The organism is Acetobacterium sp. KB-1 (genome assembly GCF_003260995.1).
GTDB classification, from domain to species: domain Bacteria; phylum Bacillota; class Clostridia; order Eubacteriales; family Eubacteriaceae; genus Acetobacterium; species Acetobacterium carbinolicum.
This window is the reverse complement of the sequence record NZ_CP030040.1, coordinates 2,560,858-3,448,956: the sequence shown is the minus strand read 5'-3', so window position 1 is coordinate 3,448,956 and position 888,099 is coordinate 2,560,858. Positions and strand designations below refer to the sequence as shown.

Annotated in this window: 801 protein-coding genes, 6 tRNA genes, 7 rRNA genes, 1 other RNA gene, 10 pseudogenes, 8 riboswitches and 1 other annotated feature (1 of these 834 only partly in view); of the genes and pseudogenes, 276 read left to right on the top strand and 549 right to left on the bottom strand. The window is 42.9% G+C overall.

The window, feature by feature from the left end:
• Window positions 1–241: 241 nt before the first annotated feature.
• The 45 genes from DOZ58_RS15900 to mraZ all read right to left on the bottom strand — a co-directional run bounded on the left by DOZ58_RS15900 (window position 242) and on the right by mraZ (window position 42,043).
• Window positions 242–484, bottom strand: coding sequence for an accessory gene regulator B family protein (locus DOZ58_RS15900; RefSeq protein WP_111889198.1), 243 nt, complete (start codon window positions 482–484; stop codon window positions 242–244).
• Window positions 484–627 carry a cyclic lactone autoinducer peptide gene (locus tag DOZ58_RS19135; RefSeq protein ID WP_111889197.1) on the bottom strand — a complete coding sequence of 48 codons (144 nt, stop codon included), beginning with the start codon at window positions 625–627 and terminating at the stop codon, window positions 484–486. Before DOZ58_RS19135 ends, DOZ58_RS15900 begins: the two co-directional genes overlap by 1 nt.
• A 163-nt stretch (window positions 628–790) precedes the next feature.
• Window positions 791–2,068 carry a sensor histidine kinase gene (locus DOZ58_RS15890; protein ID WP_111889196.1) on the bottom strand — a complete coding sequence of 426 codons (1,278 nt, stop codon included), beginning with the start codon at window positions 2,066–2,068 and terminating at the stop codon, window positions 791–793.
• Window positions 2,068–2,790: a LytTR family DNA-binding domain-containing protein gene (locus DOZ58_RS15885; protein WP_111889195.1), complete on the bottom strand. Its 723-nt coding sequence runs from the start codon at window positions 2,788–2,790 to the stop codon at window positions 2,068–2,070. Before DOZ58_RS15885 ends, DOZ58_RS15890 begins: the two co-directional genes overlap by 1 nt.
• Before the next feature lie 174 nt (window positions 2,791–2,964).
• Window positions 2,965–3,366, bottom strand: a complete 402-nt coding sequence (locus tag DOZ58_RS15880; protein WP_111889194.1) for a hypothetical protein — start codon at window positions 3,364–3,366, stop codon at window positions 2,965–2,967.
• A 65-nt stretch (window positions 3,367–3,431) separates the two neighbouring features.
• On the bottom strand, window positions 3,432–4,655 hold the full coding sequence (locus tag DOZ58_RS15875) for a U32 family peptidase (protein WP_111889193.1): 1,224 nt from the start codon (window positions 4,653–4,655) through the stop codon (window positions 3,432–3,434).
• Window positions 4,656–4,698: 43 nt separating this feature from the next.
• On the bottom strand, window positions 4,699–5,379 hold the full coding sequence (locus DOZ58_RS15870) for an O-methyltransferase (RefSeq protein ID WP_242988523.1): 681 nt from the start codon (window positions 5,377–5,379) through the stop codon (window positions 4,699–4,701).
• Window positions 5,380–5,414: 35 nt separating this feature from the next.
• Window positions 5,415–6,491 carry an endolytic transglycosylase MltG gene (gene mltG, locus DOZ58_RS15865; protein ID WP_111889191.1) on the bottom strand — a complete coding sequence of 359 codons (1,077 nt, stop codon included), beginning with the start codon at window positions 6,489–6,491 and terminating at the stop codon, window positions 5,415–5,417.
• Between the two features lie 97 nt (window positions 6,492–6,588).
• Window positions 6,589–6,957, bottom strand: coding sequence for a YlbF family regulator (locus DOZ58_RS15860; protein WP_111889190.1), 369 nt, complete (start codon window positions 6,955–6,957; stop codon window positions 6,589–6,591).
• A 72-nt stretch (window positions 6,958–7,029) separates the two neighbouring features.
• Window positions 7,030–8,727 (bottom strand): ribonuclease J, encoded by a 1,698-nt coding sequence (locus DOZ58_RS15855; RefSeq protein WP_111889799.1) that lies wholly within the window; start codon window positions 8,725–8,727, stop codon window positions 7,030–7,032.
• Window positions 8,728–8,761: 34 nt separating this feature from the next.
• A complete protein-coding gene (locus DOZ58_RS15850) occupies window positions 8,762–9,220 on the bottom strand; it encodes a Fur family transcriptional regulator (protein WP_111889189.1) in 459 nt (152 codons plus the stop codon).
• 388 nt (window positions 9,221–9,608) lie between these two features.
• Window positions 9,609–9,890, bottom strand: coding sequence for a DUF1292 domain-containing protein (locus tag DOZ58_RS15845; RefSeq protein ID WP_111889188.1), 282 nt, complete (start codon window positions 9,888–9,890; stop codon window positions 9,609–9,611).
• An 82-nt stretch (window positions 9,891–9,972) separates the two neighbouring features.
• On the bottom strand, window positions 9,973–10,389 hold the full coding sequence (ruvX, locus tag DOZ58_RS15840; RefSeq protein ID WP_111889187.1) for a Holliday junction resolvase RuvX: 417 nt from the start codon (window positions 10,387–10,389) through the stop codon (window positions 9,973–9,975).
• Between the two features lie 30 nt (window positions 10,390–10,419).
• Window positions 10,420–11,364 carry an aldo/keto reductase gene (locus DOZ58_RS15835; protein WP_111889186.1) on the bottom strand — a complete coding sequence of 315 codons (945 nt, stop codon included), beginning with the start codon at window positions 11,362–11,364 and terminating at the stop codon, window positions 10,420–10,422.
• A gap of 163 nt (window positions 11,365–11,527) precedes the next feature.
• Window positions 11,528–11,779, bottom strand: coding sequence for an IreB family regulatory phosphoprotein (locus DOZ58_RS15830; RefSeq protein ID WP_026396169.1), 252 nt, complete (start codon window positions 11,777–11,779; stop codon window positions 11,528–11,530).
• 112 nt (window positions 11,780–11,891) lie between these two features.
• Complete coding sequence (gene alaS, locus DOZ58_RS15825; RefSeq protein ID WP_111889185.1) at window positions 11,892–14,531, bottom strand: alanine--tRNA ligase; 2,640 nt, start codon at window positions 14,529–14,531, stop codon at window positions 11,892–11,894.
• A 355-nt stretch (window positions 14,532–14,886) separates the two neighbouring features.
• Window positions 14,887–15,966 (bottom strand): AI-2E family transporter, encoded by a 1,080-nt coding sequence (locus tag DOZ58_RS15820; RefSeq protein WP_111889184.1) that lies wholly within the window; start codon window positions 15,964–15,966, stop codon window positions 14,887–14,889.
• On the bottom strand, window positions 15,967–16,494 hold the full coding sequence (locus DOZ58_RS15815; protein WP_111889183.1) for a hypothetical protein: 528 nt from the start codon (window positions 16,492–16,494) through the stop codon (window positions 15,967–15,969).
• A gap of 149 nt (window positions 16,495–16,643) precedes the next feature.
• Window positions 16,644–17,021: an iron-sulfur cluster assembly scaffold protein gene (locus DOZ58_RS15810; protein ID WP_111889182.1), complete on the bottom strand. Its 378-nt coding sequence runs from the start codon at window positions 17,019–17,021 to the stop codon at window positions 16,644–16,646.
• 32 nt (window positions 17,022–17,053) lie between these two features.
• Window positions 17,054–18,262: a cysteine desulfurase NifS gene (gene nifS, locus DOZ58_RS15805; RefSeq protein ID WP_111889181.1), complete on the bottom strand. Its 1,209-nt coding sequence runs from the start codon at window positions 18,260–18,262 to the stop codon at window positions 17,054–17,056.
• A 19-nt stretch (window positions 18,263–18,281) separates the two neighbouring features.
• The gene (locus DOZ58_RS15800; RefSeq protein WP_162624550.1) at window positions 18,282–18,689 is read right to left on the bottom strand and encodes an Rrf2 family transcriptional regulator; all 408 of its coding nucleotides are present in this window, start codon (window positions 18,687–18,689) and stop codon (window positions 18,282–18,284) included.
• Window positions 18,690–18,852: 163 nt separating this feature from the next.
• Window positions 18,853–21,111, bottom strand: coding sequence for a bifunctional 4-hydroxy-3-methylbut-2-enyl diphosphate reductase/30S ribosomal protein S1 (locus tag DOZ58_RS15795; protein ID WP_111889179.1), 2,259 nt, complete (start codon window positions 21,109–21,111; stop codon window positions 18,853–18,855).
• Window positions 21,112–21,118: 7 nt separating this feature from the next.
• The gene (locus tag DOZ58_RS15790; protein WP_111889178.1) at window positions 21,119–21,700 is read right to left on the bottom strand and encodes a 1-acyl-sn-glycerol-3-phosphate acyltransferase; all 582 of its coding nucleotides are present in this window, start codon (window positions 21,698–21,700) and stop codon (window positions 21,119–21,121) included.
• On the bottom strand, window positions 21,697–22,350 hold the full coding sequence (gene cmk, locus DOZ58_RS15785) for a (d)CMP kinase (protein WP_111889177.1): 654 nt from the start codon (window positions 22,348–22,350) through the stop codon (window positions 21,697–21,699). Before cmk ends, DOZ58_RS15790 begins: the two co-directional genes overlap by 4 nt.
• A 31-nt stretch (window positions 22,351–22,381) precedes the next feature.
• Window positions 22,382–23,617 (bottom strand): NAD(P)/FAD-dependent oxidoreductase, encoded by a 1,236-nt coding sequence (locus DOZ58_RS15780; protein WP_111889176.1) that lies wholly within the window; start codon window positions 23,615–23,617, stop codon window positions 22,382–22,384.
• A gap of 26 nt (window positions 23,618–23,643) precedes the next feature.
• On the bottom strand, window positions 23,644–24,552 hold the full coding sequence (locus DOZ58_RS15775; RefSeq protein WP_111889175.1) for a MurR/RpiR family transcriptional regulator: 909 nt from the start codon (window positions 24,550–24,552) through the stop codon (window positions 23,644–23,646).
• 2 nt (window positions 24,553–24,554) lie between these two features.
• A complete protein-coding gene (locus tag DOZ58_RS15770) occupies window positions 24,555–25,136 on the bottom strand; it encodes a class I SAM-dependent methyltransferase (protein WP_162624549.1) in 582 nt (193 codons plus the stop codon).
• Window positions 25,126–25,524 carry a hypothetical protein gene (locus DOZ58_RS15765; RefSeq protein ID WP_111889173.1) on the bottom strand — a complete coding sequence of 133 codons (399 nt, stop codon included), beginning with the start codon at window positions 25,522–25,524 and terminating at the stop codon, window positions 25,126–25,128. The genes DOZ58_RS15770 and DOZ58_RS15765 overlap by 11 nt, the downstream gene beginning before the upstream one ends.
• Window positions 25,518–26,210, bottom strand: coding sequence for a pseudouridine synthase (locus tag DOZ58_RS15760; protein ID WP_371414213.1), 693 nt, complete (start codon window positions 26,208–26,210; stop codon window positions 25,518–25,520). The genes DOZ58_RS15765 and DOZ58_RS15760 overlap by 7 nt, the downstream gene beginning before the upstream one ends.
• Window positions 26,211–26,224: 14 nt before the next feature.
• Window positions 26,225–26,875 (bottom strand): SMC-Scp complex subunit ScpB, encoded by a 651-nt coding sequence (gene scpB, locus DOZ58_RS15755; RefSeq protein WP_111889171.1) that lies wholly within the window; start codon window positions 26,873–26,875, stop codon window positions 26,225–26,227.
• Window positions 26,865–27,602: a ScpA family protein gene (locus DOZ58_RS15750; RefSeq protein ID WP_111889170.1), complete on the bottom strand. Its 738-nt coding sequence runs from the start codon at window positions 27,600–27,602 to the stop codon at window positions 26,865–26,867. Before DOZ58_RS15750 ends, scpB begins: the two co-directional genes overlap by 11 nt.
• Window positions 27,603–27,605: 3 nt before the next feature.
• Window positions 27,606–28,247 (bottom strand): site-2 protease family protein, encoded by a 642-nt coding sequence (locus DOZ58_RS15745; RefSeq protein ID WP_111889169.1) that lies wholly within the window; start codon window positions 28,245–28,247, stop codon window positions 27,606–27,608.
• A 198-nt stretch (window positions 28,248–28,445) separates the two neighbouring features.
• Window positions 28,446–28,994, bottom strand: coding sequence for an NUDIX hydrolase (locus DOZ58_RS15740; protein WP_111889168.1), 549 nt, complete (start codon window positions 28,992–28,994; stop codon window positions 28,446–28,448).
• Window positions 28,981–29,463 carry a transcriptional regulator NrdR gene (gene nrdR, locus DOZ58_RS15735; RefSeq protein WP_111889167.1) on the bottom strand — a complete coding sequence of 161 codons (483 nt, stop codon included), beginning with the start codon at window positions 29,461–29,463 and terminating at the stop codon, window positions 28,981–28,983. Before nrdR ends, DOZ58_RS15740 begins: the two co-directional genes overlap by 14 nt.
• 5 nt (window positions 29,464–29,468) lie before the next feature.
• Window positions 29,469–30,521 (bottom strand): cell division protein FtsZ, encoded by a 1,053-nt coding sequence (gene ftsZ, locus DOZ58_RS15730; protein ID WP_111889166.1) that lies wholly within the window; start codon window positions 30,519–30,521, stop codon window positions 29,469–29,471.
• A 273-nt stretch (window positions 30,522–30,794) separates the two neighbouring features.
• Window positions 30,795–31,640, bottom strand: a complete 846-nt coding sequence (locus tag DOZ58_RS15725) for a cell division protein FtsQ/DivIB (protein WP_111889165.1) — start codon at window positions 31,638–31,640, stop codon at window positions 30,795–30,797.
• A complete protein-coding gene (murG, locus tag DOZ58_RS15720; RefSeq protein ID WP_111889164.1) occupies window positions 31,637–32,743 on the bottom strand; it encodes an undecaprenyldiphospho-muramoylpentapeptide beta-N-acetylglucosaminyltransferase in 1,107 nt (368 codons plus the stop codon). Before murG ends, DOZ58_RS15725 begins: the two co-directional genes overlap by 4 nt.
• 3 nt (window positions 32,744–32,746) lie before the next feature.
• A complete protein-coding gene (ftsW, locus tag DOZ58_RS15715) occupies window positions 32,747–33,886 on the bottom strand; it encodes a putative lipid II flippase FtsW (RefSeq protein ID WP_111889163.1) in 1,140 nt (379 codons plus the stop codon).
• 18 nt (window positions 33,887–33,904) lie between these two features.
• A complete protein-coding gene (gene murD / locus DOZ58_RS15710) occupies window positions 33,905–35,266 on the bottom strand; it encodes a UDP-N-acetylmuramoyl-L-alanine--D-glutamate ligase (protein WP_111889162.1) in 1,362 nt (453 codons plus the stop codon).
• A gap of 12 nt (window positions 35,267–35,278) precedes the next feature.
• Window positions 35,279–36,253 (bottom strand): phospho-N-acetylmuramoyl-pentapeptide-transferase, encoded by a 975-nt coding sequence (mraY, locus tag DOZ58_RS15705; protein WP_111889161.1) that lies wholly within the window; start codon window positions 36,251–36,253, stop codon window positions 35,279–35,281.
• Entirely contained in the window at window positions 36,253–37,626 is a 1,374-nt protein-coding gene (gene murF, locus DOZ58_RS15700) for a UDP-N-acetylmuramoyl-tripeptide--D-alanyl-D-alanine ligase (protein WP_111889160.1), read from the bottom strand. Before murF ends, mraY begins: the two co-directional genes overlap by 1 nt.
• A gap of 159 nt (window positions 37,627–37,785) precedes the next feature.
• Window positions 37,786–40,194: a penicillin-binding transpeptidase domain-containing protein gene (locus DOZ58_RS15695; RefSeq protein ID WP_111889159.1), complete on the bottom strand. Its 2,409-nt coding sequence runs from the start codon at window positions 40,192–40,194 to the stop codon at window positions 37,786–37,788.
• A gap of 61 nt (window positions 40,195–40,255) precedes the next feature.
• Window positions 40,256–40,639: a hypothetical protein gene (locus DOZ58_RS15690; RefSeq protein ID WP_111889158.1), complete on the bottom strand. Its 384-nt coding sequence runs from the start codon at window positions 40,637–40,639 to the stop codon at window positions 40,256–40,258.
• A gap of 15 nt (window positions 40,640–40,654) precedes the next feature.
• On the bottom strand, window positions 40,655–41,611 hold the full coding sequence (gene rsmH, locus DOZ58_RS15685) for a 16S rRNA (cytosine(1402)-N(4))-methyltransferase RsmH (RefSeq protein WP_111889157.1): 957 nt from the start codon (window positions 41,609–41,611) through the stop codon (window positions 40,655–40,657).
• Complete coding sequence (gene mraZ / locus DOZ58_RS15680; RefSeq protein ID WP_111889156.1) at window positions 41,612–42,043, bottom strand: division/cell wall cluster transcriptional repressor MraZ; 432 nt, start codon at window positions 42,041–42,043, stop codon at window positions 41,612–41,614.
• Between the two features lie 270 nt (window positions 42,044–42,313).
• Between mraZ and DOZ58_RS15675 the strand changes: the two genes are divergently transcribed.
• The 4 genes from DOZ58_RS15675 (at window position 42,314) to DOZ58_RS15660 (ending at window position 45,672) form a co-directional block, all read left to right on the top strand.
• Complete coding sequence (locus tag DOZ58_RS15675) at window positions 42,314–42,583, top strand: ACT domain-containing protein (protein WP_111889155.1); 270 nt, start codon at window positions 42,314–42,316, stop codon at window positions 42,581–42,583.
• Between the two features lie 12 nt (window positions 42,584–42,595).
• Entirely contained in the window at window positions 42,596–43,954 is a 1,359-nt protein-coding gene (locus tag DOZ58_RS15670; protein ID WP_111889154.1) for a PFL family protein, read from the top strand.
• 69 nt (window positions 43,955–44,023) lie between these two features.
• Window positions 44,024–44,431 (top strand): formylmethanofuran dehydrogenase subunit E family protein, encoded by a 408-nt coding sequence (locus tag DOZ58_RS15665; RefSeq protein ID WP_111889153.1) that lies wholly within the window; start codon window positions 44,024–44,026, stop codon window positions 44,429–44,431.
• Window positions 44,432–44,586: 155 nt separating this feature from the next.
• The gene (locus DOZ58_RS15660; RefSeq protein WP_111889152.1) at window positions 44,587–45,672 is read left to right on the top strand and encodes a hypothetical protein; all 1,086 of its coding nucleotides are present in this window, start codon (window positions 44,587–44,589) and stop codon (window positions 45,670–45,672) included.
• A 62-nt stretch (window positions 45,673–45,734) separates the two neighbouring features.
• On the opposite strand, the gene DOZ58_RS15655 is transcribed toward DOZ58_RS15660, so the two are convergent.
• From DOZ58_RS15655 to DOZ58_RS15525, 27 genes and pseudogenes are all read right to left on the bottom strand, one after another.
• Window positions 45,735–46,676, bottom strand: a complete 942-nt coding sequence (locus DOZ58_RS15655) for a hypothetical protein (RefSeq protein ID WP_111889151.1) — start codon at window positions 46,674–46,676, stop codon at window positions 45,735–45,737.
• A gap of 448 nt (window positions 46,677–47,124) precedes the next feature.
• Window positions 47,125–48,363, bottom strand: a complete 1,239-nt coding sequence (locus DOZ58_RS15650) for a CdaR family transcriptional regulator (RefSeq protein ID WP_111889150.1) — start codon at window positions 48,361–48,363, stop codon at window positions 47,125–47,127.
• A gap of 9 nt (window positions 48,364–48,372) precedes the next feature.
• Window positions 48,373–49,175: pseudogene (locus DOZ58_RS15645) on the bottom strand (NAD-dependent protein deacylase).
• Between the two features lie 14 nt (window positions 49,176–49,189).
• Complete coding sequence (locus tag DOZ58_RS15640) at window positions 49,190–49,807, bottom strand: dienelactone hydrolase family protein (protein WP_111889149.1); 618 nt, start codon at window positions 49,805–49,807, stop codon at window positions 49,190–49,192.
• 68 nt (window positions 49,808–49,875) lie between these two features.
• Window positions 49,876–50,226 (bottom strand): hypothetical protein, encoded by a 351-nt coding sequence (locus DOZ58_RS15635; protein ID WP_111889148.1) that lies wholly within the window; start codon window positions 50,224–50,226, stop codon window positions 49,876–49,878.
• A gap of 508 nt (window positions 50,227–50,734) precedes the next feature.
• Window positions 50,735–50,851 (bottom strand): 5S ribosomal RNA (gene rrf, locus DOZ58_RS15630).
• 102 nt (window positions 50,852–50,953) lie between these two features.
• Window positions 50,954–53,814 (bottom strand): 23S ribosomal RNA (locus DOZ58_RS15625).
• A 372-nt stretch (window positions 53,815–54,186) separates the two neighbouring features.
• A tRNA-Ile gene (locus DOZ58_RS15620) sits at window positions 54,187–54,263 on the bottom strand.
• A gap of 19 nt (window positions 54,264–54,282) precedes the next feature.
• Window positions 54,283–54,358 (bottom strand) — tRNA-Ala (locus tag DOZ58_RS15615).
• 101 nt (window positions 54,359–54,459) lie between these two features.
• Window positions 54,460–55,978 (bottom strand): 16S ribosomal RNA (locus DOZ58_RS15610).
• Window positions 55,979–56,571: 593 nt separating this feature from the next.
• Entirely contained in the window at window positions 56,572–58,038 is a 1,467-nt protein-coding gene (gene lysS / locus DOZ58_RS15605; protein WP_111889147.1) for a lysine--tRNA ligase, read from the bottom strand.
• Window positions 58,039–58,049: 11 nt separating this feature from the next.
• Window positions 58,050–58,532 carry a transcription elongation factor GreA gene (gene greA, locus DOZ58_RS15600; RefSeq protein ID WP_111889146.1) on the bottom strand — a complete coding sequence of 161 codons (483 nt, stop codon included), beginning with the start codon at window positions 58,530–58,532 and terminating at the stop codon, window positions 58,050–58,052.
• A 106-nt stretch (window positions 58,533–58,638) separates the two neighbouring features.
• Window positions 58,639–59,910 (bottom strand): serine--tRNA ligase, encoded by a 1,272-nt coding sequence (serS, locus tag DOZ58_RS15595; protein WP_111889145.1) that lies wholly within the window; start codon window positions 59,908–59,910, stop codon window positions 58,639–58,641.
• A gap of 37 nt (window positions 59,911–59,947) precedes the next feature.
• On the bottom strand, window positions 59,948–62,692 hold the full coding sequence (locus DOZ58_RS15590; RefSeq protein ID WP_111889144.1) for a UPF0182 family protein: 2,745 nt from the start codon (window positions 62,690–62,692) through the stop codon (window positions 59,948–59,950).
• 161 nt (window positions 62,693–62,853) lie between these two features.
• On the bottom strand, window positions 62,854–63,486 hold the full coding sequence (locus tag DOZ58_RS15585) for a M15 family metallopeptidase (RefSeq protein WP_111889143.1): 633 nt from the start codon (window positions 63,484–63,486) through the stop codon (window positions 62,854–62,856).
• Window positions 63,487–63,653: 167 nt separating this feature from the next.
• Window positions 63,654–64,343 (bottom strand): ABC transporter ATP-binding protein, encoded by a 690-nt coding sequence (locus tag DOZ58_RS15580; RefSeq protein WP_111889142.1) that lies wholly within the window; start codon window positions 64,341–64,343, stop codon window positions 63,654–63,656.
• Window positions 64,336–65,499 carry an ABC transporter permease gene (locus tag DOZ58_RS15575; RefSeq protein ID WP_111889141.1) on the bottom strand — a complete coding sequence of 388 codons (1,164 nt, stop codon included), beginning with the start codon at window positions 65,497–65,499 and terminating at the stop codon, window positions 64,336–64,338. Before DOZ58_RS15575 ends, DOZ58_RS15580 begins: the two co-directional genes overlap by 8 nt.
• Window positions 65,483–66,148, bottom strand: coding sequence for a B12-binding domain-containing protein (locus tag DOZ58_RS15570; protein ID WP_111889140.1), 666 nt, complete (start codon window positions 66,146–66,148; stop codon window positions 65,483–65,485). The genes DOZ58_RS15575 and DOZ58_RS15570 overlap by 17 nt, the downstream gene beginning before the upstream one ends.
• Before the next feature lie 137 nt (window positions 66,149–66,285).
• Window positions 66,286–67,143 (bottom strand): amidohydrolase family protein, encoded by an 858-nt coding sequence (locus tag DOZ58_RS15565; RefSeq protein ID WP_111889139.1) that lies wholly within the window; start codon window positions 67,141–67,143, stop codon window positions 66,286–66,288.
• A 24-nt stretch (window positions 67,144–67,167) separates the two neighbouring features.
• Entirely contained in the window at window positions 67,168–68,070 is a 903-nt protein-coding gene (locus DOZ58_RS15560; RefSeq protein ID WP_111889138.1) for a methylenetetrahydrofolate reductase, read from the bottom strand.
• A gap of 21 nt (window positions 68,071–68,091) precedes the next feature.
• Window positions 68,092–68,712: a methylenetetrahydrofolate reductase C-terminal domain-containing protein gene (locus DOZ58_RS15555; RefSeq protein WP_111889137.1), complete on the bottom strand. Its 621-nt coding sequence runs from the start codon at window positions 68,710–68,712 to the stop codon at window positions 68,092–68,094.
• A gap of 1 nt (window position 68,713) precedes the next feature.
• On the bottom strand, window positions 68,714–70,678 hold the full coding sequence (gene rsxC / locus DOZ58_RS15550) for an electron transport complex subunit RsxC (RefSeq protein WP_111889136.1): 1,965 nt from the start codon (window positions 70,676–70,678) through the stop codon (window positions 68,714–68,716).
• Window positions 70,679–70,706: 28 nt separating this feature from the next.
• The gene (locus tag DOZ58_RS15545) at window positions 70,707–71,612 is read right to left on the bottom strand and encodes a bifunctional 5,10-methylenetetrahydrofolate dehydrogenase/5,10-methenyltetrahydrofolate cyclohydrolase (protein ID WP_111889135.1); all 906 of its coding nucleotides are present in this window, start codon (window positions 71,610–71,612) and stop codon (window positions 70,707–70,709) included.
• A gap of 44 nt (window positions 71,613–71,656) precedes the next feature.
• Window positions 71,657–72,316: a cyclodeaminase/cyclohydrolase family protein gene (locus DOZ58_RS15540; RefSeq protein WP_111889134.1), complete on the bottom strand. Its 660-nt coding sequence runs from the start codon at window positions 72,314–72,316 to the stop codon at window positions 71,657–71,659.
• Window positions 72,317–72,409: 93 nt separating this feature from the next.
• Window positions 72,410–72,487, bottom strand: a complete 78-nt coding sequence (locus DOZ58_RS19305; protein ID WP_371414212.1) for a hypothetical protein — start codon at window positions 72,485–72,487, stop codon at window positions 72,410–72,412.
• A 17-nt stretch (window positions 72,488–72,504) separates the two neighbouring features.
• Window positions 72,505–72,576, bottom strand: coding sequence for a hypothetical protein (locus DOZ58_RS19300; protein WP_371414211.1), 72 nt, complete (start codon window positions 72,574–72,576; stop codon window positions 72,505–72,507).
• Window positions 72,577–72,593: 17 nt separating this feature from the next.
• The gene (locus tag DOZ58_RS15525; RefSeq protein ID WP_111889132.1) at window positions 72,594–74,252 is read right to left on the bottom strand and encodes a formate--tetrahydrofolate ligase; all 1,659 of its coding nucleotides are present in this window, start codon (window positions 74,250–74,252) and stop codon (window positions 72,594–72,596) included.
• A gap of 1,235 nt (window positions 74,253–75,487) precedes the next feature.
• Between DOZ58_RS15525 and DOZ58_RS15510 the strand changes: the two genes are divergently transcribed.
• From DOZ58_RS15510 to DOZ58_RS15480, 7 genes are all read left to right on the top strand, one after another.
• Complete coding sequence (locus tag DOZ58_RS15510; protein WP_111889129.1) at window positions 75,488–77,284, top strand: ASKHA domain-containing protein; 1,797 nt, start codon at window positions 75,488–75,490, stop codon at window positions 77,282–77,284.
• 130 nt (window positions 77,285–77,414) lie between these two features.
• A complete protein-coding gene (locus DOZ58_RS15505; protein ID WP_162624548.1) occupies window positions 77,415–78,149 on the top strand; it encodes an asparaginase in 735 nt (244 codons plus the stop codon).
• Window positions 78,150–78,154: 5 nt separating this feature from the next.
• Window positions 78,155–78,535 (top strand): hypothetical protein, encoded by a 381-nt coding sequence (locus DOZ58_RS15500; protein WP_111889127.1) that lies wholly within the window; start codon window positions 78,155–78,157, stop codon window positions 78,533–78,535.
• 53 nt (window positions 78,536–78,588) lie between these two features.
• The gene (locus tag DOZ58_RS15495; RefSeq protein WP_111889126.1) at window positions 78,589–80,049 is read left to right on the top strand and encodes an NAD(P)/FAD-dependent oxidoreductase; all 1,461 of its coding nucleotides are present in this window, start codon (window positions 78,589–78,591) and stop codon (window positions 80,047–80,049) included.
• 419 nt (window positions 80,050–80,468) lie between these two features.
• A complete protein-coding gene (locus DOZ58_RS15490; protein ID WP_111889125.1) occupies window positions 80,469–81,449 on the top strand; it encodes a uroporphyrinogen decarboxylase family protein in 981 nt (326 codons plus the stop codon).
• 63 nt (window positions 81,450–81,512) lie between these two features.
• Window positions 81,513–82,316: a methyltetrahydrofolate cobalamin methyltransferase gene (locus DOZ58_RS15485; protein WP_111887483.1), complete on the top strand. Its 804-nt coding sequence runs from the start codon at window positions 81,513–81,515 to the stop codon at window positions 82,314–82,316.
• A 124-nt stretch (window positions 82,317–82,440) separates the two neighbouring features.
• The gene (locus DOZ58_RS15480; RefSeq protein WP_111887482.1) at window positions 82,441–83,067 is read left to right on the top strand and encodes a corrinoid protein; all 627 of its coding nucleotides are present in this window, start codon (window positions 82,441–82,443) and stop codon (window positions 83,065–83,067) included.
• A 349-nt stretch (window positions 83,068–83,416) separates the two neighbouring features.
• Here the strand turns inward: DOZ58_RS15480 and DOZ58_RS15475 are convergent, their stop codons facing one another.
• The gene (locus DOZ58_RS15475) at window positions 83,417–84,811 is read right to left on the bottom strand and encodes an SLC13 family permease (protein ID WP_111889124.1); all 1,395 of its coding nucleotides are present in this window, start codon (window positions 84,809–84,811) and stop codon (window positions 83,417–83,419) included.
• A gap of 153 nt (window positions 84,812–84,964) precedes the next feature.
• A complete protein-coding gene (locus DOZ58_RS15470) occupies window positions 84,965–86,359 on the bottom strand; it encodes an MFS transporter (protein WP_111889123.1) in 1,395 nt (464 codons plus the stop codon).
• A gap of 284 nt (window positions 86,360–86,643) precedes the next feature.
• Between DOZ58_RS15470 and DOZ58_RS15465 the strand changes: the two genes are divergently transcribed.
• Window positions 86,644–87,300: a TetR/AcrR family transcriptional regulator gene (locus tag DOZ58_RS15465; RefSeq protein WP_111889122.1), complete on the top strand. Its 657-nt coding sequence runs from the start codon at window positions 86,644–86,646 to the stop codon at window positions 87,298–87,300.
• 44 nt (window positions 87,301–87,344) lie between these two features.
• On the opposite strand, the gene DOZ58_RS15460 is transcribed toward DOZ58_RS15465, so the two are convergent.
• The 15 genes from DOZ58_RS15460 to DOZ58_RS15390 form a co-directional block, all read right to left on the bottom strand.
• Entirely contained in the window at window positions 87,345–87,602 is a 258-nt protein-coding gene (locus DOZ58_RS15460) for a hypothetical protein (RefSeq protein ID WP_111889121.1), read from the bottom strand.
• Between the two features lie 218 nt (window positions 87,603–87,820).
• Window positions 87,821–89,014 carry an elongation factor Tu gene (gene tuf, locus DOZ58_RS15455; RefSeq protein ID WP_111889120.1) on the bottom strand — a complete coding sequence of 398 codons (1,194 nt, stop codon included), beginning with the start codon at window positions 89,012–89,014 and terminating at the stop codon, window positions 87,821–87,823.
• Window positions 89,015–89,052: 38 nt separating this feature from the next.
• Window positions 89,053–91,125, bottom strand: a complete 2,073-nt coding sequence (gene fusA / locus DOZ58_RS15450; protein WP_111889119.1) for an elongation factor G — start codon at window positions 91,123–91,125, stop codon at window positions 89,053–89,055.
• 32 nt (window positions 91,126–91,157) lie between these two features.
• Window positions 91,158–91,628 carry a 30S ribosomal protein S7 gene (rpsG, locus tag DOZ58_RS15445; protein WP_111889118.1) on the bottom strand — a complete coding sequence of 157 codons (471 nt, stop codon included), beginning with the start codon at window positions 91,626–91,628 and terminating at the stop codon, window positions 91,158–91,160.
• Between the two features lie 140 nt (window positions 91,629–91,768).
• Window positions 91,769–92,143 (bottom strand): 30S ribosomal protein S12, encoded by a 375-nt coding sequence (gene rpsL / locus DOZ58_RS15440; protein WP_111889117.1) that lies wholly within the window; start codon window positions 92,141–92,143, stop codon window positions 91,769–91,771.
• Window positions 92,144–92,246: 103 nt separating this feature from the next.
• Window positions 92,247–92,486 (bottom strand): ribosomal L7Ae/L30e/S12e/Gadd45 family protein, encoded by a 240-nt coding sequence (locus DOZ58_RS15435; protein WP_111889116.1) that lies wholly within the window; start codon window positions 92,484–92,486, stop codon window positions 92,247–92,249.
• A gap of 81 nt (window positions 92,487–92,567) precedes the next feature.
• Window positions 92,568–96,242 carry a DNA-directed RNA polymerase subunit beta' gene (gene rpoC, locus DOZ58_RS15430; RefSeq protein WP_111889115.1) on the bottom strand — a complete coding sequence of 1,225 codons (3,675 nt, stop codon included), beginning with the start codon at window positions 96,240–96,242 and terminating at the stop codon, window positions 92,568–92,570.
• 33 nt (window positions 96,243–96,275) lie between these two features.
• Window positions 96,276–99,938, bottom strand: a complete 3,663-nt coding sequence (locus DOZ58_RS15425) for a DNA-directed RNA polymerase subunit beta (RefSeq protein WP_111889797.1) — start codon at window positions 99,936–99,938, stop codon at window positions 96,276–96,278.
• Between the two features lie 391 nt (window positions 99,939–100,329).
• Complete coding sequence (locus DOZ58_RS15420) at window positions 100,330–101,124, bottom strand: amino acid ABC transporter ATP-binding protein (protein ID WP_111889114.1); 795 nt, start codon at window positions 101,122–101,124, stop codon at window positions 100,330–100,332.
• A gap of 9 nt (window positions 101,125–101,133) precedes the next feature.
• Entirely contained in the window at window positions 101,134–101,796 is a 663-nt protein-coding gene (locus tag DOZ58_RS15415; protein ID WP_111889113.1) for an amino acid ABC transporter permease, read from the bottom strand.
• Between the two features lie 97 nt (window positions 101,797–101,893).
• A complete protein-coding gene (locus tag DOZ58_RS15410; protein ID WP_111889112.1) occupies window positions 101,894–102,697 on the bottom strand; it encodes an amino acid ABC transporter substrate-binding protein in 804 nt (267 codons plus the stop codon).
• A 247-nt stretch (window positions 102,698–102,944) separates the two neighbouring features.
• Window positions 102,945–103,586 (bottom strand): dihydroxyacetone kinase subunit DhaL, encoded by a 642-nt coding sequence (gene dhaL, locus DOZ58_RS15405; protein WP_111889111.1) that lies wholly within the window; start codon window positions 103,584–103,586, stop codon window positions 102,945–102,947.
• 87 nt (window positions 103,587–103,673) lie between these two features.
• A complete protein-coding gene (locus DOZ58_RS15400) occupies window positions 103,674–104,681 on the bottom strand; it encodes a dihydroxyacetone kinase subunit DhaK (RefSeq protein WP_111889110.1) in 1,008 nt (335 codons plus the stop codon).
• A gap of 152 nt (window positions 104,682–104,833) precedes the next feature.
• Window positions 104,834–105,232 carry a dihydroxyacetone kinase phosphoryl donor subunit DhaM gene (gene dhaM / locus DOZ58_RS15395; protein WP_111889109.1) on the bottom strand — a complete coding sequence of 133 codons (399 nt, stop codon included), beginning with the start codon at window positions 105,230–105,232 and terminating at the stop codon, window positions 104,834–104,836.
• Between the two features lie 79 nt (window positions 105,233–105,311).
• Complete coding sequence (locus DOZ58_RS15390; RefSeq protein WP_111889108.1) at window positions 105,312–107,336, bottom strand: sigma 54-interacting transcriptional regulator; 2,025 nt, start codon at window positions 107,334–107,336, stop codon at window positions 105,312–105,314.
• Window positions 107,337–107,547: 211 nt separating this feature from the next.
• On the opposite strand from DOZ58_RS15390, the gene DOZ58_RS15385 reads away from it, so the two are divergent.
• Both DOZ58_RS15385 and DOZ58_RS15380 read left to right on the top strand, forming a co-directional pair.
• Window positions 107,548–107,997 carry an RpiB/LacA/LacB family sugar-phosphate isomerase gene (locus tag DOZ58_RS15385; protein ID WP_111889107.1) on the top strand — a complete coding sequence of 150 codons (450 nt, stop codon included), beginning with the start codon at window positions 107,548–107,550 and terminating at the stop codon, window positions 107,995–107,997.
• A gap of 7 nt (window positions 107,998–108,004) precedes the next feature.
• Window positions 108,005–108,778, top strand: a complete 774-nt coding sequence (locus DOZ58_RS15380) for a triose-phosphate isomerase (RefSeq protein ID WP_111889106.1) — start codon at window positions 108,005–108,007, stop codon at window positions 108,776–108,778.
• Between the two features lie 77 nt (window positions 108,779–108,855).
• On the opposite strand, the gene DOZ58_RS15375 is transcribed toward DOZ58_RS15380, so the two are convergent.
• Window positions 108,856–110,385, bottom strand: coding sequence for a cellulase family glycosylhydrolase (locus DOZ58_RS15375; protein WP_162624547.1), 1,530 nt, complete (start codon window positions 110,383–110,385; stop codon window positions 108,856–108,858).
• A gap of 61 nt (window positions 110,386–110,446) precedes the next feature.
• Window positions 110,447–111,424, bottom strand: coding sequence for a DUF523 and DUF1722 domain-containing protein (locus tag DOZ58_RS15370; RefSeq protein WP_111889104.1), 978 nt, complete (start codon window positions 111,422–111,424; stop codon window positions 110,447–110,449).
• Window positions 111,425–111,842: 418 nt separating this feature from the next.
• Between DOZ58_RS15370 and DOZ58_RS15365 the strand changes: the two genes are divergently transcribed.
• Window positions 111,843–112,223, top strand: a complete 381-nt coding sequence (locus DOZ58_RS15365) for a hypothetical protein (RefSeq protein ID WP_111889103.1) — start codon at window positions 111,843–111,845, stop codon at window positions 112,221–112,223.
• 53 nt (window positions 112,224–112,276) lie between these two features.
• On the opposite strand, the gene DOZ58_RS15360 is transcribed toward DOZ58_RS15365, so the two are convergent.
• On the bottom strand, window positions 112,277–113,362 hold the full coding sequence (locus tag DOZ58_RS15360; protein ID WP_111887543.1) for an IS3 family transposase: 1,086 nt from the start codon (window positions 113,360–113,362) through the stop codon (window positions 112,277–112,279).
• Window positions 113,359–113,856, bottom strand: a complete 498-nt coding sequence (locus tag DOZ58_RS15355) for a transposase (RefSeq protein WP_111887542.1) — start codon at window positions 113,854–113,856, stop codon at window positions 113,359–113,361. The genes DOZ58_RS15360 and DOZ58_RS15355 overlap by 4 nt, the downstream gene beginning before the upstream one ends.
• Before the next feature lie 114 nt (window positions 113,857–113,970).
• Here DOZ58_RS15355 and tnpB (DOZ58_RS15350) point away from each other — a divergent pair, with 114 nt between their 5' ends.
• The 3 genes from tnpB (DOZ58_RS15350) to DOZ58_RS15340 all read left to right on the top strand — a co-directional run bounded on the left by tnpB (DOZ58_RS15350) (window position 113,971) and on the right by DOZ58_RS15340 (window position 116,547).
• A complete protein-coding gene (gene tnpB / locus DOZ58_RS15350) occupies window positions 113,971–114,273 on the top strand; it encodes an IS66 family insertion sequence element accessory protein TnpB (RefSeq protein WP_371414210.1) in 303 nt (100 codons plus the stop codon).
• A gap of 66 nt (window positions 114,274–114,339) precedes the next feature.
• A complete protein-coding gene (locus tag DOZ58_RS15345; RefSeq protein ID WP_111889101.1) occupies window positions 114,340–115,938 on the top strand; it encodes an IS66 family transposase in 1,599 nt (532 codons plus the stop codon).
• Between the two features lie 129 nt (window positions 115,939–116,067).
• The gene (locus DOZ58_RS15340) at window positions 116,068–116,547 is read left to right on the top strand and encodes a hypothetical protein (RefSeq protein ID WP_111889100.1); all 480 of its coding nucleotides are present in this window, start codon (window positions 116,068–116,070) and stop codon (window positions 116,545–116,547) included.
• 78 nt (window positions 116,548–116,625) lie between these two features.
• Here the strand turns inward: DOZ58_RS15340 and DOZ58_RS15335 are convergent, their stop codons facing one another.
• Together DOZ58_RS15335 and DOZ58_RS19000 are read right to left on the bottom strand one after the other, a co-directional pair.
• Window positions 116,626–117,495, bottom strand: a complete 870-nt coding sequence (locus tag DOZ58_RS15335) for a PhzF family phenazine biosynthesis protein (RefSeq protein ID WP_111889099.1) — start codon at window positions 117,493–117,495, stop codon at window positions 116,626–116,628.
• Between the two features lie 57 nt (window positions 117,496–117,552).
• Window positions 117,553–118,506 (bottom strand): annotated as a pseudogene (locus tag DOZ58_RS19000) (sugar-binding transcriptional regulator).
• Between the two features lie 213 nt (window positions 118,507–118,719).
• On the opposite strand from DOZ58_RS19000, the gene DOZ58_RS15320 reads away from it, so the two are divergent.
• From DOZ58_RS15320 to DOZ58_RS15300, 5 genes are read left to right on the top strand one after another with little or no spacing between them, the layout of a single operon-like run.
• The gene (locus tag DOZ58_RS15320; protein ID WP_111889096.1) at window positions 118,720–119,553 is read left to right on the top strand and encodes a phosphotransferase; all 834 of its coding nucleotides are present in this window, start codon (window positions 118,720–118,722) and stop codon (window positions 119,551–119,553) included.
• A complete protein-coding gene (locus DOZ58_RS15315; protein WP_111889095.1) occupies window positions 119,546–120,787 on the top strand; it encodes a class II aldolase/adducin family protein in 1,242 nt (413 codons plus the stop codon). Before DOZ58_RS15320 ends, DOZ58_RS15315 begins: the two co-directional genes overlap by 8 nt.
• Window positions 120,788–120,807: 20 nt before the next feature.
• A complete protein-coding gene (locus DOZ58_RS15310) occupies window positions 120,808–122,604 on the top strand; it encodes an FAD-dependent oxidoreductase (RefSeq protein ID WP_204355423.1) in 1,797 nt (598 codons plus the stop codon).
• Window positions 122,601–123,848 carry an NAD(P)/FAD-dependent oxidoreductase gene (locus DOZ58_RS15305; RefSeq protein WP_111889093.1) on the top strand — a complete coding sequence of 416 codons (1,248 nt, stop codon included), beginning with the start codon at window positions 122,601–122,603 and terminating at the stop codon, window positions 123,846–123,848. The genes DOZ58_RS15310 and DOZ58_RS15305 overlap by 4 nt, the downstream gene beginning before the upstream one ends.
• Before the next feature lies 1 nt (window position 123,849).
• Window positions 123,850–124,209 carry a DUF1667 domain-containing protein gene (locus DOZ58_RS15300; protein ID WP_111889092.1) on the top strand — a complete coding sequence of 120 codons (360 nt, stop codon included), beginning with the start codon at window positions 123,850–123,852 and terminating at the stop codon, window positions 124,207–124,209.
• A 9-nt stretch (window positions 124,210–124,218) separates the two neighbouring features.
• On the opposite strand, the gene DOZ58_RS15295 is transcribed toward DOZ58_RS15300, so the two are convergent.
• The 7 genes from DOZ58_RS15295 to DOZ58_RS15265 form a co-directional block, all read right to left on the bottom strand.
• Window positions 124,219–125,382 carry an aldo/keto reductase gene (locus DOZ58_RS15295; protein ID WP_111889796.1) on the bottom strand — a complete coding sequence of 388 codons (1,164 nt, stop codon included), beginning with the start codon at window positions 125,380–125,382 and terminating at the stop codon, window positions 124,219–124,221.
• Window positions 125,383–125,567: 185 nt separating this feature from the next.
• Window positions 125,568–126,128: a TetR/AcrR family transcriptional regulator gene (locus DOZ58_RS15290; RefSeq protein WP_111889091.1), complete on the bottom strand. Its 561-nt coding sequence runs from the start codon at window positions 126,126–126,128 to the stop codon at window positions 125,568–125,570.
• A gap of 134 nt (window positions 126,129–126,262) precedes the next feature.
• Window positions 126,263–128,848 (bottom strand): LuxR C-terminal-related transcriptional regulator, encoded by a 2,586-nt coding sequence (locus DOZ58_RS15285; RefSeq protein WP_111889090.1) that lies wholly within the window; start codon window positions 128,846–128,848, stop codon window positions 126,263–126,265.
• A gap of 253 nt (window positions 128,849–129,101) precedes the next feature.
• Window positions 129,102–130,091, bottom strand: a complete 990-nt coding sequence (locus tag DOZ58_RS15280) for an ABC transporter permease (protein WP_111889089.1) — start codon at window positions 130,089–130,091, stop codon at window positions 129,102–129,104.
• Window positions 130,085–130,840: an ABC transporter permease gene (locus DOZ58_RS15275; RefSeq protein WP_111889088.1), complete on the bottom strand. Its 756-nt coding sequence runs from the start codon at window positions 130,838–130,840 to the stop codon at window positions 130,085–130,087. Before DOZ58_RS15275 ends, DOZ58_RS15280 begins: the two co-directional genes overlap by 7 nt.
• Window positions 130,841–130,852: 12 nt before the next feature.
• Window positions 130,853–131,791 (bottom strand): ABC transporter ATP-binding protein, encoded by a 939-nt coding sequence (locus tag DOZ58_RS15270; protein ID WP_111889087.1) that lies wholly within the window; start codon window positions 131,789–131,791, stop codon window positions 130,853–130,855.
• 561 nt (window positions 131,792–132,352) lie between these two features.
• A protein-coding gene (locus DOZ58_RS15265) for an IS3 family transposase (protein WP_111886419.1) occupies window positions 132,353–133,479 on the bottom strand; the annotation gives its coding sequence in 2 pieces (ribosomal slippage) (window positions 132,353–133,230 and window positions 133,230–133,479; 1,128 coding nt in all).
• 115 nt (window positions 133,480–133,594) lie between these two features.
• Between DOZ58_RS15265 and DOZ58_RS15260 the strand changes: the two genes are divergently transcribed.
• Entirely contained in the window at window positions 133,595–134,026 is a 432-nt protein-coding gene (locus tag DOZ58_RS15260; protein ID WP_111889086.1) for a pyridoxamine 5'-phosphate oxidase family protein, read from the top strand.
• On the opposite strand, the gene DOZ58_RS15255 is transcribed toward DOZ58_RS15260, so the two are convergent.
• Window positions 134,021–134,350 (bottom strand): hypothetical protein, encoded by a 330-nt coding sequence (locus tag DOZ58_RS15255; RefSeq protein WP_111889085.1) that lies wholly within the window; start codon window positions 134,348–134,350, stop codon window positions 134,021–134,023. The two genes, DOZ58_RS15260 and DOZ58_RS15255, sit on opposite strands and share 6 nt — an antisense overlap.
• A gap of 232 nt (window positions 134,351–134,582) precedes the next feature.
• Here DOZ58_RS15255 and DOZ58_RS15250 point away from each other — a divergent pair, with 232 nt between their 5' ends.
• The gene (locus tag DOZ58_RS15250; RefSeq protein WP_111889084.1) at window positions 134,583–134,918 is read left to right on the top strand and encodes a PadR family transcriptional regulator; all 336 of its coding nucleotides are present in this window, start codon (window positions 134,583–134,585) and stop codon (window positions 134,916–134,918) included.
• The gene (locus DOZ58_RS15245) at window positions 134,911–135,582 is read left to right on the top strand and encodes a hypothetical protein (RefSeq protein WP_111889083.1); all 672 of its coding nucleotides are present in this window, start codon (window positions 134,911–134,913) and stop codon (window positions 135,580–135,582) included. Before DOZ58_RS15250 ends, DOZ58_RS15245 begins: the two co-directional genes overlap by 8 nt.
• Before the next feature lie 220 nt (window positions 135,583–135,802).
• Here the strand turns inward: DOZ58_RS15245 and DOZ58_RS15240 are convergent, their stop codons facing one another.
• The 6 genes from DOZ58_RS15240 to lctB all read right to left on the bottom strand — a co-directional run bounded on the left by DOZ58_RS15240 (window position 135,803) and on the right by lctB (window position 143,243).
• Window positions 135,803–136,360 carry a hypothetical protein gene (locus DOZ58_RS15240; RefSeq protein ID WP_111889082.1) on the bottom strand — a complete coding sequence of 186 codons (558 nt, stop codon included), beginning with the start codon at window positions 136,358–136,360 and terminating at the stop codon, window positions 135,803–135,805.
• Window positions 136,361–136,820: 460 nt separating this feature from the next.
• Window positions 136,821–138,092 (bottom strand): nickel-dependent lactate racemase, encoded by a 1,272-nt coding sequence (larA, locus tag DOZ58_RS15235; protein ID WP_111889081.1) that lies wholly within the window; start codon window positions 138,090–138,092, stop codon window positions 136,821–136,823.
• 121 nt (window positions 138,093–138,213) lie between these two features.
• A complete protein-coding gene (locus DOZ58_RS15230) occupies window positions 138,214–139,755 on the bottom strand; it encodes an L-lactate permease (protein WP_111889080.1) in 1,542 nt (513 codons plus the stop codon).
• 7 nt (window positions 139,756–139,762) lie between these two features.
• A complete protein-coding gene (gene lctD, locus DOZ58_RS15225; protein ID WP_111889079.1) occupies window positions 139,763–141,163 on the bottom strand; it encodes a lactate dehydrogenase subunit LctD in 1,401 nt (466 codons plus the stop codon).
• Between the two features lies 1 nt (window position 141,164).
• Window positions 141,165–142,421, bottom strand: coding sequence for a lactate dehydrogenase subunit LctC (gene lctC / locus DOZ58_RS15220; protein ID WP_111889078.1), 1,257 nt, complete (start codon window positions 142,419–142,421; stop codon window positions 141,165–141,167).
• Between the two features lie 18 nt (window positions 142,422–142,439).
• A complete protein-coding gene (gene lctB / locus DOZ58_RS15215) occupies window positions 142,440–143,243 on the bottom strand; it encodes a lactate dehydrogenase subunit LctB (RefSeq protein WP_111889077.1) in 804 nt (267 codons plus the stop codon).
• A gap of 439 nt (window positions 143,244–143,682) precedes the next feature.
• Here lctB and DOZ58_RS15210 point away from each other — a divergent pair, with 439 nt between their 5' ends.
• Window positions 143,683–144,393 (top strand): FadR/GntR family transcriptional regulator, encoded by a 711-nt coding sequence (locus DOZ58_RS15210; protein WP_111889076.1) that lies wholly within the window; start codon window positions 143,683–143,685, stop codon window positions 144,391–144,393.
• A gap of 343 nt (window positions 144,394–144,736) precedes the next feature.
• Here DOZ58_RS15210 and DOZ58_RS15205 read toward each other — a convergent pair whose 3' ends face one another.
• From DOZ58_RS15205 to DOZ58_RS15195, 3 genes are all read right to left on the bottom strand, one after another.
• Window positions 144,737–146,467, bottom strand: a complete 1,731-nt coding sequence (locus DOZ58_RS15205; RefSeq protein ID WP_111889075.1) for an ABC transporter ATP-binding protein — start codon at window positions 146,465–146,467, stop codon at window positions 144,737–144,739.
• A complete protein-coding gene (locus DOZ58_RS15200; protein WP_111889074.1) occupies window positions 146,445–148,265 on the bottom strand; it encodes an ABC transporter ATP-binding protein in 1,821 nt (606 codons plus the stop codon). Before DOZ58_RS15200 ends, DOZ58_RS15205 begins: the two co-directional genes overlap by 23 nt.
• An 85-nt stretch (window positions 148,266–148,350) precedes the next feature.
• Complete coding sequence (locus tag DOZ58_RS15195; RefSeq protein WP_111889073.1) at window positions 148,351–149,337, bottom strand: AraC family transcriptional regulator; 987 nt, start codon at window positions 149,335–149,337, stop codon at window positions 148,351–148,353.
• Window positions 149,338–149,611: 274 nt separating this feature from the next.
• On the opposite strand from DOZ58_RS15195, the gene DOZ58_RS15190 reads away from it, so the two are divergent.
• From DOZ58_RS15190 to DOZ58_RS15175, 5 genes are all read left to right on the top strand, one after another.
• On the top strand, window positions 149,612–150,193 hold the full coding sequence (locus tag DOZ58_RS15190; RefSeq protein WP_111889072.1) for an MptD family putative ECF transporter S component: 582 nt from the start codon (window positions 149,612–149,614) through the stop codon (window positions 150,191–150,193).
• A complete protein-coding gene (locus tag DOZ58_RS18995; RefSeq protein ID WP_242988522.1) occupies window positions 150,193–150,372 on the top strand; it encodes a hypothetical protein in 180 nt (59 codons plus the stop codon). Before DOZ58_RS15190 ends, DOZ58_RS18995 begins: the two co-directional genes overlap by 1 nt.
• Window positions 150,344–150,916, top strand: coding sequence for an energy-coupling factor transporter transmembrane component T (locus DOZ58_RS15185; RefSeq protein WP_242988521.1), 573 nt, complete (start codon window positions 150,344–150,346; stop codon window positions 150,914–150,916). Before DOZ58_RS18995 ends, DOZ58_RS15185 begins: the two co-directional genes overlap by 29 nt.
• Window positions 150,917–150,927: 11 nt before the next feature.
• Window positions 150,928–152,589, top strand: a complete 1,662-nt coding sequence (locus DOZ58_RS15180) for an ABC transporter ATP-binding protein (RefSeq protein WP_111889071.1) — start codon at window positions 150,928–150,930, stop codon at window positions 152,587–152,589.
• A gap of 209 nt (window positions 152,590–152,798) precedes the next feature.
• Window positions 152,799–153,845, top strand: coding sequence for an Ig domain-containing protein (locus DOZ58_RS15175; RefSeq protein WP_111889070.1), 1,047 nt, complete (start codon window positions 152,799–152,801; stop codon window positions 153,843–153,845).
• Window positions 153,846–153,987: 142 nt separating this feature from the next.
• Here the strand turns inward: DOZ58_RS15175 and DOZ58_RS15170 are convergent, their stop codons facing one another.
• From DOZ58_RS15170 to DOZ58_RS15160, 3 genes are all read right to left on the bottom strand, one after another.
• Window positions 153,988–155,472, bottom strand: coding sequence for a phosphomannomutase/phosphoglucomutase (locus DOZ58_RS15170; protein WP_111889069.1), 1,485 nt, complete (start codon window positions 155,470–155,472; stop codon window positions 153,988–153,990).
• A gap of 172 nt (window positions 155,473–155,644) precedes the next feature.
• A complete protein-coding gene (argF, locus tag DOZ58_RS15165) occupies window positions 155,645–156,628 on the bottom strand; it encodes an ornithine carbamoyltransferase (protein ID WP_111889068.1) in 984 nt (327 codons plus the stop codon).
• Window positions 156,629–156,750: 122 nt separating this feature from the next.
• Window positions 156,751–157,980: an arginine deiminase gene (locus DOZ58_RS15160; protein ID WP_111889067.1), complete on the bottom strand. Its 1,230-nt coding sequence runs from the start codon at window positions 157,978–157,980 to the stop codon at window positions 156,751–156,753.
• A 172-nt stretch (window positions 157,981–158,152) separates the two neighbouring features.
• Between DOZ58_RS15160 and DOZ58_RS15155 the strand changes: the two genes are divergently transcribed.
• Both DOZ58_RS15155 and DOZ58_RS15150 read left to right on the top strand, forming a co-directional pair.
• On the top strand, window positions 158,153–158,770 hold the full coding sequence (locus tag DOZ58_RS15155) for a TetR/AcrR family transcriptional regulator (RefSeq protein ID WP_111889066.1): 618 nt from the start codon (window positions 158,153–158,155) through the stop codon (window positions 158,768–158,770).
• A 70-nt stretch (window positions 158,771–158,840) separates the two neighbouring features.
• The gene (locus tag DOZ58_RS15150; protein ID WP_111889065.1) at window positions 158,841–160,229 is read left to right on the top strand and encodes an MATE family efflux transporter; all 1,389 of its coding nucleotides are present in this window, start codon (window positions 158,841–158,843) and stop codon (window positions 160,227–160,229) included.
• A gap of 126 nt (window positions 160,230–160,355) precedes the next feature.
• Here DOZ58_RS15150 and DOZ58_RS15145 read toward each other — a convergent pair whose 3' ends face one another.
• Both DOZ58_RS15145 and DOZ58_RS15140 read right to left on the bottom strand, forming a co-directional pair.
• A complete protein-coding gene (locus DOZ58_RS15145) occupies window positions 160,356–160,628 on the bottom strand; it encodes a Veg family protein (RefSeq protein WP_111889064.1) in 273 nt (90 codons plus the stop codon).
• A 189-nt stretch (window positions 160,629–160,817) separates the two neighbouring features.
• Window positions 160,818–161,552, bottom strand: coding sequence for an HAD family hydrolase (locus DOZ58_RS15140; protein WP_111889063.1), 735 nt, complete (start codon window positions 161,550–161,552; stop codon window positions 160,818–160,820).
• Window positions 161,553–161,671: 119 nt separating this feature from the next.
• On the opposite strand from DOZ58_RS15140, the gene DOZ58_RS15135 reads away from it, so the two are divergent.
• The gene (locus DOZ58_RS15135) at window positions 161,672–162,307 is read left to right on the top strand and encodes a lactate utilization protein (RefSeq protein ID WP_111889062.1); all 636 of its coding nucleotides are present in this window, start codon (window positions 161,672–161,674) and stop codon (window positions 162,305–162,307) included.
• Window positions 162,297–163,205 carry a prephenate dehydratase gene (gene pheA / locus DOZ58_RS15130; protein ID WP_111889061.1) on the top strand — a complete coding sequence of 303 codons (909 nt, stop codon included), beginning with the start codon at window positions 162,297–162,299 and terminating at the stop codon, window positions 163,203–163,205. Before DOZ58_RS15135 ends, pheA begins: the two co-directional genes overlap by 11 nt.
• 80 nt (window positions 163,206–163,285) lie before the next feature.
• Here pheA and DOZ58_RS15125 read toward each other — a convergent pair whose 3' ends face one another.
• The 3 genes from DOZ58_RS15125 to ileS form a co-directional block, all read right to left on the bottom strand.
• Window positions 163,286–163,606, bottom strand: coding sequence for a hypothetical protein (locus DOZ58_RS15125; protein WP_111889060.1), 321 nt, complete (start codon window positions 163,604–163,606; stop codon window positions 163,286–163,288).
• 36 nt (window positions 163,607–163,642) lie between these two features.
• Complete coding sequence (locus DOZ58_RS15120; RefSeq protein ID WP_162624545.1) at window positions 163,643–165,403, bottom strand: flagellinolysin; 1,761 nt, start codon at window positions 165,401–165,403, stop codon at window positions 163,643–163,645.
• Window positions 165,404–165,655: 252 nt separating this feature from the next.
• The gene (gene ileS / locus DOZ58_RS15115) at window positions 165,656–168,754 is read right to left on the bottom strand and encodes an isoleucine--tRNA ligase (RefSeq protein WP_111889059.1); all 3,099 of its coding nucleotides are present in this window, start codon (window positions 168,752–168,754) and stop codon (window positions 165,656–165,658) included.
• Window positions 168,755–168,940: 186 nt separating this feature from the next.
• Window positions 168,941–169,166: a binding site (T-box leader), on the bottom strand.
• A 226-nt stretch (window positions 169,167–169,392) separates the two neighbouring features.
• On the opposite strand from ileS, the gene DOZ58_RS15110 reads away from it, so the two are divergent.
• Window positions 169,393–169,977 (top strand): hypothetical protein, encoded by a 585-nt coding sequence (locus DOZ58_RS15110; RefSeq protein WP_111889058.1) that lies wholly within the window; start codon window positions 169,393–169,395, stop codon window positions 169,975–169,977.
• A 129-nt stretch (window positions 169,978–170,106) separates the two neighbouring features.
• Complete coding sequence (locus tag DOZ58_RS15105; RefSeq protein WP_111889057.1) at window positions 170,107–170,601, top strand: ECF transporter S component; 495 nt, start codon at window positions 170,107–170,109, stop codon at window positions 170,599–170,601.
• Window positions 170,602–170,810: 209 nt separating this feature from the next.
• On the opposite strand, the gene DOZ58_RS15100 is transcribed toward DOZ58_RS15105, so the two are convergent.
• A complete protein-coding gene (locus tag DOZ58_RS15100; RefSeq protein ID WP_111889056.1) occupies window positions 170,811–171,284 on the bottom strand; it encodes a gamma carbonic anhydrase family protein in 474 nt (157 codons plus the stop codon).
• 126 nt (window positions 171,285–171,410) lie between these two features.
• Here DOZ58_RS15100 and DOZ58_RS15095 point away from each other — a divergent pair, with 126 nt between their 5' ends.
• Window positions 171,411–173,315, top strand: a complete 1,905-nt coding sequence (locus tag DOZ58_RS15095) for an ABC-F family ATP-binding cassette domain-containing protein (RefSeq protein ID WP_111889055.1) — start codon at window positions 171,411–171,413, stop codon at window positions 173,313–173,315.
• Between the two features lie 66 nt (window positions 173,316–173,381).
• Window positions 173,382–174,143: an exodeoxyribonuclease III gene (locus DOZ58_RS15090; protein WP_111889054.1), complete on the top strand. Its 762-nt coding sequence runs from the start codon at window positions 173,382–173,384 to the stop codon at window positions 174,141–174,143.
• A 183-nt stretch (window positions 174,144–174,326) separates the two neighbouring features.
• Here the strand turns inward: DOZ58_RS15090 and DOZ58_RS15085 are convergent, their stop codons facing one another.
• The 9 genes from DOZ58_RS15085 to DOZ58_RS15045 all read right to left on the bottom strand — a co-directional run bounded on the left by DOZ58_RS15085 (window position 174,327) and on the right by DOZ58_RS15045 (window position 185,853).
• The gene (locus DOZ58_RS15085) at window positions 174,327–175,808 is read right to left on the bottom strand and encodes a UDP-N-acetylmuramoyl-L-alanyl-D-glutamate--2,6-diaminopimelate ligase (RefSeq protein ID WP_111889053.1); all 1,482 of its coding nucleotides are present in this window, start codon (window positions 175,806–175,808) and stop codon (window positions 174,327–174,329) included.
• A 181-nt stretch (window positions 175,809–175,989) separates the two neighbouring features.
• A complete protein-coding gene (locus DOZ58_RS15080) occupies window positions 175,990–176,685 on the bottom strand; it encodes a DUF1638 domain-containing protein (RefSeq protein WP_111889052.1) in 696 nt (231 codons plus the stop codon).
• Between the two features lie 22 nt (window positions 176,686–176,707).
• Window positions 176,708–177,412, bottom strand: coding sequence for a GntR family transcriptional regulator (locus DOZ58_RS15075; RefSeq protein ID WP_111889051.1), 705 nt, complete (start codon window positions 177,410–177,412; stop codon window positions 176,708–176,710).
• Window positions 177,413–177,439: 27 nt separating this feature from the next.
• Window positions 177,440–178,090, bottom strand: a complete 651-nt coding sequence (locus DOZ58_RS15070) for a B12-binding domain-containing protein (RefSeq protein WP_111889050.1) — start codon at window positions 178,088–178,090, stop codon at window positions 177,440–177,442.
• Window positions 178,091–178,662: 572 nt separating this feature from the next.
• Entirely contained in the window at window positions 178,663–179,292 is a 630-nt protein-coding gene (locus tag DOZ58_RS15065) for a B12-binding domain-containing protein (RefSeq protein WP_111889049.1), read from the bottom strand.
• 198 nt (window positions 179,293–179,490) lie between these two features.
• Window positions 179,491–180,111 carry a molybdenum cofactor guanylyltransferase gene (locus tag DOZ58_RS15060; RefSeq protein ID WP_162624544.1) on the bottom strand — a complete coding sequence of 207 codons (621 nt, stop codon included), beginning with the start codon at window positions 180,109–180,111 and terminating at the stop codon, window positions 179,491–179,493.
• Between the two features lie 140 nt (window positions 180,112–180,251).
• Window positions 180,252–182,927, bottom strand: a complete 2,676-nt coding sequence (gene fdhF / locus DOZ58_RS15055) for a formate dehydrogenase subunit alpha (protein ID WP_111889047.1) — start codon at window positions 182,925–182,927, stop codon at window positions 180,252–180,254.
• A gap of 373 nt (window positions 182,928–183,300) precedes the next feature.
• Window positions 183,301–185,517: a heavy metal translocating P-type ATPase gene (locus DOZ58_RS15050; protein ID WP_111889046.1), complete on the bottom strand. Its 2,217-nt coding sequence runs from the start codon at window positions 185,515–185,517 to the stop codon at window positions 183,301–183,303.
• Window positions 185,518–185,541: 24 nt separating this feature from the next.
• Window positions 185,542–185,853 carry a metalloregulator ArsR/SmtB family transcription factor gene (locus tag DOZ58_RS15045; protein ID WP_111889045.1) on the bottom strand — a complete coding sequence of 104 codons (312 nt, stop codon included), beginning with the start codon at window positions 185,851–185,853 and terminating at the stop codon, window positions 185,542–185,544.
• Window positions 185,854–186,032: 179 nt separating this feature from the next.
• On the opposite strand from DOZ58_RS15045, the gene DOZ58_RS15040 reads away from it, so the two are divergent.
• Window positions 186,033–187,190 (top strand): uroporphyrinogen decarboxylase family protein, encoded by a 1,158-nt coding sequence (locus DOZ58_RS15040; protein WP_111889044.1) that lies wholly within the window; start codon window positions 186,033–186,035, stop codon window positions 187,188–187,190.
• A gap of 12 nt (window positions 187,191–187,202) precedes the next feature.
• Entirely contained in the window at window positions 187,203–187,355 is a 153-nt protein-coding gene (locus tag DOZ58_RS18585; protein WP_162624543.1) for a hypothetical protein, read from the top strand.
• A gap of 94 nt (window positions 187,356–187,449) precedes the next feature.
• On the opposite strand, the gene DOZ58_RS15035 is transcribed toward DOZ58_RS18585, so the two are convergent.
• Window positions 187,450–188,277 (bottom strand): deoxyribonuclease IV, encoded by an 828-nt coding sequence (locus tag DOZ58_RS15035; RefSeq protein WP_111889043.1) that lies wholly within the window; start codon window positions 188,275–188,277, stop codon window positions 187,450–187,452.
• A gap of 181 nt (window positions 188,278–188,458) precedes the next feature.
• On the opposite strand from DOZ58_RS15035, the gene DOZ58_RS15030 reads away from it, so the two are divergent.
• Window positions 188,459–188,986 carry an HdeD family acid-resistance protein gene (locus DOZ58_RS15030; RefSeq protein WP_111889042.1) on the top strand — a complete coding sequence of 176 codons (528 nt, stop codon included), beginning with the start codon at window positions 188,459–188,461 and terminating at the stop codon, window positions 188,984–188,986.
• 36 nt (window positions 188,987–189,022) lie between these two features.
• On the opposite strand, the gene DOZ58_RS15025 is transcribed toward DOZ58_RS15030, so the two are convergent.
• Window positions 189,023–189,826: a ZIP family metal transporter gene (locus tag DOZ58_RS15025; protein WP_111889041.1), complete on the bottom strand. Its 804-nt coding sequence runs from the start codon at window positions 189,824–189,826 to the stop codon at window positions 189,023–189,025.
• A 222-nt stretch (window positions 189,827–190,048) separates the two neighbouring features.
• Here DOZ58_RS15025 and DOZ58_RS15020 point away from each other — a divergent pair, with 222 nt between their 5' ends.
• The 5 genes from DOZ58_RS15020 (at window position 190,049) to DOZ58_RS18725 (ending at window position 193,187) form a co-directional block, all read left to right on the top strand.
• The gene (locus tag DOZ58_RS15020) at window positions 190,049–190,333 is read left to right on the top strand and encodes a hypothetical protein (RefSeq protein ID WP_111889040.1); all 285 of its coding nucleotides are present in this window, start codon (window positions 190,049–190,051) and stop codon (window positions 190,331–190,333) included.
• A gap of 415 nt (window positions 190,334–190,748) precedes the next feature.
• Window positions 190,749–191,507: a hypothetical protein gene (locus tag DOZ58_RS15015; protein WP_111889039.1), complete on the top strand. Its 759-nt coding sequence runs from the start codon at window positions 190,749–190,751 to the stop codon at window positions 191,505–191,507.
• Window positions 191,508–191,721: 214 nt separating this feature from the next.
• Window positions 191,722–192,543 carry an ion transporter gene (locus tag DOZ58_RS15010; RefSeq protein ID WP_111889038.1) on the top strand — a complete coding sequence of 274 codons (822 nt, stop codon included), beginning with the start codon at window positions 191,722–191,724 and terminating at the stop codon, window positions 192,541–192,543.
• 224 nt (window positions 192,544–192,767) lie between these two features.
• Complete coding sequence (locus DOZ58_RS18580) at window positions 192,768–192,932, top strand: hypothetical protein (RefSeq protein ID WP_162624542.1); 165 nt, start codon at window positions 192,768–192,770, stop codon at window positions 192,930–192,932.
• 111 nt (window positions 192,933–193,043) lie between these two features.
• A complete protein-coding gene (locus tag DOZ58_RS18725) occupies window positions 193,044–193,187 on the top strand; it encodes a hypothetical protein (RefSeq protein WP_204355422.1) in 144 nt (47 codons plus the stop codon).
• On the opposite strand, the gene DOZ58_RS15005 is transcribed toward DOZ58_RS18725, so the two are convergent.
• The 5 genes from DOZ58_RS15005 to DOZ58_RS14985 all read right to left on the bottom strand — a co-directional run bounded on the left by DOZ58_RS15005 (window position 193,188) and on the right by DOZ58_RS14985 (window position 195,448).
• Entirely contained in the window at window positions 193,188–193,439 is a 252-nt protein-coding gene (locus DOZ58_RS15005) for a Txe/YoeB family addiction module toxin (protein ID WP_204355421.1), read from the bottom strand. It lies immediately after the preceding gene.
• Window positions 193,440–193,453: 14 nt separating this feature from the next.
• Window positions 193,454–193,693, bottom strand: a complete 240-nt coding sequence (locus DOZ58_RS15000) for a type II toxin-antitoxin system Phd/YefM family antitoxin (RefSeq protein WP_111889036.1) — start codon at window positions 193,691–193,693, stop codon at window positions 193,454–193,456.
• 278 nt (window positions 193,694–193,971) lie between these two features.
• A tRNA-Val gene (locus DOZ58_RS14995) sits at window positions 193,972–194,047 on the bottom strand.
• A 53-nt stretch (window positions 194,048–194,100) separates the two neighbouring features.
• Entirely contained in the window at window positions 194,101–194,805 is a 705-nt protein-coding gene (locus DOZ58_RS14990; RefSeq protein ID WP_111889035.1) for a GntR family transcriptional regulator, read from the bottom strand.
• A gap of 13 nt (window positions 194,806–194,818) precedes the next feature.
• Window positions 194,819–195,448, bottom strand: a complete 630-nt coding sequence (locus tag DOZ58_RS14985) for a B12-binding domain-containing protein (protein WP_111889034.1) — start codon at window positions 195,446–195,448, stop codon at window positions 194,819–194,821.
• Between the two features lie 217 nt (window positions 195,449–195,665).
• Here DOZ58_RS14985 and DOZ58_RS14980 point away from each other — a divergent pair, with 217 nt between their 5' ends.
• Window positions 195,666–197,660, top strand: a complete 1,995-nt coding sequence (locus DOZ58_RS14980; protein WP_111889033.1) for a fructose-1,6-bisphosphatase — start codon at window positions 195,666–195,668, stop codon at window positions 197,658–197,660.
• A gap of 60 nt (window positions 197,661–197,720) precedes the next feature.
• Here DOZ58_RS14980 and DOZ58_RS14975 read toward each other — a convergent pair whose 3' ends face one another.
• The 5 genes from DOZ58_RS14975 to DOZ58_RS14955 form a co-directional block, all read right to left on the bottom strand.
• The gene (locus DOZ58_RS14975; RefSeq protein WP_111889032.1) at window positions 197,721–198,497 is read right to left on the bottom strand and encodes a formate/nitrite transporter family protein; all 777 of its coding nucleotides are present in this window, start codon (window positions 198,495–198,497) and stop codon (window positions 197,721–197,723) included.
• A gap of 133 nt (window positions 198,498–198,630) precedes the next feature.
• Complete coding sequence (locus DOZ58_RS14970) at window positions 198,631–200,307, bottom strand: formate--tetrahydrofolate ligase (RefSeq protein ID WP_111889031.1); 1,677 nt, start codon at window positions 200,305–200,307, stop codon at window positions 198,631–198,633.
• 996 nt (window positions 200,308–201,303) lie between these two features.
• The gene (locus DOZ58_RS14965) at window positions 201,304–202,032 is read right to left on the bottom strand and encodes an acyl-[acyl-carrier-protein] thioesterase (RefSeq protein WP_111889030.1); all 729 of its coding nucleotides are present in this window, start codon (window positions 202,030–202,032) and stop codon (window positions 201,304–201,306) included.
• Window positions 202,033–202,043: 11 nt separating this feature from the next.
• Entirely contained in the window at window positions 202,044–202,991 is a 948-nt protein-coding gene (locus DOZ58_RS14960) for a 3'-5' exoribonuclease YhaM family protein (protein WP_111889029.1), read from the bottom strand.
• 21 nt (window positions 202,992–203,012) lie between these two features.
• Window positions 203,013–204,221 (bottom strand): pyridoxal phosphate-dependent aminotransferase, encoded by a 1,209-nt coding sequence (locus DOZ58_RS14955; protein ID WP_111889028.1) that lies wholly within the window; start codon window positions 204,219–204,221, stop codon window positions 203,013–203,015.
• 152 nt (window positions 204,222–204,373) lie between these two features.
• Here DOZ58_RS14955 and DOZ58_RS14950 point away from each other — a divergent pair, with 152 nt between their 5' ends.
• From DOZ58_RS14950 to DOZ58_RS14875, 16 genes are all read left to right on the top strand, one after another.
• Window positions 204,374–205,018 (top strand): pentapeptide repeat-containing protein, encoded by a 645-nt coding sequence (locus DOZ58_RS14950; protein WP_111889027.1) that lies wholly within the window; start codon window positions 204,374–204,376, stop codon window positions 205,016–205,018.
• A 25-nt stretch (window positions 205,019–205,043) separates the two neighbouring features.
• Window positions 205,044–205,928, top strand: a complete 885-nt coding sequence (locus tag DOZ58_RS14945; protein ID WP_111889026.1) for a radical SAM protein — start codon at window positions 205,044–205,046, stop codon at window positions 205,926–205,928.
• A gap of 226 nt (window positions 205,929–206,154) precedes the next feature.
• Window positions 206,155–206,379, top strand: coding sequence for a helix-turn-helix transcriptional regulator (locus DOZ58_RS14940; RefSeq protein ID WP_111889025.1), 225 nt, complete (start codon window positions 206,155–206,157; stop codon window positions 206,377–206,379).
• Window positions 206,354–206,836, top strand: a complete 483-nt coding sequence (locus DOZ58_RS14935; RefSeq protein ID WP_111889024.1) for a DUF6773 family protein — start codon at window positions 206,354–206,356, stop codon at window positions 206,834–206,836. The genes DOZ58_RS14940 and DOZ58_RS14935 overlap by 26 nt, the downstream gene beginning before the upstream one ends.
• A 244-nt stretch (window positions 206,837–207,080) precedes the next feature.
• Window positions 207,081–207,719, top strand: a complete 639-nt coding sequence (locus tag DOZ58_RS14930; RefSeq protein WP_111889023.1) for a Fe-only nitrogenase accessory AnfO family protein — start codon at window positions 207,081–207,083, stop codon at window positions 207,717–207,719.
• 12 nt (window positions 207,720–207,731) lie between these two features.
• Complete coding sequence (locus DOZ58_RS14925) at window positions 207,732–208,682, top strand: hypothetical protein (protein ID WP_111889022.1); 951 nt, start codon at window positions 207,732–207,734, stop codon at window positions 208,680–208,682.
• A 570-nt stretch (window positions 208,683–209,252) separates the two neighbouring features.
• Window positions 209,253–210,074 carry a nitrogenase iron protein gene (gene nifH, locus DOZ58_RS14920; RefSeq protein ID WP_111889021.1) on the top strand — a complete coding sequence of 274 codons (822 nt, stop codon included), beginning with the start codon at window positions 209,253–209,255 and terminating at the stop codon, window positions 210,072–210,074.
• A 28-nt stretch (window positions 210,075–210,102) separates the two neighbouring features.
• A complete protein-coding gene (locus DOZ58_RS14915) occupies window positions 210,103–210,429 on the top strand; it encodes a P-II family nitrogen regulator (protein ID WP_111889020.1) in 327 nt (108 codons plus the stop codon).
• A gap of 14 nt (window positions 210,430–210,443) precedes the next feature.
• On the top strand, window positions 210,444–210,827 hold the full coding sequence (locus DOZ58_RS14910) for a P-II family nitrogen regulator (protein WP_111889019.1): 384 nt from the start codon (window positions 210,444–210,446) through the stop codon (window positions 210,825–210,827).
• 15 nt (window positions 210,828–210,842) lie between these two features.
• On the top strand, window positions 210,843–212,429 hold the full coding sequence (locus DOZ58_RS14905; RefSeq protein WP_111889018.1) for a nitrogenase component I subunit alpha: 1,587 nt from the start codon (window positions 210,843–210,845) through the stop codon (window positions 212,427–212,429).
• Entirely contained in the window at window positions 212,429–213,793 is a 1,365-nt protein-coding gene (nifK, locus tag DOZ58_RS14900) for a nitrogenase molybdenum-iron protein subunit beta (RefSeq protein ID WP_111889017.1), read from the top strand. The genes DOZ58_RS14905 and nifK overlap by 1 nt, the downstream gene beginning before the upstream one ends.
• Window positions 213,794–213,842: 49 nt before the next feature.
• Window positions 213,843–215,192: a nitrogenase iron-molybdenum cofactor biosynthesis protein NifE gene (gene nifE, locus DOZ58_RS14895; RefSeq protein ID WP_111889016.1), complete on the top strand. Its 1,350-nt coding sequence runs from the start codon at window positions 213,843–213,845 to the stop codon at window positions 215,190–215,192.
• Window positions 215,185–217,899 carry a nitrogenase cofactor biosynthesis protein NifB gene (gene nifB, locus DOZ58_RS14890; RefSeq protein WP_111889015.1) on the top strand — a complete coding sequence of 905 codons (2,715 nt, stop codon included), beginning with the start codon at window positions 215,185–215,187 and terminating at the stop codon, window positions 217,897–217,899. Before nifE ends, nifB begins: the two co-directional genes overlap by 8 nt.
• Before the next feature lie 296 nt (window positions 217,900–218,195).
• A complete protein-coding gene (locus tag DOZ58_RS14885) occupies window positions 218,196–218,504 on the top strand; it encodes a 2Fe-2S ferredoxin (RefSeq protein ID WP_111889014.1) in 309 nt (102 codons plus the stop codon).
• A 222-nt stretch (window positions 218,505–218,726) separates the two neighbouring features.
• On the top strand, window positions 218,727–219,710 hold the full coding sequence (locus DOZ58_RS14880; RefSeq protein WP_111889013.1) for a hypothetical protein: 984 nt from the start codon (window positions 218,727–218,729) through the stop codon (window positions 219,708–219,710).
• Window positions 219,682–220,497: a homocitrate synthase gene (locus DOZ58_RS14875; protein WP_111889012.1), complete on the top strand. Its 816-nt coding sequence runs from the start codon at window positions 219,682–219,684 to the stop codon at window positions 220,495–220,497. Before DOZ58_RS14880 ends, DOZ58_RS14875 begins: the two co-directional genes overlap by 29 nt.
• Window positions 220,498–220,549: 52 nt before the next feature.
• Here DOZ58_RS14875 and DOZ58_RS14870 read toward each other — a convergent pair whose 3' ends face one another.
• From DOZ58_RS14870 to DOZ58_RS14805, 13 genes are all read right to left on the bottom strand, one after another.
• Window positions 220,550–220,852, bottom strand: coding sequence for an HPr family phosphocarrier protein (locus DOZ58_RS14870; RefSeq protein WP_371414177.1), 303 nt, complete (start codon window positions 220,850–220,852; stop codon window positions 220,550–220,552).
• 21 nt (window positions 220,853–220,873) lie between these two features.
• Complete coding sequence (locus DOZ58_RS14865) at window positions 220,874–221,230, bottom strand: PTS glucitol/sorbitol transporter subunit IIA (protein ID WP_111889010.1); 357 nt, start codon at window positions 221,228–221,230, stop codon at window positions 220,874–220,876.
• Between the two features lie 34 nt (window positions 221,231–221,264).
• Window positions 221,265–222,239: a PTS glucitol/sorbitol transporter subunit IIB gene (locus DOZ58_RS14860; protein ID WP_111889009.1), complete on the bottom strand. Its 975-nt coding sequence runs from the start codon at window positions 222,237–222,239 to the stop codon at window positions 221,265–221,267.
• A gap of 2 nt (window positions 222,240–222,241) precedes the next feature.
• Complete coding sequence (locus DOZ58_RS14855; RefSeq protein ID WP_111889008.1) at window positions 222,242–222,784, bottom strand: PTS glucitol/sorbitol transporter subunit IIC; 543 nt, start codon at window positions 222,782–222,784, stop codon at window positions 222,242–222,244.
• Window positions 222,785–222,953: 169 nt separating this feature from the next.
• Window positions 222,954–223,466 carry a transcriptional regulator GutM gene (locus DOZ58_RS14850; protein ID WP_111889007.1) on the bottom strand — a complete coding sequence of 171 codons (513 nt, stop codon included), beginning with the start codon at window positions 223,464–223,466 and terminating at the stop codon, window positions 222,954–222,956.
• Between the two features lie 13 nt (window positions 223,467–223,479).
• The gene (locus DOZ58_RS14845) at window positions 223,480–224,268 is read right to left on the bottom strand and encodes an HAD-IIA family hydrolase (protein WP_371414176.1); all 789 of its coding nucleotides are present in this window, start codon (window positions 224,266–224,268) and stop codon (window positions 223,480–223,482) included.
• Between the two features lie 2 nt (window positions 224,269–224,270).
• Entirely contained in the window at window positions 224,271–225,452 is a 1,182-nt protein-coding gene (locus tag DOZ58_RS14840) for a sn-glycerol-1-phosphate dehydrogenase (protein WP_111889006.1), read from the bottom strand.
• 19 nt (window positions 225,453–225,471) lie between these two features.
• Window positions 225,472–226,440, bottom strand: a complete 969-nt coding sequence (locus DOZ58_RS14835) for a sugar-binding transcriptional regulator (protein WP_111889005.1) — start codon at window positions 226,438–226,440, stop codon at window positions 225,472–225,474.
• A gap of 204 nt (window positions 226,441–226,644) precedes the next feature.
• Window positions 226,645–226,983 (bottom strand): P-II family nitrogen regulator, encoded by a 339-nt coding sequence (locus DOZ58_RS14825; RefSeq protein WP_111889003.1) that lies wholly within the window; start codon window positions 226,981–226,983, stop codon window positions 226,645–226,647.
• Window positions 226,984–227,053: 70 nt separating this feature from the next.
• Complete coding sequence (locus tag DOZ58_RS14820; protein WP_111889002.1) at window positions 227,054–228,307, bottom strand: ammonium transporter; 1,254 nt, start codon at window positions 228,305–228,307, stop codon at window positions 227,054–227,056.
• Window positions 228,308–228,802: 495 nt separating this feature from the next.
• Window positions 228,803–229,906: a S1C family serine protease gene (locus tag DOZ58_RS14815; RefSeq protein ID WP_111889001.1), complete on the bottom strand. Its 1,104-nt coding sequence runs from the start codon at window positions 229,904–229,906 to the stop codon at window positions 228,803–228,805.
• Between the two features lie 28 nt (window positions 229,907–229,934).
• Window positions 229,935–230,723: an MBL fold metallo-hydrolase gene (locus DOZ58_RS14810; RefSeq protein ID WP_111889000.1), complete on the bottom strand. Its 789-nt coding sequence runs from the start codon at window positions 230,721–230,723 to the stop codon at window positions 229,935–229,937.
• Between the two features lie 175 nt (window positions 230,724–230,898).
• Window positions 230,899–232,176, bottom strand: a complete 1,278-nt coding sequence (locus DOZ58_RS14805; RefSeq protein WP_111888999.1) for a UDP-N-acetylglucosamine 1-carboxyvinyltransferase — start codon at window positions 232,174–232,176, stop codon at window positions 230,899–230,901.
• A 270-nt stretch (window positions 232,177–232,446) separates the two neighbouring features.
• Between DOZ58_RS14805 and DOZ58_RS14800 the strand changes: the two genes are divergently transcribed.
• Window positions 232,447–233,475 (top strand): DnaD domain protein, encoded by a 1,029-nt coding sequence (locus DOZ58_RS14800; RefSeq protein ID WP_111888998.1) that lies wholly within the window; start codon window positions 232,447–232,449, stop codon window positions 233,473–233,475.
• Window positions 233,462–234,427, top strand: coding sequence for an ATP-binding protein (locus tag DOZ58_RS14795; RefSeq protein WP_111888997.1), 966 nt, complete (start codon window positions 233,462–233,464; stop codon window positions 234,425–234,427). Before DOZ58_RS14800 ends, DOZ58_RS14795 begins: the two co-directional genes overlap by 14 nt.
• Before the next feature lie 52 nt (window positions 234,428–234,479).
• Here DOZ58_RS14795 and DOZ58_RS14790 read toward each other — a convergent pair whose 3' ends face one another.
• Entirely contained in the window at window positions 234,480–235,235 is a 756-nt protein-coding gene (locus tag DOZ58_RS14790; protein WP_111888996.1) for a tRNA1(Val) (adenine(37)-N6)-methyltransferase, read from the bottom strand.
• Between the two features lie 521 nt (window positions 235,236–235,756).
• On the opposite strand from DOZ58_RS14790, the gene DOZ58_RS14785 reads away from it, so the two are divergent.
• The gene (locus DOZ58_RS14785) at window positions 235,757–237,349 is read left to right on the top strand and encodes a hypothetical protein (protein WP_111888995.1); all 1,593 of its coding nucleotides are present in this window, start codon (window positions 235,757–235,759) and stop codon (window positions 237,347–237,349) included.
• 106 nt (window positions 237,350–237,455) lie between these two features.
• Here the strand turns inward: DOZ58_RS14785 and DOZ58_RS19180 are convergent, their stop codons facing one another.
• Window positions 237,456–238,589, bottom strand: coding sequence for a 3D domain-containing protein (locus DOZ58_RS19180; protein WP_111888994.1), 1,134 nt, complete (start codon window positions 238,587–238,589; stop codon window positions 237,456–237,458).
• Between the two features lie 476 nt (window positions 238,590–239,065).
• Here DOZ58_RS19180 and DOZ58_RS14775 point away from each other — a divergent pair, with 476 nt between their 5' ends.
• Complete coding sequence (locus tag DOZ58_RS14775) at window positions 239,066–240,439, top strand: TrpB-like pyridoxal phosphate-dependent enzyme (protein WP_111888993.1); 1,374 nt, start codon at window positions 239,066–239,068, stop codon at window positions 240,437–240,439.
• Window positions 240,440–240,508: 69 nt separating this feature from the next.
• Here DOZ58_RS14775 and DOZ58_RS14770 read toward each other — a convergent pair whose 3' ends face one another.
• Together DOZ58_RS14770 and DOZ58_RS14765 are read right to left on the bottom strand one after the other, a co-directional pair.
• A complete protein-coding gene (locus DOZ58_RS14770) occupies window positions 240,509–242,068 on the bottom strand; it encodes an ASKHA domain-containing protein (protein WP_111888992.1) in 1,560 nt (519 codons plus the stop codon).
• An 18-nt stretch (window positions 242,069–242,086) separates the two neighbouring features.
• The gene (locus DOZ58_RS14765) at window positions 242,087–242,437 is read right to left on the bottom strand and encodes a rhodanese-like domain-containing protein (protein ID WP_111888991.1); all 351 of its coding nucleotides are present in this window, start codon (window positions 242,435–242,437) and stop codon (window positions 242,087–242,089) included.
• A gap of 217 nt (window positions 242,438–242,654) precedes the next feature.
• On the opposite strand from DOZ58_RS14765, the gene DOZ58_RS14760 reads away from it, so the two are divergent.
• The 6 genes from DOZ58_RS14760 to DOZ58_RS18720 all read left to right on the top strand — a co-directional run bounded on the left by DOZ58_RS14760 (window position 242,655) and on the right by DOZ58_RS18720 (window position 249,984).
• Window positions 242,655–243,326: a response regulator transcription factor gene (locus DOZ58_RS14760; protein WP_111888990.1), complete on the top strand. Its 672-nt coding sequence runs from the start codon at window positions 242,655–242,657 to the stop codon at window positions 243,324–243,326.
• Between the two features lie 4 nt (window positions 243,327–243,330).
• Entirely contained in the window at window positions 243,331–244,851 is a 1,521-nt protein-coding gene (locus DOZ58_RS14755) for a cell wall metabolism sensor histidine kinase WalK (protein WP_111888989.1), read from the top strand.
• A gap of 365 nt (window positions 244,852–245,216) precedes the next feature.
• Window positions 245,217–246,008 (top strand): polyphosphate polymerase domain-containing protein, encoded by a 792-nt coding sequence (locus tag DOZ58_RS14750; protein WP_111888988.1) that lies wholly within the window; start codon window positions 245,217–245,219, stop codon window positions 246,006–246,008.
• Window positions 246,009–246,020: 12 nt separating this feature from the next.
• Window positions 246,021–246,710 (top strand): DUF4956 domain-containing protein, encoded by a 690-nt coding sequence (locus DOZ58_RS14745; RefSeq protein WP_111888987.1) that lies wholly within the window; start codon window positions 246,021–246,023, stop codon window positions 246,708–246,710.
• Window positions 246,711–247,022: 312 nt separating this feature from the next.
• Window positions 247,023–248,615, top strand: a complete 1,593-nt coding sequence (locus DOZ58_RS14740; protein WP_111888986.1) for an FMN-binding glutamate synthase family protein — start codon at window positions 247,023–247,025, stop codon at window positions 248,613–248,615.
• Window positions 248,616–248,763: 148 nt separating this feature from the next.
• The gene (locus DOZ58_RS18720) at window positions 248,764–249,984 is read left to right on the top strand and encodes an SHOCT domain-containing protein (RefSeq protein WP_204355419.1); all 1,221 of its coding nucleotides are present in this window, start codon (window positions 248,764–248,766) and stop codon (window positions 249,982–249,984) included.
• A 192-nt stretch (window positions 249,985–250,176) separates the two neighbouring features.
• On the opposite strand, the gene DOZ58_RS14730 is transcribed toward DOZ58_RS18720, so the two are convergent.
• The 6 genes and pseudogenes from DOZ58_RS14730 to DOZ58_RS14705 all read right to left on the bottom strand — a co-directional run bounded on the left by DOZ58_RS14730 (window position 250,177) and on the right by DOZ58_RS14705 (window position 259,690).
• Entirely contained in the window at window positions 250,177–253,077 is a 2,901-nt protein-coding gene (locus DOZ58_RS14730; protein WP_242988520.1) for a methyl-accepting chemotaxis protein, read from the bottom strand.
• A gap of 382 nt (window positions 253,078–253,459) precedes the next feature.
• The gene (locus DOZ58_RS14725; protein ID WP_305781825.1) at window positions 253,460–254,920 is read right to left on the bottom strand and encodes a BCCT family transporter; all 1,461 of its coding nucleotides are present in this window, start codon (window positions 254,918–254,920) and stop codon (window positions 253,460–253,462) included.
• 103 nt (window positions 254,921–255,023) lie between these two features.
• A complete protein-coding gene (locus DOZ58_RS14720; protein ID WP_111888985.1) occupies window positions 255,024–255,671 on the bottom strand; it encodes a B12-binding domain-containing protein in 648 nt (215 codons plus the stop codon).
• A 30-nt stretch (window positions 255,672–255,701) separates the two neighbouring features.
• A pseudogene (locus tag DOZ58_RS14715) lies at window positions 255,702–257,144 on the bottom strand (trimethylamine methyltransferase family protein); the annotation flags it as partial.
• Between the two features lie 14 nt (window positions 257,145–257,158).
• Complete coding sequence (locus DOZ58_RS14710; protein WP_242988519.1) at window positions 257,159–258,727, bottom strand: BCCT family transporter; 1,569 nt, start codon at window positions 258,725–258,727, stop codon at window positions 257,159–257,161.
• Between the two features lie 42 nt (window positions 258,728–258,769).
• Window positions 258,770–259,690, bottom strand: a complete 921-nt coding sequence (locus DOZ58_RS14705; RefSeq protein WP_111888983.1) for a tetrahydromethanopterin S-methyltransferase subunit H — start codon at window positions 259,688–259,690, stop codon at window positions 258,770–258,772.
• A gap of 468 nt (window positions 259,691–260,158) precedes the next feature.
• Here DOZ58_RS14705 and DOZ58_RS14700 point away from each other — a divergent pair, with 468 nt between their 5' ends.
• Complete coding sequence (locus DOZ58_RS14700; protein ID WP_111888982.1) at window positions 260,159–261,577, top strand: sigma-54-dependent Fis family transcriptional regulator; 1,419 nt, start codon at window positions 260,159–260,161, stop codon at window positions 261,575–261,577.
• A 95-nt stretch (window positions 261,578–261,672) separates the two neighbouring features.
• On the opposite strand, the gene DOZ58_RS14695 is transcribed toward DOZ58_RS14700, so the two are convergent.
• The 6 genes from DOZ58_RS14695 to DOZ58_RS14670 all read right to left on the bottom strand — a co-directional run bounded on the left by DOZ58_RS14695 (window position 261,673) and on the right by DOZ58_RS14670 (window position 267,704).
• A complete protein-coding gene (locus DOZ58_RS14695; protein WP_111888981.1) occupies window positions 261,673–261,930 on the bottom strand; it encodes a hypothetical protein in 258 nt (85 codons plus the stop codon).
• A gap of 106 nt (window positions 261,931–262,036) precedes the next feature.
• Window positions 262,037–263,854, bottom strand: coding sequence for a S8 family serine peptidase (locus tag DOZ58_RS14690; protein WP_242988518.1), 1,818 nt, complete (start codon window positions 263,852–263,854; stop codon window positions 262,037–262,039).
• 185 nt (window positions 263,855–264,039) lie between these two features.
• The gene (locus DOZ58_RS14685) at window positions 264,040–264,663 is read right to left on the bottom strand and encodes a DUF47 domain-containing protein (RefSeq protein ID WP_111888980.1); all 624 of its coding nucleotides are present in this window, start codon (window positions 264,661–264,663) and stop codon (window positions 264,040–264,042) included.
• 15 nt (window positions 264,664–264,678) lie between these two features.
• Window positions 264,679–265,725 carry an inorganic phosphate transporter gene (locus tag DOZ58_RS14680; RefSeq protein WP_111888979.1) on the bottom strand — a complete coding sequence of 349 codons (1,047 nt, stop codon included), beginning with the start codon at window positions 265,723–265,725 and terminating at the stop codon, window positions 264,679–264,681.
• A gap of 146 nt (window positions 265,726–265,871) precedes the next feature.
• Window positions 265,872–266,441: a hypothetical protein gene (locus DOZ58_RS14675; protein WP_111888978.1), complete on the bottom strand. Its 570-nt coding sequence runs from the start codon at window positions 266,439–266,441 to the stop codon at window positions 265,872–265,874.
• 109 nt (window positions 266,442–266,550) lie between these two features.
• Window positions 266,551–267,704 (bottom strand): IS3 family transposase gene (locus DOZ58_RS14670; protein ID WP_256372196.1). Its coding sequence is split into 2 segments (ribosomal slippage): window positions 266,551–267,422 and window positions 267,422–267,704, totalling 1,155 coding nucleotides; the frame shifts between segments, so codons are not numbered across the junction.
• Between the two features lie 285 nt (window positions 267,705–267,989).
• On the opposite strand from DOZ58_RS14670, the gene DOZ58_RS14665 reads away from it, so the two are divergent.
• From DOZ58_RS14665 to DOZ58_RS14645, 5 genes are all read left to right on the top strand, one after another.
• Window positions 267,990–268,682 (top strand): TetR/AcrR family transcriptional regulator, encoded by a 693-nt coding sequence (locus tag DOZ58_RS14665; RefSeq protein WP_111888977.1) that lies wholly within the window; start codon window positions 267,990–267,992, stop codon window positions 268,680–268,682.
• Window positions 268,683–269,044: 362 nt separating this feature from the next.
• Window positions 269,045–269,674, top strand: coding sequence for a corrinoid protein (locus DOZ58_RS14660; RefSeq protein ID WP_111888976.1), 630 nt, complete (start codon window positions 269,045–269,047; stop codon window positions 269,672–269,674).
• An 81-nt stretch (window positions 269,675–269,755) separates the two neighbouring features.
• The gene (locus DOZ58_RS14655; RefSeq protein ID WP_111888975.1) at window positions 269,756–270,739 is read left to right on the top strand and encodes a uroporphyrinogen decarboxylase family protein; all 984 of its coding nucleotides are present in this window, start codon (window positions 269,756–269,758) and stop codon (window positions 270,737–270,739) included.
• Between the two features lie 580 nt (window positions 270,740–271,319).
• On the top strand, window positions 271,320–275,903 hold the full coding sequence (gene gltB / locus DOZ58_RS14650; RefSeq protein ID WP_204355522.1) for a glutamate synthase large subunit: 4,584 nt from the start codon (window positions 271,320–271,322) through the stop codon (window positions 275,901–275,903).
• A 17-nt stretch (window positions 275,904–275,920) separates the two neighbouring features.
• On the top strand, window positions 275,921–277,396 hold the full coding sequence (locus tag DOZ58_RS14645; protein WP_111888973.1) for a glutamate synthase subunit beta: 1,476 nt from the start codon (window positions 275,921–275,923) through the stop codon (window positions 277,394–277,396).
• A gap of 134 nt (window positions 277,397–277,530) precedes the next feature.
• Here the strand turns inward: DOZ58_RS14645 and DOZ58_RS14640 are convergent, their stop codons facing one another.
• A complete protein-coding gene (locus tag DOZ58_RS14640; protein ID WP_204355418.1) occupies window positions 277,531–278,577 on the bottom strand; it encodes a DUF389 domain-containing protein in 1,047 nt (348 codons plus the stop codon).
• 1,052 nt (window positions 278,578–279,629) lie between these two features.
• Here DOZ58_RS14640 and DOZ58_RS14635 point away from each other — a divergent pair.
• On the top strand, window positions 279,630–280,415 hold the full coding sequence (locus tag DOZ58_RS14635; RefSeq protein WP_111888972.1) for an alpha/beta fold hydrolase: 786 nt from the start codon (window positions 279,630–279,632) through the stop codon (window positions 280,413–280,415).
• Window positions 280,416–280,535: 120 nt separating this feature from the next.
• On the opposite strand, the gene DOZ58_RS14630 is transcribed toward DOZ58_RS14635, so the two are convergent.
• The 4 genes from DOZ58_RS14630 to DOZ58_RS14615 all read right to left on the bottom strand — a co-directional run bounded on the left by DOZ58_RS14630 (window position 280,536) and on the right by DOZ58_RS14615 (window position 285,730).
• A complete protein-coding gene (locus tag DOZ58_RS14630) occupies window positions 280,536–282,191 on the bottom strand; it encodes an HD domain-containing phosphohydrolase (protein ID WP_162624541.1) in 1,656 nt (551 codons plus the stop codon).
• Window positions 282,192–282,456: 265 nt separating this feature from the next.
• On the bottom strand, window positions 282,457–283,485 hold the full coding sequence (locus tag DOZ58_RS14625) for a 3-deoxy-7-phosphoheptulonate synthase (protein ID WP_111888970.1): 1,029 nt from the start codon (window positions 283,483–283,485) through the stop codon (window positions 282,457–282,459).
• Window positions 283,486–283,623: 138 nt separating this feature from the next.
• On the bottom strand, window positions 283,624–285,009 hold the full coding sequence (locus DOZ58_RS14620; protein ID WP_111888969.1) for a sensor histidine kinase: 1,386 nt from the start codon (window positions 285,007–285,009) through the stop codon (window positions 283,624–283,626).
• On the bottom strand, window positions 284,999–285,730 hold the full coding sequence (locus DOZ58_RS14615) for a LytTR family DNA-binding domain-containing protein (protein WP_162624540.1): 732 nt from the start codon (window positions 285,728–285,730) through the stop codon (window positions 284,999–285,001). The genes DOZ58_RS14620 and DOZ58_RS14615 overlap by 11 nt, the downstream gene beginning before the upstream one ends.
• Before the next feature lie 189 nt (window positions 285,731–285,919).
• Here DOZ58_RS14615 and DOZ58_RS14610 point away from each other — a divergent pair, with 189 nt between their 5' ends.
• Entirely contained in the window at window positions 285,920–286,330 is a 411-nt protein-coding gene (locus tag DOZ58_RS14610) for a hypothetical protein (protein ID WP_111888967.1), read from the top strand.
• Window positions 286,331–286,418: 88 nt separating this feature from the next.
• On the opposite strand, the gene DOZ58_RS14605 is transcribed toward DOZ58_RS14610, so the two are convergent.
• The 4 genes from DOZ58_RS14605 to DOZ58_RS14590 all read right to left on the bottom strand — a co-directional run bounded on the left by DOZ58_RS14605 (window position 286,419) and on the right by DOZ58_RS14590 (window position 290,183).
• Entirely contained in the window at window positions 286,419–287,396 is a 978-nt protein-coding gene (locus tag DOZ58_RS14605) for a uroporphyrinogen decarboxylase family protein (RefSeq protein WP_111888966.1), read from the bottom strand.
• Window positions 287,397–287,463: 67 nt separating this feature from the next.
• Window positions 287,464–288,093 carry a corrinoid protein gene (locus DOZ58_RS14600; protein ID WP_111888965.1) on the bottom strand — a complete coding sequence of 210 codons (630 nt, stop codon included), beginning with the start codon at window positions 288,091–288,093 and terminating at the stop codon, window positions 287,464–287,466.
• 462 nt (window positions 288,094–288,555) lie between these two features.
• Window positions 288,556–289,092, bottom strand: coding sequence for a DUF2284 domain-containing protein (locus DOZ58_RS14595; protein ID WP_111888964.1), 537 nt, complete (start codon window positions 289,090–289,092; stop codon window positions 288,556–288,558).
• A gap of 173 nt (window positions 289,093–289,265) precedes the next feature.
• Window positions 289,266–290,183, bottom strand: a complete 918-nt coding sequence (locus DOZ58_RS14590; RefSeq protein ID WP_111888963.1) for an AEC family transporter — start codon at window positions 290,181–290,183, stop codon at window positions 289,266–289,268.
• A gap of 291 nt (window positions 290,184–290,474) precedes the next feature.
• Between DOZ58_RS14590 and DOZ58_RS14585 the strand changes: the two genes are divergently transcribed.
• The gene (locus DOZ58_RS14585) at window positions 290,475–291,401 is read left to right on the top strand and encodes a polysaccharide deacetylase family protein (protein WP_111888962.1); all 927 of its coding nucleotides are present in this window, start codon (window positions 290,475–290,477) and stop codon (window positions 291,399–291,401) included.
• Between the two features lie 79 nt (window positions 291,402–291,480).
• On the opposite strand, the gene DOZ58_RS14580 is transcribed toward DOZ58_RS14585, so the two are convergent.
• The 16 genes from DOZ58_RS14580 to cls form a co-directional block, all read right to left on the bottom strand.
• Window positions 291,481–293,280: a PocR ligand-binding domain-containing protein gene (locus DOZ58_RS14580; protein WP_111888961.1), complete on the bottom strand. Its 1,800-nt coding sequence runs from the start codon at window positions 293,278–293,280 to the stop codon at window positions 291,481–291,483.
• Between the two features lie 379 nt (window positions 293,281–293,659).
• A complete protein-coding gene (locus DOZ58_RS18715; RefSeq protein ID WP_204355417.1) occupies window positions 293,660–294,910 on the bottom strand; it encodes a hypothetical protein in 1,251 nt (416 codons plus the stop codon).
• Window positions 294,911–295,051: 141 nt separating this feature from the next.
• Window positions 295,052–295,969 carry a gamma-glutamylcyclotransferase family protein gene (locus DOZ58_RS14570; protein WP_111888960.1) on the bottom strand — a complete coding sequence of 306 codons (918 nt, stop codon included), beginning with the start codon at window positions 295,967–295,969 and terminating at the stop codon, window positions 295,052–295,054.
• 151 nt (window positions 295,970–296,120) lie between these two features.
• A complete protein-coding gene (locus DOZ58_RS14565; protein ID WP_111888959.1) occupies window positions 296,121–296,522 on the bottom strand; it encodes a Rid family hydrolase in 402 nt (133 codons plus the stop codon).
• A 10-nt stretch (window positions 296,523–296,532) separates the two neighbouring features.
• Window positions 296,533–297,657 carry an FAD-binding oxidoreductase gene (locus DOZ58_RS14560; protein WP_111888958.1) on the bottom strand — a complete coding sequence of 375 codons (1,125 nt, stop codon included), beginning with the start codon at window positions 297,655–297,657 and terminating at the stop codon, window positions 296,533–296,535.
• Complete coding sequence (locus DOZ58_RS14555) at window positions 297,650–298,006, bottom strand: (2Fe-2S)-binding protein (protein WP_111888957.1); 357 nt, start codon at window positions 298,004–298,006, stop codon at window positions 297,650–297,652. The genes DOZ58_RS14560 and DOZ58_RS14555 overlap by 8 nt, the downstream gene beginning before the upstream one ends.
• Before the next feature lie 5 nt (window positions 298,007–298,011).
• Window positions 298,012–299,598 carry an FAD-dependent oxidoreductase gene (locus tag DOZ58_RS14550; protein WP_111888956.1) on the bottom strand — a complete coding sequence of 529 codons (1,587 nt, stop codon included), beginning with the start codon at window positions 299,596–299,598 and terminating at the stop codon, window positions 298,012–298,014.
• A gap of 12 nt (window positions 299,599–299,610) precedes the next feature.
• A complete protein-coding gene (locus DOZ58_RS14545) occupies window positions 299,611–299,925 on the bottom strand; it encodes a (2Fe-2S)-binding protein (RefSeq protein WP_111888955.1) in 315 nt (104 codons plus the stop codon).
• A gap of 24 nt (window positions 299,926–299,949) precedes the next feature.
• Complete coding sequence (locus DOZ58_RS14540) at window positions 299,950–301,254, bottom strand: FMN-binding glutamate synthase family protein (protein WP_111888954.1); 1,305 nt, start codon at window positions 301,252–301,254, stop codon at window positions 299,950–299,952.
• A gap of 5 nt (window positions 301,255–301,259) precedes the next feature.
• The gene (locus DOZ58_RS14535; RefSeq protein ID WP_111888953.1) at window positions 301,260–301,982 is read right to left on the bottom strand and encodes a glutamate synthase; all 723 of its coding nucleotides are present in this window, start codon (window positions 301,980–301,982) and stop codon (window positions 301,260–301,262) included.
• Window positions 301,970–302,866, bottom strand: coding sequence for a glutamine amidotransferase (locus DOZ58_RS14530; protein ID WP_111888952.1), 897 nt, complete (start codon window positions 302,864–302,866; stop codon window positions 301,970–301,972). The genes DOZ58_RS14535 and DOZ58_RS14530 overlap by 13 nt, the downstream gene beginning before the upstream one ends.
• Window positions 302,867–302,928: 62 nt before the next feature.
• Window positions 302,929–304,293, bottom strand: coding sequence for a glutamine synthetase family protein (locus DOZ58_RS14525; RefSeq protein ID WP_111888951.1), 1,365 nt, complete (start codon window positions 304,291–304,293; stop codon window positions 302,929–302,931).
• 19 nt (window positions 304,294–304,312) lie between these two features.
• Window positions 304,313–305,728, bottom strand: a complete 1,416-nt coding sequence (locus DOZ58_RS14520) for an APC family permease (protein ID WP_111888950.1) — start codon at window positions 305,726–305,728, stop codon at window positions 304,313–304,315.
• Between the two features lie 275 nt (window positions 305,729–306,003).
• Entirely contained in the window at window positions 306,004–307,473 is a 1,470-nt protein-coding gene (locus DOZ58_RS14515; protein WP_111888949.1) for a helix-turn-helix transcriptional regulator, read from the bottom strand.
• Window positions 307,474–307,599: 126 nt separating this feature from the next.
• Window positions 307,600–308,388, bottom strand: coding sequence for a carbon-nitrogen family hydrolase (locus DOZ58_RS14510; RefSeq protein WP_111888948.1), 789 nt, complete (start codon window positions 308,386–308,388; stop codon window positions 307,600–307,602).
• 23 nt (window positions 308,389–308,411) lie between these two features.
• Window positions 308,412–309,980: a cardiolipin synthase gene (cls, locus tag DOZ58_RS14505; RefSeq protein ID WP_111888947.1), complete on the bottom strand. Its 1,569-nt coding sequence runs from the start codon at window positions 309,978–309,980 to the stop codon at window positions 308,412–308,414.
• A 337-nt stretch (window positions 309,981–310,317) separates the two neighbouring features.
• Here cls and DOZ58_RS14500 point away from each other — a divergent pair, with 337 nt between their 5' ends.
• From DOZ58_RS14500 to DOZ58_RS14490, 3 genes are read left to right on the top strand one after another with little or no spacing between them, the layout of a single operon-like run.
• Window positions 310,318–311,334: a uroporphyrinogen decarboxylase family protein gene (locus tag DOZ58_RS14500; protein WP_111888946.1), complete on the top strand. Its 1,017-nt coding sequence runs from the start codon at window positions 310,318–310,320 to the stop codon at window positions 311,332–311,334.
• Window position 311,335: 1 nt separating this feature from the next.
• Complete coding sequence (locus tag DOZ58_RS14495; protein WP_111888945.1) at window positions 311,336–311,953, top strand: GTP-binding protein; 618 nt, start codon at window positions 311,336–311,338, stop codon at window positions 311,951–311,953.
• On the top strand, window positions 311,953–312,426 hold the full coding sequence (locus DOZ58_RS14490) for a hypothetical protein (protein ID WP_111888944.1): 474 nt from the start codon (window positions 311,953–311,955) through the stop codon (window positions 312,424–312,426). The genes DOZ58_RS14495 and DOZ58_RS14490 overlap by 1 nt, the downstream gene beginning before the upstream one ends.
• Before the next feature lie 103 nt (window positions 312,427–312,529).
• Here DOZ58_RS14490 and DOZ58_RS14485 read toward each other — a convergent pair whose 3' ends face one another.
• Both DOZ58_RS14485 and DOZ58_RS14480 read right to left on the bottom strand, forming a co-directional pair.
• Window positions 312,530–313,150 carry a response regulator transcription factor gene (locus tag DOZ58_RS14485; protein ID WP_111888943.1) on the bottom strand — a complete coding sequence of 207 codons (621 nt, stop codon included), beginning with the start codon at window positions 313,148–313,150 and terminating at the stop codon, window positions 312,530–312,532.
• Window positions 313,151–313,257: 107 nt separating this feature from the next.
• Window positions 313,258–314,325, bottom strand: coding sequence for a sensor histidine kinase (locus DOZ58_RS14480; RefSeq protein WP_242988517.1), 1,068 nt, complete (start codon window positions 314,323–314,325; stop codon window positions 313,258–313,260).
• Between the two features lie 213 nt (window positions 314,326–314,538).
• Here DOZ58_RS14480 and DOZ58_RS14475 point away from each other — a divergent pair, with 213 nt between their 5' ends.
• The 6 genes from DOZ58_RS14475 to DOZ58_RS19110 all read left to right on the top strand — a co-directional run bounded on the left by DOZ58_RS14475 (window position 314,539) and on the right by DOZ58_RS19110 (window position 319,555).
• On the top strand, window positions 314,539–315,471 hold the full coding sequence (locus tag DOZ58_RS14475; protein WP_111888942.1) for an ABC transporter ATP-binding protein: 933 nt from the start codon (window positions 314,539–314,541) through the stop codon (window positions 315,469–315,471).
• Window positions 315,472–315,480: 9 nt separating this feature from the next.
• Window positions 315,481–316,608 (top strand): ABC transporter permease, encoded by a 1,128-nt coding sequence (locus DOZ58_RS14470; protein ID WP_111888941.1) that lies wholly within the window; start codon window positions 315,481–315,483, stop codon window positions 316,606–316,608.
• Window positions 316,595–317,761 carry an ABC transporter permease gene (locus tag DOZ58_RS14465; protein ID WP_111888940.1) on the top strand — a complete coding sequence of 389 codons (1,167 nt, stop codon included), beginning with the start codon at window positions 316,595–316,597 and terminating at the stop codon, window positions 317,759–317,761. Before DOZ58_RS14470 ends, DOZ58_RS14465 begins: the two co-directional genes overlap by 14 nt.
• Window positions 317,762–318,038: 277 nt before the next feature.
• A complete protein-coding gene (locus DOZ58_RS14460; protein ID WP_111888939.1) occupies window positions 318,039–318,653 on the top strand; it encodes a DUF6088 family protein in 615 nt (204 codons plus the stop codon).
• Window positions 318,640–319,056 carry a nucleotidyl transferase AbiEii/AbiGii toxin family protein gene (locus tag DOZ58_RS19115; RefSeq protein ID WP_111888938.1) on the top strand — a complete coding sequence of 139 codons (417 nt, stop codon included), beginning with the start codon at window positions 318,640–318,642 and terminating at the stop codon, window positions 319,054–319,056. Before DOZ58_RS14460 ends, DOZ58_RS19115 begins: the two co-directional genes overlap by 14 nt.
• Window positions 319,034–319,555: a nucleotidyl transferase AbiEii/AbiGii toxin family protein gene (locus tag DOZ58_RS19110; RefSeq protein WP_162624538.1), complete on the top strand. Its 522-nt coding sequence runs from the start codon at window positions 319,034–319,036 to the stop codon at window positions 319,553–319,555. Before DOZ58_RS19115 ends, DOZ58_RS19110 begins: the two co-directional genes overlap by 23 nt.
• Window positions 319,556–319,600: 45 nt before the next feature.
• On the opposite strand, the gene DOZ58_RS14445 is transcribed toward DOZ58_RS19110, so the two are convergent.
• The 23 genes from DOZ58_RS14445 to DOZ58_RS14340 form a co-directional block, all read right to left on the bottom strand.
• The gene (locus DOZ58_RS14445) at window positions 319,601–320,767 is read right to left on the bottom strand and encodes a GTPase domain-containing protein (RefSeq protein ID WP_111888936.1); all 1,167 of its coding nucleotides are present in this window, start codon (window positions 320,765–320,767) and stop codon (window positions 319,601–319,603) included.
• Between the two features lie 48 nt (window positions 320,768–320,815).
• Window positions 320,816–321,118: a hypothetical protein gene (locus DOZ58_RS14440; protein WP_111888935.1), complete on the bottom strand. Its 303-nt coding sequence runs from the start codon at window positions 321,116–321,118 to the stop codon at window positions 320,816–320,818.
• Between the two features lie 246 nt (window positions 321,119–321,364).
• The gene (locus DOZ58_RS14435) at window positions 321,365–321,772 is read right to left on the bottom strand and encodes an SMI1/KNR4 family protein (RefSeq protein ID WP_111888934.1); all 408 of its coding nucleotides are present in this window, start codon (window positions 321,770–321,772) and stop codon (window positions 321,365–321,367) included.
• An 11-nt stretch (window positions 321,773–321,783) separates the two neighbouring features.
• Window positions 321,784–322,386 carry an HNH endonuclease gene (locus tag DOZ58_RS14430; protein ID WP_162624537.1) on the bottom strand — a complete coding sequence of 201 codons (603 nt, stop codon included), beginning with the start codon at window positions 322,384–322,386 and terminating at the stop codon, window positions 321,784–321,786.
• Entirely contained in the window at window positions 322,383–325,520 is a 3,138-nt protein-coding gene (locus DOZ58_RS14425; protein WP_111888932.1) for a helicase HerA domain-containing protein, read from the bottom strand. Before DOZ58_RS14425 ends, DOZ58_RS14430 begins: the two co-directional genes overlap by 4 nt.
• Before the next feature lie 109 nt (window positions 325,521–325,629).
• Window positions 325,630–326,184 carry a hypothetical protein gene (locus DOZ58_RS14420; protein WP_111888931.1) on the bottom strand — a complete coding sequence of 185 codons (555 nt, stop codon included), beginning with the start codon at window positions 326,182–326,184 and terminating at the stop codon, window positions 325,630–325,632.
• A gap of 10 nt (window positions 326,185–326,194) precedes the next feature.
• The gene (locus DOZ58_RS14415; RefSeq protein WP_111888930.1) at window positions 326,195–328,528 is read right to left on the bottom strand and encodes a dynamin family protein; all 2,334 of its coding nucleotides are present in this window, start codon (window positions 328,526–328,528) and stop codon (window positions 326,195–326,197) included.
• Window positions 328,529–328,558: 30 nt separating this feature from the next.
• Window positions 328,559–330,559 (bottom strand): dynamin family protein, encoded by a 2,001-nt coding sequence (locus tag DOZ58_RS14410; RefSeq protein ID WP_111888929.1) that lies wholly within the window; start codon window positions 330,557–330,559, stop codon window positions 328,559–328,561.
• A gap of 27 nt (window positions 330,560–330,586) precedes the next feature.
• Entirely contained in the window at window positions 330,587–331,564 is a 978-nt protein-coding gene (locus tag DOZ58_RS14405) for a YafY family protein (RefSeq protein WP_111888928.1), read from the bottom strand.
• A gap of 30 nt (window positions 331,565–331,594) precedes the next feature.
• Window positions 331,595–331,744 (bottom strand): hypothetical protein, encoded by a 150-nt coding sequence (locus DOZ58_RS18575; RefSeq protein WP_162624536.1) that lies wholly within the window; start codon window positions 331,742–331,744, stop codon window positions 331,595–331,597.
• A 536-nt stretch (window positions 331,745–332,280) separates the two neighbouring features.
• Entirely contained in the window at window positions 332,281–332,490 is a 210-nt protein-coding gene (locus DOZ58_RS14400; RefSeq protein WP_111888927.1) for a molybdopterin-binding protein, read from the bottom strand.
• Between the two features lie 74 nt (window positions 332,491–332,564).
• Window positions 332,565–332,864: a cupin domain-containing protein gene (locus DOZ58_RS14395; RefSeq protein ID WP_111888926.1), complete on the bottom strand. Its 300-nt coding sequence runs from the start codon at window positions 332,862–332,864 to the stop codon at window positions 332,565–332,567.
• A gap of 5 nt (window positions 332,865–332,869) precedes the next feature.
• Entirely contained in the window at window positions 332,870–333,631 is a 762-nt protein-coding gene (locus DOZ58_RS14390) for an ABC transporter ATP-binding protein (RefSeq protein ID WP_111888925.1), read from the bottom strand.
• Window positions 333,624–334,523 (bottom strand): ABC transporter permease, encoded by a 900-nt coding sequence (locus tag DOZ58_RS14385; RefSeq protein ID WP_111888924.1) that lies wholly within the window; start codon window positions 334,521–334,523, stop codon window positions 333,624–333,626. The genes DOZ58_RS14390 and DOZ58_RS14385 overlap by 8 nt, the downstream gene beginning before the upstream one ends.
• Window positions 334,524–334,558: 35 nt before the next feature.
• On the bottom strand, window positions 334,559–335,554 hold the full coding sequence (locus DOZ58_RS14380) for an ABC transporter substrate-binding protein (protein ID WP_111889787.1): 996 nt from the start codon (window positions 335,552–335,554) through the stop codon (window positions 334,559–334,561).
• Between the two features lie 22 nt (window positions 335,555–335,576).
• Window positions 335,577–336,674, bottom strand: a complete 1,098-nt coding sequence (locus DOZ58_RS14375) for an iron-containing alcohol dehydrogenase family protein (protein WP_111888923.1) — start codon at window positions 336,672–336,674, stop codon at window positions 335,577–335,579.
• Between the two features lie 374 nt (window positions 336,675–337,048).
• Window positions 337,049–337,963 carry a glycine betaine ABC transporter substrate-binding protein gene (locus DOZ58_RS14370; protein ID WP_111888922.1) on the bottom strand — a complete coding sequence of 305 codons (915 nt, stop codon included), beginning with the start codon at window positions 337,961–337,963 and terminating at the stop codon, window positions 337,049–337,051.
• 79 nt (window positions 337,964–338,042) lie between these two features.
• Window positions 338,043–338,648 (bottom strand): ABC transporter permease, encoded by a 606-nt coding sequence (locus DOZ58_RS14365; protein ID WP_111888921.1) that lies wholly within the window; start codon window positions 338,646–338,648, stop codon window positions 338,043–338,045.
• Window positions 338,648–339,280 carry an ABC transporter permease gene (locus DOZ58_RS14360; RefSeq protein WP_111888920.1) on the bottom strand — a complete coding sequence of 211 codons (633 nt, stop codon included), beginning with the start codon at window positions 339,278–339,280 and terminating at the stop codon, window positions 338,648–338,650. Before DOZ58_RS14360 ends, DOZ58_RS14365 begins: the two co-directional genes overlap by 1 nt.
• Window positions 339,277–340,398 (bottom strand): ABC transporter ATP-binding protein, encoded by a 1,122-nt coding sequence (locus DOZ58_RS14355; RefSeq protein ID WP_111888919.1) that lies wholly within the window; start codon window positions 340,396–340,398, stop codon window positions 339,277–339,279. The genes DOZ58_RS14360 and DOZ58_RS14355 overlap by 4 nt, the downstream gene beginning before the upstream one ends.
• Window positions 340,399–340,890: 492 nt before the next feature.
• Entirely contained in the window at window positions 340,891–342,846 is a 1,956-nt protein-coding gene (locus DOZ58_RS14350) for an FAD-dependent oxidoreductase (RefSeq protein WP_111888918.1), read from the bottom strand.
• A 127-nt stretch (window positions 342,847–342,973) separates the two neighbouring features.
• Window positions 342,974–343,459 carry a hypothetical protein gene (locus tag DOZ58_RS14345; RefSeq protein WP_111888917.1) on the bottom strand — a complete coding sequence of 162 codons (486 nt, stop codon included), beginning with the start codon at window positions 343,457–343,459 and terminating at the stop codon, window positions 342,974–342,976.
• An 85-nt stretch (window positions 343,460–343,544) separates the two neighbouring features.
• Complete coding sequence (locus DOZ58_RS14340; RefSeq protein WP_111888916.1) at window positions 343,545–344,075, bottom strand: DUF2284 domain-containing protein; 531 nt, start codon at window positions 344,073–344,075, stop codon at window positions 343,545–343,547.
• A gap of 433 nt (window positions 344,076–344,508) precedes the next feature.
• On the opposite strand from DOZ58_RS14340, the gene DOZ58_RS19105 reads away from it, so the two are divergent.
• Both DOZ58_RS19105 and DOZ58_RS19295 read left to right on the top strand, forming a co-directional pair.
• Window positions 344,509–345,255, top strand: coding sequence for a 7TM diverse intracellular signaling domain-containing protein (locus tag DOZ58_RS19105; RefSeq protein ID WP_162624535.1), 747 nt, complete (start codon window positions 344,509–344,511; stop codon window positions 345,253–345,255).
• A 19-nt stretch (window positions 345,256–345,274) separates the two neighbouring features.
• Window positions 345,275–346,423: a diguanylate cyclase gene (locus DOZ58_RS19295; RefSeq protein WP_111888914.1), complete on the top strand. Its 1,149-nt coding sequence runs from the start codon at window positions 345,275–345,277 to the stop codon at window positions 346,421–346,423.
• 74 nt (window positions 346,424–346,497) lie between these two features.
• Here DOZ58_RS19295 and DOZ58_RS14325 read toward each other — a convergent pair whose 3' ends face one another.
• On the bottom strand, window positions 346,498–348,333 hold the full coding sequence (locus DOZ58_RS14325; protein ID WP_162624534.1) for an alkaline phosphatase: 1,836 nt from the start codon (window positions 348,331–348,333) through the stop codon (window positions 346,498–346,500).
• 428 nt (window positions 348,334–348,761) lie between these two features.
• On the opposite strand from DOZ58_RS14325, the gene DOZ58_RS14320 reads away from it, so the two are divergent.
• Together DOZ58_RS14320 and DOZ58_RS14315 are read left to right on the top strand one after the other, a co-directional pair.
• Window positions 348,762–348,902, top strand: coding sequence for a lmo0937 family membrane protein (locus DOZ58_RS14320; RefSeq protein WP_111888912.1), 141 nt, complete (start codon window positions 348,762–348,764; stop codon window positions 348,900–348,902).
• A 46-nt stretch (window positions 348,903–348,948) separates the two neighbouring features.
• Entirely contained in the window at window positions 348,949–349,188 is a 240-nt protein-coding gene (locus DOZ58_RS14315; RefSeq protein ID WP_111888911.1) for a CsbD family protein, read from the top strand.
• Window positions 349,189–349,266: 78 nt separating this feature from the next.
• Here the strand turns inward: DOZ58_RS14315 and DOZ58_RS14310 are convergent, their stop codons facing one another.
• The 4 genes from DOZ58_RS14310 to DOZ58_RS18570 all read right to left on the bottom strand — a co-directional run bounded on the left by DOZ58_RS14310 (window position 349,267) and on the right by DOZ58_RS18570 (window position 354,688).
• Window positions 349,267–350,733: an alpha-amylase gene (locus DOZ58_RS14310; RefSeq protein ID WP_111888910.1), complete on the bottom strand. Its 1,467-nt coding sequence runs from the start codon at window positions 350,731–350,733 to the stop codon at window positions 349,267–349,269.
• A gap of 182 nt (window positions 350,734–350,915) precedes the next feature.
• On the bottom strand, window positions 350,916–352,325 hold the full coding sequence (locus DOZ58_RS14305) for a glutamate decarboxylase (RefSeq protein ID WP_111888909.1): 1,410 nt from the start codon (window positions 352,323–352,325) through the stop codon (window positions 350,916–350,918).
• 271 nt (window positions 352,326–352,596) lie between these two features.
• Complete coding sequence (locus tag DOZ58_RS14300; RefSeq protein ID WP_111888908.1) at window positions 352,597–354,069, bottom strand: ice-binding family protein; 1,473 nt, start codon at window positions 354,067–354,069, stop codon at window positions 352,597–352,599.
• A gap of 445 nt (window positions 354,070–354,514) precedes the next feature.
• Complete coding sequence (locus DOZ58_RS18570; protein ID WP_204355415.1) at window positions 354,515–354,688, bottom strand: hypothetical protein; 174 nt, start codon at window positions 354,686–354,688, stop codon at window positions 354,515–354,517.
• 138 nt (window positions 354,689–354,826) lie between these two features.
• Between DOZ58_RS18570 and DOZ58_RS14295 the strand changes: the two genes are divergently transcribed.
• Together DOZ58_RS14295 and DOZ58_RS14290 are read left to right on the top strand one after the other, a co-directional pair.
• Window positions 354,827–355,240 (top strand): hypothetical protein, encoded by a 414-nt coding sequence (locus DOZ58_RS14295; protein WP_162624533.1) that lies wholly within the window; start codon window positions 354,827–354,829, stop codon window positions 355,238–355,240.
• A gap of 278 nt (window positions 355,241–355,518) precedes the next feature.
• On the top strand, window positions 355,519–356,517 hold the full coding sequence (locus DOZ58_RS14290; protein WP_111888906.1) for a hypothetical protein: 999 nt from the start codon (window positions 355,519–355,521) through the stop codon (window positions 356,515–356,517).
• A gap of 338 nt (window positions 356,518–356,855) precedes the next feature.
• On the opposite strand, the gene DOZ58_RS14285 is transcribed toward DOZ58_RS14290, so the two are convergent.
• The 9 genes from DOZ58_RS14285 to DOZ58_RS14245 all read right to left on the bottom strand — a co-directional run bounded on the left by DOZ58_RS14285 (window position 356,856) and on the right by DOZ58_RS14245 (window position 366,915).
• Window positions 356,856–358,142: an ATP-binding protein gene (locus DOZ58_RS14285; protein ID WP_111888905.1), complete on the bottom strand. Its 1,287-nt coding sequence runs from the start codon at window positions 358,140–358,142 to the stop codon at window positions 356,856–356,858.
• Window positions 358,143–358,344: 202 nt separating this feature from the next.
• The gene (locus tag DOZ58_RS14280; protein ID WP_111888904.1) at window positions 358,345–358,920 is read right to left on the bottom strand and encodes a hypothetical protein; all 576 of its coding nucleotides are present in this window, start codon (window positions 358,918–358,920) and stop codon (window positions 358,345–358,347) included.
• Between the two features lie 281 nt (window positions 358,921–359,201).
• Window positions 359,202–359,783 carry a hypothetical protein gene (locus DOZ58_RS14275; RefSeq protein WP_111888903.1) on the bottom strand — a complete coding sequence of 194 codons (582 nt, stop codon included), beginning with the start codon at window positions 359,781–359,783 and terminating at the stop codon, window positions 359,202–359,204.
• 616 nt (window positions 359,784–360,399) lie between these two features.
• Complete coding sequence (locus DOZ58_RS14270) at window positions 360,400–361,962, bottom strand: hypothetical protein (protein WP_111888902.1); 1,563 nt, start codon at window positions 361,960–361,962, stop codon at window positions 360,400–360,402.
• A gap of 55 nt (window positions 361,963–362,017) precedes the next feature.
• Window positions 362,018–363,697, bottom strand: coding sequence for a hypothetical protein (locus DOZ58_RS14265; protein ID WP_111888901.1), 1,680 nt, complete (start codon window positions 363,695–363,697; stop codon window positions 362,018–362,020).
• Between the two features lie 513 nt (window positions 363,698–364,210).
• Window positions 364,211–364,302, bottom strand: a tRNA-Ser gene (locus DOZ58_RS14260).
• Between the two features lie 45 nt (window positions 364,303–364,347).
• Window positions 364,348–364,436 (bottom strand) — tRNA-Ser (locus DOZ58_RS14255).
• A 73-nt stretch (window positions 364,437–364,509) separates the two neighbouring features.
• Window positions 364,510–365,571, bottom strand: a complete 1,062-nt coding sequence (locus DOZ58_RS14250; protein WP_111888900.1) for a branched-chain amino acid aminotransferase — start codon at window positions 365,569–365,571, stop codon at window positions 364,510–364,512.
• 267 nt (window positions 365,572–365,838) lie between these two features.
• Window positions 365,839–366,915: a 3D domain-containing protein gene (locus tag DOZ58_RS14245; protein ID WP_111888899.1), complete on the bottom strand. Its 1,077-nt coding sequence runs from the start codon at window positions 366,913–366,915 to the stop codon at window positions 365,839–365,841.
• Window positions 366,916–367,215: 300 nt separating this feature from the next.
• Between DOZ58_RS14245 and mutY the strand changes: the two genes are divergently transcribed.
• Window positions 367,216–368,325, top strand: a complete 1,110-nt coding sequence (gene mutY, locus DOZ58_RS14240) for an A/G-specific adenine glycosylase (protein WP_111888898.1) — start codon at window positions 367,216–367,218, stop codon at window positions 368,323–368,325.
• A 26-nt stretch (window positions 368,326–368,351) separates the two neighbouring features.
• On the opposite strand, the gene amrA is transcribed toward mutY, so the two are convergent.
• The 7 genes from amrA to DOZ58_RS14205 all read right to left on the bottom strand — a co-directional run bounded on the left by amrA (window position 368,352) and on the right by DOZ58_RS14205 (window position 379,704).
• Window positions 368,352–369,785: an AmmeMemoRadiSam system protein A gene (gene amrA / locus DOZ58_RS14235; protein ID WP_111888897.1), complete on the bottom strand. Its 1,434-nt coding sequence runs from the start codon at window positions 369,783–369,785 to the stop codon at window positions 368,352–368,354.
• 60 nt (window positions 369,786–369,845) lie between these two features.
• A complete protein-coding gene (gene eno, locus DOZ58_RS14230; RefSeq protein ID WP_111888896.1) occupies window positions 369,846–371,132 on the bottom strand; it encodes a phosphopyruvate hydratase in 1,287 nt (428 codons plus the stop codon).
• A gap of 152 nt (window positions 371,133–371,284) precedes the next feature.
• The gene (locus tag DOZ58_RS14225) at window positions 371,285–371,479 is read right to left on the bottom strand and encodes a DUF6440 family protein (RefSeq protein ID WP_111888895.1); all 195 of its coding nucleotides are present in this window, start codon (window positions 371,477–371,479) and stop codon (window positions 371,285–371,287) included.
• 133 nt (window positions 371,480–371,612) lie between these two features.
• The gene (locus DOZ58_RS14220; RefSeq protein WP_111888894.1) at window positions 371,613–372,881 is read right to left on the bottom strand and encodes a phenylacetate--CoA ligase family protein; all 1,269 of its coding nucleotides are present in this window, start codon (window positions 372,879–372,881) and stop codon (window positions 371,613–371,615) included.
• A 426-nt stretch (window positions 372,882–373,307) separates the two neighbouring features.
• The gene (gene adhE / locus DOZ58_RS14215; protein ID WP_111888893.1) at window positions 373,308–375,932 is read right to left on the bottom strand and encodes a bifunctional acetaldehyde-CoA/alcohol dehydrogenase; all 2,625 of its coding nucleotides are present in this window, start codon (window positions 375,930–375,932) and stop codon (window positions 373,308–373,310) included.
• Between the two features lie 514 nt (window positions 375,933–376,446).
• Window positions 376,447–377,382, bottom strand: a complete 936-nt coding sequence (locus DOZ58_RS14210; RefSeq protein ID WP_111888892.1) for a LysR family transcriptional regulator — start codon at window positions 377,380–377,382, stop codon at window positions 376,447–376,449.
• A 168-nt stretch (window positions 377,383–377,550) separates the two neighbouring features.
• A complete protein-coding gene (locus DOZ58_RS14205; RefSeq protein ID WP_111888891.1) occupies window positions 377,551–379,704 on the bottom strand; it encodes an ATP-dependent helicase in 2,154 nt (717 codons plus the stop codon).
• A gap of 93 nt (window positions 379,705–379,797) precedes the next feature.
• Between DOZ58_RS14205 and DOZ58_RS14200 the strand changes: the two genes are divergently transcribed.
• Window positions 379,798–380,112, top strand: a complete 315-nt coding sequence (locus DOZ58_RS14200; RefSeq protein WP_111888890.1) for a hypothetical protein — start codon at window positions 379,798–379,800, stop codon at window positions 380,110–380,112.
• Window positions 380,113–380,248: 136 nt separating this feature from the next.
• Here DOZ58_RS14200 and DOZ58_RS14195 read toward each other — a convergent pair whose 3' ends face one another.
• Complete coding sequence (locus DOZ58_RS14195; protein WP_111888889.1) at window positions 380,249–381,388, bottom strand: 1-propanol dehydrogenase PduQ; 1,140 nt, start codon at window positions 381,386–381,388, stop codon at window positions 380,249–380,251.
• 223 nt (window positions 381,389–381,611) lie between these two features.
• Window positions 381,612–381,877, bottom strand: an RNA gene (gene ffs, locus DOZ58_RS14190) — signal recognition particle sRNA large type.
• 142 nt (window positions 381,878–382,019) lie between these two features.
• Between ffs and DOZ58_RS14185 the strand changes: the two genes are divergently transcribed.
• The 7 genes from DOZ58_RS14185 (at window position 382,020) to DOZ58_RS14155 (ending at window position 389,369) form a co-directional block, all read left to right on the top strand.
• The gene (locus DOZ58_RS14185) at window positions 382,020–383,696 is read left to right on the top strand and encodes a 2-oxoacid:acceptor oxidoreductase subunit alpha (protein ID WP_111888888.1); all 1,677 of its coding nucleotides are present in this window, start codon (window positions 382,020–382,022) and stop codon (window positions 383,694–383,696) included.
• A gap of 1 nt (window position 383,697) precedes the next feature.
• Complete coding sequence (locus tag DOZ58_RS14180; RefSeq protein WP_111888887.1) at window positions 383,698–384,549, top strand: 2-oxoacid:ferredoxin oxidoreductase subunit beta; 852 nt, start codon at window positions 383,698–383,700, stop codon at window positions 384,547–384,549.
• A 294-nt stretch (window positions 384,550–384,843) separates the two neighbouring features.
• Window positions 384,844–385,611, top strand: a complete 768-nt coding sequence (locus DOZ58_RS14175) for a tetratricopeptide repeat protein (protein WP_111888886.1) — start codon at window positions 384,844–384,846, stop codon at window positions 385,609–385,611.
• 70 nt (window positions 385,612–385,681) lie between these two features.
• A complete protein-coding gene (locus DOZ58_RS14170) occupies window positions 385,682–386,917 on the top strand; it encodes an iron-containing alcohol dehydrogenase (protein WP_111888885.1) in 1,236 nt (411 codons plus the stop codon).
• Between the two features lie 6 nt (window positions 386,918–386,923).
• A complete protein-coding gene (locus DOZ58_RS14165; RefSeq protein ID WP_162624532.1) occupies window positions 386,924–387,151 on the top strand; it encodes a MoaD/ThiS family protein in 228 nt (75 codons plus the stop codon).
• A gap of 12 nt (window positions 387,152–387,163) precedes the next feature.
• Window positions 387,164–389,164 (top strand): aldehyde ferredoxin oxidoreductase family protein, encoded by a 2,001-nt coding sequence (locus DOZ58_RS14160; RefSeq protein WP_111888883.1) that lies wholly within the window; start codon window positions 387,164–387,166, stop codon window positions 389,162–389,164.
• Window positions 389,130–389,369 (top strand): 4Fe-4S binding protein, encoded by a 240-nt coding sequence (locus DOZ58_RS14155; protein ID WP_162624531.1) that lies wholly within the window; start codon window positions 389,130–389,132, stop codon window positions 389,367–389,369. The genes DOZ58_RS14160 and DOZ58_RS14155 overlap by 35 nt, the downstream gene beginning before the upstream one ends.
• A gap of 56 nt (window positions 389,370–389,425) precedes the next feature.
• Here the strand turns inward: DOZ58_RS14155 and DOZ58_RS14150 are convergent, their stop codons facing one another.
• The 14 genes from DOZ58_RS14150 to DOZ58_RS14085 form a co-directional block, all read right to left on the bottom strand.
• On the bottom strand, window positions 389,426–389,929 hold the full coding sequence (locus DOZ58_RS14150) for a GNAT family N-acetyltransferase (protein ID WP_111888881.1): 504 nt from the start codon (window positions 389,927–389,929) through the stop codon (window positions 389,426–389,428).
• A 162-nt stretch (window positions 389,930–390,091) separates the two neighbouring features.
• Window positions 390,092–392,317 (bottom strand): PTS transporter subunit IIABC, encoded by a 2,226-nt coding sequence (locus DOZ58_RS14145; protein WP_111888880.1) that lies wholly within the window; start codon window positions 392,315–392,317, stop codon window positions 390,092–390,094.
• Between the two features lie 253 nt (window positions 392,318–392,570).
• Window positions 392,571–393,479 carry an FMN-binding protein gene (locus DOZ58_RS14140; RefSeq protein WP_111888879.1) on the bottom strand — a complete coding sequence of 303 codons (909 nt, stop codon included), beginning with the start codon at window positions 393,477–393,479 and terminating at the stop codon, window positions 392,571–392,573.
• A gap of 203 nt (window positions 393,480–393,682) precedes the next feature.
• Window positions 393,683–394,264, bottom strand: coding sequence for a chromate transporter (locus tag DOZ58_RS14135; RefSeq protein WP_322519107.1), 582 nt, complete (start codon window positions 394,262–394,264; stop codon window positions 393,683–393,685).
• Window positions 394,264–394,884 carry a chromate transporter gene (locus DOZ58_RS14130; RefSeq protein ID WP_111888877.1) on the bottom strand — a complete coding sequence of 207 codons (621 nt, stop codon included), beginning with the start codon at window positions 394,882–394,884 and terminating at the stop codon, window positions 394,264–394,266. Before DOZ58_RS14130 ends, DOZ58_RS14135 begins: the two co-directional genes overlap by 1 nt.
• Window positions 394,869–395,555, bottom strand: coding sequence for a 4'-phosphopantetheinyl transferase superfamily protein (locus tag DOZ58_RS14125; RefSeq protein ID WP_162624530.1), 687 nt, complete (start codon window positions 395,553–395,555; stop codon window positions 394,869–394,871). Before DOZ58_RS14125 ends, DOZ58_RS14130 begins: the two co-directional genes overlap by 16 nt.
• Window positions 395,556–395,742: 187 nt before the next feature.
• Window positions 395,743–395,952 carry a (Fe-S)-binding protein gene (locus DOZ58_RS14120; protein ID WP_111888875.1) on the bottom strand — a complete coding sequence of 70 codons (210 nt, stop codon included), beginning with the start codon at window positions 395,950–395,952 and terminating at the stop codon, window positions 395,743–395,745.
• Window positions 395,953–396,057: 105 nt separating this feature from the next.
• Window positions 396,058–396,132 (bottom strand) — tRNA-Gln (locus DOZ58_RS14115).
• 96 nt (window positions 396,133–396,228) lie between these two features.
• Window positions 396,229–397,011, bottom strand: coding sequence for a TatD family hydrolase (locus DOZ58_RS14110; RefSeq protein ID WP_111888874.1), 783 nt, complete (start codon window positions 397,009–397,011; stop codon window positions 396,229–396,231).
• A complete protein-coding gene (locus tag DOZ58_RS14105; protein WP_162624529.1) occupies window positions 397,005–398,366 on the bottom strand; it encodes a CCA tRNA nucleotidyltransferase in 1,362 nt (453 codons plus the stop codon). Before DOZ58_RS14105 ends, DOZ58_RS14110 begins: the two co-directional genes overlap by 7 nt.
• Window positions 398,329–398,907, bottom strand: a complete 579-nt coding sequence (locus DOZ58_RS14100) for an HDIG domain-containing metalloprotein (RefSeq protein ID WP_111888872.1) — start codon at window positions 398,905–398,907, stop codon at window positions 398,329–398,331. Before DOZ58_RS14100 ends, DOZ58_RS14105 begins: the two co-directional genes overlap by 38 nt.
• 175 nt (window positions 398,908–399,082) lie before the next feature.
• The gene (locus tag DOZ58_RS14095; RefSeq protein ID WP_111888871.1) at window positions 399,083–399,895 is read right to left on the bottom strand and encodes an aminotransferase class IV; all 813 of its coding nucleotides are present in this window, start codon (window positions 399,893–399,895) and stop codon (window positions 399,083–399,085) included.
• A 23-nt stretch (window positions 399,896–399,918) separates the two neighbouring features.
• On the bottom strand, window positions 399,919–401,289 hold the full coding sequence (pabB, locus tag DOZ58_RS14090; RefSeq protein ID WP_111888870.1) for an aminodeoxychorismate synthase component I: 1,371 nt from the start codon (window positions 401,287–401,289) through the stop codon (window positions 399,919–399,921).
• Window positions 401,283–401,870, bottom strand: coding sequence for an aminodeoxychorismate/anthranilate synthase component II (locus DOZ58_RS14085; protein WP_162624528.1), 588 nt, complete (start codon window positions 401,868–401,870; stop codon window positions 401,283–401,285). The genes pabB and DOZ58_RS14085 overlap by 7 nt, the downstream gene beginning before the upstream one ends.
• A gap of 248 nt (window positions 401,871–402,118) precedes the next feature.
• A riboswitch (cobalamin riboswitch) is annotated at window positions 402,119–402,287 on the top strand.
• A gap of 119 nt (window positions 402,288–402,406) precedes the next feature.
• On the opposite strand from DOZ58_RS14085, the gene DOZ58_RS14080 reads away from it, so the two are divergent.
• Together DOZ58_RS14080 and DOZ58_RS14075 are read left to right on the top strand one after the other, a co-directional pair.
• On the top strand, window positions 402,407–402,940 hold the full coding sequence (locus tag DOZ58_RS14080) for an ECF transporter S component (RefSeq protein ID WP_111888869.1): 534 nt from the start codon (window positions 402,407–402,409) through the stop codon (window positions 402,938–402,940).
• Between the two features lie 97 nt (window positions 402,941–403,037).
• Window positions 403,038–403,769, top strand: a complete 732-nt coding sequence (locus DOZ58_RS14075) for an alpha-ribazole-5-phosphate synthase (RefSeq protein WP_111888868.1) — start codon at window positions 403,038–403,040, stop codon at window positions 403,767–403,769.
• Between the two features lie 120 nt (window positions 403,770–403,889).
• On the opposite strand, the gene DOZ58_RS14070 is transcribed toward DOZ58_RS14075, so the two are convergent.
• From DOZ58_RS14070 to aroF, 3 genes are all read right to left on the bottom strand, one after another.
• Complete coding sequence (locus DOZ58_RS14070) at window positions 403,890–404,501, bottom strand: aromatic acid exporter family protein (RefSeq protein ID WP_111888867.1); 612 nt, start codon at window positions 404,499–404,501, stop codon at window positions 403,890–403,892.
• 175 nt (window positions 404,502–404,676) lie between these two features.
• Window positions 404,677–405,570 (bottom strand): prephenate dehydrogenase, encoded by an 894-nt coding sequence (locus tag DOZ58_RS14065; protein WP_111888866.1) that lies wholly within the window; start codon window positions 405,568–405,570, stop codon window positions 404,677–404,679.
• The gene (gene aroF, locus DOZ58_RS14060; protein ID WP_111888865.1) at window positions 405,570–406,580 is read right to left on the bottom strand and encodes a 3-deoxy-7-phosphoheptulonate synthase; all 1,011 of its coding nucleotides are present in this window, start codon (window positions 406,578–406,580) and stop codon (window positions 405,570–405,572) included. The genes DOZ58_RS14065 and aroF overlap by 1 nt, the downstream gene beginning before the upstream one ends.
• A 590-nt stretch (window positions 406,581–407,170) precedes the next feature.
• On the opposite strand from aroF, the gene DOZ58_RS14055 reads away from it, so the two are divergent.
• Both DOZ58_RS14055 and metA read left to right on the top strand, forming a co-directional pair.
• Window positions 407,171–408,451: an O-acetylhomoserine aminocarboxypropyltransferase/cysteine synthase family protein gene (locus DOZ58_RS14055; RefSeq protein ID WP_111888864.1), complete on the top strand. Its 1,281-nt coding sequence runs from the start codon at window positions 407,171–407,173 to the stop codon at window positions 408,449–408,451.
• A 26-nt stretch (window positions 408,452–408,477) separates the two neighbouring features.
• Window positions 408,478–409,398: a homoserine O-succinyltransferase gene (gene metA, locus DOZ58_RS14050; RefSeq protein WP_111888863.1), complete on the top strand. Its 921-nt coding sequence runs from the start codon at window positions 408,478–408,480 to the stop codon at window positions 409,396–409,398.
• A gap of 38 nt (window positions 409,399–409,436) precedes the next feature.
• On the opposite strand, the gene DOZ58_RS14045 is transcribed toward metA, so the two are convergent.
• The 18 genes from DOZ58_RS14045 to DOZ58_RS13960 all read right to left on the bottom strand — a co-directional run bounded on the left by DOZ58_RS14045 (window position 409,437) and on the right by DOZ58_RS13960 (window position 432,683).
• A complete protein-coding gene (locus tag DOZ58_RS14045; protein ID WP_111888862.1) occupies window positions 409,437–409,856 on the bottom strand; it encodes a hypothetical protein in 420 nt (139 codons plus the stop codon).
• Between the two features lie 303 nt (window positions 409,857–410,159).
• Window positions 410,160–411,434: an S-methyl-5-thioribose kinase gene (mtnK, locus tag DOZ58_RS14040; protein ID WP_111888861.1), complete on the bottom strand. Its 1,275-nt coding sequence runs from the start codon at window positions 411,432–411,434 to the stop codon at window positions 410,160–410,162.
• Window positions 411,435–411,543: 109 nt separating this feature from the next.
• Complete coding sequence (locus tag DOZ58_RS14035; RefSeq protein ID WP_111888860.1) at window positions 411,544–412,317, bottom strand: ABC transporter permease; 774 nt, start codon at window positions 412,315–412,317, stop codon at window positions 411,544–411,546.
• Window positions 412,317–412,937, bottom strand: a complete 621-nt coding sequence (locus DOZ58_RS14030) for an ATP-binding cassette domain-containing protein (RefSeq protein ID WP_111888859.1) — start codon at window positions 412,935–412,937, stop codon at window positions 412,317–412,319. Before DOZ58_RS14030 ends, DOZ58_RS14035 begins: the two co-directional genes overlap by 1 nt.
• A gap of 44 nt (window positions 412,938–412,981) precedes the next feature.
• A complete protein-coding gene (locus tag DOZ58_RS14025) occupies window positions 412,982–413,803 on the bottom strand; it encodes a nitroreductase family protein (RefSeq protein ID WP_111888858.1) in 822 nt (273 codons plus the stop codon).
• Window positions 413,804–413,843: 40 nt separating this feature from the next.
• Complete coding sequence (locus DOZ58_RS14020) at window positions 413,844–414,674, bottom strand: undecaprenyl-diphosphate phosphatase (protein WP_111888857.1); 831 nt, start codon at window positions 414,672–414,674, stop codon at window positions 413,844–413,846.
• 235 nt (window positions 414,675–414,909) lie between these two features.
• A complete protein-coding gene (locus DOZ58_RS14015) occupies window positions 414,910–416,157 on the bottom strand; it encodes a serpin family protein (RefSeq protein WP_111888856.1) in 1,248 nt (415 codons plus the stop codon).
• 66 nt (window positions 416,158–416,223) lie between these two features.
• Window positions 416,224–416,793 (bottom strand): carbonic anhydrase, encoded by a 570-nt coding sequence (locus DOZ58_RS14010; protein WP_111888855.1) that lies wholly within the window; start codon window positions 416,791–416,793, stop codon window positions 416,224–416,226.
• A gap of 24 nt (window positions 416,794–416,817) precedes the next feature.
• Entirely contained in the window at window positions 416,818–418,716 is a 1,899-nt protein-coding gene (locus DOZ58_RS14005; RefSeq protein ID WP_111888854.1) for an HD domain-containing protein, read from the bottom strand.
• The gene (locus DOZ58_RS14000) at window positions 418,706–421,693 is read right to left on the bottom strand and encodes a response regulator (protein WP_111888853.1); all 2,988 of its coding nucleotides are present in this window, start codon (window positions 421,691–421,693) and stop codon (window positions 418,706–418,708) included. Before DOZ58_RS14000 ends, DOZ58_RS14005 begins: the two co-directional genes overlap by 11 nt.
• A gap of 15 nt (window positions 421,694–421,708) precedes the next feature.
• Window positions 421,709–422,551, bottom strand: a complete 843-nt coding sequence (locus tag DOZ58_RS13995; protein ID WP_111888852.1) for a protein-glutamate O-methyltransferase CheR — start codon at window positions 422,549–422,551, stop codon at window positions 421,709–421,711.
• Between the two features lie 50 nt (window positions 422,552–422,601).
• Window positions 422,602–424,533, bottom strand: coding sequence for an HD domain-containing protein (locus DOZ58_RS13990; RefSeq protein WP_111888851.1), 1,932 nt, complete (start codon window positions 424,531–424,533; stop codon window positions 422,602–422,604).
• A 42-nt stretch (window positions 424,534–424,575) separates the two neighbouring features.
• Complete coding sequence (locus DOZ58_RS13985) at window positions 424,576–425,577, bottom strand: sensor domain-containing diguanylate cyclase (protein ID WP_111888850.1); 1,002 nt, start codon at window positions 425,575–425,577, stop codon at window positions 424,576–424,578.
• 67 nt (window positions 425,578–425,644) lie between these two features.
• Window positions 425,645–426,904, bottom strand: a complete 1,260-nt coding sequence (uvsE, locus tag DOZ58_RS13980; protein ID WP_111888849.1) for a UV DNA damage repair endonuclease UvsE — start codon at window positions 426,902–426,904, stop codon at window positions 425,645–425,647.
• Between the two features lie 312 nt (window positions 426,905–427,216).
• Entirely contained in the window at window positions 427,217–429,622 is a 2,406-nt protein-coding gene (locus DOZ58_RS13975) for an HD domain-containing phosphohydrolase (RefSeq protein WP_242988515.1), read from the bottom strand.
• A gap of 166 nt (window positions 429,623–429,788) precedes the next feature.
• A complete protein-coding gene (locus DOZ58_RS13970) occupies window positions 429,789–430,460 on the bottom strand; it encodes a CDGSH iron-sulfur domain-containing protein (protein WP_204355414.1) in 672 nt (223 codons plus the stop codon).
• A 74-nt stretch (window positions 430,461–430,534) separates the two neighbouring features.
• On the bottom strand, window positions 430,535–430,834 hold the full coding sequence (locus DOZ58_RS13965) for a cupin domain-containing protein (RefSeq protein ID WP_111888846.1): 300 nt from the start codon (window positions 430,832–430,834) through the stop codon (window positions 430,535–430,537).
• 91 nt (window positions 430,835–430,925) lie between these two features.
• Window positions 430,926–432,683, bottom strand: a complete 1,758-nt coding sequence (locus tag DOZ58_RS13960) for a GGDEF domain-containing protein (RefSeq protein ID WP_111888845.1) — start codon at window positions 432,681–432,683, stop codon at window positions 430,926–430,928.
• 227 nt (window positions 432,684–432,910) lie between these two features.
• Between DOZ58_RS13960 and DOZ58_RS13955 the strand changes: the two genes are divergently transcribed.
• Complete coding sequence (locus tag DOZ58_RS13955) at window positions 432,911–434,080, top strand: iron-containing alcohol dehydrogenase (RefSeq protein ID WP_111888844.1); 1,170 nt, start codon at window positions 432,911–432,913, stop codon at window positions 434,078–434,080.
• The gene (locus DOZ58_RS13950) at window positions 434,058–435,554 is read left to right on the top strand and encodes an HD-GYP domain-containing protein (protein ID WP_111888843.1); all 1,497 of its coding nucleotides are present in this window, start codon (window positions 434,058–434,060) and stop codon (window positions 435,552–435,554) included. The genes DOZ58_RS13955 and DOZ58_RS13950 overlap by 23 nt, the downstream gene beginning before the upstream one ends.
• A 35-nt stretch (window positions 435,555–435,589) precedes the next feature.
• Here the strand turns inward: DOZ58_RS13950 and DOZ58_RS13945 are convergent, their stop codons facing one another.
• From DOZ58_RS13945 to DOZ58_RS13915, 8 genes are all read right to left on the bottom strand, one after another.
• On the bottom strand, window positions 435,590–437,473 hold the full coding sequence (locus DOZ58_RS13945; RefSeq protein WP_111888842.1) for a diguanylate cyclase: 1,884 nt from the start codon (window positions 437,471–437,473) through the stop codon (window positions 435,590–435,592).
• Between the two features lie 219 nt (window positions 437,474–437,692).
• A complete protein-coding gene (locus tag DOZ58_RS13940; protein WP_111888841.1) occupies window positions 437,693–438,400 on the bottom strand; it encodes a response regulator in 708 nt (235 codons plus the stop codon).
• Window positions 438,393–441,098, bottom strand: a complete 2,706-nt coding sequence (locus tag DOZ58_RS13935; RefSeq protein ID WP_111888840.1) for a sensor histidine kinase KdpD — start codon at window positions 441,096–441,098, stop codon at window positions 438,393–438,395. Before DOZ58_RS13935 ends, DOZ58_RS13940 begins: the two co-directional genes overlap by 8 nt.
• A gap of 95 nt (window positions 441,099–441,193) precedes the next feature.
• Window positions 441,194–441,769, bottom strand: a complete 576-nt coding sequence (gene kdpC, locus DOZ58_RS13930; protein ID WP_111888839.1) for a potassium-transporting ATPase subunit KdpC — start codon at window positions 441,767–441,769, stop codon at window positions 441,194–441,196.
• 10 nt (window positions 441,770–441,779) lie between these two features.
• A complete protein-coding gene (gene kdpB / locus DOZ58_RS13925) occupies window positions 441,780–443,837 on the bottom strand; it encodes a potassium-transporting ATPase subunit KdpB (RefSeq protein WP_111889785.1) in 2,058 nt (685 codons plus the stop codon).
• A 21-nt stretch (window positions 443,838–443,858) separates the two neighbouring features.
• Window positions 443,859–445,547 carry a potassium-transporting ATPase subunit KdpA gene (gene kdpA / locus DOZ58_RS13920; protein ID WP_111888838.1) on the bottom strand — a complete coding sequence of 563 codons (1,689 nt, stop codon included), beginning with the start codon at window positions 445,545–445,547 and terminating at the stop codon, window positions 443,859–443,861.
• Window positions 445,544–445,633 carry a potassium-transporting ATPase subunit F gene (locus DOZ58_RS19290; protein ID WP_371414175.1) on the bottom strand — a complete coding sequence of 30 codons (90 nt, stop codon included), beginning with the start codon at window positions 445,631–445,633 and terminating at the stop codon, window positions 445,544–445,546. Before DOZ58_RS19290 ends, kdpA begins: the two co-directional genes overlap by 4 nt.
• Before the next feature lie 5 nt (window positions 445,634–445,638).
• Entirely contained in the window at window positions 445,639–446,037 is a 399-nt protein-coding gene (locus tag DOZ58_RS13915; protein ID WP_111888837.1) for a tetratricopeptide repeat protein, read from the bottom strand.
• Window positions 446,038–446,402: 365 nt separating this feature from the next.
• Here DOZ58_RS13915 and DOZ58_RS13910 point away from each other — a divergent pair, with 365 nt between their 5' ends.
• Together DOZ58_RS13910 and DOZ58_RS13905 are read left to right on the top strand one after the other, a co-directional pair.
• Complete coding sequence (locus tag DOZ58_RS13910) at window positions 446,403–446,900, top strand: DUF6323 family protein (protein WP_111888836.1); 498 nt, start codon at window positions 446,403–446,405, stop codon at window positions 446,898–446,900.
• Complete coding sequence (locus tag DOZ58_RS13905; RefSeq protein ID WP_204355413.1) at window positions 446,857–448,254, top strand: DUF6179 domain-containing protein; 1,398 nt, start codon at window positions 446,857–446,859, stop codon at window positions 448,252–448,254. The genes DOZ58_RS13910 and DOZ58_RS13905 overlap by 44 nt, the downstream gene beginning before the upstream one ends.
• A 2-nt stretch (window positions 448,255–448,256) precedes the next feature.
• Here DOZ58_RS13905 and DOZ58_RS13900 read toward each other — a convergent pair whose 3' ends face one another.
• Window positions 448,257–448,967, bottom strand: coding sequence for a flavodoxin family protein (locus tag DOZ58_RS13900; RefSeq protein WP_162624526.1), 711 nt, complete (start codon window positions 448,965–448,967; stop codon window positions 448,257–448,259).
• A gap of 207 nt (window positions 448,968–449,174) precedes the next feature.
• On the opposite strand from DOZ58_RS13900, the gene DOZ58_RS13895 reads away from it, so the two are divergent.
• The 4 genes from DOZ58_RS13895 to DOZ58_RS13880 all read left to right on the top strand — a co-directional run bounded on the left by DOZ58_RS13895 (window position 449,175) and on the right by DOZ58_RS13880 (window position 452,615).
• Complete coding sequence (locus tag DOZ58_RS13895) at window positions 449,175–449,828, top strand: TrkA family potassium uptake protein (RefSeq protein WP_111888833.1); 654 nt, start codon at window positions 449,175–449,177, stop codon at window positions 449,826–449,828.
• Window positions 449,825–450,490: a TrkA family potassium uptake protein gene (locus DOZ58_RS13890; RefSeq protein WP_111888832.1), complete on the top strand. Its 666-nt coding sequence runs from the start codon at window positions 449,825–449,827 to the stop codon at window positions 450,488–450,490. The genes DOZ58_RS13895 and DOZ58_RS13890 overlap by 4 nt, the downstream gene beginning before the upstream one ends.
• Window positions 450,491–450,600: 110 nt before the next feature.
• Entirely contained in the window at window positions 450,601–452,127 is a 1,527-nt protein-coding gene (locus tag DOZ58_RS13885; protein WP_111888831.1) for a TrkH family potassium uptake protein, read from the top strand.
• A complete protein-coding gene (locus DOZ58_RS13880) occupies window positions 452,112–452,615 on the top strand; it encodes a DNA-binding protein (protein WP_111888830.1) in 504 nt (167 codons plus the stop codon). The genes DOZ58_RS13885 and DOZ58_RS13880 overlap by 16 nt, the downstream gene beginning before the upstream one ends.
• Before the next feature lie 62 nt (window positions 452,616–452,677).
• Here the strand turns inward: DOZ58_RS13880 and DOZ58_RS13875 are convergent, their stop codons facing one another.
• The 14 genes from DOZ58_RS13875 to DOZ58_RS13810 all read right to left on the bottom strand — a co-directional run bounded on the left by DOZ58_RS13875 (window position 452,678) and on the right by DOZ58_RS13810 (window position 470,121).
• On the bottom strand, window positions 452,678–453,067 hold the full coding sequence (locus DOZ58_RS13875; RefSeq protein WP_111888829.1) for a PaaI family thioesterase: 390 nt from the start codon (window positions 453,065–453,067) through the stop codon (window positions 452,678–452,680).
• A gap of 19 nt (window positions 453,068–453,086) precedes the next feature.
• The gene (locus tag DOZ58_RS13870; RefSeq protein WP_242988513.1) at window positions 453,087–453,665 is read right to left on the bottom strand and encodes a class I SAM-dependent methyltransferase; all 579 of its coding nucleotides are present in this window, start codon (window positions 453,663–453,665) and stop codon (window positions 453,087–453,089) included.
• 111 nt (window positions 453,666–453,776) lie between these two features.
• Entirely contained in the window at window positions 453,777–454,913 is a 1,137-nt protein-coding gene (gene nspC / locus DOZ58_RS13865) for a carboxynorspermidine decarboxylase (RefSeq protein WP_111889784.1), read from the bottom strand.
• A gap of 16 nt (window positions 454,914–454,929) precedes the next feature.
• Window positions 454,930–456,129 carry a saccharopine dehydrogenase family protein gene (locus DOZ58_RS13860; RefSeq protein ID WP_111888827.1) on the bottom strand — a complete coding sequence of 400 codons (1,200 nt, stop codon included), beginning with the start codon at window positions 456,127–456,129 and terminating at the stop codon, window positions 454,930–454,932.
• 139 nt (window positions 456,130–456,268) lie between these two features.
• Window positions 456,269–457,117 carry an agmatinase gene (gene speB / locus DOZ58_RS13855; protein WP_204355412.1) on the bottom strand — a complete coding sequence of 283 codons (849 nt, stop codon included), beginning with the start codon at window positions 457,115–457,117 and terminating at the stop codon, window positions 456,269–456,271.
• The gene (gene speE / locus DOZ58_RS13850; protein ID WP_111888826.1) at window positions 457,107–457,958 is read right to left on the bottom strand and encodes a polyamine aminopropyltransferase; all 852 of its coding nucleotides are present in this window, start codon (window positions 457,956–457,958) and stop codon (window positions 457,107–457,109) included. Before speE ends, speB begins: the two co-directional genes overlap by 11 nt.
• Window positions 457,959–459,389: an aminotransferase class I/II-fold pyridoxal phosphate-dependent enzyme gene (locus DOZ58_RS13845; RefSeq protein ID WP_111889782.1), complete on the bottom strand. Its 1,431-nt coding sequence runs from the start codon at window positions 459,387–459,389 to the stop codon at window positions 457,959–457,961.
• A gap of 203 nt (window positions 459,390–459,592) precedes the next feature.
• A complete protein-coding gene (speD, locus tag DOZ58_RS13840; RefSeq protein WP_111888825.1) occupies window positions 459,593–460,387 on the bottom strand; it encodes an adenosylmethionine decarboxylase in 795 nt (264 codons plus the stop codon).
• A 637-nt stretch (window positions 460,388–461,024) separates the two neighbouring features.
• Window positions 461,025–464,699, bottom strand: coding sequence for a response regulator (locus tag DOZ58_RS13835; RefSeq protein ID WP_242988712.1), 3,675 nt, complete (start codon window positions 464,697–464,699; stop codon window positions 461,025–461,027).
• Between the two features lie 37 nt (window positions 464,700–464,736).
• Window positions 464,737–465,852, bottom strand: coding sequence for an HD-GYP domain-containing protein (locus tag DOZ58_RS13830; protein ID WP_111888823.1), 1,116 nt, complete (start codon window positions 465,850–465,852; stop codon window positions 464,737–464,739).
• A 237-nt stretch (window positions 465,853–466,089) separates the two neighbouring features.
• Window positions 466,090–467,067 (bottom strand): uroporphyrinogen decarboxylase family protein, encoded by a 978-nt coding sequence (locus DOZ58_RS13825; RefSeq protein ID WP_111888822.1) that lies wholly within the window; start codon window positions 467,065–467,067, stop codon window positions 466,090–466,092.
• A gap of 46 nt (window positions 467,068–467,113) precedes the next feature.
• A complete protein-coding gene (locus tag DOZ58_RS13820; RefSeq protein WP_111888821.1) occupies window positions 467,114–467,743 on the bottom strand; it encodes a corrinoid protein in 630 nt (209 codons plus the stop codon).
• 156 nt (window positions 467,744–467,899) lie between these two features.
• Window positions 467,900–468,697 (bottom strand): methyltetrahydrofolate cobalamin methyltransferase, encoded by a 798-nt coding sequence (locus DOZ58_RS13815; RefSeq protein WP_111888820.1) that lies wholly within the window; start codon window positions 468,695–468,697, stop codon window positions 467,900–467,902.
• 377 nt (window positions 468,698–469,074) lie between these two features.
• Complete coding sequence (locus DOZ58_RS13810; RefSeq protein ID WP_111888819.1) at window positions 469,075–470,121, bottom strand: DMT family transporter; 1,047 nt, start codon at window positions 470,119–470,121, stop codon at window positions 469,075–469,077.
• A gap of 180 nt (window positions 470,122–470,301) precedes the next feature.
• Between DOZ58_RS13810 and DOZ58_RS13805 the strand changes: the two genes are divergently transcribed.
• Complete coding sequence (locus DOZ58_RS13805) at window positions 470,302–472,755, top strand: HD domain-containing phosphohydrolase (protein ID WP_111888818.1); 2,454 nt, start codon at window positions 470,302–470,304, stop codon at window positions 472,753–472,755.
• A gap of 65 nt (window positions 472,756–472,820) precedes the next feature.
• Here DOZ58_RS13805 and thiD read toward each other — a convergent pair whose 3' ends face one another.
• From thiD to thiM, 4 genes are read right to left on the bottom strand one after another with little or no spacing between them, the layout of a single operon-like run.
• Window positions 472,821–473,627: a bifunctional hydroxymethylpyrimidine kinase/phosphomethylpyrimidine kinase gene (thiD, locus tag DOZ58_RS13800; protein ID WP_111888817.1), complete on the bottom strand. Its 807-nt coding sequence runs from the start codon at window positions 473,625–473,627 to the stop codon at window positions 472,821–472,823.
• Entirely contained in the window at window positions 473,624–474,280 is a 657-nt protein-coding gene (locus DOZ58_RS13795) for an HAD family phosphatase (RefSeq protein ID WP_111888816.1), read from the bottom strand. The genes thiD and DOZ58_RS13795 overlap by 4 nt, the downstream gene beginning before the upstream one ends.
• Window positions 474,277–474,915 (bottom strand): thiamine phosphate synthase, encoded by a 639-nt coding sequence (gene thiE / locus DOZ58_RS13790; protein WP_111888815.1) that lies wholly within the window; start codon window positions 474,913–474,915, stop codon window positions 474,277–474,279. Before thiE ends, DOZ58_RS13795 begins: the two co-directional genes overlap by 4 nt.
• Complete coding sequence (thiM, locus tag DOZ58_RS13785) at window positions 474,902–475,726, bottom strand: hydroxyethylthiazole kinase (RefSeq protein ID WP_111888814.1); 825 nt, start codon at window positions 475,724–475,726, stop codon at window positions 474,902–474,904. Before thiM ends, thiE begins: the two co-directional genes overlap by 14 nt.
• Before the next feature lie 110 nt (window positions 475,727–475,836).
• A riboswitch (TPP riboswitch) is annotated at window positions 475,837–475,948 on the bottom strand.
• 371 nt (window positions 475,949–476,319) lie between these two features.
• On the opposite strand from thiM, the gene DOZ58_RS13780 reads away from it, so the two are divergent.
• The 4 genes from DOZ58_RS13780 to DOZ58_RS13765 are packed head-to-tail and all read left to right on the top strand — an operon-like array spanning window position 476,320 to window position 478,003.
• Window positions 476,320–476,556, top strand: coding sequence for a 4Fe-4S binding protein (locus DOZ58_RS13780; RefSeq protein ID WP_111888813.1), 237 nt, complete (start codon window positions 476,320–476,322; stop codon window positions 476,554–476,556).
• Window positions 476,557–476,580: 24 nt separating this feature from the next.
• Window positions 476,581–477,252: a cytochrome c biogenesis CcdA family protein gene (locus DOZ58_RS13775; protein ID WP_111888812.1), complete on the top strand. Its 672-nt coding sequence runs from the start codon at window positions 476,581–476,583 to the stop codon at window positions 477,250–477,252.
• A 10-nt stretch (window positions 477,253–477,262) separates the two neighbouring features.
• On the top strand, window positions 477,263–477,829 hold the full coding sequence (locus DOZ58_RS13770; protein WP_111888811.1) for a TlpA disulfide reductase family protein: 567 nt from the start codon (window positions 477,263–477,265) through the stop codon (window positions 477,827–477,829).
• 9 nt (window positions 477,830–477,838) lie between these two features.
• The gene (locus DOZ58_RS13765) at window positions 477,839–478,003 is read left to right on the top strand and encodes a DUF6132 family protein (RefSeq protein WP_111888810.1); all 165 of its coding nucleotides are present in this window, start codon (window positions 477,839–477,841) and stop codon (window positions 478,001–478,003) included.
• Window positions 478,004–478,048: 45 nt separating this feature from the next.
• Here the strand turns inward: DOZ58_RS13765 and eis are convergent, their stop codons facing one another.
• A complete protein-coding gene (gene eis / locus DOZ58_RS13760) occupies window positions 478,049–479,266 on the bottom strand; it encodes an enhanced intracellular survival protein Eis (RefSeq protein WP_111888809.1) in 1,218 nt (405 codons plus the stop codon).
• A gap of 112 nt (window positions 479,267–479,378) precedes the next feature.
• Between eis and DOZ58_RS13755 the strand changes: the two genes are divergently transcribed.
• Window positions 479,379–480,053, top strand: coding sequence for a Crp/Fnr family transcriptional regulator (locus DOZ58_RS13755; protein WP_111888808.1), 675 nt, complete (start codon window positions 479,379–479,381; stop codon window positions 480,051–480,053).
• 71 nt (window positions 480,054–480,124) lie between these two features.
• Here DOZ58_RS13755 and DOZ58_RS13750 read toward each other — a convergent pair whose 3' ends face one another.
• From DOZ58_RS13750 to DOZ58_RS13730, 5 genes are all read right to left on the bottom strand, one after another.
• Window positions 480,125–481,618 carry a serine hydrolase gene (locus DOZ58_RS13750; RefSeq protein WP_162624525.1) on the bottom strand — a complete coding sequence of 498 codons (1,494 nt, stop codon included), beginning with the start codon at window positions 481,616–481,618 and terminating at the stop codon, window positions 480,125–480,127.
• Window positions 481,605–482,039, bottom strand: a complete 435-nt coding sequence (locus DOZ58_RS13745) for a hypothetical protein (RefSeq protein WP_111888806.1) — start codon at window positions 482,037–482,039, stop codon at window positions 481,605–481,607. The genes DOZ58_RS13750 and DOZ58_RS13745 overlap by 14 nt, the downstream gene beginning before the upstream one ends.
• Complete coding sequence (locus tag DOZ58_RS13740; protein ID WP_111888805.1) at window positions 482,036–482,485, bottom strand: LytTR family DNA-binding domain-containing protein; 450 nt, start codon at window positions 482,483–482,485, stop codon at window positions 482,036–482,038. Before DOZ58_RS13740 ends, DOZ58_RS13745 begins: the two co-directional genes overlap by 4 nt.
• A 200-nt stretch (window positions 482,486–482,685) precedes the next feature.
• Window positions 482,686–482,997: a thioredoxin gene (gene trxA / locus DOZ58_RS13735; protein WP_111888804.1), complete on the bottom strand. Its 312-nt coding sequence runs from the start codon at window positions 482,995–482,997 to the stop codon at window positions 482,686–482,688.
• 122 nt (window positions 482,998–483,119) lie between these two features.
• Window positions 483,120–483,539 carry a YjdF family protein gene (locus tag DOZ58_RS13730; RefSeq protein WP_111888803.1) on the bottom strand — a complete coding sequence of 140 codons (420 nt, stop codon included), beginning with the start codon at window positions 483,537–483,539 and terminating at the stop codon, window positions 483,120–483,122.
• A 281-nt stretch (window positions 483,540–483,820) separates the two neighbouring features.
• Here DOZ58_RS13730 and DOZ58_RS13725 point away from each other — a divergent pair, with 281 nt between their 5' ends.
• On the top strand, window positions 483,821–485,569 hold the full coding sequence (locus DOZ58_RS13725) for an IS1182 family transposase (RefSeq protein ID WP_111887160.1): 1,749 nt from the start codon (window positions 483,821–483,823) through the stop codon (window positions 485,567–485,569).
• A 196-nt stretch (window positions 485,570–485,765) separates the two neighbouring features.
• On the opposite strand, the gene DOZ58_RS13720 is transcribed toward DOZ58_RS13725, so the two are convergent.
• From DOZ58_RS13720 to DOZ58_RS13575, 30 genes are all read right to left on the bottom strand, one after another.
• Window positions 485,766–486,860: an iron ABC transporter substrate-binding protein gene (locus tag DOZ58_RS13720; RefSeq protein ID WP_111888802.1), complete on the bottom strand. Its 1,095-nt coding sequence runs from the start codon at window positions 486,858–486,860 to the stop codon at window positions 485,766–485,768.
• A gap of 18 nt (window positions 486,861–486,878) precedes the next feature.
• On the bottom strand, window positions 486,879–487,631 hold the full coding sequence (locus tag DOZ58_RS13715) for an ABC transporter ATP-binding protein (RefSeq protein ID WP_111888801.1): 753 nt from the start codon (window positions 487,629–487,631) through the stop codon (window positions 486,879–486,881).
• Window positions 487,628–488,719, bottom strand: coding sequence for an iron ABC transporter permease (locus DOZ58_RS13710; protein WP_204355411.1), 1,092 nt, complete (start codon window positions 488,717–488,719; stop codon window positions 487,628–487,630). Before DOZ58_RS13710 ends, DOZ58_RS13715 begins: the two co-directional genes overlap by 4 nt.
• A 2-nt stretch (window positions 488,720–488,721) precedes the next feature.
• Entirely contained in the window at window positions 488,722–489,546 is an 825-nt protein-coding gene (locus DOZ58_RS13705; RefSeq protein WP_111888800.1) for a bifunctional 2-polyprenyl-6-hydroxyphenol methylase/3-demethylubiquinol 3-O-methyltransferase UbiG, read from the bottom strand.
• Window positions 489,547–489,697: 151 nt separating this feature from the next.
• Window positions 489,698–489,876, bottom strand: a riboswitch (cobalamin riboswitch).
• Window positions 489,877–490,034: 158 nt separating this feature from the next.
• A complete protein-coding gene (locus DOZ58_RS13700) occupies window positions 490,035–490,529 on the bottom strand; it encodes a flavin reductase family protein (RefSeq protein WP_371414174.1) in 495 nt (164 codons plus the stop codon).
• 23 nt (window positions 490,530–490,552) lie between these two features.
• Complete coding sequence (locus DOZ58_RS13695; protein ID WP_111889780.1) at window positions 490,553–491,374, bottom strand: MBL fold metallo-hydrolase; 822 nt, start codon at window positions 491,372–491,374, stop codon at window positions 490,553–490,555.
• A 48-nt stretch (window positions 491,375–491,422) separates the two neighbouring features.
• Entirely contained in the window at window positions 491,423–491,638 is a 216-nt protein-coding gene (locus DOZ58_RS13690; protein ID WP_162624524.1) for a DUF5320 domain-containing protein, read from the bottom strand.
• Window positions 491,639–491,866: 228 nt separating this feature from the next.
• Window positions 491,867–492,733, bottom strand: a complete 867-nt coding sequence (locus tag DOZ58_RS13685) for a methyltransferase domain-containing protein (RefSeq protein WP_111888797.1) — start codon at window positions 492,731–492,733, stop codon at window positions 491,867–491,869.
• Between the two features lie 46 nt (window positions 492,734–492,779).
• Entirely contained in the window at window positions 492,780–494,441 is a 1,662-nt protein-coding gene (locus tag DOZ58_RS13680; protein ID WP_111889779.1) for an ABC transporter ATP-binding protein, read from the bottom strand.
• 81 nt (window positions 494,442–494,522) lie between these two features.
• On the bottom strand, window positions 494,523–495,395 hold the full coding sequence (locus tag DOZ58_RS13675) for an ABC transporter permease (RefSeq protein WP_111888796.1): 873 nt from the start codon (window positions 495,393–495,395) through the stop codon (window positions 494,523–494,525).
• Entirely contained in the window at window positions 495,395–496,399 is a 1,005-nt protein-coding gene (locus DOZ58_RS13670; protein WP_111888795.1) for an ABC transporter permease, read from the bottom strand. The genes DOZ58_RS13675 and DOZ58_RS13670 overlap by 1 nt, the downstream gene beginning before the upstream one ends.
• A 76-nt stretch (window positions 496,400–496,475) precedes the next feature.
• Window positions 496,476–498,083 carry an ABC transporter substrate-binding protein gene (locus tag DOZ58_RS13665; protein ID WP_111888794.1) on the bottom strand — a complete coding sequence of 536 codons (1,608 nt, stop codon included), beginning with the start codon at window positions 498,081–498,083 and terminating at the stop codon, window positions 496,476–496,478.
• A gap of 76 nt (window positions 498,084–498,159) precedes the next feature.
• Window positions 498,160–498,663 (bottom strand): flavodoxin family protein, encoded by a 504-nt coding sequence (locus DOZ58_RS13660; RefSeq protein WP_111888793.1) that lies wholly within the window; start codon window positions 498,661–498,663, stop codon window positions 498,160–498,162.
• Window positions 498,664–498,682: 19 nt separating this feature from the next.
• Entirely contained in the window at window positions 498,683–500,221 is a 1,539-nt protein-coding gene (locus DOZ58_RS13655) for an ABC transporter substrate-binding protein (RefSeq protein ID WP_204355409.1), read from the bottom strand.
• Between the two features lie 111 nt (window positions 500,222–500,332).
• Window positions 500,333–501,268, bottom strand: coding sequence for an ABC transporter ATP-binding protein (locus tag DOZ58_RS13650; protein WP_111888792.1), 936 nt, complete (start codon window positions 501,266–501,268; stop codon window positions 500,333–500,335).
• Complete coding sequence (locus tag DOZ58_RS13645) at window positions 501,258–502,202, bottom strand: ABC transporter ATP-binding protein (protein WP_111888791.1); 945 nt, start codon at window positions 502,200–502,202, stop codon at window positions 501,258–501,260. Before DOZ58_RS13645 ends, DOZ58_RS13650 begins: the two co-directional genes overlap by 11 nt.
• A gap of 5 nt (window positions 502,203–502,207) precedes the next feature.
• Window positions 502,208–503,044, bottom strand: a complete 837-nt coding sequence (gene nikC / locus DOZ58_RS13640) for a nickel transporter permease (RefSeq protein ID WP_111888790.1) — start codon at window positions 503,042–503,044, stop codon at window positions 502,208–502,210.
• A complete protein-coding gene (nikB, locus tag DOZ58_RS13635; RefSeq protein ID WP_111888789.1) occupies window positions 503,044–503,985 on the bottom strand; it encodes a nickel ABC transporter permease in 942 nt (313 codons plus the stop codon). Before nikB (DOZ58_RS13635) ends, nikC (DOZ58_RS13640) begins: the two co-directional genes overlap by 1 nt.
• 3 nt (window positions 503,986–503,988) lie before the next feature.
• Window positions 503,989–505,110 carry a methyltransferase gene (locus DOZ58_RS13630; RefSeq protein ID WP_111888788.1) on the bottom strand — a complete coding sequence of 374 codons (1,122 nt, stop codon included), beginning with the start codon at window positions 505,108–505,110 and terminating at the stop codon, window positions 503,989–503,991.
• Window positions 505,111–505,243: 133 nt separating this feature from the next.
• Window positions 505,244–505,831 (bottom strand): class I SAM-dependent methyltransferase, encoded by a 588-nt coding sequence (locus DOZ58_RS13625; protein WP_111889777.1) that lies wholly within the window; start codon window positions 505,829–505,831, stop codon window positions 505,244–505,246.
• Window positions 505,832–506,035: 204 nt separating this feature from the next.
• The gene (locus DOZ58_RS13620) at window positions 506,036–508,777 is read right to left on the bottom strand and encodes a methyl-accepting chemotaxis protein (RefSeq protein ID WP_111888787.1); all 2,742 of its coding nucleotides are present in this window, start codon (window positions 508,775–508,777) and stop codon (window positions 506,036–506,038) included.
• Between the two features lie 274 nt (window positions 508,778–509,051).
• The gene (locus DOZ58_RS13615) at window positions 509,052–510,818 is read right to left on the bottom strand and encodes an ABC transporter ATP-binding protein (RefSeq protein WP_111888786.1); all 1,767 of its coding nucleotides are present in this window, start codon (window positions 510,816–510,818) and stop codon (window positions 509,052–509,054) included.
• A 1-nt stretch (window position 510,819) separates the two neighbouring features.
• Window positions 510,820–512,541: an ABC transporter ATP-binding protein gene (locus tag DOZ58_RS13610; protein WP_111888785.1), complete on the bottom strand. Its 1,722-nt coding sequence runs from the start codon at window positions 512,539–512,541 to the stop codon at window positions 510,820–510,822.
• A 161-nt stretch (window positions 512,542–512,702) separates the two neighbouring features.
• On the bottom strand, window positions 512,703–514,028 hold the full coding sequence (locus DOZ58_RS13605; protein WP_371414173.1) for an alkaline phosphatase family protein: 1,326 nt from the start codon (window positions 514,026–514,028) through the stop codon (window positions 512,703–512,705).
• Window positions 514,025–515,275: an MFS transporter gene (locus tag DOZ58_RS13600; RefSeq protein WP_111889776.1), complete on the bottom strand. Its 1,251-nt coding sequence runs from the start codon at window positions 515,273–515,275 to the stop codon at window positions 514,025–514,027. Before DOZ58_RS13600 ends, DOZ58_RS13605 begins: the two co-directional genes overlap by 4 nt.
• 124 nt (window positions 515,276–515,399) lie before the next feature.
• A complete protein-coding gene (locus tag DOZ58_RS13595) occupies window positions 515,400–515,861 on the bottom strand; it encodes a methylated-DNA--[protein]-cysteine S-methyltransferase (RefSeq protein ID WP_111888783.1) in 462 nt (153 codons plus the stop codon).
• Window positions 515,862–515,957: 96 nt separating this feature from the next.
• Window positions 515,958–516,941, bottom strand: coding sequence for a linear amide C-N hydrolase (locus DOZ58_RS13590; RefSeq protein WP_111888782.1), 984 nt, complete (start codon window positions 516,939–516,941; stop codon window positions 515,958–515,960).
• A gap of 210 nt (window positions 516,942–517,151) precedes the next feature.
• On the bottom strand, window positions 517,152–518,504 hold the full coding sequence (locus DOZ58_RS13585; RefSeq protein ID WP_111888781.1) for a sodium-dependent transporter: 1,353 nt from the start codon (window positions 518,502–518,504) through the stop codon (window positions 517,152–517,154).
• 323 nt (window positions 518,505–518,827) lie between these two features.
• Window positions 518,828–519,334: an anaerobic ribonucleoside-triphosphate reductase activating protein gene (gene nrdG / locus DOZ58_RS13580; protein ID WP_111888780.1), complete on the bottom strand. Its 507-nt coding sequence runs from the start codon at window positions 519,332–519,334 to the stop codon at window positions 518,828–518,830.
• Window positions 519,331–521,691 (bottom strand): anaerobic ribonucleoside triphosphate reductase, encoded by a 2,361-nt coding sequence (locus DOZ58_RS13575; protein WP_111889775.1) that lies wholly within the window; start codon window positions 521,689–521,691, stop codon window positions 519,331–519,333. The genes nrdG and DOZ58_RS13575 overlap by 4 nt, the downstream gene beginning before the upstream one ends.
• 117 nt (window positions 521,692–521,808) lie before the next feature.
• A riboswitch (cobalamin riboswitch) is annotated at window positions 521,809–521,988 on the bottom strand.
• Between the two features lie 295 nt (window positions 521,989–522,283).
• Between DOZ58_RS13575 and DOZ58_RS13570 the strand changes: the two genes are divergently transcribed.
• From DOZ58_RS13570 to DOZ58_RS13560, 3 genes are read left to right on the top strand one after another with little or no spacing between them, the layout of a single operon-like run.
• Window positions 522,284–522,748, top strand: a complete 465-nt coding sequence (locus DOZ58_RS13570) for a MarR family winged helix-turn-helix transcriptional regulator (RefSeq protein ID WP_111888779.1) — start codon at window positions 522,284–522,286, stop codon at window positions 522,746–522,748.
• Between the two features lie 14 nt (window positions 522,749–522,762).
• Complete coding sequence (locus tag DOZ58_RS13565) at window positions 522,763–523,140, top strand: FMN-binding protein (RefSeq protein ID WP_111888778.1); 378 nt, start codon at window positions 522,763–522,765, stop codon at window positions 523,138–523,140.
• Window positions 523,141–523,162: 22 nt separating this feature from the next.
• A complete protein-coding gene (locus DOZ58_RS13560; RefSeq protein ID WP_162624523.1) occupies window positions 523,163–523,654 on the top strand; it encodes a flavodoxin domain-containing protein in 492 nt (163 codons plus the stop codon).
• On the opposite strand, the gene DOZ58_RS13555 is transcribed toward DOZ58_RS13560, so the two are convergent.
• The 5 genes from DOZ58_RS13555 to DOZ58_RS13535 form a co-directional block, all read right to left on the bottom strand.
• On the bottom strand, window positions 523,645–526,584 hold the full coding sequence (locus DOZ58_RS13555; RefSeq protein WP_242988511.1) for a response regulator: 2,940 nt from the start codon (window positions 526,582–526,584) through the stop codon (window positions 523,645–523,647). The two genes, DOZ58_RS13560 and DOZ58_RS13555, sit on opposite strands and share 10 nt — an antisense overlap.
• Window positions 526,584–527,681: an HD domain-containing phosphohydrolase gene (locus tag DOZ58_RS13550; protein ID WP_111888775.1), complete on the bottom strand. Its 1,098-nt coding sequence runs from the start codon at window positions 527,679–527,681 to the stop codon at window positions 526,584–526,586. The genes DOZ58_RS13555 and DOZ58_RS13550 overlap by 1 nt, the downstream gene beginning before the upstream one ends.
• A 248-nt stretch (window positions 527,682–527,929) precedes the next feature.
• A complete protein-coding gene (locus DOZ58_RS13545) occupies window positions 527,930–528,874 on the bottom strand; it encodes a serine O-acetyltransferase (RefSeq protein ID WP_111888774.1) in 945 nt (314 codons plus the stop codon).
• Between the two features lie 180 nt (window positions 528,875–529,054).
• Window positions 529,055–530,191, bottom strand: a complete 1,137-nt coding sequence (locus tag DOZ58_RS13540) for a hypothetical protein (protein WP_111888773.1) — start codon at window positions 530,189–530,191, stop codon at window positions 529,055–529,057.
• Window positions 530,192–530,457: 266 nt separating this feature from the next.
• A complete protein-coding gene (locus DOZ58_RS13535) occupies window positions 530,458–531,258 on the bottom strand; it encodes a chemotaxis protein CheW (RefSeq protein WP_111888772.1) in 801 nt (266 codons plus the stop codon).
• A gap of 400 nt (window positions 531,259–531,658) precedes the next feature.
• On the opposite strand from DOZ58_RS13535, the gene DOZ58_RS13530 reads away from it, so the two are divergent.
• The gene (locus DOZ58_RS13530; RefSeq protein WP_111888771.1) at window positions 531,659–533,053 is read left to right on the top strand and encodes an aspartate ammonia-lyase; all 1,395 of its coding nucleotides are present in this window, start codon (window positions 531,659–531,661) and stop codon (window positions 533,051–533,053) included.
• A gap of 20 nt (window positions 533,054–533,073) precedes the next feature.
• Complete coding sequence (gene hydF / locus DOZ58_RS13525) at window positions 533,074–534,324, top strand: [FeFe] hydrogenase H-cluster maturation GTPase HydF (protein ID WP_204355408.1); 1,251 nt, start codon at window positions 533,074–533,076, stop codon at window positions 534,322–534,324.
• 25 nt (window positions 534,325–534,349) lie between these two features.
• Here the strand turns inward: hydF and DOZ58_RS19285 are convergent, their stop codons facing one another.
• Together DOZ58_RS19285 and DOZ58_RS19280 are read right to left on the bottom strand one after the other, a co-directional pair.
• Complete coding sequence (locus DOZ58_RS19285) at window positions 534,350–536,422, bottom strand: putative bifunctional diguanylate cyclase/phosphodiesterase (protein WP_371414209.1); 2,073 nt, start codon at window positions 536,420–536,422, stop codon at window positions 534,350–534,352.
• 390 nt (window positions 536,423–536,812) lie between these two features.
• Window positions 536,813–537,316, bottom strand: a pseudogene (locus tag DOZ58_RS19280) (histidine kinase N-terminal 7TM domain-containing protein); the annotation flags it as partial.
• Window positions 537,317–537,644: 328 nt separating this feature from the next.
• Here DOZ58_RS19280 and DOZ58_RS13515 point away from each other — a divergent pair.
• Window positions 537,645–539,015, top strand: a complete 1,371-nt coding sequence (locus tag DOZ58_RS13515; RefSeq protein ID WP_111888769.1) for a PhoH family protein — start codon at window positions 537,645–537,647, stop codon at window positions 539,013–539,015.
• A 93-nt stretch (window positions 539,016–539,108) separates the two neighbouring features.
• On the opposite strand, the gene DOZ58_RS13510 is transcribed toward DOZ58_RS13515, so the two are convergent.
• The 5 genes from DOZ58_RS13510 to DOZ58_RS13490 all read right to left on the bottom strand — a co-directional run bounded on the left by DOZ58_RS13510 (window position 539,109) and on the right by DOZ58_RS13490 (window position 545,141).
• Complete coding sequence (locus tag DOZ58_RS13510) at window positions 539,109–540,740, bottom strand: D-alanyl-D-alanine carboxypeptidase family protein (protein WP_111888768.1); 1,632 nt, start codon at window positions 540,738–540,740, stop codon at window positions 539,109–539,111.
• 129 nt (window positions 540,741–540,869) lie between these two features.
• The gene (locus DOZ58_RS13505) at window positions 540,870–541,790 is read right to left on the bottom strand and encodes a DMT family transporter (protein ID WP_111888767.1); all 921 of its coding nucleotides are present in this window, start codon (window positions 541,788–541,790) and stop codon (window positions 540,870–540,872) included.
• On the bottom strand, window positions 541,783–542,673 hold the full coding sequence (locus tag DOZ58_RS13500; protein WP_111888766.1) for an AraC family transcriptional regulator: 891 nt from the start codon (window positions 542,671–542,673) through the stop codon (window positions 541,783–541,785). The genes DOZ58_RS13505 and DOZ58_RS13500 overlap by 8 nt, the downstream gene beginning before the upstream one ends.
• 86 nt (window positions 542,674–542,759) lie before the next feature.
• The gene (fdhD, locus tag DOZ58_RS13495) at window positions 542,760–543,566 is read right to left on the bottom strand and encodes a formate dehydrogenase accessory sulfurtransferase FdhD (RefSeq protein WP_111888765.1); all 807 of its coding nucleotides are present in this window, start codon (window positions 543,564–543,566) and stop codon (window positions 542,760–542,762) included.
• Window positions 543,567–543,590: 24 nt separating this feature from the next.
• Entirely contained in the window at window positions 543,591–545,141 is a 1,551-nt protein-coding gene (locus tag DOZ58_RS13490; protein WP_111888764.1) for a CdaR family transcriptional regulator, read from the bottom strand.
• A 303-nt stretch (window positions 545,142–545,444) separates the two neighbouring features.
• Here DOZ58_RS13490 and DOZ58_RS13485 point away from each other — a divergent pair, with 303 nt between their 5' ends.
• Window positions 545,445–546,605: an iron-containing alcohol dehydrogenase gene (locus DOZ58_RS13485; protein WP_111888763.1), complete on the top strand. Its 1,161-nt coding sequence runs from the start codon at window positions 545,445–545,447 to the stop codon at window positions 546,603–546,605.
• A gap of 36 nt (window positions 546,606–546,641) precedes the next feature.
• Entirely contained in the window at window positions 546,642–548,618 is a 1,977-nt protein-coding gene (locus DOZ58_RS13480; RefSeq protein ID WP_111888762.1) for an FAD-dependent oxidoreductase, read from the top strand.
• Between the two features lie 77 nt (window positions 548,619–548,695).
• Here the strand turns inward: DOZ58_RS13480 and DOZ58_RS13475 are convergent, their stop codons facing one another.
• Both DOZ58_RS13475 and DOZ58_RS13470 read right to left on the bottom strand, forming a co-directional pair.
• Window positions 548,696–550,162: a histidine kinase N-terminal 7TM domain-containing protein gene (locus DOZ58_RS13475; RefSeq protein ID WP_111888761.1), complete on the bottom strand. Its 1,467-nt coding sequence runs from the start codon at window positions 550,160–550,162 to the stop codon at window positions 548,696–548,698.
• A 176-nt stretch (window positions 550,163–550,338) separates the two neighbouring features.
• Window positions 550,339–552,342: a serine hydrolase gene (locus tag DOZ58_RS13470; RefSeq protein WP_162624522.1), complete on the bottom strand. Its 2,004-nt coding sequence runs from the start codon at window positions 552,340–552,342 to the stop codon at window positions 550,339–550,341.
• Between the two features lie 389 nt (window positions 552,343–552,731).
• Between DOZ58_RS13470 and DOZ58_RS13465 the strand changes: the two genes are divergently transcribed.
• Window positions 552,732–553,613, top strand: a complete 882-nt coding sequence (locus tag DOZ58_RS13465; protein ID WP_111888759.1) for a diguanylate cyclase — start codon at window positions 552,732–552,734, stop codon at window positions 553,611–553,613.
• 80 nt (window positions 553,614–553,693) lie between these two features.
• Here DOZ58_RS13465 and DOZ58_RS13460 read toward each other — a convergent pair whose 3' ends face one another.
• Window positions 553,694–553,942 (bottom strand): GlsB/YeaQ/YmgE family stress response membrane protein, encoded by a 249-nt coding sequence (locus tag DOZ58_RS13460; protein WP_111888758.1) that lies wholly within the window; start codon window positions 553,940–553,942, stop codon window positions 553,694–553,696.
• Window positions 553,943–554,314: 372 nt separating this feature from the next.
• On the opposite strand from DOZ58_RS13460, the gene DOZ58_RS13455 reads away from it, so the two are divergent.
• Both DOZ58_RS13455 and DOZ58_RS13450 read left to right on the top strand, forming a co-directional pair.
• On the top strand, window positions 554,315–554,983 hold the full coding sequence (locus DOZ58_RS13455; RefSeq protein WP_111888757.1) for a GTP pyrophosphokinase family protein: 669 nt from the start codon (window positions 554,315–554,317) through the stop codon (window positions 554,981–554,983).
• 213 nt (window positions 554,984–555,196) lie between these two features.
• Window positions 555,197–555,685: a rubrerythrin family protein gene (locus DOZ58_RS13450; protein ID WP_111888756.1), complete on the top strand. Its 489-nt coding sequence runs from the start codon at window positions 555,197–555,199 to the stop codon at window positions 555,683–555,685.
• 95 nt (window positions 555,686–555,780) lie between these two features.
• Here DOZ58_RS13450 and DOZ58_RS13445 read toward each other — a convergent pair whose 3' ends face one another.
• The 20 genes from DOZ58_RS13445 to DOZ58_RS13350 all read right to left on the bottom strand — a co-directional run bounded on the left by DOZ58_RS13445 (window position 555,781) and on the right by DOZ58_RS13350 (window position 580,592).
• Window positions 555,781–557,925: an NHLP bacteriocin export ABC transporter permease/ATPase subunit gene (locus tag DOZ58_RS13445; RefSeq protein ID WP_111888755.1), complete on the bottom strand. Its 2,145-nt coding sequence runs from the start codon at window positions 557,923–557,925 to the stop codon at window positions 555,781–555,783.
• A 3-nt stretch (window positions 557,926–557,928) separates the two neighbouring features.
• The gene (locus DOZ58_RS13440; protein WP_111888754.1) at window positions 557,929–560,130 is read right to left on the bottom strand and encodes an NHLP family bacteriocin export ABC transporter peptidase/permease/ATPase subunit; all 2,202 of its coding nucleotides are present in this window, start codon (window positions 560,128–560,130) and stop codon (window positions 557,929–557,931) included.
• A 16-nt stretch (window positions 560,131–560,146) separates the two neighbouring features.
• The gene (locus tag DOZ58_RS13435) at window positions 560,147–560,971 is read right to left on the bottom strand and encodes a biotin/lipoyl-binding protein (protein ID WP_111888753.1); all 825 of its coding nucleotides are present in this window, start codon (window positions 560,969–560,971) and stop codon (window positions 560,147–560,149) included.
• A complete protein-coding gene (locus DOZ58_RS13430; RefSeq protein ID WP_111888752.1) occupies window positions 560,964–562,115 on the bottom strand; it encodes an ABC transporter substrate-binding protein in 1,152 nt (383 codons plus the stop codon). The genes DOZ58_RS13435 and DOZ58_RS13430 overlap by 8 nt, the downstream gene beginning before the upstream one ends.
• A gap of 93 nt (window positions 562,116–562,208) precedes the next feature.
• Window positions 562,209–563,912 (bottom strand): radical SAM protein, encoded by a 1,704-nt coding sequence (locus DOZ58_RS13425; RefSeq protein WP_111888751.1) that lies wholly within the window; start codon window positions 563,910–563,912, stop codon window positions 562,209–562,211.
• Complete coding sequence (locus DOZ58_RS13420; protein ID WP_111888750.1) at window positions 563,888–565,639, bottom strand: B12-binding domain-containing radical SAM protein; 1,752 nt, start codon at window positions 565,637–565,639, stop codon at window positions 563,888–563,890. The genes DOZ58_RS13425 and DOZ58_RS13420 overlap by 25 nt, the downstream gene beginning before the upstream one ends.
• An 82-nt stretch (window positions 565,640–565,721) precedes the next feature.
• Window positions 565,722–565,994: a Nif11-like leader peptide family natural product precursor gene (locus DOZ58_RS13415; protein ID WP_111888749.1), complete on the bottom strand. Its 273-nt coding sequence runs from the start codon at window positions 565,992–565,994 to the stop codon at window positions 565,722–565,724.
• 24 nt (window positions 565,995–566,018) lie between these two features.
• Window positions 566,019–567,743: a B12-binding domain-containing radical SAM protein gene (locus DOZ58_RS13410; protein WP_111888748.1), complete on the bottom strand. Its 1,725-nt coding sequence runs from the start codon at window positions 567,741–567,743 to the stop codon at window positions 566,019–566,021.
• A gap of 3 nt (window positions 567,744–567,746) precedes the next feature.
• Window positions 567,747–571,349, bottom strand: a complete 3,603-nt coding sequence (locus DOZ58_RS13405; RefSeq protein ID WP_111888747.1) for a radical SAM protein — start codon at window positions 571,347–571,349, stop codon at window positions 567,747–567,749.
• Window positions 571,350–571,557: 208 nt separating this feature from the next.
• A complete protein-coding gene (locus tag DOZ58_RS13400) occupies window positions 571,558–572,109 on the bottom strand; it encodes a GNAT family N-acetyltransferase (protein ID WP_111888746.1) in 552 nt (183 codons plus the stop codon).
• A 122-nt stretch (window positions 572,110–572,231) separates the two neighbouring features.
• A complete protein-coding gene (locus tag DOZ58_RS13395) occupies window positions 572,232–572,699 on the bottom strand; it encodes a VOC family protein (RefSeq protein WP_111888745.1) in 468 nt (155 codons plus the stop codon).
• A 72-nt stretch (window positions 572,700–572,771) separates the two neighbouring features.
• Complete coding sequence (locus DOZ58_RS13390) at window positions 572,772–573,674, bottom strand: YafY family protein (RefSeq protein WP_111888744.1); 903 nt, start codon at window positions 573,672–573,674, stop codon at window positions 572,772–572,774.
• 38 nt (window positions 573,675–573,712) lie between these two features.
• Window positions 573,713–574,168, bottom strand: a complete 456-nt coding sequence (def, locus tag DOZ58_RS13385; RefSeq protein ID WP_111888743.1) for a peptide deformylase — start codon at window positions 574,166–574,168, stop codon at window positions 573,713–573,715.
• A gap of 174 nt (window positions 574,169–574,342) precedes the next feature.
• Window positions 574,343–575,158 carry a glycerophosphodiester phosphodiesterase family protein gene (locus DOZ58_RS13380; RefSeq protein WP_111888742.1) on the bottom strand — a complete coding sequence of 272 codons (816 nt, stop codon included), beginning with the start codon at window positions 575,156–575,158 and terminating at the stop codon, window positions 574,343–574,345.
• A gap of 228 nt (window positions 575,159–575,386) precedes the next feature.
• The gene (locus tag DOZ58_RS13375) at window positions 575,387–576,205 is read right to left on the bottom strand and encodes a glycerophosphodiester phosphodiesterase family protein (protein ID WP_111888741.1); all 819 of its coding nucleotides are present in this window, start codon (window positions 576,203–576,205) and stop codon (window positions 575,387–575,389) included.
• Window positions 576,206–576,232: 27 nt separating this feature from the next.
• The gene (locus tag DOZ58_RS13370) at window positions 576,233–577,528 is read right to left on the bottom strand and encodes an MFS transporter (RefSeq protein WP_111888740.1); all 1,296 of its coding nucleotides are present in this window, start codon (window positions 577,526–577,528) and stop codon (window positions 576,233–576,235) included.
• A 92-nt stretch (window positions 577,529–577,620) separates the two neighbouring features.
• A complete protein-coding gene (locus DOZ58_RS13365; RefSeq protein ID WP_111888739.1) occupies window positions 577,621–578,079 on the bottom strand; it encodes a Fur family transcriptional regulator in 459 nt (152 codons plus the stop codon).
• Window positions 578,076–578,936 (bottom strand): metal ABC transporter permease, encoded by an 861-nt coding sequence (locus tag DOZ58_RS13360; protein WP_111888738.1) that lies wholly within the window; start codon window positions 578,934–578,936, stop codon window positions 578,076–578,078. Before DOZ58_RS13360 ends, DOZ58_RS13365 begins: the two co-directional genes overlap by 4 nt.
• Window position 578,937: 1 nt before the next feature.
• Complete coding sequence (locus DOZ58_RS13355) at window positions 578,938–579,705, bottom strand: metal ABC transporter ATP-binding protein (RefSeq protein ID WP_111888737.1); 768 nt, start codon at window positions 579,703–579,705, stop codon at window positions 578,938–578,940.
• The gene (locus DOZ58_RS13350) at window positions 579,702–580,592 is read right to left on the bottom strand and encodes a metal ABC transporter solute-binding protein, Zn/Mn family (protein WP_111888736.1); all 891 of its coding nucleotides are present in this window, start codon (window positions 580,590–580,592) and stop codon (window positions 579,702–579,704) included. Before DOZ58_RS13350 ends, DOZ58_RS13355 begins: the two co-directional genes overlap by 4 nt.
• Window positions 580,593–580,856: 264 nt before the next feature.
• Between DOZ58_RS13350 and DOZ58_RS13345 the strand changes: the two genes are divergently transcribed.
• The gene (locus tag DOZ58_RS13345) at window positions 580,857–581,450 is read left to right on the top strand and encodes a TIGR00730 family Rossman fold protein (RefSeq protein ID WP_111888735.1); all 594 of its coding nucleotides are present in this window, start codon (window positions 580,857–580,859) and stop codon (window positions 581,448–581,450) included.
• Between the two features lie 110 nt (window positions 581,451–581,560).
• Here the strand turns inward: DOZ58_RS13345 and DOZ58_RS13340 are convergent, their stop codons facing one another.
• The 11 genes from DOZ58_RS13340 to DOZ58_RS13290 all read right to left on the bottom strand — a co-directional run bounded on the left by DOZ58_RS13340 (window position 581,561) and on the right by DOZ58_RS13290 (window position 593,068).
• The gene (locus tag DOZ58_RS13340; protein WP_111888734.1) at window positions 581,561–584,302 is read right to left on the bottom strand and encodes an HAD-IC family P-type ATPase; all 2,742 of its coding nucleotides are present in this window, start codon (window positions 584,300–584,302) and stop codon (window positions 581,561–581,563) included.
• A gap of 94 nt (window positions 584,303–584,396) precedes the next feature.
• Window positions 584,397–585,026 (bottom strand): response regulator transcription factor, encoded by a 630-nt coding sequence (locus DOZ58_RS13335; RefSeq protein WP_111888733.1) that lies wholly within the window; start codon window positions 585,024–585,026, stop codon window positions 584,397–584,399.
• Window positions 585,027–585,040: 14 nt separating this feature from the next.
• Window positions 585,041–586,180 (bottom strand): sensor histidine kinase, encoded by a 1,140-nt coding sequence (locus DOZ58_RS13330; protein ID WP_111888732.1) that lies wholly within the window; start codon window positions 586,178–586,180, stop codon window positions 585,041–585,043.
• 74 nt (window positions 586,181–586,254) lie between these two features.
• Window positions 586,255–587,514 carry an ABC transporter permease gene (locus tag DOZ58_RS13325; protein WP_111888731.1) on the bottom strand — a complete coding sequence of 420 codons (1,260 nt, stop codon included), beginning with the start codon at window positions 587,512–587,514 and terminating at the stop codon, window positions 586,255–586,257.
• 1 nt (window position 587,515) lies between these two features.
• The gene (locus DOZ58_RS13320) at window positions 587,516–588,628 is read right to left on the bottom strand and encodes an ABC transporter permease (protein WP_162624520.1); all 1,113 of its coding nucleotides are present in this window, start codon (window positions 588,626–588,628) and stop codon (window positions 587,516–587,518) included.
• Between the two features lies 1 nt (window position 588,629).
• Window positions 588,630–589,403, bottom strand: coding sequence for an ABC transporter ATP-binding protein (locus DOZ58_RS13315; protein ID WP_111888729.1), 774 nt, complete (start codon window positions 589,401–589,403; stop codon window positions 588,630–588,632).
• Between the two features lie 248 nt (window positions 589,404–589,651).
• Window positions 589,652–590,692, bottom strand: coding sequence for a helix-turn-helix domain-containing protein (locus tag DOZ58_RS13310; RefSeq protein ID WP_111888728.1), 1,041 nt, complete (start codon window positions 590,690–590,692; stop codon window positions 589,652–589,654).
• Window positions 590,693–591,011: 319 nt separating this feature from the next.
• Entirely contained in the window at window positions 591,012–591,899 is an 888-nt protein-coding gene (locus DOZ58_RS13305; RefSeq protein WP_242988510.1) for a M23 family metallopeptidase, read from the bottom strand.
• Window positions 591,896–592,105 (bottom strand): helix-turn-helix transcriptional regulator, encoded by a 210-nt coding sequence (locus DOZ58_RS13300; RefSeq protein WP_111889773.1) that lies wholly within the window; start codon window positions 592,103–592,105, stop codon window positions 591,896–591,898. The genes DOZ58_RS13305 and DOZ58_RS13300 overlap by 4 nt, the downstream gene beginning before the upstream one ends.
• 2 nt (window positions 592,106–592,107) lie before the next feature.
• Window positions 592,108–592,449: a DUF3796 domain-containing protein gene (locus DOZ58_RS13295; protein ID WP_111888726.1), complete on the bottom strand. Its 342-nt coding sequence runs from the start codon at window positions 592,447–592,449 to the stop codon at window positions 592,108–592,110.
• Between the two features lie 139 nt (window positions 592,450–592,588).
• Entirely contained in the window at window positions 592,589–593,068 is a 480-nt protein-coding gene (locus DOZ58_RS13290) for a CatA-like O-acetyltransferase (protein WP_111888725.1), read from the bottom strand.
• A 35-nt stretch (window positions 593,069–593,103) separates the two neighbouring features.
• Between DOZ58_RS13290 and DOZ58_RS13285 the strand changes: the two genes are divergently transcribed.
• The gene (locus DOZ58_RS13285) at window positions 593,104–594,678 is read left to right on the top strand and encodes an IS3 family transposase (RefSeq protein ID WP_111888724.1); all 1,575 of its coding nucleotides are present in this window, start codon (window positions 593,104–593,106) and stop codon (window positions 594,676–594,678) included.
• On the opposite strand, the gene DOZ58_RS13280 is transcribed toward DOZ58_RS13285, so the two are convergent.
• The 11 genes and pseudogenes from DOZ58_RS13280 to DOZ58_RS13230 all read right to left on the bottom strand — a co-directional run bounded on the left by DOZ58_RS13280 (window position 594,643) and on the right by DOZ58_RS13230 (window position 608,633).
• A complete protein-coding gene (locus DOZ58_RS13280; RefSeq protein ID WP_111888723.1) occupies window positions 594,643–594,906 on the bottom strand; it encodes a CatA-like O-acetyltransferase in 264 nt (87 codons plus the stop codon). The two genes, DOZ58_RS13285 and DOZ58_RS13280, sit on opposite strands and share 36 nt — an antisense overlap.
• The gene (locus tag DOZ58_RS13275) at window positions 594,881–595,240 is read right to left on the bottom strand and encodes a GIY-YIG nuclease family protein (protein WP_111888722.1); all 360 of its coding nucleotides are present in this window, start codon (window positions 595,238–595,240) and stop codon (window positions 594,881–594,883) included. Before DOZ58_RS13275 ends, DOZ58_RS13280 begins: the two co-directional genes overlap by 26 nt.
• Before the next feature lie 37 nt (window positions 595,241–595,277).
• Window positions 595,278–595,880, bottom strand: a complete 603-nt coding sequence (locus DOZ58_RS13270) for a helix-turn-helix domain-containing protein (protein ID WP_111888721.1) — start codon at window positions 595,878–595,880, stop codon at window positions 595,278–595,280.
• 217 nt (window positions 595,881–596,097) lie between these two features.
• Entirely contained in the window at window positions 596,098–600,186 is a 4,089-nt protein-coding gene (locus DOZ58_RS13265; protein WP_111888720.1) for a PEP/pyruvate-binding domain-containing protein, read from the bottom strand.
• Between the two features lie 394 nt (window positions 600,187–600,580).
• Window positions 600,581–601,297, bottom strand: a pseudogene (locus DOZ58_RS13260) (amino acid ABC transporter ATP-binding protein); the annotation flags it as partial.
• On the bottom strand, window positions 601,294–603,582 hold the full coding sequence (locus DOZ58_RS13255; RefSeq protein ID WP_162624519.1) for an ABC transporter permease subunit: 2,289 nt from the start codon (window positions 603,580–603,582) through the stop codon (window positions 601,294–601,296). The pseudogene DOZ58_RS13260 and the gene DOZ58_RS13255, both read right to left, overlap by 4 nt.
• A gap of 121 nt (window positions 603,583–603,703) precedes the next feature.
• Window positions 603,704–604,114, bottom strand: a complete 411-nt coding sequence (locus tag DOZ58_RS13250) for an ATP-binding protein (RefSeq protein ID WP_111888717.1) — start codon at window positions 604,112–604,114, stop codon at window positions 603,704–603,706.
• Window positions 604,111–604,674 carry a GNAT family N-acetyltransferase gene (locus tag DOZ58_RS13245; RefSeq protein ID WP_204355407.1) on the bottom strand — a complete coding sequence of 188 codons (564 nt, stop codon included), beginning with the start codon at window positions 604,672–604,674 and terminating at the stop codon, window positions 604,111–604,113. Before DOZ58_RS13245 ends, DOZ58_RS13250 begins: the two co-directional genes overlap by 4 nt.
• Window positions 604,675–604,709: 35 nt before the next feature.
• Complete coding sequence (locus DOZ58_RS13240; protein WP_111888715.1) at window positions 604,710–605,264, bottom strand: hypothetical protein; 555 nt, start codon at window positions 605,262–605,264, stop codon at window positions 604,710–604,712.
• 4 nt (window positions 605,265–605,268) lie between these two features.
• Window positions 605,269–606,891, bottom strand: coding sequence for a SpoIIE family protein phosphatase (locus DOZ58_RS13235; RefSeq protein WP_111888714.1), 1,623 nt, complete (start codon window positions 606,889–606,891; stop codon window positions 605,269–605,271).
• Between the two features lie 14 nt (window positions 606,892–606,905).
• The gene (locus tag DOZ58_RS13230; RefSeq protein ID WP_111888713.1) at window positions 606,906–608,633 is read right to left on the bottom strand and encodes an MATE family efflux transporter; all 1,728 of its coding nucleotides are present in this window, start codon (window positions 608,631–608,633) and stop codon (window positions 606,906–606,908) included.
• Window positions 608,634–609,455: 822 nt separating this feature from the next.
• On the opposite strand from DOZ58_RS13230, the gene DOZ58_RS13225 reads away from it, so the two are divergent.
• The 3 genes from DOZ58_RS13225 (at window position 609,456) to DOZ58_RS13215 (ending at window position 612,026) form a co-directional block, all read left to right on the top strand.
• Window positions 609,456–610,049: an MBL fold metallo-hydrolase gene (locus DOZ58_RS13225; RefSeq protein ID WP_111888712.1), complete on the top strand. Its 594-nt coding sequence runs from the start codon at window positions 609,456–609,458 to the stop codon at window positions 610,047–610,049.
• A gap of 54 nt (window positions 610,050–610,103) precedes the next feature.
• The gene (locus DOZ58_RS13220; RefSeq protein WP_111888711.1) at window positions 610,104–611,441 is read left to right on the top strand and encodes an MATE family efflux transporter; all 1,338 of its coding nucleotides are present in this window, start codon (window positions 610,104–610,106) and stop codon (window positions 611,439–611,441) included.
• 159 nt (window positions 611,442–611,600) lie between these two features.
• Window positions 611,601–612,026 (top strand): hypothetical protein, encoded by a 426-nt coding sequence (locus tag DOZ58_RS13215; protein ID WP_111888710.1) that lies wholly within the window; start codon window positions 611,601–611,603, stop codon window positions 612,024–612,026.
• A 108-nt stretch (window positions 612,027–612,134) separates the two neighbouring features.
• On the opposite strand, the gene DOZ58_RS13210 is transcribed toward DOZ58_RS13215, so the two are convergent.
• The 4 genes from DOZ58_RS13210 to DOZ58_RS18565 all read right to left on the bottom strand — a co-directional run bounded on the left by DOZ58_RS13210 (window position 612,135) and on the right by DOZ58_RS18565 (window position 614,799).
• Window positions 612,135–612,563, bottom strand: coding sequence for a flavodoxin (locus DOZ58_RS13210; protein WP_111888709.1), 429 nt, complete (start codon window positions 612,561–612,563; stop codon window positions 612,135–612,137).
• A 257-nt stretch (window positions 612,564–612,820) separates the two neighbouring features.
• On the bottom strand, window positions 612,821–613,972 hold the full coding sequence (locus tag DOZ58_RS13205) for an aldo/keto reductase (protein WP_111888708.1): 1,152 nt from the start codon (window positions 613,970–613,972) through the stop codon (window positions 612,821–612,823).
• 301 nt (window positions 613,973–614,273) lie between these two features.
• Window positions 614,274–614,615: a zinc ribbon domain-containing protein YjdM gene (locus DOZ58_RS13200; RefSeq protein WP_111888707.1), complete on the bottom strand. Its 342-nt coding sequence runs from the start codon at window positions 614,613–614,615 to the stop codon at window positions 614,274–614,276.
• A gap of 46 nt (window positions 614,616–614,661) precedes the next feature.
• Window positions 614,662–614,799 carry a hypothetical protein gene (locus DOZ58_RS18565; protein WP_162624518.1) on the bottom strand — a complete coding sequence of 46 codons (138 nt, stop codon included), beginning with the start codon at window positions 614,797–614,799 and terminating at the stop codon, window positions 614,662–614,664.
• A 175-nt stretch (window positions 614,800–614,974) separates the two neighbouring features.
• Here DOZ58_RS18565 and DOZ58_RS13195 point away from each other — a divergent pair, with 175 nt between their 5' ends.
• The 4 genes from DOZ58_RS13195 to DOZ58_RS13180 all read left to right on the top strand — a co-directional run bounded on the left by DOZ58_RS13195 (window position 614,975) and on the right by DOZ58_RS13180 (window position 619,963).
• A complete protein-coding gene (locus DOZ58_RS13195) occupies window positions 614,975–615,553 on the top strand; it encodes a TetR/AcrR family transcriptional regulator (protein WP_111888706.1) in 579 nt (192 codons plus the stop codon).
• Window positions 615,554–615,684: 131 nt separating this feature from the next.
• Entirely contained in the window at window positions 615,685–617,460 is a 1,776-nt protein-coding gene (locus DOZ58_RS13190; protein WP_111888705.1) for an oleate hydratase, read from the top strand.
• A 339-nt stretch (window positions 617,461–617,799) separates the two neighbouring features.
• A complete protein-coding gene (locus DOZ58_RS13185; protein ID WP_111889772.1) occupies window positions 617,800–619,293 on the top strand; it encodes a DUF1538 domain-containing protein in 1,494 nt (497 codons plus the stop codon).
• Window positions 619,280–619,963 carry a P-II family nitrogen regulator gene (locus DOZ58_RS13180; RefSeq protein ID WP_111888704.1) on the top strand — a complete coding sequence of 228 codons (684 nt, stop codon included), beginning with the start codon at window positions 619,280–619,282 and terminating at the stop codon, window positions 619,961–619,963. Before DOZ58_RS13185 ends, DOZ58_RS13180 begins: the two co-directional genes overlap by 14 nt.
• A 125-nt stretch (window positions 619,964–620,088) precedes the next feature.
• Here DOZ58_RS13180 and DOZ58_RS13175 read toward each other — a convergent pair whose 3' ends face one another.
• The 7 genes from DOZ58_RS13175 to DOZ58_RS13145 all read right to left on the bottom strand — a co-directional run bounded on the left by DOZ58_RS13175 (window position 620,089) and on the right by DOZ58_RS13145 (window position 628,420).
• A complete protein-coding gene (locus DOZ58_RS13175; protein ID WP_111888703.1) occupies window positions 620,089–621,162 on the bottom strand; it encodes a radical SAM/SPASM domain-containing protein in 1,074 nt (357 codons plus the stop codon).
• Window positions 621,162–621,797, bottom strand: a complete 636-nt coding sequence (locus DOZ58_RS13170; protein WP_111888702.1) for a TetR/AcrR family transcriptional regulator — start codon at window positions 621,795–621,797, stop codon at window positions 621,162–621,164. Before DOZ58_RS13170 ends, DOZ58_RS13175 begins: the two co-directional genes overlap by 1 nt.
• A 109-nt stretch (window positions 621,798–621,906) precedes the next feature.
• Window positions 621,907–622,986, bottom strand: a complete 1,080-nt coding sequence (locus DOZ58_RS13165) for a uroporphyrinogen decarboxylase family protein (protein WP_111888701.1) — start codon at window positions 622,984–622,986, stop codon at window positions 621,907–621,909.
• Between the two features lie 182 nt (window positions 622,987–623,168).
• Entirely contained in the window at window positions 623,169–625,160 is a 1,992-nt protein-coding gene (locus DOZ58_RS13160) for an FAD-dependent oxidoreductase (protein WP_111888700.1), read from the bottom strand.
• A 225-nt stretch (window positions 625,161–625,385) separates the two neighbouring features.
• A complete protein-coding gene (locus DOZ58_RS13155; protein ID WP_111888699.1) occupies window positions 625,386–626,054 on the bottom strand; it encodes a TetR/AcrR family transcriptional regulator in 669 nt (222 codons plus the stop codon).
• Between the two features lie 357 nt (window positions 626,055–626,411).
• Window positions 626,412–627,779, bottom strand: a complete 1,368-nt coding sequence (locus DOZ58_RS13150) for a phenylacetate--CoA ligase family protein (protein WP_111888698.1) — start codon at window positions 627,777–627,779, stop codon at window positions 626,412–626,414.
• Window positions 627,776–628,420 carry a TetR/AcrR family transcriptional regulator gene (locus DOZ58_RS13145; RefSeq protein WP_111888697.1) on the bottom strand — a complete coding sequence of 215 codons (645 nt, stop codon included), beginning with the start codon at window positions 628,418–628,420 and terminating at the stop codon, window positions 627,776–627,778. The genes DOZ58_RS13150 and DOZ58_RS13145 overlap by 4 nt, the downstream gene beginning before the upstream one ends.
• 457 nt (window positions 628,421–628,877) lie before the next feature.
• Here DOZ58_RS13145 and DOZ58_RS13135 point away from each other — a divergent pair.
• Window positions 628,878–630,031 (top strand): IS3 family transposase gene (locus tag DOZ58_RS13135; RefSeq protein WP_256372196.1). Its coding sequence is split into 2 segments (ribosomal slippage): window positions 628,878–629,160 and window positions 629,160–630,031, totalling 1,155 coding nucleotides; the frame shifts between segments, so codons are not numbered across the junction.
• A gap of 33 nt (window positions 630,032–630,064) precedes the next feature.
• Here the strand turns inward: DOZ58_RS13135 and DOZ58_RS13130 are convergent.
• From DOZ58_RS13130 to DOZ58_RS13095, 8 genes are all read right to left on the bottom strand, one after another.
• Window positions 630,065–630,280, bottom strand: coding sequence for a hypothetical protein (locus DOZ58_RS13130; RefSeq protein WP_204355406.1), 216 nt, complete (start codon window positions 630,278–630,280; stop codon window positions 630,065–630,067).
• Entirely contained in the window at window positions 630,264–630,479 is a 216-nt protein-coding gene (locus tag DOZ58_RS13125; protein ID WP_111888696.1) for a helix-turn-helix transcriptional regulator, read from the bottom strand. The genes DOZ58_RS13130 and DOZ58_RS13125 overlap by 17 nt, the downstream gene beginning before the upstream one ends.
• A 300-nt stretch (window positions 630,480–630,779) precedes the next feature.
• A complete protein-coding gene (locus DOZ58_RS13120; RefSeq protein ID WP_014357582.1) occupies window positions 630,780–630,974 on the bottom strand; it encodes a helix-turn-helix transcriptional regulator in 195 nt (64 codons plus the stop codon).
• Between the two features lie 4 nt (window positions 630,975–630,978).
• On the bottom strand, window positions 630,979–631,299 hold the full coding sequence (locus DOZ58_RS13115; protein WP_111888695.1) for a hypothetical protein: 321 nt from the start codon (window positions 631,297–631,299) through the stop codon (window positions 630,979–630,981).
• A 174-nt stretch (window positions 631,300–631,473) separates the two neighbouring features.
• Window positions 631,474–632,451: a DUF3089 domain-containing protein gene (locus DOZ58_RS13110; protein WP_204355405.1), complete on the bottom strand. Its 978-nt coding sequence runs from the start codon at window positions 632,449–632,451 to the stop codon at window positions 631,474–631,476.
• A 219-nt stretch (window positions 632,452–632,670) separates the two neighbouring features.
• Entirely contained in the window at window positions 632,671–634,476 is a 1,806-nt protein-coding gene (locus tag DOZ58_RS13105; protein ID WP_111888693.1) for a sensor histidine kinase, read from the bottom strand.
• Window positions 634,476–635,165, bottom strand: coding sequence for a response regulator transcription factor (locus DOZ58_RS13100; RefSeq protein ID WP_111888692.1), 690 nt, complete (start codon window positions 635,163–635,165; stop codon window positions 634,476–634,478). Before DOZ58_RS13100 ends, DOZ58_RS13105 begins: the two co-directional genes overlap by 1 nt.
• 118 nt (window positions 635,166–635,283) lie before the next feature.
• Complete coding sequence (locus tag DOZ58_RS13095; RefSeq protein WP_111888691.1) at window positions 635,284–636,594, bottom strand: hypothetical protein; 1,311 nt, start codon at window positions 636,592–636,594, stop codon at window positions 635,284–635,286.
• A 153-nt stretch (window positions 636,595–636,747) separates the two neighbouring features.
• Here DOZ58_RS13095 and DOZ58_RS13090 point away from each other — a divergent pair, with 153 nt between their 5' ends.
• Window positions 636,748–637,467, top strand: a complete 720-nt coding sequence (locus DOZ58_RS13090) for a MerR family transcriptional regulator (RefSeq protein ID WP_111888690.1) — start codon at window positions 636,748–636,750, stop codon at window positions 637,465–637,467.
• Between the two features lie 94 nt (window positions 637,468–637,561).
• On the opposite strand, the gene DOZ58_RS13085 is transcribed toward DOZ58_RS13090, so the two are convergent.
• The 12 genes from DOZ58_RS13085 to DOZ58_RS13035 all read right to left on the bottom strand — a co-directional run bounded on the left by DOZ58_RS13085 (window position 637,562) and on the right by DOZ58_RS13035 (window position 648,017).
• On the bottom strand, window positions 637,562–638,428 hold the full coding sequence (locus tag DOZ58_RS13085; protein ID WP_242988509.1) for a helix-turn-helix domain-containing protein: 867 nt from the start codon (window positions 638,426–638,428) through the stop codon (window positions 637,562–637,564).
• A gap of 280 nt (window positions 638,429–638,708) precedes the next feature.
• Window positions 638,709–638,954 carry a hypothetical protein gene (locus tag DOZ58_RS18560; protein WP_162624517.1) on the bottom strand — a complete coding sequence of 82 codons (246 nt, stop codon included), beginning with the start codon at window positions 638,952–638,954 and terminating at the stop codon, window positions 638,709–638,711.
• A complete protein-coding gene (locus tag DOZ58_RS13080) occupies window positions 638,914–639,345 on the bottom strand; it encodes a hypothetical protein (RefSeq protein ID WP_111888688.1) in 432 nt (143 codons plus the stop codon). The genes DOZ58_RS18560 and DOZ58_RS13080 overlap by 41 nt, the downstream gene beginning before the upstream one ends.
• Complete coding sequence (locus tag DOZ58_RS13075; RefSeq protein ID WP_111888687.1) at window positions 639,329–639,544, bottom strand: helix-turn-helix transcriptional regulator; 216 nt, start codon at window positions 639,542–639,544, stop codon at window positions 639,329–639,331. Before DOZ58_RS13075 ends, DOZ58_RS13080 begins: the two co-directional genes overlap by 17 nt.
• A 423-nt stretch (window positions 639,545–639,967) precedes the next feature.
• The gene (locus DOZ58_RS13070; protein WP_111888686.1) at window positions 639,968–640,711 is read right to left on the bottom strand and encodes an ABC transporter ATP-binding protein; all 744 of its coding nucleotides are present in this window, start codon (window positions 640,709–640,711) and stop codon (window positions 639,968–639,970) included.
• 11 nt (window positions 640,712–640,722) lie between these two features.
• Entirely contained in the window at window positions 640,723–643,053 is a 2,331-nt protein-coding gene (locus tag DOZ58_RS13065; protein ID WP_111888685.1) for an ABC transporter permease, read from the bottom strand.
• Complete coding sequence (locus DOZ58_RS13060) at window positions 643,016–644,368, bottom strand: MFS transporter (protein WP_111888684.1); 1,353 nt, start codon at window positions 644,366–644,368, stop codon at window positions 643,016–643,018. The genes DOZ58_RS13065 and DOZ58_RS13060 overlap by 38 nt, the downstream gene beginning before the upstream one ends.
• Before the next feature lie 83 nt (window positions 644,369–644,451).
• Window positions 644,452–645,075 (bottom strand): TetR/AcrR family transcriptional regulator, encoded by a 624-nt coding sequence (locus DOZ58_RS13055; protein WP_111888683.1) that lies wholly within the window; start codon window positions 645,073–645,075, stop codon window positions 644,452–644,454.
• A 203-nt stretch (window positions 645,076–645,278) separates the two neighbouring features.
• Window positions 645,279–645,761: a flavodoxin gene (locus DOZ58_RS13050; RefSeq protein ID WP_111888682.1), complete on the bottom strand. Its 483-nt coding sequence runs from the start codon at window positions 645,759–645,761 to the stop codon at window positions 645,279–645,281.
• A gap of 141 nt (window positions 645,762–645,902) precedes the next feature.
• Complete coding sequence (locus tag DOZ58_RS13045) at window positions 645,903–646,451, bottom strand: DUF6144 family protein (protein WP_111888681.1); 549 nt, start codon at window positions 646,449–646,451, stop codon at window positions 645,903–645,905.
• Between the two features lie 189 nt (window positions 646,452–646,640).
• On the bottom strand, window positions 646,641–647,474 hold the full coding sequence (locus tag DOZ58_RS13040; RefSeq protein WP_111888680.1) for a GyrI-like domain-containing protein: 834 nt from the start codon (window positions 647,472–647,474) through the stop codon (window positions 646,641–646,643).
• 90 nt (window positions 647,475–647,564) lie between these two features.
• Window positions 647,565–648,017, bottom strand: coding sequence for a DUF3795 domain-containing protein (locus DOZ58_RS13035; RefSeq protein WP_111888679.1), 453 nt, complete (start codon window positions 648,015–648,017; stop codon window positions 647,565–647,567).
• A gap of 231 nt (window positions 648,018–648,248) precedes the next feature.
• Here DOZ58_RS13035 and DOZ58_RS13030 point away from each other — a divergent pair, with 231 nt between their 5' ends.
• Together DOZ58_RS13030 and DOZ58_RS13025 are read left to right on the top strand one after the other, a co-directional pair.
• Window positions 648,249–648,830: a TetR/AcrR family transcriptional regulator gene (locus DOZ58_RS13030; protein ID WP_111888678.1), complete on the top strand. Its 582-nt coding sequence runs from the start codon at window positions 648,249–648,251 to the stop codon at window positions 648,828–648,830.
• Window positions 648,831–648,850: 20 nt separating this feature from the next.
• The gene (locus DOZ58_RS13025) at window positions 648,851–649,612 is read left to right on the top strand and encodes an alpha/beta fold hydrolase (protein WP_242988508.1); all 762 of its coding nucleotides are present in this window, start codon (window positions 648,851–648,853) and stop codon (window positions 649,610–649,612) included.
• A 68-nt stretch (window positions 649,613–649,680) separates the two neighbouring features.
• On the opposite strand, the gene DOZ58_RS13020 is transcribed toward DOZ58_RS13025, so the two are convergent.
• The 5 genes from DOZ58_RS13020 to DOZ58_RS13000 form a co-directional block, all read right to left on the bottom strand.
• Window positions 649,681–651,054 (bottom strand): aldehyde dehydrogenase, encoded by a 1,374-nt coding sequence (locus tag DOZ58_RS13020; RefSeq protein ID WP_111888676.1) that lies wholly within the window; start codon window positions 651,052–651,054, stop codon window positions 649,681–649,683.
• Between the two features lie 8 nt (window positions 651,055–651,062).
• Entirely contained in the window at window positions 651,063–652,799 is a 1,737-nt protein-coding gene (locus tag DOZ58_RS13015) for a GGDEF domain-containing protein (protein ID WP_111888675.1), read from the bottom strand.
• 166 nt (window positions 652,800–652,965) lie between these two features.
• The gene (locus DOZ58_RS13010; RefSeq protein ID WP_111888674.1) at window positions 652,966–654,906 is read right to left on the bottom strand and encodes an ATP-binding protein; all 1,941 of its coding nucleotides are present in this window, start codon (window positions 654,904–654,906) and stop codon (window positions 652,966–652,968) included.
• 34 nt (window positions 654,907–654,940) lie between these two features.
• Window positions 654,941–655,300 (bottom strand): response regulator, encoded by a 360-nt coding sequence (locus DOZ58_RS13005; protein ID WP_111888673.1) that lies wholly within the window; start codon window positions 655,298–655,300, stop codon window positions 654,941–654,943.
• Window positions 655,301–655,343: 43 nt separating this feature from the next.
• On the bottom strand, window positions 655,344–656,252 hold the full coding sequence (locus tag DOZ58_RS13000; RefSeq protein ID WP_111888672.1) for a hypothetical protein: 909 nt from the start codon (window positions 656,250–656,252) through the stop codon (window positions 655,344–655,346).
• Window positions 656,253–656,686: 434 nt separating this feature from the next.
• Here DOZ58_RS13000 and DOZ58_RS12995 point away from each other — a divergent pair, with 434 nt between their 5' ends.
• The 5 genes from DOZ58_RS12995 (at window position 656,687) to DOZ58_RS12975 (ending at window position 661,383) form a co-directional block, all read left to right on the top strand.
• Entirely contained in the window at window positions 656,687–657,790 is a 1,104-nt protein-coding gene (locus DOZ58_RS12995; RefSeq protein ID WP_371414172.1) for an ABC transporter substrate-binding protein, read from the top strand.
• Between the two features lie 125 nt (window positions 657,791–657,915).
• Complete coding sequence (locus tag DOZ58_RS12990; RefSeq protein ID WP_111888671.1) at window positions 657,916–658,743, top strand: alkaline phosphatase family protein; 828 nt, start codon at window positions 657,916–657,918, stop codon at window positions 658,741–658,743.
• Window positions 658,724–659,581, top strand: coding sequence for an ABC transporter permease subunit (locus tag DOZ58_RS12985; RefSeq protein ID WP_242988507.1), 858 nt, complete (start codon window positions 658,724–658,726; stop codon window positions 659,579–659,581). The genes DOZ58_RS12990 and DOZ58_RS12985 overlap by 20 nt, the downstream gene beginning before the upstream one ends.
• Complete coding sequence (locus DOZ58_RS12980) at window positions 659,578–660,369, top strand: ABC transporter permease (RefSeq protein ID WP_111888670.1); 792 nt, start codon at window positions 659,578–659,580, stop codon at window positions 660,367–660,369. The genes DOZ58_RS12985 and DOZ58_RS12980 overlap by 4 nt, the downstream gene beginning before the upstream one ends.
• Window positions 660,370–661,383: an ABC transporter ATP-binding protein gene (locus tag DOZ58_RS12975; RefSeq protein ID WP_111888669.1), complete on the top strand. Its 1,014-nt coding sequence runs from the start codon at window positions 660,370–660,372 to the stop codon at window positions 661,381–661,383.
• A 190-nt stretch (window positions 661,384–661,573) separates the two neighbouring features.
• On the opposite strand, the gene DOZ58_RS12970 is transcribed toward DOZ58_RS12975, so the two are convergent.
• On the bottom strand, window positions 661,574–662,182 hold the full coding sequence (locus DOZ58_RS12970) for a TetR/AcrR family transcriptional regulator (protein ID WP_111888668.1): 609 nt from the start codon (window positions 662,180–662,182) through the stop codon (window positions 661,574–661,576).
• Between the two features lie 181 nt (window positions 662,183–662,363).
• Between DOZ58_RS12970 and DOZ58_RS12965 the strand changes: the two genes are divergently transcribed.
• Window positions 662,364–663,629 (top strand): MFS transporter, encoded by a 1,266-nt coding sequence (locus tag DOZ58_RS12965; protein ID WP_111888667.1) that lies wholly within the window; start codon window positions 662,364–662,366, stop codon window positions 663,627–663,629.
• Window positions 663,630–663,738: 109 nt separating this feature from the next.
• Here the strand turns inward: DOZ58_RS12965 and DOZ58_RS12960 are convergent, their stop codons facing one another.
• Complete coding sequence (locus DOZ58_RS12960) at window positions 663,739–664,269, bottom strand: hypothetical protein (protein ID WP_111888666.1); 531 nt, start codon at window positions 664,267–664,269, stop codon at window positions 663,739–663,741.
• A 105-nt stretch (window positions 664,270–664,374) separates the two neighbouring features.
• Window positions 664,375–666,048, bottom strand: a complete 1,674-nt coding sequence (locus DOZ58_RS12955; RefSeq protein ID WP_111888665.1) for a hypothetical protein — start codon at window positions 666,046–666,048, stop codon at window positions 664,375–664,377.
• A 304-nt stretch (window positions 666,049–666,352) separates the two neighbouring features.
• Here DOZ58_RS12955 and DOZ58_RS12950 point away from each other — a divergent pair, with 304 nt between their 5' ends.
• Window positions 666,353–667,582 carry a multidrug effflux MFS transporter gene (locus DOZ58_RS12950; RefSeq protein WP_111888664.1) on the top strand — a complete coding sequence of 410 codons (1,230 nt, stop codon included), beginning with the start codon at window positions 666,353–666,355 and terminating at the stop codon, window positions 667,580–667,582.
• Window positions 667,583–667,653: 71 nt separating this feature from the next.
• On the opposite strand, the gene DOZ58_RS12945 is transcribed toward DOZ58_RS12950, so the two are convergent.
• From DOZ58_RS12945 to DOZ58_RS12930, 4 genes are all read right to left on the bottom strand, one after another.
• Complete coding sequence (locus DOZ58_RS12945) at window positions 667,654–670,596, bottom strand: bifunctional diguanylate cyclase/phosphodiesterase (protein WP_111888663.1); 2,943 nt, start codon at window positions 670,594–670,596, stop codon at window positions 667,654–667,656.
• Between the two features lie 31 nt (window positions 670,597–670,627).
• Window positions 670,628–672,088: an extracellular solute-binding protein gene (locus tag DOZ58_RS12940; protein WP_111888662.1), complete on the bottom strand. Its 1,461-nt coding sequence runs from the start codon at window positions 672,086–672,088 to the stop codon at window positions 670,628–670,630.
• A 355-nt stretch (window positions 672,089–672,443) separates the two neighbouring features.
• Window positions 672,444–672,893, bottom strand: coding sequence for a chemotaxis protein CheX (locus DOZ58_RS12935; RefSeq protein WP_111888661.1), 450 nt, complete (start codon window positions 672,891–672,893; stop codon window positions 672,444–672,446).
• Window positions 672,893–673,312, bottom strand: a complete 420-nt coding sequence (locus tag DOZ58_RS12930; protein ID WP_111888660.1) for a bacteriohemerythrin — start codon at window positions 673,310–673,312, stop codon at window positions 672,893–672,895. Before DOZ58_RS12930 ends, DOZ58_RS12935 begins: the two co-directional genes overlap by 1 nt.
• A gap of 170 nt (window positions 673,313–673,482) precedes the next feature.
• Here DOZ58_RS12930 and DOZ58_RS12925 point away from each other — a divergent pair, with 170 nt between their 5' ends.
• From DOZ58_RS12925 to DOZ58_RS12915, 3 genes are read left to right on the top strand one after another with little or no spacing between them, the layout of a single operon-like run.
• Window positions 673,483–674,202, top strand: a complete 720-nt coding sequence (locus DOZ58_RS12925) for an ABC transporter ATP-binding protein (RefSeq protein ID WP_111888659.1) — start codon at window positions 673,483–673,485, stop codon at window positions 674,200–674,202.
• Window positions 674,202–674,942 carry an ABC transporter permease gene (locus DOZ58_RS12920; RefSeq protein WP_111888658.1) on the top strand — a complete coding sequence of 247 codons (741 nt, stop codon included), beginning with the start codon at window positions 674,202–674,204 and terminating at the stop codon, window positions 674,940–674,942. Before DOZ58_RS12925 ends, DOZ58_RS12920 begins: the two co-directional genes overlap by 1 nt.
• A gap of 13 nt (window positions 674,943–674,955) precedes the next feature.
• Window positions 674,956–675,804: a MerR family transcriptional regulator gene (locus DOZ58_RS12915; RefSeq protein WP_111888657.1), complete on the top strand. Its 849-nt coding sequence runs from the start codon at window positions 674,956–674,958 to the stop codon at window positions 675,802–675,804.
• A gap of 95 nt (window positions 675,805–675,899) precedes the next feature.
• Here the strand turns inward: DOZ58_RS12915 and DOZ58_RS12910 are convergent, their stop codons facing one another.
• Window positions 675,900–676,841: an alpha/beta hydrolase gene (locus tag DOZ58_RS12910; protein WP_242988506.1), complete on the bottom strand. Its 942-nt coding sequence runs from the start codon at window positions 676,839–676,841 to the stop codon at window positions 675,900–675,902.
• Between the two features lie 364 nt (window positions 676,842–677,205).
• On the opposite strand from DOZ58_RS12910, the gene DOZ58_RS12905 reads away from it, so the two are divergent.
• The 8 genes from DOZ58_RS12905 (at window position 677,206) to DOZ58_RS12870 (ending at window position 685,283) form a co-directional block, all read left to right on the top strand.
• Window positions 677,206–677,880: a response regulator transcription factor gene (locus tag DOZ58_RS12905; RefSeq protein WP_111888655.1), complete on the top strand. Its 675-nt coding sequence runs from the start codon at window positions 677,206–677,208 to the stop codon at window positions 677,878–677,880.
• Window positions 677,868–679,046, top strand: a complete 1,179-nt coding sequence (locus DOZ58_RS12900) for a HAMP domain-containing sensor histidine kinase (protein WP_111888654.1) — start codon at window positions 677,868–677,870, stop codon at window positions 679,044–679,046. The genes DOZ58_RS12905 and DOZ58_RS12900 overlap by 13 nt, the downstream gene beginning before the upstream one ends.
• Before the next feature lie 85 nt (window positions 679,047–679,131).
• Window positions 679,132–680,007, top strand: a complete 876-nt coding sequence (locus DOZ58_RS12895; RefSeq protein ID WP_111888653.1) for an ABC transporter ATP-binding protein — start codon at window positions 679,132–679,134, stop codon at window positions 680,005–680,007.
• On the top strand, window positions 680,004–681,080 hold the full coding sequence (locus tag DOZ58_RS12890) for an ABC transporter permease (protein WP_111888652.1): 1,077 nt from the start codon (window positions 680,004–680,006) through the stop codon (window positions 681,078–681,080). Before DOZ58_RS12895 ends, DOZ58_RS12890 begins: the two co-directional genes overlap by 4 nt.
• A gap of 142 nt (window positions 681,081–681,222) precedes the next feature.
• On the top strand, window positions 681,223–681,918 hold the full coding sequence (gene vanR / locus DOZ58_RS12885) for a VanR-ABDEGLN family response regulator transcription factor (RefSeq protein ID WP_111888651.1): 696 nt from the start codon (window positions 681,223–681,225) through the stop codon (window positions 681,916–681,918).
• Window positions 681,919–681,952: 34 nt separating this feature from the next.
• Window positions 681,953–683,014: a sensor histidine kinase KdpD gene (locus DOZ58_RS12880; RefSeq protein WP_111888650.1), complete on the top strand. Its 1,062-nt coding sequence runs from the start codon at window positions 681,953–681,955 to the stop codon at window positions 683,012–683,014.
• 136 nt (window positions 683,015–683,150) lie between these two features.
• Window positions 683,151–684,038, top strand: coding sequence for an ABC transporter ATP-binding protein (locus tag DOZ58_RS12875; protein WP_111888649.1), 888 nt, complete (start codon window positions 683,151–683,153; stop codon window positions 684,036–684,038).
• Entirely contained in the window at window positions 684,039–685,283 is a 1,245-nt protein-coding gene (locus DOZ58_RS12870) for an ABC transporter permease (protein ID WP_371414171.1), read from the top strand.
• A gap of 236 nt (window positions 685,284–685,519) precedes the next feature.
• Here DOZ58_RS12870 and DOZ58_RS12865 read toward each other — a convergent pair whose 3' ends face one another.
• From DOZ58_RS12865 to DOZ58_RS12845, 5 genes are all read right to left on the bottom strand, one after another.
• Window positions 685,520–686,407, bottom strand: coding sequence for a fructose bisphosphate aldolase (locus DOZ58_RS12865; protein ID WP_111888648.1), 888 nt, complete (start codon window positions 686,405–686,407; stop codon window positions 685,520–685,522).
• A gap of 120 nt (window positions 686,408–686,527) precedes the next feature.
• Entirely contained in the window at window positions 686,528–687,292 is a 765-nt protein-coding gene (locus DOZ58_RS12860) for a bifunctional 2-polyprenyl-6-hydroxyphenol methylase/3-demethylubiquinol 3-O-methyltransferase UbiG (protein ID WP_111888647.1), read from the bottom strand.
• Between the two features lie 162 nt (window positions 687,293–687,454).
• Window positions 687,455–688,087: a manganese efflux pump MntP family protein gene (locus DOZ58_RS12855; protein ID WP_111888646.1), complete on the bottom strand. Its 633-nt coding sequence runs from the start codon at window positions 688,085–688,087 to the stop codon at window positions 687,455–687,457.
• A gap of 310 nt (window positions 688,088–688,397) precedes the next feature.
• Window positions 688,398–689,165, bottom strand: a complete 768-nt coding sequence (locus DOZ58_RS12850; RefSeq protein ID WP_111888645.1) for an EFR1 family ferrodoxin — start codon at window positions 689,163–689,165, stop codon at window positions 688,398–688,400.
• A 58-nt stretch (window positions 689,166–689,223) separates the two neighbouring features.
• Window positions 689,224–690,051 carry a pentapeptide repeat-containing protein gene (locus DOZ58_RS12845; RefSeq protein WP_111888644.1) on the bottom strand — a complete coding sequence of 276 codons (828 nt, stop codon included), beginning with the start codon at window positions 690,049–690,051 and terminating at the stop codon, window positions 689,224–689,226.
• Window positions 690,052–690,691: 640 nt separating this feature from the next.
• On the opposite strand from DOZ58_RS12845, the gene DOZ58_RS12840 reads away from it, so the two are divergent.
• Window positions 690,692–691,540: an AraC family transcriptional regulator gene (locus DOZ58_RS12840; RefSeq protein WP_111888643.1), complete on the top strand. Its 849-nt coding sequence runs from the start codon at window positions 690,692–690,694 to the stop codon at window positions 691,538–691,540.
• 147 nt (window positions 691,541–691,687) lie between these two features.
• On the opposite strand, the gene DOZ58_RS12835 is transcribed toward DOZ58_RS12840, so the two are convergent.
• The 12 genes from DOZ58_RS12835 to DOZ58_RS12780 form a co-directional block, all read right to left on the bottom strand.
• Entirely contained in the window at window positions 691,688–692,194 is a 507-nt protein-coding gene (locus DOZ58_RS12835) for an ABC-2 transporter permease (protein WP_242988505.1), read from the bottom strand.
• Entirely contained in the window at window positions 692,169–692,333 is a 165-nt protein-coding gene (locus DOZ58_RS18955; protein WP_242988504.1) for a hypothetical protein, read from the bottom strand. The genes DOZ58_RS12835 and DOZ58_RS18955 overlap by 26 nt, the downstream gene beginning before the upstream one ends.
• 7 nt (window positions 692,334–692,340) lie before the next feature.
• A complete protein-coding gene (locus tag DOZ58_RS12830; protein ID WP_111888642.1) occupies window positions 692,341–693,177 on the bottom strand; it encodes an ABC transporter ATP-binding protein in 837 nt (278 codons plus the stop codon).
• On the bottom strand, window positions 693,174–693,407 hold the full coding sequence (locus DOZ58_RS12825) for an AbrB/MazE/SpoVT family DNA-binding domain-containing protein (protein ID WP_111888641.1): 234 nt from the start codon (window positions 693,405–693,407) through the stop codon (window positions 693,174–693,176). The genes DOZ58_RS12830 and DOZ58_RS12825 overlap by 4 nt, the downstream gene beginning before the upstream one ends.
• A 423-nt stretch (window positions 693,408–693,830) precedes the next feature.
• Window positions 693,831–694,577: an AAA family ATPase gene (locus DOZ58_RS12815; protein WP_111888639.1), complete on the bottom strand. Its 747-nt coding sequence runs from the start codon at window positions 694,575–694,577 to the stop codon at window positions 693,831–693,833.
• Window positions 694,578–694,610: 33 nt separating this feature from the next.
• A complete protein-coding gene (locus tag DOZ58_RS12810) occupies window positions 694,611–695,318 on the bottom strand; it encodes a carboxylesterase (protein ID WP_111888638.1) in 708 nt (235 codons plus the stop codon).
• Window positions 695,319–695,356: 38 nt separating this feature from the next.
• Window positions 695,357–695,803 (bottom strand): DUF6194 family protein, encoded by a 447-nt coding sequence (locus tag DOZ58_RS12805; protein WP_111888637.1) that lies wholly within the window; start codon window positions 695,801–695,803, stop codon window positions 695,357–695,359.
• Between the two features lie 129 nt (window positions 695,804–695,932).
• Window positions 695,933–696,499, bottom strand: coding sequence for a DUF4256 domain-containing protein (locus DOZ58_RS12800; RefSeq protein WP_111888636.1), 567 nt, complete (start codon window positions 696,497–696,499; stop codon window positions 695,933–695,935).
• A 257-nt stretch (window positions 696,500–696,756) separates the two neighbouring features.
• On the bottom strand, window positions 696,757–697,428 hold the full coding sequence (locus DOZ58_RS12795; RefSeq protein WP_111888635.1) for an epoxyqueuosine reductase: 672 nt from the start codon (window positions 697,426–697,428) through the stop codon (window positions 696,757–696,759).
• A 77-nt stretch (window positions 697,429–697,505) separates the two neighbouring features.
• On the bottom strand, window positions 697,506–698,042 hold the full coding sequence (locus DOZ58_RS12790) for a nitroreductase family protein (protein WP_111888634.1): 537 nt from the start codon (window positions 698,040–698,042) through the stop codon (window positions 697,506–697,508).
• A gap of 46 nt (window positions 698,043–698,088) precedes the next feature.
• Window positions 698,089–698,607, bottom strand: a complete 519-nt coding sequence (locus tag DOZ58_RS12785; RefSeq protein WP_111888633.1) for a GNAT family N-acetyltransferase — start codon at window positions 698,605–698,607, stop codon at window positions 698,089–698,091.
• 147 nt (window positions 698,608–698,754) lie between these two features.
• A complete protein-coding gene (locus tag DOZ58_RS12780; RefSeq protein ID WP_111888632.1) occupies window positions 698,755–699,342 on the bottom strand; it encodes a GrpB family protein in 588 nt (195 codons plus the stop codon).
• Window positions 699,343–699,477: 135 nt separating this feature from the next.
• On the opposite strand from DOZ58_RS12780, the gene DOZ58_RS12775 reads away from it, so the two are divergent.
• From DOZ58_RS12775 to DOZ58_RS12765, 3 genes are read left to right on the top strand one after another with little or no spacing between them, the layout of a single operon-like run.
• Window positions 699,478–700,038, top strand: a complete 561-nt coding sequence (locus DOZ58_RS12775) for a PadR family transcriptional regulator (protein ID WP_111888631.1) — start codon at window positions 699,478–699,480, stop codon at window positions 700,036–700,038.
• The gene (locus DOZ58_RS12770; protein WP_242988502.1) at window positions 700,016–700,666 is read left to right on the top strand and encodes a class I SAM-dependent methyltransferase; all 651 of its coding nucleotides are present in this window, start codon (window positions 700,016–700,018) and stop codon (window positions 700,664–700,666) included. The genes DOZ58_RS12775 and DOZ58_RS12770 overlap by 23 nt, the downstream gene beginning before the upstream one ends.
• Window positions 700,663–701,010 carry a hypothetical protein gene (locus DOZ58_RS12765; RefSeq protein WP_162624516.1) on the top strand — a complete coding sequence of 116 codons (348 nt, stop codon included), beginning with the start codon at window positions 700,663–700,665 and terminating at the stop codon, window positions 701,008–701,010. Before DOZ58_RS12770 ends, DOZ58_RS12765 begins: the two co-directional genes overlap by 4 nt.
• 53 nt (window positions 701,011–701,063) lie before the next feature.
• Here DOZ58_RS12765 and DOZ58_RS12760 read toward each other — a convergent pair whose 3' ends face one another.
• From DOZ58_RS12760 to istA, 5 genes are all read right to left on the bottom strand, one after another.
• Window positions 701,064–701,423 carry a DUF4180 domain-containing protein gene (locus tag DOZ58_RS12760; protein WP_111888629.1) on the bottom strand — a complete coding sequence of 120 codons (360 nt, stop codon included), beginning with the start codon at window positions 701,421–701,423 and terminating at the stop codon, window positions 701,064–701,066.
• A 155-nt stretch (window positions 701,424–701,578) separates the two neighbouring features.
• Window positions 701,579–702,580, bottom strand: a complete 1,002-nt coding sequence (locus DOZ58_RS12755) for a hypothetical protein (RefSeq protein ID WP_162624515.1) — start codon at window positions 702,578–702,580, stop codon at window positions 701,579–701,581.
• 5 nt (window positions 702,581–702,585) lie between these two features.
• A complete protein-coding gene (locus DOZ58_RS12750; RefSeq protein WP_111888627.1) occupies window positions 702,586–703,002 on the bottom strand; it encodes a hypothetical protein in 417 nt (138 codons plus the stop codon).
• Between the two features lie 232 nt (window positions 703,003–703,234).
• Window positions 703,235–703,996, bottom strand: coding sequence for an IS21-like element helper ATPase IstB (gene istB, locus DOZ58_RS12745; protein WP_111887148.1), 762 nt, complete (start codon window positions 703,994–703,996; stop codon window positions 703,235–703,237).
• Window positions 703,974–705,503 carry an IS21 family transposase gene (istA, locus tag DOZ58_RS12740; RefSeq protein WP_111888626.1) on the bottom strand — a complete coding sequence of 510 codons (1,530 nt, stop codon included), beginning with the start codon at window positions 705,501–705,503 and terminating at the stop codon, window positions 703,974–703,976. Before istA ends, istB begins: the two co-directional genes overlap by 23 nt.
• A 151-nt stretch (window positions 705,504–705,654) precedes the next feature.
• Between istA and DOZ58_RS12735 the strand changes: the two genes are divergently transcribed.
• Together DOZ58_RS12735 and DOZ58_RS12730 are read left to right on the top strand one after the other, a co-directional pair.
• Complete coding sequence (locus DOZ58_RS12735; protein ID WP_242988501.1) at window positions 705,655–707,418, top strand: transposase; 1,764 nt, start codon at window positions 705,655–705,657, stop codon at window positions 707,416–707,418.
• A complete protein-coding gene (locus DOZ58_RS12730; RefSeq protein WP_162624376.1) occupies window positions 707,387–707,599 on the top strand; it encodes a DUF4315 family protein in 213 nt (70 codons plus the stop codon). Before DOZ58_RS12735 ends, DOZ58_RS12730 begins: the two co-directional genes overlap by 32 nt.
• A 58-nt stretch (window positions 707,600–707,657) precedes the next feature.
• Here the strand turns inward: DOZ58_RS12730 and DOZ58_RS12725 are convergent, their stop codons facing one another.
• The 5 genes from DOZ58_RS12725 to DOZ58_RS12705 all read right to left on the bottom strand — a co-directional run bounded on the left by DOZ58_RS12725 (window position 707,658) and on the right by DOZ58_RS12705 (window position 710,923).
• Entirely contained in the window at window positions 707,658–708,035 is a 378-nt protein-coding gene (locus tag DOZ58_RS12725; RefSeq protein ID WP_111888625.1) for a hypothetical protein, read from the bottom strand.
• 451 nt (window positions 708,036–708,486) lie between these two features.
• Window positions 708,487–709,113, bottom strand: coding sequence for a CatB-related O-acetyltransferase (locus tag DOZ58_RS12720; protein ID WP_111888624.1), 627 nt, complete (start codon window positions 709,111–709,113; stop codon window positions 708,487–708,489).
• 309 nt (window positions 709,114–709,422) lie between these two features.
• The gene (locus DOZ58_RS12715) at window positions 709,423–710,049 is read right to left on the bottom strand and encodes a type 1 glutamine amidotransferase family protein (RefSeq protein WP_111888623.1); all 627 of its coding nucleotides are present in this window, start codon (window positions 710,047–710,049) and stop codon (window positions 709,423–709,425) included.
• A 57-nt stretch (window positions 710,050–710,106) separates the two neighbouring features.
• Window positions 710,107–710,691: a GNAT family N-acetyltransferase gene (locus DOZ58_RS12710; RefSeq protein ID WP_111888622.1), complete on the bottom strand. Its 585-nt coding sequence runs from the start codon at window positions 710,689–710,691 to the stop codon at window positions 710,107–710,109.
• Between the two features lie 103 nt (window positions 710,692–710,794).
• Window positions 710,795–710,923 carry a hypothetical protein gene (locus DOZ58_RS12705; protein ID WP_322520056.1) on the bottom strand — a complete coding sequence of 43 codons (129 nt, stop codon included), beginning with the start codon at window positions 710,921–710,923 and terminating at the stop codon, window positions 710,795–710,797.
• Window positions 710,924–711,043: 120 nt separating this feature from the next.
• On the opposite strand from DOZ58_RS12705, the gene DOZ58_RS12700 reads away from it, so the two are divergent.
• Together DOZ58_RS12700 and DOZ58_RS12695 are read left to right on the top strand one after the other, a co-directional pair.
• Window positions 711,044–711,976: a YafY family protein gene (locus DOZ58_RS12700; protein ID WP_111888621.1), complete on the top strand. Its 933-nt coding sequence runs from the start codon at window positions 711,044–711,046 to the stop codon at window positions 711,974–711,976.
• A 399-nt stretch (window positions 711,977–712,375) separates the two neighbouring features.
• On the top strand, window positions 712,376–713,209 hold the full coding sequence (locus tag DOZ58_RS12695; RefSeq protein ID WP_111888620.1) for a class I SAM-dependent methyltransferase: 834 nt from the start codon (window positions 712,376–712,378) through the stop codon (window positions 713,207–713,209).
• A gap of 120 nt (window positions 713,210–713,329) precedes the next feature.
• Here DOZ58_RS12695 and DOZ58_RS12690 read toward each other — a convergent pair whose 3' ends face one another.
• The 7 genes from DOZ58_RS12690 to DOZ58_RS12660 all read right to left on the bottom strand — a co-directional run bounded on the left by DOZ58_RS12690 (window position 713,330) and on the right by DOZ58_RS12660 (window position 722,158).
• Window positions 713,330–715,603: an FtsX-like permease family protein gene (locus DOZ58_RS12690; protein ID WP_242988500.1), complete on the bottom strand. Its 2,274-nt coding sequence runs from the start codon at window positions 715,601–715,603 to the stop codon at window positions 713,330–713,332.
• Window positions 715,604–715,738: 135 nt separating this feature from the next.
• Window positions 715,739–716,407, bottom strand: a complete 669-nt coding sequence (locus DOZ58_RS12685; protein ID WP_111888618.1) for an ABC transporter ATP-binding protein — start codon at window positions 716,405–716,407, stop codon at window positions 715,739–715,741.
• Between the two features lie 142 nt (window positions 716,408–716,549).
• On the bottom strand, window positions 716,550–717,563 hold the full coding sequence (locus tag DOZ58_RS12680; protein ID WP_242988499.1) for a sensor histidine kinase KdpD: 1,014 nt from the start codon (window positions 717,561–717,563) through the stop codon (window positions 716,550–716,552).
• Window positions 717,553–718,236 carry a response regulator transcription factor gene (locus tag DOZ58_RS12675; RefSeq protein ID WP_111889767.1) on the bottom strand — a complete coding sequence of 228 codons (684 nt, stop codon included), beginning with the start codon at window positions 718,234–718,236 and terminating at the stop codon, window positions 717,553–717,555. The genes DOZ58_RS12680 and DOZ58_RS12675 overlap by 11 nt, the downstream gene beginning before the upstream one ends.
• Window positions 718,237–718,391: 155 nt before the next feature.
• Window positions 718,392–720,482 carry an ATP-binding domain-containing protein gene (locus DOZ58_RS12670; RefSeq protein WP_111888616.1) on the bottom strand — a complete coding sequence of 697 codons (2,091 nt, stop codon included), beginning with the start codon at window positions 720,480–720,482 and terminating at the stop codon, window positions 718,392–718,394.
• A complete protein-coding gene (locus DOZ58_RS12665; protein ID WP_111888615.1) occupies window positions 720,472–721,326 on the bottom strand; it encodes an AraC family transcriptional regulator in 855 nt (284 codons plus the stop codon). The genes DOZ58_RS12670 and DOZ58_RS12665 overlap by 11 nt, the downstream gene beginning before the upstream one ends.
• A 124-nt stretch (window positions 721,327–721,450) precedes the next feature.
• Window positions 721,451–722,158: a transglutaminase family protein gene (locus DOZ58_RS12660; RefSeq protein ID WP_111888614.1), complete on the bottom strand. Its 708-nt coding sequence runs from the start codon at window positions 722,156–722,158 to the stop codon at window positions 721,451–721,453.
• Window positions 722,159–722,546: 388 nt separating this feature from the next.
• Here DOZ58_RS12660 and DOZ58_RS12655 point away from each other — a divergent pair, with 388 nt between their 5' ends.
• Together DOZ58_RS12655 and DOZ58_RS12650 are read left to right on the top strand one after the other, a co-directional pair.
• Window positions 722,547–723,020: a helix-turn-helix domain-containing protein gene (locus DOZ58_RS12655; RefSeq protein ID WP_111888613.1), complete on the top strand. Its 474-nt coding sequence runs from the start codon at window positions 722,547–722,549 to the stop codon at window positions 723,018–723,020.
• Window positions 723,004–724,095, top strand: a complete 1,092-nt coding sequence (locus DOZ58_RS12650; protein WP_242988498.1) for an alpha/beta fold hydrolase — start codon at window positions 723,004–723,006, stop codon at window positions 724,093–724,095. Before DOZ58_RS12655 ends, DOZ58_RS12650 begins: the two co-directional genes overlap by 17 nt.
• Window positions 724,096–724,232: 137 nt before the next feature.
• Here DOZ58_RS12650 and DOZ58_RS12640 read toward each other — a convergent pair whose 3' ends face one another.
• The 3 genes from DOZ58_RS12640 to DOZ58_RS12630 all read right to left on the bottom strand — a co-directional run bounded on the left by DOZ58_RS12640 (window position 724,233) and on the right by DOZ58_RS12630 (window position 728,222).
• Entirely contained in the window at window positions 724,233–725,474 is a 1,242-nt protein-coding gene (locus DOZ58_RS12640; protein ID WP_111888611.1) for an MFS transporter, read from the bottom strand.
• Between the two features lie 119 nt (window positions 725,475–725,593).
• Window positions 725,594–727,003 (bottom strand): amidohydrolase, encoded by a 1,410-nt coding sequence (locus tag DOZ58_RS12635; RefSeq protein ID WP_111888610.1) that lies wholly within the window; start codon window positions 727,001–727,003, stop codon window positions 725,594–725,596.
• Between the two features lie 340 nt (window positions 727,004–727,343).
• On the bottom strand, window positions 727,344–728,222 hold the full coding sequence (locus DOZ58_RS12630) for a LysR family transcriptional regulator (protein ID WP_111888609.1): 879 nt from the start codon (window positions 728,220–728,222) through the stop codon (window positions 727,344–727,346).
• A 182-nt stretch (window positions 728,223–728,404) separates the two neighbouring features.
• Between DOZ58_RS12630 and DOZ58_RS12625 the strand changes: the two genes are divergently transcribed.
• The 6 genes from DOZ58_RS12625 to DOZ58_RS12600 all read left to right on the top strand — a co-directional run bounded on the left by DOZ58_RS12625 (window position 728,405) and on the right by DOZ58_RS12600 (window position 732,222).
• Entirely contained in the window at window positions 728,405–728,689 is a 285-nt protein-coding gene (locus DOZ58_RS12625) for a transposase (RefSeq protein WP_242988497.1), read from the top strand.
• A gap of 32 nt (window positions 728,690–728,721) precedes the next feature.
• The gene (locus DOZ58_RS18710; RefSeq protein WP_111888608.1) at window positions 728,722–729,006 is read left to right on the top strand and encodes an IS3 family transposase; all 285 of its coding nucleotides are present in this window, start codon (window positions 728,722–728,724) and stop codon (window positions 729,004–729,006) included.
• 83 nt (window positions 729,007–729,089) lie between these two features.
• The gene (locus DOZ58_RS12615) at window positions 729,090–729,419 is read left to right on the top strand and encodes a hypothetical protein (protein ID WP_111887798.1); all 330 of its coding nucleotides are present in this window, start codon (window positions 729,090–729,092) and stop codon (window positions 729,417–729,419) included.
• A complete protein-coding gene (gene tnpB, locus DOZ58_RS12610) occupies window positions 729,416–729,790 on the top strand; it encodes an IS66 family insertion sequence element accessory protein TnpB (RefSeq protein WP_111887999.1) in 375 nt (124 codons plus the stop codon). Before DOZ58_RS12615 ends, tnpB (DOZ58_RS12610) begins: the two co-directional genes overlap by 4 nt.
• Window positions 729,791–729,929: 139 nt before the next feature.
• Entirely contained in the window at window positions 729,930–731,552 is a 1,623-nt protein-coding gene (locus DOZ58_RS12605; RefSeq protein WP_111888001.1) for an IS66 family transposase, read from the top strand.
• Entirely contained in the window at window positions 731,446–732,222 is a 777-nt protein-coding gene (locus tag DOZ58_RS12600) for an IS3 family transposase (protein WP_242988496.1), read from the top strand. The genes DOZ58_RS12605 and DOZ58_RS12600 overlap by 107 nt, the downstream gene beginning before the upstream one ends.
• A 226-nt stretch (window positions 732,223–732,448) precedes the next feature.
• Here DOZ58_RS12600 and DOZ58_RS12590 read toward each other — a convergent pair whose 3' ends face one another.
• The 8 genes from DOZ58_RS12590 to DOZ58_RS12555 all read right to left on the bottom strand — a co-directional run bounded on the left by DOZ58_RS12590 (window position 732,449) and on the right by DOZ58_RS12555 (window position 740,504).
• Window positions 732,449–733,072, bottom strand: coding sequence for a class I SAM-dependent methyltransferase (locus DOZ58_RS12590; protein WP_162624514.1), 624 nt, complete (start codon window positions 733,070–733,072; stop codon window positions 732,449–732,451).
• Between the two features lie 26 nt (window positions 733,073–733,098).
• The gene (locus tag DOZ58_RS12585) at window positions 733,099–733,926 is read right to left on the bottom strand and encodes an undecaprenyl-diphosphate phosphatase (protein WP_204355404.1); all 828 of its coding nucleotides are present in this window, start codon (window positions 733,924–733,926) and stop codon (window positions 733,099–733,101) included.
• Between the two features lie 74 nt (window positions 733,927–734,000).
• Complete coding sequence (locus DOZ58_RS12580) at window positions 734,001–734,702, bottom strand: TVP38/TMEM64 family protein (RefSeq protein ID WP_111888604.1); 702 nt, start codon at window positions 734,700–734,702, stop codon at window positions 734,001–734,003.
• Between the two features lie 58 nt (window positions 734,703–734,760).
• Window positions 734,761–736,098, bottom strand: coding sequence for a cell wall metabolism sensor histidine kinase WalK (locus tag DOZ58_RS12575; RefSeq protein ID WP_242988711.1), 1,338 nt, complete (start codon window positions 736,096–736,098; stop codon window positions 734,761–734,763).
• A gap of 5 nt (window positions 736,099–736,103) precedes the next feature.
• Window positions 736,104–736,850: a response regulator transcription factor gene (locus DOZ58_RS12570; protein WP_371414170.1), complete on the bottom strand. Its 747-nt coding sequence runs from the start codon at window positions 736,848–736,850 to the stop codon at window positions 736,104–736,106.
• Window positions 736,825–737,562, bottom strand: coding sequence for a protein kinase family protein (locus DOZ58_RS12565; protein ID WP_111888602.1), 738 nt, complete (start codon window positions 737,560–737,562; stop codon window positions 736,825–736,827). The genes DOZ58_RS12570 and DOZ58_RS12565 overlap by 26 nt, the downstream gene beginning before the upstream one ends.
• Window positions 737,555–737,917, bottom strand: a complete 363-nt coding sequence (locus DOZ58_RS12560; RefSeq protein ID WP_111888601.1) for a zinc ribbon domain-containing protein — start codon at window positions 737,915–737,917, stop codon at window positions 737,555–737,557. Before DOZ58_RS12560 ends, DOZ58_RS12565 begins: the two co-directional genes overlap by 8 nt.
• 49 nt (window positions 737,918–737,966) lie before the next feature.
• The gene (locus tag DOZ58_RS12555; RefSeq protein WP_111888600.1) at window positions 737,967–740,504 is read right to left on the bottom strand and encodes a cation-translocating P-type ATPase; all 2,538 of its coding nucleotides are present in this window, start codon (window positions 740,502–740,504) and stop codon (window positions 737,967–737,969) included.
• A 101-nt stretch (window positions 740,505–740,605) separates the two neighbouring features.
• A riboswitch (NiCo riboswitch) is annotated at window positions 740,606–740,697 on the bottom strand.
• Window positions 740,698–740,907: 210 nt separating this feature from the next.
• Between DOZ58_RS12555 and DOZ58_RS12550 the strand changes: the two genes are divergently transcribed.
• Window positions 740,908–741,309: a hypothetical protein gene (locus DOZ58_RS12550; protein ID WP_111888599.1), complete on the top strand. Its 402-nt coding sequence runs from the start codon at window positions 740,908–740,910 to the stop codon at window positions 741,307–741,309.
• A 37-nt stretch (window positions 741,310–741,346) separates the two neighbouring features.
• Here the strand turns inward: DOZ58_RS12550 and DOZ58_RS12545 are convergent, their stop codons facing one another.
• From DOZ58_RS12545 to DOZ58_RS18940, 23 genes and pseudogenes are all read right to left on the bottom strand, one after another.
• A complete protein-coding gene (locus DOZ58_RS12545) occupies window positions 741,347–741,610 on the bottom strand; it encodes a resolvase (RefSeq protein WP_242988495.1) in 264 nt (87 codons plus the stop codon).
• Window positions 741,606–741,845: pseudogene (locus DOZ58_RS12540) on the bottom strand (pilus assembly protein CpaB); the annotation flags it as partial. The gene DOZ58_RS12545 and the pseudogene DOZ58_RS12540, both read right to left, overlap by 5 nt.
• A 39-nt stretch (window positions 741,846–741,884) precedes the next feature.
• Entirely contained in the window at window positions 741,885–742,088 is a 204-nt protein-coding gene (locus tag DOZ58_RS12535; RefSeq protein ID WP_111888597.1) for a hypothetical protein, read from the bottom strand.
• 14 nt (window positions 742,089–742,102) lie between these two features.
• Window positions 742,103–742,525, bottom strand: coding sequence for a prepilin peptidase (locus DOZ58_RS12530; RefSeq protein WP_162624513.1), 423 nt, complete (start codon window positions 742,523–742,525; stop codon window positions 742,103–742,105).
• A pseudogene (locus tag DOZ58_RS18950) lies at window positions 742,515–742,658 on the bottom strand (DUF6133 family protein); the annotation flags it as partial. The pseudogene DOZ58_RS18950 and the gene DOZ58_RS12530, both read right to left, overlap by 11 nt.
• Window positions 742,657–743,241 (bottom strand): annotated as a pseudogene (locus tag DOZ58_RS12525) (DNA adenine methylase); the annotation flags it as partial. The pseudogenes DOZ58_RS12525 and DOZ58_RS18950, both read right to left, overlap by 2 nt.
• A 15-nt stretch (window positions 743,242–743,256) precedes the next feature.
• The gene (locus DOZ58_RS12520) at window positions 743,257–743,613 is read right to left on the bottom strand and encodes a hypothetical protein (protein WP_111888595.1); all 357 of its coding nucleotides are present in this window, start codon (window positions 743,611–743,613) and stop codon (window positions 743,257–743,259) included.
• 180 nt (window positions 743,614–743,793) lie between these two features.
• Window positions 743,794–744,171, bottom strand: coding sequence for a DUF4314 domain-containing protein (locus DOZ58_RS12515; protein WP_242988494.1), 378 nt, complete (start codon window positions 744,169–744,171; stop codon window positions 743,794–743,796).
• Between the two features lie 35 nt (window positions 744,172–744,206).
• Entirely contained in the window at window positions 744,207–744,896 is a 690-nt protein-coding gene (locus DOZ58_RS12510; protein WP_162624512.1) for a hypothetical protein, read from the bottom strand.
• A gap of 172 nt (window positions 744,897–745,068) precedes the next feature.
• A complete protein-coding gene (locus DOZ58_RS12505; protein ID WP_111888592.1) occupies window positions 745,069–745,674 on the bottom strand; it encodes a hypothetical protein in 606 nt (201 codons plus the stop codon).
• A 261-nt stretch (window positions 745,675–745,935) separates the two neighbouring features.
• Window positions 745,936–747,306 carry a 23S rRNA (uracil(1939)-C(5))-methyltransferase RlmD gene (gene rlmD, locus DOZ58_RS12500; protein ID WP_111888591.1) on the bottom strand — a complete coding sequence of 457 codons (1,371 nt, stop codon included), beginning with the start codon at window positions 747,304–747,306 and terminating at the stop codon, window positions 745,936–745,938.
• 61 nt (window positions 747,307–747,367) lie between these two features.
• Window positions 747,368–747,967, bottom strand: a complete 600-nt coding sequence (locus DOZ58_RS12495) for a TetR/AcrR family transcriptional regulator C-terminal domain-containing protein (protein ID WP_162624511.1) — start codon at window positions 747,965–747,967, stop codon at window positions 747,368–747,370.
• A gap of 246 nt (window positions 747,968–748,213) precedes the next feature.
• Entirely contained in the window at window positions 748,214–750,325 is a 2,112-nt protein-coding gene (locus DOZ58_RS12490) for a YhgE/Pip domain-containing protein (protein WP_162624510.1), read from the bottom strand.
• A 209-nt stretch (window positions 750,326–750,534) separates the two neighbouring features.
• On the bottom strand, window positions 750,535–750,855 hold the full coding sequence (gene trxA, locus DOZ58_RS12485) for a thioredoxin (RefSeq protein WP_111888588.1): 321 nt from the start codon (window positions 750,853–750,855) through the stop codon (window positions 750,535–750,537).
• Window positions 750,856–750,881: 26 nt separating this feature from the next.
• A complete protein-coding gene (locus DOZ58_RS12480) occupies window positions 750,882–751,448 on the bottom strand; it encodes a flavodoxin family protein (protein ID WP_111888587.1) in 567 nt (188 codons plus the stop codon).
• Between the two features lie 235 nt (window positions 751,449–751,683).
• Window positions 751,684–752,175, bottom strand: coding sequence for a hypothetical protein (locus DOZ58_RS12475; protein ID WP_111888586.1), 492 nt, complete (start codon window positions 752,173–752,175; stop codon window positions 751,684–751,686).
• 88 nt (window positions 752,176–752,263) lie between these two features.
• The gene (gene rd / locus DOZ58_RS12470; RefSeq protein ID WP_111888585.1) at window positions 752,264–752,425 is read right to left on the bottom strand and encodes a rubredoxin; all 162 of its coding nucleotides are present in this window, start codon (window positions 752,423–752,425) and stop codon (window positions 752,264–752,266) included.
• Window positions 752,426–752,589: 164 nt separating this feature from the next.
• Window positions 752,590–752,757 (bottom strand): 4Fe-4S binding protein, encoded by a 168-nt coding sequence (locus DOZ58_RS12465; RefSeq protein WP_070370676.1) that lies wholly within the window; start codon window positions 752,755–752,757, stop codon window positions 752,590–752,592.
• A 68-nt stretch (window positions 752,758–752,825) separates the two neighbouring features.
• The gene (locus DOZ58_RS12460) at window positions 752,826–753,665 is read right to left on the bottom strand and encodes a stage 0 sporulation family protein (RefSeq protein ID WP_111888584.1); all 840 of its coding nucleotides are present in this window, start codon (window positions 753,663–753,665) and stop codon (window positions 752,826–752,828) included.
• A 5-nt stretch (window positions 753,666–753,670) separates the two neighbouring features.
• On the bottom strand, window positions 753,671–754,657 hold the full coding sequence (gene holB / locus DOZ58_RS12455; RefSeq protein ID WP_111888583.1) for a DNA polymerase III subunit delta': 987 nt from the start codon (window positions 754,655–754,657) through the stop codon (window positions 753,671–753,673).
• Between the two features lie 23 nt (window positions 754,658–754,680).
• A complete protein-coding gene (locus DOZ58_RS12450; protein WP_111888582.1) occupies window positions 754,681–755,004 on the bottom strand; it encodes a DUF2007 domain-containing protein in 324 nt (107 codons plus the stop codon).
• Window positions 754,997–755,692 carry a thymidylate kinase gene (locus DOZ58_RS18945; protein ID WP_242988710.1) on the bottom strand — a complete coding sequence of 232 codons (696 nt, stop codon included), beginning with the start codon at window positions 755,690–755,692 and terminating at the stop codon, window positions 754,997–754,999. The genes DOZ58_RS12450 and DOZ58_RS18945 overlap by 8 nt, the downstream gene beginning before the upstream one ends.
• A gap of 81 nt (window positions 755,693–755,773) precedes the next feature.
• Window positions 755,774–757,129, bottom strand: a pseudogene (locus tag DOZ58_RS18940) (aminotransferase class I/II-fold pyridoxal phosphate-dependent enzyme); the annotation flags it as partial.
• A 146-nt stretch (window positions 757,130–757,275) separates the two neighbouring features.
• Between DOZ58_RS18940 and trxA (DOZ58_RS12440) the strand changes: the two are divergent.
• A complete protein-coding gene (gene trxA, locus DOZ58_RS12440; RefSeq protein ID WP_111888580.1) occupies window positions 757,276–757,602 on the top strand; it encodes a thioredoxin in 327 nt (108 codons plus the stop codon).
• Window positions 757,603–757,839: 237 nt separating this feature from the next.
• Window positions 757,840–759,273: a serine hydrolase gene (locus DOZ58_RS12435; RefSeq protein WP_111888579.1), complete on the top strand. Its 1,434-nt coding sequence runs from the start codon at window positions 757,840–757,842 to the stop codon at window positions 759,271–759,273.
• Window positions 759,274–759,331: 58 nt separating this feature from the next.
• On the opposite strand, the gene metG is transcribed toward DOZ58_RS12435, so the two are convergent.
• From metG to rpmH, 25 genes are all read right to left on the bottom strand, one after another.
• The gene (metG, locus tag DOZ58_RS12430) at window positions 759,332–761,269 is read right to left on the bottom strand and encodes a methionine--tRNA ligase (protein WP_111888578.1); all 1,938 of its coding nucleotides are present in this window, start codon (window positions 761,267–761,269) and stop codon (window positions 759,332–759,334) included.
• A gap of 351 nt (window positions 761,270–761,620) precedes the next feature.
• Entirely contained in the window at window positions 761,621–762,463 is an 843-nt protein-coding gene (gene rsmI / locus DOZ58_RS12425; protein WP_111888577.1) for a 16S rRNA (cytidine(1402)-2'-O)-methyltransferase, read from the bottom strand.
• Window positions 762,464–763,852, bottom strand: a complete 1,389-nt coding sequence (locus tag DOZ58_RS12420) for an NAD(P)/FAD-dependent oxidoreductase (protein ID WP_111888576.1) — start codon at window positions 763,850–763,852, stop codon at window positions 762,464–762,466.
• A gap of 12 nt (window positions 763,853–763,864) precedes the next feature.
• Window positions 763,865–765,220, bottom strand: a complete 1,356-nt coding sequence (gene dnaB, locus DOZ58_RS12415; RefSeq protein ID WP_111888575.1) for a replicative DNA helicase — start codon at window positions 765,218–765,220, stop codon at window positions 763,865–763,867.
• A gap of 11 nt (window positions 765,221–765,231) precedes the next feature.
• Window positions 765,232–765,681 (bottom strand): 50S ribosomal protein L9, encoded by a 450-nt coding sequence (gene rplI / locus DOZ58_RS12410; RefSeq protein WP_111888574.1) that lies wholly within the window; start codon window positions 765,679–765,681, stop codon window positions 765,232–765,234.
• Window positions 765,678–767,651: a DHH family phosphoesterase gene (locus DOZ58_RS12405; RefSeq protein WP_111888573.1), complete on the bottom strand. Its 1,974-nt coding sequence runs from the start codon at window positions 767,649–767,651 to the stop codon at window positions 765,678–765,680. The genes rplI and DOZ58_RS12405 overlap by 4 nt, the downstream gene beginning before the upstream one ends.
• Complete coding sequence (locus DOZ58_RS12400; RefSeq protein ID WP_111888572.1) at window positions 767,648–768,601, bottom strand: YybS family protein; 954 nt, start codon at window positions 768,599–768,601, stop codon at window positions 767,648–767,650. Before DOZ58_RS12400 ends, DOZ58_RS12405 begins: the two co-directional genes overlap by 4 nt.
• Before the next feature lie 279 nt (window positions 768,602–768,880).
• Window positions 768,881–769,108, bottom strand: a complete 228-nt coding sequence (gene rpsR / locus DOZ58_RS12395; RefSeq protein WP_026394929.1) for a 30S ribosomal protein S18 — start codon at window positions 769,106–769,108, stop codon at window positions 768,881–768,883.
• Window positions 769,109–769,126: 18 nt separating this feature from the next.
• Window positions 769,127–769,576, bottom strand: a complete 450-nt coding sequence (locus tag DOZ58_RS12390; protein ID WP_111888571.1) for a single-stranded DNA-binding protein — start codon at window positions 769,574–769,576, stop codon at window positions 769,127–769,129.
• Window positions 769,577–769,587: 11 nt separating this feature from the next.
• The gene (gene rpsF, locus DOZ58_RS12385) at window positions 769,588–769,875 is read right to left on the bottom strand and encodes a 30S ribosomal protein S6 (protein WP_111888570.1); all 288 of its coding nucleotides are present in this window, start codon (window positions 769,873–769,875) and stop codon (window positions 769,588–769,590) included.
• 112 nt (window positions 769,876–769,987) lie between these two features.
• The gene (locus DOZ58_RS12380; protein ID WP_111888569.1) at window positions 769,988–770,620 is read right to left on the bottom strand and encodes a stage II sporulation protein M; all 633 of its coding nucleotides are present in this window, start codon (window positions 770,618–770,620) and stop codon (window positions 769,988–769,990) included.
• On the bottom strand, window positions 770,617–770,823 hold the full coding sequence (locus DOZ58_RS12375; RefSeq protein ID WP_111888568.1) for a DUF951 domain-containing protein: 207 nt from the start codon (window positions 770,821–770,823) through the stop codon (window positions 770,617–770,619). Before DOZ58_RS12375 ends, DOZ58_RS12380 begins: the two co-directional genes overlap by 4 nt.
• Window positions 770,824–770,831: 8 nt before the next feature.
• On the bottom strand, window positions 770,832–771,707 hold the full coding sequence (locus tag DOZ58_RS12370; RefSeq protein ID WP_111888567.1) for a mechanosensitive ion channel family protein: 876 nt from the start codon (window positions 771,705–771,707) through the stop codon (window positions 770,832–770,834).
• Between the two features lie 9 nt (window positions 771,708–771,716).
• Window positions 771,717–772,370, bottom strand: a complete 654-nt coding sequence (locus DOZ58_RS12365; protein ID WP_111888566.1) for a CvpA family protein — start codon at window positions 772,368–772,370, stop codon at window positions 771,717–771,719.
• Window positions 772,367–773,449: a hypothetical protein gene (locus DOZ58_RS12360; RefSeq protein WP_111888565.1), complete on the bottom strand. Its 1,083-nt coding sequence runs from the start codon at window positions 773,447–773,449 to the stop codon at window positions 772,367–772,369. Before DOZ58_RS12360 ends, DOZ58_RS12365 begins: the two co-directional genes overlap by 4 nt.
• Before the next feature lie 44 nt (window positions 773,450–773,493).
• Window positions 773,494–774,390: a ParB/RepB/Spo0J family partition protein gene (locus DOZ58_RS12355; protein WP_111888564.1), complete on the bottom strand. Its 897-nt coding sequence runs from the start codon at window positions 774,388–774,390 to the stop codon at window positions 773,494–773,496.
• A 2-nt stretch (window positions 774,391–774,392) separates the two neighbouring features.
• Complete coding sequence (locus DOZ58_RS12350) at window positions 774,393–775,157, bottom strand: ParA family protein (RefSeq protein ID WP_111888563.1); 765 nt, start codon at window positions 775,155–775,157, stop codon at window positions 774,393–774,395.
• A 233-nt stretch (window positions 775,158–775,390) separates the two neighbouring features.
• Window positions 775,391–776,113 (bottom strand): 16S rRNA (guanine(527)-N(7))-methyltransferase RsmG, encoded by a 723-nt coding sequence (gene rsmG, locus DOZ58_RS12345; protein ID WP_111888562.1) that lies wholly within the window; start codon window positions 776,111–776,113, stop codon window positions 775,391–775,393.
• Window positions 776,106–778,007 carry a tRNA uridine-5-carboxymethylaminomethyl(34) synthesis enzyme MnmG gene (gene mnmG / locus DOZ58_RS12340; protein ID WP_111888561.1) on the bottom strand — a complete coding sequence of 634 codons (1,902 nt, stop codon included), beginning with the start codon at window positions 778,005–778,007 and terminating at the stop codon, window positions 776,106–776,108. Before mnmG ends, rsmG begins: the two co-directional genes overlap by 8 nt.
• Before the next feature lie 10 nt (window positions 778,008–778,017).
• Window positions 778,018–779,397, bottom strand: coding sequence for a tRNA uridine-5-carboxymethylaminomethyl(34) synthesis GTPase MnmE (gene mnmE / locus DOZ58_RS12335; protein WP_111888560.1), 1,380 nt, complete (start codon window positions 779,395–779,397; stop codon window positions 778,018–778,020).
• A 146-nt stretch (window positions 779,398–779,543) separates the two neighbouring features.
• Entirely contained in the window at window positions 779,544–780,173 is a 630-nt protein-coding gene (jag, locus tag DOZ58_RS12330) for an RNA-binding cell elongation regulator Jag/EloR (protein ID WP_111888559.1), read from the bottom strand.
• A 30-nt stretch (window positions 780,174–780,203) separates the two neighbouring features.
• Window positions 780,204–781,166 carry a YidC/Oxa1 family membrane protein insertase gene (locus DOZ58_RS12325; protein ID WP_111888558.1) on the bottom strand — a complete coding sequence of 321 codons (963 nt, stop codon included), beginning with the start codon at window positions 781,164–781,166 and terminating at the stop codon, window positions 780,204–780,206.
• A gap of 34 nt (window positions 781,167–781,200) precedes the next feature.
• Window positions 781,201–781,413 (bottom strand): membrane protein insertion efficiency factor YidD, encoded by a 213-nt coding sequence (yidD, locus tag DOZ58_RS12320; RefSeq protein ID WP_111888557.1) that lies wholly within the window; start codon window positions 781,411–781,413, stop codon window positions 781,201–781,203.
• 1 nt (window position 781,414) lies between these two features.
• Complete coding sequence (gene rnpA / locus DOZ58_RS12315) at window positions 781,415–781,753, bottom strand: ribonuclease P protein component (RefSeq protein ID WP_111889764.1); 339 nt, start codon at window positions 781,751–781,753, stop codon at window positions 781,415–781,417.
• 63 nt (window positions 781,754–781,816) lie between these two features.
• Window positions 781,817–781,951: a 50S ribosomal protein L34 gene (rpmH, locus tag DOZ58_RS12310; RefSeq protein WP_041669680.1), complete on the bottom strand. Its 135-nt coding sequence runs from the start codon at window positions 781,949–781,951 to the stop codon at window positions 781,817–781,819.
• A 462-nt stretch (window positions 781,952–782,413) separates the two neighbouring features.
• On the opposite strand from rpmH, the gene dnaA reads away from it, so the two are divergent.
• From dnaA to DOZ58_RS12160, 30 genes are all read left to right on the top strand, one after another.
• A complete protein-coding gene (dnaA, locus tag DOZ58_RS12305; protein WP_111888556.1) occupies window positions 782,414–783,769 on the top strand; it encodes a chromosomal replication initiator protein DnaA in 1,356 nt (451 codons plus the stop codon).
• A gap of 195 nt (window positions 783,770–783,964) precedes the next feature.
• Complete coding sequence (gene dnaN, locus DOZ58_RS12300; RefSeq protein WP_111888555.1) at window positions 783,965–785,077, top strand: DNA polymerase III subunit beta; 1,113 nt, start codon at window positions 783,965–783,967, stop codon at window positions 785,075–785,077.
• A gap of 235 nt (window positions 785,078–785,312) precedes the next feature.
• Complete coding sequence (locus DOZ58_RS12295) at window positions 785,313–785,552, top strand: RNA-binding S4 domain-containing protein (RefSeq protein WP_111888554.1); 240 nt, start codon at window positions 785,313–785,315, stop codon at window positions 785,550–785,552.
• A complete protein-coding gene (gene recF, locus DOZ58_RS12290) occupies window positions 785,534–786,646 on the top strand; it encodes a DNA replication/repair protein RecF (RefSeq protein WP_111888553.1) in 1,113 nt (370 codons plus the stop codon). Before DOZ58_RS12295 ends, recF begins: the two co-directional genes overlap by 19 nt.
• A 16-nt stretch (window positions 786,647–786,662) precedes the next feature.
• The gene (gene gyrB, locus DOZ58_RS12285; protein ID WP_111888552.1) at window positions 786,663–788,579 is read left to right on the top strand and encodes a DNA topoisomerase (ATP-hydrolyzing) subunit B; all 1,917 of its coding nucleotides are present in this window, start codon (window positions 786,663–786,665) and stop codon (window positions 788,577–788,579) included.
• Window positions 788,580–788,599: 20 nt separating this feature from the next.
• Window positions 788,600–791,104, top strand: coding sequence for a DNA gyrase subunit A (gene gyrA / locus DOZ58_RS12280; protein WP_111888551.1), 2,505 nt, complete (start codon window positions 788,600–788,602; stop codon window positions 791,102–791,104).
• Window positions 791,104–791,556 (top strand): PTS sugar transporter subunit IIA, encoded by a 453-nt coding sequence (locus tag DOZ58_RS12275; RefSeq protein WP_111888550.1) that lies wholly within the window; start codon window positions 791,104–791,106, stop codon window positions 791,554–791,556. The genes gyrA and DOZ58_RS12275 overlap by 1 nt, the downstream gene beginning before the upstream one ends.
• Window positions 791,557–791,592: 36 nt before the next feature.
• On the top strand, window positions 791,593–792,243 hold the full coding sequence (gene rpe, locus DOZ58_RS12270) for a ribulose-phosphate 3-epimerase (RefSeq protein ID WP_111888549.1): 651 nt from the start codon (window positions 791,593–791,595) through the stop codon (window positions 792,241–792,243).
• Window positions 792,244–792,280: 37 nt separating this feature from the next.
• Complete coding sequence (locus tag DOZ58_RS12265; protein ID WP_111888548.1) at window positions 792,281–792,565, top strand: PTS sugar transporter subunit IIB; 285 nt, start codon at window positions 792,281–792,283, stop codon at window positions 792,563–792,565.
• A gap of 236 nt (window positions 792,566–792,801) precedes the next feature.
• A riboswitch (cobalamin riboswitch) is annotated at window positions 792,802–792,990 on the top strand.
• Between the two features lie 155 nt (window positions 792,991–793,145).
• Window positions 793,146–794,084 (top strand): nickel ABC transporter permease, encoded by a 939-nt coding sequence (nikB, locus tag DOZ58_RS12260; RefSeq protein WP_111888547.1) that lies wholly within the window; start codon window positions 793,146–793,148, stop codon window positions 794,082–794,084.
• Between the two features lies 1 nt (window position 794,085).
• Window positions 794,086–794,922, top strand: coding sequence for a nickel transporter permease (nikC, locus tag DOZ58_RS12255; protein WP_111888546.1), 837 nt, complete (start codon window positions 794,086–794,088; stop codon window positions 794,920–794,922).
• Between the two features lie 41 nt (window positions 794,923–794,963).
• Window positions 794,964–796,481: an ABC transporter substrate-binding protein gene (locus tag DOZ58_RS12250; RefSeq protein ID WP_111888545.1), complete on the top strand. Its 1,518-nt coding sequence runs from the start codon at window positions 794,964–794,966 to the stop codon at window positions 796,479–796,481.
• Window positions 796,482–796,598: 117 nt separating this feature from the next.
• Entirely contained in the window at window positions 796,599–797,549 is a 951-nt protein-coding gene (locus DOZ58_RS12245) for an ABC transporter ATP-binding protein (RefSeq protein WP_111888544.1), read from the top strand.
• Window positions 797,550–797,554: 5 nt separating this feature from the next.
• Complete coding sequence (locus tag DOZ58_RS12240) at window positions 797,555–798,322, top strand: ABC transporter ATP-binding protein (RefSeq protein ID WP_111888543.1); 768 nt, start codon at window positions 797,555–797,557, stop codon at window positions 798,320–798,322.
• 94 nt (window positions 798,323–798,416) lie between these two features.
• Entirely contained in the window at window positions 798,417–799,778 is a 1,362-nt protein-coding gene (locus DOZ58_RS12235) for an MATE family efflux transporter (RefSeq protein ID WP_111888542.1), read from the top strand.
• Between the two features lie 223 nt (window positions 799,779–800,001).
• Window positions 800,002–800,763 (top strand): methyltransferase domain-containing protein, encoded by a 762-nt coding sequence (locus tag DOZ58_RS12230; protein WP_322519602.1) that lies wholly within the window; start codon window positions 800,002–800,004, stop codon window positions 800,761–800,763.
• 131 nt (window positions 800,764–800,894) lie between these two features.
• Window positions 800,895–802,259, top strand: coding sequence for a hypothetical protein (locus DOZ58_RS12225; protein ID WP_111888541.1), 1,365 nt, complete (start codon window positions 800,895–800,897; stop codon window positions 802,257–802,259).
• Window positions 802,260–802,527: 268 nt separating this feature from the next.
• Window positions 802,528–802,821 (top strand): metal-sensing transcriptional repressor, encoded by a 294-nt coding sequence (locus DOZ58_RS12220; RefSeq protein WP_242988709.1) that lies wholly within the window; start codon window positions 802,528–802,530, stop codon window positions 802,819–802,821.
• A gap of 31 nt (window positions 802,822–802,852) precedes the next feature.
• On the top strand, window positions 802,853–803,809 hold the full coding sequence (locus DOZ58_RS12215) for a M14 family metallopeptidase (protein ID WP_111888540.1): 957 nt from the start codon (window positions 802,853–802,855) through the stop codon (window positions 803,807–803,809).
• 116 nt (window positions 803,810–803,925) lie between these two features.
• Window positions 803,926–804,873, top strand: coding sequence for a LysR family transcriptional regulator (locus DOZ58_RS12210; RefSeq protein WP_111888539.1), 948 nt, complete (start codon window positions 803,926–803,928; stop codon window positions 804,871–804,873).
• A gap of 141 nt (window positions 804,874–805,014) precedes the next feature.
• Window positions 805,015–805,953 carry a nickel ABC transporter permease gene (nikB, locus tag DOZ58_RS12205; protein WP_111888538.1) on the top strand — a complete coding sequence of 313 codons (939 nt, stop codon included), beginning with the start codon at window positions 805,015–805,017 and terminating at the stop codon, window positions 805,951–805,953.
• Window positions 805,954–805,956: 3 nt separating this feature from the next.
• Window positions 805,957–806,844 (top strand): nickel transporter permease, encoded by an 888-nt coding sequence (gene nikC / locus DOZ58_RS12200; protein WP_111888537.1) that lies wholly within the window; start codon window positions 805,957–805,959, stop codon window positions 806,842–806,844.
• Window positions 806,841–808,397 (top strand): ABC transporter substrate-binding protein, encoded by a 1,557-nt coding sequence (locus tag DOZ58_RS12195; RefSeq protein WP_111888536.1) that lies wholly within the window; start codon window positions 806,841–806,843, stop codon window positions 808,395–808,397. Before nikC (DOZ58_RS12200) ends, DOZ58_RS12195 begins: the two co-directional genes overlap by 4 nt.
• Window positions 808,398–808,466: 69 nt before the next feature.
• Complete coding sequence (locus tag DOZ58_RS12190) at window positions 808,467–809,252, top strand: ABC transporter ATP-binding protein (protein ID WP_111888535.1); 786 nt, start codon at window positions 808,467–808,469, stop codon at window positions 809,250–809,252.
• Between the two features lie 3 nt (window positions 809,253–809,255).
• Entirely contained in the window at window positions 809,256–810,011 is a 756-nt protein-coding gene (locus DOZ58_RS12185) for an ABC transporter ATP-binding protein (RefSeq protein WP_111888534.1), read from the top strand.
• Between the two features lie 177 nt (window positions 810,012–810,188).
• A riboswitch (cobalamin riboswitch) is annotated at window positions 810,189–810,384 on the top strand.
• Window positions 810,385–810,596: 212 nt separating this feature from the next.
• Window positions 810,597–812,192, top strand: a complete 1,596-nt coding sequence (gene nikA / locus DOZ58_RS12180) for a nickel ABC transporter substrate-binding protein (RefSeq protein WP_111888533.1) — start codon at window positions 810,597–810,599, stop codon at window positions 812,190–812,192.
• A gap of 40 nt (window positions 812,193–812,232) precedes the next feature.
• Window positions 812,233–813,159 (top strand): nickel/cobalt ABC transporter permease, encoded by a 927-nt coding sequence (opp1B, locus tag DOZ58_RS12175; protein WP_111888532.1) that lies wholly within the window; start codon window positions 812,233–812,235, stop codon window positions 813,157–813,159.
• 1 nt (window position 813,160) lies between these two features.
• Entirely contained in the window at window positions 813,161–814,057 is an 897-nt protein-coding gene (gene opp1C, locus DOZ58_RS12170; RefSeq protein WP_111888531.1) for a nickel/cobalt ABC transporter permease, read from the top strand.
• Window positions 814,054–814,887, top strand: coding sequence for an ABC transporter ATP-binding protein (locus DOZ58_RS12165; RefSeq protein ID WP_111888530.1), 834 nt, complete (start codon window positions 814,054–814,056; stop codon window positions 814,885–814,887). The genes opp1C and DOZ58_RS12165 overlap by 4 nt, the downstream gene beginning before the upstream one ends.
• Entirely contained in the window at window positions 814,880–815,644 is a 765-nt protein-coding gene (locus DOZ58_RS12160) for an ABC transporter ATP-binding protein (protein ID WP_111888529.1), read from the top strand. The genes DOZ58_RS12165 and DOZ58_RS12160 overlap by 8 nt, the downstream gene beginning before the upstream one ends.
• A gap of 60 nt (window positions 815,645–815,704) precedes the next feature.
• On the opposite strand, the gene DOZ58_RS12155 is transcribed toward DOZ58_RS12160, so the two are convergent.
• Window positions 815,705–816,508: an HAD-IIA family hydrolase gene (locus tag DOZ58_RS12155; protein WP_111888528.1), complete on the bottom strand. Its 804-nt coding sequence runs from the start codon at window positions 816,506–816,508 to the stop codon at window positions 815,705–815,707.
• Window positions 816,509–816,728: 220 nt separating this feature from the next.
• Between DOZ58_RS12155 and DOZ58_RS12150 the strand changes: the two genes are divergently transcribed.
• The 5 genes from DOZ58_RS12150 (at window position 816,729) to DOZ58_RS12130 (ending at window position 820,025) form a co-directional block, all read left to right on the top strand.
• Window positions 816,729–817,013, top strand: a complete 285-nt coding sequence (locus tag DOZ58_RS12150; protein WP_111888527.1) for a hypothetical protein — start codon at window positions 816,729–816,731, stop codon at window positions 817,011–817,013.
• A 158-nt stretch (window positions 817,014–817,171) separates the two neighbouring features.
• A complete protein-coding gene (gene thiS, locus DOZ58_RS12145; protein ID WP_111888526.1) occupies window positions 817,172–817,366 on the top strand; it encodes a sulfur carrier protein ThiS in 195 nt (64 codons plus the stop codon).
• Window positions 817,367–817,447: 81 nt separating this feature from the next.
• Complete coding sequence (locus DOZ58_RS12140) at window positions 817,448–818,212, top strand: thiazole synthase (RefSeq protein WP_111888525.1); 765 nt, start codon at window positions 817,448–817,450, stop codon at window positions 818,210–818,212.
• Window position 818,213: 1 nt separating this feature from the next.
• Complete coding sequence (gene thiH, locus DOZ58_RS12135) at window positions 818,214–819,368, top strand: 2-iminoacetate synthase ThiH (RefSeq protein WP_111888524.1); 1,155 nt, start codon at window positions 818,214–818,216, stop codon at window positions 819,366–819,368.
• 72 nt (window positions 819,369–819,440) lie between these two features.
• Entirely contained in the window at window positions 819,441–820,025 is a 585-nt protein-coding gene (locus DOZ58_RS12130) for a thiamine phosphate synthase (RefSeq protein WP_111888523.1), read from the top strand.
• Between the two features lie 65 nt (window positions 820,026–820,090).
• Here DOZ58_RS12130 and DOZ58_RS12125 read toward each other — a convergent pair whose 3' ends face one another.
• The 3 genes from DOZ58_RS12125 to DOZ58_RS12115 form a co-directional block, all read right to left on the bottom strand.
• Window positions 820,091–821,833 carry a bifunctional diguanylate cyclase/phosphodiesterase gene (locus tag DOZ58_RS12125; protein WP_111888522.1) on the bottom strand — a complete coding sequence of 581 codons (1,743 nt, stop codon included), beginning with the start codon at window positions 821,831–821,833 and terminating at the stop codon, window positions 820,091–820,093.
• Between the two features lie 9 nt (window positions 821,834–821,842).
• A complete protein-coding gene (locus DOZ58_RS12120; RefSeq protein ID WP_111888521.1) occupies window positions 821,843–822,160 on the bottom strand; it encodes a hypothetical protein in 318 nt (105 codons plus the stop codon).
• 123 nt (window positions 822,161–822,283) lie between these two features.
• The gene (locus tag DOZ58_RS12115; RefSeq protein ID WP_162624509.1) at window positions 822,284–822,928 is read right to left on the bottom strand and encodes a cache domain-containing protein; all 645 of its coding nucleotides are present in this window, start codon (window positions 822,926–822,928) and stop codon (window positions 822,284–822,286) included.
• A gap of 159 nt (window positions 822,929–823,087) precedes the next feature.
• Window positions 823,088–823,203, top strand: a riboswitch (FMN riboswitch).
• Window positions 823,204–823,355: 152 nt separating this feature from the next.
• Here DOZ58_RS12115 and ribD point away from each other — a divergent pair.
• The 4 genes from ribD to ribE all read left to right on the top strand — a co-directional run bounded on the left by ribD (window position 823,356) and on the right by ribE (window position 826,979).
• On the top strand, window positions 823,356–824,444 hold the full coding sequence (gene ribD / locus DOZ58_RS12110) for a bifunctional diaminohydroxyphosphoribosylaminopyrimidine deaminase/5-amino-6-(5-phosphoribosylamino)uracil reductase RibD (RefSeq protein ID WP_111888519.1): 1,089 nt from the start codon (window positions 823,356–823,358) through the stop codon (window positions 824,442–824,444).
• Window positions 824,445–824,448: 4 nt separating this feature from the next.
• Complete coding sequence (locus DOZ58_RS12105; RefSeq protein WP_111888518.1) at window positions 824,449–825,111, top strand: riboflavin synthase; 663 nt, start codon at window positions 824,449–824,451, stop codon at window positions 825,109–825,111.
• Window positions 825,112–825,137: 26 nt separating this feature from the next.
• Complete coding sequence (locus DOZ58_RS12100) at window positions 825,138–826,340, top strand: bifunctional 3,4-dihydroxy-2-butanone-4-phosphate synthase/GTP cyclohydrolase II (protein ID WP_111888517.1); 1,203 nt, start codon at window positions 825,138–825,140, stop codon at window positions 826,338–826,340.
• A 171-nt stretch (window positions 826,341–826,511) separates the two neighbouring features.
• The gene (gene ribE / locus DOZ58_RS12095; protein ID WP_111888516.1) at window positions 826,512–826,979 is read left to right on the top strand and encodes a 6,7-dimethyl-8-ribityllumazine synthase; all 468 of its coding nucleotides are present in this window, start codon (window positions 826,512–826,514) and stop codon (window positions 826,977–826,979) included.
• 45 nt (window positions 826,980–827,024) lie between these two features.
• On the opposite strand, the gene DOZ58_RS12090 is transcribed toward ribE, so the two are convergent.
• Window positions 827,025–827,654, bottom strand: coding sequence for a DUF975 family protein (locus DOZ58_RS12090; protein WP_111888515.1), 630 nt, complete (start codon window positions 827,652–827,654; stop codon window positions 827,025–827,027).
• Between the two features lie 83 nt (window positions 827,655–827,737).
• Window positions 827,738–828,112 carry a hypothetical protein gene (locus tag DOZ58_RS12085; RefSeq protein WP_111888514.1) on the bottom strand — a complete coding sequence of 125 codons (375 nt, stop codon included), beginning with the start codon at window positions 828,110–828,112 and terminating at the stop codon, window positions 827,738–827,740.
• Between the two features lie 109 nt (window positions 828,113–828,221).
• On the opposite strand from DOZ58_RS12085, the gene DOZ58_RS12080 reads away from it, so the two are divergent.
• From DOZ58_RS12080 to DOZ58_RS12020, 13 genes are all read left to right on the top strand, one after another.
• A complete protein-coding gene (locus tag DOZ58_RS12080; protein ID WP_242988493.1) occupies window positions 828,222–828,482 on the top strand; it encodes a DUF1653 domain-containing protein in 261 nt (86 codons plus the stop codon).
• The gene (locus DOZ58_RS12075) at window positions 828,472–829,737 is read left to right on the top strand and encodes a Sapep family Mn(2+)-dependent dipeptidase (RefSeq protein ID WP_111888513.1); all 1,266 of its coding nucleotides are present in this window, start codon (window positions 828,472–828,474) and stop codon (window positions 829,735–829,737) included. Before DOZ58_RS12080 ends, DOZ58_RS12075 begins: the two co-directional genes overlap by 11 nt.
• Before the next feature lie 55 nt (window positions 829,738–829,792).
• Window positions 829,793–831,058, top strand: a complete 1,266-nt coding sequence (locus DOZ58_RS12070) for a Sapep family Mn(2+)-dependent dipeptidase (RefSeq protein ID WP_111888512.1) — start codon at window positions 829,793–829,795, stop codon at window positions 831,056–831,058.
• Window positions 831,059–831,374: 316 nt separating this feature from the next.
• Entirely contained in the window at window positions 831,375–832,061 is a 687-nt protein-coding gene (locus tag DOZ58_RS12065) for a class I SAM-dependent methyltransferase (protein WP_111888511.1), read from the top strand.
• A gap of 37 nt (window positions 832,062–832,098) precedes the next feature.
• Entirely contained in the window at window positions 832,099–833,118 is a 1,020-nt protein-coding gene (locus tag DOZ58_RS12060; RefSeq protein ID WP_111888510.1) for an ABC transporter permease, read from the top strand.
• Window positions 833,085–833,990 (top strand): ABC transporter permease, encoded by a 906-nt coding sequence (locus DOZ58_RS12055; RefSeq protein WP_111888509.1) that lies wholly within the window; start codon window positions 833,085–833,087, stop codon window positions 833,988–833,990. The genes DOZ58_RS12060 and DOZ58_RS12055 overlap by 34 nt, the downstream gene beginning before the upstream one ends.
• A gap of 42 nt (window positions 833,991–834,032) precedes the next feature.
• On the top strand, window positions 834,033–835,619 hold the full coding sequence (locus DOZ58_RS12050) for an ABC transporter substrate-binding protein (RefSeq protein WP_111888508.1): 1,587 nt from the start codon (window positions 834,033–834,035) through the stop codon (window positions 835,617–835,619).
• Window positions 835,620–835,712: 93 nt separating this feature from the next.
• Window positions 835,713–836,732, top strand: coding sequence for an ABC transporter ATP-binding protein (locus tag DOZ58_RS12045; protein ID WP_111888507.1), 1,020 nt, complete (start codon window positions 835,713–835,715; stop codon window positions 836,730–836,732).
• Entirely contained in the window at window positions 836,729–837,652 is a 924-nt protein-coding gene (locus DOZ58_RS12040) for an ATP-binding cassette domain-containing protein (RefSeq protein ID WP_242988492.1), read from the top strand. The genes DOZ58_RS12045 and DOZ58_RS12040 overlap by 4 nt, the downstream gene beginning before the upstream one ends.
• Before the next feature lie 309 nt (window positions 837,653–837,961).
• The gene (locus DOZ58_RS12035; protein WP_204355402.1) at window positions 837,962–838,900 is read left to right on the top strand and encodes a glycosyltransferase family 2 protein; all 939 of its coding nucleotides are present in this window, start codon (window positions 837,962–837,964) and stop codon (window positions 838,898–838,900) included.
• A complete protein-coding gene (locus DOZ58_RS12030) occupies window positions 838,901–840,388 on the top strand; it encodes a hypothetical protein (protein ID WP_111888506.1) in 1,488 nt (495 codons plus the stop codon).
• 104 nt (window positions 840,389–840,492) lie between these two features.
• Window positions 840,493–841,470: a biotin--[acetyl-CoA-carboxylase] ligase gene (locus tag DOZ58_RS12025; protein WP_111888505.1), complete on the top strand. Its 978-nt coding sequence runs from the start codon at window positions 840,493–840,495 to the stop codon at window positions 841,468–841,470.
• Window positions 841,471–841,556: 86 nt separating this feature from the next.
• On the top strand, window positions 841,557–842,141 hold the full coding sequence (locus tag DOZ58_RS12020) for a biotin transporter BioY (RefSeq protein ID WP_242988491.1): 585 nt from the start codon (window positions 841,557–841,559) through the stop codon (window positions 842,139–842,141).
• Between the two features lie 72 nt (window positions 842,142–842,213).
• Here DOZ58_RS12020 and DOZ58_RS12015 read toward each other — a convergent pair whose 3' ends face one another.
• Both DOZ58_RS12015 and DOZ58_RS12010 read right to left on the bottom strand, forming a co-directional pair.
• Window positions 842,214–843,572, bottom strand: a complete 1,359-nt coding sequence (locus DOZ58_RS12015; RefSeq protein WP_111888504.1) for a sensor histidine kinase KdpD — start codon at window positions 843,570–843,572, stop codon at window positions 842,214–842,216.
• Window positions 843,569–844,288, bottom strand: a complete 720-nt coding sequence (locus tag DOZ58_RS12010) for a response regulator transcription factor (protein ID WP_111888503.1) — start codon at window positions 844,286–844,288, stop codon at window positions 843,569–843,571. The genes DOZ58_RS12015 and DOZ58_RS12010 overlap by 4 nt, the downstream gene beginning before the upstream one ends.
• Before the next feature lie 148 nt (window positions 844,289–844,436).
• Between DOZ58_RS12010 and DOZ58_RS12005 the strand changes: the two genes are divergently transcribed.
• From DOZ58_RS12005 to DOZ58_RS11995, 3 genes are read left to right on the top strand one after another with little or no spacing between them, the layout of a single operon-like run.
• A complete protein-coding gene (locus DOZ58_RS12005; RefSeq protein ID WP_111888502.1) occupies window positions 844,437–845,351 on the top strand; it encodes an ABC transporter ATP-binding protein in 915 nt (304 codons plus the stop codon).
• Window positions 845,348–846,100: an ABC transporter permease gene (locus DOZ58_RS12000; RefSeq protein ID WP_111888501.1), complete on the top strand. Its 753-nt coding sequence runs from the start codon at window positions 845,348–845,350 to the stop codon at window positions 846,098–846,100. Before DOZ58_RS12005 ends, DOZ58_RS12000 begins: the two co-directional genes overlap by 4 nt.
• Window positions 846,101–846,103: 3 nt before the next feature.
• Window positions 846,104–846,838, top strand: coding sequence for an ABC transporter permease (locus DOZ58_RS11995; RefSeq protein WP_111889757.1), 735 nt, complete (start codon window positions 846,104–846,106; stop codon window positions 846,836–846,838).
• A gap of 127 nt (window positions 846,839–846,965) precedes the next feature.
• Here the strand turns inward: DOZ58_RS11995 and DOZ58_RS11990 are convergent, their stop codons facing one another.
• Complete coding sequence (locus DOZ58_RS11990; RefSeq protein WP_111888500.1) at window positions 846,966–848,057, bottom strand: ComEC/Rec2 family competence protein; 1,092 nt, start codon at window positions 848,055–848,057, stop codon at window positions 846,966–846,968.
• Between the two features lie 213 nt (window positions 848,058–848,270).
• Here DOZ58_RS11990 and DOZ58_RS11985 point away from each other — a divergent pair, with 213 nt between their 5' ends.
• The 21 genes and pseudogenes from DOZ58_RS11985 (at window position 848,271) to DOZ58_RS11885 (ending at window position 868,574) form a co-directional block, all read left to right on the top strand.
• Window positions 848,271–849,251 carry a lipoate--protein ligase gene (locus tag DOZ58_RS11985; protein ID WP_111888499.1) on the top strand — a complete coding sequence of 327 codons (981 nt, stop codon included), beginning with the start codon at window positions 848,271–848,273 and terminating at the stop codon, window positions 849,249–849,251.
• Between the two features lie 26 nt (window positions 849,252–849,277).
• Window positions 849,278–849,517 (top strand): biotin/lipoyl-containing protein, encoded by a 240-nt coding sequence (locus DOZ58_RS11980; RefSeq protein WP_111888498.1) that lies wholly within the window; start codon window positions 849,278–849,280, stop codon window positions 849,515–849,517.
• A 13-nt stretch (window positions 849,518–849,530) separates the two neighbouring features.
• Window positions 849,531–850,385, top strand: coding sequence for a lipoyl synthase (gene lipA / locus DOZ58_RS11975; protein ID WP_242988490.1), 855 nt, complete (start codon window positions 849,531–849,533; stop codon window positions 850,383–850,385).
• Window positions 850,385–851,365, top strand: a complete 981-nt coding sequence (locus DOZ58_RS11970) for a lipoate--protein ligase (RefSeq protein WP_111888497.1) — start codon at window positions 850,385–850,387, stop codon at window positions 851,363–851,365. Before lipA ends, DOZ58_RS11970 begins: the two co-directional genes overlap by 1 nt.
• Before the next feature lie 255 nt (window positions 851,366–851,620).
• Complete coding sequence (locus tag DOZ58_RS11965) at window positions 851,621–853,120, top strand: arylsulfotransferase family protein (protein ID WP_111888496.1); 1,500 nt, start codon at window positions 851,621–851,623, stop codon at window positions 853,118–853,120.
• A gap of 14 nt (window positions 853,121–853,134) precedes the next feature.
• Complete coding sequence (locus DOZ58_RS11960; protein WP_111888495.1) at window positions 853,135–853,506, top strand: arsenate reductase family protein; 372 nt, start codon at window positions 853,135–853,137, stop codon at window positions 853,504–853,506.
• A gap of 104 nt (window positions 853,507–853,610) precedes the next feature.
• Window positions 853,611–853,811 (top strand): hypothetical protein, encoded by a 201-nt coding sequence (locus DOZ58_RS11955; protein ID WP_111888494.1) that lies wholly within the window; start codon window positions 853,611–853,613, stop codon window positions 853,809–853,811.
• Between the two features lie 326 nt (window positions 853,812–854,137).
• Complete coding sequence (locus tag DOZ58_RS11950; RefSeq protein WP_111888493.1) at window positions 854,138–854,731, top strand: TatD family nuclease-associated radical SAM protein; 594 nt, start codon at window positions 854,138–854,140, stop codon at window positions 854,729–854,731.
• 32 nt (window positions 854,732–854,763) lie between these two features.
• Window positions 854,764–855,483 (top strand): UPF0489 family protein, encoded by a 720-nt coding sequence (locus DOZ58_RS11945; RefSeq protein WP_111888492.1) that lies wholly within the window; start codon window positions 854,764–854,766, stop codon window positions 855,481–855,483.
• A 57-nt stretch (window positions 855,484–855,540) separates the two neighbouring features.
• Entirely contained in the window at window positions 855,541–856,329 is a 789-nt protein-coding gene (locus tag DOZ58_RS11940) for a hypothetical protein (RefSeq protein ID WP_111888491.1), read from the top strand.
• Window positions 856,330–856,570: 241 nt separating this feature from the next.
• Window positions 856,571–856,687: ribosomal RNA gene (gene rrf, locus DOZ58_RS11935) — 5S ribosomal RNA — on the top strand.
• A 599-nt stretch (window positions 856,688–857,286) separates the two neighbouring features.
• On the top strand, window positions 857,287–858,129 hold the full coding sequence (locus DOZ58_RS11930) for a pirin family protein (protein WP_111888490.1): 843 nt from the start codon (window positions 857,287–857,289) through the stop codon (window positions 858,127–858,129).
• Between the two features lie 669 nt (window positions 858,130–858,798).
• Window positions 858,799–860,317, top strand: a 16S ribosomal RNA gene (locus DOZ58_RS11925).
• 213 nt (window positions 860,318–860,530) lie between these two features.
• A 23S ribosomal RNA gene (locus DOZ58_RS11920) occupies window positions 860,531–863,391 on the top strand.
• Between the two features lie 102 nt (window positions 863,392–863,493).
• A 5S ribosomal RNA gene (gene rrf, locus DOZ58_RS11915) occupies window positions 863,494–863,610 on the top strand.
• Between the two features lie 475 nt (window positions 863,611–864,085).
• Window positions 864,086–864,781: a response regulator transcription factor gene (locus DOZ58_RS11910; protein ID WP_111888489.1), complete on the top strand. Its 696-nt coding sequence runs from the start codon at window positions 864,086–864,088 to the stop codon at window positions 864,779–864,781.
• A 57-nt stretch (window positions 864,782–864,838) separates the two neighbouring features.
• Window positions 864,839–865,708, top strand: coding sequence for a sensor histidine kinase KdpD (locus DOZ58_RS11905; protein ID WP_204355401.1), 870 nt, complete (start codon window positions 864,839–864,841; stop codon window positions 865,706–865,708).
• A gap of 122 nt (window positions 865,709–865,830) precedes the next feature.
• Window positions 865,831–866,755, top strand: a pseudogene (locus DOZ58_RS11900) (ABC transporter ATP-binding protein).
• Window positions 866,739–867,521, top strand: coding sequence for an ABC transporter permease (locus tag DOZ58_RS11895; protein ID WP_242988489.1), 783 nt, complete (start codon window positions 866,739–866,741; stop codon window positions 867,519–867,521). The pseudogene DOZ58_RS11900 and the gene DOZ58_RS11895 overlap by 17 nt, the downstream one beginning before the upstream one ends.
• An 18-nt stretch (window positions 867,522–867,539) precedes the next feature.
• The gene (locus DOZ58_RS11890) at window positions 867,540–868,352 is read left to right on the top strand and encodes an ABC transporter permease (protein ID WP_111888486.1); all 813 of its coding nucleotides are present in this window, start codon (window positions 867,540–867,542) and stop codon (window positions 868,350–868,352) included.
• Between the two features lie 24 nt (window positions 868,353–868,376).
• The gene (locus tag DOZ58_RS11885; RefSeq protein WP_111888485.1) at window positions 868,377–868,574 is read left to right on the top strand and encodes a hypothetical protein; all 198 of its coding nucleotides are present in this window, start codon (window positions 868,377–868,379) and stop codon (window positions 868,572–868,574) included.
• Here the strand turns inward: DOZ58_RS11885 and DOZ58_RS11880 are convergent.
• Window positions 868,543–871,002, bottom strand: coding sequence for a pyruvate formate lyase family protein (locus tag DOZ58_RS11880; RefSeq protein ID WP_111888484.1), 2,460 nt, complete (start codon window positions 871,000–871,002; stop codon window positions 868,543–868,545). The two genes, DOZ58_RS11885 and DOZ58_RS11880, sit on opposite strands and share 32 nt — an antisense overlap.
• A 69-nt stretch (window positions 871,003–871,071) precedes the next feature.
• The gene (locus DOZ58_RS11875; RefSeq protein ID WP_111888483.1) at window positions 871,072–872,028 is read right to left on the bottom strand and encodes a glycyl-radical enzyme activating protein; all 957 of its coding nucleotides are present in this window, start codon (window positions 872,026–872,028) and stop codon (window positions 871,072–871,074) included.
• Between the two features lie 512 nt (window positions 872,029–872,540).
• Here DOZ58_RS11875 and DOZ58_RS11870 point away from each other — a divergent pair.
• The 12 genes from DOZ58_RS11870 (at window position 872,541) to DOZ58_RS11820 (ending at window position 886,460) form a co-directional block, all read left to right on the top strand.
• Window positions 872,541–873,953 (top strand): MFS transporter, encoded by a 1,413-nt coding sequence (locus tag DOZ58_RS11870; RefSeq protein WP_111888482.1) that lies wholly within the window; start codon window positions 872,541–872,543, stop codon window positions 873,951–873,953.
• A 143-nt stretch (window positions 873,954–874,096) separates the two neighbouring features.
• Window positions 874,097–874,951, top strand: a complete 855-nt coding sequence (locus tag DOZ58_RS11865) for a 3-hydroxyacyl-CoA dehydrogenase family protein (RefSeq protein ID WP_111888481.1) — start codon at window positions 874,097–874,099, stop codon at window positions 874,949–874,951.
• 21 nt (window positions 874,952–874,972) lie between these two features.
• Window positions 874,973–876,553, top strand: a complete 1,581-nt coding sequence (locus DOZ58_RS11860) for an acyl CoA:acetate/3-ketoacid CoA transferase (protein WP_111888480.1) — start codon at window positions 874,973–874,975, stop codon at window positions 876,551–876,553.
• A 12-nt stretch (window positions 876,554–876,565) separates the two neighbouring features.
• A complete protein-coding gene (gene fabG, locus DOZ58_RS11855; protein WP_111888479.1) occupies window positions 876,566–877,306 on the top strand; it encodes a 3-oxoacyl-[acyl-carrier-protein] reductase in 741 nt (246 codons plus the stop codon).
• A gap of 30 nt (window positions 877,307–877,336) precedes the next feature.
• A complete protein-coding gene (locus tag DOZ58_RS11850; protein WP_111888478.1) occupies window positions 877,337–878,500 on the top strand; it encodes a uroporphyrinogen decarboxylase family protein in 1,164 nt (387 codons plus the stop codon).
• A 10-nt stretch (window positions 878,501–878,510) separates the two neighbouring features.
• Window positions 878,511–878,666 carry a hypothetical protein gene (locus DOZ58_RS18705; protein ID WP_204355400.1) on the top strand — a complete coding sequence of 52 codons (156 nt, stop codon included), beginning with the start codon at window positions 878,511–878,513 and terminating at the stop codon, window positions 878,664–878,666.
• A gap of 100 nt (window positions 878,667–878,766) precedes the next feature.
• Window positions 878,767–881,214: a pyruvate formate lyase family protein gene (locus DOZ58_RS11845; RefSeq protein ID WP_111888477.1), complete on the top strand. Its 2,448-nt coding sequence runs from the start codon at window positions 878,767–878,769 to the stop codon at window positions 881,212–881,214.
• A 179-nt stretch (window positions 881,215–881,393) separates the two neighbouring features.
• On the top strand, window positions 881,394–882,575 hold the full coding sequence (locus DOZ58_RS11840) for a thiolase family protein (protein ID WP_111888476.1): 1,182 nt from the start codon (window positions 881,394–881,396) through the stop codon (window positions 882,573–882,575).
• Window positions 882,576–882,725: 150 nt separating this feature from the next.
• On the top strand, window positions 882,726–883,652 hold the full coding sequence (locus DOZ58_RS11835; protein WP_111888475.1) for an AraC family transcriptional regulator: 927 nt from the start codon (window positions 882,726–882,728) through the stop codon (window positions 883,650–883,652).
• A 2-nt stretch (window positions 883,653–883,654) separates the two neighbouring features.
• Window positions 883,655–885,355, top strand: coding sequence for an aldehyde ferredoxin oxidoreductase C-terminal domain-containing protein (locus DOZ58_RS11830; protein ID WP_111888474.1), 1,701 nt, complete (start codon window positions 883,655–883,657; stop codon window positions 885,353–885,355).
• Window positions 885,352–885,561 (top strand): hypothetical protein, encoded by a 210-nt coding sequence (locus tag DOZ58_RS11825; protein ID WP_111888473.1) that lies wholly within the window; start codon window positions 885,352–885,354, stop codon window positions 885,559–885,561. Before DOZ58_RS11830 ends, DOZ58_RS11825 begins: the two co-directional genes overlap by 4 nt.
• 92 nt (window positions 885,562–885,653) lie before the next feature.
• Window positions 885,654–886,460 (top strand): methyltetrahydrofolate cobalamin methyltransferase, encoded by an 807-nt coding sequence (locus DOZ58_RS11820; protein WP_111888472.1) that lies wholly within the window; start codon window positions 885,654–885,656, stop codon window positions 886,458–886,460.
• A 235-nt stretch (window positions 886,461–886,695) separates the two neighbouring features.
• Here the strand turns inward: DOZ58_RS11820 and DOZ58_RS11815 are convergent, their stop codons facing one another.
• Window positions 886,696–887,190, bottom strand: coding sequence for a QueT transporter family protein (locus tag DOZ58_RS11815; protein WP_111888471.1), 495 nt, complete (start codon window positions 887,188–887,190; stop codon window positions 886,696–886,698).
• Between the two features lie 160 nt (window positions 887,191–887,350).
• Window positions 887,351–888,099, bottom strand: the 3' portion of a protein-coding gene (locus tag DOZ58_RS11810; RefSeq protein ID WP_111888470.1) for a DUF2252 domain-containing protein. It continues 613 nt past the right edge of the window; the window shows 749 of its 1,362 coding nt (coding positions 614–1,362); its start codon lies beyond the right edge, outside the window — the gene reads right to left on this strand; its stop codon occupies window positions 887,351–887,353.

The window sequence follows — 888,099 nt, the reverse complement described above, 5'->3', positions numbered from 1 at the left end:
TATAGAGAGACCAATTAATTTTTATATTGTTATAATATAAAGAAGAAAATCTATAAAGACTATAATTTACAGTTGATCCAATCGAAGGACCCGCAATTGCAGCTAATGATCCAAAACTCATTGAAGCAATTACTCCAGCTGGTCCTATATATGGCATAACTGCTGCAATAACGCCAGCAAGTATAGAAACAGAAACACCTTCTGTAAATGTTATATAACGCTACTCATATCAAGAGGATAACTAACGTTTATATTTATCTATAGCGCTATCCGCTATTCCCCGAAGTGGAACATATGTTAAGAGGAAAATAATACTTTCCCAAACCATATTTAACACAATCCCGATTCCCAGAATCGTAGCAATGTTGAGGATCATCAACAGTCCTTGCTGTAATCCATAGGTATACAAATTTCTGTTCTCCTCTATAATAATTTCATGGCTTACAAGGATATCTGTAATTCTCTCAGTTATTGCGATTCTCATTAGAACTTCCTGAGTTTATCTGCACCCTCAGGTAATTTGGGCTGGTGCATAATAAAAAAACAAGCCGTATTAACGTTTAACGTTGTTACCATCAACGCCATAGCCGCAATAACCCGATAGCACTTTAATGATAGATTTTTCAAAACAACCTCCTCTTTTTATCTTTTATGTCCTAAATCTACCATATATTTTTATTTGTGCGATATTATGTTGAAATTACTATATTTTTTTGTAGTGAACTAAGATTTTTTATTTTATTCAAATAAAAACGAGCAATCTTAATAAAAGAATGCTCGCAACAAGGCTCTATACAAACAACAGCAGGGAAACCGAAAAGATATTACTCCGCTGGGTAATATCCATCGTCCCATCGTATTTTTGTAAAACACTTTTTACATTTTCCAGGCCTAAACCATGTTGGCTTGGCTCTTTATTGGTTGTAAGATATCGATTGCCGACTTTTACACGTTCACCCAGATATGGATTCTCCACCAGAATAATTAAACGCCCTTTGTCATAGTTTATGTTTGTTTTTATCTGTCTTTCTTTTTCCATCTCAGCAACGGCCTCAATGGCGTTATCCAGCAGGTTTCCTAAAATTATCGCCAAATCAAATGATGCAATACTCATTTTTTCGGGAATACTCAGATCAAGCGCTATTTTTATATTTTGTTGCGCTGCTTCCTGAATTTTAAAATTCAAAATACTGTCAATATCAATGTTTTCGGTACACGCGTATTGTTTCTTATCGTCATAAACATCAGTCATCTTTGTTAGATGTTTTAAAGCAGCGTCTCTTTCCCCTTTTTCAACCAATGCATAGATAACCGCTAAGTGATTTCGCAGATCATGCCGCATTGCTTTCGTTGTTTTTAATGATGACTCCATTAGTTCGAATTGTTTTTGGTAGTATTTATTTTGCTGATCAACCATGATTTTATCCATTTTATCGACCATGAAAGCTGAAATGACATCATACAAATAAAAGATTGTGAAATTGACAAGTAGTATCAATACTACTCCGATTAGAACTTGCTTCCAGGACAAACCTATTGCTTGAAATAAGGTTAAAATGATATATAAGGATGAAATCGGGATCAAAATAATTGCGATCCAATTGGCCAGCGGGATTGTTTCTCCTAGTCTGATATTTTTGTAATTATTGAAAACTCGAACGACAAAATACAATATGATTTGAACTATAATCAGCCCATATTCTGAGGAATAATTGTTAGTGGACATCAAAGGAAAATTAAAATATCCTGAAAGCAATCCAACAATCAGTTCGACACACATTACAATCAAATAAATCAAAAATACTGATAGAAGCCGTTTTTTAATTCCTACTTTATAGTTTAATGACAGACCTAAAAAAGCAAGAATATTACTGATTATCATAATTGCCGGTATATTAATCGTCAAATATACCAGCGCAATAAATATGTAATATCCCACATAGGATAAGAGTTCTATCTTATGATTGGCTTCTTTGGTCTCAAAGAATACATGCATAAATTTATAAACGATATATGTTCCAAAAATATTAGCTATCAGATATACCACTTCATAGGTACTTAGCTCCATTATTCCAACCTTTCGAGTTCATATCGCATTTGCAAACCCCTGATTTCTTTCCGCTTTAGCTGACTAATTGGCAGACAGTCCGAATTGGACATCCTGACCTCGTCATACTTGAATTTTACTACATGCTCATAGTTAACTAGATAGGATTTATGAATTTTCATGAATTGATCACCTTCTAGCTGGGGGGTGACATCTCGTAGCTTCCCATAAAACAAATCTTCCCCTGTTGTCGTGGTAATCTTAATCTCCCGATTCACGCTTTGAAAGTAGAGAATGTCTTTGATGGGAATCTTATATGTTACGGCTCCCTTTCGATAACAGAAAACGCCACCTAGGCAGCCGCTTAATTTCATTGCCAGGTTAATGTCTTTTATCAGTATTGCTGGTTCAATGGGCTTTGAAAGAAAATGCATGGGTCGCACCTCAAAAAGATCCTTATAATAATTTTCTTTCCCAGACACATAGACAATCTGCATCGTTTGATTATCCATCTCTTCACGAATTTTCCGGCCTAAATCAAGGCCGTTTAGCCCTTCCATTTCGATGTCCAGAAAAATCAAATCGAAATCATGTTCATGTTTTATAAACTCTGCCAGTCTTTCACCGGAATAAAACACATCGATTTCGACTTCCTCCGCAAACATATTTCGATGGTCCAAAATAATCCCTTCCATTTGAGAACAGATGGCTCTTTGATCATCGCAAATTCCTATTCTAAACATTTTCTCACCTCTTTTATAGACACTAAATTCATTTTACCTGAAAATAAAACAACTGTCCACCTTGCCAATAAAATAATTTAAATTTGTGTTTATCAATCAAAAAAAACAGTATTAATAAACAGCAAGCTGTTTATTGATACTGTTAAAATCTTTTTCTACTAAACTATCGATTTATTAACTGATGGCATCCACGGCGGCCATCAACTCCGAAATAGAACTGTACCAGTTTTTAATCATATGGCGCATCAGCCCGACCTGTTCGGCCTTGGCCAGTAGACCAAAAACCGGAATTTTGGAGCCATAAGCCGCGCCGATCTCAGCCCAGGCATCACAACCGGAGGGACCAATATAAATAATCAGATCGGCACTGGTAACCGAACTGATACAAAAATCAAAAACGCGTTCTCCTTCAGCAGACTCAATAAAATGGGTGAGCTCTTTTTGTGAAAGAAAGGCTTCTTCCGGTCGTCCCTCGCGGATCCATGACAAAATGGTATGGCCCCGAGTTTCCAACAAATCCGTCAGCATTTCAACGGCATGCTGATGCTTCCATGAAGCGGCAATATATATTCTCATGATTCCTCCAATTGGGGTGTTATTTTGTTTGCGGCTCGGTGTTTAAAAGAGTCTTTTTACCAAAGCTAATCCCGTTTTCTGATGATATCCATCGGTTTAACCGGTGTACACATTTGTAAATAGTAATGCATTTTGGGATGCGGTGCCGACTCGATTGCCTGACCGGATACGTCCGTCATTACCTTAATCGCTTGCGTAACGAACCCGTCTCCCGGAATCATGATCTCGATCTCATCACCTAATACAACCTTGTTACGCTGCTCAATTAAAGCCATCCCGGTATTCTCGTCGTATTCCAGAACCAGACCGACAAAGTCATAATGCCGGGTATAACTGCTGGTGCCGTAATTTTGATCCTCTGATGTTGTTTTGCCGCTATAAAACCCTTTGGTGTAATTGCGGTGACTGACCTTTGTCAGTTCATCATAATAGCCCTTATCAAGCTTTTTTACCGCGGGATTATCATAGGCATAATCAATGGCACTGCGATAAGCGGATACCACGGTGGCCACATAATAGAGGCTTTTCATCCGACCTTCAATTTTAAAGCTGTCTACTCCTGATGCCATCAAGGCGGGAATTTCATCGATCAGGCAAAGATCCTTGGAGTTAAAAATAAAGGAACCGGTGGCATCCTCTTCAATGGTAAAGGCTTCATCGGGCCGGGTTTCTTCAATCAGGTGATACTTCCACCGGCAAGGATGGGCGCAATCTCCCTGATTTGAATTTCGACCGGTCATATAATGGCTTAACAGACATCGTCCCGAATAGGAAATGCACATGGCACCGTGAACAAAGATCTCAATCTCCATTTCCGGAGCCACTTTTTCCCGGATCTCCTGAATTTCAATAAGTCCCAGTTCCCGGGCCAGTACAATCCGCCTGGCACCCTGGGCATGCCAGAATGCCACACTGCGCCAATTGGTATTATTGGCCTGAGTACTGACGGATATTTTTAAGTCAGGAGCTACTTCCTGGACGACAGAAAAAACCCCGGGATCGGCTACAATCACACCGTCAATTCCCAGGTCTTTTAGTTCGCTTACATATTCAGGCAGACCGTCTAAATCTGCATTGTGGGGAATCATATTGAGTGTGACGTAAATCTTTTTATCGCGTTCATGGACATACTTAACCGCCTCGGCCAGAGCGGTCTGATCAAAATTATCGGCCTTTGCTCTGAGCCCAAATTTCTTACCGGCACAATAGACCGCATCAGCCCCATAATGAAGGGCATACCTTAGTTTTTCAAAATTTCCTGCCGGTGCCAAAAGTTCCGGTTTTTTCATGCTGTTTCTCCGTTCTTTTCTTTCCTTGCGCTGCTCTTCGTACTTAATCGTCTTTTTTTAAGCTGATCGCCAAACCGTCACCCAGTGGCAGAATACTGGTAACCAATTGGGGATGGTTGGCGATAGTTTCCAGATACATCCGCATCCGCTTGACAATGGTTATTTTGCGACGAATAACCAGTTCATTACTGGCGATCATGCCTTTGAACAATACATTATCAGAAATCAATAGTCCTCCGGGCTTTAAACACCGCAGACAATCGCCCAGCAAATGGATATAGTGGCCTTTGGCCCCATCCAAAAAAATTAAATCATAGCTTTTATCCAGTACTGCCAGTTTTTCCTGGGCATCCCCAACCATCAGATTAATCTGATGGCTAAGTCCCAGGCTGGCAATATTTTCTTCTGCCTGAACCACCATTTTAAAATTGCGTTCAATGGTATCCACCTGCCCCTGAGGGCCCATCGCTTCGGCAAAGATAGACGCCGAAAAGCCTACAGCTGTGCCAACTTCCAGAACAGTCCTGGTTTTTTTTGCGGCGATTAATAATTCAATGTGTTTTTGAACTTCTTGATGGATAATCGGAATATTATCATCCATAGCTCTTTTTCTGAATGCTTCTATTTGGGGACGATTAGCCGGAATTAATCCTCTAATATAATCCTCGATGTAATCTTTAACAATCTCACTCACTGTCTGGCCTTCATTCTTTTTTATTGGCAACTTCTTTATAGCGCTGGCATATTTCGTTGTCTTAATTAGTTTCCCATATATTTTTCTACGTCTTCTAAATGCTCATCATAGGTTTCATTGAAATAGATCTTTCCCGAATCCATATCGGCAACAAAATATAAATAGTTTGTTTGCGCCGGATTTAAAGCCGCTTCTAAGGAAGTTTCACCAAAGGAGCAAATCGGCCCAAAGGGTAATCCGGTATTGATATAGGTATTATAAGGTGATGAAAACTGCGTTTGCTCGGTTGTTAATACGGCCGTTTTTTCACCCCGGGCATAGTCCACGGTGATATCCGATTGAAGCGGCATGTTCTCGGCAATCCGATTGTAAAACACACTGGCCGCATTGGCCTTATCCTCAACTAATTTTGTTTCTAATTCCACAATAGAAGCCATAATCACAATTTCATCCACGGTTTTATCCATTTTTTTGGTTTGTTTTTGCAGATCCTGATCATAGACCTCCACAAACCGATCCAGCATGGCGGTGACCACTTCTGATGGGTCCGTATTTGGAGAAAAACTGTAGGTATCGGGAAAGAGGTAGCCCTCCAGAGTTCGACTCATCCCGTCTTTTTCAGTCAGGGGAATGCTTCTAAGAAGGGAATATTCTTCCTGATATTCTGCTACTTTTTTTGTTTCTTCGATAAATGCATCCGCATCACATATATTTTTCTCTTCAAATATTTTAGCGAACTCTGAAATATTACGTCCTTCAGGAATCGTCACGGTGGCATCAGCTACGTCCCCTGCTACCAGACGATCAAGTATCTGCTGGGCCGATTCTGCCGGGCTAAAAGCATAGTAGCCGGACTGGATCTGGTGAGCGGTATTCTCTTTTTTGGCCAACATTTCAAAGGCAAAAACATCCCGAATTAAATTATTTTCAGCCAGTAACTCTGCCACATCACTGATAACGGCACCTTGTTCTATTTGAACATAAACAAGCTCTCCGGCTCCCACTGGTTCTAACATTTGTCCGATAAAGTAATTAAAGCTGAACACACCAGTCGCACCAAAGACGACTAATAATAAAAGAATAATGGCAATCAGTTTTCCCGTTTTTTTTCGAGGCGGCTGTCGATTTGTTCCGTTACTCATCCGTTCACCTTCCTTTCCTAAACTGTAAAAAAGAATATAGGACCGCTAGAGGTTGGCACCTATATTCTTTTTAAATCGTTTCTATTTCAATCGTTGTTTAAGCGCCACAGCCTTCATCTTCTGAATCAAACAGTCCCATATCCAAATCAACTGCTTTTGCCATGATATCGGTAATGTCCTGAAAGACTACTGAAAAATACATCTGGGCCTGAAAAAATTCAGCGATTTCAGGGATGCCCATTATGGTATTCGCAATGGCATTATAAGAAGTAATCTGATCTTCTGTCAGTTCATTTCCCAACATTTGGAAGGATTGAATTTCCATTTGCTTACGCATATAATCCTTGGCCATTTCATACTTTTCGGGATCTTGTTCCAGCTTTTCTTTCGCGGCTAAAAAATTCTTATATTCTGTGGATTCCTTGAGTGCTCGTGCCAAATTATTGGCTTCATCATAGACGTTCATCTGTTACTCCTACTTTTAAAATTTTATCGACAACTGCTAACGATATGTATTTCACCAATTGCCATATTAAATTTATACTTCCATCAATATGGGTAGTATCATTGGTTTTCTCTGAGTTTTTGCATAAAGGTATTTAAACAGGCTCTCCCGAATGACATTTTTAATGGAATTCCAGTCAATAATACCCTTTTCTTCACAAGATAGCAAGGCTTTCTTGACTTCTTCGCGGGCGTTATTAATGAGTTCTTCAGATTCTCTTACATAAACAAAGCCGCGAGAGATAATATCTGGTCCCGATACCGCTTTGCCCTTGTGCATGGTACAAACCACAATAAAGAGCCCGTCTTCTGAAAGACGTTTTCGGTCATTGAGAACAATGTTACCAATATCACCGACTCCCAGCCCATCAACCAGAACCGGTTCAGCTTGAGTTTTACCAACAATCTGAACACTGCGTTTATCAATTTCCAGGATATTTCCATTTTCAGCAATCAGAGTTCTTTCCTTTTTAATCCCAACACTTTGTGCTAACTCCACATGCTTCATTAGCATCCGACTTTCCCCATGTACAGGAAGAAAATGTTTGGGACGGACTAGCGTAATCATCAGTTTTAGCTCTTCTTGTCTGGCGTGACCAGAGACATGAATTTCAGCAAATCCGCCATAAACAACATCCGAACCTAATTCCACGAGTTTATTAATAACCTCTGAGACCATTTTTTCATTTCCCGGCACTGCGGAAGCCGAAATGACGACGAGATCTTCTTTTTTTATGGTCAGGTGACGGTGCTCACCCAGTGCCATTCGTCCCAAGGCAGCCATCGGTTCGCCCTGGCTGCCGGTGGTTATGATTACTAATTCTTTGTCTTTGTATTTATTAATGTCTCGCAACTGAACCTGTACATTGGGGGGCATTTTCATGTAACCCAAATCCATGGCCACTTCGCTGACATTTTCCATGCTTCGCCCACAGATAATAACCTTACGGTTATACTCTACCGCAGCATCAATCACTTGTTGGAGGCGATGCACATTAGAGGCAAAAGTCGTAACGATGATTCGTCCTTTAGCGTTTCTGAACAAGTTGAAAAGTGTTGGTCCAACCGTGCTCTCAGATTGGGTAAATCCAGTCCCTTCAACATTGGTACTATCAGACATCAGCAGGTCTACACCTTGTGATCCAATTTTGGCGAATCGCTGCAAGTCGATTACTTCACCACCAATTGGATGATAGTCAATTTTAAAATCCCCGGTGTGGACAACCGTTGCCGCCGCACACTTGATACACAATCCCACGGCATCCGCGATGCTATGATTAACGCGAATAAATTCTACGTTGAACTCACCAATGTCAATCCGATCTTTCGGCTTAACAATAATTCGGGTGGTTTTGGTTAGTAAGCCATGCTCTTTGAGCTTTTTATCAATCAGGCCCATGGTAAATTTCGTGGCATAAATGGGAATGTTAATCTTTCTGAGCAGATAAACAAGTCCGCCAATGTGATCCTCATGCCCATGGGTTATGACAACGCCCTTGACCTTATCCTGATTCTCCAGAATATAATTATAATCCGGCAGCACAATGTCAATTCCGAACATATCGTCATCTGGAAATTTCAGCCCGCAATCCACAAGAATGATGTCATCCTTGTATTCAAATACGTTCAGGTTTTTCCCGATTTCACCTAAGCCCCCCAATGGTACTAATCTCAGTTTATCTTTGTTTTTCTGAGGTTGAGGCTTTCGTCTCGATCGTGAACGGCCCTCCACGCGTTGGGTTTCCGTCGTTATTAAGTTTTTATTTTCAGTCAAATTTAACTCCTTTCGTTATTGCATAACAATCCGAACAGTATCCGTACACCTTAAGTTCGTGATTGATAATCATAAAATCCTTCTTTTCTTCTATTTCTTTTTCCAGAGCTTCCAGGAAATCGTCTTGCATTTCGATTACCTTTCCACATTTTAAGCAGATTAAGTGATGATGCCAGTGTTTTTCATCCAACTCACAGAGTTCGTACCGAGCAAAGCCATCATCAAAATTACGTTTGGTAATGAGTCCCATTTCTTCTAATATTTGCACCGTTCGATAAATGGTCGACATTCCCACATCAGGATTGCGCTGTTTGACACCCAGAAATAACTCTTCAACACTAAAATGCTGCTGCCTAAAGGTCAACAGAACCTCAATGGTAACCAGACGTTGAGGGGTTACTTTGTTCCCTCTTTTTCTGAGTGCATCCACAATTTGTTTTTTGTTATTCATAGTGGTCACACCTCTTTTTAAGTCTTTTCTTAAATAAAACAGTGACAGGCAATGCTCCGATAATTTCTATATTTACTCCATCAATATCACAGGAAAGCGCACGGATCTCTATTCCCAGACTATGACATTGATCCAATAAACGTGAAAATATCGGATCTTTTACTTTGTTTGGTAAAACGCTTTGGCATCATTGCGTTGCATAACAAAAATAACCCCTGTATGGTGCCCTTCCTGATAAGCCCTGATTAAATTCAGCGAGGTGTTTGAAACAAGAAGCTCACTCATGTGACCGCTTGGGCACATGAGCAGCTATCTTTTTTTCCAGGCGTTAATCATTTACTTTGATAAAACGATTCGATCAGCTAAGAAAGCCCGCTAGCAAGGGGCGTTACTCAACTTCACCTTCATCTTCGTCTTCTTCTAAATCATCATATTCTTCGTCCATGATGCGATCGTATTCTGCTTCAATTAAAGCGAATTCTGCTTCATCCTCTACGGGTACCAGAATTTCACCCTCTTCGTCTTCATCGATAAAGAACGCAAATACATCGTCACTTTCTTCGCCTTCTGTTAAAAGCACATATGTCTTTTCACCCAGAGGAAAGGAGACTTCTAAATCAAACTCTCGTGCAACGCCATTTTCATCTTCTAAAATTATTTTTTCTTCCATATCAACTTCACTTTCAATTTTATTTTTCGCTCATAATCTTTAAATTATACCTTTTTATGCTTAAAGAATCCATTATTATGAATTATTTAACGGCCCGGTCCATGTAAGACTGGAGAATGATCTGAGCTGCCAGCATATCAATATAATCTTTGCGGTTCTCCCGGGAAACATTTCCTTCGATCAACACTTTTTCCGACCAGGATGAGGTTAAACGCTCATCAATATAGATGATTTCGATATTTAGCCGTTTTTTTATAAATTGACAAAAATTCACTGTTTTCCGGGTCTGAGCGGATTCTGAACCGTCCATGTTCAGTGGCAGACCAGCTACCACCTTTTTAATCTCATATTTTGCAATGAGATTCCGAAATGCTTCTAAATCATCATCCCGGGTCTTTCGTTTGAGGGTCATGACCCCCTGGGCCGTAATCTGCAACGGGTCCGTTACAGCAACCCCAATCCGTTTGTCACCAACATCAATTCCTAAAATTCTTTCCATTCATTATCCCATCTTATTGTTATGACTGTATTAAATTACTTTGATGCAAAAGTCTTTACAGACGGAACCACAGTAGCCGCAAAGCACACAGTTTTCCTGTAAAACGGTGGCTTTTCCGTTAACTAAGGTTAACGCCTTGTGGTTGCAGCGTTTGAGACATTCTCCACAGCCGGTGCACCAGTCACTGATATGTAGTCTCTTTGGAGCACTGGAAACAGCCACTTCCAAAGCGTCTGGTATGGTCTCGCCGTTAAATTTTTTGACATTATACCGCACTTCATTAATCGATTGAACCCCAATCGCAATGGCGTCCAGATCTGCCAGGTTCAAGACATACTCAAAACTGGCCTGTTTCTGAGAGAGCAGATTACCACCGCCTAGCGGCTTCATGCCGTAAACGCCCTTCCCAGACCTTTTTGCCTGGTGGATGGCCGCCGCCATTTCTTCGGTAGTTCCATCTTCAATACCAATGCCGGTTAAATTAATCAGCGGATGAATCACATCCAGCTCAGAAAACAGATTTGCCCCATAAACACCTTCTATCCGATGAGTGGAAATGCCGATGGCTCTTACTTTTCCCGCTTTTTTTGCGGCAATCAGCGCTTCAATGGCTTCCCAGTGGCCTTCAATGGTTTTTTTGCTTTCCTGTTCGTGGAGCAGGTAAAGATCAACATAATCCCGCCCCAGTTCCGAAAGGGCCCGATGCAAGCTGCTCAGAACACCCGCTGCTGTATAATCATAGGATTTTGTCGCAATCACCACATCCTGTTGCATCTGGATCGCCGCACGCAGATGATCGTAATTATTGTACAGATCCGCCGTATCAAAAAAATTAACACCACAATCCAAAGCCGCCGCGATAATTTCCCGACTTTCTAAAAGAGTTTTGTTTTTCTGGAGCGGCCCAATCGTCAAACTGCCAAAGCACATCCGCGAGACCTTGATTCCAGTATTACCCAGGGTATTTAATATCATCTTCTAATCATTTCCTAACCACAAGCGTTATGTGTACAGATTAACAATTGATCGGTACGGTGACTAAACACCAACTTCTACAATCAAAACTCCATCTGCCCGTCGCCATACCAAAACTAAAATAGGACTGCCTCGGTTGAGACAGCCCCAAATTATCAGCCTACTAAATACTTTTTAAGTAACGTCGAACAAGTTCCTCGAGCAACTCATCCCGTTCAATTTTCTGTATGGCGTTTCGCGCTTCTCTGTGACTTGTGATATAGGTCGGATCTCCTGACATGACATAACCTACAATTTGATTGACAGGGTTATACCCTTTTTCAACTAGAGCCTTATGTACATTGCGCATCACTTCGTCGATCTTCTGAGACTTTTCGCTATCGACCTCAAACATAATGGTTCCTCGATCAATCACCGTATTTTCTCCCATTGTCATCTGACCTCCTTCACAATCAATTTATATCATTTTAACCCAAAGATAAAGAAAAGACAAGTCAAATGATGTAATTTTTCATTTTATTAATCAATTAATTCAACTGCTCCCGAATGCATGCCTCTCCCTTTGACAGTGATTCAGCCAATTTTTCCGGAAGTTTCCCCCCAGCCTGCGCCATATCCGGGCGTCCACCACCGCCTCCGCCAGCTATTGTCGCCACTTCTTTAATGACTTTACCCGCATGGAAGCCGCGTTTAACGATATCCGGAGTCGCTGTTGCAACAAAATTAACCTTGCCATCTAAGGCACTCCCCAACAGTACAATTCCCGATCCCATTCGGTCTTTTAGTAAGTCTCCAATGGTTCTAAGCTCTTCCATCGGCATTTTCTCAACGTCAGCAATGGTAACCTGAACGCCACTGATGATCACCATTTTCTGATGGATATCCATTATCGCATTTCCGGCCGACTTCTGTTTTAGTTCAGCGATGGTGCGTTCTTTTTGTTTGTTGATTTCAGCTAATTCCATTACTTTTTCAAGCAATTGATCCGGATTTGTTTTCATCAAATTGGACACTTCAACCAGAGTATCATCCATTTTTTCCACCAGATGCCAGGCATTAAAACCGGTTGCCGCTTCAATTCGTCGAACCCCAGCAGCAACACCACCTTCACTGATAATTTTAAAGAGACCGACTTTAGCAGAATTGCTGATATGACAGCCACCGCAAAGCTCGGTACTAAAGTCACCAACTTTGACAACACGGACAATTTCACCGTACTTCTCGCCAAATAAAGCGGTCGCTCCCAATTCTTTGGCTTGATCAATGTTGGTCTCAAAAATAGATACATCATAGGCCGCTAAAATCGCTGCGTTGACAATGTCTTCCACCTGTCGTTTTTCCTCCCGGGTCATGGCCTGGAAATGGTTAAAGTCAAAACGCAACCGGTCGGGAGATACAAATGACCCCGCCTGCTCCACATGGTCGCCTAAAACCTGTTTCAGGGCTTTTTGCAATAAGTGAGTCGACGTATGGTTCCGCTGAACGGCATCCCGTAAGTCTTTGTTGACTTCTGTAATGACACTCTCCCCTACCTTAAAGGTTCCTGACTTCACGATACCCGAATGAATATGTCGGCTTAGGCTGCCTTTTTTACAATCCCTGATTTCAATTAAGCCATCGCCTTTTTGAATGATCCCATGATCCCCGGTTTGGCCTCCACTTTCGGCATAGAACGAGGTCTGATCCAACAGTACCAGTACCTCATCGCCAGCTTTTGCTTCGTCCACCAAGGCTTCATTCACATAGAGCCCTAAGATGGTGCCTTCCGCTTCCAGATTGTCATAGCCGACAAAGGTATTGACGGCATCCGGTCCCAAAGGATTAAAGGGATCATCAGCCCATACTGCTAAATCGCTATTGAGGCGATCCTGTCGGGCTCGGTCCCGCTGTGCCTGCATTTCTTTTTCGAAGTCTTCCGCGATAATGGTCAGGCCCCGTTCTTCAACAATTTCTCTGGTTAAGTCATAAGGGAATCCATAGGTGTCGTAGAGTTTAAATGCCCCACCGCCCGGGAATACTGTTTCTTCCATTTCGATAATTTTATCCAGTTCTTTATTTAACAGTGCCAAACCTTGATCGATGGTTTCTTTAAAACGTATTTCTTCAATGCGGATCAGTTTTTGAATGAATTCCTGTTTTTCGCGTAGTTCAGGATAAGCCCCTTCAGAAACCCGGATGGCTTCTTTAGCGACATCATAAAGGAAAAGATCCTTGATACCCAATAATTTTCCATGCCGAACGGCCCGGCGAAGCAATCGTCGCAACACGTAACCGCGGCCTTCATTTCCTGGCATCACGCCATCAGCAATCATAAAGGTGACACTGCGGATATGGTCTGTAATAACTCGGATCGAAATATCGTCCTGAGGATCATCGCCATAATTTACCCCCGCTTTTTTACAGATATAGTTGAGTACATGGCCAACCGTATCAATCTCAAAGATGGTACCCACACCCTGCATCACAACAGCCAGACGTTCTAATCCCATACCGGTATCAATATTGGGTTTTGGTAAGGGGTTATAGTTACCCGCTTCATCTTTATCAAACTGGGTGAAAACCAAATTCCAGAATTCAACATAACGGTCACAGTCGCAACCAACACTACAGGTGGGGCTGTCACAGCCGTATTCTTCACCCCGGTCGAAATAAAGCTCGGAACAGGGGCCACAGGGGCCCAATCCATGCTCCCAGAAATTGTCTTCTTTTCCCAGTCTCACAATTTTTTCTTTGGGTATTCCCACGTCTTCATTCCAGATTTGAAAGGCTTCGTCATCATCCAGATAGATCGTGATCCAGATTCTATCTTCCGGTATTTCCATCACTTTGGTACAGAATTCCCAGGCCCAGGGAATGGCTTCTTTTTTGAAGTAATCACCAAAGGAAAAGTTACCCAGCATTTCAAAAAATGTGCCGTGTCTGGCTGTTTTCCCGACATTTTCAATATCCGGGGTACGAATACACTTCTGACAGGTGGTGATCCGATTTCTTGGCGGTATTTCATCACCGGTAAAATAAGCTTTTAGCGGTGCCATCCCCGAGTTAATCAATAACAGGCTCTTGTCGTTAATCGGCACGAGTGGAAAGCTGTTTAATCGCAGATGTCCTTTTTCTTCAAAAAACGCTAAATATTTCTCTCTGATTTCATTTAATCCTAATGGTTTCATTTTTTCTCCTTATTGCATTTTTAATTTTTAGTTGTGCGTACTTGATACTTCTCGGTGTCTATAAAAAACAAAAAATCCCCTGCAAGTCTGCAAGGGACGGTTTAATCCGCGGTACCACCCAAATTAGCTGCAATATAATTGGCAACTCACTTTATTAATAACGGTTTCCCGACTGAAAATACTCAATGAACCTCTCATTTAATCTTTCTTCCCAGCTGCTCGAACGGGGCAACCCTAAACTAACTTTAAAAGACTCTCAGCCGTGTCTCTCTCTCTGTGATTGTTATTTTTAGAGCCTTCGTTCTCAATGCATTTTTATATTAACCTATGATAGATGATTATATTAATTCCATATTTAAATGTCAATCCTTTTTTGGTCAGTAGCGTCTTTTGATGCAAAGATGGAAATAATATACCCGGCAATTACCTTAATGGTTCCCGCCATCGGCACCGCCATAATCATTCCCACGCCTCCAAACATAGCCCCAAAAAAGAAGATCGAAAAGATAATAAACACCGGATGAAGACCGACATTTCCGGACATCAGTGCCGGTGCCAGAAAATTACCACAGATCACCTGAACCACCCCAATAACGATTAGCATCGGAATAATCAGTAGTGGATTAATAAACAGTACCAGTACTACAATCACAAAACTACCTACCGCTGGTCCAAAATAAGGAACCATGGTTGTGACCCCGGCAATAACACCAATAATACTTGCGTAAGGCAAATCCAGAGCAAAGGCTCCAATCCCGGTTGCAATCCCAGCGATCAGGGATGTCAGACCTTGACCCTTGATAAAACCACCAATAACCAGATCGATGTCACAGCACATTTTAAGCATGCTGTTGCGATAATATAGTGGCACCAGATACATGATCCCCTTGATAAAGAGTTCCTTATCCATCAGCAGAAAAATAGTGACTAATGGCACGATAATGATATTCATCACCTGGCCGCTATTTTGTAGAATGGCATTTGATATCCCCTGGAGTGCCGTTGCAAACCCCTGGATTACATTTCCCAGAACCTGTTCCAGGTTAAAAAACTGGGTAATGTCATATCCGGTAAAATTCGAAATATAGTCCGACAAATTAGTGATATAGGTCTGGGTTTGTGTCACAAAGTTTGGAATGCTTCTGATCATACTGGCAATATTGGTAATCAAACTGGGAACAAAGCTCATAAAGGCGCCAATCACCAGTGCCAATACCGAAAAGAAAACAATTAGAACCGCCGCCCCCCGATCTAAACCTTTATCTTCAAGATTTCTAACCAGCGGGTTAAGCAAATAAGCCAGGACAATGGCAAAGAAAAATGGTGCAAACATGCCCGAAAGCGTTGGCCAGATAAAAAAGCAAACCGCACCAATTAAAACAACGACGATGAGATTGAGAACTAGTAGTCTTTTTTTGTTTGAAGAATTGTCCATCTATTTTACCCCCAGAAGTTTATTGGCAATTCCGGTGCCCTGTTCTTTAAATCCCAAATCGTACATATCTTTTTCATAATAAAGCACCTGATCTTTATACGTAAGTTCTTCGGCTGGAATAATCGCAAAGCCGTGATCGATATCATCAAAAAAGCTTCTGGAAATTTCGTATTCTGTAATGGCAAATGTTCCTTCTTCAATGGTCGCATTAACAACATGACCAAATGACTCCTTATTTTTATCCACCACCGGATAATCCATCAGTGGAAACGCCTCATCGAGATAGTCTTTCACTTTTTGGCCTTTTGCTTTAATAATGACTTTTTCACTCTCGATTACCAAACGCTTATAATTAACATCCAAAATATTTTCCGGTTTAAAAAACTGAGCCTTTGAGAAAACCCCACCGGGATTGATCACCAAGTATCTAATGACATGATTCACCACTACCAGACTCTTGACCAATCCATGCCGTCGCCCATTCTTTTTCGAAACGACTTCTACATTGAGCAAAATATTCGCCTTCATTTCGTGTTCCTTTCATTTTCTGTCATATCCATATCTTACCCTATTCTTTTTTTTATAGCAACGTTGTTTTTTATTTGTAGTGTCAAAAAAACGCGGTTTCCCGTTAACAGAAACTGCGTTTTTTAATTTATTATGCTTGATACTATTTTTTATTGTGCTTTTTTATTGTGATAGTCCTCAATCGCCGCTTGAATGGCCTCAGCGGCCAAGACCGAACAATGTATTTTTTCGGCTGGCAATCCCCCCAAAGCGTCAACCACATCCGAATTTTTGAATTTTCCGGCTTCTTCAATGGTCTTGCCGATAATCATATCGGTTGCCATACTGCTACTGGCAACGGCTGCACCGCATCCAAAGGTTTTAAAAGACGCATCTTCAATGACGCCGTCATCATTAATTTTCAGGAAGATTTTCATGATATCGCCGCAAGCCGGGCTGCCAACCTGACCAATACCATTTGCACCTTCAATCTCGCCCACATGTTTAGGACAGGTAAAGTTCTCCATTACTACATCTGTATAGTCCATCTTAATTTCTCCTTAGTTATATTTTTTTATACTTAATGGTGGTGATGATCGGCTTTATCAAAAACAGCATCATCAATCGGACAATCAGCATTAATCGGTGACATTTTGCGCAACCGTTCAATAATCTGGATTAGATTGTCAACCACATAATTGATATCCTCAATCGTTGTTTGCTTCCCAATAGTGAGTCGCAACGATCCATGGGCGATTCCCGCCGGCAAACCAATCGCCAGTAACACATGCGATGGATCCAGGGAACCCGATGTACAGGCCGAACCGCTAGAACCTGCTACGCCAATAATGTCCAAACTGAGCAGGATCGATTCTCCTTCGATGTAATCAAAACAGAAATTCGCATTTCCTGGCAGCCGCTTTTCCGGATGTCCGTTTAAACGAACCTGTGGGATATTGTCCATCACGCCTTTAATTAAAAGATCTCTTAATTTTTTCATATGGGCGGCATTTTCTACCAGATGTTCTGTTGCCATCTCGGCCGCTTTTCCAAAAGCTACAATTTCGGCCGTATTTTCTGTTCCGGCTCGTTTTTTTCGTTCCTGAGCACCGCCGTGGATTAAATTGTCAATCGGTACTCCTTTTCTAATAAAAAGAGCGCCAATCCCTTTAGGACCATATATTTTATGAGCCGATATGGACAGTAAATCGACATTTAAATCCTTAACATCAACGGGAATATTGCCCAGTGCCTGAACCGCATCGGTATGAAAAATAATCCCTTTTTCCTTAACAATTTCACCGATTTCTTTGATCGGTTCAACGGTTCCAATCTCATTGTTGGCAAACATAATGGTGACTAAAATAGTATCTTCACGGATCGCATTTCGCAAATCATCCAGTGATATCAGCCCATCTTGATCGACCGGCAGATAGGTTACTTCAAATCCCTGTTTTTCCAGGTATTCACAGGTATGAAGCACCGCATGATGCTCAATGGTTGAGGTAATAATGTGTTTCCCCTTGGCCTGATTTTTCATGGCTATGCCTTTTATCGCCCAGTTGTCCGCCTCTGATCCGCTTCCGGTAAAATAAATTTCCCGAGGATCAGCATTAATGGCATTGGCAATCTGGATTCTGGCGGCCTCAATGCTTTTCTTTACCCCTCTCCCTTCGGCGTACACTGAAGAAGGATTCCCAAAATATTCGGTGAAAAATGGTAGCATGGTTTCAACAACTGCTGGATCAACCGCTGTTGTTGCTGCATGATCTAAATAGATTCGTTTCATAAGTTATACCTCTTTCTCTTTATTTGCTTAGTAAGTCCTGTAATGATCGATTATCGATAATATTGCTGATACTATCACTAATATCTTTCCATAACCCTCTGGTTACACACTCCGGCGATTTTGCACAAACCTGTCTGCCACCGCCATCAATGCATTCCGCCAATTCAATGGGCCCTTCAAGGGCTCTGATGATTTCACCAACGGTAATAGCGCTGGGATCCCGAGCTAAAACATAACCACCCCGGGCACCTCTGATACTTTTTACCAAGCCGGCATTTTTCAGGCTGGAAAAAAGCTGTTCCATATATGAATCTGAAAAACTCTGTTTTTCGGCAATTTCTTTAATTGAAACCGGACCATCTCCGTATTGAAGCGCCAGTTCTACCATGGCCAATACACCATATCGTCCTTTTGTTGAAAGTCTCAAGTGTTTAACCCTCCCTGGATTATTTCCGAGTATTCCACCGGGATTTAATGTCATTATAGCACGAAATCAGAATTTTTCAATAGGTAAACTTAAAAAATTTCTAATTAAAAAAATCCCAACCTCCAGAAATAATCCGGAGATTGGGATTTTAAAAAGTCAATTCTTATTTTTCGTCGTTGTTGTCTCCGAAAAGACCATCGAACAAGTTACCGAATGAATCCCCAAGGGTTACATTGGCGGTTTCTTCGTAAACTGTTTTATTTCGATTGTTATTGCTATTATGACTTTGTTGCGGTCTGCGGTTTCGATCGCCACCACCATAATTGCTAGTTCTATCACGATCGCCAGATCCAGCATTGCTACTATTGCTGCTTCTTGGTGTTGGAGCAGGACGAGCCGGTGCTTCTTCGGTTGCTTTTTTACTTAAGCTGATTTTTTCTTTTTCAGCGTTAATTCCGATGATTTTTACCGTTAAGACATCACCGGTGTTTAAAACTGCAGCAACAGACTCAACCCGGTTGTAGCTAATTTCAGAAACATGAATCAAGCCTTCAACGCCTGGAATCACTTGAGCAAAGGCACCAAAATCTAAAATATTAGTGATCGTCACTTCAACTTCATCATCAACATTGTATTTAGCAATGAAATCATCCCAAGGGCGATCCAATAATGCCTTAACACTTAATTTGATTTTTTTGTCTTCTTCATTTTTAGCGATAACCTTGGCTTCAATTTCCTGGCCTTTTTCAATGATGTCTTTCGGCTCATTGATTTTTTCCCAGGTCAGATCTGATCGATGGACAAAGCCATCAATGCCTTCAAGATCGACAAAGATTCCGAAATTAGTAATGGTTTTAACCACACCTTTAACAATATCATCGACGTTTAATTCTTCAAAGCGCTTTTCTTTCATTTCTTTTACTTGTTCCCGACGTTCTTTCATATCTTTTTCAAGAATAATTTTCTGGGAAAGAATCGCACGACGTCGTTTTGGGTTGTAATCAATAATGATGCCCTTAACTTTTTCGCCAATTAAGGTGTTTAAGTCTTTAACGTAACGCACATGATATTGTGAAGCAGGCATATAAATATCTGTAAATCCAATATCGACAATTAAACCATTTCCAGAAATATCTTTGATTGTTCCTTCTAAGACTGTTTTATTATCAAAGGCGTCACTTAACTGTTTTTGTACGAGACGGTTATCATATTTGATTTTTGAAAGTTTTACATTTCCTGAACCTTCATTTAAATCAGTAACGATACACCAAACTTTGTCTCCTAATTGTACAAGTTCAGATAATACCTCATCGCTTTTCCATGTGAAATCATTCTTTTTGATGATACCATCTGCTTTGTAGCCAATGTTTAAGATCACTTCATCTTCAGCGATGTGAATCACTTCGCCTTCAATTTCAGCACCTCGACGAATTGTTTTTAATGATTCTTCAATTTCTGCTGCGAAATCAAAATTAGCATCATCATATTCGTCTTTTTCAATGGTTTCCACCACTTCCTCAACTACAACAGTTGGCTGTTCTTCAGTCGCCACTTCCGCGACCACGTTTTCCTCAGCAATTTTGTTTTGCTCTTCCATACCTTCCAATACCTCCTTAACGATCCAATCCGGTGTTGATGCCCCTGCGGTAATACCAATCTTCTGATAGTTTCTTACTTCAGCGAGATCTAAGTCCCGGATGGTTTCTATGTGACAAGTTTTTGCGCAATGGGATTTACAGATATCCGCCAGTTTTTGCGTATTCGAACTGTGGTATCCACCAATTACGATCATATATTCTACTTCTTTTGCAGTTTTCGCTGCCGCTGCTTGTCTTTCAGCGGTGGCACTGCAAATAGTATTAAATATAACTACTTCATTGACTCTTGACCTGATCGCATCACAAATTTCATTGAATTTGGATTCGATGATGGTGGTCTGAGCCACGATACATATTCTATCATAACTTTCAATATTTTCCAACTGATTTATATCATTAATTATTAAAGCTTTATTTTGACACCAGCCATTTGCTCCAATCACCTCCGGATGATTTTTATTTCCCACAATAACAATCTGATAACCGGCAACATCATAACTTTCAACCTTTTTCTGAACTGCCCGGACAAAGGGACAGGTGGCATTGATGATTGGGAGTCCCTTTTTTTTAATCGCTTCAATGGTTTTCTTGCCAACCCCATGGGAGCGAAGGATGATACAGCCGGTTTCTAAATTATCAACATCGTCGTCTTCAATTATTACCACGCCCTGATTCGTTAGACGTCTGGTTTCCTGGGTGTTGTGGCTAATCGGCCCTAAGGTATAAATGTTTTGTTGGCCCGATTCGATGGTATCCTGGACCATTTTCATGGCATTTTCGATTCCAAAGCAGTAGCCAGACTTATCGGCAATGATTACTTCCATTTTAACCTCACGTCAATTCTAAAGCATAGACCGTATCCATGATCTTTTCGCTTAACTGCCTAGTTTCTTCTTCAGACAGTTTTTTGCCATAGTATTCTTCCAGATAAACAGGCTTGCCAATAATAATCTCTATTTTACTTCTGAATCGGTATTTTCCTTTAATGTGCACCGGAACAATCGGTGCTTTCGTCTTAATGGCAAAGACGACAAAGCCGCTGGCGGGAGGTGTCCGATCTTCCGGATTGACGCGATGTCCTTCCGGAAAAATACCCAGCAGCTTGTCTTCCTTGAGAATTTTCAAGGAAGTCTTAATCGTCTCCACAGCTACCTTTTCGCGATTAACCGGAAAGGCGTTCACTTTTTTGAAAAACCATCGCAGAAGCGGATTCTTAAACAATTCCGCCTTGGCCATATAATGAATATCCCGCGGTGTTGCAAATGCAATCACCACCGGGTCAATATTACTGATGTGATTGGGACAGATCAGAGCTCCGCCGGTTTCCGGGATGTTTTCCCTACCGGTAATTGTGATCCGAAAGAGAATTAAACTAATGAGATAAGCTATGAAACGACCAATTTTATAAATCATCGACAAGCCTCGTCAATATGAATTTTCATTTCTTCATATACTTCTTCAATGCTCTTCCCCGTTGTGTCAATGACAATCGCGTCCGCGACCTGCACCAATGGACCTTCTAACCGATTTTTGTCATTACTATCGCGGTCTTCAATTTCATTTTTTATCTCTTCCAAGGCTTTCCCATTGCCCTTTTCGTCCAATTCTTTTTTTCGTCGCTGTGCCCGTTCCAAAACGTCAGCATCCAGAAAAAACTTAAGGTCAGCCTCCGGCAATACCACCGAACCGATGTCTCTTCCATCCATAACCACCCCATGGTCTTTTGCGTATTCCCGCTGCTGAGCGACCAGCAGATCCCGGACCTCTTTAATCCTGGCCACATCGGAGGTATGGCGGGAAACCAGAGGCGTCCGGATCTCCCAGGTAACATCTTTATCATTACAGAACACCTGATTGCCTTCAAACCGGATCACGGTTCCCCGGGCAATTTTTACAATATCGGCCGCGTTATCAAAGCGGTCACCCATCTGATTTAACACACAATGGGCAATGCAGCGATACATGGCGCCCGTATCCAGATAGGTCATCTGATAGGCTGCTGCTATTTTTTTTGCTATGGTACTTTTTCCTGCTCCGGCAGGACCATCAATGGCAATTTGCATCTTACTCTCCCTCATCCAACTTTACAAACACTTATTCAACGGCGTTTCCGGCCAGCCAGCCCGTGGAAACAGCAATTTGGATATTGTAGCCACCGGTCAGCGCGTCCACATCCAGCATCTCTCCTGCAATATAGAGATTTTTAACCCGTTTTGATTCCATCGTTCCTGGGTCTACTTCTTTTACATTCACACCGCCAACGGTGATGATGGCTTCGTTAAAATCCCGCAGCCCGGCAATGCCAATCTTTAACTGTTTAAAACACGCTACCAACTTATTCCGCTGTTCTTTGGTAATTTGGTTAACCTTTGCTACCGGATCAATCCCGGACAGATCTACCATGACCGGAATCATTTTTGCTGGTAATAGGTCACCCAGGGCATTTCCGAAATCCTTATTCTGATATTTAAGAAAGTCCCGCTGAATCCGGGCATCCATTTGTTCCATACTTAAAGCCGGTTTTAAGTCCAATTCCAGACTGTAATCTTTTATGTCGCCGCTCATATCAGAGCTAAGTGATAAAACTAGCGGTCCGGATATGCCAAAATGGGTGAACAACATCTCACCTAACATTGATTTGACCTTCTTTTGGCCCTTGGGTGTTTTTTTAGACAGGGTTAAGGTCACATTTTTGAGTGACAACCCCTGGAGATCGCGGGGCCAGTCTTCTTTGGTATTAATGGGGACCAGACCGGGAGCCAGAGATGTGATTTCATGACCATATTTCTTTAAGATCTTAAACACATTGCCATCTGAACCGGTGGACGGATAACTCTTTCCACCCGTCGCCAGAATCACCGCATCGTAATTTCTTTTTTCTCCATTTTCGAGGAGGATCCCGTTAATGTTATTATTCTCAATTAAAAGGCCGGTTATTTTCGTATTTAAATGAACCTGGCAGCGATTGTGTTTCAATGCCATTTTAAAGGCTCCAATCACATCGCTAGATTTATCCGAAACCGGAAACACCCGATCCCCCCGTTCTATTTTTAAGGGCACCCCATTTTTTTCCAGGAAGGCCATAAAATCGGTATTAGTATAGGAATAAAGAGCACTATACAAAAAACTGTGGTTATGGACGATGTTGTCAAAATAATCGCTGATATCAACCGCATTGGTCAGATTACAGCGACCCTTTCCGGTGATATATAGTTTTTTTCCCAGCTTTTCATTGCTGTCGAACAAATCAACCCGATGTCCTTTTTCTGCCGCTGCCACCGCTGCCATCATGCCGCCGGGGCCGCCTCCAATTACTGCTATCCTACTCATTGATTACGCTTTTGTCCTTTCATGAACTAATTTTCCAATTCATCATCATCGCCAGTATAGATATAATGTTCTCGCCATATTTCTTCAAGTTCATTAAAGGTCTCTTTTGTTTTTCCGATATTCCTCAAACCCACTGAAATCACCAGCGCGTTGATCAGCGAAAGCGGGGCCACCAGGGAATCCACAAAGGAGTAAACATTGCTTTTGGCAATCAACCGATGTTTTGTAAACACATTGATGGGGGCATTTTCATTATCCGAGATTGTAATAATTTTTACCCCTTTGTCCTTTAAAAATTCAACCGCTTCATAAGTTTTTTGGGCATAACGCGGAAAACTGATGGCAATGACCACATCTTCTTCAGTGACGCGAATCAAATGCTCATAGATATCGGAAACCCCATAATTGACAACCCGGACATTATCCAGGATCAGATTAAGATAATAACCCAAATGCTCCGTTAACAAGGTGGTGGTCCGAAAACCAATGATAACAACCTTGCGGGCATCTAAAATCAAGTCGATGCAAGATTTAAAAATCTCATAGTCAAACTCCTCAAAAGTCGCATTGATATTTGACAAATCTGATTTTAAGACATTATGAACGGTTTCCTGTAGGGCCTTTTCTTTTTGTTCGTTTTTCAAGGTCATGTCAATGCGTTCAATGGTCGTCAGCTTGCTGTTAATTTCATTTCGTATTGCCCGCCGGAATTCCGGATACCCTTCATAACCGAGTGTAACCGAAAAACGAACGACGGTCGCTTCGCTGACCCCAACACTTTTAGCCACTGTCGCCGCCGACATTTCTGAAACACTTTCATAGTGACTCAGCATAAAGTCGGCAATCAATTTATGAGATTTACTCAGCTTTGCATAACACTTCTTAATTGCTGAAAAAATATCGCGGCTTTCTTTTACACTTGAAACGTCTTTCATCTTTACCTCGTTCTCTGGATAATAATCAATGTGGGCGGGGATTCCCGGTTTAGCGTGTGAAAATGATGAGCAGCAAAAGGCGCTTCCAACGTCTCACACCACCTGATTACCGCCTGAGATTCCAGCATTCCCTCGGGGTGACCCGGATAAAGGCAGAGGGTCATTCGTCCACCAGAAGTCAGTAAAGACAAGGCTCCCTGAAGCGCTGCCAGAGTTGATTCAACCTGGGTAGTAATTGTCTGATCACCGCTGGGCAAATAGCCAAGGTTAAACATGATCGCCTTGACCGTTTGTTCCCCAACAGCCGCCGCTTTTAATGTCGTTACCATCAATTCGTGACTTTGATGAATCAGGGTAACCTGATCGTCGCAGCCGTTTTTTTTAAGGATATCTCGGGTTTGTTGCAAAGCTGCCAGCTGAATATCAAAGGCAAAAACCCGTCCGGTTTCGCCGACACATTGGCAAAGAAAGAGGGTATCCTGACCCGTTCCAGCAGTCGCATCAACGACACGATCACCCCGGTTAATGATCGGTCTTAAAAATTCGCGGGCCAGGTCGGTAACCCGCAACGGTTTATTTTTCACTGCAGCCTGCACAAGGCTTGAAAAATTCGCCGCTGAAGGCTTTATGAATCAAGACATCCCCTGATTCGATAAATTCATGTTCTTTGAAGTAGCTTGCAAATTCACCGGTGGCACCTGCTACAGTTATCGATATACATCCATCTTCAGCCATTTTATAAAGCAGCGTTCTGATTATTCCATCAAAAATAGCCATGCCCTGATCGCCCTTCACGGTCATGATCATCTCGTAAATATCAACCTGTTCTGCCCCATAAAAAAAACGCACCGCACCCAGAATTTCAGATTTGGCTGTATCCTCGGCCACAATGTACAAGTCCCGTTCTTTTTCTTTTTCTGGGAACAATGCCTGAATTTGACTAAAATCTTTTGGAAATCCTATCTTTACCATTTCTTTTCTCCTTTTAAATAAATAATTTCGTCATTATTTAAATACCGCCATTCACCCGGCTTTAAACGCCCCAAGGTCAGATTTCCCATGGCTACCCGCTTTAAATCAATAATCGGGTGGCCCATTGCGGCACACATTTTACGAATCTGTCTTTTCTTGCCTTCGTGAATCCGCATTTCCAGCAAACTGGTATCCCGATCCATTTTTAAAATCTTAATAGCTGCCGGGGCGCTGCGGTAATCCTCGATCACCATACCATGGCGGAAAGATTCCAGACTGTTTTCATCCGGACAACCTTTAACCCGACCCACATAGGTCTTTTCAAACTCATGACTGGGGTGAGTCAAATAGAAGGTCAGGTCACCGTCATTTGTCAGTAACAGTAGCCCTTCCGTATCCATATCCAATCGTCCAACGCTATAAAGCCGCTCGTTTATCGGTACCAGATCCAGTACCCGCTGGCGACCATGGGTATCTTCAGAAGTTGATACAACCCCTTTGGGTTTATTAACCATGATATATACTTTTACGGCTTCGTTTAATTTTTTCCCCGAGACGATAATTTGATCTTTTTTAGGATCAACCGGAAAACCCGGTTCGTAAATGGTAACACCGTTGATCCTAACCACTCCCGCCTTAATCAGTTCTTCCGATTTTCGCCGCGATGCGACCCCGCATTGAGCCATATATTTTTGAATTCTCACTGGGCGGCCTCCAATATTTGGGCCTCTCCCATGGTTTTTTTTAGCATCTCGGCCAATTGTTCTTCATTGGCGGTGTCTTTGTTTTCTGATTGATGATTGAGCAACTCCAGATTAAAACTTTCCTGTTTGCCCTGCGAAAAAACCTCAAATTCCGGTATCTCTTTGAGACTTGTGAAGCCCATGGTTTTTAAAAAGGCATTGGTTGTTTTATAGAGAATCGGCCGTCCCGGGGCTTCCAGACGACCACTGTCACAAATCAGTCCCCGATCCAGCAAGCGCTGAATGGCACTGCTGGAACTTACTCCTCTGAGTTCATCAACGGCCAACCGGGTAACGGGCTGGCGATAGGCAATAATCGCCAGGGTTTCGAGTGCCGCCCGGGATAAACCGGTTTTTTCCTGATGCCTGGTAATTTCTTTGATATACCCGTAATAGTCGGGTTTTGTGGAAAGCTGATAGGTATCCTTAATCTGAACCAGACGAATACCACGTGCTTTTGATTGATAATCCTGTTTAAGTATTTCCATCGCGAACTGCACTTCCGATACCGGTTTATCCAGGCATCGACACAGTTCGGTCATGGAAACCCCTTCTCCAGCCCCAAAAAGAATGCCTTCGATGATCCCAGCCAGTTCATCACTGTTCATTGTTGTCCACCTCCTGTTGAATCTGAAAATCTATAAATACCCGATTTTGAAGCAGCCGCAAACCACTGGTCTTAACCATTTCCAAAAGTGATAGCAGGGTTACCACCACCTCTTCCCGGGATATATCCGGCCGGAGCAGCTCTGAAAAGCTGACCCCGGCGGTTCCGGCTTGAACCAGAACCGCGGTTATTTCAGCGATTTTTTCTTCAATGCTGAACAATTCCCGAATAATCTTCTGCGGTGGCGCGATTGCCTCCAATTCTTCCTCTTTCTGAAACAACAGCCGTTTAAAGCATTGTTCAAGCGAATAGGGATCGATGACCAGAGGCACTTCTTCGGTATTCTGAGGGATGTACTCCGGATCTCTATAGATGGCGCAGCGCTCAACCTGTTCCCGGGTTTGAAAATATCGACTGATCTCTTTAAAAATCTTATACTCAACCAATTGACGAATCAGTTTTGCCTTAAGATCTTCTGGGTCTTCCTGCTCATCTTCATTTTTAGGTAGCAATGCTCTGGCCTTAATTTCGAGCAGTCTGGCGGCCATCACAATAAATTCACTGGCGACATCCATATCCATATCCTGCCAGGTTCTAATCTGCATTAGATAGTGATTCGTAATCGTTGCAATGGGAATATCGTAAATATCGATCTTGCTTTTCTGGATTAAATTGATTAATAGGTCGAGCGGCCCTTCATAGCCATCCAGACTCACTGCATATGCCATAAGCTAAGACCAGATCAGATTAAAAATTGGCAGTAGTATTGCTGAAAACAAATTCACAATGCCATTAATTGCAGGATTGATAATAATTCCCAACAAACCGGTAAAAGCCAAAATAAAGATCGCAATCATACCGTAGCGCTGATACTTATAGTAGGTCATCAGTGCTTTAGGCGGTAAAAACAAGACCAGAATCTGAGATCCATCCAAAGGCGGAATCGGAATGATGTTAAAAACAGCAAACATAATGTTATAAATGTAAACATATTGCAAGACCGTCATCAACACTTCATTGTTTAGCGGTACCACTGCCAAATAAGCTGCCATTCCAAAAAAAGCCAACAATAGATTCGTAAGAACCCCTGCCAATGCAACCACAATCATCCCTTTTTTACGTTCTTTAAAATTTCCAGGATTCACGGGCACTGGCTTTGCCCAGCCAAAGCGGAATAACAGCATCGAAATAAACCCCAAAGGATCGATGTGTTTAAGGGGATTCAGGGTTAACCGTCCGGCATTTTTGGGAGTAGGATCCCCCATTGAATCAGCGGCATAACCATGGGCCATTTCATGAAAACTAATGGCAATCAGTATCCCCGGAAGGCTTAATATTAAACTATAAAAATAGTCCGGTGTAAAATTAAACATTATCTTTTACCTCTTTTTCAGTGTTGCACACCTGATTTTACCAGACCGAAAGTTTGATTCGGTAACTGGCTTCAAACCAATTCATTTTTGTCGTTTTCGTTTATCTAATGCATCACGCTTTAACACATAATACAAAATAGATGATTTATTCTAATGCTCTGCATCAAATAAACCATCTATCCTCATTGAACATTATTTCTATTCTGCTATCGACCTTCTTGCGGCAATGGAAAAATAATAACCCAGCGCTGCGACGGTTTTGCCATCAATGAACTGTCCGTTAATAAACAGCGTTCGGGCTGTCCTTACTGGTATTTTAACAACTCGGATAAATTCATCCGGGTCCTCTTTCAAAGGGTCCCACATAAATTCTGTGGCGCTAAACAAAGCGATTTTTTCTGAGCAATAACCCGGGGTGGGGATAAAGTCTCCCAGCTTAAAAAGATTAACCGGTCGATAACCGATTTCTTCCCGGCATTCCCTGATCGCTGCAGCTTCAGGATCTTCCCCAAGTTCCAGCAGACCAGCCGGAATTTCAGTCAGCAGCTGCCGACTGGCAATCCGGTATTGCTTCACAAAGATCATCTGTCCATCTTTAACAGCTAAAACGGCGACTGCCCCCTGATGTTCGATAATTTCCCGTTTGGAAAAACTGCCATTTGGTAGTTTTACCTCATCAACGCGCAGTTTGACAATCCGTCCATCATAGATGACTTCACTTTTCACGGTTTTTTCATACTGTTTCATGGGAACCCTCGGCCTGTTTTTCTGAAATTAATCGTTCCAACTCATCCATAAACGAAGCGACATCTTTAAATTGTCGGTAGACGGAAGCAAAACGCACATAAGCGACCTGATCCATGGTCTTTAAGGCTGCCATTACCTGCTCACCAATTAGCGAAGATGGTACCTCTTTCATTTCGCCTTGATATAAGCGTCGTTCCAGATCATCCACCACCGTTTTAATGGCATCAATGGAAACTGGTCGTTTTTCACAGGCCTTAATCATTCCATTGAATATTTTATTTTTATCAAAGGCTGTTCGCTGGCCACCTTTTTTAACCACAATCAGGGGTATATTTTCAACCCGTTCGTAGGTCGTGAAACGTTTATTGCACTTATTACACTCCCTGCGTCTGCGGATCATTGTTCCTTCTTCGGATGGCCGCGAATCAACAACCTTGCTGTCATCAAATGCACAATACGGACACTTCATCGGTATTATTCTTGAGTCAAGAAATCTGGAATTGAAAATTCACCAACTGAATCACTGGCACTCTTGACAACTTTTTTAATAACAGCTTTCTTTTCTTTTTCACCACCGGACAAAAATCCTGTCGCAATAACGGTAATTTTGATTTCATCTCCTAAAGATTCATCAATGGTCGCACCAAAAATAACGTTGGCATCGGGATCTGACGCTTCTCTGGCAATGCTGGCAGCTTTATCGACTTCAAATAATGAAAGATCTTCGCCAGCCGTAATATTAAGTAATACCCCGGTTGCTCCGTCGATCTGGGTTTCCAGCAACGGACTAAGAATTGCCTGTTTGGCGGCTTCTTCGGCACGGTTATCTCCACTTGCTTGACCAACACCCATGTGAGCCAGTCCGGTATCTTTCATAATCGTTTTAACATCGGCAAAGTCAAGGCTAATCAGTCCTGGCATGGCGATTAGATCTGAGATACTTTTCACACCCTGGAGCAACACATCATCAGCTAACCTGAAGGCGTCTTTCAGAGAGGTTGATTTATCAGCCATTCTTAGCAGTCGGTCATTGGGGATTGTTACCAGAGAGTCAACATTTTCCTGTAAAAACTCACTGGCAATCTGGGCATTACGCATCCGTACCCGTCCTTCAAAAGAGAACGGTTTGGTGACGACACCAATGGTTAAAATTCCCAGGTCTTTAGCGATTTTTGCAATAATCGGAGCCGCTCCGGAACCGGTTCCGCCACCCATACCAGCTGTTAAAAACAACAGATCGGTATCTTTAATCATGTCAGCAATGGCGTCTTTGCTTTCCTCGGCCGCTTTCTGACCAATCTCGGGATTCCCCCCGGAACCAAGTCCCTGGGTAATTTTTTCCCCGATTTGAAGTTTTTTTTCAGATAAAGCCAAGGCAAGAGCTTGTTTATCGGTATTAATAGCAATAAAATCCACACCCTTCATCCCGGCTTCAATCATTCGATTAATGGCATTGTTTCCACCACCACCGACACCGATAACACGAATTTTTGCAAAATTATCGTAATTCCCATCTAATTCAAACACTTTTATTCCTCCTCTTACTAAACAGCTTTCTCGTTAAAATTGATCGTTTGTATCTTTTTTCCTGAACATTGGATTCGTTTCAGTTGTTTTTTCATCGTTAATAACACTTCTTCCCCCTATTTGTAAGTTAAAGAAATGTTCACCCCTTTCTTTCTTTATATTAACCTTTATTTACAAATTTTTCAACTATTGAATAATAAATTAAGTAAAATAACGCTCAATATTTTAGAATCAGACCAAATGTTTTATGAATCGCTCACTCATTCTTTATTTTTAGCGCGGTTTGATGACTGGCTTTGTTCCCACTGCCAGATTAATAATCATATTACTGGTATTTTTATCCAGATTATTTTGGATATAGGCCTTGTTGTCAATATAATTATTATAATCCCATAGAATAAAAACGGTGCCGTTTTTTGTCACAATTTCATAGGTGTTTACTTCTGTCATCCGTACCTCGGATATTTTTTCCAGGTTGCTATCTTTTTTCAAATCTCTAAGAATATTCATAATCGTGTCAAAACGCCAATAGGGTTCAACCACTACTTCTTTACCAATTTCTGTTATGGTAACCTCATCACTTCCAAAAATCAGCGGTATATCTGTTTTTCTCAGGTATTCGCCGTCTTCAATCAGCGTTTTGTCTTCCGACAGATAGTAGACTTTGTTATCATAATTCACCGCACAAATTGGTGCTGATTCGACCATTCGGATGAGAATTTTGTTTGGCATAATCTTAGAAATTTCCAGTTCATCCAAATTCATCAAGGCATTGATATTATAATTTGCCTGATTGACATCGATCAAAAAAATACTCTCCCCAACGTTAATTCCTGAGGCCTCAACGACCGTCTGCGCATCAACAATTTCATTCCCAACCACTTCAATTTCAGTCACGTTAAATATACCCAAATTAACCGCCTGGTAAACACCGAAACCAATAGCCCCGATTATTCCCAGAATGATCAACATGGTTACTAAGCCTTTCATGATGCGTTTGCGCTTGTTTGCTTTTCGCTGTCGTCGACGCTGTTCCCTGAGCTCTTGCTTTGTCGGCTCGAGGTTTTGAAGTTTCCTTATCTTCTTTTCGCTGGAGTTTTTTTTCTTTGATCGTTTCATTCATTCTCCATTAATTTTTTTATTTGTGCATAAATCCGATCTCCGGCATTAATGATGCTTTGTTTTTTAGTGATCTGGCTCATCATCTGACATTTTTTCTCATCTTCTAATAGCGACTCAACAGTTTGAATCAGTCGCGCCCCCGTCAGTTCTTTGTCTTTAATGAGAACACCACCGCCCGGATCGGTAATCACCCGGGCATTGAATTCCTGATGATTGCCGGCTGCCAGCGGGTAGGGAACCAGAATTGAAGGTACACCCACCGCCTGGATTTCCGCCACTGACATTGCTCCGGAACGGCTAATTACCAGATCAGCAGCTCCTAAAAGGCGGTGCACCTCATTGCTGTAAGCATCAACAAAAACATGACCAGATGGTGAAAGCCCCAGGTGATCGACTTCTTTTTTAATCGATTCATATTGATCTTTTCCGGTTAAATGATAAATAACCCGATCGTCTTGGTCTTTATAGGACGCAATCAGAGACAGGGCACTCTGATTGATGGAACCAGCGCCCTGGCTTCCGCCCATAATTAAAATCATTTTCTGGGTGTCAGACAGATTCAGGTTTTTTCGCAATTCACTTCGGTCAATCTGATGGTAGTCCGATCGCACCGGGTTTCCCGCCAGAAAAGTCCGTTCCTGGGGGAAATATTTTTCGGCCTCTTTAAAACTGATGGCAATCCGATTTACCCGGGTCCCCAACATCAGATTTGTTTTCCCGGGATAAGCATTTTGTTCATGAATCATTGTTTTTATTTTTCGTCGGCTGGCAATTAAGAGGAGCGGTCCCGCGGTAAACCCTCCGGTTCCAATCACCAGATCCGGTTGATGCTTTTTAATTAATTTTTTGGCATCGCTAAGCCCGTCAAAAATCCCCTTAATTGCTGCCAGTGTTTCTAATGAGGCCTTTCGCTCAAATCCCCGGACCCGGATATACTCAATCGGATAGCCATACTGAGGAATGATGTTTTTTTCCATCCCCACCATCGATCCAATAAAGACAATTTCAGCCCCGGGATTTTCAGTTTTTATTTTTTCAGCAATCGCTAATCCCGGATAAATATGCCCTCCGGTTCCACCTGCTGCAATGAGTATTTTCACAATCTACCTCACAATCTTTTTCTTGTTATGCATGGTTTTCTTGTTTGGTTCCAGTTTCTTGCCAAGGTCTACAGTTCGGGAGATATTTAGAATTGGGCCCATCATCGCAAACAAAATAACCATCGAGGAACCACCCGCGCTGATAAAGGGCAAGGCCATCCCAGTTACCGGGATGATCGCTGATGCAACGCCAATGTTCACCAATACCTGAAATGCCAGCAATAACATCACACCACTGGTATACAGATAGGCAAAGGTATCCTGAGATTTCTGGGCAATTTGAAATCCCCGCCAGATTACATAAGCAAACAGTCCTAAAACAAGTAAACATCCCACGAAGCCAAATTCCTCGGCGATATTGGCAAAGATAAAGTCATTCTGCAGTTCCGGCAAAAACAGATATTTCTGTTTTCCATTACCCAGACCTCTGCCAAACATCCCACCGGTACCAATTGCCAGGAGAGATTGGGATATCTGATAATCATACCCACCTTTTCCTAAAAAAACATTAAAACGATCCAGTCGCCAGGGTTCGGCGATCATTAAACCAGCCACTGCCAATACCCCAAATCCCAGATAAGGATAAAAGAGTTTAAATTCAACGCCCCCAAAATAAAGGACCCCACAAGCGGCCAGGGCGATGGCCATAGCTGCACTCAAAGATGGTTCAATAGCGGTCAGGCCGCAGATGAGCCCCAGGGGCAACATACAATTTAACAAAAACGGCATATTCTCTTTGATAATGCCGGGTTTCCTAGAAATAACGGTGCTAAAATAAAGAATCACGGCAACCTTTGCTAATTCAGAAGGCTGAAAGGTGGTGACTTTTAAATCAATCCACCGTCTGGCATCATTAACCTTTAAGCCAATACCGGGGATTAAAACGATAATCAAAAGAAAAATAGAAATCACAATGCCCACAAGATAATATTTTTTGTAAACCCGGTAATCAATCTTACTCATGATTCCCATTACTGTCACACCCAGAATAACAAATACTAATTGTTTTAAAAACAGGGAATAACCTTTTTCCCCACTAATGGTGGATGAGTACATGCTGGCACTGAATACCATAATTACCCCAATGCCCGCCAACAACAGGAGGGCAATTAAAAAAGGTCGATCTATTTTTCCATTTTTCATGGTTCACTCCTCGAATTTTTATTGATTTTCGGTCACCAATCGCTTGAAAACTCGACCTCGGATCTCATAATTATCAAACATATCCCAACTGGCACAGGCTGGCGATAACAAAACAGTGTCACCCGATACGGCCACCGCTTTTGCGTGGGCAACCGCTTCCTCGTAGGTGTCAACTTTGGTGATGGTCGTAAAGCCCTTGGCCGTAGCGGCTTTGATTAGATCATCCGCAGTTACGCCTAAAACGATCAGCTGCTTGACCCGCTTTGCCACCAGTGCCATCAGCTCGGAATAGTCTTCTTTTTTATCATAGCCTCCGGCCAGCAGAATAATCGGTTCTGTTACCGCATTGACAGCCGTAATAGTGGCGTTGGTGTTGGTTCCTTTCGAATCGTTGATGTAGGTCACCCCGTCAAAACAGCCCACCAACTCCAGACGATGTTCCACTCCCGCAAAGGTTTTAAGAACCCGGACGATGACTTCCAGTTCAACCCCTGAAAAATATGCCAGGGTCAGAGCCGCCAGAGCATTCATGGTATTATGAGGACCGATAATACCCAGTTCATCTTCCCGACAAACCAAGATGCTTTCTTGACCATTATTAATATAGATTTCGCCCGCTAAACACCAGGCACCATAATCAACGGTTTTTTTATAACTAAAAAGGGCTTTTCTTGAAACCGCCTTTTCACCCAATTCACCGACTAAAGGGTCATCCCCGTTTAATACCAGCAGGTCTTCGACTCGTTGATTTTCAAATATCCGGCCTTTGGCATGCACATAATTTTCCATGCTCAGGTGACGGTCCAGATGATCCGGCGTCAGATTGAGAATCGCCGCCGCCTGAGGTCGAAAAGTATGGATCGTCTCCAATTGGAAACTGCTGATCTCGGTTATAAAAACCTCATCTGCGGTCGCGCTATCGACATAGTTGGTAATGGGGTCGCCAATGTTTCCGACCACATAAGTTCCCCGACCTGAGGCTTTGAATATTTCCCCCAGCAGGGTGGTGGTGGTGGTTTTCCCATTGGTCCCAGTAATCGCAATAAAAGGTGTTTGTGTCAATCGATAGGCCGCTTCGACCTCACCTGTGACTGGAATACCCTGCGCGTAAGCCGCTTGAATAATGGGAATACTCAGCGGCACCCCCGGGCTTATGACCACCTCATCAATCACCGTTAAAATCTCCAGACTCGGCTGAACACCAAAAATCGATTCAAACTCCGGGTTTTTTTCAAAATCCAGAATCTGGGGAAACTCTTTTAAGACGATGCCCGATGATCGGGTGTCCGTTAATAACACGGCTTCGCCATGGCTTAGTAATAGTTCTGTGACCGCAACCCCACTTCGGGCCGCTCCGACTACCAGAGTCCTTTTTATCATAATGCGCTTCTCCTATCCTAAACAAATAAATGCAATGACTACCGAAATCGCTGTAACCACCCAGAAAACAGTGACGACCCGGGTTTCACTCCAACCCGACAATTCAAAGTGATGATGAATGGGGGCCATCTTAAAAAAGCGCTTTCCCCCGGTAGATTTAAAGTAGCTCACTTGAATCACTACCGATAAAGCTTCAAGGACAAACAAAGCGCCAGCAATGAGCAGAAAAATCTGTAGCTGAGTAATGATCGCCATGACTACAACCGCTCCGCCCAACGCCATCGAACCGGTATCACCCATAAAGATATCAGCTGGATTTGAATTATGCCTTAAGAAACCCAAACATCCGCCAATAATGGCACCAGTAAAAATGCTGGTATTAGCTTGGGGCAGGGCCAGAGAGCCGACAAAAAAGAATATTGCAACAATTAAGGTAACGCCGGATGCCAATCCATCGAGTCCATCGGTTAAATTAACCGCATTGACAATCGATACTACCGCAATAAAGGTAAATGGTACATACCAGAATCCAAAATCGACAGTCTGATCCATTAATGGCACCACCATTTCAGAACCAATGGCTGGCGCATAATAAGCATAGAGGGCAATGGCCAGCGCACCAATACATTGGAGCACCATTTTCTGCCAGGCCCGCAGACCCAGATTGTGTTTTTTTGCTACCTTAATATAATCATCAATCAAACCCACAGCACCGAAGTAGAGCATTACCAGAATTGGAAAGAAATCCCAGTTTCCGACTAGCACTGACAAGATCGCAAAAGCCACCAATACCCCCAATTGAATCACCAGCCCGCCCATGGTTGGCGTTCCTGATTTTTCCAAATGGCTTTGCGGGCCTTCTTCTCTAATGGCCTGACCAAATTTTAGCCGTTTGAGCATGGGGATAAATCGCGGTGTCACAAAATAGACAACCAGGAAGGAAATCAGCAGACCAATCAGCCCGGTTTGTAAAACGGTCAGTTCCATTAGCAGCCACCTTCCTTAATAAAATCAATCACCCGTTCCAAACCCATGCCCCGGGATGCTTTAATCAGAATGATATCTTCGGGCCGGACAATCTCTTTTAAACAGGCACCGGCCGAGCGTGCATCAGGAACCTGGTAGACCGGTCCGGCATTGTCATAACCCTGACAAATTAACTGCCCCAATGGACCAACACCGATTAGAATATCCGCTTTACCCTTTGCGTAGTTGCCAACTTCAAGGTGTGCGGCTGGCCCGAAGTCGCCCATTTCTAACATATCGCCGAGAATTGCAATTTTTCGCTTGTTGTCACGGCCCAGGGTATCCAATACATCCAGGGAAGCCCGCATCGCATCAGGATTAGCATTATATGAGTCATTAATCACCTTGATTTCGCCAATCGTGAAAATATCCATCCGATTGCCGCTGGGCACAAAAGCATTAAGCCCTTGTTGAATCTCCGATTGAGTCAAGTCATAGAAATACCCTAAGCCAATAGCCACCAGACAATTATAGATATTATGTTCCCCGGGATAATTAAACGTGAAAACTTCGTTTCGATGTTCCCATTTTACCTGCATTTCAAGACCCGCTTGACTTGTACTATAATTAAAGGCTGTTACAGAATGCTCCCCATCCAAGCCAAAGGTTTTAACCTGGTAGTGATTCTTTTCATTATTTATTTTTTTTAAAAACGCATCATCACCATTAACATAGGCAATGCCATCGCTTGTTAAACGCTGCAAAATTTCTTTTTTGGCCCGATAAATATTCTCCTGGCTTTTCAGGCGTTCAATATGACTAAGTCCGACATTGGTGATTACACTGATATCGGGATCAACCAGTGCGATTGATTTTGAAATATCCCCAAGATGGTCCATTCCCATTTCGATGACGGCCATTTGATGGTCTGCTTCTAAATTAAATAAGGTCTGGGGAATCCCGTATTCATTATTAAAGTTACCCTCGGTTTTTAAGGTATGATACCGTTGTGACAGAACGGATGCCACCAGGTCCTTGGTGGTGGTTTTTCCGCTGCTGCCAGTAATGGCAATCACCGGAATGCTGTAACGATGACGATTAAAACCGGCCAACGCTTTCATCGCCGCTAATGTTGAAGCCACCTGGATGACCGTCATCTCCGCCGGAAAGGAGTGATTTCTTTCCTCGGTCAGACAAGCTCTACTGCCATTTAAAAAGGCCTGACTGATGTAATTGTGGCCATTATTCGTTTCCCCGATAATGGGCACATATAAGTCATTACCTGTTGTTTTTCGACTATCAATCGCAACATTTGCAATTGCCATTAAGCGATTTCCCTGGAGCAATTCCCCCTGGGTAATGTGAAGTATTTCATCAATACTGATACTTTCCATTTATCTTACCTGAACTTTCTTCTTTATTTTCGGTCAATCATAATCAATTCTATATTTAATTTTCAGCCTCGTCCACTGTCCAAAAAGACCATGACATTATATCAAACTTTAAACATAAAGAAAAGCAAGGATTCCTCCCCTTGCTTTTCTTTTAATTTTTTATGGGGCAAATGTTACGTTAACGTCACTGCCCCTCTCCACAACCGTTGTGGCTGCCGGCGTTTGACTTGAAGCAAAACCATTCCCTGTGATTTTAAGATTGAGTCCCAATCCCGTCAGAATTTCATTGGCACTCTGAATCGATAGTCCCTTTAGATCCGGCACAATAACCGTTCCAACCGCCTGACTATCGGTTTCTCCTAAAGCAAGGATCAATTCCGAATTTGGATCATAAACCGAATTGGTGGGAAGGCTTTGATTTACAACCGTGGTCCCACTGGTGGCTGGATCAACAACATATTTTATCCCCTTCTCATTGAGAATGCTGGCTGCAAAATCAATGTTCTGACCTACCAGATCAGGAACAGTGATGGTTCCCTTTTGAATTTCTTCCGTTACAGCACCACCAAGGGTGGTATCAGCAGTGTTATAATTCAAAGCTTGTTTTATTAAACTAATGGCGGTAGGTGCCGCACTGGTACTCCCATAAGCACCTGCTGCCGGTTCATCCAACACGACGTAAACCGAATATTTGGGGTCTTCCACTGGGGCAAAGCAGTAAAAGGAGGTCACATATTTGGAACTGGAATATTCACCATTGATAAACTTCTCGGCCGTCCCTGTTTTTCCGCCAATGCTGTATCCTTCAGAAAGATTGGTCATATCGGAATCATAGCCAACTACCTTACGCATGATTTCTCGGGTTGCTGCCGATGTTTCTTTCGAAATAATCTGTTTTTGGGATTCAATCGCTTTCCCCGTGGTTTCGCTGGAGATAATCGTCGGTTTAACATAGTAGCCATCATTGACGACACTATTTAGCGCACTGACGATTTGAATGGGCGTGACTGCCAACCCCTGTCCAAATGAAAAGGTCGCATAATCTACTTCATTGATCCCGCCATTGGCGGTAGATAGTCGATTAATAATTCCAGCTTCTTCGCCATCTAGCTCAATCCCGGTGGTTTCTCCTAAGCCAAAATTATACACATACTGATAGAAAACATCCGGATTCAATGTTTCAATAATCTGAACCAACCCCGGATTACAGGAATGGGCGATGGCATCCGAAACCGTAATGCTGCCATGTGGTCCGGTGGCGCAATTAATCACCGCATCACCGATCTGGATGGACCCATCACAATACACAATTGTATCTGGCGTTACTACCCCTTCTTCCAGGGCCGCTGCGCCAGTTAGTGCTTTAAAGGTGGAACCCGGTTCATAAATAAAACTAACGGCCTGATTCTTATACATCTCTGCCAGTTGTTCTTGTTCTGTTTTACCAACCAGATCTTCTGCATGTGTCGCGACGAAGTTAGCATCCAGAGTAAAAGGATCATTAAGATTGTAATCCGGCGTGGTCGCCATTGCCACTACTTCGCCAGTTTTGGTTTCCATCACAATCGCAGTTACACTTTTTGTTTTCCAGGTTGTCGCTGCTTCCTCAACCGCTTTTTCGGCCATCAATTGAATATTGCTATCAATCGTTAAAACAATATCTTCTCCCTGAACAGGTTCTTTTAATATTTTTGTTTGCGAAGGAATCTGGTTTCCGTTGGCATCTTTTTGGAAGTAAACAACCCCATCCTCGCCGCTTAAGACGTCTTCATAGGTGGATTCCACCCCATAGAGACCACTGTAGTCCCGCCCGGTAAACCCCAGAATATAGGAAGCAAAATTTCCATTGGTATAATAACGCCGATAATCATCCAGCAATTCGATGCCATTATAACTTTCTATGTTGCCGTCTTCGTCTTTGATTGCTTCCGATTGCTTAATTTCCAGAGCCAGGGCATTATCGACTTTCCCCAAAATTAGCACCGGCTGGTTTTCTTTACGGGTCGCACGATCGTAAAGGGACTCATAATTATAATCCAAATCTTTGGAAATGGCCGCAGCCACCGCAGCCGGATCTTTAATGCTAATCGGTTTAAAATAAAGGGTTCCGTCCTCAATACTGACACCATCAAAATTATGACTCAGTACAATAACCGCAGCGCCCTGACTGATACCGGTTTTTACTTCAACAATATCATTTTCCAGAACGATGATCTTTTTCATAATATCTTCAACTTTTAAACCCAGCTTGCTACTTAATGTTTGGGCCAGGCGATCGGGGTCTTCGACCTCATAGGGGATCACATTAACCGCTGTCGCTGAGGAATCTTTAGCCAGAACATTTTTGTTCCGATCGTAGATATCACCTCGTGATGCTTTAATGGCCACCTCTTCAACAAGTTGATCGACCTGGCGCTCATACTTCCCGGTTGAATTTACAATTTGCAGGGAAAATAATCTCCCAATAACAACAATTAAGCACAATGAAAGTACAACCATGGCAATCATGATGCGATTTTGTTTGCCGATCGGTCCAATCTCTCGTTGTGCCTTCTTTTTTATATTCACATTTTTTCTCCAAATTTTTATTCAATTAAGCTTACCTGATCTAGCTTAAATAAACCCTAACCTAAAACAAATTCTCAAACCAACTTCTCACAATTTGTGAATCCGTCATCAGTGACTCTTCTTTTTTCTCCGTCACCAGTTCGCGTCGATATTGTTCCTGGACCGGTTCGGTCATCCCATAACCTCTGGCTTGAGCCTCAATCGATTGAAGATTCATATTTGTTACTAATTGACCTTCTTTACTGTCGTTAACCTGTACGGCGTCTTCCAGGGTTTTCTGAAGGTCTCTGATCTGCGTATTTTTTTCGGTGATCACAGCGTGCTGAAATAAGATCCCAACCATTGCCGCAAACGCAATCAACCCTATAATCATAACATAGGAACTTGTTGTCATGCGCTTTTCTTTTTGTTTGGGCATTTTTACTCTTTTTTTTGTGGTCGCCATGGAACGCTCCTTTTTTTAACTTTCTGTTCCCAGCTTTTCTACAATCCGTAGTTTCGCACTTCGCGAACGCCGATTTTCTTCAAGTTCATCAACACCTGAAACAATCGGTTTTCTTGAAATAAGCTTTACTTCCGGTAATTTCCCACAAACACATTGGGGAAAATCCGGCGGGCAAGTGCAGGGATTGGCTTTCTCTTTAAAGAGATGCTTAACAACCCGATCTTCCAGCGAATGAAAGGTAATGACACACATTCTTCCGCCTGGCTTCAAGGCTTCAAGACCCTGGGTTAAAGCATCTTCTAATATTTTTAATTCCCCATTGACTTCCAGTCGAATGGCTTGAAATGTTTTTCTTGAGGGATGTTTCTCTTTAAAACGTTCCTTGGGAGGATACGCCTTCTTGATTATTTCACTTAACTCTAAAGTGGTCGTAATTCGCGCAAGCGTTCTGGCACGAACGATTGATTTGACGATTTGACTGGCAAACTTTTCTTCTCCATAAAGAAAAAGTATTTTTTTTAGTTCCCCGGGGGCATAGTCGTTGACCACCATTTCGGCGGTTAACTCTGCTGACTGGTTCATTCGCATATCCAGCGGACCATCGTTATGATAAGAAAAGCCTCGGGTATCGTCATCCAGTTGAAATGACGAAACCCCGAGGTCATATAGAATACCGTCGATTCCAAAGAGATGGAGGCCCTTTAGAACCTTGGCTAAACTGGCAAAATTACTTTTTACAAAATGACGCTGACAGGTAAAACCCGCCAGACGATTTTGGGCATACTCTAAAGCGTAATCATCCTGATCGATGCCAACCAAAATGCCGCTTTCATCCAATGATTCACAAATCCATTGGGAATGCCCACCCCCACCCAGGGTGCAATCCACGTAGATACCATTTGGTTTGATGTCCAGACCGTCAATGGATTCCCGTAGTAATACGGTGGTATGTGAAAATGTTTGTGGCTTCATTTATATTCCCAGCATTGCCATATTATTGGCAATGTCCTCATAATTTAAATCTTCATTGTCGTTATAGTTTTCCCATAATTGACTGTCCCAAATTTCTAATCGATTTGAAACCCCGATAATGGTCACCTCTTTTGTTATTTTTGCATATTTGCGGAGCGAAAGTGGAACACTCGCCCGGCCCTGTCGATCCAGCTCGCAATCGGCGGCACCGGCGAAGAAAAATCGGGTAAACGCTCGCGCATCCTTATCCGATACCGGTAGAGATTTTAGTTTACTTTCAAAATTCTCCCACTCTTCCATGGAAAAAACAAACAGGCAACAATCCAGTCCTTTTGTTAAGACAAATTGTCCACCCAGAGATTCTCTGAATTTTGAAGGAATGATCAATCGTCCCTTGTCGTCGATATTATGTTCATACTCTCCAAAAAACATCCAGATCTACCTCCTTCATACTTTGTTCTTCCATTTTCTTCCACATTATACCACACTCCACCACCCTTCACAAGTTACGAAACCGGCTATTAAGCAAAAAACAAAGTTTTATTTTGTTAAAATTTCCCATCAATTGTATTAATTTTATATCAAAAAACTTAAAAATAAATTCACAAAACGTCTTTCCTCCTAAAATCAACATTATAACTTGTGATTGTACGCATTTTGGTTTAAACTAATAAAATAATGAAAATTAAGGAGTAATTTAGAATGAGAGCAGTAGTTACGGTTATTGGAAATGACCGCACCGGAATAATTTATAATGTATCTAAAATTTTGGCTGAAAATGATGTCAATATTGAAGATATCAGCCAGACCGTTATGCATGATTTTTTCACCATGATCATGTTGGTGGACATGACAAACATGTCTGTTGAGTTTAATGTCCTGAAGGCCGCTCTTGAAGAAGTCGGACAAACCATCGGCATGTCCATCCGTATTCAGCATGAAGATCTTTTCAATGCTATGCACACGATTTAGGCGGCCACGATTATGGCAATGTTTAAAGACGTCCTCGAGACGGTTAGAATGATTGAAAAAGAACGGCTGGATATCCGGACCATCACCATGGGAATTTCATTGCTGGACTGCATTGATTCCTCCGGATTAAAAAGTCGCCAGAAAATCTATGAAAAAATCACCCGTTTGGCTGAAAATTTAGTCAAAGAAGGGGAACGCATTGAAAATGAACTGGGCATCCCGATTGTCAATAAGCGGATCTCGGTAACACCGATTTCACTCATCGCCGGTAGCAGTGATGACAAAAACTATGTGGAATATGCAAAAATTCTTGATGCCGCCGCCGCAACGGTCGGCATTAACTTTATCGGCGGTTTTTCCGCCCTTGTCCCCAAAGGGTTTACAAAAGGCGATCGGATTCTCATCGACTCCATACCAGAAGCCCTGGCAACAACCAATTGCGTGTGTTCATCCGTTAATCTTGGTTCCTCGAAAGCCGGTATTAACATGGACGCTGTTAAACGGCTGGGAGAAGTGATTAAAGAAACCGCCTACCTGACTCGGGAGGTGGATTCCATCGGCTGTGCCAAGTTTGTCGCCTTTGCCAACGCAGTTGAAGACAATCCCTTTATGGCAGGCGCCTTCCACGGCGTCGGCGAAGCCGAATCGGTTCTCAATGTTGGGGTCAGTGGTCCCGGAGTTGTCAAACGGGCGCTGGAAAAAGCCCAGGACGCTTCCTTTGGGGAAATGGCCGAAATCATCAAGAAGACAGCCTTCAAAATTACCCGGGCTGGCCACCTGGTCGGTACCACCGTGGCTGAGCGTCTGAATGTCCCTTTTGGTATTTTAGACTTGTCCCTGGCTCCAACCCCGGAAATTGGTGACAGTGTTGCCCGCATCCTTGAGGAAATGGGTCTGGAACACTGTGGCACCCATGGTACCACAGCAGCCCTTGCAATGCTCAATGATGCCGTTAAAAAAGGCGGTATTATGGCCTCCACCTCGGTGGGTGGCTTTAGCGGTGCCTTTATCCCGGTCAGTGAAGATGAAGGAATGATTGAAGCCGTGGAATGTGGCGCCCTGACCTTTGACAAACTGGAAGCCATGACCAGTGTTTGCTCGGTTGGTATCGATATGGTCGCCATCCCTGGCGATACCCCAGCTTCCACCATTTCTGGGATCTTAGCGGATGAAGCCGCTATTGGCGTCATCAACAATAAAACCACCGGTGTTCGCATTATCCCTGTTTATGGAAAAGACGTTGGCGATACCGCCGAATTTGGTGGACTGCTGGGCCGAGCACCGATTATGCCGGTGAATAAAAACGATTGCTCAGTTTTTGTAAATCGTGGCGGACAGATCCCCGCCCCTATTCACAGCTTTAAAAACTAGCGCAATCGGACTGGCAACTTGGGGGACCCACAACTGTGGGTCTCCTGTTTTATCGAAAGGAGCTAATAAATGAATGTCGAATTATGGGAAAAATGTGTAACCTTTCACGGACATCACTGCCCCGGCCTGGCCATTGGTGTCCGCGCTTCTCTGGAAGCCATCAAAACGCTTTCCCTTGATCTGGACGGAGATGATAAGATTGTCTGCGTTGCTGAAAATGAGTCCTGTAGTGTTGACGGCATCCGGGCGGTGCTGGATTGCACTGGCGAAAAGGGCAACTTATTTTTTATAAAAGGCGGGAAACAGGCTTTTTCTGTTTTTAATCAAACCACCGGTGCGAGTATCCGTTTGATTTTAAAAGAACTTCCGCCAATGGAACGTGATGAAATGGAAGCCTTCCTGCTTAACGAACCCGACGCGACAAAACTTTTCGATTTCGAAAAACCCCATTTCGAATTACCTGAAAAGCTTAACTGAGTTTTAAAAACACCACCATGATTAATCCGGAACGATTAATCATGGTGGTGTTTTTTTATTCACTCAGCCATTATCACTTGCGGTGCCAGCGATAACTTTGATATGGTATAATAAACAGAATAATTTACTATAAAATCTTATATCGAGGTGCTCATATGTTTACTTTGCCCGTTTATACAGCTCCTGATTTTACCGAAACCTTTTTTGTCAAAGCCCCCAGTGTCCGAACGATGCCAGCTCCTATGGATGGTGTGGTTCCGGAGAACTTTTATGCCACGACCATCTTTCCCGAGTATTTTAAAATCCATGATACCTGGCAGCTGATGGCTGAAAGTCGGATGGACTGCGTGGTTGTCATTGCCAATGATCGACCCCATGCCATCGAATTCAGAAATGTCAAGAAAGGCGATGCCGTTGTCGTCGGACGTCATGAAGATGGCGGAAACGGTGTTTATGTCGATCATTTTGCCTTCAGTAAAAAACATCCAGATGGTGATAATTTTTCGTTTCGTACCTCCAATTCCCGGGAAACCGCCTACTCCCGGGACTACGACCGACTCTATCAACTCTTGGAATTCGAACGGGATAACGGCTATATTCTATGGGTTCTCGGCCCGGCGGTAACCTTTGACCAGGACTCCCGAAATGCCATGACCCATCTGGTGGAAATGGGCTATGTGGATGCCCTCTTTGCCGGAAATGCCCTAGCCACCCACGACTTGGAGTCCCACTTTTTTAACACCGCCTTGGGTCAGGACATCTATTCCAAAGAAAATAAATCACTGGGTCACTATCACCATATCGAAACCATCAATCGGGCTCGGGGCTGCGGTTCCCTGGAAAATTTAATTGAAAAATATAAAATCGAAGATGGTATTGTCAATTCCTGTATTAAAAATGACATCCCCATGGTTTTAGCCGGTTCAATTCGCGACGATGGGCCTTTACCTGGCGTCTATGCTGATGTTTACAGCGCCCAGGATGCTCTGCGGGTGCACACCAAAAAAGCCACTACGATCATCTGTCTGGCAACTCAGCTCCACACCATTGCCACCGGCAACATGACCCCTTCCTACCAGGTGGTTGATGGTCTGATTCGGCCGGTTTATTTTTATACCGTCGACATCTCCGAATTTGTGGTCAATAAACTAAAGGACCGGGGCAGCCTCAGTTCCCGGTCGATCATCACCAATATCCAGGATTTTGTAGTCAATTTACAGCGAAATTTATCATTGAAGTAATTATCATTAAATAGAAAAAGGACTTTTGCCAAAGCAAAAGTCCTCACCACTCGATGATTGAATTACATAATAGAAGGTAAAATTAAAGGTAGTACTGAAAAATTAAGCAATTGTAAAACCCAAATTGTACAGGCCGGGGGGTCGATGTGGCTGTCTGCGTAACTGTTAAAGGCTAAGCCCGCAAACTCTCCGATTATCGCTGCCAGGATACCCGTGATGGCGGCAGCTACAATGGCGGCCACTGGGCTTAATGTTCCTGAAAAAACAACGATAGCGGTTGAAGCAGCTGGCAATACAATATGATGGCAGCCATAGAAAGGCAGTCCCATACTGGCAAAGATCAGTCCAAAGGCGGCGATACCAAAGGCAAAACTACCCATCTGCGAGAATAGATATCCAGCTTCACCTGATCCGGCTAAAGCCATACTGCCGAAAGCCGCCGCAATACCACCAACCAGAATACCAAAACCGGCACCCAGAACGATAGTGAACATCAAATCAGAGCCCTGAGGCAGATAATGTCGTGTTACACCAGCGGGAGTTTTACCTGTTAAACCGGAGTCGGTAAAAATCAAACGTACTAAAATGGCAGAAATAACAACACTTAAAGCAACTGTGTCGGTCCATGCTGCGGAACCAAGTACATTTGCGCCAATTACTGTGCCGATAACAAAGTTTAATAAGTAACCAATAATACCAAAAATTCCGCCGACCAGTAATACGGATGCGTCTTTTAATCCTGCTAGTGGGGTGATAATATCCCCGCCAACTTCCAACTTTCCAATTTTTTTAGCATAAGCAGAAGCGGCAACCGCACCAGCAAACGCAACACATGGTGAGAACCATGATCCAAAGCTGACGATTCCAATGGCTGGGGCTCCAAAATCTCCGGCAAGAATTGCGGCAATGACTGTTAACCCAGTAAAAATAAATGATGGCACACCACCGATAGCGGCTGCAAATAACCCGCCGCCAAAAGCAGCAATTAATAATGTAAAATCCATCTCTTTTTCTCCTTTTAAATAAAATTTGATTGTTGTAAACATAAAAACGCCATCGAGTGGTTCTGATAATGTTTACATGCTCAGTTTAACAAGAAGGTCAAATTTTTACTATGGTCATCATCGCCAAAATATCTGTCCTCCGTTGTGCACCATTTACAAGGGTTGCTATCAAAACCGTGTACACCATCACTTATGATTCTACACATTTATTATTTTTTTCAAAAAAACAAAAAAAGAGCCGGAGCTCTCTTAGATTAAGGGGTCTAGTATGGACTTTACATCATCCCAGTAAGGGGTCACAATCCCTCTTAGTTAGAATAAACGATGGGTCGAAAAAAAACATCCGCATTGATTAACAAAATGATGCTATTAATCTGTGCGTGGTGCACAGTATTTACAAAAATTTCTCTCTGTGATTATTTACTAAGCCCAACCCTGATGCGAAAAGCTACTGATGTTTTAAAAACTCTAAAATTCGAAACGAGTACGCCAAGTCAAACTGTACCTTCGGTGCCGTTAACTCCAGCTGAGTAAGCGATTTGATTCGATCGATGCGATAACTGAGAGTATTTCGGTGAATATGGAGGGCTTCACAGGTTTCTTTATAATTGCACCCATAATCGATAAGTGTGTTTAACGTATAGAACAACTCAGATTGATGTCGTCGGTCATATTTCTCAAGTTTCAGCAAACCAGTTTGAACAAAATCCCTGAGATTATTTCCAGCTTCACCGGTTACCTTCTCAAGCAGATGAAAAAACTTATAATCATCATAATTAAAAAGGCGCTCTTTCTCATGAATCGTTAAGCCAATGCGAATGGCTGCCTTCGCATGAAAATAATGGCATTGAAAATTCTCAATCCCCTGAAAAAATTCGCTGATGCCAATTCGCAATCCATGTTTTTCCATAAATATTTTTAACCGACTGATCCCCTTATCCGTTTTTTCTGTTTCCAGATCCGTACATAAAACAACCATCTGATTACCGTAAAAAATTGTATGAGATTTAGGAACGACGTGATACAAATCATCTCGTAGTGAGTCTTTAATGACCTCCTGATTAAGATTGGCATCATCTTGTTCAGAAACCAGGACACACAGATTATTACTGGTATTAAGCTCTGACTCCAGGACCCAGGCTTTGAAATCTTCATTTTCCTTGTCTCTACCTTCAATCAGATCCTTTAGAATCCCCTCATTCATATTGCCGCGGATATACTTATACATGGGAATCTTTATAATAATTTCTGTCAATACTTCATTCGCCAGCAGCAATAACTCTAAATATCCATTCGTCACTTCAGTTTTTTTAAAAAACATCACCATCGCACCGGCGTATTTCCCCCGAATGATCACAGGCGATACCAAGGCCTTTGTCTCACTTTCCAGCCCGACCACATAGGGCGTTCGTTCCTTGGGAAAGCGCTTGACCTCTTCAATATTAACGAGTTCAAAAATGAATTCGTGGCTGCAGAATCCTTTAGAAATGGCAAACTGCCATGAGCGATCTGTGATCTCAGAAGTTCGACTCATTCCACGAATCGAGAAGTTTATGTCAATAAATATAACTGGTTTTTCCGCCAAATAACTAATGGTTTCCACTACCTCTTCCACAGTATGGTTGCCCAAAAGTAATCTTAATAAGCGATTGCTTTGTCTGTATCTCAGTTCTGTTTGACTATCCATAGCGACTCTTTATTTTTTGCTCCATTTCAGTTGTTTAAATATTTCCCCGATACTTCCCTTAATAATAAGATTTGCCCGGGAATCCATCGGCGTTGAGGATTTATTTACCAATACCAGATTCCTGCCACGATAATAATCGATCAGTCCTGCCGCCGGGTAAACACCCAAAGAGGTTCCCCCAATTATCAGAACCTCTGCTTTTGTGATGGCCCCAACTGACTGGTTTATGACATCGCTGTTCAGCCCCTCACCATACAATACTACATCTGGCTTGATCGTCCCGCCACAGCCGCATTCCGGCACTCCCTGACTTTCCTTAATCGTTTGAACCGGATAAAACTGATGACAGTGCATACAGTAATTACGATAAATCGATCCATGCAGTTCCAGCACCTTTTTACTCCCCGCCAATTGATGAAGTCCATCAATATTCTGAGTAATTACCGCCTTCAGTTTATCCTCGGTTTCCAGCTCTGCCAACTTTATATGGGCAAAGTTTGGCTTTGCTTCCAGATGCAGTATTTTATTACGATAAAAATGATAGAATTCTTCGGTATTATTCATAAAAAATTCATGCGAAAGAATTGTTTCTGGTGGATATTTGTAGCTTTGGCTGTACAACCCATCGACACTCCTGAAATCAGCTTTGGCTGTACAACCCATCGACACTCCTGAAATCAGCTTTGGCTGTACAACCCATCGACACTCCTGAAATCCGGAATGCCACTTTCAGTGGAAACACCGGCCCCGCCAAAGAAAACAATATTTCCTGATTCTGCTACCAATCCTTTTAAGTTTTCAATATCGGTCATCTTATCCTCTTTTCTCAAATCTTTTCTGATTGTTCAATTTCTTTTAAAAAGTATTTTACCATATCTAACGCTTTTTTGCCTGACTGCTCGTTAAAATCATATCCATAAGGATCAGCAAAGCCATGTTTACCTGGGAAAACGAATAGTTCAACTTTTTCTTTCTGGTCAAGCTTTGGAATAATCGACTGAATATCAAAGGATTCTTCCTGTTCCGGAAATACCAGTAGACAGGGACAAACCGGGTTGACTTCCAGATAGTCCCGGATTCGTGATCCGTAAAAGCCAATCATCCCATCACAACATCGGTTCTCAGTCAATCGCCAGGCGATGGTGGCTCCGACACTTGATCCAAAAACGATGATTTTTTTATAACTATTTTTTAGCTCCTCAATACTGAGCGCTATCTCTACGTATCGATCAAAGCCCACTTCCACCTTAAAATCACGATATGCTTCATTACTTTCGGAGTATCTATAAACATGGTCTCGCCTGCTCAGATTCATACAAAAGCTATCATAACCGTGACCAATGAAAAATTCTGCCCAGTCTTTTATGTATTGGTTAATTCCATAAATTTCCGGGATAATCACAACCGCTTTTGCTGATCCTATTTTTTGTTTAGTCTTCTGCAATTACACTCAATCCTTCCTTCATACTTGAACATCCGATTTCGTCGATTTGCGGTTTAAAAGATAAGCATTTATTCCTTATTCTCGTCATTCGTTTTTCTTTTTTTTAGTAAGCTGCCTAGATACATACCCAATAACGCAACTGCCCCATAAATACCCCCGTATATCAACGCTCTTATCTCAACAATCAAAAATATTGGTGGGAAAAAAATAAAACCCATAAAAATTGGATAAAGCCAGACATTTCCGTTTTTCAGTCCATATATAAAAGCAGAAATGAAACAATAAGTGGGAATAATCAGCAGCATAATGGATGTGAAAAATTTTGAATTTGCATCCATCGTGGGTAATATAAAAAAGATCAAAGAGGTCATGATCAGATACGGCAACACGGGAATTAGTAAGGGTAAGTTTTTTTTCATAATCGGCTCCTATTTGCAAAATCAACTGAAGTTATATCAGTTTTTATGCATTTATTATAGCATGAAAGTATCATCTTATGAGCTAATTTTTAAGAATATGGCTATTAGAAGAGCTTTTAGAACTAACTTCTGTTTAACCTTCACAACTGCGTCACAGCTCTCGCTACGCCTGCGTTTGGGGCTTTGGCCCATAAAAAAATAGCGATGAATATTGATTTTTAAGTGAACTTGAATCAACGCTTCACTTTACTGCCGTTTTACTCGCTCATGCGGCACTTCGGCTACGCTGCGCCTCAGTCGCCAGATGGCTCCTTCCTAAAAATATAAAAAGAGCGGTGATTAAACCTTACTGCCGTCTAATGATTCCGTGCAACTCCGTCTCCGCTGCGCTACGCCTCCGTTTGGGGCTTCGCCCCATAAAAAAATACAGATATAAATATTGATTTTCAAGCTCACTTGAATCAATATTCATATCTGTATTTTTTTGCACGGCTTCATTTAAATAAAAGTCCCGCAATGTCCTATCCTCCCAGGCAGTTGCCCACCAAGTACTTTCGGCGCTGGAAGACTTTACTTCTGTGTTCGGTATGGGAACAGGTGTRGCCCTTCCGCCATCATTACGGAACTAGTTAGACTAGTTWAAANCTATTTAATTATAATTGCATTTATMNNAATTKYTTTYYRGTGATCRTNNCGATCACTSGAAACAGCAYAGTGTATAAAATCTTGGATCAAGACCTCGGTCGATTAGTACTGGTCAGCTCCATATGTTGCCATACTTCCACATCCAGCCTATCTACCTGATCGTCTATCAGGGACCTTAACCTTTCGGTGAGATATCTTATCTTGAAGGGGGCTTCGTGCTTAGATGCCTTCAGCACTTATCCTTTCCAAACTTAGCTACCCAGCTATGCTCCTGGCGGAACAACTGGTGCACCAGTGGTTTGTCCGTTCCGGTCCTCTCGTACTAGGAACAGCTCTTCTCAAATATCTAACGCCCACGACGGATAGGGACCGAACTGTCTCACGACGTTCTGAACCCAGCTCGCGTGCCTCTTTAATGGGCGAACAGCCCAACCCTTGGGACCTGCTTCAGCCCCAGGATGAGACGAGCCGACATCGAGGTGCCAAACCTCCCCGTCGATGTGGACTCTTGGGGGAGATAAGCCTGTTATCCCCGAGGTAGCTTTTATCCGTTGAGCGATGGCCCTTCCACTCGGAACCACCGGATCACTAAGCCCGACTTTCGTCTCTGCTCGAGATGTCTCTCTCGCAGTCAATCACCTTTTTGCCTTTGCACTCTAAGAGATGGTTTCCAACCATCCTGAAGGTAACTTTGGGCGCCTCCGATACTTTTTAGGAGGCGACCGCCCCAGTCAAACTGCCCGTCTGACACTGTCCGATGACCGGATTACGGCCACTCGTTAGAATTCCAATCGTACAAGGGTGGTATCCCAAGGGCAACTCCTTCGAAACTAGCGTCCCAAATTCTTTGTCTCCCACCTATCCTGTACGTGCACGATCAAAACTCAATGCCAGATTGCAGTAAAGCTCTACGGGGTCTTTCCGTCCTGTCGCGGGTAACTCGCATCTTCACGAGTACTACAATTTCACCGGGTGTGTTGTCGAGACAGCGCTCAAATCGTTACGCCTTTCGTGCGGGTCAGAACTTACCTGACAAGGAATTTCGCTACCTTAGGACCGTTATAGTTACGGCCGCCGTTTACTGGGGCTTAAATTTGCACCTTCGCTTGCGCTAAGCACTCCTCTTAACCTTCCAGCACCGGGCAGGCGTCAGCCCCTATACATCATCTTTCGATTTAGCAGAGACCTATGTTTTTGCTAAACAGTCGCTTGAGCCTCTTCTCTGCGGCCCCCATAAGGGGGCACTCCTTCTCCCGAAGTTACGGAGTCATTTTGCCGAGTTCCTTAACAACACTTCTCCCGCTCATCTTAGGATTCTCTCCTCGCCTACCTGTGTCGGTTTACGGTACGGGCACCTTCTCTCTCAATAGAAGCTTTTCTTGACAGCGTGAAATCAGCGACTTCCCTACTTATTTTTCGTTCCCCGTCACGCCTTGGCCTTATGAGTAAGGGGATTTGCCTCCCTACTCAGCCTTGACGCTTGGCCCAGCTTTTCCAACCGCTGGGTTCGCTTATCCTTCTGTGTCACTCCATCTCTCAAACAATTAAAGGTGGTACAGGAATTTCAACCTGTTGTCCATCGCCTACGCTGCTCGCCTCGGCTTAGGCCCCGACTTACCCTGAGCGGACGAACCTTCCTCAGGAAACCTTGGGCTTTCGATGGTGAAGATTCTCACTTCACTTTCGCTACTCATGCCAACATTCTCTCTTGTCTTGTGTCCACCAAACCTTACAGTTTCGCTTCGCCCTCAAGACATTGCTCCCCTACCACTATGGTAGTACCATAATCCATCGCTTCGGTGCCAGATTTTAGCCCCGTTCATCTTCGGCGCACAACCACTCGACCAGTGAGCTATTACGCACTCTTTAAATGTGTGGCTGCTTCTAAGCCAACATCCTGGTTGTTTGTGCAGTTGCACATCCTTTCCCACTTAATCTGGACTTGGGGACCTTAGCGGATGGTCTGGGCTGTTTCCCTTTTGACTATGAGACTTATCTCACACAGTCTGACTGCCGTATATAAGTGBATGGCATTCGGAGTTTGATAAGGTTCAGTAAKCTTTACGMCCCCTAGCCTATTCAGTGCTCTACCTCCATCACTCTCTCTACAACGCTAGCCCTAAAGCTATTTCGGGGAGAACCAGCTATCTCCGTGTTCGATTGGAATTTCACCCCTATCCACAACTCATCCAAGCCTTTTTCAACAGACACTGGTTCGGACCTCCACTTGGTTTTACCCAAGCTTCATCCTGGTCATGGATAGATCACACGGTTTCGGGTCTACAGCATGCAACTAGTCGCCCTATTCAGACTCGGTTTCCCTACGGCTCCGTACCTGAAGTACTTAACCTTGCTACATACCGTAACTCGTTGGCCCGTTCTACAAAAAGCACGCAGTCACGTTAGCTCCTGCTGCTTGTAAGCACAGGGTTTCAGTTTCTATTTCACTCCCCTTCCGGGGTTCTTTTCACCTTTCCCTCACGGTACTTTCCGCTATCGGTCAATCAGTAGTATTTAGCCTTGGGGGGTGGGCCCCCCATCTTCCCACAGGGTTACACGTGTCCCGTGGTACTCGTCGATTACCCGTCCATACTATTTTCGTCTACGGGGATCTCACCCTCTGCGTCCGACCTTCCCATGTCGTTCAACTAATAATACAGCCTTGATGTAATCAGGGCTCTTCCTCGTTCGCTCGCCGCTACTAAAGGAATCGATGTTTCTTTCTTTTCCTCTGGGTACTAAGATGTTTCAGTTCCCCAGGTTCCCTCCATAACGCTATGTATTCACGTCACAGTGACTGGTCTTCTACCAGCCGGGTTTCCCCATTCGGATATCTACGCTTTATCGGTTATGTGCACCTACACGTAGCTTTTCGCAGCTTGTCGCGTCCTTCTTCGGCTCTGATTGCCAAGGCATTCACCCTGTGCTCTTTTCTTCTTGATCCTRAMRTTYKTWYCYAAWKTTGTTAAAATTTGGTAAGTCACTAAGCGTTAGCGTGTGACTGATGTAAAAACTAACGCATTTTTCGGCAAAATTCTTCCTTAACTGAATAAGGAATATTGGCGAAAAATACGATCCTAAAATTACGTTTTCGTGTTAAGAAATTGTATTTCAAAWTTTTWTTTATACACTATGCTGTTTTCAATGATCGACGYWTTTRYCCRAATTKRATSAAWYYKGKCMAGTYRCYAWGYRTTWGCRTGKGRCTGGTRYAAWYRCTAACGCATTTTTCGACAAAATTCTTCCTTAAATAAATAAGGAATTCTGATGAAAAATACGATCCTTTTGTTTTATGAACTTGCGTTCARTTTKTKATGGTGGGCTTGGGAGGACTTGAACCTCCGACCTCACRYTTATCAGSCRTGCGMTMWAWMYACCTGAGCTACAAGCCCATGCGTTTGTTYTAAAAATTGGTGGAGATGARRAGACWTGAACTYCYGAYCCCCTGCTTGCAAGGCAGGTGYTCTYCCAACTGAGCTACACCCCCCNAACATTAAAACGTATTMAGTTTATGCTGATTGCTTSTGTYTTGTATRACYMAATGGTCATACAAAAGAAAATAGTACCATGACTTCCTGTATTCCCTAGAAAGGAGGTGATCCAGCCGCACCTTCCGATACGGCTACCTTGTTACGACTTCACCCCAATTACTGACCCCACCTTCGGCAGCTGGTTCCTTACGGTTACCTCACTGACTTCGGGTGTTGCCAACTCTCGTGGTGTGACGGGCGGTGTGTACAAGACCCGGGAACGCATTCACCGCAGCATTCTGATCTGCGATTACTAGCAACTCCAACTTCATGCAGGCGAGTTGCAGCCTGCAATCCGAACTGAGATCTGTTTTAAGGGATTAGCTTCACCTCGCGGTTTCGCAGCCCTCTGTTCAGACCATTGTAGCACGTGTGTAGCCCAGGTCATAAGGGGCATGATGATTTGACGTCGTCCCCACCTTCCTCCGTGTTATCCACGGCAGTCTGCTTAGAGTGCCCAACTAAATGATGGCAACTAACCACAGGGGTTGCGCTCGTTGCGGGACTTAACCCAACATCTCACGACACGAGCTGACGACAACCATGCACCACCTGTCTCTCTGTYCCCGAAGGRAAAGYCYRATCTCTYRGRTKGTCAGAGGATGTCAAGACCTGGTAAGGTTCTTCGCGTTGCTTCGAATTAAACCACATGCTCCGCTGCTTGTGCGGGTCCCCGTCAATTCCTTTGAGTTTCAACCTTGCGGTCGTACTCCCCAGGCGGAGTGCTTATTGCGTTAGCTGCGGCACTGAGTCTCCCCAACACCTAGCACTCATCGTTTACGGCGTGGACTACCAGGGTATCTAATCCTGTTTGCTCCCCACGCTTTCGCACCTCAGCGTCAGTATTTGTCCAGCAAGCCGCCTTCGCCACCGGTGTTCCTCCTAATATCTACGCATTTCACCGCTACACTAGGAATTCCACTTGCCTCTCCAATACTCAAGTCTTTCAGTTTCAAATGCATGTCACCGGTTGAGCCGGTACCTTTCACATCTGACTTAAAAAACCGCCTGCGTGCCCTTTACGCCCAGTAAATCCGGACAACGCTTGTCCCCTACGTATTACCGCGGCTGCTGGCACGTAGTTAGCCGGGACTTTCTTCTTGGGTACCGTCTTTTTTTCTTCCCCAATAACAGAGCTTTACGATCCGAAAACCTTCTTCACTCACGCGGTATTGCTGCGTCAGGGTTTCCCCCATTGCGCAATATTCCCCACTGCTGCCTCCCGTAGGAGTCTGGACCGTGTCTCAGTTCCAGTGTGACCGTTCGCCCTCTCAGACCGGTTACCCATCGTCGCCTTGGTGAGCTGTTATCTCACCAACTAGCTAATGGGACGCGGGTCCATCCTATGGCACCGGAGCGTTTAATACATCTGCCATGCGACAAATATATCTTATAAGGCATTACTCCCAGTTTCCCGAGGCTATTCCTTTCCATAGGGTAGGTTACCCACGCGTTACTCACCCGTTCGCCACTTTCTAAAAGATCCGTGCAAGCACTTCTCTTTTGTCTCGTTCGACTTGCATGTGTTAAGCATACCGCCAGCGTTCGTCCTGAGCCAGGATCAAACTCTCAATAAAAGTTTGTATTTAAAGCCGTTAGGCCTTTAAATGCTGTCTCATTTGAATAACTGTAGTTTATCCTCTACCGAGTTAATGTTTTTAAGAGTGCATCTCTCTGTTTCTATTTTAGCCGCCTTCATCCTTGCGGATGTTTTGGCTGTTTTACAGGTTTTATGGTACTATTCTCTTTTCTATGACCGCCGTTCTGCAATCGTTTCCGACCGAAGAAGCTTTTCTATTATATCGTCATTTCCCGATGTTGTCAAGCTGTTTTTTGAAATTCTTTTGCGTTAATTCCAAGCTAATTTCAATGTGTCAGCCCAATGTCCGCCGCCTCTGTTACGAGACAACTTCATTAGTATACGCTCTTTGTTCCTTCTTGTCAATGCTTTTTTAAAAGTTTTTTTGTTTTTCTTTTGTTTTAGTCAAAAGACCCTGGTATCTGTTAATTGTTTGGTTTCAAGGACAAAATTTAACTATTATTCCGAGAGGTTTTAATTATATCCCCTTATAATTACTGTTTAAACATTTTATTTTGAAAACCAATCTTTTTCTTATGAATTAAAGGAGCTCAGAATTTTAAAATTCTGAGCTCCTTGTCCATTAATTTATTAGTCGATGGGTTTCATTGTCGGGAAAAGAATAACGTCTCTAATACTATGCTGATTGGTGAATAGCATCACCAGTCGATCAATTCCGATTCCTAAACCACCAGTAGGTGGCAAACCCACTTCCAGGGCATTGATAAAGTCGGCATCGAATGGATGGGCTTCATCATCACCATCTGTTTTCTTCTGTACCTGAGACATAAACCGCTCTTTCTGATCAATGGGATCATTGAGTTCGGAGAAGGCGTTAGCACATTCAGCACCGTTTATATAAAGTTCAAATCGCTCCGTGTAGCGTGGGTCTTTGGGATCTTTCTTGGCCAATGGTGAAATTTCAACTGGATGCATGGTCACAAAGGTTGGTTGGATCAGTTTATCTTCAACAAATTCGTCAAAGACTTCGGCCATAATTTCACCGATACTGTTTTTCCCGTCCACATCCACATGCAGTTCTTTTGCAGCAGCCCGGGCAACATCGAGATCTGTCATCACATCAAAATCCACATTGGTATGTTCTTTAACCAAATCAACCATTCTGGCCCGTTTAAATGGTGCTGCCAGACTGATTTCCTTATCGCCGTAAATAACGATTTCTGATTTATTGACTTCCTCGGCCAGATAACTATAGAGCTCTTCGATCATTTTCATCAGATCGTCATAGTTCGCATATGCCTCGTAGGATTCTAACAATGTGAATTCAGGGTTATGGGTAGCGTCCATGCCTTCGTTTCTGAACACACGACTCATTTCATAAACCTTATCAAACCCACCAACAATTAATCGTTTAAGCGGCAGTTCCAGGGCAATTCGACAGTATAGCGTGATATCCAGAGCATTATGGTGAGTCATAAAAGGTCTGGCATTGGCACCGCCAGCCAAATTTGAAAGAACTGGCGTTTCTACTTCGATAAAATCACGCGAATCATAAAACTCCCGTATCTTTCGCATAATCAGCGATCGTTTTTGAAAAACATCCTTTACTTCGGGATTTACAATCAAATCAACATAACGCTGCCGATAACGCAATTCCATATCTTTTAGACCATGATATTTTTCCGGCAGAATTTGTAAAGATTTGCTCAGCAGTGTCAGTTCCGAAACTCTGACCGAGATCTGACCCATTTTTGTTTTGAAAATTTCCCCTTTAACGCCAACGATATCCCCGATGTCATAGGTTTTAATTTCGTCATACATATCAACCAGGGCGTCTTTTTTCAGGAATAACTGAATTCTTCCAGTAGAATCCTGAAGATCGTAAAAAGAAACTTTTCCCTGCCCTCGTTTAGACATGATCCGTCCTGCCATGGTCACTTCTTTTTCTTCATATTCATCGAAAGATGCTTCAACTTTTTTTGCGTGAACGCTGACACTATAACTGGTATTTTCAAAGGGATTCTTCCCTGCGTCTTGTAATTTTTTTAATTTATCTCTTCTAATCTCTAGAAGTTCACTAAGGTTTTCTGTTGTCAATGTCTGCTCCCCTATCTACGTATTTCTAAAATTTGATATGCTGCTTCACCGTCAGGAATTTGAACCTTTACCGTATCGCCTACCTTGGCTCCAAGCAGCGCAGACCCAATCGGAGACTCATTGGAAATGCGGTTATTCTTGGGATCAGATTCAGCCGATCCAACAATTTTATATTCGGCTTCAAAGTCCAATAATGGGTTTTTAATTTTAACGATACTGCCAACGCCAACGTCTTCCGTATGGATATCTTTGTCAACAATAACAACTGCTATTTTCAGCTTGTGTTCCAACTCCGAAATTCGGCCTTCAACAAACCCCTGTTCATTTTTAGCTTCATCATATTCGGCATTTTCACTTAAATCACCAAATTCCCGGGCGGTCTTAATGCGATCCGCAACCTCGTGGCGCTTAACTGTTTTCAAATACTCCAGTTCCTTTTTTATGGCATTAAAGCCATCCTCAGTTATCACTAATTCTTTTCCGTTTATTCCCATTTTATTCCTCCATCTGACACGATACTCATTCTTAATCACAGGTGTCATTAATTATTTTTTAACTTTTTTTCTATAACTTTTTTTCTATAGACATTATTTGCTTGGTTTACTTGCCAATAACAGTTTTTCCCCACATGTAATGAACCAACTTTTCAGGAACCAAAACTGAACCATCCGCTTGTTGGTAATTTTCTAAAATTGCAGCAAAGGTCCTACCCACCGCCAGTCCTGATCCATTGAGGGTATGCAAGAACCGGGTTTTTTTGGTTTCACCGTCTCTAAAGCGGATGTTAGCCCGTCGGGCCTGGTAGTCTTCAAAATTTGAACAGGAACTGATTTCTACATAGCGGTTGTAGCTAGGCATCCATACTTCAATATCGTAGGTTTTCGCCGAACTAAAGCCCAGATCTCCCGTGCATAATTCAACTACCCGATAAGGAATCCCCAGTAGTTTTAAAATTTGTTCGGCATTGTTTGTTAAAGCTTCAAGTTCTTCATAAGATCGATCGGGATGAACAAATTTAACCATTTCCACCTTGTCGAACTGATGATTACGAATTAATCCTCGGGTATCACGACCTGCCGAACCCGCTTCTTGTCTGAAACAAGGCGTATAGGCGGTAAAGTATTTTGGCAGTTCTTCTTCTGCTAATATTTCGTCGCGATAGATATTGGTTACCGGCACCTCTGCAGTTGGCACCAGAAAAAAGTCCTTGCTGGGCAAATGAAAGGCATCATCTTCAAATTTAGGTAATTGCCCGGTGCCAGTCATACTTTCCCGATTCACCATAAATGGTGGAGAGATTTCAGTGTACTGATGCTCCACGCAATGGGTGTAGAGCATAAAGTTAATCAAAGCCCGCTGCAAACGGGCTCCTTCGCCTTTAAACATACTAAATCGAGCGCCGGTTATTTTGACGGCCCGTTCAAAATCCAGGATGTCCAGATCTACCCCAATATCCCAATGGGCTTTAATCTCAAAATCAAAGTTTCTGGGTTCGCCCCATTTTCTGACTTCCAGATTGTCAGTATCGTCTTTCCCAACCTTAACTTGAGGATTGGGAATATTCGGAAAATTCAGCAATAAAACTTTGATCTCATCATCGATTGCTTTAACTGCCGTATCCAACTCCTTGATCTTGTTTGACAATTCCTTCATTTCTGCAAATATCTCGGAGCAATCCTTGTTTTCTTTTTTCAAAACCGGAATTTGTTTTGACACCAGATTTTGACGGCTCTTCATTTCTTCAACTTGAACCAATGTTTCCCGGCGTTTTTCATCTAAAGCGGTAATTGCGCTTAAATCGTATTGACCGCGTTTGTCCAAGCCAGCCTGAACTTCTTCTTTATTTTCTCTTATGCGCTTTATATCGAGCATTTTATCCTCCTGCTTTTATAACTTATGATCTTATCTCCTATTGAGTTACGCCAGAAAGTTGCGTAAGCTGAGCCAGAACCTGTTCCAACTCATTTATTTTCTGACCGTATCCTGCCCAGTTACCGGCTTTTTGGGCTTCTTGAGCTTCTTTAAATAGGCTATTAGCCTTAACCACTAATTCTGCATTAGTGGATGTGCTACCACCAGTGCTTTGAGGTACTGCGTTGTCATCTAGTATTTCCTGAATGTCAAAAACCTGTGCCAATGCCAGTTCCAGAGAGTCAGCCATGACAATTTCGTTCTGGTAACAAACCACCACTTTTTTTAATTCCGGCAGATTGTTGTCACCACCAGATGCTTGAATGTAGATTGGTTCCACATAAATAATCGCATTTTCGATCGGTATCGACATCAGATTCCCGCGCAGAACCCGAGAGCCCTGCTGACCTAAAAGCGTCAACTGTGGTGAAATAATCGTATCCTGATCAATCCGCTGTTCAATCTGCATCGGTCCATAAACCAATTGCTGTTTAGGGAACTCATACAGGATCAACTGCCCATAACCAGCACCATCCGACACGCCTGCCAACCAGGCAATCATATTATCTTTATCTTTAGGGGTAAACGGTACCGTCAGCATGAATTCTGCTTCCCGATCCGGCAACTTCATAATCGTATAAGCTGACCCTACAGGTACTTCCGACTTTTCTGATTCATAAAACTGGGTCGCGGTTTCCCACTGATCTTCTTTATTATAAAAGACCCGGGCATTTGACATATGATAGGTTTTATAAATATCCGATTGAATATCAAACATGGTTTTTGAATACCGCAGATGTGCTCTGATTCCTTCCGGCATTTCAGAGAGATCTTTTAAAAATCCCGGGAATATTTTGCTGTAGGTTTCCAGTACCGGTTCGTCATCAACCTTATAAAAGGTCACGTCGCCATTATAGGCATCAACAACCACCTTGACTGAATTGCGGACATAATTATTGCCGGCATTATCAAAGGGTTGTGAATAAGGGTAGCGATCACTGGTAGTGAAAGCATCAACAATCCAATACAGACGACCTTCTGAGATCACCATGTAAGGATCGCTCTCATAGCTTAAAAATGGCGCAATCGTTGAGACCCGTTCTGAAATATTCCGATGGATCAGCATTCTGCTCTCATCGGTAATTTCATTTGCCAAAAGCAGTTCTGATGACCCATGGTAGAGCGCAAATGCCAATTTATTAATAAAGGACATCTCTATTCCCGCTGTTCCCGTGTAGGTCACCTCCTGGTTATCATTCCCCTGAGGGTAATCAAACTCTGCTGTGGTACAGTTTGTAACCACATAGTCATAATCATTTTCGCCAAAGTATATCCGGGGTTCGTCAATAATCAGCTCACTCACATCCGTAACTGGCGGAATATCTTTGACAATTAGATCTGGTTGTCCGACATTATTGGTTTTATTTACCGGAGACACCGCCACGCCAAAGCCATGGGTATACTTCAAATGCTGATTAACCCAGGTTTTTGCTTCATCGGGCAGTAAGTTATTGTTCATTTCCCGGGTACCCAGAAAGACCTGGGTATAGACACCATTAACAAAATAGCGATCCACATCGACATCATAGAATTGATAGTAGTTACGAATCCCCTGCAGGGAATTATACATTTCCTGAGTTGGGATTTGATCATTAATGGGTATATTATCGATCGTAATCTGATTTTCTTTAATATCCTGAGCCGTTATTTCCTGAGTCCCTGAAAACTCTTTCGTTTCCACATTCGCCAAATCATAGGCGTGTTGCGTAAAATCGATATTATTGGCAATATACTGCTCTTCTTTTGTAAATTGGTTGGGGATAACAACCAGAGATTCGTAGATGCCCTGGGCAGCTCCACCCAGAATTACCACAACAATTAGTAGGACCGGACCAGCCCCCATTAATAAATACTTTTTCCGATAACCCGCAACGATCGATATGACCGCCAGAACCAAACATAAGACACCTTTAACGATGATGACCTTTAGTCCGATATCAATGTCTGCTGCACCGGCGCCATAGACAATTCCCGACGTCGAATACAACAACTGAAAAGCTTCCATAAAGCTTCCCAATGACAGGATTAAAAAAAGCACGCCTAAAAAGATACCAATCTGCTTGGATGCGATCTCAAGATAGGATTTGAATATCCCCTTGGCATTGTCTTTAATGGAATCCAGATCTTGTTCCCGGCTGAATTCGATTTTCTTTCCCTGATAAAGAATATATGCTGTATATAAAAACGTCAGCACCACAATGGTTGCGAAAAATCCAATAAATATTGAAAAAATTTCCTGGTATAATGGCAAACCAAAAAAATAAAGAGCCAGATCCTGGTTGAATATCGGATCTGTCAGATTAAATTGAGTCTGATTGACAAATTCCAGTATTTGGTACCAAAGCTGGTCGGCAATCATAATGGTAAGAAAAAATGCGACCAAACCACTCACTGCAATAGCAATGATATTTTGCTTTTTTGTCGCTTTCTGAACACTCCCAATATACTTTGATGAAATGCGATTAAGCAATTTTAAATAAAAAAACAAAATAAGTATCAATCCGATAAAGATCGGAATACCTATTTGTGTTTTTGTCACCAATTCTTTAAAGAAAATTTGCGTATATCCCATTTCCACAAACCAAAGATAATCAACATAAAATCGGTTCAGTGATAACAGAATGGCAAAAATCACGAATAACACACCTAATCCAATTAAGAGTGTTTTATTTCTCTTTCTCATTTTCTTCACTTCTTTCCTAATAATATCGTATTTTTCTCTAATTTTATCATTATATCACATTTTTTTGACAATTCATTAATAAAATGTAATATTTCCGATTAAAAGAGGATCATTTAGAAATTGAATCCCTTCTTTTGCCAGCCGATAAAAACAAAGACCACTCAGACTTGAATTGGAAAGTCAAAATAGGTTTCGGGATAAGGCTCTTCCGTGAGGGTAAAATGCCACCATTCCTGCTGTAGCGGTTCAAACCCCTCCGAACGCATCAGATAACGCAACAAAACCCGGTTTTTACTCTGTTCCAGGGTAAGATGGTCGTAATCGCTGTAGGAGATCTCTGAGAAAAAATCAAAAATACCACCCATGTCAATTTCAATCCCGGTTTTTATGTTTACCACTGTCAGATCCACCGTGCTACCCCGAGTGTGGGAAGATTCCGGGGCAATAAAGCCCCCTTCGAAAACTTCTTGTCGCGTCTTATCTGGATAGTAGATGCTTTTGGTCTTCCCATCTTCTTGCTGATTACCCCATCGCACGAAATGATCGACTGCCCGCTTGGGTCGATACCCATCAAAAACCTTTAATCCAAATCCGTCTCCCATAAGTTGCTTTTGCACACGTTCCAATGCGATTGTTGCTTTTTCAGTTAATAAAATCCTGGGCGTTTCATAACCATCGATTCGTTCACCGACAAAGTTATCCCCTGTAAAGTATTTCACATCCGTAATGATTCCCGGAATTTCCAGGGAAATATCAACAAAATCATTGGGACGTACAATCATAATTTTTTTCATTGATTATCCCCTAGTTTTATGCATGATCATTATCTATTTCCCTATTTTATACGATGATTGATCTGATTACCAGCAATAATTATCAAAATCAATAAAAGTAGCGATAATCCACCTTAATTATTGGATAACAAATGATTAAGTCGCCTATTTGGTACTAAATTTATCCATTATTTTACGATATCCAGCGAAATTCGACCATCCAAAATTTCGATGATCCGATCCGCTTTTTCGGCAACACGCCGATCATGGGTGATAATTACAAAGGTGGTTCCCAACTCCTGGTTGATTCTACGGAAGAGTTGATAGATACTGTCGGTAGTCTGAGAATCCAAATTGCCGGTGGGTTCGTCAGCAAGAATAATTTTCGGCTGATTCATCAGTGCTCTGGCAATGGCGGTCCGTTGCTGTTGCCCTCCCGACATATTTGTCGCTAAATTGTTCTCGACCTTTTCTAGTCCTACCAGGCTTAGTATTTCCTTTGCCCTTTCCTGACTTTTTTTATCTGCTTTACCCTTGGCGATCCGATAGGGCATCAACACATTTTCCAGGGCAGTAAACTCCGGCAGCAGATAGTGAAACTGAAAAACAAAACCCAATGTTTCGTTTCGCAAATCATCCAAACGTCCTTTTGACATATTTTTGGTGGATACCCCGTTAATAATCACGTCCCCTTTAGTCGGACGATCCAAGGTTCCCATAATATTGAGAAGGGTACTTTTGCCACTGCCGGACTCACCAATAATGGCATTAAACGAACCTGTTTTAAATCCAAGATCAAGTTTATCCAGTGCAACTGTCTTGATCGTTTTACCGTAGACCTTTGATACCCCTTTTACTTCAACCACACAATTATCCATTTTTAATTACCTCCATGGGGTCCAACTTGGACACTCGAATGGCCGGTATTAAGGCCGCCAGTGTCGAAGCTGCAATGGCAATTCCCGCTGAAATACCGATAAAATGCCAATCAATATAGAAAGGAACCAGAGAAGATCCATCCGGGTTGGTGACAAAGGTGGCAAATGACCAGCTTAGTCCGATTCCCAGTCCGATACCGACAAAAGCCCCTAAAATACCCAACAAAAATCCCTGAGACAAAAAAACCAGACTGGCTTTGAGATTATGCATTCCCATGGCTTTTAATATCCCGATCTGTCGCGATTTTTGTACCACACTGATCGCCAATACACTGGCAATACCCAAAACCACTGATATCAGCACAAAAACCTGAATCATCAGGCTTGAGGCGGTTTGACCTGAGAGTCCCGATAACAAGGCCTCATTCTCTGCTTTCCAATTGGATACAACTAAGGTGTTGTCTTTCAAACGCTGCTCCACCAACATTGCCACTTCATCGGCAGCAAAAACATCACTTACCTGCATTTCGATCTGCGACACGCCTTCTCCGGTTTCCAGGAATGCCTGTGCGGTACCGGCATTTGTCAGAATCCAAGATTCATTTAGCGATTTTACCTGTAGATCAAAAAAACCGGTCACCAGAAAATTTCCTGTCTTTCCTGAGGGGGTGAGCATCTCAATTGTATCTCCGATCTTCACACCCAGGTTTTCGGAAAGATCTTCACCTAAAATGACGTCATTTTCATTCGTTCCCAGCTTTCCTTTGACAAGCCGATCAGTTAATTTATAAATTCCCTGGGCTGCATCCCAATCAAAGCCTCTCATCACAATTGTTGTCGACTGATCGGCTGTTTTTACAATTGCCGGACCCTGAATAACCGCCACCGGGTGTATGATCTCATCTGGACTCGCAGCTTTAATTGTTTTGATTTTTGCCTGGGGGGCTAGAATATAATTACCATCTTCTTTGGGAGAGACCGTAATCTGAGCGGCACTTCCGACAGTTTTATCAACCAGGCTTTTTTGAAGCCCTGTGATTAACGACCCAATAAAGATCTGTACCGATACCCCAATGGCGATCCCCAACACAATGAGGGCTGTTTGTGCCTTGCTTGATTTTAAAAAACGAAGGGCGATATCAAATGCCAGTTTCATCTATTTCCCACCCTTCCGTTATTCTTGCCACTGCATTGTAGCTGTCCACATAAAAATCACCGCCGATTTCTTTGACCACCGCCAGATTTTCTTTAAAAGCGGCTCCGCCTAAAACGATGCTGGTATCCTTGCCCAGAATTTTTCTGACATCTTCTATTGTTCTCTTGGCCACAACCAGATTAAAGTAATTACTGACCCCCATGGCAATGACCGCTGGCTGTAACCTGACCATCGCTTGTAAAAGGGCTTCCGGTGGCGTGTTGGCACCTAAAAAATAGACCTGATGACCACATAAGGTAAAAAAATCAGCGATCATCCGGGCACCAACATCATGATATTCTTCAGCTGGACAAAAAATCAGGATTTTCTTTCGCCCCTTTTTATCACTGTTTTGTAAGCCATCATTGACCACCCGGGGATAGCAGTATTCAATGACGGTCCGAACTACGGAAGTTCTAAAATGTTCTTTCCAGATTGCCACTGATTCTCTTCTTTCTTCCAGCTCCATTTTATTTTGGGCCGGCGTTAACCATTCAGTGTATAGCTCCACCAGTCCAACCTTCCCAGTTTCCAGTGCATCCAAAGCAATTCGCACCGCATTGGGTTTATCATCATTTTCCAGGCATTCTACGAATTTTTCATATAGCATATGTACACCATCCAATTAATATTACTTATTACTATTTTACCCCGGGGTCTTAAAAACAAACAGATTTATATATCAATTTAAAAGGAAGAATCCCTGTAATTTAAAAATTACAGGGATTCTTTTAAGCTTAAGCACGATTAGAGGTCGATAACCCATTTTCCAATGCTTTCCAGTTTTTCTTTTGTCAATCCACAGTCGAGTAAATAACCAAGCTCATCCAAAGTGCCTTGTCCCAGGGGAACCATCGTCGCGCCTGAGTCACTTCCCAATGCAATGTTCACACCCATTGCATCTGCTTTTTTTACCATCGACTGATGTTGTCTAAAATAAGCTTCCGATACTTTCTGATATTTTTTTAGTGGGTTCCCGTCATCACATCTGGCAATATTGGCAAACGGTGCCAGGGTCGGCACCCAAACAACGCGACTCTCACGCATCGCCTGGAGACAGTCATCATTTATCCCATAACCGTGTTCAATGGTATCTGCTCCGGATCTCAAAGCGATCATAATACCCTCTGGTGTATTGGCGTGAACCATGACTGATAACCCTTTTTGATGGGCATGATCAATCATCTTCGAACATTCACTTTTAGAGAAACCCACCGGTCCCGAAGCACCAAATGCGGTAAAACTCATGATACCGGTAAGAATAATCTTGATAAAGTCCGGCTTTTGTTTGATGAGTTGATTCATCTTTTTAATGCCATCCTCTAGATTATCTACGGAGTCCCCTAAAAAATCACCGTAATGACCTTTCTTATATAAAGCTCGGATGGGTGTCTTAACTAAAAGATTGGAATCTTTTGAAATATCTCTGAGAATTATTCCAATTCCTGAACCATCCCCACCATCACGGATTGCCTGTACCCCTATATTTTGATAGCTTTGGATATGTTTTTTCATCGTCTCTACTGCTAAATCATCGGCAATATCAGACCTACGCAATCCTTTGAACTGACCCAAACCACAATGAACATGACAGTCGATTAACATCTTTTTATTTACGCAAACGTCTTATTATACTTGTGGCGTTATTGGTGCAATTCCAGCCATATCAAGAATTTCTGGGATTCTATTTTCCCAGCCTAATGACATAATATGAACGCCCTGGGCATATTCTTTACACTCTCTGATCAGACGTGCACAAATTTCTACGCCAGTATCGCCTGCTTTTGTTTTTTCCTTATCCGCTTTCAATTCTTCAATCATGTCATCGGGAACATGAACACCAGCTACGTTGGCATTCATATAGCGGCACATGCCGACATTTTTGGGGATGATCAGTCCAAGTTGAACGGGAACACCAAATTGTTTTGCCTGTTCCATAAATTTAATGAATTTTTCTGGCTCATAAACGCCCTGAGTCTGGAAATATTCGCATCCGGCTTTTACCTTTGCTTCCATTTTGGCCAATTGAACATCGACAGAGTCACTACATGGTGACACAACAGCACCCTTAGCAAACTTTGGCGGCGCGCCATCAATGGCGTTGCCAGCAATGTCGAAGCCTTCTTCTATCCGTTTTACCGCATGAGTCAATGACACCGAATCCAGATCGAAAACAGGTTTTGCTTGTGGGTGATCTCCCAATGTGGTGTAATCACCGGTTAATAATAATAAATTCTCAATGCCTAGTAATGCCGCACTTAATACATCAGACTGTAAGGCAATACGATTTCGGTCACGGCAGGTAATTTGAAAGATTGGAAGCAGTCCCTCATCTTTTAAAACCTTACAGGTTGCCAGCGAACCGGTCCGCATGACTGAGGACTGATTGTCCGTTACATTCAATGCATGAACTCGGGTCTTTAAAAACTCATGGGCGTCTTTAATCAGGTGGTCAAGTTCAATCCCTTTTGGAGGTCCTACTTCTGCAGTTAATACAAACTCACCACGTTGAAACAACTCAGTTATTCTCATTTATAATTACTCCTAATCTTCTTAAATTATTGGTTCTTCTGCGTTTGGATTGCAATAGTTGCGCACTTTTGGGGTGTCATATTTCATGTTATCCAGCTTATTCAGTTTTTCCAATTTTCGGTAAATTCGTTCCCATCCGCATTCCATTTCTTTATCAACTTCACACATGCCTTCTTTGGCGCCGCCACATTGGCCGTTGAGCAGACTTTTCGAACACGCGGTAATTGGGCAAATCCCGCCCGTACCATTAAGGTAGCATTCGCCACACTGTCCACAATCAACATTGAGTGGTGTGACTCCCTGGAATCCCGGTAATGGATAGGTATCGCAACAGGAATAGACTCTTTTGCCCTCAAATAAAGCGGCAACAGTCTGAACCCCAACGCCACAGGAAAACACCAGAACGGTATCGGCCGCATTAATGACATCGGTATGTTTCTGTAATTGTAATTTTAGATTATCCGGGTTACAGATGTAATCCGTTGTGATAATCTGAGTCACGCCGCTTAGGTCTTTTTGTAGTTCATCCGCTTCATGTTCAGCGAAATATACTTCTTTGCAACCATGACAGTTAATGATTACTGTTTTTCCTTTTGCCAGTGCTTCGATTGTTTCTTTTGATTTTAGTTGGGTAATCAGCATTTTATTTACCCTCCCTTATGGCAGTTTTTCCAATTTTAATTCGCTCAACAATTGGAATTTTTGATGAGCAGATATATTCACAACATCCACATTCAATACAATCCATGGCATTTTGTGTTTTCATACCTTCCCAGTCTTCTGAAAGTGCGTATTTAGTGAAATACAGTGGTCGCAATTCCATTGGACAAACGTCAACACAACGTCCACACTTGATACATTCGACCGCCTCTTTAACCGTCGTTTCAACAGCAATAATCCCATTGGAACACTTCAACATCGGAACATTAAGGTTTTCCTGGGCAAATCCCATCATTGGACCACCGATTTTAATCGTAACATCGTCGCCGACTACATCGCCGCAATGATTGACAATTTCTTTAATAGAGGTCCCAATTTTGACTAAGTAATTGCCGGGTTTATTCATCCGATTTCCGCTGACAGTCATCACGCGCTCAACCAGCGGCATGCCTAACTGGATTGCATCTGATACCGCTTTGGCAGTGCTGACGTTACATACGATTGCGCCAACATCCATTGGTAAACCGCCACTTGGCACGGTCTTACCCATAACCCGTTTGATAAGCATTTTTTCAGCCCCTTGGGGGTATTTGGTTTTGGCAACCACGATTTCGATGTTATCAATATCCGCTGTTTTTGCCTGCAGTAATTCAACTGCATCAAGCTTATTGTCTTCAATGGCAATCACACCTTTTGGTGCGCCGGATGCTTTCATCATGGCTTTTAAACCATAGATCACTTCATCAGCATACGCCAATAGCACCTGATGATCGGCTGTCAAAATTGGTTCACATTCACAGCCATTAAGTAATACCAGTTCGATTGGTTTAGGTGATTTAAGTTTAACGGCCGTTGGGAATCCAGCCCCACCCATACCGACAACACCTTTTTCACGGACAATTTCAATAATTTCATCAGCAGAAAGTTTATCAAGTTCTCCAGCCGGTTTTACCGACTCGTCGAGGGTGTTCTTACCGTCTGATTGAATGACAACGGCTAAGCTGTCAAGACCGCTAATTGGATGTCGTCGCGGTTCAACGGCAACAACGGTACCGCTGACACTGGCATGAATACCACTACTGATAAGGCCTACTGCTTGAGCAATTTTCTGACCCATTTTTACCTGTTGTCCAACTTTTACAATCGGTTCAGCGGGCGCACCGGCATGTTGCGACATTGGAATTACGACATTTACCGGTTCCGGGAAACGTACCAATGAGCAGTGTTCACTTAACTCTTTCCACTCAGTTGGGTGGATTCCGCCATAGTAACCTTCATATCGTTCTTCCCGAACAGATTTCACGTATTCGTCGATAAATTTGTAGTTGACTTTGGAATAATCCCGAAGTTCCACTGGCTGGTCCAATAATTCTTGCAAACGTCCTTGTTTCTTTAGCCGATCATAGATAAGCTGCCATCCGCAATCCATTTCTTTATCTACTTCACATTTGCCATTTTTGGCGCCGCCGCATTGGCCGTTTAACAAACTCTTTGAACAATCAACGATTGGGCAGATCCCGCCGGTCAAGTTCAAGTAACACTGTCCACATGCATCGCATAAGGTCGTTGTTAATGCCATTCCATGATGGCCATCAGCAATAACGGAATCGCTGCCAGCATATACTGGGATTTCAGCCAATCCTGCAATTGTCTGAATACCCAGACCACATGAAATAACAAACACATTTTTAGCTTCTTTCGGAAGAAGCTCTTCAAAGCTTTTCGATGTCAACGGTTCGTTGCACAGAAAATCGATTTGAGCTGAGCCGACGATCGTCTTGCCTTGTTCTTTGGCAATCGCTTCAAACAAACCGCACTCCGGCTCGTCAAAGCTATCGAGTTCTTTAAAGCATTTGTTACAAGCGATAACAAACAAATCATCTTTGTCGGTTAGAACTGCCTCAAGCTCTTCCTTTCTCTTTAGTTTAAACTTCGTGTAATCCTCCAATTGTATACCTCCTTTGATTTTTGGGAATTTATAGTAATCCGCTTTGCATTTTACAAGCTTTAATGACATGAGCTGCCAGTAATGCTGTTGTGATTGGGCCAGTTCCGCCGCCGCATCCCGGTGTTGCCGAAGTAATCATTGCAACCTTGTCTAAACAGTCTACATGCGCATCTCCTGCACGGATTTTTTTGCCTTCTGCATTTAAAACAAATTCTTTATTTTCGTCTTTCATCTGAGACATTGCCACATCGATTAAAATACAATCTTCACTTAACATTTCTGGTTTAACTAAACCATAAATACCACAAGCGGTGACAACAATATCTGCTTTTTTAGTGAAGGAAGCGGTATCTTTTGTATGAACGTGACACATCGTTACGGTCGCAAATTCATTTGTTAACATAATTGTCAGCGGTTTTCCCAATACGTTAGAGTTATTAATAACAACAACGTCTTTACCTTTAACATCAATGTTATAGAATTTGAACATTTCCATAACGCCTTCAGCAGTACATGGGAAGAATCCTCTTTCATCGGCGATCATCAACTTACCCAGATTAGTCGGGTTAAGGGCATCAGGATCTTTTTCAGGGCTTAACATATATTTGATTTTATCAGCATCAATTTGATCTGGAAGCGGTTGGAAGATTAAAACAGAATGAATGTTTTTATCTGCATTGATTGCTTCAAGCTTCGCAATGAAGTCAGCTTCTGTTACATCAATTGGGAATTGAACAGATTCAACTTCGATATTTGATTTTCCCATTCGGGTAATAATGCTTTTTTCGTAAGAAATAGAACCGGCGTCTTCGCCAACTCGCATAATCGCCATTTTTACCTGAATGCCTTTGCCTTTTAATTCATTAGCATCCTTTAGTACTTGAGCCAATACTGATTCGCTTACTTCTTTTCCACTTAATAATTTTGCTGCCATAATTATAATACTCCTCTTGATTCAAAATTTTTGGACTTAACTCTTTATGAAAGTTGTTTTTCAACTTGCGCATAAACGCGATCACAGATTTTTATACCTTTTTCTAACATTGGCTTGATTCTATTATTAACGTCTGCGACATAGTCTTGATCTTTTATTGTTTTAATGTTAATTAAAACATTTACCCAGCCGCTGATCATCGCTGCTCTTAAACATTGCACCCCACAGGCGACATCACTAATCGCTAAGGCAGAACCTTTTCCCACTAATTCTTCCTGGATTAAAACAGCTTTGTAACATACCTCAACAATTTCTAGCGGGATGCTACACGCTACCTTTGTACATTCTTCTAAAGTTTTTTCTTTAAAAGCTTTTTCTTCTTCAGTTTCTTTGGGAAGGCCATAAGCTTTGGACAACGGCAAAAAGTTTTTTGCGTCTTCATCGATCATTGCTAATAAACGATCTTGAAGAATCAACGATTCTTTTAAAATACGCTGAATATCGTCTTCATATTCCGCATATTTCTTCTTGCCAGTCGTTAGATTACCAACCATTCCGGCTAATGCCGTTCCGATTGCTCCAACTAAAGCAGCTGCACCACCACCGCCCGGAACAGCTGCTTTACTGTATAGGGCTTCAACAAATTCTGTACATTTTTTTTCTGATATCGAACTCAGATTGGTTCCTACTGCATCAAATTCCATTTGCTAACTCCACTTCAATCTTTTGTATATTATTTAGTCGTTCTTATTGAACCGACAAGGGTTCTGACAGAATCCTTGTCGGCATCATTTTTTCTAGAATAAACCAGCAATTACGCCGTTTTCATCAACATCAATTTTTTCTGCGGCAGGTACTTTTGGTAACCCGGGCATTTTCATGATTTCGCCGGTCAGGGCGCAATTACGCCGTTTTCATCAACATCAATTTTTTCTGCGGCAGGTACTTTTGGTAACCCGGGCATTTTCATGATTTCGCCGGTCAGGGCGCAATTACGCCGTTTTCATCAACATCAATTTTTTCTGCGGCAGGTACTTTTGGTAACCCGGGCATTTTCATGATTTCGCCGGTCAGGGCAATAATGAATCCCGCTCCGGCGGAAATATTAACCTGTCGAACCGTTACTCTAAATCCGGTTGGACGGCCCAGTTTGGTGGCGTCATCGGTTAAGGAGTACTGGGTTTTCGCCATACAGATTGGCACCTTGTCAAAGCCGAGAGCCGTTAAGCGTTCCATTTCTTTGGTCGCGATTGGGGTAAAGTCTACACCATCGGCACCATAAATACGGGTCGCAATCGCTTCAATTTTTTCTTTGATTGGCATATCCAGTTCGTAGCAGTATTCGAAGGTGCCTTCGCTTTCGTCAATGAGACGAACAACTTCCCGGGCCAGCTCTTCGCCGCCCTCGCCACCTTTTGCCCATACCTGGGAAATCGCCACGTTAACGCCAAGTTTCTGGCATTCGTCTTTTACTAAGGCTAACTCGGCTGGGGTATCCAGTGGGAATTCGTTGATCGCAACCACGGCTGGCAATTTAAAGACCTGGGTGATGTTTTCAACATGTTTTAATAAATTTGGCAGACCGGCTTTTAAAGCCTCCAGGTTTTCGTTATTTAAATCGGCTTTGGGTACTCCACCATTGTATTTAAGAGCTCGAACTGTGGCTACAATAATAACCGCATCTGGTTTTAAGTTGGCCATCCGGCATTTGATATCGAGGAATTTTTCAGCCCCAAGGTCAGCGCCGAAGCCACCTTCGGTAACCACATAATCAGCAAAATGCATCGCCATACGAGTGGCAATCACGGAGTTACAACCGTGGGCGATATTGGCAAATGGTCCCCCATGAATAAAGGCCGGTGTGCCTTCTAATGTTTGTACCAGGTTTGGTTTTAAGGCATCTTTTAACAAGGCTGCCATCGCACCATTCGCTTTTAATTGACTTGCCGTAATGGGATCTCCAGCAAAGCTGTAGCCAACAATAATGCGGCCGAGTCGTTCTTTTAAATCAGAAATATCACTTGCTAAACAAAAGGCCGCCATAACTTCAGAGGCAACGGTAATATCAAATCCATCTTCACGGACAACACCGTCTCCCGATCCACCTAAACCATCAACGATGTTTCGCAGCTGACGGTCATTCATGTCAACACAACGTCGCCAGGTAATTTTTTTAGCATCAATTTTCAGTTCATTGCCTTGTTTGATGTGATTATCAAGCATTGCGGCCAATAAGTTATTCGCTGCTCCGATCGCATGGAAGTCTCCGGTAAAATGAAGGTTGATATCTTCCATCGGGACAACTTGGGCATATCCACCGCCGGCAGCTCCGCCTTTAACACCGAATACGGGTCCTAATGATGGCTCTCTCAAAGCCACCAGGGTGTTCTTGCCAATTCGTGATAAACCATCGGCAACCCCGATTGTGGTGGTCGTTTTTCCTTCACCGGCTGGTGTTGGATTAATGGCGGTAGTTAAGATCAACCGTGCTTTTTTGCCCGTTGATTTCTTTAACAGGTTATAGTCAACCTTTGCTTTATACTTACCGTATAAATCCAGATCATCTTCCGTTAAACCCAATTTCTTTGCTATCTCACGGATGTCCTGTGGGGTAGCCTCTTGTGCAATCTCAATCCGTATAAATCCAGATCATCTTCCGTTAAACCCAATTTCTTTGCTATCTCACGGATGTCCTGTGGGGTAGCCTCTTGTGCAATCTCAATCCGTATAAATCCAGATCATCTTCCGTTAAACCCAATTTCTTTGCTATCTCACGGATGTCCTGTGGGGTAGCCTCTTGTGCAATCTCAATATCTGATTTAAATCCCATTTTTTTCCTCCAATACTTTGATAAATTTTTAACATCTGCATTTATGATATATGATTTCAAACTAAAAATCAAATAATAAATGTGACAATTTTTTACTGAAAAAAAGCGAATAACGTTTACATTTACGGGGTTTACATCAATATTTAGAACAATATTTTACTCTGCAACATAAAGCAACACTTTATTTCGCCAAGTCAAAGCATTTTGTCTCTATCATAATTCCCGTACTTCAATTATATTGATTCTTCAGGATTAACAAACCCTTAATTTGATCAAATTTCCAATTTTAGTAATTAAAAACTATTTTACGCTTTTTCATTTAATCCTCAAATTGATTCAATCCGATAAAACTACCTTTGTCTTTTGATCATTTACTGCGTTCACCTCCGGAGCTCTTTTTTGAATTTTCAACCGTCCAAACTGATGCTATTTCATTTGTCCTTCTTTTTTTGACCTACAAATAGGGAAGGGCAGCTAGTCCACTATTTACTTGTATATACAATTTAAGTTCAGATTATCATTATTTAAATGAAATGTCAATATTTTTCTAATTTAAGTCATTTTTTTCTCTTTCATTGTTTGTTATTTCTCAAACAATCCATCTTCAAGTAATATATCTCCATAATTCGACCTCATCAAACTTCTCAACCTAACTATTCCAGTCAATATTTTACACGCATTTTCCCTGACTAGAATAGCAATATTCTTTTTTTTGTTAATACTCAGGCAAAAAATAACAAGAATGCCGTGCTGATACCGCATTCTTGTTATTCATATCAACTCTTTAGCAGTCTGATACCCCGGATAACCGTTAAGTTCTTTCTTCACAGCATTGTCCCATTATTTTCACGTTTAAATTATAATCCTCCTCATCTGTCTTGACTGATGTCGCATTTATCTTGCCTGTATCTGCTGACCATTTCTGATTTTCCCTGTCGATATTTTTCTATTTTGTTGAAAATCTAATTTTAAATGGTTATAATGAGTATAGTCTAGATAATATTTTATAGTTTGCCCAAATTTATGATTAAGGAAGGATAAATTTATGTCATCTTTGAATACTATTCGTGTTTTTTTTCCGTTGTTGGATAAAAACGTTATGGTTGAAGCCGGAAAAACAGTTGCCCAAGCTTGCGCTTTAGTTGGTTTTCCACAAAACCTGGTCTGTGGAGGCAAAGGAACGTGCAAAAAATGTCTTGTTACTATTCGTGAAAACGATTTAGTTTCTGAAGTCCTGAGTTGTCAACATCTCGTTTCTCAGGACATGGCCATTTTTATTTCAAAAGAGGCGGCGCTATCCCAAATACTGGAAACAACCAGCAATGGAGAGTTGAGTTTTAATCCCAAAACCAGAGTGGCTACCGTTCCAATCACGGCATTAAAAACCGAGATGTGCTCCTATGATCTTGAAACGATCCGAGCCGCCCTTGAAATGCCGGTTAAGATGCCTTCTATTAAAGTATTGCGAAAATCATCTGATATTTTTCATCAAAAGAACCTTCCACTGATGAATTTCATACTATACGATGATGAAGTCATCGATCTGATCCCGGCCACTGAGGCAATAAATGCTTACGGAATCGCCTTTGACATTGGTACCACCTCTGTTGTCGGTTACCTTTATGACTTGACAAACGGGGTTCTAATCCACCAATATTCTTCCCTGAATAAGCAAATTTCTTTTGGCGGAGACGTGATTAGTCGTATTGATTATGCTTCTACGTCTTCAGAAAACCTGATGAATATCCAACACGCCATCATTGAAACGGTTAACACGATTTTATCGAACCTTTTTTATGAATCCAAAATACCATCTGAAGCAGTTTACGAATGTGTCTTCTGTGGCAACAGTACCATGGCACATCTTTTTCTGGGTTTAAACCCCCTGCATTTAGGTCTTTCTCCTTTTACCGGCATTACTCGGGACATGGTTGTCCTGAAGGCCGAAGAACTTAATATCAACATAAATCCTAGTGGAAAAATAACCTTTCTGCCTTTATTGGGCGGGTTTGTCGGCGCCGATACTACCGCTGTTCTATTGGGGCTGCCAAAAGATGACGCCTATCGTCTCATGATTGATTTAGGAACAAACGGAGAAATTGCCGTAGGCAACGGTAGCCGATACTTTGTCGCTTCAACTGCCTGTGGGCCGGCCTTAGAAGGCGCCGGCATCCATATGGGGATGAGGGGCACCACTGGCGCGATTGAAAAAATTAATCTGGTTGACAATGAAATTAAATGCCATGTCATCGGCAACGTGGCTCCCCTTGGTTTTTGCGGTTCAGGTATCATCGATGCCATCGCCTTCCTCTATCGGGAAAAACTAATCTACAACCGCGGAAATTTTATTAAAGGTGAGGATCTTGATAATCATCCATTAAAGGATCGTTTTAAGATAGATGAAAACAATCAACGCTATTTTATTTTTGTTCGTCATGAGGATAACCCCAACGGCAAAGAGATGATTATTACCCAAAAGGATGTCCGGGCTGTACAATTGGCCAAGGCCGCCATTTTTACAGGTTGCTGTCTATTGACCGAAAAATACGGTATCAAAGCAGAAGATCTCAAGGAAATAACCCTGGCCGGTGCTTTTGGAAATTATATTGATATCGAAAATGCCCAATTTATCGGTTTGCTTCCGGAAATTGCCGGTGTTCCCATTCGTTCCATCGGCAATGGTGCCGGGACCGGTTCCCAGCTTTTCTTGCTTTCTCAGGATGAAGCCAAACGCTGTGAGCATATCCCGACGATAACCACCCATATTGAGCTCGCAACAGATCCGAATTTTTCCAACCTTTATATGCAAAACACCACCCTTGGTCAAAACGAAATGAAGTAACGCGCTCGTTTTAAATAAAGCTGACAACCATTTTAAAAAAGCAAACACGCATCTGATGTTTGCTTTTTTTATTCCCCTGACCATCATTAGATGCTATAATTATTCTAAATTACCGAAAGGATACTCAACTATGGAAAATACACCCAAGATCTTATTATTATTAACGGGGGGGACCATCGGCAGCGCTGTCAACGACCACTGTATCAATGTGGATTCCAGCCGCGGTGACGACTTGCTGTCTTATTATCGAGAACATCATAGCCGCGCCGTCGAATTCGACGTCGTCCGTCCCTTTAATATTCTTAGCGAAAACGCCGAACCAAAGCACTGGCTGAAGATCATCGAAACCTTACAATCCTATCGACTCAGCGATTATGATGGTGTCATCATTGCACATGGTTCGGATACCCTTCCCTATACCGCTGCCGCTCTTTCTTATGGCCTTGACTGTCCGTTAATTCCCATTGTTTTGGTGGCTGCCAATTACGCCATCGGTGAACGGGGTAGCAATGCCATTGCTAATTTTTCGGCAGTAGTAGAATTTATCAGTAATATGAAGCTGCCCGGTTTTTATGTCATTTATAAAAACAGTGACCACGTTATTTATGTCCATCTGGCAACCCGACTCCAGGAAGCCGATTGGCTCAAGGATGACTTTACCAGTTTTGGCGGTCCATTAGGGGTGTTTGATCATCGTGGTTTGTGTTGTGTCCCCACGGCTAAAAATCCAACCATGATGAAACTTTACAACCCCTCCCCGGATGATATCCCTGTAGTTAAAGAATTTCGCAACGAAGTCCTGGCACTGCGGGCCTATCCCGGTTTAAACTATGAGGTAATTGACCTCCAAAAATTTAAACTATGAGGTAATTGACCTCCAAAAATTTAAACTATGAGGTAATTGACCTCCAAAAACGTCCCATCCGAGCCATACTTCACTCTTTATACCATTGCGGCAGTGGAAATGTCGCTGGAGAAAACGGAACTTCCCTCTTAGCATTTATAAAGAACAACCCCCATGTGGATCATTATATGATCTCCTACAAAAATATTCATGGTGATCTTTACGCCTCCTGTAAGGAGCTCATTGCCGCTGGTGCAATTCCCCTGGAGAACATCTCCTTTGAAGCGGCGGTAACCAAACTGAATTTTGCCTATAATCAACAAGAATTCCTGCCACTTAACTATATGAAAAGAGAATTTTTCTATGAGTTCCTGAGAGAAGCACAGGAAAATGGGTATGTAATATAATAATTTTAGCAAGTTTAAGTACTTAAAATTTAGCATTAACAAAGGAGACTACTATGCATGATGTGGCTATTATCGGAGCCGGCATAATCGGAACATCGATCGCCCGGGCTCTTGGTCGTTACAAACTATCTGTTGTCATTTTTGATAAAGAAAATGATGTGTCCATGGGAGCAACAAAAGCCAATTCGGCCATTGTCCATGGGGGCTTTGCCGAATCCCACACCAAAGTAAAAGGGGGCTTATGCTACAAAGGCCGAAAACAATTTGACCAATTGGACAAGGAATTAAACTTTGGTTTTGAAAAAGTCGGTTCGCTGGTACTGGCCTTTGAAGAAGATCAGCTGGAAAAACTTAAATCCTTATACGAAAACGGTCTGGCCAATGGTCTGGATGATTTAGAAATCCTTGACCACGATCAGATCATGGCAATGGAACCGAACGTCAATCCAGATGTCAAATATGCCTTGTATTGTAAAGGCGCGGGCATTTGTTCGCCCTACGAAATGGCCATCGCAATGGCCGAAAACGCAGTTGCCAATGGCGTTGAGCTATTATTAAATACTGAAATTACAGCGATTGAAAAAACTGCTGATGGCTTTAATCTAACGGATCACAGCGGCAAAAATTATCAGTCCCGGTTCGTGATCAATGCTGGCGGAGTTTCCTCTGACACGATTTCACAAATGGTTGGCCTTGATTATTTCTCCATTACCCCCCGCACCGGAGAATATCTTCTTATGGTTCGCGGTTCTTCGAGCATTATTAATACCGTCCTGTTCCAGATGCCCACAAAAATGGGCAAGGGCATTCTGGTGGCGCCCACCTATTTCGGAAACCTGATCATTGGGCCAGACGCGGTCAATGAAGACACGGTTGATAAATCCACCCATTCCGAACGGTTGCTTAAAATTTTCAACGAGGCCAAACATACCACTGATAAATTAAATATTAAACAGTTTGTCCGCAGCTTCACTGGTGTCCGGGCGGTTAGCTCCACCGATGACTTTATCATTGAAGCCACTCCCGTTACCGGCTTTATTAATTGTGCCGGGATCCAATCACCGGGACTTACTTCTTCTCCGGCAATTACCGAGATGGTTCTGGACTTTTTAAAGAATCAAAACTGTCCCTTTGAAGAAGACCCCAGCTTCAATCCTTATCGGGCACCGATTATTACCCGGTCAGAATTAAAACCACTTAAAGAAATAACGCCTTTCGTGGATATTGATTCTAGCCCCGAGAAAATAATTTGTCGCTGTGAACAGGTGAGTGAAGCCACCATTATTGATGCTATGAATCGGGGTATTACCGTGACTACCGTCGATGGGATAAAAAGGCGCACCCGCGCTGGATTCGGTTGGTGCCAGGGAACCTTCTGCCGTCCCAGGGTTGCTGAAGTGATGGAACGCGTCCTCGGCCATGAAATTGATTCCGGTTTTGATGTCGAACACAGCGGTGTTAACCGGGTGGGAAAAAACGAAATCGTCGATTATATTTCAAAGCATACCGACTAGTCTTTCGTTCTCCTCAAAAAATTAGTCTCGCCAAATAAACGCTTCTCACTATCAACAGTGGCTCAAATTAAAATAACTGTGAGCCACTGTCTTTTTATTGCCTCAGAAAAACGGCTCGGACTCAAATTTATAATTCTGATGTTTTACTTGTTTTCTTTAAGAAAAAAACATAAATCCTACACATTTACTAAAATAGTCATTGACAAAAATGCTGCAACCGTTTATAATTGCAGTAAAGATAAGTGCATTTACTAAAATAACAGTAAATAAAATACTTAATACTAATATTAGTTTTTAATTTGTTCGCGACCAATCAGGCTTTTTATTATTACCCCGTCACTATTGCACTGATTATCCGCAACTTTGCCAGGAACTGATCAATTACTCATTCTATGTAAATTTTAAGGAGGCTACACACGATGTTAACTGTAAAAGAAAATTTGAAAGAAGTCCTCACAGGGGGGAATCCGGATCGTTTTGTTAAACAATTTGAATTTATGCAAATGATCATGAGCGTGCCATCTTGCCGAATCAAACCAGCAATGGGCGAAGAAGTTGTCAATGAATGGGGTGTCACCATTCGCTGGCCTGAAGGTCAACTTGGTTCTTTTCCTGTCCACGATGCCGATCACATTCTATTAAAAGATGTAACGGAATGGCGAGATTATGTCAAAGCGCCAAATGTTGTTTTCCCTGCTGAAGCCTGGGAAAAAGCCATTGCCGACGCCAAAGCTGTTGATCATGACAATAAGTACGTTACCGCATTTATTGCTCCCGGAGTTTTTGAACTGACTCACTACCTAATGGGTATGGAAAATGCTTTAATGAGTTTTTATGAAGAGCCTGAAGCTATGGTCGAACTAATTGACTATATTACTGAGTTTGAATTGGCCTATGCTAAAGAATTAGTGACTCACCTTAAACCAGAAGTCATTTTCCACCATGACGATTGGGGCAGTCAAATTTCCACATTCTTATCTCCAGCCATGTTTGAAGAGTTTTTCTTACCAGCCTATAAGAAAATTTACGGATTCTATAAAGAAAACGGCGTGGAACTGATTGTTCACCATAGCGACAGCTACGCAGCAACCTTAGTCCCTTATATGATCGAAATGGGTATTGATATCTGGCAGGGTGTTATGACAACCAACGATATGCCTAAAATGATCAAAGAGTACGGCGGAAAAATCACCTTTATGGGTGGGGTTCACAGTGGTGTAATCGATCATCCGGCATGGACTAAAGAGCAAGTTGAAGAAGAATTTACTCGCGCATGCCACGAATGCGGAAAGCTTTATTTCATTCCTGGTGCCTGCCAGGGTATGGGCGTCAGCTCTTTCCCCGGCGTATATGAAGCAAGTGATGTCGCCATCGATAAAATGAGCAAGGAAATGTTCTAAATACATCCTTCCCCAAGGAATTAAATTTTTATAAAACTAATATTACCAGGAGGTAAGAGTAAAATGATTATTATCGGAGAAAAAATTAACGGTGCCATTCCGTCTACCGCAAAAGCCATTGCCGCAAAAGATGGAGAATTCATCAAGAATCTGGCCAAGATTCAAACCGAAGCCGGTGTGGATTACATTGATGTTTGCGCATCAGTTGATGATGATATCGAACTGGAAACCATGAAATGGTTAATTGATCTGGTTCAGGAAGTCACAGATACCCCCATTGCGGTGGACAGCCCCAATGTGTATACCTGTATTGAGTCCATGAAATACTGTAACAAACCCGGTTTATTTAATTCCGTTTCATTAGAAGGCGACAAAATTGACGCTGCTTTTAAAGCGATCGCTGATACTAAATGGGACTGTGTGGCACTGCTTAACAGTGACAAAGGGATTCCTAAAACAGCCAAAGACCGTCTGGATGTATTTGCCGATTTAATGGTTAAAGTTAAAGAATATGGCATTGATCCTTCCCGGATGCACATTGATCCATTAGTTGAAATGCTGTGTACCTCAGAAGACGGGATTGCCATGGTCGTCGAAGTGATTCGCAGTATTAAAGAACAATACCCGACCATTCATGTCACTGGCGCCGTCAGTAATATTTCCTTCAACCTGCCCGCCCGAAAAATGGTCAACATGGGCTTTACCGTCCTGGCTATGAACGCCGGTCTGGACAGTGCCATTCTTGACCCAACGAATGGTGACTTAATGGGCATTATCTTTGCCACCGAAGCTTTACTCGGCGAAGATGACTACTGCATGGAATACATTGGTGCTTATCGCGAAGGGATCTTCGGTCAGAAGAAATAGTTGGTCTTAATATAATGACACACTAATTTAATAATTCTGCTACAAATCCGGTCATCTGATCACACAATCGGTTGCCCGGTTATATATACCATTTAAAAATAAATGACTGAACAGGAGAAAAAAGATGTCAAAAATTGAAGAAGTAAAAGCAAAAGTAGAAATTGGTAAAACAAAACTGATTCCCGGATTAGTTCAGGAAGCCTTAGACGAAGGCAGTCCAGCAAGCGAAATCCTGCAAGCAATGGTTGATTCCATGAGCGTTGTTGGCGAAAAGTTCTCTTCCGGAGAAATCTTCGTTCCTGAAATGTTAATCGCTGCTAAAGCGATGGCTAAAGGCGTTGATGTGTTGCGTCCACTGTTAGCCGGAGACACTTCCGCCTCCCTGGGCACCTGTATCATTGGAACCGTTGCCGGCGATTTACATGATATTGGCAAAAACCTGGTTTCGATGATGATCGAAAGCGCCGGATTCACCATGGTTGACCTGGGTGTTGATGTACCCGCAGAACGCTTTGTAGAAGCCATCAAAGAGAACGAAAACGTCACCCTGGTTGCTTGTTCCGGTTTGTTAACGACAACCATGCCGGCACTTAAAGAAGCGGTCGAAACGATCAAAGCCAGCGGTCTGGATGTAAAAGTTATTGTTGGTGGCGCACCTGTAACCCCAGAATATGCAGCTGAAATCGGCGCTGACGGATTTGCTCCTGATGCTGGTAGCGCGGCTGTTAAAGCCAAAGAAATGGTTGCCTAACACTTATTACAAATGCCTTTCCTTGATATTAAAATGATGTTAAAAAAAAGAAAACGCTAGACTAGCGTTTTCTTTTTTTATCGCTCATATTATTCCACGATTTTTCCTGTCACTGCAGCTCGCCGAACTTCAATTACAAAAGCTTTATATACCTGCTTATTCCCCGATCGATATATAATCGCCCCTGTTACTACATTAACTGAACATTAATTTTATTTTAACACAATGCATTGGAACCTTGTCTTACAATTACTTTAATCTAACCTTTGACCATTCATCCGGTTCATTATAATGGTCTTAACAATTAAAAAACAGACAGAAATCTGACCAGCCATGATACAGATTATTTTTATACCAGTCCAATCAGATTTCCGACAATCGGCAGCCAGAGTGTGGCTAATCCGATAAAAGCCAATTGGAGCCAGACAGTAGCCTTTGGCATATCGGTCATCTTATAATGGCCAGCTGTATAGGTAATCAAAGGAATCGTGTCAATCGGGAATAAATAACAGTTACCGGCACATAGTCCCAAGGTAATGATCAGCAGCGCCGGATTGATACCGGTGGTTGCTGCCAGGCTGATAATGACCGGCGTCAAAACGCCGATCAAGGCGGGTGCCACAGGAACAATCAGCATAATAACAAAACTCAGTACTGCTACAAAAAATACCCCTTCTATAATTGAAAATGATAACGATGATGGCAGGATATAGGTTACAAACCAATCGCTGACACCGTTTGCAACAATTGTGTTGGCAATACATAAAACCGTCCCAATCAAGATAAAGGAAGTCCAGCTCACTGCTTTCATGTATCGCTCCCAGGTGAGAATCTTTATGCCCGGTAAAAAGAAGCAGACACAACCAAATAAGGCTACTACAGTCACTTCAATAGCCGGAAAGAATGAGCTGAGCAGCCAGAACGTAATCATGCCTAATCCGATAAAAATAACTTTAAGCTCTCTGCTGCTGACTTTCTCCTTCACTTCAATTGTCGTCATGTATGCTTGAATCTCAGTCTGTTCAATTTCTGCTGGCGGAAATATTTTTGTCAGAACAAACCAGGCCAGCAGTACCATTACCATCACAATGGGAATGCTGCAAACCATCCACTGGATAAAGGTAATCTGGATTCCCGCCAGATTTTGCAGTAGTCCAATGGTTAATATGTTAATGCCGCTGCCAGCTGGCGTCATCAGTCCCCCCAGCATCACCGCTATCGGAATTCCTATCATTAATGATTTTGCTGTTTGCTGACGATCTGCTTTATTGACGAAAAGCTTGAGAAAACTGGCTCCGATACCCATAAAAACGACTACTGATGGTACATCCGTGACAATCGAAGATACGATAGCTCCAGCAACCATGATCGCCAGGACACAGGTTTTAACATCCTTACCAAATTTTTTAAGCAGAGCATGCAAGATCCGTTGGACAATCGGCGTTGAGGCCACCGCCTCCGCGAGTCCAAATGAAGCCAGGACAAAAAATAAGATCGTGTTGGTAAATCCACTTAGTCCGGCGGTCAGATTTTTTGTGACCCCCAGCATTGGTAATAGCGCCAGACATAGGAAACAAATAACTCCAACTGGCAGCGCCTCAGTAATCAACATGATTAAAAAGAACAGCAGCAGGCCAATGGTTATCAGTCCCTTATCGGTCAGACCCATTGGTATGGGTAGAAAAAAAGCGGCCATCAGCACAGCAATGCTAATAATCAATCCGATGATCTGTTTTTTATTCATAATCCACCTCAATCATAGTTTAAAGATAATAGTTTTTTTTAGCCAACAGTATCGCTATTCATCTCATGAAATAAATAAGAAGCCTATCAATTGATTTGAATATGGCTTCTTATTTGTTATGTAATTATTTTAATGTCATCTTCTTTACGTCTACTATTCTGTTATTTTTTTCCTTGCGTCTATTTCATTCTGATATTGTAACACTTTTTCTGTCGTTAAGCGGTATCCAAAGGTTAACAGAACCGCACCAGCAAGGACCGTACAACCTGGGATTGTACAGAATAAAGTCGTAATACCAGCTTTTAATTCCGGTGTAGCAGTAGCCGGATCCATTTGTGCAACGAATCCTGCGGCAGCCAGCATTGCCGGTATGATTAAACCTTTGATGAAGATAGCGAGTTTCAATGGTAAATTCGATAATCCCATAACCCAGCTTGATGCTGCTTTTCCTGTTTTCCATTCACTGTATATCGATGCATCGCCGTATAAAGCAACCATCAATGCGTAAAGGAATCCTAAGAAGAACTGAGCACATGAAAGGATGATTAGAACGAGCATGATATTACCAACTACGAATTGACAGCCGATCAAGAATACCCCTAGACCGTAGCAACCAATCAGTGCCGCAGTTCGTGTTGACAGTTTTGCGGCAACATATTTACTTAAATATGAGCCAATTACCGCCATAATATTTGCAACCAACAAATATATACTAAACATTGCAGCATCGTTTGCGACATAGGTAAAGAAGTATACTGCCGAGCCGGCACAGACAAAGTTAACTGTCCAACGTGCGACATCTGCTAAAAGTAACACTAACAAATGTGGATTCTGAACCAATGATCTAGCCATATCGCCCATGGATATTTTTTCTTTTTTTGGAGTATTCGCATTTGCAGCAGCATTTTCATATGTTACTTCATATCCACTAGTCAGTTTGAAGTGAATGAAATAGCCTAACCAGTAAACACATGCCATTGCGAATGCCGAAATAGTGAACCCAAGTATTGGGTTTTTGACTAATTCACCAACCCATAAAATAGTGGCTAAGCCCATTGCTGAGAAAATAATTTTCCCAACATTTGCATAAGCACCTCGTGTTGCAGATAATTGTGTTCGATCTTCTGGTGTTGTTGATATTGTTGGAATTAGTGCTATATTAGCAACGTACGAGAAGTTCCAAGCCACATGTGAAGTAATGAAAGCGACACAAATGATAACCATTGGTACGATTCCAGTGCCAATAACCGTAAACATCATTGTATAGAGAACGACAACAATTGGTGGTATTACCAACAACCACGATCTGTATTTTCCCCATTTCATTGGTTTAAGAGCATCAATAAATCCACCATAAAAAGGTGACAATACCATATCTACTGTACTTGTTAAGGTCATAATTATTGCAGTAGTTCCCAAATCAAATTTTGCAATGTTTGTTAAAAAATATGCAAAATAAAATACTTCAACATTCGACATCAGTGTAAAACCAAGATCCCCAATACCAAATAATTTCTTAAGCCCTGAACTTAAGGGTTTTTTTTCCATAATAAGAGCCTCCTCAAAATTTTAAATTTTAACTAAAGTAAAATTTCCGGACTTTTACCTTAATTGTATCGTTCATTCAGTAATATTACGAAGACTTACTAAAATAGTAACCCTTTACAACGATTTTGTCAAGCATTTTTTATTAAACAAAGTTTGTTTTACTGTTTTTGTAGTAATATTGCTTTATTTTTTTTTTCTATTTAAATCTTTTGGATTTTTCCTTGTTTATTTTCTCACTTAATGCTAAAATTGCTATGCTACATATGCTTTTAAGGAGATTACTTATGCGAAAAATGACTAAGGGTGAGATGACCAAGGAACGTATCTATCAGAGCGCCAAAGAACTTTTTTACTCTCAGGGTTACAATGCCACTACGATTCAACAAATTGCTGATCGTTCTGATACAACTTTAGGTTCCATGACCTATCATTTTGCAACAAAGGACACCTTTATTGCAAAAATATTTGATGATTATCTCATTTCCATCCACGAGGCACTAAAAGAAAAATTGATCGGATATAAGCCCATTAATGCCTTTGAAAAGCATTTCTATTTAACCATGGTCTGGTATCATCATCTACTCAGTGATCCACACGTCAATAATTTTTATTATGAGATTTCTAAAAACGACTCACTTTATCCTTTTCTTCATGGAAAAATGGGTGAAATCTATCATGACTTTGTTAACGATTATAATTTACGTATTCGTCCCATTGAATTTGATGCCCTGCTAATTGCAGATTTTGGCGCTCGTCGCGAACTCACACGAGCTTTTTGTGAAGCCCGGATAAAAATGCCGGTGGAAGATTTTTCGATTCTTATTATCACCAATACTGCCCGCTGTTTGGGTGTTCCACAGAAGTCAATCTATCGTGTCAGCTATGAAGCATTACTGTTCTTTCGCGAACACGATTTTTCAGAAATCAAATTGCTGATCTAAAAAAGGTCTATTCAGAAATACTCTGAATAGACCTTTTCTAATGATTACTTTGCTCTAAACGTGATAATCACACCTTCTGTAACACTGTTTGCCCAACTACCATCACTGGAAAAAACGATATGCTGCCCTTGAACAATGGGCACAATTGAGAAAAGATCATAGCCTTTTTCATCATAGTCGTTACAGACGACATCAATTTCCTGGGCCAATTCTTCTGCTCTACATTTCCGAAAACCTTTATTATAGTCATTTCCGGTTGATTCCACCTTATCACGAATGGCTACACTGATGTACTTCTTCATTTACTTTTTTCCCCCAACTAAATTTATTCTTCTATTGTATCATAATTACAAAACAACTTCGAACAGAGTTTTCTTATGCCCATAAAAAAACCGCCTCTACTGGAGAGGCGGGGAAAAATAACGACTATTTGTATTTACCTTACGCTGTCGAACTGATCAAACAGCATCGCTCAAATATTGTTTTTTTCATACTTTATAATGTATCTTACGCGGCGAGATTAATCAGCCAGCATTTTAGCTACAACACCAGAACCAACGGTACGGCCGCCTTCACGAATCGCAAAACGTAAACCTTCTTCGATGGCGATTGGGGTAATCAGGGTGATTTCCATTTGCACGTTATCCCCTGGCATAACCATTTCAACGCCTTCTGGTAATTTGATAACACCCGTTACATCCGTTGTTCTAAAGTAGAACTGTGGTCGATAGCCATCAAAGAATGGGGTATGACGTCCGCCTTCTTCTTTGGTTAAGACATACACTTCTGACATATAGTGGGTATGTGGTTTGATGGAACCGGGCTTAGCCAGTACCTGTCCACGTTCGATTTGAGTTCGGTCAACACCACGCAGTAATGCCCCAACGTTATCCCCTGATCGTCCTTCGTCCAGTAATTTACGGAACATTTCGATTCCGGTTACGACTGTTTTGCGAACATCGTGAATACCGACAATTTCAACTTCTTCRCCRACTTTAACAATCCCACGTTCGATCCGTCCAGTTGCGACGGTACCACGGCCGGTGATTGAGAAAACATCTTCGACTGGCATCAGGAATGGTTTTTCAGTATCACGAACAGGATCAGGAATCCATTCGTCAACAGCAGTCATCAGTTCAACAATCTTGTCWCCCCATGGGCCATCGGGATCTTCCAGACCTTTTAARGCMGATCCGGCAATGATTGGTGTATCGTCGCCTGGGAATTCATATTCGTCAAGMAGTTCACGCACTTCCATTTCAACTAATTCCAGTAATTCTTCGTCATCGACCATATCGACTTTGTTTAAGAAAACAACGATGTATGGTACGCCTACCTGACGGCTTAACAGGATATGTTCACGGGTCTGTGGCATTGGACCATCGGCAGCGCTAACAACCAGGATCGCGCCGTCCATTTGAGCAGCACCGGTAATCATGTTCTTAACATAATCGGCATGGCCCGGGCAGTCAACGTGAGCATAGTGACGTACTGCTGTTTCATATTCTACGTGAGCGGTTGAAATCGTGATCCCACGTTCTCTTTCTTCTGGGGCTTTATCGATGTTTTCAAATGCAACGGCTTCCCCTGTTCCAAATCGCTTATTAAGTACAGATGTGATTGCCGCTGTTAATGTTGTTTTACCATGATCGACGTGACCAATTGTTCCAACATTTACATGGGGCTTATTTCTTTCAAATTTTGACTTTGCCATTTGTTCTTCTCCTTAAAATTTATTTTATAGCTTTGCTATTATTTACGTCCTTCAATTATTTCTTCTGAAATAAATTTAGGAACTGCTTCATAGTGTGAGAACTGCATGGTGTAAACACCACGGCCCTGAGTTTTACTTCTTAGTGTTGTTGCATATCCAAACATTTCTGACAGTGGCACCATCCCTTTAATGATCTGTGCACCACCACGCATTTCCATACCCTCAACACGACCACGTCGCGAGCTGATATCGCCCATGACATCGCCCATGTATTCTTCTGGAATGACGACTTCAAGTTTAAATACTGGTTCTAAGATAACCGGATCGGCTTTTCTCATACCGTTTTTAAACGCCATCGACCCGGCAACCTTAAAGGCCATTTCTGATGAATCCACATCATGGTAAGAACCATCATATACGATAACCTTAAGATCGAGTACAGGATATCCAGCTAAAACACCATTACGCATGGCTTCTTCAATCCCCTGATTAATTGGGTTGATGAATTCTTTTGGAATCGATCCTCCAACGGTCTTGTTTTCGAAGATATATCCGGTTCCCGGTTCAACTGGTTCCATCCGGATAAGACAGTGACCATATTGACCACGACCACCCGATTGACGGGCAAATTTACCCTCAGCATCAACTGCTTTGGTAATGGATTCTTTGTAGGCCACCTGAGGTGCCCCAACATTGGCTTCCACTTTAAATTCACGAAGCATTCGGTCAACGATAATGTCAAGGTGAAGCTCACCCATTCCTGAGATAATGGTTTGACCCGTTTCTTCATCGGTACGCGTTCTGAACGTAGGATCTTCTTCAGCCAGTTTTGCTAAAGCGGTACTCATTTTTTCCTGGCCGGCCTTTGTTTTTGGTTCTATGGCGACATGGATTACCGGTTCCGGGAATTCCATCGACTCAAGAATAATGGGCGCCTTGTCTGAACACAAGGTATCCCCTGTTGAAGTATCTTTTAAACCAACCGCGGCAGCGATATCACCGGTATAAACAGTGGTAATCTCTTCACGGTGGTTAGCATGCATTTGCAGAATTCGGCCAAGACGTTCTCTTTTTCCCTTAGAGGAGTTGAAAACATAAGAACCAGATTCGATACTTCCGGAATATACACGGAAGAATGCCAGCTTTCCAACAAATGGATCGGTCATGATTTTAAAAGCGAGTGCTGAAAATGGTTCATCATCGCTTGCTTTTCGGCTGTCTTCTTCTTCGGTATCTGGATTGATCCCAGTGATCGCCGGAACATCCAATGGGCAAGGCATGTAGTCAACAATTGCATCCAACACTAATTGAACACCTTTGTTTTTATAAGATGAACCACAAACAACGGGAATAATATCAACATTCAAAGTCGCCAGTCGAATCGCTGCTTTTAATTCATCAAGACCAACTTCTTCGCCTTCAAGGAATTTTTCCATGATGCTTTCGTCATAATCAGAGATCGACTCAATTATTTTTTCACGATACTCGTCAGCCAGCTCACGCATGTCTTCAGGAATATCGATGATTTCAATTTCTTCGCCCAAATCATCTTTATAAATTATGGCTTTCATAATCAGGAGATCGATGATCCCCACAAAGTCACTTTCTTTGCCAATAGGTAATTGAATTGGAACAGGATTCGTGCTTAAACGATCCTCCATCATCTTCAGTACATTATAAAAGTCCGCTCCGGTAATGTCCATTTTATTGATATAAGCCATTCTGGGAACATGATATTTATCGGCTTGTCGCCAAACTGTTTCTGATTGAGGCTCAACGCCACCTTTTGCACAAAATACAGCAACCGCTCCATCAAGAACTCTCAAAGATCGCTCAACTTCTACGGTAAAATCAACGTGGCCTGGTGTATCAATGATATTGATACGGTTGTTATTCCAAAAACACGTGGTTGCTGCCGAGGTAATGGTAATACCTCTTTCTTGTTCTTGTTCCATCCAGTCCATTTGGGAAACCCCATCATGGGTTTCTCCAATTTTATGGATTTTCCCGGAATAGAACAGAATTCTTTCGGTGGTAGTCGTTTTTCCTGCATCAATATGTGCCATAATACCTATATTTCTTGTTTTATCTAAACTATATTCTCTTGACACAGATGCTTTCCTCTCTTATTTCTATACATGGATTACCAACGATAATGTGCAAAAGCTTTATTGGCTTCAGCCATAGCGTGGGTATCATCTTTTTTCTTAACGGCGGCACCACTGTTATTGAGTGCATCCATAATTTCTCCAGCTAAACGATCTTTCATGGTTTTTTCAGATCTTTTTCTGGAATAAGTAACTAACCAACGAAGCCCTAAAGCTTGTTTACGTTCAGTTCTGATTTCCATTGGTACCTGGTAGGTTGCACCACCAACTCGGCGTGCTTTAACTTCCAGTACAGGTGTGATATTAGCTAAAGCTTCCTGGAATGCTTCCAGGGCATCTTTGCCAGTTTTTTCATTAACTTTTTCAAATGCATCGTAAACGATTTTTTGGGCAACACCTTTTTTCCCATCTAACATGATATTGTTGACTAACTTCGTTACAACAATATCTCCGTAAATAGGATCAGGTAAAACTTCTCTTTTTGGAACAGGTCCTTTTCTAGGCACTTTACTTCCCTCCTTAACATTTTTTTATGTTCATCGGTACTCGACATCCAACATTTCGTTGTTGTGCGTATAGCGTCTCTAACATATATTTGGTCTCGATCGATTTATACGAGCGCTTGAATATGCAGCACTATGCACTACTACTTTTTAGGCTTTTTGGCCCCATATTTGGATCGAGCTTGTCTACGAGCATCAACACCAGCGGTATCAAGCGCACCACGGATAATTTTATAACGTACCCCTGGTAAATCCTTGACACGTCCACCCTTAATAAGAACAATACTATGTTCTTGTAAGTTGTGGCCAACACCGGGAATATAGGCTGTTACTTCCATTCCGTTAACGAGACGAACTCTGGCGATTTTTCTAAGCGCTGAGTTTGGTTTCTTTGGTGTGGATGTTCTAACTGCTGTACATACGCCTCTTTTTTGAGGGTTTGCTTTCAACGCTGGGGTTTTTGTTTTTTCTTCCATGCGTTTTCTTCCATTTTTTACAAGCTGATTAATTGTAGGCATTTAGTCCTGCACCTCCTTTTAATAAAAATATATCAATAATCGAAACGACTATTAATGACTTTTGATGGAACCAGGGCTGCGTTAAAGGCAACCCCGATTCGTTTTATTTGATAATGGCAATCACGGCTGCTGCCCGATCAATCCCACCGGCTTTTCCGAGTCCAACCTTGGTTTCAACCCGTTCGAGTGCGATCTGATACTGATCACAGCATTCTACAATGCTTTTTTTGATCTTTTCATCGGTATCTTCTGCCAAAATAACTTTGATTGCGTTGCCTTCTTTCACAGCCTTAAGAGTTTGCTTCATTCCAATCACTTTTGAAACATCAACAAATTGATTCATCGGATCCTCCTTCTTGCTGTTTGTGGTTTTTCTCTAAACACACCTAATAACTATACATGTTTGTGTCTTAAATGTCAAGAATTATTCTTTCGTTAAGAAATCCAGGTCAAAGATGTCCAAATCAGTAATGATCGCATCTTCTGTTTCTTCCTGTTCTTCTTCAACATAGGCGTTTAAAATATCATCATCAAAGACAATATCCAGTGATTCAGTGACGGTCTCTTCTTCGATCATATCTTCATATACATCTTCTTCTTCCCGTTCATAGACCAAATCAATGTCACCATACATCTTCACGCCGGTACCAGCAGGCACCAATTGTCCGATAATAACATTTTCTTTGAGTCCAATCAGTGGATCAACCTTGCCTTTAATGGCGGCGTCGGTAAGAACGCGGGTGGTTTCCTGGAAGGATGCTGCGGATAAGAACGAGTCAGTCGCCAAAGAAGCTTTGGTGATTCCCAGCAGTTCCCGACTGGCGGTAGCTTCTTCTGCTCCAGCTTCCCGGGCAGCCGTGTTTTCATCTTCAAAATTAAAAATATCAACCAGGCTGCCGGCCAATAATGCCGTATCACCAGGGTTTTCGATTTTAACTTTTCTAAGCATTTGACGGATAATGACCTCCAAATGCTTATCGCCAATGTGCACCCCTTGCATTCGGTAAACTTTCTGTACTTCCTGAAGCAAGTATTGTTGAACATGGTCAATGCCCTGAATCCTTAAAATATCACTGGGGTTAATGGAACCTTCGGTTATTTCATCCCCGGCAATAACCTGATCGCCGGTATGAACCCGAAGTCGTGAGCCATAAGGAATGAGATAGACCTTCATATCACCATCAGCGCCGGTAACTACTGCTTCAGTTTTTTTCTGGGTATCCTGTATTTCCACACGACCGTCGATTTCTGAAATAATCGCCTGGCCTTTTGGTTTTCGGGCTTCAAAAAGCTCTTCAATACGGGGAAGACCCTGAGTGATATCGTCAGCCGAGGCCACCCCACCAGTATGGAAGGTACGCATGGTCAGCTGGGTACCCGGTTCACCGATGGACTGGGCCGCAATAATACCAACCGCTTCACCGATTTCAACCGGTCGCCAGGTGGTTAAATCCACTCCATAACAGGTCTTACAGACACCATATTTTGATTGACAATTAAAGGCCGCCCGAATGAGTACTTTTTCAATTCCGGCTTTATCAATCGCCTGAGCCATTTCCGTTGAAATGATCTCACCACCGGGAGCTAATACTTCACCAGTCTTCGGATCGATCACATCTTCAAAGGCATAGCGACCAACCAGTCGTTCCTGCAGGGTCTCAATAATTTCGCCGTGATCATTTATGGTAGATACTTCATAACCCCGCGTGGTGCCGCAATCATCTTCTCGGACAATCACATCCTGGCTGACATCAACCAGACGCCGTGTCAAGTAACCCGAGTCGGCGGTACGCAGAGCGGTATCCGCCAACCCTTTTCGGGCCCCATGAGTGGAGGAGAAGAACTCCAGTACATTTAGTCCTTCACGGAAGTTTGATCGGATCGGCAATTCGATGATGCGACCACTTGGGTTGGCCATCAGACCACGCATCCCAGCTAACTGCCGAATCTGGTTCTTACTACCTCGGGCCCCGGAATCCGCCATCATGTTAATCGGATTGAGCGCTTCAAGGTGATTAAGCAGAGCATCGGTAACCTCGTCAGTCGCTTTGTTCCAGATCTCAACAACGTTATTGTAACGTTCTTCATCACTGATAAAACCTTGCCGATAAAGCGTCATGTTTTCGGTAATCTTGTCGTCGGCCCGGGATAGGATTTCCTCTTTGTTCTTTGGAACTTCCATATCGCTGACTCCAACGGTAATGGCGCCTCTGGTCGAAAATTTAAAACCTAAGCGCTTGATTTCGTCGAGTACTTCAGATGTTTTAGTGGGCCCATAGGTTTTATAGCAGCGTTCAACAATTTCCGATAACACTTTCTTATTAACCTGCCGGTCAACTTCTAAGGCAAATTTTTCTTCAATGGTTTCCCGTTTAACAAAACCTAAATTTTGGGGAATAATGGTATTGAAAATAAATCGTCCAACGGTGCCATCAACCAGACGGGTCATCATTTCACCGTCAATTTCTTTAACTATCCGAACCTTAACCAGGGAATGAAGATCAACATCCTTGTTAAAGTAAGCCATTTCCATTTCATCCAGATCTCTAAAGACACTACCCGTTCCTTTACCATCTGTTTTATAAATGGTCATATAGTAGGTCCCTAAAATCATATCCTGGGTGGGCGCAACAACCGCTGTACCATCCTGTGGTTTAAGGATATTATTGGAAGCCAGCATCAGGAAACGCGCTTCCGCCTGAGCTTCAACCGACAAAGGCACATGGACAGCCATCTGATCGCCATCAAAGTCGGCATTGTAAGCCGTACAAACCAGAGGATGGAGCTTAATCGCCTTACCTTCAACCAGAATCGGCTCAAAAGCCTGAATACCCAGTCGATGAAGGGTCGGAGCACGGTTTAACAGCACCGGATGTTCCTGAATAACATCTTCCAGCACATCCCAAACCATGGGATCCAGTTTTTCGACCATCTTTTTGGCACTTTTAATATTTTGGGACAGATTTCGTCCCACCAATTCACGCATCACAAAGGGCTTAAAGAGTTCAATCGCCATCTCTTTCGGGAGTCCACATTGATACATTTTCAGTTCTGGTCCGACAACGATAACCGAACGGCCAGAGTAGTCAACCCGTTTTCCTAAAAGGTTCTGACGGAAGCGTCCCTGTTTACCTTTTAACATATCACTCAGGGATTTAAAGGGGCGGTTACCCGGCCCGGTAACGGCGCGGCCGCGTCGACCATTGTCAATCAAGGCATCAACCGCTTCCTGAAGCATCCGTTTTTCATTTTGAACGATGATATCGGGTGCATCCAGTTCCAGCAATTTAAGCAAACGGTTATTTCGATTAATCACCCGTCGATATAAATCATTTAAATCTGAGGTGGCAAAACGTCCCCCATCGAGCTGTACCATTGGCCGCAATTCTGGCGGAATAACCGGAATCGTTTCTAAAATCATCCATTCTGGACGATTGGTGGAATTTCTGAATGCTTCTACCGCTTCTAGTCGTCGGGCTATCCGGATTTTTTTCTGACCCGAACTGCCTTTGAGTTCTTCTTTGAGCACTGCTGATTCCTGATCCAGGTCAACCAATTTTAACAGTTCCTGAATCGCTTCAGCACCAATGCTGGCGGTAAATTTATTGCCAAATTGACCTTTTGCTTCTTTATATTCGGCCTCAGTCAGGATTTGTTTGAAATCAAAATTGCTCTCGCCCGGATCAGTGACCACATAAGCGGCAAAGTAAATTATTTTTTCCAGATTTCTCGGCGACATTTCAAGGATCAGCCCCATTCGACTGGGGATTCCTTTAAAATACCAGATATGCGAAACCGGAGAGGCCAATTCAATATGCCCCATCCGCTCACGTCTAACCTTAGCCTTGGTTACTTCAACCCCACAGTTTTCACAGACAATGCCCTTATGGCGAATACGCTTGTATTTACCACAATTACATTCCCAGTCTTTCTGAGGTCCGAAAATCTTTTCACAAAACAGACCCTCTTTTTCTGGTTTCAGGGTTCTATAATTAATCGTTTCCGGTTTTTTAACTTCTCCACGTGACCACTCTCTGATTTTTTCAGGTGAGGCCAATCCGATTTGTAAGGATTTGAAGGTGAATTCCTCGTTTAACAAATGGCTTCGCTCCCTTCTTTTATAAATTTATTGTTACTGAAATAAGTCGTCGTCTTCGTCATCATCAATGCTCTTAATCTGGAAGCTATCTTCCAATTTCACGTCATCTCCAGCTTCGGAAATTTCGGTGCTGCCAATTTCAATGGCCAATTCTTCCAGGGGATCCCGCTCATCCATCTCATCATCAAGAACCTTAATCATTTCCTGATCATTTAAGATGTTCACATCCAGACCTAAACTCTGGAATTCTTTCATCAGAACCTTAAACGATTCCGGTATCCCCGGCTTGGGAATATTCTCGCCTTTAACAATCGATTCGTAGGCTTTAACCCGGCCGACCACGTCATCTGACTTGATCGTCAAAATTTCCTGCAGGGTATGGGCGGCACCGTAGGCTTCTAAGGCCCAAACTTCCATTTCTCCGAAACGCTGGCCACCAAATTGAGCTTTACCACCCAACGGCTGCTGCGTCACTAAGGAGTATGGCCCGGTTGAACGAGCATGCATTTTATCATCAACCAAATGGTGAAGTTTAAGAATATACATATAACCAACGGTGACCTTATTATCAAAGGGCTCGCCGCTGCGTCCGTCATAAAGTTGAATCTTACCATCTTCCGGCAAACCCGCCTGACCCAGTAATTCCATGATGTCATCTTCATTGGCGGGATCAAAAACCGGGGTCGCAATATGCCAGCCAATGGTTCGCATCGCCAGTCCCAGATGGACTTCTAAAACCTGACCAATGTTCATTCGCGAAGGAACCCCCAAAGGATTAAGTACAATCTGAAGGGCCGTTCCATCCGGCATAAAGGGCATATCTTCTTCGGGAAGGATTCGGGAAATTACCCCTTTATTTCCATGACGACCAGCCATTTTATCGCCGACGGAGATCTTACGTTTAACTGCAATCAGAACCCGCACCAGAGTATTAACCCCCGGTTTTAAATCTTCATCTTTATTTTCCCGCGAGAAGACCTTAACATCCAGGACAATTCCGGATTCTCCATGGGGAACTTTTAGGGATGTATCCCGGATTTCCCGGGCTTTTTCACCAAAAATGGCACGCAGCAGTTTTTCTTCTGCCGATAGATCCGTTTCACCCTTAGGTGTGACTTTTCCAACCAGGATATCATCGGATTTAACCTCAGCACCGACAAAGATAATCCCGCGTTCGTCCAGGTTCTTCAACGCATCTTCACTGACATTGGGAATATCCCGAGTGATTTCTTCCGGTCCCAGATTGGTTTCTCGGGCTTCGGCTTCAAATTCTTCAATATGAATCGATGTGAAAACATCTTCTTTAAGTAATTTTTCATTAATCAGGATCGCATCCTCGTAGTTGTAACCTTCCCAGGTCATAAAACCCATCAGAATGTTACGACCCAGAGCCAGTTCGCCCATTTCAGTGGACGGACCATCGGCAATGATTTCTCCCGCCTGTACGTATTGCCCTTTGTTGACCAAAGGTTTATGATTCATACAGGTGCCCTGATTGGAGCGTTTGAATTTTAGCAGGGTATATTTATCCAACTCGCCGTTATCGGTACGAATATGGACTGCCGCAGCTTCCACCCGTTCTACCGTTCCAGCATTTCTGGCAATGACACAGACTCCGGAATCCTTGGCCGCCTTATGCTCCATTCCCGTACCGATTACCGGCGCTTTGGGAATCAGCAGTGGTACCGCCTGACGTTGCATGTTGGCGCCCATCAGGGCCCGGTTAGCATCATCATTTTCAAGGAAGGGAATCAGCGATGTCGCCACCGAAACGATTTGCTTTGGTGAAATATCCATGTAGTCAACCCGATCCGGTGGAATTAATACAAAATCACGTTTGCTGCCGGCTCGACCGGTAACTTGTTTACGAGCAAAACGATTATTGTCATCCAGCGGCTCATTGGCCTGGGCAATGGTATAGCGACCTTCTTCATCCGCCGCCAGATAATGAATTTCTTCCGAAACAACGCCATTATGTACTTTCCGGTAGGGTGCTTCAATAAAGCCATACTCATTAACCCGGGCATAGGTACTAAGCGAACCGATTAGTCCGATGTTCGGACCTTCCGGGGTCTCAATTGGACACATCCGGCCGTAATGGCTATGATGAACATCGCGAACCTCAAACCCGGCTCGCTCACGGCTTAATCCGCCGGGTCCCAATGCTGATAAACGTCGTTTATGGGTTAATTCAGCCAACGGATTGGTCTGATCCATAAATTGTGACAATTGCGAGCTACCAAAGAATTCTTTTAAGGCAGCATTGACCGGGCGGGTGTTAATTAAGCCCTGAGGGGTTAATATTTCGTCGTCCTGAACCGACATTCGTTCTCGAACAACCCGTTCCATTCGCGATAACCCGATGCGGAACTGATTTTGCAACAGTTCGCCAACCGAACGCAGACGACGATTGCCTAAATGGTCAATATCATCAATGGCGCCGATATCATAGTCCAGACCAATAATATAAGAGATGGAGGCGTGAAGATCTGAAATCAGTACATGCTTCGGTACCAGCTCATCCATTCGCTTTTTAATCGATTTTTTCTTTTCCTCGTCGGTTGCATCCGATTCTAAGATCTCTTTTAGCACTTCGTAGCAGACATTTTCGGTGATATCCAAATCACTGATGTCAAAAGCCAGATCCTGGGCACTAATGTCGACAAAACCGTTTCCGATGACACGGACAATTTTGTCTTCCACTTTTACGTCAACGACGTTGATCCCGGTGTTCTGAATATCAATGGCGACATCGTTTGTGATGATTTCGCCTTCTTCAACATAGACTTCACCGGTTTCCGGGTTTACCACAGTATTCGCCGCTCGCTGGCCGGCAATCCGGGTTGACAGTGATAGTTTTTTATTGTATTTATGACGGCCGACCTTGGCCAGGTCATAGCGACGATCGTCAAAAAACATCGAATTAAGCAGGGATTGAGCACTTTCCACAGTTGGTGGTTCGCCCGGACGCAATCGTTTATAAATCTCGATTAGACCATCCCGGGTCGATTTCATATTATTATTTTCATCTTTTTTAATGGTTTCGATGAGTCGGTAATCATCACCGTAAAAATCAAGAATTTCCTGATTGGTTCCCAGACCCAGTGCGCGAATCAGCGCTGTGATCGGTAATTTACGGGTCCGGTCAATTTTAACGTACATGATGTCATTGGAATCCGTTTCGTATTCCAACCAGGCACCACGGTTAGGAATAACCTGGGCTGAAAATAATTTCTTACCCAGTTTATCACGACTCAAGGAAAAATATGCCCCTGGTGACCTGACCAGCTGGCTGACAATAACCCGTTCCGCTCCATTGACAATGAAGGTTCCGGTGTCGGTCATTTTATGCAAATCGGCCATATAGACCTTTTGCTCTTTAACTTCATTTTTTTCCTTATTTATTAAACGAACTGTTACTTTTAACGGTATAAAGTAGGTTTGATCCCTCTCTTTACACTCCTCCACTGAATACTTCGGTTTTCCCTCTATGGAATAATCCACAAATTCTAAAACCAGATTTCCAGTGTAGTCTTCGATTTTATCAATATCGTCAAAAACCTCTTGGAGTCCTTTTTCAATAAACCAGTTGTATGAATCTTTCTGAACCTCAATCAGGTTCGGCATTTCAATAACTTCTTTGATTTTAGAAAAGCTTTGGCGTGTTCTTAAACCATCTTTTTCAGGATGCAACATTACCATCCAATATCACCCCTCGCAAAAATACTCAGCAACGGACTATCCATATCGACTTGTATCGCCTAGGAGTACCCCAAATTTGCCTGTTGTGTTTCATCTCACCTTGTGTTATTATTAGACCGTAATCAATTTCATATTTACCGACTCTAATCGGTTTCCCCTTTGATCAGTTTAACATGACCGAGTCGCAAATGATTCGTTGATCGCCCAAAAATTGACGTCAAGGATGCATTATAATCTTGTTTTTAAAGATACCAATGCAATTTTAAATACTATCATAAAATTTCCAACTTGTCAAGCCTATTTTGTATCTTAAAAGCCTTCCCAGATCATCTGGGAAGGCTTTCTTTATCTTTGATAAATTATTCTTTCGCCCTGCGGTTTTTACTCAGCAATACTTTTTTAGCCGGTATTTTTTAGGAACCTTCTTTTTCTGATCTCTCAAAACGCTACTTAAAAATTCTTGCGTTCTTTTTTCTTTAGGGTGGATGAAGATGTCTTCCGGCGAGCCTTCTTCAAGGATCGTTCCCGAGTCCATAAAGACAACCTTGTTGGCAACTTCCCGGGCAAAACTCATCTCGTGGGTTACCACCACCATGGTCATGTGCTCATTGGCTAGGCTTTGCATGACACTCAGCACCTCACCAGTCAGTTCCGGATCGAGCGCTGATGTGGGCTCATCAAAGAGCAAAATATCGGGATTCATCATTAGCGCCCGGGCAATGGCCACCCGTTGCTTTTCGCCCCCGGACAAAGTCGATGGCATGGCATCAATCCGTTCCAGCAAGCCGACCTTATTTAGATAAGCTTCACAGCGCTGGTTCATTGCTACTGCTTCTTCTTTTTTGACCACCTTGGGCGCCAACTCCAGATTTTGACGAACGGTGAGATGAGGAAACAGATTAAAATGCTGAAAAACCATTCCCATTTTCATGATAATCGCCCGAATCTCTGGGGGGCTGGGGTAAACGCCATCCTTTAACAACGGTTTACCTTCCATAATGATATCACCGCTGTCAGCCTTTTCTAAATCGATCAGGCACCGGAGCAGGGTCGATTTCCCCGATCCCGATGATCCGATGATGGCCATCACATCGCCCTTCTTCACTTCAAACGAGATATCTTTTAAGACATGATTGTCTCCAAAACTTTTATTAAGTTGATTGACTTTTATAATTTCCATATGCTTCCTCTAAAACTCATATTTGGTTTCAAGCCGTTTAAATACCAATGTAATCACAAAATTAATCAACAGGTATAAAACCGCTGCTACAAAAAAGGCAAAGGTATCGCTGTCGCGATTAACGGCCGTTTTGGCATAATGCAAAATCTCCGCCACCCCGATAACGGTGACCAGCGCCGTATCTTTTACCAGGGTTATGGTTTCATTACTAACCGCTGGCAAACAGACCCGAATCATCTGGGGAATCACCACCCGGATCATGGTTTCTATTTTTGTGAGGCCTAAGACTTTGGCCGCTTCATACTGACCTTTGTCAATAGCCAGTAAACCACCCCGGAATATTTCGGCAAAATAAGCCGCATAATTCATGCAAAAGGCAATACAAGCTGCCATAAAGCGACCAAAAACAAGATGCTTCCCCACCACCGGTAGTAGCGGCAGACCAAAATAAACAAACATGATTTGTAGCAACAAAGGGGTTCCGCGGACCACATAAATATAACCCTTCGCAAATGACTTAACCAATTTCACCTTGCTGCGTGCCAATAAGGTAAACAAAAAACCCAGTGGGATCGAACAGACAATGGTGACAGCAAAAACACTGAGGGTAATCACCATCCCCTGCAACATCGGTATGGTAATATTTGATAAATAGATAAAAAATTCTGGCATTTTAATCTCCTGAGGAATGAAATGATATTAATCGTAAAAGTCATAAAAAAATCGGATAGAAACTATCCGATTTCTAGAAACTGGTTGTTTTCTTAAGTTATGGTTTGTAAATGATGTCTTCACCAAACCATTTCGTTGAGATGGTAGCTGCCGTTCCGTCGGCAACCATCGCATCCATGGCATCCTGGATCTGGGTCAATAATTCGGTATTGCCTTTTTTGATCCCAACACCATATAGTTCTGGCGATAAGCTTTCGCTTAAAATAACAAATTCCGCACTTTCAGAGGTAATGTAGTAGCGGGCCACAATCGAGTCAACAATGACTGCATCCACACGGCCGATTGACAAATCGCTGAGGGCGGATACATTTTCAGGATATTCATTTAAGGCTGCGGCCTCCTTGCTGATTGGGTCAGCAGTGAAAGCATCATAGGCTGAAGAACCTTTTTGGACGCCGATGTTTTTTCCAGCCAGATCAGCTTTGGTCTTAATTGCCGAGTCTTTTTTCACCACAATAACCTGATCGTTTTCCAGGTAGGGGACGGTAAAGTCCATGGCATTTTTTCGTTCATCGGTTATGGTTAAACCGTTCCAGATCACATCGATATTACCGGAATCCAGTTCCAGCTCTTTTGTGTCCCAGTTAATCGGTTGAAGTTCTACTTCCATTCCCATCCGTTTTCCAACTTCTTTGGCTAAATCCACATCAAAACCAACAATTTCGTTCTTATCATCTCTAAAACCCATTGGTGGAAAGGAATCATCCAAACCAACAACAAAGGTTTTATCGTCATTATTGGCGTTGGTTTCTGTTTTTGCAGTGTTACTGCTGCATCCTGCGAATAAACCAGCGACCAGAACAACAACAAGCATCAGACCAAATATACTTCTTTTTTTCATTCCTTTTTGTCCTCTTTTCCTAATATAATCTGAGCCTATTATACACTTTATCACTGTGCATTGCTAGTCCTTTGCATCATTTTATACCAAAATTTATGCTCTCCCGTCTGTCACGACGACTTTATTCCAACCCTTATATCGCCTAAAAAAAGTCCGCACCTTCAAGCTATAACTACCGGAAACCCCGGTGTGACATGCTCGCTGTCATGTGCGGACATCATTTTGTCGCTTTATCGCAATTCTTTAGTTACGGCATCCGTTTATAGAAAATCTCAAGAATAGCGGCACTGGAGGCTGATCCTGGATCACGATGACCGATAGCCCGTTCGCCTAAACGCATCGCCCGACCTTTTTTGGCAATGATCGGGATCGTTGAATCGGAGCCGGCAGAACCCACTTCCAGGGCTTTTTTCATGGCATCTTTAGGTGCCATTTTTTCTTCAACGTACGCGACTCTTAGTGCATTTACCGCTGGCCTCAAGGTGTCAACCATGGTTTTGTCGCCAACGACTGCTTTTCCCCGTTTTTCGATAATGGCAACCCCAGCCTCCATCATTTCGATGAATTCGTCAAAGTTCACTTCTTCTTTGCCCTTGGCCGGCACGCCAAATTTTGAAAAAAAGCCACCATAAAGCGGACCCGATGCTCCACCAACCTTATCCAACAAGGCCGTCCCCACATTTTTGAAAAGCGTGTTGATGTCTTCGCCTTTCCAGGAGTCCAAATTTTTACTGACTTCCCGAAAACCGATACTCATATTCATACCATGGTCGCCGTCGCCGATGGCTGAATCTAACTCCGAAAAATAATCCTTCTTTTCTTCCGCCAAAACAATGAGGTCATCGATCACCTCAATAAAATAGTCTTTATTTAAAATATAATCGCTCATAACGTTTCTCCTGACAATGAATTAAAGGGCTGATGGTTTCCCATCAACCCGATTAGTTTTTGCTATCTTTGTTATTTTCTTTGGTAACTAAAACTGTTTAAAATAAGGGGTATCACAGGGATAATCGAGGAGCTCTTTCATTTCGTCGTCCAATTTTACCAGGGTCACCGACATACCCGCCATATCCATCGATGAGGCAAAGGAACCAATTAGTGATTTATAAACCGTAATGCCTTTTTCTGCCAAAATCTCGGCAACCCGACGGAAACAGATATGTAAATCCATCAGTGGTGTCGCACCCAGGCTGTTGACCAGAACATAAACTTCATCACCGCTTTCGTAGGGAAGATCCGCAAGAATCGGTGCCATGATCTGGTCGATGACCTTGTCCGCAGGCTCAATTTTGCCACGTCGTACCCCTGGTTCGCCATGAATACCCATACCGATTTCCATATCGCCATCTTCCATTTCAAAAATAGGACCGCCTTTTGACGGCAGCGTCGCTGAGGACATGGCCACACCCATGGTCCGGGTGACATCGTTGCATTTTTTTGCCGCTGCCACAACTGCATCCAAATCGCCGCCCATTTCAGCTTTTGCTCCGGCAGCTTTAAAAACGAAGAAATCTCCAGCGATCCCGCGACGATCTTCAATATTTTCAGAAGAAATGACATCATCGGTAACAAGCACGGTTTCGACTCGGATGCTGTCTTCTTCGTCAGCTTTCTCAGCACCCATATCAAAATTCATCACATCGCCGGCATAGTTTCCATAAAGATAGATGCAACCTTTGCCAGTATCCACTGCTTTTACCGAAGCATAACAGGGGTCTGGAGATGGTGAGGTATTAATATTTCCTATAACTGCCGCATCTGCAAATCCTTTTCCCACATATCCCAGGAATAAGGGTTCATGTCCAGATCCGCCGCCGATGATCACCCCAACCTTGTCTTTTTGTTTCGCTGTTTTGCTGACAACTACCCGACCCTGGGCTTCAGATGCCGGATCCAGAACCACATGATCTTTGTGGGCAGCCACATAGCCTTCCAACATTTCTTCAACTACATCATAGGGATCATTGATTAATCGTTTCATTTCTTCCTCCTGAAATTATTTTTGTATACGTTTACCTAACGCAAGAACCATGCCAGAGTGAAATCCACTCATAAAGCCAATTACAAATTACTTTTTCTATATAATGGGTATTTTTTCCCCGTTTGGGGAAAATTTCCCAATCAATAGGCCTGTTAATGAACCTTTTTCAGGCTTGCACCTTCTTTGGCGGTAGCAATAATTTTTTCCAGATCATTGCAAATGGTGGCCTGAATCACCCCACCGATAACCCCTTCAACCAACGGTGCATCGACAATGTGCACCTTTTTCTCAAGTTCTTCATCCTCCAATAATTCAATGGCGGTTTCACTACAGATCACGGCCGATCCCAAATCCACAAAAATCAGGATCTGGTCCCGTTTGGCCAGGGCTTCGATGGCATTTTTTATCTTTGTTGTATTGGTACCAATCCGACCATCGTCAGCTCCACCGGCAGCTATTACTTCGACACTGCCATCGTTCATTTCCATAACGATGTCTCTTAGTCCCTCGGCCAACTTCTCACTGTGCGATACGATAATTACACCTGTCATTCGCTTCCTCCCACTCTTTTCTGTGTTACCTGATCTTATATGATCGCAATATTCGTGCCAACTGTCAAGACGTTAAAGACTAATCGAGTTGATATTTCCGGACTTTGGCTGAAATGGTCTTATGATCCAGTCCCAATGCCAAACCAGCCTGACGATAACTGCCGTGTTTCTCCAGGGCTCTGGCAATCAACTCCCGCTCCATCTCGGCAAATGTGGGGAGATTATCCCCATCCCATGATTGTATGGTTTTTAGTGCCGCCACCGAACCCATTTCATCGCATAAATAACCCGGCAAATCATCCAGGGTAATCCAATCCGTATTTGACAGGGTCATTCCACCCTCTATCATATTTTCCAATTCCCGAACATTTCCCGGAAAATGATACTGTTCCAAAGCGCTTAAAGCCGTTTTGGTAATGGCACAATTAGGCAAATCATATTTTTTACTGATTTTTTCAGTAAAGCATTCCACCAGCAAAGGAATATCGCCTTTACGCTGGCGTAGTGGCGGCAGCATCACGGTAATGACATTTAGCCGGTAATAAAGATCCCGCCGGAAACTGCCCTCTTTCATCATCTCTTCTAATGGACTGTTGGTCGCGGCAATCACCCGCACATCAATTTTTATCGGATGGGCCCCACCGATACGTTCAATCTCCTGTTCCTGAAGCACCCGCAGCAGTTTGGCCTGCATCGCTTTGTCCATGTCGCCGATTTCATCAAGAAAAATAGTTCCGCCGCTGGCAATTTCAAATTTCCCTCTTTTTTCCTTGTAAGCACCGGTAAAGGCTCCTTTTTCATAACCAAAGAGTTCACTTTCCAGTAAGTTTGAGGGGATAGCAGCGCAATTCATCCCCACAAAGGGCTTTTTGCTTCGAGACCCCGCCCGGTGAATAGCCCGGGCCACCAGTTCTTTGCCGGTGCCGCTTTCCCCTCGAATCAGTACTGTTGCATCGGTTCTAGCCGCCTTAGATGCCACCGTCAAGCTTTCAATCAAGGCCCCACTTTTGCCAATAATATTGTCAAAAGAAGAATTCAATGCTTCTTTTTTGGCCAGTTCATCCTGAAGAAATCGGGTTTTTTCAGAGAGTAGCTCAATTCGGTCAGCCAGCTTGGCAATCTCAGTCAGCTCTCTGGCCACAATCACATTGCCACGAAACTTGTTCTCAATAATAATTGGCCGGGCGGTCATAATAAATTCGCGGTTGTCTTTATTGGTGATAATCAACTCGCCCTTCCCTGAAAAAAAAGTCTCGCCGAATTTTTCTTTGGGAAACAGATCCTGTATTTTCCGGGATAAAACCTGGGTTCCTTCTTTTCTAAACATCTTCACAAAGGGATGATTGACATAAGTCACTTCGCGAAGATGATTAATCATGCAGATCCCATCATCCACGGTTTCAAGGATATTATTGAGCTTTTCTTTTAATTCTTTAACAGAATGAAGCTCCCAGGATAACTCTTCAATCTGGGAGATGTCCTGAAAAACGACAACGCCACCCATGACCTCGTCATCCACAATAATAGGACTCTTATTTGTGATTACCCACTTTTTACCAATTTTATGCTTTAAACCAAGATTTTCTCTTTTTGAAGCGAGTAAATTGTTCAAATTAAAATCTGGCACCCATTCATCGGCTTTTTTCCCAATAATATCCGCGGCTTTGATGCCAGTAATTTCTTCTGCTGCGCGGTTGAAGATGTTAATGATCCCGTTGCTGTCCATGGCGATAAGGCCATTATTAATGCTCTCAAAAATCTTCTCACTGGCCAGGGTATTCTCCTGCAGGATGCTGTCAATGGCTTCCGTATCCGGCACTTCCAACTCCGCCGTCTGGCTTAAAAAAGACCCCAGTTTAAAAACAGCCTCCTCACTTCCCGAACTCGAACTATAAACTTCAACCATTTCACCGTTCTTTACTTTCAGGGATACCAAAGGCAATACCGAATTACATGGCACGCCATCAATCGCATTAACCCGTCTCAGATATAACTGACAGTCCCAGATCTTTTCGATTTTTTGAGACTGTCTGGCGACCATGGCAGCCACTCGAGTATGAAGACCATTTTTATTCTTGATAATAATTCTTTGCGCTTTTTCCATAACCTCTCCTCATTGTGTTTATCTCTCATGGCAACATCTCTCCAAACTATTTTTACTTAATTTCTTCGTGGAGCGGATGAATATATACTTTACAAACCCGAAAACCTGTGTAATAATGATACCGTATACATTACCAGAATACCTTAAAAAAACTTATTTTTACACAATTAAAAATAAATATCCAAAATTAAATATCCAGGAGGATCATGCCATGAAAATTGCTGTTGACTGTGACGATGCTGCCATTGACTTTAAAGACGAGATTTATAATTATTTAAAGAAAGCCGGTTACGACATCACTGATTTGACGTATTCTGCAACCCACGATTGCGATTATCCGGAAATTGCCTTTAACCTGGCCGAAACAATTAAAAACAAGGAATATGACCGGGGTTTTATCTTTTGCGGCACCGGACTTGGCGTTGCCATGATGGCCAATAAGGTACCCGGAGTTTTTGCCGGTACCTGCCACGATGTTTATTCAGCCGAACGACTGGCTAAAAGCAACGATGCCAACGTGTTAACGATGGGGGCCCGGGTAATTGGCACCGAGCTGGCTAAAATGGTAGCCGAGGCATGGCTTAAAAGTGATTTTCAGGGCGGCGGATCGACTAAAAAAGTTGAAACGATGCGTAGCCTTGAAAAAACTTATCTGAAGTAGGTCACTTATGAATAAGTTTTTGCTGGGAACGAATTGGAAGATGAACAAAACCCTGACTGAAAGCATTCAATACACCAATAATCTAATGCCAATCATTGAGAAGTATCCACAGTTTGAGTTTTTTATCATCCCTTCCTATACCCACCTCTGGAAAATTAAAGAGACTATTGATGCCCAAAAAAGCCCCCTGAAGCTGGGCGCCCAAAACATGCATCAAGAAGACTTTGGCCAATTTACGGGCGAGATTTCCCCGGTGATGCTAAAAGAAATCGGTTTGGATGTGATTGAGCTGGGTCATAGTGAACGACGACAATATTTCAACGAAACCGATGAAGCCGTCAACCAGAAAGCCCTGGCCGCATTAAAACACGGCTTCATCCCACTGATTTGCATTGGCGAACAGCTGGCAGATAAAAACTATGGGGTATCTAAGGAAATGCTGGCTAAACAATTAAAAATCGCCTTAAAGGATATGCCCGCTAATGCTATTTCTAATTTCTGGATTGCTTATGAACCGGTCTGGGCCATTGGTGTCAATGGGATCCCGGCGGAAACGTCCTATGTTGAAGAAATCCATAATTACTTAAGAACCGTTCTGATTGACCTGTACGGCACCATCGGTCAAGAGATTCCGCTTCTATTTGGCGGTAGCGTCAATAAAAACAATGCCGGCGACTACGCTCGTCTTGAAAATGTCGATGGCTTATTCATTGGCCGCAGCGCCTGGGAGCCCGATCTATTTGAAGAGCTTATGGTTTTGGTTGGTAACGTGGTAAAATAATCACATCTGAATAACCGGAAGCTTAGGAGAGATCTCACGAGAGTGAGCTCTCTCTTTTTTGATTCCGTTAACTGCTTTTATTGCGTTTTTTCGAGCATTTTTACCAGCCATTGTCCTGAGATCGAAAGTTCAGATTCCAGCCAACTGCCAGTTTTATTGATATCGCTGCGGATCAGTGCCGAGGTTTCGTTTTTATTAGATAAATTCCAGGCGATATGACTAACACCATACTGGTTTAATCGATCCATCCACAGATTGGCTTCACCTTCGTTGATTGGGCCACTTCCCGAGGAATCACAAATACCGTATTCGCTGACAAAGATGGGGAGTCCCTTGTCAATAGCGGCACTCATCTTATTGCGAAGACTGTCCCGATGGGTGTCTGCATAAAAATGGAGGGCGTACATCAGATTGGAATAGCCCAAAATAGGGTTGGCAGCAGCCTGATCCACATCCTGGGACCAGGTTGGTGTGCCGACAATCACAATCGCGTCCTGATTATGCGATTTGATCACCGGAATCACCGTTTCAGCGTATTGTTTGATCTGACTCCATGTAGTTCCACCATTCGGTTCGTTGCAGATTTCATAAATTACGTTGTTATTATTTTTAAATTGCGCTGCCATCTCGTCAAAAAAAGCGATCGCCTCAGCCTGATGGGTTAGCGGATTTCCGTCACTGAGAATATGCCAATCGATGATTACGTATAAGCCTAAATCCGTCGCCAGATTAACGCCATTGATCACCCGTTCTTTTAGCAGCGCCCGATTATTGTCATCCCCCACACAATAGCCATTGTAGCCTTCGGTATACATGGCCAGTCGAACTGCATTAATGCCCCAATCGTCGCGCATGGTTTGGAAGGCATCGGCATTAACATATTCCGGAAACCAGGAAAGACCATGGGTTGAAACCCCTTTTATCTGAAAAGGAAGACCGCTTTCGTCGGTGAGCTGTGTTCCGACCACTGATAATTTGCCATGCTCATCAACCGGTGTTCCGGTCGACGCACCTTCACGTTCAATTTTAATGCGAATCGATTCCAACCGTTTTGACTGACCCGTGACCCCGGCAACTTCGCCGTCTTTTTTCCAACCTTGGGACCACCCATAATCCTGTCCGTGAACACTGTAACTGACCGTATAACCGGGTAATTGCTTACCATCTTCGCCCACCAGGATAATTTGAATGGCTTCAACCCGTTGGCCTTTTCCCTGTGATCCAGCAAAGCCGCCGTCTCCAATCCAATTGATGGCGGTGTCTAAACCGGTGTCTGAGAGCCAGCCCTGGTTTTGCACATGGACATTGTATCGAATACTGGCACCAGCAGGCAATTGATCAGTTCCGACCAGCTTGATCCAAAACCCTTCAATCCGTTTGCCTTCACCGGTGGTCCCCAGATTTTTTGCTTCACTCACCCAGGTTCCGTCCGTGGGATAGTCCCCATAATCTTCTACATGCCCACGATAAGCCACCCCAAGCGCTGATGCCTCATCTGAACCAGCACCAAAAACAGAGGCCGGCATTAAAATGGCGATCAATGCAAAAATCAGACTAACTAAAAATATCCTTCTCATGGTTTTACCTTGTTTTTCGCTTATCATCATTTTTTTCTCCTTTTTTACGCGTCCTTCCATGACGCGGGGACGTTTCATATCGTTCGGCTGGTCAAGGGCCTACCAGGTCCTCCATTTTTCCTGAATCAGTGATATCCATCAGTTCTTCTGGAAAGGGCGCCCAAATGGTCTGATCCAGCAGATAACCGTCATTATAGCGAATTACATAAGTTTTAAGCACATTAAGGGGAACACTTAAAGGAATTTTACCGCTACGGTATTTGTCAAAACTGTCCAGAATAAAGGTCTTTTCGCCGCTTGAAAGGGAGTCCGAAAAATAGCCAAAGATGTGCATCATCACATTGATGTAATTCCGATACCGGGGAATCCTAAAAAAGGCTCTGGCTAAGCCCTCTTTATAACTGCCAATCACCAGATTCGTCGCTAATTTTTCGTGGTTTGCCACAATCCGCCCTAACACTTTTTGCTCTTTTTGACTATAAGCCATCAGCAAATATTTATTATTGGCCTGAAATTCAACCAAAGCCGCCATGGTTCCGATTTTTTGCACCTGACGAAAGCTGCACATGGTATACAATTTCGTCAGAAAATGCTCCCGTATTCTGAAATTTGTCAAGCGCCCCTCTTCTTCAATGGCCCCATGGGGATAGTGTTTAAAGGCCTGGGCCGCAAAGATGCCCTGTCCTTTAACCGAACCGGCGACCTTGGTTTTGCCCAGATAGACCTTAACATCCTTGGTACCACAGGAAGGCGATCGCCCTTTTAAGATAAAACCATCCACTTCCGGAATCTTATCAAAATAAGACTCACTGAAATCAATCATCTCCTGGGTATATTCGGTATCGGTAGCGGGCTGATATAAAACCGTCTCGCCCTCTTCTAACACCAGCCGAATCGGATTTCGGGGAACCCCCAAGCCAATTTCCACCTCTGCACAGACCGGGTAATACTCCACATAGTCTTTGAGTTTTTCAACAAACTTATCCGGAAGAGTCTGCCCGTTATAACGACAGGCATCAAAACCGATACATTTACTGACAATCACCCGGGGCTTTAAATTTTTATCCATTTCGGCCTCCTCATTTTATTGATCATACATTGTTACTACCCCGTTGTGACGACGTTCAATCATAATACCGCGGTTTACTGTGTGCTTTCCCAGGCAATGCCTTGATTTCTTCTCATCATTACTCAACTTTAATGTTGAAATTCTATCATTTAATGAAGTATAATAGTTTAAAACTAATCATGCAAAGTTTAAAAACACCTTGTTGCTCCCGATTGGAATCAGGTCAAACGTGAATCGACTGATCACAATGCGACATTGGATTATTCAGGGCCGTAATTAAGAACATTTTAATCTTTTTATAAACTGGGGATCGATCCCACTGATCCCTTAATCGTAAGCGTCAAGTACAACCCACCTACCCAAACAGAATAAATTCTGCTAAAATCACCTTATCACAAAACTGGAGGTGATTTTTTTTATGTTAAATAGCGACAAAGAAATGAACCGTGAAAAATGGTCCAGGTGTATAGAAGTTCAAGAGCATAGTGGTATATCACAGAAAAAATGGTGTGAAGCGAATCAGGTCAATCATCATAACTTCCGTTACTGGAGACAACGTCTAAAGAATGAAGATTCGGATATCAATCAAGCGGTCGTGAGCGAGCCAGCTGAAAGCAGCGAGATCTTTGAATTCACCCGAGTTCTGATCCAACCGGAAGAAAGGGACGGCGATATCGCTTTGGCTAGCGGGATGAAGGCAACGGTTACTCTGGCAATCAGAGGAATGGTTTTAACCATTCCTGCAACCTATGATGAAACGTTTCTCCTCCGTCTGATCCGGACGCTTAACCGGTTATGATGTCACAACTGAGCATCCGGTAGTTGTCAAGATAGTTGGCGGTTTTTCTTGAATTAACCGACTGACTTATTGGTTTCATTGGTTTCATTTGTTTCATTTGATTCATCTTTTTCAGGATTTAACCATACTTCGTTTTCCAGAGCCCACTTGCGAATATTTTTAGTCCAGCGGTTTGGATTATTCTGCCGTGCGGCCTCATAAACAGCTGTGCGGTTTGAAAAAATCTCTTTATCCATTCCGGTATGCCGCTGATTTGGGGTCAGGAAATTAAGCCCACTGTGGCAGTGTTCAAAATTATAGTAATGCGTAAATTCCAGAACCCATTGTCTTGCTTCCGGGATTGATTTAAAGCCCTTGTAAGGGTAATCAGGGCGATATTTGCAGGTTTTGAAGATGGATTCGGCATAGGGATTGTCATTACTGACTCTCGGTCTGCTTTTGGATGAAACAATTCCCAGTTTCTGAAGGGTTTCCATCAACGAAGCTCCTTTCATCGGACTACCGTTATCGGAATGCAGAACCAGCGGCTGTTTAGCGGTTGAAATCGTTTCTGAAAGCGCTGCTTTTCGAACAAGTATGCTGGCATTTTGTGCGGATTCTTCCGGCCAGATTTCCCAGCCAACGATCTTTCGACTGTAAAGATCCAGAATCAGATAAAGATAATAGTGAAAACCCTTTACCGGACCCGGCAGCCACGTGATATCCCACATCCAGACCTGATTCGGCCCTGTTGCTTTGTGGCTTGTGATCGTGCGCTTCTGAGGTTTTGATGAACGACCCCGATGATTATTCATGCCGGCTTCTTTCATCACACGGTATATGGAAGATTCGGATGCAATATAGCGCCCCTCCTCATCTGCCAGACGGGGAACAATCTGACTGGGTGGCAGACTCTGATATTTTTTCGAATTCACGACTTTTATTATCTCTTTCCGTTCTGCTGGTGTCAGTTTATTGGAGGGAGTTGGCCGAATCGCAACGGGACGCTGATCTTCCAGCGGTGTTGCCGGATTTTTCCAGCGTGAAAAAGTACGTTCGCTGATATTCAGCTCACGGCATGCCATAAATTGGCGGGCTCCGTTTTGAATGGCTTCTTCGATTAAAGCAGCAGCGATTTTGCGATCTGAGGTTGGGATCATTCGTCCTCGGGCTCCCCCCAGATCGCTTGTGCCTTTTTTCTGAGCACCAGTAATGCTGCTGTTTCAGCCAATGCTGCTTCCTTTCGCTTCAGTTCGCGATTGAGTTGGGTCACCTGTTTTTTTGATTCGCTTAGATCTTTTTTAAGTCTCTTTGATTCATTGGCAACACTCCCATTGGCATTGATGCAGGCATCACGCCAGGCTTCGATTTGTTCAACATAAAGGCCTTTTTCACGGCTATATTCAGCCAGCTCAGCCTGATTCATACGGGCTGTTTCCAGGACGATCAGAAATTTATCCTCACTGGACCAGTCTTCTGAAGTTCCTGTTCCCGATGGTGCTGCCATTCCGGACGCTTTTGCCTGCTTCTTCCACTTGAAAAGTGTCTGCTCTGAAACACCGGTTTCATTATGCAGCTGACGAACTGATTTGCTGATCGGCGGCAACATCTGCTGTATAATATGTTCTTTGAATTCATCGCTATATTGTGTCATGTGATACTCCTATCCTTTTATATATTTACTATAATATAGTAAATTCAATCACCTGACAACTATCTTAACACATAGTGCATCCAACAGGTCCATCTGGCACTGGGTGCCACCGATCTGCGAAAAAGCATTGATGGTCTGGCACTGATTGTTTCCCATGTGCTGCAAATGGATCCATTTTCAACCCATCTCTTTGCCTTCTGCAATAAACGCAGGAACCTGATTAAGATTCTGGTCTGGGATCACAATGGCTTCTGGATTCATTACAAACGGTTGGAGAAAGGATCTTTTCAATGGCCGGAAAACGGCCATTGTGGGGCTCTTTCGATCTCAGAGCGCTCTTTTCGATGGTTACTCGATGGCATGTCCGTCGAGCAGAAAACGGCCCACACCGAAGCCACCGGACGGATTATGATCTGAGAAAAAAGACCTGGGATTGGCTAAATAAAGCTTTTTTTGTCGGATTTCGCATGGTATAATAAGGGCATGAAAGAAGTCGTGGAAACAACTCAGAAAAAACAGAATAGTGACACCGTAGATGATCTGAAAAATGAAAATGCCAAACTGGCCCATGAACTGGAGATTGCCCAGACCAAATTGAAATGGTATGAAGAACAGTTTCGCCTCAATGCGGCCAGACGCTTTGGGAAATCCAGTGAGACGGTGTCCGATGATCAGTTGTCTTTTTTCAACGAAGCTGAAATCACCGCTCGACCGGAGCAGGTCGAGCCGGTTCTTGAGACCATCGTCGTTAAACGGAAACAGAAACGGGGTCTGAATAAAGAGAGCTTTTCGGATCTGCCAGTGGAACGCATTGTCTATCAATTGTCTGAAGATGAGCAAATCTGTGAAGTCTGTCAATCACCGCTACATGAAATGACCGAAGAAATCCGCAAAGAACTCAAAGTCATCCCGGCTCAGGTCGTTGTTGTGGAACATGTGCGCAAAGTCTATGCCTGCCGTAACTGTGAGCAGAACGCCGACAAAACCCCCATCATTACGGCACCCATGCCGGCTCCGGTGATTCCCGGGAGTTTTGCATCGCCAAGCCTGATTGCCTATCTGATGTATCAGAAGTATTCAGCCGCCCTGCCCCTTACCCGACAGGAACGGATCTTTGGTGATTTCGGGATTGAACTGTCAAAACAGAACATGGCCAACTGGATCATTAAAGCCAGTGAGTGGTGGCTTGAGCCCCTGTATGAAGTCATGAAAAAAAGGCTGATGGAAGAAACCTTCATCATCGCCGATGAAAGTCCCATGCAGGTGCTGACCAAAGATGGGAAACCCTGTGACAGCAAAGCCTATATGTGGGTATATCGCAGCGGCAAGCATGGAAAAGTCATTGTCCTGTATGAATACCAGCCCTCCCGCGCTGGTCGACATGCCGCTGAATTCCTCAAGGATTTTAGCGGATTTTTGCAGACGGATGATTTTGGTGGGTACAACAAGGTGAACAACGTAACCCGGGTCGGTTGCCTCGCTCATGCCAGGCGCTATTATACCGATGCAATCAAGGCGTTGCCCAAAGAAGCCCAAATTGAATCCACCCATGCCCATGACGCCCTGATTTTTTTCAGACAGATGTTTCGTCTGGAAAAGCAATGGGCAGAAGATGAGCTTACGCCCGAAGAACGACACGAAAAACGCATCCTTGAACTGAAGCCGGTCATGGAGGCTTATTTATCATGGCTCAAAACCATGGAGCCGCAGGTGGTACCTAAAAGCAAACTGGGAAAAGCCATTGCCTACAGCCTGTCCAACTGGGAACTGCTGACCAATATTCTTCACGATGGTCAATGTGAACTCTCAAGCAATCTGGCTGAACAGGCGATCAAACATTTTGTCGTTGGTCGTAAAAACTTTCTCTTCTGCAAAACACCCCATGGTGCCAAAGCCAGTGCAACGCTCTACAGTATCGTTGTGACTGCCAAACTCAACGGTTTGAATCCCTTCTACTATCTCGATTACCTGCTTACGCAATTGCCCAATACCGCAATCACCGGTGACCAATCCCTTGATCATTTGTTGCCCTGGTCTGAGACACTGCCGGAAGAATGCCGGTCAACTATCAATAAAGAATAACCGCTATAAAAAAGCAGTCCTTTTGTGAGAACATTATCTCATCAATTGGACTGCTTTTCAATGTGGGCTGTATTTGACGCTTACCCTTAATCAACCTAATTCACTATCGAATAATTGGAGGTATTGGTGATGAAATTTAATAGAAATTACCTCAGTGAGTATAAAGAACTTATCAAAACCACTGATTTACAAAAAGGATATCAGGAATTTATAAAGCTTTTTCGATTTTTGCGCACTGAGCTTAAGAAAGCCCTACCGGAGTATGATTTTTCCGGTCATATTGTTGAAAATAATATGGATTTTGCCTATTTTCAGCTTAGCGATGACGAATTGAGAGCGAGCGGTTTGAAAATTCAGGTCATTTTCATTCACAAGGATTTTCGCTTTGAGGTGTGGGTATCAGGCTATAACCGTAAAATACAATGTGCGTATTACGAAAAACTAAGAGCCAAGACAATACCTTACGCACTAAATAATAATCCTAACCAAGTAGACTACATTATCAAAACACCGCTAAATGAAAACCTTGATTTAGGTAATGGTTTTGGTGTACTTGAAGAAATAAAAGCAGGTGTTTTAGAATGCGTTAAGTATATAAAAACCGTATAACTACGGGTTATCTATGTGCTATCAATACAACCGTCTCCACATGCCATGAACAAATAAAAGATACCCTTAGTTATGTTTTTATATCTCAACTTCTGATAAAGTTAAATTTTTTGCACTCCCGCCCACCTTAACTTCGAGAATTTCCTTATTCTTAACGGTTAACGAGACCAGTATTTCAGATGGTTTTTTCATCGAATATCCTTGCTCAAACACAATGTTCGATGCCTGCTCGTTGTTTATTTTTCCATAATGATACAGGTAGCACCCAAGTGCACCATTTGAGGTTCCGGTTGCTGATTCTTCTGGAATATCATAAAGCGGAGCAAAGTTTCTGCAACTTGCGTAAGCGCCATGTAAGGATTCCAAGGTAAAAACATGATACCCAACGGCATTGTATTTTTGGCTAATTGCCTTAATTTTCCCCATATCCGGTTTTATTTCGTTTAAAATCTTAAGACTTTTTATGGGGACCATAATATCCCGAAGTCCTGTTGATACGACTTGGGCTGACAAATCTTCTGGCATTTGTGAAGCTTTGATATTCAATGAATCGGCAATTTCATCTTTATCGATGATCTCCGAAAACACGGGAATCGGTTGACTCATCATAACAGTTTTATCTTCTTTAATTTCGATGCCCAGGATTCCGGCTTTAGTCTCCTGTTTATACCTGCCTGGTTTTAACAATCCCAGACTCGCCATTGTATAGAAGGTGGCAATCGTTGCGTGACCGCATAAGTCAACCTCGTCACTTGGTGTAAAGAATCTCACTTTAAAATCTGCTACGTCTGATCCCAATATAAAAGCGGTTTCGCTAAATCCCAGAATTGCAGCAATTTTTCTCATTTCCTTCTCCGATAATGTATCGGCATTTTTCACAACACCGGCTGCATTGCCACCTTCTCTTGTTTTAGCAAAGGCGTTTATTTTATAGACGGCTACTTTCATAATCAATTCTCCTTAGTTATTTTAAATACATTATGTGACTACACCACCATCTCAGTCTTAATGTAATTTCTGAATGAGTGCTTTGGCCGTCGCTTCATCCGTGATCAAAACCTTGATATAATGCTGTCTGGCGGCACTGATAATCGGATCTAGCTTCTCTTTGCCATGGGCAATGCAGATGACATTCTTGGTTTGTTCCAGTACTGATAAATCCATACTTGTCATAAAATAATCTTCCGGTAATTGGAGTGATTCATGGTTTTCGTACATGACATGTCCCAAAAGATTGGCATGGGATCTGAATAAGGCCTGAGTAATGTCAAATTTTTTTCGAAACAATGAAAATTCGTCAAAATACGGATAATTGATATTCATCGGGCCCGCAATTGATAAAACAACCGTATCCAGTTTTTCATAAGCTTGTTTCAGTTCGTCAAAGCGTTTCAAATCGTATGATGACATCATACTTCGCTTTTGACAAATGGTAAAGGTGTTGTAATGACAGCTGCCACCAAAATGCCTGGCGAAATTATCCAAAATGACACTGGGCTGCAAATAGGGGTTATTGGTGCCGGATGATCCCACCACCGAGAAAAACTTAAGCGGTTAATCCACCCGTTTTTTGGTAAGTTGAGCCGCCACATGGTACAGCGTTTTACCTAAGCCAATGCCGATATTTTTACACTCCGGCAGGATCTCTTCGAGTTGGCGAGCTGCAAAAAAGTATAACGCCTCAGATTGATCTGGCTGTTTCGATAACGAAGGTGCTACAAAAACATCCTTTAGCCCCAACATTTCGCGGATCTGACTGCCTAATCCATCAGCCGTACAGCTTTCCGGGGTGCTGACGCGAATTTTAACGTATCCCAGTTCCCGTGCCAATTTAAGGATACGTGAAATTTGAGAACGGTGAATATTTTCTTTTTGGGCTATTTCCTGTTGACTTAAGCCATCAAGATAATAGTATTTTGCGATACGCAAAATCAGCAACTGATCATCGTTAAGTTTCATTTATTTCCTCTTACTCTTATTCGCTAGGTATTGCGTTGTTCCCATAATATAACCGCACCTGTGATTTGTCAAGTATTCACATTTGTGCTTCTTGTTCCACCTTCATTGACATTTCCTATTCTAGAAAGATATAATGAAAACTAATAAAACACCTCCGCATTCACATTTGTGATATTTAAGGTGTTTTATAATCCATTAAAGGAGAGCGAAGCTATGCGTGTTGTCAACTATCCCCCAGAGCGACTTGATTCCCCGCTGTTCACTAGTCGATCCTCAGAGATCTATGCCTGGGAAGGCTCACAGTTATTGAAACTTTTTAACGCCGAAGTCGATCCATTCCTCATTGAAAACGAAAAAATTAATACCATCGAAGCCTATGAAAAAGGTGTCACCAAGGTAAAATGCTATGGGTTGATTCAAATAAAAAACCGAACTGGGATGATCATTGAAAGTGTTAGTGGCAAACCCTTAATCAGCCTCGCGGGATCCTATCCCACAACTGCTTTTGGAGTCCCCAAACTGATGGTAGAATTGCAAACTCAGTTGCACAATACCCAAACCAATATTATCCGTAGTTATAATGAAATGGTTATCACTACCCTCGATTCCCAACCCCTTTCTTTCTTAACCAAAACGGAAAAAGACAACATTTTAGTAAAACTTGCGAAACTCCCTGATGGAAATTCCATCTTGCATCTTGATTATCATCCGGACAATATCATGTCAGATCGTCAGTCTGCTACGATCATCGACTGGATGACGGCTGCTCGTGGCGTCCCGGCGGCAGATGTAGCGGCTACCCTCTATCTCTTAAACGAAGGTGAAATGATTCCTGGTCTTAATAAGGCGGTAGCAATGGCTCTGGAAACCGTTCGAAAATTTCTTTGTAAACGATATCTAAAAGAATATCAAAAAACAACCGGAATGACTGACTCAGAAATTGCACCCTGGCGGTTACCGTTTTTAATTGTGCGACTTGGGGTTTGGAACATTGACAGCGAGGTGCTGATCCTTCAAGAGAAAATAAGAGCGGCCCTCAATGAGTAACGAAAAGAACGCCCGAAAGGTTCTTCATTCCTGTATCAGCCAATTAAAATCAGCAAACATTGAACTGGGCAATGCCTTTCTGGCTCTGCGAATTTCTGATGATGCCTTTCTTGCGACGGTACCCGCTGTTTATTCAAATGATTGTGATGATCACCATTTTAGATTAATCAATCAGGATGAATTGATCACCCATAATCAACTGGCTTATTCAATTTTTCTTGCCGACCGCAAAATAAACGCCATTATTCTAACCCATTCACGGTTTTGTTCACTAGCGGCTAAAATGGGGCAGGATATTCCTGCTGCACTTGATGATATGGCTCAAATTATTGGCCTGACGATGAAAACTTGTGCCTTAGATGAATTAAAAAAAATAAACCGTATTTTAAAGAAAAATCGCTGTTGTCTGATAAAAAGCAATGATCCCGACGAGCAGGGTGCTATCGCCGTGGGGAAAAATCTTAATGAAGCCTTGATCGTCACCTTATTGATGGAAAAAGCGGCTCAGGTTCATTTGCAGGCCATTATGTTAGGTGGTGCCAAAACATTAAAACCGCTTGAGGCACAGATCATGCACCTGGGCTATGAGCTCTCCTATTCAAAAATTTCGGGATCGCTTTCCCATCAGACGCCTTCTGATCTTTCGCGGAGCCTATCAAATCATGAGCTGACCCTCAGGAATCAACTGGTTGATCTGGGGCAGTTGCTTTCCCGGGAAAATCTGGTTCAGGGGACCTGGGGTAATATCTCCATTCGACTGGATCAACAGTACATGCTGTGCACGCCATCCGGAATGGACTATTTAACGCTCACACCTTATGACATGGTACGGGTTGAAATGAACACCTTAAAATACGAAGGAAAGATCAAACCGACCGGTGAAAAGGCCCTTCATGCAGCCCTTTATGCAGGCCATCCGGATGTCCACTGCGTCATCCATACCCACCCCGTTTATTGCAGCGTTTTTGCCGCCGCCCATCAAAAAATAGTGCCCCCAAACCCGGAACTGGCCAAATGCCTGGGCGGCGATGTGGAACTAGCCGAATATGCCTTCCCCACTTCCAAACAACTGTCGGTAAATGTTGTCAAGGCGATCAAAGACAACCGCGCCTGTGTGATGGAAAATCATGGCATGGTGGTTTGCGGTGCCACCCCTGACGAAGCCCATGCACGGTGCCGGGCCGCCGAAAAAAGTGCCCGGTTAATTCTGGAAGCGCTCTACCAAAGCAGATGATCGCTACCACAAAACCAACCATGTTAAGCAAAGGAGTTGTAAAAATGCGCCATTTTAATAAAATCTGCAAGCAGATTAGAGCTCTCTCCCCCCGGATCACAGTTTCGGAAGAACGGGGCTGTATTGTGCTAAGAGGGGTCGTTGATGACTGGAACACTGTCGTCAAGGCTGGTCAGCTGGCCGTTGATAAAAAAAACTATTTGGGTGTTATCAATGACATCCGTCTAAAGGGATTCAAACAAAATAAAACGCTTCCCACAGTTCAGGATCAAAGTTTAAATGGCGAAAAGCCGGATGTGCTGATCATTGGTGGCGGAATCGTGGGCTGCGCCATCGCCCGGGAACTATCCCGCTACCAGCTGGATATATTACTGGTAGAGAGAAAAGCCGATGTCGCCCTCGGTGCCACCGGAGCCAACGGCGGCGTTGTTCATGTAGGTGTCAATTTTTCTAAAAAATCTCAGAAGCACCGCTATAATCTCCGCGGAAACCAGATCTATCCAGCGCTTTCCAAGCAACTGTCGGTGCCCTTTGAGCAAAAGGGTCAGGTCATGCTTTGCGTGAAAAACTGGGAACGTATATTAGTCTGGATTCTTAAATTAAAAGCAAGGGCCATGGGGATTTCCGGGGTGACCTATTTAAAACGGGATGCCCTCCGGCAGCATGAACCCCACCTGCCGGACTTTGTGATCGGCGGAATGTACATGCCCACTGGCGGTATTACCAGTCCTTATGAAATGACCATTGCTCTGGCTGAAAATGCCGTTGCCAACAAAGCCCGAATCAGCCTGAATACCCAGGTTACCAGTATGGAAACAAGCAATCGTCAGATTATCCATGTGGATACCAACAAGGGCCGCCTTTATCCGCAGATCGTTATCAATGCGGCTGGCGTCTATGCCGATGAAATTGCTGAGATGGGCGGTGACCGTACCTTTACCATCCATCCCCGCCGTGGAACCGATATCATTACCGACAAAAAATCCGGCTATATGGTTCGGTCCAGCATGGGCATCTCCCCGTTTGCGATCCTGCCGCACCAGCTCTCTGCCTTACCCAAAAATCCCATTAAGCGGATGATTAACGGGTTTACCGGCAAAAGCCATACCAAAGGGGTTGGACTGATTCACTCGATCCATGGCAACATGTTAATTGGCCCCAATGCCATTGAAACCCCCGACCGGGAAGATACCGCAACCCATGGTGACGAGGTTAACAGCATTCTGGAGATGCAAAAGCAAATTGCCACGGAGCTTAAATCCAGTGATGTGATCGCCTACTTTACCGGAGTTCGGGCGGCCACCTATGAAGAAGACTTTGTCGTGCGCAAAGGCCTCTTTACCGACAACATCATTCATGCCGGCGGGATTCAATCCCCCGGTGTCACCGCGGCCCCTGCCATCGCTGAGGAGATTGCCGGTTGGTGTATCCAGATGCTTGGTCAGTCGATGAAGGTGGTGGTGAATCCGGATTTTAATCCGCTTCGGATTGCTCCTCCACGGCTTAATACCCTGGAGGATTCAAAGCGAAATGGCTTAATTCGTGAAAACCCCGACTATGGGATGATCGTATGTCGCTGCGAAGAGATCAGCAAAGGTGAAATCATCGATGCCCTTAACAGCAGTCTGACCGTACCAACGCTGGACGGCATCAAACGACGGTTGCGCCCTGGGATGGGGCGTTGCCAGGGTGGCTTCTGTGGCCCCCTGGTCACTCGCATCATTGCCGATCATTTTAATATCCCGCTATCCGCCGTAAAAAAAAGCGGTGAAAATTCTGTGATCCTCTATCATCAAACGAAAAGAGCACCCCAATGAAACAGACTGATGTGATCGTCATCGGCGGCGGCCCAGCCGGTCTTTCCGCCGCTTTAGCCGCCCATCGAGCCGGTGCCCAAACCCTACTGATTGAACGTGAACCCCGTCTGGGTGGGATTCTTAAACAATGCATTCATGATGGCTTCGGTCTGGTTCGCTTTTCTGAAGCATTAACCGGCCCGGAATATGCCGACCGCGATATAAACGCCTTTAAGCAAACCGGGATTGAAGCTTTGACCACTACCTTTGTCAGCCGCATTAAAAAAACAGCTGATGGCTTTACGCTAACGGCGGTCAATGAAACCGGCGTGATCACCATCGCGGCCCGATCTCTGGTGCTTGCTACCGGCTGCCGGGAACGCACCGCCCGGCAGGTCTTCATTCATGGCACCCGCCCGGCCGGGATATTCACGGCCGGAACGGCCCAGCATTACATTAATCTTTTAGGCCAGATGCCGACCAAAAAATGTGTAATCCTGGGCAGCGGCGATATCGGCTTAATTATGGCCCGTCGTTTGACCCTGGAAGGCGCCACCGTATTAGGGGTTTACGAAGCCAAACCGACGCCTTCGGGACTAACCCGAAACATTTATCAGTGCCTCCATGATTTTGATATTCCCCTGCATCTTTCTAAAACGGTTACCCGGGTTTATGGCGAAGAACGGTTGACCGCTGTTGAAGTCTGTGCCGTCGACGAAAACATGCAACCGATCAGCGGCACCAGTGAAATAATTGCGTGCGATGGTCTGATTCTTTCTGTTGGTCTGATTCCCGAAAATGAATTGGCTGAAAGCCTGGGAGTTGCACTGGATCCTCGCACCAAGGGGCCTATTTGCAATACTGCACTGATGACCTCAGTTGATGGTGTCTTTTCTTGCGGCAATGCTCTTCATGTCAACGATCTGGTCGACTTTGTCTCCGAAAGCGGTGACCTGGCCGGAACATTCGCGGCCAACTATCGCCCCAAACCGCGTTCTGAAATCGCCTTAAAGACAGATGCCAATTTTGCTTACCTGGTGCCGCAACGACTGAATCTAGACGATGATCTAAAAACCATTGTCTATTTCCGAAGTCAGCGGGTTTTACATCACTGTGCTGTTATTGTAAGAGTCAATGAACAAGAAGTCTTTAGAAAAAGCTACTCCCATTTGCGTCCGCCGGAAATGGAACGTCTGGAAGTCGACTTTTCCAAGCTCAACCTTACTTCAAACACAATCCTATCTTTTGAAATGGAGGTAAGCTGACATGAAAGAGTTGATCTGTTTTCTTTGCCCCAATGGCTGTACCTTGTCAGTCACCCAGGAGCAATCTGAATTTAGTGTCACTGGTCAAAAATGCAAACGGGGCCAGGAATTTGCCATTAACGAAGCGACCAACCCCACCCGAACCTTATGCACAACGGTGAAGACAAACTTTGCCGAAATGCCGGTGCTACCGGTGCGAAGTGCCCGAGCTATTCCCAAAAACCATATTTTTAGTGTTATGGCGGCCATTAATCAAGTGGTGGTAACAGAAGTTCTTTGTTGTGGCGCACCCGTGATTACCAATGTTTTAGACCTGGGGATTGATATCATCGCAACCGCCTCCATGGAAGCTACTCGGTAAGGCGGTGGTCTAAAGTCGCATAAAGCGCTTAATCAAAAATCGGGTTGGCTTATAATAAAAACCTTCCATCGCTTTGGTGACGGTCGTTAATTCGTCTCTGATTTTTATATTCTGGGGGCAATGACTCTCGCATTTGCCACATTTCGTACAGCGGGAAGCATTACTCGTCTGGCTTTTTACACTGGTTTGCATAATATATTTGCTAAGTGCCGCTGTTTTGCCTTCAATCTCACGGTCATTATAGGTTGAAAAACAGGTCGGGATGTCAACCCCCATAGGACATGGCATACAATAATTGCAGCCGGTACAGGAGATTTTAATCTTTTGATTTAAGATGTCAGTAACCTGGTTAAACAAATCAAAGTCGGCCTCGGTAAAGGCGTTCGCTTCTGCCTGAGAAGCCACGTTGATATTTTCTTCAACCATTGCCTGAGAATTCATTCCCGATAAAACCACCGTGACTTCCGGGTGATTCCAGATCCAGCGAAAGGCCCACTCCGCCGGTGATCGCTTCACATCAGCCTTGTCCCAAACCTTATAAACCTCCTTGGGCAGATTAGTGACCAGTTTCCCGCCTCTTAAAGGTTCCATAATCATCACCGGCAGCCCTTTGGCCGCCGCATATTTAAGCCCTTCTTTGCCTGCTTGCCTGTTTTCGTCAAGGAAGTTAAACTGGATCATGCAGAATTCCCAGTCGTAGATATCGATCAGCTTTTTGAATTCGTCCCGGCCGCCGTGGTATGAAAAGCCAATATTAATAATCTGACCCGCCTGTTTCTTTTCCTCAATCCATTTAAGGATGCCCAGATTAACCAGTCGTGTCCAGATATTAACATCCGTCAGCATATGCAAAAAATAATAATCGATATGATTGGTTTGCAAGCGCTCCAGTTCGGTCTCAAAAAGCTTATCCAAATCTTCATATTTTTTTACTAAGTATGGGGGCATTTTGGTTGCAATCTTCACCCGATCACGATAGCCCTTTGCCAGCACCCGTCCCAATATTGCTTCGCTTTTGGGATAAATATAAGCGGTATCAAAATAATTGACCCCGTGCTCAATGGCATAAATAATCTGCCTTTCCACTTCTTGTTCATCTTTGGCAAAGCGCATACAGCCAAATCCCAGGGCTGAAAGCTTGTCGCCATTTTTAGGGTTGATCCGATATTTCATTTTCGTAGCTCCTTCATTCATTTTATTTATAATTGAATAATTTATAATCGTACTATTTGTGATCATTTTATTGTGTTCGTCACCAATCATTTCTCTCTTAATCTCAGTGATTTTTGTTTGATTCACTCTTTAAAAAGCCAAAACAGCCAGTAAAATGACTGATTAGTCATTCATTTTTAAAAAAATTACTTTTTAATACTGTCCCACAAAAAATTAAACGAGGCTTCTAAAAACTCGTCTTCGGCCACCAAATTGGGATTATTAATAAAATAATAGCTGTTCGCATTGAGAATCCCCATCAGCAGATTGCTCATGTATTCCAGATTGACATTTTTAATAATTTCCTGCTCAATCCCTTCAGAAACCAACGCTATAATGTTATTGAACTTACTTAATCCTTCTTTTCGGGTAGTTTCGCCGATGCAAGAAGCATTGCAGAACTGCTGAAAAAACAGGAACTCATTGGTATGATCAAGGCTCCAACCGATGTAATTTATATAAATCCGTTTAAGCTTGCTTCGATAGGTGGTCTCCTGATCAAGCCCATAGGATAAGCGTCGGTTCAAGGATTCTTTGCAGGTTAAATAAAGAAAATTAATCAGTTCTTCCTTGCTTTTAAAATAATTAAACAATGTTCCCGTGGCGACTCCTGCCTCTTTGGTAATTCGTGCCGTGGGGGTATTATCGAAGCCATATTGGTTGAAAAGTTTTAATGCGGCTTTTAATATTCTTTCCCGTTTATCCATTTTTGCCTCCTGAGCTTGCTGATGCGATTATACAATAAAATGACTAACTAGTCAATGGGTGTTTTTAATTTCTGATATTTGGGCTTTATTGATATCTGCTTTCTAAAACTACGAATTTTTATCAATTCGCAGTTTTAAATCGCTTTTGATTTATTCACTGCCGCCACCCGGTTATTGACCTCCAGCTTGCCGTAAATATTATTGATATGAGTTTTAACAGTGGCCAGCGATACACACAGTTTTTCTGCAATCTGTAAATTGGTACAACCCTCTGCCAGTTCCGCCAGCACTTCTTTTTCCCGCTGAGTCAATGCGTCGATCTGCTTTTTTGCTGGGCCTTTCGTTTTTTCTGAAAGGCCGCACTTGGGATCAGCTGTCAGCACCCTGACGATAAAACTATAAGCTTCTTTAGAGAACTCATTCTTAAATACTGTCTGCCCTTCCTTAAAAACAGCCATCACCGATTGGTATTCAAACCAGAAAGGATTAGCGATGCAGTTTTCGGTGGCATAGGAGACCGCCTCAATAAAGAGATTCTGGATAACCCGCTGATCGCCATTGGTCGTAACCAGTAGTCGCAGTTTTAGTAAATCTCCCTCCACAATTTTTAGCTTATTCTGCATTTTTCGGGCTTTAGCGATCAGGTTTTCAACCAACCAAAACGCCTGTTCCCGCTTCCCCTGTTCAAACAAAATACTGATATAAAGCAGCTCACAGTCCATGTTCTCCACGAAATCCTTGGAGTTTTCATAGATTTCGACAAACTTTCGGGCCAGTTCCGGATGCTGCCCCCGATAGATGGGATAGCGCAATAAGCGGGCTGAAAAATAACTGTTTTCAAAGGCTTCCTGACCAATGACTGCCAGTAGCAACTTTTCGGTCTTATTATCTTCTCCAATGATATAATAATATTCGGCCAGCGTATACTGATAGGCTCGGAGGATGTTGGTCGGCAGATTAGCCATCATTTTTCGGGTGTTTTCCAGCATTTCAAAGGCCTGTTCCAGAGCCAACTGACGGATATAAACCCCGGCAATGCCAATATAGTAAGAACAGCACAAGGATTTTACCTGGCCGATCATTTTTTCAACTTCCCGATAAAGCTCCTGACAACGATTAAACTCTCCCAGGTCTTCATAGATCTGTGCCTTTTCCGTACGCACAAAAAAACCGATATAGATGTTGCCGGTTTTCTGATAAACTTCTTCGGCCACCTCCAGGTAGACAATGGCCTCGTGAAACTGGGAATTGGCATACAGAAAATAAGCTTCTTTAATCAGCAGAAAAGCAATCGTAATCGGATTAAGCGGCAGCTTCCTGATCTCTTCCAGGGACAAAATTTCAGCGGCCCGGAAATCCCACTCACTGCTGTAAAAGAGATTGGATCGCCGGAAGGCCGCAAAAGACTTCTCGGTTTTCAGATTTGTTTTAATAAAAGTGTAAATCTCTTTGCAGGCTTCTTCGTCCACACTGGCATAATAATAGAAAAAATACTGATAGGCAAAATCCGGATTTTTGCCAATTTCCGCCATCGGCACCTTCATCAGATAAGAGAAAGTCAAGGCGGTCTGCGGCATTTTGAGAATCAAAGCCATGATCTTTTCATAGGCTTTGATTTCAAACAGATGATGGAGGCATTCTTCATGATCCCCGAGATTTTCATAAATAGTTGCGGCCAATTGATGGAGTTCGTACTTAGTGGCCTCCGCCTGTTTTTCAAACAAGCTTTTCAGGTATTCCGCCAGAATGGCGTGATAACGATAGATCCCGGCAACTTCGTCAATATTGATAACAAAAAGATTTTTCCCCAGGATGGCTTCCATCATCGGGATAAATGAGGTTTGCGGCAGGTACAGTTTGCAGATGTTGCCATTGAAATAGCGGAGTATCGCGGTTTTGACAAGAAATTGTTGTTGATCTTCAGACAAATAACCAAAAATCTCTTTGGTTATATATTCATTTAAAACCCGATCCGACAGTTTCATACTCCCGATGGTGGGAAAGCTTCCATATTTTTCAGAAATGGCCAGCAATTGCAGGCCGCCGATCCACCCTTCGGAGAGTTGAATCATTGCAGAAATCGTATCTTCATCTTTTTTAAGTTGTAAGGTCTCCACCAGAAAGTCTCGACTTTCTTTTTCAGTGAGACGGATATCGTCCTCTTCGATCAACAACAGCTTGTTCTCAATCGCCAGTTGGCCCAGATAAAGGGGTGGCATTTCTCGGGTCAGCAACACCAGATGCAGCTGATCCGGCATATTTTCAATGAAATAGTCAATGGTAGATACTAAAAAATGATCCGCCACGATTTGAAACTCATCCAGCACCAGCACAATTTCTTCATCGGTCTTCAAGCGACTCAGAAAATATGGGATTATCTGATAAAGCATCTCCTTTTGCATATTGCTGTCAAGGAGATTCTGGCAATCGGTTTGTTCATCCATCAAGTCGCTGAGAGCATTAATCAGATAATTCCAGAATACAAAGACCTGATTGGCATGTTCATCCAACGTGACCCACTTCAGGTTTTTAATTTCCCGTTCAATAGCAAAGCTTGACAACAGGGTGGTTTTCCCGCAGCCGGCTCCGGCTTTGACAATGGCCACCTGGTAATCGGACAACTGTTCGAGTTGCCTGAACAACTGAACTCTGATCAGATAATTCTTTCGTGGTGCCGGCATTTTATGTTTGATGGAACTAAACGGCTGGGCATAATCCAATGGGTTTCACCTCCATGGTGTCATTTGCTTGCTAGTTCAAAAGCATTTTTTCTTTCCATATAATCGCGCAATTTATCACTTGCTCTATGTTTGATTAAAGAATTTTGCAAATTGAACTGGAAATTGTGCACTGTGCGGACGAGGGTCTGACCCCTTGGTCGTTAATAATCGCCCCTACATAAATGTTAATTCAACTTATATATCATTTTACTTTTTAATAACCCCACCGTCAAGACCGCTTCAGAGCTACCGATTAACTGTAACGATAATCTTTGCGGGTGTTGACTATGGCAATGGCCAGAAAGACTCCCGATAAAACCACCACATAAACCAGTTGGTAATAGGTGCTCTGACTGAGGTCGCTTTTTTCCAGCGCATTGACAAAATTGATAAAGTCTTTTTGTGGTAGCAGGTGCAGCAATTTGTCAAACAAGGTGGCCTCTTTTGACAGCGAATAAAAAGAACCGGCCAGGATGGAAGTCAGGATGATGATGGCGGAGCCCAACATGTTGGCGGTATCGGCGACATCAAAGAAGGAATTCAGAAATAGCGCAAAGGCCGTGGAAAGCAATGCCAGAATGCCAATGAGCCCGGCATAAAGTGGCAGTGAAAAACCTATCTCGATCCCGATCAGGGCTGCTGCCCCCAAAACCAGAAAACTGGGTACGGCAATCATGAAAAAGATGAACATCCCCTGCCCGAGGATATAGTGAATAAACGGAATTGGCGACATGGCAATGCGCCTGATAAGATGCTTTTCCTTGTCCTCGGCAAAAAACCGGGCATAGAGCACTCCCTGAATGAGCAGAAACATCATCATAAAACCCAGAATATTGGTTCCGGTCTGTCGGGCCTGACTGGTGTCCGGGACAAAACCAGTCGGGTTCGCAAGCGCTGTTTCAACCATCGTTTTGAAAGCCGGATTTTTGATGGTGGTGATCGCATCGGTGCCATCTGCTGTGATCGTAATGACGGCATCATAGCGACTTTGCACCAATGCTGAAGTTGTCGGTGCCACGTCCAGAACCGTCACATTAAAATAAGGGTTCGCCATCAAGGCCGACTCGTGCTCCGATAATACCTGCTGATTGGGTACCACCAGGGCGATATTACCCTTTGTTTCGATGCGGGTTGTCAGCAGAATCGCGGCTGATATGGCCGCGATCATTAAAATCAACGAGATCACCAGATACATTTTTTCTTCCCAGAGTCGGTTACAATTGTTTTTAAATACTGCTAGCATATGCAATCCTCTTTTCTGAATGTTTTTGCACAAATAGTGAAAACGACAATGGTGGCCACAACCAGCCCCATTACCGTGGGATAGAACCAGGCATAATTGTGATCATAGATCATCGCAAAACTGGTATTGGCCAACCACTTAGCTGGTGACAGATAAGAAAGACTTCGCACCACCGCTCCGTAGCCATCCATGGGAAATAAAAGCCCTCCCAGAATGGCAAAGATATTGATAACAATACTGAGGATCTGATTTGCTGTGGCTTCGGTTTTAAAAATACAGCAAAACATCACGCCCAGACTCACCGAGAAGAGCTCCGTCAAAACCAAAAGAATTAACAATTGGGGAACGGCATCCACCTGGATCTTAAAAATCGTAAACGTCAATACCGCAACCGCAAGATGACAAAGCAAACAGAATAAAAATGATGAAAAGATCTTGGACAGGTAGATCAATCGTTCATTTCCCGGAGCGTAAATAATCCGCATGTTGGGTTTGCGGATCGTCACTTCCATAAAGGCATTGGCCGAGGTCATCCCGCTGGAAATAACCGTATAGATCATCAGGGTAATACCATAGTAATCAAAGGCGCTCACCGCCCCGCCGTAGCTGTCTTTTTGCAGGAAGCCCAACACGACAATCAGTAAAAATGGAAAAGCCAGATTGTAAAAAAGCCACATCGGATTTTTAAACAGGTTTTTGAAATCTTCCCGGCTGATTAAATAAAGGTTTCTTAAATTGATCGCAGTCATTATTTTTACCCCCTAATCTCTTAGACTTTTTCCGGTTAAACGGAGAAAGACATTTTCCAGACTGGCGGTTCGGCAGAACAGATTGCGGATTTTTGTCTTGCTGGTGATCACCAGCGCAATGATCTTATCCAGGTTTTCAATGTTCTTCAGGGTCGTAATGGTTAACGTTTGAGCCTGTTTTTCGACTTTCTTGATGCCTTCAATTTTATAGAATTCATCCACATTCAAGTCATGGTCTTCTTCAATTTCCATAATAAACTGCCGTTCATCAAAGATATCCTCTTTCAGACTTTCCTTGGTGCCTTCGGCAATGATCGTGCCACTGTCCATAATCAGAATTCGGGTGGAGATTTCTTCGACCTCTTCCATATAATGGGTAGTATAGAGAATGGTCATCCCATGCTGACTCAACTTTTTGATGGAGCTGAGGATATGATTCCGGGACTGGGGATCAATTCCTACTGTCGGCTCGTCCATGATCAACAGCTCCGGCTCATGGGCGATGGCACAGGCAATATTCAGCCGCCGTTTCATCCCGCCGGAAAAAGTTTTGGCCTTGTCTTTTCGGCTTTCCAGCAGACCCGAAAAATCCAACGCTTTAGTGATCTTTTCGTCAAGCTCACGACCTTTTAAGCCATAAAGGGATGCAAAAAAGCGAACATTCTGCTCGGCACTGAGATCCTCATAAATAGCCAGATCCTGGGGCACGACCCCCAGATTTCGCTTGAATTGGTTCAGACAACCGCTAATGTTTTTCCCCTGGTAGCACATCTCGCCACCATCATGGCCCAAAATACCGCATAGTATGTTGATGATTGTGCTTTTCCCGGCCCCATTGGGCCCCAGCAGACACAGAATCTCCCCCTTTTGGACTTCAAATGATATCTCCTTGACAACCTGCTTTTGATCATAGCTTTTTTTTAGTTTATTTACGGATACAATCGCGTTCATTTCTTTTTTTCCTTTCCTGTCATGTTCTTGTCTTTATTCTATCGGAAAACAAAAAAAAGAAAATCAACCGAAAGGTTGATTCTCAGGGTTGATTTGCGGGGGTTAGTTTCTCTTCCTCAGTGTGATCCTGAGTGACACTTTTGAAGTCGTTAATATAGCGTTTCACTTTCCCTCACCTTTAAAATAGTATGAAAAAGTTGTATTTCCGTGAGTTCAGTCAGTTTTGGCAAGAATTAATCTGTGTAGTCGACACCATTACCAAACGGATGATTAACTGCCCTCAGACTGTTAACACAAGCTTTCGGGCACCAACGTCAATCATCAGGTGTTGTTCTCCATGAGAAAGCAGCTAAAAATTGGAAACCGCCATCTCCTAGTGCACCGTGAACGAGAAAATAATAGCATTTTCGTATTAACCTTATAAATAACAGAATTCGACAGAAAAATGCGTCCGATATCTGATATAATAAGATGTAAGGTTGAGTTTCCCAAACATTTTAATCAACTAGTTGAAATTTGTTTAATCAGTTAAAAGGAAGGGTTTGGATTGTCAACACTTTTTCAGACAACTTTTTTAAGGTCTGCTGTTTTGAATTCAATCGGCGTCATATAATCAAGAGACGAATGAATTCGGATGTGATTATACCAATGAATATAATCAAACAATTCCAGTTTTAGCTGTTCCAGGGAGTCAAACGTATTCGGATACACAAATTCAGTTTTAAAAACTTTAAAGGTAGCTTCAGCAACGGCATTGTCATACGGACAACCTTTTTGACTCAATGAACGTCTGATATTAAACGTATCGATGATCCCATCAATAATATTGTTTTTAAATTCATTTCCACGATCCGTATGGAAGATTGATATCTTATCCAGTCTGTATTTGACCGTTGCAAAAGCCTGATAAACAAGCATGGCATCTTTTTGCGCGCCTGCGCTGTAACCAATAATTTCGCGATTGTATAAATCCAGAAGAATACATACATAATTCCATTTTCCGGCAACACGAACATAGGTAAGATCACTGACAACTACTTCCAGCTGCTCTCTGTCATCAAACTGGCGATTAACTTCGTTTTGGATTTTATCATTGTTTACCGGTGTTTTATGAACTTTGAATTGAGCGATTGTATAGGTCGATACCAGGCCCAGTTCTTTCATTATTCGGCCAATCCGTCGGCGTGATACAATCTGTTTTTTCTTTTCCAGTTCTTTTTTGATTTTACGCGTGCCATAATTACGCCTGCTAGCCTTGAAAATGTCGGTAATATCCTGTTTCAGTTTTTTTTCATCTTCTGATTTTCGGGTTTTAGACTCATAATAATAGGTGCTTCGTGTTATTTTTAGGACTTTACACATTGCTGATACCGAGTATCTGTCTTGATTCGCTTGGATGACTTCTACTTTCGTCCTATGATCAGCGCTGCTTGCTTTAGGATGTCGTTTTCCATTTTTAATTGTTGGACTTCTTTGCGCAATTTGATTAACTCGTTTTCTTCATCACTGCGGTTGTCTTTTTCTTTAAATGATCCGGAGTTTTGATGCTGTTTCACCCAACGATCAAAGGCTGAAGCTGACAATTCATACTCCTTAATAATTTCATGTCTGGGTTTTCCGTTTAAATATAATTGGACGACCTGATTTTTAAATTCATCTGTAAAAATTCGGCGTTCTCTTCTGGTCATATTGGTTCTCCTTCATTTTATGGATTTAGTTTATATGACCTTAGTAAATCTGTCCAGTTAAGTATAGCCTATCCAGTTACCTGTTACTTCCTTCGAGCTGAAGAAAGGCGCTAAAATGTTAGCAAAACTAAAAAGTATTCTCCACGAAAACTCTCTTTGTGTTTTATGTACTGAAGCAGATGGAAAACCCTATTGCTCATTGATGACCTATCTCCTGATGGAGGATCTTAGTGTTCTTTATCTAGTTTCCACCCGGGAATCCCGGAAGTATCAGAATCTTCTGACTAATCCCCGGGTTAGTGTCTTAGTTGATACCCGTCAGAAACTCGGCACTTCCGCTACAGAAAAGATCATCTCGATTACTTTTGAAGGATTATTCCAACCCCTGGCAAATTCTGAAGCCCAAAATATCAAGGCGAATTTAGTCAAGGATCATGGGGAACTAACAGAAATTTTCAATCATCCAGACGCTGTTGTCTTTGCTATAAAATTAAAGTCATTTTTACTTTTAGATGGACCAGTCGATTCCTACAAGGGGAGTTTATAAGACCTTTTTAGTTTTTTTACCTCGATCTTTAGTATACATTACTAAAGTAATCCCATTTAATAAAATCGTTACCACAAGTAGCACTCCGGCTACAAAATTTACAGCGCCAGCGGTATCCATTAACGCCGACCAATCCTCAATCTTAACCAAATAATGATTGTAAATCACCTGAAAATAAATCGCAATCCCACAAGCACTAAGACTCAAAATAGAGCGCATCGGCCAACTATTTTGAGTCTTATTTCTATATTTCAATAGGTTAATAATCGGCAGAACCCAAGCCACCAACCCTAATACCAGACTACCTATATTGAATAAACCCATTAATACGACACCTCCGTCTTTGATGCTACAACTTCACTATTGTCATTATACTTCATTTTCCAATGATTTTATAAATATTTTCACAGCTGAGTAGAAATTCTACTCTCCAGCCGCTATCTATCGAACATCTCATTTTCAAACTGTATTCTTTCTTGACAATTCAGCTATTATGTATTACCATGTAGATAGTAACTTGTAATGCATAATAGCATCGAAAGGGGGGGGAACCGGTATGATCCCATCGCAAATGCTTAAGGGTACCCTAGAGGGTTGCATTCTCAAAGTGATCAGTTATCAAGAAACTTATGGCTACGAGATTTCTCAAGCCCTCCAAGAATATGGCTTTCAGGACATTTCTGAAGGAACGATCTATCCCCTGTTGTTAAGATTGGAAAAGAACGGACTGGTAACAACCCAATACCGGGCATCTTCTCTGGGACCAAAGCGAAAGTATTTTCAAATTTCTTCTGAAGGAGAAATTGCCCTGACATCTTTTTTTGCAAATTGGAAAGAGCTGGAAAATGCGGTTAATCAGCTTTTTCAAAATGGAGGACAAAAACATGAATAAACGCACACACGAACTGAATCGTATTAACAATGACTTGGATAAACTGCTTGATCCCGAAAACGAACCCGCCATGACGGATATTGTCTGCTATCTGCGTGGTGCCGGTATCTCTTTATATAATCAGGAAATCATTCGACAGGATCTACTCGAAATGGTCTTATCCGCACAGGAACGAGGCGAAAATATTCAAACTGTCATCGGAACGGATTACAAAACCTTCTGCGATGAGATCATCGCCAGTTTTCCTCCAAAAAGCAACAAGGAAAAAGTGATCGATTTTTTTGACACTGTTTTCCTTAGTCTTTCCATTTTTTGTGCCATCAATATTATAATGGCAAACGAAACCCTTGTTTTGATCCACAATCTCATCGTTGGCGAACCGCTCAATTTTAACATCTCCATTACGTCTGGTTTAATCGTTTCGTTGCTGATTGCTTTAGTTGCAGCCTTCGCAATTGTAAACTTTATTATGAAAAATTCTTTCACCATCGGAAACCTTTTTCACAATAATCGGCCGACTGTTTTACTCGTTTTGGGATCTTTCCCAGTATTCCTGATAATTGCGTGGTTCGGACGAAACACCGTTTTTACTGTCAATATCTTTATTGCCTTACTCTTTTCACTCGGTCTCTATTTAGCCCATTGCGTTTTGTCCCGTCTCTGATAGTCATCACCAAAAATACTGGTAGTCCTGACATTTATGGATCCCTTCGATGACAAGTATTTCATCGGAACCAACTTACAGTTGCCTTGTTCGGGCGAAACGACGGCCGATTTTGAATCAGATGCGTTTCTCGCATAGCCATACCTTTTTTCGCTTTAATTAATACTATATTATTGCGTATCTTCATATCAGAAATTGGTTTGAGTGTTTTCTTGCTTGTTTATATCCTCGCCAAGGCGTACTTGCTCATTTCATGGTTAAGCAACTTCATAATCGTCAACTCGTCGATCGCATCCGTTAAAGCGTTGTGCAACTCGCAGTATTCTGACTTCGCACTTAACATCCGGTATACGCTCTCCACGCCGTAGCCGCGCTTCAATCTGCCGGTGCCATAGCATTCGGCACAATCAGGAATGCTGGGATTGTGTTGTCGATATGCCGCCACCTTCATAATGTCATACCAGGCAAGATGTTTTAATTCTGGCAGATGACGATGGTCAAACGTGGCATTGTAAGCAAACATCGCCGTGGCTTGATGATCTGAAAGAAAATACCGCAATTCGGCCATTGCCTTTTCCCGTGAACACTCAAGGTCAGGTTTGATGCCGTTGGCATACAGTGCGTATGTGTACATCCCGCCGTGATCTTTAAACGGTGTGAGGATGTAATATCGTTTGTCGACCAACTCAAAGGTTACAGTATCGGCGATAACAATCCCAACCGACATAACTGCATCACCCCAAGTCGTCTCTGTATCAATGACAGCGAATTTACTCATTGTTTTCTCCTTTTTTTGCAATGCTCGCACTACTTTCCGTCAGCTTTGACACTATTTTATAATTATACGCCTCAACTACTTAATTGGCTAGCAGAAATCACTTTTTTCGCCACGCTGCTTACGTCTATCCACTTTATTATTTCCCATGATAAAAGCTAAAAGCACACCCAACAGGATATGCTCTTAAAGTTGTTCTCATACTCAAAACTATTATACAGCTTTTGCAAATCATCTACAGCACCAACAAGATCCGCGGCCATTTCTCCGAGACCTACAATTGTTCATCTTTCGAATCATAAACATTGATCGTAATCGATAGCTGCATGCCAATCCAATTTATAAGGCCCTGGCATTCTGTAGCAAGATAGTGCATTAATTAGCATATCCAGCTAAAACCCTAAAAAAGATGACACCGAAATGTCATCTTTTTTTTATTATTGTTTTCTTAGTTTGCTTTTCGTTATTCCACAATAACCGCCACCCCATCCGGGATCACTGTAACTGTTGCTTCTTCATTTTTTAAGTAATCTCTGGCCAGCGCCAAAGCCTCATTGACATCCTTAGCCGGAGTCATTTGAAACGCTTTAATCATTGTTTCCGGTGCTGCTGAGATATAAATCACCTTGGCTTTTAATAAAATCCGGGCCAGAATCTGAGCCTCCCACTGATCGGGGATGGTTTCGTCTCGGGGGGTATTGACAAAGCCATTAAGCATCTTCTTAAGGTCTTTCTCATCTCTAAAGGTGTTAAAGAAAGCTTCTCCGCCATGGCCATCGTTGGACTTAGCCAACATGATGATCACCCCGTCTTGCTTGACAGCGGCTTCGGCAGCAGTCATGCCTTTTACCGCCTGATAGATGTTCTGATCCAGAGGATAACCACCGTTGCTGGTGATGACAATATCGCTGGGGGTGGCCTGAACCTTGCAGAGCTTTTCCAGAAACTCCCGGCCCTTGATATGGGCGGCATCACAATCCCCAGCTACGGCATGAATCACTTCTTTTTCAGAATTGATCACCACATTGACGACAAAGGCCAGCTTGGCCGTTCTGGCGGCATAGAGCATATCAATATGGAGAGGGTTTCCCTCAATGACGCCGGTGCGGGCTTTGGGGTGGGCAATAAATTCGCCGCAATGATTGGCCAACACACTGACCCGACTGGCAATTCCCGGCAGCACGCTTTTTCGTCCGCCCGAAAAGCCGGCAAAAAAATGAGGTTCAATAAAACCTTCAGAAACCAGCAGATCGGCTTCGGCGGCCAACTTGTTGATAATCAGCTCGCCACCGGAAGGCAGCGTGCCAATTTTTACCAGGCTGCTTTCATCGCCTGAATCATGGACCACAATCTTCTCTGTATCAACGATCGTCTCGCCAAATTTACCCACCAGTTCTTCACGAGTGGTCAGCCGATGAAACCCGGTGGCAATCAAAATGGTAATCTCGGCCTCGGGATTTCCTTTACGAATTTCACTAAGCATCAGCGGCATAATAATTTTACTGGGTACCGGCCGGGTATGGTCACTGGCAATAATGACAACCTTTTTTTTGTCAATCGACAATTGGCGTAGCTTTTGCAAATCAACGGGATTTTGAATCGCCGCTGCCACCAGCTCGGTTTGGGATTGTTCGGGATGGTAGTCTTCAATTTTGGATACGAGAATGTCGTTGAGACAGGACTTATCCAGCTTTACAATCTGTTTTGCTTTTCCATATGGTAATCCAATTTCCATGGTCTTATCCTTTCTGATTAGGCGAAAGACACTAGAGAGGGTTACTCCCCCTAGTGTCTCAACTTCCAAGTTTGTCAATAAAGACAACTTATACTAACGATCTTTATTAAGTTTCTTACCTTTACCCAAAGGTGCTTAGTAACCCTTCAATTAGTGGGGCGCCGAAATAAACCACCAGTCCGATGATTAAAACGTAGATGGCACAGACCTTCAGGGTTGCCTGAAGAATCTTTCCTTCGCTGCCGATGATGCCGGTAGCCGCAGTCGCGACAGCAATACTCTGAGGCGAGATCATCTTACCCGCGGTGGCACCAGCGGTATTGGCCGCGGCCAACCAGTAAGGACTCATGCCAATGGCGTTGGCGGCCTCGACCTGAAGCCCACCGAAAAGCACATTGGCTGAGGTATCGCTACCGGTAACAAAGGTTCCCAGGGCACCGATGAGTGGGGCAATCAGAGGATAAAAATCGCCGGTAACCAGTACTAGAATCTGGGCAATAACCCCGATCATACCACTGTAACCCATCACCTTGGCCAGGGCCACAATTGACATGATGGTAATCGCCGATTTAAACATTTGTTTAACCGTTTTTCCTAGAATCGTACTGATCTCTCCGAATTTAACACCTTGAATCAGTCCGCCCAAATAGGTGGCGATAATAATCAAGGTTCCCGGGGTGGCCAACCAGTAGAAGGTCATCGGCTTGCCGTGGGCTCCGGTATAGATCTGAACCGTCGTACTGACTTGTTTTAACAACCCGTTTATCATCGGGAACAGGGATGAACAGAGAATGATAATGGCAAATACCAGAATAAATGGCAGCCAGGCCATGACGGCCGTTTTTACGGCGATTTTTTCTGCATCTTTAGCCGCGGTATCCTTATAAAAGACCTTAGCCATCAAAATCATCACACCCATGCAGATTACCGATCCGACAATCGCCGGCAATTCAGCACCTAAGTACTTGGCCACAAAGATCTGCGGTAAACCAAAAGATAATCCGGCCATTAGGGTAATAAAGAAAACTCCTTTTAAAGCTTTCACGCTTTTCCCGGTAATCATAACCAGGATAAAAGGGATAACCACAATCATAACAAAAAGCTGGATCGCGATGGTAAAAGACAAATCGTTTACATTAAGCCCCGTAACTGATGCCAGGGTGCTCACCGGCAAACCGATGGCGCCAAAGGCAGTGGGAGTTGTATTGGCAATCAGACAAATAATGGCGGCGAACACGGGGTTAAAACCCAGGGCCGCTAGAATGCTGGCGGGAATGGCGACGGCGGTGCCAAATCCGGCAATCGCTTCTAAGAAACCACCAAAACCCCAGGCCAGAATTAATACCAGAATCCGCTGGTCTGTAGAAACCGAGCTCATCATTTTTTTAATCGTTTCCATACCACCGGTATGGGTCACCAGGTTATAGGTGAAAACAGCAGCGACTATGACCAGAAAGATTGGCCAGAGGGCCATGGCGGCCCCTTCAAGGGCGCCAGTGAGACTGTCGATGACTGGCATCTGCCAGACAAGAATACTTAAAACAACGGTAATTGCCAGAGCAATGGGACAGGCCTTTTGCCCGGGGATCTTTAAGACCCCCAGGGAAACAATTAGCCAGGCCACCGGGATCAGTGCAACAAAGAATAGTAACAAGTTATCCATGATTCACCTACATCTGACAGACTTTTTTAGGATTCAGCAGATTCTTGGGATCAAAGGTTTGCTTGATCCCGGCCATCAAGGCCAGATGTTCAGTTCCGAAATCATTAAGCAAATATTTTCGTTTGGCATAGCCGATGCCGTGTTCACCAGAAACCAGTCCGCTAAACGTCAGGGCCTTGGCGTACATCCGATCCATCGCTTCTTCGAGTGTAGCTTCCCATTCTTTTTGACCCAGCTTGTCCCGGCATACATAGATATGCAGGTTGCCATCACCGGCATGACCAAAGCTGGGGATCCGAACATCCATTTCCCGAGCCAGATCATGGGTAAATTCAATAAACTCGGCAATCCGGTTTCGGGGTACGACTACGTCGCACTCATCCATTTCGGTGGTGGATGCCTTAATGGCTTCGAGGAAGGCACCCCGTGCCGACCAGACTGATTCTTTACGTTCAGCCGTATCGACAATATAAACATCTTTGGCCCCTTCAGACAAACAGAGGTTAGCGACTACTTCATATTCGGCTTCGACCTGTTCCTTGGTGTTGCCATCAAAGGTTAGTAAAATATAAGCATTACTGCTGGAATCCGGAAATTTTTTCCCCAAGAAATCTTCGGCAAAAAGAATCGTTTGGCGTTCCATAAATTCAATCGCGGTGGGTATTGCCTTGGATTTGATAATCTTGGGGACAATCCCGGCAGCGTCGCTGATATTATCAAAGGGAATCAGCAGGCTTAAGGTCATCTTGGGCAGGGGCAACAATTTAAGGATCGCTTTGGTGATCACACAAAGGGTTCCTTCGGAGCCGACTACCAAGTCTTTTAAGCTGTAACCCGAGCTGTTTTTAACAATTTTTCCTCCTAATTCGATGATCTCACCGTTAGACAGCACGACCGTCAGGCCTCTTACATAATCCCGGGTAACACCGTATTTCACGGCCCGCATACCACCGGCGTTGGTGCTGATATTGCCAGCAATGGTGGCGGATTTTTCACCGGGATCGGGAGGATAAAAGAGATCACTTTCTTCTACAAATTTGGACAGTTCCATTAGCAATACCCCGGGTTCAACCGTCACGGTCAGGTTTTCGGTATCCAGCTCGAGAATATTGTTCATTAGCGTGGTTTCAAGCATAATCCCGCCAAACAGCGGTACACATGCCCCGACCAGCCCGGTGCCGGAGCCCCGGACCACCACGGGAATATTATTTTCATAGGAATATTTCATGATTTTTGATACTTCTTCGGTTGAGGTTACCTTGATTAGCACCTCCGGATAGGAATGGATGCTGCCCAGCTCATCATGGCTAAAATCTTCGCCGATTTCATCACCCACAAAGATCCGTTCGGCGGGAATCAGATCCTTTAAAAAAGCAATATGCGCTGCTTCTACTTTTTTATAATTCATTTTAGATAACCATCCTTTCTGGTGTTTCTATGGCTTCAGGCATTGCCAGGGTTTTCCCTGCTTCCATGCTTTCGGGTTCGTCAATCATTTTTAGAAGTTCTGGCAGGACCTCATATAAATCCCCCACCATGCCACAATGGGCAATGTTAAAGATTGGTGCCTTGGGATCGTTATTTATAGCAATGATATATTCCGAATTCTGCATCCCGGCAGCAAACTGAACGGCACCAGAAATACCCAGGGCGATGATCAGTTTGGGTTTAACGGTTCGGCCACTGAGGCCAATCTGCAACCTGGCATCAAACCATCCGGATTCGATTCCGGGACGGGTGCAGGCCACGGTAGCGCCGATTTTTTGTGCAAACTCACGGATCATCTCCAGATCTTTTTCACATTTCACACCCCGACCAACGGCGACAATGGTTTCTGCTTCAGACAGGTCGACACCCTTTTCTTTTTTAATTACTTCCAGTACTTCGATGGCTGAGATCAGTTTGTCTTTTCCTATTTCCATCACTTCAATACTTCCCCATGGTTCTTTGACTAATTCTGGCGCAGTAAAGACTTTATAACGAACGGTACAGAACTGCGGTCTGGTGTTTTCAGTAACAATCTGGGCCATGATATTACCACCAAAGGCTGGCCGGATCTGAACCAGATCGGTATTCTCTTTCATTTCTAAAATGGTACAGTCGGCGGTGAGGCCAGTCCAGTAGCGGGCCGCCACGCGTGGCGCTAATGACCGTCCCACGTTAGTGGCACCGACTAAGATAGAAGACGGTTTAACTTTTTCAATAAAGTCTTCCAATACATTAGCATAAGGTTCAATAACAAAATCTTTGAGCTCCGGTTGGTCATAAACAAACACCTTATCGACCCCGTAATTTAATAGTTCATTGGCTTTTTCTTCAATATTAGTGCCCATAAATAGGGCGTACACTGGATGCCCGATAACTGCTGCCAATTCCCGAGCTTTACCAATCAACTCAAAAGTAACCGGATGAATCTTGCCTTCAATGTGATCCACATAGACGGTAATACCGCGGTACAGGCTTTTGTCAATGGCAACTTTTTGATCTTCTTCCAGTACTAGCACGCCGGCTGGTCCGTTTTTTAAACACATCTTGCACATCTTACAAGCGGCGGTAACTTCTAATTTAGCGTTTTCATATGAGAAGGCATCAAAGGGACAAATTTCTGCCAGTGCCTCAAAGGTTTCGCGATCGACATTTTCTTTGATTATTTTAATTCCTGCCATGATTTTTTCCTTTCTATCCTAACTATTTTTTCCTAAATATTTTTTTTCGGTTAAAATTCCCATCAGTGCCTCTGCCAGAACCTTGCCATCACCGGAAAAGCTTGTTTTTTGCACGTTGCTTTCTGGTGGGAAGATCCGTTCTACCTGGGTAGGAGAGCCGCTGAGTCCATATTTTTTTTCGTCGTTATCGTACATATCTTTTAGCGTTAACACCTTAATTTCGGGATTTTCGGAGATTTCCAGTTTGCGTTTATAAGAAGGTAATCGCGGGGTATAAATATCCTTATCAACGGTGATCAGGCAAGGGTATGGTACCCGCTGGATTTCCAGGGATTCTTCCATATTCATTTGCAGGGTCAGTCCCTTTTCATCGGCAACTAGAATTTTGATCACATTAGTAACGTGGGGAACTCCCAGAAATTCGGCCATTTCCGGGCCAACTTGGGCAGTATCACCATCGGTGGTCTGCTTGCCACAGATGATCAGATCAAAATCGCCCAGTTTTTTAGCACCTTGGGCTAATGTATAGCTCGTCGCTACTACATCGGCACCACCGAATTTTCGGTCTGATAATAAACATCCCTCATCGGCACCCATGTAAAACGATTCAAAAAGCACCGCTTTGCTTTGCATCGGCCCCATTGACAAGGTCGTAATCGTACCGCCTAATTCTTCTTTTAAACGAAATGCCGTTTCCAAGCCATATAAATCATAGGGGTTCAGCTTTGATTCAACCCCATCCCGAATCAGGACCCCTGTTTCCGGATCCACTTCCACATTGGACGTTCCAGGAACCTGTTTGATACATACCAGTATTTTCATACTCACCCTCCATAAAATAAATTAAATTGACATTTGTAAGTGACTCATGAGCTTTGTGTTCCGTTTTGCAAATGCCTAATTATGCACATCATTATCCATGCGAAATTTTTTTGCTGCCGTTTTTTTTGCAAGCGGCAGCAAGACACTGATCGCTCATTATAAATTTCGCTGTTACCTGTTAAACCCTCTTAAACCCATTCATAAACCGCTTGACAAAAATTCTGATAAAATTTGATAAAATTCTACTATCATTGGTCTAGTGGTCAGACCACTAACCTGTTGCCATTATATGCGTTTCGTAAATCCTTGTCAAGTGTTAAAATAACGTTTTCAAAAAAAACTTTACGTTCCGTTTTTTTATCCTTTTGAATTTTAAAACCGGCTATGGTATAATAATGTATTATGACTTTTATAAAATTGAATGAAAAGAAGTGTTTAGATGTTTAAAGAAATTGCACACACCAAAATATATTTGCAGATTTACGAGCAAATTAAAGAAAATATTGTCAAAGGTAATTTAAAAAGCGGTGACCGACTGCCCTCTGAACGGCAATGGGCCGAGCAATTAGGCGTATCCCGGGCCACCATCCGTGAAGCCATTCGCGCATTGGAGATGATTGGTCTGGTGGTCTGTCAGCAGGGTGAAGGCAATTTTATTGCTGAGGATTTTGAAGATACCCTGACCCAGCCCCTGACCATTATGTTCTGGCTGAGCAATGGTCAGCTCAGAGAGGTCCAGGAGCTCCGCCGGGCGCTGGAAACCGAGGCGGCCAAACTGGCGGCAAAAAAAATGACCCCTGAACGTTTTGCCAGTCTTGAAAAACTCTGCGATGCCATTGAAACTGAAACCGATGAAGCTATTCGGGCAGAACTGGACAAGCGCTTTCACTATGAGATTGCCATGGCCTCGGAAAACAAGATGATTCATAACGTTTTATTATCGTCGGCAACACTGATTGAAGCGTTGATCAAAGATATTCGAATTGCCATCTTAACAGATGAGGAACGCGGCCCGGTGATTGATTTGCAACACCGTAAAATCCTCAATGCCCTAAAAGCTAAAGAACCCCTTAATGCGGCCTTTGCCATGTCTCAGCATATGGATCTGATCGACGGATTTGTGGCCGGATTAGAGATTGATAAAAATTGAGAAACGTGCGGCATGAATTCGCTCATGTTGCACGCTTTTTATTTTTTGAACGAGTGCTATTGGCGTCTTTTCCCAACCTGAACGCGTGATAAACCGATCGTCTTGCGGCGATCCGGCACCAACTATAAAAGTTACCGACTATTTTTAAAAAAGTCTTGAGGTAAGCAAATGAAAAAGGCTTTGTATCTGTTACTGGGGTGTATCAGTCTGGTACTTAGGGTTTTTCTTTGGTATTAAAACCATTGCTGTAGAAGATTCCTCCACCGATATAGAATAGCCGTAAAAAAAGCACTGCATTGTACAATGCAGCGCTTTTTTTTGATTCTTATTTTGTATTAAACAACTATCGCTCATATTGGGCCGTCAGCATGGTTGCAAAGATGCCCTTTTTCTCTTTAAGTACCTGAGGACTTCCAGTTTCAGCAATCATGCCATCCTTGATGACCACAATTTTATCGGCCCCTAAAACAGTTCGCATGCGATGGGCAATAATCAGCACGGTCTTGTTTTTTACCAGCTCGCCCAGGGCACTTTGAATCTTGCTTTCATTTTCAGCGTCCAGGGACGCGGTTGCCTCATCGAGCAGAATAATCGGTGCATCTTTTAAAATCGCCCGGGCAATCGAGATTCGCTGGCGTTCGCCGCCGGACAATTTTTCGCCATTTTCCCCGATCCAGGTATCATAACCCTGAGGCAGTTGCTTGACAAACTCGTCGCATTGGGCCAGTTGGGCTGCTTTAAAAACTTCCACATCAGAGGCATCTTTTTTTCCCAGGCGAATGTTCTCCAGAACACTGGAATTAAACAGGGTAACATCCTGAAAAACGATCGAATAATGATTAAGCAGGGCCTCCGGGTCAACCTGGGAAATGTCATTGCCACCCAGGGTAATGGCCCCTTTTTCAATATCCCAGAAGCGTGCCGCCAGCTTGGCAATGGTGCTTTTTCCGCCGCCGGAGGGTCCCACCAGAGCGGTGACTTCTCCCTGGCGGGCGGTAAAACTGATATCTTTCAAGGTTTCTATATCATCCTGATAAGAAAAACCGACATTCTTAAACTCGACATGATAGTGTTGCGGATTAAATGCGGTGACTCCTTCCTGCTTGGGCATCTGGGCCATCTCTTTCATCCGGTCGATGCGGACATTTAGATATAAGAGCAGGGCCAGGTTATTCATCACATCCATAATCGGGTTATAGATCCGAGCGGTAATGACCATAAAAACCAGATAAGCAAAAACGTTGATCGTGCCCTGGGCTAACAGCGTGGCCCCGTATAGCATCACACTAGGAAGCCCCAGCTTAAGCAGCACATAGGAAAGATTAATGGCCGCCCCGGTTAACAGCTCCCCTTTAATCATGTCGTTTTCCAGTTGATCAAGCAATCCCCCCAGTTCTTTTGAAAAGGTCGCTTCCTGATTGTAGGATTTTATTTCCTGAGCGGAATCGAGCCCTTCCTGCATCTTATCTGAAATCACTCTTTTACTCTGATAAAGCTCGTTGTGCACCGTACTCTGGTATTTTCTGGACAAATAAAAAACCAGCGCCGCCACTGGCACAACCCAGAAAACTGCCAGGGATAACTGCCAATTATAGAAAAACATCATGATCCCCATCACCATAATTGTGATCACAGAGGCATAAATCTGGGGAACCGCATGAGAAAAAAGGGTTTCAATCTGGGTTGCATCTTCCATGATGGTTGAACTTAAATCGGCAATGTCCTTTTTTCCAAAAAAAGCCAGCGGTAGCTTGCGCAGTGTTTCAGCCAGATTGATCCTACTTTTGGCACTTTCCTCATAGATCTTGGTGTAGGCCAAGCGGTACTGAAAATAAGCGATCGCAAACATCACCAGGAAAAATACCACCGCCATGATCACATAATACATTAAACTGTTTTGCGGTGAAGTCGCTGGTGATAACAGCACCTGCATGTATTCATCTAAAAAGATAAAGCCAAGAACCACCGGTGCCATAAAGGAAAATTCCATAACAATTGTCCAGATTATGGCCTTAAAAAAATCGCTAGCCCCTTTTTCCGACATGGCATATTTATTTTGAAAGTATTTGATCATCTTGACCTCCATTGTTTGCACTGCGGGCGTCGATTTTCCACGCCACGGTTTGTTGATATTCATCCCACATTCTTCGGTAACAACCGCCTCGCTCCAGCAAGTCCTGATGACGGCCCTGCTCGACGATTCGACCATTGTTAATCACTAGAATCCGATCCACATTTTGAACGCTGGTCAGGCGGTGAGCGATCATCAGTGTTGTTTTTCCCTTACTCAAGGCTTTAAGGGCTTTCTGGATTAAATGCTCATTTTCCGGATCGGCAAAGGCAGTGGCTTCATCGAGCAGCACAATCGGCGCATCCTTGACCATGGCCCGAGCAATCGCAATCCGTTGTTGCTCACCGCCGGAAAGGTAGGTCCCTTTTGCCCCGATCACGGTATTCATACCCCCGGGAAGGTGATCAATGATTTCCCGCGACTGCGATAAATCAATGGCACGGTTAATTGTTTCGCTATTAACGCCTTCTTTCCCGAAGACAATGTTTTCTTTTAATGTGGCCTTAAAAAGCTTGGTGTTCTGGAAAACCAGAGCAATCTTATCCATTAGTTCGTTTTTGGGAATCGCTTTGACATTAATTCCGCCGACTAGCACTTCCCCCGCATCGACATCCCAAAACCGGGCTGCCAGCCGGGCAATCGTGGTTTTTCCGCCACCAGAGGCCCCAACTAAAGCCATGGTTTCTCCTGGTTTTAATTTAAAACTGATTTTATCAATGGCTTTTTTATCGGCCCCTTGATAGGAAAACACCACGTCTTTAAATTCCAGACTGTATTCTTCGATGCGTTCGGTTTTTTTTGCCTCCGCCATTGCCGGATATTGAATCAGGTGATCAAACCGATCGATGGCCTGTTCGGCAATCATGGTGTTTTGCTGAAAGTGCATGGATTTCATTAGCAGCATCGAAAATATCGGCGTGAGCAATAAATAAAAAATAAAATCTGCCAACACCATCGGCAGGCTATCCCCTCTGCCAATGAGCAAAATTGCCATCGGGATCAGAAAAAAAACGGCCGACTGCATCACCACGGTATAAAACGACATCGGTTTTTGCCAGAGTCGGGTGTAGGCCGCTACCATCTCTTTATATTTAACAATACTGTCATAAAACCGCTTAAACGAAAAAATGCTTTGACCAAAGGTTTTCACTACCGGAATGCCGCGAATGTATTCCACCGACTCCGAGCTCATTTCTTCCAGGGCATCATAATAGCGCTTCTGAAATTCCTTGCCCTTATCGCTCATCATAAAGCTCATAGTGATAAAACCAATTATAATCGGAATCATCGAAGCCAAACCCATCCGCCAGTCGACCGTAAAAATCAGTACGATCAGTACAATAGGAGAAACCACGCTGCCAGCAATGTCCGGCAATTGATGGGCTAAAAAGCCGTGGGTTGTGGCGGCACCATCATTGACAATCTTTCTGATTTTCCCACTGGAATGCTGATCAAAAAAGCCCAGCGGCATGGCCATAATTCTTTCCATACCCAGCTTCTGCATTCCGATTTCGACATGAAAAGCCGCCAGATGAGAGCTTAACAACGACAAAAAATAAATAACCACGCCCAATATGGCGCACCCCAATGCCAGCCAGGCATAAAAATCGATATTGCTCAGCTGGGTCATCTGCGGATTTAACAACAGCTCCCGGGTAATGAACCAGACAAACACAAAAGGTACAATATTAAGCACCGCTGATAAGCCTGACAAGATCAGCGATACGGGCAAAAGCACTTTCTTTCTTCCCATATAGGGAGTAAACCTTTTTAAAATAAACTTCTTTTTTTCTGTGTGCATACGTTTATCCTTTCTTTTTCCAAAAAGTACAGCCTTGTTAGGAATTCCTAACAAGGCTGATTATATGCATTCTATCTCCCCTTCTCTACTCCAACCGGATGCTTCCGACTCCAATTAGACAATTTTTTTTATATTGCATTGGTGATACGGCCAACTCCTTTTTAAAGGCGGCAGCGAATTTGCTGGCATTACTGTAACCCACTCGCCCGGCAATTTCAGTGACATTTTCTTTTCCTTCTAAGAGCATCTGGGCGGCAATCTGCATGCGATAGCCCCGGACAAAAGAAAAAATGGTTGTGCCATAGACCCCTTTAAAACAGGTTTTCATGGCCGTTAATGAAATACCAAATTGGCGCGAAAGCTCATTTAAGGTAAATTGCTGATCCAGATGACTAACCAGATAGTGCTTGATCTGTTTAACACACTCCACCTGAACACGACTTAAATATTGCGGCACCTCAAAATTCTGACTGACATCAACGGTGCTAAGAAACAAAAACAGCTCCAAAATTTTTAATTTAAAATACCCCCGTTTAATTTCATTCGGAACGGTGTAAAGCTCCGAAAAAATATGATTAATCGCTGTCGTAGCCCGCATAATAAAACAATGATCCCCGAAACAGAGCCGCTCCCGCAACGCATAAAGATCGATTTCGATATCCTCCATCAAATGATTCGAAAGTGTTTTGGCCGCTTCTAAATCAATCACCACCGAAATGCCGTAATAATGCTCCAGCGGAAAACTGGAATTTTTTGTCCGCCTTCCTAACATATTGACGGAAAAATCTCCCTCTTTCAAATAAACAAAGGATCCATCCTGCAATTCCGTTTCAAAACGTCCCTGATTACAATGATTGATTTCCATGACATTTTTTTTGGGATACCGATTGTCAAAACACTCCCCCATCTTAAAGTCATTATAGGTCAGCTCAATTCCCGGAAAGACCTCATAGCTTGTCATGGTTCCCTTTCCGTTTTCTGCAAAAAATTCATAAACGGTACAGTGTTCGTTTATCGCTACTATTTTTATATTGCTATGATAGTGTTTTAAATTCTCAAATAGAAACCCCATTTCAGTCCCTCCATTATTGTTATATAAGTATAACACTTTTCTAAGAAGAATCACAAGCTTTTCATTTAATTGACATCAAAAAATTTAATAACTCTTATCTGCCATTGAAATTTTTGTCTTTTTGGAGCCTTATTAACGAATCAGAGTGGAAATAATCATGATAAATTGCTATGCTTTCATTGAATCTATTTAAATAACCGCCAGCAGGCGGTTTATTTTGGCAGATTCAGTTAGCTTTGTCTAACTATTATGTGCTTTACTTCAGGAGGTTTTTATGAACAACAAACTGCAAGCCAAGGATTTAATTAATGTCGGTATTTTTACAGCAATTTATTTTGTAGTTTTCTTTGTCACCGGTATGGTCGGTTATATTCCCGTTTTAATGCTGGCGATCCCCTTTCTTTGCCCGATGGTTGCCGGGATACCCTTTATGCTTTTTCTGACCCGAGTTAATAAATTCGGGATGGTCACCATTATGGGTACTATCCTAAGTCTGCTGATGATGCTCACCGGCCATCCCTGGATTGGTGTTCCCTTTGGGGTGGCTTTCTCACTAATCGCCGATGTGATACTCAAATCCGGCAATTTTACCGATTGGGGGAAGATCCGCATCGGTTACGTGGTTTTTAGTGAGTGGTTAATCGCTCTATTCATTCCGATATTTTTTATGCGGGACAGTTATTTTGTAACCATTCGCGAAGGTTATGGGGATTACTACACTGATACGCTGATGGCCATTACCCCAACCTGGGTTTTCTTTCTGATGATCGTGTTCATCGCCCTGGGCGCATTAGCTGGGGCCTATCTGGGCAAAGCGATCCTGAAAAAACATTTTAAACGGGCCGGTATTGCCTGATGAATCCATCAACCTTTGCCAATGAGCGACGCAGTCATTTCTGGCTGGACCCCAGAACAAAAATTCTGATGCTTCTGGTTGTCAATATTGTCCTCATCGGCGGGGGGTGGCTACAGCGGCTTATCCGCTGTCATACGGCCACTTTTAGCGTTGTTTCCGCTGTTTCTACTCCTTGCTGAGCGTCAGTATCGGCCAGCTATTTTTTATTTTATTTTTATTGCCCTGGCCATGAGTGCTGAGATCTTTCTGGTCACTCAGACCCAGGGGCTTTTAAATCTCGTTTTGGTCATTGGTTCCGGCCTGCTGTCCCGGTTGATTCCACCATTAGTGATGGGCTATTATCTGGTTACCACCACCAAGATCAGCGAATTCGTAGCGGCCATGGAACGCATGCATCTACCGCCCCAGATCATTATTCCTTTTTCGGTGATGCTTCGCTTTTTTCCCACTGTGGCTGAAGAAAATGCCGCCATTTCTGACGCCATGCGGATGCGGGGAATTCGTTTTGACGGCAAAAATATTGGTGCCATGTTGGAGTACCGGGTTGTTCCCGTACTGATGTGCACCGTAAAAATTGGTGAAGAACTGTCTGCCGCTGCCCTGACCCGGGGACTGGGGAAGCCGATTAAACGAACCAATATCTGCCGGGTCGGGTTTGGTCTCATCGACTGGATTTTAATTGCCGTAACCCTGACTTTGTTTTTTGCCTGGATTCTTTTATAAAGGAGATTACCATGATCCAATTAAGCCAAATCAATTTCACCTATGAAAACAGCGAGGGCGGTGGTTGCCTTCATGATCTTAATTTAACCATCAATCGGGGGGAAGTCATTTTACTGTGTGGCGGCTCCGGTTGTGGCAAAACCACCTTGACCCGTTTGATCAACGGTCTGATTCCCCACTTTTACAGCGGCCAGCTTTCCGGCGAGGTTTTAGTAAACGGCAAGAATGTTTCACAAATTCCCCTCTATGATACTGCTGAGCTGGTTGGTTCCGTTTTTCAAAATCCCCGAAGTCAGTTTTTTAATGTCGATACTACCAGTGAGTTGGCTTTTGGCTGTGAAAATATGGGCTTAGCAGCTGATGAAATCGGTCGCCGAATTGACGATGTTTCCCGGGATTTATGTCTTGATATGTTGCTGGAGCGGAGTATTTTTGCCTTGTCCGGTGGTCAGAAACAAAAGATCGCCTGTGGCTCGGTGGCGGCCCTGGAGCCTGAAATAATCGTACTTGATGAACCCTCTTCCAATCTGGACGCGAAAGCTACCCGGGAACTCCAATCCTTAATTGCGCTATGGAAATCCCAGGGGAAAACCATCGTCATCGCTGAACACCGACTTCACTATTTGCAGGAGCTGGCCGATCGCGTTGTTTTGATGGATAAGGGGCGGATTATCAAAATCTATCCCGGCACGTCCTTTTCACTTTTGCCCAAAGCCGAACTGGAGCGGATGGGGCTGCGGATTCTAAAGCTTAAATCATTGTATGGGACACCCTTGGCTGTTCGTCCCGCTTTTAAGAGCACTTTTTCGATCTGTGATTTTAATTATGCCTATCGCCATTGTGATCCATGCCTGAAAATTGCCAACGCCTGTCTGCCCAAGGGTGCTGTTATTGCAGTAATTGGCGAAAACGGCTGCGGGAAAACCACCTTTGCCCGATGCCTATGCGGACTCGAAAATAAGTGTTCCGGTACCCTTAACATCAGCGGCTGTGATCTAAAGTCTCGGGATCGTCTAAAAAACTGCTTTATGGTGATGCAGGATGTCAACCATCAGCTGTTTTCCGAAAGTGTTCTGGATGAGCTGCTGATTTCCATGAACGAAGAAAACGAAGCCGAAGCCCTAAAAATCCTGGAGAGCCTTGATCTGTCTGAGCTCAAAGACCTGCACCCGATGTCTCTTTCAGGCGGACAAAAGCAACGGGTTGCGATTGCCTGTGCTGTCGCTTCCTGCCGTCCCTTTATCCTTTTTGATGAACCCACCAGCGGTTTGGATTTAAAACATATGCAGCAGGTGGCAACTAATATCCAGCAACTTTCGGATCTGGGGAAAACTCAGTTTGTTATCACCCATGATCCCGAACTGATTCTGGCGGCTTGCACCCACGTTCTCCACCTGGATGATGGCGATATTAAGAAAATTTACCCTCTGGATGATGGCGGTGTCACTGAAATGCTATCTTTCTTTATTGCCGATGATGGCCTTTCTAGTAGGGTATCTGATGGTTCTGGTCTTTATCCTGGCGTTGAGCTTTTACAGCCTGCCGATTGGGCTGATTGCCCTGTCCGGTATTGCCCTTTCCGACCTCGCACTGATCTGGATGGGGCAGCGCAGCAAACGCAATTCAACGGTCCACGCCAGCTCCCAGGAGGAAATGGTCGGCGCGGTGATTGAATATGTCCGGGGCATTTCGCTGGTCAAGGCCTTTTCACAACAGGGGGTTTCAGTTGCTGGGATCCGAACAGCCTTTGAAAAAAGCCGCGGATCAATATTAAAATCAAAAAGGACTATATCCTCTGTAATTGAGAAAATATAAATTATCTTGAATGTGTTGAACTGTAAGCGTATACTTTATATAAGACTAATAAGAAAGCGAGAAAAAAATGAAAAAAAGTATTCGCAAATGTTTTGTCGGGATGTTAGCCTTATTGTTGAGTGTCGGGATGGTTCCGACAACTGTGTGGGCTGAAACGACTCCCAATGTCCGCTATCGGACCCACGTTGAAAATAAAGGCTGGCAAGAATTTGTTTCCGATGGCGTTCTCAGTGGGACAACCGGCGAAAACTTACGGTTAGAAGGCATACAAATCGAACTTGAAAATCAGGTCGCAAATCTTGACGTCGCTTATCAAACCCATATCCAGAATTATGGTTGGGAAGATCAAGGCGATAACACCAACTGGAAAAAGAACGGCGAAACAAGCGGAACCACCGGCGAAAGCTTACGGTTAGAAGCCATTCAAATTAAACTGACTGGCGATACTGCTGATCAATTTGATATCTGGTATCAGGTTCATGCTCAGAATATGGGTTGGCTTGCCTGGACTAAAAACGGCGAAAGTGCCGGCACCGAAGGATTTGGCTATCGCCTTGAAGGCATCAAAATTCAGATCCTGCCGGCCGGTTCAAGTGCCCCCAGTGGCACAGTGGATCAAGATGAACCGTTTTATAAAAAATTGATTCAAAGCCCGCATGAGGCGATTACCTATTTAAAACAATTGCTGGCTCAATTAGGGATGCGTGTAGATGAAGAATATAAATATACAGGGTATTGTAACAAAGGATTTAAATTAACTGCTGTTAATAGTCCTATTCAGGAACAACCTTACATTGTCTCTCCTAAAGGAAGTCTATTTAATGATTTTAAACAATTCTACTTATATCAAGCCGAAGGTGATGAAACGATCTGCTATCTGGCCACTGAAGACGAAGCTAGGCAGTATCTTGATGACTATCTAATCGCATCTGAAGCCGATGTTCCCGAAATCATCGAGTTTCAAGGAAAATTCGAGCAGAGCTGCTATAGGTATTATGGCTACGATGAAATTGACGGTCAAAAGACTACCATCTTCATGTATGATGTTTTCCCCGGTGGCAATATTTACGACAATATTTTACACCAATACATCTATGAATACCCGGTCGTTTAAACCGTGATCGATCCGCGGCAATCGTTAATCCGATTGTTTCCGATCGTCAAAATACCTCAGCTCCAGCGATTCCTAACATTAACGGATTAAAACAAAAAAACAGGATGTTAAACCCATCCTGTTTTTTAGTGCTATTTTTTTATTAAACTAAGGCTTCAAATTTTTGCAGGTATTCTTTCAAAACCGTCTCAATGATCACACAGCCCCCGACCGTATCGGATTCGATATTAAGGGGCATAATCGGATCGTGAAGAGACATTCGCAGTAGACACCAGCCGTTACCGGCCGTTCCATCACAGCTTACCCGGACCCCTTCATAATTAGGCGCTACCACGGTCCAACCGGGTTGGCTGGCGGCAAATCTTTCAAAATCGGCCAGCACCTTTTGTCCATAATCTTTAAAATTCTCAGTGGCTATTTTATAGCGTATCTCTTCGGCTTCGACCGGCTCTTTCAGTCCTGCCAGAAACGAGCTAATCGGTTTGCCAGCCTGGTGGAGTTCGGCAAACTTAATCAGCGCCATGGTGACCAGATAAGCGCCATCGTCGAGAAAATAGTTTTCTTTAATAGCGCCGTGGCCGCTGGTTTCCATGGCTAAATGGGTTTCGATACCTTCTTCATTTAACCGGATCGCTTCGTTGATGACATTTTTATAACCGCGTTTAAAACGATGATGTTTCCCGCCAAGACTCTCAATATACTCTGTTAACCCGGTGGAGGTAATCGAATCCGTAACGATGGTTGACCCCGGATAATCCGCTAAAAGCAGACTGGCAATAAAAGCAATAAAGCCATTGCGGTTAATAGCATTCCCTTTTTCATCAATAATCGCCGCCCGATCCACATCGGTATCAAAGATGATCCCCAGATCGGCCTGGTTGTCCAATACCGCCTTGGAGATATGGGCAATGGCCACGGCATCTTCCGGGTTGGGCACGTGGTTGGGGAAATGGCCGTCGGGCTCCAGATACTGGCTGCCGCTGGTATCGGCACCCAGCGGTTTTAACACCTGGTCAACAAAAAATCCGCCGGCTCCGTTACCGGCATCAACCACAATCCGGGCTCCGGCAAGCGGTTGCTCCGTTTTTGTTTTTTCGCGGATAAACGCGACAATATTTTTAGAATAGGACGGTAAAAAATCATAGTCCTGTGCCTGTCCGCCGGGCGTGAAGGATGTTTCAATCGTTTCGGCCAGTGCCAGAATCTCGCTGATATCGGCTTTGTCAAGGCCGCCATCGCGGGTGAAAAACTTAAGTCCATTTCGGTTAAAAGGCAAATGACTGGCGGTTACCATTATCGCCCCATCGGCCTCGATAACCGGATCGATGGTCGTCATAAACATCGCCGGGGTGGTGGCAATCCCGCATTGATAGACCTTGTTGCCCTTGCTGACCAGACCCAAAGCCACGGCCTGCGCCAGGTGGGTTCCGGACAGCCGGCTGTCTCTTCCGACCGCAAAGGTCAGCGGTGCTTTGCCTGATTTTTTTTCCAGCCAGGTGGCAAACGAAAAGGCTATTTTCATGGCCATGTCCTGGGTGAAATTAACGGCTTCGCCGGCAATCCCTTCAAGTGCCACCCCCCGAACATCGGAGCCATTTTGCAATTTTCTAATATCTTTAATCTCCATTTATTGTTAATCTCCTGGTATGAATCATGTACTAAGATCCGGGCCGTTTAGGCTATGCTGTTCTGGTTGAGCGAAACCTCGAGTACTCGGCGGATTAATTTATTAAAGCCCGCCGCGTATCAATAATACGCAAGGATTTGAATAAATTGATCCAACAACGTAATCGGGCATTTTAGCCAACCAGAGACGACACCATCACAGCCTTGATCGTATGCATCCGATTTTCAGCCTCATCAAAGACCTTGGAATGCTTACTGCGGAAGACCTCATCAGTAACTTCCATTTCAGTTAGCCCGAATTTTTCCTTAACTTCCCGGGCGACGGATGTCTCCTGATCATGGAAGGCTGGTAAACAATGAAGAAAGATCACCTCATTATTACCAGTCGCCTTAATCATTTCCATGTTCACCTGGTATGGTGATAACAGCTTGATCCGTTTAGCCATCTGATCTTCTTCACCCATGGATACCCAGACATCAGTATAGATGGCATCAGCACCTTTAACTCCGGCTTTAATATCGGCAGTCAGGGTAATGGTTCCCCCGGTTGTTTTGCAAAGTGCTTTCATTTCAGACACCAGTGCTTCTTCCGGGAACAGGGATTCAGGGGCCACCGCCACAAAATGCATTCCCAGTTTGGCACAACCGATCATTAGAGCGTTGCCCATATTATTCCTGGCATCTCCCACATAAGCCAGTCGTTTTCCTTTAAGCGATCCGAAATTTTCCTGGATGGTCAGCATATCGGCCAAAATTTGAGTGGGATGATCTAAATCGGTTAAGCCATTCCAAACTGGCACTCCGGAATATTCGGCCAGCGTTTCCACTGTCTTTTGTTCAAAGCCGCGAAACTCAATACCATCATAAAAACGTCCCAAAACGATGGCGGTATCCTCAATCGATTCTTTTTTGCCCATTTGACTATTGGTCAAAAAGGTGACATTAGCTCCTTCATCAAAAGCCGCCACTTCAAAGGCGCAACGGGTTCTTGTTGAAGTTTTTTCAAAAATAAGAACAATGTTCTTACCTTTTAGCAGGGTGCCCACCTCGCCTGATTTTTTCTTTGCTTTTAGTTTAGCTGAATAATCAATGAGATACTGTATTTCAGCTGGGGTAAAATCTTTTAATGTCAATAAATGACGACCTTTTAAATTCATAACGCTTCCTCCGTTTATCTCTTCTTTCATCTATTTTAACTGATAATCTTTACTTTCACAAGGTAACATCGTTCATCTACAATCAATTCTATAAAACCAACTGCTATAACGATCGGATTTGTTTAAAACGCGTCCCGATAAAGGGGCATCGTCATACAGCGAGGACCGCCCCGACCCCGTACCAGTTCAGATGCTTCAATACCAATCACTTCAATACCATTTTGACTGAGCACCTCATTGGAGCGCTCATTTCGGGTATAAGCAACAATGACACCCGGGGCAATTGCCAGCGTGTTGGTACTGTCATTCCATTGTTCCCGGGCGGCGGCAACCGGGTTGCCGCCGCCACTTTCAATGAGACTAATGGCCGGCAAATCGAGCACTGACTTAAGTGCCTCAATCAAACTGTCTTTTCGTTCATAATGCAGATAATCCGCTTTGCCAGGGGTCATAATGACCGTTTCCACCTGTTCAAGTATCCCCGGGTAGACAATAAACTTGTCAACGTCTACCATCGTAAAGACGGTATCCAAATGCATAAAGGCCCGGTTGCGAGGGATTTTTACTGCCAACACCTTTTTTATGCCCAACTCTGCCTTAAATAGGTTTTTAGCCAGTTCTTCAACCCCCTGAACCTCAGTTCGTTCACTACACCCCACCGCCACTGCAGTGGGGCTTAAAATCAGGACATCGCCACCTTCCACTGAAAAGAAGTTGGTATCCTGGTAAAAGGTTTTATTTGCACAACTTTTAAAGATCGGATGATGTTCATAAATAGCCGCTAAATAGCGACTCTCACGTTTTCTAGTCCGGGTGGCCATGGCAGAAATGCACATGCCATCATGAATAGCCACAGCTGGATCGCGCATAAAATACAAATTTGGCACGGGATTTAAATAAAAAGCATAGGGTTCCGGGCCTTTTAAATAATCAGTCAGCACCCGGTGCCGATCGATATGGTCAAGTTCTTTTTGCAGCACCCCGGCAATTAGGGCATCGCCCAGGGCATTGCTGTCTAAGGACATCAGGTATTCATTTAAGAATCCATCAATGTAGTTTCCCGATGAGGGATTCTTGTCGATGACTTCAGCGATGATATTCTCCCGAACCGCGGTATTTTTTAAAATATCTTTTAATAAGTCCTCGACATAAAGCACCTCGGCCCCACGTTTTCTAAGGATCGTGGCAAAGGCATCGTGCTCCTCCTGCATCCGTGCCAGCCAGGGGATATCCTCAAACAATAATTCCTTAAGGGAATCGGGAACAATCCGTTCTAGTTCCTTTCCCGGTCGGTGAACCAGGACCTTTTTCAGCTTTCCAATTTCAGATTCTATTCTTATATTTTTAACCATCTATTTACTCCTTTTTCAATACCACTCATTATATCATCGGTGATAAAAAAATCCACCTATTCTTAACGAACTACGTTTTTCTATTTTTCAAATAGTTATTGACACCGCAAAAATTTAATAGTAAAATAAATCCCGTAATATAACACTGTTATATTACGGGGAGGTATCCGGTATGTGCGAAAAGAAACAATCCACTCTGGACAGAATCATGGCTGAAGGCAAGAAAGAATTCTTAGACAAAGGTTTTAAAGATGCTTCTCTGAGGAATATAGTAAAATCTGCCGGTGTGACAACTGGAGCCTTTTACGGCTATTTTCCCGATAAAAAAGCTTTATTTGAAGCGCTGGTTGATCCTGCTGTTAAAGGGTTTAAAGAACAGTTTATCGCCGTACACAAAGCATTTGAACAACTCCCCCGGGACGTTAAAATGCGAGTTGCTTATGATGACTCTTCACCCCATCAGAAAGAGCTCATCACCTATATCTATGATCATTTTGATGCTTTTAAACTGCTAATCAGTTGTGCTGAAGGCACTGCTTATGACGATTTCATAAACAGCCTGGTTGAAACTGAAGTCGCAGCCACCCTGGATTTTATCCGGGACACCGGTTGTGACGCCCTGATCTCTGGACGGGCCTCACCCGAAATGTTGCATATACTCTCGAGTGCCTACTTTGCTGCCGTTTTCGAAATCGTTGTTCATGACATGCCTAAATCAGCGGCCGACAATTATATTGAAAACATCCGGATTTTTTTTACTGCCGGATGGAAATCAATATTATATTTATAAAACCGAGGTTCCTTGTGAACCTCAAAAAAACATTTTCGTGTTAGACATTTCTAACTAAAAAGGAGTTGCAATGAAAGAAACAGTTGTAAATAGTAAAGAACGACAAAAGCAGTCAATCTTAGCCGACAACCTGTGGAAGGTCATGTTTAATGTTTCCTGGCCGGCCATCATCGCGATGGTTCTTTATGGCTTGAATTCTATCCTGGACGCAATCTTTGTCGGCCAATTTGTCGGCGAAGTCGCTCTGGCTGGGGTTTCAGTGGCCTATCCACTTGCGCAAATCAGTGTCGCTTTTGGCTCCCTTGTTGGCGTCGGCGCCGGTTCTGTCCTCAGCATTGCTTTAGGCAAACAGGACAAGCAAGTCCAGGAAAAGCTCATGGGTAATGTCAACTTACTCGCACTGCTAATAACGATACTCTATATGGTCATCACCCTGATCTTTTCAAAACAGCTCCTTACCTTCATGGGTGGCAGCGGCGAATCCCTTGTCTTTGGTGACGCTTATTTCAGAGCAACAATCTGGGGCGCATTTTTCTGGATTTACGGTTTAGCAGGCAATATGATTGTTCGTGCCGAGGGCAAAATGAAATCAGCCGCTGTTATGATGGGTGCCGGATTAGTTATTAATGTTATCGCCAATTATATCCTGATGGGCGTATTCAATTTCGGTGTGGTCGGCGCTGCCTGGGGCACCAACATCGGGATGCTTGTTTATACGTTAATTGGCTGGTTTTACTTTGGCAAGGGTTTTTCAACTTTCAAAACAAAAATGCTGTCCTTAAGCTGGGATAAAGAGATTGGAACAACCATCATCCGCCTGGGTCTGCCTTCCCTGATTATGAGTTTTATGAGCCTTATTCAGGCTGTATTAGTTTTTAACGCATTGGCTAAATATGGTACCACTGCCGATATAGCCTTTTATGGGGTCGTATATCGTATTTTCACCTTCCTGATGACCCCTATTTTTGGATTAATGCGGGCTTTACAGCCGGTTATCGGGATCAATTATGGTGCCGGTCAATATGATCGGGTGATCAGTTCCTATAAAATTTTTGCGCTATCTGCGATGTTACTGACACTTCCATTTTGGATTATTTCTATGATCTCCCCTGAGTCAATCTTGGGACTGATGCTTGCCGATCAGGTGTTTGAAGTTACGCTACTTGGTTATTTCAGAATTTACATGGCCATCCTACCACCATTGTCGATTATCTTTATGGCGATGACCCTATTCCCTTCAATCGGCAAGGGAAAACCAGCCGCCTTAATCGGAATCGCCAGACAATTGGTTTTTTATGTTCCAGTCATGTTATTTTTACCGGGAATCGTCGGTGTCGCTGGTATCTATTACGGCTCTTTTGCCATTGACGTCGTGATTGTTGTCTGGACAGCTTTTATGGTTCGAAAAGAATTTAACTTATTGCGAACCCGCGCTCAGGAAGTCCGTTTAACGACATAATTTAAAGAAAACCACTTCGAGAAGAACTAAGTTCTTTGTTCGCTTCAACCTAGAAACCTGTGAGCATTGACATAAAAAAAAGAAGAACCTGAGTTCTTCTCTTAATGTGGTTATTTTATGTTGTCGTTATGAAACTAACAGTGCGCCATCCGTTTCATTCTCATCTAGTAATACAATTTTTACACTTTGAGTTAAAAGATCAGAATAACTAAAAGACAATTTCTGTTCTTTTCTTTTATCTTCTTGAACTCGAACGGTAAAAATACTGGGATAAGTGCTTTCAATTACCCCTTCTTTTTGGTAGAGTTTTTTCTTGCTTTTATGTGCTTCAAGTTTGACTCGTTTACCAAGACAATTTTCCACCTCGCGTCTAATGTCCATAATGGTTGCTTTTGGCATGAACTTCACCTCTCTGTGGTTTTCTCTTTGTTAGTATACCACAGTTTTGATCAAAAGTAAAATTTTTTATTATAACAAGACCTGGTTTTTTTGTCAATATGTAATTTTGATTTTCGTTTACAGCTTGTTTATCGTTTACAGTTCTGGCGTTTTCAAGTCTTTGCTCATTTTACTTCTAATCCCACCAGCTCATCCGTGTTTTTTCTTATGAGCATTGGGGTTAGGTTCTGGGGTTTCGTTAAAAAGCGAATACATTTCCTTCCCATAGCGCAGGGCTTCCACAATCCGCATCGGGTTATGTAGCCAAATGGCATCATCCAACTTGGTCAACACTTCAAAGGACTCAAATCCCCAGGTACATAAAACCGGCAGCATTTCTGCTCTTAAGGCGGTTTCATAATCAACGGTGGAATCCCCGACAAATAGACACTCATGGGGTTTTACACCCATTTTTTCAGCTAATCTTAAGGTTGTTTCCGGATTTGGTTTTCTCAGTTCATCTTTTGTAAAACCGACCACATCGACAAAATCGTAGTCTTTGAACAAAGCACTTACCAACGCTTTTGCTGCCGCATCTGGTTTGTTGGTGCAAACGCTAAATGGGATTTCATGGAATTTTAAATAATCCAGCAGTTTTGTAATTCCCGGATAGGGCCTGGTTTTTTTTATGTAGTTTGAAGCATACTCCGCTTTTAGCATTTCTGTTAATTCATCAACAAAAACATCATCACTCCGATATTTTTCCGGTATGGCATCCCGGGTCAGATTTCTTAAGCCTCTGCCAATTAATTTTTTTCCCTCGTCATAGGAGTGAACCGGAAATCGATTGTACTTCAAAATCCCGTTGACCGAATCAATCAAATCTTCCAGCGAATTGACCAGGGTACCGTCTAAATCAAAGATAACGCCCTTATACTTATGCATGTTGTCCTCCTGTGATATTACATATTTTTTATTATTATACCCCATTTTTTTAATAAATTTTGTTTTTTTAACAACTTTGGATTATAATAAGATTATTAATTTTCTCTGGAGGTATCATTTTGGGTTACAAGGAAGATAATTATCTGAATCTCAGTAAATCTTTAATTAAAAAACTTGAAAAACGAAATTTTAAGGGCTATTTTTGCAAAACCGCCCATGAAGGCCTAGAACTGGCTTTATCGATGATTCCTAGCAGCGTCAGTGTGACCCATGGCGGGTCTGAATCGATTAAGGAAATTGGTCTGCTTGATGCGGTTAAAAATGGCAATTACCAATATATTGACCGCAGTCTGGCTAAGACGCCGCAGGAAAAAAGAGAAGTGGTTGCCCAGGGAGTACTCGCCCACACGTTTCTGACCGGTACCAACGCCATTACTATGAACGGGGAACTGGTCAATGTGGATGGGATGAGCAACCGGGTAGCACTGATGTGCTTTGGTCCGGAACAGGTAATTGTTATTGCCGGGATCAACAAGGTGGTTGCCAATACCGAGGCCGGGATTTATCGGGCCCAAAATATTGCTGCACCAGTGAATGCCATCCGTCACAATGCCAAAACGCCTTGTTATGATACCGGCAACTGTGCCCACTGTCATAGTGATGACTGTATGTGCGCCAATATCGTGGTCACAAGACACAGCCGAATCCCTGATCGAATTAAGGTTATCCTGATCGGAGAAAATATTGGCTACTAAAACAAATCATGAAGCTAATGCCTTAAATGCGTTAAAACAAGCCTTTTTGGTCTATCCTCAAACCATCAAGAAAGAACCTCGGGTAGCTTATGCCGGAACCCGGGGTTCTTATGGCGAAGAAGCCAGCCTGGCTTTTTTTAAGCAGCACTGCGAGCTGTTTCCCTTTAAAACCTTTGAGGATGTTTTTGTAGCCTTGAGTCAGGGGTCAATCGATTACGGAGTACTCCCGATTGAAAACTCATCCACCGGGTCCATTGCCGCTGTTTATGACCTGCTGTCCCGTTATCAGTATTATATCGTCGGCGAAGAAGAGATCAAAGCCCGACACTGTCTGCTGGCGCCAAAGGGAGCCAGCTTTGAGACCATTGCCGAGGTTTATTCCCATCCCCAGGGATTTTCACAATCCCAGGAATTTCTAAATGATTATACCCGCTGGAAGTGCATTCCCTATTACAATACCGCCATTGCTGCGGCTTATGTTGCTGAAAAAAGCGACCCCACCATGGCCGCTATTGCCAGCAAACGGGCCGCAGAAATCTATGATCTGGAAGTACTGGCTGAAAACATCAACTTTTCCCAAACCAATGTAACTCGGTTTGTCGTTATTTCCCGGAAGATTGAACTCTTTAAAAATCCTACCCGGGTCAGTATTGCCTTTCGGCTGCCCCACCGTCCCGGATCACTTTATGAAATCATCGGGATTTTTTCGGTTTTCTCTCTAAATCTCTGTAAGATCGAATCTCGCCCACTTTTAAAAGAGAATTGGGAATACCTGTTTTTTATCGACTTCACCGGCAATATTTCCCAAAACACCCTGGTGAACCTGTTGCCGATCATCGAAGAAAAGGCGGAATATTTTCAATTCTTAGGGTATTATCCGCAGTTTGAAGAAAAATAATCTTTATCATGACTAAACCAATAAAACCCCAGATTTTAGACATTAAACCGTCTTAAACCTGGGGTTATTAATATTGAACCTTAATCATAGAAGGTCATTCTGATCTCTCCATTGGCGTCTGTCACGGCGCTGTAGTCGTCAGATTGACAATTCGGACAGCGGGCTTTTGCCTTAATCCGATAATGGCCATCGTGACATCGTCCAGCTATGGCTTCCACCTTTTCATTAAAAGAAAACGCTGGATCCTGCTTTTTTATTTTTTCCAGTACTTCTTCCTGGCGGATAACTTTTTCTTCGCCACAGGTATCGCAGTGGAGCAGATAAAAATCCAGTCCACCACCTTCCCGGACTTCAAACTCGGTTTGGCACTGATTGCACCTGGCCATAAACTGTCTACCCAATTTTTCCGCCTCCTTATTTTAAGCTAATCAGCTACTTTAGGCTAATAGCTGCAAGACACTCTGTGGTTGCTGATTAGCCTGAGATAGCATTGCCTGGGCCGCTTGCTGCAGGATATTGTTTTTGGTAAAATTCATCATTTCCTTGGCCATATCCACATCCCGGATCCGGGATTCTGATGAGCTTAAGTTTTCTGATGCTGATTCCAGATTTCTGGTGGTATGCTCCAATCGGTTCTGGTAGGCACCCAATCGGGAACGCTCGGCAGAAACTCGGGAAATCGCCGAATCACAAGAACTAATGGCATTGTTTGCCAATGTATAACTATCCACCTTTAAACTGGAAATGCCCAGTGCCGCTGCCCGCATATCGCTCGTGAGCAACTCCATGGATTGCCCCGTATTGGCACCGATTTGAATAGCAAATGACTTGCCAACTGAAGATGCCAGATCCGGCCAGGTAATGTTAAAACCGCTCATCGGTTGATTGACTTCTGATGCACTGGCTCCGCCTGTTTCCGGCATGATCGATTCGGCCGTTTTTGCGGTACCGGCAGCAGCATCTGAACCGGTGGCTGAACCGGTATCGACTTCATTTCCGGCATCTAATACAACACCGGTTGTCGCACCCAAACTGCCCGTTGTTACATTTGCTTTAAACTGAGCGATCCAAGTCGAGGTGCTGTCAAAACTCAGTCCAGCATGTGTCGCCTTTACCGATGCCAAAGCCTGATCAAGATTATGCGTCGGATTTGCAGCCAGATAAGTGGTTACTTCTCTAATGCCGGTTGCCCCACCATTAAGGCGTATCTGCTTATCCAGATACCGCGTCGCTAAATAGGCTGATGCATAGTCATTGGAATTTCCATCCCAGGCCCCATAAGAGCCGTCGCCGATATTTGACACCACATTTTCTATACTGCCCAATAATGCAATGCCCGATTTAAGCCGCTCGTCGCCACCATGGGTAAACTCCGCGATCCCCTCATTAAACCAGATTGGTAAATCTCCAAAATTCATCGTCGACATCATCACCGCATGAGTAATCTCATGGGCAATCACCCGATCCACATATTGGGGTGCCGTCCCCCCATCGATAGTATCGGTGGGTTGGGAATAAGCCAAATTAATCTTTAACGACAGATTTGATCCTTGCCCAGTAATACCAGGGGTTCCTACCATATTAGCGGGGTCCGAGGTAAAACTGCCTTGAACATAGGCCGCATAGCTGCTGGACGGATCATTAATAATTTCCACACTCATATTAATCCCACTGGCCGTTAAGCCATAGCTACTCGTTACGAGATCTTCCGCTTCTTCTAGCCACCACTTTTTAAGACTGGAAACCAGATTCAGCTGATCTGACGCACTGACCGAGGCATTGCCCTGATTGAGCAGCTTCATGGTATTAAATTCGGTGTCATTGCCTATCCGGTCAACTTCCTTGGTCAGTTGATTAATCTCGTTTTGAATGGCTTCCCGGTCTTCCACAGCATTGACATCATTGGCCGCCTGCACCGACAGCTCCCGCATCCGCTGGATTAGGGAGTGCGTTTCGCTCAAAGCCCCTTCAGCGGTTTGGATTAGTGAGATGGCATCTCTGGCATTATTGCCAGCCTGATCCAGCCCTCGGATCTGTCCCCTCATTTTTTCAGAAATAGCCAGTCCCGCCGCATTATCCCCGGCCCGGTTGATACTCTGCCCGGAAGATAATTTTTCCAGAGACTTGCTGACATTATTACTATTATTTGTTAATTGACGATAATTATTGATTGCCATGATATTATGGTTAATTCTCATTTGGTCACCTCCTTCCACGCTAAATCTACCAGGTCATCATGATCAGATAAAAATACGAAGCGAACTTGCTTAAGTGACAATACTTACTAAACACCAATATTCAACATTCGCATTTCAATATATATCGGTCAAAACGGAGACAACCATTAGTTTTTTTAGTAATTTTTTAACATTTGCTAAACATTTCTTTTTTTTGTTTTTCTTCTCTCCATTTTCATAAAAAAACGACGGTACCAGCGCACCGTCATTTATTTATTTCTTTATAAGCTCAATCCTTGTATCATGTCCGTTCAGACTAAACACTTCCCCCACACCGGCTTTGATGGTGATCGTATCCGCCAGGGTTTCGGTTTTAATAAAATCAGTAAAGATCTCAATGGCCCGATCCATTTGTGCATCACTGCTATAGCTAATGTCGATGCGGTCCATGACTTCGTAGCCGCTTGACTTTCGTAGTTGTTGAATGCGAGAGACAAATTCCCGGGCACAGCCTTCATCGAGCAAATCCTGATTTAAGCTGGTATCGAGAATGATAAACTTGTTGTTAAACATCTGCACATTAAAGCCTTCTTTAGCGGAAATTCGAATGTCAATGAAATCTTTGCGCAGTTCAAGGCTTTGTCCATCCAGCTCAATTACAAAGCTGCCATCGGCTTCAAGCTTGGCTACCACCTCACTGGCGGGTGCCGATGCCAGTGCCTTGCCCAACAGCTTGACATTTTTGCCGAGCACCGGGCCGGCCACCTTAAAGTCCGGTTTTAGGGCATAGTTCATAAAATCACCCAAATTTTCTTCAAAGACGACCTGTTTAATATTTAATTCTTCTTCGATCAGGACACATAAATCGCCCAGCGTTTCCCGGTATTTACCATCCACAATAATTTTAGACAAGGGTTGTCGCACCTTGATCTGGGCTTCTTCGCGGGCCCCCCGACCAAGGCTGACCAGTTCTCTGACCAGATCCATCGGTTCTTCAATGGCATCCTGTATCAGCTCTTCATTGGCGGTGGGATAATCGGCCAGGTGGACAGAGATACCATCAGTCAGTTTTTGGTACAGTTCTTCGGTGATATAAGGCGCAAAGGGGGCACAAAGGCGAACCACGCCTTCTAATACTTCCCAGGTGGTGTTGTAAACCGCTTTTTTATCTTCCGTCAGTTCGGTTCCCCAGAAGCGGCGGCGATTGCGGCGGATGTACCAGTTAGATAAATCTTCATTGACAAAGTTCTGGATTTTTTTGACTGCTTTGGTTAAATCAAAGACTTCCATTTCTTCCCTAACTTCTTTAACCAGTCGGTTATATTTAGACAGAATCCAGGCATCGATTTCCGGACGCTTGGCATAGGGCACAAAAAACGCTCTTGGGTCAATGTTATCGGTGTTGGCATAAAGGGCAAAGAAATGATAGGTATTTTTCAGGGTGTTAAAGAACTTGCTTTGCACCTCTTTGATTCCCTTAACATCAAAACGGGTCGGAGTCCAGGCTGGTGATACATAAAGCAGATACCAACGCAGCGCATCAGCCCCGTATTCAGCAAACATTTCTAAGGGATCAACACTATTGCCCTTTGTTTTCGACATTTTCTGTCCTTCAGCATCAAGAATCAGGTCATTGACCAATACTTTTTTATAGGGTGCTTTTCCGGTTACAAAGGAGGAAATTGCCAGTAATGAATAAAACCAGCCGCGGGTCTGGTCAATCCCTTCACAAATGAAATCAGCCGGGAATTGTTCTTCCCACAACTCTTTATTTTCAAAGGGGTAGTGATACTGGGCAAAGGGCATCGAGCCGGAATCAAACCAGCAGTCAATGACATCTTTGACCCGGGTCATTGTTTTGCCACAATCGGGACAGGTGAAATGGACATCGTCGACGTAAGGGCGGTGCAGCTCAATGCTTTCATCGATGTTTTCAACAGCCCGCTCGACTAATTCTTTGCGGGAACCGACGGTTTCCAGCTTACCGCATTCCTCACAGCGCCAGACTGGCAGCGGTGTACCCCAGTAGCGGCTGCGGGAAATCGCCCAGTCGTTAAGGTTTTCCAGCCAGTTACCGAAGCGTTTTTCGCCAACAAAATCCGGGTACCATTCGACGCCATTATTGTTTTCAATCAAACGGTCCTTAATCTTGGTCATTTCCAGATACCAGCTTGGTTTGGCATAATAGAGCAAAGGGGTTTTACAGCGCCAGCAATGGGGATAGTTATGGGTGACTTTTTCTTTTTTAAACAGTTTTCCTTCAGCCTTCAGCCATTTAATAATATCCAGATCGGCATCGATGACAAATTGTCCCTTCCAGGGGGTGTCGGTGTATTTTCCGTCCTCGGCCACTGGCTGCAACACCGGCAGGTTGTACTGACGACCAACCTTGTAGTCATCTTCCCCAAAGGCGGGAGCGATATGAACAATCCCGGTACCGTCTTCGGTGGTGACATAATCGGCACAGGTGACAAAAAAGGCTTTTTTATCGGGAACCACGAACGGCATCAGCTGTTCATACTCAACGTATTCCAGCGCCGAGCCCTTCATTTCTTCCAGAATCTCGTAGTCTTCACCCAATAACTTGGGTGCTAAAACCTTGGCGCAGATATAAACTTCATCATTGCTGCGGGCTTTAATGTAGTCGGCATCGGGATGAACGGCCAGGGCGACATTGGCCGCCAATGTCCAGGGGGTGGTGGTCCACACCAAAAAGTATTCGTTGGCATCGCTTCGTTTAAATGCGGCCACAACGGTATTACTTTTTATTTCCTGATAACCCTGGGCAACCTCGTGCGATGCCAGACCGGTACCGCAACGGGGACAATAAGGCATGATCTTGTGACCTTCATAAAGAAAGCCTTCTTTATTGAACTTATCCAGAATCCACCAGACGGTTTCAATATAATTATTATCCAACGTAATGTAAGGATCTTCCATATCGATGAAATAACCCATTTTGCGGCTCATTTCTTTCCATTGGCTTTCATAATTAAAGACCGATTCCTTACATTTTTCGTTGAACTTATCGATGCCGTAAGCTTCAATTTCCAGTTTGCTGGAAAGACCCAACTGTTTTTCCACTTCGATTTCCACCGGTAGGCCATGAGTGTCCCAACCGCCTTTACGAATGACCCGATAACCATCCATGACCTTGTATTTACAGACCGTATCTTTTAGGGTTCGGGCCAGCACGTGATGAATCCCGGGCCGACCATTTGCAGTTGGGGGCCCTTCATAAAAGACAAAATTTTCTTGTCCTTCCCGATTATCAATGGTTTTCTGCAAAAGATTCATGGCTTCCCATTGCTTAGAGATCACGTCTTCTCTTTCGCCGATTTTTCCTTCTATTAATGTTTTGAACTGTGCCAAATTTCTACCTCCATAAAGTCTCTTTCCTTGAATTAAATGATTTAAGTTGACGGTGTTGTAAGCGCATGTTTTGAATTAAATACCCAAACTATGCGCTTATCTCGTTGCTTTGATAAAATAAAAGCTCGCGCGTAAATGTGCTAAACGGTGCTAATCAACAAATACAAAAAACGCCCCCTGAAAAATCCAAGGGACGAAAAATCGCGGTACCACCCAAGTTGGCAGAAAACTGCCCACTCTATGAATTTAACGGTTCCCCGGAATTTCCTACTCTGATTTAACCAACGGTTAACCAGTCTTCAAAAATTCTGTTCAAAGGTGATCTCTCTGAGGTGTCTTTTAATAATCTTTCACCAAAATGATTATCTCTCTGTTAAAGCATTCCCCACAGCGTCCTTATCTTCACATTTATATTCTTCATTTCTATTTATATCGATAAAAGCGTAAAAGATTTCTTTTATATTCTATCCAATATCCTTAATAAAATCAAGTTTTTTGAAATCTTTATTCTAAAATTTAAGAATCTCGGTTATAATGCTAATAAGCACTCAATCGGTAATCAGGTAATTAAGAAAGCCCGTTAGCTTTCGTTATCGTTTCTCGATTGCCTGCCAATTGCATTTAAAAAGGAGTTATTTATGAAAATACGTTATGTCCTTCTTTCGCTTTTACTCATTGGCGTTCTTATCACTGGTGCCGCCCTGCTGATGCCAAAGCTGATAAACGATGAAGAAACAGCGACTAAAGAAACCAATACCACGACAACAACTAAGCAGCCGGAACCTATAAAGAACAACGAACCAGACACAACAGCAACAACCGCCATCGTCGTACCTGAAGAAATGCAAACCGTTATTGAGGAAAATAATGAAGAAATTTATGTTGATGAAGCCGGTCTTCTCGCTGGCAATTATCCCAGCCAAATGGTACCTCTCTATGGTGTAACCAGTCTTTCTCAGTCTCATCAGATTACCGGTGTATCCGGACAGCCGGGCTGGAAAACGTCTTATGTTTCTGACTATTCCACCGACGAAATCCTTGTTTTCTATCAGAACTTGCTAACGAGTGCCCCGGATTATTCTGAGGAAGTGGTTTCAGCAACAACCAACCTCAAGGGAACCGTCAGCGGTTATACGATCAGCATTTCAATTTCACCCAACAACCCGGACAAAACGGATCTCCCGGGGAACAGTGCCGTTAATATCTTTATTGAACAGGTCTGATGGGTTCAGATTTTTCAAAAAATCGACGAATTCAAGCCCTTGTTTTTTAAAACAACTATGAGATAATTTTATACTAAGTCGACTGTTTATCGTTGGCTTAGTATTTTTTTAGAATTGAGGTACTTAAAGATGAATGACCAAACCAAAAAAATCACCTACACGGCATTAATGATGGCACTCACTTTTGTGATGACATCCCTTGTGAAGATCCCTCTTCCCACGGGCTATATTCATCCCGGTGATGGTGCAGTTCTTTTATCCGCTTTTATTTTAGGTCCCTGGGGCGGCCTGATTGCCGCTGGAATCGGATCGGCCAGTGCTGACTATTTCGGGGGCTACGGGGCCTATGTGCTGCCCACCTTTATTGCCAAAGGCTCAATGGCCTTTATTTTCGGTTACCTGATGAAACGTTTTCCCGAAAAGAATTTGCTGTTCTTCGCTTTTCCCGCCGTCATTGCCATGACTGCTGTTTATTTCGTTTCTGAAGTAATCATGTACGGCAACGTTGCCGGCCCTTTGGTGAACCTGCCCTTTAGTGTACTGCAAGGCCTGGTGGGAATTGTGCTAGTCACCATTCTCTACAAACCACTGGAACGCTTTCGCCTTAACCCCGTCAAGTTTTAGCAACCTCAAAGACCCTGGGGTCTTTGAGGTTAGTGATAAACTACCGTACCGACCAATTGTTAATCTGTTGTTCGCCGCGGAATCGGACAGGCTCTGCCGTGTCCGCTCCGATGCGCACAACATGATGTAACAATTGTCGGTACTGGGTTATTTTTTTTATAACCTCAGACCCTTGGGTCTTTTTTAGTTGCACCGTGTTTGCAGGCAGTTTACATATAGCCCTTCATCGTATCGAGGTATTCTTCGGCGTTGTCCCGGATGCTCTGAATTTCTTCGGGTTTCAGGGCTCTGACAACTTTCGCCGGGCTGCCCATAATTAAAGAATTGGGCGGGAATACCTTTCCCTGGGTCACCAGTGAACCGGCTCCAACAATCGAGTTGTCACCAATTTTTGCGCCATTTAAAATGATGGCACCCATACCGACTAAGACATTATCACCAATTTCGCAGCCGTGAATCGTGGCATTATGGCCGATGCTAACCCCTGCCCCGATGACAGTGGGATAACCCGAGGCCACGTGAACCACCGTACCATCCTGAATATTGGTCCGATCACCAATGGTGATGCTATCGACATCACCCCGAATGACCGCTTGGAACCATACTGAGATAAAATCCCCAAGTTTTACTTTTCCTACAACATCTGCACTTTTTGCTATAAAAATGGTTTTACCCAACATCATTTTGTACACCCCACCTTAATTTGTTACTACATAATACTATTTTCAGGACTTTTTGTAAAGTTTTTCCATGATTCCTTCCCATTTATGTTAAACTATTAGCAAAATGAAAACACAAAGGACAAGTCAATGAATATTGCCAGTATTGAAAATCTTAAAAAAACATATGGGGTTAAAACCCTATTTAACCATATCTCATTTTCCATTGCCGACACCGATAAAATCGGGGTGATTGGCGTCAATGGATCGGGAAAAACCTCAATGTTGCGAATTATTGGAAACCTCGATAGCCCGGATGCCGGGGAGGTTAAATTTTTCGGATCCCAGCGGGTTGAAATTCTTTCCCAGGACCCCGATCTTGACCCCGATACCACCGTGCTTTCTCAGGTTTTTTCAGCTAATTCGCCGGAAATGAACCTGGTCCGGGATTATGAGTCTACCCTGGCCGCATTGGATATCTCGCCGGAGGAGGTGTCGCTCCAAAAGCGGCTGATGTCTTTATCCCAACGCATCGATGACGAAAATCTCTGGAATCTGAAATCCCAGGTCGAAACGATCCTCTCACAACTGGGCATTCATGACTATCATAAACAAATTGGTCAGCTTTCCGGGGGACAGCGCAAGCGGGTGGCGATGGCCTCAGCCCTGCTGACACCCTGTGATCTGCTGATTCTCGATGAGCCCACCAATCATCTCGACAATGATACTATTGCCTGGCTTGAAAACTATCTACTAAACCGTAGAGGGGCGCTGCTGATGGTCACCCATGACCGCTATTTTCTGGATCGGGTCGTAACCAAAACCATCGAACTCGATATGGGCAACCTTTATGAATACACCGGAAATTATTCCGACTTTTTAGAACAGAAAGCCAACCGTCGGGAAGCCCAAACCGCGATTGAAGAGAAACGTCAAAACCTCTATCGTCGCGAACTGGCCTGGATCCGCCGCGGTGCCCGAGCCCGCACCACCAAACAAAAAGCCAGAATTCAACGCTTTGAAGAAATCAAAGAACGGGCCACTGATCTTTCTGAGAACCAGATGGAAATCTCGGTCGGTTTTTCCCGTCTTGGTAAAAAGGTCATTGAAATCGAGCATTTGAGTAAATCTTTTGGTGCTGGAAAAATCATCGACGATTTTTCGATGATCCTGGGGCCCAGCGAACGGATTGGAATCATCGGGAAAAACGGTTATGGCAAATCCACCTTACTTAATTTGTTATCCGGAAAACTACAGCCCGATCGTGGCACCATCATTCTGGGCGACACCGTCAAACTCGGTTATTTTTCTCAGGAATCTGAAGATATGGATCTAAGTCTGCGGGCTATTGATTATATTCGGCAGAAAGCCGAAGTGATGGAAAATTCCCGGGGCGAAATTGTCACCGCAGCTCAGATGATGGAACTATTTCTTTTTGATAAAAACAGCCAATGGGTTTATATATCCGAGCTTTCCGGCGGCGAACGACGGCGGCTCTACCTGTTGGGGATCTTAATGATGGCTCCCAATGTGCTGCTTTTTGATGAACCTACCAATGATCTGGATATTGACACCCTGACCATTCTGGAAGCCTACCTGGACGAGTTTCAAGGATCAATGCTGACCGTTTCTCATGACCGTTATTTTCTTGATCGCACCTGCGAACAGATTTTTTCCTTTGACGGTCACGGTCATATTACTACCCAAACCGGCAATTATTCGGATTATATCAGTAAACATCCGCTAAGCGGACTGGGTAACCGGGAAGACGCCCCGAATCAAACGGTTAAAAAACCCGAACAGCCCCCGCTTGAAAAACCTAAAACCCGCAAGCCCGGTCTGACCTACAAGGAAAAACGGGAGCAGGAAACCCTCCTGCAGGATCTGGAAAGCAAAGATCAGCGGCTGGATTTTGTCACCCAGAAGCTGACGGAAATAACTAAGGACTACACCGTCCTGCAGGAACTGGCAGAAGAAAAAGCGATTCTGGAAGAAGAATTATTAGAAATCATGGATCGTCTGGAAACCCTTGAAAGTCTGGAAAAAGGGGAGTAATTTGATGGCCCTGGTTTGAAAATAACCGGTTTAATAATTAAATTTAATAAAATAGGAAGGTAACATATGAAAATTATCTCGTGGAACGTTAACGGCATTCGGGCGGTAGAAAAAAAAGGGTTTCTAACCTTTATTTTAGAAACCAATCCTGATATTCTTTGCATTCAGGAAACGAAAGCTCACGACCATCAGCTAGAAGACAATTTGCTTAACATCCCCGGCTATTTTGCCTATTTTCACTCCGGTGAAAAAAAAGGTTACAGCGGTACCGCGGTTTATTACAAAACAAAGCCGCTGGCCATCCGCACCGGTTTATCTGACGCTGCTTTTAACAACGAGGGCCGCACCATTATTATGGAATACCCGGATTTTATCCTTTATAATGTCTATTTCCCCAATGGCCAGAAAGATGAGCAGCGGCTTGCTTTCAAGATGGATTTCAACCGCTGTCTTCAAGATGATATAAAAGAACTCCTGGCCGCCGGCAAAAACGTCATCGTCTGTGGTGATATCAACATTGCCCATCGGGAAGTCGATTTGAAAAATCCCAAGGAAAATTCCAAGCGCTCTGGCTTCCTGCCCGAAGAACGAGCCTGGATTGATGATTTCCTTAGCATCGGCATGGTTGACAGTTGGCGGGTGCAACACCCCGAAACAATCAAATACAGCTGGTGGTCCTACCGCTTCAATGCCCGGGCCAACAACGCCGGATGGCGGATTGATTCTTTCTTTGTTTCTGAACGCTTCATGCCCCAGGTTGCGTGCACCGACATCTTAGACACGGTAATGGGCTCCGATCATTGCCCGATCGTTTTAACCCTAAAATGATAAAAAGCTCCCGATAACTCTAAACATAATGCTAACGCAGTACCGACAATTATTAATCTGATTGTACGCATCGGGGCGGACATGGCAGCGCCTGTCCGATCCCGCAGCGAACCACAGCTTAAAATTGGTCGGTACGGTAGCTCGCCGACAACCTAAAAAGCACCCGATGGGTGCTTTTTTTTGTTAAGCTTTCAGTTTTAACCGGGCGACGGCTTCTCTGGCCGTGTCCCATTCATTATAATAAAGCGTTTCATCTTTCATGATTTCCTGCTTTTCATGGCCTTTTCCAGCCAACACCAGTACATCTCCCGGCTGACATAGCGATGCCCCATAATAGACGCCTTCATGGCGGTGTTCCACAGTAGCGTATTGATCAGTTTTCTCACGGACGCCCGCAACCACAGCGCCGATGATGTCCATAGGATTTTCGCTGGCTGGATTGTCCGAAGTTACCACGACCATATCGGCATTTGCGCCGGCGATCCGGCCCATGATCGGCCGTTTTTCCTTGTCCCGATCGCCATTACAGCCAAAGACCAGGACAATCCGCCCCTTAAATATTTTTCGTACCGACTGGAGCAGTTTTTCCAGAGAATCCGGAGAGTGGGCATAATCGATAATGACATCAAAGGGGGCCTCAACTTCCAGAATTTCCATCCGGCCTTCTACTCCCGGCATTGTTGCCAGTGCTTTCCGGATCACTCCCATTGGCACCCCTTCCGCCACTGCGGCAATAATGGCGGCCATGGCGTTATAAACCATAAACTCACCGGGGATATTTAAAAATAATTGCTCTTCTGAATCTGGTGTAACGAGCGTAAATTTCGTTCCTTTGGGTCCAAAGATCAGGTCTCTGGCAAAATAATCATGAGCCGGATTTAAGCCGTAGGTGATCACCGGTAGTGCTGATTTTTCACCCAACAATTCACACAACTTACGGCCCCAGGTGTCATCGCCATTGATGATATTGGCTTTTTTTACCTGAAAAAAAAGTTTCGCTTTGGCCGCAAAATAATTCTCAAAGGTTTTATGATAATCTAAATGATCCTGGGTCAGATTGGTGAAAATGCCATAATCAAAATCGACTCCATTGACCCGATCGAGGGCCAGACCATGGGAAGAGACTTCCATAAATAAGTGAGAACAGCCCCGATCCTTCATTTCTTTAATAATCTCCTGAACTTCCAGGGATTCCGGGGTGGTTCGTCCCCGATTGTCAATTACCTGATCCCCGATCAGATTATTAATGGTCCCAATCAAACCACATTTTTTTCCCTGCGTTTCAAAAATATGTTTAAGCATATAGGTCAAGGAAGTTTTCCCATTGGTTCCGGTAATGCCAGTGACCACCATGGATTCCGAAGGTTTTTCATAAAAACAGCTCCCCAAGATTCCCAGGGCATAGCGGGAATCTTTTACTTTTATGTACACGATATCTGGTTGATAGTCAGTCAGATCGTCCTGGTGGACCACGGCACGAGCGCCCTGACTAATGGCATTGCCAATGTACTGATGGCCGTTTGTTACATAGCCGGGTATCGCTACAAACAGGCTATCTGCCACGGCTTCCCGGGAATTGTAGCAAATTTTTTTTATATCACAATCAGGCTGATTGTTTCTAATCTCAATTATTTTTAGTTCATTTAACAGTTGTTCCAGTTTCATTGCTTTTCCTCTCTTTTAAAAACTGATTTAAAACCCTTTTGTTATTATACCGTTTCCCAATTTATCTGTCTATATTTGTGTTTGACTGCTATTATTTTCTCTATTAAGATTCAATAAAAAAAGAGATACTTTTTTAGTATCTCCCGCGAAAATAAACGTCATTTTGAGCCCTGTGCATTTTTCACATTTTAAATGTATTTGCACAGGATGCCACCATACATTCCACCCCAAAATCATCCTTGGTAACTTTAGTTCCTGCTTCAATCACCGCCACCCGATGATCCCAGTTAAGGGAAAGAAACATTTCCAGCAGTCCCACATCCCCCTGGGTGATAATAAAATCCAATTTCAGAACCTGGCTTAAATGTCTGGCGCAGTGCGTCCAATTCTCCAGATTATAAGCACCGGAATCAATCATCATTAGGGTTTTATAATTCTTAAACATAATTTCCATAATCACTTCTGCCCGTTTAGGACCATACTTATTAATGGCATAATGATATTCTTCTTTTAAAGATTTTTTCCCCATCATCCACCCTTTGGTAATAAAATAGGTTTCCCCCCGGATGGATTTGAGTTTATCTTTATTGTGGAGCAGCATTTGAATGCAATCTTCAGCGCGTAACAAGGCCAGCCTGGCGTGGTCACTTTGCAATCCAATCAGTGCTTTTCCGCAGTTTCCGTAACCCAAAAGGATCATATCGTAGTCCTGATGGTTATCGATCTCTTTTTGTAGTTCTAAGTTTAGCACATCCGGGTTGTTATGAAGTTCTGCACTCATCCAAATGGTATCATAATTAATGTCGGTATTCTTCATCGCTAAGCTCATCTCATCCTGAATCATCCCACATGCAATTAATAAGATACTCTTTTTCATTCTATACCTCAGTTATTCATAACTAATCGAAGGAGGCAACTGCCTCCAACCCGGAATCATCACCCGTAAAGTACATAAGTCCCCATCCAATGGGGTGATCTTTTTCATCCAGTAACTTTTGTTCCACCACTAAAACCGGATCACCGTCCATGATATCAAGCACCTGACTGACTTCTCCTTTTGCGGCCATTGCTCGAATTTTGAGCTTTTTACTCATCGCAAAAATGGAGTTCTTTTTTGCTACCATCTCGGGAAATGTAGCATAACGAATCTCTTTTTCGACAATCGGAATACCCCGATAATAAGGAATATATTTGACATCAAAGGCCTTAACCACCCCATCGCTGACAAAGACCCGTTTCACCACAATGACGTGTTTATTTTCCGGAATTTCCAGATTGAAACCCACTTCATAACTGGGTTTCACCACATTTACTTCAATCAGCCGGATTTCCTCGCCTTTTTTTTCAGTTGTCATCATTTCGTCAAAATGAAGTGTATACGAATCCAGATTAGGCTCACAAACATAGTTGCCTTTACCCGGAATGGAGTAGATATAACCCTCATTGACAAGAACAGCTAGCCCTTTTCTGACTGTCATTCGACTGACATTAAACTCTTCGCAAAGAAGATTTTCTGATTGTATGGCATCACCCGGTTTTATTTCTTCACTGGTTATTCTATGTTTTATTGCATCAACTATTTTTAAATATTCGGGGGATCCCATTTTTCTACCACCTTGGTCTATTTATCATTATTTTTTTTGCCCGTTTTTTTCGATCATCCACAATTTGCATTTTTCGACACCGGTCATTACATCTTTGGTTGCAAAATCTGCGCCGACAATCTGTGCTGCTTTTTCATCAATGACGGCACCGCCGATAATCACGCGATAATTATCACGGATTCCCCGGTTGACCAATTCGCAAACAACCGCTCGCATTTCGTAAATGGTTTCTTGTTGCATCCCGCTCATTCCGATAATATCGGGCTTGGCGGTTTCAATGGCGGCGATGACCTGATAAAGGGAAGCATCGGTTCCTAAATCAATGAGTTCAAATCCCGCGGTTCTGGCAAATGACCCAAAAATATTTTTACCGATATCATGGCAATCCCCAGATACTGAAAAAAGTAGCAATCTGCCGATTTTATTTTTAGGCGTTACCTTCGTAACTTCCTTCAGCTCTTCCAGTTCCATCACTTCCTGAAAAATAATCCCGGCAAAAATTAAATCAGCGATAAAATAGTCACTGGTTTCATATAGCTTACCCACCCGCTCCATTCCGGTTTGCAGCCAATCAAAAATATCAATCGGTTTAAACCCTTTTCGAAGAGCAATTCGAACGAGCTCCAGGGTTCGATCTTCATATAATCCTTCAATGGATCTTACAATGCTATGTTTCATAATTTAAGTTTCACTCCCTCAAAGGTGTAGATTTAATATCACTGCCATGTTCGGTCGCCATGCCTTATCTTAATGATCACACCTGGAATTACAGATCTGCAATTTCTACAATTCTTTTAATTATAACCTAAATTGTTTTTTTTGATAATAGTATAATTAAAATAAATCTTATATTTTTACGATTTAAAGTTTAGCGGCCTTTGCTCTTCAAAATTGAAGTGCAAAAACCAATAAAAGCACCTGAACAAATGCCCAAAACAAACATTTTCAATCGTGGCGCTGTGGTCCGGTTCTTTTAGAAACCCTTTTTATGGCTTCGCTAATTTCTGCCGGGATCAAAAATTATTAGACGTTTTCCACCTTCAACATTTTCCGATTCTCTTGAAATCGTTTGTCGAAATTATACCATACTTATATCGACCTGTATATACAATTATCTACAAATCTACTGCTTTAGGATAAAAGCGGCTGTCTTTTTGATATAAAAAAAGGATAAAAAGCCGAGCTATTGCTCTTCTACTTATCCTTAATAATCTATTTATTTTTAGGTTGTACCGACATTCCTATCGGAGTTACACCCAACCCTGACAGATTTTTACACCTTCAGCGGCATTAGTCGTAAACTGGTCAGCACCTACATACTCACAGGATTCTTTCGTGACCGGATTTCCGCCAATAATCACTTTAACATTAACACCCGCTGCTTTTAGTGCATCCACGGTTTCTTTCATGGAGTCAATGGCCAATGTTAAGACCCCGCTCATTCCGATGATTGCCGGTTTGCAGTCTTTGGCTTTTTCAACAAAGATCTCTGGTGCCACATCGATTCCCAAATCAATCACTTCAAAACCAGCCGCTTCAGACATACTTTTAAAAATATTTTTCCCGATATCATGTAAATCGCCATGAACTGTTCCGACAATGATGGTGCCCGCTACAGCCGAATCTTCACTTCCTAGAACGGGCTTTAAAACATTGATTGCTTCGGTTAATAATTCTCCGGCAAAGATCAGATCGCCGACAAAATATTCACCTTTTTCAAAAAGATCGCCTACAATTGCCATACCACCTTGACAAGCCGCAACTGCTTCTTGTGCTTCAGCTTCTGAAGGATTTGTCGCTACGAAATCACTTAATAATTCCATTACATCTTCTTCTTCTAAATCTCCAACTGCCTGCGTTAAAACCTTTAAATCCAGCATTTTAATACCCTTCCTTTGAAAAAAAATCATCTCATAAAAAACTTGTGTGACATGTGTGTACATGTTCGTATTCATATGATACACCTTAACGGACTCATTGTCAAGTAAACGCTATCAATTTATTGTTGTTTTATTTAAGTGCCGACCAAACCTTATCCATCCTAAACCTTAACTTCTCGACACATCGATTGTACTAATTTAACCTCGTCTAACACTTTTTTTATTTCTGAGATGGTCTTTTAATTCTCTCGGCGTGTTTAGATTACAAAACATTTCCCATTCCGGGCTGTAAAGCCGCCCCATTGACTCATCGATATAATATAGCTTTTCCTTTTCAAAACATTTGTAGATGCTCTTTCTTCCGGTGTCTAAAAATGTTTTTATTGACGGTAGTAAATCCACCTTATAAAAGGCATTAAACGGTTCAATCCATTCTTCAAAACGCGTCACACAACCCGAGATGTCTGGATTTTCGGCAATTATTTTTTTCATATAGGATACATAATCACTGTTGTAAAATGGCATATCACAAGCCGTGACATAAAGATATTCAGACTTTGACTGTAACAGCGCTGTATAAATTCCTACTAACGACGCCGATAATTCCAGTGCATCGGGATAGACACCCCTTAAACCTTTAATACCCGGAATATCGTCCTGGGTACAGCCAATCACAATGATATCCTCAAAGTCCGCAGACAGTTGATTGACAATCAGTTGTAAGATATTTTCCCCGCCCACACGCAATTTTTTCTTATCATATCCCATTCGCCGGCTGAGTCCGCCAGCAAGGATTGCTGCAGTTTTTATTCGTTCCACGACCATCCTCCTGTGCAAATTGGCACCCTGTCATCTTATTGAATCTTTTGATTCCTGCCGCGAAAATTAATAACCTAAAAAAGGGGAGCTTTCGCACCCCTTCAGTATTGCAAAAATTTTAGCTTTATTTAATACTTTTTCTATTTTGTGATTCGAACTTTTGACACTTTCAATGGTGGAATTTTCGCAATGGGATCGACCGCACCACCAGTTAAGCAGTTTGCTCCACCATCACCATAATGGAAAGGCATAAATAGATTGTTCTCCATGATCCCATCATTAAAACGCGTTTTGGCAGAAACACTTCCCCGAGGTGAGGTAACATGAATCATATCACCTTCTGCAATTCCATATTCCAAAGCTTTTGCCGGATTGATTTCAACAAATGCATCGCCTGCAATCGCTTCAATTCCTGGTGTTCGTTTTGTCATGGTTCTTGTGTGGTAGTGTTCAAGAATTCGGCCCGTCATTAATATCAATGGGTATTCGTCATCAGCCTGATCTTCTGGCGGGATATAATCAGCAATCATAAACGCACCCAGTCCTCTTGTGAATTTTCCGGCATGAAGGAATTTTGCACCTTCAGAATCCTTACTCAAACACGGCCATTGAATACGATCACCATTACTTAGGCGTTCATGCGATACTCCGGTATAACTTGGGGTTACTGACGCAATTTCTTCCATAATTTCTGAAGCACTGCTAAAATCAAAGCCCTTAGCACCCATTTCTTTTGCTATCATCCCAATAATTTCCCAGTCATTTTTAGCAACGCCCGGGGCATCAACGGCCTTTCTCAACAACTGAATACGTCGCTCTGTATTTGTAAATGTTCCATCTTTTTCAGCATAAACATGGGCTGGTAAGACAACATCCGCATATTCAGTGGTCTCAGTCAGGAAAATATCCTGAACGACGATGAAATTGGCATTTTCCAGAGATTCCTTGACATGATTGGTGTTGGGATCTGAAACCATCGGATTTTCACCCATAACATATAAAAACTTAATCGTTTTATCCCCTACGCCGTCAATAATTTCGGTCAAGGTTTTGCCTGTGTTTTGCGGCAGTTTTGCGTCCCAGGCCTTTTCAAACTTTTCAACCGCTTCAGGGTTTGCTGTTTTTTGATAACCTGGCAAATCACCTGGCAGGGCTCCCATATCACAAGCTCCCTGAACATTGTTCTGACCGCGAAGCGGATTTACGCCGCAACCTTCGCGACCAATTTTTCCGGTCAGCATAGCCAGATTGGCAGTCGACATAACCCCGTCCGTGCCGGTACTAAACTGCGTAACACCCATGGAATAAAAAATTCCACCACGATCCTTTGTTGCATAAAGAACGCCTGCTTTTCGCATTTCCTCTGGATCAACGCCACATATTTCAGCGCATTTTTCGACCGTGAGCGTATCCATAAATTCTAAAAATGCCTCAAAACCTTCAGTTCGTTCATTAATAAAGGTTTTATCTTCAAGACCGGCATCCAAAATGGCCCGCATCAGTCCATTAAATAAGGCAACATTTGTTCCTGGTTTGATCTGTAAATAAACATCGGCATAATTCGCCAGTTCAATCTTTCGTGGTTCAGCAACAATCAAAGCTGCTCCCTGAGCTTTTCGTTGTTTTATTTTTGCACCGATAACAGGGTGTGTCTCGGTTGTATTTGAACCTGAGACAAGTATCACGTCCATAACGTCGATTTCTTCGATACTGTTGGTCATGGCACCACTACCAAAGGACTTAGCCAAGCCAGCAACTGTGGAAGCATGACACAAGCGGGCACAATGATCGACGTTATTTGACTCTCCTACCGTTCTGATAAACTTCTGGAAAACATAATTATCTTCATTGGTGCAACGTGCCGATGACAATCCGGCCACTGCCTGTGGACCTTCTTGCTTCGCTTCTTTAAGCTTTTGAGCTACTAATGAAATTGCCTCTTCCCAGCTTGCTTCTTGCAAAACGCCATCTTTTCGAATCAACGGCGTTGTCAATCGATCGGGACTGCTAACAAAATCATAAGCAAAACGACCTTTTACACAGAGCAAATTATCGTTTACATTTCCCTCGGTGCTGAATACATCGGTAATTTTATTATCAACTACTTTTAAATTCAAGGTACATCCGACACCACAATAGGGACAGACTGTTTGAACATGTTTGGTGTAGCCAAACGGCTTAAACTTTTTAGGTGCCAGCGCCCCGGTTGGACAGACAGCAATGCAATTTCCACAACTGACACAATCGGTATTACCTCTTGGCAAGTCACCGAATGTTTTAATAATATTATCCTTTTCAGGATCGAATCCCGCTAAAATATGACTGCATTGTAAATGATCACATGCTTTTATACAGCGGCCACATAGGACGCACTTACCTGGATCATAAAAATAAAACGGATTAGAATCATCAATTTGTCGATCGGCATACCCTTCTGTTCCCACCGCCTTGTATGTATCAAAGTCGATTAAATTTGCATTGTTTTCCACAAAGAAACATGTCTCATATTTATAACAAGCCATGCAATCAAATTTATGATCGACCATCAATGCTTTTAGTGCCTGACGTCGCTCGTTTCTTACTACAAATGTGTCGGTATAAACCACCATACCTTCAGCAACTGGAGTTGAACAGGCTTTTTCTAATTCCTTTGAACCGACTACCTCAACCAAACACATCCGACAGGTTCCATCCGGACTGAAATCTTTAAAACTACACAGGGTTGGAATTTCAATGCCAATGGAACTCGCTGCTTTTAAAATTGTTGTTCCAAGTTCGGCACTGATCGCCTTCCCATCAATTGTTAAATTAACCATTTTTTTTCCCCTTTCTTTGAGTAATTCCAATTATATTCGAAAAGGAGTCATTTGTCATTGATACTTTTTTAACATCTTGTTTTTTTTACATTTAGTATTTTGTCAGTCGCTGTCATGCTGACACTGCCGAATACCCTTGTTATTCACTATTTCAAGCAGATTCGACGGCGCTTTGTACCGCTCTTTACATAACTAAATTATTCTACTATTTTTTCTTTTCGGCTTTTTTAATAATTTGACGATACTTTATTGTACTTAATCTGAGAAAACCGGTTCTTTAAGTTTCTTAATCTAAAAAAGAACAAAAAAGGTCAACTGCACTCAACCCTTTTTGTTCAATTTTTAACGACTATTTTTTTTAATTTGGCCTTATTTATCTGTTCTTCTGCCAGAATCCCCGATATTTTAAAATCCGGGTCGTATTTAGAATGGTTAAAATCGCAGCACCTACATCGGCAAAAATAGCCAGATACATTTCACCCATGCCAAAGAAGGTCAGCGTAAGCACGGTGATTTTAATGCCAAGTGCCATCACAATATTCTGAATCATAATCCGTCTGGTGTATTTGGCAATATCCACTGCTTTGGTAATGTCCATCGGATCATCCTTCATCAGAATGATATCCGCAGCTTCAATGGCGGCATCGGAGCCCAAAGCTCCCATTGCGATACCGGCGTCAGCCATGGCCAGAACCGGTGCATCATTCATACCGTCACCCACGAAAATGGTTTTACCATCCTTGTTTTCGACCTTTATTTTTTCAAATGCGGCCACCTTGTCCTGAGGCAAACAATCGCCGATCACCTCGTCCAGCATCAGTTTTTTCCCAACCTGGTTGGCAACGCCAGCATTGTCGCCACTGAGCATCACTGTTTTTTTTACGCCAAGTCGTTTTAACCCCTGTAAAGCCGATAAGGCATTATCCTTGATCTGATCCCCTAATACGAGGTAACCGGCCAGTTTGCCATTAATGGCGATATAGACAAGGGTTCCCTCTTCATCGCTGTCGGCAATCTCAATCTGATGATCTCGCAGCAGATTTCTGTTTCCAGCCAGGATCACCTGATCATCTACCTGCACCTGGGTTCCTTTTCCGGGAATTTCAGCGTAATTTTTTAACCGGGTTTCATCGACATCCTGCTGGGCATAAGCCGTGATGGCCTTGCCGATGGGATGGTTGGAATAGTGTTCCCCGGCTGCAGCAGCCACCAACAGCTCAGTTTTTGTAAATCCTGTCGCTAACACGGTTTTGATCACCTTGAATTCGCCCTGAGTCAGGGTTCCGGTTTTGTCAAACACAAACACATTACTCTGATAAAGAACATCCAGATAATTTCCACCTTTTATCAAAACGCCTTCCTTGGATGCCCGGCCAATGCCCCCGAAATAACTGATCGGTATCGATAACACCAGGGCACAGGGGCAAGAGACCACCAGAAAGATCAGACTCTGATAGAACCAGGTTTCCCATGACGCTCCGGGAATAATAAGTGGCGGAATGATAGCCATGGCAACGGCTGAAAAAACCACAATGGGGGTATAGTAACGTGAGAAGCGGGTAATGAATTTTTCAGTCTTACCTTTTTTATCGCTGGCTTCTTCAATCAGCTGCATAATTTTCATGGCGGTGGAATTTTCATAGTCTTTGGTAACCAGAACTTTTAGCACCGCATTGCCGTTAATCATTCCACTAAGAATCTCATCACCCTTTTTTACTTTGCGGGGGTAGGATTCGCCGGTGAGGGGGGAGGTATCCAAATGAGAAACCCCTTGCATAATGATTCCATCGGCAGGGATTTTTTCACCCGGCTTGATTACCAGAACATCCCCCACCTTGACTTGTTTCGCATCAATGACAACCTCACCCTCGGGTCCAACCCGATTGGCAGTGACGGCATTAAAGCTAATCGTTTCGGCGATGGACCGCCGGGCATTATCCACGGCCCGATCCTGAAAAAATTCACCAATACCGAAAAAGATCATAACGCCAGCGGCTTCCGGCCACTCGGTTAAGACCAGAGCCCCAAATGTGGCAATGGTCATCAGAAAGTTTTCATCAAAAATCTGACCATGTCCGATATTTCTAAAAGCCAGCAAAATAACCCGATAACCAGCCAGCAAGTAGGCACCCAGAAAAACGCCAATACTGACCATTTCCAGATCGGCCGGGAGAAACGCCTGCAGTACAAAACCTAACAGAAATAATCCAATCGCAGTGGTGAGTTCATACTTCTGCCGTTTATCCATATCTCCCAGAGCCCCTGTATGCGAATGTCCCAAAGACTGGGATTCTTCCGCCTGATGGTGACCATGACGGTGTCCATGGTCATCTCCATCACAGCTACAGGGCTCGGGCACTACCAGCGGTTTCCGATTTTGGGAAACCACCACATGCGGTTCCAGGGAGTGGACCAGTTTCACAACAGCATCATAAGTTTCTTCCCGTGCGAACCCTTCATCCTCCTCTATAACCAATGATCCCGTCGCCAGAGATATACTCGCTTCCCTGACATTTGGCATTTTGCCAACCAGCTTTTCAATTTTTCCTGCACAATTCGCACAGTTGAGTCCTTCTAAAAATACTTTCACGCTGCTAACCTCTTTTCAATATACCTAGTGATGACTTAAATGGGTAATTGTTAATAACACAATCACTTCCACATGGGCGTCATCCAGGTGATAAAATTTCATTTGCCCGTCTTTTCTATAACTGATGATCCGTTTATCTTTTAAGATCCGCAATTGATGCGATACCGCTGTCCGACTGACATCCACCAGGCTGACAATATCATTCACACACAACTCGCCATTTTCAAACAGCGCGCTCACAATTTTTATCCGGGTGGGATCGCCCAGCACCTTAAAAAATTCGGCAACCTCAAACAAGGTTTCTTCGGTATGATCGTTTTTCAAAACTTTATCCATCTTTTCTCCTTAATATGTGAACACTTGCTCACTTATTGACACTATAGTAGCATATTTTTTTTCTGCAATCAAGCACTATTTTCAACTTTTAAATTGTTGACAATTGTCAAAAATAATGATAATTTGAACACATATAATATTTTAGAGGATTTTAGTTCAAAGGATAAAGGTCGATATAAATGAGTGATGCCAAACGATTATTGGATCAACGATTGATTCGTATTGAAAAAGCAATTAAACTGGAAAAACCAGACCGGGTCCCCATTTTTGCCTTAAACGGCCCCGAGGTGGCGGTGGATTATTGTGGTCGTCATCTCAAATCGGCCACCTGGAACCTGGAAATTGTTAGAGAATGTCTGCCTATTTACTACCAGGATATGAAGGTAGATGCGGCTTCTTCAACTTTCTTACGTTGCCCGGGGATGTATACAACCATTGGTTCCCAGAATTTCGTTCCGAACAAAGACGGGTTTATGCAACATCCCGAGGTCTGTGGTATGCTGGCCAGCGAATACCACGAACTGATTAAGGATCCCTTCAAGACCCTGGTGGATAAGGTCCTCCCCCGGCAATATAAAGCCTTTGATCAGCCCGGCGGGTTGGGTGGACTCAATCTAGCTAAAGGTGCCCTTAGTTATATGCGCCACACAAAACTCCTCCGGGAAATTGATGCTCACTGCAGTACCACGGTGGGAGTCTCAATTATTACGGACAATATGATCGAAGCACCTTTTGATTTTCTGGCAGACCAGCTTCGCAGTTTTATGGGGATCTCAGTGGATATGCATCGTTGTCCCGAACTGGTGGAGCAAGCCTGCGAAGCCCTGTACCCGCTGATACTTCGTTGGGGGGTCACTGGCTATTCCGGACCGCCAAAAAAAATCCCGGCTATCTTCATGCCTTTGCATATGCCTTCATTTTTAAATCCCAAGCAGTTTGAGCGTTTTTACTGGCCCAGCTTCTCCCGTCTGGTCAATACCCTTACTGGCATGGGCTATACAGTAATCTTGTTTATTGAAGGAAACTGGTCAAAATTGTATGACTATCTGGGGAGCTTAAACCCGGGTGTGGTGGGAATTTTTGAATATGGCGAAATGAAGACCATTAAAGAAAAGGTGGGTAAGACCATGTGCATCATGGGCAACTACCCTATTGAAGCCTTGAAATCCCAGTCTACCGAAGCGTGCCTTGACATTGCGAAAAAGATGCTCGACGATGGGGCTCCCGGAGGCGGTTATATTTTTACCACTGGTAAATCAATTCTCCGTGGAAAGGGATTAGATCTGGAAAAACTCCAGGCAGTTCATCAATATGTAATCGATCACGGAAGCTATTAAGAGAGGTATCATATGGAAACCATCAAATCTGACTATCTGGACTATTTCGAAACCTATGCGGCCCGACATCCGGAAATAACAACAGAAGATGCTGCGATTATGGCTGATCCCTGGGATGTCAATGAGGATATGCTATTGGGTTATGTGTTGTCTTTGTTGATTTAATAAAGCATCTGGCCGTTTAATTATAGCGCAAAAAAGCAGCGATGGATGTCCATCGCTGCTTTTTTGGTGTTGTAATAAAATGATCTCAAGACAATCAAAAGGATCGCACTAATTCAATTTCCTTTTGATAATCCCCGGTATCCTCCTGAGGCGTTTCCAGAAAAAAAGGTAAATCTTTCAGTTGGGGATGGGTTACAATCCGCTTAAACGTATCAATCCCCAGGGTCCCAAAACCGATTTTTTCATGGCGGTCCTTATTGCTGCCAAAGGGCATCATGCTATCATTTAAATGGATACACTTCAAATAATTAAGGCCAATGATCCGATCAAAGGCTTCGAGCACGCCATCCAGATTTCCCACCAGATCATAGCCACCGGAATAAACATGGCAGGTATCCAGACAAACTCCGATCTTATTGGTTAAGGCCACCTGATCAATGATCATTTTTAATTCTTCAAAGCGACTGCCAATTTCAGTCCCTTTTCCTGACATGGTTTCTAAAAGCACCGTGGCTTTCTGCTCTGGCCACATTTCCTCATTAAGAATTTTAGTAATCCAGGCAATCCCCGCCGCAACCCCTTGGCTAGTGTGGCTACCAGGGTGAAAATTATAGAGTTCACAGGGCAGTTCTTCCAAACGCATCAGGTCTTCTTTAAAAACCATCCGAGCAAATTCTCGGGTTTCTTGTTTAGCCGAACACATATTAAGCGTATAGGGTGCATGGGCCAGTAAAGGGCCAAACCCATGATTATCCATTATCTGCCGAAGTCCGGCCACATCATCGGAGTCAAGGGCCTTGGCCTTTCCACCCCGGGGGTTTCGGGTAAAGAACTGAAAGGTATTGGCCTCAATTTTCACGGCTTCTTCACCCGCTTTTTTAAATCCACCTGCAATAGACAGGTGGGGTCCAATCATTAACATTTTTTGTCTCCTTATAATTTTATTGCCATTTAATATCTTTTTATGAATCAAATTTTCTCATTTATTTTTCGTGATTCCCAAAATTCTACATTTCTTATAATTAACTTGATTATTCTATCTTAATATTGTAAAATACCCTTGAACTCATTAACTCTAAATTTAATTTTGAAAGGAACAAAAGATGAATGATTTTCTAAAAATGTCCAAAACATTGGGGATTATTGTTGCCCTTCTGATGATCGTCCTCGGCGGCCTGATCTTTTTTGCACCGATGTTCGCAGCCCAAATGATTATGTGGTTTTTTATTGCCGGTCTGCTTATTTTCGGTATTTTTCACATCATTGTATTTGCCAAAAGTACGATTAAAAATGGCTGGAGTCTGACCTCGGGTATCATGGCCGTATTGCTGGGGGTTCTGCTGATTTTCTCAGACCCATTATCCCGGGCCAGTACACTCGCGTTTATGCTTGCCTTTATTGCTTTATCCACCGGAATGAATCAGATCGCTGCCTCTTCCGTAATGAAAAAGCAAGGTGCCACTGGAACTGGCTGGTTACTGGCTTCAGGAATCATTAACATTTTCTTATCCATTTTCCTGATTTTCAACCCCTTTGTTATGCTTCTGGGCTTTGGCATCATCGCCGGGGTTTATCTCATCGTTGGAGGAATCGCCCTCTTTGCCGAAAGCATGTCTACCCATATTTTATAAATTTAAGGATGTCTACATGTAGACATCCTTATTTTTTTACCCTAGAGCAACATCTAAAATCATCATTAAGGTAAAACCGAACATGACACCGATGGTGGCAATATCCCCTTCGTGGCCCAACCTGGCTTCGGGAATCAGTTCTTCCGCCACAACATAAATCATGGCACCAGCTGCAAAAGCGAGCGCAAAAGGCAGCATCGGCGCAACCAGGACCACTGCCGCAGCACCAATCACCGCTGCAATAGGCTCCACCATCCCTGAAAACTGACCCATTAAAAAGGCTTTTCTTCGGCTCATATTCTCACGCCTTAAGGGAATCGATACTGCTGCTCCTTCAGGAAAATTCTGAAGACCAATCCCCACTGCCAGCGACACGGCACCGGCCAGGGTCATCGCCGATGAACCGGAAGCCAAACCGCCAAAGGCGACCCCCACTGCCAAACCTTCAGGAATATTATGAAAGGTGATGGCTAAAACCAATAGCACACTCCGTTGCCAGGAGGTTTTGATACCCTCCCGGTGATTCGTACCTGGATGGACGTGAGGTAAGATCTTATCCACAATCCACAGAAAAAATCCGCCACTCAGGAAACCTAATGACACCATCACATATGCCGGCATTTGGCCGCCCTCGGCCATCTCAATGGCCGGTGCCAGCAACGACCAGAAACTGGCAGCGATCATAACGCCAGCCGCAAAACCAAGCATAGCATTTAACACCTTGATATTAATTTCTTTAAAAAAGAATACCAGAGATGCCCCCAGGGCAGTTACAAACCAGGTAAACAACCCGGCAAATAATGCCAGTAAAACTGGCGGATACGCCAATAAAAATTCCATTTACTTTCCTCACTTCCTTTCGACTTTGATAGATAATTTTAATCATTCTTATTTATTTATCAGTATACTATAAATAGGCATGAAAAATCCATTCTTTTTAATACCCTTCATCTTGAAGTTTCTTGCTGATTTTACAAATAAACCTTGTTTATTTCAGCTTGCGCTTTTATAATTAATTTATCAGCTCAATGTGGCTGAAATAACGCAAAAGAAGGTAATACCATGAAGAAAAGCGAATTAATTACAGTCTTTAACACGGTACAGGAAAAATTTGAAGATGCCGTTACCGAAGAATTTTTTCTTCAACGTCTGCAACCTTATGCGGATGAAGATGGCTTTGTCGATTACCACAAATTAGCTATGTTCGCCCATAATGAGTCCCTTGCCTCGGCAAAAGGATTCTTTTTCGAAATACTTTCTGAGATTCTAGTGGATGAAGACGATGTCGTTCTTGAAGAAGACCTTGGCGAAACCACCGTTGAATCCCCTGAACCAACCCCTGAATAAGAGCCAGGTGCTCCTCTTTTGACGCTCTCTTCCCTCACTATATTAGCGATTATGTCTTAAAAGGCCGGACAGAAATTTTTTCTGTCCGGCCTTTTTTAAAACAAGAATCGCGATGGTGGGAATCGACCGCGTTATAATGAATTCTGCTAATCAGACTAATTAAAAAAGGTTCTTGCTAGTAATTGTACCTGGTTAAGACCGAGTTTACCTGTCCCAGCAAAATGGTATAAATTTCATCAAACAGATACCTAGCTGTTGTTCTTCGTAATTATCTGTTTATGTGATTATCCCGCTCTTTCCAGGGTAAACAAAAGAGTAGAAATATTAGGATTTGGTTGTCGCTTCGAGCGACACAGCAGGACCTCACTAATTTCTAATATTCTAGTCGAATTAAACGAAAGGATGGGTTAGTCAAATGAAAAAAAGCAAGTGCTTACTGATGTTTTTTGTAGTGCTGGCGATATTCATGCTCGCAGGCTGTGGCAATAATGATGCTGCTAAAACCGATGAAAGCCAAACAAACGGAGAAGAAACAACTACCTTGAATGAAGCTCTCAGTGGTGCGGAACTCCTGAAAAGTTTGAATTTCACTTATCCGGATTCCCTTAAAATAACTACTAAAACTACCGTTACTGACAGCCTAGATACCTCCTCTACCACCTATACCAAAGGAGATAACTACCGGATGGAAATGGAATTACCAGAAGTCGGCAATCAGATTACCATCTATAATGCCGCTCAAGGGATAACCTACCAGTATACCGAAGGCCAAACCACCGGGTTCTCTTTCAAGGATCAGGAGATGACCTCCGATTTAGGAAATTTAAACATGGATGAAGGAATTACCAGTATTGATGAACTTACCGATGTTTTTCCTGACAACATGATCGCCCGGGTAGAAACCCTGGATGGCGAGAAAGTGATCTATATCGAAACCACCGAAAATGACGGTCAGAATGGCACGATCGATATGCGCATGTGGTTTTCCACCCACTTTGGAGTACCGTTGAAAACTGAGATTATTAGCAATGGCACTGTCACCATGAGTTCTGTAGTTACCGACATTTCGGCCGATAATATTTCAGACAGCCAGTTTACCCCACCAGCGGATGTTGTGTTTACCGATTTTTCATCCATGAATATGGATGATCTGACAAATATCCCCAGCCCATGATTTAAGTGAAGTTGATCTTACCTCATTTATCCCTTACAATACCTGATTAAAATCCCCAGCTCCCACTGGGGATTTTGGTTTTCTATAATATTTTTTTGCTGACGCAACTTGCTGCCTTGCAATACGCTGGCGTACACTCTTGGAACACATATGCTATAATTAAATCATATCACCTGAAGCAGATTCATTGGAAACGATTATATGGGAGGCTCTAATGGTAACATACCCTAAAGACTGGAAGCAAAAGCTGAATCAGATCATCAACGGCATTGATACACCCCTGGGCCGTGCCTTTGATATCGCCTTGATCGGCTCCATTTCGATCAGTTGTTTTTTAATTATCATTGACAGTGTCGCACCCATCCACGTTGTTATGGGGACTGTCATTTCACTGTTGCTGAATTTTTTTCTGCTTATTTTTACCCTTGAATATGTCCTGCGACTGATTGTAACACCAAAAAAACGGGACTATCTTTTAAGTTTTTATGGCATTGTGGATTTTATTGCCATTGCGCCTATTTATCTCAGTTTTTTTGTTTCGTTTGGCAGTTTTCTCCCTATTGTTCGCATCCTTCGTCTATTTAGACTCTTTAGCGTCTTTAAAATGGGTCGCTATGTTGATGAATCGGGTGCCTTGTTAAAAGCTCTTCGTGCCAGCAAAACAAAGATTAGCGTCTTTCTCTTTACCCTTTTGTTTATTGTCATTATTGTAGGAGCATTGATGTATATCATCGAAGGCCCTGAGCATGGCTTTGTCAGCATTCCTGAATCCATGTATTGGGCCATTGTAACCATCTCAACCGTTGGGTACGGGGATATTTCTCCTCAAACCGAGATGGGCAAATTTCTTGCCAGTGCCCTGATGCTGGTGGGTTATGGCATCATCGCTGTACCCACCGGTATTATTACCAGTGAGCTTTCTAATGCTTCAAACAAGAAAGAACCTCTGACAGATCAAAAATGTCCAATCTGCGGCAATTCAAAACATGCCAAGGATTCCCAGTACTGCAATCAATGTGGTAAAAAGCTGACTTAATTAGAATCGATTATGACAATCGGTTAAATTTAGATTATAACTAAATAAAAGCCATTTGCATACATTCAAAAAGTTCGGAAGCTATCTAATTTGCGGGAAATCCGCGGGAAAAATCATGTCTTATTGATCTTATTTTAGTCATTCTTAGCAATCGTATAAAGTGATTGTATATCCTCACCAATATGGATATAATAATATTAACCGATGGAAAGGAGATGTTTCAAATGTCACCATTGGCAAAAGAACTGGAAATTAATTTAATTGAACAGGAAAAACACTTATTCAAAGAACTTGATATAAGTATTGATCAAATGGAACAAGGACAGGCCATTTCTTTGAATGAATCAATCGCACGGATCAGGGAAAAACTGAAAATCCATGAAGTATAGGATATTACAAACGCCTGAAGCCGAAAATGATATTTTACAATTGGCAGACTATATGGTTAACACGCTAAAAAAACATAAAGCTGCAATGATTTTTTGAACCGATATTATCAAATGACGGAGCGTCTGGAAACCTTCCCCTTTGGCTATCGAGGAATCAGTTTTGAATATAGAGGTTATGAAATCAGGCTAAAACCTTATGATTCTTATCATATTTTCTTTATCGTTGATACCAATAAACGGACGGTGACTAAATAATTAAAACTCATAATGTGTCCACATGCTGACAATCACAACCTTTTGCTCTTCATCCACCTTATAGACCAGCCGATGCTGCCGATTAATTCGCCGAGAATAAAGATGTCTATACTCACCACTTAATTTTTCATAGGATGGTGGGTTTTGGTAGGGGTTGCTCTCTAAAACCCTCAGCAACTGTTCGACTTTCTTCTTGATCGCAGGCTCTTCTTTAATTTTGTCTTTATCTTTTTTTGCTGTTTTTGAAATCATTATCTTGTAACTCGCTACCACTCAAAATCCTCACAATCCTCGACTGTCAACTTAATCCCTTCATCCAAACGCCCTTTCATGCCCGGAACACTAAGCAAATAGAGTGTTTCCTGCATACTGTTATAGTCTTCTTCGCTCAGAATAATAGCATTCCCGTTTTTCGTATTGACGTTGATCACATCATTATACTCAACAGCCGCATTTAAATACTCAAACAAATTCTTACGTAAATTTGTAGCGTTGATCGTTGTCATCTCTCCTCACCCCCGATTTTATGTACATTATAACGTACATATATCAGGAAGTCAATCAAAATTCAATATAAAATGTTACAAAAACAGGGCAGTCAAAAGACTTAACTCTTAATCCCCCTATTAAACCTAATACCGGTTCTTATTAATGTGTTCCTGATATACCGACATCATCTGCTGATATTTGTAGACAGTGTAAAAATGATTGCGGGAAACGTGCGTGAATTCTTAAAAAAGAGTAAAATAAAAAGCCTCCGAAAGAGGCTTCAATACTTAATAAATGGTGATCCCGAATGGACTTGAACCATCGACCCCTACCATGTCAAGGTAGTGCTCTGCCAGCTGAGCTACGAGATCACTTTTGCTGCTTGATCATTTTACATGAATCTTTTCAAAAAGTAAAGCCTTTTTTAAAAAGTTGTTTCCGCAGTGAGGTTAAAGTAATTTCGTTTGATATAAAATTCATTGTAGCTGATGGGCATATTGTCTTCCATCGAAATAATATTCTGAGATACTAAAAAGCAACAGTCGTCATGATCAATCTGCAGATTTTCTCTTACTTCCAGCGGCGGATGGACGATATCGATGTTTAAAATCTTCTTATGCTGAAACTGGAGCTTTCCCTTTTCCATAAAACCATGAAAATTGGCAAAATTAATAACGTCTTCAACAATTGGATTCCCTTTCTGATAAGGCAAAAAGATGGTTGAATACTGAATCGTTTCATTTTTTATTTTTACTGCCTTTTGAATTTTAATAACCTTTTCAAACGAGCCGATTTTAAGCTCCCGCATCAGTTTACGGCCGGGGGTGATAACCCCCACGCTCACCAGCTTGACCTCTTCGACTTCCCCTTTTAAGCTATCAATTTCGTCAAAATAAAACTGGTACTGATTGGCCGTTGGTTCACACACATAGTTGCCTTTACCAGGGATGGTGTAAATATATTTTTCGTTGACCAGCAACGCCAGACTTTTACGCAAAGTAGTCCGACTGACATCAAACTGCTCAGACATCTCATTTTCAGATGGCAGCAAATCTCCAGGTTTCAGGATGCCTTTTTCAATTTTCCCTTTGATGTCATTAACGATATCAAGATACAGAATTTTTCTCATTGCCCATCACCATTCATTTCAAAAGCCATTGCTTGCAGATGTTTACTCCTTCGATGGCATCGCTGGAGTAATCGTCGGCGCCTACATATTTCGCATAGTCCGTTCCTGCCAATGCCCCTCCCAGAATAATTTTCACTTCATCACGAAGCCCCTGGGCAACAATTTCGTCAATGACTTCTTTGATGTTCTCCACCACCGAGGTAAGAATCCCACTGATTCCCAGAATGGCTGGTTTTTCTTTTTTAATGACTGCGATAAACCGTTCAGTGGAGACATCTGTCCCTATATCAATAACCTCAAACCCCTCGGCCCGTAACATACTGATAAAAATGTTCTTGCCGACATCATGGATATCGTCAAAAACCGTTCCCACTACAATTTTCCCCAGGCTTTTGCCATCGATTAATTGGGTGCTGTCCATGCCCATCATACTGAGCAAGTTAGACACTAACTCACCAGCCATAATCAGGTCGGCAATATAATATTCCCCTTCTTCGTAACGGACTGCCACCCGTTGCAGGGCAAAATTCAACTGAGTTGCAATGTCTTTCTTGTCTTTTCCGATTTCAAGCTCGGCTGCCACCAATGTGATTGCCCGTTTTTCGTCAATTGCCTCAACTGCAGCAATAATTTTTGTCTCCATCTATTTCACCTGCTCGTTTAAAACTAATATTTTTAGTCATTTGCCCGGTCTTTTAACCAGATCAGGTATGTTTGTCTATTCTTTTATTTTATCACTTAATTGGTCTTTTGTCTTTACCTGCAAAAGATATTTTTTAATGGCTTTTTAATGCTTTCAAGTGTATAATCAGGACGAAAACATTTACATTTTTAATTCGAATTTAGAAATAGAGGTCGAGATGAACAGTTATACAAAAACACAACTCCAAGAAAATCAAAAATATCTGGAACTCCTTTCCCAAAGCTTTCCCAACATAACCAGCGCCGTGGGTGAGGTGGTCAATTTAAAAGCGATTCTAAATCTCCCTAAAGGAACCGAGCATTTTCTAACCGATATTCACGGTGAACATGAAGCCTTTAACCATGTGATGCAAAATGCTTCTGGTGCCATCAAACGCAAGGTCCACCAGGAACTGGGGAACACCATAGCCTTTGAAGAATTGGAAGAATTATCCACCCTTATTTATTATCCTGAAGAAAAAATTGATCTGATTAAGAAGGAACGAAGCCGGGAATCCCTGGATAACTGGTATAAGCTGACTATTTACCGACTGGTTAAGGTCTGCCGGGCAGCGGCCTCAAAATACACCCGTTCCAAGGTACGAAAAGCTCTGCCTAAAGATTTTGCCTATATTATGGAAGAACTGCTTCAAGAAGATGAACACCGGTTTAACAAACGGGAATATTATCAGGAGATCATTGAAAGCCTGGTTAAACTGGAACGCGCCCAGCACTTTATTGTCGAGATTTCCGGGGTTATCAAACGGTTGACCATTGATCACCTGCATATTATCGGTGATATTTATGACCGGGGCGCCGGTCCCGATGAGGTCATGGACACGCTAATGCGTCATCACTCCCTGGACATGCAGTGGGGCAACCATGATATTCTCTGGATGGGTGCTGCTGCTGGCAATGCCGCCTGTATTGCTAATGCAGTGCGAATCGCCCTACGTTATGCCAACATGGATGTACTGGAAAACGGCTATGGTATCAATTTATTGCCCCTGGCTTCCTTTGCTAACCGGGTCTATAATGACGACCCCTGTGCCAAATTCGCGCCTAAAATTTCCGACAATCACACCGTCTCCGACCAGGAAACGGCGTTGATGGCCAAGATGCACAAAGCCATTGCCATGATCCAGTTCAAGTTGGAAGAATGCATGATCGATAATCACCCCGAGTACCATATGGAAAAGCGACAACTGCTCCGCCACATTGATTTTGACAATGGCACCGTGAATGTCGAGGGAACTGTTTACCCTCTTAATGACATCAACTTCCCCACCCTCAATCCGGCTGATCCTTGTGTCCTGTCAGAAGAAGAAACCCTGGTGATGGATCGCCTGGTTTACGCTTTTCTCCATAGTGAAAAGCTCCAAAAACATATCCGTTTTATGTATGCCAAAGGCAACATGTACAAGGTTTTTAATGACAACCTGCTCTTTCATGCCTGTGTGTTGTTAAACGAAGATGGCAGTTTCAAAGAAAAAGAAATTGATGGAAAGCTCTACTCCGGCAAAAGTCTGATGGATAAATTCGATCAGATGGCCCGGGAGGCTTACTTTGGCAAAACTGATAAAGACGAAAACCCGACCCGAACTGATTTTCTCTGGTTTTTGTGGTGCCATCAAGATTCCCCACTATTCGGAAAAGACAAGATGGCCACCTTCGAGCGTTATTTTATTGACGACAAGGTGCCCCACAAAGAATACCACGCCCCCTTCTACCTGCTGATCGATGATAATGAGGAACTGGCCCGAAAAATTCTGGTGGAATTCGGAGTTGACCCCGATCAGGGACACCTGATCAACGGTCATATTCCAGTAAAGGCCACCTCCGGGGAAAGCCCGATCCGGGCCAAAGGCAAGCAGTTGGTCATTGACGGCGGCTTTGCCCGAGCTTATCAGAAAACCACTGGTATTGCCGGATACACCTTGACCTACAATTCCTATGGGTTGATTCTGATCAGCCACGATCCCTTTGAATCCGTGGAAAAGGCGATTTCAGATGGGGTCGACATCAAATCCACCTTGATGGTCGTGGAAAAAACCACCGAGCGAAAACGGGTTCGCGATACGGATACCGGAAAAGCTATTATGTCTCAGGTTAACGACTTGGAGATGCTAATCACTGCCTATCGCAAAGGACTCATCAAAGAAAAGCAATACTAAGGCAAAAAAACAAACCCCAGTTAACTGGGGTTTGTTTTTCATTGCAGATATCTTTATTGGCTATTGTGCTTTTTTAGCATAAGTAAAATGATAACTAACAGGAATGATAATTGCGCCACCGATAATGTTACCAAAAGTGACCGGAATAATATTATTCAGAAAAGCTTGTGCCCAGGTTACATCCGCACCACAAAAAATTCCCATTGGAATAAAAAACATGTTGGCAACACTATGTTCGAATCCAGATAGTACAAAAAGCATAATAGGAAACCAGATGGCAAAAATCTTACCAATGATATCTTTAGCGCCGGATTGCATCCAGACTGCCAGACATACCAGCATGTTACAAAAAATTGCTCGGATAATTACCGGCATAAAGGGAATCGCTACCTTTGCTTCAGCAATACCAATAGCTTTAGCGCTCATGGCTTCACCATAGAGACCACTTTGTGATAATAAAAAAGCCAGCAAAACCGATCCAACCAGGTTGGCCGCCCAAACGACACCCCAATTACGTAACATCGCGCCCAGAGTAATTTCTTTTTTGAAAACCGATAAGGTCATCAGGTTGTTTCCGGTAAATAACTCAGCCCCACAGATGACCACCAGCATCAGCCCAACCGGGAATACGCCGGCTCCGATGAGTTTGGCAATGGTAGCTTCAAAACCGGTGCCCGCTCCGGCAAGAATTATAGTAAAGCCATAAGCCCCAAATCCAATAAAAACGCCAGCAAAAATACCAAGAACAATCATTTTTCCGATTGGCAATTTGGCTTTATTATTACAACCTTTAACCATGTTATCACAGATTTCGACAGGACTAAAAAAGTTATTCATGTTTTTCTCCTCTTTCAAGTTTTTATTCTTAAATTTTTACTACGATTGATTAATCGTTCACACTTGACTGTTTTAAGTAATCAATTAAGAGGAATCCCGAAGGATCCCTCAATTTTTCTGATTCCAGTTATCTCTAGAATAAACCTGCAATTACGCCGTTTTCATCAACATCAATTTTTTCTGCGGCAGGTACTTTTGGTAACCCGGGCATTTTCATGATTTCGCCGGTCAGGGCAATAATGAATCCCGCTCCGGCGGAAATATTAACCTGTCGAACCGTTACTCTAAATCCGGTTGGACGGCCCAGTTTGGTGGCGTCATCGGTTAAGGAGTACTGGGTTTTCGCCATACAGATTGGCACCTTGTCAAAGCCGAGAGCCGTTAAGCGTTCCATTTCTTTGGTCGCGATTGGGGTAAAGTCTACACCATCGGCACCATAAATACGGGTCGCAATCGCTTCAATTTTTTCTTTGATTGGCATATCCAGTTCGTAGCAGTATTCGAAGGTGCCTTCGCTTTCGTCAATGAGACGAACAACTTCCCGGGCCAGCTCTTCGCCGCCCTCGCCACCTTTTGCCCATACCTGGGAAATCGCCACGTTAACGCCAAGTTTCTGGCATTCGTCTTTTACTAAGGCTAACTCGGCTGGGGTATCCAGTGGGAATTCGTTGATCGCAACCACGGCTGGCAATTTAAAGACCTGGGTGATGTTTTCAACATGTTTTAATAAATTTGGCAGACCGGCTTTTAAAGCCTCCAGGTTTTCGTTATTTAAATCGGCTTTGGGTACTCCACCATTGTATTTAAGAGCTCGAACTGTGGCTACAATAATAACCGCATCTGGTTTTAAGTTGGCCATCCGGCATTTGATATCGAGGAATTTTTCAGCCCCAAGGTCAGCGCCGAAGCCACCTTCGGTAACCACATAATCAGCAAAATGCATCGCCATACGAGTGGCAATCACGGAGTTACAACCGTGGGCGATATTGGCAAATGGTCCCCCATGAATAAAGGCCGGTGTGCCTTCTAATGTTTGTACCAGGTTTGGTTTTAAGGCATCTTTTAACAAGGCTGCCATCGCACCATTCGCTTTTAATTGACTTGCCGTAATGGGATCTCCAGCAAAGCTGTAGCCAACAATAATGCGGCCGAGTCGTTCTTTTAAATCAGAAATATCACTTGCTAAACAAAAGGCCGCCATAACTTCAGAGGCAACGGTAATATCAAATCCATCTTCACGGACAACACCGTCTCCCGATCCACCTAAACCATCAACGATGTTTCGCAGCTGACGGTCATTCATGTCAACACAACGTCGCCAGGTAATTTTTTTAGCATCAATTTTCAGTTCATTGCCTTGTTTGATGTGATTATCAAGCATTGCGGCCAATAAGTTATTCGCTGCTCCGATCGCATGGAAGTCTCCGGTAAAATGAAGGTTGATATCTTCCATCGGGACAACTTGGGCATATCCACCGCCGGCAGCTCCGCCTTTAACACCGAATACGGGTCCTAATGATGGCTCTCTCAAAGCCACCAGGGTGTTCTTGCCAATTCGTGATAAACCATCGGCAACCCCGATTGTGGTGGTCGTTTTTCCTTCACCGGCTGGTGTTGGATTAATGGCGGTAGTTAAGATCAACCGTGCTTTTTTGCCCGTTGATTTCTTTAACAGGTTATAGTCAACCTTTGCTTTATACTTACCGTATAAATCCAGATCATCTTCCGTTAAACCCAATTTCTTTGCTATCTCACGGATGTCCTGTGGGGTAGCCTCTTGTGCAATCTCAATGTCTGATTTAAATCCCATTTTTTTCCTCCAATATTTTTTTAAAAATTTAAATATCTGATCTCAATAAAAAATCAGATAATTATTAAACAATTTTACAACTACTTAAAAAACGTTTACATGCTTTTTTACTGTCACTCATCTTCGCATCCACAACTTAACGTTCGCTTTATACTCAAATGATCGACTATTTGACGATAATGAATTCACTCACCTCCTAAACATCTTTACAATCATCAACTTGCCACATCTGTTTATTTTAATTGCCCCAAGTGACTTTGATACAAATCCCGGGCAGATAGTCAACTGTCTACATGTATATACAATTTTTTTTAGATTATCACTATTCTTCGACAATGTCAATATTTTTCTACTTTAAGTCAATTTATTTTCTTTTATTGTTCGTTATTTCTCAAACAATCCATCACAAAGTAAAATATCGCAAGAAAATAAGCGTGCATTCACTCTATTCCATCTTAATTCAGTCGAATAATTACACTAATTAATAATTGCTTTTTAGCTTTTTCTTACCATGCCACAATTCAAAGAATAAAAATATCATCGTCGTTTATCACACATTCAGCTAAATTGTGCCTTTCTTACTTGGATTTCACAGCTTTGATATTTTTTTAACAACTACATTCAGTTTAAACCATTTCTTTACAAAAATCAAATAATTCATATGATAAAATATTAACAATTATTTCGGTGTTTTTGATTGAATACTTGTTAATTTTGTATCATTTTTTACTCATTTATCATGATAATCATCATATCAGAAAGAAACATTCAATTGAACAATCATATTGTAGTAAATTGCAATTTAATTTATTTAAATTTAAATAAATCTTATTAAAAGAATTGTTATTTTTAATTTTATTTTTGTAAATTATACTATATATACTATTTTTGATGTCGATATGCTCCCATTCTTAATTCCGTATCTGTTTTATCTGCTTTTTGAGGGGTATTGTCATAAAAAAAACCTTCGCTGACTAGGCAGTCGAAGGTTTTCTTTTATTCAAGGATTAGATCTAACTGACACAATATTGTCTCATCCTGATTGACAACATCAATGCGATAGTGATCATCTTCCACCTGCTCACTTAAAGCGCTCACCTGGTCACCATAAAAACACTGCGCTTTAAAAACCATCCGGGCTTCTTTTAATTGCTTTTTCTTAACAACCTCCAGTGGCAGCACTTCGATCGCCCATGCCAAATACTTGACATGATTCACATGCTGATTGAAGTCGATATCCAGAAAACGGACAGAAAAGTTTTTTTGAGCATCAACCCGATTTAATTTCCGGATCTTTTTAAAAACCGGCTCGCCTTTTTCGAAGCACTGATACCGCTCCATTTCCGGATAGGCATCGATACGCTCCATTTTTCCAGTTTTCCGGTTAACCAACAACCATTGCGTATTTGCAATTACCTTTACTTCTCCGCTAATATCTTCAATGGTAAAACGGCGTGTTGCACGAAATTTTTCCATACCCGTGGCCTGCGTTGTTACCTTTACCACGTCTTGATACAGGGGGAAACACTTAAACTGAACGCTGTATTTTACTAAAAACCAGGCGAGATCCTGTTTTTTTAAGTACTCCCCACCGATATCCAGCGCGTCGCCCTGGTTGGTGGACGCTTCCTGAAAATAGTTCATGGCAGTAGTTGGCAGCATTTTTCCAGTCGAGTCGGATTCATAACAGGCAATTTTCTGATTCTCAAAATAAACTAGGCTCATGGCAATCGCTCCTACTCAAAGCTTCTTCGATATAAGCTGATACCGTCAAGGCTCCAGTTGGGTTCGGTAAAGGTCCCCGGTTCTACCCGATTGAGGGCCTGTTCCATGGTGTACATCCGAGCGTCAATCATATCAATATGGTGAAGCAGCTCAGCTTCAGGGAACATCGGCCGTTTGGGACTACCAAATTCCGGCTGGTAATGATGGGACAAAATCATGTGCTTGAGCATCATTAACACCTCAGGGGCGGTGCCCAGTGACTGACCCACTAGTTCCAGTTCCACAATTTCCTGGGTGATGTGTCCCAGCAGTTTTCCCTCTGGTGTATAATCAGAAACTGATCCATTTTCATCAGAAACCATTTCATTAATTTTACCGATATCGTGGAGGATGATGCCAGCATAAAGCAGATCCCGGTTGATAAAGGGATAAATCCCCACCAGGCCTTTGCCGATTCGCAACATCGAATAGGTGTGGTAAAGCAGCCCACCTTTAATGGCATGATGATGCTTTTTTGCTGCTGGAAAATAGCTCAAAATCTCAGTCTGGTCACTAAATATTTTTTTTGTGATGGCGGCGATGTCGGTATTGGCAAAATCATCGATGGTATCGCTTATATAGCCCAGCATTTCATTGATGTCGACTGGTACAGTTTCGATGAAATCATCGATCTCCACCTCATCACTTTCGTCGGCCAATCGCATTTTTTCAACGATCAGTTGGAGCCGGCTGTTGAATTCCTGGACCTTGCCTTTTATTTTAACCAGTTTGCCATTGGTGAAGATTTCCTCATCTTCCGGCTTGACATCCCATTTTTTGCCATCAATTTCGTCAAAATCGGCATCATTCAATACCATGTTAAAATAACGGCTGCCATTGGTGGCAGTTTTGGTCATCTGCGACTTTATAAATAAAAAGCCAAGGTAATCCTGACCTTTTTGTACGGACTTAATTTTCAATTTGTTCTCCTCGTGGTTTTATTATTTACATTGCTCGGGAAAAACTTTGGCATAAGCGGTTAAACCGCGCTTTAGAATTTCCATACTTTTTTTCATCTCATCGCCGTTTAATACATAGGCGATGCGCACCTCATCGGCGCCATCCTGGGGATTTAAATAAAAATCATTGGCCGGCGATAAGAGTACCGTTTCGCCCTGATACTCAAAGTCGTTGATCAGCCACTCGATAAAATGGCAGGCCTCTTTGATTGGCAACTTGGCCATAAAGTAAAAGGCGCCCCGGGGTTCTTTGCAGATGACACCGGGAATTTGCTGCAGGGCCGCATAAACGATCTTCCGACGGCAAGTATATTCCTTTAACACCGCATCAAAAAAATGCCCATCCAATTTAAGCAGGGACACCGCCCCAATTTGATCTACTGTGGAAACCGACAGCCGCATCTGAACCAGCTTTTTGAGCTGATTCATCAGGGTTTTATTTTTTGACACAATAAAACCGATCCGGGCTCCGCAGGCACTATAGCGTTTGGAAATACTATCGATCAGGATAAAATGCTGAGCCAGCTCCGGGTACTGGGCTGGACTTAAATAGTCCTGACAATCGTAGACAAACTCCCGATACACCTCATCCGAAATCAGATAGAGGTTGTGTTTGATGGCCAGTTTCACCATCACCTCAATTTCTTCCTTAGAAAATACCTTGCCGGTGGGATTCCCGGGATTAGTCATTAGCAGAGCTTTGGTCCGCGGAGTAATGGCCGCTTCAATCACCGCCGCATCCGGCAGGGCGAAGCCGTCTTCGGCATAGGTTTTAAAACCGACCAGGGTCACATCGGTAGCCGCGGCCATTTCCTTATAAATACTATAAAGCGGTTCGGCGGTGAGAATTTCATCCCCGGCATTACAAATCCCGATAAAGGTAAACAGCAGCGCTTCACTGCCACCGTTCGTAACAAAGAGATCGCTGGTGTCGTAACTAAGACCCAACCGCCGGTAATAATCGCAGGCCGCTTCCCGCAGTTCGATGATCCCCTCCGGGGCTTGATAGGATAAAACTTTCTGATCAATGCAATTGACACTTTCCAGAAAACCGGCTGGCGTTTTGATATCTGGCTGGCCGATGTTTAAAAAATAAACCTTCTTCCCCTTTTTCTGCGCCTCGCTCACCAGAGGATAGTATTTTAAAAGGGCGGGTTCTCCCATTTTTTGGATACGCTGAGATGTTTCCATTATAACTCCTGCTTGTTCGTATTATTACATGACTCTGTAAAAAATTATAAACTTTATCAGAAAAAATTGCAAATTTCTGAGGACTATTATATTGTACAGTCCTTAAAAATCATGTTAAACTAATTAGAATACAACATCATTACGGAGGCTTTATGAAACGTTCAAAACCAAACATTCTCCCCGATCTGGAATTCACCAGAGATTTACCATCACTGGTGGCCTGGGCCCGGGAAGAAGAAATAGATATGGAAGATAAGTATTTTAAAGACTTGACCCTAACAAGCATTGATTTTTCCTACCTGTCCTTTCGGGGCTCTGTTTTTGAAAACTGTGAGTTAACCGATTGTCACTTTGAGAAAGCGGATTGTCGGGATCTCCGTTTTCAATCCTGTAATCTATCCAACAGTGACTTTACTGATGGTTATTTTAATCGCTGTGAATTCAATTTTTGCAAAATGATAGGGGTTGATTTTCATCAGGCCCAATTGGAGAACCTCGGCTTTTCCAGCAGCAATTTCCAGTACGCCAATTTTAGCAAAGCCAAACTCAAAGCTCTGGAGATTTCACAGTGCGATTTCAGTTATGCCTCTGTTTCCGAGTGCAAACTCACCCAGTTAAAACTCGATGGTATCAACTTTGAAGCCACCAGTTTTTTCAAAACGCCGCTAAAAGGACTGGACTTCACCACCTGCCAAATCGATGGCCTACGTGTCTCTATTGAAGCATTAAACGGTGCCGTTGTCTCCGCCTATCAGGCCGCAGAACTGGCCAAGTTGTTGGGCTTAATTGTGCGCTGATAACTCAATAAAAGAAAGAGGACTTATGGAAACCATCCCTGCTAAAAACATGCTGACCCGGACCAAAAATAATTATTGGTTTGGCACCGACTATAATATGAATATCTATCGGGGCTGTTCCCATGGCTGCATTTATTGTGACAGTCGTAGCGACTGCTATGGGATTGAAGCTTTTGACCAGGTCCGGGCCAAAGAAAATGCCCTGGCCATTCTGGAAGACAACCTGCGACGCAAGACCTTAAAGGGCGTGGTGGGTACTGGTGCCATGAGTGATCCCTATAATCCCATGGAGCAGAAACACCAGCTCACCCGCCAGGCGCTGGAGCTCTTCAAAACCAACGGTTACGGGGTAGCCATCGCCACCAAGAGCCCCCTTGTTACCCGGGATAAAGATCTGCTTTTATCGATTCAGAAACGGTCACCTGTCATTGTCAAAATTACCATTACCAGTGCCGACGATTCACTGGCAAAAATCATCGAACCCCGGGTAGCCCCCAGTTCTGCCCGCTTTACCGCGATCAATGAGCTGGCAGACAGCGGCATCTTTACAGGCGTTCTGCTGATGCCAATTCTCCCCTTTATCAATGATACCCCGGCGAACATCAAAGCCATTGTGACCAATGCCGCCGAACATGGCGCCCAATTTATTTATCCCGCCTTTGGGGTCACCCTCCGGGATTCCCAACGCCTTTATTTTTACGACCAGCTCGATGCTCATTTCCCTGGCATTAAAAAAAAGTATCTCCGCAATTTCGGTAATTCCTATAGCTGCGCCAGCCCCCAGGCCAGAAGCCTCTGGGCCACCTTCACCCGGGAATGTCAACGCCATGGGGTTCTTTACAAAATGGAAGACATCGTCTCCCGGTACAAACTGGAACACGGCAGCCAGCAATTGTCATTTTTGTTTTAAAACGTGCTTTTATTAATGGCTGTAAACAACGATAATGGTAACCCCAGACCAGCACAACGCTGAAGGATCAAACCAATTAAGCCTTACCCGGTACGGCAGGCTCCCCCCAAGGGTCTTTTCCAACCAGCAGACAATCACTGTCTGCCTATTATATCGTTCTTTATGCAATATATACTTGACATTGTATCTTATATACTGTACTATATGTCATATAGGGAGTGATCAAATGAAAAACATAAAATTAAAGGTGGCTCGGGCCGAGAACGATATTTCCCAGGAAGAGCTGGCCAAACGGGTCGGCGTCACCCGGCAGACAATCGGCATGATTGAAGCCGGTAAATTCAATCCATCTTTGCAATTGTGCATCGCCATCTGTAAAGCTTTGGGAAAAACATTAAACGATTTATTCTGGGAGGAAAATGACAATGAAAAAAATGAAAAAAGTAGTTGATGAGCGCCAGGAACTGGAGCTGTATAAAATAGAACATCTCTGTTTCTGGATTGTTTTCTGGCTGTTGCTCGGCAGCATTATTGTTCAGTCGATGTTTCTAAATGCTCCCTTTAGTCAATGGGGTTTTGAATGGGCCATCTTTATGATCAGTTGTGGCGGGGTTATCGTTGGCTGTTATAAAAAGGGACAATGGGATTTTTACAGCAAACCCACCACCAAAAACTATCTGATTTACAGCCTCATTGGCGCTGGTGCTTTTGCCATCATTTACGCCATTACGCTGTATATGAACCACGCTTATTTAAAAGGCCATCTGCTGGCACTTGGCTCACTGACTCTCCTTATCTTTGCCCTGCTCTTTGCCCTGATTTTCGTTGCCCTGTTTGTCAGTGGCACCCTGATAAAAAAACGTCAGAAAAAACTGGAAGACCAATTCAGTGATCATGACCCGCAATAGCTTTATCTTTTCAGGCAAAGCATGCCCCTGATTGTTCAGGGGTTTTTTGTTGTTATATTTGACAGCTTTTGACACCACTAGCCAGCCCGCGTTTTTAAACTGCAAAATTTCTGCAATCGTTTTTTTACCGATTTAGTGCTAATTAAGTCGCACTTTTTTGTTTCTGTGCTATACTACAACTAATTTTAAGCAATTCTGTTTTAATTTAGCAATCCGTATTGATTCAATTCTAAGAGGTGAACAAATGAAAGAAAAACTAAATCTAATGGCTGTTTTTTGTGATGACAATGGCCGGATTGCCCGGTTCGATGAGATGACTAATTTTGTTTTCTACACCAAAGAAAAAAGCGGTTGGCATAAATCCGAAATGATTCCCTTATGCCCTGATCTTTCCGGCGGGCTGGCCGCCATCCGGGAAAACATTAAACAGATGCTTGGTGTCTTCAACGACTGCCGGATCATCATCACCAAATCCATCATTGGTATTCCCTACCAGGTTTTTGACCGTTCCGGCTTTATTATCTGCGAAACCGAAGACTTTGATCTGGAATTACTTGATGCCATTGCGGCCGACCTGGCCAGTCAAGACGCACAAGCGAAAGAAGTTGCCCGTCTACTAACTAGAACACCAACCGAAACTGATGTCCCTGGTTATTACCGCTTTGATTTAACCCAGGTGCAAAAAAAGTACCCGGAGATGAGTTCAAAGATGGCCCTGCAGCCCTTTTTAAAAGAAGCTCCCTTTGACGCTCTGGAAGTGGTCTGTAACCATATCCCGCCATGGTTTGAACACCAATTACCAAAAATGCACTTGCAATACCGCATCGAAAATAAAAATGATTCCACTAAGCATGTTATTATCACCCATGTCGTGTGTGAATAAAAGGAGATCGTTATGTCAACCTGCCAAACGCAAAAATATGGCCCCCTCACCGGGATCACCTTTTTTGAAACCTATACCGATGGTTCGCCAAAAGGCTGTGCCTTCGACGAGCCCAACACCATCAATACCCCTGTGGGCATTCTGGTTCCCAACTACGGCCCCTCAAACCTGAGAAATCGGGAAGGGTTAGCGCTGGAGTTTTTCAAAAACGGCCAGATCAAAAGCATCGATCTGGAAAGCGCCACCGCAGTCATCACCTCGCTTGGGAGCCTGTCCGCCGAACGGATCAGTTTTTATGAAAACGGTCGAATCCACCGTTTATTTCCGCTAAATGGCCGAATCAACGGCTACTGGACCGAGAATGATGAATATACCCTGGCTAAACCGATAGACTTTGATCTGGCTGTGGGTTCCTTTTCAACCAAGATTGTAAGCCTCTGCTTTTATGAAAGCGGTGCCCTGAAAAGTTTGACCATGTGGCCTCAGGAAACCATTGAACTCAATAGCCCCGACGGCCTGGTGAAGGTGCGTTACGGTTTTTCCTTATATGAAAACGGCAAGCTGAAAAGCTTTGAACCCGCCCTGCCCGAACCCATTGTCACCCCGATCGGGATTGTGATCGCCTATGACAGCACTGCCCACGGCATTAATTGTGACGAAAATTCAGTCAACTATTCGCCTACCGGGGTGATCCGATCCCTGATCACCGGCAATAACGGCCTGATGATCACTGAACCGGAAGGCAAAAAATTTATTCAGCCCCTGATGAAACCAGGCACTCTGGACCCAGACGTAATGGTTCCCGAACCAATGACGATCATCTTCACCGATGGTAAAATGGAGATTCTCCAGGATGAAATCGTAACGGTCGATTTACAAACCGCCACGATCCGGGCTATTCTGGTTCATGATCCAATGAAAAAATCCTGCGGCGACTGTTCTTCCTGTTCAAGCTGCGGCTGATCTCCCGGATTTCCCGTTTGTTTAAGAATTACTTAAGTTTTATTTAAGCAAGAAAACGGCATTCCAGGCTAAGAACATTCTAAACCCCTGAAAATGATTTCACCCCACCTATCAGATGGAAAATACATCAGTTAACTAAAGTACAATCCCGATTTCCGGCTAAAAAAACCTGTCGCCGATCTCTTTTATTCGTAAACCCATTTCACTTTGAAAAGGGTTTACAACCAAACCTGCTTGACTTATCCTCCTATTCCATGGATAATAAGCCCATAGAAAACAATGCAATACGGATTTGACAAAGACAATGTGGTCTCAGCTCTTTACAATTAGGTAAGCGCTGAGACCTTTTTTGTTCCCATCATTCCCTACTCTATTTAGACAATGAGGTCTTAATTTGCTGCTCAATCAATGCAGCCGATTAAGATCTTTTCGTTTATGCAAAACAAAATAAGTTTTTTTAGACAAGGAAGTCTTACCTTTTACGCTTTTGTGAAAGGCAAAGGCTTCTTTACTTTTTGCAGAAAAACTTGCATTGGATCTTAAAATTTTTCACACTCAGGAGGAAAGATAATGAGACAAATCGCTATTTATGGTAAAGGTGGTATTGGTAAATCGACCACAACGCAAAATCTCACGGCAGGACTAGGACTCATGGACAAAAATATCATGGTCGTCGGATGTGATCCAAAGGCCGATTCAACCCGATTGTTGCTTGGTGGTCTGGCACAAAAAACGGTACTCGATACTCTTCGCGAAGAAGGTGAAGAAATTGAACTCGATGCCATCCTGAAACCAGGATTCCGAGGCATTCAATGTGTTGAATCAGGCGGACCGGAACCAGGGGTCGGCTGTGCTGGTCGGGGAATTATTACTTCCATCGGAATGTTAGAACAATTAGGTGCTTATACCGATGATCTGGATTATGTATTCTATGATGTTTTAGGTGATGTTGTTTGTGGTGGTTTTGCAATGCCAATGCGTGAAGGGAAGGCTCAAGAAATTTACATTGTTGCTTCCGGAGAAATGATGGCCTTGTATGCAGCTAACAATATTGCCAAAGGTGTTCAGAAATATGCTACAACTGGTGGTATTCGTTTAGGCGGAATTATCTGTAACAGTCGTAATGTTGATGGTGAAAAAGAATTGGTACAAGCCTTTGCCGAAGAACTAGGCAGCCAAATGATTTACTTTGTCCCACGTGACAATATGGTACAGCGTGCTGAAATCAACAAAAAAACCGTTTTAGAATTTGATGATACAGCTAATCAGGCTCAAGAATATCGTAATTTAGCGATGGCTATTGATACGAATAAAATGTTTGTCATTCCAAAGCCCATGCATCAGGATCGACTCGAAGAAATCCTGATGGAACATGGAATTATGGATATTTAGTCTATATTGTGAAAGGAAGTAAAAAAATATGTTAATGATCAGAGCAATTATCAGACCCGAAAAAGTAGGGGTTGTATTATCCGAAATGTTATCCGCTGATTACTCAGCGGTTACGAAATTAGATGTTTATGGACGTGGAAAACAAAAAGGGATCAAGGTTGGAGACGTTCACTATGATGAAATTCCAAAAGTGATGCTCCTGTGTATCGTCAACGATGAAGACAAAGATGATGTTGTTAAAATAATCATGAAAAATGCAAAAACTGGCAAGGATGGTACTTTTGGAGATGGTCGTATTTTTATTTCTCCGGTAGAAGAAGCGTATACAATCAGTACTGGAAAACCGGGCCTTTAAAAGGAGGAATTGATATGAAAGAAGTTATGGCAATTATTCGACAGAATAAAGTAAATCAGACCAAAGAAGCCCTTGTAAAAGATGGCTATCCCGCTTTTACCTGTTTAAAGGTTCTCGGACGCGGAAAAAAAACGATTGATCTATCCATCGTTCAGGATATCGTTGACGCAGGAGAAATGCCCATCTCACCGATTGGTGAATCCTTAACTGAATCATCCCGCTTAATTCCAAAACGATTTTTTACATTAATCGTTGAGGATGAAGATGTCGCGAAGGTCGTTTCTATTATTATTGACAACAATCAGACCGGAAATCCCGGTGATGGTAAAATTTTCGTCATCCCAATTGAAGAGTCCATTCGGGTACGAAGTGGCGAAAAAAATGCGGATGCATTTTAGAAAGAGGTGATTAAAATGGATTCAAGAGATAAAGTGCTCGATCAATATAGCTCTAAACTCTATAAAAACAGAAAAGAACATGTTATTCAAATTGAAGACGGTGAACCGAATGTCATTGCCGCTGATACTCGAGCCATCCCGGGAATCATGACCAACCGTGGTTGCTGTTATGCAGGATGTAAAGGGGTTGTTATTGGCCCACTAAAAGATGTTGTCCAAATCGTTCATGGCCCGATCGGATGTAGTTACTACGCCTGGGGAACCCGACGAAATAAAGCCAAAGGCGATGAAAACACGAAGAACTTTTTAGAATATTGTTTTTCGACGGATATGCAAGAAACCGACATTGTCTTTGGTGGTGAAAAGAAATTAAAAAAAGCAATTAAAGAAGCGGTTGAAATCTTTGATCCCGCCTGTATTATGATTGCTTCAACGTGTCCAGTCGGACTGATCGGTGATGATATCCACGCCGTCGCAGCTGAAGCTGAAGAAATGTACAATATTAAAGTAGTTGCCTTCAGTTGTGAGGGTTACAAAGGCGTTAGTCAATCCGGGGGACATCATATTGCCAATAACGGTTTAATGAAAAATGTTATTGGTACCGGTGACGCAAAACCGGTAAAATACTCCATTAATCTTTTAGGGGAATACAACATCGGTGGTGATGGTTGGGAAATTTGCCGGGTTCTTAAACGGATCGGTTATAACATTGTCTCGGTCATGACTGGTGATGGGAGCTACGAAGAAATGAAAAATGCGCATACGGCCGACCTGAATCTTGTTCAATGCCATCGTTCCATTAATTATATTGCTGAAATGCTAAAGACGAAATATGGAACCGAATGGCTTAAGGTCAATTTTATTGGCATCGAAGGGATTAAGCAGTCACTCAGAGATGTTGCCGCATTTTTCAACGATCCTGCTTTAACAGCCAAAACAGAAGCAGTCATTGCTGATGAAGAAGAAGAAATTGCAATTGGAATGGTTTACTACAAATCGATGCTGAAAGACAAAACTGCCGCCATTTATGTTGGTGGTTCAAGAACTCACCATTATATTAACTTATTAAAAAGCCTCGGTGTCGAAGTTATTTTAGCCGGTTATGAATTTGCCCATCGTGATGATTACGAAGGTCGTCAAGTGCTACCGCTTAAAATGGATGCCGATTCTAAAAACATTGAAAGCATCACGGTTGTAAAAGATCCTGCTAAATACCGGACTTTCCACACCGAAGAACGCATAAAAGAATTAAAAGAGGCCGGTTTACCGATTGAATCCTATGATGGTTTATGGGCCGATATCGCCGATAAGGCCATGATTACCGATGACTATAACCAGTTTGAAACCGAAGCATTTTTAAAATTATTAAAACCAGACATCTTCTTTTCTGGGATTAAGGATAAATATATTGTTCAACGGTCAGGCGTGCCATCGCGACAATTACACTCCTATGACTACAGCGGTCCGTATGCTGGATTTAAAGGTGCATTAAATTTTGCCAGAGATGTAACCTTAGCTGTTAATACACCAGCTTTTAGTTTAGTTCAAGCTCCCTGGAAAAGCGAGCCGACATTAATTGGCAATTTAGGAGGTATGGAATAATGTTAGATGTTACACCAAAAGAAATATCCGAACGATCTGCTTTGCGCATTAACCCACTAAAAACATGTCAACCGGTCGGCGCCATGTATGCTGCGCTGGGCGTCCATAATTGCATGCCGCACAGCCATGGCTCACAAGGGTGTTGTTCATACCATCGAATGTTTTTAACGCGACATTTTAAAGATCCGGCCATTGCTGCATCCAGTTCATTTACCGAAGGTGCTTCCGTATTTGGCGGCGGTTCAAATTTAAAAACAGCCATAAAAAATATCTTTGACCTTTATGAACCCGATATTATTGCCGTTCATACGACCTGTTTAAGTGAAACCATCGGCGATGACCTTGTTACTTACATCACTGATGCGAAGATTCCCGAAGGAAAAATCGTTGTTCATGCCAACACCCCAAGTTATGTCGGGTCACACATCACTGGATTTTCCAGCATGATCACGGGATTAATCCATTACTTATCAGTAAACACCGGTGAAAAAAATGGCAAATTGGCTCTTTTCCCCGGCTTTGTCAATCCTGGCGACATGCGCGAAATGAAAAAACTGATGACCCTGATGGGGGTTAAGTATACCATGCTGCCAGACACCAGTGGTGTTATGGACTCACCAATGACCGGTGAATACACCATGTATCCTAAAGGCGGAACCACCATTGATGATATCAAAGATCTTGGAAATTGCGAGCTCTCCTTGGCATTAGGTGAAATCACTTCGACACCACCTGCTGAATCTTTAAAAACCAAATGTAAGGTTCCCTTTGCTACGCTTCCGTTGCCAATTGGTATTGAGTTAACGGATCAATATATCATGGCGTTAAATCGTTTTTCTAAAAACGAGGTTCCTTACATCATCGAAGAAGAACGTGGTCAATTAGTCGATATCTTATTAGATTCACATAAGTATTCTCAAAATAAAACCGTTGCCATTTACGGCGATCCCGATACCGTCTTAGCTTTGGCACAATTCACTTTAGAAATGGGTATGATTCCAAAATATCTGGTCACCGGGACACCCGGTAAAACATTTGAAGCAAAAGCCAATGAACTTTTTGAAAAGTTTGGTGTGGAAGGCTGTACCGCTAAAGGGAATGCTGATTTGTTTGAACTCCACCAATGGATTAAAAACGACAGTGTCGATCTGATGATCGGCGGCACCCATGGCAAATATGTCGCCAAAGCCGAAGATATTCCTTTAGTACGCGCCGGCTTCCCCATCGTTGACCGCTATGTTCACTCTTACCTGCCTTTGGTCGGATATAAGGGTGCTATGCGTTTAGCCGAAATGATCTTAAATGCCCTCATGGATCGTCAGGATCGTGACTGTGCAGATGAAGATATGGAAATGATTATGTAATTATTGGGGGGGAGGTTTTCCTCCCCTTTATTTGAAAGGAGGCTGTAAAATGAAAAATGATGCGGCAATTTTACCAGAAAGAGCCCAGTCAATCCGTTTTTCGGAATGCAGCGGAGACGGAATCAAGTGTGAGTCAGCAAGTGTCTCAGGGGCCGTCAGTCAACGAGCCTGTGTTTTCTGTGGGGCCCGGGTTGTTTTGAACCCCATCACCGATGCCTTCCATATTATCCATGGCCCGATTGGATGTGCCAGCTATACCTGGGATATTCGCGGCAGTCTATCCAGTGACGAAGAAGGCTATCGAAACAGTTATTCAACGGATCTACGCGAACGCGATGTTATCTTTGGTGGACAAAAGAAATTAGCTGCTGCTGTTGATGAAGTCATGGCTATCCACTCACCCAAAGTTATTTTTATTTACGCCACCTGTATTGTTGGTGTTATCGGTGATGACATTGACGCTGTCTGTCGCGAAGCCGAAGAAAAATACCAAATTCGTGTGATTCCAGTTAAATCACCAGGGTTCTCGGGAACCAAAAAAACCGGCTATAAGATGGCCTGCAACGCTATTATGAGCCTGGTTACCCCCAAATTCTTACCTAAAAAAACGCACGGTGTCAACATTCTCGGCGATTTTAACCTGGCCGGGGAAATGTGGATTATTAAAAATTATTTACGACAAATCGGCGTCGAAGTGGTTGCTAATATTACTGGCGATGCCAAAGTCGAAGATCTCAAAAAAGCCCCCGCGGCCCAACTCAATCTGGTTCAATGTGCCGGTTCGATGACCTACCTGGCTAAACAGATGGAAGAGGTTTTCTCAATCCCTTTTATCAAAGTTAGTTTTTTTGGTGTGACCGACACCTCCGATTCACTGATGCGGATTGCCTATGCCGTCGGTGATAAAGAAGTCATTACGCGAGCCAAAGCCTTTATTGAAGAAGAAAAAAATAGAGTCATCCCTCTTTTAAATAAATATCGTAATAATCTTGAAGGAAAAAAAGCCGCTATCTATGTCGGCGGCGGCTTTAAAGCAATCTCCCTGATCCGCCAGTTTCACGAATTTGGCATGAATACCGTGATGGTCGGCACCCAAACCGGGAGCAAGGATGATTATGAAGTCATCCAACATCTGGTCGACGAAGACGCCGTCATTTTAGACGACGCCAACCCGGCTGAACTGGAAGCCTTTATGAAAGAAATGGGAGCCGATATATTAGTAGGCGGCGTCAAGGAACGGCCGCTGGCCTATAAACTGGGCATCGCCTTTTGTGATCATAACCATGAACGCAAGCATCCCCTGGCAGGCTACGAAGGCACCCTGAACTTCGCCTCAGAAATCAATCTGTCAATGAACAGTCCTGTCTGGGAAGTCATAGGAGGTATGAAAAATGTCTAAAAATTTAGTCAACCTAAATGTCAATCCCTGTAAAATGTGCATGCCGATGGGAACCGCCAATGCCTTCTACGGTATTCAAAAATGTATGAATATCCTCCATGGTTCCCAGGGATGCAGCACCTATATCCGCCGCCACATGGCCACTCATTACAATGAACCGGTTGATATTGCTTCTTCTTCCCTCACTGAAGAAGGCACTGTCTACGGCGGTGAGAAAAATCTGATTATCGGGCTGGAAAATCTGATTAAATTGTATGAACCTGAGGTCATCGGCGTTTCGACCACCTGTCTGGCCGAAACCATTGGTGAAGATATTGAATATATCATCAAGAATTTTTACGCCGCTCATCCTGACGAAACGGTAAAAATTATTCCCGTTAAATCGGCTGGGTACGGCGGTACCCAATTTGAAGGATTTACCCGGGCGCTGCGAGCGATTGTCTCCCATGTTGAGATGGACGCCACCAAACACAATAAGGTCAATATCGTCACCACGATGATTTCCCCGGCGGATACCCGTTATTTAATCGATCTACTGGACCAGTTTGGACTGGAATATATTCTTTTGCCAGATCTTTCCGAAAATCTCGACGGCGTCCATCAGAGCAGTTATTATCGTTTGCCGATGCATGGTACCCCGATTTCGGAAATCCAGAAAATGGCTGGCGCCCGGGCCACCATCGAAATCTCTGATACCATCAAGCCCGATGAATCTCCCGGGGTTTACCTGTATGAAAACTATGGGGTTCCTTACAAACGCCTGAACCTACCGATGGGACTCCGTGATACTGATGCCTTAATCGATCTCTTAGCTGAATTGTCAAAAAAAGCCATTCCTGAAAAAATTGCTAAGGAACGCGGTCGTTACCTTGATGGCATGGTCGACTCCCATAAATACAACGCCCTGGGTCGCATTGCCATCTTCGGTGAACCGGATTTTGTCGTTTCGGCAGTCCGACTCTGTTGTGAAAATGGGGTGATGCCGGTGATCGCGGCTACTGGTTCCAATTGTCCCCAGCTTAAAGGAAAAATCGAAGCCGAGCTTTCCAAATTGGCCGATGTTCTTTTTGTTGACAATTACGTGATCCTAAATGATGTCGACTTTGAAACCATTGAAGAAGAAGCCCTGCGACTCGGTGCTAACCTGATGCTGGGAAATTCCGACGGCCGCCGGATTGAAGAAAAACACGGGATTCCACTCATCCGCTGTGCTTTTCCAATCCATGACCGCGTCGGCGGCCAGCGGGTTCGGACCTTGGGCTATGAAGGTTCCCAGGTGCTCCTGGACCTGATCACCAACACCATTCTTAAAGCGGTGGAAGGCGGTTTCCGGGAAACCCTATATAACACCTACTATAATGAAGGACCAAAATCCAAATACGGATTAGAGCCGGAAACGGAAGCTAACATGAAAGTGCTGGAAAAAATAAAGACAAATAACCCGTTAACACCCCAAGCCCAAACCATTGAAGAAAAAACCGCCAATCATCCCTGCTATAGCTGCGGTGCCTCCCAGAAAAACGCCCGGATGCACCTCCCCATTGCTCCTAAATGCAACATTCAGTGTAACTACTGTGTTCGTAAATTTGATTGCCCCAATGAAAGCCGTCCCGGCGTGACTACTGAAATTCTTTCCCCGGAAGCGGCCTTTGAAAAATATAAACTGGTTAAAGAAAAGGTGGAAAACCTCACCGTCGTCGGAATTGCCGGCCCCGGAGATGCCCTGGCAAACTTTGAAGAAACGAGAAAGGTCCTGACCCTGATCCATGACTATGACCCCTCTGTTACCTTCTGCGTCTCCACCAATGGTTTAATGCTGCCCTACTATGCCAAAGAACTGGCAAAACTGGGTGTTTCCCACGTTACCGTCACCGTCAATGCGGTTGACCCGGCCATCGGTGCCAAGATCTACAAACATGTCGATTTTATGGGGAACCGCTACCGTAGCGAAGCCGGTGCCTCTATTTTACTGGCTAACCAGCTTTCAGGGATCAAGCTCCTGATCGATGAAGGGGTAATCGTCAAAATCAATACTGTCACCCTGATGGGAATCAATGATACACACATCGAAGAAGTGGTCAAAACGGTAAAAGAGTTGGGCTGCTTTATCTCCAATGTGATGCCCCTGATTCCGGTTAAAGGTTCCGCCTTTGAAGATCTGCAAATTGCCACCAACCACGAAATTAATGCGATTCGCGATAAATGCGGGGTTCATTTAAAACAGATGTATCACTGCAAACAATGCCGGGCCGATGCCATCGGCAAACTGGATAGTGATATCTCCCTGAATTTCCGGGAAACTGAAGCTAAAAAAGATGAAATGATTCTGGCAGCACCAACGGGATTGCGCTTTGCGATCACCTCTAAAGGCGGGATGCTGGTGGACCAGCATTTCGGCCAGGCTTCAGAGCTTTATATCTATGACTACCTTGACGATGAGGTCCGGTTTAAAGAAAAACGGGTAATCGGCAAGTATTGCACGGGCGCCGAAGAATGCGACGAAAAAGAAGATAAGATCGGCACCATTCTAAAAGCTCTAAATGACTGCGACGGCGCCATCACTATGCGCATTGGTGATCTGCCCACCAAACGGCTGGAAAGCAAGGGCATCAAGGTCATCTCAACCTACGACCGCATTGAAGATGCTGTTAAAACGGCAGCCCAGGAAATCTTAAAGTCCGAACTGCGCACCGCCGGTAATTTCTAGCATTGCTAACTACCATACCGACCAATTATTAATCTGTTGTTTGCTGCACCATGCGAAATCCGCTGTGCTCCTTTCGCATTGGTCGCGGGCAGTCGCCAACTATAATCAAGCTTATGATTGGCTCGTTGCCTTCGCGAAGAATCGGACAGGTTTATCAACCTGTTCGCTCCGATGCAAACAACATGATGTAATAATTGTCGGTACTGGGTTAACTTTTTAGACAGGCTATCTGTCAGTTAAGTTGACAGTTATCATCATTATTTAAAACTATTATAAACGATCAGGAGGAATTTAAAATGGTTAGTCCCAAACATCATCTTTTTATCTGCACCAGCTGCCGGATCAACGGCACCCAAAAAGGGTACTGTTTTCAACAGGATTCAGTGAAAATCCTGCAGACCTTTCTTGAAGAAATCGACGAACGGGATTTATCGGGCGACGTGATGCTAAACAACACCGGCTGTTTCGGGATCTGTGACAAGGGCCCGATCGTGGTCGTTTATCCCGAAGGCGTCTGGTATGGCAAGGTCACCGTGGACGATGTGGAACGGATTATGGACGAGCACGTCGAAGGCGGCAAGGTGGTCGAAGACCTGGTTATTTAACCCTCTTGGGTAGTGCCAAACTACCGTACCGACCAATTGTTAATCTGTTGTTTGCTGCGGAATCGGACAGGTTTATCAACCGGTTCGCTCCGATGCAAACAACATGATGTAACAATTGTCGGTACTTGGCTAATCTTCTGTTTTTATACTTCACCGATTGATGCTGCCCTTACATTGGCAGCATCAATCTTTAATTAAAACAAACGAAAGCGGGGTACACAAATGGTTACTATTATTGATCGGACCTTGACAACCTTTAATACGGCCGGAATGACCACCCGGGATCTTAACCATTTCTGTGACCTGCTTTTTACCTGTGGGGTCACAAAAATCGAATTAACCCCGGATCTGCTTTCCCGGCTGGGTTTTCCGGCTAATGCTTGCGGTTTGAAGCAATGGTTGGGGAACCGAAATTTTTTTCTGACCCAGATTCATCCCGAGTCCCTCGCTTCAGGCAGCCCCGGGATGAACGAACCGAAACCCCTCTGGAAGCTGGAGCCCAATGATCTGGTGCAAAAAAACATTTCTGTTGGCCAATTAGATCCCTATCAGCATCAAAAGATCCGCATCACCGGGCTGGAAGACCTGATGACCCGAGACTATCCGTCAATTTTTAAAGCCCTGCTAGGCAGCGGTGCCCAAACCCTGGACCTCTGCCCAAGCAACCAGCAGCACTGCGCCACGGCCATCGCCCTGGAATGGGTGTTGGCCGGCGGAACGAGCATCAGTTGCGGTTTTACCAACCACCATAATTTTCCACCGCTGGAAGAAGTACTGATGGGACTGAAGCTCCATTTGCCCCACACGTTTAGCGGTGACTTATCGGTTTTAAGTGAACTGCGCCACCTTTATGAAGCACTTGCCGGCCAGCCGGTGGCAAAAATGAAGGCCATCATCGGAGCCGATATTTTTAAGGTGGAATCCGGGATTCATGTCGATGGGGTGTTAAAAAATCCCCGTACCTACGAACCCTTTAATCCCCAAACCGTCGGCAACCAACGTGAAATTGTGTTAGGCAAACACTCTGGTCGGAAAAGCCTGTTGTATAAATTAAACGATTCAGATTTATCCGAATCGATGGCCCATTCCATTTTAAAACAAATCAAAGGACGCTGCACCCAGCTCGGCCGAAACCTGTCCGAACTGGAACTGCGAACCCTTGCCAGCGAGGTCCAGAATGACATCAAAACAGAAATATATTGTTGATACCACCTTAAGAGACGGTGAACAAAGCCCGGGAATGGCCTTTTCCGTCCGGGAAAAAGTCACCATCGCCAAATCTCTCGATGCCCTGGGGGTTACCCGGATCGAAGCCGGTACCCCCGCCATGGGTAAAGAAGAATGCCGGGCCTTTGAAAAAATCAAGCTGGCCTGTAAAAAGGCTCAGATTATTGGCTGGAATCGGATGAGTCTCTCTGATATTGACCAATCCATCGGCTGTGGTGCCGATATTATTCACGTTTGTGTCCCCGCTTCGGATCTGCTGATTCGCGAAAAACTGCGTCAAAGCCGCTCCCAGGTGTTAGAAACTCTAAGTACCTGTGCCGCGGCCATCCACACCGCCAAAAGAGAACTGACCATCGGCCTGGAGGACGCCTCCCGAGCCGATTGGGATTTTGTTGTTAAACTGGTTGAAACGGCCCGGGATCTGGGCGCCACTACCCTGCGTTTTTCGGACACCGTGGGGATCATGTCACCCAGCCTCTGCAAGGCCACCATCAGCCGAATCCCCCCCAACATCGACATTGAGGTACACATGCACAACGATCTCGGCATGGCTGTCGCCAATTCCATCCAGGGGCTTCGCTGCGGGGCTAAATATGCCGATTCCACCCTCTTTGGGATCGGCGAGCGGGCCGGCAACTGCAACCTTGAGCATCTCCTGATCGCTACCCAGGGGCAACTGGACTTCGGCATCAGTTTGGAGGAACTCCAATGGTGTCAGACCGATTTAAAATCGATCATCTATAAAAGCAAACTGCTTTATGCCTGATTTTAAACGTTAAAAAAACACCTGACGGTGTTTTTTTAACGTCTTAGAATCATTACACTTCTCCAAACCCACTGCCAACCAGGGCGACCAGAGTTTCCACCGCCAGCATTTCATCCTCACCCTCGGCACTTATTTCAATCGTATCCCCTTGGCCCAAACCAATTGACATAATCCCCAGTAGCGATTTTGCATCACCTGTTGCTGGATCCTCATCCATTTTTTTGATCTGGATATTTGCTCTGAACGCTCCAGCCTTCTGGACAAACTCTGCCGCCGGTCGTGCATGTAAGCCGGTGGGATTAATAATGGTAACCTGTTTTGCATGCATATGACTACCTGTTAATGAATCCTTCATTCCTTTCTTTTTTATTCTTTATCAGGTTGAATAAATATGAAAACCGCATCCAATCGCTAGCGTTGGTACTCCATCACCTGATAATTCAATCTGTCCCGGAATTTGAACCTCACTCTTTCCGTTAAAGCAAAATGTGCAATGCCCCATAGTATCCAAGGTGTTATTCGCTTCATGACCCACAGCTGTCACTAAGTACTCCTGATCGCCAAACACCACAATATCATCCACCTTAACTGGATGACGCAAGGATTCGATGGTATGCATGACGGACATCTCTCTTAATGCTGCCGGGGCGTTTTCATTAAATACTACCAGCATCCCCCCGCCGATCAATTCATAAGCCATTGGCCCAATTTCAGTTATGATTGTTTTATACATTCTTTGTTCCCCTTTTTATTTTATATAAACATATTTATAAAAGTCCATACATGCCCATCGCAAAAAAGTAGGCAATCACAACCGCGATGGGACCGGTAATCAAACGGGATAATAGCACCGATGGCACACCAATATCCACGGTATCGCTTTCGGCGTCTCCCATCGATAATCCCACCGGGATAAAATCACAGCCCACCTGTGCATCTACAGCAAAAAACGCCGGCAGTGCCAGATAAACTGGAAAGGCTCCTAAAGCGATACCCAGTCCAACCAGGACACTTAAAACCTGCCCGATTAATGCACCTGAACCAACCAGAGGTGAAATCATCGGTAACGCACAAATGACAACCAGAATCAACAAGCCGGGCAGTGTTCCCAAATAGGGATAAACATAAACGGCCATTAAATTCCCCAGACCAGTATACATAATGATCCCCAGCAGTAAAGCATAAAAAGCCATAAACGGAAGAATATCCTTAATTGTAATGTCAACGGCTTCCTTCCCGCCCTGGACACATTTTGTGGCAAAGCCGGCCAAAGCTTTACCACCTCTGGCTACCCAGTTATCATCTGAGCGATGCTCCGTAACCGCTTCAACGACCTCTTCAACCACCGCTTCTGTTTCAGGAGCCACCTCAGAACCATCTGCCAAGCTAATCCCTTTATCAACAACCCCTGACACATAGATCTCTTCTTTAATATACTCTGCCAGTGGACCCGACTGTCCGACTGGCGTAATGTTGACGGTCATAATGCCTTTTTTGGGATAAACCCCACATCGTAAAGTGCCTCCACAATTGATGACAACACAGGCAATTTCATCATCAGGCACACCGTTACTGAAGCCATCAATGGCTTTTGCACCAGTAATCTGGGCAATTCGTTTACTCAACGGATCAATTCCGCCGCCAGTAATGGAGACAATCTTATCCTTCTTTTCCGTCGGCTGTATAACCAGTGGACCACCCCAGCCGCCATGACCCTTTTCAATTTTAACTGCTTTAAACATGCTTACGCCTCCTTCTTTTCTGCTGTGCCGTATTTTTTCTTGTATTTGGCATTATAAATAAGCTGAGTTACTAAACCGCGAATAAAGACAATTAAAATACCAATCAGGAAATAAGAAATAGCCAAAAATCCTAAATCATATCCGGCCAGAAAAACCCCCGTGGCGATACCCAGGTAAACAAATAATTCCCCCGGGTTGGCATGGGGAAACAAACCGGTAACCGGATGACAGTATGAAATAGAAGCATCAAAAAAAGCAACTTTCTGATTCTCCGGTAAAAAACGGGCATAGGGATAGGTCATCGGGTTTCCTGAAAACATCATGCATAGCATGGGCATCAGAGACCATCGCGTGATGGGGTTTTTCCCCAATAATTTTGCTAATTTTTCAATCCGTTCCAAGCCAATGAGTTTAAATAATATGTGCATAAATGTGATCATCAAAAGAATCCAGGGGATAAAATCAGTGATATAGATCATCAGAAATTGGCCACCCGCCTGATATAAGCCATAAAAATGATTGCCGATACTTGCTAGTATTTCCATAAATAAGTTCTCCCTTTATTATTATTTTAAAGCCTGACAAAAATGATTGCCAATACCTGTTGCTGCTGTATCTTTGACGCTCACCCAGCGCGCAATTTTTATCTCTTTCCTTGTTCTATTTCTATTTATTAATTATAACGTTTACAGCGCACTATTTTATCAAAGCAGTTTATGTTGATCTGGGCTGTTTGTTTCCCATCGCTCTTTCGGTTTCCCGTCTTTTAAGATATTGTGCATTCTTTACGTCCTTTTCCAATCGCTTATCGATGGCTTCAACGGCCTGAATCAAGGCCCCTTTTTTTCTTTTTTTATCCAAACCATTGGGTGCGTATGGTTCCTTTATTCGTCTTTTTTTATTAATCTTTAGATCTTCTACCAGACCTACCTCGCGAATTTCTGATAGCGACAGGCCATTATAATAATCGGTTTCTAAAAACCGCTTCCATAGGGCGATCCCTTCTAGTTTCTTACACCCACAAATACGTCCGCTACGACAATCCATGGCTAAAACAATAATCGCCCCTCCTTTTAAACGAAAACCACCCTTACGTAAACCAATACCCAGTATGGTTCCCTGACTTAACAGACTATTGACCGCCTGCTGATAATTTTTATACTGAAAATAAGTTAATCCACTCTGTAAGATCATCATCACAAACGCGACCAATGCTAAATAAATCAAATGATTCCCTCCTTTATAAGTAGTCCGTCATTTCCTTTAGCGATTCAAAAACGCAATCCGGAACCACATCTGAATTTTTTATATCCGCTATTTTGGTCTCCCCGGTCAGCACTAAAAAACCCTTACCGCCGTTGTTGACGCCGGTGGCCACATCAGTATAGATCCGGTCTCCGACAAAGGCCACATCTTCTTTTTTATGCCCGGTAATGGACAGAATCATCTCCATCGTTTCAGCAAAGGGTTTACCTAAATATTTGGGTTCCACACCGGTGGATTTGGTAATCAGGGCACACATGGAACCGCAGTCGGGAATAAAACCGGTTTCCGTAGGGCAAACTAAATCCACATGGGTCGATAAAAAAACTGCGCCATTTAAAATAAAGGTACAGATTTTCTCCAGCTTTTCGTAGGTCAGGGTGGTATCAAAGCTGGCCACTGCTACATCTGGCTGTTCCTGGACCAGATTGATGCCGTGTTGTCTAAAACTCTCTTCCAACAGCGGTGTACCCATTAAATAGACCGATTGTCCGGGGTGATACGTTTTTAAATATTCAATGGTCACATCTCCGGAGGTGATGATCCGATCTGCTTCTACAAAACAGCCCATTTTTTTTAATTTTTCCTGATAAAAGCTGGGCACCCGGGATGAATTATTGGTGATGAAAATAAAATCCTTTTTTCGGGTTCGCAATTCTTTTATAAAGTCCAGTGCTCCGTCGATTAAACCATTTCCCAGATAAACCGTACCATCCATATCCAGGGCAAATAACTTAACATCTTTTAGCGCTTCTTTTTTTGGCATGATCATTTTCCGTAAATCCTTTCGGTGATTATCCCGGCGATTTCTTCTAATCGCCCTTTATCTTTTGCGTACTGAAAAACGCTGTAACGTTTACGTACTGTATTCGCCTCCATTAAACTGCGATAAAAAAGATCCCGGTCGATACCAACTTCTTTTGGGGAAATCATCGCTCCGGCACTTTCTAAAAGAGCTTCCACGACTTCACGTTGGGGAGCCAGGGCCTTCGTTTCTGGTGGTAGCTCATCGTCTAGCAGCTGATAAATTTCGGCTACGATGGGGGTGGCGATGCCGACCTTTACCCCATGGAGTTCCGGGTATTTGTGACGGGCGATAAAATCCATTTCCCAGTAATGTGAAAGCAAGTGTTCCGAACCGGACGCCGGCCGCGATACACCAACGATGGCCATGGTCACCCCAGTTAATGTCAAGGCTTCAATCAGGTAGAGAATCGCTTCCTCATTTCGTTCTTTTAGGGCTGGGGCAAACTCAATGCATTTTCGCAGGGCTTCCTCAACCAATTTAACACAGGTCTCACATCGGTATTCATCAATCATCGCAACTGCCAACGACCAGTCAGTTAACGCCGTTAATTTCCCCAGTACATCGCCCAGCCCGGCATGAATCATATGCATGGGTGCCTGTTTCATAATATCGGTGTCACCAACCACGCCGTAGGCCAAAGTTGCCACATAGGATATTTTTCGTCCGTTGCAGATTAGTGGTGCCCCATCGGCAACATACCCATCCATCGATGGCGCTGTACACACAATAATATAGGGAATCCCGGTCCTCGATGACAGGTATTTGGCCATATCATTAAGCGTACCAGAACCCACAGCGACAATTAAAGCGGTGCCCAGAGGCATTTCCAGAAGCATTCTTCCCATTGCTAATTCATCGGGAATAAGTATTTCTGTACCGGTTTCAAACTGATGGCTTTTTACCTCAAAATTTGAATCACTCAAAATTTTAAAGGCCTGCTCGCCAGCCGCCTTCCAGGTATTGTTATCGCTGATCATGTAGAGTTGTTTTCCCTTGAATTCTGCTGCAATATCGGGCAGTTGCTGAATTACACCTTTGCCAATGGCGATTTTTTTTATCGACAGCGAGTGGTGTCGTCCACATGAGCAATCAAAATCTGCTTCTGCCATTTCATTCATAGACATTTTTAAAATTTCATTCATTTTTACGCTTCTTTCTTTTTTAAACCCGTTCCGATGCTTGCTCAATCGCCAGTAGTTTTTTTCCGCATTCCGCATCAGTAACTAAAACATTAATATACCCGCCTTTTATGGCACCCTGGATAGCCAGCGCTTTTTCAGGACCACTGGCAACCCCAATCGAATGTGGAACCCGTCGCAGCTTTTTAATATCAACCCCAATCACACAATTGTCGGCAGCAAATGGTTCGGTGCTACCATTGATATCAAAAAACTGCATGCAGACATCCCCCACCACATTTTTCTGACGCATTGTTTCCATATCCTTTTCATCATAATAACCGGTGGACATAATGGCCGAACCACGATTAGGAACCCCGATTCCAACTACCGCCACGTCCAGGCCATCGCCCATTTTAATGATCCGTTTGATATCCGGTTCCTTCATCAGTTCCTCTTTAATCTTGACTCCTGACACCCGAGCTGGCGCATGGAGCAAATAAGAAACACCACCAAAAGCCTTGGCCAGAGCTTCCACAATCGTATTGGAGTGGAGTTCCATACCCAGATGTCCAATTCCACCAATCAGCGGGATAAAGGTCACCCGCTTTAAGGTTCCCTTTGACACAAAACGATAGATCTGGCCGATAGAAGAACCCATCGATATCCCGATAATGGTATCATCTTTGATCAATCGTTCCAGATAATTGGCGGTCGCCTTAGCCAACTCATCTTTCTGATCCCGGTTATCCTGTTTGCTATCTACGATAAAAACCTCTTTTAAACCATATCGGCTTTCCAGTTTCTTTTCCAGATCCACGTAATTGTTGCCAAAAATTGGATCGATGACAATTTTGACAATCCCGCGCGCCTTGGCATTCTGAAGAATCCGCGACACAGTTGGTCGTGAAAGCCCCAATTCCTTGGCAATCAACTTCTGATTAATATCCTGATTGTAGTACATCTCACAAATTTTCACCATCAGACGCTCATCATCAACTACCTTTTTCATTTTTATTACCTCTCTTGTTTCCGGCTAATTACTTTTGTTTTTATTCGCATCTGAAATTTTGTAACTATAATCCTTATTATATTTATTTTTATAGAAAAGTCAATCATTTCGTTGTTTTTTGTAAAAAAGAATACACTAAAAGGCCATATATGTTTACACGTGTAAACATATATGGCCTTTTTTAGTTCTTGACGCTTGCATCGTTTATAGGGCAATATCCCCTCTTTCTCCAGTTCGGATTCGAATACATTCTTCCACAGGCTTGATAAAAATTTTTCCGTCACCAATTTCACCTGTCCGAACCACGCTCATAATCAATTGGACGATTTCTTCCACCTGATCATCAGCCACCACTATTTTAATTTCAATTTTTGGAATCATATTCATCATCACGGTGGTACCCCGATTATGGGCAATCCAGCCATACTGATTGCCACATCCCAACACCTGACGAATATTCATACCGTTGATCTTTGCCGCCAAAAATGCGTCCTTCAAAGGTTCCAGTTTTTCTGGACGGATAATCGCTTCAATCATTTTCATAAGTTTTTCCTTTCTTTACTGAATGAGTAACCCTGATTTTCTGGTTACCCTACCGTACTTCAACACTATTTTACTGATCAATACCAGAAAATGCTGGATAACCTTGTTCACTATGTTCACTGATATCCAGGCCCAATGCTTCAGCTTCAGGTGTGACCCGTATTTTCATCACTTTTTTGAGCACCGTCATAATCACTGCTGTCATAACGGCTGAGTAGATAATTGAAATACCCACCGCCGTCAGTTGAGCAACCAATAATTCGGTGGCTCCAAAAAACAGACCATCCCATTGAGCAATCGGGTTAATGGCTGATTGAGCAAATAGCCCGGTGGCAATACCGCCCCAAATTCCACCAATCCCATGACATCCAAAAGCATCCAGCGCATCGTCATACCCGAATTTATGTTTGACCTTTGTCATAAAGAAGAAGCAAATCGGGCTGACCAATGCACCAATCACCAGTGCGGCTGAAAAGGCTACAAATCCCGCTCCTGGTGTAATTGCAACCAGACCAATAATTGCGCCAGTGACTGCTCCCATAACGGTCACTTTTTTATAAAGCACCGTTTCAATTGTCATCCAGCTTAACATTGCTGCGGCTGATGAAATCATTGAATTGACAACGGCCTGAACCGCCAAACCATTGGCCGCCAGAGCAGAACCTCCATTAAACGCAAACCATCCGACCCATAAAATAGCGCCACCGGTAAAAAACATGGGAATATTGTGCGGATGATAAGATTGAATCCCATAACCTTTTCGGGTTCCCAGTATGATACAGGCAATCAGGCCGGAAACCCCAGAACTGATATGAATAACGTTTCCACCGGCGAAATCGACTGCTCCTAATCCAGCGATAAAACCGCCAGTCCCCCAAACCATATGGGCCAGTGGGTAATAGACGAGTAACAGCCACACGGTTATAAAGATAAACATGGCTGAAAACCGCATTCGCCCTGATAAGGCGCCGACCAGAATGGCCGGTGTGATAATGCAAAACATTAACTGAAAGATCGCAAACAGCGCCCCCGGAATATTGGCGGCATATGGACCCGCTTCAGTAGCACTGACGCCATTAAAGAACGCATTACTTAAATTCCCGACGACTCCCAATCCTCCCACGTCTGTGCCAAAAGAAATTGAATAACCGACTGCAAACCACATCACCGTTGCCAGCCCGCAACAAAATACAACTGACATTAAGGTATTGATCACATTTTTCCTACGCACCATTCCTGCATAAAACAATCCCAAGCCGGGAGTCATAAAAAATACCAGCATTGAGCTGATTAAAACAAATGCCACATCTCCAGAATTAATCATACTTTCCTCCAAATTCTCTGTGTCTTGATTTCATTAATAACAAATACCTGTTGACTTCATTGAATTTTGCAATTTATCAACATTACTCCTTGGTTTGATTTTATTACTCCCTTCTTATTAATTCTTTATTTTCAAATCACTGCAAACGCAACAGTGACCAATCTGATCAACCCATTTTTAAAACTGACGGTTTAGCGTCAATCGCTACTCGTGTCCTCATTGACAAGCTGGTTTATTCTCGGCAGAAAATCCAATTCACAAAAAAAGACCATAACAAAAAAAGCTATCGTCTTTGATAATTTAAATGCGATTCAAAACGCATTTCAGTTTAAATTTTCTGCTTCGGTGATAATTCCAATCACTTCGCTATTATTTAAGGTTGATTCATTTATTTAATAATAAAAGCTGATTCCCTATTGATTCAGCACTTCAGATTATAGCACTGAAAAAAACAGGAGTCAATCACTGAATGATTGACTCCTGTTTAATCATTTTTTATTGTTGTGATGTAACCACCACATCTTTTGTCTGTTTTTGGCCATTTCGCTCAAAGGTAACGCTCACCTTCTCGCCCGCATCAACTGCATAGAGAATTTCTTTCATCTTAAGCATAGTATTGGTTTTAACCCCATTGATTTCTTTGATGATATCGCCAGCTAGCAGTCCGGCATTGGCAGCACCGCCGCCTTGTTGCACCGATGCGATATAGATCCCTTCATTAAAGTCGACCTTGCTGTCGGTGACATAATAATCGGCAATCGCCCGATCATATCCAGTGATTCCCATCACAGTGGCATCAAACTTACCGGTTGCCACAATCTCGTTAAGAATTGGTTTTAAAATATTAATCGGAATGGCAAAACCCATGCCTTCACCTGTGGTCAGTTTATAGGTATTAATACCGATCACCTTGCCATTTTTATCGACTAGCGGTCCCCCGCTATTTCCCGAATTAATTGAAGCATCGGTTTGGATCAGGTCTTCGGCCAACCCACTGTCTAGAGGAATACTCCGATTAATTGCAGAGACAATGCCAGATGTTACCGTTCGCTCAAAATTTAGCCCCAATGGATTACCCACTGCGACCGCCAGTTCGCCGACAACGACATTGTCTGAATCACCCAGTTCAAGAACCGGTAAATCCGTTGCATCAATTTTTATAACCGCCATATCAAGAGTTGAATCCGACCAAATCAGTTTAGCATCATACGTTTTCCCATCAGCCAGTGATACGGTCATGCCTGAAATATCATTTGAAGCAACATGTTGGTTCGTGGCAATATAGCCATCACTGGTTAAAATAAAACCGGAACCAACCCCGCTTGCTTCCTGCGGACCATACGCGGTCATAGCCACTCCGGTTGTCTCAATCCCCACCACCGATGGCGGCACAGTTTGAGCGATCGCTTCAACCACCGAGTCTGCCGATCCCTGGTTAACGACAATTTCATTCTTAGCGCCTTGTATCACGGTGCTGTTGTCGAAAAAAAAGTCCACACCAAGGAATAAAGCGCCCACAATTATACCGCCAACTATTGCACCAAGCATACCGATAATAAGAGAATTTGGCTTTTTTTCTTTTTTCAGATCGTCATCCATCGTTTCTCCTCAATCTTAGTTGAAGATCTCACAGGTTAATTGTCTCACTGGCACTACTTCTTTTGGCCACACAAAGTTTCACATCCTTATCCAGAACTATCCCAGCTTCTGATAATATCCGGGCGGTAGTTTCGTAAGCAAGCAGGGGATAATTGTTTTCCTGACTGAGATGGGCCAACACCAACTGCTTCGTGCCTTCCTGTACCAGCGCCAAAGCCAAATCACCGGCGGTCTCATTGGATAAGTGTCCGAAATCACTTTTTATCCGCTGCTTGAGATAAAAAGGATACGATCCAGCTTCCAGCATCGACACGTCATGATTAGACTCCAGCACCACCAAATCGCAACCACTAAGGGCACCGCGCATTTCTGGAGTTATAATCCCGGAGTCAGTGGCAATTCCCAACCGCTTTTTTCCGTCAAAAATGACAAATCCGGCTGAATCTGCTGCATCATGGGATGTTTTAAAGGCTTTGATTTGAAGATCCTGAATATCAAATGGTTTTTCAAAATCAAAGATTTTAATATTATGTTCAGCGATTTTACCCAGGCTTTTTAGCATCGCTTCCCAGGTCTTTTCATTGGCATAAATCGGCAGGTCAAAACGACGCGATAATACCCCCACCCCATGGATGTGATCACTGTGTTCATGGGTCACCATAATACCGCCGATTTCTCGAAGATCCTCCGCGATAAGGTCCATGGCACTCTGGATCCGTTTCCCACTGAGCCCAGCATCAATGAGTATCTTTGTGTTGTTGTTTGAGATAAATAAACTGTTACCTGAACTTCCACTATATAGACTACAAAATTTCAATCGCTGCTCCCCTGTTCATTTTAAAAAACGATGTAAAACTATTCCATTTAAATGCACCAGGGGCCAGTCAAATTGTTAGGTTAATCCTAGCGAATGATGCTTAAACCTGACTTAACCTAACTTTACGAGATTTAAGGTAATCTTTTACCAATTCCTTCCATCAGTCAGAATCGAACTAAAGAAAAGAAGGGTCTTTCTCGGAAATTCGCCGAATATCAGCTCCCAGGTTTCTCAGGTTTTCCTGTAAATTTTCATATCCCCGATCAATATGAATAATTTCAGTGATTTTTGTTTCACCATCGGCAATCAAACCAGCAATAACCATGGCGGCTCCAGCTCTTAAATCGGTGGTTTTTATTTTAGTGGCCGATAAGGTCTCCACCCCAATAATACTCGCGGTCCGGCTGTTAATCGAAATATTGGCACCCATCCGGCGCAGTTCATCCACATATTTAAAGCGGCTTTCGAAGATACTTTCAGTAATGGTGCTAGTACCTTGGGCGATTGTCATTAATACGGCCATTGGTTGCTGCAGATCGGTCGGAAAGCCCGGGTACGGCATGGTCTTGACATTCACCGCTTTTAAGGGATGCTTGCCGATAACCCGAATCCCATAGTCTTCTTCCATAACAATAACACCCATTTCGCTGAGTTTAGCCGTGATCGCCTCCATATGCTTGGGAATGACATTTTTTATTAAAATATCTCCTTGTGTGGCCGCTGCGGCCATCATATAGGTACCAGTAGTAATCTGATCCGGAATCACTGAATACTCGCAACCATGCATTTCTTCAACCCCAACGATCTTGATAACATCTGTTCCCGCACCCTTGATGTTTGCTCCCATCAGGTTCAAAAAGTTAGCCACATCAACGATGTGGGGTTCTTTGGCGGCATTTTCAATAATTGTTTTGCCATCAGCCCGGACTGCCGCCAACATGATGTTAATCGTTGCACCGACGCTGACCACGTCGAGAAAAATATGGGCGCCTCTCAGTTCTGGTGCCTCCATTTTTACCTGACCATGTTCAATCACCACGGTTGCTCCCAAGGCCTGGAAGCCTTTGATATGCTGGTCAATCGGGCGATCGCCAATATTACAACCACCGGGCAATGGCACAATCGCCTTGCGATAGCGTCCCAATAAAGCACCCAGCAGGTAATAAGAAGCCCGCATTTGACCCGTTTCCTCTTCATACTCCGATACGTCATATGAAATTGGTTTTTCGGTATTAATAATCAAAGTATCTTTTTCTCTATATATTTCAGCGCCCAATTTTTCCAGAATAACAATCATCTTGTTAACATCTTTAATATCGGGAACATTTTCTATCTTACTTGAGCAGGCACAAAGCACCGCAGCTGGAATTATTCCCAGTACCGCATTTTTTGCCCCGGAGATCGTAACCTCGCCTTGTAGGGGGTTACCTCCTTCTATAATAAAAGCATCCATATTTATTCCTTTCAGTGCAAGTGTATATGCAATATCCAATTGGTAATTATATCATAAGTTTCATTTTTATCAAGAAATCTTGAGTTTTTATGCCATTTTTTTATCTGCCTGCCGGTTTTTCTTATACTCTTTAAGAATTCTTTTCTCGGCCTAAAGAAAACAGGAATTCCTCACAAATTAAATGTGATGTGATATAATAACATCATTGTATTTATACAATTAAAAGATTTTAAGTAAAAAAGATTATCAATCCATAACTTGAGGTAAAAAATGAATCGTTTTGAATTAGTTTCCAGCCATGATGACCTGGGTGTGACACCCATTGAAAATATTTTTATTAATCACTACATGCCCATGGCTCGGGGGGACTACGTCAAGGTCTATCTTTATGGCTTAAAGCGATGCTTTAATCAGGGTCTGACCCCAATCAGTAATGAAGATATCGCCAAGGATCTGAATTTATTGGAGACCGACGTAAAAAAAGCCTGGGATTATTGGGCATCTGAAAAAATTATCGCTATTGAATACACCGGCACCCGCGATGCACTGGTCCGTTTTTATAATATCACCGGCACCATCCTCTATAAAAATGAGGCCATCCCGGAGACCACCATTCCTAGAAATACGCAATCCTCCAACAGCATCGAAGACCGAATTCAACGCATGTACACCACCATCCAGGATATGTATGAAAGCCGGACCATCACCAAAAAAGAAACCCTGCTTTTTAAGCGCTGGCTCGATGACTACAATTTCACTCCGGAAGCGGTGATCCTGATTGTGGAGTATTCCATTAATATGATCAATAAAAAAGACCGCACCTTTACCCCGGCCCAGGTGATCTCCTATCTGGAAACTGTCGCTAAAAGCTTTCATGCTGCCGAGGTTCGGGATCATATTGAGGCCGAAGCTTATATCAAAGACTCCGCCCATAAACGAACGAGCTATTATCAAATCTTTAAATACCTGGGAATTCAACGAAACCCCATGGTTTCTGAGCGACAAATGATGGACACCTGGTTTAAGAATTACGGTTTCTCCATGGAAATCATTGTCCAGGCTTTATCCCGAACCAATAAACCGAATATGAAATATATTGACGGGATCCTGAAAAATTGGCACGAACAGGGCTTTAAAACCCTGGAAGACATTAAAAACGACAAACCAAAACCCAAATTTGATCATAAAGAAGCCCTTGAACCGATGAGTGATTCCCGTAAACAGGCTTACCTGGATATGGAAGTTAACTACGCCGAGGATTTATGGCCGGAACTGGAGATAAGTGATGAAGACCTATAATGCCGCCTTTGCCCTGCTACAAAAAAAACAGCATGCTTACCAATTTAAACAACGCCAAAAAAAAGAAGCCCTCTATCGTCAGATACCCGCGCTTTCTGATCTGGATAATCAAATCAATCGCCTGGGAGTTGCCCTGATCCGGGCCACCGTCGCCAATGAACTGGATAAAACCGCTGCCATCCGGAAGCAAATGAGTGCGCTTGAAACCAGAAAAAAAGATTTTGCCGGAGAAAAGGCCGCTCTACTAAGCCATTCGTATTATTGCTCGCTTTGTCAGGATTCAGGAATTCTTCCTGAAGGACCTTGCTCTTGTCTTAATCAATGTCTGGCCGAAATCAGTTTTTCCAGCTATGACTTAAAAACCCGGGCCCAACGGGAAACCTTTGAAACCTTTAATTCCGACTATTATTCAGAGCAGCCCATTGGTTCTACAACTGCCAGTCATCGGTCCAATGCCCTCAACATTAAACAAAATATGTTAAAATATTGTCAGAATTTTGAAACGATTGAAGATCAGCTTCTTTTTGTCGGTCCGCCTGGCGTGGGCAAAACCTTTATGTCCAATTGCATTGTCAACAAACTCACTGAAAAGGGCTATGGGATTGTCTATGTCACCGCTGCTCACCTGGTCGCCAGTATTCAGGATCAACTTTTCCGGGAAAAGAAAACATCGACCGAAATTTATGAACCACTGCTGCTCTGTGATCTCTTAATTATCGATGATCTAGGGGCTGAATTTTCTTCAGAATACAGCCAAAAACAGCTCTATGAGGTCATCGACAGCCGCCTTAATGCCGAAAAAAAGATGATTATTTCCAGCAATCTGACGGTGCTTAAAATAAAATCACTATATGACGAACGGCTTTCCTCACGGATCTCTGGCTATTTTAAAACGATTCCCTTTCTGGGTGAAGACATTCGTATTCTCAAGGCCCGGCGGGGCCGTTTATAAAAAAACCGGTCTCAGCTAATCGCCGAGATCGGTTTTTTCTCATTTCATTTTTTTATTGCGGCTTGGTCATCCCATAGATATCATAAATTTCCTGAGTATATTCCCCGTCTTCTTGGTATACAATCAGGGGAGCATCCGTTTTTAACCCCGGTTGACCGCTTTTTCGCCCCTCAATCAAAACCAGATTGGCCTCTTTTTTTAAGGATGGGTAAATAAATTGCAGCTGTTTGACCTCGATTTTATAAAGGCGCATCAAAGAAATGATATCCCCCAGCCGTTCCGGTCGATGAACCAGAAACAGGCGTCCCCGATCCTTTAGCATTCGTTTGCTGAAAATGAGAATGTCTTCAATACTACACAAAATTTCATGTCGGGAAATTGTCTTGGTTTCACAATTATTTTTCAGCCCCGCCTGGGCCCGCATGTAGGGCGGATTACTGACCACCACATCATACGTGTTTGGCAGAATTTCACTACCAGGGTTTTTAATATCCCCGGCAATGATCCGGATCTGGGCTGACAAACCATTGAGCGCCATACTCCGCCTGGCCATTTCCACGAGCGGTTTTTGAATCTCCAGCCCAGTGAGTGAGGCTGCCTTTGTTTTGCCATAAAGTAATAATGGAATAATCCCTGTTCCGGTTCCCAGATCGATGATGTGGGGAGATCCCTTTGTTAACCGGGAAACAAACCAGGATAGCAACACTGCGTCCATACCAAAACAGAAATAATCCGGATTTTGAATAATCTTCAAATTATTAAGCCCTAAATCCTCGATTCTTTCCCCTTTTTTTATAAAGTTATCCACAATTAACTCCTCCTATTCCACACGTTTTTTATATTTTCCAGGTTTGTCAACAGGTTTATCCACAAATTCGTCGATTCTATCCACTATTTGTGGATAACTTTTGTAAACAACGCCAATTATGCTCAAAACATCCCTAATCATGGGATTTTCTGATCTGCCTTTTTACAACCGGCCTGTTGATAGTTTTTTAATAACTTATCCACATATACACAGCTAAAAGTTGAAACAAATCAGCCGGTTCTTAAGAACCCTTTAAACAGGCGACTTAAACTTTTTTTACTTAAAAAAACCGGTCTTTCTAGCTGTTGATAAAAATATTTATCTGAATTTACGGCCTTTTTTCGATTTTTCCTTTAATCTATGCCAAATCTTTGCTATAATGTGTAGTTGTAGAGGACCGTTTCTAATTCACTGTCGGTTGACCCGCCTCTAAAAGCTCCTTTATCATCCATGATTATGATGATAAAGTCAATGACCAAAAATTATTGCAACGAAATTATTTGCGAAAGCGATGGATATATATGAATAATGACAAAATCCAGCCGAGTAAATTGGATATTATTCTCGAAAAAAAACAGCTTCTGGATGCGACCATCCAGGACTGTGAAATACGAATAGATGCAAAGCTTACTTCACTCCTAGAAGACGGCTTTATTTCGCGAGAAATGAATCCTGAGGCTGTTGAAACAACTATTCATGATCCCTACCACCCCAATGAACATTTTCTTTCTGGGGTGGATATTTCGGATGATGATGCGCTCGATCAGGCCGTCCTCAATTCCCGTCCTTTCGAAACCCGGACAAACCAGCTTGCCTTTAATGGCGATCTTCTCAGTAAAAAAACATCACCACTTAGTGACAAGGTTGGCTTTTCCACCCCCAACGGTGAAATTGAGGATGATGAGGAACTGCCTACCCTATCTAAAATATTAGGACGGACCACGCCTTACGCTTCTGAAGCGGAGCGGACCTCAACCATCCCCAAAATGGCAACGGCATCTGAGATCGCCAATAAAGCCATGCCAGGCACAGGTGACAATTTTTCCCATTCCAGCTTTTCTGAAACAAAGCCGTTAGCGGAAGTTGTCCCAAATCCAATAAACACCGCTCCTCCCCCCGAACTGAAAAAAACACCGCCACGTCAGGTAGAAAAACCCGTTCTGACTACGAAACCGCCGGATCTGGAAAAAACACCACCCAAAAAAGCAAAACCGGAAAAGAGACAGACGAAGGCAGACAGACAAAAGAAACCACCAAAAAAAGCAAACCACAACCCCATCCAAAAGCCTAGCTTAACCAATATGGTTCCGCCGCTTGTTTTTTTCTTTATGGGATTAATGGTTTTTGGAGCTTTTCTGATTTTTACCGCCTCGGACTTTAACTTTATTGATTACTCGGTGGTATTTATTTTATTTACCTGTCTGATTTTTACCATTGCTATGCCCTATGGTGCGAGTATCTTTTTTATGATCCTGCTACTCTGCAGTTATGTGGTTTTAACCCTCATTTCTGTTTTCTACCTGGGCGTTCCCTTTAACTTGTATCAGATCGGCTGGCTGGTTGTGATCCCGATGATTTTATGGAGCTCGGCATTATTAATCAAAAAGGTCCGGGAGCTTTTCCATTTCAAAAAAAATCTGGAACAACAAATTGCTTCCTATGACAATCTGGAAGAAAGTCCCGGATTAACCATTGAGAAAGCCTACTACAAGGATCTCAAATACGCCATGGATCGGGCTTCCCGAGGCGAAACGATTCTTACCCTGGAAATGATTACGGTTTGCCATCTGGACGAACTCAAAACCATGAACGGAGCAAGGCTTTGGGATGAGATTCTTTATAAAACCTTAAAGATTATCAAAAACTACTGCTACAGTAATCATCTGATTTATATTCTAGATGGCAGTGTCTTCAGTATTCTGATGGAAAATACTTCCGTAAAAAATCAGTTGCTGATTAATCAGGAGATTACCGATGCCTTCAATGCGCTGATATCAGAATATGAAGCCATAGAAGCGGATGTAAAACTAAACATTGCTGCGATTCCCTACACCCGGGATATCACCAATCCCTTCGACTATCGGGCCATCGTTTTAAGGCATCTAAAAAAATAAAGCAGAAACCGCGTGATCGGTTTCTGCTTTTTTATTTCAATCTTTTTATAATCGTTTTTTCTAAAAAAAGCAGGATGTGCGACGCACATCCTGCTTTTTATTCATTTTAATAAATAATATATGCTTCCAGATTCTGTCGTCCAAATTGAATACAGGCATCGTAGGAATCCATATAAATATCGACGATTCCCTGAGTTACTGCACCGCCCCGGTCTTCAACCGTATAGGTGGTACCCATGGCCGGAATATAAATCTTAGTGCCGAAGGGCAAACCACTCCAGGCTGCTACGGTGTGATTGGCTTTTGGCATCACACCCAATGCGGTTGCATTTCCCGTTGCCGTATAAGCCGTACACTGAATGGTCATTTTTACGGCCCCTTCCGGAATCGTATTGGTCGCTGTTGTTTGTGTGGGCGCCGGTGTTTCAATTACCGGAGCTGGAACCGGCTCTTTTACTACTGGTGTTTCAACCACGGGAGTCTCGACCACTGCCGGGGGTTTTACCACTGCCGGAGTTTCTGCCACCGCTGCTGGGGTTTCAACCACTGCTTTTGTTCCCACTTCCACAATTTCAGGTGTCGGTGCGGTTACAATTTCATCAAAAATAATTTCTCGTTTAACTTCCACACCATTTTCATAAAGCACCCGTTCAACCTGACTGGATTCGCCATCAACCCCAACCTGAACAGTCTTGCTTTTACCAACTTCCATTTCCGGATTATCTTTATTCTGGGTAGTATAGGTGACAACCTGTCGGCTTGGCAATTCTTCAACCTGAACCCGGATCACCTTAATTTTCTTTGCATCTTCTAAGCGCGTCGATTTGCCAGGTTCAACCCGGTCAAGATCTTCTAGTTCGATCTGATACTCTTTGAGTAAATCACCCACAGTTTTTGCTTCTGTCTGATAAATAATGGTTTTCCCGTCAAAAGCCAGCTCACCACTGGCTTTGCTTTTCACTTCGATATTATCAACCGTAAACAGTACCGATTTGGTATTCACATTGACAGAATATTGATCACCCAGTTTTATCCCGTTGTCTTCAAGCACATCGCCAACATTTTGGAATATGCCACCGCTGAGCATTCTCTCGTTGTCATCAACGGTTACTTTGATCTCCTTAGCAAAAACAAAAGAACTGGCCGTTCCTACCACACAGGTGATGATCACACTGGCCATCCCGATCTTAAGAATCGACTTTTTTCTTTTATTCGAACTCTGATTCTTTTTTTCTATCATAAAACCTCCATTTCGATTTCAATCCTCAGATCGAAACTCCGTTTCGTTACAATTTCTTTACAATTCGATTGTACTTCATTTCCGGATAATTGTCAAGATTAGAATTTACTAATTGACTTTTCTTAATTTTTCATTTAGAATATAGCTAATTAAATAAAAACAAACCATTGATGCGGAGATAACGGTGGAAGATGCACTAACAGAGAGCGAGGTAGGCTGAGAGCCTTGCAGAACGCAATCCATCAAATGGACCGCTGAGGGCATGGTCAAAGGTTTCGGCCGAGTATTCCATGACGTGACAACTACGTAAGTGTTGAGGAATATGTTGGTATTCTGCAGAGATAGGTCTGATCCTGTGAAAAAAGGTGGCACCACGAGTCGTTATACTCGTCCTTTACGTTTAGTAGAGGACGAGTTTTTTGTATTTACAGACGTCTAGTCTGTAATGATTTAACAACAGAAAGAAAGGAAATGCCATGAAAAAGATACCCTATAAGATTTATTTAAGTGAAGATGAGATGCCGAAATACTGGTTCAATCTCCGGGCCAAAATGAAGGAGCTGCCTGAGCCTTTTGTAAATCCCGGCACTGGTGAATACTGTACCAAAGAGGAACTGCTGCCTGTGTTCTGCGAAGAACTGGTGGATCAGGAACTTAATACCACCGAGCAGTACATTGAAATTCCCGAAGAAATCCGTGATTTCTATAAAATGTACCGACCCTCGCCCCTGGTCCGGGCCTATTGCCTGGAAAAAGAGCTGGATACTCCGGCTGAGATCTATTATAAATATGAAGGAACCAACACCTCCGGTTCCCATAAGTTAAACTCTGCTGCTGCCCAGGCCTATTACGCCAAAAAACAGGGCTTAGCCGCATTAACCACCGAAACCGGTGCCGGACAATGGGGCACTGCTCTGTCAATGGCCTGTGCCTACTTTAATCTGGACTTATCCGTTTATATGGTTAAGGTTTCAGCGGAGCAAAAACCCCATCGCCGGGCAGTCATGGAAACCTATGGCGCCAAGGTGATTGCCTCCCCTTCCAACACCACCAACGCCGGACGAAAAATTCTAGCTGAAACCCCAGACACCAACGGCTCGTTAGGTTGTGCCATCAGCGAAGCCATTGAGGTGGCCGTCACCACCGACAGTTGCAAATATGTCCTGGGCAGCGTTTTAAACCATGTCGGTCTGCATCAATCTATCATTGGGTTAGAAACCCAGATTGCCTGTGACAAATATGACATCAAACCGGATATCATCATTGGCTGCGCCGGAGGCGGGTCCAATTTACTGGGTCTGATTGCGCCGTTTATGGCCGACAAAATTGAAGGCAAGAATGACATCGACTTTGTTGCTATTGAGCCAGCATCCTGCCCATCGTTAACCCGGGGACGTTATGCCCTGGACTTTGGCGACACCGGGAAAACCACTCCACTCATTCGGATGTACACCCTAGGCAGCGGCTTCATGCCTTCACCCAACCACGCTGGTGGATTACGCTACCACGGGATGAGCCCAATTATTTCCAAGCTTTACCATGACGGCTATATCCGCGCTAAATCTTATACCCAGAATGAAGTTTTTGAAGCGGCCACCCAGTTTGCCCGAATCGAAGGCATCCTGCCTGCCCCCGAATCAGCTCATGCCATTAAAGCCGCTATTGATGAAGCTGTGGCCTGCAAGGCATCCGGCGAAAAGAAAGTCATCGTCTTTGGCTTAACCGGCACCGGCTACTTTGATATGACTGCCTATATGAACTACAACGCTGGCAACATGACCGACTATATTCCTACTGATGAAGATCTTCAAATCGGTTTTGACAGTCTGCCCCAAGTCGAACAAAAATAACGACTCATAGAATAAAGGCCGCCAGACAATGGATGACATCCATTGTCTGGCGGCCTGTTTTTTTGACTGCTATCGCAAGCGTCCCTGTTTTTTTAGTGCCGCCTTAACGGTGGGATAGAGATCAAAATCCGTATGGGGCAAAAACCGGGCGGCATACATCCGGGAAATAAAATCAGTGGCCGCTCCAAACTCCAGATACTCGATCCGTTCCTGAAGCATCGTGACCGTTTCCATTTTATCACCGTTGGTTAGTAGGGCATAAGCCCCATTTAAGGAACTATTTCCCAACGAAACAAAACGTTCTCGGGGTAAATCCGGATAAAGACCGATGGTGATCGCTGACTCCAGATTAATGTAAGTCCCAAAAGCCCCAGAAACATACAGCCGATCAACATCCATGGCCTCAACACCCAACCGTTCCAGCAGATAGGCAACCATGGTGCTGGCGGCAGCTTTCGTATCGATAAATTGGCTCATATCCTTTTGCGTAAAAAGCAGTTCTTCACCACTACCGGACTCATCCCGGGTGGCGTATAGAACCCCATATTCTTCGCCACGTTTAACAATCCGGCGGGATTTCTCGGGATTAAAGCGACCTGAGAAATCAATCCAGCCGCTTAACAGCATCTGGGCAATCAGATCAACAATCCCCGACCCACAAATACCCAGGGGCCGATGACCGCCGATGGTTGTCAGTCTGAGCTCATTTTCGACAATAATAACCGAATCCACAGCCCCAGCGGTGGCCTTCATGCCGTTTTTACTGATACCGCCTTCTAATGCCGGTCCGGCTGCTCCGGCTCCGGCCACCAAAAAGTTCTTATTTCCTAAGACCATTTCACCGTTGGTACCAATATCGATAAATAATCCCAATTCATCTTTTTCGTGAAGACCGGCCAGCAGCAAACCGCTGATAGTATCACCGCCTAAATAGTTCGCAACCGAGGGCATACAATAAAGATAGCCACTGGTATTAAGCCCCAGATCCCAGGCGTCAAGATAACCGGTATGATTAAACACCGGCGCAAAAGGATACTCGAAAATGGGCCAGGGATCAATACCCAATAAAAAATGGATCATCGTGGTATTGCCAGAAACAACCATGATACAGGATTTCTGAGCATTGATTCCAGTTGTTTCTTCCAGTCGATTCATCAGGGCATTAAAGGTACCAATCGTTGCTTCCTGCACAGCCAGAAGATGAGCCGGTTTATTTTTGGCATAAAAGATACGACTGAGAATATCATCACCATACGCAATCTGATGATTTAGGATACTTTCTTCACCCAGGACCTTACCGGTATTTAAATCCACCATCCTCATTGCCACGGAGGTACTGCCCAAATCGACGGCCAACCCAAAATGGCGATGCCGCCAATCCCCGGGTTCCAGTTCCACCAGCTCCCAGGTTGCGCCGCTTTTTACCAGCGTCAGCGTAATCTCCCAATTGGCTTCCCGGCACAAGGGGTATATTTTTTTTAGTAGGCGTCGAGAAAAACGCACCGCTCCAAAATCTGGAGTCAATGCGTTAAGAATGCGTTCCTGATCACCGATAATATCCCCATTTCCGGGTGGTGAAATGGTTAAAAATATTTTTCTGGATAACGCCTGAATTTCTTGATCTCCCATACCCACCTCAAGTTTTAATTAATGACTGCTAACGGTTCCATATTTCCAACCGCCGATGCCGCCAAGATTATAAATGTTCTGATATCCCATTTTGACCATCTGACTCGCAGCACTTTGAGATCTGCCGCCACTCAAACAGTAAACAAAGATCGTAGCATTTTTATCCGGAACGATTTTATCCACCGTCTGAATCTGGCCTAATGGTAGATTAATACTATTCGGAATATGTTGGCCGGCATATTCATTTTTTTCTCTCACATCGAGAAGCACGATTGGTTCATTGGCATCCAATCGTTTTTTGGCCTCAGCCGGGGATATTCTTTTTACTGAATTTTTTGACTCTGATTTTCTTGATAATAAGTTTAACATAATAAAACCTTCCTTTATATAATTTATTGGTGTAAATTTTAATACTTCTTTATTATGTTATTATCTTATCGCCTTTGCCGTTTTTTTTCTGTGATGATGTCACATAAATCATCAGCTTTCTAAAGATTTTTCAGCCATAAATCAGAACTTGTTCACGCAATAAACACTTAGCAATATTATCCTGTTTATATTATAATGAGAAAAAGAGGTGACGTGGATGTATAAACTATTAATAACGGATGATGAAGAAAAAATCCGAGTACTGATTAAAAAATACGCAATTTTTGAAGGTCATACGGCGGTTGAAGCCTCAAACGGGATGGAAGCCGTTGAACGCTGCCGCAACGAAACCTTTGATATTATTATTATGGATATTATGATGCCGGAACTGGATGGTTTTTCTGCCGTCAAAGAAATTAGAAAAACCCAAAACATTCCGGTCTTGATGCTTTCTGCCCGAGGTGAAGAATATGACAAGATTCATGGCTTTGAACTGGGCATCGACGATTATGTGGTAAAACCTTTTTCGCCCAAAGAACTGATGATGCGCATCGATGCCATCATGAAGCGGGCCGCCCGGGATCAGTCTTTGGAACATGATATCTTTGTGAAGGATGGCCTGACCGCTGACTTTACCGCCAGAAGAATCCTTATCGATAACGAAAGCATCGATATGTCGCCAAAAGAATTTGACCTTATTTTTTATCTGATCCGTAACAAAAACATCGCTTTGACCCGAGAAAAACTGATTACTGAAGTTTGGGGCTATGATTTCTACGGGGATGACCGAACCCTGGATACCCATATTAAATTACTCCGCAAAAGTCTTGGAGAATATGCCCGACTGATCACTACCCTGCGGGGCGTGGGCTATCGGTTTGAAGGTTAAACCATTGAAAAAAAGCAAGTCATTTTTCCCCCAAAAAAATAAATCCCGACAGATCACTATCAAATGGAAAATTTTTCTATTTCTGCTTGGCTTTTGCGGGGTGTTACTGATACTGCTCTGGCTTTTTCAGGTCGTTTTTCTGAACAGTTTTTATAAAAGCATCAAAATCAATGAAATCAAAGCCACTGCCAACACCATTGAAAAGAGTATTAATGACGAGAATATTGCCACCATCATTTCCACCGTTTCTGAAAATAAAGATATTTGCATCAAGGTTTTGTCAAGTTCCGGAGATACCATCTACTCTTCCCATGTTGTCAAGGGATGCATCATTCACAGTAAGCCAACCTTTGATGAAAAAGCGCTTCATTCCGAAGTGACCAACAATGACGGCGAATTGTTTCAGTATTATAATCATGATGGCTACGCCAGAGAAACAGAGCCTGATTCTGTTCAACCTGAAAACACTCAAATTCAGGATAAACCGCCAGCGGAGGAAAAAGAAAAGGATACCCTTATTTACTCTAAAACCATCATCGATGCGAACAATAACGAATTAATTTTGGTACTCAACTCACTGATTTCGCCGGTGAATGCGACGGTTAATACCCTACGGGTGCAACTTTATTATATTACAGCCTTTATGATTCTGTTTTCGGTAATCCTGGCTTTTATCATTGCCAAATGGATCTCCCGACCTATTGAAGCCATCAACGAAAGTGCTAAAATGCTGGCCACTGGTGACTATTCAACCCAGTTTAAGGGAACAGGCTACAAAGAAATTGCCGAGCTCTCAGACACCTTGAACTTTACCGCCAAAGAGCTTTCAAAGGTTGAGCTACTACGTCAGGAACTAATTGCCAATATCTCCCACGATTTGCGCACCCCTCTAACCTTAATCAGCGGCTATGCTGAAGCAATGCGGGATTTACCGGATGAAAACAATTCCGAAAATGCCCAGATTATTGTGGATGAAACCAAACGGTTAACCACCCTGGTTAATGATGTCATGGACATTTCCAAGCTGCAAACTGGCAACATCAATGTCCATCTTCAGCCCTATAACGTGACCGTCAGCTTGAGCAACTCCATTAACAGAATGAATAAAATGATGGAACTCGATGGCTACCAGATTGATTTTATCGCTGACCGGGAGGTTACCCTGACGGCGGATGAAACCCGAATTTCTCAGGCGTTTTACAACCTGTTAACCAATGCCATCAATTATACCGGAGACGATAAAAAAATCACCGTCACCCAGACGATCTTTCAAAATCCGGCCGACGATCTGACCAACTGGGTTAAGATCGAAGTGGCTGATTCCGGCGAAGGAATCGCCGCTGAAGATCTCCCCTATATTTGGGATCGCTATTATAAGGTCGATAAAACCCACAAACGGGCAGTCACCGGCACTGGTCTGGGTCTATCCATCGTCAAATCCATCCTCGATATCCACCACGGAGATTACGGTGTCACCTCAAAGCTTAATGAAGGCTCGATTTTCTGGTTTACGCTAAAAATTTAGTACTGTACAATAAGAAAGATAGCCCAGTACCGACAATTGTTCGCATGTTGTACGTATCGGAGCGGATATGGCAGAGCCTGTCTGATTCTGGGCGCAGGCAACGAGCCAATCATAAGCTTGTTTATAGTTGGCGGCTACCCGCGACCAATGCGAAAGTAGCGTAGCGATTTTCGCATGGCGAAGCAAACAACAGATTAACAATTGGTCGGTAGTTTATTGACTGCCTCAAAGATGCACCTTGGGTGCATCTTTTTTATTTTCAGAACGTTCACAAAAAAAACACAAAATTAACAAACGCTTAACAAACGGGTCGAGTATACTTTAGAAAAGCAACGATATGAAGAAAACTTTATGGAGGTACTATCATGATCACAAAAACTTTTAAACGCTTTGAAAATAAATATCAGTTAAGTGCTAGCCAACTCAAACAACTGATGCCTTTGCTTTTAACCCAGATGAAACCCGATGACTATACAAAAAAAAATGACGGCTATTCCATTTACAATATCTATTATGACACCGAAAATTACGACATTATCCGCCATTCCCTTGCCAAACCCTATTACAAGGAAAAGCTTCGTTTGCGAAGCTATACGATCCCCACATCTCCCGATGATCAGGTTTTCCTGGAACTCAAAAAGAAAATCGGCGGTGTTGTCAATAAACGGCGGGCGATCCTTCGTCTTAATGAAGCATCCCGTTTTGTTTCAAAGCTGGAATACCCCAAAGAACTTAATACCATAAATCGGCTGGTCCTGGAAGAGATTGAGTTTTTCTTAAAAAATCATCTGGTCACGCCCAAGACCTACATCGGCTATCAGCGGATTGCTTTTGTCGGAAAAAACGACCCTGAGCTCCGAGTGACCTTTGACTACAATCTGAAAAGTCGACAGCATAGTCTGTCCCTCGAAAAAGGAGATTTCGGACATTCTCTTATCCCAGCCGATCACTATCTGATGGAGATAAAAATTCTGGGAGCCATTCCTCTCTGGCTGACTCACGCCTTAACCGAATTAGAAATTTACAGCAGCAGTTTTTCCAAATACGGAAAAGCTTATAAGGATTACCGCCAGCAAAGTATTGGCAAGTTGATTAACCTTCCCATTTACACTAATGATCAGATCAATAGCAAATTGACACCCTGTGTTAATAACTAAAGGAGACCACTCATGATTGAATCACTTTTTTCCACCACCCTGACCGAAACCCTAACGATTGAGAGCACCTTAAGCGTCATTTTCGCCGCTCTGGCGATGGGTTTGTTTATCAGCTTCGTCTATGTCCGGACCCGAGGCAAAGACGGCTATTCCCCAGGCTTTGTGGTCACATTGATTATGCTGCCGGCAATTATTTCTATCATCATTTTATTAGTCGGCAATAACGTTGCCCGGGCCTTCAGTCTGGCTGGCGCTTTCAGCTTGATCCGTTTCCGAAGTGCCCCGGGAGATCCCATTGATATCTCTTATGTGTTCTTTACCCTGGCGGTAGGTCTTGCCTGCGGTATGGGTTACATTTTATATGGGGCTATCTTTGCGATTATTCTCTGCACGGTGATGGTAATCTTAAGCATCTCAAACTATGGCAAACCCAAGGTTAAAAATATGCAGTTAAAAATCACGATCCCCGAAGATATTGATTTTCAGAACTGTTTTAATGATATTCTAAAGCACTATACGAGCAGTCACAAAATTCAGCGGGTTAAAACCAGTGATTTTGGCTCTCTTTTTGAAATTAACTACACCATTACGTTGAAAAATAATACCGATCAAAAAGAATTCATTGACAAATTACGATGTCGAAACGGCAATTTAAGCATTGTTCTTAATACAGAAGTCATTGATGAAAAAGTTTATATTTAATTTTTTATCACGAAATGGGGCTATTTACACGTACCATTGTGCTATAAATGTACGCCACATTAGTACACTTATAGCGCAATGGTTGTTTTTTTTTATCTTTGTCGTTACTACAACAACACAATATAATCAAGTCACTGTATCCGTTTTGCTTTGCTCAGATTGGGGTTCTATTGACAATCTTCTTATTTGATTTATAATGATAAAGTAAGTTTTTTGTCCTGAATAAGGATAAATTGATAATTTTCAAAGGTGCAAATTATCAACAGAAATTTACATGTTTTACAAAACCAAAATTTTCAAGGGGGAAAATTAATGAATCTTCAAAGACCCAATGGCAACGATGCCACCGAAACTTTCAACCGTTCCAAAAGTGTTGTACCCTGTTCTGGAATCTGTTCACGCTGTGTGGATGGATGTCGGGGTAATTGTGAAGTTTTCAAAGCCACTTTCAGAGGCCGGGAACTGATTTATCCAGGTCCCTTCGGTGATGTAACCGCCGGTGGTGACAAGGATTATCCGGTCGATTATTCTCATTTAAATATTCAGGGTTATGCCCTCGGTGCAAAAGGTTTACCTAACGGCGAAGTGGGCACACCTGACAATGCCCGTTTTCCAAATGTCAGCACCGAATGCGCCTATGGCTGGGATAGCAAAGTGACCATGGCTGTTCCGATTTTTACAGGTGCTTTAGGTTCCACCGAAATCGCCCGCAAAAACTGGGATCATTTCGCCGTTGGTGCCGCTATTTCTGGTGTTACCATTGTTTGTGGTGAAAACGTCTGTGGGATTGACCCCCGACTGGTTCTTAACAAAAACAATATGGTTATTGAGGCTCCTGACATGGACCGCCGCATTGAAGCCTATAAACGATATCACTCCGGCAAGGGCGAAATTCTCATTCAAATGAATGTTGAAGATACTCGTTTAGGCGTGGCCGAATACATCATCAACAAACACAACATTGAAACCATTGAGCTGAAATGGGGCCAGGGTGCTAAATGTATCGGTGGCGAAATCAAAGTTAATACCATCGAACGAGCCATGGAACTGCAAAAACGTGGCTACATCGTCACCCCGGACCCGATGGATCCAGTTATTCAAGCCGCTTTTAACGATGGTGCCATTAAAGAATTTGAACGTCACAGTCGTCTTGGTTTTATCAGTGAAGAAAGCTTTATGGCTGAAGTTGAGCGTTTACGAGCCTTAGGTTATAAACGAATCACCTTAAAAACCGGTGCCTATGGCTTAAGAGAACTGGCAATGGCCATGAAATGGTGTTCAAAAGCTAAGATCGACCTGTTGACCATTGATGGTGCCCCCGGCGGAACCGGCATGAGTCCCTGGCGAATGATGGAAGAATGGGGGATGCCTTCCATTTACCTGCATTCAGCAGCCGTTGAATTTGCCCAGATTCTGGAATCCCAGGGCGAGCGCGTTCCTGACCTGGCCTTTGCCGGCGGATTCAGTAGTGAAGACGGGGTTTTCAAAGCCTTAGCCCTCGGTGCACCCTATGTCAAAGCGGTTTGTATGGGCCGTGCCCTGATGATTCCTGGGATGGTTGGTAAAAACATTGACCAATGGATCAAAGAAAATAAGCTGCCCAAAACCGTTAGCGAATTCGGTTCCACACCAGAAGAAATTTTTGTCTGTTACGAAGCGGTCAAAGACATCGTTGGAGCCAAAGAAATTAAAAATATCCCCTTGGGGGCTATTGGTATTTACAGCTACTCCGACAAAATCCGGGTTGGCTTACAACAATTAATGGCCGGTGCCCGATGTTTTAGTACTGAAAGCATCACCCGCAACGAACTGATGTCGTTAACTGAAGAATGTGCTAAAGTCACCAGAATTCCTTACCTGATGGAATGCGGCCGGGAAGAAGCACTTTCTATTTTAAAAGGCTAGTCCTCCTTAACTAAATATTTTTTCAGCCGTCTGAATTAATCTTAAAGATCGATTCAGGCGGCTGTTTTAATTTGCTATTTTACTCATCCTTAGGTAAAATGAAAATAATTAATCAAAAAGTAATTCATCAATCAAAAGGAGACCAATCATGGGACTAAAAGATCTATTTAAAGATGTTACCGATCTGGCCAAGGAAAGTATTGATTCAATTCAAGCAGATTTAGCTCTTAAAAAAGAAGAACAGGAACGGTTAAGAGCTGAAATGGATCAGCGAATCAAAACCTATACCGATACCCTGGTCGAGCAGCTGCTTAATCCGGTGGAGGCTCCTGCCAGCCCACTGATCAATGCCGGGGATGATGAGGTCACGATGTTTACCAGAAATTTCTCTGATAAACTCTTGCTACCTGCCAACAGCCCCGTTGCAACCAAAATTGAGATGTACCCCAATGACGAAAAAGCTTTGAAAAATGTCTTAAAAAATTTTCCAACCTATTCCATGCAGGAACAGTTCTTATTTCAATTCAAAGATTCCAAAGGTCAGATAATCCTACTCACCACCAGTCATCTTTATTTTAAAATTCTTTTCCCGGAAAACCCGTCATTTTTTGCGATAGGCTCCATTCCCCGTGAAAAGCTCTTTTGCATCACCATTAATAAGGGCGATGCCCACTGCAGCCTCCTTGTTAACGCCATCACCCTGATCACCACCCCGGCCGAAGAAATCAAATCCATCGACATCATCACTTTGACTGAATATCTCGGGCGTCTGAAAAACAATGATTTTGTCATTGATGATGCCCAGGTTGATGCTTTCATTGCTTCCAAACTGGATCCCACCACCCTGGAAATTGTTAAAAGCTTTCTAGAACCCGACGAAAAACTGGTCTATTTTGCCTGGGGGATGGGTAGCCTGGTTTCCAAAAAGTTCATCACCTGTACGAATCGCAAAATTGTGCTCTATGACCGCGATTTAGAGACGAAAAAAAGTTTTCCTTATGACCAGATTTTGTCTCTGACCACCCAACTGAGCACGGTTTCTTTTCTGGATTTATCACTCACCCTGGGGATGAACCCCAATGATACTGAAATAAAAACAGCCGATGCGATCGAAACCATCAGCATCCTCTATGCTGGCGAAGCCGAGCGGCTTAAAGCGATTTATAACACCTACAAGCCGGCTGAAGTTACCCCGGATGCTCCCGATTCGTCCGCTTCTGAAGCCTTTGAAACTGTCCCTCAAGCCACTCCACCGGCTCAAGAAGATCCGATTGCGCTGATCGAAAAATTAGCGGTTCTAAAAGAAAAGGGCATTATCAGTGAGGAAGAATTCAACCAGAAGAAAGAACAACTCCTGGCCAAATTATAAACAGCGGAGGTTGTTAATAAACTACCGCACCGACCAATTGCCGGTTATCTTTTTTGACAGCCTGAACAGAGACTATCCCTTGTAGGGATAGTCTCTGTTTTTTATCGACCTAGATGCTACACACATACTTGACTCGTATCGTAAAAGCGTACTCTTTGATTGATCGCCTTCTTCAATTGACTACTTTAGTTTCTAGTATTTATCAAGTTCCAAGTCGTCTAAAACAATCTTTGGCTGCGATCGCGCCTCTTTTTTATCATCAGTCTTGTCAAGGTAGCTCTCATTTCTCTGCTTGGTTTGATCCTTAAGCTTAAAGGCTCCGACCATCACCTTAAGCATTTCTGCCTGCCCCGATAATTCTTCACTGGATGCAGCACTTTCTTCGGCAGTCGCTGAATTCGTTTGAACCACCTCGGAAACCTGCTCAATGCCCTGGGTAATCTGGGCAATTTCGGCGGCCTGATCGTTGGAAGCTCTGGCAATGTTCCCCACCAAACTGGTCACCTTTTCAATTTCGTCTAATATTTCTTTTAAACTTTCTGCTGTTTGATCGGCAATTTTCGTCCCGACTCCAACCTTTTCGATCGATCCTTCAATGAGTCCAGTCGTTTCTTTGGCGGCTTCGGCACTCCGTGCTGCCAGGCTTCTAACTTCTTCAGCAACGACAGCAAAACCTTTGCCATGCTGCCCGGCCCGGGCTGCTTCAACCGCAGCATTTAACGCCAGAATGTTTGTCTGGAAGGCGATATCATCGATGACCTTAATAATTTTAGAAATATTACTGGACGATTCATCAATGTCCCCCATCGCTGAAATCATTTTTGCCATTTGCCCATTACCAACTTCGGCATTTTTTCGGACTCTTACTGCCAGCTCATTGGCGTCGCTCGCTCGGATGGCATTCTGCTTGGTTTCACCAGCTACTTCTTCAATGGAAGCGGTCAATTCCTGAATTGAGCTGGCCTGCTCAGTGGTTCCCTGAGCCAGTGCCTGACCCCCATCTGAAATCTGTCTGGCACCAATTTCTACATGCGCTGCGGCCACATCAATATCCGTCATGGTTGTACTTAGACTGGAACTAATACCATTTAACGCTTCTTTTATAGCCAGAAAGTCGCCGGTATAAACAGAGGTTATTTCTTGATCTAAGTTTCCCCGGCTTATTTCTTCAAGGGTACAAGTAATTTCATTGACGTAACGCTTTAAATTAACAATGGTCTGGTTCATATCTTCTTTAATAATGGCATGATCCCCCTGATAATCGCCGCGCATTGATGTATTTAAATTGCCTGCCGCCAGCTCTTTTAGCGTTTCTGACGCTTCGCTGATTGGACGAATTACAGCATCCAACGTCTCGTTGAATCCTTCAATGACTTTTGCATACTCCCCGGTAAAGCGTGTTTGATCACCTCTGAAACGCAAATCCCCCTTGACTGCCGTAGCAGTCATTTTTTGGGTTTCTTCCACCAGCAAAACAATATTTTCCATCATACCAATCAAGCTCGGAATCAGGGTATCATTGTCGCTTCGTTTACCAATGGATTTTAATTCTCTTAGGTCACTGAGTTCGCCGTCTTCAATATGATTCGCAATATTGACAATTTTTACCAGCTGTCCGTGAACCGCATTAATCCCTTCGCCTATTTCTCCATAAATCCCCAGATAGTGCGTATCAATACTCTGACTTAAGTCATTCTGACTCATTAATGACAACACGCGATTCCCTTCTTTCAGGGCCCCCAAGCCATCAATACAGGCGTTGATACTTAGCTTGAGTTTATCAAAGTCGCCGGCATAAGTTTGCGTAATTTTTTCCGGAATTTCTCCTTTTCCAATCCGATCCACATATTCCGCTGCCGTATTGATCGGTCCAACCACAGCATCAAGCGTGGCATTGACGCCTTCAACAATATCTTTAAAACCACCTTCAAAAGCCTTTGTATTACCTCTTGTCTCGAGCTTACCGGCCACAGCAGCTTGAGACAGGCGGGTTGCTTCCTCAATTAAGCCGCGGATGGTTTTGATGGTGTGTTTTAAGGCCGGGGTAATTTCGTCCAATTCGTCTTTTTCTTCAATATCGGCTGAAACATCACCCGAAGAAATCTGATTCATCGTGCCAATGACAACATTCTGAAGTTCATCAGCAAAGGTATCCATGGTCATGGCCATTTCACCAATCTCGTCTTGTGCATCCATGTTTAGGCGAATGCCCAGATGACCTTTTCCCATCTCTTTGATCATATGGTTCACACTGGCAATGGGTTTGGTGATTGACGTTGACAGTTTATATAAGATTACTCCCAAAATGAGAAAAACAAACAATCCCGCCAGAGCAATGAGCATAATATTTTTTGTGATTGCGGCTTGAACATTATTCATCGAATAGCCTATATTCAAAGCCCCTTCGAGTTCCCCATTGATCACAACGGGATATAAGACATCATAAACGTTGGCATTTTCCACTTCATCAAAAAACTCTTTGGCACTCATTTCACCATCAAGCGCGACCTTTTTTATGGTCTCATCGTCCTGATAACTTTCGCCAATGTCATCCTTGTTGTTATCCGCCACGCCGATCAAATCTCTGTCAATAAAGCTCGCATAAACAATGCTCTCGTCCGACACCAATTCATCAATCAAGGCCTGATACCCGAATTTTTCAGTTAATTCCAGCACCCGATCAGCCGATACTCCAGCTTGAATAAATTCACCGCTACTATTTCGCACATAACCATATTTAAACAGATTACCGGTTTCACTGTCAGCTCGGATTTCTTCCATCAGTTCTGTTGCCCCGCTGACCATAAAATCATGAATGGGGTGATCGGCGGGGACTGTCCATCCCATATATTCACCGTAAGCGGCATTAAAAATAGTTCCTGTCGGATTATACAGATAAATGGGATTAATTCCGGTTTGTTCCGACAACTGTGTTAAATATTCATCGTTGACCCGGTCCCGATTGGCAAAAATGATATTTCCGACACTGCGAATCTGGGTTTCTAGCATTTCATTCATGGTTTTAACGGCTTCAGTATTGTCTTCAATTCGATCAACAAAACGCTGCGATGATGAAAATCCATTCTCTCTCATTTCAGCCAACAAGCTGTCTCTGGTCAAATACGAAGATATTGCACCAATTAAAAAGACCCCTGCCAGTACGCAAATCAGTGGTACAATTAACAGCCTTGTCCGAATAGACTTTGATTTTCTCAAATGACTTTTATTCCCTTTCAAACCTCAACCTCTTTCTTTTGCTTCGATGACTCTAAATTTATTTCACTCATTATATATTATGGTAGTTCTTATCAGCAATGCATTTATGTTAAATTTTTTATAAAAGACAAACTTCTAGTCGAAGTTGTTAAACAGTACTTTCACTCATAGCGAAAACGATTTGCTAAACTAAACGATAAGTCCTTCATTAACTTTAGTCACTTATTCTACCCGTTAAATAAGTCAACTTTTATATCTTCTATTCATTATTAAACGCTTTAAAAATAGCCACACACATTAAAATAATAATGCCTAAAAATGGCAGTGCCATAATAATGGAGGTATTTCTCATGGCGACCAGTCCACCACTAAAAAGCAGTACAATCGCCATTAATGACAACAAGGTCCCCCAGATCATTTTAATTTTAGTATCCGGATTCAAATCCCCGTTTCGAGAGAACATACTGATGACAAAAGTTGCTGAATCTGCCGATGTTACAAAGAATGTGACAATCAGTATCGTTGCAACAAAGGAGACGATTTTCCCCATCGGCAAATAAGATAAGGTGGCAAACAAACCCACCGTCATATCATTTATAACCTGGGAAACAATATCAACACCCACAAAGATTTCGAAATACAAGGCCGTTCCGCCAAAAACGGTAAACCAGAGACAGCAAAAAACGGCGGGCAGAATAATCACACCCAGAATAAATTCTTTCACCGTTCGGCCTTTCGATATTCGAGCAATAAAGGTTCCCACAAACGGCCCCCAGGAAAGCCACCAGGCCCAATAAAAAATCGTCCATGCGCCAACCCAGGGATCTTTTTCAAACGGTGATAAGGCCAAACTCATTGGCAGTAAGTTCTGAATATAACCGCTAAGACTGACAAAGAAGGTGTCGAGAATAAAAACGGTTGGACCAAATAAAAATAAAAACAGCAACAGCAACACAGCAATAATAATATTGGTGTTGCTGAGTATTTTTATGCCTTTATCGATACCGGTTGCCGCGGAGATTAAAAATAAAACCGTAATAACAGCGATAATAATAACCTGGCTGCCGATTGAGTTGGGAACATTAAAGAGGGTATTTAAACCACCATTTACTTGCAAGGCTCCCATCCCCAAGGAGGTGGCAACGCCAATTACTGTTAAAATCAAGGCCAGGATATCAATCCCCTGTCCAATCGGCCCCTTGGTCTTTTCACCCAGCAGGGGGTAGAGGGTTGAACTGATTAAACACGGCATTTTTTTTCGAAAGGTAACATAAGCCAGCGCCAATCCGACGATAGCATAAATCGCCCAGGGGTGAAGCCCCCAATGTAAAAAAGTATAGCGAAAAGCCATCATGGCTGACTCAGTAGAGGACGGTTCAATCCCCATCGGCGGTTCGGCATAATGAAAAACCGGTTCAGCAACACCCCAGAAAACCAGCCCAATCCCCATACCAGCACTAAAGAGCATGGCAAACCAGGAAAAATTCGAATACTCGGGACGATCATCATCACTACCCAGGCGAATTTTTCCAAACCTGCCAAACGCCAGATAAAGAGAAAAAATTAAGATTCCCAGAACCGTTGCCAGATAAAGCCAGCCCAAATCATTGGTGATAAAAGAAAACATCTGACTGGTAATCTCCAGCAATTGTTCCGGAAATAAAAAACCAAAAATGAGAAACAGCAGAATAAGACCAATTGATATGTAAAATACCATCATATTCACTTCCTTTCTACTTCGTTATATGATAGAAAGGCGCCAAAATTTTAATAAAATTCTGGCACCTGTTCTGTAATAATTCTTTATTGTATCATCTTTTTTTCTATCCCAGTAGTTGTTTGCAGAGTTCCACGGCTTCATCGGCTGTTTCGGCCCAACCATCAGCACCAATGTCTTCACCCCATTTTTCACTGGTTGGTCCGCCACCAATGATAATTTTATATTGATCACGCAAGCCTTTTTGATCCAGATATTCGACCAGTACTTTTTGAGACTTCATCGTAGTTGTCAATAATGCGCTGGCAGCGATAATCTTAGCCCCAATCTCATCTGCTTTGGCTACAAAGTCTTCAGCCTTCTGATCGATGCCGATATCATAGACTTTAAAACCAGCAGAGGTTAATAGCGCGCCGACAATATTTTTCCCGATATCGTGGATATCCCCTTCGACGGTGCCAAGAACAATCTTACCCTTATCTTCATAAGCGCCTTCGCCTTCTCCTGCTGCCAGAACATCTTCCAGCACATCCATTCCCGCTTTCATGGCATCAGCGGCCATCATTACATCGGGTAGAAAGGCTTCGCCACTGGTCCACGCTGCCCCAACTTCTTCAATTCCTTTAATAAAACCAAGCTGTACCGCCTGAACCGGATCGATTTTTTCGGCAACAACCTTTTCGGCCAGCTCAATTGCTAAATCCTCATCACCATCGACAATTGCATCTTTAATTTCTTCAAATATTGGGTTCATTATTTTTCTCCTTTTTTCTTTTAATATTTTTTATTTCAATAATTCTTTCGATCGTTTTTCAATGAATGCTTCAACTTTTTCTTTGATTACCGGATCCAGTTCAGGCGGAGTGTAACTGGCCAGAACTTCCTGCCATTTTAATTTTGCCCGTTGATTGGTATCAAGCGAATCCTTTGACCAGCCATCAAAGGATTGACGGTCACTCAGTGCAGGTCTGAAAAATTCTGTCTTAAAGTTCTTACGAGTGTGTTTCTGCGTCAGGAAGTGACCACCTGGGCCAACCGTTTCAATCACATCATAGGCCATTTTTTCATCACTATCAGTATCAAATCCTTTGAGGTAACGTAGCACCATCCCGGCGATTTCATCGTCGACCATAAACTTTTCATAAGACATCGCCATGTAGTATTGAAGAATTCCGGCTGTATGCAGAACGAAATTCACTCCTGTGGTGCTGGCGGCAAAGAGAACCATCATCGATTCATAACCAGCCTGAGCATCAACAGTTTTAGCATCAGTTAAGCCCCCGCCACCTCGGCATGGTACGCCGTAGAATCGTGAGAACTGGGCACTGGCTGATGTAAACAAGGCATTCTCCGGATTTCCGATCGATAACGATCCGGTTGACATATCGGTTACTGCCGAGGTTGAGCCATAAACCACTGGTGTCCCCGGATTAATGCACTGAGTCAGGGTAATCCCGGCCAGTACTTCCGCATTCTGAAGCGACATGGCTCCAGCCAGCGTTGCCGGACCGGTTGATCCTGCCATAACCAGTGAAGCAATTACCATCGGCTGTCCAGCTTCGGCATAGGCCATTAATCCACCAAGCATCCGGTCATCATATTTAAGGGGCGTCACCGAGTTAACTAAGCAGATCAGGGCTGGTTTTTCCTTAATCACATCCAAACCGCCATGGAGGACTGCCGTTAATTCAATGCAATCTCGGGCGTGTTCATAACCAGAAGAACTGCCCATAAAACATTTATCTGAATTAATGATATGACTATAAGCCATTTTTAAATGTCTGATCTCATCTTCAACATCACTTGGTTCAACCACGGTCCCGCCGGTCATGTGCAAGTTTTTGCTGGCTCCGGCCAGTTTAACAAAATTGTTGTAATCTTCCATCGTGGCATCCCGTTTGCCGCCATCGGCATCATAGACGAAGGGTGCCCCATAACCGGGCATATACATAATGTTTTTGCCACCACAAATTAAATTGTGCTTGGGATTACGGGCATGGAGGGTAAATTGAGCGGGTGCTTTTTCAACCATGTTCTCGACAAAGTCCGGATCTAAAAATACCCGATGACCTTCAACCCGCTGACCATGTTTTTTAAACACTTCAATAGCTGGATCATAAGAGAATTCAACACCAATTTCCTGAAGAATTTTCAGGCTGTTTTTATGAATCTTATCAATTTGTTCATCTGTCAAGACATCAAATTTTGGTAACATATTGTAATACCTCTTTTCTAAATTTTTTAACCTTTGTTTGAAACATCTGCTGCCAGTAGGCTTTCGCCCGTTTCTTTAAATCCATTTTTATTAAGTTTTAACTGGGTTTCAGCATAGTCAGCTTTTAGCGCTTTAAGAATACTAAAACACATCACAATCATAACCAGCATATAGGGGAATGCCGCGACAATTGACGCTGTTTGCAAGGCTTTTAAGGCTGAAGTTCCACCCACAAGAATTAACATAATGGTGATTAGGCCCTGGGCAATACCCCAGCCACCTCTTAATTTTTTGTCCGGATCCATATCTCCGTCTGATGTCAGCATCGCTAAAACATAGGTTGCTGAGTTCGCTGCTCCAACAAAGCAGATTAAAATCAGGAAAATCGCTAGGATTGACGTAATGCCATAGAGTGGTAATTGTTGCAAAAGAGCGTATAGTGCGGTGGTATAATCGGCACTAACTGCCGCTTCGATTGCGCCACCGGAGATTGCATTTAAATTAAATGCAGCACCGCCGTAAATTGCAATCCAAATCAGAGAAAAACCAGAAGGAAGTAAGGCTACGGCTAAAATAAATTCGCGAATGCTTCTGCCTTTAGATACACGTGCAACGAACTGTCCCACAAATGGAGCCCAGGCAATCCACCATGCCCAATAGAAGACGGTCCAGCCGTTTAACCATTCAACATTCCCCATCCAGAAAGTTTGACCGACAATGTTCTGCAGATAAGCGCCTAATGAATTCGTGAAATTATTTAAAATAAACACGCTGCCGCCAAAAATAAAGATAAAAACCATAAATCCAATTGAAAGCCAGATTTTTATATTAGCTGCGACTTGCATTGCCTTATGCAGTCCTGATATTGTTGCTAAAGTAAAGATTGCTGTCATCACAGCAATAATGATCGAAATCACCATTGGCGAGGATTGAATCCCCCATATGTATTGCAAACCAGTAGCAATTTGAGTTGCTCCAAAACCCAAGCTTGTTGCGACACCGAAAATTGTTGCAAAAACTGCCAGAATGTCGATCGTTTTACCGATTGGTCCATGTATTTTTTCACCAATCAATGGATAGAAAGCTGAACTGATCAAGAATGGCAAGTCTTTTCTAAATTGAAAATATGCCAGTCCCAAACCGCCAATTGCAAAGACTACCCATGGATGCAATCCCCAGTGGAAGAAGGTGGTTCGCATGGCTATTTCCATTGCTGCCTGAGTTCCCCCTTCTCCAACGGGCGGACTCAGATAATGCATAATCGGTTCCGATACCGACCAGAATACCAAACCAATTCCCATCCCACCGCCAAATAACATTGAAAACCATTGGAAGTTAGTAAATTCAGGTTTATCATCATCCTTACCCAATATAATTTTTCCAAATGGACTGATGGCAACACCGATGGCAAACACAATAAATATCCCGACTGCCAATAAATACAACCATCCAAAAGACGTTGTAATAAATGAATTTAACAGATTAAATACGGCTGTAGTACCTTCAGTAAAAAGCATACTAGCTAATACAAAAACGATAGCGATTGCTGCTGAAATATACAACACTGTTCGATTCTTTGTCGTTTTTTCTTGCATTTTAGTTACTCCTCCTCTTATTTTAGATTTGGTTCAAAGTTTTTAGAAAATTTTCATCAGCGGTGTTTCCAGTGTCCCCAGTTTTGTTCCGGTGATCTTATTGCAATAAGACAACATCGCATCGGTGGTCGCAGCGGCTTGATACACCCAGGCGGCATTGGCCATTGGTCCATATAAAATAAAATCAGCACCGTGAGTCAATGGAAAAGTAAAGACCGAAGCGCCGGCCGCTTCAAAATAAGGACTGCCTTTTGATCGCATTTTTTTCCATAAATAGAGGGCGTTCGATGAAGCACATCCACCGGGAAAACCATGTTGTTCTTTAATATCTCGGATTGCCATGGCCGTCCAACTGCTACTGGCAACATCCAGAACCCCGGGATCAATCAGAAATTGCTCAACACCAGCTCGTTTAGCCTTGGTCAACAGCCCTTCGTTTTTTTCATCGCCGATCAGCAGTTTCACGCGTTTGGCTGGCTGTAAATGTTTTTTACTGAAGGCCAGAACAACCGCCGTCTTAACACCACACTCTTTCATGACTTCCAACTCATGCTCGGTACAACTTTCTTCCAATGAGTTGTAAATAATTCGACTCATCGCCACTGGATCGTTAGCAAAATGTTTGAGTGTTTCAATTCGCACCTCCGGGCTGGGGCTGTCAAGCAAAATTGGAGAAGTGGTGTGCTTTAGGACAAACTCGACATGTTTGGTCAGAGCGACCTCGGTATCCCCTAATACATCGACAATTCTGGGATTACCGGTTTCGGCTGATAGTTCCGCTTCTTTATCCAGTAAATCTTTGGCTGCTGTTTCATCAAACAACCCTTTTTCTGAATCTTTGGTTATCTTATGACCGCGATAAAAAATACTCCCAATTAAAACGGTGGGATACTCCCCAGGCTGTCCACCAATCTTAGTTCCATTAATATCATAAACAAACTGATCTGCTGTAAATCTAAACATTTTTGTCTCCTTCATAAACTTATAATTAATTATTGCAAAATTCACAACATAAAAAACAATTGTCCTATTCCTGTCTGTATTAGTCATGGACCCTGTTTTTTCTTTCTCGCAGCCTAAACGATTACACTTTTCTCCTTTCTTACTTATTTACGAGATGTTATGTTAATTCTTGCTGTTATATATCGCAATAATCGTGCCAACATGAATAAAAGCGCTTATTTCGATCAACTGGCTATTTGCCGTCTTTCGTAACGCAAATATTATTTCCAATAATGAAAAAGTTAGCTTTTATTTTTTCATTATTGGAAATAACTGTTTTTTTGCTCTTGTTAATTCGAATCATTTGATTTATCATCAAGTTGTAGTGATGAAAACGATTTTAACTGATAAGAATGATTGATTGATGTACTCTTAAATAAAAAACAGGCAATAAAGACCCCAATATAAATATAAGAACGAGGAAATAGCATGATAACAAACGAAATGAACCATAGTCCGGAATATGCGGACTATCTAAAAACCCTTTCCAGTGAATTTTTTCTGGATATCTTGGAAAACAGTTTTATTGAAGTCACCGTAACCGATAAGGATGGTAATGTTCTTTACGCCAATCCGGCCTGTCTGGAGTACCATGGGATTCCGGCAGAAAAAATGTGGAAACTTAATTTTTTAACCTCCTTCCAGGGCTTCTGGACACCGCCGTCCACTGCCACTGCCATTGAAAAAAAACACACGATTATCTCCCGACAGCGCTCTCTCCTGACCGACGAAGAGCACATTACCATTACGACACCGCTTTATAATCCTGATCACGAATTGGTTATGCTGGTTTATAACACCCTAAAGCGGGAATCTTTTGTTGAGTTTGATCTGGATTACCTGAATCAGGAAAAATTAACCGATGATGAGATTAAAGATAAAAAGGGCTCTCGGGAAGAGCGGACCAAAGCGAGTAACAATATTGTTGGTCGCAGTTATATTCTCTACCAGACTCTGCACAAATTGAAGAAGGCCGCCAAATCGGATATTCCGATTTTACTGCTGGGTGAAAGTGGGGTAGGTAAAAGTCTGATTGCCAAATTTATTCATGATTGCAGCCCCCGCAAAGCCAATCCCTTTATTTCCATCAATTGTGCTTCGATTCCCGACAATCTTATTGAAAGCGAACTCTTTGGGTATGTTCCCTATGCCTTCACCGGCGCCAGCCCCAAAGGCAAAAAGGGATTGGTAGAAATGGCCAATCACGGTACCTTGTTTCTTGATGAAATCGGAGAACTCCAACCTAATATTCAGGTCAAACTCCTGGATTTCCTGGAGAACCAGCGCTTTACTTCGGTAGGGGGATTAGAGAAAAAAATGGTCAACACCCGAATTATTACCGCCACTAATAAAAATCTGGAAGAACAGGTCGCCAAAAACGTCTTTCGGGAAGACTTGTATTGGCGCATCAATGGGATCACCCAAACGGTACCATCACTACGGGAGCGGCGGGATGATATTTTCCCCATTGCCCAGTATTATCTAAAGGAATACAATAAAAAGTATAATCAGAACAAGGTTTTTTCTAATCCGGTTATTGAAGCCTTGATCCAATATGACTGGCCGGGAAATGTCCGTCAGCTAAAAAATGCCGTCGAGCAAATGGCAGTCATGAGTCTTGGCAGTGTTATTGGCAGTGACAAATTGCCTGAACAGGTAGCTGCCTTTGTAACAAAAGAAAGTATTAATAAAAAGAAAATCATTTTTGATGATCTGGTGGAAAATTATAAACGCGGAATTATTGAAGACTATTATGAAATTTACGACAATATAAACGATCTGGCCGATTCTTTGGGCTTAAGCCAAACCACCGCTTATCGTCTGGTTAATAAATATGTCAAAAAATAGCAACACCACAAGCAAGGGGCCCGGAAACGCTCCTTGTTTGTGGTGTCTCAATTTGTATGGGTCACCCCATTAATTATAATTAAAACGACTTCCAATCAAAATATCAGGGAACGATCTTTTGACCAAAAGGATTTTTTGTCCCAGCTGAACTCTACATCGGCATGAATCTCCAAAAAGTAATCCTGTATCAAACCGTTCAAATCATCCAAATTGTCAAAACGATTATCCTTATTCAAAGCTTCTATCCACATGCTCTGTCCGCCACAGGCATCACTTAAATGAACCTTGTAGTCCAGATCGCGCTCTTTAATGCGGCGGTTCACTTCACTGATATTGTCCCAGGTAATAATCATCTCCAGATACTCCTTTCCTAATATTTACTTGATCACTATTTGATCTCTATTAGATAGTTTACCCCCGTTAGTCAACTTTATTCAAAATTTAACCACTTATTATTTTTTATATAACAAACGGTCGACTAGTTGATCCCGGCGGCGCAGCATCTTTGGGGACAACTTTTATTTCGATAGCTTCAAGCCTTAAGCCCTTCCCTTGCGTTCCTGAACTTGCGCCATTTTTAGCCCAGTCCAGCCAACCATAGTTCTGACTGTGAACCCGGTAATAAACATCATAGTTGGGTGCGTCCGCTCCGGTGAGCCGAATTTGAATGGCCTCTAATCGTAGCGATTGACCGTAGGTTCCACTGGTTTGGCCGTCACTTTTAAAACCCTGCCAGCCAATATTTTGAACATGAGTCTGGTATTCAATGCCAAGATTATAACCTAATTTATCGGTCTTGATTTCGATGCCTTCCAGCCGTAACGACTGACCGGAAGTGCCACTGCTCTGGCCATCACTTCGCCAGCCTTGCCAGCCCACATTCTGGACATGAGTGCGATAGGTAATGCCTGTTGTTTCATTAGAAGTGATCGAGGCTACTGCTGTATTTAACTGAATCAAGCCGCTGCCATAGTAAGAATCACTGCCTGCTGTTCCTAAATCCAGGGCCGTGCTTTTAAGAATGGTCTCAACTGTTTCAGCCGTTAAACTGGGATCGGCTGCGATCAGCACCGCACAGGCTCCAGCGACAATGGGACTGGAAAAAGAGGTACCACTGGCATACTCGTACCCGCCGCTTTTGGCGGTGGTTAAAACAGATTGACCCGGAGCACACAAATCCACCCGGTCATTGTATTGCGAAAACGAAGCCCGGAGATTGTCCTTATTGATGGCTCCCACTGAAATGACATGGTCGTAAGATGCCGGGTAGGAATACTGACCCACCCGGACATTCCAGGATTCGCCTTCATTTCCTGAAGCCGCCACCACGATTTTCCCGGCGCTGACAGCCTCATTGACAGCCACCGCCAGAGAAGAAAAGGTTCCATAACCACCAAAACTCAAATTAATTACCTTAACCTCTGGCCGCTTTGCCGCTTCGAGTAGTGCCGCACAAATATAAGCCACGTCCAGCTTAGTATCGCCACTGTATGTACCACCCGCCCGGTAGGGGGCAATTTTTATATTGGCTAATCCGGAGATCCCGGCAGTGCCAACGCCATTATTAGTAACGGCTGCAATGCATCCGCTAACCGCAGTCCCGTGACCTGACAAATCGACAACCTGGGGCTTTCCGGCTACAAAATCATATCCCGTAACGGTATTGCCGATAAGATCTGGATGACTAAGATTTAAACCGGTATCAATGACCGCCACCACTACTGGGTCAGCGTTCGAAATCTGATCCCAGGTCTGGTCAGCACCAATCCGACTAAACTGCCAGGCGGCACCACTCACCACATAGGGATCGCTAGGAAGGGCGCTCACTTCGATTTTGTCGTTTTTATCCACTGCCAACACATTAGGATTTTGTGCCAGATTCGCCATCATGGCCTCTGCATCTGTTTCTTCGCTGACTTCAATAAGATCCACCCGATTGGAGACCTGCTCACCGGCAACAACCGTTTCGGCCGTTAAAGCCAGGTCTTTAACATTATCTTCCCCACCCTCTTTATAAATAACAACGATCTGCTGATCCAGGTTTTCATCGGTATTAATCTCTGGTATCTGTTCTAAGGTTTTGATCTCAGTGGGTGTTTCGCTTCCCTGTTGTAATCCTTCGTTTAACGACATACTCTGATCATCCGGTGTTGTCTTCAAAACGGATTGACTACCCGGATTAACTAAGTCTTCTGCTTGACTTCCCGCTGGAAACAGCAAGAAGAAAACAATCATTATTGCCAGCCATCGTGTTATTTTTAACAATTTATTATTCATGCTGTTCACCCTTCGCACCGCTGGTATGGTTTTGTTCTTATCATCCTTTTATGATGTAATGCTTTATTTCTGTCGTATCTGCTCTATTTAGGATATATTACTATAACATAAGTTCTTTATATTCTGCTATCATTTCAGATAATGCTTAAGGATTTTAATATTAAACGCTGTGTTCCTACTACTCACTAGGACAATCGGACAATAATCCGGTGCAACACATCCACCGTTTCCTCCAGGTTTGTTGACGCATCTTTGATATGATGATAGACTTCGCGTTTTTTTATCGCTGTCATTGGATCAGCCCCGGCAAATACAAACACCATACCATCCATGTAGAGCTTTTCAATTTCTCGGTGGGTCGCTCGCATTTTAACCACCGCTTCTTCCGACTTACCATGATTCTTTTTCAGATCGCTGACTGCTTCGGCAAAAATTTCTACCCCTCTTTTTAATTGTTCAACCATACTGATAATGGTATCATTGGCTTTCACATCAAAGGTCTTCATTGAAACCAGGGTTGATTGGGCATATTTTAGAACTCGATTCATACCAACTGATATCGAGTAAATATCACCGCGGTCAAAGGGGGTAACAAATGCTTCGGTCAGGTTTTTTTCCATCTCCATCCGAATGGTGTCCGCTTCTTTAACGCAGTCCAACAATGCCTGGCTGTCTTTGTCGGCACTACTATTCAACCAATTGTACAGGGCTTCCACCCCGGATGCATTGCTTTGCGCCTGCATCAACAGCATCTGATGAAAATGATACTTAATCGGAAAAATCCGATCAATAATATTTCTTTTTTCCATTATTCTATTCTCCCTCTAGATAACCTTAAAAATCATCGTTGTTATGGTATAGATCAGGGCCGATACTACTGCTGATAAGGGAATGGTGATGCACCACGCGACCAGAATTTCTTTAACAATTCCCCAATTCACCATTTTGTATTCATCTCCGGCGCCAACACCCATAATCCCGCCGACCACCACATGGGTGGTGGAGACCGGTGCCCCAACCAGGGTTGCTCCGAAAATCGAAGCCACCGAGGACAATTGCGAATTTAAGCTATGCAGCGGCTTAATATCAAAAATCCCTCGCCCCAAGGTCTTCATAATGCTCCAGCCACCCAGCAGGGTGCCCAGAAACATGACAATTCCGCCACTCCCTCGTACCCACAGAGGCGCCGTGTGAATGGCAGTTCCGCTCCACGCGGCCAAAGCCAGCGTAAAAAGTCCAATAATTTTTTGGGTATCATTGGATCCGTGGCTATAAGAAAGACCCGCCACGACTAACCATTGTATTTTATTAATCTTCCTGTTAATAGAAACCCTGGCATTTCGCAAAATAAATTTCGTCACTTTTTCCAGAAAAAACGCAATCATAAAACCGATAAACGGTGATAAAAACAAGGCCATCATCACTTTTACAATCCCGGTAATTTGGTGACCCTCGCTAACTAGCTCCGCCCATCCCCACAAAATGTGTTCGTATCCTGATGATACCATCACAGCACCGATTATTCCGCCAACTAATGCATGGGTGGAACTGGAGGGCAAACCTAATTTCCAGGTAATTAAATTCCATAAGGTGGCTCCAAAAACAGCAGCAAACAGAACCGTTAATAAGGCGGTGTCAGTTGGCAAATCAATTAACTCTGAGATAGCATCCGCCACCAAGTTCCCACCAATCACTGCTCCGACCAATCCAAAAAAAGATGCCACTGCAATTGCCTGTTTGGGACTGGCCGCTCCGCAATTGATAAAGGTGGCTACCACTGAACTGGCATCATGAAGCCCATTTGTCAAAGCAAAAATAAGCCCGATTATTATAACTGAAATTAATATGATTGTTGCACTGACCGTTATCATTTTTTTGCTCCTATATATATATTTGTTTCTCACATTTATTTTTCCTACTATATCAGCACATTAGCAAAGACGCAACAAGAACTGCGCTTTCCCAAAAAAAATGTCTCAATCGGCCCAAAGGCAAATTGAGACATTTTGGTTTCTCGTTAATTGAAAAACTTCACGTTGCCGATCGTTCCATCCGTTAAAAAAACGATCTGAAGCATAGTGCCATCCTGATTGATCCACACCCTTATGTAGCTTAACTTATTATCTTCAAAGGGAATCTGGGTGACACTGGTTTCGGTTCCCTCTCCGCCTAGAATATTTTTTACTTCATCATATGTGGCACCCTCAGGTATACTTTCTGCCTGTTCCTTAGTCACTGCTTTCGTTGTTAAAAAAGCCAGATCTTTAGTCAGTGAATAAAACAAGGTTTTACTTGTGGCCATTCCATTTTCATCAAACATAACACTCACCCCAAAACCGGTATCATTATTCACATACGTAAAGACATTCCCAATTTGAGTGCTTTCGGTTGGCGTAACGCCTAATTCCGCATCCACCTGTTGCTTTGTCTGGTCCAATTGCACCGCATCATAAAACTCATAAACAGTATCTCTTGAAAGATTAGACTGACCAGCACTACCACTATTCGCATTACTGCCGCAGCCTGACAAGACTAAAACCAACGTCACGGTAATTCCTACCACTAAAGAAAACTTTAATCGATTCATTTTATGATCCTCATCTTTCTTTACCCAAATTACTGGAATCAGTATAATGTACACGCTTGTCAAGACACGAAATTAGAAATTTTTAGATAAATCTCCTTTCGCGTTTTGATTAGGCAGCCAATGCCATATTTTCATAGAATACAGCTGCCGGTGTTTTGTAATTGAATCGCTGGTGACCTCGCTCATTGTTATATTTAGCGATGTATTCCTTTGTCATGGCTCTCACTTCAGTGACGGTTTCCGGGTACAGCAAATACAGGCGTTCCCATTTATATGATCGAAAAAACCGTTCAATGGCAATATTGTCGGTAGCACGGCCTTTACCGTCCATGCTGATTTTTGTCGTTTTAAAGCTTTTAATCAGGTCAATATAGGCATTTGACGTAAACTGACTGCCCTGGTCACTGTTAATGATCTCAGGTGCACCATAGGTTTGAATGGCGGTTTTTATAACACGGGTGACCATGTCGGTTTGCAAGGTGTTGCTGATGGTGTATCCCACAATATAACGGGAATACCAGTCAATAATAGCGGTTAAATACACAAATCCATTTGGGGTTCCTATATAAGTAATGTCAATGGACCACACCTGATTCGGTTGGTTAATTTCAAGATTTCTCAGCAGGTAGGGATAAGTTTTGGCTGCTTTGGCTCGCTTACTCAGATTGGGGCCGGGATAGAAACAAACAATATCCATTTCCATCATATAACGCCTGACAAGACGCCTGCCTACTTGATGAAAGCCCAGTTTATGCAATTCATTCCTGATTCGTCTGACGCCATAGGCTGGCTCCTCAAAATGAATACGATCAATGGCGTTTTTGATATTGATTTCATCTTTGGATGGCGCAACATCTATGGGTTCATGATAAGCTGTTGATCGCGATAGCGTCAGAAGTTGGCACTGTTTTTTTATGGTTAAGAAAGGGTGCTTCCAATCAATTAACGTTCTTTTTTCTTCATTTGAGAGATTTGGATTTGTTTTTTTTTAAGCCAATCGACATCCAATGTTAATTCGCCTATTTTCTTTACGAGCAGCTCCTTTTCATCTTCATGCTCTTGTTTGAGTTTGTCAACATCTTCATTTTTCTTATTGAAGACGGCGGACATATTGGCGATAAATTCGGTTTTCCAGCGGCTTAATAATTGCTGAGATACATCATACTTCTTAGAGATCTCGGCTAACGTATTTTCTTCTCTGAGGATTTCCAGCACGATGGCTGCTTTTTCCTCTGGGGTCCAGGTTCGTCGTTTTCTACTCATGTGTATAGTTTATCTTATTTTCTGGATTTTGTGTCCAACTATTTGTGGACATTATACAGAATCTGTTACCGCCCGATTTAAGTTTTATTTTATTACCCAATTATAAACTAATCAATCATTTTCTTTTTCCGCCTGCTTCTGACAGACTTATCAGCCCTGTTTAAACTTATTCATTTATACCAACTTTTCATTAGGATCTTCTGACTGAAAATAAATTAGACATGGACGATCTTTTGTTTTTTATGCTATTATACTATAAAACAAGAGAATGAGGATAACCAGATCATGAACACAAGAGACAAAATATATAACACCGCCAAACGGCTCTACCTGGAAAATGGTTACGCCAACACCCCAAACACCATGATTGCCAAAGAAGCTGGTGTCAATCTGGGTTTAGTCACCTATTATTTTAAGACCAAAGATATCATCGCCAGCGACATGCTTAATAATAACTATGAAACACTGTACTCGCATCTGCTTAAATATCTTCCCACTGACGATGAACTGTTGCAATTGATAACTTTTTTTAAGTTACATTTTAAATTAACCGAAATTGACGCACATTACGATCGATTTATTTACGAGATGAACAAATTTGATCTGCTGGAAAAAGCGACCCGAGATGGAAATCTCTTTGAGCTTTATAAAACCTTGGTTAACCAGAACGATCAAATAAAAACAGCGGATAAAGAACGGCTCTGTGATTGTGCGGTAACAGCATCTTTTGGGGTTATTCGAGCATTGACCATGAAGCAGTATGAAAAAGAAATCCTCCTCACAAAAGAAGAACTCTTCGATCTGTGCATCAATCAAATGTTTTATTCCTTGAAATTTGATTACAATAGCCTGTTCCTTAAATCGTTGCTCAGTTCTGCTAACTGCACCATTGATCGATTACTAGAAGAGTATCCCCAACTCAAGGAAGTTAATAATTATTTATATATTGAAGAAGCTCCTATTGTTTGCAAACAATAGGAGCTTCTTCTTTTTTTTATTTTTCACAGTATTTAATCGTTTTCTTAAGTCTGTTTTTAGTTTATATATATTTTTTTACGAATTTAATTGACTTTTTGCTCTTGATGTTTTATATTTAAATTGCTTACAAGCAACATCGTAATGTAGCCTCAAAATTTAGACGCAACGTGCTTAATTTTATCCTGTGAGGTAATTGAAAAATGATAATTATGGGATCTGTTAAAAAATATCAGACAAACTTCAAGTAAACACCCCTTAGCTTAAGGCATTTATTAGCAAATTTCATGCACACACATGAAAATGACTAATCTAAAGCTGATATCATCTGATATCACAAATAAATCAAATCAGGAGGAAAAAACATGTCAAAAATTGAAGAAGTCAAAGCAAAGGTCGAAGCAGGAAAGTCTAAATTGGTCCCTGGTCTGGTCCAGGAAGCCCTGGATGAAGGCAGTGCACCAGGTGAAATTCTCCAGGCGATGGTCGATTCCATGGGTGTCGTTGGGGACAAATTCTCTTCTGGCGAAATTTTCGTTCCAGAAATGCTCATCGCTGCTAAAGCCATGTCAAAAGGGGTTGAGGTCTTAAAGCCACTGATGGCCGGCGATGGTTCTGCCTCCCTGGGCACCTGTGTCATCGGTACCGTGGCCGGAGATCTTCACGATATTGGCAAAAATCTGGTCTCGATGATGATCGAAAGTGCCGGATTCGATATGGTTGATCTCGGTGTAGATGTACCAGCCGATACCTTCGTTTCAGCAGTTAAAGATAATGACAATGTGAAAATTGTCGCGTGTTCGGGTCTGCTGACCACAACTATGCCCGCCTTAAAAGAAGCCGTGGCAACCGTTAAAGCGGCTTGCCCGGATGTTAAAGTTATTGTTGGCGGGGCCCCGGTAACGCCGGAATACGCCGCCGAAGTCGGTGCTGACGGTTATGCCCCAGATGCCGGTAGTGCGGCTGTTAAAGCCAAGGAACTGGCCACCGCTTAAGTCTCTATTGCTCCCTTAAACAAACGCATTTCATACAAAATTTATTTAAATCAATCTACCAAAATTTTAGGAGGTATTGCAATGTTAACAAAAAGACAAAACTTGATGGAAGTAATAAAGGGTGGAAATCCGGACCGATTTGTCAATCAATACGAATTTATGGATCTAATTATGGAGGCCCCTATGGATCTTCCCCTGGCTCCGGCTCCCGGCACCCGGGTTAAAAACAAATGGGGGATCACCTTTGATTGGCCTGCCGATCAAATCGGTTCCTTTCCGATGCACGATGAAGAACACAAGGCACTAAAAGATATCACAGATTGGAAAAATCAAGTCAAAGCGCCTTCTGTCTTTTATACCGATGAAGAATGGGCCGCCGCCGAAGCGCATGCAAAATCAGTGAATCGAAATGAAAAATTTGTCACCGCCTTTTGCGCCCCAGGGATTTTTGAAATGACCCATCATTTAATGAGCATGGAAGATGCCCTGATGGCCTTATATGAAGAACCCGAAGCAATGAAAGAGCTAATTGATTACGTTGTTGACTATGAGCTGGCTTATGCGAAAGAAGTGGTCAAGCACATTCATCCCGATGCATTATTCCATCATGACGACTGGGGCAGCCAAATTTCTTCTTTTATTTCACCTGAAATGTTTGATGAGTTCATCGTTCCCGCCTACAAGAAGGTCTATGGATTCTGGAAAGCAAATGGTGTCGAACTGATTATTCACCATAGTGACAGCTATGCTGCCAATTTGGTTCCCTTTATGATTGAAATGGGTATTGATATCTGGCAGGGTGTGATGACAACCAACAATGTGCCGGAGCTGATTAAAAAATACGGCGAAAAAATCACCTTTATGGGTGATATCGACAGTGGCCGCGTTGATTTCCCCGGCTGGACCCGAGAAAAAATCTATGCGGATACAAAAAAAGCCTGTGAAGAATGTGGCAAGCTTTATTTTATTCCATGCTTAAGTCAGGGTTTAAACATCAGCTCTTTCCCTGGGGTTTATGAAGCAACCAGCGACGTGATTGACCAGCTCAGTAGGGAAATGTTCTAAGTAACGCGTTCTTGCACCGTAGTGTTAGCAAAATGAAGCTAGTCATTCTGTTACTGCACCTCTCAATTGAATAAAGAATTTGCTCAAGCCAGGTAAGCTCTATCCCGATTAGGAAACAATCCCATTTCTAATTGAGGTAGAGCTATTTCTATCCCATAAAGTCTTAAAAAAACATTAACCTTTAATAAAGCCATCATTGACATCAGCAAGATGATTGTTGCAAACCAATGCAGGGCATAACTGTGCGGTTTAGGAAAACAATTGAACGCGATGTAAAAACAACAATTGCATTAATTTGCAAAATACATTACAAAAAAATTTGGTTTTATCTGATAATACCATGAAATTTATGTGATAATTGTCGAACTTTATAGTATAATTATAAAACTCCATCTTATTTATTACAATAGGGAATGTGTCAACGGTCAATTTTGCAAAATTTTATTTCTTTGACGATGGTGTATATAATAGAAGAAAATAAAAGCCCTGTTAAAAAACAATCAATCAATTCAACATTCAATTGGCCCATCCTATTATCTTCACTAATTAATAGATTTTTCTGAGGAAGGTTAAAATGCGTATGAAACACACTAATTTACCCCCAAAACAGGGACTTTATGATCCCACTTTTGAACATGATGCCTGTGGCATCGGAGCAATTGTCCATATCAAAGGAAAGAAATCCCACGATATTGTCAAGCAGGCTTTAACAACGCTTATTAATTTACAGCACCGGGGCGGACGGGGCTCCGAACAAAATACCGGTGACGGTGCCGGGATTCTGATCCAGATCCCGCACCAGTTTATGGAAAAAACCGCCCGTCAAGAAGGCTTTATCCTGCCCCAACCCGGGGACTACGGTTTGGGGATGTTATTTATGCCCACCGATGCCGACCAGCGAAAACAGTGCGAAACCATTCTGGAAGAGACGATTAAAAAAGAAGGACAAACCTTGCTGGGCTGGCGGGATGTCCCAGTAGATCTCTGCGACCTGGGAAAAACAGCAATTGAAAGCATGCCGTTTCTTAAACAAGTCTTTATCAAGAAAAATCCGGCAATCACTGATTCCATGGCTTTCGAAAGAAAGCTCTATACCATTCGTAAACAGGTTGACAAGGCAACTAAAAAGAAAGGGCTGTCTTTTTATGCAGCCAGCTTTTCTTCCCGCACGATCGTTTATAAAGGGATGCTGACTGAAGATCAGGTTGGTCAGTTCTACCAGGATCTTAAAGACCCGGATGTCACCACCGCTATTGCCATGGTTCATTCCCGTTTTAGTACCAATACCTTCCCGAGCTGGGAACGGGCCCATCCCAACCGCTACGTGATCCACAATGGTGAGATCAACACCCTCCGGGGCAATGTTAACTGGATGTATGCCCGTCAATCCCTGCTTCAAAGTGATCTCTTTGGCAATGAGTTGGAAAAAACCTTTCCGGTGGTTGATGTCGATGGCAGTGACTCATCCATTTTTGATAACGCCTTCGAATTTTTAAGCTTAACTGGCCGTTCCATGGCCCATAGTGCGATGATGATGATCCCGGAGCCCTGGTCCAAACATACTACCATGAGCCCAGAGAAAAAAGCCTTCTATAATTATCACTCCCGCATGCTGGAACCCTGGGACGGCCCGGCCGCCATCGCTTTCACCGATGGTATTCGACTGGGAGCGGTTCTTGACCGTAATGGTTTGCGACCATCCCGTTATTATGTAACCAAAGATGATCTGGTTATCCTCTCTTCTGAAGTCGGCGTTTTAGATATTCCGCCTGAAAACATTCTCTGTAAGGAGCGTTTAAAGCCTGGTCGAATGTTGATGATCGATACTGAAAAAGGCGAGATCATTAATGATGAAGATCTCAAACATTCCGTTGCATGTCAGGAACCCTATGCCAAATGGATCGAAGAGCATAATATTACTCTGGATACGTTGCCCGTACCAAAAACAAAAATAAGCTCCAATAAAGAAACCCTGGTTCAACGTCAAAAATCATTTGGTTATACCTATGAAGATTTAAAAGCCCTGATTATACCGATGGCCAAAGACGGTGTCGACCCTATTGGGGCCATGGGTAATGATATTCCATTGGCAGTTTTATCGGATAAATCTCAAGTGCTTTTTAATTACTTTAAGCAGATGTTTGCTCAGGTAACCAACCCCCCCATCGATGCCCTTCGGGAAGAACTGATCACAGGTACCGAGGTTTATCTTGGTGGTGAAGGTAATCTGATTAACCCCTTACCGCAAAGTTGTCATCAGATCAGCCTGGACATGCCGATTCTCAGTAATGAAGACTTGGAAAAGATCCGGGAACTGGATGACCCACGGATAAAAGCCGTTACACTTTCAACCTTATTTGAAAGTAACACCGGCGGTGATGGTCTGGAAAAAGCTCTGGAAGATATTTTTGTTGCCGCTGACAAAGCCATTGCCGACGGAAACACCATTATTATCCTTTCTGATCGTGGTGTTAACGCTAATATGCTTCCCATTCCCTCGGCGTTGGCCATCTCCGGTCTCCATCATCATTTAATCAATAATCTAACCCGAACCCGGGTTAGCCTGATTGTAGAATCTGGTGAGCCACGTGAGGTTCATCATTTTGCGGTGCTAATCGGTTATGGCGCCACCGCCATTAACCCTTATTTGGCCTTTGAAACCGTGGAAGATCTGATTGATCGCGACTTGTTAACCGATGTAGGCTATGAAAAAGCCATTAAAACCTATATCAAAACAGTCAGCAAGGGTGTTATCAAGGTGCTTTCTAAAATGGGAATTTCTACCATTTTGAGCTATCATGGGGCCCAGATCTTTGAAGCCGTGGGGATCAACTCAGATGTGATTGACAAATACTTTACCCGCACCCCATCGCGAATCGAAGGAATCGGGATTAATGAAATTGCCCGGGAATCCCAGATGCGTCATGACGAAGCCTACCACAATCCTTTTGCCGATGCCAATGCGCTAGAATCCGGCGGAAATTTCCAATGGCGGGCCGATGGTGAATATCATACCTACAATCCCGAAGCTGTTTATAAACTGCAAAACGCCTGTCGAATGGGCGACTATCAAACGTATAAGGAATACACCGCCCTGATCGATGAACAAAGTCAACGCACCTGTACCTTAAGAGGTCTAATGAGCTTTAAAAACCGTCAGCCGATTGCAATTGATGAGGTTGAATCGGTAGAAAGTATCTGTACCCGTTTTAAAACCGGTGCGATGTCCTATGGCTCTTTAAGCAGCGAGGCCCACGAAAGCCTGGCCATTGCCATGAACCGTATCGGCGGCAAGAGTAATACCGGCGAAGGCGGCGAGGATCCTGAACGCCACATTCCTTTGCACAACGGTGACTCCAGGCTCAGTGCCATTAAACAGGTCGCCTCCGGACGCTTTGGTGTTACCAGCCATTACCTGTCCAGTGCCAAGGAAATTCAAATTAAAATGGCTCAGGGTGCCAAACCGGGAGAAGGCGGTCAACTGCCAGGACGTAAGGTTTATCCCTGGGTCGCCAAAACACGGTTCTCTACACCCGGTGTTGGTCTAATTTCACCACCACCCCACCATGATATCTATTCCATTGAAGATTTGGCGGAACTGATTCATGACTTAAAAAACGCTAATCGGGAAGCCCGAATCAATGTTAAACTGGTTTCTGAAGTCGGCGTTGGCACCATCGCTGCCGGGGTCGCCAAAGCCAAAGCTGATGTCATTCTAATCAGTGGTTATGACGGCGGAACTGGTGCCTCACCGCGAACCAGTATCCGTCATGCCGGTCTGCCCTGGGAACTGGGGCTGGCTGAAACCCACCAAACCCTGGTACTTAACAACTTAAGAACCCGGGTAAAAGTCGAGACTGACGGGAAACTGTTAACTGGTAAAGATTTAGCAGTTGCCACCCTGCTAGGTGCCGAAGAGTATGGCTTTGCTACCGCCCCACTGGTTATTCTTGGTTGTGTAATGATGCGGGTCTGTCATCTGGATACCTGTCCGGTTGGGGTAGCAACTCAAAACCCTAAACTGCGTGAACGGTTTATCGGTGATCCCGGACACATTGTCAATTTCATGAAGTTTATTGCCCAGGAACTCCGGGAAGTTATGGCTGAACTTGGTTTTAGAACCATTGATGAAATGGTCGGCCGCTCCGATAAACTGGAAATGAATCGCGCTATTGATCACTGGAAAACAAAGGGTCTGGATTTCTCCAGTATTTTATATCAGCCAGAAGTTCCCGAAGGCGGCGGTTTATACTGTCAAATCAAACAGAACCACAACATCGAAAAATCCAAGGATCTAACCGAGTTACTGGATCTGTGTCAACCGGCTCTGGAAAAAGCTGAGAAGGTGGAGATCACCACCACCATTAAAAATGTCAATCGGGTCGTTGGTACCATCATTGGTAATGAGGTGTCCAAGCGTTATGGCGAAGCAGGTTTGCCTGAGGATACCATCACGCTTAACCTGACGGGTTCATCGGGCCAAAGTTTAGGGGCCTTTATCCCTAAGGGCATCACCATTAAACTGGAAGGCGATGCCAATGACTATTTCGGCAAAGGCCTATCCGGCGGAAAAATGGTGATCTATCCGCCCAAGCAAGCCACCTTTGTCCCTGAAGAGAACATCATCATTGGAAATGTTGCCTTCTATGGCGCAACCCAGGGTGAAGCCTATATTAGGGGCGCCGCCGGCGAACGTTTCTGCGTTCGTAACAGCGGGGTTACTGCCGTGGTTGAATCAGTGGGGGATCATGGCTGTGAATACATGACCGGCGGAAAGGTTGTCATCCTGGGAAAAACAGGCCGAAACTTCGCGGCCGGGATGTCCGGAGGCGTCGCCTATGTGCTGGATCTGGACGAAAACTTCTGTGAATCCTGTAATGCTGAGATGGTCGATCTGGTTAAAATTACCGATGCCACTGAACGCGCCGAGTTAAAAGATTTAATAACAAAACACCGGGATTACACCAACAGTTTACTGGCACAAAAAATACTTGATGACTTTGATACCTATGCAAAACAGTTTACCAAGGTTTTACCGCGCGATTATAAACGAATGCTGGATGCCATGGAACGGGTTAAAGCCCTTGGTCTTACCGGCGATGAAGCCTTAATGGCAGCTTTTGACGAAAATAACCGGGATCTGTCCCGGGTAAGCGGAAATTAGTGAGGAGGTAGACGAATATGGGAAAATCAACAGGATTTTTAGAATATAACCGGGAAGTACCAAAGGATCGGGCCCCGCTCGAACGGATTAAAGACTGGGCGGAGTTTCATTTGGAACTTCCCGAAGAAAAGCAACAGCTCCAGGGTGCCCGTTGCATGGATTGCGGTGTACCTTACTGCCACTCCGGCATGATGATTGCTGGTGGTGCCTCGGGCTGCCCTATTCATAACTTAATTCCTGAATGGAATGACATGATCTATAAAGGATTATGGAAGGAAGCGCTGGCCCGCCTGCTTAATACCAATAACTTCCCTGAGTTCACCGGTCGGGTTTGCCCGGCACCTTGTGAAGGGGCTTGTACCGTGGGACTAAATGAACCTCAGGTTACCATTAAAGTCAATGAATGCACGATTATCGATCATGCCTTCAAAGAAGGATGGATTACCCCCACCCCCCCCAAACATCGAACTGACAAAAAAATTGCCGTGGTCGGTTCCGGTCCGGCGGGACTGGCCTGTGCTGCCGAGCTGAACAAAGCCGGCCACAACGTCACCGTCTACGAACGGGCTGACCGGATTGGCGGACTGTTAATGTACGGCATCCCCAACATGAAACTGGATAAAATCGACGTGGTTCAGCGTCGGGTTGACCTGATGACCGCTGAAGGCATCAACTTTGTCACCAGTACCGAGGTTGGTAAAGACTATCCGGTAGCCGCTTTAACAGCCGATTACGATGCCGTTGTCTTATGTGGCGGCGCCACCAAACCCCGCGATCTGCCAGTAGAAGGCCGAGAACTGCAAGGCGTTGATTTTGCGATTGACTTTTTGTCAGCCAATACCAAAAGCCTGTTAGACTCCAACCTGGCCGATGGCAACTATACTTCGGCCAAGGATAAGCATGTCGTCATTATCGGCGGCGGCGACACCGGCACCGACTGTGTTGCCACATCCATCCGTCACGGCTGCAAAAGCGTGCTGCAATTAGAGATTATGCCCAAACCACCGGCCACTCGAGCTGCCAATAATCCCTGGCCGGAATGGCCTAAAACCTATAAACTGGATTATGGTCAGGAAGAAGCAGTTGCCCTATATAGCAACGACCCCCGCCAATACTGCACCACCACTAAAAAAATTGTCGGTGATGCCAACGGCCACGTCAAAGAAGTGCATACCGTGGAAATTGAATGGCTGGCCGACGAAGCCGGACGCATGATCATGAAAGAAATTCCCGGAACTGAAAAAGTTCTGCCCGCTGACCTGGTTTTACTGGCGATGGGCTTTCTGGGACCGGATGACCTGTTAGTTGACCAACTGGGTCTGGAACGGGATCCCCGCTCCAATGTCAAAGCCGATTACGGCGTTTACCAGACCAGTGTCGATAACATCTTTGCTGCCGGCGACATCCGTCGCGGTCAGAGCCTGGTTGTCTGGGCCATCAATGAAGGCCGGGAAGCTGCCAGAAGTTGCCATCACTATCTAAAAACAAAATAATGCTACCAAAGTAAAAAAACAGCCATAAACCTGCCAATCAGGTTTGTGGCTGTTCTGTTTTATCCGTTATCACTTATTTGAGGTCGCTTTTTCTGCCCTCATGTGATCGTGTTTTTTAAATTAATCTGCCCTTTTTAGACAATCACAATTTCGCTTTCTTGAATGCCTTGGCCATTCACATTTTCGAAATAGCTAAAAAGTGTCGTCCGAATATCCTGAATCACTTCTAATCTGTAGTCTTCCAATCCACAATCCTTCAGTTTCCCCTTAATTTCGTCAATCTGATCTGAAGTATAGATATCTCCCACTAAATCCAATCGTAGTTTTTTTGCATCTGGGTCAATCGTTGCACGCATCGTAGTCGTAGTGGATGAATTGACCTCGCCATTTACAAAGGTTTTCACACTGGAATAAATCGCGTTTTTTTGAATTGAAACCGCCGAAACATAAACCGCCGAAACGGTTGCTGGAATCGTAATCAGAATTACACCGATAATGATTGATCTTTTGATAATTTTATTATACCGTTCTTTTACAACATCGGCTTGTTTTAATTGGAGCAATTTACAAAATATAAAGGTTGCAACAACAATAAAAAAAGCATTGATCGTAAACAGATAAGCTGCCGAAAAAATGTAGTCAACATTGCCATTCGCTATTCCATAACCAACCGTACACATCGGAGGCATCAACGCCGTGGCAATGGCAACCCCTGGAATAACATTTGTTTTTTCTTTTCGCGTTATCCCGATAACCCCTGCCGTTCCGCCAAAGAAAGCGATCAGCATATCAAAAAAGGATGGCCCGGTTCGCGCCAACAGTTCGCTGGTTGGTTCATGCACAGGCGTCAGGAAAAAATAAATCGAGGCACCAATTAATGCAATAATGATCTGAGTGATGAAATTGATCGCGGCATTTCTAAGCAGCAGGCCATCATAGGTTGCGATACTATAACCCATTGCAATAATAGGGTTCATCAAAGGTGATATCAGCATCGCACCGATGATCACCGCTGTTGAGTTCGTATTTAAACCTACCGATGCGACAATGATCGCACAAAAGAGAATAATGAGAGGCGCTCCTTTTAGCCGTACCCCTGAAACAATACTTGTGTGTATGGCCTCCGCATCCATCTGATCGGATTTTATGTCAAACACACTGTTTTTCAAATAATCAATCATCCTAAATCTCCTCGCACCAATTTGTTACTGTGTCATTTAATTGCCAGTCGCCGATTAAATAAACGCCAGATTATTTTCAGCTAATTATATCAAATTTGGTGCTTGAATTCTATGCATTCTTAGTGCTTATTTGTTTTATTCTTAAGCAACTCACACCTTGATGTTCGCTCTTTATTGTAGGAGTTCCTGTGATTATCTCTATTCTCAAGCTTGAATTCTATTTCCTTCGCAAAAAAGCTGAAAGCCGATTCCACAATTATTTATGTAGAATCGGCCTCAGCTTGCAATCTCAGCTGTCATTTTTGGGGACTCACCCCTTTCTGTTTTTCAAAAATCTTCCTCTTCACTTTCCCATTGTAAATCTGCTACTTGTTTGAGGATTATCTTACTTTTTATTTTCGCTTCTATTACCTATTGGCAGCTAGCTCATTGGGGGTTTTCAAGTGAAATAAATTTCTGAACAATCTGTTCTTTCGTCCAAATTTTTCCCTTTGTTTCTCTGAATTTCAATTGAAAATCATCTTCTCTTCTCGCATCGATTACCTATCCTTGATCTATTATTTTTATTATGACCACAGTTTTTTTATGTGGGTATCATAATGTGAATACCGATCTCCAATAAATCTGATTGTGATTAACAATGTACTTACCAATTCTCATAGTGATGAGAATTTTTCCATTGTAGAGTCTATGATCGATAAAACCAGATCCTCGAGGCTTATCTCTGAGTTATTATTATAATCGGATAATCTTCTCCTTGATCTTATCATTCAGTCAAGTGCTTATTTACTTTTTAATGATCCTGTCATTCAATTGGAAAAGGATTGGTTGATCCTTGATTCAATTATATTGTATCATCTTTCTGTCATAAGTAAATAGCTGCATTGTAAACGTTTGTAACTCTTTTGTAAATATGCAATCCGGTCTATTTTGCTATTTTCGAAACAGGACTCCCCTCTGTTTTTTCAAATATTTATAGCAAGAGGCTGATAAACTCCTTCTTTGTGGGTATTAAATATACGATCATTAATTTCTTAAAGAGAGGTGTTGTTATGGTAAGAGTTGAAGACATCAATATGAGCTATCGCACTTACGGAGACGGGTATCCTCTGCTTTTAATTATGGGTTATGGCGGTACCATGAACCTTTGGGAGGAACGGCTTCTTCGTTCCCTGGCGAAAAAATACAAAGTCATTGTTTTTGATAATCGCGGCATGGGAGAAACCAGTTCTGGTCACAAGGATTTTACGATTGAACAATTTGCCGAGGACACCTATGAATTCATGCTTGCTTTAAAGATCGAAAAAGCACATGTGCTGGGCTGGTCCATGGGTGCCTCTATTGCCCAAGAATTAGCCTTGAGGCATCCTGAAATTGTTAACAAGCTGATCCTTTACGCTTCGCTTTGTCATCCGGAAATTTTTCCACCGGAGCCAAAGGTACTTTCCAAACTTGAAAACACCCTGAGCTCCCCTTCTGAAAAGGTTCATGAATGGTTACGACTTATTTTTCCATCAGAGTGGATAAAAAACAATCAGGATCGGATTCGGGAAATATTTTATCGTCCACTGGGGACCATGAATCCCGATGCGATAATCAAACAGGCCGAGGCTATCAATAAATGGGAGGGTTCCTGCAATCGAATCCCCTTTCTCCAGCATGAAACCCTGGTTATTGACGGTAAAGACGATCTTATTTTGCCCTCGGAAAATGCCCAATATCTGGCCAGCAAGCTACCCAACTCCAAACTCGTTTTAATTGCCGAAGCAGGACATGGTCTGATGTTTCAAAACCCGGATAAGTTTCATTTAATTATCAATCTGTTTCTGGATCAATGAGCCATTTAAATCGATTTTCTTAACTTCGTGAATTCACAGTGATGCTGTTCAATTATACAAAATTCTAAAAAATGCGGTTCGTTCTTAAATTAAAGAATCTGCCGCATTTTTCTAACTCATTTAATCAATTCTTCCGATAATACGTTCTTCTGTTTGTTTCATCATTCCGGCAAACAATTTTGCAATCTCAGGATCAAACTGAGTTCCGGCATTGTTCTTGATTTCTGCTATCGCACTTTCGCGATCCATCGCTTTCCGATAAACACGATTTTCCGTCATCGCATCATAGGCGTCCGTCACGGCAATGATCCGAGACAGTAAGGGAATCGCCTCACCCGCTAAACCTTTCGGGTAACCGCTGCCATCCCAATGCTCATGATGACTAAGAATAAACTCTGAGATTGATACCAGCTCGGGAGAAGCCGCGGCAATCCGGTAGCCGATTTCAGGATGCTTTTTCATTTCAAGCCATTCTTCATCTGTCAATTTTCCCGGTTTTCCTAAAATCCGATCATCAATTCCCACCTTGCCAATATCGTGAAGGGTCGCCAGAAGCTCCAGATGATCCAGTTCAATCTGCGACAGCTTTAAGGCTTCACCAACCATGCGGGACAGGGCTGCCAACCGCTCGGAATGTTCCTCCGTTTCATGACTTTTCTCATACATTGTCGCCTTGATTGATGAAATAATTGTACTGTGGGAGCTTCGTTGTTCCAGTAACTTACGGCTATTCATATATAGCTCAGCTCTTTTAATGGTTTGCTTCAAATCGCCATGGGGCTTTTCTTTGGTGCCCGATCCCAATGCCACATTGATATGAAAAGCCTCATTCAAAATCCGGCGATTATGCAAAATAAACGCCTCTTTAATTTCATCCATTCGTTCTAAAGCCGTTTCCCGGGATGTTTTTGGCATTAGAATACTAAATTCATCCCCACCGGTTCTGGCCATCAACGCATCATCATGACAACAGCTTTTCATAATTCGTGCTGTTTCTATAATAATCCGATCCCCGGCTTCATGACCAAATGCATCGTTTATTAGTTTGATCCCATTGATATCCCCGATTATGATTGAGATGGGCAGCTGATTCTCGCTACCAATCCGTTTTTGCTCTTCTTCCCAAAACAGTCGATTATAAACTCCGGTCAAGTGATCATGATAGCTTAAATAGCGGTATTTCTGCTCACTGATTTCCAGCTTCTCTTTAGCTTTGGCTACAATTTTTGACTGTTTGTCCAGCTCATCATCGATTGTTTGAATAATAAACAATAAACCAATGCCAAGAACCTGGCTGCTGACGGCAACGATCAGCCAGATCGAACCGTAATCGGCAATGGCAAATTCATTAAAAAAACCGCGATCCAACAAAATAGTGATGAGTACAAAAGTAAACAGATTAAAAGTAATGAATTTCAGCACCCAACGTCTGTCAAGCAAAGATCCCGATAAAACCAGTACCACTGTTACACACACCATTCCGGCCCCCATTGGTCCAGCCACAAAAAGTACCAGCACACTGACAAAATAACAAATCAGCAGGAAGAACAGTTTTTTAAAGCGAAGATTAATTTTCCAGTTCAACAGAACAAAAACCGCGACAAAATAGAGACAAAATTCAAGAGTAGCGGTTACATACTCGCCTTCTTGATAAAATAAATAGGCGCCATAAAAAAAGAGTACCGGGCCCAACAAAATAAAATAAAAAGTGATTATGTAAAACAAGTGATTTTTTAAGTCGTTAAGATCCTGGTAACCAGCGCCATTATTTTTCATTCTGACAGTTTGCCTTTTCAGGTGGCTAAATAACGTTCTGATAAATCCCGTCACTTTGTCGATCTTTTGTTTACGGATATTATTCATATTCCATGACCCTTTCAGCAACTATTTTCAATCATTTTAACAATAGGGTTTGTCTATTAGATACCCCACGTTCCCTATTTTAGTCACTAAGCCAGGATGTCTCCTTATTTTTCCATAAAAAAAGCCGTCAGACCTTTAATAATAAAGGCTTGACGACGTTGCCACTTTTTTTTATTTGTTATACTTTTTCTGCAATGGTCCGAATTAGCTCATGTGAAGCCTTCCAGCCCAGACAGGAATCGGTAATCGATTTTCCGTATACCCCACCATCAACCGGTTGATTGCCTTCTTCTATATAGCTTTCGATCATTAGACCCTTAACATATTTTTTCAAATCGGTATCGTAATGGCGATTACGCAGTACTTCCCGGGCGATCCGGGGTTGCTCACCAAAACACTTGTTGGAATTGGCATGATTTAAATCAATAATAATTGCTGGACAGGAAAAATCACGTTTTTCATAAAGTCTAATCAGGTGCATGATATCCTCATAATGATAATTCGGATAATTGCGTCCATGCTGATCTACTGATCCACGCATAATGGCATGGGTCAGGGGATTTCCAGAGGTTTTCACTTCCCAACCCCGGTAGATAAAAGTATGCTCTGCCTGACCGGCCTGAATCGAATTTAGCATCACGGTGATATCGCCACTGGTTGGATTTTTCATTCCCACCGGGATTTCCAGTCCGGAGACAGTGAGACGGTGCTTCTGGTTTTCAACCGACCGGGCCCCAATCGCCACATAACTGAGCAGATCTTCCAGATAGGCATAATTTTCCGGATACAGCATCTCATCCGCACAGGACAAACCCGTTTCTTCAATGGAGCGGATATGCAATTGCCGAATCGCTTTAATCCCTTCTACCATGTTAGCCTTCTTGTTGGCATCCGGCTGGTGAAGCATTCCCTTATAACCTTCTCCGGTCGTTCTCGGTTTATTGGTATAAATTCGTGGGATTATCACAATCTTATCTTCCACTTCTTTTTGAATAACACTTAGACGGTTCACATAATCAATTACTGCCGTTTCATTGTCTGCGGAGCAGGGCCCAATAATTAAAATAAAACGGTCATCTTTTCCTTCGAAAATATTTCTGATTATTTGGTCCCGTTGGACTTTTATTCTTTTACCCGCTTCGGACAGTGGCATCATTTTAAAAATTTCGCGGGGTGACGGAATTTCCTGGATTAACTCAAAACTCATTTATTACTCCCTTTTTAATTTTTTTCGTATTTCACACAATCTGGTTTCTGATCACCATTTCACCTTGGCTCTAAAATAAGCCACGTTTTTGTTATATTTATTATAAAGATTAATTACCGACCTGACAAGACTTATTATTTAATCCAAAACCGGTCGTAAGGTTCGGGCTTTCCTCTGTTTTGTGTGATCCTGATTGGACAAAACTACAGAAACCCTGAATTCCTGATCACCCGCTTCAAAGCGCGCCTCCCCATCATACTTCTTCGCAATGGCCGTCACCGAAATAATGCCAATGCCGGAAGCTTCCGCTCTTTTGTTGGAAAGGAAAACCCCATTTTTAATGTGAACTTCTCCGGCATAGCGGTTGTCTACACTAATATATAGCTTGTTGCCAATAAATTGGGACGACAGTTTAATAATTTTATCTCCTGAGATGATGCATCGACAGGCTTCCAGGGCATTTTCCAGCACATTCCCAAAAACAACACATAAATCCGTTTCATCAATTTCCAAATCCCCGGGAACCATTGTTTCAATGAATAAATCAATGGCTTCTGACTTACAGATATTGGCATAATAACTAAGGATCGCATTAACCGCATCATTCCCGCAGTAGAGCACATCCGAAATGCTCAATCGGTTTCCTAACAGTTCGAAAATATATCTTTCAGCCTTGTTGTCATTCTGTTGCTGGATCAGCCCCAGCACAGTGTTTAGATGATGCCGCAGATCATGTTCACCTTTCCGGGTTTCTTCAATACACTCACCAAATTTTTTATAGTATTCTGATTGGAACAAGAGCTGCTGTTTGATGATTTCATTGCTTTCCGTTAAAATCATATTTTTCTGGGATTGTTCCAGCATTTCAATAACTACATAATAAATCAGGTAAAATCCCAAAAATGCTACCGTATTAAACACCAGAAACTGCCATTGGGCAATCAGTTTTGCATTCATGGCCCCGAATGACAAGCTGATAATGTAGTAGACCATCGGGATAATCCACAGATAACGCCATGCTTTGTTATGGGTCTGCATGACCTTACTGATTTTTTTTCTGAAAAAAATCCATACCAGCGGATAGGTCACCATTAGGATTACGCATTGAAACAAGTTGAAATAAAAAGAATAGGAGGTCTGGACATAAACCTTGTGCAAACCATAGGTAAGGTAAGAAACCTCCAGAAACTTGGCCATGTTGACAATAAAATCGGCATAGCTTTTTACCAGAAAGGCAATAAACACCAACTTTGATGGGGTTCCCTTAACCACCGCCGTGTAAACTCCTACATAGAGAAGCAAAAAAACAACACTGTGAAAAAAGCGCAGACTGTTCCAATCCGGCACCCACTCAATAATTAGGATAACTGAAACGATGTTTAGTAGCATACACAGGGTTCCAGCGGTAATAACCGTTTTTTTTGAATACCGAAGCTGATTCCATACCGGAATAAAGGCCAAAATAAAATAAGGGAGTATCGACAAACCAATACCCCAGGCAATGTTAAGATAACTATTTAGCACTTATGTCACCTCGTACTTTTGAAAACACAAAGTCCAGATACTGCTGTCGAACTGCTACGCTGTTACTTCTGGGTATCCCGACCCGGTCGCCATTTTTCATTATAAAATCAGTCGTTGTAAAGTCCTCAACACAATTCATGTTTACAATACTGCAACGGTGACAGCGTAAAAAAGGGGACCCGCCCAGCACGCTTTCCAATTGGGTTAAGGGCAGATACGTTTTTATTTCTTCATTAGCGGTATGAATGATGGAAACCTTATTGAAAACTTCCACATAAATGATATCTTTTAATCGAATCGCGCGTTCAAGTTTTCCAACCGGAATTTTAATCGCTTTGCAGTCCTCAGTTAGCATTGCCAGACATCGATTTAATGCTTCAACTATTTTTTCTTCTGAAATCGGCTTGATGATGTAGTGTCGTGCTTTTAACTCAAACCCTTCAATTGCATAGTCTCTGCTTGAGGTAATAAATACAATTTGGCAATCCTCCCCCAGACTTCTAAGTTCCTTTCCAATTTCAATGCCGTTACCATTTTCTAAGTAAATATCCAGAAAGATGATATTAAAATAGCTAGCCTGAAAACTTTCCCAAAAATCTTCAGCCGTAGAAAAGAAAGTGATTTCAAAGTCGCAACCATTGCTAACTCCGTAATTATTTATGAAATGATTAATTTTTTTCTGATACTCAAATTCATCTTCACAAACTGCGATATAAACCACGCTATCCTCCATCTGACCACTCATCATCAACTATTTTTACTAATTTTATCATATTGAAGCTTATTTAACAATTTGTTTGCAACATAATTGTGGCGTGAAACCCTGTTTTTGTTCGTGAAATTGAATTGTTCTCAAAACTATTTGTTGGTATGATAGTTCTAACATAAATTTATTTAAGAGGTGTTAAAAATGAAAAGAATGAAATTTTTTAGTGTACTCATGGTTTTTGCTTTATCGGTGTTTATTTTCGCAGGTTGTGGCAGTTCATCCGCAGCGAATGATTCTTCATCCACTGACAAAGATACCGTTTATTCCCAGGATTTCACCATTGTCAATGAAACCGGGATTGAAATTTACGCTGTCTTTGTTTCCCCAACCGGTGAAGAAAGCTGGGGCGAGGATATCCTAACAACCGATACCTTGCCAACCGGAAGTACTACCGATATTGTCTTCGATTCAGAGGTAGAAGAACAATACTGGGATCTGATGATTGCTGATTCGGAGGGAACAACCTTTGAATGGTCAAAAATCGATTTATTCTCAGTTTCTGAAATCACCCTGAAACTTGATAATGGCAACCCGACCGCATCTTTCAAATAAAACACAAAAAATCAAAACCGCCGGAACAATTGTTCCGGCGGTTTTATGTTTCGCTTTAGTTTATTGACTTTATTTATTTTCAGGATCTTTAAAACATTAACGCACTCATTTTGTCAATGGCTTCGTCATTAGATTCATAAACACCCGGGAAGCAACCAAAATTCAAACCATGGCTTGCTCCGGGAATGAAATAAAGTTTTCCGCACCGCTCGCAGGCTTCTTTCGTTTTTTCAAAAATGATCTCGGGAGTCCAGCCAGGGAAGTCGACAACGCCACTATCAATATCGCCCATAAAGGAAATTTGACCACCGTATTTTTTAATCAACTCCGGTACGTTGTTGGTCGTCATGACACCCTGCCAGATGTCAATTCCCATTTCAATCATGGCTGGTACCAGATTCGCAGCATAAGAGTCACTATGATGAACAATCAGTTCAACACCATTGTCTTTATAATAACCATAGATTTTTTTATAGGCCGGTACAAAGAACTCCGCAAACATTTCCGGCGAAACGAAAGAAGAAATCTGACTACCCCAATCATCATGATGGAAAATACAATCCGGATGAAGACGGCTAATCATTTCTTTGGCATATGCCAGTTCATACTCAACCAGATAGTCAATCAGATCATGCATATCCTCTGGCTCTTCATACAAGGCCATCAGCGCATCTTCCATGCTCATCAAATGATGGGTCATTTCAAAGATTCCTGGTGCCACAAAGGCCGTTACGAACTCTTCATTTCGATCAACAGCATTGGCGTGTGCAACCGCTGCCGCCCAAGCCTCATCAGAAGTTTCAACCGTAGGTGCTTTAACCTGATTTTTCCAGTCAGTAATATCCTTTAATACCTTATGTTCATCATCATGGACTGGAAATCCTCCCAATTGCCCTTCCGGCCAGGTAAAGGTAATTCCCCAACCATTTTTGATTGTTTGTCCAGGACCAACCATCGCACCCAGCGGCGCTTCCATGATAAGATTCATAAACTCATATTGTTTTACAAATCGATCGGGATTTCCACCTTTGATCGTTTCTAATAGGTTTTGTCGTTTTGTTAACATTTTTAAGCCTCCTGTATTTTGGTTTAAACAATTATAAATGGACCCTATGGCAAATTATTAATTCTTATTATGCCGATACCAGTTCTTTGGCTTTGACAGCGGCACTGCCAGCATCTGGTGCATAGCCGTCAGCACCAACTTCGGCGGCATATTCCGGTGTTACCGGGGCTCCACCAACAATAACTTTTACATCCGGGCAAGCTGCTTTTACCGTTGCTACGGCTTCTTTTAAGGCGGGCATGGTGGTGGTCAGAAGACCCGAGCACGCGACAATTTTCACATTGTCATTGTCTTTAACGGCGGAAACGAAGGTATCAGCCGGTACATCAACACCCAAATCAACCATATCGAACCCAGCACTTTCGATCATCATCGATACCAGATTTTTGCCAATATCGTGAAGATCCCCAGCCACGGTACCGATAACACAAGTACCCAGAGAGGCAGAGCCGTCACCAGCCATCAGTGGTTTTAAGACCTCAACCCCTTTTGACATGGCTTTGGCAGCGATGAGCATTTCTGGAACAAAAATTTCGCCAGAAGAGAATTTGTCCCCAACAACACCCATGGAATCGACCATCGCCTGGAGAATTTCACCTGGTGCACTGCCTTCATCAAGGGCTTCCTGTACCAGCCCTGGTACTAATTTAGACTTTCCTGCTTCAACCTTTGCTTTAACTTCTTCAATTTTTGACATGTTTTTTTCCTCCTGTTTGATTATTTATTGATGATATCGAAATACGATATCAGTTCCATTAACGATTCCCGCCAGTGTGAGCGAGAACGGTTAATTGTTCTTCTTTTTCAGGGGCTTTCAGGTAAAACCATAACGAAAACGATGATTTAAACGCTAATCGTTTTTGCAGCCTGATATCGATTACACTTGGTGCCCCAAAATTTTCTCTGATTCTTTTGTCACCAGGCTACACACCGCAACCTAAACAAATTTTAAATCAATTTAATGTTTATGTCAACCTTTATTTATAAATTTTGTCATTTTTACTAATTAGGAAACTGGTTTCATTTACTAAACCAACAATTTGGTTTCTATCTCCCAAACGGCACGCGCAAACAACGTAAAAGAGTGCTCCCGATCTGCTTATTCAGATCAGGAGCACTTTTTATCTTTGCTCACCTACCTATCTACTTAAACAATATGCTAATTAAATAATATGCAGCCCACATAGGTAAGCGTATTCGGTCCGTAGTAATATTCCAGATTATTTAATTTACACAAATCACTGACGAGAATCCCAAAGGCTTCCATGGATGAGAAGGCCTTTTCGGGGAAACGACAGGCTTCATCCGGATAGGTGCATTTTTTACATAAGGAACAACAGCCGTCTCCCAAGGGAAGCATATCGGCTTTTTTGTCAAACAATGCATTCACCAGTTGATCAAAGCTCACATTGTGCTTTTCCTTAATTTCTTCCATGCCTTCAAAATCAAAACTATCTTCCAATTCTCCAGTCGTTTGGAGAATCACACCATACTGATAGTTATTAACCTTTTTACCACATTCGTCCAAGGTTCCACACCCCGGCGGACATGCCCAATTGGTATCATAAATTTTACATTTATTATCAGCACACATTTGTCTTACCTGGGGATTTAAATCAATCGTTGATACCTTTAGTTCCGCCGCTCGGCTAAAACCGCTTTTGTCTGCCAAATCTAATACTTCTGTTAATTCCATTTTAAATTTTCTCCGGTTTCTGTGAGAATTATTCTTAGTTCCCACTAAATTATTAACTATTCTAGCATATTGTTTCGTATAAATATAGCCTTTTCTCAAATAACAATTGATACCCTGCCACTTAAATATATTTAAATTTATCATCTGTTAATTTACTGACTTATTTTAATGCCTTACATCAACAGATAACTGATCATTGGAATGGTAACAACTGATGCCAGGGTCGTAATAAATACACCTTTGGTTGCCAGGCAAACGTTATTTTCATATTGGTTGGCAAAAAGAACGGTCGATGTTGCCACGGGCATGGCAATAATCACAATCACAATTCCAAGTAAATAAGGGTTCACAATCACATTTTTTAATACTATCCAGGCAAATAAAGGCAGCAGAATCTGCTTAATAATCACGTAAGGATAAAGCCGAATCTCCGTAAAAACACTTTTAATCGGAATTTCTGCTAATGCGATGCCAATGACAATCATAGCCAAAGCTGACGTGGTACTGCCAACTGTTTTTGCGGTATCATTGAGTAGCACCGGGAGTTGCAATTTGAGACTAAACATGATCACTGATGCAATTGATGCCATTATTCCCGGGGACAAAAATTTTTTTACATCCAGTGCTTTTCTTCCTTCCTTTGACATCAGCATGATCCCAAGGGTAAAGTTGCTGACATTAAAAATAAGATTAAAGATAGTGGCATAAAAAATCGCACCAGCACCAAAAATTGATGCAATCACCGGAAAACCCATAAAACCCACGTTAGACCATATCGTCATATACATGTATAAATGACGGTCTTCTTTCTTTACTAGCAGTATTCTTGTAATAAAATAGGCAATGAACGGCATCACTATATAAAAAAGAATTGCAATTACAAACATCATTACGACCTCTTTATGATCTGTATCCTTAGGCATTGACGCCACCGAAGCTAACATCATACATGGCAGGGTAATGCTTAAAATAAAGTTAGAAAGCTGGGCTCCGAATTTCGGGCTGACAATCTTTCGTTTTGCTGAAATATAGCCAAGTGTCAGAATTATAAACAGCTCCAACATCTGATTAATCACTACGTTGATGTTCATAAGCATCTCCTTCAAATAAAAGATAGGCTATCATAAGCTTAGTTTAAATTCAACCAATTATTAATTACCTTGTTTATTTTTGAACTCGTTTTATCTTACCAGACTGACTTAATTCTTTACGATATTAAAATCACAATTCTGAGGCCTTGGATGCAGACGCGTTTTAAATTTCTGTAAAAATGCGAGAAATCAATTGCACATTAAGTTCATTTTCTGCTACAATTAGTTATTGGCAGGTCAGCATCGATGATGCTGGCACTTTAACCTGATTGAAAAAAAACTGAGGTCGCAATGAGAAAGAACTCCTCTTCAAAATTAAGAGTAAAAAACATGCCCCGATTCCTGACATTATCTGTTTTGAGTCTTATTCTGATCGTAATGATTATGATGTCCTTATTTTTTTTAATGACAAAAATGGCCGCGGCTTTCCACTCTCAAGCACAAATCCTCCAGACTTCTTCTGCTAATTCGTCGGAAACCAATGCGCCAAAATCAGAAACCACAAACAATACAACCAACAAAAATATCAAGGCCGATCCGCCACCACAGGTGAATAATGCAGATCCCTTCGCTGATATAAAATCTCGTCTTCGAAGCGGAGATACTGACGGAATCAAAGTGGTCTTTCTAACCTTCGATGATGGTCCCAGCGACGATACCGGAGAGCTTTTAGATACCCTCGCTGACTACAATATAAAAGGAACCTTCTTTACAACCCTTCACGACAATGATCATGCCAAAAACATGTATCGCCGCATTGTGGATGAAGGCCATACCCTGGCCAATCATACCAGTAGCCACGACTACGGTCTCTATGATACGCCAGAAGCGTTTTTTGCTGACGTCGATGCACTGGATCAATTCCAGAAGAAGATAACCGTTCAAGACAATACCAGCCGTATTTTCCGTTTTCCAGGTGGGTCAATGAATTCTAACGAAGCCTGTATTCAAGGTATCTTAGACCGGGGCTATAATTATAGTGACTGGAATGTTTCTTCCGGCGATGGCTGCGCCGATCCGCCACCAAGTGATGTGATTGCTCAAAAAATTATTGAAAGTTGCCGGCAACACGATGTTTCGGTTGTTTTGTCCCACGCCGAACTCAAATCGTCCAGCCGGGAAGCCATGTCAGTTGTGATAGAAACGCTCCAGGAAGAAGGTTACACCTTTTTGAATATGGAAGCCGATTATACCTATCCACGCCATTTAGAGCTATAAAATCACCCATCTATAATAAATAAATGCTACTCTTAAGTAATAGAAACCCACCGTTTTTTCACGGTGGGTTTCTTTTTTATTACCTTCTTCTGACCGTACTTTCACATCGTTTGTGGCAGTACATATTATCTTCTGCCTGTTTAAAAATTCCTTCGATATCCTCTTCTTCTTTTTGCTTAGTTTCATATCCAAAAGCTATGGATAGGTCCTGTCCGCCAATTTTTTCCTTCGCAACTAATTTTTTCATTCTAGCGATGATTTGATCGATCTTGTTGCCGTCAGTTTTGGGTAAAATGACAATAAACTCATCCCCGCCCAACCGGGCAATAATATCGTCTTTTCGACACACCTGACGAATAACTTCAGCTGTCTTTTTGAGCAGCTCATCTCCCATTAGATGTCCCTGGGTATCATTAACCAGTTTTAAACCATTAACATCACCCATCAACAGGGTTAGGGGCAAATTTTCTTTTTTATCAAGGTTTTTTAGTGCCTGTTCGTAATACCTGCGATTATAAAGCCCGGTTAAATAATCATGATAGCTAAGATAGAGCACTTCTTCTTCTATTCGCCTTTTTTCATTGATAAAACGGGCCTGAAGCAGATTTTGAAAAGCCAGATTTGACAACTGATTGGCAATTGTATAAAGTAGTTTTGCTATTTTTTCAAATTGCTGGAAAGACATTTGTGGAACTTCCCGAAACGCTCGTACTGCTTCTGTTTCATCGGCCCCAATTTCCCGGGCATAGGCAGCCAGTTGTTCTTCTTTTAGCCTTTCATCCCGGACCTGACCAATTAACCAATTAGCCACATGCCTGCCACCAACAGTAATGGCCGCCCCGGCATCCCATAAGCCGCCGCTTAAACAGCTTTTGATAATGGGACCCTCTTCCGAATAGGCGCCAATAACCATATCCGACTTTTGACAATTTGCACTACCTTTTGCGGTTTTGCGAATAACATCCTGACAAAGCCGGGTAAAATTCGAGGTTTTTGTTATTGGTTTCCCATCGATAGCGGTGATTAATGACGCTACCCCTGTTGCATCCGAAAACTCATCCTGCAGTTTTTGAATATCTTCCAAGTTGATCAGTTCCTCAAAATTAATATCGACTTCTGCTTCGAGTGGTCTGGTTAGTTCCAACATTCGTTTTTCCAGACTTTGTTCCAATTTTTTCCGATCGGTGATATCCCTTGCCGCCGCATATATCAGTCTACCCTGAGGCCGGGAACTCCATTCGATCCAGCGATAACTTCCATCCTTGGCACGGTATCGATTTGTAAAATTAATCACCGGATTCTGTTCATTTAGTTTGTTCATTACCTCCCGGGTAATTAAGAGATCATCAGGATGAACAAAATCCAAATATTTTGTTCGGGTCAATTCTTCATGGGTATAACCTAATACTTCTTCCCAGGCCTTATTCGTCTTTAAAAAATAGCCTTCCATGTCTGCGATGCACAAAAAATCCAAGTTCAATTCAAAAAAATTATTCAATTCCGCCATTTGCTTCTTTTCTTTTGAGATGTCAACAAAATGAGTTGCAAAATATCCTTTCTCCTGGCTATATGCGGTAACCCGACACCAGATATCAAGGGCGGCGGCAAACTGTTCAAACTCTTTTTCCCCACCGTGTAATGCAATCTCACCATAAAACCCAATCCAATCAAATGTGTCCTCTAAAAGATTAGGTAAAACCTGGGTTATGCGTTTCCCGATGATGGCTGCGCCAATGAGGCCTGTCAGCCTTTCAAAGGCCTTGTTAACTTCAATGAATTCGTAATCACAGGGCTTCCCCGCTTCATCACAGACAATCTTATGATAAGCAAACCCCACCGGTGAGTGTTCAACAACAGATTTATAGAAACTGTCTTTCATGTGATCTTACCCTTTCAGTTATCTCTTTCTTAACAACTATGGCATTAACTTATTATATACCCTTTGTCTAAAAACTGTCTGTTTTTTCACATAATAACACAAATTCTCCCCCAATTTAACTGTTTCCTGTTTTAATTAAACTTTTTTGTTTACAATCGGGTGCCCTCAAAAAAGGATCTGTCCTAATCATAACAAATCCTTTTTTAATCATTTTATTAAACAATTCCGGATGTTGTTTTTTTAGCTAAACTAAAAAGAACCCCTTTTTCGGATCGTTTCTTTACGAATCGATCGAAATCGGAGTTCTTTTTTAATAACACGTCAGCTCAGATAAAAACACTGGTTTTAATCTGATGCACTGTTTTTTTGAATATTATGTCTATGCTTTGATTTCTTTTTTGCTGATCAGATATGCCATCCCCATCAGTGCCAATAGTCCCATTATAGCCATTAAAGCGTCTTGTCCCATGTCCTGGGCACCCGTTTTGGGATTGTCAGATTTTGTGTATTTTGCATAATATGGTTCAAGATACAAAGAAGATGCACTAAGATCTACATCGCCGTAAGCAGGACTGATGTAGACGCCATCACCAGCATAGATTGCTAACGGATTAACACCGCCGACAGCAGTTAAATCCAGGATACCATCTCGGATTACAACCCAGCTGTCTGCATGTAATGCATTAGCCATACCTGTTTCGGTGGTCGATTTAACCGTTGTGTATCCGCCTTTGACAATGATATCATCGCCAGCTCCAATACCCATGCTTCGACCGCTGATTGATTCGGTAATGACATCGACATCGCCGCCGTTGATCATAACGTCATTGTCAGCCCAAAGTCCCCAGGCTCCACCGGTTCCTGTGTTGATTGCAGTTGCATCAACCCAACCATCATTAATAATTAAATCGCCGTTTACAACATCAACGGCTGCAACGTCGCCCATGTCACTCATGGCGAACAGTTCATAATCGCCATCATTAAGCACGAGATCGCCATCTGTTACACGAATCGCTCTTGTTGAACCAATAGCCATTATTTCGCCAGGTCCACCCATTGTCAAGTCTCCAACGACTTCAATGGCACTGCCGGTATCGTTTGCAATGATGTTTGTTCCGTTTATAATCATGGAGAAATTACTTCCCATATCGGCTGCAACAAGCTGTTTTCCAATAAAGTTGTTCAGTGTCAAGGCATTCGTGACTGCATCGTAAGAGTAGTCTGCACCGACAGTGTTAAGAAGCACATCAATGAATGTCACCGCGTCTCTCCATAAACCTAATGCTGGAACTGCTTTGACTTCAATGGTTCCGACATCAGCTGCCTGTGTTTCAACCACTGGCTCATCCACAACAGGTACTTGCGCAACCGGAACTTCTGCTGCTTCAACCACTGGCTCTTCCACTGCAGCCGATTCTTCTTCGACTACCGCTTCTTCAGCTACTGGTTCTTCGACGACGGGTTCTTCAACCGCAGTATTTAGCACCTCATCAACTGGGGCACCCTCAACTTCTAATACCACCAGGGTTGGTTCTTCCACCACTTCTTCGGCAAATGCTGACGCAGGTACAAGCATCAACACCATTACCACAACCAGCAACAAAGCCATCAATTTCGACATTTTTTTCACTTCACTATTCCTCCTTTCAAGAGAATTGTTTCTGTGTACATCACACTCCGATTAGCGTAAAATTACACAGTAATAGATTACATTACTCTTTTTACCCGCTTTTTTTATAAATAACATAATTATTTTGAAAAATAAAATTATTTAAAATCTTTTTTTATTAGCGATTTGCCTTCTGTCCTCGATCATTTTGGTGATAACCAAAGATAAACATGCAACTTCTTTCTCAATGCGCATCCGATAATTATAATTAAACAGCTCTGGCATCAAATATTTTTGAATTCCTGAGCTGTTTCTCCAGGTCTTACATGAAAAGAGATGCCCTCTGGTTTTGCCGACCACCGCGATCCCTCTTTTTTTTGAAAACTCCGATAACGTCTTTTCAAAGTTCTCCAAAAAAAACGCCGGCTGTCCCAAGATCACTGGCATGACACACAAAAACCACCCCTTTTTTAAATCCGACTCCAGCCAATAGATATTGAATTTCACGGGATAGTCCTGATAGACTACCACCATATCACCCAGACTTTTAGCTGCCCGGCCAATCTTCTCGCAAAAATAGTCTCTGATGGGTGACTTAAATTCAGCCATTTTACCATATAATAAGGGGTTTGTTATTTCACCGAGGATCAACAAATACAAATCGCCAAAGGGAAGCTGTTCATCCCTGACGCTACAAAACCCATCAATCAGTGCTTCCAGTTCTTCTTTACAAAGACAAGCTGGTGACTCAGTCAAATCAAGAGGTATTTCCTGAGTAATCAAGTCTTTAAAATAAACCCAGGCTGTTTGTGGTTTCTGATCCACCATCACAATCACCTCTTCCCGTTCGTAAACTGGAACTTCTTCCCATTGGTCGGCTCGTAATAAGTCTGCTTTCGTCACCTCCAAGAGCATTCCTGGAACAAATCCCGATCCGGGGGCGAGATGATAAAAACCGTCGATATCACCTTTTATACAGAATCCTTCTAGCACGCCGTGTCTTTTATTAAGCACTCTGCCAAATATTTTTTGTTGTATCAGTTCATTTTTTAGGGTTCCATATGAAAAAAGATAGCTCATTTTAACGCTCCTGTCGAACAATTTTCTTTTTATTATAGCACTTATCCGATCTTAACAAAAAGGCGAACATTCTATTAAAATGCCCGCCTTTTGCTTTTATATTTATTTAAACTAATAAGGTCGATCAACCCAAAACATCAGCGGACTCTAACTAAAGCGTAGCACCAATAACGGCGTCTAATTCAATTTCCACCAGCTGAGTGGGCCGGTTTAAGCCCGATGTCCCCACCACGGTGCATAAGGGGCGAATATCCTTGAAAAATTCAGAATAGGCCCGGACAATCTCACCGCAATGACCCATATCGGTGGCGTAAACCTTCACCTTTACCACCTCACTGGCTTTAGAACCAGCTTTATCCATTAATTTGAGCAATTTTTCCAGCACATATTTGGTCTGAGCATAGGGATCACCTTCACCGTAGACGGTGCCGTCCGGCTGCACCGAAGTGGTACCGCCCACATAAACAAAGGGTCCCACTTTTACAATTCGACTGTAGCCCGCCTTATCTTCCAGCGGCGCTCCTGATGAATAATTGGTTCGTTTTAACTCCATAATTTTCTCCTTATATTTTAGTTTTGAATCGGTTATAACGTAGTTCACTTAAATCGATCGATGGTTCTTTATCCACCACCATTTCTGACAAGAGGGTTCCCACCATCGGCGAAATGCCAAAGCCATGGCCGGTAAAGGCGCAGGCCAGAATTAAACCCGGTACCTCTTCGACAAAGCTGATCACCGGCACATGGTCGGCGCATTCGTCAATCCAGCCGGCCCAGGTTCGGACAATTTTGGCTTCTGATAAGATCGGGAAATAGTTCATAATGCCCCGACAAATACAGGAAGCCGTCCGACTGTTGTTAACCGGCACGTCGAAGTCTGAGGTATAAGCATCCATCCCCGAAGTTCCCCCAAAAACGAAGGACCCATGAGTGCTTTGGTGACCGTAAAAATCAGCTTCGGCGGTACCCAGCATCTGCTCAAACATTTTCACCTGAGGCTCGGTCACCAGGGCTTCGAGTAGCACCCGATTCATCGGAATATCGATGCCAATGGTATTGGCAATGGCGCGGCTCTCATAACCCGCAGCCAGAATAATCTGCGGGGCCTCATAGACATTGTCTGCGGTAATTACCTGTCGGGCTACGCCCTTTATTTTGCGGATTTCAACCACGTTTTCACCGGTAATAAAACGCACGCCCAGTCTTCTGGCGTTTTTATAATAGGCCAGGGTTGTCAACATCGGGTTGGCGTGGCCATCGGTATCACACCAGCTGGCGCCAATCACCTCATCGGACAAGTAGGGGCAGATATCCCGAACCTCCTTGGCGTCAATCATCCTGACATCCAGCCCCTTGGCCACCGCCCGCTCGGTCAGACCTTCTAAAATTTTGATATGGCCGGCGGTTTTGGCTAACCGCAGATTACCTTTTTTATAATACTCAACATCCATTCCCAGTTCTTCGGAAAGAGTCGGCCAGAGGTTTTTCACCGCCTTGATGGCCAGCGGCAATTCCCGGGGATCGCGACCCGACTGACGAACGCCACCGCCGTTTCGGCTGGAACCCCCTTCGCCAATCTGGGCTTTTTCCAGTACTGTTACCGACACACCTTTTTGAGCCAGGTAATAGGCGGTTGCACAACCAATCACGCCACCGCCGATAATTAAGACATCCGAACAATTAGACATGCCCGCCACCTCCTGTCAGCACTTCATTTTCCAGTCCTTCATTTCCCAGTACCCGCATTTCCACCGGTCTGACCGGGGCCCGGGAAACGGCACTTTCCAGTTCCGCCGGGGCAATCCCCAATTCGCGGGCCACGATATTTTTAACCAGCTTGCCACAGGTTTGCCCCTGACATAAGCCCATGCCAGTTCTTAGATAGCGTCTGATTTCGGTTAAGGTTAGCATCCCATCGTGGACGGCTTGCCTGATTTCTCCTTTGGTTACCTCTTCACAACGGCAAATAATCATCTCGTCATCTGCTTGCGGGAGGAACTCACCCAAATCGATTGAACGATCCATTATTTTTTTCATTAAAATCACCCTATTGCCTTATAAAATCGGGCCTTCATGGCCATCTCAGCCGGCACCTTCATGGTCAAAAGACTGGTGTGATCCATGACTTTGGCACTTTTTATGCCGACAATCTCAGCTTGGCAGACTTCGGTGCCGCTGCGATCCAGGGCTTTACCAATTGCCCCTTTTTCCGGCAGGGGCAAAAATTCATAGGGAATGGTAATGGCCGCATAGCCCGGTTCGCTGTGATCATCCACTAAAAAGATGGCCTGACCCGAACAGGCCGCCACACACATCCCACAGCCGGTACAAGCCAACTGCGTATCAACAACCGGAAGGGCCGTGATGTTTGCGCCAATCTTAATGCAGCCTTTCACGCAAGCATCCTGACAGGGATTACAAGGAATATTCTGGGTACATTCAATCACCGGATGAATACCCTTGATTTCTGTTTTCACCCCGGGATAGGCCCCCATCTCTTGCTCCTCCAAATACCCTTTTTGAAGCAGCGATTGGGATAATAACAGCCCTTCTTCGGTTAGAGTCAAATCTTTTTTGCCTTTGTTTTCCGGCCCGAACATGCCCTGCCGTAAAGCATCTAAGGCCTTTTCGCCGGTTTTGTGCCGATCTTTGAAATCTTCATTTGACAGGTAGCCCAGGGCATTGGCGGCCGCCGCCCCGGCAATACGTCCTTCAATCATGGCCGAGCTGGCCTCTTCAATGCCGGATACATCCCCGACGGCAAAAATACCTTTGATGGTAGTTTCGCCCCGCTCATCGATCACCGGAACAGTGCCACCCCGTTTAGGATCCTCAATCATCGCACATCCGGCTACCTTTAAGAGTTGGGACATCGGTGATAATCCCACTGCCAGACAAATGGTATCCACCTCAAAATGTTTTTCTGAGCCGGGAATCAGCTGCCAGTTTTCATCAACGGCACCAATGATGACCCCTTCCACCTTGTCGTCACCTTCGGCTTTAACAATGGTGTGGGAAAGATAAAAGTTCACCCCGCAGCGGGCGACCTTGGCGGCATGAACGCCGTAGCCACCGACCTGTTTGGCCGCATCCACTAGCGCCACCACCTCACAACCGGCCTGCAGCAGTTGAAAGCTGACCACCAGACCGACATTGCCCGAGCCCAGCATCAGTACTTTTTCACCAGGCTTAACCCCATGCAAATTCATCATCGTCTGAGCGGCTCCGGCCCCAATCACCCCCGGCAGGGTCCAACCGGGAAAGGTGACCATGTTTTCCGAAGCACCGGTGGCCACAATCAGGGCATCACCCTTGTAATGCTCGATCGCATCGCCCACCATCACGGTAACTTCTTTGCCTTCATAAATTCCAATTACGGTTGCGTCCAGGACTACCGCAACACCCGTTTCTTCAGCTTCTGCCAACAGCTCCTGGCCAATTTTATAGCCTCTTACCTTGGCCTTATGTTCTTTTGAGCCAAAAAATTTATGTATTTGTTTAAACAGCTGTCCGCCGGGTTTGGCATTTTCATCAAAGACCACCACTTTAAGACCGCTTTTTGCGGCTTCAATGGCAGCACTCAAACCCGCTGGACCGCCGCCGATTACGATCAGTTCTACTCGTTTCATTTTGCTCTTCTCCTAGTTGGATTCTTTTGCGGTCACACCATCTTGAGTTTGTACCTTCATTCCGGCAGATAACGGGGTGACACAGGTTCTCACATTGGGCTTTCCATCCACCATCATCACACAGTCGGTACACCGGCCGATGGCACAGAAGATCCCCCGGGGCTTTCCATATTTCTGGGTATGCCGATGGGTCATCACCCCGGCCGCCCGCAATGCGGCGGCAATCGGTTCCCCGGCATAACCTTCTAAGGGTTTGCCATCAAACTCAAAGATGACCTTCTCTCCTTTTGCTATTTTCCCCAATATGGGATGCTCTTCAATACGCACGTTCTTGCCTCCTGTTTTCAACTCTTATAGACCGTTATCAGCGGAAAAACCAAATCCTTTGCCAATCACCAGATCACTGCCCACCAGGGGGATTCCGGTCATCGCACAAGCTTCCAGAGTCAAGGCCCGAAGGTCTTCCCGTTCGAGATTTTTAAGCTTGGTTTTGCCCGCGGATTTGGCCAGCAGCACCGCTTCGGCGGTAATCGCTTTAATATAATTGGCCACCCGCTCAGCGGCTTCATCAACATCCAGATTCTGGCGCAGTTCGGGGTCCTGGGTACCAATGCCAAAGGCACATTTTCCGGTCTGACAGTTCATGCAAACCCGACAGCCCATCGCTACCATGGCGGCGGTCCCAATCGCCACTGCATCGGCACCAATGGCCAATGCCTTGGCGAGATCAGCGCCATTGGTAATCCCGCCGGAGACAATCAGGCTCATTTCTTCCTTGACACCCATTTCTTCCAGAGTTCTGACCGCCGCAACCAGAGCGGGCATCGTTGGGATGCCCAGGTGATCGGTCGCCATCACTGGGGCAGCACCGGTTCCGGCACTGCAGCCATCCAAAATAATGCCGTCAAAGCCCAGCTTGATGGCGATTTTTATATCATCTCGCACCCGGCCAGCCGCTATTTTGCAAAAAATCGGGGTTTCCCAATCGGTCATTTCCCGGAGTTGCTGCATTTTAACCACCATATCATCGGCCCCAAAGGCATCCCCAGCCCGAGGATGGGAATGAAGATCAATCCCAATCGGAATTTTTCTGACCTCAGCAATTTCTTCACTGATTTTTTCACCCATTAAATGACCAGACAGTCCTGGTTTGGCACCAATGCCATAAAGCACTTCCAGCATATCGGCCACTTCCATATTTCGACGGGTAAAGCCCATCCGACTGGCTAGAATCTGAACCGACTGACGGTAAGAATTTTCCAGTTCTTCGGGTAAAATGCCACCTTCGCCATTGCTGATCACCGTTCCCACGAGCTTGGTGGCCTTGGCCAGAGCGATTTTGGCTTCTTTGCTGAGCGCCCCATAAGACATCCCGGCAATCATCACCGGGGTTTCGATAATGAGTGGTTTTTTAGCAAATCGGGCCCCCAGTACAGTTCGGGTTTCGCAATCTTCCCGATAGGTATCGATGGGCATCCGGGTCAGCTGCGAGGGCAAAATCATCAGATCATCAAATTTCGGCATCGGTCGGGGTGAACCGCAACCGCGGATCCGATATTTTCCATTGGTGGCCTTGTAGTCAATTTCTGATAGGGTCTCCTTATTCCAGGTTGCCTTTGGAGCATTATGGATGGTTACTTGTTTTTTATCTGCCATGATCCTTAACCTCTCTTTACGAAATATTTTTTGGCCAGCTCCGGTTTTAAATCCGGTTTAAATAACGCGTACTCGTGTCTGCCACTGAGCACCGGCCGGATCACGTGAAAATCTTTTCCATCGGCGGCAATCTCATATTGGCTAAATAAATGATCCAGCTTTTCTGTTTCGGCGGCGGTAATGGTGTCGTAAAAAACATTCCCGCCCATTTTCGATTCCGCTTCAGGATCGCGGGTGAAGATCTTTCCGGAATACATCGATTCGCCGCATTCTTTGCCCAGCGCCCCCAGAATGATCAGGTCACCGCCCATGGCCATCACCCCGGCCCATCTTCCGGCTGAGCCGCAGACGATGATGTTACCGCCCTTCATGCCATAGCCTACCCGGCTGCCGGTATTGCCATAAATGACAATCGTACCGCCATTGATGTAGGCCCCAATATTGCAACCGGTGTTTTTTTCAACAATCAATTCGCCGGACATCATGTCATCCCCGGCATACCAGCCGACATTACCCTTAATCCGGAGGGTCGGTCCTTCTAAAAAACTACCAGTATACAACCCGGTGCTGTCTTCGATGGTTACCTGGCAGTCGCCTGATAAACCGGCGCAGATATTGTGCATCGAATTGACATTTTTTAGTACCAGTTCATTGCTTTCTTTAAGTTTATCCTTAATCAGAACATTGACTTTTTCATTTTCTACCTTGGCCAGATCTAAATATTCCATACGCGCACCTCCCCCGGTTCCATTTCTTCGGCAAAGAGATCCTCACTCACCGCTGAAAATTCGATCTGTTCGGAACCTAGCATAATATAATCGTCGGATTCCACCAGCAGCAGGGGCTTAATTCCCAGCTTGTCTTTAACAAAACCAATCTGACTTTCGGTGGCTGCGATAATACAGTAAATCCCATCTAATTGATCCGCCGCGTCATTTAAAGCCGCTTCCAGATTACCGCCGTTAATGCTCATGGCATAGGCAATCAGATGACTGGCCGCTTCGGAATCATTCATGGTTTTAAATTTAACACCCTTTGATTCCAGAAACCGCCGCATTTTAAAATAATTGGTAAACTGACCATTATGGACTAGCGCCAGCTCCGGATAAAAAGGGGACACAAAGGGATGCGCCGCATTGATATCTTCCACACTTTCGGTGGCCATGCGCACATGGCCAATGCCGTGGCGACAATTCTGCATTTCGATCTGATGTTTGTCGCGCAGGTTCTTTAAATGCCCGCCTTCCTTGTAAACCTTAATGCCATCACCCAGCGAATGAACGGCTAAACCCTCAACCCCATTAATGGCAAAATGCAGGGGTTTTAGTTTGTCATCATCCATTTCCAGAAGATACTCTGCCATGGGAATACTCTCTCCAGCGGAAATCAATCGTTCATTTTTAATTTTTCCATAGTTTCCAATCAGATCCCGAATTTCTCCAATCCGTTCTTCCTTATTCATCGATATTCGTAAGGTAACCTGCTCATCTTTCGGGAAAATGGCAATCCCACTGGCATCCGGGCCCCGATGCTGAATCAAACCCAGCATTCCCAATAGATTCGATGAAATGTCTATTGGTTGTTTACTAATAATTCCCGCTATTCCACACATTGTTTTTCTCCTTTTTATCACGCTCCAACGGTCGTGAGTTTTGCTGCTTTTTCCGATGTCCTTTAAATATGGTAAGAGTAGGTGTCCCACTCCCAGTCGGTGACATATTTTTTATATTCTTCAATTTCTTTTCGTTTAAGCGAGGTAAAAACATCCACCAGCTCTTTTCCCACGTGTTCGGTTAACCAGCTGTCTTCGTCCAGCGCCTTTAACGCCGCAAATAAGCTGTTGGGCACCTTATCCTGCTGTTTTTTTACATCATGATAGAGGTCGGTGGTAACCACTTCTGGCGGCTCAATCTTATTTTTTATCCCATCCAGCCCGGCAGCCAAAATCGCACCTAGGGCCAGATACGAATTAGCAGCGGCTGATCCGGCGCGGATTTCCATTCGGGTGGCCTTGCCCCGTTCCTGGGGGACCCGGATATAGGTCGTTCGATTGTCATATCCCCAGCCGATGTAAATGGGGGCAAAGGAATCCGGCTGATACCGCTTATAGCAATTGACCGTTGGCGCCAGAAAGGGGGTGAGGCCTTTGGCATGCTTAATGACGCCGCCAATAAAGTATCTTAGAATATCGGCCAGATCATTCTCTTTGGTTACATCATGACAGATATTGTCCGCAGTTTTTATATCATTAAATGAAATGTGGAAATGACAACCGCTTCCGCCTGAGGCATTTTTGGGTTTTCCCATAAAGGTCATCATCAGGTTATTGGTTTCGGCAATATCCTTGCTCAGTGCTTTAAACAAGGAGCTTTCATCGGCTGCCCGAACGATTTTTGAATGCTTCCAGTTATATTCAAACTGTCCTGGAAAATACTCATGGTTCATATATAGCACATTAAAACCCATGGTCTGAAAGGTATTGGTCAGCTTGTACAAAAATCGTTTAGGATCAATCCGTCGGTTCGCCGTATAACAGGTACAGGGCTGTTTGGAATAAGGTTCCAGGGTTCCATCTTCCATTTTATTGTAGATATAAAACTCCAACTCACTGGCAGCAATCGGATCGAGTCCCAATTTGTGGTATTCCTGAACCATTTTTTTTAAAAACTCCCGGGGGGCCTGCAACATCGGTTCTTCCATGTAGTAAAGCTCCCCCAATACCAGTGCTGTTTTATCACAATGGGGCAGAATTACAAAGGTTGAGGGGTCACCGATGACCTTCATATCATCGTTTGTTTCTGAAAAGTACTCGGAACTAACAATGTCGTTATTAAAAGCCATTGCCAGGCTGACCGTACAAAAAGCGATACCGTCACCAAAGATTTCATCCACCATCGAAACCGGCATCAGCTTTCCCCGGTTTACTCCCAGAATATCGGTGTATTCCAGGCGAATCATCTCGACGTTGTTTTCTTTGATTTTTTGTTTAATTTCATCGATGGATTGTTTCTCCATCCCCGTATATAAATCTTTTTGCATATTCGTTTACCTCCACGGTTTACTTGGCTGGTTCAGCCACGACTTTTTTGTTTTCTTTTTCAAACTCAATGGCGTTGTTATTGATAAGATCAATGCTCACCGGCTGGAAGGGTTTGACCTTCATCACCCCGACAACCCATACCAGTGAATAGGCGACCAGCACTGCAAAGAGTACGCCAAATACCTGGTAAATCGCGAGTTTAGATGCGGGATCGGAACTGATATTCCAAACCATATAGATATTTCCTAAAATACCAACAATCTGCGGAATTCCAAATAAAATCAATTTTTTATTTCGCTCCATATCCGGATATCTTTTACGCAAGACCAGCACGTTGATGTGGGTTAAAACATAAGACAGTAACCAGAAGCATGATGCTGCCAAAATCATATTCGTTAGGGTGCTGGATTGGGTAAAGCCGGTGACCACAATGGCAAAGTCCGCAATAACCATTAAAAGTAGCCCTGCTACCGGCACATTTTTTTTGTTAACTTTTTTAAAGATTGCTGGCATCATGCCCTCTTCTGACATCCCAAAGACAATTCTTGCCGAGCTTGCCAATACCGTATTTAAGGTACTGATTCCAGCTAACAGGGTTACAATCCCCATCCAAACCTTACCGACATTTCCCAGTAGCGCTTCGGCAAAAACCATGTGGGGCAAAGGACTAGAAGCAAGTACTTCCAAACTGACATAATTGGTCATCCCAACACCTAACACCGCTTGGACCACAAATAATAAGACTAACGCCAGAATCATTGATAAAAACACATCCCGTTTGGGATTTTTTAATTCTTTTGCTACCGGGATAATAAACTCAACCCCGATAAAGAGCCAGAAAGCTACCGCTGATAAACCCATGATCCCACCAATGCCAGTGATAGCCGGTGCAGTTTGCTGTGCTGCGGTAAGAACGGTTCCGGTTCCCAGTTTAAAAAAGCTGATAATACCCATCCCAATCAATGAACCAATTAACAGTGTAACCACAAGGTTTTGCACCTTTGAGAACAAATCCACGCCGAAAAGATTAACCACTGCGATGATACCAAGAACCAGGACACTGATGATCACTGCCGGAATCTGGGGGAAAAATTCATTTAAGACCAATCCACACATGGCAATTTCAACTGATGATGCAAAAACCATGGTGATCACATAAGCAGAAATATTTGAAATCATCGAGGCTACTGGTCCAAGACCAACCAGGGAATACTGTCCCACTCCGCCGTCAACATTTGGCATTAATGAATGGAGTTCTGAAAACGAGATCGCCACAAATGCATTTAAGATTACCACAACAACCAGAGGAATAATGAAAGCCGTTCCGGCCTGTCCCATTCCGACCCCTAATGACAATAGACAACTTGTGGCTACAATGAGACCCACACATACTGCAACCGCACTACCTAATCCTAATTTTCCTTTTTCGTTCATAATGAGCTTCTCCTTATCTTTTTTTGGCGCTGATTCAACTCAGACATCCATAACATCTTTCGCAAAGTCATATCATCCCAGGGACTTTCGTGATCTTTGGTAGTGCGCCTTTGCAGCTCCAAACATGCTTGAAATTGGTTCCTCCTTTACGAAAAAAAGACGCCACATCGGTTTATTGATGTGACGTCTTTGTCATCCTTTTGGTGAGCTCATTATATATTAACGCTAATTTTATGTCAATATATTATTTTTATCTATATATTGTCATTAAATTGTCATTTTAAATCGATCATTCGTTGTAACTGTTCTTTTATCCACGCTTCATTTTTCGAAATCAGCGGAATATGATTCCATATTTCTTTTAAATAATTAAAGTAACCACCCACCACGGTTAATTCTTTACAATACATTCGGCGATCGTAAAACTCTGAATTCCAGGCGATGACAATGCTGTTTTCCTGAACCACGATGGCCGTATTATCGACATTGAGATTCAGATCGCAAAAGGATGTCAGAACCAGGGTATAACTCTCGGTTATTCTAAACTTTTTAATATATTCTAATTGCTCTCTAAAAAAAGCATTCGATACCCGTGCTTCTTTTCCGATAACCTGAGACAAATCATAGTCGATGATGTATTCCTGTTGCAGGGCATTTTCAATCGCGTCCAGATCATAAATCTGACGATAATTAAATTGATCTCGTAATTCTTTTCGTTTTCGATTTGCCTTCAGGCAGATTGCCATTTTGTCACCACTCACCTTATTTTCCACCAAAATCCGTTCCAGCAGATTCAGGGGCATATTCCGAAAGGTTGGCAAGTGGTTGATCATATAGGTCAGCTGATTGGGCTTAAAATTCTCTTCCATGAGTTCCACCATTTTCATGGCATCAGACAATTCCAGCGTAAAGATAAGCTGCCTGGATTTTTGGGCAATGGACGCCACCATTTTATGATAAAAATCGACGCTGATCGGATCGCGATGAATCATCGTCAGATTTTCACTATTTCCTTCTGCCAGACACATCCCCACCATGGCGATGTGATGATCAACGGCATAGATACTCTTTTTGTAAAACTCCTTGATATCTTTCTGGAAGTAAAGTACCTCCACCTCTTTTTTTAAATAGATGGGCAGCCAACGGAGAATCACCACATAGGGTTTATACTGATCAGTCATTTTGTCGATAATCACAACCTTATGACCCGCTCGAATCGCTCGCTCGATACTACTAACCATCTCCCGGACCGAGTCTGTACCGAGAATATCCCATTGAACATCGCCAAAATCACCCACATAAATGGTCTGACCTGGTGGCAGCACAGCAACCTCATTCCAAAAAATCTTCACTGCCCGTTTCCATCCCGGGTATCCGGAATAAACTTCCACCGACACCTCTGGTTGGTCACGGTCCACCACTTCTCTTTTTACGATTATTTCCCCGGCATCATCCGTCATCCAGATACTGAGCATTTCAATTAATTCCTGATCTGTTTTGTCCTCTGTTTCTAATTGATCGTTGGTAAGCAGGGCCACAATTCTCTGTTTCTGAAGTGCATACGCATCACTAAGAAAATAAGCCGCCATCCGTTTACTATATTTTGATCGAACCTTTAATTTTCGCTGGCCGCTTCGCCATTTGCTCACCGCCGTGGTGTCTGTTCCAATGGCCAAGGCCAACTCTTTTCCACTGATTCCCAACATATCCATTAAATAACTAATTCTCGTATTTACCGGTGCCATACAACCTCTTTTCCAAGACCCTTTGCTTTTTTCCTAAATATTGCTTAAATATAGTAAGAGGATACCATAAAATTTCATTTTATGGTATCCCCACTGGCCTGAAAAAGGTATTTTTCACCTCAATATCTAGTATAGTTCGACTCTTCGATCCTGAAACACCGTCATATTTTTTCTGGCTTGCTCCAGTTGTGCCAGCTCCACGTCCGCCATAATCATCTTTTCTTCGGGATCTGCTCCGGCATCGGCCAGCGGCTCTCCCAACGGGTCAATAATCATCGAGTTCCCGGCGTTTCGGATATCCTTAACAGCTTCGCCGCAGCCGTTAACCGCCACCACAAAGATCTGATTCTCGATCGCTCTGGCCTGGTTTAAAACCCGCCAGTGACCTACCCGAGGTAATGGCCATTCGGCCGGGACAAAAAGAATCTTAGTTCCAGCCAAAGCCTGCTTTCGGGACCACTCGGGAAAGCGGATTTCGTAGCAAATAATAATACCACAGGGAACCCCATCAAGGGCAAAGGTAACCAATTGATCTCCAGCGGAAAACCGCTTATTTTCGTCGGCAAAACTAAACAGATGGGCTTTGTCATAGTCAGCAATAATGTGTCCCTGCCGGTCGGCCACGTAACAGGTATTAAAGTAATCTTCACCTTTTTTTGTTGCCACCGAACCACCGACAATATTTAGCCTAAGCTCCCCGGCCAGTCTTTCCAGAAAAGCTTTGGCCCGCCTTCCATCGACATCGGCCAGCCGCGGTTCCAGATCGGTGGTGATAAATCCGCCGCTCCACATCTCCGGTAGCACCGCCACATCAGCCCCGGCCGCAGCCGCTTTTCGAAGCCAGACCTCAGCGCTTTTATAATTCTGTTCGACTTGTTTTAATGCCACCTTCATTTGAATTGCACATATTTTCATTAATGTTTCCTCTCACTTTTCATCTACATCAAGGGTGCCATAATTCTTAGCACCGACTGTCCCACCTTTTTCATAAACGAGGTTTTTTCCCAATCATAATAGCACACTTCCCGACTTACCTTGATGCAATCCAGCAGATCGGCTTTGATATCCAGCACCGTTTTTGAGCCGGAAACCCAGGTACCGCACTCGTAATTCCAGGTCAGACTGCGATAATCCATGTTGATGGAACCGACAATGGCAACCTGATCATCGGTTACCAAAACCTTACCATGAACAAAGCCCGGTGCATATTCATAAATCCGGACCCCCTCTGCCAGCAGATCACCGTAAAAAGCTCGGGTAGTGGCATAAACCAGCTTCTTATCGGGAATGCCCGGGGTGATAATCCGCACATCGACCCCGCTTCGAGCTGCCAGCAAAATGCAATTTGTGAGATCGGTATCCAGAATCAGATAGGGCGTCGTCAGATAAAGATAATCTTTGGCGTTGGCAAAAACGGTCATATAGGTATTGACCGCCGGATTTCTGGGATTCATCGGCCCATCGCAAAATGGCATCACCAATTCATCCCCTGTTACCAGTGCGGCAGTCCCCTTATAGGCGTCCAGTTCGGTGACCGCCCCGGTGGCATAATCCCACATGTTAATAAACATGGTGGTGAGACTAAAAACCGCGTCCCCTTCCAGACGCAGAGCCATGTCTTTCCAATGGCCAAACCGCACCTTTTCGTTAATGTATTCATCCCCAATGTTGATCCCGCCGGTAATCGCTACCCTGCCGTCCACAACCGTAATTTTGCGATGATCCCGGAAGCTGATAAATTTAAACAGCGACGGGGATAGGGGATTATAAGGAATACTTTTAATGTGATGTGCGGCACAGTTATTATAAAAATCTTTGGGCAGGGTCGACAGACTGCCCATTTCATCAACCATCATCCGGATTTCTACCCCGGCATCCGCTTTTTCATAGAGGACTGCCATCAGCTCGTCATACATTTTCCCACCAGTGACAATAAAATACTCAAGAAAAATGAATTTCTCGGCGGTTTTGATGGCTGCCAGGTTGGCCCGGTGCATCTCCTCTCCCAGTTTCAGATACTCGGTTTTGGTGTTTTTCCAAACCGGCAGATCACTAAGCCGATGGACCAGCTCCACTTGTTTTTTAAGCCCCTTATCGTCAATGGATTCTAAAACCGCCTGGTTCTGTTTTAGTTTTAAAAAGGTGCGCAAGTTGATTTCATCCCATCGTTTTTTTGATTTCCCGGGCACCCGCTGCCGTCCCCAGATAAAATAAAGCACAATTCCCACCACCGGGACAACCAGCACAAAAATAATCCAGGAAATTTTATAAGCCGCTGTTTTTTTACGATACACGATATTCAGCACCACAAAAATAGCCAACCCCTCAAATAACCAATAGCCATACACCGCATCTTCCGAAAACTCCAGAATGATCAATCCGATGATGGTCAATTGCAAAACGATTAAAACCACATTGACTAAAAACCTGAACATACTTTGAAAATGCTCCGACGAACTTCTCATTACTACCTCTTTTTCATATTCTTTTTTTAAATTATATGCCATGTTTGCGCCAGTTACAACCGCTTGTCACATTATTTAGGTCTGTTTTTTAATTGCATTCGTCCCGAAGGACGACTCACCGGTCATAAAATTCGTATTTTACTTTGCTCTATTTTTGTACATATTTAAGATAGACTCCTCTAAGTCGTTAAAAGCACTGTAAAATATAGAACCATTGGTATTTTTGAGGGTGGTCTGGAAATGACTCTGCTCATATTGGTGGGCTTCCTTGAACTGAAAACGATATTATAGTAAATATAATTATTATTACAAAAGTATTGACAAAACTAATATTGAATATTAAACTTGGTTATAATTCAACAATTAAAGGAGGACAAGTATGACAGCTCATTTAACTCAGAAAGAAAACTTTTTGCGGGTCGCCCGAGGCGAGATGCCGGAATACGTGCCGGTATCATCATTTTTTGGCCCTGACGCGCCCCTGCTCACCATGGCAGACCCCTGTATTCTCGGTAGCTTTAGAGGACCTGGTGGGGGTGTTGATCCCTGGGGTGTGACCTTTGTCACTGGTGAAGAAATAAACTTTGCTGCCCTACCCAAACCCAACGATTTTATCTTGACCGATATAACAAAATGGCGCGATGTGATCAAAGCCCCTGACTACAGCGGATTTGACTGGGAAGCCGCCGCTAAGGCAGACCGCCAGAAGTACGTAAAAGACCCCGACCAGACAGCCTTTGTCCTCAGCGGCTATGCCGATTTATTCCAACAGTTTATTGGCTTTATGGGCTTCACTGAAGGACTTTGTGCTATTTATGAAGAACAGGAAGAGGTTGAAGCACTGCTGGACTACATGCTGGAACACTCCCTTTATATCACCAAAAACCTGCTGCATTATTATAAGCCAGAAGGTTATTACCTGCTGGATGATACGGCTTCAAAACTTAATCCCTTCATTTCTCCCAAACTATTTGAAGAAATCTTTGTGCCCCGTTATAAAAAATGCCTGGATCTGGTCAGGGACGATAACGTTCCGATTTTTTACCATAACTGCGGCCGTTGTGAAGATCTGATGCCATCCATGATCGATATTGGTGTAAACGTTTGGGATCCCGCCCAGATTGAGAATGACCTGCTTGGCATGAAACAGCAATACGGTCCAAAACTTGCCATCAACGGCGGTTTTGAATTCAGAATGCCCAGCACCTGGCCTGTGGTTGATGAAGAAGAAGTCCGGGAAACGGTTCGCGATACTTATAACCGACTTGCACCCAACGGCGGTTTTATTTTTAATGGCATGATTACCTCCCTGGATTATTTTGATCCAAAGGTTCAAGAAGTCAATGGCTGGATTGCCGATGAAGCCAGAAAACTAAGCAAGACGGTTTATAACTAATATGAAAATCATTATCTTAGGCGGATTTCTGGGTTCCGGAAAAACCAGTGTGGTCCTCCAACTTGCCAAACACTTTATCAGCAAGTGCTCTAACGATTCAACCAAGGTCGTCATCCTGGAAAATGAGATTGGGGACGTCAGTGTGGATGATAAATTGCTGCAAAATAGCGGCTATGAGGTGGCCAATCTGTTCTCAGGATGTGTCTGCTGTACCATGTCCGGCGAATTGGCGCTCAGCTTACATCGTATCATCCAGGATATAAGCCCCGAACTGATTATTATGGAAGCCTCCGGGGTGGCCTATCCCCACAATATTGTAAAGACCATTAATCAATCCCTGCCGGATCTTGATTGCAGCATCACCTGCGTCACTGACGCCAAGCGCTGGAAACGGCTACTTCGACCCATGGAAATGCTGCTGGAGGGTCAACTGGCTGCGGCGGATATCATTCTGATCAACAAGATTGATCAGGTCGATCAACAGACCCTATTAGACGTGGAAGACTCGATTAAAGCGTTTAACGGCCTGGCGAAATTCTTCAAAATCAGTGCCGCCCAGACAATATCACCTCTTGTTTTTGAAGCCATGCTGAACATGGAAGCAGAAAGGATAAATTGATGAACAACGAACAAACCCACAACCATGACGAAAACTGTGAATGCGGATGTCATAATGAACACCATCATCACGATGAGCACCATCACAGTGAATACCATCATAATGAACACCCCCGTATCAATCCTGCCGAGCAACAGTCGTTTGTCACCATCAAAACCCACGACACCAGTCTTGTGGGCTCGTTCCAATTTGGTCTTGACGTATCCTTTGACGAAGCGGAAACCATTCTCGACGCTTTACTCAAACAGGTAGCCCGTGAAGTGGTGGCTCTGGAGGGGATCATTGGTCATATTAAAGCCTTTCTCCGTTCGGAAGCCAGCAGTTGTATGATCTCCATTACCGAAGATGAATCCGATAAGCATTATTCAAGGGCTACCAAATGTCATGTCGAAGGGGTCGTAATTGTCTTTGGTATTCTTCCTCTGCAACTTGAAACGATTCTTAAAAACGCTTTTGGCAGGTATCTCGGTTAAGCTTCTTTAACAAAATAAAAATAGAAGCAGAACAAAATAAAATCAACGTAAAAAATCAGTTACGGCACATTATCCATGATGCCCTAACTGATTTTATTAGGTTCTATTTCAAATTCTTATAATAAAAAATGGCCAACTGGGTTCGGTCCCGGAGATTCAGCTTTTCCAGGATGATACTGAGACGATTTCTGACCGTTCCTTCACTTAAATACAGGCTTTCCGAAATCTCCCGGTTACTCATTCCCTGAGCCACTCCTTCGATCAGCTCCTGCTCCTTATCGCTTAAATCATAGCTTGGCTGCTCCCGATGATCAATTGTCATCAGCCCCGGTATCTTCGTCACAATATCCTGTCCAAACACATTTTGGCCGGCCTCTACCGCCCGCAGCGAAGGTACAATACTCTCGAAATTTTGCTTAATCAGATAGCCTTTGGCACCAAGCTGAAGCGCCTTAATAATATATTCGTCATCCAGAAAGGTCGTTAAAAATAAGATCTTCGCAGCCTGATCTTCCTTTAAGATGATCTCCGCGGCCTCCAATCCGGTCATTAAATCCATCCGAATATCCATTAGCAAAACATCCGGTTTTAATTGCTTATATAAGGCAATGGCATCCTGGCCATTGTATCCCAGTCCCAGCACTTCCACCTCCCCCTCTGACTCAATAATGGTCTTTAGCGAGGCACACACCAGTTTATCATCATCTACAACAACAACTTTCATAATTCTCCCCTATTTTTATTATTTGCTTTATTACTTGTTCTATTATTTAAGCAACTGTGAAACGGGTTACAAAGCTCACGTGATGATATCAATACATCAAGGACCGATTATTTCTTTTTGGGGATAGAGATAAAGATTCTAAACCCCGAATCGTCGGTGATATTCACGTTGCCACTGAGTATTGCCACCCGGTCTTTAATACTCCTAAGCCCCATGCCGGCACCGTCAGTATTTTCCTGCCTTGTTCCATTATCTTTAATAACCAGCTGAAAAAGAGCCGGATGTTCTCTGACAAGCACTGCGACTTCGGTGGCATTGGAATGCCTGATAATATTCGAAAGGGCTTCCTTGACGACTGTAATAAAGCAGTATTTCAGCTCTTTTTCCAGATGGGATTCCACATCGTAATCGAGTTTTATGGGGCAGAAATCAAAATTTTTAATCAGCGTCTGCAACTCCACCTGCAAATCCAGGGACTCATCGTGAAGATCATGGATGCTGTCACGGATACTGTCCATGGCTTCCGAAAGGGTTTCTTTAATTTGAACCAAGCCCTCCCGGGTTTGGGCTTCGCTACTGATCGCCAGCAGCGCCCCGGTTTGAAGAATACTCCGGGACAACATATGTCCGACATTATCATGAATATCCCGGGCAATCCGGTTTCGTTCGGTTAAGGTCGCTAAATTTAGTTCATAGTCCTGTTGTTCCATCAGTATTTTATTCTTTTTTTCGAGCTGCAGAGCGGTTTCCCGAGTGGCGTCCCGCAGGGCGTTGTAGTTTTTTCTTAATGTTTCCAGCGAGAGGGTTCGTTTTTTGAGAAAATAGGCCACCAGCATAAAAATCGGAATTAACACCACTGTGATTCCACTAAGCTCCGTGAAACCCGTCGCACCCGGTAGCAATGCTAGAGTCCATAGCCATTTGTAGCGGGAAATAAGGATATCGTAACCAATCAGCGGCACAAACAGGAGATAAACTGGTTCAATAAAGCAGATCACCAAATAGCCGACAAACAAAGCCACTGTTAACGGTCCTTCCTCAAAAAAACTTAAGGCGGCACCAAAAATTACCGCCACCAGAATCGGGGCAATCAGCAGCACATTTTCCACCGTGGTCAGATACAAGGCCAGACAGAACACAAAAATAATCATTTTATCAATCAGCTTATTCATCATTACCAACCCTTATCAGAATCGTCTCGAGTTTTTTTACCATCAACCTGCGATTTTATCACTACTTTAACATAAATAGTGACATTTGTCATACCCATTCAGGAGGCTTATCACTATCAACGTGGTCGCCGATGGGGTAAAATAAACACAATCGATAAACAAAACAGATGTCTGTTCCAAGTATTGGAGCAGGCCACCGATAAAGGAGAACAAATTATGGTTATCAATGTAAAAAATTTGGTCAAACGTTACGGGGATCTCATCGCTCTGGATCACTTCAATCTGGAGGTCCAGGAAGGGGAAATCCTGGGTCTGCTGGGCCCCAACGGTTCGGGGAAAACGACTGCCATCAACTGCATCTTATCGCTGCTTAAATACGACAAGGGCACCATTGAAATCTTCGATGCGCCGATGTCCCCGGATGCCTATGATCTCAAACGGGATATTGGGGTGGTGATGCAGAACGTGGCTGTTTTTGAAGAGTTAACGGTATATGAAAATATCGATTACTTCTGCGGTCTTTACATTTCTGATAAACAAACCCGTAAAAAGCTGGTGGCCGAAGCCATTGATTTTGTGGGGCTCAATGATTTTATCAAATTCTTCCCCAAAAAACTCAGCGGTGGGCTGCTAAGACGTCTAAACATTGCCTGTGGGATTGCCCATAAGCCTAAGCTGATTATTCTGGATGAACCGACCGTGGCCGTGGATCCTCAGAGCCGCAACAATATTTTAGAAGGTATCCAGAAGTTAAATCAGCAGGGAGCCACCATCATCTACACCTCTCATTATATGGAAGAGGTGGAACAAATCGCCAGCCGCATCGCCATTATGGATAAAGGCAAGATCATCGCCATGGGGACCAATGAAGAGCTGAAGAAAATGATCAAATCCGGCGAGCACATCAATCTTGAACTGCTTAATCCTGAAAACCTGAATCTCTTAGAAATCAAAGCCTTGCCACACATTATCTCAGCCGAACTGACCGACTATCAGCTGGTAGTAAAATCAAGTCGGGGAAAAAATAATCTGATTGTAATTCTTGATCACCTGAAAAATCAAAATATCACCATCGGTAAAATTTATTCCGAGCCACCAACCCTTAACGATGTTTTTCTGGAAATAACCGGCAAAGAATTAAGAGATTAGGAGGACGTCATGTTTTTATTTAATTATCGCTATCGCCTCAAATGCATCTTTAACGACCGGCAATTGATGTTCTGGACTTTTCTTTTTCCGGTTCTATTAGCCACCTTGTTCAACCTGGCCTTTTCCAACCTTTCTAATGCCGAGGAATTTATTAAGGTCAATGTTGCCGTGGTCCAGAGCCAGGAACTTGATCAGAACCCGGCTTTTACCGAGGCTATAAACGGAAATGATGAATTGTTCGTCGTTCAGTATACGACCCGAGACGAAGCCGATACCCTGCTCAATGATAATCAGATCGACGGCTATGTCGTTTTCGATCCAGAACTGGGCCTGGTGGTGAACCGATCTGGACTTAACCAAACAATTATTCGAGAATTCCTGAATGATTTCTTACAATCATCGGCCACCATCACCACCATTATCACCGAGAACCCCGCCGCCCTGAATAACGGCATTCTGACTGGCGTTTCCAGTCGCACCGAATACCTGCGTGCTGTTTCTGCCAGCCAATCCAATCCGGACCCGGTGGTCAATTATTTCTATACGCTAATTGCGATGACCTGTTTATATGGCGGGTTCCTGGGCGTAAAGGAAGTGGTCGCGATTCAGGCTGATCTTTCGGCCGTGGGTGCCCGGGTCAATCTGGCCCCCACCAATAAACTGACCGTCTTTCTTTCTTCAATGCTGGCCGCCACCTCCGTTTTATTGCTGGAACTTCTGCTTCTGCTGGCCTTTCTGACTGGGGTACTGGGCATCAGTTTTGGCAATCAGCTTTTCTATATCGCCCTGACCTGTGTGGTGGGAAGCCTCACCGGGGTAAGCTTTGGTGCCTGTATTGCGGCTATCATTAAAAAAGGGGAGGGTGTCATTGTCGGTATTCTGATTGGGTCCACCATGACCATGTCCTTTCTGGCCGGAATGATGTCCAGTGATATCAAGTATCTGGTAATGACCAAGGTGCCGATTCTTAGTTACCTCAACCCGGCCAGCCTGATCACTGACAGCTTTTATGCCCTGTATTACTACAATACCCATACCCAGTTTTTTACGAACCTCCTGCTGTTGGGCGCTTTTACACTGCTCTTTAGCACCATTACGTATTTAGTTTTAAGGAGACAGAAATATGCAAGTTTATAAAGCTTTTTTCAAAGTAATCAAGAAAAACCGCGGCCTGCTCCTGATCTATCTGGTGGTTTTTATGGTCCTGGCATTGTTGTTGACCAACACCTATAACCCGCCTCAGGACACCGATTTTTCCAAGGTTAAGGTCAATATCGCCTTTATCAATGATGATAATGATTCTTTGCTGGTGGCCGGACTCAAAACTTATTTGAGTGAAAATGCCAATCTGGTGGATCTTCCCGATGAACCCCAAAAACTCCAGGATGCGCTTTTTTTTAGGCAGGTGGAATACATCCTTCGGGTTCCTGATGGATTTACCGAAGCAATGCTCAGTGGTCGGGAGGTCCAGTTGGAAAAAACAATCGTACCGGACTCCACCAGCAATGTCTACATGGATCTGTTGATCAATAAATACTTGAACACCGCCCAAACCTACATCACCTACATGCCCGGCCTCAGCCAGGCTGAGCTGACCCAATACCTGGACAAGGATCTGGCCGAACAAAGCCAAGTGACGATGATCAGCAACGGCAGCCACTCCGCCAATGCTGAAAAATCCGGATACTATTTTAATTATTTGTCCTATTCAATGTTTGCTATTCTGATTCTGGGCGTCTGCTCAGTAATGCTGGTTTTTAATAATACCGATCTCAAACGGCGCAATCTCTGTTCACCGATAAGATCAGCCAATATGAATTTCCAGATGATTCTGGGCAACCTCAGCTTTGCCATCTTAACCTGGCTTGTTCTGATCTCAGCCAGCTTTGTCATGTATGGCAGCTTCATGTTTACTGCCAACGGCCTGCTGCTACTCTTAAACTCCTTTGTCTTCACCCTGGCCGCTTTAAGTATCAGCTATTTAATCGCAAATCTGGTCAAAAGCCGGGGCGCGATGTCAGCCGTCGCCAATGTCTTTGCCCTTGGCACCAGCTTTATCAGCGGCGTCTTTGTCCCTCAAGAACTACTAGGCGCCAATGTCCTGACCATTGCCAGTTTTACTCCCACCTACTGGTATATCAAAGCCAATAACGAAATCGCCGCAGCGGTCAGTTTCAATGCTAACAATCTCCAGTCGATTTTTACCAGTATGGTGCTGGTGCTGGCCTTTGGGGTGGCGGTGCTGGGCGTGACGCTGGTACTGATTAAACAGAGAAGAGTGGAAGGCTGAGTAGTATGGTTGGGTTTTAGAACAAGGCTCATCATTTGATTTAATACATATAAGAACAGGACTGGGACAACGTTGATTTTGTCCCGGTCCTGTTCATAATTAAAGATTTTTTGTTAGAGGAAAGATCACCTCCCGCACAGAAATAGTAGCTGCTGGTGTCAAGTTTTTAAAAAAGCAAAGTCTATTTCTTAAGGAGGTGTCACATTTTTATACATAAATAGTATAATTACTTGCCTATCTTACTTAAACCCTCTATAATATAGGTGAGGTGATTCCAATGCTAACACTTACTCAAATTAAATCCAAATTTAAACCCAACACGCCCATTTTTTTATCGGATCTGGAAAATAAAAACAAAATTTCCAGCGATGTGCTGAGAAAATCCTTCTCTAGGATGACTAAGACTGGAGAGCTCAGACGGTTTCAAAAGGGTATTTACTATATCCCTGAAAAAACCATCTTTGGTAAATCGTCACTCAATCCTGCTGATGTGATCCGTCGAAAATACCTCAGCGATGACAAAAATCAGTATGGCGTTTTGACAGGTCTGGCTTTGCTGAATAAATGGGGGCTGACCACTCAAGTTCCCAACGTCATTGAAATTTCCACAAACAATGAAACTAACCGCAAGCGACAGGTTCAAATCGGCGGTCAACCGGTGATTCTAAGACGTTCCCGAACTCCCATCACTAATGAAAATGTAACCCTCATTGAATTTCTCGAAGCCCTTTCGAGCATTGATTTAAACAACGTCGAACAGATTGATAATTTGCGTACCTACCTCAAAAGCCAAAATTTTTCTCGGTCCCTGCTCGATCAGGTGCTCATCGCCTATCCAAAACGAATTTATCAAAAATTGGTTGAAAGTGGGATGATTTATGATTTTGCATAAGGATGAAGTCAATTTCAGAGAGAGTATTTTAAGAACCAGTGTATATTTTAAGATTGCACCAGATATTATTGTTAAGGATTATTTTGTTACGCTTTTTTTAAGAACGCTGAAAACAAATTTACCAAATTTTATTTTTAAAGGCGGAACCTCTTTATCTAAGTGTTACAAAGCAATCAATCGATTTTCAGAAGATATTGACCTTTCATATTATCCGATTAATAATGGAAAGGTAACACAAAGTACAATCAAAGAAACAAACCGAAAAATTAGACAGACGATAGAAGATCTTGGATTTGAGTATTTAAATGCTGTTGATTTCAAGTCCGAGCGCAAATTTCAGAGCTTTCTCGTTCAGTATACCTATCAGGAAAACCATACTGTTGTTAGAGATCCGTGTCATTGAAAATACACTCCTCACCCTGGCTTTTCCTGTACAGGAATTAAAAATCAATTCCTTGGTCGCTAATTATCTTCAGGCACAACAATTTCCAGAAATTATCAAGACCTATCATTTAGAACCCTTCCCAGTTTACGTTCAGGATATTGGACGTACCTTTATTGATAAGGTCTTCGCCGTCTGTGATTATTACATTGAAAATAATCCTACAGAACATTCAAGGCATCTCTATGATATATCGATGATCATTGACAGACTGGATGATCTGGAATCCCTTGTCCCACTGATTGCTGAAGTCCGGATTGAACGTCACAACAATTCCAGTTGCCATTCAGCCGACAAAGATCTAAATGGCATACTAAATCAAATTATTGAGGAATACTTTTACCGGAGAGATTATGAAAAAATCACATCGCAATTATTATATGACCCGGTAGCCTATGATGATGTCATTCTGACTTTAAGAAAAATAATCGAATCCCGGCTATTTGCCATTGATTGCTAATTTTAGGAAGATTGACAACGATTATCGATAGCACGATGGGATCATTTACGCTGCTTGCATCTGCAGCAGCTGAATTCCCAGTTTTTGAGCCTCCTGGCTCAGGGTTTCAAGAATCCGATTGTAGCTGGCATCTATCCCATCCCTTAATTCTTGGACCCGATTATCCTGGTTGCTGGAGGACAGGAAAAAGACGGCAAAAGGAATCAGGCCCACCACCAGATTGGCCAGTAATTCACAGACCACATCGACCCGATCCCGGGAAAAATCAAAATCCATAAGCCGGTCCCATTCCGGCTTGCCAGTACGCTCTCCAGCCAGGGCATTCAGCTGGTCGACAAGCTGGCAATAATAGGTAATGGCCTCAGCCATTTTTTCCTCGCCATATTGGCTGATGGCACCATAAACCATCTCAACCGAGCGGCCGGCATAATCATTGATCCGGTTCACTGTGCTCAGTGATGAGGCATTAAAAATCGTCGCCGTTTCCTCGATATAGTCATACACATCGTTCCGCCAGCTTTCCATTAACAGCTGAGCATGGATCAGGACATTCCCCGGCACCTTGAGACAGATTGATTGCCACAGGTTTTTACGAATATTATGGATGACATCCTCCAACCCAAACGGCTCGGACTCAAGCCCGCCCAGCAGTTTTTTTGAGACTGAACAGGCTCGGACAATATTGCGCTTCTCAATACCCAGATCCTCAAGAATGGCTTCCATCTGATGTATAGCACCATCCACATTGGGGAGATCGCAATGGGTCAACACCGTCATCACCCGGTTACCCTGATCAATCAGTTCCCGGATAATGGCTTTTTCGAACCCTTCAATCTGGGCTGACTTGGCCGAAAAAACATAAATAATGGTGTGAAACCACTCAGCAATGTGCTCACAGTCATGGCGTTCTACCTCCGTCACAATCAAATCTTTCCAGCGCTTAGACTGATTGGCTTCAAGCCCCCAGGTGTCATAAATGTTGATGGTAAAGGCCATCCCACAGTCGTAGGCATGCTGATAAAGTCCTTCTGTTGTCACCGGCCGACCGGTTGCCGTCTTTTCCTGCTCCAACCCGAAAATATAGTTTAACAGGCTGCTTTTGCCAACCCCAGTGGCGCCGCACAAAAGAATATTAGAAGTAACCACCTGATTCTTGATTTTTTCATATTCGGCTTCATAGTCAAAGGTATCTGCCTTAGATTCGATTTCCATTTCATTTCCTCCCTTGCTGTTCGCATTTTTTTATCATCGTCAGCTGACTTATTCTTCTGATTCTTTCGCTTCGTCCTCATCTGATACCGCCGCTTCATCACTTTTCCCGCCAAAAATTAGGGATGCTACCAACACAACCACCCCAATGATCAGCAATGGAATGCCCAGATAGACAAATACAGTGACCCAGAACAGCAGACAGAAAAAGAAAATCATCGCCCAAAACGACAGAATCTTCATCCCCAGATCCAGGGTATTTTCACCCCAGATCATTACCTTCAATAATCCGCAGATCTTAAAGGATGAAACCAGACTGATAATCAGAATAATGATGTAGAAAATTGTTTGCATGTTGCACCTCCAAATAATTTCTTTTAGCCAGCCCCACCAGTTGCACATGCAGCACCCGTATAGGTTTGGCAGGGATACGTTTCCGCCCGCTGCTGGCTTGAGATTATTATATGATAGGTGGGTGGACAGAAATTGGGTAGGTGGTGAAGATTTGAAATGTTTTTGAGGATTTTGGGGAATTTAAAAACCGCCGAAGCGGTTTTAATACTGAAGGGGTTAATAATTCACACTTTATAAAATACCCACTTACTCATATAGTGAAGATAAAAATTCAGAAAAACTATTTGAGATTTTTTCAGTCGTATTTGTTTCATGAAGCCACAATACCATCTCTTTGTTCAGCGTATCATAACAGATATAGTTTCCAGATGGATCAGAAAAAATTGGAATTAGCTCACTTTTCTCTTTTTTCAAAACATCAAAAATAGTGTAAATTGTTTCTAAGTCTTCCGGATTGAAGGATAGTAGACTTTTTACGACACGTCCTTTAGAACACTCTGTATCAAACCCTTTTCTGTTTGGCCTTCCTCCGTTATTTATCTTTATGCACTCCACAATATCAGTTGGTATTTTGATATCATTCTCATCTTCAAACAACTCAACGGCATTTTTATTCTCTAATTCCTTCACATATTTCCATGTTAAATCATTCATTTCTTTCTCCTTTATCGCTTTTCACTTCCGCCGCCCCAAATGGACTTGCCCCCTGTATGACCAGTTTTTGCATGTACTGTGGAATCTACAAGCTGCATTTTCCCCTTTTCAGCATCATGATGCCAAGTATAACCATCCGGTGTTTCTCCATCCATGATTTGTTCCAATTGTTCTTTCGAAAATTTTGAACCAAATTCAGGGTTTTTTTCAATTTTTTCTTTTAATTGTTTGTTGCATTCATTAAATTGGTCTTTATCAGATGCCTCATTAAGCTCTGATGGTAGTTGAGCATCGAAATCACTGTCGAATTTTGGCACAACAACGTCTATTATTTCCCCATTGTTATTTTCAACAGATTTTTTTTCGAAAGGTACGTTTGTTTCCGGATGTTCCTTCCCCTCTAATTCTTGATTACGGGTGGGAAAATTGTTAGTGTTAATATTTTTTTCAGTATCTTCATTCAAAAAATTTTTTTCACTTATCTTACTTTCACCGAACTGCAGTGGTTTATCAAGCACTTTAATATCCTGTTTTGTTGCAGGCACCTCTTTTGCTAATTCACTGAGTTTGCTTTCAGCCATGCTTTTTCCGATTCCACCAGCAAATTCCATCATAGACGCATCCCTCCATTCTCCACATGTTCCCGCCATTTTGCATAAACGCCGAAATCCGTTTCATGATTTCTTATTATATTTCTCAACATACAGTGACAGGTTTCTAAAAGCACCTGTTCATTATTCTCATCAATTCTGTGATTGATCAGATCAATCATCGTCTTAGTCAATTCCTGATAATCGTTTGACTCCATAACCCCCTTGCCAACGTGAAGATCACTGTCAAGAATTTCCGAGACACAACGAGATAGATCCCTAAATTTTTCTGTTGTCCAAATCTCCAGTGAACCTGTATTCTTAAACTCGCCCGTCAATTGTTTTATTAATCGCTTGTGGCTGGCCGCTAGGTTTGAATTGATTAAATACTGGTCAATATAGTCAAGATCCGGTTCGATTTTCTCGGGAATACGGCCGTGTACTAAAAATTTGATAATTTCTGTTCTTAGTTTTTTTTCATTTGATCCATCACGTTGTAGTTGTTCTTCAAACATATACTGTTTATTACTCAATGTCTGATGTTTATTGACTTTACATAAAACCGGTTCCAACCAGTCATTCTGATAAACGGCGGCAACCCCGGTTGGCAGTTTCGCTAGTTCTTTGATCTGATCATCATTTAGCGAAGCCGCTTTTCCAACTAAATCCCGATCTGAAAAGTCTGGTAATCGTAAAATTATTTTCGTATTGGTATTACGAATTACTGACATATCCATTAATCCAGGTGATTGATCGGCGATAATAAAGCCTTCACCGTAGGTTCGCATTTCAGCAATGCTGTTCGCCAGCATTTCCACTGATTTACCGAGCAGATTTGAACCTTCACTACTTTGCTCAGTAGATGTTCGTTTCAATAAATGGTGGGCTTCTTCCAGAACCGTCACATGCTTGAGATCAGCGTTCATGCCACCCTGTGCCAATCGGTGTTCCTGCAAGCGCATAACCAAAATTCCCATAACAAGGGCCTTGGTTTCCATCGATCCGACACGGCTCAAATCAACAATCGTATTGCTATCAAACAATAATTGATTTTCAATTTCATCGCAACCAAAAATCCGACCATTTATGCCATTGGTTAATGACTTGATCCGTGTCGCCAATGACCCAATATAATTTCCTTTCAGTTCTTCCGAATAAGCAGACTCGCCAATAACCTGATTAAGTTCCAGCAGCATATCTGCAAAATTTGGAAATAACGCTTCTGCCGTTTCGTTTTCCGAAAGATCGAGATCCCATCCCGCTGCAACATAAGCCCGTTCGACCGATTCTTTTAACACAGCGGGCATTGCTGCATACATCGGCCAACAGACATTAAAAATTTCAATTAGCTTGTCGATGTGCTCCAGAACATGAATCTCTTTGGGGAATTTGAACGGATTGATTTTCAATAAAGGCATTATCTTGGGATTGGTACCATAAACATTAACATCCTCCTTATTCCCAAAAACATGCTTATATTCGCCTTTTGCCGGTTCGATGACTAAAAAATGAATATCGTTTTTTTGCAGTTTATTTAATATACCGTAGATTGTGTTTGATTTGCCTGAACCCGTTGAACCGGTAATAAAGGTGTGCATCCCCAAACTATTGAGATCCAATTGAATTGTAGTATCATCCGAGGTTTTCCCCATGTGATGAACCTTGCCCAATTTGATAGACTGCTCCGGTTCTTGTGATTCAGATAACCGCTGAATGCTTCTCCCGAAGGGAACACACTCAATAACCGGAAGACCGATAATTGACTTTTTGGGCAATCCGATACACAATGCCAGTTCTTCTGCACTGATCAGCGAAGCTGGTGACACATAGGTCTCTGTTAAATAGTGCTCCGTAAAATTTGGATGGGTAAAGCGTTTTAAGTAATTAAGTACCGCCCCGCTCTTATTCTTATTCCAGGTATTAATATGGGCTGTTTGCAGATACGATGTATCCCCTTTCAGTAATGCATTATACGCACTGGCAACCCGTTTATTATCGCCAAGTTCTTTTGTTATCACGTAAGTTGCATAATTAAACGCACCATAACTTTCACAAAGATTTAATCGCTCGATTTGCTGATCGATGTTTTTCAGCATATTATCGGCCTTTTTATTGATCATTGAAATCTGTAGCGAACGCCCCTTTGTCTCAGTTGTTCCAGAAGAAAAACCAGTAATATCGGCGATCACATCACTGACACCACTATTATAGGTCACCCCAAAACTGTCACTCGTATTTCCTGTTTCTGATAAAGTGTCGGAAGAGTTTTTGCCTTTACTTACTGCAACACCACCTGCGACACCTACAAAAAAACCAGCTGTTGCAGTTCCAGTAAGCGACTCGCCTTCAGTGTGAGCTTTGCTCCAGCCTTTTGAAATCGTACTGTTTTGAGTATCACTGACACTAGTATTGATCGCCTTTGAAACACTGTTTGAAGTCGAATCGGTGAGACTTAAACCCTCACTCTCATTGAAATTCAATTCTGATTTTAAAAACGGGAATATTTGAGTATAAAGATTTTCCAAACTATTTTCGCACTGATTCAGTTGATCAGGTTCAACTGAATCTGCAATGGTCAAAAGGGTATACTGGATCCCGGCCAAAGAATCAACCATGTTTTCAATTCCCTGAATATAGGTTGCATTGTTCTGTTCCTCTTCATTTCGCAGCGAAGGAATACCTGACACTGCCGATACCACGGAACGCTCATTAAAAATATCTTCAAAAAGTTCTGCCATCTCATCGGCACCGATATTCTTCATCTCCGATCCCGGCAGATTGCCACAAAAAGATCCACTTAAGAATTTGCCCATGTTCGACGTGTCCTGTTGCGACTTATTCACTGTTCCCATGTATAGGTCGACATTGCAACCATCGCTGGTAATGATCGTTACAACGGTACTGTTGATTGTATAAAGGCCATTGAGGATCGTCGAAAGTTTATCTAAAAATAGCTCATCTTTGTTATAAACCAGTTTTGAAATTTTATACAAACGGGTAAACTTGCATACTTCAGCAATAATTCCCAGTTCATTCGGCAACTCTGCAATCTCATAGCTTTCCAGTTTCGCTAAATAGTTCTTCGTTATGATTTCATTTGCCAAAATAAATGATCGGGACAGATCATGATAATCTCTAACATCTAATTCATTTATCATTATTGCTGCCTATCCTTTATCGTATTGTATACCTGGCTATTTTTTTTATTGGCTTTTTCCACTTTTATCTGTAGCTCAACTTTTTTTTGAATACTGATCGCAAGACTAACTACTTGATAGTCAGAACAATTGCTACCACTGCTAACAGAGCTAAACCTGCCAGAATTAACACCAGGCCCCCGGAGATTTTCTTTTTCTTCGGAGACCTTCGCTGCTCCCCCACGGGTATTGTGCCCTTTTGTTGTACAACTGCTTTTCTTTCGCTCGATTTAGCAACCGGTACAGTGACCTCTTTTTTATTTTCAGCACTTTCATTTTGTGAATATAAATGTTTTCCTAGAACACGAATGTCTTCAATCCGTTCAGAGCAAAAATTATTTTCAAGTGCGAAAACTGCATCAGCAAAAGTATCTTCATTTATTTCTTTGCATATTAGTTGTCCATTTTGCGAGAGCCGTTTATATTGAGATTCATCGCATTTTTCAATCAGTTGCTCATAAACATCCGAATAACTTGTTTTAATATATTTAAGCATCTCCATCAGTCGACCATCTGATAAGGTTCGATCGGTATAAACCATCACACTCAGATCGCTTGCTACTTTTTTAACCTCTTTCTTTTCCAAATGCTCTCTTAAATACTCGTTTACTTCAAAATTATTCATCTCATTCCTCCTAAAAACTTAGTATTTCTTTTAGCTGTTGGCTAATACTATCAATATAACTTATTTTCCATTGATTCGCTTCCAAGTCCTTTTCTTTTTCTTCCTTTTTCATATTTAAATTGTTATTGATCTCATCATTAATTTCATTTAGGGTCACATTCACAACCTTCTCAGCTTCGTCCATATTATTTTTGAAATACTCATTAAGCCGTCGCACTTCATTTTCAGCCCGTTTAAATACCTGCTCAATCTGCTCATTCAATTCGGTCTTCCACCCCATTATAGCAGTCTCAACCGTTTTATAAACATTAACAAATTCCCCGTCACTGACCATTTTACTTTTCTCAATACGCTTAGGCTCCCAGAATTTAAAAAAACCGACAAAACCTGAACGCTCGGGATTACTTACTGTATAATACTCTTTATGCTTTTTTTCTTTGGTATTGGCCTTTATCAAACTGTTAAGATCCTTGACATCACAGTTTTTAAAGCTGACAATTTTTTCGAAATTGAAGTTATTGATTTTAATACTATTCTTGAATTCATCCATAAACACTCTGAATTCTTTCAGCATCTCGTTCCCTCTCGCCACAATTTCAGTTTCGATTTGATTCGAGAGTTTTCTTTCTAATTCAACCAGATATTTTTCCTGCTTTTGGGCAAACTCTTTAAAAATCCGATCACTTGCCTCTTTCTTAATTTCAGTTTTACCATTGTATTCATCTGTCATACGTGCCAGATCTCTGTTGATTTCGCCTTTTACCTGACTTGAATTCATATCAAATTTAAAGGAGCCAATTTTCCCCTCAATTGTTGTTTTTTTATTCTTTAATTCATTAACTTTGCTTCTGCTGTTTTCAATATCCGTTCTTACCTGCTCAAGCAAAGCCGTGTTTTCCTGGATTTCCTTATGAAATTTACTTTTCATTTCTTCCTGATCAATAATCTCAATCAATTCCTTCACTGCATCATTAATTTTCATCGGATAGGCATACTTTTCCAGGTATTCCTCAACTGTTTCTTCCAATGCCGGTATCCCGGTGTGAATAAGTGCCTCATAATCCAAATCTTCTTTATCTCGGGCTTCTTCAATCCGAATTTTTATATTATCCCTGCCTTTTGGTGACAAGGAAGCAAACTGTTCAAAGCTTAACAATCGCTGGAACATGCGATCCTCTGAATCTTCACTCTCAAAATTTTCAATCCAGTTCGAAACTTCTTTTTTATCTCTTCGGGTTATTTTTTCACCCCGTTTATCCATCCGGATCAGTTTTGCAATTTCGGCTGTAACTGGGAACAAATTCGGATAATGAACGCCCTTCTTGACAAGATAATTTTTTGTCGTTTGAATGACATTTTCAACTGTATCATCTTCGTCTTCTGGATCGAGGTCATCACATTTATTAATTACGAAAAGAAAGCGATCTTCAGCTTGTTTGCCATCTTTCTGCATTACTTCGGCAATCGACTGGAGTAACTCGTTATTGTCATCTGATTGTATTGTTTCTGGGCTCATCACGTATATGACCATGGTATTTTCATCTGAATGAATAATCTCCTTCGTCAATTTTTCATGATCATCGTTTGTTGAATTATTAGGACCTGGTGTATCTACTAAAAATAACGTCATTTTATCCGACTCAATTCCTGGAATTGGGCCAATTAAATCAATCTGCTTAATCTCTGTATCGGCGTTGAAATTTTCCAACGCTTCCAGAGCAACATCTTTACTTTCAGAAACCAGCTTTCCATTTTTATCAAAGCACTTGACGTCGAAGGTTTCCATTTGCTCATGATCTTTGATCGTTGTGATTGTTGCGGTACAGGCAGCCGTATTTGAAGGCAACAAGTCACGACCTAACAGGGCGTTGATTAAAGTTGACTTCCCACTGCTCATGGTTGCTATGACACAAACTTTAAAGTCTGCTTTTTTTGCATTTTCATAAGAATTCTGTATCGAATCTAATTGGTCTTTGGACAAAACTTCTCTTGCTTTTAAATTAATATTTTTGATGACCTCATCCAATTGTGTCATAATATTCTGATCATTACTTGATAATTCCGGTTCACTTAAGGTAATTTTTTTTGTGCACTCCTGTTGCAGATAAAGACTAAGATCCTCATAATCCACCGCTCGACCTTTAAATTTTACTGCTATACTGCCATTATTGGTCAATTCTAGAAGTTCATTACACAGTCCATTCCAGTCGCCATTTTTATTCAACCATTGTTGGAGCCTTTTTTCTTTGATCCGTGAAAAACGACTATCCTCTGTTAATCGCACACCATCCAAGAAAAACTCCGATCGTAATTCATAAGGGTTGTAGTTAATTCTAAATTCCATATTGTTACACCTCAATTCAATTTTTATACATTACTGAAAAATCGGATGATTTTGCTTTTGTGCATATATCAATAATTCTTCAGCATTTTTCGCAATTATTTCATCACTTATCATCTGACTAAAATTTTCTATTTTCTCACTAAGCTCGACTATTGGATTCAGCTGATGTTGAATCTTCATCTTCAAACTTTTGGGCATCCAGATGATGCGCGATAAATCTTTTTCATCAAGATTTTTAAATTCTGATTCTTTCAGTATTTTGTATTTGAATCCTTCTGAACCAAAATACTTTAAGCCTTTATCCCGCATTTTCATTAATTTTAAACTACTTATTCCTATTGGATTTATATCACAATATTTTTTGTTAATCATAATCAGGCCTTTAGAATTTAGCATTTCTATAATTAAATACTCTAAGGGATCGCAAAAACCAAAGAGCTGATTTACATACAACCGATCAATCCTACTTTTCCCATCGGTCAGTTTTTTTCTCTGATCATGGATCTTACATATTTCTTGAGCATAATTGTCCTCTCCTGTTTTCGCAATATATTCAGCTCTCTTAAACACTTCATTTCCATGCTTAACCAATTTTAATTTCTCATCAAAATAATGAGCAATTGCTTCCGCTAAAACCGGAAATTTTAAATATGTATCCACACATGTGATAAAATCATTGATTTTCGCTGGATAAACCGACTTCGCCAGGTATTCTTCAATTGATTCTTCTAACGCCGGTACCCCCGTATGAATCAGACCTTCGACAATAGTATTTTTTTCATTTCTCGCAGTTTTTAATCGCCTGGTAATCGTCTGTCGTGCTTCCGGGGTTAGTGAAGCAAACTGTTCAAAACTCTTAAGTCGTTGATACTCTTGATCCTCAGGCGTGCTGCTTTCAAAAATTTCCAGCCAGTCATCAATTTCATTTCTATCCTTTCTGGTTAATTTCTCCCCCCGCTGATTCATCCGGATCAGTTTAGCAATTTCAGCCGTAACTGGATAAATATTTGGTTCGTCAATTCCAATTTTTTTAAGATAAGCCTTTGCGGTTTCCAGAACATTTTCGATGGTATCATCTTCATCTTCCGGATCTAGATTATCGCATTTATTGATTACAAATAAGAACCGCTCTTCAGCTTTTTTCCCTGCTTTATTCATTGTTTCAGCAATTGTTTGAAGCAATTCATCGTTATCGTCAGACTGTATGGTTTCAGGACTCATTACGTAAATGACCATTGCATAGTCATCTGATTCAATCATTTCGAAAGTTAGTTTTTCATGGTCATCATTGGTCGAATTGTTTGGCCCAGGCGTGTCGATCAGATGTAAGTTAAACCTTGATGTCGAAATTCCCGGGATGGGGCCTTCTAAATCGATGATTTTTATCGCCTCATTTTCATTATATAATTCCAGTTCTTCCAGAGTTACATCCCTTTTCTCAATAAAAAGTTTCCCTTTCTGATCAAAGCACCATACATCAAAAAACTCCATCTCATCATTATCGGTCAAGGTAGTGATGGTTGCCGTGCAGGCCGCCGTATTTGAGGGCAGTAAATCGCGTCCCAGCATCGCATTGATCAAGGTAGACTTCCCGCTGCTCATGGTGGCAATCACGCAAATTTTAAATTTATTGCTGTTGATTTTTTCGAATTCATCCGCAAGATCACGAGATAGCTTGTCGTTCTTCTCCAACTTATTGATAAATCCCGATATTTCATTCATCAACATATTTTCATCTTCAATTAGAATAGGGTCAATCAATGAGATTTGTTCGCCTTGATATTTTTTAAAGTTTGACACAAATTCCTTGTAATCAATCATTCTTCCCCAAAATTCCAAATAAAGTCTTTCATCAATAAATTTCTGTTCCAATTCTTCAAAAATGCCCTGCCATCCAGATGTAACTTCAAACCAATTCTGATTTTTTTTGTTGCAGATATATTTAAGAATGCTGTCATTTTTCACTTCATTTCCATTGTATACTATTTGATTTTTTTTAATATACGGATTATAGATAATTGTTACTATCATTGATACCTCACACAATCTGAATTTATTTTATTCCTCCCCATACTTCCCCCGCATCCGCTCAATCATCTCCACCATCTCTTTGCGATAACTTGGCGGGCTTAGTACCTCAACCCAGTCCCCTTGCGAAAGCAGCCATTTTTTGACCCCTTCTCCATAGACCCGAGCTGAAAGAGTAGTGACGCCGTCTTCAGTTTTTTCCACCTTGGCAGTGGGCAGCCGATCTCGCACCGCCTCCAGGGATGGGCCGGAAAACCGGAAGCGGATGGTGGTCAGTTCACCGGTATACATAAACTGAATTTGATCCCGGAATTCGCTTTCTTGGAAGCGGTTGCCGTAGTCAACAGTAAATCGCTGATCCTCCCCATAAAAGGCGTAATTTAGAAATCGATCCAGCCGGAAAACCAGTGAAACGGGATTCTCCTTGCCATTGATCTCAGCAATCACATAAAAATAATACTCGTTGAACAATAACCCCAGGGGATTGATTTTATAGGCCTTGACGGTGCCATCCTGCTTTTGATACTGAACACCCAGCACCTGATGGTTCTGAACACTCTGACTAAAAAACCAGATCCGTTCAATTAAGTCTTCATCGTGTTTCACTGGCTGATAATGCTGACGTTCATTCCCGATGGCCAGCTCAATGGCTTTGCGGTTGTAGGACAGGCACAGCAGATGATCAAGGATTTTTCCCATTTCTTTTTTGTTAAAAGGTCGGGCATCCAGCAGCACCTTAATAACCGCAAAGATATCGTTATCCGACAGTGCCATACTGCCTTCCCGGAACAATCGGTGACCCTGACACTTCCGGTCATAGGCAACCTTGCTCTCCGGGTAAAGCACTTGTAGATAGTCTTCGATTTCCTTCAGATCCCGCTGAATGGTTTTATCACTGACCCCCAGATTTTCGGCCCATTTTTGTTTATTAACGGTCTCACCCCGAATGATCTGATCATAAATGGCCAGAATCCGAGCGGTTTTCTTTTCATCGTGTTGTGATGTCATCCTACCGTTCCACCCTTTCTAAGCTCCGCTCTAGATTCGCACATTTTTCTTGCAGCTTTTACACACCTTCACGGGTCCAAGTGGCCCTGGCATGGTGGTTGTGGCCGGATTCTGATGGCAGATCTGACATAGTGTTTTCTGATTCTTTTTCTGAGCCTGTTCTTTTTTCTCATACATCATAGTCATTTCCTTTTTTAATGGATTGATTTGCTACCCTGATTATACCAGAATGGTATGGACAGAATTTGTCCTAGCCTATCAATTATCCGATTTTCATGTGCAGCATTTCAATTAACCCCGCATCTTTGTCCCCTATTGATCAGCTACCCGCTATAGATATTATTCCATTATCAACTTTCTTTAATGTAGAATTAAACAACCAATAAGCCCCTGATATTTATAAGCAACTTCTTTTTTTAATAAAACTCTTCAAGTGTTGAGCTGATTTTTATTCTACAATTAACCATACTTTTTTCATTATACGCCTTTTTATAACGATTTCAAAACTTTTCTAGTGTAAAGTTATGCCTTTTTATCACTATTTATAAATCTTTTACATATGTCAAACATTTGAATATTCTATGACTCAACCGCCACACTATCTTCGCCTCTTTTATCATCCACGACTCTTAGAAAATTTCAAGATATGGCAAATTGTGTGCCTGAAAAATTTTTAAATCAAAAAAAGAACCTCTTGCGAAGTTCTTCTTAATTTATTAGTCAACCATAATCATGACTGAAGTGGCCTTAACCACTGCAGTTGCTTCACCGCCAACAGTTAATCCCAAATCTTTAACCGCTCCCATTGAAATAGAAGAAGTAACAATATTTCCGTTTCCGATGTCCACTTTTACAATCGCATTCACTGCACCTTCTTCAATACTGGCAATTTTGCCTTTTAATTGGTTTCTCGCACTTAGTTTCATTTTTTTCCTCCTTATGGTTTAAATTTCAAATTTATTATATTACTTTACTGCTATAAAGTCAACCGCCACAATATTCATTCTAAATCATCTCGCCCCGGCGTAAAAAACTCCAGAAATTCCTGATCTTCTTCACTGACCAGAAAACCATGGGTGACGCCACCCGGGATATAAATAGCGTCTCCCGGCTCCAGATGGGTGATGATTCCGTCGACGCTGACATCAGCACAGCCACTGATCATGTAGTCGATCTGGGCCTGGGGGTGGGCATGAAGGGGTGGGATGGTGCCGGCTTTCACCGTCATCCGTACCAGTGCGCATTCGCTTTCAGAAACCTGAATCTCTCTTATTACGGTTGGGGGCAATTTCATTTTCATCTCGCTCAGCCTTCTTTTAAATGATAGAGGGTTCGCAGCTCTTCTGACGTGAGATTGGTTTTCTCAACTCCGGTAAACTCATGGGCCACCACACCCCGATCCATCATAATTAACCGATCGCCATAGGCAATGGCGTCTTCCAGATGATGCGTGATCATCAGTGCCGTCAGATGATCCTTCTCGACAATCCGTTTGGTAAAAGACATTACGTCTTCGGCAGTCTTGGGGTCCAGTGCAGCAGTATGTTCATCCAGCAGAATCAGTTCCGGGGGTTTGATGGTACACATAATCAGAGCCACCACCTGGCACTGTCCGCCGGAGAGGTTTTTTATTTTGGAATCCAGCTTATTTTCCAGACCCATCTCCGCCTCGGCCAGTTTGTCCCGGAAGATTGCTTTCAGGCTTTTGGTTAAGGCCCAGTTAAAATTCTTGCGGTTTTGTCGGCCATAGGCCAGAGCCAGGTTTTCGGCCACGGTCAGGTTGGGGGCGGTTCCCCGCATCGGGCTCTGAAAAACTCGGCCAATGAATTTGGAACGCTTGTGTTCCGGCATAAAGGTGATGTCTTTCTCATCCAGGTAGATCGTGCCATCGTTAGGCAGGATAGCACCACTGATCAAATTGAAGAGGGTGGACTTACCGGCACCATTATTGCCTAAAATCGTGACAAATTCGCTGTCATCGACGCTCAGGTTAAGACCATTTAGAATATGATTATCCACCCCATTGTCGATGGTAAACTTCTTTTTCAAGTCGATAATCTTAAGCATGGCGGTTCCTCTTTTTCAATTGATAGTTTTCCTTGTAATACTGATACGCCGGAATCGACAGGGCAATGGTGACGATCACGGCTGATAATAGTTTCATGGCATAGGCTGGGAAGATCCGGGTGCTGATGGCAAGGGCCAGGATAAAGCGGTAGATCACTGAACCCAGCAGACAACTGAGCATCCCGGCCAAAATAGTCCGGCGACGAATAAAGGCTTCGCCGATAATCACGGCAGCCAGACCGACAACCAGCATTCCGGCACCGGAGGTCATATCGGCATAGCCCTGATCACAGGCCACCAGCCCCCCACATAAGGCAATCAGGCCATTGCTGATCATCAAACCAAGGATCTTATAACGATCAACACTCATGGATGAGGACCGTGCCATCATTTCATTGTCACCGATGGCACGGATACAAAGGCCGCTATTTGTTTTGAAAAACAGTACCAGCACCACCATGGCAATCACCACAAAAGTCAGTGATATGACAATCTTAGCCATATCGAAATCCATGGGCAATCGCCCACCAAGCAGATCAAAAATAGTGGTGACTCCTAACAGGGTCAGATTGGAAGACCCCTGCATCACCATCAGGTTGATGGTGTAGAGGCCCGTCATCGTCAGAATCCCGGAGAGAATAGCAGGAATGCGGAGCTTGGTCTGCAGCAGGGCCGTGACCAGACCGGCCAGTCCGCCAGCCAGCAGGGAAAGAAGAATCCCTAAAACAGGATGTCCGTTCACCGCTGAGATGGTCATGACGGCCATGCCAAAGACAAAGCTTCCTTCGGCAGTTAAATCCGGGGTGTTAAGTACTCTAAAACTAATGTAGATGCCCATGGCAATGAGACTATAAATAAGGCCCAGTTGCAGGGAACCGATGGCTAATGACATAATGTTTCTCCTTTAAAGGTCAGGCGGTCTAAATGTTATTTCACAATCACAGCGGTATTGCTAAGATCAGTCGGTAGCTTAATGCCGATCGCGTCGGAAGTGGTTTGGTTGATCACGGTTTCGGTCGCTTCTACTGCTACTGCCGGAATATCAGCCGGGGTTTTGCCGTTTAATATTTCAATGGCCATATCGGCTGAGGCGGCGCCAATAGCCGTATCGCCAATGGCAACAGTGGCCAGCGCGCCAGTGTTTACCATCACAGTGGAGCTGCCGTAGACTGGTTTTTTAGCCGTTTTGGCTGCTTCGGCAACGGTTGGCATGGCATTCTGAATCACTGAGTCGTTAGGAATAAAGATCGCATCCACCTGACTTAACAAGCTGTCAATGGCCTGTTTAACTTCGGATGAATTGGTGACCACGGCTTCTTTGATTTCATAACCCTGGGCAGTCATATAGTCTTTGGCCTTGTTAACCGTACTGACGGAATTGACCTCGCTGGTGTTATAAATAATCCCAAACGTTTTAACGCCCGGGGTCAGCGTTTTTGACAGGTCTACAATTTTGTCTACTGGGATGGGATTGGAGGTTCCGGTGGCGTTGTGATCGGGTTTTTCCATGGTGGTGACAATCCCGGCTTTAACCGGGTCGGATACCGCAATAAACACCTGTGGTGTTTCGGACTTCATGTTGACAAAAGCCTGGGATGCCGGTGTGGCCACCGTGGCGACTAGATCATAACTGCCGTCGGACATTTCCTGAGCAATCGTATTAAGAGCCGAGGTATCACCCTGGGCATTTTTTACCACGATTTCCATGTCATCTTCGGTGTATCCCTGATCCCGAAGCTGTTTGATAAAGCCGTCACGCATGGCATCAAAGGCGCCGTTTTCAATCATTTGAATCACGCCAACCTTTAATTTCTTATCCTCAGTCGTGCTGCCCGTTCCCGATGATGCACAGGCGGCTAACGACAGGGTCATCGCCAGGGTTAAAACGACTGCGGTCATTTTCTTAAAAACATTCTTTTTCATTTCTTTTTCTCCTTTTTTTGTGTTATTTATTGGTGTTTTTATTGACATTTTCCAGCTCCAAAAACGCTGCTTTTAGCATTTCCAGCGTGATCTCGTAGGGGTTGTGGCGGATATCAGCCATTTGGGTGATGGATTCCAGATAAGGTTCTAACTGTTTATAATTTAGATCGAGATCGGCCAGAGCATGGGGCAGCCCGGTTTCACAGTTAAAATGATAAACCCGCTCAAATTCTTCCCGTTGGCCATCCACCAGCAGCAAAATCAAAATACCAAAGGCAACAATCTCACCATGAAGGTGGGTTTCATTATCAAAGCCGGGAATCGTGGTGAGGGTATAATAGATGGCATGGGCCAGACCACTGTTGTAATCCGGGGTATGATCCAGGGTGACCAGAATGGATACCAGCGCAGTGGTGACAATAACGATCAGGACAGCCTGCTCAAAAGCTTCATTGACGACTTTTTCCTGATTGGCATGGAGTGCCAAAACCCCGTGCGTGATGATTCCGTCGGCACATTGACTACTGATGTTTACGCCCATGGTCAGGGCGTGGTTCAGTGCTTCGCCTCGGGCGGAAATACTGGCCTCATAATATTTGGCATAGGTATCTCCCAAACCGGCCCAGAGGTATTTTACTGGTGCCTCAGCCAGCACCTGGGTTTGGATAAAGGCATGTTTGGGCGGTTCTTTTAAAAACTCGGGTCTTAAAAAGCCGCCATCCGAACCATACATAATTGAAACACTGGTACAGGCAGAACAATTGGAGGCGATGGTGGGGAATGAAAAAACCGGCTTAGCCACCTGTTCGGCCACAAATTTTCCGGTATCCAGCACCCGTCCGCCGCCGATGGCAAAAATCATCTGGGCATCCGTAGCAGCGATTTCTTTTTTCAGCTTTTCGACATTTTCATAGGTACACTCACCACCATAGTGAAGGGTTTTTACCACTTCAAGACGACTCTTGTCAATCGCCGCATCGAGAACGTTTCTAGCCGCTTGATAGCCGTGATCCCCGACAATCAGCACCACCTTTTTACCATAGTGGGAGCAGATCGCATCAATGTGATCATAACTTGACTGCCCAACGGTATAATTTGATAAATTAACACTGTATGTCATCTGGTATCTCCTTTTTTTCTAAAAAACAAAAAACTCCTGTCCTTACATAGGACAAGAGTTTAAATTCCTGCGGTGCCACCTAAATTGATGTCCTCAAACCAAGTTGAGATCCATCCACTTTAATACGTACAATCATACGCTTTCCTTTGATAACGGACGGAATCCCCGTTGAACATTACTAAGCCATCGGCCGTTCTTTTCACCCTCATGAATCCATTCCCGATTGCGATAACTGCTGCATTCTCACTATCTGCAACTCACTTTAGCATCTTTCCAATAGGTACTACTTTCAATCAAAGGTTTATTTCTGTTGTCTAAGATGATACCATATTCAAATAGCTTTTGTAAAGTCTCAACTATCGATTCTTTTTTAATTATTCTGAGATCAAACCTTTACTAAGCAAAAATTCATGAGCAACATCTTCTGGTGTTCGACCATTTACGTCCACTTCATATGTCAGGTCTGTCATTATTTCATTTGTAAACTGTCCCCCTAAAGAGTTTAATACCGCTTCAAGATCAGGCGCAATTTCATTGTATCGTTCAAACAAATCGTTTCTGACGAGTAGAGCATCATTGTATTCCGGGAAGAAATTTCGATCATCATCTAAAACAACCAGTCCGGTTTTTTTATTCATGCCATCGGTTGTATAAACAATCGTAACATCAATATTACCACTTTCAATTGCGGAATACTTCAAGGCCATATCAAGGGGTTTGTTCTCTTTAAAATTCAGACCGTAAAATTCGGTAAATGGGCCATATTTCATACTTCCTTCTTCGGTATAGAAACCATGTTCGGCACCAAAGACCAACTGATCAGAAACAGCGGCGAGATCAGAAATGGTTTTTAAATTATACTTTTGTGCCGTTTCCGGAAGTACCCCGATGGCATAGGTATTTTCAGATCCTATTTTATCCAACATATGCACACCTTTTTCAGTTGAGGCCACTTCATTGGCATAATCATATAAGGTCATGCCTTCTGGAATGTTCGTGGTATCTAACTTCAAATAGGTGGTCAGCAGGGTCCCATCATATGAATTTAAAATATCAACATTCCCGGCAACCATTTCTTTAAACGTATTTACCTCATCCATTTCATCGCGAATATCCACCGTTGCATCGGTATGATTTTCAACCACCATTTTAACCATCTGATTGATAATTTTCATTTCCGAAAAGGTTCCATCATATATGATGATCGAGGCCTCTTCTTTTCCCGAACTACAACCGGCAACGGACATTGTCAACAATAAAACAACCAGTAAACTCATTATCTTTTTCATTTTTTTCTTTTCCTTTCATTTCTAAAAATTCTATTTTTCTTTCCACTCATCACAACATACCAACAGCTAAAATGCTTTTTTAAAATACTTTATTGTTGGTTCCCTTTGTTAAACGTCGATTAATCACGATCATCAATACATCAAATAGTACCGCCATGATCATCAGTGACAATGTCCCTGAGACGATTAAATTCATATTTTGCGTTCGAATCCCCTGGTAAATTACTTTGCCCAACCCACCTCCTCCAACTGAAGTTGCAAAGACCGCGACCCCTACCGTGGTCACTGTTGCAATCCTGATTCCAGTAAAAATCATTGGGAAAGCCAGCGGAATTTCGACTGAAATCAGACGATCTAATTGCGTCAATCCCATGCCTTTTCCGGCCTCCTTAATCCCGTTATCAACATTTTCCAAACCGACACAGGTATTATGAACAATCGGCAACAGTGAATACAGCACCAGACCTGAGATCACGGTCATTTTTCCCGGACCCAAAGCAATGATGATCAACCCTAACAGCGCCAAGGCTGGTATTGTCTGTAATATTTCAACCGACCATAAGACGATTTTCCTTCCTGATGGTTTTAAATAAGCCAAAACACCGATCGGCAAGCCCACCACAACTGAAAATATTACTGTCATTATAACAAGATAGAGGTGTTCCAGTATAATTGATGCATCCATTATTTCACACTCCTTATTCCTTTGGGCACAACGACACGGCGAAGCACATCAATTAGCAGACTAAGGACAATCGCCATAATTGCCGATGGAATGGCACCTGCCAGAATCAACTGATCATTATTCGAGGCAATGCCGATATAAATAAATTCACCTAATCCCCCCAGTCCAATCATTGCCGCTAAAACCGCCCAACTGACAGTGTAGATGGTTGACATCCTTAATCCGGCAATAATAGAAGGCGAAGCTAACGGCAGTTCAACTTCAATCAGGATCTGAAATGGCGACATCCCACACCCTTTGGCAGCTTCAATGTATTCCTTTTTGACATCAAGTAAGCCGGTATAGGTATTTTTAAGAATTGGAAAAATGGCGTAAACCGCCAGCGCAGAAATCACCGTTGCGGGAATCATCCCGAGGTATAGAAAAAGGATTCCAATAAACACAATTCCAGGAATTGTCTGAAATACCGAAAGTAGCGGCATTACGATCTTTGCATATTGAGGAACACGAGATAGCAGAATGCCCAGTACCAATGCGATCACAAAGCCGATAGTCACTGAAGTAAGGACGTAAAATAAATGAACTTGAAAAGCGGTAATCAGGCGATCACCATATGTTTCGAGAAAAATCATTGCATATCACCCCACAAAGTATCAGCCATGGCGGTTGCCATGCTAGTCTTTGAAATGATTCCTGCAACGGTTTGGTCACTGTTCAAAACGACCACATAATTGTCACCAGAATTATAAAGTTTATCAAACGAATCCTTGGCATTTTCTAAAATGTCGGAGGTGATATTTTGATACGGTTCGATTTCACCAATGCTACCTGAGGATTTACCATGCTTTTTGATATCCTTAATGGTTACAACGCCAGCATAGGTCTCATCTTCATTCTTGATGACTAACGAGTCGATATGCTGTCGTGCCATTAAGTCGGTACATTCACGAATGCTCTTTTTCTTTTGAACGCTGATCACATTCTCACTCATAAAATCAGCTGCTGTTAGATTTAAAGGGTCTGTTGCCAGCGATGATTTTCGCATAAAATCACGAATCAACGGACTCGCCGGATTTGCCAGCATCTCCTCTGGTGTCGCCATCTGAATAATTTTTCCATGCTCCATAAAAATAATTTTATCCGCCAAGTCCAGGGCCTCATTCATATCATGAGTCACAAAGACAATGGTTTTTTTAAGTTTTTTATGCAGCTTCACAATCTCCTTCTGAAGCGTCGCTCGCGTCATCGGATCCAGCGCACCAAAGGGCTCATCCATTAAAACGATCGGCGGTGATGCGGCTAAAGCCCTTAAAACACCGATTCGCTGCTGCTGACCACCCGACAGTTCAGGTGGATACTTATGGGCATATTCCTCATAGGACATATCAACCATTTCCATCAGCTCTTTAGTAATTTTTTTTATCTCTTGTTTGCTGTATTTCAGCCGTTTCGGCACAACACCGATATTCTGTTCAATGGTCATATTCGGGAATAAACCAATTTGCTGAATGACATAACCAATCTTTCGTCTTAATTTAACGGGATTGACTTGCGAAATTTCCTCACCATTAACGAATATTTTTCCCTGCTCCGGCTTAATCAAACGGTTAATCGATTTTAAAGTCGTCGTTTTTCCACAACCACTTGGACCAATCAGCACCACAAATTCTCCGGGTTCAATGTTAAAACTTAAATCGTCCAGGATAACGGTATTTCCATATTTCTTTTTTACGCTTTCAAAACGTATCATTAGATAGAACCTCTCTTTTCTTGATCGTCGGTTTTGCTTCGATGTACATCGATAAAAATTTTTAAAAAAAAAGCAACTCTTATCTGTTGTTGTCATTGCTAGAACCAACGAGTGTTTCTATCTCTTCCAACATCATTTATGACATTGCTTTTTAGTGGAAAATTAAAATTATTGCTAAAAAATATAATTTCAATGTTTAAATGCTAATTTACTTCAATCCCGCTGTATCTGAATTTCGCACTGTCACAATCTATCTGTTCCAAACATATTTTTTTTGCATTGAAAACAAATTTAACCATTATTATTTATTAATCCTAACCTATTATTCCGTAGTTGTCAAATTTTGTTATGTAACTAAACTTCACATCATTTTTTTATCTGTTGATTCTGTTTGCAGACATTGCAAACCTAAACTCAACACTCTGGTTGCTTTTTCAATGGTCTTTAGCTATTTTTTGTTCTTCTATTAAATCACTTTTTTATCACGTTTATTTAGATCAAAGCTGCTACCTCGTTGGCAGCCCAGATGGCGCCGCGGATATTTTTTATCACCTGACTGTCGCCAATATTGTATACCTGGTAGTCGTTTCTTAATTCCTCATATAAAGAAGGTGCTGGTTCAAATCCCACCGCAATCATCACATGATGGGCCGGGATAAGGTGTTGCTGACCCTTTGCTTCAATGACGGCACCTTCTTCGGTGACTGCCTTGAGTGTTGCGTTAGTGATAATTTCGCTATGATAAAAAGCCAGCAGGTCCTTAAGCATTTGTTTGTTGGCCGGGGCCAGGGGAATGCCGGCAGTTAGAATATCCGGGGCGGCATCCACGATGGTCATTTTATGACGATGCATGGCCAGATGAAGAGCCGCCTCACACCCTGCCAGACCGCCGCCAATGGCTGGACACCGGGGTCCGACATAGGTTTTATCACTAATCACATCGATCGCATTGGTCACCTTTTCGCTATCCATTCCCGGAAATGTAAGCTTCCGGGCCTCTGAACCCTGGGCAATAAAAACAATATCCGGTTTGATGGTCGCTATTTTTTCGAGGGTTGCCGGTTCATCGAGGCGGACTTCGACCTTTAAGTTTTCCAGCTCTGCTTCATACCAATGAATCAGCCGATCGTCTGCCGTTTTTAAGATCCGTTTGCTGCTGTATTTAAGCTTGCCGCCCAGGCGATAGCTTTTTTCAAACAGGATAACCTGATGTCCCCGCAAAGCGCTGACTCGGGCGGCTTCCATTCCTGCCGGACCGCCGCCCACCACGACCACTTTTTGAGGCGTTTTGGCTGCTTCACTTTTTAACAACAGTTCCCGATTGCAAGCCGGGTTAACGGTACAAGAGGCTTCGCCCCCGGCGATTTTATTAGCCAGACAGCCATCATTACAACCCAGACAAGGCCGGATCGCTTCAACCTGGCCGTTTATTAACTTTTGAGGAAGATCGGGATCAGCCAGCAAAGGCCGACCTAGTCCCACCGCATCCAACAGCCCTTTTTCAAGCGCATCTGCCGATAAATCCGGATCGTCCATTTTTCCGGCTGCCAATACCGGTACCTGAACGACTTTTTTCAGGGCCTCGCTGAGATTCAGATAAACCCCTTTGTCGAAATAGGCCGGTGGGTATTTCCAATAGGAAGCTTTCTCAAATGTGCTGATGCCAGCCGCCACGTCAAAACCGTCACAGCCCGCCGCTTCCAGCATAAGCGCCGCAGCCAGGGCTTCATCCAGATCACGCCCCTGTTCTTTAAATTCTTCGTCGGGCAGAGCCTGCCCTCTCCCGGCTTTTAAATACGTTTTCATTGCCAAACGTAGAATCACCGGGAAGTCGCTACCACAGGCTTCCTTGATGGCAGCAATGATTTCCGTCACGATCCTAAATCTGTTTTTAAGATCGCCACCGTAGCAATCCTTTCGCTGATTAAAAAGGGCCAGGGTAAAACCATCCAGCAACTCGCCGGACTGGATTTCCACACCGTCATAACCGGCGGCTTTGACAATTTTGGCCGAGTAGGCAAAAGACTCCACCAGTAACCGGATTTCCGCTGTAGTCATCGCCTGGCAGTGCTTAATTTGTTCGATCCGGGCGTCTTTCGTCAAATTATCCAAACCGGCAGCCAACTGAACAACTATTTTGCAACCATCGGCATGGATTTCCTCGGTCATTTCCAACCCCGCACAAATATAGGCATCGGGGTTAAACCATGGCACCGGATTGGTACAAACGGTCTTTATTTCCCCTATATTTTTCACTTCATTGGCACCCGTAATGATCAGACCAACCCCGCCTTTAGATCGGGCCGCATAAAAGGCAATCGCCTCTTTGGTATAAGCACCATTTTCAGTGACGGTCGGAATTCCCATGGCTGGCATAAACAGTCGATTCTTAAGTCCCATCTCATTGATTGTGAATGGCTCAAATAGGGCACTGAATTTTTTATCCATTTTCTCCCTGCTTTCTCATTTTCAGATAATTACAAACTTCATAAACTAAATAAAACCGATTCTGCTAAAAAGGACATTCCCGTACTAACAATTGTTACGGTCGTTAAGTGGACACCTCAAACCATTCTTAAATTGTTTTATTTATCGCTTCCGCGAATTTGCGGATATGATCGACCATCTCCCTATAGGTGCTTTTCATTAATTCCGGCGGTAACTCATAGAGTTCGATGCTGTGTCGCAGCTTGACCATACCATTGGCCACGATTTCGTCTGCTGCAGTAATGTCAAAATCCGCTTCATAAACAACCTTACAATCGATGCTCGCACTAAACTTGCTGGCCAATGATCCCAGCAACAGCCTGGCCAGTGGATACTGTTCGTCAGTCACATAAAAGTCTACATAGGTTTCCGGGCAATGCGCCTCCCGTTGCTCTTCAATCAAAAATCCCTGACAAGCGCTCATGGTAAAAAATACCGTAACGGCATTAATAGCATCCACCAGTTCCCGGATGCCATCATCAATGTCATCGGGATTTTTTAAATAAACGGCCTTATCTGCTTGCGTAAAAATCGTGATCGGATTGGTTATCGTCCCTAAAAATGATAAATCCATCGTTTTCCTGCTTTCTTGATTACTCCTATTAAACATACCTGACAATCAGGTTCTTTCCATTTAGCTAAACACGAAAAGCCCGGTGTTAAAAAAAGACCATCCCAAACCAGGTAATCACATTATAGCCGTTTAAAAACGACAAATTATGCTGCTCGCAAATATCGGTCACCGAGATGGCATGGCTTTCCACGCAGGGATACATTTTATCCTGATGCTTACAGCTCGCATCAGGATAAGCGCACGTCTCACAGATGGCACAGGATTCAGCCGTTAGAATTAGCTTGTCATCATACTCACCAAAAACATTATTCTTAATCTCCTCCACAATTTCTAAATGCTCACATCGGGTCGCCAGCATTTCGTCCATATTGAGAATGTCACTGACTTCGGAGATGGTGCTAAAAATAAAACCATGATCATAGCTCAGGCACCGCTGTTTGCATTCTTCCAGCGTCCCAACTGCGGGTGGACAGGACCAGGATTTGCCGTATTGGGGGCATTCCAACTCACAAATGGTACGCACCGCCTGATAAAAATTGATTTCTGACGGGTCTAAAAACGCATATTCAAATATTGGATATGCAGAGATTTTCTTTTCGATATCTTCTTTTGTCATTTTTGTTTACCTCTACAATTTAATTTATTCCCTAAAAAAAAACAGTTACGCATCGCAACCGATTTTTTGCGACTCTATTTTATTGTGTGATCTTTTGTTTTAACATTATAACTATTATCTATCTTATCAATTATTTCTTTTCTGCGCAAGATATTTGCCAGCTCTTGATTGTCTGACTTAATTTGATTGTGATCCTGTTTCACCTGACAGAACTTCATCCGTTTGTTCTTTTTCTTACCCTAAGTCTCATTTGACGGGATTACGCGCCGCATAGTATAATGGAATAATCATGAACATAATCCATCCGATGATAATGCCATGGCATCAGATCGAACAAAACGTGTGTAGCTATAAAAATGGAGGCGTGACCATCACGACTCCATCTGACTTTTACATCCATTTCACTTTATCGCCATTAGAAAGGAGTCCTCTCATGATTAAAGCTCGTCTCTTATTACCGACGATCATCCTCATGCTTTTTTTGCTGGGAGGCTGCTCTGCACAACCAACTGAAATCGGAAAAAAAGCTGAAAACGGACTGCTTGATTTAACGCAATACGATCTAAAAAATCAAATCATTCCGCTGGATGGCGACTGGGCCTTTTACTGGAACCAGCTTCTGGAGCCAAACAGCATTGAAAAAGGTGCCCTTGATGGTTATTTCGCCTTTCCATCGTCCTGGAATAAATATGAAATCGATGATAAAAATATTCCCGGCGCTGGATATGCAACCTACCAACTGACCTTTACCGCTTCCGAAAATGAAATCCTGGCACTTAAGATTCCCAAGGTCCGTACCGCCTATCGACTCTTTGTCAATGGCAACCTGATCGCTACTGCCGGAACCTTAGGGATAAGCCAGAATGCCATGGTGCCACAATATCTACCCCAGATCGTCTCCTTTGCGGCGCTTCCAGGTGATAATGAGATTGTTCTTCAGATGTCCAATTTTTATATGTCCAGCGGCGGGCTGCTTAATAGTATCCTTCTTGGTGGTGAAGCACCACTGCTGGCTCTCCGCTATAATGGCCTTGCCTATAATCTTTTCCTTTTTGGAGCCCTGATGATGATGGGTGTTTATCATCTGGCTTTGTTTTTCTTCCGCAAAAAGGATCGGGCACCCCTGTATTTCGGGCTGTTCTGCCTACTGGTGGCAATCCGTACCCTAATGATTTGGTGAGTCTTTTCTTTATTTTGCCATGCCCAATCTTGACTTTGTAATTGCGCGCAAAATACAGACTCTGACCTACTATTTGGGAGCACCCCTGATTTTATTGTTTTTCAGAGCCATTTTACCCGACTATTTCGATCTCAGAATTATCAAAACGGTGATGATTCTGAGTATTGCCTATACCGCAGTCGTAATCATGGCACCCACCAATATTTATACTGCCATCAACCCATTGTACCAGATCTGGACCATTATTCTGATTATCTATCTCTTTGCCATGCTATTAAAAATCGCCGGGCACAAAGAAAAAAATAGTATCCTAATTGTATTAGGTGGTCTGATCATGATCACCACCGTTCTTATTGATACCATTACCCTAAGTCCCTGGATTAATGACAGTTGGCCACCCTTGTTAATGATGATTTTCCAGGGCGATGCTAACTCTTCCACCGGACAATTAATCTTTGCTGTTCTTTACTCCTTGTTGTTAGCTAAAAACTTTTCAGAATCCCTGGAATATCGAACCAGCATGGGTGAAAAACTCAGCGAAATAAATGATCATCTGGATGATCTGGTCGCAACACGAACCCGAGAGTTGACCACTGCCAATCAAAAAGTAGAACAGCAGAATTTCGAACTGGAGCAGATCAATCACGAATTGCAGCGACTTTCCCTACGCGATCCCCTGACGGAACTATGGAACCGACGAAAATATGATGAAACCATTGTCCTGGAATGGCAGCGCTGCTTAAGACAACAACGACCCATTTCGTTACTGTTTATTGACGTGGATTATTTTAAAAACTATAACGATTTATATGGCCATGTGGCCGGCGATGCAACCCTGATTAAAATCGGTGATACCCTTCGGACAGCCTTGTCCCGTCCCACTGATATGGTCGTTCGTTACGGTGGCGAAGAGTTTATCGTGCTTCTTTCGGAAATCAAAAAAGATGAAGCCATCAAAAATGCCAATCGCTTACGTAAAAAAATTGAAGCGCTCGCGATTCTCCATGAGGGATCTATCATCAAAAATTGTATCACCATCAGCATCGGCGTTGCCACCCTTCTTCCCGATCATCATTGTCACCATGAAGATCTGGTCAAAATTGCCGACAAAGCCCTCTATCTTGCTAAATCAACGGGCCGCAACCAGGTTGTTTATCTGGATAAATAACCAAAAGACCCTGCCGATTTTCCGGCAGGGTCTCTTTATTGTAATCCCGGAGGATTCTTCTTTTAATTCTCGTTCTAATTAATCAAGTTCCGAATCGCCAGAGCTATTTCGGTGTTATCCAGGTAAGCACCCTTTACAGGATCTGACCCATTAGCATAGCTCTTAAGCAACTCTGCTCCTGGTCCTTTAGCAAAGAAAGGAACCAGCTGGTTGGTATGATCCTGGCTGTTCCAGGCTAAGGTGGGCATTACACCTTTGCCATTATTTACAACCGCATCATAGACACCGGCAGTACCGGTAAGATATCCGGTTTCATGATCGCCGGTAACGATCACCAGGGTTTCCGACCAGTTGCTGTTGGTTTCAACCCAGTTACAAACAGCTTCTACCGAGTTGTTAAAATCAATTTCTTCCTCAATCAATCGTCCACCAGAATTACCATGACCGGCCCAGTCAATGGCACCACCTTCAACCATCAGGAAGAAACCCTCTTCATTGTTGTCCAAAACATTTAGCGCGCCCTTTGTCATCACGTCCAGGGTTGGCACATTGTCATTGACAGCTACGGCAAATGGTTCTGCTGCTAAATCACCTGAGCGGTTATACTGTAAGGTCTCGTACACTTCCGGTACGCCAATGACTCGCTCTGGTGTATTTCCTGTCTGGAGACTTTCAAACGCTTCTTTTGTCTGAATGAGGTTCCAGTTTTCGACTACGCCATCGTCATCCGCATCATTCCCCAGATTTCCAGCGACCAGGTTATCCCAGGTATCTTTTCCGCCGACATAACGATAGTTTTTGTCCTCAACCGTTGTTTGGCGTTCGCCATTATTGTCATACAGCGGATGTCCAGCTCCCATAATGACATCGGTTTTGCTGTCATTAATCATTTCATTGGCAATTTCACTATAATTTTGTCGGCTGGCGTTATGAGCGACAAACCCAGCCGGGGTTGCGTGACTGAATTCAACGGAACTGATTACCCCGGTTGACCGATTCAGAGCCTTAAAATCTTCGCTGAGATTAACCAGATTCTGCTCGTTTTCATCCACACCAATGGCCGCATTATAAGTTTTTGTTCCAGACGCCATCGCCGTAGCGGCTGCCGCTGAATCGGTAGGAAGATTTTTCAACAAATCAAAGCTGTCCCAAATGGTTGCCGGATCATAAACACTAGCTAAATCATCATCCATGCCCAATTCGTTGTGCGAATAGGTACTCATATTGACACTGGTCGGAAATTGTTCATAAACCTGAGCTACCGCTTTTCCCTCGGTATAATAATTCGTCGCCAGAATCTCATTGGATCCACAACCATCGGAGATCATTAAAATCACATTTTTAATTGATCCGGTATTAACTGGGGCGGGTGAACCTTTCGGTAAGACGACAACCTTGATCCCTTCGAGACGATAGGCTTTTCCTTCTGTTCCTGACAATTCACCGTTTTTCACCCAGTTCATCCAGCCGGTATTTTCAACATGAACCTGATAATAAACATCATAGTTTTGTGCTTCTGTTCCGGTAAGTTTAATTCGGATGGCTTCCAGTCTCAATGACTGACCTTCGGTTCCGCTGATATTTCCGTCGGTTACCCAATCCTGCCAGCCTTCATTTTGAACATGAGTTTGATACGTAACCCCCAAATTCTTGATGTCGCTGATACTAACTTTTATTCCTTCTAATCGTAACGATTTTCCAGTAGTGCCGCTAAGTGATTCTTTTGACTTCCAATCCTGCCAACCAACATTTTGAATCTGGGTCTGATAACTGCAATTTCCTTCAAATACCAGAGGTACCCCACTCGCATTGGTCGTTACTTCCTCGGCCAACACCCCGGTGGTCATCTGCATCCCCAACATTGCAGCCATTGATAAAACTGCAATACCTCGCTTCATTTTTTTGTTCATAACTCTCCTTTTCACCATCGTTTTTTCGGCATTTGCGACGTGCCCGACCCCTTGCCCTCAATGGGTCTTACGCAATCTATATTATCTTCACTCTATAGTATAGTATATCTCACTAATTATCCGCGTAATTGTTGATTCTGTTAAAAGAGCGTTAATGTTCCGTTAATCAATCCGGACATTCCGATTTACTTTAAGACGAAGTCTTATTATAATCTATATTTTCTCAATCATTGTTAATCTATTGTTGTTTAGAACGCGTTATCCAGGGTATATTTATTAAAAAGGGATGCTGTTTTCTGATCTGAAATCCGTTTTATACATGGTAATTGAAAAAAGCAATTTCAGATGACACATTAAATCAGATCGTAATTCTATGGCATTATTGCACCATTATGTCACTTCAATAAAAAAAGAAAGGGTGAACAAAAATGCTTTGGACTGTTGCTATTGTTCTCGTTGTTTTATGGTTATTAGGGTTTCTTACTTCTTATACCTTTGGCGGGCTTATTCATATTCTGCTCGTACTCGCGGTTATTGTAGTTGTAATTAATCTTATCCGGCGGAGATAAATATAAATCAGATTTAAACAAAGAAATTAAACAGGAGGCTTTAATTATGTCAAATCCAAAAGTTAAAATCGAGTCTACCAAAGATAAACTGGTGGGCGGAGTCAAGGAAAAAGTCGGAAAAGTTACCGGCAACGAAAAGCTGGAACTAAAGGGTAAAATTCAGGCTAAGAAGGGTGAATTGGAAGAAAAAGCAATACACATGGTTGATAAGGCCGAAGAATTTACCGAAGATGTCGCCGAAAACATCAATGATGCCATCAATGATGCCATCGATAAAGACAAATAAGATCAACACCAATTAAAAAAAACAGTGCCGTAATCCAGCAAATCGCTGGTTTGCGGCACTGTTTTTGTTAACTCCTGCTTATGGCTTTATCACCAATTCTGTCCAGACCGAAATGGATCCTGGTGCACATAAGAATCTGCCTATTCCATCCTCATTAATTGTCACGGTGTCTTCACGATTACCTAAGTAATCAACATAATCTTTTCTGGCATGTTGCTTGCCAATGTACATATCTTTATACCCTTGTTCACTGTTTGTCAGCAAAACTGCCATACCACCAGGATGTTCTTTATCACCTTCCCGGGTCCAGCCGATACAGTTAGAATGATCCAAATAATCGTTTTGTTTGCCATAAGCAGAATCAATCCGTAACGATAACAATTTGTCGATTAGATCCTGTTTGCCCTGAATCGGATTTTCTCCGGCAATCCCATAGTAGTCACCATAAAAAATGCATGGCAACCCACTTTCGCGCAATAATATCATGCCATAAGCCAGTGGCTTAAACCAGTCATCAACCCATGATTCGAGGGCTTGTGATGGTTGTGAATCATGATTATCGACAAAGGTTACCGCGATTGTGGGGTTTTTCTCCATCAAGGTATTGTGAAATATTTTACTCATGTCAAAACTATCTCCGGATTGACTTGCCTTCGAAAAATTCATATGCAAAGAAACATCGAACAAATCCACATTACATCCGGTATCCTCAATATAATCTTCCAATGTTGCGTAGTTTTGTTTCCAATATTCACCTACTGTATAAAAGTCATCACCTTTTTTTGCACGGATGTTTTTGATAAACTCATCAATAAATTCGCCTTCAATATGTTTAACCGCATCCAACCGAAAACCATCAACGCCGGTTTCGCCTATATACCATTCACTCCAACGCTTTATCTCATCTTTTACATCGGGATGATCATAATCCAGATCGGCATTCATCAGGTAATCATAATTCCCATACTCAGTGTCAACCTCGGTATTTTCCGCCCATCCTTTAGCGATTCCCTTAATCATATAGATCGCTTTTTTACCATTTTCCTGATTAAAATCGACGCCTGAAAAATGGTTCCAGTTCCATTGGAATTCAGAGTATTTTCCCTGTCTCCCGGGAAATGTAAATTTGGTCCAGCCTTCTATCTCATAGTCATCTGAAACTTTATTCTGTCGATTGTTGGGGTCGACTTCGTAGGCCGGAAACCGTTCGGATTCATCGGCTCCCGCTTTATGATTTAAGACAATATCGGCAATTGCTAAAATGCCCTGATCATGCAACGCCTTAATCGCGACCAGATATTCTTCCTTGGTTCCGTATTTTGTCCGCACCGCCCCCTTTTGATCAAATTCTCCCAAATCGTACAGGTCATAAATACCGTAACCCGCGTCATTGGTTCCCGTTGCTTTTGTTGCCGGGGGCATCCACACCAAACTAATACCAATTTCTTTTAAGTGTTTTGCATCCTCTTTCAGTCTTTGCCAAAGGTTACCATCATCTGGTAGATACCATTCAAAATACTGTATCATTGTTCCGTTTTTGCCCATTTTAAAACCCTCTCATTCTTATTAAATGTATGTCGAATTAATATCCATCTACAAGAATTCTTGCCTTTTATTTTTGTATTTTTGCTACTGTTATTTATTACCCAAAACAACAGCGAATAATAACTTGCAAGAATTTTAAAGGGTAAAAGATCCTAAATCAATCGATGGGGCATTTAATTTCTTTAATGCGTGAATCCCGATGGTCCTTTATTTTGCGTCGCTTTGCCATGAATTAAAATATGTGCCGAATCAAGTTCCTTAATGGCATGCTTGAAGTCGGTGATAAATTGAATCGCACTTTGCATATTCAGATCCTGACGAACAACCACCCGCTGAATGATGACATTCGCTAAATTATCCGGCAATGGGTAGGCTGGAACCTGCCAGCCATTCATTCTGACCCGATCCGCTAAATCATACAGACTCCATTCTTTGTTTGCCTTTAACTTCCAGCAAACAATTGGTATGTTTTTACCATCATTGTAAATTTCAAAGAGTCCCGTATCTTCAATTTCTTTACCAATATAGACTGCCACATCCTGGGTTCTTCGATGAATACTGATATATCCCTGACGCCCACAACGAAGGAAATTAAAATATTGTCCGATGATTTGACTGGCGGAACACGAAAAATTTATGGCCATGGTCGGCATGCTTCCGCCGAGATAGCTGACGTTAAAAATCAGTTTCGAAGGTAAATACTTTTTATCCTTCCAGATAATCCAACCGACACCAGGATAAACCAAACCATATTTGTGCCCAGAGGTATTTATGGAAACGACATTTTTCAGCCTAAAATCCCATTTCAAATGGGGATGAATAAACGGTGCAAACATACCGCCGGATGCTCCGTCAACATGAATGTATACTGGCAGATCGTGACTTTTGTTATATTCTTCAAGGAGGCGATCAAGACCTTCTACATCATCGTATTTGCCAGTATAAGTGATCCCCATGATAGCAACAACACCGATGGTATAATCATCGACACAATCTAATACCAGGTCTAAGTTAAGACTCATGTGGTTTTCATCCAAGGGTACCAAACGCATTTCGATATCCCAATACACACAGAATTTTTCCCAGCAGACCTGATAGCCGGAAGAGATAACAAGATTCGGCTTCTTTGTATAAATATCCAGCCCCTTTTCCTGTGCTCGTTTTCGCCAGGCAAACTTCATCGCCATACCGCCCAGCATACAGGCCTCGGAAGAGCCAACCGTTGAGGTGCCGATGAAATCATCCGCATCGGAAGCATTCCATAAATCTGCAATGATATTAACACAACGGTTTTCCAAATCAGCCGTTTGTGGGTATTCCGATTTGTCGATGGCATTTTTCTCCAACGTCTCCGACATAATTTTCACCGCCTCCGGCTCCATGTACGATTGGCAAAATGTAGCTAAATTCTGTCGTGCATTCCCTTCATCAATTAAGTCATCTTTAATCAATTGATACGCGATTTCCGGGTCTAAGGGATTTTCCGGTAAAGAAAATTGCGGAATCGGTTCGTCACAGGCTTCGGCACCAAGAACCGGGGTGATATAAACATTTTTTCGTTGATCCTCTTTGGATTTTTTTGAAACTAACATTTTTCCCTCCTCGTGAAATATTTCTGTTCCTATTTTTTATTTTCATTTCAAAGTCGTTCACTTTTAGTATTAATTGTAGCAGATATCTGGAATAATAAGAAGCGATTCTTCTATTACAAACGCTCACAGAAAAGTAGTCAGGTATCGATCCAAAATAATACTCCCTTCGCTTCCGACAGTTTTTAGCTGTCGGCGACGAAGGGAGCCTTCTTACATTTGCTAATTATTTAACGCATTGTTTTTTTTCTAAATCAGTGAATCTAGATCTGATTTATAAAGGAGCTACAACGGTGCTCTGAATTAAAGTAACTGCTGTCTGGGTCAGTAAACGACCATTGATCGATGCTTGATCTCCCAGACCGATGTTTGTGTTGCCAAGTACAATTCCTTCAAAATGGCCGCCCGTTCCAATTGAAACGGTTTCTGCAGCTTGCCAGAATATATTTTTGGCTTGTACGCCACCAGCTAGAATAACCTTTGTATCACTGGCTTGAGTGATTCCTTTTGCGATTTGGAAGATGAAGATATCATCAGGACCGCCATTAAGGGTAACATCCGAATTGATTAAAACCTCATTATCCCAGCTGTAAACGCCAGGGGTTAGAGTTTGACCACTTAAATCTCCAGTAAACTCATTTGTATAATCGACAGCTCTTCCAGCCGCATCAACATATGCTGTTTCCATATCACTTACCGCCGTGGTAAGGTTAACATCTGTTGGCGCTGCGTAGTTTGACGCATAAACTTTACCTGTAACTTGAGGTGAAGTCGCAAACACATTCGTCGCATCAGCTGTCAGCGAGAATCCTGTAATGGCTGACGCAGCTATTGGGCTAACACCGATATCGCCGGTAATTGCCGAATCTGGCACGGTTGAAATGCCTGTTTTTGCCAGGATCGCATAATTAGCCGATGTCCCAAGGTTGACCGGTTCAGTAACGGTTGGGTTTGGTGCCGAAACGGTTACGACACAACTGTCTGTCATATTGCCATCAACAGTTGTTACCACAATCGTGGCGATTCCAGCACTGACACCGGTAACGATGCCGTTTTCATCGACGGTAGCGACGGCAGTATTGTCGGATGACCAGGTGACGGTTTTATTGGTGGTATCCACTGGTAAGACGGTTGCTGTAAGTGCTTGTGTCTCATCAACTAAAAGACTGGCCGTTTCTTTATCCAGGCTTACAGATACCGGATGAACAACCTCATCTGTTTTTATGATTCTAATTTCTAATGCTTCTAATCTTAAGCCCTGTTCGCTGGTGCCTGCTAATGCTCCATCAGAGACCCAACCCTGGGCCCAACCCTGATTTTCAATATGGACACGATACTCAACTGAGTATCCGGGCATGTTGAGCAGATTCATGGTGACTGCTTCCAAACGCAAACCCTGGCCTTCAGTACCTGCCAGTTCGCCATTTTTTCGAACGGCCTGGTCACCCTCATTTTGCACATGGACATTATATTCGATCCCGGCCTCGGCAGGAGCATTAACCAACTCAATTTTTAAAGCCTCCATCCGAAGTCCCTGACCTTCTGTCCCTGACAGTTCTCCATCAGAGACCCAGCCTTGAGCCCAACCTTGATTTTGTACATGAGTTTGATATGTTACACCAACCTCACTCGCAGCCTCGGTGGTAAGCTGATCTTTTTGTGCGAAAACGTTTCCAGTTAGAAAGAAACTAGTAAATAAAAGGAACGATGCTAATAATAATGCTTTCGTTTTTTTGAAATTTTTCATTTTGTACTCCTTAGTTTTTTATATTTTTGTCTTTTGAAACTCGAAAAGACAGTAAAGATACCATTTTTTTGATAGAAAACTATCTTAACTTCTTCGAATACTGTTTATTTTTCTCCTTTCGATACCATGTATCATATCATGCAAATTAACGGAATTTCATTTTTATTGAAAATAATCCATAAACACCATTAACATTAAAGAAACCTCGACCTAAACAAACTAATGCCTACCAAGCGGCTCACTTTGTTTCTTTCTTTACACAGCATTTACTAAAAGTGAAATCTTTGGTAAAAAAGCAAGCTGGTTTCTCTCGATCCCAGCTTGCTTCTTACCTGTTAATCCTGTTCCAATGCACTACTATATCATGAACAGCGTTCCCGCTCCATGGGTCAAAGCAGATACAACAATGAGTACTAAAAGCGCCACACAATCAATTTTGCAATATTTAAAAACATATCCGACAGCCCATGATAACAACATCGGAAATGTCCCCCTTTTCTACCCCGTTATCAATAATCGATGCCATTAATAATGGAATAATGACTTCCATTATAACTTCAAGAATGACATAAACAGAAGCAAGTATTGAGTCTTTTTTTAATTTATTATCTTTTTTCACAATTTGCCTCTATCATTGTTCGTTATCTATCGTTTCATTCCAGGTGACACTTTGAGTATTTCTCTGGAACAATAAATTAATTTGTGTTAAAATAACCGTAATGAATCATTTTTAAGAACATATTTGTCCGATATTAAGTTGAATTCACGGATATACGAACAGTATTTTTTGCTTAAAGAGCTTGAGCTCAGAAGTGACGACAAAAACACCATGGCTGTCGTATTCGACTTATTTTCACAGGAAAATTTGACTGATAATAATGAAAAACTGCCGGAGTGGAGCGCCATCGATTTGTTTATCGATAAAGTTACTGAATTGGAACTGGATTTGATTATCACTATTCGGATGGATGCGATGCGCTATGAACTCTACAGCGATAATTTTAAAATGTTTATTGAAAAATCCATTCAATATTATGGTCTAAGACATATCAAAAATTGGGAATATCAGTTTATCTGCAGAAGTTCCGATCAGCTAAGCGATTCTCGAATTTACATCGAGTATCTTCTGGCTCGATTAAACGGCGGCAAAGTGAAGAGCCTACTTGCTTGATGTCCATCAAACAACCGTATCTTCTGGTCTAGCCAGTAAATTCTTAGAAAGTTCTGATGGTACCTATTGTATCTTAAAAGAAAAAAGGCTCTTTTAGGCAGGAAACAGGTGCTGTAATTGCAGTCTTTAATCTAGGAATATCCTATAATAATAAAAGATCCAAGATCCCAAACTGAGTCTTTATCCCATTATTTACATAAGATATATTCGTTGAGGGGGCCTTGCAAAAAACATAAAAGCAAATGATACATACAAACATTTGTTTGAAGGAGAGTGTGATGAAAAAGCATACAGTTATAATATTTTTTAGTATTACAATCATTATTTTTTCTATTGTTTTCTATTATTTTTCAATCATCAAGCAGGATAATAATACAATTAACCAAGTAAGTCAAATAAATGATCCGATATCAGCTAACGAAAAAGAAAAATTATTTAAGAATCCTTATATCCCAAACGGCTTTAAATCTGTCGATATTGGAGAAAGTAACTGGTCTAAAGACGATCAAGGCTATGTAAATTGGAATAAAGGATTAGTTATTGAAGATATTTTAAATGGAAATCAATTTGTATGGGTACCTGTTAATCAAAATGAAGTTACCTATAATAATTTAGAAAACTGGGGAAAAACAAAAATTGATCTTACGGATAAAGATCGGAATCAAATTGATGAAAACGGAGGATTCTATATCGCACGTTATGAGTGTGGTGTTCCAAAAGAAAAAAACGAACAATTAGAAAATATAAATAAGTCTACAAACGATGTATCAGGTATTCCGGTTTCTCAACAAGGTAGTCGACCATGGAATTATATTTCATTTGATAATGCCCAGAAAAATGCAATGCTAATGTATGATCATGAAGATACACATAGTGAAATTGTTTCCGAAGCTTTCTGGAATATTACGATGCAATGGCTTAGAAATTCAGGATATGACGTTGATAAAGACAGTAATGGTTTTGGAAATTATTCAAATTCATATTTTTCTTTTTCAGGTTTATATTCGTCAGATTACGGAAAAACCTATAGTTTTAAAGAAGCGGGTGAAAAAGAGGATAAGAACTTGATTTTAGCTACGGGAATTGCCAGTAGACATGTGACAAATAATATTTACGATCTTGCTGGGAATCTAAACGAATTTGTGAATGGAAAAAAGGCTGTAGTTTATGGCGGAAATTATGATAATATTTCAAAAGCAGCCGCAAACTCATATTTGAATATATCTGAAGCAAATGATAAACAAGGATTTAGAGTGACGCTTTACCATAATGAATAGTTTTTCAATTTAAAATACCGTTTTGCATTTTAAAAGCTTATAAAAATAAGATTAAGGGGGTATTAAAAAGCTGACTTCTGTACAATACAGAAATCAGCTTCTAGCCGCCTAGGCTTTTAAAATGCCCTTGATACAGGGTCTATTTCATTTTTAACAGGTTCTATCTAACATCCATTGATACGTAGTTCGTGGTGGCGTAGAAGGTGCGTATCTATCAGTATCCCCTCCCATAAATTTTGTTATTATAATTTACTCTACGACAATGTTCTTTCTATTTTTACAAAATTATTTGCTTTATGCAAATAATTTCTTTAAATGTCTTACGTTGCACTCTAAGCCTATAAACAAAATACCGCATATAATGGAATCGACAAGATATCATTTTCAAATCCAAAATTTTTGCCTGAGATACGAATCGAATAATCCGGATGATAGTGTTTGAGATAAACTGATAAACTTCTTGATTTGACATTTTCCCTTGCTTTAACCTCAATCGGCAAAACATCACTGTGTTTCTCAATTACAAAATCAACCTCGGATGTTCCCGAAGTCCAGTAATATAAAGGGTATCCCTTTTGTATTAAAGCAGTGGCAACATAATTTTCAGTCAGTGCGCCGATAAAAACATGATCATTACCTTTAATAATGTCATATTCATTGACGCCAGCCCGGTGCGACAACAGTCCAACATCACCCATATAGAGTTTAAACGAAGCCATATCTTTAAAAATAGCCAATGGATGTTGACCTTGTTCGACCCGCTCGCATTTTAGGACGATTCCCGCTGCCAAAAGCCAATCAATTGATACCCCAAATAATGATGCCCGGCCCCCCCTGGCAACAACTTTATATTGAAACTTTTTATTATCTTTGGCCAACTGCGCTGGTAGACTATCAAAACAGGCCATGATTTTCGTTGTGTCGCTATATGTTGCATACTTGGCCATATCCGCAATGTAGGCATTGATGATCGCTCCCTGGATTTCTGCTACCTCAAGCAAGCTGTTGTGTTTCGAATATTCTTTTACAGCTTCAGGCATGCCACCGACAATTAAATATTCACGATAAAGACCCATTGCCTTTTTGTGCAAAGCCGGATCCAACGGCTCACTTTTTTCATAATACACCCTTATTTCATCTGCCAGCATTTCCTGATTCTTCGCCCACAGGAATTCTTCAAAATCCATCGGATACATATGAATTTGATTAACTTTCCCCACCGGGAAACTGAAATCTTCACGTTTTATTGCCACACCAAGTAAACTGCCCGCACCGATGACGTAATATTCTGGGGCATCTTCACAAAAATATTTCAAGCTTGTCAAAGCACGCTCACAGGCCTGAATTTCGTCAAAGACAATTAAGGTTGTCTCCTTATTAATTTTCTCACCAAAATAAACCTCAAAGCGATGAATTAAAAAGTCTGGAGAAATATTTCCCTGGAAATCTTCAGCTAATTCCCTGTTCAATTCAAAATTGATATAAATCGTGTTCTGAAAATGTTTTTCGCCAAAATATTTGATACTAGTGGTTTTCCCAATTTGACGAGCACCATAGATTAGTGCCGGCTTACGAGAATTTTTATTTTTCCAGGAGATTAAAACATCTTCAAATTTTCGTTTCATTATCGCTCTCCACTGTGTTTTTTCTTTTAATTTACCATGATTGGCACAGATAAGTCAAATAAAATGTGTTAGATATACATTTTATTTGACTTATCTGTGTTTCTTAATGATTAGTTATAACCGGTTTTAAACCTTCCAATATTCCGGAAAAATAGTCTAACTCAGTTATCTCTCTGCAATTTTATAAGTACGTTTAGACTTCTTATTTTTTCTTCCATACAATGTTTTCAACATTATCTATCGTCATTCTTCCTGCAACTGATATAGATTTCTCTGCCACTAAATCCTTTAAGATTTCAAAAGTCTTCTCAATATTCAAACCTAAATACTCTGCGACGTTTTTTGTTTCAGCAATCATCGCTACATTGATGTACTTCAAAGTTTTTTCCTTGTACAATAAACTGTCTTCCTCAATTGTTTCAAAAGCACCTCCATCTATTATGATTTCTCCATTTTCATTTACTAATTCCGTCAGAATTTTTATTTTATCGAAATATTTATTGACTTCCTCTAATAATTCTCGATTTGAATCACCCACAGCGATTCTATTTTTTTCTAATGTATGTTGCAAAAACAATACCACAATAGGAATCAATAAACTAGCTATTGCTGCAATATACTGTGCAATAGTTCCAGTTGCCACCCAATCGATTCCAAGTTTAGAGTCATATACGATTCTAAACCCTTTTTGATAAAGAATGTTTGAAATTATAATGATTATCACAACCAAAGAAAAACCTATAATTATATTTCTTTTGTGTCTTTTGAATAAGTCCATATTTTATACCACTTCCATTTTGAATTTATTACAACTATTAGATCTCAGTAACTTTATAATATTGGGTTTCCAACTGGCTACAAATATGTAGAAAATTTGTTTAATGAGGGTTTTCAAAAAAGTCTTATTCTTTTCCTTTTTTTCCTGGTTTGGAAACCACAAATCTCAGCATGGTCTAATACCATTGATCTTGATACACAGAAACAGAAAATTCAGTTTTTAATGACTATATAGAATTTCATAGGGCAAAAGTGTCGTCTCCTTTAGTGCATTTTAGTAAATCAATCATCTTTTCTAAAATTGTATTCTATTATCGAATACTTTGCCCGAATAAATGAGCACGCAAGCGCATTTAACTGTAATATAATTGATTGATTTATTACCGTTAAAGCTTCTAAAAGACTATTAGAAATGCACATTTCTGGCAAAAGCACTTTCATTTGAGTGTTCCAAAAAAAACCTCTCTTTATTAAAAAAAATTCCGCACTTTTATTGATTCTCACAATTTCATCTTTATTTTTCAATTCACTACGCCTTAGTTCATGTAATAAATATCGAGTAAATACAAATATCCAAATTGCTCCTAATAATTCTTTATCATCTTTGGCCTTAAGTAGATACTCTAAAGTTTGCAAAGCACCGTTATTTATGGAATTACCACAATTCATAAATTTTTTTGGATTTAAATTTTCAAATTCTTTATTAAGAATCCAATCATATCCAATAAACTCCCATCCAGAATTTTTAATTAAAATGTTTCTTACATACACCCCTTTTGATAATTCTGGAAATTGAGACCAACAAATTTCTTCCCACTCATCGTAAATTTCTTTCCACGTTCTTTCATTTTCATTTAGATTCATAACAATTTTCTCTTTCTAATGTATTTTACAACAATACCATTGCACGAAAAAAATCTATTACTTTTATCAAGAGAATTTAAACATAAACATGCTGAACTTAGCCAGTTATGTGTATTGTATATTCGTTAACTTTCAGTATTAATTGTACCAAAAATCAAGAAAAATAAAAGCCCTTCACCTTTTAGATCCTACATTCCCGGATTATGTAACGAGAATATCTATTATTCCCTTTAATATGCGATTATTCCCTCGTAATACAATTATAATATATCGATGAAGAATTATTGTTTTAAAAGTCAAAAAACGTCTTTTTAAAGGGATTCTGCAAAATTCCTCGTTATAAATTCCGGGAATCTAGGTTAGATAGAACATAATTATCTGATCAGTATATCATATGCGAAAAAAAAACTGCTACTTTACGTAACAGGTTCTATCTAACATCAATTTTGATGCGTAGTTCATGATGGCGGAGAAGGTCATACTTAACTCCATAACTCGAATAAAAATTAATTCTGATAATGCACCCTGTTTATGCATTAAAAAATTTAAATATGTAACGCCCCCTCCGCCCCTTTACATTTGATTTCTTAAGCTCAGTCTTTCAGCTATATGAAATTTAACCATACAGTACTTCCCACTCTATTTCAAGATCTTTTTCCAATAATTCTATGTCTAAACAATTTTCTTTATATAAAGTACGAACTTCTTTCAGTCCAGCAAACGCAAACCGAGACCATGCAATCATATTTAAATGAAGTACAAATGTAATCATCTCACCACATGAACGTATCGCAGCATCAGCGCCATCTACAAGACATAACGTACCATGTCCTACAAGTAACATTCGCCTAAGTTCTGGGCGATCTCCAAATGGAATCGAATCTTTCCAACTTCTTTCATGATAAAAACGACTTTTAATTGCCCATAATAAACGAATGAATAGTTCGTTTATTGCAACAGGTATTGCCATCGCAATGCCATGGCGCATATCATAGCCTTTCTCAAACACCTTTGCCATTAATTCAGCTAAATTTTTCTGTTCTCCTTCTACATAAAAAGAACCAAAATTGCACAATTGGAACAGTTCAAAAAATGGTATACCAACACCCATTCCTCTGCCACCATTTTCATGACCACGAGTACCACTAGATCCTGCCATATCAGACATAATATGACCAATCCAGTTACAAAAGCCAGAAAAAAGCTTGGCTATAAAATTTCCACCTTTTAATTCAAAACCACTATCTTTTGGTTCCAATCTAATAATCTGACCATCAGAAATAAAACTTGCTTTTCCGGTAAATTGATCGAGAATTGAAAAGAATAATCCGATTAAATCAGGCGAATGTCCAAGGGACTTCAAATGATGGTTCTTGGTATTCATGTTTAGAATATTTTCACCCATTTCTAAATCTTTTGCGTACCTCGCATCATAATTCACTTTAAACCGACGTTCCAGATAGCCGATCGCACTTGCTATATTATCAGGTTCCTTTTTTAAGTTTGGAATCCCATTTTTTTTGTCTGCATTCCATACCATTTTTGAAAACTTTTCAACTAAATTGTCTGTTTGACCTTCTGTCCATTCCCCAATTTTACTCGCAGCGGGCATACCAACAAAAAAACTGTCGATTAACCCAGCTCCTACACCACAAAAAGCTGCAATCATATAATCGTATTTATCACAATCGGCTTTTTTTATCATGTAATCAGCTTGTATCCGTTCACTAAGCTCTGCACGCTCAGAACCCGTCATTAAATCTTTAAACGGATCTTGTGATAAATCAACTTGATTTTTTTCTGCATAGGCTTCAATATTGTTAAGATATTCCTCCCATTCACAATTGTCCCCAATTGTCACTATTTCCAGCATTTCGAGCCGATCAACTTTTATACTCAATTTTTCTTCTGCAGATAAAGTAGTCAACTCAAGACCTAATTCAAAATCATCTATTGTGAAAGCAAAGGGATCAATATTTTGTTGCTGACATAATAGCTCTGCTTCCATTAATAAAACATCTAGATCATCAAGGTTACTTGAATTTAGCTCCGCTAAGTTTTTCATTGAAATATCAATCTGTGAAAGTTGGTTGCTAACTGCATTTTTTTGATGTTCTTGGACTAACATAGCTTTCCCTGCATTGTTTATAAAATCTTCATCCATTCGGTTGTCAGACATTGGATACCCCTTTCAATTCTAAATATAAGGCCTCAACTTTACCCTTTTTTGACAATTAATTAACTAGATCTCTAAATAGATTTTTTGCGGTTCCTTTCACTGAAGCAAACGCTGCTGAAGATACATTTAAATAGCCAATATTATCAAATATTGAATATAGCTGCTCATAATTATTCAAGGTTAGTTTATCGTTTAATAGATAAACCTTTCGAGCTCCTCCATCATCAGCAATTATTTCTGTCTCAACATAACAAGCTAAAATGAATGCCATAAATTTTTCTTTTGTTGCATCTTTTGTCAATTCTTTTAAACGAACTATGTCAAGCTTTGGAGGTAATTGTGCCATGATTGATTCAATTTCTGCATGTGTAATCTTTTCAGTTGTTTTTTGAGCACCCTTGCTTAACATTCCGAGCATTGTAGATATTTTCTCAATTTTCATGGCAGATTGGGTTCCATTTTCAATTTCTTTCATTAACTGTTTAGAAATTTCGTTTACATCTTCAATTAAATAATTAAGCGATTTTTGGGCGTTGTTAATGATTGCTTGTAGCATCAGTTCACGTTGTTTATTATTCTCCAGATCACTAAGACCCGTTACTTTCTTTATCCCTTTATATGCACCAACACCAACAATTACAACTACGCCTATTCCTGTAACCATTCCAGAAAGACCTAATATTCCTCCCATACCAAGGGTTGCTAGACCTGATGTAATACCTGCCGCACTCATACCAACTACCGATCCCGAAAAATAAATAGCTGCTAACGGTACGCCTACCGCTCCAGCTTTTGCGGCTATCTCTTTCATCGACTTTGTTATTTCTGAATCGTTTTTTCGCTGTGCTAGAATTTCTTCATCATTTTTTATTGCTAACATCATCAAATCAACCTGCTCATCTTTAACATCGAATTGTTGTTGTAGTGTTGTAAAAAATTTATTTTGTGGCCAACTTGCATAATCATTTTTTATTCTATACAAATAAATCATATCTTTTAGCAGCGATTTTTTTATTATCTCAAAGCTACCTTCTGGAACATTTTCTTTTAGATATCTTACTAAGTCATCATTTTCTTCTTTACTGTTAGATTCGTACATATAATTTCGGAGCTCAAGACGATCCTGAGAATCAAGTTCAATTCTGACAATTAATGAAAGTATCTCCGCATATTCCTGTGAATCAATCATATTGTCATCAGAACTAGCAAAATTACAGATAATTTTCAGGTATGCTTTTTTTATTTGTCTGTCCATTGATTCGAGTGGCATTGTCTGAGATGTGGTGTCAAACGTTTTATCCTCACCACTTGTCTCAAGAATACCATTAATCATTTTTGCAAACTCTTCGTAATTTAGATTCATCAAACAAGAAGTCAATGAAATCTCGCTGTCACCAACTATGTGTAATACAACTTCCTCACTGACATCAACTTTTCCATTATCCTTTACTTTTCTTGTGCTTTTGTACTCTGCTGATGTTATTGTTTCAAATTTAAAACTTTGTGGTTTTTCTAGCATTCCACGGATATAAACAGAATCTCCCAAAAATAAGCAACCATTCTTTCCATTACCTAATAATGATGAATCTGCAATAGCTAACACATACTCATGATTTATCCCCGGCGCCATTGAAGAAATTGCATTGTTCAACTTCTTCTCAGATATATCCGGCACAACATATACCTTAGCGCATAAACGCGAAGCATTTTCCTTGATATAGTTCTCTACTGACATTTATTCCTCCTTGTATTTACTAAACTGAACTTAGCTGTCATTATCTGAATTCTTCTTTATTCATCTACTTTGGATTATACTTCTTGCCGCAATAATTTTCAATTTAATTATTCTATTTTCATATTTTGATGTCAATATACCTTTTGCTTATCATTTGCGCATTCTTTCATAAAAATAAATAATTCATCAAAGTCTATACACAGCTAAATTATTTTAAAGATTTAAAGATACTTTTTACTTCATCTGAAATTTTGGCTATATTATCAACCTTTGACGCTTCATTGAGCTTGTTTTCCTGATGCTTTCTTTCCAATTCGAGTTCTTCAATCCGCTCAAACATAGCTTGGATACATCATTCCCTAAACAATAGCTTCCACAATATTTTTGACTTTGATCTTAATTTGGTGTCAGGCATAGGATCATTAGGTACCGGATTACTATTTCAAACATAAAAAAACCTGCTACTTACGTAACAGGTTCTATCTAACATCAATGTTGATGCATAGTTCATGGTGGCGGAGAAGGTGGGATTTGAACCCACGCACCGCGTTAACGGCCTATACCCTTAGCAGGGGCACCTCTTATAGCCACTTGAGTACTTCTCCAAAGGTAATAATGCATGTTTGTTTATTCAATTCTCTGGCATTTGATGGCCGAGAGGGTGGGATTCGAACCCACGTGGGCTTGCACCCTAACGGTTTTCAAGACCGCCCCGTTATGACCACTTCGGTACCTCTCGTAATTCAAAATGCAAGATTAATATTACCAGTGAAAGAGTATATTGTCAAGTAGTTTTAAAAAGTTTTTTCTTTTTATATTTTCACAATCCAGTTAAGGGGATCTTCCAAGTTGCCGGTCTGGACCCCATAGAGTGAATCATATATCTTTTGAGAGTATTTACCTATTTTACCGTCATTAAATATCATTTCCCTATCTTTCCACCCCAGGGTGCCAATAGGCGAAATAACGGCGGCTGTGCCGGTTGCAAAAGCCTCTTTTATTCGCCCCTGCTCATAAGCTTCTGAAAGCTCGTGTATTGTGATGCGACGCTCTTCAACGGTTTCTCCCCAGTATTTCAATAAGTCAATAACGCTTTTCCGGGTAATTCCGTTTAAGATAGTTCCTTCCAGTGACGGCGTTACAAACACGCCATCAATCAAAAAGAACACATTACTGGTTCCCACTTCTTCGATATACTGTCGTTTTTCACCGTCTAGCCATAAGATCTGTTCAAAGCCCATCTCATGAACCTTCTGCTGTGCTGCCAGACCACTGGCATAATTGCCGCCGCACTTGGCTTCTCCAGTTCCTCCCCGGACTGTCCGGGCATATTCTGATTCAACGTAAATACGGCTGGGTACCATTCCACCTTTGTAATAAGAGCCTACTGGTGACATAATAATCATAAACTTATAGCGTTTTGAAACCCGAACCCCAATAAAGGGATCCGTTGCAAAAACAAAGGGCCGAATATAAAGGGATGTCCCCGGAGACTTAGGAATCCAGGTTTCATCCATCTTGACCAGCGCCTTCAGTGCTTCCAGTAAAAAATCTTCATCAAGTTGAGGAATACACATTCGGGCATTCGATCGGTTCATCCGTTTAAAATTTTCATCAGGTCGAAACAGTTGAACCTCACCTGCCGGAGTTTTATAGGCTTTTAAGCCTTCAAAAACTTCCTGGGCATAGTGGAGAACCATTGCCGAAGGCATGATCTCTATGGGGCCGTAGGGCTTAATAACGGCATCATGCCAGCCAATACCTTCGGTATAATCCATCTCAAACATATAGTCTGTGAATTCCACACCGAAGATCAGCGAATCTTCTTCCGGTTTTTCCTTGGGATTTAGTGTTTTAACAATTTTAATTTCCATGTCTTCCTCCGAGCTCCGTCGTAAAACAAGCCTAATTTCGTTCCGTAAATGTAGTATAACAAGCCTTGTATACAAAGTACAAGTGTATTTTTTAGGAATAATGTATTTTCTGAATACATTATTTGCCCAGATTATTCTGTAAACGTCATCTTTTTTCAGAGAACAAAATGAGCAACCGACTATTATAATATCACCTGCCAATTCTTCAATACCCTGTAAAAATAGGCAAATAAAAAGACGATGGTATTTCCATCGTCCTGCCTGACTTTAATCTACAAAGTATATTTCAATATTTTGTCTTCCCCAGCTTAAGCATTCTGCCTCACTGTCCATATAAATATCGATAATGCCATATCCAACGGCTCCGCCGCGATCTTCCACGGTATAAACCCCGCCAAGCGCTGGGATATAAACTTTAGTTCCGAAGGGAATACCACCCCATGTCGCAATGGTTCTGCCAGACTGTGGCACAGTTCCCGACGCGGTATTGTTTCCGGTAGCTGTGTAAGCGGTGGCGCTGACCACCATACTGCCTTTAAAACCACTTTCTTGATTGATGGCGGCACTACCGTCACCAGTCGCGCTTTTTTCCACATTAACGTTCCCAGACACAGACGAAACCTCTACGGCTTCTGGCATAGTAATGGTGGTAGACGGTCCCACTTCAATGATCTCTTCTATCGCTGGCATGATCACTTCACTGGTTATGACTTCACGGCTGACTTCGATGCTATTTTCATAACGGATCCGTTCTTTCATGTTGGCTTTTCCATTCTGGCCTACCTGAACAACCACTCGGGTTCCAGCTGGCAGTTCCGGATTCTCGGCAATTGTGGCCTTCATTGGTACATCTTTAATACCGGTTGATTCCACATAGGATATCCGGGTTACTTTGATGGTTGCGGTTTTTGCGGTTAATGGGGTATTGAGTCCTGGCTCGACCTTATCATCTTCATCCGGCTTAACACCATTTTCATCCAGCACATCGCCAATGGTTGCCCCACCTGACAAGTAAGTAATAGTTTTACCATCAACTAGAATCTTTCCAGAAATCTTCTTTTCAATTTCTACATTGATGACATCTTTAAATAAAGTATTTAAGGATGTACTATATTTGTATTCGTCACTGACGGGAAGATCATTCGCAATCAGGACTTCCTCCAGGGATTCGAGCAGTTTTCCATTAGCAGTGTATACCTTACCTTCGAAGTTGACCTGAACTTCTTTTTCGACGGTAAAAGCACTGGAAACACCCACAACGAGAAGCAGAATTAATGCAATAATTCCGATCTTAACGCCGGGATATCTCTTTAGAAAACCAGCTGTTTCTCTCTCTCTATTCATAAATAATACCTTTCATTTTGTCTAAATTGCATAAATAAAAGTTACACATTCGTTACAGTTAGTTTACCATCCTCCCCATTTTATGTCAAGGTTTTTATGGCTTTTGCGGGTGCAAATGGTGACCCTGTCCCAATTACAAACCGTCTTTTCGCCCATTCTGACGCCATAATGGGGGCTATGGTAAATTCTTGTTGACTGCTTTTTTTGTTGATTCTACCCGGATAAGCTAGTTTTTAGGAAACTGTTCTATACTACATCTTGTGCTTTGAAATGAACGAATTTTAAACGAACGGAGACCTTATGCTTGATACAAAAAAAAGTCAGCTACTCATTGAAATATTACAGACCGATCTGCTCAAATGGTTTGAAGAATCCAAACGGGATCTACCTTTTCGCCGTACCCGGGACCCCTATTTTATCTGGATCTCGGAAATTATGGCTCAACAAACTCAGATTGATACATTAATACCCTATTATAACCGATTTATTGATAATTTCCCGACCGTTTTTTCGTTGGCCCTGGCCTCAATCGATGAGGTCATTAAAGCCTGGGAAGGATTAGGTTATTACTCCCGGGCCCGAAACCTCCATCAGGCGGCCAGAATAATTGTCACTGATTATGATGGAATGATGCCCGCAACCTTTTCTGAACTGATCAAGCTCCCGGGGATCGGCCCTTATACCGGTGGTGCCATCGCTAGCATCGCCTTTAATCAGAAGGTCAGCGCGGTGGACGGTAATGTACTCCGGGTAATCAGCCGTTATTGTAATAGCTGTGACGACATCGGCGAAGCCACAACGAAGAAACGGATAACCCGCTGGATAGAAAGCATACTACCGGATGAGGTTGGTGCTTTTAATGAAGGCCTGATGGAGCTGGGTGCCATGATTTGCACCCCCAAAAGCCCTAAATGCCTGAGCTGCCCGATCCGTAGCGGTTGTCAAAGCAATGCTGCCGGTACCACTGGGATGATCCCGGTGAAAGCGAAAAAACAGAAACAACGCACCCGAAAAATGGAGGTTGGCATCATCAAACAAAACGGCCAGCTGTTTTTTGTCCGCCGCCCTGATGTCGGTCTGTTATCCGGAATGTGGTCCTTTCCCATTGCTGAAACCGCCGCCGGTAACGGTCAGGATATTAAAAAAAAGCTCGAAGAAAATTTCTCCGAGCTTTGTAAACCGATTTTTATTGGGACCAGCCGCCACGTTTTCTCCCACATTATCTGGGACATGTCAGTTTTTATTTTTGATCTGGACAACAGGGTTTGTGAATCAACACTAAACCCTTATTATATCTCAGCGCAAAGGGAATCTCGATCAAATCCTCAGGTTACCTTCAAAGCCCTGTCCCAGGTTGATGACCTGGCCCTGCCGATTGCTTTTTCCAAACTTTTAGCTTTATTAACCTAATTTTAACATTAACCAATTTTCACTGCTTATTGATGCCGGATCACCTGAAAGCGCTGCACCATCACATCGGTATCGCCTTCGGGAATGCCGGCTTTTCTTTTGGCAATGGCAAGTTGCTCTTCCGGAGTATTAACCCCCTCCAGATCGGGAAGCAGCAGTCCGCGGTGTAAATCTTTTTCAACAATAACACCGTACTTTTTTGCATCCAGCTCAGCGACGCCGGTTACCGGTTCGGGGATACCCAGCACATCGACTTTGATTTCCAGGTCCATCAGTTCCTGCTCTTCCACTGGCATAAACCGGGGATCATAAGTGGACGCCTCAATCGCATTTCGAATAATCTCCTGGGCGATGTTTTCCGTCACCGGGCCAGTGGTGCCAATGCAACCTCGCAATTCCCCATGCTTATGCAGGGAAACAAAAACCCCAGCTAAATTATTTTCCAGTTCGCCAAGAACATCTGCCTCGATTTCCACCTGGTTTTTGTAATGCTCGAAATTCAATTTTCGACCCCGTTGCACCCAGGTATTGATGGCGGCCCGAGCCAAAGCCACAAAAGGGCTTTCGTTTGAACGCCTCTCTTTATAGGAAAGCACCTTATCTTCTTCATAGCGTTCCAGCAGACTGGGAATTTTTTCCTCGGTCAAATCAATAAAGGCGGACATGTAACCCACTCCAAAGGGGCCTTCGTAAGAAAACACCGTCGCTTCAGTATCCCAACCGTCAATGGTGCCCAATCCCATAACAATTGGTCTCAAGCCACATTGACCCGCCGGTTCGTAGACTTGGTGGGGAGCCGTTAAAATGGAGTAGTAATTCTTAGTTTTAATGCCACTCACGATATTTTCATCGAAAAGTGGTCCCATCGGATTAAAGGCATAGGGCCCTTCATCCTTCAGGCAATGGGATAAATCGGCAGAAGCCAGAATCATGGTTTCTTTTCCCCGGGCTTCAATTGCTTCCTTAATTACCTTACCCATTTTATAGAGTTCGATCAGACTCAGTTCCCCAATGGTGATATGGACAATTTTGTAGGTCCGATAGTATTTTTCAATAAAGTAAAGCGGTACCAACACCCCGTGATCGAGATTTAAATCGATTTTATATTCTGCGGCAATTGCTTCATTCAAAAAAATGGTATGGCAATTGTTTTTCCCAAAACTCATATTCAGTTCATCCAGGAGTCCCATATCGCAGTCTTTTTCCAGGTTGATCTCGGGATGCCCGAAATTTCTCAAATCACCCTTCATCTGGTTTTCATAAACCACAGCTACCCCATCCCGAAAGACATTGCCGTGGGGGGTAATGCAGACAATGACTTCCGGTTTGACTTCGGCAACTTTCAGGGCCAGATCTCGTAAGCCCCGAATGGTTTTTTGTGCTTCATTTTCTCTCCCTTCTCCGACCTCTGGTATTAACACCGGTGGATGACAGGCAATTCCTACTCCTTTTAAGTACATAGTTCACTTCCTTATTTCTTTTTTCTTGGATATTTTTTCTTCTAATTAAAGACAACAAAATTAAAGATTATAAAACGCGTCTTTCCCGGCATAGGTGCTCAGTAGTCCTAACTGTTCTTCAATTCGCATCAGTTGATTATATTTGGCCACCCGATCGGTTCGGGATGGTGCTCCGGTTTTGATCTGGCCGGCATTAACTGCCACCACCAGATCGGCAATGGTGACATCCTCTGTTTCGCCAGAGCGATGGGAAACTACCACGGTATAGCCGGCCCGCTTGGCCATCTCAATGGTGTCCAGGGTTTCAGTCAGGGTACCGATTTGGTTCACTTTAACCAGAATCGAATTCGCAACGCAAGAATCAATGCCCCGTTTCAGTCGCTCGGTGTTGGTGACAAAGATGTCATCACCCACCAGTTGAACTTTTTTCCCCAACCGTTTTGTCATGACTGCCCAGCCTTCCCAATCTTCTTCATCCAGGCCATCCTCAATGGAAATAATGGGGTATTTACCAATCAGCATTTCATAAAAATCAATCATTTCCGCGGCGGTTTTCTCCACCCCTTCGCCGGCTAAAAAATACTTCTTCGTTTCTTTATTATATATTTCTGAAGCCGCCACGTCCATGGCCAGCTTTACCTCTTCACCAGGAGTATAACCGGCGCCTTCAATGGCGGTAACAATCAGTTGCAAAGCTTCCTCGTTGGATTTAAGATTCGGGGCAAAGCCACCTTCATCTCCCACCGAGGTGGCCATTCCTTTTTCTCCCAATACTTTTTTAAGTTGGTGGAAAATTTCTGAGCCCATCCGCACAGCTTCTCGAAAATTCTTAGCGCCCACAGGCATAATCAAAAATTCCTGAATATCCACGTTGTTATCGGCATGTTCCCCGCCGTTTAAAATATTCATCATTGGGGTTGGCAAAAGCTTGGCATTGACCCCGCCCAGGTATTTATAAAAGGGTAGTCCCAATGACTTTGCCGCCGCATGGGCCGCAGCCATGGATATTCCTAAAATCGCATTAGCACCGAGCTTGCTTTTGTTTTCGGTGCCATCCAAAGAGATCAGCACCCCATCAATGGCAATCTGATCTGACGCATCCAAACCCACTAAAAACTCCTGGGCATAGGCTACACTATCGACTGCTTTTAATACCCCTTTGCCCTGATAGCGGCTGCTATCCTTGTCTCTGAGTTCAACCGCTTCAAAAGCCCCGGTTGAAGCCCCGGAAGGGACGATGCTGCGGCCCATGGTACCATCTTCCAGAATAACATCCACTTCAATGGTAGGGTTCCCCCGGGAATCCAGTATTTCTCTGGCAAAAATATCTTCAATATAAGTATTCATATTTTCCTCCGTTTTTTATTAAAGGTGTTTACGAAACCAAACGCAACGTTCATAACGCCTCTTTTTTATTTATACACCTTATTTAATTAAATAAACTAAGACTCACGAAAAAACCCTGAAAAAGAAAATCTCTTCCAGGGCGTGGTTCACGTTTATTTTTCAGGAGCAATCAACGGTTCACCTTCCTCATCAATGAGCACCGTGAGTCCGCCACCAAATTCATCAAAATGGTATAAGTAGTTGATTCCTGTTTCAGTATCTTCAATGACCTTACACCCAGAGTGCTCTCCAGTGGGTTCACTAATTACAATTTGAAACCGATTCTTCTTTTGCTTTTTTGTCTTCATTTTATCCTTTTCTCCTCTTAAATCAAGGTAGCCGACTTCATTATAACCAATTCAGAATAAAAAATCAATTTTTCCCTGTAATTTTTTAAACGCTGAATTTTTTCAAAGCCTAATATTTTTGTGACGATACCCTTTAACTGAAGCGGCGATCAATGATCCGGACACTTTTCTTTTCGGATCGGGGCAATGATCCAATCGGACCTGCTATCGGAATAATACTTAAACCTACCCGGGATTTAAATTGCCTTTTCACTTCAGCTTCAACAACATACGTGTCCACCCCGCTTAGAATTTCAAAAGCCAAAGAAATACAGTCTTTTCCATCCTGATGATCGACCGTCGTCAGATATTCACTACTGACCCCTTCCACATTTTTTAGCACCTCATCAATTTGACCCGGGTAAATATTCACGCCCTTGACCTTCACCATATCATCGGTTCGGCCGATGATCCGGTCATGTCGGGGATGCACGGATCCACAGGCACAAGGGCCGGGAACAAACCGGGTGATGTCATGAGTTCGGTAGCGCAGCAGTGGTGCCCCTTCCTTCCGGAAAGTGGTAATTACCAATTCTCCATATGCTCCCATTGGTGCCGGTTTAAGGGTGTCCTGATCGAGAATTTCAAAATACAGATAATCCGACCAATAGTGAAGCCCATCATGTTGGCTGCAGTCAATCGAAATCCCGGGACCATAGATTTCGGTAAGTCCATAAATATCAAAAAGCTCAATTCCCAACTCTTTTGCAATCCGGCTGCGCATCTTATCGCCCCAGCGTTCCGAACCGATAACGCCTCGTTTTAAATGGATTTGATCGCCCAGCTTCTGATTGGCGACCTCTTCCGCCAGCAACAGAGCATAAGATGAGGTAGACGCCAGCACCGTGGTTTTTAAATCGACCATCATCTGCAATTGTTTCTGAGTATTTCCCGGACCCATCGGAATGGCCATGGCTCCCATTTTTTCCGCTCCGGCCTGAAATCCGATCCCGGCGGTCCAGAGACCGTAACCCGGGGTAATTTGAATTCGATCCTCGTCAGTCATCTCGGCATACCGATAACAGCGGGCAAACATTTCTGCCCAGTCGGCCACATCCCCAGCCGTATAGGGAATGATCACCGGCTGACCAGTGGTTCCCGACGAAGAATGAATCCGTACCACTTCACGGTCCGGCACCGCCTGTAATCCCAGGGGATAAGCATTACGCAAATCGCCTTTATCGGTAAAGGGCAGCTTCTCAAAATCCGCCATGGTTTTTATGTCTGCCGCCACAATCTCCGCTTTTTTAAAACGCTGCTGATAAAACGGACTCTTTTCTTCCAGCCGCTTAACAAATCTCTGTAGATTTTTTAATGTTTCCAATGGCTTCTCCCTCTTTCTTATAAACAAAAAAAGACCCATCCTTTTATTGTATTGCTACAATAAAAGGATGAGTCAAAATAGCCCACGGTACCACCTTTATTCGCAAAACCGCTTTCGGTTTGCGCACTTAACTAAACAAATGCCATCACATTTGCCATCTGATAACGCTGATGAAACGTTGTGAAATACTCAGGCACTGCCCTTTCCTCACACCCTCAAGTGCCCATTATGCCAGTCCGCTTTTTATCAGGCTTCCACCACCCCTAACTCGCTTTAAATGCGCCGCTGACTTTACTCCACCATCACAGGTTTTTTCTGAGTATAGCCTTTATTGATATCTTTGTCAAGACTGCAAGAGGTATTCGATCATAAAAACCCCCCAGGATCATTTGAAAAACCTGGAGGGTATCAATAGGGGTTTGATTTAACTTATATTGACTTTATCTTAACAGATTGACGCTGTCATCAATACCATTTGGATTCTTTGCCATAATACGAATTCAGGTACATTTCCCTGATTTCGCTCATGAGTGGATATCTGGCGTTGGCGCCAGTACATTGATCATCAAATGCTTCTTCACATTTCAAATCCAGATTACTTAAGAATTCCTGTTCATCGACACCAAATTCTTTAATCGATTTGGGAACGCCAATGCACGCTTTCAGTTCTTCCACTTTGGCAATCAGACTTTCAAACTTCTCCTGATCGTTTTTACCGGGAAGACCGAGATATGATGCCATTTCTGCATATTTTTTCATCGTTTTCGGATACTGATATTGGGAAAAAGCGCCCATTTTTTTAGGTGCCTCAGAGGCATTATATTTCATCACTTCGGTAATTAGCAAGGCATTGGCAAAGCCATGAGCGACATGGTGATGGGCACCCAGTTTATGCGCCATGGAGTGACAAACCCCTAAGAAGGCATTGGCAAAAGCAAGCCCGGCAATTGTTGACGCGTTGGCCATTTTTTCGCGGGCTTCAACATCATCCCGACCATACTGATAGGCTCTGGGCAGATAGTCAAATACCAGCTTAGCCGCTCTTAACGACAATGCTTCGGTATAGTCCGTTGCCAACATTGAAACATAGGATTCCAATGCATGGGTCAACACGTCAATTCCCGATGTCGCCGTCAGCCCTTTCGGTTGATCCATCATCATATCCGCATCACTGATTGCCATGGTCGGCAATAAAGAATAATCAGCGATGGAATATTTTGTCTGCGTTTTCTCATCGGTGATGATGGCAAAAGGGGTTACTTCCGATCCCGTCCCGGCGGTTGTTGCAATACAGACCATGATGGCTTTTTTGCCCATTTCCGGAAAACCATAGACGCGTTTTCTGATATCCATAAAACGCATGGCCAGATCGGCAAAATCGGCCTCTGGATGTTCATACATTATCCACATAATCTTCGCTGCATCCATGGCTGAACCGCCACCAATTGCAATAATCACATCCGGTTCAAACGCGGCCATCGCTGCTGCGCCCGCTTTGGCACATTCCAGGGTCGGATCGGGTGTCACATCAAAATAAGTATAATGTGAAATTCCCATTTCTTCCAATTGACTGGTGATATCTTTTGTAAAGCCACTTTTATACAAAAATGCATCTGTCACAATAAACGCCTTTTTTCGTTTGTAGACACATTGTAATTCCTGCAGCGCTACACTTGTGCATCCTTTTTTGAAATAAACCTTTTCCGGGGTTCTAAACCAAAGCATATTTTCCCGCCTTTCAGCCACTGTTTTTACATTCATCAATTCTTTGACGCCAACATTACCAGAAACAGAATTTCCGGCCCAGCTACCACAGCCCAGAGTTAAGGAAGGCAGTAGTTTAAAGTTGTAGAGATCGCCAATCCCACCATGTGATGAGGGTGTATTCACGAGGATCCGACTTGTTTTCATTCGTTCTTCAAACGTTTTTAACTTATCTGGTGCCTTAACTGTGTCAACATATAAAACCGATGTATGTCCAATCCCACCATCAACAACAAGTCTGTCAGCAATATTGACACTATCTTCAAAATCAACACTCTTATACACCGCCAGAATTGGTGATAATTTTTCGTGAGCAAAAGGTTCCTTGGTCACATCTAATTCGGTTACTTCACCTAAGAGCACTTTGGCATCCTCGGGACACTCAAAACCTGCCAATTTAGCAATTTGATAGGCTGAGCGACCAACAATCTGAGCGTTAATATTTCCCGCGGCATTAAGGATGATCTTTCTGACCATATCTTTTTCGTTTTCATCTAAAAGATAGCACCCGCGTTTTCTAAACTCCACAATACATTTTTCATAGATTTTTGCATCAATGACTACCGATTGCTCTGACGCACAGATGGTCCCGTTATCAAAAGTTTTGGAAAGAATAATTGAGTTCACGGCCATCAGCACATCGGCTGTACTGTCAATAATAGCAGGTGTATTGCCATTCCCAACGCCAATAGCCGGTTTCCCTGATGAATAAGCCGATTTTACAATTCCCGGTCCACCGGTAGCGAGTACCACGTCAGCCGCTTTCATAATTTCCATCGACAGTTCAACCGATGGCTCATCGATCCAGGCGATAATACCTTCTGGCGCTCCTGCAGCCACGGCGGCCTCTAAAACAATTCTGGCTGCTTCGATGGTACAATTCCGGGCTCCTGGATGGGGCGAAAAAATAATCCCGTTGCGCGTCTTTAGGGCAATGAGTGATTTAAAAATCGCCGTTGATGTCGGATTGGTTGTCGGTATAACCGCTGCAACAACACCCAGTGGTGCGATGATTGTTTTAATTCCAAAGGCCTGCGATTCTTCCAATACACCACAGGTTTGAGTATCTTTATAAGCATTATAGATATACTCAGAAGCAAAGTGATTTTTGATTACCTTATCTTCGACAAGACCCATCTTTGTTTCTTCAAATGCCATTTTAGCCAAATAGATCCGGTTTTTAGTTGCTGCTGTGGCAGCCGCCAGAAAAATGGCATCCACCTGTTCCTGAGTATAGGTAGCAAATAATCGTTGAGCAGCTTTCACTTCTTCTAATCGATGGTTAAGACTCTCAACGTTGTTGACAACATCTGGTCTTTGGATCACTGTCTTTGCTTTTTTTTTTCTAACATTTTTTTCCCCTTATTTATCACAATTAAGTTTTATTTTCACTAATAATTTCCATAATCCTTTTTCGAGCATCACTTTATCTGAAATTTTCTGTCACCTTGATGTGCTGACAATTTTTTGCAAGCACTCTTTGTTTGCTATGCATATTTTGGATGGCCACTCCAGAATATCCATGCTTTTTTACAATCACCGCCTTCTTTTTTGCCTTACAACCGATTACACGTGTAGTTTTTTATATTTTTACTGTTTTTAGCAAATTTCTCTCTTCGCTTGGGGCTAATACTAACACCATCTTTTTACTTTTACAACGAAAACCGTGTCCTCATCGCATATGCATTTAGTTGATATAGCATATCAAATTTGATATAATGCGTCATATATCGCTTGAAACCGCAATTTATTACGTTCATTTCCAACTTTTTCCAACTTCACCATTGCATTTAAAAAAAGCCACCGATTCACATCAGTGGCTTTTTTTATCCTGGCATCTTTAAAAATAACATCCATAGTCTCTTGTTTTTTCTCTTAGCAAGTCCAGAAATTCTTTTTCGCATTTTTTCTGAACATGATCCTCTTTAAAAATCATCATATCTTTCATATACTTTGCAAAGGCACCGCACCGCATTTGAACCAGTCCATATTTATCCAAAACTTCCTGGGGCATCGGGGAAACCCACATAAATGTATTGGGAATGGTACTAAGCAGTTCAAACTGACTCCCCCGCTCATACAGGTAAATAACCTTATCCTGGGAGCGCTCTTCCCGATCGTCCTCTGTCAAATCAACATAGTCGCCAGATGGCAAGCGATCATCACCATGGATAACTTCAATACAGTCTTTCAAATCATCATATGAGCGGATATGTTTATCGGCGATAACACTCTTTTTAGAGGTCAAAAGCAGATAGTCAAATTCTAAAATCATGCGATGCTGCAGTTTTTTGAGTTTCAGCAATGACAGATAATAACCTTCATGCAGCGAATTAAAGCGGATAATACCGATATCATATTGATAATCCAAGATATTTCGGATTGTTTTCATCGTGTTTGTTTCATAATAGTGAATCCGCAGCACGTTCTCTTCACTTAGTGAAGAGATGTATTCGGTAAACACTTCTGCAATATAATCAGCCCGGGGAACCGATATTTTTATATTAACCCCTTTGTCAGTCAGATCCGAATACTCAGTTTTTAGACTATTGACCTGATCCTGAATTTCTTTTGCATGGTTTAAAAACCGTTGCCCTTCCCGGGTTGTGACCACCCCTTTGGAGGTTCTCTGAAAAATGGTGATATCAAATTCTTTTTCCATCTCTTTTACGGCCCGGCTTAAATTCGATTGTGCTACAAAGAGCTTTTTAGCCGCCAAAGAGATGGAACCAAACTTATCAATTTCGATGATATATTGCAAATTCGTTAAATTCATCTACCCTTTACCTTTCCATCCAGTAAGTTACTAAACGTATTCGTTACCAAATTTAACACAATTACCTAAAAAAAGATATAAAAAAATAAATTAAGCATTTTAGATAAACTAAACCTCAACTTAAATTACCCTTTAAATTGATCTTATCAAGTGCAGATTACTAAGCCGTTATTTAATCACACCATTCTCCAAACAGACCGCCAGATTCATTTTCTTATCTCCCGCTGTTTCAAAATGAATACTGGCAATGGTGCCGTTTCGGGTCAGGATGGTACCCGGTCCAAAACGCTGATGAATTACTACCGTCCCCTTATTATAGCTGCTGAGATCGATTGTTAATTCCCTTGCCCTTCCAGTATGGTAATCCCGGTATTTTCCTGTCTGAATCCCAAATCCTTCTCGGGGTTTGGCCAGTGTCTCTTCGGGTCGGGATTTTTTTCTTGGCACCCCATCAATGAGATACGTTATAAATGGAGATGGTTTGATATCCTTCTCCCGGTGTTTAACACAGAGAAAAATCAGCTCCCGTTTGGCCCGGGTGGCGCCCACGTAAAAAAGCCGAACTTCTTCGGCGTAAGCCTTTTGATCCTCCGGCGCGTTGGATACATTAGGAATCTGCCCTTCGGTGGCGTCAATGATAAAAACCTTCTCAAATTCCAGGCCTTTGCTGGAATGAAGGGTGGACAGGGTTACCCGGGGTATTTTCGCTTTTTTTATCTGGGGTTCCTGAAGCTTTTCAGCCAGACTTTCCAACTTATCAAAAAATTCCACAAAATTAGGCACCCGGCCGCCGAGAATCTTCAGCACCGACAGCTTCTGTTCGATGTTTTCTTCAGATTGCCCGGAACTGATCCGAAAATTAAGATAAGACCGATACCCCAGCTCATCAAGAATCATCATGATACCTTTTTGTGGCGGCATTGTTCTCAGCTTTTTAAACCCGGCTTTGAGATCTTTAAGCCGCTTAACCAGCCAGGCCCGATCACCGCTTATCCGCATCAAAGCATCTAATGCCTTTTCTCCGCGCTTCATCAAAGTGCCGATCTGGCTGATGGTTTCGCGGGATATAGCGGCATCCATCTTATAGTAAACCTGGGTAAATAAATTTATATCCCCGGGATTACAGGCAAATTCATAAAAAAGGCGGATGTCCTTAATCAAAAAATGATTAAAAAACTGGGGACTATGCTCTTTAATATGATAAGCAATTCCCGCCCCATCGAGAAGATCAACCAGGGGAATGGCCGATTCATTATTACGGTAGAGCACTGCAATTTCCTTACCTTCCCGTTTGATCGCCTCGATAATCAAGCGGTACTGGGCTTCGCTGGATTTTACCCATTCCCGGGCAATCGGCACGCCGGTAAACTCACTGTTATCAGGAACGGACATTTCTTTTTGATACCGTTCATGATTTAACTTGATAAAGGCGTTGGCTTTCTCGACAATTTGTCGGGTACTACGGTAATTGGTTTCCATCAAGAGCACCTCCCCCTGAGGCCAGGTCTCTTTAAAGGCCAGCAGGGATTCCGGAAAGGCGCCCCGAAAACCGTAAATACTCTGATCCTCATCACCCACCATAAACAGGTTGCCTCTTTCCCCGGTTAACATCTCAATAATCTTAAACTGAATTTTTGAGGTATCCTGAGCTTCATCCAAATGAATATAGGGATACTTTTCCTGAAAAAAGGCCAGCATTTCCGGATATTTTTTAAGGAGTCCCCAGGCATATTTTAAGATATCATCAAAATCCATCAACTGTTCTTTGAGCTTATAACTTTCATAAGCTTCATAGATTTTCAGGAAATCCACCTCCAGGGTTGGCAGCCGATTGATTTCATCGGTAGTCAGCATCATGTTTTTGCAAAAACCAATCCGCTGGCAGATTTCTCCCAATTCAATTTCCCCGGGATGTTCTTTAAACAAATGCAAATACAGTTCCCGGATCACCGGGGTCGTATTACCCAGCACCGTATGAGCCCGGCGGTGATAATGCCGTTCATAGTGGCGGATTACTCCCAGGGCGAAACTATGGATCGTGCTAAAATGGAGGGCTTCGGCCTGAGTCTCCCCAAATAGTTTGATGTATCGCGCTTTAAGATCGCGGGCACCCATCCGGCTGAAGGTCAGAGTCAGGATCTGCCCTGGATCAATTTGCAATACCCTCAGCATATAAGCAATCCGACAGATAATTACAGTGGTTTTTCCACTTCCCGGCACGGCCAGCAGCAGACTCTGGCCCCGGGTGCGAATAACCGCTTTTTGCTGCTGCGGATTTAGTTTTATTTGATAGGATTCTTTAAAGGTTTCAAAATTTTTCATGCATTAATTATAGCCGAAATCTTCTTTTTTATCCAGTCTGTGCTATACTATAAAAAATTACGCCGTCATCGCTACGGCAAAAAGGAGATCGTCATGGCAAAAGCAATTATAATGAGTGGAATTTGTGGTTTTAAAACCGAGGTCTCAGCTGAAAAATCTGATGGATTCAATGTTCTTCTTGATATTCAAACCGACTGCCCGGCTTTTAGTGATTTAAATAATCAGTTGAAAGAGGTCGACAGCATGGCTTGTATCATGGACAAGGTTGGCGAAGGCCCCATTTATGAGGCCTGCCGCATTGATTGCAAACATAGCTCCTGTCCAATTCCCATGGGTATCGTAAAAGTGGTCGAAGTCGCTGCCGGTTTGGCACTGCCCAAAGATGTTACGGTGTCGTTGACAAAATAAATCCGTTTTTTATTTGGCCATCATCCCATTTGATTGCGCGGCTGGGCTTAGCTGTTGCAATGTGGTTTTTAAGCACGATTTACTACCAAAAAAAGACCCCCTTTATCAACAAAAGGGAGTCTTTTCTTTGTTTGTCTTAGACGCCGTAGTAGGTCTGGTCCATTACACCTTTTAGTTTCTCACGGGTCACTGCCACCGGGTTAGTGGTAGTACAGATATCAGCCATTGCCTTATCAAGCATTTCTTCCCGGGCACCCAGATAATCTGCTTCAGATACGCCTGACGCCTTCAGCGAAACCGGAATATTAAGTGAAGCGCTCAGAGCAACCACACTATTATACAGGGTTTCGGTCGCATTACCAGAGACATTTAAGATACCGGAGCCGCTTAACAGCCGGGCATATTGATGCTGGACCTTGTCATCCTGACCGTTAAATTTGATCACATAAGGTAAAACAATGGCATTGGCCAGTCCGTGGGGTAGATGGAACATCGCTCCGAAGGCATGAGCAATACTGTGGGTGATGCCCAGACCGGCACTGTTAAAGGCGATCCCGGCCATACAGGAGGCAATCTGCATGCTGCCTTTAGCTTCTAAATCCGAACCGTTGACATAACTGGGGTAGAGGCTTCTAAAGACCAGTTCCACGGCCTTATTGGCATAACAGCGGGCAAAGGGATTGTTATTTGTGGAAATAAAGGATTCAATGGCATGAGTCATAACATCCATTCCCGTGGCCGCCGTAGCCCCAGCCGGCACACTTTCAATGAGGATCGGATCAAGGATCGCTTCATCCGGCATCATCAGGATATCCGTTAAAGGAATTTTGGTATTTTTTTGTTTATCGGTGATAACGGCGTATTCCGTTACTTCCGATCCGGTTCCGGCCGTTGTCGGAATGGCAATAAAGGTCGGTTTATGAACATATCGGTCCTCAAAAAAGATCCGTTTGAAATTAACGCAATAAAAAATTATGGCTTTGGCCGCATCAATAACCGAACCGCCACCAATAGCAATCAGGGCATCCGGTTTGTTCATAATAATGTGCATCAGCCCTTTTTCCACAATTTCAGTGGAGGGATCAGACTCAATATCAGCAAAAATGTGGTAAGTAACGCCTTTTTCATCCAGTTCATCGGTTAATTTTTTTAACAAACCAAACTTAACCATTCCCTGGTCAGTGGCAATACAGACATTTTTAAAATTATGTTTCTCAATTTGTTTCAGGGAACCTTCCCCATAATAAATTGCTGGCTTTACTTGAAAAAATCGCATGGGTTTTTCCTCACATTCTTAATTTTAGCGATACCTCTTTCTACAAAAGTAGTATCCGATTCAAATAATGTTTGAACTTTTTTCATTATAGCAAGAATCCTTGTTTAAATATAGATTATCCCTAATTTTTATTCCATGATGACCATTAAGTATCCTAATTTTGCCGCAATGCAAAAAGTCTATTGGATACCAAACTTTGTCTGGCATTCAATAGACTTTTTTGTCGTGCACCCCACTTCGACTACCAACTTCCAAGCGTTACACAGGTAGTTAGCTCAAATCAGATGATCCTCCGGCACATAGAAGGTCTTACTTACCGCTGCTTCATTCCTGACCTGACGGGGTTCATAAGTTTCTATTGCGAAGGGTCCAACTCTCAACGCTACTTTCCTCTGGCTGACCTCAAACTTTGGCGCCTCGATGGGGAATTCAACCCTGCTACAGCGGATTGCAGGTTACAAAGCACCGCTAACTCTCCGTCTAGCACGACCTAGTTATTATAGCCTATTAATTTCTAATTGACAAGAAAAAATAAATTCTTTAAGAAAGGTGAAAAAGAGTAATAATTGGGTAAGTAATCATTAAGCCAAGTTTATCATTGGCTATCTTAATTTAAATTGGAGGGTTCAGTTTGTATAACATACTTTTAGGCGGAGCCGCCGGAGATGGCATTGAAACAATGTCTGGTCTTCTCGAAAAAATGCTGAAACAATCGGGTTGTCATGTTTTTACAATCCGTGATTTTATGTCCCGAGTAAGGGGTGGCCACAATTTTACTCAAATACGATTTGGCAACCAACCCCTTTACGCCCACCGGGATGCCTTGGATGGAATTTTTGCCATTGACGAAAAAACCTTTCAGGAACACCAGCCCCAACTTACCTATGATGGTTTTGTTTTATGTGACGAGTCTTTGCCCATTGACGATTTCCGGGCTATTAAATTACCACTTAAAGAAATCGCCAGCAAACTTGGCAATGCCAAAGTGATTAGCAGTGTGGCCATTGGTGCTCTGCTTAAACTCTTTAATATCCCCCTTGATCACAGCACCGAAATTATGAAGTCAAACCTCCGGGCCGACCTTGTTGAGATTAACATAAAGGCGATCCAAAGTGGCTATGATTTAGTGGACTCGAATTTCGGCTTTTCGGCGGCAGAAACGTCTAAACACCTGCTCCTCTCAGGAAATACCGCCATTGGATTAGGAGCTGTTGCTGGTGGAATAAAATTTTATTCCGCCTATCCCATGTCCCCATCAACTACCTTGCTGGACTTTTTTAATGCTGAGAGCACTAAAATGGCCATTGCCGTGGAACAGGCCGAGGACGAAATAGCCGCCATCAACATGGCCATTGGCGCTTCCTATGCTGGTGCTACTGCCATGACTGGCACCTCTGGCGGGGGGTTTTCACTGATGGTAGAAGCCTTGGGCTTTACTGGCATTGCCGAAATTCCCCTGGTGGCTGTGGATGTCCAGCGCCCCGGACCAGCCACCGGCTTTCCCACCCGAACCGAACAAAGCGATCTGAAATTTGTCATCTCAGCGTCACAGGGAGAATTCCCCCGGATGGTCATTGCTCTGCGTGATCACGCTGATTGCTTCTATCAGACGGCTCGGAGTCTGGCACTGGCAAAAAAACACCAAATCCCGGTGATCCTTTTAAGTGACCAATACCTGGCTGATGCAACCACCACCGTCCCCATTTTCGATGCCAGTGAAGTTGTCCGTTTCAACGAAACAAAACCACCAACCGCAACGCCAGATCAGCCCTACCAACGCTATGCCCTTACTGAAAACGGCATTTCACCATTGGCCTTTCCCGGAAAACCCGAAGCTCTGGTGCGGGTTGACAGCGATGAACATGATGAGTGGGGTCAGATTACCGAATCCGCCAGTATCCGCAATCAAATGGTAGAAAAGCGAATGAACAAACTCGAAGGGTTAAAAAAAGAGCTGATCGAACCGGAGTTCTGGGGAGCGCATCAATGTCAATCGCTACTGGTTGGCTTCGGCTCCACCAGTGGTGCGATCAAAGAAGCGGTTGACATTCTCAATCAAGAACAAAAAAATTACGGGGCTCTCCTTTTCGGGGATATCTACCCGCTGCCAACCGAACGGCTTCGCCATTTTTCCGATCAAGTGATCGAGATAATCAACGTCGAACAAAATGCCACCGGCCAGCTGGCTGCGCTAATCCGCGAGGAAACCTTAATCAGCTGCGAACATAGCATTCTCAAATATGATGGCCGTCAATTATCGGTGGACGATATTTTAACCGGCATTAAAAATCTTAAGGGAGGTTTCTAATATGAACAAACAAGCATTCACCACCTATGAAACGGCCTGGTGCCCAGGCTGCGGCAATTTCGCTATTATTGAAACCCTCACTGGGGTTTTAAACCAGATGGAAACGCTACCGCATCAAGTTGTCCTGGTGGGCGGCATTGGCCAGGCCGCCAAAACAAACCAATACATCACCGCCAACGGCTTCAGTGGTCTCCATGGCCGTGCCCTGCCAGCTGCGGTTGCCATTAAAATTGTCAACGATGACCTGACTGTAATTGTCAATACCGGTGATGGTGATTCCTATGGAGAGGGGGGGAATCACTTTCTCCACAATATCCGCCGTAATGTCGACATCACCCATTTTGTTCACGACAACCAGATCTATGGTCTGACTAAGGGCCAACCCTCACCCACCTCGGATCCCTGTGACCTCGCCCATAAAACCAGCGCCTGCAATCTGGGCGCTACCTTTAATCCCCTGTTGATCGCCATTGCCGCTGGTGCTACCTTTGTGGCACGTTCTTTTTCCGGCGACAAGAAACATTTAGCTCAGATCATGGAAGCAGCCATCAGACATCCCGGCTACGCCCTGGTGGATATCCTCCAGCCCTGCGTCAGCTTTAACAAGAAAAACACCTTTGCTTACTATAAACAGCGGGTTAAACCGCTGGACGATACCTATGATGCAACCAATAAACTGGCCGCCATCGAAAAAGCCATGGAATTTGGCGATACCATCCCCATTGGTATCCTCTACCAAGAGCAAGCGCCGTCCTATGCCGCTAAGCGGCCGGAACTCTTCGATGCCGTTCCCATTGTTAATAAGCAGGTTAACTTAGGCGAAGTCCAGACTTTAATCAATAGCTATATCTAATCGACACTAAAAAGAAACATGGATTCAGAATTGTTTTATCAGTGTGGTGATGGCGCGGTTTTGCTACCCGTTTTCTCAGTACACTTCTGACTTGATCCGGCTTTATTGCCGACTTTTAGTCCCCGGGTATTTAGGTTTAAATCGACCAATCCCGGGGCCTTTGACCGAAAACGTCAAAAATTTTTTATTAGAGTTTTTACCTTAATCTTTATAAAAACTTAAAATTCAGCCTTTTAATTTCTTTGTTTTCAGTTGTGATATAATGAATAAAACATTTAAGCAAAAGGATGATTCATGAACGATAATAAACTTGACTTATTGCGCTTTCTCGCCAAAAACGGTGATCAAAACGCCATGCTGGAATTGGCTGATTACTATTATTTTAAAACTAACAAACAAGATCTCTCCCCTGAATTATTTCAGCTGGTTAAGGACTATTATTACCGACTGGCCGAACAGGGCAATGACCACGCCATGGCAACTCTGGGCTGTCTGTACTATGAGGGGGTTCGTCTGCCCCAGGATTTTAAACTGGCTAAATACTGGTTTGAAAAGGCCGCAGCGCAAAACAATCTGCTGGCTATCAATTATCTGGGTTACTGCCATTATTATGGCCGGGATATCCCCGTCGACTATGAAACAGCCTATTCTAATTTTGCCAGGGCAGCCCAAATGGGCCATCATAATGGCATGTATAAGCTTGGCGATATGTACTACAATGGCCATTTTGTGGCCAAAGACCCAGCAATTGCCTTTTTTTGGTTCAACGAAGCTGAACAGGCCACTGATCAAAGCAGTTCGGAGTATCCAAACATTGCTTATCGTATCGGCCACTGTTTGCTTTTTGGCCAGGGCGTTCCCAAAAACTTATTGCAGGCCCTTTCCTGGCTTCACAAAGCAGAACTGGGCTGCTATCAGTTAATCCGAAACGGAGATGCCTATGCTGGCCTTACCCTGATCCGGGTTCATGAGGATCTGGAGCTTTTGCGCCATGAGCTGGATGCAGAAGATTCATATCGTCACGCTGATCTGGGGAATCACAATCCGCTGAATACCCCTTAATCATGCTAAGTAACCCTGATCCGATAAACAATCTAATCCAATGCTACTGTAACAAAATGGAGGTAACCTGATGCAAAGAGTCGTTAAAATTTTTAAAACCGTTCCTTATCGCAGTTCCCAGATGGTAATGAAGCAGGTTGTCCAGATGCTGCCCCTGCCCATTCCCCCAGTTCTTCAAGGCCCCGGGATGGTCCGCCGTTTTCCGGAAATTATCACGATTTCCGGGGTGACCAAAGTTCTGGTGGTCACCGATAAACCCCTTTATTCAATGGGTTTACTGGATTCTTTTTTATGTGCCCTGGAAACCAACGGCATCGACGCCATTGTTTTTGACAAGGTTCAACCCAACCCCACCTTTGAAAATGTCGAGGATGGTCTGGCCCTGTATTACAGCAGCAATTGCCAGGGGGTGGTGGCCTTCGGCGGGGGCTCCCCGATTGACTGCGCCAAAATCATAGCAGCCAAGGTCACCAACCGCAAAAGCATCCCAAAAATGCGCGGACTTTTTAAACTGACTCACCGATTACCGCCGTTTTTTGCCGTCCCCACCACCTCTGGAACCGGTTCTGAGGCAACCATCTGCGCCGTGATCACCGATGTTAAAAACCACGAAAAATTTGCCATCAATGATCCTAAGCTGGTGCCCCTGGCCACTGTATTTGATCCCGAGCTCACGGTGGGACTGCCGCCTTCTCTGACCGCCACAACCGGAATGGATGCCCTCACCCATGCGGTAGAAGCTTATATCGGGAAATACGATACTGCTTTTGTCAAAGAAAAAGCCCTGAATGCCACTGATATTATTATTAACAATCTGGAAGACACCTATCACAATGGCCGGAACCTTGACCTCCGGTTAAAAATGGCGCAGGCTTCCTTTGATGGCGGACTGGCTTTCACCCGCGCCTATGTCGGTTATGTCCATGCCATCGCCCATGCCATGGGCGGCTATTACGGCGTTCCCCACGGTTTGGCCAATGCCATTATCCTGCCTTATATCCTTGAATTTTCTAAAAAGGCGGCTGAGAAAAAACTGGCCGAGCTGGCTTTTTATGCTGGTCTGGGTGAAGCCATGAATGACGACAAAACCCTGGCGACTCTCTTTATTGAAAAAATCAAATCGATGAACGCCAATATGGGTATTCCCACCACTATTTATGCCCTGAAACAACATGACATTCCGGAACTGGCTAAACGAATTCTTAGAGAAGGAAATCCAACCTACCCGGTTCCCCGGATTATGGATTATCGTGAATGCTGTGAAATCCTGATTATGCTTTGTCCCAAAACAACTCCCGAGGCTTAAGTGAGGGTGCAGGTCTATCCCCCACCGTTTGCCAACCTGACCGATCTGGACGAGGATGGCATGATGGTGCTGTCCCCCGGAGCTCGGCTGTCCACTGTTTACCGGCGGCTAAAAATCCCCCTGGTGTTACAGCCGCTTTTGATCTGCCATGTGAACTACCAGCGCGTGAAATTAAGTACCCAGTTAAAAGATGGAGATGTTATCAGTTTTATGCTCCCCCTTGCTGGAGGATGAGAGGTAATTTTTTTGAAAGGTTATTGCGGAAAAATACTGATGGTGGATCTTTCAGACTCCACCTTTTGCGAAATTAAAATCCCTGATATGATTTACGAACATTTTCTTTCCGGAGTCGGCCTGGGCGCCTATATCCTATATAAATATCTGCCCCAAGGGGCTGATCCTTTGGGTCCAGATAACATCCTCGGTTTTGTCAGCGGCCTTCTCACCGGCACCGGCAGTTTTATGACCGGACGCTGGTTGGCCGTCTGCAAATCGCCCCTTACCGGCGGCTTCGGTGACGCTAATTGCGGCGGCACCTTTTCTCCGGCGATCAAGCAAAGCGGTTATGACGGCATCTTTTTTAAGGGTCAGGCTCAAACACCCAAAATGCTCTTTATCGATAATACCGGTCCACAGCTCCTTGATGCTGCTGATCTCTGGGGATTGGACACGGTCGAAACTGAGGCCGCCATTAATCAGAAGATCACTGCTAATAAAAAGTTGTCTATTGCCACCATCGGGCCAGCGGGTGAGCACCAGTCGCTGATCGCCGGGATTTCCAACGATGGCGGCCGGATGGCCGCACGATCTGGAGTCGGCACCGTGATGGGATCAAAAAAACTAAAAGCCGTGGTTTTAGCCGGTTCAAAAATGATTCGTTCCCAAGACTCTGAGGCTATCAAAGCCATCAGTCAGGATTATGCCAAAAAAGTCAAGGCTTCCAATCTTCCCGCAATAGCTACCGGGGCAATGCTGCCGATCATGGGAAAATCGATGGTCGCTACCGATAAGGCCATCCCCATCGATGGCATGTTATCCACGGCCATCATCAAAAAATGGGGCACTGGCTTTACCAACACCATGGGGATGACCATGGGCGATACCCCGGTCAAAAACTGGAAGGGTTCGGTGGCCGATTTTCCCTATCGCAAGTATCGTCATCTGAATCCTGACCACATCCAAAAGCATGAAATAAAGAAGTATCACTGCTATTCCTGCGTGATTGGTTGCGGTGGGGTCTGTGATATCAGTGGGATCTCAAAAGGCCGTTTTCTCCATACCCATAAACCGGAGTACGAAACTGTGGCGGCCTTTGGTTCACTGCTTTTGAATCAGGACCGGGATTCCCTTTTTATGATCAACGAACTCCTCAACCGGGGCGGAATGGACAGTATTTCAGCGGGAAATACCATCGCCTTTGCCATGGAATGTTACGAAAAAGGCTGGTTAAGTCAGGAAGTCACCGGTGGACTGGATCTCACCTGGGGCAATGCCCCAGCTATCATCACCCTGGTTGAACAAATGATTGCCGGAGTTGGCTTTGGCGCCATTCTCCAACACGGTGTTAAAAAAGCCAGCGAAATCCTGGGTATTGAATCCGCACCCCTGGCGATCCACGCCGGTGGACAGGAACCGGGCATGCACGACCCCCGGATGGATCCGATCCTCGGCATCCACTATAGCTGCGACCCAACTCCCGGCCGCCACACCATTGGCGCCGGCAGTTATTACACCTACATGCGAATTTGGGAGGATGTGACCTGGGCCCCCAAAGTAAAACTAGGCGAAGATAAAAACGATGAATATGAAGCGACCACTCAGGTTGGCCTGAAATCAATGATTAATGCCTGCACCAAACAGATTCTTGATGGCTCCGGCGGCTGTTTTTTTGCCCTGGTCAGCGGACTGAATCACTTTAAGATTTTTGACTACCTCAACGCTGCCACCGGCTGGCAGAAAACCCCTAATGAATACATGACCATCGGTCTACGGATGCAAACCCTGCGCCAGGCCTTTAATGTCCGGGAAGGGATCAATCCCCGAGATTTTAAAATGAATGAACGGCTCAGCGGCAACCCGCCCTTAGCCGCTGGCCCCCTGAAAGGGAAACATTTTGATATCGATGAGATGATGGGTGTTCACTACCAGTTTATGGGCTGGGACAAAAAAACCGGTATCCCCACCAAAACTGCCCTAGAGGATCTGGGCTTCTGTGATCTGGAAATGGAGGGCTTCATCCATGGCTGATAAGAAAAAACCCATCTTCGATTATGAGCGTTGCATGGCCTGCGGTATCTGCTCCGGTGACTGCCCCTTAAGCTGCATCGCCCTGCGTAAAACCGATATCGACAGCTACCAGAAAGCCTACCCGGTGCTCGATGAATACTATCGCTGCACCGGCTGCACCCGCTGCGCCAAAGCCTGCCCGGTAGAAGCGATCCGGATGATGTAACTAAAAAAGATGCTGATTGATTTTACATCATCCAGCATCTTTTTTTACATTTTATTTCATTTAATCAAGGCATACATACAGTAGTCGGTTATTTTTCCGTTTTTGAAGATGGCCTTCTTGCAAATTCCTTCTAACTTAAAGCCGGCCTTTTCAAGGGCCTTCCGGGAACCAATATTATCCACAAAGGGTCTGCTATAAATTCTAAAAATATCAAAATTAGCGAATCCATTTTCGCAGGTTTGGATTATTGCCTTTGTCATAATCCCCTTTCCCCAGAATGGTTCACCCAGCCAGTACCCCATCTCGGCCGTCTTACAGCTGACATCGTCCTGAAGCATCAATCCCACCGAACCGATGGGCTCATTGTCTATGACAATGGCTTTGATCGACTGTTTTGTCTGATCACGGTGCATACACTGGTCAATGAACATATGGGCATCGTCCAATGTGTAGGGTGATGGGAAAGCATTCCTTAAAAAGCAGGCAACTTTGGGGTTATTGGCATAGCGCACTAAGTTTTCTGCATCATCCAGTTTCCAATCTCTTAATTCAAATTTCATCTTTCTTCCTCCTGTGTAGAATAAGTTATGTTATGTCAGGCCAGATCCCTGGCGGATGCCGTTCTTTGGTCTGACTGCAACACACAGATTGACAGACTTTATTTCGTAATAGACTGCCCACTATTTCGCGTATATTCGCTGGCAGCCGTTGATTTAACTGTTTCAGGATTCAATGGCAAAGGCATCCTCACTGCTTTTAATGGCACCACTCTTAATCACTTTTATCTTTTGATCTTCAGTTAAATTAGTCACAACAATCGGTATGGCGGTTGAAGGAGCATGATCAGCAAGATAGTTCATGTCCACCTTCATCAAGAGATCGCCTTTTTTAACCTGATCGCCTGTTTTCACCAAAACTTCAAATCCCTTTCCGTCCAGTTTTACCGTATCAATCCCCACATGAATAAGGATTTCGGTACCATTTAGACTGGTCAGCCCAATAGCATGGTTGGTTGGGAACACCATGGTAACCTCGGCATCGCAAGGGGCGTTGATGGTGTCACCCGTGGGGAATATCACAATCCCATCCCCCACCATTTTGTTGCTGAAGGCCTCATCCGGTGCTTCGGTAATACTCTGCAAATCACCATCAACAGGTGCTGCAAAAATTTCCAGGGGTTTAGCTTTATTGTCTTTCGTTTCAGTTAGTTCTTCTTTGGCCGGTAATTTTTCAACCACTGGGATCATCGTTTCCTGATCACTTTCTGAACGCTCAAGATACTCATCCAACTTGGATTTAATCACCGTGACCTTGGGTCCATAAATAACCTGAATTCCATTTCCTTGCTGGATAACGCCCAGCGCTCCAGAAAGCTTCAGGATTCTTTCATCAACCTTTTTCCCATCCAATACCGTCACCCGAAGCCGGGTTGCGCATGAATCCAGATCACTGATGTTTGACTTCCCACCTAACCCGTTGACAATCATTGCCGATCCGGGATCACTGGATTCCACGTTCTGATCGTTACCCTTATTTTTACCTTTTTCATAATCTGCCCGGGTATAGAGCTTCGTTTCTTCGTCTTCTTCTTCTCGACCGGGCGTTTTTAGATTAAATTTATTGATTAAAATCTTAAATAAAAAGTAATAGAGAATAAAGTAACCAACCCCCACCAAAACAATGTACAGCCAGTTGGTCTTGGCATTTCCCTGGAGAATACCAAATAGAGCGAGATCGATAATCCCGCCTGAGAAGGTCATCCCAACCCCAACATTCAAAATATGCATAAACATATAGGACAGGCCGGCAAAGACACTATGGATGACATATAAAAATGGTGCAACAAATAAAAATGTAAATTCAATCGGTTCGGTAATCCCCGTGATCATCGCCGTTAGTGCCGCCGATATCAATAGTCCACCGACCGCTTTTTGTTTGTTGGTTTTGGCGCATTTATACATGGCCAATGCAGCCCCAGGTAAGCCAAAAATCATAAACGGGAATTTCCCCGACATGAAGCGTGTGGCTTCCACTGAAAAGTGGGTGACATCAGGACTGGCCAATTGGGCAAAGAAAATGTTTTGGGCTCCCTCGACCAAAACGCCATCCACAACCATTGATCCCCCCAATCCGGTTTGCCAGAAAGGAAGATAAAAAACATGATGCAGACCAAAGGGAATTAATGCCCGTTCGATAAAGCCATAGATGAAGGTGCCGAAATACCCGGATGCAATGACCAAACCACCGATGGCATAAATGCCATTTTGAATAAACGGCCAGAAAAAGAACATGATCCCACCAATAAATAAAAAGGCAATGGCCGTAATAATGGGTACAAAACGTGTCCCTCCGAAAAATGATACCACTGGCGGAAACTCAACCTTATAAAACCGGTTATGTAGAGCCGAAGTGACCAGCCCCACTAAAATCCCACCAAATACACCCATTTGCAAAGATGTTATTCCCACAATATCGGAAATTGAACCGCTTGGCAACATCTTGTTCGCAATAATCGGGACAAACGCACTGCCGCTGCTCTCAGCAGCGATCTGCCCCAGATTATTGGCAATCAGCAAAGTTTCCGGTGTATAGGTTCCGGTAATCTTAATAAGCGCAGCGATTACCGCATGCATAACGAAAAATCCAATTACGCCAGCCAGTGCTGCCACCGCTTTTTCCTGTTTAGCCATCCCAATGGCTACACCCATGGCAAAGATAATGGGCAGATTCGCAAAGATAATATTACCGGCAGCAAGCATGATACTTAAGATGTCATTTACAATGGTTCCCGGGCCCATCACCTCTATCAGATTGTAGGATTCAAGCATGGTCTCATTAGTAAATGATCCACCGATCCCTAAAAGAAGTCCAGCCACCGGCAGCAAAGCAATGGGTAACATAAAAGAACGTCCCACCCGCTGTAAAACACCAAAAATCTTATCTTTCATCAATAATCGCCTCTTTCTCTATTTAATTATTTATTCTTCATAATAGTATTACCCCATTTCTTTGAAAATATCTAAGAAGTTTTTTTTACAAAAAAAGACACCCGACCCTTTAGACTTAACTCACAGGCAAATTTAAAGGGTTGGGTGTCTAATCGTTTCAGTCACATCATTTTTAAATATTTTCAACTATTTAAAAATGGTATCCTGATTTCACCTTTTGTCAAGGCCATCATACCGCATCGTTACCAGAATTTTACAGACTGGGTAATGTTCCGGAAATCACCGCCGGTTCCAAGGCATTGATAACAGCCTGCATAATGCCGTTTGAGGTATAGGTTGCTCCTGAAATCGTATCAACTAGCGGAGTCTGCGCAGCAACAATCGCTGCCGGTACTGCATCAATGGCCTTGCCATAATACTTTACATTATTTTCATTGTGGGAGACCACTAAAACATCAGTAATCACATTTTCAGCGACTGTCACACACACCGTCAGCTCCGGTCCGTAACCTTCTGTCACGCCAGTATAAGTACCATCCTTCAAATCAACACTGCCTAAAAACAGATTGGCCTTGGTTAGCACCGTATCGGTTACTGCTGTATCCGTCGTCATCGTTGATGAGCTTTCAGGTGGGGCGGTGCTGGCATTTTCCGCCGTTACGGGATCGGTTTGATCCTTCGCGGCTGTTGCCGATACCGTTTCGGTTCCATACAATTTTGCCACCGAAGTCTCCACTTCCCTCAATGAACATTTAAAAAAGAACTCCGGACCCATGATTCCGCCCACTTCCCATAGGTGGATACCCAGGAACACAATCAACACCGCAGTTAGCCAGCGATGGGGTTTGATCCAGGTACACTTTCCCGGTAATAGTTTTCTCAGCATATAGGTTAACCCCAAAAGCACCCCCATCAGCATGCACAGGGTTCCAAAATTAAATGATAAAATGGTTCCTGAGGAAAAGAACCCATGAATACAGGCCGAGATCACAAAAGCGATTCCCATTGTTTTATGTGAATTTCTCAGATTTCGGTTAATTCTGGCGATAAATTTATTTTTTCTTTTACCCTTATTGATTATTCGTAGTAAATAGATGATCGTAAGTAAAAATGCAAAAATGACACTTAACCAGGCAGTTAACACGTTAATGATAATAGTCATCGCAATCCCTCCTTTTTCCTTATCATAACTGATGATTATGACAACTTTGTGTCATTTAAATTAGTTTAACGCATTTTTGTGATGATCATGTGACGAAGTAACCTGTTTAATTTTTACTTTAGCTGATTCCTAAAAAGAAATCAATTTATTAATTTTTTTTCAAAAAAAAATAAGACCTACTGAAAAACAATAGATCCCACTCCTTAATAAAACATCGGCAATACCCCGAAAAACACCATCCCCAGACCGGCTGAGATCAGTATTAGTTTTATCGGATGTAGTTTAAAGCGGAAATAAACAAAGCTGCCAATCACAAAAATAATAATTTCCAGATATTGGAGGGCGGAAAAAAAATCACCTATTGAGTGGATCTCAGACCCCTTACCAATGAATCCGGTGGACATGAGCAGCCAAACTGCCGCGGCAATCAAACCAATCACGACTGGCCGCATCCCATAAAGAGCACCCTGAACCCATTTATTCTGCTGAAAATTAGTAAATGCCTTAGCGATAAAAAGGATGATGATAAACGAAGGTAGAACCACAGCGGTGGTTGTGATCAGAGCTCCCGGAAGCCCGCCCATTTCCATGCCCACAAAGGTCGCGATATTCACCGCAAAGGGCCCGGGGGTGGACTCTGCCACGGCAATAAAATCCGTCAGTTCCAACAGGGTCAACCACCCGTGGGCCACCACTTCCTGCTGAATCAGCGGTATCATGGCGTAACCGCCGCCAATGGTGAATAAACCGATTTTGAAAAAAGTGATAAATAGATCCAGATACATTATTTATCCTCCCCGCTATTTTTCCCGTTTGAATTTTTTTTATTCAGCCAAATCTGATAAGCCAGCCCCGTCACAGCACCGCCCAGCAGCAGATAAATGACATTGATGTTGGTAAATGAAGCCAGCCCAAAAGCCAGCATTAATATCAGCACCGTTAGTGGTGTGTATTCTCCCTTTTTACCCATTTTAACCACGGCTCCCAGGATTAAAACAATAACCCCGGCCCGAATTCCCCGAAAGGCATAACCGACCCATTCCAGACTTTGAAACTCCTGAAAAAACAGGGCAATGAGACTGATAATCGTCAGTGAAGGAATCACCACCCCCAGGGTGGCCAGCAGCGAACCCCAAAAGCCTGCTACCTTATAGCCCACAAAGGTCGCCGTATTGACGGCAATGACCCCTGGGGTTGCCTCAGCAATGGCAAAAATATCCAGGATATCCTCGCTTTCAATCCAGTGATGCCGTTCCACGGTTTCATATTCTATCAGCGGGATCATGGCATAGCCACCCCCAAAAGTAAATAACCCGATTTTTAGAAAGGTCATAAATACGGTTAAAAGTTTTTCCTGGTAATCATTCTTTTCTTTCAAAGCATCTCTCCCTATAAGCTGATCCATTCTATTTTTTCCTGAAAATCGCTGGGTTCACTAACAGCCCATAAAACATAGTTTTCCAAAATAGGATAATTTTTAATCACTACCGGCATTCTTTTTCCGTCTGTAAGAATGGCCATCTCAGAATTGATTGACTCTTCCTTCTGGCAGTCAATCTGAAACGCATGCATCGGCAGTCTAAATCCCTTTCCAGTGTACTTCATATAGGCTTCTTTAAGGGCCCAAAGATCATAAAAAGCCCGTATCTGTTTCTTTTCCGGTAACGAAAAGAGCCAGTCCGCCTCTGATGGGGCAAAAAAACGTCGCGCCAGTTTTAAATTCGGGTGCCCCATTTTTTGTATGTCCACCCCTACTGGCCGGGCTCCCAGACCGCAGACCACATAATGGCCGGAATGGGACAGGTTAAAAAAGATCTCCGGATAATCCGTGAGCAGTGGTTTGCCATCTGCTCCGACTTTTATCTCAAGCGGTTCGTAAATGCCATAGACCTGCTCCACCGCTTTTTTTAGCAGCATTTCAGCTCCCACCGCAAGCGCTTTGGCATCTGGTGTTTTAAGCCGTTCGGCCTTTTCTCGCCGCTGCTTTGAAACCGCTTTGATCACTACTGCTAATCGACGGGGATCGTTCAAGATGCGAACATCCGCGATAAAAACTCGGGTTATAGTCGATTCCATTTTTTCTCCATTGCTGACTCCATTGCTGACTCCATTACTGACCTGATTCATACTTTGCCAATTTATGGCGTGCAACAGGTGCCTTTTAATCAGTTTACTTCGTTTACGTGTTTTTTAAAACACCCTATTTACATTATACTAAAAAAGATAAGAGCAGGCAAACAATGGATCATTGTCTATCTGCTCTTTAGTCCCTATTTATCTCCATTAATGTCTGAATCGCTTTACGGTTTTTTTCATAGATCGCTTCTCTTATTGCTGAGCACCCACCCAAGTTTTTTTTCCCTTGCAATAATTTTTCGGCAAAGGCCATGCAGTTATTTTCACCGCAGTTTTTACAATTGGTATGGGGCAAATATTCGTAAATATCAAAAACACTGATTTTTTGATCCCTCATGGTTTTCTCCTGTTTTTTCACTTGTTGCTAATTGACATCTCAATATTAACAGATATAACAAAACCTGCTTTTTAAGTGATCTTAAAGAGCAGGCTAAATTTCTTTTGGCAGAGGTAGCAGGATTTGAACCTGCGAATGATGGAGTCAGAGTCCATTGCCTTACCGCTTGGCTATACCCCTTTATTCATTTTCTGTCCCGAAGGTACGCTAAACATTTTATCTGAATTCATTACGATTGTCAAGGAAAATGAATAAAGGATTTGCATTTTATTATTTTTACTTTATATGTTTTTCAATACCGAACACTCTTTTGGCATTCTGGGTGGTGATCTCTCCCACCTCTTCTACTGTGATCCCCCGGATTCGGGCAATTTCGGCGGCCACGAAATGCACATAGGCCGGCTCGTTTCGTTTGCCGCGATGAGGTGTGGGCGTCAGATACGGACTATCCGTTTCAATGAGTAATCGCTCTAAGGGCATCATCGCAACCACTTCCGGCAGTTTTCGGGCATTGCTAAAGGTTAGCGGCCCGGAGATCGACAAATAAAAACCCATGTCGAGAAAGATTTTAGCCATTTCCACCGAACCGCTATAGCTATGCATAATCCCGCCATACGCTGGCGCAAAGTACTCCTTTAAAATCCTGACCATGTCTTCCATCGATTCCCGGTTATGGATCACAATTGGCAGCTTCACTTCTTTGGCAATCACCAACTGGCGGATAAACACCTCCTGCTGGATATCCCGGGGGGAATAGTCATAGTGGTAATCCAGACCGATTTCACCGATCGCCACGACCTTTTCCTTTTTTGCCCATTCTTTTAGCAGCGCATCGTGTTTTGAGGTAATGTAATCCTTGGCATCATGAGGGTGAATCCCCACCGTAGCATAAACCATCGGGTATTTTTCACTCATTGCTACGGCCCGGAAACTTGAAGCCTCGTCGGCCCCGGGATTGACAATAAGCTCAACCCCGGCGGCCTGGGCGTTTTTTAGTACCGCTTCCCGGTCCTCATTAAATTTTTGGTCGTCGATATGGGCATGGCTGTCAATTAACATGTTCGCATCTCCTTTGCTTTTTTTATTAAACTATCTTTTTCGTTTTCATAGACTTCATCGATGACGCCAGCCAGCAGCAGGTTGAGAATCCGGCCGATTTCCTCACCGTTTTTGATTCCCAGGCCCATTAGATCATGACCGTTGACAGCCAGATCTTTTAGCGAAAAACAGGCCTTTTCGGCAATCACCTGATCAAGCAGCGCTTCCAGTCTTTTTAGTGACTCCAACCGGTCATGGTGCTTTGACGCCTTAGCCAGGTTATCCCCCCGCTTAATCGCAATCAGATCCCGAAACAATGGCTCTGAGAGACGGTTTAGCCAACGCTTGACACTTTTTTTATCTTCTTCAATGATGGTGCCGTGGTATTTCACTAACGCACAGACCTGATCAATGGTTACATTACTCATCCGCAAGGCTGTTAAGCGCTCCCGGGCGATCGCTTCAGAGCACTTACTGTGGCCTTTAAAATGGCCCACTCCGGCAGCGTCCCGGGTAAAGGTCTGCGGTTTCCCCAGGTCGTGAAACAACATCGCCCACCGCAGCCGCGGTACCGGCGCCAGCGTTTGCATTGCCACCGCCGTATGGGTCAGCACATCATAGCAGTGGTGCGGATTCTGTTGATCAAAATTTTTGGCTGGCAGCAGCTCGGGGATCACTACCCCCAACACCGTCGTTTCTTCCAGGATGATCGTTTTGGCGTTTTTGCCACAGATCAGTTTATTCAGCTCAGTGGCAATCCGCTCTGCTGAAATATTGGCAAGTTGTCCACAATTCTGCCGGATGGCGGTACGGGTCTCCTCATCCAGATCAAAGCCCAAAACCGCGGCAAAACGCAGGCCTCGAAGCATGCGCAAGGCGTCCTCGGCCATTCTTTTGTGAGGATCACCAACTCCGCGGATGATTTTATTTTTGATGTCCGCTGCTCCGCCATAGCGATCAATCAGACCTTTTTGGGGATGATAGGCCATCGCATTGATGGTAAAATCCCGCCTGGCCAGGTCATCTACTAAATTTCTGGTGAACTTCACCGCATCCGGATGACGGCTGTCGGAATAATCGCCTTCGGTCCGATGGGTTGTTATTTCGATGGCCATCCCATCAAGGATAATCGTCACAGTACCGTGGCGAATGCCTGTTTTTAAAACCCGATGGCCGGTAAAGCAAGAGATAATTTCATCCGGGGTGGCGTCAGTGGTCATATCAAAGTCCGTCGGTGGGGTATCAAGCAGATAATCCCGGACACAGCCGCCCACCAGATATCCACAGAATCCACAGCTTTCCAGCCCTTTAAAGACCTTTTCTACCGGAACCGGAAGACTAAGCTTCATTACTTCCCAGGCCGATGTCGTCGGCAACGGCCCGCATTCCCAAAATCGTTTCCCGCATCAAGTCATCCAGCGAATATCCGGCCATCTCCGCACCTTTGGCGACGACCTCCCGATTGACCCCGGCGGCAAAACTGGCCGTTTTGAATTTCTTTTTGACTGATTTTAGTTCCAGATCGTTGACACTTTTGGAGGGCCGCATATAAGCACAGGCGGTGATCAGTCCGGCCAGTTCATCGGTGGCATAGAGAATTTTCTCCATCTGATGAGTCGGCTCCACATCCGCACAGATTCCAAACCCATGGCTGACCACGCTGTTGATAAAAGCTTTCTCATAATCGTTGGCTTCCAGAATTTCGACCACCTTGACACAATGCTGATCCGGATATTTTTCATAATCCAGATCGTGAAGCAGCCCGACAATTCCCCAATAATCAGGATCTTCCCCTTCCAGTTTGGCAAAATGCTCCATCACTCCAGACACCGCCAAACCGTGATTAACCAGAGATTCACTTTCATTATATTCCTTCAACAACGCCAATGCTTTTTCTCGATCTAATTGTGTGTTCATTTTATCTCCTCGTTCTTTTATTAATTAAGTGTATTCTAACACAGTTACCCGTTTACTGACAAAGCCTGTTTCAAATTATTAAGCTTATTGTTGTTCACAAAAAGCCCTGCCACGGATTTTTACTTCCGTTGCAGGGCTGAGCGTTTAACTTTTCGTTTCTTAATAACTCGTCTTATTAAAACCCTGATCCCCAGGTTTGCTGAAATAGTGCATCGATCCGATAGCTCAGGGTTTCGGGCCCAATCCGATAGTTCACTTCATCGACCTGATTCACCGGCATGATTTCCATTAGTGAGTTGGTGATAAACACCTCGTCGGCATCGATCAACTGCTCACGGGTATAATTACCCTCTTCTATCGGGATGAGGTTGGCTTTTAGCAACTGGATTACCCGGTTTCTGATAATTCCGGCCAGCAGCCCGCAATCCCTTGCCGGGGTACAGACGGTTTTGTTTTTAATCAAAAAGAGATTGGTCATACAGCCTTCGGCCAGATAACCACGGGTGTTATAAAAAATCGATTCGGAAAAACCGCGGGCCTTGGCCTCATTTAAAATCAGCAGATTTTCCAGATAGTTGTTGGACTTGATCGTGACCAGCCGGGCTGTTTCATTGCGGACCGCATCATTGGTACAGATTTTTACTCCCCGGGCAAACATCTGGCGGTCATAATGATTCTCCCGGGCGGTGATTAGCAGGTTGTCCGCTTTTAAGCCCTTACTGAGGGTGACCCGCAGCCCACCCCGATTCATCTCATTTTTTTTTATGATCTTCAGACAGTCCGCCTTAATCTGATCGGGATGACTGGTTAAGTTAAGGCCCATCACCAGGGCACTTTGTTTAAAGCGCTCCATATGATCCGCGAAAAAAAACGGTTTTCCATGGGCTACATTGATGGTTTCAAACACCCCATAGCCATAAAGAAAGCCCTGATCCAGAGAAATCTGGGGTTCTTTTGAAATTTCTCCGTTATAACTGGCGTAGTCCATTGGGTTCCTCCTAAACTGTTTAATTAATAGCGTTTCAGTGCATCCATCAGAGCTCTGCCCTTGTCGAAGGTTTCCTGATATTCGGACTGGTTGTCGGAATCCCAGACGATTCCACCGCCGACCTGAAAATAACCTTTCCCATCCTTGCAGACAATCGTCCGAATGACAATATTAAGATCGAGATCCCCGTTGAAACCAATATAGCCGATCGAACCGGTATAAATGTTTCGCTGGGTGGGCTCCAGTTCATCAATAATCTCCATCGCCCGGATCTTCGGTGCCCCGGTAATCGAACCGCCGGGGAAAGTGGCTTTGACACAATCGATGGCATCGAGGTTGTCCTTTAATTCGGCCGTAACGGTTGAGACCAGGTGAAAAACGGTCTGATAAGTTTCTAACTTAAACAATTCCGGAACCTTAACGGTGCCGGTTTTAGCAATTTTTCCCAGATCATTGCGCTCCAGATCGACAATCATTAGCAGTTCGGCTTTATCCTTTTCGCTGTTAACCAGAGTCTCCCGATTAGCGGCATCTTCCGCAGCGGTTTTGCCCCGGGGCATCGTCCCTTTAATCGGTCGGGTTTCAATGTTTCGACCCTGAACCAGAATAAAACGCTCCGGGGAACTGGAAACAATCTGTCCTTCTCCAAAATCAATGTAACTGGCAAAGGGAGCCGGGTTAATTTTTCTGAGTTCGCTGTATAATTCCAGTGGGCTAAGCTGTAAATCAGCGTTAAAGCGCTGAGTCAGATTTGTCTGGTAAATATCTCCCGCTAAAATGTATTCGTGAACTGCATCCAGTGCCTTCATATACTCCGGCTTGGTGAAATTACCCCGAAATTCAACATTCTCATTAATTTTAAAGTCTGTACGAATGGCAATTTTGGGATCGCCGACAAATTTTGCGGCTAACCGGCTGATGATATCCGCTTCATTTTCTTCGATTCCCAGGGCGGCCACATAGGTCTTACCTTCTTTATGATCAATAATCACAATGCCATCATAAAAACCCATATAACAATCGGGGATCCCCACATCATCCACGGCACTGCGGGGAAATACTTCCAGATGATGACAGAGATCATAGCCAAAATAACCCACTGCCCCACCTAAAAAAGGAAACGGGGATGGATAATCCATTTTATACTTTTTTAAGAGCTTTTGCAGTTCATCAAAAGGATCTCCCGTAAGCGTTTTCGTCGCTGTTTTGGTTTTAACGGTAATGGCGTCCGCTTTGCTTTTAAAGACCAGAAACGGGTTCCCACCGATAAATGAATAGCGTCCCAGACTGTCCGGGTCTCTGCCGCTGTCTAAAAAGAAACTATAGGGCTCATCTTTGAATAGAAGATAGCACTCAAAACTGCTTAAGTCGGTTTTTATTTCTTGTATTAACATCGCACACCATTTTCTTTTGTCGATTGATAAAAGTTATCCAATAATTCCATCCCCATTTCGGTAAGAATCGCTTCAGGATGAAACTGAACCCCTTCGATGTGGTAGTCTTTATGTCGCATACCCATGATCTCATTTTGATCAGTTCGGGCGGTGATCTCAAAAAAATCCGGTATTTCCTGATTTTCAACCACCAAAGAATGGTAGCGCGTCACCTTCAGGGGATTATTAAGACCATCAAACACGCCGGCATTGTCATGGGAGATGGCATGGACTTTGCCATGAACCGGTTCCAGAGCTTTTTTAATCTTACAGCCAAAGGCCTGACCGATGATCTGGTGGCCCAGACAAATACCCAGGATCGGGATTTCACCCTTAAAACGGTGCACCACATCCAGACAGATTCCGGATTCGTTGGGGGTGCATGGCCCCGGTGATAAGACAATCATCGACGGTGCCATCGCGGCAATCTCGTCCAGGGTAATCTTATCGTTTCTCTTTACAATCACCGTTGCATTCAGTTTTTCCAGATACTGAACCAAATTATAGGTGAAAGAATCATAGTTGTCGATCATTAGAATCAATTTTTATACCTCTTAGTATTAGTCATTTTGTAAAGCATTGTACCATACTCCAAGGATTCAATACAATGAATTATAGCAGCAATATTTGGCCGCGATTTTTTTATCGCCGCTTTTTTTTCGCGGTTGATTTAAGCTAGAATTTACCCTCGACGCGATCATCTTTTAACGATTACTTTACTTTTTCTTTCCCTTAATTATTTACAATTTCAATTTGACAAATTGATCTCTGATGTGCTATTATTTGCTCAAGTAAATAAAGCTTTTTTGGTGCCTTGAAAAAGGAGAATAGGGAAACAGGTTAAAATCCTGTAGGGACCCACCACTGTAAAGTCGAGCACAAGTCATGACCACCTCACGGGAAGGGACAAACTGCGATGAAGCTGACTCAGGAGACCTGCCAGAAATGATTCCATTTGGACGACGGTAAAGTTCACATCTAAATTAGATGTGAACTTTTTTATTTAATTAAATCGACCTATCCAAATTTTCTTTTCATCGCCATAGAAATGCTTTATAATAAAATTAAGGAGTATCACATGAAAATCAACACGCGACAACTCGTTTTTATGGCGCTTTTAATTGCCCTCTCTTTTGTAGGAGCCCAGTTAAAAGTTTTTGGCACGATTGCCTTCGATTCACTGCCGGCCTTTTTGGGCACCCTGTTGATGGGACCTCTGGCTGGCGCAATTATTGCTATTATCGGTCATCTTTTAACCGCGCTTACCTCAGGATTCCCAATGACCCTACCCGTTCACCTTGCTATTGGTCTGGGGATGGGGCTGATCATGGTGGCCACCTGGTATACTTATGTTTTTGTTAAAAAGGCCGCAAATGAAATCGTCGCCCTGATCGTCAACGTTATCGTTGCCGCTATCTGCAACGGCCCGATCCTACTTTTACTCTGTTCGCCGCTTTTAATCCCCATGTTAACCTGGCCCGGAGTAATTGCAATGATGTTTCCCCTGGCTCTGGTGGGTGGAATCAATGCCCTGATTGCGGCCCTTGTCTTTAAAGCATTACCCCTATCGGTTAAAAATCAGGTATCTTCGGCAACTTCGGCTCAGGCATAAACTTAAGCTCCGCTAGAACCTGATTCTTAAATGACGAAGTAACTCACAAAATACATGGCACTTACGTTATTATAAAAACCCCCGAATGGAGGACCGTATGAAAACTTATCAATATCGTGACCTATCCGTCATTGAGCTTCCTGATTCCCTCCTGGTCACTGCCTGCGACAGTAGCGGTGGCGTCGGGGAAAAGCCCGGGGATGAACTGTGTGTTGCCACCAAGTACATTTCTGTTTTTGCTGCCCGGGTATGTCTTTTTGAACTGCTGGCCTGTGGCGCCCAGATCATCGGTCTTTCCAACACCATCGTCGGAGAAATGCACCCCACCGGCGAAGCTCTGATTAAAGGTATTCGGGAAGAATTGGAACGAGCCGGTATCGGAGATCTGCCCATTAATGGTTCGACCGAAGAAAATTTCAAAACCAGCATGACCGGTTTTGGCATTTTTGTACTCGGAATGGCCAATCGGTTGCGAATCACTCCCTCAGTATCTGCAGATGTGGTGATCTGCATCGGTAAACCCAAATATGTCAGTGCCCTTATTCTCGATGGCGATCCGGAAATCGCCAATTATCAGGATCTCAAGACCTTAGTTAAGAACCCTGCCGTAAATGAGATCGTTCCCTGCGGTTCCAAAGGGATTTTATACGAAGCCAACACGCTTGCCAATATTTACCAGCTCCAATTTGAACAATTACCTAATGATCTGAATGTAGTGGATTCTTCCGGCCCGGCAACCACCGTAATTGCCAGCATCAAGCCCTCAGCCCTATCCGGACTGGCTGCCATCTTTAAGGATAAGCTGACCATTATTGGTTATTTCAGATAACAAAATATTTGCAAATAAAAAAAGACCACCTGGTATTAAGGGTGGTCTCTTTTTTAAGGGGAGGGGTAATTATATTTTAGTTAATCTAGACGTCACAAAAATCCAGAATAAACGTAAAATCTAGGGTTTGAATATCATATACAACAGGTTTGACACTTTAAATTTTTTATAACCGCTGTCCGGTTTTTCTTCGACCGTGACCAACTCTTTTTCCGCCTCTGTTTGGCTTTCATCCGGGTTTTTATCACATTCCGGCAATTTAATAAAGCGATTGATTAAAAACGCCACAACGATACCAAATACCGTTTCCAGAAGTCTTAAAAGGGCCAGCATATAGGTACCCGTATCCTGAGGATAGGTGGTCATTAAAATGAGAAAAACCACACAGGTAATAACGATAGCACCCGACTTGTTAATTGTATTACACAGATAAATCAGTCCCATAATTCCTAACGGAATGATGAAAACATAGGCGTATTGATATGGGATTAAACGAGCAATAAAAATACCCAACATTCCCGCTACACCTCCAAAGAGGGTTCCCAATATCCGATTCCAGCCCGTTTCAATCGAATTTTCAATGCTCGGTCCCATCGTAATCACGGCCGCAATTGCAGCAACGAGCGGATTGAACTCCGGTCCCATAATTGCAAATACTACCACACAGATAAAGACTGCTAACACCGTTTTTATGTTTCTCATACCAATAGCTGGCAGATTACATAATTTCATGATTTTTTAACTCCAATTATTTTTTTGACTTTTACTATCAACATTTTGTTCCCAGCAAAAGTTTTGTTATAATATGTTTCTTTAACTAGAGTATACTCTCATATGAGATTAAGTCAATAGCGTAATCATTTTCAGGCTGATGTAACTGTTTTCACGCCGCATCTCTTAAGCAAACTCACAGATTTTTTAAGTTTTTAGCCGCCCGGATTTCCCCCATGGCAACGCGTTTCTTGCGAACTGATTTAAGCCGTGCGATCAATTCTTCCTTTTCATCTTGCTTTATCATTTCTTTCATTGCTTCCAGACTGGTTTCAAATTTCTTGATCTGGTCCAACAAGTTTTTGCGGTTGCACATAAACAGCTCCGTCCACATGGGGGCATTAATCATGGCAATCCGGGTCAGATCACCAAAGCTTCCGCCCTCAAAATCAGTGATGGAGAGATCATCCTCACAATCAACCAGGGCCGCTGCAATCACATGACAAAGCTGGGAAGTAAAGGCTATTTTTTGATCGTGTATTTCGGTGGTGGTCTCAACAATGTGGTTAAATCCCAAATCGGTTACGATATCCCTGATCAACTCAATGTTCTCTGGTTGATTGGTCGGTAAGGGGGTGAGAATATAATTACGATTCTTAAAAATGCGATCATCAGCCCCGCCGAATCCCTCTTTTTCACTTCCCGCCATGGGGTGTCCCGGAATATAGTCAATGTCTTTGCGTAACAGATTGCCCAGGTTTTTAAAGACCACTTCTTTTACTCCAATAATGTCGGTAACAATCGCCCCCGGTTTAAAATCTTCCATATAGAGCGCTAAAAAAGCCAGCGTATCCATTGGTGTCAGACAGATAAAGACCAGATCACACCGGGGCAACATTTTTTGAAGCCCCGCCGAATCCCAGACGCCTTCATCGATCACGCCCCGGGTCCGGGCGGTTTTAATCACTGCCGGGCTTAAATCATAAGCCCAAATTTCTTTGGGGCCTTGTTTCCTGAGTCCCATGGCCAGTGCACCGCCCATCAGACCCAGGCCGATAAAGCCAACGATGGAATCTTCTCGGTTTTTCATTAGATCACCTTATTCTCAAATTCGGCGTATTTTTTAACTGTAATCATGATTTTATGGAATTGTTCCGGGGTAATGGATTGTTCCCCATCGCAAAGGGCCTCTTCGGGATTATTGTGGACCTCAATCATCACACCATCGGCACCAACGGCAATGGCCGCCTTGGTCAATGCTTCAACGGTCCAGGATAGCCCGGTGGCATGGCTGGGATCAATAATAATGGGCAGGTGGCTTTTTTGTTTAAGTACCGGGACACAACTAATATCCAAGGTGTTTCGGGTGGCCGTTTCAAAGGTTCTAATCCCCCGTTCGCACAAGATCACCTTATCGTTTCCTTCTTTCATGATGTATTCGGCCGACATCAAAAATTCCTGCATGGTTGATGACATCCCCCGTTTTAACAAAATAGGCTTGTCAATTTTCCCCAATTCCCGGAGCAAATCAAAATTCTGCATGTTTCTTGCCCCGACCTGGATAATGTCGACATCTTCAAAAGCTGGCAGATGTTCAAGTGACATCAGTTCGCTGACAATTGGAAGTCCGGTTTCTTTTCTGGCGATTTTTAATAACTCCAGCCCTTCATAACCTAAGCCCTGGAATGCGTAAGGCGAAGATCGTGGTTTAAAAGCACCACCGCGCAGAAAGGTAGCTCCAGATTCCTTTACACTTTTGGCAATCGCCACAACCTGTTCCTCACTTTCGACTGAACACGGACCAGCCATGATGCTAATGGTGCCTTCGCCAACTTTTCTGCCCTTAACGTTAATAATGGTGTCATCGGGATGGAATAAGCGATTGGCTTTTTTGTACGGTTCCTGAACTCTGAGGACATTCTCAACAATACGATTCGAACGGATTTTTTCCACATCTGCCAAGGTTGTATCCCCTACTATTCCCAGAATCGTGTGATCCACACCTTTTGAATAATGGATGCTCAGTCCCTGTGTTTCAATCATTTTGATTAACCTCTTGATATCTTCTTCATTTGTGTTGGGTTTAACGACTACTATCATTTTTTCCTCCATTATTGTTATTCACTGACCACTCACTTTTTATCTTCTGTGCACCGAAGACCACCGAAAATCGGTCGCTTGATTTTCCGTGATTCGTAGACAGCCACCAATTTGCTAGCATGACGCTTGGCTTTTGTCTTGCGAAAAAAAAAGGAGACTTCCTAAGAAGTCTCCTAAAAATAAACTTTTATTCAATACACCTGTATCGCTAAAAATTTCTCATGGATTCTCAAAGGAACTTAATTTATTGTACGCAAAATAACCAAAGCTAAAGAACCAATAGCTTTGGGTGTTAACGTAATAATATTCATTTAAGTTTCTTCTTAACTCTTCCATGATATTCCTCTCAGGACACATAAGAAAACAAATTTCTACTAAACATAAAAACTGCAACGTGTATTTTGATTTATTATAGACTTAAATTTTACTAATGTCAAATAAATAGTTCTGATTTTCTGTTAATTTTTTGTTCTTTGATTTCACGTATTGACAAGGTTCACGATTCGTGTTATATTGCTTATAATTCCTACTGGAATGATATGTAATGAAATTCACTGCAATAGAATCCCAAAAATCCAAAGGAGAAAGCAATGAAAGATACCCGAAAATTTGAAACCCTTCAACTACATGGGGGGCAAAACCCAGATCCTACCACTCACGCGGTGGCTGTTCCCATTTATCAGACGACCTCATATGTTTTTGATAATAGCGAACACGCCCAGCGCCTTTTTGGATTAGAAGAACCCGGTAATATTTATACCCGGATCATGAACCCCACCACTAATGTTTTGGAAGAACGAATGGCTCTTTTGGAAGGCGGTGTTGGTGCTCTGGCTTTTGCTTCCGGATCGGCCGCCATTACCGCAACAATTCTAAACATCGCCGGTACCGGTGATGAACTGGTTGCCGCGTCCACCCTTTACGGGGGCACCTACAATCTGTTAAGTGCCACCCTGCCCCGGCTTGGCATTAACACCACTTTTGTTAACCCGGATGATCCTGAGCGTTTTCGAACTGCCATTAACGAAAATACCAAGGCTATTTATATCGAGTCCTTAGGTAATCCGGCTATTAATATTTGTGATGTCAAGGCGGTTGCCAAAATCGCCCATGATAATGGTCTGCCGCTGATCGTTGATAATACCTTTGCCACGCCTTATTTATTTAAACCCCTGGATTTTGGTGCGGACATTGTGGTTTATTCGGCCACCAAATTTATCGGCGGCCACGGTACTACTATCGGTGGCCTGATCGTTGATGGTGGCACCTTTGACTGGGCCGGTAGCGGCCGCTTCCCGGTATTTACCACCCCGGACTCCAGCTACCACGGCATTACCTACGCGACTGACATCGGCGCTGCCGCCTTTATTGTCAAAGCCCGGGTTCAGCTACTCCGGGATACTGGCGCCTGCATCAGTCCGTTTAATGCCTTCCTGCTTTTACAGGGTCTGGAAACCCTATCACTGCGACTGGATCGGCATCTGGAAAACACCCAAAAAGTAGTGGCGTTTTTAAGTGACCATCCGAAAGTTACCTGGGTTAACTACCCCTCACTGCCTGATAACCCCTACAAGAATCTTTCCGAAGAGTACTTTAAAAAAGGTCCCGGCTCTATTTTTACCTTTGGGATCAAAGGCGGCATTGAAGCTGCCCGGAAATTCATTGACAGCCTGAGCCTGTTTACACATCTGGCCAACGTGGCCGATGCCAAGTCCCTGGTTATCCATCCGGCTACCACCACCCATCAACAGCTTTCCGGCGACGATCTCATTGCTGCCGGTGTTACCGAAGACATGATCCGTTTGTCCATCGGGCTGGAACATAGCGACGATATTTTAGCTGATTTGGATCAGGCTTTGGCTAAAGTCTGATAATTTTATTACCCGGAGGTAAAAATATGCCCATCAAAATACCCACCGACCTGCCCGCCAGTCAAATTTTAACCGATGAAAACATCTTTGTGATGGATTCCGACCGGGCCAGTCATCAGGATATCCGCCCACTTAAAATCGTAATCCTTAATTTAATGCCCACCAAAATCACCACCGAAACCCAGCTCCTGCGGTTATTGGGAAACACCCCGCTGCAAATCGAGGTAACCCTGCTGCAAACCAAAACCTATGCGAGCAAAAATACCTCTTCCGAACATTTAGGCTCTTTCTATTGTTACTTTGAGGAGATCCGGGAACAGCGTTTTGATGGACTGATTATCACTGGAGCCCCCATTGAAACCCTGGCGTTTGAAGCCGTGGATTATTGGGATGAGCTCACCGAAATTATGGAATGGAGTAAAACCAGTGTTTTTTCCACCCTGCATATCTGCTGGGGCGCTCAGGCCGGACTTTATTATCACTATGGCATTCAAAAGTACTTATTACCGCAAAAAGCCTTTGGCGTTTTTGAACACCATCTGGAACACCGCTATGTTAAACTCTTCCGGGGTTTTGATGACAGCTTCTATGTTCCCCACTCCCGACATACTGGGATTCACCGGGAACTCATTGATGCCCACCCAGATCTGGAGGTCATGGCATCGTCCATTGATGCCGGGGTTTATATTGCCACAGCTCAAAACGGCCGCCAGATTTTTGTTACCGGACATAGTGAATATGACCCGGAAACCTTAAAGGGTGAATATGACCGGGATGTTTCCCAGGGTAAACCGATTAATGTCCCCATCAACTATTACCCCAATGATGACCCCACAAAACCCCCGGTCGTGCGCTGGCGGGGCCATGCCAACCTGTTATTCAGTAACTGGCTGAATTACTACGTTTATCAGGAAACACCTTATGAATTATCAGATGCCGCATTTTAAGGGTATTTTAAAAGCGCAGGATGGCCTGCGCTTTTTTTTTATTTAACCGTGAATTCTGTTTTCGTGTCCGGATCTTCCCGGTCATCAATATAAATCTCCACCCCATAATACCCTGGTTTTGTTACCAGTTCTGCCGGAAGAATCCCCCATAGTGGTGCATCGCTGACGTCGCCGTTATTGATGGTAACGGAATCGACTTCCTGCCCTTCAAAAAACCAGATAAAAGTGATATTAGTATCATCCGGTGCGTTGTGCAGTTCTGCCGCCACGTACACATCGGTATTGACCGGAAACTCAGTGACTGTATCCGTGGGCATGGAGTTGTCGTCCACGCTTGTGGTCATCACAGCATTGCTAACCTTAGCAGTTGTTGCACTACAACTCGCCCCCATAAAAAGCACTGAAACCAAGATAATCGTTATTGCCAATAGAGATGGTGCTAATTTATTTTTTTTCATGACTTTTTCCTCCTGTATGATTATTTTTACACGAACAGCTAAAACATCCTGCTAAGCACAAAATTCCCCGTCTCTGCCCGATGACCTGACAGTCGCGTTTGCAACCGATTTCACTTTAGTTTTCCAGCGGCTTAGCCACTCTTTATAAAATCCCCGTATTTCGCTTAACCTCCTTTTTTTTCAAAGAGACATTCCAACCTATTTTTGTAATTATTTTACCACATTATTTAAAAAATAAACATGCCGTGGTCAGCTTTTGCAAACAAAAAACTCAAGTGGAAAATCACTTGAGTTTTTGCGGTTTTATTTATCCCGATCTTTTAACGCCTTCATCACGTCAAAATATCGATAGGTTATGATTTCTATTAACGAAATAATATCATCCGCCGATTCCATCTCTTCCCGTTTCATAATCAGCGCATCAGCAATCAGCAGTGCCAGACGTCTGGCACAGTTCCGACTAACTGGATTTTTAAGCACATCAAAATCCGGCAGGGGCACAATTCCGCCCACCCGACTAACAATCTGACAACCGGTAAAACCACAAACCTCTTTGATATAGGTTCGTAGCAAATCATCCCGATATTCGGTATATTCCCGATACATGGGCTTGGCATCCTGATCCCAGCATGCACAATAAACCCGCTGATATGCTGTGATCAAGCCTTTTATATACCCCAGCATTTCCTGACGATAAGCTTTCCGGGACGCTTTAGTTCCTTCTTCATGGTGGAACCAGGCAATATATTCATAAACCAGATTTCCCAGAAGATAGCCGGTATCAGATGAGGATGGGCCCATAAAAGGGTATTCCATATCGATGATTTTCATCTCGTTGTCACCAATCATAATGTTGGAGGTGTGCAGATCGCCATGAACCAGACATTCGCTTTTCTTCATAAAAATACCCCGGAGTTTAAGCAGTTCAATCCGCAGCTCCCGTTTTTCCCAGAGTAAATCACTCATGGCCAGATGGCTAGGATCTCCCGGTGGCAGATCCACTACACCTTCCTCAATAAAAGATTCCCGCAAAAACAGAATGGTTTCCATAATAACCCGCATCTCGGGATTCATAAATTTGCATTCCAAAACCTTATGATCAATTTGATCCAAGTAAATCTCAGAAGTATAGAAATTTGATTTGGCCAGGAATTCGCCCATCTGTTCTGGAAATTTAGGGAAAGACTTTCCCTTGATCAATTCAAAGCGCATAATCTTAAGCCGTCCGCAATCCTCATAAACAAAGAGATTATTTTCGGGATCGAGGTGATACATTTGGGGCAGGTACTCGGGAGTAATGGCCGCTCTTAGTTTGATGATTTCGGATTCAAGCTGGTTGCGTTTGGCGGTCAGGGGAACCCCTTCGCCGAACGCCTTCAGGTAGGGTTTTGCCTGTTTGAGAATGACGGACTTTCCAGTTTCATCCCAGACCCGATAAATATGGTTGACAAAGCCATCGCCGTCGTCCTCGCCGCCGCCAACCTCATAAACCTCAAGTCTGGCACCAGCCGGAAAAATACCCGTGTATGCTTTTATATATTCAATGACTGTACAGGGTGTTAAATCTTTATCGGACATCTACTACCTCACAATTTTTAAACGGATTCAATATTTTACTATTTTATCACGACGAGCGGTAGAAATAAATGAACTAATTATTTCACTAACGGGAATATTTTGTGCTCACCTAAAGGCTTAAGCGATCATAATCGTCAAAGGCTTTCTTCCGGGTTAGTAAAATTGAGAAGTGAATCCCGAAATATCGGGAGATCAGAATCGCACCCATAATCACAATCTGATAGACGATGGCGGTCATCGGCATCGAACCGCCGAGAATCTGACCGGTCATCATACCCGGCAAGGAGACCAGACCAATGGTTTCGGTGGAAGCAATAATCGGATTCATACAGGCGACGATGGCTTCTTTATACCAGGGCAGGGTGGATTCCCACTGATTGGCAGACAAAGCCAGCCGATAGTGGTACTGCCGTTCATTTTGTCTTAACCCGGTATAAAAGGTATTGATGCCAATGATGTTTCCGCTTAAACTATTGCCCAAGAGCATCCCCATCAGAGGAATATAATATTGGGCATCGAAGATATTTGAAAGACCGATAACAAATTGATTAATAAAGAGAATCATCACCAGATTGGGAATGCCAAACCCAATTACAATCGGCAATAACTGATTTTTGATGGTCAATCCGCAGGTTTTAACGGTGGACAACCCCGCCGCCCCGATCATAAACAAAACATAGGCCGAATTAACCCAAAGGTTGTTAAATAAGAAGATGTACTGCAGAAAAAAACCCACCAGAACCAGTTGGATCGTCATTCGAAACAGGGAATATATAATCCGTTTATTCAGCCCGATCCCCAGTTTGTAATTGATAATGGCCATTGGTAAAACAAAGATCAGCAGATATAGAGGGGTGTAAAAAGGGATTTCCTGAACGCCCATTACCAACTTACCTCCCTTAGTCCCTGATTCTTATAAATATCATCGTGGGAAACCACTAAAATGGTTTTGTCATAACCGAGTACCAAGTCCACCATTTTTGTCTTGAGTTCCAGATCTAAGCCGGTGGTGATTTCATCCAAAATCCAGATATCCCGATCCAGAAGAATGCCTAAAATTAGAGCCAACCGCTGCCGTTCGCCGCCAGAAAGGGTATCGACATTTTTTTCGAGGGTATCTTTAGGCAGGGACATCGCATCAAGCCAGTAATTTTGCAATCGCTCAACATTATAACTTAGATGACGGTTTGCCTCAAATTTAAATACCTCTTCAAACACATCTCTGACAATTCCCTTGGGAATATCGGCATCCTGACTGACGTAGGAAATTTTGCTACGAATCTGATTCACCGTTATACCTGTCAGTTTGGTCCCATCGACTAAAATTTCGCCGCGATCAGGCGCCACAAATCCCAGCAGCATTTTTACCAGACTGGTCTTCCCCCGGCCCGAGGGAGCACAAAAAAGAACTTTTTCATGGCGCTCGATGGCCAGATTAAAACCGGAAAAAATCATCCGCTCATCGAATTTTAACTGAATATTTCGGAATTCCAGATAAGCCATCTTTCACCTCGTGTTTAAACTGTATTAGTATCAGGCTGATCGCCTTATCGCCAGGACACTTCCGCTTTTTTTCGGGGCACTGTTCTTTGGTATTTAACATCGGGATATCCCATAACCAGACAGGCAATCACCTCTTTGCTTTCATCAATACCCAAAAAGGCTTTGATTTTGGGATTGCCATAAGCTGCCCTCACAAAGAAACCACTGTAAAACATTCCCAATCCCTGGGCATGAGTCATCAATTCCATCGAGTTGGCCGCTAATCCTGCATTTATAGGCGTTTCAGAGACCACTAAAATCAAGCCCTTGGCTTTAAAAAAAAGGCTTGTGGGTAATTCGGGATCAGCCAAATAATCTTCATACATTTTCATCCAGCGTTTTGCATAATATTTAAATAATGTATTTTTGTTTTGTTTATCCTCTAAAATATTTTTTCCCAGTTTATTCAGCCCTTCAAGTCCCAGTCCGGTCAGCTTCCGTATCTCATCCTGAACCACAATATATGAAACATTCTGACTATTGCTACCCGTTGGGGTAAAACGTCCTGCTTCAATAATCTGCTCAATTTTTTCCTTCTCAATGGGTTGATCTGTAAACTGACGGACCGAACGTCTGAACTTAATATAATTCAGCAGGTTATCCGGTGTGATATCAAAGCTGTCGGTCTGATAATCTTTAACCTCTGCCATATCATAATCGCTGATACTCACCGCATCAACCGGGCAGATGGCAATGCAGTGTCCGCACTTTATGCATGTTCGATTCAGTGGCGCAGCCTTATCCTCTTTTAAAACAATATCATTGGGGAAACAATCCTCAACACATGCACCACAACCAACACATTTTTCCTGATCGATTTTTATCATTCTATCTTCCTTTCAATATCAAGTGAAATTTCAAATCAGCCTACTTACCGGTGATAAAGAAATACAGTAAGACGATCACGCCCAAGACAATACGGTACCAGCCAAATATTTTGAAGTCATGCTTTTTGATATAGGTCATTAAGAACTTAATTGCCACGACGGAAGTGATAAAGGCAGCGATCATCCCGATTAATAGGATCACCACTTCCCAGAGGGTAAAAGCAAAACCGAACTTAATCAGCTTTAAAAAGCTGATCCCAAACATTACCGGAACGGCCATAAAAAAAGTAAATTCTGCCGCCACCGTTCGGGATGTTCCCAAAATTATCCCGCCAAGAATCGTTACTCCGGAACGGGATGTCCCCGGTACAATCGATAAGGCCTGAAAAGCGCCAATCTGTAAGGCCTGTTTATAACTAAGCTCAGATAATTTGACCACTTCCGGCTTGCGTTTTTTATGATAGTTTTCAATGACAATAAATAAAACCCCGTATAGAACCAACATCGCCGAAACGGTAATGGAATTCATAAAGTAGGTATCAAACAGGCGATCCAGCAGTAAGTAGGCCAAAACTCCAGGAATACATGCCACTGCAATTTTCGACCACAGAATAACAGTGTTTTTTCTAATTATTATCTTTTTATTTTTAAACGTTATCGGCACCAGCTTATGCCAATAGATATAAACCACCGCTAAAATTGCGCCTAATTGAATCACATACAAAAACATTTCGATAAATGGCTCTGACATATTAAGCTTTATAAAATCATCCACCAATATCATATGTCCGGTACTGCTAATCGGTAGCCACTCGGTGATACCTTCGACAATCCCCAGAAAAATTGCTTTTAAAATTTCCAAAAATCCCATTTTTCCCTCTCTTTTGTCTGTCGTTTTAAGTCGTTTGTCTCGGGAACGCATCATTGCGATTACATTTCAGTGAAACAATTAATCAACTCACATCACTAAGTTTACTTTTTTATACGCAAATTGGCAATGTTTTTATGGGATTTCCCTATCAATTCCTTATAAATAGAGCGCAATCTTAAAAAAATCAAAGAAAAAACATCCGGTGCTGTCAGTCCGAACAGCCCCGGACATTTAATTAGTTGCTTGGATCAAACACCGATCCCATAAAGACAATGGCGCCGGTTTCACTATCCGTTATCGCATAGAAAAAGGGTCGGTCAAAGTTAAGTTCAAAGTCATATGTTGGCATACTGGTGACGCCAACTTCCACCGAGGTCACGGCCGCCGCCTCAGTACCCGTTTCATCGACCTGAATAAAGGTCTTATGCTTAACGTCACTGATAAAAATGTCGGTCCCCGCGCCTTCTATCGCCATCCCCGAAAAATCTGCTTTCCCCGGTTCAAAAGCGATTCCCATGCCCATATCTGATAATGACTGGTTCAATGATTGTTCATATTCCATAGTGAACTTCGGAAGCATCAGGCTACCCTCTTTTTCTTCAAAAAGACCGCTCCAACGGGCCCAGTTATCCTGACTCAGTTGCTTTTTAAATTCACTGAGGCTCGACTCTTCATTGGGTAAAAAAAGTAACATCGCCATCTGCTGCTCTTCACCATAGGGAAGCCGTAAGGCCTGAAAATCAGATGTTTTTAAATAGTCAAAGGAACCGCTCTGATACATTGTCGGCACCGTTACAGTCTGTCCATCAGCCTGTTTAAATGATTGATCCGTTGTCAATTCCTTCTCAAAGGGGCTGGTCCAGGCCCCCTTAAAATAAACGGCATTTATCAAAAACATGATGGTTTCAGGGTCAATCGGCGGGCTGACAATCTGATTGATGGTCCCCTTGGTTTGGTTTTTTACCCATGTATTAATCATATCGGCAGACTTGGGATCTGAGAAATCCAGCTTTTTTGCCTCTGCCTGATAATCATTTCCGACCATCTTCAAAAATACTTCTGAAAAGTCAAAATCCTCAGTCATCCAGATGGAATTGGCAACGTTTAAGGTCACTTCGGGGTCTGCCTCTGTTAAAAAATAAATCAGGGCCCGATTGTTGCTATTTAGCTTTTCAATATCAATTCCCTGAATATTTAGCACCTCTGCCATGGCATCCCGGGTTGCTCCGGCGGCACCGTTATAGGCCATATTCAATGCCAGGGAGATGCTCACTGGTGAAATCATGCTGTTTTCATTTTTGGAAGTTAGATTTTTATAAAGCGCAAAACCAAAGTCATTGGTTTTTTCAACCATTGAGGTATCAAAAGAATTAAGCACATCCGTATCCGGCTTTGATATCACTGCTTTTTTACAACCCGAACCCAAGAATAATATCGCCGCCATACCAAAAACACCCACCAGAACAGCCAGTCTTCGTTTCATTTTAATCCCCTTTCATCTTCATGCCGTTTTGTCCGATCGCAACACTTATTATTTATCGCCGGTCAGTTAAAAAAATTCAACACCGCCGGTTTCGATATCATATTTTCCTGAAATAAGCTTTACTTCTCCTTTACGGATAAGATCCCTTACCATTTCGCTTTCACTGATCCGGCAAAAACTATGTTCAATATTTAAATTCTCGCACTTATCAACATCTTTTTCGCCTGAAATGACAGGCATTATTTCATCTAATACTTTCTTAATGTTCCCGGTGCCATGCCCCTCCATCGCTGCTGCCACGGCCCCGCAGTGGTTATGACCCAACACTAAAACCACCGGTGTTCCCAAGTGTCCCACGGCGTATTCAATACTCCCTAATTCAAAATCACCGATCACATTTCCCGCCGTTCGAATGACAAAGAGCTCGCCAATCCCGGCCGCAAAAATGTGCTCAGGAGGAACTCGGGAATCTGAACAGGTGACAACCACAGCATAGGGGTTCTGACCATTTTTAGCCGGTGCGGTCTTAATCGTCTGATGACTATAACCACTTTCTTTTGCATCTAAAAACTTCTTATTACCACTAATCAATGCCTGTATTGCTGCTTCAATTTTATTTTCTTGCTTGTTTTTCAAGGTTTTACCTTCTTTCTTAAATTCTTAGCTTTGCGTTAGCACCTTTTCAATAAACACACTGGCCACTTGCGGATCAAATTGAGTCCCGGCGCATTTTCTTATTTCTGCCACCGCTTCTTCCACGCTGAGTCCCTTTCGATAGGCCCGGTCACAGGTCATCGCATCGAAGGCATCCGCTACACCAATGATTCTTGCCTGAACAGAAATTTCCTCGCCTGCCAACCGTTTCGGGTAGCCCTTTCCATCCCACCGCTCCTGATGCTCCAGGACATATCTTGCCAATTCTGAAAATTCACTGGAGGAACTTAAAATCCGATAGCCGATCTCCGGATGGCGTTGAATTTTTTTCCACTCATCTGGATCTAATCCCCCCGGCTTATTGAGTATTTTCTCGTCAATCCCCATTTTACCGATATCGTGGATTAAACCGGCGGTCTTTACCTGGCTGACATCATCCGGGTCAAAATTCATTTTCAAAGCAATTTTTTCGCAGATTTCGCTCACCCTTTTGGAGTGCAACATCTCCCGACTGCTTTTTTCATAAAGGGTATTCATAATTAAATCGATGGTCTTATTCTTTATACTGGTACTTTCATATAGCTTATGTCGATACATATTGTCTTCGGCATTTTTTAACACATCCTGGATATTTTTATTCGCTTCGGTTTTCGTTTCATATCCAAATGAAATGGAAAATTTTATGGCCCCAATCGACTCCTGCCGGGCTGCGGTTCGCATCCGTTTGACAATCCTGGCTGTCTGGATCTGATCTGTTTTTGGCAGCAGGATAATGAACTCATCCCCACTGAGCCGGGCGACCACATCCTGATCCCGACATTCATTTAAAATTACCTCCGCAACTTTTTTAAGGAGCTCATCACCCAGCGCATGTCCAAAGGACTCGTTCACCAGCTTTAGTCCGTTCACATCGGAAATAACCAGACTCAACGGCAGGTTATCTTCGGTATCAATGGTCACTAATGCTTCTTCGTAATAGCGGCGGTTGAAGACTCCGGTGAGATAGTCGTGATCACTTAAATAACGGATTCGCTCTTCGGTCTGTTTCCGTTTGCTAATATCAGAAATAATGACGGCCACCTGTTGCGGTTCGGGACAATAGGCTACCATTTCAAAATACTTATTAAACTGATGAAAATACTTTTCAAAACAGACCGATGCGCCGGTTTTTATCACTTGTGCACATTTGCTAACCATAAACGCTTTTGACTCCGGGATGATCTCAGTCAGGGTTTTCTCGAGAATGTCCTGGCTCTTTAAACTGGTCAATCGCTCAAAGCTTTCATTTACATACAAAATCCTACAATCCTCAGGTTCCCCGTCCTCGTCAAGCAAAACTTCATGGACGATCAGGCCTTGTTCCATTTGAGTGATCAGCCGGCGATTTTTCTCTTCGCTGACCTTGAGACTTTCTAACAGTTCAATGGTTTGAGAATGCGCTTTTTCTAATTCAGCGGTTTTTTCCGCTACCATCCGTGCCAACCGACCTTGTTCATCCTGCTTATGGCGATTGGCCGTTTTAATTTTTACCATCGCTCTGATTTGGGCTGTAAGTTCCGATTCATCAATCGGTTTTGCTAAAAATGCTTCTGCCCCGGATTCAAGGGCCAGAATCCGATGCTCCCGATCGCCTTTTACCGCCGTTACAAAAACAACCGGGATTTCCTTGGTGCTTTTTTCAGCCTTTAGTTTTTGACAAACCTCAAATCCATCCATCCCCGGCATGACAACATCCAGTATGATTACATCCGGATCTTCTTGTGCCGCAATCATTATCCCCTCCATACCGGAAGTGGCTGTTAATACCTGGGCCTCTGGAAAAGCTTCTCGAATCAGTGCTCGCAGGGTAATCAAATTGTCCTGATTATCATCGACTGCTAAAAATTTTGATCGTTTATCTGCCATAAAGCACCTCCTGAATGACTTTTAAGAACTCCCGTTCAATGATCGGTTTAGGAATAAAGGCGTCAAACCCCTGGGCTAAAATCCCTTCTCTTTCCTGAGTCATGGCACTGGCAGTCAGTGCAATAACCGGCGTATGTTCCAGCCCCGGCGACGATCGAATGGTCTTAAATGCCTGGATACCATCAATTCCCGGAAGGGCAATATCCATCAGAATCAAGTCGGGCCGATATTGTTTTGCCAACGCGATGCTTGTTGGACCGTCTGTCGCCTCCAACACCCTGAAATGATCGCTTAGCAACGCCTTTACCGTGATCATATTATCGGGATTATCTTCCACCGCCAGTACCAATGGTTTTAACTTATTTGTTCGCGTCACAAATTGCTTTACCTTTTTTTCGTCAGTTTCCGGATAAAGCATCGAAGCGATAGCTTTTTTTAGTTCTTCTCGGTTGACATCACCTTTTTGAATTAACTGGTGAATATTATTTTTTGTCAAAAATTTAAGCTCGTCTTTGGTGATATGCTTAGCCGTGAGTATCAATACCGGAATATAGGCGGTCGGTTCCGACGCTCTTATGGTGTTTAGCAAATCAAACCCATCAATTTCAGGCATCATTAAATCCAGAACGATGGCATCAGGAATAACCGCTTCCATAATTTTCAGAGCTTCTTTTGCATCGCTGGCCACTTGAATGGTATACCCGCTATCTTCTAGTAAATCTCTAATCTGAATAACTGCTGGTTCACTGTCTTCAACAATCAGCAAGGTTTTAGCCGTCGAATTCGCTGACACTTTACTTGACAATTGCGGCACCGCTATTTCTCGTGGCAGCCTGGCTCGATCTTTTTTAAATTCTTCTTCAATCACTTTGTTTTCCGGCGAATAATGAACAGGCAGTGAAAGGAGAAATTCCGACCCCTGGTTCACGACACTTTTTACGCTGATTGTTCCACCTAGTAAGTTGGCATATTTTTTAGCAATCGCCAGTCCCAGTCCAGTTCCTCCAAATTTACGCGAGGTGCTGCCATCGGCCTGTCTGAATTCATCAAAAATAAAGGGCAGATAATTTTCGTCGATCCCGATACCAGTATCCCTGACCCGAATTTCTAAGTGCTCCCCGTTCTGGCCCATGGCCAACAATACCTCACCTTTTTCTGTGAACTTAACCGCATTGCTGGCCAGATTTTCCAGAATATGACGACATTTATCGCGATCGCTATTGATATAAACGGCAGTGTCACTTACACCACTTCGACACGTCACATTTTTCTCACTGGCCTGGGGCACCAGCATTTCCACCACCTCATTAATCAATTGATTTATATTAAAGGTCGTAATCTCAATTTCTTCCCGACCGGCTTCGATCCGGGAAATATCCAAGATGTCATTAATCAAAGCCAGGAGGTTTTTACCATTTCGTTCAATGACCTCCAGGTAACTGTACTCTTCTTCTGGTATTTCATTTTTAAGGCGACGATTTAAAATCCCCGAAAGGGCAATCACTGAATTAAGGGGTGTCCGCAATTCGTGGCTCATATTGGATAAAAAGTTAGTCTTAAGCTGATTGGCTTCATTGAGCTCTTTTTTCTGCATTTCCAGTTCAATATTCTGATGGATCAGTTCCACCGACTGCTCTTCCATTTCGTTCTTCTGGGCATCCAGTTCCCGGTTTTGCTGCTCCAGCTTGTGTGAAAATTCTTTAATGGTTCGGTAAGCCAGAATTCCTTCAATCCGGGCACTCATGGTACTGATGGTTTTTTCAATAAAACCAATCGCTTTTTGATTGTATTTGCCAATCGCCGCCAGGGATACCACCGCAATAACTTCCTTGCCAAAAACAATCGGAATCGTAATGATTTCCCGGGGAATAAACTTTCCACTGACGGTATAAAAAGCAAAGCGTGAATCTTCCGGGATATCTTTAATATGGGTGTAATGGCCACTGGCAAGCGACGCACCAAATTCACCTTCCAGAGTATCCCCACTAAATTTTTCTCTGCCCTTTTGGTCCAAGCCAATCGATTCAAAATATTCAAACTGGTGGTTATCGCTATTTAGCAGATAAACCGCTGCAACCTGAGAACCCGTGTATCGGGAAAGGATATTTAATGTCTTTCTAAAAAATTTTCTGGCATCATCTTCACCTAACATAACCTCAATAAAGTTTGCTGCTTTTTCATTGAGCTCCATATTTTTTTGAATATCATCTGCAAGGGTGTTAAATGATTCCGATAACATGCCAAATTCGTTGTGATGATCGTAACAGCTTCGAGCATTATGATTGCCATTATGAAATTCATCCGTCACCCGGGTCAACTCATTTAATGGTTCCTGAATGATCCTAAGAATGACAAAACTAACCAGCACCGAAAAGACAACAATGATAAGGACAACCAAAACTAATTGCATGATGATCCGATCTGATAAGTCAATGGCACCCTGATATAAGGTATCCGCCTTGTTATTTGCAAAATTCTCGACAACTTTCATTTTCTCAATGAGTGTTGCCCGATAATTGCCAACCTTTTCCCCCGGTAGCAACTTCTTTTTTGCCGTTTCTAAATCCCCCGCTAGCGCTTGTTCGACAATCTCCACCCGGGCGGTTTCCCAATTAATATAGGCCTTATATGCCTCATCGACATCCTCCTGCGGTCCTAAATAAAGTTCGCGCAACACGTCAAACTGTAACTGGATATCGGCATCGTGCTGTTCCATCAATACGATGGCACTTTCTCGATCTTCCTGAGTATCAACAAGAATTAAGTCTCTGACACCCACCCGCATGTTTAGAATATCTGCGTTTAGTCGGTCAATTGCTTTGGTCACATGAAAGGGATGATTATACATGGTCTCGGCCTGATTAACAATGGCATTAGTCTGAACATAACCTAAAATTCCCAATAATATAACAAAAAAAAGAATGATTGAAAAACCAATAATGAGCTGTGTTTTTACCTTTAAATTTCTTATGTTCATCTTCTCTCCCTGAACCTATTTGAAATGCCGTAATTTCCAAAAAACAGGAACACTTGAAGACAACATCTTTAAGTCCTCGTCCTTTCCCATAAAAATCGACTCTGCTTCACCAGTGATGAGAAAGCCTCCTTCGGCTAAAGAACGCTTTAATTTCCCGACAATCGATCGTCTCACCGCCGTTTTATAATAAAAAAGAAGATTACAGCAGAAAATGATATCAAAATCACCAAAAATGCTATCCGGTGGATTACTGGAATGGGAATCCAGCAAATCGTACTCTGAAAAGTCAATCTTATCTTTTAATCCGGGTATAACGCCATAGGCTTCGCCCCTTTTCATAAAATAACTTTTTAAGTGTTTCATCCGAATATTTGACACTTCATCCTCATTATAAATCCCGGCTTTGGCAATGCTTATCGCTTCTCTGGAAAGATCGGTAGCAAAAATTCGGAACCGCATCGGTTTTTTTGCGGTACGGATCAACTCTTCCAGTAGGATTGCGATGGAGTAGGCTTCCTGACCAGTAGAACAACCGGCCGACCACACCCTTAGTTCGCCATTTTCAGGTTTCCGGCTTAGTAGTTGGGGTAAAACCAGCTGCTCCAACACCGCAAAGGTCAAAGAATTTCTGAAAAATTGACTATAGGTGATCTGAAACGATGCTATTAAGCGTTCCGCTTCATCACCGTTTTCCTGTAGGTACAAAGGGTAGTCCGATTGGTTAACATTGATACCCGCCATTCGCCGCTTTAAGGTTTTTACCAGAAAGGCCTCCTCATAGATGCTCAGATCTTTTTCATACGTTGCTTTCATAATCCGAATCATCTCAAAAACAGAGTCGTCAGTGTGCGTTTCCATTTCCTATCTCCCTTATTCATCCTGATTATTGCCACGATTTGCCGACGACTCTAACGGAACTTCTCTAAACGCACCACTTCAACCAGTATTTTTGCCACCAGCGGATCAAAATGAGTTCCGGCACAGCGTTTGATTTCTGCAATTGCGGCTTCATGAATCAGCCCTTTTCGATAGGTTCGATCACTGGTCATGGCGTCGAAGGAATCTGCTACCGCCACAATTCTTCCCTGTAACGAAATTTCTTCACCCTTTAAACCTTTGGGATAGCCATTTCCATCCCATCGCTCATGATGTTCCAAAATACAATTTGCCATTTCCGAAAATTCATTGACTGAACTGAGAATTCGGTATCCAATTTCCGGATGCCGTTTTATTTCTTTCCATTCTTCAGCGTTAAGGGCTCCCGGCTTATTCAATATCTTTTCGTCAATCCCCATTTTGCCAATATCATGAATCAGTCCCGCTGTTCGGATCTGATTAATTTCATCCTGATCCAGTTTCATCCGCATGCCAATTTTTTCACAAATGAGGCCCACCCGGTTAGAATGCATCATTTCCCGGTTGCTTTTTTCATATAGGGTGTTCATAATCAGTTCAATCGTTTTGCTGCGCATGCTGGCACTTTCGTAAAGTTTATGCCGATACATATCATCCTCGGCATTTTTAAGCACTTGCTGGATATTTTCTTCTTTTCTGGTTTTTGTTTTGCTACCAAAAGCAATCGAAAGTTTCAAGCCACCTATTTTTTCTCTGGACGCCAGTGTTTCCAAACGTTTAATCACCAGAGCCGCTGTTTCAGCGTCAGTTTTAGTCAAAATAATAACAAATTCATCGCCACCCAATCTGGCAATTACGTCCTTGTCACGACAACCACTTTTAATCACATTGGACGCCTTCTGCAGAAGTTCATCGCCTACCGCGTGACCAAAAGAATCATTGATCATTTTCAAGCCATTGACATCGGCCATCACCAGAGTCAATGGATAGTTTTCATCAATATCCAGTTTGACCAGCACCTCTTCATAAAAGCGTCGGTTAAACAGACCGGTCAGATAATCATGATAGCTCAGATAGCGGATCTCCTCCTCGGTTTTTCTGATCCGGGTAATGTCCTGGATGGTTCCAAAAACGCCAACATGATTTTTATTTTCATCAAATTGGGGGATCATCCTTAGATTTGCAACACTTTCCTCTCCATCTTGCCTGATGATCCGAAAGACAAAATCGGCAGCGGATTTTTCTAACATCACCTTTTTAATATTTTCCAGTACAGAAGCAATGTCGTCTGGATGAACCAGCCTGATTAACTGTTCTTTTGTCCTGATTTGCTCCTCTGAGTGGATTCCGAAGATATTTAAAACTTCCTCCGAATAACCGATTTCCCCGCTTTTCAAGTGATACTCATAACTCCCTAAACGCGCCAACTTTTGAGCTTCAACCAGAGCTTTTTCGCTTTTTTTCCTGGCTTCATTTTCCTTTTCCAGCGATTTAAGGAGTTTCAGCGTTCGGGCATGGGCCGCCTTTAATGCCGCATTTTGTTTTCTGACCCGGTTATCAAGCCGCTTTTTTTCGTTACGTTTACGAAGATTGGCCCGTCTGATCTTTTCCATTGCCCTAATTTGAGAAATCAGTTCCTGCTCATCAAAGGGTTTGGATAAAAACCCTTCCCCTCCGCATTCCAGCGCCAGAATTCGATGTTCCTTATCGCCCCGGGAAGCCGTCACAAAAACCACCGGGATATCTGCCAGATCGGGTCTGGCTTTTAATTGTCGACAGACGTCAAAGCCATCCATTTCCGGCATAATAATATCCATGAAAATAACATCCGGATCTTCCGATGCCGCCATATCAAATCCCGCCTTGCCACCAAAAGCCGCTAAAACCCGGACTTCCGGAAATGCATCCTGTATCAGAGCTTTTAAGACAATCACATTATCCCGGTTGTCATCAATCACTAAAATCTTTAATTGCCTCGTATCCACCTGTCACCTCAAGAAATTCAATTTTTAATTTCGACGCTTTAATTATTGCCACTCCACTCGGTTTTTTCCTTTTTCTTTGGCCCGACTCCGGGCCACATGGGCTCTGGAAATCAGGGTTGCCGGCAACAAGTCCTGACGATAGGTTGATACCCCAAAACTCGACGTTAGCTTTAAAACGGTCTCAAAATTGGTGTTTTCAACAATGGTGCGAATCTTTTCCGCCAGGGTTACGGCCCCTTTTTTATCGGTATCGGGTAGAATAATCAAAAATTCTTCACCACTCCATCTGCCAACAACATCCGTCACCCGAATATTTTGTTTCAGGATATCGGCAATTGCCACCAGTACTTTATCTCCGACCGGATTTCCATAGGTATCATTAATCTGTCTGAGCGAATCGACATCCACCAGGACGATTGAAAAAGGGGCCCTGGTCCGTTCAGAACGTTCCAGTTCGCATTGGAGAAACGTATCAAGTTTAGGACGATTAAACACCTGCGTCAATTTATCCTTGATTGATAACTGTTTAATTTCAGCTTCTAAACGTTTAATTTCGGTAATATCCCGAATTACACTCAGAATATGAGGTGTCCCTTCGATGTTAATCGCCTGAGCCGAAACCAGGCCGACAAACATTTCATCATTTACATCCTTAACCATGATCTCCATATTTTCGCTGATACCCGTTCGTTTTAATTCTGCAACTAATTGCTCTCTCTTATCCAATTCGAAATACAGATCAGAAATATTTACCGACTCATCAAAAATTGTCCTTCCCCGGGTCTTGATCAGCTTTAAAAAGGCCTGATTATAGGTCAATAGCTTGCCCTCATCCATAGTCGTAATAATGGTCGGGTCAGGAAACAAGTCAAAGATCATTTCAAAGTGTTTTTTGCAGTTGTTTCGAATCTCCCGCGCTGCGTTATCAAGTTCAATAAAGTCCGGATCATCTCCGTATTTTTCTAAAAAACCATCATCCGGTTTTTCTTCCGATACAATATTCCTTAGATACACAATCAATTCTTTGATTTCGACAGTTAGCATAATCTTTCCTACACCACTTTCTCATTTATTATTTAAGCCTTACTTAAAAACAATCCACTTTATTTTTTCAAATAATTACATAATAGTAGGAGTCCAACAGGTAGGTCTGGTCGTACTTAACGGTCATTTTCCACAAATTTTTCTTTACCTTTTTAATCGAAGCCTCCCCTTTCTCATATTGATCCAACAATTTTAAAAAATACTTCTTTTCACTGGGCAATGCCAGGGTTCTGAAATATCCCCAAATGTGCTGGGCCACGTTAATGGAGTTTCCAATCGTCGTTTCTTTCTGGAAAGAGGTTTCAATAAGATTATAAAACTCGATGCAGGGGTAACGCTCTTTGTTATTAAGTAGTTTTCTAATCTCCAGATAGTCAAGCGGGGACCGTTCCAGCACGGCATATTTATACTTGCTCCACTCATGTTCTAATTGATTTATTTCTTTTTCCCCGATTGTGCAATTGATACATTTTATGGCCGACAGATTTTTATCTTTGACTTCCAGCATGATGTCCAGATCTCTGTCCTTTATCGCTTCATAGAACGCCATAAACGCTGTTATCGCTATTGTTTTAGAGTGGGAACCAGTTTTTTTTTCGGGATTTTGTTGGGAATAATGAATCTTCTGATTGCCATCCTGACTTTTCCAGGTGGTTTTACAAATATCGATCCAATACGTGTCCGGCTGATTTGTATCACAGGGATTCACCTTATGATGGAGGTTATCAAAGACAACCGGAATATCCAGTGCTTTCCCAATGATTACAACATCACTGATGGTGTAGGATTTATCATCATTTTCAATGATCAGTCGTTTCTTGACAGTTTCATCCAAGCCATCATAATTTTTTAGAAATCGTTTGATCGCCTGTTTCTTATCATTATAAACCCCACCTACGTGGAGGATAATTTTATTCTCCGGCCCCAGCCCAAGGCTGTCCATAATCCGGGCGTGATAATTAAGGTCGGCAATGGCGTTAGACACGATCTTTTCATCGGGTGAATTTAAAACGGTGTATTGTCCCGGATGCATGGAAACCCGCATCCCGCTTTTGGCTATTTTCTTTGCGATCTTTTTTAACTGCTTTTCAAATACTTCCCACCAGATGATCCGGTTAACCGGATTTGATCCAAAGGGGATCAGGGATGAACTGATTCTAAATAATTCAACCCGGTTATTAATATTGTAGTCAATCATATTTTCCAGTGCATTTAAATTATGCTTGATCAACTCCGTCAATTTTTCATCGGTAACATTTTTAAGCAAGCACGTTTTAAGTTCAGTATTGGGTACTCCCACCGTTAAACATGCGTATCCTATCCTCATAACAACCTTCTTTCCTATCGACCATTTATTCACAGATGACCTGATCACCAAAGTTTTTAGCCGCAGCATAAAACTGATCCAACATGCCCTGCTGTTGCGCAGGCAAAATCGGTTTGATAATACTATTGTAAATGATTTTTTCATTATATCAGAAATGAATCTTAATATGAAGCGAATTGGGTGTAAAATCAATGATATCGGCGTTAATTTTACACAAAAAAGAGCCTGATTCCAGACTCCTTCAGCTTATCTTACCATTATCGACGGGATTAATTTAGTTGTCTTAACTCACACTTCTTAAAACCAGTCTATTTAAAAGTTCTCACCCAGAACTTTTTCCACAAAGATGCGTGTCACTGCCGGATCAAACTGCGTGCCGGCATTTCTTTTTAACTCACTGACCGCTTCTGTTAGGGTTAGCCCTTTGCGATACGTTCGATCACCAGTCATTGCATCGTAGGCGTCTGCCACCCCAATAATCCGTGCCTGAATCGATATTTCCTCTCGCTTTAATTTTTTAGGATAACCCTTCCCATCCCAGCGTTCATGATGTTGGTACACATACTTGGACATTTCTGAAAATTCATTGGAAGAACTCAGAATCCGATAGCCAATTTCCGGATGACGTTGCATTTCCTGCCACTCCTCAAAGTCCAGATGACCAAGCTTATTCAATATCCTCTCATCAATTCCCATTTTTCCAATATCATGCATCAAACCGGCTGTGCCAATCTGATTGACTGCATCCTTGCTGAGGTTCATCTCAACAGCAATCGATCTGCAGAGTTCGCTTACTCGCCTCGAATGAAGCATTTCGCGGCTGCTCTTTTCATAGAGGGTATTCATAATCAGCTCAATGGTTTTATTCTTGATGCTGGCACTTTCATAAAGCTTATGCCGATACATGTCATCTTCTGCCCGTTTAAAAATATCCTGGATATCCTGGTCTTCCATTTCCTTGATTTCATACCCAAACGAAATGGAAATCTCAAACGCACCGATTTTTTGATTGGCGGTTTTAGCTTTCAGATCATTGATGATATCAACGGCCTGAAAAATATCGGTCCGCGGCAGAATCACGATAAATTCATCTCCTCCTAACCTGGCGACAATATTGTTTTCAGGAATCGCTTCTTTTATCAACCGGGCCGACTTTTTTAAGAGCTCATCTCCCATGACATGGCCAAACGAATCATTAATCAGCTTTAGTCCATTGACATCTGCCATGATCAGGGTGATTGGTAAATTTTCTGGCATGTCCAACCGTTTTAGTTCTTCTTCATAAAACCGCCGGTTATAGAGGCCGGTCAGATAATCATGATAACTGAGGTAACGAATTTCCTTCTCCGCTTGTATTCGATCGGTAACATCCGAGATAATCACGGCAAACTGTTTAAACCGGGGCGAATAGGCAACCATTTCAAAATATTTATCCACATATTTATCATAATGTTCAAATGTAATTGGTTGGCCGGTCATCGCCACCTGACCGAATTTTTTTATCCATTTTTTATCCATCTCCGGTTTTATCTCCAGCGCTGTTTTTCCGATGATTTCCTGGCGCTTCAAGCCTACCAGCTTTTCATAACTATCATTGGCATCAAGGTATAAAAAATCAACCGGACTTCCGGACTTATCAAAGAGCACCTCATGCACTGCCAACCCCTGAGACATTTGGGTAATTAATAAGCGGTGACGTTCTTCACTTTCTTTTAAGGCAAGTTCAGTCTGGTGCCGTTCGGTAAAATCGACCAGCATATAGCTTACCAGCTTTCGCTTGGTATCAAAATTGTTCTTATTGACATAGAGCCATCGGTCATCCTTGCCGATTTTTATTTTTACCGGTTTTCGTTTGTGATCGCCCTGATCAAGAATCGCTAAGATTTCTGCGATATTTTCCTTTTTTTTCTCATAAAAAAGGCTAGCAACGGGGTTCATACAAATAATCTCACGGTCGGAATTTATCAGAAATGCGACCTCCCCAAGATTCCAAAACGTTTGTTTCCAACGATTTATTTCTAACTCAAACAGATCGTTTTTAACCTCATCCACCCCGATCATGGCTAGAATCACCAGAATCACCACGGGGGTGGGGTCAACGTATTTATCAAGGCCAATCAGAATCACCAGCACTGCAAGCCAGGAGATCTGAGTGGTCAAAAGGACAAAGCGATAGCTTTTTATCAGGTTTCGGGAGGTTGATTTTTTGATTGCCATCATCAATGCCATCATTGTAAAGACGATAAAAATAGTATAATAACCCAAAATCAGATAATAACCGATGTTTTTTGAGGTACTGGCGACCGAAAAACCATTGACCTTTATCAGTTCCACCCAGTTAAAAGCCAACTGATGAAGGGGATTGGTGATATAAATGGTCCACAGAAAGCAAGATACAGCAGCTAATAAAAACTTAATCTTCCCCGGTATTTTCTTTTTCACAAATTGAGCAACAAATAATATCCCAAATGTTGGAATAAAAATCACACCCAGGTTGGCAAAATTTCTGGCAAAAATCATCATTTCGATTGTTTGAGAATTAAGTGAAAGAAAATAGCCCAATGCATAAATTGCTGCAGCAAACATCAGGGCGGAAAAATAATTAAACTGTCCATCCACTTTTTGTTTTAAGAGTTTGATTCCCACAAAAATATAAATGACAGCAATAATTGGCAACGAAAAGACGATGGTATTTAGCAAAACGTTTTGAAGATTCATACATTTCCTCATTCCAGAGCGCAACGGGTCAATTCTTCACACTCACAGATCAACCCATCCCAGGACAAATTAATTATTTTTGGCTGAAAAGACATCATACCAGACAAAGGTTAAAGAAACCTTTGTCTGGTATGATGTCTTTTTTAATGTCTCCATCCCGGAATGATTATCCATCCTGATATTTGATGTGTACATGGGTGGCATCACAAAAAGGCTTGTTAACCGATTCGCCGCAGCGACATAAAACAAACCGATTTTGTCTTTCATACGGGTGGCCATCCGCCGATAGAAGAGGAATCCTTCCTTTGACAAAGATACCACAACTCACCCTCCGTTCAGGGCCCTGAAGAATCACAATCTCCGGTTCATATTCGGGTTCGATGGCCGTGCCATTTTTTTCGAATGCAACCAGGCGACCTGCCGGGCATTCACTGGCAGCCTTAATGGCTTCCTCCTTGAGTCTGGGATCATCCGACTGTTTGATCAGTTCCCAGGCCGTTCCATCATTTCGATGACAGAATCTTGCAAAGGCGCAACGGTGGTCATCTCTCATATCCAGATCTGCTCCGATAAGAAACTCGGCCCGATCTAAAAAAGCAGCTTTCGATGCTGTCTCCTCACCATGAAACGCGCATTTTGAATGTTCACCATCACAAAAAGGCGGATTTTTCGACTTTCCGCACCGACACAGGGTATAGGTTTGGGCCTGGGGAAGATTTCGTCCTGCTGTATAAACATACCCCTTTCCCTGGGAAGTAATTACCTTCTCCGTCAGTTTGATGCTCCCGGTGACTACGTAAGGGCCATTTTTTATAATTTTAATGCTTTTATTTTCCATTATTATTCTCCGTGCTTAACCGATGGTATTAAATTTATTTTAAATGCTGATGGTTTTTGCCATTACTACGAATCTTAATAAAACACACACAGCCAAATACAGGGCGGATCGGTTGAGGTATAGGCGACCCGATGCTTTTGGTGCGGTGGGATTAACAGGGTGTCCCCTTTTTCAAGCGTAATGGTTTGATTTTCTCCAAATGACAGTTGGGCCCTGCCTTCAAGCAGAATCACGTATTCGGTTTCTTCCTGATCGTACCAGTTTGATTGCTGACCAGTACTGATAATCCGTTCAATCCGAACCCGATCATTCTGCGCCAGAATGGCGACCTCTTCATCGTCACTGGGTAACCCGGGGAGTTTATAAATATTCATTTTAAACCTCGCTTATAAATCATATCATAAAATTGTCGCGAAAAACAGTTCCATCAAAAAAAAGACGCGCCATGCGCATCCGTTTTTTTAATTAACTCAGCAGGTAATTGCTGCCCTGTTTTTTCTTGCATTTCTTTTTTATTTTGGCGGCTGTTTCGGCCAGTTCAAAAACCGTTTTACTGTGATCGCAGGCTACCCCCGCAATGGAAACCGAGAGAAAGGGAAAATTTTCCTCGACATCTTTGCGGTCCTTGGAGGTGATATAACCTTTCTCAATATCTTCTTTGTTATAGTATTTTACCACCGCTTCATTAAACGTGTGAATGACACTGATGCACAATTGTTCAGTTTTCTTTTTGGGCACAATGGCAATAAAATCATCCCCACCAATGTGACCAATGAAGTGTTCCGGTGGAATCCGGGTTTTTAAAATCTCGGCAAACTCCTTTAATACCCGGTCCCCATTTTCAAACCCATAAAGATCATTATAGGCTTTAAAATTATCCAGATCAAAATAGAGAATGGTTCTTTTATCTTTTTCTTTAAGGGCCTTTTCCAGCTGCTGTTCAATCATCAAATTGCCGGGAAGTTCAGATAAGGGGTTTAGATGCTTGGCATAAACAAACTCGATTTCGATGAGTTTTTCCATCAAATCTTTGACTGTTACTGTTCCCTGAAACTGATCTTTCCGGGTCACCACAATAAAGTCATAGATCTTATTAAAATCCCGCTGCATCGCCTCCTTTCCGACGATGTCAATGGTCTCCAGGTAATCCACATGCATAAAATCCGTATCCATGATCGTGCTAACCGGTTTATTGGCATAAAGAATATACCCGTATTGTCCGCTAATTCGCTTATACAATGCGTTTCGGGTAATCACCCCAATCGGAAGCAGATCTTTGACCACGCAAAACCCGGAGAGGGTTTCGTTTTCCTTAAACATTTCGTGAACCTGTGAAACGAGAATATCCGGTGATATAGTTTGCTCCAGTTTACAGATCGACTCAATGCGGTCATTAAGTACCCGATTGTCCAACAATTTTCTTTTATTGGCATTCTCTTCTCTCACGATTTCAACCACATCCTTAGAGATTGAATTTAGAATTCCATTTGGTCTTTGAATAAAGTACCCCTGGCCATACTGCACCCCAATTTCGATCAGTGTCAGCAATTCTTCCTTTGTCTCAATCCCCTCGGCAATCAGTGCCGTTTCTGTATATTCTGAAAACTCATTCAGGCACCTTACCAGAGATTGCTTGGTTGTGTCTTTGTCGATATCCCGGATCAATTTCATATCCAGCTTAATATAATTAGGATGAATATCCGAGATCAGGTTAAGGCCCGAATAACCAGCACCGGCATCATCAATGGCAATCCGGTAGTCCTGTTCCTTATAGTTGTCAATCGTTTTAATAAAGTCAGCAAGATGATTAATGGCTTCGCTCTCGGTAATTTCAAAGATAATCCGTTTGGGGTCGATGGCAAATTTATCCAGATATTCCTTGGTAAACCCTTTTCTGAATTGGACATCCTGCATGATATTAGGGTTGACATTTAAAAAAAGTTTGAATTCACTTTCTATTTTAAAGGCCGCCTCAAAGGCTTTTGAACGACAGAGAAATTCCAGCTCCCAAAGTTTATTAAACTTCTGGGCGCATTTAAACAGTACATCCGGGGTGTGAAGCAGCGAATCGGTTGGTCCCCGGCTAAGGGCTTCATAGCCATGGATGGTTCCGTCAAGCAACGATACGATGGGTTGAAAAACGGTTGTGATTTTTTTCTGGTAGAGTATTTCTAAGAGCTCCCCTCTCAACCGCTCTTCTTCTTTATTCTGATTGATATCCAAACACATTCCTCCCCATAGTTGATGTCACAAATTATATCCATGGGAGGCAGCTATTAATATTAGCAACGTGTTAATTTTTCGTTAATTTTTACCGGACTCGGGTATTTAAGTATCGATACCCCCACCTTTGGCTGCTTGTATTAACACCACTAAGAAATGTTTACAGATAGAACCTCAGCTGTTATACTAAAGTAACTGCTACTCCATCAGAATGAGAGGTTATTATTATGCCTAAAACCCTATTGGAACTAAGGAAATTTGTAATCCCGGAAATAATCATCGGTGTCGACGCCCGATTGTTGATTGGGCGTTATATCTCTCATTTTAATGCTAAAAAACCGATGATTGTCACCGATAAGGCGCTTCAGAACTTTGAATGGTTCCGTGACACCATTAATCTGATCCGTCCTCATGTAAAAAAACTCTTCTTTTTTGATGACATAACCCCCAATCCTAAAGATCATGAAGCGATGCGCGGCGCTGATCTTTTTTTATCACTGGGTTGTGACTTGATTATCGCCATCGGCGGCGGCAGCGCGATCGACTGTGCTAAATGCATCAGCATTGTGGCCTCAAATGGCGGCAATATTCTGGACTACGAAGGGGTTGACGAAGTGAGGATGCCGGGGCCACCGCTGATCGGTATTCCCACCACTGCCGGTTCTTCCGCGGATGTTTCCCAGTTTGCCATTATCAAGGATAGCGCCGCCCATATTAAACGGGCCATTATCAGCAAAAAAGTGGTGCCCGATCTGGCCCTGATTGACCCCATTCCACTGATGTCGATGGACCGCTATTTAACCGCCTGCACTGCCATGGACGCTCTGACACACGCCATTGAAGCCTATGTATCGAGTACCCATTCGGCCCTTACCGACGTTCATGCGCTGGAGTCCATCCGTCTGATTAATCAGGTCATTGAAAAATCAGTAATGCCGCAGCGAAGCATCGAGACCATGTATGAGCTAATGCTTGGTTCCCTCCAGGCTGGTTTGGCTTTTTCCAACGCCAGCCTCGGCGCCGTCCACGCGATGTCCCACTCGATGGGCGGTCTTCTGGATTTACCTCATGGTGAGTGTAACAGCATTTTGCTTGAGCACATCATCCGCATTAATTTTGAAACGGTTCCCGACCGCTATCGGGACATTGCCAGACAATTAGGCTTGTCCGTGGATAACGTCAATGATACGCTACTGCTTGAGATGATTATTAACCGGATCGTTTCAATGCGGGAAAACTTAACTATTCCAGCCCATATTAAGGTGGAAAATTTAAAAGAAAGCACCGTGGCCTATTTAGTGGAAAATGCCTTAAATGATCCCTGTATGGTAACCAATCCCAGGATTTTGACAAAAGAAGAGGTGAGAATTATTTATGGACGAGTCTTACAAACCTAAGAATAAAAAAGAGCTTACCCGGGAATCAATTATCGGTCTGGGCGAGAACTCCTTTAAGAAAAACTACTACGCCCAGCTGCAAACAAAACTGGTCGATCTGGAGCGGATCCACAGCCGAACACAGGCATTAATTGCCACAATTCCTGATATTTTACTCATTAGCAATGACCAGGGGCAGATTACGCCGCTGAATCCTTCTTCGCACACTGGCTCCTACGCGCTAGTGGCGATCATGGGAAACCAGATTCTGATGACTGATCTCAAACAAGTTATCGAAGTCGTTTCGTGTACCCGGGTTTTGTCTGATTATTATTTTTCCATGCCCTTTCAAAACGCTCTTCACTATTTTGAAGTTCGGGTTCAAATCTCAACCTTTGATGAGGTCCTGATCATGATTCGGGATATGACCGAACGGGTGAATATGGAAAAAAAGCTCCGGGATCTGGCGGAGAAAGACACCCTGACCCACATTACCAACCGCCGCTTTTTCGAAACCGAGTTGGCCCAGATTAACAACCGTAACATCGAAAAATTAACCATCTTACTATTGGATATTGATGGACTTAAGTTTGTCAATGATACCCTCGGGCATTTAATGGGGGATCAGGTCATTGTCTCGGCCAGCCAGGTCATCAGCCGATGTTTTCAATCGATGGGAATTGTTTCCCGGGTGGGCGGCGACGAATTTGCCGTGATTGTCAAAAATCAACTACCAGAGACCCTCGAAGCGGCACTTGAAAAGATGAATGGCCATTTAAAATGTTTAAATGAGTTGCCGGATGCAACCTTTAAAATCTCCCTTTCCTACGGCTATTCCCATCACGCTTCCGGCCTGGTCAATACTAATTTTCTCTTTCAGGAAGCCGACAATAATATGTATCAAAACAAACTGCTAAAAGAATCCAGCACCCGGAACAATCTGGTAAAAACCCTGATGAAAGCCCTGGAAGCCAAAGATTATATCACCGAAGGTCATACCAGTCGAATGGACACCCTGGCCACCCTGATCGGTCAGGCCCTGCGATTACCCCAGAATGTGATGGACCGAATTCAGTTACTGACTAAATTTCATGACATCGGCAAGGTCGGAATTCCCGATAGCATTCTAAAAAAGCCCGGTGCTTTAACCCCGGATGAATGGAAGGTGATGAAAACCCATTGTGCCATCGGTGAACGGATTGCCAACGAATCATCCGAATTGAAGGAAATTTCCCACCTGATTTTAAAACATCAGGAAAAATGGGATGGTAGCGGCTATCCCTTAGGCCTCGTCGGTGAGGATATCCCCATTGAGTGCCGGGTATTAGCGATTGTGGATTCTTATGACGCCATGACCAATGACCGTCCCTACCGGGCAGCACTCTCCCCCGAAACAGCCATCAATGAAATCATTTCCTGCGCTGGCTCTCAGTTTGATCCCGGTATGGTTAAAATTTTCTGCAAAGTCATCGAACAACATTTAAGGCCGCAGTAACAAATAATTACTGCGGCCTTTATTTTTTATCCATATTATCGGCTTAGTCTGACGGTAGCAACCGCTTCTTCAATTATCACTTTTTCCAGGGCTTCGACCACTTCAGGATCGTAATGGGTGCCGACATTGCGTTTCATTTCTTCTAAGGCTTCATTGCTCCCTATCGCACTCCGATAGTCGGTATCTGTTGTCATATCATCAAAACGTTCGCCGACGGCAATAATCCGGGAGAGTTTGGGTATCTCTTTGCCCTTGAGTCCCTGGGGATACCCGGTTCCATCCCAACGTTCATGATGTCCCAACACAACATTAGCCAGATCCATCGTATGATCAAAGGCGTTCAAAATCCGATAACCTACCACCGGGTGCATTTTCATTTCTTTAAAGGTTTCGTCAATCACATATTCATTTTTGCTGGCCACTTCTTTATCGAGTGCCACTTTACCAATATCATGGAGGTAGGCGGCCTTGGATACCTTATTGATTTCAGCTTCAGGCAGCTTCATTTTGCGGGCAATTTTTTTACACACTTCGCTGGTCTTTCTGGCATGCTCAGCTTCAACCGGCAATTCACCATATAACTTATCCAGAATAATATTAAAGGCATCTTCCTTCTTTTTCCCCCGATTCAGGGTTTTTTTCATATACATATTGTCTTCCGCACTGGCAATAATGACTTCAATATTCTCTTCCGGTTGATACTTGGTTGCCACGCCCAGGGATACATTTCCCTGAATCGATTTAATTTTTTCCTTGCTGAAATTATCTCTAATCCGATCCGAGAGTTTTTGAGCGTCTTTCTTTTCGGTTTGTGGCAGTAAGATGGCGAATTCATCTCCTCCCCAGCGGGCAATAATATCATCCGCCCGACAAACCTTTTTAAATATTTCAGAAACCCTTTTAATCAGTTCATCGCCGGCTTCATGACCAAAAATATCGTTTGTCAGCTTTAAACTGTCGACATCACCAATAATCACGGATAACGGTAGATTTCTTTCGGTATCCAGACGGATCAGTTCTTCTTCAAAAAACCGCCGGTTATACAAACCGGTTAGGGCATCATGGAAACTGTTATACTCCATGGCGTCCCTTTTTCCTTTTATTTCGGTGACGTCTCTGAAAATAACAATTGCCCCATCAATCTGCCCCTCATCATCACTGATTGGGGCAATACTATCTTCCAGGTGATATTTCTTTCCATCTCTGGAAACAAGTACCACCTGGCTGTCAAATTCTTTCATGGTATTGTCTCTAAAAGCTTCTGCAATCGGATCTGGGACGACGCCGCTCTTCTTTTCATCCTCCAGAACAAAAACCTGGGAATAGTGTTTTCCCATCGCTTCTCTGGCCGTCCAGCCAGTCATTTCTGCGGCGGTGCTGTTGAGCATCTCAATCTTACCCATGGGATCCACAATCATGACCCCATCACTGATTGACATCAGGGTTTTTAAATATTTCTCGCGGTTCTTTTCTGATGCGCTGCGGATATAGGCTCCGACACCAAACTTTCCATTAAGCAGATCAACCGGAAATTTAGTGGTTTTAAAAATCTTACCACGCCACAGCATTTCATCGGTCACAAAGGTTTTTGTCGCCAATACTTTTTTATCGGTTTTTCTTTCTTTCATGGCCATCTTATCGTCCAGAATTTCAAAATCATCTAATCCGATGATTGCTTCTGAACTGATCCCATAAAAGTCTTCCATCGCCAAATTGACAAAGATATAATTAAGCGCATCATCTTTCAGGGATACCGGTATCTCCTCAGACTCGATGAAAGTTTGAACCAGCTCATTAAAACGGCGAATTTCCCGTTCTTTTTTTCTTTTTCGGCCTTTTTTGAGAATCAAGTACAGCCCCAAACCAAACAAAAAAAGAATAAGCAGGGCAATTGCAATATTCAGTGCTGTTATTTCCATAGTTTTCCTTCTTCAATCATCTTTATTAGACAATACCTCAATTTTATTTTCAGATTTCAATTAGTTCTAGTATGCCATTTTTAAGCCTTGATCGTCAATCTATTTAATAAAAATCAAGAAATGCGAATGCTGATCTGTTTATTTATTCCTGGAAAATAAAAAAACCAATTGAAAACTTTTTAAGCAATTCAATTGGCAGCTTTTATTTATCAATTTTTCTTAGCCTTCCAGCTCTTCTACCATCCGATAACCGACGCCAACCTGGGTGACAATATATCGGGGTTCGGCCGGATTTTCTTCAATTTTTCTGCGAATGTTGGCCATATTCACCCGCAGAGCCTGAATCTCGTTGGTATAGGGTCCCCAAACCTCCCGGATAATATAATCATGGGTCAGAACTTTCCCGACATTTTTTGATAGCAGCATCATAATTTTGTATTCATTAGGGGTAAAATGAACCGCCTTCCCGCCCACCGAAACCATCCGTTTATCATAATCAATGGTCAGCTCACCAATCACCAGACTGGTCGCTTCCAGCGCGTTTTCGCCCCTGTTTTTAGGGCTGTGCCGTATTCCTGTTCGGATTCTTGCCAGTAACTCGGCCGTACCAAAGGGCTTGGTGATATAATCATCTGCTCCCAGATCCAGGGCTTCCACCTTTTCTCGCTCATGTCCGCGAGCGGACACCACAACAATTGGTATATTCGACCAGACCCGGATGGTTTTTAACACATCCATGCCATCCATATCCGGCAGACCCAAATCAAGCAGAATCAGATCCGGCGAATAGGATGCGGTCATTGAAATCGCCTCTTTCCCGGTGATTGCCTTGATCATTTTATAATCATTTGCTTTTAATACGGCCGCAATAAAGTTAGCAATCCCCGCCTCATCCTCGACAATCAGTATGACTGATTTATTATCCATTTTTTTCCTCCTGCAATGGTAAGGTGAATCGAAAAACTGCACCACCCTGCACTTCATTTTCAGCTTCCATTTTGCCATGATGCGCCTTGACAATGGAGTTACAAATGGACAGCCCAATCCCCATGCCGCGGGACGAATCCGCACTCCGCTTACCATCGGGTACAGCGGTCTCAAAAAGATAGGGCAATTCCTGGTTACTAATGCCTTTACCCTGGTCTCTTACTTCAAACACCGCTTCGTTCGCGACTTTTTTCACCTCAACCGCAATGACCGAGTCCTCCGGTGAAAACTTTATCGCATTTTCAAGCAGGTTGATCATCACCTGCTCAATCAAAGTGCCATCCATGGGGACAATCAACAACTGTTCCGGCACTCTCACAATAATTTTTCGATTGATAAAGCGTTTGCGAATCCGACTGATCGCCTCGGCTACAATTTCTTCGACCGCCTCTGGGGTTTTGGTCACATTCATTGGTCCCGCGTTAATTCTTGTAACCGACAGCAGATTTTCTACCATCCGAATCAGCCACTGGGAATCCTCCCGGATGTTGGCGATTAGTGTATCATGGGTTTCCTGATCCATGGTACTGCTGTTTTCCAGAATCGCCGAACTCGCCCCTAAAATTCCGGTGAGTGGTGTTCGCAGATCATGAGAGATCCCCCGGAGCAGATTGCTTCGCATTTTTTCCTTTTCAGATTCAATCAGCATCCGTCGCTGTTCACCAGAAAGGTAATGCCGTTCCAGAGCCATCTCAACTTGTGAAGCAATCATTCTTAAAAACAACCGATTGTTTTGGTTAAGAATGCCATTAACACAAGACAAACCGATAACCCCCAATACCTTTGTTTGAGCGACAATGGGCATATAGAAGGCCCTTGCCCCCATCAGGGTATCCGTTCCGGCTCCGGCACATTTTTTATTCATAAAGACCCAATGTGCTACCGCCCGTTCACTTTCTGACATCAGAAAAGAAGCATCGCCATCCAATGGTGACTGGAGAAAGTTCTCAGAGTGATGATCTTCCGGGTCCTGACGGTAAAAGATCGCTGACCGACCAAATATCTTAACCATGTAGGTATTGATCAGCTCGATGGTTTCTTCTAAATCTCGCGATGCTAGTAACTTTTTATTGATCTCATAGAGTACCTCCGTGCGGTGTTCCCGTTCTACCGCCAGGCGGACCTGGGTTTTTATCCGGACCGTCAGGGCACTGGTAATCAGTGCGACCAACAACATAATCACAAAGGTAATGGGATACCCCGCCTGGATGGCATGCAAAGTATAATAAGGAATGGTAAAAAAGAAATTAAAAACCAGCACCGTCAGGCAGGAGCCCAGAATCCCGTAAAGATAGCCGACGGTTACTCTGGAAATAATCAGCACCGATAAAATATAAACCATAATAATATTCTGATCACTGATCTTGAGCGCCTGAAGTATTAATGAAATAAAGGTTGCCGCCACAATAATCAGCAGAGTTTTAAGTCCATCCTGCCAGGACAAAAACAGATTCCTGCGGATTCGCAGTCGCCGATGCTGATACGGTACCCTCCTATTCTTCCCGGAACTACCGGGGATAATGTGAATTTCAATGCTGGGCAACAGCGCAATCAGTTTTTCTTCAAGACTCGCTTTAAAATAACTGATCAGTGATTTTTTGTTCCGACTTTTACCGATCACGATATTGGTAATCCCCGATAACTTCGCATATTCGGCAATTACGGTGGCCACATCGTTACCATTGAGGGTAACGATCTCAGCCCCTAGCCGCTCCGCCAAGACCAGATTATCCCGAGCCGAATCTTTTTCCGCATTGGTCATGGCATCACTATCCAAATCTTCAACATAGACCGCTGTCCAGGGCGCTCGAAAAGCTTCCGCGGTTCGATTTGTCCAGCGAATGCAACGAGCGGATGAAGGTGATGCACTGATACAGACCATTAGCTTGATATTAGCCATTTTTTTTGACAGTCGAGGCTCATTTTGATTATCAGCACTGATCCGATTGGCAGCTTGCCGCATCGCGATTTCCCGCAGCAAGCGGAGATTTTCCCGGGTAAAAAAGTTTTCCAGGGCTTTTTGGGTGCGTTCCGGCCGGTAAACTTTGCCGCTTTCAAAACGCCTTAGTAATTCATCGGGTTCAATATCAATCAGGCGAATCTTATCAGCCTGATTGAAGATATCATCCGGGATGGTTTCTTTCACATCAATCTGGGTGATCTTCTGGACCACATCGTTCAGGCTCTCCAAATGCTGTACATTGACCGTGGTAAAAACATCGATCCCCGCATTAAGAAGTTCTTCAACATCCTGATATCTTTTTTTGTTGCGCATTCCCGGAGCATTAGTATGCGCCAACTCATCCACCAGAATTAATTCTGGCCTGCGCTTGAGGGCGGCATCCAAATCAAATTCCTTCAGCTTAATCTTTCGGTATTCGACTATTTTAGGTGCCAGGGTCGGCAATCCACTCATAATCTGGATGGTTTCCGGTCGAGTATGTTCTTCCACATACCCCACCAGTACATCAACCCCACATCGCATCTGCTCCTGGGCATCATCAAGCATCGCATAGGTTTTTCCGACTCCGGCCGCATACCCAAAAAAAATTTCCAGCCGCCCCTTTTTATTTTGTTCTTTGATAAACAGATCTTCTAAAATATCATCCGGATTCGGACGGGTATCACTAAAATCCACCGCTTAATCCCCCACCTTCATCTCGTTATTTTATTTAGACAATTGCGAAACTGATCATAAAGCTCACGGCACGTTCTCAATTATCTATATCATTACTAAATGCGTCCATCCAGGGCCAAATTCACCTTTAATACGTTGACGCCTGGCTCTCCCCAGAGGCCCAGCAGTTTTCCCGTTGTATAGCGGGTGATTACTTCACGGACCGCTTTTTCTGACATATTCCGTGCCTGGGCAATTCGTTTTACCTGATATTCTGCCGCTTCCGGCGAGATATTGGGATCGACCCCGCTTCCCGATGCGGTCACCAGATCACTGGGAATCGCTCCGGTATTTTGGGGATCAAGGGCCTGCCACCAGACCACCCGCTCCTCGATCAGCGCCTTTTGCTCTTCACTAACTGGCGATAACTGAGATGTTCCCTGGGGCCTGCCAATCAGATATTGGGGTTCTGTAAAGACCTGACCGATCAGGGCTGAACCCACATCGATTGATGTTTTGTTTTCTTGTGTTACTGTAATGATACTACCATTTGCCTGATTTGGAAATGCAATTTGTGCAATACTTGTTACAATAACCGGATAAATCACCCCACAAATCAGAGTCAGCACCAAAAAGCTGACCAATACTGGCCGTAATTTTGACACTATGGATTCTTTGCTGCTTTTTTCCATCGTCTTCACCTCACACCAAACCCAGGACAGTTAACAGCATGTCCAGTAATTTTATGGCCACAAACGGAGCCAGTAAACCGCCTAAACCATAAATCAGCAGATTTCTTTGCAACAGTTTTCCCGCCGACACTTCCCGATACTTGACCCCCTTTAAAGCCAGCGGAATCAAAGCAATAATAATCAGGGCATTATAGATTATCGCCGACAGGATGGCACTTTTGGCACTGGTCAGTCCCATTATATTGAGTCCCACCAATTGCGGATAGATGCTGAAAAACAAAACCGGAATGATGGCAAAATATTTGGCCACGTCATTGGCGACACTGAAGGTTGTCAGTGCGCCTCTGGTCATCAAAAGCTGTTTTCCGATTCGTACTATATCAATCAGTTTGGTGGGGCTGGAATCCAGGTCCACCATATTTCCGGCTTCTTTAGCGGCCTGAGTTCCGGTATTCATGGCCACCGCCACATCGGCCTGAGCCAGTGCCGGGGCATCATTGGTTCCGTCCCCGGTCATCGCGACCAGATGGCCCTTCGCCTGATAATCCCGGATCAGTGTCAACTTAGCTTCCGGAGTTGCTTCGGCCAGAAAATCGTCCACCCCCGCCTCGGCCGCAATCGCCGCCGCCGTCATGGGATTGTCACCGGTAATCATGATGGTTTTGATCCCCATTTTACGCAAATCTTCAAAGCGTTCTTTAACCCCATTCTTGACAACATCCTTAAGGTAGATCACACCCAATACCTGATTTTTTTGGGCCACCACCAGCGGGGTTCCCCCATCGTTTGCCACTTTGTTGACAACCAACCTGCATTCCTCCGGATAACTACCGCCGTTAGCCAAAACATAGGCTTTTACGGCTTCAGCCGCCCCTTTGCGAATCTCATATCCCTGAAAATCGATGCCGCTCATTCTGGTTTTGGCCGTAAATGCCACAAAGCTGGCGCCCAGGGCGTTGATGTCCCGCCCCCGCAGATCAAACCGCTTCTTGGCCAGCACTACAATGCTTCGCCCTTCCGCTGTCTCATCAGCCAGCGAAGACAATTGGGCGGCGTCGGCCAGTTCTTTTTCGGTGATGCCGGTTAGTGGAATAAAGACACTGGCCTGACGATTACCCAGGGTAATGGTTCCGGTTTTATCCAGCAATAACACATCCACATCCCCGGCCGCCTCAATGGCCCGGCCACTCATGGCCAGCACATTAGCCTGATTCAACCGACTCATCCCGGCAATCCCGATGGATGACAGCAGAGCCCCAATGGTTGTTGGTGCCAGGCAAACCAGCAGCGCAATGACATTGGTAATCGAAATTCCGGCCCCGACGCCAGCCTGTTCGCTGGCAAAATAGGAAAAGGGCAACAAGGTCGCACTTACCACCAGAAAGATAATGGTCAAGGCCACCAGCAGGATCTGCAAGGCAATTTCATTGGGGGTTTTTTTTCGCGATGCGCCCTCAACCATGGCAATCATTTTATCCAAAAAGCTCTCGCCGGCTTCTGCTGTCACTTGAATCACCAGCCAGTCCGATAGTAAGGTGGTACCCCCGGTAACCGCGCTGCGATCCCCGCCCGACTCCCGGATCACCGGCGCCGATTCGCCGGTAATGGCACTTTCATCCACTGAGGCCGCGCCTTCAATCACATCCCCATCCATGGGAATCTGCTCACCGGATTTCACATAAACGACATCGTCCTTTTTCAAACTACTTGATGAAATTTCCGTATACACTTCCAAATCAGATGGCGATTTCAGTTTTCGCGCGGTAACATCTTTTCGGGCACTGCGCAAACTATCCGCCTGAGCCCGGCCGCGACCTTCGGCAATGGCTTCGGCAAAATTTGCAAATAAAACCGTAAACCAGAGAATCAAGGCAATGGCCAGGGTATAGCCAGCCCCTTCGTCGTTAATCTTGGCAAAGCTCAGAAAGTAAAGAACGGTAGTCATAATCGCCCCGATGAAAACCACAAACATCACCGGATTTTTTAATTGTATCCGCGGTGACAATTTAGTAACCGATTGCCTAATTGCATCCATTAGAATATCTTTCTTTAACGCATTATCTTCCATATCAATAAACTCCAATCAGCCTCATATGACGGCTGTAAAATAATCTGCAATCGGCCCTAAGGCCAATGCCGGCAAAAAACTCAGTGCCCCGATTAACAGGACAATGGCAATCAACAAACCGACAAACAGGGTGTTGCTGGTTGAAAGGGTTCCCTCGGTTTTAGCCACCAACTTCTTGTTCGATAAATTTCCGGCCAGAAAGACCACTGCCACCAATGGCACCAATCGTACAATCAGCATGATCAATCCGCCAACCACATTGGTAAACACGGTGTCGGCCGCAAACCCACCAAAGGCACTGCCATTATTATTGCCCATCGAGGTAAAGGCATAGAGTATCTCTGAAAACCCATGGGGGCCCGAATTTGTCAGCCAGTCGCTGGCCTGGGGCATTAAAACTGCCAGTGCGGTTCCCAGTAGGGTAAAAACCGGCGGAACTAACACAATCAGACAAACCATTTTCATATCAAAGGGTTCGACCTTTTTACCCAGGTATTCGGGTGTCCGTCCAACCATCAGTCCGGCAATAAAAACGGTGAGAATCACAAAGCCAATCATACCATATAGACCACTGCCAACACCGCCGAAAACAACCTCGCCGAGCTGCATTAAAAACATCAGGACCAAACCAGAAAGCGGTGTAAAACTGTCGTGCATGGCATTGACCGATCCATTAGACGCTGCCGTGGTTGCGGTTCCCCATAAAGCCGATGTCCCAATACCATGAATGATTTCTTTACCCTCCAGATTGCCTGTGCTTATCACCCCCTGAAGAATCGGAGCCCCAACGGTTTCACTGATGGTGACCGCAGCCAACGAGCAGATAAACAGGATTAACATAACCAGATAGATGGTGCGCCCCTGTTTAATGTCCCCCACAGCTTTTCCAAAGGCCACACAAAGTGATGCCGGAATCAGCAGAATCGATAAAAGCTCTAAAAAATTGGTAAGAGCGGTGGGATTTTCCAGGGGGAAAGCTGAGTTCGTCCCAAAAAAGCCGCCGCCGTTGGTGCCCAACTGTTTAATGGCAATTTGACTGGCTGCCGGTCCCAGGGGGACGGTTTGGGTCATACCGGTTTCCAGTGCTACAATTTCGTGATAAGGACTGATTGTCTGTACGACCCCCTGCGAGACCAACACCAGTGCCAGCACGAGCGATAAGGGAATCAGGACATAGAAATTGACTCTGATCAGGTCTGTCCAAAAATTTCCAATAGTCCTTTTTTTAGTGCGGCTAAACCCTCTGATCAGGGCAAATAATACCGCAATTCCAGTTGCTGCCGATAAAAAATTCCATACCCCCAAACCCAACGCCTGAGTCAGATAGGAGAGACTTGATTCTCCGGAATAAGCCTGCCAGTTCGTATTTGACACAAAACTTGCCGCGGTATTAAAGGCCAGATGCCAGGATGGTGCAGCGAAATTTTGCGGATTAAAGGGCAGATTGCCTTGGAGCATTTGCAGCGCAAACAAAGAACCCAATCCCAAACCGCTAAACACCATCACCGCCACGGCATAGTGCCTGGGACTCATCTCATCTTCTTCCCGGATGCCCATTAAACGGTACACCATTTGTTCAGCCGGTAAAATCAACCGGGACAAGAATACCTGCTGCCCGGTCATTACCTTTGCTATATAGTTACCCAAAGGAATTGAAAGCGCCACCAGCACAACCAGATACAGGCTGTTGGTTATTAACATTTCACTCATAATTCTTCACCCTTAAATAAAACAAAAACCAAATAAAAAAGCAGTAGCAGTGCGATGAGCCCTGAAAGGACTAAAACGACGTTCATCTCTTTCACTTCCTATTTTTTTTATGCAAATGACCCACATGGTTTCGGTCGTATTCGATGATATACAGGTCTTCCTCGGGCTGTTCTGGCTCATCTCCAAAATCAATATGTCCTTTTCTGGTCCGCTCTTCAAAGGTAGAAATTCTTTCTAAATTCCGCATCGCCGGTTTATAGGCGGGGTCCAGAGCAATGGCGGCCCGATAATGCTTATGCGCTAAATTTTCTTCCTTCAACAATTCTTCCAGAATTCCGTATAGGTTATGTACCGCTGGGGAGTGGGGATTTTCATTCATCGCTTTTTTTATTTTTTCTTCGGCCAAAAAATAATCTCCAGTTTTTAAATCCCTTTTTGCAGAAGCCATATATTCTTCAAAGGCTTTTTTTTGATCCATCTTTTTATCCATTTTCTTTTCCTCCTGAGTTTTTACATTCTTTGTGATTTAATTATATTTATTTTGCAATTAATTTGGCATATCGAATTACTATCAGAAGATAAAGATTACATTAAGAACATTGGCGCCGTTCCATCAGGGCAGCAAGAAACAGCCATCTGAGATTATTTTTAGGCGATGAACGACAAAAAAACAGGTGCTGTTTCTTAAACAACACCTGTTTTGTATTAAAGATCATTGATTTATTCAGTTTTTCGTGATATTATTAGTAACATACACGCAAATAATCCATTTTATCATTTTACAAATAAATGATACCATATCTTGGCAGTTTTGTCAATAGGTAATCTTTTGTTTTATGCCCGGGAGGTAACCATATGTCGTTTGAGCTGATGCTGTTTGATAATTTTCTGATCGAAAAACAGGCTGTTTCGGAAATACTGTTATGCAATAAGATTACTGCCGACTATGCGCTGGTGTTATCCGAAGAACAGGCGCTGGAACTGGTCGAAACCCGATCCGATTCTCTTAAAAATTTTGGCCGGGTTGAATTTGGCGGCGGAATCATCGAAAAAGTTATTCTGACCTTTGCCGATTCCCCCTATCTCTCCCAGTACCGCTATGCCGAGTTTTTAAATGACCTCGTTGAGATATTTTATTATTTTAAGAATGAAACCCTGGATTTAATGAACGATGATGATCTTATCGGTTATATGAAAAAGTATTTTAACGGGGTTTGTCAGGGATCGCTGGATCAGCTTAAATTTCGGGAACTGGAACGAATGGCTAAAAATATCCGCCTGGGACTCGACCCCGATTACAACGATCTTTATGAAACTGAAAAAATATTGGAAAGCGAGGATGATGATGAATAATCTAAAAAAACAGACCAAAGTTAATGCCGATAAGCTGAGTGGCGAATTTTATTTTCAGTCGCTGCTTCAGGAGGCCTATTTAAAGGGTGTCCTCAGCCCTAAAGAATCTGAGCGCGTTCAAATGGAATGTCTTAAACTTCTGGCCGACTGTACCGAGCGCTTCACCAAGGGAGAAAGCAGCTCGGTCCGGGTTGAAATCGCCCAGGGAATCATGGCTTCTAATCTGTTTACCATCGGCATCTACCTTAAATCATTACCCGATGTGGACGCCGCTCTCGTCGATATTGAAAATGAACCCATTGAAAAGCTCTACGAATATGGCTTACTGGTACTAAAACGAAAAGTAAACGTGGCCCGTTATTTTTATAATCGGGTTTGCAAATCCAAGCTTAAAACCCCGAACCATGCCTACACGATCACCATCGACCAGGGTTTTTCGCCCTTTTTCGAAACCTATGAAATTAATTTTCATGCCCATGAAATCCCCAGCAACATCGACTATCAACTGATCCATCCGGTTACGGATCTGGCCGGGGTTGAGTTTGTCATCAAGTATTTAGAGAGCCTGTATTATGAAAACTTGTTTTGTTCGTACTTTGATGCCAATATCATCCACGAAGTCATGAGTGGTTATGATATTGGCTACCAAAATCTCCTTGATAATATCTGTGAACAGGTTTTTTTAAATGCTTTAGGTCGTCAATTACTAAACGCTCCCCTACTGCCATTGGATTTTAGACCAACTGATCTTAACATTCTGGAGAATAAACTAAAAAATCTGAGCCTGACACAAATACAAGCGCAATTAAAAGCCGCTGCCCAGGAAGTGATGACGGCTCTTTTTATCACCAATCCATCGCTTAAAAAATACCTGAGCGCCAGTATTCCCAAAATCACCACTTCTGTTTACAAGGGACTCGCCACTCACTCACTTAACAAGACCTTTGTGCCCCGCTATAATCCCACCATTAAACCCCTTGTTCACTACAATATGGGCATTAAAATGGATGATGCGACCTATCGGGAACTGGTTACGGAGTTTTTATCCTGCCGCTTCTTTGACGACAAGCTGGCTATTATTAAAGAGCATATTAAAACCCTGGCTGATATGGAAGATCTGCTTATCGCCGGGGAACTTGATCCCATTGAAGCGGCTATGGTCTTTGATCTACTGGAGGACATTGAACTGGCGGCACTAACCAAACGTCATCCCCTCCACCCAACCATTGACGCCATTGATTATTCGCCTTCTGAAATCCGGCTGCAAAAAAATCTGGATGCTTATCTGCGCACGCTGCCCCAGGACCGGCTGGCCAAGATTCTTGGCATGACAACAACCATCGAGGTCGTCTGATTTTAAAAGGGCTTGGTCCCGCTTAACCAGCCATTGGCTTCCCAATGATTGCGATCGGTGGGGTTCCAATCCTTCTTTTTCATCATCGTCCTCATCACCTTAAACATAATTTTTCTAAATAAGGGGGCGCTGCTGTGCTCAATATTAGCCACCGCTGCGGTGGCTTTTTTTGCCAATTGCACCATCTCTCTTTCAATTTGATGCTGCTTTTTCTCGGATATATCGTTCCACTTCATCGCCGCGACGGCCTGCTTGCTGACAAACCGTTTTTTTACCCCCCAGAATTTAAGACTATTCTGCATCGTTTTAGTGGTATGAGCAAGACCTGCTCCGGCAGTTGTGGCAAAACTGATCCCCACTGTATTAAACATTTTCGGATTGGGGCGATGGCTGATCCACATAAAACACAGGTGATCCAGCAAGGCTTTTAACGAACCGGTAACATCCAGTGCATAAACCGACGAGGTTAAGATCACCAGATCCGCCTCTTCCAAAGCCGCAACAATGGGCCGGATCTGGTCTGCATGTGGGCAACTGTCTTCCCCTTTTAAGAAGCAGGAAAAACAACCAATACAAAAATCCGACATGTCTTTGGGCAGATAAAACTCCCTGACCTGGGTTTCTTCTAATTGCGAAATCTTTTCAAGTAGCAAATCCTTACAATGCCAGGTGCTACCATGGCGCATGGTTCCATTGATTACTGTTATCTTCATTTTTTTTCCTCTCTCAAACGAACGCCTCTGCCTCATTATAACGAATGACCGTTTTTTTTCAACGTCTACCCTTTAATATTAAATTTATATAAGACATCAATATCTTTATACAAACTTTATAGAATCTGTGTTAATTTTTTTGTAGGATAAAGAATCGTATAACTACTCCATTTATCCTTCATCTCAGTTTCATCTTAGGAGAAAATTATGTATATCATTATTGTTGGCTGCGGCAGGCTGGGCAGTACCTTGGCCAAAGAATTATCAATTGGCGGGCATGACATTTCCGTCATCGACCATGACGGCGAAAAATTAAGTGTCCTTGGTAGTGGTTTTAACGGTTCCCGGTTCAAAGGTGTTGAATATGACAACGACCGTTTACTGAAGGCCGGAATTAAACAAGCTGATTATATTTTGGCGGTAACTTCTGATGACAATCTCAACATTACCGTGTCTCTGATTGCCAAAAAAATCTATAACGTGCCCCGTATCATCGCCCGAGTCGGGGACCCCAGTCGCAAATATATTTATGACATGCTGGACATTGAGACCATTTGTCCCACCCAGTTAGGGGTGGAGATCCTAAAGCGGAAGATTTCAGAAAAAAATGTCGAAGTCCTTGCTATTATCGGGAAGGACACTGAAATTATTGAACTGACCGTTAAAAAACATAAGCCTTGCACGGTAAAAAGTATTGAAGAAAAATATAACTGTATTCTATCCGGCTTAATGGTAGAAAATCGTTTTACTTTTCCCCCAAAAGATGCCCTGGTTCCCTATGGCGCAAAAATTATCTGCACGATTTTAAAAAAAGACAGAGCTAAACTCATTACATCTCTGGCTAAGGAGACAGTACTATGAAATCAATCATTATCGGCGGCGGAAAAGTAGGCTATTATCTGCTTAAAACCCTAAAAAAAAGAGGCTATCAGGTCGTCTTAATTGAAAGAAAGAGTGTCATTTGCCAAAAAATCGCCGAAGACATTGACACCGAAATCATTTGCGGCGACGGCACCGATCCGGAAGTATTAAAAGACGCCGGCATTCAGGAGGCCGAGATCATTGCCGCTGTCACCGGAACCGATGAAGAAAATCTGGTGATTTGCGAAATTGCCAAGGTCAGCTTTAATATCAACAAAACAATCGCCCGAATCAATAACCCCAAAAATACATCCATGTTCAAAGCCCTGGGCGTGGATAAGACGGTCTGCAGCACTGAGGTGATTGCCAATCTCATCGAATATGAATTTGATAAGGATTATTTCAAACTCATCCACACCTTCGAACGTGGTGCCATGATTCTTGTGGAAATCATCGTTCATGCCGATGACAGCTGGGCCAATCAATTTCTCCGTAACATGGATTTGCCTGCCGAATGCGTGATTACTTCCATCCTCAGGGATGAAAAAGTCATTTACCCCAGAGGCGATACGCAGTTTCTGGAAAATGACAAGGTCCTTGTGATTACCAATAAGGCTGCTTTAATACAATTAAAAAACAATCTATCCCGGGGAGGAAAATAGCATGGAATCACGAAGAAATAAACTGCTGGGACTGATAATGGAACTACTGTCAGTATCAATCTATGTGCTGCTGTTTTTTATTCTGACCCTTGTGCTGATTTAGAATTGCCATGAATACTTTTAACGGACGTTTTTACAGCATCTTTATCATCAGTTACTATATCGGTTATGTTATTTTGGGGATCGCCCTGCTCATGGTCCTCCCCATCTTAATAGCAGCGGCCCTACAAGAATGGAACCCTTTCTGGGACTTTGTCATCACCATGGCAATCTCCGTTATTCTGGGAATCTCCCTCATTTTAATCGGAAAGGAGACGCGTCTTAATAAAACCATGGTCCAGTGGAAACACGGTTTTGTGGTCGCCTCGCTTTCCTGGATTATTTTAATGTTTTTATGTGCTATTCCCTATCTACTCAGCGGTCATGTCAATTCGATTCTGGATGCCTGCTTTGATGTCATGAGCGGTTTTACCACCACCGGACTGGTATTAACCCAGGATCTGGATCACATCTCACTCAGTTTGAACCTGTGGCGTCATATGCTCACTTTTATTGGCGGTCAGGGAATGATTGTACTGGCGCTGACTTTTTTACTAAAAGATACCGGCGGTGCCTATATCTTTTATGTGGGAGAAGCCAAAGATATCGACCTGGTCCCCAATGTTAAAGGAACGGCCCAGATCATCTGGAAAATCAGTATGGTTTATCTGTTTATTGGAACTGCCGCATTTTGGTTTATCGGAATGTCTATCGGTCTTGCTCCGCTGTCGGCTTTTTTTAACGGGCTGTTTATTTTTGCATCCTCCTGGAGTACCGGCGGTTTTGCCCCTTATACCCAGAACATGATGTATTACCACAGCTTTTCTTATGAGACCCTGACCCTCATCTTTTTTATCCTGGGTTCACTGAATTTTGGCCTGCACTACGCGATTCTTTCTGGCAATAGAAAAGAATTGGTAAAAAACATCGAAACTCAGAGCTTTTTTATCACCACGTTTCTGACCAGTGCGATGGCTGTCTTGTGGCTGTCCCGGACTGGTGTTTACGCCGATGCCGTTGTTATGTTTCGGCGCGTTGTTTACAATGTCTTGTCGGCCCATACTACCACCGGGTTTGGTTCAGTTTATGCCCGACAATTCGCACTGGAGTGGGGTGACTTCGGTATCCTGATTCTCATCATTGCAATGCTGATTGGTGGCTCGGCCTGTTCCACCGCGGGCGGCTTTAAGGGATTACGGATTGGCATCCTCTTTAAAAGTATCCTTGCTGATGTGAAGCGCTTACTGTCTTCCGAGCGCAATGTCAAGGTCTTTCGCTTCCACCACATTAAGGACCAAATTCTGGCGGATAGCCTGGTGAAGGCCTCTGCCTTGATTGTCATTTGTTATCTGATCACCTTTGCCCTGGGAACCTTAATCGGAACTTTTTGCGGCTATCCGTTGGCCAGTGCCGCCTTTGAATCCGCCTCCATTACCGGAAATGTGGGCTTATCCATTGGTGTCACCACCGCCGACATGCCGGCAGTTATGAAAATTTACGATATTATTGCCATGTATCTGGGCCGACTGGAATTTCTTTCTGTTTTCGCCCTCATCGGCTTCATCATTGGAGGCATAAAAAAATGTTGGACAAACTAATAAAAACGACGATTCTTACGGTTGGTCTGCTTTTCTGTCTCAGTGGTGGGGTCTTGGCCGCCGATGTGATCGAGCTAAATCAACTGGTGGAAAATGCTGAAGCAATGGACGGTAAAACCGTCACCGTCATCGGTGAAGCCATTGGCGAAGCGATGGAAAGGGGTGATTATGCCTGGGTCAATATCAATGACGGCAGTAATGCCATGGGCATCTGGATGCCTCTTAACGATGCCCAACGCATTAGATTTTTCGGGGATTATAAGCATATCGGCGACCAGCTCCAGGTTACCGGCGTGTTTAACCGGGCCTGTGTTGAACATGGCGGCGATGTCGATATTCATAGTGCTTCCATTGCGATAGTGACGGCCGGTTATGCCACCACTGAAACCGTACCATTTCCAAAAATCGTCATCGGACTTGTGCTGGTATTTCTGGCTTCGGTTTTTGGCCTGATCTATTATCAGGTCATAAAAAAAAGTGATGGCTAACCCATCACTTTTTAATTACGATGCTTTTTAAGCTCTATTTTTTAAAGCTTTATCCTAACACTTTAGTTCTTAATAAACCCGGTCGCATTAAATTTCGCAACCAACACCGCATTGTCTTCATCAAAAATATCTACAGTATAGTTGCAAAGGCTTCGGCTGGAAGAGGTTTCCATGGCTTTGGCCAGTAGCGTTTTTCCCTTGGCTGGTTTGGAATAGGTGATATTGGCATTGATACCGATGGTCACTTTACCGTCGGCGTTTGCCGCCGCCGCAAAGGCAAAATCCGCCAGGGTGAAGAGAGCGCCTCCCTGGACGATGCCAACCCCATTTAAATGCTTTTCTGTGATCACCATTCTTACTTCGGCATATCCCAGTTCAACCTTTACCAATTCCAATCCAACAAGTTTGGCAAACTGATCGTTTTTTATAATCTCAATCATTTCTTTCTCCATCAGATCTCCCATGTTTATTCTAATTATTTTTCACAAAAACCAGGCCATAGAAGGTTTCGGCAATATTGATCATCTCCTGACATTCAAAGCCAATCTCTGCTAGCATGGTTTTCACCTCATCACTGCCAATCCGATGATCAATAGGAGGACCCGTTTTTGTTTCTGCTTTTTCCCAATCAACAATGGCCAGCTTTCCTCCGGGTCTTAAAATCCGGCTGCTTTCTTCCAGAAATTGGTTTTTATCAACTATTTCATGAATCACATTGACCATCAATCCAAAGCTGACCGACGCATCGGGAATCATCAGATCCAGATCCTGGGTTTTTACGATCTCAATATTTTTGATACCCGCTGCTTTGCTGCGAAGTTCAAGCTCCTCCAGCATTTCTGGTGAGGTATCCAGTGCATAGGCATTGTTGTTGCCGATCATCTTTGCTGCCGGAATGGTGAAATATCCAATTCCACAGCCGATATCAGCAAAACTATCGGTTTCTTTAAGGCCTAAATTTTTCAATGTTTCAACCGGTGGCAGGTTTTCCCGACGCCACTCATTATCTAGCTTTTGTTTATTTTTTTGGTCAAATTTATGTATCATCATGTTTCTCCTGTTCGCTATCTAATCATCCTAGAATAATTCTTATTTGAGCTATTATACCATAAAGACTCATCCGGATAATAGCTAAATTCCTTAAAAAAAACCGACTGTCTTTCAAGACAATCGGTTTTTAAAATCCATATATCCAAACTGTTTCACCATCTGGATGGTTTTTTCCTGGGTAAATATGGCAATCGCGGGGAGATTCATACCGTTAAAGGTGTTATTTTTAACCATCGAATAAATGGCCATGTCACAGAATACCAGTCGATCCCCAATTTTAAGCGGCTCATCAAAGGCGTAGTCACCGATAATATCCCCGGCCAGGCAGGTCGGTCCGCCCAGTCGATAGGTAAAGGGTTTTTGACCCGGCAAGGCGGCCCCAATAATAGTTGGCCGGTAGGGCATTTCCAGCACGTCCGGCATATGACAGGCGGCGGAGGTATCGAGGATAACGTTGTGAACCCCGTTATCAACTAAATCCAACACCGTCGTCACCAGAAACCCGGTGTTAAGAGCCACTGCTTCGCCCGGTTCCAGATAGACCTTTAGCCCGTAGGTTTCCTGAATCCGCTTGATGGTAGCAATCAGTTTATCAACATCATAGTCATCCCGGGTGATGTGATGCCCACCCCCGCAGTTGAGCCATTTCAACTGCGGGAGAAATTCGCCAAACTGTTCTTCAACCGCTTTCAGGGTTTGTTCCAAGGCATCGGCATTCTGTTCGCACAAGGTATGAAAATGCAGACCACTGATCCCTTCAAGCAGCTCCGGCACAAACTGGGCCCGGGTTACCCCCATCCTTGATCCCGGTGAACAGGGATCATAAATGGCGTGATCCTGAGTGGAGCATTCCGGATTGATCCGAATCCCGCATTCCCGGCCGGCTTCGAGTGCAGCATCCTTGTATTTTTGCCACTGGTTAAAGGAATTAAAAACGATATGGTCACAGAGTTTAGTGATTTGCTCAAACTCATCTTCCCGGTAGGCGGTGGCAAAGACATGGGTTTCACCACCCATTTCCTCATGACCCAGGCGGGCTTCAAAGAGTCCGCTGGCCGTGGTGCCGGCCAGGTAGCGACCGATCAGGGGGTAAAGCGAAAACATCGAAAAAGCTTTTTGAGCCAGTAAAATCTTACAACCCGTGGCTTTTTGAACCTGGTCGAGAATTTTTAAGTTTTTAATCAGCAGGCTTTCATCGACAAGATAGCAGGGGGTGGGCAGCTCCTTGAAGGCGTCCTTTAATTCCATCCGTGTTTGACCATCCTTAATCAACCAGCTCTGGTGCAAAACTTTCCTGCCAGGGCAATCCCCATTTGTTTAACGCTTCCATAAATGGATCGGGATCGAACTCTTCAATATTGTAAACACCGGGTTTTTGCCACTGGCCGGTCATCACCAACATCGCACCGATCATCGCTGGTACTCCGGTCGTATAAGAGATCGCCTGAGAACCAACCTCTTTGTAGCATTCTTCGTGATCACAGACATTGTAAAGGTAGTAGGTTTTATCCTTACCCTCTTTTTTGCCCTGGAAGATGCAACCGATATTTGTTTTTCCTTTGGTTCGGGGGCCCAGGGTCGAAGGATCTGGTAGTACAGCGGCTAAAAACTGCAGCGGTACAATCATCTTGCCATCAAATTCAATCGGCTCTATGGCGGTCATGCCGACGTTTTCCAGGCATTTGAGATGGGTTAGATAGCTTTGTCCAAAGGTCATAAAGAAGCGAATCCGTTTGATCCCCTTGATATTTTGTCCCAGTGATTCCAATTCCTCGTGGTGGAGCAGATACATGTCTTTAGCTCCAATTTCGGGAAAATTATAAACCCGCTTGATTTCCATCGGCTCGGTTTCAATCCACTGTCCCTCTTCCCAATAGCTGCCGTTGGCAGTGACTTCCCGAATATTAATTTCCGGATTGAAGTTGGTCGCAAAGGGATAGCCATGATCACCGGCGTTGGCATCGAGAATATCGATGTAATTAATCTCATCAAATTGATGTTTCATCGCATAGGCCGAGAAAACGCCGGTCACACCCGGGTCAAAGCCGCTCCCCAACAGTGCCGTAATTCCGGCTTTTTCAAAGCGTTCCCGGTATTCCCACTGCCATTTATATTCAAATTTGGCGGTATCTTCGGGCTCGTAATTGGCCGTATCGACGTAATGGGTTTTGGTGGCCAGACAGGCATCCATAATAGTCAAATCCTGATAAGGCAGAGCCAAATTTAATACTACGTCGGGCTTTACCTCTTCAATCAGCGCAATCAGCTCATCAACGTGATCAGCATTGACCTGGGCAGTGGTGATTTTTGTCGCCCCGCCATCAAGTTTTGCTTTTAGTGCATCGCACTTGCTTTTGGTCCGGCTGGCAATACAGATTTCTGAAAACACCTCGCTGTTTTGACAGCATTTATGAATGGCCACACTGGCTACGCCGCCGCAACCGATAATTAATGCTTTTCCCATAATTTGTTCCTCCTGTTATTTATAAGTACTATCAAAGTTCGGGCGAGCAATGCTCGCCCCTACTATTCTATCATTACACGCTATCTTAATGGTGAAGAGAGTGTTTGTCCTTTTGCCTATCGGTGATCATCCACAACGATTAGCCAATTACCAATAAGAGTTCCCGCAACACCTTGCAGGCCACCGCAGTGGAAGCACCGCTCTGGTCATAGACCGGCGATAACTCGTCAATATCACAACCGACAATATTCAGTTCTCCGATTTTTTGGATCGCTTCAAGCAGCTCTAAAAAACCGACACCGCCAGGCTCCGGGGTACCGGTGCCTGGAAAAACGGACGGATCTAATATATCCAGATCGAGGGTGAAATAGACTGGCTTGCCCTGTAGTTTTTTGACCACTTCAGCCAGACCATTAAAATTAAATTTCTGGGTGATGACGTGATCTTTGCCCCACTGGAACTCACTGCGTTCGCCTGAGCGAATCCCGAATTGATAGATCCGGTTATCGCCAATTAAATCCCAGACCCGGTGCAGCACCGTCGCATGGGACAGGGTCACCCCCAGATAATCATCGCGCAGATCAGCATGGGCATCAAAATGGATCACATGGAGATCCCGATATTTCCGGGCCACTGCCCGAACTGCTCCCAGGGTCACCAGATGCTCACCGCCAATCATCACTGGGGTCTTTTCATCTCTTAATACCCGGGTGGTATAACTTTCAATCACTGCCAGCGCCTTTTGGGTATCACCAAAACAGAGCTCCAGATCACCGCCGTCAAAAATAGCTAAATCTTCCAGATCCTTATCCTGATAGGGGCTGTAGGTTTCTAATCCGTAGGATTCCCCCCGCATCGTTTTGCTGGCAAAACGGGTACCGGGACGGAAGGATGTGGTGGAATCAAAGGGGGCGCCAAAAACGACAATGCCCGATTCTCCATAGTCGTTGTCACAACCTAAAAAAGTCTCAATATTTTTATTCAACATCTTTTAACAGTTCCTCCACATAGTTTGGCAAAGCAAAGGCCCCCACATGCAACCGGGTGTTATAATAGCGGGTTTTAAAACCCAGGGCATTCCATTTCACGGCCTTTAAGTCCTCAATTGGATGGTATTTTTTTGAGGCAAAGCCAAACAGCCAGTGTCCTGAGGGATAGGTGGGGATGTGAGCCTGATAGACCCGGCTGATCGGAAAGGACTCGACAATGCGCTTATGGGCCCGCTGCATCGCCACGGCATCATCCAGATAAAATGCACTTTCGTGCTGATTGACCATGATCCCGTCTTCTTTTAGTGCCTTATAGCAATTACCATAAAACTCTTTGGTAAACAGGCCTTCGCCAGGACCAAAGGGATCGGTCGAATCGACAATGATCAGGTCATATTCATTTTCACAACGGCGAATAAATTTCAGACCATCCTGATAATGGACCGTTAACCGCTCATCGGCAAAGCAGCAGGCGGTTTGGGGCAGATGCGTTTTGCAGACTTCCACCACCAGCTCGTCAATTTCGACCAGATCAATGTGTAAAACCGAAGGGTAACGCACCAGCTCGCGGATGGCACCACCATCACCGCCGCCGATAATCAACACCTTTTTCGGAGCGGGATGAACCGCCATGGGAATGTGCACCATCATTTCATGATAGATAAATTCATCTTTTTCGGTCAGCATCATAAACCCGTCCAGGGTTAAAAAACGGCCAAATTCTTTGGAGTCAAAGACATCAATCCGCTGAAATTCACTTTGTCCGCAGTAAAGCTGACGATCCACCTGAATGGAAAATTTGACGCTGGGGGTATGTTTTTCTGAAAACCATAGTTCCATTTAATCCTCCTTTAGCACATTGAGATTTTTTATTTCCATATCTTCGGGACCGGTTAAAAAACAGCCCTTATCTTTTAGGTATTCAATGGCGTCAAGAATTTCTGTCGTAATTCTTTCCCCGGGTGCCAGAATCGGAATCCCCGGCGGATAAGCCATTACAAATTCACTACAGATCCGACCGCCGCTTTTTTCCAGCGGTAAGGCTTCCTTATCGGCATAAAAGGCTTCCTGAGGGGCGACAGCCACCGCGGGGTTAATGTATTCATATTGCAGCATCCCAGCCTTATCTTTTTTATAGATCCGACGAATTTCGGCCAGAGCTGAAACCAGACGTTCCAGATTCCGCCGACTGTCTCCCACTGAAATATAGGCCAGAATATTGCCGACATCGCCAAATTCCACCTGAATGTCGTATTCATCACGAAGAATACTATACACTTCAATTCCAGCCAGACCGACATGAAGGGTATTAATCGACAGCTTGGTGGCATCAAAGTCATAAACAGTATCGCCGTTAATCAACTCTCTCGAGTAAGCGTAGTAATCACCGATCTGATTAATTTCATCCCGGGCATATTGGGCCATTTCAGTTACCTTGGCAAAGATTTGTTTGCCATTCACCGCCAGATTTTTGCGCGAAATATCGAGGCTGGAAAGCAGCAGATAGGAACCGCTGGTGGTCTGGGTCAGATTGATAATCTGGCGCACATAACCAGCGTTCATGCCCTCACCCACGAGTAAAAAGGAGCTTTGAGTCAGCGACCCACCGGATTTATGCATACTGACCGATGCCATATCCGCTCCCGCCGCCATCCCACTGATGGGCATATTTTCGCCAAAATAGAAATGGGTACCGTGGGCCTCATCCGCCAGCACCAGCATACCGGCGGCGTGAGCCAGTTCGGTGATCGCTTTCAGGTTTGAACAAACCCCATAGTAGGTGGGATTGTTGACTAAGATCGCTTTGGCATCGGGGTTCTCCCGGATCGCTTCTTCTACCGCTACAAGGGTCATCCCCAATGAAATACCGATTTCATGGTTGGTTTCGGGATTTACATAAACCGGGATAGCTCCACCCAGGATCATCGCATTAATGACGCTGCGGTGGACATTTCGGGGCAGAATAATCTTTTCCCCTTTTTTACAGGCCGACAGCACCATCGTCTGAACGGCAGATGTTGTGCCATTGACCATAAAAAACGCCTGCTTGGCCCCAAAGGCATCCGCCGCCAGTTCCTCAGCCTCTTTGATCACCGAAACCGGATGGCAAAGATTATCCAGCGGCTTCATCGAATTGACATCAAGCGTCATACAACGTTCCCCTAAAAACTCCGTTAATTCGGGATTTCCCTTGCCCCGTTTATGGCCGGGCACATCAAAGGGCACCAGCCGATTTCTCTTAAACTCATTAAGTGCCGCCAATATCGGCATCCGTTCCTGATTTAATTTTGGCACGTTTTTATTCCTTCCCTAATCTGAATACAGCAGCTTAGCAGCAATAATAGGCAGCGGCTGTTTAAATAACTCAAGGGGCGGTTATCAACCACCCGCCAAATTTCCGGGCGGGTAATACCCGCCCCTACAATCCGGATCATCGTCTGCATAAAAACTGGCAACAATTAGTCGCTTATTTGTTAATACACGTTACTACCGCTGAAAATTTCGATCATTTCGCGACGCAGGTTTTCGGTAATCTGTAGCCGCGTTCGTGGCGGCAGCTCATAAGCATCCGTATTGAAGAGATAATTTTGGAGGATGATTTCTTTTAACATCATCTTAGTATGAAAAAGATTGGATTGATAAACGTTAATATCAATGGCGTCATATTCCTTTAGTGTTTTATCATCAACATAATCCTGGATTGAGGTGATCTTATGATCCATAAAGAGTTTTTTTCCGCTGACATCCCGGGTAAATCCCCGGACCCGATAATCCATGGTAATAATGTCCGAATCAAAACTGCCAATCAGAAAATCCAGAGTGCTCAGAGGCGTAATTTCGCCACAAGTAGCCACATCAATGTCCACCCGAAAGGTAGCAATAGAAGTGTCCGGATGATATTCCGGATAAGTATGGACCGTTACATGGCTTTTATCCAGATGGGCCACCACCGTATCGCCCTGTAAATCGGTCTGTTTAACAGAGTCTTCCCGATATTCTCTTAAAAAGGTTTCTTCGGCAATTAAAAAGGTGACGCTCGCCCCCTGAGGATCATAATCCTGCTTGGATACGTTGAGCACCCGGGCCCCAATCATCTCAGTAACACGATATAAAATTTTAGTTAAGCGGTCCGAGTTATACTGCTCATCAATATAGGCAATATAGTCCCGTTGTTCGCGCTCGCTCTTGGCATAGCATACATCGTAAATGTTAAAACTCAACGATTTTGTCAAATTGTTAAAACCATTCAACTTTAATTTATTATCCATAATCCACCCCGTTTCCATTTTTTGCATTGTAATTGTGCTGTAATGATTTAATAAAACAAAAAACCCAAGTGATCCATCAGCATCTGCTGTTCATCCACTTGAGTTTATTTCTACTGATTTGTATTAAACGAGCGCATGACCGCACCGTCTATTTAATGATCCAAAACGCAGAAATTAGAGTCTATATAGCAAGAACTTACTTTTACTACTCTTATTGATTGTTTCACAAGTGTGATGTGCAAAAACGCACACGGTTTTAAGTAACCAACTTATAAAATTTGAGCTAATACTCAATCAATAAGGCAACGAAAGTTGCCAATCGGCATTTGACCTAGCTGTCCGTATGGCATTTTATTTCTTTATCCCCGAGTTATTCAGATAAAAAAATGGTCAAAATAATTCTTTGCTGTATCCATAAATTTTGCTTATGAATACGCCAAATAGACATAAATCTATTTCTGTCATTCGAGTCGAATTGTACTATAAAAAATTGTGAAAATCAAGAAATATTTGCAAATTTAACCGGTTTCTAACATAATCGCCACGACTCTTAAGCACTTTAAATGTTTATCTGTCATTCTAAACTTTTAATTCTTTGTGAACAACTTCACAAATCTTTCCCAGGTATTTAGCATTGTCATTTTTTCTTTTGAACCTGTCGCAAAGTCTTCAGAGCATCCTGGTAATCAAATTCATGAATCTGTCTTTCCAGATCAAATCCCGCATCGCCTAAGTTAACAATCAACAAGTCTTTGTGCTTCTCAAATAAATCATCAGCGTCAGTGTCATTATTTTCAAGCAAAACTGCCAACTTGTTCTTAATTGTATCAATTTGAGCATCGTTTCCTTTGTCATTTTGTTGGTTCTCGGAGAAAACTCTTTCTCTCGGCAAAGCATCCGCAAAATGTCTTAATTCTGCGACAAAGTTATTAATTAACTTCTCAGATTGATCGTTTAACGACTGGGCCTTTATTGTCTGTTCCAATTCAGCCGCCTGCTCCTGTATTTTTTCAGCACCCAAATTTCCAGCCACACCCTTAATTGAATGAGCCGTTTGCATAATGCTTTGGTCATCCTGCTCGGACACCTGCTTCAGGAGATTTGTTGCGTCCGTCTGACATTTTTGACCAAACTGCCGGATCAACCGCAAATAGACGGCGGCATCACCACCAAGAATTTTCAGACCAGCTTCCACATTCAATCCTTCCACCTGCCAAAGGACTTCTAACCGATTCTGTTGCTCTCGTTCTGCTAATGAATTCTTTCTCGGTGTTTCATTTTTATCACTATTTTCTGGCGCTTCATTTTCACCTTCAGTTTTTTTTATCGGCAGCCACTTGATCAAACATTTGTATAAAATCTCCGGTTCCACCGGTTTTACCAGATGGTCGTTCATCCCTGCCTCAATACAAAGACGCCGATCTTCTTCAAAAGCATTGGCCGTCATCGCTAAAATAGGTACCGTTTCCCAACCCGGCATCGCTCTAATCCGTGCCGTCGCCTCCAACCCATCCATTACTGGCATCTGAACATCCATCAAAATCAAATCAAACTTAGCTTGTTTAATTTTATCAATTGCTTCCTGACCATTTTGGGCTAACTCAATCACAAGTTTAAAGGGTTCCAGAAGCTGCCCGACAATTTCCTGATTAATCAGATTATCCTCAACAATCAGTATCCTCATCTGCTCGTAAGTTTTCAAATGATCCTCTAATTCGTTTAGCGATGATGGCATCTTTGATACGCGATTATTTTCAAGCAGTTCCATTAATGCATCATTAAGGGTTGATGGTGTCATCGGTTTGATCAGAATCCGGCTGATTCCGGCACGCTGCGCTTCTTCATAGGATATCTGATTGCCATAGCCGGTAATCAGATAAACTGTCGGCCTGGTTTTCAGTTCCAGCGATTGAAGCATCAGTGCTGTGTCAATACCATCCATAACCGGCATTTTGAGATCCATCAATACCAGTCGATAGGGGTTCATCATCTGGTCAGCTTGCACCACCGCGGCTAATCCTTCACTTCCCGAACTGACCGCCTCACACTGGATTCCAAAATCAGATAGCATACTGATCATCAGATCCCGGGCTTCTGGCATGTCATCAATCACCAGAACCCGCATTTCCTTCGAAGATTTCATGCTGATTCTATTTTTAGGAAGCGCTGTCGATATTTCAAAGGGCAACTCAAACCAGAACTGACTTCCCTGACCCAGCTCACTTTTAGCCCCAATTTCCCCACCTAAAAATTTTACCAAACGATAGCTAATCGCCAACCCCAGACCAGTTCCCCCATACAAACGGGTCATTGATTCATCAGCCTGGACAAAATCCTGGAACAGGTTTTTTAGCTGTTCTTTTGACATCCCAATCCCAGTATCCCACACTTCAAACCGCAGTCGAATCTGTTTTTTTTCCTGCTTCATAATCCGGGCCACAACCTTGATGCACCCTGTTTCAGTAAATTTCACTGCATTGCTCATTAGATTAAGCAAAATTTGTCCAAAGCGAACCGAATCTCCCCGCAAAACCGTCGGAATATGATCAACATCCACCAGTAAATTGAGATTTTTTTTAGCCACTTGATCACCCAAAATATTACACACGCTGTTGATTTCCCGGTCGGGCTCAAAATCATGGGCATCCATTCGCATTTTTCCGGCCTCTATTTTCGAAAGATCCAGCACATCATTTATGATCTGCAACAAGTGATTCGCTGCCTCGGTCAACTTACCAAGCTGTTCCTCCTGCCGCATGGTTAGAGGATCACGCTTAATTAGATGAGCCAGGCCGATGATTGCATTCATAGGCGTTCGAATTTCATGACTCATATTAGATAAAAACGAACTTTTTGCCTGACTGGCAGCTTCTGCTTCAAGTTTTGCCATTTCCAACTCGGTAGTGCGAGAAACAACCATTTCCTCAAGATGCTTCTGATAACTCTCCAATTCCTCCAGATATTTCATCTTCTCGGTTACATCAGCAACGGTTCCCCAACTGGCGACAGGCGCGCCATCAGAATCAAACTCAAATTCTGATCGTTCTTCCACCCAGCGCACTTCATCCCCTGAAATAATTCGATGAAGTATGGTAAACGACCGACCCTGCACCGATTTTTCCTGCCAAGTTTCAGCGATTTTATTACGATCCTCTGGATAGACAAGATCCATATACGTTTCATAGGTTTGCGGCTTCCCCATATCGACACCAAAAATACGATAGGTTTCATTAGACCAGGTCAAATTGTTCGCATTGATGTCAAAATGCCAGTGTCCAGTTTTTGAAACCTCCTGCGCACGATTTAAAAAAGCTTCACTTTGGCGCAGTGCCTTTGTAATCTCAATGCGTTCCTGGTTTAAAAAAGCCGTTCCGATTTGATCAGCAATATGACAGCTAAAGGTGATCTCGTCACTTCCCCACGCATGGTTTTTATTTACATGCATAAAGCCAATCGAACCAATCGACCTGCCATTGCATAAAATACTGCAAACCAGTAGAGTGGTTCCACCTAACGGTTTCATATAAGCCTGCCAGTAATCCTTTTCCTGCGGTTCAGCCGATTCTTTATCAACAATCATATATCTGTTTTTGATGAGATGCTCAAATGTCAGCGGCTGATCGACCATGTTCATCGTCATTTTTCGGATGTGGGTTTTTTCTTTTTTTACATAAAGGTCCAGACATTCCATCATTGTCATTTCATTTTTATATTGCCAGATAGAAACCCGATCCGTTTCCAGGCGATTACCCAAAAGCTCAGTTATTTCTTTTGCAAACCGATTAATATCACCATTGATCCCCGACTCCATCTGACTGATTTCTCGAATCAGCTGGGTATGAAGATAAAGTTGGTCAACAATAAATTTTTGCTCGACTTCACGTTCCACTAAACGTTGTTCTAACAATTTTCGAGCATTCTTAAGATCTTCCTCCATCTGATAGCGCTCGGATATATCCCGAATCACTTCCACAAAATTTTCACTTTCAGCCAACCAACTTAAGCGACATTCAAAGTGATGCTTCCCATCGGAATTGGACAAATCATACTCAAAGGTCTGCATTTGACCTGTCGTTCTGGCCATTAGCATGGCATGGGTAAATAAGTCATTGACATTCGCCGGCAAAACAGTATTGATTTTTTTGTTTATAAATGCTTCTGGCGGGATGTAAAGATCCGAGGCTTTTTTTGCCCGATATTCCAGAATTATCCCCTGTGCATCCGTTAAAAACAAAAGATCCGGTACCATTTCAAAAAAAGCTTCAAATAATTTATTCTGTTTTACCAACCCTGAATTATCCTGACCCGCCATATCACTCACAACCCCTTCTCTTTCTGCTCTTTAATGTTTATTCTGGCTCCTGATGCATGACTTGTCTGAAAGCCTCAATCTCTATTTCAAAAGCTTCCACCACATCTGGATCAAACTGCATCCCTTTTTGTTCGATAATATAGTCGACCACCGAATCCATGCTCCAGGCTTTTTTATATGGCCGTACCGTCGTAAGGGCATCAAATACATCAGCTAATGCCATAATTCGTGCTGAAATAGGGATTTCATTCCCATACAGTTCTTCTGGGTAGCCTTTTCCATCCCAGCGCTCATGGTGGTAATTCATAATTTTCTCGGCCTCCTCCAAAAATGATAGCGCTGTAATTTCGCCCTGTTCCGCCTCTGTTTTGTTGACCGCCAAGGTTTTATTGATTGCCAAACGAATCGCATTTCCACCGATTTTACAATGGGTTTTCATCACTTCAAATTCCTCGAAGTTAAGCTTTCCCGGTTTTAAAAGGATGGCGTCCGGAATCCCAATCTTCCCAATATCATGAAGCGGTGCCGCTTTTGAAATACGTTCTATCACATCGTCACGGAGGTAACTCTTGAATTTTTCGTTTTTTTGCAATCGCTTAGCGATAATCCGCACATAGTGTTGCGTGCGCATAACATGGTTAGCGGTGTCATTATCCCGGGTTTCAACTAATTCAGCAAAAACATTTAAGGTCGTATCCTGAATCAGCTGATTTTCTACCATTCGTCGTTTGACCTCTGCTTCCAGCCATTTATTCTGATTTTTAAGCCGATCCCGAGCCTGTTTCAGTTCCAGATGAGCATTGACCCGGGCCAGCACAATCCCAGGCCGAAAGGGCTTGGTAATATAGTCAACCGCCCCCAGCCGGAACCCCTTCTCTTCATCAATCAGGCTATCCAGTGACGAAATATAGATGACTGGTATCCCCAAATTTTCCGGATCTTTGCGTAGTTCCGACAAGGTTTCATAACCATCCATTCCTGGCATCATAATATCCATCAGAACCAGATCCGGTTTAAGGTCTTTATTAACCGCCCGAAGCAATTCTTCTCCTGATTTATAGGCCCGAACAAGAAAAGAGGGACTTAGTAATTTTTTTAAGATCATCAGATTGATGGGTTCGTCGTCGACAATTGAGATTTCATGCTTTTTCATCTTACCCTCTCTGTAAATAAAAAAATAAATCGTACGTTATCATTAGTTTTACCCCTTCTTGCGGTGATAAAACATGGTATACGATCAATTTTACGTTTTTACTCTGATATGATTCGTTTCTACTTTTTAACGCTTTTAATAACGTCAAACGGCTATTCAAATTCTCAGAAGATTTAAGAGAAGCCGAAAAAAAACCTGTATCGCTTTAATCGCAATACAGGTTTTTGTAATTGGTTTCTAAAACATTTCCTTGCTCATTTCATCAATGCATTCATCGATATAAGCTATAACACCTTCAAAATTTTCAATTGGCAGACCAGATGTCTGGCAGGGAATAAAATATTTGGTGCCATTGGCACGGCAGGTTTCTTCCACCTGTTTTTTAACCACTTCTTTTTCCCAACCGGGATAATCCACAGTACCGCTGTGGAGTCCACCCATAAAGGTGATCTTTTCGCCATACGCTTTGATCAGTTCAGGGATATTATTAGTATTCATAACGCCCTGCCAAATATCGATTCCCACTTCAATCATGTAAGGAACTAAATTGGCAGCATAAGAGTCACTATGATGAATGATCAATTCGACGCCATTGTCTTTATAGAACTGGTAGATTTTTTTATATGATGGTACAAAAAATTCTTCAAACATATCTGGCGAAATAAAGGATGAAATTTGACTACCCCAGTCATCGTGATGTAAAATGGCTTCTGGCTTAAGTTTTTCCATCATCACTGCAGCAAATTCCAACTCATACTCGGTCAAGTAGTCAATCAGTTCCTGCATCGCTTCGGGTTCTTCGTAAAGAGCCATCAGGGCATTTTCCATGCCCATCAAATGGTGGGTCATTTCAAAGATACCTGGTGCGAAAAATGCGGTGACATATTTTTCTTTTCGATCAACTGCATTGGCATGGGCAAGCGCCGCTGCCCAGGCTTCATCGGATGTGGCAATGGCTGGTTTTTTAACGTTCTCTTTCCACTCGGTAATATCCTGAATTACCGCCAAGCCATCATGATGAACCGGAAACATTCCTAATTGACCTTCCGGCCATTGCCAGGTAATACCCCAATGGTCTTTCCAGGTTTGACCATATTTGAATTCAACCCCAGTCGGTACTTCCATGATCAGATCAATGAATTCATATTGTTTGACAAAACGATCCGGGTTGCCACCCTTCATTGTTTCGAGTAAGTTTTCTTTAATTGTCAGCATTATTTCTCCTTTTCTATTTGCAGGCTATTTTTGGGTATTTTCGCGTCTACGCGCCGATTAATTCTTTCGCTTTTGCAGCCGAGCTACCAGCATCCGGGGCGTAACCGTCAGCGCCAATTTCATTGGCATATTCCTGAGTAACAGGTGCTCCACCGACAATGACCTTCATCTCCGGGTAAGCCGCTTTCACGGTTTGTACCGCTTCTTTTAATGCCGGCATCGTCGTCGTTAAAAGACCTGAACACGCTACTAGCACAACGTTATCATTCTCTTTTACGGCTTCTACAAATTTATCTGCGGGTACGTCAACGCCCAGATCAATCATATCAAATCCGGCACTTTCAAGCATCATCACAACCAGGTTTTTACCAATATCATGAAGGTCTCCGGCAACGGTTCCCATGATACAGGTACCCAGTGAACTGGAGCCATCTCCTGCCATCACCGGTTTTAAAACTTCCACACCTTTGGACATCGCTTTAGCAGCAATTAGCATTTCCGGAACAAAGATTTCGCCGGATGAGAACTTATCCCCAATCACACCCATAGAAGCAATCATTGCATCCAGAATGTCCTGCGCTTTATCGCCGGCATCCAGGGCTTCCTGTACAGCTGCTGCAACTTTCTTTGATTTACCAGTTTCTACCAATACTTTTACATCTTCAATTTTTGACATGTTAATTTCTCCTTAGATTTAAACTATTTTTTCACCCAAAACCTGTGTGCGTTCCGGGTTTTTGTTAACCTAGCCGTGTAAGTCTTTATTAAAATCGAACCACTATTACCCTTGTAAAGCCCGTTTAGGCAGGGCCGTCTTAAAAATTTTTCACCCTTATTTAACGAAAATACCTTCTCGGAAAGCGCCAATATATTCCATACAATATTCATCTTCACCCATCATTGCTTCGGTGGCAAACAACATCCCCATCATATCTTTATTAAGTGGATCCAGAATAAAACTGTCCATCCCGGCACTCATGGCTAAAACCGCAAAGGCCTGATTGGCAATCCGTCGGGCTGGCAAGTTAAATGAAATATTGCTAATTGCACCGGTCACATGAATGGTTGGGTATTGCTTTTTAATCTCCCGTATGACTTCGGTAACCATGGCAATACCATCTTCTGAGGTACAGAGCATTTCAATTAGGGGATCAATGTGCATCCGGGATGGATCAATCCGGTATTCCTGACATTTTACCATTAAGTCGGTGAAAACCTCCAAACGGTCTTTGGCCGTTTTAGGGATGCCTTTGTCGCTATTTAACAATGCTACACACTCCCATTTGGTATCTGCCAGTACTTTAAAGGCTACGTCGACCTTATCACCTTCTAATGAGACAGAATTAAACAATCCTGGTTTGTTACAATACTTCATTGATTCAATACAGGTATAAACATTAGGACTATCGACAGCAATTGGAACATCCGTTGCATCCTGAACAATATCAATCAGCCATTTCATCGTTTCCAGTTCAATATCATCATCCACCGATGCACAGACATCAATAAAATCTGCCCCGGCTTCCGCCTGTTTGATTGCCAGATTCCGGATAAATGCGGCATCTTTTTCTGCAATGGCCTTCCCCGTTGAAGGAATTGCGCCATTAATTTTTTCACCAATAATAATCATTTTCTTACTCCTTTTTAATCTTGTCTGTATTTGACCGTTCTTCGATATATTGCTCCAGCTAATTTTTCTGATCCATACTCACACGATAAACGCGTCATAAAAATATCGTTTACATCGACTAGCTGACAATGCTTTTGTCCTTTTCTTATCAGTCCATTTATTCGTACCAGCTTAACTCAATCATCTGCACCAAACCCGTTCAAATATTTTAACCGGTAAAGTAACTGCAGTATAGCTCTGTTTTTACGAATTGTCAACTATTATTTTTACCGGTAAAAAAAGAACTTAGCCACTACTGTAAAACAGCTTGACTAAGTTCTCTTTGTCTAAATCACCTTCTCGTCAACTAAAAAGCGCTATCATTTTTATTACTATCCTTAATGCCGATGCCGATGGTGAACATCCGGCAGATGACAATGGGTGTGAACAGTCCTATTGTGGGTATGTTCATGGCAATGTTCGCCACTAACCGGCGGATGGTTATTATGGAGATGATGCGCATCATCGTGGTTATGACTGTGATCGTGGGTCTCCTCATCATGAATATGGCGGTGTTCATGATTTTCCGACAGCGCCAGCCAGCTTCCCAAAACCATGATCACTAACGCAATTAGAAATGAAAAAGTGATCGGTTCCTTAAGTACCAGCCAGGAAATAAAGACACCCATAAAAGGTGCTGCCGCATAATAGGCGCTGGTTCGGGCCGCTCCCAGTCCCCGTTGGGCTTTCACATAGAAAAAAATACTTAAGCCATAGGCCACAAAACCTAAGGTCATGGCCAGAATAATATAAAGCAGCGAAGCCGATAATTCGCCCCAGATAGAGGCGATGAGTAAAGCCCCCAATCCGGAACCGAAACCTTTGAGGACAACCACCTGAACCGGATCTTTAATCGATAGATTCCGGGTACAATTGTTCTCAAAGCCCCAGCAAACGCAAGACAGCATCACAAAAATCGCCCCAATCGACAAATTTATCGCCGTGACATCGCTAATGGTCAGTAAAACACTGGCCAGAGAAATAAATACGATGGCCATCCACATTCGTTTGCCAATGGCTTCTTTAAAGAAAATCATCGCAATCACTGCTGTTGCGGCGATCTCAAAATTTCCTAACAGGGCCGCCGTACTGGAGTTAGTCAGTTTGATCCCCATCAACAGGAAAATCGGCGCTGCAATATCCAACAAAATCATCAGAATAATCGAGGGCATTTCTTTTTTAGTGAGTCTGGCTTCTTTTGACGCGTTTCGACGTTTTTTATTAAACACCGTCAGCAGCGTCATACCCGTTCCTGCGCCCAGATACAAAAGTGCTGCCAGAAATAAGGGATCAATTTCTTCAAGTAAAATCTTAGAAAAAGGTGCATTGATCCCAAAAAGTAGTGCTGCCAGGATTGCGTATACCACTGATATGTTTTGCTTCATAAATCTTCAAGCCTCCTTCTTGATTTTACTAATCCAATCTTATCATATTTTACTATTCTCATCAGTCTTTTTATAATTTGTGTTTCTTTTTCTCAAATCAGGATATAATAACCATGACTGATTGTTTGTCTATTACTAAACTATCTATGCTCTTTTGACATCACCTTATGAGAGGCCGCCATGAACATTGATCTTGCTACAATTGCCCTAGTTTTAGTTCTATCCAGTATTTTTCAAGCTGTTTTTATACTGTTTTTGTCTTCTAAATACCCCGGTGTTGATCACATTGGCGTTAGCTGTTCCCTTTTTGCGCTGGGATTTCTTTTTGTGATGTTTCAGGCCAACACCATCAATGCTCTGATTACGGTTGTAGCCGGTAATTCCCTGCTGCTGGTGGCCCTTATTTTTCTATACAAGGGTCTGGTTCAATTTTTAGATCTGCCTGAAAACAAGTGGCTTCCTCCCATTATTTTTGGTTTTTGTCTCTTAACCCTGATCTATTTTCAGTTTGTTTTCGATAACATTTCACTTCGCATTTTTTCAGTTTACCTTTCAATTGGATTAATTGCTCTTTTGATTGCCGATACACTTCGAAAAGGAAACAACACCCACCTCCCAAGGCAAGCGCCACTGCTTCTTTTTCTATTTGCTTCCACTGGCCTATTTGCAATTTTACGATCTTTTTATGCCTTGTTTTCCCCTCCCATAGTTAATGCCCTTACACCAACGTTTTTTCAGGTTTTCTCTTTTACCGGGGTATTTATCATCAACATGATTGTGAGCTTTACCTTTATCATGATGATTAATGAGCGCCTCGGCGCTGATGTTTTGTCCGCTAAAGAACAGTTTGAACAAATCTTTAACCTCAGTCCTGACGCCAGCCTGATTACATCACTTGCTGATGGTAAAATCGTGAATTTCAACATCAGTTTTATAAATTTTACTGGATTTAGTCAAGATGAAGTTCAAAATAAAAGTCTGTTGGAGCTTAATCTTTATGAAAAACCTGCGGATCGGGACAAACTCCTGGAAGCAATCACAACTAACCAGTCAGTTGATGATTTTGAACTTAATTTTGTTACCAAAAGCAGGGATATCCGAATTTGTTCGGTTTCTGCAAAAATTTTTTTAATGAACGACACTCCTCATATTATCAGTATTATCGATGATATCACAGATCGCAAAAATGCTGAGAATGCCCTTATCCAAAGTGAAGAAAAATACCGTTTTTTAACTGAATTCACCTCTGATGTGATTTGGCTTTTTAATCTTACCCAGAATAAGTTCACCTACATGAGTCCAGCAATTTTTCAGTTAAGGGGACTCACCTCTGAAGAAGCCATGGCTGAAAAGCTGGAAGACGCCATGACGACCGAGTCCCTTCAACGGGTCAGAGCTAACTTACAAAGAAATGTCAAAACGTTCATTGCCAACCCCAAAACCGCTCATACTCACCTGATTGAAATCCAGCAGCCTTGTAAAAATGGACGTCTCATCTGGGTTGAGGTTTCGACAAAATATCGTTACCACAAAAATGGTGAGATTGAACTGGTTGGAATCAGCCGCAACATTGACAAAAGAAAACAGGCAGAGGCAAAGGTTCTTTATCTAAGCTATCACGACCAATTAACCGGACTCTACAACCGTCGCTTTTATGAAGAAGAGCTACGCCGACTGGATAGCCCCAGAAATCTTCCAATTGCCCTGATTATGGCTGATGTTAACGGGCTTAAGCTGATTAATGATGCTTACGGCCATCAGATGGGAGACAAAATCTTAAAGGAATTTGCCGAAATATTGAAAAATGAGTGCCGACATGATGAAATAACCTCCCGCGTTGGTGGGGATGAGTTTGTAATCTTACTTTCCAAAACTGAACTGCAAAGTGTGGAAAACATTATTAAGCGTCTCAATGCTGCCATTTCCAAGGTCCGAATTGACCGCACTATTTTGTCTGTTTCGATGGGATTTGCCATTAAAGAAACCCCCACCGATGACCTGAACGATGTTTTCAAACGAGCTGAAGATGCCATGTACCAGCATAAACTTACCATCAGTCCCAGTATTAAAAAAGCTACCATTGAGTTAATTGTCAATTCCATTTACGAACGAAGCCACCATGAATTGATTCATTCTCAATTAGTCTGTGACTATTGCCAGGCGATGGGCCGAGAACTGGGTTTTGAAACTGAAGCCATCAATCAACTGGGGATGGCCGGTTTGCGGCATGATATTGGCGAAATTGCCATTGACACTGCGATTTTAAATAAATCTGAAAAATTAAACGATGCCGAATGGGCGGAAATAAAGCGCCATCCAGAAATTGGCTATCATATTCTTCGATCCGTTAATGAGATGGCAGAAATTGCCAAGTTTGTACTTGAACACCATGAACGCTGGGATGGGCAAGGCTATCCCAAAGGCTTAAAGGCTGATGAAATCTCCATCCAGGGGCGGATTATTGCCATCGCCGATGCCTACTGCACGATGACCGCCGAACGTCCGTACAGCCGGGTTTTTACTGCCGAAGAAGCCATTGCCGAAATCAAAAACAACTCCGGTTTTCAATTTGATAAAAAGCTGGCCCAGATCTTTGTTGAAAAAGTACTACAAAAAGAATGGCCCAAAGCCTAAAAAAAGCCAATTGTTCAGCCCCAACACGTTTTAAAAACCCGGCTGACAATTGGCTTTACTTCTCTTTATTTGCATCCCGAGGTCAGTTGAAAACCATGATCCAGGGGCCCGTTGCCCTTTCCCAGATCCAGATTGGCTGCCAATGCCCCGGACACATAATCCTTGGCTTTTTTTACCGCCAATTCCATCTTGTACCCGGTGGCAAGATTACAGGCAATGGCCGTGGAAAGAGTACAACCGGTACCATGGGTATTGGGATTATCAATTTTTACTCCCGGAAACCAAACTTCTTCATGACCCTTTTTATCTTGAATCAGCAAAAAATCATCGGCACTTTCAAAAAGATGCCCGCCCTTAATCAGAATACTCCCGGCATAGCTTGTGGCGATTTTTTTAGCTGCTCTGACCATGTCCGCTTTGGCAGAAATGCCAAAGCCACACAGACATTCGGCCTCGGGGATATTGGGGGTGATCAAATCGGCCAGTGGCATCAATTCTGTTTTTAAAGCTTCAATGCTATCGTCGCTTAACAGTCTGCCGCCACTGGTGGCCACCATCACCGGATCCAAGACAATGTTTTTCGCCTGGTAATGTTTAAGTTTGTTAGCAATACTTCTAATGATCTCTGCACTATAGACCATTCCGATCTTAACCGCATCAGGAAAAATATCGCTAAAAATACAATCGATCTGATTTTCTACAAAGGTGCTTTCAACCGCCGCAATGCCATATACCCCGGTGGTGTTTTGCGCCGTTAAGACGGTGATCACGGTCATGCCGTAGCTGCCATGGGCGATCATGGTTTTGATATCGGCCTGGATGCCTGCGCCACCGCTGGAATCTGACCCGGCTATCGATAAGACTTTTTTCATCGTAGCAACTCCTTAAAACTCATAATGGTACAATCCGAGCTGTTTTTGATCTCATCCCAGTCATTTTTCGAGGATTCATCATAAACCCCGACAAGATAACAACCAGACGCTCTGGCGGCCTGGATGCAGTATAAGGCATCTTCGAAAATCGCGATTTGCTGTTTTGGCAACGCCAGTTGTTTCGCCGCCTGGTGATAAATCTCCGGCTGACTTTTGGGCAAACCAACCATCCCGGAAGTAAGGATAAATTCAAAATGACTAAGCAAACCATATCGACTCAACACCAATTCGGTCAGGGACTTGTGGGTAGCGGTTAGGATTGCCATTTTTATACCCTGGTTTAAATACTGATCCAAAGTTTCCTTAACAAAGGGTTTTAAACGGATATGTTTTTCGTAATTCTCCCGGATCATGCCATTGATTTCATCCCCCACCTGTTCTTCGGTCATTTTCACCCCGTAAACCGCGATAAAATAGCGGGCCGATTCGGCAAAGCTCATGGTTTTTATGACCTTATTTAAATCTTCGCGAGGATCAATCCCATGCTTTTTTAAAAAACTGCTGCCGATATTTTCCCAAGCCGACATCGAATCAATTAGCGTCCCATCCAGATCAAAGATTATCCCCGAAAAATTCATCTGTGCATTTTTCATGGTTTTGTCATGGTTTCAGATAAGCTTCGCAGCGCTTTTGTTGCACTGACGATATCTTTTTTAGAAAAGATTGCCGAGACCAGGGCGACCCCGTCCACTCCGGTTCCTGTTAAGCTAAGAATATTGGTTTCGTTCAGACCACCAATGGCAACCACCGGAATGGTCACCGCCTTGCAGATTGCGGCGATGGTTTCAAAAGCCACCACTTCGGCATCGGTTTTTGTGGCTGTGGAATAGATCGCTCCCACCCCGATATAATCGGCACCGTCGGCTTCAGCTTTTCGTGCCAGTTCCACCGTATCTGCCGAAACTCCGATGATTTTATCGCCAAGCTGCTCTCTTAGCGCCCCGGCATCGCTATCATCCTGACCCACATGAACCCCGTCAGCATCCACTGCCAGAGCAACATCGACGGCATCATTAATGACAAAAGGAATGTTGTAGGCATCGGTTAATTTTTTTATCGCCCGGGCCTCTTTTACAAACGCATCAAAATCCAGCTCTTTTTCCCGTAGCTGGATAAAGGTAGCGCCACCTTTTAAGGTTTCTTCAACCTGATCGGCCAGGGTTTTGTCACCCAGCCAACTGCGGTCAGTCACCGCATAAAGTAGCATTGACTGCTTATCGAGTTTCAAGCTTCATCCCTCCTTTTAATGTTTCGATATTCATCAAACTCATCGCATCGATGAGGGAGGTTCGAAAGGATGCCGTTCCGGCCTCCTGGGCCTGAACCTTTTCAAAGGCCAGCTCCCCACACAAACCCATACAACTAACAGCAGCAGCGGTAGCCAGTAGCAACTGCTCGGGATTGGCCCCGCAATAACTGCCAATAACCGTTGTAAGCATACAGCCTGTGCCGGTAATCCGGGACATCATCGGGTGTCCATTCCGGATTACCAGGGCCTTCTGATGATCCGCGACAATGTCGATGGCGCCAGTAATGGCAATGATGGCACCCGTTTTCTCGCTCAGGGCTTTGGCAAAAGCGATCATCTGATCCAAATTGTCTTTATTCACCGCATCGCTGATATCAGCATCGACCCCTTTGGTCGTGCCACTGCCCTGGTCGATGGTCTTAATTTCTGAAACATTACCCCGGATGACGCTAAACTGTACCTCATTTAACAGCTTAAAAACCGTGTTCGTCCGTAGCGAAGAGGCACCAGCACCGACCGGATCCAGAATCACCGGCCGACCGAGACGATTGGCTTTTTTACCGGCCATAATCATGGCCGCGACGGTTCGCTCATTAAGGGTTCCGATATTGATGACCAGGGCATTACAAATGGAGATAATTTCTTCCACCTCATTAATATCATCAGCCATAATCGGTGCCCCGCCACAAGCCAGTACACTATTGGCACAGTCGTTGACCGTTACATAATTGGTGATACAATGAACCAACGGCGGACAATTGCTAACATTTTCTAAGATTTTTTTAAACATCTCTTCCTTCTTTCTACTACAATATATTTTACGGTTTTATCGTTTAGATGGTTAAACCATCGCTTGATTGGTATCTGAAACGCACACAAAAAAAACTGTACACGAATGCACAGTCGATTTCGATGGTCTCCCTACGCCGGCATTATCCGTATCAGGTGCATGGGTCGAAGTAGCGATTTACTTCCTCTCAGCCTAAATGCATAAGCTCCCCAATTTCTAAATTAGCTACAGATTATCATATCGCCTGATTCTTGTCAACTGTGATTCGCCTCCGCCCTAACCTGCTAAAATCTTAATTTAACTTAAACTTAACCTCTTTCAAAGTTTGGCTAAAGGTTCACCGCCTAAGATATACCCAAGAGATAAATATCTCCTCTTTTTCTTTTCATTCCTAATATAAAAAAACAGTACGGTCATCCGGACCTACTGTTTTTTTATTTAGCGTTTTTTATTTTTAACCGTTTAAGTTCCTTTTTAAGCAAATAATTATTCATTTGTGATTAAATCACAGATATGAACACACCTTTTTGATAGAATGATAAAATCTTGATGATTTACTTGTTCAAGATGTAATTATATCTGGAGGAAATAAAATGATAACAACACCTGATCAATCAAGTAATACGTTCAAATCAGCACCACCTAAAGCTGATTTAATTGTTAAGATGGAACGCTGTCCCCAAAACCACCCCTGCCCATCGGTTCGTGTCTGTCCTGTTGATGCCCTATCTCAAGAAGGCTTTGCTGCCCCAAAAGTCGATATGGAAAAATGCATTCGTTGCGGTAAGTGTGTTGACTATTGTCCGATGAATGCCCTGGTACTAAAATAAGTGTCATTGTGAAAAGGAGGCTGTATGGACTATTTTATCACATTCCTTGAAGGGATCGTCACCTTTATATCCCCTTGTCTTTTGCCCATGCTGCCGATTTATGTGTCCTATTTTGCCGGCCAAAGCCAGTCCGATAATAAACGTACCGCAATTTTTAATGCTTTAGGCTTTGTCCTCGGCTTTACGGTAGTTTTTGTTTTGCTTGGTGCCTTTGCCGGTCGTATTGGCAGTGTGCTAATTGAGCATCAAACTGTTGTCAATGTGGGGGGCGGTATCATCATCATCCTTTTTGGATTGAATTTTATGGAGGTGCTGAATATCCCTTTTCTGAACACCACCCGTCAGATGAACATGAATCATTCGCGGACAAGTTTCTTTTCAGCGCTGCTTTTTGGCATCGTCTTTTCGATCGGTTGGACACCCTGCGTGGGTGCCTTTTTAGGCTCAGCCCTAATGATGGCGGCCTCCAGTGGTGATACCTTAAAGGGAATTCTGATGCTTTTATCCTTTTCCCTCGGCCTTGGTATTCCCTTTATGGTTTCTGCCATTTTAATTGAGCAGTTGAAATCGACCTTTGATTTTGTTAAACGCCATTATCGGATCATCAATCGTCTTTCCGGCGGACTGCTGGTTCTCATCGGTCTACTGATGGCTACTGGTTTACTGGGCTATTTTCTGTCGCTTTTAACTTTTTAAGGAGTACATTATGACTAAACAAACAAAAACAATAATCGGTATTGTCGTCTTTGCCGCTTTTTTAATCATCGTTTATTGGGGGTACACGATCTTGTCAAAAACCTTCAATCCGCAAGATCCGGCATCAAATAACACCGGTTCCTCTCAGGCCGATGAGCTCCAGGCAGCCCCTGATTTCACGGTGTTTGATCAGGATGGCAACCCGGTTAAACTGTCTGATTTTGCCGGAAAACCGGTGGTCCTCAATTTTTGGGCATCCTGGTGTCCACCCTGTAAAAGCGAGATGCCCCACTTTAATACGGTCTATCAAAATCAAAAAGATGCAGTGGTCTTTCTGATGATCAATCAGGTGGACGGGCAGCGGGAAACAAAAGAAAAGGGCCTTATGTACATCACCGATCAGGGCTTTGACTTCCCCATTTATTTTGATACCGAATTGGAAGCCAGCATTGCCTATGGCGTCTCAACGCTCCCCACCACCTTATTTATTAGCCCCGACGGTAAAATTGTCAGCGGCTATCGTGGCGCCATTGATGAAGCCACCTTACTTTCCGGCATTGAATCAATAAAAAATTAGGAGCATGCGATGTATATTAAAATGATAATCGGAACCCTTGTGGGCGGCGCTTTGGGACTCCTCTACTACAAACTGGTAGGCTGTCAAAGCGGCACTTGTCCCATTACTGCCAAGCCCCATCGAACTGCCATTTATGGAGCCATTCTTGGTTTTATGATCAGTTCCTCATTGTAGAAAAAAAAGAAAAACGATTGCTAATCAACCGTTTTTCTTTTTGCCTTAAATATAGTCCGAGAAATATACCTTTTCATTGGCGATAATGGTCTCCAGAAGAGAAACTGTTTTTTTGCTGGCTTCAATCCGTTCAATCTGCTGAAGATAGGTGGGTCGTTTATAACCAAGTAACATACACGTTAAAATGCCGATTTCTAATTTGATCCGATTCTCTGACGGTAAATCAACCAGAACCGGGTCATTTCCCTTTGTAAACGAGATGGTAAAGCTGCGATTGTTCCACTCCAGCACCGGATCAACAATATCAAAGGTAATGGCCTCATTCAGGTCCGTGTTGGCAAAATGGTATTGACTGATAAACCCCTCAAAATCAACGATTCGAGCCATAATATAGGGACGAATCGTTTCTTTCATGTCACTATCTCCAAATAGAAACGATATCGTGTGATTGTTATAATTACTGCCAATCACCTCGTTAATCATCGATTCGTGGGCGGCAATATAGCCCCATAGCCCTTTTCTGGCTTCCTGATTGAGATAAACCATCTCTTTGACGCGAAACACATCATTTTCAATCAGATAAACCAGATAACCCAGCGGCCGATCATCGACGCCGTAATAAATGGCCACCGTAACATCTTCGACATCCCAGCGCCAGTATTCCTCCCAGACCAGTTCATTACGAATCAGACAGCCATGGGTTTTTCTGGCAAAGGCGTCGTGAAGGGCAATAAGATCCGGACTGTTCTCCTTCACCCGTTTCACCCGTCCCGGTACATCAATATCGCGGGGTAACTGATGATCGCGGATATGAAAGGTCATCTTATCGGATACGACCTCCCAACCCTTGTGACGATAGAGCGGATGCGAATAAGGGAATAAAAAAGAAATGCACTGATTGCGTTCATACATGGTTTCCAGGCTCTTTTTCATGAGCCCGGACATCAGTCCCAGCCCCATATATTCCGGATAGGTCGCGACTCCGGTAATATACCCCATCTCATAAATACTGCCACTAATATTGACTTGAAGTGGATAAACGGCGATCTGTGCCGCCAACCGTCCATCCTCAAACCAGCCGATCACCTCCGCTTTTTCCAGAATCGGAAATTTTGACCGCTTAATTTCATCGTGCTTCCAACCCACTTTTAACAATTGTTCATCCGTCACCTGAAAAGCATACCTCAGAATATTATTAAACTGAGTAAAGTCTTTGGCTTCCAGCCGTTTTAGTTCCAGATTTTTTCTTATCTCTTTGTTCATAAAAATCTCCTTATATCGATGCTTTATCATACCACTTTATACCCTATTTTTTAAAGTAGAATAAAAATAACTGTGCTATACTAGAATTTAAATTGTGAGACGAGGTATTAAAATGCTAAAAGAATCCGATATTACATTTCTTAAGACGATCCTGACCTTTTGGGATCATTTAAATCCAAATCAGAAAACCATGTTTTTGGAAAATGCCATGCCGGTAAGCTATAAACGGGGTGATAATATTCATCGTGGCGAAAATGACTGCGTCGGAATACTGCTGATCAAAAGCGGCGAATTACGTACCTATATTCTATCAGAAGATGGCCGGGATATCACCCTTTATCGACTGGGCACTGATGAGGTCTGCATCTTATCAGCTTCTTGTATCCTGGATAATATTACCTTTGATGTTCATATTGATGTCGAAGCAGATTGTGACGTGCTCTTGCTAAAGTCCTCTGTCTTTTCTCAGATCTGCAACGAAAATATCTACGCCGAAAATTTTTCATATAAATCCATGATCGATCGTTTTTCGGATGTGATGTGGGCGATGCAACAAATTCTTTTTATGAGTTTTGATAAACGTCTGACCATCTTCCTACTCGATGAGGTGACCCGAACCGGTTCGAACACGGTTAATATGACCCATGAGCAAATTGCCAAGTATGTGGGTTCCGCCCGGGAAGTGGTTTCCCGAATGCTTAAATACTTTGAGAACGAAGGCTATGTAAACCTGTCCCGGGGTAAAATTGAAGTGATTGATAAGGTTCAATTGAAGCGAATTATTTAACCGACTGCCCTGTTTGCCGCGAAGTGACAATGATCTCATTAGCAGCCGGCCCGACCAGAGCATGGTTTAATTTATCCTTTGGGGTATTTCGCGCTAATCAAAGCTGTGCTAAATAACAACAGCGAAAAAATACTCAGCATCACGACCCCACAATAGAGACTAACTGGCGCCCAAAGCCTCATTAACAGCCAATCACTCTTAAAAATAACCGGTAGGATAATAATAATTGCAGCAGAGATTATTAACCACAGCCCCGCCATGATAATCCATAAAGACCTTTTGCGATTGATCAGGGTTTTTCTCCGGTAGTTATTTTTTATCTGAGTGTTGATTATTAAAAGCTTTGCCATTAACACCCCCGTCAGTAGTATACTAACAAATGTAACCGTCGAAAAAATAACATCGATTAAATACCAGATATCATGCTGATACGGAGTGGTTTCTTTATCTTCAAGCATCAGCAGGATATTATCAGCCAAATCGTTTGTGTTGGCTGACGCGTTTAGATTTGTCAGTACACATACCCCGATCCCATCACTCGGTTTCATCGTGATTTTCGCCGAATAATTCGGCGTCCCACCCGAGTGATAGATGACTTCGTTAAACGCATCAATAAACCAGCCCCCGGCATAGAAAGTATTTTCATCGACAATGCTGGCGGGATTGGCCATGTGGGACTTTTTTATGATTCTGGTAAACTGCGGTGATATTTCAATGATCCCCATTTGTATTTGAAGCCACCGCCCCATATCAATACTGTTTGATATCAAATATCCGCCCGGAACAAGGCCTTTTATTGCCGGGGTCTCAAATAGAGTGGCATTTCCAAAATATAGCTTGGTTCCAGGAACCAATGCATTATTCTCTTTGATCTGGTTCGAATAACAGTCAGTCTGCGTTAACCCCATCGGCTGTAAAATCTGTTCCTTCATAAAACGCTGATAATCCTGTTTGGATACAACTTCAATAATCAGGCCCAGTAAGTTATAGTTTGTATTGGCATAAGAAAACTGCTGTCCCGGTGCTAGTGCCAATTCACGATTACTCAAATTACGAATATTTTCCGCTAAGGTCATCTCCACTGTTGGGCTGGGATATTTTCTTTCATCATTGGTATAGCCACTGGTCTGATACAGACAGTCCGCAATGGTCAAGTCTTCCGGTGCGATTGTTTCACCCTGATAGGTAGCCGTAAACCATGGAATGTAGTGGCTAACCGGATCACTTAGCGATAGTTTCCCCTGATCTTCCAATAGCAGAATTGCCAAAGCGGTAAAGGCTTTTGTAGTTGATCCCAATAAAAATAAGGACTGCTCATTTGTTTTTATACTGCCGCTGTAATCCATAAACCCTTCCGACAAGTAATCTATTTCGGTCCCGCGAATCACGGTAATGGCAGCACTGGGAATCCTCGATTTTTCCAGCACCGCTGTTACCAGTTTGTTTATATCTTCTTGCTGCTGCACTTTGTTACCGTTTTGGGCCATAACACTGCCGGGCATTAAAAAAAATATCAGGCATAAAGCAACCCAAAAATTTAAGCAACCGTATTTATTTCGCTTCATCTTCTTCATTCCTGTCTGTTTTAACGTTTAGACGTTTTTTTCTAAACTGAATTTGTTGATTGATGTAGGCCACATCCTGTCTCATTTTAATAATATCCAATACATTTCCAATGAGATAAGCAGGAATGACCATTGCCGGGATAATCCATATATATTCCAGTGTGTACCATTTAAACACCCATCCAAAGGCAAATACAACGGTTAGCAGCATCACCAGTTCCAAGCCGATTTCTACATAGCGATGTCCATTGAGGTATTTGTTTATCAGTAACAGGCCTAAACGCGCGACCACCGTGACCAGTAAGAATTCCAGAATAACAATGAAATCATCCCATTTGTTAGATACCAGCGCCGGAACAAAAAACGCCATAATGATAATCAGTGAAAAAATTAAAAGACACTGTTTGATAAAATTCTTCAACTTTCTTCCTCCCGACTAAATGCTTTTTTAATATAAGGAATATATGTCCTGGAAGCATTTAATTTTTCGCCATTTTGCAAGGTTACCTGAATTCTACTGTTCGCCAGCATTTTCATGCTTTCAAGCACGTTGATGTTTACAATAACTGATCTGCTAATCTGTACAAAATCGTGATATTTCAATTCCTCCAGCAATTGATAAAGCTTTTTTTCAGTTCGAAAAACCTGGTTGGTCGAATAGATAAAGGTTTTTCGATCAACACTTTCAATATAACAAACTTCGTCAACAGCAATTTTATAGCGCCGACCATTCTCATCTCCACAGATACTGTAATTGGCATTTTCCAGTCGCTTCACCAGATGATTAACCACACTATTCATCTCACTATATTTTATTTCAACCTCTATTTCGTCTCGTTCTTTCTGTTGGGTCAATTTTATTTTCACTTAACCTCCTCCTTTCTCATTTATCATAGCTTATTTTATCAACAAATCAAGTAACGATGATCTAAGTTACGATTTTTTGCTATCAAATGGCAGACAAGCCACGCTCAATCTTTATAATTCTGTCCAATAGCATTGCCGTTCCGATCTTGCTGCAATAAAAAAAGAGCAATCACTTTTTTGTGACTGCTCTTTTTTTATTGCTATTCAGCTACTAAATCTAGAATATCTGCTTTAGATTTTGCTCCCACGGATTTTTTCACCACCACACCGCCTTTGATAACTGCCAAGGTGGGGATGCTCATGACCTTAAATTCAGCGGCCAGTTCCTGTTGTTCATCGACATTTATTTTTCCGACCTTTAAAGTGAACACCTCATCAGCAATTTCATCAATAATGGGAGTCACCATTTTACAGGGACCACACCAGGGTGCCCAAAAGTCGAGTAATACCGGTTTATCTGAATTAATTACCTCTTGCTGAAAATTGTCTTTTGTAATTGTTACTGCACTCATATCTTTATCTCCTTAATCGTTAATGTATTTACCTTTATTATAACCATTTTCAACTACTTATCCGTAACTTAATCACAAACTCACGCGTATTCTTTAACTATTTTAGCTCTGCACGGGCCTGATTAATGTCCCCGATGTTTCTTCTTTTTCTTTTCCTGCCGTAGTTCAAATTGTTGTTTTCGTTCTGCTTCTGTTTTCTGCCGATTAAACGCTTTCCGGGCCATCTTTTTGTTTTCCTGTTCTTCTTTTAAAGCCTGCTGAGCCTTGGTACCAATGCTTTTTGTTGCCATTTGCCGATTAATATTCCGCCTCATCCGTTTGGGATTGATCCGTTTTTCCAGCGTTTTTTCATCCGTAATCGGCTGGCTAAATTGAAGCTGGTCGTAATTTTTAAGCAGAAAATCATAGATTTCCCCATCTTTGGGTTCTGAGCCGAAGGTTACCTTGGCAACTTTTAGCCTATCACCATCTGTGCTTTCAAAGACGCCAACCCAAAAGGGGGCGTCAAAAAAAACCGTCAATTTAACTGTTACTTTGTCCATATCGAGTTCCTCCTAGAATGTGTGACAAAGAACGGACAACCTTAGGAGGCAGGTTACTGACGGTATCAACCGCGTCTGGACTACCAACCAGAACTGTGTTTTTATCTTATGATGTTATTATAACACGATGGCCGGAATGGGGCTGTCGGGAAATGGCCTCAGCTAAAAAGGGAGTTTGATGGACAACATCAGACTCCCTTTTGATTTTTTGGCAAAGAAAAAAGACGGTTAAAAAAACCATCTTCCCTCCGTTACATATACAGAATATAATGTAACTACACATGAATACTTATTATACAGAATTTTTCGAAAAAGGACAACAAAAAATAAATTTCAATCTGTATCAGATCGGTTTGCCATCCGACGATCCCGTCTTTACCCTGAAAAAAGTTATGGAGGACTTGAACTATGCCAGCCTGCTGGAAAAATATTCACATCAGGGAAGAAAAGGATACAATCCGATTATGCTGTTCGCAGTGCTGGTTTATGCCAACATGCGGGGTGTTAAGGCAATTGACCGGATCGTAGAATTATGTCGACGCGATATTGCCTTCATCTGGCTGACGGGTGGTCTTAAACCAGGACGGGATGTATTTTATGAGTTCATAAAATACCGTCTGACTGGTGAGATCCTTTCCGGGCTGCATTGTCAGTTCATGCGTCGACTGCAGAAAGAAGGATTGGTGTCCCTGAAAGCCCTTTTTATTGACGGCACAAAGATTGAAGCGAATGCCAACCGTTATACCTTTGTCTGGCGGGGAAGCATCAACTATCATCTGGCCAATCTTCTGGATCAGATCAAAACACTGTATGCGTCCTATAATGCATTGCTCAAATCCGGCGGATATGGCGACAAATATGGTTTTTGCAAAGAAGAGATGCTGGTGATCGAAGGCATTGAGCGGGTAAAAACTGTCATTGAAAAAAACCGTAACCGTAAACTTCACGGGGAAAAGAAAGTTCCGAACAAGGCCATCATCACCATTGAAAACTGCTCACCCCTTGAACTGCTGAAGCTACAGACAAATCTGACCACGATCGCAAAAGGTGAAGACATTTTGTTTACCGTTTTGAAGGGACAACGGAAATCCGAGCTTCAGAAACTTTACGAAGCCATTGAAAGCTGCGGCGAACGCCTGATGAAATACAAAAACCATTTTGAAATCATGGGCGCTGATCGCAACAGCTATTCAAAAACAGATTTCGAGGCAACCTTCATGCGAATGAAAGACGACCATATGCGAAACGGACAGCTCAAACCGGCTTATAATGTCCAGATCGCCGTGGAGAATTACTTTATTATCCACAGCTATATAAGCAATGATCGTACTGATTATGATACCATGATTCCGGTTCTTGACAGACACCGGAAGGCTTTCGGATGCTATCCGGAAGAAGTGACGGCAGACAGTGGCTACAGCAGCGAAAAAAATCTTGATTTTCTGAAAGAAAATCATATCAGCAGTTACATCAAGCTGCAGGCTCATGAAAAAATGAAAACAAAAGCCTGGAATAACGATATCGGGAAGCATTACAATATGTCCGTGATAATGCATGGTGGTCTCCGCTGTTACCGCTGTCACGATGGACGGCTCTTGTCCCATATCCGGACAGAAACCGGAATAACAAAAGGGTATGAACGAAAATTTGAGGTCTACGCCTGTGACGACTGCAGCGGATGCCATTTTAAAGCGGAGTGCTTCTATCGCTACGACCCGATAAAGGATACGGATAAAAATAAAGTGATGAAGGTTAATCAGAAATGGGAGGACCTCAAGGCCCAATCGGATGAAAATATTCGTTCTGAAAAAGGCATCATTAATCGACAGATCCGTTCCATTCAGACCGAAGGTCATTTTGGTGATATCAAGGAAAATAATAACTTCAGGCGCTTCAACTACCGCTCCCGTGAAAAAGTTGAAAAGGAATTTCAGCTGTACGTTTTTGGACGTAATCTTAATAAATATCATCGTTTTATCCATCGGGAGATTGAGAAATTCGTTGGTAAAAAGAAACAGAACGCCGCCTAGAAAAAAGTTTAACTCAAAAAGTCAGACTTTCTTTTTGTGCTGCCTCAAAATAAAAACAATTCTGCAAAAAACAATAACCCGCATGATTCCGGATAAGCCTATCCCATTTTATCATGCGGGTTTCGTTAAATTTTTTAATCAGGGGCTAAAATCGTCATTTCCCGACAGCCCCATTCCGGCCATTTTTGACAATCATTTACTTTGGCAATTTTCCATAAGCACCATAATCTTTAACCATCTGGTCATAAACCTTGGCACCTAATAATTCCATTGACACTTCATCCATAATATCACCAGGCTCGACATCCTTGAACTGATCTGGATAGAGCACCTTTCCAATTGAATAAGCATCAGCAATGGCGACTTCAACATTTGTTCCATATAAAATATAAGGTAGAATCATCTCAACATCATTGTTTTTAAAAGCGCTGAGACTTTGATAATATTCCGGATTTGTCGACATATCCGCTTTCACTTTTTCAATCCCGTCAAAATCGATGAATATCTTGTTGGGATTCCATTGCAGCAATTGTTCTTTATCAATCATCATACTACCGGTTTTTCCCGTCTGATCCACAACGTTTATTGCACCAACAGCCACAAAAGGCGGATACAAAGCTCGGGTACTTTCAATTCCCTGGGCGCCTTTAGATCCCAATGCCCCAACATAGGAGGTTACCTTTGCACCATCATCGATCCCTTCTGTTCGCTTTTTTAAATCAGCTTCATAACCTTTTACAAAATCAACCACTTCCGTTGCTCTTTCGTCGGTCCCCATAACCTGGCCAATAACTGCCAACGACTGATAAAGAGTATCATCAAACAATCCCGAAGAACCACTGCTCAAAGCAATTACCGGAATACCCGTTTTGTTTTGAAGTTCATCTGCTGCCGCAGTATCGGTGGCCAGGGTTGTAAAGATAACATCCGGCTCAACCTTAAGAATCTGTTCCGGATCGAGAGTACTATTCGGACCACCAGCCCCAATTGTGGTCAGGCTGGTAAAACTGGGGTTGGCAATAACATAAGGTTTGCCCACTGACGACTTTTGATCAATGCCTTCAATTCCGACAATTTTTTTTACATCACCAACATAGGTATATAAACGTAAGGCCCCAACTCCGGTTGCCACAATTTTTTCCGCTGGTCCTGCTAATTCGACAGTCCGACCCAAGGTATCGGTAACCGTGATCATTTCATCTGCCGTTGTCCCCCCTTCGGTAGAACAGCCCGCCATCATTAAAATCAACACCGCCGACAACACCAGAGCTAATATTCGTTTTCTTTTCATCGCTTCTCCTCGCTTCTTTTATATTGGAACCACAACCGAACGATTGTTGACTTGCTCAACCGTTACGTCTACCCCATATACTTCTTTTATATTTGCTTCGGTAATAACCTCCTTCCCACCGGCAGCATGGATAACACCGTCTTTTAGTAAAATATACTGATCGGCAAAGCGTAATGCCAGATTCAGATCATGAATAGTTACCACCGCCGTGATATTTTTAAGGTAGGCAATTTCTTTGATCAATTGAAGCACCTCCAATTGATTTTTTAGATCCAAGCTGCTCGTTGGCTCATCCAGCATTAGCACATCAGTTTCCTGGGCTAATGCCCGACCAATTAACACCTTCTGATATTCGCCGCCGCTTAACTCATCGACATTTTTTAATGCAAATTTTTCCAAATTTAACATCTTGATGGTCTCATTGACAATATTTAAATCATTCTTCCCCACATCCCATTTGATATAAGGTTTTCTACCAATCAGAATCGAATCAAAAACTGTCGTGGTTGTACTTTGATTACTCTGAGAAACATAAGCCACTCTCTGGGCCAGCTCACTCTGCTTAAACGCTTTAATATTTTCCTGATCAATTAAGACACTCCCGCCCTGGGGCTTCAAGATTTTGTTAATACACTTAAGCAAAGTCGATTTCCCGGCGCCATTTGTTCCCAGTATCGCCAAACATTCCCCGCGCTTCATGGAAAAAGAGATCCCTTTTAAGACGTTTTGGCAAGGATAATCAAAAGCCAATCCTTCAACTTGTAAATTCAACGACGTTTACCTCCTTTAAGTAAGAGATACAAAAACAGGGGTGCCCCTAAAAATGATGTCACTGCTCCCACTGGCAATATAATGGGGGAAATAATCGTTCGGGCAAAGGTATCCGAGACCAGCAACAAAAGCGCCCCCATTAAGGCAGAAATGGGAATCAGAAAGCGATGATCCCCGCCGATTATCCGCCTGACCATCTGTGGTGCCACCAAACCGATAAACCCAATCACACCAAGAAATGATACCGTCACTGCGGTAATCATCGATGATACCAGCATCCCGCCAAATCGGGTTTGCTCGACATTGACCCCCAAACTCTTAGCGGCATCGGCACCATTGTCCAGTGCATTATAATCCCAACGCTTCATCATAAAGTAGATCATCGCAAGACCCACCACCGCAGCCAAAATATAAACCTCTGTCCAGCCAGCCCGACCCAGGTCCCCAAAGGTCCAGAAGATAGCGGCAGCAATCTGCACTGATTCAGCAAAATACTGAATCAAGGTGGTGCCTGCTCCAAAAAGAGAGCTCAGTGCCACCCCTGCCAGAACAATAGACTCCGGCGAAAAACTGCGCATTCGGGACAGCAGCAAAATTATCATGGTCGCTCCCATGGAAAAAGCAAAGGCAAAAATCGTTACCAGATAAGGATTGTTGACAATAATCGGCTGCGCTGCCGAGCTTTGCACCGTCCCAGCCCCCAATACAATAATAGCGATATTGGCACCAAAGGCAGCTGCACTGGAAATCCCCAAGGTAGAAGGCGATGCTAACGGATTTCTTAAATTATTTTGCATCACACATCCGGCCACTGCCAAACCTGCACCGGCAATAACCGCGGCCAAAACTCGGGGCAGACGAATCCGCCATACTACTACACTAGAGATTTCGGTACCAATGCTCATCAGGGTTTTGACAATGTCGGTGGGATCCAATTCCATGGCCCCACTATTCATGGCAAAAATGGCTACCACCAGCAACAAAGCGCAAAGAATGAGAATCAACACGGTTTTTTTGCCCGTGAATTTCTGGTATAATTCCAGGCTGTCGCCCTCCACCTCAATCACGGCACTTGGTTTTTTTAGCATCTTTATCTCCCGTCTATTTGAGCAGACAGAACAGACCACAGCAATTGACCGTTTTTGGAATAGTTTATATCTTCAATCTGTCCGTCTTTGCTTTTATTCTTAAGATAATCCCGAATCGTCTGTTTTGTCTCTTCATCGGTAGCCCTTAACATATGGGCATAATAATTGGTTGCTTTTTCCAGCTCCCAAATCTTTGTCTGTTGATTCTCACTATGTCGAAACTCCGGAAAAAAGCCCATATCCCATAATATATTAAAGGCGTAATATAAGGTATTCCGGTAGTCAGCGGTGCGGTTTTCTTTATTCAGTGCCACTCGTAGTTCATTTCCAATTTTATCTTCTTTGATCAGGTGTCCGCTCATAAAACAATAGCCTTTGGAGGCCTGATTCATTTTTTTTAATTCCTCGGGGCCGCTAATAGCTGGGCTCATAGAAGCAAAAACGAGATCAAAATAGCCTTCCCATCCTTCTGCGGCCAGATCCGCCTTTTCCCAGGGCATAACCTTAAACGTAAAAAAATCAGCCTTTACACTGGCAGCATTTTCCTTTGTAAAATCAATCATATTAGGGGAAATATCAATCCCCACTACTTCACAGCCCATTTTTAAGAATTCTTTGGAATAGCGCCCAGCACCACATCCGATATCCAGTACTCTCGCTCCCGGGAAAATAGCATCCTTGCTTTTTAAAAGCGACAGCACCGGATCATCAGCCATTTCCCTCTTTCCCATCTCATTAAACTCCGAAGCCCGATCATCCCAAAACTGCTGGGTTTCATTTAGATCCGTCTTTTTCTTGTTGTCAACCCATTTTTCCTCAAAAGTCATCGCTTCTCCTCTTTTCTTTTTTCATTATTTTAAACGCTTTTAATTTCTTTAATCGCTTACCCTGGGCAAACAAAAAAAGAGCTTCTTTTATTAATAAAAGAAACCCTTCCCATCTCAAGGTATTCTAAATCATGCGGCCAATCATCCCCTGGCATATTTTTTAAATCAAGGCAGGTCTCCTGACTAACAGTTCATCCTATTCTCACCTTCCCAGGCTTTAGCCCAGTGGTTTTTTAAGAATTCGTCCCTGTTCACAGTGGTGGGTCCGTGCTTTCTAAGCTTCCCTATTCTCCGATCTTCATGATCGGCACCTTGAATGATAAGTTATTAAATTAAACTCATTTGATAAAATCAACGCCCAAAATTTTTTAGGCTAACGTTTTCAATAAGTTGTCTGTGTTTTTATGTTACAAACCACTAACACGTTTTTGACATAATACCATTATAATTTTTTTATGTCAACCACAAAACTCTATATTCTGATCTGTTTATAAGAATTTTATCTGTGAAAAATCAATACAGCCATCGTCACTGACCATTTTTGAATCGGCGTGGACATACTCAATTTTTCCGACAAACATTTCGTGAGAACCGGTGACAATTGAGTCTACAATGCTACATTCAATATTAACTGGGCAATCGGCAAGAATCGGAGCATTGACAAATTTAGCTTCTTCTAAATTGACCTTCATCACCGCCAGCTTATCTTCATCGCGTTTGCTGTGGCTACCCAAATATTTAAAGGTTTCTTCATAGGCTTGATCAACCAGATTCACCACAAAACAGCCGGACTCTTTAATCAGATGATACGAATACCGTGAGGGTACAATCCCGACCATGACCATCGGCGGATCATAACTGCAGTTTCCGCAATAGCCCACCGCCAGGGCATTGTTTTCGCCATTTAATCCCCGACAAGATACCAACACCTTAGCCACTGGATTTAAACACGACTTCATATTTCCTTTTACTTTGTTCATCATTTTCTCCTTGTTCTTTTTTATTTTTAAATAATAACCCGGCTACCGGTTGCCAGATAATTAACCTGTTCTCCCAGCATCATTTTTAGGATTTGATAAGGCTCTTTCCCAGTACAATGGCAGGTGTAATAAATTATCGCAGTTTTTTTGAGTTCGTTACCAATTTCCTCAATCAATTCTTTTGCCTCCGGTTTTTTTCGGGTGCGATTATAAAGATGAAATCCCCCAATGACAACAGTCGGCTGCATATCATAGTTTGATGCCATATGATCAAGAATATTAACGACTCCCTTATGAGCACAACCTGCCACCAGCACGACCTGATTTCTTTCCCGGATGATCAGGTTCTGTTCATGACAAAAATCATCTGCCATCCGTAGCCCATCTTTTTCCATCAGCAGGTCAGCGTTGGCCGTAGAGCAACAGCGTTCTCCCTGAACATTTGAAAAAATGCACAAAGCATCATCGATGACGAAATCCGCTGCCAAAAAGATAAAGCGCGGATTAGAAAACAGTTCCTGATCCAGACCGATATAGGCCTCCCCGTCTGCTCTTTTAGAATAATGATTTTCAAAGGCTTGACCATTGATATAGATTGCGGCCTTATCATTGATCTTAAGAAATGTTTCTAAACCACCACCATGATCATAATGACCATGACTAATGACCAGGGTATCCACTTCGCAAAGGTCAACCCCCAGTTTTTTGGCATTTTCTGCAAACAGACCGCTGGCACCCACATCAAATAGCAATTTATGGGTTTCGGTTTCAATGTATAAACTCAATCCATGTTCATTTTTGAATTCTTCAGACACCGATGTGTTTTCAGCTAATGTTACAATTTTCATGCCTTCACCGGTTTCCATTCTTGCTCAATTGGAAACATCCCTTCCGTATTAATTTCCTTCGATTTCTTTACGTTGCTGATCAGTTGCTTGACCTGGTTCATCAAGATTCTCAGGTTCATGCGTCGATTTGCTTTTCGAACTTCTGCGACAACCGCAGCCACAACCTTTTCCACGGCGTTTGGCGTTAATTCCCGAGCAACGTCCCAATCCTTTTCCACTTTTTGATCCCTGACCATCCGGTCCGGTCCGATCTCTACCTGGCATTTTAAGGACTCCTTTATATCTTATTGGTATATGTTACTTATAATATTTATTATAAATCTTATAAGTAACATATGTCAATAATTATTTTGAATCATTTTAATGTTGATCGGTTAATCAAATAAACACAGCATCTGAAATAAAAATTCCCGGCGCTGTGTTTATTCTAGTTTATTTCATTTTTTCGGTCCACATTTTTACGTTTCCCAATGATCAGTAACCCCTGTGGCACTAAAGCTTCACTAAAATTTTCCCCCGACGGGAGACTGCATTTGTCTTAAAAACCCCCGCTTCAGCCCGTTCACTAACAAAAGCCGCTACCTTTTCTATCAATCCGGTGGTATCCTTACCCAAAAAGCTCAATCGCGACATCAGCTCTTCCACAGCATCCTCAACCGAGGATTCTTCCGGATGCACATCCTGTTGCACTTCAAAAGCCAGACTGTACCCCTGGGCATAAAGCCAGTTCAGATTATAAATAATATCGCTGCGCCATATTGGTATTTCTTCGCCATAAAGTTCTTTCCAGAGTTCACTGAAGGCTTCGCTGTCCCGTCGTCCCGCCCAACCGCTATAATAAACATACTTTTTTGCACAGCTCATCGCTTTTTTAAACAGCTCGGCATTATGAACCCCAGGGCACATGGAAATAAATACCATGTCAAAATTCTCCTGCCAGCCCATCTTTTTTACATCCACTTCTTCCCAGGGCATTTGAACAACTTCCAACCCTGTGATTGCTTCTGTTTCAATGCGTTCTCGGATGGTTGACGACATCCCCAGGGTTGGTTCCAGCGCGGTTACCCGAGCCTTCTTTTCTGCAAACGCACAGGAAAAAGCCCCCGGCCCGGCACCAATATCCAGAATCGTCATGCCTTCAAGGGATAGCCCCTGATTTTCAAACCAGTTGATCACATCGCCGGTTCTTTTTTTACCCCGCCCGCCTTTCACATTGTTTTTAAACTTTTCAGCCCGTTTTTCCCACAGCTCAACACTATGAGCAAGCCCATCACTGCCCGGTTTTTTGCCATACAGCTTAGCCTTGTCCCAAACCGCTTCCCAATAAGTTGCTTCTCTTAGTTTTAAAATTTCTTCCATTATTTCTGCCTTTCTATTCTTATCATTTTGTTCATATTAAAAACTTTTATATCAGGTCGCTGAATGATTCTTTGAGCAGTTGTTTAGTATAAACATGCTCCGGATTCCGAAAAACATCACCGGATACTCCATGTTCCACAATTTGGCCCTGATACATCACATAGACCTTATCAGCCACCTTTCTGGCCAGATGAAGATCATGGGTGATATAGAGCATCGCAAAACCATGACGATTCTGCAGACCTTTAAGTTCCCGCAGTAAACTGGCCTGGGTGGATGGATCCAGCATTGAAGTCACCTCATCGGCAATCAGCAGCTTTGGTTTTGTTATTAAGGCTCTGGCAATGGCCAAACGCTGCCGTTGTCCGCCACTCAGTGCCTGACAGTTCCGCTCTAAAAATTCATCTGAAACGGGCAATTGAACGGCCTCAAGTGCTTTTTTTACCGCCTCGTCCCGTTCTTCCCTTAATCCCCATTTCATAATATCCAGCGGTTCTTTAACTACATCCAGGACCTTCAGCCGATAACTGGTAGCTGAGAAGGGGTCCTGAAAAACAATTTGCATCCCACCCATCATCGCTGTTGCCCAATGGCCTTCCAGCTTCTTCTTCTGAAAATAAGCTTCGCCACTATCGGCCTTCCAGATCCCCGCCAGAACCTGTGCCAATGTGGATTTACCTGATCCGGATTCTCCCACCAATGCGACGATTTCGCCGCTTTTAATTTCCATATTCACATTGTCAACCGCCAGAACTTCGCTGTTTTTCAGCCGATGGGTTTTACGAATCTGACTGGCCGTGAGAAAGATCTCAATCCCGCCTTTGTGACAGGCCACCATATGCTCCAAAGCCACATACTCCAATTTCGGCTTATCCTTCTGACAGGACTCTTCATGCTGGCAACAGCGGGGGTAAAAAGCACAGCCCGTTGTTCCCACTCCCGATCCGGCTTCACCTTCAATTCCCCATAAATCTTTATATTTATAGAGATTGGGGGATGAATTCAAAAGCCCCCGGGTATAACAATGCAAGGGATTTTTAATCATCTCGCTGGTCAAGCCTTTTTCAATGATGCGGCCACAATACATCGCTAAAACACGAGTAGTCAGCTTTTTAATCACGCCCAGATCATGAGAAATAATGATCATCGTAAAACCCTGTTCCTTCTGCAATTTTTGCAATAATCTCAGTATTTCATTCTTGCTGACCACGTCCAGCGCCGTTGTTGGTTCATCAACGATTAACAGCTCCGGATCACACGATAAGGCCATGGCCAGCAACACCCGTTGACGCATCCCTCCGGATAACTGATGAGGATAGGCCTGTCGCCATTTCGGATCCAAACCTACTTTTTCAAGCAATTCTCTCACCCGCTGATCAATCTCTGTCCTGCTTTTCTGACAATGGGTTTTAATCGGTTCGCCGACCTGCTCCCCGATGGTTAGTACCGGATTTAATATCTCCAGTGAGTTCTGAAAAACCAGGGCCATCTCTTTCCAGCGATACTGTCGCAAATTATTTTCTGACATCCCATCTAGTTGCTCGCCTTTATAAATGACTTCACCGCAAACCTCAGCCTGACTCAGTAAACCCATTATCCCTAGTGCCATAGAGCTTTTTCCACAGCCCGATTCCCCGATAATTCCCAGCGTTTCATTTTTATTCAGTCGGATATTCAAGTCGTCAACGGCTCTTACCGATGGTTCCATTCCATGATACGTAACCGAAAAATTTTTCAGTTCCAATAAACATTGACCATCCTTACTCAAAAGAATTCCTCCTTACTCGATTTACACCTTTATTTTAATCCGCGGATCCAGAAGATTTTCCATTTCCCGGCTTAAAAAAGCCAGAGACATAACCACCATGGTCAGAATCAGCCAGGGATACACCAGCCACCATTTCCAGAAATTGGTATAATAAATCCCCTTAAAGCTGGTGGCATAGTGAATGATCAGTCCCCAGCTTTTTGAAGTGGGATCTCCCAACCCCAAAAAAGACAAACCAGCTTCTGAGATAATCGCTCTTCCGGTCAGCCGGATAATGTTGACTGTCAGAATCGGGAAAACTGCTGGCAGAAAGTGGCGTTGAATCAGATACCAGGTTCCTGCCCCATAGGTTTCAGCGGCTTTGATATAGGTCTGTTCTTTTAACATCAGCACCTGGGATCGCACAATTCTGGCTGGCGTTACCCAGGCAAACAAGGCCAATACAATCACCACATTGAAAAGGCTCGGCCCCAGCAGCGCCGCCAATAAAACCATTAACGGGAAATCCGGAATTACAATCAGAATATCAATCATCCGCATGATGATCTTGTCCGGCACACCGCCCACATAACCTGAAAAAATCCCGATCAAGCCGCCCCCGATAGCCGCCAGCAAAGCTGTCCCGAAGCCGACAATCAGACTTACCCGGGCACCATAACAAATTTGTGCCCAAAGATCAATGCCCAGATCATCGGTTCCCATGATATGTCCATTCCTGGGTGGCATCAATGCATCTCCCGAGGTGAAATTATAGGGATAGGGCGACAAACAAGTGGCAAACACCGCCATAAAAATCACGAGAATCAGAATGAACAAACTAATTTTCCCCTGAATGGAAAAATCTTTAATGACTTTCCAGCCTTTGTTAAACGTTTCTAATATTTTTGGCATCATCACCCCTCCCGCAGCTTTCCGGCATCCTTAACCCGGGGATCTAACTGTTTATAGACCTGATCGGCGATAAAATTCGCCAATAAAACCAGCAGGGTTACGACCAGAAAAATCCCCTGTACTACCTGGTAATCCTGAACCCGGATGCATTCTCGCATTAACCGTCCCAAACCCGGATAGGCAAAGACGTTTTCTACCAGAATGGCGCCACCAACCAAACCACCTAAACTTAAAAATATTCGGGTAATCACTGGTAGTAACGCATTTCTGAGGGCATGATGAAATAGAACTCGTTTCTCGGTTAGCCCCTTTGCCCGGGCTGTTATCAGATAATCTTTTGATAAAACCGTAGTCATACTGTTTCTGACAAGCAGATACATCCCACCCAACTGTGAAATTGCTAATACCAGTATTGGCAGGAACGCGTGGCTAAGAATATCTGCCAGCTGTTCCCACCAGCTGCTGTATTCTTTAAAATGGCTCATCGCACCAGACAAAGGGAACAGCCGCAGCCAGGCTGAAAACACAATTAGTATCATCAGCCCAATCAGAAAAACGGGAATCTCCGAAATCAGAATCAACTGAAAATAAAGCGCTTTATCCAGCCAATGATCACGATACCAGGCTGAAATACTCCCCAGTAACACCCCGATTGCTGTGCTGATCACCATTGCCGAAATAACGATAAAAATGGTCCATCCCAATCTTCCCGTAATCAGCTCACTGACTGGCACCTTGTAATAGATACTAAATCCCAGATCACCGTGAAGCAATTGTCCGAGATAAGTAACGTATTGCTCACCCAGGCTCTTGTCCAGTCCATAATAGCTCTTATAATAATCCTGCTGCTCCTGAGTCATGATGATTTCCTCATTATCCGGGCTATCTGATGAGAGCAACAGAAATGGATCGCCTGGAAGAAACCGGGGTAAAAGAAAATTAAGGGTGATAATAATCCAGATTGTCAAAGCATATTCAAGGAGTTTCAGTCCTTTGTTTCGACCCATTCTACTGCCTCCTTTTTTTTAAAGAAATGACAGACAGCATTCCGATCTGCCGCCATTTCAATTATTTATTGTCCTGCTACTCTACTACAAAATTTGTCCGAGAATCGTTATGATAGGTATCCGGACTCCAGCCGTCATAAACCGCTGGACGATGGACCATGATGGTGTTCTTATAGTACAGGGTCAGCTTTGGTAGTTCCTGGGCTAACAGTACCTGAAGTTCACCACTGATTTTAAGCTGTTCAGCCGGATCCGTTGTTTTTTGAAGGTCAGTGTACAATTGATCCACCTGGGGATTATGATAACCAACTACTGCAGCCGTGGTCGAGGTGGCCTTGGCTGATTTTTTAACATTCGTCACTTCGCCCAAGTCTTCTCCACCGCCACTGCCGTTGATGACCATCTCAAAATCTCCCGCTGCAAAACGGGAATCGCGGGTTTTAGAATCCGTAGTCTGTACGGTAATGTCAATGCCGACCAACGACAAATCCTGTTTAATCAATTCAGCAATTCGGGTACTGCCTTCATCGGCCAGCAGGGTAAAACTCAGTTTTTCGCCACTGGCATTTTCCCGGATCTTGTCACCATCCGTATCTTTAAAGCCGATGCTGTCCAGCAGCTCTTCAGCTTTTTTAGGATCGTTGGCATATTGTTCAACCGCGCTGTTATAAAGTTTATTACTCGTTGGATGGAGAACCCCGGGATTCCCGGCTACTGCTGAACCTCGTTCGATTTTTTCAACCAACTGATCACGATTAATCGCGTTGGCCACCGCCTGACGGAAGGTGACATTGGCAAATTCCGGCTGAGTATTCATATTGTAATACAACCGATATGCCCAAGAAGTGACATATTGCATAATTTCATATTCATCATCGCTTTCGAACCGTTCCATTACATCCGGGGTAATACTGATGCGGTCAATATCTCCCTGTTCAAAGGCGAGAATTTCTTCACTGATCGGAATAAACTGCAGTTCTTTGGCCTTGGGTTCGCTGCCCCAATACGCTTCATTGATGACATACCGATAAGTGCCATGCTCCTTACTATACTCCGTCAATTTATATGGGCCAGTTCCCACCACTGCCTTGGAATCCAGATAATTGACCGGATCGGCTACCGATTCCCAGACATGTTTGGGAATGATATAAAAGCTGGTCATATTTGCTAAAAACTTTGGATCGGCTTCCGTTAAGGTCACCTTGACCGTCTGAACATCCACGGCTTCCATGTTGGCAACCTTTGAAAAATCTGGAGTATTCACCGGGGGAATGGTTTTAAAATAATTATACGTAAACGCCACATCCTCAGCGGTCAGTGCTTGGCTGTCGTTCCATTTTACTTCGGGACGAATTTTAAAGGTATAGGTTAGTCCATCCTCGCTTTTTTCCCATTCTGTGGCCAGCTTGGCCCCCGGATTACCATCGACATCGGTAGCCAACAGGGTATCAAAGATCAATGCCATCTTTCGGGAACCCGGTCCCCGGGGGTAGATCCCGTAAGGGGTGGGATAACCCCAATCCCCACCGGACAGCTTTATCACTTCAACCTGTTTCTGATTAGCCAGACTGTTTTTTTCCTCACTGTCCGACTTTGCCGTACTGCTGCTGCAGCCCGGCAAGATTGACAACATCACCACGGCCAGCAACACTGCCAACCCTTTTTTTAAACCATTTTTTACCATAACGCTCTCCTCTTTTTTATTTCAAGTAAAGCATTCCCTCAAATCATGCCCTACTCAATAAGCTTTTTACGATTGGCTATTTAACAAACAGTCGCAGCGCCTGTTCGCCGACCCGTTTCCCGAACAGTTCAAAAAAATCTTTCCGTTCTTCCACACCATTATTCACGCCAATGCCAATCGGACCCAGATGAATATAGGGACGTCCACAGCCGGCACCCGATGAATAGGTCAGCATCCCTCTAACCAGCATATGGCTGATCATCGACTGCAGAGCAATATCACCGCCCCCATGCATGGCGTTGGCCGTGGCAAAGGCCGCTCCCAGTTTTCCACCCAACTGACACGACCAATCCTCGTCAAACCATTTTTTAAACTGCCAGCACATATTGGCCACATAGGTGGGGGTACCCATGATCAAGGCTTCACTGTCGTTAATAAATTGACTGTCGACGGATTCCGGCTGATTTAAATTCATCGGCCGAATCTCGAAATCTCCCGCCGTCAACAGACCCTCTTTGATATAGCTAGCTGCCTTTTCGGTATTACCGGTTTTACTAAAATATAGAATTGTAATTTTCATTTGATCTCCTCATCCTTCCTTACTTCAGGTAAACGCCTCTTAATTCAAGCCAGGGGTCTTCCGCTGAGATCTCGTAACCCTGAACGTTATTTCTTGTTGCCACAATTTTTTCTTCATGCAGCAGGTAAAAAGCAGGAACCTCTTCCAATATCATTTTCTGCAAGTTACCGTATATCTCGGCTTTTTTAGCTTCATCTGTTGTACTTTCACCTTCTTGTACCAGTTGATCATAAGCTGGATTGTTGTAGTGACTGGCGTAATTTTTTGAGAAATGGACCTTAACGTGGTGAGGATAAGGGCCCCAAACATAATAACCGGTTCGCATCAGCATATCAAAATTCCCGGCTTTTTCAATTTCACTAAAAGCCGCCGCTTCCACCTGCTGCACCTCCACATCAAAACCAATTTCTTTCAACTGAGCCTGACAAATTTCTGAAATTTTTAGCTCTCTCGGACTCCAGGACTGACCAACCAGCAGCACAACCTTTAAGGGCTGTCCGTCTTTTTCCAGAATTTTATCACCATTGTTGTCTTTCCAGCCAGCGGCTGCCAATAACGATTTGGCGGTTGCCTGATTCTGGCTGTAAAGCGGCAGATCTTTAGCCGAAAACATCATAACGGGTGAATAGGCTCTTCCCTGAGCTGCCACCCCCACATCATTTAACGCATTCTTAATGATTCCCTCGGTATCGATGGCATTGGCGACAGCTTTTCGAACACTGACATCATCAAACGGTGCTTTGGCCGTGTTAAACTGAAGAAAGTCGGTAAAGGTACTGAGTTTGCGGTTGACGGTGATATCCTTATCCGCTTCCAGCTGGGCAACATCACTTTCGGAAATTTTAAGGCTCATATCGACATCGCCAGAGGTCAGCGCCATAATCCGGGTTGATGAATCCGGAATAATTTTAAAGATAACCTGGCTGAGCTTTACTTCATCTCCCCAGTACTCTTCATTCTTATCAAGAACCACTTCCTGTCCCTTGGTATAGGAATTATACTTAAAGGGTCCGGTTCCAATGGGTTTAATAAACTCACCCGTTGCACTGACACTGGTAGGGCTGACGACCGGCCAGGCAATATGGGTCATATAAGTGGGCAACGGCATGGGTTTGGGACAGGTAAACTTTACGGTATAATCATCGATTACTTCGATGTTTTCAAATTGCAGGGTTTTAGCCATTGTCACATAGGCCCGATCCCCATAGGAATATTTCACCGCTTCAGCAGTCAAAGGGGTACCGTCATGAAATTTGACATCCTGCCGTAATTTAAAGATCCAGACTTTTCCATTCTCCTGGGATTCCCAAGATTCCGCCAAACCGGGAACCATATTCAAGTCGGCATCCAATCGTACCAGGGTTTCATAAATCTGGGACCATACAAAACGGGCGTCACCTTCCGGGAATTTGGTAATATCCCAAGTATTAATATCCGTTCCGATCGCCACATCCAATATCTGATCTTTACTGGCAGTGGATCCATTCACACTGCATCCACCAACCAGGAACATGCCCATCAAAATAATGGCTACTAGATATAATTTTTTACTTTTCACTTTTCTCCTCCTCAGGTTTTAGATCGATCTATTAATTTTTCTATGCCGGAAAAAGATTGCTTTTTTATCATTTCTTCCGGGCAACGATAATCGTTAACCATTGTCATCAGTTTATAACGACGCTTTCCAGCAGGCTACTGTATGACCAGGTGCTTTTTCGTGCAGTGCCGGTTTGTTTTTGCAGGCTTCTTCAGATTGGCAACAATGCTGAAAAAACTGACAGCCATTGCCCCCCTCCGGCCGCAGTGGTTCTGTGTTTTTTGTCTCCCAAACCGGCTGATGGGCTAGTGATGATTCTACCAGCAACTGGCTGTAGGGATGTCGGGGATGGTTATACAAGTCTGCGGCTGGGGCCATTTCTACAATCTGGCCTTTGTACATCACCGCAATCTGATCGCTCATCCATCGGACGACTTCCAGATCATGAGAGATAAACAATAACCCAATTCCATGTTTTTTCTGATTTTCTTTTAAAATGTGAAGCACCTGGGCCTGTACCGAGACATCCAGCATCGAGGTGGGTTCATCCGCCACCAGAAATTCTGGATTGAGTGATAGAATCCGCGCCAGCACCACCCGCTGAATTTGTCCGCCACTGAGTTCATGGGGATAGCGGCTTAGATGCTCTTCACTCAAACCCACCTGTTTCAAAAGACTGTCCATGTCCTCCTGTGCAGCCAAGTTTTTTGCGTACCGCTGCTGAATCCGCCGGGGCTCAGCCAGACTCTGCGCAATCTTCATCCGCGGGTTTAGTGCGCTTTCCGGATGTTGGAAAATAATCTGCATTTTCCCACAAAACTCTTTTTTCAAGCTTCCCCGTTGGGTTAAAACTTCTTGTTCATTTAAAAATATCTTTCCTCCGGAGGGCGGTGTCAGTCCCAGCATGGTTCTCGCCAGCGTGGACTTGCCACAGCCACTTTCACCAATCAACCCCAGGGTTTGGCCCTGGGCAATCGAGAAGTTCAGCTGTTCAAGCACCGACTGCTGTTTTGCATGCATGTTTCCAGTTTTGTAATGTTTGCATAGGTTTTCTACTCTAATCAGCATATAAACACCTTACCTGAGAACCGTTTACCACGCTCAAGGGTACCCTTTGATGCTGGCAGGCTGCCTGTCTGATTTCACAGCGGTCATAAAAGCGGCAACCTGAAATCACCTGACTCAAACTCGGGCTTTGTCCGGGGATTGGCGTCATTCCAGCCTCCGGCAAAGACTGTAACAGCCCCTTGGTATACGGATGTGCGGGCTTTTTAAGAATTTTTTGGGTCGCTGCCATTTCAATGATTTCCCCCGAATACATTACCACGATTTTATCACAAAGACATTCAGCCACTTTCAGATCATGAGTGATTAAAAGTAAGGCGGCGCCTGTTTCCGCTTTCAATTGCTTTAGCAGCTCAACCACCTGAGTTTTGACAATGGCATCCAACCCTTTGGTGGGCTCATCGGCAATCAGAAGCCGGGGTTCTCCGGTAATGCTGATGGCTGCCAACGCCCGCTGTTTCATTCCGCCACTTAACTGGTGGGGAAATTGTTCGCTGACTTTTTTTGCTTTTTTAATCCCCAGAAAAGTAAGCATGTCCACCGCTTTCTGTTTGGCGGCCGGCTTACCCATTTTTCGGTGAAGAACCAGTCCTTCCTCGATCTGTGTGCCGATTTTCATCGCCGGATTCAGAGAAGTTGACGGACTCTGGGGCAAAAGACCAATGCCGCCGCCGCGAATTTCCCGCATCGCCTGATCCGATAAGGTTAGCAAGTTCTGTTCCAGATACCGGATTTCGCCGGTGACCCTGGCATTATAGGGCAACAACTTTAAGATCGACATCCCCAGCACCGATTTTCCACAGCCGGTTTCGCCTATAATTCCCACGGTTTGACCCACTTCAATGTCCAGATCGATATTTTTACAGGCCTGCACTTCCCCATTTCGCGTTTTAAATGCGGTATTCAGATTTTTTATGCTCAGTAATGTCAACTCCATCACCCCTATTCTTCGATCACTTTTCCATACCGGGGGTCACAGACATCTCTTAACCCATCCCCCAGAAAGTTAAAAGCCAGTACCGTCACCATAATAATCACGCCCGGAAAAATCGTTAAATAAGGGGCTGACTGGAGATAGTCTTTGCCGTAACTCAGCATCGAACCCCACATCGCTGTCGGTGGCTGTACCCCGATTCCGAGAAAACTCAGAGCCGCCGCTCCCAGAATGGCCTGACCGATGCCAATACTGGCCATCACAATCACCGGCGAAATAATATTGGGCAGCAGATGCAAAAAGATGATGTAACCATCACTGGCACCAAGGGAGCGCGCGGTTTCGACGAACTCTTTCTCTTTTTCGGCCAGAACCGCCCCTCTGACGACCCGGGCATAACCCATCCAGCCAACTAAAGCCAGAGCAAAAATAACGTTTGGCAGCCCCGGCCCCAGCAAACCCGCTACCACCAGCGCCAGAATCAACCCGGGAAAGGCCAGAAACACATCCACAATGCGCATCAGAAATTCATCAAAGTGACCACCGTAAAACCCTGCGGTCAACCCGATCCCCACCCCAACAAAAGCTGAGACCACGGTCACACTCAAACCGATAAACAAGGCCGTCTGGGTTCCGAAGATGATCCGGCTTAAAACACAACGACCGTACTCATCGGTACCAAAGGGATAATCCCAACAAGGCGCCATCAATGCCTTTTCCAGTAATTGCTCATAGGGATCATGAGGTGCCAGAACCGGTGCCAATAGCGCCACCAGAATCAGCATCGTGATAATGAGCAGTCCGCTGAGTGCCATCTTATTTTTTAGAATATCACGTATCATCATTATTCCTTCTGGTAACTTATTTTAGGATTCAAAAACAGATAAAGAATATCCACAATCAGGTTGATCAGGACAAAAATAATCGCAAACAACAAGGCACAGGCCTGAACCGTGGCAAAATCCCGGGCGTAAATTGAATCAACCAGAAGCTTGCCAATTCCCGGCCAGGCAAAAATCGACTCGACAATCACTGTTCCACCCAACAAATGACCCAGTTGAATGCCAATTACGGTGATGATCGGGATAAAGGCATTTTTTAAGGCATGTTTGAAAATGATCCGCCGCTCCGACAATCCTTTTGACCGGGCCGTGGTAACATAATCCTGATTGAGTACCTCCAGCATGCTGGAGCGGGTCAGGCGGGTGGTAATGCCCGCCAGTCCCGCTCCCAGTGTCAGTGCCGGTAACACCATATAACGAAGGCCACCATAGCCAAAAACCGGAAACCATCCCAGGGTAACCGAAAATAGCAGAATTAACAGGAGTCCCAGCCAAAAATTCGGAACACTGGTTCCGATCAAGGCGCTGGACATGGTTAGATGATCCATCAGTGAATGCTGTTTGGATGCCGCAATCACACCGGCCGGAATCGCAATTACCAGCGATACCAGCAGCGCAGCAAATGATAATTTCAGGGTGGCCGGTAAGCGGATCAGAATTTCTTCCATAACCGGTTCTCCGGTAATCAGTGAGTTGCCAAAATCACCGCTGATCATATGAGTCAGCCAATGAAAATACTGCACCATTACCGGTGAATCCAGACCTTCTGACAGCCGGATTGCTTCCACCTCTGCGGTTGTCAGGTTTTCTACCCCATAGCGGGAAATGGCAATCATTTCCGCCATATCCCCCGGCGCCGCATGCATCAGTGTAAAGGTCAGGACGGTTACCCCGATTATGACAATCAATAACAAGCATAAACGTTTACCGATATAGCGGTACATTGCTCAACCCCCAATCACTTCAACCTCATCCCGCTCGACACACTGCTTTTTAGCTTTCTTTTTTGCAATAATCATCTTTGCCTCCAATGCATCGCCAAATTTTGACAGCGGTTCTGTGGCAAAGTCTTCAGTCTCAACAATCTGGACAATCGTAAAATACTGTTCAAGCAAGCTAAGATAGGCTTCAAATGTCAGATCTCTAGCAAAACTATAGATTTTTCGGCCCTTTTTAACACCTTCAAAATCTGAAAGATTATACTCAAGATCAAGCAGCGGATCTCTCGATCCTTCATCCTTGCCATAGAAAACGTGCTTGCTAATAAATAAGCCCCCTTCTTTCAGCGCCGAAAAAATCTTCGGCACCAGCTCCGGGTTTTTTCCGCCCGGATTGTAGGAGAACAATAGCAGATCATAGTCATTACCAATAGCGTCCATAAAAAGATTACCCGGTTTTAAATTAATTCGATGGGCATCATATTTTTCCAGATATTTTTGGGTCGCCTCAATAACATCGGGAAAATCATAAATATCGATCTCGAGATTCTGGTTAAGCCGACTCAACGCGACTGAATAAAGACCGTGTCCCCCGCCCAGATCCAGCAGTTTTTCTGCCCTGGAAAATTCGGGCAATGATGCGATTAGACTTGTAGTTTTTTGCAGCTCCCCACACATAATTTCAGAGGCGAGGGAATGAATCAGATTGTCCTTAAAATAATCAGCTTCGCTTACTTTGATCGGTCCATTTTCTATTACTTCATCAAGTCTTTCCCAGAGTGAAAAACCATTTTTGATGTTAAACAGCACTTCTCCCTGAAAATACGGCGACTCACTTTTAAAATAGCATGTGCTGAGTTCTGAGTTCTTAAACACCTCGCCGCTCTGCTCAATAAAACCGATTTCAGCCAGACTCATACATATACAATCGGTCAAATCTGGATTGGTACCCAACACTTTTGCTAAATCAACTGCTGATTTCCATTCATCCAGATGATTAAAAAAGCCTCGCTTTATCGCAGTATCGAGAATTTTAAACTGTTTAAAACTCCTCGAGCAGGTATTCAGGAATTGATACAATGGATCCGTTTCCACTATTGGTTTATTAAGCAACACATCATCATTAAACACGTTTGATCTCCTTCAACTAGCTTGTTAATTTCAGATTGTATTATCAAATGACTATCTTTTGATAATACAACGTTTTTATATACATGTATAAAGTTGTATATACTATATAGGACAAAAAAATTATCACCTCATCTTATAATTTTCGTCCTGAAATAATATATAAGGCTTCGGTATCCACCATTATATCAACGGAAAAACAGGCCCGGAATTTTTCCGATTCTGTCATCACGTCATTTAAAGTCGTTGAAACCATTTTTACATGTTCACCCGAATGTCGGCCATTGATCGTCTCTTTGCTTTCACTGTGGGCAATCATAAACCGTCCCCCTGGTTTCAGGCAGGACGATAATTGCAGCATCAAGGCTTCTTTGTTTTCAAAATGGGGATAAGCACTATAGACGATGGCAAAATCAAATCCCTTCTGATCAAACGCATAAAAATTGGCATTTTCAAAATGAACCAGCTGACTCTTGTAATTCTTCTGTGCCTGAATGATCATTTGTTCTGATAAATCAATGGCAACAATCTCAGCTGGTTCTTGCTTTAATAAATGTGGAATCAGTATCCCTGTCCCGGTTGCAATATCCAGAATCCGACTAGCCTTTTTTATTCCTGCCAGGGTCAGAATCGCGGAAATCTTGTAGGGATCATGCTGACAGATACTGTCCCATTTTTTTGCAATGTTATTAAAATACTCTTTTGTCGCTTGACAATTATTCACACTCAACTTCTTTACACTCCTTCTTTTTTGCAAAAAAAACGCCAATGAACCAAAACTCTTTTCAAAGAGCTTCTGCCTCACTGGCGTCTTAATTAATTCTTAATTTAAGTAAGTGAATTATAACAAGATTACTGACAATTGTCAATAACTACTTTTAGAGAAGCTTCAATGTATGTTGGATATACGTGTTTTAGCAATGCCTCTTTAATATTTATCATTTTCCATATCGTCCAGAATAATTTGAGGCATTTCCGAAAGCACTTCCGCCTGAGTTGCCTGCCTTTGAATCTGGGGTTTTGACGCGGTGCCGCAATCGGTGGTATTATTCTTAAGTTTGAAAGTCCCGACCATTTGTTTTAACATTTCAGCTTGACCGGAGAGTTCTTCGCCCGCTGCTGCGCTTTCTTCGGCGGTAGCCGAATTAGTTTGAACCACAATAGATACCTGTTCAACACCCTGAGTAATCTGGGCAATTTCCGTGGCCTGATCATTGGAGGCCTGCGCAATGTTACCGACTAGTCCGGTTACTTTTTCAATTTCTTGGAGAATCTCCGCCAGGCTTTCGGCCGTTTCATTGGCAATTTTTGTCCCCGCATCGACCCGATTAATGGAGCCTTCGATGAGCACCGTGGTTTCCTTAGCCGCTTCGGCACTACGGGCCGCCAGATTACGGACTTCTTCGGCAACCACTGCAAATCCTTTGCCATGCTGTCCGGCGCGGGCCGCTTCCACCGCGGCATTCAAGGCCAGAATATTGGTTTGGAAGGCAATGTCATCAATCACCTTGATAATTTTCGAAATATTTTTGGACGATTCGTTAATATCCAACATGGCGGTTACCATGTTCCCCATCTGTTCATTGCCAACCTCAGCGCTACTGCGCACTTCAAGCGCCCGATCATTGGCTTCGTTGGCATTGATAGCATTTTTTTTAGTTTCCCCAGCCACCTCTTCAATGGATGCATTGAGCTGCTGGATAGCACTGGCCTGCTCAGTTGTTCCCTGTGAAAGCGCCTGACCCCCATCCGAGATCTGCCTGGCACCGGCTTCAACCTGACTGGCCGCTTCATTAATTTCGCCCATTGTTTCGTTTAAGGTTTCAGTGATCCCATTGAGACAGGTTTTAATGGCCTGGAAGTCACCCAGGTATTCATTGCTAATATACAGATTCAGATTGCCCTGGCCGATCGCTCTTAGCGTATCAGTGATTTCATCCACATAGGCCTTAAGAAATGCAATGGTGCTGTTTAATGCGCTTTTTATCTGCGCGTGATCGCCCTGATAATTTCCGGTCATTTCGGTGTTAAGATTTCCACTGGACAGTTCACTAAGTGTATTCGATGCTTCAATAACAGGCTCTATAATAGCATCCATGGTAAGATTAAAACCCTCGATCACTTTTGCAAACTCACCCTGGAACCTATCCACATCACCACGATTACTAAGATCACCTGCCACAGCCAGATGGGACATGGATTTGGTTTCTTCGACTAAACTGACAATGTTTTCAATCATTCTTATTAAGCTTGGGTTTAAGGTATCATTATCGCTGCGCTTACCAATGTCTTTCAGTGTTTCCAGATCGCTCATATCACCATTGGCAATGTGGGTTGAAACGGCAACAATACGGATCAGCCGTTCGTGAACGCCATTAATGGCCTGGGCGATCTCGCCATAGATCCCCGAATAATCGTCTTGAATGGTTTCCGAGTAGTCATTCACGCTTAGTTTTGTGAGCACCCGACGTCCTTCGGTAAGCGCTCTCAATCCGTCAATACAGGCATTTATATTATTTTTGATGGTGTTAAAATCCCCATAATAGGTGTCGGTAATTTTATCCGGGATTTGTCCTTTGCCTATTTTTTCAACATAATCTGCCGCCATGTTAAGGGGATTCACTACCGCATCCATGGTTTCATTCATGCCGTCAACAACCTCTTTAAACCCGCCGCTAAACGCCTCTGAATAGCCCCGGGTACTTAGTCGTCCCTGGATGGCCGCCTGAGAAAGCATGCCAACTTCGAAAATAAGGGCTCGGATCGTCTCAATGGTTCGCTTTAGTGCCGGGGTAATTTCATCTTTGGCATCATCCACTTCTTCAATATTGGCTGATACATCGCCTTCAGAAATCTGATTCATGGTGCCGATGACCATATTCTGCAGATTATCGGCAAATCCGTCCATGGCCGCTGCCATCTGGCCGATCTCATCGTTTGTGTTCATGCCCAGCCGTTCGCCTAAATGTCCCCGGCTCATTTCTTTTAACATATATACTGATTTTTTGAGTGGTTTGCAGATAACCGCAGCTATCCCAATCCCCAAGATAATTGCAAAAATTACACCAAAAACGATTACAATCACCATCGTCGTCGACACCTGTCTGGCAAGAGCTGCATTCGCCTCAGCGGTTTCTCTACTTTTCTCTAACTTTATTTGAATGACCTGATCCAGGGCCATTTGAACATTCTGGGAGGCAATATATGCCGAACCACCTTCTTGCATCAGTGCCAGCGCCTCATTATTTTTGTTTTGGGACCCCAAATTTATGACCTTTTCAAACTCCGGCGCCATTTTCTTGCGGGCCTCAATAAACGTCTGGAAGGCTTCATTCACCGCTTCAGCTTGCTTTTTTTCTTGAAACAAAACAATAAATTCGTCAATTTCCTTGTTGTTTGCTTCAAATGAATTGATATTTTTTTGATTAACCTGAACATCATTTTCGATGATAATATCCCTTACATTAATGCGTAAGCGCTGAAACAGTGCCGCAATCTCACCGAGTTCAGAAATCGGAACCGTCACATTCTCATAAGAATTCTGACTTGCTGCATCGAGTTTGTTAATATTTGAAATACCCATATAACCCACAACTCCGATAACTAAAGCTACCAGAATAAACCCGACTAAGAGCTTATTTCTAATTTTCATATTATAAAACCATTTCATTCTTCCCTCCTGCTGAAAAAAATTTTTAATGTTACTAAGATTTATAAACAAATCGAGTCTAAAATTTAACGTTTCACGTTCCTTATGTTATGCATCGATTCAGTTGCATAATAATTATAAAAGATATTTCAACTTTATATAAATTAAAGCGAATTTTTGTTTAAATAATTTTTTGTTATTTACCCATTTAACTATAGTTTCAACACCTTCATTTAGACAAAAACTTCAAGGTTTAATCATTATAGATCAAAACTCAGTGCCCCTTCACTTTTTCTTACTCAAACTGCGCCTGATACATCTGCCAATAACTGCCGCCCTTCGCCATCAGTTCTTCGTGAGTTCCCTGTTCCACCACATCACCCTGATCCACTACCAGAATCAAGTCGGCATTCTGGATCGTTGACAACCGATGAGCAATGACAAAACAGGTTTTATCTTTCATCAGATGACGCATGGCCTCCTGGATCTTTTTCTCGGTGCGAGTATCGACGTTGGAAGTGGCCTCATCGAGGATCAGCATTTTGGCATTTAACAACATCGCCCGAGCAATCGTCAAGAGCTGCTTCTGGCCCTTGGAAATATTGGTTCCTTCATCACTCAAAATAGTTTCATAGCCATGGGGCAGATGCTCAATAAACGAATGAATGCGGGCAGCTTTGGCCGCCTGCACCACCTCGGCCATTGTGGCATTCTCTTTACCATAAGTCAGGTTTTCATAAATCGTACCATGAAAAATCCAGGTATCTTGAAGCACCATAGCAAAGGATTTTCTCAGACTGTCCCGGGTCAGTTCCTGGACCTCATTACCATCGACATAAATATTCCCGGCGTCAGTATCATAAAAGCGCATCAACAGATTAATAATGGTGGTTTTCCCGGCCCCGGTCGGGCCGACGATGGCAATCAGCTTGCCCGCCTCTACCTGCAAGCTGAGGTTTTTAATAATTACCTGATTGGCATCATAGCTAAACCGGACATCTTTAAGAACAATATCGCCATTTACATTGGTCAGTGCTGTCATTTTTTTTGTATCTCTGGCCTCTGACCGTTCATTTAGCAAGGCAAAGACCCGTTCAGCCGCTGCCAGGGACGACTGCAGATCGTTCATGATATTGGCCATCTCATTAATGGGTCCGGAAAACTTTCGGGAGTACAACACAAAGGAGGAAATCTGCCCAATCGACATCGCTCCGGCCAGATATAATAGTGCACCAAAGACACTGATGCAGGCCAAAGACAGGTTGTTAATAAAATTAATGGTGGGAAAAATCATACTGCCGTAGTATTCGGCCTGATAATAAGCCGCTACCGCTTCTTTATTCTTAATATTGAATTTCTCAATGGTATGCTCTTCCTGGTCATAAATTTTCAAGGTCTTTTGGCCCGATACCATTTCCTCCACAAAGCCATTGAGTTCCCCCAATTTTCGGGATCGCCGACTAAAAAGGGGCCGGGTTTTTTTAACCAGGTAACGGGATATAAAAATCGATGCCGGTACGGTAAAAGCAAAAACAAGCACCAATTTAGGCGAAATCGCCAGCATCATCAAAAATGAACCCAGAACGGTGATAACTGCTGAAGCTACCTGAATCAGGTCGCTGGAAATCGAACTATTGACCGTATCAATGTCATAGGTAATCCGGCTGATAACGTCGCCCGTCTGATGCAGATCAAAATACCCCACCGGCAGATCCATCAGCTTATTAAAGACATCCTTGCGCATCGCATAGGTAACCTGACGGCTGACCCGGATCATCAGCACTTCCAGAATATAGGTCAGTCCGGCTGAGCCGATATAAAAAATGACCATCCAGAAGGCGTAATAAAACACCTGCGAAAAATTGACCTGACCGGTTCCCAGTTCGATGGCATCAATGGCGTAACCCGAAAGCAATGGCCCCACCAGTGCCAGGAGGTTACTTCCAATGGTTAAGGCAATGGCCGCAAACAATCGCCATTTATAGCGCATCAGATAGCCGCCCAACTGGATCAGGGTACCTTTGCGGTTTTGCGGTTTCTCAAATTTTTGTGATCGTCTCATCTCAGGACACCCCCATCTGGGAATGACTGATTTCCCGATAAACGTCACAGCTTTTCATCAGATGCTTATGCTTGCCATAGCCGATGATCGCACCGTTTTCAAGCACCAGAATATGATCGGCATGGCGGATCGAACTAACCCGCTGAGCCACAATAATAATCGTGGTATCATCAAAATTTTCCTTGATGGATTTGCGAAAAGCCGCATCTGTTTGATAGTCCAAGGCACTCGATGAATCATCTAACACCAGTATTTCCGGCCGCGAAGCCAGTGCTCGGGCGATCAGAATCCGTTGCTTTTGACCGCCACTGAGGTTGGCACCTTTGATAGTCAGCTGTTCGCAGGACTTACCTGATTTTTCATCCACAAATTCTTTGGCACCGGCACAATCAATCGCTGCTGTAACGGCGTCTTTAGAGAGATTTCTGCCCAGATCGATGTTTTCCTCAATGGTGGCTTCAAAGATCATATCATTCTGAAAGGCCACCCCGAACTTCTGATGCAATTCCCGGGGATCCATCGTTCTAACGTCACGACCATCGATGAGAATCATCCCCTCGTCCACATCATAAAGCCGCATCAACAGGTTCAGCAGGGTCGTTTTGCCAGCACCAGTTTCACCGATAATTCCCAAAGTTTCCCCTTTGGCCAGTGCAAAAGAAATATTGCTCAGATTAGGTTCCTCTTTATTATACGAAAAGGAGACCTCTTTAAATTCCACAAAAACGTCCGTTTTGTGCGTTTTAATCACTTCGGCCACTTCCTGAACTTTTAGTGCATCCACACTATCTAACGCCTGGATAATCCGATCTGCCGAAGCTGTGGCCTTTGGCCACATTTCAAACATTCTGGAAATGGCTACAACGGCATGAAGAATAATCGTAAAATAGGTCATAAAAGCCAGAATGATCCCCACTTCTGAGGTACCATTATTGACACCATAAGCCCCCATTACCACGACCCCAACCAAGCCCATATTCAGACAGATATTCATGGCTGGCGAAATCACCGCTACCGTCATCCGGGCTTTTTTCTCCCGGTTTACGACATCGGTATTAATGGCATCAAACCGTTTTTTCTCATAGTCTGTTTTAGACAGGGCCTTAATCACCCGGATGCCATTGATATCTTCTCTGACCACTCTGACAAAGCCGTCAAACGCCTTTTGCAGTCCAGCAAAAAGCGGCATGCTTTTTCTCGAAACCAGGGTAATCAATACCGCCATAATGGGCATAATGCCAATTAGTACCGTCGCCAAAACCGGGTCCAGGGTCATCGTGATAATGATACCACCAACCAGCATAATCGGTGCCCGAACCCCCAGCCTTTGGATGCGGATAATCATCTGGTGAATGATGTAGGTGTCGGATGTTAACCGCGAAATTACCGACGGCTTGGTTAGCGTATCCATTTGGTGATTGGAAAAATACATTACCTTGGCAAATAGATCATGCCGAATCACCTCGGTGGCATCACTGGCCACCCTGGCCGCCATACGATTGGCAATAATGTTAAAGACCAGCCCGATGATCGCACAGACCACCATCACAACGCCCCAATAAAATATCGGCAACCATTCATTTAACGGGATCACCTGATCAATAATCGTGGCCAGAATTGAGGGAATAATCAAATCCATGATCGAACCGGTAAATTTAAAGAATACCCCAAAGGCCATCCGGCCATAATAGGGTTTTAAATATTCTGTAATGATTCGTTTCATGTTCTACCTCCCCTCTATTTTTTTGCTTATTTGCTACACTTTTATTATTGTAAGCTTTTTTTTAAGAAAATTCATCTGATTTTTTGCATTCGACAAACAAAAAAGCAACCCCATGATTCGGCGGTTGCTTTTTTATGATACCGATGTGATATCGGAACGCTTCAGAACCCGGATTCTTGATCCTGAAAAATCTCATTTAATGGTCGGCCATCACCCTTAAAAAAATCAATCCCCAGACTCCTTGCCATTGTTGGTGCGATATCGACCATTTGAATTTCACCTAACTGAAAGTTACTTTTTATCCGTGCGCCGGAGGCCACGAAAACGCACCGGTAACCCTGTTGATCGGGCTTATCTGGTAAATAACCATGGGTTGCCTGCTCGTCTTTTGATGCGTCCATCGCCTCAATAACCGGGCCTTCCAGATCGTCCTCAAAACAGTAGCCGATTTTCGCTTCCAGCATATAAGAAACGGAGTCCTCGGCATGATACTGACCCAGTTCCTTTCGGTTATATAGTTTTTCAATTCCAAAACAGTCCTCGCAGATGGCCTGATTTAGAATCGCGACTGCCATTTTCTCGGCTTCGCTGTCATTTTTGCGCAAATGCAGATAAGCTGCGCCCCCAGCCCCCTGGATATAGGCCCGCCATTGCATTTTTTTGTTTTCTTCAAAAATAAGGCCTTTTTCTTTTAATAAGGCATTGAGCTTTATCTTATAGTGGACATTAATCTGTCCATGATCCCCCAGCACAAGAAAGGTCGTATTCTCTTTGATCCCCGCTTCTTCGACTGCCTGAATGAGATCGCCCAACCTTTTATCCATCCGGATGATGGCTTCTTTTACTTCCGGACTGTCGGTACCATGCTGATGCTTTGCGTCATCCAGGTCAATGAGGTGCATTAGCAGTAAATTGGGTTTCTTTTTTTTAATCGTATCCACCGCGCACAGGGTTGTAAAATCATCCAGATATGGTTGTTTGAAGCCTTTTCTAAAGCGTCCAAATTTCTTTTCCAGGTCGAGGCAATAAAGTGGACTGCCGTTTCTTAAAATTTTCAGCACCTGGTTTTCCTTTTTAATGGCCCGGATCTCGGGCAAGTTATAATCAATGGCCGTTCTACCCGTCACCGGCCAAAGGATTCCGGCTGATTTAAGATGATGCTTTTTTAAGCAATCATAAATCGCCGGCACCTTGATTTCATTTTTATACCAAAACCAGCGCTGCTCCGCTTCCTTTTCAAATGGCTGAAAAGGATTATTATGATAGATTCCGTGTTTGTCGGGATAGACTCCGGTTACCATGGTCGTATGAACGACATAGGTCAGGGTCGGATAAACACTTTTTAATTGAGTACTATAAGCACCGTCTTTGATCAGTTTTGATAAATTGGGAAGCCTGCTTGCTTGTTCCCAGTTATCCTGTGAAAAGGCATCGTAAGAGATGACCATTAAATAGTTTGATTTTCCTGGGCCCATCTTTAAATTCACTCCATGACGTTATAACCTTGCTGTGGGTCTCTTGGCAAGGTTATAAAAATAATAAATCCGATCACAAACAAAGGGATAATTCCCAGTATACTCAGTCGGGCGTTGCCGGTCAGCGTTGTTGTCAGTGCCATGATCGCCGGTCCCACAATGGCTGAAAATTTACCAAAAATATTATAGAAGCCGAAAAATTCATTGGATTTTTCCTTGGGAACAATCTTGGCATAATAAGACCGGCTCAAGGCCTGAATGCCGCCCTGAGCGGAACCAATCATCGCCCCGAGAATAAAGACATGTCCGATCGAAGTGATAAAAATGGCCGCGATACAGGCCACAATATAGGTCATAATACCAACAATGATCATGGTGCTGGTTGAAAATCGTTTGGCCAGGTTACCATAAAGAATCGCACAGGGGAAGGCAATAATCTGGATAATCAGCAGGATTCCCAGTAACGTGACGGTATCTAGTGAATCCTTCCCGAGGATTGCAGTAGCATAAGGCACTACCATTTTGATGATCGTATCGACCCCATCGATATAAAAAAAATATGCTGCCAAAAAGATAAAAACCGTTTTATGATTTCGGATATTCTTAAAAGTATTCGCTAGCCGCTTAAAACTATTGACGATTGGCCGGGGTTCAGGTTCAATATAATGCCGTTGCTTTACATCTCTAATCATCGGGATAGTAAACAGTCCCCACCAAAGTGCCGTGACGATAAACCCGATCTGATAGCCAATCGCCTGGTCCATGCCCAGCAGAAGGATTAGTGCCAGGCTGATGCCAAACGGAATCACACTGGCGATATAGCCAAAAGCAAAACCTACTGAAGAAACCCGATCCATCCGTTCATTGCTGGTAACGTCCACGATAAAGGCATCATAAAAGATATTCGCACCGGAAAAACCAATAGCCGACAAAACAAAGAAAAAAATCAGCACCTGCCACTGTCCACTTGAAGGTGGCACAAAGGCAAGAGCGGCCGTTGCAAAAATCCCCAGCAACGTAAAGAATACAAAAAAACGCTTCTTCTTGTCCTTATAATCGGCAATGGTACCCAAAATTGGGCTAAGTACCGCAACTAAGATACTGGCAATCGAATTAAAATACCCCAGGTCCATACTGCTTTGAACATTTTCAAACATTCCAAATACAATTGGAAGTAAAGCCGTCGTTACCGCCATTGAATAGGCGGAGTTCCCACAATCGACCAAAATCCACGAAAATTCTTCTTTGCTTAATTTCAAAATGATCATCCTCCGTTGTTTTATTGCTATAAATCATCTGCAAATAAATCTGCTTAGACGTGAATTTATATCAAATTGCAATAAACTACAAGAATAACTCTGTTAAAAGCACTTTAAAATTGCGTTATTTTTGTTTTTCCAATGCCAGCAACCGCCTTTTTATTTCCAGCCCACCGCCATACCCCACCAGACTTCCATCGGCACCAATTACTCGGTGACAGGGAATAATAATGGAGATGGGGTTTTTGTTATTGGCGCCGCCCACTGCCCGGCAGGCTTTCTCGTTACCGATGGCCAAGGCGATGTCTTTGTAGCTGACGACCGCCCCATAGGGAATATCCTGGAGGGCTTTCCAGACCTTTTGCTGAAAGTCGGTGCCTTGAGGAGAAAGGGGCAGATCGAAACGCTTACGCGTCCCGGCGAAATATTCCTGGAGTTCCAAAACCGCTTTTTTGAGCAAGGGTGTTTCCGTGCAATTAACGCCTTCTGGCAATACCTCGCTAAAAATTAGCCGAGTAACGGCACTACCATTCTCAATCAGAACAATTTTCCCCAATGGGGTTTGATAACAAAAGCCCTTTTCCATTTTTTCTTCCTTTTCTATCTCAACATGCTTAAAACACTAACGAACAGCATCCTATCCGTGTCACCATTGTTTATCCTTGTCATAACCGTTTGTTTTTTAGTTCAATTGATGGTATTGCTGTTTCTTTGTAATACCCCAGACCCTTGGTTGCGCGGCTTCAAAATCTTCATTAAAAAGGCAAGCCCGGGCGATCTGGTTGTTATCGTAAGTTTTAAAGTAATAGGAACCCGTATTGCAAACCATACAAGCGGTATATTGGGTAAAATCGATTCCCTCATCGGTGATAACACTTCCTTTGGGTATATCAACTGATGCCAAAATATGAAAGGCGGCGTTAATGCACTCTTCTTCCGTTTCAATAGGATTAATGGCTTCTCTTCCAAACAATGCCCGCAAAAATCGGGAAGGCGGTGTGTAATCTCCGGGCAAGCCAAAGGTTCCCGAACCCCCGCCAAAGGGATTGAATGTCATACCATTTAACTGAATTGGTCCTGTTTTATTTGGCGAAACGCCAATATAATTGCGAATGTTCGTTAAGTGCCAATTGAAGTCAGGACTGTTCGTCATCACCCCCAGAGGATTTTCATAGATGATGATACCATCCTTCGTTGGTTCAATCACCAACGTATTCCCTTTCTTATCAGTAATTATCCAGTGCAGTGGGGTAATTACATTCATAAGCTTAAGCGGCGTACTAACGATATTTAACTGGGGAATTGCCGCTTTCACTTCTTCAAGTGTCGAAAAATTGGTTAACAACCATCCAACGATTTCATGAGGAGCAAGGTTGGTTTTCTTAGGGATGACAGAATCGTTGTACTCCGCATAGCCTGGAAAGTATAAACTGGCACAGGATAGACCCGCTTCATTAAGGCCATCGGCAAAAAGATAGGTGCCTAAATTTCGACCGATTCCCATCATCGCATATTTGACTGATCTTACTGTTTGATCCACCTCAGACACTAACGAAAACTTCCTTGGCAGGAAAATCAGCTCAGGGTCTAATAAAAAAGCGAAATCCATGGTTCTGGCAAGCGTATTAATCTGATTTGTGGTCATTAAGGTGAGGCTCGTACACATTAAGAATTACCTTCTTTCTACTTTTTAATTATTATATCTGCTTTTGCAACAATAGTAAATGTTTAAACGCTCAACATAGCAAATCCATGACAAATAATTTTCGCCTTAAAAATAGATACTTAACAACTTCGTTTAATCACGCCACGATAAAGGCGGTTGACATTTGCACATGACACGGGGACGTTTTGTTTATGCTGTTCATTTACCACATCAATATTTAATCACACCCATCGCCTCTAAGATTGAGCTGATCAAAATACCAATAATACATAGCGGTGCAATGTATTTGACCATGATGATAAAGAGCTTTTCGCGTTTAAAAGGTGAAGACAACTTGACTTCATCGGTGATGATCTTTGTTTCCAGAACATGCCCAACAAGGATGCAGGTGAAAAAGGCACCAATCGGCATGAGAATAGAGTTCGTGATAAAATCAAAGAAATCCAGAAAGTTGAACCCAAAAATAAGCACCTCACTCCATACCCCTTGTCCCAATGAAGATGGTATCCCAATCAGAACTGCCAGCACCGCAACGATAAGCACGCCCTTCTTACGTTCCCACTTAAACTGATCACAGGCACTTGCTACTACCGCTTCCATCAGCGAAATGGAAGATGTCAGCGCGGCAAACAACACCAATAAAAAGAAGACGCCACCCATTACATTTCCAAAACCCATGGTTTCAAACACCTTGGGCAGCGTGACAAACATCAAGCCTGGTCCCTTGCTAAGGGCTGCGGGATCTCCTCCTGAAAAAGCAAAAACTGCTGGAATGATCATAAATCCGGCCAATATGGCAATACCTGCATCAAACATTTCGATTTGCTTAACCGAAACTTCCAGGTCTTCTTTTTTACTGAGGTATGAACCATAGGTGACCATAATTCCCATCGCCAGCGATAATGAGTAAAACATCTGTCCCATGGCCGCTAAAACGGCCTGAAAGCTGAAGTTTGCCAAATCCGGGTAAAGAAAGTACCATACCCCGTCCATGGCCCCAGGCTGCATAATCGAATAGACCGACAAAAAAACTGACATTACAATCAGTATCGGCATTAATATCTTACTGGCTTTCTCAATACCATCCTTAACTCCTCTGATCACCACGAAGGTGGTCGCCAGAACAAAAATTGATTGCCAGATAATCGGTTCAAAGGGTTTTGCGATATAGTTCGAAAAATAATCGGCACCGGTTGTTGCCATGCCACCCCCGGTTACAAAAACGGCAAAATATTTGATTACCCATCCCCCGATTACACTGTAATAGGGAAAAATCAGAAACGCTACCAATGAGGCAATAATCCCCACGAAACTAAACCGTTTATCGAGTGCTCGATAGGCTCCCATGGGGCTAAGCTGAGTTTTTCGACCAATCGCCAATTCTGCTGTCATAATTGCAAACCCCAGAGTTACCACAAAAATCAGGTAAATTACCAGAAAGAGTCCTCCACCATATTTAGCCGCTAAATAGGGAAATCGCCAGATATTTCCCAGCCCCACTGCCGATCCGGCCGCTGCCAATACAAACCCGATTTTACTTGAAAACTCACTGCGTTTATTCACACCATTTCCTCCACTTGTTTCTGTTTTAATTTATTTCATCCAAATTTTTCCTCAATCGTTTTACAATCGATTCCAAATTAATCCGCACCTTTACTATTTTAACCGTTTTAATATTTTTTTCCACTACTATTTTTTTTATTGAACAAATGCTGTTTATGACTTTGAGCCTATTTTGTTAAAAATGACCACTAACGTGGATACGCTTTAACTGTCTTGGGTATTCATATCTGCTCTCTTTGCCGCTTTTGTGATTGCCCACTAAACAAAAAGCAACCGCTGAAAATGCGATTGCTTTTATTATTGTTTTTGATTATTCTTTATCTCTAGCTGATCTCACTAAGCGTCAGTCTATTGTCCCGACGGGACCTATTCACATCAATGATCCGCTGGTTTTTCGATCCTCTGAATTTAAGCATCAGGCTCTTCTTTTTTACTTCAAACTTTCCATCAACCAGCAGATCGGTGTTTTCCAGTAAGCGGAGCCGTCTGGCATCTTTTTTCTCTAATAGGGTTTCATAGGTGTACCCGGTATAAGTCATCACATGATACCCCAGTTCTTTTGATCGTTTGGCCAATTCACAAAAGGCCTCTGGTTGTTCAAAGGGTTCGCCACCACTTAGGGTAATGCCATCAAGTAGCGGGTTCTTTCTCATTTCATCGATGATAGCATCCACGTCCACCAGGTTACCCCCGTTAGAATCATGGGTCGCCGGGTTATGACAACCCTCACACTGGTGCGGACATCCCTGAGCAAAAACCACAAAGCGGATGCCTGGCCCATCGACAATGGATTCTTTGACCACTCCGGCGATTCTTACTTTTTTACTCATTGCAATTGCTCCATTGCTTCACCAGTAGCAATCTGCTCAGCAGCATTAAAATGTTTGATCCGATCTCTAACTTCCGCTTTTTTAGCATCGTTAAAACGGTCCAGAGTGCCCACCAGATAACCGGTGATTCGGCGAATGCGTTCAAATTTCTGCTCTCCTTCTGACCGACCGCAACTCGGGCAAACATCCCCGATAATTCCAGTATAGCCGCAAACCGGATCCCGGTCCACCGGATGGTTAATGGAACCATAGCCAATACCGGCTTCCTTCATCGCTCGGACCACCTTTTCAAAGGCCTCCAGATTATCCATCGGGTCGCCATCCATTTCCACATAGGTAATGTGCCCAGCATTGGTAAGCTCATGATAAGGTGCTTCCAGTCTGATTTTGTCGTAAGCACTGGTTCCATAGTAAACCGGGATGTGGAAAGAGTTGGTGTAGTATTCCCGGTCGGTTACACCCGGGATATCGCCAAAAATAGTTTTATCCAGCTTGACAAATCGTCCGGCGGTACCTTCTGCCGGCGTGCCCAGCAGGGTAAAGTTCATCTGATAGTGCTGGCTGGTTTCATCCATTCGCTTTCGCATGTGGCCCACAATTGCCAGCCCCAGTTCCTGGACTTCTTGCGCTTGCCCATGGTGCTTTCCGGTTAAAACGACAAGGCATTCCGCCAGTCCAATAAAGCCCATACTCAGGGTCCCATGTTTGAGCACTTCCCGGATTTCCATCTCTTCAGTAAGATCATCGGAATCAATCCAAACCCCCTGTCCCATCAAAAAGGGAAAATTTTTGACCTTTTTATGGGCCTGAATTTCAAATCGTTCCAGTAATTGATCAATAACCAAATCAATTTTTTTATCCAGCTCAATAAAAAACAGTTCTTTGTCTCCTTGACTATTTAAGGCAATACGGGGCAAATTAATGGTGGTGAAGCTCAGATTCCCGCGGCCATAGGTGATTTCCCGATTGGTATCATGGACATTTCCAATCACCCGGGTGCGGCAGCCCATATAGGCTATTTCTGTTTCCGGTTGACCTTCTTTGTAATACTTCAGGTTGTAGGGTGCATCCAGAAAGGAGAAATTGGGAAACAATCGCTTGGCACTAACCCGGCAGGCCAATTTGAACAAATCATAATTGGGGTCCCAGGGATTATAGTTCACCCCTTCTTTGACCTTAAAAATATGAATCGGAAAGATCGGCGTCTCCCCATTGCCCAGACCAGCCTCAGTAGCCAGCAACAGGTTTTTTATCACCAACCGCCCTTCGGTAGAACTATCCATACCATAATTAATCGAACTAAAGGGGATTTGGGCCCCGGCTCGGCTGTGCATCGTGTTCAGGTTATGGACAAACGCTTCCATTGACTGATAGACACTACGGTCGATTTCCCGCTCGGCATTTTCCATTGCAAAGCCTTGCACCCGGTTAATGACATTGGCGTCAACAATCCATTGGGCCAGGCTCCGGGCTTCTGCTTCTTGATAACCTTTGGGTTGATTTAATTCGGGTCTTAACCCCAGTTTCTTTTCGATGTCCGTGCCGATGGCTTTAACCTTTGCTAAGGCATTCTTTGTCTCTGTTAATAAGGTTAAGGCCTTGGCAAGGTTCTCCTGATAAAGCCGGACAAAGGTTTTTTTTACCCCCGGAACCATGGCATAGTCAAAATTGGGAATGCTCTGTCCGCCATGCTGATCATTCTGGTTCGACTGGATGGCAATGCAGGCCAGAGCCGAATAGCTTTGAATATCATTGGGTTCGCGCAGATGTCCATGGCCAGTAGAAAAACCATTTTTAAACAGCTTTTCCAAATCAATCTGAGTGCAGGTCGTCGTCAGGGTTAGAAAGTCCATATCATGAATGTGGATTTCACCGGCTTTATGAGCGGCTGAATGCTCTGGATTCAAGACAAACATTTCATAAAACTGCTTGGCGCCCTCTGACCCGTACTTCAGCATCGTGCCCATAGCGGTGTCCCCGTCAATATTGGCATTTTCTCGTTTTACATCATTATCCTTAGCGTCCTTGAAGGTCAGGTCTTCATATATTTTCATCAGCCGGGTATCCATCTCCCGAATTCGGGTTCGTTCAGCCCGGTATAGAATATACTCCTTGGCCGTTTTGGCGTGTCCGGTTTCAATCAGGATTTTTTCCACCGCATCCTGAATTTCTTCCACTGTTGGCGCATTCGTATTCATTTCCTGCTCAATATAAATGGTAACCCGCTCGGCCAGATCCATGGCCGTCTGATAATTCTGGCCGCCGATTTCACTGGCTGCCTTGAAAATAGCGTTGGCAATTTTTTCAATGTTAAACGGGGCTTCTCGTCCGTCTCTTTTTCTAATTTTTGTAATCATTCTGGTCGTTTCCTTCTTTCCTGCTAGTCTTTTTGTTGTTTTAGGCATGCAAAAACCCCTCAACGGCGTGGTCAAGAGGCATAATGATACATTGAACACCCTCTATCACGCGTAGAGTCTGGTGCATTTAATAACGGCGGGTAATCTGACTCCGGTTTGAACGTTCAGAAACAAACAGCTTAACCTGTTTATTTTCTTTTAACATCTCACCATTACAGCGGCGGGACCGTGCAGGATTCACACCTGCTTCCCCCAAACTGCACCTGTTGGCACAGCACCATTATCTCCTTATTTTGTTGTTTGTATTTTATCACATACAAGATGTAGTGTCAAACTGATTTATAATGCAAACGTTAATCACTATTTCAATCAAGTAACATCATCCCTATCGTGAACTTTTTCGCTTGTTTATGATAACATAAATTTAAAAATTTCTACCGTTAAATTTTTTGCAAACCCTTTCAAATTTTGCTAGTCTTAACTTTCTTCAGAAATATATATATTCGGCTGATAAGTATTGACAGACAAAAATAGGTAAGGTATTATCTATTAAGGTAAGGTCTTACCTTAATAGAAGCGAGGAGGTTATATTTTGGACCATATCGACTCAATGACCGATCAAAAATTTATCTTTGGCAGTGTTCAAGTCGTTGCCAACCAGATGACCACCCAACTGGAGCGGGAACTAAGAGAATACAATCTAACAACCAAGCAGTGGCTGCTCACGATTGTCGTTGCGAATACCTTTGATCATAACCCCACCATCAAAGAAGTCGCCAAAGGAATGGGCAGTTCTCATCAGAACGTCAAGCAGGTAGCTCTGAAGTTAGAACAAAAAGGCTTCATTGTTATGGAAAAAGACCCTCAAGATGCCCGAATCACCCGGATCAAACTAACCGACGCCGTCGATTCTTTCGGTAACGAAAGTCAGGCGAAAGCAGTGATTTTTACTGAAAAATTATTTAACGGCATCTCGGCAGAGGAGCTGGCTATGACTCGGTCAACCCTTGCAAAGATACTGACAAACCTGGAAAAGATGGATCAAGAATCAAGATAACAGGAGGAAAATACGTGAAAAAAGCAATGATTATTATTCTGGGCGTATTGGTACTAGTAGGTGCCGGCGGATTTTTTTATCTCACCAGCGGCCTGGAATCCGGGGAAAACCTGGCAATCAATCCGGTGGATCTACAAAAAATTGAAGATGGCACCTATGCCGGTGTTTACGAATCTGGACGTTGGACCAATGAGGTTGCCGTCAGTGTGGCCAATCATCAGATTACATCAATTGATGTGGTCAAATCCGTCACCATGGAATCTCCAGATGTGACCAGTACGATTATCAACCAAGTCATTAAAATACAAAATACCACTGTCGATACAGTCAGCGGTGCCACGGTTACCAGCAAAGCCTATCTCAAATCCATTGAAAATGCCTTAACTCAATAAGATGCAAAGAAAGGAAATGCCCATGAAAACCATGATACTTTATGCCAGTAAATATGGCTTTACCGCGGACTGCGTCGCAGAACTAAAAAAGAACTTAAACGGAGAAACCCGACTCGTCAATATCAATTCCGATAAAATTCCCGCTCTGGACGACTACGATACAGTCTTAATCGGCGGTTCTATTTACATTGGACAGATTGACAAGAAAATAAAGAAATACTGTCTTTCACATTTAGATGAACTGAAAAACAAAACTCTGGGCTTTTTTATCTCCTGTGGTTCGGCTGAAACAATTGATACTTATTTTAAAGACTCTTTTACCGACATTCTGCTCGAAAAAGCCCTTACTCTCGATAATTTTGGTGGCGAAATGAGACCGGATAAAATGAAGTTTTTTCATAAGTTCGTGTCAAACATGGTCGAGAAGTCTGCCCAAAAGGATAACACGTCTCCGATGAAGCCGTTGCCCGAAAGCATTCTTCGGATGGCAAATACGATCAATACTCATTCCTGACCGCCACTATCTTCAACTGGCTCGATTGTATCCAGCAGTAGCTTCATAGCCGCCACAAACTGAGAATAGAAATTGATGATTTCTTTTTCTGCCCCGCTTTCAAGTGCTTTCTGGAAGTCTTTGGCGATTTCAAACAGTTGTTTGGCACCAATGCTTCCAGAACTGCTTTTAACCTTATGAACGATCTGGGCTGCCTCCTGAAAGCTTTCAGCTTTGATGGCAAAATCCAGATTTGCTATCACTTCCTGATTTTCATTGAAATAGGCTTTTAAAACACGCTCATAAAGTACCGCGTTGTCTCCCATGTATCGGAGTCCTTCTTCCCGGTCAAGCACCGGGGCATCCGCCACTTTTCGGCTGTTTTGTTCGATGCTCTGGCTGTTAGCTTCTTTAATTCTGTTTTCTTTGCCCTTTATTTCAGCGCTTGCAATTTTTCGGATGGTTTCCACAAATTTTTCGGGATTAAAGGGTTTACTGATATAGTGATGAATACCATAAGATTCGCATTTTTCCTTAACCCTCTCAATCACATCAGCCGTTATGGCCACAATCGGAATCTCAACCGAAAGTTCCCTGATTTGCTGGGCTGCTTCATAACCGTTAAGTACTGGCATATGCAGATCCATTAGAATTAAATCAATCTCTGTGCGATGTACCTTAAACAGATCAATCCCTTCTTGCCCGTCATTACCCAACCAGACCCGGAATCCCGCCGGCTCCAGTAATGATTTTGCAATAAGCTGATTGGTTTTATTGTCTTCTACTACCAGAATACCATAATTATTTTCAAGGCTATCCTTATCTTCCTGTTTAAATACCTGATTGGCGACAATGGCTTTGGTTCTGAAAATTTCCAGAATACCATTGTATAAAACTGATGGGATAATCGGCTTTCCGATACCGATATCCACCCCCTGGCTATCCAGTTTATCAAACAAGTCTTCCCGCATCATTGGCAACAGCATAATAACCCTGGGCTTTTTCAAGATTTTCCTGTTGTCCTGAATCATTTCCACAAACTTGAACCCACCGCCGGCAGGGGTATCATAATCCAGAATCAGCAGATCAAAGGGCTCTGAAAACTTACCATTTTCCAACTCCAGCATATTGACGGCACTGGCCGGAGAAGTTGTCAGTTCACAATGCATCCCAAAGGCGCCTAAGTAACTGTCAATTATATTCATATTTGCGCCGGTCTTTTCCAGTACCAGCGTTTTAATGTCATTGAAATACAAGGATGAGACCTGTTGTTCATATTCCTGCTCTTTTATCTGATCTTTTTCCAATGATAATTCAACGATAAACGTTGAACCTTCGCCCTCTGTACTGTAAACCGCGATCTCTCCATTCATCATTTCCACCAGACTTTTAACAATCGAAAGGCCCAGCCCGGTACCACCAAAACGACGATTAATGCTGGCATCACCCTGGGCAAAGGGTTCGAAAAGGTTTTTTATCTGTTCATCAGACATGCCAATGCCGGTATCACTAACCGTAAAGGCGAGGTGGTAAAAATTGGATTCTCGCGCTACCAATCGGATATCAACCGCGACTTCCCCAGTCATTGTAAACTTGGTGGCATTGTTGATCAGGTTTAGTAAAATCTGTTCAATCCGTTTAGCATCGCCAAAATAACAGTTTGGTATTTTCGGATCCTTACTCAATTTAAAGCCAAGTTGTTGCTCTTCAATTTTATAAGAAACAATGTTAATCACATCCTGAATCACCAGATCCAGATTAAACGCAACACACTCCAATTCGATTTTTCCAGCTTCAATTTTTGAAAAATCAAGAATGTCATTAATGATACTGAGCATTGTATTGGCCGATTGGGTAATGCGATCTAAATATATCTTCTGGGTCAGGGTTACCTGCGTTTTCTTTACCAGATATGCCATACCGGTAATCGCATTAAGAGGGGTTCTGATTTCATGGGACATCCGTGCCAAAAAACTGGATTTGATATTATTGGCGGCCTCGGCTTCCAGTTTGGCCTGTTCCAGATCCGTCTGAATTTTTTTACGCTTTTCAATTTCTCTTCGCAGTCTCAAAATCCAGTAAATTGAGACCAGCCAGATTAGTATAATCACCCCGCTGATTATCAGGATCGCCTGATAAATGGGTCCGTAATCTGGTTCCACCGTGGCCCCAACCCACTTACTGTTAATGGCAATCCGCTCTTCCGGCGTAATGGTTGCCAGGGTTTTATCAATAATGCCAATCAGCACCGGCCAGTCATTACGCACGCTAAAATATAACCCCTGTTGTTGCTCGGCTTCAAAAGCAACGTATTTCAAATTGGTCAAACCGGTTGAATTAATAAGGTAGTTGGTGGTCGCCAGATTCCCCATAAAAGCCGTTTCTGTGCCGTTGGCAACGGCGGTTAGGGCCGCTTCGACGGAATCGTACAGGCTTAGATTAATCTGCGGGTACTCGGCCAGATAGCTGTGATGGGAGCTATTCTTTTGAACTGCCACCGTTTGCCGGTATAGATCTTCAATACTACTGATATTTTCGGTCGACTCTCTGATAACAATAACCCGTTTAAAATAATAATACGGTTCTGAAAATAAAAAATACTGTTCTCTGGCCGACGTTTTAGAAATCGCCGGAAGCATATCGACCTCACCATGAAGGGCTTTTTCATAAGCTTCGGTCCAGGTCAGCCCTTTAATCACTTGCATCTCTAAGCCTGTTTTTTCGCTGATTATTTCAAGATAATCTGAGGTAATACCCTGATAGGTGCCATCGTTATCAAAAAATTCAAAGGGCACAAACATCGGATCAACGCCCAGGCGGATCACCGGATGCTCCTCCATAAAGGCCAGCTCTTCTGCTGTCCAATCGATGCTATCATCACGGGCATAACAAAAAGAAGGGAAACCGATAATCAAGATAAGTAACATGATTAAGCGACCCAACCTTTTCATCACAATGTCTCCACTTCATGGATCTCCTGTATAAATTTACGGGAAATCTCAGCTACCTGCTCTTTAATTTCCAAAAATCCCACCACGATATCAGGATCAAAATGCTTGCCACTTTCGCTTATGATCAAATCAATGCTGTAGTCAAAATCATAAGCCGGTTTATAAATTCGTTTGCTGGTCAGGGCATCATAAACATCAATAATAGCCATCAGACGTCCCGGCAGAGGAATCGCACCCCCCAATAACCCATTGGGATAACCAGTTCCGTCATATTTTTCATGATGCGCACCGACAATTTCCATCGCCGTTTTGATAAAGCTGGGAACGTCTTCATCGCAATAGATTTCGTTTTGCAGCGCGTTGACTCCGTAGTTCACATGTTTTTTCATGATCGTAAACTCATCATCCGTGAGCCTTCCGGGTTTTAATAAAATATTATCGGGAATACCTACCTTGCCGATATCATGGAGAGGCGTGGTGGTTACCAGCTCCTTGACATAGGCTTCGGTAAGGATGTCTTTGTATTTATCCTTCGTTTTTAAATGGTCACAAAGAATTTTCATAATCAATTGGGTTCTGATCGTATGTCTGGATGATTCAACATTGCGAACTTCCAGTAGCCCAACCAGGGCCTGGATGGTAATATCCCGAGTCGCTGCCACCTCTCTGGTTTTCTTTAAAACCATGGCATCCAGCCGCTCATTATCCTGCTCAATCATTTTTTGAACCTGTTTTAATTTGATATGAATATTAATCCGAATCAGCAGCGACTGAATATTGAGTGGTTTTCTGATATAGTCAACCGCCCCTAATTCCAGACCTTTGACCTCATTGTCAATCTCGTCATAGTTTGTCAGAATAATGGTGCGGATCTTTCGAAACTCCGGATTTTCCTGCATTGCTTCTAGCACCTCAAAACCATTCATTCTGGGCATGTTTAAATCAAGAATCACCAGATCGATATCCGGGTTTTTTTCAATCAACGCCATGGCATCCAATCCATCACAGGCGGTCAGCGTATGATAATCCGCTAACATGGTGCTGATAATCAGCCGATCCGTGGTTGAATCATCCACAATCAATATCTTTGTGCTCATTGTTCCCCCCTAAGCTTTTTTTGATTGATTCCTTGATCACTATTTATTTCATTTTATCATAATGATGCTTGTTTTTTTCAGTTCAAACTAATATTCTTAATTTACCCCGTCTCCCCACGCTTAAACGGTGACTTAAAAAAGTTTCAAAATCCAATTAGATTTTGAAACTTTTTTAATGTGCTTTTATTATAAGGTAAGCGGATTAAAACACGCCCAAAGTACCACTTTTTAGTTATGCCTGTGATGATTTAAATTACCCAATCAAAGGCTGCCATGGACTGTTCCTTTGTTTCATGTCCAGAAAAATGGAGTTCTGGTGTTTTTATGCTAACCTTTGTCCCTTCCAGCACTGATTTTGTAATAAATACATTACTGCCAATGACAACCCCTTTTCCAACAACCGTCTCGCCCCCCAAAATGGAGGCCCCTGAGTAAACGGTCACCTCATCTTCCAGACAGGGATGGCGTCGCACCCCTCTTAATTTTTGTCCACCTCGGGTTGAGAGTGCCCCCAGGGTCACACCCTGATAAATTTTTACATGCTCACCAATAATGGCGGTTTCCCCAATAACCACACCAGTGCCATGATCAATGAAAAAATACTTGCCGATGGTGGCCCCGGGATGGATGTCAATACCAGTAATATTATGAGCGTATTCACTCATAATTCTGGGGATCAGTGGCACCGAGAGTTTGTAAAGTTCATGAGCGAGGCGGTGAATGCTGATAGCAAAAACGCCCGGATAACAAAACACAATTTCATCTTTACTCTTTGCAGCAGGATCTCCATCAAAGGCGGCAATCACATCGGTTGCCAGAAACTCCCGGATCTGAGGGATTTTGCTCATAAATTCGTAGCAGATTCTTTCCGCTTCCAGTCGATAATGTTCTTCATCCCGATTTTCTGCTCCCCCGGCCTGATGCTTAAGTGCCAGGGCAAACTGTTTGGTCAGACTTTCAATAATACAGACCAATAACTCTCCAATGTGGTAATCCTGTATTTCTCTGCGAAAATTAGTTCTACCAAAATAACTGGGGAAAACAAGCTGCCGCAAGGCTTTTGTTGTATCGATAATCACACTTCGGTTGGGTAAAAAGCCTAAATCATGGGGCGCTATATAACATTCCTTTTTATAACTCTCTGAAATACTGTCTACCAGGACGCCTATTTTTGTTTTATATTCGTTACTCATGACGTTACCTTCTCTTTTCTCTTATTTTTGTTCTTTTGAATCGATCATTAAACCAAATTAAGTTTCCTTAAAAATTTATCTTTATTATACTACAAAATCCATCTAAGTCTGGAAAAACAACAAGGATTAACCCCTTTAAATTCTAGGGGTTAATCCTCGGTTTTATTTCTTACCTGGTAGTTAGTACCTATATACCGCAGCAAGATCGCTTTGGGTTGGCATCTCTTCCTTTTCTAAAATCAACACCTCACCGCCCCGGCTCAGAACCACCTCAGCCATGTCATCGTAGACATCCCCGACTCGGGGGTTCTCAATTTTGCCCTGGACGATAGTGCCCTGATTGGGATCAAAAAGTCCCGGATGAACGGTGTTTTCCTCCAGGTATAGGGTGGCGACCCGACCTTCGGCAATGGCTCTACCAATTTGGACCAAATCATCGGACCCCAAGTCCTTGGCGTGAGCTTCGGTAAAAATGTCCATTCGTTCTTTTAATTCCTTTTTAAACAGTTCCTTCATCACGCTTTGGATTTTTTCTTGAAAACTCTTTTTATCCAGTGACACGCCATCAATTTTTATCCCGTGATCAATCAGATAATTATTCTTTGACAGCTTTCTGAATTCACCCTGATGTTCATCTAACCCCACCAGGATCAGTGGTATCTTATATGTATGGGAATACTGTTCTAGAATAAAGGCATCAACATAACGGAAAAATTTTTCCTGATCAACCTTCCGCTCATCTTTGGCACCGCCATGGCCATGATACATCGCTTGGTCTCCACCAATACTGGCCACGGAAAGATGAGGAGCGGTTTTTTCGGTTCCCAAAACCCCTTCCATGGTTGAGTCTTGTTCTGCCACCGGTATTTCATGGATTCCATAGCGATCAGCTTCATAGAGGATAAAATTATCCCGATTGAGTCCTAACACGTGATAATGACCATAAGATTGAAAACTCCTTAAGATCGGTTTTATATAATAGCTGTCTGACACAATTGCCAGGCTTTTTGTTTTTACTGGCAGCTTATAGACAATGCATTCTTCTTCATCACCCAGAATTGCCAAACTTTCAGTGGCACCTTCCCAGAACAATGCATCCTCCTCCATTTCTTTAAACAGCAAAAACAACTCTTTAAATCCTTTGAATTCCTTGTCTTTTAATGAAGCCTGGACTTCTTTGACGAGATTTTTAAAACGGATGGGATTTTCCAGACGATCCGGTTTCTTTATGTTTGTTTCCACATAGATGGAAATAACCGGCCTCTTTCCTTTTTCCATCATGGGATGGGGAAATTCTCTAATGATTTGATAGTTCATCTACAAATCCTCCTCTCTGATTTATAAAGTATTTACCCGTTTTTTTTACTAAATCACACTTTTTTTCATCGCTGCTAAATAAGCACGGCCCTTCCAAGTGATTATACGTCTCTTAAACCTTCTTAATTTTAAAGACTGTTATCCTTTCTCGATTTATTAAACACAAAAAAAGAAGGCGCGTTTTCCTCACCTTCTTTTTTTGTAATTATGTTTTAGCACGTCTTTTTTAAGCATTAACTCTAAGATTACAGTTTTTAGCTGAATTTTTATAAGTTCAGGAAATATTGCTCATCTAAAATAAATACTGGCGAGCCGTCCTTGGAACGCTTCCCTAAAAATAAACTTTCGTGAGATTGATGGGTCACCGAATCCAAGGTGGTTTCCCGATCTTCTTCAATCGGTTCGATAGCAAATACCTCATCTACAGTCAGTCCGATTTCTTTGCTACCTGTGGAATCTTCAAGAACAATGACAACTTCCCGTTTGGTATCTGAATATTCCCTACATAACGAATTAAAAAGGTTAATCATTTTTTTTAATTCGCGGTTTTTGGCTTTGTTAATGGTTTCCGAAGCTTTGTCATATTCGCCCTTATCAACAAGGTTTCGAACCTCAACCCCCACGGCATGTATTTGTTTATGTGGCGCGTCAAATTTTTTCAACAAATGATTTAAGGTCAGGTCATTCGTTTCAAAGTGATCATACCATTTGCCAAAGGCACAGGCATGCGGATCTGTGGTTAGCTTAAACTCACGCTTTTCCAAAACGGAGTTTTCCAGTTCATTAAGCCAGTTGATATGATCTTCCTTTCGGGTTTTCATTAGCATTTTTAATTTTGCAATTTCCTCTTCTACTGTCGGCAGACCGTAAAATTTCCGGGTATCAATAATTGGTACAATTCTCCCCCGTAAATTAACTGCTCCCTTCATGTAGTCGGACATACCTGGCATCCGAATTAAATTTTCGATAATAAAAATGGATTGAATGTACTGACTGGACACACCATAGACACTCTGTTCCAGATTAAAAAGCGCCCATGGGTATGTTGTTGTCTCTAATTCACTCATTGCAGGCCTCCCGATTTATATTGTGTTGATTAAATGTTTATTACAAACTCGTTAAACTCTATGTTAGTTAAACCTGCTTAAATAGTCAAGAAAAAAGATTGTTAATTTTAAGAAAAAAACACCGCTGTCGCTATTGCAAAATAATACCCTAACCCGACTTTGACAAACCCACCAAACAATGCTAAGATTGCCTTATTAAACTGAAAACGTTATATTGTTGCTATTATCCTGACCGAAAAGATTTTTCTGACCGGAAAGGTGCGAAATTGGCAAGTTTATTTGATTTAATATTTTTTATATTTTATTTTAATAAACATCCTAATGCTATTACGCTCTCTTTCCGTCCTTTTTTCGGAAAGAGAGTTTTTTTATCTTTGATTTTGTTGAAATGAGGAAAAAAATGCGAACAGAACACGATTTATTGGGCCAACGGGACGTGCCCGTTGATGCTTACTACGGCATCCATACCGTTCGGGCCCGGGAAAATTTTTCTATCACCGGCATTCCCATTCATAAAGAGTTAGTGGAAGCCCTGGTGGTGATCAAGAAAGCGGCAGCCCTTACCAATATTAGCATTGGTGCCCTGGATGCAAAAAAGGGCGAAGCCATCACGGCAGCCTGTGACGAGATCCTAGCCGGCGCGCTGCGAAGCCAGTTTGTCGTGGATTGTATGCAGGGGGGCGCCGGCACCTCTGCCAATATGAATGTCAACGAGGTGATTGCCAACCGGGCCATTGAGCGCCTGGGCGGACAAAAAGGAGATTATCATTTGATTCATCCCCTGGATCATGTCAATCTTCACCAATCCACCAATGATGTCTTTCCAACGGCGGTACGGATTGCCGCCATCCGACTGTTAAAGCCGGTGGCTGAATCCTTTGCCAACCTGCAATCAGCGCTCCAGGAAAAAGAAGAAGAATTCTCCCGGGTCATCAAAGCCGGACGGACTCAGCTTCAGGATGCGGTACCGGTAACCCTGGGCCAGGAGTTTGGCGCCTGGGCTCAGGCTATTTCCCGGGATCGCTGGCGACTTTACAAAGCCGAAGAACGACTCAGGCAGGTAAACATCGGTGGTACTGCCGTAGGCACCGGATTAAATGCGCCCCGTTCTTACATCTTTACGATGATTGAAAAACTCCGGGATCTCACCGGCATCAGCCTGGCCCGGACCGATTACATGATGGATCCGACCCAGAACTGCGATGTCTTTGTGGAAGTTTCCGGCCTGTTAAAAACCGCCGCCGTCAACCTGTCCAAAATTGCCAATGATCTGCGACTGCTTTCCTCGGGCCCTTACACCGGCATTGGTGAAATCACCTTACCCGCAGCGCAGGCCGGGTCTTCAATTATGCCGGGAAAGGTCAATCCGGTCATTCCTGAGGCTGTCAATCAGGTGGCCTTTCAGATTATCGCCAATGACACCGCGATTACTCTGGCCGCCATGTCGGGGCAATTAGAACTCAATGCCTTCCTGCCAGTGATTGCCAAAAATCTGTTTGAAGAACTTAATCTGCTCGATCACACCCTGCCGATCTTTATTAAACGCTGCATTGAGGGAATCACCGCCAACACGCAAACCTGTCGGGAAAATCTGGAAAACAGTACCGTGATGCTCACTGCCCTCACGCCCATTCTCGGGTATGACAAGGGCACCGAAGCGGCCCTGATATTAAAAGAAACGGGACAATCCATTCGCGATATTATCCTTGAAAAAAATTGGATGACCGCGGCTGAACTCGAGGCCCTTTTAAAACCGGAACGACTGACCTCACCCAGTACAGATAAAAAGCACTGATCGAAAGGAAATAAAAAGTTATGAATGTGAATAGCATGAATGAAACCCCCATGTCCAGCCGGATGGCGATTGGTCTTTTTGGCAAACGAAATGCTGGAAAGTCTTCGCTGATCAATGCCCTCACCGACCAATCGGTGGCGGTTATTTCGGATGTGGCCGGAACCACCACTGACCCGGTTTACAAAACCATGGAACTGCTGCCGATTGGCCCGGTCGTCTTTATTGACACCGCCGGTCTGGACGACACCGGAGAACTGGGGATGTTGCGAATTGAAAAAACCTACGAGGTGCTCAGGAAATGTCATTTTGCCATTGTGGTCGCTGATATTGAAACCGGCATTACTGAATTTGAAGAAGAATTTATTGACCAGTTAATTAAGCGAAAAATCCCCAGCGTTTTTGTGCTTAATAAAGCCGATAAGGGTTGTCCTGCTCCTGAAGAAATTGAAGCTTTGAAAAAAACACTTAAAATCCCCTTATCCTTTACCAGTGTTTATAATGGTAGCGGGATTAAAGCCGTTAAGCAAATGATCATCGACCACGCCAACTATGAAGATGTCGAACCAGCGCTGGTTGGGGATCTGATCGAATCCGGTGATATGGTGGTACTGGTTACCCCGATCGACAAATCCGCTCCCAAAGGCCGACTGATTCTGCCCCAGCAGCAAACCATCCGGGACATCCTTGAAAAAGATGCGGTGGCCATGATCACCAAGGAACACGAGCTAAAACACACCCTGGAAAACCTGGCTAAGCCTCCAGCTCTTGTCATCACTGATTCCCAGGCCTTTCTGAAGGTCTCGGCCGACACCCCAGCCGATATACCGCTGACCTCCTTTTCGATCCTGTTTGCCCGCCAAAAAACGGATCTGGCCGAAATGGTTAAGGGGATCAAACGGATTGAACAATTAGCCCCCGGGGATAAGGTGCTGATCGTCGAAGGCTGTACCCATCACCGCCAGGCCGATGATATTGGCAAGGTCAAAATCCCTCGCTGGATCCGCCAGATTACCGGCTGTGATATTGAATTTCACTGGGCTTCGGGCGCTCATTATCCCAAGGATATTGGCGAATATGCGGTTATTGTCCACTGCGGCGGCTGTATGCTCAACCGCCGGGAAATGCAGTACCGGGTTCACACCGCCAGAAATAAAGGGGTTCACATCACCAACTACGGGATGCTGATTGCCTATGTACAGGGCATCTTAAGCCGAGCTCTGGAGCCCTTCCCGGCCGCCAAACTGGCCTTGGAAGAAAATCAGTTAAACTGAATAAACCGACATCCTGATGCCTTAATCAGGATGTCGACCCATTTTGTCGCAGCACCGCTGCCATCTCATCTGCCGGCAATGGATGATAGTAATAGAAGCCCTGTATCGTGTCACACTGATTTTCTTTTAGAAAATTAACCTGTTCTTCGGTTTCAGCTCCTTCGGCAATTACATTTATTCCCAGATTTTTAGCCAGCTGGATAATTGTATTGACGATCGCCTGATCTTTTTCATTTCCGACGACGCCATCAATAAACTGCTTATCAATTTTCAGCTGGTCAACAGGCAGTCCTTTTAATCGGCTCAGAGATGAGTATTCGGTGCCGAAATCATCAATGGAAAGATATACCCCCAGCTTTTTTAGCTCGCTTAATATACAAATAACATAGCTGGATTTGTTGATGGCAATGTTTTCGGTCAGCTCCAATTCCAGATGCTTCGGTTTTAAATCGGCTTTTTTTAGTATCTTTTTAATCATGCCAATCAGCATCGGATTTCCAAATTGGCTAGCTGAGATATTAACAGCGATCCGTACCTGAGGCAGACCACTGTCCTGCCAAGCTTTATTTTGACTGCATGCTGTTTTTAACACCCATTCGCCAATGGGATTAATTAGCCCCGTTTGTTCGGCCAGAGGAATGATCACCTTGGGTAGAATTATCCCCAATTCAGGATGATTCCATCTCAGCAATGCCTCGACGGCGACGATCTTTCCGGTTTGCAAACAAACCTGTGGTTGATAGTAAACCTGCAATTCCTTATTTTCCAAAGCATGATACAAATTGCTGGTGAGCTTATTTCTTAACTTCACTTCTTCTTTAATCAGTAATGAACATAATACATAATTGTTTTTTCCCTTTTCTTTCGCCTTATACATGGCAATATCGGCATTTTTTATCAATTCTTCGGTCGTTTCTCCATCCTTCGGATAAATCGCAACACCGGCATTAGCAGAGATATAGAATTCCTGGCCATTGACGATAAAGGCATGCTTAAATAAACCGGTCATCCGGCTGGTTACCTTTACGACCTCCTTTTCGCGGGAAATATTACTTAGCATGATTAAAAATCCGTCTCCCTCAAAACGACAAACCGTATCGGTTTGCTTTATTGATCGGACCAACTTCTGACTAACCTGAACCAAAAGTTCACTGCTACCCTCATGGCCCATGATATCATTGACGGTTTTAAAGCTATCAATATCCAAATAGATGATTCCGATCATTTCTTCTGTTTTTTTGGCTATTTCAATTTGCTCTGCAACACGTTCGCCAAAGAGTAACCGGTTAGGCCTTCCCGTTAGCTGATCATAGTAGGCGAGATAGGCAATCTCTTTTTCTGACTCAATCTTTAACATCGCGTCAGCTAAAAGATTGGCGATAATTTCCAGTAGATCCTTATGCTTGTCGCTAATCGTTTTCTCTTCTTTATCGATATTAAAGGCCAAAAACCCCCGAACATCGCCCTTGTAGGCAATGGGGATGGCTATGGTCACATTGCTGCAATAGTGTAAATCCTGATCATCGTCATTTTTTTCTCCCGGCTTACTTTCTTTATCAAAACGATAAGCGACTTTATTGGCCAATATTTCACTAATCCAGTCCGGAGCATCCGCTACGGCCATATCCTGATGTTTTTTTTTGTGAGACCCAAGCCCTTCTCTTCGCCACTCACTCTTGCAGTTGAACCTTTTTTTATCCTCACTAAAAAAGCATCGGCAGGCCCGATCTACGTCAAAAATATCGCCGCTTTTAGCCAACCATTTATCGGTTATCACATCAAAATTTTCTTTATTAACATTCAAAAAATCGGTGGATACCTGGGCGACCATTTTTTGAATCTTAATTTGTTCAGTATTCTCTTTCAAACGCTTAACGTATAAATCGTTGACAAAAAAGGCGACCCAAATCCCGATGCCAAACAGACCGATTCTAACGATATGATCCTTGCTATCAATATTCACAATCACCTGGGGATTGATGATAAATACCAGAATCTGAGTTAAAAATATTGATACGGTAATCCCGACGATGGCAATACGATTATTAAATACAAGGGCAATCAAAATCAGGATAAAGGGAAATGCCCAGATCGTCATACTGGCTGAACTGATAAACCGGAGCGTGATCACCGGAATGACAGCTACCAGAATCGCCAGAATAATCTTATTCTGATACTTCTTCACTATCGCCATCCGTTGAATGATCTGAACGGCCAGTCCGATAATCAAAAGCAGGCTGCTGAATTGCAAAATTACCGTGAGATCGCCGCGTTTTTCCAAAAAATACTGAGAAATGATATTTAAAAAGCTGCCCGCAATAAAGGCCCCGGTCAGATAATCATAGATTTTTTTACGTGAAGCTGTATTTAAAATTATTTCGTCCTTGCTAAATGCCTTCATTTTCACCCATCCGTATTTTTTTATTGAATAAAAAATACCAGGCGTCACGATGTACATGATATTTGGAATCAACTGAAAAACAGCGATGGTCAAAAATAGTTGACTAAACACCTCTAAAATAATGCCTACTCCAAGCGAAACGAAAAAACACAGCAAGATAAATCGTCCCTGTTTTTTATTGTGCTGATTTTGGGTGTTTTTTGTCCAGTCAGCTAATAGCACCAGCCCCACCAGGATGCAGCCAAAGTAGTATAGGTTATAAAACTGATCCCAGACATTATTTCCCAAATGATTGATCCATCCAAAGGACGTACTTACTAAGTTATACTGAATAATGGCTAAGTTCCGGGCCAGCGCAAAAACGTAAATTATCACTGCCGCCGGTATATAGATCAGAAAATAAAGCCACCCCTGTTTTAACAGCTTATTCCGGTGGGTCAGAATTAACAAATAATGCAGGAGAATTCCCGGAAAGGTTCCCCAGCCCAATGCCGAAACCCGCCGCCAGAATAAACAGGTCTCATGATCCGGAGCCGAAACAGCCAGAGCAAAACCAATAGCCCAGACACTCATAAAAGTACACAATACAAAAAAAGTCGATAACTTTTTTCTTTTGAATTATTCAAAACAACATAGCTGCCAAAAAAACCATAGCTGCAACCAAGCATGAAAAATATAAACGAAATCAGTAATGGTAATGCTTCCACAATTGCTCCTTTCCTATGACAAGATTTTGATCACAAGAATTAAGATGTCGCTGTATTTTTGATTCATACCCATAAATTTTCTAATCTTTCAAATATCTGCTCATCTGACTTGGTCTTAAATATTTAACATGTTCCAAACCTTCTTCGTGATTTTTTGGTGTACACTCAACTTGAAACTGCAAAACATAAAATAGATTTTATGGAGGTTTTTTATGCCAAAAACGTATGTACTTGATACCAATGTATTGATTCAATCCCCCCATGCGCTGTTCGCCTTCGAGGATAACCGAATTGTGCTGCCCATTGCCGTGCTGGAAGATTTGGACAAACTTAAAAACGAGGACGGTGAGCGGGGCGCCAACTCCCGACAGTCCATCCGCTTTTTGGAGCAATTGCGACAAAGGGGTAATTTGTTTGAAGGCGTCAGTCTGGACAATGGCGGAACAGTTAAGATCGAAGCAAATTTCGCTTCAATTGATCTTCCTTATGGTTTTCAGAGCAACTCCAATGATAACCGGATTTTAAAAGTCTGCAAGGGTCTCATTAATCAGGACGAGCCGGTAACTCTAATCACAAAAGATATTCTCCTCCGCTTAAAGTCCCAGATGCTTTCGATCCCCACCGAGGATTTCACCGCCGAACAATCCCCTCTTTTGCAGGACCAATACACCGGACGCATGGAAGTGTATGTCCCAGACGAAAAAATGGAAGATTTAAAGAAAAAAGGAATCGCCATTGAAAATTTATATTATCTGGATGCCCATAAAAATAAAACGGCTGTTGTCCCTGAATATAATCAGTTTTTTATTATCCATTCTGATATCAATGAAAGAAAAACCCTTCTTGGCCGATATAATGGCAAAAAGATTGTTGGTTTAAAAAGCCAGAATCAGGAACCTTTTGGGGTAAAACCTAAAAATGTCGGCCAGCGTTTTTTACAGGAAGCCCTGATGCAGGACGCCGAAACCGCACCACTGGTCATTGTGAAGGGCACTGCTGGAACGGCGAAAACCTTCTATTCTCTGGCTGTCGGTCTCCATCAAACCTTAGACCCGGATTTTACGGGCTATCGCAAGATATTAGTAACCCGACCCAATGTTCAATTTGATGATGAAATTGGCTTTCTTCCCGGCAATGAGCAGGAGAAAATTGCTCCGCTTCTCCGCCCCATTATTGATAATCTGGAAGTTCTGATGGATCGCAGTGACAAATCCCGGTTCCAGAATGAAATCGAAATGCGAAAAAAAATTGAAGAGCTTTTTGAACGCGGCATTATTACCGCCGAAGCGATGAATTTCATCCGGGGCCGCTCCATTACTCACACCTACCTGATTATCGATGAAGCCCAGAACCTCACCCCCAAACAAGTTAAAGGAATTATAACCCGTGTCGGCAAGGGTACCAAAGTGATTTTACTCGGTGACCCACAACAGATCGACCACCCTTTACTGGATGAAAAAACCAATGGTTTAAGCTATGCTTCTGACCGAATGAAGGGCAGTCCCCTGTGTTTCCAATTGACCATGCATGCTGATGAGTGTTTACGTTCGGCACTAGCATTTGATGCAACCCAACGCATGTAAAACAACAGCTGTAAAAAACGGGAGGTGAGGTAGTCAAGCGTTGACTACCTCACCTCCCTTATTATTAAACCGAAAATGACCGGCCCGTTTTTTTTAATAAATCCCATAAAACTCTTCCATCGTTTTGCCACTGTTGTAAATGGTGGTTGCCACCGGAACACCCAGGTAGCGGAGATGCCAAGGTTCGTAAGCATACCCGGTAATATGGGTTTTTCCCTGGGGATAGCGAACAATAAACCCATATTCATGGGCGTGGTCTCTGACAAACTGACCTTCTGCTGTGGCACCAAAGCCTTCCACCAGATCAAAGGAAACGGTTGCCGATGTGACATCCATGGCGAGTCCCAATTGATGCTCACTCATTCCCGGCCGGGCACTGAGCAGTTCCGCTCCGGCCACCCCATACGTCTCCAGATGCCATTGATAAAGGGATGCCTGGGTCGCATAGGAGCGATACCCGGAAGAACAGTAGAGGGTTAATCCTTGAGCACTGGCGCCATTAAATAGCTTTATTAAATGCTGGGCAGCCTCAGCCCGGAGCTGGGTATCCCGGGTGGATGGCAAACTAACCCAGACCAGATCATCCGGAACATAATCCTGGGAGAGACTGTGGTTTTTATTAACCAACTGGGGCATCGAACCCAAGGCATTTTCTAAATTTTTGGGGCCACCTGATCCTTTTAGTTGGACCAGAATCCGAATCCCCTCCAATCTCAGGCCCAGACCTTCGGTTCCCGCACTTTCGCCATTCATCACCCAGGGCATCCATCCAAAACCTTCCACATAGGCGGCGTAATAAACTTCAAAAAGATCGGCATTGACACCGGTCAACTGGATTTGAATGCCCTCCAGACGAAGACCCTGATTCGAAGTCCCACTCATTTCGCCGTCCTGTTTGAAGCCCTGCCAGCCGACATTCTGGACATGAGTTTGATATTTTATCCCGACATTACTTTCAGAATTATCATTTTTAATTTCAATCGCTTCCAGGCGAAGATTCTGGCCGGTGGTTCCGCTTAATTCACCATTTTGTTTAAAGCCCTCCCAACCAATGTTCTGGATATGGGTCTGATAGGTCATTTGAAGATTTGTGGTGACAAACGGACGGTCTGTTGCACCCGGTGCCGGATCACCTTTCGGAACAACCATGATTTTAATCCCCTCCAGCCGAAAGCCAAATCCTTCGGTTCCGGCACTGCTACCATTTTTGGCCCAATCCAGCCAGCCAAAATTCTGGGCGTGAACCTGATAGTAAAGATCGTAATTCGCAGCATCAACCCCGGTCAGTCGGATTTTGATAGCTTCCAGACGAAGGGCCTGACCGGAGGTCCCGCTCATGGACCCATTTTTTACATAATTCTGCCAACCGATATTCTCCACATGGGTGGTATATTCCACCCCCACATCCGCGGTGACATTTTCCAGCTTCACTTCAATCCCCTCTAAACGAAGTCCCTGACCTTCTGTTCCACTCATCACGCCATTGCTGACAAAACTCTGCCATCCGACATTCTGGACATGGGTGCGATAGGAACAGCCTATCGTAGCACTTGCCGCGGGCTCCGAAGTCGTCGCCTGACCCTGCGAATCCGAATTGATATCGTTTTCATCATGCGCCGTACGATCCTCCGCTTTAACGCTACTTAACAGCGGCGTCATCCCCATTAATAAAGCCAGACAGAATAAACCAATCCATACGATTCTAATTGACCTTAATTTTAACATTTCATTCAACCTTTCTTTTATCGATCACATGTCATCTCATAAAAAAACATTCTCATAATTTATTCTATCATAAATCATGAGAATGGTCAGATAATTTGTTTTTTACTTGAATCATGTCTGCTGGACTTTTTAGCTGCTCTTTTCGGGTTGTTCGCTCGTGCTTTTACCCGGGGCGCTCTGCTTTTCTGAAATGAACAATCCCAATAGCGTCAGTGTAATGCCCAGAACAGCCATTCCGGTAAGTCTTTCCTGCAAGACAATCACCGATGTTGCCACGGTGATTACCGGCACCAGATAAATATAAACTGCGGTCTTCGTGGCACCCAGCCGCTTGACTGCGAGACTCCAGGTGACAAAGCAAAGTGCTGACGCCAGTAATCCCAAAAATAACATATTAAAAAGATAAACCGGTTGGGCAAATGGTTTAAAACTCCAATTGAAATTAAAAAAAGGCAGGGCTGGCATCATAAATAATATCCCGTAAAAAAAGATCCGCCGGGTGGTTTGAATGGGGTGATAACCAAAACCACTTATCTTCCTGGTGAGCACCGAATAAACTGCCCACACCCCGGCCGCCAGTACCGCCAGCAAATCACCAATGGGATTGAGTTGCAGCACCATGATCCCATTAAAGCTGATCAGAAAAATTCCCATGATGGCAGCAATAAAGCCGATGAAAAAATTCAGGCTCAATTTTTCGCCAGCCAAAAACAAATGGGCCAAAATAGCCGTGAAAAAGGGTGCAATCGAAATAATCACCCCGACGTTGGATGCATAGGTATAGGTGAGGGCAATGTTTTCAAGCAAAAAATAAAGCGTTACCCCACACAGACCGGCGCCCATCAAAAGAACTTCCTCAGACCTGCTGCGAATGCCCATTCGTTGCGGATAGACAAGGGTCAGGGCGATATACCCAATGGCGAATCGAAAAACCAGAATCTCGATGGGCGTAAAGACATCGAGTAAAATCTTTGTCGAAACAAAGGTTATCCCCCAGATAAAAATGGTAAACGCCGCAGCCAGATGGCCACTCAGTCGGTGTTCACGCATCAATTTTTACTCCCTTCGTCCCCATCTTTACCTTTCCAGATTTTTGAATTAGGGTTTGTAAAGTATTCGGGATAAAAATTTTCTGATATTGTTTGGGGGTAATTCCGATAAATTCTTTGAAAAAATTGGAGAAGTGACTCTGATCCGAAAAGCCCGTCTGGTGGGCTATTTCAATCGGTTCCACCCCATTTTCCAGCAAGTGCTTAGCCTGATTGATGCGTACTGTCTCCAGATATCGATAGGGTGTGATTCCCTTTGTTTTTGTAAACGCCCGTACCAGATAATATTTGCCGCATCCGATTAAGGCACATAAATCATCTAATGAGATCCGCTCCTTAAAATGTTCTTCCAGGTAATCACAGATCGTTTCAATGTCTTCATTGATTTTCACCCGATCACGATCTGATTCCCAGTTTCCATATTCTTCCACCAGTTGTTCAATCAAAAATAGAAAGGCTTCGTCCTTGTTAAATTCTTTTTCTTCCAGCATCAACATTTGATGCAGTTCCGCTAGTGCCTTTACCTGCTCGCACCGACATACCACCGGCTGTTTAAAATAAAGCGTATCCTGCTTCCCGGTAATTTCTAAGACCACGTCCCTCATTATTCCCGGTTTGATGTTGATACACCGGTAGTCCAGCGGGTTTTTATCAATTTGTTCGCAAAAATGGTTGTCGTAGGGATTAAAAAGTAATAAATCTCCCGGACCGACCCGGTATTCTTTGTTCTTACAGGACAGTTTTCGCTGTCCACTTTCAATAAAGCCAATCACATAATGCTCATGAAAGTGATTGGGGAATTTTTGAATAATGCCTTTTAGTCGAAAGGCTTCTATTTTCAGGGTGTGATCATAACGCACGATCCGTTCTTCATGGTGTTTCATCACGCTACCTCCGTTTCTATCCCAGTGTAACATTGATCTGATTTAATCTCTTGGATGATATTGCAGTTACGAAAAAAAACAGGAAATTACTTTCCTGCGTAAAGGTTCATTCTTTTGCCTCTGACAAAGCCAATCAGGGTGAGATTAAACTGGCGGGCCAGTAAAACAGCTTCATCGGTGGGGGCTGAATGAGAAGCAATCACCGGGATTCGGCTTCTGATCGCTTTTATGACCATATCCGAGGGAATCCGACCGGTGGTAAAGAGGATCGCCTCACCAAGGTTTTGTTCTGCCATTACGGCCTGGCCGATGGCTTTATCCACCGCATTGTGGCGGCCAATATCTTCACAGATAAAAGCCAGTTCCCCAGCTATACTCATGGCACAGCAGTGGGTTCCGCCGGTTTCGGCAAATAGTCCGGCATTTTGGTTACAGGCATTAGCCAGCATCAACACTGTTTCGTGGGACCAGTCATGGACCGGCAAGGGAACCAGGCTTTTTTTATAAGCAGCCTGACGGATTTTTTGGTTATTGCCACAAGAAATCGAGTTGCTGCCAGTGTCATGGCTAATTTCTGGTAATACCAGCGGTTTATTTAGCTGGACCTTAACGCGCTCCCCACTTTCGCAGACATAAATAAATTCAATTTCAGCAAAGTTTTCAATGTAGCCCTCACTGAGGAGAAACCCCATCACCAGGGCATCCAGTTTTTCTGGCGTGCAAACCAGCTTAAAGGCCAATTGATCGTTGATATAGGCGTTTAGATGATGTTCTACAATCACCAGATCAGTCATTTTTTCACCGATCAACTGATGATCTGCCTGTAGCCGTAATCGTTCGATTGAAAAATCTTCTTTTAAATTTAAACTGTGGGTTTCATTGATTATTTTCATCGCGCTTCTTTCTCCACTTTTTTACTATATACAATCGAGTATATCATCCACTTTCACGGAAAGTTGAATCTTAAACAAGGTTTCACTGTCAGATAAATCAAGATCGGTTATTTCAATGATCCGATTAATCCGATATTTCAGGGTATTATAGTGAATATGCAGACTTTTAGCCGTCAGGGTGGTGTCCTGATTATGATTTATATAGGCAACCAGGGTTTTTAAAAAACTGCTGCCTTTTTTCTCATCCAATTCTTTTAGTGCTCTTACCACCGGATGGATTAAATTCTTAATGTTTGTCTCACCTCTGAAGCTGAGGATCATATGGGGAATAATCAGTTCGTCATAACTTCTGATTCGACCCGGCTTCTTTAGCTGATCCCCTAAATTCAGCGCGTTGTGCGCCTGTTTATAGTGTTCACAAAAATCATAAAGATGATAAAATATTTTGCTGATCCCGGCAGTACAGTCATTTTCTTCCAGTAAACTCTCAAAAGAAGCCATTTCCCGTTCATTCTGGATTTCTTCGGTCATCGTGTCAAGCAAAATCACCAATTGTCCATTGTAAATGATCACCGTTTGACGATTAAAGAAATTCTGATAGATCCGTTTTAAATAATACAGGCGATCGTTGGTATTCTGGCGATTATCAATGCGAATGACCAGAGCGAAGAGATTTTTATAGAGCTTCAACCCATAGATTCTTTCCCGTTCCTCAATGGCCCTGTGATCATACATTTTCTGATTCAAAAGGGCAATCAAGAAGGTATCACTAAGTGAACTTGCGACATGACTGCTACCATTTATGTGCGCCATCGTCATGGCCACCGCATGACACAGCATAATTAAAATTTCCTTATCACTTTCGCTAATCGGATGATGATATTCCAACAGTTTGAGATATGCCAGCGGGCGATTATTGTCTAAAACCCGGCCAACCAATTGGCGATGGTTTAACAGACCGGTTTCCCAGATGACCAGCACCGTATCCCCCTCAAGCATGTCCGTTTGAGAGTCGTCGGTCATCACTGAGCGGGCGTACTCTTTATTGACATATCCCTTAGAAAGGGTCCATTCCCAGAGCGGTTCATTTTCAATATTATTGCCTCCGGAATGGGCAATAAAACAAAGTGAAACGTCCACCAGAAGTAACGGATTACAAAGCATCTGGTAGCCCAGATCGAGTAGTTGCTGGATGGTTGCGCCTTTCTGGCAAGCCTTTAGAATTTTTATTGAGCTGTCACCAACCCGATACTGATCCTCAAATAATTGTCTTATCTGTCTGACCACACGTTCCGGTTCCCACTCTTTATCGACCAGAATGGCATTGTTTTCGCGGAGTTGTTTTTCGTCCAGCGGCTCATTCTCAATGATGATAAAGTAATTCTTATTCCCCAGTGGCCGTCGGTAAATTTCTGACCCTTTTAGAACATAGACCTCGTCAGGCGATAAATCTGTGAGCTGCTCCGTAAAATAGTCAACGCCTTTAATCTCAATGTTTTCGCCGTCGCCACTACTGATCATTTTAAGGGAACGCCCATTCAAGACCGAAATAATTTTTTTAAGTGTTACTGCCATCAGAACCACCTTACTATCTTTTCGAATTTAACCCATTATATCACGAGGTCAAATCCCTGTACATTAAGGTCTTAAATAAAAACCTTTAACCCTGGTCGCATCCATTGATCCCAACCACCTCTTTGTAATCTTTTACAATTTCACCATCTGCTTCTTGTCAGTTTTTACAAGTTTCCTTTGTCGTCAGACTTCTTTCCGATCACTAAAATCTCAAACGCTCACAAAGACGAAAACGCTTGCAACTGATATACTGATAACAAAATAGGACTGACATGTCTTTAACAAAATCAAGGAGGATTTGAGATGGTACAACGATACACGCAATTATGTCCGGTCGCTTTCGGAGCAGGTGCCGTGAGCACAACTGGAGATGTGGCAAAAGAACTGGGATTCTGTAAGGTTTTAGTTGTAACCGATGAAAACGTTGAAAAATTGAGTCATATTCAAAAAGTAGTCGACAGTTTAGAGGCCGCTGGTATTGAGATGATTTTATTTAACCGCAGTGAAATGGACGCACCGGATTACTCTGTTCAAGCCGGGGCCGATCTTGCCAAAGGCGAAGCCGTCGATGGTATCATAGGTATCGGTGGTGGCAGCGTTCTGGATACCGCCAAGGGCATCAGTGTGCTCGCCGCAAATGATATAAACGTCGCCGAAATGCTCGATTACACCCGAAAAATGATGCCACTTGCAAATCCATCGATGAAACTGATTTTAATCCCTACCACTTCCGGTACCGGATCAGAAAGCACCTTTGTTGCCGTCATCAGTGACACAAAAACTCATGAAAAAATCGGAGTCCCTTCACCACCTAGCTTTGCCATTGTCGATCCGGAATTAACCCTGGGTATGCCGAAAGCAATCACCCTTTATACTGGTATGGATGCCTTGTCTCATGTATGTGAAGCCCTGACCAGTATTCAACCCAATCCCCATTCTGATGTACTTTGCTATGACACTATTGAGCGTATTTATAAGTGGTTGCCGGTGGCCGCCGATGAGCCCATGAATCTGGAAGCCCGGGAAAACCTGGCCCTGGCCAGCAACCATGCCGGCATTGCCTTTAATGATGCTATGGTCCATCTTGGTCATGCTATTGCCCACTCCCTGGGTGCAACCTACCACATTCCCCACGGTGTGGCCTGTGCGCTGGTAACACCAGTCATTATTGAACTGACGGCCCCGGTTTATCCTGACAAGATTAAAAAAATCGGTGCCTGTATGGGCCTAACCGTGTCATCAAAAGACCCTCAGGAAATTGGTCTGGCGGTCGCCAATCACCTTCGCACTTTTCAGAAAGAACTGGGCCTGCCAACCCTTACAGAACTTGATCTGACCCGGGAGCAGATTCTTGGTTGTACGGACTATGTCGCCAACGAGGGACTACGCTTCCTCTGCCCGGTTCCCGTTACCGAAGCGGTAATTACCGAATCCCTGGGCAAGCTTTACGATTCTTATCAATAAATTTCTGTCACTTTAAGATTAAAAAAGGAGAACACAATGTCATTTGAAAATCTTTTATCACCAATTAATATTGGCACCCTAAAACTTAGAAACCGGGTAGTCATGGGTGCCATGGGCTCAGGAACAGCCCATGATAACGCTACTGTTTCTGAATGCGAATGTGCCTATTATGCCGAGCGCGCCAAAGGCGGCGCTGGCCTGATTATTACCGAAGTCACCCGGGTCAACAACGAAACCGGGGTGATGATGCCGCGGCAAACCTCGGCAGCCACCGATGACTGCATCCCCGGGCTGACAAAACTGGCCCGAGCCGTTCATTTTTACGATGGTGCCATCTTTATCCAGCTGCACCATCCCGGCCGCCAAACCGATAATATGGCGATCGGCGGACGAGCGACCATTTCCCCCAGCGGCATCAAAAGTATGCTAACCCAGGCCGAATGCCGGGAAATGACCAATGCCGAAATCAAAAGCTTTGTTCAGGATTATATCAATGCCGCCGAACGTTGCTACAAAGCGGGGATCGACGGGGTTGAACTCCACAGTGCCCATGGTTACTTGCTCAATCAGTTTATTTCACCGCTGACGAATAAACGAACCGACGAATACGGTGGCAGCACCGAAAACCGTGCTCGCGTTATTAAAGAAATTATTGAAGGTATTCGCAAGCGACTGGGGCGGGACTACCCGGTGATGCTGCGGATCTCAGCGGATGAATTTCTGCGGGAATCAATGTTCCCCTTTTCCGAAGATGGCCTGCTGCTTGATGAAGCGATAGAAATCTGTAAATATCTGGTCCCCTTTGGTCTGGATGCGATCAATGTCTCCGCTGGTATTTATGAAACTATGAATCAGGCCTGGGAGCCGATTTCTTTTGCTGAAGGCTGGAAGATCTACCTGGCCGAAGCCGTTAAAAAAGCGGTGGATGTACCGGTCTTTGGCGTTGGTGTAATCAGAAACCCTGAGTTTGCCGAAAAAATCATTGCCGAAGGCCGGGTCGACGGGGTTACCATTGCCCGGGGCTTATTGGCCGATCCCGATTGGGTCAATAAGGCTGCCGCTGGGCAAGTCGATGAGATCCGCCGCTGTATTTCCTGTCTGAATTGTATGGACTCGATGATTGAAAATGGGATGAAGGGCGAACCCTTTGCCTGTGCCATCAATGCCCGGGCTGCCCGGGAATGGTTCTACAACGATGACCGCCGCGATGGTGATGGCCGTTTAGTGGTTGTAATCGGCGGCGGGCCAGCGGGAATGGAAGCCGCTAGAAAACTAGCGCAGCGCCAATTCAAGGTCGTCTTATTTGAGAAAAATAGTGAACTGGGCGGGCAGCTCTGCTTAGGCAACAAACCGCCCCACAAAGATAAAATCAACTGGCTGATTGATTATTATAAAACGCAACTCACAAAGCTCGGTGTGGATGTCCGCCTCAATACCCCAGCAACCCATAATGCCATAAGCGCCCTCGATCCTTATGCCGTCTTTGTGGGAACCGGTGCCGAAGCCATTGTTCCCCAATCGATCAAGGGTGTTAAAAAAGCCCATGTCTGTACCAGTTCTGATATTCTTTCCGGGAAGGTAACCTTAACCGGTAAAAAAGTAGCTGTCATCGGCTCTGGCATGACTGGGGTGGAAACGGCTGAACTTTTAGAAACCCAGGACAACGAGGTCTTTGTGGTGGAAATGGCGGATCGCATCGGACCCGATGCCAGCTGGCAGAGTTTCAGCGATGTCCAAGCCCGACTGATGCGCTTCGGCACTGTTTTTATGCCAGCTCACAAACTAGTTGAAATTGAAGATCAGTCCATTAAATTAGAGCAACCAGATGGCCAACATATTGACCTCGCTGTTGATCATGTGGTTCTATCCCTCGGTGTCAAAGCAGATCAGACGCTGGCGGATGAAATCCTCAAGAACTTTGACCGTGTCGAAAAGATTGGTGATACCGCCCAAGTCGGCCGCATTGCCAACGCCGTAAAAACCGGTTTTGTTGCCGCTTATCATTTAGTTTAGCACTTAAATCGCACACTATTCTTCTTTTATCTAAAAATTGGCGAATACCCCTAGTGGTATTCGCCAATTTTTTATAACTAATTTTTCACTGCTGCATCCTCAGAAACCAGAGCATTTCGCCCGGCATTTTTGGCCTGGTACAAAAGCTTATCAACCAGATTCATGGTACTGCTATAATTTCCCTTTTCGTAAGCGCATACGCCAATGGAGACCGTACAAGGAACTTGGGTTTGCCGGAATTGAAAAGCCTCTTTGAATTTATTGCCCCGTCTTTTGGCATTTTCAAGGGTTTCCCCTTCAATAATGACAGCAAACTCTTCGCCGCCATAGCGACAAACCACACCGTCGGAAAAATGTTCATTTAAGCACTGAGCCATTTCACGAAGAACCTGATCCCCGGCAGGGTGCCCATATTGATCATTGACATTCTTAAAATGATCAATATCCAATAACATGACGATCCCCTCCTGCTTAAGCAGATCAAAACAATCCACAAAATGCCGACGATTATAGAGTTTAGTGAGTTGATCGGTAATGGCCAAAAGCTCAACCTGTTTTTTTGCCTCGATTATTTCGGTCACATCGGTAAAAACCACAATGGTCCCATGACGTTTGCCAATCGGAATCAGACGAACCTGATAATGCTTATCACCCATCGATAGCGACTTCGGTTGGTTTATTTTAAGAAGCTGCGCCAACACTGTAAAATGTCCAACTGGGTCTCCCAGCTTAATTTGTCCCAAGGTTCCAAACAAACTACGGGTGGCCTGGTTCATTTTTAAAATATAGCCCTCACAATCCACTACAATCACAGCTTCATCAATGGTATCCAAAATCATTTCATGGGTTACTTCACTAAAAAAAAGAATATCGTAACGATAGATGCCACTGGCAATCAACACACTTAAAAAAACAAATGAAAAAGGAAGCAGATCAATTTCGCCAATTCCCCATCCCATCAAATAAATCGTACTCGTAATCACTGGTATCGCCATTCCTGCCAAAACCAGACCAACTCGCCTTCGCGATACCCCCCGGGTTTTGAGTAACCGATTGATCAGAACCACCATTGCGTATCCCATTGCAAAATAAAGGGCTGCAACCTGAATCTTATACCATAAACCCTTTTGGGTTACCAAAACACTAAATCCAAGTTCCGTATCCACCTCCAGATTAGCATAGTATAAATAATGTGTGGTATTGGATTGAACCATAAAAAAGGTGATTATACAAATGCCTAAAACAACTGCCATTACATAGGTATTGGCAAATCGCCGCTCGCCAGCATAGGTTCTGGTAAACCATAAAATAAGGATCGGATAGAAGGCCGCCCCAATATACTCGACCCGAATCCAATTGTAGATGCTAGCCAAATCTGAACTTAGCAACTCCATTCCATAAGCATAACTATGAATCGCCAAGGCAAACATCAACAGTGAAATCGCCTTGACCCCGGCAATATCCCGATGACGAAATCCGATTATCCCCAGAATTACCTGAACCAGAGATGAAATTATCAATAACGTACTGAGTGCTACATTCATCTATTCTCCCATTCCATTCAAACGATGTCTAAAACTGACGTTATCCAAAGCACCACCAACTACCCGCTATTTTATTCCGTCTTTTTAATTGTCGGCGGTTGCCAGGTCCCATCAAGCACCGTCTCCTGGGGCAGACAGAGTAACTTTGTGGTTTTCTTCATGACAATTCCCTTTCTTTAAAAGCGATACTGGTACTCAAATTGATCACCGTCGTTCGCGATAAACATCACATAGGAGCCGGCAGCGACCGGGACATCTTCAATCGCCGCATACATCGTATCATAAGCTACTGCCACAGCGGGATCATAAATCACGACCCGACTACCCTCAGGCAGGGTTACTCCAAAGCTACCATCGGCATCCAGCCTTTTGACGATATTTTCGCCGGTATCCCCAATAGCGATTTTTTCGCCATTCTGAAGACTTGGGACCACGGCGACATCCAGTAAGGTATAACCCATGGCTGTCATCGTTGTTTTTCCGTTTTCTTCTTTAATCATAGGTTCGACCAAATCCCGGGCATAAGCCAGATTCATGAACGCGGTATTTTCATCCTTTAACGGATAAGGTGTATAACCACCATCACTGCCGAAATAAATATACCCGGGAAACTCCGGTAAGCTCCCGGTCGTTGCGGAAAACGCATAAAGATCGATGGCACTGAGACTCACTGGAATCCAGGCTTTACCTTCAAAACGGCTGGTATCAACGGGATTATTGGCGGTAATATCTTCGGCGGTAACAATTGAATAGTCCGTATTACTCAGAGACTGGAGCACCAGTTTTTTTCCGAAGCTTTCTGATAATGACATCCGATGATCATTTTGCATATCAAAATATCCGTCGCCAGTATAAGGATAGCTTCCAGCCGTAACAAAAGCTTTACCATCAAAGCGCTTATACTCAAGGGTATTTTTTTGCTGATCAAACTCAATTTTTATGATACTGCCACTGGTTCCATAATATCCGGCAAAATCGAGAATTTCATTGGGAATGGGTGTCGCTGCAATGGTTTTTGTGTCCTCTGCGGCTTTTTCCGGAATAATACCTTTTTCTTCTAATAACGTCTGCGTAATGCTATTGGCAACGCCGGTTACATCCGCTACTCCAGCAAAAATTAATGCAACCGAAAGATTTTCTTCAGGAATCACGTAAAGCTGGGAATTAAACTGGAGGGTTCCACCGTTTTTACTGACCACGTGAACACCCTCTTCGGCAAAGGCGGCCACTGAAACCATATCCCAACCCAATCCGTAGTTAGTTATGGGTGTTCCCGACGGTACTGTTTCTTTTGCATATTGGGGGCTGGTATATTCGGTAAAAGACTCAGCGGTCATTAGTTTGTCACTTAACAATGCGTTGCTAAAGCGGCATAAATCAGCCGTCGTTGCGGAAATTCCACCGGTTCCCATCAAATTGATAATTTCTGACGGGAGAGCCAACCCATCGTCATTGCTATACTGCCAGGCGATGTTTGCATTTCCTTTCGCAAACGAACAGCTACTATTACGCATACCGGCTTTTGCAAAAATATTTTTATCCATGTACGCCGAATAACTCTGGCCGGACATTTTTTCAATCAGCACCTCAGCCAAGGTAAAACCATCGTTGCAATAAACACTGACCACCCCGGGATTCTCCTTTAATGTACTGTTAGCCAGATAATCCATAAAGTTTGCCAGAAAATCCGGATCTTCGGCTGTTGCAAAGCCATTCGGCATAAACGTCCCCGGTAGCCCTGACGAATGATTGAGTAGCATTCGCACCGTGATATCCTGATATCGGCTGTCTTGCATGGTAAAGTCCGGGAGGTAGTCCACCACTGGTTTGTCCAGCTCAAGCACCCCTTCTTCGACCAGCTGCATAATGGCCGCTCCGGTGAACACCTTGCTGACTGAACCGATATTATATTGGGTACTGGTATCTACAGCCAGCGCCTCCACCCGATTAGCCATGGCAAACCCCTCTTCATAGACAATTTTGCCATTATCCATGATCGCAATGGTCGCACTGGATGCCCCTCTTCCAATAACTTCCTTCCAAATTTCAGTCCGGGCCGTGGCAATTGTTTTTTCATAGCTCTGGTTCTGGCTTTGTGAAGAGGTTGTGGTGCATCCCGACACAAAAACAAGAAATAACAATAAACTGAGGAGAACACCTGCTAATCGTTTTTTTAACATTTTCTTCATCCTTTCAAAAATCATATAGCGTTTTTCACTATTTCTTTTTTTACCCTGATTCAATTGATTTATCAATTATTCTATCATAAAAACTAAGCGAAAAAGCACTGAAATTTTAACCGTCTTGTTAATTTTTTATTTGCAATACGTAATTAAAAAGGAGCCAATCGCTTTGTGTCGATGATTGAGCTTAACCTAAACGAAAATCTATTTCCCGATCTGACTTTAAGCTTCTCTTGATCATTTAGGTTGTTCCCTTTATAATCACTTTTCCTAAGGCACGAATAAATAAATTGATGGGTTAAAAATTTACTGCAAAAATACCAATATCAGGCTATAATAAGTATTAGCTAGACGCATAAATCTTTAAATTCTCTGGAGGTATTTCCATGAAGCTGGATAACGAACAATACCGGATCATTGTCGAGTCATCCCCCAATATGATCTGGCGCGCTGGTACCGATACCTTGTGCAATTACTTTAACACCACCTGGCTGAACTTTTCAGGCAAAACCATGGCAGAAGAAGTCGGAACTGGCTGGGCCGAGGGCGTTCACCCGGAAGACTTTGATATGTGCCTAAAAATATATTTAGACGCCTTTGCCAAGCAGGAATCTTTTGAAATGGAATACCGACTTAAACGCAGCGATGGCGTCTATCGCTGGATTAATGACCGGGGTGTTCCCTATTATCTTAATGATCATGAGTTTGCCGGATACATTGGCAGTTGCATGGATGTAACCGACAAGGTGGAAGGTCAAAAGATGCGGGATCTTGCCCAACGGGACGGTCTGACCCGGATCTACAGTCGTCAATATTTTGAACAGTTGGCCAATATTGAATTTTCCAAAGCCAAACGCTTTCAATCCGATCTTTGTATTGCCATGATCGACATCGATAAATTTAAGTGTATCAACGATACCTATGGCCATCATGCCGGGGATCTGGTGCTAAAAACTGTCGCCCAAACCATTAACGACAGCATCCGGACTTTTGACCTTTTTGGTCGCTATGGTGGGGATGAATTTGTATTGCTGATGCCAAATACGAATTATGCCAAAGCCGCCAGCATCATTTCCCGATTACAAGATATTTTGGACACCATCGCAATTACTTATAATGACGCCCTTATCCACGTCAGCGCCAGTTTTGGTTTATACCAGATGCATGACGAGGAAACCCTTGAGAAGGTTATCATCGAAGCCGATAAAAAGCTCTACGAAATAAAAGAAAATCTCAAAAATAATCAGGCCAACCGTTCATATGATTAACCACTTTTTTAATGCTCAAAAAAGTGGGGAAGAGATTATCTCTTTCCCCACCAATTGAACCTTATACATAATCAAGTTAATTATTTCGTAAACAAATTAATAATTACCAGCAGGATTACCGCTCCCACGCAAGCAACGAAAATACTCCATAAATTAAATCCGGTTACGCCTGTTGCTCCGAAAAAGCTAAATACAAAACCACCGATCATTGCTCCCAAAATTCCGACCACAATATTTTTAATAAGTCCCATCTTTTCATTGTTTTTAGTCAGCATGCTGGCCAGCCAGCCGGCTAAACCGCCAAGTATTATCCATGTGAAAAATCCCATAAGCTCACTTCCTTTCTTACTTCTATGTACTATTATACCCACTTATTTTAGAATAAATCATGCAACTCGTTGGGTGTCACAGTAAACCTCTTCAACTTAAAAACAGAGTTTCTTCATCATTACTTACCTTTAGTATTTTTTCACTTTCACCAGTTTTTTAAAATGCACCTAAGGTTTCAGATGTATAATCACAAACTGTAGACTTTATTTAATACTAACCGCATCTATTAAATGCGTTCATCATTGTTGAGATACTTGTTAGCTCTCCAGCCTTCATTGATATTGCGACGTTTCCCTATTCCTTGTTTACCATTTACTTATTGACACGACTAACTATAGAAAGGCACTTTTACTTTTAAGTGATAAAAAACAATGCAAATTAATTCAACCGAAGCACCCTTTTCTGAAGACCTGGATATTAACGGAAATTTGAAAGAGTTTCTCCTGCAACAACAGATTTATCGGGCTGCCATTAAAGAAATTAAAACCAAGCTTGAGATCCTGGATGAAGAATTTCAGGCCAGATATGATCATAATCCGATTCATCACATGGAGTATCGACTAAAAGCACCTCAGAGCATCGCCGAAAAAATGCAAAAAAAAGGGCTGGAGATCACGCCAGAAAATATCCGTAAAAACTTGACTGATATTGCCGGGGTTCGGGTCATCTGTAACTATCTAAATGATATTAACCATATTGCTAACCTGTTAGTCCGTCAAGATGATATTACCCTGGTTCGAAAAAACGACTATATTGCCGAGCCGAAGAAAAATGGCTACCGCAGCCTCCACCTGATTGTTCTGGTGCCGATTTTCCTGGCTGAACGAACTGAATCTGTGCCCGTTGAAATCCAAATTAGAACCATTGCGATGGATTTCTGGGCCAGTCTTGAGCATCAGCTTAAGTACAAAGGGCATAGTGACATGTCTGAGGGTCTCCGGGAACGGCTTAAATACTGCGCCGAGTCGATTACCCGACTTGATGAGGAAATGCAAATGATTTATGAAGAAATCACCTCTGATGACTGCGAACAAAAATAAAAAAAGCCGAGGCGACTGCTTCGGCTTTTTTATTTATACATTTTTTAAATTTTATTGACATCTCAATTTATCTATGGTATCTTATTTATAATGATTACTGTTTAGAAATCATTACTCAAAAATGACGTTTGATTATCAAGGCTGGAACGATTCCTTTTCTGACCCTTGACTACTCAAACTGCCTAATTTAAAAATTAATATGGAGGAAAACAAATGTCAAAAACATTAAACAATCTTATGGAGGCCTTTGCCGGAGAATCTCAGGCAAATAGAAAGTACACAGCTTATGCAAAGAAAGCGGAAGCAGATGGAAATATCAATGCTGCTAAATTATTTAAAGCCGCATCTGATGCCGAAACCTTGCATGCCCTGAAGCATTTTGAAGTTGCCGGAAAGATTCATACAACGGCAGAAAACCTTAAAGATGCCGTCGCCGGAGAAACCCATGAGTATACCGAGATGTATCCTGACTTTTTAAAAGAAGCCGAAGCTGAAGGAAATAAAGAGGCGATCAAGACCTTTACCTTTGCTATGAAAGCAGAAGCTGTTCATGCCCGACTGTATCAGGAAGCCCTTGAAAATTTGGATCAAACCGAAGAAGTCTTTTACTACCTCTGTCCACTGTGCGGCAATATTGAAAAAGCAGTTCCCGATAAATGCGTCATCTGCGGCGTTCCCGGAACCAGCTTTATTAAGTACTAAAAATACTAAATCTAATGCATTTCCTAACTTGAAGAAGACCAGAAGAATCTCACCGGCTGATCGGCCGAATTCTTCTGGTTTTTTTGTTGCGTTTATCAGACCAGTTGTCTTTTGGCATATTTATAAAAATACGCTTCTTTTTTCATCAGTTCATTATAGGTGCCTTCTTCGACGATATTGCCTTTTTCCAGAACCAGAATCCGGTCGCAATTCATAATCGTACTAAGCCGATGAGCAATAACAATCCGCGTGGCATCGAGATTTTTCATGCTTGCTGAGACAATCTGCTGGGATCGGTTATCCAGGGCGCTGGTGGCTTCGTCAAAAAAGATAATCGCCGGACTGGCTGCAATGGCTCTGGCGATCAGCAACTTCTGCCGCTGTCCCCCTGATAGGGTTCCCGCTCCTTCGGCCACCATCGTTTTAAGACCCATGGGCATTTGCCGGATTTCTTCATCCATGCCTACTTTTTTAAGCAATTCCCAAACATCATCTTCGGTTAATTCCTTTTTTGAGCCGGCAATATTCGATAAGATATCCCCGGGGATTAGCTGGCTGTCCTGGAGCACCACCCCCATTTGCTTTCTGATTTCTCGAATATCAACACTTTCCAGATCAAATCCGCCGCAGTAAATACTGCCGCTCGTCGGTTTTTCAAACCCCAGCAGCAAACGTAACAGCGTTGATTTGCCACTACCGGAGGCCCCAACAATGGCCACGTATTCGCCATGTTTGATGTTGAAACAAATATTATCAAGAATCGTTGCGCCGCCCTCATAATAAGAAAAGTACAGATGATTTATTTCGATATCACCCTGAATTATTCCCGGCGTGGTTTTAAAGCTGTCCACTTCCGGAACGCCATTAATGATCGGCTTGGTATTTTCATATTGTGGTACTACACTATTGATCGAAATCAAGGTTTGAACCAATCCCAGCAGGGAGGATATAAAAATCATAAAGGCCGAATTGATGGCCACAAACCCCCCCGAAGAAATGCCGTTCACACTCACGTAGTAATAAATCACGCACATCGAAAGGGTTGGTAAGGCAATCGTTGTAAGCCTAAGTAGTGCCATCAGCTGCCCTCTTTTATACTCCACCTTGCGCTGTTTGGCATACGCCCTCACCCATTTCAAGTAAGACCGGCTTTCCGCCCCAGCCACCCGTAACCGGGAAACCGAGGTGATCAACTCAAACACCATTCCTGAAATATCATTGGACATCTCCAGAGAAGCCCGCTGGCATTTCATTTGCATTTTTCCGATGACCAGGGTGATTGCTACACTGATGGCAGTTAACCCCATCGCAAGCAAACCAATGGTCGGACTAATCGTAAAGATATATAATCCATTGATAATCGAAAACGAGCTGGTAATGATCATGGTAATCACATTAACTGAAAGGATTTTTTGAATCATCGCAAAGCCGGTGGCCCGCATCGCCAGAGCTCCGGATGAATACTGTTTAAAAAAGGACGCCGGCAGCGATAAGAGTTTGTCCAACAGTGAATTCTGCAAAATCGATAACTTACCTTGGATTCGAAGGACACTGATGTTTTGAACCATCGTAAACAAACCGCGGCTGATGGCGACTGCCACCAGGATAAACCCCACCACCCAAATCGTCACTGACTGGTTTTGGGGAATCCAAACGTTAAAGGTCTCCTGCATTGCCATTGCCGGTAGCAGCGATAACAGCGCGGTCACCACCGCCAACACCAGGGTCCAGATTAGATCTCGCCGTGAGAACAGTTTTATGCCCAATTTTACCATGTCAAAAAAAGAAACGGGTTCCTTGGGTAAGGGCGGATAAAAGACGTAGGCTCGGGGAAATTCCGACTCGGCATCCACTTCTTGTGGCTTTTTATCAACGCTCCAACACCGATAGCGGTTAGGGGATTGGGGGATCAGAGCGACCGGCTCTCCTGCTGCGGTAAAGGCCAGCATCGGGCCATTGTCGTTTTTATACCAATCCGCTTTTAACTCCACCAGGCGAAAACGAAAACCGGACTCATCAGCAATCAACTTAAACGGATCCCCGCCACTTAGCTTCCGGAGCGGTGGGATTTTTACGGCGATGCCCATCGCTTCGGCGACCTTGCTTACCGCTGCAATCAAGGGACTATCATCCAGGGTAGTCGCCGCCTTTTTAGGGGTCAAAACACGATCAAATGCTTTTTTGGCACTGTTATCATACTTTTTGTTGATCTGTCTGATTTCTTCTAATTTTTTTGCCATCTTTTATCCCTCAGTTCTGATCAAACTTGCGTACTCGCCGCCTAAAACCATCAATTCTTCATGGGTTCCCCGCTCTTTGACAACCCCACCGCTTAGCACGATAATCTCATCGCAATCCCGAATCGTCGATAACCGATGGGCTACCAGAATGGTACTGATGCCGCGCTTTTTGATATTTTCACTGACTTCTGCTTCGGTGGCGGTATCTAAGGCACTGGTGGCCTCATCCATGACCAGAATCCGGGGATTTTTGCATAAGGCCCGGGCGATTTCCAGTCGCTGCCGTTGGCCCCCACTTAAGTTTTTTCCGCCTTCGCTTAAGATGTGGTCAAAGGCATTGGGCAGCGCCAGAATATCCTCATAAATACAGGCGTCTTTGGTGGCCTTTATCACATCCTCAACGGCAATGGTTTCATCCCACATGGTAATGTTATCCAGCACCGAGGCTGAATACATCACAATTTCCTGATCCACTGAGCTCATCGTATTGACCCGTAGTTCGGCTGGAATCGCTTTAATATCAATACCATCAATGCGTATTTCGCCGCTCCAGGGCTGATAAAGGGTGGTAATCATTTTAGCAATCGTCGATTTACCGCTTCCCGATGAACCGACCAGGGCAATCGAACCGCCAGCCCGAAGTTTCAGGTTCAAGCCCTCTATAATCGGATCTGAGAGTCGGTTATAGCCAAAGGTTAAATCCCGGATCTCAATCTCACCTTCTAATTGATCACAATCAAAGCCATCGAGTGAAAGCTTTTCTGATTCCAGGGCGATATCTTCGGGATATTTTTCCACATCATCCAAGCGCGCAATATCGGCGATCATCCCCTGCAAGGCGGCACTGGTACTGACCAGCTCGCTCATTGGCTGAGTAAAGCCCGTCATCAGCGTGTTAAAGGCCACAAAAGTACCAATGGTCATCGCTCCCATTAACACGTACTCGCTACCGATGGTAAAGATCAGGGCTGTTAAAATCGAAGTCATCAGGGTGGGTAAAACGGAGATCACGGCTTCCATCCGACCCATACGCTGCTCCACCGCCAGGGTTTCGGCACTGAGTCCGGCGATGCGGGTAAAGAAGTTATCTTCTTCTCCAATCGATTTTATGGTTTCGATCGATTTTAGATTAACCATGATCCAGCCAATCGATTTGCCCTGATACTGGAGTAACACCCGGTTGTTATCGGCATTCTTTTTAGCTGTATATTGCAGCAAGAAAATATTGATCCCGGTGATCACAATGCCGATTAAGGTTAACACAACATTGTACTGAAAAAGCAGGATTAAATACAAAAATGCAGTAACCAGATTGACCAGAATACGAGCCAGATTGCTTGATAACGCCGTTGCCACGGTATTGATGCTTTGCATCCGGCTATTGATATCCCCGGATTGGCGCTGATTAAAAAACTCTACCGGCAAGCGGAGGACGTGACGAAGATAAGTACCCGCACTGTCAATGGCGATATAGTTCTCCATCCGCACCAGCGCGTTCTCCTTTAACCAGTTGAGAATGGCCTGGAGCACCACCGTGTTTAAGAGGATAAAAATAAAAATCAGGATATCAAATTTTTCGGTATTATCGAGGTAATAATCGACAAATATTTTTGCATAATTGGCAATAATCAGACCGGGAATAACTAACAATACCCCCAACACCAGGGCATAAAGCAAGGGTGAAATACCGGTTTGAGAAAGGCGTTTAAACAGTGCCTTCCAGACATCGGGCTTTTCTCCGGCCTTTTTAAATTCCGGTCCCGGCCGGGACTCAATCACTACCCCAGTAAACATCTGTCCCAGTTCTTCTGGAGTGATTACCCGTTTTCCTGAAGCCGGGTCGCACAAATAAACCTTGTCGTTCTTAAACCCTTCCAGAACAACAAAGTGACTAAAATCCCAGTGAATAATCACTGGCATTTGCATTTCTTTTAACTTATCCACCGTACAGACAAAACCCTGGGAATTAAGACCATAAAGTCGGGCAGTCCTGGCAATATTTCCGGCCTTTACCCCGTCGCGGGATACTCCGCAATCAATCCGAAGCGTCTCGAGGGTTTCATAGCGCCCATAATAGGCCAAAATCATCGAGAGCGAGGCGACCCCGCATTCGACCGCTTCCATTTGCAAAACCACGGGTACCCTGGCTATTTTAGGCCGTTTTTCTTTCTCATCCCGACTTTTCTCTGCTTCTGATTTCGTCATGCGTCTGGCCGCCTTTCTAGGAGATAATCATATCAATGAGATATAAGCGATCCGTAAAAATGATTGCACTGGCAGAGGTTCCCGTCGTGATTTCACCACTAAAACCGTTGTTTTTTTTGGTCCAGATATAATTTCCCTGATCATCCACCTTGGGATCAATAATAATTTGCATTTCCAGCGGATTTTCTTGATCCTGAGTCAAACCGCTTCGCTTAACACTTCGTACAATCCCTCTTAAATAGCCATAGTCATCGGTGGATGCCGATTCAACCGCAACAAAGACCGGATCGCCTTGCTTAACATTAATGGCGTCTTCATAGCTGGAATAAGCCAGCACCACCACGGTGGTGTCTTCATTTTCCCGTTTGACAATTTGACACAGGGTCGAGTTTTTCGGTAAAAATGCCCCATCTCCAAAATTTAGTCCCGCTATCATCCCGCTTTCCATCGCTACAATCATCGTTTGTCGCTTAAATCTGCTCTTTTCTTCCTCTGTCAGCACTGCTCCACTCGTGATCTGAGCTGCTGTGTTCTCGACAGTCACAACCCCCAGCAAATCTCCTCTTTTCACATAATCGCCATCGGAAACACTCAGCTGGGTCAGAATCCCTTCATTTTCAACCACTACTTGGGCCGTTCCCTCACCATAAGATACAACGGCGTCGAGGGTGGTGGTGATATTAATCGGAACAGTCATCGAATAAATAACCACGCAGACTAAAAAAATGATAATTCCCAGTAGAATCAGCAGGTTCCCCGGACCGATAACGGTCATCAAAGCGGCGTGTTCACTTTTTTTGGTGTTTTTATCCTCTTTGTTCTGAAAAATGGATTTACTCACCGCTTTGTCCTCCCCCCGTCAAATTTTCCCTGGGCACCAATTGATCATTGATATAAATCTTTTGAAATACCGGAATCCCATCAATCAACCGTTTATCAAAGTCTAAACTGCCATAGACCGTCTCAAAACTGTTTTCTCCCAGCACTTTTATTATCGTTTCTACTTCCAGACTCTGGGCCGCACTCGCCGCATCTGCGGCCAGATGCAGCGACATATAGGCTTGGGCGGCTGGCACATCCGGGTTCTTCCCATAAGCTTTCTGATAAGCCTTAATAAATGCCGATTCCGGGCCAGCCGCGGCGGTATTGTTAAAATAACTGGTAACCTGGGTCAGATTTTTCATGTTCGTAGGAATAATATAGGGCTGAATCTCAATGTCATAGCTGGCAAAAATTGGCCGGGTGTTACCGGTTTTTTCCAGATACTCATAAAGCACCGTAATGTCATTTCCGACACAGGCGGTAACAATCGCCTGGACCCCCAAACTGTCCCATTTTTTTAGATAATAACGAAAATAATCAAGATTGGGCAGATAAGAAACCGCATCGACAATTTCAATGCCCACTTCAGCACCATGTTCTTCAACTTTTTGAATAAAATCTTTGCCATAGGTATTGCCGGCGCTATGAACAACCGCGATTCTTTGGATTCCCTGGGTGGCCATACTTCTTACCATTTCATCGGCCATGGCGTCATCCGATGGCGCGCAGAGATAGGCGCCTTCATTTTCAGGGCGATTCAATTTTGAACTGGCAATAATGGGCGCAAAAAGCAGCTTGTTATTCTGCTTATAGATATTCCCGACCTTTAGCACATCATCGGTGCTTCGATGTCCGATAACAATTGGAAAACCTGCTTTTTCGGCAATCCGGGTAGCCACTTCGACCGCCGTATTGGTGTTGTTGCCGTCATCATTGTAGTTGATTTCGATCGGTTGGTTAAGGATTCCGCCCTGATCATTGATTTCCCTGGCGGCCAGTTCAATGCCATTTTTGAAGGAGGCACTGTATTCCTGGGAGAACGGATAAACCACATCCACTGATAACTTACCGGTTTCTTTGACCGTGCTGGTACAGCCAAAACAAAGCAACCCGCCAATAACCAGAACGCCCAGGGTGGATAATATTATCCAATTTTTTTTCATGTCCCACTCCTTTGATTTTATAATTGAGGCAATAAAATGCTCTGAGCTTTCCCGTACTTATCGACAGTGCGGTCGGTTTTAGCTCACCACAGACTAAATAAATGGCGAGAACAAAACAAAATACCGGTCACTCAGGCCTTTTAGCAACACGCCGATCTTCTCAGCGGATAAACTCAGTTTTTCTGCTGTTTCTCCAATCGTATCGCTACCCGCGCCGGCCAGAATATCGATTTCTAACTGACTTAGCGTATTGATATCAAACAGCGAAAAATCAGGAATCCTCTGGATGACCCAGGTGTTTTTTTCTTGCTCACTGAGTTCATGCCATTCTTTAAGAAGACCCTGATAGTCGATCAGTTTTTTATAATACTCCACCATCAGATTATTTTTACCATAAATAAATTTAAGATATCCCGCGGCAATCCCATAGTTAAAAGCCAGCTTGAAATCGGCTTGAATCCGTTCTTTGGTAATCAGACCGTGTTCATATTGTTCTTTCATTTTATTAGAAACTGCGGTAATAAATCGGGAGCGACCCATGCAGACTTCCGGCAGCGATAATTCTTTGGTATGATTAACCGGAAAATCCTCCAGGTTGGTAAGGCATTCCCGGTCTTCCAGAACGATCCCAAATTTTTCAGGTTGATTATAAATCTGGGTACCGGGCAAGGGCATAATAAACGTTGTCGATAAGTCCAGCATTCCGGGGGCCAGATCCAGTAATTCTAACGCTTTTCTAGTGGTTGTAGCCAATGTTTCGGCTGTTTCAAAGGCCCCGCCGATAATGTAATTCCCGGTTAGTTGCGGTAATCCGGCAGCATAGCAGATCTCAACCACTTTTTTGATGTCCTCGGGGCTGGCCTGTTTACCATAAGCTTTGAGCACATCGTCGACCCCGGACTCCATGCCGATTTGCATTCGCACCATGCCGCTGTCAATCATTTCTCTAATGAATTCCAGATGTTTCACCAGAAATCCGGGATGACCTTCACAAAACCAGACAAAATCATATTTTTCCCTTAGCCGTTTTACTCCAGATAAGATTTTCCGCAGCCTGACCGGATTGGTGGTAAAGGTATCATCGCAAAAAAACAGGTACCGGGGTCGTTGACTTCTTTTTAAGCGGGCTTCTATTTCATCCAGCACATCTTTCGCTGTTCGCATTCTCAAATTTTTAGAATTTCCCCCCTCAAAGCAGAAAGCACAACGATAGGGACAGCCTCTGGCCGTAATTACTGACAACAGTGGACGTTCATGATAATCAAGCACATCTTCATTTCGGGGCAAGGCATACTTTGAAAAGTCTTCCAGATAGATGTAATCAGCATTCTGAGCTGGCTGGATTTCTCCGGGAACAAGGACCGCTTCGCCCCTGATTTTTGCATTTAACCAGGTTAAGAGGGTTTCTTCGCCTTCTCCTTTTAAAATACCGTCGGCTTGAAAGCTGCCCAGATCCTTTTCAGTCATATGGAGGGTTTGAGGGCCTCCTAACACAACGTAAAAATGATAATGTTTTTTTAAATAGCTGATGATGGCAGCCACCGCTGACTGATTATCAAAATCACAGTAAAAACAGACCGCAAACAGGCGGTCTTTCATATTTTTAATGGTTTTCACCGCATCGGTGGTAATGCCCGTATAAGCCTTTGCCTCAAAGCCATTGGCATTGAGTTGAGCCGCCAGCGTTAGAATGCCCAGATTTTCAATCATTTCAAAGGTCCGTCCGCGGATCATCCGTTGCGTGTAGATTAGCAGAACTTCGGGCTTCTTGTTTAAGGCTTCCGGTATAAAATCCACTTATTCCCCTCCAATTTATCAAGGGCTTGCTGTGCCTGGCGATAGAAATTGGCATTTTTTCCCTGCGGATCGAGTTTCATTTTCCCCTGTTGCAGAACTTCTTTTTTTGACAGCTTGCCATTGCATAATTTTAGCAGGGTATCGTCAATTTCATCCAGTTCCTGATCAAATATCTGTGGTTTTTTACCACTGACATCGGTGTAAAGCCACAGTTCAAAGGTTCGGTGGACAATCGCCGCTTCATTATTTTTTCCCAACTCAACACTCAAAACATACTCATCCGAGGCGCGCATTTTCCAATACGCATCATCAATCGGAATATTTTTATAGACATAGTCATTCCAACGGGTAAAAACCCCGTATTGTCGACCCAGTCGGTAGGAATCCAGAATCACCGCTTCGGGGATTTTTCCATCAAAATAGATTTTGCGCATTTCATTCTGGAGTCGTTTGTTGGCCTGCAAGCGAATATTGATCAGATCCGTAAAATCCAGTTCTTTGGTGCGGGAAAGGGGAATATCCTCATTGCAACAATCAATCAGTTCCTCATAGATTTCCATCCCAAATTTCTTCGGATTAAGCGTAATGGGCGTCTTGGGATAGGGCAGAAATGAAAAATAAGCCGTTTCAAACTGTCCCGGAGCCCGGTAAAGCAATTCCATAATCAAATCTTCAGATTCTTTAATGGTTCCCGCCGTTTCGTGGGGACCGCCAATAATAATGTTGCCAGAAATGCCATGAATCCCCGATTCAACACAATGGTCAATGACATCCACCACCATTTTTTTGTTTATTTTTTTATTGTAACTCTTTAAAACCCTATCACTGCCGGATTCCAAACCAAAGAATATTTTTTTTAGCCCTGCCACCGCCATATTTTTTGCCATCTCCCGATGCTTATCAATCGTTGAGATGTGAGCACTGGCAAACCAGACAAAATCATAGTCTTTGCGGATCTCTTTTATTTCTTCACAAATCTGGTTAACCCGCTTATGGTCCAGCGTAAAGGTATCATCCAGAAAGTTGATATAATTGATGGCCGGATCGCGCCTGAAATTCTCCCGGATTTCAGTCATCAGGGATGGCACCGAATGACGCCGAACCCTTTTGGCATTAGCCCCTTCATAACAGAAGGTACAACCAAAGGGACAACCCCGACCAGTCAAGATCGGTAGCAACTGATAATACTTATAATCGTTGGTCAGCGTAATATCCGGCCAGGGAATATCATCCAGTTCTTCCGGAGGCTTTCGTGGTTCGGTTTCCACCAGGGTTCCTGTTTTATCGAGATAAATAATTCCTTGAATTTCATTGAGAGAACCTTTGTTTTTGATAAAATAATCCATCAACTCCAGAATGGTTTCTTCACCCTCGCCGATACAGGCCGCCGCAATGGCGGTTTCTTTTAAAAATTTGGCATCCATCCCAGCGGTTTGCGGCCCTCCGGCCAGCAGGATCACCTCGGGATAGCGTTTTTTTACTTCCTGAGCAAATGTTTTCACCCAGTGAACATTGTTAAAATCACAGTAGAAACCGATGATTTTGGGTATGTCTTCTTGTTTCATCAAATCGACAACATAATTCAATGCTTCTTTGGCATAACCCTGAAACATCTCAACCTGATAGCCTTTTTGTCTTAAGAGTTGGATCAATATATTCATTCCCAGATTACTGCCGGGAATATAACCGCTGACATAGCGATGTGATTTAATCAATAATAGTTCCATCGTCTCTTTCTCCCCCTTCGAAGGCTGTCAAAATAACCTAGCACCGACAGCCTTCGAAGGGGCAGAACCCCTTCTTCGCTTATTAAGCTCTCGCTGTTTGTGTTGCTGTAAAGGCATAATCCACGCCAACAATACTTAAACCGCCAGCAGCCTGATCCAATTGATCATCTGTGATTGGTTGTTTGGCTTGTGCTTCTTTAAAAGCAGCATGAAATTCATCAGCAGTACAGCTGTAACCTAATTTTGCAACCACTGCGTCAAATTCTGCCCCAGTTTTTGCTTCATCCAGTTGTTTTGCCAATGCCTCATCGGTTAATACTTTTGCGGCCAACGCTCTTGCTCCATCAATACTCATGTTCTTCCTCCTTAAATTTTTTGGCTAAATCATAAAATGGGTTAACCAATATTTAAAATTAAATTGATATAAAATATCAACTAATTTTTCATGGAATTCGGCCTGGTTTTGATAGGGACCACCGAACCTTAAAAACAATTCAGTTTCTAACTCGGCCAGGCTTCTTTTTCCGGCACAACGCAGCAGTAGCTCATATTCCAGCGGCGAAAGCGCCATACCGTCAAGTTTGGGAAAACCTTCGGTAAAGGTCATGGTGCGCCACAATTCAAAGGTACGCTGTGGGTAGTCCCGGGTGAAATCCAGAGCGGGCTCAAAAGCCTGTCCTTCATTCAAATACAAGACATAATAATATTCATAGGCTCTTGGATTGGCAGAAATTTCCTCAAACCAGCGGCTCCTAATACCATAATTCAGGGCGGCTTTAAACTGTTTCATTACCGCATTTTGTTTTAATTCATGATTTTTGATTTTATGTTGCATGCTTTGCCGAATGACCTTATTGAGTTCTTGACGGTTTTTCATCACCTGATCCTGGCTATATCCCAATGGCGTAACAAAAGGATAGTCATCGCCAGATAAGCGACCTGACTGATCATGCAGTTGTAAATTAAATTTTTCAGGATTCTCAAAGATCGGGGTACCGGGATAAGCTCTTAAAAAGCCAGTAATAATATCAATAACCCCGGGAGCCTGATTAATCAGGGTTTTTATCAGCGTCGCGGTTGCCCCCTCTTCTTCCTCAGGACCGCCGACAATAAAGTTAGTAGCAATTTGGGTCAGTCCACAGTCGGCAGCGTAAGTCACAAATTCAATGATGTCATCAATCTGTACATGCTTGTTGTATTGGTTAACAACCTTCTGATCACCAGACTCAATACCAATCTGCAAGCGGATCAGCCCGGCCTCAATCATCGTCGGCAGAATATCCATCCAGTCTTTGATTCGGCCCACATGACATTCGCAATACCAGACCAGATCGCGGTCTTTTCTAATTTCTTTCATCCCTTGACAAAATGCTTCAATCCGCTCCCGATTGAGGGTAAAGGTATCGTCCATGATAATAATATAATTTAAATCCGGATTGTTTTTTAGGTTTAGTCTGATTTCTTCCAGCACTAACGGCATGCTGCGCAACCGAACCTTGTGCTTGCCAGGACTGGGCGCACAATAGGCACATTGATAAGGACAGCCCCGACCAGTAAAAATCAACTTGCCATAAGCGTGATCAATATGTAGTGAGGCGTGATAGGCCGGCAGCGGCAGGGCATCCAGATCGGAGATAATTTCCGGCGGGGTTTCTCTGAAAATCCCGTCTTTGATCATTGCCAATCCGTTGATCGCACTTAAGTCCCCCTCTTCTTTTAAAACAGCCTTAAGAAGCAGCGGCAATGACACTTCGCCCTCGCCTCTTAAGATAAAATCGGTCTGACTGTCTTCTAAAAACTTTTGCCCCAGACCAATGCTTTGAGGGCCACCAACCACAATGGGAATATTATCGATTGCTTTTATTTTTTTAGATAAATCCTCAATAATTTGAACATTATCAAAATCACAGGAAAAGCCCACGGCATCCGGCTGGTTCTTTTTTACCTGTTCCAGCAGGTGTTCCGGTTTGCCATGAAAAACAAGGGGTTCAAACCCAGCTTCTTCCAGCGCTCCGGCCAGATAAAAGAGTCCCAAATAATCATGAGCGCTTGTTTCGTATTTTTTTGACACATTGCTAAGTAGTATTTTCATTTTATTACCCATTTTCTAGTACGGAACAACAAGCAACCAATATTTTTTATCAAAAACTTTCAGAGTTTCAATGATCCGCTCCATTAATTCATCCACACCCTCATTAAATGGTTTTCCGAATCGCTCATAAAGGATCTCAGCAATGCTAAAGATGGTACTTTTGCCGGTACAGTATTTCATAATTTCGTATTCAAAGGGTGACAATGCCTCACCCCATAACAGTGGATAGCCCTGGGAAAAATCGACATCCCGCCACATCTCAATCATTCGCTGAGGTCGCCAATTCGGCAGCTCAGCCGGATCGACATCGATAACCCGGCTGGCGGATTCCCGGGCCAGCATCGTGTAATAAGCGGTTAAGGTCGGCTTATGATGAGAAATAATATTAATCCAATATTTGGGCCCATTTGAAGCCATCGATGTTTGATAGCACCTTAAAATATCCTCATGACCCAGTTCGCCATCGCTAAGCATGATCTTGATCTCATCGACAAAGCTCTGAAGGTATTCTTGATAGGCCGCCATGATCTCCCGACGATCCATGGTTTCGCTATCCATAATCGGGTAATCAGAAATACAGCCCAGTCCCTGTTTATCGTAAATTGTCAGCCCGTATTTATCGGGGTGCAGCCCAATATCGGTCATCGGGTAGGGCATCACAATACTGGGCGCAATTTCCATCATCCCCGGGCCCAATCGCAACAGTTTGGCGCCGAAGGCCTTGTTTTTTTCAATGTGCTCACGATTTTCAAAGGGACCACCCACTAACAACGCTCCGAAGACCTGCTGCACCCCGGCATCGTAGGCCGCTTTAACAACAGTTTCCACCATTTCCGGTGAAATATTTTTACGATAAATCTTGAGCATCGCCTTATCCACGGTTTCAATACCAATTTGAAGCCGGTTAAGGCCGGCATCCACCATCAACTTAAGGACTTCCGGTCGCCTGCTTAAGGACACCACATCAGCCTCACAATAGAACTGAAAGGGTTTCACGGCCTGAAGCGCTTTAGCCTCACGGCAAAAGGTATCCAGCCATTTAGGGTCGGTGACCAGGGTGTCGTCACAGAATTTAAAATAACTGAGCTCCGGGTATTTAAGGAGAAAATGTTTCATTTCGGCAATAACGTTTGCTACACTCCGCTGCCGCATTGGCCGCTTCAAGGCTCCTTCATGGCAGAAAACACAATGATAGGGGCAGCCCCGGCTGCTCATGAGATAAAGGCTGGCATAATCAATCGGAGTAATGCTTTTATGATAGGCCGGAAACGGTAGTTCATCCAGATTCTCTACCACTGGACCTTCGCCCATATCGATATACTCACCTTTTTCGTTGAGATAACAGATTCCGGCAATCCCATCCAGGCTTCTGTTTTCTTTTAAGGCATTGAGAACCGCCACCATTGCCAGTTCACCTTCGCCTCTGACAATGGCTACCGCTTGAGACTGACGCAGATCGTCTTCATCCAGAGAAATGGCTTCGGGTCCGCCAATCAGCACTGGAATATTATGCATTTGTGTAATTGCCGCACTGACTTTTTTAACCACATGCTTATTTTCAAAGTCTACCGAAAAGCCAATACCGCAAATTTCGTTGAAGGGGTATCGTTTCAAATAATCGATCGCCTGATCTGGTCGGCATTCACAAACAATGGTGTCATAACCCTTCGAATCCAGATAGCTTGCCAGACCATAGATACCCAGAAAGGCACCGTTTCGGCTAAAGCCGGCAATTTCCATCCCAATGGTTGATAACTTAAACAGCATAAACTTATTTTTCACAACATCCTCAACTGTTTTTTTCACTGTTTCTCCCCGATTCTCCCATTCTTTATCTGCCACTTTCGCACTCAGTGAACCTGACAATACACACATACCGACAGCTTCGAGTTTTTTGATAGTATCTAGCAGATGCAACTTAAACGCGTCAAAATTCTCAAAGCTCTTCTGGTATTCCGGAAAAAGTATTTTGGCCATCTCAAACATCGCCAGTTTTCCGGAGCTATATTTTAAAACTTCAAATTCAAAGGGAGAATAAACAAATCCGTTTAACGCCGGAATTTCTGCCGCCAGCTCGGGGGTCAGAGAAAGCAGAGCGATCCGTTGCGGGTGCGTCGCAAACACCGTCTCTCCGGGATAATCTTTCGTCAGCTTATCCCCACGAACGCGGGCTTTATACTGGGCATCAAAATAGGGGTACCGGGAATAGGCCAGTCCCTGCCACATCCCACTGAGACCGTATTTTTCACTGAGCGCATAGCTTTGTAAAATGACCGCATCAGGAATTTCGCCATCGTTTAGCATTTTTCGCATCAGTCTGATATTTTCTTCGAAAAACGCATTTCGAGCCGCACAGATTTCTTCGATGCTCAGAGTTTTAGTTTCAATCACCGGAAAATCACCCACCGATGTAAGGGCTTTTTCATCCTTTACAATAATCCCGAAGGCTGCGGGATCTTTTGACATCGCGGTTTCCGGGAAGGGCATATAAAAGGTGCTGACGACTTCTACCATCCCCCGACCAGCTTTAATCATTTCATTAACCGTATCAAAGGTAAAATCCAGGGTTTCCCGGGTTTCCAGTGCCCCGCCGATGATGATGTTCCCCACCAATTGAGGCAATCCGGCGGCGTGACAGATCTCGATGACGTCAAAAAGTCCTTCCCGCTTTATTTTTTTGTTATAAATATCAATGATATGCTGGTTACAGCTCTCAATGCCGATCTGCATCCGCACCAGACCAGCATCCACCATCATTTTTACAATTTCCGGATACTTGATGACAATATTGACGTGGGCATCGGCGAACCAGACAAAATCGTGTTCTTTGCGCAACTCTTTGAGTTGGTCACAAAAAGTCCGCACCCGTTCCTTGTCCAGGGTGAAGGTATCATCGCCGAAAAAGATGTACTTCACATTGGGGTTTTGTTTAAGCCGACAGCGGATTTCTTTCATCACATTTTCAACACTGCGGCGCCGGACGTTCTTGCTGTTTCCCCCCTCATAACAAAAAGAGCAGTGGAAAGGACACCCTCGTCCTGACATGACTGCCATATGATTAATGCCCTGATGCTGGGCAGATTTAATTGTACCGGTGATGATTGGCAATTCGTCTAAATTTTCAATGGCTGGATAAATGTCATTATCATAATAGCTGCCATCATTCCGAAATGAACACATACCGGAGATATTTTCCCATCGTTCTCTTGCTTCATTTTGAATGGCGTGGATCGCTTCGTAAAGGGAATACTCACCTTCTCCCCGCATAATCGCATCGGCCTGGCTGGCGCGCAAAAAGTCTTCACCCAAACCCACCGTCTGGGGCCCGCCGATAAAAACAATGGCACCATAGCGCTTTTTTATTTCTTTGGTAAAACTTAAAACGGCCGACTGATTCTCATAATCACAATATAAACCCACCACCGTATTTTTATCCGCGCCACTCCGATCCAGAAATTCCAGTCCTCTTAACAGCTCGCCGGAAAAAACAGCTACATCAAGTCCTTTACTGGCCATCATTTCCGCCAATGACATATGACCGATGGGCTCAATTTGAGTGATCGAATGGGTCCGTGTTCCACGATGAATCAGCATCAGTTTTAAGTTGATCGTTTTCACTATGCGCCTCCAAGTTTAATTTTTATGCATCGTTAAGATCTATTTCGTAAATTTTTTTATTCACAGTGTATTCTTTTTTTTGTGATTTGTCTATTGCTTTTTTGTTAAATCCGCTGCACTTTTTAGCTTTCCCTATTTTAAAAATTTTACTTGATACTGCGCCCAATAATGACATCGGCAATACCGACTCGAAGCCCGGTTTAACTATTTACGCCTCCAATTCAGTGATGGGGATAACTGATTTTGGATTGGCACCATGCTCACCAATTATTTTTTCCATCCAGACCATGTCATACCAGGTTTCAAATTTATAACCGCATTTTGAAAAATGACCAATGGTTTGGAAGCCCAGGTGTTCATGAAAACCGATACTCCCGGGATTGGGATAGGCAATGCAGGCATACAAATTACAAATGTTCTGCTTTCTCAAAACTGCCTCTAAGTTCTGGTAGAGTTTTTTTCCCACCCCGCTTTGACGGTTGTCCTGTTTGACATAGATGGTGGTTTCCACCGCCCAGTCATAGGCGGCCCGGTTTTTAAACGCCGAAGCATAAGCATAGCCAAGAATTTGCGCTTCATGCACGGCCACTAAAAAAGGATATTTAGTTAAGGTCTTATTTATTCGTTCACTAAATTCTTTAAGGGACGGGACGGTATATTCAAAGGTAATCGCGGTTTCTCTGACATAGGGCGCATAAATGCCCAGTAAGTCTTGTGCATCTGAGGCCTTCGCCCTACGGATGATAATGTCTCTGCTCATATTTATATCCTTCTTTTCTCAATTTCAACTATTTTATTATAACATTTCTAAAAACAACGGAAAAGAATCCCTTCACATTTCTGTATAAGGGATTCTCCTATTTAGATTAAATTTAAGCTTATTTATAATAGAAAACTCTTAACCGCTTCCGCTGGCATCATGGTCCGCTCCACAATGGCATCCACCGTCATCCCCTGGTCATGAAAACGCCGGCAAACCATGGCCATACTTTCGCCCACTTCGATGATATGGTAATCCGGATCATAAAAGCGGATGGCTCGCTGCCCCCAGGCGGCTTCCTCGACATCGTGTAAATAGTTTATCCCTTCAAAACTTTTCAGATGTTTTAAAAAGTCATCAAGATTTTCTTCTTCAAAGTACATCTCCATATCGTTACCCCGATAGACAATCGACTTTTCGTCGGCATTAATAAATTTCGCCCAAAGCGCTTTATCCTGCAGCGAAAATCCTGCGTTAAAGGTAATATTTTCACCAAAATCCATCACCACTTCCAAACCAAAAACATCACAATAAAAAGCCCGTGAACGATTGATATCATCCACCACCAGCATCGGTGCTTCAAATTTCATTTCTTAATCCTCCTTGTTTTTAGTTTATTCTACCTGACTAATCACGACACCAGTCTGTCATGTTTAAATCAATCACTGGTATTTTTCAGCAATTTTTTTCGCAATCATCAAAATGTCTTCTCTTAGTGCTTCAGGTTTTATTAATTCTACCCCATCACCAAAGCTCAGCAGCCAACTAAAAAGATTTTCTTGGCTTGAGAAATAAAATTCAAAGCGGAGTTTTCCTTCCCTGGTCATTTGATAAGAGTCCATCCCATATTCATCAATCAGCCGCCATTTCATAGCGGGGTCAAATTCTGCCACCAGATGAATCTGGCTGGGCATGGCCAATTGCTTCTGAGTGTTATATTCTGGCAGAATCCGGGGCTCATAGGTCTCATCCAGCACCTGCAGGTTCCAGAGCCGATTGAGCTTAAAAAGTCGGTAATCACAACGCTCCGGACAATAGCCCCAGATATACCAGGATGACCATTGATAGACAATCAAATAAGGCTCAATCTGTCGGCTGCTTTCGCCTTTTGGTGAATAGTAATAAAAAGAAATGACCTGCCTCTGATCAATGGCTTTTTTAATGGTTTCAAATTTGGGGGCCAATGAATTTTTATAGTGTGAGGACAGATCAATAACAAGATGATTATCCGGCTGGGTCACTCCCCCACGCACTGCCAGTTTATCAATTAATTGCCGATATTGATTGGTTCCGGCAATGCTGTCCAGACTCTTAAGTCCTGCCAATATAGACTGCAGCTCCGCTGATGATAATAGCGTTTTATCGATCTTATAGCCTTCCATAATGGCGATCCCGCCGTTTGCTCCCTGGGTTGTCGTCAGCGGAATTCCAGCCTTGCAGATGTCTTCAATATCCCGATTAATGGTTCGGCGGGAGACTTCAAACATCTCTGCCAGGTAAGGAGCCGTCACTTTTTTTTGCTGTAGAAGAATCGATAGTATCCCGATTAGCCGATCAATTTTCATATGCGATCCTTTTATTAAAACCTTTTAAAGGTCCATATTTAAACGTCAAGAAATGTGATCACCTTATCAATAAATACTTCCCCATCCAGATGATCCAATTCATGGCAAAAACACTTGGCCAAATCATCTTCGCCGTCAATGATGATTTCATCACCCTTTTCATTGCGCGCTTTAACAGTAACTTTTTGGGGACGGATGGTCGTTCCAAATTTTCCCGGAAAACTCAGACAACCTTCTGTGCACTCCTGTTCGCCACTGGTCTCAATGATTTCGGGATTAACCAGTTTTATCACCCCTTCACCCATATTAATAACCACCAATCGCTTTAGGATACCCACCTGATTGGCGGCAATTGCAGCACTATTGGGAATACTCTGTAATGTTTCTAGCATATCATCAAGAATCATTTGTATTTTTTCATCGATTTCGTTTACTTCTTTGCATTTTTTTCTGAGGATTGGATCCTCATCAAGCCGAAGTTGTCGTATTGCCATTGCTTCCTCCTGATTAATTTTACTTACTTTTCTCAAGTATATTGTGAAAATCGAAGTCTGTCAATGAGCGCTGCTCTTTAAATAGTATAAAAAAGAATTCTTGGAATCTTTACTCCTTTAACCCAAAAAAGGCCTAGCACATCCCCTGATCTGCTACGACCTTTTGCCTTAAACTCATGGTTCGAAATATTCAAAGATAATTGCATCAAATTTTTTCTTGCAATACTCAATGTCATCGGTATCCTGAACTGTCCATCCGACCAGCCTTCCGGTCAACAAGTGGAACAGGCTAAGACCCAATTTCCGCCGGGCATCCCCGTGACAGAATGCCATAAAATGCGGGCGCGTGATAAAATTGGTTCCAAATGAAATAATTAACAACCATTGCCAGAACTTAACATCCAGCCCTTTGAGACTTTTTCTACCGACTGAAAGCTGCCCTCTTACTACATCAGGCCGATTCTTATAAAACCATCTTACAATTAAAGGATGAAAAGATTCGACACAATAAAGCCCGTCATATTCATCAAGCTGACTTGCTGTTTTTGCACAGAGTTCATTGAGATATTTCGTATTTTTCAGTTCGACAATTAAGGGAACCCGACCATCCACCATTCTCAGAACCTCGTCAAACAGAGGGATTTTCTCTTCCGTGTTTCCCAGGTTATAGGCCAATAATTCCTCATAGGTACAATCGGTTATTAACCGCTCCACTCCACACAAACGTAATAAATTATCGTCGTGAAACACAACGATTTTTCCATCTGCGGTAAGATTTAAATCCATTTCAATTCCATAGCCGGCATCGACTGCTTTTTTAAAGGCTGCCATCGAATTTTCTGGGATTGTCTTATCCTTTTGGTGCAAGCCCCGATGGGCATAATAACTGGTCCACAATCGATCATCGACTTCCTTTGGCATCCTGCCCGGGAGCAGCAACAAAATATAAATGATAAATATGGCTATTCCTGCCACGATATACACTGTCATGTAACCTTACCTACTTTTGCTAATCTAATTCAAATCAGTCCCTTTCTCTTAAATTTTTGCGATCGCAAAAACACTAGGTTGTTTGTCTGTTTCACAATAACCTGATCACTTCTTTTTTACCGCTAGTATCTATTATAAACCCATGTTCTTTTATTTACCCTACTATTTTCTCAATCTTTCATTAAAAATAGATTAGTATTTAGACTATTTTCTGTAAAATCTTGTTTTTTAAACCGCTGGTCTGAAAAATTCAAAGATAATTACATCAAAAAACCTCATGCACCGCAGGGGATCATCCGTATCTCGGATTGTCCAACCAGCCAGTTTACCGCCTAATTGGCGGAAAAGACGAAGACTGAGCCGATGATGGGCATCTTTATGGTCATAGGCCACAAAATGAGGACGGGCCGCCACGTTTGTCAGAATTGATGCAATCATTAGACTTTGCCATACCGGCAATTCTTCAAAGCTGCGATGGTTAGCTGATAGCTGTCCTCTGATCACCAGCGGCCGATTTTTGTAAAACCATCGGACAATGCCGGGATGAAAAGACTCCACACAATAAGAGCCCGGATAATGATCCAGAATCGCTGCGGCTTTTTCACAAAGCAGCTGCCAATTTTTGGTGTTTTTCAACTCTACGATAAGTGGTGTTTGGCCATTGACCCGTTTCAAAACATCCGTCAAAAGGGGAATCCCTTCACCGGTCTGTTCCAGGCGATATCCTAAAAGTTCCATCAGGGAACAATCGGTGATCAATTTATCCACACCACAGACCCGCAGAAGATTGTCATCATGAAAAACCACCACCTGTCCATCGGCACTGAGATTGATATCCAGCTCCATCCCATATCCGGCCTCAACGGCCTTCTCAAAGGCTAACACCGAGTTTTCCGGAATCGACCGATCCTTATTATGAAGGCCGCGATGGGCGTAATGATATTGCCAGAGTCTCGTGTCTGAATTGGGGGGCAACTGAGCCGGCGAAATCATAAACAGATATAAAAGTATTACGCCAACGGTTACCATTGTTATAATGATGATCATCTTCTGCCTCGTCGTTTCTCTAAATCATCAGTCTGCCACATCAAATAACTCCAGCTTGGATGGCCCGATAATCGGTTTTGAATCGCCATGGTTCACCATCATCATCGTTAAAAATGCCAGCCCGACAAACAAAGCCCCATAGGGCATTAAGGTATGATATCCCAAATGTTCCAGTAGTGCACCGGAAATAATCGGTGTAATCACCTGAGCTGCCATCGATGCCGTATAATAATAACCGGTATAGCGACCAATGTTGGCTCCCTTGGACATTTCCAACACCATTGGCAGAGAATTGACATTAATCGCCGCCCAGGCAATCCCAGCCAGAGCAAAAGACACAAACAGCAGGGGATTAAATCCCGTGTAGAATGCCGATGTTCCAAAAACCGTGGCCAGCACCACCACACCCACAAGGATCATCTTCTTTCGTCCAATCCGAGAAGAAAGAATCCCAACTGGAATAAAAGAAATGATGGCGGCTATACTGGCCACCATTAAAATCGATGCCGACTGGGATTCCTGCATATTCAACGAAACCATGGCATATTTAGAAAAGGCCGAGGTTACCGCATTATATCCCATAAACCATAAGGCGACCGACAAAAGGATAAAAATCAGACTCTTTCGATATTCTTTGGGAAGTCTTTCATGAGTGACCAGGGTATCGTCATGCTCCGCTTCTTCAACATCAATCCCCAAAGTCGCACTGTTATGACGCATTTTGATAACTTCTGCCGGTTCATTGACGGTCAGTTTAAGAATAATGACACCCACTACCATAACACCGGCCGTTCCCAAAAACAGCGGCCAATAGTTGATGTTAGCTTTGTCTGGTGCCAGCAGTGCGACCATCGCCAAAACCATAATCCCGCCGACGGCACCCATCAGATTAATCACTGCATTGCCCTTGGAGCGAAGCGGTTTTGGTGTCACATCAGGCATCAGGGCCACTGCCGGTGATCGATAAAGGGACATTGATAACAGTGCTAAAGCCAAGGCGACAATAAACAACCCCAGTTTATTGGCCATCACCGCATAGGGAATGATCAGCATGGAGACCACTGCCATTGCCGTACCGCCTAAAATATAGGGCATCCGTCTCCCCATCCTGGTACTGGTATTATCCGAAAGCATCCCAAATAGAGGCAACATAAACAACGCCAAAACATTGTCAAGGGACATAACCACACCAGCCATGGTATCACCAAATTCAAAGGCTTTTAACATAATCATTGGAATCACAAAATCATACAGGCTCCAAAATGCACTAACAGTCATAAAACCCAGGCCTACTAAAACAGTGAGTCGGTAATCCAGCTTCATCAATATGCTCCTTTTTTCTTCATGAAAAAAGTATAGCATCCACGGTATACTTTATCAATGCGCTTAACAAATCTTTAACAAATCTTCATAATTCAGTCCTGCGAATTTTTTGGCTGATAGCCGGGATTATTTTTTTTACATTTAGGACAATAACCATAAAGATCCAGTTTGTGTCCAACAATTTCATAATCGGTTTCGTCTTCAATTTGATGTTCATAGCTTTTAATGGGACAATGCTCAATGGCCAGGATCTTTTTACAACCCAAACAAATCAGATAGTGCCGATGAACCATTTTATTATACTCAAACACCGAACGGTTGTCCCCCGACAAACTTAATTTTGTCACCAGTCCCTTTTCTGCCAAAGCTTCAAGATTTCGATAAACGGTTGACAAATTGATGGACACATCCATTTTCTGTATGTCAAAAAATATATTCTCGGCTGAAACAGGCTGATCATTTTTTATCAGTATCTCCAGAATCGCCACCCGATGTTTTGTCGATTTCATGCCGTTGTTTTTCAGTTCTTCACGGATATCCAACTTTTTCATTTGATTTCCTCATTCCGCTTACTTCGACTTTTCTGAGCGTTCCGATTTATTTTGCGTCTGATTGCCTGACCCAGATACAAACAAAAATAACATCCCACTGACAGAATAACGATCGTCGCACCTGAAGCAATGTTCATCTCATACGAAATCCACATGCCCGATAGGCAAAAGATAATCCCTAATATTATAGCATAAAACATCCGATTTCTGAAATTTGAGCTAAGCATTCCCGCTGATGCCGCCGGGGCGGTCAGCAAGGCAATAACCAGAATAATTCCGACAACCCGAATCAGCACCACCACGGTCATTGCCACCAGAATCAAAAGACCATACTCTAGTATTGTCGTATTAACACCTAAAATAGTAGCAAATTCCTCATCAAACAGATAGGCCTTCCAATGATTAAAAAACACCACCACCACAAAAACGACAATCAGTGTTAAGCCGATCATCAAATAAAGATCAAAGCGTGTAACCGATAGAATACTCCCAAAAAGATAGGAACTCAAATCAGGCGGATAGCCGGGCATCAAGGCAATAAAAAAAATCCCCAGTGCCATACCAACTGACCAGAACAGACCGATGACAACATCCGATTCAGCTCCGCCCTTTTTATTAATATAACCAATTCCCAACGCGGCACAGACTGAAAAAACAAAGGCCCCAATAATCGGCTCAAAACCTAGCAGATAGCCCAAACCAACCCCACCATAGGCCGTATGGGCAATGCCGCCGCTCATCATTACCAGTTTTCGCTCAACAATGATTACTCCGATCAACCCACAAACTATGCTGGCTAAAATCCCGGCAAAAAAAGCATTCTGTAAAAATTGATATTTAGATAATGCATCTAACATCTCAGCAATCCTCCCCGTGATCCTTTAGTACCCGATGAGGAACGCCATGGGCAATGAGATCAACTGCACAGCCGTAAAGATGGTTAACCACATCTTCCGTCAATTCAGGCTCGCCATGATAAACCAATTTTGTATTCAAACATGCTAGTCGCCCCACATAAGAGGATACGGCAAGCAGATCGTGGGTCACCAGAATGATCGTCATTTCTTTGTTGAGTTCCTCTAAAAGACCATATATTTGCTCACGTGATACCGCATCGACACTGGCTGTGGGTTCATCCAAAAGCAGCAGTTTCGGTTTAACTGCCAATGCTCTGGCGATTAACATCTTTTGAAATTCTCCCCCTGAAAGCTGAGAAATCTGCCGGTCTGCCAGATCACTAAGCCCAACCTTTGCCAATAAATTCACGACGATCTCCTTATCTTCTTCCGAGTAATGAAAAAAGGGTTTAAAGCCAGCTTTGATCCGACCGGTTAAAACCACTTCAAATACCGTAATCGGAAATGTCTTATGCATGGCTGCATACTGAGGAACGTACCCCATCAGTATCCGTTTTTTCGCAATCGGCTCTCCATATATCTGGACGGTTCCCTCCGTTGGCGGGTTGATTCCTAAAATTGTTTTTAGCAACGTTGTTTTTCCACCGCCGTTGGGTCCAATGATCCCTAAATACTCACCTTCATAAACATCAAGACAAACACCGGCAATTGCCGGTGTTTGTCCATAGTAGACGGTTAAATTATCCACCTGTACGACTTTATTTTTCACTGCATAACCTCGGCCATCGTTTTTGCCATCGTTTGTAGATTTTCAATATAATTTTCCGCCAGCGGAGCTAGTTGAACCGTTTTTCCACCGAGTTCATCGGCAAAAGCCTGAGACTGACTACTATCAATTTCGGCCTGATAAAAAATAACCTTAATATTATCTTTCTTTGCCAGGTCAATGATCGCTTGAAGCTGCTGAGCGGTTGCTTCCTTGCCTTCTTCTTCCAGGGCAATCATTTCCAGCCCATAATCATCGGCTAAATAACCAAATGCCGGATGATACACAATAATTTTTTTATTTTGAACCGGTGCCAGAGCGGTGGTTATTTCCTGATCTAAAGCCTTAAGTTTGGCAATATAATCTTCGGCATTTTTTTGATAAACCGCTTGATTCTCAGGATCTCGTGCTGACATTTCTTTTGCAATGGTTTCTACCATTACCTCCACCCGCTTTGGTGAAAGCCAGATGTGGGGATCTCTTTCGCCCGAGGAAAATAATCTTTCGGGATAAACAGCCTTTGCTGCTTCCTGTAATGAAACGATCTTAACCTCTCCTGCACTTGGTAAGATGTTTGCTTCCTCCGTTGGTACGCCGATAGTAAAATATACTTCTGCCTGACTGAATTTCTCCATTTCCTGAGGCGTCGGTTCATAATTTTCCGGACTATTTCCCGGCGGTACCAATGCAATAACCTCCGCCAGATCGCCGCAAACGGCTTCCACAAAAGTTTTTTCCGGTACAATGGTCACGGCCACGATTGGCTTTTTATCCTCACCATTACTGATCGCTGAAGTTTCTTTGCCGCTCTTGCAGCCACTTACTAATAATAACAGACAAACGGCCAGAATTAATCCCGATAAAACACGCAATGTTCTCATCTTTTTCATTTTCCTACCACCTTCTTTTGGTTAATATGCAAATGATTTGTATTTGCATATTAATTGTAAGCCTACGCTTCTTTTGTGTCAATGGTATTATACAAAGATTATTAGTCGAATATTGCTGTAAACTATTTAAGCATCTGCTAAATATAACTTGTCATATCACGGTTTTGTTTGTTATAATTTAAGATCTCATTTAAATATTCTTATTTTAAGATATAAGTAGAATAATTGCTAGCTTTAGCATTCATATTTCAGGAGGTCATCATTATGAAAAGAATTTGTGTTTATTCCGGCTCCAATCTCGGTGTTCGTCCGGAGTACAAAGAAATGACAAAAAAATTGGGTCTGGTGCTCGTCAAGAACAACATTGAATTAGTTTACGGCGGATCAAAATTTGGTCTAATGGGCGAAATCGCCAATCATATGTTAGACAATAGTGGCTGTGTCACAGGGGTTATGCCCGGAGGCCTTTTCCCCAACGAAGTGATTAACGACCATTTGACTCGTTTTATTGAAGTAAAAAACATGCATGAACGCAAACAAACCATGGCCGACTTATCTGATGGTTTTATTGCCATTCCCGGAGGGGTGGGGACCTTCGAAGAATTATTTGAAACCTTTAGTTGGGCACAACTGGGGATTCATAAAAAACCGATTGGGATTTTCAATATTTCAAACTTTTTTGATTCCTTTATTGCAATGATGCAAAACATTGTCAATGAAGGTTTTATGAACCCGTCCAACACAAAGCTGGTGCTGGTCTCAACAGACCCCGACGAATTGATCCGTCAAATGATTCACTATACCCCGCCTGTTCTGGGCAACAAGTGGCAGCAATTGGATCCGGCCACGATAAAATAAAATGCAAAAAAAAACATTGCCCTAAATTAAGTGCCCACTAAACGCCATTGGAATCCCAATTCCAATGGCGTTTTCGGTTAAACCTCTTTTTTTCTGTATCTTTGCTAATTTTAACTGAGTGCTGCGTTCATTTTCCTGCGGACGATTTTATAAATTTCCATGACCACTAAGAGTAGCAGGGTAAAGCCAAAAACCACCAACCATTCAAAAATTGAAATCGGTTCTATCTCAAGTGTTTGTTGCATAAAAGGAAGATGCATACTCAGAATATGAATCCCCTGAGCAGCTAAAACGCCCATCACCAATATGTAATTACGGCTAATTGGAACTTTAAATGCTGATGAAAATTCCGACCGACAATTAAAGACATGGACATTTTCCATCAATACCATTGATAGGAGCACGATATTTCGAGCCGCCATATGATCCCACCCCTGGAGAATGATCAGGTAATACCAGAACCCAAAAGCGATGGTTCCCATGGTAACGCCTGAAAGCACTGTTTGACTAATCATCTGGGGATTAAAAATCTTCTCATCGGTTTTTCGGGGTTTCCTTTTCATGGCTCCTGGCTCGCCATCTTCAAAAGCCAGAGCCACACCCTGGATACCGTTAGTAACCAGATTAAGCCAAAGTAGCTGAACCGCAATTAAGGGTAAGGGCATCCCGGTGAAGATCGCCGCTAGAAAAAGAGCAACTTCAGCCGCACCAGTTGAAATGAGCAGATAGATTACTTTGCGCACATTATCATAGGCGAAGCGCCCTTCTTCCACACCGGATACAATCGAAGCAAAATTGTTATCTGTTACAATCATCGAACTGATCTCTTTGGCAACATCCGTACCGGAGCCCATGGCAACCCCAATGTTTGCCCGTCTTAACGCCGGGGCATCGTTAACCCCGTCACCGGTAACGGCCACAAATTCGTTCTGGTTAATCAGAACTTCAACAATTTCCAATTTTTGTTTGGGTGAAACTCTGGCAAAGACATGGGTTGAATTAACCAGACTTTTAAATTCCGCATCAACCAAAGATCCTGCCTGACTTAATTTTTTCCCGGTTACCACTGCCTCATCGGGCTCGACAATCCCCACCTCATTGGCAATGGCCATTGCCGTTTTGGGGTGATCGCCGGTAACCATGATCACCTTTATTCCGGCTTGCTTACATTCGTCCACCGCATCAGCCACTTCTGGTCGTAACGGATCAATAAAGGCAACCAACCCCTGAAAAACCATTTCTGGCAAATCCTCATCTTCATACTGGTCCTTTTTTTCATATCCCGGGTGTTTGCCTCCCGCAACTCCCAATACCCGGTAACCCTGAGCAGCCAGCGCTTCAGCCTGTTTTTCAATCGTTGTCGGGTCGAGAGAAACCGTTTCATCCTGATTTGCCATTTGATCACAAAACTTTAGTATCTTTTCAACGGCACCTTTAACCGCAACAAAGGTTGTGCTTTCTTTCTCATAAAAGGCCGCTGAAAATTGCCGTTCCGATTCATAGGGAATCATCTCCAGCAGCCTGTTTTCAGACTTTACCGCTTCCGGTAATATCCCAAGCTTATAGCCCAGTGCCAAAAATGCCACATCCATGGCATCGCCGTGATGCGTCCAGGCACCACTTTCTTGTGTTAGGGTTCCTTCATTTGCCATGACAAAAGAAACCGCCAACTTTTCTAAACGTATCTGCTGCTGATCCGAGATCTGATTTTTCTGTTCGGTCTCAAGACTTCCTTCACCATTATAGCCCTGGCCTGAGATGTGAAACCCTTGTCCATCTGGCAAAAAAACCTGCCGTGCTGTTTGTTGATTAACCGTCAGTGTACCTGTTTTATCGGTGGCAATCACGGTACAGCTACCCAGACTTTCCACCGCTGGTAGTTTTCTGACAATGACGTTGCGTTTTGCCATTTTGGATGCCGCAATCGAAAGTGCCACTGTTAGTGCTACCGGAAGCCCTTCGGGAATCGCTGAAACCGCCAGGGCCAGCACTACAAAGAAGATGGCCGCAAAATCAAGCCCCTGCAGTCTTAGCAGAACAGCTAAAAAAACACTGATGAGTAAAACCACCACACTAATTTGTTTGGTGAATTTTTCCATCCGCGTGACCAGCGGCGGGCTTGCACTTTCAGACTCACTGAGTTGCTCGGCTATTTGACCAACTTCGGTGTTTGTCCCTGTTTCAACCACAATACCCGTTCCCCGGCCCGATGTAATTACGGCGCCGGCATAAGCCATATTCGTTCGTTCAGCGATGCCCATATTTTCGGACAACCGACCTACTTTTTTACTTGCTTCGATGGATTCGCCGGTTAGAAAACTTTCATCTGACGCGAGATTTTTAGCCTCCAGCAGGCGCAAATCCGCGGGTACCTTGTCTCCCGATGCCAGTAAAACAATATCTCCAGGAACAAGCTCCTCTGAATCAATTTCAACCTCTTTTCCGCCCCGCCTGAGGTTGGCCTTAATCTTAAGCAAATTCTGTAAACTGGCGGCGCTCTTCTCCGCATTGTACTCCTGGTAGGCACCTAAAACACTGTTTAGAATAATGACAATCAGAATAAAAATAGCATCCTTGGCATCGCCTAACGCCAGCGATAAAATTGCCGCCGCAATCAGGATAAAGATCAGCGGATTCTTAATTTGATGAAGCAGAATGGTCCAGATCGACGGCAACTTTTTCATCGGTAACGCATTCTTACCATAAGCGGACTGCCGACTGGCTGCTTCTCCAGGTTCAAGCCCGGCCGGATTACTCTCTAACGCTTTAAAAACAACCTTTTCTTCAAGAGCATGCCAATTTTTTCGGATAAAATTTTCTGTCTGCGACTGTTTTTTCTTTTGTTCTTGCATAAAGTACCCTCCAAATAAGACTATACTTACTTATTGGATACCCCAAATCGTTAAAATACAACATCTTTCTAGTTGAGTGGCTGAGTTTTCCTGCTTATCGTCGGCCGGTTAAATAATAAATAGCCATTTGGGTGCGGTGAGAAAGATTGCCCTTGTCCAGAATCACACTGATATAATTCTTAACAGTGCCTTCACTTAAGAAAAGTTTTTCGGCAATTTCCTTATTCGATAAGCCGTTGGCTACGGCTTCGATAATCCCCAGCTCTCTGACGGTAAACAAACTGCCGTCAAAACCGGTGCTGCATTTTGTTTCCGGTTCGGTAAATTTATCAAGCACCTGACTGTCAAGAAAATGAACCCCATGATAAACGGATTTAATGCTCTGTTTTAATTGTTCCGGAGTATGATTTTTGATCAGGTATCCGTCGGCCCCATTTTTCATCGCCTTTTCCACCAGCTCGCGATCATCAAAGGTGGTCAGAATCAGCACCTTTCCCAAACCTTTTGCAACAATCTCTTTGGTCGCGGCAATGCCGTCCATTTCCGGCATCTGGATGTCCATCAAAAAAACATCCGGTTTTTCTTTCTGGGCAAATTCCAGCGCCTCTCTGCCATTTTTAGCACAGCCAACGACTTGAAATTCGTCATCGACACCCAAGATGATGCCCATGCCGTCTCGTACAAAATCAGAGTCATCAACAATGATTACCTTTATTTTAGTCATGTCTGTCGCCTTTCTTAAGCGGAAGTTAATGGAAAAATCATATTGATCCGAAATCCGTTTTGACCATCAATATCAATCAGACCACTTACTTTCCGGGTGCGGTCTTTCATTCCCTGAATCCCCATTCCTTCGACAATTGTTTCGCAGCTTGTGCCATTATTATAAATACTGCAACGGACGATTTTGTTCATAACCACCAATTCGATGGCCAGTCTGGAGCATTTTGCATATTTAAGGGCATTGGAAACGGCTTCAATGGCATTATCCAGAATCACTTCCCAAATGTGATCGGGGATCTCTTTATCTTCCCCCTCTAGTCGCAAGATCGCCTGAATGCCATATTTTTCCCGACATTCTTCGCACAATCCCTGAAGCTGATGCAGGGCCACCTTTTTGTGCTCCGGTTTTTCCTTCCGCAAGATAAAGCGGATTTCATCCATGCTTTCTCTTAAGGTATCAATGACGGCCTGAATGATCCGACTGCTTTGTTCCGGTTTATTATGAATCAGCACCTTACTGGCTTCCAATTGATAAACGGAACCGTTAATGCTGTGCCCCAGCTTATCATGCAAGGCCTGATAAATTCCGGCCCGTTCGGTAAGGATTTGATTTTTATAATGCAGGCTGTTCTGTTCCAGTTTCTTTTTAAAGTGCAAGTCTTTGTCCGAAATGGAATCCTTTAGTTTAAACTCTTCCTGCTCATAATTTTCCAGCTTATCTTGATACCGCTTGATCAGCACATGATTCTGAAAATAAATAACACTAATAAAGATACTATAAATCATATAAACGGCTAAATCCGGGGGATGAAAAAGGACACCGGCAAAGACCATCAAGCCGACGACGAGGGGCAGTTTAAAATAAACCACCGTATCCAATACCACCACCGGAATTAAATAAAAACCGATGCTACTTTCCCTAAATAAAACGAAGATCCCTATCGCAAAGATTATTTCAGTAAGCAAGCAGCCGATTTTTTCCTTATCCAGCAACTCATAAAGGGTTGATACCACCACAAACAATCCCAGCCAAAACCCCTCCTGGCTGATCACTTGAAATGATTTCTCACCGTCAACAATCACATATGCCAGCATGACCGTCAGACAGCAAAATTTCATCATCGAGAAATAGTTATCCTTCATCTTTTCAAACATCTGTCTGACTTCCCATCCACCTTTACTTTACGAACATTCTATCACATTTTCGATTTTCACTTCAATGCAATTGTTTAATAATCCTTTTTTCCAACCATGATGCCAATCGAGGTGCCGGCCATAAGGATCAGCAGATAGCTGCCGACAATCAGCCCGTACATTGCATAAACCCCGGTTTCGCCAGTCATCAACATTTCTGAAGCGACGATCACCCACCGCTGGGGAATCAGCAGTGAGGCTTTTACCCACCATTGAGCCGCACTGGTGATAGGAAAGTACAAGCCGGCCATGATGTTTGACACAATCCAGATGGCAAAGACGGCGTAGGTCGCATTCATGGTATTCCCTACCAGGGTGCCAATGACCACTGAAAGGGTACTAATGCATAAGCCCAGACCAAAAACCAGAAACAAATAACTGGGAAAGGGGATGCCAAAATCAGTACTCACCAGTAGCGGCGTTGCCATGGCTAAAATAGTTGTCTGGATCCCGACCGTTAATAAGATCATGGCCATTTTTGACAAAACATAATTGAGAATACTGGCTTTTGATAGAAATATCCGGTTATAGACCTGATTGTTTCTTTCTCTAACGATAATATCGGCAATAAAGACTCCACAGAACAGAAAACCCATTGTCAGCACTGCAATTGAATAACCAATGCGGGTGCTTTGGTGGTTCTGCTGACTGGTTAATGTCAGGCTATTTCCGATTTCCACCGCCTCAATTTTTTTATTAAGCTTACTCTCTTTCAGTTCACTAAGCATCGCATCAAGGGCAGTCTTATCATAGCCGGTTGTTTCCGTCGCCTTCATGATAAAATTGAGATAGGTATTGACATTACTGTTTAACAAGGCATTTCGTCCGTCACTTTTAATCTCCAGAAGCGATAGCTTTCCGGTTCCCCCCGCTAACAGATCGGCTTCAAAATCCTTAGGAATATAGACCACCGCACCGATATTGCTCTTTCCGGCGCCATCAATACTTTCCTGTCTTGCCGTCGGCAGATCAACCACTTCCTGATTATAACGAAAAACTCGGAAAAGGCCTGAACCGGCCAGTTCCTGGGCCAGATAGTCTGATGTTTCGGTGTTGCTGTTATCATACAGCTTAACCATCAGTTTGGTATTCTCAATACTGGTAATGCTGTCCGCCCGATCTTCAATCGTTTGAACCATATACGAGGTGTCATCCTTCATTGACACTTCACCACCTAATTGCAACGAAAGCAGACCCGCCGATAAAATCGGCAGCAGCAGCACCAGTGCCAGATAGCCCTTATTTCGAAGCAACAGCTTCAGATTAGTTTTTACCATCGTAACAAAGCCGTTCATTCTATTCCTCCACTTTCCGGTTCATCAGCATACTGCCCAGTATTCCAAAAACTAAAATCAGACCAATCAGATAAATCAGACAGATCCCAACATAATCACTGTATCCTTTGGTGGAAAATTCCACCAGGGTCCGGTTGACATAATAAAGGGGCGATGCCTTCATTAGCGTAATCGAAAAGTCTTCATACATATACGGATCAAAGGAACCGCCAAATAATCCCAGTATCCAGGTCAGTGAAAAGCCCACGACCACACTAACAACCACCTTGTTGAATAACTGATAAAGAAAAACCCCAAAAGCGGCGGCTGCCATGGTAGAAAGCAGGATAATCCCTACTGAAGCCGGTAATGCGCCCCAATGCACCTGAAAGAGTAGCGCCGAAATTGTCCCGGCCACCGCCATGGCCATAAAGGTTACCAGAAAACAGGGCACAAATTTTGCCAGATATAACTGCGTCTTGCTCATCTGCGACACCCGCATCCGCTGCGGTATCGCATTTTTTCGTTCGCTGGCGATCACTGCGGCCAACGGAATAATCCCGCAGAAGCTCCAGAAGACGATGTAAATAATGCCATAATAATCGGTGGAGGTGGGCATTGGCTCGACTGAGAGCACTTCCCGGGACGCCCTTTCGCGATCTGTTTCCAGCAATTTTATATCGACAAGTCCTTTCTTCATCTGGGCGGTTACCAGGGCGGTATTGGCATCCACCTGATAAAAGAAATTGTCGAAAAGACTTTCTGAAACCAATGCCTCGGCTTTCTTCGCACTTGATTGATACACGATATAATCGTCATCCTGGATATCCACAAAAGCAGACACGGTTTCATTTTCAATCAGCTTTTTTATCTCACCTTCCGGATATTCAATTAGGGTTACATCATTCTTGGCACTTGCCTTTTTAAGTTCCGGCAGATAGGTTTGATACGGGCTATTCGCCGTGATCCGGTACCCTACTGTAAAGGGATCAATATCCCGGGCCGCTGCCATCATGTCCTTAAAGGCACTGGACAAAAGGGCAATGACAATGATCGGCATAATGATCATCAACAGCAGAAAGGACTTATTACGAAACATCAGTTTCATGTTATTTTTAATCAGTATCAGTGGCATATCACATCTCTCCCTCAGCATAATCGCGTAGCTTCTTGCCGGTCAAGGTTAGAAAAACCTCTTCCAGGCTCATTGTCGAGTCAGTTTCCGCTGTGACCAGTTCAGTTAGTTCTTTTTTGGTTCCCATGGCAATGATTTTGCCATTATCCATGATCGCAATCCGGGAACAGATTGCTTCGATTTCTTCCATATAGTGGCTGGTATAAATAATGGTGGCCCCCTGTTCATTGGCAACCTTTATCTTTTCTAAAATAAAATTTCGGGATTGGGGATCAATCCCCACCGTGGGTTCATCAAAAATCAACAGCTCCGGATGATGTCCGATGGCACAGGCAATGTTTAGTCGGCGTTTCATGCCGCCGGAAAAATTCTTACAAAAGACATTGCGTTTATCCTTTAATCCCACAAATTCCAAGGAATCATCAATTGCTTTTTTTAGTTCTTTACCCTTTACTCCATAAAGAGAGGTAAACAGCTCGACATTTTCCCAGGCTTTCAGATTGCCATGAATGGCCAGTTCCTGGGGAATGTAGCCGAGCCTTTCTTTAGCCGCCTTCATATCGGTTTGGACATCTTTTCCAAACAGCCTGATTTTACCGGCGGTTGGCTTCACTAACGAACAGATCATATTCATCGTCGTACTTTTACCAGCACCGTTTGGTCCCAGCAAGCCAAAAATCTCCCCCTGCCGAATTTCCAGTGAAACATGATCGACGACAGCCTTACCATCATATTTTTTTGTCAGGCCTTCCAGTTTTACAATTGCATCTCCCATAATTAATATCCTTTCTCTATCACACTTTTTATCTATCTCACGCCATAATCTGCCCGATTCTTTGATCACCACAGATTGTTCATGATTAAGATATCATTTTGGGAACGGCTTACATAGTGCAAAAAGAAATAAAAGGCTATGACTTTCGTCATAACCTAGATCCATTGCTCAGGATGATTCATGGCATCCTGAAATTTTCCAGAAACAAACCCAGTTGCTAGCATTAGCAACTGGGTAATAAACACCCCTTAATGATCTAAGGCCTTAAGAATGGCTTTGAATCGCGGTTCATCTTTAAAGAATGCGCTTTCTTCATCGCTTTCCAGTCCTCTTTTCAGCATCAATTTTGCCATGTCAAAATCCGATCCACGTGGCTCCCTAAACTTAATGTGGGTGTATAAATCCGATTTTCTGAAATCAGAAATGGTTTCAATTTTCGAAACCATTTGTTCTAAGATTTCCAGACTTTTCTCTGTTTCACGCCGTTCAATGGCAAGAAAAAGTTCTGTCGTATTTTCACTATAGGCTCCCAAATCAAACAATTGAACGACTTCTTTACCTAAATCGATATATCTTTTCGTTTTATTAAAGGCTTCTTCCTGGGATAGTAAGCGAATAATTAATTGGATAATGTTCCATAACTCATTGGCATTCTTTAATAACATCCGCTCATAAATTTCATAAGCTTTTTCGTTTTTACCCTGATTTTTAAAAAGCATCGCCTGAATAAGTTGTTTATCATAACCCGCTGGTGGAATACGATCGATCAGTTGCTGCGCTTTTTCAAATTCTTGCTTACTTGTATATTTTGACACCAATGAAGCCGCTGCCATGGACGCAATTTCTTGTTTCTCGCTTGTGGCTATTAATTCATACCAGAGCAAAATTTGCGCCTCATATCCATCCTGATTTTCCACGCCCTGAGTAAGAAAGCAATCTAAAATACTTGTAATCGAAAGAATGAGTCGATCACAAGTAGCATATTCTTTAATGAGATCTGCACCTCTTTCATACGCCTGCTGATAACCCGCATTTTGGGCCAACTCGGCTATTTCATTTGCCAGCAGGTCAATTTCTTTATCCGTTAATTCTTCGTTGAAGGACAATAATGTATCAATGTTAATTTTCAAAACCCGGGCAAGTGGTGATAATAAAGTAATATCTGGATATGATATTCCATTCTCCCACTTGTTTACCGCCGGAGCTGATACGCCCAGACAATTTGCGATCTGTTCCTGAGTAAGATTTGCTTCTTTTCGATACTTTCGTATTACTTTGTTTATTTTCATGTGTTGCTTCTCCCATCAGATAAATGCACTGGACCTTTGTTAACTAGCATAGCAAAAATTCCGGTTCCTCACAAGTGAAGCATTGTCATGATTCTTTTGGTATTATTAACCAACCGTTATGTTCAGCGAAAAGAAGCTGCAAAGGCAGATCTGCATGGAATAGCCAGAGGTTCTCTCACTGCTCTCAAACTTCCCAATAATTTCGTTTCGGGAAATAGTGAAGCTATCCATTTCCGCATTTGATGTAATCAGGGTCGTGTTTCCAATTTGATTCAGAAAATACGATCACCATCGGAAATCTTTAAAACCCGTGTCCTTTTTACTGCGCTGGATCATTTCTATTTACCACCGTTTGACCGCGGGCAATGTGATTTTTCGATTGATAAGTAAGCGCTGGCACCGGGCGGGAATCATAAACGGAATAGTTGGGCGTGGGTTTGACGGATAACTGCGTGAATTCAATGGGAAGCCCTGCCGAATAAAAAGAACTGATTCCATTCTGAAGGTGAAAGTGGAGATGAGGCTCGGAGCTGTTGCCCGAATTTCCACAATAGGCAATGATCTGTCCCCGCTTGACGGTGTCTCCGACTTTAACACCAATACTGCCTGGCTGCAAATGGGCCAAAAGACTGTATTCCGCTTTGGCATGACAAATCAAAAGGTAGTTACCACGGATATCACGGCCAGCACAATCGATCTGGCCGTTTCCGGCAACGCGACTGTCGGGTGAGTCGTTGCCGATTTCAACTACGTTCCCATCAGCAGGAGCTAAAATCGGTTTGCTATAGCAATAATAATTGCTGACGTTTTGATGATCGCCCTGAAAACTTTTACCGTTTTCGTCAAGGATCAGGAAGTCGTAAGCGTAACGTTGAGTCGGAACGCTCCAGGAATGAGAAAACGCTTTCTCAATGCCACCGTTAACCACCATCCAGTCGCCTGAAAACGGTAGGGAATATTTAATCGGGCTGACATAATTGTTAGGATTGGGAAGCCGCGAACGATAACGCAGTGGAATAATCAACATCCCCCCAAATTGTTTAATCGACTGAACAAATACCGGCAGATTATTAAATATTTCAACCAAACCAAACAGCCAGAACAACCAGAAAATATCAAAAATTTTGTCGTCAAAGAAAAGACCCGGCAATCCGAGCAATCCCAAAAATTTTAGTTTACCACACCAGTTAATCCATTGCTTCATCATTTCACCTCGTCACTAAAGATAAACAATTCTTCCACCGTGGTGACAAAAACCCTGGCAATATCCATTGCTAATTTAAGCGACGGATTATAGCGACCACGCTCCAGATTGACAATGGTTTCCCGCCGCACCCCCACCCGGGTTGCCAGCTCATCCTGGGTCAGATTGTACCGGGCCCGATACTCGCGTATTTTTGTAATCAGAGCCATCTTCATATTCCCCGCTGTTCTCTAATTTCAAACACCACTAGGGCAATAGTGAAGCAAGCTACCGAAACAATAAAAGTAGTCGCCAATGCGACACTTGGCGCTATAGAAACCGGTAACACGACGCGCAATGCAAAGACTAAACCAGTTGCAGCAACTCCTGTAAAAAATCCGATACTTGCGGCCTTCCTGACATTCTCCTGAAACAGCTCATCCGGGATTACAAAAAAATAACGAAGATAGTATAAGAAACCAAAGAAGCCCAGCAGACCACTATTATCAACAAATAACCCCAGTATGCCCAACAGTGAAAGTAGTGATAAAAATCCCAGTCGATTCAATTTCATCTTGCCTCCATGTGGTATATTTATAACATCATGTTAGAAATATACCACATCATTAGATTAATGTCAATAAACCTGATCGCATTTAAAACAGCTTTTGCAATCTGTCGTCTGCCCAAATAAAAAAAGGCCACAACTTTCGTCATAACCTGATCCATTGTTCGGGATGATTCATAGCAGTCTGAAATTTTTCCAGGAATAAGCTCACATGATAGCCATCAGCAACGGCATGGTGAACGGTGATCGAAAAGGGCATCATTTTTCGGCCGCTTTTTTCAAAGAATCTACCGGCCTGTAAAACGGGAAAATAATAATCCGCCTTGGCATAAGGTACCGGTGAGTAACTGCTAAACTGTGTCCACGGTAGCATCCCAACCATAAAGCTGTTGGGGGGTGGCAGTTCTGGTTTTGCCAGAATCCCGTGGTTTCCGGAGTATTGTTTCTGATCATTCATGTAGTTTTGATAAAAGCTTTCAAAATCCGGATCAAATTCTGTCCACATGTTCGACATCGTTTTGTCATCCTCGTGAAAACAGGCATAGGAGGGGTGTAAAACCTCATAATACTCCAGCTTATCCGCTGTTTTTGCAACTCGAAATTCCGACTGCGGGGGTGCGGACAAAAACCTGGACTTAGTATAATACCAGGAGGTACCACATGTTTTCCTATCAGGAAAACATTAAAGCTGTCAAATTGCTTATTCAATACGATATGAGTTACGCTACCGTAATCCGTGAGTTGGGCTATCCTTCCAAAAAAGCTCTTTGGAATTGGTACAATGAGTATTCTCAGAATGGAGATCTTCATCAGAATTTTATCAAGCAATCGAAATTTACTGATGAAGAGAAACAAAAGGCCGTTGACTATTATCGTGAGCATGGCAAATGTGTTTCACGGACAGTGAAAAAGCTTGGTTATCCTAGTCGCCCAATGCTGGATAAATGGATAACAGAACTTGCTCCAGACCAAAAAAGGTATTGCCGTTCCGGTGGTGCTGTTGTAAAATATACGCGTGATCAAAAAGAACAGGCTGTCATTTCCCTATGTTCCCGTAGCAAACCTGCTAAAGAAGTTGCTGCTGAGTATGGAACAACAAGAGAAAATCTCTATAACTGGAAACGACTGTTTTTGAAAGAAGGATGCGTTCAGTCAATGAAAAAGCCCATAAAGAAAATCATTCAATCCCAAAATGTTCAATCTCATGAAACTGAGGTGTCAGAGCTTCATGAAAAAAAAGATGAGCTTTCGTCACAGGTTGCGGAACTTCAGAAGGAAGTTCATCGCCTGAAGATTGAGCGCGATATTTATGAAAAAGCTGCTGAACTCATAAAAAAAGACAAGGGCATTAATCTTCAAACGCTTACGAACCGTGAGAAGGCCACAATTATTAATGCCCTGCGAGAATCCCATCAATTAAATATGCTTCTCAACATAATGGTTATGGCTAAAAGTAGCTACTGTTACCAGGTACTCGCTATCAATACCGATAAATATGCTGATTTAAGAACAAAGGTGAAAGGCACCTTCGAAGAATCATCCAGTAGGTATGGTTCCCGCAGAATTCATTCGGTTATAAAATCAGCCGGAGCTACCATATCAGAGAAGGTTATTCGCCGAATAATGAAAGAGGAAGACCTTATTGTTCCGAATATCAAACGCAAGAAATACAGCTCGTATAAAGGCGAAATCACCCCTGCGGTTGAAAATGTCATTAACCGCGATTTCAAGGCTGATAAGCCCAACAATAAATGGCTGACAGATATAACCGAATTTCATATCCCCGCCGGAAAAATATACTTATCTCCAATCATTGATTGCTTTGATGGTCTTCCGGTAAGCTGGACCATCGGTACATCACCAAATGCAGAACTTGTAAATATAATGCTTGATGAAGCTATTTCCCAGCTTAGAGAAGACGAAAAACCCATCGTTCATTCTGATCGTGGTTGTCACTATCGTTGGCCAGGCTGGCTTGAACGTATTGAAAAAGCTGAGCTTACAAGGTCAATGTCAAAGAAAGGCTGCTCGCCAGATAATTCAGCATGTGAAGGATTTTTTGGCAGACTAAAAAACGAGATGTTTTATGGCTGCTCATGGACTGGTGTAACGATAGACCAATTCATTGATCAGCTTGATGCATACATTCAGTGGTACGGTGAAAAGCGGATTAAGCTATCACTCGGGGGAATGAGCCCATTAAACTATAGAAAAAGTCTGGGGTTGGTCGCTTAGTCGGTCCAACAAAACGTCCGCACCCCCCTGCTCGGTTATCAGTTTTGCCGTCAGATAAAGATAGGCAGGAAAAAACTTTTTGCCCGCTGCTTTAATCTTCTGATGGGCCTTAGTGATATCGATCTCTATATTCAGGTTAAATCCGGTGGGCAGCATTTCGGTAAAATAATAAAAGTATTGTCTTCGATCCCAGTTTTCAAAGTCAATGGGATGTAATTGTGTGTTCATTTTTTAGTTTTTCCTTATCCTTCCATATTTCAAACAGTATCGCAACGTCATCACTAAACTCCCGCTCGGTCTGGGTTTCACCTTTTTCGATTTCTTCGAGGACAACAAAGGAAAATGATTTGCCGCCATACTGTTTCCATTCCCTAAGCATCGCGGGTTCAGGGCATGAATCGATTGCAACCGCAAACCCAAGCCGGTTTTTTTGACCCGCCATATCCTTGGTCGATTTTATCCAGATCCGGTCATTGCCATTGCATTTGATGCCATAAATCCCCCCGACAACGGTTCTGTTTTTATAGTTATCTTTTAATTCTTTTTTTGATCGTGTTTCCATCTATCTAATTCCCCTTATGTAACTCTGTTTATTTTGCCTACAATACCCATAGACCATCTCTACTACAATAATAGTACAGTTTACTGCCATACTTCTTCCCCAGCTTTCCACCGCTCATTGCCGGTAGCCGTACCGCCGCCATTTGCTCGGGATACAGTTTGATAAACAAACTTCGATCCGCCGACACATAAGCCACAAAAGAAAGAAAATGGTCTTTACTCATTTCATGGTCAAAGGTAATGTAGTATTCGCCATCGTCATCTTCTACCATAGCACTATGTTTTTCATCGGCCGGTTTGGCCACCAGTGGGGCCAGTTTTCGTCCACAACAGGAAAGCTGTGCATCGCCAGTCGTGCTGATCACATTTCCGCAGTTTGGACAAACATAAAATTTTATTCGTTTCAAATTTCCTGTTTCCATATCATTTAGTTCCAGATCTCCTAAAAGTATTTTTTCAATATTCACCTCAAATAGTTCCGACAGCTCTCCCAGCAGGGATACATCCGGACAACCCATACCACGTTCCCATTTGGAGATGGTTTTATCACTGATGTGCATCTGATCGGCAACCTGCTTTTGGGTCATTTCTTTTTCTTTTCGCAACGCCTTTAGTAGGATGCCTACCTTCGTGCAATCCATAGTCTTACCTCCATATGAACTATAATAGTTGATAACGAAAATTTATTCAATCAACGCTCCGTAGAGTTTCAACAGATTATGCTGTTGCGATCACTAGCTTTGCTCTGAAAAAATTCACGATTATTTCAATGATCGTTTTCGATATAACGAAAACGATCCTACTAAATCGCATTTGTTTTCGTTATATCGTAATCTATTCTTATACTTAATCCCGGCCTTAAATCTCACCAATCTCATAATTCCCCTTGTAAATATTCCCCAGCCCGCCGTCGATGGAGATGGGATCGCCGGATTTGAAGCGATGCCCATTGATGGTACATTCTTTGGTCGAATCATTAACTTCCAGGCCCTTGCATTTAACAATACAGACCTTACCGATGCTGGCGGCTGCCACTGCGGCATGGGAGGTGACCCCGCCCTTGGCCGTAATCAGGCCGTCACAGACAAAGATGAGCGGAATATCATCGGGCACCGTATCCGGCCGCACCAGAATAATTTTTGCCTCAGGCGTGTTTCGTTTTAAACCCTCCATATCTGCCATATCAAAGGCCAGGAGTCCTGACAACACGGCGCTGCTCATGCCAATGCCGTGACCGACCAGCTCCATTTCGTTGGGTGCTGGCAAAAAGCTGAAAAAGGAGGTTTGTTTTTTCAGGTTCTGATTCCTAGTCTGCAGGATATATAAATCTTCCGGGTTATCGGATTCAAAAGTGAATTCTATTTCCTGATGAACAAAGCCATATTCTTCAATCAGCCGTCCGGCATATCGAATCAGGGCATTATATATTTGGGGAAATCCCGACTCCAGTGACAAGCTGCTATCGCGATAATCCCGTTTTCTTTGCGACTCACTGATGGGCAAGGTATTGACCAGCCCGGAAACCACATCTTCGCCCTGACTGCAGAGGGCAAAATCGCCATAGAGATTAATCCCGGCACATCCGTTAAAAGGACTGCTGGTAAAAACTACCCCGGTGCCGGAGCGGGCCGAGCGGTTCCCCAACACCATTTTCTGAACCACCACGGCCGTGCCCCAGTCGTTAGCAATCTGCAGATGATCGCGATAGTAAACCGCACTTTGGGAAAACCAGGAGTCCAAAACCGAGCGAATCGCCTGTTTTAGCTGTTGAAACAGGTTGCTTTCGATTTCAATGCCATAGTCATTTAAAACCATTTTGTAGCCGTAAGCGATGGCTTTCATCTGGTCGGGACTAAAATTGATTTTAAGCGCCACATCCCATTGTTGTTTGTGTTCCAACATCACCCGGTCAAAAACATCCCGATCAATGCCATAAGCCATCCCCCAACTCTGGAGAAAGCGCCGGTAACAATCCCAGGCTGTCCAACCAAAACCTTCCTGTTTGCTTAAAGCTTCGGCAATTTCATCATTCATACCGACGTTTAAAAACGTTTTCATCGCACCCGGCAAAGAAATCGACGAACCCGAGCGGATCGAGAAGAATAAGGGGTTGTCAGCGTTGCCAAAAGACTGTCCCGTGATTTCCTCAATAACCGCAATATGCTTTGCAATGCGCAAATCCATATCACGCATCATATCCGGATGGCCTTCAATCGTTTCCTTATGCCGAAACACTTCGGTAGTAATCACAAATCCTGGCGGCACATGAAATCCGTAGGTAATCAGTTTTTTTAGAAAATAAGCCTTGGCTCCCAGAAAAACCGGGTTGTCTATTTCTGCGGTGGTTTGGGTCAGCAGACTAAAGCTAATATCGGGGTCATAGGTCATCATGCTTTCAATAAAGGTGCTCGAATAGTTTTTCATCATGCTTCTAAGCCCGTTGATGGTGTCAGTGATAAAGTTATCTAAATCCTGAACCAGAAAAGCCGTGGACAGATTATCGCGCAAGAATTTCTCCGATTCCATATGATAAAACTTACGGTTGTCTCCTGCCATTTCCACCTGTTTTGAGGCAAGAATCTGGGGAATAATAACCTTCATCGGGATTTCAAAGAGATCAAAAAAGTATTCACTGATCATTTGTTTGATATCATTAGCCATGAACTGAAAAATATTGACGTACTGATGAATCGAAAAGCTGGGCGAGGCCAGCCCAAATTTAAGCATATCCAGATGGGAGTTAAACCCTTGATTGTAAATGCCATCAAGCTCCAGCCCATCCTTAAACAGCAGCAGGATCTGATAAATCTGACGAAATGTTTTTGCGGTAATGTATTCTGCATTAAAAGGCTGGGTGACCTGAGTCATCAGCTTGGCCACGGTTTTTTCGAGCCGATACATCAGACCCAGAGCGTCAAATTTGGGTTCCACATATTCGCCGTACATCGAGGGAATATCCGCCGCGATGTGCCGCTTGTAATAAATATTTTCAGTGGCTTCACTGGGATGAGGGTCCTGTATAATCAATTTAAGATGGTTCATGTGTTTATAAAACTGCCGAATCGATGCTTCCTTATCATCTTTTTTAAGGCTTTGTTTTAGTTCGGTCAAATCTCCGGTCAGGTGGGGGCTGTAACCTCTGAGCATCGCTAGAACATCGTCAAATTCGAAGGAGTATTTTTCCAACAGTAAAAAATAAGCTCTGAGAAGATAAAGCACCCGTTTGACATCGAGCGATAGATCCGATCCAAACCTGTGCAACACCTCCCGAATCACGTCAATATCCAGACGGAATAGCTCAGGCGGGGTTACTTTCAGTTCCTGGCAAAGTCGGATCATCGTTTCGTGAGGTCGGATAAACCACTTACTGTCCTGATCGAGACCTTCATAGATTTCCTGGGGAATCATCTCTTGTAACGGTTCCTTATTGCCATCATACCAGTAGGTGATGATTTTCCGGGCCAGATCGATATGGGTATTATTGCTTTCAATATGAATCTGTTTGCGCATAAAATGGATCAGCCGGTCTTTACGACGGGAGGCCTCGTCAATGGCGGTTGTCACATCCCGAAGCTCACCCTCAGCCCCAATTTCCCGAAAATAGACCGGAAAGATACGCGCCAATTGTTTGATTTCCCGATAAACCGGCGTGATTTCACCGTTTAGCAGCCGGGTGATATCCCGCTGAAAAAGATCGGTGTCGGAAATAAAGATCCCACCAAGCTTGAGATTGACAATAAGGGCCGCCAACAGCTCCCGCATGGCCCGGGGATTTTCTTCAATTAATTCCAGCCATACCCGAATGTTTTTGACGTGATTGGAATCGATCAGAATCTGCCAATCGGTATTGAGACTCAATTTCCCCGGGTAGTTAAAACCCATCTTAATCAGCGCTTTAGTGAAGTAATCAATATTGGCAGTGTCTCCGGTGGCAATGATTTCTTTGCCCAGGGTGAGAATACAATCCAGTACGGTGCCGCCATGCTCCGCACTAAGTTCTTTAAACTCGTCCATGATGGTATTGATAAAATCGATGATATCGTTAGAATCCAGTTCATCAAAGATGTTGCGCAGATTCCGGTTGATATCATAGATCAGATGGTCGTTGAGGGTAGCCATCCCGGGCAAATGCAGCAGATAATACAAATAGTAAATCGTTTCCAGATGGGTCGGGAATTTTTCTGAGAAGCTGCGAAAATAATTAGCGATGTCATTAAAAAAAGGCTGCTGCTGAAGTTCCTGCCAATCGGTGGCTTGTTGGCGCTTCGTTCTGAGCTCCTCAAAAAAAGCATGACCGATGGCCTCGATGTCGTCCGCTTGCAAATGGGGAAAGAGTTTTTGCCGGGAAGCAAACCATACATCAGCCTGGGAGCTTTGATCCCAGTAATCAATGCACTGATCGAGCAAGTTTGTGGTGATCTCTACCAGCGTTGCGCTAAATTCGGGTTCCGCCGCTACCTTGTTTAAATGTATTTTAAATATACCGGAATTTTTAACATAAAGAAGTTCGTGCGCCGTCATGTCCGCTTTAAGGACCTCGATGCACAAAGAAATTATTGTTTTGGGATAATCATCAAGATTGGCCAGACGATCCATAAAGCGGATTAATACCTGACTGAGTAAGACCCGTTGGCTGTCTTTTAGTTTGGAACGCAGCACTGAGCGGATCATCTCCACCAGTACCGTGAAAGCCTTTTCGGATTCTTCCAGCTCGTAGTAGAGCCAGAGATCGCCAAGACAAATGGTCTGCAGCGACTCAATGACATAGCGATTGTTGCGATACTTATGATTGAGCTCAACCAAAAATTCCTGGGTGCGCTTATGAATCCCCCAGTACTCTTTTGATAACTCGCCGAACCATAGCTGAATCTCCGGGATCTCAGTGACACTTTCCCGGGTCTGATTAAGATTGGCCTCTAAAGCCTTGGAAGAAAACACGTTCGCCATTTTTCTATCCCCCTGATTACAATCGATTTAGTTAAATAATTATCTTCACCCTATTTCGGCCCGCCTCATTGGTAACGGTAACGGATTTGGCATATGTATTAATAATCGCCAGTGATAGTTCGTTTTCCTCTGCCTTTTCCAGTTCATAGGCATCCCCTTCAAAGCTGGCCTTAATGGTGATCTCACCGTTTAAATCTGAATACTCCACCAAAAGTGCAACGCTGGCCTTGGGAAACGCCCGCAGCAGGATCGCGAGGACCAGCTCCTCACAAACCAGTTGGACATTCATAATCTGACGATCGGTAAACATCTGCTTTTTAAGGAAGGTTTCGATTCTGGCATTAAGTTCATAGAGATCAAAGCCGCTGCCCGCGGCGATATATTCAAAGGATGAAATTTTCCGGATAAACGCCCGAGTCTTGGCCTTCTTGGGATGATCAAAAATTTCTGCTGGTGTTCCATCTTCGTAAATTCCCTTTTCGTCCATATAAAACACCCGGCTGGAAACATCGCGGGCAAACTTCATCTCATGGGTTACGATCATCATCGTCATCCCGCTTGACGCCAGTTTACGGATAACCCCCAGTACTTCACTGACCATCGTGGGATCCAGGGCTGATGTGGGTTCATCAAACAAAACAATCTCCGGTTTCATCGCCAGAGTTCTGGCAATCGCCGCCCGCTGTTTCTGGCCACCGGATAATTCGTCAGGGAAGGCCAGGGCTTTTGACCGCAGCCCGACCATTTCCAGATAAGCCAGCCCTTCATCATAGGCTTGTTGCCGGGGCATTTTTAATAAATTAACCGGCCCCAGCATCAGGTTTTCAATAATCATCAGATGGGAAAAGAGGTTGAAAGACTGAAACACCATTCCCATTTTCTGGCGCAGTCCTGAGACATCGGCATTTTTAGCCAGGATGTTCTGGCCATCAATGACGATCTCGCCACTAGTCGGGGTTTCCAGCAAATTGATGCAGCGCAAAAAGGTTGACTTGCCGCAGCCTGATGGCCCGATGATCGAAATCACTTCGCCTTCTTTTATCTCGGTGCTGATGCCCTTAAGCACCGCCAATTCTCCAAAGTTTTTGGACAAACCATTAATTGTTATCATTCTGCCACCTCCGCTACACTCACTTCCGGATCGATAATCGCTTTGACCACCCGTTTCCGGCGTTTAGGATCAATCGAAACTTCAATTTTTCCCAGCACGATAATAAACAGGTAGGTGATCACAAAATAAATAAAAGCGGTCACAAAGAGCGGGAAAAAAGCATCAAAGGTTCGGCTCCTGATAATATCTGTCATCTTGGTCAAATCTTGAATAGCAATATAGCCGACGACCGAGGTCATTTTTACCATACTGATAAATTCGCCCTTAAAAATCGGCAGAATGTGACGCAGTGCCTGGGGTAAGGTGACCTTAAAAAAGCTGGATACCCTGGTAAATCCCAACGCGTAGGCCGCCTCCAGTTGACCCTTGTCGGTGGCATCAATGGCAGTCCTGAATATCTCGGCCGAATAGGCGGCAAAGTTAATCGAGAAACCCACCACAGCGATGAGAATCGGGGCAATATCCACTGACGCAAACAAAATGTAATACAGGATCATCAGGGTTAAGACAATTGGCACCCCCTGTATCAGCCGGATATAAACAATCGCCAGCCCGGATACAATCTTTACCCGGGACTTGCGCATCGCACAGACTACTGCTCCCAGAACGCTGCCAAACAATAGTGACAACATCGAAATAACAATGGTTGTCCACAACCCCTGCAAAATCAGCTTATAGCGATCTTCGACAACAAATGTTTTATTAAAGCTATCCTGAAGCGAGGTAAAAAAACCGGTCAAGAATGAACCCGCAGTAGCGGTACTGTCGGTGGAGACTTTATTTTTAACGAGGGCCACGGCACGATCTGATTTAAGCGGTGTCAGGAATCGGATCGACGCTGCCCGTTCCGGTGTATAGGCCAGGTAGAAAGCCAGGTCAATCTTGCCCGCGGTAATGCTGGGGATAATGGCTGAAAAATCCATCGTCTTAACGTCTAAACTCATTCCCAGTTTGGCCGCCAGGATTCTGGCCAGATCGACTTCCAGACCCACCAGCTCATTGTCTTTATAATAAGAATAAGGATAATCATCACCGAGAACGCCAGCGACCAAGGTACCCTTTTCGCCGGTCAAGGTAACCGGTGTCAGCACCTTTTGGGCCTCATCACTGCCCATCCATTTTTTTGTCAAGGCATCCAATGAACCATCGGTGATCATGCTTTTCACCACCGCATCCAGCTTGTCCCCAAGCTCGGTGTTTGTTTTGCTCATCCCAATCGATGCCGAGTTATCCGCATATGGGGGTAAGGCCAGCAGGTCAGGATTCTGTTCGATAATTTCAGCCACCTTGGATTCACTCGTTAGCATCGCATCAATCCGATCCGCTTTCAGGGCTTCTGTCATCGCTGAAAAATCGTTAAATTCATATTCCATGGAATCATACAATGGGCGAAAATTATCAATGTGCACCATGCCGGTAATAAAGCCCACCCGTTTGCCATTAAGCTCATCATTGGTGGCAATGGTGCTGTTTTCCGCTTCTATATTTCCCGAAAACATGCTTTTTCGTACCATCACGCTGTTGTGAAGCACCACATAGGCATCACTGTAAAGGACTTCCTGTCCCCGTTCGTCGGTTTTAAAAAAGTCAGAGATAATAATATCGCCTTTGCCGCTTTGCAGCGCCGGGATCATCGCGGCATAATCCATGGTAATGATTTCATAATCAAAGTTGGCGTAATTGGCGAAGCGCTCGATAAACTCAATATCGTAACCGGTGAGCTCGCCATTTTCGTAGTAATTCATCGGTTCGGTCATGCCGTTAGTAATAATTGTCAGCTTCTTTTCCGGGTTCTGGGGTTTGGGAATATCGGGCATCACGCCACCAATGTTCTCAATCCAGCGGGTCACCATTTCGTCGGCAGTTCCATCCTGATGAATCCGTTTAATAAAAGCATTAACCTGGTCATTAAGCCCCGTATCACTCAACCTGACCACAGCAGCGATTTCAATATTGCCCAGTTCCTCGGGCAGCTTGACCAGATCGGGATTGCTGAGCAGAATACGATCAACCCCCGAGCTGTCATAAATGACCGCCGTGGCCTTGCCACTTTTAAGCGCCGCCACGCCATCAATAAACTGGGTGAAGTACGAGATTTCGGCATTGGGCATAAACTCTTTCGCCACTTCTTCTGGTGGCGTTCCTTCCGGAACGCCGATGATATAGCCGGCCTGGTTTAAATCACTGGTACTGTCAATTTTCGCTTCATCCGCGGCTGAACAACCACCGAACAATACAATTATAAACCCTAGCATTAAGGCCAAAAGCTTCTGTCTATTGGGCATTATCCCCTCCTCAATTCTATCCTCTTTTGCCGCTAACACTGGTGCATCGGGATCAAACCCCTTCGCTATAATCTTTTTATAATCACAATCCAACATCTTCCTTATCACTTTGTTTAATAACCTAACTTACATATTTTTTTATTGTTAAAATGTTTTTATTTTCTTCAAAACGATAGTCCACCTCATCCATGGTTTTTTTGACCATCAGCACACCTAAACCACCGATTTGGCGCTCTTCAGCTGTCAATGTGATGTCCGGATCCGGGTTATCAAGGGGATTGAATGGTTTTCCACAGTCAATAAACTGTATTTCCACCAGCAACGGGTCACCATAGGCGTCAAATTGAATGATCACCTTGCCATCATCCGGAGCATAGGCATAGTGGGCAATGTTTGTATATATTTCTTCTACCGCCAAATCAACTTGAAAGATCATTTTCATATCGGCTCCAGCCGCCTCCAGTTCGGCATCGATAAATTCAAGAATCTTAGATAAATTTTCTGTAGATGCATCAACGGTTAATTTCTTCATACGCTCTGATCTCCTTTACTGTTGGTTAACAAATCCACCGGGACCCCCATCACATCAATCGTTTTAATGGAATGAAATCCAAGTCGCTCGTAAAAATTCTTATTGTCCGTGATGTTGCTGTTTTCTAAATAAATGGGACATTCGCTGAACTTTTTAATATCATATTCCATCAGCACCCGGCCCGCCCCTTTCATCACAGAGCCAAGCATAAAGATATAATGGTGTTCTTTATTATAATGATAGCGCTCAGTGATCAGAGCTTCATTTTTTACCATAATCAAACTTTTAACCTGCGCAAGCATTAGAAATTTGATGAGTTCTCCCAACATACCACTGACTAGGGCCGTGCGGATACTAAAAAACGGTCTGCCTTTATGATTCCAAATGGAAGCACCGACTACTTTATCATCAACAACCGCCACATGAATTTCACCATTGCGATTGTAGTAATTGACCATTAGCTTGATATATCGGCAAAGATCCTTTTCATTCTGAAACACGGTTCGGTAGAGGGGGTCATTCTTAAAGGCGTGGCACAACACATCAGTCGCCTTTTTCATGTTATTTTTGTCGAGCTTTCTGTCCCATATGGTTATCATAAGCACCCCAAGAACGTCTCTTTGCTTATTTCAAAAAGTGTCGCCTTGTCATTGGACCAGATCAACTTCCCGCCAAGAGATACCATATTGTTAATACCATCAGAAGTTATTGCGAAAGCGATAATTTTCCCAAGCGCATAGCCTTCTGCATGTTTTTTCTTCAAATAATCCCTGATTGAATCCACTAATAAATATGAAACACCCTGATGACGAAAAGCTTGCTCGACAACAATATCAAACAAGAGAATATCGTTATTCCTTCCTTTTTCCAAGGGAACGACATCTGTATCATTAAGATTATCATCAATATACTCCCGGTTGTCGGCCGCCCGTTGATAAATACTCGAATTCACACTAAAAAAGCTGGTAAAACCAATTAGCATATCACCAGAAAATGCCGCAATCAAACCGTCTTTAAATTTCAAAAACCGTTTTTCGGCCATCCCTTCATTAGATATTATGCTATCTCCGAAAATTTTACGATCCAAATCAATTATCGCTTCAAAGTCCTGCCTCGACAAACACTCGCCCTGCTTTATCCTAATATCCATGCCACTACTCCTCAAGCTTAAACCCGAGCATAGTGATATCATCAAACTGCGGTTCGGTATCGGCAAATTCGTCTACATCCGCTAAAATATCGGCGCACAGTGATTTAATATCATGCTCGTCTTTTGAAGCAACCAATGTTTTCAGGCGTTCCAGTCCATAAAACTCATTTTTGGTATTATTCGCCTCGGGAATCCCATCAGTATAGAGATAGATAATATCCCCTTTTTCGATTTGCGATTCATTCATCTTATATTTAGCCGTTTCCATGCCAGCACAAACAAATCCTTTCTTACCAGTAAGCATTTCAACGGTGCCATCTTTTTTCCAGATAATTGCCGGGTCATGTCCGGCATCGCACCACTGGAAGACCCCAGTTTTGACATTAATAATGGCAATCAGCAAGGTCACAAACATACCCTGTTCATTGTTGTTGCACAGACTAACATTAGCTTCGGTCATGACCTCATCGACAGGCAGGCGCCTGAGTACCAGATCTTTTACGGTCGCTTTGGTCATCGCCATAAACAAAGCCGCTGGAACCCCTTTCCCGGAAACATCGCCAATGGTGATACAGAAGTGATCATCATCCACGAAAAAGAAGTCATAAAAGTCGCCGCCGACATCTTTAGCCGCCCGCATCGAGGCATAAAGGGTGAACTCGTTTCTGTCAGGATATAAAAAATTCCGGGGCAGCATGCCTTCCTGAATCAGGGTGGCAATCCGCAACTCGGTTTCAATCCGCTCCCGTTCAGACGTGACGCTAGTCAATTCTTTGATATAACGGATAATATCACTGGTCATCTTGTTAAAGGCTTCGGCCAGAATTTCGATTTCATCACCGGTTCGTACTTCGATATTCAAAGCCACAATCTCATTGAGGTTATCATCGATGTTGGTATTGACAAAATCGGTGGCATTATCAACAATCACCTGTAACGGATCGATAATCGATTTGTTAAGAAATAGCAGATAAATGGTGATAAATAAAATTAGGATCAGTGCCGCAACAAAAGAAACCAGAATAATATAATTACTAAGAGTCGAATTAATATCTTTCATGGACATATCTGCCCCAATAATCAAAGTCGGATTCCCTTCTGCATCTTTTAACACATGAACTGCAGAAATCAGATATCCGAACTCACTTTCATTCGTGATAATGGTCTTTGATTTCTCAGAACCGATAAAATATTGATTAGCAGCATCAATATCTTCTTGTGGATAATAGTCTGTTCCCAGAAAATCACCAAGAACAAAATGACCTGCCGTCCCCGGTTTGGTTCCCTGCCCAAAAACTTTAAACCCTTGTTCAATTGGGACATAGGCATAAAGGAATTCCAAGTGGTTCTGTTCCTGGATGACCTGCAACTCTTTAATGAACAATTCATAATCAGAATCGGTCTGGCCCGTTTCATAATACTGGTTGACCTTGTCTACCGGAGCAAAGGATGAAGCGGTTTTCACGAGTGATGTGATGTTTTCTTCATAGCGTTTAAACATGGAATCCCGATAACTAAAATAGGAAACCAGCACAATCACCAATGATAACACCAGTGCCAGAATCATACTGGCTGAGGCAAACTTGGTTTTTAAACTGATTCGACGAATGCTCTTTTGTTCTTTCATACATGCCACCTTTTCTATAAAATAATAAGCAAATTGTTAAATACCAGGGTTCGGTTATAGGCAAATGATTTTGCCTTTTTGCGTACAATTGATACACCCAGATAATCAAGCCCTTCATCCGGTTTTTCCGGTTCTTCAAAAGGATTGTAGCTGGTGCTGTCATCCCTGAGCCGAATATAGATGTCCTCTTCAAATAGAGCAATTTTTATATGGATATAATGCGGTTTCCCATCACTAAATCCAAAATTAATTATATTAGTTGCCAATTCTTCAATGGTCAGGTTAATAAAATAAGCGTTCCTGCTATCAATATCAAGCCGTTCACAGAAAGCTTCAATCTCAACCACACAATTTTCAAGCTCTTTAATGTCAGAAGAAAGGGTTGTTTCATATAGTTTATCCTTCGCGATAATCGGTTCTCTAAACAATAAAATATTTCGGTACCCGCCCTGTTTCTTGATAACCAGTGCCGCAATGAGCAGGATCACCATGGTTGCCGTTTCCGCCGCTACCATTGCCAATGCTGTTCCGAGCACTCCAAAAACCGGAATAAACCAGGCCGAAAAGGCAACCAGCAGCAATAGCCCCCGCATAAAGTAAATCAGCCCCGCCAGAGACGGCCGCTTAATGGTCTGGTAAAAGTGTGCCATGATGCAGTTAAAGCAGGTTTGTACTACCCCGAAGGCAAAGATGCGGATGGTCTGAGCTACCAGCGGCAGATTGTCCGCCACCCCAAACATCGACGCAATAGGTTCTGCGAAGATCAGCAAAGCCAGGGCACATGAAGCACTAAGTAAAACTGCCGTCTTTAAGGACAGGCCCATGGTGTTATAAACACCTTCAGTATCCTTCTCCCCGGCAAACGTTGCGACCAGTGGTGCCAGAGCCAACGAAATACCATCAAATATGGCATAAGCAAATAATGATACGTTAAAAAGGATATTATAGACACCCAATCCCCCGCCCCCCGCGGTTACACTGAGTAAATTATTAATAACGATCAAGGTGATCCCCTGATAAATAAAGGCCGATGCAATCCCAAAGCCCCCCTGAAAAAGCTGAGCGCCGGCTTTGGGACTCAGGGAAGTCCGACTCAATTTAAGGTGATTATGCTTTTTAAAAAAGTGCAGTGAATAGATGAAAACCGCACACAGCTGTCCGATAATCATAGCGAGCGCCCCACCAAACACACCCATCTTCAGTCCAAAGATGAAAATCAGATCCAAAACCAGATTTACCGCCACCGAAACACCAATCCCCAGAGTCGACAAAAATGGATCGGCGTCACTGCGAATCAGCAACGACATCACCGGAGCCAGAATAAATATCGGTGCCATGACTACAATCGGCCACATATAATCCCTGGCACTAGCAATTCCCGCCCCTCCGGTAAGAGCAATAATGGTCGGCAGAAAGAGGCTTCCCAATACCGCAATAACGACTCCCACTGCCGCTGCAAAAACTACTGCCTGGGTAAAATAGGATCGAACCCCATCTTTATCCTCAGCGCCAATGGACTCGGAAACTCTCAGTGATCCACCAACCCCAAAGGCGTAACCGAACAGGTTATAAACCGCGTATATCGGCATTGAAACGGCCAGTACTGACAAACCAACTGCACCAAAAGCATTCCCCAGAATGATAGCATCGACAAAGGTTCCCAGCACTACCCCAGCCGAAGAAAGGATACTGTTGATAACAAATATGCGAAAAGCCTTGTTAACAAAATGTTGATTATTCATGATGCCTTCTCTCCACGTCCTACTTTTTCAGTTTTAGTAAACTGATCCCAGGGGAACAACAAATCGATTGATTATCAAATAATTACGTTGCTAAAATATCACCCAATTAAAAAAAAGTTATACGTGGTTATTATAGCATATATTATTCATGCGATGCTCAAGATTTATTTAATTAATTGGAACGTTTTCAAAAATTTTCTGACAATGAAGCTCTCGTTTTGACATAAAAAAAGCCTGAACCTAATCAGACTTTTCTCACTCATTTTTTATTGAAAAAATCAACCCTTCAATCATTTTATTGGCATCACCCAAACTTCCATCTTCGTTATCTTCGGGTCATGACTGGCATAGCGTTCAATTGTAAAGGGCATGGTTGCTAAGTGATGCTTGGATAACCAGGTTGCAAATAAATATTTATGTGCCTTATACACTACATCCATGTATATTAGAATTTCTTAATTAATTCTTAACTTAGAACCATTTCAAGACATTTTTAAGCATTGGCATATATATTATAAACATACAAAGCATCATCAAACACTTAAACTATCCTAACCTTTCATGAAAGCAACGGTCTTATCGAAGAGCCGTTGTTTTTATTTTTTGTTTCTCCTTCTAAGCTTTAATACTGCCACTTTTCCTCATGCCAATCTTAATCTCTCCGCTTATATCGGCTTATTCTTCTTAAATTCCTTTGACAAAATCAATTCATGGTTATAAACTAAAATCAACAAAATTAAATTATGATGCTGAATCAACATTTAATCGCGACTATTTAAGTAAGTAAATTGATCAAACAAAATTTATTGAAGGAGAAATTAAATGGGAAAATTATTCTATCAAGGCCATGGCAGTTATCGGCTTGTCACCGATCAGGGCATCGTACTCTACGTTGATCCATTTGCTGGGGAAGGCTACGATCTTCCTGCTGATATTGCCCTGATAACCCATGAACATCCCGATCATAACAATTTATCATTATTACAGCAACATCAGGGGTGTGTAGTTGTCCGACCGGAAACCATTCTGATAAACGGTAATTATGGAACCCGGACTATTCATGAAGTTGCTATCCAGGCCGTACCGGCCTATAATTCCGGGCATGACAAAAACAAGTGTGTGGGCTATGTGATTGAGCTTGATGGCGTTAAAATTTATGCTTCCGGTGATACTTCCACCACCGACTATATGAAAGACGTTTTATCTAAAGAAAAACTTGACTATGCCTTGTTGCCGACTGATGGCTTTTATAATATGGATCCCAAGGAAGCCTCCGACTGTGCAGCAGTCATCGGTGCCGTCCATACCATCCCCATTCATATGAAACCGGGTGCTTTGTTTGATCGTAAAATTGCCGAAGCCTTTGTGGCTGAAGGCCGCCTGATTTTAGAACCCAATGACGAAATAATACTGTAGTTTTCTGGAGGTAGACCAATCAAATATATCATCAAAGATAAATCCTTTTATAAAATGGTGGCTGCTATTGCCATTCCGATCACCTTACAAAGCCTCATTACCATTGGCATTAACATGACCGATACAATAATGGTGGGGGCGCTGGGAGAACTGCCCTTGTCTGGTGCTTCCCTGGCCAATCAGTTCATTATGGTTTTTCAGATCTGTTGCATGGGGATTGGCATGGGTGCCTCTGTACTCACCTCTCGTTTCTGGGGAATGAAAAACCCTGATGCCTTAAAAAAATCAATTACCATTATGTTCCGCATCTGCATTGGTTTTGCTTTGCTTTTTTCATTGGTGACCTTTTTTGCTCCTGAAGCGATCATGCGTATCTATACGACCGATCCAGAAATTATCCAAGAAGGTACGCGCTATTTTAAATGGGCAGTTCCCTGCTATCTGCTTTTAGGACTCTCGCTGACATCCACCATTGTACTACGAAGTGTCGGTCAAGTTCGACTCCCTTTAGTTTCATCGATTTTTGCATTTATCATCAATATTTTCTTTAACTACCTGTTTATCTTTGGCAATTTGGGAGCCCCCCGGATGGGTATTGAGGGTTCTGCCCTATCAACATTAATTGCCAGAATTTTTGAGTTTTCGTTTATTTGCGGTTATCTATTTTTTATTGACAAAAAAATCCGTTATCGCCTCTTTCATCTCTTTATGCGATGTCGGGATATCTTAAGGGAATACATTAACATCGCTATTCCGGTTTTGATCAGTGATGTTTTACTCGCCCTTGGCAATAATGCTGTGGCGATGGTGATTGGACGGTTAGGCGTCAGTTTTGTTTCTGCTAATGCCATCACGATGGTTCTTCAGCAACTGAGTACGGTGCTTATCCAGGGGATTGCCAACGCCAGTGCTATTATCACAGGTCACACCCTGGGGCGGGGTGATGAGGAAACTGCTCAGCAGCAAGGCGTCACCTTTTTATATCTGGGCATCGCCATCGGCCTCTGTAGTGCTATGCTTATCTGGATCACCAGCAAACCGATGATTGGTCTCTACAACCTGACCCCAGAGACTCAACAAATTGCGGCTCAACTAATGTTTGCCATCGGTTTTATTGTTATTTTTCAATCGACCAACAGTATCCTGACCAAGGGGGTTCTTCGCGGCGGTGGAGACACCCGATTTTTAATGGTGGCGGATATTATCTTCTTATGGGCTGCCTCGGTTCCGCTTGGAGCAATGGCTGGTTTCGTCTGGCATTTACCGGCATTTTGGATCTATACGCTACTGAAAATTGACCAGATTATCAAAGCGATCTGGTGTATCTATCGATTGAAGAGCCGAAAATGGATTAAAAGAATCGCAACTTATCCTTTGAATCAAGATCAGTAAAATAACATTTACTGTGCTTTTCAAAGTTGCTCAACTTGACCAAATTTATTAATAGTCATTTCCCCTAAAAGGTGATAGAATAAGACAATTATGAAATCTTATTTTTACATCAATTTCCATTAAACAAACCTATTCCCATACTTATTGGAGGTAACCACCTTGCGAATCACACGAGACGAATTCCATGGACGAACAAAGCTAACAAAAAAAGATAAAAAAGAACCCATTGTAGAAGCATCCCCCAAAAAACCAATGCCTTCAGAATCACCATTAAACGCTTCAACTGACCTTCCGGAAAAGAATAAAAAAAAGGTTGGTTTCGCCGTAAAGCTATCAGATTCTGAAATAAAAAAACAATTACTCATCTTAGCTGAAGAAACAATGAATCAATTATCGGATCCTAACAAAGAGCTCCGCGATGTGGAAGATATCTATCTCATTTTTAAAGGGCAGATGATGGTCATCAACAAGTGCCGCTTACTTTCTGTCAGCGAACAACAGGAACAAAATGCTCAAGTCTATGCTTGCTACTATAAAAAGAAATTTGAGCTAAAAAAACTGGAAATGCAAAAAAAGAAAGGCTAAGTTTTCAGACCTGTCGACTTTTTTCAAACCTCTAAAAAAACAAAACCATGGCGCTAAACAGTCCATGGTTTTATTTCGTGATTGCCGTGCTTTTTTACTTAGATACTGCTATGAAGCCAGTCGTTTGCCTAAATCTCTGCAGGCTTCCAAGCCAGCATCGTCGGGGGCATCATTGATTTTTAAGCCATCATCGACTAGATTGACCCCAGTTTTCTTCATTCTTTCTTCCCATTCATCCATCCATTGGCCATCGCCCCAATCGTAGGATCCAAATAAGGCCAAAGGTTTTCCGGTTAGACTTTCTTTTTCAAGTTCAGCGACGAAAGGCTCCATTTCCTGATCTTCCAGTTCTTCGGCACCCATGGAAGGGCAACCCAAAGCAATGGCATCACTGCTTAACAGTTCTTCAATATTGGCCTTATCCACACTAAGTACCTTTACTTCAGCACCACCAGCCTCTGCTCCAGCGGCAACTGCTTCGGCCATTTCCTGAGTATTTCCGGTTCCACTCCAATAAACAATTGATACTTTTTTCATCATAAATTCTCCTGATCTGAATAATTTTTGCTAAATCATTTCCAATTTAACAGACATTATTGGTGATCTGTTTAAGGGTTTTTTTCCAATTCAGGGTCATGCTTACCTCCAATTTTGATATCAGCGAACATCGATCTAATCAACTCATCGGTTCTCTCTTTACTCTATGTTAGTTTTGTGTTAGCTTTTGCTAACATATTAGCAAGAGTTTCTGTTCTTGTCAATCCCTTTTGAAATTTATTTTAAAGGCATCCACTTTATTCTAAGGCTGCTCTGACATTTTTTAATTCCTCGATAATGGCAATATTCTGAGGACAATGTTCTTCACACTTTCCACACTCAACGCAATGAGAGGCTTTGGCATCTTGAGGAAACATTGTGCTATAGAGAGATTTAGCTTTTTCAAGGGTATCAAAGAGATAGGCATTGTTATAAAGCGAAAAATGTCCCGGAATATCAACTCCGGATGGACATGGCATACAATACCGGCAATTTGTACAGTTGACCTTCATTTTTTCTGTTATTGTTTTCTTGGCAAAATCCACTAACGCCAGTTCTTGATTGGTTAGTGAATTGGCTGCACCTGCATTGGCAGTATTGATATTATCGATCACCTGCTCCATCGTCGTCATACCACTGAGGACCACGGAAACTTCAGGATGATTCATGACCCACCGCAGCGCCCATTGAGCCGGAGTTCTTTTGATTGGCGCTTCGTTCCAGGCGGCTAAAACTTCCTGGGGTAATTTATCAACCAGAGCGCCGCCTCTGACTGGTTCCATAATGGTGATTCCCATTCCTTTGCTGGCCGCATATTCCAGGCCTTTCTTACCGGCCTGATAGTTTTCGTCCAGATAATTATATTGGATTTGACAAAAAGACCAATCATAAGCATCGACAATTTCGACAAATAAATCAACATCATCATGAAACGAAAAACCGGCGTATTTGATTTTTCCGTCTTTGATCGCCTGATCAAGAAATTCAAGGGCTCCCAGATTTTTCAGGTTTTGCCAAAAACCTCTGTTGAGTCCATGCAGCAGGTAAAAATCGATTGTATCCGTTTCCAGCCGTTTTAACTGTTCATCCAATAATCGGTCCATATCGGCTCGTGACTGAATTAACCATGACGGCAGCTTGGTCGCGATGTTAACCCGTTCACGATAACCATCTTTTAAGGCCCGGGCCACAAAAAGCTCGCTCTCTCCACCTTTGTCAAAACCAGTGCCATGATAAGGATAGGCCGTATCGATATAGTTCACACCATGATCAATGGCATACCTTAACATCTTGATGGCTTTTTCATCATCGATATTGGATTGAACCCCGTCGATAACCGGCAACCGCATACAACCAAACCCTAAAACTGAAACCTCTTCATTTGTTTTTCCGAATTTTCGATACAACATCTTTTTTCTCCCTAATTATAAATTTAAACAATTTGCGATAAACTGTTTAGTCTAATTAATTTGTATTGAATTATTTGTCTACTATTACTATACTACTATCTGATCTTTAGTCCAAGTTAAAATCTTTTATTTTTTTAAATCGGCCTATAACTACCTTACGAAGATTTAAATATTTGATTTCGTCAATTCAAAAAAATAGCCCACTGATTTTCTGCCAGTAAAAATCAGTGGGCTTTTGTTTGTTTCACTTTGCTTTTTTAGTTTTTTCCTAGGCGAGTCTGTACCATTTTAGTGCTAATGATTATGCCTTTTTAACAAACTCTGATTTTAGCGACATGGCTCCAAAACCGTCAATTTTACAATCGATGTTATGATCGCTGTCAACCAGACGGATATTTTTTACCTTGGTGCCTTTTTTGAGATCCTGGGAACTGCCTTTTACTTTAAGGTCTTTGATTAAGATAATCGTATCACCACTACTTAAGACGTTTCCGTTTGAATCTTTGATACTCTTTTCATCGTCACTGTTTTCGTCTGTTGCATCTATTGTCCACTCATGAGCACACTCTGGACAGATCAACAGTTCTCGATCTTCATAGGTATATTCTGAATTACATTTAGGGCAATTCGGCAATTGTTCCATGTATTGTTCTCCATTCATAATTGGTTTTTCTCGTGGTACGAGTTATTCATACTATCATAATCTGATCCACTTGACAAGTCATCCCGATGGCCGCTTTGATTGATTTATGCTTGTCATATTTTAATGTAATCCACTCTTTTAAATACTGGCAGTCTTTTAAAAATGTTAGTGCTGCAATGGTCATCGAAGCAATCCTATTGAGCGTGTAATTTCTTCACTGAATGTTCATTGATAGCTTTGCTAAATTCAACTACATGATATCATATCCTGATGATGTTAAAGATTTGTTAAGCATTCGCCCGCAAAAAATATGATATACTTCAATAAAAGATCAATCAATACATTTGGGGGAGGTAAAAATGTCACAAACCACCAAAAAAGCGCTGGAAATTTCGTTAAAAAATCTGCTTTTAAAAAAGCCCTTGGATAAAATTACAATTAATGATATTGCCTCGGACTGTGGAATTAGCCGAATGACCTTTTACTATCATTTTAAAGATATCTATGACCTCGTGGAATGGTCCTGTGTCGAAGATGCTTCAAAGGCTCTCAATGGTAAAAAAACCTACGATACCTGGCAACAGGGATTTTTACAAATCTTTGAAGTCGTGCTCGACAACAAGCCCTTTATTATGAATGTCTATCATTCCGTCAGTCGTGAGCAAGTTGAAATATATCTTTATAAATTAACCTACAAACTGATGATTGATGTTGTTGAAGAACAAGCGATCGGTATAACCATCCGTGAAGCGGATAAAAAATTCATCGCCGATTTTTATAAGTACGCCTTTGTCGGCTTAATGCTTGAATGGATCCGTGGTGCCATGCAGGAAGATCCTAAAATCCTAATCGATCGCCTTGCTACACTACTACAAGGACAAGTTGCCACCGCCCTTAACCAATTCCGCACCGATCGACCGCCCAGGTCTATACTATGAACAACCTATTACAAAAAGAGTGCTTTGATCAGAGTTTTATCAAATCACTCTTTTTGTTTATATCAAATTATGACGATCTTTACTACAATGAACCCATAAACAAATTTGAACAATAAACGGAGGTTATTACTATGTATTATTCCAGCGGAAATTATGAAGCTTTTGCACACCCATTAAAACCGGACGGCGTTGACCAAAAATCAGCCTACATTGTCGGTTCTGGACTTGGTGCTCTGGCATCGGCCTGTTTCCTGATTCGTGACGGTCAAATGCAAGGTAAACATATCCACATTCTCGAAAAAGATCCGATTCCAGGCGGAGCCTGTGATGGATTTCTCTATGAAGGTCTTGGTTATGTGATGCGGGGGGGACGTGAAATGGATAACCACTTTGAATGTATGTGGGATCTGTTTCGATCAATTCCCTCAATCGAAACCGCAGGTATCAGTGTTCTTGATGAGTATTATTGGCTCAACAAAGCCGATCCAAATTTTTCACTGATGCGAGCGACTGTCAATTGTGGCGAAGATGCCCACACCGATAAAAAATTCGGTCTTTCGGATCAAGGTGCGATGGAAATTATGCATCTTTTCTTCACCCCAGATGAACAGCTCTACAATAAGCGTATCGACGAATGTTTCAGTAATGAAGTCCTTGACTCCAACTTTTGGCTATACTGGCGAACCATGTTTGCCTTTGAAAACTGGCATTCGGCATTAGAGATGAAACTTTATATTAAACGATTTGTTCACCATATCGGCGGTCTTCCCGACTTCACCGCTCTGCGCTTTACCAAATACAATCAGTACGAATCGATGATTCTGCCAATGATCAACTACTTAGAGTCTTTTGGTGTCCAATTTCATTACAATACCAAAGTTGTCAATGTCGAATTTGATATTAACATGAACCAAAAAAAGGCCACACAAATTGTTGTTTTTCAGGATGGAAAAAACTCATGCATTGATCTGACCGAGAATGATCTCATTTTCATTACCAATGGCGGCTGTGTGGAAAATTCGACGCTGGGCAGCCAAAATGAACCCGCCCCTTACAATAAAGAAATCAACGAGGGTGGTGGATGGGATATGTGGCGCAAAATCGCTGTTCAAGATCCATCCTTCGGAAATCCCGATAAATTTTGCTATGATCCCGAACAAACCAACTGGATGAGTGCCACCGTCACCACTCTTGACGATAAAATTCCACCTTATATTCAAAAAATCTGTCAGCGCGATCCTTTCTCCGGGAAAACGGTTACCGGAGGTATTGTAACCGCCAGGGATTCTAACTGGTTGTTGAGCTGGACCTTCAATCGTCAACCGCAGTTTCGCTCCCAGCCGGAAGGTCAACTCGTCGGTTGGATTTATGGCCTGTTCAGTGATAAACCCGGCAACTATGTAAAAAAGACCATGCGCGAATGTACCGGCATCGAGATATGTATGGAATGGCTGTATCATCTTGGTGTGCCGGAAAGCGAAATTCCTTCACTTGCTCAAAATAGTGCTAACACCATCCCTTGCATGATGCCTTATATCACCGCCTTTTTCATGCCTCGTGAAGCTGGAGACCGGCCTTTAGTCGTTCCTGAAAATGCAGTGAACTTTGCCTTCTTGGGTCAGTTTGCAGAAACAAGACGCGACACCATTTTCACGACGGAATACTCAATCCGCACCGCCATGGAAGCCGTCTACACACTTCTTGATATTGATCGCGGCGTACCGGAAGTATGGGGAAGTACTTACGATATCCGCGATCTCCTGACCTCAACCGTCAAGCTTCGTGATGGCAAGAAAATAACTGATCTCGATCTGGGTGATCAGGAGAAACTGGCTTTGTTTGAAGTATTCAGACGAATTCAGGGAACTGACCTTGAAAAGTTGCTAAAGACGTATCAACTATTTTAAGTTAGAATAATCTATCTCGCATCAATAAGCCGACCTCTATTACACTATTTCTAGCGATTTTAGAAAAACCGGCAAAATATTCCTCCCTAAAACAGAGACACCTCTTCAATCAAGGTTGTCTCTGTTTTTTTATCATTGTCTTAATTAAACTAAAATACGCCATTAGCCAAATTTAGGACTACGGTTGTCCTTATTTGTCTTCTTTGGTATAATGATGCCATAATTATTCGTTACCTCATAAATTTTTAAAATCCACTAGTTGCCCGGTAAGATCGTTCTGCTTGTTGATTCTCGTAATTTCCTCCACCACAATAAAAGTTTAGAAAGGAGTTGGTTATTATTAGCATTCTTTTCGAGAAATTCAGAGAGGTTCTGGTTTCAGTCTTGCCGATTACGCTAATTGTCGTTATTCTAAGTTTTACTCTCGTTTCCATTGAAGTCCCGATTATGTTGCGCTTTCTGCTGGGTGCACTCTTTATTGTCGTTGGTCTGACGATTTTTCTCTTCGGCGTGGATCTGGGTATTGCACCAATTGGAAATTTGATGGGAACGCATATTACCAAAAGCAATAAGGTCTGGATTGTCATTGTTTCAGGCTTACTGCTTGGTTTTTTTATCTCCGTTGCCGAACCCGACCTCCATATTCTAGCTGGTCAGGTAGCCCTTGTTTCTGCCAATGTTATTACTAAAACTGAAATCATTATCTATGTGTCCGTTGGAATCGCCTTACTGTTAACCGTTGGTTTTTTAAGAATTATTTATAACAAATCTTTAAGTATTCTGTTGACCATCCTATATGGGCTGATTCTAATCGTTTCTCTTTTTACCAACGAAGCATTTCTGGCCATTTCATTTGACGCCTCTGGAGCCACCACTGGGGCGATGACCGTTCCCTTTATTCTGGCTCTATCGATGGGGATCTCTTCATTAAAAAGGGGACGCGCCTCCGAGGATGACAGCTTTGGTCTGGTTGGCATTGCCTCCACCGGTGCCATTCTTGCGGTGATGCTGATGAGTGTGTTAAAGGGGACCAAAGAAATAGGCGGCAGCCTTGACAGTGAATTGTCCGATTCAACCGCTGTTTTCCTGCCATTTATCCAAAAGCTGCCGACCATGCTTTACGAAGTCGCCCTGGCCCTTTTGCCGATTGTCATTGTCTTTGTTGTTTTTCAGATGCTCGCCTTTAAACTAAAAAAGAAGCCCCTTAAACGAATCATCAAAGGCCTGATTTATACCCTAATTGGTCTGGTTCTTTTTTTAACTGGCGTTAACGCCGGGTTTATGGAAGTGGGAACCCTGGTCGGTTATACCATTGCTAACTTTGATAATAAAGCCATCCTGGTTGGCATTGGCGGTCTGCTTGGACTGGTGGTGATTCTGGCTGAACCGGCGGTTTATGTCCTTACCAAGCAAATTGAAGATGTCACCAGCGGCTACCTAAAACGACGGGTCGTACTGGTTGCCTTATCCCTGGGGGTATCTCTCGCTGTAGGCTTGTCGATGTTGCGCATCGTCATTCCGGAAATCAAACTCTGGCACTATCTGTTGCCGGGTTATCTTCTTGCCATTGTTCTAAGCTATCTGGTACCGAAGCTTTTTGTGGGGATGTCTTTTGACTCTGGCGGGGTATCATCCGGCCCCATGACGGCTACCTTTATTCTTGCTTTTGCCCAAGGTGCCGCCGCATCCATCGAAGGAGCGAATGTACTGATAGACGGTTTTGGACTAATTGCCATGGTGGCCCTGATGCCAATCATTGCTTTGGAGATTCTAGGCCTGATCTTCAAAATAAAAACGGTAAAAGGAGGCATTTTCGAAGATGAACACACTTGAAAACACACTAAAAAAAAGCTATGAAATGCTGGCTGTCATTGTCAATTTCGGCGTTGGTTCCAAGGTTTTGCATTTGGGAAAAAAATATGGAATTTCTGGGGGAACCATTTTTCTGGGAAAAGGCACCCAGCACTGTTTGCTCAACGATTTTTTTGATATCTGTGATGAACGGGTGGAAGTGGTTCTAATGATCGCCCAAACTGAAAAAATCGAATCAGCCGCTGAGGCGATTAGCCAGAAATTTAAATTCGCCAAAGCCAATCATGGCATTGCCTTTACGGCGGCGCTTAATAATTTTTTAGGCGTTCGAAATTGTTTCTATGATAAAACGCATGAAGAAAAAGGAGTCAATAAAACAATGTATGAAGCGATATTTGTGATTGTCGATCGCGGCAATGCTGAAACGGTTGTCGGTGCAGCAGAAGCAGCCGGTGCTAAGGGTGGAACCATCATGAATGCCCGAGGCTCGGGAATTCATGAGTATTCAAAACTCTTTGCCATGGATATTGAACCGGAAAAAGAAGTAGTAATGCTAATCCTGGAAACTGCGAAAACAGAAACAGTCGTCAACGCTATTCAGGACGCTACTGAAATGAGCAAACCCGGGAATGGGATTATTTTTACCATTGGTGTAAACCGAACCTATGGGCTGTACCAGAACAATCATTAATCTGACCCTGATTCGGTAGCTTTTTTTAATTGACGCTTCCGGCCGGAGACCAGAACAGGTTAATGTGTTTATTTTAAACACATTAACCTGTTCTTATTTGAAGACTTTAATAAACGCTTTACGATTTATGCCAACAATTCTTCAACCTGATCTTTCACCTCAAACAAGGTACATCCGCCATGGTTTCCGGCACTTTTAGCAATCTCCCGGAGATCGAAAAAATACTGGGAGCGAAGCACAGCTTCCACCGAATCACTGGTCAGGTTTTGAATGGCATAGGGTGAAAAGGGGCAGGGCTCGGCATCACCATAGGGATTAATATGAAAAAATCCCCGTCCCGAAGCCAGACATCCGCCCATTTCCTCCTCGTCGCCGGGGAATGATAGAATCACCATCTTACTAAAGTTTTTTTTCAATTGTATACAAATTTCCTGTAATTGCTTAATCTCTGCTTCTCCCAATTCCAGATATTCGGTTCCCTCTTCTGCCGGGACATATTCAATATACAGGCTGACGCCGCAGCCTTTGTCCTCCAAAGCTTCAAGAAAATTCTTTCTGGTTACCAGCCCCATGTTTTCTTTAGTCACCGTAATCGATGCCCCAAACAGGATTTTGCGCTTTTTCAAGGCTGCCATGGCCGCTTCAATCTGCTCATAGGTACCCACCCCGCGGCGGGAATCGGTTTCTTCGGCATTGCCTTCGATACTGAAAATGGGGATCAGATTGCGATGTTGATCAAGAAATGCAATGGTCTCCTGATCCAACATGGTACCATTGGTAAAGATCGGAAAGATGATGTTTGGATACTCCCCGGCCAGCGTAAGAATATCCCGGCGTAAAAAAGGTTCTCCACCAGCCAGCAGAATAAAAGCGACCCCAAGGCGCCCCGCCTGGTCAAAAATATTTCCCCATTGACCGGCCTTCATCTCCGCTTTGCCAGTCGTTGTACCACAGCCTCCGCCAGCCCTGGCATAACATCCGGCACAGTGCAGATTACATTGGGAAGCGATACTGGCGATCAGAAATGGCGGCACATGCAAGCCTTCTTTTTCCTGTTTTTTTCTTCTGGCCGTGCTTTTTGCCATCTCCGGTAGAACGCTCATCAAAAATGCGCGGCCTTTGTTATTCCCCAGATAGAATCGACCGGCGGTTTTCATGATTTGGGTGATTCCCTGGTCCATCATACTATTTAAATTCATCAGCTTTCCTCATTTCTTATTTGATAAATTGATGCAAATTGTTCGATGTGTGCTATCAGCAGAGCCATTGCTTCGTCTTCTTTTTCCGGCATACTATCGTATTGGCATAAAAGCGTGTAAAATGGTGAATAAAACTGCAACGCCATAATCTGGGGCGGACCTTCTTTAAAGGTTCCCTGCCTGATCATCTCAGTAAATAAATCAGTTTGAAACTGGATGGCGTCATTAAAAAACCAACTGCATAATGTCTTAGCTGCATCACTGTTTTTATACTGCTCGATGGTTAACATTTTACGAAACTTTGATGCCTGTGGATCTTTAAGAAAAAAAAGAAAAACAGCCTCACAGGCTTTTTTAAGCCAGACCAGATCATTGCGGCCATATTCCCTGGCGACACTTTCTAACTCACCCTGAGGCAACCGGTAAAAGGTTACGGTTTCTTCAAATTTTTCATTCATCCACGTAAGCAAGGTGTCATAAATGGCCTGCTTACTGGCAAAATGCTTATACAGTGAGCTGTCTTTAATTCCCACTGCCTGGGCGATTTCTTTAACCGTCACACTTTGATAGCCTTTTACCGAAAACAGATTCAGTGCTTCCTCTAATATTATTTCTCTGGTATTGCGTTTTGTCATCACTTCTCCTTAAACTTCCTGTCAAAAATTAAAGCTAGCGTTCATTAGCTTTATTATAGCTAATGAACGCTAGCCTGTCAAGTCAGGTTTTAAAGTTATTTTTTCGCTATTAATTTCGACCAAAGCGCTGATTGTAATAGGTTAGCGAATAACGATACAGCTCATCTCTGGCAATGTCTTCCTGATCCTGATTAAAATTTTCGGTCATGATCCAGCACATAACCCGACCATTTTCACCAAAATGATCGACAAATTCCCGAACCGCTCTGCGTATTTCATCTTCTTTCCATTGAGGCTCAATCATCAGCGGAAAGGTAAAAGTCATTACTTTTCCATAGGTGGAATGAAGATAATCCGGTTCATTAATAAATAGCTGGGGAGTCCACATATCTATTCCCATTTCCAGCATCATCGGCACATATTGAATATTCTTGCCGCAGGAATGGAGTTCAATAAAGGCAACCTTTTTCTTTAGATAGTCCATAAATCGTTTGGTGGCTGGCATGATCTGTTCCCGAAACATCTCATTGGAAAAAAAACCGGATCGCTGGGTACCCCAGTCATCATGATAAAGAACCCCATCGATTCTACCATAATAATCAATGATCTTTTGTGTCGATTCAATCTTGTAATCCGCCATTTTCTGAAAAAATTCTTCCAGTAACTCCGGTTCTTCATAAAATGCCATCAGGCTTTCTTCAAAGGGAAGCATTTCGTGGAGCCGCTCAAAAATGCCTTCCACACATTCATAGACATGGGGCCGTTCCGGGTCCAACATTTTCTGGATCTTCTGCCCATCGGTTCTAAAATCCACCAGGGATAAATCCGGCCAGTTCAGTTCTTCCTTCCAACGCGAAAAATCTGAAATGGCTCGGGTATCTGGCTTGGTAATCATTCCACCAGCTGAATCAACCATTATCCAATTGACACCCCACCAATCATAGCCATCGACCTCAGGCACCGGGTGCTCTTCCATCGCGTCCGGCCAGACAATATTGGATTCATAAAAATAAGCTGGCATCCAATAGGGCTGCTCACCTTTGGCACAGCGAATATAATTCTCCCTGACACCGATCACCCGTTTCTCAATGGGTGGTTTAGGCTGTTGAAAAATCCAGGGGAAACTCCCTGGTGCCTGCCATGACTTTGAATAATCCCGATTTGCTGCCACTTCCATAAATTTACTCATTATTGTTCCTCCTACAAGATAACACAGTGCCTCTCATTGAGCATCTCCCAAAAACCGAAAACCTCAAACTTAATTTTGCCTATCACTACGATCTGGACTATGCCTATAAAAACTTGTTTTTTACACCGCATCTGTATCTAAGCGATTCAGGTTTTTTACGCTCTCGAACAGACAGCGCCAATTTATAGATGAACCGCTATTTTAAACGCACTATTTACAGCTTCGGCAATATTACCAACTTCAATCGCATCTCCAACCACAAAAACTTCAGTTGGCGGCGCACTCTGACGCAGTTCATCAACCAACTGATGTCTTGGAACCATTCCAACCGCCAGTAACACCGTGTCCGCAGGCAGGGTATGCTCAGCTCCGGTGGTTAAATCGTCGTAGTAAACAGTCTGCTCATCAATGGACTTGAGTTTTGCGCTGGTGATTACTGGAATCTTTAGCGTTTCTATCTTTTCCAATAGATCCTGCATCGTACCACTGGCGGTCATAAAGAGGTTAGACAGATCTGGCGCCATTTCAAGTACCGTTACCTGCTTTCCTTTTTCAGTCAGTTCAATGGCCGATTCAATTCCAATCGCACCACCACCAATGATCACGATCTGTTCTCCCACAGTAACACATCCCATTTCACCATCAGGTGCCCAATGAACATGCGGTAAATCGACCCCGGGAAGATTTGGAATCAGAGGATCGGCTCCTACTGCCAAAATCAGGGCATCAAATTGCTCAGCATCCAGCATTTCTGCCGTTACTTCAGTATTCAAATGAATCGTTCCCAATGATTTTTCAGCTTGACGAACCAGATAATCCCGATAATCCTGCATGTCAATCTTAAATTTGGGCGAAGCCGCAGTAATAACATTCCCGCCCAGTTGATCTTCTTTTTCGTAAAGAACAACCTCGTGCCCCCGTTCACAAAGAGTCAATAAAGCCTGAATGCCGGCTGGACCGCCACCAACTACGCCAACCTTCCTTTTTATCTCAGCTTTAGGAATTTTACCATAGGGAAATTCATCAATATTAGCACAGAGTGGGTTAACCGCACAGCCGATTACTCGGGGCATAATCAATCTCTTACCGCAATACTGACAACGTATACATGGTCGATGGTCTTCTTCCTGACCAAGGGCATATTTTCGTGGCATCGCCGGATCAGCAATTAGCGGACGACACATCGCGACAAAGTCTGCTTTTCCAGAGGCAATAATCGCTTCCGCATCTTTGATATTCATAATCGAACCAACGGTAGCAATCAGTAAATCTGGGAAGCGTTTTTTGATATCCGCAGCAAAATGAACATTATACATCCGGTCCATCATGGAGTTTTGCCACCAATAACGCATGTACGCAAAATCGCCGTGAATTCCCGCGGAAACATGAAGAATATCAATTTTATCTTTAATCAATTCAATAAACTCAAGGGTCTCTTCAAAATGCATACCGTCAGGATGAATTTCATCTGCTGAAATCCGAAATTCAATGACAAAATTTTCCCCCACTTTCTGTCGCACAGCATCCAGCACTTCGACACAGAACCGGGCCCGGTTTTCCAGGGAACCACCATATTCATCGGTGCGTTTATTAAAGAGTTTGCTGGCAAACTGAGAGATCAGATTCCCGTGTCCACCGTGAATCATACAGACTTTCATACCGGCTTTCTGACAACGGTAAGCGGCCATCGCATATTTATCAACGGTTTCTTTGATTTTTTCATGGCTCATTTCAATGGTAGGAATAGGCTCCCGCCCACCGGCCTTAGCACGTCCCATTTCTGCCGGAGTGATGATGGAAGAAGCTGAAATAGCCGGATGTCCAATTCTGAAAGGATCAGAATCCATGCCACAATGATTGATTTCAAGCGAAGCCTGACACCCAAAACTTTCACACATTTCGGCAAATTGAGAAAGCGGAAGAATACATCCGTCGGTACCTAAATCTAACTGACGTTCTTCATCGCTGGATTCGGCCCGATCAATCACCGAATTGCCAACATGGATCATGGCCGTTCCACCCTCAGCGATGGGTTTGAACCAGTCAATAAATTCCCGGGAAACCCGGCCATCCCGGTCAGCACGGTTTGGTGATGGCGGTGCCATCTCGATGCGATTTTTAAAATCAACACCACGGATGCGAATGGACTCAAAAACATGGGGATAATTATTCATAGTTTATACCCTTTCGTTATTTAATTTATTTTACGAAAGTAAGTATACCATGAAAATTAAAAAAAACGCAAGAGTAATATTAATCACAATTAATATCAAGAAATTATTAAGCTTTTTAATGGCTATAAATAAGCATTGTATAAAAATTATAGCCGCTAATTGAAATTAGTTTTTCCGTAATATTAAGCTTTTACAAACGGTAACCCTTGATCAGAATAAATCATGTTATTTAAAGTCAATTACAAAGTTTTTTTTAATCGCTAATTCTGGCATGTTTTTTTCAAATTCTTCCGAAACAGCTAAAATTTCATCAATCCGATCAACCTGTCTTAACAACAACAGTAATGTTTCAATCGCAGCATCTGTAAACTCTTTATAGGAACAATCGACTTTTCCCATTTGATGAGCCAGACACGTAGCCTGACGAAATCCGAACTCTCCATAATTAAGCAGCTTTAATTTGTAAATCGGCAAATCCAATTTGCAGATTTTAACTAACTCCTGAAAATACTCTTCATTAACAGCCTCTTCTTTTATCTGAATGTTTTCATTCATAATCTCCCAATAAAAAAGATTCAGATTCCGATTAGTACTCATCAGACTCCCATGAACCCGAATTTCAATGGCAGTTGCAAGAAGAACATCGTAACTGATATTATTTATATTAAATTGTTCTCTGACCATGTTCTTTATTTGATTCATATACTCGTTGTAAACCAAGGTAGCCAGTTTTCCTTTTGATCCATAGTAATAAGCCACCAACGCACCATTCCCATTGACCGCTTCCCCTAACTGCTTATAAGTCGTCTTGATATAACCGTTTTCATAAAAAAGCACTTTTGCAGCATTGTATATTTTTTCTTTCATTTCTGTTTCCGGTTTCATTTTTTTCATTTTAAAAAACTCCCAACTTTCTTAACGTTGTTATGCATTAATTAAGTGCAAGATTTTGACTTTGGATTATGATGGCGCCATGTTTCAATTTAAAACTCACCCAACATCATGGTATTAGTCAAACAAAGGATCCCATTATGACAAAAACTAAGCTTGTTTATTTTTTAAACAACTACCCGATCATGCAATAAGATACAATCATTTTCACCGTAATGTATCTCAGTGTCAAGTGAAAATAACAAATCAATTCTGACCTTTCTTGATCTATGAAGCTAATTGATTTAAACTCTCTATAGGATCTTTATTTTGATCTGGATATCTGCGTCCGCTAATTTTGCAAGGATTGAGTCTCCAAAATCACTCAGTTTTATTAATAATATGCTTAAACTTTCCACTTTGCGGATGCTGCACCGGTGTCAAATCAGAAAAAGAGAGATGGGCAGTCGTCACTCCATGACTGGCCAGAAAAGCCGATAGTTTCTTCTGCGCTTCTTCAAATAAGCGCTGTGGATCGTCGCCGATCCCGGGTGTGATTCTCAATTCAAGCTTATTCTCTCCTTCAGCAATCAGTTGAAACCGAATGATCCCATGGATTTCTTTCAGCGTTGCATAAATAGCCAGTGGCGAAATTTTAATCATCTTGCCATCTTCGTGAAAAGTCAGGATGTCGTCGGTACGTCCCTCAAGGGTCAGCCAAGGTGACGGATTGTTGCAAGAGCAGGGTTCATGATGCATAATCACCCGGTCAGTAACCTCGTATCGAATAAAAGGCTGGGTATAATTAGATAGGTTGGTGATCAGGATTTTATCTGACTGTACCCCATCCGCCACCGGTTCATTCTGATGGTTAACCGGCTCCACAATGATCCAATCATCATTAATATGAAAATGTTTTTCCGGACATTCACACGCAATGGTTCCGCCTTCAGTACAAGAATAAGAGGTTTGAACGGTACATCCAAAAGCCTCTTCCAAGGAACTTCGCAGCTGCGGACTCAGGTATTCGCCACCGGTCATGATTAAAATTGGCTGAATCTGTAGCCGCCCCTTTTTCCGTTCATCAATCAGCAGTTCCAGAATGGTCGGATAGCCCCCCAACATCGTCGGTTTAAAAGCATTCAACTCAGCGACGATCCGAGCAATCGGATATAAGGCACTGGTTACGCCAAACTGTCTTTTTTTCCAGGGCATCGATAATAAGCGCGCCCGGACCGAACTATTTCCCAAGTAAAAACCACCGGTAGCAAACACTCCCATGGCTTTTCCGCCGCCTTTTATAAAGGCCATAAAATCTGCTTTTCTGGCAAAACTTCGCATCATGTTTATTCCGGTCATAACATTATTGGTGGATTGATCATATAGAGCGACCAAGGGGTTTCCCGTAGAGCCGCTGGTGGTAAACACCAGATATTTTCCCTTGATTTTTCGTCCGATATTGTCCAAATCTTTCAGGAAAATTTCTACTTCATTTAAGGTAACATCCTTTGTCGTTATCCACTCATCAAAATGCGCCATCAGATCGACCTTATTCGTTGGTGGTAAATCACTTAGCTTAAAATTCTCTCCAATATTTTGATAGTGCGCTTGATAATAAGGGCTGTTTTGTTCTGCATAATCAACCAGACGATTAAGCCGTTCTGCTCTAATTCTGGCCTTGTCTAAATCACTTTTTTTCGGATATCGGGAACAAAGCCAAATTGACTTGATTAAACTAATTTTTTTCATGACGATTCGCCTTCCTTCACTACTCCATTTAACATAAAATCAAGGTACTCTTTTATTTCGGCTTTAATCTCTGCTGAACGCTCGAAAAATAACTCTGGGGTCTCTTTATACCGCTCCAGATATTTGTTAATAATCGCCCCCAGATATAAAGTTATAGCGTCTTTTAATTTTTCGCCATCAATATCTTTTAATGTAATAGCAGCGATGGCTTTCGCCATAATCTCCTGTGATTTCTTTCGCGTACTGATCATATAGCGTATCATCAGTGCATTTTTTTCTTCAAGTATTTTAGTGCTCATTTCCCGGGCCGCCATATTGACCAACCGCATTTCATTGGGATATTCTTGGCACAATTTAAATTTTTCATCGGCATAAGAAAAGATAATCCCATAAAAATCTGATTGATTTGGTTTGTGGATATCTCTAAGAAGACGTTTCAACGCAACTTCCAGGCAATAAAGATAAAAATTTTTCTTGTTATCAAAATAATGAAACAAGATCCCTTTGGAGATGCCACCGTTTTTTGTTATTTCATCGGTACTGGCATCCATATAGGATTTGTTCGAAAATTCCGCAATTCCGCTTTGGATGATGGCCGCTTTTTTTTCATCTGATACTTTTTCAAAAGATTCAATTGACATAAAAACCTCCTTTGACTAGTGAGTCAATATTTAAGTAAAGTATACGCCCTGTTGACTGACAAGTCAATAGGGCGCCCTTATTTGATCTTTCTCTGCTATCCCATTTTAAGAATTAATTAAAGTCAATCCATCCTTCGAAAGAAAAAAACTACATTTCCCGATCATATTTGACTCGATAATACAACCCATAAAAAACAACAAACAAATATGCACTAACCAATAATAACACAATGATCAAATCAACCCCCATTAGAGCAACTGTCAGTAAAAACGCCCCAAACACAGGGATCATGATATCATAGGCTTTGGCTTTGGCGCGTCTGGCAATTGCAATATTTCGCTCATCCTTCTTATCAATTTCTATTTGTTTTTCAATATCGGGATGATTTTTTATCGCTTTCTATAATGTCCACAAATAGTTGGACACAAAATCCAGAAAATAAGATAAACTATACACATGAGTAGAAAACGACGAACCTGGACCCCAGAGGAAAAAGCAGCCATCGTGCTGGAAATCCTCAGAGAAGAAAATACGTTAGCCGAGATCTCTAAGAAGTATGATGTATCTCAGCAATTATTAAGCCGCTGGAAAACCGAATTTATCGCCAATATGTCCGCCGTCTTCAATAAGAAAAATGAAGATGTTGACAAACTCAAACAAGAGCATGAAGATGAAAAGGAGCTGCTCGTAAAGAAAATAGGCGAATTAACATTGGATGTCGATTGGCTTAAAAAAAAACAAATCCAAATCTCTCAAATGAAGAAAAAAGAACGTTAATTGATTGGAAGCACCCTTTCTTAACCATAAAAAAACAGTGCCAACTTCTGACGCTATCGCGATCAACAGCTTATCATGAACCCATAGATGTTGCGCCATCCAAAGATGAAATCAATATCAAAAACGCCATTGATCGTATTCATTTTGAGGAGCCAGCCTATGGCGTCAGACGAATCAGGAATGAATTGCATAAACTGGGCTTTCATCAAGTAGGCAGGCGTCTTGTCAGGCGTTATATGATGGAAATGGATATTGTTTGTTTCTATCCCGGCCCCAATCTGAGTAAGCGAGCCAAAGCAGCCAAAACTTATCCCTACCTGCTGAGAAATCTTGAAATTAACCAACCGAATCAGGTGTGGTCCATTGACATTACTTATATAGGAACCCCAAATGGATTTGTGTATTTAACCGCTATTATTGACTGGTATTCCCGTTATATTGTGGGATACACCATCAGCAACACCTTGCAAACCGACATGGTCACCCGTGTTATAAAAACCGCCATTCAAACCTATGGTGCACCTGAGATCATTAACAGTGACCAGGGCAGTCAGTTTACGTCAAATGCCTATATTGACCTGATTAAAAGCTTTAAAACGACAAAAATCAGCATGGACGGTAAAGGCCGTGCTACCGACAATATTGCCATTGAACGGTTTTTTCGATCATATAAATGGGAACGCCTGTATTTGCTGTACCCGGAAACCGTCACTGAAGTGAGAGCCATGACAAAGGAATACATCGCTAAATATAACAATGAGCGAGGTCACCAGCGATTCAATTACAAAACACCGGCAGCTGTATTCTATGAAAATATGGCATTGGCTGCCTAATCAAAACGCGAAAGGAGATTTATCTAAAAATTTCTAATTTCGTGTCTTGACAAGCGTGTACATTATATTCTGACTAATTAACTCTCCCATACCATGTCCAAAAATACCACACCCAAGACCAATACAAACATAAGGTAATGCCAACAGCAACCCATGGGGATCAGACAACAGTTTAACCAGGGCCAGACCTGAAATAAGTAACATTAAACCGATTATGACAAAACCCACATTTCTAAACTGACGCTTCATTTTTCTCCTCCTCATAGATAAAAATATCTTCAATACTCATTTCAAAATACCGGGCAATTTTAAAAGCTAAAATAATGGATGGATTATATCTGCCATTTTCCAGTGAACCAATGGTTTGCCTTGATACTTCAAGGGCCAAAGCTAATTCTTCTTGTTTAATAACATTTAATTTCCGGATTTCTTCCAGTCGATTCTTCATGATCATCTCCCTTACACGGAAAGCTTGCTTTCCATATGTTCATCATAACAGATTGTTCTGCTAATGTAAAGCTTGCTTTCCATAAATAACGATCCTTTATAGCTGAGCTTTTAAATCAAAAAAACCACCAAGCCTAAGACTGATGGTCACGTAATTGCTATACAAAAGATATCTTTTATAATCACACTTAATTTAATTGTTCTGCTCGTATCTGTGTTTATAATTAATACGACCAATTTTTATTTAATGTCTGGCTAAATCGCCAAACATCATTCAAACGTCATCACCCATCAATCAATCTCACTCTTCCAAGCTAAAAAGCTCTTCCACTGTAGATTCTAACAGCCTGGCCAGTTTCATGGCAAGTTCCAGGGTTGGATTATACTTGTTATTTTCGATTGCATTAATCGTTTGTCTGGTGACATTTAATTGTTTAGCCAAGTCCTCTTGTCTCATTTTTCGGGCTTTTCTTAACTCTTTAATTTTGTTTTTCATATTATCATTTTAAACCTAATAAAAATAACGGGATAAACAATCCAGCCGCAAGAATTATCACAAAAGCAATAACAAATCTACTGATATCTTTTTTCCATCCTTCATCATCTACCTGCTTACGATAAAGTTGTCTTGCAAAAAAACAAACGATATTCTGACCACATATAATGTAAAATGGTAATTGCCAGGCTCCTCCGGTAATATTTGCAGCTATCATCCATATTCCTAACACTAATAACGTAAATGCATAACCCCATCGCATACTTTTTAATGCAATATCTTTTTCCATTTCATCCATATCACCAGTTCTTCTAATCTTAAACATAATCAACCTCCTAAAATGTCAAATTCTTTTTACATTCTAAGCCTAACACTTTTTTTAGGAAATGTCAAATGTTTTTTACATTTACAATCATTTCTTTCTGCCGCATGAGCATAAATTATTGTTCCTCAACACTTTCTTCATTATCTACTAAAGGTAAAGCGATCTTAACCATTCTCAGTTAAAATAAGCATTAATTCTAACGGCAATATTTTCTTTAATATTCTCATAAAAAAGGGAATAATCATCCGGATGATAGATACCTTCTATCGGATAAGATGAAAGGATAGATAGATCGGCCGGTTCACAAACAAGACCGTGATCCTTAATCTGAGCTGACGTAAAATTTTTATACAAAGTAGGCGAATACCCCTCCTCGGAAAAAAATACCGATCCTTTATTTTCGGATGCCGGAACAACTATCCCATCTTCCCGGCTACTTTCCCAAGATAACGGATTTGTTACAATGGCGCCTTCCAATATTTGTACCGACTCACTTTGCAGTCCGTCTTTCAGGGAATTATAAGAAATAAAGCAACCGATATCCGTCGGATTTTCACACATCCTGATCTTCGGATTCGCTTCAATATCGGATTCAGTCACACTAAAACCAATAATATAGGTAGCAATCATCCGATCTTCAGCACCTGTCGTTCCCCATATTTTAGTCAACAGACTGATCAACGTGCTCGATCCCTGGCTATGACCGGCAATGATAAATGGCTTCCCATTGTTGTAATTCTCCAGGTAATATAAAAACGCATCTTTGACATCTTCTTCAGCCACTTGTAAAAAACTGTCAAGGTTTTCCGTGTTATTAAAACCATCCTTACCGACCTGCCGATACATCGGCGCATAAATATTTGCCGAATCCGCAAATACACTCGCCTGGGTTCGGAGCGGTACTTGTGATGCTTCCACCTGCTCTGGATCGCTGATATCCTGTAATCCGTCACCTTGATAAATCGTCGGATAAACATAAAAAACATCAACATCATGAGCATTCGCATCTTCTGGGAGCGCCAGCCAATTACTTTCTTTGGCATAATCAACTTGATTCATCTCATTTTGACTAACTTTTTCACCACACCCAACAAGTGATAACATCACCAGCGGAATACTTAATAACACGATATACATTTTCTTTTTTAACAATTTCATCCCTCACTTTACCTTTCACATTTTAGTTGATTGCGAAAATTTTGCGAACTTTAAGATCTCTTTCGCAATTTCCTATTTTTAATTTAAACGCTTACCTTTTCACTATGAATTGCAGTTGCCTGAAAGACCATTTTACTTTATTATAATCGTTTAACTATAATAAAAATGAAATCTTACCATTTGGTAAGATTTCATTCTAGTTTTTGCAGAGCTTTACACCCGCGGTAAAATAATTTTTATTATTGTACCTCTATTAATCTCACTTTCTACCTGTAATTTCCCGTTTAAACTATCAACAATTACTTTAACAACACAAAGACCAAGTCCGGTTCCCTCTTTTCTTTTACTGACATCGATTCTGAAAAATGGCTCGAAAATTCTCTTAATAAATTCAGAATCCATTCCGATCCCATTATCTTCGACGCTTAAAGTAATTTCTTTGTCCGCTTTATAGCGAACCCATACCGTCCCCCTAGCTTTATTATACTTAAATGCATTATCCACCAAATTATAAAGCATCCGATCAAAGTGAAGAGGTTTGATTGGCAAAAAACAATCTTCTCCGGAAATCTCGACAACAAAATTTATGCTGTGCATTTTACCATAATTTTCATATTGCCTTTTCATCATGATTAATCGATTTTTAACACTGGTCTGATAATCCGTATCTACTAATATTTCTGTATTTAAATAACAATTAATATTATCCGTCATTTTTTCCAGTTCCAATGTTGCTTCCAGACTTGTTTTTGCATATTCTTTTTTTTCGGCTTCGGTTATTTCATATTTTTCGATCATTTGATTATTTAACTTAATGATTGACAACGGTAATTTTAGATCATGGCTGATCCCTCTGATAAGCGCGATTTTTTCATCGGTAATTTCTTGTTTTCGATACGCCTCAAGCTTATTGATATAGGTCATCAGGACAACAAATAAAAAGCTTGAAAGATAAATTAAATTCCCAATTTGCGGACTGAATACCATCTCGGAAATATATCCACGACTATAATAGCCCACAGTGATTAATATTCGATACAAAACCGTTCCCGAAAAAATACTATATGTCGTGATAAGCAACAGACTGTAAGGGTTACCTTTGATATACGCTTGCGCACCCATAATCACGATCAGCAAACTTCCAATAAAATGCATCATTACCAATAACGCCAAATACTGCGTAACAATATATCCCAATTCAAACGTAACAAAGATCCCGAGATATAAGATCGCCGTAACTTTTTTGACTTTAAACTGAAACAAATCCCAAAACAGCACTTGGCATAAAAAGAAACTCACGATCCCGGTAACACTATCATAATAAAAATAATTTCCTGACGTTATGCCTAACAGATCCCTGAACAATGGCAATTCACCAATGATCATACTTTTAATCACCGCCACAATACTGAGCAGTAAAAGGATCCGCATGTAACTGACTCGATCTTTATAATAAGCAATGGCACTAACAACTAAGATCATTCCAAAAAAAATGAACATCACCGTATTATACATTGTCCTTAATCCTAAACTGTCTCTGACTTCATCTTTTGATCCAATAATAAAAGCTACCTCATTATTTGGTTTGGCGATTGGGGCACTTTTGACCAGTTCGATTTCAGCAATGCCGATGCCATCATTCTCTTGATAATCGTTTTTTTCAATCTCAAACACATCATAAGCAATCTCTTTTCTCGCTGTTTGATTGTGATTTTGGCCTTTTAATTGCCCATTAACATAAAGATCGTATTCAGTATAAGCATCTTCATAAATGATTGATAAAACCAGACGCTCGGTTGACTGAATAACAAGTTTAAAGCGATTATCCGAACGATCTTGAAGCAACACCGTTTTCACCTCATCACTTGCGATGTTTTCAGCAATCATCACACCTTCACTTGATTCAACCGCATCGGTAAACTGCAAATTAATTAAATTAAGTCCACTAAAAACAATCAAATTGATAAGTACACTGAGAACGACTACTAATCCCGTTTTTTTGATATCGCCCGATTCCATTATTCTGACCTCTGGCCGATTAAAACAAGACGATATCCTTTTCCGTAAACAGTTTCAATAATAACACACTCGCTACCAATATCCGCTAAATTTTTCCTGAGACGTGCGACCATCGTTTGCAAACGAAAACTCTCATCAACCCCAGGATTCAACCATTCGATGGCTTCTTTTTTGTCAAGATAAGTATTTTCCTGATATTTTTGATACAACGCTTTAAAAAACTTTGCTTGACTGGGCTGAATCGAAAACGTTTGACCATTGCATGTCAGTTGATTTGATTCCATATCAAAAATAACATCGCCCGCCTGGCAAACTTTTTGCTGCGCTTTGATTCTTCGTTTTATCGCTCTTAATTTGTATATCAATTCATAAAGATCAAATGGTTTAGTGATATAATCATCGGCACCATTTTCATAAGCATTGGCTTTGCTTTGTTTATCATCTAAAGCGGTAAGCATTAAAATGAAGTTATCCGGGTTCATTTTGAAAAAAGGAATTAACTCATATCCGCTACTATCTTTTAACATAATATCAAGCAGAATGATTTGTGGGGCTTCTTTTAAAAAAATGTCTTTTGCCTCTTCAACTTCAGTTGCACCAAAAGCCGCATACCCTTCTTTTTTTAACAGGTTTATTACACTTTTGTTTAAAGCCCTATTATCTTCGACGATTAATACTTTTATTTGCATGCCCTTCCCCCTTGTTTAAGGTATCGTTTGACACGGTCTTAATGAATCCCACCCCGTTTTAAATTTTAAACCGTCAGTTTTTCTAACCAGCTTTTTCTAACTTCTATTGTACCATTAATTATTCCGAGGTTTTAGTATTTTTCGCATCATTTCTTTCTGCCGCATGCGTTGAAATATAACCGATCAGTTCTTCTTCTATTAAAGCAAAGAATTTTGAAATCGTCTCACGATCGCTTTGACTTCCATAAAGATTGACGCAAAAAGTCATTTTATCTGAAAAAGTACTTGCGGACATTTGAAAATGGGGATGATATTTAATTGAGCCGCACACGATCGCATTGGAAACCGGAGATTTCTCAAAATAAAGCTGTTTTGAATCCACTATTCCAAGATTAGTCATACATATTTTAGGATTATTCAACGAATTTTTTAAAAGTTGATCACTCCTTTTAGGAAAAAATTTGAATAACAAATCCAGTTTGAGAAACGTATTTAATCCTAAATTCCCTGATTTTTTTGCTGCCATTTCAGTATTTATTTTATTTAAGGTCTGACTGAAGGTTTCTCCCGGCACAACTGCAATTCGGATCGCAACTGTTGATGAAAGATTTGTCACCGCCTGAAATCCTTTGTCTGCTAAATATCTGCGCATATCAATCATAATTGGAATATTAAAGGGTTTCCCATTCATATCCAGCAATCCCGAAAGCGCCCGAAAGTAGGCGGTCAAGATCACATCATTGATTGTGACCTTATCGTTTTTAGAAATATTTCGAAGCTCCCGATAAAGAGACGCATCAATTTCATGGGTGGCAATAAAAGGCACTGCATCCTCTGATTTGATCAAAGGAAATTCACAGTCACTATTTTGGTTATTGTCTTTGCTTTCAAACAAAAGCGCCGCAATTCGAGAAAAAAAGTTAACTGACTGCGTGATTTTTTTGAAGCCACGCTCTCCATCAATAACGTAGTCCGGTAAATAATCCGGTTCTTTTATCAGATGCGAATAAATATCTGATAGCAGATACACACATTGTTTGAATCCCGCCCCATCACAAACCATATGGTTCATGACAATTGATACTGAATCCCTGTCGGCTTGCATCAAACATACCTTAATTTGCGGGCCAGCCTCTGCATCTGTTTTAGAAAAAGTGAATCGGTCAAAATCATCTTTTTCAAAAACAATCGTAAAAATATTATCCCAGTTTTCCGGTTCCATCTCTTCCCAATATGAATTTCCAGCCTCATTTTTATATGCTTTTGATAGCATTGGTATCGTTTTTACCAATAAGTTCACCGCTTTTTGCATTACTGTTGCATTCACTTTATTCTCGAATTGAATCACCCCGTGAAGTTGATGATCATTAAACCCCGTGATATCGTATAAATATTGAAGTTTATCAAATATTTCCGCTTTAACTTTCATGTTTTGCTCCTTATTTTAAATTATCATACTCGTTAAATTTCATTTTGAATAGTATTAAGTATTACTTCTCACATTCTATATCTGATCTAAGTTTCTGTCAATACCTTTGACAAGTATTAAGCAATAGTTTATACTTTATATGAGGTGATTGCTATGAAAAACAATACAAACGATTTCGAAAAAAAAATTCCCATGCGTGAGCTGGAAAAATTAACGTCGATGAACCGATCCACCATTAATTATTATATTAAAGAAGGCATTTTACCGTTACCCCAAAAATCTGCCAAAAACATGGCTTATTATGATGAAACCTTCGTCGAAAAATTAAAACTAATCGAAATCATGAAAAAAGAGCACTATTCTCTTGCCCAGATTAAAAAACTTATTAACAGTGAATCTGGTACGATCAATGATTTTTGTTTTCAAATTCTAGAATCTGTCAATAAACTTCTCCCCTACGGAGTCGATGAAAATCTGGTAACAAAAAAACAACTTTGCGACATTGGATTAGACGAAACGCTCATTAACGAACTGATTGAGATGAACATTATTATTCCCGACAATACCGATAACACCCTATTTCCGGCCTACAGTTTAACCGTATGTCAATTCATAAAATATTTTACCGATGTTGGCATACCGCTTCCTATTGTAGAAGAAATTATCAATAAATTGAAAGAGCTAGCTTATCTCGAAAAAGATACATTTATTGATTATATCCGCAATCCGATGATCGATAACCATCTATCTCCGGAAAAGCAAAAAACTGAAATCGATCAATGTATTCTGAACATCAACGCCTTGTTACCAATTTTGCATTTGCAATTTTTAATACTCCCCACCAGAAATTTGCTAAAATCCACCCCCGATTAATTCCGACCACAAACAAAAAGACCACATATTCTGATGAACATATGGTCTTCTTGCTGATTCGTAATTTTTCTCATTGGAAATATGACCGAAATTATTATTTGATCTTTTTCACTGCGATCCAATTTTCACATCGCACTTTTGAACGATCCGACAAGTCACCAATAAAACAGATTTCCGGCGCATCAACCAATTCATAGTCCGAGGAAGGTAGCCACTCAGCAAAAATCTGACCCCAGGTCTTCTGCATTACCTTCGGAAACTCACCTTCTGATATAAAAATAGCCCACTTCAACGGCGGCACGTCCACCACATCAAAACCTTCAAATGAATCCTCCAGCGTGCTAATTACCCCAATCATATGATCAAGATTGCCCTGTTCATTCATTCGCCCTTCATCAAAATTAAACGAAGCGCTCATCGGTTCACCAGGTTCAATGTTTGCATAGGAATGCATGGTTTTCCGCTGGATCGGGGTGATTCCTTGTGCTAATTCAATAATTTCTTTGTTCTCTCCATTAAACACAATGGGCACCCTCTTTTTAAACCCGACCATTTTAAACGCTTCTTTTTCCTCAATTTGATAATCCATATCAACACCTCCATAAATAGCTAATTGAAAGGTCAGTTTTGGAAATGCTCGGAACTGTGTTGTCTTACTGATCTCCGATGGACTGATATTACACCACTCTTTGAATGCCCGCGAAAAACCATCCACTGAGTTATAACCATATTTAAAAGCCATTTCGGTGACCGAAATCTCTTTATTCTGAAGCTCAAAGGCCGCATTTGAGAGCCTTCGATAACGAATGTACTCATTTAGCGGCATTCCCGACACAAATGAAAAGATTCTTCGAAAATGATATTCTGTAACACCAGCAATTTTTTCAATTTCATCAAATTCAATGGTTTCATCCAGATTATCTTCGATATAGTTTAGCACTTCATTCAGACATTTTAGCATCTCCTCATCTCCTTTCATGATCTATTGTACTTGAGAATTTCGATAAGTGCCCGATATGGACGGGACGGCTTTAGTCGGATCATCACAAAAATGCAACCTTTTTTTATTTCCAAGACTTTTAGAAAATTGCATCACTTTCCAGTCTTCTCAAGAATATGATCAAAAATCAGTAAAATCATTCTTTCCATCAATCGCATGAAAAAATACACTATACATGATTGTGCCATGCTGATTACTTCCATATCTTAACTGATCCTAACTCCGAAGATCTAAACGCTCTTCAGCCAGCCTTCCAGCACTTGCGCCCGATTCGAACCCATCGGAAGTTCTTTCCCGCCGGCGGCCTCGCCAGCCCGGATATAAATGACTTTTTTGCTCGGACTGCCACCCGGGGATCATGGGTAACCGTCATGATGGTCATCCCTTTGTCATTCAAAGCTTCCAGAATGTCCAGAACCTGGTCGGTGGCTAATGTAAAAGCGCGGCTACATTTCCCGATCGTACTTGAAGCGATAATATATCCCATAAAAAACAATAAATAAATACGCACTAACCGATAACAAAACAATGATCAAATCCACTCCCATTAAAGCAAATGTCAGCAGCAAAGCACCAAACACTGGGATCATGATATCATATGCTTTTGCCTTTGCACGTCTGGCAATCGTGATATTTCGCTCATCCTTCTGATCAATTTCAATTTGTTTTTCAATATCCGGATGATTTTTTATCACTTTCTGACTGATGACCGCTCCTATACCTTGTCCAAAAACACCACATCCAAGACCAATGCAAACATAAGGCAATGCCAACAATAACCCCTGGGGATTAGATAGTAGTTTGACTAGGGCAAGTCCTGAAGCAACTAATATTAAACCGATTATGACAAAACCCACATTTCTAAACTGACGCTTCATTTTTCTCCTCCTCATATATAAATATATCTTCAATACTCATTTCAAAATACCGGGCAATTTTAAACGCTAATATAATTGAAGGATTATATCTGCCATTCTCAAGCGAACCAATTGTCTGTCTTGACACTTCAAGAGCCAAAGCTAATTCTTCTTGCTTAATCCCATTTAATTTTCTAACTTCTTCCAGTCGATTCTTCACGTTCATGCTCCTTCAAACGGAAAGTCTGCTTTCCATACATCCATCATAACATCTTGGTCTCCAAATGTAAAGCGTCCTTTCCATAAATTGATTATACTTGTTTTTTCTACTTCATTAATTATTTGTCTGATCGCGTTTATTTGATCGATCAAACCCGCTTATTTCATTTTCAGAACTTTTCTTAACTTTATGAATCCGTTTGATCCGATGTTGATGACGGCATGAAAAAACTCGACTTTTACCAATTAGATTGCTTCCTTACTGGCGCGCAAAAGAGCACCATATTGACTGATCTGTCAATATGGTGCTCAAAATCATCTCTGCTATTCAGGTATTATTTTTCTTTTTGATAAACCCCATGGTGTTCATCAAAAATATAACCATTGGCTAACAAGGCTTTTCTGTAGCCCCGTCAGGCTAATATTAAACACGCTTCAACCAGTCCTCCAGCTCCTGCTCCCGATTTGCCCCGGCCTGGAGTTCTTTCTCGCCGGCGATCTCGCCGTCGCGGATATAAATGACTTTTTTTGCTCGAACAGCCACCCGGGGATCATGGGTAACCGTCATAATCGTCATCCCTTCGTCATTCAATGCTTCCAGAATATCCAGAACCTGGTCGGTGGCTGCGGAGTTCAGGGCGCCGGTGGGTTCGTCCAGAAATAGCACCTCCGGGTTATTGATCATCGCCCGGCAGATGGATGCCCGCTGCAATTGCCCCCCGGAAACTTCCCGTATATCCCGGCCGCCAAGCCCGTCAATATCCATCCGCTTCATCAAATCCCGGGCCCGGTTTCTGATGACTTGCGATTTTTCTTTTTTAGCCACCAGCCCCGGGAGAATCAGGTTATCGAATAACGACAGATTTTTTAGCATCTGGGCATTCTGAAAAACAAAACCCATTTTGTTCAGCCGCAACCCGGCCAGGCTTTCCTCATTCATTTCGGTCAGGTTGATCCCATCAAAGACGATCCGCCCCGCGGTTACCTGATCCATTCCGCTGACACTATAAAGCAGGGTGGATTTACCTGAGCCGGAAGGGCCCATCACAGCCACAAAATCACCTCTGCCAATGTTAAAGGAGATCTCTTTTAAAATGCTTGTTGCAATCGCCGAATCTACCGGGGCCTTGACTCTAAAGGATTTACTGATCTGTTCTACTTTTATCATGACGGTCCTCTCTATTCCATAATTTGTTCTTTGATATGATACTGTTTGACTGCCCGAGTTACACCGATGACTGCAACGACAACCATCAGCAGCTGTACCGCTGGACAAATCAGATAAGCTTTCAGCGGTTGGATTAATAATGTCATTCGTGTTGCCCCCATCGATGACAGCATCAGGCTAAAGATCGCTTCACCCAGGGTATTGGCCAGCACCGTCCCAATCAAAATGCCAAGGCCTTGAATCACCAGAATCCGGATCGCCAGTTGGATGCGGATATCCCGGGTAGTGAAACCGATCGCTTTTTTTACCGCAATAGCACTATGTTCACGAGCCATGACCAGTTTTAAAAACATGACTGTGATTAGTGCGCTTATCATTAAGGCAATCACCATCGCCGCCGCTTCCACCTGACTCAGGTTATCGACAATCCCACCCAGGGTCTGGGCAATAAAGCTGGGCACCGGGGTGACCTTGATATCCGGCAGCCCCCCGCGCAGTTCATTGGTTTTGAGAGCCAAATCGACACCTTCGGCCAGACTCAGATACAGGATATAGGCCTCAACATCCTCATTGTTAAAGTCAATGGCGGCCTTGGCCGTTTTTCCGCCGTAGGTAATATCCTGATAAATCCCGACGACGTTAAAGTTCATGGTTTCATCACCATAAACCACTGCGAGCGCATCGTCAACTTTTTTCCCCAGTTCCGCGGCATTCATTGACGACAAAGCGATCTCATTTTTGCCAACCGGTGCCTGTCCCGCCAGATAGACAAGCGGGAAAACCGATTCATCGCCGCTTTCCACCCGGATGTTCACCCCTTCACCCTGGTCGTTTTCGGCCTGAACATAGCCATTTTTATAAATGGCATATTTCTCAATATCAGGATCATTCTCCAGTATCGCCAAAACCCGCTGCTGCTGCTGAGTGAGCTGCGGTGAATACTTAATATCGATCCGAATATCTGATTCACCCACCCCCATATAGGTAATAAACGACGGATCCTGAATGGTCTGTTTCATATTCATTGGCAACAGCATCAAAAATGCCGAGAAAATAAAAACCAGCAAGATCACCCCATATTCCCGCCATTTACAGGCAAGTTCCCCCAGGGCGATAGTTAGATTGGGGTGTTTGAGGCCGGAGGACGGCAGCGTATAGTGCCCCTCCCGACGCCGTCCCCCGGCGCCCCGAAGCAGTTCTACCACGGTGCTGCGCAGATTTTTTTTGACAACCCGATGGCATCCCCAAGCCACCATGCCACTTAGGAGCAGCAGGCCGATAAACGGCAGCCCCCATTTTAGCCCTGGGCTACTCCCCATTCCGCAATAACGCACCACCGATACCGAAAAGAAATTACCAAATGGGATAGCACCCAGATAACCGATGATCCCGGCTACCCCCATCAAAATCTGATACTTCAACTGGTACAGGGTCGCGATGGCTTTTCCCGGAAAACCGATGGCCTTCATCTCACCAATGGATACCTGCTCATCGGCCATGGTTGCCCGGATAATAAAAGACAGGCAGAGCAGCGCCATAAAAATCAACAGCAGACTAATCGCGATGATAATCATAGCCACCAGGCCATAAGAAAACACATTAAAAAGATTAAGCAGACTACCGGTGATAGCTACCCCATTGGCGGGCAGCTCGGCCGCCCGATAGGCTTGCTCCAAAACCCCGGTATCCACCCCTTCTTTTAACAAAAATTCAAAGCTAACCTCCCATTCTCCCATGTGCTGACTGAGCGCTTCCTGATCGACCGGACTAATCAGAAACCGCTTCGAAGAGGTCATCGCCACATTCATCTGGGCATCCCGGATAATGGTGGCAACCTTTAACGCTTTGACAAAACCTTCCTTTTTGAGGGTAATTACATCGCCCGGAGCAATCCCCAGGGTTTCGGCATAATAAACCGGCACCCCGATTTCTCCATCCTTAACCGTGGCGATCTGGTTATCCATATCCAGCAAATAATCAAATCCCTCATTCTGAACCACAAAGCTGTTATCCATCAGTACCTTTTCAAGAGTTTCACCATGATAGATAATGTTAGCGTTATTAATCGTCAGCATCCTGACGGTAAGAAAATCTGCAATGCCGTCCTGGCTCGCCGCAAAACGATCCATAGCGGCGACTTCATATTCGCCCTTATGAATCTGCAGGTAATCCGGAGGCAGTGCCTTTTGGCCTAACCCATCATAAGAGGAAATCATCGTTCCCGCCACCCGCAGTCCACCGGCCATCAACAGCGCCGCCAGAATCAGAAAAACCGCCAGTGCCATGGTAATGGCGGGATTTTTTTTAAAGTCCTTTTGAATAAGACTTAGTAAAAGTTTCATGAGTAGTCTCCTTCTTTTCCAGGGTTCTGACACTTTTTAACCGGGCCGTCACTATTCCGGCCACGAGCAGTCCGATTCCGGTGATGATGATCAACAGAGCATTACCCCGTCCCACACCATAGCCGATGATTTCACCAATTTGAATGGCCAGTTTGCTGCTCCCCAGCATAAAAGGTTCAAAGATTAGATCTGATAAAATTCCCGCGGCGATAAAGGCCAGTATATAACCCATCTGGGTAATCAGACCAATCAGACCAAAAGCCCGGCCCTGAACGGTATTGTCCAGATTGGTTCGAATCAACACCTCCGCCCCAATTTGGATGGCTGGCATAAAGGCAAACATCATAAATCCAAACCCGGCTATCAGAACCAGGTTTTCACTGATGCCAATCAATGCAAAAAAGACTCCACAACCCAACAATCCCAACGATAGCATCTGCACATAAGATTTTGGATGTTTGATTATACTGATAATAAGGCTTCCTGCCATCATTCCCATGGCAATCACCGTGGTTAGAATCCCCAGCTCCCTTTCGCCGGCAATGGCTAGCACCAGCGGCTTACTTAACATCTGTACAAACCCCAGACAGAAGGTGGTAATCGTCATGATGGCAATCATCGTCATAATGCCCTTTTTGCTCCGGATAGCGGTGATGCCATCGCTCATTTCACTTATGAAATCCAAATTCGCTACTGCTCTTTTTCTGCTAACCAAACCTTTTCTCACAAAGGCGATGATCAAAACTGTGGTAAAAAACGTCAGCATATCCAATATGATCAAACTGCTCACTGGCGTTACCTGCAAAAGCAAACCAGCCACAGCCGGAGCAATCAGCAGCTTGGCACTGCTCGCCAACTGAACCATACCGCCAGCCCGGGCAAAATCCGCAGCGGATAAGAGATCAGTGATGGTGGCCTTAAAAGCCGGTTCTGTCAGAGCCGAAAAGACCGAGCTAATACCCGCGCCAACACAGATCGCCACCAGCGACGGGTAAGAACTCATCACCGCTACCAGACAGATCAGTAGTGCCAGTCCGGAAAACAGCTCACCCAGAATCATCATCAGTCGCCTGTCATAACGATCGGCCAACACCCCGCCCACCGGCGCCAGCAGTATCGCTGGCAGAAAGGCGCAAACGGCAAAGACTCCGGTAGCACTCACCGACCCGGTTCGATTTAAAATATAGATCGCCAATCCAAAATCGGTTAAGCCGCTGCCAATGCTGGAGATAAAAACACCTGCTAGCAGGACCTTGAATTTTTTCATTGCGGCGTTCTGATTTGGAAATCCTGCTATTATCTTTTGTTGCTTCATTTCTGTTTCTCCTTATTACATTCATTGACCGACCATCGGTCGATAGCTGGCTAAAAAATTTACAAATGCCGCCAACTTTTAAGTTAGACAAACATTTGTAAAAAGTCCTTCAGTTCTCCTTCTTTTGTCCCCAACATTCTTTCCATATTGGCCAGATAGCTCTGGATTTTTTCCGGATAGTCTTCTACTTCCCAATCCATAATATTGCAGTCAAAGAGCATATGACCAAGCAGTAAAATAGATTCAATCGTTTCCCGGGGATAATTTAAATGAAACAGATCGGCTTCAACCCCTTCGGCAACCGCATCTTCTAGTAGCGGGGTCATCCGTTTGAGCATGGCTTTGGTGTAAAACTGTTCCAGTTTGGCATTTTCTACCTTGTGCATTTCGTCCCTGATCGCCTCCGATCCTTCAAACTCCGGGGACTGGGCCATAATCGCCATCATCATCCGACTAATCAGCGGCACGGATTTGTCCTTAAGAATTTGTTCTGCCCGTTTGGCACCTTCTTCAACAATATTCAGAATAATCGCGGCCAGCACTTCTTCCTTGGATTTAAAATAATAATAGAAGGTGCCTTTGGCGATACCCACGATTTTTAAAATATCATTCACCGATGTCTGTTCGTAGCCCTTTGTTACAAATAACTCGCGGGCTACCATGAGGATTTCCTGTTTTCGGACTTCTCCTTCTTTGACTGTCTTCATTGAGTGCCTCCTGTTTTATCGACCGTCGGTCGATAACTAAATAATAAAATAAATCATGCGATCTGTCAAGATTTATTTTTAGCAAGGTATTGGGTTATTTTACTAATCCTCACGAGCAGAGAGGCAATACTGATCAGTAAGAACATGAAATAGAATTAAAGAAAACTTCCTTATCCGCAATACTTTGGATAAGGAAGTTTTTCTTAATTTTCAATCAGGGTTCTAATTTCTTCTATTTTTTCATCGATATTTGCATCCATCTGCTGGAGCGGTTCCTTAAATTGAAACGTGCCGACAATCGTATTTCCATTAAGACTTGCCTTCATTTTTTCAAAGCATTTGTCGGCTCCACCGCCTTGGTGGGTTGCGGTCAGAATAATCTTTTTCCCGATAATGCTGTAATCGTGAAGAAAGGTATTCAGTGGGGGTGTCCATGTTCCGGCCCAAATCGGTGTGCCAATGACCAGAACCTCATAGTGATCCAGGTCGATGGTCGGATTTGTTAGTTTAGGCCGTTCTCCAAAGGTCACACTTTTACCGCCCCATAAATATTTGCTAATTTTTCCAGTCGGGTATTTCTTTTGGGGAATCAGCCTGAATAGATCAACGGCCTCATTTTCGCCAATTTTCCGGGCAACTAAATCCATATTTCCTTGTAGTGAATAATAAATAACCGCAGTGTTCATTTTTCTATTGACCCCTTTCCGATTCACCCTTTAATTGTTTTATAAACTAGCTTATACCCATGAACCGCCAAGCCAAATCATTTTTGCACGCCAAAATTTCGGTTATGATCTTCTGTATTTCTTCTGATGATGTCTTAATCTTTACTTCCAGATATTTTTTTGCGGAATAATCTTCATCAGGCATTTATCATCACCCATTTTGATGCTTTTCAGGAGCTCCACCTCAACTTGACACTGAAACGCTTTTTCAAAAAGCACCTGGCTGTAACCAGTGGTACATTGACACCAGGTATCGGTTTCCAGGCGATCAACTCCTTCCAGCATGGGACAGGGACAAAAATGAAATTGCAGATAAAGTTCACCATTATCACTATAAAGCCCCGCCGCATTGGCCCGATCCTGATTCCCGAATTCTTCCAAACTCGCTGATGCTGCAACCAGCTCTTTTACCAGCGCCAATTTCTCATCCATGCCGTAGCCGCACTGACAGTTTCTCCGGATCTGTAAAACGCCAGCCTGATCGAATTGATTTTCCAGCCGTTCCATCGTCACTTTTACCCATGTCGGGTTATCCTCGGTTTTTACCTGTTTATCGGAGCCAAAAACGATTGCTTTGGCGATATCCTCATTGCTTTTATCTTTGACCGCCTGATAAATAACCTGTTCCTGCATTTTTCTGATATCAAACATATTAAACTCCTCCATTTTTGTTTTATTGATGGACTGATCGGCTTAATTGATTGCTGTATCTTTTCTATATAAGGTTTCACATTAAAGATTTTCAAAAAATCAAAAACAGACCTCTTTTAAACCGACCGCTGTCCCTTGACAATTATCATTATAAAAGAAAGTCTGCGTCATTACTTCTGAATTCTTGCGTTATTTAATGGGAATACACAAATCCATGATCACATGACTGTTTTCTCGATCAATCTTGCGATAAATATCAAGTCCATAGCGCTCATCCATTTTATAACCACTGTTTGGCAACCAGATATTAAAAATGCCCTGAAGACTCTCATAGATATCCTTGATCAACCCATCAAAGCGGTAAATGGCAAATTTTCCGCCCTCAATGCTGGTCGTATTCTCAAGCCTTAAGTTCGCATCAACGGTCATACAAAGATCATACAAACATTGGCTAACCTTGGTAATGGAAGGATCATCGTAAAAACGTTCAATAAGAAGGGCATCGCAATTGACATACGCTTGATACTTCGCAACAAAGGTCAACCACTGCTCTCCCAGGTCAAGATAATTTCCCAGATACCGCTCATAGATCACCCAAAAATCCGCTAACTCTCTGATCTCAATCTTCTGGTTGTATTCTTCAAAGGATTGAAATTTTGCCAGATGATCGGAAATATACGGATGCGGGGCACAGATGGCATTCACGGTTTTGCGAAATTCCGCCGGGGAAAGGTGATGGTGCTTCTTAAAGGCGGTGCTGTAATTTGACGAACTGTAGCCATAGGTCATCCCGATATCGGTAATCGATTTATTCTTGCCAAGCTTCATTTCAATGGCGCTTTGTTCCATTTTCAGGCGCTTGATAAAGGCATAGACCCCTTCACCTGTTTCGGCTTTAAAAATTCTGCAAAAATAATATTTGGACAAATGGCAATAATCCGCCACATCTTCGATTGTGATTTCCTCATTCAGGTTTTCAACAATATACTCAATCGCTTTGCTGACCAATTCATTTGTAACCATACCGCCCTTTTCCTATTCTTTAACTTACACATTTCGATTCATGTCCTCTGTCTTGCCATGTTCCCGGTGTTTTTTTAATACTCTGGCTAGTCAGGCGTCTTCTTCATTCCAGCGGTATCGGCGATTTTCTCGCAAAATCTCGAGATCACAATGCAGACAGAGACCGTTATGACAACAAATTGGTTCGCCACATTTGGGACACGCCCACTGTTTTTTTTCGCTCTCTAGAAAAGCTACCATCCCATTTTTCTGAAGTGCTTGGAGGTTTTTAATCATACTCATATGATATTTAGTCCGATAACGCTTATCCAATCCCTTTAATCGTTTACAAGGAAACTCACCGCATTCATAACAAAAACGAACCCGCCCATTTTTGAGTAACTCACACCGATCGCCCATGTGGGTGCAGTTTTCACCTCTGGGAATACAGCCGGGACAGTATTTTCGATTAAATCCCTGCTTTTTCAAATCTCCTTTTTTCATTTGATAGGCGACACACAAGCTGCAATTCATGCCACAGGGTGCGATCAGGTTATCTTCCATAAAAATTACCTCCCATTTATTTAAAATCTACTGATTTAACCGCTTATGACTCACGTTTTCCTATTTCTTTAGGTGAGTAACTCGCTTTATCAAATACTATAATTTAATTGGATCGCTGTCAATACTTAAAATTTTATCAGAATAACCGATGCGTTGACAAAAAAATAATTCTGGTCTATACTAATAATATGAATATATTTTATCTATATTCATATTATTGAGAGGTGAAGCGTGCCAAAAATATATTCAAACGAAAAACGACAAGAAATCAGAAATCAGCTTATGATCGTTGGCTTGGAACTCATCAAACAACATGGTCTAAAAAAAATGAGTATTCATGCGCTTACAAAAAGCGTAGGCATTGCTCAAGGGACCTTTTATAATTTTTTTAACTCAAAAGAAATGTTGGTTTATGAACTTGCTAATGCTTACCAGCAAAGCATAAATCATAAGCTTGACGAAATTATTAAAGCAAAGGGGCACCTTGAACGCAATGATTTGCGCGAACTATACGATTGCATGTTTTTAAGCGATGAGAATAATGTCTATCGTTTTCTGACAAGGGAAGATCTTCAGCTTTTATTCACCAGACTTCCCGGCGACTGTTTTCATAAAATGACCGATATAAAAACAGAAATGGAAAGAAATTTACGCCATGCGAGCGAAAAAAAAGAGCAATATGATCTCGATGCAGTCATTAACTGGATTCAGCTCATGAATCTCACCCTCCAAAATAAAGATATATTGGTAAAAGCCGGGATTGAGAAAATGATCCTCCAGCTGATCGAAAACATGTTAGATGAATTATTTTAGCAGACAACGAAAGGAATACAATGATGAAGTTCTATGAATACGGAGATAAAAACTTACCATCGATCATGCTCATTCACGGTGCCGGTTGGTCCTATTGGCTTTATTTACAGGAAGCCCGATTATTGCAGCATAAATACCATGTGATCTTACCGGTAATCGACGGACACGGCGAAGAAGCTGAAGTTCCTTATACCTCTACTGAAGAAATTGCCAGTCAATTACTTGATTACATTGATCACAACAATGATGGCAAACTTTTCGCCCTTAGTGGGGTTTCGCTGGGCGGACAGATCGCCATTGAACTCTTATCAAGAAGAGCGAACCTTGCCGAAAAAGCAATTATCGAAAGTGGCCTGTGTATTCCCCAGCCAGCTCTTTTGAAATACAGTCTCTTTGTCTATAAGCATTTTGGCAAATGGATGTTTTCAAAAAAATTTAATCAGTGGGCACTAACGATGCTTCCCAAACAAATGCATTTACCTGATGATATTGCCAAGTTATATTTGCGAGATATCCCGGCTGTTAAAGTAGCAACAATGAATCGGGTTTTTTACACCTATTACAAATATGAACTGAAAGACAGTTTAAAAAACAGCCAGAGCGATATCATTTACTGGTATGGTAGTAAGGAAATGAAGTGTATTAAAGCGTCCGGAGCGTTATTCCAAGCCACTGTTAAGAACTGTCAATTAATTGAATTGCCGGGTTATCGGCATTCCGAAATCAGTGCTTATCATCCCGAAGAATGGGTGGAAAGAGCTGAAGCATTTTTTAATCATTAAAACATGAGCTAACATTTGCAAAATCCACCTCATTCCAGCAGCAGCACGTATTCTTTTGCTAACCAGCCCTATTTCATTATTTTTTTTACTCGTTTGAGATGAGCATCATTAAAAGGTGGATACCTTAAGCAGATGTCAAGCTTGTTACTCTTTTTTAGTACACCTTTACAATGCGAAAGGGTCCTAAAACTCGCTTCACCATGATAGCTTCCCATACCACTTTCTCCTACACCGCCAAAGGCCATATAGGAGCTTGCCACCTGTACAACTGTATCATTAATACAGCCGCCGCCAAATGAAAGCCCATCAATGATGATTTTCTCGTTTTGTTTTGATGTTGTAAATAAATACAGTGCCAGTGGTTTTGGCCGCTGACTTACTTTTTTTACAACTTCACTAAGTTCGCGAAAGACAATAATTGGCAAGACGGGTCCAAAGATTTCTTCCTGCATAATGACATCTTCCCATCCGACAGGATCTAAAACAGTGGGTTCGATTTGATTCGAGAGCAAATTGGACTTGCCGCCAATGATGACATTTTGTTCATCAATTAAACCGGTTAATCGGTCAAAATGTTTTTTGTTTATTATTTTAGGGAAATCATTATTATTAAGCGGATTCTTTCCATACATCTTGATGATGTTTTTTTGCAACGCCTTAATGAATTCGTCCTTGATGCTTTCGTGAATCACCAAATAATCCGGTGCCACGCAGGTTTGGCCGGCGTTTAAATACTTTCCCCAGGCGATGCGTCTGGCAGCCAGATTGATATTGGCGGTTTTGTCGACAATACAGGGACTTTTCCCACCTAATTCTAAGGTTACCGGGGTTAAATGCGCGGCTGCTTTTGCCATAATCGTTTTTCCCACCGCAACACTGCCAGTAAAAAATATATAATCAAATTTTTGCTCTAACAATGACTCATTTGCCTCTCGCCCGCCTTCTGTAAAGCTTATGTAGCCGGGATCAAAATGCGAACTGATGATCTCGCCAATCAGCTTTGAGGTATGGGGTGAATAATTTGAGGGCTTTATCATTGCACAATTGCCGGTTGCGATGGCTGCAACTAGTGGAACTAAGGTCAGTTGAAATGGATAGTTCCATGGTGACATAATCAGCACCACACCATAGGGCTCTTGATAAACGCGACTACTTGACAGGAACTGCGTAATCGGCGTCTTGACACGCTTTGATTTTGCTAAACGCTTTATATTTTTAAGCATAAATCCGATTTCTTCTAAAACAATGCCAATCTCGGTTGCATACGCTTCAAACGCCGATTTGTTTAAGTCCTTTTTCAGTGCCGCCATGATTGCCAGTTCATTCTTTTGAATGGCCTTTTTTAAAATATTAAGTTGTTTTTTCCTGAAATCAATACTTTTTGTTTCACCACTTAAAAAATATGCTCGTTGGTCATCGACTACTTTTTTTATTGAATCCATTTGATCACCTACCTCTTCAAGACCGGCGAAGGAACCGACCCGATTGTTTTATTTGCCTTCGACGCAAGCGTTGTTTTTCGTATTTGCTTTATTTCAAGTTTATCCGCATACATTTTCTGATCCACATGATGATAAAACCGGGTTATATTCGCCCAGGCCTCAGCCTCGTAAACATCCGTACCGATTGCCACTTCAAGGGGATACTCAAAATGGCTGGCGGCCCGTTTAAGCTGTTTTCTCAGCTGGAGAGAACTGAGCTTAACAACCGTTTCGGTGGTATTTTCGATCAAGATGGCAAATTCATCGCCACCAATTCGATAGCACACCCCCTCCGGCCTAAACGCCTCATCCATCATTGTAAAAAGGGTCTTAATGGCGACATCCCCAGCGGTATGGCCATAGTGATCATTGATGTATTTCAGTTCATTTAAATCCAGTAGTACCAGTCTAAAAGGTTCTTCTTTATTTCTGATTTTTTCAAAATCCCGTTCAAATGCCGCCCGGTTGTTCCCACCGGTTAAAACGTCTTTGTAGGCAAGGGTTTCATAAAGATCTCGCTCCTTCTGACTCTGAAGACTCCTTTTAAAATAAAGATAGGAATCCAGCAACAGCAAGCCAAAAAAGATAAGACTGCCGATTCTTAAAAAAATCGATGTATAGTCAAATTGGTTGGTAAAAAAGGCAATCCCTTCAAGCATAACACTAAGGAACAATACACTCATATATTTAAAAAATTGTATTGCATTCTGATTTTTTTCTTTAACAATCTCGGACACCATCAGCAGCACAAACACGATGACATTAAAAAAAATGACGAAATACATGAGGTTCATGATCTCAATAAATTCACTGAGCCCCCATCCCTGTAAGAGTATTTCGGTAATTAATAGACCCAGGTACAGCCCCGCCGTTACCTGCATCACCCGTTTGTCCCGTAGTTTCACAAAAATTGTTTCTTTCACATACAAAGAAAAAAAGCATCCCATCAACGGCACCATCAGGTAGCTGATCCCTCCGATAATGTATCGATTTCCTGTGAATAGTTGCAAAATTCTGGCCTCCGATAAAATCAGGACACTGGTTGATACAACTAGTAAACCTAAATAGAAAAAGCGATTGTCGGCGAGACTCTTTGAGAAAAAAGAAAAAACAATCGAAATCATCCCCATGATGAATAACACCAGAAAAACGACAAAACCGCTGAACCCCTGCTTAAACACATAATAAACCAGACTCGAATCTTCTCCCAGGATGACCTTATTAATATGACCTGAAAAAGCAGTTACCCCACTTTTTAACACCAGTTTTAAGGTTTTTCCCTGAAAACCGGAAGGAAGCTTGAACATCACCCAGGTACTCGCCGCCGGAACTGCTATTCCCCGGGCAACAGGTTTTTCCGCGCGATGGATTTCTTCGCCATCTAAATAAACAATCATATCCTGCATTGATGATCGAAGCAGCAGATAATTCATCTGATTGGCAACCTTTGGAAGTATTACTGAGGCCTCATACGTAGCACCCGGTTCAACCTCAAGGTCGACCGGCAGACTGACGCCCGACTCCTTCACTTCGTTATAACCGACTGTCCAGTTTTTAGAAAGGATTATCACATTTTCTCCAATAACACTAAGATCCTCATTACTGTGTACACTCGCTAAAAAGAGCACCGTCACAACAAAGATCAATACAACCGATATGACGACGCTCTTATTTCTTTTTTCTGTCTTTCTGAGTTCGCTTTCCATTCTATTCTCCTACTGAAATAACTAAATGACAGTGCATCTAACTAAATACTATAAATTAGTTGGCTGCATCTGTCAATATTGACTGCCCTAACTATTGCAGGAGTGCCTAGAATCTCGTTTTAATTCTTGATTATGGCTCTAAAAATCTTTCTACTGCGTCCGAAATTTACTGTTTCTCATATGGCACAACAAAGGTGAAACGGGTATACTTACCGAGCTCCGAGTCGATTGCTATTTCGCCACCGATCGCGCTGATTTCGGCATTGACTGCGGCCAGACCCACACCTCTGCCGGAATACAAATCGACGGTGTTTTTGGTTGAAAAGTCGTCCAGAAAAATCGTTGCCAGTCTTTGTTCCCGGGTGAGTGTTGCAAACTCTTCAGCTGAATAAATTTGCTTTTCCAGTGCTTTTTTCTGGATAATCTCCAGATCAATGCCCTTGCCGTCATCCGCCAGAGAGATTAAAAAGTGGTCGCCTTCATTTTTAAGCTCACAGGTAATTTCCCCGCATTCCGATTTTCCCGCGCCCTCGCGCTCATCCGGGTCTTCAATGCCATGGTCAGCCATATTACGAAACACATGAACCAGCGATTTCATAAAAGAAGCATAGCGATCTCTGTCAATAAACACATCATCCCCACTAATGATGATATCATCAATATCTTTGCCAAAACGATCCGCCAGCGTCTTTACATAATCATTATAATCCCTAATCAGGTCTTTTACATTAATGAAGAAAAGACTGTGAAATAGCTTAATAATCTCAGTTTGCTCTTCTTTTTGGAACACCGCCACAATTTTATTTTCGATTTCGGCAACCCGCTGCCGACTGACCGTCACGCGATCTTCATTTTCAAAATACTGGGCTCCCAGCGCCTCAGTAATAATTTCGCTATCTTTTTCTAACAGTTGATCGCAGTCAATCTGCTCAATAAATTTCCGGATTTCATCGTTAGTAATGGTTTTTATCCGGTTTTGCATCTCACTTAAAGCGTCTTCCAACCGATGTAAACCTTGGGAGGTGTGAAAAAGGCCATTCAGAGCAAAATCACCCTTCATGGTATGAACAATCCGAAAGACATACTGCAAAATTAATTGGGGGCTCTGCTTGTTATCCAATAGCGGCAAGACATCTTTTTTTATAAAGCTCTGCAATTCCTCGATGGACTGAGTAATTTCGCTTTTACTGCTGATGGCCCGGACAATCAGCTTAATATTATTTTTTTCTTCTATCGTTTTTAGCTCCAAGGCTTTTTTTTGCGTCACATCCGTCAGAATCATCATAATTGATTTCCCCGTCTCGTGGGGAATAATTTTATACTCCGTGTGAATATACCGCTCATGAATTTTTAATTCCGGCGGTAGGATCGACAGGTAAACCTTATTTTGTGTTGCATCACCACTGAGAAAGACATTTTCAAAAACATTTTGCATCATCCTGATACCGTCGGTGTCAACATAACGTTTAAGCACTTCTAAAAAAGGTTGCCGACCGATTGAAACGCCAAAAATACTATCACATTCCCGGCTGTATTCTTCAGAAATAAGCAGGTCATTGCCAAAGAAAAGAAACCCTTGTCCGGCATGATCCAAAAGATTCTTGATGGCGGCATTTTTTTGCTCAATCTCAATGCGATGCCGTTTCTCGGTTTCATGGGTTTGCTTTAAGATCCGCTGCTGAGCACTTAAAAGTTTGATTTCTCGTTCCTTGGTTTTAGACATTTCAATTAGAAACTCTCTGATATTAACAACCCCGGCATAATTTTTATTATCGAGAATCACGATAAAATCATAAATACTGTCCTGGTTTCTGCTCATGGCAATAAAACCAAGCTTAGCCATATCACAGCTTTTATCCACACAGGTCAGATCTGATTTCATCAGTAGGGTCACATCGCGGTCCATATACAAGGCATAGCCAAATTGGCTGCCTATTTTCTGGTAGAAATCGTTCCGCATCAAAATACCGATTGGTTGTTCGTCATTGACAATAACAACGCCTTCCGCTTCTTTGTTTTGTTCAAAGTAATGATGAATCGTGTTTCCCCTCTCCATCGCCGAAAAGGTTGGAACCGCCTGCGCCAGTTTAGCAATCGTTTCAATCATTAGATCTCTCGTCCTTCCAAAATCAAGCTAAAAATTAAGCTAATGCTTCTGCTATCGTCGTGATCACCTGATCATTGGCAAAAGGTTTGGTAATATAATTTTTAGCACCGGCATTAAGGGCCTCCAGAATCGTACTGCCTTTACCGAGGGCGGTAATCATCACGACTTTAGCCGCCGGATTAACTTTGATAATATTTTTTAAAACGGTAATGCCATCGACATCCGGCATGGTAATGTCCATCGTGACCAGATCAGGGGATAGGTCTTGATATTTTTTAAGACCCACCGCGCCATCACCGGCTTCCCCAATAATTTCGTGATTTGCTGTTTCCAATATTTTTCTGAGTTTTTTTCGGGATACTGCTGAGTCATCCACAATCAATATTTTAGCCATAAGAAACGCCTCCTCTTACTTATTTTAAAATCCTAGGGTGTTACTAACAGTTTTTTAGAACAAAATTTGGGCTGGTAGCCGCATACAGAAAATCGATTTTTCCAAAGCTTAAATAACAGGGAATCACGTACAGTGCTCCTGTTGGTTTTACCTCACCAGCTTTTTTTACTTCTGTGACCAGCAGATCCAGCTCAATCCCTCGATGGGCCAGTTGAGATAAGAATAACCCATTATGACAGTTCATAAATTCGCCCAACGCATCGATCGCCAGTTCGTTCATCCCACTAATCTCTTCTTCTGCATAAATACCAGCAAACTGTGCCAGCACTGTTTCCGAAGCTGCAAAACCGCTAAAGAAATTATACTCGCCTTCAGTTCCCTGAGTAACCAGATAATCATAGGCATAGGAATCCACGGTAACTGCGGCTTCCATCCGGATTTCATCATCGATAAAGCGGACAATATTTCTAAGGAAAAGTTCAAAATAGTCACGAAGTATTCGATCATCATCCCCTGATAAATTTTTTAGAAATATTTCTGCAATTTTCGTGATGTCATTGTTTTTAAGCACCTGGATCTCATCGCCAGTCAGCTTAGAATCTGCTTTGTATTGAAGCATCGCGTCTTCATATTGCCCCAGGGAAAAGATGCCCTTCTCAATAAGAAGCTGTCCCAATAAACTATTTGATTTTTTTTGGGCGTTTAGCAGTTCGACCACCTGATTTTCAATAAGGTACCCTTCCTCAATGGCTAATTCGCCAAATCTTTTATCCTTTGCTGCCTGAAGCTTATGGATTTTATCAACTTGCTCTGCATTCATATAACCAGCATCAATCGCCAGAACACCTAATTTCACCTTGACTGATTGCTGTTGTGCTAAAACCATTCTGAGTTCTTCTGGTTTGATTAAATTTTTCTCCAGAAGATAATTGCCAAAATACTGATTAAACATAAAAATTCCTTTCAATAACGATTTAAATAGTATCAACAGTCTGCGTACTAAAACAAAGAGTCGCTCATTAATAAGCAACTCTCCGACTGTGAATAAAGAATAACCCGCTTCTGACCATAATATTTCGATTGTACAGGGGGGCAATCAGAATATTATCAATCAGAGAGTGTTTATCGATCATTCTAAATTATTTATTCATCTTAGATTGTACCCGGATCATAACCCTCTTTAAAAGGCATTCCCGGTAATTTTTGAGTTAAGAATTGGTTAAATTTGTGTTAAGTGCCCTTTTCTCCAAATTTTAACCCTTTTTTAACCTTTTTAACAATTACCCAGGCTCATTGATGTGTTATGCTGTGTAACGATATGATCAAACCTTTAAAAATTAGAGCAGACCGCTCTTTAAATAGTTAAACCGATTAAAGGAGAAAGTGATGATGAAAAGACGAAGTATAAGTGTGGCCGTGGCTTTTATTTTAGGTGTTAGCTTATTATCCGGCTGTACCCAGAGTGCTGGTGCCGAGAAAGTGGATCTAAACAGCTTAAGTCTGGACGAAATTGTGACCGCTGCCAAGACCGAAGGCCGGGTCGATTCCGTCGGCATGCCCGATACCTGGGCCAACTGGGGTGAAACCTGGTCAGAGTTGAAAACGACTTACGGGCTGGAGCATTCCGATACGGATATGTCCTCGGCGGAAGAGCTGGCCGTTTTTGAATCCGAAAAAAATAATGCCACCAAAGATATCGGTGATGTTGGTCAATCCTTTGGTCCCGTTGCCGAAGAAAAAGGGCTCACGCAGGCCTATAAAACCAGCTATTGGGACAGTATTCCTGATTGGGCCAAGGATGATGACGGCGACTGGATTATTGGTTATTACGGCACCATTGCCTTTATTACCAATACCGCCCTGGTTCCAAACCCGCCGAAATCTTTTGCTGATCTTATGACTGGGGATTATGTTGTCGCCGTCGGGGACGTCACCAAAGCCTCCCAGGCCCAAAACGCCGTGCTGGCCGCAGCGATTGCCAATGGCGGATCTGAGAGCAATATTAAGCCCGGACTGGATTTCTTTAAAAAGCTGGCTGAACAGGGTCGACTGGACAAGGGCGAGTTGTCTTTATCCCGCCTCGAAAAAGGTGAGGTGGCCGTGGCTATTTTATGGGATTATAACGCCCTGGGTTACCGGGAGCAGTTTTTAACCAACAATCCCAATGCCGCCTTTGCGTTAAATGTCCCGGTTGACGGTTCGATTCAAAGTGGCTATGCTACCGTGATTAACGCCTATTCCAAGCGTCCTCATGCGGCGGCGTTGGCCAGAGAATATATTTTAAGCGACGAGGGCCAGATTAACCTGGCTAAAGGTTTTGCCAAACCGATCCGCAGCGACGTTGTTCTGCCGCAGGAAGTCGCCGCTAAAATGATTCCCGACGAACAGTATGTCAAGGCCAGAATGGTAAAAGACCGGGAAGCCTGGACTGCCACAACCGAAACCATTGGCACCCTCTGGCAGGAAGATGTCATGGCTTATGCCAAATAAAATAGCTTAAGCTTCCGAAATGGTATTGAATATCGTTTTAATATCATATTTAAAATTGTATTACAGCAAATTAAAATCGCCCTGAATACACGACCGTGTATTCAGGGCTTATAACGAGGGGAACGATGGGGAAAACAGTCTTTATCTTAGTGGATGGTTGCGGATTTGATCTGGCAACCGAAAATTTTGGATTTATGGAACATCTGGTGGAATCCGGGCGATGTGCCAAATATAAGGTCATGGGCGAGCTGCCCTCCAGCTCCCGGCCGATTTATGAGACCCTGTTTACCGGCCTTCCGGTTTGTGAACACGGGATTGTTAACAATCTGGTGGTACGCCACTCCCAAAAGGAGAACCTGTTTCGTTTGTGCCATCAAAATAACCTAGTAACCGCCGCTGCCGCCTATCATTGGATCAGTGAGCTTTATGTTAAAGCACCCTTTAACCCCTTAACCGATCGCCTGCAAATGGAAGGCGATGGCATTGACCATGGCATCTACTATTTTGATGACAGCTATCCCGATTCCCATGTTTTTTCAGATGGCGAGTTTCTAAGAACGCGCTTTGCGCCAGATTTTTTATTTGTTCACTCCATGAACATTGATGATGCCGGACATCATCGGGTTCTGGACCCGCAACGCTATCAACAAAAAGCCATGGAGATGAACGTGATCCTATCGAGCTTTATTTCAATCTGGATGGAAGCTGGCTATGCCATCGTTCTGAGTGCCGATCATGGTATGAATCGGTATGGTTTTCATGGCGGAAACACCATCGATCAGCGAACAGTCCCTTTATATATTTGTTCGCCCACTGTCAAAACAGGATTTTTTACCGATGAACCCATCTCACAACAGTTAATCGCGCCTTTACTGTGCAAACTGCTGATGATTAATGAAGGTCGCGAGATGCAGGATTTAAGGAGTCAGAAAATTGAATTTCTTGAGTCGTAAAAAAATCGACACCTACCTTTTAGCCTTGATTCCCTTTGTGCTGCTGACTCTGTTCTTTGAAATAATCCCCCTGGTCATGACGATTTTTCGTTCCTTTATGGTCGAAGGGGGCACAGGTATTACCCTGGATCACTACGTTGCCATTTTCACCAAGCCCCTTTATCAGCAGGCCATTGTCAACAGTCTGATCATCTCGATCGCTTCGGCTTGCGTGGGGATTGTGATTGGTTTCTTTGGAGCCAAGGCTGGAAACAGCACCGATTCCAAAACCAAAACCTGGTTTATGACGATTCTTAATATGACCTCAAATTTTGCCGGGGTGCCACTGGCTTTTTCCTACATGATTATGTTTGGCTCTACCGGCGTATTTGTCATCATCGGTTCAAAACTGGGGATTGATGCCCTGGCTCATTTTGATCTCTATACGGTAACGGGACTAGCTTTTATCTATATTTATTTTCAGATCCCGCTGGCGACCCTGTTACTGTTTCCGGCCTTTGAGGGAATCCGCAAGGAATGGATTGATTCGGTAAAACTGCTGGGTGGATCGATGTGGGAATTCTGGAAATCTGTGGGAATCCCGGTGCTGACACCAGCGATTCTGGGAACCATGAGTGTTCTTTTTGCCAATGCTCTGGCTGCCTATGCAACGGCTTATGCCCTGCTGCAGAATAATTTCTCGTTACTGCCAATCCGAATTACCGAGCAGTTTGTGGGCGATATTGTCCAACGACCGGCCTTCGGGTCAGCCCTTGCAGTCGTCATGATGCTCTTGATGGTACTCGCAGTGCTGCTCCAGAATTACATGGTAAAAAAACAGGGAGGCCGAAATCAATGACTGAAAAACCAAACAGTAAGCCGATTATCCTGTTGATTTGTTTTTATCTGATCTTACCAATTTTGATGACCTTTATCTATTCCATTTGTATGGAATGGCGGGATATTCTCCCCCATGGCCTGACCTTCCGGTATTATATTGAAATTTTTACCGATATGGAGTTTCTGATCGCCATTGTTCGCACCATTATTATTTCGGTGGTACCGGTAGTAATTTGTACGGTTACTGTACTCCTGGCGATGTATGTTATTTTACTTTATTTACCGGGGCTTGATAAATACATGCAGATTCTCACCATGATCCCTTATTCTATTCAGGGAGTCATCTTATCGATTGGGGTCTTGTCACTCTATGCCAATGCACCGATGCCTCTGTCTAATCGTTTTGTGATGCTGACCGGAACCTATTGTATTATCATTTTGCCTTATATTTATCGGGGTATCAAGAATTGCATGACAACTATCAATGCCAAGAATTTAATCGAGTCGGCCCAGATTCTTGGTGCCAGCAAAGCCTATGCCTTTATTTCGATTATCATCCCGAATATTTTATCCGGCATTAAGGTGTCGCTGATGTTATCCATGGCGATTATTTTTGGCGATTTTGTGGTGGTTAATATTATTGGCGGAAACTATTATCAGACGGTTCAAATCTATCTCTACCGCGCCCTATTCCGATCCGGTCAATTGAGTAGTGCCATCATCGTTGTCCTGTTTCTCATCACCATGGCCTTGTCAGCCGGTGTATATGCCTATAAAAAGCCACATCATGACCAGGAGGAAATTTAAATGGCAACCATTGAATTAAAAAACATCAATCACTTTTATGGCAAAAATCACGTTTTAAAAAATCTTGATCTGGTCATTGAAGCCGGGAGTTTTGTGACCCTGCTCGGACCTTCCGGGTGCGGCAAAAGCACCTTACTGCGGGTGCTTTCTGGTCTGGAAACCATTTCGGATGGCCAGATTATTTTAGGTGGCCAGGACATCACCCATAAAGACCCCAAGGATCGGGATATCGGGATGATTTTTCAGCAATACAGTCTGTTTCCCAATATGACTGTTCTGGAGAACATCCGTTATGGACTCAAGCTTAAAAAAATGAAGCCGGAAATCATTGATGAAAAAGCTCGCAATGCCATCCAGATGGTGGAACTTACAGGAAAGGAGCACCACTATCCGGCTCAGCTTTCCGGCGGCCAGCAACAACGGGTTGCCATTGCCCGGTCCATCGTAACCAAACCCAAGGTGCTGTTACTGGATGAACCCCTAAGCGCCATTGATGCCAAACTGAGGCGTTCACTACAAGCCCGGATTAGAGAAATTCATAACGAAATGAAGATCACCTCCGTTTTTGTGACCCATGACCAAAATGAAGCGATGATTATGTCGGATGTCATTCACCTGTTTAACAATGGCAAAATTGAGCAATCCGGAAAACCCTTTGACATCTATACGGCACCAAGCACCTATTTTGCAGCAGAGTTTATGGGTAATTACAATATTATTCCCGGCCAGGTCTTTTCAACTATTTCCGGCGAAGATTATCCTGATGGACAAAAAATCGCCATCCGTCCGGAAACAGTGGAAATCTCGTCCGAGCCCCATGCGTTTCGAAACGAAGCCTATCAGTTCACTGGCATCATTAAAGAGCACACCTTAAGGGGTAACATTTTAAGCTATACGATCAAGGCTAATGGGCTCACCCTAAAGGCGGATGTTTTGTTTCGCAGCTTTAAGTTATTTGATGATCACACGACGGTTAATCTACTGATTGAAAAGCGTAATTGTCTTAAGATTTGAGCGGATTTGAGATTATTAAATAAGCCCTATATGAACCCCAATAATAAAGTTGAGACCGCAAGAAAACCAGGTCCTGTATAGATTTCTCCAATAACAACACATACTACGGCCGCGAATGGCAATTCCGACCGCATTAATGTGAGAATACCTTTTTTTTAATTTATCATCCGGCCCCTCATATTTACGCGTTTTAGTTATCAAATAGATACCAATAGACAATTTGTGCCAATTGCTCCTCATATTCTCTTTTGTCGACATCTTCCGGTAGTTTAGCCATTAATTCGGAGGTGCCCTGAACCAGAAAATAAGCCATTTGAGACATCACCAGAGGATTGGCGGTGCGCTTTATGACATGGGGACTATCTTTACAGAAGTCATAAATTCCGGTTATTATTTTGTCATAGAACGCGCCGATAATTTTGTTTAATTCAGGATTTGCCAGGAGAATACTGTCAAAGTCCTGAAACATAACCTGATTTTCAAACGCATGATCCATGCCATTATGAACGTATTTTATAATCGCCGCTTTGGCATGATCCGGCTTCTCATTGAGATTTTGTGTCAGTTCGCATAAATCCGCAACATTTCTTTCCAGATGGATGATCATAATCTCCTGAAAAATGCTTAATTTATCCGGAAAATAATTATAAAAGCTGCCGGTTGCAACCCCGGCCTCCTTGGCAATTTCTTTGGTATTGGTATGATAATAACCCTTCACATTAAACAAGTGTTTTGCCGCTTTTAATATTTTTTGTCGATTTAAAATGGTTCGCTCCTGGATTTTCTTTTCTTTCTCCATTTTCCTACCCCTGCCTTCTCTATAAACATCCTCTAACTCTTCTTAAGGATAGTCTGAAAGTGATTATTTTGCAAGATCTTGTTAAAAATGAACTATCGTTCATTTTTTTTATTGACAATCGATTTATGATAACCTATACTGATTATAAAAGTGAACTATATTTCATTTTTAGGAGGTTGATATGAAAGCAGAAAAATTATTCAATAAAAATTTCGTTATTATTGGCATCGGACAATTCATCAGCATGTTTGGCAATGCCATGCAGCGCTTCGCCTTTTCACTTTACATTCTTGATCTTACCGGCTCGGCCGCGGTGTTTTCCCTGATTATTTCGCTATCCATTTTACCGGCCATTTTCCTGGCACCGATTGGCGGTGCGATTGCCGACCGGATGAGTAAAAAACGGATGATGGTCGTCCTCGATTTTTGTTGCACCATTATCATTGCTTTTTTTGCTGCTTTCATTTATGGCAATGACCAGCAAATCCTCTGGATCGGGATTCTCATCTTTGTTTTGTCGATTATTAACAGTGTTTATGAGCCCACTGTCCGGGCCAGCATCCCCAGCGTCATTGCCCCTGAACATTATAATGCTGGAAACAGTATGATCAGTCAGATCAGTGCTCTAACGATGTTACTCGGTCCCATCTCAGCGGGATTCTTGTATGGGATCTTGGGGCTTAAGGTTATTCTGATAATTAATATGATCAGTTTTTTTGTTTCTGGTGTAATGGAATTGTTCTTAACCATCCCTTTTAAAAAAAGCAAAATGAACGCCTCGCCACTTGTGACTTATGCCAAAGATATTAAAGCAACGCTTAAATTCTTATCTCAGGATAAACCCTTTGTTTTATACATCTTGTTTATGGCAGCCGGAATCAATCTTTTTATGACCCCACTTTATACGGTGGGTGTGCCCTATGTCGAAAAGATTATTCTGGGGGTATCCGATCAACTCTACGGCATCTCTGAAGGCCTACTGGGAATGGGGATGATTATCGGAGCTATCTTTTCGACAGTTGTTGCTAAATATAATCCTTTTGAAAAGCTGCATCGGCTCTTTATCCTTATGGGCATTGGTATTCTGGGGATGGGTTTGAGTTTAACCCCCTGGCTACTTGGTAGCACTCCACCGCATCTGACCGCTTATATCCTCTTTACCCTGTTCGGATTTATACTGATGTTTTTTGTTGCCAATGTCAACATCCAGGCGCTGACCTTTATTCAGCTGCAGGTCCCCCAAAATTTAATGGGTAAAACCATGGCCCTGACCACCGCTCTATCCACGGCTTTTATGCCCATTGGACAAATTATTTTTGGCCAGCTCTATGATAAATTGAGTTCTGGTTTAATTGGAATTTATCTGATCATCACCGCTTTGACCTTTGGTGTCGCAAAAATCCTCCAGTACATGAATGCCTGTCGCTTGGAGATCGAACACGCTTAAGCAATTTAATCGTGAATGTGCTTATACCTATAAAGACGCAAAAACGTAGTCTAAAGATATTAACGCCATACCGCCGATGCCAGTCTCATATTTACTCTGCTGCACGATATCACGCAACTTTTTTAGCGATATCAATGAGCACCCCCAGCACTCCTTTTTTTCTCACCAGAAAAATCATCGGCAGAATAATCATCAATGCTCCAAAGACGACAATCAGCGGGGAAAAACCAGTTTCTACCATAAATTTGGTAACGTCATCCCCTTGTGGTACTTCTGTAAATATACTGCAAATGGGCACCAGAATCCAAGCAAATACAGAAGCAATACTGATCAGCGAAAACATGAAATAGAATTGATGATAGAGCATTCCCTTCTGGGTTCGTCGATAAAAAAACAACAGCAAAAAACAAACGATAATCGGGAATAATGCTCCTGCCGCATGAAACAAGGCAAATTGAAAGCGGTTAAACACACCGCCTTCATAAGCCATACTAGCACTCAGAATGCTAAATTTTGTGATTTTTGCTCCACATGCCAATGCTACCAGACAATGTCCTGCTTCATGCAAAGTGATATAAGTTACGACTGCAATCACCGTGGCTAGTATTGTTGATAAGACATACTTTGTTTTGATATTCATTTCCAATTCTCCTGACTTTGACATTCAGTCTCAATACCCAAGTCAATTTTTTTGACCTGTGGGCATAATTATTTGAAATATAATCTGTTATTAATTTTGGGGGGATTACCATTTTAAGCAGTCTGGCCATTTTTCAGTTTCCACAAAGGTATCCACCAGTACATTCGCATTTTTAATGATCGTCTGGTCAAATTCCAGATAATTTAACAAGGCAATGGCATTTTTTGTTTGCGCCGGGCCAGCGTGTAGTTGATAATCAAAAAGAATGGTTTCATCGGTGATGGTCTCCTGAAAATGATAATTATTATAGGTTTTCGATAGAATATTGGTGAGTTCGATGTCATGGGTAGCAATCAGACACAGACAATTTTTCTGGTCAAGATAATTAAGGATTGCTGATGAGGCTGCAATCCGTTCAATGGTATTCGTGCCTTTTAGTATTTCATCAATAAAACAAAGGCAGGGATGATGGCTCACCTGATCAAGGGTCCGCTTCAGCGATTTGATTTCCGCCATAAAGTAACTGTCGCCAGTCAATATATCGTCTCGCACGGCCATGGACGTAATCGGCAGACAATGGCAAAGAGAAAAACTGCTAGCCGTACAGGTGTAAATGGTTTGAGCAAAGATACTGTTAATGGCCAAGGCCTTAACAAAGGTCGATTTTCCCGACGCGTTAGACCCGGTGATTAAACTGTTTTGACTAAGGTCAAAATCATTGGGGACCGGTGATTCTAACAGTGGATGATATAAATCAGTGGCGACAACGTTAAACGACTCTGAGAAGGATGGGGTCACAGTACCCGACAAACTTTTGCGAAAAGAAGCCAAAGCGATGGATATATCCAATTCGCCGATATTTTGATAAATGCGGTGAAAGGCTTCTTTATTTTTGGTCACCAATGCAATGGCTTTGTTATAAGTCCTGAAATCATAGAGTGTCATAATCTTAAAATATTCCAGCAATATATCAAGATCAGAACCCGCTCCCATCATGATTCCCGAGAGTTTGCCAGCGAGAAATTTGAAGGGTTCATTATCTTCCCGGATTTGTTCGAGAATCTCTTTTAGTCCATCGCTTGTTTGATACGCCAATAAGCGATTGCAACATCTGAGTATGGCCGATAAATACTGAATGACCAATAAGTTTTTTGCAATTTCCTTTTTAAAATAATAATAAACGCCACCGTTGGTTATGAGCGAAATAATTAGGCCTACCAGTCCAATCATTGGATTGATCAGACAAACCCCAGCGCAGAAAAATGGAATAACCGTTAGAATCGTATAAACTGACGGATTTTTTAATGCTTTTAGCTGACTTTCAAAAATCAATGCCGAAACGTCATTGTAGTTTGATCGGCCCAATTTAGAAAGAATGATTTGAATTTCCAGCCGTTCTTTGGGATTGTCCTCAAAAAAAGCAATTATCTTCTCTCTCGCCTTAAGCGGTTTATCATCCCATCTTGGCTCATGAAGCGTTGCATACAGCACCTCATCACCAACGGAGGACAAGCAGGTGTTCAACCGTTTAAAGACATCGTCCATGTCCAGATCACTCCAGGTTAATTCGTCAATGGCTACATCAATGGTTTCATATTTGCGCTTTCTATCCCAATAATTGGATACACTTCCCCAGATATCCGGATCAAAACTGCTTGGCGCCTTTCCAAAGGCATTTATTAAGTGTTTCCTTAAATTTTTTTCGGCTTTTCTTTTACTAATTAGACTAACAACGAAAATCGCTATGATGCCAATAGCGATAAAAAACAATATCTCCATTTCGACTCCTCACGTTCTGGCCTTTCTGTAATAATATCCGGTGACTGTCAGAAAAGCCTGCGTTTACTATAACGCTTCATTTATTCAATGTCAAATGCGTCTTTATTTTTCGACCAGACCGGAAGGCCGCTATTGCTTTATAAAGACAATTACTTATTTAGATGCAATTTTAAGTGCTTCATTTTTGCTTTTAGCAAAATAAAAGCATAACAAACCCCAAACTATCCTTGAAAAATAATATTTATTGGCTATAATATTAAATATGGTTAAAATATAATCCTAAATTTACAGAATGTGAGAAAAAATGAATAATCCGAAAAATGCTTCAAACGATAGCACCTCTAAACAAAAATATCTGGGTGATCGAGGCCTGCTGGTTTTCCTGGTTTTCTTGAGCGCTTTTGCGCCGCTGTCAACTGACCTTTATTTGCCAGCCCTACCCACCATGACCACCTATTTTAATGTGCCTGGCTACCTGACCAACCTGACCCTGATCCTATTTTTTATTTTCTTTAGTGTGGGGATGTTAATTTGGGGACCGCTCAGTGATAAGTTCGGCCGCCGACCGGTGTTACTGGTGGGCGTTACCGGCTATGCCATCGCTGGCCTACTCTGTGCCGTTTCAGGCAACATTTATCAGCTTATTTTTTTCCGGGTCTTACAAGCCATTGGCGGCAGTTCGGCCAGTGCGGTGGCCACAGCCATTGTTAAAGATGTCTACCTGGAAAGAAAACGGGAAAAAACACTGGCCATCGTTCAGTCGATGGTTATCATTGTTCCGGCTGTTGCTCCCGTGATCGGGGCGCTGCTATTGACCCTTACCTCCTGGCGGGGAATCTTTATCATTCAGGGCCTACTTGGTATCATCATTCTTCTGGGTTCAATCGCCTTTCAGGAAACCATTGAAAAACGGGGTTCTGGAAGCATTCTACGTACCCTGGGGCGACTGGGGGTGGTGCTTAAAAATCCGGCCTTTACGTCCCTGCTTTTTATCTTTTCCTTATCTAGCATTTCAGGGTTGGCCTTTATCTCATCGTCCTCCTACATTTATCAAAATGATTTTGGCGTTAGCAGCCAGATTTACAGTTACTTTTTTGCCTTTAACGCCCTGGCCATGATGTTAGGTCCACTAATTTATATCAAACTGTCCAACCACTTCAAACGCTTTTCGATTATTAATCTTTGTTTTGGTATCACCATTTTAAGCGGTCTGGCTATTCTTCTGTTTGGGCAAAGCAATCCCTTTATCTTTGCCCTGGCATTATTTCCGGCAACCCTGGCCAGCAGTTGCGCCCGGCCGCCCAGTGCCTATCTGATGCTCGATCAGCAAACCGAAGATGCCGGTTCAGCCTCTTCACTGATGGGGTCTTTTGCCACCATTATGGGAAGCCTGGGGATGATTATTATTTCCTTTAACATGGACAACCTGATCCTCATCATCGGATCACTTAACATCATCTTGGGGCTGCTTTCGGGCGGACTATGGCTGGTAGTCACAAAAACGCCGCTACTTAGCAAAATCAGAGAAGCCTGATTTATTTCTTTATCGCTTTTACGTCACCTGAAAAAACCCTTATCCGACACTATTGTGGATAAGGGTTTTTCCTATGCTTTTTTATGCGCATTCAAAATTTCTTGTTGTAATTCCGGATTGATTGCTGAAATCTCAAACTCCGGTTGGCCCAGATAAAAGCCCTGAGCGTAATCAACGCCCATTACAATGACAGTAGCCAGGTCCATTGCGTCTTCAATCCCTTCTGCAATCACCTTAACTCCTTTTTTACGACAAAAATCAACCAGATTAGCAACCAGATTTTGTTTGTCAACATTACAATGAATACCCTGAATCATCTCCATGTCGATTTTTATGATATCCGGTAAGAGCGATAAAATCCGAATTTCGTTAGAATAACCGCTACCAAAATCATCCAGTGCAATCTGCATGCCACTATTTTTGATATGAGCAACCTTTTTTAATAAACTTTCAGGACTGCGACCATCTTCTTCCGTCATTTCGATTACCACATTTTTAAAGTGGTGACTATAACGGGATGTGATTTTTTCATTCGCCTCGTTGCTCAGTACCTGACTGGGAATACTATTAATAAATATTTTACACGCTCCAAATTCCTGAGCATGAGCTTCAATTGTTTCAAATGCCATCACAATAAGCATCCGTTCCAGCTGTGCTGATTTTGACTGGGCGGCAGCAACGGCCAGAATTTCAGCAGGATTTTTAAAATTATCCAGCAATGGCCGCATTAAAAATTCATATCCTAAAATTTCGCCGGATTTCAAATCAATAATCGGCTGAAAGGCAAAGCGAATCAGTTGTTCATCCAATAGTCGATTGATCGCCTCGCGATTTTCCAGCAGATAGGACATCTTTTGATAATATTCCCGATTAAATTCAAACAAGCGCCCTTTTTCCTTGTGTTTTGCCTCATACATCGCAAAATCTGATAGTTTTAACAAATCCATCACGTCAGTTGCGTCCTGAGGATACCAGGCAACCCCCGCTGAAAAACGGATCTGGTTGTCACTGCCATCCGATGTGGTTAGACAGAATTGCTTGCCATAATTATAGAGATTTTTTAGAATCTTTCGAACTTCCTCCTGATTGCCGCAATTATGCAAATAAATGGCAAACTCATCTCCTGAAATCCGGGAAACAATGCCGTTATATTGTTCGAAATACCGGAAGATTTCACTGGCCCGAATAATCAACCGATCCCCTACATCATGACCAAAATTATCATTAATGTATTTAAGATTATCCAAATCGATGAAAATCATGGCCCCGATTTCATCTGGCTTTTCTTTGATTATTCGACTGGTCTCCCGTTTCAAAGCAGTATTACTAAACAAGCCCGTGAGCGCATCATAATCCAACTCATTGGTTAAACGCCGTTTTTCTTCGATATCTTCTGTCACATCCTGGATCACACCAACCACACCGTTGGGTGATTTAGCCTCTAAAATACGAAGCCAAAGCTGTTTCTTGGTGTAGTCATCATAATACGCATAAATGTTTTCCTGATCTTCCACCGGTTGCTGAGTCAGTTTCTGATAGTATTTACTCCAGTCGGCCTGGGAAATTTGACTGCCGGGGTCCACATGCAGCAGCCAGTATAAAAAGTCCGTGAAAATTACCTGGTTGTTACTATCTAGAACTTCGTAACCACCAATTGGCAATAAACTGAGTTCTAAGATTTTAGAGGTAGTTTTAGAAACATTCTTTAGTCTTTGATTTAGCAATTGAACGGCCGAGGTCAGATCATCCACTTCAAGCATTCCGGTTGGTTTGAAATAAATTTCGTCGTAAGGCGACAACTCCCGAACATATTTTGATAACCGTGAGATTTTGCGGGTGAAAAAGTAGACCAGTACAAAAACCGCCGTGAATGCCAGCAAGGTGGTGAGCAAAATACTATAAATCAACTTCTCCTGTACCGTTATTGAATTTTCTCGTAATACTTCGCTGGGCACAAAACAGGCTAAGCTCCAGTTTTGATCAGCAAAAGGAGAGTTGTCGCTATAAACCTTCAATTCCCGAATTGAACAAACCATCGGTCCCAACTCGTTTAACATAATTTCAAAGGTTCCTTCATTTTTTAGTGGCTTTAATTTCAGCTGCTCGCCACTTTTTAAATAAGTTTCTGCCAATACCCCGCCGGGAATAAACCAGTCAAGATTCAAGACTTTATCCTCTAATCCCGCGATAACATAGAAGCTGTTAGGATAAAGAAGGTCCGAATCCGGCAGATACTGTTGAGAAAAATAAGGCATATCAATTTCGATCCCAACCACCCCATAGCCGTTCCCATTTTCGTCTAAAATAGGAAGGGTATAACTAACCACTTGTTGACTGTCGTTTAGCAGATCCCGGGGCGTTGACCAATAGCCATAGCGTTCCATTTCAGCATTTTTAAACTGGCTACTGGCCCAGATTGGCTTTTCATAAAAATCAAATGCGCCATTATACTCATCTGATCGCATCTCCAGATCCCAACGGATGCTGGTTGCCATAGTATAGTGTTTGGAAACCGCAATCGGTCCAATTTCAAGCAAATAGTTTGACATCCTACCGCTATCCGGGGTGGGATTGCGAATATAAACCGCCGAATGAGCAGAAGGATCCTCTTTGTTTGAATTGGATCCGTTTAAAACAAAAAATGCACCCGTTACCCGATTCTCTTTTAAGATTGAAACCAATGTCTCGCTGGCCAGCATAGCCGCCTCATGATACGAATCATCATCAAGATACAAGCGCTCTGGTGAACGCTCCTGTTCTTGCGATAATAAAGTTAGTTCTGAACTCAATTGTTCGGTCTCGTCAGCCATATTTGCAATTGTCTGACCAACCGATGAATTAAATGTTTCCATCCGGGTTTTTGTCGTATTACTTAGCAAACGGACCGCTTCCGCATCCAGCATGGAAAACACCTGGGATACCCATAGGGCCAATAATAAGGCAACGCTTTGAAAGATCACAATCAAAGCCAGTAAAATATTCAACTGTCTACGGAGAGTCCAGGTTTTTTTCATATACTTTTCCTTATCAGATGATTTTTATGGCTTAAATTTCAGTATAGGATATCCCCAGTTCATCAAGTTGGCTACGAATAGTTGAAAGCCATTCTTCGAACTGGGCATTTAGATCCAATTGCGCTAATATTTCGTCCTCTGACAACCCCTGTGCCTTTAATGTAGCGGCATTCTGACGTCCGGATTCGCCCATGGCCTCCAGCGATTTTTCCAGAATGGTTCGCACCTCATAGCTTCCATTAAAAGGTAATGAGGCATAGGTATCCCTTTCCATAATCTGATTTAGGGCAATGTCATAAACTGCAGCAATATTTTTTTGGGCGGCCCCGCCTGCCCGCATATTTCCCAGCGATGCCTTAAAATCCGCATTTTCGTAAGCAGCCGTTTGTACCGGTAAGTAGCCAGTAGTCATGGCAAACTCAATATTCCGGGCTTCAGAGGTGAACCATTTCAGAAAAACAGCTGCGCCTTCCTGTTTTTCCGGCGTTGAATTTGCAATACTCATCCCTGCCCCCTGCTGTATCGCATCTGGATTTCCCCCTTCAAAGACCGGATAAGACAGGGCCAGAAAGTCAATTGGGGCCTGGGTATTATCTTTTTCGATCCAAGTTGGAAAATAAGCCGCGCCCGACGATGAACCCACGTAGGCTACCAGATCGCCGGCTTTAATGTCGTCTGAGCGAAATTTACCGACGGCGTTAAAATACCCTAAGCTCATTGCGCCATAATAAGTATCAAAGACTTTTTTCATCACTTCCCGATTCAAAACCATCTGCTGATTTTCTCCATCAATGACTTCTACCCCCAATTGCTTATTGCCGATAATTACATAATTAGCAACCGAATCAATGCCAACCATGCTTTTCCCATCCCAGATGGTTTCTGGCGTCAGGTTATCCGTCCATTTGTAATAGTCCCGGGATGCCTCATAAACCCCTTCCCAGGTATTTAGCTTATTTGCATCTCCTCCACCTTCCAAGACAAATTTGTTCCAGGCCGTTTCGTTGACATAAAGCAGCTCGGTACTTTTTACAATCGGAAGAACTAAGAGCTGATCGCCATCGAACAAGCCATCATTTAAAAATTCTTCCACGTACAGGGCCTTCTCCTCTTCTGATAAGTAAACGTTTAGATCGCATAGCTTTCCGAGTGCATTAATTTCTAACGCCTTGTCCGGATAACAAGAAAACAATTCCGGCATGGCTTCGGCATTAATAACCCCTTTCGCTGAATCAGTAACGGCTTTTTCCAGCTCAGCAATACTACCTTTAGCCACGGTATTAATTACCACCCCTTTTTCGGAGCCCACGCTTTTGTTAAAGGTGTCCGCAGCTGTTTCCAGGGCGATCTTATTATCTCCGACATAATAGTGCCATAGGGTAATGGATACCGGATTCTTGGGATCCAAGGCGGTTTTTGTTCCTGTTGAACAGGCCGTCAGTAGCATTAACAGCCCCATTGCCAGACAAACCAGTTTAATCATTCTTTTCATTTTCTCACTCCATTCCTTTAATCTAAACACATGCTTAATAATTATCAGCTGACGATTGATCGTTCAACTTGTTTTTTGATTGGATGATTCCTCTGTATTTTAACAGAGGTTCAGCTGAAAGAAAAGATAATAAAACAATACCTCCTTCCATCAATCGTATTTCTGCTTCATTCTTATTACTCATTAAGACCTAAAAGAAGCTCCGACAATATATCAGAGCTTCTTAGCTTTAAATCATATTTACGCTTAGAACATATCGCCGACTGACCGCTTTTCTTGCTGCCGGCAGGGCTTTATCCGTACCAAAATTGATAGTCCCAATGAAGAATACACCAGAAAATTATCGAAGGCCGCCTCAGCTGGCTGGATTCAAACGTATTTCGAGACCAACATCACCCACTGACGTGGTCATACAGCATATCTTCTGCAGGCTATAGTCGGCGTTTTCTTTACCCATTCCCTGAACCGGGGGGAGAATATCGCAGGTTAGATTTTTTTCCGAAAGAATCGTCAACACGTTGCCGCTGATTATGTTGGCAATCTCCGAAATTGCCGAAATCACAAACTCATCGACCGCATCAAATTCCATATTGCTCATGATTTTTACCATCCCCAGTGATGTCTCATGGGGAAACCGATAAATCACTTCTCCCTTTAAATCCCCAATCACACCGATGACAATATCCAGCTCGCCGTTACACTCGAAGCGTTCTACCAAAGCATCGGTAACGTCTGTAAGATCCATCATTAGTCCAAAAACATTGCTGGTAGCCTCCAGAAAAGAATTGTAAACCTGTGTCTGCATCACTGTTGTCCTCCCGTCTCCAAGACATAATTGGCAATTTTCTGATCTTCTGAAGCAACGTGATTGATCAGCCACGCCAAAAGTTTCCCGGCAAACTGCTGCATTAATTGTTCATCAAAGCCGCTTTTTTCATACTGAGCAGAAACCGCCAACACATAATTAACCATATCTGCATGAATCTGCTTATGTGCCTCATAGCCGGGATAGCCAATCTGTTGTTGATAGACTTCTTCATCGCGAAAGTGCTCCACCACATAAGCCTTCATAAATTCCAGGGTTTCATTGACCTGTTCGATCTTCGTGTCCCAGGACTCCGAAGAGCGGACCGTCTGCATAAAGCTTTCAACCCGATTAAATAACTCCCGATGCTGGGTGTCCACTACAGTCACACCCAACGCGTACTTATCTTTCCAAAGCATAAAATAAATCCTTTCTTAATTGCGTCTCATTCTGATTTATATAGTATAGCACTTTCGTTTTAAAATTTGCAAGTTTCTTTCAATATTGTCCTAAAAAGATTTTTCGCACTTGACTCTCCCCGTAGGGGAGGCCCTATACTTCAACGTGAAGTAAGAACTTGGAGGTATAAATGGAAACATGTATTGAAGTAAAAAACCTGACCAAACACTATCGTAACCGGGTAGCCGTCAACAACCTGAGCTTCTCGGTTAAAAAAGGCGAGGTCTTTGGTTTGCTCGGACCCAACGGTGCTGGTAAGTCGACTACCATCGATTGTATTCTGGGTCTTAAACCCTTTGACACCGGCTCGGTCGCGGTACTGGGATTAAACCCGGTTAAAGCCCGCAAACATCTTTTTGAGCGGGTGGGGGTTCAGCTCCAATCCTCCAGCTATCAGGGCAATATCCGGGTTGGTGAAATCTGTGAGGAAATGGCCGCACTTTATCAAAACCCTGCCAATTACAACAGTTTACTGACTCAGTTCAAGCTGGATCAGTATGCCCGCCAGCCGGTTGCCAAACTGTCGGGCGGTGAAAAACAAAAGCTCTCAATTCTGTTAGCGCTCATACCACAACCAGAGGTCATCTTTCTGGATGAGCTGACCACCGGACTGGACACTGAAGCCCGGCGGAGTGTCTGGCAGGTGCTTACTGATTTAAAGGAAAAAGGGCTCACCATCTTTCTCACCTCCCACTACATGGATGAGGTGGAAGCCCTATGCGACCGGGTCTGCATTATTAATCAGGGCCACGCGATCGTGACCGATACGGTTTCCCGGCTGATTCAGAATAGTCCCCATCAACGGCTGGAAGAAGCCTATCTGTGGGTCATGAAGGAAGGAGTCGCCTGATGAAAAAATTTCTTACCTTGTTTAAAATTGAGGGTAAACTGAACCTGCGAAGTATCGACGGGATCTTTTTTGGTGTCTGCATGCCGCTCGGCATTATGCTGCTAATCGGCTTGATTGCTGGCGACAATCCGGCGACGGATGGGGCCGGGTATACGCTGGTGGAAAGTTCCTTTGCCGCCCTGGTTGCCGTAGCCATCTGCGCCACTGCTTTTATGGGGATTCCGCTAACCATTGCCGATTACCGCGATAAAAAAATTCTCAAACATTTTTTTGTAACACCGGTCAGCCCAATGATGTTATTATGGACCCATGCAGTCATTTGCATGTTGCTTTCGATTGTCTCTGCCCTACTAATTTACGGCGTTGCCCGGCTCTTCTTCGGGTATCAACTGATTGGTTCACCGCTTTTCTTTGTGGGCTCTTACTTTCTGGTGATGGTGTCGATGTACAGTTTGGGTCTGCTGATTGCCAGTCTGTGCCGGACTGTTAAAATGGCCAACCTGGTTTGCAGCGTGGTTTATTTTCCGATGCTTTTTTTATCCGGGGCCACCATCCCCTTTGAAATCTTCCCCGAACCGCTTCAGTTCGTCGCTGGATTTCTGCCCCTGACCCAGGGGATCAAACTGCTAAAAGCTTCATCGCTGGGGCTTGAGGTGAATCTTTTAGTACCGCTACTGGTTTTATTTGGTGCTCTGATTCTGGGCATCCTGCTATCGATGCGATTCTTCCGTTGGGAATAAGAAAGGAAAAGCAATGAACGAAACCTATCAATGTGAACGAAAAGAAAATACGATCTATTATAAAATCGGGCTGTTTTCAAAAATGAACCGGGTCACCATCAAGGCGTTGCGTCATTATGACGAGATCGGGCTCTTAAAACCGGCTGCCATAGAAAAATTTACCGGTTACCGCTATTACACCTCTGAGCAGCTGCCGCTTCTCCATCAGATTCTGGCACTGCGGGAAATGGGTTTCACCCTGGACGAAATAAAAAAAGTCCAGGGCGGCACCCCGGAGAAAGATCTGCTGACGCAAAAACGACTGGAACTGCTTAAAAGAATCGCCCAGGATACTCTGCGGCTGTCTCAGGTAGAGTCTTATCTGGTTAAAAATGATGGTGAATCCGCAGGCTATCATGTTATTCTCAAAGAGCTGCCGCAAGTGATTGTAGCATCCTTACGCACCACCATTCCCAATTATGACGCCCTCTTTTCGGTGGTTCCGCCAATGGGGGCTGAAATGGAACGACTCGGCTGTGTCTGCGCGGTCCCTGAATATTGTTTTAATATTTATCATGATGGTGAATACCGCGAAACCGATGTCGATGTGGAAATTTGTGAAGCGGTCACCGCAGTAAAAGAAGATTCTGAGATGCTTAAATTCAAGGTCATTGATCGGGTCAAAAATGCGGCCTGCGTGCTTCACAAGGGCCCTTACGAAGGGTTCCCCAACGCCTACAACGCCATCCTTAAATGGCTGGAACGCAACGGCTATGAAATCATCGATCATCCCCGGGAATCCTACATTGACGGGGCCTGGAACAAAGATTCAGCCGCGGACTGGCTGACCGAAATCCAGTTTCCAGTAAAAAAAATTAATTGAACGAACATTCAGGCCCATAACTTTTAAGCCTTATTTTAGTCTCCCGCCGTCAAATTGTGTTCCCTATCTGCCATGATTGGAGAACACCCGGACAGTTAGCGGCCTTTTTCACTTATCCCAAACGCAGTTTTTAACGCCTTAACCCGCCGCATCAGACTTTGTTTGACAATCTCGCTGTCTTCGGCAATTTCAAATCCATGAATGGTACCGGTCGTCTGGTTGAGTTCAACGGGTACTTGATGTTTTTTAAGCGTTCTGGCAAAAAGAATACCTTCATCCCGGAGACAATCAAACTCTGCCACTTCGACATAAGCCGGCGGTAGGTTCAAGAACGAAGCCGCTTCCATGGGTGACGCATAAGCCCGATCCACCGAACACCCGTCGGCAAGATAAAGGTTCCACATTTTTTTATTCTGTCTGGCATTCCAAAGCGGCGTATCCAGATATTTTTTCATCGAATCGGTGTTTAGCCGGGCATCGGTAACCGGATAGATAAGCATCTGAAAGCAGAGTTTTTGCGCTTTTCGATCTCTGTCCATCAAGCAGAGTGCCGCTGCCAGGGCACCACCGGCACTGTCTCCACCAACTGCAATTTTATCGGGATCGACACCGATTTCGGTGGCATTCTGATAAATCCAACTAAGAGCTGCGTAGCAATCCTCAATACCAATCGGGAACGGATGCTTAGGCGCCAGTCGATAATCAACAAACACCACCTTACAAGGGGTTTGCTTTGCATACTCGCCCATCAGACGCTTATGAAAGGCGGCAGACTTCAGTACAAAGGCCCCGCCATGAAGATAAATAAGACAGGGCAACGGATCTTTTTCCGCTGCTGGTTCATAAATTATCAGCTCCAGCGGTTCGCTTTTAAAACCCGGGATCATTTTTCTTATTTCCCGGACACCCGGCTCTGGCAACCGTTTGTTAAAGCCCGTTTCAATGATCCCGTTCATCAGCGGTAATAGTGCTTTTGCTATCGGCGTCTGAATTTTTTCATATTTCTTAAAATCCGGATGGATTGGGTATTTCGACACTTTTTCTCCTGCCTTATTCTTTTTTAATCTCTGATTGTTCTGGTTTTCTAATTTTACCATGTTGTTGGAGCCATGACAAACTAAACCTTATGGAGTATGTCTAATCAGTTCACTTGAGTCAGTATCACAAAAGCTAACACCGCTAACCCGACGAAAAAAAATCAAAAAGTCCCACCCACCAAAACGAAGCTCACAAAGGCTTGTTCACTTAAAAAGAGCTATTGTTTAGCAAAGGACGGGGGTTGACATGGATGGTACCCTAATTATAGAAATGCCTGCTGACGAGTGGCAAAAAGAAATTTAAAAAGTTGATAAATAGTTGAATGTTTTTTGCTATATTCAAACAATTAAGGAGGCGTGAAAAATGAAAAACAAAATTTTACTTGTTGATGATGAGCCTGACATTGTAACCATGCTTAGTAGATTCTTTAAAAGCAGAGGCTATCAGGTTCTTACGGCTATAAACGGAGTTGATGGCTTAAAGCAAATTGAACATAATCCTGATATTATTTTACTCGACATCAATATGCCGGGATTAGACGGATTGGAAGTCTGCGAGCGTATCCGTAATCATGTATCATGCCCGATCCTCTTTCTAACTGCGAAAATTGAGGATGCCGATAAAGTAAAGGGCTTTGGTGTGGGTGGTGATGATTATATTGTCAAACCATTTTCGCTTGTCGAATTAGAGGCCAGAGTACAAGCTCATCTCCGTCGCGAAACTCGCCATAATCTCAAAACACAATTAAAGTTCTCAGGGGAACTCACAATCAACTTCTCGGCGCGTTGTTTATTCTGTAAAGGTGAGCAGGTTATGCTTGCAAAAAAAGAGTTTGATATTATCGAACTCCTATCGCAAAATCCGGGACAGGTTTTTGACAAAGAACGGATTTATGAACGCGTTTGGGGATATGACAGCGAGGGCGACAGTAGTGTAGTAGCCGAACATATTCACAGAATACGAACGAAAATTGCGTTATATACACAAAATACATATATTGAAACAGTGTGGGGGTGTGGCTATAAATGGATCAGATAAAACAAATTCTGCATCAGTTGTCTTTAAGAAAAAGCCTTGTACTTTATGTTTCTGTGTTCGCTGTCATTGCGCTTGTATTAAGCATAGGTACTTCTCTTTTATGTAATAATGCCACCTCAAATATTAAGAATTCATATCCTCCAACAGGAGAAAAATACTACCTGACTAACGAAAATGGGGAGCAGTTAGGTGAGGGGACTTATATCGGCGGCGAAACCTCTCCATTATCCATGCTGGATGAACGCTTAGTATCCATATATGAACTTGTTCCAATTATCGCAACGCCTCTTTATTCTGCATTATCAATCATCATAGCGGCTTTGCTCTTTTATAAGAACAAATTGAGAAAACCACTTCTAGCGTTAAGAGCGGCATCAGAAAAAATTACAACGAGTGATTTAAATTTTACGGTTGATTATAGCAGTGAAGACGAGTTGGGCCAACTCTGCGCTTCCTTTGAAATCATGCGGATCACCCTTGCCAATAATTTTTCCGAAATGTGGCGACAGGCTGAAGAACGCAAGCAACTTAACGCAGCATTCGCCCATGATCTGCGTACTCCGCTTACGGTACTAAAAGGCTACGACGAAATGTTACAAACCAGTAATGACGCGATAACAAAAGAAATTGCCATTACAATGGGTAAGCAAATATTCCGGTTAGAGCGCTACGTTGACAGTATGAGCCGCTTACAGCGATTGGAAGACGCACAGCCGGAATATCGTGAAATATCATTACCTGAATTTTTATATTCTCTGGCTGAAAATGTTGATATGCTTTGCTCACAAAACGGCAAGCAGCTTCTCCTTCAAAAAAACACCACCTCCATGTCCTTTATTGTTGATCGGTCATTTATTTCGCAAGTTAGCTATAATTTAATCTCAAATGCACTCCGCTACGCCGTTTCCACAATCACGCTGACGTTTGAAGAAAAGCACAACGGTCTGTTGCTGTCGGTGTCTGATGATGGCAAGGGCTTTGGTAAAAATACGATACAGCAAGCAACAAATCCATATTTTACTGAAGAAAAAAATCATTCCGAACATTTTGGACTTGGACTTTATCTCTGTAAAATGCTATGCGAACATCATGGCGGCTATCTTAAACTTGAAAATCTTTCGGTTGGTGCAAAGGTAATGGCTTTTTTCAAAACTCCACCTTTGTAGATAAAAAGTTGAACATTGTATTTTATACTCTCTATGTAAACACATGGAGAGTATTTTTTACTCCCAATAACGAAAGGAGTTTTTTATGGAACTTAGAACAATCGAGCTGACCAAACAATTCGGCTCAAAAACAGCCATTAACCATTTGAACATTACTTTATTAAACGGCGTTTACGGCTTACTTGGTGCAAACGGCGCAGGAAAAACCACCTTTATGCGTCTACTGTGCAACATTCAAGTGCCAACCTCCGGTAAAATCACTTTGGATGGCAAAGGTATATCGGACTTAGGTGAAAAATATCGAAACGTGTTGGGGTATCTTCCACAACACTTCGGATATTATCCTGACTTTACCGCGTTTGATTTTTTGATGTATGTTGCCACATTAAAGGGCTTGAGCGAAAAACAAGCAAAGCGAAAATCAAACGCGTTATTGGCGGCAGTTGATTTAACAAAAGAGTGCCGCCACAGAATTAAGACCTTTTCTGGTGGCATGAAACGGCGTTTAGGGATCGCACAAGCTATGCTGGGCAATCCGCGTATTTTGATATTAGACGAACCAACAGCAGGTCTTGATCCAAAAGAGCGTGTCCGTTTCCGTAATCTGATTAGTGCATTTTCCAAAGATAGGATTGTAATTTTGTCTACGCATATTGTTTCTGATGTTGAGTTTATCGCTGAAGAAATTATAATGATGAGATCCGGCCAGATTCTTCACGTTGGGAAGCCGAATGAGATAACCACAGAAATTGATGGACAAGTGTGGGAATGTACAGTGCCGACTAATTGTACGGAGCCGTACACCGAAACGCTTAATGTTAGCAACCTGAGAAACACGGAAAATAATTGTACGGTGCTGCGCGTGATAGCAGATCATCAACCTCTGGCCAATGCGGTACCGGTACCGCCTACATTGGAAGATTTGTACCTTTACTATTTTAAAGGAGCAAATGAATCATGAAAAATTTAATCAAGTTTGAGCTGCGAAAAATACTGACAAATCGGCTTACGGTGATTTCTATTATCCTGGTACTATTGCTGTCTGTTATCCTTTCCTTTTCTACATTGCAGAATATGTATTCATTTGATGGTAAAAATAATGAAGGAAGCGGTCATGCTGCTGTCGAAATTGATAAAACCATTGCAGCGAACTACGCGGGCATTCTAACTGATGAAAAAGTACAGCAAATGATGGCTGACTTCAAGCTTACCCATGATTTGCATGGAATGAATGCGAAATATCTTTATCAAAATGCTATGCAGTCTGCAGCTTTTGCTCGGTTTTCAGATATGAGCGGAAATTGGAACGGATTGAGCGTTTTGGATGTTTTAGGCGATGAAGAAATAAAAATAGGCTATGTAAGCGGTTGGCTCAATACAAGTCAAAACATGGCGAAAATTATCCTTGTCCTTTCTTTCGTTATCATTTTAATGGTCGCACCCGTTTTTTCCGGCGAATACGGTGGCGTCGATAATATCATTTTGACAAGCAGATATGGAAAAACGAAATGCGCCACAGCAAAAATTATAGCAAGTCTGCTTGCTGCTTTGCTTATAACCGTTTTGATTGTCACTTTTAATGCCGGTTTTGCTCGTGTTGTTTATGGTGCAGAAGGATTAGATTGCAGTATCCTGTTTGCGCCTCAAGAATTTGTGGAGGGATATATTCCGTTTAACATTACCTGTAGTGCGGTGCTTAAATATCAAGTTTTGTTGGCATTTACCAGTGCAATCAGTGTTACAGGTATTACCCTAATGATATCATCTGTTTGTAAAAATCAAATGATTGCGTTAGTAGCGTCCGTAGCTATTTATGTATTGCCGATTATGTTGCCGATATCCGAAACGAGTTCGCTGTTTAGGCTTATTGTTCTGATGCCACTTTATCATACGCAGTACACTTCCATAATGTCTGTTGAACAAATGAACAACGGTATGCTTTATGCCATATGGGCGATACCCGTAGCAATTATCCTTATTGTGGTTAGCTATTTTGTATCTCATACCATTTTTGCTAAGCATCAAGTTTCATAACACTTCACACAAAATCTAGACGGGTTGGCATTTTTAAAATCTTATGAAAATCTTAGTAACTTCTGATGCTAAAATTCATAATTAGTGAAACTTGCTATGATACAATAAACTAATCCCTGACATACCAGAAAGGAGCATCTCTATGAATGATCACATTCTTGTCGTCGATGACGAACACGATATCGCTGATTTAATCGAAGTTTATTTGCAAAATGAGAACTATACTGTATTTAAGTACTATTCTGCAAAGGAAGCTTTGGCTTGCACCGAAACTACCAAACTTGATCTGGCTATTTTAGATATCATGATGCCGGAAATAAACGGGTTTTCACTGTGCCAGAAAATTCGGGAGCAGTTTACTTTCCCGATTATTATGTTGACTGCCAAGGACGAAGAAACCGACAAAATCACGGGTTTAACACTCGGCGCTGACGATTATATTACGAAACCATTTCGTCCCCTTGAATTGGTTGCCAGGGTAAAAGCCCAAATCCGCCGATATAAAAAATACAATTCGGCGAAAGCCCTTGAAGAAACACGTTTTGTTCTTAGCTACTCCGGGTTGGAATTGAATACCAAAACGCATGAATGCCTGTTGAATGAGAGAACCGTTGGTTTAACGCCTACAGAGTTTTCGATTCTCCGAATTTTAATGGAACGCAAAGGCACCGTGGTAAGTGCCGAGGAATTGTTCCATGAAATTTGGCAGGATGAATATTATAGCAAAAGCAATAATACCATTACGGTTCATATCCGTCATTTGCGTGAAAAGATAGGCGATACCATTGATCAATCAAAATATATTAAAACGATCTGGGGAGTGGGGTATAAAATCTGACTAAGAAAGGATCGTGAAAACGAAGGTGATCGTGATGAAGAATCATTCAATAGAAAAAACTTTATGTCTTAAGCTGTACATTACTCTGACACTTTATACTTTGACCGGCTATGCCTTAACCTTAGTCGCTGACTATGTTTTTAGTCAGCAGCTTTCAAATGCATTTTTTTTATGGTTCTACTTACGAATTGATGTTATCTACTTTTTATATCTGGTTATCGGTTTTTTGGCCATTTTCCATCATTATTGGAAAAAGCCATGGGGGTATTTGCAGGAAACCATCGATGCTACTAAAACTGTTTATCAGCAAGATGATCGGACAATTGAATTGTCCGAACCACTTAAAGATATCGAAACACAAATGAATCAAATAAAAATGTCGATCTTGTTAAATCAGCAGACGATAAAAGAAGCTGAGAATAAAAAAAACGAATTGGTGATGTATCTGGCGCATGATATCAGAACACCGCTAACCTCAGTTATCGGCTATTTAAGTTTGCTTGATGAAGCGCCTGATATGCCACTTGAACAAAAGCAAAAATATCTGGGCATTGCACTGAAAAGAGCCGAGCGACTTAAAAAACTTATCAATGAGTTTTTTGAGATTACGCGATACAACACGCAACAAATCAAAATAAGTAAAGAGCATACTGACCTATACTATCTGCTGATACAGTTAATTGATGAATTCTATCCCGCCTTGTCTGCCAAGGGAAATTCAGCAATCCTCTGTGCAAATGAGAATCTAAGTGTTTATGCCGACCCTGAAAAATTAGCCCGAGTATTTAACAACCTTCTTAAAAATGCTGTCGCATACAGTTATCCCAATACGGAAATTCTTATCTCCGCAATGGAAGAGAAGGAAAACATCGTTGTTACATTTAAAAATAACGGTAAAACCATTCCCTCCGATAAGTTGTCAACTGTTTTTGAACTATTCAATCGTTTAGATGATGCTCGCAAATCTGACACTGGCGGCGCAGGCCTGGGACTGTCAATCGCAGCGGAAATCGTTCATTTACACGGTGGTGAGATCACTGGCCAAAGCGAAGATGATACAACGACCTTGACCGTGTCACTGCCGCTCTTATCTTAAGCAGATATCAATAAAAGATTAGGATTTTCTTAGGTATTTATCCGGTTCATCTTAACGTCTTAAACGTCCTTGTTCAGTACAATAGATACTGAACAAGGACGTTTGTCGTTGTAATTTTTAAAAAGGAGAAACCGGTATGGAACTGAACATTACAAACCTTAGTAAGCAGTTTAAGAATAAAACTGCAGTCGATGATGTCTCTTTAAACCTCACCCCAGGCGTATGGGGTCTGCTTGGTGCCAATGGCGCTGGAAAAACGACGCTTATGCGGATGATTGCGGGGATCATGGAACCAACCCATGGGAAGATTTTTTTTGAGGGAAAAAATATTTGTGATCTCGGCGAAAAATACAGAAGCCAATTTGGCTTTTTACCGCAAGACTTTGGCTTCTTTCAAGATTTTACGGTGAAAGACTATTTGGAGTATATCGCCGCACTTAAGGCTGTTCCGGTAAAAGAAACGAGTAAAAAGATTACCAGTCTGCTGGACACCCTCACCCTTTCTGATGTAAAAAACAAAAAAATTATTAAACTATCCGGCGGGATGAAGCGACGCGTAGGAATTGCACAGGCAATGCTCAATGACCCTAAAATTCTGATCATGGATGAGCCGACCGCCGGTCTTGATCCTGGTGAGCGGGTTCGCTTCCGAAATTTTATTTCGGAATTTTCGCATGATCGCATTGTCCTTATTTCAACGCATATCGTTTCCGATATTGAGTATATCGCCACTAAAAACGCCATTATGAAAGCTGGGAAAATTCTTAATATCGGCACAACCGATGAATTAGTAAAACAAGTCGCGAAAAAAGTTTGGACTTGTACGGTGCCCGCTGACAAAATGCCCATCTATGAAATGCAGTTACGCATTATCAATCAACGCAGTGAAGATGATAATCAGGTATCCATCCGCTATCTGGCCGATGAAGCGAAAATACGTGATTCTGTACTGGCTCCGCCCCGTTTGGAGGATTTATATCTATGGTTATTTCCACAACAGGAAACAAGTAAGGAGGTAAAATAATTGCTGCGTATTTATTGTCTTGAAGTAAAGCGCGTGCTTAAGTCACGCCGTGTCATCATTTTATTGCTTATTGTGTTAGCAATGTCTGTGCTAATGGCTTGGCTTCCAGTTATGTATGAATCGATCAATCAACCAGACGAGAACGGTAAATTGGTAACGTTAGATGGCCGAGAAGCGATTGCCTATAAAAAAACGCTTCGCTCTATTCATAACGGAGAAGTTACTCCCGAAAAACTCAAAAATGCTTTAAACCTCTACCAAAACGCTGTTTCCCCATATGGAGAGGAAAGCATTTATAGCGGAGAGTTTCCGGTCGTCCTTTATCTGGAAACGGTATTTCCGGTTGAAGCGCTTTTAGGAAGGCTACCGGAAGCATTTTCCGACCCCAAAACCGGTCAGGGAACAAATTTGATGGCTATTTCCCCGGATAAATTAGACGGATTTTATGAACAAACCGAACAACACCTAAAAGACATTATGCAAATGGAGCAAAAGAAGTATCCCACTGCACAGGAACAGGCTTTGCAAAAATACGCACAAGTAAAAACGCCCTTTCAGCTTTACGCCGGATATTCAAGGGACGCTTTTGATCACCTGGTGCTTTTTATTTTTATCCTTGTCATTCTTTGCACCGCCGCTGCCGCACCGACGTTTTCTAATGACTACCAAACCGGTTCGGACAGTATCTTGCGCTGCACAAAATATGGGCATTCACGATTAGCAATCGTAAAAATACTCGCCGCTCTAACCATTTTTTGTGCTGCATTTATCCTATGCATTTCTTTGCATTTACTGATTTCAGACCTTGCGTTTGGGCTGGAGTGTATGGAAACGTCGATGCAAATGTTGTATTCTGTTATCAGTCTGCCGGCGCTTAATTTAGGACAGCTTCAAGCCGTTTTAGCAATCGGAGGATTGCTTTCTTTGCTGGCAACCATTAGTTTTACATTGTTTATATCTGCCAAACTTAAAGATTCGCTTTCTGTCATCTTAATTGCCATTGGGCTATGTTTGTTACCGATATTCACGTATTCCGCTGGCGCTAATTGGCTTAGTTTTATTTTACCATCTGCGGGAATCGGTATGCAAAACAGCTTGCTTTATCAACTCACGAGCTTTAATTACCTGCATATTGGTTCAATAAGCCTTTGGACCCCTTATGTCATAATCGCGGCCGCGGTAATTGAAATTCCTGTTTTCCTTTTCCTTTCCATCCGCACCTATTGCAAGCATCAGGTGGTTTAATAACGGATCTTCACAACATCTAATCATTGTATCGCATGGTATATATTTTCGTTGTCTAAACCACTTGTGGGCTTATCTAAAATCAGCACCTCTTTATTCTACGACACAGCACCGCAAAACAAACCATTTCTGGCTGCTAGATAAGGAAATGAACAGATTAGCTATCCACAGACAAAAGACGGCAACAAATCTATCATTTAAAGATTTGTTGCCGTCTTTTTTATTTATCTGTATTTTTATTTAATCGAGGCTTCATAAATCGATTGAATCGATTGATCTAATACCGCGTTAAATTCTTCGTCACTTTGGTTTACCTTGAGCCCTTCGGTTAGTGCCCTGGAAAAACTTGCAATCAATTTTGGATTTCTAGCTAATTTTTCATTGGCTGCTTCTCTGGAATAGCCACCGGAAAGAGCAACAACGCGGATAACATTTGGATTTTGAATAACCGCTTCATAAAAATTATCAACATCGGGAATCGTGAGTTTAAACATAAACTGACTAGACGTGTCCAACGTTTTCAGGTGTTCAAGGATTTCTTGTTTGAGTAAAACTTCGGCTTCAGCTTTATTGGGTGTATGAATATCAACCTCTGGCTCTAAAATCGGAATCAACCCTGCCGCCGCAATGGCTTTACCCAATTCAAATTGTTGATCGACAATGGCTTTGACCCCTGCCGGATTGGCTTCTTTAATGACAGAACGCATTTTCGTTCCGAATATATGTCGATCTTTCGCGCGAATGAGTAAGGCATCAAGATCAGTAATGGGTTTCATTAATTGAACACCATTCTCTAAATCCAACAGCCCCTTATCAACCTTCAAAATTGGTAAGATTCCCTTAACATCCCAAAGATAATCGGCGCTATATTTTCCATCTACTTTTTGATCCATCGTTTTTTCAAACAAGATTGCCGCCAGAATTCTTTCTTTGGTAAACGCCGGACTCTTCATAATCCTCGTTCGCATTTCATGAACCATTTGAAACATCTCAGTTTCATCCGCATAAGCTTCTTTTGGAATGCCATAAATTGCCAGTGCTTTTGGTGTGCTGCCTCCGCTTTGATCCAGTGCTGCAATAAAACCACTATCATTTTTCATTCGTTCCAACTGTGCCAAATTCATAAATACACCTCCACTTATTATATGATCTCATAATATTATACACCTATTCAACACTTTTCGCATCACTATAAACCATATTTTAACAAAGTATTTTTACTGGGGTATTTTTGATCCCGATAATTATGATGATTTTTTCACTAACATCGTAACCCCAACTATTTCATTTTCCAGCTCATCACACTCAGACTGCTGGCTTTTAATATAATTATCAAATAAGAATGCTTTAGCCGGATGGCTTTCTTTTAGTTCATTTGCTCGCTTTACGATGAACGACTGTTGCTCATCGTTCGTGCTTACTATTGCCTCTTCTTTGGCAATTCTTTCATCAATAATCTTTAGCTGTGCATTTTTAAAGAACAACTGCCATTGTTCTCTGGTCGGGTATCGACCATCGGAATCATTATTTCCATACGCATCATCAATGAAAATATAGCCGCTATTTTTCACTGTCTGTTTTAGCTTTTGTATTGTTTGCTCGGGGTTCCCCAGTACATCTCCGACTGCCCCCAGAATAACGATATCATACTCTTTTTGAGTCTTTACAGCTTCATTTATATCTCCGCGCTTAAATTCACACAAGCTCTCAACCCCATATTCCTGAGCTTTTTTAATTGCATCATCAATAAACTCCGGAATGATATCAATCCCCGTTACTCTGCAGCCCAAGGCCTTCGCTAACTGAACACTCACGGCGCCTTTACCGCAAGCTAAATCGAGCACTCGCATTTTTTCTGATACCGGGACATGCTTCAAGGTCATATCAATGATATCATTTGGCGATGCACCCAGTTCCCATAAGTCCTGTAATAGATATGGCAGGTATGGAATCAACTCGATGGACTCTGCCGTTAGTGATTTTGCCAGCTTTTCTTCGACGTTTAACATTGATCTTATTCCTTTCTCTTTGACCAACTCACCCGAAGGATTATCCTTCTGATATACGCTACAATCTTTTTCTTATCCTATCATAAAATACTTTTTAGCAGAAACAAAATCCTCTGTTTTTTTGATACCCGCAACCTGAAAATCGTTAAAAAGAGCTTGCCTTCAGATGACTAGTATTCCTAAATGTTCTACTAATATTTTTACACCAATTACTAACAGGATTACTCCTCCCAGTAGCTCTGCTTTTCCCTTAAATCGCGATCCGAAGATACTGCCAATTTTTACTCCCATCACCGAGAGAAACAGTGTAATACTTCCAATAGATAAAATTGTGGGAAGAATATGAACCTGAAGAAAGGCAAACGACACCCCGATCGCCAGAGCATCGATACTTGTTGCCAAGGCCAGGGGAATCATGGCTTTGGGGCTGAGAGTGGCTTTTTCATCTTCGGGACATCCACATCCGACCACTGGACATGCCGCTGCGGTATCCGGCTTCTCTACACCCCCTAAATATCCTTCCTTTCGTAAACCATCGATTATCATTTTTCCACCAATGATGCCCAGCAAAACAAAGGCAATCCAATGATCGAAAGCAATGATCTTTTCATTAAACTGCACGGCAAAGATATAACCAATCAAGGGCATTAAGGCCTGAAAAAATCCGAAATACAATCCCACAACCAGGGTCTTTTTCAAATCTGCTTTTTTCAGATTCAAGCCGATGCAGATTGCCACAGCAAAAGCGTCCATGGAAAGACCGATCGCAACCAAAATTAACTCAAGAATACTCATTTAAACATACTCCTTAAGTAAAATTTATGAATAAAAAAACAGGTACAGCTATTCTAAGCTTATACCTGGGTTTTTACAAAAAAATAAGACCATGTATAGCTGTAACAGTTATACATGAGTCTCGTTTATTAAGGCAAGCCAGGCCGTTGTGACCAGTATGTTGACTTACCGCGGATTTAACGCTAACTACTCCCTCATGAGCAAAAATTCATATTGTAATCATTATAGTATGAAGTACGCTTACTGTCAAATAATTATGTCCGTCTCTACTAAATCCAAAAAATTTCTTTCGTTTTTTTAATGCTTTTTCTCACTTTAACAAACCGACAATCCCCTGATACTGCTTTTTAACTTGTGTGTGCACCAAAACCGTGATCGCTTTTTGAGGACATTGATTGACACATCGATAGCAAAGGGTACATTGATCCAGTTGTACAATTCTTCGATCTGTTATTTTGAGGTTTTTCATCGGACAGATCCTGACACACTTGCCACAAAGATTACATTCTGCCGAAATTCTAACATCCCGTTGGGCCTTCTTTTCAAGTGCACCAAAATGCGCCCGTTGGGTCCACAAACCTAAATGTTGAGAAACGAAATTAAACCCACGCTTTTTGACAACCTCATTTTTAATGTTCTGACATGATCGACTAAGTTTCTTCTCTGCCTTTTTTAAATACCTTTGCATTTTATTTGGATTGGCAAGGGGAAATAAAAAAAAGTTACAAATATTATTCGGCATATTAAAATGTTCAGCATAGCGAACGTTTACCGATACCCCTTCTAGTAATTCTGTAAAAACCCGGGCCCCATCTCCTGAGAACAGCAGTTGCGTACTGAAAATGATCAGCTGTTTGCCCTCAAACGCGGACCGATTTTTTCTGACAAACTCCCGCATAATTCGGGGGACGCAGGAACCGTAAATGGGATAGCAAACGGCAATGGTCTTAACCTGCCCCATTTTTTCTTTGAAATCCACTTCTTCTTCAATGGAATAACAAGCCGCGGCCATTTTGGCTGAAAAGCGTTCTGCTATAAATTTTGAATTTCCCGTTCCTGAAAAATAGAGTGTTAACATACGTCCTCCTGTTTCTAAGTATTTACTGTTTAATCGCTGATGCCGACTTTGTTATTAGCTACTCTCCTTGCCAGCTGAAAGGTCGTGATAAATTAGCTGGAAGCTTCGTTTTAGCATTTCCCTGAGCCGCATTAATCTGCATTTGTGTTAGAAAAACACAACCGCTTAAATCCGTGTCTTTGATATTCGCATCCCGCATATCAGCACCCAGAAAATTAGTTTTCTTCAAGCTGCAACCCTTCAGATTGGCCGCAATCATCAACGCCATACTAAAATCTCTGCCATCAAGATTGGCACCTTTAAAGTTTTTACCAAAATAGTCTTTGCCGTTAGTCCCATCAGAAGAATCAGCCGCTACTTGATCACTCACCTTTTTTAACGCCTGATCCACACGCATTTTATAACTGGCAATATCGATGACCAGGATTTCCGTCGTTGCGGTCATTTGAATATTCTCTACAAGCAGCGCATCGATCTCATCTTTTGCGCGATCATCACTGACTAACGACAGTGCTTCCAATAAATACCAGGCGATCTGATGGAGCTGAAAGACCTTCATAAAGACCTGAAAGATTTCATCGGCCTTGTCCGGATTGGTTTTCCAATTTTCATTGACGTAACTGCTTTGGGTCACTTTTTGCCCGGCACCAAAGCAATCATATGCCAGACACCCTTTCATCTTTTTCGCTGCCAAAAGGGGATGGATATCACAACAAAAATCTGTCGTCAAGTGTTTACAAGGTACCCCCGCCTGCTTGTTCTCGGGAAATCCATCACTTTTCATGCAATACAAGGCGACGCAACATAGACCGCTACATTTTTTACAATCGATCTGAAGGGCCACTTCCAAATCTGCATATTTATTGGTTACTTCTTTTTTTATCATCTATCTCCATTAAACCTTTCTCGCACCAGATCTTTTCGCATTATTTAATTCTTGAAGGTTTCATTGCCGTAATTTTTCGCCTCGTTTTGGTTTTCGCTCACAACTTACTTTACCTGGTTGGATCACGCTACTCGCAGCAGATAGGCCGTAATTTAAACATTAATACACTTTTCTAGTTATCGCTTGAAAAATTACAGTTGTTCTTCGGTATCAAAAAAAATGTTTTCCCTGCTCGATTACGGTTAAGTCGCCATTAAAATGCTGTGCGAAGTTCGAAACCCCATCCTTCTGAAGCAACTAATTTATTATAGCACTATTCGCAGCGCTTAAACAAATCGAATTCAGCCCTTTTTAAACCGCTCGCCACTCGCCCTCTATCTGTCAACGTGTCAACGATGCTAATTTTGCTCCTGATCCACAGCTTTTGTCCTTGTTATTCATGATCCAACCTTATATAATGTTGTTTGCAACATGAAATTCAAACAACAATTAATCCCTAATGCTGGATAATCGACAAATGGGATATCCCGGAAATAACTCGTTTGAACTTTGATAAATATAACCGTACTCGCTAATTAAGGCATTAAAAGAGAGGACAAACACTCTCGAAAAACTATAATAATAATAAGGAGCTGAACAAATGGAATGGATTGAAAGACTAAATAACGCGATAAATTATATTGAGGAGAATATTACTGCGGACATTGACTATGAGCAAGTCGCCGCCATTGCCTGTTGCTCAACCTATCATTTTCAACGGATGTTTGCCTACATGGCAGATGTGCCTCTATCTGAATATATTCGCCGCCGGAGAATGACACTAGCTGCCGTCGATCTTCAAGGCAGTGAAGAAAAAATCATTGATGTGGCCTTGAAATATGGCTACACTTCTCCCACCGCATTTAACCGAGCATTTAAAACGATTCACGGCGTTGCCCCTTCACGTGTTAAAGAGGGGGGCGTTGAGCTCTGCGCCTATCCACCAGTCAGCTTCAAAATTACAATTAAAGGAGTCACGGAAATGAATTACAGAATTGAACAAAAACCAGCTTTTCGAATTATCGGGACCTGGCAGCCCCTACACAAGGAAATTGAAAAAAACTTTGAAATTGTGCCGCAAATGTGGCAAAAAGCGACCACCGATGGAACGATTCCGAAGTTGGCGGCGCTGATGGATCAACAGCCAATGGGTTTACTGGGGGTCAGTGTCTGCAATGACACCGAGGACTGGAAGTATTTTATTGCGGTTGCCAGTACCAAGGATACCGATGACAGCTTAGCGGAATATACGGTTCCTGCTGCTACCTGGGCGATCTTCGCTGGCAGTGGAACAAACCTGTCCATTCAAGACTTAGAACAGCGAATCGTCACCGAGTGGCTCCCCACCTCAGGGTATGAATACGGCAATGCCCCGGACATCGAAGTTTATATCAATGCCGATCCCCAAAATGCCCAATATGAAGTTTGGATCCCGGTTATTAAAAAATAACGAAGTATGATCCAACCTGCCGCTAAACCATTTGGCCACCCTTCTGGAGCATCGGCACTGTCCAACCAGAGTGGTGGCTTTCGGTTACGCCATGGGTCGGCCATGTTTTTATGAATTTAGACCTTCATAAAGGAATCAATTTGTCACCTACAAATCCAACGCTTCAAAGGAAATAACTGATTTTTTGTAAGCCGCAAATGTCAGCAGACAGTATGAGAGGATGCCGACGACTAATACCATCAACTTATATTGAATAAACTCCGGATCATTCGTATCCAGATAATTTTTCATAAATGGCACCACATGGGTACTTGTTTCGGCAATGATCATAAAGATCGCCATCACCAGACTGCCCCAGCCAAAGGCGGCCCCAACCTTGTTGGTATCCTTATAATACTTGATAAAAAAGACGAAATTAAAGAGTCCCATTATTACAAAAGATAACCCGAAAAATGCCGTGTTGGCATTAATCCCGACAAGATTTCCCGGCATATCATATAAGCTTCTCACATAAGCAAAAGGGATGGCCGTTAAAACCTGGGCCATCTGAATAATGGCAACAAATAAGAAGCGTGATTTGACAATATCTTTTTTGCGAACCGGGAGTGTCATGGTATAGAATATATCATTATTCTCCCGTCCGCTTAAACACATAAAGGATCCCCAGGCTGGTGTAGAAAAACGTCACATAATAGGGATAATTCGGGATCAGCATCATTGCTGACAGGGATAAAAAAATAAGTGCGGTCGGGTGCATCGCCAGCTTAAATTCTTTGTTGAGCAGATTATTCATTGCGATATCACTCCTTTTCCATATGAATCATAATCGCTTCCAAATCTGCATCGGTCACGTTTTCATTGATATGACTAACATCTGTCGCTTTAATCAGTGCCCGATAGCCGTGCTTAGTCTGTTTGTATCCGATCAGTTTTGGTCTTAAATCATCGGTCAGTTGCTCATCCGAAAATTCCAGAACTTTGTATTGTGCCAGAAATGATGCCATATCACTGTTAGCCAACACCTTACCCTTCTGGATATAGATGATATTATCCGCACACTTATCGAGATCCGAGGTAATATGGGTCGAAAACAAAATGGTGATCCCCTCTTGTAAGAGTCCTAAAAAGATATCGAGTAAGTCATCTCTTGAAACCGGATCAAGACCGCTTGTGGGTTCATCTAGAATTAATAGCTCGGCATGATGTGAAAGTGCCAGAACAAGCGAATATTTTACCTTCATCCCTTCGGATAATTCATCGGGGGTTTTATTTTCGTCCAGTTCAAAGCGTTTCATATAAAGCTGATAGGCTTGTTGGTCCCAATTCTCATAAAAACGCCGGGTTGTTGCTGTAATTGTTTTGATCTTCTTTTTGGGATAATAATTAATTCCCCCTGAAACAAAGCCGATTCTTTGCTTGATTTCAAACTCACTCGCTTTAAAACCCTTCCCAAAAAATAAAATCTCACCCCCGTCCGGATGAACAAAGTTCAGCAATGCCTTAAGTGTTGTGGTCTTGCCGGCACCGTTGCGTCCAATAAAACCAGTGATGGTGCCCTGTTCCAATGCAAAAGAAACATTATCCAGTTCAAATTGATCGTATTTTTTGCGTAAATTATTAACCGCCAGAACGCTCATTTCCCATCACTCTGGTCTGAGTCAGAACCGCTTCCACCAAAAACCATTTGTGAAATTTTAGCAAACATATTTTTAGGGGGAATCGCAATCCCCTGTTCTTCATCTCCCAGCAATATCAATGTATCGCCTGGTTTAATATTAAAGACATCCCTTGCTTCTTTTGGAATGACAATCTGCCCTTTTTCACCGACCTTAACAGTCCAGGCATATTTTCCTTTTGGCTGAGTCATTATTTTCCTCCATTCAATGCGTTAAGTATAATAAGTATGATTTGTACTACTTATCATAAGGATATTCCTTTACCATGGTTTTGTCAATCATCTTTTTAAATATAAAATAATAAGCCCCCGTAAATTTCGCAACAGTATCCTGACTCTAGCTGTTCAATAAAAAAACTGCCTGAAGGTCACGCAATCACGAGCCTTTGGCAGTTTTAAGCTTAAGGGTTTGTTTTTCTCTTTTTTCTTTGGGTCTGACCCAAATTTTGCATTGCGTAGCAGGGTGTTTTTGCCTGAGGCTCTAACCCCAGTATTTACGCCAGCATGTTTCATAAAAATTAAACCACACCCTTCCATTTTTTTATTATCATACTATTTCTTTGAAAAGGTATGATTTAGTTATAAAATATTGCTTATCCGCTAAACTCATTGCTCCTACTCCTCTGCCAGCAGATAATGCAGCATTTTTTCCGGATTTTCAAGGAATCGGCGCGTCAACTGATAGTGTTCCGTCTCTCGATAATCCACCGAGTGGATGCCCTCTTCGGATAACTGATATAGCTCTGCTTCCGGATAGGCCATCAGAATGGGGGAATGCGTGGCAATGATAAACTGGGAATTCTGCTGTACCAATGCATGGATATGTACCAACAGGGTCATCAGTCGACTGGGCGAAAGCGCTGCTTCAGGCTCGTCCAGCAGATAAATTCCGTTTCCGCTGAAGCGGTTGGCTACCAGTGCCAGAAAACTCTCACCGTGGGACTGGTTATGCAGCGACCGATCGCCGTAGGCGGTTTGAAACTGGTTCCGGAATTCCTCTTTATAGACCTCATCCAGATAACTGGCCGTATTGTAAAAACTTTCGGCTCTTAAAAAAAAACCATCCTTGGGATAAGCGCTCCGCGAAATGGTTAAGTGACGATACAAATCGGAATGGGTAGCGCTGGTTGAAAAGTTACAATTACGGGTGCCGCCCTCAGCATTAAAGCCAAAAGCCACGGCAATCGCTTCCAACAAGGTTGACTTTCCGGTGCCGTTTTCGCCGACTAAAAAAGTCACCGATTTGCGGAAAGGCAGCTCTTTCATCTGTTTCAAATGGCGTACCACCATCAGGCGGTGAAGATAGGAATCTTCTTCCACCGGCGAACTGAGTCGCACACTGCCGATATAATTTCGTTCCAATTGAGGCTCCTTTCCAAATTGATTGAATTCGATTTAAACAACGATATGGTTTTCTATCCAGTGCTTAAAAAAAGCCAATTGTTTTTCCGTATGAAAATAATGTTCACCATGTTTCATTACGGTTAGATCACAATTAAAGTGCTGTGCGAAGTTTGAAACCGTATCGAATTCACATAAATCATCAGCTGAGCCATAAAGAATTGCAGTTGGTTTTTTCCAGGAACTAATGGGATGTTCCTTAACATAGCAATAATAATCCCAATATAATCGTTGCCCGATCGGGGTCGAAACTTCTTTTTCAGCTTGTAACTGTGCCTCGCTGATACTAAACCACGACATCAGATTATTGATAATACGCTCCATATCGACAACTGGTGACAGGAATAGGCACTGCTTCAAATCAACATCTTTGTAGGCAAGCAAACTAAAATACGCCCCCATACTGCAGGCAAACAAACTGATCTCATTCCATTTTGTTTTTGCATATTCCATAATGGCAGAAAGATCTTTTACGCAATATAAAACCTTGCATGGCGTTTTATCATTTTGACGTTCGCCATGCTCAGGCAGATCAAAGCTAAGCACCTGATATCCTAATTGTGTTAGTTTTTCTGCCAATATCACAATGACATCATCGGATTTGTTTGACATATTTCCGTGTACGGCGATAAATACTTTAGGGGAATTCTCGCCCCAAATAATCGCTGGAATACCATCTATCGTTAATTTTTGATTTGTCATTTTACCCCCTAAGTATGTCTTTTTATTAAATTGGATACTTATTTTCTTTTTTTGAATTTTTCCGTGGCAAACGCATAGGATTCCTCAATTAGCGGTTTTAATTTCTCAAAGGTATCTTCTGATGGGTTCAGAATGCTAATCCATCCCATCCAGGCATATACGGGATGGGGTAAAATCGTATCCAATAAAGTAAAATCATATTCCATCTTAACAACCTCACCGGCTGCCGGACGGGCCGGGATACTCCCAAACAATTCCAAAAATGTTTGTTTTCGCAATCCCATATTCACCCTAAAAATTCCATCTCGGTTTAAATTAGAGCCTTTATCATTGGCTCCATCTTTTTCTTTCACCGTCAGTACATAAACGCCACGCTTCAAGGCATGATTAGGATTATAAAATATTCCTTTCTCACCCCAGCTCTCTACTAAAACAGTGTCGCTTAAATATTCTGTGCAATAATGTAATATTTGATCTACTTTCATCAACACTTTCCTCGGTTTCTAACACTTATTCACATGCTACTCTGTCCTCGATATTAACATGAACAACACCTCTAAATTTTATTTCAATTGGTTTCTCTTCATACCACCATGACTTCGTCTGCGTAAAGTTCAGACCTTTAGCACCCCGCGAAAGCCTCTGACCCCATAATAAGAAGAGGCACTGTTGTGATAGATAAAGACGTGGTCGTAACGGCGATCGCCAAAAAGTGCCCCGCCAATTTTTCTGATCTCAGGGGGTGTTTTCACCCAACTCGATGTTTTAGTATCGAAATCTCCCAGCTTCTGCAATTCCCGGTATTGTTCTTCAGTTAAAAGCTCAATACCCATCGTGGTTGCCATATCAATGGCACTATTCTCCGGTTTATGTTCTTTCCGTGACGCTAACGCATCACGATCGTAACAAATATTTCTACGGCCGTTCGGACTTTCTGGCGAGCAATCAAAAAAAATAAATTCTTTCGTAGCCTGGTCATAGTCAACCACATCCGGTTCCCCGCCAGTTTCTTCCATTTCACTTAGTGACCACAATTTTTCTGGCTTAACGTCAAGCTTTGCCTGAATCTCAGTCCAGTTTAAACCTTGATGACGGCTCATATTTTTATCAAAACGGGCACTCAAAAGGCTAAATAGCTCTTCGCACCGTTCTGAGGGTAATTCCCTTTTTTCATTTTGCATCATGAAACCTCCTCGTTAAGTTATTGAAACTTCTATCCTATTCTATGGGGAATCTTGCTTAGTCATTGGATTTTCTTCCGCTTCATACGATATCGCCATTGCTCCTTTGCACTGTCATTAAAACAACCTCAAGCATCCTTTTTTCCTCTCCTGTTATCCAGTTGATCGGACTTGCCGCAACCCGAAAACGCATTTCATAATTTATCTTCACATAGCTGTGCTTTATTCATTGTCGCCCAAACCCGCTTCGCATTCGCTCATTCCCCAAATCGCTTAGGACATACGCTGCGGCAGGTATCGCACGAAACTGTTTCAAAGCCTCTTGCTGTTGTTCCATAGGCATTGTTTCGGCATAACTTTTGAATGACGGAACCCTCACCCAGTGCTTGAACCGGACAGCTTTTTAAACAGCGATTACAGCCCTCTATGCAAAGAGATTCGGCATCGTCATCTGATTCTAATTTGAGATTTGACAGAATTACACCGACGGTTAGGCGGTTCCCGAATTTTTTATTGAGCAACAAAGTATTCTTACCCAAGGTTCCAATCCCGGCATTGACAGCCGCATGTTTCATGGAGATTAATCCGCGTCCCTCCATTTTTTTGCTGTCCCAATAATCGTAAGGGCTATCGCAAGGCACTGGCACGGCTGTGCCGCGATATTCATCTTCGATTATTCTCGCTGTCATCATTGCTATCTGATCCACTTTCGGAATGGTCAGATAATTAAAATGTCCATATAACAAATCCGGTTTAACCTCATACAGGCTTTTCGGTAGAGCAAAGCCAAATACGATTACAGTTTTGCAATCGGGATAAAGATCGCACGGATGAAATCCCTCCGGGGCCTGAATAAATCGTTCAATACTTGCAAACCCACACACATCTGCGCCCAAGTCCAAAATTCTTTTTCTGATTGACTCTTTCAATTTACCCTCCTTGTCTTTTTTTCCGATCGTAATTTAAATCAGAGGTGCTTCTAATGTGAAAATATTTTTCTAGCATCTTACTTCATATCTGTTTTAAACTGATTAAAATGGACCTTCTCATAGTGCAATTCATTTTCTTCATGAGGTTTTTTCACTTCATCCGGATAACCAATCGCAATGATGCATTCAACTGCGTACTGCGCGGGGATTAAAAGGATATCTTTTATATAATCTTCCGTCTTCTTTTGTTCTGTCTGAAATCGCTCCCTAACTTGAATCCAGCATGAACCCAAACCTAAATCGTGGGCGGCTAATTGAATCAGAATTGCTGCAATCGCAGCATCTTCAATCCAAACGTCACATAGTTCCTTGTTGGCGGCCACAACAATTGCCAACGGTGCTCCTGCTAAAAAAGCTGCTCCGTGTTCTCGGCAAAGAGCCAACTGCGAAAGCCGGTCACGATCAGTGACGGCAATAAATTCCCAGGGACGTCTGCCCCGCGATGAGGGTGCCAGCAGTGCACTTTTTAAAATGGCATCAATCTTTTCCTGTTCAACTGCCTGGTTCTTAAATTTACGGATACTTCTTCTGGTTTTTAACTGGTCGTAGAACATCAACTTTTTCCTCCACCTTTTTTCAATAATGATAATTGTTTCTCAATTATCCGACCAAATCTTTTCGCATTAAGTAATCTTTTTGGATTTCATCACCCATCACAAAATCATGGATCCCTATCCTTACAAATCCCAGTTTTTTATAAAATTGGATTGCCTTGCAATTTTTCTCCCAAACACCCAACCATAGGTATTTTTTACCCTTTTCCAAAGCGAATTCCATCGCCTGATCCATTAAACGACGCCCTAATCCCATTTTTTGAAAAGCCTGTAACACATAAATTCGTTCGACTTCAAGGGATAACGGATCTTGAAGTTCGGTTTGGGCTAAAGACTCATTGACTTTCAGACAACCTGCGAGTTGCCTCTCTACTTCCACGAAATAAAAACAGGAGGCGGGATTCAAGAGTTCATCCGTTATTTTACCGATCTTGAATGCTTCATTTCGATAAGCATCCATTGTTTCTTTACTATTCATCGCAGCGAAAGTCTCTTGATAAGCTTTCCAGCCAATCTGCTGCACTTCCACTGCATCATCCGGGGTGCATTTTCTAATACGAATCATTTTATCCTCCGCTTAACCATAAAAAAATCCGATCCCTTTTATGGATCAGATTTTATTATATCGCACCTCCCGAGCTAATCACAACCCGAATTGTTATCCCTACGCCCGCATCCGTTTTGTAGTCAATTTACCGGGACGTTTTTGTTGTTATTCTGAGGGGGTGTACCTGCCGGCATACGCTCTCTTCGCTTTTTGGGTATAACGCGCAATAAACTCTGTTTTTGCCGCTGTGTATCCATCTCTGTTGTGCTCAAATTCTTTCACCAAACTCAATTTAAGATTTCCATATTCGACGGCAACATCAGCATGATCTAATAAATAATCTCTAAAATACAACTCTCCCCAATCACCCGAATACCTGACATGAAGATGGTACACCTTTTCTGCAAATCCATCCGGGGTATAACCTTTGTTGAATGCAAGTCTCAACTCCGGCTCATATGCACTTGACATCAAGATCCAGTTTTTAACCATCAGGTTTTCGATTAACGCTGTAATATTGCAATTCTTCTCAACTTCTAATAAGATATCAATGGTCGGCTTGGCAATCAAACCCTTCACCGCGCTACTCCCAATATGGCTAACTCGCTTTATATCCTGGCTCTTACTAAAACTTAAAAGCTGTCTTTCCTCAATTTCAAACCATTCTTTATATTGGGGATTGTGCTCCTTTAAAATAATCGGAAACAACTCCCACAATTCTTCTAATGACATCTCTGATAATTCTTTTTTCATGCTTTCACCTCATCCGACGGATTTTCAACGTACACTCTTCTAAGTGATAATTTATCATAAAATTATCACTTGACAAATAGTCAGTGCTGAGTATAATTATAGTCAGCACTGACTATTTAAAAAAGGAGTGATTACATGATCCCGTTATACATTCTTGGGCTTCTCCTGCGCTTCGGCCCTCAACACGGTTACCAGATAAAAAAGTTGATTGCTGAACAGCTGGAGGATTTCACCCAGATTAAACTACCCACCGTGTATTACCATCTTGAAAAAATGGAGGCTGCAGGGCTAATTCTTGCTAGCCGTGACAAACAAGGTGCTCGTCCAGAAAAAACCGTGTATCAAGTAAATAGTGCTGGCGAAGACAAGTTTAAGGAGCTGCTTCACCAAAGTTTGCAGATTAATTACCGTCCGATCTTTGACATTGATGGCACTTTTTATTTTTCTGACTCCCTTGACCACAGTGCCTTGATGGACAGTCTTAGTCAGCATATCGTCAACCTGAAGAAAACCCTTGAAATGCTTACCATTCACTGCAACGAAACTTTAGCAAATATCCCAAAAGACTATAGAACCTCTGCCGATATTATTTTCAAGCATCATATTCGCCACTATCAGGCCGAGCTTAGCTGGGCCGAAGAATCATTAAATACCTTAAAGGAGGCTAACACAGATGATAAAAACAAGAGTTATTGAAACCAACGAAGGCATTCAAAATGAGATTACGGTCGAAACCTTTGATTTATTTGCCCGCCGTATGCGGGATAAAGGCTTTAACGGTGTGAACGATATGATTGCTTCGGGCATCCGGGGCGGTGATATTCTGGAGGTCGGACCCGGGCCCGGCTATGTGGGGCTGGAACTAGCTAAGAAGGTTCACCCGATATCCCTAACTGGCTGCGAAATCAGTCCCGCGATGATCCATTTCGCCGAAAAAAATGCTGCCGAATACCGCATTTCCGCTCGCTATGTGCTGGGGAACTGTATTGCAATGCCCTTTGAGAATGAAAGCTTTGATACGGTTATTTCCAACGGTTCTCTCCATGAATGGGAAAACCCCATTCGCGCCTTTGATGAAATTTATCGCGTCCTTCGTCCCGGTGGGCGTTACTGCATCACCGACTTGCGCCGTGATGTCAATCCGCTGATCCGGACAATGGTCTATCTTTCCACCCGGCCCACGGAAATGCGCCCGGGACTGATTACCTCATTAAATGCCGCCTATACCGTTTCAGAAATCACCGAGCTTCTGCGTCATTCCAGCCTCCACCAAGCCACGGCAATCGGGGATTTCTTTGGTCTTTGCATCACCGGTCAGAAGTGAAGTTTTTTAAATCCATGCAAACCACCGACATCTATGGTATTGGGATTCTGTTTCATGAGCTGTTAACCGGGCAGCTTCCTAACCAGGGACCCGTCGCGGTCGGTAGCTTGGCCGCTGTGATAAAAAAGTGCATCCATATGGACCCCAGCCAGCAATATCAAACCATAGCTGAACTTGAAATGGCATTAAAAAAACCGAAAGTTAAAAAAGAACGCTACCGCCCTGATAAGTCAGGCTTTCGAGCCTGGCTTCCCCCAGGATTTCAAAACGGAAATCTCGAGAACATGGTTGTCAAATTTCTGTGGTATTTATTGTTTTTTTACTTAGTTTATCACTTGATATAAAAAATGCAAGCCTGATCGGTCTTTGGGTCAATCGTATTGACTGTTTATGAATCTTATCGGAGTTTTTTCAGCGCTTCTTCCACATCTGAAACGAAATACAGATGTTTACCCTGATTGGATTCATAAATAAAATCATTCAGCGCCTTGCTTGTATACCCGGAAAAATCACCAATGATTGCCAGTCGGATGCCGTAATTCACATATTTCTGGATAATTTCACCGGCAAGCCGGGTTTTTAAATCAAAAAAATCTTCTGTTAATGCCTCTTTATCTATAATGATCGCATCACATTCGGTTTCATAGCGAACCGTTGCCATTAAATCCAACGCCGACTGGACATCGGTAAGGATCAGTGTAGTTGTATGGACATAGGCGATATTCTGGCCGTTATTGTTTAGTGTTTCTATTTGCATATTTTCCTCCGTTGGTTTTAATTCTGGTTCTGACACAAACATGTTAATTTTAGACTAAGTTAATGAAAATCTGTGAAGAATTCAATAGGCATGGTGATTCCGTTGTTACGCTTTAGTCATCTTGGCTGCTTTTATAGAAACCATCAATAGGACTCTTATTGAGATAAAAGATAGTCCTCTGGTTTTGTATACCGGGGATATTTTCCCACAGTTGATAACAATTCCTGAATTAGTTCATCAGAACATGATGGATTTTTCTTTAGTTCTATATACAAACACAATAATTGAGCAGTTGTGAGTAAGCAATGATTTCTTGCTTCAGCATATTTAAGCATTTGATTGGGAAAGACATCTTCCCGTCGCTCAAATAAAGGTGTATCGCAGTATCCATTGACAATAAGAATCGGTTTAGCTGAATGCTCATTATCTTCAATAAACATGGCAACCCATTTTTCGAGTTGAGCGGCATGCTTTTCAGCAGCACTTTTAGTAACTCCCTTAATTTCAGCGACTATATTTATATTTTTATATTCGGCTATTATATCGCTTCGACCTTGTTCAGCATCCAACATTCTAAAGCCTATTTCCGAAAGGACTACTTTCACGATTTCTTCTAATTGATTTCCACTAGATGTGACAAGCGTTTTATATCTTTGGATGATACTTATCACATTTTCTCGTTTATCTATTCCCTTTTGAATTTTAGTAAGTTTATCACGCTCTTTATTGAGCTTTTCTAATTCTTCATCTTCATTGAGAATAAAGAAATTGTTCGCCCATTCAGGTAATACGTAGTCATTAATAGATGAACTTAATTTATCATTTAATTTAAATAATTCACTTAAGTAAATTTTCCCATATTTTTCCCAATAATCATTGTTCTCATAATCTGCTTCATAATAGGGCATCGGCAATAATACTATTCTTCCCGATTCATATTCAAAAACAGCTGATACAGCCCGGTCACTCTTTGGAATTTTCAATAAGGTATTCTGAGTAGGAGCATTAAAATATGCTGCATATTGATATGATTCTTTAGCTGTTTTAAAGAAATCAAAATATGGCTGTTTTGCACATATCTCAAACTTATTGCCATAAACATGAGTTACTGAAAATTCTATTGGTAAAAAAGAATACATATCAAATTCTTCAACCATATTTGTTAAACGAGCATTTTTACCCGTAGCACTATATTTTTTTCACCCGTATAAACGTAGCAGTTTTCGTTTCTACCTATAAGTATAAAAATATTTTTTCCTTGTTTAAGCAATTCGACTAATTGCTCTTTTATTCTGGCAAAGTCTTCTTTGATTTGGCATGATGCATATTGAGAAAGCAAACGTTTATTTTGATAAGGACTAGTCGTTGATTCAGAATAAGAACTACTAATAAAATTTGCACCAATAATTACCGCATCGAAATCAAGAAAAGAAACATTGTTCTGAAAAGATTCTTCTTGAAAATTATGTATATTTAGTTCTTCAAATTCAGTATTTAATCCAAGCATTTCTAACTTATTTTTGTTTTTTGCAAGTACTTTTTGCAGAAAGTTGCAAGTTAAAAATACAGAATGTTGCATTATGGAAAATCCATAGTTTTGCAAGCTAAGCAAGTACTTTTTGCAGAAAGTTGCAAGTTAAAAATACAGAATGTTGCATTATGGAAAATCCATAGTTTTGCAAGCTAAGCAAGTACTTTTTGCAGAAAGTTGCAAGTTAAAAATACAGAATGTTGCATTATGGAAAATCCATAGTTTTGCAAGCTAAAATGCGAAGCAATTTCATGAGCAATCTAAACATTGCAGGCAATTATTATTTTTTCAATTGATTGTCCGATATTGAGCGATATAATTCATTGATGCTGGATTCCCGCATCCGGTTACTGGGTCCCGGAAACATGAGCAGGTGGCAGTGATGAAGGAGCCGATCCAGCATGGCAGCCGTCATCTGTTCATCATAGAGCACATTGACCCATCGGGAAAATTCAAGGTTGGTATTAAGAATGATAGACCGACGTTCATAACAATCGGATATGATTTCGAACAGGAGCTGTGCTCCCGTTCGGTCCAGTGGGACATAACCATATTCATCCAGAATAATCACTTCGGCTTTATTCAGTTTTTTCAGAAAAGCGGTCAGGGTACCGGCTACTTTGGCTTCCGACAGTTTATTCACCAGGGCGGCCGTTCGAAAGAATTTAACCGGGATTCCCTGTCGACAGGCGGCAACGCCGAGTGCGGTTGATAGCATAGTTTTGCCGGTTCCGGTGCCACCATAGAGAATCAGATTCTTCTTTTCGTGGATAAAGGCCAGGGATTTCAGGCCTTCTGGAGTCAGATCCGAAGGCAGGGTGATTTCATCAAAGCGATATCCTTCAAAGGTGTGAATCCCATAGAAACCGGCGCTGGTAACCAACTTTTGGGTGCGGGTGAGTTCCCGGTAATGGAGTTCATCACTAAGCAACTGATGCAGATATTCCTGGTGACTGCTGCCTTCGGTGGTTTGCGCCAACTCGGCCAGATTGCGACTCAGACGCAGTTTCCGGCAGCATTCAAAGATTTCTTTGTCGAGCATATCCGTCAGCCCCCTTTCCCTGAAGCAAGATATCATAGGCCGTCAGATTGGGCTGCATCGGGATCATTTTGGGAATGCCCGGAGCAAGGGTCATTGCAGGCAGCTCAGGTACATCCGAATACAACCGCCGGTAAAGACTCTCCAGACTATCGGCATCTCGCGCCTGATGAGCAATTGCATGGTTAACGGTATTTACGGCACTGTCAAAACCGGTGCGACTGGTCAACTCGGAAAGAACCTTGAGGATCTGTCCAACTTCGCTGCCTGAACAGGTGGCCAGATAGGTTTGCATGGTTTCCGGCATCAGCTCATAGATCCCAGTATATTTCAGGGCTCGGGGTCGCAGGGATAATTGTTTCAGATAGGGCAGCCAGTCCATCTGCTCTTGTTTGGTATCTCCGTAAAGACGCCGGTGGCGAACAATTTCACGAAAGTTTTCATCTTGAATAATCACCAGCGCTGAAGTTAAAACCAGATGAACCGGGCACTGGGCGTACTTTGGAGCCACCGAATAAGCATGCTGTCGTTTGTTCAGATAAATCCTGGCCCAGTTGTCGGCTTTGAGGGTTTGATGACCGGTGAGGTCAAACGCAATTCCGGGCAGTTTGTGGCAGGCCGTCAGATCAGCCTGAAACCGCTCCTCGATGGTTTCATCGTAGCGATAATGGTTCCGCCGGGCATCTTTCTCACACTCTGTCAGCAACTGCCGGTTATAATCCGACAGCGACAGAAAGCGGGGAACCGGTACCATGAAGTTGCGACGCTGATAGCCGACCTTGTTTTCGACGTTTCCTTTTTCATGGCCGGCCCCGGGATTCATGAAGACGGCTTTAAAATGGTAATGCTCCCGGAACCGTTCGAATTTGTCAGTCAGTTTTCGCCCGCCACCACGGATAATCTCGGTAACAATGACTTTCGTGTTATCAAACCAGAGTTCCCTTGGCACACAGCCAATGTGGCGGAATATGGCATCCAGCCCTTCCAGCAGGCATTCCATATTTTCCCCGTAGAACAGCTGCAGATAGCCTTTATTGCTGTATGGAAAAGAGACCTCCAGGTATTTTCCAGTCAGTTTTTGGCCATTTTCATAAAACTCAGCTGTACCAAAATCAACCTGCGCTTCTCCGGGTTGATGTACCAGTGGCAGATAGGCCTGTTTATTCTGCTTGAATATTTCCCGGTGTTTCACTGCGTAATAGCTGGCGACCGTCCGATAGGAGCAGTCAAAACCGGGAATTTCGGCCAGCAGGCGATGAAATACCCGTTTAGCTGTATGGCGCTGTTTGCGTGGGGCTGATTTGTCCTCAATCAGCCAGGAATCGATCATCTCCTTGTAGGGATCCAGTTTGGGACAGAATTGTTTCTCCAACGCCGGCTTTGGCGGCGGGCTGTTAAAATCAGTCTGATCAATGTATTTGCGTACCGTTCGCCAATCCAGGTGCAACGCTTCCGCAATCTGGGAAATATTTTCCCCTTTCTCATAAAAACGATTTCTGATATCATGTATCTGTGTGAACTTTGCATCTAGGTTACACTAAGTCATAAAAAACTGTGTGAGAAAGTCTCAAAACCCCAGTAAAATCAAGGAAATTCACTTGCAAAACGTAGAAAAAAGTAGTATAATTTTAGTGTAACAGTTACACTAAAGGAGGCTGCTCATGTACTACGATTACACAGTCAAAATCCCTTTGGTTAGGGGCAAGATAATCACCAAGAAAAAGGGCGATTCAACTTATGTCCTTTTTCAATACGGCCAACAATACAATGTCGAAAAGAAATATGCCATACCCCAACGTACCATCATCGGAAAGATTCATTCAGATAATCATGATGTCATGTATCCGAACGAGAAATTTCAAGATTACTTTCCGGAGGTTACCCTTCCAGAAGAACTGCCGGATTCTTATCGAAGCTGCGCTTTGAAGATTGGTTCATATGCGGTAATCCAAAAGGTTCTCCAAGAATATAAGTTAGAGAATCTTCTGAATACATGGTTTCCAAAAGACTGTGGATTACTACTCGATCTAATGGCATATCTGATTGTTGATGAAGAAAATGCAGGCCAGTACTATCCTGATTTTGCATTTAACCACCCACTGTTTTCGGAGGGAATGAGGATATACAGCGATTCAAAAGTAAGCCGGTTCCTTAAATCAGTTACTCGGGAACAGATTATTGGCTTCCTAAATGACTGGAACAAAAAACGTGATCATAAACAATGCATTTACATTTCGTATGATTCAACAAACAAGAACTGCCAAGCCGGTGATATTGATCTTATAGAATACGGCAAAGCGAAGGATGAAAAAGGACTTCCAGTGTTTAATCTTGCATTAGCATTTGATAAGACCAACCGAGTTCCGCTATTTTATGAGGAATATCCAGGTTCAATAACCGATGTTTCCCAGTTTGAGTATATGGTAGACAAGGTGAAAGAGTACAATTATAAATCGGTCGGTTTTATTCTGGACAGAGGATATTTCAGCAAAGCCAATATAAAATACATGGAAGATAATGGTTACTCCTTCATCATCATGGTTAAAGGCCGTAAAAATCTCGTATCTGAGCTGATAACAGCGAACCGAAATACATTTGAAACTGATCGTGAGTGTGCTATCCGTTCATACAGAGTTTATGGAAAAACAGTTTTAGCTAAGTTGTATGAGGACGATAATACTCTTAGATATTTCCATTTATACTTCAACCCTTCCAAACAGGCTGCTGAGAGAGAACAGCTGGAGCAACTGATTGAAAGACTTGGATTGTATTTGGAAAAACATATTGGAAAAGATATCACACTTGGGAACGTATATCACGAATATTTTGACCTTCGCTATAACAACAAGCATGCGCTTGTCTCGTATACAGAAAAAAAGGATGTCGTTCGGAAAAAGTTGGAGCAATGCGGTTATTTCTGCATTATCACCTCTACTGAAATGACTGTATCACAGGCACTTATCCATTACAAAGGTCGGGATATCTCTGAAAAACTATTCAGCACGGACAAATCGTTTATTGGGTCTAAAAGCAACCGGGTTCACACTTCCGAATCATTGTCTGCAAAGCTGTTTATCGAATTTATTGCACTGATTGTCCGTAACAGAATCTACAACCTCTTGAAGGAAACGATGCTTCGATTAGATACAAAACCGAATTATATGACGGTGCCTGCGGCGCTTCGCGAACTGGAAAAAATCGAAATGGTTAGACGGAGTAAAGACCATTATCGGCTTGATCACGCCGTAACCAAACGGCAGAAGGTTATTCTAAGTTCATTCGGCATGGACGAGAATAATATTCGTGATATTGCAAGCGGAATCGGCAATCTATTGTCGAAGAACCAGTCGCTGATGACAAATACAGATAGCCAGAATGAGGAGGAATACGACGATGGCGCGGACGAAATCGATAACTTCGATTGAAACTGAAATTACAAGAATAAATAGTGAGCTAACAAAACTTCAAGAAAAACAGGAGGCTCTATCGGACAGATTGTTGGAACTTCAAAAGCAAAAGAAGGAACACGAGGCCAAACAAGTAATGGAGGCTTTCCAAAAAAGTGGCAAAAGCTTGCAGGAGCTGATGACATTTTTAGATGTCTGAGGCAACGGTTTTGAGTTTCAAAAAGTATTTAGTGTAACTTTTATGCAAAGTTGAGGATTTAACTTCTTGGGGCGAATTTGGCGTAACACATCCCCCATAAGTATCGTGTAATACTGTAAGTTCTAGCCACTTCTGGCCCTTGATATAGTATCAAAATTGTTTTTGCTTGACATTGTAAACATGTTGCTATGTGTATTATTGGTAAGTTTTGGAATGTAATTTCTTCAGAGGGTTTTATTATCTTAAAAATTTGATCACCACTAAAACGCCTAACCGATTGTTGGCGTTGAGCACTACATTTAGGACAAAACAAGCTTTCATCAAAACTGCCTGACATTGTGTGATCGCATTTTTGTGATTTTATATCTCCTACAGAACGCTGAAATTTCGAATTATCAACAATTGCTTTCAATAATCCATCTAAATTATCAATCATCGACTTACTCCTTTCCGTTAAATAAAATATTTTTGAGTTAATTTTTTATGTTTCGATACCTTCAAATCATAAAAATCAATTTCAAATCTTTATCGTCAGTAACAATGCTGACAAATCTTGCCAACACTGCTTTTTCAATTTCACCTTCATTAAAATTTTTCTTATATGTTTTCCAATGTTTCTATTTCATTGAAATAACACTTCAATTTGTTCTATAAGAAAGCCAAAGTACCCTTATCAAAGGAATTTCCATTTTAGTAACGACATCTTCTAATTGATACATACAATTTCAGAGTTAATAGCGCCACTCCAAATTAACAAGATCTATTTCCATTATACATCTTTGTTCCACGTATTTCTACAAAACCCTCAATCAAACAATAAAAAACGAGACGCCAAGATTTTTTATCTCAACGTCCCGCCATTTATTTTTTATTGCAAAATCACATTTTTATAATTGACCGATATTCCCACACATAATATCATTTAATTTTTCAAGCAGTTGATCTTTATTCCAATCCCACCAACAAAGTGACTGCAATTTTTCAATTGTTTCATCGTCAAATCGCTTCTTAATCGGCTTTGCAGGCACACCGCCGACAATTGTGTAGGGCTCCACATCTTTCGTGACAACAGCTCTGGTTCCGATGATTGCTCCATTGCCAATCTGAACACCCGACATAATAACGGCTTCATAGCCAATCCAGACATCATTTCCAATCACAATATCACCCTTTTTATCCCAGGCCTTGGTAACATCTTTCTGCTCAAGGCCATATTCTTCCCAAAATAACGGAAATGGGTAAGTCGACAACGACTTCATGGTATGATTAGCACTGGTAAAAATGAACTTTGCACCGCAGGCAATGGAACAGAATTTACCAATAATCAATTGATCCTGATTGATGGGATAATGATATAACACATTATTTTTTTCAAAATCGATGGGATCATTTACAAAATCGTTATAGATGGTATAGTCGCCAATCTTAATATTGGGATTGTTAATAACAGTATTCAGATAAATGGTCTGGGTATCACCAGTCCGAGGGTATGTTTTTTCTTCCGGAATAGACATTTCAAATCCTCCTAAATAGTTTAATTATTTAGGTGTTTGCAAAACTCAATAAATCCCTTGGATAAGTCATTTCTTGTATAGTATATTTATACAGCTCCTCACCAAATCAGCTTATATTTATCCAAAATTGATTTGGAATAGCTTATTTACGTCAGTTTTTATAATTAGTTTCGCAATTACCTAAGTTTAATTATCTTTCAGATCTATTCCGGTAATTACAATACAGCATTTCATTGCTTTCCCACCTTTTCTATTCCATTTTATTTAACTGAAGATAACCTTCGATCTTTTTTTCTAAAGCACTCTTCGCTATTGTATCGAGTTCATCAACGCAAAAAAATACTCCGGTTTATGGGTTTTATATAGCTGATACCATGCCTCCAATGTTTCTGGCGAAAAAACTTCCAATGCTTTTAGGACTTCCACCGTAAATTCCAGTGGTGCTACCCCGGTAGCCGTGATTAAGTTTCCATCCGTAACCGCCGGGTCATTTTTATAAAATGCTTCACCTTTATAATCCGGGCAGACCATTTTAAGATACTCCAAATCATTGCTTGTATGGCGTCTGGCATCCAGGATGCCATTCTTGGCTAGTCCCATTGTCGCACCACAGATGGCGGCTACAATCTTATTTTCTTTAATACCCTGCGCGGCTTTCTTGATGATTGGTTCGTGGACTTCCTCTAACCATGTATCGCCACCGGGTAAAATCAGGGCATCTGCACTTTTTAAATCGCACTCTGCCACGCTGATATCCGGTAATATTTTCAAACCGCCCATCGTCGTAACGGGTGTCACATCAATCCCCACGGTCACAATTTTACAAGGGGCCAGCCCCTTTTTAAAATATCTGCCGGTATTAAGTTCCGCCGTTAAATATCCAATTTCCCAATCTGCCATGGTATCGCAAACATAAAGATATACTGTTCTCATCATTTTCTTTTCCTCCTCAAATTTTTTAAATAGCCGAGCATTGCAAAACAGCTTTTATTTCTAACAATCGAGGTTAAACTCATTGGCATTCATGTCTGAACAGAGAAGTGAGTAAACTGCCACATCAACCACCCCCCGGCCTTTCCAGTACTGTGCTTGTCGCATTACGCCTTCACAATCAAACTTGTTTTTCAGCAATACGCGATGTGAATGTTTGTTCTCAGGCATTACAAAGGCCTGTATTCGATTCATCCCCATCATTCTAAACAGATAATCAACCATCGCTCCAACGGTTTCGGTTGCAAATCCCCTATGCCAATAGTTTTCATTAATTCGATAGCCTATTGTTACCATGTTAACCTTGTTATCAAAATCAAAAATTTCGGCGACACCAACTAGTTCTTCTGGTGCTTCGGTCAAAAAAATTCCTAAAAACAACGTCTTACCTTTTTTAAAATCCCGTTCAAAATGACCGATCATATTTAAAACAGTGGTTTTGTTTTTTATAACATCTCCGGGAATGTACTTAAATATATTTTTATTGCTATAGATCTCAAATAATTTTTCAAGATCCGATTCTTCGATTTTTCGCAACATTATTTTCTCTGTCACAATGTGTGGAAACTGTTCAACACTACTAACCATCCTAAATCCCTCCAATGGTACAAAAGATAATTGTATCTCAATTACCCGACCAGATCTTATTATATCGTAACTCCCGAACTGATCACAACCCGAATTATTGTCCCTACGCCCGCTTCTGTTTTGTAGTCAATTTGTCGGGCCAATCAATCGCTTTATTGATTGGGCTAATAACATCCATGTCATTCTTTGTAATGTAATTTTGAATATCGATTATTGCCAAGTCTTTCTTCATCGTGTTTCCTCCTTATCGGTCGATTAATTTGTTTGCTTTTTTATTATACCTTGCAATTGTTGACAGCAGTATGGCAACAATCTATAATGATAATAATAAATTTAGGAAGGTGGCTGACCGATGAAAGTTGACAGGCTTGTTAGCATTATTATGATACTCCTTGATAAAAAGCGTATCGGCGCACAGGAGTTAGCCGATCTGTTTGAAGTTTCACCCCGCACAATCTACCGCGACATTGACACGATCAACATGGCGGGTATTCCTGTTCACTCTACATCGGGAGTGGGCGGCGGCTTTGAAATCATGCAGCAATACAAGATTGATAAAAAAGTTTTTTCGACTGCCGACCTTTCCGCTATCTTGATGGGGCTTTCCAGTCTTTCCAACATGATCCGAGGAGATGAACTGGTAAACGCCCTTGCGAAAGTCAAGAGTTTTATCCCCGCCGACAGAGCCAAAGACATTGAATTAAAAGCAAATCAAATCGTTGTCGATTTAAGTCCGTGGATGGGCAACCGGAACATCCAACCCTATTTAGAAATGATCAAAACAGCCTTACAGGAAAGCAAGCTACTTTCGTTTGAATATGCCGACCGCTACGGAAATAAAACCGCACGAACAACCGAGCCGTATCAGCTGGTATTAAAAAGTAGTCATTGGTACTTACAAGGGTATTGCCATAAAAGAAATCATTTTCGCTTATTTAAACTATCCCGGACATCAAACCTACAGATACAAGCGGAATCTTTTACGCCACGAGACTATCAAAAACCGCAGCTAGATTTTACTGATATTTTGGCAACGATGCAAATAAAAATCAAAATTCGTATTCATAAATCGATCGTGGACCGGGTCCTTGATTATTGCACTTATGAACACTTTTCGCCAGACGGTGATGAGTATTTCATTGTTCGTTTTCCTTTCATCGAGAACGAATATCACTACAATATTCTTTTCAGTTTTGGGGATAAATGCGAGTGTTTAGAGCCGTTGCATATCCGCACAGAAATGAAGCGTAGAATCCATGATATCGCTACCCTATACGAAAGTTAATGCATGGAATGGCCCCTCGTGAGTGAGGGGCAGGGGGTGAGAGTGTTGAAGACACTTTTTTATTGGGCAAATTCTTATATACCGCTACCTCTGCAATACCACCCAATAATTTATTGACACACTCTGCCACTATGCTATAATTATTATGTGATAACATGAAAAAAGGAAGTGAAGCGATCCGGCGCACTTGATATTGCAACGGCACTATCAGTAAGACGTGGAAAAGATTGATGAAATCGTAACTTAACAGAAATTTTTAGTCGTTTGACAACGGCTTTTTCTGCATGCAGTTTATGGTTTATATCTATTCCACGATTAAAAGACTTTGATTTTTAAAGACTGTGGATATCCACAGTCTTTTTTCATGTTATCACAAAAATTTTTCCTGGAGGAAACCAAATGTATCAAAAAATATTCTCATATCTTCACAAGCCGGAAATTTACCAAAACGGCACTGCCAATTTCTGGAAAGATGACCACATTTCTATTTGTTTACTTGAAGCACATCTCAATCCTGATGGCGATGCTGCCACCAGAAACAATACCTTTGTTGATGCTTCGGTAAACTGGATCGCATCAATTGCACCACCCAAACAGTATCCCAAGCTTCTTGATATCGGGTGCGGACCGGGTATCTATGCCAATAAATTTTATCAGAAGTCTTATTGCGTTACGGGGATTGACTTTTCTAAGCGTTCGATTGCTTATGCGAAAAGTTGTGCCGCAAAGAAAAATGCCAGCATTAGCTACCAAATTAAGGATTATCTTAAGATGACTTTTGAAAATGAATTTGACCTGATCACCCTTATATATTGCGATTTTGGGGTGCTTTCCCCACATGACCGGCATCTACTCTTAACAAAAATTCATGCCGCCTTAAAGCCTAATGGCCACTTTATCTTTGATGTATTCACGCCGAAATTTCATGCCGGAAAACCCGAATCAAACACGTGGAAATATTGCCCGAGCGGCTTTTGGAAGGAAGGCCCTCATCTTTGTCTGGACTCTTTTTACCGTTATGATAAATGGGCAACCGTCCTTAACCAAACGATTGTGATCACCGAAGAAACCGTTGATTGTTATAACATCTGGGAGCATACCTTTACGACGACAGAAATAATAAAAGAATTGGCTGCGGCGGGCTTTTTAGTTGACAACTTTTATGGCGATGTCGCGGGAGCGCCATTACTTCCCGATAGCGAAACAATCTGCACCGTAGCAAAAAAACATTAATCTGATTTTACCCCTTACCGAAGAGTATCCAGCAATGCTGGCTGATATTGTAATAAGCAAACTAACGGGGCCAGGGCTTTAAAACATGCCCTGGCCCCGTTATTATTCTTTTTTAGTTTTTTATTCCATTGCCCGCAATCGTTCGACCAGGGAATTGTTTTGAAAAGAGCGTACTGAAACACCCGAAACCAGAACCGGCACCAGCAATGTGACCAGAAGGTATGCTAGAAAATACCAAATCGGAAAGCGATAGTGCATATAGGTTACACCAAGTTCCCGCATCAGATGGACCAGCAGGTATCCCAACCCGGTGCCAAGTGTCAAGGTAATGACCATATTCCCCAACGCCAGAATTAATCCCTCGCCCTGGATCATCTTCATCAATTGGCCACTCGTCATTCCGATTGACTGCAGCATCGAAAACTCCTGCCGCCGCGAGATGATATTGGTCATCAGGGTATTAATCAAATTAATCAGACTAAAGGCGATAATAAAAATTGACAGCCCCAGAATCACCCGGTTGATCAGGGTGAACGATATCTTATCGGCAATCAGCTCTTCTCTAAGCGTATCCATTGCCAGGAGCGGATTTGCGTTGACCAGATTTTGTATCTGCGGCTCAATCTCAGCCCCGCTCAATTCAAAATCATCAACCGAGACCACCAGCGTTTCAGTGGTGTCAACTCCAGGAAATAAGAGGTCGAGCTTTTCCCGGGGAAGGAGAAACCAGCCGGCATTATAAGTCACTTCACTGTAGGTATCGACCGCGCCGACAACTGTAAAATCTTTCTCCACTTCCTCAGTGCCATTGAAATAATGGAGTGTGACGGTATCGCCCATTTCAAATTTCCAGCCAAATATTTCCTTTGCCACGCTATTATTGACAATCAGCAGTTCGTCATTGGCAATCATTTCATCATAGTCAAAGGCGCCTTCTTCTAAGACATTTCTAACATTTTCCTGATCTTCCCGGGTAAATGGGGCCAGGCTGTCCTGATTGTTGGTTTGATCCCTGTAATCGTAGTTGACTTGGGCTTTATGATAACTTTGCACCGCTTTAACGCCATCAATTTTTTTGATGCTCTCAATAAATTCAGGACTTAGGGGGTTGTTCAGCTGAATCCCGACATTGCCGTTCTCCATCGTTTGGGAGGCATTATAGTCATAGGCGATGATGTATTCACCCCATTGATAAAAGCCCTGTCGGGAATAATCCTCCGCTGTCATAGAGCCAATAAATGTCGCCCCGGTAAGAAAGATAACCCCGCCAACACCCAGGGAAATCATCGTCAAGAGCGTTTTTTTGCGATTCCTTTGGGCACTCATCATTGCCAGATGTAACGGTGTCATTTTCCGTTTGATGCTTTTAGACTCTTTTTTTCGACTCTGGCGGTACTGTGAAAAAAGCGATGCCTCAATCGACGTAACAGACGCTGCCAGTTTTGCCGGTTTTCGAATCGAGATCAGCACGGTTATCAAATCGGCCAGCAGGATAATCAAACTGACAATCAGCGTGCGTTCCCAGTCCCAGCCGCCTGGCTTAATCGAATAGGCGATCGGCCAGGCAATCAGAAAGCCTGCCATCGACCCGATCAGACACAGCAGAATCCCTTCCCGTGTGATTAAGGATTTAATCTGTTTTTTGGTTGCTCCCAGTGTTCGCAGTTGCCCAAACTGACGAATTCTGCCGACCACCGAAAGATAGAAGACGCTGTAAATAACCAATACACTGACCAGCAGGATGCCGATGCCAACGCCGACAACCACTCCAATATTCATGGCCGACATCGTCAGTGAACTGGAAAAATTGTTGTTTTCGTTAATATTTTTTCGTTCAATTCCGGCCTCTGCACCAATGCTACGAATGGTATCCAAAAACGCCTGCTCAGACATCTCCTCGGCCCCCTGAATTCGACAAAGGGCATGATAGGCGACATCCTTTAGTTGTGGTCCATTTTCGGCATATTCCCGGGAAAAGATTAGCGGATAGACCTTGGTAACCTCCGCTTCTTCTAAAAAACCGCTAACAATAAAGGTTTCGGTTTCCCCATCCAGAAAGGTCAGAGAAACCGTCTCCCCGATCGTGGCCGGCACGCCCAGTACCTTCATCAAGGACTGGTTAACCGCAATTTCATTGAATTGATGGGGATAGCTGCCTTCAATAACCGCAGTTGTTTTAATCGGCGCTGTTATTTCCTCATAATAAACTGGCCGGATCATTTCTCCATTTAATTCAAAGCCCTGACCCAATTTATCCAGGGTCATGAATTCAATCTGTTCTTCGCTCTCCAGCGCGGCAATCTGGGCCGCATTCACATTCATATAGGTGACATGCTGCATCAAAGCTACCTGTCTTTTTTGTTCAACACCCTGAGCCGAGGTGAACAGCGCCATCACCCCCAGCAAACTAACAGACAGGGCAATGGTTATAAGGATAAAGAGATTTCTCGTTTTACTGGTTTTAATACTGCGCAGGGCAAGATGACGAATAATGGCCTGATTATTGTTTCTGATTTTTTTTTGCCGTCTTCATCGATTTACGATCTTTCCATCCTCAATGCGAATGATGCGGTCCGCAAGTTGAGCGATTTCATTGTTATGGGTGATCATCACCAGCGTCTGCCCGAATTTTTTAATACTCATTTTTAAAAGACCCAGCACTTCCTGGCTGGTTTTGCTGTCTAAATTTCCCGTCGGTTCATCCGCCAGCACAATTGCCGGTTTTGATGCCAGCGCCCTGGCCAGAGCAACCCGCTGTTGCTGTCCCCCGGAGAGATTATTGGGGAAGCGCTGCGTCATCGTCTGCAAGTGCAGCAGCTCAATAATTGCACGGATATAGTTGCGGTCCGGCTTGTTGCCATCGAGTTCCAGCGGCAGGACAATATTCTCGTAGACATTCAGCATCGAGACCAGATTGTAGTTTTGAAACACAAAGCCAATTTGCCGCCGCCTAAAAATAGTCAGTTGCTCATCGGTCATCTGCGAAATTTCTTTTCCGCCGATCGTTACATTTCCGGCGGTAGGAACGTCCAGTCCGCCCAGCATATGGAGCAGTGTCGATTTTCCGCTGCCCGATGTCCCGACAATCGCTAAAAACTCGCCTTTCTCAACTGCGAGTTCGATGCCGTCAAGCGCTTTGACGCGATTGTCTTCTTTCCCATAATATTTTTTCAAATTTTTCGTTTCCAGTATTTTCATCGAATTGATTCCTCCTGTTTGCGCTAGTATAGCAAGACAAACTAACCAAAATATAACAGTTCTCATGAAATCAATACAAAATCAACTAAAAAAGAGCATTAATTCTAACAAACCGGTTAGAATTAACGCTACTTTGACAATTTTAAAAGGCATTGGGCAAAAACACCGAAAAGGTTGAGCCCTCACCGACAACAGAGCGCACCATGATGTAGCCGTTCTGCTTTTCTATGATTTCACGGGCCAGATAAAGGCCGATCCCGATTCCCTCAATCTCCTGATTTGCTTCTTCCCGGTAAAAGCGCTGAAAGATCTTCCCGTAATTCACTTCTGGAATTCCTTTGCCCTGATCGGTGATAGTGATTCGGGTATACATTTCACATCTTCTTACCTCAACGGTGATAAAACTGTGATTCGGTGCATACTTCACCGCATTCTCCAGCACATTAAACAAGGCTTCTGCCGTCCATTTTAAATCATGGTTTAAGCAGTATTCCTCGGGACAATTAACGGTGATCTGGATCTGCTTTTTTTCAGCCGGAACGGTGATGTCCGACAAGGCTTCCGCCAGCGTATCGAATAAATTGCCTGGTTGCTTTTTTAGTTGAATCAGGCCCGCTTCCAAGCGTGACGCTTTTACCATGAAGGATAGTAAAAATTCCAGCTTTTCAAGCTGAGTTCCCATTAATTTGAGCAGTTCATTTCTGGTCTGCTCCGGCAGATCGCGGTCCTGGATGGTTTCGTGCAGCAGTTTTAAATTGGTCATTGGCGTTTTTACCTGATGCGATATATCCGAAATAAAACCCTCCAGCACCTTTTTTTCAGTGGTTGATTTTTCTGTCACTATTTTTAATACGTCGGCGATGCGGACAATTTTCTGGTTAATCTTTGAAATCAGTGTTTCATCCAATAAATCCAGGGCATTGACGTTTTGATAATCATTATTAAACAGCAACTCCAGATTTTCGCTGATGTCATCCGTGATCGCGTTGATTTTTTTTTCATTTCTGCGTTTCTCAAAATAACCGCCCAAAATAAAAAACAGACAGAGTAGAATAGAAACTGCGGTTACTAAGGGCGAATGGAAAAACAAAAAAACAAAGCCACAATAGGCAACGCTAAGTAAGATGATCACGGCCCCCCAAAGCTTATTTCTCATCGGGCCCCCCAATCCATTGATAACCCATCCCATAGATGGTTTTGAGATGTTTTTTGTCCCTGGTGTCAATCTTTGATCTGATCCGGCTGATCATCATGGTCAGGGCATTTTCATCGACAAAGTTCTCGTTGCAATCCCACAATTTTTCCAGCAGCAACTGTCTTGTCAGCACCATCTGGCTGTTTTCAATGAGAATCTTAAGCAGCTTGTATTCGTTGCTGCTAAGCTCGATGGCATTACCGCCAAGACTGGCTTTTCGCTCTGAGAAATCAATGATCAGCTTGCCGTCGTTATAAATATGCTTCTCAACACGACCACTACTTCTTTTGATAATCACGGCGATCTTTTTTAGCATGACGCTGATCAGAAACGGCTTGGTGATGTAATCTTCGGCACCCAGTTCAAACCCCTTTAAGATATCACTTTCGAGATCATTGGCGGTTAAAAAAATAATTGGCGTATCGATTTGATCACGCCATTTTTTACATAAATCAAAACCATTGCCATCGGGCAGATTCACGTCCAAAACAATCAGATTAACTTGGCTTTGCACCAGCGCGCTGTCCGCTTCTCTAAAATTATAGGTCGAAATCACCTGATAACCCGCTGAAATAAGATTATAGGCCAAGGTGTGATTCAACACCTTGTCATCTTCGACAATCAATACCTTCATCATACCATTCCCATCCCTTTAATGCATTTGCATTTCGTTCATTTACTGTTATCGATCTGCGATCTGATCATTTTTCTTTGTTATTCTATCAGTGCCACTCACTTTAAACTATCATTTTCCAGTTTCAGTTGCAAGTTTTTTTTCTGCCTGTTTTCTTACGGCCGTGGGAGAAATCGGGATGGTTCTCCCCGATACAGCAGCGTCAGTCGGTGCATCGCTCGTGTCGCAGCGATATAAAGCAGGCTTTGGTCGTCGTCGCACTTATATGTATCACTGTTTGCATTAGGAATAATAACCTCGTCGAACTCCAGGCCTTTCGACATCTGGATGGAGGTGACCGAGATGCCATTGGTAAAGCTGGTGCTATCAGGCGAAATTAGCTGGATTTGATAATCTTCTGCAAGCAACTTATAAAAGACCAACGCCGAGCTGTTTGTTTTCAAGATGATTCCAAGCGATGCATTTCCGCTTTGAAGAAAGGCATCAAGCGTTACTTTGACTTTGGCAATCTCATCCTCTTTATCGCTGCATGGTATCATTGCCGGTGCATCCCCATGCCGTTCTACCGGCTCTAATCGATCCACCGGCTGAATTCCCTTGGCGAAAGAGATGATTTCGTAGGTTGAACGGTAGCTCTTTGTCAACTCCACCAACCGCGCATCGCTGAAAAGCTGCTGTATATCCGCTATGGTATGCCGATGGTTGGGGTTGATCAACTGTCCATAATCGCCTAAAATTGTTTTTTGACAGGGAAAGAGGCGGTTGATAACGGCGTATTGTATGGGCGTATAATCCTGCATTTCGTCAATGACCAAATGCTTGATGACTTTGCTTTCCGACAAGCCCTCAAATGCCGCGTGGAGATACATAAACGGGTATACATCTGCCCATTCCAGGGTTTTCCTGGCCGGCAACACAAGCATCTCCGACAACTCCAGCCACTGGTAAAAGCCCCGGTATAATGCCAGGCTGTTTTTGACTTTCAGCATCGCCATCAAGCCTTTTAGAATCGCTCCCGGTCGGGGTATTTCCTCACCCCTGAAGTTGTCGGCATCAAAACGGTCATGGATATCTTCAGCTATCAGACGCAGCCGTTTCTTGATAGGATAATTTTGATAACCATAAAAACGCCTCTGTATCCAATCCGCCGATGCTACAAAGCGCCCGCAGGGATAATCGACAAACTCAAAAATCATGGCGGGAAGTTCATGTAAATATCCATCCATCTGCTTTACAAAATCCAGTGTTGATTTAAACCTCACCCGCGCTGCCCATTTTGAATCTTCTGTTTCCAACGGGTCCTTATCTGCTTCAAAGGCAATGATGCCTTCTAAATGATCTTTGGCAATTTCGGCAAAACGCTGTTCTCTGATCGGTTCCTCGCCCAGCTCTGGTAAAACGGTGGAGATATAATCGCTAAAGACCTTGTTGGGTGATAGAATTTTTACATTTCTTGCCGCCAGTTTATCCTTAAAACGATAGAGTAAAAAGGCAATTCGATGCAGGGCAATGGCGGTTTTACCGGAACCGGCCACCCCTTGAATGATGATTGTTCCGGCTTTTTCATTGCGGATGATTTTATTCTGCTCTTTTTGAATGGTAGCAATAATGGATTTCATTTTTTCATCCGAAGTGTGGGAAAGCTCCCGCTGTAAAACATCGTCGTGAATGTTAACCGAGCTTTCCAGTGCATATTCTAAGACCCCGTTTTTTACTTTGAACTGGCGCTTGCGCGTCAGCTTTCCCTCAATTCTGCCCATTGGGGCATCATATCCTGCCGAACCAACCTCGCAATCATAGAACATACTGGCAAAGGGTGCCCGCCAATCAATGATTAAAAGTTCATTCTCATGGCTAAATGCGAAACGACCAATATAATGCTTTGTTGCAATTTGGCTTTCATTTGTCTGAAAATCGATTCGGGCAAAATAGGGGGATTCTTTCAGCTTGGCTAGCTTCTCCCATATTCCGACCGAAAAAGCCCCGGTTCTGTCAATTTGTTTTAGTGCCAATTCATTCTGAAACATTTCGTGGGGGTCAATCTCGCCACGATAGTCCGCCATGTAGCGTTTCGCATCCATATACTCTTTGTCGACACGGTCAACGTTTGCATTTGCTTGATGCAAAGCAGCGTCAAGTTTATCGTTGATGAGCTTAAGATGGGCAATTTCATCAGGAAATGGAATCGGGTCAATAAAGTCGGACGATCTTGCTTTGTGTTTAACGTTTTGTTTTTCATTTGTCATCTGTAACCTCCTTTGACAAAATAAAGCGTTGTGTCGGATAATTAAACTCAATAAGCAGCTCCGCTTCCGCAAAACCCAAGCTTTTAATCGCGCTACGGTGTCCGGTATCGGCTTTATCTCCCACTCTGTAGGTCGTTATACTAATTTCATTTCTACTAATTAACTCTCCCATCACCTTATCAAGAAATGCTTTAGGGATTCCTTTATTCCGATAAAACGGATGTGTGCCCATAAAGTCAATGTTGCCGGTCTCCGAAGAGAACAGCATGACTCCCACCGCAATAGCGCCATCTTTTAAGATCAGCGCCTGCTTATTTCTGATCCGCAGTTTTAATTCCACGGCATATTCCTCCTCATCTAAATGAGGGAAGCCATCTATAATAAGCCTAACTAAATCCATCCAGCAAGCGATATCGTCTTCGGTTGCAAGGGTTATATGCCATTGAGGTAGCTCTTTGCTGTGGAGCATTCCGTAATTACCTTCTACTCTGAATCTTAATTGCAAGGGATAGAATTTTTCGTTTTCCCGATATTTATTAGGCGATTGCTTATACATTGCGGTAAAAATGTTTGTAAAGGCCTGCTGGCTTTCATATCCGCCCACTGCGGCAATATCAATAATTGGTTTAGCCGAAAAAACCAATAACCATGCTGCTTCCGTCAGCCGCCGGCGCTGAACATAATCATGGATCGTTAAACCCACCATACTAGCAAATACTCTATGCAGATGATATTTTGAGTAATGAACAGCCGTTGCGACACGATTCAAATCCATCTTTTCCGTTAAATGCGTTTCGATAAATTGGATTACTGCTGAAATTTTTGCGATACTGTTATTGTCCATATCATCCTCCTTATTTTGCCTTTGATATTTTATCAGTTTTTGCGCGATTTGTTTTGACTATTCTTGCTATCTTGCCTCACCGATAGAATTGATTGATCTAAATTATAAAGAAATTTGCACTTGTTTAATTGCTATTTCTAATCTTTCTGACATTGTCATTCATAAGATGTCTTCCTAGATTTTTATAAAGAATTTTTTTTATTTCAGACATTTCCTGACGATGTTCCTTAAGTAAATCATCAGGATTATCGTAAACGCCAAAATCCTGAGTTATTCCTTCACTTTGGATATAGGTGTTGTTCTTGTTCCAATCAATCATTGGATGTTTAAAGTCTTTTACTGCCACCCCATATCCACAAAACGACCCAGAACATTCACTATGAATGTTCTGCAATTTTTCCAGATATTTTTTATCAAGTATAAATCCCTCCAACTCATACCAATCATTTTCATATAACACTTCAACCCAGCTATGAAATACGTTTTTTGGTGCATTCTTGTAGACGATTCCCGTCATCGCACCTTTTTGCAACTTTTTATCAATCGTAAACCCATGAATTCGACACGGAATCCCAACTGCTCTTAACAGTGCCATAAAAAGCGTTCCTTTGGTGTTGCACTGTCCATATCCATCTGACAGGACTTTTGATGCTGGAATGTTGTCATCCACATTATAGCCAAACCTTATTTCATCTCTAACATAATTATAAATTGCTTTTATCTGTTGCTCCTCATCTAAATTCTCCCACTTCTTAATTTTTATTAACTCCTGGATCTTTTGATGAGAATAATTTAGTAGTTTTGTTTCTTCTAAAAATTTTTTGTGTTCCATTGATATCATCTCCCTAATCAAAAGCTGAATTTTTTACGCAAATAACAGCTGGTTTATATGCTTATTATACCCTCCTTTAGGATATATTATTTTAAAATCAGAGTAAAGTAAGTTGTTACATGGCTCATTGATGTTTCGTTTATCTAGGCATGGTTTTCTTTACTTACCAAAGATGGGTCAGGTTATTATTGTTGTAAGATGGGCTTCACTTCTTATTTGTTTGGATTAGATGGTGCAAAAAGAGTAGTTTGAAAAATAAAACTGGAAAAGCAAGACCTTATAATTCCCTTCCCGCAACCAATGCTGACATTTTTTGTACCATTATGTTAACATCAATTGATGGATATTGTTTCTAAAAGCTGATAAAATAGGCACAGGTGGTGAAAACATGAAAAATATGATTAGTCTGAATTTGCAGACTCTGCGAAAAGCCCATCGGTACACGCAGGAAGATGTGGCTGAAAAGATCACTGTTTCCCGACAGTCCGTTGCTAAATGGGAAAACGGCGAAAGCTTACCGGATATGAATAAATGCATTGCTCTGGCAGAGCTTTATAACATTTCCCTTGATACCCTCGTAAACGGTACCGAAACAGCTGGAGTACCCCTGCCGCCAAAAGGCAAGCACGTCTTTGGCACAGTCATAGTTGGTGAGCGCGGACAAATTGTCATTCCTAAAAAAGCCCGGGAAATCTTCCAGATCAACTCCGGAGACAGCCTGATGATTCTGGGTGATGAGAATCAAGGTGGACTGGCCCTGATTGATGCCAATCGATTCATCAGTCAGTTTGAATTTATTAAACAAGGCTTGGGCTATGCGCCTCCAACCGCTAATGATAAAGAATATGAAAATGAGGATTAAAAAAATGCAAATTGTCCTGCTTGTACTCGGTTTTGTGGTAATCGGCATCGCTGCTATCCTTAGTTATTTTTTTTACCGCAATTTACATCCGCTTGATGATCATTATCTCAAACAAACCACGGCAGCTGGTTTTACCCCAAAAACAGCCATTTTGGATAATGGTTCCACACTTAGCTATGGCGAGGGGCCAGATAATGGCCCCGCACTCCTTTTAATTCACGGTCAGGGCGTTTCCTGGGAAGATTATGCCGCCGTTCTACCTGAATTGTCAAAAAATTTTCATGTCTTTGCGGTGGATTGCTTTGGCCACGGTCAATCCAGTCATGATCCAACGCTTTATTCCTGTGCGGCGAATGGTCAAGCACTGATCTGGTTTATGGAACATCGTATCGGCAAGAAATGTCTTGTCTCCGGTCATTCTTCCGGCGGTATCCTGGCTGCCTGGCTCGGGGCCAACGCACCCAATCTGGTCAGTGGTGTTCTGCTTGAAGATCCCCCGCTCTTTGCCGTGACCCCAGCAGAAATGCAGCAAGGAGCTGGCTGCTTTGCCTGGAAGGATACCTTCATGACCATTCACAGTTTTAAAAACCAGACAGATGAAACAGATTTTGTTGTCTACTATTTTAAAAATGGCTACATGGTTTCCCTTTTCGGTGGTCTAAAAGAAAAGGTGGTCGCAGCCGTTGAAACATTCCGAGCAGAACATCCCGATCAGGGGCCAAGAATCTACTGGATCCCCTATTCCTGGCTACGCCTGATGAATACCATTGATCGCTATGATCTGGCCTTTGGCGAGCATTTTTATGACGGTTCATGGATGAACGCAGTCGATCAGGAAGCGTTACTAAAAGCGATTTCGTGCCCGACGATTTATCTGAAAGCCAAAACGAATTACGGTAAGGACGGAGTCTTGTACGCCGCCAACACGGATGAAGATGCAAACAAGGTTCAGGCTTTGCTCCCTGATTGCGAAACCCTTACCATCAAATCAGGCCATGACATCCACTATGAACATCCGGATTTTTTCATTTCCGCATTAAACAACCTGCAGACCAAGATAAAAAGCGGGAAATAGTTTGAGCTACTATTTCCCGATTTTTACTTATTTAATTGCTATTTCTAATCTTCTTGACCTTGTTATTCATAAGATGTCTTCCTGGATTTTCATAAAGAAACGTTTTAATTTCAGACATTTCCTGTTGGCGTTTCTTATTAAGTCGTTGATAGGCTGTTTTTTAAGTATGTTGTTAAAAATGCAACAATAGATAAAACTGCTACTGCTGTCAAAAATAGAAAAGTTGTGTCAAAAGATCCTTTACTTGCATCTACTATAATTCCTATGATAAATGGTGCTGTGAAGCTACCAGCTTGAGACCCAAAATTAACGAGTCCAACTACAGAACCTGTCACCTCAGGAGGGAACTGCTTCATAATCATACTATTAATAATAACAAATATTGCGGTTACACAAGCGATTGTTATTCCTTCAAAAACGAAGAACAACATTAACGATGGCGTCCTGTACATGATATAGACGGAGACCGCGGTTAAGACAGACATTATCAATGTTGATCGCCTTACCGTATCCATCTTCAATTTATCTGTTATAATTCCACTTGCCAGCATAGCAAATAAACCAAGGATTGCCGGCATCATCTGCCACTTTCCAGCTTCCATCAGGCTAATATGACGAGCTTGAACAAGATAAGTCGGTATCCATGTGTTTATTCCCCATGTTATCAGACTAACACAAAATCCAGCCAGGCACATACTCCATACAAAAGGAACTCTAATAACTTGCTTAAATGCCAATTTTTGGGGCTTGTCTATAGTTTGTATCGCGACTTTATCTTGAGTAGTTACTGGTAATTTTAATATCAGCAAATAAAGAACTGCCATAATAGCGCCAATTACCGCAATTATATAAAACAATGCACTCCACCCCATTTTGCCGATAATCCATGCAAAGAGTATGGAACTGATAATGGCAATTATAACCCCTGAAACTAATAGTATTGAAATCGCCTTTCCTTGTTCATTTCGAGGAAAAACTTGTGATATCGTTTTCAAAGCAGTAGGATAGAATGCTCCTAAACTAAGACCGAGTAAAAACCGAAATATTATTAGTGATAACGCGGACCATGCCAAACCCGAAAGTGCTGCAAAAACAGACCAGATAAGGATGCTACTAATCAAAACTTTTTTGGGACCATACTTATCTGCAAGCCAGCCCCCTGGCACTTGCATAAGTGCATATCCAAGAAAGAAGCTACTCATTATAAATCCTTGTGTTGAAGCATTTAAAACAAAGTCTTTGCTAATTTCCACAATCGCACAGTTAATTGAAAAACGATTCAGATTTCCCACACACCATCCTAAAAACAACAAAGTTAGTATTCCATACCGGCCTTGATTTTCAACAGAATTTTCAATACAATTCGATTTATCAACCATTTTTAGTAACCTTTCAATTTTAGTCTTTTGATTAAGTTTCCTCGGTTATCATTCTATGTCTTGACAGGTGAGATTTAATTACTGTGCCATCAAGACATAGAAATATGTATAGTTTTACTTTAGGTCAGTTTTACTTTCTTTGGCACCGCGTCAGCGCCAATGTTCACTTTATAATTCAGGTTTTTTGATGTTTCTCTAAATTCGTCTTTGACCTTTTCCATTAAATCACCGTCGCTCATCAATTCACAACACGCTCCCGCCAGCGTTTTCGCGGCAAACAACATGCCGTGAAAACCAAGATCAGAACCTGTGCATGCCGTCGCCTGCCATGTATGTGTAAACACGCCGATCGGCCATGTTGCGCAGTAAACAGCTCCAAACGGAAATAACCAGCTCGGATCTGCATCTCCCGAGATCGGAAATACCTCATTGTTTGTTTTGGGTACGACTTTGTCCAACAAGTCTTTGTCATAATACTCGGGCGGAATCTGGAACGCCTGTGCACCCCTGAGTTTTTGCTCAGGCGTAAATTGATCATTAAGTTTTTTAGCAAAGGCGTAATCATCTTCCGTAAAGGACGGACCGCCCAACTCGTTCATGTTCTTTACAAACAAATCGGCAAGCGTCTGATTTACGATTACTTCATTCCCTCCACCAAGAACCTCTACCTTTTCCAACGTAGTCCCTGTCATCATCGCCGCACCCTTTGCCACATCGACAAGACGTGGGAACGCCTCATCTAACTGTACCCGTTTGGGAGCCCGCATCATATACCATGACTGACATCTGTCCGGTACAGTGTTTGGAGCGATTCCATTGCCTAAAATTGAGTAATGCATCATGACTTCTTTCGGAAGATGCTCGCGCAGATAATTTGCCCCTACGTTCATCAATTCAACCGCATCGAGTGCACTACGACCAATATGTGCCTGCGGTGCATGGGCGGTTAGCCCTTTGAAGCTGAACACCACAGAAGTAGCCGCAAGACACGGTACTCTCCATGGAGTGTTGTTTGAAGATGGATGCCAGTAAAGCAGTGCATCACAATTGTCAAAATATCCATCCCTTAGCATAAACAGCTTTCCAATCAGCTCCTCCTCCGCGGGGCATCCATAATAGCGAATCGTACCCTGTAGTTCCCCTCGTTCTATTGCCTCTTTGATGGCAATGGCAGCACCAACACCACCCGTGCCCAACAGGTTGTGACCGCAACCATGTCCATGTCCACCTTGTACTCTTACCTTTCTCTCTGGCACAGAATCCTGCGATAAACTTTCAAGTGCATCATATTCACCTAGAATGCCGATAATCGGTTTTCCCTTCCCATATTCAGCGATAAGTGCCGTGGGCAAGTCTTTTAAGCCGAGCGTTACCTTTAGTCCCGAATCTTCCAATACCTTGGCCTGCAACTTTGAAGCAAATTCTTCTTCCAGCGAAACCTCAGGATTTTCCCAAATATCTCGCGCCATTTTTTTCAACATCTGGCTGTTTTTATCAATGCTGTCCCAGACTTCTTTCTTTATCATCATAACTCTCCTCGTATAATAAATTTAGATTGATTAAGGTAATGTCTAACACTTAATTAACAATTCCGTAAGCTGTATAAAGGTTTACGATCCCCGATATTTTTCCTCCTATCCCATAACTTTTATGATATCGTTTTACTAGGTAAATCAAGCCATCTAATTATTTACGATTATACTATCGATTTTTTATAATAACCAATACGTGTTTTAACATGAATCAATAGCCTGTAGGCTATCAATTGGTTCTTTTTACCTGATATTTGTTTTATAAAAAAAACTCTCGAAATTTTCATCGAGAGTTTTGTTAATAGTCCTATTTTGATGCAATAAAATCATTATACTGCTAATCTTTTTTGAAAAAATCAATCAAGTACTCTTTAAACTGCATTGAAGCCTTCGTTAAATAGCGTTCCTTGACAAAAGACAACGCAATCTCCCGTCTACATACCGGCTCTTTTATATGAATATAGACTGACATATCTTGTTGAACATCATTCCACTTAAGTTTCGGAAGCAATGCTACTCCCATATTGGAATTTACCAGTTCGATCAGATTTGCAGAAATATCCGTCTCAAACATAATATTCGGGGTAAATCCGGCCTGGTGACAGAGTTTTTCTGTTAATTCTCGTATGCCAAACCCCTCCTTTAAACTTATGAATGGCTCATTCGCTGCTTCTATCAAGTTTATCTCGCGATATTTTGCAAACTTATGCCCACTTGGAATAATTAAAAATATCTCTTCAATTACCAATGGTATACATTCTATGGAAGCACCTTTAATAGGTGGTGAAGAGATACAAAAATCAACTTCCCCGTTTTGAAGTTGCTGCTTCATTTTTGAAATTGAACCGATTGTTTGCCGAAAAATCATATTGGGATAACGTTTTGAATATCCTTCCAGAAGTTTGAAAAATGGACCGATATTATTTGCCGCAATTGAAATGTTTGAGCTTTCATTTATTGACATATCTGACAACTCACGTTTCCCATTATCAAGTTCCAGAAATACCCTTTCTACTCTATTAAGAAATGCTTTTCCAAAATGATTAAGTTTAATCTGTCTCCCAACGCGTTCAAATAATAGAACCCCCAATTCTTCTTCCAACTTTGAAATAACCTTACTTAAAGATGGTTGGGCAATATGAAGTTCCTCTGCTGCACGTGTCATGTGTTCACATCTTGCAACGGTAAGAAAGTACTTCAATTGAAGCAAGTTCATTTTTTCACACTCCTTTATATAGATTTCCGTTTGTTACGTGACACTAGGACTATTTCATTTCTCATATTCTCATTGGGTTCGCCCTGGTGCTAGAATAAAAATAGTACAAATCGAAATGAGAAAATCCAAAATTAATAAAAATGTGGTACGATGAAAAAATCGTACTGAAGGAGGATCTCATTATGGCAAAACAACATGATAAACAATTCAAACTGGATGCAGTCCGGTACTATGAAGAACACAAGGAACTCGGTCTGCGTGGTTGCGCCGAAAATCTCGGTATTGGTTGCAGCACCCTGGGAAAATGGAGCAGACAACTTCAGGATGCCGGTAATATCGAAAGTCGTGGTTCTGGCAATTATGCATCGGATGAAAGTAAAGAAATCGCACGGTTAAAACGTGAATTGCGGGATACCCAGGACGCACTGGATGTCCTAAAAAAGGCCATCGGCATTCTGGGAAAATAACCGAAACGATTTATTCTGAGGTTGCTAAAAAGGTGGAAGCTGCTCATCATGAGAAGCGCCGGGTTTCCATCTCCGGAATGCTGCAAAAACTGGGTGTATCACGAACCGGGTATCGATCATGGATCAACAGAAGACCATCGAAAACTCAAAAACGTCAGGAAGAAATAAAAACCAAAATCGAATCCATTTACAACAACTCAAAACAAAATTACGGTGCCCCCAAAATCGCTAAAAAACTAAAGCAGAGCGGCGAAATAATTTCTGAGCGGACTGTCGGTAAATACATGAAAGAAATGGGCATCAAGGCCCAGTGGTAAGCGATTCAAAAGATGGCGTAGTGCAAAATAGGTCGAATTATTGTAGACTAACCTAAAAGAACTTACAGGAGGTTCAGGATACAATGGACGAATCAAAAAGACAGCTTTGGGAAGAGCGTTTTGAAGAACAGGCAAACAGTGGAATGACGGTCGACGCCTGGTGTACCTCAAAGCAGCTTAACAAATATACCTACTATTATTGGAAGCAGCGGATCCGAAAGGCGAAAATGGAGCCGATGGAGAAAGGGACCACAGCACCACTGTTTGCAAAACTGGAAATGCCAACGGCTTCTGATGAGCGAATACCGGTGGCGGGACTGATTATCCGATGGCGGGGTTTTGAGCTGGTTTTGTCGGATCCCCATGATATCTCTCTGGCAACACAGTTTATCCGACAGCTTTCACAGTCATGATGGATCGGTTTATCAACGACACCACCCATATTTATATTGCGTGTGGAGCCACTGACTTCAGAAAACAGATGGATGGCCTGGCCGTCGTTGTTAATACGGAGTTCAAGCTGGATCCATTCGCTGACAAATGTGCCTTTATCTTCTGCAACCGGAAAAGAAATGCCCTTAAAGTTTTACGTTACGATGGCAACGGCTTTATTCTGGCTAGCAAGAAGCTGCTCAACGGCATGAAATTTCAGTGGCCCAGAACCCCATCGGAAGTCAGAGAAATAACCGGCCAGCAGGTTCAGTGGTTGCTTCAGGGGCTTGAAATCGAGCAGAAAAAAGCCCTTCAACCAGTGACGATGACGCTGGAAAACAGCTGCTTTTAACCGCTTCAAAACAGCGCAAATAAATTTGCAAAATGGCTTTAAAATGGCGTTTTAAAGACTTTTTATTACCGATAAATGTAGCATTCTGAAGCTAAAAATGGTATAATAGTACCAATAAAAAGCAAAGGAATGGATACGGATGACAGGACAAGAAGAACTGCTGATGCTGCGGGCGCTGGTGGAAAAACAGAAAGAAGAGCTGGCCGCCAAAGACGACATCATTGCCAAACAGAATATCCGCATTGAAAATATGGTGCAGGCGCTGCTGCAAGCTCGCAAAAAACTGTTTGGTTCCTCCACTGAAACATCGAGAAACCTGGATGGACAACTATCCCTGTTTGAAAAAACGCAGGAACTCGCGAAAGAACTGTTTGGTGAACAGCAGAAAATAACCGTCCCCAGTCATACCCGGAAAGCCCGCCAACCCGGAGTCCGTCAGGAAATGCTTGCCGGTCTTCCGAAGGAGATTGAAGAGTACATCATTGGGCCGGATGATTCCTGCGTCAAGTGCGGTGGAGCCCTTACGGTCATCGGCAAACGGATCGTCCGAACCGAAGTGACCTATGAGCCACCAAAACTGAAGGTGAAGCAGATTGTCCAGCAGATTGCAAAATGTACCCAGTGTGGCAAAGAAGGCAGTGAGAATCCCAAGGATCATTTTCAGAAAGCCGCCATACCGGTGCCGGTACTCCCGCATTCCATTGCCACGCCGTCTCTGGTGGCTCAGGTCATGTACCAGAAGTTTGCCATGGGCATGCCCTTTGCCCGTCAGGAAAAAGACTGGTATCGGTTGGGGCTCATTCTATCCCGGTCAAACATGGCCAACTGGACAAACCGCTGCAGCGAAGAATGGCTAACCTCGGTTTATGAACGTATTCTTGCCGAACTGCGTACCTGTGAGGTGCTGCATATGGATGAGACACGGATTCAGTGTAACCGGGAGGAAGGCAGGAAAGCCAACAGCGAATCCTATATGTGGGTGATCCGTAGTGCGGCATGCGAGACAATCCGAGCCGTTTTCTTTCATTATTCGCCGACACGCAAAGGGGAGATCGCCAGGCAGCTGCTTTCCGGATTCCATGGCTATTTAACGACGGATGCGTATGCCGCTTATGAACAAGTCGAGAATATCCGGCGCAACTTATGTTGGTCGCACTGTCGTAGATATTTTATCGACAGCATTCCCTTGACCAGCAATGGGAAAGAAATCCCGGGTTCAAAGGGTGCCGAAGGACGAGCGTACATCGACCTGCTTTTTAAAATTGAGAACGAAATAAAGGATCTTCCTTATGAGGAGATCAGAGAAAAGCGTCTGGAAAGGTCACGCCCCATCCTCGATGCCTTTTGGTCGTGGGTTGACGAAACTGCGGCCATTCCAACGACAAATGAAAAGTTGACTAAAGCCCTGAATTATTCCAAAAACCAGAAGAAATATCTGGAAACCTTCCTGGAAGACGGACGTCTTCCCATCTCCAACAATCTCTGTGAGGCCAGCATCAAACCTTTTGCAACAGGGCGCCGCGCCTGGCTTTTTGCCGATTCGCCTAAAGGTGCAACCGCCAATGCGGTTCTGTACACGCTGGTGGAATCAGCCCGGGCTAATGAACTTAATGTATTCGAATATCTGAATTACCTTCTGACAGAAATCCCCAACAGTGACTATCTGCACCAGCCGGAAGTACTTGAAAAATACCTGCCATGGTCTCAGGAATTGCCTGAGGTGTGCAGACTCAATCATAACTACAAAAAGTGCCTCAAATAATGATGTCATCAGTATATCAGGTTTAGATCAAACTTGCTATACGTCATCTTTTGAGGCACTTACGGCCCAGTGGATCAAACCCTATACAATCACGACTAAAGATTCTGACTTCAGTAAAAAACTCCGAAATATTCTTGACGAACAATTCAATCCCGAACGCCCCAACGCTGTCTGGTGCAGCGATATTACCTATATTTGGACAATGGACGGATTTGTTTATCTAACCAGTATCATGGATTTGTACTCCCGAAAAATCATTGCCTGGACACTGTCAAAAACGATGGAAGTTTCCTGTGTAATCGACACCGTCAATAAAGCTAAAAGCCGCCGAAAAATCGATGCTCCCTTGATCATTCACAGTGATCGGGGCAGTCAATATGTTTCAAAAGAATACCAGAAAGCAACGGTAAAAATGCAGCGAAGTTACTCGAAAAAGGCCTATCCCTGGGATAATGCCTGCCTTGAATCCTTTCATGCCATCATTAAACGCGAATGGCTCAATCGTTTTAAAATCCTTGATTATAACCATGCTTACCGGCTGATCTTTGAATATCTGGAAACATTTTATAATACAATGCGCATCCATAGTCATTGCGATTATATGTCGCCGGATAATTTTGAAAAACTTTTTGTTAAAATGCAAAACGAAAATTTACGAATAGCAGGTTAAAATGTCAGTATTAAATTTCTCATTTTAATTTGTACTAAATCTTGACATAGGACCAGGTGCAAACTTATAATTCATTGAGAAAACACTTTTCCCTATACTCGGGATATTTGGAACAATATCATCAAAATACCTGAAGGATAATTTTCTAAAATTATTAAACCAATCGTGACCATATTTCTCACAAAAATATTTTTTGCTTTTATGCATAGATATTGAAAGTATAAATCTATCCATCAAATTTCTCCATTTTCTCCGGTTTATTCACATTACCTGTATATACATAACCAGTCAACACTCGTGGATATATATCAGCCTTCTCGCATTCAAATTTTAATAGTTTAAAACCACACTGTACTATCTCATATTTATACTGTCTATTAATATTACAGCCATAAGCAAATATGTTGTAGAACGGGTTGAACATATTTTGAATCATACTCGTCAATTTACCTTTAGCTTTTCCATGTTCTAAAAAAATAAATTGCCCACCCGGTTTCAATACACGGTAAATCTCAGCAAGAACCTTGTTCAAATTTTCTACACTGCAAAGTACAAACGTTGATACAACAGTATCAAATGAATTATCATTAAATGGTAGAAAATCTGCACTTGCAAATACTAAATTCACATTGATATTAGAGCTGTCAAGTTTTCTAATGTAGTTATCTACTGCAGTAATCTGATCTACATGCTCGGGATATAATGTAAGATTTGTTCCCTCACCAATACCAATTTCCAATATCTCTCCTTTAGCATCAGATAATATCTTTTTCCGAAGTTCTAAAATCGATTTTTTCCCAATATTTTTCTTCATCATCATTGGAAATATTTTATCTCGATACCAGTACATGCTCACACTTCCCTTCAACCACAACATCAATTTACTTGAAACCAAAATATAATAGACACGATTGCTCCTAACACAATTCTATACCATCCAAAGACCTTAAAATCATGATTTTTTATATATTTTAGTAAGAATTGAATTGCAATAATAGACACTAAAAATGCTGTTAGCATACCCGTCACTAAGACTATGAACTCTGTGTTTGTAAAGTTAAAACCAAACTTAACAATCTTCAATAAACTTGCACCAAACATAACTGGAATTGATAGAAAAAATGAAAATTCTGCGGCGATACTTCTAGACGTACCTAAAATGATTCCACCAAGAATTGTTGCTCCTGACCTAGAAGTTCCTGGGACAAGAGAAAGGACTTGAAAACACCCAATTAAGAATGCTGTCTTAAAACTTAAAGTATCAAAATCTACTATTTTGCTAACCTTGCTCCTATTTCGATTTTCAATTATTATAAATAATACACCATACAAAATTAATGTAATAGCAACCGTTTGGTAATTGTATAAGTTATCATTTAGCCAATCTCCAAACACAACTCCTATAACGCCTGCGGGGATAACGCCAATCAAAACTTTAAACCAAATATTGAATGTATTGATTTTCTCTTGTTCAGTTTTTGTTGAACTAAATGGATTTAGTTTATTAAAATAGAGAAGTGCAACAGCCAATATAGCACCCAGTTGAATTACAACGAAAAACATCTCTTTGAATGCCTCAGACATATTTAACTGTATAAATTCTTCAACCAATATCATGTGACCCGTACTACTGATTGGTAACCACTCCGTTATTCCTTCAACAATACCTAATAGGATGGCTTTTATTATTTCAATTGTCATCACATATCTCCATTTTTTCTTATTTATATTCTGTAATCTAATGACTAAAAGTCAAACCGTAATGAAGTACATCACAATCAAATAATACTCCAGAAAAACTCTTCACTTTTACGTTTATATATTTTCCGAAGGATATATGTCAATGACGCAAAAGCAATTAACCCAATTATTGTTATAGCAATTCCAAATATATCTTTTGAATACATGTTTGCACCAACGCTTACCCAGATAATAGTACCTGGAATTCTGGAAATTCCATAAATAATAAAAAGTCTAGATGGTTTTATTGGTGTTAATCCAGCTATATACATCATTAGATCTTTTGGAATAAAAGGAACTAAGCAAATTATGAAGGTTCCTATCATCCCCTGTGTCGAATTTAACATTTTACTAATTTTATCAATTTTATCCTTTTCTACAAATTTTGCGATAAAATCGTATCCCAAAAATCTTGATAAGTAAAATGCTGTTATTGAGCCTAACATAATGCCTACAATTGATAGAACAAATCCAATTGGTGTTCCGTAAATGTACCCTCCACAAATATTAAACAGATCCCCTGGTATTACTACCACAAGTACATGCACTGCTTGGATCAAAACATAGATTAGAAAACCAAAATTTCCGAAAGAAAGTAGATATTCTCTAATCTTTTCTGGTTGCTTTGCATTCTCAATAATCCAAGGTCCATAATTCCATGCAATTGTCATTAATAGTACACCCGTACATACAAGAACTATAAATTTAACAATGCTCTTTTGATCAAATTCTGTTTTCATAAAATCACCCTCAATCAATTTAATGATCTAATTGTAATTTTTAAAAATGAAAAACAGATTAAAGTTTGGGGAAAATCAATTGAAATTTACTACCTTCATTAAGTATTGAGGAAACTTTGATTTCTAAACTTAGAAGTTCACAAATTTCTTTAGCAATTGATAATCCAAGACCATTGCCACTAGAAGTCCTATTTCTTGCTTTGTCATTTGTGTAAAAACGATCAAATATTAATGCAAGCTCATTCTCACTCATTCCACAACCTGAATCAATAATTTCTAAAACAACTTTATCATCGTTACTAATGCAGTTAATCGCTATGGTGCCATTTGAATCTGTGAATTTCAATGCATTATCCAGTAATATAAGAATCAGCTGCTTTGTCATCGCCTTGTCAGTATTGATTTGTACATTAGGCTCACATGCACATGTAATTTCGAAATTTTCATGACATACGGAAATATCATTGTAAATTGTAGTTATTAATTCTGACAAATTAAACTGCTCAATCCTCACTGCCTTTTCATTGTCAATTTTTGCTAAATATAAAAGCTTTGTAATTAAATTTTCCATATATTCAGCTTCTGTTGTAATAGCTAATATTGACTTTTCTAATACCTCTCGATCATCTTTTCCCCATCTTGAAATTAGACTTGCATGTCCTATAATTGCAGCCAATGGCGTCTTTAACTCATGAGAAGCATCTGATACAAATTGAGCTTGTTTATTAAATATGCATTCAAGTTTATCTGCCATATTATTCAGAACTAATGAAAGTTCATAAAGTTCATCTCGACATTCTGGCAAAGGTATCCTTTCTGACAATCCTTTAGATGAAATCTTTTTTGAGGTTTTTATAATAATATCAATAGGTTTCAAAGCCTTCTTGGCAAAAATGTACCCTGATATCAACGCAATCATTATGCCAATGAGATCTACCAAAGCTAAAATACTGAATAAAATTTTTAGAAAGACTTTTTCATCATGTAAATCTTTAATTATTATGGCGTCATATGTGATATCCTGAATGATACATTTAGTTTTTTCAATTAAAAAATCTTCATCATCAAGTTCTTTTACTATTATTCGATCATATGGAATCAATGAGTGTTCTATGCCGTCAATGAATGCAGTGGTCTTAAACAATATGCCATCTTTGTTCCTAATTTCAACTAAAATATCCTTTCTAGAATAAAGCGCTTCACCCTTCTCTAAGTCTGATAGTTTAATACTATCAGTGAGTATGTATTTTTTTGTAGTTTCAATATCATTATGCGCAGAAAAGAATTGATACAACTCAACGCTATACAAAACACATGCACTTAAACAAAATAATGTTATTGAGAACATAAATGCAAAAACAAATGTCATACGTTTAGTTATTGAGAAATTCTTCACTAAATTCAATCTTTCACATCCTTTATGACATAGCCTATACCACGGATAGTATTGATAATTGTACTCTTATCATCGAAAATTTTAGTTCTTAAGTGCTTAATTGTGACATCAACAACATTGCTATCACCGTAATAATTCTCATCCCATACATTTTGTAAAAGCTTTTCACGACTCATTACGATGTTTTTGTTTAGAACTAGCTGATATAGCAAATCATACTCTTTTTTAGTCAAGCTTATTTCTTTCTCCTCTAGAAATACTTGATAACTATCCGTACATATAGTAATCTTTCCAACGGATAATTTATTTAAGTTTTGATTTTGACTTCTTGTCACTACACGAATTCGAGCAAAAAGTTCTTCAATTCGGAACGGTTTTGTAATATAGTCATTTGCACCACTGTCTAATCCTAAGACTTTATCTGTAAGGTCACTCTTTGCAGTAAGCATAATAATTGGTATATTTGAAAACTCTCTCACTTTTTTGCAGATATCAACTCCATTAATATATGGAATCATAACATCAAGTATAATAACATCAAATTTATCTTTTTTTGCTTTATTCAATGCTTCTCTACCATCATATGCAATGTCTGTTTCATACCCTTCGTGTTCGAGTTCCAGTTTAATAAATTCCGCTATATTTATTTCATCTTCAACAATTAAAATTTTCAACCTTATCCATCCTTTTATCATTAATTCAAGCTTGAGTTTGCTTCTGGCTATACTAACCCCTTGTAATATCAAAAGCATTGATAAAATCCGCCTCAATTTCGGTTAGGCTTGTATATATAACATCAAGGCCCAATAATCTCATTAAAAATTGCTTTTGATCCTTTTTTAGTGACAATTCCTCATGCCACGGTTGTCTGTTCTTATCTTTCTTTTGAAAAGAAGAATAAATCAGATAGAGAAGCAAGTCTCCCAAATATGAGTAATCCATATCATACCTATAAGAGTTGCCATCCTCAAAGCGAGCTAAACCGAAATCAATGAGGTATACATCCTCTTGATCGATGAGGACATTGGGAATCCGTATATCCCTATGAACAATACCATTTTCATGCAAATACATAATAATTTGAATCAATTTGATACCAATAGCGTATATTTCCTCATCTGAAAATTTATGATTATGTATGAATATCATATCTTTCAATGTCGTCCCCGGTTTCAACTCTAATACAAACGCATAGAATGATTTCTCATTTATAACCCCAAGAAGCTCAGGAATTCTAGAATCCCTGAGCTTTGAAAGAATCACTGCTTCGTGTACATTATTAGTTGAATTACGTGCAAAGATGCTGGGTTTGAATCTTTTGAGAACAACATTTTTTTGAAGGTCATTTTTAGCATGAAAGCACATGCCATATCTTCCTTCACCAGCTATCTCTTCAATTGTATATTCCCCATATTTTTTCCCACGATACTTTAAATTTCTAAAGCATTGTATCAGCTTAACCATTCAGTTTATTTCCGCAATTGTTACAGAATTTAGCATTGGGCGGCATTTTTCCACCGCAATTTTGGCAATACAATTCCACTTTAACCTGCTCACCGCAATTCAGACAAAACTTTGAACCCGCTGGTATATTTCTACTACACTTGCTACATTGTAATGAACCTTGGTTGAGAATAGCTTGACTCTGTCTTGGTTCATTGTGTTGATTTCTATAGTCATTATAATGACCACCCGAATGACTTCTAGATGCTAACATATCAAAGATACCACCTAGAATACCTTTTTTCTGATAGTGGGCGCTTCCATGATTACCATTTTTGTAATGACCTTTTTTTGAAGACTTTGAAAAGAAACTCATAATCTTACTCCCCTTTATTCAGTATTTGTTTTATGTTCCTATTTGACCATTATTTACTTTTGTTCAGAATCACGAGTTTGCCTAGTTTAATCAACTCATACCACAGAACCGCTATACATGAAATTCCTGCTGCAAGCAACAATTGCTCTGATGATAAAGATGTCAATTTCAAGAATCCGCTAATTGGCGTATAGAGCATAACTAACAGTCCCAATAATGTGCCAATAATTACTGCCCACATTACTCTATCCTTTATCTGTCTGATAAAAGTTCTTATAGCAAAATCTGTATTTGAACTGTTTACTTGTACAAGCAGTACATTAGATAGGAATATAATGCTCAATCCCATTGTTCTTGCAAGTGGCGCATTTTCTGGATACATATTTATAAAATTGTAGTATGTTGCAAAAGATGCTCCGAAGATCACTAATCCTTGCATGACACTCTTAGATAGCATTTTAGCCGTTAAAAGCTTTTCTTTTGGATTTCGTGGCGGTCTTTGCATAATATCACGTTCTGCTGGCTGGCGCTCCAAAACAATTGAACACGTTGGATCAATTACAAGTTCAAGTAAAACTACATGCAACGGAAGTAGCAAAAGGCTTGTGGGACTTATTCCCATTAAAGGTGCTAGCAATGAAGCAAATGCTATTGGAATATGGATAGTAAATACATAACCAACCGCCTTTTTAATGTTGTCATATATTCGCCTACCATCCTTGATGGTATCCACAATGGTTGAAAAATTATCATCTAGAAGTATCAAATCCGCTGCTTCCCTAGAAACTTCGGAACCTCGTTTACCCATTGCTATTCCAATATCAGCATATTTTAATGCTGGTGCATCGTTGACACCATCTCCTGTCATAGCTACAACTTCACCATTTTCTTTAAATGCTTTGACAATCCTCATCTTGTGTTCAGGAAGAACACGTGAAAAGATACTAACATCTTTCACTTTTTCTCTCAGTTCGTCATCACTCATTTCACTGAGTTCATCACCCGTTATTATGTGATCGCTATTAGGCATGTTGATTTGTTTTGCTATAGAACTCGCTGTAATTCCGTTGTCCCCAGTAATCATAACAACTCGAACTCCAGCTTTTGTACAGGTATTAATATCTTCTTTTACTGATTCTCTTGGTGGATCTGCAAGACCTACCATTCCCAAAAGCTCCAGTCTACAGTCTGTGAGAGTATCCGGAATTTCATTTTCAATTTTAATACTCATCTGGCCAACGGCTATAACACGAAGGCCTTGTTTTGACATTTCGTAGATTTTAGCTTCTGCAATCTGTCTTTCTTCAGAGGAAAGGTTGCATAATGTTAGGATTCTTTCTGGAGAACCTTTTGCAGCAACTACAATATCATTGCCGTTTCTCCACACATTCCCCATCATTTTATTTTCATCAGTGAAGGCATACTCTTTTAACAATCGTCCACCAAAAAGAATATCCTTCGATATACCCAATTCTTCACAGCGGGCTATCATAGCTTTTTCCATTGGATCATATGCATCCGATTTACATCCCATACCCATTATCTTGGATATATATTTTTCGTCACCTGATTTGCTATAGGTTTCTCTAACAGCCATCTTATTTAGTGTTATAGTACCAGTTTTATCGACACAGAGCACAGAAACTGCACCCAGAGTCTCAACTGATGGAAGTCTCCTTACAAGAGATTGTTTTTTAGCCAGTCTCCATGCTCCCATTGATAAAAAAACTGTTAAAATAACAGGAAACTCCTCTGGTATCATTGCCATTGCAAGAGTTATACCTGATAAGATGCTTTCAATAATTCTGCTTTTAAAAGCGTGATCAGGGATATTGAAGAACGTTACAACACCTACTAAAACAAACAGAACCGCTGCAATCGTACCACACAGTTTTACAAGTCTACCTGTCTGTTTCTGAAGTGGCGTATCTCCAACAGGAGCAAGTGCAATTTCCTTACCAATCTTTCCATATTCAGTTGATAGTCCAATTTTATCGACCAAAATCGTTCCAGTTCCTTGAGTGACAAGCGTTCCAGCATAGCAATAGTCACGGCGCCAATAATCATTATTTTCATTTATATAGTTTTCACTAGTTAATTTCCAGACACCAAGGGACTCTCCTGTAAGAGATGATTCATCAACACATAACGTACTTGCCCTTACAACAGTTCCATCTGCTGGTATCTTAACACCCTCAGCAATATACATGATATCCCCAGGAACCAAATCAGAACTGTTTATAGTTTTTTCTTCTCCATCACGTAGTACTTTAATGTGTGGTGCCGATAAATCTTTTAATGCCTTTAATGTTTTATCTGTTTTCCATTCTTGTATTGCCTCGATGCTAATTATTCCAACTACGAATACTAACATAATTGCTCCGTCCTTAGGTTCTCCTAGAACAAAGTAAACCCCTGCTGCGATTATCAGCAACAAAAACATTGGTTCAGTAATGACATGAAAAATTTTATGAAATATATTTTCTTTCTTTTCAGGTACTAGCTCATTCTTTCCAAACTGCTCCTGAAGTTTTTTTGCCTCTGAGGTTGTCAACCCCTTCAACTCAGTGATTTTTTGTTCTGTCATAAAAGTTACCTCCACTTTCGCTTAATATTAAAGATAGCTCTATGGCATTGCAATCTTCAGATATGTCCAAAAATAGGTACAAAAAAACCCGTGGAACATATTACTGTCCCACGAGTTATATTTACCCGCTGCCTAGTTAGGCCCAGCCCCATGAACTTACTAATAAGTTCATCGCCTGCTCAGTTTGTACTGTAGATTTATATGCAGTGCAATTAGATACAAAAATAATATCATATAGATTATAGTTTTGTCAAGTGGTTTTATATTAGAAACTTGTCCATTGAGATGTAACTATTATAGGTCATATTTTACTATTCAATAATTCTAATTAGAAGCAATACACGATGAATTGCTTTGTTTTTGAATACCTGATATTATAAATGCTATATGGAGGTATATACAAATGGGTGAAATAGGTGAATTTCTAGGTTGGCTGACGGTGTTCTCTTTTGGGGCAACCTTAGCGAATTACATATTAAAATATATTAATAAAAAATATTCAAAATTAATAAATTCCACGCTTAAATATAAAAAATTCAATGCTCTTTTCATGAAAATATTTGTACGGCATCATAAATTCTGGGGAATTGCTACAATTATAACCCTCTTACTACATTTTTATATTCAGTCAACATTTCGTGAAGTGAGCACTACAGGCCTGATAGCAGGTGGTATATTGCTTATTCAAATGTTATTAGGCATGTCTGGGGCTTACATTTTTAAAAAGAGACAAGGATTGTGGTTTGTTAGTCATAGAATAATTTCAATCATATTGATATTAGGAATTATCATACATTTATTATAAAAATCATGCCTAGATTCTATATCTGGGCTTTTTTAATTCACAACATTCTAATTTCAGCCTGCATTACAGATGCTTCTTCATCATCCCAAAGTGCTTGCAGTTCTTCTCTTGTCGCCACTGGGAAATCTTTCGGTTCCACTTCTCCCATTTGTATAGGAGCCAAATGAGTGATGATTTCTTGACATAGATTCTGATCAGGACAATTCATAATAAATCCGCCATAAATAGATTCACAAATTAGGCTGTCACACATATCCGTCATAATAATCTTGTCAGCTGCATAAGCATTCTTAGCTTCCAACAACAGTTTCTTTTGATTTCACAACATCTGATGGAAGATTGTATCCACCGACTTCAATGTTTTGTACCATATCCTTTGTAATTTGAGCGCCAGCCTTGATTTCTTTAATCACTCTGACAATCTCAGTCTTCTGGCTAATGCCTTTATTGAATAATGGCGTTATGCCAAAGCAAATGAGGAGTGAAAGCACAATGCAAAACACCCCGACAACCATTCTGTTTTTAAAAATATTCATACGTACCTCCGTTTTTTATAGTTTATGATCATAAGATTATTACCGCATCACCATTTCCAGACCCGCGATTAACCTTAACTCGCCAGTCTCAATCAATTCATTTACTTCATTCTCTGTATAGATGAGAACCTCTGTATTCCCGTCATTTTCAGGAGCAAGTACCATGGATCCTGACCACTTGCCTGCATATGCATAAGTTTCATGGTTATAACTCGTTTCAAATCGTTGTCCCTTTTCAAACACTATCACCATCTCCTTTATACGAAATAGACACATGTATAGCCAAGAGCGAGAAAAGGCGCTAGCGGATACGCCCTGCGCCCATACTCCTTGCTCGTGATTCTATAAATTATTTTTAATGCTCCATGAAAAATTATCACTAGACTCAGTCCAATGGCCATCCCAATCAGTGCTTTCCAAAAGCCGATAACAAGTCCGACTGTAGCTACAATCTTAATATCTCCACCGCCAATACCTGACGGACTCATCATAGCTGCAATGAGTAATGGGAGTGCTGCCAATATGCCGAACAGATGAACAGCATTAAAATCAATCAGTGATATCAGCGCCATCGATGACCATATGGCTGTTGGAATTTCTCTTTTTTTGATATCAGTACAGACTGCACATCCCATCAAACAAAAAAACAGCACCGCTTGAACGATGCTGCTACCCGGCATAGTTGAACATATTCCTGATTCTTTGCTCGAGGGTGGGCATGACCACGTCACCAAACAAAGCATAAAGCCCTGCAAGAAGTAATGCACCAAGCACTACTGCAATCAGAATTTTAACTGCTGTATCGATGTAACCTTAGTCTGATATGATCTTCCTTTTGAAAACCACCTTCTCCGACATTCTTATAGTATTTTTCAGTGTCGAAGTAGGGCGGATCCAAATAAAAAAAGCTGACAGGGCGATCATATTGCCGAATCAGCTTTTCAAAATCTTTATTCTCGATAACTACTTTCGCAAGTCTTCTGTGGGCTTGCTCAATAATTGGAAAATTGCTTCTGATGTCATGGGGTTGGCTACCGAAGCTCGTGAGTCCTGATGCATAGCTGTATCTGATGAGCTGATAAAAGCAAGCTGCACGTTTGACGTCATTTTCAACATACGCCTTATCAAGGACAGCTTTGACTTCATCAAAGTCCTCTCTTGAATTTAAAACATACCTCAGTTCATTTTGAAGTTCTTCATATTGATCTCTCACACATCGGTAAAGGTTGACGAGTAGACTATTAAAGTCATTATAAACTTCAAAATCATTGCCCGGCGGTTTATGAAACAAGACCCAGCCACCACCACCAAATACTTCAATATACCTTTCATAATAAAGCGGAAAGAGCGAAACAATCAGTTCCCTCATGGATTTCTTTCCACCTATCCAACTCATAAAACTATTAATAAATCATCCCTCCTTCACACACACAAACCAGATTTGAAGCTGTTCATTGCTACTTGAATCTGGATAGAGGGACAGGGAATCTACAAGACCATTTTTTGCTTCTGCAATTTTTTCAATCCGGCTATTGAGCTGTCGTATGCTTGCGAGAACCTCCTGTTTATTAGCGCCATAATAATAACCACCATCGTCACTGCAGATAGGATGTCCTTCGCACCTGAGTGCATTAACAATGTCACGGATCTTCCTTCCGCTCATCTGAAACCGAAGTTCTAATCCCTTACTCTGAACAGCCCTCCCTGCACCTGTGTGATTTCTTTTTAAGTGAACTAAAAATCTCTCATTTAAATTTACATGTTCCACCTCCTCGCCTCCTTTTCTGGTGGGATAGTTTCTAGAAATAAAAAAAGGCCGCTTGATTCACTGCATATTGCAGTTTTTCAAGCGGCCCATTGGATTTATGGCATAAAAAATGTACGGTTTAAATGCCGTACCCTTATACCATTGATTATTCATTTGATTGAGTTCTAGTACTATTATCTTTTACATGTTCATTCCTCCCATACCTTGCTTTTGCTCATTGTCCATTGTTTCCTCAGAAGGCTTTGTAATTACTTTGAACTGATCTTCCCCAGGAACGATGCCCAGTGTTCTACCATTATCCCATTTCATGTGAAGTGTACCTGCATCGTCAACAATTTCAACGGTTCCCTGTGTCCCAGACTCAATAGGTGCATATGGATCATCCATACCGATGAGTTCAATTCGAGTGCCTACAGGGTACTGCTCTTTGATGCTTTCAACTTCTCTTCGAGATTTAAATCCGTTCATATTAGCGATACCTCCATGTTGTTTGATTTCTTGATTGTCATGTACAAATCTAATCCCTCCATTTCGTTTTGTGGCAATAAAAAAAGCCACACATCCTACAAATTTTGCTTTTGCAGAAAGGTAGCTTATTTAAACTTAACTTGGAACACTGCCGCTCTGTATTTGGCAATGAGTATTGAATGAATGATTGCTTTGAATGCCTGATCACCTATTAAAAACTTGTCAGCGATTTCATCCAGTCTGATATATTCTTTTGCTGTGTAGATGGTCTTTGCCATTTGATAGATAGCATAGCCATCAGTATTGATACCGCTTAGATTCATTTTCTTAAAATCAAAACTATCAGCATAAACATGATCCTTAGCTGCAGACCAGAGTTTATCATCAGCAGACAATAGAAATAAAACGGCCAGATGGATTGGACTTCTATTTTCGACTGGAATCTCTTGTAGGCGACAGACAGAACCGAATCTCCCTCTGTGTGATTGGCTTATGAAAAAATCACCTGCGCAGTTTCTAATCAAATGCTCAAGACGACTTTGAAGCCGGTGCGACTTACACTCATGAAAGCAACTTGAAATGAATCGATCATAGGATGCACCTCTACCATTACTTTTCAGACATTCAATATCTAAATCAAATCTAAATTGCTCTGGTAAGTTTGGCAAGACCTCTTCTTCTTTTTCTTGTGCATCTACCTTTCCAAATCCGTGTACCACAATTATTCCTCTACCCCTTGGTGAGAAATTTGGAACCAACATCATCAACTGCTCTAGCTCTTGAAGTTCTGAATCATTCATAAAATACTTTGACATCTTTTTTCCCTCTCTTTCAGAATTTTGAACATAAAAAAAGAGGCGGAGTCTGATGGTCATCCAAGTTGACCTAAAAACTTCGCCTCATAATCTTAACTTTTTTATCAATTTAATATTATTGTTTTACTTACACTCTCTTTTTTTACACATAGATATTCTATTTATGATTGGATTAAATTATCTTAGGTAGTTTAATGTCAAATTTACCACCTAATGCGGCTGTACCTATTCCAACAGCAATGAGCACTACAAAACTTGCGGTGCTAAGAGTCTTCCAATTAAACTCTTTCTTTTCTGAGTCTTTTTTATCGGCTAGCTGGACAGCTTCCATTTCCTGTACTCGTATATCTTCGTCCTTTTTATCCACCATTCGGAGAATCTCCATCTCGCGATCAATAATTTCATTCTGTTGTTCAGGAGTCAAATTTGGATTATCAAGGCACTTGCTTAAATCGGAACGCACTTTATCAGCAAATAGAATATACTCTTTCCTACTTTCTTGAAAACTCTCAATTTCTTTGTTTAAGATATCATACACTTGATTTGTGCTCTCATCATCACTTGAAATGATTTTATCAAGAATCTCTTTGTACTCAACCAACGAAGACTGAATCAGTTTTGAAAGTTCAGGAAACTGCGCAAGAAACTGCTGCGCCACTTCTGGACGCAACTCATTCAGTTTTGAAGCGTAACTCAACACATTACTATTTGGTATATTTCTGAAATCAGCCTTCTTAATAAGAGACAGGACTTGTTTTTCTACATCAGTATATTCCATATTCATACGCCTCCATTTGTAATGGTTTATTACCAATTTAACATTAATCGCATCTAAATTGATCCGCAACATTTACCTCATATTATACACTTATTCAACACTCAGTTGTTCCTTACAAACTGACCCCAAATCATCGAATTCTTCAATTTTGAGATATGTCATCTATATTTTAGCCCTTTTTCAGGGGTCAAAAAACGTCATTTTTTTATCTGTTTTTTGCCCAAAATTCAGGCCAAAACCACTATATGTTGTGGTCCACCTCTACTTTTTATCGCCCGAACCACTACGCGTCATCAGAATTATCGCTTCTACGTGCCCCCCATGCGGAAACATATCCACCAACTGTACCTTCTTCACCGCATACCCCGCCGCCACAAAAAACGGCAGATCCCGGGCCAGCGATGTCGCCTTACAAGACACATATACAAACACCTTGGGTTTAAAATCGAGAATTTTAAAGATCGCTTTGGGGTGGATGCCGTCCCGGGGCGGGTCCAGAATAATCACATCGGCCTGATCATGGAGGTTGGCCACTTCCACCATCACGTCGCCGGCGATAAACTGGCAGTAGTCGAGGCCATTCTTGGTGGCATTGGCCTTGGCGGCTTCGACCGCTTCGGCGACCAGCTCGATGCCGACCACCTTTTTAGAAACGGGCGCCAGTACCTGGGCAATGGTGCCGGTGCCGCAGTATAAATCATAAATCACTTCGTTTTGTTCCTGACCGACAAAGTCCCGGACGACGGAATAGAGTTTTTCGGCTCCTAAGGTATTGGTCTGGAAAAAGGAAAAGCTGGTGATTTCAAAGGTCAGTCCTAAAATCTTATCTTCAATTTTATCTTCGCCGTATAGAATTCTAGCCGTTTCGGCTTTGACCACATCGGCGACGCCATCGTTTTGGGTATGCAGAATTCCCCGGATCTGGCCGATAAGCGGTAGCTCCAGCAGGCATTTAACAAAGGCCGCTTCGTCCAGCGTTCCCTGGGTGGTGGTGGCCAGATTGATCAGCAGATCGCCGGTGTGTTTGCCCTTGCGCACGACCAGATGTCTTAAAAAGCCTTCGTGACTGCGTTTATGAAAATAGCTGTCCCCGGTTTGGGCAAAATAGCCCAGCACCGCCGTTTGAATCTGGTTAAAATCTTCATCGGTAATCTTGCAGCCATCGGTTTTGACGATATTATAAAAGCTGCCCTGTTCGTGAAGTCCCAGCATCAGCGGGCCCTCTTTTTCGTTATCGCCGAAAGAATACTCCATCTTATTCCGGTAACCAAAAACCTCGGGGCTGGGGACAATCCCCTCATAGGCAAAGTCTGTTATCCCGGCCTGATTAAGCAGGTTTAAGACGTAGCTTTCTTTGAGTTTGAGCTGTTCTTGATAGGGCAGGTTCTGGTAGGTACAGCCCCCGCATTTGGCAAAGACAGCGCAGGCGGCGTCAATTTCATTAGGAGCTTTTTCCAGTACTTCCACGATCCGGCCTTCATATTTTTTTCGTTTCTTGGCAATATTCACCCGTACCCGTTGGCCCGGCAGGCCGTTTTTCATAACGACTTTTTTTTCGCCATGCATGCCCCAGGATTTACCGGGGAAATTAAATCCTTCTATCGTTAATTCAATCTCTTCATTCTTTTTCATATGGACTCCTTAAATTTTCTTGTTGCTTATTTGGGGCTGTTTATTCAGCCGGTCTTCGCTGTTATGCTTTGGTCAGTTCCTGAAAATAGCGGGAAACGGCAAACATCCGGGCCCCGTTGATAATATCCTTGATGCTGATGGTGATTTCCTCGGGCGATTGTTTCATCCCGTTTTGCGCCCAGTCAATGATCATCCCCACCACCCCATAAGATAAAAATTCGGCGGTGAATGTTTTCTTCTGGGGCGTCATCACCGGGACTGCTTCCGAGTTCATTTTGCGATCACGGGACAGGTGTTCAATCATTTCCATAAAAATTTCCTTGGTGACGGTAAACAGATAGTTCTGAAATTCGGTGCCAGCGATCTCTTTTAGGGTCGTTTGATAAAAATGGCTATCACTTTTCATCGTCGTTAGTAGCTCCAGCACCTTGACGTCCCAGTTTTCGATCGTCAGATCTTTTCTGATCACGAGGATCGCTTCCTGATAAACGATCCAGTTGATCAGATCGTATTTATCCTGAAAATGATAATAAAAGGTCTGGCGGTTCAGACCACACTCGGCGGTAATTTCAGCGATGGTGATTTTTTCAAAACTTTTATTAGTTAGAATATGCTTAAAGCCTTTGGCGATGGCTTTTTTGGTAATTGACGCATCGGACATGCAGATACTCCTCATGATCTTTTTTAAGAATAATTATATCATTTCAGCTTGTTATTTCAAAGTGATCGACGGCAAATAAAAAGAACCCCACATATTGATGATATGCAGCGTTCTTTTTATTTTGGTCTATATATATTGAATTAAAGATTTTTGCAATTGAACTGGTCATTGTGCAGTGTGCGGGCGAGGGTCTGACCCCCTGGTCATCACTGATCGCCCCTATCTTAAATATTTAATTCTACTTATTTAGAATGACTGGTCTGAATTCAGTTCGGCTTTGACCGTCATATCTTTTTTATCAGCTTTCCGTTTCTTAATCATGGTCAGTAAAATCGTGGCGGCAAAGAACACCACCAGATAAATAGCCAGAATCAGGAAACTATGCCAGAAGTCACCCGAAATCGCACCGGTAATGGTGTCCTTAAACACCACTACTGAATAGGTCATCGGCATAAAGGGGTAAAGCACCTGGAAGAATCTTGGCACCGTTTCGATCGGGAAGGTCCCGCCACAGGAAGTCAACTGCAGAATCAGCAGCGTCAATGCCACAAATTTCCCGGCATCGCCCATGTGGATAATACAGAACTGGACAATCGCCAGGAAGGTCATCGAGACCAGACAAACTGATACAAAGTATAAGCCGGTATGGGCGATTTCCAGCCCTAAAGCATATTTAATGATACTGCCCAGCAAAATCGCCTGGGCCAGGCCCAACAACAGGTAGATAAAACTGCGGGCGGTTTTATTACTGCTTTCCCGGGACAAAATCTTGAATTTCTGATCGGCATCAAAATAGATCCCAAAGAAGATAATCAAGGCCCCAACCCATAGCGACAGGGACATAAAGTAGGGCGAAAAGTAGGTGCCATAGTTGGCAATCGGGTCAATAATCTCATCGTCCACAGTTACCGGCTCGCTGACATAGGTGCCCAAACCATTTAATTTGGCGGTATCGGCATTGGCATCATTCACGGCGGTGGTGACGCCGTTCTGGGCGGTAGTAATGCCGTTGCCTAACTGCTGCTGACCATCGACCAGGGTCGTGGCACCACTCGCCAGGGTGGTAGCACCGTCAGCCAGGGTATAAACGCCATTGGTCAAGGTGGTGGCCCCGTTTGATACCGCAGTAGCGCCGTTTGTCAGTGATGAGGCGCCATCTGAAACGGCACTGGCACCATCTGAGATACTATCAGCGGCATTGTTTAATTGACCGGCGGCGGCACTGACGATGGCAATCCCATCATCCAGATTGCTGGTACCGGCGGCCAATGCCTGGGTGCCGGTAGCAATGGCATCGGATGCTCCGCTTAACTGACTGCCCGCCGCTTCCAGTTGGGCAATGCTCTCGGCATTATCGCTGGAGGCCATATTCGAAATAAAGGCCGCAAACTGGGGATCGGCCATTAATTCGGGATGTTCGCCGACAAAGTCTGAAATAAAAGCCGAAGTCTGGTTGACATTGCCAATCAGGGTATCGACCCCAGCGGTATAGGCCTGAATCCCCTGATTAAGCTGCTCGGTTCCGTCAGCCAGGGTCGATGCGCCATCACTGACCTGGGCTGAACCGCTTTTGAGGGTACTGATGCCATCATTGAAATCAGTAAATTTTGCGGCAAATTCTGATGTTCCGGCGGCCAGGGTTTGGGTCCCATCGGCCAGGGTCTGACTGCCGGCGGCGAGGGCCTGGGTGCCAGATGCCAGAGTCTCCGAGCCCGTTGCCAATTCCCGGGAACCGGCGGCCAGCGAATCGGTGCCGTTAGCTAAGGTCTTAGAGCCCGTCAGCAATTGGGCCGAGCCACTGGAAAGCTGGCTTAACCCATCGTTAAGGGTCCCCAACTGACCGGGCACCTTGGCGACCTGATCGGTCAGATTGTTGACGATTTCGCCAGAGATACTCTCGCGTAAGCTGGTTTCCATTTGCAGCTCAGCTTTTCCTAAAATCTGACTGGCTAAATAATTTCGTTTTTCGTTGGGCGAAAAGATAATGCTGGCCGCCTGTTTATTGACGGTGGCCGCAGACGCAATATTTTGTGAAAAACTGCGCGGCACCACAATCATGGCATAGTAATCATCCGCTTCGGTCCCGGCTCGCCCGGTGGCTTCATCGGTGATCACGTACTTAAAGGTGCCATCCTTAATCAGTTTATCGAGAAATTCGTCACCGAGATTTCGCTGTTGATTATTGATGCTGGCGCCCACATCGTTATTGACGAGTGCGATTGGTAAATTATCCAGTTTTGAGTAGGGATCCCAAAAGGCACTGAGATAGAAAAAACTATACATAAGGGGAATAATAATGACGCCGATGATAACGATAAGTCTCACCGTATTGGCTTTGTTGACTCTATTTTTATTCATTTTTGCTCCTTTCATGTGCGTAAAGGAGTATAGCACGACGCTGTTCAGCTTGTAATTATACGATTGATTAAACTTGTCTAAAATCCCGACAACTTGGCTGATTTGTCTTAAAATGAAAACGGTCTCCTTATTTTTCTTAAGGTTTTGAATATGAATCTAAAAAAAAGAACCACTCCTTAATGAAGTGATCCCTCTTTTTTATTGCTTAATTAACCGGCATAATAATTTAGCTTATCTACCAAAACGCCTTTTGACTGGAGCCCGACAATGGTTTCGACGACTTCGCCGTTTTTGAATATTTTCATCGTTGGCACACTCATTACCCGGTATTGCTGGGCCAGGCTCTGAGTCTGATCGATATCGACCTTATAAACACTGGCTTTGTCTTTAATCTGCTCAGCGACGTCTTCTAAAACGGGAGCCAATGCTTTACAGGGCCCGCACCAGGTCGCAAAAAAATCTACCAGGACAACGCCTTTTCCATTTATCACCAAGTTATCAAATTCTGTTTGATCTAGTATCTTTGCCATTTTTTATCTCCTTTTTTTTAATCTCTTTAATTTTTAGCCAGTGGCGTATTTATTTTTTGTGCAATTTCTTCCAGTTCGTTCAAACACGTTGTGTTATCCAATGCTGGTCGCTCATCGGTATGGGAAAACTGAACAAAGCCGATTTCATCACAACTCAGGGTTTTTTTATACCATTCCAGGGTGTTATCAATGGCCTGAAACTGACGTGGATAATGAGGTGCCCCACCGACGCCAATAATCAGAATTTTTTTCTTTTTGATCGATGATTTATCTTTAAGGTTATAAATCATCTGGGTTCGATCAATCAGGGCCTTTATTTTTGATGGAAAAGCACTAAAATAAACCGGACTGGCCACAATCAGCAAATCACAGCTTTCCATTTTCTGATAAATCCCGGTCATATCATCTTCAATCACACATTCTCCCTGATGCGGAATACAATAATCACAGGCGATACAAGCCTGAACGTTTATTTGATTAATATTATATTCAAATAACTCGTACTCCACATTAAGTTTGCCAATAAAATAGTCGACGGCTTTCTGAGTGTTGTGATTATTTCGATGACTTCCCATAATTGCTACAATTTCCATTGGTATTTCCTTTCCTGCCTTTAGTTACTTAGGACTATTATACCCGACTTTTAGTAATATTAACACTATCGAATTATCTGATGCAAATTCTTTTTACGTCTTTGTTAACTTTTTTCAAAAAAGAAAAAAACCGAAGCCGTGTGAAAAGCGCTCGGTTTTTTCTAAAAACTTTGAAAGAGGGTAACTTGTTATGACTAAATAATACTCTATTTCTCTTAAGATTTCCTTAAAGCTATCATATTTTGACCAATTTTTTTAAAGTATCTATGAATTTCCCGGTACATTGGATCTTTGCACTACAAATTTTTCCCTGTGTTTCATATTGGACCATATATTTTCGTTTTCCGTCCATATTTGTCAGGGTGAAATTGCGCGTCTGTCCTTCAACTTTTTTTGCTTCCTCAATTGGCAGAATTTTTTTAATTTCCTCAATTTTTACTTCCAGGACGGTTTTCTTCCAGAAAAATATTTTTCGGTCAATAATTAACCGGTCGTGGGTGATAACCATCTCATAGATGGTTGTAATATAACGTAACGAAATCAAAAAGCCACCCATCATAATTACCAGGCTGATCACACCAACGATGGTTTTTAAACGATAATCTTCCAGGGTATTGGCAAACTGATTGTATAAAAAAGTATAGCCAACCACCACCACCATTAATATCCCCAGGGTTGTGATGCTGATTTGTTTGCTCTCAAGGGTTTCCCGTGCTTTAACTGCCATATGTCCTCCATATTTCTAAAGTCATTGTCATTATAACCCATTGATCCCATAAAAAAAAGAGCTTTAGCTCTTTTTTGATTGTTATTTTCTAGTCTTCCGGCGAAAAATCTTCTTTTCCGACACCACACAATGGGCAAACCCAATCGTCAGGAATATCTTCAAAAGCGGTTCCTGGGCTCACACCACTATCCGGGTCCCCGACCTCAGGATCATAAACATAACCACAAACATCACATACGTATTTCTGCATTTTTCCTCCTCCAGATTTCATCTGTCATAATTTTATTTCTTGAATATATATTTACCCCGGTATCTTATAATCTAACACCATAAAATAAAATCTGTTTTAAAACAATGCCACGTTAAAGGCACCTTCCAGAAAATCTGAAAGGTGCCTTTTCTTAACACTTCTAACTAGTCTTGAACAATTGCTTCTACTGGACATTGTTCCGCGCAAGCGCCACAGTCAGTACAAGTAGCTGCATCGATAACATAGATATCGCCTTCAGAAATTGCTTCTACTGGACATTCATCCATGCATGATCCACAAGCTATACATTCGTCTGTAATTTTATAAGCCATTTAAAAACCCTCCTTTTAGCATTAACAACATCTTTATTATATCCTTTTTTGTAGTGAAATCAAGATGATTATTTGTCTTTTTTGACTTTTTCGAATTTTTTTACTTCAATTTCTTCCAGAAGGTATCTTTTTACCTCCGTTTCGTCTTTATTGACCTGAATTTTGACGAAAACGGTTTCTTCCAGAATGCTTAACTTAAATACTTCACCCTCGCCATCGGCTGTAATGACTCTTTGTCCCACCTTGGGCAATTTTTTGGAAACTTCTTCGTAAAACTCCTGTTCATAGGTCAGACAACATAAAAGCCGACCGCAGATCCCTGAAATCTTAGTCGAATTAAGGGAAAGGTTTTGTTCCTTGGCCATTTTAATCGACACCGGTGTAAAATCACCCAGCCATTGGGCACAACAGGTGGTTCGTCCGCAAACGCCCAAGCCTTTAAATAGTTTGGCCTCATCGCGAACCCCAATTTGCCTCAGCTCAATCCGCACCTTAAAGATGGAAGCCAGATCTTTGACTAATTCTCTAAAATCCACCCGACCTTCGGCCGTAAAATAAAAGATCGCCTTTTTCTGATCAAAGGTGTATTCGACATCGACCAGTTTCATTTCCAGCTTGTGTTTTTTTGCCTTGGTAATAAAAACCGCTTTGGCATCCTGCTCGCTTTTCTTGAGCTTATTAAACTCAATGGTATCGGCTGCTGTTGCTTTACGGATAACCGGTTTGACCGGAGCCACTATTTCTTCCTCATCCACCACTCTGGCGGTCAAGGCAATTTCGCCATACTCAACGCCCCTGACGGTTTCCACAATAACCGGATCAAACTGTTCAAATGCTATATCCAGCGGATCAAAATAGTATATTTTGCCCACTTTTTTAAATCGTACGCCGACGACTGATTTTCCCATTGGATTTATCCTTTCTGAATTTTCATTATCTTAATGAAACACTTTTCCCATTGTAATCTTAAGTTAACATTATATTGTATCGTCGCCATCATTTCAAATAAAGTTTTAATAATGGCCTGATTTTTTTCGTTTTCCAGCAAATGGTGGTACGCTCTGTGGGCCGGGTTGGGCTCGCCATGATTCGGCAGGGGATGACCTTCCAGCAGCAAACTCACCTCATAAAACCAGTGAATAAAAAACTCCAGGATCGCCTGACTGGTGGCCTTATCTTTGGATAACACCTCCGCCAGGGTAAAGACCTTGATCTCATCGCCCTTTAAAAGGCTGTAAAGCTCCCTGAGAAAATGGGTCCGTTCTTTCTGGATCTCGCTATTACTCAGCAGATATAAGGCCATTCCCGGGGACCCACCGGCGGCCCCCACAACCTCCGAGACCGTATTCTTATCGAAATCAGTTTCTTGACAAAGAACGGTCTCCAGATCGACAAGACTCAGCGGCTGAAAATGATAACTCTGACAGCGCGATCGGATGGTGGGCAAAATGGATTGGATATGACTGGTGATGAGAATAAAAATATTATAACAAAGCGGCTCTTCTAATGATTTTAGCAAACTGTTCTGAGCTTCAGGGGTCATTCTTTCGGCCCCATCCACGATATTAATCCGCCAATTACCAGAGTAGGGTTTAATTGACAGCTCACTGATCATTTCCCGGACCTGACTGATCTTAATGCTGGCTTCACCGGCTTTGGGACCAATAATTTTAACGTCCGGGTGGTTTTCATGATCAATCTGGGTACAGACCGGACAATGGCCACAGCCTTTATCACGCTGATCCTGACATAAAAGCGCTTTGGCGAATTCCCGGGCCGTTTTCTTTTTTCCGAGGCCGTCGATTCCTGAAAAAAGGTAAGCATGACTGACCTCGCCGGTCTTTATTTCTTTCTCAAGATGACTGGTGATGGTTTGATGCCCCTGTATCTTTTCAAACATTTTTTTCCTCTCCAAGACAGTGACTAATTCGGTTTATTCTTTTTGCTATTATTGCTATCATCGCTGTCATCCCAATCCTCAGTATCCAGCCCCAGTTCTTCATCTAATTCGGCACTGAACTCTTCATAATCCAGAAGTTTTATCGCCTCTTCTAAATCACTCTCTTTGACAAAAACCTCAATATGAGCCGGCGTAAAATTTCCCATGAAGATACTGCGGATGGGTCCACCAAACCCTTTTTCTTTAGTGATTACCGGTATCCCGTTGGCACTTAGATAATTTTTAAGCAGGATAAAATCCATATCTGAGTCGGCCATGGTTAAATAGATATATTGATCTTCAATCATTTTTTTTACGCTCCTCTATGCATTCCCAGATTTCCTCATGGATGCTTTTTATACTTCGCAACTGGTTATTTAAAACACAGTTTATTTCCGTCCATCCGTATTCCGAAACCAGGGCCAAGGCACTGTGGTAGGAATCCCTCAGATGCTCCGGGCTGCTTTCGTGGATGTCTTTTTCCTGTTTGCCCGTTATTTTATTGTTCCGATTTTTAATCAGCTGCTGATTGATCTCCGGGGGAATGTTAAGAAAAAACACCTGATCCGGAATCGGCAGACCATAGAGATTAAATTCATAATCCCACAGCCAGTCAAGAAAACGTTTCCGTTCCCCAGGATCTTTTATTTTTCCCGCCTGATGGACCATATTAGAGGTGGTATAGCGATCGACCAGGACCAGTCCGCCCTGATTCAGAAAGTCCTCGTAATCTTCTTTATAGGACGCATAACGGTCGGCTGCGTAAAAGGTGGATGCAATGTACGGGCTGATGGTGCCGGGATCTTTTCCGAAGGCCCCTTCCAGATATAATTTTACCATGGCTGAGGATTTTTTGTCATAGCGGGGATAAGCAATTTTTTTCACTTTTTGCCCCTCTTTTAACAGCCGGTCATAGAGCAGCTCTGTTTGGGTTTGTTTGCCACTGCCGTCCACCCCTTCGATGACGATGAGTTGTCCCTGATGATTCTTTTCCATTTTTACCGGCTCCTTTTTTATGATTGTTATTTCTCTTTTTGTATCAATCCCCACCACCGCGACCTGCTGATCCAACAGATCATTCAGATAAACGACCATTTCCGGGCTGATCCGGCTGCCGGGCAGTAAAACCGGTATCCCCGGGGGATAGGGAATAATGAAATCCCCGACGAGCTGGCCAGCGGCCAGCTCCAGTTCTATCTTGCCGCGGTGTTCCGAAGCAAGGGCTTCCCAAAGAGGCATTTCTGTTTGCACCGCGGCGGTAAAATTTATGTGCTCCCAAAGACGGGTCTTTATTTCTTTTTTTTCAGGCAAACCCTGCCTGACGATTTTATTTATATCACAGATAGCTTGGGTTATTCTTTTTAAATCATCCTGGCTTGTTCCCATCCCAGTCATTGCCAGCACGTAATGATCTGCTGAAAGCTCACATTGAATGCCATACCTTGCTGACAGCCACGCTTCCACTTCGGTTCCCGTAATACCCCGGGTCACAAAAAGCCACTTGCTGCGGTCATACCGATTAGCCGGGTCACTGCCCTCATACAGGGTAATCGGCTGCTTGTCGTTCTGATTCCGGCAGAATTCCTGATGGGCCAAGGCAATGGTATTAAAAATAATTTCGCCCTTTTCATAAGCGGCGTCGACGGCCTCTTCTACCGAAATCATCAGCGGATAACTGGGTGACGAACTTTGGAGTAAGCTAAGAAACGATTTAATCTTTTGCCGATCGACCAGGCTGCCCTGAAAATGAATCAGCGAGCTTTGAGTCAGGGACCCCAGTAGTTTATGGGTACTCTGAATCACCACATCGGCTCCGGCCGACAGGGCGTCCAGGGGCAGTTTATCACTAAAAGCCAGATGAGCGCCATGGGCTTCATCTACAATTAAGAATTTTCCCTGTTCATGAAGAATTTCGGCAATTTTTTCTAAGTCGCTGGTGGTACCGTAATAGCTGGGGTTGGTCAGAATCATGCCCCCAATTTGGGGATTTTGGGACAGGGCCGTCTGGACCGAGGCGACACTGATTGAGCGGCCAAAACCCAAATCCTCTTCAAGCTCCGGGGTGATAAAAACCGCTTCAATGCGACCCAGACTAAGCGCTCCAAAAACCGCCCGATGACAGTTAGTCGGCACCAATAACTGTGCTCCCGGGGAACAGGTCCCCATAATCGCACTGTGAATGCCGGTGGTGGTGCCATTTACCAGAATCGCCGCTTCGTCGCTTTGATAAATCGTCGCCAGTTTAGTCTGGGCCTGGGCAATGATCCCCTGGGCATCGTGGAGATTATCGGCACCGGGTATTTCCGTAATATCGTAGTCGTATAAGGCAAACGCTTCACCCCGGCCCTTATGTCCGGGCATATGAAACCGACAGGTATTCTGGCTGTTAATTTTATCGAGTTCGTTTTTTATGATGCTCTTTTTTATATCCATCTTTTTTGTCATGCTCATTTTTTTCATGACTTTATTCTAACACAACCGTCTGCCTTTAAACTGAGAAATTTTACTTTTATCCTTTAAACTTCGTGGGAATTATTATATAATGTTTGCGCAAATACATTTATGAGGTGAAAAGAACAATGTCCAGTGAAAAAATTATTAATATCAATATGGAAAATTTCGAAACCGAAATTTTATCCTATAATGGCGCTGTCATGGTCGATTTTTGGGCAGAATGGTGTGGGCCTTGTAAAGCGCTGTCCCCGACCATTGATGAAATTTCTCAGGAGCTTGGCGAAAATATGAAGGTTTGTAAGATCAATGTGGATGAAAACCAGACCCTGGCCCAACAATTCCGGGTCATGAGTATTCCCACCGTGGTTTTCTTTAAAAACGGTGAGGCGATCAATCGATTCGTTGGTGTCCGTGACAAAAACGAATACCTCGACACGATGAAAAACCTTTAATCCGGTACTTTAAAAAAGTCTTAACAGCACGATGCTGTTGAGACTTTTTTTAGTGTGTGCTTTATTAACAAGGATCAATTCCCGGTTTTGGAGGCGGGGGGAAAAACGGAAATGACACACTTTTATGGATGTGGTAAAATGATTATAAAAAAGTTAATGGCCGTTCACAAGGGTTGTAAACGGTAAATGGCGATTATTTATATGAGTCTCACATCATTTCTTCAAAGCGGAGCGTCTATGAAAAATATTATTGCTTTTGTTTTAGTAGCACTGATCCTATTCCCGGGATTCACAACACCCGGTTATGCACTGTCGACGTCGCAATCTGATTCTATCCAAACCTTGTTGGATGATGCCTGTCGTGTCTCAGGTGTACCCGGGATGTCCCTCTCAATACTTGCGAATGACCAGGTGTACTACTTTTCTTCCGGGTATGCAAATCGTGAAAAGCGACAAGTCGCAAATGAAAACACGCTCTATGAGCTGGCTTCGGTCAGTAAAGCTTTTACCGGCATGGGTATCCTGCTAATGGAAGAACAAGGGCTACTGTCAATGAATGACCCGATCCAAAAATATTTACCCTGGTTTACCTTAAACTATCAGGGGAAACCCGTTGATATGCAAGGTGTCACCCTTAATACCTTTTTACACCATACCAGCGGCTTAACAAATCGCCTTCACAGTCAATACATTCCCCAGGGCAATACGCCGGATATGCTAAAAAAAACCGTCGCAATGCTCGTCGATACTAATCTGTCATTTTATCCGGGTGAGCAGTATGATTACGGAACGGTTAATTATGATGTCTTGGGTTTGGTTATTGAGGTCGTATCCGGTCAGCGCTATGAAGACTACATGAAAAAACAAGTGTTTCAGCCGTTAGGGTTAAACCAGACCTATGTTTACAAAGAAGCTGCTCAAGCTACCGGACAATTAGCCCAGGGCTACCGCTCTTGCTTCTTTATCACGACCCCCTATGATGCCCCGGATTTTACCGGGAATAAACCGGCCGGCTACATCATCTCATGCACCCATGATATGGCTCGATGGATGGGCATCCAAATGGGGATTGTTTCGGATATACCCGAAATATTCCGTAAGGTTATTAAAACCTCGCATCAGGGGGACCAATCCGTTTCGGATGTCAACGGCATGTTTTATGCCGCGGGATGGTCCGTCAATTCCGACCAAACAATTATTGAGCACGCTGGCGGCAACCCCAATTTTGCCACCCAAGTGGTCCTGCTGCCAAGAGAAAATACCGCCATCTGCTTGTTGAGCAACGGCACAAATACGAACCTCAATTTAGTGTTAAAAGTTAAGGATATCCTGGCGGGTAATCTGGCTCAGTCCTATCAAATAAACGCGACCCAGTTTCTTGACATCGCCTTGTCCTCGGCCACCATTATTTGTGGGCTCTTGGCGCTGCTGTTCTTTGTTTGGGGTTTACGCCAAAAGAAAATGCCCAAGCGACAGCCTATAACAAAAAAGCACATCATCGCAACGGGTAGCTGTCTGATTGTGACTCTAATCTGCTGGGCTTTGCTTGTACTTATCGGGCCGAATTGGTCAACCATCCTGATTTGGCAAACGTCTAGTATGCTTACCGCTTTACTTTCACTGGCCTTATTCGCAACCAGTATTACCTGGTTTGTAGCCACGCGCCGCTAAGCTTCATGGCTGGTTGACTTACAACCATTTTCAACCAGCCAGCAAATCGTTCTAATTATTATGAAACTTTTCCGCCGGAGGGAATACCATCGACCGTCACCAATGACAATTTTTTGCCCTTGGTCGCGGCTAAAATCATCCCGTTGGATTCCAGACCCCGGAGGTTGACCGGTTTTAAGTTAGCCACCAGAATGACGGTTTTTCCAACCAGATCTTCCGGGGCATAATATTTGGCAATACCAGATACCACCTGACGTTTTTCCTGACCCACCAAAAGCTGTAAAACCAGTAATCGATCGGCATCGGGATGGGGTTCACAGGCCACCACTTCGGCCACCCGCAACTTCACCTTGGCAAAGTCGTCAATGGTGATCAGGCCCTCCGGCAGTTCTTGTTGCGTTTCGGCATCCTTTTCTTTTTTGGCTTTCGCAGCTTCTTTGACCGGTTTAGCTTCCTTTTTTTCAAGCTCAATCCGCGGGAACAGGGCGTCGCAACGTTCAATTTTGAGGCCTTCGGGATAGCCCCCAAAATGCTTTAAGCTGTCCCAGGTTAAACAATCCGCCGGACATTTTAGCTGTTCGCCGATTTTTTGGGCGGTTTCTGGCATTGCCGCGGAAATCAGCACCGTGACAATCCGTAGCGCTTCGGTCAGGTTATACATCACCTGGGCCAATCGGGCTTGTTTTTCCGGGGTTTTTCCCAGTATCCAGGGTTGGGTTTCATCAATATATTTATTGGAACGGGAAATCAGTTTCCAGGTTTCTTCCAGGGCCCGGCTAAAATCCAGTTTGTCCATGTAAGCACTGACAAGCCCCGGGGTTTTCTCGGCCAGTTCAATCAGGTCACGGTCGATTTCAGCTTTTTCCCGTTCTTTGGGAATCACACCGCCAAAGTATTTATCGGTCATCGCCAGGGTCCGGCTGAGCAGGTTGCCGAGGTCATTGGCCAGATCGGAATTGATATGGCTGACTAGCAGGTCTTCATTATAAACGCCGTCGGAACCATAGCTCATTTCCCGAAGCACATGGTAGCGCACGGCATCGACGCCATACTTTTCCACGAGTACCACCGGATCGACCACATTCCCCACCGATTTGGACATTTTGCCACCTTTTAGAAGGATCCAACCATGGCCATAAACCTGTTTGGGTAGCGGTAATTTTAACGCCATCAGGATAATTGGCCAGTAAATGGTATGGAAACGGATAATATCTTTGCCGACCAGATGAACATCAGCCGGCCAGTACCGATCCATCAGGTTGGGTTTATCATTGAGGTAACCGAGGGCTGAGATGTAGTTGGGCAGGGCATCAATCCACACATAAACGACATGTCCGGGATCAAAATCCACCGGTACCCCCCAGGTAAAGGAGGTCCGGGAAACGCATAAATCCTGCAAGCCGGGTTTAATAAAGTTATTGATCATTTCATTTTTTCGCGATTCGGGCTGAATAAAGTGAGGGTTATCGTCAATATATTTCATCAGACCATCGGCATATTTTGACATTCTAAAGAAGTAGGCTTCTTCCGAGGCTTTTTCCACCGGCCGTCCACAGTCCGGACAATTCCCATCGACTAATTGACTTTCGGTCCAGAACGATTCGCACGGCGTACAGTACCAACCTTCATAGTTGGATTTATAAATATCACCCTGATCATAGAGCTTTTTAAAAATACGTTGAATCGTTTTTTCATGCTCGGGATCGGTCGTTCGAATAAACTGATCGTAGTTGATGTTCATCGTCTCCCAGAGGTTTTTGATCCCGGTGACAATCCCATCGACATAGGCCTGAGGCGCAACTCCTGCGGCTTCGGCCACCTTTTCAATCTTTTGGCCATGTTCATCGGTACCGGTTAAAAAATAGGTATCATAGCCCTGCAGTTTTTTAAACCGGGTAATTGTATCCGCTGCCACCGTGGTATAGGTATGGCCGATATGCAGGTTTCCACTGGGATAATAAATGGGGGTTGAAATATAAAATGTTTTGTCTGTCATAAACTTCTCCTTTTATTGATTCTTCCGTATTTGATGGCTTAATCCACAAAAAACCCCCCGTCCAGTTAAGGGCGAAGGGTTCGCGTTACCACCTTAGTTCGCACTATTCTCACAAATAATGCCTTCATAAGTTATCTAAACTTTCAGTTTTATCGCGTCAAGCGGTCCAGGCTAAAACATTCACCCAAACTTACTCCGAGGCCATCTTCAATGCTTTTTCTGTCACCGGCTTTCACCATCCCGGCTCGCTCTTCACAGTGCCCACACCTACTCTTCTCTTCATCGTAATTTTTTATTGCTTTTTTAATTGCTATCCCTATTATACTTTAATTCCAGATTTTTTCAAGGGCTTTATCGTTTAACCGCATTATAAACATCCCGCCTGGAAATATTCCGGTCTTTGGCCACGGCTTTCATGGCTTCTTTTTCCGGCAGGCCCGTATTCAGATAATATTCCAGATGTTCTTCGAGACTCAGGCTTTCCAGTTCCAGTCCAGCTGCGGCGTTGCCTTCGTCGGCGGTCCGGCCTTCAATACAGAGCACATATTCGCCGCGGGGGGACTGCTCCTGATAATAATGAAGGTGTTCCTTGATCGTGCCATAGCGGGTTTCCTCGTAGCGTTTGGTAATTTCTCTTGAAATACTCATCTGCCGGTGACCCAGACCCTGCTGATCAAGAATTTCCAGGGTTTTTGATAGCCGGTGGGGGGATTCGTAAAGGACGACGGTAAACTCCGATGCTTCGATTCGTTTAAGGCCTTCTTTAACGGCCTTATTTTCTTTGCCTAAAAAACCGAGAAACAAAAAAGAGCGGGTATTAAGTCCTGACAGCACCAGACCGCAGAGTCCGGCGTTAGGGCCGGGAACCACTTCCAGCGCAATGTCATTCTCAACACAGCTTTTTACCAGCACCGATCCCGGATCAGAGATCAGCGGCATCCCGGCATCGGAAATCAGGGCGATGTCCTGGCCTTGTTTTAACAGTTGCATGAGGCCTTCACTGGACTGTTGTTCGTTATGTTGATGATAGGCCACCATCTTTTTGGAAATTTCAAAGTGATTGAGCAGCTTAATCGAATGTCTCGTATCTTCAGCAGCGATCAGATCAACCTCCTGCAAGACTCTTAATCCCCGGATGCTCATATCGTCCAGATTCCCGATTGGAGTACCAACAATATATAGTTTTCCGGACATCTATTCGTTATAGAGGTTTCTGGCCACATACACCCCATTGGCGGATGCCTGCATCAACCCCCTGGTTACCCCGGCACCATCACCCAGCACGTAGAGATTCTTAATGCTGGACTGAAAGTTTTTATCGACCGTTACCTTATTGGAATAAAACTTAACCTCCACCCCGTAAAGCAGGGTTTCGTCACTGGCTAAACCAGGTGACACATGATCCAGGGCCTGAATCATTTCATCAATGTCCTTCATAATCCGGTAGGGCAAGACTAAGCAAAGATCCCCGGGCACCGCATCAATTAAGGTCGGCTGGATGTTATTACGCATCAGCCGTTCCTGAGTGGTGCGCCGACCTCTTAAGAAGTCACCGTAACGCTGAACCATGATCTTGTTGCCGGTAAGCATGTTTCCCAGGCTGGCAATGTGCTTGCCATAAGCCACCGCTTCCCTAAAGGGTTCCGTAAAGCTTTTAGAAACAAGCAGCGCAAAATTGGTGTTGTTCGTTTTTAACTTATCGGATTTATAGCTGTGGCCATTGACCACTGCCAACTGGTTATCATAGTATTCAGTCGAAACCACGCCGCCGGGGTTTGAACAAAAGGTTCGGACACTGTCATCAAAAGTAGGGGTATAATAGACCAGCTTACCTTCGTAAAGGGCATCATTAATTTCCTGCATGACCTCGTTTCGGGTTTCTAACCGAATCCCGATATCAATTTTTCCGACCTTTGTTTCAACCTTGTAAGATTCACACATCGAAGTAAACCATTCGGAACCATCCCGACCGACCGCCACGAGCACCTTATCGGCCCTGTAGGTTTCACCCTTGGCCACAACCCCAACAACCGTGTTATCTTCGACCACTAGACTTTGCACCGCAGTCCGAAATTTAATTTCAATGCCCAGATCATTAATTAAGTAGTTTTGAATCCGCTGATAAATGGTATAACCGACCTCGGTGCCCATATGGCGGACCGGACATTCAATCAGTTTTAAATTGCTCTGGATCGCTTTGGTGCGGATATCGCGGATTTTTTCGGGATTATCCAACCCATGAACCCGTTTGTCGGCACCAAACTCGATGTAGAGATCATCGACATACTTAATCAGATCGACCGTCGCATTATAGCCGATATATTCTGGCAATTCACCACCAACATCGGGTGAAAGCGACAGCTTGCCATCCGAATAGGCTCCGGCGCCAGCAAAACCGGTGGTAATATTACAGGGCTTGCAGCCAATACAGACATTGGTCTGGCGTTTCGGACAAATCCGTTTTTCAATGGAATTGCCTTTTTCTAACATCAGGATCTTTAGGGTCTTATTTTTCTTCGCCAGTTCCATGGCAGCAAAAATACCGCTAGGTCCCGCTCCGATGATTATCACATCATATTTCATGTTGTTCTTCCTTTATGCAAACGCATCTGGGCCGTAGTCATCATTGTAACCTGGCGCCAGATCGTTGAATTTTGTATATTCGGGAATCCATGCCAAACGAATGGTTCCGACGGGACCATTACGTTGCTTGGCAATGATTAATTCTGATAAATTTTTGAGCTCCGGGTTTTGATCATAATAGAATTCCCGATACAAGAGCATGATTACATCGGCATCCTGCTCGATCGAACCCGATTCACGCAGATCCGACATCACCGGGTGATGATCGGTCCTTGCATCCGGCGCACGACTAAGCTGAGACAGCGCAATCACCGGAGCTTCCATTTCCCGGGCCAGGGCTTTAAGACCCCGGGACATTTCGGAGATTTCATTTTGCCGGTTTTCACTACGGTTGCCGCCGCTCATTAGCTGCAGGTAGTCAATCACAATCAGATCCAGGGATTTCTCGGTTTTTAGCCGTCGACATTTGGAGCGAACCTCCGAAACCGTGATCCCCGGGGTGTCATCAATAAAAATGCTGGCCCCGTAGAGGGTATTATAACCAACCACCATCCGCTCCCAGTCTTCCTTACTCAGGTTACCGGTACGGACGTTATTGCTGTCCACCAATGAGGCGGCACAAAGCATCCGTTGAACCAACTGCTCTTTGGACATTTCCAGGCTGAAAATAGCCACCGACCGATTATCTTTGACGGCAGCATTTTGGGCAATATTCAATGCAAAGGCGGTTTTCCCCATCGATGGCCGGGCCGCCACAATAATCAGATCCGACGGTTGTAAGCCGGAGGTAATATGATTAAGCTCGGTAAAGCCCGTTTCGATGCCGGTGAGCTTGCCTTTTTTACTTTCAATGGCTTCTATTTGAGCCAGAGTGGTGCTAAGGGTTTCTTGAATACTTTGAAAATCACCGGTTCGTCGTCCCTGAGAAACCTTGAAGATTTCCTGTTCGGCCCGGTCAATCACATCCCCGATATTTTCATACTGACCATAACTGTCTTCCAGAATCTGAGTCGCGGTTTGGATAAGATTTCGAATCACCGCCTTTTCATGAACGATCTGGCAGTATTCCAGATAGTTTCGATTAATTGGCACCATCTCAATAAGCTCACTAAGATAACCAACGCCGCCAATTTTTTCCAGCACTCCGCGGTTCCTAAGCGAGTTGATCAGCGTGACGGTATCGATGGGTTTTCGTTCGTTGTGCAGATCAAGCATCGCTTCATAAATCTCTTTATGGGCCCCCCGATAAAAGTCATGGGGCGATAACAACTCTTCAGCCCGGGCAATATTAGACTCATCCATCAGGATGGCGCCTAAAACAGACTGCTCCGCTTCTAAATTATGTGGTGGGACTTTGGCATTTTTCACCACTTAGTCTCCTAGGCTTCGCCTTTGATAATAACGGTCAGTTTTCCCATGACACCCTGGTAGGTTTTAATTTTAACCTCAGCGCGGCCCACATTTCGCAGTGGCATCTCCAGTTCAATCTTACGTTTATCAACCTTGATGTCCTTTTGCTTTTCCAGCGCTTCGGTAATATCTTTACTGGTAACCGATCCAAACAGCTTGCCATCTTCTCCGGCCCGTTCGGTAATGGTAATTTCTGTTTGATCAATTTTTTTTGCCAACTCAACCGCTGCCAGTCGCTCCGTTTCAACCTTATTCGCTTCATCCGCCTTGTTTTGTTCCGCCATGGCAATGTTTTCCTTATTGCCAATAATACCCTTGCCGGTTTTAATCAGGAAGTTTCGACCATAGCCATCTTTAACTTCAACAATATCACCTTTATTTCCAACATTTTTTACATTTTCTAATAATATTACTTTCATGATCCATTCTCCTTCTTATATTCTTTAATGGCGGTGAGTAGTAGCTCTTTTCCGGTTTCAAGATTATTTTCCCCCGGGAATTGCGCTCCGGCAATGGCTAAATGCCCGCCGCCGCCGAGTGTTTCCAAGATTACCTGTACATTGACTTCGCCCATCGAACGGGCGCTGATGGCCAAACCTTCATCATTTTTTAAAATAATAAAGGAAGCCACAATCCCTTTGATGTTTAGCAGTTCATCGGCTGCCTGGGCAGCGATAACCTTGCCATAATCAGTATTGTTTTCAAAGGTTGAAATGGCAATGTTATCAAAGTATATTTTAGCATTTTTGACCGCATCCGACTTTGCCGTATACGTCGTTAAGTCATCCTGCAGCAGGATCTTACTGATAATCGTATCCGCGCCTTTTCGTTTTAAATAGGATGCCGCTTCAAAGGTTCGCACCCCGGTTTTCATGGTAAACATTTTGGTATCCATACAAATCCCTGCCATCAGCGCGTTGGCCTCAATGACCGTCAGATGATTCTTCTCATCAAAATACTGGAGTAGCTCCGTTACCAACTCACAAGTCGATGAAGCATAGGTTTCGGTATAGTTCAGCAAGGTTTCCTTAATTGCCTTCCCGGATCGCCGATGATGATCGATAACGACAATCTTAGGGATCTGATCGACGAGACCTGGCATTTCCAGATAATTCACCGTTTGGGTATCAACGATGATCAGTAAGGTGTTTTTAGTCGCATAGTTTTCTGCTTCTTTAGGAGTGATAAACGCATCCTGATAGGCTTCGTTTTCCAGTAAATAGTCAAAAAGTGATTTAATCGAGTAGTTAATTTCGCGAACGACTATTTTTCCTTCTTTACCCAGAGATTTACAGGCTCCCAGCAAACCTACCGCTGAGCCCAGACAATCCATATCCGGATTCTGATGCCCCATTAGCAAAACGTGATCGGCTTCTTTAATCAGCTCTTTCAGACCATGAGCCTTAACCCGGGCCTTGACCTTGGTTCTTTTTTCGGTGGCTTCAGTTTTGCCGCCGTAAAATGACATTTTTTCATCTTGCCGAACCACCGCCTGATCACCACCCCGGGCCAGGGCAATATCGAGTGCCGACTTGGATAATTCCTGGGATTCGACAATTCCCAGAATGCTCTCCGAGATTCCAATACCAATACTGAGGGTTATCGGAATTTTTTCATCGTTTTCAATTTCCCGAATCTCATCTAATATTTTAAAGGTTTCTTTTTGCAGCGCACAGATTTTGCCCCGCTCAAAAATCATTAAATAGCGATCACTTTCATACTTGATAATGGCACTGCCAAGCTGCTTGGCCCATTCGTTTAACTTAAGATCCACCTGTCCCAAAATCGCCGAGCGTTTATGACTGGGGATTTGTTCAATGATATCATCATAATTGTCGATGACAATATAGCAAAACAAGGGCGAATTTTTTCGATACAGTTGGCGTTGCTTACTCTGTTCGGTGATATCAAAAAAATGGAGCAACTCAAAACTGTGCACCTTATCTGAAAAGGCGTTGGTGACCACCCCATAATCCCGCTCTTCATGATGGAAGGTAAATTCATCCGCTTTAACCGCTTCGGCCAGATTAAAATCCAACTCGTTGACGATGTTTTTTTTGAACAAGCCTTCTTTCTCTTTCTTAAAGGCCTTTCCAAAAGCCTGATTATACCAATAAATCATCCCCTCATTATCGACAATGGTCATGGCGATGGGCATTTCATACATCCGCTCCTGATTGATCTTATCCAGATCGCCGTATATTTCATCAATCGCCTTATCGATCTTAATCTCATCAATATTAATGTTTTGGGTATAATAAATAATCAGGATCACAAAGATCGCCACTCCGGCAATACCCCAATAAATATTATAAAAGCCAAGAATGACCGAAACAAGCAACTCGGCCGCAATAGCAAACCGGACAACACCTTTCTTCGATTCTTTCATTTTATCTGGGACTCCCTTCGATAAATCTGGCGAATTCCGATGTAAGTATCAGCCACTCCGACAATGGTAATAACTGAGCTGAGCAAAAAACTGAGCAGAACGACTAAAACCTTCACCCCTGTATTTTTTATTTTTTTGTAATCCAGGTAGTTAAAAATAAGCGCAATACCCATCACAAAAAAAATAATATTTGTAAAATTCATGACGGTCACAATGTAAATGAGCGGAATACTGGTTACCTGAAATAGACTGATAATAAAATCACCCAGTAAGATTACCATCAGAAAATATTTGAGTGTGACCGGCATTTCCCATTGGCTCAGCGGTTTAAAGGTTTTTACCGGATAACCAATTCGTTTTAAGATCATGTCTGAAACTAAAACATTTATCATTCCAAAAACAACTGGCATTAACAGAAATGTGCTAGGCAGTGCCAGTTTCATCATTTCAATATTCATTGCCATGTCATCTTTAGCGATTGATACTTGTTCGGCATCGATTAAATTGGTACTTTCATAAAGCGTTATCACCTCACGGGTACTCTGCTCCAGGGTCTGAAACAGCAGATCGGTAAAACTGATCCCCATCACAAACTCATAACCGACAACCACCGCGATCAGTAAAATCAAAAAACCAATAATACCGATAACAACTTTTTTTAATGGCGCTAAATCACGATGATATGCAAATCCTAAACTGCACCCGACAAAGAGCATCAGGGCCCCAAAGGAAATCCCATTGAGGGGTCCTAAAAACAGACCGATTAGAATGGTGGCCGCGACGCTAGAAAGAATACTGACCTTCAAACCCTGGCGTTTCCCCAAAATTACCATTGGTACCGGTATGAAACATACTAATAGTATAAAGAACGGCAGATAATAGCTGATTAAAGTAAGCATGACTCCCAGTGCACAAAATATCGCACCTTCTGTTATTCCGCGTGTTTTCATTAATCCTCCAAATTGGCAACTTAACTGTTCACATACGCAGTTTATTTATGCGTAAAAAGTTACCAAACCATTATATCACAATAAAAGAAAATGCCCATTATTTTTGTGCGTGTTTATCCCGAATTTCTCAAGAATGCGGTTTTTGGTATTTTATCGTTTTGGCTATCGGAATAATCGACTTCCCAAATGATTCGCTCTTTGTGGGCCCCGTTTATCCTCGATAACATGCAAAAAGCTGTTTGTTTCAGGACCTTCCTGAAACAAACAGCTTTAAAATTTCTAGTTATTTGAGCTATATGGTAAAAGGGCAACGTTTCGCGCACGTTTAATCGCTTCAGTTACCTTTCTCTGATGTTTAGCACAGGTCCCAGTGGCTCGTCTTGGTAGAATTTTACCACGTTCGGAAACGAATTTCTTCAGTGTGATTACATCTTTATAATCAACATTTTCTACTTTTCGTTCGCAGAACTCACAAACTTTTCTTCGCTTTTTAAATGGTTTTGGCATTAAATTTTTCCTCCTATCTTAAAAAGGTATATCGTCATCATCGGCCATTAAATGAAAATCTTCATCTAATCCCATTACTGACATATTATTATTATTTGCGCTTTGTGGCGCTGAAGTTTGTTGGAAACCGGCGCCGGCGTTAGAAGATTTCTGGCCGGAAGACACGAAATTAATCTCATCTGCAACAACTTCTGTGATATAGCGTCGTTGACCATCCTGTGCTTCGTAACTTCTTGCTTCTAGTCGTCCAGATAAACTGATTTGGCTTCCTTTAGTCAGATATTGCGCCGCAAATTCTGCCTGTTTTCCCCATACCACAATGTTAATAAAGTCGGCTTCTTTTTGACCGTCTTTATTTTTAAAGCGACGATCGACAGCGAGACTAAATCGGGTAACTGCTTTACCTGTGGTGGTGTTTTTCATCTCAGGATCTCGGGTTAGTCTTCCTAGTAAAATTACTTTATTCACAGAATTGCCCCCTATTTCTCTTTTTTAATTACAATACTTCGAATAAACTGTTCGTTTATTTTGTATAAATGATCCAATGCATCAAGCACTGAGTTCTCAGCTTTGAAGTCGATTAATACGTAGAAGCCTTCTTGATACTTTTTAGCAATTTCGTAGGCTAATTTTCTTTTGCCCCATTCATCGACTTTTTCAATTTCTCCAGCCGCTTCAATAACAGCTTTTACTTTGCCAACTAATTCTTCAATCGCTTCTTTTTCAAGATCCGGTTTTAAAACAAATAATGTTTCGTACTTTCTCATTCCATTTCACCTCCTCATGGACTATGGCTCACTTTTCCAGCAAGCAAGGATTACAGCTTTTAATTATATCATATCTTTCAATTCATGCAAGTGTTTTGTTTTAATATTTTATTCACGCCGGCAGAACGACATTAAAAAGAATTGGCGTCAAAAATGTTTCAATAAATGCCGCAACGAAGAAGAGTGGGATGACCCATAATACGTAAATACGCAAACATCCTATAAATGCCTGTTTCAATTCGCCTTTAATACTTCTTTTTAGAATTGCTTTAACTAACTTAAAGCAGATATTAACCCCTAATGTCACCCCAAGGATCAGTGCCGGGATCTCAATAATCCCATGTGGTAAAATACCAACTAAAAAGACAAACCAACCAAAGCCGTTTGTTTGATAGACGGCTCCAATAAGCCCGATCACGATGGCATTGGAGGCCAATGAAAACATTGGTAAAAACAAAAAAGGAATCATTCCCAAAAGGATGCTGATCCCACTGGCGATGACGTTATTAAAGAAAATTCCAAACCATAATTCGACGCCAGTGCTGTTAAGAAATTCCTTTTGATTGAATAAAGACTGCAATTCTTTAAAATAACTTTGACTCAATCCGGGATCATTTAGAAATAGTAAGGTATTTAAAATAATCATTATTCCAAAAAATGCCAGACAAAAATAGTATGTCGATTTTAGATTTTTTTCAAAGTACGTTTCTGCACCATTCCAATGGGTCATAAAATAAGTTTTCATTTTTCTACCTTGTCCTCATTGATCACAACTTTTTTTATCTGCTTATTAAACTTGGAGCGCGGTAGCATAACAATATGGCCACAACCAAGACACTTAATCTTGATATCCGCCCCCATCCGGATGATTTCCCACTGGAAACTCCCACAGGGGTGCTTTTTTTTCATTTCAACCCGATCCCCAAGTTCATAAATCTTTGTTTCCATGTTTCACCTCAGCTTTTTTCATGCATTTTTTTAATTGCTTCGCGATTGTAAATAACGGTTTTATTATATGGTATTTCGATCCCTCTTTCATCAAAGACTTCTTTGATGCGCTGTCTTAGGGTATTTTCAGCCATAAATTTAGATGAGGCGTCCTCATCGCAAACGACACGAATATTAACTGCCGATGGATCCAGTCGGGTTACACCCAGTATTTCTGGTCGTATTTTAAACAGATCCTGATGATTCTCATGAAGATCCGTACATATTTCTTCCAGTATTTCCTTCACCTTGTTAATGTCTTCCTCATAAGCAAAACCCACATCGACAATGGCTTTTACATATCCCTTGGAAAAATTTATTAAGCGGTCAATTTTTCCGTTATGAATAATAAAGAGCCCGCCATCAAATTCCCTGACACTGGTGGTGCGGATGCCAATACTCTCCACGATCCCATAGTGTGTCTCATCGATGATCACATAATCGCCGACACTGAATTGATTTTCAAAGACAATCACAAAGCCGCTCATTACATCTTCGACAATACCCTGGGCACCAAAACCAATGGCCAGTGTTCCGACTCCAGCTACTGCCAGTAGTGAACCCACATTAATAAACTGACCCAGGATAATCAAGCTCGCCAGGGTCCAGACGCCGGCTCTAATGGCGGCTTTTGTAACATGGTTTAAGGTCGTGATTCGACGGATATCCCGGGGTTCAAGACCGAGCTTTTCGGGGTCAAAAACCCGATTGACCACACCATAGGTTATTTTTAGGCTGATCACTACAGCAATCAGCACAATTACCGAAACCAGAGTTTTTTGTAAAAGATTCGAAAAATCGATTTGGCTTAAATAAGATGAAAAACTTGCTGTTAAAGACTCCATTATTATCTCCTATTGAATTCCGATATAGCTACGCACAATTGGTACCACTATTTGAATCAGACTGCTATTCTCGGCCGTTGGTAAATTTGTGACACCGCCGGTTGAAAGATTGATTGCTGAAAAGATCCAAAGCATAACGGCGATGATTGAGCCCCCTAAAATCAGCCCAAGGAGCGTTCCCGCCAGACGATTGATTGTTCCAATGACGGGCATTTTGGTGATCCCGAGAAAAATAATCTGCAGGATCCAACATAAAATAGTGACCCCCAAAACAATGATTCCAAAACTGATGCTTTGAGCAATCCCATGCCTAATCAACCCCGCTATCGCGGTTAGGCTCTGGTCCACTACCGATTGGCCACCGCTTATGAGCGCGTCTCCCAACAGCGAGGTGGTTAAGCCACTTTGCTGGGCCCCAAGATCGATCAGCGACTGCGAAACAGCTTCCACATTTATGGTTTCGAACAGGCCATTAAGTACGCCTGACTGAATCAGCCAGTCTGCCAGCAGTGGTGAAAAAATCCAGGCTATTACAAAAGATGCAATAAATCCCCCGAAACTAATCAGGGTATTTATTGCACCTCGTTTGTATCCTGCGATTCCTGAAAGCAAGCAAATCAGGATGCAAATAAAATCAAGTGATGTTAATGATGATAAACTCATTTTTTATTCCTGTAATATTCTTCAATATCTTCTTCATTAATAATCCGCACTGCGCTGGTTTCTTTTAAAAACGACTTATCGTCTGTTTCTTCATGCTGATTTATACCTTTGTTTAAATCATCCCGTTCAATGCGATTCGATTGGTTCCATTGATCGACCGAATCCGACTGCGCCTTGCTAGCAGCCTTAGCTGCTGCTATTTCCGGTATCGCCGCTGGCTTAATATCCGTTTCAAACGTTGGCGGAACTTTTTCAGCGTTAAAGCGTTTTTCTTCCCCAGTGGCGTCAACACTCTCGAAAAGACCGGATTCGGACCTTTCTCGACGTGGTTTTCGGTAATTTATTCGTTCTGGTGCAACATAATTCTCTTCAATGATTACCCCTGTCATGCTCATTGTTTCGGTATCCTTAGGTGTGAAACCTTCATTGATCTGTTCATTAGAAAGTCCATCCAGACCAATACTTTCCCGTTTCGGCATTTTTGATTTTCGACGGGGTTTTCTCTTGTCTTTCTTTGCTTCTGCTTCAAACTCCAAATCCCGCTGATCTTCCGCTCTCGTCTCTTCCCGATATTTTCGGCCGATGATTCGTCCTAAAATAATGCCAAAGAGCTGAAATACAATTGTCAGAATTAAGGCGATTCCGAACAGGATAAAGATTGATATTTCACTGCCAATCAGTTGATAAATTAACCCATATGGCAAATACCAAAAGATCGTCGGCGCGGCAATAAAGGAAAATTGATTCCAGATACTATTGGTGTCCTGTCCCGGATTCATAGTGGCAACAACGGTTAATGTGACCGTTAAAACAATAATTGGTATCAAGCTGTAAACTACATATTTAAGTGCCCTTGGCTTTTCATTTCCACTGATGTTTTTAAAACTGATGGCAAACAAGATTATCCAAAACATCCCAATGGTTAGCAATTGAACGCCATTAAATAAATAGTTAAAATCACTTGACCTGAGTTGATCAAAGACATTTTTAAATATCAGAACAATCACAATATAGAGGATATTTCCCAATACTGCAGCTTCTAACGCCGACAATCGCCTCTTTCTTTTGATTTGATTCATTATTTTCTCCATTTCATAATTGAATTGTCATAATTTGACGGGTTTTAGTTTGTTTTTTCATATCCCAATTGTTCGAGCAGACGATCCAATTCTTCCAGTGACGAATAGACAAACTCAATTTTCCCTTTTTTACCGCGGCTGCTTAAATGAACTTTAGTCTCAAATTTTTTCTCTAAAGCATCCTGAATTTCGATGATATATCCCTTATTATCTTCTTTTTTCTTCTGCAACGGTTTTGCCAAACCTTCTGCCTGCATTTTTTTTATGCGGTTTTCTGCTTCCCGGACACTCATTCCCTTTTCAATGATCTCATTCGCAAAGGTGATCATTTTTTCCGGATCATCCAAAATCAGAATGGCTCGGGCATGGCCCGATGTAATCTCACCCTGAGCTAACTGCTCCTGAATTACTTTAGGCAGTTTTAAAAGCCTGAGCGTGTTGGCAATGGCTGTTCGGCTTTTCCCGATTCTTATGCCAATTTCACCCTGAGTTAGATTGAAGTTTTCCATCAGCGCCACAAAAGCCATCGCTTCTTCCATGCTATTTAGGTTTTCCCGCTGCACATTTTCAATAATGGCAATTTCCAGAACTTCTTCCGGGGGCAAGTCTTTTACGATTACCGGAACCTCTTTCAAGCCAATCATGTTTGCCGCCCGCCAGCGTCGTTCTCCCGCAATAATAGTATAACCTTTTGCTTCAGGTTTAACCACCAGTGGCTGAACGATGCCATGTTCTTTGATTGAAGCGCCCAATTCTTCCAATTTATTGCGATCAAAGGTTTTTCGCGGTTGTTTCGGATTTGGCTTAAGATTATTTGTTTTTACATAAAAAACAAGCTTCTCAAGATCAACCGCCAAAACCTCATCTTCTTGTGAAGTAACCATCGCTTCTTCAGGAAACAACGCTCTCAAACCTTTTCCTAAACCTGTATTTTTTCCCATAACTACTCCTGTCTCTGTATGAACTCTTTTGCAAGGGCAAGATATGCTTTTGATCCCTTTGAAGCGTTGGCATATTCAAAAATAGTCTGCCCGTAACTGGGTGCTTCTGCTAGCCGTATATTTCTGGGAATCATCGTTTCATAAACCTTATCCTTGAAATAATCAACCACCTCATCGACAACCTGGTTTGATAAGTTCGTCCGGCTATCGAACATGGTCATCAGAACACCCTCAATTTCCAGTTGAGGATTGAGTCCCTGTTTGACCAGACTGATGGTATTCATCAGTTGACTTACTCCTTCTAAGGCATAAAACTCACACTGAATCGGGATTAGTACCGTATTTGTCATCGCCAGCGCATTAATGGTTAATAATCCGAGTGATGGCGGGCAGTCAATAAATATATAATCATAGAATGGTTTGACATTCTCAATGCTATTTTTGAGGCGCAATTCTCGTTGTGACATGTTTGTCAGTTCAATTTCAGCCCCAGCCAGATCGGGATGGGATGGAAGAATATGAAGATTCTCGTAAGAAGTAGTCAAAATAATCTCTTTCAGGTCGTCACCATGGATAATGCCATTATAAACACTTTTTTTTAGATTATTCTTTTCAATTCCGAATCCGCTGCTGGTATTGCCCTGGGGGTCAATGTCAATAACCAGGATCCGGTATCCTTCTAAACTGAGGGCAGTGGTTAAGTTGATATTGGTGGTGGTTTTTCCAACCCCACCTTTTTGATTAAATACTGCCACGATTTTCGCCATACTCTACTCCTTAAATTTAATCACTCGCACTATCCTTGCAAAACGACCATAAGCAATCTGGCTCGTTTAGTTCTGATACTGTTAATTATTACGGGCCTCATGTTTCACGTGAAACATGAGAAAAACTAATCCTCTGTATATTTCATGTTTAAGCGATGTTTCACGTGAAACATCGCTTAAAAACCCGATCAAATAGTATCATAAAAGCCTTTATTTCTTCTTGCAATTTTGATTTAAACGGGAAAGGCTTCCTTTTTAATCTTACCATTCATTCGCGGAAAAAGATCGGGTGTTGATTTAATTTTTTCAACATTCATTATAACATGAACATAATCGCTTTGCAGTAATAAACCTTTTTCGATTTCAACTATTTTTCCACCTAAAACGGCAATTGACTTTCTGGCCGCCTCCAACTCTTCCTGGTAGTCGCGCCCTTTCATCGATAAAAACTGTCCGCCGACCTTTGTCAGTGGTAAACAATATTCAGAAAGCAGGGTCAGGTTGGCAACTGCCCTAGATGTGACAACCCCATACTTTTCACGATAGTTACTGTCCTGCCCCAATTCTTCCGCCCTGCCATGAAGGACTTGTACGTTTTTTATACCTAACTCCATGGCAATGGAAGAAACCACATTGAGCTTCTTTTTAGTGGAATCCATCAGGGTAATCTGGGCGTCCGCTAATAATATCGCCAAAGGGATTCCGGGAAAGCCGCCGCCGGTTCCTACATCAAGGATGCTCGCCTGAGGATCTTTGATTAGCTTAAGCAAGGTCAGGGAATCAAGTAAATGAAGCTTAATGAACTCATCTTCATCAGTTATCCGAGTCAAATTGATGTGTTTGTTTTTTTCCAGAAGCTGATCCATATAAGCGATCAGCTTTTCTCCCTGTTTTTCGTTAATGGTAATTTCAACCTCTTTGCCCAGATTAATTAATTTCTCGATACGATTATTCATGATCTGTTCCCTCTTTATCTGAATTTCTTCGGCGTTGCTCCAGGGCGATTAATAAAACCGAAATATCCGCTGGTGACACACCAGAAATTCGAGATGCCTGACCGATCGACAATGGTTTTATTTCCTGAAGCTTTTCGGCCGCCTCAATCCGGAGTCCCCCTATTTTTGCGTAATCAAGCGCCTGGGGAATCAATTTGTGTTCGAGCTTTTTAAATTGCTCCACCTGCAGTAATTGTTTTTTGATATAGCCTTCATATTTAATCTGTACCTCAACCTGTTCCACCACGCTCCAGTGAAGGGCTGGTCGTTCTGGATCAAAGACCTCCGTTTGCAGGTATTTAATTTCCGGTCGCCTGAGTAGCTCCCCGATTGGTAAACCATGCTCAATCTCTGAGCTGCTAAAAGATTTAAGCATCGCGTTGTTTTCCTGATTAGGCTTAACAACAACCTGACTTAAGCGCACGATCTCCTGTTTTATTTGTTCCTTTTTCTCCAGAAATCTTTGATAACGGGCTTCGGCAATCAACCCCACCCGATAGCCGATCTCGGTTAGCCGCAGATCAGCGTTATCCTGCCTTAACAATAATCGATATTCAGCCCGGGATGTCATCATTCGATAGGGTTCGTCAATCCCTTTTGTTATAATATCATCGATTAGCACCCCGATGTAGCCTTCAGATCGATCAATAATCACTGGTTGTTCACCCCGTAAATAGAGTGACGCGTTAATGCCAGCAATCAGCCCCTGAGCAGCCGCTTCTTCGTAACCGGAGGTGCCATTAATCTGGCCGGCAAAAAATAACCCCGTTACCTCCTTGGACTCCAGAGAGGCCTTTAATCGAGTCGGATGAATACAGTCATATTCAATGGCATAAGCCGAACGCATAAACTCTACCTCTTCCATTCCCGGCACCGTTCGGTATAGGGCAATTTGAACCTCTTCCGGCAAACAGGACGACATTCCCTGAACGTAGATCTCGTTGGTGTTAAGACCTTCCGGCTCCATAAAAATCTGATGCCGCTCTTTATCGTGAAAGCGCATCACCTTGGTTTCAATGGAAGGGCAATAACGGGGACCAATACCCACCACGTCACCAGTATACAGTGGTGATCGTTCAATATTGGCATTGATAATATCATGGGTTTCTGCGTTAGTATAGGTCAGGTAACAGGGTACCTGATCAATTTCAATTTTTTCCGTTTCAAAAGAAAAAGGAACAATGTGAGCATCCCCCTCCTGGATAATCATTTTGGTGTAATCCAGGGTTTTCGCATCGACCCGGGCTGGCGTACCCGTTTTAAAGCGCTGCAGCGCGATACCATTTTTTTCGAGGCTGTCCGATAAATACATGGCTGGAAATAATCCGTTGGGTCCACTATCATACTTTACATCGCCAATGATAATGCGTCCCTTTAAATAGGTTCCGCTACAGATAATTACTGCCCGAGCGTTGTAAATGGCTCCGGTATTAACCATCACACCGGTAATCTTCCCGTCTTTTACAATAATCTCAGTCGCTTCCTGTTGTTTTAAAAGTAGGTTCACCTGGTTCTCAATCACTTCTTTCATCCGGAACTGGTAGGCTTTTTTATCGGCCTGCGCCCGCAGCGAATGAACAGCCGGGCCTTTGGCAGTATTTAACATCTTGCACTGAATCATCGTTGCATCAATGGTCTTACCCATTTCGCCGCCAAGGGCATCGATCTCTCTAACCAGATGTCCTTTTCCGGTGCCGCCAATGGACGGATTGCAGGGCATCATCGCTACTGAATCCAGATTGATCGTGAGTAACAGGGTTTTTTGTCCAATTCGGGCACTAGCAAGTGCTGCTTCAACACCCGCGTGGCCAGCACCAATGACGACAATGTCGTAATCTCCTCCTGGATATGTCATACTACTTCCTCTACTTTCCAATGCAAAAATTTTTAAAAATCTGATCGATAATATCCATCCCAACAGCCTTGCCGGTAATTCCCCGAAGCGCCTCTAAGGCCTCCATGACGTCAATACTGACGAGTTCCAGAGGCATTTGACTGGCCATTGTTGTGATGGCATTTTCCAGACTATTTTTAGTTGTTTCCAACAATTGAATGTGCCGGGTATTGCTAATCAGGTAATCGGCATCCTGATTGACACTTCCTTCAAAAACCATATCCAGCATTTTCTGGCGCAGCGTTTTGATCCCCTGTTCTTCCAGTAGCGACATTGGAATCCAGGGCGCTGGTATCTCGAGCGCGGTTTCGGTGATGGTATCGGTCTTGTTGGCAATATAAATGGTTTTGCGGTTTTTAAGTAACTCGATTAATTCCTTTTCGCCGGCGGACATTTCCTTTGAGATATCGCGCATAAAGATCACCAGATTCGTTTGGTTTAAAAGGGCTTTGGATTTTTCCACCCCGATTTTTTCGACCAGATTATTCGTTTCTCTGATCCCGGCAGTATCGATAATTTTAAAGGGAACCCCTTCAATATTAATATATTCTTCAATGGTATCCCGGGTTGTTCCCGGTATGTCGGTGACGATCGCTTTGTTTTCCATTAATAAGGTATTTAATAAGGATGATTTTCCGACATTAGGCTCGCCCAGAATCGCGGTGGTGATACCTTCACGATAAATTTTCCCCGTTTCTGCCACCATCAGGATTTCTTTTATCTTGGTTAACAGCAATCGGATCTGGTTACTCACAAAATCATAGGAGATTTCTTCAATATCGTATTCAGGATAATCAATGTTAACTTCCATATGAGATAGAATCTCAACCAAGGTTGCATCCAGCGCTTCTAATTTTTGCGCGAGCCGTCCTTCTAATTGGGCCACCGAATACTCCAGACTTTTTTCGGTTTTAGCATTGATGATATCAATAACAGCTTCGGCCTGAGTCAGATCCATTCGTCCATTTATAAAAGCCCGCTTGGTAAATTCCCCGGGTTCTGCCAACCGTGCGCCAGAAGCAATGACCAGTTTTAATATTTTGCGCATCGGGACAATTCCCCCATGACAATTAATTTCTACCACATCTTCGGCCGTATAGGAGTGGGGTGCTTTCATTTTTGAAATGAGCACCTCATCAATATCTTTTTTTGTTTCTGGATCGACAATTCGTCCGTAAACTAATTCATGACTTTTAGCCGCTGCCAGGGTTTTTCCCCGGGGATTGACAAATAGCTCATTGCCAAGTGCCACGGCCTGGGCTCCGCTGATTCTAATAATACCAATACCAGCACCACCCATACCGGTAGCAACCGCTGCAATGGTATCTTCACTTTGAAATAAGACTTCCACTTTTTTCTCCTGTCTTAATAATCGTTTCCTAATCTATTATAATATAATAAAAGCCAAAGGATAACAAGTATTAAAAAAGCACTTCACAATTAACTCTTAAGCTAACTTGCAAAGTGCCTGATTATTTCTAAACGTTCTTTAGATCCTTAATTTTTGTCTTTTAATTGGATAACAACCCGGCGATAGGGTTCTTCGCCTTCACTAAAGGTAAATACCTTATCGTGATTTTGAAGTTTTGCATGGATGACACGTCGTTCTGAAGGATTCATCGGTTCTAGCAGCATTTTTTTATGATAATATACTGCTTTATTAGCCATTTTCTCACCCAGATCTTCCAGTGTCTTTTCCCGCTTAGCCCGGTAGTTTTCGGTATCCAGAATCACCCGAACATATTCTTCATGCTGTCGATTGATGACTAAACTAACTAAATACTGGAGAGAATCCAGCGTTTGACCACGACGCCCAATTAAGACGCCCATATCATTACCTTCCAGATCAATGAATAATACTTTATCCTCGAGACGGGTATGGATTTTACAATGAATTTTCATGGCATTAAGAACATCATTTAAAAAATCCAGGGCCCGTTGTTCGGGATTATTTATCAGTGCTACCTCAACGATGGCTTCTTTTTTCCCAAAAAGCTTCATTAATCCACTGTCCGGTACTTGCAATACTTTTGTTTCAACTTGTTCTTTTGTTACACCAAGTTGTTGCAAACCATGGTTAATAGCATCTTCTACGGTTTTACCAGTACCCGTTACTGTCTTATTCATTTTCCCTCTCCTTAGCTTTTTGTCATCATTTTACTTGTTATCATTACGTTGTTTGGCTTTTTGATAAGCTTCTTCCTGAACTGCGTCGCGCTCGGGAATTTCTACTGATGGTTTTTTTCGCTGTACATCAGGTGGCTGATAGGATTTTGAACTTTGTATTTTTTTATTTGACGCTGGCCGTGTTAACGGTTTTTTCGGCTCGTCACTCTGCTCTTTTTTACTGCTTTTAGAGGTATTAGGATTAGCGGCAGCCCGTTTAGCTGCTAATTCAGCTTTCCGTTCTTCTTCCGCTTCACGAACCCGACGCTCCGCTTCTTCAATGGAAATATCCGGTTCTGGAATTTGCATCATAATAAATTGCTGAACAAAAGTAAAGATGTTCTGGACCACCCAATAAAGTGCTACCCCTGCCGGCATCGATATCGAAATATAACCAATCATCAATGGCATCGCATAGAGCATGATTTTTTGTGTTTTAGCATTAGGATCATCCGGATTAGTATTTGGTGATGCTGCCATTGTAAACTTCTGTGTGACAAAGGTAAATACTGCCGCTAAAATTGGCAATACATAAATTGGATCCGGCACGCTTAAACTTTGCATCCATAAAAAAGACATATCAATTGTTTCAATGATCCCATTTGGAAATACCCAAACATCAGGTGCTCTTAATGTGCCATATAAACCAATTAAAATTGGAAATTGGAGTAACAGCGGTAAACAGCCGCCTGCCGGGTTTACTTTAAAGGTTTTGTACAACTTTAAGGTTTCTTCATTTAATTTTTCTTTATTATTTTTATACTTTTTGTTAAGCTTTTGTAACTCCGGCTGAAGGCGTTGCATATCCTTCATGGATTTAGTTTGTTTAATATTAAGCGGTAATAATAATACCTTAATTAATATTGTAAATAGTATAATTGCTAGTCCATAATTTCCAACTAAATTGTAAATTTGAAGTAGCAGCCAACCAAAGATCTGGTATAAAAACTCCATTCATTAACTCCTTAAGTTTTTCTCCCTAATCATTCTAAGGAAGGGGGTCATATCCCCCAGGATTAAAAGGATGGCATCTGAGAATGCGTTTTCCACCCAAATAGGTTCCCCTTAACACACCGTATTTTTCAACGGCTAAAATAAAATACTCTGAACAAGTGGGACTAAAACGACAATTATTTCCTAAAAGAGGTGAAATAAATTTCTGATATCCTCTAACAATTAACACCAGGAATTTTTTTAACATCCTATGGCCTCATGAGATTCTTCTTATAAAACAAATGTTTTAACGACTTTTCCAAACTACTGTACGGCACTTCTTTAATGGATTCCTTAGCAATTAGAATAATATCATACCCCATTTTAAAAGAATCTTCATTATGACGATATGCCTCTTTTATTCGTCTTTTTACCTTATTTCTAATTACAGCTTTTTTAGAAACCTTTTTACTGACAATTATCCCTAAACGATTGGTCTGCGCTTCGTTTTTTAGAAAGTAAATCACAAAGATTTTATTTCCGAAGACATCCCCAATTTTAAAAACACGTTTAAATTCATTTTCCTTGCTCAGGGACTTTATTTTCACCAAAGGAATTCTCCTAATTTTTATTAAACAAAAGACCGCTTTTGATAAACGGTCTACAAAGGATTATGCTGATAATTTTTCTCTTCCTTTTTGTCTTCTCTTCTTTAAAATAAGCCGACCGCTTTTTGCAGACATTCTTTTTCTGAAACCATGTTCTTTTTTTCGTTGTCTAACTTTTGGTTGATAAGTTCTCTTCATTTCGACACCCCCTGACTAAACCTTTATATTCATTTGTTTATAAGCTAATAAGACTTTTACCCTAGAATTATATAATCTCACTTATTTTATGTCAAGTCATATTATCAAATCTAAAGGTTTTTAGCAAGGTTTATGTTTATTTTAATTATATTGAATGACTCACCACAATTTGTTATACTAGGTTCATCAACCAAATTGTGGATAAGTTCTTTAAATTTAGTCAATTAATCCACAAATACCAATGTTTTGTGGATTAATTGGGGATAACTTGTCGATATTTCTGAACTTTCCATTCATTCCTATCTTTTTTATTGGTAAAACTTTTTTAAGTTATCAACAATGTTTCTTATAATTTGCTTGATTTATTTGCCTATTCACATTAAAATAGATTCTCTGTGCATAAGTTAAACTATTATCCACAACGACACGACTTAAATTTATTAGAAATTGGAGGTTCATTTAATGGACACTTCCTTTAAAAAAATATGGGATGCCGCACTTGAAATTATTAAACCGGATATTAGTCCGACCAGTTTTAACACCTGGTTCTTAAAAATAAAGCCCATAAACTATGTCAATAATACTTATTATTTTTTATCGGAAAATGAATTCGAAAAAGGAATCTTGGAAAGTCGGCATATTCCTTTAATCACCAATGCTCTGGCCGAGGTGACCGGAAAAACCGGTCAGGTCAAAATTGTTTTAAAAGAAGAAGATGCAATGATCTCCCAAAATGATGCTTCACCGCAGATATCGCTCACTAATGTGGATGACAAAATATCAAACTATCAAAATAATTCGATGAATCCCAAGTACACCTTTGATAGTTTCGTTATTGGTGAAAATAACCGCTTCGCCCATGCCGCCTGTGTTGCTGTTTCTGAAGCACCATCCGAACGTTACAACCCGCTTTTTATCTACGGCGGTGTTGGTCTGGGAAAAACTCACCTGATGCAAGCAATTGGCCATTATATTTTATCTTATGCGCCGCAAAAAAAGGTTGTTTATGTTTCTTGTGAGAAATTTACCAATGACTTTATCGATGCCATTCAAAATAAGACCAATATTTCGTTTCGCAACAAATACCGAAGCGCGGATATCCTTTTAATTGATGATATCCAATTTTTAGCCAAAAAAGAAGGTACTCAGGAAGAATTTTTTCATACCTTTAATACCTTGCACCAGGAAAATAAACAGATTGTCATCAGTAGTGATCGCCCGCCCAAAGAGATACCAACTCTTGAAGAACGGCTTCGCTCCCGCTTTGAAAGCGGTTTAATCACCGATATTTACGCCCCCAATTTTGAAACCCGGATTGCCATTATCAGAAAAAAAGCCGCCTCTTTCAGCGATGAGATACCAAACGAAGTACTCAGTTTTATCGCTGATAGTATCCATTCTAATATCCGGGAACTTGAAGGCGCTTTAACCACTGTCTTTGCTTATTCTAAACTGCATAAGGTTCCCATTAATCTGGAATCAGCTAAAAATGCCCTAAAAGATATTTTTAGAAAAAAAGAAGATATTGTGATTACCAGTGAATATATTAAAGAAGTGACAGCCAAATACTTCAATATTACTGTTGAAGACATGAATTCTAAAAAAAGAACCCGCTCTATTTCCCTGCCCCGACAGGTTGCCATGTATATTACCCGGGAAATCACTGATTTATCATTGCCCCGGATTGGTGAAGAGTTTGGCGGCCGGGATCATTCAACCGTAATCCATGCCTGTTCAAAAATTGCGGAAGAAATGACAACCAATACTGATTTTAAAAATCTCATCGTCCGAATTGAGCGGGAAATTAACGGCAATTAATAACCCACACGCTTTGTCTGAGTAGTAAGATAGTTATCCACAATTTATCCCCTGGTTTTTTTTCGGTTTTTTGTATCAATGACGCATTTGCCGAGTTATCAACACTGTCCACACCCCCTACTACTATTACTATTACTTTAATCTATATATTTATATATAAAAGGGGTTTTCAAATTTTAAAAAGGAGCGATTTTTATGAAATTCAATTGTTCAAAAGAAAGTTTAATGGCTGCATTATCGATTGCTCAAAAAGCAGTTTCATCAAAAACAACGATGAAAATATTAGAGGGAATTCTTTTTATTGCTGCTGATAATAAATTATTATTAAGAAGTACTGATTTAGAAATTGGTGTGGAAGTAACCATTCCAGCTGAAGTTGAAAGTAGCGGCGAGATTGTGTTAACCGCTAATATCATTGGCGACCTGATTCGTAAAATGTCTGGTTCGGATATTTTCTTTGAAACGGATGCACATCATCAGATTAAAATCGAGTGCTTATTATCCAGTTTTACCTTAAAAGGATTATCGGATGAAGAATTTCCGGACTTTCCGGAAGTTATTGACGACCATATCTTTACCATTGAAGCCGCTGTTTTGAAAGAACTGATTAAGGGAACCTTATTTTCAGTAGCTACAAATGAAAATATCCCCGTTTTGACCGGCGTAAAAATAGAACTTCATGATGATGTGATCAATTTAATCGCCCTTGATGGGTATCGCTTAGCACTTCGAACCGGCACCATTAAAACTCCGGTGACAGAGGATCTTAGCGTCATTATTCCGTCCAAATCATTATCTGAAATTAACAAGGTGTTGGCCAGTTACACGGGTGATGTGGTCGTTAAATTTTCAAAAAATCAAATCTTTTTTGAAATGGACACGATTCAGTTCACCTCCCGACTACTGGAAGGGGATTTTATTAATTATAAACAGATCATCCCTGGCGAAAAAGCCACTCAGGTTAAGGTCAATCGGCGGTTGCTGTTAGAAAGCAGTGAACGGGCGGCACTGTTAGCCCGCGAAGGAAAAAATAACTTAATCAAAATGGATTTTAATCAGGACCAGCTGATTTTAACCTCCAATGCGGAAATTGGGGATGTTTTTGAAGTGATCCCGATTGAGAACCATGGCGAATCTATAAAAATAGCCTTTAACTCCAAATTTTTAATCGAAGCCTTACGGGTAATTGAAGAGGAAGAACTGATGATTGATATGACAACTTCGGTTGGACCGGGGGTTTTGCTTCCTATCGAAGGTAATGAATTTATTTATTTAATCCTTCCGGTGCGAATTGCCGAAGAAAATTAAAAATTTATGGTTAAGATCGTAATTTAAAAAGGGATTTAAATCGAATTAAAAATAGTTTAAAAAATCATAATTATAGAAATGATGTGTTGATTTTTTAGACTATTTTTATTTTTTATGTTATAATACTTAGGTTAGAAGATAAATATATGAAAATTTAATCAATTTTGGCATAAATAAAGGGGATTCGTGCAATTCTCTTTCATTTTTGCCAAAAATATAATGAGCGGGGAAAAATATGCAAATAGTTGAAATTAACACAGAGTTCATAAAAATTGATCAGCTCATCAAATATGCCGGCATTGTCGGAAATGGCAGCGATGTAAAATTGATGATTTTAGATGGTTTAATTTATGTGAACGGGGAGTTGTGTACCCAGCGAAATAAAAAAATAAGAGATGGTGATCTGGTGGAAATCAAGGATTATGATACCCTGCAAGTTAAAGGGATCGGGAAACCATGTTTATCGAAGAGTTAAAACTCATTCATTATCGTAATTATGAAAATGAATCCATCACACCTCAAAAAGGAATTAATATTATCATGGGCGAAAATGCCCAGGGAAAAACAAATCTTATTGAAGCTATGTTTTTTTTATCCCGAGGTTACAGTCATCGTGCTTCAAATGTGGCAGAACTTGCCCAATGGGATCATGATGATTTTTTTATGGCCGCCCAGGTGTTTAGCGATGGCGTCAAACATACCCTTTCGGCTAAAAGTTATCAGGGAAAACGGCAGTTTTTGTTGGATGGAAAGGTAAAAAAAAGAGATAAGATCAATGGGATTTTTAATACCATCCTCTTTGAACCGGATGATTTGAAAATAGTCAAAGAAGGACCTGATAAAAGACGGCGGTTTTTAAATCAGGAAATATCGGGCTTTCGGCCGGAGTATCATTATATTTTAAGAGATTATGAAAAAATACTGAATCAGAGAAATTCCCTGCTTAAAAATATTCATTACGAACCCAGTCTGATTACAACTCTGGATGTTTGGGATGAACAGCTTATTCAAACCGGGGTTCGGCTAATGAATCACCGGATTCGGTATCTGCATCGGCTTAACCGGGAAGCAAATAATCTGCATCAAATACTCAGTCTTGGAAAAGAAACGCTTTCATTATCCTATCTGAATAATATTATCGATTCGCTAGAAGAACTGAACGAAATAAAAAGTTTATACAAAAAACGTTTAGAATCCAGCCGGGAGGAAGAAATTTCACGGGGCGCAACCATTTATGGACCCCATGTGGACGACATGATCATTCAAATTAATGGGAAGGATGCCAGACGCTATGGATCCCAGGGTCAGCAGCGTTCCGCCGCGATTTCACTAAAATTATCCCAAATAGAGATATACTATGACAACACCGGCGAATATCCGGTGGTCCTTTTAGACGATATCTTTTCTGAATTGGATGAGCATCGCCGAAAAAGCATTCTCTCGCTTTTAAATAAAACCCAATCCTTTATCACCTGTACAGAAGATATCTTAAACGATGGCGAAAGTTTTAAAGAAAACCGACACGTCATTGAGATTGTAAAGGGGAAGGTAATCATTAATGAACCATGAAAATCAGGAGGAAACTATGCCAGAAAATAAAGTAGATAATTATACCGCTGATCAGATCCAGGTCCTTGAAGGATTGGAAGCTGTTCAAAAAAGACCGGGGATGTATATCGGCAGCACCGGGTCCCGGGGTTTACACCATTTAGTTTATGAGGTGGTGGATAATAGTATTGATGAAGCCCTGGCCGGCTATTGTAAAAACATCAGTGTCACCATTCATCAGGACGACTCGATTACCGTTGTCGATGATGGTCGGGGGATTCCCACCGGGATGAACCATGCCCAGGGAAAAACCGGGGTTGAATTGGCCTTAACGGTTCTTCATGCCGGTGGTAAATTTGGTGGCGGTGGCTATAAGGTATCCGGCGGTCTTCATGGGGTTGGGGTCTCAGTAGTTAACGCTTTATCCGAAAAATTAACCGTTGAAGTCAAACAAAAGGGCCAGATCTTTTTTCAAAGCTATGAAAAAGGCAAGCCAACCTGTGATCTGACCGTCACTGGTACCACCAACCGCACTGGTACGACCATTTACTTTAAACCCGATAAAGACATTTTTGAAGAAACGGACTATGATTTTGATATCCTTGAGCATCGTTTAAGAGAACTGGCTTTCCTTAACAAGGGGGTTTCAATTAATCTGACGAATGAAAAAGAATCACCTAAAAAGAAAGAAACCTATCATTATACCGGCGGGATTCATTCTTATGTGGAGTACATGAACCGCAATAAAGATCCGCTGTATGATAAGATTACTTATTTTGAAAAAGAACAGGACGATTATGCTCTGGAAATCGCCTTTCAATATACCACCGGTTATTCGGAGAATATTTTTTCCTATGCCAATAACATCAATACCCCGGAAGGGGGAACTCATCTTAATGGATTTAAGAGTGCCCTGACCCGAACGGTTAATACCTATGCCCGTAAAAATGGCTTTTTAAAGGGGAATGATAAGAATCTGACCGGTGAAGATGCGCGCGAAGGTTTAACGGCGATTGTCAGCATCAAGCTGCTCGATCCCCAGTTTGAAGGTCAAACGAAATCAAAACTGGGAAACACCGAAGTGAAGGGAATTGTTGAAACCATTGTCGGTGATCAACTATCAGCCTTAATGGAAGAAAATCCCAGTATCGCTAAAAATATTATTGAAAAAACCTTATCGGCCGCCAGAGCCCGTGAAGCCGCTAAAAAAGCCCGTGAGTTTACACGCCGAAAAAGTGCCTTAGATTCCACCGCACTACCTGGAAAACTAGCGGACTGCCGGGAAAAAGATCCTGCTCTGTCAGAAATTTATATCGTCGAAGGGGACTCGGCGGGTGGTTCGGCCAAATCGGGCCGTGACTCCAAAACTCAGGCGATTCTACCCCTGCGTGGTAAGATTTTAAATGTTGAGAAAGCCCGCTTGGATCGGATTTTAACCACCGACTCCTTAAAATCGATGATTATTGCCTTTGGTACCGGGGTCGGAGAAGAATTTAATGTCGAAAAAGCCCGTTATCATAAGATTATTATTATGACCGATGCCGATGTCGATGGTGCCCACATCAGGACTTTATTACTCACCTTCTTTTACCGCTATATGCCAGGTCTGATCGAAGCCGGATATGTCTATATTGCGCAGCCCCCACTTTATAAAATCACCCGGGGGAAACAGGTTGATTATGCCTATACCGATCGGGACCTGGAGAAAAAATTAGAAGGTGTGGATGATCGTTCCCGTATCAGTCTGCAGCGATACAAAGGTCTTGGGGAAATGGATGCCCATCAACTCTGGGAAACGACCATGGATCCTGGCGTTAGAACCTTGCTTCAGGTTAATATTGAAGAAGCCTCCTATGCCGATGAAATCTTCACCATTCTGATGGGAGATAAGGTTCAACCGCGTAAAGAGTTCATTGAACGGAATGCTAAAAAAGTTAAGAATTTGGACATCTAGTCAAGAAGGAGTAACGTTAAATGCAAGAAATAATTGAATTTGATCGGATAAAATCGATTAATATTGAAGAAGAAATGAAAACTTCCTATATTGACTATGCCATGAGTGTCATCATAGGTCGAGCCTTACCGGATGTTCGGGATGGCTTAAAACCGGTTCATCGCCGGATTATTTATGCCATGAGCCAACTGGGCTTAACTCCGGATAAAACCTTTCGTAAGTCAGCCCGTATCGTCGGGGATGTTTTAGGTAAGTACCACCCCCACGGGGATTCATCGGTTTATGATGCGATGGTGCGAATGGCTCAGGAATGGTCGATTCGTTATCTGATTGTTAATGGTCAGGGTAACTTTGGTTCAGTCGATGGCGACAGCGCCGCAGCGATGCGTTATACCGAAGCAAAGATGGGCAAAATAGCCGCTGAGCTGCTACGGGATATTAATAAAGAAACCGTCGACTTTGTTCCTAACTTTGATGAGTCAGAAACTGAACCATCGGTTTTGCCATCAAAATATCCTAATCTTTTAGTAAATGGGTCCTCCGGGATTGCCGTCGGGATGGCCACCAATATTCCGCCCCATAATCTGGGCGAAATCATTGATGGTACCATCGCCTTTATTGATGATCCGGAGATTACCATTGATGAGCTGATGAAGCATGTCAAAGGACCAGATTTTCCAACTGCTGGTATTGTCTTAGGTAAATCTGGCATTAAAAGTGCCTATCGTACCGGCCGAGGACGAATTAAGGTTCGTGGTAAGGTTGATGTGGTCACCACCAAAAAAGGGAAGAAGCAGATTGTTATCACTGAAATCCCCTACATGGTTAATAAATCCAAGCTGGTTGAAAAAATTGCTGAGCTGGTAAAAGAGAAAAAAATTGAAGGAATCTCGGATTTAAGAGATGAGTCCGACCTGAAAAAAGGAATGTCGATCATCATTGATTTAAAACGGGATGCCAACGAAACGATTATTTTAAATCAGTTATATAAGCATACCCAGCTCCAGGAAACCTTTGGGGTGATCATGCTGGCTTTAGTCAATAATGAACCCAAGGTGCTTAATTTAAAAGAAATTCTTTTTCACTATATTGAACATCAAAAAGAAATTATTACCAGACGAACCATTTTTGATCTTAAAAAAGCGGAAGCCAGAGCCCATATTTTAGAAGGTTTAAAAATTGCTCTGGATCATATTGATGAGGTCATTAAATTAATCCGGGCTGCTGCCGATGGCAAAGTCGCCAAGGAACAGTTAGTTTTACGGTTTAGCCTCTCAGAAATTCAGGCCCAGGCGATTCTGGACATGCGACTCCAGCGTTTAACCGGTCTGGAACGGGAAAAGATCGAAGAAGAATACAAAGAACTGATGATCACCATTGCCAAATTAAAAGCAATTTTAGGTGATGGTCAACTGGTTCTTAATATTATCAAAGAAGAATTAATCGAAATTAAAGAAAAATATGGCGACAAACGTCGCACGAACTTTGATATTGATGTCGAAGACTTTGAAATTGAAGATTTAATCGAAGAAGAAGAAGTCGTCATCACGATGACCCATATTGGTTATGTGAAGCGCATTACCGCTGATAATTACCGGTCACAAAAACGGGGTGGCAAAGGCATTACTGCACTTAGCACCCGCGAAAATGACTTTGTTGAACACCTCTTTACCACCACCACCCATCACTATTTGATGTTCTTTACTAATCTGGGTAAGGTTTATCGCTTAAAAGCCTTTGAAATTCCCGAAGGTGGACGTACGGCCAGAGGAACGGCGATTGTCAATCTGTTGCCACTCGAAGCAGGGGAACAGATTGCAACCATGATTCCGGTCAAAGAATTCACCGCCGATAAATGCCTGATTATGGCAACTAAACAGGGAATTATCAAGAAAACCGATTTAACCGAGTATGATACCTCCCGTAAAAATGGTATTATCGCCATTAATTTAAGAGAAGGTGATGAGCTGATCAATGTCCGGTTGGTTGTTCAGGATGAAGAAATTGTCATGGGAACCCAATGTGGTTATGCAATCCGCTTTAGCTCTGAAGAAGTAAGACCAATCAGCCGAACATCAATTGGTGTCCGGGGGATTGATCTGCGGGCAGATGATGTGGTTGTTGGGATGGATATTGTTAAAAAAGAACTCTTCGTCCTTTGCGTTAGTGAAAATGGCTATGGTAAACTCAGTGCCTCTGATCTGTATCGTCCCCAAAAACGTGGCGGCAAAGGGGTGCAAACCTATAAAGTCACCAAAAAAACCGGTCAATTGGTTGGTTTCTGCGTGATCAGCCGGGATGGCGAAATTATGATGATCAATAATCAGGGCGTTGTTATTAAGCTTGGCGGTAATGATATTACCGCCGTTGGCCGCAATACCCAGGGTGTTCGTCTGATGAAATTAAAACCGGAAGAATCCATTGCCACCATTTCTAAAGTTTATAAGGAGGATCCAGTGGATGATCTCGACGACGATGACGGCGAAAATCAGATGACACTCGTTGATACCACTGAAAAACAATAATGGACTCGTTAATCCATATCGATCGCATTCAAGTCAATTGTACGGTCAAGGATCAGTTTGATGCCATTGCGTTAGCAGCCACACCGCTGCTTTCGCAGGGGTGTGTTACTGAAGATTTTGTTGAAGCGGTAGTGGAAAGAGAAAGAACCTTTCCGACCGGTTTACCCACAAAAATAGGGGTGGCGTTGCCCCATACTGAAGCGAAATATGTATTAAAAGAAAGTATTTCCATTGTGACGTTAAAAAACACCATTGTTTTTGCTGGCATGGGGAATCCCAAGGAAAGTATTTCGGTCCAGATAATTTTTTTACTGGCCATTAATAATCCTGAAAAACAACTAAAGATCTTACAGACGATCATTACCATTATTCAAAATGAAAAAATGTTACAAAAAATAAAAGATGCAAAAGAGCCGCAAATGATTTACAATCTTATTAAGACCTTTTTATAATCCGGTTACAGCATTTCAAAAGGAAAGTAGATATCAATGAATATTAAAATAGCACCCTCTATGCTCAGTGCAGATTTTTCTAATCTGGAACGGGATCTAAAAGAAGTTGAAAAAAATGGCGCCGATTATCTCCATGTGGATATTATGGATGGACATTTTGTGCCCAATATTACCATCGGTCCGGATCAGGTGGCGAGCCTGCGAAAGACCATAAAGATCCCCTTTGATGTTCACCTCATGATTAGCGAGCCGCTAAAATATATCGATCGGTTTGCTGATGCCGGAGCGGATATCATTACCGTTCATGTGGAGTCGGATGGGGAGATTAAGGACTGTATTGACGCCATTGTAAAAAAAGGGGTCAGACCCGGACTGGTGGTTTCTCCGGATACTTCTCTGGAGGTGATAAAGCCGTATCTTGATCACATTAGCATGATCCTGATTATGTGTGTCTATCCCGGTTTTGGCGGACAAAGCTATATTCCAGAAAGCACCGAAAAAATAAGCGCCTGTCGCCAAATGATTGGTAATCGAAATATTGATCTTCAGGTTGATGGGGGAATTAATTTTAACACCCTAAAAGAAGTAGTGGAAGCTGGGGCCAATGTCATTGTTTCCGGATCCTGCTTATTTAAAGGCGATATGAAAGAAAATTTAGGACAGTTCAAAAAAATCATCAAGGGATAAATTCTAAAATTCTAATTATTGAAAGAGGGAATTAACGATGAAACTTGTTTTAGTTGCGTGTGGAACTGCCCTGGCGACCTCGACTGTAGTTGCCAAAAAGATTGAACAGATTGCGCTGGAAAATGGGATTGCCTGTCAAACTGTTCAAGCCAAAGCGGTAGATGCCTTTAAAAAGTATCAAGAATTACATCCCGATGCGATTGTCTGTACCTGTCAACTGGAAGGGGACATTGATATTCCGGTGATTAATGGCCGCGCTTTTTTAACCGGGATTAATTTACAAAGTACCATTGACCAGTTGATTGAAATATTAAAAAAATAGAATTGACAATTGATAATAATTTAACGTATAATTTATTTAGGTTGGATCTAAAAACTAGAGGATAACAAATATTGATTTAAGATCAATAGAAAGGCCATGAAGGTTAAGTTTATTAATTTTCGTGGTTTTTTTTACAAAAAATTTAGTTATTTACCTAGCGTTTATGAATGACAACAGAGGTGTAAGTTAAAACAGAGTCTTGACATTTGTTTTGTTCTGATATATATTACCCAAAAATAATTAAATATTAACCAGGTGTCAGCTGTCATTAAAAAATGATAAGCTGGTGAAAAGGGAAGTTGGGTGTAAATCCCACGCGGTCCCGCCGCTGTAAGAGAAAAGTCACACCAGAAATGCCACAAATAGGCAGGATGTGATGTATTGAAACTTGAGCCAGAAGACCTGCCTGTTTATTGTCTTAATACTCTACGGAAGATAGAGGATGATTTTGTGCTGTGAAAAATACAAACTCACTGTCTTTTATGGATAGTGAGTTTTTTTATGGGCTCAAGGAAAAATCAATTGACATGATGTATGGAGTTAGAATATACTAACAAAATAAAAATCAAGGGGTGAATGCGTGGGAAAATATATTAGGAAGCGGTTAGTGCAGTTAATTCCAATACTGCTTGGTGTTAGTTTTATCACCTTTGCATTAATGTATCTTGCGCCTAGTGACCCCGCTGAAATGAAACTCTCAGCTCAGGGAACCGCAGTCAGCCAGGAGATCCTTGATGAAACAAGAGAAGAGATGGGATTAAACAAACCCTTTCTGGAACAATACCTGAGCTGGCTTTTAAATCTTTTAACAGGTGATATGGGGGTCTCTTATATTGATAATGTACCAGTTAGTCAAAAAATAGTAACGGCAATGCCCTCAACCATTATTCTGGCCGTCAGTTCGATGCTCTTAACGCTTTTAATTGCCATTCCGCTGGGGATTTTAGCAGCTATCCGGCAAAATCAATGGGTTGATTATAGCATTCGTTTTTTTACCTTTGTGGGCACCTCAATTCCCAACTTTTTTCTGGCATTGGTTCTGATTTATGTTTTTGCCATGCAATTAAACTGGTTGCCAGTGTTAGCAACAGGATCGATTCGAGGCTTGATTTTGCCCACCATTGCACTATCGACGGTGATGATCTCAAAATATATTCGTCAGATTCGCGCTGCCGTTCTGGAAGAACTAAATAAAGATTACGTGATGGGAGCCCGCTCCCGGGGGATTCAGGAAAATGTTATCTTGTATAAAAATGTATTAAGAAATTCGATGATCACGGTGGTAACCCTGATTGGTCTATCGATCGGGTCGCTTTTAGGCGGCGCAGCAGTGGTGGAAACCATCTTTGTCTGGCGGGGGTTGGGGAAAATGGTTGTTGATGCCATCGGCGCCCGAGATTATCCGGTGATTCAGGGTTTTGTGGTGTGGATGGCAATTATCTATGTTGTGGTTAATTTATTAACCGATTTATCCTATCATCTTTTAGATCCGCGGGTTAAAGAAGGGTGGGAAACCTAAAATGAAAAAAATAAAACTGCCAATGGATGCCGTTCATAAGCGTTTGTATTTTCTTTTCGGTGTTGTCCTGATTCTAATCGTTTTAAGTCTAGTAGCACCCTGGCTGTGTCCCCATGATCCAAATTTAACCGATTTAAAATTGGCGAAGCAACCGCCCTCGTCAGAATATCCTTTTGGTACCGATAGTTATGGCCGATGTGTTTTTTCAAGAGTGTTAATGGGTGCCAAGGTTTCCATCTTTGCTTCCCTGGCATTAGTAATGGGGACCTTTATCTTTGGAACGGCCTATGGGGTGGTTTGCGGATATTATGGCGGAAAGGTTGACCGGGCACTGATGGGTGTGGTTGATATATTGTTGGCTTTTCCGGATATGATTCTGGCCATTGCGGTAGCGGGTATTTTAGGTGGTGGTCTGATCAATGCCATGATTGCCCTGGCGGTGACCGGCTGGACCCAGTATGCACGATTAGCCCGGGGCAGTGTCATGGTAGTAAAGTCTGAGGTTTATATTCAAGCCGCCAGGATTTCCGGAAACAGTCATTCCCGGATCATGTGGCGGCATATGTTACCGAATATTTCAGGACCCTTAATTGTTACGGCAACCCTGCAAATTGGTGGAATGATGATGGGCATCGCCGGATTGTCCTTTCTAGGAATCGGCGTGCAGATTCCCCAGGCCGAGTGGGGCTCAATGATCAATGAAGGCCGTAGTCTGATGCAGACGGCCCCTTGGATTATTCTCTACCCAGGGGTAGTTATGTTGGTAGCGGTGATGATTTTTAATCTTCTCGGTGATACAGTTCGGGATTTATTAGAACCCAAACAACAAACGATCTAAAACCAGCTACTGGTTTTAAATAAAAATAAAAAGGAGTGAATATGAAAAGAAAAGTATTGATCATGTTGTTGTCATTGATATTAATGGTTGCTGTTTTAGCAGGGTGTGGAAACAGTGAAACCGGAAGCTCGGGAGAAAAACATCTGGTTTGGGGTGAGACACAGGCGGTGAGCTCGCTTGATCCGGCTGTCGATTGGCAGGGTTGGTTTACTGTCCGTTATGCTATTTCAGAGACCCTCTTTAAATTGGACATGGAGCTGGTACCAGAGCCGTGGTTGGCGGAGTCTTATGAAAATGTGGATACCAATACCTGGAAAATTACCATTAAGGATAAGGTCACCTTTTCTAACGGCGACCCGTTAACCGCCGAGATGGTTGTAAACAACTTAAAACGGGTTGGCAGTACCAATAAACGAGCCGCTGCATTTGGCGAAGCCGCTTATGTTGTGGCGGGCAATGTTATAACAATCACAACGGCCAGTCCGTTTCCTACCCTGATTAATGAATTGTGTGATCCTTATACGTCGATTATTGATCTGGATAAAACCGCAGATCTTGATAAGGCACCGATTGGAACCGGTCCCTATGTGGTCGCAGATTTCGTTGAAAAAACGACGATCGATTTAACGGCGAACAAAAATTATTGGGATGGCACACCAAAAATTGATACGGTTCAGGTCAAATTTGTAACGGATACGGATACGATGGCGATGGCCCTTCAATCAGGAGAGGTTGATGTGGCAATGAATTTAACCTCCGACAGTCGGGAAACCTTTGAATCAAATAACGATTTTAAAATTGAAGAAGTATCAACCTCCCGGGCTTATTTCTTGTATTACAATCTTCAGACGGTAGCCGATCAGGCTGTGCGTCAAGCGATATCGATGGCCATTGATAAAGAGGGCATGGCAGATTTCCTTTTTGATGGATCAATTACACCGGCAGTGGGAGCGTTTCCAAACGATCTGGCCTACGGCGGCAGCCATTTAAAAGGAGCAATCTTTAACGTGGAAGAAGCAAAAAAAGTACTTAGTGCGGCCGGTTATATTGACACCGATGGTGATGGGATTGTTGAAAAAGACGGAAAACCGCTAAGCGTGAGCATTGTTACCTATAAACGATTAAAAAATGAAGCCATTGTGACCGAGCTTCAGTCGGAACTAAAAGCCATTGGCATCGGGGGAGAAGTAACGGTTCATGATAATTCGGACTTTTTTAAAGCCGGTGAATTTGATATTGGCATTTACAGTATTGTAACTACCGCTGTAGGCGATCCGCAGGCGTTCTTAAGTGGTACATTGGGAACCGCTGGTGTGACGAATTTTGGACATTACTACAATGCTGAGACAGATCAATTGTTAACCGAATTAAAAGCTGAATTCGACAGTGATAAGCGGGCTCAATTGGCCATCGAGGTGCAACAAAAGGCTTTAGATGAGTTTGCTTTTGACAATATTGGTTTTGTCAATATGGCAATGTATATGGATGCCAATATTACCGGTTTAAAACCACATCCAACCGATTATTATCAGATGAATGCGGAAATGGATATGAACTAAAAAAGCAATCCAGGAGGTTTGACTGTGCTCGGATTAGTGTCTCATAAACGAATTCGAGCGCAGATGTTTTAATGTCCGGACAAAAGATAAGGATACCAAAAAACGAGAGGAATCAGGATGAACAGTCTTTTGGAAGTAAAGAATCTTGATGTTGGCTATGGCAAGATAGAGATCATTAAAAATGCCGAGTTTTCGGTAGAAAAAGGTGAAATCCTTGGCATCGTCGGAGAAAGCGGCAGCGGCAAAAGTACGCTCTTAAAAGCCATTATGCAATTATCCGATACGGGTGTGACTATTCAACAGGGAAATATTTATTTTCAGGGAAAGGATATGAGAAATTTATCCAATGAGGAAAAAAGAGCCTTCCGCGGTTCGCAGATGGGCGTTATTTTTCAGAATCCCGGTTCGTCTCTAAACCCGCTCAGACGGATAAAAAAACAATTCATTGAAACCATGCAGAGTCATGTTAAAATCGATAAAAAAGAAGCTGGGGAACGGATATTAAGTCTTCTGGATAAACTGAATCTAAAGGATGGCGAACGCGTTTTAAACAGTTATCCCTATGAATTAAGCGGGGGCATGAATCAGCGGATTGCCATTGCTCTGGCAATGATTATGGAGCCAAAACTTTTGTTGGCAGATGAACCAACCAGTGCTCTGGATGTAACGATTCAAGCTCAGGTAGTGGATGAGATGATGGGGCTGCGGGAGCGCTTTGGCACATCAATTGTGATCATTACCCACAATATGGGGGTTGTTTCAAAAATGGCTGATAAAATTGCGGTTATGTACGCCGGACGGATAGTTGAATATGGGGAAAAAGCAGAAGTAATCAGAAATCATCGCCATCCCTATACCCGAGCTCTCTTAGAAGCCATCCCCAGGCTGGATGGCAAACGACCGGTGGGATTAAAAGGACGACCGCCGACGTTTAATGAAGTTAAATGCGGCTGTGGTTTTGCCGGTCGTTGCATCCATGGCTGTGAGGCGTGTAGAACAAAAAATCAGGATTTGTTTAAGGTTGCCGAAAATCATTGGACGAGTTGTCAGCATGGCTGTGGAGTTTAATAAAGATGAATAAAAAACCGGTTCTTGAGCTCAAAAATATAAGCAAGTGTTATAAAAAGGCAAAATTTGAAATAAGCGCACTTAGGCAACTCAGTTTTTATATTAATCAGGGCGAAATTTTTGGTTTTGTTGGCGAAAGTGGCAGCGGCAAAAGCACGGTAGCAAAACTGATTACCCGACTGGAAAATCCCAATGAAGGTGAGATTTTTCTAAGTGGACGGGAGATCACACACCTGAAGGGGAAGGATCTACTTAAAGTATACCAGGATGTCCAAATGGTTTTTCAGGATCCCAAGGCATCTTTTAATGGACGAATGCGGATAGAACAGTCGATTAGAGAAAGCTTTTGTAATTTACGATGCAGTCAGAATAAACTGGATCTAGAAGCGCTGTTTAAAATGGTCGATTTGAAAGAAGAATACGCCGGCCGTTATCCCCATGAATTAAGTGGGGGTGAATGTCAGCGCGCAGCCATTGCCAGGGCCATTGCCGTTCACCCAAAGCTGTTAATTTGTGATGAAGCGACAAGCGCACTGGATGTGTCAGCCCAAGCGCAGATTGTTGATTTGTTAGTGCACTTAAAAGAAAAAATGGATATGGCCATTCTTCTTATTTCTCATGATCTGGCACTCGTAAGCAGTATCTGTGATCGTACTGGTGTTTTATACAAAGGGGAGCTGGTTGAAATAGGAGAAACGCGTGATGTCATTGATCATCCCAAGGCTGCTTATACCAAAAAACTAATCGCCTCTGTCATGGTTGTCGAGGATTAAAGATAACTTGTAGGGTACTATTTAGTGGTTTTAAGAAGCAGTTTTTTTAGTGATAGTAAGAATTGATTTGTTAAAGATAGAGGAGAAAAAGTAAATGAAAAATAACAGTTTAACAGAAGGGGTCATATGGAAAAAATTGTTGTTTTTCGCATTGCCTTTGTTGGGAACGAGTTTTATTCAGCAACTTTATAATACCGTTGATTTAATCTATGTCGGTAATTTTTTAGGAAAAGAAGCAGCGGCGGCTGTTGGTGCCAGCGCTTTGTTTGTAACCTGTCTGGTGGGCTTTTTTTCAGGAATGTCAGTGGGTTCCAGTGTCGTGGCATCCTATGTTTTTGGAACCGGTGATAAGAAAGAATTAAAAAGTGTGGTTCATACGGCCATTGGCCTGGGTTTTATCTGTGGCATTATTATTATGCTTATTGGTTTGATCGGAGCACCGTATTTTCTTAAACTAATTAACACCCCGGATGAGATTATGGGTTTAGCGGTAGCCTATATTCGGGTTTATTTTATCAGTATTATCTCGGTGGTCACCTATAATATGGGTTCTGGGATTATCAGAGCACTGGGAAATTCAAAAACACCGATGTACATCCAACTGTTTGGCGGAATTGTCAATGTTATTATGGATGGGGTGTTTATCGTGATCTTTAAATTTGGGGTTGTCGGCGCGGCTTATGCCACCCTATTTTCACAAACGGTTGCGGCACTACTGGTTTTACATTACCTGATGCATGTTGATCGTGACTATAAATTAGAACTTAAAAAAATAAAAATAGCCAAAGTACATTTTTACAAAATCCTTAAAATTGGTGTTCCCACCGGCTTTCAAGCTCTGGTCATTACCTTGTCCAATGTCTTTGTTCAATACCATGTTAATAGTCTTGGTGTGGATGCTATTACTGCGTTCACGGCATATTTTAAGGTTGAACTGCTAATTTATCTGCCGATTCTTGCTATCGGTCAGGCGATAACCACCTTTACCAGCCAGAATATTGGCGCAAAGAATTATGACCGGGTCAAAAAAGGCACCAGGGTCTGTTTAATGATGGGTATTGGCGTTACTGCGGTGATGAGCACCTTTGTGTTATTCTTTGGCAGGCAGGCCTTTGGGGTGATTAATAGTGATCCTTCCGTGTTGGATTATGGCCTGCAGATTATTAGCATTACCTTTCCTTTTTATTGGATTTACCTGATCCTGGAGGTATTGGGAGGAACCATTCGCGGGGCAGGAAAGTCAGTGCCGCCGATGGCTATTATTCTCACCAATATTTGTGTGCTGAGGACGGTACTGTTATTTTTATTAATGGCCTCGGTTCAGGGGATTCAGGGAATTGCCATGACCTACCCGATTACCTGGGCTTCCACAGCGCTCTGTATGGCTATTTACTATTGGAAGGGAGATTGGATGGGTGAGTTTAAGCGCTTGTCGATGGCAAAACTAGAAATCTAATTTAAAAAGCTTCGAATAGGTAAGAGATTGAAATTTGATAGACTAATAATATGATTTTCCATGGTTGCAGAATAACGCTTGACAGAATAGTGAGATTATGAGAAAATAGCACTAATTAAATACAAGTATATACAAGAAAGTCATGAAGACTTAATTCGATCAGAAGATCGGCTTATTTCTTTGTGGCTTTTTTTATTTTTTTAGGTGCGAAAAGGAGAGACAAATGATGGAAAATATTCTTGAAAAAGTGGAGAATTATTGGGATAAACGCTCAGAAGGTTATTCCGAGGTTAATGTAGCGGAGCTCAATAGTTATAAAATGGATGTTTGGAAAGAGTTGATTAATCGTCATAAGCCAGCCGTGATTGGCCGAAAGTTGCGGGTTTTGGATATCGGCACCGGCCCGGGCTTTTTTGCCATTACCATGGCCTCCTGCGGCTACGATGTGACGGCGGTGGACTATACGGATGCGATGCTCCATAAGGCAAAACGCAATGCCCAAAATTACCGGAACCAGATTAAGTTTATGCAGATGGATGCCCATCAATTAAATTTTGAAGACAGTTGTTTTGATCTGATTATAACCCGAAACCTGACCTGGAACCTGGAACGGCCGGATGATGCCTATCGTGAGTGGCACCGGGTACTGGCTCCTGGTGGGAAAATGTTAAACTTTGACGCCAATTGGTATTTACATCTTTATGATGAAGAAAAAAGAGAGGCGTATTTTAAAGATCGCGTTAATTCAGAGGTAGAAGGGGTCAATGATCACTATGTTCGTACAGATACTACTGCGATGGAAGAAATTGCCAAAAATCTGCCACTGAGCCGAACCATGAGACCCCAATGGGACGCGGCAGTGCTGATTAATACCGGTTTTAAAAAGGTGATGGTTGAGCAGGGAATTGGCGAGTTGGTCTGGGATAAAGAGGAGCAAGTCAATTATGCATCCACCCCGATGTTTATGATTTCTGCTGAAAAATAGAATCGTGGATTTTTTAATCAATCAACCATAAAATAATAAGCCAGTGAGGTAGTTATTCTCCGAAGAGAATTCTACCTCACTTTTTTAATAAAAACTAAGATTGAGACACTGAAAATGACAAAGGAGAAGAGATGGATAACAGACCAAGCTGGTTCGTAAGTGTATCTCCTAAAAGCAGAAAGGCTCAAACATTGACGTTTATCAAAGAAGGTTTTTGGGAAAATCATTATTCTGACCAATCCGTAAATCTGATCAATGAGATAAAAGCAGGAGATCGCATTGCATTAAAAACTACCCACAATAAAAAAGAAAGGATTCCTTTCGATGCCAATGGAAAAATTGTTTCGGTGATGGAAATTAAGGCTATTGGCACTGTAACTAGAAACTATTATGATGGTAAAAGACTTGCTGTCAACTGGACCCCGGTTGAAGAACGAAAAGAGTGGTACTTCTTTACCTTTATTAGAAGTATCTGGAAAATTAAGCTTAATCCTAAAAATTGGATGACCCGAGATTTGATTGCGTTTACCTTTTATGATGAACCTCAGGATATTAAACGGTTTATGAAAGAGCCCTATTGGAAGAAACGCTTTATGAAAGAAGTTTTATATGTTGATGAAATTGTCGATGTTTTAAGACAATTGAATGGAGAAGCGCATCTATCTTATATTCAGGAAGAAATCCGCAAAAGAAAAAAAATAAAAAATCTGAAGAAAAACCCAAATTGGCGAGCAGAGATCCGTTTTACATTACAAAAATTCAGCAGTGATTCTAAATCTTTTGTTAATGGAGAGGATTTATTTTATCGAAAATCATTTTCCAGCGAGGTTTGGGGCCTCCGGGAAATGGCAAAAAGAAAGTGCGAAGCATACTCAGAAGAAACATTTCTGGCTGAGACTTTTTTGGATCTGGAAAAATATAAGGAAATAATTAGAGTTCTAAAAGAAGAAAAAAGTATCATGCTAAGAGGAACAGTGTGTAAAAGCTTTATGGCTAAAAAACTGGCTTATGTGTTATTAAAAGAAAAAGAAGAAGAGCGTATTTTGTATGTTGATCTGGAACAGGATGAAGTGAATAAAGTTTTAAAAAAAAATCCCGACGATAGTGACAAGGATCAAAATAGTAATTTATTGATTGAACAATGCGGGTTTATGGGGTTTTGTAAAAAGGCCTCCGAAGACCATCGAAACGATTATTTTTTTATCATCGATGAAATAAATCGTGATAACTTAACTAAAAATATGGCCGATCTGCTACTTTTATTTAAAAAAAGGAACAGGATGCGAAAAATGGAGAAAAACATAACAAAAAAAAGTAATAACTTTATACCAGAAAATCTCTATATTATTGGTATGATGGATATTGGTGATCGTTGTTTTAGACTCATTGATGAGATACTCAAACAGCATTTTAAGTTTGTTGAGCTGGAGCAAGCCTTTAAAAATCAGGGGTATTCGATAGCAAAAGAAAAAACAGTGAAGAACTCAACGTGCTAATTAGATCGGTTAGAGTATCTGAGACAAAGTAATAGCTGATCAATTAAGCGATTTGAAATAGCAGCAAACAACGAATGTTTAAATTGACAGAAACAATCGAGTGTGAGAAAATATAAAAATAATTAATGAGGTCATGAAGGCTTAATTCGATCAGAAGATCGATTTATTTCGTCATGATTTTTTTTGTTTCACGATAAACTAAAAGTTTAAGGAGTCAGGCATGAGCGGGGTTATGAATCATAGCCATGGAATCGATAATGTCCATGAAATGAAAACGACGAATCATTTTGAACAAAAACACCCGCATACCCATTCAAAAGCTATTGTAAACCGTTTATCAAAGGCCATCGGTCATTTGGAATCGGTGCGAAAAATGGTGGTATCAGGGAGGGATTGTTCAGAGGTGTTGATTCAATTATCGGCAGTAAAGGCAGCCATTAACAATACCGGGAAAATAATCCTTCAGGACCATATTGAAAACTGTATTGTTACGGCCGTTAAAGAGGGTGACCATCAGGCCATCGAAGAACTCAATAAAGCAATTGATCGGTTTATCAAATAATTGGTAAAAGATAAAAAGTAAGGAGAAAGATATGACGATAAAGGTTGGAAATCTGGTGGCGGAAGCAGGGGAAAAGGTGAGCGGTTATGTTTCGGTTCCGGAAACGGTAATCAAACTTCCGGTAACTCTGATCAATGGAAAAAGAGCGGGGAAAACCGTATTAATAACCGGGGGAATTCATAATGCCGAATACACCGGGATTGAAACGGCGATCCAATTAGCCGAAGAACTTATTGAGGATGAGATTACCGGGTGTCTGATTCTCATTCATCCGGTGAATATCAGCGGGTTTGAAAATAGAACCATGAGTGCAGTAGCCGAGGACGGGAAAAACCTGAACCGACTTTTTCCTGGAAATCCCAGTGGAACCGTGGGTGATAAGATTTGTCACTTTCTGGTAACTGAATTTCTAAGCCAGACAGATTTTTACATCGACCTCCATGCCGGGGATGGATATGAAATGCTGACCCCTTATGTTTATTATCTGGGCGCAGCAGCGCCGGAGGTGGTGAAACAATCTAAGGCTATGGCTCAAAAAGTCAATGTTCCCTATATGGTCAAGTCCTTTATCACCACTGGTGGTGCCTACAATTATGCAGGTTCCTGCGGTATTCCCAGTATTTTAATCGAACGCGGCGGCGAGGCTAGATGGTCAGAAGCGGAAGTATCGCTGTATAAAGCAGATGTAAAAAATGTACTGCGGTATTTAGCGGTCCTTGACGGAGAAGTAAAAGCAGTTGCAACGGAGTCGGTTGATGTAGATGATGTCGTCTACGAAAATGCTTGTGTTACAGGGTGTTGGTATCCCCGGAAAAAAGTCGGGGAGAAGGTCAAAAAAGGCGAAGAATTAGGGGTAATCAAAGACTACTTTGGCAAGACCCTGGAAAGCTGCGTAGCCAGATTTGACGGAGTGGTTCTTTATCAGGTTAGCTCTTTATGTATTTTAAAAGACGGTCCCATGATAACCTATGGTAAAATTAAATCTTAAAGATAAGATCGGTTTGCCGTGGTTGGTAATAAAAGTACAACCGATTTCCGCCGGATAAAAGATAAAGATGCGAGACATCAATTTAAACAGCCATCAGAAAGAGAAGTTTAGTTCAGATGAAAGATAATCGATTTAAAAAGGTTTGTGATATGGTTGAATTAAAGCAATTAAAGTATTTTGTTGTCAGTGCCGACGTCGGTTCTTTTAGTAAAGCCGCAGAGATATTATACACCACTCAACCTAACGTCAGTAAGGCGATTAAAGCACTGGAAGACCATTTGGGCTTTGATCTGTTTTTGCGAAAAAGCCGTGGAATTCTTCTTTCTACCCGGGGAAAGCATGTTTATGAGTATGCCTGCAAGGCCATTGAAAATATCGAAATGTTAACCTCATTTTCTCAGGTCGATCGGATTGAGACCCTACAGATATCCAGTAACCCCAGTGCCTGGATGGCAAAAATATTTGCGGATTTTTATAATCAATTTCATGTGGAACGGCTTCATTTTCAACTCTATTCCGCTTCGGTGGAAGAAATCATCAAACGGGTGGCCAGTTATCAGGATGAACTTGGTTTTGTCTATGTCATGCATAATCAGAATACCGCCTTCCAATACGCGTTGGGCAGAAACCACCTGGAATTTGTAGAACTTAAAAAAACTCAGGTGGTGCTTTATCTGGGACAATTGCATCCGCTTTATAGGGAACAGGAAATTGCTGAAGATGAATTAAAAAAACTGAAACTGGTTCAGTGCTATGAGGATGAATTTGACCTCAACAATTACTGGAGAATAACCAATTCTCAGGGCAAAGATATGCCCACTTTGGAAAGTGTCGTTATTACGAACAGCGATTGTGTGATGCAGCAGCTTCTGCAGACCACCGATCTGGCCAATATCAGCAGTGGCTATATCACCGATCAGGTTGATGAAAAAAAGCTCAATGGAATTCCCCTCTATGAAAAAGAGAATGTGGTGATGTTTGGCTATGTGCGACGGAAAAGCGAAGATCTCAGTGATTGGGGTCAGCAATTCATCACCTTTATCAGTGAGAAATTGAAAAAATAATTTTAGTTAAAAGTGGGCGGGAATGCGAAAGGATGCTAACTTGGAATGGCCGAGGAACCCCCTGGAGAGGTTGTAAGGCTATTTTTTTGATGATAAAATATTAACAAGCGAATGAGCTATGCAAGAAAGGTATAACAAAAAATGAAAAAATATATTGGCAAACGATTATTGCAGCTGATTCCGATTATTCTGGGGATCACCTTGCTGTCATTTACCCTGATGCAGACAGCCGCCGGTGATGCGGTGGATGCCTTATATGATAATGCCAGCGGCGGGGTTTCCGAAGCAATAAAAGCACAAAAGCGGGAAGAGCTGGGATTGGATCAGCCTTTTATAGTTCAATATACATCCTGGTTAGGTGGGGTAATCAGCGGAAATATGGGTGTTTCTTATATTTCAAACAAACCGGTTTTTGAAACCTTTGTGTCAAAACTGCCGGCAACCATGCTTCTGACTCTGACTTCGATTGTTCTCACTGTTTTGATTTCCATCCCCTTGGGGATTGTGTCGGCAGTCCGCCACAATCGATTTACGGATTATCTGATACGTTTTTTTAGTTTTATCGGAAATTCTCTGCCCGGTTTTTTTGTTTCACTGTTGCTCATTTATTTTTTTGCCCTAAAAATCAAGTTGTTCCCAGTGATGGGAAGTGGCGGCTGGAAGAGTATTGTTTTACCAACCCTAACCCTGGCAATAGCGATGTCTTCTAAGTATACTAGGCAGGTGCGGACAACGGTTCTGGAAGAATTAAACAAAGACTATGTGATGGGGGCCCGGGCAAGAGGGATAAGGGAGCCGGTGGTACTTTATGCAAGTGTGCTGAAAGCCGCGATGCTGACGATCATTACGCTGTTAGCACTATCGATCGGGTCACTGCTCGGCGGTACCGCCATTATTGAATCCATTTTCATGTGGGATGGGGTCGGTAAACTGGCTGTGGATTCGATTATGATGCGCGACTACCCGATGATTCAGGCTTATGTAATTTGGATGGCGCTTATTTATGTCGGGATCAATTTGGCAACCGATATTCTCTATCATTATCTGGACCCCCGAATTCGACTGGAACAGGAGGCCTGAGCCATGGATGTAACAACTATCCGTTCTGCTTCGGAGCGTGTTCACCATCAGAAAAAAGACCGAACCATGGTAAAATTTTATATTTTTCTGACCTTGACTCTGCTGCTTTTGCTAATTGCCGCCTTTGCGCCAAAGATTGTACCTTACGATCCCTATGGACAGGATCTGAACATTGCACTGCAGTCTCCGAGTTCGAAACATCTGCTGGGAACTGACCGCTATGGCCGGGATATGTTATCCCGGGTAATTATGGGGGGGCAAACTACCATTTACTCCGCCTTGCTACTGGTTGGCATCGTCATGGTTGTCGGAACTCTGGTGGGGTTGTTTTGTGGCTATAAGGGTGGAAAAGTGGATTCCTTCATTATGCGGGTGTCTGATATATTTCTGGCCTTTCCCGGGATGGTTTTTGCCATTGCGGTGGCCGGCGTATTAGGCGGTGGGATCATCAATGCGGTGGTGGCACTGGCTTGTATTTCCTGGCCAAAGTTTGCCAGGCTGGCCAGGGGACAGGTTTTAGGCATTAAAAATATGCCCTATATAGCTGCGGCAAAGCTCAGTGGTTCGCGACCGACAAAGATTGTCTTTAAACATATATTACCAAATATCACCGGCCCAATTCTGGTCACTGCGACCCTGGATATTGGCACCATGATGATGGAGCTGGCTGGTTTATCCTTTTTAGGGCTTGGCGCCATGCCGCCGATTGCTGAGTGGGGTTCAATGATGAGTGACGGGCGGAGTATGCTACAAACAGCGCCCTGGGTAATTCTAGCACCAGGTTGTGCTATTTTTATAGCGGTAATGTTATTTAACTTACTGGGGGATACGTTCAGAGATGTGATGGATCCCAAATCAAAAAAAGCGAAATTGAATTGGAGGAAAAAATGAAAATGAAGAGCAAGGTATTAACCTTAATGTTAACCGGTGTTTTGGTTGCCGGGATGTTGTCCGGTTGTGGAACCGCCGGCAGCACCAAAAGTGCGGAAGAAAAGGTCTTTAATTACGGAACGGTGGCCTACAGTGTGGGTAATTCGAATGTGGGAATGAACCCCCATGAATCATATATCGGCTGGTCGACACTGCGTTATGGTGTCGGTGAAACGCTGTTTAAATTCAATGAAAAGATGGAACTGGAACCCTGGCTGGCTACCGATTTTGAGCAGCTGGACGATGTTACGGTAAAAATTAATTTAAGAGACGATGTAACCTTTTCGAATGGCAAGAAAATGACAGGCGAAGCGGTTAAAGCCTGTCTGGATAATCTGATCGCTGTTCATGATCGAGCGCCCAAAGACTTGCAAATCAAATCCATTAGCGCTGATGGTCAAAGCATTACGATCACAACTGCAATCAAGTCTCCGGCATTGGTCAACTACCTGTGTGACCCTTATGGATGTATTATCGATATGGAAGCCGGCGTTACTGCTGATAAAAACGTGGTCGGAACGGGTCCCTATGTGGCAAAAACAATCACCGATACGGAAATTAATCTGGTAGCCAATATGGATTACTGGGGTGGAAAACCAAAGGTTGGTACTGTCAATGTCAAGAGTATCACCGATGGCGATACCCTGACGATGGCTCTTCAAAGCGGCGAAATTGATGCGGCGCAGGGTCTGCCTTATGCCAGCCTGGAATTGTTTCAGAATAACGATGACTATACCATTAGCTCAACCAATACTTCAAGAGTTTACCAGGCGGCTTTGAATTATAATTCAGCCGTGATTAAGGATGATGCTGTTCGTCAAGCGATGGCCATGAGTATCGATAAAGATGGCTTTACTTCAGTGTTACTATATGGAAACGGAACACCGGCGGTTGGGCCATTCCCAGCTAACTTCACCTTTGGTGGTGATGCAGTTAAGGACGCCAGCTATGATATCGAAGGGGCCAAGAAAGTTCTGGATGCAGCTGGCTGGGTTGATTCCGATGGCGATGGTATCCGGGAAAAGGATGGTCAGAAACTTTCGATTAAATGGCTGACCTATACCTCCCGACAGGAATTGCCGCTACTGGCAGAATCGGTTCAGGCAACCTATAAGCAAGTCGGAATCGACGTTTTAGTCAATGCGACTGACAGCTATAAGGATTTCTTAAAAGCCGGTGACTATGATGTTTTTGCCAATGCCTTTGTAACCGCACCAACCGGAGACCCACAATACTATTTCACCACCCATGTTGTTGACAATTCTGATTACAACCGCGGCCATTACCATAATGATACGGTTGAAACCCTGGTTGCTGAGCTGCGAAATGAATTTGAGGTCGAAAAACGCAGTGATTTAGCCACTCGAATTGCACAACAGATTTTAAATGATAACGCCTATATTTATGCATCGCATTTAAAAATGTCCTTCGTTATGAAAAAAGGAGTGACTGGTTTTACTGCCCACCCATCCGATTACTACGAAATTACCGCCGATTTGGATATCACTGAATAAAAAATGCGAGCATAAAAAATTGAGCATAAAAAACTCCGAGAAAAAAATTCCGATCAAAAGGATAAAACGATGCAGCAACCATTATTAGAACTTCAAAATGTAGAAATTTCCTATGACGGACAGCCGATGGTCACCGGTGTTAACCTGAAGATGAAGCAGGGCGAGATTCTGGGGATAGTGGGCGAATCGGGAAGCGGAAAAAGCACCCTGATCAGGGCGACGATGGGCTTATTGGACTGCGCCGGCCGGGTTAATCGTGGCGACATTTTTTACAAAGGCCAGAACGTGATTGACCTCGATGCTGAAGCGCTCAGAACCATGCGGGGACCGGAAATGGGCATGATTTTTCAAAACTGCGGCAGTGCCTTGTGCCCGATAAGAACGATCGGTGAGCAGCTTTATGAAACCATGGAACAACATGGTTTTAAGGACCGTCAAGAGGTGAGGAGGCGGGCGGATACCCTGTTTAACAAGATTAATCTCAAAGATAGTGAGCGTATTTTAAACAGTTATCCCTTTGAGTTATCGGGCGGTATGAATCAGCGGGTGGGGATTGTGATGGCGATGATTCTGGAGCCCGATCTGCTCTTTGCCGATGAGCCCACCTCGGCTCTGGATGTGACGGTTCAGGCTCAGGTTGTCAAAGAGATGATGGCGCTACGGGATGAATTTGGAACCGGAATTGCCATTGTCACGCATAATATTGGGGTGGTTTCTTACATGGCCGATAAGGTAGCGGTGATGTGTCAAGGTCGTCTGGTGGAGTATGGAGATACCCGGGATGTCATCGATGATCCCCAGGAGGCATACACCAGAGCGTTGATTCAGGCCGTCCCAAGAATTCGGAGAAGGTGAAAGATGAGTGAGCTTTTAGCAGTTAGCAACTTAAGTAAAACCTATCATAAGGGAAAAATAAGCATTCATGCAGTTGATGATGTCAGCTTTCATCTTTGCAAAGGGGAATGTCTGGCTCTGGTTGGGGAAAGCGGTAGCGGGAAAAGCACCGTGGCAAAAATGATTACCGGTCTGGAAGCGGCTGATAAAGGCGAAATTCGACTGGGTGGAAAAGACATTATTGGTCTGAGCGGGAAAGCCCAGCGGGAGGTCTATCGGGACATTCAAATGGTTTTTCAGATGCCAGTGGATTCTTTTAATCCCCGGATTAAACTGGGAGATGGCATCATGGAGAGTATGATCAATCAAGGGATCAGTCGTGAGGAAGCCCGGGTGAGAGCCATTAAATATCTCAACATCTGTGAATTAGGCCCTGAATTTACCGACCGCTATCCCCATCAGGTCAGTGGCGGGGAATGTCAGCGGGCTTCCATTGCCAGAGCCATTGCCATCAAACCCCAACTACTGATCTGTGACGAAGCAACCAGCGCCCTTGATGTGACGGTTCAAGCCCAAATTATGAAACTGCTGACGCAATTAAAAAAAGAGTTGGGAATGTCACAACTCATGATCTGTCATGACCTGGCCCTGGTCCAGGAAGTCTGTGATCGGGTTCTGGTGATGCATCATGGTCATGTGGTGGAAGAAGGAACGCCGGATGAGATTATCATAAATCCTCAACAGGATTATACTAAAAAACTCATTGAGTCAATCTTATAGGTAAACTTCTCTGGCATATAAAGGTATTCTTAAAAAGAATATCATATCGGTTTAAAAAGATTGCGAAAGCAGATTAAACGTGTTAAAATGACAAACAGAAACAATGAAAGACAAGTGATTGTTTCTGTTTTTTAGTGTTTTGATTATTTTTTATTAAAACACCGGCTTATAATTAAATTGAATATTAATAAAACAGGTGCCGGCAGTAATCCAATGTATTACAGGTCGGTGAAAAGGGAAGATGGGTGAAAATCCCACGCGGTCCCGCCGCTGTATGAGAAGAGTTCCTCCAGGAATGCCACCATGATATGGGAAGGCAGGAGGTAATGTTGACGCTTTAGCCAGAAGACCTGCCTGCTTTAATTACTCAATCTCTACGTGTGATAGAGGAGGTGTTTTTTTTAGCAGGCTTTTTTTGCAACCTCACTATCTTTTCTGAGATGGTGGGGTTTTTTTATGGAAAAAATTCCTCAAAAATACAAATCTTTAATGTTGTGATAAAGCTCAGGTTCTTTGCTACAAAAGACAATGGCATGAAACTGGAAGTTGATCAAATAAAACAAGTAGTTTAGAGGAGAAAAGAAAATGAAGTTAAAAAAAGGTTTAGCGGTACTTGTCGCCGCGGTGCTGTGTACCGGTATTTTTGCAGGATGTAGCAGCACCTCGGCAAACTCTGATGTTTCCACTAAAGAAGCATTAAATTATGCCTGTACCAAGGATATCCGGGACATTAACCCGCATCTGTATTCGGGTGAGATGTCAGCTCAAAACATGGTTTTTGAAGGTCTCACGAAAAATGAAGACGGCGAAGTGAAGCCGGCACTGGCGGAAAGTTGGGAAATTTCTGCGGATGGACTGGAATATACCTTCCATTTGCGAAAAGGAGTTACCTTTACGGATGGTGCGGCCTTTAATGCCGAGGCAGTCAAACTGAATATGGATGCCATCGTCGGAAATCTGGAACGGCATGCCTGGCTGGATATGGTCAATGAGATCAAGGAAAATGTGGTAGTCGATGAGCACACTTACAAATTGGTATTAAAGCAACCCTATTACCCCACCCTGGTGGAGTTGGGTCTGACCCGGCCGTTCCGATTCATTTCACCCAATTGTTTTGTTAATGGCACCACCGAAGAAGGCGTGAGTGGTTATATTGGCACCGGTCCCTGGGTTTTATCCGAGCATGTTGATAACCAGTACGCTACCTTTACCCAGAATGAAAATTATTGGGGCGAAAAAACGAAGATAAAAACCGTTAACTGGAAGGTCATGCCAGATCCTCAGACAATTTTATTAGCCCTTCAGAACGGCGAAGTAGATTTACTCTTCGGAGCAGATGGTGATCAGGTTGATCTGGATTCGTATAAAAAACTGGAAGATGAAGGCGCCTACAAAACCTATATCAGTGAACCGATAGCGTCCAGAGCGATTCTCATCAATAGTAATTCACCGATTACCAAAGATATTAAAGTTCGGGAAGCGATTGAATATGCGGTCAATAAGGAAAATATCATTCAGGGAATTTTAAACGGATCTGAAGATCAGGCGGATACGCTGTTATCAAAAGAGGTCCCCTATTGTAACATTGATTTAAAAACGATTTCTTATAATCAGGAAAAGGCTAAACAATTATTAGATGAAGCCGGCTGGAAGCTGGGAACTGATGGGGTTCGCGAAAAAGATGGCCAAAAATGTGAAATCACCCTTTCCTATAATTCCAAAAATGCCCAGGAAGGTACTATTGCCGCCTCGATTCAAGCCGATCTGGCCGCCGTTGGCATCAAGATGAATATTCTTGGAGAAGAAAAACAGGCCTTCCTGGATCGTCAGAAAACCGGCGACTTTGATCTTCAATATTCTTTGTCATGGGGAACCCCCTACGATCCCCAATCTTATGTTTCATCGTGGCGAATTCCCGCCCATGGCGATTATCAGGCTCAGGTTGGACTGGAAAAGAAACAGTGGCTGGATGAAACCATTACCAAGATCATGATTGAAGCTGACGACACCAAACGGGCCGAGATGTACAAAGAGGTGCTAACCTATATTAATGACCAGTATGTGTATATACCGATTTCTTACTCAAAAACCAAAGCGGTGGCCATCGATGGTTTAAATGGGGTAACCTTTAACGATTCTCAATATGAAATACCATTTGAAAAAATGTACTTTTCCAAGTAGTTATGAATAACAAACTGGAAAAATAAAGGGGAGTAAGACCATGAAGCATTACATTGTCAAAAGGCTCCTGTGGATGATTCCGATTTTAATCGGAATCTCCTTTTTTGCCTTTATATTAATTAATTTAAGCCCCAGTGATCCGGCCGAAGTCGCCATTCGGGTCAATGAGGTCACCCCGACCGCAGAGAATATTGCCCAGATGCGGGAGCAATTAGGACTCGATGACCCTTTTATGACCCGCTATCTGACTTGGCTTAGCAATGCCCTTCAGGGTGATTTTGGTAACAGCTATGCCAATAACAAACCAGTCGGTGAAGAAATCGCCAAGGCATTGCCGCCGACTCTTTATCTGGCCAGTGTTTCGCTGTTGATCATCGTTATTATCTCGGTGGCAGCCGGGGTGTTATGTGCTGTGAAAGAGAATAGCATCACGGATAAAACGATGCGGGGGATTGTTTTTGTGGGAACGGCGATTCCGGGCTTCTGGGCGGGCATTCTGCTGATGTGGCTTTTTGCCGTGAAGCTTAAATGGCTGCCGACCAGTGGGATGACGTCTCCGGCTTCGGTGATTCTACCGGCGGTGACCTTGTCACTGGGATATATTGCCACCTATGTCCGGTTGATTCGGAACAACATGATTCAGAACAAGCGGGAGAATTATGTGCTTTATGGTCGGGTACGGGGTTTAAAGGAACAGACGATAATGAAACATGTCTTTAAAAATTCCCTGCAAACCTCCTTAACAGCCCTGGGGATGTCGATTCCCAAGCTGATTGCCGGGACCGTCGTGATTGAAAACATCTTTGCTTGGCCGGGAATCGGCCGGCTCTGTGTGACAGCAATTTTCAATCGGGATTTTCCGATGATTCAGGCCTATGTGCTGATCATGGCGGTGTTATTCGTATTTTGTAATTTACTGGTAGATCTGGGATCCGTTTGGATTGATCCGAGAAGAAGGGAGACGTGAGATGGCAGGATTTTGGAATCGGTTCAGAAAGGACCGCCTAGCGATGGGGGTTAGTTTTTTTCTCTTACTGGTGATTGGTCTGGCTGTTCTGGCACCCTTGGTAGCGCCCTATGACCCTACCGCTCAGAACATCATTGATAAGTTTCAGGGCCCATCGCTGGCCCATTTATTTGGCACGGATCAATTGGGCCGGGATGTTTATTCCCGGATTTTATATGGCGGCCGGGTGACGATCCTCGTTTCGGTGCTGACGATGATTGTCACCATTCTGATTGGTACTGTCCTGGGGGTCATTGCCGGCTATTTCAGAGGAACGGTTGATGATGTGATTATGCGGATCTGTGATATCATGTTATCCTTCCCCAGTGAGGTGCTGATTCTTGCGATTGTGGGGATTTTGGGAACGGGGATCACCAATATCGTTCTGGCAACGGTGATTGCCAAATGGGCCTGGTATGTGCGGATGATTCGCTCGATTGTCATTTCGTTTATGGATAGCAACTATATCCGCTTTGCCAAGGTCGCCGGTTGCTCAAATTGGCACATTGTCAGAAAACACCTGTTAGTTGGCGCTATTGGTGATATTGCGGTGCTGGCCACCTTGGATACAGCGGCGATTATTCTAAATATTTCGGCGCTTTCCTTTTTGGGTCTGGGGGTTCAGCCGCCGACAGCCGAATGGGGGATGATGCTCAATGAAGCTAAAAATGTCATGACGACCAATCCCGGCCAGATGCTGGCACTGGGGATGGCCATTTTTCTGGTGGTGGCCGCCTTTAATTTTCTCGGCGACAGTATTCAGGAGGCCCTAAATCCCAAAATCAATAAGGGATTTAGTACAAAGCGATATTCTTTGCTTGATTCCCTGTTTGCCCGGAAAAAGGCGGTGACCCAATGAGGGTATTACTGGATGTAAAAAATCTCAGCGTTACCGATTTACGGGATCAGGATGAAATCATCCATGATGTCAGCTTTTCTGTGGTAGAAAACAGTTGTCTGGGGATTGTCGGTGAGAGTGGCAGTGGTAAATCGATGATTACCAGAGCCTTGCTGGGAATTACCAATCCCTGGCTCAAAAGTCAGGGCGCCGCTGTCTTTAAGTCTCAGGACAGCGAAAGGGATCTGTTGCAAGAGGATGAAAATACGATGCGAAAGATCCGCGGCAAACAGATCGCAATGATCCTTCAGGATGCCATGTCAGCCTTTGATCCGATTGCAAAAATCGGTGATCAGATGGCCGAAACCTTTGTCGAGAATAAAAATCTCACCAGGAAACAAAGCCTAACACTGGCCAAAGAAGCCCTCGGTCTGATGAATATTTATGATCCGGAACAGGTGGTTAAAAAATACCCCCATCAGCTCTCCGGAGGGATGCTGCAGCGGTGTATGATTGCCACTGCCCTAGCAATGGAACCCGATCTGATTATCGCAGATGAACCGACCACCGCCCTGGATTCGATTAATCAGGGACAGGTGGTGGAGGAGTTTAAAATGATCCGGCAAAAAATGGGAACCGCCCTGATCTTTATTTCGCATGATCTGGGGGTGGTTAAACATCTGTCGGATCGGCTGCTGGTGATGAAGGATGGGGCTGCGGTGGAATATGGCGATGCCGGTGATATTTTTAGAAATCCCCAGCATGCCTATACCAAATATCTCATTGACACCCGGCTGGAACTGACCGAGTCGTTTAAAAAGGCGATGAGAAAAGGAGACCACAATGGCTAAGCTGATAGAAATAAAGGATTTGGAAAAAAGTTATCTAAAGGTGGGGGTCAATTTTGGCGGCTCCCGGGTAAAGATTTTAAACGGGGTGAACATGACCATTGAAGCGGGGGCCTGCGTCGGGCTAATTGGTGAAAGTGGCAGCGGAAAAAGCACCCTGGCCCGGCTGATCATGGGTCTGGAGAAGCCGAATAAAGGCAGTATTTTATTTGAAGGATTACCGGCAAACCAATGGATTAAGAACAATAAGGGGAAAATGTCGGTAGTGTTCCAGGATTACACCGCTTCGGTAAATCCCCGCTATACCGCGGCGGAAGCGATTGCCGAACCCCTTTATGCCAGCGGTGAAGTTAATGATTTGGATCGGCACATTGAAAGACTGTTGGCAAAGGTGGGGTTGGAGCAAGCGGTTAAAAACCGTTACCCCCATGAACTTAGCGGCGGTCAGCTTCAGCGGGTGTGTATCGCCAGAGCGATTGCTACCAATCCCCGGTTTATTGTGCTGGATGAAGCAATCAGCTCTCTGGACGTTTCGGTGCAATCGCAGATCCTTAAATTACTTCATCAGTTGCGGGTCGAGATGAACATCACCTATCTCTTTGTTGCCCATGATCTGCAGGCAGTATCTCATCTGTGCAATAAGATACTTTTTTTGTATCAGGGAAAGATTGTCGAAGAGCTGCAAAGCGGCGAATTGGCGATGGCCAAGAACCAGTATGCCAGGGATTTACTGGCATCGGTGATTCCGTTTGAGGTGTGAAAATGAGGTATAAAAAAAGAGGCGTCTAAAATGACGTCTCATTGATTTTCTATTCCTTTTCTATTGAAGTCCCAGTCCATCAACAATCTCATCAATACCGGTGAGGATATAATTGGGGCGGTAGGGAAAATCATCAACGGTTTCCCGAGTGGACACACCACTGAGAACTAAGAAGGTGGTGAGGCCAGATTCGATACCAGCAATGATATCGGTGTCCATGCGATCGCCAATAATTAAGGCATCATCACTGTGAACACCCAGACGCTTGATCCCGGTACGCATCATTAGTGGGTTGGGTTTACCGATGTAATAGGCTTCCTTGCCGGTAGCCAGCTCAATCGGTGCCACAAAGGCTCGACAGGCAGGAACAATACCGTCTTCGGTGGGGCCAGTTAAATCTGAATTGGTGGCAATCAGTTTGGCACCTTTTTGAATCAGTTTTACGGCTTTTAGCACCGAGTCATAATTATAAGAACGGGTTTCGCCAAAAACGACATAATCCGGGTCCACATCATTCATCGTAATCTGGACGTCATAAAGAGCATTAACCAATCCTGCTTCACCAATCACATAGGCCGAACAGCCTGGCGATTGATCCTTTAAAAATTTTGCGGTTGCCAGAGCACTGGTGTAAAAATGGCTCTCATCAATTTCCAGACCCAACCGGGCCAGTTTTTCCTTTAGTTCAATGGGTGAACGTTCGCTGGAATTCGTCAGGAAGAGAAAATTTTTATCGGTAGCATAAAGCCAATCCACAAATTCCTTTACCCCTGGTAAAAGTCTGTTACCATGGTAAATTACACCATCCATATCACAGATGAAGCCCTTTTTATTTTTAATCAATTCTAATAATTCTTCGTTCATGTTTGTTCCTCCAATTAATTTTCAGTTATTTACATTATTATACCCCATTTAATCATGATTCATCTTAAAAATAAGGGCAATTTATGTAAAAAAATGTAAATAAATGTAAAAATTTGATATAAATCACGATTGGCAAAAATTTTTAGACTTCGCATAATTATTTACATGGGCAACTGTGATAAACTAAAAATATACTATTTCAGAAAGGCAAGGAACCCAAATGGATACAATCTTAAAAAACTATGATGATATGCGTGTGATGCGGATGATAAAAAAAGAACTGATCAGCTGTGAAGCCAATCTGGAAATGCTTCGAAAAGAATATGAGGAAAAGGATGATCAGCTTTTGGCATTGGGGATAAAAAAAGAAGTGACGAATCGCTTCGTTGATGAAGCGGAAGTCGGCGCTCTGACGGAGCGACTTGAAGCCTTAAAAAAAGAAATCCTGGAAATTGAAGAAGATAAGAGTAAAATGGCGTCTTTTAATGCCTACACCAGAAGTTAGGAGAACACCGCTTTAAACGGGGCTTGACTTTAGCGATGTGATGTAATAAAATCAGAATATTAAGAGTTTAATAGAAGTACAAAATGGGGTGCACCACCGAAAGGGTGTAATCGCGTTTTGTGCTTTTTTTGCGTTTAAAAACAGTGAAGGAGAAAAAAATGAGAGTTAATGGAAAAGAGATGAGCCTGGATAGCAATCAAAATCTGTTGCAGTTTTTAGTTGATAATCAGTTTGATGTCGCCACCCTGGCGGTGGCAAGAAACGGCGAAATCGTCCCGAAACCGACCTATGATGCGGTAATACTTTGTAATGAGGATACCCTGGAAGTGGTTCGCTTTGTGGGCGGGGGTTGAGCTAAACTAAGAAACGGAAAGATCGGTAACGACTGTAGAAACAATGGGGTTAGTGGCAATAAGGTCACAAAGGAGAAAAAAATGACAGGTCAATTAGTAATTGGTGGACACAACTTTAATTCCCGGTTTATTCTGGGTTCCGGCAAGTTTTCACTGGAAATTGTGAAGGCGGTGGTTGAGAATGGTGGCGCAGAAATGGTGACTCTGGCGCTGCGGCGGGCAAATCTGGGTGGCGAAGAAAATATTCTGGATTATATTCCCAGGCATATTACCCTGCTGCCCAATACCTCTGGGGCCAGAACGGCTGAAGAAGCGGTAAAAATCGCCCGGCTGGCCCGGGAAATTGATTGCGGGAATTTTGTCAAGGTGGAAGTTATTAGGGATTCCAAGTATTTGTTTCCTGATAACTATGAAACCATTAAAGCGACGGAGATCCTGGCGAGAGACGGCTTTGTGGTAATGCCCTATATGTACCCGGATTTAAATGTGGCACGGGATTTAGTCAGTGCCGGGGCGGCGGCAGTCATGCCTCTGGCTTCTCCCATTGGCAGCAACAAGGGCCTTTGCACCCGTGATTTTATCGAGATTCTAGTGAGTGAAATCGCAGTTCCAATTATTGTCGATGCCGGCATCGGGCGGCCATCTCAGGCTTGCGAAGCGATGGAAATGGGGGTCGATGCAGTGATGTGCAATACCGCGGTAGCAACGGCTAAAAATATTCCGCTGATGGCCAGAGCCTTTGGTCAGGCCATTGAATCAGGCCGAAATGCCTATCTGGCCGGGCTGGGCCGAGTCTTAACTCAGGGGGAAGCATCCAGTCCCTTAACGGGATTTTTGGAGGACTAAGATGGAAAAAAAACGAACAGATCCGATGGCATATCAACCGGGTATGGAGAGAATCACTTCGGAGATTCTGGATAAGGTCCTAAAAAATGTGGATAACTATGACTATTTAAAGGTTACATCCAGGGATGTAAAACAGGCGCTAAAAAAAGATCATTTATCAATAGAAGACTATGGAGCCTTATTATCACCAGCCGCGACACCTTATTTAGAAGAAATGGCAAAAAAAGCTATTCTTGAAACCAGAAAGCATTTTGGTAACAGCATCGGTCTGTTTACGCCGCTCTATATTGCCAATTATTGTGAAAATAACTGTGTATACTGTGGATTTAATTGCAAAAATAAAATCCGTCGGGGAAAGCTTAGCCTGGCTGAAATGGAAGAAGAATTAAAAGCCATTGCCAAAACGGGCTTAAAAGAAATTCTGATTTTAACGGGCGAATCCCGCCATCATTCCGGAGTTGACTATATTGGTGAAGGGATTAAGATGGCAACAAAATATTTTTCTACCGTGGGGATAGAAATTTATCCTCTGAATGTTGATGAGTATGCCGATCTAAAAAAATGCGGCGCCGATTTTGTCTCAGTCTATCAGGAAACCTATAATCTTGGCAAGTATGAACAGGTTCATTTAAGCGGTTCCAAGCGGGTCTTTCCCTATCGATTTGATGCCCAGGAGCGGGCTTTGATGGGGGGCATGCGCGGGGTCTCTTTTGGGGCGCTGCTGGGGTTGGATGATTTTAGAAAAGACGCCTTTGCGACCGGGTTGCATGCTGCTTTTATTGTGCAGAAATACCCCCATGCCGAAATCGGCTTTTCTACCCCACGGCTCAGACCCTTTATTAACAATGCCGACAACAATCCCAATGATGTTCATGAGCAACAACTGCTGCAGGTGATGTTGGCTTACCGCTTGCTGATGCCCTTTGCGGGGATCACGATTTCAACCCGGGAACGGGCCGGATTTCGTGATCATGTGATTGGGATGGTGGCGACAAAAATTTCCGCTGGCGTTCGTGTCGGGGTGGGCGGCCATGAAGAGGAAGAAAAAGGTGATGAACAGTTTGAAATTTCCGATCCCCGAAGCGTCAGCGAGGTTCATCAGATGATTTTAAATCGCGGGCTCCAGCCGGTTTATACCGACTATATTCGGGTATAAATCGATTAAATTGGCGGTTTTCTTTTTCCCCAAATATGATAGACTAAGAATAAGAAAAGGAAGGAGCCGAATATGCTCATTTGTATAACGAACCAGAAATTATGCACAGACGATTTTGAAAATCGCATCGATAAAATTGCCAGCGGGAAGCCTTATGCCATTATGCTAAGAGAAAAAGAATTAAGTGAAACAGATTATCAAGAACTGGCTATAAAAGTAAAAGAAATTTGTGAACGACACCAGGTAAACCTGATTATCAATCAGGATATTGCGACAGCACAGCGGTTAAATGTGGGCGCTGTTCAGGTATCCATTGATGAGATGAGAAGACATGGTGAAATGCTAAAAAAATTCGACCGGGTGGGGGTATCGGTTCACACAGTCGAACAGGCCCGCGAAGCGCAAGCATTGGGAGCCGATTATTTAATCGCCGGTCATATTTTTCCCACCGAGTGCAAGAAAAATCTGCCGGCGCGGGGACTCCGTTTTTTAAAAGAAGTATGCGATGGTGTCACCATCCCAGTTTTTGCTATCGGTGGCATTAGCGAAGTCAATTACAAAATCGCCTTGATGGCTGGCGCCAAAGGGGTTTGCATCATGAGCGAAGCGATGACCACCGATCATCCGGAAACCCTGGCTCAGCGATTTATCTTTTAATGAATTGTTTTTAATAACACCACCATAATTGAAGCGATCGGGTTTAAACAAAAAAGGGATATGGCTTAGCCATTATCCCTTTTTGATTTTTCCATAAAAGCTAGCAGTTCGTCCTCATCAAGCGGTTTGGCGTAGTAAAAGCCCTGGGCAATGTGACAATTGTTTTTGAGTAAAAAGTCAATTTGTTCTGGGGTTTCCACCCCTTCGGCAATGACCTGGAGATTGAAATTGCCGGCCAGTTCAATGATGACCTTGGCAATGGTGCCGTTGTCGTAATGGGGAATGCCTTTTATAAAGGAGCGGTCGATTTTAATCTTATCGACGGCAAATTTTTTCAAGTAACTCAAGGAGGAGTCGCCGGTTCCAAAATCGTCGATCGATATCTGAATCCCCATCGCATGGAACTGGCTAAGGATGGATTCACATTCATCCTCGTTATCCATGAGGATACCCTCGGTGATTTCCAGTTCCAGCAGTTCCGGCGGGAGGTTGGTTTTAGTCAGGATCGATTGGAGCAGATCGCCAATATAAGGTGACTTAAACTGAAGCATCGACAGGTTAACGGCAATCGGCGTTTGATAACCCAAGGTGGCCAGTTTTTTTCCAAATTCACAGGCGTTTTCCAGCACCCATTCGCCAAGCGGAATAATCAGATTTGATTCTTCGGCAATGGCAATAAAGCTTGCTGGGGGAACCATGCCATTGGCGCTGTTCCAGCGGATCAATGCCTCCAGGCCAACGATCTGATTGGTGGCCATATTCATCTGCGGCTGGTAGTGAAGCACAAACTCCTGGTTGCTCAGGGCATTGCGCAGTTTATTCTGGAGCTCGTATTTTTGAATCGAGAGGGTGTTAATTTCTTTGTCATAGAATTCAAAACGGCGGCCCTTATTAGCTTTTACGTTATTAAGGGCTGAAGCGGCCGTTTTTAACAGTTTGGGATAGTGGTTGGCATCATTGGGATAGAGACTGATACCCATGCTGACGTCAACAATGAGTTCTTCGTCATTGATGGCAATCTGTTTTTCCAAGGCCTTGCTTAAGCCCAGGATATATTCATACAAATTTTCATTGGAAGCAACATGCGCTTTCAGGATGCCAAACTCGTCATTGCCCAGACGGGCTAACACATCCTGATCACTGATTAAGGTTTTAAGACGATTGCCCAGAGCAATCAGGACCTTGTTGCCGAAATCAAAACCTTTGGCCTCATTGATGATTCTGAAATTATCGATATTGATCAGGATTAGGGCGTGATTGCCAACATTATCAGTGTCACCACTGATGAGATTTATTCCTGATTCATCCAGAAACACCTTATTGTTCAGTTTGGTCAGATTGTCAAAATATTTCAGATAGTAAATATCTTTTTCAATTTGTTTATGGGCTGTGAGATTGGTGATATTACCGATATAGTAATCATCCTCGCCATTTTTTACCTTACTGATGCGCAGGAAAAGAAAGAGGATCTCTTCTTTAGTCAGGCTATATTCGATTTCACCGGACCAGATCGGATTCATTTGCAGGCTGTCCACCAGTGGTGCATTGATAAGAATATTGTTCTCTGACAAGTTTAGAGTCGGGATTGCTTCTTCTGGAATACCGATAATTCTGGAAAAGGCCGCATTATTGTAGATGCAGAAAAACTCATTATTCAGGATAAAGATCCCTTCGTCGGTGCCGGACAGTAATTCCAGAATCATTTCCAACTGGGATTGAACGCCCTGACGTTTATCAATTTCTTTATTTAGGGCAATATTGTTGGTCTGGACCGCTTCGATATACTCCGTAATCCGGCGGCTCATCATCTTAAGACCTCAGGATAAAATGCCAATCTCATCCTCCCGGCGATATAAACTGTCCGGTAGATTGATTTCCTGATCACCCTGGCTGAAGGTTTCAACCGAGTCGGAAATGGTCACAATCGGTTCTGAAATAAGCCGGGTCATCTGTCTGATAAACAAAGCAATCAAAAAAAGCAGAAGCAGCGAAATAAAGAGCAAACTAACGATAAACTGATTCAGCGGGGCCAGGACTTCTGATCGGGGTATCACGGTTGCCACCGTCCAGTTGGAAGACCGGGTAGGAACGTAGGCAATGTATTTGGCATTGTTTCCCTGATGACATTCAATCACGCCGCTTTTTCCAGAGGTGATTTCGTCGACATAATTGTCAAGATAGGAAAAAGGTTTGGGGCCATCCGCAGAATAAAATTTGAGATCCTGAGGATGGTAAAAAATACTGCCATCTTTATTAATCTAAAGGGTATAGCCGTTCTGGCCGACCTTGTAAGTATCCATCAGCTTGGAAATATCGGAGACCTGTAAGTCAATACCCATGGCACCGATAACGTCGTTATTTTTAAGGATCGGGGTAGTGATGGACACGACCATTTCTTCAGTGACAATATCAATATAGGGATTAGTAACCGTCACACCCCGGGATGTTAAGGTTTCAATATACCAAAGTCGTTTATTCAGATCATAGTCGGGTCTCGGATCAAAATCGACGGTGGAAGAAATCACATCATTGGATTTTGTGACGCCGATATAAGCCAGAGAAATATTGGGGTCCGAGGCCTTAATTGCCAGAAGTTCCTGAGACACGACGTTAAACAGGGGATGCTGTCGTTTTTCTTCCCGGGTATTGAGCGCTTCGGTAATAGCCTGGTAATCCTGGTTGGTTTTCATCTGTTCCACGATGACAATATTCTTTTCAATGAATTTATCAATTTCAGTGGCAATCTGCAAAGCATCCTTAGATAGTTCCGTTTTGCTGTGATCCTCAAAAAAATTACTCAATAATTGGATGGAAATAATCCCATAGACAGCAAAGGCAACAATAATAAATCCGATAACAATTGTCCCGATCCGCCGGATCAGGCTTTTTTTAAACCACTGCACAGGTGCTCCATCCTCTCTCTGAAGGTTCAGTCAAATTTATAATGCTGAGTGTTCGCTCGTTTCATGCTCCTATTATAAACGAAAATGAGCTTAAAGAAAAATAATTTTTAAGGTATTGACAGAAATATAGCAATATGATACAGTTTATTCAATTAAATATGAAGTCTTCAGGGCAGGGATTGTTTCCCTACCGGTGGTATAGCCCACGAACCGCAAGGTATGATTCGGTGAAATTCCGAGGCCGACAGTTAAAGTCTGGATGAAAGAAGATAATAAAGTTTTGCATGTTGATAATCTTTGTTTATTTAGCTCTGAAATGGTAACCATTTCAGAGTTTTTTTTATACAACGATAAGTAAATCTGTAAACAAACCCTTTGCCCTGAATGATGATTCAGGGTATTTTTCTTTTTTGAGAAAGGAGAACGTGTGGAAAATCATCAAAAATATATGGATCTGGCTATCGACCTGGCCAAAAAAGGTCGCGGCCGGGTAAATCCCAATCCCCTGGTGGGAGCGGTGATTGTCAAGGATGGTGTAATTATCGGCAGCGGTTATCACGAACAATATGGCGGGCTTCATGCCGAACGCCAGGCCCTGGCGGTTTGTACCCAGTCGGCGGTCGGAGCAACCCTCTATGTGACCCTGGAACCCTGCTGTCATTATGGCAAAACCCCGCCATGCACTGAGGCGATCATTGAAAACAAGATCAGTCGGGTGGTTATTGGGTCTACCGATCCCAATCCGCAAGTCAGTGGCAAGGGGATTGAGATCCTCAGGCAGCAAGGGATCACGGTGATAACCGGAGTTAGGGAAACGGCCTGTCAGGAAATGAACGCCGTATTTTTCCACTACATCAAAAACAGAACCCCCTATGTATTAATGAAATATGCCATGACCCTGGATGGCAAAATTGCCACTTATACCGGGAAATCGAAGTGGATTACCGGGGAAGAGGCCAGGATAGCCGTCCATCAGACGAGAAATGAAGTTGCCGGAATTATGGTCGGGATCAATACCATTTTAAAAGATGATCCCCAGCTGAGCTGCCGGATTGATGGCGGCAGAAACCCCAGCCGGATTATTTGCGATACCCATTTGCGCACCCCGCTGTCATCCCGGGTAGTAAAATCGGCCGATAAAATACCGACCTATCTGGCCACCTGTTCGCGGGATCAAAAAAAAATAAAACGGTTTGAAATCATGGGCTGTAACATTTTAACTGTTTCAAGAGAAGGCGATCATCTGGGCCTCAATGAGTTGATGCGAAAATTGGGCGCAGCGGGGATCGACAGCATTTTGCTAGAAGGTGGGGGCACCCTGAATTTTAGTGCCTTAAAAAGTGGCATCGTCAAAAAACTCCAGGTTTATTTGGCCCCTAAAATATTTGGCGGCGTCACTGCCAAAACCCCGGTGGAAGGCCTGGGGCTGGCAGATCCAGAGGAGGCCTTTCAATTTACAGACAGAAAAATAAAAATTTTCGGGGAAGATATTTGCCTCGAATATATAAAGAGGTAAGGACATGTTTACAGGAATTATCGAAGAAGTTGGCAAAATTACTGCTGTAGTTAAGGGTCAACGATCGTCCCAATTATGGGTTCAGGGTGAGCTCATCATGGACGATTTAAAACTGGGCGACAGCGTGGCGGTGAATGGGGTTTGTCTGACGGTATCCCAGCTCCGTGGAAATAAGTGGATGGCCGACGTCATGAGCGAAACCCTAAACCGCAGCAACTTGGGCGATTTAAAAGGAGGCTCGGCTGTCAATCTGGAACGGGCGATGTCGGCCAATGGCCGTTTCGGGGGACATATGGTGGCCGGCCATATTGACGGAACAGGTCACATTGTAGATATTACCACTGATGATAATGCGGTGATCTTTGAGATTGCGGCATCGCCGAAAATACGGCGCTACATCATCGAAAAAGGTTCAATTGCTATTGATGGCATCAGCTTAACGGTTATCGAAATAACCGTAGGCAGCTTTAAGGTATCGATCATTCCCCATACGGTTAAGCACACGATCCTGGGAATAAAAAAAGCTGGCGATCCGGTCAATCTGGAAAACGACCTGGTCGGCAAATATATCGAAAGCCTGTTGTTAAGTCCACCTTCAAAAATAGATTGCAGCCAGGAAAAATCCAGTGGTTTGACCTTTGATTTTCTGACTGAGGCCGGGTTCTAAAACTAATAAAATTAAGAGAGGGTACTATGTTTAAATTTAACACGATTGAAGAAGCACTAGAAGATTTACGAGCGGGCAAGATTATCATCGTTACCGACGATGACGACCGGGAGAATGAAGGCGACTTTGTCTGTGCGGCTGAATTTGCCACGACCGAAAACGTCAACTTTATGGCCGTTTATGGAAAAGGGCTGATTTGTATGCCGATGAGCGAAAAACTGGTGCAAAAATTAGCCGTTCCCCAAATGGTGATGGAGAATACCGATAACCACGGTACCGCCTTCACCGTGTCAATTGACCATGTCGATACCACCACCGGTATTTCCGCGGCAGAACGTTCCGTCACCGCCATCAAGTGTGTTGATGAGAATGCCAGACCGGAAGATTTTAGGCGGCCCGGACATATGTTTCCACTGGTGGCCCGGGAAAACGGGGTTCTGGAGCGAAATGGCCATACTGAGGCGACGGTCGATCTGGTCAAACTGGCCGGGCTGAAAGAATGTGGCCTGTGCTGCGAAATTATGCGAGACGACGGCACCATGATGCGCACCCCGGAGCTGATCGCGTTTGCCCAGACCCATCAGATGAAATTCATCACCATTAAGGATTTGCAGAACTATCGCAAACAAAATGAAAAACTGGTGGAACGGGTGACGGTCACCAAAATGCCCACCAAATACGGTGAGTTTATCGCCTATGGCTATGTCAATAAGTTAAACGGCGAGCATCATGTGGCCCTGGTAAAGGGCGATGTAAGCGGCGAAAGTCCGGTATTGTGTCGGGTCCATTCCGAATGTTTAACCGGCGACGCTTTTGGTTCGATCCGTTGTGATTGCGGCGATCAGTTTGGCGCGGCGATGACCGCCATTGAAAAAGAAGGCCGGGGCGTGCTGCTTTACATGCGTCAGGAGGGCCGGGGGATTGGTCTGATCAACAAATTAAAAGCTTATGCCCTTCAGGATCTGGGCATGGATACGGTTCAGGCTAATATTGAACTGGGATTTCCGGAAGACCTGCGGGAATATTATATCGGCGCTCAGATTTTAAGCGATTTGGGCATAAAAAAGCTGCGGCTGCTAACCAATAATCCTAAAAAAATGGACGGTTTGTCAGAATTTGGGCTGGAAATGGTCGAGCGGGTTCCCATCCAAATGGAAGCATCCAGCCACGACCTGTTTTATTTAAAAACCAAACAGGAAAAAATGGGCCATATTTTAAATTATAACTAAAACCTAGTGATAAACTGCCGTACCGACCAATTGTTAATCTGTTGTTTGCTGCAGACTCGGACAGGCTTGGGCCGTGTCCGCTCTGATGCAAACAACATGATGTAACAATTGTCGGTACTAGGTTATCGTTTTGAAAGTTAGATAACAAAAATTATTATAGAGGAGAATATAATGAATGTATATGAAGGTAAGTTAGTATCAAAGGGAATTAAAGTGGGGATTGTGGTGGCGCGGTTTAATGAGTTTATTGGTTCTAAGTTGTTGGGCGGAGCCATTGATGGCTTGAAGCGTCACGATGTGAAGGAAGAAGACATCGATGTGGCTTGGGTACCGGGAGCCTTTGAGATTCCCCTGATTGCAGCCAAAATGGCTAAGTCAAAAAAGTATGATGCCGTTATTTGTCTGGGGGCAGTAATCCGCGGTTCCACTACCCACTATGACTATGTCTGCAGCGAGGTGTCAAAGGGCGTGGCCCATGTTTCGTTGCAGTCAGAAATCCCGGTGATCTTCGGGGTGCTGACCACTGAAAACATTGAACAGGCCATAGAGCGGGCCGGAACCAAGGCTGGCAATAAGGGCTATGATTGTGCCCTGACAGCCATTGAAATGGTTAATCTGATTAACGAAATAGCAAATTAAAAAAGAAGGGGCAGGAAAATTCTGCCCCCCCTTTTTAGATAAGTTTTAAATGAGTTCATCCAGGCTGACGACGCCGTTTTGAAGTGCTAATTCTTTAAGATCTTCATATTGTCCAGCCATGCTGGTAAAGAAGTAGGGGTTCACATAGAAGATACCAAGAATACCAAAGGTAAATCCGTTAAGGATAAACCATCCCAGGAAGCTGAGTGACATCACAAAAATATCGCCCTTATGCCCCTCGGTCATTCGCATCGAAATTTTAACGGCCTCAGTAGCCGGTACATTGGGGTATTCGGCCAAAATATAAGGTGTAAAACTATAAGCGAGGGACTTTATAATACCGGGTATAACAAAAAGCAAAGACCAGAGAAAAACAAATAATTCCATCCAGAGCATGCCACCAAGTTTCCGTCCAAAATCAGAGAAACCGGTTTTAAACATGTCTTCAAGGGTTGGAGCGGGGAGTTCGCCGCGGTAAATCCAAAGTGAAAAAAACTGTAGACCGACCATCATGGGCCCCCAGATAATCAGACCACCTAATCCTCCAATAAAGGAAGTGATGGCGGAAGCCGCACCAATAACAACCAATGCCAATATGGTTGCGCCAACACAGATCCAGTAATTCTCAGAAAAGTTCTGCTTGGCGATGGCTTTAATTTCTTGTCTCGTTTTCATAAAATCTCCTTTAATATTTATTTTATATAAACAATAAAAATGCGAACAAAAATTATTAAGGCACCTTTATTGGAATTTAAATATCAGGATTCCCAGGTAACGAAATAAACGCCGTCCGCTCTTTTTTGACCCTTACCGAGTTCAGCGTGTCTTAAAACGCTGAGATCAGCACTGACTTCTTCGGCTGTCAGACCAAATTTTTCGACAAACTGGGGAATGGTGACCCCGTTGTTGGCAACGATGTATTCATAAAATTCTTTTTGACGGGGGGTCAGGCCCTGGGTTCCGGTGTGGCCGGATCGTTGTCGATCAAGTTTGGCACTGAGAACGGCACTGGGATCGCAGGTTTGAACCAGTTTATGCTGACCTAAGGCGCAGTCATCACAAAAAATCTTACCTTTTACTTCGTAGATATCATCCTCTTTAAGTTCAATTCCGCAGGAAAAACATTTTTGCATAAGAAACTCCTTTATCCATAAAATTTGATTTCAGCTTAAGAAAATTTTGGTATTCTCTTAAGAATCTTTGTATATAATATCACGATTTACGAGAAGAAGAAAGTGAAAGTTGAGTGATCTAGTAGTGAAACAAGATATTATCAAACCCGGACGTTATCGACATTATAAGGGCAATGAATATGAAGTCATCGGAGTTGGAACCCATAGTGAAACATTAGAAACCCTGGTGATTTACCGGCCCTTGTATGGGGAAGGTGGACTTTGGGTTCGGCCAGTCACGATGTGGGACGAAATCATTGAAAAAGATGGCGTCATCATGAAACGTTTTGAATACATTGGAGAGGCATCATTAAAAAAAGATGAACGATAAACTAAAAGTTAAAGACCTGTTAAACGACCTGAAAGGGTTGCTACAAATCGATTCGACCAATGCCGATGCCGGACCTGTTATACCAGAGGCACCCCTAGGCATTGGCATTAACGCGGCAATCAACTATGTGTTAAATCTGGGCGAGCGCTTTGGCTTTAAAACCAAAAACTGTGACGGCTATTGCGGTTACATCGAAATGGGTCAGGGTGAAGAAATGATTGGCATTCTGACCCATGTGGACACGGTGCCGGTGGGGGATGGCTGGTCCGTTAATCCCTTTGATCTGACCATTGACGGCGATAAGGCCTATGGCCGGGGAACCATTGACAATAAGGGCCCCACCCTGGTGGCGCTTTATGCCATGAAGGCTTTGGCAGATAGTGGAGCACTTTTGAATAAACGGGTTCGTCTGATAATCGGTGGTGATGAAGAAGGTGAACAGTGGCATTGTATGAACCGCTATAAGGCCACCGAAGAAGCGCCGACTTATGCTTTTTCACCGGATTCCGGGTACCCGGCCATCTTTGCTGAAAAAGGCATTCTGAATGTCTGTATCAAAAAAAATCTGGAGCCCACCACTTACAACCTGGGCTTTTTTAGCGGTAATCAGATCAACACCGTTCCCGATTATGCCAAGGCCATTGTCAGTGATGCCGTTTATGAAAGCATCGGTAAGCCAGCTCATGCATCTCAGCCCCATGAGGGGGTTAATGCGATGTTTTTATTGGCCAGTGAGTTAAGAGTGCTGGGGTTGGAGCACCCCTTTCTGGATCTTATCGACATCGCCACCTCCGAAGGACTGAATATCGATTTTGAAGATGAAATTTCCGGGAAACTCACCATCAATCCATCGATTGCCAAGGTTAATCAGGACAAGGCGGTGCTAAAGTGCGATATCCGTTATCCGGTCACCATGAAGGGAGCGGACATCCGGGACCACATTGAAAGAGCCGTTACCCCTCTGGGTTTTACCGTTAACATCAATTATGATCTGCCACCGCTCCATATTGAGAAAGAAAGTTATCTCATTGATGCGCTTCAAAAAATTTATGAAGACTATACCGGCGATACCACCGGTCCCAAGGTCATCGGCGGGGGAACTTACGCCCGGGCCTTTGATAATGCCGTGGCCTTTGGGGGACGATTCCCCGAGGAACCCAACACCTGTCATCAGACCGATGAGTACTGGAGTATTAAAAGCATGAAGAAGAATTTTGATATTATCACCAAAGCGCTGGAAAGTCTGGTACAATAATAGCAGGGTGGCCATGCGGTAACCCTAAATCGTAGCGATAGAAATGGGGAAAAAGATGACCATTCATTTTGATAAACAAGCAGTCTTAGAGGCCTTGCGAGGCCTGTTACAAATAAAGTCGGTGAACGCCAACGCTGGAGCGACCACTTCAGAAGCGCCCTTGGGAACTGGGATCAATGCGGCCATTAATTACGTTCTGGAGTTAGGTAAAAGTTTCGGTTTGACCACTAAAAACTGTGATGGCTATTGCGGTTACGTGGAATTTGGCGAAGGGCCAGAAATGGTGGCGGCCATCACACATGTTGATACGGTCGAAGTGGGTGACGACTGGACCGTGCTGCCCTTTGACTTAACCATTGATGGCGATAAAATTTATGGCCGGGGGGTGCTGGACGATAAAGGACCTACCATTGTCTCTCTGTTTGCCTTAAAAGCCCTGAAAGAGGCCAAGGTACCGATTAATAAACGGATTCGCCTGATTATTGGCGGTGATGAAGAAGGCGGCAACTGGGCCTGTATGAAACGCTACAAAGAAACTGAAGAGATCCCCACCTACGCCTTTTCGCCGGATTCCGGTTTCCCGGTTATTTTTGCGGAAAAGGGCATCATGAATGTGATTCTTAAAAAAGAATTGGATAATGGCACACCCGTACTAAACTTAAGTAGTGGTAAACAGATCAATTCGGTTCCGGATTATGCTAAAGCGACTTACAACGGCCAGACCTACGAAGCCAGGGGCAAATCCGCCCATGCTTCTGAGCCACAAAAGGGTGACAACGCTCTGATAAAACTGGCAGACGAATTACGGGCGGCGGGTATAAAGCATCCGATTCTGGAGCTGCTTAAGCGGGCGACCCCGGCAGGTTTTGGGATTAACCTTTCTGATGCGGTATCCGGGGATCTGACCCTTAATCCGGCTATCGCCTTTGTAGATGAGAATATCGCCGTGCTTCGATGTGATATCCGCTACCCGGTGACCATAAAGAGCAGCGAGCTCTGTAAAACCATCCTGAAAGCCATCGAAGAGCTGGGCTTTTCTCTGGAAATGGATCATGAAACCCTACCTCTGCATGTCGATCAGGAAAGTTTTCTGGTCACATCGCTGCAAAAAGTATATGCCGACTACACTGGCGATACCAGCGGTCCGATTGTCTCGGGCGGCGGAACCTATGCTCGGGCCTTTGATAACGCCGTGGCCTTTGGCGGCGTTTTTCCCGGTGAAACCAACACCTGTCATCAGACCGATGAGTCCTGGAGCATTGACAGCATGGCGAAGAACTTTGATATTATTGTGAAGGCTTTGGAAGTGCTGGCGCAATAGAAGTAAGTCTAATTCCTAAAAGAGAATCGCGGGAATCAGATGACTCAAAAAAACAATATTGATTGTTGTGATAAAGGATAAAGTGAAGCGATGATATGATTATCTAAATTCACTTTTATTAAAATAATGATTGACAAATCGATTTCACTGGAATAACATATCTACAGGTATATACTGCCAAAAATAAAAATAGTGAAAGACTTGTCTGAAAACTTATTTTAAAATTTAATCAATTAATTTAGCCATGAAGGTTGAGTGTTCTATCGTAGATAGAAATCAATTTTCGTGGCTTTGTTTTTTTTGAAAGGGGTTAAAAATGGAAGTAGTTGGAGTAATAAAAAAAATTGAAGCGTACTGGGACAAGCGTTCTGATTCGTTTGATGCTGATCATGATACGGAGGATTTGCAGGCATGGATGGAGGCGCTTAACAATCTTTTAGGGACGAATCAGAACAAAAATGTTCTGGATCTGGGAACCGGAACCGGATTTCTGGCAAATATGACGGCAAAGCTGGGTCATTCAACCATCGGGATTGATATATCAAGAGAGATGATGAATTATGCAGTTAAGCATGCAAAAACAGCAGCGTCGGATGCTGTTTTTATGGAAGGGAGCGTTTTAGAGCTGCCCTTTATGAACGAAACCATTGATTTTATTATCAATTCCCGGCTGATCTGGACACTGGTTGAACCGGATCTGGCAATCAGAGAATGGCTGCGAATTTTGAAACCAGGGGGAAAAATTATGTGTTTTAACCGGATGAAGGAGGGCGTTGGACTAAATATTGGCAAGGTTAATATTTATGAAGATGAAGAAGTGGATAACCATCTGGTAGTAAAGAGCGCTCGCATGGAAGAACTGAAAGAGCTTTTGGAAAGAAACGGTCTTGTTGAAGTGCAGATACAGAAGTTACCGGGTTTGACCCGTCCGGGATATGATTATGATCCATGGTTTGTTCTGATGGGAACAAAGGTATCAGAAACGGGTGTGCTGATTTCATGAAGGACGCAATTAAATCCATAAGTGGGGAGTGTGAGGATTGAACAGCAAATCGATATTAATTGAGAAAATAGTCAAACGAACCTTATGGTTTTTGCTTTCGATGCTGCTTTTATCAATTGTGGTTTTCTACTTTGCCCGTCTGGCTCCAGGTGATCCGCTACAATCATATTATGGCGATGCAGTCGAGTCGATGACATCCTCTGAACTGGATGCTGCAAGAGAACGATTGGGATTGGATGGTTCCATCGCACTCCAATATGTTAAATGGATCAGCAATGCTGTGCAAGGTGATTTTGGGATGTCGTTAAAATACAAAATGCCAGCATTGGCTGTGATTGCCCCGTTAATCGGAAATACCCTGATTCTGGGGGGCACTGCCTATATCCTGGTATTTGTGCTGGCAACGATTTTGGCATTATTTTGTGCTATGCATGAAGACACCTGGATTGACCGGATTATCTGTAAGGTGGGAACGGCGGCTTATTATATCCCGTCATTCTGGCTGGGAGTTGTATTGGTATTGATTTTTAGCATCAATCTGGGATGGCTTCCCAGTAGTGGCGCTTATGATATTGGTAAATCGGACGATCTTTTTAACCGCATCCAGCATATGATTTTGCCCCTAACAGTAATGATACTTAGTCATCTCTGGTATTACGCCTATATGATCCGAAACAAATTGCTGGATGAAATCCGAAAAGAATATGTGCTGCTGGCTAAATCAAAAGGATGTACGAAGTCGGAGATCGTTTTGAAACACTGTTTTCGAAATGTGGCACCAACCATTGTCAGCATTATGGCGATTTCCATTCCCCATGTTCTCAGTGGGACCTTTATTGCCGAAGCCGTGTTTAATTATCCGGGGATTGGAGCGCTGTCGGTTACCAGTGCCAAGTATCATGATTACAATTTACTGATGTTAATTGTTCTCATTACCGGCATTATGGTTGTTTCCAGCAGTATTATTGCCCAGTTTATCAATGAAGCCATCGATCCCAGAATGAAATTAACGGAGGTGAGCACATGGCAGGAAACGCCACAGACCCCTTTGTCCTAGTCGGGACGAATTACAAAACATACGAATCGGCAGAGAAAAGGATTTCCTTCTGGCAACGGATAAAAGGGATGCCGATCCTGTCAATGGTTATTCTTGGGATTATCATTCTGGGCTGTGTTTTTGCGGAACAGGTTTATAATCATGATCCGACCGGTTTTTATCTACAAAATCTTAATCAACCGCCAAACTCAGAATTTTATTTTGGCACCGATTCCCTGGGAAGAGATATCTATTCGATGATCTGGTATGGCGGTCGGGTATCCATTCTGATCGGTTTATTGGGGATGGCGATTATTACCGTGATTGGTGTTATCTATGGCTGTGTCAGCGGAACCGCTAATTCCCGGGTTGATTCAATCATGATGCGAATTCCCGAGCTGATCAACAGTATTCCCAACCTACTGTTGATTTTATTGCTGACATCGGTCATGGGAACCCAGAATATTGTCAAAATATCATTTGTCATTGGGGTGACCGGATGGTGTGGTCTGGCAAGAATTGTCCGGAGCGAAGTCAGACAGATCCGCAGTAGTGAGTATGTCCTGGCGGCGCAATGTATGGGGAGTGGCTTTTTTCATATTATGATAAAACACCTGATTCCCAATTTTATCTCCACCATTATGTTTGTGGTCGTCTCCAGTATTGGACTCAGCATCTCCATGGAATCCACGCTCAGCTTTCTGGGTTTGGGGTTGCCCGTTGATGTCGTTTCCTGGGGCAGTATGCTGTCTCTGGCAAATAAGGCGTTGCTGTCAAATTCATGGTGGGTCATTATCTTTCCAGGCGTATTTCTGATTACCACCCTGGTGTGTGTTACCAATATTGCATATTATTTTAGAAAAGAAACAAATAAACGAGAAAGTTATCTCTGATTTTTGAGATAGCGTTTAGATAATTTTAGAGGAGAAAAGTTTATGAGGGTAAAGAAAAAGATTGTTAAATTATTGGCAGGGGTACTTTGTTTAAGCACCATGGTAAGTTTTACCGGTTGCTCGTCAGCATCGGCTGATAAAAAATCATCGACTGGGTCGGATTTGTCAAATACCCTGGTATACGCTGGGGAAACCGCAGATTCCATTAACCCGATTATTAATGAGGGCAGTGAATTGGTTGGGATCATTTTCTCAGGTTTGATGAAGTATGATGCATCAGGCAAGCCAATCATCGATTTGGCTGAAAGTTATACCTATGATGAGGGTTCATTAACATATACCTTTAAATTGCGGAAAGGGGTGAAATGGCATGATGGCCAACCGTTAACAGCACAGGATGTCGTTTTCACCTACGATAAGCTGACAAAAGATACCACCTTATCGGCCAGTGTATTAAGTAACTATACCGACATTACCAGCGTGACGGCAATTGATGACAACACCGTGGTGATTACGCTTTCCCAATTCAACGCCGCCATGCTGGATAATTTTACCATTGGAATTGCGCCGAAACATTTATTGGATGGTCAGGATTTGACCACCGCATCCTTTAATCAGGCGCCTGTGGGAACCGGTCGCTATAAATTTGTCGAGTGGGATAAAACTGGGGGAACCATCACCCTGGAAAAGAATGCCGATTATTACGATAAGGTGCCAAATATCGATCGGGTGGTTTATAAAACCGTTGCGGTAGAAAATACTAAAGCATTGATGCTTGAATCCGGTGAAGCCGATCTAGCCTGGCTGAACGCAAACTATGCAGAAAAATTCCGAGGCAAAGATGGTTATCAAAATATTGATTTTACAACCGCCGACTATCGGGCGATTTCAGTGGATAACCGAACCGATTTCTGGATAAAAAACAAGGATTCTGTTGGGGTTCTCAACGATGCAATTGATAAAGAGTCCGTGGTTAAGAGTGTGCTCAATAATCAGGGAAGCTCTGCATACAGCCCGATTCAGTTAAATGCCTTTGGTGGAAATACTGCCGCTGATATTTATACATTTGATCTGAATAAATTTGCCCAGGAAATGCAGGCATTAGGCTGGACAAAAGGCGCTGATGGCATTTATGAACGAAATGGGGAAAGATTCCATTTTACCATTCAAGTTCGGGATTATGAAGAAGAACGAATTGACATTGCCAACATTGTTTCAAAACAGCTAAAAGAAGCCGGTGTGGATATGGAAATTGTTCTGGTTACAAAATTTGACTGGAAATCTGGATACAATGGATTCTTATCAGGCTACGCTGTTGAATTTGATCCAGATGCACTTTATGCCCAATTTACCACCGCTGGTAGTTCCAACACCATGAAATACTCAAACCCTGTCGTGGACGATTTATTGACAAAGGCCAGACATGAGAAAGATGTCGCGGCCAGAAAAGATTTATATGGCCAATTTGAAGTAGCGTTCGCAAAACAACCGGCCTCAGTACTGATTGCCTATCTGGATGGAAATTATGTCAGTATCAGTGGACTTGAAGGGCTCAATACCGATCGCGTTCTTGGTCATCATGCCGTTGGTGTGATGTGGAATATTGAAGATTGGACGCTTAACAAATAATAAGCGCAGAAGTAAAAGGCTGTAAGGCATTCTTTGTTTGCCGGATGTTTAGTTGAGCATCCGGCATCTATCGATAGAATAGGAGGGCAATAGATGGAGGAACCGATTTTACAATTGAAAAATTTATCAGTGAGTTTTGATACGAAAAATGGTGAGGTTGAAGCGGTTAGAGATGTCAGTCTGACACTGAAAAAAGGCGAAATATTAGCCATTGTTGGAGAATCCGGCTGTGGAAAAACGGTGATGAGCCAAGCCGTTCTAAAACTGCTACCGAAAACATCCAGAATCAAACAAGGGCAAATCATTGTCGAAGGCGAAGACATTACCGACTATAAGGAAAAGGAAATGAGAAAACTGCGAGGTGGTGTTATGTCGATGGTTTTTCAGGATCCAATGACCACCCTCAACCCGACAATTCCGATTGGTAAGCAGATAACAGAGGCTATTGTTAAACACAATAAAGTCAGTAAGGAAGAGGCAAAAAAACGGGGAATCGAAATGCTCAATTTGGTGGGGATTAACAGAGAGGAAGAGATGTTTTCGTTGCAGCCACACTTTTTTTCTGGCGGAATGAGACAGCGTTGTGTACTGGCAATCGCCTTGGCATCAAATCCCCAAATTCTGTTTGCCGATGAAGCAACCACTGCGCTTGACGTAACGGTTCAGGCAAAAATATTAGATTTACTGTTAGATATCCGTAATAAAACCGGGATTTCTATTGTATTTATTTCGCATGATCTGGGCGTTGTTGCCAGAATTGCCGATCGCGTGGCAGTAATGTACGCCGGAAAAATTGTGGAGATTGGAACCGCAGAAGATATATTTTATAACCCCAGACATCCCTATGTATGGGGACTGATGTCGGCTTTGCCGGCACTGACTAAGGCGGGTGATTCGTTGGCCACCATTCCCGGAACCCCACCGATTATGCTAAATCCACCCCCAGGCGATGCGTTTGCGATACGAAATCGATATGCTCTCGCCATTGATTATGAAGAAATGCCCCCGATGTATGAAGTCTCACCCACCCATTATGTGGCGACATGGTTGATGGATGAAAAAGCACCCAAAATTAAACCACCAATTTCATTGAAAAGGATGGAAAAAGAATGATGAACTCAGAGTCGATTTTAAGTGTTTCAAATCTGCAGCAGCATTTTCAGATCAATAAAGATTTAACAATTAAAGCCGTCAATGGCGTCGATTTTGAGGTAAAAAAAGGCGAAGTGGTTGGTTTAGTTGGTGAAACGGGATCGGGTAAATCGACAGTTGCCCGAACCATCATGGGTATTTATCCGGCAACAGCGGGCGAAGTCTATTTTAAAGGAAATCTGATTTCGGACAAGGGGGTGTATCGAAAAAACAAAGGCGATATTAACAAAAATATGCAGATTATCTTTCAGGATTCAGCAGCAGCACTTAACCCCAGAATGACAATTGAAGAAATTATAACGGAACCAATTGTTGTAAATAAATTGCTGCAAGACAAAAATAAAATTCAGGAAAAATTGGACACCCTTTTAATGGAAGTGGGACTAGATCACACCTTTAAAAAGAAATACCCAACCGAAATATCGGGTGGTCAGCGCCAGCGTGTTGCGATTGCCCGGTGTTTGAGCACAAGTCCGGATTTAATCATTGCTGACGAACCGATTGCATCACTGGATGTTTCCATACAGGCTCAAATAATCACCTTATTTCAGCGGTTGCAACGGGAGCATGGGTTTTCGTTTCTTTTGATAGCCCATGATCTTTCAATAATTAAATTTATCTGTGACAAGGTAGCAGTGATGCTCCATGGAAAGATTATGGAAATTGGACCAACAGAAGAAATTTTCACAAGACCGGCCCATCCCTATACGCAGTCCTTATTATCAGCAGTACCGGTGCCAGATCCACTTTATGAACGAAATAAAATATTAATTGATTATGATGAAAGAAGTGCGATAGAAGAAGCCGAAATGGTGGAGTTATCACCAAAACACCGTGTTTTTAATAATTTCCCCAGCCTGGTACTTCAAAAATTATATTAACCGACTGGGGTCAGTTTCAAAATCGATTATCGGCCATTATTTTTAATGGCGATAATCTTTTTTTAGTTAGAGTTCGAACAGCACTAAAAAATCTCGTCAAAGCAGTTATGATTTGGGAAAAAATCTAGAAAACACGGGCTTTTTTGATTCGTGAAGCTGATTCGTGGTATATATAAAAAATAGCAGTTAAAATCCTGTCTTGAAACCCGAGGGAAAATCAAAGACAGGATTTTATTTTTTAAAAGCATTTTTGTGTTTTGAGAGGTTTTCTGTTCTTGAGGACGTACTAAGATAATGTGAGGGTGAAGAATGATGGAGAAACAAACAATAAGTATGGTGATTCCCTGTTATTGTGAAGAAGAGGTCATTCCCCTTTTTTATGATACGCTGGTGAATGGGGTTATCACTCAGATGCCCACAGTAGATTTTGAGATTCTGTTTATTGATGATGGTTCGAAAGATAAAACCCTGCCGATTATAAAAAAGCTTAGTGAAAAGGATTGTCGCGTAAAATATGTATCTTTTTCCCGGAATTTTGGTAAAGAAGCGGCTATTTATGCTGGGTTAAGTTATGCCTCCGGGGATTATGTCGGAATTATGGACGTTGATTTGCAGGATCCACCAGCCTTAATCATGCCCATGTATGAGGCTCTAATTAATGAGGATGTTGACTGTGTGGCAGCCTGTCGGGCAAGCCGCGCCAAAGAATCCCGTATTCGTTCGTTTTTTGCCAAACGCTTTTACAAACTGATCAATCGGATGACGGGCATGGAAATTGTCGAAGGGGCACGAGATTTTAGACTGATGAAGCGTTTTGTGGTCGAAGCTGTTCTGGCGATCGGTGAGTATAATCGCTTTTCAAAGGGAATTTTTGAGTGGGTTGGTTTCAAGACAAAATGGCTGCCTTATCAGGATGTTGAGCGGGTGGCCGGAAAAACCAAGTGGTCTTTCTGGGAATTATGCCTATATTCAGTGGAAGGGATCATCGGTTTTTCAACCGCACCGTTGGCCTTTGCATCAGCCACCGGCCTACTTTTTTGTATGCTATCGTTTGTGGCCATTGTGGTGATCATTATTCGGGAAATATTATGGCATGGTTCCGCCTATGGGTGGGCTTCGCTGGTGTGTTTGATTTTTCTGATCAGTGGGATTCAGTTATTCAGCATCGGGATTTTGGGTCAATACCTGGCCAAAACGTATTTAGAAACGAAAAAACGGCCTATTTTTATTGTCAAGGAACGCAATTAAATGAAGATAGATAAAAATTCGCTTCTGGACTATGGCATTCTAGTTTTAATGGCCGTTCTTTTTCTACTGGTGTTTGCTTATGGAACCAGCCCCCTCTTTATTGATAATTATGGCATCTCAGACTCGGCGATATTCTTACTGATTGGCAAGGGCATCACCGCTGGCTACATTCCCTATGTGGATTTATTTGATCATAAGGGGCCGGTGATGTTTTTTATCGAGGCCTTGGGCTGGTCGATATGGCCTAATCGTTTTGGTAACTTTTTGGTGCAATGGTTTTTTATGGGTGTCAATCTGATTTTGATTTTTAGAATGGGGCGATTGTTTTTAGCAAAAAAGTGGTGTTGGATTCCGGTTGTTTTCTTTTTGCTGATTCTGGCCGCCACCTTTGAAGGGGGAAACTTAACCGAGGAATATAGTTTACCGTTATTATTTCTGCCGCTATACCTGGCCACAAAATATTTTAAGTTAGAACCCCTGGGAAAAGCCAAGCATCCACCAATCTATGCGCTGGTGTATGGGATCTGCTTTACGTTAATCCTCTTTATTCGCTTAAATAATAGCGTATTTATTGGTGCGATCGTCTTAGTCGTGATGATCCAATTGCTGGTGAATCAGTCGTTTCGCAATTTTTTTGATAATGCCCTGACATTTCTTAGCGGTTCGTTTTTTGTCTGTTCGTTAGTCGCCATTTATTTTTTAGCGAATCATGCTTTTGGCGATATGATTTATGGAACCTTTCTGTTTAATCTCAAATATGCTGGGGGGATGTCAGGGATATCAACACCAGAGGAATTTGTAAAATTTGGTTACGCCATTACTCCGGTGATTTTTTCCTTTAGTGTGGGGATATACTATTTGCTGAAAAAAGTTAGCAAAGAAATTGCCTGGTTATTGATCACCGGTTCGTTGATCACCTTTTTTTCACTGCTGCTGGGCGGGGTTTTCTACCATTATTTTATCTTAACGGCCCCGTGCTTTGTTTTGGCCATTATTTTACTGATTGAGCTCTATCTAAAAGATGGGAAAATGCTGATCCAGGAAAACTATCGCGTGATGCTTGTCGGGGTATTGGCGCTGCTGCTGATAACGGTGGGCAGCTACCTGAACTTTGCAGATCAGACGGTGTGGGAAATGATTGAAGAACAACCGAATAACAGCTATTATGAAGACGCCATGACGATTAAAAATTTAATCCCGGCTGACGATTTAGACAGCGTTTTAGGTTATTCGGTTCCCGCCGGATGGTTTCTAAAGGCGGATATCACACCCTGTTATAAATATTTTACGATGCAGGAATGGTGGGGGCGCTACGATCCGCAAGTGCTTGTTGATACCAATAAGCGATTAGAAAATAATCCGCCTAAATGGATTGTGTTAAACAATGATCCCCAACAAAACCAGACGCTCTATGCTGTTCTGGGGAAGAAATATGAATTAATCACAAAGGATACGGTCATTTCTTTGTACCATCTCAAAAGTGACTAAATAAAACTGATAACCAGGATAAAAAAAACGATTGTCGACCATTTAAGTAAAAGTGGTTGACAATCGCTTTTTTTTTGGTTAGAATACAGCAAGAGGTGAAAAAAATGTCGACAAAACAAAAATTATTACAAACCTTGGAAGAAAATCGCGAAACCTATCTTTCAGGAGAAGTGCTGGCCAGCACCATGGCGGTCTCCCGCTCAGCCATCTGGAAGGCCATCAAAAGCTTAAAAGAAGCGGGTTATGAAATAGAGTCCACCACCAACAAGGGCTATCGGCTAAAAAGTGAATCGGACCGAATGTCGGCGGAAGGGATACGCCCCTGGCTGTCTCCAACCAATCAGGCGCTTCCACTGATGGTCTATCAAACCCTTGGTTCCACGAATCAGGAAGCCAAGAAATTGGCACTGGAAGGGGTAAAAACGGGAACTGTTATTATTGCCGAAGAGCAAACAAAGGGACGGGGTCGAATGGGCCGTTCCTTTTATTCACCGCCCAAAAGCGGGATTTATTTAAGTCTGGTATTGCGACCCGATGTGGCCGCCCGGGATGCAGTGCTGTTAACCACCGGCGCATCGGTGGGGGTTTGTCGGGCGATTAAAAAAGTGACAGGCATTGATACCCAGATCAAGTGGGTCAATGATATTTTTATGGGCGACCGAAAAATTGTGGGGATTCTCACCGAGGCGGTGACTAACTTTGAGAACGGACAGTTCGAGTTTGTGATCATTGGCATCGGGGTGAATTTTAAACAGCCGGAAACAGCCTTGCCCAAAGAACTGAAAGACATTGTCGGGACCTTGTTTAATGAAAAACCGGATGCCCTGACCCGTAATCGGCTGGCAGCGGAAATTATCAACGAGGTCTTAACGATTTGTGACGATCTGACTAATCGGGATTTTTTAGAGGAATACAAAACCCACTCGATGGTTTTGGGAAAACAGATTAAGGTTTTTAGGAACGATGAGTGGGAAGTAGCAACCGCCCTGGACATTAGTGACGAAGGCGGATTAATTATCAAAAATCAATTTGGACAAACAGAAACCCTGAACAGCGGGGAAATTAGTATCAGAAAGATCTAGATAATTAATAGACGGTCCTGAGCTTCGCTGCCAGTTAACATCAAACAATTTTTACAGGATGGAAAATTAGAAGAGGATGGAACGAAATGATTGAAAAAAACGTGATTAATAAAAATACCCTCAGTATTAGAATACTGGTGTTGTGCGGATTATTTTCCGCATTGATTGTGGTAGGAGCGATGATTAAAGTGCCCCTGCCGGGAATACCCTTAACCCTCCAGACGATGTTTGTACTTCTGGCCGGGTTGCTGCTGGGGTCCCGAGGGGGGCTGATTGCGGTTTTAGTTTATATTTTTATGGGTCTGGTAGGGGTACCGGTATTTACCGGTGGCGGCGGCTTAATGTATGTTTTAAAACCGACCTTTGGCTATATTGTCGGCTTTGCGCTGGGGGCATTTGTTACCGGGTGGTTGGCTGAAAGAAACCCTGATCACTCAACAAAGCAGCTAATTTTGGCTGCGGTTGCAGGAACAGCGGTAATCTACGCCGTGGGATTACCATGGTATTATGTGATTCTCAATTATTATCTGAATACGCCAGTGGGAGCGGCAACGGTCATGATGTCAGGATTTGTGATGACCCTGCCAGGGGGGATAATCAAGATTGCGCTCAGCGTACTACTGGCCAAACGACTGGCACCGGTGATTGGGCGAGGGATGCTCACAAAATGATTTTGACAAAACGTATTGATTCAGATCGATCATAGTTGTTAAGACAACATGATAACAAAGATAAAAGGCATTCTAAGAGATAAAAACAAGTGAAGCCGTACAGCCCCCATCGGGAAGATTTTCAAAAACAACCTTCCCGCCATGAATTTTCATGATCCGACGAACAATGATCAGACCCAAACCGTGGTTTCCGAGTAATAGTGATTCATCCAGTCCCCCTGAATTTTTTATAAGTTCAGGGGGATAGCCTTTGCCATCGTCACTGACCTTAATCACCAGGCCGGTCGTTAGATTAGTTACCGAAAGCGTAATATTACAGCCCCGGGGATTGTGCCGGATGCTGTTGTCAATCAGGTTGGTCAGCGCCCGGTGAAGCAGGGCCTGGTCGCAGAGTAAAATCGGGCTGTTGGTTTCTTCGGTTACATCGACGGAGAGGGAATAGGGCGCGGTGAGGCCATCATTGATAAAATTGACCGCTACACCTCGGATTAATGCGGCGGGCGAAACCCGGCTAAGCTCCATCGGTTGGGCATGATACTCCAGTTTGGAAGCCAGGTTTAAATCATCGATCAGGGACTTAATCCGTTGACTCTGCTCTCGGATGATCCGGGCCTGGTTTTGTTCGGCGGCAGGCAGGCGGGGGTTAATTTCCAGTTCGCTGGCGTAGCCCATCACCATCGACAGCGGGGTGCGGATATCGTGGGAAACTCCGGCAATCCATTCCGTCCGGGCCTGATCCCGGTGGGCCAGTTGTTGTTCCTGCTGAAAAAGAATCACCGATGTTTCATTGAGAATCCTAGCCACTTCCCCGGTAACACCGCCGGTGGGCAGTGTCAGGGGTTCTTTTTTTGGTAGGGCGGTAATGCCGTTATAGAGCGGCTTTAGCTTACGGTAGAGCCAGAGTCCCAGAAATAAAGCCAGTGCCAAAGCAATCAACACATTAAGGAAAAAAAAGCTCACAATAAAACCGGGAATATGGGCGATGGTGTTTTCGGTAGAGGTGATGTTGTATTTCCAGGTGCTGTTTTTGGGTTCACCTAAAACCAGCAGACCGTCGGGATGCTCCCAAACGGAGACCGGATAGTCGTTGAGATACCAACGGCTAAAGGAGGCTACATCGGCAAGGGTGTATTGCAGCGGCACATCTTCAGGCAGGTTTTTGTTCCAGATCACCTGACCCTCCCGGTCAATCAGCATCGCCCAGACAAATTGCTTACTCATCAGAATGGTGGCAGAAGAATTAAGCTCATAAGTGCCATCGCTGTTTAAGAGACCATCGGAAATATCGGAGATCGCATATTTAAGTGGATGGTTACTAGAATATTTCATCATAAAGCTGGTCAAAAATGATAGATTGATGGTGACCAGTAAAAGTGCAATCGCAGCCGTCAGCAAAATCGAACGGGTGATGATTTTTCGCAAACTTTTCATGGCTTGGTTTCCTTGGCCAATTTATAGCCCATGCCCCGGATGGTCAGCAGGTATTGCGGTTGGGAAGGGTCCGCCTCGATTTTTTCCCGGAGCCGTCGGATGTGGACCATCAGGGTATTTTCATAACCGTAGAGATCGTCATCCCAGGCACTGCGGCAGAGGCTGTCAGCAGTGACGATATTGCCCTGGTTTTCCCAAAGCTTTTTCAGCAGGGCATGTTCTTTGGCGGTGAGGTTTTTTTCACCATCACCGGTCTTAACGATGCCGCTTTTAAAATTGACGGTCACCGCCCCCAGTACCAGAACTTCGTCCTGGTTTGGCGGAGTCAACAGCGGCTGGTAAACCCGCCGCAAGATCCCGCTTAAACGCAGCACCAGTTCCCGGGGCAGAAAGGGTTTGGTAATATAGTCATCGGCACCCAACCCCAGCCCCAGGAGCCGATTCTCATCCTCGTCCCGGGCAGACAAAAACAGCATCGGTACATTTGACTGCTGCCGTAGTTCCTGCATCAGAGAAAACCCGTCGCCATCGGGCAGCGTCACATCAAAAATTACCCCATCGGGCTTTTCTAAAGCAAAAAGCGCCCGCGCCTGCTGGCAGTTTTCGGCACTGATAATCTGAGCAAAGCCTGCCTGGTGAAGGATTGTTTTTAATAAATTGATAATTTCCGGTTCGTCATCCACAACCAGAAGTTTTGCTTCGAAAATTGTTTTCATTCGAATCACCCCCAAGTTATTATACCCGAAAAAATTGTTGGTGTTAGCATAAGCGATCAAAATTAAGGTAAAAGTAAGGCCGGGGACAACCCGCCGTAAGGTTCATCGGCTATCATAAAGGTATCGAAAAAAGAAGGAGTGCGTGGTTATGAGTAATATTATCGAGACTGAGGGTCTCAGCAAACAATATGGAAATGTTTATCGGGTTAAAGATGTTGATCTGTCGGTTCCGGAAGGCGCTATTTATGGTTTTCTGGGGCCCAACGGCGCTGGAAAATCGACAACGCTAAAGATGATTTTGGGGTTGGCGAAACCTACGGAAGGAGAGATCGCGGTCTTTGGAAGGCGGGTTAACAGCAAAAACCGTCTGAAAAATCTTAAGAATGTCGGCTCTCTGATTGAGTCGCCCAGTTATTATGGGCATCTAACCGGCGAGGAAAATCTGCAGATCTTTCAAACCCTGCGGGGGGTACCCAAACAAAACATTGCCGAAGTTTTAAAAATAGTTCGGTTGGAGAATCAGAAAAATAAAAAAGTCAGTCAGTATTCGCTGGGGATGAAACAGCGGCTGGGGCTGGCCAGTGCGTTGCTTGGGTATCCCAAGCTGCTGATTTTGGATGAACCAACCAATGGGTTGGACCCGGCTGGGATTTCGGAAATGCGGGAACTGATTCAGTCGCTGCCACAAAAATTTGGTATGACCGTGGTGGTCTCCAGCCACCTCCTAAGCGAAATTGATCAGTTAGCCACCCGGGTAGGGATTATTCGGGAAGGGGAGTTGGTTTATCAGGATAGCCTGACCAAGCTGCATCAGTACAGCAAACAGCACCTAGCGGTACGAACCATGAATAATGAGGTGACCAAATCATTTTTCAGTCGAAACGGCGTGGCCTGGGAAGCCGAGGATGATTATCTGATTATCCCACAGTTAAAGGACACGATGATGGCCGAAATCAGTAAGACGCTGGGGCAAAATAATATTGGCCTGGTCCGGATCGAAGAACGCAAAAAGAGCCTGGAGGATATTTTCCTGGAGCTGACCGGAACGGCGGTGAGTTTATGAGTGCCGCAATTGGGATGGAGGTCTTAAAAACAAAGGGTCGCAAGATTTGGCTGGTGGTGGCAGTGATGATGGCTGTTCAGCTGCTCTGGGCGGGCTGGTCTATTTCGAATAAAGACGCCAATGACCTGGTTCAGGGCTGGATGTTTTTTCTTTATCAGTTTCCGATGCTCAACTGCATCATCATGCCGGTAATCGCGGCGGTGGTGGCTTCGCGCCTCAGTGATGTTGAGCATAAGGGCCAAACCTTTAAGCTGCTGGAAACCATTATTCCGGCCCAGCGGATCTTTGCGGCCAAGTTTATCTGGGGTAGTGTCTATATGTTTGGGGCTGCCCTGGGACAATTGCTTATCATGATTGGTATGGGTCTCTTCCTGCATTTTGGCGGCCCAGTGCCCTGGGGGGCCTTGACGAGTTATCTGTTTTTCACTCTGGTGGTAAGCTTAACCATTTATATTTTTCAACAGGGGGTATCGATGCTCGTTGCCAATCAGATGGTGCCGATGACCCTGGGGCTCGTTGGCGGTTTTATCGGTCTGTTCAGTATGTTTTTACCTCAGAGTTTTCAAAAGCTGGTTTTGTGGAGCTATTATGGGGTGCTGATGCAGGTTGGCATGAACTGGGATGAGGTCACCCGGGTGGCAGATTTCTACTGGAAGGGCACGGATTGGTCGGGGCTCGGCCTGATTTTGGTTTTCTTTGTGCTGATTTACGGTATCAGCCGGATTTTATTTGTGAGAAGGGAGGTCTAGATGATGCTTAAACGGGTTTTAAAAGCAGAAATGATCAAGATGCGACATAGTCCGGTGTGGCTGGCTTTTTTACTGATTCCCATTATTCCGGCCTTTATGGGTACCTTTAATTATCTCAACAACCTGGGAATGCTGGAGAATCAGTGGTATAGCTTGTGGACTCAGCATACCCTGTTTGCCTGTTACTTTTTCCTGCCGGTATTGATTGGGATCTACGCGTCCTATCTGTTGCGGCTGGAACATGCCAACCACAATTGGAATGCGGTAATGACCACCCCGGTTCCGATATCCCGGTTGTTTCTAGCTAAACTGATAATGGGCTGGCTGATGGTGATTTTGACCCAGATCTGGATTGGACTGTTGTTTATTATTTCCGGATTGCTGGCCGGGCTTTCGGGACCGATCCCGCCGGAATTACCAGTCTGGCTGTTGTTTGGAGCGTTGGGCGGCATGGTCGTTTGCGCCCTGCAGCTCTGTCTATCACTGGTGATTCGCAGCTTTGCGGTACCGGTCGGGATTGCTCTGATGGGTGGCGTTGCCGGGTTGGCACTGTTGTCTAAAGGTTATGGGCTTTACTTTCCCTATGCGCTCATAACCCTAGGCATGCGGGCCAACGATCCGGCGGCACCGATGTTGGTAGGCGAAGCTGCTTTTCTGATCGCCTGCGCTGTATTCACCGCTGGACTTTGTTTATTTGCCATCATCTGGCTAAAACGGCGGGATGTGGTGACGGGTTAATCAATAGCGGTCCAACATTAAACAGAAGAACCGTAAAAACGAAGTGAAAAATCAAAGCAAAAAAAGAGGCCAGTGTTTAGCAGCGACGATTATTGCTAAATATTGGCCTTATTCGTTTCGTACTGTTTTAACTTGGCGGCTTGCAGACGCCACAGGGAGTCAGACCCAGGGAATGAACTTCTTCCAGATTGTTTAAGTAGATCCGATTGGATTCCTTTGGTAAACTGGAGCAGCCAGGTAAATGGTAAACCTTGGAGTTTTTATTGCCAATATAGGCGGCCGTTTCCAAAGTGGCTGTGTTTGCCGGTGTTTCTGGGGTAGCTGCGAGCCCGTTGTCCACTTCCTGATAAGGTTGGGTTGGGGGAATCCCGGTTTTATTAAAGCTCAGTTGATCACCCTCACTGGTGGCAATAATGGTTCCCAGTTGGTCGATGCGAAAAATGGTGGAGCCGACGTCGTTGAGACGGCTCATGGTTTCTTCGTGCGGGTGACCGTAGTCGTTGTTTAATCCACAGGAGATTACCGAATAACGGGGGTTCACCGTTCGTAGAAACAGATAGCCAGTAGATGAATAGCTGCCATGATGACCAACTTTAAGGACATCGGCCTCCAGATCCAGGTTCTGGGCTAAAAGTTCCTTTTCCGCCACTTCTTCCATGTCTCCGGTAAATAGAAAACGATGCGCACCATGGGTGACTTTCATGACAAGCGAATCATCGTTAACATCGTCATGAACACTAAGGGGTCCAAGAAAGTTGATTGTTGAGCTGCCAAAAGACAGGGTAGTTCCCGGGCTGGGGGTAGAAATAGGAATGTTCTTACTTTTTGCTTCAGCGGTCAGGTTTCGGGAAGCTTTGTTTTCCTCGGAATTGGTCAGGTATAGATTGTCCACATCCAGTCTGGCCACCACATCGGTTAACCCACCGGCATGGTCATTGTGGTTATGGGTGGCCACCACATAGTCGAGTTGGGTGATCCCCAGATCGGTCAGATAGGTAATGATCGCCTCGCCGTACTCCGGGTTGCCGCCATCAATGAGCATGGTGTCGTTGTTGTCCACCAGCAGAATGGCATCGCCCTGGCCCACATCCAGATAGTGAACCACCAATGAATCATGAGGGGTAAAGCTGGTTTGGGTTCCAGATAATAATTGACAGCCTGTGAAGATAAATAATAAGCTTAAAATAAAAGCTGTAATAAGCAAACGTTTTTGTTTCATATCAGTTCCTCCGTGGCTTTATTTTATCATATTGAGGGAGAAATTACTTGTTATTTTAGACCATCAAACCGACAAGAACGGATGGTTTTTTTGAAAGATTGGAAAAGTGTTAAAAATAGAGTAGACGATAAAGCGGTTCTCAGGTAAAATTAAAGTCATATTTCAAGACAACGAAAAGCATGAAGTTGATATACATCAGAGAGGAGACCGCCTGTGAAGGTTTTAGACAGCATCAATACAGACGTTTATTTTAACCTCGCCATGGAAGAATACTTGTTTAAAAACAATCTTGATACCGAGTATCTGTTGTTATGGAAAAATGATAACAGCATTGTTCTGGGAAAACATCAGAATATTTTTGAGGAAATCAATCTAAAAGCGGTGGAACAAGCAGGGGTGCCAGTAGCGAGAAGAAACACCGGAGGAGGTACGGTATTTCATGATACAAACAATCTAAACTACTCATTTATTACCAATCAAGGGGATGTCTTTGCCGATTATGATCAGTTTTTAAACCCCGTCATTATGGCCCTCAATGAAATGGGGGTTCCGGCCAGAAAGCGTCGTACCAGCGATATTGCCATTGGCGAACAAAAAATATCGGGGTCGGCTCAGACGGTAAAAAAGGGACGGGTGCTCCATCATGGCACCTTACTATATGATTCGGATCTCAGTTTATTAAAAAATTTACTAAAGACAACCACGGGAAAGATCACATCCAAGTCCGTAAAATCGGTGAGAAGTGATGTGACCAATATTAAAAAACACTTAACCGACCAAACAATGAGTCTGGAAACCTTTAAAAACACCTTACTGGTAACCTTATTTCCGGATGGTGTTGAAAAGGTAAGCTTAACAAAACAAGATATTGAGGCGGTAGAGGCATTAGTTAATGAAAAATACGCCCAATGGGAATGGAATTACGGTCAATCACCAAAGTTCTCATTTGAAAAGGATTGCACGATCCTAAACAAAAAAGGGAAGGAAATACAGCTTGCGGTTAAGCTAGAAATTTATAAAGGTTGCATTGCCAAGTGTGAAGTGATCGTCGATGGTTTGGTAAATGCCAAATTGAGCGAGAGGCTTACTGGGCTCAAATATGGTTATGGAGAAATTCTGCATCAATTGGAGGGGATCGGGTTTACAAAAGAAAACGAACTAAGAGTGGATTGCTTAACGGATTGTTTTCTTTAAAATACAAATACAAGGAGAAAATTAAGATGAAAAAAAACATTCAAATGCCAAGACTAAGCGAACAAATGGAAACCGGGGTGCTGGCGGCCTGGAACAAAGAAGCCGGAGATGTGGTAAAAAAGGGTGAGGTACTTTTCGAAATTGAAACCGAAAAGGTCGTCAGTGAGGTCGAATCGATGGAATCCGGAGTTTTGGAAGAAGTATTTTTTGAAGCCGGTGATGAAATCAAGGTGGATGATGTGATTGCCGTCATCAACTGTGATTGATCAAGAGGGCAAAATGGAAAAGAAACCAGAATGGTTAAAGGTTAACTATAATAAGGAAGCCGTGGAAGAAGTCAGCCGACTGATGGCCAAGTTAAAACTGAACACAGTTTGTAAAGAAGCCAATTGTCCCAACCTGGGTGAATGTTATAAAAAACGGACGGCCACCTTTATGATCCTGGGGAACATTTGTACCCGTCACTGCCGTTTTTGTAATGTCGGCAGCGGGGTAGTGGAAGCGGTGGATCCAAACGAACCCCAGCATTTGGCTGAAGCCGTCAAGGAATTGGATTTAAAGCACGTGGTCATCACCAGTGTCACCCGGGATGATCTGGCAGACGGCGGAGCCAGCCATTTTGCCAATACCATTAAGGCCGTGCGAAAGTTAAACCCGGGAGTAACCGTTGAGGTGCTGATCCCTGACCTGCAAGGCGTTTCGGAACACCTGGACATTGTCATAGCAGCCAACCCCGATGTGATTAATCATAATGTCGAAACCGTCCGGGAATTTTATCCTGAGGTCCGGCCGGAGGCGGACTATGATCGATCGATGCAGGTGCTTTTATATGTTAAGACAAAGGCACCCCAGATCAAAACGAAAACCGGGATTATGGTCGGCCTGGGGGAGACGGATGAACAAGTTTTTAAGGTCATGGATGATAGTCTGAAAGCCGGCTGTGATATTTTCACCATCGGCCAGTATTTGCAACCATCACCACAACATATCAAAGTCAAAGCTTATGTGACCCCGGAAAAATTTGAAGAGTACAAAAAAATTGGCGAAGCCAAAGGCTTTCATTATATTGCCAGTAGCCCCCTGGTTCGTAGTTCCTACCGGGCGGAAGAAGCACTTGAAGGAGGAAAAAGCTGATGATTTATATCGAAAACAATTCCACCGATCCTTTTTTTAATTTTGCCCTGGAATACTACCTGATTACCGAAAAGCAGCTGCCCGAGGAGCAGATCTTTATCTTTTGGCGAACCGAGCCAACCCTGATGATTGGCAAGTATCAGAACACCATCGAAGAAATTAACGAAGACTTTGCCAAAAAAAATGGCATCAAGGTGGTGCGGCGCATCACCGGTGGCGGTACCATTTACACCGACATGGGGGGCTGGCAGTTCAGTTTTATCACCAGAGGTCTGGCAGAAACGATTGATTTCAATAAGTACATTGGCCCAGTGATAGATGGACTTAAAAAACTCGATGTTCCGGCCGAATTCAATAGCCGGAATGATCTGGTTATCCACGGCAAAAAGTTCTCTGGCAACGCTCAGTGTATGTTAAACGGCTATACCCTTCATCATGGATCGCTGTTATTTAATACCGACTTTGAACAGATGGTCAAATGCCTGACTGTCGATGATTACAAAATTATTTCCAAGGGTATCAAATCCGTTAAGGAACGGGTCACTAATATTTCAGAACATTTGACAACACCGATCGATACCGACACCTTTAAAAAGCTGATGGTTGAAAGCATTATGCAGGGTTCGGCGGCAGAATATAAACTGACGGCGGCGGATCGGGAACGGATCGAGGCCATTGCCAAAGAAAAATTTGAAAGCTGGGAATGGAACTATGGAAAATCGCCGAAGTTCAACATCACTAAAACCGGCCGCTTTGATGGTGGAAAAATGGAATTTAAACTGGATGTGAACAAGGGCAAAATTATGGACTGTCATATTTATGGTGATTTCTTTGGAACCATGGACATATCGGTGCTCAGTGATGCCCTGATTGGCACGGCCTACGAAAAGGAAAGCATTAAAAAAGCCATTGAAGCCTGTGACATCAAACAAGGTTTCTACAATATTAATGTGGATGAACTGGCTGAGATTATTTGTTAAGTTGCAAATTAAAAGTATTCACCCCATCTTTTCATTGAGGTGGGGCTTTTTTTGTCATCGCATTGGGAAATGACCAGGCCCTTACCTTTTGGTGGAATGCATGACAACAGGCGGATGGTTTATTAAAAAACTGTAATTAGAACCTACATGAAACTTTAAAGAAGCTGTGATACAATCATCCCCATGCTTAAATACAAAGGCGTATTAAGGAAGTCGGGAAGATGAAATGATTGGAGATCAGAAGGAGATGAATTTATGGATAGTTCAAGAAAATTTATTATAATATCGATCAGTGCGGCAATATTATTAATTATTTTAGTCAGTTGTACATTGGCTTATTCAGGGCGGGATAATACCCTGATGTCTGATAAAACGCTGAGCTTAGAAATTAACGGATTTAATGTGGAGTTACCGCTTTCGGAAAACAACGCGGTATTTGACGCCGTTAGCTTAAGCAGTGTTACTGAAAACAGAATAAAATTACTTAATGAGGTTGGCGCTAACGTTAAGATAAATGGGAAAGGCATCGGCGTCGGAACAACCATTGATTTAAAACTGGAGACGCTTTCGTCGGGCGAACGGATAAAAATACAGGTGGATAACGAAAAGGATGAGCGGGTGATTTATTTAAGAACGCTGTCATCCCAGCTTCCTGAAATGATTGCGGCTGGTGAGAGCAGTTATGATGGGAATTACTTTGCTGCCATAGCAACCGGAGGCGCTGCCCTTTATGAGCTTAACAAACAGGGCGAGGTGGTGTTTTACATTGCCAAGTCACCGGAAGAATCCAACGGTGAATCCTATCGGGATTTTAAAAAGCATGTTTTTGAAAATGGAACGATCCGTTACAGCTATCAGCGGGTTAACGGCGACGGTAATGACATTGGCTATGCACCGGGCGAACGGGTTATTCTGGATGATCGGTATCAGGAAATTGACACCATTACCCTAGCTCAAAGTGAACTGGCAAAAGCGGGCGATTTGGTGGATGGTCGGGACTTTATCTTAATTGATGACAACCATTATATTGTGGAAGCCTCACAATTAGTATTGGTTCAGAATGTGCCAGACGGTTTGGGTGCCAATGTGATGGGATCAAAGGTGGTCACAACGCTGATTCAGGAAGTGAAAGACAATCAGGTGGTCTTTGAATTTACCACCGATTCCCATCCGGAATTTTATGGACTCAGTGTTAGTGATAATGATTACAGCAATACCATCAGCCAGAGTCCGGATTATTCGGGCTTTAACCGGATGATCATTGATCCGGAGGATGACAATCTGATTGTATCCTTTGGTAATATGAATACGATTATGAAAATTGATCGGGAAACCCAGGCGGTTATCTGGAAATTATCGGGAAGTGGCGATGAATTCGGGATGTCTGCGGAACAAAAAACCTCCGGACAAACGGATTTGGCGATCACCGCTGAAGGCTATCTAACGGTCTTTGACAATGCCTTGAGCTCTGGTCAAACCCGTATCCTGAAGATAAAACTCGATGAAGTCAATAAAAAAATACTGGGCTATCAGGAATACAAAATCCCGGGAAAAACCTCCCTGGCTTATGGAAGTACTCAAAAAATCGGAGATAACATTGAAGTATATAGTATTGGCTGGGGTCTGCTAAAAGAGGGTAATGTGGCCATTTCAGAGATTGATTTTAATACCGGCAAGAAGTTATTTGAAGTGACGCTTCCCCAGGGCGTTGCCAACGATCGGGTTCAAAAATCGAAATTAGAGATGATACAATAGAAGTGAGGTAAGCAATGAGACCAATATTTTTATGTTACCCTAAATGCTCAACTTGTCAGAAGGCTAAGAAGTTTTTGTTAGAAAACCAGATTGATGTTGAAGAACGGCATATTGTGGAGGATCGTCCCCAAAAAAATGAGTTGGTTGAGTGGATGCAACGGTACCAGGGTGATGCTAAAAAGTTTTTTAACACCAGTGGTCTGGTCTACCGGGAAATGGCCTTAAAAGATAAGGTTAAAACAATGACGCCGGATCAGATGGCTGAGGTGTTGAGTACCAACGGTATGTTGGTGAAACGACCGTTGGTAATTCTAGAAAACGCAGTGCTAATCGGTTTTAGAGAAGAGCAGTGGCGAATGGCATTATTGACCAATAAGCAGGATTAATCCACAAAGTGGGCGTTATTTTTTCCTATAAATGATTTGTAAGCTCAGAAGTGATGGTCTATAATGGAATGAGGATTATTAATCGAATACAAAGGAGAAATTAAATGTCGCGAAAAACCATTGAAAAATTCAGAAAACAACCTGAGACGGATGGGGTAGAAATACTTGAAATGGAACTGACTGAATATACTTACCCCAAAAGCGGAATCGGTATCTGCCCCCAATGTGGCGGAAAGATGAATGGCGTTGGACTTGATTGGAGCTGCGAAGGCTGTGACTTAAAACTGGTGGGTCCCGTATTTTAAAAAGACAAAAAGCACATTTATCGATTAATTGATAAATGTGCTTTTTTATCGGATTAATGACCAACGATTTCATTATTTGCCAAAAATGAATCTTAAATATTTCCAAATAGCAAGAGGAATAATTGGTGATGTTCATAGAAAATAATGATTTTACGTGACATCATGGTTAAATATGGTAAAATGTTGATAACTTTTTATAGTTTTGCTTGAAAGCATTAAGTAAATCAAATAATTAGACCACCTGCCCACGGTCTTGTAAATAGTCATAAAGACAGATGGATAGCAAAGTGGAATAAACGATAAACAGATCCCTGGAGGAGAATAAAATGACGATTACCTATGAATTAGGGAAGTCTTTATATGTGAACATAACGAATCGATGTAGCAACGCCTGTACGTTTTGCGTAAGAAAAGATGAACCCACAGTCAACGGAGTTGATGATCTCTGGTTGGAGAGAGAACCAACCCAGGCAGAAATACAAGAAGACATATTAAAACGTAATCTGGATCACTATGAGGAGCTGGTTTTTTGCGGATATGGCGAACCAACATACCGTTTAGATGAAATATGCGCCATTGCCAAAGAAGTCAAGAAGATCCATACCATTCCCATTCGTCTAAATACAAATGGTCATGGCAATCTGATTTATAAAAAGGATATGACGCCCCTTTTAAAAGATACCATTGATGTGGTGTCGATCAGTTTAAATGCTAAAAACAAAAAAGAATATGATGAGTTATGCCGTCCTGTTTTTGAAGATGCCTATGAAGAGCTGTTGGAGTTTGCCCGACTGGCCGGAAGATATACCAAAGTGATCTTGACCATTGTGGATATACTGCCCATCGAGGATCAGGAAGCCTGTCGACGAATCAGTCAATCGGTAGGAGCAGAATTACGGATCCGTTCATATATTGACTAAAATTGCTGGTGGCCGGGAGTATGGACTGTTAAATGAGTAATAATAATTTAAAACCCCGATGCCTGAGTATTGGGGGCAAAGATATATTTGTGGTGGATGACCATCACTATGTGCTCCTGATTTGGGGACGTTTATATAAAACCCGAAAGCACCCGATGGTGCTGGTGAGTATTGATTATCATCCGGACACCAACCCACCGTTCTGGCTGTGGGCCTATCAAAAAGCGATGGCCATTGACCCCGATCGGGAAGTGGAACTGGTGGCGAAATTTCAGCAAAGAATGATGATCACCATAGAGCCCCTCAATTTGGACAGTGTCCGGAAGGCTATCGGTCAGATGCGTAATGACGAGCAGATCAATACCGCCATGGCATTGGGGTATCTAAGTGATTACCATATGATCAATTGTATGGAAAAACATACTTATTCAAAAGGCAGTCACTATCTGGTTCCGAAAACTCAATTTGGAAGTCTTGAAGACGCCATGTTTAAAAACATCAAACTGCCGCTTAAAAAGATCGGTGCCGAGGATCTGATTCTTGATATTGATCTGGACTATTTCTTGCGTCAGGAAAATTTCGAGCTGGATCTCGATCAAAACAGAATTTTTGCAGATTTGGTCAGGCAGGCCCAGATCATCACGGTGGCCCGTTCAAAAAGTTATTTTGATTTTTTAAGAACCGAAGAATTTACGATTAAAAGCTGCGAAGAAAAACTCATCGGCCTACTGGAAAAAATTATCCGCAGGTAGTTGATAAAATAACACATCTAAGAAGAAAAGCGAGGATGCGCATGGGAGATCGACCTTATGGGAAAACACAGTGAAGAAACCCAAGTCATTAAGCGGTCACAAGAGCAGTGTGAAGACCGCTTATTAGCCTTTGACACCAGTAAATATGATTTGAAAAACCATATCGCTGACAAAGAAGAAAGTTTGGTTGTTTTTCAAACAAAGATTGTTTTTGCCGCCAATGGCCAACGGATTACGGTTAAACTCAAAAAAGTTGATGATCTCAGGACTGAAGTCACGGTCCGCTCGGAACTGATTTCAAATATTCAGACGAATGACCGCGGTGTAAATAAAAAAAATATTAATGCCATCTATCGCTATCTCTATGATGAAAAGGGAGCTGATCAGAAACCGGAAATTATCGGAAATAAGCAAGGGATAAAAAAGAAATTTTTTCCCTGGGGGAAAAACACTTCCACTGTAAAAATGTCGATCATGGCCAGTTATCTGGGTGGGTATAAAGAATTTAAAAAATCAATTAAAGGAACCCTGGAAATTCAGGAAGCCGGCATTGACTTTGCCGTCATGGGTCCCAAGTTTAGTATCCCATTTCTGGAGATGAGATCCGCAACGATTGCATCAACCTTTGATATTGAGAACAATCAGGCCTGGCAGATGATTTGCTTTAAGGATGAACTCAAAAAGGATAAAACTGATTATGAAAAAGCAAAGAAAAACAAACTGGTCGTCGACTATCAGAACGAATCGGGACAAACCGCGTGTATTTTTAGAGCCGACACTTCATTTGAGGTAGAAAAGAGCCTTTTAAAAGCGCAGACATTGATACAGGAATTGATGGGAAATTAGAATTAAGAAATAAAATTGAAAAAAGGTTTGACAAACTGATTTGTGCGACGTATAATAGTGAAGTTGAAATAAACAAGAACTGAATATGCATAGCAAGTAGGGACAAGGAACACCAATTTTTTCAAAAATCTCTTATGAAGAAGTAGAAGATTTCTGCAAGAATTGATGGCCGATTTAGCCGGTTTGACCGCTAACGCTCTTTTAGACCTATTTGTTTTTTAGCAAAACAAAGCTAAATAAGTCTCGCGACGATGGCGGAAGGGCCACACCTGTTCCCATACCGAACACAGAAGTAAAGTCTTCCAGCGCCGAAAGTACTTGGTGGGTAACTGCCTGGGAGGATAGGACGTCGCGGGACTTTTTATAATGAAGCCGTGCAAAAAAATAGATATATGAATATTGATTCAAGTTCACTTGAAAATCAATGTTCATATATCTATTTTTTTATGGGGCGAAGCCCCAAACGGAGGCGTAGCGTGAGCTACGACGGAGTTGCACGGCTTCATTAGACGGCAGTAAGGTTTGATCTCTCTTTTTTATATTATTAGGAAGGAGCCATCTGGCGACTGACGCGACTAAGGCGTAGCGCAACGGAGACGAAGTGTCGCATGAGCGAGTATAACGGCAGTAAAGTTAAGAGATTGATTCAAGTTCACTTGAAAATCAATGTTCATCGCTATTTTTTTATGGGGCGAAGCCCCAAACGCAGGCGTAGCGTGAGCTACGACGGAGTTGCACGACTTCATTAGACGGCAGTAATTTTTAGCGTTGTTTGATACGAACGCACCAGCGGTTACCGGATGTTAAGGTCTGCTTTACGGAATACCGTTGATCGACCGAAGACAGAAAAGCACCGTCATTTTTTGTTTCAAAATGTTTAATTAAAGTTTTGGGCGGTATAATTTCAAGTAATGAGTAACAAGTTGTGAATAGAAGAAAAAGAAAGAAGGCGTTTTTATGAAAGAAAGAAAAGTCATCCAAGTTGTTCAGGGGGCTCGTGCAGTCGATGGGGCCGGCGTTCATTTGACCCGGGTCTTATCCCACTCAACTGTAAAAGCATTTGACCCCTTCTTAATGCTTGATTCCTTTGATTCTGAAAATCCTCAGGATTATATCAAAGGTTTCCCCATGCATCCCCACCGGGGAATTGAAACGGTCACCTATCTGGTTGAAGGGCTGATCGAACATCAGGACAGCCTGGGAAATAAGGGCGCTATTGAATCCGGATGCTCCCAATGGATGACCGGGGGAAGTGGGATTCTCCATCAGGAGATGCCTCAGGCCTGTGAAAGAATGCTGGGTTTCCAGTTATGGCTGAATCTGCCGAGGTCAGAAAAAATGACGGAGCCAAAGTATTTTGAGATCAGAAAAGAAGATATTCCTCTATATAAAGGAGATGGTTTTAATGTTGGTGTTATATCGGGATCTTACGAAGGGGTAAATGGCGCCGAACCCCATCACATCCAGGCGATGATTTTAGATGTGGTTGTTGAACCGGAAAAATCGGTTAAGATTCCGACCCCCAAAGGAGAAACCGTATTTGTGTTTTTAATTAAAGGTCAAGGCGCAACGGCAGGAACCTTATATAAAGAGAAATCGGCATTGTTGTTTAGTGAAGGGGAGTATATTGAAATGACAGCCGCTGAAAAGCCGCTTCGACTAGCCGTGTTTTCGGCGCCTCCGCTGAATGAACCGATCGCTTGGGGCGGTCCCATTGTGATGAATACCGAGGAAGAGCTACAACAGGCCTTTGATGATTTGAAAGAGGGCAGTTTTATTAAAGCGTTGCCACAATTGTAAGGGTCCAGGATAAAATTGATCTTCTCTAAGTAGCTTGAGAGTGTTAAAAATAGGGAGAGCGAATCAATGCTGTAGATTGTCAGATACACAATTAAATCAAAACGCAACAATGACTTATGCTAAATTATAATTAGAACAAGACCAACGATGCTTCGATTCATCCTCAAGCATCGTTGGTCTGGTATAATAAAAAGCTTGGTGTATCATTAAAGTCATGTCAGAAATACCGGTTTATCAATTAAAATATCTTTCAAAGAAAACCTGAAAAAAACTACATAAAAGCATTGACAAGAAGGAACAAAGAGCGTATACTAATGAAGTTGTCTCGTAACAGAGGCGGCGGACATTGGGCTGAAACATTGAAATGAACTTGGAATTAACGCAAAAGAATTTCAAAAAACAGCTTGACAACATCGGGAAATGACGATATAATAGAAAAGCTTCTTCGGTCGGAAACGATTGCAGAACGGCGGTCATAGAAAAGAGAATAGTACCATAAAACCTGTAAAACAGCCAAAACATCCGCAGGATGAAGGCGGCTAAAATAGAAACAGAGAGATGTACTCTTTAAAACATTAACTCGGCAGAGGATAAACTGCACTCGGTAGAGTATAAAACACAGTTATTCATGAGACAGCATTTTAAGCCTAACGGCTTTAAATACAAACTTTTATTGAGAGTTTGATCCTGGCTCAGGACGAACGCTGGCGGTATGCTTAACACATGCAAGTCGAACGAGACAAAAGAGAAGTGCTTGCACGGATCTTTTAGAAAGTGGCGAACGGGTGAGTAACGCGTGGGTAACCTACCCTATGGAAAGGAATAGCCTCGGGAAACTGGGAGTAATGCCTTATAAGATATATTTGTCGCATGGCAGATGTATTAAACGCTCCGGTGCCATAGGATGGACCCGCGTCCCATTAGCTAGTTGGTGAGATAACAGCTCACCAAGGCGACGATGGGTAACCGGTCTGAGAGGGCGAACGGTCACACTGGAACTGAGACACGGTCCAGACTCCTACGGGAGGCAGCAGTGGGGAATATTGCGCAATGGGGGAAACCCTGACGCAGCAATACCGCGTGAGTGAAGAAGGTTTTCGGATCGTAAAGCTCTGTTATTGGGGAAGAAAAAAAGACGGTACCCAAGAAGAAAGTCCCGGCTAACTACGTGCCAGCAGCCGCGGTAATACGTAGGGGACAAGCGTTGTCCGGATTTACTGGGCGTAAAGGGCACGCAGGCGGTTTTTTAAGTCAGATGTGAAAGGTACCGGCTCAACCGGTGACATGCATTTGAAACTGAAAGACTTGAGTATTGGAGAGGCAAGTGGAATTCCTAGTGTAGCGGTGAAATGCGTAGATATTAGGAGGAACACCGGTGGCGAAGGCGGCTTGCTGGACAAATACTGACGCTGAGGTGCGAAAGCGTGGGGAGCAAACAGGATTAGATACCCTGGTAGTCCACGCCGTAAACGATGAGTGCTAGGTGTTGGGGAGACTCAGTGCCGCAGCTAACGCAATAAGCACTCCGCCTGGGGAGTACGACCGCAAGGTTGAAACTCAAAGGAATTGACGGGGACCCGCACAAGCAGCGGAGCATGTGGTTTAATTCGAAGCAACGCGAAGAACCTTACCAGGTCTTGACATCCTCTGACMAYCYRAGAGATYRGRCTTTYCCTTCGGGRACAGAGAGACAGGTGGTGCATGGTTGTCGTCAGCTCGTGTCGTGAGATGTTGGGTTAAGTCCCGCAACGAGCGCAACCCCTGTGGTTAGTTGCCATCATTTAGTTGGGCACTCTAAGCAGACTGCCGTGGATAACACGGAGGAAGGTGGGGACGACGTCAAATCATCATGCCCCTTATGACCTGGGCTACACACGTGCTACAATGGTCTGAACAGAGGGCTGCGAAACCGCGAGGTGAAGCTAATCCCTTAAAACAGATCTCAGTTCGGATTGCAGGCTGCAACTCGCCTGCATGAAGTTGGAGTTGCTAGTAATCGCAGATCAGAATGCTGCGGTGAATGCGTTCCCGGGTCTTGTACACACCGCCCGTCACACCACGAGAGTTGGCAACACCCGAAGTCAGTGAGGTAACCGTAAGGAACCAGCTGCCGAAGGTGGGGTCAGTAATTGGGGTGAAGTCGTAACAAGGTAGCCGTATCGGAAGGTGCGGCTGGATCACCTCCTTTCTAGGGAATACAGGAAGTCATGGTACTATTTTCTTTTGTATGACTGAGTCATACAAAAAACTGAAAAGAACACATCGGAAGATGTCTTTTTTTTAGCAGGTATATTTATCGCATGGCGATAAATGTCCCAATCGATCATTGAAAACAGCATAGTGTATAAATAAAAATGAAATACAATTTCAAAATGTTAACAACATTAGAAACGAATTTTAGGATCAAGAAGAAAAGAGCACAGGGTGAATGCCTTGGCAATCAGAGCCGAAGAAGGACGCGACAAGCTGCGAAAAGCTACGTGTAGGTGCACATAACCGATAAAGCGTAGATATCCGAATGGGGAAACCCGGCTGGTAGAAGACCAGTCACTGTGACGTGAATACATAGCGTTATGGAGGGAACCTGGGGAACTGAAACATCTTAGTACCCAGAGGAAAAGAAAGAAACATCGATTCCTTTAGTAGCGGCGAGCGAACGAGGAAGAGCCCTGATTACATCAAGGCTGTATTATTAGTTGAACGACATGGGAAGGTCGGACGCAGAGGGTGAGATCCCCGTAGACGAAAATAGTATGGACGGGTAATCGACGAGTACCACGGGACACGTGTAACCCTGTGGGAAGATGGGGGGCCCACCCCCCAAGGCTAAATACTACTGATTGACCGATAGCGGAAAGTACCGTGAGGGAAAGGTGAAAAGAACCCCGGAAGGGGAGTGAAATAGAAACTGAAACCCTGTGCTTACAAGCAGCAGGAGCTAACGTGACTGCGTGCTTTTTGTAGAACGGGCCAACGAGTTACGGTATGTAGCAAGGTTAAGTACTTCAGGTACGGAGCCGTAGGGAAACCGAGTCTGAATAGGGCGACTAGTTGCATGCTGTAGACCCGAAACCGTGTGATCTATCCATGACCAGGATGAAGCTTGGGTAAAACCAAGTGGAGGTCCGAACCAGTGTCTGTTGAAAAAGGCTTGGATGAGTTGTGGATAGGGGTGAAATTCCAATCGAACACGGAGATAGCTGGTTCTCCCCGAAATAGCTTTAGGGCTAGCGTTGTAGAGAGAGTGATGGAGGTAGAGCACTGAATAGGCTAGGGGKCGTAAAGMTTACTGAACCTTATCAAACTCCGAATGCCATVCACTTATATACGGCAGTCAGACTGTGTGAGATAAGTCTCATAGTCAAAAGGGAAACAGCCCAGACCATCCGCTAAGGTCCCCAAGTCCAGATTAAGTGGGAAAGGATGTGCAACTGCACAAACAACCAGGATGTTGGCTTAGAAGCAGCCACACATTTAAAGAGTGCGTAATAGCTCACTGGTCGAGTGGTTGTGCGCCGAAGATGAACGGGGCTAAAATCTGGCACCGAAGCGATGGATTATGGTACTACCATAGTGGTAGGGGAGCAATGTCTTGAGGGCGAAGCGAAACTGTAAGGTTTGGTGGACACAAGACAAGAGAGAATGTTGGCATGAGTAGCGAAAGTGAAGTGAGAATCTTCACCATCGAAAGCCCAAGGTTTCCTGAGGAAGGTTCGTCCGCTCAGGGTAAGTCGGGGCCTAAGCCGAGGCGAGCAGCGTAGGCGATGGACAACAGGTTGAAATTCCTGTACCACCTTTAATTGTTTGAGAGATGGAGTGACACAGAAGGATAAGCGAACCCAGCGGTTGGAAAAGCTGGGCCAAGCGTCAAGGCTGAGTAGGGAGGCAAATCCCCTTACTCATAAGGCCAAGGCGTGACGGGGAACGAAAAATAAGTAGGGAAGTCGCTGATTTCACGCTGTCAAGAAAAGCTTCTATTGAGAGAGAAGGTGCCCGTACCGTAAACCGACACAGGTAGGCGAGGAGAGAATCCTAAGATGAGCGGGAGAAGTGTTGTTAAGGAACTCGGCAAAATGACTCCGTAACTTCGGGAGAAGGAGTGCCCCCTTATGGGGGCCGCAGAGAAGAGGCTCAAGCGACTGTTTAGCAAAAACATAGGTCTCTGCTAAATCGAAAGATGATGTATAGGGGCTGACGCCTGCCCGGTGCTGGAAGGTTAAGAGGAGTGCTTAGCGCAAGCGAAGGTGCAAATTTAAGCCCCAGTAAACGGCGGCCGTAACTATAACGGTCCTAAGGTAGCGAAATTCCTTGTCAGGTAAGTTCTGACCCGCACGAAAGGCGTAACGATTTGAGCGCTGTCTCGACAACACACCCGGTGAAATTGTAGTACTCGTGAAGATGCGAGTTACCCGCGACAGGACGGAAAGACCCCGTAGAGCTTTACTGCAATCTGGCATTGAGTTTTGATCGTGCACGTACAGGATAGGTGGGAGACAAAGAATTTGGGACGCTAGTTTCGAAGGAGTTGCCCTTGGGATACCACCCTTGTACGATTGGAATTCTAACGAGTGGCCGTAATCCGGTCATCGGACAGTGTCAGACGGGCAGTTTGACTGGGGCGGTCGCCTCCTAAAAAGTATCGGAGGCGCCCAAAGTTACCTTCAGGATGGTTGGAAACCATCTCTTAGAGTGCAAAGGCAAAAAGGTGATTGACTGCGAGAGAGACATCTCGAGCAGAGACGAAAGTCGGGCTTAGTGATCCGGTGGTTCCGAGTGGAAGGGCCATCGCTCAACGGATAAAAGCTACCTCGGGGATAACAGGCTTATCTCCCCCAAGAGTCCACATCGACGGGGAGGTTTGGCACCTCGATGTCGGCTCGTCTCATCCTGGGGCTGAAGCAGGTCCCAAGGGTTGGGCTGTTCGCCCATTAAAGAGGCACGCGAGCTGGGTTCAGAACGTCGTGAGACAGTTCGGTCCCTATCCGTCGTGGGCGTTAGATATTTGAGAAGAGCTGTTCCTAGTACGAGAGGACCGGAACGGACAAACCACTGGTGCACCAGTTGTTCCGCCAGGAGCATAGCTGGGTAGCTAAGTTTGGAAAGGATAAGTGCTGAAGGCATCTAAGCACGAAGCCCCCTTCAAGATAAGATATCTCACCGAAAGGTTAAGGTCCCTGATAGACGATCAGGTAGATAGGCTGGATGTGGAAGTATGGCAACATATGGAGCTGACCAGTACTAATCGACCGAGGTCTTGATCCAAGATTTTATACACTRTGCTGTTTCSAGTGATCGNNAYGATCACYRRAAARMAATTNNKATAAATGCAATTATAATTAAATAGTTTWNAACTAGTCTAACTAGTTCCGTAATGATGGCGGAAGGGCYACACCTGTTCCCATACCGAACACAGAAGTAAAGTCTTCCAGCGCCGAAAGTACTTGGTGGGCAACTGCCTGGGAGGATAGGACATTGCGGGACTTTTATTTAAATGAAGCCGTGCAAAAAAATACAGATATGAATATTGATTCAAGTGAGCTTGAAAATCAATATTTATATCTGTATTTTTTTATGGGGCGAAGCCCCAAACGGAGGCGTAGCGCAGCGGAGACGGAGTTGCACGGAATCATTAGACGGCAGTAAGGTTTAATCACCGCTCTTTTTATATTTTTTAGGAAGGAGCCATCTGGCGACTGACGCGACGTAGGCGTAGCGCTAGCTACGCCGAAGTGCCGCATGAGCGAGTAAAACGGCAGTAAAGTGAAGCATTGATTCAAGTTTACTTGAAAATCAATATTCATCGCTATTTTTTTATGGGGCGAACCCCAAACGCAGGCGTAGCGAGAGCTGCGACGGAGTTGCACGAATTCATTAGATGGTAGTAAGGTTTGGCTCTGCTTTTATATTGTAGATATGTTATGATGTTATAGATAACAATATACGATAAGGAGGAAGTATGACAAATAGAATTTTAATTATAGATGATGATAAGGAATTATGCGCTTTGATAAAGCAGAGTGTGGCGGCTGAAAATATAGATGCAGATTGCGGCTCGTCAGGCGTAGATGGGCTGATCATGCTCGAAAAGAATGACTACCAGCTGATCCTTTTAGATGTGATGATGCCGGGAATGGACGGCTTTCAGACAATGGAGAAAATACGCCAACAAAGCAGTATTCCCATTCTTATGTTGACGTCTAAAAATGATAGTATATCAAAAGTCCGCGGGCTTCGTTCCGGTGCAGATGACTATTTGACAAAGCCATTTGATATGGATGAACTGATTGCCCGGGTGGTTTCTTTGATACGCCGATATACACGTTTCAATCTGAAGGGAGAGCATTCTCATCCGATGACCTACCAAGGATTGACCATTGACCTAGATAGCCGGAGCGTGACCACGCTGACTGGTACATTTGAATTGCCCCCCAAAGAATTTGATCTTCTGCTGTTCTGTGCTAAAAATCAAGGAAGAATTCTAACGAAACAACAGATTTATGAGGAAGTTTGGGGTGAATCTTACGCTTATGATGACAGTAACATTATGGCGATAATTAGCCGCCTCCGCAAAAAGATCGAACCTGAATCCGGCACACCGTTTTATATCCAAACGGTAAAGGGGATTGGTTATCGTTTCAACAAAGGGGTGTAGACCGTGATTCGCGAGGTAGTTTTGGGCATATTGTTTTGTCTTGCACTTATTTTCGGTATGATCTGTTTGTCAAAACTGATTGGTGTTAAGCGTCAGCTTAAGGACATGATGGATGCCTTGATTGATATTGAATCTGGAAACGGTAATCGAAAAATTCTTGCTACAAACGATGAGTTGACCGCTGATCTTTCCTATAAAATAAATCAAATTGTTTATCGCTATGAAAGACAGATCTTACAGCTCAAAGCGGCGGACGAAACCAATCGTCAGATTATGACCAGTCTTTCTCATGATGTAAGAACACCACTTACAACTTTGATCGGTTATTTGGATGCCGTTCATAGGGGTGTTATAGTTGGTAAAGAGCGGGAGGAATATCTCGAGATTGCAAGACGGAAAGCACATGACTTGAAAGATTATATTGATATTCTATTCGATTGGTTTAAATTAAACTCCAGCGAATTCGCTCTAGCCATAGAGCGGGTCGAAATTGCGGAGCTGACACGAAATATTTTAAAAGACTGGATACCCATTTTTGAGGAAAGCTATTTGGATTATAAAATCGAAATTCCGGAAAAACCACTATTTACTAGGGTAGATATGGATGGATATGCCCGTATTGTTAATAATCTGGTTCAAAACGTCATTGTCCACAGTCAGGGTGGGCAGATTAAAATTGAAGTGGCAGAAAAGGAAACTGAAATAGAAATCTGTATCGAGGATAACGGGATCGGAATTGAAAAAAACGAGTTGCAACACATCTTTGAAAGACTATATAAATGTGATAAAGGTCGTTCTGATAAGGGCAGTGGATTGGGACTGTCCATTGTTCGGCAGATGGTTGAAAAAATGAAGGGCAGAATTACTGTTCAAAGTGAACCACATCAATATACTGTTTTCACTGTCTTTTTACCACTAATTGAGTGAAGAATCCCTGCTACGGCAGGGATTCTTTTTTTAAAAATTGCAAGGTTAATACAAGGTTGCGGCAAGGTTAATGCAACGTTGGCATGGTAAACTTATTTCAACAAGAAAAGGAGGTTCTTAGTTTGAGTGATTTTATAATCGAAACAAAAAATATTACAAAACAATATGGTGAGCAAAAAAGTGTTGCTAACTTGAATATCCATATTAAAAAAGGCCGCATCTATGGACTACTTGGTCGAAATGGCGCCGGAAAAACCACGACCATGAAAATGCTGCTGAATCTAACGCGACCTACTTCCGGAGAAGTTAAGATTTTTGGAAAAAGTATTCAGGGAAATGAAAAAAAAAATTCTACCCCGTATTGGTAGTTTAATTGAATCACCGGGATTTTATCCAAATTTGACAGGAACGGAAAATTTAAAAATATTCGCTCAGCTTAGAGGTGTTTCTAAGCGTGATGCTGTTTCAAGTGCATTAGAGGTTGTCGGGTTGCCGTACAGAGATAAAAAGCTGTTTTCTCAGTACTCCCTCGGTATGAAGCAGCGCTTGGCAATCGCACTTGCCATCATGCATGACCCGGAACTACTGATTTTGGATGAGCCGATCAATGGGCTTGATCCAATTGGGATTGCCGAGGTACGTTCGTTTATTCGGGAGCTGTGTGATGCGAAAGGGAAAACCATTTTAATTTCCAGCCATATTCTTTCAGAAATCGCCCTGTTGGTCGATGACATTGGAATCATTGATCAGGGTGTATTACTGGAGGAGGAGAGTCTTGCTGAACTGGAAGAAAAAAACGGCAAATACATTCACTTTATTGTTTCTGATTCAGCGCAGGCAGCCAGAATCATGGAGAGAAATTTTAGGGTAAATAACTTTACAGTGGAAAATGATCACAGCTTACGTCTTTATGATAATAATTTGTCTGTGGCGAAATTAAACCGTACTTTTATTGAAAGTGGATTGGAGGTATCGGAAGCCCACACGTGTGAAGATACTTTAGAGGATTACTTCAAACGTATAACCGGAGGTGAGGGCATTGCATAACCTGCTTCTTAGTGAATTTAAAAAATTCAAAAGAAAGAAGATATTTTTTTTAGGAATTTTGGCGGCTTTCGTTTTTCCTCTTTTTAATGCTGTATTACTATCAGGTTCGGATTTTGCAAGTTTTCAGTCAGGAGTAAGAGAGGACAACGCCTTCTTGCTTTTAATGCCCCTGCTGATTATTCTGGCAGCTAATCTGTTTTTTGTCGAGCAGGATCATGATACGCTAAAAAATCTGCTTAGCATACCGGTATCAAAAGATCAATTGGTTATTGTGAAGTTATTAGTTTTGCTACTTTTTTCGTTTGCTTTTCAACTAATGGGGTTTACAGTCAGCACGGTGATAGCTATTTTTCAAGACATTCCGTTGAATGGTTTTATATTTCAATTATCGCTTACAACAGCGATGGGGATACTCATGTGGGCGGCTGCGCTTCCCTGTATTGTGTTGGTTGTGTGGTTTAATAAAAGTTACATTCTATCAGTAATTATCGTCTTCTTTTACTCGTTGCTAAATTATGCGATGCGTCTTAGCGAAGTGGTTCTGATGCAGCCTTTAGGGCTAAATATCGGAACACTGATGCCTGTTCCTATTATTTTTCGGTGGTTCTACCAATTTTATGAGCCGATCGGTGAAATTCAGACAGAATTTTACAATCGTTTCAGCCAATATTTTATAGCGACACCGGTATGTTTTGGTGTGCTTTTGTTGGAAGCAGCAGTTTGCGTTTGGCTGATGATCTGGATTTATCGGCGCCGAGAAATTTAGAGAAAGGGGGTATCTTTTGTGCTTGGCATTATAAAAACCGAATTTTTTAAATTAAAGAGATTTCACGTTTTGCTCATTGGTCTCATTGGCATGACACTTCCGGCAATTTTGTCGGTATTCACACAAGCAGTTGCCACCCCAGAGGTGACGACACAGAATTTTGACTTTTTAGCGCTCTTTAACAGTACCATATGGAATAGTGCAACCATTTTTATGCCTGTCATTTTCACTTTAATTGGAGGCTATCTAATCAGCCGCGAATATACAGATAATACTTTAAAAAATATCTTGACGGTTCCAGTAAGCTTTCAGCGGTTACTATTTGGAAAACTCCTGGCAATGGGAATCTTAAGTGTACTGTTTGGGTTTTACAGCTATACAATAACGCTGATTGTCGGAGTACTGTCCGGTATTTCAGGTCTGAGCGCTGTTGTTTTATGCACGGGTCTTTTACAGATGTTGGGAATATCAGCTTTTACATATATAGCGGTTCTGCCCATCATCGCTTTTACAAGCAGGAAACCGGGAATTTTTATGGGAGGCGTTATTGTGTCTTTTTTGTTCGGATACAGCGCTATGTTTATTAAGGATGTCACGATGCGAAGTCTGTACCCGATTCTATCAGGATTGACGGTGATGAGATTCGATACGGGAACATTCATGAATACTTCCGAACACGGAAATCTTACACTATCCATGTTATCCATTACGATAATGCTTTTGCTTACAATCACGATTGTGAGACTAACAAATCCACCACAAGCAGTTTTTAAGCGGAAAAAACATAAAAAAACCGATATTCTCATCAGAAAGAGGCCAAAAGGTCGATGATTTTTCAGGAAAGGTGGTATTTTGATGAAAAAGCGACTATTTGCGTTTGTGGCAATCGTCCTTTTAATAGGGGTTCTAACCGGCTGCGAAAAAGATGAAATTCTTGAGGCATACAATTATGCCATTCAAACGGCTGGTGATTACATTGTCGTAGCCGGTCAGATCCAAATTGAGCTTGATCAGATCAGATTTAAAGTGTGTTGTGCTCAGTTCTGGAAATAAAATCATCCTGCAGAACCTTAGGCATTTCGACAAAATAGACGGAAAAGCCGGCAATGCGTACGATTAGATTTCTAAATTCCTCCGGATTTTTCTGAGCCTGATAAAGCGTCTCTGTGTCAACAACATTAAACTGTACCTCCATGCCGCCATTTTCAAAGTAAGTGCTCATTAATTGACGAAGCTTCTCAACGCCTTCTTTATTCGCGACACAGGAAGGACTGAAGCGGAGGTTCATTTGGTCGCCATTACCGAGCATCCTTTGAGGTAGTTTAGAGACCGTATTCAGATAGGCGGTAACCCCATTTCGATCAAAGCCCTGTCTGGCGGAGATGGCTTCAGCAAGAGGCTCACCTTTTTGTCTGCCGTCAGGTGTGGCATCAGTTTTTGAACCATAATCAACATGGACAGTCATGGTGAAGGTTCCAAATGCCCAGTTACCGCCTCTGGGATTGGTGGCAGCAGAAACGTGATCATTCGCTAATTCCATCACCCAGGCCGCCAGCTCATCGACCTCATCAATGTCATTTCCGTAATGGGGAATGTCAAAAACAATGGCTTGATGGAGGGCTTCGTAGCCTTTCCAGTTGGCACATAAGGCGTTATAAAGTTCTTTGGTTGTAACGGTCTGATCATCAAAACATAATTTTTTGATGGCTATTAGAGAATCCGCCACATTGCCGATTCCGCAACCGGTTAGTCCTGTTGAGTTATATTTGCAGCCGCCAGAAAGTGCATCCCTGCCGCTTTCGACACAGCCATCCATGGTCGTAGAGGCAACAACGGCAGGAAAATGATCGGCGTACATCAGCTCAAAACAATTTCCCCCGGTTATCTGCCAATCGAGAAAGTACTTTAACTGGGCAGCAAATGCGTCCTTGAATTCATCAAAGGTCTTGTAATCGTAGAGGTAACCTGTTTTGAGACCTTTTGAGAAATCCGTCAGCGGATTTGTGCCATTATGGATGGCCATAATAATGGGTCCTAAAAGGTTAAAGAATACTTCAGAACCAGGACCACCACTGGCAGACCATTCATTTCCAGAGCCGGAAGGTTCGACACATCCGATAATACAATAGTCGCGCGCATCCTCCAGAGTTCGTCCACGCTTGAGTAGCATCGGTATGATCAGCTCATCATTTTCAAATGAGGGGACCCCACCGCAGGCCTTGCTTGATTGAATTGCTAACTCCCATACATCGGAAGGCGTGTTCTTGTGGATGCGAATGTCAACGGAAGGATCAGCGAGAAACATCCGGCCAGTAGTATGAAGCAGACATCGGGTTAACGCATTTGTGGCATCCGATCCATCTTTTTTAATGCCTCCGATGGTGAAGTGATGACCGCCGGTATTATAGGAATAGCCTTTTCCGCTATACATTTTTGACAACATGTCGTTTGTACTCATGCGAACCTGAATAAGATTATCGTTTAATTTAAGGAAAAAAGCATCAGCATATTCTTGGAGTGTCGCCATTGTGAGGGTTCCTGATTTGAGTTCAGCCTCGGCGAACCAGCCGGCGTATTGGTCGACTCGCCCTTGCGATAAGCCATGTTGCTGACCGTCGGCGACAAGCATGATCTGATAGAGAACAACACATTGCAGAGCTTCCCAGGTATTTCGAGCCGGATGCTCCATGATCCAGTTAAGGGAATCAGCCATGTCAAGCAGTTCGGCTCGGCGCTCAGGATCAGCATGGTTCTTGGCCTGCCGGGCGCATTCTTTAGCATATCGCTTAGTAAAGACAAGGGCCGCATCGCAGACAATATCGGCGGCCTGATAAAAGAGAAATTTGGCGGCATCATTGCCGTAGATCTGGCCTTGCAGCTGATCCATTTTTTCGCGGATTTCACGTTTAATTCCGCCAAATCCGTAAGAAATGACTTTCTGAAAGTTGGGACTGTAATGCCCCTGAGGGACACCGCCCAAACTGGGTTTGCGGGCAAAAAAATCGGAGCACCCATTGCCTTGAAAACCTTGCAGTACGGGTGGAATGCTTTCTAAATAGCGGGCTGAAAGTGATCGATCCAGCCAATATTCGGAAGCCTCTTTAAAAATATCCCGATCGGAGTCACTCATATAGGCAAAGGCGTCTTCACTCTGCCAAGCGCTTTTGAAACCGGCATCATCATGAGTTGCTTGATGAAGCCAGGAGGCATCCCACTCAACAAAGCTGTTTAGGGACCGGTAAGAGCGACCAATCTGACCCACAAAAATATCTTCATCTTCGACCAAAATGGTTTTATTTAAGCACCACTCATAAAGACAATGAGCGCGCTTTAAGATGTTGGGCTCCGCTTCGTGTGTCTTGTAGTAGTCGGTATAAATTTTGGTCCGTTCACCATCTAGAATCGTGCGTCCCTTATTAGCGGCATCACGCTTGTCACGCAAGCGCTGGATGCGGGGACTGATTGCTGCAAATTTAAACATTAAAAAGACCTCCTTAAAAATATCGTCACGTTAGCCCCAGATTAAAGGCATAATAGTAACTAAATAGACTTAGTGTATTTGAACAGGTGTAAAATAGGTTTCTAAGAGTTGTTTGTAGCTTTGCATAAGCTCATCACTTGGTGATTTTAAATCTTTAAGCTGATTTTCTGTTCCCAGTTTATCATATTTGAGAAGGCCCAATTGATGATAGGGAAGTATTTGGAGTAGCTCGACTGAGGGACTAAGGGCCTGGATGAACGCACCGGTGGCGCGTAGATTTTCTTCAGAATCATTGATGCCGGGAATGATAGGAAAACGAAATTGAATTTTTCCTCCCGCTTCAACGAGATTTTTTGCGTTTTCAAGGATCTTGTCATTAAAAACCCCGGTGTACTTCTTATGCTGGTTTGTATCCATGTGTTTTAAGTCGTAGAGATATAAATCAACATAAGGAAGGGTTCTCTTCAGGGTTTCCCACGCGGCAAAACCAGTTGTATCTAAACAGGTGTGGATGTTTTCATTTTTGGCCGCTTTTAATAGTGCTACCGTAAAATCAATTTGTGCGAGGGCTTCACCGCCGGAGACGGTTAGACCACCGCCGGAGTTATTGTAATAGGCCCGATCTTTTAAAATTCTTGCCATGACATCGGTAAGTTTCATGTCGTGACCTGAAGCAACAAGGGCGTTTGACTTGCATACATGCACGCAGTCGAAACAATTTGTGCATTTATCACGATCAACGTCAATAAGCGAAATTTCGCTCTTGTGCAAAGGTGAATGCTTTGGTTTATCAGTTTTTAAGGCATTATGCTTACAAACGGACAAACACAATCCGCATGCTTCGATGCCAATGCATTTCACTGACGTATACGACAACACATAATGAAATGGAATTGATTCGGGATTATGACACCAGCGACAGCAAAGTGGACAACCGCTGAGAAAAACGCTCGTTCTAATCCCCGGGCCATCATGAATGGAAAACCCTTGAATATCATAAATTCGACCTATTATTTCTTGATTCATGGCACTCTCTTCCCTTTACAGTTTATTGCAAATTCGAAACGCTTTACAAAAAAAACGTTTGTTATTAAAAATTCTATAGCAGTGAAACCGTTTAAACAATGATATATCAGGACCAGAAAAATTTTTTTGCGTCCTTAGCGTCCTTAGAGAAGGATCATTTATTCTTATACATACAATAGAATGTTTGAAATAGGACAAAATGAGTAAAAAAGATGTCCTCTTTATTCATTGTAGAGAGGATAGTGAGTCGCTATAATCAAGTTAACCAAGTTTAATTTTGGAAATAGCATAAGTTTTACAAAGCGTTTTTAGATTGGAATTAAAAGAAAGGAAGCGTGAGAAAAAACGTGATGAGATAAGATAAAAAAACTTGCAGAAAAGGGAAATGTCCGGGTTTTGTGAAAACGATTAAATTAGCGTATTTGGACAATTTTTGTGGAGTTTTTAAACTTCATAATTTGTAACGGCTTAGCAAGAAGTCGAAGCTTAAGGGGAAAAAGGAGGAAAGTGTAGTGAGTGTTAATAATGTGGGAAGCGCAGCAAGTATTGAGAATGTGAGAAGTTCAGAATTCTCGTTAAGTACTGGAAGAGCGACGGCCTTTGGTGCGGCGGAAGTTGGATTTGGACTGATGATGCAGGTGGCAGTTAGCTACTTTGCGTATTTCTTAACCGATATTGCGTTATTGGGACCAGCGATTGTTGGGACAATGTTACTCATCAACCGGATTGTCGATGCAATATCGGTACCACTAACTGGTGCGATCATCGAGAAATCGAACCTGCCGTGGGGAAAATACCGTTCCTGGATGATGATCGCTCCGGCCGTGGTGGCTTTTTGTTTTATCATGATGTTTAGAGTGCCAAGTGGGATGAGTGAAGTGGCAATGGCGATCTATTTTTCGGTATTCTATATGCTCGGTCATATATTTGTGAACTTTAGTTATGCATCCCGGTTTTCGCTCCTGCCAGCAATGGGTAATACACCTAAAAGCAGGATCATGGTGGCATCGAGAACCAATCAGATGAATACCGCAAGTCGGATTCTTTTTAGCCTGATATCATTGCCACTGATTATGTGGCTGGGTGGGGAAGAAGTCAGAAATGCCAGAGGGTTTTTTCTCTACATGCTGATTTTTGCGACGCTGCAATGGGTCGGTTATATGATCAGTGCACGGGCAGCAAAACCGGTCGATATTCCGGGACGATGGCCGAAAAAGAATGTGCCAACTGGTCGTGAGATGATCAACCAGGTGGTAACCAATAAACATCTGATCATTCTGATGCTGGCGGAGTTAGGGAGATTTACAGCCGCTTTGTCGCTGGCGGGATTTGCCGTTTATTTTTATCAGTATGTTGCCGGCGATATGGCGCTTGTTTCAATGTATTTCTTAAGTCTGACAGTCGGTGGTTTTGTTGGGAATCTGATTGGACCACAAATTGCCAAAAGACTCGGCACTAAAAAAACCTATATTATTGGATTGTTCGGGCAAGCGTTTTTCCTTGTACTGGCATACTTTATTGGTAGAGAACCAATGGCCTTCCTGGCACTGAGTGGTCTAGCCTCGCTATCAAGTGGTTTTGGATTCTCAATTTCAGGGGCGGTATATTCAGATTGTGCCGACTACGCAGAATGGAAAACAGGAAAATCTGCAAAAGGAATTGTGATGTCACTTTCCGCATTTCCAATTAAAATAGCGATGGTTATTTCAGGCAGTATCGCAGCTTATGCGTTAGCAGCAATTGGCTATGTTGGTGGAATGCCTCCAACACCTGAGATTCAGCAGGGGGTGGCTCTTATTGCGACGCTACTACCGGCTGTGGCAGCAGTATTTGGCTTTATTTGTATCCTGTTTTACAATCTAAAACAGGATGATCTGGAGATAATGAAAGAGGAGATTAAGGAAAGACAAAGCCAGCAAGCTTAGGTGTATGAATCTTTTTGTGGTCATAAGAGAAATGTGATCATTAATGTAAAGAAAAGATCCGTTAAATAATGAGTCGATTCTTTAACCGGCGTTAAGAAAATAAAGACGGATCGGCAAAACGACAGAATAAGGAGTGAAACAGAATGGGTATTAGAACAATTGGAGTCGTCGGGTCCGGTGCAATGGGAACCGGGATTGCCCATATTATGGCCCAATATGGATATAACGTCATACTGAGTGATGTGAATAACGATCACCTCGAACGTGCCCTTGCTTCAATCGGAAATGTTTTGGATAGTAAGATTCGCAAGGGAAAATGGACAGAAGATAAAAAAACGGAATTGTTAGGTCAGATTAAGATAACAATAGACTTAAATGAGATGACAGCGGTTGATCTAATTATTGAAGCAATTACTGAAAACATGGATGCGAAGATTCAGTTGTTTTCGAGTTTGGAAAAAATCTGCCGGGCTGAAACAATTTTTGCAACCAATACCTCGACCATGTCAATTACTAAGATGGCCTCGGCCTTAAGTCAACCCGAAAGAATGGTTGGACTCCACTTTTTTAATCCAGCCCCGGTAATGAAACTTGTTGAGATTATTAGGGGATACTATACCAGTGATGAGATTATTGTAGCGCTTAAAGAATTGGTCCGGTCAATCGGAAAGGAAAGCATTGAGGTCAAAAAAGATACCCCCGGATTTGTGGTAAATCGATTGATGTTAACGCAGTTTAGAGAGGCTTTACTCGTTTTGGAGGAGGGGATTGCATCGGTAGAAGATATCGATAAGGCCATGACATTGGGATTAAATCACCCGATGGGCCCCTTCACACTAATGGATTTCACAGGAAATGATATCGCCTTTGATACCCTTAAATATATGCATACCGAACTGGCCCAACCCAATTGGGCACCGCCAATCGTTTTAAAAAGAATCGTCAATGCCGGCAGAATCGGAAAAAAAGTACAAAAGGGCTGGTTTAACTACAAATAGGCACAAGAAGGAGAGCTTTTAATGAGTAAACAAATTTTAGCCCGTGAAGCAGTGGGCTTAATTAAAGACAAATCAACGGTGGTATGGACAACCGCAGGACTCTGTTGTTTTCCCGAAGAAATTGCAGTTGCGCTGGAAAAGCGTTTTTTAGAAACGGGACAGCCTAAAAACCTTACAATCGTACATAGCTGTGGATGCGGGGATGGCAAAGATAAGGGGATGAACCACCTGGCATACGAGGGATTGACCGAGCGTCTGATTTCAGGGCACACCGGTCAGGCACCGCGAATGGGCGAACTCATAACCGAAAATAAAATAGAAACCTATCTGCTGCCACAGGGGGTCATGGCCCATCTGTGGAGAGAGATTGCGGGGAAAAAACCGGGTGTCATTACCAAGGTAGGCCTGAGAACCTATGTCGATCCAAGGCTTCAAGGTGGAAAAATAACAAAATGTACCAAAGAGGATCTGGTCGAGCTGATGGAAATTGACAATCAGGAGTGGTTGCGATATAAAACATTTCCTATTGATGTTGCAATTATTAGGGCCACAACAGCCGATCAAAAGGGAAATCTCTCAATGGAGAAAGAAGGTCTTTTACTGGAAGCGCTGCCGATGGCTCAGGCAGCAAAAAACTCAGGCGGCATCGTCATTGCTCAAGTTGAATATCTGGCAAAGGCGGGCTCATTACATCCGTTGGACGTAAAGGTGCCGGGTGCGCTGGTTGATTATATCGTCGTTGCCAGTCCTGAAAACCATATGCAAACCACGGGAACACAATTTAATCCAGCGTTTGTCGGCGATTTAAAGATGCCCATGGACTCAATCAAACCAATGCTTTTTAATGAGCGAAAAATAATTGCAAGAAGAGCAGCCATGGAACTGGATGCCAATGGTATCATCAATCTTGGTATCGGAATGCCTGATGGCGTGGCCAGAGTGGCCTCAGAAGAGGGAATTGCGGATGATCTGGTGATGACAACGGAACTGGGAACTTATGGCGGAATCCCTGGTGCCGGCGATGATTTTGGGGTAGCCTATAATGCCGAGGCCATCATTGAGCATGAGGCTCAATTCGACTTTTACGATGGTGGCGGTCTTAGTGCAACCTTTCTAGGGCTGGCACAAACCGATAAAAAGGGAAATCTTAATGTCAGTAAATTTGGGAAAAAGGTGGTCGGTTCCGGCGGATTTATCAATATTTCACAGAATTCAAAAAAAGTAATCTTTTGTGGAACCTTTACTGCTGGTGGTGGAAAGTATGAAATCAAGGATGGGAAAATCCGCATTCTCGAAGAGGGACGCGTAAAAAAATTTGTGAATCAGGTCGATCATATAACCTTTAGCGGTGAATATGCCACCGAAATAAAGCAACCTGTTCTTTACATCACGGAAAGGGCTGTTTTTACCTTAGAAGATGGTGAAATGACACTCATTGAAATCGCACCGGGGATCAGCATTGAAAGAGACATCTTACCGGCAATGGAATTTGCACCGAGAATTTCACCAGATCTAAAAGAGATGGATAGCAGTATTTTTTACGAGCAGTGGAATCAGCTTAAAAATAGTATGATTTCCAGCTCACAAACGGCAAGAACTTGAAAGGAGGCAGTAATGAGACTCGATAATAAAGTTGCCATTGTCACCGGTTCTGCTCAGGGACTGGGTAAGGCGATGGTATTAAAGCTAGCTCAATCCGGGGCAAAAATCGTTGTAACGGATATTAATTATGAGGCTTGTTTAAAGGTTGAAAAAGAGATCAAAGTGGCAGGCGGAGAGGCGTTTTCGGTTAATTGCAACGTTACCAGCCGGACAGAGGTTAAGGATTTAATCGCAAAAACGATTAGTCGTTATGGTCAAATCGATATCCTTATTAACAATGCGGGGATAACAAAGGATGCCCAAATAACGAAGATGACCGATGAACAATGGGACAGTGTGTTAGAAACGGATCTTAAATCGATGTTTATCTGCATCCAGGAAGTACTGGTAGAAATGATTCCCCATGGCAGCGGAAAGATCATTAATATTACCTCCATTGCCGGAGAAGAGGGGAATTTTGGTCAGACGAATTATTCAGCCGCAAAGGCTGGTGTGATTGGTATGACAAAGACGCTGAGTAAGGAACTGGGTAAAAGAGGCATAACGGTAAATGCGGTCGCACCAGGATTTATTTTAACAGAAATGACAGATAGCATACCGGAAAAAATTAAGCAACAACTTATCGGAAGAATCCCGTTAAAGCGTGGTGGAGAACCTGAAGAGGTTGCTGATGCAGTATTGTTTTTAGCGTCTGATCAGGCATCGTTTATTACTGGACATGTTCTTAATGTAAATGGTGGAATGTATGTCTAGTCATAAAAATTTAAGTAAGAGAGGGATAATGTGATTAAAGAAAGATTGAGCACAGAATATAAAACAAAATTATTTACGGATATTTATTCGGGAAATAAGCCGGATCGGGTTCCCGAAAAAGTGGGCGTCAACGCCTGTGCGGCACTGGAATTAGCTGGTTATGACTTGCGATTGGCCCAATATGGTATTACCAAGGTACTGGATGCGACAGAAAAGATAAACGCCAAATATGACACATACACGCTCATTGGCACATGGCCAGGTACGCCATGGTTGCATAAGTTTACCGGCAGTCGAACCAATGTAATGGGAGAAGATGGATTTATACAGCATCCCAATGTTCATGGTATGGAAGCGGATGAATACGACCTGCTTTTGGCGGACCCCTTGAAATTTATCTGGGAAACGGTTATTCCAAGGCTCTTTACAGAATTTGATGCACCGCCAATGAAGGCCGCTCTGGCAATGGCGAAAACAATCAAGGCAAACGATTATATCAATGGAAAAATCGCCCAGGGTAATATGTCATTGATAAAAAAATACGATAAGTCGGCATTTCCGACTTTTGTGGGAATAAGTCGAGCCCCCTTTGATTATCTGGCGGATTACCTTCGCTCCTTCACGGGGGCACTTGTCGATATCCGCAGAAAGCCGAACGAAGTGCTTGAAGCCGTTAACCTGATTACGCCGTTGATGATCAAAGCCGGCTGCCCACGACATGTAGAAACCCCCAGCAGATTGACCAGAATTTTCTTTGCTCTGCATATGCCAACCTTTATGTCAGAGAAATTTTTTGCAAAATTCTGGTGGCCTTCTTTTAAGGAAACGGTCTGGGCAATTTATGATAAGGGCTTTGGCATCAACATCTTCTGTGAAGAAAACTGGATGCATTTGCTGGATTATTTAAATGAACTGCCCCCTGGTTGCGAGCTTCAATTTGAGTATGGCGATCCCAAAACGATCAGAGAAAAAGTTGGTGATAAGCACCTTATTTCAGGGCTCTTCCCCGTCAGTCTGATGAAAAGTGGGACAAAAGAGGAAGTCTGTGATAAGGCGAAGGAATATTTGGACATCCTCGCAGTGGATGGTAAGTATATCTTTAATTTCGATAAGTCCATTCTAACAGCAGGACAAATAAACTGGGATCTTTTTCAACCCCTCATCGATACGGTTCATGAATATGGAAAGAATTAGGAGGCACAGGATGGAGAAAAAAATTAAAAGCGACTATTATACAGATTTGGATGAGACCTTGAAAAAATATGGCATTCCGGAAGAAGCGAAAGACGACGTTGATGAGACGATGCAATGCATTGAAGATATGATTCTCTATTTTACAATGACGACCTTAAGCAACTAAAACAAATACCGGCACCTGGAAGTCACATTAAAATGATTTTTGGGTGCTTTATCATTAACAGAGAAACGGTTAAATTAAAAAATATCAGAAAGGAAAAAAGATGATGTATGAATTTAGACCGGTAACCAAACGAATAAACCAGATGAGACAGCTTGTGAGAGACCGGGTCATTGCGGTGGATGCACAAAGGGTGGAGCTCATAACAGGTGCCTATCAAAAATACCATAAGGTTCCCCCAAGTATAAAAACGGCTTTAGTGACCCATGAGATTTGCACAAAAATGACGACAAGAGTAGAGGACTTTGAACTAATTGTTGGAAATATCGGAAAAGCGTTTTTAGGTTCAGGCATGTGGCCCGAATGGGATGCCAGTTGGTTGTGGAACGAACTGGAGGACAAGGCGCTTTGGGAATATTGGGATGATGGATTGTATCACCGCACCGACAAATCCGGGGTTCATTTAAGCATGAGTGAAGATGAGATAAAGCGGTTTATGAGTTATCAGGATTTCTGGAAGGATAAAACCATTACTCAGTATTTTGATTCCTGGGGACCGGATGGCTTTGAAGAGGTTGCCGGCTTGGGGATTCTGGAAATGGGCGAAAAAATGAGAGCACCCATTCATACCGGGCATCTGGTTGCGGGTTACGAAAAAATCATTAACAAAGGCTATGGAAGGATTAGAAGCGAAGCAAAACATTGGATTGACGCACATAAAGGCAATTTGATGGGGGATGATGTTGAAAAATATATGTTCTATAAAAGCGCCGTTATTGTCTGTGATGCAGCAACGGGGATGATCAAAAACTATGCCAAGGCATGTGCCTTAAAAGCAAAAGACTGCCCTGATGCCAGCAGGAAAGCAGAGCTTAAAAAGATGGCTGACGGGCTTTTATGGCTCTCTGAAAATCCGGCCAGAACATTTTGGGAGGCCTGCCAGGGCGTGATCCTGTATCAAGTTTTGCTTTATATGGAGGCCCGGCACCCGGCCCTGGCATTTGGAAGATTTGATCAATATACATGGCCCTTTCTTGAGGCTGATCTTAAAGAAAACCGATTGACATTGGAAGCGGCACAAGAAATAGTTGATGCATTTTTCCTTAAATCAAATTGCTTTTATCGGGCATCGAATCCCAGGATTGCCGCATATACCGGGGTAGGTGTTACCTATCACCATACCACTATCGGTGGGGTAAACAAGATAACCGGTGACGATGCATCAAATCCAGTCACCTATATGGTCCTTGAAACCTTAGCGAGACTCTCCCTTCATGATCCGACAGTTTCTTTACGCATCCATAAAGATACACCGGAAAAATTATGGGATCTGGCCATTGAGACAACCAGAAGGGTCGGGGGCTTACCCTTGTTCCAAAATGATGCGATCATTATTCCCGGTCTTGTTAAAGAACTGAACATGACGCTTGAGGATGCCAGAGATTACAGCATCATCGGCTGTCAGGAAATCGTCGGCTCAGGAAATGATTATCCCGCCGGAAATGGACTTCATGGAAAAGCCGGATTGGGAAGCCACGGGAATGTTTTACTGACGGCGCTAAACAATGGGACAAATCCGTCAAATGGGAAATCTGGCGGACTGGAAACCGGCTATCTTTATGAGATGAAGTCCTTTGACGAGGTCAAAGCAGCTTATAAAAAACAATTTGATTATCTTCATAAATGGTCGGTTACCATTCAAAATTATGTTGAAAATCTGTCCGAATTTTACGCCCCGTCGCCAGCGTTGTCAATTTCTATCGAGGGCTGTATGGCGTCCGGAAAAGATTGCGCGGCAGGCGGTGCAAAATACAACTCTTATGGGGGAACAGCCACTGGTCTGGCTACCGTTTCGGACTCGCTAATGGCAATTAAATACATGGTTTTTGATCAGGAAATCTGCACCGCAAAAGAACTCTATGATGCCATGATGGCCGATTGGAAAGGCTATGAAGTTTTGCAGCAGCAGATTTTAAATGAGGTTCCGCATTATGGAAATGATGATAACGATGCCGATGAAATGATGCGGTGGGTTACCGATATCTATTACGACAATTGTAAAGAATGCTACAGTAAGCGCTCCAAGGTTTATAAAGCAGGGCTTTACGGAGCTGCCCAGCATGTTGTTCAAGGAGCAGTTACCGATGCGACACCTGATGGCAGAAATGCGGGCCAACCATTGGCAGACGCGATGTCACCGGGACAGGGAAGAGATAAAAATGGTCCAACCGCGATTTATAATTCAGCCTGTCACATCGATCATGGGAAATACATGGATGGCATCGCGCTAAACCTGAAAGTGCATCCCTCATCGCTACAAACGCAAGGTGCGAAAAAAGCCCTACTAAATATGACCAAGGCCTATTTTGAAAAAGGCGGAATGGAGGTTCAATATAACGTTGTAAGCACAGAAGCGATGAGAGCCGCACAAAAAGATCCGGCTGCGTATCGCGATCTGGTCGTCAGGATTGCCGGTTACTCCGCCTATTTTAACGAGCTAAGTGAGGCGATGCAAAATGATGTCATCAGCAGAAATGAAGTTGAGGTTTAATGGTTTAGGTTTAAACCAATAGCAGACAAGTGTATGGCTAAGTCGAATTTTATTACTGAGAAATTCAGCGAAGAATTCAACAATCATCTTTTTACAGTAAGCGACTAATAATTCAAGTTGCAATAACGAACTGTGAAATAGGCGTCTCAATAAAAATAAAATTAACAAGGAGGACAACGGTGTTTAACAAGGCATATATTCCATACGGGGGGTATTTCAGCACACCATTTTGTAAATGGCAGGGAAGTCTTCAAAATGAAAATTCCATTAAATTGGCGGCCCAGACCGGTAAGCGTTTTTTAAAAGCAAAGGGTTTTGATCCCCAGATGATCGAGTTTCTTTATCTTGGTCATACGGTTATCCAGCCGGGATCTTTCTTTGGCGCGTCCTGGGCAGCGAATGAAATGGGCTTAACCATTCCTGGGATGGCCATCAGTCATGCATGTGCGACTTCCACCAATACCATTTATTCAGCGGCATTAGCAGTTGAGATGGGTACCTTGTCAACCGCATATTGCATGATGACGGATCGGATTTCTAATGGGCCACATATTATCTGGCCAAATCCACAAGGTCCGGGCGGGGAAGTCGTGTCGGAAAATATCAACATGGACAATATCAACCGCGATCCTTCAACTGGCTTTGGGATGCTGACCACAGCAGAGAACGTGGCCAGAGAAGGCGGATTTACCAGAGCGGAAGCGGATGAAGTAACCTTAATGCGATATCAACAATATGCCGATGCTCTGGCCAATGATCGAGCATTCCAGAAAAAATATATGTTTCCGATTGAGCTGAAATCAAGAAAAAACACCCTGATCATCAGTGAAGACGAAGGCGTTGCCCAAACAACCAAAGAAGATCTGGAAAAACTACGGCCGGTTGCTGAAGATGGGATTCATACCTTCGGTTCCCAAACACACCCGGCTGACGGGAATACCGGGATGATCATTACTACCAAGCAAAAAGCAGCGGCATTAAGCACCGAAAAAGTAACGGTACAAGTTGTTTCTTACGGTTTTAATCGAACAAAAAAAGCATTCATGCCGGCGGCTCCGGCCGGTGCCGGACAAATGGCAATGGAAAAAGCTGGTATCGGCATTAACGATTTGATCGCGATTAAAAACCATAGTCCTTTCATCGCAAATGACCTTCATTTAGCAAAAACACTGGGGATTAAACAAACCCGGATCAATAATTATGGGACATCATTGGTATTTGGTCATCCTCAAGGTCCAACAATTGCAAGGCTATTAATGGAAGGCATTGAAGAAGCGGTTATTAAAGGTGGCGGTTACGTATTGGTCTGTGGATGTGCAGCCGGGGACTCCGCTGCTGCAATCATTGTAAAAGTTGGCTGATTTTAGCGCACATAAAAATCTGCCTTGAAGCAGGAAAAGTTTAAAATAACAATCAAAAAGAGCATCAATACATGGTATAATTTTGATAAATAGTTTCTGTAAACGACTTCGGATCGAAATGGAATTATTGAGAAAAAGAGGAGCAAAAAAATGAGCTATTCATTTGCTGAACGTCAAAAATATAATGATTTGATGGGAACATACGTGACATTATCTTATGACTCTTTTAGTATCGTAATCCATAATAACCAGTTTATGAACCAGGACCACATCGAATTTCCGCACAGTCATGATTTCCATGAACTTTATTATGTGCTAAATGGCCAAATGGTCGTAATCTGTGATGGCGAAGAATTAGAACTACAGAAACATGATATCCTTTATTTAGCCCCCAATGTTGAGCACCATATGAAAACAGATAGCTTTTATGGAAATGATAGATTTTTGATCACTTTTGAAATAATAAAAAACAAATGTGATGACAGTAAAATGACCGCGTTGGAATATCAAATTGATGAATTGGATCGATACTTAAAAAGCATTCGTAAATACGCGATTTCAAGCGATACAAATGGTGTAATGGCGTTGATTGATGATCTTTGCAACGCCTTTCTAAGTCGCCAGCATTTTTATTATTTAAAGCTTCAAGGACTCCTCTCATTGATCGTAATGAGTATGATTCAGAATATGCTTACGGGTAAAGACGACGGGTTAAATGACCATTTAAAATATGAAAACAGAGCACTTCTGATGACAAAATATATTCATCGTAACATAAGTGAAAAAATAACACTTGAAAAAATGGCGATCATTTTTCATACAACGCCCCGGCATGTTACCCGGATATTTAAAAAGTATTTCAATACATCTTTTAATAAAACCTTGATTGAAATCAGATTGGGATATGCCAAAAGATATCTTGTTGAGTATGATTATTCAATTGAGAAAATCTCAGAGCTGATCGGATTTGATTCAGTCAGGACACTCTACAAACTATTTAAAGAAAAAGAGCGCGTTAGTATGAACGCATATCGTAACATGTATTCATGTAAGTCGAATTTTTCTAAGGAGAAATAATCATGTGGAAAACAATCCGAATTAACTCAAGCAATAATACCGTTAAAACTGAAAACTACAAAGATGCCTATTTGGGCTTGGGCGGGCGAAGTTTAATTGCACAATTTTTAATCGATGAGGTGAACCCGAGCTGTGATCCTCTGGGTGAAGAGGCTAAACTTATCTTTTGCACCGGTATGTTTGCCGGTAGTGGACTGGTTTGTGCCGATCGACTTTCGGTTGGGGCTAAAAGTCCGCTGACCAATGGCATAAAAGAATCAAATGTCGGGGGAAGTGTGGCTGGTGCGTTAGCCGGACACAATATCCGCGCGATTGTGATTGAAGATATTCCTAAAGAGGATGCGGCAATGCAGTTTGTTCTGATTCAATCAAGCGGAACGATCAGTCTGGAAGATGCGTCATCATATGAGGGGATGAACAATTATGAATTTGTGGAGCAGATGCAAAATAACTATGGTGAAAAGGTCTCGGTAATTTCCATTGGTCGGGCGGGAGAACGGCTGTACAAGAATTCTTCTTTGCAGGTAACTGAATTTGGCACCAATTATCCGTGTCGGGCGGCCGGCCGGGGTGGCTTGGGATCTGTTTTAGGTTCCAAACGGATTAAAGGTATCGTCATTCAAAAAGCTACTGAAAAAAATACGCTCGAATTTGCGGATCAAGAACAATTTAAAAAAATCAAAAAAGAACTCAATCAAGCGGTAATTGAATCGTCAAAAACAAGCCCTTTTTCTTTAGTGGGGACGGCTTCGACCATTGATTTAGTGGGCCCTGCAGGGATCATCCCGACACACAATTTCACGGGCACGATTTCTGAAAATATTGAGAATTTAAAATCGGATAAGTTCCTGGAATTTGTCAATAAGAATGGCAAGAACAAGCATCCCTGTCAAGCGGGGTGTTTGGTTAAATGTTCAAATATTGTCAATGACGATGATGGAAACTTTTTAACCGGTGGTTTTGAATATGAAACCATTGCGCTCTGTGGTCCAAATTGTGATATCTATGATTATGAAGCCATTGCAAAAATGGATCGGATGTGCGATGATATTGGCCTGGATACCATTGAAACAGGCGCAACCATCGCCTTGTGTATGGAAGCCGGAATCATCCCATGGGGCGATGCTATTGCAGCGTTGGAATTATATCAACAAATTTCTGATGGGACGGAGTTGGGGAATTTGCTTGGCCAGGGTACAGAGCAAGTGGGCCGGCATTTTAATAGCAAGCGAATCCCAATCTGCAAGAATCAGGCTCTGCCTGGTTACGATCCGCGCGGTTCAATTGGTACCGGTTATACTTATGCAACAACGGCGATGGGAGCGGATCATACCGCGGGAATAACCCTGGGTCCGGATGATCCAAGCGATGTCGATGGGGCGATTGCAACGTCCAACATCATGCAGCATATCTTTGCCATGGCAGACAGTATGACCTGTATGATGGCGATGGCAACCTTAGGTGGTCAACTTGATAAGGTGGCTGAGTTATATAATGCTCTATACGGGAAAAACTTAAGTCCCGACGACCTCTTTGCAGCTGCCGATACGACCTTGCGGTTAGAAAAGGAATTTAACAAACAGGCCGGCTGGAAACCAGAAGATAACGTCATGCCGGAATTTTTCAGAAATGAGGCATTACCGGCAACCGGCAGAAAATTCGATATTCCGGTTGAATTGCTAACAATGAAAGCAACAAAATGATCGTTTTTAATAATCAGGAATTTGATGCGATTAAAAATATAACACTTGCGCAATTTGTTGACCTAATGAAAGCGCAACGCGTAATCGAAAATACGGCCCTCCTTATCACTGTCAATAATGAGTTGATAACGCCTTCGGCTGTGCATACTAAAATGATTAATGATGGCGATGTTATTAAAACGCGCAATTTACCGATGGGTGGATAAGTATGAATAAATGAACGTGCTTAGAAATTCGAAGGTAAGCATAAACACTCGTAAGAGATACACATTTAATTAAAAAAAGAAAGGTAATTAATATGATTATTATTGGAGAGAAAATTAACGGTTCCATCCCGGCAGTGAAGGATGCCATTGAAAAACGGGATGCTGCATTTATTGCAGATCGTGCGATCAGACAGGCAAAAGCCGGTGCAGATTTCATCGATGTTTGTGCCAGTACAGCCCCGGAATACGAAATTGAAACCTTGAAATGGTTGATGGAAGTGGTGCAGGATGCGGTTGAGACACCCCTCTGTATCGATAGCCCCAACCCCCGGGTCATTGAAGCAGTATTTAAATATGCCAATAAACCGGGCATGCTCAATTCCATTTCCGAAGAAGGGGACAAGTGTGACGTCTTGCTTCCGCTGATGGCAGGAAACACGTGGGAAGTGGTGGGACTCACCTGTAATAATAACGGGATTCCCAATGATGTCAAAACAAAGGTGGATATCACAAAAAGCATGGTTGAAAAAGCAGCCAAATACGGCATCACACCGGATCGGATTCATATCGACCCCTGTGTGATGGCGTTATCGACGGCAAACAATTCGCTACTAAATTTTGTAGCTGAAATCAAAGCAATCAAGGAATTGTACCCCAACATCCATGTAACCGGAGCGATTAGCAACATTTCATTTGGTTTACCGGTGCGCGGACTGCTTAACAAAACCAGCATTGCATTTGCAATACAGGCCGGGATGGACTCGGTCGTAATGGATCCTTTAAACCGGGATATAATGGGAACCATCTTTGCAACCTACGCACTGCTCGGACAGGACAAACACTGCCGAAAATACAGTAAAGCCTATCGGGCCGGTCAAATTGGTCAAGTATCGAAATAACGTGTTTATCGGAAAACCCAACGGGATTGGGGGAGCATTGATTAAATGATTTGAGACTAAAAAGATAATCCAGTACCGACAATTGTTACATCATGTTGTCCGCATCGGAGCGGACACGGTATCACCTGTCCGATTCCGCGGCGAACAACAGATTAACAATTGGTCGGTACGGTAGTTTATCGACAACCTCAGACAGGCCCTTTGGGCCTGTCTTTTTATGAGTGTGCACAATTTTTTAGTTTTGGTGAAAAATAACGCGACGTTTATCCAAGGCAAAGTAGAGGACAGAGCCCAAGACCATACAGGAAATCACTTGCCCAAGACCGACCGTTGCCATCATCACCGGGATCGGTAAAGGGACGCCGTAACTGTATTTTAGAACAAAGGGTACGATGATCATATTGACCACAACCGGGGGGACGGTGACGAGAAGCGGATATTTATGATTTCTCAGCTGATAACTGAGACTCGCCGCAATGAGGGTTGCCAGGCTGCCAAAGACAATATCAATGACGGTAGCGCCGATTAAAAGATTACTAAGCAGACAGCCAAGGAAAAGGCCAGGTATGGCTGCCGGAGTAAAAACAGGCAGAATACAGAGCATTTCGGAGAGTCGAATTTGAATTTCGCCGCTGGCCAAACCCATTGAGTTGGACACAAAGGTCAGCACCACATACATGGCGGCAATAACCGCCGCCTGGGTAACAAAGAGAACACTGATTTTTCGCATAAAAAAAACTCCTTTAGTTTTGTTTTACGTGTGGAAGGTCACGAACACACGAAGAATGGCCGAGAAATAAATCTCGCTCGTTAACACTATAGCGGATATCTGAATAAAAAGCAAGAGAAAATGTCCGATTTCAGACATTTTCAAATGCCCAAGAGTGGCTTTAATTACGGGGTAGACTTTTTCGATAGGTTTCATAATCCCGATAAACTTGTTTGGAATAGTCGAAACACCAGTTAACGGCAGCGTGATCAAAACCATCGCCATCGCCTAAATACCCATTGATCCAGTTGGCAAAGGGGCTTTGCACATGTGCGCGAGCCAGCACGACGCCGCAATTAATGACATATTGCTTAAACGTCTCAAAATCAAGTTCAGACAGATCAACCGTGCCTTTCATATCGCGAAACTGACGGACGTAGAAATCCATCCCTTCAGCAGCAGAAAAATATCCAAGAAAGGGATCAGAGGCAGCCTGGAGAATTTGTTGATGGCTGACCACCCGATAGCCGTTGCCTAAACCATGCGTCATGGTATTAGGGGTGGTGAAATTTTTCTGGCTGTACTTAGTGATTGCGGAGTCGTTTGCCTGCTTGATCTGCAAAACGAGATGGCTTTCGTCTTCGCAGGTCAGCACCAGCAGGTAACAGCGGGTTCCGATACTGCCAACCCCGACGATCCGCCTGGCAATATCGGTTAAAACATGCTGGGACAAAAGTATTTCAATATCGGGACGAACGGTTTTTAAATACTGTCTGAAATAGGATTCCACTTCATCAATCAGTTTCGCATCTAAATGAGTCGTAATCGGCGGATTTTCGATAAAGGTACGGCGGCCAAAGGGATCGGTTTCGGTCATTTTTGAAATGACCTGGTTGGATGTTCTTTTTTTTGCTTTTTTAATGATTTTCT

What these genes read in the sequence shown, in the direction of transcription:
- DOZ58_RS15900 (WP_111889198.1), bottom strand. Translation starts at nt 484, where the DNA reads ATGAGAATCGCAATAACTGAGAGAATTACAGATATCCTTGTAAGCCAT.
- DOZ58_RS15890 (WP_111889196.1), bottom strand. Translation starts at nt 2,068, where the DNA reads ATGGAGCTAAGTACCTATGAAGTGGTATATCTGATAGCTAATATTTTT.
- DOZ58_RS15885 (WP_111889195.1), bottom strand. Translation starts at nt 2,790, where the DNA reads ATGTTTAGAATAGGAATTTGCGATGATCAAAGAGCCATCTGTTCTCAA.
- DOZ58_RS15880 (WP_111889194.1), bottom strand. Translation starts at nt 3,366, where the DNA reads ATGAGAATATATATTGCCGCTTCATGGAAGCATCAGCATGCCGTTGAA.
- DOZ58_RS15875 (WP_111889193.1), bottom strand. Translation starts at nt 4,655, where the DNA reads ATGAAAAAACCGGAACTTTTGGCACCGGCAGGAAATTTTGAAAAACTA.
- mltG (WP_111889191.1), bottom strand. Translation starts at nt 6,491, where the DNA reads ATGAGTAACGGAACAAATCGACAGCCGCCTCGAAAAAAAACGGGAAAA.
- DOZ58_RS15860 (WP_111889190.1), bottom strand. Translation starts at nt 6,957, where the DNA reads ATGAACGTCTATGATGAAGCCAATAATTTGGCACGAGCACTCAAGGAA.
- DOZ58_RS15850 (WP_111889189.1), bottom strand. Translation starts at nt 9,220, where the DNA reads ATGAATAACAAAAAACAAATTGTGGATGCACTCAGAAAAAGAGGGAAC.
- DOZ58_RS15845 (WP_111889188.1), bottom strand. Translation starts at nt 9,890, where the DNA reads ATGGAAGAAAAAATAATTTTAGAAGATGAAAATGGCGTTGCACGAGAG.
- ruvX (WP_111889187.1), bottom strand. Translation starts at nt 10,389, where the DNA reads ATGGAAAGAATTTTAGGAATTGATGTTGGTGACAAACGGATTGGGGTT.
- DOZ58_RS15835 (WP_111889186.1), bottom strand. Translation starts at nt 11,364, where the DNA reads ATGATATTAAATACCCTGGGTAATACTGGAATCAAGGTCTCGCGGATG.
- alaS (WP_111889185.1), bottom strand. Translation starts at nt 14,531, where the DNA reads ATGAAACCATTAGGATTAAATGAAATCAGAGAGAAATATTTAGCGTTT.
- DOZ58_RS15820 (WP_111889184.1), bottom strand. Translation starts at nt 15,966, where the DNA reads ATGGACAATTCTTCAAACAAAAAAAGACTACTAGTTCTCAATCTCATC.
- DOZ58_RS15815 (WP_111889183.1), bottom strand. Translation starts at nt 16,494, where the DNA reads ATGAAGGCGAATATTTTGCTCAATGTAGAAGTCGTTTCGAAAAAGAAT.
- DOZ58_RS15810 (WP_111889182.1), bottom strand. Translation starts at nt 17,021, where the DNA reads ATGGACTATACAGATGTAGTAATGGAGAACTTTACCTGTCCTAAACAT.
- nifS (WP_111889181.1), bottom strand. Translation starts at nt 18,262, where the DNA reads ATGAAACGAATCTATTTAGATCATGCAGCAACAACAGCGGTTGATCCA.
- DOZ58_RS15795 (WP_111889179.1), bottom strand. Translation starts at nt 21,111, where the DNA reads ATGGAAGTAATCATTGCCGATAAGTCTGGCTACTGCTTTGGAATCGAA.
- DOZ58_RS15790 (WP_111889178.1), bottom strand. Translation starts at nt 21,700, where the DNA reads ATGATTTATAAAATTGGTCGTTTCATAGCTTATCTCATTAGTTTAATT.
- cmk (WP_111889177.1), bottom strand. Translation starts at nt 22,350, where the DNA reads ATGCAAATTGCCATTGATGGTCCTGCCGGAGCAGGAAAAAGTACCATA.
- DOZ58_RS15780 (WP_111889176.1), bottom strand. Translation starts at nt 23,617, where the DNA reads ATGAGTAGGATAGCAGTAATTGGAGGCGGCCCCGGCGGCATGATGGCA.
- DOZ58_RS15775 (WP_111889175.1), bottom strand. Translation starts at nt 24,552, where the DNA reads ATGAAAGACGTTTCAAGTGTAAAAGAAAGCCGCGATATTTTTTCAGCA.
- DOZ58_RS15765 (WP_111889173.1), bottom strand. Translation starts at nt 25,524, where the DNA reads ATGGTAAAGATAGGATTTCCAAAAGATTTTAGTCAAATTCAGGCATTG.
- DOZ58_RS15760 (WP_371414213.1), bottom strand. Translation starts at nt 26,210, where the DNA reads ATGGCTCAATGCGGGGTCGCATCGCGGCGAAAATCGGAAGAACTGATT.
- scpB (WP_111889171.1), bottom strand. Translation starts at nt 26,875, where the DNA reads ATGAACAGTGATGAACTGGCTGGGATCATCGAAGGCATTCTTTTTGGG.
- DOZ58_RS15750 (WP_111889170.1), bottom strand. Translation starts at nt 27,602, where the DNA reads ATGGCATATGCAGTGAGTCTGGATGGCTATGAAGGGCCGCTCGACCTA.
- DOZ58_RS15745 (WP_111889169.1), bottom strand. Translation starts at nt 28,247, where the DNA reads ATGTTTAATTTTACACCGGACTATTTTTATAGTTTAATATTAAGCCTT.
- DOZ58_RS15740 (WP_111889168.1), bottom strand. Translation starts at nt 28,994, where the DNA reads ATGAAACAGTATGAAAAAACCGTGAAAAGTGAAGTCATCTATGATGGA.
- nrdR (WP_111889167.1), bottom strand. Translation starts at nt 29,463, where the DNA reads ATGAAGTGTCCGTATTGTGCATTTGATGACAGCAAGGTTGTTGATTCG.
- DOZ58_RS15725 (WP_111889165.1), bottom strand. Translation starts at nt 31,640, where the DNA reads ATGAAACGATCAAAGAAAAAAAACTCCAGCGAAAAGAAGATAAGGAAA.
- ftsW (WP_111889163.1), bottom strand. Translation starts at nt 33,886, where the DNA reads ATGAAAAATGGAAAAATAGATCGACCTTTTTTAATTGCCCTCCTGTTG.
- murD (WP_111889162.1), bottom strand. Translation starts at nt 35,266, where the DNA reads ATGATAAAAAGGACTCTGGTAGTCGGAGCGGCCCGAAGTGGGGTTGCG.
- mraY (WP_111889161.1), bottom strand. Translation starts at nt 36,253, where the DNA reads ATGGAACTGACCGTTTTACAAACCGGGCTGATTGGTCTGCTGATTTCC.
- murF (WP_111889160.1), bottom strand. Translation starts at nt 37,626, where the DNA reads ATGGAAAGTATCAGTATTGATGAAATACTTCACATTACCCAGGGGGAA.
- DOZ58_RS15690 (WP_111889158.1), bottom strand. Translation starts at nt 40,639, where the DNA reads ATGGCGACCACAAAAAAAAGAGTAAAAATGCCCAAACAAAAAGAAAAG.
- rsmH (WP_111889157.1), bottom strand. Translation starts at nt 41,611, where the DNA reads ATGAAGCCACAAACATTTTCACATACCACCGTATTACTACGGGAATCC.
- mraZ (WP_111889156.1), bottom strand. Translation starts at nt 42,043, where the DNA reads ATGTTTTTTGGAGAGTATGAACATAATATCGACGACAAGGGACGATTG.
- DOZ58_RS15675 (WP_111889155.1), top strand. Translation starts at nt 42,314, where the DNA reads ATGAGAGCAGTAGTTACGGTTATTGGAAATGACCGCACCGGAATAATT.
- DOZ58_RS15670 (WP_111889154.1), top strand. Translation starts at nt 42,596, where the DNA reads ATGGCAATGTTTAAAGACGTCCTCGAGACGGTTAGAATGATTGAAAAA.
- DOZ58_RS15665 (WP_111889153.1), top strand. Translation starts at nt 44,024, where the DNA reads ATGAATGTCGAATTATGGGAAAAATGTGTAACCTTTCACGGACATCAC.
- DOZ58_RS15660 (WP_111889152.1), top strand. Translation starts at nt 44,587, where the DNA reads ATGTTTACTTTGCCCGTTTATACAGCTCCTGATTTTACCGAAACCTTT.
- DOZ58_RS15655 (WP_111889151.1), bottom strand. Translation starts at nt 46,676, where the DNA reads ATGGATTTTACATTATTAATTGCTGCTTTTGGCGGCGGGTTATTTGCA.
- DOZ58_RS15650 (WP_111889150.1), bottom strand. Translation starts at nt 48,363, where the DNA reads ATGGATAGTCAAACAGAACTGAGATACAGACAAAGCAATCGCTTATTA.
- DOZ58_RS15635 (WP_111889148.1), bottom strand. Translation starts at nt 50,226, where the DNA reads ATGAAAAAAAACTTACCCTTACTAATTCCCGTGTTGCCGTATCTGATC.
- greA (WP_111889146.1), bottom strand. Translation starts at nt 58,532, where the DNA reads ATGGGAATAAACGGAAAAGAATTAGTGATAACTGAGGATGGCTTTAAT.
- serS (WP_111889145.1), bottom strand. Translation starts at nt 59,910, where the DNA reads ATGCTCGATATAAAGCGCATAAGAGAAAATAAAGAAGAAGTTCAGGCT.
- DOZ58_RS15590 (WP_111889144.1), bottom strand. Translation starts at nt 62,692, where the DNA reads ATGAGAAAGAGAAATAAAACACTCTTAATTGGATTAGGTGTGTTATTC.
- DOZ58_RS15585 (WP_111889143.1), bottom strand. Translation starts at nt 63,486, where the DNA reads ATGAAAAAAATTATGATTGTACGTCCCAATGATTTTGTTGATATTTCC.
- DOZ58_RS15580 (WP_111889142.1), bottom strand. Translation starts at nt 64,343, where the DNA reads ATGGATAATTGTGTGGTTGAAGTAAAAGGGGTATCAAAGGTCTACGGT.
- DOZ58_RS15575 (WP_111889141.1), bottom strand. Translation starts at nt 65,499, where the DNA reads ATGAAACTGGCATTTGATATCGCCCTTCGTTTTTTAAAATCAAGCAAG.
- DOZ58_RS15570 (WP_111889140.1), bottom strand. Translation starts at nt 66,148, where the DNA reads ATGCTATATGAAAAATTCGTAGAATGCCTGGAAAATGATGATAAACCC.
- DOZ58_RS15565 (WP_111889139.1), bottom strand. Translation starts at nt 67,143, where the DNA reads ATGTTAATCGACTGTCATGTTCATTGTGGTTTGGGTCAGTTCAAAGGA.
- DOZ58_RS15560 (WP_111889138.1), bottom strand. Translation starts at nt 68,070, where the DNA reads ATGAGAATAACTGAGTTGTTTCAACGTGGTGAGTTTGTATTAACTGCA.
- DOZ58_RS15555 (WP_111889137.1), bottom strand. Translation starts at nt 68,712, where the DNA reads ATGCTGATTACCCAACTAAAATCAAAAGAAACAATCGAAGCACTGGCA.
- DOZ58_RS15545 (WP_111889135.1), bottom strand. Translation starts at nt 71,612, where the DNA reads ATGGCAGCAAAATTATTAAGTGGAAAAGAAGTAAGCGAATCAGTATTG.
- DOZ58_RS15540 (WP_111889134.1), bottom strand. Translation starts at nt 72,316, where the DNA reads ATGGAATTTGATGCAGTAGGAACCAATCTGAGTTCGATATCAGAAAAA.
- DOZ58_RS19305 (WP_371414212.1), bottom strand. Translation starts at nt 72,487, where the DNA reads ATGCCCGGGTTACCAAAAGTACCTGCCGCAGAAAAAATTGATGTTGAT.
- DOZ58_RS15510 (WP_111889129.1), top strand. Translation starts at nt 75,488, where the DNA reads ATGTCATCTTTGAATACTATTCGTGTTTTTTTTCCGTTGTTGGATAAA.
- DOZ58_RS15505 (WP_162624548.1), top strand. Translation starts at nt 77,415, where the DNA reads ATGGAAAATACACCCAAGATCTTATTATTATTAACGGGGGGGACCATC.
- DOZ58_RS15495 (WP_111889126.1), top strand. Translation starts at nt 78,589, where the DNA reads ATGCATGATGTGGCTATTATCGGAGCCGGCATAATCGGAACATCGATC.
- DOZ58_RS15490 (WP_111889125.1), top strand. Translation starts at nt 80,469, where the DNA reads ATGTTAACTGTAAAAGAAAATTTGAAAGAAGTCCTCACAGGGGGGAAT.
- DOZ58_RS15485 (WP_111887483.1), top strand. Translation starts at nt 81,513, where the DNA reads ATGATTATTATCGGAGAAAAAATTAACGGTGCCATTCCGTCTACCGCA.
- DOZ58_RS15480 (WP_111887482.1), top strand. Translation starts at nt 82,441, where the DNA reads ATGTCAAAAATTGAAGAAGTAAAAGCAAAAGTAGAAATTGGTAAAACA.
- DOZ58_RS15475 (WP_111889124.1), bottom strand. Translation starts at nt 84,811, where the DNA reads ATGAATAAAAAACAGATCATCGGATTGATTATTAGCATTGCTGTGCTG.
- DOZ58_RS15470 (WP_111889123.1), bottom strand. Translation starts at nt 86,359, where the DNA reads ATGGAAAAAAAACCCTTAAGTTCAGGGCTTAAGAAATTATTTGGTATT.
- DOZ58_RS15465 (WP_111889122.1), top strand. Translation starts at nt 86,644, where the DNA reads ATGCGAAAAATGACTAAGGGTGAGATGACCAAGGAACGTATCTATCAG.
- DOZ58_RS15460 (WP_111889121.1), bottom strand. Translation starts at nt 87,602, where the DNA reads ATGAAGAAGTACATCAGTGTAGCCATTCGTGATAAGGTGGAATCAACC.
- rpsL (WP_111889117.1), bottom strand. Translation starts at nt 92,143, where the DNA reads ATGCCTACAATTAATCAGCTTGTAAAAAATGGAAGAAAACGCATGGAA.
- DOZ58_RS15435 (WP_111889116.1), bottom strand. Translation starts at nt 92,486, where the DNA reads ATGAATCAATTTGTTGATGTTTCAAAAGTGATTGGAATGAAGCAAACT.
- DOZ58_RS15425 (WP_111889797.1), bottom strand. Translation starts at nt 99,938, where the DNA reads ATGTTGCATCCTGAAAAAGATGGTTTAAGAACACGCCAAAGCTTTTCT.
- DOZ58_RS15420 (WP_111889114.1), bottom strand. Translation starts at nt 101,124, where the DNA reads ATGGAAATTATAAAAGTCAATCAACTTAATAAAAGTTTTGGAGACAAT.
- DOZ58_RS15415 (WP_111889113.1), bottom strand. Translation starts at nt 101,796, where the DNA reads ATGCCAGAATTTTTTATCTATTTATCAAATATTACCATACCGATGTTG.
- DOZ58_RS15410 (WP_111889112.1), bottom strand. Translation starts at nt 102,697, where the DNA reads ATGAAAAAAAGAAGTATATTTGGTCTGATGCTTGTTGTTGTTCTGGTC.
- dhaL (WP_111889111.1), bottom strand. Translation starts at nt 103,586, where the DNA reads ATGAGCGATTATATTTTAAATAAAGACTATTTTATTGAGGTGATCGAT.
- DOZ58_RS15400 (WP_111889110.1), bottom strand. Translation starts at nt 104,681, where the DNA reads ATGAAACGATTAATCAATGATCCCTATGATGTAGTTGAAGAAATGTTG.
- dhaM (WP_111889109.1), bottom strand. Translation starts at nt 105,232, where the DNA reads ATGACAGGTGTAATTATCGTATCGCACAGTGAGAAGTTGGCCGAGGGA.
- DOZ58_RS15390 (WP_111889108.1), bottom strand. Translation starts at nt 107,336, where the DNA reads ATGGAAAAAGCGCAAAGAATTATTATCAAGAATAAAAATGGTCTTCAT.
- DOZ58_RS15385 (WP_111889107.1), top strand. Translation starts at nt 107,548, where the DNA reads ATGAAAATTGCTGTTGACTGTGACGATGCTGCCATTGACTTTAAAGAC.
- DOZ58_RS15380 (WP_111889106.1), top strand. Translation starts at nt 108,005, where the DNA reads ATGAATAAGTTTTTGCTGGGAACGAATTGGAAGATGAACAAAACCCTG.
- DOZ58_RS15375 (WP_162624547.1), bottom strand. Translation starts at nt 110,385, where the DNA reads ATGATGATAAGCGAAAAACAAGGTAAAACCATGAGAAGGATATTTTTA.
- DOZ58_RS15370 (WP_111889104.1), bottom strand. Translation starts at nt 111,424, where the DNA reads ATGGATAAAAATTTAAAGCCCCGGGTGATTGTCAGTAAATGTATCGGT.
- DOZ58_RS15365 (WP_111889103.1), top strand. Translation starts at nt 111,843, where the DNA reads ATGTTAAATAGCGACAAAGAAATGAACCGTGAAAAATGGTCCAGGTGT.
- DOZ58_RS15360 (WP_111887543.1), bottom strand. Translation starts at nt 113,362, where the DNA reads ATGATCCCAACCTCAGATCGCAAAATCGCTGCTGCTTTAATCGAAGAA.
- DOZ58_RS15355 (WP_111887542.1), bottom strand. Translation starts at nt 113,856, where the DNA reads ATGACACAATATAGCGATGAATTCAAAGAACATATTATACAGCAGATG.
- DOZ58_RS15345 (WP_111889101.1), top strand. Translation starts at nt 114,340, where the DNA reads ATGAAAGAAGTCGTGGAAACAACTCAGAAAAAACAGAATAGTGACACC.
- DOZ58_RS15340 (WP_111889100.1), top strand. Translation starts at nt 116,068, where the DNA reads ATGAAATTTAATAGAAATTACCTCAGTGAGTATAAAGAACTTATCAAA.
- DOZ58_RS15335 (WP_111889099.1), bottom strand. Translation starts at nt 117,495, where the DNA reads ATGAAAGTAGCCGTCTATAAAATAAACGCCTTTGCTAAAACAAGAGAA.
- DOZ58_RS15320 (WP_111889096.1), top strand. Translation starts at nt 118,720, where the DNA reads ATGCGTGTTGTCAACTATCCCCCAGAGCGACTTGATTCCCCGCTGTTC.
- DOZ58_RS15315 (WP_111889095.1), top strand. Translation starts at nt 119,546, where the DNA reads ATGAGTAACGAAAAGAACGCCCGAAAGGTTCTTCATTCCTGTATCAGC.
- DOZ58_RS15310 (WP_204355423.1), top strand. Translation starts at nt 120,808, where the DNA reads ATGTTAAGCAAAGGAGTTGTAAAAATGCGCCATTTTAATAAAATCTGC.
- DOZ58_RS15305 (WP_111889093.1), top strand. Translation starts at nt 122,601, where the DNA reads ATGAAACAGACTGATGTGATCGTCATCGGCGGCGGCCCAGCCGGTCTT.
- DOZ58_RS15300 (WP_111889092.1), top strand. Translation starts at nt 123,850, where the DNA reads ATGAAAGAGTTGATCTGTTTTCTTTGCCCCAATGGCTGTACCTTGTCA.
- DOZ58_RS15295 (WP_111889796.1), bottom strand. Translation starts at nt 125,382, where the DNA reads ATGAAATATCGGATCAACCCTAAAAATGGCGACAAGCTTTCAGCCCTG.
- DOZ58_RS15290 (WP_111889091.1), bottom strand. Translation starts at nt 126,128, where the DNA reads ATGGATAAACGGGAAAGAATATTAAAAGCCGCATTAAAACTTTTCAAC.
- DOZ58_RS15280 (WP_111889089.1), bottom strand. Translation starts at nt 130,091, where the DNA reads ATGCTAGCAGTATTTAAAAACAATTGTAACCGACTCTGGGAAGAAAAA.
- DOZ58_RS15275 (WP_111889088.1), bottom strand. Translation starts at nt 130,840, where the DNA reads ATGACTGCGATCAATTTAAGAAACCTTTATTTAATCAGCCGGGAAGAT.
- DOZ58_RS15270 (WP_111889087.1), bottom strand. Translation starts at nt 131,791, where the DNA reads ATGAACGCGATTGTATCCGTAAATAAACTAAAAAAAAGCTATGATCAA.
- DOZ58_RS15260 (WP_111889086.1), top strand. Translation starts at nt 133,595, where the DNA reads ATGTTAGCAAAACTAAAAAGTATTCTCCACGAAAACTCTCTTTGTGTT.
- DOZ58_RS15255 (WP_111889085.1), bottom strand. Translation starts at nt 134,350, where the DNA reads ATGGGTTTATTCAATATAGGTAGTCTGGTATTAGGGTTGGTGGCTTGG.
- DOZ58_RS15250 (WP_111889084.1), top strand. Translation starts at nt 134,583, where the DNA reads ATGATCCCATCGCAAATGCTTAAGGGTACCCTAGAGGGTTGCATTCTC.
- DOZ58_RS15245 (WP_111889083.1), top strand. Translation starts at nt 134,911, where the DNA reads ATGAATAAACGCACACACGAACTGAATCGTATTAACAATGACTTGGAT.
- DOZ58_RS15240 (WP_111889082.1), bottom strand. Translation starts at nt 136,360, where the DNA reads ATGAGTAAATTCGCTGTCATTGATACAGAGACGACTTGGGGTGATGCA.
- larA (WP_111889081.1), bottom strand. Translation starts at nt 138,092, where the DNA reads ATGGAAATTGGATTACCATATGGAAAAGCAAAACAGATTGTAAAGCTG.
- DOZ58_RS15230 (WP_111889080.1), bottom strand. Translation starts at nt 139,755, where the DNA reads ATGGATAACTTGTTACTATTCTTTGTTGCACTGATCCCGGTGGCCTGG.
- lctD (WP_111889079.1), bottom strand. Translation starts at nt 141,163, where the DNA reads ATGAATTATAAAAAAGTAGAAGCAGCGCATATTGCTTTTTTAAAGGAT.
- lctC (WP_111889078.1), bottom strand. Translation starts at nt 142,421, where the DNA reads ATGGCAGGAATTAAAATAATCAAAGAAAATGTCGATCGCGAAACCTTT.
- lctB (WP_111889077.1), bottom strand. Translation starts at nt 143,243, where the DNA reads ATGAAAATACTGGTATGTATCAAACAGGTTCCTGGAACGTCCAATGTG.
- DOZ58_RS15210 (WP_111889076.1), top strand. Translation starts at nt 143,683, where the DNA reads ATGTTTAAAGAAATTGCACACACCAAAATATATTTGCAGATTTACGAG.
- DOZ58_RS15205 (WP_111889075.1), bottom strand. Translation starts at nt 146,467, where the DNA reads ATGATCAAATACTTTCAAAATAAATATGCCATGTCGGAAAAAGGGGCT.
- DOZ58_RS15200 (WP_111889074.1), bottom strand. Translation starts at nt 148,265, where the DNA reads ATGCACACAGAAAAAAAGAAGTTTATTTTAAAAAGGTTTACTCCCTAT.
- DOZ58_RS15195 (WP_111889073.1), bottom strand. Translation starts at nt 149,337, where the DNA reads ATGGGGTTTCTATTTGAGAATTTAAAACACTATCATAGCAATATAAAA.
- DOZ58_RS15190 (WP_111889072.1), top strand. Translation starts at nt 149,612, where the DNA reads ATGAACAACAAACTGCAAGCCAAGGATTTAATTAATGTCGGTATTTTT.
- DOZ58_RS18995 (WP_242988522.1), top strand. Translation starts at nt 150,193, where the DNA reads ATGAATCCATCAACCTTTGCCAATGAGCGACGCAGTCATTTCTGGCTG.
- DOZ58_RS15180 (WP_111889071.1), top strand. Translation starts at nt 150,928, where the DNA reads ATGATCCAATTAAGCCAAATCAATTTCACCTATGAAAACAGCGAGGGC.
- DOZ58_RS15175 (WP_111889070.1), top strand. Translation starts at nt 152,799, where the DNA reads ATGAAAAAAAGTATTCGCAAATGTTTTGTCGGGATGTTAGCCTTATTG.
- DOZ58_RS15170 (WP_111889069.1), bottom strand. Translation starts at nt 155,472, where the DNA reads ATGGAGATTAAAGATATTAGAAAATTGCAAAATGGCTCCGATGTTCGG.
- argF (WP_111889068.1), bottom strand. Translation starts at nt 156,628, where the DNA reads ATGAATTTAAAAGGTCGTCATTTATTGACATTAAAAGATTTTACCCCA.
- DOZ58_RS15160 (WP_111889067.1), bottom strand. Translation starts at nt 157,980, where the DNA reads ATGGTTAAAAATATAAGAATAGAATCTGAAATTGGAAAGCTGAAAAAG.
- DOZ58_RS15155 (WP_111889066.1), top strand. Translation starts at nt 158,153, where the DNA reads ATGTGCGAAAAGAAACAATCCACTCTGGACAGAATCATGGCTGAAGGC.
- DOZ58_RS15150 (WP_111889065.1), top strand. Translation starts at nt 158,841, where the DNA reads ATGAAAGAAACAGTTGTAAATAGTAAAGAACGACAAAAGCAGTCAATC.
- DOZ58_RS15145 (WP_111889064.1), bottom strand. Translation starts at nt 160,628, where the DNA reads ATGCCAAAAGCAACCATTATGGACATTAGACGCGAGGTGGAAAATTGT.
- DOZ58_RS15140 (WP_111889063.1), bottom strand. Translation starts at nt 161,552, where the DNA reads ATGCATAAGTATAAGGGCGTTATCTTTGATTTAGACGGTACCCTGGTC.
- DOZ58_RS15120 (WP_162624545.1), bottom strand. Translation starts at nt 165,403, where the DNA reads ATGAGAATTAACCATAATATCATGGCAATCAATAATTATCGTCAATTA.
- DOZ58_RS15110 (WP_111889058.1), top strand. Translation starts at nt 169,393, where the DNA reads ATGAAAATACGTTATGTCCTTCTTTCGCTTTTACTCATTGGCGTTCTT.
- DOZ58_RS15105 (WP_111889057.1), top strand. Translation starts at nt 170,107, where the DNA reads ATGAATGACCAAACCAAAAAAATCACCTACACGGCATTAATGATGGCA.
- DOZ58_RS15100 (WP_111889056.1), bottom strand. Translation starts at nt 171,284, where the DNA reads ATGATGTTGGGTAAAACCATTTTTATAGCAAAAAGTGCAGATGTTGTA.
- DOZ58_RS15095 (WP_111889055.1), top strand. Translation starts at nt 171,411, where the DNA reads ATGAATATTGCCAGTATTGAAAATCTTAAAAAAACATATGGGGTTAAA.
- DOZ58_RS15090 (WP_111889054.1), top strand. Translation starts at nt 173,382, where the DNA reads ATGAAAATTATCTCGTGGAACGTTAACGGCATTCGGGCGGTAGAAAAA.
- DOZ58_RS15085 (WP_111889053.1), bottom strand. Translation starts at nt 175,808, where the DNA reads ATGAAACTGGAACAACTGTTAAATGAACTAAAAATAATTGAGATTAGA.
- DOZ58_RS15080 (WP_111889052.1), bottom strand. Translation starts at nt 176,685, where the DNA reads ATGAAAAAGAGTATCTTATTAATTGCATGTGGGATGATTCAGGATGAG.
- DOZ58_RS15075 (WP_111889051.1), bottom strand. Translation starts at nt 177,412, where the DNA reads ATGGGATCCCCCGAATATTTAAAAATAGTTGATGCAATAAAACATAGA.
- DOZ58_RS15070 (WP_111889050.1), bottom strand. Translation starts at nt 178,090, where the DNA reads ATGAAACATAGCATTGTAAGATCCATTGAAGGATTATATGAAGATCGA.
- DOZ58_RS15065 (WP_111889049.1), bottom strand. Translation starts at nt 179,292, where the DNA reads ATGCTGGATTTAAAGGTTTTAACGCAGGCAGTTGGAGATTTAGAAGAA.
- fdhF (WP_111889047.1), bottom strand. Translation starts at nt 182,927, where the DNA reads ATGGTTAATTTAACAATTGATGGGAAGGCGATCAGTGCCGAACTTGGA.
- DOZ58_RS15045 (WP_111889045.1), bottom strand. Translation starts at nt 185,853, where the DNA reads ATGGATAAAGTTTTGAAAAACGATCATACCGAAGAAACCTTGTTTGAG.
- DOZ58_RS15040 (WP_111889044.1), top strand. Translation starts at nt 186,033, where the DNA reads ATGAGTGATGCCAAACGATTATTGGATCAACGATTGATTCGTATTGAA.
- DOZ58_RS18585 (WP_162624543.1), top strand. Translation starts at nt 187,203, where the DNA reads ATGGAAACCATCAAATCTGACTATCTGGACTATTTCGAAACCTATGCG.
- DOZ58_RS15035 (WP_111889043.1), bottom strand. Translation starts at nt 188,277, where the DNA reads ATGTTAATGATTGGACCCCACCTGTCTATTGCAGGTGGATTTAAAAAA.
- DOZ58_RS15030 (WP_111889042.1), top strand. Translation starts at nt 188,459, where the DNA reads ATGAATGATTTTCTAAAAATGTCCAAAACATTGGGGATTATTGTTGCC.
- DOZ58_RS15025 (WP_111889041.1), bottom strand. Translation starts at nt 189,826, where the DNA reads ATGGAATTTTTATTGGCGTATCCGCCAGTTTTACTGGCATTATTTGCC.
- DOZ58_RS15020 (WP_111889040.1), top strand. Translation starts at nt 190,049, where the DNA reads ATGAAGAAAAGCGAATTAATTACAGTCTTTAACACGGTACAGGAAAAA.
- DOZ58_RS15015 (WP_111889039.1), top strand. Translation starts at nt 190,749, where the DNA reads ATGAAAAAAAGCAAGTGCTTACTGATGTTTTTTGTAGTGCTGGCGATA.
- DOZ58_RS15010 (WP_111889038.1), top strand. Translation starts at nt 191,722, where the DNA reads ATGGTAACATACCCTAAAGACTGGAAGCAAAAGCTGAATCAGATCATC.
- DOZ58_RS18580 (WP_162624542.1), top strand. Translation starts at nt 192,768, where the DNA reads ATGTCACCATTGGCAAAAGAACTGGAAATTAATTTAATTGAACAGGAA.
- DOZ58_RS18725 (WP_204355422.1), top strand. Translation starts at nt 193,044, where the DNA reads ATGACGGAGCGTCTGGAAACCTTCCCCTTTGGCTATCGAGGAATCAGT.
- DOZ58_RS15005 (WP_204355421.1), bottom strand. Translation starts at nt 193,439, where the DNA reads ATGATTTCAAAAACAGCAAAAAAAGATAAAGACAAAATTAAAGAAGAG.
- DOZ58_RS15000 (WP_111889036.1), bottom strand. Translation starts at nt 193,693, where the DNA reads ATGACAACGATCAACGCTACAAATTTACGTAAGAATTTGTTTGAGTAT.
- DOZ58_RS14990 (WP_111889035.1), bottom strand. Translation starts at nt 194,805, where the DNA reads ATGAGAAAAATTCTGTATCTTGATATCGTTAATGACATCAAAGGGAAA.
- DOZ58_RS14985 (WP_111889034.1), bottom strand. Translation starts at nt 195,448, where the DNA reads ATGGAGACAAAAATTATTGCTGCAGTTGAGGCAATTGACGAAAAACGG.
- DOZ58_RS14980 (WP_111889033.1), top strand. Translation starts at nt 195,666, where the DNA reads ATGAACAGTTATACAAAAACACAACTCCAAGAAAATCAAAAATATCTG.
- DOZ58_RS14975 (WP_111889032.1), bottom strand. Translation starts at nt 198,497, where the DNA reads ATGAATAACTTTTTTAGTCCTGTCGAAATCTGTGATAACATGGTTAAA.
- DOZ58_RS14970 (WP_111889031.1), bottom strand. Translation starts at nt 200,307, where the DNA reads ATGGGATTTAAATCAGACATTGAGATTGCACAAGAGGCTACCCCACAG.
- DOZ58_RS14965 (WP_111889030.1), bottom strand. Translation starts at nt 202,032, where the DNA reads ATGAGCCTAGTTTATTTTGAGAATCAGAAAATTGCCTGTTATGAATCC.
- DOZ58_RS14955 (WP_111889028.1), bottom strand. Translation starts at nt 204,221, where the DNA reads ATGGAAACATCTCAGCGTATCCAAAAAATGGGAGAACCCGCCCTTTTA.
- DOZ58_RS14950 (WP_111889027.1), top strand. Translation starts at nt 204,374, where the DNA reads ATGAAACGTTCAAAACCAAACATTCTCCCCGATCTGGAATTCACCAGA.
- DOZ58_RS14945 (WP_111889026.1), top strand. Translation starts at nt 205,044, where the DNA reads ATGGAAACCATCCCTGCTAAAAACATGCTGACCCGGACCAAAAATAAT.
- DOZ58_RS14940 (WP_111889025.1), top strand. Translation starts at nt 206,155, where the DNA reads ATGAAAAACATAAAATTAAAGGTGGCTCGGGCCGAGAACGATATTTCC.
- DOZ58_RS14935 (WP_111889024.1), top strand. Translation starts at nt 206,354, where the DNA reads ATGAAAAAAATGAAAAAAGTAGTTGATGAGCGCCAGGAACTGGAGCTG.
- DOZ58_RS14930 (WP_111889023.1), top strand. Translation starts at nt 207,081, where the DNA reads ATGAAAGAAAAACTAAATCTAATGGCTGTTTTTTGTGATGACAATGGC.
- DOZ58_RS14925 (WP_111889022.1), top strand. Translation starts at nt 207,732, where the DNA reads ATGTCAACCTGCCAAACGCAAAAATATGGCCCCCTCACCGGGATCACC.
- nifH (WP_111889021.1), top strand. Translation starts at nt 209,253, where the DNA reads ATGAGACAAATCGCTATTTATGGTAAAGGTGGTATTGGTAAATCGACC.
- DOZ58_RS14915 (WP_111889020.1), top strand. Translation starts at nt 210,103, where the DNA reads ATGTTAATGATCAGAGCAATTATCAGACCCGAAAAAGTAGGGGTTGTA.
- DOZ58_RS14910 (WP_111889019.1), top strand. Translation starts at nt 210,444, where the DNA reads ATGAAAGAAGTTATGGCAATTATTCGACAGAATAAAGTAAATCAGACC.
- DOZ58_RS14905 (WP_111889018.1), top strand. Translation starts at nt 210,843, where the DNA reads ATGGATTCAAGAGATAAAGTGCTCGATCAATATAGCTCTAAACTCTAT.
- nifK (WP_111889017.1), top strand. Translation starts at nt 212,429, where the DNA reads ATGTTAGATGTTACACCAAAAGAAATATCCGAACGATCTGCTTTGCGC.
- nifE (WP_111889016.1), top strand. Translation starts at nt 213,843, where the DNA reads ATGAAAAATGATGCGGCAATTTTACCAGAAAGAGCCCAGTCAATCCGT.
- nifB (WP_111889015.1), top strand. Translation starts at nt 215,185, where the DNA reads ATGTCTAAAAATTTAGTCAACCTAAATGTCAATCCCTGTAAAATGTGC.
- DOZ58_RS14885 (WP_111889014.1), top strand. Translation starts at nt 218,196, where the DNA reads ATGGTTAGTCCCAAACATCATCTTTTTATCTGCACCAGCTGCCGGATC.
- DOZ58_RS14880 (WP_111889013.1), top strand. Translation starts at nt 218,727, where the DNA reads ATGGTTACTATTATTGATCGGACCTTGACAACCTTTAATACGGCCGGA.
- DOZ58_RS14875 (WP_111889012.1), top strand. Translation starts at nt 219,682, where the DNA reads ATGACATCAAAACAGAAATATATTGTTGATACCACCTTAAGAGACGGT.
- DOZ58_RS14870 (WP_371414177.1), bottom strand. Translation starts at nt 220,852, where the DNA reads ATGAAGGATTCATTAACAGGTAGTCATATGCATGCAAAACAGGTTACC.
- DOZ58_RS14865 (WP_111889010.1), bottom strand. Translation starts at nt 221,230, where the DNA reads ATGTATAAAACAATCATAACTGAAATTGGGCCAATGGCTTATGAATTG.
- DOZ58_RS14860 (WP_111889009.1), bottom strand. Translation starts at nt 222,239, where the DNA reads ATGTTTAAAGCAGTTAAAATTGAAAAGGGTCATGGCGGCTGGGGTGGT.
- DOZ58_RS14855 (WP_111889008.1), bottom strand. Translation starts at nt 222,784, where the DNA reads ATGGAAATACTAGCAAGTATCGGCAATCATTTTTATGGCTTATATCAG.
- DOZ58_RS14845 (WP_371414176.1), bottom strand. Translation starts at nt 224,268, where the DNA reads ATGCCAAAAAAAGAAGCGCTAAAAGATGTTAAGTTATTTGCCCTGGAT.
- DOZ58_RS14840 (WP_111889006.1), bottom strand. Translation starts at nt 225,452, where the DNA reads ATGAATGAAATTTTAAAAATGTCTATGAATGAAATGGCAGAAGCAGAT.
- DOZ58_RS14835 (WP_111889005.1), bottom strand. Translation starts at nt 226,440, where the DNA reads ATGAAAAAGGTAGTTGATGATGAGCGTCTGATGGTGAAAATTTGTGAG.
- DOZ58_RS14825 (WP_111889003.1), bottom strand. Translation starts at nt 226,983, where the DNA reads ATGAAAATGATTGAAGCGATTATCCGTCCAGAAAAACTGGAACCTTTG.
- DOZ58_RS14820 (WP_111889002.1), bottom strand. Translation starts at nt 228,307, where the DNA reads ATGATTAATTCTGGAGATGTGGCATTTGTTTTAATCAGCTCAATGCTG.
- DOZ58_RS14815 (WP_111889001.1), bottom strand. Translation starts at nt 229,906, where the DNA reads ATGGATGACGATCTGAAAAAAGAAAAAAAGCCAAATTCTCTTATTATC.
- DOZ58_RS14805 (WP_111888999.1), bottom strand. Translation starts at nt 232,176, where the DNA reads ATGGATGCTTTTATTATAGAAGGAGGTAACCCCCTACAAGGCGAGGTT.
- DOZ58_RS14800 (WP_111888998.1), top strand. Translation starts at nt 232,447, where the DNA reads ATGAATCGTTTTGAATTAGTTTCCAGCCATGATGACCTGGGTGTGACA.
- DOZ58_RS14795 (WP_111888997.1), top strand. Translation starts at nt 233,462, where the DNA reads ATGAAGACCTATAATGCCGCCTTTGCCCTGCTACAAAAAAAACAGCAT.
- DOZ58_RS14785 (WP_111888995.1), top strand. Translation starts at nt 235,757, where the DNA reads ATGAATAATGACAAAATCCAGCCGAGTAAATTGGATATTATTCTCGAA.
- DOZ58_RS19180 (WP_111888994.1), bottom strand. Translation starts at nt 238,589, where the DNA reads ATGATAGAAAAAAAGAATCAGAGTTCGAATAAAAGAAAAAAGTCGATT.
- DOZ58_RS14775 (WP_111888993.1), top strand. Translation starts at nt 239,066, where the DNA reads ATGAAAAAGATACCCTATAAGATTTATTTAAGTGAAGATGAGATGCCG.
- DOZ58_RS14770 (WP_111888992.1), bottom strand. Translation starts at nt 242,068, where the DNA reads ATGGGAGATCAAGAAATTCAGGCGTTATCCAGAAAAATATTTTTAACC.
- DOZ58_RS14765 (WP_111888991.1), bottom strand. Translation starts at nt 242,437, where the DNA reads ATGTTAAACTTATTATCAAGAAAATCAGAGTCAAAAAATTCAGTAAAA.
- DOZ58_RS14760 (WP_111888990.1), top strand. Translation starts at nt 242,655, where the DNA reads ATGTATAAACTATTAATAACGGATGATGAAGAAAAAATCCGAGTACTG.
- DOZ58_RS14750 (WP_111888988.1), top strand. Translation starts at nt 245,217, where the DNA reads ATGATCACAAAAACTTTTAAACGCTTTGAAAATAAATATCAGTTAAGT.
- DOZ58_RS14745 (WP_111888987.1), top strand. Translation starts at nt 246,021, where the DNA reads ATGATTGAATCACTTTTTTCCACCACCCTGACCGAAACCCTAACGATT.
- DOZ58_RS14740 (WP_111888986.1), top strand. Translation starts at nt 247,023, where the DNA reads ATGAATCTTCAAAGACCCAATGGCAACGATGCCACCGAAACTTTCAAC.
- DOZ58_RS18720 (WP_204355419.1), top strand. Translation starts at nt 248,764, where the DNA reads ATGGGACTAAAAGATCTATTTAAAGATGTTACCGATCTGGCCAAGGAA.
- DOZ58_RS14730 (WP_242988520.1), bottom strand. Translation starts at nt 253,077, where the DNA reads ATGAGAGAGAATGGATTTTCATCATCGCAGCGTTTTGTTGATCGAATT.
- DOZ58_RS14725 (WP_305781825.1), bottom strand. Translation starts at nt 254,920, where the DNA reads ATGATGGTATTTTACATATCAATTGGTCTTATTCTGCTGTTTCTCATT.
- DOZ58_RS14720 (WP_111888985.1), bottom strand. Translation starts at nt 255,671, where the DNA reads ATGAACCCAATATTTGAAGAAATTAAAGATGCAATTGTCGATGGTGAT.
- DOZ58_RS14710 (WP_242988519.1), bottom strand. Translation starts at nt 258,727, where the DNA reads ATGCAAGAAAAAACGACAAAGAATCGAACAGTGTTGTATATTTCAGCA.
- DOZ58_RS14705 (WP_111888983.1), bottom strand. Translation starts at nt 259,690, where the DNA reads ATGTTTAGATTTACAGCAGATCAGTTTGTTTATGATATTAATGGAACT.
- DOZ58_RS14700 (WP_111888982.1), top strand. Translation starts at nt 260,159, where the DNA reads ATGATAACAAACGAAATGAACCATAGTCCGGAATATGCGGACTATCTA.
- DOZ58_RS14695 (WP_111888981.1), bottom strand. Translation starts at nt 261,930, where the DNA reads ATGATTATTACCTGGGACAATATCAGTGAAGTGAACCGCCGCATTAAA.
- DOZ58_RS14690 (WP_242988518.1), bottom strand. Translation starts at nt 263,854, where the DNA reads ATGAATAATAAATTGTTAAAAATAACACGATGGCTGGCAATAATGATT.
- DOZ58_RS14685 (WP_111888980.1), bottom strand. Translation starts at nt 264,663, where the DNA reads ATGGAAAAAAGAAATATTATTGATCGGATTTTTCCGATTAAGTATCAT.
- DOZ58_RS14680 (WP_111888979.1), bottom strand. Translation starts at nt 265,725, where the DNA reads ATGATAACGGTCAGTGCAACAATCATATTAATTTCAGTTATAATAATC.
- DOZ58_RS14675 (WP_111888978.1), bottom strand. Translation starts at nt 266,441, where the DNA reads ATGAATCGATTAAAGTTTTCTTTAGTGGTAGGAATTACCGTGACGTTG.
- DOZ58_RS14665 (WP_111888977.1), top strand. Translation starts at nt 267,990, where the DNA reads ATGAACACAAGAGACAAAATATATAACACCGCCAAACGGCTCTACCTG.
- DOZ58_RS14660 (WP_111888976.1), top strand. Translation starts at nt 269,045, where the DNA reads ATGTCAAAAATTGAAGAAGTCAAAGCAAAGGTCGAAGCAGGAAAGTCT.
- DOZ58_RS14655 (WP_111888975.1), top strand. Translation starts at nt 269,756, where the DNA reads ATGTTAACAAAAAGACAAAACTTGATGGAAGTAATAAAGGGTGGAAAT.
- gltB (WP_204355522.1), top strand. Translation starts at nt 271,320, where the DNA reads ATGAAACACACTAATTTACCCCCAAAACAGGGACTTTATGATCCCACT.
- DOZ58_RS14645 (WP_111888973.1), top strand. Translation starts at nt 275,921, where the DNA reads ATGGGAAAATCAACAGGATTTTTAGAATATAACCGGGAAGTACCAAAG.
- DOZ58_RS14640 (WP_204355418.1), bottom strand. Translation starts at nt 278,577, where the DNA reads ATGATTGATTATTTGAAAAACAGTGTGTTTGACATAAAATCCGATCAG.
- DOZ58_RS14635 (WP_111888972.1), top strand. Translation starts at nt 279,630, where the DNA reads ATGGTAAGAGTTGAAGACATCAATATGAGCTATCGCACTTACGGAGAC.
- DOZ58_RS14630 (WP_162624541.1), bottom strand. Translation starts at nt 282,191, where the DNA reads ATGAAAAATAATGGCGCTGGTTACCAGGATCTTAACGACTTAAAAAAT.
- DOZ58_RS14625 (WP_111888970.1), bottom strand. Translation starts at nt 283,485, where the DNA reads ATGAGTTTTGAGTTAATCCAGGAAATTCCGTCACCCCGCGAAATTTTT.
- DOZ58_RS14610 (WP_111888967.1), top strand. Translation starts at nt 285,920, where the DNA reads ATGAAAAGAATGAAATTTTTTAGTGTACTCATGGTTTTTGCTTTATCG.
- DOZ58_RS14605 (WP_111888966.1), bottom strand. Translation starts at nt 287,396, where the DNA reads ATGTTAACAAAACGACAAAACCTATTAGAAACGATCAAAGGTGGAAAT.
- DOZ58_RS14600 (WP_111888965.1), bottom strand. Translation starts at nt 288,093, where the DNA reads ATGTCAAAAATTGAAGAAGTTAAAGCAAAGGTTGAAGCAGGAAAGTCT.
- DOZ58_RS14595 (WP_111888964.1), bottom strand. Translation starts at nt 289,092, where the DNA reads ATGGAATTAACAGAAGTATTAGATTTGGCAGACAAAAGCGGTTTTAGC.
- DOZ58_RS14590 (WP_111888963.1), bottom strand. Translation starts at nt 290,183, where the DNA reads ATGAACATCAACGTAGTGATTAATCAGATGTTGGAGCTGTTTATAATT.
- DOZ58_RS14585 (WP_111888962.1), top strand. Translation starts at nt 290,475, where the DNA reads ATGAGAAAGAACTCCTCTTCAAAATTAAGAGTAAAAAACATGCCCCGA.
- DOZ58_RS14580 (WP_111888961.1), bottom strand. Translation starts at nt 293,280, where the DNA reads ATGAAAGACAGTTTCTATAAATCTGTTGTTGAACACTCACCGGTGGGG.
- DOZ58_RS14570 (WP_111888960.1), bottom strand. Translation starts at nt 295,969, where the DNA reads ATGAGCTATCTTTTTTCATATGGAACCCTAAAAAATGAACTGATACAA.
- DOZ58_RS14565 (WP_111888959.1), bottom strand. Translation starts at nt 296,522, where the DNA reads ATGGAGTTAAAACGAACCAATTATTCATCAGGAGCGCCGCTGGAAGAT.
- DOZ58_RS14560 (WP_111888958.1), bottom strand. Translation starts at nt 297,657, where the DNA reads ATGTCTAATTGTTCGGATGTCTTAATTATCGGCGGTGGCGTGATTGGT.
- DOZ58_RS14555 (WP_111888957.1), bottom strand. Translation starts at nt 298,006, where the DNA reads ATGAAAAAAATAATGGATCGTTCAATCGATTTGGGTGAGTTCCTCCCG.
- DOZ58_RS14550 (WP_111888956.1), bottom strand. Translation starts at nt 299,598, where the DNA reads ATGAAACGAGTAGAACTGATCGTAATCGGCGGCGGTCCAGCGGGTTTG.
- DOZ58_RS14540 (WP_111888954.1), bottom strand. Translation starts at nt 301,254, where the DNA reads ATGGCAGATAAAAAACAAGTAACCATCCATAATGCTCCAAAGGCAACC.
- DOZ58_RS14535 (WP_111888953.1), bottom strand. Translation starts at nt 301,982, where the DNA reads ATGGAATATTTAGATCTGGCCAAGGTAGAAAATGAAAAAGTCAATGTT.
- DOZ58_RS14530 (WP_111888952.1), bottom strand. Translation starts at nt 302,866, where the DNA reads ATGTGTGGAATAGCGGGAATTATTAGTAAACAACCAATAGACATTTCA.
- DOZ58_RS14525 (WP_111888951.1), bottom strand. Translation starts at nt 304,293, where the DNA reads ATGCAAAAAGATTTATATACGGGGATGGAGAAACAATCCATCGATGAA.
- DOZ58_RS14520 (WP_111888950.1), bottom strand. Translation starts at nt 305,728, where the DNA reads ATGAACGAAAAAGGAAAATTAGGATTAGGTAGTGCGGTTGCAGTATGT.
- DOZ58_RS14515 (WP_111888949.1), bottom strand. Translation starts at nt 307,473, where the DNA reads ATGGCACCGGTAAATACGAGAATTAGTTATTTAATGGATATGTTGGGA.
- DOZ58_RS14510 (WP_111888948.1), bottom strand. Translation starts at nt 308,388, where the DNA reads ATGAAAATATGTGCAATTCAAATGAAGGTGGCATTAAAACAAGTCGAA.
- cls (WP_111888947.1), bottom strand. Translation starts at nt 309,980, where the DNA reads ATGGCATATAATTTAAAAAAAGAATATGAAAAAGAGGTAGTAATGAGA.
- DOZ58_RS14500 (WP_111888946.1), top strand. Translation starts at nt 310,318, where the DNA reads ATGACAGCTCATTTAACTCAGAAAGAAAACTTTTTGCGGGTCGCCCGA.
- DOZ58_RS14495 (WP_111888945.1), top strand. Translation starts at nt 311,336, where the DNA reads ATGAAAATCATTATCTTAGGCGGATTTCTGGGTTCCGGAAAAACCAGT.
- DOZ58_RS14490 (WP_111888944.1), top strand. Translation starts at nt 311,953, where the DNA reads ATGAACAACGAACAAACCCACAACCATGACGAAAACTGTGAATGCGGA.
- DOZ58_RS14485 (WP_111888943.1), bottom strand. Translation starts at nt 313,150, where the DNA reads ATGAAAGTTGTTGTTGTAGATGATGATAAACTGGTGTGTGCCTCGCTA.
- DOZ58_RS14480 (WP_242988517.1), bottom strand. Translation starts at nt 314,325, where the DNA reads ATGATGAATAAGCTGATTGATAAAATGATTATTTTTGTGTTCTGTCTG.
- DOZ58_RS14475 (WP_111888942.1), top strand. Translation starts at nt 314,539, where the DNA reads ATGGTTATCAATGTAAAAAATTTGGTCAAACGTTACGGGGATCTCATC.
- DOZ58_RS14470 (WP_111888941.1), top strand. Translation starts at nt 315,481, where the DNA reads ATGTTTTTATTTAATTATCGCTATCGCCTCAAATGCATCTTTAACGAC.
- DOZ58_RS14465 (WP_111888940.1), top strand. Translation starts at nt 316,595, where the DNA reads ATGCAAGTTTATAAAGCTTTTTTCAAAGTAATCAAGAAAAACCGCGGC.
- DOZ58_RS14460 (WP_111888939.1), top strand. Translation starts at nt 318,039, where the DNA reads ATGCTAACACTTACTCAAATTAAATCCAAATTTAAACCCAACACGCCC.
- DOZ58_RS19115 (WP_111888938.1), top strand. Translation starts at nt 318,640, where the DNA reads ATGATTTTGCATAAGGATGAAGTCAATTTCAGAGAGAGTATTTTAAGA.
- DOZ58_RS14445 (WP_111888936.1), bottom strand. Translation starts at nt 320,767, where the DNA reads ATGGAAATCGAATCTAAGGCAGATACCTTTGACTATGAAGCCGAATAT.
- DOZ58_RS14440 (WP_111888935.1), bottom strand. Translation starts at nt 321,118, where the DNA reads ATGCAAACAATTTTCTACATCATTATTCTGATTATCAGTCTGGTTTCA.
- DOZ58_RS14435 (WP_111888934.1), bottom strand. Translation starts at nt 321,772, where the DNA reads ATGAATGATTTAACATGGAAATATGTGAAGGAATTAGAGAATAAAAAT.
- DOZ58_RS14430 (WP_162624537.1), bottom strand. Translation starts at nt 322,386, where the DNA reads ATGATGGAATTTGCTGGTGGAATCGGAAAAAGCATGGCTGAAAGCAAA.
- DOZ58_RS14425 (WP_111888932.1), bottom strand. Translation starts at nt 325,520, where the DNA reads ATGATAAATGAATTAGATGTTAGAGATTATCATGATCTGTCCCGATCA.
- DOZ58_RS14420 (WP_111888931.1), bottom strand. Translation starts at nt 326,184, where the DNA reads ATGAATAATTTTGAAGTAAACGAGTATTTAAGAGAGCATTTGGAAAAG.
- DOZ58_RS14415 (WP_111888930.1), bottom strand. Translation starts at nt 328,528, where the DNA reads ATGGAATTTAGAATTAACTACAACCCTTATGAATTACGATCGGAGTTT.
- DOZ58_RS14410 (WP_111888929.1), bottom strand. Translation starts at nt 330,559, where the DNA reads ATGATAGTAACAATTATCTATAATCCGTATATTAAAAAAAATCAAATA.
- DOZ58_RS14405 (WP_111888928.1), bottom strand. Translation starts at nt 331,564, where the DNA reads ATGACATCACAACACGATGAAAAGAAAACCGCTCGGATTCTGGCCATT.
- DOZ58_RS18575 (WP_162624536.1), bottom strand. Translation starts at nt 331,744, where the DNA reads ATGATGTATGAGAAAAAAGAACAGGCTCAGAAAAAGAATCAGAAAACA.
- DOZ58_RS14400 (WP_111888927.1), bottom strand. Translation starts at nt 332,490, where the DNA reads ATGAAACTAAGTGCGAGAAACCAATTAAAAGGCAAAATTGCCAGTATT.
- DOZ58_RS14395 (WP_111888926.1), bottom strand. Translation starts at nt 332,864, where the DNA reads ATGAAAATGAAATTGCCCCCAACCGTAATAAGAGAGATTCAGGTTTCT.
- DOZ58_RS14390 (WP_111888925.1), bottom strand. Translation starts at nt 333,631, where the DNA reads ATGCTTAAGATTATCGACTTGAAAAAGAAGTTTACCATCGACAATGGG.
- DOZ58_RS14385 (WP_111888924.1), bottom strand. Translation starts at nt 334,523, where the DNA reads ATGTCATTAGCCATCGGTTCCCTGCAACTGGGCCTTATTTATAGTCTC.
- DOZ58_RS14380 (WP_111889787.1), bottom strand. Translation starts at nt 335,554, where the DNA reads ATGAAAAAGAATGTTTTTAAGAAAATGACCGCAGTCGTTTTAACCCTG.
- DOZ58_RS14375 (WP_111888923.1), bottom strand. Translation starts at nt 336,674, where the DNA reads ATGACATACAGTGTTAATTTATCAAATTATACCGTTGGGCAGTCAAGT.
- DOZ58_RS14370 (WP_111888922.1), bottom strand. Translation starts at nt 337,963, where the DNA reads ATGAAAAAGATAATGAGTTTACTGGTTGTTTTATTGTTGACAATGTCC.
- DOZ58_RS14365 (WP_111888921.1), bottom strand. Translation starts at nt 338,648, where the DNA reads ATGGATGCATCAATTATACTGGAACACCTCTATCTTGTTATAATGACA.
- DOZ58_RS14360 (WP_111888920.1), bottom strand. Translation starts at nt 339,280, where the DNA reads ATGATTTTTCTCGAAACATATGGTGATCGCCTGATTACCGCTTTTCAA.
- DOZ58_RS14355 (WP_111888919.1), bottom strand. Translation starts at nt 340,398, where the DNA reads ATGATACGTTTTGAAAGCGTAAAAAAGAAATATGGAAATACCGTTATC.
- DOZ58_RS14350 (WP_111888918.1), bottom strand. Translation starts at nt 342,846, where the DNA reads ATGGATAAAAAATTCAGTGCCCTATTTGAGCCATTCACAATCAATGAG.
- DOZ58_RS14345 (WP_111888917.1), bottom strand. Translation starts at nt 343,459, where the DNA reads ATGGATTTATCATTTTTAGGGACGATAACCAATCCGATCACGATTTTT.
- DOZ58_RS14340 (WP_111888916.1), bottom strand. Translation starts at nt 344,075, where the DNA reads ATGACAAAAGAAGATATCGAAAAGAAAATCTCTGCATATCCAATATTT.
- DOZ58_RS19105 (WP_162624535.1), top strand. Translation starts at nt 344,509, where the DNA reads ATGATTAAAGCTCGTCTCTTATTACCGACGATCATCCTCATGCTTTTT.
- DOZ58_RS19295 (WP_111888914.1), top strand. Translation starts at nt 345,275, where the DNA reads ATGCCCAATCTTGACTTTGTAATTGCGCGCAAAATACAGACTCTGACC.
- DOZ58_RS14325 (WP_162624534.1), bottom strand. Translation starts at nt 348,333, where the DNA reads ATGAACAAAAAAATGAAGCGAGGTATTGCAGTTTTATCAATGGCTGCA.
- DOZ58_RS14320 (WP_111888912.1), top strand. Translation starts at nt 348,762, where the DNA reads ATGCTTTGGACTGTTGCTATTGTTCTCGTTGTTTTATGGTTATTAGGG.
- DOZ58_RS14315 (WP_111888911.1), top strand. Translation starts at nt 348,949, where the DNA reads ATGTCAAATCCAAAAGTTAAAATCGAGTCTACCAAAGATAAACTGGTG.
- DOZ58_RS14310 (WP_111888910.1), bottom strand. Translation starts at nt 350,733, where the DNA reads ATGGGCAAAAACGGAACAATGATACAGTATTTTGAATGGTATCTACCA.
- DOZ58_RS14305 (WP_111888909.1), bottom strand. Translation starts at nt 352,325, where the DNA reads ATGTTAGTTTCAAAAAAATCCAAAGAGGATCAACGAAAAAATGTTTAT.
- DOZ58_RS14300 (WP_111888908.1), bottom strand. Translation starts at nt 354,069, where the DNA reads ATGAAAAATTTCAAAAAAACGAAAGCATTATTATTAGCATCGTTCCTT.
- DOZ58_RS14290 (WP_111888906.1), top strand. Translation starts at nt 355,519, where the DNA reads ATGAAAAAGCATACAGTTATAATATTTTTTAGTATTACAATCATTATT.
- DOZ58_RS14285 (WP_111888905.1), bottom strand. Translation starts at nt 358,142, where the DNA reads ATGAAACGAAAATTTGAAGATGTTTTAATCTCCTGGAAAAATAAAAAT.
- DOZ58_RS14280 (WP_111888904.1), bottom strand. Translation starts at nt 358,920, where the DNA reads ATGGACTTATTCAAAAGACACAAAAGAAATATAATTATAGGTTTTTCT.
- DOZ58_RS14275 (WP_111888903.1), bottom strand. Translation starts at nt 359,783, where the DNA reads ATGAATCTAAATGAAAATGAAAGAACGTGGAAAGAAATTTACGATGAG.
- DOZ58_RS14270 (WP_111888902.1), bottom strand. Translation starts at nt 361,962, where the DNA reads ATGTCTGACAACCGAATGGATGAAGATTTTATAAACAATGCAGGGAAA.
- DOZ58_RS14265 (WP_111888901.1), bottom strand. Translation starts at nt 363,697, where the DNA reads ATGTCAGTAGAGAACTATATCAAGGAAAATGCTTCGCGTTTATGCGCT.
- DOZ58_RS14250 (WP_111888900.1), bottom strand. Translation starts at nt 365,571, where the DNA reads ATGGAAATTAAAATTGTTAAAACACTAAATCCCAAGGAAAAACCGGAA.
- DOZ58_RS14245 (WP_111888899.1), bottom strand. Translation starts at nt 366,915, where the DNA reads ATGAATAGAGAGAGAGAAACAGCTGGTTTTCTAAAGAGATATCCCGGC.
- mutY (WP_111888898.1), top strand. Translation starts at nt 367,216, where the DNA reads ATGCTTGATACAAAAAAAAGTCAGCTACTCATTGAAATATTACAGACC.
- amrA (WP_111888897.1), bottom strand. Translation starts at nt 369,785, where the DNA reads ATGTACTTAAAAGGAGTAGGAATTGCCTGTCATCCACCGGTGTTAATA.
- eno (WP_111888896.1), bottom strand. Translation starts at nt 371,132, where the DNA reads ATGAATACTTATATTGAAGATATTTTTGCCAGAGAAATACTGGATTCC.
- DOZ58_RS14225 (WP_111888895.1), bottom strand. Translation starts at nt 371,479, where the DNA reads ATGAAGACAAAAAAGCAAAAGAAGAATCGGTTTCAAATTGTAATTAGT.
- DOZ58_RS14220 (WP_111888894.1), bottom strand. Translation starts at nt 372,881, where the DNA reads ATGGGTCTTTTTTTGTTTATAAGAAAGAGGGAGAAGCCATTGGAAACA.
- DOZ58_RS14210 (WP_111888892.1), bottom strand. Translation starts at nt 377,382, where the DNA reads ATGAATTTAACGAATTTGCAATATATCATCGAAATTGATAAGTTTGGT.
- DOZ58_RS14205 (WP_111888891.1), bottom strand. Translation starts at nt 379,704, where the DNA reads ATGAAAAATTTTGAAACCTTTAAAGAATCCTATCAAATAAAACTAAAT.
- DOZ58_RS14200 (WP_111888890.1), top strand. Translation starts at nt 379,798, where the DNA reads ATGGCAAAAGCAATTATAATGAGTGGAATTTGTGGTTTTAAAACCGAG.
- DOZ58_RS14195 (WP_111888889.1), bottom strand. Translation starts at nt 381,388, where the DNA reads ATGCGATTTTTTCAAGTAAAGCCAGCAATTTATTATGGGGAAGGTTCC.
- DOZ58_RS14180 (WP_111888887.1), top strand. Translation starts at nt 383,698, where the DNA reads ATGAACAAACAAGCATTCACCACCTATGAAACGGCCTGGTGCCCAGGC.
- DOZ58_RS14175 (WP_111888886.1), top strand. Translation starts at nt 384,844, where the DNA reads ATGAACGATAATAAACTTGACTTATTGCGCTTTCTCGCCAAAAACGGT.
- DOZ58_RS14170 (WP_111888885.1), top strand. Translation starts at nt 385,682, where the DNA reads ATGCAAAGAGTCGTTAAAATTTTTAAAACCGTTCCTTATCGCAGTTCC.
- DOZ58_RS14150 (WP_111888881.1), bottom strand. Translation starts at nt 389,929, where the DNA reads ATGAAATTTGAATTAAGAGATTGGAAACTGGATGATGCAGAAAACTTA.
- DOZ58_RS14145 (WP_111888880.1), bottom strand. Translation starts at nt 392,317, where the DNA reads ATGAAAGATAAGATTTTTGGTGTTTTACAGCGGGTGGGACGTTCTTTT.
- DOZ58_RS14140 (WP_111888879.1), bottom strand. Translation starts at nt 393,479, where the DNA reads ATGACTATTATCATTAACGTGTTAACTGCCTGGTTAAGTGTCATTTTT.
- DOZ58_RS14135 (WP_322519107.1), bottom strand. Translation starts at nt 394,264, where the DNA reads ATGTATCTGGATCTATTTATCACTTTTTTCAAAATCGGTTTATTCACC.
- DOZ58_RS14130 (WP_111888877.1), bottom strand. Translation starts at nt 394,884, where the DNA reads ATGGATCAGCTTATAGGGAGAGATGCTTTGAAAGAAAAGAATGATTAC.
- DOZ58_RS14125 (WP_162624530.1), bottom strand. Translation starts at nt 395,555, where the DNA reads ATGGAATCGACTATAACCCGAGTTTTTATCGCGGATGTTCGCATCTTG.
- DOZ58_RS14120 (WP_111888875.1), bottom strand. Translation starts at nt 395,952, where the DNA reads ATGAGGGATCAAAAAATCAGTGTTTTTGATATTTACGAATATTTGCCC.
- DOZ58_RS14110 (WP_111888874.1), bottom strand. Translation starts at nt 397,011, where the DNA reads ATGTTAATTGACAGCCATGCCCATATCGACGACCAAAAATTTAATGAG.
- DOZ58_RS14100 (WP_111888872.1), bottom strand. Translation starts at nt 398,907, where the DNA reads ATGAACACACAATTAGATCGAGAAAAAGCATTGGCGTTGTTGAAGGAA.
- DOZ58_RS14095 (WP_111888871.1), bottom strand. Translation starts at nt 399,895, where the DNA reads ATGGACTACGCCAGTTATAACGGAGAAATTTCAAAAGAACCCCAGATT.
- pabB (WP_111888870.1), bottom strand. Translation starts at nt 401,289, where the DNA reads ATGTTAATACAAGAAATAAAAACCGACTTAAGCAGTTTTGAGTGCTAT.
- DOZ58_RS14080 (WP_111888869.1), top strand. Translation starts at nt 402,407, where the DNA reads ATGAAAATCAACACGCGACAACTCGTTTTTATGGCGCTTTTAATTGCC.
- DOZ58_RS14075 (WP_111888868.1), top strand. Translation starts at nt 403,038, where the DNA reads ATGAAAACTTATCAATATCGTGACCTATCCGTCATTGAGCTTCCTGAT.
- DOZ58_RS14070 (WP_111888867.1), bottom strand. Translation starts at nt 404,501, where the DNA reads ATGAAATTATGTAATCTGCCAGCTATTGGTATGAGAAACATAAAAACG.
- DOZ58_RS14065 (WP_111888866.1), bottom strand. Translation starts at nt 405,570, where the DNA reads ATGAAAAACCGAGAAGATTCCATCGTTGGCTTTATCGGCCTGGGTCTG.
- aroF (WP_111888865.1), bottom strand. Translation starts at nt 406,580, where the DNA reads ATGATAGTAGTCGTTAAACCCAACACAAATGAAGAAGATATCAAGAGG.
- DOZ58_RS14055 (WP_111888864.1), top strand. Translation starts at nt 407,171, where the DNA reads ATGAAAGATACCCGAAAATTTGAAACCCTTCAACTACATGGGGGGCAA.
- metA (WP_111888863.1), top strand. Translation starts at nt 408,478, where the DNA reads ATGCCCATCAAAATACCCACCGACCTGCCCGCCAGTCAAATTTTAACC.
- DOZ58_RS14045 (WP_111888862.1), bottom strand. Translation starts at nt 409,856, where the DNA reads ATGAAAAAAAATAAATTAGCACCATCTCTATTGGCAATAACGATTATC.
- mtnK (WP_111888861.1), bottom strand. Translation starts at nt 411,434, where the DNA reads ATGTCCGATAAAGATTTAACACCCTGTACAGTCATTGAATATATAAAA.
- DOZ58_RS14035 (WP_111888860.1), bottom strand. Translation starts at nt 412,317, where the DNA reads ATGGGCGTTCAGGAAATCCCTTTTTACACCCCTCTATATCTGCTGATC.
- DOZ58_RS14030 (WP_111888859.1), bottom strand. Translation starts at nt 412,937, where the DNA reads ATGGCTTATCTGGAATTCCGAAATATTCAGTTAAAATTCGATGAGCGG.
- DOZ58_RS14025 (WP_111888858.1), bottom strand. Translation starts at nt 413,803, where the DNA reads ATGATAAAAATCGATCAGGAAAAATGTGTTGGTTGTGGTGCATGTGTT.
- DOZ58_RS14020 (WP_111888857.1), bottom strand. Translation starts at nt 414,674, where the DNA reads ATGGGATTTTTGGAAATTTTAAAAGCAATTTTTCTGGGGATTGTCGAA.
- DOZ58_RS14015 (WP_111888856.1), bottom strand. Translation starts at nt 416,157, where the DNA reads ATGAAACGAAGACTGGCTGTTCTGGTGGGTGTTTTTGGTATGGCGGCG.
- DOZ58_RS14005 (WP_111888854.1), bottom strand. Translation starts at nt 418,716, where the DNA reads ATGGCAGATAAACGATCAAAATTTTTAGCAGTCGATGATAATCAGGAC.
- DOZ58_RS14000 (WP_111888853.1), bottom strand. Translation starts at nt 421,693, where the DNA reads ATGAACATAAGAAATTTAAAGGTAAAAACACAGCTCATTATTGGTTTT.
- DOZ58_RS13995 (WP_111888852.1), bottom strand. Translation starts at nt 422,551, where the DNA reads ATGGAAACGCACACTGACGACTCTGTTTTTGAGATGATTCGGATTATG.
- DOZ58_RS13985 (WP_111888850.1), bottom strand. Translation starts at nt 425,577, where the DNA reads ATGCTAACTGTCGAAATCAAAGAATTGATTGTGTATCTAAGGAATATT.
- uvsE (WP_111888849.1), bottom strand. Translation starts at nt 426,904, where the DNA reads ATGAGGATAGGATACGCATGTTTAACGGTGGGAGTACCCAATACTGAA.
- DOZ58_RS13975 (WP_242988515.1), bottom strand. Translation starts at nt 429,622, where the DNA reads ATGAATCTTCAAAACGTTTTGCTAAATACCATCGTCTTTTCGTTGCCA.
- DOZ58_RS13970 (WP_204355414.1), bottom strand. Translation starts at nt 430,460, where the DNA reads ATGGAAAATAAAAGCATTAAAATTATAAAAAATGGCCCTTACGTAGTC.
- DOZ58_RS13965 (WP_111888846.1), bottom strand. Translation starts at nt 430,834, where the DNA reads ATGAATATTTATAAACTCCCCGGGTTACCCAGTGACGATGAAGAGGTC.
- DOZ58_RS13955 (WP_111888844.1), top strand. Translation starts at nt 432,911, where the DNA reads ATGCCTAAAACCCTATTGGAACTAAGGAAATTTGTAATCCCGGAAATA.
- DOZ58_RS13950 (WP_111888843.1), top strand. Translation starts at nt 434,058, where the DNA reads ATGGACGAGTCTTACAAACCTAAGAATAAAAAAGAGCTTACCCGGGAA.
- DOZ58_RS13945 (WP_111888842.1), bottom strand. Translation starts at nt 437,473, where the DNA reads ATGGAAATAACAGCACTGAATATTGCAATTGCCCTGCTTATTCTTTTT.
- DOZ58_RS13940 (WP_111888841.1), bottom strand. Translation starts at nt 438,400, where the DNA reads ATGGATAATAAATCAGTCATACTGATTGTCGAGGATGAGGCGGGGATT.
- kdpC (WP_111888839.1), bottom strand. Translation starts at nt 441,769, where the DNA reads ATGGAAAAAAGCAGCAAAGAATCCATAGTGTCAAAATTACGGCCAGTA.
- kdpB (WP_111889785.1), bottom strand. Translation starts at nt 443,837, where the DNA reads ATGGAAGATAATGCGTTAAAGAAAGATATTCTAATGGATGCAATTAGG.
- kdpA (WP_111888838.1), bottom strand. Translation starts at nt 445,547, where the DNA reads ATGAGTGAAATGTTAATAACCAACAGCCTGTATCTGGTTGTGCTGGTG.
- DOZ58_RS19290 (WP_371414175.1), bottom strand. Translation starts at nt 445,633, where the DNA reads ATGAACGTCGTTTTAGTCCTTTCAGGGCTCATCGCACTGCTACTGCTT.
- DOZ58_RS13915 (WP_111888837.1), bottom strand. Translation starts at nt 446,037, where the DNA reads ATGGATAAAAAGATGGATCAAAAAAAAGCCTTTGAAGAATATATGGCT.
- DOZ58_RS13910 (WP_111888836.1), top strand. Translation starts at nt 446,403, where the DNA reads ATGTCGTTTGAGCTGATGCTGTTTGATAATTTTCTGATCGAAAAACAG.
- DOZ58_RS13905 (WP_204355413.1), top strand. Translation starts at nt 446,857, where the DNA reads ATGAAACTGAAAAAATATTGGAAAGCGAGGATGATGATGAATAATCTA.
- DOZ58_RS13900 (WP_162624526.1), bottom strand. Translation starts at nt 448,967, where the DNA reads ATGAAGATAACAGTAATCAATGGAACCATGCGCCATGGTAGCACCTGG.
- DOZ58_RS13895 (WP_111888833.1), top strand. Translation starts at nt 449,175, where the DNA reads ATGTATATCATTATTGTTGGCTGCGGCAGGCTGGGCAGTACCTTGGCC.
- DOZ58_RS13890 (WP_111888832.1), top strand. Translation starts at nt 449,825, where the DNA reads ATGAAATCAATCATTATCGGCGGCGGAAAAGTAGGCTATTATCTGCTT.
- DOZ58_RS13885 (WP_111888831.1), top strand. Translation starts at nt 450,601, where the DNA reads ATGAATACTTTTAACGGACGTTTTTACAGCATCTTTATCATCAGTTAC.
- DOZ58_RS13880 (WP_111888830.1), top strand. Translation starts at nt 452,112, where the DNA reads ATGTTGGACAAACTAATAAAAACGACGATTCTTACGGTTGGTCTGCTT.
- DOZ58_RS13875 (WP_111888829.1), bottom strand. Translation starts at nt 453,067, where the DNA reads ATGGAGAAAGAAATGATTGAGATTATAAAAAACGATCAGTTTGCCAAA.
- DOZ58_RS13870 (WP_242988513.1), bottom strand. Translation starts at nt 453,665, where the DNA reads ATGATGATACATAAATTTGACCAAAAAAATAAACAAAAGCTAGATAAT.
- nspC (WP_111889784.1), bottom strand. Translation starts at nt 454,913, where the DNA reads ATGGAATTAAAGGACGCCTTCAAGGAGCTGCCCACCCCCTGCTATCTT.
- DOZ58_RS13860 (WP_111888827.1), bottom strand. Translation starts at nt 456,129, where the DNA reads ATGGGAAAAGCATTAATTATCGGTTGCGGCGGCGTAGCCAGTGTGGCC.
- speB (WP_204355412.1), bottom strand. Translation starts at nt 457,117, where the DNA reads ATGTTGAATAAAAATATTGAGACTTTTTTAGGTTGTGACAACGACTAT.
- speE (WP_111888826.1), bottom strand. Translation starts at nt 457,958, where the DNA reads ATGGAACTATGGTTTTCAGAAAAACATACCCCCAGCGTCAAATTTTCC.
- DOZ58_RS13845 (WP_111889782.1), bottom strand. Translation starts at nt 459,389, where the DNA reads ATGCCGATATTGGCGGCACTTAATGAGTTTAAGAGAAATCGGCTGGTG.
- speD (WP_111888825.1), bottom strand. Translation starts at nt 460,387, where the DNA reads ATGGATAATAAATTAAAGTTGAATGGTTTTAACAATTTGACAAAATCG.
- DOZ58_RS13835 (WP_242988712.1), bottom strand. Translation starts at nt 464,699, where the DNA reads ATGGCGGGTCAGGATAATTCAGGGTTGGTAAAACAGAATAAATTATTT.
- DOZ58_RS13830 (WP_111888823.1), bottom strand. Translation starts at nt 465,852, where the DNA reads ATGAAAAAGCATGAAATCTCAATTGTCGACGACGAACCCATCAATCTG.
- DOZ58_RS13825 (WP_111888822.1), bottom strand. Translation starts at nt 467,067, where the DNA reads ATGCTGACAATTAAAGAAAACTTACTCGAAACAATGAAGGGTGGCAAC.
- DOZ58_RS13820 (WP_111888821.1), bottom strand. Translation starts at nt 467,743, where the DNA reads ATGTCAAAAATTGAAGATGTAAAAGTATTGGTAGAAACTGGTAAATCA.
- DOZ58_RS13815 (WP_111888820.1), bottom strand. Translation starts at nt 468,697, where the DNA reads ATGATTATTATTGGTGAAAAAATTAATGGCGCAATTCCTTCAACGGGG.
- DOZ58_RS13810 (WP_111888819.1), bottom strand. Translation starts at nt 470,121, where the DNA reads ATGAAGCAAAACATATCAGTGGTATACGCAATCCTGGCAGCACTACTT.
- DOZ58_RS13805 (WP_111888818.1), top strand. Translation starts at nt 470,302, where the DNA reads ATGAACATTGATCTTGCTACAATTGCCCTAGTTTTAGTTCTATCCAGT.
- thiD (WP_111888817.1), bottom strand. Translation starts at nt 473,627, where the DNA reads ATGAAAAAAGTCTTATCGATAGCCGGGTCAGATTCCAGCGGTGGCGCA.
- DOZ58_RS13795 (WP_111888816.1), bottom strand. Translation starts at nt 474,280, where the DNA reads ATGAAAAATGCACAGATGAATTTTTCGGGGATAATCTTTGATCTGGAT.
- thiM (WP_111888814.1), bottom strand. Translation starts at nt 475,726, where the DNA reads ATGTTTAAAAAAATCTTAGAAAATGTTAGCAATTGTCCGCCGTTGGTT.
- DOZ58_RS13780 (WP_111888813.1), top strand. Translation starts at nt 476,320, where the DNA reads ATGATAACAACACCTGATCAATCAAGTAATACGTTCAAATCAGCACCA.
- DOZ58_RS13775 (WP_111888812.1), top strand. Translation starts at nt 476,581, where the DNA reads ATGGACTATTTTATCACATTCCTTGAAGGGATCGTCACCTTTATATCC.
- DOZ58_RS13770 (WP_111888811.1), top strand. Translation starts at nt 477,263, where the DNA reads ATGACTAAACAAACAAAAACAATAATCGGTATTGTCGTCTTTGCCGCT.
- DOZ58_RS13765 (WP_111888810.1), top strand. Translation starts at nt 477,839, where the DNA reads ATGTATATTAAAATGATAATCGGAACCCTTGTGGGCGGCGCTTTGGGA.
- eis (WP_111888809.1), bottom strand. Translation starts at nt 479,266, where the DNA reads ATGAACAAAGAGATAAGAAAAAATCTGGAACTAAAACGGCTGGAAGCC.
- DOZ58_RS13755 (WP_111888808.1), top strand. Translation starts at nt 479,379, where the DNA reads ATGCTAAAAGAATCCGATATTACATTTCTTAAGACGATCCTGACCTTT.
- DOZ58_RS13750 (WP_162624525.1), bottom strand. Translation starts at nt 481,618, where the DNA reads ATGAAGCGAAATAAATACGGTTGCTTAAATTTTTGGGTTGCTTTATGC.
- trxA (WP_111888804.1), bottom strand. Translation starts at nt 482,997, where the DNA reads ATGAGTGCAGTAACAATTACAAAAGACAATTTTCAGCAAGAGGTAATT.
- DOZ58_RS13730 (WP_111888803.1), bottom strand. Translation starts at nt 483,539, where the DNA reads ATGGACAAAGTAACAGTTAAATTGACGGTTTTTTTTGACGCCCCCTTT.
- DOZ58_RS13725 (WP_111887160.1), top strand. Translation starts at nt 483,821, where the DNA reads ATGAATACTTATTATACAGAATTTTTCGAAAAAGGACAACAAAAAATA.
- DOZ58_RS13720 (WP_111888802.1), bottom strand. Translation starts at nt 486,860, where the DNA reads ATGAAAAGAAAACGAATATTAGCTCTGGTGTTGTCGGCGGTGTTGATT.
- DOZ58_RS13710 (WP_204355411.1), bottom strand. Translation starts at nt 488,719, where the DNA reads ATGCTAAAAAAACCAAGTGCCGTGATTGAGGTGGAGGGCGACAGCCTG.
- DOZ58_RS13705 (WP_111888800.1), bottom strand. Translation starts at nt 489,546, where the DNA reads ATGACTTTTGAGGAAAAATGGGTTGACAACAAGAAAAAGACGGATCTA.
- DOZ58_RS13700 (WP_371414174.1), bottom strand. Translation starts at nt 490,529, where the DNA reads ATGATGAACAAAGTAAAAGGAAATATGAAGTCGTGTTTAAATCCAGTG.
- DOZ58_RS13695 (WP_111889780.1), bottom strand. Translation starts at nt 491,374, where the DNA reads ATGAAAATTGTAACATTAGCTGAAAACACATCGGTGTCTGAAGAATTC.
- DOZ58_RS13690 (WP_162624524.1), bottom strand. Translation starts at nt 491,638, where the DNA reads ATGCCAGGTAGAGATCGGACCGGACCGGATGGTCAGGGATCAAAAAGT.
- DOZ58_RS13685 (WP_111888797.1), bottom strand. Translation starts at nt 492,733, where the DNA reads ATGGAAGAAATTTTAAAACTAAGAGAAGCAACTTATTGGGAAGCGGTT.
- DOZ58_RS13680 (WP_111889779.1), bottom strand. Translation starts at nt 494,441, where the DNA reads ATGGAACCATCGGTAAGAGCCGTTGACGACTTGAATATCCGACTGAAT.
- DOZ58_RS13675 (WP_111888796.1), bottom strand. Translation starts at nt 495,395, where the DNA reads ATGATGCCAAAAATATTAGAAACGTTTAACAAAGGCTGGAAAGTCATT.
- DOZ58_RS13670 (WP_111888795.1), bottom strand. Translation starts at nt 496,399, where the DNA reads ATGGGTCGAAACAAAGGACTGAAACTCCTTGAATATGCTTTGACAATC.
- DOZ58_RS13665 (WP_111888794.1), bottom strand. Translation starts at nt 498,083, where the DNA reads ATGGTAAAAAATGGTTTAAAAAAAGGGTTGGCAGTGTTGCTGGCCGTG.
- DOZ58_RS13660 (WP_111888793.1), bottom strand. Translation starts at nt 498,663, where the DNA reads ATGAAAATTACAATTCTATATTTTAGTAAAACCGGTAATACCGAAAAG.
- DOZ58_RS13650 (WP_111888792.1), bottom strand. Translation starts at nt 501,268, where the DNA reads ATGCTGATTAGAGTAGAAAACCTATGCAAACATTACAAAACTGGAAAC.
- DOZ58_RS13645 (WP_111888791.1), bottom strand. Translation starts at nt 502,202, where the DNA reads ATGGAGTTGACATTACTGAGCATAAAAAATCTGAATACCGCATTTAAA.
- nikC (WP_111888790.1), bottom strand. Translation starts at nt 503,044, where the DNA reads ATGATGATACGTGATATTCTAAAAAATAAGATGGCACTCAGCGGACTG.
- nikB (WP_111888789.1), bottom strand. Translation starts at nt 503,985, where the DNA reads ATGTACCGCTATATCGGTAAACGTTTATGCTTGTTATTGATTGTCATA.
- DOZ58_RS13620 (WP_111888787.1), bottom strand. Translation starts at nt 508,777, where the DNA reads ATGAAATGGTTTTATAATATGAAAATTAGAAATAAGCTCTTAGTCGGG.
- DOZ58_RS13615 (WP_111888786.1), bottom strand. Translation starts at nt 510,818, where the DNA reads ATGAGACGATCACAAAAATTTGAGAAACCGCAAAACCGCAAAGGTACC.
- DOZ58_RS13610 (WP_111888785.1), bottom strand. Translation starts at nt 512,541, where the DNA reads ATGAAACGAATCATTACAGAATATTTAAAACCCTATTATGGCCGGATG.
- DOZ58_RS13595 (WP_111888783.1), bottom strand. Translation starts at nt 515,861, where the DNA reads ATGGAAAAGGGCTTTTGTTATCAAACCCCATTGGGGAAAATTGTTCTG.
- DOZ58_RS13590 (WP_111888782.1), bottom strand. Translation starts at nt 516,941, where the DNA reads ATGTGTACGAGCCTCACCTTAATGACCACAAATCAGATTAATACGCTT.
- nrdG (WP_111888780.1), bottom strand. Translation starts at nt 519,334, where the DNA reads ATGAGTAAAAAAGTAAGAATCGCCGGAGTGGTCAAAGAATCCATTGTC.
- DOZ58_RS13575 (WP_111889775.1), bottom strand. Translation starts at nt 521,691, where the DNA reads ATGATTACAAAAATTAGAAAAAGAGACGGACGAGAAGCCCCGTTTAAC.
- DOZ58_RS13560 (WP_162624523.1), top strand. Translation starts at nt 523,163, where the DNA reads ATGAAAACCATGATACTTTATGCCAGTAAATATGGCTTTACCGCGGAC.
- DOZ58_RS13555 (WP_242988511.1), bottom strand. Translation starts at nt 526,584, where the DNA reads ATGAAAAGGTTGGGTCGCTTAATCATGTTACTTATCTTGATTATCGGT.
- DOZ58_RS13550 (WP_111888775.1), bottom strand. Translation starts at nt 527,681, where the DNA reads ATGAGCACAAAGATATTGATTGTGGATGATTCAACCACGGATCGGCTG.
- DOZ58_RS13545 (WP_111888774.1), bottom strand. Translation starts at nt 528,874, where the DNA reads ATGAGTAACGAATATAAAACAAAAATAGGCGTCCTGGTAGACAGTATT.
- DOZ58_RS13540 (WP_111888773.1), bottom strand. Translation starts at nt 530,191, where the DNA reads ATGAACTATCAAATCATTAGAGAATTTCCCCATCCCATGATGGAAAAA.
- DOZ58_RS13535 (WP_111888772.1), bottom strand. Translation starts at nt 531,258, where the DNA reads ATGAGTGAATTAGAGACAACAACATACCCATGGGCGCTTTTTAATCTG.
- DOZ58_RS13530 (WP_111888771.1), top strand. Translation starts at nt 531,659, where the DNA reads ATGCGAACAGAACACGATTTATTGGGCCAACGGGACGTGCCCGTTGAT.
- hydF (WP_204355408.1), top strand. Translation starts at nt 533,074, where the DNA reads ATGAATGTGAATAGCATGAATGAAACCCCCATGTCCAGCCGGATGGCG.
- DOZ58_RS19285 (WP_371414209.1), bottom strand. Translation starts at nt 536,422, where the DNA reads ATGACGATCTGGGCATTTCCCTTTATCCTGATTTTGATTGCCCTTGTA.
- DOZ58_RS13515 (WP_111888769.1), top strand. Translation starts at nt 537,645, where the DNA reads ATGCCAAAAACGTATGTACTTGATACCAATGTATTGATTCAATCCCCC.
- DOZ58_RS13510 (WP_111888768.1), bottom strand. Translation starts at nt 540,740, where the DNA reads ATGTTAAAATTAAGGTCAATTAGAATCGTATGGATTGGTTTATTCTGT.
- DOZ58_RS13505 (WP_111888767.1), bottom strand. Translation starts at nt 541,790, where the DNA reads ATGCGTGAACACCGACTGAGTGGCCATCTGGCTGCGGCGTTTACCATT.
- DOZ58_RS13500 (WP_111888766.1), bottom strand. Translation starts at nt 542,673, where the DNA reads ATGAAACACCATGAAGAACGGATCGTGCGTTATGATCACACCCTGAAA.
- fdhD (WP_111888765.1), bottom strand. Translation starts at nt 543,566, where the DNA reads ATGAAAATAATCAATGAAACCCACAGTTTAAATTTAAAAGAAGATTTT.
- DOZ58_RS13490 (WP_111888764.1), bottom strand. Translation starts at nt 545,141, where the DNA reads ATGGCAGTAACACTTAAAAAAATTATTTCGGTCTTGAATGGGCGTTCC.
- DOZ58_RS13485 (WP_111888763.1), top strand. Translation starts at nt 545,445, where the DNA reads ATGGTACAACGATACACGCAATTATGTCCGGTCGCTTTCGGAGCAGGT.
- DOZ58_RS13480 (WP_111888762.1), top strand. Translation starts at nt 546,642, where the DNA reads ATGTCATTTGAAAATCTTTTATCACCAATTAATATTGGCACCCTAAAA.
- DOZ58_RS13475 (WP_111888761.1), bottom strand. Translation starts at nt 550,162, where the DNA reads ATGAATGTAGCACTCAGTACGTTATTGATAATTTCATCTCTGGTTCAG.
- DOZ58_RS13470 (WP_162624522.1), bottom strand. Translation starts at nt 552,342, where the DNA reads ATGTTAAAAAAACGATTAGCAGGTGTTCTCCTCAGTTTATTGTTATTT.
- DOZ58_RS13465 (WP_111888759.1), top strand. Translation starts at nt 552,732, where the DNA reads ATGAAGCTGGATAACGAACAATACCGGATCATTGTCGAGTCATCCCCC.
- DOZ58_RS13460 (WP_111888758.1), bottom strand. Translation starts at nt 553,942, where the DNA reads ATGGGATTTTTCACATGGATAATACTTGGCGGTTTAGCCGGCTGGCTG.
- DOZ58_RS13455 (WP_111888757.1), top strand. Translation starts at nt 554,315, where the DNA reads ATGCAAATTAATTCAACCGAAGCACCCTTTTCTGAAGACCTGGATATT.
- DOZ58_RS13450 (WP_111888756.1), top strand. Translation starts at nt 555,197, where the DNA reads ATGTCAAAAACATTAAACAATCTTATGGAGGCCTTTGCCGGAGAATCT.
- DOZ58_RS13445 (WP_111888755.1), bottom strand. Translation starts at nt 557,925, where the DNA reads ATGGCAAAAAAATTAGAAGAAATCAGACAGATCAACAAAAAGTATGAT.
- DOZ58_RS13440 (WP_111888754.1), bottom strand. Translation starts at nt 560,130, where the DNA reads ATGACGAAATCAGAAGCAGAGAAAAGTCGGGATGAGAAAGAAAAACGG.
- DOZ58_RS13430 (WP_111888752.1), bottom strand. Translation starts at nt 562,115, where the DNA reads ATGAAAAAAAATTGGATAATATTATCCACCCTGGGCGTTCTGGTTATT.
- DOZ58_RS13420 (WP_111888750.1), bottom strand. Translation starts at nt 565,639, where the DNA reads ATGGAACTATTATTGATTAAATCACATCGCTATGTCAGCGGTTATATT.
- DOZ58_RS13415 (WP_111888749.1), bottom strand. Translation starts at nt 565,994, where the DNA reads ATGAGTATTGATGGAGCAAGAGCGTTGGCCGCAAAAGTATTAACCGAT.
- DOZ58_RS13410 (WP_111888748.1), bottom strand. Translation starts at nt 567,743, where the DNA reads ATGGGTAATAAAATGAAAATACTACTTAGCAATGTGTCAAAAAAATAC.
- DOZ58_RS13400 (WP_111888746.1), bottom strand. Translation starts at nt 572,109, where the DNA reads ATGAGCAGAGACATTATCATCCGTAGGGCGAAGGCCTCAGATGCACAA.
- DOZ58_RS13395 (WP_111888745.1), bottom strand. Translation starts at nt 572,699, where the DNA reads ATGAAATTTGAAGCACCGATGCTGGTGGTGGATGATATCAATCGTTCA.
- DOZ58_RS13390 (WP_111888744.1), bottom strand. Translation starts at nt 573,674, where the DNA reads ATGAAAATTGATCGGCTAATCGGGATACTATCGATTCTTCTACAGCAA.
- def (WP_111888743.1), bottom strand. Translation starts at nt 574,168, where the DNA reads ATGGCAATACGACAACTTCGGCTTGATGAGGATCCAATCCTCAGAAAA.
- DOZ58_RS13380 (WP_111888742.1), bottom strand. Translation starts at nt 575,158, where the DNA reads ATGACAGTGTATATCGTGGCAGGAATAGCCATATTTATCATTTATATT.
- DOZ58_RS13375 (WP_111888741.1), bottom strand. Translation starts at nt 576,205, where the DNA reads ATGATCATCATTATAACAATGGTAACCGTTGGCGTAATACTTTTATAT.
- DOZ58_RS13370 (WP_111888740.1), bottom strand. Translation starts at nt 577,528, where the DNA reads ATGAAGCTGGATTACCGACTCACTGTTTTAGTAGGCCTGGGTTTTATG.
- DOZ58_RS13365 (WP_111888739.1), bottom strand. Translation starts at nt 578,079, where the DNA reads ATGAAAAAGTTGGATATCCGTGAAGAACTGAAAAACAACGGCATGAAA.
- DOZ58_RS13360 (WP_111888738.1), bottom strand. Translation starts at nt 578,936, where the DNA reads ATGTTAGATGCATTATCTAAATATCAATTTTTACAGAATGCTTTTTTT.
- DOZ58_RS13350 (WP_111888736.1), bottom strand. Translation starts at nt 580,592, where the DNA reads ATGAAAAAGATGAGAACATTGCGTGTTTTATCGGGATTAATTCTGGCC.
- DOZ58_RS13345 (WP_111888735.1), top strand. Translation starts at nt 580,857, where the DNA reads ATGAAAAGAATTTGTGTTTATTCCGGCTCCAATCTCGGTGTTCGTCCG.
- DOZ58_RS13340 (WP_111888734.1), bottom strand. Translation starts at nt 584,302, where the DNA reads ATGCAAGAACAAAAGAAAAAACAGTCGCAGACAGAAAATTTTATCCGA.
- DOZ58_RS13335 (WP_111888733.1), bottom strand. Translation starts at nt 585,026, where the DNA reads ATGACTAAAATAAAGGTAATCATTGTTGATGACTCTGATTTTGTACGA.
- DOZ58_RS13330 (WP_111888732.1), bottom strand. Translation starts at nt 586,180, where the DNA reads ATGTTTGAAAAGATGAAGGATAACTATTTCTCGATGATGAAATTTTGC.
- DOZ58_RS13325 (WP_111888731.1), bottom strand. Translation starts at nt 587,514, where the DNA reads ATGAACGGCTTTGTTACGATGGTAAAAACTAATCTGAAGCTGTTGCTT.
- DOZ58_RS13320 (WP_162624520.1), bottom strand. Translation starts at nt 588,628, where the DNA reads ATGCCACTGATACTGATTAAAAATAACATGAAACTGATGTTTCGTAAT.
- DOZ58_RS13315 (WP_111888729.1), bottom strand. Translation starts at nt 589,403, where the DNA reads ATGGGAGATGCAATTGTAAAACTGGAAGGCCTGACAAAAAAATATGAT.
- DOZ58_RS13310 (WP_111888728.1), bottom strand. Translation starts at nt 590,692, where the DNA reads ATGAAAATAAACAAAGTAATACGAAAGTATCGAAAAGAAGCAAATCTT.
- DOZ58_RS13305 (WP_242988510.1), bottom strand. Translation starts at nt 591,899, where the DNA reads ATGATGAAGCAATGGATTAACTGGTGTGGTAAACTAAAATTTTTGGGA.
- DOZ58_RS13300 (WP_111889773.1), bottom strand. Translation starts at nt 592,105, where the DNA reads ATGGCTCTGATTACAAAAATACGCGAGTATCGGGCCCGGTACAATCTG.
- DOZ58_RS13295 (WP_111888726.1), bottom strand. Translation starts at nt 592,449, where the DNA reads ATGAAATTGAATCGACTGGGATTTTTATCACTACTTTCACTGTTGGGC.
- DOZ58_RS13285 (WP_111888724.1), top strand. Translation starts at nt 593,104, where the DNA reads ATGTTTTCCTATCAGGAAAACATTAAAGCTGTCAAATTGCTTATTCAA.
- DOZ58_RS13280 (WP_111888723.1), bottom strand. Translation starts at nt 594,906, where the DNA reads ATGAACACACAATTACATCCCATTGACTTTGAAAACTGGGATCGAAGA.
- DOZ58_RS13275 (WP_111888722.1), bottom strand. Translation starts at nt 595,240, where the DNA reads ATGGAAACACGATCAAAAAAAGAATTAAAAGATAACTATAAAAACAGA.
- DOZ58_RS13270 (WP_111888721.1), bottom strand. Translation starts at nt 595,880, where the DNA reads ATGGATTGCACGAAGGTAGGCATCCTACTAAAGGCGTTGCGAAAAGAA.
- DOZ58_RS13265 (WP_111888720.1), bottom strand. Translation starts at nt 600,186, where the DNA reads ATGGCGAACGTGTTTTCTTCCAAGGCTTTAGAGGCCAATCTTAATCAG.
- DOZ58_RS13255 (WP_162624519.1), bottom strand. Translation starts at nt 603,582, where the DNA reads ATGCCCAATAGACAGAAGCTTTTGGCCTTAATGCTAGGGTTTATAATT.
- DOZ58_RS13250 (WP_111888717.1), bottom strand. Translation starts at nt 604,114, where the DNA reads ATGAAGAAATTAACCGTTGATGCATCTACAGAAAATTTATCTAAGATT.
- DOZ58_RS13245 (WP_204355407.1), bottom strand. Translation starts at nt 604,674, where the DNA reads ATGAAAAAGGCGACTGATGTGTTGTGCCACGCCTTTAAGAATGACCCC.
- DOZ58_RS13240 (WP_111888715.1), bottom strand. Translation starts at nt 605,264, where the DNA reads ATGGATATTAGGATAAAGCAGGGCGAGTGTTTGTCGAGGCAGGACTTT.
- DOZ58_RS13235 (WP_111888714.1), bottom strand. Translation starts at nt 606,891, where the DNA reads ATGAAAGAACAAAAGAGCATTCGTCGAATCAGTTTAAAAACCAAGTTT.
- DOZ58_RS13230 (WP_111888713.1), bottom strand. Translation starts at nt 608,633, where the DNA reads ATGAATAATCAACATTTTGTTAACAAGGCTTTTCGCATATTTGTTATC.
- DOZ58_RS13225 (WP_111888712.1), top strand. Translation starts at nt 609,456, where the DNA reads ATGGGAAAATTATTCTATCAAGGCCATGGCAGTTATCGGCTTGTCACC.
- DOZ58_RS13220 (WP_111888711.1), top strand. Translation starts at nt 610,104, where the DNA reads ATGGTGGCTGCTATTGCCATTCCGATCACCTTACAAAGCCTCATTACC.
- DOZ58_RS13210 (WP_111888709.1), bottom strand. Translation starts at nt 612,563, where the DNA reads ATGAAAAAAGTATCAATTGTTTATTGGAGTGGAACCGGAAATACTCAG.
- DOZ58_RS13205 (WP_111888708.1), bottom strand. Translation starts at nt 613,972, where the DNA reads ATGTTGTATCGAAAATTCGGAAAAACAAATGAAGAGGTTTCAGTTTTA.
- DOZ58_RS13200 (WP_111888707.1), bottom strand. Translation starts at nt 614,615, where the DNA reads ATGGAACAATTGCCGAATTGCCCTAAATGTAATTCAGAATATACCTAT.
- DOZ58_RS18565 (WP_162624518.1), bottom strand. Translation starts at nt 614,799, where the DNA reads ATGACCATTGCAGCACTAACATTTTTAAAAGACTGCCAGTATTTAAAA.
- DOZ58_RS13195 (WP_111888706.1), top strand. Translation starts at nt 614,975, where the DNA reads ATGTCACAAACCACCAAAAAAGCGCTGGAAATTTCGTTAAAAAATCTG.
- DOZ58_RS13190 (WP_111888705.1), top strand. Translation starts at nt 615,685, where the DNA reads ATGTATTATTCCAGCGGAAATTATGAAGCTTTTGCACACCCATTAAAA.
- DOZ58_RS13180 (WP_111888704.1), top strand. Translation starts at nt 619,280, where the DNA reads ATGAACACACTTGAAAACACACTAAAAAAAAGCTATGAAATGCTGGCT.
- DOZ58_RS13175 (WP_111888703.1), bottom strand. Translation starts at nt 621,162, where the DNA reads ATGAATTTAAATAGTATGATGGACCAGGGAATCACCCAAATCATGAAA.
- DOZ58_RS13170 (WP_111888702.1), bottom strand. Translation starts at nt 621,797, where the DNA reads ATGACAAAACGCAATACCAGAGAAATAATATTAGAGGAAGCACTGAAT.
- DOZ58_RS13165 (WP_111888701.1), bottom strand. Translation starts at nt 622,986, where the DNA reads ATGAGTAAATTTATGGAAGTGGCAGCAAATCGGGATTATTCAAAGTCA.
- DOZ58_RS13160 (WP_111888700.1), bottom strand. Translation starts at nt 625,160, where the DNA reads ATGAATAATTATCCCCATGTTTTTGAGTCCATTCGCATCCGTGGTGTT.
- DOZ58_RS13155 (WP_111888699.1), bottom strand. Translation starts at nt 626,054, where the DNA reads ATGAAAAAAATGAAACCGGAAACAGAAATGAAAGAAAAAATATACAAT.
- DOZ58_RS13150 (WP_111888698.1), bottom strand. Translation starts at nt 627,779, where the DNA reads ATGAAAAAAATTAGTTTAATCAAGTCAATTTGGCTTTGTTCCCGATAT.
- DOZ58_RS13145 (WP_111888697.1), bottom strand. Translation starts at nt 628,420, where the DNA reads ATGTCAATTGAATCTTTTGAAAAAGTATCAGATGAAAAAAAAGCGGCC.
- DOZ58_RS13130 (WP_204355406.1), bottom strand. Translation starts at nt 630,280, where the DNA reads ATGAAGCGTCAGTTTAGAAATGTGGGTTTTGTCATAATCGGTTTAATG.
- DOZ58_RS13125 (WP_111888696.1), bottom strand. Translation starts at nt 630,479, where the DNA reads ATGAAGAATCGACTGGAAGAAATCCGGAAATTAAATGTTATTAAACAA.
- DOZ58_RS13120 (WP_014357582.1), bottom strand. Translation starts at nt 630,974, where the DNA reads ATGAAAAACAAAATTAAAGAGTTAAGAAAAGCCCGAAAAATGAGACAA.
- DOZ58_RS13115 (WP_111888695.1), bottom strand. Translation starts at nt 631,299, where the DNA reads ATGTTTAAGATTAGAAGAACTGGTGATATGGATGAAATGGAAAAAGAT.
- DOZ58_RS13105 (WP_111888693.1), bottom strand. Translation starts at nt 634,476, where the DNA reads ATGGAATCGGGCGATATCAAAAAAACGGGATTAGTAGTCGTTCTCAGT.
- DOZ58_RS13100 (WP_111888692.1), bottom strand. Translation starts at nt 635,165, where the DNA reads ATGCAAATAAAAGTATTAATCGTCGAAGATAATAGGGCTTTAAACAAA.
- DOZ58_RS13095 (WP_111888691.1), bottom strand. Translation starts at nt 636,594, where the DNA reads ATGAAAGTTAAAGCGGAAATATTTGATAAACTTCAATATTTATACGAT.
- DOZ58_RS13090 (WP_111888690.1), top strand. Translation starts at nt 636,748, where the DNA reads ATGAAAAACAATACAAACGATTTCGAAAAAAAAATTCCCATGCGTGAG.
- DOZ58_RS13085 (WP_242988509.1), bottom strand. Translation starts at nt 638,428, where the DNA reads ATGCTAAAATGTCTGAATGAAGTGCTAAACTATATCGAAGATAATCTG.
- DOZ58_RS18560 (WP_162624517.1), bottom strand. Translation starts at nt 638,954, where the DNA reads ATGGGATATATTATCGCTTCAAGTACGATCGGGAAATGTAGCCGCGCT.
- DOZ58_RS13080 (WP_111888688.1), bottom strand. Translation starts at nt 639,345, where the DNA reads ATGAAGCGTCAGTTTAGAAATGTGGGTTTTGTCATAATCGGTTTAATA.
- DOZ58_RS13070 (WP_111888686.1), bottom strand. Translation starts at nt 640,711, where the DNA reads ATGATAAAAGTAGAACAGATCAGTAAATCCTTTAGAGTCAAGGCCCCG.
- DOZ58_RS13065 (WP_111888685.1), bottom strand. Translation starts at nt 643,053, where the DNA reads ATGAAACTTTTACTAAGTCTTATTCAAAAGGACTTTAAAAAAAATCCC.
- DOZ58_RS13060 (WP_111888684.1), bottom strand. Translation starts at nt 644,368, where the DNA reads ATGAAGCAACAAAAGATAATAGCAGGATTTCCAAATCAGAACGCCGCA.
- DOZ58_RS13055 (WP_111888683.1), bottom strand. Translation starts at nt 645,075, where the DNA reads ATGAAGACAGTCAAAGAAGGAGAAGTCCGAAAACAGGAAATCCTCATG.
- DOZ58_RS13050 (WP_111888682.1), bottom strand. Translation starts at nt 645,761, where the DNA reads ATGAACACTGCGGTTATTTATTATTCACTACAAGGAAATATGGATTTA.
- DOZ58_RS13045 (WP_111888681.1), bottom strand. Translation starts at nt 646,451, where the DNA reads ATGTTTGATATCAGAAAAATGCAGGAACAGGTTATTTATCAGGCGGTC.
- DOZ58_RS13040 (WP_111888680.1), bottom strand. Translation starts at nt 647,474, where the DNA reads ATGGTTACAAATGAATTGGTCAGCAAAGCGATTGAGTATATTGTTGAA.
- DOZ58_RS13035 (WP_111888679.1), bottom strand. Translation starts at nt 648,017, where the DNA reads ATGGAAGATAACCTGATCGCACCCTGTGGCATGAATTGCAGCTTGTGT.
- DOZ58_RS13025 (WP_242988508.1), top strand. Translation starts at nt 648,851, where the DNA reads ATGATGAAGTTCTATGAATACGGAGATAAAAACTTACCATCGATCATG.
- DOZ58_RS13020 (WP_111888676.1), bottom strand. Translation starts at nt 651,054, where the DNA reads ATGGATTCAATAAAAAAAGTAGTCGATGACCAACGAGCATATTTTTTA.
- DOZ58_RS13015 (WP_111888675.1), bottom strand. Translation starts at nt 652,799, where the DNA reads ATGGAAAGCGAACTCAGAAAGACAGAAAAAAGAAATAAGAGCGTCGTC.
- DOZ58_RS13010 (WP_111888674.1), bottom strand. Translation starts at nt 654,906, where the DNA reads ATGATTGAAACGATTGCTAAACTGGCGCAGGCGGTTCCAACCTTTTCG.
- DOZ58_RS13005 (WP_111888673.1), bottom strand. Translation starts at nt 655,300, where the DNA reads ATGGCTAAAATATTGATTGTGGATGACTCAGCAGTATCCCGAAAAAAA.
- DOZ58_RS13000 (WP_111888672.1), bottom strand. Translation starts at nt 656,252, where the DNA reads ATGTTTAATCAGTATTTTGGCAATTATCTTCTGGAGAAAAATTTAATC.
- DOZ58_RS12995 (WP_371414172.1), top strand. Translation starts at nt 656,687, where the DNA reads ATGATGAAAAGACGAAGTATAAGTGTGGCCGTGGCTTTTATTTTAGGT.
- DOZ58_RS12990 (WP_111888671.1), top strand. Translation starts at nt 657,916, where the DNA reads ATGGGGAAAACAGTCTTTATCTTAGTGGATGGTTGCGGATTTGATCTG.
- DOZ58_RS12980 (WP_111888670.1), top strand. Translation starts at nt 659,578, where the DNA reads ATGACTGAAAAACCAAACAGTAAGCCGATTATCCTGTTGATTTGTTTT.
- DOZ58_RS12975 (WP_111888669.1), top strand. Translation starts at nt 660,370, where the DNA reads ATGGCAACCATTGAATTAAAAAACATCAATCACTTTTATGGCAAAAAT.
- DOZ58_RS12970 (WP_111888668.1), bottom strand. Translation starts at nt 662,182, where the DNA reads ATGGAGAAAGAAAAGAAAATCCAGGAGCGAACCATTTTAAATCGACAA.
- DOZ58_RS12965 (WP_111888667.1), top strand. Translation starts at nt 662,364, where the DNA reads ATGAAAGCAGAAAAATTATTCAATAAAAATTTCGTTATTATTGGCATC.
- DOZ58_RS12960 (WP_111888666.1), bottom strand. Translation starts at nt 664,269, where the DNA reads ATGAATATCAAAACAAAGTATGTCTTATCAACAATACTAGCCACGGTG.
- DOZ58_RS12955 (WP_111888665.1), bottom strand. Translation starts at nt 666,048, where the DNA reads ATGGAGATATTGTTTTTTATCGCTATTGGCATCATAGCGATTTTCGTT.
- DOZ58_RS12950 (WP_111888664.1), top strand. Translation starts at nt 666,353, where the DNA reads ATGAATAATCCGAAAAATGCTTCAAACGATAGCACCTCTAAACAAAAA.
- DOZ58_RS12945 (WP_111888663.1), bottom strand. Translation starts at nt 670,596, where the DNA reads ATGAAAAAAACCTGGACTCTCCGTAGACAGTTGAATATTTTACTGGCT.
- DOZ58_RS12940 (WP_111888662.1), bottom strand. Translation starts at nt 672,088, where the DNA reads ATGAAAAGAATGATTAAACTGGTTTGTCTGGCAATGGGGCTGTTAATG.
- DOZ58_RS12935 (WP_111888661.1), bottom strand. Translation starts at nt 672,893, where the DNA reads ATGCAGACACAGGTTTACAATTCTTTTCTGGAGGCTACCAGCAATGTT.
- DOZ58_RS12930 (WP_111888660.1), bottom strand. Translation starts at nt 673,312, where the DNA reads ATGCTTTGGAAAGATAAGTACGCGTTGGGTGTGACTGTAGTGGACACC.
- DOZ58_RS12925 (WP_111888659.1), top strand. Translation starts at nt 673,483, where the DNA reads ATGGAAACATGTATTGAAGTAAAAAACCTGACCAAACACTATCGTAAC.
- DOZ58_RS12920 (WP_111888658.1), top strand. Translation starts at nt 674,202, where the DNA reads ATGAAAAAATTTCTTACCTTGTTTAAAATTGAGGGTAAACTGAACCTG.
- DOZ58_RS12915 (WP_111888657.1), top strand. Translation starts at nt 674,956, where the DNA reads ATGAACGAAACCTATCAATGTGAACGAAAAGAAAATACGATCTATTAT.
- DOZ58_RS12905 (WP_111888655.1), top strand. Translation starts at nt 677,206, where the DNA reads ATGAAAAACAAAATTTTACTTGTTGATGATGAGCCTGACATTGTAACC.
- DOZ58_RS12900 (WP_111888654.1), top strand. Translation starts at nt 677,868, where the DNA reads ATGGATCAGATAAAACAAATTCTGCATCAGTTGTCTTTAAGAAAAAGC.
- DOZ58_RS12895 (WP_111888653.1), top strand. Translation starts at nt 679,132, where the DNA reads ATGGAACTTAGAACAATCGAGCTGACCAAACAATTCGGCTCAAAAACA.
- DOZ58_RS12890 (WP_111888652.1), top strand. Translation starts at nt 680,004, where the DNA reads ATGAAAAATTTAATCAAGTTTGAGCTGCGAAAAATACTGACAAATCGG.
- vanR (WP_111888651.1), top strand. Translation starts at nt 681,223, where the DNA reads ATGAATGATCACATTCTTGTCGTCGATGACGAACACGATATCGCTGAT.
- DOZ58_RS12880 (WP_111888650.1), top strand. Translation starts at nt 681,953, where the DNA reads ATGAAGAATCATTCAATAGAAAAAACTTTATGTCTTAAGCTGTACATT.
- DOZ58_RS12875 (WP_111888649.1), top strand. Translation starts at nt 683,151, where the DNA reads ATGGAACTGAACATTACAAACCTTAGTAAGCAGTTTAAGAATAAAACT.
- DOZ58_RS12865 (WP_111888648.1), bottom strand. Translation starts at nt 686,407, where the DNA reads ATGAATTTGGCACAGTTGGAACGAATGAAAAATGATAGTGGTTTTATT.
- DOZ58_RS12860 (WP_111888647.1), bottom strand. Translation starts at nt 687,292, where the DNA reads ATGTTAAACGTCGAAGAAAAGCTGGCAAAATCACTAACGGCAGAGTCC.
- DOZ58_RS12855 (WP_111888646.1), bottom strand. Translation starts at nt 688,087, where the DNA reads ATGAGTATTCTTGAGTTAATTTTGGTTGCGATCGGTCTTTCCATGGAC.
- DOZ58_RS12850 (WP_111888645.1), bottom strand. Translation starts at nt 689,165, where the DNA reads ATGTTAACACTCTATTTTTCAGGAACGGGAAATTCAAAATTTATAGCA.
- DOZ58_RS12845 (WP_111888644.1), bottom strand. Translation starts at nt 690,051, where the DNA reads ATGATAAAAAAAGAAGTAACCAATAAATATGCAGATTTGGAAGTGGCC.
- DOZ58_RS12840 (WP_111888643.1), top strand. Translation starts at nt 690,692, where the DNA reads ATGGAATGGATTGAAAGACTAAATAACGCGATAAATTATATTGAGGAG.
- DOZ58_RS12835 (WP_242988505.1), bottom strand. Translation starts at nt 692,194, where the DNA reads ATGTGTTTAAGCGGACGGGAGAATAATGATATATTCTATACCATGACA.
- DOZ58_RS18955 (WP_242988504.1), bottom strand. Translation starts at nt 692,333, where the DNA reads ATGAATAATCTGCTCAACAAAGAATTTAAGCTGGCGATGCACCCGACC.
- DOZ58_RS12830 (WP_111888642.1), bottom strand. Translation starts at nt 693,177, where the DNA reads ATGAGCGTTCTGGCGGTTAATAATTTACGCAAAAAATACGATCAATTT.
- DOZ58_RS12825 (WP_111888641.1), bottom strand. Translation starts at nt 693,407, where the DNA reads ATGACTCAGCCAAAAGGAAAATATGCCTGGACTGTTAAGGTCGGTGAA.
- DOZ58_RS12810 (WP_111888638.1), bottom strand. Translation starts at nt 695,318, where the DNA reads ATGACAAATCAAAAATTAACGATAGATGGTATTCCAGCGATTATTTGG.
- DOZ58_RS12805 (WP_111888637.1), bottom strand. Translation starts at nt 695,803, where the DNA reads ATGAAAGTAGATCAAATATTACATTATTGCACAGAATATTTAAGCGAC.
- DOZ58_RS12800 (WP_111888636.1), bottom strand. Translation starts at nt 696,499, where the DNA reads ATGCAAAATGAAAAAAGGGAATTACCCTCAGAACGGTGCGAAGAGCTA.
- DOZ58_RS12790 (WP_111888634.1), bottom strand. Translation starts at nt 698,042, where the DNA reads ATGTTCTACGACCAGTTAAAAACCAGAAGAAGTATCCGTAAATTTAAG.
- DOZ58_RS12785 (WP_111888633.1), bottom strand. Translation starts at nt 698,607, where the DNA reads ATGATTCGTATTAGAAAATGCACCCCGGATGATGCAGTGGAAGTGCAG.
- DOZ58_RS12780 (WP_111888632.1), bottom strand. Translation starts at nt 699,342, where the DNA reads ATGAAAAAAGAATTATCAGAGATGTCATTAGAAGAATTGTGGGAGTTG.
- DOZ58_RS12775 (WP_111888631.1), top strand. Translation starts at nt 699,478, where the DNA reads ATGATCCCGTTATACATTCTTGGGCTTCTCCTGCGCTTCGGCCCTCAA.
- DOZ58_RS12770 (WP_242988502.1), top strand. Translation starts at nt 700,016, where the DNA reads ATGATAAAAACAAGAGTTATTGAAACCAACGAAGGCATTCAAAATGAG.
- DOZ58_RS12760 (WP_111888629.1), bottom strand. Translation starts at nt 701,423, where the DNA reads ATGCAAATAGAAACACTAAACAATAACGGCCAGAATATCGCCTATGTC.
- DOZ58_RS12755 (WP_162624515.1), bottom strand. Translation starts at nt 702,580, where the DNA reads ATGGTTGAAGAATTTGATATGTATTCTTTTTTACCAATAGAATTTTCA.
- DOZ58_RS12750 (WP_111888627.1), bottom strand. Translation starts at nt 703,002, where the DNA reads ATGCAACATTCTGTATTTTTAACTTGCAACTTTCTGCAAAAAGTACTT.
- istB (WP_111887148.1), bottom strand. Translation starts at nt 703,996, where the DNA reads ATGCTCGACAAAGAAATCTTTGAATGCTGCCGGAAACTGCGTCTGAGT.
- DOZ58_RS12735 (WP_242988501.1), top strand. Translation starts at nt 705,655, where the DNA reads ATGTACTACGATTACACAGTCAAAATCCCTTTGGTTAGGGGCAAGATA.
- DOZ58_RS12730 (WP_162624376.1), top strand. Translation starts at nt 707,387, where the DNA reads ATGGCGCGGACGAAATCGATAACTTCGATTGAAACTGAAATTACAAGA.
- DOZ58_RS12725 (WP_111888625.1), bottom strand. Translation starts at nt 708,035, where the DNA reads ATGATTGATAATTTAGATGGATTATTGAAAGCAATTGTTGATAATTCG.
- DOZ58_RS12720 (WP_111888624.1), bottom strand. Translation starts at nt 709,113, where the DNA reads ATGTCTATTCCGGAAGAAAAAACATACCCTCGGACTGGTGATACCCAG.
- DOZ58_RS12715 (WP_111888623.1), bottom strand. Translation starts at nt 710,049, where the DNA reads ATGATGAGAACAGTATATCTTTATGTTTGCGATACCATGGCAGATTGG.
- DOZ58_RS12710 (WP_111888622.1), bottom strand. Translation starts at nt 710,691, where the DNA reads ATGGTTAGTAGTGTTGAACAGTTTCCACACATTGTGACAGAGAAAATA.
- DOZ58_RS12705 (WP_322520056.1), bottom strand. Translation starts at nt 710,923, where the DNA reads ATGAAGAAAGACTTGGCAATAATCGATATTCAAAATTACATTACAAAG.
- DOZ58_RS12700 (WP_111888621.1), top strand. Translation starts at nt 711,044, where the DNA reads ATGAAAGTTGACAGGCTTGTTAGCATTATTATGATACTCCTTGATAAA.
- DOZ58_RS12695 (WP_111888620.1), top strand. Translation starts at nt 712,376, where the DNA reads ATGTATCAAAAAATATTCTCATATCTTCACAAGCCGGAAATTTACCAA.
- DOZ58_RS12690 (WP_242988500.1), bottom strand. Translation starts at nt 715,603, where the DNA reads ATGGCGCTGTTCACCTCGGCTCAGGGTGTTGAACAAAAAAGACAGGTA.
- DOZ58_RS12685 (WP_111888618.1), bottom strand. Translation starts at nt 716,407, where the DNA reads ATGAAAATACTGGAAACGAAAAATTTGAAAAAATATTATGGGAAAGAA.
- DOZ58_RS12680 (WP_242988499.1), bottom strand. Translation starts at nt 717,563, where the DNA reads ATGAGAAATAAGCTTTGGGGGGCCGTGATCATCTTACTTAGCGTTGCC.
- DOZ58_RS12675 (WP_111889767.1), bottom strand. Translation starts at nt 718,236, where the DNA reads ATGAAGGTATTGATTGTCGAAGATGACAAGGTGTTGAATCACACCTTG.
- DOZ58_RS12670 (WP_111888616.1), bottom strand. Translation starts at nt 720,482, where the DNA reads ATGACAAATGAAAAACAAAACGTTAAACACAAAGCAAGATCGTCCGAC.
- DOZ58_RS12665 (WP_111888615.1), bottom strand. Translation starts at nt 721,326, where the DNA reads ATGGACAATAACAGTATCGCAAAAATTTCAGCAGTAATCCAATTTATC.
- DOZ58_RS12660 (WP_111888614.1), bottom strand. Translation starts at nt 722,158, where the DNA reads ATGGAACACAAAAAATTTTTAGAAGAAACAAAACTACTAAATTATTCT.
- DOZ58_RS12655 (WP_111888613.1), top strand. Translation starts at nt 722,547, where the DNA reads ATGAAAAATATGATTAGTCTGAATTTGCAGACTCTGCGAAAAGCCCAT.
- DOZ58_RS12650 (WP_242988498.1), top strand. Translation starts at nt 723,004, where the DNA reads ATGAAAATGAGGATTAAAAAAATGCAAATTGTCCTGCTTGTACTCGGT.
- DOZ58_RS12640 (WP_111888611.1), bottom strand. Translation starts at nt 725,474, where the DNA reads ATGGTTGATAAATCGAATTGTATTGAAAATTCTGTTGAAAATCAAGGC.
- DOZ58_RS12635 (WP_111888610.1), bottom strand. Translation starts at nt 727,003, where the DNA reads ATGATGATAAAGAAAGAAGTCTGGGACAGCATTGATAAAAACAGCCAG.
- DOZ58_RS12630 (WP_111888609.1), bottom strand. Translation starts at nt 728,222, where the DNA reads ATGAACTTGCTTCAATTGAAGTACTTTCTTACCGTTGCAAGATGTGAA.
- DOZ58_RS12625 (WP_242988497.1), top strand. Translation starts at nt 728,405, where the DNA reads ATGGCAAAACAACATGATAAACAATTCAAACTGGATGCAGTCCGGTAC.
- DOZ58_RS12615 (WP_111887798.1), top strand. Translation starts at nt 729,090, where the DNA reads ATGGACGAATCAAAAAGACAGCTTTGGGAAGAGCGTTTTGAAGAACAG.
- tnpB (WP_111887999.1), top strand. Translation starts at nt 729,416, where the DNA reads ATGATGGATCGGTTTATCAACGACACCACCCATATTTATATTGCGTGT.
- DOZ58_RS12605 (WP_111888001.1), top strand. Translation starts at nt 729,930, where the DNA reads ATGACAGGACAAGAAGAACTGCTGATGCTGCGGGCGCTGGTGGAAAAA.
- DOZ58_RS12590 (WP_162624514.1), bottom strand. Translation starts at nt 733,072, where the DNA reads ATGTACTGGTATCGAGATAAAATATTTCCAATGATGATGAAGAAAAAT.
- DOZ58_RS12580 (WP_111888604.1), bottom strand. Translation starts at nt 734,702, where the DNA reads ATGAAAACAGAATTTGATCAAAAGAGCATTGTTAAATTTATAGTTCTT.
- DOZ58_RS12570 (WP_371414170.1), bottom strand. Translation starts at nt 736,850, where the DNA reads ATGCTTTTGATATTACAAGGGGTTAGTATAGCCAGAAGCAAACTCAAG.
- DOZ58_RS12565 (WP_111888602.1), bottom strand. Translation starts at nt 737,562, where the DNA reads ATGGTTAAGCTGATACAATGCTTTAGAAATTTAAAGTATCGTGGGAAA.
- DOZ58_RS12560 (WP_111888601.1), bottom strand. Translation starts at nt 737,917, where the DNA reads ATGAGTTTCTTTTCAAAGTCTTCAAAAAAAGGTCATTACAAAAATGGT.
- DOZ58_RS12555 (WP_111888600.1), bottom strand. Translation starts at nt 740,504, where the DNA reads ATGACAGAACAAAAAATCACTGAGTTGAAGGGGTTGACAACCTCAGAG.
- DOZ58_RS12550 (WP_111888599.1), top strand. Translation starts at nt 740,908, where the DNA reads ATGGGTGAAATAGGTGAATTTCTAGGTTGGCTGACGGTGTTCTCTTTT.
- DOZ58_RS12530 (WP_162624513.1), bottom strand. Translation starts at nt 742,525, where the DNA reads ATGCCGGGTAGCAGCATCGTTCAAGCGGTGCTGTTTTTTTGTTTGATG.
- DOZ58_RS12510 (WP_162624512.1), bottom strand. Translation starts at nt 744,896, where the DNA reads ATGTCAAAGTATTTTATGAATGATTCAGAACTTCAAGAGCTAGAGCAG.
- DOZ58_RS12505 (WP_111888592.1), bottom strand. Translation starts at nt 745,674, where the DNA reads ATGGAATATACTGATGTAGAAAAACAAGTCCTGTCTCTTATTAAGAAG.
- rlmD (WP_111888591.1), bottom strand. Translation starts at nt 747,306, where the DNA reads ATGAAAAAGAATGAAGAGATTGAATTAACGATAGAAGGATTTAATTTC.
- DOZ58_RS12495 (WP_162624511.1), bottom strand. Translation starts at nt 747,967, where the DNA reads ATGTCCGATGCGTCAATTACCAAAAAAGCCATCGCCAAAGGCTTTAAG.
- DOZ58_RS12490 (WP_162624510.1), bottom strand. Translation starts at nt 750,325, where the DNA reads ATGAATAAAAATAGAGTCAACAAAGCCAATACGGTGAGACTTATCGTT.
- trxA (WP_111888588.1), bottom strand. Translation starts at nt 750,855, where the DNA reads ATGGCAAAGATACTAGATCAAACAGAATTTGATAACTTGGTGATAAAT.
- DOZ58_RS12480 (WP_111888587.1), bottom strand. Translation starts at nt 751,448, where the DNA reads ATGGAAATTGTAGCAATTATGGGAAGTCATCGAAATAATCACAACACT.
- DOZ58_RS12475 (WP_111888586.1), bottom strand. Translation starts at nt 752,175, where the DNA reads ATGGCAGTTAAAGCACGGGAAACCCTTGAGAGCAAACAAATCAGCATC.
- rd (WP_111888585.1), bottom strand. Translation starts at nt 752,425, where the DNA reads ATGCAGAAATACGTATGTGATGTTTGTGGTTATGTTTATGATCCTGAG.
- DOZ58_RS12465 (WP_070370676.1), bottom strand. Translation starts at nt 752,757, where the DNA reads ATGGCTTATAAAATTACAGACGAATGTATAGCTTGTGGATCATGCATG.
- DOZ58_RS12460 (WP_111888584.1), bottom strand. Translation starts at nt 753,665, where the DNA reads ATGGGAAAATCAGTCGTCGGCGTACGATTTAAAAAAGTGGGCAAAATA.
- holB (WP_111888583.1), bottom strand. Translation starts at nt 754,657, where the DNA reads ATGTTTGAAAAGATACAGGGGCATCAAACCATCACCAGTCATCTTGAG.
- DOZ58_RS12450 (WP_111888582.1), bottom strand. Translation starts at nt 755,004, where the DNA reads ATGATTGAAGATCAATATATCTATTTAACCATGGCCGACTCAGATATG.
- DOZ58_RS18945 (WP_242988710.1), bottom strand. Translation starts at nt 755,692, where the DNA reads ATGGAAAAGAATCATCAGGGACAACTCATCGTCATCGAAGGGGTGGAC.
- trxA (WP_111888580.1), top strand. Translation starts at nt 757,276, where the DNA reads ATGTCCAGTGAAAAAATTATTAATATCAATATGGAAAATTTCGAAACC.
- DOZ58_RS12435 (WP_111888579.1), top strand. Translation starts at nt 757,840, where the DNA reads ATGAAAAATATTATTGCTTTTGTTTTAGTAGCACTGATCCTATTCCCG.
- metG (WP_111888578.1), bottom strand. Translation starts at nt 761,269, where the DNA reads ATGACAGACAAAACATTTTATATTTCAACCCCCATTTATTATCCCAGT.
- rsmI (WP_111888577.1), bottom strand. Translation starts at nt 762,463, where the DNA reads ATGTCCGGAAAACTATATATTGTTGGTACTCCAATCGGGAATCTGGAC.
- DOZ58_RS12420 (WP_111888576.1), bottom strand. Translation starts at nt 763,852, where the DNA reads ATGAAATATGATGTGATAATCATCGGAGCGGGACCTAGCGGTATTTTT.
- rplI (WP_111888574.1), bottom strand. Translation starts at nt 765,681, where the DNA reads ATGAAAGTAATATTATTAGAAAATGTAAAAAATGTTGGAAATAAAGGT.
- DOZ58_RS12405 (WP_111888573.1), bottom strand. Translation starts at nt 767,651, where the DNA reads ATGAAAGAATCGAAGAAAGGTGTTGTCCGGTTTGCTATTGCGGCCGAG.
- DOZ58_RS12400 (WP_111888572.1), bottom strand. Translation starts at nt 768,601, where the DNA reads ATGAAAACACGCGGAATAACAGAAGGTGCGATATTTTGTGCACTGGGA.
- rpsR (WP_026394929.1), bottom strand. Translation starts at nt 769,108, where the DNA reads ATGCCAAAACCATTTAAAAAGCGAAGAAAAGTTTGTGAGTTCTGCGAA.
- rpsF (WP_111888570.1), bottom strand. Translation starts at nt 769,875, where the DNA reads ATGAGAAAGTACGAAACATTATTTGTTTTAAAACCGGATCTTGAAAAA.
- DOZ58_RS12380 (WP_111888569.1), bottom strand. Translation starts at nt 770,620, where the DNA reads ATGAAAACTTATTTTATGACCCATTGGAATGGTGCAGAAACGTACTTT.
- DOZ58_RS12375 (WP_111888568.1), bottom strand. Translation starts at nt 770,823, where the DNA reads ATGGAAACAAAGATTTATGAACTTGGGGATCGGGTTGAAATGAAAAAA.
- DOZ58_RS12370 (WP_111888567.1), bottom strand. Translation starts at nt 771,707, where the DNA reads ATGGAGTCTTTAACAGCAAGTTTTTCATCTTATTTAAGCCAAATCGAT.
- DOZ58_RS12365 (WP_111888566.1), bottom strand. Translation starts at nt 772,370, where the DNA reads ATGAGTTTATCATCATTAACATCACTTGATTTTATTTGCATCCTGATT.
- DOZ58_RS12360 (WP_111888565.1), bottom strand. Translation starts at nt 773,449, where the DNA reads ATGAATCAAATCAAAAGAAAGAGGCGATTGTCGGCGTTAGAAGCTGCA.
- DOZ58_RS12355 (WP_111888564.1), bottom strand. Translation starts at nt 774,390, where the DNA reads ATGGGAAAAAATACAGGTTTAGGAAAAGGTTTGAGAGCGTTGTTTCCT.
- DOZ58_RS12350 (WP_111888563.1), bottom strand. Translation starts at nt 775,157, where the DNA reads ATGGCGAAAATCGTGGCAGTATTTAATCAAAAAGGTGGGGTTGGAAAA.
- rsmG (WP_111888562.1), bottom strand. Translation starts at nt 776,113, where the DNA reads ATGAATAATCGTATCGAGAAATTAATTAATCTGGGCAAAGAGGTTGAA.
- mnmG (WP_111888561.1), bottom strand. Translation starts at nt 778,007, where the DNA reads ATGACATATCCAGGAGGAGATTACGACATTGTCGTCATTGGTGCTGGC.
- jag (WP_111888559.1), bottom strand. Translation starts at nt 780,173, where the DNA reads ATGAATAAGACAGTAACGGGTACTGGTAAAACCGTAGAAGATGCTATT.
- DOZ58_RS12325 (WP_111888558.1), bottom strand. Translation starts at nt 781,166, where the DNA reads ATGGAGTTTTTATACCAGATCTTTGGTTGGCTGCTACTTCAAATTTAC.
- yidD (WP_111888557.1), bottom strand. Translation starts at nt 781,413, where the DNA reads ATGTTAAAAAAATTCCTGGTGTTAATTGTTAGAGGATATCAGAAATTT.
- rpmH (WP_041669680.1), bottom strand. Translation starts at nt 781,951, where the DNA reads ATGAAGAGAACTTATCAACCAAAAGTTAGACAACGAAAAAAAGAACAT.
- dnaA (WP_111888556.1), top strand. Translation starts at nt 782,414, where the DNA reads ATGGACACTTCCTTTAAAAAAATATGGGATGCCGCACTTGAAATTATT.
- dnaN (WP_111888555.1), top strand. Translation starts at nt 783,965, where the DNA reads ATGAAATTCAATTGTTCAAAAGAAAGTTTAATGGCTGCATTATCGATT.
- DOZ58_RS12295 (WP_111888554.1), top strand. Translation starts at nt 785,313, where the DNA reads ATGCAAATAGTTGAAATTAACACAGAGTTCATAAAAATTGATCAGCTC.
- recF (WP_111888553.1), top strand. Translation starts at nt 785,534, where the DNA reads ATGTTTATCGAAGAGTTAAAACTCATTCATTATCGTAATTATGAAAAT.
- gyrB (WP_111888552.1), top strand. Translation starts at nt 786,663, where the DNA reads ATGCCAGAAAATAAAGTAGATAATTATACCGCTGATCAGATCCAGGTC.
- gyrA (WP_111888551.1), top strand. Translation starts at nt 788,600, where the DNA reads ATGCAAGAAATAATTGAATTTGATCGGATAAAATCGATTAATATTGAA.
- DOZ58_RS12275 (WP_111888550.1), top strand. Translation starts at nt 791,104, where the DNA reads ATGGACTCGTTAATCCATATCGATCGCATTCAAGTCAATTGTACGGTC.
- rpe (WP_111888549.1), top strand. Translation starts at nt 791,593, where the DNA reads ATGAATATTAAAATAGCACCCTCTATGCTCAGTGCAGATTTTTCTAAT.
- DOZ58_RS12265 (WP_111888548.1), top strand. Translation starts at nt 792,281, where the DNA reads ATGAAACTTGTTTTAGTTGCGTGTGGAACTGCCCTGGCGACCTCGACT.
- nikC (WP_111888546.1), top strand. Translation starts at nt 794,086, where the DNA reads ATGAAAAAAATAAAACTGCCAATGGATGCCGTTCATAAGCGTTTGTAT.
- DOZ58_RS12250 (WP_111888545.1), top strand. Translation starts at nt 794,964, where the DNA reads ATGAAAAGAAAAGTATTGATCATGTTGTTGTCATTGATATTAATGGTT.
- DOZ58_RS12245 (WP_111888544.1), top strand. Translation starts at nt 796,599, where the DNA reads ATGAACAGTCTTTTGGAAGTAAAGAATCTTGATGTTGGCTATGGCAAG.
- DOZ58_RS12240 (WP_111888543.1), top strand. Translation starts at nt 797,555, where the DNA reads ATGAATAAAAAACCGGTTCTTGAGCTCAAAAATATAAGCAAGTGTTAT.
- DOZ58_RS12235 (WP_111888542.1), top strand. Translation starts at nt 798,417, where the DNA reads ATGAAAAATAACAGTTTAACAGAAGGGGTCATATGGAAAAAATTGTTG.
- DOZ58_RS12230 (WP_322519602.1), top strand. Translation starts at nt 800,002, where the DNA reads ATGATGGAAAATATTCTTGAAAAAGTGGAGAATTATTGGGATAAACGC.
- DOZ58_RS12225 (WP_111888541.1), top strand. Translation starts at nt 800,895, where the DNA reads ATGGATAACAGACCAAGCTGGTTCGTAAGTGTATCTCCTAAAAGCAGA.
- DOZ58_RS12220 (WP_242988709.1), top strand. Translation starts at nt 802,528, where the DNA reads ATGAAAACGACGAATCATTTTGAACAAAAACACCCGCATACCCATTCA.
- DOZ58_RS12215 (WP_111888540.1), top strand. Translation starts at nt 802,853, where the DNA reads ATGACGATAAAGGTTGGAAATCTGGTGGCGGAAGCAGGGGAAAAGGTG.
- DOZ58_RS12210 (WP_111888539.1), top strand. Translation starts at nt 803,926, where the DNA reads ATGAAAGATAATCGATTTAAAAAGGTTTGTGATATGGTTGAATTAAAG.
- nikB (WP_111888538.1), top strand. Translation starts at nt 805,015, where the DNA reads ATGAAAAAATATATTGGCAAACGATTATTGCAGCTGATTCCGATTATT.
- nikC (WP_111888537.1), top strand. Translation starts at nt 805,957, where the DNA reads ATGGATGTAACAACTATCCGTTCTGCTTCGGAGCGTGTTCACCATCAG.
- DOZ58_RS12195 (WP_111888536.1), top strand. Translation starts at nt 806,841, where the DNA reads ATGAAAATGAAGAGCAAGGTATTAACCTTAATGTTAACCGGTGTTTTG.
- DOZ58_RS12190 (WP_111888535.1), top strand. Translation starts at nt 808,467, where the DNA reads ATGCAGCAACCATTATTAGAACTTCAAAATGTAGAAATTTCCTATGAC.
- DOZ58_RS12185 (WP_111888534.1), top strand. Translation starts at nt 809,256, where the DNA reads ATGAGTGAGCTTTTAGCAGTTAGCAACTTAAGTAAAACCTATCATAAG.
- nikA (WP_111888533.1), top strand. Translation starts at nt 810,597, where the DNA reads ATGAAGTTAAAAAAAGGTTTAGCGGTACTTGTCGCCGCGGTGCTGTGT.
- opp1B (WP_111888532.1), top strand. Translation starts at nt 812,233, where the DNA reads ATGAAGCATTACATTGTCAAAAGGCTCCTGTGGATGATTCCGATTTTA.
- opp1C (WP_111888531.1), top strand. Translation starts at nt 813,161, where the DNA reads ATGGCAGGATTTTGGAATCGGTTCAGAAAGGACCGCCTAGCGATGGGG.
- DOZ58_RS12165 (WP_111888530.1), top strand. Translation starts at nt 814,054, where the DNA reads ATGAGGGTATTACTGGATGTAAAAAATCTCAGCGTTACCGATTTACGG.
- DOZ58_RS12160 (WP_111888529.1), top strand. Translation starts at nt 814,880, where the DNA reads ATGGCTAAGCTGATAGAAATAAAGGATTTGGAAAAAAGTTATCTAAAG.
- DOZ58_RS12155 (WP_111888528.1), bottom strand. Translation starts at nt 816,508, where the DNA reads ATGAACGAAGAATTATTAGAATTGATTAAAAATAAAAAGGGCTTCATC.
- DOZ58_RS12150 (WP_111888527.1), top strand. Translation starts at nt 816,729, where the DNA reads ATGGATACAATCTTAAAAAACTATGATGATATGCGTGTGATGCGGATG.
- thiS (WP_111888526.1), top strand. Translation starts at nt 817,172, where the DNA reads ATGAGAGTTAATGGAAAAGAGATGAGCCTGGATAGCAATCAAAATCTG.
- DOZ58_RS12140 (WP_111888525.1), top strand. Translation starts at nt 817,448, where the DNA reads ATGACAGGTCAATTAGTAATTGGTGGACACAACTTTAATTCCCGGTTT.
- thiH (WP_111888524.1), top strand. Translation starts at nt 818,214, where the DNA reads ATGGAAAAAAAACGAACAGATCCGATGGCATATCAACCGGGTATGGAG.
- DOZ58_RS12130 (WP_111888523.1), top strand. Translation starts at nt 819,441, where the DNA reads ATGCTCATTTGTATAACGAACCAGAAATTATGCACAGACGATTTTGAA.
- DOZ58_RS12125 (WP_111888522.1), bottom strand. Translation starts at nt 821,833, where the DNA reads ATGATGAGCCGCCGGATTACGGAGTATATCGAAGCGGTCCAGACCAAC.
- DOZ58_RS12105 (WP_111888518.1), top strand. Translation starts at nt 824,449, where the DNA reads ATGTTTACAGGAATTATCGAAGAAGTTGGCAAAATTACTGCTGTAGTT.
- DOZ58_RS12100 (WP_111888517.1), top strand. Translation starts at nt 825,138, where the DNA reads ATGTTTAAATTTAACACGATTGAAGAAGCACTAGAAGATTTACGAGCG.
- ribE (WP_111888516.1), top strand. Translation starts at nt 826,512, where the DNA reads ATGAATGTATATGAAGGTAAGTTAGTATCAAAGGGAATTAAAGTGGGG.
- DOZ58_RS12090 (WP_111888515.1), bottom strand. Translation starts at nt 827,654, where the DNA reads ATGAAAACGAGACAAGAAATTAAAGCCATCGCCAAGCAGAACTTTTCT.
- DOZ58_RS12085 (WP_111888514.1), bottom strand. Translation starts at nt 828,112, where the DNA reads ATGCAAAAATGTTTTTCCTGCGGAATTGAACTTAAAGAGGATGATATC.
- DOZ58_RS12075 (WP_111888513.1), top strand. Translation starts at nt 828,472, where the DNA reads ATGAACGATAAACTAAAAGTTAAAGACCTGTTAAACGACCTGAAAGGG.
- DOZ58_RS12070 (WP_111888512.1), top strand. Translation starts at nt 829,793, where the DNA reads ATGACCATTCATTTTGATAAACAAGCAGTCTTAGAGGCCTTGCGAGGC.
- DOZ58_RS12065 (WP_111888511.1), top strand. Translation starts at nt 831,375, where the DNA reads ATGGAAGTAGTTGGAGTAATAAAAAAAATTGAAGCGTACTGGGACAAG.
- DOZ58_RS12055 (WP_111888509.1), top strand. Translation starts at nt 833,085, where the DNA reads ATGGCAGGAAACGCCACAGACCCCTTTGTCCTAGTCGGGACGAATTAC.
- DOZ58_RS12050 (WP_111888508.1), top strand. Translation starts at nt 834,033, where the DNA reads ATGAGGGTAAAGAAAAAGATTGTTAAATTATTGGCAGGGGTACTTTGT.
- DOZ58_RS12045 (WP_111888507.1), top strand. Translation starts at nt 835,713, where the DNA reads ATGGAGGAACCGATTTTACAATTGAAAAATTTATCAGTGAGTTTTGAT.
- DOZ58_RS12040 (WP_242988492.1), top strand. Translation starts at nt 836,729, where the DNA reads ATGATGAACTCAGAGTCGATTTTAAGTGTTTCAAATCTGCAGCAGCAT.
- DOZ58_RS12035 (WP_204355402.1), top strand. Translation starts at nt 837,962, where the DNA reads ATGATGGAGAAACAAACAATAAGTATGGTGATTCCCTGTTATTGTGAA.
- DOZ58_RS12030 (WP_111888506.1), top strand. Translation starts at nt 838,901, where the DNA reads ATGAAGATAGATAAAAATTCGCTTCTGGACTATGGCATTCTAGTTTTA.
- DOZ58_RS12025 (WP_111888505.1), top strand. Translation starts at nt 840,493, where the DNA reads ATGTCGACAAAACAAAAATTATTACAAACCTTGGAAGAAAATCGCGAA.
- DOZ58_RS12020 (WP_242988491.1), top strand. Translation starts at nt 841,557, where the DNA reads ATGATTGAAAAAAACGTGATTAATAAAAATACCCTCAGTATTAGAATA.
- DOZ58_RS12015 (WP_111888504.1), bottom strand. Translation starts at nt 843,572, where the DNA reads ATGAAAAGTTTGCGAAAAATCATCACCCGTTCGATTTTGCTGACGGCT.
- DOZ58_RS12010 (WP_111888503.1), bottom strand. Translation starts at nt 844,288, where the DNA reads ATGAAAACAATTTTCGAAGCAAAACTTCTGGTTGTGGATGACGAACCG.
- DOZ58_RS12005 (WP_111888502.1), top strand. Translation starts at nt 844,437, where the DNA reads ATGAGTAATATTATCGAGACTGAGGGTCTCAGCAAACAATATGGAAAT.
- DOZ58_RS12000 (WP_111888501.1), top strand. Translation starts at nt 845,348, where the DNA reads ATGAGTGCCGCAATTGGGATGGAGGTCTTAAAAACAAAGGGTCGCAAG.
- DOZ58_RS11995 (WP_111889757.1), top strand. Translation starts at nt 846,104, where the DNA reads ATGCTTAAACGGGTTTTAAAAGCAGAAATGATCAAGATGCGACATAGT.
- DOZ58_RS11990 (WP_111888500.1), bottom strand. Translation starts at nt 848,057, where the DNA reads ATGAAACAAAAACGTTTGCTTATTACAGCTTTTATTTTAAGCTTATTA.
- DOZ58_RS11980 (WP_111888498.1), top strand. Translation starts at nt 849,278, where the DNA reads ATGAAAAAAAACATTCAAATGCCAAGACTAAGCGAACAAATGGAAACC.
- lipA (WP_242988490.1), top strand. Translation starts at nt 849,531, where the DNA reads ATGGAAAAGAAACCAGAATGGTTAAAGGTTAACTATAATAAGGAAGCC.
- DOZ58_RS11970 (WP_111888497.1), top strand. Translation starts at nt 850,385, where the DNA reads ATGATTTATATCGAAAACAATTCCACCGATCCTTTTTTTAATTTTGCC.
- DOZ58_RS11965 (WP_111888496.1), top strand. Translation starts at nt 851,621, where the DNA reads ATGGATAGTTCAAGAAAATTTATTATAATATCGATCAGTGCGGCAATA.
- DOZ58_RS11960 (WP_111888495.1), top strand. Translation starts at nt 853,135, where the DNA reads ATGAGACCAATATTTTTATGTTACCCTAAATGCTCAACTTGTCAGAAG.
- DOZ58_RS11955 (WP_111888494.1), top strand. Translation starts at nt 853,611, where the DNA reads ATGTCGCGAAAAACCATTGAAAAATTCAGAAAACAACCTGAGACGGAT.
- DOZ58_RS11950 (WP_111888493.1), top strand. Translation starts at nt 854,138, where the DNA reads ATGACGATTACCTATGAATTAGGGAAGTCTTTATATGTGAACATAACG.
- DOZ58_RS11945 (WP_111888492.1), top strand. Translation starts at nt 854,764, where the DNA reads ATGAGTAATAATAATTTAAAACCCCGATGCCTGAGTATTGGGGGCAAA.
- DOZ58_RS11940 (WP_111888491.1), top strand. Translation starts at nt 855,541, where the DNA reads ATGGGAAAACACAGTGAAGAAACCCAAGTCATTAAGCGGTCACAAGAG.
- DOZ58_RS11930 (WP_111888490.1), top strand. Translation starts at nt 857,287, where the DNA reads ATGAAAGAAAGAAAAGTCATCCAAGTTGTTCAGGGGGCTCGTGCAGTC.
- DOZ58_RS11910 (WP_111888489.1), top strand. Translation starts at nt 864,086, where the DNA reads ATGACAAATAGAATTTTAATTATAGATGATGATAAGGAATTATGCGCT.
- DOZ58_RS11905 (WP_204355401.1), top strand. Translation starts at nt 864,839, where the DNA reads ATGATCTGTTTGTCAAAACTGATTGGTGTTAAGCGTCAGCTTAAGGAC.
- DOZ58_RS11885 (WP_111888485.1), top strand. Translation starts at nt 868,377, where the DNA reads ATGAAAAAGCGACTATTTGCGTTTGTGGCAATCGTCCTTTTAATAGGG.
- DOZ58_RS11880 (WP_111888484.1), bottom strand. Translation starts at nt 871,002, where the DNA reads ATGTTTAAATTTGCAGCAATCAGTCCCCGCATCCAGCGCTTGCGTGAC.
- DOZ58_RS11875 (WP_111888483.1), bottom strand. Translation starts at nt 872,028, where the DNA reads ATGAATCAAGAAATAATAGGTCGAATTTATGATATTCAAGGGTTTTCC.
- DOZ58_RS11865 (WP_111888481.1), top strand. Translation starts at nt 874,097, where the DNA reads ATGGGTATTAGAACAATTGGAGTCGTCGGGTCCGGTGCAATGGGAACC.
- DOZ58_RS11860 (WP_111888480.1), top strand. Translation starts at nt 874,973, where the DNA reads ATGAGTAAACAAATTTTAGCCCGTGAAGCAGTGGGCTTAATTAAAGAC.
- fabG (WP_111888479.1), top strand. Translation starts at nt 876,566, where the DNA reads ATGAGACTCGATAATAAAGTTGCCATTGTCACCGGTTCTGCTCAGGGA.
- DOZ58_RS18705 (WP_204355400.1), top strand. Translation starts at nt 878,511, where the DNA reads ATGGAGAAAAAAATTAAAAGCGACTATTATACAGATTTGGATGAGACC.
- DOZ58_RS11845 (WP_111888477.1), top strand. Translation starts at nt 878,767, where the DNA reads ATGATGTATGAATTTAGACCGGTAACCAAACGAATAAACCAGATGAGA.
- DOZ58_RS11835 (WP_111888475.1), top strand. Translation starts at nt 882,726, where the DNA reads ATGAGCTATTCATTTGCTGAACGTCAAAAATATAATGATTTGATGGGA.
- DOZ58_RS11830 (WP_111888474.1), top strand. Translation starts at nt 883,655, where the DNA reads ATGTGGAAAACAATCCGAATTAACTCAAGCAATAATACCGTTAAAACT.
- DOZ58_RS11825 (WP_111888473.1), top strand. Translation starts at nt 885,352, where the DNA reads ATGATCGTTTTTAATAATCAGGAATTTGATGCGATTAAAAATATAACA.
- DOZ58_RS11820 (WP_111888472.1), top strand. Translation starts at nt 885,654, where the DNA reads ATGATTATTATTGGAGAGAAAATTAACGGTTCCATCCCGGCAGTGAAG.
- DOZ58_RS11815 (WP_111888471.1), bottom strand. Translation starts at nt 887,190, where the DNA reads ATGCGAAAAATCAGTGTTCTCTTTGTTACCCAGGCGGCGGTTATTGCC.